951 protein-coding genes, 11 tRNA genes, 33 pseudogenes and 1 riboswitch are annotated in these 922,746 nt (G+C 49.6%); of the genes and pseudogenes, 534 read left to right on the forward strand and 461 right to left on the reverse strand.

Going from position 1 to position 922,746, the window contains the following annotated elements; translation table 11 throughout:
* The first annotated feature begins 170 nt into the window (after positions 1-170).
* From MTH_RS00005 to MTH_RS00260, 53 genes and pseudogenes are all read left to right on the forward strand, one after another.
* Positions 171-977, forward strand: a complete 807-nt coding sequence (locus MTH_RS00005; protein WP_010875643.1) for a putative RNA uridine N3 methyltransferase — start codon at positions 171-173, stop codon at positions 975-977.
* A gap of 19 nt (positions 978-996) precedes the next feature.
* The gene (gene rpl3p / locus MTH_RS00010) at positions 997-2,010 is read left to right on the forward strand and encodes a 50S ribosomal protein L3 (RefSeq protein ID WP_010875644.1); all 1,014 of its coding nucleotides are present in this window, start codon (positions 997-999) and stop codon (positions 2,008-2,010) included.
* 12 nt (positions 2,011-2,022) lie between these two features.
* Complete coding sequence (gene rpl4p, locus MTH_RS00015; protein ID WP_010875645.1) at positions 2,023-2,787, forward strand: 50S ribosomal protein L4; 765 nt, start codon at positions 2,023-2,025, stop codon at positions 2,785-2,787.
* A gap of 22 nt (positions 2,788-2,809) precedes the next feature.
* Positions 2,810-3,070: a 50S ribosomal protein L23 gene (locus tag MTH_RS00020; protein WP_048060727.1), complete on the forward strand. Its 261-nt coding sequence runs from the start codon at positions 2,810-2,812 to the stop codon at positions 3,068-3,070.
* Positions 3,071-3,092: 22 nt separating this feature from the next.
* Complete coding sequence (locus MTH_RS00025) at positions 3,093-3,818, forward strand: 50S ribosomal protein L2 (protein WP_010875647.1); 726 nt, start codon at positions 3,093-3,095, stop codon at positions 3,816-3,818.
* 16 nt (positions 3,819-3,834) lie between these two features.
* Positions 3,835-4,245 carry a 30S ribosomal protein S19 gene (gene rpsS / locus MTH_RS00030; protein ID WP_010875648.1) on the forward strand — a complete coding sequence of 137 codons (411 nt, stop codon included), beginning with the start codon at positions 3,835-3,837 and terminating at the stop codon, positions 4,243-4,245.
* A 12-nt stretch (positions 4,246-4,257) separates the two neighbouring features.
* The gene (gene rplV, locus MTH_RS00035; RefSeq protein WP_010875649.1) at positions 4,258-4,719 is read left to right on the forward strand and encodes a 50S ribosomal protein L22; all 462 of its coding nucleotides are present in this window, start codon (positions 4,258-4,260) and stop codon (positions 4,717-4,719) included.
* A 3-nt stretch (positions 4,720-4,722) separates the two neighbouring features.
* Positions 4,723-5,499, forward strand: a complete 777-nt coding sequence (locus tag MTH_RS00040; protein WP_010875650.1) for a 30S ribosomal protein S3 — start codon at positions 4,723-4,725, stop codon at positions 5,497-5,499.
* 46 nt (positions 5,500-5,545) lie between these two features.
* Positions 5,546-5,740 (forward strand): 50S ribosomal protein L29, encoded by a 195-nt coding sequence (rpmC, locus tag MTH_RS00045; protein WP_010875651.1) that lies wholly within the window; start codon positions 5,546-5,548, stop codon positions 5,738-5,740.
* A 12-nt stretch (positions 5,741-5,752) separates the two neighbouring features.
* Positions 5,753-6,058: a stress response translation initiation inhibitor YciH gene (gene yciH, locus MTH_RS00050; RefSeq protein WP_010875652.1), complete on the forward strand. Its 306-nt coding sequence runs from the start codon at positions 5,753-5,755 to the stop codon at positions 6,056-6,058.
* An 8-nt stretch (positions 6,059-6,066) separates the two neighbouring features.
* Entirely contained in the window at positions 6,067-6,348 is a 282-nt protein-coding gene (gene rnp1 / locus MTH_RS00055; protein WP_010875653.1) for a ribonuclease P protein component 1, read from the forward strand.
* Positions 6,349-6,358: 10 nt separating this feature from the next.
* Entirely contained in the window at positions 6,359-6,679 is a 321-nt protein-coding gene (locus MTH_RS00060; protein WP_010875654.1) for a 30S ribosomal protein S17, read from the forward strand.
* A 1-nt stretch (position 6,680) separates the two neighbouring features.
* Positions 6,681-7,079: a 50S ribosomal protein L14 gene (locus MTH_RS00065; protein ID WP_010875655.1), complete on the forward strand. Its 399-nt coding sequence runs from the start codon at positions 6,681-6,683 to the stop codon at positions 7,077-7,079.
* Positions 7,080-7,089: 10 nt separating this feature from the next.
* A complete protein-coding gene (gene rplX, locus MTH_RS00070; protein WP_010875656.1) occupies positions 7,090-7,443 on the forward strand; it encodes a 50S ribosomal protein L24 in 354 nt (117 codons plus the stop codon).
* Positions 7,444-7,445: 2 nt separating this feature from the next.
* Entirely contained in the window at positions 7,446-8,174 is a 729-nt protein-coding gene (locus MTH_RS00075) for a 30S ribosomal protein S4e (protein ID WP_010875657.1), read from the forward strand.
* A complete protein-coding gene (locus tag MTH_RS00080) occupies positions 8,175-8,681 on the forward strand; it encodes a 50S ribosomal protein L5 (RefSeq protein WP_010875658.1) in 507 nt (168 codons plus the stop codon).
* 2 nt (positions 8,682-8,683) lie between these two features.
* Entirely contained in the window at positions 8,684-8,836 is a 153-nt protein-coding gene (locus MTH_RS00085) for a 30S ribosomal protein S14 (protein WP_010875659.1), read from the forward strand.
* 14 nt (positions 8,837-8,850) lie between these two features.
* A complete protein-coding gene (locus MTH_RS00090; RefSeq protein WP_048060728.1) occupies positions 8,851-9,243 on the forward strand; it encodes a 30S ribosomal protein S8 in 393 nt (130 codons plus the stop codon).
* Positions 9,244-9,251: 8 nt separating this feature from the next.
* Positions 9,252-9,785 (forward strand): 50S ribosomal protein L6, encoded by a 534-nt coding sequence (locus MTH_RS00095; protein ID WP_010875661.1) that lies wholly within the window; start codon positions 9,252-9,254, stop codon positions 9,783-9,785.
* Between the two features lie 13 nt (positions 9,786-9,798).
* Positions 9,799-10,125: a 50S ribosomal protein L32e gene (locus MTH_RS00100; protein WP_010875662.1), complete on the forward strand. Its 327-nt coding sequence runs from the start codon at positions 9,799-9,801 to the stop codon at positions 10,123-10,125.
* 109 nt (positions 10,126-10,234) lie between these two features.
* On the forward strand, positions 10,235-10,681 hold the full coding sequence (locus tag MTH_RS00105; RefSeq protein ID WP_010875663.1) for a 50S ribosomal protein L19e: 447 nt from the start codon (positions 10,235-10,237) through the stop codon (positions 10,679-10,681).
* 11 nt (positions 10,682-10,692) lie between these two features.
* Positions 10,693-11,271 (forward strand): 50S ribosomal protein L18, encoded by a 579-nt coding sequence (locus MTH_RS00110; RefSeq protein WP_010875664.1) that lies wholly within the window; start codon positions 10,693-10,695, stop codon positions 11,269-11,271.
* A 2-nt stretch (positions 11,272-11,273) separates the two neighbouring features.
* On the forward strand, positions 11,274-11,918 hold the full coding sequence (gene rpsE / locus MTH_RS00115; RefSeq protein WP_192961070.1) for a 30S ribosomal protein S5: 645 nt from the start codon (positions 11,274-11,276) through the stop codon (positions 11,916-11,918).
* Positions 11,919-11,930: 12 nt separating this feature from the next.
* A complete protein-coding gene (rpmD, locus tag MTH_RS00120) occupies positions 11,931-12,389 on the forward strand; it encodes a 50S ribosomal protein L30 (protein ID WP_010875666.1) in 459 nt (152 codons plus the stop codon).
* 12 nt (positions 12,390-12,401) lie between these two features.
* Positions 12,402-12,842 (forward strand): uL15m family ribosomal protein, encoded by a 441-nt coding sequence (locus MTH_RS00125; RefSeq protein WP_010875667.1) that lies wholly within the window; start codon positions 12,402-12,404, stop codon positions 12,840-12,842.
* 16 nt (positions 12,843-12,858) lie between these two features.
* Complete coding sequence (gene secY / locus MTH_RS00130) at positions 12,859-14,229, forward strand: preprotein translocase subunit SecY (protein ID WP_010875668.1); 1,371 nt, start codon at positions 12,859-12,861, stop codon at positions 14,227-14,229.
* A gap of 22 nt (positions 14,230-14,251) precedes the next feature.
* Positions 14,252-14,809, forward strand: coding sequence for an adenylate kinase (locus MTH_RS00135; RefSeq protein ID WP_048060730.1), 558 nt, complete (start codon positions 14,252-14,254; stop codon positions 14,807-14,809).
* Between the two features lie 18 nt (positions 14,810-14,827).
* Positions 14,828-15,394: an EMC3/TMCO1 family protein gene (locus MTH_RS00140; protein WP_010875670.1), complete on the forward strand. Its 567-nt coding sequence runs from the start codon at positions 14,828-14,830 to the stop codon at positions 15,392-15,394.
* 18 nt (positions 15,395-15,412) lie between these two features.
* Positions 15,413-15,679, forward strand: coding sequence for a 50S ribosomal protein L34e (locus tag MTH_RS00145; RefSeq protein ID WP_010875671.1), 267 nt, complete (start codon positions 15,413-15,415; stop codon positions 15,677-15,679).
* Positions 15,679-16,195: pseudogene (gene cmk, locus MTH_RS00150) on the forward strand ((d)CMP kinase). Before MTH_RS00145 ends, cmk begins: the two are co-directional and overlap by 1 nt.
* Positions 16,195-16,422, forward strand: a complete 228-nt coding sequence (locus tag MTH_RS00155; RefSeq protein WP_010875673.1) for a 50S ribosomal protein L14e — start codon at positions 16,195-16,197, stop codon at positions 16,420-16,422. The pseudogene cmk and the gene MTH_RS00155 overlap by 1 nt, the downstream one beginning before the upstream one ends.
* A 29-nt stretch (positions 16,423-16,451) precedes the next feature.
* Positions 16,452-17,411, forward strand: coding sequence for an RNA-guided pseudouridylation complex pseudouridine synthase subunit Cbf5 (locus MTH_RS00160; RefSeq protein ID WP_048060731.1), 960 nt, complete (start codon positions 16,452-16,454; stop codon positions 17,409-17,411).
* 61 nt (positions 17,412-17,472) lie between these two features.
* Positions 17,473-17,557 (forward strand) — tRNA-Ser (locus MTH_RS00165).
* Positions 17,558-17,647: 90 nt separating this feature from the next.
* On the forward strand, positions 17,648-18,097 hold the full coding sequence (locus MTH_RS00170; RefSeq protein WP_010875675.1) for a 30S ribosomal protein S13: 450 nt from the start codon (positions 17,648-17,650) through the stop codon (positions 18,095-18,097).
* A gap of 16 nt (positions 18,098-18,113) precedes the next feature.
* Positions 18,114-18,629: a 30S ribosomal protein S4 gene (gene rpsD / locus MTH_RS00175; protein WP_010875676.1), complete on the forward strand. Its 516-nt coding sequence runs from the start codon at positions 18,114-18,116 to the stop codon at positions 18,627-18,629.
* Positions 18,630-18,646: 17 nt separating this feature from the next.
* On the forward strand, positions 18,647-19,039 hold the full coding sequence (locus MTH_RS00180; protein ID WP_010875677.1) for a 30S ribosomal protein S11: 393 nt from the start codon (positions 18,647-18,649) through the stop codon (positions 19,037-19,039).
* A 1-nt stretch (position 19,040) separates the two neighbouring features.
* Positions 19,041-19,835: a DNA-directed RNA polymerase subunit D gene (locus MTH_RS00185; protein WP_010875678.1), complete on the forward strand. Its 795-nt coding sequence runs from the start codon at positions 19,041-19,043 to the stop codon at positions 19,833-19,835.
* A 3-nt stretch (positions 19,836-19,838) separates the two neighbouring features.
* Entirely contained in the window at positions 19,839-20,204 is a 366-nt protein-coding gene (locus MTH_RS00190; protein ID WP_010875679.1) for a 50S ribosomal protein L18e, read from the forward strand.
* Positions 20,205-20,214: 10 nt separating this feature from the next.
* Positions 20,215-20,628, forward strand: a pseudogene (locus MTH_RS00195) (50S ribosomal protein L13); the annotation flags it as partial.
* A gap of 24 nt (positions 20,629-20,652) precedes the next feature.
* The gene (locus tag MTH_RS00200; protein ID WP_048061175.1) at positions 20,653-21,054 is read left to right on the forward strand and encodes a 30S ribosomal protein S9; all 402 of its coding nucleotides are present in this window, start codon (positions 20,653-20,655) and stop codon (positions 21,052-21,054) included.
* Positions 21,055-21,112: 58 nt separating this feature from the next.
* Positions 21,113-21,280, forward strand: a complete 168-nt coding sequence (locus MTH_RS00205; protein WP_010875681.1) for a DNA-directed RNA polymerase subunit N — start codon at positions 21,113-21,115, stop codon at positions 21,278-21,280.
* A tRNA-Pro gene (locus tag MTH_RS09710) sits at positions 21,281-21,403 on the forward strand.
* 54 nt (positions 21,404-21,457) lie between these two features.
* Complete coding sequence (locus MTH_RS00210) at positions 21,458-21,637, forward strand: DNA-directed RNA polymerase subunit K (protein WP_162828720.1); 180 nt, start codon at positions 21,458-21,460, stop codon at positions 21,635-21,637.
* A gap of 51 nt (positions 21,638-21,688) precedes the next feature.
* Positions 21,689-22,939, forward strand: a complete 1,251-nt coding sequence (gene eno, locus MTH_RS00215) for a phosphopyruvate hydratase (RefSeq protein WP_010875683.1) — start codon at positions 21,689-21,691, stop codon at positions 22,937-22,939.
* 27 nt (positions 22,940-22,966) lie between these two features.
* Positions 22,967-23,563, forward strand: a complete 597-nt coding sequence (gene rpsB, locus MTH_RS00220; RefSeq protein WP_010875684.1) for a 30S ribosomal protein S2 — start codon at positions 22,967-22,969, stop codon at positions 23,561-23,563.
* Positions 23,564-23,573: 10 nt separating this feature from the next.
* Complete coding sequence (gene amrB / locus MTH_RS00225; protein ID WP_010875685.1) at positions 23,574-24,407, forward strand: AmmeMemoRadiSam system protein B; 834 nt, start codon at positions 23,574-23,576, stop codon at positions 24,405-24,407.
* A 15-nt stretch (positions 24,408-24,422) separates the two neighbouring features.
* Positions 24,423-25,334 (forward strand): mevalonate kinase, encoded by a 912-nt coding sequence (gene mvk / locus MTH_RS00230; protein ID WP_010875686.1) that lies wholly within the window; start codon positions 24,423-24,425, stop codon positions 25,332-25,334.
* A gap of 21 nt (positions 25,335-25,355) precedes the next feature.
* Positions 25,356-26,156, forward strand: coding sequence for an isopentenyl phosphate kinase (locus tag MTH_RS00235; RefSeq protein WP_010875687.1), 801 nt, complete (start codon positions 25,356-25,358; stop codon positions 26,154-26,156).
* A 73-nt stretch (positions 26,157-26,229) separates the two neighbouring features.
* Positions 26,230-27,279, forward strand: coding sequence for a type 2 isopentenyl-diphosphate Delta-isomerase (fni, locus tag MTH_RS00240; protein ID WP_010875688.1), 1,050 nt, complete (start codon positions 26,230-26,232; stop codon positions 27,277-27,279).
* A gap of 1 nt (position 27,280) precedes the next feature.
* The gene (locus MTH_RS00245; protein WP_010875689.1) at positions 27,281-28,633 is read left to right on the forward strand and encodes an RNase J family beta-CASP ribonuclease; all 1,353 of its coding nucleotides are present in this window, start codon (positions 27,281-27,283) and stop codon (positions 28,631-28,633) included.
* On the forward strand, positions 28,630-29,607 hold the full coding sequence (gene idsA / locus MTH_RS00250) for a short chain isoprenyl diphosphate synthase IdsA (protein ID WP_010875690.1): 978 nt from the start codon (positions 28,630-28,632) through the stop codon (positions 29,605-29,607). Before MTH_RS00245 ends, idsA begins: the two co-directional genes overlap by 4 nt.
* On the forward strand, positions 29,608-31,269 hold the full coding sequence (gltX, locus tag MTH_RS00255; RefSeq protein ID WP_010875691.1) for a glutamate--tRNA ligase: 1,662 nt from the start codon (positions 29,608-29,610) through the stop codon (positions 31,267-31,269).
* Positions 31,270-31,455: 186 nt separating this feature from the next.
* Positions 31,456-32,691, forward strand: a complete 1,236-nt coding sequence (locus MTH_RS00260) for an LL-diaminopimelate aminotransferase (protein ID WP_202943321.1) — start codon at positions 31,456-31,458, stop codon at positions 32,689-32,691.
* A gap of 60 nt (positions 32,692-32,751) precedes the next feature.
* On the opposite strand, the gene MTH_RS00265 is transcribed toward MTH_RS00260, so the two are convergent.
* From MTH_RS00265 to MTH_RS00440, 37 genes and pseudogenes are all read right to left on the reverse strand, one after another.
* The gene (locus tag MTH_RS00265) at positions 32,752-33,336 is read right to left on the reverse strand and encodes a zinc dependent phospholipase C family protein (protein ID WP_010875693.1); all 585 of its coding nucleotides are present in this window, start codon (positions 33,334-33,336) and stop codon (positions 32,752-32,754) included.
* Between the two features lie 94 nt (positions 33,337-33,430).
* Positions 33,431-34,159: a hypothetical protein gene (locus MTH_RS09900; RefSeq protein ID WP_052261144.1), complete on the reverse strand. Its 729-nt coding sequence runs from the start codon at positions 34,157-34,159 to the stop codon at positions 33,431-33,433.
* Positions 34,108-35,241, reverse strand: a complete 1,134-nt coding sequence (locus tag MTH_RS09905) for an FmdE family protein (RefSeq protein ID WP_010875695.1) — start codon at positions 35,239-35,241, stop codon at positions 34,108-34,110. The genes MTH_RS09900 and MTH_RS09905 overlap by 52 nt, the downstream gene beginning before the upstream one ends.
* Positions 35,238-35,735, reverse strand: coding sequence for a hypothetical protein (locus MTH_RS09910; RefSeq protein WP_010875696.1), 498 nt, complete (start codon positions 35,733-35,735; stop codon positions 35,238-35,240). Before MTH_RS09910 ends, MTH_RS09905 begins: the two co-directional genes overlap by 4 nt.
* A gap of 89 nt (positions 35,736-35,824) precedes the next feature.
* Positions 35,825-36,100, reverse strand: a complete 276-nt coding sequence (locus MTH_RS09915) for a hypothetical protein (RefSeq protein ID WP_052261145.1) — start codon at positions 36,098-36,100, stop codon at positions 35,825-35,827.
* 283 nt (positions 36,101-36,383) lie between these two features.
* Entirely contained in the window at positions 36,384-36,641 is a 258-nt protein-coding gene (locus tag MTH_RS00275) for a hypothetical protein (RefSeq protein ID WP_010875698.1), read from the reverse strand.
* Positions 36,638-37,219, reverse strand: coding sequence for a hypothetical protein (locus tag MTH_RS00280; protein ID WP_010875699.1), 582 nt, complete (start codon positions 37,217-37,219; stop codon positions 36,638-36,640). The genes MTH_RS00275 and MTH_RS00280 overlap by 4 nt, the downstream gene beginning before the upstream one ends.
* Before the next feature lie 88 nt (positions 37,220-37,307).
* Positions 37,308-37,829 (reverse strand): hypothetical protein, encoded by a 522-nt coding sequence (locus tag MTH_RS00285; RefSeq protein ID WP_048060732.1) that lies wholly within the window; start codon positions 37,827-37,829, stop codon positions 37,308-37,310.
* Positions 37,830-38,014: 185 nt separating this feature from the next.
* Positions 38,015-38,458: a hypothetical protein gene (locus tag MTH_RS00290; protein WP_143485715.1), complete on the reverse strand. Its 444-nt coding sequence runs from the start codon at positions 38,456-38,458 to the stop codon at positions 38,015-38,017.
* 125 nt (positions 38,459-38,583) lie between these two features.
* Complete coding sequence (locus tag MTH_RS00295) at positions 38,584-39,267, reverse strand: GTP 3',8-cyclase MoaA (protein WP_143485716.1); 684 nt, start codon at positions 39,265-39,267, stop codon at positions 38,584-38,586.
* Positions 39,268-39,468: 201 nt separating this feature from the next.
* Positions 39,469-39,813, reverse strand: coding sequence for a carboxymuconolactone decarboxylase family protein (locus MTH_RS00300; RefSeq protein WP_010875703.1), 345 nt, complete (start codon positions 39,811-39,813; stop codon positions 39,469-39,471).
* A gap of 832 nt (positions 39,814-40,645) precedes the next feature.
* A complete protein-coding gene (locus tag MTH_RS00310) occupies positions 40,646-41,134 on the reverse strand; it encodes a hypothetical protein (RefSeq protein ID WP_238374209.1) in 489 nt (162 codons plus the stop codon).
* A 258-nt stretch (positions 41,135-41,392) separates the two neighbouring features.
* Positions 41,393-41,575, reverse strand: a complete 183-nt coding sequence (locus MTH_RS09920) for a tetratricopeptide repeat protein (protein ID WP_010875707.1) — start codon at positions 41,573-41,575, stop codon at positions 41,393-41,395.
* A complete protein-coding gene (locus MTH_RS09480; RefSeq protein ID WP_333473077.1) occupies positions 41,517-42,200 on the reverse strand; it encodes a tetratricopeptide repeat protein in 684 nt (227 codons plus the stop codon). The genes MTH_RS09920 and MTH_RS09480 overlap by 59 nt, the downstream gene beginning before the upstream one ends.
* 184 nt (positions 42,201-42,384) lie before the next feature.
* On the reverse strand, positions 42,385-42,642 hold the full coding sequence (locus tag MTH_RS00320) for a hypothetical protein (RefSeq protein WP_010875709.1): 258 nt from the start codon (positions 42,640-42,642) through the stop codon (positions 42,385-42,387).
* A 200-nt stretch (positions 42,643-42,842) separates the two neighbouring features.
* Positions 42,843-43,058 (reverse strand): hypothetical protein, encoded by a 216-nt coding sequence (locus MTH_RS09925; protein WP_238374210.1) that lies wholly within the window; start codon positions 43,056-43,058, stop codon positions 42,843-42,845.
* A 168-nt stretch (positions 43,059-43,226) separates the two neighbouring features.
* Entirely contained in the window at positions 43,227-44,438 is a 1,212-nt protein-coding gene (locus MTH_RS00330) for a tetratricopeptide repeat protein (RefSeq protein ID WP_010875712.1), read from the reverse strand.
* Positions 44,435-45,304: a hypothetical protein gene (locus MTH_RS00335; RefSeq protein ID WP_238374212.1), complete on the reverse strand. Its 870-nt coding sequence runs from the start codon at positions 45,302-45,304 to the stop codon at positions 44,435-44,437. Before MTH_RS00335 ends, MTH_RS00330 begins: the two co-directional genes overlap by 4 nt.
* A gap of 97 nt (positions 45,305-45,401) precedes the next feature.
* Complete coding sequence (locus MTH_RS00340; protein WP_010875714.1) at positions 45,402-45,677, reverse strand: hypothetical protein; 276 nt, start codon at positions 45,675-45,677, stop codon at positions 45,402-45,404.
* Positions 45,658-46,041, reverse strand: coding sequence for a hypothetical protein (locus MTH_RS10235; RefSeq protein ID WP_112094552.1), 384 nt, complete (start codon positions 46,039-46,041; stop codon positions 45,658-45,660). Before MTH_RS10235 ends, MTH_RS00340 begins: the two co-directional genes overlap by 20 nt.
* A 1,380-nt stretch (positions 46,042-47,421) precedes the next feature.
* Positions 47,422-48,171, reverse strand: a pseudogene (locus MTH_RS10240) (pseudomurein-binding repeat-containing protein); the annotation flags it as partial.
* Between the two features lie 695 nt (positions 48,172-48,866).
* On the reverse strand, positions 48,867-49,250 hold the full coding sequence (locus MTH_RS00355; protein ID WP_013295924.1) for a hypothetical protein: 384 nt from the start codon (positions 49,248-49,250) through the stop codon (positions 48,867-48,869).
* 154 nt (positions 49,251-49,404) lie between these two features.
* A complete protein-coding gene (locus MTH_RS00360; protein ID WP_013295925.1) occupies positions 49,405-49,644 on the reverse strand; it encodes a hypothetical protein in 240 nt (79 codons plus the stop codon).
* A gap of 16 nt (positions 49,645-49,660) precedes the next feature.
* Positions 49,661-50,164: a hypothetical protein gene (locus MTH_RS00365; RefSeq protein ID WP_010875719.1), complete on the reverse strand. Its 504-nt coding sequence runs from the start codon at positions 50,162-50,164 to the stop codon at positions 49,661-49,663.
* A 373-nt stretch (positions 50,165-50,537) separates the two neighbouring features.
* Entirely contained in the window at positions 50,538-51,167 is a 630-nt protein-coding gene (locus MTH_RS09945) for a hypothetical protein (RefSeq protein ID WP_238374213.1), read from the reverse strand.
* A 134-nt stretch (positions 51,168-51,301) separates the two neighbouring features.
* On the reverse strand, positions 51,302-51,484 hold the full coding sequence (locus MTH_RS09950; protein ID WP_010875707.1) for a tetratricopeptide repeat protein: 183 nt from the start codon (positions 51,482-51,484) through the stop codon (positions 51,302-51,304).
* A complete protein-coding gene (locus MTH_RS00380) occupies positions 51,426-52,565 on the reverse strand; it encodes a tetratricopeptide repeat protein (RefSeq protein ID WP_010875722.1) in 1,140 nt (379 codons plus the stop codon). Before MTH_RS00380 ends, MTH_RS09950 begins: the two co-directional genes overlap by 59 nt.
* A complete protein-coding gene (locus MTH_RS00385) occupies positions 52,562-53,164 on the reverse strand; it encodes a hypothetical protein (protein WP_010875723.1) in 603 nt (200 codons plus the stop codon). Before MTH_RS00385 ends, MTH_RS00380 begins: the two co-directional genes overlap by 4 nt.
* A 133-nt stretch (positions 53,165-53,297) precedes the next feature.
* A complete protein-coding gene (locus tag MTH_RS00390) occupies positions 53,298-53,534 on the reverse strand; it encodes a hypothetical protein (RefSeq protein ID WP_048060734.1) in 237 nt (78 codons plus the stop codon).
* Positions 53,535-53,628: 94 nt separating this feature from the next.
* Entirely contained in the window at positions 53,629-54,006 is a 378-nt protein-coding gene (locus MTH_RS00395) for a hypothetical protein (protein ID WP_238374214.1), read from the reverse strand.
* Positions 54,007-54,149: 143 nt separating this feature from the next.
* A complete protein-coding gene (locus MTH_RS10145; RefSeq protein ID WP_269899393.1) occupies positions 54,150-56,657 on the reverse strand; it encodes a pseudomurein-binding repeat-containing protein in 2,508 nt (835 codons plus the stop codon).
* Positions 56,658-58,389: 1,732 nt separating this feature from the next.
* Positions 58,390-58,758 (reverse strand): hypothetical protein, encoded by a 369-nt coding sequence (locus tag MTH_RS00415; RefSeq protein WP_010875732.1) that lies wholly within the window; start codon positions 58,756-58,758, stop codon positions 58,390-58,392.
* 36 nt (positions 58,759-58,794) lie between these two features.
* Positions 58,795-59,067 carry a hypothetical protein gene (locus MTH_RS00420; protein WP_010875733.1) on the reverse strand — a complete coding sequence of 91 codons (273 nt, stop codon included), beginning with the start codon at positions 59,065-59,067 and terminating at the stop codon, positions 58,795-58,797.
* A 60-nt stretch (positions 59,068-59,127) separates the two neighbouring features.
* Positions 59,128-59,583 carry a hypothetical protein gene (locus MTH_RS00425; RefSeq protein WP_010875734.1) on the reverse strand — a complete coding sequence of 152 codons (456 nt, stop codon included), beginning with the start codon at positions 59,581-59,583 and terminating at the stop codon, positions 59,128-59,130.
* 36 nt (positions 59,584-59,619) lie between these two features.
* Positions 59,620-60,291: a cysteine peptidase family C39 domain-containing protein gene (locus MTH_RS09245; protein WP_143485717.1), complete on the reverse strand. Its 672-nt coding sequence runs from the start codon at positions 60,289-60,291 to the stop codon at positions 59,620-59,622.
* Positions 60,246-60,524, reverse strand: coding sequence for a C39 family peptidase (locus MTH_RS09250; RefSeq protein ID WP_010875736.1), 279 nt, complete (start codon positions 60,522-60,524; stop codon positions 60,246-60,248). Before MTH_RS09250 ends, MTH_RS09245 begins: the two co-directional genes overlap by 46 nt.
* 918 nt (positions 60,525-61,442) lie before the next feature.
* Positions 61,443-61,754, reverse strand: coding sequence for a DUF2769 domain-containing protein (locus MTH_RS00440; protein WP_010875739.1), 312 nt, complete (start codon positions 61,752-61,754; stop codon positions 61,443-61,445).
* Positions 61,755-61,985: 231 nt separating this feature from the next.
* Here MTH_RS00440 and MTH_RS00445 point away from each other — a divergent pair, with 231 nt between their 5' ends.
* The 3 genes from MTH_RS00445 to MTH_RS00455 are packed head-to-tail and all read left to right on the forward strand — an operon-like array spanning position 61,986 to position 64,469.
* The gene (locus MTH_RS00445) at positions 61,986-63,485 is read left to right on the forward strand and encodes a DUF2193 domain-containing protein (protein WP_010875740.1); all 1,500 of its coding nucleotides are present in this window, start codon (positions 61,986-61,988) and stop codon (positions 63,483-63,485) included.
* Positions 63,486-63,517: 32 nt separating this feature from the next.
* Entirely contained in the window at positions 63,518-63,727 is a 210-nt protein-coding gene (locus tag MTH_RS00450; protein WP_048060737.1) for a DUF2180 family protein, read from the forward strand.
* Between the two features lies 1 nt (position 63,728).
* A complete protein-coding gene (locus tag MTH_RS00455; protein ID WP_010875742.1) occupies positions 63,729-64,469 on the forward strand; it encodes an MIP/aquaporin family protein in 741 nt (246 codons plus the stop codon).
* A gap of 51 nt (positions 64,470-64,520) precedes the next feature.
* Here MTH_RS00455 and MTH_RS00460 read toward each other — a convergent pair.
* The 3 genes and pseudogenes from MTH_RS00460 to MTH_RS00470 form a co-directional block, all read right to left on the reverse strand.
* Positions 64,521-65,906, reverse strand: a pseudogene (locus tag MTH_RS00460) (MFS transporter); the annotation flags it as partial.
* A 169-nt stretch (positions 65,907-66,075) separates the two neighbouring features.
* Complete coding sequence (locus MTH_RS00465; RefSeq protein WP_048060738.1) at positions 66,076-67,935, reverse strand: glutamate synthase-related protein; 1,860 nt, start codon at positions 67,933-67,935, stop codon at positions 66,076-66,078.
* 9 nt (positions 67,936-67,944) lie between these two features.
* Entirely contained in the window at positions 67,945-68,613 is a 669-nt protein-coding gene (locus MTH_RS00470) for a tributyrin esterase (protein WP_010875745.1), read from the reverse strand.
* 137 nt (positions 68,614-68,750) lie between these two features.
* Between MTH_RS00470 and MTH_RS00475 the strand changes: the two genes are divergently transcribed.
* Entirely contained in the window at positions 68,751-69,311 is a 561-nt protein-coding gene (locus tag MTH_RS00475; protein ID WP_010875746.1) for an ArsR family transcriptional regulator, read from the forward strand.
* 43 nt (positions 69,312-69,354) lie between these two features.
* Here MTH_RS00475 and MTH_RS00480 read toward each other — a convergent pair whose 3' ends face one another.
* Entirely contained in the window at positions 69,355-69,576 is a 222-nt protein-coding gene (locus MTH_RS00480; RefSeq protein ID WP_048060739.1) for a hypothetical protein, read from the reverse strand.
* A 104-nt stretch (positions 69,577-69,680) separates the two neighbouring features.
* Between MTH_RS00480 and MTH_RS00485 the strand changes: the two genes are divergently transcribed.
* Both MTH_RS00485 and MTH_RS00490 read left to right on the forward strand, forming a co-directional pair.
* Positions 69,681-70,118 carry a hypothetical protein gene (locus MTH_RS00485; protein ID WP_010875748.1) on the forward strand — a complete coding sequence of 146 codons (438 nt, stop codon included), beginning with the start codon at positions 69,681-69,683 and terminating at the stop codon, positions 70,116-70,118.
* A 522-nt stretch (positions 70,119-70,640) separates the two neighbouring features.
* On the forward strand, positions 70,641-71,165 hold the full coding sequence (locus tag MTH_RS00490; RefSeq protein WP_238374215.1) for a zinc dependent phospholipase C family protein: 525 nt from the start codon (positions 70,641-70,643) through the stop codon (positions 71,163-71,165).
* A gap of 48 nt (positions 71,166-71,213) precedes the next feature.
* On the opposite strand, the gene MTH_RS00495 is transcribed toward MTH_RS00490, so the two are convergent.
* From MTH_RS00495 to MTH_RS09790, 5 genes are read right to left on the reverse strand one after another with little or no spacing between them, the layout of a single operon-like run.
* On the reverse strand, positions 71,214-71,690 hold the full coding sequence (locus MTH_RS00495) for a membrane protein (protein WP_048060740.1): 477 nt from the start codon (positions 71,688-71,690) through the stop codon (positions 71,214-71,216).
* A gap of 17 nt (positions 71,691-71,707) precedes the next feature.
* Complete coding sequence (locus MTH_RS09965) at positions 71,708-72,112, reverse strand: SPASM domain-containing protein (protein ID WP_238374216.1); 405 nt, start codon at positions 72,110-72,112, stop codon at positions 71,708-71,710.
* Positions 72,046-72,834, reverse strand: a complete 789-nt coding sequence (locus tag MTH_RS00500; protein WP_010875753.1) for a TIGR04083 family peptide-modifying radical SAM enzyme — start codon at positions 72,832-72,834, stop codon at positions 72,046-72,048. Before MTH_RS00500 ends, MTH_RS09965 begins: the two co-directional genes overlap by 67 nt.
* Before the next feature lie 8 nt (positions 72,835-72,842).
* A complete protein-coding gene (locus tag MTH_RS09485; RefSeq protein ID WP_083750434.1) occupies positions 72,843-72,995 on the reverse strand; it encodes a TIGR04165 family Cys-rich peptide in 153 nt (50 codons plus the stop codon).
* Between the two features lie 2 nt (positions 72,996-72,997).
* The gene (locus MTH_RS09790; RefSeq protein WP_162828721.1) at positions 72,998-73,147 is read right to left on the reverse strand and encodes a hypothetical protein; all 150 of its coding nucleotides are present in this window, start codon (positions 73,145-73,147) and stop codon (positions 72,998-73,000) included.
* Positions 73,148-73,201: 54 nt separating this feature from the next.
* On the opposite strand from MTH_RS09790, the gene MTH_RS00505 reads away from it, so the two are divergent.
* Both MTH_RS00505 and MTH_RS00510 read left to right on the forward strand, forming a co-directional pair.
* Entirely contained in the window at positions 73,202-73,771 is a 570-nt protein-coding gene (locus MTH_RS00505; RefSeq protein WP_010875754.1) for an SOUL family heme-binding protein, read from the forward strand.
* A gap of 67 nt (positions 73,772-73,838) precedes the next feature.
* Complete coding sequence (locus tag MTH_RS00510; RefSeq protein WP_010875755.1) at positions 73,839-74,582, forward strand: SagB/ThcOx family dehydrogenase; 744 nt, start codon at positions 73,839-73,841, stop codon at positions 74,580-74,582.
* A gap of 28 nt (positions 74,583-74,610) precedes the next feature.
* On the opposite strand, the gene MTH_RS00515 is transcribed toward MTH_RS00510, so the two are convergent.
* Positions 74,611-75,627 (reverse strand): pseudomurein-binding repeat-containing protein, encoded by a 1,017-nt coding sequence (locus tag MTH_RS00515; RefSeq protein WP_010875756.1) that lies wholly within the window; start codon positions 75,625-75,627, stop codon positions 74,611-74,613.
* Positions 75,628-75,748: 121 nt separating this feature from the next.
* Here MTH_RS00515 and MTH_RS09795 point away from each other — a divergent pair, with 121 nt between their 5' ends.
* On the forward strand, positions 75,749-75,925 hold the full coding sequence (locus tag MTH_RS09795; protein WP_010875757.1) for a hypothetical protein: 177 nt from the start codon (positions 75,749-75,751) through the stop codon (positions 75,923-75,925).
* Positions 75,926-75,980: 55 nt separating this feature from the next.
* Here the strand turns inward: MTH_RS09795 and MTH_RS00520 are convergent, their stop codons facing one another.
* A complete protein-coding gene (locus tag MTH_RS00520; RefSeq protein ID WP_048060741.1) occupies positions 75,981-76,967 on the reverse strand; it encodes an ATP phosphoribosyltransferase in 987 nt (328 codons plus the stop codon).
* 52 nt (positions 76,968-77,019) lie between these two features.
* A complete protein-coding gene (locus MTH_RS00525; protein WP_048060742.1) occupies positions 77,020-77,529 on the reverse strand; it encodes a nitroreductase family protein in 510 nt (169 codons plus the stop codon).
* A gap of 87 nt (positions 77,530-77,616) precedes the next feature.
* Here MTH_RS00525 and MTH_RS00530 point away from each other — a divergent pair, with 87 nt between their 5' ends.
* Positions 77,617-77,841, forward strand: a complete 225-nt coding sequence (locus MTH_RS00530; protein WP_010875760.1) for a TIGR04165 family Cys-rich peptide — start codon at positions 77,617-77,619, stop codon at positions 77,839-77,841.
* Positions 77,842-77,844: 3 nt separating this feature from the next.
* Here MTH_RS00530 and MTH_RS00535 read toward each other — a convergent pair whose 3' ends face one another.
* From MTH_RS00535 to MTH_RS00545, 3 genes are all read right to left on the reverse strand, one after another.
* Positions 77,845-78,306 carry an NUDIX hydrolase gene (locus tag MTH_RS00535; protein WP_048060743.1) on the reverse strand — a complete coding sequence of 154 codons (462 nt, stop codon included), beginning with the start codon at positions 78,304-78,306 and terminating at the stop codon, positions 77,845-77,847.
* A 133-nt stretch (positions 78,307-78,439) separates the two neighbouring features.
* The gene (locus MTH_RS00540) at positions 78,440-79,510 is read right to left on the reverse strand and encodes a sensor histidine kinase (protein WP_010875762.1); all 1,071 of its coding nucleotides are present in this window, start codon (positions 79,508-79,510) and stop codon (positions 78,440-78,442) included.
* A gap of 91 nt (positions 79,511-79,601) precedes the next feature.
* Positions 79,602-80,546: a cobalamin B12-binding domain-containing protein gene (locus tag MTH_RS00545; RefSeq protein ID WP_010875763.1), complete on the reverse strand. Its 945-nt coding sequence runs from the start codon at positions 80,544-80,546 to the stop codon at positions 79,602-79,604.
* Between the two features lie 129 nt (positions 80,547-80,675).
* Between MTH_RS00545 and MTH_RS00550 the strand changes: the two genes are divergently transcribed.
* The 4 genes from MTH_RS00550 to MTH_RS00565 all read left to right on the forward strand — a co-directional run bounded on the left by MTH_RS00550 (position 80,676) and on the right by MTH_RS00565 (position 83,551).
* The gene (locus MTH_RS00550) at positions 80,676-80,861 is read left to right on the forward strand and encodes a hypothetical protein (protein WP_048060744.1); all 186 of its coding nucleotides are present in this window, start codon (positions 80,676-80,678) and stop codon (positions 80,859-80,861) included.
* A gap of 115 nt (positions 80,862-80,976) precedes the next feature.
* Entirely contained in the window at positions 80,977-81,858 is an 882-nt protein-coding gene (locus tag MTH_RS00555; RefSeq protein WP_048060745.1) for a CBS domain-containing protein, read from the forward strand.
* A 208-nt stretch (positions 81,859-82,066) separates the two neighbouring features.
* On the forward strand, positions 82,067-82,981 hold the full coding sequence (locus tag MTH_RS00560; protein WP_048060746.1) for a deoxyhypusine synthase: 915 nt from the start codon (positions 82,067-82,069) through the stop codon (positions 82,979-82,981).
* A 45-nt stretch (positions 82,982-83,026) separates the two neighbouring features.
* On the forward strand, positions 83,027-83,551 hold the full coding sequence (locus MTH_RS00565) for a hypothetical protein (RefSeq protein WP_010875767.1): 525 nt from the start codon (positions 83,027-83,029) through the stop codon (positions 83,549-83,551).
* Positions 83,552-83,588: 37 nt separating this feature from the next.
* Here the strand turns inward: MTH_RS00565 and pyrF are convergent, their stop codons facing one another.
* Positions 83,589-84,251 (reverse strand): orotidine-5'-phosphate decarboxylase, encoded by a 663-nt coding sequence (gene pyrF / locus MTH_RS00570; protein ID WP_048060747.1) that lies wholly within the window; start codon positions 84,249-84,251, stop codon positions 83,589-83,591.
* 195 nt (positions 84,252-84,446) lie between these two features.
* Between pyrF and cbiM the strand changes: the two genes are divergently transcribed.
* The 15 genes and pseudogenes from cbiM (at position 84,447) to MTH_RS00640 (ending at position 95,400) form a co-directional block, all read left to right on the forward strand.
* Positions 84,447-85,115 (forward strand): cobalt ECF transporter S component CbiM, encoded by a 669-nt coding sequence (cbiM, locus tag MTH_RS00575; protein WP_010875769.1) that lies wholly within the window; start codon positions 84,447-84,449, stop codon positions 85,113-85,115.
* A 3-nt stretch (positions 85,116-85,118) separates the two neighbouring features.
* Positions 85,119-85,405 (forward strand): annotated as a pseudogene (locus MTH_RS00580) (energy-coupling factor ABC transporter substrate-binding protein).
* Positions 85,406-85,438: 33 nt separating this feature from the next.
* Positions 85,439-86,200 carry a cobalt ECF transporter T component CbiQ gene (cbiQ, locus tag MTH_RS00585; protein ID WP_048060748.1) on the forward strand — a complete coding sequence of 254 codons (762 nt, stop codon included), beginning with the start codon at positions 85,439-85,441 and terminating at the stop codon, positions 86,198-86,200.
* 173 nt (positions 86,201-86,373) lie between these two features.
* Positions 86,374-87,210, forward strand: coding sequence for an ATP-binding cassette domain-containing protein (locus MTH_RS00590; protein WP_048060749.1), 837 nt, complete (start codon positions 86,374-86,376; stop codon positions 87,208-87,210).
* An 11-nt stretch (positions 87,211-87,221) separates the two neighbouring features.
* Positions 87,222-87,680 (forward strand): riboflavin synthase, encoded by a 459-nt coding sequence (gene ribC / locus MTH_RS00595; RefSeq protein ID WP_048061180.1) that lies wholly within the window; start codon positions 87,222-87,224, stop codon positions 87,678-87,680.
* A 23-nt stretch (positions 87,681-87,703) separates the two neighbouring features.
* Positions 87,704-88,288, forward strand: a complete 585-nt coding sequence (locus tag MTH_RS00600; protein WP_048061181.1) for a flavodoxin family protein — start codon at positions 87,704-87,706, stop codon at positions 88,286-88,288.
* A gap of 25 nt (positions 88,289-88,313) precedes the next feature.
* Positions 88,314-88,967, forward strand: a complete 654-nt coding sequence (locus MTH_RS00605; RefSeq protein ID WP_338101040.1) for a glycosyltransferase family 2 protein — start codon at positions 88,314-88,316, stop codon at positions 88,965-88,967.
* Between the two features lie 81 nt (positions 88,968-89,048).
* On the forward strand, positions 89,049-89,375 hold the full coding sequence (locus MTH_RS00610; RefSeq protein ID WP_048061182.1) for a DUF2304 domain-containing protein: 327 nt from the start codon (positions 89,049-89,051) through the stop codon (positions 89,373-89,375).
* A gap of 17 nt (positions 89,376-89,392) precedes the next feature.
* Positions 89,393-90,526 (forward strand): glycosyltransferase family 4 protein, encoded by a 1,134-nt coding sequence (locus MTH_RS00615; RefSeq protein WP_048060750.1) that lies wholly within the window; start codon positions 89,393-89,395, stop codon positions 90,524-90,526.
* An 80-nt stretch (positions 90,527-90,606) separates the two neighbouring features.
* Positions 90,607-91,083: pseudogene (locus MTH_RS00620) on the forward strand ((Fe-S)-binding protein); the annotation flags it as partial.
* Positions 91,080-91,289: a heterodisulfide reductase-related iron-sulfur binding cluster gene (locus MTH_RS10245; RefSeq protein WP_394295911.1), complete on the forward strand. Its 210-nt coding sequence runs from the start codon at positions 91,080-91,082 to the stop codon at positions 91,287-91,289. The pseudogene MTH_RS00620 and the gene MTH_RS10245, both read left to right, overlap by 4 nt.
* Entirely contained in the window at positions 91,286-92,476 is a 1,191-nt protein-coding gene (locus MTH_RS00625; protein ID WP_010875779.1) for an LUD domain-containing protein, read from the forward strand. The genes MTH_RS10245 and MTH_RS00625 overlap by 4 nt, the downstream gene beginning before the upstream one ends.
* A 102-nt stretch (positions 92,477-92,578) precedes the next feature.
* A complete protein-coding gene (locus MTH_RS00630) occupies positions 92,579-93,289 on the forward strand; it encodes a (5-formylfuran-3-yl)methyl phosphate synthase (RefSeq protein ID WP_010875780.1) in 711 nt (236 codons plus the stop codon).
* Between the two features lie 18 nt (positions 93,290-93,307).
* Positions 93,308-94,790, forward strand: a pseudogene (gene guaB / locus MTH_RS00635) (IMP dehydrogenase).
* Positions 94,791-94,806: 16 nt separating this feature from the next.
* On the forward strand, positions 94,807-95,400 hold the full coding sequence (locus MTH_RS00640; protein WP_238374218.1) for a molybdenum cofactor guanylyltransferase: 594 nt from the start codon (positions 94,807-94,809) through the stop codon (positions 95,398-95,400).
* On the opposite strand, the gene MTH_RS00645 is transcribed toward MTH_RS00640, so the two are convergent.
* The 7 genes from MTH_RS00645 to MTH_RS00675 form a co-directional block, all read right to left on the reverse strand.
* Positions 95,390-95,593 carry a pseudomurein-binding repeat-containing protein gene (locus MTH_RS00645; protein ID WP_048060751.1) on the reverse strand — a complete coding sequence of 68 codons (204 nt, stop codon included), beginning with the start codon at positions 95,591-95,593 and terminating at the stop codon, positions 95,390-95,392. The two genes, MTH_RS00640 and MTH_RS00645, sit on opposite strands and share 11 nt — an antisense overlap.
* A gap of 146 nt (positions 95,594-95,739) precedes the next feature.
* Positions 95,740-96,498, reverse strand: coding sequence for a hypothetical protein (locus MTH_RS00650; RefSeq protein WP_010875784.1), 759 nt, complete (start codon positions 96,496-96,498; stop codon positions 95,740-95,742).
* A gap of 32 nt (positions 96,499-96,530) precedes the next feature.
* The gene (gene cbiT / locus MTH_RS00655) at positions 96,531-97,109 is read right to left on the reverse strand and encodes a precorrin-6Y C5,15-methyltransferase (decarboxylating) subunit CbiT (RefSeq protein ID WP_010875785.1); all 579 of its coding nucleotides are present in this window, start codon (positions 97,107-97,109) and stop codon (positions 96,531-96,533) included.
* A 78-nt stretch (positions 97,110-97,187) separates the two neighbouring features.
* The gene (locus MTH_RS00660; RefSeq protein ID WP_048060752.1) at positions 97,188-97,748 is read right to left on the reverse strand and encodes a UbiX family flavin prenyltransferase; all 561 of its coding nucleotides are present in this window, start codon (positions 97,746-97,748) and stop codon (positions 97,188-97,190) included.
* A 38-nt stretch (positions 97,749-97,786) separates the two neighbouring features.
* A complete protein-coding gene (locus MTH_RS00665; RefSeq protein WP_010875787.1) occupies positions 97,787-99,007 on the reverse strand; it encodes an HD domain-containing protein in 1,221 nt (406 codons plus the stop codon).
* A gap of 47 nt (positions 99,008-99,054) precedes the next feature.
* Positions 99,055-99,486: a molybdopterin synthase catalytic subunit gene (locus tag MTH_RS00670; RefSeq protein WP_010875788.1), complete on the reverse strand. Its 432-nt coding sequence runs from the start codon at positions 99,484-99,486 to the stop codon at positions 99,055-99,057.
* Positions 99,483-100,019, reverse strand: a complete 537-nt coding sequence (locus MTH_RS00675; RefSeq protein WP_048060754.1) for a nicotinamide-nucleotide adenylyltransferase — start codon at positions 100,017-100,019, stop codon at positions 99,483-99,485. Before MTH_RS00675 ends, MTH_RS00670 begins: the two co-directional genes overlap by 4 nt.
* Positions 100,020-100,169: 150 nt before the next feature.
* Between MTH_RS00675 and MTH_RS00680 the strand changes: the two genes are divergently transcribed.
* The 10 genes from MTH_RS00680 (at position 100,170) to MTH_RS00725 (ending at position 106,673) form a co-directional block, all read left to right on the forward strand.
* Complete coding sequence (locus MTH_RS00680; protein ID WP_048060755.1) at positions 100,170-101,876, forward strand: ABC transporter ATP-binding protein; 1,707 nt, start codon at positions 100,170-100,172, stop codon at positions 101,874-101,876.
* 5 nt (positions 101,877-101,881) lie between these two features.
* On the forward strand, positions 101,882-102,433 hold the full coding sequence (locus MTH_RS00685) for a flavin reductase family protein (protein ID WP_048060756.1): 552 nt from the start codon (positions 101,882-101,884) through the stop codon (positions 102,431-102,433).
* 8 nt (positions 102,434-102,441) lie between these two features.
* Positions 102,442-102,837 (forward strand): universal stress protein, encoded by a 396-nt coding sequence (locus MTH_RS00690; protein WP_010875792.1) that lies wholly within the window; start codon positions 102,442-102,444, stop codon positions 102,835-102,837.
* A 98-nt stretch (positions 102,838-102,935) separates the two neighbouring features.
* Positions 102,936-103,115 (forward strand): hypothetical protein, encoded by a 180-nt coding sequence (locus MTH_RS00695; protein ID WP_238374266.1) that lies wholly within the window; start codon positions 102,936-102,938, stop codon positions 103,113-103,115.
* 258 nt (positions 103,116-103,373) lie between these two features.
* The gene (locus tag MTH_RS00700; RefSeq protein WP_013295425.1) at positions 103,374-103,535 is read left to right on the forward strand and encodes a rubredoxin; all 162 of its coding nucleotides are present in this window, start codon (positions 103,374-103,376) and stop codon (positions 103,533-103,535) included.
* Positions 103,536-103,546: 11 nt separating this feature from the next.
* On the forward strand, positions 103,547-103,708 hold the full coding sequence (gene rd, locus MTH_RS00705; RefSeq protein WP_010875795.1) for a rubredoxin: 162 nt from the start codon (positions 103,547-103,549) through the stop codon (positions 103,706-103,708).
* Positions 103,709-104,866 (forward strand): FprA family A-type flavoprotein, encoded by a 1,158-nt coding sequence (locus MTH_RS00710; RefSeq protein ID WP_010875796.1) that lies wholly within the window; start codon positions 103,709-103,711, stop codon positions 104,864-104,866. It abuts the gene before it with no gap.
* Positions 104,860-105,375, forward strand: coding sequence for a ferritin (locus MTH_RS00715; protein WP_010875797.1), 516 nt, complete (start codon positions 104,860-104,862; stop codon positions 105,373-105,375). Before MTH_RS00710 ends, MTH_RS00715 begins: the two co-directional genes overlap by 7 nt.
* 3 nt (positions 105,376-105,378) lie before the next feature.
* The gene (locus MTH_RS00720) at positions 105,379-106,059 is read left to right on the forward strand and encodes a peroxiredoxin (protein WP_010875798.1); all 681 of its coding nucleotides are present in this window, start codon (positions 105,379-105,381) and stop codon (positions 106,057-106,059) included.
* Positions 106,060-106,064: 5 nt separating this feature from the next.
* Positions 106,065-106,673 carry a superoxide dismutase gene (locus MTH_RS00725; protein WP_048060758.1) on the forward strand — a complete coding sequence of 203 codons (609 nt, stop codon included), beginning with the start codon at positions 106,065-106,067 and terminating at the stop codon, positions 106,671-106,673.
* 7 nt (positions 106,674-106,680) lie between these two features.
* Here the strand turns inward: MTH_RS00725 and MTH_RS09715 are convergent, their stop codons facing one another.
* On the reverse strand, positions 106,681-106,821 hold the full coding sequence (locus MTH_RS09715; RefSeq protein WP_158296314.1) for a hypothetical protein: 141 nt from the start codon (positions 106,819-106,821) through the stop codon (positions 106,681-106,683).
* A gap of 90 nt (positions 106,822-106,911) precedes the next feature.
* Here MTH_RS09715 and MTH_RS00730 point away from each other — a divergent pair, with 90 nt between their 5' ends.
* Positions 106,912-108,207 carry a phenylacetate--CoA ligase family protein gene (locus MTH_RS00730; protein WP_048060759.1) on the forward strand — a complete coding sequence of 432 codons (1,296 nt, stop codon included), beginning with the start codon at positions 106,912-106,914 and terminating at the stop codon, positions 108,205-108,207.
* Between the two features lie 24 nt (positions 108,208-108,231).
* The gene (locus MTH_RS00735) at positions 108,232-108,663 is read left to right on the forward strand and encodes an ACT domain-containing protein (protein WP_010875801.1); all 432 of its coding nucleotides are present in this window, start codon (positions 108,232-108,234) and stop codon (positions 108,661-108,663) included.
* A 7-nt stretch (positions 108,664-108,670) separates the two neighbouring features.
* Here MTH_RS00735 and MTH_RS00740 read toward each other — a convergent pair whose 3' ends face one another.
* The 8 genes from MTH_RS00740 to purC are packed head-to-tail and all read right to left on the reverse strand — an operon-like array spanning position 108,671 to position 114,329.
* Entirely contained in the window at positions 108,671-109,468 is a 798-nt protein-coding gene (locus tag MTH_RS00740; protein ID WP_010875802.1) for a MarR family transcriptional regulator, read from the reverse strand.
* Positions 109,465-110,817 carry a single-stranded-DNA-specific exonuclease RecJ gene (recJ, locus tag MTH_RS00745; protein WP_010875803.1) on the reverse strand — a complete coding sequence of 451 codons (1,353 nt, stop codon included), beginning with the start codon at positions 110,815-110,817 and terminating at the stop codon, positions 109,465-109,467. The genes MTH_RS00740 and recJ overlap by 4 nt, the downstream gene beginning before the upstream one ends.
* A 54-nt stretch (positions 110,818-110,871) precedes the next feature.
* Entirely contained in the window at positions 110,872-111,147 is a 276-nt protein-coding gene (locus MTH_RS00750; protein ID WP_010875804.1) for a signal recognition particle subunit SRP19/SEC65 family protein, read from the reverse strand.
* A gap of 23 nt (positions 111,148-111,170) precedes the next feature.
* Positions 111,171-111,971 (reverse strand): uroporphyrinogen-III synthase, encoded by an 801-nt coding sequence (locus MTH_RS00755; RefSeq protein WP_048060760.1) that lies wholly within the window; start codon positions 111,969-111,971, stop codon positions 111,171-111,173.
* Positions 111,937-112,653: a uroporphyrinogen-III C-methyltransferase gene (gene cobA, locus MTH_RS00760; protein WP_048060761.1), complete on the reverse strand. Its 717-nt coding sequence runs from the start codon at positions 112,651-112,653 to the stop codon at positions 111,937-111,939. The genes MTH_RS00755 and cobA overlap by 35 nt, the downstream gene beginning before the upstream one ends.
* A gap of 5 nt (positions 112,654-112,658) precedes the next feature.
* Entirely contained in the window at positions 112,659-113,315 is a 657-nt protein-coding gene (gene purQ / locus MTH_RS00765; RefSeq protein WP_010875807.1) for a phosphoribosylformylglycinamidine synthase subunit PurQ, read from the reverse strand.
* A gap of 3 nt (positions 113,316-113,318) precedes the next feature.
* A complete protein-coding gene (purS, locus tag MTH_RS00770; RefSeq protein WP_010875808.1) occupies positions 113,319-113,573 on the reverse strand; it encodes a phosphoribosylformylglycinamidine synthase subunit PurS in 255 nt (84 codons plus the stop codon).
* A 9-nt stretch (positions 113,574-113,582) separates the two neighbouring features.
* A complete protein-coding gene (gene purC / locus MTH_RS00775; protein WP_010875809.1) occupies positions 113,583-114,329 on the reverse strand; it encodes a phosphoribosylaminoimidazolesuccinocarboxamide synthase in 747 nt (248 codons plus the stop codon).
* A 141-nt stretch (positions 114,330-114,470) separates the two neighbouring features.
* On the opposite strand from purC, the gene glmS reads away from it, so the two are divergent.
* The gene (glmS, locus tag MTH_RS00780; RefSeq protein ID WP_010875810.1) at positions 114,471-116,243 is read left to right on the forward strand and encodes a glutamine--fructose-6-phosphate transaminase (isomerizing); all 1,773 of its coding nucleotides are present in this window, start codon (positions 114,471-114,473) and stop codon (positions 116,241-116,243) included.
* 53 nt (positions 116,244-116,296) lie between these two features.
* On the opposite strand, the gene MTH_RS00785 is transcribed toward glmS, so the two are convergent.
* Both MTH_RS00785 and MTH_RS00790 read right to left on the reverse strand, forming a co-directional pair.
* Positions 116,297-117,295 (reverse strand): glycosyltransferase family 2 protein, encoded by a 999-nt coding sequence (locus tag MTH_RS00785; protein ID WP_010875811.1) that lies wholly within the window; start codon positions 117,293-117,295, stop codon positions 116,297-116,299.
* A gap of 19 nt (positions 117,296-117,314) precedes the next feature.
* On the reverse strand, positions 117,315-118,454 hold the full coding sequence (locus MTH_RS00790; protein ID WP_048060762.1) for a glycosyltransferase family 4 protein: 1,140 nt from the start codon (positions 118,452-118,454) through the stop codon (positions 117,315-117,317).
* A 178-nt stretch (positions 118,455-118,632) separates the two neighbouring features.
* On the opposite strand from MTH_RS00790, the gene MTH_RS00795 reads away from it, so the two are divergent.
* The 10 genes from MTH_RS00795 (at position 118,633) to argB (ending at position 130,303) form a co-directional block, all read left to right on the forward strand.
* Positions 118,633-120,990, forward strand: coding sequence for a PAS domain S-box protein (locus tag MTH_RS00795; RefSeq protein WP_010875813.1), 2,358 nt, complete (start codon positions 118,633-118,635; stop codon positions 120,988-120,990).
* Between the two features lie 128 nt (positions 120,991-121,118).
* Positions 121,119-122,315, forward strand: a complete 1,197-nt coding sequence (locus tag MTH_RS00800) for an MnmC family methyltransferase (protein WP_010875814.1) — start codon at positions 121,119-121,121, stop codon at positions 122,313-122,315.
* A 225-nt stretch (positions 122,316-122,540) separates the two neighbouring features.
* Positions 122,541-124,481 carry a tRNA guanosine(15) transglycosylase TgtA gene (tgtA, locus tag MTH_RS00805; protein WP_048060763.1) on the forward strand — a complete coding sequence of 647 codons (1,941 nt, stop codon included), beginning with the start codon at positions 122,541-122,543 and terminating at the stop codon, positions 124,479-124,481.
* Positions 124,482-124,835: a nascent polypeptide-associated complex protein gene (locus tag MTH_RS00810; protein WP_010875816.1), complete on the forward strand. Its 354-nt coding sequence runs from the start codon at positions 124,482-124,484 to the stop codon at positions 124,833-124,835.
* Positions 124,835-125,425 carry a metallophosphoesterase family protein gene (locus MTH_RS00815; protein WP_010875817.1) on the forward strand — a complete coding sequence of 197 codons (591 nt, stop codon included), beginning with the start codon at positions 124,835-124,837 and terminating at the stop codon, positions 125,423-125,425. The genes MTH_RS00810 and MTH_RS00815 overlap by 1 nt, the downstream gene beginning before the upstream one ends.
* 165 nt (positions 125,426-125,590) lie before the next feature.
* The gene (locus tag MTH_RS00820) at positions 125,591-126,616 is read left to right on the forward strand and encodes an NYN domain-containing protein (RefSeq protein WP_048060764.1); all 1,026 of its coding nucleotides are present in this window, start codon (positions 125,591-125,593) and stop codon (positions 126,614-126,616) included.
* A complete protein-coding gene (locus tag MTH_RS00825; RefSeq protein WP_048060765.1) occupies positions 126,616-127,821 on the forward strand; it encodes a hypothetical protein in 1,206 nt (401 codons plus the stop codon). Before MTH_RS00820 ends, MTH_RS00825 begins: the two co-directional genes overlap by 1 nt.
* Positions 127,822-127,870: 49 nt before the next feature.
* Entirely contained in the window at positions 127,871-128,158 is a 288-nt protein-coding gene (locus MTH_RS00830; protein ID WP_010875820.1) for a hypothetical protein, read from the forward strand.
* 45 nt (positions 128,159-128,203) lie between these two features.
* Complete coding sequence (argJ, locus tag MTH_RS00835; protein WP_193330363.1) at positions 128,204-129,403, forward strand: bifunctional ornithine acetyltransferase/N-acetylglutamate synthase; 1,200 nt, start codon at positions 128,204-128,206, stop codon at positions 129,401-129,403.
* Positions 129,404-129,421: 18 nt separating this feature from the next.
* Positions 129,422-130,303, forward strand: a complete 882-nt coding sequence (argB, locus tag MTH_RS00840) for an acetylglutamate kinase (protein WP_010875822.1) — start codon at positions 129,422-129,424, stop codon at positions 130,301-130,303.
* 92 nt (positions 130,304-130,395) lie between these two features.
* Here argB and aksF read toward each other — a convergent pair whose 3' ends face one another.
* Positions 130,396-131,391 (reverse strand): homoisocitrate dehydrogenase, encoded by a 996-nt coding sequence (gene aksF, locus MTH_RS00845; RefSeq protein ID WP_010875823.1) that lies wholly within the window; start codon positions 131,389-131,391, stop codon positions 130,396-130,398.
* 149 nt (positions 131,392-131,540) lie between these two features.
* Between aksF and MTH_RS00850 the strand changes: the two genes are divergently transcribed.
* The 9 genes from MTH_RS00850 to MTH_RS00890 all read left to right on the forward strand — a co-directional run bounded on the left by MTH_RS00850 (position 131,541) and on the right by MTH_RS00890 (position 140,670).
* On the forward strand, positions 131,541-132,428 hold the full coding sequence (locus MTH_RS00850) for a tetratricopeptide repeat protein (RefSeq protein WP_238374219.1): 888 nt from the start codon (positions 131,541-131,543) through the stop codon (positions 132,426-132,428).
* A 249-nt stretch (positions 132,429-132,677) separates the two neighbouring features.
* Positions 132,678-133,115: a HEAT repeat domain-containing protein gene (locus MTH_RS00855; protein WP_238374267.1), complete on the forward strand. Its 438-nt coding sequence runs from the start codon at positions 132,678-132,680 to the stop codon at positions 133,113-133,115.
* Positions 133,116-133,126: 11 nt separating this feature from the next.
* Entirely contained in the window at positions 133,127-134,104 is a 978-nt protein-coding gene (locus MTH_RS00860) for a malate dehydrogenase (RefSeq protein ID WP_010875827.1), read from the forward strand.
* Between the two features lie 278 nt (positions 134,105-134,382).
* A complete protein-coding gene (pdxT, locus tag MTH_RS00865; RefSeq protein WP_010875829.1) occupies positions 134,383-134,961 on the forward strand; it encodes a pyridoxal 5'-phosphate synthase glutaminase subunit PdxT in 579 nt (192 codons plus the stop codon).
* Positions 134,949-135,866, forward strand: a complete 918-nt coding sequence (locus MTH_RS00870) for a class II glutamine amidotransferase (RefSeq protein ID WP_010875830.1) — start codon at positions 134,949-134,951, stop codon at positions 135,864-135,866. Before pdxT ends, MTH_RS00870 begins: the two co-directional genes overlap by 13 nt.
* 10 nt (positions 135,867-135,876) lie before the next feature.
* The gene (locus tag MTH_RS00875) at positions 135,877-136,566 is read left to right on the forward strand and encodes a GXGXG domain-containing protein (RefSeq protein ID WP_010875831.1); all 690 of its coding nucleotides are present in this window, start codon (positions 135,877-135,879) and stop codon (positions 136,564-136,566) included.
* Positions 136,566-137,624 (forward strand): Coenzyme F420 hydrogenase/dehydrogenase, beta subunit C-terminal domain, encoded by a 1,059-nt coding sequence (locus tag MTH_RS00880; protein WP_010875832.1) that lies wholly within the window; start codon positions 136,566-136,568, stop codon positions 137,622-137,624. Before MTH_RS00875 ends, MTH_RS00880 begins: the two co-directional genes overlap by 1 nt.
* Positions 137,625-137,636: 12 nt before the next feature.
* Positions 137,637-139,136, forward strand: coding sequence for a glutamate synthase-related protein (locus tag MTH_RS00885; protein ID WP_010875833.1), 1,500 nt, complete (start codon positions 137,637-137,639; stop codon positions 139,134-139,136).
* A 157-nt stretch (positions 139,137-139,293) separates the two neighbouring features.
* Entirely contained in the window at positions 139,294-140,670 is a 1,377-nt protein-coding gene (locus MTH_RS00890) for an MFS transporter (protein WP_010875834.1), read from the forward strand.
* A gap of 83 nt (positions 140,671-140,753) precedes the next feature.
* On the opposite strand, the gene MTH_RS00895 is transcribed toward MTH_RS00890, so the two are convergent.
* Entirely contained in the window at positions 140,754-142,130 is a 1,377-nt protein-coding gene (locus MTH_RS00895) for an ATP-binding protein (RefSeq protein ID WP_010875835.1), read from the reverse strand.
* 338 nt (positions 142,131-142,468) lie between these two features.
* Between MTH_RS00895 and MTH_RS00900 the strand changes: the two genes are divergently transcribed.
* Positions 142,469-143,167, forward strand: coding sequence for a CDGSH iron-sulfur domain-containing protein (locus tag MTH_RS00900; protein WP_238374220.1), 699 nt, complete (start codon positions 142,469-142,471; stop codon positions 143,165-143,167).
* 3 nt (positions 143,168-143,170) lie between these two features.
* On the opposite strand, the gene MTH_RS00905 is transcribed toward MTH_RS00900, so the two are convergent.
* The 6 genes from MTH_RS00905 to hypE all read right to left on the reverse strand — a co-directional run bounded on the left by MTH_RS00905 (position 143,171) and on the right by hypE (position 148,742).
* Positions 143,171-143,647 carry a hypothetical protein gene (locus MTH_RS00905; RefSeq protein ID WP_010875838.1) on the reverse strand — a complete coding sequence of 159 codons (477 nt, stop codon included), beginning with the start codon at positions 143,645-143,647 and terminating at the stop codon, positions 143,171-143,173.
* Positions 143,648-144,271: an energy-coupling factor ABC transporter permease gene (locus tag MTH_RS00910; RefSeq protein WP_010875839.1), complete on the reverse strand. Its 624-nt coding sequence runs from the start codon at positions 144,269-144,271 to the stop codon at positions 143,648-143,650.
* Positions 144,272-144,303: 32 nt separating this feature from the next.
* Positions 144,304-144,738: a hypothetical protein gene (locus tag MTH_RS00915; RefSeq protein ID WP_048060767.1), complete on the reverse strand. Its 435-nt coding sequence runs from the start codon at positions 144,736-144,738 to the stop codon at positions 144,304-144,306.
* A gap of 363 nt (positions 144,739-145,101) precedes the next feature.
* Positions 145,102-146,379 (reverse strand): DEAD/DEAH box helicase, encoded by a 1,278-nt coding sequence (locus tag MTH_RS00920; RefSeq protein WP_010875842.1) that lies wholly within the window; start codon positions 146,377-146,379, stop codon positions 145,102-145,104.
* A gap of 314 nt (positions 146,380-146,693) precedes the next feature.
* Positions 146,694-147,710, reverse strand: a complete 1,017-nt coding sequence (locus MTH_RS00925; protein WP_010875843.1) for a 5-formyltetrahydrofolate cyclo-ligase — start codon at positions 147,708-147,710, stop codon at positions 146,694-146,696.
* Positions 147,711-147,731: 21 nt separating this feature from the next.
* The gene (gene hypE, locus MTH_RS00930) at positions 147,732-148,742 is read right to left on the reverse strand and encodes a hydrogenase expression/formation protein HypE (RefSeq protein ID WP_048060768.1); all 1,011 of its coding nucleotides are present in this window, start codon (positions 148,740-148,742) and stop codon (positions 147,732-147,734) included.
* Between the two features lie 365 nt (positions 148,743-149,107).
* On the opposite strand from hypE, the gene MTH_RS00935 reads away from it, so the two are divergent.
* The 5 genes from MTH_RS00935 to MTH_RS00955 all read left to right on the forward strand — a co-directional run bounded on the left by MTH_RS00935 (position 149,108) and on the right by MTH_RS00955 (position 153,543).
* A complete protein-coding gene (locus MTH_RS00935; protein WP_010875846.1) occupies positions 149,108-149,491 on the forward strand; it encodes a 30S ribosomal protein S8e in 384 nt (127 codons plus the stop codon).
* A gap of 18 nt (positions 149,492-149,509) precedes the next feature.
* Positions 149,510-150,181 (forward strand): DNA polymerase PolB subunit 2, encoded by a 672-nt coding sequence (polB2, locus tag MTH_RS00940; RefSeq protein ID WP_010875847.1) that lies wholly within the window; start codon positions 149,510-149,512, stop codon positions 150,179-150,181.
* A gap of 163 nt (positions 150,182-150,344) precedes the next feature.
* Positions 150,345-151,025, forward strand: a complete 681-nt coding sequence (locus MTH_RS00945) for a TIGR02253 family HAD-type hydrolase (protein ID WP_010875848.1) — start codon at positions 150,345-150,347, stop codon at positions 151,023-151,025.
* A gap of 100 nt (positions 151,026-151,125) precedes the next feature.
* Entirely contained in the window at positions 151,126-152,688 is a 1,563-nt protein-coding gene (locus tag MTH_RS00950) for an ATP-binding protein (RefSeq protein WP_010875849.1), read from the forward strand.
* An 18-nt stretch (positions 152,689-152,706) separates the two neighbouring features.
* Positions 152,707-153,543: a hypothetical protein gene (locus tag MTH_RS00955; RefSeq protein WP_048060769.1), complete on the forward strand. Its 837-nt coding sequence runs from the start codon at positions 152,707-152,709 to the stop codon at positions 153,541-153,543.
* Between the two features lie 49 nt (positions 153,544-153,592).
* On the opposite strand, the gene xth is transcribed toward MTH_RS00955, so the two are convergent.
* The 12 genes and pseudogenes from xth to MTH_RS01015 form a co-directional block, all read right to left on the reverse strand.
* A complete protein-coding gene (gene xth / locus MTH_RS00960) occupies positions 153,593-154,366 on the reverse strand; it encodes an exodeoxyribonuclease III (protein WP_010875851.1) in 774 nt (257 codons plus the stop codon).
* Positions 154,367-154,436: 70 nt separating this feature from the next.
* The gene (gene feoB, locus MTH_RS00965; protein WP_048060770.1) at positions 154,437-156,347 is read right to left on the reverse strand and encodes a ferrous iron transport protein B; all 1,911 of its coding nucleotides are present in this window, start codon (positions 156,345-156,347) and stop codon (positions 154,437-154,439) included.
* A 38-nt stretch (positions 156,348-156,385) separates the two neighbouring features.
* A complete protein-coding gene (locus MTH_RS00970; protein ID WP_010875853.1) occupies positions 156,386-157,111 on the reverse strand; it encodes a DtxR family transcriptional regulator in 726 nt (241 codons plus the stop codon).
* Between the two features lie 123 nt (positions 157,112-157,234).
* Positions 157,235-157,828 carry an acetate uptake transporter gene (locus MTH_RS00975; RefSeq protein WP_048060771.1) on the reverse strand — a complete coding sequence of 198 codons (594 nt, stop codon included), beginning with the start codon at positions 157,826-157,828 and terminating at the stop codon, positions 157,235-157,237.
* Positions 157,829-157,876: 48 nt separating this feature from the next.
* Positions 157,877-159,781, reverse strand: a pseudogene (gene acs / locus MTH_RS00980) (acetate--CoA ligase).
* 134 nt (positions 159,782-159,915) lie between these two features.
* Positions 159,916-161,544, reverse strand: coding sequence for a thermosome subunit alpha (gene thsA, locus MTH_RS00985; RefSeq protein ID WP_048060772.1), 1,629 nt, complete (start codon positions 161,542-161,544; stop codon positions 159,916-159,918).
* A 170-nt stretch (positions 161,545-161,714) separates the two neighbouring features.
* Positions 161,715-162,128, reverse strand: coding sequence for a hypothetical protein (locus MTH_RS00990; RefSeq protein ID WP_010875858.1), 414 nt, complete (start codon positions 162,126-162,128; stop codon positions 161,715-161,717).
* A 51-nt stretch (positions 162,129-162,179) separates the two neighbouring features.
* Entirely contained in the window at positions 162,180-163,400 is a 1,221-nt protein-coding gene (locus MTH_RS00995; RefSeq protein ID WP_048060773.1) for an FprA family A-type flavoprotein, read from the reverse strand.
* Between the two features lie 239 nt (positions 163,401-163,639).
* Positions 163,640-164,452: a 4Fe-4S binding protein gene (locus MTH_RS01000; protein ID WP_010875860.1), complete on the reverse strand. Its 813-nt coding sequence runs from the start codon at positions 164,450-164,452 to the stop codon at positions 163,640-163,642.
* 97 nt (positions 164,453-164,549) lie between these two features.
* Complete coding sequence (locus MTH_RS01005) at positions 164,550-165,077, reverse strand: RimK/LysX family protein (protein WP_010875861.1); 528 nt, start codon at positions 165,075-165,077, stop codon at positions 164,550-164,552.
* 51 nt (positions 165,078-165,128) lie between these two features.
* Complete coding sequence (locus MTH_RS01010) at positions 165,129-166,517, reverse strand: cyclic 2,3-diphosphoglycerate synthase (protein ID WP_048060774.1); 1,389 nt, start codon at positions 166,515-166,517, stop codon at positions 165,129-165,131.
* A 169-nt stretch (positions 166,518-166,686) separates the two neighbouring features.
* Positions 166,687-166,995, reverse strand: coding sequence for a UPF0058 family protein (locus tag MTH_RS01015; RefSeq protein ID WP_010875863.1), 309 nt, complete (start codon positions 166,993-166,995; stop codon positions 166,687-166,689).
* Positions 166,996-167,303: 308 nt separating this feature from the next.
* Here MTH_RS01015 and hisD point away from each other — a divergent pair, with 308 nt between their 5' ends.
* The 4 genes from hisD (at position 167,304) to hemL (ending at position 171,888) form a co-directional block, all read left to right on the forward strand.
* On the forward strand, positions 167,304-168,578 hold the full coding sequence (hisD, locus tag MTH_RS01020) for a histidinol dehydrogenase (protein ID WP_048060775.1): 1,275 nt from the start codon (positions 167,304-167,306) through the stop codon (positions 168,576-168,578).
* Between the two features lie 93 nt (positions 168,579-168,671).
* Complete coding sequence (aspS, locus tag MTH_RS01025; RefSeq protein ID WP_010875865.1) at positions 168,672-169,985, forward strand: aspartate--tRNA(Asn) ligase; 1,314 nt, start codon at positions 168,672-168,674, stop codon at positions 169,983-169,985.
* Between the two features lie 11 nt (positions 169,986-169,996).
* Positions 169,997-170,614 (forward strand): cobalt-precorrin-8 methylmutase, encoded by a 618-nt coding sequence (locus MTH_RS01030; protein WP_048060776.1) that lies wholly within the window; start codon positions 169,997-169,999, stop codon positions 170,612-170,614.
* A gap of 11 nt (positions 170,615-170,625) precedes the next feature.
* Complete coding sequence (gene hemL, locus MTH_RS01035; protein ID WP_010875867.1) at positions 170,626-171,888, forward strand: glutamate-1-semialdehyde 2,1-aminomutase; 1,263 nt, start codon at positions 170,626-170,628, stop codon at positions 171,886-171,888.
* Between the two features lie 28 nt (positions 171,889-171,916).
* Here hemL and MTH_RS01040 read toward each other — a convergent pair whose 3' ends face one another.
* Both MTH_RS01040 and MTH_RS01045 read right to left on the reverse strand, forming a co-directional pair.
* Entirely contained in the window at positions 171,917-172,486 is a 570-nt protein-coding gene (locus MTH_RS01040) for a hypothetical protein (RefSeq protein WP_010875868.1), read from the reverse strand.
* A 110-nt stretch (positions 172,487-172,596) separates the two neighbouring features.
* Positions 172,597-173,307 (reverse strand): DUF4012 domain-containing protein, encoded by a 711-nt coding sequence (locus MTH_RS01045; RefSeq protein ID WP_010875869.1) that lies wholly within the window; start codon positions 173,305-173,307, stop codon positions 172,597-172,599.
* 280 nt (positions 173,308-173,587) lie between these two features.
* Between MTH_RS01045 and mtxX the strand changes: the two genes are divergently transcribed.
* The 3 genes from mtxX (at position 173,588) to MTH_RS01060 (ending at position 175,963) form a co-directional block, all read left to right on the forward strand.
* Complete coding sequence (mtxX, locus tag MTH_RS01050) at positions 173,588-174,292, forward strand: methanogenesis marker protein Mmp4/MtxX (protein WP_048061187.1); 705 nt, start codon at positions 173,588-173,590, stop codon at positions 174,290-174,292.
* A gap of 76 nt (positions 174,293-174,368) precedes the next feature.
* On the forward strand, positions 174,369-175,136 hold the full coding sequence (gene uppS / locus MTH_RS01055) for a polyprenyl diphosphate synthase (protein ID WP_010875871.1): 768 nt from the start codon (positions 174,369-174,371) through the stop codon (positions 175,134-175,136).
* Between the two features lie 56 nt (positions 175,137-175,192).
* Positions 175,193-175,963, forward strand: a complete 771-nt coding sequence (locus MTH_RS01060) for a TatD family hydrolase (protein WP_010875872.1) — start codon at positions 175,193-175,195, stop codon at positions 175,961-175,963.
* A 65-nt stretch (positions 175,964-176,028) separates the two neighbouring features.
* On the opposite strand, the gene MTH_RS01065 is transcribed toward MTH_RS01060, so the two are convergent.
* Positions 176,029-176,406 (reverse strand): carboxymuconolactone decarboxylase family protein, encoded by a 378-nt coding sequence (locus MTH_RS01065; protein ID WP_010875873.1) that lies wholly within the window; start codon positions 176,404-176,406, stop codon positions 176,029-176,031.
* Positions 176,407-176,499: 93 nt separating this feature from the next.
* Between MTH_RS01065 and MTH_RS01070 the strand changes: the two genes are divergently transcribed.
* The 3 genes from MTH_RS01070 to MTH_RS01080 all read left to right on the forward strand — a co-directional run bounded on the left by MTH_RS01070 (position 176,500) and on the right by MTH_RS01080 (position 181,822).
* Complete coding sequence (locus MTH_RS01070; protein WP_010875874.1) at positions 176,500-177,150, forward strand: 2,5-diamino-6-(ribosylamino)-4(3H)-pyrimidinone 5'-phosphate reductase; 651 nt, start codon at positions 176,500-176,502, stop codon at positions 177,148-177,150.
* A gap of 11 nt (positions 177,151-177,161) precedes the next feature.
* On the forward strand, positions 177,162-177,698 hold the full coding sequence (locus MTH_RS01075) for a DUF483 domain-containing protein (RefSeq protein ID WP_048061189.1): 537 nt from the start codon (positions 177,162-177,164) through the stop codon (positions 177,696-177,698).
* 191 nt (positions 177,699-177,889) lie between these two features.
* Entirely contained in the window at positions 177,890-181,822 is a 3,933-nt protein-coding gene (locus tag MTH_RS01080; protein WP_048060777.1) for a cobaltochelatase subunit CobN, read from the forward strand.
* A 133-nt stretch (positions 181,823-181,955) separates the two neighbouring features.
* Here the strand turns inward: MTH_RS01080 and MTH_RS01085 are convergent, their stop codons facing one another.
* Positions 181,956-182,876: a hypothetical protein gene (locus MTH_RS01085; protein ID WP_010875877.1), complete on the reverse strand. Its 921-nt coding sequence runs from the start codon at positions 182,874-182,876 to the stop codon at positions 181,956-181,958.
* Positions 182,877-183,012: 136 nt separating this feature from the next.
* Between MTH_RS01085 and MTH_RS01090 the strand changes: the two genes are divergently transcribed.
* Positions 183,013-183,663, forward strand: a complete 651-nt coding sequence (locus tag MTH_RS01090) for a hypothetical protein (protein ID WP_238374221.1) — start codon at positions 183,013-183,015, stop codon at positions 183,661-183,663.
* Positions 183,664-183,782: 119 nt separating this feature from the next.
* On the opposite strand, the gene MTH_RS01095 is transcribed toward MTH_RS01090, so the two are convergent.
* From MTH_RS01095 to MTH_RS01105, 3 genes and pseudogenes are all read right to left on the reverse strand, one after another.
* A complete protein-coding gene (locus tag MTH_RS01095) occupies positions 183,783-185,222 on the reverse strand; it encodes a replication factor C large subunit (protein ID WP_010875879.1) in 1,440 nt (479 codons plus the stop codon).
* Between the two features lie 13 nt (positions 185,223-185,235).
* Positions 185,236-186,192 carry a replication factor C small subunit gene (locus tag MTH_RS01100; protein ID WP_048060778.1) on the reverse strand — a complete coding sequence of 319 codons (957 nt, stop codon included), beginning with the start codon at positions 186,190-186,192 and terminating at the stop codon, positions 185,236-185,238.
* Between the two features lie 133 nt (positions 186,193-186,325).
* Positions 186,326-187,176, reverse strand: a pseudogene (locus MTH_RS01105) (shikimate dehydrogenase).
* Positions 187,177-187,339: 163 nt separating this feature from the next.
* Between MTH_RS01105 and MTH_RS01110 the strand changes: the two are divergent.
* The 28 genes from MTH_RS01110 (at position 187,340) to MTH_RS09490 (ending at position 207,251) form a co-directional block, all read left to right on the forward strand.
* Positions 187,340-188,002: an RNA ligase partner protein gene (locus MTH_RS01110; RefSeq protein WP_010875882.1), complete on the forward strand. Its 663-nt coding sequence runs from the start codon at positions 187,340-187,342 to the stop codon at positions 188,000-188,002.
* A gap of 49 nt (positions 188,003-188,051) precedes the next feature.
* Entirely contained in the window at positions 188,052-189,329 is a 1,278-nt protein-coding gene (gene hisS / locus MTH_RS01115) for a histidine--tRNA ligase (protein ID WP_048061190.1), read from the forward strand.
* Between the two features lies 1 nt (position 189,330).
* Positions 189,331-189,720 (forward strand): phosphoribosyl-AMP cyclohydrolase, encoded by a 390-nt coding sequence (hisI, locus tag MTH_RS01120; protein WP_048061191.1) that lies wholly within the window; start codon positions 189,331-189,333, stop codon positions 189,718-189,720.
* Positions 189,721-191,553, forward strand: coding sequence for a PINc/VapC family ATPase (locus tag MTH_RS01125; protein ID WP_010875885.1), 1,833 nt, complete (start codon positions 189,721-189,723; stop codon positions 191,551-191,553).
* Between the two features lie 10 nt (positions 191,554-191,563).
* Positions 191,564-192,262, forward strand: coding sequence for a sugar phosphate isomerase/epimerase family protein (locus tag MTH_RS01130; RefSeq protein ID WP_143485719.1), 699 nt, complete (start codon positions 191,564-191,566; stop codon positions 192,260-192,262).
* A 213-nt stretch (positions 192,263-192,475) separates the two neighbouring features.
* Positions 192,476-193,156, forward strand: coding sequence for an NADPH-dependent F420 reductase (gene npdG / locus MTH_RS01135; protein WP_048060779.1), 681 nt, complete (start codon positions 192,476-192,478; stop codon positions 193,154-193,156).
* A 73-nt stretch (positions 193,157-193,229) separates the two neighbouring features.
* Positions 193,230-193,814: a 6-phospho-3-hexuloisomerase gene (gene hxlB / locus MTH_RS01140; RefSeq protein WP_048061192.1), complete on the forward strand. Its 585-nt coding sequence runs from the start codon at positions 193,230-193,232 to the stop codon at positions 193,812-193,814.
* Between the two features lie 29 nt (positions 193,815-193,843).
* Positions 193,844-194,350 carry a tRNA-intron lyase gene (gene endA, locus MTH_RS01145; protein ID WP_048060780.1) on the forward strand — a complete coding sequence of 169 codons (507 nt, stop codon included), beginning with the start codon at positions 193,844-193,846 and terminating at the stop codon, positions 194,348-194,350.
* Positions 194,351-194,404: 54 nt separating this feature from the next.
* Positions 194,405-195,499, forward strand: coding sequence for a tryptophan--tRNA ligase (locus tag MTH_RS01150; protein ID WP_010875890.1), 1,095 nt, complete (start codon positions 194,405-194,407; stop codon positions 195,497-195,499).
* A 46-nt stretch (positions 195,500-195,545) separates the two neighbouring features.
* Positions 195,546-196,181, forward strand: a complete 636-nt coding sequence (locus tag MTH_RS01155) for a stage II sporulation protein M (RefSeq protein ID WP_115892541.1) — start codon at positions 195,546-195,548, stop codon at positions 196,179-196,181.
* 90 nt (positions 196,182-196,271) lie between these two features.
* Positions 196,272-197,477 carry a threonine synthase gene (gene thrC / locus MTH_RS01160; RefSeq protein WP_048061193.1) on the forward strand — a complete coding sequence of 402 codons (1,206 nt, stop codon included), beginning with the start codon at positions 196,272-196,274 and terminating at the stop codon, positions 197,475-197,477.
* A gap of 221 nt (positions 197,478-197,698) precedes the next feature.
* Positions 197,699-197,902: a histone HmtB gene (hmtB, locus tag MTH_RS01165; RefSeq protein ID WP_048060781.1), complete on the forward strand. Its 204-nt coding sequence runs from the start codon at positions 197,699-197,701 to the stop codon at positions 197,900-197,902.
* 290 nt (positions 197,903-198,192) lie between these two features.
* Complete coding sequence (gene rpl7ae / locus MTH_RS01170; protein ID WP_048061194.1) at positions 198,193-198,564, forward strand: 50S ribosomal protein L7Ae; 372 nt, start codon at positions 198,193-198,195, stop codon at positions 198,562-198,564.
* A 49-nt stretch (positions 198,565-198,613) separates the two neighbouring features.
* On the forward strand, positions 198,614-198,820 hold the full coding sequence (locus tag MTH_RS01175; protein WP_010875895.1) for a 30S ribosomal protein S28e: 207 nt from the start codon (positions 198,614-198,616) through the stop codon (positions 198,818-198,820).
* An 18-nt stretch (positions 198,821-198,838) separates the two neighbouring features.
* Positions 198,839-199,000, forward strand: coding sequence for a 50S ribosomal protein L24e (locus MTH_RS01180; RefSeq protein WP_010875896.1), 162 nt, complete (start codon positions 198,839-198,841; stop codon positions 198,998-199,000).
* Positions 198,997-199,452: a nucleoside-diphosphate kinase gene (ndk, locus tag MTH_RS01185; RefSeq protein WP_010875897.1), complete on the forward strand. Its 456-nt coding sequence runs from the start codon at positions 198,997-198,999 to the stop codon at positions 199,450-199,452. Before MTH_RS01180 ends, ndk begins: the two co-directional genes overlap by 4 nt.
* A 14-nt stretch (positions 199,453-199,466) precedes the next feature.
* On the forward strand, positions 199,467-201,251 hold the full coding sequence (gene infB / locus MTH_RS01190; protein ID WP_010875898.1) for a translation initiation factor IF-2: 1,785 nt from the start codon (positions 199,467-199,469) through the stop codon (positions 201,249-201,251).
* Between the two features lie 19 nt (positions 201,252-201,270).
* Positions 201,271-201,651: a 30S ribosomal protein S6e gene (locus MTH_RS01195; protein WP_010875899.1), complete on the forward strand. Its 381-nt coding sequence runs from the start codon at positions 201,271-201,273 to the stop codon at positions 201,649-201,651.
* 24 nt (positions 201,652-201,675) lie between these two features.
* Positions 201,676-202,902 (forward strand): translation initiation factor IF-2 subunit gamma, encoded by a 1,227-nt coding sequence (gene eif2g, locus MTH_RS01200; protein ID WP_010875900.1) that lies wholly within the window; start codon positions 201,676-201,678, stop codon positions 202,900-202,902.
* Between the two features lie 24 nt (positions 202,903-202,926).
* Positions 202,927-203,286, forward strand: coding sequence for a PIN domain-containing protein (locus MTH_RS01205; RefSeq protein WP_010875901.1), 360 nt, complete (start codon positions 202,927-202,929; stop codon positions 203,284-203,286).
* A gap of 11 nt (positions 203,287-203,297) precedes the next feature.
* Positions 203,298-203,828, forward strand: coding sequence for an inorganic diphosphatase (locus MTH_RS01210; protein ID WP_010875902.1), 531 nt, complete (start codon positions 203,298-203,300; stop codon positions 203,826-203,828).
* Between the two features lie 20 nt (positions 203,829-203,848).
* Positions 203,849-204,403: a DNA-directed RNA polymerase gene (rpoE, locus tag MTH_RS01215; RefSeq protein WP_010875903.1), complete on the forward strand. Its 555-nt coding sequence runs from the start codon at positions 203,849-203,851 to the stop codon at positions 204,401-204,403.
* On the forward strand, positions 204,400-204,582 hold the full coding sequence (spt4, locus tag MTH_RS01220; RefSeq protein WP_010875904.1) for a transcription elongation factor subunit Spt4: 183 nt from the start codon (positions 204,400-204,402) through the stop codon (positions 204,580-204,582). The genes rpoE and spt4 overlap by 4 nt, the downstream gene beginning before the upstream one ends.
* Complete coding sequence (locus MTH_RS01225; RefSeq protein WP_010875905.1) at positions 204,582-205,073, forward strand: GTP-dependent dephospho-CoA kinase family protein; 492 nt, start codon at positions 204,582-204,584, stop codon at positions 205,071-205,073. Before spt4 ends, MTH_RS01225 begins: the two co-directional genes overlap by 1 nt.
* Position 205,074: 1 nt before the next feature.
* Positions 205,075-205,377 (forward strand): 30S ribosomal protein S24e, encoded by a 303-nt coding sequence (locus MTH_RS01230; protein WP_010875906.1) that lies wholly within the window; start codon positions 205,075-205,077, stop codon positions 205,375-205,377.
* Complete coding sequence (locus MTH_RS01235) at positions 205,378-205,533, forward strand: 30S ribosomal protein S27ae (RefSeq protein ID WP_010875907.1); 156 nt, start codon at positions 205,378-205,380, stop codon at positions 205,531-205,533. It begins immediately after the preceding gene.
* An 8-nt stretch (positions 205,534-205,541) separates the two neighbouring features.
* Positions 205,542-206,948 carry an argininosuccinate lyase gene (gene argH, locus MTH_RS01240; RefSeq protein WP_010875908.1) on the forward strand — a complete coding sequence of 469 codons (1,407 nt, stop codon included), beginning with the start codon at positions 205,542-205,544 and terminating at the stop codon, positions 206,946-206,948.
* 162 nt (positions 206,949-207,110) lie between these two features.
* A complete protein-coding gene (locus MTH_RS09490; RefSeq protein WP_162828722.1) occupies positions 207,111-207,251 on the forward strand; it encodes a DUF3096 domain-containing protein in 141 nt (46 codons plus the stop codon).
* A 12-nt stretch (positions 207,252-207,263) separates the two neighbouring features.
* Here the strand turns inward: MTH_RS09490 and MTH_RS01245 are convergent, their stop codons facing one another.
* Entirely contained in the window at positions 207,264-208,265 is a 1,002-nt protein-coding gene (locus tag MTH_RS01245; protein WP_143485720.1) for an ATPase, read from the reverse strand.
* 182 nt (positions 208,266-208,447) lie between these two features.
* Here MTH_RS01245 and MTH_RS01250 point away from each other — a divergent pair.
* Positions 208,448-209,096, forward strand: a pseudogene (locus MTH_RS01250) (acyltransferase).
* A gap of 149 nt (positions 209,097-209,245) precedes the next feature.
* On the opposite strand, the gene MTH_RS01255 reads toward MTH_RS01250, so the two are convergent.
* Entirely contained in the window at positions 209,246-209,701 is a 456-nt protein-coding gene (locus tag MTH_RS01255; protein ID WP_010875912.1) for a YbhB/YbcL family Raf kinase inhibitor-like protein, read from the reverse strand.
* Positions 209,702-209,745: 44 nt separating this feature from the next.
* Between MTH_RS01255 and MTH_RS01260 the strand changes: the two genes are divergently transcribed.
* A complete protein-coding gene (locus MTH_RS01260) occupies positions 209,746-210,486 on the forward strand; it encodes a hypothetical protein (protein ID WP_048060782.1) in 741 nt (246 codons plus the stop codon).
* Positions 210,480-211,265, forward strand: coding sequence for a UbiA family prenyltransferase (locus tag MTH_RS01265; RefSeq protein ID WP_010875914.1), 786 nt, complete (start codon positions 210,480-210,482; stop codon positions 211,263-211,265). Before MTH_RS01260 ends, MTH_RS01265 begins: the two co-directional genes overlap by 7 nt.
* 158 nt (positions 211,266-211,423) lie before the next feature.
* On the opposite strand, the gene MTH_RS09840 is transcribed toward MTH_RS01265, so the two are convergent.
* The 3 genes from MTH_RS09840 to MTH_RS01280 form a co-directional block, all read right to left on the reverse strand.
* Positions 211,424-211,804, reverse strand: a complete 381-nt coding sequence (locus tag MTH_RS09840; protein ID WP_193330365.1) for a hypothetical protein — start codon at positions 211,802-211,804, stop codon at positions 211,424-211,426.
* Positions 211,805-212,026: 222 nt separating this feature from the next.
* The gene (locus MTH_RS01275) at positions 212,027-213,208 is read right to left on the reverse strand and encodes an NAD(P)/FAD-dependent oxidoreductase (RefSeq protein ID WP_048061196.1); all 1,182 of its coding nucleotides are present in this window, start codon (positions 213,206-213,208) and stop codon (positions 212,027-212,029) included.
* An 8-nt stretch (positions 213,209-213,216) separates the two neighbouring features.
* The gene (locus tag MTH_RS01280; protein WP_048061197.1) at positions 213,217-213,378 is read right to left on the reverse strand and encodes a 4Fe-4S binding protein; all 162 of its coding nucleotides are present in this window, start codon (positions 213,376-213,378) and stop codon (positions 213,217-213,219) included.
* Positions 213,379-213,766: 388 nt separating this feature from the next.
* On the opposite strand from MTH_RS01280, the gene MTH_RS01285 reads away from it, so the two are divergent.
* Positions 213,767-214,210, forward strand: coding sequence for a hypothetical protein (locus MTH_RS01285; RefSeq protein ID WP_010875918.1), 444 nt, complete (start codon positions 213,767-213,769; stop codon positions 214,208-214,210).
* Between the two features lie 10 nt (positions 214,211-214,220).
* Here MTH_RS01285 and MTH_RS01290 read toward each other — a convergent pair whose 3' ends face one another.
* From MTH_RS01290 to MTH_RS01300, 3 genes are all read right to left on the reverse strand, one after another.
* Entirely contained in the window at positions 214,221-216,290 is a 2,070-nt protein-coding gene (locus MTH_RS01290) for a Coenzyme F420 hydrogenase/dehydrogenase, beta subunit C-terminal domain (RefSeq protein WP_010875919.1), read from the reverse strand.
* Positions 216,287-216,619, reverse strand: a complete 333-nt coding sequence (locus MTH_RS01295) for a PadR family transcriptional regulator (RefSeq protein WP_048060783.1) — start codon at positions 216,617-216,619, stop codon at positions 216,287-216,289. Before MTH_RS01295 ends, MTH_RS01290 begins: the two co-directional genes overlap by 4 nt.
* 301 nt (positions 216,620-216,920) lie before the next feature.
* Complete coding sequence (locus MTH_RS01300) at positions 216,921-217,613, reverse strand: HEAT repeat domain-containing protein (RefSeq protein ID WP_158296315.1); 693 nt, start codon at positions 217,611-217,613, stop codon at positions 216,921-216,923.
* 368 nt (positions 217,614-217,981) lie between these two features.
* Here MTH_RS01300 and MTH_RS01305 point away from each other — a divergent pair, with 368 nt between their 5' ends.
* The 8 genes from MTH_RS01305 to MTH_RS01335 all read left to right on the forward strand — a co-directional run bounded on the left by MTH_RS01305 (position 217,982) and on the right by MTH_RS01335 (position 225,622).
* Positions 217,982-218,908: a hypothetical protein gene (locus MTH_RS01305; protein WP_048060785.1), complete on the forward strand. Its 927-nt coding sequence runs from the start codon at positions 217,982-217,984 to the stop codon at positions 218,906-218,908.
* Between the two features lie 15 nt (positions 218,909-218,923).
* Positions 218,924-220,774 carry an AAA family ATPase gene (locus tag MTH_RS09255; RefSeq protein WP_010875923.1) on the forward strand — a complete coding sequence of 617 codons (1,851 nt, stop codon included), beginning with the start codon at positions 218,924-218,926 and terminating at the stop codon, positions 220,772-220,774.
* Positions 220,759-221,826 (forward strand): hypothetical protein, encoded by a 1,068-nt coding sequence (locus tag MTH_RS01315; RefSeq protein ID WP_048060786.1) that lies wholly within the window; start codon positions 220,759-220,761, stop codon positions 221,824-221,826. Before MTH_RS09255 ends, MTH_RS01315 begins: the two co-directional genes overlap by 16 nt.
* 16 nt (positions 221,827-221,842) lie before the next feature.
* On the forward strand, positions 221,843-221,992 hold the full coding sequence (locus MTH_RS09720) for a hypothetical protein (RefSeq protein ID WP_158296316.1): 150 nt from the start codon (positions 221,843-221,845) through the stop codon (positions 221,990-221,992).
* The gene (locus MTH_RS01320; protein ID WP_010875925.1) at positions 221,950-222,390 is read left to right on the forward strand and encodes a hypothetical protein; all 441 of its coding nucleotides are present in this window, start codon (positions 221,950-221,952) and stop codon (positions 222,388-222,390) included. Before MTH_RS09720 ends, MTH_RS01320 begins: the two co-directional genes overlap by 43 nt.
* A gap of 120 nt (positions 222,391-222,510) precedes the next feature.
* A complete protein-coding gene (locus MTH_RS01325) occupies positions 222,511-223,119 on the forward strand; it encodes a 4Fe-4S single cluster domain-containing protein (protein ID WP_048060787.1) in 609 nt (202 codons plus the stop codon).
* Positions 223,109-224,122, forward strand: coding sequence for a hypothetical protein (locus MTH_RS01330; RefSeq protein ID WP_010875927.1), 1,014 nt, complete (start codon positions 223,109-223,111; stop codon positions 224,120-224,122). The genes MTH_RS01325 and MTH_RS01330 overlap by 11 nt, the downstream gene beginning before the upstream one ends.
* Positions 224,123-224,128: 6 nt before the next feature.
* Entirely contained in the window at positions 224,129-225,622 is a 1,494-nt protein-coding gene (locus MTH_RS01335) for a hypothetical protein (RefSeq protein WP_143485721.1), read from the forward strand.
* A 66-nt stretch (positions 225,623-225,688) separates the two neighbouring features.
* Here MTH_RS01335 and MTH_RS01340 read toward each other — a convergent pair whose 3' ends face one another.
* Together MTH_RS01340 and MTH_RS01345 are read right to left on the reverse strand one after the other, a co-directional pair.
* Positions 225,689-226,198, reverse strand: a complete 510-nt coding sequence (locus MTH_RS01340) for a hypothetical protein (RefSeq protein ID WP_010875929.1) — start codon at positions 226,196-226,198, stop codon at positions 225,689-225,691.
* A gap of 37 nt (positions 226,199-226,235) precedes the next feature.
* A complete protein-coding gene (locus MTH_RS01345; RefSeq protein ID WP_010875930.1) occupies positions 226,236-226,682 on the reverse strand; it encodes a hypothetical protein in 447 nt (148 codons plus the stop codon).
* A gap of 538 nt (positions 226,683-227,220) precedes the next feature.
* Between MTH_RS01345 and MTH_RS09260 the strand changes: the two genes are divergently transcribed.
* Complete coding sequence (locus MTH_RS09260; protein ID WP_052261146.1) at positions 227,221-228,906, forward strand: sensor histidine kinase; 1,686 nt, start codon at positions 227,221-227,223, stop codon at positions 228,904-228,906.
* Positions 228,907-228,994: 88 nt separating this feature from the next.
* Entirely contained in the window at positions 228,995-229,519 is a 525-nt protein-coding gene (locus MTH_RS01355) for a DUF6653 family protein (RefSeq protein WP_333473078.1), read from the forward strand.
* Between the two features lie 143 nt (positions 229,520-229,662).
* On the opposite strand, the gene MTH_RS01360 is transcribed toward MTH_RS01355, so the two are convergent.
* The gene (locus MTH_RS01360; RefSeq protein WP_048060788.1) at positions 229,663-230,094 is read right to left on the reverse strand and encodes a hypothetical protein; all 432 of its coding nucleotides are present in this window, start codon (positions 230,092-230,094) and stop codon (positions 229,663-229,665) included.
* A 319-nt stretch (positions 230,095-230,413) separates the two neighbouring features.
* On the opposite strand from MTH_RS01360, the gene MTH_RS01365 reads away from it, so the two are divergent.
* The 4 genes and pseudogenes from MTH_RS01365 to MTH_RS01380 all read left to right on the forward strand — a co-directional run bounded on the left by MTH_RS01365 (position 230,414) and on the right by MTH_RS01380 (position 235,801).
* Positions 230,414-230,719, forward strand: a complete 306-nt coding sequence (locus MTH_RS01365; protein ID WP_048060789.1) for a hypothetical protein — start codon at positions 230,414-230,416, stop codon at positions 230,717-230,719.
* A gap of 364 nt (positions 230,720-231,083) precedes the next feature.
* Complete coding sequence (locus MTH_RS09970) at positions 231,084-232,343, forward strand: hypothetical protein (protein ID WP_010875935.1); 1,260 nt, start codon at positions 231,084-231,086, stop codon at positions 232,341-232,343.
* Positions 232,344-232,372: 29 nt separating this feature from the next.
* Positions 232,373-235,007: pseudogene (locus MTH_RS01375) on the forward strand (DNA-directed RNA polymerase subunit A').
* 380 nt (positions 235,008-235,387) lie between these two features.
* Complete coding sequence (locus MTH_RS01380; protein ID WP_238374222.1) at positions 235,388-235,801, forward strand: pseudomurein-binding repeat-containing protein; 414 nt, start codon at positions 235,388-235,390, stop codon at positions 235,799-235,801.
* An 89-nt stretch (positions 235,802-235,890) separates the two neighbouring features.
* On the opposite strand, the gene MTH_RS01385 is transcribed toward MTH_RS01380, so the two are convergent.
* The 4 genes from MTH_RS01385 to MTH_RS01400 all read right to left on the reverse strand — a co-directional run bounded on the left by MTH_RS01385 (position 235,891) and on the right by MTH_RS01400 (position 238,555).
* On the reverse strand, positions 235,891-236,436 hold the full coding sequence (locus MTH_RS01385) for a hypothetical protein (RefSeq protein WP_010875941.1): 546 nt from the start codon (positions 236,434-236,436) through the stop codon (positions 235,891-235,893).
* A 69-nt stretch (positions 236,437-236,505) separates the two neighbouring features.
* Entirely contained in the window at positions 236,506-237,465 is a 960-nt protein-coding gene (locus MTH_RS01390; RefSeq protein WP_158296317.1) for a M28 family metallopeptidase, read from the reverse strand.
* Positions 237,466-237,693: 228 nt separating this feature from the next.
* Positions 237,694-238,155, reverse strand: a complete 462-nt coding sequence (locus MTH_RS01395; protein ID WP_010875943.1) for a type VII toxin-antitoxin system HepT family RNase toxin — start codon at positions 238,153-238,155, stop codon at positions 237,694-237,696.
* Positions 238,156-238,165: 10 nt separating this feature from the next.
* Positions 238,166-238,555 (reverse strand): nucleotidyltransferase domain-containing protein, encoded by a 390-nt coding sequence (locus MTH_RS01400; protein WP_010875944.1) that lies wholly within the window; start codon positions 238,553-238,555, stop codon positions 238,166-238,168.
* A gap of 148 nt (positions 238,556-238,703) precedes the next feature.
* Here MTH_RS01400 and MTH_RS01405 point away from each other — a divergent pair, with 148 nt between their 5' ends.
* The 3 genes from MTH_RS01405 to MTH_RS01415 all read left to right on the forward strand — a co-directional run bounded on the left by MTH_RS01405 (position 238,704) and on the right by MTH_RS01415 (position 241,684).
* Complete coding sequence (locus MTH_RS01405; protein WP_010875945.1) at positions 238,704-239,723, forward strand: DNA double-strand break repair nuclease NurA; 1,020 nt, start codon at positions 238,704-238,706, stop codon at positions 239,721-239,723.
* A 28-nt stretch (positions 239,724-239,751) separates the two neighbouring features.
* Complete coding sequence (locus MTH_RS01410; protein WP_238374269.1) at positions 239,752-241,182, forward strand: helicase HerA-like domain-containing protein; 1,431 nt, start codon at positions 239,752-239,754, stop codon at positions 241,180-241,182.
* 76 nt (positions 241,183-241,258) lie between these two features.
* Positions 241,259-241,684, forward strand: coding sequence for a YkvA family protein (locus MTH_RS01415; RefSeq protein WP_048060792.1), 426 nt, complete (start codon positions 241,259-241,261; stop codon positions 241,682-241,684).
* Here MTH_RS01415 and MTH_RS01420 read toward each other — a convergent pair whose 3' ends face one another.
* Positions 241,685-243,874: a hypothetical protein gene (locus MTH_RS01420; RefSeq protein ID WP_143485722.1), complete on the reverse strand. Its 2,190-nt coding sequence runs from the start codon at positions 243,872-243,874 to the stop codon at positions 241,685-241,687.
* A gap of 196 nt (positions 243,875-244,070) precedes the next feature.
* Here MTH_RS01420 and MTH_RS01425 point away from each other — a divergent pair, with 196 nt between their 5' ends.
* From MTH_RS01425 to MTH_RS01455, 7 genes are all read left to right on the forward strand, one after another.
* Positions 244,071-244,784: a hypothetical protein gene (locus MTH_RS01425; protein ID WP_010875949.1), complete on the forward strand. Its 714-nt coding sequence runs from the start codon at positions 244,071-244,073 to the stop codon at positions 244,782-244,784.
* Between the two features lie 10 nt (positions 244,785-244,794).
* Entirely contained in the window at positions 244,795-246,030 is a 1,236-nt protein-coding gene (locus MTH_RS01430; RefSeq protein ID WP_010875950.1) for a BREX system ATP-binding domain-containing protein, read from the forward strand.
* Between the two features lie 50 nt (positions 246,031-246,080).
* Positions 246,081-248,189, forward strand: coding sequence for a DEAD/DEAH box helicase (locus MTH_RS01435; protein ID WP_010875951.1), 2,109 nt, complete (start codon positions 246,081-246,083; stop codon positions 248,187-248,189).
* Between the two features lie 79 nt (positions 248,190-248,268).
* Complete coding sequence (locus MTH_RS01440; RefSeq protein WP_010875952.1) at positions 248,269-248,709, forward strand: MarR family transcriptional regulator; 441 nt, start codon at positions 248,269-248,271, stop codon at positions 248,707-248,709.
* A complete protein-coding gene (locus MTH_RS01445; protein ID WP_143485723.1) occupies positions 248,706-250,058 on the forward strand; it encodes an MATE family efflux transporter in 1,353 nt (450 codons plus the stop codon). The genes MTH_RS01440 and MTH_RS01445 overlap by 4 nt, the downstream gene beginning before the upstream one ends.
* 220 nt (positions 250,059-250,278) lie before the next feature.
* Positions 250,279-250,971 (forward strand): ATP-binding protein, encoded by a 693-nt coding sequence (locus tag MTH_RS01450; protein WP_202943317.1) that lies wholly within the window; start codon positions 250,279-250,281, stop codon positions 250,969-250,971.
* Between the two features lie 93 nt (positions 250,972-251,064).
* Entirely contained in the window at positions 251,065-251,409 is a 345-nt protein-coding gene (locus MTH_RS01455) for an STAS-like domain-containing protein (RefSeq protein ID WP_010875955.1), read from the forward strand.
* Between the two features lie 211 nt (positions 251,410-251,620).
* Here MTH_RS01455 and MTH_RS10250 read toward each other — a convergent pair.
* Positions 251,621-255,611, reverse strand: a pseudogene (locus MTH_RS10250) (cobaltochelatase subunit CobN).
* 1,423 nt (positions 255,612-257,034) lie between these two features.
* Here MTH_RS10250 and MTH_RS01470 point away from each other — a divergent pair.
* Both MTH_RS01470 and MTH_RS10255 read left to right on the forward strand, forming a co-directional pair.
* Positions 257,035-257,310, forward strand: a complete 276-nt coding sequence (locus MTH_RS01470; protein ID WP_238374223.1) for a type II toxin-antitoxin system HicB family antitoxin — start codon at positions 257,035-257,037, stop codon at positions 257,308-257,310.
* Positions 257,267-257,437 (forward strand): type II toxin-antitoxin system HicA family toxin, encoded by a 171-nt coding sequence (locus tag MTH_RS10255; protein ID WP_394295912.1) that lies wholly within the window; start codon positions 257,267-257,269, stop codon positions 257,435-257,437. The genes MTH_RS01470 and MTH_RS10255 overlap by 44 nt, the downstream gene beginning before the upstream one ends.
* 532 nt (positions 257,438-257,969) lie before the next feature.
* Here the strand turns inward: MTH_RS10255 and MTH_RS01475 are convergent.
* Genes MTH_RS01475 through cmr1 form a run of 6 tightly spaced genes read right to left on the reverse strand, consistent with a single transcriptional unit; the run spans position 257,970 to position 264,466 of the window.
* A complete protein-coding gene (locus tag MTH_RS01475; protein WP_010875962.1) occupies positions 257,970-258,872 on the reverse strand; it encodes a hypothetical protein in 903 nt (300 codons plus the stop codon).
* A 3-nt stretch (positions 258,873-258,875) separates the two neighbouring features.
* Positions 258,876-259,241, reverse strand: coding sequence for a hypothetical protein (locus tag MTH_RS01480; protein WP_202943319.1), 366 nt, complete (start codon positions 259,239-259,241; stop codon positions 258,876-258,878).
* On the reverse strand, positions 259,228-260,091 hold the full coding sequence (cmr4, locus tag MTH_RS01485) for a type III-B CRISPR module RAMP protein Cmr4 (protein WP_010875964.1): 864 nt from the start codon (positions 260,089-260,091) through the stop codon (positions 259,228-259,230). The genes MTH_RS01480 and cmr4 overlap by 14 nt, the downstream gene beginning before the upstream one ends.
* Positions 260,084-262,957 carry a CRISPR-associated protein Csx11 gene (locus MTH_RS01490; RefSeq protein WP_010875965.1) on the reverse strand — a complete coding sequence of 958 codons (2,874 nt, stop codon included), beginning with the start codon at positions 262,955-262,957 and terminating at the stop codon, positions 260,084-260,086. Before MTH_RS01490 ends, cmr4 begins: the two co-directional genes overlap by 8 nt.
* On the reverse strand, positions 262,944-263,729 hold the full coding sequence (locus tag MTH_RS01495; RefSeq protein ID WP_010875966.1) for an RAMP superfamily CRISPR-associated protein: 786 nt from the start codon (positions 263,727-263,729) through the stop codon (positions 262,944-262,946). Before MTH_RS01495 ends, MTH_RS01490 begins: the two co-directional genes overlap by 14 nt.
* Positions 263,726-264,466, reverse strand: coding sequence for a type III-B CRISPR module RAMP protein Cmr1 (gene cmr1, locus MTH_RS01500; RefSeq protein WP_048060794.1), 741 nt, complete (start codon positions 264,464-264,466; stop codon positions 263,726-263,728). The genes MTH_RS01495 and cmr1 overlap by 4 nt, the downstream gene beginning before the upstream one ends.
* Before the next feature lie 217 nt (positions 264,467-264,683).
* On the opposite strand from cmr1, the gene MTH_RS01505 reads away from it, so the two are divergent.
* Positions 264,684-265,301: a glycosyltransferase family A protein gene (locus MTH_RS01505; RefSeq protein WP_269889826.1), complete on the forward strand. Its 618-nt coding sequence runs from the start codon at positions 264,684-264,686 to the stop codon at positions 265,299-265,301.
* A 10-nt stretch (positions 265,302-265,311) separates the two neighbouring features.
* Here the strand turns inward: MTH_RS01505 and MTH_RS01510 are convergent, their stop codons facing one another.
* A complete protein-coding gene (locus MTH_RS01510; RefSeq protein WP_143485725.1) occupies positions 265,312-266,508 on the reverse strand; it encodes a D-glucuronyl C5-epimerase family protein in 1,197 nt (398 codons plus the stop codon).
* 229 nt (positions 266,509-266,737) lie between these two features.
* On the opposite strand from MTH_RS01510, the gene MTH_RS01515 reads away from it, so the two are divergent.
* The 10 genes from MTH_RS01515 to MTH_RS01560 all read left to right on the forward strand — a co-directional run bounded on the left by MTH_RS01515 (position 266,738) and on the right by MTH_RS01560 (position 278,159).
* Positions 266,738-267,403, forward strand: coding sequence for a glycosyltransferase family 2 protein (locus MTH_RS01515; RefSeq protein WP_010875970.1), 666 nt, complete (start codon positions 266,738-266,740; stop codon positions 267,401-267,403).
* Between the two features lie 194 nt (positions 267,404-267,597).
* A complete protein-coding gene (locus MTH_RS01520; protein WP_048060795.1) occupies positions 267,598-268,725 on the forward strand; it encodes a glycosyltransferase family 4 protein in 1,128 nt (375 codons plus the stop codon).
* Complete coding sequence (locus MTH_RS01525) at positions 268,722-269,768, forward strand: GDP-mannose 4,6-dehydratase (protein ID WP_010875972.1); 1,047 nt, start codon at positions 268,722-268,724, stop codon at positions 269,766-269,768. The genes MTH_RS01520 and MTH_RS01525 overlap by 4 nt, the downstream gene beginning before the upstream one ends.
* The gene (locus MTH_RS01530) at positions 269,765-270,856 is read left to right on the forward strand and encodes a DegT/DnrJ/EryC1/StrS family aminotransferase (RefSeq protein ID WP_010875973.1); all 1,092 of its coding nucleotides are present in this window, start codon (positions 269,765-269,767) and stop codon (positions 270,854-270,856) included. Before MTH_RS01525 ends, MTH_RS01530 begins: the two co-directional genes overlap by 4 nt.
* Positions 270,853-271,974 carry a glycosyltransferase family 4 protein gene (locus MTH_RS01535; protein WP_010875974.1) on the forward strand — a complete coding sequence of 374 codons (1,122 nt, stop codon included), beginning with the start codon at positions 270,853-270,855 and terminating at the stop codon, positions 271,972-271,974. Before MTH_RS01530 ends, MTH_RS01535 begins: the two co-directional genes overlap by 4 nt.
* Positions 271,965-272,486: a GNAT family N-acetyltransferase gene (locus tag MTH_RS09275; RefSeq protein WP_010875975.1), complete on the forward strand. Its 522-nt coding sequence runs from the start codon at positions 271,965-271,967 to the stop codon at positions 272,484-272,486. Before MTH_RS01535 ends, MTH_RS09275 begins: the two co-directional genes overlap by 10 nt.
* The gene (locus MTH_RS01545; protein WP_143485727.1) at positions 272,422-273,396 is read left to right on the forward strand and encodes a hypothetical protein; all 975 of its coding nucleotides are present in this window, start codon (positions 272,422-272,424) and stop codon (positions 273,394-273,396) included. Before MTH_RS09275 ends, MTH_RS01545 begins: the two co-directional genes overlap by 65 nt.
* 106 nt (positions 273,397-273,502) lie before the next feature.
* The gene (locus MTH_RS01550; protein WP_269889827.1) at positions 273,503-274,639 is read left to right on the forward strand and encodes a glycosyltransferase family 4 protein; all 1,137 of its coding nucleotides are present in this window, start codon (positions 273,503-273,505) and stop codon (positions 274,637-274,639) included.
* Between the two features lie 566 nt (positions 274,640-275,205).
* The gene (locus MTH_RS01555) at positions 275,206-276,720 is read left to right on the forward strand and encodes a DUF6541 family protein (protein WP_158296318.1); all 1,515 of its coding nucleotides are present in this window, start codon (positions 275,206-275,208) and stop codon (positions 276,718-276,720) included.
* 239 nt (positions 276,721-276,959) lie between these two features.
* On the forward strand, positions 276,960-278,159 hold the full coding sequence (locus tag MTH_RS01560; RefSeq protein WP_158296319.1) for a polysaccharide pyruvyl transferase family protein: 1,200 nt from the start codon (positions 276,960-276,962) through the stop codon (positions 278,157-278,159).
* Here the strand turns inward: MTH_RS01560 and MTH_RS01565 are convergent.
* The 8 genes from MTH_RS01565 to MTH_RS01600 all read right to left on the reverse strand — a co-directional run bounded on the left by MTH_RS01565 (position 278,142) and on the right by MTH_RS01600 (position 288,255).
* Entirely contained in the window at positions 278,142-279,362 is a 1,221-nt protein-coding gene (locus MTH_RS01565) for a Coenzyme F420 hydrogenase/dehydrogenase, beta subunit C-terminal domain (RefSeq protein WP_010875980.1), read from the reverse strand. The two genes, MTH_RS01560 and MTH_RS01565, sit on opposite strands and share 18 nt — an antisense overlap.
* A complete protein-coding gene (locus MTH_RS01570) occupies positions 279,359-280,792 on the reverse strand; it encodes a flippase (RefSeq protein ID WP_010875981.1) in 1,434 nt (477 codons plus the stop codon). The genes MTH_RS01565 and MTH_RS01570 overlap by 4 nt, the downstream gene beginning before the upstream one ends.
* Before the next feature lie 226 nt (positions 280,793-281,018).
* Positions 281,019-282,005: a glycosyltransferase family 2 protein gene (locus MTH_RS01575; protein WP_010875982.1), complete on the reverse strand. Its 987-nt coding sequence runs from the start codon at positions 282,003-282,005 to the stop codon at positions 281,019-281,021.
* A gap of 48 nt (positions 282,006-282,053) precedes the next feature.
* On the reverse strand, positions 282,054-283,196 hold the full coding sequence (gene glf, locus MTH_RS01580; RefSeq protein WP_010875983.1) for a UDP-galactopyranose mutase: 1,143 nt from the start codon (positions 283,194-283,196) through the stop codon (positions 282,054-282,056).
* Positions 283,197-283,206: 10 nt separating this feature from the next.
* Entirely contained in the window at positions 283,207-284,100 is an 894-nt protein-coding gene (locus tag MTH_RS01585; RefSeq protein ID WP_143485728.1) for a glycyl-radical enzyme activating protein, read from the reverse strand.
* Entirely contained in the window at positions 284,066-285,994 is a 1,929-nt protein-coding gene (locus MTH_RS01590; protein WP_010875985.1) for a pyruvate formate lyase family protein, read from the reverse strand. The genes MTH_RS01585 and MTH_RS01590 overlap by 35 nt, the downstream gene beginning before the upstream one ends.
* Positions 285,991-287,253, reverse strand: a complete 1,263-nt coding sequence (locus MTH_RS01595) for an oligosaccharide flippase family protein (protein WP_010875986.1) — start codon at positions 287,251-287,253, stop codon at positions 285,991-285,993. Before MTH_RS01595 ends, MTH_RS01590 begins: the two co-directional genes overlap by 4 nt.
* A 60-nt stretch (positions 287,254-287,313) precedes the next feature.
* Positions 287,314-288,255 carry a glycosyltransferase family 2 protein gene (locus MTH_RS01600; RefSeq protein ID WP_010875987.1) on the reverse strand — a complete coding sequence of 314 codons (942 nt, stop codon included), beginning with the start codon at positions 288,253-288,255 and terminating at the stop codon, positions 287,314-287,316.
* A gap of 194 nt (positions 288,256-288,449) precedes the next feature.
* Here MTH_RS01600 and MTH_RS01605 point away from each other — a divergent pair, with 194 nt between their 5' ends.
* The 3 genes from MTH_RS01605 (at position 288,450) to MTH_RS01615 (ending at position 294,427) form a co-directional block, all read left to right on the forward strand.
* Positions 288,450-289,040: a hypothetical protein gene (locus MTH_RS01605; RefSeq protein WP_010875988.1), complete on the forward strand. Its 591-nt coding sequence runs from the start codon at positions 288,450-288,452 to the stop codon at positions 289,038-289,040.
* Positions 289,041-289,045: 5 nt separating this feature from the next.
* Positions 289,046-289,636 (forward strand): metal-dependent hydrolase, encoded by a 591-nt coding sequence (locus MTH_RS01610; RefSeq protein WP_010875989.1) that lies wholly within the window; start codon positions 289,046-289,048, stop codon positions 289,634-289,636.
* 105 nt (positions 289,637-289,741) lie between these two features.
* Positions 289,742-294,427, forward strand: a complete 4,686-nt coding sequence (locus MTH_RS01615) for a cobaltochelatase subunit CobN (protein WP_010875990.1) — start codon at positions 289,742-289,744, stop codon at positions 294,425-294,427.
* A 156-nt stretch (positions 294,428-294,583) separates the two neighbouring features.
* On the opposite strand, the gene MTH_RS01620 is transcribed toward MTH_RS01615, so the two are convergent.
* From MTH_RS01620 to MTH_RS10150, 4 genes are all read right to left on the reverse strand, one after another.
* Positions 294,584-294,979 (reverse strand): cupin domain-containing protein, encoded by a 396-nt coding sequence (locus MTH_RS01620; RefSeq protein WP_010875991.1) that lies wholly within the window; start codon positions 294,977-294,979, stop codon positions 294,584-294,586.
* A 71-nt stretch (positions 294,980-295,050) separates the two neighbouring features.
* Positions 295,051-295,668 carry a hypothetical protein gene (locus MTH_RS01625; protein WP_048060796.1) on the reverse strand — a complete coding sequence of 206 codons (618 nt, stop codon included), beginning with the start codon at positions 295,666-295,668 and terminating at the stop codon, positions 295,051-295,053.
* A 68-nt stretch (positions 295,669-295,736) separates the two neighbouring features.
* The gene (locus tag MTH_RS01630) at positions 295,737-296,630 is read right to left on the reverse strand and encodes an alpha/beta hydrolase family protein (RefSeq protein ID WP_010875993.1); all 894 of its coding nucleotides are present in this window, start codon (positions 296,628-296,630) and stop codon (positions 295,737-295,739) included.
* A 311-nt stretch (positions 296,631-296,941) separates the two neighbouring features.
* The gene (locus tag MTH_RS10150; RefSeq protein WP_269889740.1) at positions 296,942-297,073 is read right to left on the reverse strand and encodes a hypothetical protein; all 132 of its coding nucleotides are present in this window, start codon (positions 297,071-297,073) and stop codon (positions 296,942-296,944) included.
* Between the two features lie 226 nt (positions 297,074-297,299).
* Between MTH_RS10150 and MTH_RS09280 the strand changes: the two genes are divergently transcribed.
* Complete coding sequence (locus MTH_RS09280) at positions 297,300-298,994, forward strand: sensor histidine kinase (protein ID WP_052261149.1); 1,695 nt, start codon at positions 297,300-297,302, stop codon at positions 298,992-298,994.
* A gap of 181 nt (positions 298,995-299,175) precedes the next feature.
* Here the strand turns inward: MTH_RS09280 and MTH_RS09285 are convergent, their stop codons facing one another.
* The 4 genes from MTH_RS09285 to MTH_RS09290 all read right to left on the reverse strand — a co-directional run bounded on the left by MTH_RS09285 (position 299,176) and on the right by MTH_RS09290 (position 307,361).
* Positions 299,176-301,266, reverse strand: a complete 2,091-nt coding sequence (locus MTH_RS09285) for a pseudomurein-binding repeat-containing protein (RefSeq protein ID WP_052261150.1) — start codon at positions 301,264-301,266, stop codon at positions 299,176-299,178.
* 361 nt (positions 301,267-301,627) lie between these two features.
* Positions 301,628-303,166, reverse strand: a complete 1,539-nt coding sequence (locus MTH_RS01645; RefSeq protein WP_010875997.1) for a cation:proton antiporter — start codon at positions 303,164-303,166, stop codon at positions 301,628-301,630.
* Positions 303,167-303,470: 304 nt separating this feature from the next.
* The gene (locus MTH_RS01650) at positions 303,471-304,967 is read right to left on the reverse strand and encodes a pseudomurein-binding repeat-containing protein (RefSeq protein WP_158296320.1); all 1,497 of its coding nucleotides are present in this window, start codon (positions 304,965-304,967) and stop codon (positions 303,471-303,473) included.
* Between the two features lie 291 nt (positions 304,968-305,258).
* Positions 305,259-307,361, reverse strand: coding sequence for a histidine kinase dimerization/phosphoacceptor domain -containing protein (locus MTH_RS09290; protein WP_010875999.1), 2,103 nt, complete (start codon positions 307,359-307,361; stop codon positions 305,259-305,261).
* A 136-nt stretch (positions 307,362-307,497) separates the two neighbouring features.
* Here MTH_RS09290 and MTH_RS01660 point away from each other — a divergent pair, with 136 nt between their 5' ends.
* Positions 307,498-308,607, forward strand: a complete 1,110-nt coding sequence (locus MTH_RS01660) for a CDP-glycerol glycerophosphotransferase family protein (RefSeq protein ID WP_010876000.1) — start codon at positions 307,498-307,500, stop codon at positions 308,605-308,607.
* A complete protein-coding gene (locus MTH_RS09295) occupies positions 308,608-309,825 on the forward strand; it encodes a glycosyltransferase (RefSeq protein WP_010876001.1) in 1,218 nt (405 codons plus the stop codon).
* Between the two features lie 31 nt (positions 309,826-309,856).
* Here MTH_RS09295 and MTH_RS01670 read toward each other — a convergent pair whose 3' ends face one another.
* Together MTH_RS01670 and MTH_RS01675 are read right to left on the reverse strand one after the other, a co-directional pair.
* Complete coding sequence (locus MTH_RS01670; RefSeq protein WP_048060797.1) at positions 309,857-310,675, reverse strand: glycosyltransferase; 819 nt, start codon at positions 310,673-310,675, stop codon at positions 309,857-309,859.
* Complete coding sequence (locus MTH_RS01675; RefSeq protein ID WP_143485729.1) at positions 310,675-310,872, reverse strand: hypothetical protein; 198 nt, start codon at positions 310,870-310,872, stop codon at positions 310,675-310,677. The genes MTH_RS01670 and MTH_RS01675 overlap by 1 nt, the downstream gene beginning before the upstream one ends.
* 234 nt (positions 310,873-311,106) lie before the next feature.
* Between MTH_RS01675 and MTH_RS01680 the strand changes: the two genes are divergently transcribed.
* Complete coding sequence (locus MTH_RS01680) at positions 311,107-312,258, forward strand: CDP-glycerol glycerophosphotransferase family protein (RefSeq protein ID WP_048060798.1); 1,152 nt, start codon at positions 311,107-311,109, stop codon at positions 312,256-312,258.
* 86 nt (positions 312,259-312,344) lie between these two features.
* On the opposite strand, the gene MTH_RS09725 is transcribed toward MTH_RS01680, so the two are convergent.
* The 4 genes from MTH_RS09725 to MTH_RS01695 form a co-directional block, all read right to left on the reverse strand.
* A complete protein-coding gene (locus tag MTH_RS09725) occupies positions 312,345-312,494 on the reverse strand; it encodes a hypothetical protein (protein ID WP_010876005.1) in 150 nt (49 codons plus the stop codon).
* A 237-nt stretch (positions 312,495-312,731) separates the two neighbouring features.
* Entirely contained in the window at positions 312,732-313,601 is an 870-nt protein-coding gene (gene rfbX / locus MTH_RS01685) for an oligosaccharide flippase family protein (RefSeq protein ID WP_010876006.1), read from the reverse strand.
* Positions 313,602-313,621: 20 nt separating this feature from the next.
* Complete coding sequence (locus tag MTH_RS01690; protein WP_010876007.1) at positions 313,622-314,587, reverse strand: NAD(P)H-dependent glycerol-3-phosphate dehydrogenase; 966 nt, start codon at positions 314,585-314,587, stop codon at positions 313,622-313,624.
* Positions 314,584-315,279 (reverse strand): NTP transferase domain-containing protein, encoded by a 696-nt coding sequence (locus tag MTH_RS01695; RefSeq protein WP_010876008.1) that lies wholly within the window; start codon positions 315,277-315,279, stop codon positions 314,584-314,586. Before MTH_RS01695 ends, MTH_RS01690 begins: the two co-directional genes overlap by 4 nt.
* Before the next feature lie 97 nt (positions 315,280-315,376).
* Between MTH_RS01695 and MTH_RS01700 the strand changes: the two genes are divergently transcribed.
* The 9 genes from MTH_RS01700 to MTH_RS01740 all read left to right on the forward strand — a co-directional run bounded on the left by MTH_RS01700 (position 315,377) and on the right by MTH_RS01740 (position 324,323).
* A complete protein-coding gene (locus tag MTH_RS01700) occupies positions 315,377-316,528 on the forward strand; it encodes a glycosyltransferase (protein WP_158296321.1) in 1,152 nt (383 codons plus the stop codon).
* 103 nt (positions 316,529-316,631) lie between these two features.
* Positions 316,632-317,348 (forward strand): glycosyltransferase family 39 protein, encoded by a 717-nt coding sequence (locus MTH_RS01705; protein WP_048060799.1) that lies wholly within the window; start codon positions 316,632-316,634, stop codon positions 317,346-317,348.
* 62 nt (positions 317,349-317,410) lie between these two features.
* Complete coding sequence (locus tag MTH_RS01710) at positions 317,411-318,274, forward strand: hypothetical protein (RefSeq protein WP_010876011.1); 864 nt, start codon at positions 317,411-317,413, stop codon at positions 318,272-318,274.
* Positions 318,275-318,479: 205 nt separating this feature from the next.
* Positions 318,480-319,421, forward strand: a complete 942-nt coding sequence (locus tag MTH_RS01715; RefSeq protein WP_048060800.1) for an NAD-dependent epimerase/dehydratase family protein — start codon at positions 318,480-318,482, stop codon at positions 319,419-319,421.
* 2 nt (positions 319,422-319,423) lie between these two features.
* On the forward strand, positions 319,424-320,299 hold the full coding sequence (locus MTH_RS01720) for a glycosyltransferase family 2 protein (RefSeq protein ID WP_010876013.1): 876 nt from the start codon (positions 319,424-319,426) through the stop codon (positions 320,297-320,299).
* Positions 320,300-320,331: 32 nt separating this feature from the next.
* On the forward strand, positions 320,332-321,324 hold the full coding sequence (locus tag MTH_RS01725; protein WP_048060801.1) for an NAD-dependent epimerase/dehydratase family protein: 993 nt from the start codon (positions 320,332-320,334) through the stop codon (positions 321,322-321,324).
* A gap of 27 nt (positions 321,325-321,351) precedes the next feature.
* Positions 321,352-322,539, forward strand: a complete 1,188-nt coding sequence (locus MTH_RS01730; protein ID WP_010876015.1) for a glycosyltransferase — start codon at positions 321,352-321,354, stop codon at positions 322,537-322,539.
* Entirely contained in the window at positions 322,532-323,278 is a 747-nt protein-coding gene (locus MTH_RS01735; RefSeq protein ID WP_010876016.1) for a glycosyltransferase family 2 protein, read from the forward strand. Before MTH_RS01730 ends, MTH_RS01735 begins: the two co-directional genes overlap by 8 nt.
* Before the next feature lie 49 nt (positions 323,279-323,327).
* A complete protein-coding gene (locus tag MTH_RS01740; protein WP_238374224.1) occupies positions 323,328-324,323 on the forward strand; it encodes a UPF0104 family protein in 996 nt (331 codons plus the stop codon).
* 70 nt (positions 324,324-324,393) lie between these two features.
* Here MTH_RS01740 and MTH_RS01745 read toward each other — a convergent pair whose 3' ends face one another.
* From MTH_RS01745 to MTH_RS01765, 5 genes are all read right to left on the reverse strand, one after another.
* Positions 324,394-325,812 (reverse strand): flippase, encoded by a 1,419-nt coding sequence (locus tag MTH_RS01745; RefSeq protein ID WP_048060802.1) that lies wholly within the window; start codon positions 325,810-325,812, stop codon positions 324,394-324,396.
* Between the two features lie 5 nt (positions 325,813-325,817).
* The gene (locus MTH_RS01750) at positions 325,818-326,768 is read right to left on the reverse strand and encodes an SDR family oxidoreductase (RefSeq protein ID WP_010876019.1); all 951 of its coding nucleotides are present in this window, start codon (positions 326,766-326,768) and stop codon (positions 325,818-325,820) included.
* Positions 326,769-326,875: 107 nt separating this feature from the next.
* The gene (locus tag MTH_RS01755; protein ID WP_143485730.1) at positions 326,876-328,675 is read right to left on the reverse strand and encodes a DUF1616 domain-containing protein; all 1,800 of its coding nucleotides are present in this window, start codon (positions 328,673-328,675) and stop codon (positions 326,876-326,878) included.
* Positions 328,676-328,834: 159 nt separating this feature from the next.
* Positions 328,835-329,347: a hypothetical protein gene (locus MTH_RS01760; RefSeq protein WP_010876021.1), complete on the reverse strand. Its 513-nt coding sequence runs from the start codon at positions 329,345-329,347 to the stop codon at positions 328,835-328,837.
* A 165-nt stretch (positions 329,348-329,512) separates the two neighbouring features.
* The gene (locus MTH_RS01765; RefSeq protein ID WP_010876022.1) at positions 329,513-330,022 is read right to left on the reverse strand and encodes a hypothetical protein; all 510 of its coding nucleotides are present in this window, start codon (positions 330,020-330,022) and stop codon (positions 329,513-329,515) included.
* Positions 330,023-330,295: 273 nt separating this feature from the next.
* Between MTH_RS01765 and ehaA the strand changes: the two genes are divergently transcribed.
* The 29 genes and pseudogenes from ehaA to MTH_RS01900 all read left to right on the forward strand — a co-directional run bounded on the left by ehaA (position 330,296) and on the right by MTH_RS01900 (position 347,709).
* On the forward strand, positions 330,296-330,589 hold the full coding sequence (gene ehaA / locus MTH_RS01770) for an energy-converting NiFe hydrogenase A subunit EhaA (protein ID WP_048060803.1): 294 nt from the start codon (positions 330,296-330,298) through the stop codon (positions 330,587-330,589).
* Positions 330,589-331,092, forward strand: a complete 504-nt coding sequence (locus MTH_RS01775) for a hypothetical protein (RefSeq protein ID WP_048061212.1) — start codon at positions 330,589-330,591, stop codon at positions 331,090-331,092. Before ehaA ends, MTH_RS01775 begins: the two co-directional genes overlap by 1 nt.
* Positions 331,093-331,104: 12 nt before the next feature.
* Complete coding sequence (locus tag MTH_RS01780; protein WP_048060804.1) at positions 331,105-331,356, forward strand: DUF2109 family protein; 252 nt, start codon at positions 331,105-331,107, stop codon at positions 331,354-331,356.
* A gap of 30 nt (positions 331,357-331,386) precedes the next feature.
* Complete coding sequence (locus tag MTH_RS01785; RefSeq protein ID WP_052261152.1) at positions 331,387-331,659, forward strand: DUF2108 domain-containing protein; 273 nt, start codon at positions 331,387-331,389, stop codon at positions 331,657-331,659.
* Between the two features lie 44 nt (positions 331,660-331,703).
* On the forward strand, positions 331,704-331,964 hold the full coding sequence (locus tag MTH_RS01790) for an EhaE family protein (RefSeq protein WP_048060805.1): 261 nt from the start codon (positions 331,704-331,706) through the stop codon (positions 331,962-331,964).
* Positions 331,961-332,440: a DUF2106 family protein gene (locus MTH_RS01795; RefSeq protein WP_010876028.1), complete on the forward strand. Its 480-nt coding sequence runs from the start codon at positions 331,961-331,963 to the stop codon at positions 332,438-332,440. Before MTH_RS01790 ends, MTH_RS01795 begins: the two co-directional genes overlap by 4 nt.
* Before the next feature lie 73 nt (positions 332,441-332,513).
* The gene (locus tag MTH_RS01800; protein ID WP_048060806.1) at positions 332,514-333,176 is read left to right on the forward strand and encodes an EhaG family protein; all 663 of its coding nucleotides are present in this window, start codon (positions 332,514-332,516) and stop codon (positions 333,174-333,176) included.
* Entirely contained in the window at positions 333,176-333,847 is a 672-nt protein-coding gene (locus MTH_RS01805; RefSeq protein WP_048060807.1) for a proton-conducting transporter membrane subunit, read from the forward strand. The genes MTH_RS01800 and MTH_RS01805 overlap by 1 nt, the downstream gene beginning before the upstream one ends.
* 9 nt (positions 333,848-333,856) lie before the next feature.
* Positions 333,857-334,072 carry a hypothetical protein gene (locus MTH_RS01810; protein ID WP_048060808.1) on the forward strand — a complete coding sequence of 72 codons (216 nt, stop codon included), beginning with the start codon at positions 333,857-333,859 and terminating at the stop codon, positions 334,070-334,072.
* Positions 334,073-334,113: 41 nt separating this feature from the next.
* Complete coding sequence (locus MTH_RS01815) at positions 334,114-334,977, forward strand: respiratory chain complex I subunit 1 family protein (protein WP_010876032.1); 864 nt, start codon at positions 334,114-334,116, stop codon at positions 334,975-334,977.
* A gap of 55 nt (positions 334,978-335,032) precedes the next feature.
* Entirely contained in the window at positions 335,033-335,284 is a 252-nt protein-coding gene (locus MTH_RS01820) for a hypothetical protein (protein ID WP_010876033.1), read from the forward strand.
* A gap of 13 nt (positions 335,285-335,297) precedes the next feature.
* The gene (locus MTH_RS01825; protein ID WP_010876034.1) at positions 335,298-335,624 is read left to right on the forward strand and encodes an energy-converting hydrogenase subunit EhaL family protein; all 327 of its coding nucleotides are present in this window, start codon (positions 335,298-335,300) and stop codon (positions 335,622-335,624) included.
* A gap of 3 nt (positions 335,625-335,627) precedes the next feature.
* Positions 335,628-336,008, forward strand: a complete 381-nt coding sequence (locus MTH_RS01830) for a DUF1959 domain-containing protein (protein WP_010876035.1) — start codon at positions 335,628-335,630, stop codon at positions 336,006-336,008.
* A 40-nt stretch (positions 336,009-336,048) separates the two neighbouring features.
* Positions 336,049-336,495, forward strand: coding sequence for an NADH-quinone oxidoreductase subunit B family protein (locus MTH_RS01835; protein ID WP_010876036.1), 447 nt, complete (start codon positions 336,049-336,051; stop codon positions 336,493-336,495).
* The gene (locus MTH_RS01840) at positions 336,492-337,604 is read left to right on the forward strand and encodes a nickel-dependent hydrogenase large subunit (RefSeq protein ID WP_010876037.1); all 1,113 of its coding nucleotides are present in this window, start codon (positions 336,492-336,494) and stop codon (positions 337,602-337,604) included. Before MTH_RS01835 ends, MTH_RS01840 begins: the two co-directional genes overlap by 4 nt.
* Positions 337,605-337,627: 23 nt before the next feature.
* The gene (locus tag MTH_RS01845; protein WP_010876038.1) at positions 337,628-338,653 is read left to right on the forward strand and encodes a 4Fe-4S binding protein; all 1,026 of its coding nucleotides are present in this window, start codon (positions 337,628-337,630) and stop codon (positions 338,651-338,653) included.
* A 33-nt stretch (positions 338,654-338,686) separates the two neighbouring features.
* Positions 338,687-338,926: pseudogene (locus MTH_RS09975) on the forward strand (4Fe-4S dicluster domain-containing protein); the annotation flags it as partial.
* Positions 338,847-339,173 (forward strand): annotated as a pseudogene (locus MTH_RS10210) (4Fe-4S binding protein); the annotation flags it as partial. The pseudogenes MTH_RS09975 and MTH_RS10210, both read left to right, overlap by 80 nt.
* Positions 339,174-340,013, forward strand: a complete 840-nt coding sequence (locus MTH_RS01850; RefSeq protein ID WP_338101051.1) for a 4Fe-4S binding protein — start codon at positions 339,174-339,176, stop codon at positions 340,011-340,013. It begins immediately after the preceding pseudogene.
* The gene (locus MTH_RS01855; RefSeq protein ID WP_394295913.1) at positions 339,997-340,875 is read left to right on the forward strand and encodes an energy-converting hydrogenase A, subunit R; all 879 of its coding nucleotides are present in this window, start codon (positions 339,997-339,999) and stop codon (positions 340,873-340,875) included. Before MTH_RS01850 ends, MTH_RS01855 begins: the two co-directional genes overlap by 17 nt.
* A gap of 11 nt (positions 340,876-340,886) precedes the next feature.
* Positions 340,887-341,021 carry a hypothetical protein gene (locus MTH_RS10155; RefSeq protein ID WP_276324385.1) on the forward strand — a complete coding sequence of 45 codons (135 nt, stop codon included), beginning with the start codon at positions 340,887-340,889 and terminating at the stop codon, positions 341,019-341,021.
* A 41-nt stretch (positions 341,022-341,062) separates the two neighbouring features.
* A complete protein-coding gene (locus MTH_RS01860; RefSeq protein WP_010876042.1) occupies positions 341,063-341,956 on the forward strand; it encodes a formylmethanofuran--tetrahydromethanopterin N-formyltransferase in 894 nt (297 codons plus the stop codon).
* Positions 341,953-342,849, forward strand: coding sequence for a carbohydrate kinase family protein (locus MTH_RS01865; protein WP_010876043.1), 897 nt, complete (start codon positions 341,953-341,955; stop codon positions 342,847-342,849). The genes MTH_RS01860 and MTH_RS01865 overlap by 4 nt, the downstream gene beginning before the upstream one ends.
* Before the next feature lie 154 nt (positions 342,850-343,003).
* The gene (locus MTH_RS01870) at positions 343,004-343,765 is read left to right on the forward strand and encodes a 4Fe-4S binding protein (protein WP_048060810.1); all 762 of its coding nucleotides are present in this window, start codon (positions 343,004-343,006) and stop codon (positions 343,763-343,765) included.
* Positions 343,755-344,390: a CBS domain-containing protein gene (locus MTH_RS01875; RefSeq protein ID WP_010876045.1), complete on the forward strand. Its 636-nt coding sequence runs from the start codon at positions 343,755-343,757 to the stop codon at positions 344,388-344,390. Before MTH_RS01870 ends, MTH_RS01875 begins: the two co-directional genes overlap by 11 nt.
* 364 nt (positions 344,391-344,754) lie before the next feature.
* Positions 344,755-345,174: a type VII toxin-antitoxin system MntA family adenylyltransferase antitoxin gene (locus tag MTH_RS01885; protein ID WP_010876047.1), complete on the forward strand. Its 420-nt coding sequence runs from the start codon at positions 344,755-344,757 to the stop codon at positions 345,172-345,174.
* Positions 345,171-345,440, forward strand: coding sequence for a DUF86 domain-containing protein (locus tag MTH_RS10160; RefSeq protein WP_245942839.1), 270 nt, complete (start codon positions 345,171-345,173; stop codon positions 345,438-345,440). Before MTH_RS01885 ends, MTH_RS10160 begins: the two co-directional genes overlap by 4 nt.
* Positions 345,409-345,588: a DUF86 domain-containing protein gene (locus tag MTH_RS10165; RefSeq protein WP_245942867.1), complete on the forward strand. Its 180-nt coding sequence runs from the start codon at positions 345,409-345,411 to the stop codon at positions 345,586-345,588. Before MTH_RS10160 ends, MTH_RS10165 begins: the two co-directional genes overlap by 32 nt.
* Positions 345,589-345,891: 303 nt before the next feature.
* Positions 345,892-347,709 (forward strand): heavy metal translocating P-type ATPase, encoded by a 1,818-nt coding sequence (locus MTH_RS01900; RefSeq protein WP_010876050.1) that lies wholly within the window; start codon positions 345,892-345,894, stop codon positions 347,707-347,709.
* A gap of 113 nt (positions 347,710-347,822) precedes the next feature.
* Here MTH_RS01900 and MTH_RS01905 read toward each other — a convergent pair whose 3' ends face one another.
* Positions 347,823-349,574: a pseudomurein-binding repeat-containing protein gene (locus MTH_RS01905; RefSeq protein WP_010876051.1), complete on the reverse strand. Its 1,752-nt coding sequence runs from the start codon at positions 349,572-349,574 to the stop codon at positions 347,823-347,825.
* A 647-nt stretch (positions 349,575-350,221) separates the two neighbouring features.
* Between MTH_RS01905 and MTH_RS01910 the strand changes: the two genes are divergently transcribed.
* The 7 genes from MTH_RS01910 (at position 350,222) to pyrG (ending at position 356,844) form a co-directional block, all read left to right on the forward strand.
* Positions 350,222-350,614 carry a pyridoxamine 5'-phosphate oxidase family protein gene (locus MTH_RS01910; RefSeq protein WP_010876052.1) on the forward strand — a complete coding sequence of 131 codons (393 nt, stop codon included), beginning with the start codon at positions 350,222-350,224 and terminating at the stop codon, positions 350,612-350,614.
* Positions 350,598-352,034 (forward strand): asparagine synthase (glutamine-hydrolyzing), encoded by a 1,437-nt coding sequence (gene asnB, locus MTH_RS01915; protein ID WP_238374226.1) that lies wholly within the window; start codon positions 350,598-350,600, stop codon positions 352,032-352,034. The genes MTH_RS01910 and asnB overlap by 17 nt, the downstream gene beginning before the upstream one ends.
* 199 nt (positions 352,035-352,233) lie before the next feature.
* Positions 352,234-352,449 (forward strand): Asp-tRNA(Asn) amidotransferase subunit GatC, encoded by a 216-nt coding sequence (gene gatC, locus MTH_RS01920; protein ID WP_010876054.1) that lies wholly within the window; start codon positions 352,234-352,236, stop codon positions 352,447-352,449.
* Positions 352,450-352,458: 9 nt separating this feature from the next.
* Positions 352,459-352,938, forward strand: coding sequence for an ACT domain-containing protein (locus tag MTH_RS01925; RefSeq protein ID WP_048060814.1), 480 nt, complete (start codon positions 352,459-352,461; stop codon positions 352,936-352,938).
* Positions 352,939-353,961 carry a homoserine dehydrogenase gene (locus tag MTH_RS01930; protein WP_010876056.1) on the forward strand — a complete coding sequence of 341 codons (1,023 nt, stop codon included), beginning with the start codon at positions 352,939-352,941 and terminating at the stop codon, positions 353,959-353,961. It begins immediately after the preceding gene.
* Positions 353,962-353,991: 30 nt separating this feature from the next.
* On the forward strand, positions 353,992-355,191 hold the full coding sequence (locus MTH_RS01935; protein WP_048060815.1) for a cofactor-independent phosphoglycerate mutase: 1,200 nt from the start codon (positions 353,992-353,994) through the stop codon (positions 355,189-355,191).
* Positions 355,192-355,242: 51 nt separating this feature from the next.
* Positions 355,243-356,844 carry a glutamine hydrolyzing CTP synthase gene (pyrG, locus tag MTH_RS01940; RefSeq protein ID WP_010876058.1) on the forward strand — a complete coding sequence of 534 codons (1,602 nt, stop codon included), beginning with the start codon at positions 355,243-355,245 and terminating at the stop codon, positions 356,842-356,844.
* A 70-nt stretch (positions 356,845-356,914) separates the two neighbouring features.
* On the opposite strand, the gene MTH_RS01945 is transcribed toward pyrG, so the two are convergent.
* Positions 356,915-358,945 (reverse strand): STT3 domain-containing protein, encoded by a 2,031-nt coding sequence (locus MTH_RS01945; RefSeq protein ID WP_010876059.1) that lies wholly within the window; start codon positions 358,943-358,945, stop codon positions 356,915-356,917.
* Between the two features lie 372 nt (positions 358,946-359,317).
* On the opposite strand from MTH_RS01945, the gene MTH_RS01950 reads away from it, so the two are divergent.
* The 3 genes from MTH_RS01950 (at position 359,318) to MTH_RS01960 (ending at position 361,939) form a co-directional block, all read left to right on the forward strand.
* Positions 359,318-360,466, forward strand: a complete 1,149-nt coding sequence (locus tag MTH_RS01950) for an A24 family peptidase C-terminal domain-containing protein (RefSeq protein WP_048060816.1) — start codon at positions 359,318-359,320, stop codon at positions 360,464-360,466.
* Positions 360,467-360,599: 133 nt separating this feature from the next.
* Entirely contained in the window at positions 360,600-361,031 is a 432-nt protein-coding gene (locus MTH_RS01955) for a class III signal peptide-containing protein (protein ID WP_048060817.1), read from the forward strand.
* 8 nt (positions 361,032-361,039) lie between these two features.
* Complete coding sequence (locus MTH_RS01960) at positions 361,040-361,939, forward strand: DUF2101 family protein (RefSeq protein WP_010876062.1); 900 nt, start codon at positions 361,040-361,042, stop codon at positions 361,937-361,939.
* Between the two features lie 76 nt (positions 361,940-362,015).
* Here MTH_RS01960 and MTH_RS01965 read toward each other — a convergent pair whose 3' ends face one another.
* Positions 362,016-362,399, reverse strand: coding sequence for a hypothetical protein (locus tag MTH_RS01965; protein WP_010876063.1), 384 nt, complete (start codon positions 362,397-362,399; stop codon positions 362,016-362,018).
* Positions 362,400-362,489: 90 nt separating this feature from the next.
* On the opposite strand from MTH_RS01965, the gene MTH_RS01970 reads away from it, so the two are divergent.
* The 8 genes from MTH_RS01970 (at position 362,490) to MTH_RS02005 (ending at position 369,003) form a co-directional block, all read left to right on the forward strand.
* Positions 362,490-362,849, forward strand: coding sequence for a hypothetical protein (locus MTH_RS01970; protein ID WP_010876064.1), 360 nt, complete (start codon positions 362,490-362,492; stop codon positions 362,847-362,849).
* A gap of 36 nt (positions 362,850-362,885) precedes the next feature.
* Positions 362,886-363,374, forward strand: a complete 489-nt coding sequence (locus tag MTH_RS01975; protein ID WP_010876065.1) for a hypothetical protein — start codon at positions 362,886-362,888, stop codon at positions 363,372-363,374.
* 15 nt (positions 363,375-363,389) lie between these two features.
* Complete coding sequence (locus MTH_RS01980; RefSeq protein ID WP_143485731.1) at positions 363,390-365,378, forward strand: hypothetical protein; 1,989 nt, start codon at positions 363,390-363,392, stop codon at positions 365,376-365,378.
* 87 nt (positions 365,379-365,465) lie between these two features.
* Complete coding sequence (locus MTH_RS01985) at positions 365,466-366,515, forward strand: hypothetical protein (protein WP_143485732.1); 1,050 nt, start codon at positions 365,466-365,468, stop codon at positions 366,513-366,515.
* 30 nt (positions 366,516-366,545) lie between these two features.
* On the forward strand, positions 366,546-366,938 hold the full coding sequence (locus MTH_RS01990) for a hypothetical protein (protein ID WP_010876068.1): 393 nt from the start codon (positions 366,546-366,548) through the stop codon (positions 366,936-366,938).
* Between the two features lie 94 nt (positions 366,939-367,032).
* The gene (locus tag MTH_RS01995; RefSeq protein WP_010876069.1) at positions 367,033-367,437 is read left to right on the forward strand and encodes a hypothetical protein; all 405 of its coding nucleotides are present in this window, start codon (positions 367,033-367,035) and stop codon (positions 367,435-367,437) included.
* 88 nt (positions 367,438-367,525) lie between these two features.
* The gene (locus MTH_RS02000) at positions 367,526-368,323 is read left to right on the forward strand and encodes a hypothetical protein (protein ID WP_048060818.1); all 798 of its coding nucleotides are present in this window, start codon (positions 367,526-367,528) and stop codon (positions 368,321-368,323) included.
* On the forward strand, positions 368,323-369,003 hold the full coding sequence (locus tag MTH_RS02005) for a TIGR00289 family protein (protein WP_010876071.1): 681 nt from the start codon (positions 368,323-368,325) through the stop codon (positions 369,001-369,003). The genes MTH_RS02000 and MTH_RS02005 overlap by 1 nt, the downstream gene beginning before the upstream one ends.
* A gap of 20 nt (positions 369,004-369,023) precedes the next feature.
* On the opposite strand, the gene MTH_RS02010 is transcribed toward MTH_RS02005, so the two are convergent.
* From MTH_RS02010 to MTH_RS02020, 3 genes are all read right to left on the reverse strand, one after another.
* Positions 369,024-369,422, reverse strand: a complete 399-nt coding sequence (locus tag MTH_RS02010) for an RNA-binding domain-containing protein (protein WP_010876072.1) — start codon at positions 369,420-369,422, stop codon at positions 369,024-369,026.
* The gene (locus MTH_RS02015) at positions 369,415-369,981 is read right to left on the reverse strand and encodes an AAA family ATPase (RefSeq protein ID WP_048060819.1); all 567 of its coding nucleotides are present in this window, start codon (positions 369,979-369,981) and stop codon (positions 369,415-369,417) included. The genes MTH_RS02010 and MTH_RS02015 overlap by 8 nt, the downstream gene beginning before the upstream one ends.
* Positions 369,982-370,127: 146 nt before the next feature.
* Positions 370,128-370,874 carry a 4-phosphopantoate--beta-alanine ligase gene (locus MTH_RS02020; RefSeq protein ID WP_010876074.1) on the reverse strand — a complete coding sequence of 249 codons (747 nt, stop codon included), beginning with the start codon at positions 370,872-370,874 and terminating at the stop codon, positions 370,128-370,130.
* A gap of 129 nt (positions 370,875-371,003) precedes the next feature.
* Between MTH_RS02020 and MTH_RS02025 the strand changes: the two genes are divergently transcribed.
* On the forward strand, positions 371,004-371,216 hold the full coding sequence (locus tag MTH_RS02025; protein ID WP_010876075.1) for a hypothetical protein: 213 nt from the start codon (positions 371,004-371,006) through the stop codon (positions 371,214-371,216).
* Positions 371,217-371,229: 13 nt separating this feature from the next.
* Positions 371,230-372,252: a M42 family metallopeptidase gene (locus MTH_RS02030; RefSeq protein ID WP_048060820.1), complete on the forward strand. Its 1,023-nt coding sequence runs from the start codon at positions 371,230-371,232 to the stop codon at positions 372,250-372,252.
* Between the two features lie 18 nt (positions 372,253-372,270).
* Here MTH_RS02030 and MTH_RS02035 read toward each other — a convergent pair whose 3' ends face one another.
* The 4 genes from MTH_RS02035 to uvrC all read right to left on the reverse strand — a co-directional run bounded on the left by MTH_RS02035 (position 372,271) and on the right by uvrC (position 376,710).
* The gene (locus MTH_RS02035; RefSeq protein ID WP_231855327.1) at positions 372,271-372,462 is read right to left on the reverse strand and encodes a hypothetical protein; all 192 of its coding nucleotides are present in this window, start codon (positions 372,460-372,462) and stop codon (positions 372,271-372,273) included.
* A gap of 281 nt (positions 372,463-372,743) precedes the next feature.
* Positions 372,744-373,460, reverse strand: a complete 717-nt coding sequence (locus tag MTH_RS02040) for an ATPase domain-containing protein (RefSeq protein WP_010876078.1) — start codon at positions 373,458-373,460, stop codon at positions 372,744-372,746.
* Between the two features lie 65 nt (positions 373,461-373,525).
* On the reverse strand, positions 373,526-374,773 hold the full coding sequence (locus MTH_RS02045) for a methanogen output domain 1-containing protein (protein WP_010876079.1): 1,248 nt from the start codon (positions 374,771-374,773) through the stop codon (positions 373,526-373,528).
* Positions 374,774-374,970: 197 nt separating this feature from the next.
* A complete protein-coding gene (uvrC, locus tag MTH_RS02050; RefSeq protein WP_010876080.1) occupies positions 374,971-376,710 on the reverse strand; it encodes an excinuclease ABC subunit UvrC in 1,740 nt (579 codons plus the stop codon).
* Between the two features lie 195 nt (positions 376,711-376,905).
* Between uvrC and uvrB the strand changes: the two genes are divergently transcribed.
* From uvrB to MTH_RS09315, 17 genes and pseudogenes are all read left to right on the forward strand, one after another.
* Positions 376,906-378,846, forward strand: a complete 1,941-nt coding sequence (gene uvrB, locus MTH_RS02055) for an excinuclease ABC subunit UvrB (protein ID WP_010876081.1) — start codon at positions 376,906-376,908, stop codon at positions 378,844-378,846.
* A gap of 59 nt (positions 378,847-378,905) precedes the next feature.
* Entirely contained in the window at positions 378,906-381,776 is a 2,871-nt protein-coding gene (uvrA, locus tag MTH_RS02060) for an excinuclease ABC subunit UvrA (RefSeq protein WP_048061214.1), read from the forward strand.
* Positions 381,777-382,077: 301 nt separating this feature from the next.
* On the forward strand, positions 382,078-383,031 hold the full coding sequence (locus MTH_RS02065; RefSeq protein WP_238374227.1) for a sensor histidine kinase: 954 nt from the start codon (positions 382,078-382,080) through the stop codon (positions 383,029-383,031).
* Positions 383,028-383,465 (forward strand): response regulator, encoded by a 438-nt coding sequence (locus tag MTH_RS02070; protein WP_010876084.1) that lies wholly within the window; start codon positions 383,028-383,030, stop codon positions 383,463-383,465. Before MTH_RS02065 ends, MTH_RS02070 begins: the two co-directional genes overlap by 4 nt.
* Before the next feature lie 97 nt (positions 383,466-383,562).
* The gene (locus tag MTH_RS02075; protein WP_010876085.1) at positions 383,563-385,314 is read left to right on the forward strand and encodes a response regulator; all 1,752 of its coding nucleotides are present in this window, start codon (positions 383,563-383,565) and stop codon (positions 385,312-385,314) included.
* A gap of 109 nt (positions 385,315-385,423) precedes the next feature.
* Positions 385,424-386,257 (forward strand): methanogen output domain 1-containing protein, encoded by an 834-nt coding sequence (locus MTH_RS02080; RefSeq protein ID WP_010876086.1) that lies wholly within the window; start codon positions 385,424-385,426, stop codon positions 386,255-386,257.
* A gap of 86 nt (positions 386,258-386,343) precedes the next feature.
* Positions 386,344-387,428 (forward strand): annotated as a pseudogene (locus MTH_RS02085) (DUF763 domain-containing protein).
* 147 nt (positions 387,429-387,575) lie between these two features.
* Entirely contained in the window at positions 387,576-388,664 is a 1,089-nt protein-coding gene (locus tag MTH_RS02090; protein WP_238374272.1) for a glycosyltransferase family 4 protein, read from the forward strand.
* 132 nt (positions 388,665-388,796) lie between these two features.
* Complete coding sequence (locus MTH_RS09500; RefSeq protein ID WP_010876090.1) at positions 388,797-390,572, forward strand: magnesium chelatase subunit D family protein; 1,776 nt, start codon at positions 388,797-388,799, stop codon at positions 390,570-390,572.
* Positions 390,573-390,620: 48 nt separating this feature from the next.
* Entirely contained in the window at positions 390,621-391,172 is a 552-nt protein-coding gene (locus MTH_RS09300) for an MptD family putative ECF transporter S component (RefSeq protein WP_052261154.1), read from the forward strand.
* Positions 391,173-391,192: 20 nt separating this feature from the next.
* Positions 391,193-391,930, forward strand: a complete 738-nt coding sequence (locus MTH_RS02105) for a CbiQ family ECF transporter T component (RefSeq protein WP_048060821.1) — start codon at positions 391,193-391,195, stop codon at positions 391,928-391,930.
* Positions 391,931-393,373 (forward strand): ABC transporter ATP-binding protein, encoded by a 1,443-nt coding sequence (locus tag MTH_RS02110; RefSeq protein WP_010876093.1) that lies wholly within the window; start codon positions 391,931-391,933, stop codon positions 393,371-393,373.
* A gap of 481 nt (positions 393,374-393,854) precedes the next feature.
* Positions 393,855-394,304: a cobaltochelatase subunit CobN gene (locus tag MTH_RS10215; protein ID WP_143485735.1), complete on the forward strand. Its 450-nt coding sequence runs from the start codon at positions 393,855-393,857 to the stop codon at positions 394,302-394,304.
* 29 nt (positions 394,305-394,333) lie between these two features.
* Positions 394,334-396,973: a cobaltochelatase subunit CobN gene (locus tag MTH_RS02115; protein WP_238374273.1), complete on the forward strand. Its 2,640-nt coding sequence runs from the start codon at positions 394,334-394,336 to the stop codon at positions 396,971-396,973.
* 194 nt (positions 396,974-397,167) lie between these two features.
* Complete coding sequence (locus tag MTH_RS09310; protein WP_010876096.1) at positions 397,168-398,946, forward strand: PAS domain S-box protein; 1,779 nt, start codon at positions 397,168-397,170, stop codon at positions 398,944-398,946.
* A gap of 3 nt (positions 398,947-398,949) precedes the next feature.
* A complete protein-coding gene (locus tag MTH_RS02125) occupies positions 398,950-399,222 on the forward strand; it encodes a PAS domain S-box protein (protein WP_010876097.1) in 273 nt (90 codons plus the stop codon).
* A gap of 54 nt (positions 399,223-399,276) precedes the next feature.
* The gene (locus tag MTH_RS09315; RefSeq protein WP_010876098.1) at positions 399,277-400,764 is read left to right on the forward strand and encodes a sensor histidine kinase; all 1,488 of its coding nucleotides are present in this window, start codon (positions 399,277-399,279) and stop codon (positions 400,762-400,764) included.
* A 1-nt stretch (position 400,765) separates the two neighbouring features.
* On the opposite strand, the gene MTH_RS02135 is transcribed toward MTH_RS09315, so the two are convergent.
* Positions 400,766-402,007 (reverse strand): putative PEP-binding protein, encoded by a 1,242-nt coding sequence (locus tag MTH_RS02135; protein ID WP_010876099.1) that lies wholly within the window; start codon positions 402,005-402,007, stop codon positions 400,766-400,768.
* 449 nt (positions 402,008-402,456) lie between these two features.
* On the opposite strand from MTH_RS02135, the gene csx16 reads away from it, so the two are divergent.
* Positions 402,457-402,804 carry a CRISPR-associated protein Csx16 gene (gene csx16 / locus MTH_RS02145; RefSeq protein WP_048060823.1) on the forward strand — a complete coding sequence of 116 codons (348 nt, stop codon included), beginning with the start codon at positions 402,457-402,459 and terminating at the stop codon, positions 402,802-402,804.
* A 162-nt stretch (positions 402,805-402,966) separates the two neighbouring features.
* Positions 402,967-403,764: a hypothetical protein gene (locus tag MTH_RS02150; protein ID WP_010876101.1), complete on the forward strand. Its 798-nt coding sequence runs from the start codon at positions 402,967-402,969 to the stop codon at positions 403,762-403,764.
* Between the two features lie 112 nt (positions 403,765-403,876).
* Here MTH_RS02150 and MTH_RS02155 read toward each other — a convergent pair whose 3' ends face one another.
* From MTH_RS02155 to MTH_RS02170, 4 genes are all read right to left on the reverse strand, one after another.
* Positions 403,877-404,314: a type VII toxin-antitoxin system HepT family RNase toxin gene (locus tag MTH_RS02155; protein ID WP_010876102.1), complete on the reverse strand. Its 438-nt coding sequence runs from the start codon at positions 404,312-404,314 to the stop codon at positions 403,877-403,879.
* On the reverse strand, positions 404,307-404,720 hold the full coding sequence (locus tag MTH_RS02160) for a type VII toxin-antitoxin system MntA family adenylyltransferase antitoxin (protein WP_048060824.1): 414 nt from the start codon (positions 404,718-404,720) through the stop codon (positions 404,307-404,309). The genes MTH_RS02155 and MTH_RS02160 overlap by 8 nt, the downstream gene beginning before the upstream one ends.
* Positions 404,721-404,923: 203 nt before the next feature.
* Positions 404,924-405,736: a DUF368 domain-containing protein gene (locus tag MTH_RS02165; protein ID WP_193330368.1), complete on the reverse strand. Its 813-nt coding sequence runs from the start codon at positions 405,734-405,736 to the stop codon at positions 404,924-404,926.
* A gap of 143 nt (positions 405,737-405,879) precedes the next feature.
* Positions 405,880-406,749, reverse strand: a complete 870-nt coding sequence (locus tag MTH_RS02170) for a nuclease-related domain-containing protein (protein WP_010876105.1) — start codon at positions 406,747-406,749, stop codon at positions 405,880-405,882.
* Positions 406,750-407,243: 494 nt separating this feature from the next.
* On the opposite strand from MTH_RS02170, the gene MTH_RS09730 reads away from it, so the two are divergent.
* Complete coding sequence (locus tag MTH_RS09730; RefSeq protein WP_010876106.1) at positions 407,244-407,405, forward strand: hypothetical protein; 162 nt, start codon at positions 407,244-407,246, stop codon at positions 407,403-407,405.
* Positions 407,406-408,144: 739 nt separating this feature from the next.
* Here MTH_RS09730 and MTH_RS02175 read toward each other — a convergent pair.
* Positions 408,145-409,809, reverse strand: coding sequence for a sensor histidine kinase (locus MTH_RS02175; RefSeq protein WP_010876107.1), 1,665 nt, complete (start codon positions 409,807-409,809; stop codon positions 408,145-408,147).
* Between the two features lie 98 nt (positions 409,810-409,907).
* On the reverse strand, positions 409,908-410,594 hold the full coding sequence (locus MTH_RS02180) for a DUF169 domain-containing protein (RefSeq protein ID WP_010876108.1): 687 nt from the start codon (positions 410,592-410,594) through the stop codon (positions 409,908-409,910).
* A gap of 196 nt (positions 410,595-410,790) precedes the next feature.
* Between MTH_RS02180 and MTH_RS09985 the strand changes: the two genes are divergently transcribed.
* Positions 410,791-410,973 carry a zinc-ribbon domain-containing protein gene (locus MTH_RS09985; protein WP_048060826.1) on the forward strand — a complete coding sequence of 61 codons (183 nt, stop codon included), beginning with the start codon at positions 410,791-410,793 and terminating at the stop codon, positions 410,971-410,973.
* 293 nt (positions 410,974-411,266) lie between these two features.
* Here the strand turns inward: MTH_RS09985 and MTH_RS02190 are convergent, their stop codons facing one another.
* Positions 411,267-411,689, reverse strand: coding sequence for a YkvA family protein (locus tag MTH_RS02190; RefSeq protein WP_238374229.1), 423 nt, complete (start codon positions 411,687-411,689; stop codon positions 411,267-411,269).
* A 4-nt stretch (positions 411,690-411,693) separates the two neighbouring features.
* A complete protein-coding gene (locus MTH_RS02195) occupies positions 411,694-414,444 on the reverse strand; it encodes an ATP-dependent helicase (protein WP_010876111.1) in 2,751 nt (916 codons plus the stop codon).
* A gap of 140 nt (positions 414,445-414,584) precedes the next feature.
* Here MTH_RS02195 and MTH_RS02200 point away from each other — a divergent pair, with 140 nt between their 5' ends.
* The 5 genes from MTH_RS02200 (at position 414,585) to MTH_RS02215 (ending at position 417,968) form a co-directional block, all read left to right on the forward strand.
* Positions 414,585-415,364: a ZIP family metal transporter gene (locus tag MTH_RS02200; protein WP_010876112.1), complete on the forward strand. Its 780-nt coding sequence runs from the start codon at positions 414,585-414,587 to the stop codon at positions 415,362-415,364.
* 129 nt (positions 415,365-415,493) lie between these two features.
* Complete coding sequence (locus MTH_RS10170) at positions 415,494-415,625, forward strand: hypothetical protein (protein WP_269889763.1); 132 nt, start codon at positions 415,494-415,496, stop codon at positions 415,623-415,625.
* A 29-nt stretch (positions 415,626-415,654) separates the two neighbouring features.
* Positions 415,655-415,978 (forward strand): ferritin-like domain-containing protein, encoded by a 324-nt coding sequence (locus MTH_RS09865; RefSeq protein WP_238374274.1) that lies wholly within the window; start codon positions 415,655-415,657, stop codon positions 415,976-415,978.
* An 87-nt stretch (positions 415,979-416,065) separates the two neighbouring features.
* The gene (locus tag MTH_RS02210; protein WP_010876114.1) at positions 416,066-416,314 is read left to right on the forward strand and encodes a cytochrome b5 domain-containing protein; all 249 of its coding nucleotides are present in this window, start codon (positions 416,066-416,068) and stop codon (positions 416,312-416,314) included.
* On the forward strand, positions 416,307-417,968 hold the full coding sequence (locus MTH_RS02215; protein ID WP_010876115.1) for a thiamine pyrophosphate-binding protein: 1,662 nt from the start codon (positions 416,307-416,309) through the stop codon (positions 417,966-417,968). The genes MTH_RS02210 and MTH_RS02215 overlap by 8 nt, the downstream gene beginning before the upstream one ends.
* Positions 417,969-417,990: 22 nt before the next feature.
* On the opposite strand, the gene MTH_RS02220 is transcribed toward MTH_RS02215, so the two are convergent.
* From MTH_RS02220 to MTH_RS02235, 4 genes are all read right to left on the reverse strand, one after another.
* On the reverse strand, positions 417,991-419,034 hold the full coding sequence (locus MTH_RS02220; protein WP_048060827.1) for an ABC transporter ATP-binding protein: 1,044 nt from the start codon (positions 419,032-419,034) through the stop codon (positions 417,991-417,993).
* A 21-nt stretch (positions 419,035-419,055) separates the two neighbouring features.
* A complete protein-coding gene (locus MTH_RS02225; protein WP_048060828.1) occupies positions 419,056-419,742 on the reverse strand; it encodes an ABC transporter permease in 687 nt (228 codons plus the stop codon).
* A gap of 70 nt (positions 419,743-419,812) precedes the next feature.
* Complete coding sequence (locus MTH_RS02230; protein WP_010876118.1) at positions 419,813-420,694, reverse strand: substrate-binding domain-containing protein; 882 nt, start codon at positions 420,692-420,694, stop codon at positions 419,813-419,815.
* A gap of 136 nt (positions 420,695-420,830) precedes the next feature.
* Positions 420,831-421,103: an ATP cone domain-containing protein gene (locus MTH_RS02235; RefSeq protein ID WP_010876119.1), complete on the reverse strand. Its 273-nt coding sequence runs from the start codon at positions 421,101-421,103 to the stop codon at positions 420,831-420,833.
* A 100-nt stretch (positions 421,104-421,203) separates the two neighbouring features.
* Here MTH_RS02235 and MTH_RS02240 point away from each other — a divergent pair, with 100 nt between their 5' ends.
* Genes MTH_RS02240 through MTH_RS02250 form a run of 3 tightly spaced genes read left to right on the forward strand, consistent with a single transcriptional unit; the run spans position 421,204 to position 423,276 of the window.
* Positions 421,204-422,409, forward strand: a complete 1,206-nt coding sequence (locus MTH_RS02240; protein ID WP_052261156.1) for an HAD-IC family P-type ATPase — start codon at positions 421,204-421,206, stop codon at positions 422,407-422,409.
* Complete coding sequence (locus MTH_RS02245; protein WP_010876121.1) at positions 422,406-422,678, forward strand: H+-transporting ATPase; 273 nt, start codon at positions 422,406-422,408, stop codon at positions 422,676-422,678. Before MTH_RS02240 ends, MTH_RS02245 begins: the two co-directional genes overlap by 4 nt.
* Positions 422,671-423,276, forward strand: a complete 606-nt coding sequence (locus MTH_RS02250) for a hypothetical protein (protein ID WP_010876122.1) — start codon at positions 422,671-422,673, stop codon at positions 423,274-423,276. The genes MTH_RS02245 and MTH_RS02250 overlap by 8 nt, the downstream gene beginning before the upstream one ends.
* Positions 423,277-423,496: 220 nt before the next feature.
* Here MTH_RS02250 and MTH_RS02255 read toward each other — a convergent pair whose 3' ends face one another.
* The 10 genes from MTH_RS02255 to MTH_RS02280 form a co-directional block, all read right to left on the reverse strand.
* A complete protein-coding gene (locus MTH_RS02255; protein WP_010876123.1) occupies positions 423,497-423,778 on the reverse strand; it encodes a hypothetical protein in 282 nt (93 codons plus the stop codon).
* The gene (locus MTH_RS09735; protein WP_158296322.1) at positions 423,775-423,927 is read right to left on the reverse strand and encodes a hypothetical protein; all 153 of its coding nucleotides are present in this window, start codon (positions 423,925-423,927) and stop codon (positions 423,775-423,777) included. The genes MTH_RS02255 and MTH_RS09735 overlap by 4 nt, the downstream gene beginning before the upstream one ends.
* 485 nt (positions 423,928-424,412) lie before the next feature.
* The gene (locus MTH_RS09320) at positions 424,413-424,607 is read right to left on the reverse strand and encodes a hypothetical protein (protein ID WP_052261157.1); all 195 of its coding nucleotides are present in this window, start codon (positions 424,605-424,607) and stop codon (positions 424,413-424,415) included.
* The gene (locus MTH_RS09325; protein ID WP_010876125.1) at positions 424,586-425,116 is read right to left on the reverse strand and encodes a DUF3320 domain-containing protein; all 531 of its coding nucleotides are present in this window, start codon (positions 425,114-425,116) and stop codon (positions 424,586-424,588) included. Before MTH_RS09325 ends, MTH_RS09320 begins: the two co-directional genes overlap by 22 nt.
* Positions 425,085-428,558, reverse strand: coding sequence for an AAA domain-containing protein (locus MTH_RS02260; protein WP_010876126.1), 3,474 nt, complete (start codon positions 428,556-428,558; stop codon positions 425,085-425,087). Before MTH_RS02260 ends, MTH_RS09325 begins: the two co-directional genes overlap by 32 nt.
* A 16-nt stretch (positions 428,559-428,574) precedes the next feature.
* On the reverse strand, positions 428,575-429,189 hold the full coding sequence (locus MTH_RS09330; RefSeq protein WP_010876127.1) for a DUF4011 domain-containing protein: 615 nt from the start codon (positions 429,187-429,189) through the stop codon (positions 428,575-428,577).
* Positions 429,190-429,252: 63 nt separating this feature from the next.
* Positions 429,253-429,579, reverse strand: a complete 327-nt coding sequence (locus MTH_RS02265; RefSeq protein ID WP_048060829.1) for a hypothetical protein — start codon at positions 429,577-429,579, stop codon at positions 429,253-429,255.
* Positions 429,579-429,890: a hypothetical protein gene (locus MTH_RS02270; protein WP_143485737.1), complete on the reverse strand. Its 312-nt coding sequence runs from the start codon at positions 429,888-429,890 to the stop codon at positions 429,579-429,581. The genes MTH_RS02265 and MTH_RS02270 overlap by 1 nt, the downstream gene beginning before the upstream one ends.
* A gap of 150 nt (positions 429,891-430,040) precedes the next feature.
* Positions 430,041-430,952, reverse strand: coding sequence for a ribonuclease H-like domain-containing protein (locus tag MTH_RS02275; RefSeq protein ID WP_010876130.1), 912 nt, complete (start codon positions 430,950-430,952; stop codon positions 430,041-430,043).
* Between the two features lie 41 nt (positions 430,953-430,993).
* Positions 430,994-433,462: a DEAD/DEAH box helicase gene (locus tag MTH_RS02280; RefSeq protein ID WP_010876131.1), complete on the reverse strand. Its 2,469-nt coding sequence runs from the start codon at positions 433,460-433,462 to the stop codon at positions 430,994-430,996.
* A 143-nt stretch (positions 433,463-433,605) separates the two neighbouring features.
* Between MTH_RS02280 and MTH_RS10175 the strand changes: the two genes are divergently transcribed.
* The 8 genes from MTH_RS10175 (at position 433,606) to MTH_RS02315 (ending at position 445,062) form a co-directional block, all read left to right on the forward strand.
* A complete protein-coding gene (locus MTH_RS10175; RefSeq protein WP_276324386.1) occupies positions 433,606-433,734 on the forward strand; it encodes a hypothetical protein in 129 nt (42 codons plus the stop codon).
* A 7-nt stretch (positions 433,735-433,741) separates the two neighbouring features.
* Positions 433,742-434,056 (forward strand): hypothetical protein, encoded by a 315-nt coding sequence (locus MTH_RS02285; protein ID WP_143485738.1) that lies wholly within the window; start codon positions 433,742-433,744, stop codon positions 434,054-434,056.
* 145 nt (positions 434,057-434,201) lie between these two features.
* A complete protein-coding gene (locus tag MTH_RS02290) occupies positions 434,202-434,708 on the forward strand; it encodes a thermonuclease family protein (RefSeq protein WP_143485739.1) in 507 nt (168 codons plus the stop codon).
* Positions 434,709-434,773: 65 nt separating this feature from the next.
* On the forward strand, positions 434,774-436,015 hold the full coding sequence (locus tag MTH_RS02295) for a DNA cytosine methyltransferase (protein WP_010876134.1): 1,242 nt from the start codon (positions 434,774-434,776) through the stop codon (positions 436,013-436,015).
* Positions 436,016-436,137: 122 nt separating this feature from the next.
* Positions 436,138-436,665: an endonuclease III-like protein gene (locus MTH_RS02300; RefSeq protein WP_010876135.1), complete on the forward strand. Its 528-nt coding sequence runs from the start codon at positions 436,138-436,140 to the stop codon at positions 436,663-436,665.
* A gap of 1 nt (position 436,666) precedes the next feature.
* The gene (gene drmA, locus MTH_RS02305) at positions 436,667-440,374 is read left to right on the forward strand and encodes a DISARM system helicase DrmA (protein WP_010876136.1); all 3,708 of its coding nucleotides are present in this window, start codon (positions 436,667-436,669) and stop codon (positions 440,372-440,374) included.
* 5 nt (positions 440,375-440,379) lie between these two features.
* Positions 440,380-442,113: a DUF1998 domain-containing protein gene (gene drmB, locus MTH_RS02310; RefSeq protein WP_238374275.1), complete on the forward strand. Its 1,734-nt coding sequence runs from the start codon at positions 440,380-440,382 to the stop codon at positions 442,111-442,113.
* Positions 442,114-442,146: 33 nt separating this feature from the next.
* Positions 442,147-445,062 (forward strand): hypothetical protein, encoded by a 2,916-nt coding sequence (locus MTH_RS02315; protein ID WP_010876138.1) that lies wholly within the window; start codon positions 442,147-442,149, stop codon positions 445,060-445,062.
* Between the two features lie 10 nt (positions 445,063-445,072).
* On the opposite strand, the gene MTH_RS02320 is transcribed toward MTH_RS02315, so the two are convergent.
* Positions 445,073-446,821 (reverse strand): hypothetical protein, encoded by a 1,749-nt coding sequence (locus MTH_RS02320; protein WP_158296323.1) that lies wholly within the window; start codon positions 446,819-446,821, stop codon positions 445,073-445,075.
* Positions 446,822-446,864: 43 nt separating this feature from the next.
* Here MTH_RS02320 and MTH_RS02325 point away from each other — a divergent pair, with 43 nt between their 5' ends.
* Both MTH_RS02325 and MTH_RS02330 read left to right on the forward strand, forming a co-directional pair.
* Positions 446,865-448,505 carry an McrB family protein gene (locus MTH_RS02325; protein WP_010876140.1) on the forward strand — a complete coding sequence of 547 codons (1,641 nt, stop codon included), beginning with the start codon at positions 446,865-446,867 and terminating at the stop codon, positions 448,503-448,505.
* 9 nt (positions 448,506-448,514) lie between these two features.
* A complete protein-coding gene (locus MTH_RS02330) occupies positions 448,515-450,218 on the forward strand; it encodes a DUF2357 domain-containing protein (RefSeq protein WP_010876141.1) in 1,704 nt (567 codons plus the stop codon).
* 99 nt (positions 450,219-450,317) lie between these two features.
* Here the strand turns inward: MTH_RS02330 and MTH_RS02335 are convergent.
* Together MTH_RS02335 and MTH_RS02340 are read right to left on the reverse strand one after the other, a co-directional pair.
* Positions 450,318-450,666 (reverse strand): annotated as a pseudogene (locus MTH_RS02335) (roadblock/LC7 domain-containing protein).
* Positions 450,667-450,677: 11 nt separating this feature from the next.
* On the reverse strand, positions 450,678-451,703 hold the full coding sequence (locus MTH_RS02340) for a H(2)-dependent methylenetetrahydromethanopterin dehydrogenase-related protein (protein WP_048060834.1): 1,026 nt from the start codon (positions 451,701-451,703) through the stop codon (positions 450,678-450,680).
* Between the two features lie 232 nt (positions 451,704-451,935).
* On the opposite strand from MTH_RS02340, the gene MTH_RS02345 reads away from it, so the two are divergent.
* Entirely contained in the window at positions 451,936-452,706 is a 771-nt protein-coding gene (locus MTH_RS02345; protein ID WP_010876144.1) for a potassium channel family protein, read from the forward strand.
* 2 nt (positions 452,707-452,708) lie between these two features.
* Here MTH_RS02345 and MTH_RS02350 read toward each other — a convergent pair whose 3' ends face one another.
* Positions 452,709-453,353: a heavy metal-binding domain-containing protein gene (locus tag MTH_RS02350; RefSeq protein ID WP_238374230.1), complete on the reverse strand. Its 645-nt coding sequence runs from the start codon at positions 453,351-453,353 to the stop codon at positions 452,709-452,711.
* Positions 453,354-453,413: 60 nt separating this feature from the next.
* Positions 453,414-453,745: pseudogene (locus tag MTH_RS02355) on the reverse strand (YbjQ family protein).
* 329 nt (positions 453,746-454,074) lie between these two features.
* Here MTH_RS02355 and MTH_RS02360 point away from each other — a divergent pair.
* Both MTH_RS02360 and MTH_RS02365 read left to right on the forward strand, forming a co-directional pair.
* Positions 454,075-454,611 carry a PsbP-related protein gene (locus tag MTH_RS02360; protein ID WP_010876147.1) on the forward strand — a complete coding sequence of 179 codons (537 nt, stop codon included), beginning with the start codon at positions 454,075-454,077 and terminating at the stop codon, positions 454,609-454,611.
* A gap of 28 nt (positions 454,612-454,639) precedes the next feature.
* The gene (locus MTH_RS02365) at positions 454,640-455,104 is read left to right on the forward strand and encodes a hypothetical protein (RefSeq protein ID WP_010876148.1); all 465 of its coding nucleotides are present in this window, start codon (positions 454,640-454,642) and stop codon (positions 455,102-455,104) included.
* A gap of 27 nt (positions 455,105-455,131) precedes the next feature.
* Here the strand turns inward: MTH_RS02365 and MTH_RS09335 are convergent, their stop codons facing one another.
* On the reverse strand, positions 455,132-456,553 hold the full coding sequence (locus MTH_RS09335) for a PD-(D/E)XK nuclease family protein (protein ID WP_010876149.1): 1,422 nt from the start codon (positions 456,551-456,553) through the stop codon (positions 455,132-455,134).
* Complete coding sequence (locus MTH_RS02370) at positions 456,540-458,582, reverse strand: ATP-dependent helicase (RefSeq protein WP_143485742.1); 2,043 nt, start codon at positions 458,580-458,582, stop codon at positions 456,540-456,542. Before MTH_RS02370 ends, MTH_RS09335 begins: the two co-directional genes overlap by 14 nt.
* A gap of 249 nt (positions 458,583-458,831) precedes the next feature.
* On the opposite strand from MTH_RS02370, the gene MTH_RS02375 reads away from it, so the two are divergent.
* The 4 genes from MTH_RS02375 to MTH_RS02390 all read left to right on the forward strand — a co-directional run bounded on the left by MTH_RS02375 (position 458,832) and on the right by MTH_RS02390 (position 464,448).
* Positions 458,832-459,866, forward strand: coding sequence for an ARPP-1 family domain-containing protein (locus tag MTH_RS02375; protein ID WP_010876151.1), 1,035 nt, complete (start codon positions 458,832-458,834; stop codon positions 459,864-459,866).
* A gap of 138 nt (positions 459,867-460,004) precedes the next feature.
* Positions 460,005-460,601: a carboxypeptidase regulatory-like domain-containing protein gene (locus MTH_RS09740; RefSeq protein ID WP_010876152.1), complete on the forward strand. Its 597-nt coding sequence runs from the start codon at positions 460,005-460,007 to the stop codon at positions 460,599-460,601.
* Positions 460,493-463,852 carry a cobaltochelatase subunit CobN gene (locus MTH_RS02385; RefSeq protein WP_158296324.1) on the forward strand — a complete coding sequence of 1,120 codons (3,360 nt, stop codon included), beginning with the start codon at positions 460,493-460,495 and terminating at the stop codon, positions 463,850-463,852. Before MTH_RS09740 ends, MTH_RS02385 begins: the two co-directional genes overlap by 109 nt.
* A 50-nt stretch (positions 463,853-463,902) precedes the next feature.
* Positions 463,903-464,448: a cobaltochelatase subunit CobN gene (locus MTH_RS02390; RefSeq protein WP_010876154.1), complete on the forward strand. Its 546-nt coding sequence runs from the start codon at positions 463,903-463,905 to the stop codon at positions 464,446-464,448.
* Positions 464,449-464,525: 77 nt separating this feature from the next.
* On the opposite strand, the gene MTH_RS02395 is transcribed toward MTH_RS02390, so the two are convergent.
* Entirely contained in the window at positions 464,526-465,386 is an 861-nt protein-coding gene (locus tag MTH_RS02395) for an ATP-binding protein (protein ID WP_010876155.1), read from the reverse strand.
* Between the two features lie 19 nt (positions 465,387-465,405).
* The gene (locus MTH_RS02400) at positions 465,406-465,999 is read right to left on the reverse strand and encodes a CRISPR-associated transcriptional regulator Csa3 (protein ID WP_048061223.1); all 594 of its coding nucleotides are present in this window, start codon (positions 465,997-465,999) and stop codon (positions 465,406-465,408) included.
* A 427-nt stretch (positions 466,000-466,426) separates the two neighbouring features.
* Between MTH_RS02400 and MTH_RS02405 the strand changes: the two genes are divergently transcribed.
* The 10 genes and pseudogenes from MTH_RS02405 (at position 466,427) to MTH_RS02445 (ending at position 470,930) form a co-directional block, all read left to right on the forward strand.
* On the forward strand, positions 466,427-466,753 hold the full coding sequence (locus MTH_RS02405; RefSeq protein ID WP_048060835.1) for a DUF2085 domain-containing protein: 327 nt from the start codon (positions 466,427-466,429) through the stop codon (positions 466,751-466,753).
* Positions 466,754-466,856: 103 nt separating this feature from the next.
* The gene (locus MTH_RS02410; protein WP_010876158.1) at positions 466,857-467,270 is read left to right on the forward strand and encodes a hypothetical protein; all 414 of its coding nucleotides are present in this window, start codon (positions 466,857-466,859) and stop codon (positions 467,268-467,270) included.
* A 15-nt stretch (positions 467,271-467,285) separates the two neighbouring features.
* The gene (locus MTH_RS02415; RefSeq protein ID WP_010876159.1) at positions 467,286-467,600 is read left to right on the forward strand and encodes a DUF4064 domain-containing protein; all 315 of its coding nucleotides are present in this window, start codon (positions 467,286-467,288) and stop codon (positions 467,598-467,600) included.
* Between the two features lie 31 nt (positions 467,601-467,631).
* A pseudogene (locus MTH_RS10260) lies at positions 467,632-467,703 on the forward strand (zinc-ribbon domain-containing protein); the annotation flags it as partial.
* A 263-nt stretch (positions 467,704-467,966) separates the two neighbouring features.
* On the forward strand, positions 467,967-468,329 hold the full coding sequence (locus MTH_RS09780) for a hypothetical protein (protein ID WP_333473079.1): 363 nt from the start codon (positions 467,967-467,969) through the stop codon (positions 468,327-468,329).
* Position 468,330: 1 nt separating this feature from the next.
* Entirely contained in the window at positions 468,331-468,879 is a 549-nt protein-coding gene (locus MTH_RS02425; protein WP_238374231.1) for a pseudomurein-binding repeat-containing protein, read from the forward strand.
* 139 nt (positions 468,880-469,018) lie between these two features.
* A complete protein-coding gene (locus MTH_RS02430) occupies positions 469,019-469,720 on the forward strand; it encodes a hypothetical protein (protein WP_010876163.1) in 702 nt (233 codons plus the stop codon).
* Between the two features lie 101 nt (positions 469,721-469,821).
* Positions 469,822-470,004, forward strand: coding sequence for a hypothetical protein (locus tag MTH_RS02435; protein WP_010876164.1), 183 nt, complete (start codon positions 469,822-469,824; stop codon positions 470,002-470,004).
* 9 nt (positions 470,005-470,013) lie between these two features.
* A complete protein-coding gene (locus MTH_RS02440) occupies positions 470,014-470,700 on the forward strand; it encodes a DUF169 domain-containing protein (RefSeq protein ID WP_010876165.1) in 687 nt (228 codons plus the stop codon).
* Positions 470,701-470,720: 20 nt separating this feature from the next.
* Positions 470,721-470,930, forward strand: a complete 210-nt coding sequence (locus MTH_RS02445; RefSeq protein WP_010876166.1) for a hypothetical protein — start codon at positions 470,721-470,723, stop codon at positions 470,928-470,930.
* A gap of 82 nt (positions 470,931-471,012) precedes the next feature.
* Here MTH_RS02445 and MTH_RS02450 read toward each other — a convergent pair whose 3' ends face one another.
* From MTH_RS02450 to MTH_RS02475, 7 genes are all read right to left on the reverse strand, one after another.
* Positions 471,013-471,669: a nucleotidyltransferase family protein gene (locus tag MTH_RS02450; RefSeq protein ID WP_048060837.1), complete on the reverse strand. Its 657-nt coding sequence runs from the start codon at positions 471,667-471,669 to the stop codon at positions 471,013-471,015.
* A gap of 9 nt (positions 471,670-471,678) precedes the next feature.
* Positions 471,679-472,653: a hypothetical protein gene (locus MTH_RS02455; RefSeq protein WP_394295917.1), complete on the reverse strand. Its 975-nt coding sequence runs from the start codon at positions 472,651-472,653 to the stop codon at positions 471,679-471,681.
* Positions 472,654-472,667: 14 nt separating this feature from the next.
* The gene (locus tag MTH_RS09340; RefSeq protein WP_052261158.1) at positions 472,668-472,847 is read right to left on the reverse strand and encodes a hypothetical protein; all 180 of its coding nucleotides are present in this window, start codon (positions 472,845-472,847) and stop codon (positions 472,668-472,670) included.
* Positions 472,825-474,873, reverse strand: a complete 2,049-nt coding sequence (locus MTH_RS02460) for a glutamate ligase domain-containing protein (RefSeq protein ID WP_010876169.1) — start codon at positions 474,871-474,873, stop codon at positions 472,825-472,827. Before MTH_RS02460 ends, MTH_RS09340 begins: the two co-directional genes overlap by 23 nt.
* 13 nt (positions 474,874-474,886) lie before the next feature.
* Positions 474,887-475,813: a Mur ligase family protein gene (locus tag MTH_RS09990; RefSeq protein ID WP_143485745.1), complete on the reverse strand. Its 927-nt coding sequence runs from the start codon at positions 475,811-475,813 to the stop codon at positions 474,887-474,889.
* A 303-nt stretch (positions 475,814-476,116) separates the two neighbouring features.
* Positions 476,117-477,331 (reverse strand): Mur ligase family protein, encoded by a 1,215-nt coding sequence (locus tag MTH_RS02470; RefSeq protein ID WP_010876171.1) that lies wholly within the window; start codon positions 477,329-477,331, stop codon positions 476,117-476,119.
* A gap of 28 nt (positions 477,332-477,359) precedes the next feature.
* The gene (locus MTH_RS02475; RefSeq protein WP_048060838.1) at positions 477,360-477,629 is read right to left on the reverse strand and encodes a hypothetical protein; all 270 of its coding nucleotides are present in this window, start codon (positions 477,627-477,629) and stop codon (positions 477,360-477,362) included.
* 47 nt (positions 477,630-477,676) lie between these two features.
* On the opposite strand from MTH_RS02475, the gene MTH_RS10220 reads away from it, so the two are divergent.
* The 6 genes from MTH_RS10220 to MTH_RS02500 all read left to right on the forward strand — a co-directional run bounded on the left by MTH_RS10220 (position 477,677) and on the right by MTH_RS02500 (position 481,723).
* Positions 477,677-478,240, forward strand: a complete 564-nt coding sequence (locus tag MTH_RS10220; protein WP_010876173.1) for a class III signal peptide-containing protein — start codon at positions 477,677-477,679, stop codon at positions 478,238-478,240.
* Positions 478,241-478,305: 65 nt separating this feature from the next.
* Positions 478,306-478,812, forward strand: a complete 507-nt coding sequence (msrA, locus tag MTH_RS02485; RefSeq protein ID WP_048060839.1) for a peptide-methionine (S)-S-oxide reductase MsrA — start codon at positions 478,306-478,308, stop codon at positions 478,810-478,812.
* Between the two features lie 4 nt (positions 478,813-478,816).
* Positions 478,817-478,981, forward strand: a complete 165-nt coding sequence (locus tag MTH_RS10000) for a hypothetical protein (protein ID WP_238374232.1) — start codon at positions 478,817-478,819, stop codon at positions 478,979-478,981.
* On the forward strand, positions 478,945-480,483 hold the full coding sequence (locus tag MTH_RS02490) for a 2-oxoacid:acceptor oxidoreductase subunit alpha (RefSeq protein ID WP_010876175.1): 1,539 nt from the start codon (positions 478,945-478,947) through the stop codon (positions 480,481-480,483). The genes MTH_RS10000 and MTH_RS02490 overlap by 37 nt, the downstream gene beginning before the upstream one ends.
* Positions 480,480-481,346 (forward strand): thiamine pyrophosphate-dependent enzyme, encoded by an 867-nt coding sequence (locus MTH_RS02495; protein ID WP_010876176.1) that lies wholly within the window; start codon positions 480,480-480,482, stop codon positions 481,344-481,346. Before MTH_RS02490 ends, MTH_RS02495 begins: the two co-directional genes overlap by 4 nt.
* A 41-nt stretch (positions 481,347-481,387) precedes the next feature.
* The gene (locus MTH_RS02500) at positions 481,388-481,723 is read left to right on the forward strand and encodes a hypothetical protein (RefSeq protein ID WP_010876177.1); all 336 of its coding nucleotides are present in this window, start codon (positions 481,388-481,390) and stop codon (positions 481,721-481,723) included.
* A 227-nt stretch (positions 481,724-481,950) separates the two neighbouring features.
* Here MTH_RS02500 and MTH_RS02505 read toward each other — a convergent pair whose 3' ends face one another.
* From MTH_RS02505 to MTH_RS02530, 6 genes are all read right to left on the reverse strand, one after another.
* Entirely contained in the window at positions 481,951-482,538 is a 588-nt protein-coding gene (locus MTH_RS02505; RefSeq protein ID WP_238374233.1) for a hypothetical protein, read from the reverse strand.
* Positions 482,539-482,970: 432 nt separating this feature from the next.
* Positions 482,971-485,484: an AAA family ATPase gene (locus MTH_RS02510; protein ID WP_010876179.1), complete on the reverse strand. Its 2,514-nt coding sequence runs from the start codon at positions 485,482-485,484 to the stop codon at positions 482,971-482,973.
* Complete coding sequence (locus MTH_RS02515) at positions 485,481-487,301, reverse strand: metallophosphoesterase (RefSeq protein ID WP_238374234.1); 1,821 nt, start codon at positions 487,299-487,301, stop codon at positions 485,481-485,483. The genes MTH_RS02510 and MTH_RS02515 overlap by 4 nt, the downstream gene beginning before the upstream one ends.
* Positions 487,252-488,274: an ATP-binding protein gene (locus MTH_RS02520; RefSeq protein ID WP_048060840.1), complete on the reverse strand. Its 1,023-nt coding sequence runs from the start codon at positions 488,272-488,274 to the stop codon at positions 487,252-487,254. Before MTH_RS02520 ends, MTH_RS02515 begins: the two co-directional genes overlap by 50 nt.
* Positions 488,274-489,323 carry a DNA double-strand break repair nuclease NurA gene (locus tag MTH_RS02525; protein WP_143485746.1) on the reverse strand — a complete coding sequence of 350 codons (1,050 nt, stop codon included), beginning with the start codon at positions 489,321-489,323 and terminating at the stop codon, positions 488,274-488,276. The genes MTH_RS02520 and MTH_RS02525 overlap by 1 nt, the downstream gene beginning before the upstream one ends.
* Before the next feature lie 122 nt (positions 489,324-489,445).
* A complete protein-coding gene (locus tag MTH_RS02530; protein WP_048061225.1) occupies positions 489,446-489,787 on the reverse strand; it encodes a YbjQ family protein in 342 nt (113 codons plus the stop codon).
* Positions 489,788-490,023: 236 nt separating this feature from the next.
* On the opposite strand from MTH_RS02530, the gene MTH_RS02535 reads away from it, so the two are divergent.
* Together MTH_RS02535 and MTH_RS02540 are read left to right on the forward strand one after the other, a co-directional pair.
* Positions 490,024-491,337, forward strand: a complete 1,314-nt coding sequence (locus tag MTH_RS02535) for a hypothetical protein (RefSeq protein WP_010876184.1) — start codon at positions 490,024-490,026, stop codon at positions 491,335-491,337.
* Positions 491,338-491,430: 93 nt separating this feature from the next.
* Positions 491,431-492,705: an amino acid permease gene (locus tag MTH_RS02540; RefSeq protein WP_010876185.1), complete on the forward strand. Its 1,275-nt coding sequence runs from the start codon at positions 491,431-491,433 to the stop codon at positions 492,703-492,705.
* A 46-nt stretch (positions 492,706-492,751) separates the two neighbouring features.
* On the opposite strand, the gene MTH_RS10005 is transcribed toward MTH_RS02540, so the two are convergent.
* From MTH_RS10005 to MTH_RS02560, 4 genes are all read right to left on the reverse strand, one after another.
* Positions 492,752-493,585 (reverse strand): glycosyltransferase family 2 protein, encoded by an 834-nt coding sequence (locus tag MTH_RS10005; protein ID WP_269889832.1) that lies wholly within the window; start codon positions 493,583-493,585, stop codon positions 492,752-492,754.
* Positions 493,558-494,640 carry a response regulator gene (locus MTH_RS10010; RefSeq protein ID WP_238374281.1) on the reverse strand — a complete coding sequence of 361 codons (1,083 nt, stop codon included), beginning with the start codon at positions 494,638-494,640 and terminating at the stop codon, positions 493,558-493,560. Before MTH_RS10010 ends, MTH_RS10005 begins: the two co-directional genes overlap by 28 nt.
* Positions 494,606-494,800 (reverse strand): response regulator, encoded by a 195-nt coding sequence (locus tag MTH_RS10015; protein WP_010876188.1) that lies wholly within the window; start codon positions 494,798-494,800, stop codon positions 494,606-494,608. Before MTH_RS10015 ends, MTH_RS10010 begins: the two co-directional genes overlap by 35 nt.
* 126 nt (positions 494,801-494,926) lie before the next feature.
* Entirely contained in the window at positions 494,927-496,579 is a 1,653-nt protein-coding gene (locus MTH_RS02560; protein ID WP_010876189.1) for a helix-hairpin-helix domain-containing protein, read from the reverse strand.
* Positions 496,580-496,697: 118 nt separating this feature from the next.
* On the opposite strand from MTH_RS02560, the gene MTH_RS09350 reads away from it, so the two are divergent.
* Positions 496,698-499,259 carry a UvrD-helicase domain-containing protein gene (locus tag MTH_RS09350; protein ID WP_010876190.1) on the forward strand — a complete coding sequence of 854 codons (2,562 nt, stop codon included), beginning with the start codon at positions 496,698-496,700 and terminating at the stop codon, positions 499,257-499,259.
* Between the two features lie 280 nt (positions 499,260-499,539).
* On the opposite strand, the gene MTH_RS02570 is transcribed toward MTH_RS09350, so the two are convergent.
* The 5 genes from MTH_RS02570 to MTH_RS10025 form a co-directional block, all read right to left on the reverse strand.
* Positions 499,540-500,277 carry a geranylgeranylglyceryl/heptaprenylglyceryl phosphate synthase gene (locus MTH_RS02570; protein WP_048060841.1) on the reverse strand — a complete coding sequence of 246 codons (738 nt, stop codon included), beginning with the start codon at positions 500,275-500,277 and terminating at the stop codon, positions 499,540-499,542.
* A 42-nt stretch (positions 500,278-500,319) separates the two neighbouring features.
* On the reverse strand, positions 500,320-500,466 hold the full coding sequence (locus MTH_RS02575) for a 50S ribosomal protein L40e (protein WP_010876192.1): 147 nt from the start codon (positions 500,464-500,466) through the stop codon (positions 500,320-500,322).
* A gap of 2 nt (positions 500,467-500,468) precedes the next feature.
* The gene (locus MTH_RS02580; protein ID WP_048060842.1) at positions 500,469-500,978 is read right to left on the reverse strand and encodes a DUF367 family protein; all 510 of its coding nucleotides are present in this window, start codon (positions 500,976-500,978) and stop codon (positions 500,469-500,471) included.
* A 109-nt stretch (positions 500,979-501,087) separates the two neighbouring features.
* Positions 501,088-501,885: a vWA domain-containing protein gene (locus MTH_RS10020; RefSeq protein WP_048060843.1), complete on the reverse strand. Its 798-nt coding sequence runs from the start codon at positions 501,883-501,885 to the stop codon at positions 501,088-501,090.
* Between the two features lie 18 nt (positions 501,886-501,903).
* The gene (locus MTH_RS10025; RefSeq protein WP_010876195.1) at positions 501,904-503,091 is read right to left on the reverse strand and encodes an ATP-binding protein; all 1,188 of its coding nucleotides are present in this window, start codon (positions 503,089-503,091) and stop codon (positions 501,904-501,906) included.
* Between the two features lie 236 nt (positions 503,092-503,327).
* Between MTH_RS10025 and MTH_RS09785 the strand changes: the two genes are divergently transcribed.
* The 4 genes from MTH_RS09785 to MTH_RS02605 are packed head-to-tail and all read left to right on the forward strand — an operon-like array spanning position 503,328 to position 505,540.
* The gene (locus tag MTH_RS09785) at positions 503,328-503,483 is read left to right on the forward strand and encodes a hydrogenase maturation nickel metallochaperone HypA (RefSeq protein WP_143485748.1); all 156 of its coding nucleotides are present in this window, start codon (positions 503,328-503,330) and stop codon (positions 503,481-503,483) included.
* Positions 503,471-503,956, forward strand: a complete 486-nt coding sequence (locus MTH_RS02595) for a hypothetical protein (RefSeq protein WP_010876197.1) — start codon at positions 503,471-503,473, stop codon at positions 503,954-503,956. The genes MTH_RS09785 and MTH_RS02595 overlap by 13 nt, the downstream gene beginning before the upstream one ends.
* A gap of 47 nt (positions 503,957-504,003) precedes the next feature.
* Positions 504,004-504,702, forward strand: a complete 699-nt coding sequence (locus tag MTH_RS02600; protein ID WP_010876198.1) for a DUF116 domain-containing protein — start codon at positions 504,004-504,006, stop codon at positions 504,700-504,702.
* A gap of 4 nt (positions 504,703-504,706) precedes the next feature.
* Positions 504,707-505,540, forward strand: a complete 834-nt coding sequence (locus MTH_RS02605; RefSeq protein WP_010876199.1) for a TatD family hydrolase — start codon at positions 504,707-504,709, stop codon at positions 505,538-505,540.
* A 260-nt stretch (positions 505,541-505,800) separates the two neighbouring features.
* Here the strand turns inward: MTH_RS02605 and MTH_RS02610 are convergent, their stop codons facing one another.
* The 4 genes from MTH_RS02610 to MTH_RS02625 form a co-directional block, all read right to left on the reverse strand.
* Positions 505,801-506,379 (reverse strand): TIGR00267 family protein, encoded by a 579-nt coding sequence (locus MTH_RS02610; protein WP_010876200.1) that lies wholly within the window; start codon positions 506,377-506,379, stop codon positions 505,801-505,803.
* A gap of 48 nt (positions 506,380-506,427) precedes the next feature.
* Entirely contained in the window at positions 506,428-507,621 is a 1,194-nt protein-coding gene (hmgA, locus tag MTH_RS02615; protein ID WP_010876201.1) for a hydroxymethylglutaryl-CoA reductase (NADPH), read from the reverse strand.
* A complete protein-coding gene (sucD, locus tag MTH_RS02620) occupies positions 507,621-508,487 on the reverse strand; it encodes a succinate--CoA ligase subunit alpha (RefSeq protein ID WP_083750467.1) in 867 nt (288 codons plus the stop codon). The genes hmgA and sucD overlap by 1 nt, the downstream gene beginning before the upstream one ends.
* Before the next feature lie 155 nt (positions 508,488-508,642).
* Positions 508,643-509,374: a hypothetical protein gene (locus tag MTH_RS02625; RefSeq protein ID WP_048060844.1), complete on the reverse strand. Its 732-nt coding sequence runs from the start codon at positions 509,372-509,374 to the stop codon at positions 508,643-508,645.
* 230 nt (positions 509,375-509,604) lie between these two features.
* Between MTH_RS02625 and aroD the strand changes: the two genes are divergently transcribed.
* Together aroD and MTH_RS02635 are read left to right on the forward strand one after the other, a co-directional pair.
* Complete coding sequence (gene aroD / locus MTH_RS02630) at positions 509,605-510,270, forward strand: type I 3-dehydroquinate dehydratase (RefSeq protein ID WP_010876205.1); 666 nt, start codon at positions 509,605-509,607, stop codon at positions 510,268-510,270.
* Positions 510,271-510,272: 2 nt separating this feature from the next.
* Positions 510,273-510,887: a S24/S26 family peptidase gene (locus MTH_RS02635; protein ID WP_048060845.1), complete on the forward strand. Its 615-nt coding sequence runs from the start codon at positions 510,273-510,275 to the stop codon at positions 510,885-510,887.
* A 225-nt stretch (positions 510,888-511,112) separates the two neighbouring features.
* On the opposite strand, the pseudogene MTH_RS02640 reads toward MTH_RS02635, so the two are convergent.
* Positions 511,113-512,067 (reverse strand): annotated as a pseudogene (locus tag MTH_RS02640) (zinc metalloprotease HtpX).
* Positions 512,068-512,325: 258 nt separating this feature from the next.
* Between MTH_RS02640 and MTH_RS02645 the strand changes: the two are divergent.
* Positions 512,326-513,258, forward strand: a complete 933-nt coding sequence (locus MTH_RS02645) for an Ig-like domain-containing protein (RefSeq protein WP_010876209.1) — start codon at positions 512,326-512,328, stop codon at positions 513,256-513,258.
* A 141-nt stretch (positions 513,259-513,399) separates the two neighbouring features.
* On the opposite strand, the gene MTH_RS02650 is transcribed toward MTH_RS02645, so the two are convergent.
* The 4 genes from MTH_RS02650 to MTH_RS02665 are packed head-to-tail and all read right to left on the reverse strand — an operon-like array spanning position 513,400 to position 515,379.
* The gene (locus MTH_RS02650) at positions 513,400-514,176 is read right to left on the reverse strand and encodes an AAA family ATPase (protein WP_048060846.1); all 777 of its coding nucleotides are present in this window, start codon (positions 514,174-514,176) and stop codon (positions 513,400-513,402) included.
* Between the two features lie 21 nt (positions 514,177-514,197).
* Complete coding sequence (locus tag MTH_RS09875; RefSeq protein ID WP_197538713.1) at positions 514,198-514,521, reverse strand: dTDP-4-dehydrorhamnose 3,5-epimerase family protein; 324 nt, start codon at positions 514,519-514,521, stop codon at positions 514,198-514,200.
* Positions 514,493-514,744, reverse strand: coding sequence for a dTDP-4-dehydrorhamnose 3,5-epimerase family protein (locus MTH_RS09880; RefSeq protein ID WP_010876212.1), 252 nt, complete (start codon positions 514,742-514,744; stop codon positions 514,493-514,495). The genes MTH_RS09875 and MTH_RS09880 overlap by 29 nt, the downstream gene beginning before the upstream one ends.
* Positions 514,741-515,379 (reverse strand): flavin reductase family protein, encoded by a 639-nt coding sequence (locus tag MTH_RS02665; RefSeq protein WP_010876213.1) that lies wholly within the window; start codon positions 515,377-515,379, stop codon positions 514,741-514,743. The genes MTH_RS09880 and MTH_RS02665 overlap by 4 nt, the downstream gene beginning before the upstream one ends.
* A 126-nt stretch (positions 515,380-515,505) precedes the next feature.
* Here MTH_RS02665 and MTH_RS10180 point away from each other — a divergent pair, with 126 nt between their 5' ends.
* Positions 515,506-515,634 (forward strand): hypothetical protein, encoded by a 129-nt coding sequence (locus MTH_RS10180; protein WP_269889786.1) that lies wholly within the window; start codon positions 515,506-515,508, stop codon positions 515,632-515,634.
* A 245-nt stretch (positions 515,635-515,879) separates the two neighbouring features.
* Here MTH_RS10180 and MTH_RS02670 read toward each other — a convergent pair whose 3' ends face one another.
* The gene (locus MTH_RS02670; protein WP_048060848.1) at positions 515,880-516,545 is read right to left on the reverse strand and encodes a histidinol phosphate phosphatase domain-containing protein; all 666 of its coding nucleotides are present in this window, start codon (positions 516,543-516,545) and stop codon (positions 515,880-515,882) included.
* A 128-nt stretch (positions 516,546-516,673) separates the two neighbouring features.
* Here MTH_RS02670 and MTH_RS02675 point away from each other — a divergent pair, with 128 nt between their 5' ends.
* The 8 genes from MTH_RS02675 (at position 516,674) to cca (ending at position 523,374) form a co-directional block, all read left to right on the forward strand.
* Positions 516,674-517,531: a pantoate kinase gene (locus tag MTH_RS02675; protein ID WP_048061230.1), complete on the forward strand. Its 858-nt coding sequence runs from the start codon at positions 516,674-516,676 to the stop codon at positions 517,529-517,531.
* Between the two features lie 325 nt (positions 517,532-517,856).
* Positions 517,857-518,417, forward strand: coding sequence for a class I SAM-dependent methyltransferase (locus tag MTH_RS02680; protein ID WP_010876217.1), 561 nt, complete (start codon positions 517,857-517,859; stop codon positions 518,415-518,417).
* Positions 518,398-519,198, forward strand: coding sequence for a 2-amino-3,7-dideoxy-D-threo-hept-6-ulosonate synthase (locus MTH_RS02685; RefSeq protein ID WP_010876218.1), 801 nt, complete (start codon positions 518,398-518,400; stop codon positions 519,196-519,198). Before MTH_RS02680 ends, MTH_RS02685 begins: the two co-directional genes overlap by 20 nt.
* Position 519,199: 1 nt before the next feature.
* Positions 519,200-520,324 (forward strand): 3-dehydroquinate synthase II, encoded by a 1,125-nt coding sequence (locus MTH_RS02690; RefSeq protein ID WP_048060849.1) that lies wholly within the window; start codon positions 519,200-519,202, stop codon positions 520,322-520,324.
* A gap of 43 nt (positions 520,325-520,367) precedes the next feature.
* Positions 520,368-520,748, forward strand: coding sequence for a hypothetical protein (locus MTH_RS10030; protein ID WP_010876220.1), 381 nt, complete (start codon positions 520,368-520,370; stop codon positions 520,746-520,748).
* A 237-nt stretch (positions 520,749-520,985) separates the two neighbouring features.
* Positions 520,986-521,318, forward strand: a complete 333-nt coding sequence (locus tag MTH_RS10035) for a hypothetical protein (RefSeq protein ID WP_010876221.1) — start codon at positions 520,986-520,988, stop codon at positions 521,316-521,318.
* Positions 521,315-521,869: an RNA 2',3'-cyclic phosphodiesterase gene (thpR, locus tag MTH_RS02700; RefSeq protein ID WP_010876222.1), complete on the forward strand. Its 555-nt coding sequence runs from the start codon at positions 521,315-521,317 to the stop codon at positions 521,867-521,869. Before MTH_RS10035 ends, thpR begins: the two co-directional genes overlap by 4 nt.
* A 140-nt stretch (positions 521,870-522,009) precedes the next feature.
* Positions 522,010-523,374, forward strand: a complete 1,365-nt coding sequence (cca, locus tag MTH_RS02705; RefSeq protein WP_010876223.1) for a CCA tRNA nucleotidyltransferase — start codon at positions 522,010-522,012, stop codon at positions 523,372-523,374.
* A 36-nt stretch (positions 523,375-523,410) separates the two neighbouring features.
* On the opposite strand, the gene priS is transcribed toward cca, so the two are convergent.
* Both priS and priL read right to left on the reverse strand, forming a co-directional pair.
* Positions 523,411-524,373, reverse strand: coding sequence for a DNA primase catalytic subunit PriS (priS, locus tag MTH_RS02710; protein WP_048061231.1), 963 nt, complete (start codon positions 524,371-524,373; stop codon positions 523,411-523,413).
* 5 nt (positions 524,374-524,378) lie between these two features.
* Complete coding sequence (gene priL / locus MTH_RS02715) at positions 524,379-525,683, reverse strand: DNA primase large subunit PriL (RefSeq protein ID WP_010876225.1); 1,305 nt, start codon at positions 525,681-525,683, stop codon at positions 524,379-524,381.
* A 263-nt stretch (positions 525,684-525,946) separates the two neighbouring features.
* Between priL and metG the strand changes: the two genes are divergently transcribed.
* The 4 genes from metG (at position 525,947) to MTH_RS02735 (ending at position 531,106) form a co-directional block, all read left to right on the forward strand.
* Positions 525,947-527,902, forward strand: coding sequence for a methionine--tRNA ligase (gene metG / locus MTH_RS02720; RefSeq protein ID WP_010876226.1), 1,956 nt, complete (start codon positions 525,947-525,949; stop codon positions 527,900-527,902).
* A gap of 37 nt (positions 527,903-527,939) precedes the next feature.
* Positions 527,940-529,517 (forward strand): DUF530 domain-containing protein, encoded by a 1,578-nt coding sequence (locus MTH_RS02725; RefSeq protein ID WP_010876227.1) that lies wholly within the window; start codon positions 527,940-527,942, stop codon positions 529,515-529,517.
* A gap of 4 nt (positions 529,518-529,521) precedes the next feature.
* Entirely contained in the window at positions 529,522-529,986 is a 465-nt protein-coding gene (locus MTH_RS02730) for a DUF1699 family protein (RefSeq protein ID WP_048060850.1), read from the forward strand.
* 148 nt (positions 529,987-530,134) lie between these two features.
* Entirely contained in the window at positions 530,135-531,106 is a 972-nt protein-coding gene (locus MTH_RS02735; RefSeq protein WP_048060851.1) for an MraY family glycosyltransferase, read from the forward strand.
* Positions 531,107-531,117: 11 nt separating this feature from the next.
* Here MTH_RS02735 and MTH_RS02740 read toward each other — a convergent pair whose 3' ends face one another.
* From MTH_RS02740 to MTH_RS02770, 7 genes are all read right to left on the reverse strand, one after another.
* Positions 531,118-532,002, reverse strand: a complete 885-nt coding sequence (locus MTH_RS02740; RefSeq protein ID WP_238374235.1) for a tetratricopeptide repeat protein — start codon at positions 532,000-532,002, stop codon at positions 531,118-531,120.
* Between the two features lie 228 nt (positions 532,003-532,230).
* Positions 532,231-532,905, reverse strand: coding sequence for an RAD55 family ATPase (locus MTH_RS02745; RefSeq protein WP_010876231.1), 675 nt, complete (start codon positions 532,903-532,905; stop codon positions 532,231-532,233).
* A gap of 1 nt (position 532,906) precedes the next feature.
* A complete protein-coding gene (locus MTH_RS02750; RefSeq protein ID WP_010876232.1) occupies positions 532,907-533,608 on the reverse strand; it encodes an RAD55 family ATPase in 702 nt (233 codons plus the stop codon).
* On the reverse strand, positions 533,609-534,784 hold the full coding sequence (locus MTH_RS02755; protein ID WP_048060852.1) for an ATPase domain-containing protein: 1,176 nt from the start codon (positions 534,782-534,784) through the stop codon (positions 533,609-533,611).
* A gap of 2 nt (positions 534,785-534,786) precedes the next feature.
* Positions 534,787-535,164 (reverse strand): roadblock/LC7 domain-containing protein, encoded by a 378-nt coding sequence (locus MTH_RS02760; RefSeq protein WP_048060853.1) that lies wholly within the window; start codon positions 535,162-535,164, stop codon positions 534,787-534,789.
* Between the two features lie 149 nt (positions 535,165-535,313).
* Positions 535,314-535,769 (reverse strand): hypothetical protein, encoded by a 456-nt coding sequence (locus MTH_RS02765; protein ID WP_193330367.1) that lies wholly within the window; start codon positions 535,767-535,769, stop codon positions 535,314-535,316.
* Positions 535,770-535,843: 74 nt separating this feature from the next.
* Entirely contained in the window at positions 535,844-536,284 is a 441-nt protein-coding gene (locus MTH_RS02770) for a hypothetical protein (protein WP_010876236.1), read from the reverse strand.
* Positions 536,285-536,340: 56 nt separating this feature from the next.
* Here MTH_RS02770 and MTH_RS02775 point away from each other — a divergent pair, with 56 nt between their 5' ends.
* From MTH_RS02775 to cobM, 7 genes are all read left to right on the forward strand, one after another.
* On the forward strand, positions 536,341-536,784 hold the full coding sequence (locus tag MTH_RS02775) for a methyl-coenzyme M reductase family protein (RefSeq protein WP_143485750.1): 444 nt from the start codon (positions 536,341-536,343) through the stop codon (positions 536,782-536,784).
* Positions 536,785-536,878: 94 nt separating this feature from the next.
* Positions 536,879-537,097, forward strand: coding sequence for a hypothetical protein (locus MTH_RS02780; RefSeq protein WP_010876238.1), 219 nt, complete (start codon positions 536,879-536,881; stop codon positions 537,095-537,097).
* Between the two features lie 205 nt (positions 537,098-537,302).
* A complete protein-coding gene (locus MTH_RS09750; protein WP_158296328.1) occupies positions 537,303-537,440 on the forward strand; it encodes a hypothetical protein in 138 nt (45 codons plus the stop codon).
* A 230-nt stretch (positions 537,441-537,670) separates the two neighbouring features.
* A complete protein-coding gene (locus tag MTH_RS09755) occupies positions 537,671-537,814 on the forward strand; it encodes a hypothetical protein (RefSeq protein ID WP_158296329.1) in 144 nt (47 codons plus the stop codon).
* Positions 537,811-538,056, forward strand: a complete 246-nt coding sequence (locus MTH_RS02785) for a TIGR00304 family membrane protein (protein WP_048060854.1) — start codon at positions 537,811-537,813, stop codon at positions 538,054-538,056. Before MTH_RS09755 ends, MTH_RS02785 begins: the two co-directional genes overlap by 4 nt.
* 10 nt (positions 538,057-538,066) lie before the next feature.
* On the forward strand, positions 538,067-538,915 hold the full coding sequence (locus tag MTH_RS02790; RefSeq protein WP_048061232.1) for a DUF166 domain-containing protein: 849 nt from the start codon (positions 538,067-538,069) through the stop codon (positions 538,913-538,915).
* 90 nt (positions 538,916-539,005) lie between these two features.
* Positions 539,006-539,740: a precorrin-4 C(11)-methyltransferase gene (gene cobM, locus MTH_RS02795; RefSeq protein ID WP_010876241.1), complete on the forward strand. Its 735-nt coding sequence runs from the start codon at positions 539,006-539,008 to the stop codon at positions 539,738-539,740.
* A 72-nt stretch (positions 539,741-539,812) separates the two neighbouring features.
* Here cobM and MTH_RS02800 read toward each other — a convergent pair whose 3' ends face one another.
* Positions 539,813-540,196, reverse strand: coding sequence for a CopG family ribbon-helix-helix protein (locus tag MTH_RS02800; protein ID WP_010876242.1), 384 nt, complete (start codon positions 540,194-540,196; stop codon positions 539,813-539,815).
* A 116-nt stretch (positions 540,197-540,312) separates the two neighbouring features.
* Between MTH_RS02800 and MTH_RS02805 the strand changes: the two genes are divergently transcribed.
* The 4 genes from MTH_RS02805 to MTH_RS02820 all read left to right on the forward strand — a co-directional run bounded on the left by MTH_RS02805 (position 540,313) and on the right by MTH_RS02820 (position 543,143).
* The gene (locus MTH_RS02805) at positions 540,313-541,200 is read left to right on the forward strand and encodes a metal ABC transporter solute-binding protein, Zn/Mn family (RefSeq protein WP_010876243.1); all 888 of its coding nucleotides are present in this window, start codon (positions 540,313-540,315) and stop codon (positions 541,198-541,200) included.
* Positions 541,197-541,949: a metal ABC transporter ATP-binding protein gene (locus tag MTH_RS02810; RefSeq protein ID WP_010876244.1), complete on the forward strand. Its 753-nt coding sequence runs from the start codon at positions 541,197-541,199 to the stop codon at positions 541,947-541,949. The genes MTH_RS02805 and MTH_RS02810 overlap by 4 nt, the downstream gene beginning before the upstream one ends.
* Before the next feature lie 105 nt (positions 541,950-542,054).
* Complete coding sequence (locus tag MTH_RS02815; protein WP_048060855.1) at positions 542,055-542,861, forward strand: metal ABC transporter permease; 807 nt, start codon at positions 542,055-542,057, stop codon at positions 542,859-542,861.
* Between the two features lie 75 nt (positions 542,862-542,936).
* Positions 542,937-543,143 carry a hypothetical protein gene (locus MTH_RS02820; RefSeq protein WP_010876246.1) on the forward strand — a complete coding sequence of 69 codons (207 nt, stop codon included), beginning with the start codon at positions 542,937-542,939 and terminating at the stop codon, positions 543,141-543,143.
* Between the two features lie 71 nt (positions 543,144-543,214).
* On the opposite strand, the gene rpiA is transcribed toward MTH_RS02820, so the two are convergent.
* Genes rpiA through MTH_RS02835 form a run of 3 tightly spaced genes read right to left on the reverse strand, consistent with a single transcriptional unit; the run spans position 543,215 to position 545,384 of the window.
* Positions 543,215-543,883, reverse strand: a complete 669-nt coding sequence (rpiA, locus tag MTH_RS02825; RefSeq protein WP_048060856.1) for a ribose-5-phosphate isomerase RpiA — start codon at positions 543,881-543,883, stop codon at positions 543,215-543,217.
* Between the two features lie 13 nt (positions 543,884-543,896).
* Complete coding sequence (locus MTH_RS02830; RefSeq protein WP_010876248.1) at positions 543,897-544,340, reverse strand: UPF0179 family protein; 444 nt, start codon at positions 544,338-544,340, stop codon at positions 543,897-543,899.
* Positions 544,341-545,384: an NAD(P)-dependent glycerol-1-phosphate dehydrogenase gene (locus MTH_RS02835; protein WP_010876249.1), complete on the reverse strand. Its 1,044-nt coding sequence runs from the start codon at positions 545,382-545,384 to the stop codon at positions 544,341-544,343.
* Between the two features lie 132 nt (positions 545,385-545,516).
* Here MTH_RS02835 and proS point away from each other — a divergent pair.
* From proS to thiD, 4 genes and pseudogenes are all read left to right on the forward strand, one after another.
* Positions 545,517-546,913: pseudogene (gene proS / locus MTH_RS02840) on the forward strand (proline--tRNA ligase).
* Positions 546,914-546,967: 54 nt separating this feature from the next.
* The gene (locus tag MTH_RS02845; RefSeq protein ID WP_010876251.1) at positions 546,968-547,669 is read left to right on the forward strand and encodes a hypothetical protein; all 702 of its coding nucleotides are present in this window, start codon (positions 546,968-546,970) and stop codon (positions 547,667-547,669) included.
* Positions 547,666-548,337 (forward strand): 2-phospho-L-lactate guanylyltransferase, encoded by a 672-nt coding sequence (cofC, locus tag MTH_RS02850; RefSeq protein ID WP_010876252.1) that lies wholly within the window; start codon positions 547,666-547,668, stop codon positions 548,335-548,337. Before MTH_RS02845 ends, cofC begins: the two co-directional genes overlap by 4 nt.
* Before the next feature lie 13 nt (positions 548,338-548,350).
* Complete coding sequence (gene thiD / locus MTH_RS02855; RefSeq protein ID WP_010876253.1) at positions 548,351-549,112, forward strand: bifunctional hydroxymethylpyrimidine kinase/phosphomethylpyrimidine kinase; 762 nt, start codon at positions 548,351-548,353, stop codon at positions 549,110-549,112.
* A 221-nt stretch (positions 549,113-549,333) separates the two neighbouring features.
* On the opposite strand, the gene MTH_RS02860 is transcribed toward thiD, so the two are convergent.
* Together MTH_RS02860 and MTH_RS02865 are read right to left on the reverse strand one after the other, a co-directional pair.
* Positions 549,334-550,356, reverse strand: a complete 1,023-nt coding sequence (locus MTH_RS02860; protein WP_010876254.1) for an adenylosuccinate synthetase — start codon at positions 550,354-550,356, stop codon at positions 549,334-549,336.
* A gap of 173 nt (positions 550,357-550,529) precedes the next feature.
* Positions 550,530-551,858, reverse strand: a complete 1,329-nt coding sequence (locus MTH_RS02865; protein ID WP_010876255.1) for a YifB family Mg chelatase-like AAA ATPase — start codon at positions 551,856-551,858, stop codon at positions 550,530-550,532.
* Positions 551,859-552,141: 283 nt separating this feature from the next.
* Here MTH_RS02865 and MTH_RS02870 point away from each other — a divergent pair, with 283 nt between their 5' ends.
* The gene (locus MTH_RS02870; protein WP_143485752.1) at positions 552,142-552,387 is read left to right on the forward strand and encodes a hypothetical protein; all 246 of its coding nucleotides are present in this window, start codon (positions 552,142-552,144) and stop codon (positions 552,385-552,387) included.
* A 49-nt stretch (positions 552,388-552,436) separates the two neighbouring features.
* On the opposite strand, the gene MTH_RS02875 is transcribed toward MTH_RS02870, so the two are convergent.
* Entirely contained in the window at positions 552,437-552,892 is a 456-nt protein-coding gene (locus tag MTH_RS02875) for a methylated-DNA--[protein]-cysteine S-methyltransferase (RefSeq protein ID WP_231855346.1), read from the reverse strand.
* A gap of 98 nt (positions 552,893-552,990) precedes the next feature.
* On the opposite strand from MTH_RS02875, the gene MTH_RS02880 reads away from it, so the two are divergent.
* The 4 genes from MTH_RS02880 (at position 552,991) to MTH_RS02895 (ending at position 557,590) form a co-directional block, all read left to right on the forward strand.
* On the forward strand, positions 552,991-555,240 hold the full coding sequence (locus tag MTH_RS02880) for a histidine kinase dimerization/phosphoacceptor domain -containing protein (RefSeq protein ID WP_010876258.1): 2,250 nt from the start codon (positions 552,991-552,993) through the stop codon (positions 555,238-555,240).
* Positions 555,241-555,250: 10 nt separating this feature from the next.
* Positions 555,251-556,180: a magnesium transporter gene (locus tag MTH_RS02885; protein WP_143485753.1), complete on the forward strand. Its 930-nt coding sequence runs from the start codon at positions 555,251-555,253 to the stop codon at positions 556,178-556,180.
* A gap of 39 nt (positions 556,181-556,219) precedes the next feature.
* Complete coding sequence (locus MTH_RS02890) at positions 556,220-556,624, forward strand: hypothetical protein (protein ID WP_010876260.1); 405 nt, start codon at positions 556,220-556,222, stop codon at positions 556,622-556,624.
* 105 nt (positions 556,625-556,729) lie between these two features.
* Entirely contained in the window at positions 556,730-557,590 is an 861-nt protein-coding gene (locus MTH_RS02895) for a sulfurtransferase (RefSeq protein ID WP_010876261.1), read from the forward strand.
* 35 nt (positions 557,591-557,625) lie between these two features.
* Here the strand turns inward: MTH_RS02895 and MTH_RS02900 are convergent, their stop codons facing one another.
* The 4 genes from MTH_RS02900 to MTH_RS02915 all read right to left on the reverse strand — a co-directional run bounded on the left by MTH_RS02900 (position 557,626) and on the right by MTH_RS02915 (position 559,642).
* Complete coding sequence (locus MTH_RS02900) at positions 557,626-558,435, reverse strand: CPBP family intramembrane glutamic endopeptidase (RefSeq protein WP_048060859.1); 810 nt, start codon at positions 558,433-558,435, stop codon at positions 557,626-557,628.
* A 29-nt stretch (positions 558,436-558,464) separates the two neighbouring features.
* Positions 558,465-558,668 (reverse strand): hypothetical protein, encoded by a 204-nt coding sequence (locus tag MTH_RS02905; RefSeq protein WP_048175416.1) that lies wholly within the window; start codon positions 558,666-558,668, stop codon positions 558,465-558,467.
* Between the two features lie 24 nt (positions 558,669-558,692).
* Complete coding sequence (locus MTH_RS02910; protein WP_010876264.1) at positions 558,693-559,148, reverse strand: DUF2953 domain-containing protein; 456 nt, start codon at positions 559,146-559,148, stop codon at positions 558,693-558,695.
* A gap of 107 nt (positions 559,149-559,255) precedes the next feature.
* Entirely contained in the window at positions 559,256-559,642 is a 387-nt protein-coding gene (locus tag MTH_RS02915) for a GerW family sporulation protein (protein WP_010876265.1), read from the reverse strand.
* Between the two features lie 72 nt (positions 559,643-559,714).
* Between MTH_RS02915 and MTH_RS02920 the strand changes: the two genes are divergently transcribed.
* Positions 559,715-560,248 carry a hypothetical protein gene (locus MTH_RS02920; protein ID WP_238374236.1) on the forward strand — a complete coding sequence of 178 codons (534 nt, stop codon included), beginning with the start codon at positions 559,715-559,717 and terminating at the stop codon, positions 560,246-560,248.
* 70 nt (positions 560,249-560,318) lie between these two features.
* On the opposite strand, the gene MTH_RS02925 is transcribed toward MTH_RS02920, so the two are convergent.
* On the reverse strand, positions 560,319-560,780 hold the full coding sequence (locus tag MTH_RS02925) for an AraC family transcriptional regulator (RefSeq protein WP_048060861.1): 462 nt from the start codon (positions 560,778-560,780) through the stop codon (positions 560,319-560,321).
* A gap of 74 nt (positions 560,781-560,854) precedes the next feature.
* A pseudogene (locus MTH_RS10040) lies at positions 560,855-561,274 on the reverse strand (EamA family transporter).
* A 143-nt stretch (positions 561,275-561,417) separates the two neighbouring features.
* Here MTH_RS10040 and galE point away from each other — a divergent pair.
* From galE to MTH_RS02945, 3 genes are all read left to right on the forward strand, one after another.
* Complete coding sequence (gene galE, locus MTH_RS02935; RefSeq protein ID WP_010876270.1) at positions 561,418-562,395, forward strand: UDP-glucose 4-epimerase GalE; 978 nt, start codon at positions 561,418-561,420, stop codon at positions 562,393-562,395.
* Entirely contained in the window at positions 562,392-564,323 is a 1,932-nt protein-coding gene (locus tag MTH_RS02940) for a hypothetical protein (RefSeq protein WP_010876271.1), read from the forward strand. Before galE ends, MTH_RS02940 begins: the two co-directional genes overlap by 4 nt.
* A gap of 70 nt (positions 564,324-564,393) precedes the next feature.
* Positions 564,394-565,656: a CPBP family intramembrane glutamic endopeptidase gene (locus MTH_RS02945; protein ID WP_010876272.1), complete on the forward strand. Its 1,263-nt coding sequence runs from the start codon at positions 564,394-564,396 to the stop codon at positions 565,654-565,656.
* Between the two features lie 75 nt (positions 565,657-565,731).
* Here the strand turns inward: MTH_RS02945 and galU are convergent, their stop codons facing one another.
* From galU to MTH_RS02965, 4 genes are all read right to left on the reverse strand, one after another.
* Positions 565,732-566,589, reverse strand: coding sequence for a UTP--glucose-1-phosphate uridylyltransferase GalU (gene galU / locus MTH_RS02950; protein ID WP_010876273.1), 858 nt, complete (start codon positions 566,587-566,589; stop codon positions 565,732-565,734).
* Positions 566,590-566,631: 42 nt separating this feature from the next.
* Positions 566,632-567,255, reverse strand: a complete 624-nt coding sequence (locus MTH_RS02955) for a hypothetical protein (RefSeq protein ID WP_010876274.1) — start codon at positions 567,253-567,255, stop codon at positions 566,632-566,634.
* 12 nt (positions 567,256-567,267) lie between these two features.
* Positions 567,268-567,507 (reverse strand): hypothetical protein, encoded by a 240-nt coding sequence (locus MTH_RS02960; RefSeq protein WP_048060862.1) that lies wholly within the window; start codon positions 567,505-567,507, stop codon positions 567,268-567,270.
* Between the two features lie 77 nt (positions 567,508-567,584).
* On the reverse strand, positions 567,585-567,890 hold the full coding sequence (locus tag MTH_RS02965) for a DUF167 domain-containing protein (protein ID WP_048060863.1): 306 nt from the start codon (positions 567,888-567,890) through the stop codon (positions 567,585-567,587).
* A gap of 189 nt (positions 567,891-568,079) precedes the next feature.
* Here MTH_RS02965 and MTH_RS02975 point away from each other — a divergent pair.
* Positions 568,080-568,163 (forward strand) — tRNA-Leu (locus tag MTH_RS02975).
* A 122-nt stretch (positions 568,164-568,285) separates the two neighbouring features.
* On the opposite strand, the gene MTH_RS02980 is transcribed toward MTH_RS02975, so the two are convergent.
* Together MTH_RS02980 and MTH_RS09810 are read right to left on the reverse strand one after the other, a co-directional pair.
* A complete protein-coding gene (locus MTH_RS02980; RefSeq protein WP_048061234.1) occupies positions 568,286-568,702 on the reverse strand; it encodes a DUF371 domain-containing protein in 417 nt (138 codons plus the stop codon).
* Between the two features lie 74 nt (positions 568,703-568,776).
* Positions 568,777-568,947 (reverse strand): hypothetical protein, encoded by a 171-nt coding sequence (locus MTH_RS09810; protein WP_010876278.1) that lies wholly within the window; start codon positions 568,945-568,947, stop codon positions 568,777-568,779.
* 232 nt (positions 568,948-569,179) lie between these two features.
* Here MTH_RS09810 and MTH_RS02985 point away from each other — a divergent pair, with 232 nt between their 5' ends.
* Positions 569,180-569,593, forward strand: a complete 414-nt coding sequence (locus MTH_RS02985; protein ID WP_048060865.1) for a GIY-YIG nuclease family protein — start codon at positions 569,180-569,182, stop codon at positions 569,591-569,593.
* Here the strand turns inward: MTH_RS02985 and MTH_RS02990 are convergent, their stop codons facing one another.
* The 8 genes from MTH_RS02990 to MTH_RS03020 form a co-directional block, all read right to left on the reverse strand.
* Positions 569,594-569,776, reverse strand: coding sequence for a hypothetical protein (locus tag MTH_RS02990; RefSeq protein WP_143485754.1), 183 nt, complete (start codon positions 569,774-569,776; stop codon positions 569,594-569,596).
* Between the two features lie 69 nt (positions 569,777-569,845).
* Positions 569,846-570,643, reverse strand: coding sequence for a Ni-sirohydrochlorin a,c-diamide reductive cyclase ATP-dependent reductase subunit (gene cfbC / locus MTH_RS02995; RefSeq protein WP_010876281.1), 798 nt, complete (start codon positions 570,641-570,643; stop codon positions 569,846-569,848).
* 18 nt (positions 570,644-570,661) lie between these two features.
* Entirely contained in the window at positions 570,662-571,135 is a 474-nt protein-coding gene (locus tag MTH_RS03000; RefSeq protein ID WP_010876282.1) for a CBS domain-containing protein, read from the reverse strand.
* 145 nt (positions 571,136-571,280) lie between these two features.
* A complete protein-coding gene (locus tag MTH_RS03005) occupies positions 571,281-572,477 on the reverse strand; it encodes a peptidase U32 family protein (RefSeq protein WP_048060867.1) in 1,197 nt (398 codons plus the stop codon).
* 63 nt (positions 572,478-572,540) lie between these two features.
* Positions 572,541-573,947 (reverse strand): amidophosphoribosyltransferase, encoded by a 1,407-nt coding sequence (gene purF / locus MTH_RS03010; protein ID WP_048060868.1) that lies wholly within the window; start codon positions 573,945-573,947, stop codon positions 572,541-572,543.
* A 33-nt stretch (positions 573,948-573,980) separates the two neighbouring features.
* Positions 573,981-574,823 carry a toprim domain-containing protein gene (locus MTH_RS03015; RefSeq protein WP_010876285.1) on the reverse strand — a complete coding sequence of 281 codons (843 nt, stop codon included), beginning with the start codon at positions 574,821-574,823 and terminating at the stop codon, positions 573,981-573,983.
* Positions 574,824-575,006 carry a 50S ribosomal protein L37e gene (locus tag MTH_RS09525; protein WP_010876286.1) on the reverse strand — a complete coding sequence of 61 codons (183 nt, stop codon included), beginning with the start codon at positions 575,004-575,006 and terminating at the stop codon, positions 574,824-574,826.
* 65 nt (positions 575,007-575,071) lie between these two features.
* Positions 575,072-575,308: an LSm family protein gene (locus MTH_RS03020; protein WP_013295846.1), complete on the reverse strand. Its 237-nt coding sequence runs from the start codon at positions 575,306-575,308 to the stop codon at positions 575,072-575,074.
* 310 nt (positions 575,309-575,618) lie between these two features.
* Between MTH_RS03020 and MTH_RS03025 the strand changes: the two genes are divergently transcribed.
* The 3 genes from MTH_RS03025 to MTH_RS03035 are packed head-to-tail and all read left to right on the forward strand — an operon-like array spanning position 575,619 to position 578,924.
* Positions 575,619-576,101, forward strand: coding sequence for a DUF1947 domain-containing protein (locus tag MTH_RS03025; RefSeq protein ID WP_010876288.1), 483 nt, complete (start codon positions 575,619-575,621; stop codon positions 576,099-576,101).
* Positions 576,102-576,103: 2 nt separating this feature from the next.
* Positions 576,104-576,805, forward strand: a complete 702-nt coding sequence (gene arfB, locus MTH_RS03030) for a 2-amino-5-formylamino-6-ribosylaminopyrimidin-4(3H)-one 5'-monophosphate deformylase (RefSeq protein ID WP_048060870.1) — start codon at positions 576,104-576,106, stop codon at positions 576,803-576,805.
* A 7-nt stretch (positions 576,806-576,812) separates the two neighbouring features.
* The gene (locus MTH_RS03035) at positions 576,813-578,924 is read left to right on the forward strand and encodes a ribonucleotide reductase N-terminal alpha domain-containing protein (protein WP_010876290.1); all 2,112 of its coding nucleotides are present in this window, start codon (positions 576,813-576,815) and stop codon (positions 578,922-578,924) included.
* A 321-nt stretch (positions 578,925-579,245) separates the two neighbouring features.
* On the opposite strand, the gene MTH_RS03040 is transcribed toward MTH_RS03035, so the two are convergent.
* Positions 579,246-580,769 carry a hypothetical protein gene (locus MTH_RS03040; RefSeq protein WP_010876291.1) on the reverse strand — a complete coding sequence of 508 codons (1,524 nt, stop codon included), beginning with the start codon at positions 580,767-580,769 and terminating at the stop codon, positions 579,246-579,248.
* A 288-nt stretch (positions 580,770-581,057) separates the two neighbouring features.
* Here MTH_RS03040 and MTH_RS03045 point away from each other — a divergent pair, with 288 nt between their 5' ends.
* Together MTH_RS03045 and MTH_RS03050 are read left to right on the forward strand one after the other, a co-directional pair.
* Positions 581,058-581,822, forward strand: coding sequence for a hypothetical protein (locus MTH_RS03045; RefSeq protein ID WP_010876292.1), 765 nt, complete (start codon positions 581,058-581,060; stop codon positions 581,820-581,822).
* Between the two features lie 160 nt (positions 581,823-581,982).
* Complete coding sequence (locus MTH_RS03050; protein WP_238374237.1) at positions 581,983-583,113, forward strand: oligosaccharide repeat unit polymerase family protein; 1,131 nt, start codon at positions 581,983-581,985, stop codon at positions 583,111-583,113.
* 4 nt (positions 583,114-583,117) lie between these two features.
* Here MTH_RS03050 and MTH_RS03055 read toward each other — a convergent pair whose 3' ends face one another.
* The 5 genes and pseudogenes from MTH_RS03055 to MTH_RS03075 all read right to left on the reverse strand — a co-directional run bounded on the left by MTH_RS03055 (position 583,118) and on the right by MTH_RS03075 (position 588,823).
* Complete coding sequence (locus tag MTH_RS03055; protein ID WP_048060872.1) at positions 583,118-585,619, reverse strand: DUF5814 domain-containing protein; 2,502 nt, start codon at positions 585,617-585,619, stop codon at positions 583,118-583,120.
* A 25-nt stretch (positions 585,620-585,644) separates the two neighbouring features.
* Entirely contained in the window at positions 585,645-587,291 is a 1,647-nt protein-coding gene (locus MTH_RS03060; RefSeq protein ID WP_010876295.1) for an AMP-binding protein, read from the reverse strand.
* Between the two features lie 17 nt (positions 587,292-587,308).
* A pseudogene (locus MTH_RS03065) lies at positions 587,309-587,714 on the reverse strand (acyl-CoA thioesterase).
* Between the two features lie 11 nt (positions 587,715-587,725).
* On the reverse strand, positions 587,726-588,298 hold the full coding sequence (locus MTH_RS03070) for a helix-turn-helix domain-containing protein (protein ID WP_010876297.1): 573 nt from the start codon (positions 588,296-588,298) through the stop codon (positions 587,726-587,728).
* 216 nt (positions 588,299-588,514) lie between these two features.
* Positions 588,515-588,823 carry a hypothetical protein gene (locus tag MTH_RS03075; protein ID WP_010876298.1) on the reverse strand — a complete coding sequence of 103 codons (309 nt, stop codon included), beginning with the start codon at positions 588,821-588,823 and terminating at the stop codon, positions 588,515-588,517.
* A gap of 119 nt (positions 588,824-588,942) precedes the next feature.
* On the opposite strand from MTH_RS03075, the gene MTH_RS03080 reads away from it, so the two are divergent.
* The 5 genes from MTH_RS03080 (at position 588,943) to MTH_RS03100 (ending at position 592,859) form a co-directional block, all read left to right on the forward strand.
* Complete coding sequence (locus MTH_RS03080) at positions 588,943-590,166, forward strand: ammonium transporter (protein WP_010876299.1); 1,224 nt, start codon at positions 588,943-588,945, stop codon at positions 590,164-590,166.
* Between the two features lie 70 nt (positions 590,167-590,236).
* The gene (locus MTH_RS03085) at positions 590,237-590,575 is read left to right on the forward strand and encodes a P-II family nitrogen regulator (RefSeq protein WP_048060873.1); all 339 of its coding nucleotides are present in this window, start codon (positions 590,237-590,239) and stop codon (positions 590,573-590,575) included.
* A 220-nt stretch (positions 590,576-590,795) separates the two neighbouring features.
* Entirely contained in the window at positions 590,796-592,019 is a 1,224-nt protein-coding gene (locus MTH_RS03090) for an ammonium transporter (protein ID WP_048060874.1), read from the forward strand.
* A gap of 10 nt (positions 592,020-592,029) precedes the next feature.
* Positions 592,030-592,368: a P-II family nitrogen regulator gene (locus tag MTH_RS03095; RefSeq protein ID WP_048060875.1), complete on the forward strand. Its 339-nt coding sequence runs from the start codon at positions 592,030-592,032 to the stop codon at positions 592,366-592,368.
* A gap of 140 nt (positions 592,369-592,508) precedes the next feature.
* Complete coding sequence (locus MTH_RS03100; protein ID WP_048060876.1) at positions 592,509-592,859, forward strand: hypothetical protein; 351 nt, start codon at positions 592,509-592,511, stop codon at positions 592,857-592,859.
* A gap of 199 nt (positions 592,860-593,058) precedes the next feature.
* On the opposite strand, the gene pdxS is transcribed toward MTH_RS03100, so the two are convergent.
* Entirely contained in the window at positions 593,059-593,940 is an 882-nt protein-coding gene (pdxS, locus tag MTH_RS03105) for a pyridoxal 5'-phosphate synthase lyase subunit PdxS (RefSeq protein WP_010876304.1), read from the reverse strand.
* A gap of 151 nt (positions 593,941-594,091) precedes the next feature.
* Here pdxS and MTH_RS03110 point away from each other — a divergent pair, with 151 nt between their 5' ends.
* The gene (locus MTH_RS03110) at positions 594,092-594,286 is read left to right on the forward strand and encodes a hypothetical protein (RefSeq protein WP_048060877.1); all 195 of its coding nucleotides are present in this window, start codon (positions 594,092-594,094) and stop codon (positions 594,284-594,286) included.
* Positions 594,287-594,318: 32 nt separating this feature from the next.
* Here MTH_RS03110 and MTH_RS03115 read toward each other — a convergent pair whose 3' ends face one another.
* The 8 genes from MTH_RS03115 to MTH_RS03150 form a co-directional block, all read right to left on the reverse strand.
* Positions 594,319-595,113 (reverse strand): ribokinase, encoded by a 795-nt coding sequence (locus MTH_RS03115; protein ID WP_010876306.1) that lies wholly within the window; start codon positions 595,111-595,113, stop codon positions 594,319-594,321.
* Positions 595,110-595,793, reverse strand: a complete 684-nt coding sequence (locus tag MTH_RS03120; RefSeq protein ID WP_010876307.1) for a HisA/HisF family protein — start codon at positions 595,791-595,793, stop codon at positions 595,110-595,112. Before MTH_RS03120 ends, MTH_RS03115 begins: the two co-directional genes overlap by 4 nt.
* Before the next feature lie 145 nt (positions 595,794-595,938).
* The gene (locus tag MTH_RS03125) at positions 595,939-596,277 is read right to left on the reverse strand and encodes a DUF2149 domain-containing protein (protein ID WP_048060878.1); all 339 of its coding nucleotides are present in this window, start codon (positions 596,275-596,277) and stop codon (positions 595,939-595,941) included.
* Positions 596,234-596,914 carry a MotA/TolQ/ExbB proton channel family protein gene (locus MTH_RS03130; protein ID WP_010876309.1) on the reverse strand — a complete coding sequence of 227 codons (681 nt, stop codon included), beginning with the start codon at positions 596,912-596,914 and terminating at the stop codon, positions 596,234-596,236. Before MTH_RS03130 ends, MTH_RS03125 begins: the two co-directional genes overlap by 44 nt.
* 16 nt (positions 596,915-596,930) lie before the next feature.
* A complete protein-coding gene (locus MTH_RS03135; protein ID WP_052261160.1) occupies positions 596,931-597,641 on the reverse strand; it encodes a DUF2162 domain-containing protein in 711 nt (236 codons plus the stop codon).
* 209 nt (positions 597,642-597,850) lie between these two features.
* A complete protein-coding gene (locus MTH_RS03140) occupies positions 597,851-602,941 on the reverse strand; it encodes a cobaltochelatase subunit CobN (protein WP_115892226.1) in 5,091 nt (1,696 codons plus the stop codon).
* A gap of 185 nt (positions 602,942-603,126) precedes the next feature.
* Positions 603,127-606,027: an FmdE family protein gene (locus MTH_RS03145; protein WP_010876312.1), complete on the reverse strand. Its 2,901-nt coding sequence runs from the start codon at positions 606,025-606,027 to the stop codon at positions 603,127-603,129.
* Between the two features lie 335 nt (positions 606,028-606,362).
* Positions 606,363-607,163 (reverse strand): nicotianamine synthase family protein, encoded by an 801-nt coding sequence (locus tag MTH_RS03150; RefSeq protein WP_010876313.1) that lies wholly within the window; start codon positions 607,161-607,163, stop codon positions 606,363-606,365.
* 190 nt (positions 607,164-607,353) lie between these two features.
* On the opposite strand from MTH_RS03150, the gene MTH_RS03155 reads away from it, so the two are divergent.
* A complete protein-coding gene (locus tag MTH_RS03155; protein ID WP_048061236.1) occupies positions 607,354-607,932 on the forward strand; it encodes a GNAT family N-acetyltransferase in 579 nt (192 codons plus the stop codon).
* 292 nt (positions 607,933-608,224) lie between these two features.
* Here MTH_RS03155 and MTH_RS03160 read toward each other — a convergent pair whose 3' ends face one another.
* The 18 genes and pseudogenes from MTH_RS03160 to MTH_RS03240 form a co-directional block, all read right to left on the reverse strand.
* Entirely contained in the window at positions 608,225-608,500 is a 276-nt protein-coding gene (locus MTH_RS03160) for a DUF3194 domain-containing protein (protein ID WP_010876315.1), read from the reverse strand.
* Complete coding sequence (locus MTH_RS03165; RefSeq protein ID WP_010876316.1) at positions 608,501-608,866, reverse strand: prefoldin subunit beta; 366 nt, start codon at positions 608,864-608,866, stop codon at positions 608,501-608,503.
* Between the two features lie 23 nt (positions 608,867-608,889).
* Positions 608,890-609,156 (reverse strand): KEOPS complex subunit Pcc1, encoded by a 267-nt coding sequence (locus MTH_RS03170; RefSeq protein ID WP_010876317.1) that lies wholly within the window; start codon positions 609,154-609,156, stop codon positions 608,890-608,892.
* The gene (locus tag MTH_RS03175; RefSeq protein WP_010876318.1) at positions 609,149-609,616 is read right to left on the reverse strand and encodes a Brix domain-containing protein; all 468 of its coding nucleotides are present in this window, start codon (positions 609,614-609,616) and stop codon (positions 609,149-609,151) included. Before MTH_RS03175 ends, MTH_RS03170 begins: the two co-directional genes overlap by 8 nt.
* Position 609,617: 1 nt before the next feature.
* Positions 609,618-609,748 (reverse strand): annotated as a pseudogene (locus tag MTH_RS10045) (DNA-directed RNA polymerase subunit P).
* A 1-nt stretch (position 609,749) separates the two neighbouring features.
* On the reverse strand, positions 609,750-610,019 hold the full coding sequence (gene rpl37A, locus MTH_RS03180; RefSeq protein ID WP_010876320.1) for a 50S ribosomal protein L37Ae: 270 nt from the start codon (positions 610,017-610,019) through the stop codon (positions 609,750-609,752).
* Between the two features lie 55 nt (positions 610,020-610,074).
* A complete protein-coding gene (gene rrp42 / locus MTH_RS03185) occupies positions 610,075-610,890 on the reverse strand; it encodes an exosome complex protein Rrp42 (protein ID WP_010876321.1) in 816 nt (271 codons plus the stop codon).
* Entirely contained in the window at positions 610,880-611,602 is a 723-nt protein-coding gene (gene rrp41 / locus MTH_RS03190; RefSeq protein WP_010876322.1) for an exosome complex exonuclease Rrp41, read from the reverse strand. The genes rrp42 and rrp41 overlap by 11 nt, the downstream gene beginning before the upstream one ends.
* Positions 611,599-612,534 carry an exosome complex RNA-binding protein Rrp4 gene (gene rrp4, locus MTH_RS03195; RefSeq protein WP_010876323.1) on the reverse strand — a complete coding sequence of 312 codons (936 nt, stop codon included), beginning with the start codon at positions 612,532-612,534 and terminating at the stop codon, positions 611,599-611,601. Before rrp4 ends, rrp41 begins: the two co-directional genes overlap by 4 nt.
* Before the next feature lie 42 nt (positions 612,535-612,576).
* Complete coding sequence (locus MTH_RS03200; RefSeq protein WP_010876324.1) at positions 612,577-613,275, reverse strand: ribosome assembly factor SBDS; 699 nt, start codon at positions 613,273-613,275, stop codon at positions 612,577-612,579.
* Positions 613,276-613,278: 3 nt separating this feature from the next.
* The gene (psmA, locus tag MTH_RS03205; protein ID WP_010876325.1) at positions 613,279-614,025 is read right to left on the reverse strand and encodes an archaeal proteasome endopeptidase complex subunit alpha; all 747 of its coding nucleotides are present in this window, start codon (positions 614,023-614,025) and stop codon (positions 613,279-613,281) included.
* Between the two features lie 65 nt (positions 614,026-614,090).
* A complete protein-coding gene (gene rnp2 / locus MTH_RS03210; RefSeq protein ID WP_010876326.1) occupies positions 614,091-614,465 on the reverse strand; it encodes a ribonuclease P protein component 2 in 375 nt (124 codons plus the stop codon).
* Between the two features lie 17 nt (positions 614,466-614,482).
* Positions 614,483-615,199, reverse strand: coding sequence for a ribonuclease P protein component 3 (gene rnp3 / locus MTH_RS03215; protein ID WP_238374238.1), 717 nt, complete (start codon positions 615,197-615,199; stop codon positions 614,483-614,485).
* Between the two features lie 21 nt (positions 615,200-615,220).
* The gene (locus MTH_RS03220) at positions 615,221-615,637 is read right to left on the reverse strand and encodes an RNA-binding protein (RefSeq protein WP_010876328.1); all 417 of its coding nucleotides are present in this window, start codon (positions 615,635-615,637) and stop codon (positions 615,221-615,223) included.
* 74 nt (positions 615,638-615,711) lie between these two features.
* Complete coding sequence (locus tag MTH_RS03225; protein ID WP_083750468.1) at positions 615,712-616,206, reverse strand: 50S ribosomal protein L15e; 495 nt, start codon at positions 616,204-616,206, stop codon at positions 615,712-615,714.
* A gap of 173 nt (positions 616,207-616,379) precedes the next feature.
* Complete coding sequence (locus tag MTH_RS03230; protein ID WP_048060879.1) at positions 616,380-616,703, reverse strand: carboxymuconolactone decarboxylase family protein; 324 nt, start codon at positions 616,701-616,703, stop codon at positions 616,380-616,382.
* Positions 616,704-616,869: 166 nt separating this feature from the next.
* On the reverse strand, positions 616,870-617,826 hold the full coding sequence (locus MTH_RS03235) for an SPFH domain-containing protein (RefSeq protein WP_010876331.1): 957 nt from the start codon (positions 617,824-617,826) through the stop codon (positions 616,870-616,872).
* Entirely contained in the window at positions 617,823-618,251 is a 429-nt protein-coding gene (locus tag MTH_RS03240; RefSeq protein WP_048060880.1) for an NfeD family protein, read from the reverse strand. The genes MTH_RS03235 and MTH_RS03240 overlap by 4 nt, the downstream gene beginning before the upstream one ends.
* A gap of 227 nt (positions 618,252-618,478) precedes the next feature.
* Between MTH_RS03240 and MTH_RS03245 the strand changes: the two genes are divergently transcribed.
* The 4 genes from MTH_RS03245 to afpA all read left to right on the forward strand — a co-directional run bounded on the left by MTH_RS03245 (position 618,479) and on the right by afpA (position 621,622).
* Positions 618,479-618,877 (forward strand): hypothetical protein, encoded by a 399-nt coding sequence (locus tag MTH_RS03245; RefSeq protein WP_231855353.1) that lies wholly within the window; start codon positions 618,479-618,481, stop codon positions 618,875-618,877.
* A 248-nt stretch (positions 618,878-619,125) separates the two neighbouring features.
* Positions 619,126-620,238: an ABC transporter permease gene (locus tag MTH_RS03250; protein ID WP_010876334.1), complete on the forward strand. Its 1,113-nt coding sequence runs from the start codon at positions 619,126-619,128 to the stop codon at positions 620,236-620,238.
* 8 nt (positions 620,239-620,246) lie between these two features.
* The gene (locus tag MTH_RS03255; protein ID WP_010876335.1) at positions 620,247-620,909 is read left to right on the forward strand and encodes an ABC transporter ATP-binding protein; all 663 of its coding nucleotides are present in this window, start codon (positions 620,247-620,249) and stop codon (positions 620,907-620,909) included.
* A 140-nt stretch (positions 620,910-621,049) separates the two neighbouring features.
* On the forward strand, positions 621,050-621,622 hold the full coding sequence (gene afpA / locus MTH_RS03260) for an archaeoflavoprotein AfpA (RefSeq protein WP_010876336.1): 573 nt from the start codon (positions 621,050-621,052) through the stop codon (positions 621,620-621,622).
* 46 nt (positions 621,623-621,668) lie between these two features.
* On the opposite strand, the gene MTH_RS03265 is transcribed toward afpA, so the two are convergent.
* Positions 621,669-621,995 (reverse strand): hypothetical protein, encoded by a 327-nt coding sequence (locus MTH_RS03265; protein ID WP_048060881.1) that lies wholly within the window; start codon positions 621,993-621,995, stop codon positions 621,669-621,671.
* A 381-nt stretch (positions 621,996-622,376) separates the two neighbouring features.
* Complete coding sequence (locus tag MTH_RS03275) at positions 622,377-622,859, reverse strand: adenosine-specific kinase (RefSeq protein WP_048060883.1); 483 nt, start codon at positions 622,857-622,859, stop codon at positions 622,377-622,379.
* Between the two features lie 134 nt (positions 622,860-622,993).
* Between MTH_RS03275 and MTH_RS03280 the strand changes: the two genes are divergently transcribed.
* The 8 genes and pseudogenes from MTH_RS03280 (at position 622,994) to trxB (ending at position 632,151) form a co-directional block, all read left to right on the forward strand.
* A complete protein-coding gene (locus tag MTH_RS03280) occupies positions 622,994-623,542 on the forward strand; it encodes a helix-turn-helix domain-containing protein (protein ID WP_010876339.1) in 549 nt (182 codons plus the stop codon).
* 10 nt (positions 623,543-623,552) lie between these two features.
* A pseudogene (locus MTH_RS03285) lies at positions 623,553-625,232 on the forward strand (AMP-binding protein).
* The gene (gene vorC, locus MTH_RS03290) at positions 625,229-625,468 is read left to right on the forward strand and encodes a 3-methyl-2-oxobutanoate dehydrogenase subunit VorC (protein ID WP_010876342.1); all 240 of its coding nucleotides are present in this window, start codon (positions 625,229-625,231) and stop codon (positions 625,466-625,468) included. Before MTH_RS03285 ends, vorC begins: the two are co-directional and overlap by 4 nt.
* Positions 625,449-626,507, forward strand: a complete 1,059-nt coding sequence (gene vorB, locus MTH_RS03295) for a 3-methyl-2-oxobutanoate dehydrogenase subunit VorB (RefSeq protein WP_048060884.1) — start codon at positions 625,449-625,451, stop codon at positions 626,505-626,507. The genes vorC and vorB overlap by 20 nt, the downstream gene beginning before the upstream one ends.
* The gene (locus MTH_RS03300) at positions 626,461-627,933 is read left to right on the forward strand and encodes a 2-oxoacid:acceptor oxidoreductase family protein (protein ID WP_048060885.1); all 1,473 of its coding nucleotides are present in this window, start codon (positions 626,461-626,463) and stop codon (positions 627,931-627,933) included. Before vorB ends, MTH_RS03300 begins: the two co-directional genes overlap by 47 nt.
* On the forward strand, positions 627,933-629,240 hold the full coding sequence (gene gatD, locus MTH_RS03305; RefSeq protein ID WP_010876345.1) for a Glu-tRNA(Gln) amidotransferase subunit GatD: 1,308 nt from the start codon (positions 627,933-627,935) through the stop codon (positions 629,238-629,240). The genes MTH_RS03300 and gatD overlap by 1 nt, the downstream gene beginning before the upstream one ends.
* Positions 629,241-629,244: 4 nt before the next feature.
* On the forward strand, positions 629,245-631,104 hold the full coding sequence (gene gatE / locus MTH_RS03310; protein WP_010876346.1) for a Glu-tRNA(Gln) amidotransferase subunit GatE: 1,860 nt from the start codon (positions 629,245-629,247) through the stop codon (positions 631,102-631,104).
* A 138-nt stretch (positions 631,105-631,242) separates the two neighbouring features.
* Positions 631,243-632,151 carry a thioredoxin-disulfide reductase gene (gene trxB / locus MTH_RS03315; protein ID WP_048060886.1) on the forward strand — a complete coding sequence of 303 codons (909 nt, stop codon included), beginning with the start codon at positions 631,243-631,245 and terminating at the stop codon, positions 632,149-632,151.
* Positions 632,152-632,253: 102 nt separating this feature from the next.
* Here trxB and MTH_RS09815 read toward each other — a convergent pair whose 3' ends face one another.
* The gene (locus tag MTH_RS09815) at positions 632,254-632,400 is read right to left on the reverse strand and encodes a hypothetical protein (RefSeq protein WP_162828724.1); all 147 of its coding nucleotides are present in this window, start codon (positions 632,398-632,400) and stop codon (positions 632,254-632,256) included.
* A 60-nt stretch (positions 632,401-632,460) separates the two neighbouring features.
* Between MTH_RS09815 and MTH_RS03320 the strand changes: the two genes are divergently transcribed.
* The 4 genes from MTH_RS03320 (at position 632,461) to MTH_RS03335 (ending at position 634,928) form a co-directional block, all read left to right on the forward strand.
* Positions 632,461-633,015: a GMP synthase subunit A gene (locus MTH_RS03320; RefSeq protein ID WP_048060887.1), complete on the forward strand. Its 555-nt coding sequence runs from the start codon at positions 632,461-632,463 to the stop codon at positions 633,013-633,015.
* Positions 633,016-633,126: 111 nt separating this feature from the next.
* Positions 633,127-634,053: a glutamine-hydrolyzing GMP synthase gene (gene guaA, locus MTH_RS03325; RefSeq protein WP_048060888.1), complete on the forward strand. Its 927-nt coding sequence runs from the start codon at positions 633,127-633,129 to the stop codon at positions 634,051-634,053.
* A 166-nt stretch (positions 634,054-634,219) separates the two neighbouring features.
* Positions 634,220-634,675, forward strand: a complete 456-nt coding sequence (gene msrB / locus MTH_RS03330) for a peptide-methionine (R)-S-oxide reductase MsrB (RefSeq protein WP_010876350.1) — start codon at positions 634,220-634,222, stop codon at positions 634,673-634,675.
* Between the two features lie 19 nt (positions 634,676-634,694).
* Positions 634,695-634,928 carry a hypothetical protein gene (locus MTH_RS03335; RefSeq protein ID WP_143485755.1) on the forward strand — a complete coding sequence of 78 codons (234 nt, stop codon included), beginning with the start codon at positions 634,695-634,697 and terminating at the stop codon, positions 634,926-634,928.
* Here MTH_RS03335 and MTH_RS03340 read toward each other — a convergent pair whose 3' ends face one another.
* The 7 genes and pseudogenes from MTH_RS03340 to MTH_RS03360 form a co-directional block, all read right to left on the reverse strand.
* Positions 634,929-635,291, reverse strand: a complete 363-nt coding sequence (locus MTH_RS03340) for a hypothetical protein (RefSeq protein ID WP_010876352.1) — start codon at positions 635,289-635,291, stop codon at positions 634,929-634,931. It abuts the gene before it with no gap.
* A gap of 413 nt (positions 635,292-635,704) precedes the next feature.
* Entirely contained in the window at positions 635,705-640,330 is a 4,626-nt protein-coding gene (locus tag MTH_RS03345) for a cobaltochelatase subunit CobN (protein ID WP_338101052.1), read from the reverse strand.
* Between the two features lie 180 nt (positions 640,331-640,510).
* A pseudogene (locus tag MTH_RS10185) lies at positions 640,511-641,074 on the reverse strand (CARDB domain-containing protein); the annotation flags it as partial.
* Between the two features lie 60 nt (positions 641,075-641,134).
* Positions 641,135-642,079 (reverse strand): DUF3344 domain-containing protein, encoded by a 945-nt coding sequence (locus tag MTH_RS03350; RefSeq protein WP_048061239.1) that lies wholly within the window; start codon positions 642,077-642,079, stop codon positions 641,135-641,137.
* A gap of 198 nt (positions 642,080-642,277) precedes the next feature.
* Positions 642,278-646,849, reverse strand: coding sequence for a DUF3344 domain-containing protein (locus tag MTH_RS03355; RefSeq protein WP_338101053.1), 4,572 nt, complete (start codon positions 646,847-646,849; stop codon positions 642,278-642,280).
* Positions 646,829-647,650: pseudogene (locus MTH_RS10225) on the reverse strand (DUF3344 domain-containing protein); the annotation flags it as partial. The pseudogene MTH_RS10225 and the gene MTH_RS03355, both read right to left, overlap by 21 nt.
* Before the next feature lie 21 nt (positions 647,651-647,671).
* The gene (locus tag MTH_RS03360; RefSeq protein WP_010876356.1) at positions 647,672-649,012 is read right to left on the reverse strand and encodes a DUF3344 domain-containing protein; all 1,341 of its coding nucleotides are present in this window, start codon (positions 649,010-649,012) and stop codon (positions 647,672-647,674) included.
* Between the two features lie 308 nt (positions 649,013-649,320).
* On the opposite strand from MTH_RS03360, the gene MTH_RS03365 reads away from it, so the two are divergent.
* A complete protein-coding gene (locus MTH_RS03365; protein ID WP_010876357.1) occupies positions 649,321-649,542 on the forward strand; it encodes an Nre family DNA repair protein in 222 nt (73 codons plus the stop codon).
* Positions 649,543-649,707: 165 nt separating this feature from the next.
* Here MTH_RS03365 and MTH_RS03370 read toward each other — a convergent pair whose 3' ends face one another.
* Positions 649,708-651,420, reverse strand: coding sequence for a NosD domain-containing protein (locus tag MTH_RS03370; protein ID WP_048060889.1), 1,713 nt, complete (start codon positions 651,418-651,420; stop codon positions 649,708-649,710).
* A gap of 173 nt (positions 651,421-651,593) precedes the next feature.
* Here MTH_RS03370 and MTH_RS03375 point away from each other — a divergent pair, with 173 nt between their 5' ends.
* On the forward strand, positions 651,594-652,757 hold the full coding sequence (locus MTH_RS03375) for an Nre family DNA repair protein (RefSeq protein WP_048061240.1): 1,164 nt from the start codon (positions 651,594-651,596) through the stop codon (positions 652,755-652,757).
* Between the two features lie 4 nt (positions 652,758-652,761).
* Positions 652,762-653,724, forward strand: a complete 963-nt coding sequence (locus MTH_RS03380; RefSeq protein WP_010876360.1) for a DegT/DnrJ/EryC1/StrS family aminotransferase — start codon at positions 652,762-652,764, stop codon at positions 653,722-653,724.
* Here the strand turns inward: MTH_RS03380 and cgi121 are convergent.
* The 5 genes from cgi121 to MTH_RS03405 all read right to left on the reverse strand — a co-directional run bounded on the left by cgi121 (position 653,711) and on the right by MTH_RS03405 (position 658,724).
* Positions 653,711-654,181, reverse strand: coding sequence for a KEOPS complex subunit Cgi121 (gene cgi121 / locus MTH_RS03385; RefSeq protein WP_010876361.1), 471 nt, complete (start codon positions 654,179-654,181; stop codon positions 653,711-653,713). The two genes, MTH_RS03380 and cgi121, sit on opposite strands and share 14 nt — an antisense overlap.
* Positions 654,182-654,191: 10 nt before the next feature.
* Positions 654,192-655,682, reverse strand: a complete 1,491-nt coding sequence (locus tag MTH_RS03390; RefSeq protein WP_010876362.1) for a 2-isopropylmalate synthase — start codon at positions 655,680-655,682, stop codon at positions 654,192-654,194.
* A gap of 149 nt (positions 655,683-655,831) precedes the next feature.
* Positions 655,832-656,836 (reverse strand): TIGR01177 family methyltransferase, encoded by a 1,005-nt coding sequence (locus MTH_RS03395; protein ID WP_238374239.1) that lies wholly within the window; start codon positions 656,834-656,836, stop codon positions 655,832-655,834.
* Entirely contained in the window at positions 656,833-657,960 is a 1,128-nt protein-coding gene (locus MTH_RS03400) for a geranylgeranyl reductase family protein (protein WP_010876364.1), read from the reverse strand. The genes MTH_RS03395 and MTH_RS03400 overlap by 4 nt, the downstream gene beginning before the upstream one ends.
* A 149-nt stretch (positions 657,961-658,109) precedes the next feature.
* Complete coding sequence (locus MTH_RS03405) at positions 658,110-658,724, reverse strand: PH domain-containing protein (protein WP_010876365.1); 615 nt, start codon at positions 658,722-658,724, stop codon at positions 658,110-658,112.
* A 143-nt stretch (positions 658,725-658,867) separates the two neighbouring features.
* On the opposite strand from MTH_RS03405, the gene MTH_RS03410 reads away from it, so the two are divergent.
* Positions 658,868-659,587: a UPF0280 family protein gene (locus MTH_RS03410; RefSeq protein ID WP_048060890.1), complete on the forward strand. Its 720-nt coding sequence runs from the start codon at positions 658,868-658,870 to the stop codon at positions 659,585-659,587.
* A 226-nt stretch (positions 659,588-659,813) separates the two neighbouring features.
* Here MTH_RS03410 and MTH_RS03415 read toward each other — a convergent pair whose 3' ends face one another.
* Positions 659,814-661,046, reverse strand: a complete 1,233-nt coding sequence (locus MTH_RS03415) for a proteasome-activating nucleotidase (RefSeq protein WP_010876367.1) — start codon at positions 661,044-661,046, stop codon at positions 659,814-659,816.
* Between the two features lie 106 nt (positions 661,047-661,152).
* Here MTH_RS03415 and MTH_RS03420 point away from each other — a divergent pair, with 106 nt between their 5' ends.
* Complete coding sequence (locus MTH_RS03420; protein WP_010876368.1) at positions 661,153-661,620, forward strand: multiprotein bridging factor aMBF1; 468 nt, start codon at positions 661,153-661,155, stop codon at positions 661,618-661,620.
* A 126-nt stretch (positions 661,621-661,746) separates the two neighbouring features.
* On the opposite strand, the gene MTH_RS03425 is transcribed toward MTH_RS03420, so the two are convergent.
* The 4 genes and pseudogenes from MTH_RS03425 to MTH_RS03440 all read right to left on the reverse strand — a co-directional run bounded on the left by MTH_RS03425 (position 661,747) and on the right by MTH_RS03440 (position 665,048).
* Positions 661,747-662,097: a DUF356 domain-containing protein gene (locus MTH_RS03425; RefSeq protein WP_010876369.1), complete on the reverse strand. Its 351-nt coding sequence runs from the start codon at positions 662,095-662,097 to the stop codon at positions 661,747-661,749.
* A 3-nt stretch (positions 662,098-662,100) separates the two neighbouring features.
* Positions 662,101-663,358 (reverse strand): annotated as a pseudogene (locus tag MTH_RS03430) (hypothetical protein).
* A complete protein-coding gene (locus tag MTH_RS03435) occupies positions 663,358-663,801 on the reverse strand; it encodes a hypothetical protein (RefSeq protein ID WP_010876372.1) in 444 nt (147 codons plus the stop codon). The pseudogene MTH_RS03430 and the gene MTH_RS03435 overlap by 1 nt, the downstream one beginning before the upstream one ends.
* A 194-nt stretch (positions 663,802-663,995) precedes the next feature.
* Complete coding sequence (locus MTH_RS03440) at positions 663,996-665,048, reverse strand: Mur ligase family protein (RefSeq protein WP_338101046.1); 1,053 nt, start codon at positions 665,046-665,048, stop codon at positions 663,996-663,998.
* A 22-nt stretch (positions 665,049-665,070) separates the two neighbouring features.
* On the opposite strand from MTH_RS03440, the gene MTH_RS10230 reads away from it, so the two are divergent.
* A complete protein-coding gene (locus tag MTH_RS10230; RefSeq protein ID WP_338101047.1) occupies positions 665,071-665,364 on the forward strand; it encodes a hypothetical protein in 294 nt (97 codons plus the stop codon).
* A gap of 52 nt (positions 665,365-665,416) precedes the next feature.
* On the opposite strand, the gene MTH_RS03445 is transcribed toward MTH_RS10230, so the two are convergent.
* The 5 genes from MTH_RS03445 to nikR form a co-directional block, all read right to left on the reverse strand.
* On the reverse strand, positions 665,417-666,472 hold the full coding sequence (locus MTH_RS03445) for a phospho-N-acetylmuramoyl-pentapeptide-transferase (RefSeq protein ID WP_010876374.1): 1,056 nt from the start codon (positions 666,470-666,472) through the stop codon (positions 665,417-665,419).
* A gap of 88 nt (positions 666,473-666,560) precedes the next feature.
* Complete coding sequence (locus tag MTH_RS03450; protein WP_143485757.1) at positions 666,561-667,568, reverse strand: ATP-grasp domain-containing protein; 1,008 nt, start codon at positions 667,566-667,568, stop codon at positions 666,561-666,563.
* Positions 667,569-667,710: 142 nt separating this feature from the next.
* Positions 667,711-668,202 carry a hydrogenase maturation peptidase HycI gene (gene hycI, locus MTH_RS03455; protein ID WP_238374240.1) on the reverse strand — a complete coding sequence of 164 codons (492 nt, stop codon included), beginning with the start codon at positions 668,200-668,202 and terminating at the stop codon, positions 667,711-667,713.
* Between the two features lie 33 nt (positions 668,203-668,235).
* Positions 668,236-668,982, reverse strand: coding sequence for a methyltransferase domain-containing protein (locus tag MTH_RS03460; RefSeq protein WP_010876377.1), 747 nt, complete (start codon positions 668,980-668,982; stop codon positions 668,236-668,238).
* Positions 668,983-669,006: 24 nt separating this feature from the next.
* Positions 669,007-669,429, reverse strand: coding sequence for a nickel-responsive transcriptional regulator NikR (nikR, locus tag MTH_RS03465; protein ID WP_010876378.1), 423 nt, complete (start codon positions 669,427-669,429; stop codon positions 669,007-669,009).
* A gap of 286 nt (positions 669,430-669,715) precedes the next feature.
* On the opposite strand from nikR, the gene MTH_RS03470 reads away from it, so the two are divergent.
* Together MTH_RS03470 and MTH_RS03475 are read left to right on the forward strand one after the other, a co-directional pair.
* Positions 669,716-670,120: a CBS domain-containing protein gene (locus MTH_RS03470; RefSeq protein ID WP_010876379.1), complete on the forward strand. Its 405-nt coding sequence runs from the start codon at positions 669,716-669,718 to the stop codon at positions 670,118-670,120.
* A gap of 40 nt (positions 670,121-670,160) precedes the next feature.
* Positions 670,161-670,640 (forward strand): hypothetical protein, encoded by a 480-nt coding sequence (locus MTH_RS03475; protein WP_143485758.1) that lies wholly within the window; start codon positions 670,161-670,163, stop codon positions 670,638-670,640.
* A 39-nt stretch (positions 670,641-670,679) separates the two neighbouring features.
* Here the strand turns inward: MTH_RS03475 and MTH_RS03480 are convergent, their stop codons facing one another.
* The 5 genes from MTH_RS03480 to MTH_RS03500 form a co-directional block, all read right to left on the reverse strand.
* On the reverse strand, positions 670,680-672,215 hold the full coding sequence (locus tag MTH_RS03480; RefSeq protein ID WP_010876381.1) for a phenylalanine--tRNA ligase subunit alpha: 1,536 nt from the start codon (positions 672,213-672,215) through the stop codon (positions 670,680-670,682).
* Positions 672,216-672,249: 34 nt separating this feature from the next.
* Positions 672,250-673,167: a triphosphoribosyl-dephospho-CoA synthase gene (locus MTH_RS03485; protein WP_010876382.1), complete on the reverse strand. Its 918-nt coding sequence runs from the start codon at positions 673,165-673,167 to the stop codon at positions 672,250-672,252.
* Entirely contained in the window at positions 673,168-674,136 is a 969-nt protein-coding gene (hemB, locus tag MTH_RS03490; protein ID WP_048060891.1) for a porphobilinogen synthase, read from the reverse strand. It abuts the gene before it with no gap.
* A 136-nt stretch (positions 674,137-674,272) separates the two neighbouring features.
* Positions 674,273-675,094 carry a 4Fe-4S binding protein gene (locus tag MTH_RS03495; RefSeq protein ID WP_010876384.1) on the reverse strand — a complete coding sequence of 274 codons (822 nt, stop codon included), beginning with the start codon at positions 675,092-675,094 and terminating at the stop codon, positions 674,273-674,275.
* The gene (locus MTH_RS03500) at positions 675,087-675,770 is read right to left on the reverse strand and encodes an endonuclease III domain-containing protein (RefSeq protein ID WP_048060892.1); all 684 of its coding nucleotides are present in this window, start codon (positions 675,768-675,770) and stop codon (positions 675,087-675,089) included. Before MTH_RS03500 ends, MTH_RS03495 begins: the two co-directional genes overlap by 8 nt.
* Positions 675,771-675,944: 174 nt before the next feature.
* Between MTH_RS03500 and MTH_RS03505 the strand changes: the two genes are divergently transcribed.
* From MTH_RS03505 to MTH_RS09535, 3 genes are read left to right on the forward strand one after another with little or no spacing between them, the layout of a single operon-like run.
* Entirely contained in the window at positions 675,945-676,604 is a 660-nt protein-coding gene (locus MTH_RS03505; protein WP_010876386.1) for a TIGR00266 family protein, read from the forward strand.
* A gap of 46 nt (positions 676,605-676,650) precedes the next feature.
* Positions 676,651-677,730, forward strand: a complete 1,080-nt coding sequence (gene aroC, locus MTH_RS03510) for a chorismate synthase (protein WP_048061243.1) — start codon at positions 676,651-676,653, stop codon at positions 677,728-677,730.
* A 24-nt stretch (positions 677,731-677,754) separates the two neighbouring features.
* Complete coding sequence (locus tag MTH_RS09535) at positions 677,755-678,972, forward strand: threonine/serine ThrE exporter family protein (protein WP_010876388.1); 1,218 nt, start codon at positions 677,755-677,757, stop codon at positions 678,970-678,972.
* Here the strand turns inward: MTH_RS09535 and MTH_RS03515 are convergent.
* The 3 genes from MTH_RS03515 to MTH_RS03525 form a co-directional block, all read right to left on the reverse strand.
* Positions 678,954-679,026 (reverse strand) — tRNA-Thr (locus MTH_RS03515). The two genes, MTH_RS09535 and MTH_RS03515, sit on opposite strands and share 19 nt — an antisense overlap.
* Positions 679,027-679,456: 430 nt before the next feature.
* The gene (locus MTH_RS03520) at positions 679,457-680,182 is read right to left on the reverse strand and encodes an MBL fold metallo-hydrolase (RefSeq protein ID WP_010876389.1); all 726 of its coding nucleotides are present in this window, start codon (positions 680,180-680,182) and stop codon (positions 679,457-679,459) included.
* A 62-nt stretch (positions 680,183-680,244) separates the two neighbouring features.
* Entirely contained in the window at positions 680,245-681,174 is a 930-nt protein-coding gene (locus MTH_RS03525) for a DUF2121 family protein (protein WP_010876390.1), read from the reverse strand.
* A gap of 292 nt (positions 681,175-681,466) precedes the next feature.
* On the opposite strand from MTH_RS03525, the gene MTH_RS09885 reads away from it, so the two are divergent.
* From MTH_RS09885 to MTH_RS03555, 7 genes are all read left to right on the forward strand, one after another.
* Positions 681,467-682,504 (forward strand): thioredoxin domain-containing protein, encoded by a 1,038-nt coding sequence (locus MTH_RS09885; protein WP_010876391.1) that lies wholly within the window; start codon positions 681,467-681,469, stop codon positions 682,502-682,504.
* Positions 682,411-683,499, forward strand: a complete 1,089-nt coding sequence (locus tag MTH_RS09890) for a thioredoxin domain-containing protein (RefSeq protein ID WP_202943320.1) — start codon at positions 682,411-682,413, stop codon at positions 683,497-683,499. The genes MTH_RS09885 and MTH_RS09890 overlap by 94 nt, the downstream gene beginning before the upstream one ends.
* A complete protein-coding gene (locus MTH_RS03535) occupies positions 683,500-685,527 on the forward strand; it encodes a heavy metal translocating P-type ATPase (protein WP_010876393.1) in 2,028 nt (675 codons plus the stop codon).
* A 154-nt stretch (positions 685,528-685,681) separates the two neighbouring features.
* Positions 685,682-686,266 carry a rubrerythrin gene (gene rbr / locus MTH_RS03540; protein WP_048060893.1) on the forward strand — a complete coding sequence of 195 codons (585 nt, stop codon included), beginning with the start codon at positions 685,682-685,684 and terminating at the stop codon, positions 686,264-686,266.
* 10 nt (positions 686,267-686,276) lie between these two features.
* Complete coding sequence (locus MTH_RS03545; protein WP_010876395.1) at positions 686,277-686,651, forward strand: desulfoferrodoxin; 375 nt, start codon at positions 686,277-686,279, stop codon at positions 686,649-686,651.
* Positions 686,652-686,689: 38 nt separating this feature from the next.
* Positions 686,690-687,040, forward strand: coding sequence for a VOC family protein (locus MTH_RS03550; protein ID WP_010876396.1), 351 nt, complete (start codon positions 686,690-686,692; stop codon positions 687,038-687,040).
* Positions 687,041-687,115: 75 nt separating this feature from the next.
* Complete coding sequence (locus MTH_RS03555; RefSeq protein ID WP_010876397.1) at positions 687,116-687,604, forward strand: hypothetical protein; 489 nt, start codon at positions 687,116-687,118, stop codon at positions 687,602-687,604.
* Positions 687,605-687,629: 25 nt separating this feature from the next.
* Here the strand turns inward: MTH_RS03555 and MTH_RS03560 are convergent, their stop codons facing one another.
* The 3 genes from MTH_RS03560 to MTH_RS03570 form a co-directional block, all read right to left on the reverse strand.
* Complete coding sequence (locus tag MTH_RS03560) at positions 687,630-688,829, reverse strand: cation:proton antiporter (protein WP_010876398.1); 1,200 nt, start codon at positions 688,827-688,829, stop codon at positions 687,630-687,632.
* A 37-nt stretch (positions 688,830-688,866) separates the two neighbouring features.
* Positions 688,867-688,929: riboswitch (Fluoride riboswitch) on the reverse strand.
* Positions 688,930-689,048: 119 nt separating this feature from the next.
* Positions 689,049-690,200, reverse strand: coding sequence for an MFS transporter (locus MTH_RS03565; RefSeq protein ID WP_010876399.1), 1,152 nt, complete (start codon positions 690,198-690,200; stop codon positions 689,049-689,051).
* A gap of 46 nt (positions 690,201-690,246) precedes the next feature.
* Complete coding sequence (locus MTH_RS03570; RefSeq protein ID WP_010876400.1) at positions 690,247-691,017, reverse strand: prenyltransferase/squalene oxidase repeat-containing protein; 771 nt, start codon at positions 691,015-691,017, stop codon at positions 690,247-690,249.
* Between the two features lie 102 nt (positions 691,018-691,119).
* On the opposite strand from MTH_RS03570, the gene MTH_RS03575 reads away from it, so the two are divergent.
* The gene (locus MTH_RS03575) at positions 691,120-693,297 is read left to right on the forward strand and encodes a DHH family phosphoesterase (RefSeq protein WP_048060894.1); all 2,178 of its coding nucleotides are present in this window, start codon (positions 691,120-691,122) and stop codon (positions 693,295-693,297) included.
* 73 nt (positions 693,298-693,370) lie between these two features.
* Here the strand turns inward: MTH_RS03575 and nth are convergent, their stop codons facing one another.
* From nth to valS, 4 genes are all read right to left on the reverse strand, one after another.
* Positions 693,371-693,964, reverse strand: coding sequence for an endonuclease III domain-containing protein (gene nth / locus MTH_RS03580; protein WP_143485759.1), 594 nt, complete (start codon positions 693,962-693,964; stop codon positions 693,371-693,373).
* A 91-nt stretch (positions 693,965-694,055) separates the two neighbouring features.
* Positions 694,056-694,514 (reverse strand): GTP-binding protein, encoded by a 459-nt coding sequence (locus tag MTH_RS03585; RefSeq protein WP_010876403.1) that lies wholly within the window; start codon positions 694,512-694,514, stop codon positions 694,056-694,058.
* Between the two features lie 66 nt (positions 694,515-694,580).
* Entirely contained in the window at positions 694,581-695,840 is a 1,260-nt protein-coding gene (aroA, locus tag MTH_RS03590) for a 3-phosphoshikimate 1-carboxyvinyltransferase (protein WP_010876404.1), read from the reverse strand.
* 29 nt (positions 695,841-695,869) lie between these two features.
* A complete protein-coding gene (valS, locus tag MTH_RS03595; RefSeq protein WP_048060895.1) occupies positions 695,870-698,503 on the reverse strand; it encodes a valine--tRNA ligase in 2,634 nt (877 codons plus the stop codon).
* Positions 698,504-698,646: 143 nt separating this feature from the next.
* Here valS and MTH_RS03600 point away from each other — a divergent pair.
* A pseudogene (locus MTH_RS03600) lies at positions 698,647-699,007 on the forward strand (hypothetical protein).
* Positions 699,008-699,123: 116 nt separating this feature from the next.
* On the opposite strand, the gene MTH_RS03605 reads toward MTH_RS03600, so the two are convergent.
* Positions 699,124-700,011 (reverse strand): hypothetical protein, encoded by an 888-nt coding sequence (locus tag MTH_RS03605; protein ID WP_010876407.1) that lies wholly within the window; start codon positions 700,009-700,011, stop codon positions 699,124-699,126.
* 224 nt (positions 700,012-700,235) lie between these two features.
* Here MTH_RS03605 and pheT point away from each other — a divergent pair, with 224 nt between their 5' ends.
* Entirely contained in the window at positions 700,236-701,885 is a 1,650-nt protein-coding gene (pheT, locus tag MTH_RS03610) for a phenylalanine--tRNA ligase subunit beta (protein WP_010876408.1), read from the forward strand.
* 21 nt (positions 701,886-701,906) lie between these two features.
* Here pheT and MTH_RS03615 read toward each other — a convergent pair whose 3' ends face one another.
* The 9 genes from MTH_RS03615 to MTH_RS03655 all read right to left on the reverse strand — a co-directional run bounded on the left by MTH_RS03615 (position 701,907) and on the right by MTH_RS03655 (position 708,735).
* Positions 701,907-702,320: a secondary thiamine-phosphate synthase enzyme YjbQ gene (locus MTH_RS03615; RefSeq protein ID WP_048060896.1), complete on the reverse strand. Its 414-nt coding sequence runs from the start codon at positions 702,318-702,320 to the stop codon at positions 701,907-701,909.
* Between the two features lie 149 nt (positions 702,321-702,469).
* Entirely contained in the window at positions 702,470-703,597 is a 1,128-nt protein-coding gene (locus MTH_RS03620; RefSeq protein ID WP_010876410.1) for a DUF362 domain-containing protein, read from the reverse strand.
* Positions 703,598-703,638: 41 nt separating this feature from the next.
* Complete coding sequence (gene mch, locus MTH_RS03625; protein WP_010876411.1) at positions 703,639-704,601, reverse strand: methenyltetrahydromethanopterin cyclohydrolase; 963 nt, start codon at positions 704,599-704,601, stop codon at positions 703,639-703,641.
* Positions 704,595-705,263 (reverse strand): thymidylate synthase, encoded by a 669-nt coding sequence (locus MTH_RS03630; protein WP_048061245.1) that lies wholly within the window; start codon positions 705,261-705,263, stop codon positions 704,595-704,597. Before MTH_RS03630 ends, mch begins: the two co-directional genes overlap by 7 nt.
* Positions 705,264-705,274: 11 nt before the next feature.
* The gene (locus MTH_RS03635) at positions 705,275-706,201 is read right to left on the reverse strand and encodes a methionine synthase (RefSeq protein ID WP_010876413.1); all 927 of its coding nucleotides are present in this window, start codon (positions 706,199-706,201) and stop codon (positions 705,275-705,277) included.
* Positions 706,202-706,211: 10 nt separating this feature from the next.
* Entirely contained in the window at positions 706,212-706,517 is a 306-nt protein-coding gene (locus tag MTH_RS03640) for a DUF1894 domain-containing protein (protein WP_010876414.1), read from the reverse strand.
* Positions 706,514-706,987 (reverse strand): DUF1890 domain-containing protein, encoded by a 474-nt coding sequence (locus MTH_RS03645; protein ID WP_010876415.1) that lies wholly within the window; start codon positions 706,985-706,987, stop codon positions 706,514-706,516. The genes MTH_RS03640 and MTH_RS03645 overlap by 4 nt, the downstream gene beginning before the upstream one ends.
* A 48-nt stretch (positions 706,988-707,035) precedes the next feature.
* Entirely contained in the window at positions 707,036-708,112 is a 1,077-nt protein-coding gene (locus MTH_RS03650) for a hypothetical protein (RefSeq protein ID WP_048060897.1), read from the reverse strand.
* A 110-nt stretch (positions 708,113-708,222) separates the two neighbouring features.
* Complete coding sequence (locus MTH_RS03655; RefSeq protein ID WP_010876417.1) at positions 708,223-708,735, reverse strand: GNAT family N-acetyltransferase; 513 nt, start codon at positions 708,733-708,735, stop codon at positions 708,223-708,225.
* Positions 708,736-708,804: 69 nt separating this feature from the next.
* Here MTH_RS03655 and MTH_RS03660 point away from each other — a divergent pair.
* Positions 708,805-708,878, forward strand: a tRNA-Ala gene (locus tag MTH_RS03660).
* 157 nt (positions 708,879-709,035) lie between these two features.
* On the opposite strand, the gene MTH_RS03665 is transcribed toward MTH_RS03660, so the two are convergent.
* Genes MTH_RS03665 through hypA form a run of 3 tightly spaced genes read right to left on the reverse strand, consistent with a single transcriptional unit; the run spans position 709,036 to position 711,121 of the window.
* Positions 709,036-710,064 (reverse strand): DUF354 domain-containing protein, encoded by a 1,029-nt coding sequence (locus MTH_RS03665; RefSeq protein ID WP_143485760.1) that lies wholly within the window; start codon positions 710,062-710,064, stop codon positions 709,036-709,038.
* Positions 710,065-710,086: 22 nt separating this feature from the next.
* Entirely contained in the window at positions 710,087-710,740 is a 654-nt protein-coding gene (hypB, locus tag MTH_RS03670; protein ID WP_010876419.1) for a hydrogenase nickel incorporation protein HypB, read from the reverse strand.
* 12 nt (positions 710,741-710,752) lie between these two features.
* Positions 710,753-711,121, reverse strand: a complete 369-nt coding sequence (gene hypA, locus MTH_RS03675; RefSeq protein ID WP_048060898.1) for a hydrogenase maturation nickel metallochaperone HypA — start codon at positions 711,119-711,121, stop codon at positions 710,753-710,755.
* Between the two features lie 92 nt (positions 711,122-711,213).
* Between hypA and MTH_RS03680 the strand changes: the two genes are divergently transcribed.
* Positions 711,214-712,071 carry a ribose-phosphate diphosphokinase gene (locus MTH_RS03680; RefSeq protein WP_010876421.1) on the forward strand — a complete coding sequence of 286 codons (858 nt, stop codon included), beginning with the start codon at positions 711,214-711,216 and terminating at the stop codon, positions 712,069-712,071.
* A 202-nt stretch (positions 712,072-712,273) separates the two neighbouring features.
* Here MTH_RS03680 and lonB read toward each other — a convergent pair whose 3' ends face one another.
* Together lonB and MTH_RS03690 are read right to left on the reverse strand one after the other, a co-directional pair.
* Entirely contained in the window at positions 712,274-714,208 is a 1,935-nt protein-coding gene (gene lonB, locus MTH_RS03685; protein ID WP_010876422.1) for an ATP-dependent protease LonB, read from the reverse strand.
* 150 nt (positions 714,209-714,358) lie between these two features.
* Positions 714,359-715,600, reverse strand: coding sequence for a PAS domain-containing protein (locus MTH_RS03690; protein ID WP_010876423.1), 1,242 nt, complete (start codon positions 715,598-715,600; stop codon positions 714,359-714,361).
* Between the two features lie 169 nt (positions 715,601-715,769).
* Here MTH_RS03690 and cobQ point away from each other — a divergent pair, with 169 nt between their 5' ends.
* Positions 715,770-717,284 (forward strand): cobyric acid synthase CobQ, encoded by a 1,515-nt coding sequence (gene cobQ, locus MTH_RS03695; RefSeq protein ID WP_048061247.1) that lies wholly within the window; start codon positions 715,770-715,772, stop codon positions 717,282-717,284.
* Between the two features lie 219 nt (positions 717,285-717,503).
* Here cobQ and MTH_RS03700 read toward each other — a convergent pair whose 3' ends face one another.
* Entirely contained in the window at positions 717,504-718,874 is a 1,371-nt protein-coding gene (locus MTH_RS03700; RefSeq protein ID WP_394295918.1) for a DASS family sodium-coupled anion symporter, read from the reverse strand.
* A gap of 222 nt (positions 718,875-719,096) precedes the next feature.
* A complete protein-coding gene (locus MTH_RS03705; RefSeq protein ID WP_010876426.1) occupies positions 719,097-719,822 on the reverse strand; it encodes a heparan-alpha-glucosaminide N-acetyltransferase in 726 nt (241 codons plus the stop codon).
* Positions 719,823-719,950: 128 nt separating this feature from the next.
* Between MTH_RS03705 and MTH_RS03710 the strand changes: the two genes are divergently transcribed.
* The 4 genes from MTH_RS03710 to MTH_RS03725 all read left to right on the forward strand — a co-directional run bounded on the left by MTH_RS03710 (position 719,951) and on the right by MTH_RS03725 (position 722,627).
* Positions 719,951-720,024, forward strand: a tRNA-Gly gene (locus MTH_RS03710).
* Between the two features lie 2 nt (positions 720,025-720,026).
* A tRNA-Gly gene (locus MTH_RS03715) sits at positions 720,027-720,100 on the forward strand.
* A gap of 322 nt (positions 720,101-720,422) precedes the next feature.
* Positions 720,423-721,463, forward strand: a complete 1,041-nt coding sequence (locus MTH_RS03720; RefSeq protein WP_048060900.1) for a hydroxymethylglutaryl-CoA synthase — start codon at positions 720,423-720,425, stop codon at positions 721,461-721,463.
* 12 nt (positions 721,464-721,475) lie between these two features.
* Positions 721,476-722,627, forward strand: coding sequence for a thiolase domain-containing protein (locus MTH_RS03725; RefSeq protein WP_010876428.1), 1,152 nt, complete (start codon positions 721,476-721,478; stop codon positions 722,625-722,627).
* Positions 722,628-722,950: 323 nt separating this feature from the next.
* On the opposite strand, the gene thsA (MTH_RS03730) is transcribed toward MTH_RS03725, so the two are convergent.
* Positions 722,951-724,567 (reverse strand): thermosome subunit alpha, encoded by a 1,617-nt coding sequence (gene thsA, locus MTH_RS03730; protein ID WP_010876429.1) that lies wholly within the window; start codon positions 724,565-724,567, stop codon positions 722,951-722,953.
* A gap of 130 nt (positions 724,568-724,697) precedes the next feature.
* On the opposite strand from thsA (MTH_RS03730), the gene MTH_RS03735 reads away from it, so the two are divergent.
* Together MTH_RS03735 and MTH_RS03740 are read left to right on the forward strand one after the other, a co-directional pair.
* Positions 724,698-725,906 (forward strand): transglutaminase domain-containing protein, encoded by a 1,209-nt coding sequence (locus MTH_RS03735; RefSeq protein WP_238374278.1) that lies wholly within the window; start codon positions 724,698-724,700, stop codon positions 725,904-725,906.
* 62 nt (positions 725,907-725,968) lie between these two features.
* Positions 725,969-726,583, forward strand: coding sequence for a cyclase family protein (locus MTH_RS03740; RefSeq protein WP_010876431.1), 615 nt, complete (start codon positions 725,969-725,971; stop codon positions 726,581-726,583).
* A 3-nt stretch (positions 726,584-726,586) separates the two neighbouring features.
* Here MTH_RS03740 and MTH_RS03745 read toward each other — a convergent pair whose 3' ends face one another.
* From MTH_RS03745 to MTH_RS03785, 9 genes and pseudogenes are all read right to left on the reverse strand, one after another.
* Positions 726,587-727,108, reverse strand: coding sequence for a hypothetical protein (locus tag MTH_RS03745; protein WP_048061248.1), 522 nt, complete (start codon positions 727,106-727,108; stop codon positions 726,587-726,589).
* 229 nt (positions 727,109-727,337) lie between these two features.
* Positions 727,338-727,775: a phosphatase PAP2 family protein gene (locus MTH_RS03750; RefSeq protein ID WP_238374242.1), complete on the reverse strand. Its 438-nt coding sequence runs from the start codon at positions 727,773-727,775 to the stop codon at positions 727,338-727,340.
* Between the two features lie 129 nt (positions 727,776-727,904).
* A complete protein-coding gene (asd, locus tag MTH_RS03755; protein WP_010876434.1) occupies positions 727,905-728,948 on the reverse strand; it encodes an aspartate-semialdehyde dehydrogenase in 1,044 nt (347 codons plus the stop codon).
* A 12-nt stretch (positions 728,949-728,960) separates the two neighbouring features.
* Positions 728,961-729,782 (reverse strand): 4-hydroxy-tetrahydrodipicolinate reductase, encoded by an 822-nt coding sequence (gene dapB / locus MTH_RS03760; RefSeq protein ID WP_010876435.1) that lies wholly within the window; start codon positions 729,780-729,782, stop codon positions 728,961-728,963.
* Positions 729,783-729,794: 12 nt separating this feature from the next.
* Positions 729,795-730,686: pseudogene (gene dapA, locus MTH_RS03765) on the reverse strand (4-hydroxy-tetrahydrodipicolinate synthase).
* A complete protein-coding gene (locus MTH_RS03770) occupies positions 730,683-731,903 on the reverse strand; it encodes an aspartate kinase (protein WP_010876437.1) in 1,221 nt (406 codons plus the stop codon). The pseudogene dapA and the gene MTH_RS03770 overlap by 4 nt, the downstream one beginning before the upstream one ends.
* 49 nt (positions 731,904-731,952) lie before the next feature.
* On the reverse strand, positions 731,953-732,141 hold the full coding sequence (locus tag MTH_RS03775; protein ID WP_010876438.1) for a 30S ribosomal protein S17e: 189 nt from the start codon (positions 732,139-732,141) through the stop codon (positions 731,953-731,955).
* Position 732,142: 1 nt separating this feature from the next.
* Positions 732,143-732,439 carry a chorismate mutase gene (locus MTH_RS03780; RefSeq protein WP_010876439.1) on the reverse strand — a complete coding sequence of 99 codons (297 nt, stop codon included), beginning with the start codon at positions 732,437-732,439 and terminating at the stop codon, positions 732,143-732,145.
* 40 nt (positions 732,440-732,479) lie between these two features.
* Positions 732,480-733,340, reverse strand: a complete 861-nt coding sequence (locus MTH_RS03785) for a shikimate kinase (protein ID WP_048061249.1) — start codon at positions 733,338-733,340, stop codon at positions 732,480-732,482.
* 249 nt (positions 733,341-733,589) lie between these two features.
* Here MTH_RS03785 and sppA point away from each other — a divergent pair, with 249 nt between their 5' ends.
* The 7 genes from sppA (at position 733,590) to MTH_RS03820 (ending at position 739,696) form a co-directional block, all read left to right on the forward strand.
* On the forward strand, positions 733,590-734,453 hold the full coding sequence (gene sppA, locus MTH_RS03790; RefSeq protein WP_010876441.1) for a signal peptide peptidase SppA: 864 nt from the start codon (positions 733,590-733,592) through the stop codon (positions 734,451-734,453).
* A 75-nt stretch (positions 734,454-734,528) separates the two neighbouring features.
* Positions 734,529-734,786, forward strand: a complete 258-nt coding sequence (locus MTH_RS03795; protein ID WP_010876442.1) for an MJ0307 family thioredoxin — start codon at positions 734,529-734,531, stop codon at positions 734,784-734,786.
* A 34-nt stretch (positions 734,787-734,820) separates the two neighbouring features.
* Positions 734,821-735,915, forward strand: coding sequence for a cobalt-precorrin-5B (C(1))-methyltransferase CbiD (gene cbiD, locus MTH_RS03800; protein ID WP_010876443.1), 1,095 nt, complete (start codon positions 734,821-734,823; stop codon positions 735,913-735,915).
* A 144-nt stretch (positions 735,916-736,059) separates the two neighbouring features.
* Complete coding sequence (moaC, locus tag MTH_RS03805; RefSeq protein ID WP_202943324.1) at positions 736,060-736,533, forward strand: cyclic pyranopterin monophosphate synthase MoaC; 474 nt, start codon at positions 736,060-736,062, stop codon at positions 736,531-736,533.
* Between the two features lie 11 nt (positions 736,534-736,544).
* Positions 736,545-738,617 (forward strand): ATP-dependent DNA helicase Hel308, encoded by a 2,073-nt coding sequence (gene hel308, locus MTH_RS03810; protein ID WP_010876445.1) that lies wholly within the window; start codon positions 736,545-736,547, stop codon positions 738,615-738,617.
* Positions 738,604-739,071: a DUF2115 domain-containing protein gene (locus MTH_RS03815; RefSeq protein ID WP_010876446.1), complete on the forward strand. Its 468-nt coding sequence runs from the start codon at positions 738,604-738,606 to the stop codon at positions 739,069-739,071. Before hel308 ends, MTH_RS03815 begins: the two co-directional genes overlap by 14 nt.
* A 100-nt stretch (positions 739,072-739,171) precedes the next feature.
* Entirely contained in the window at positions 739,172-739,696 is a 525-nt protein-coding gene (locus tag MTH_RS03820) for a DUF2115 domain-containing protein (protein ID WP_010876447.1), read from the forward strand.
* 57 nt (positions 739,697-739,753) lie between these two features.
* Here MTH_RS03820 and MTH_RS03825 read toward each other — a convergent pair whose 3' ends face one another.
* From MTH_RS03825 to MTH_RS03835, 3 genes are all read right to left on the reverse strand, one after another.
* Positions 739,754-740,233 (reverse strand): DUF308 domain-containing protein, encoded by a 480-nt coding sequence (locus MTH_RS03825; RefSeq protein WP_143485761.1) that lies wholly within the window; start codon positions 740,231-740,233, stop codon positions 739,754-739,756.
* A 107-nt stretch (positions 740,234-740,340) separates the two neighbouring features.
* Positions 740,341-740,640 (reverse strand): DUF2098 domain-containing protein, encoded by a 300-nt coding sequence (locus MTH_RS03830; protein ID WP_048060902.1) that lies wholly within the window; start codon positions 740,638-740,640, stop codon positions 740,341-740,343.
* A 12-nt stretch (positions 740,641-740,652) separates the two neighbouring features.
* Complete coding sequence (locus MTH_RS03835) at positions 740,653-740,922, reverse strand: PRC-barrel domain-containing protein (RefSeq protein ID WP_048060903.1); 270 nt, start codon at positions 740,920-740,922, stop codon at positions 740,653-740,655.
* 73 nt (positions 740,923-740,995) lie between these two features.
* Here MTH_RS03835 and MTH_RS03840 point away from each other — a divergent pair, with 73 nt between their 5' ends.
* The 4 genes from MTH_RS03840 (at position 740,996) to MTH_RS03855 (ending at position 744,759) form a co-directional block, all read left to right on the forward strand.
* Positions 740,996-742,021 (forward strand): CBS domain-containing protein, encoded by a 1,026-nt coding sequence (locus MTH_RS03840; protein WP_010876451.1) that lies wholly within the window; start codon positions 740,996-740,998, stop codon positions 742,019-742,021.
* Positions 742,022-742,107: 86 nt separating this feature from the next.
* Positions 742,108-743,715 carry a tRNA uridine(34) 5-carboxymethylaminomethyl modification radical SAM/GNAT enzyme Elp3 gene (locus tag MTH_RS03845; RefSeq protein WP_048061250.1) on the forward strand — a complete coding sequence of 536 codons (1,608 nt, stop codon included), beginning with the start codon at positions 742,108-742,110 and terminating at the stop codon, positions 743,713-743,715.
* A gap of 9 nt (positions 743,716-743,724) precedes the next feature.
* Positions 743,725-744,390, forward strand: coding sequence for a deoxyribose-phosphate aldolase (deoC, locus tag MTH_RS03850; RefSeq protein ID WP_048060904.1), 666 nt, complete (start codon positions 743,725-743,727; stop codon positions 744,388-744,390).
* Positions 744,391-744,405: 15 nt separating this feature from the next.
* The gene (locus tag MTH_RS03855) at positions 744,406-744,759 is read left to right on the forward strand and encodes a cyclophilin-like fold protein (RefSeq protein ID WP_048061251.1); all 354 of its coding nucleotides are present in this window, start codon (positions 744,406-744,408) and stop codon (positions 744,757-744,759) included.
* A 108-nt stretch (positions 744,760-744,867) separates the two neighbouring features.
* On the opposite strand, the gene cofH is transcribed toward MTH_RS03855, so the two are convergent.
* Complete coding sequence (cofH, locus tag MTH_RS03860; protein WP_048060905.1) at positions 744,868-745,983, reverse strand: 5-amino-6-(D-ribitylamino)uracil--L-tyrosine 4-hydroxyphenyl transferase CofH; 1,116 nt, start codon at positions 745,981-745,983, stop codon at positions 744,868-744,870.
* Positions 745,984-746,135: 152 nt separating this feature from the next.
* On the opposite strand from cofH, the gene hmtA1 reads away from it, so the two are divergent.
* Complete coding sequence (hmtA1, locus tag MTH_RS03865; protein ID WP_010876456.1) at positions 746,136-746,342, forward strand: histone HmtA1; 207 nt, start codon at positions 746,136-746,138, stop codon at positions 746,340-746,342.
* 171 nt (positions 746,343-746,513) lie between these two features.
* Positions 746,514-747,005, forward strand: coding sequence for a rubrerythrin family protein (locus tag MTH_RS03870; RefSeq protein WP_010876457.1), 492 nt, complete (start codon positions 746,514-746,516; stop codon positions 747,003-747,005).
* A gap of 156 nt (positions 747,006-747,161) precedes the next feature.
* On the opposite strand, the gene MTH_RS03875 is transcribed toward MTH_RS03870, so the two are convergent.
* Positions 747,162-749,195 carry a PAS domain S-box protein gene (locus tag MTH_RS03875; protein ID WP_010876458.1) on the reverse strand — a complete coding sequence of 678 codons (2,034 nt, stop codon included), beginning with the start codon at positions 749,193-749,195 and terminating at the stop codon, positions 747,162-747,164.
* 360 nt (positions 749,196-749,555) lie between these two features.
* Here MTH_RS03875 and MTH_RS03880 point away from each other — a divergent pair.
* Together MTH_RS03880 and MTH_RS03885 are read left to right on the forward strand one after the other, a co-directional pair.
* Positions 749,556-749,627: transfer RNA gene (locus tag MTH_RS03880), tRNA-Val, on the forward strand.
* 4 nt (positions 749,628-749,631) lie between these two features.
* Positions 749,632-749,704, forward strand: a tRNA-Phe gene (locus MTH_RS03885).
* 253 nt (positions 749,705-749,957) lie between these two features.
* Here MTH_RS03885 and MTH_RS03890 read toward each other — a convergent pair.
* From MTH_RS03890 to tes, 6 genes are all read right to left on the reverse strand, one after another.
* Positions 749,958-751,232 carry a tRNA (N(6)-L-threonylcarbamoyladenosine(37)-C(2))-methylthiotransferase gene (locus MTH_RS03890; RefSeq protein ID WP_010876459.1) on the reverse strand — a complete coding sequence of 425 codons (1,275 nt, stop codon included), beginning with the start codon at positions 751,230-751,232 and terminating at the stop codon, positions 749,958-749,960.
* Positions 751,233-751,286: 54 nt separating this feature from the next.
* Complete coding sequence (locus MTH_RS03895) at positions 751,287-751,940, reverse strand: protein-L-isoaspartate O-methyltransferase (protein ID WP_010876460.1); 654 nt, start codon at positions 751,938-751,940, stop codon at positions 751,287-751,289.
* Between the two features lie 34 nt (positions 751,941-751,974).
* Positions 751,975-752,583 (reverse strand): HVO_0476 family zinc finger protein, encoded by a 609-nt coding sequence (locus MTH_RS03900; RefSeq protein WP_010876461.1) that lies wholly within the window; start codon positions 752,581-752,583, stop codon positions 751,975-751,977.
* Positions 752,584-752,585: 2 nt separating this feature from the next.
* A complete protein-coding gene (hacB, locus tag MTH_RS03905; RefSeq protein WP_010876462.1) occupies positions 752,586-753,098 on the reverse strand; it encodes a homoaconitase small subunit in 513 nt (170 codons plus the stop codon).
* Between the two features lie 61 nt (positions 753,099-753,159).
* Positions 753,160-754,149: a beta-ribofuranosylaminobenzene 5'-phosphate synthase gene (locus MTH_RS03910; RefSeq protein WP_010876463.1), complete on the reverse strand. Its 990-nt coding sequence runs from the start codon at positions 754,147-754,149 to the stop codon at positions 753,160-753,162.
* 3 nt (positions 754,150-754,152) lie between these two features.
* On the reverse strand, positions 754,153-755,637 hold the full coding sequence (tes, locus tag MTH_RS03915) for a tetraether lipid synthase Tes (protein WP_048060907.1): 1,485 nt from the start codon (positions 755,635-755,637) through the stop codon (positions 754,153-754,155).
* Positions 755,638-755,785: 148 nt separating this feature from the next.
* Between tes and MTH_RS03920 the strand changes: the two genes are divergently transcribed.
* Positions 755,786-756,301, forward strand: a complete 516-nt coding sequence (locus tag MTH_RS03920; protein WP_048060908.1) for a CDP-2,3-bis-(O-geranylgeranyl)-sn-glycerol synthase — start codon at positions 755,786-755,788, stop codon at positions 756,299-756,301.
* Between the two features lie 229 nt (positions 756,302-756,530).
* Here the strand turns inward: MTH_RS03920 and MTH_RS03925 are convergent, their stop codons facing one another.
* From MTH_RS03925 to truA, 8 genes are all read right to left on the reverse strand, one after another.
* Positions 756,531-757,196 carry a hypothetical protein gene (locus tag MTH_RS03925; protein ID WP_010876466.1) on the reverse strand — a complete coding sequence of 222 codons (666 nt, stop codon included), beginning with the start codon at positions 757,194-757,196 and terminating at the stop codon, positions 756,531-756,533.
* A gap of 30 nt (positions 757,197-757,226) precedes the next feature.
* Positions 757,227-758,258 carry a hydantoinase/oxoprolinase family protein gene (locus tag MTH_RS03930; RefSeq protein ID WP_010876467.1) on the reverse strand — a complete coding sequence of 344 codons (1,032 nt, stop codon included), beginning with the start codon at positions 758,256-758,258 and terminating at the stop codon, positions 757,227-757,229.
* Between the two features lie 72 nt (positions 758,259-758,330).
* Positions 758,331-759,305: an ATP-grasp domain-containing protein gene (locus tag MTH_RS03935; RefSeq protein WP_010876468.1), complete on the reverse strand. Its 975-nt coding sequence runs from the start codon at positions 759,303-759,305 to the stop codon at positions 758,331-758,333.
* Positions 759,302-760,597 (reverse strand): nucleotide sugar dehydrogenase, encoded by a 1,296-nt coding sequence (locus MTH_RS03940; RefSeq protein ID WP_010876469.1) that lies wholly within the window; start codon positions 760,595-760,597, stop codon positions 759,302-759,304. Before MTH_RS03940 ends, MTH_RS03935 begins: the two co-directional genes overlap by 4 nt.
* Position 760,598: 1 nt before the next feature.
* The gene (gene wecB / locus MTH_RS03945; protein ID WP_048060909.1) at positions 760,599-761,915 is read right to left on the reverse strand and encodes a non-hydrolyzing UDP-N-acetylglucosamine 2-epimerase; all 1,317 of its coding nucleotides are present in this window, start codon (positions 761,913-761,915) and stop codon (positions 760,599-760,601) included.
* A gap of 20 nt (positions 761,916-761,935) precedes the next feature.
* The gene (locus MTH_RS03950; RefSeq protein WP_143485763.1) at positions 761,936-762,883 is read right to left on the reverse strand and encodes a DUF460 domain-containing protein; all 948 of its coding nucleotides are present in this window, start codon (positions 762,881-762,883) and stop codon (positions 761,936-761,938) included.
* Positions 762,861-763,283, reverse strand: a complete 423-nt coding sequence (locus MTH_RS09370) for a DUF460 domain-containing protein (RefSeq protein WP_010876472.1) — start codon at positions 763,281-763,283, stop codon at positions 762,861-762,863. Before MTH_RS09370 ends, MTH_RS03950 begins: the two co-directional genes overlap by 23 nt.
* Before the next feature lie 253 nt (positions 763,284-763,536).
* Positions 763,537-764,364 (reverse strand): tRNA pseudouridine(38-40) synthase TruA, encoded by an 828-nt coding sequence (truA, locus tag MTH_RS03955; protein WP_010876473.1) that lies wholly within the window; start codon positions 764,362-764,364, stop codon positions 763,537-763,539.
* Positions 764,365-764,546: 182 nt separating this feature from the next.
* On the opposite strand from truA, the gene MTH_RS03960 reads away from it, so the two are divergent.
* On the forward strand, positions 764,547-765,458 hold the full coding sequence (locus MTH_RS03960) for a DMT family transporter (RefSeq protein WP_048060910.1): 912 nt from the start codon (positions 764,547-764,549) through the stop codon (positions 765,456-765,458).
* A 76-nt stretch (positions 765,459-765,534) separates the two neighbouring features.
* Here the strand turns inward: MTH_RS03960 and MTH_RS03965 are convergent, their stop codons facing one another.
* The gene (locus tag MTH_RS03965; RefSeq protein ID WP_010876475.1) at positions 765,535-766,116 is read right to left on the reverse strand and encodes a V4R domain-containing protein; all 582 of its coding nucleotides are present in this window, start codon (positions 766,114-766,116) and stop codon (positions 765,535-765,537) included.
* Positions 766,117-766,241: 125 nt separating this feature from the next.
* Between MTH_RS03965 and hisA the strand changes: the two genes are divergently transcribed.
* On the forward strand, positions 766,242-766,982 hold the full coding sequence (hisA, locus tag MTH_RS03970) for a 1-(5-phosphoribosyl)-5-[(5-phosphoribosylamino)methylideneamino]imidazole-4-carboxamide isomerase (RefSeq protein WP_048060911.1): 741 nt from the start codon (positions 766,242-766,244) through the stop codon (positions 766,980-766,982).
* A 22-nt stretch (positions 766,983-767,004) separates the two neighbouring features.
* Positions 767,005-767,460, forward strand: a complete 456-nt coding sequence (locus MTH_RS03975) for an adenylyltransferase/cytidyltransferase family protein (RefSeq protein ID WP_010876477.1) — start codon at positions 767,005-767,007, stop codon at positions 767,458-767,460.
* 67 nt (positions 767,461-767,527) lie between these two features.
* Here the strand turns inward: MTH_RS03975 and MTH_RS03980 are convergent, their stop codons facing one another.
* Complete coding sequence (locus MTH_RS03980; RefSeq protein ID WP_010876478.1) at positions 767,528-768,379, reverse strand: transglutaminase-like domain-containing protein; 852 nt, start codon at positions 768,377-768,379, stop codon at positions 767,528-767,530.
* 314 nt (positions 768,380-768,693) lie between these two features.
* On the opposite strand from MTH_RS03980, the gene argC reads away from it, so the two are divergent.
* The 6 genes from argC (at position 768,694) to MTH_RS04010 (ending at position 774,645) form a co-directional block, all read left to right on the forward strand.
* On the forward strand, positions 768,694-769,698 hold the full coding sequence (argC, locus tag MTH_RS03985; protein ID WP_010876479.1) for an N-acetyl-gamma-glutamyl-phosphate reductase: 1,005 nt from the start codon (positions 768,694-768,696) through the stop codon (positions 769,696-769,698).
* Positions 769,699-769,778: 80 nt separating this feature from the next.
* Positions 769,779-770,276 carry a flavodoxin family protein gene (locus MTH_RS03990; protein WP_048060912.1) on the forward strand — a complete coding sequence of 166 codons (498 nt, stop codon included), beginning with the start codon at positions 769,779-769,781 and terminating at the stop codon, positions 770,274-770,276.
* Between the two features lie 127 nt (positions 770,277-770,403).
* The gene (locus tag MTH_RS03995) at positions 770,404-771,153 is read left to right on the forward strand and encodes a protein translocase subunit SecF (protein ID WP_338101050.1); all 750 of its coding nucleotides are present in this window, start codon (positions 770,404-770,406) and stop codon (positions 771,151-771,153) included.
* The gene (locus tag MTH_RS04000) at positions 771,150-772,361 is read left to right on the forward strand and encodes a preprotein translocase subunit SecD (RefSeq protein ID WP_010876482.1); all 1,212 of its coding nucleotides are present in this window, start codon (positions 771,150-771,152) and stop codon (positions 772,359-772,361) included. The genes MTH_RS03995 and MTH_RS04000 overlap by 4 nt, the downstream gene beginning before the upstream one ends.
* Positions 772,362-772,429: 68 nt before the next feature.
* Positions 772,430-772,900: an aspartate carbamoyltransferase regulatory subunit gene (gene pyrI, locus MTH_RS04005; protein ID WP_394295914.1), complete on the forward strand. Its 471-nt coding sequence runs from the start codon at positions 772,430-772,432 to the stop codon at positions 772,898-772,900.
* Between the two features lie 74 nt (positions 772,901-772,974).
* Positions 772,975-774,645 (forward strand): pseudomurein-binding repeat-containing protein, encoded by a 1,671-nt coding sequence (locus MTH_RS04010; RefSeq protein ID WP_048060914.1) that lies wholly within the window; start codon positions 772,975-772,977, stop codon positions 774,643-774,645.
* A 115-nt stretch (positions 774,646-774,760) separates the two neighbouring features.
* Here the strand turns inward: MTH_RS04010 and MTH_RS04015 are convergent, their stop codons facing one another.
* The 4 genes from MTH_RS04015 to MTH_RS04030 form a co-directional block, all read right to left on the reverse strand.
* Positions 774,761-775,555: a succinylglutamate desuccinylase/aspartoacylase family protein gene (locus MTH_RS04015; RefSeq protein ID WP_010876485.1), complete on the reverse strand. Its 795-nt coding sequence runs from the start codon at positions 775,553-775,555 to the stop codon at positions 774,761-774,763.
* Positions 775,556-775,651: 96 nt separating this feature from the next.
* A complete protein-coding gene (locus MTH_RS04020; RefSeq protein ID WP_010876486.1) occupies positions 775,652-776,827 on the reverse strand; it encodes a GMC family oxidoreductase N-terminal domain-containing protein in 1,176 nt (391 codons plus the stop codon).
* A 22-nt stretch (positions 776,828-776,849) separates the two neighbouring features.
* Entirely contained in the window at positions 776,850-777,236 is a 387-nt protein-coding gene (locus MTH_RS04025; protein WP_010876487.1) for a 4Fe-4S binding protein, read from the reverse strand.
* Positions 777,233-778,777, reverse strand: coding sequence for a homocysteine biosynthesis protein (locus MTH_RS04030; RefSeq protein ID WP_010876488.1), 1,545 nt, complete (start codon positions 778,775-778,777; stop codon positions 777,233-777,235). Before MTH_RS04030 ends, MTH_RS04025 begins: the two co-directional genes overlap by 4 nt.
* Before the next feature lie 172 nt (positions 778,778-778,949).
* Between MTH_RS04030 and MTH_RS04035 the strand changes: the two genes are divergently transcribed.
* The 4 genes from MTH_RS04035 to MTH_RS04050 all read left to right on the forward strand — a co-directional run bounded on the left by MTH_RS04035 (position 778,950) and on the right by MTH_RS04050 (position 782,431).
* On the forward strand, positions 778,950-780,314 hold the full coding sequence (locus MTH_RS04035) for a TldD/PmbA family protein (RefSeq protein ID WP_010876489.1): 1,365 nt from the start codon (positions 778,950-778,952) through the stop codon (positions 780,312-780,314).
* Positions 780,311-780,889, forward strand: coding sequence for a TIGR00296 family protein (locus MTH_RS04040; protein WP_010876490.1), 579 nt, complete (start codon positions 780,311-780,313; stop codon positions 780,887-780,889). Before MTH_RS04035 ends, MTH_RS04040 begins: the two co-directional genes overlap by 4 nt.
* A gap of 101 nt (positions 780,890-780,990) precedes the next feature.
* Positions 780,991-782,001 carry an NOG1 family protein gene (locus tag MTH_RS04045; RefSeq protein ID WP_010876491.1) on the forward strand — a complete coding sequence of 337 codons (1,011 nt, stop codon included), beginning with the start codon at positions 780,991-780,993 and terminating at the stop codon, positions 781,999-782,001.
* Positions 781,964-782,431 carry an Hsp20/alpha crystallin family protein gene (locus MTH_RS04050; protein WP_238374245.1) on the forward strand — a complete coding sequence of 156 codons (468 nt, stop codon included), beginning with the start codon at positions 781,964-781,966 and terminating at the stop codon, positions 782,429-782,431. Before MTH_RS04045 ends, MTH_RS04050 begins: the two co-directional genes overlap by 38 nt.
* Before the next feature lie 463 nt (positions 782,432-782,894).
* Here MTH_RS04050 and MTH_RS04055 read toward each other — a convergent pair whose 3' ends face one another.
* On the reverse strand, positions 782,895-783,899 hold the full coding sequence (locus MTH_RS04055; protein ID WP_010876493.1) for an SIS domain-containing protein: 1,005 nt from the start codon (positions 783,897-783,899) through the stop codon (positions 782,895-782,897).
* Positions 783,896-784,459, reverse strand: a complete 564-nt coding sequence (locus tag MTH_RS04060) for a thiamine-phosphate synthase family protein (RefSeq protein ID WP_048060915.1) — start codon at positions 784,457-784,459, stop codon at positions 783,896-783,898. Before MTH_RS04060 ends, MTH_RS04055 begins: the two co-directional genes overlap by 4 nt.
* Before the next feature lie 82 nt (positions 784,460-784,541).
* Between MTH_RS04060 and MTH_RS04065 the strand changes: the two genes are divergently transcribed.
* From MTH_RS04065 to MTH_RS04075, 3 genes are all read left to right on the forward strand, one after another.
* Positions 784,542-785,003, forward strand: a complete 462-nt coding sequence (locus MTH_RS04065) for a DUF2124 family protein (RefSeq protein WP_010876495.1) — start codon at positions 784,542-784,544, stop codon at positions 785,001-785,003.
* A 9-nt stretch (positions 785,004-785,012) separates the two neighbouring features.
* On the forward strand, positions 785,013-785,684 hold the full coding sequence (locus MTH_RS04070) for a DUF447 domain-containing protein (RefSeq protein ID WP_010876496.1): 672 nt from the start codon (positions 785,013-785,015) through the stop codon (positions 785,682-785,684).
* A 194-nt stretch (positions 785,685-785,878) separates the two neighbouring features.
* The gene (locus MTH_RS04075; protein WP_010876497.1) at positions 785,879-786,631 is read left to right on the forward strand and encodes a winged helix-turn-helix domain-containing protein; all 753 of its coding nucleotides are present in this window, start codon (positions 785,879-785,881) and stop codon (positions 786,629-786,631) included.
* A gap of 339 nt (positions 786,632-786,970) precedes the next feature.
* Here MTH_RS04075 and MTH_RS04080 read toward each other — a convergent pair whose 3' ends face one another.
* The 5 genes from MTH_RS04080 to eif5A form a co-directional block, all read right to left on the reverse strand.
* Entirely contained in the window at positions 786,971-787,210 is a 240-nt protein-coding gene (locus MTH_RS04080; protein WP_048060916.1) for an MTH865 family protein, read from the reverse strand.
* 2 nt (positions 787,211-787,212) lie between these two features.
* Positions 787,213-788,829, reverse strand: coding sequence for an adenine deaminase (gene ade, locus MTH_RS04085; protein ID WP_010876499.1), 1,617 nt, complete (start codon positions 788,827-788,829; stop codon positions 787,213-787,215).
* Positions 788,830-790,065, reverse strand: a complete 1,236-nt coding sequence (locus MTH_RS04090; protein WP_010876500.1) for a TIGR00300 family protein — start codon at positions 790,063-790,065, stop codon at positions 788,830-788,832.
* A 137-nt stretch (positions 790,066-790,202) separates the two neighbouring features.
* Positions 790,203-791,063 carry an agmatinase gene (gene speB, locus MTH_RS04095; protein ID WP_010876501.1) on the reverse strand — a complete coding sequence of 287 codons (861 nt, stop codon included), beginning with the start codon at positions 791,061-791,063 and terminating at the stop codon, positions 790,203-790,205.
* 45 nt (positions 791,064-791,108) lie between these two features.
* A complete protein-coding gene (gene eif5A, locus MTH_RS04100; protein ID WP_010876502.1) occupies positions 791,109-791,501 on the reverse strand; it encodes a translation initiation factor IF-5A in 393 nt (130 codons plus the stop codon).
* 115 nt (positions 791,502-791,616) lie between these two features.
* Between eif5A and MTH_RS04105 the strand changes: the two genes are divergently transcribed.
* The 8 genes from MTH_RS04105 to MTH_RS04140 all read left to right on the forward strand — a co-directional run bounded on the left by MTH_RS04105 (position 791,617) and on the right by MTH_RS04140 (position 798,793).
* Positions 791,617-792,060: a pyruvoyl-dependent arginine decarboxylase gene (locus tag MTH_RS04105; protein ID WP_048060917.1), complete on the forward strand. Its 444-nt coding sequence runs from the start codon at positions 791,617-791,619 to the stop codon at positions 792,058-792,060.
* Between the two features lie 18 nt (positions 792,061-792,078).
* The gene (locus MTH_RS04110; protein ID WP_010876504.1) at positions 792,079-792,921 is read left to right on the forward strand and encodes a bifunctional fructose-bisphosphatase/inositol-phosphate phosphatase; all 843 of its coding nucleotides are present in this window, start codon (positions 792,079-792,081) and stop codon (positions 792,919-792,921) included.
* Positions 792,918-793,769: an NAD(+) kinase gene (locus MTH_RS04115; RefSeq protein ID WP_010876505.1), complete on the forward strand. Its 852-nt coding sequence runs from the start codon at positions 792,918-792,920 to the stop codon at positions 793,767-793,769. The genes MTH_RS04110 and MTH_RS04115 overlap by 4 nt, the downstream gene beginning before the upstream one ends.
* An 11-nt stretch (positions 793,770-793,780) precedes the next feature.
* Positions 793,781-795,094, forward strand: a complete 1,314-nt coding sequence (cfbE, locus tag MTH_RS04120) for a coenzyme F430 synthase (protein WP_143485764.1) — start codon at positions 793,781-793,783, stop codon at positions 795,092-795,094.
* A gap of 113 nt (positions 795,095-795,207) precedes the next feature.
* A complete protein-coding gene (gene hemC / locus MTH_RS04125) occupies positions 795,208-796,077 on the forward strand; it encodes a hydroxymethylbilane synthase (RefSeq protein WP_010876507.1) in 870 nt (289 codons plus the stop codon).
* Positions 796,074-797,030: a Gfo/Idh/MocA family protein gene (locus MTH_RS04130; protein ID WP_010876508.1), complete on the forward strand. Its 957-nt coding sequence runs from the start codon at positions 796,074-796,076 to the stop codon at positions 797,028-797,030. The genes hemC and MTH_RS04130 overlap by 4 nt, the downstream gene beginning before the upstream one ends.
* Before the next feature lie 9 nt (positions 797,031-797,039).
* Positions 797,040-797,648 carry an orotate phosphoribosyltransferase-like protein gene (locus tag MTH_RS04135; protein ID WP_010876509.1) on the forward strand — a complete coding sequence of 203 codons (609 nt, stop codon included), beginning with the start codon at positions 797,040-797,042 and terminating at the stop codon, positions 797,646-797,648.
* Positions 797,649-797,980: 332 nt separating this feature from the next.
* Complete coding sequence (locus MTH_RS04140) at positions 797,981-798,793, forward strand: UbiA family prenyltransferase (protein WP_238374246.1); 813 nt, start codon at positions 797,981-797,983, stop codon at positions 798,791-798,793.
* 93 nt (positions 798,794-798,886) lie between these two features.
* On the opposite strand, the gene prf1 is transcribed toward MTH_RS04140, so the two are convergent.
* Positions 798,887-800,110 (reverse strand): peptide chain release factor aRF-1, encoded by a 1,224-nt coding sequence (gene prf1 / locus MTH_RS04145; RefSeq protein ID WP_010876511.1) that lies wholly within the window; start codon positions 800,108-800,110, stop codon positions 798,887-798,889.
* Positions 800,111-800,263: 153 nt separating this feature from the next.
* Here prf1 and pyrH point away from each other — a divergent pair, with 153 nt between their 5' ends.
* The gene (pyrH, locus tag MTH_RS04150; protein WP_010876512.1) at positions 800,264-800,938 is read left to right on the forward strand and encodes a UMP kinase; all 675 of its coding nucleotides are present in this window, start codon (positions 800,264-800,266) and stop codon (positions 800,936-800,938) included.
* A gap of 33 nt (positions 800,939-800,971) precedes the next feature.
* Positions 800,972-801,175 (forward strand): DUF2116 family Zn-ribbon domain-containing protein, encoded by a 204-nt coding sequence (locus MTH_RS04155; RefSeq protein ID WP_010876513.1) that lies wholly within the window; start codon positions 800,972-800,974, stop codon positions 801,173-801,175.
* 5 nt (positions 801,176-801,180) lie between these two features.
* Here MTH_RS04155 and MTH_RS04160 read toward each other — a convergent pair whose 3' ends face one another.
* Positions 801,181-801,660, reverse strand: coding sequence for a DUF308 domain-containing protein (locus tag MTH_RS04160; protein ID WP_143485815.1), 480 nt, complete (start codon positions 801,658-801,660; stop codon positions 801,181-801,183).
* Positions 801,661-801,786: 126 nt separating this feature from the next.
* Positions 801,787-802,566 (reverse strand): sulfite exporter TauE/SafE family protein, encoded by a 780-nt coding sequence (locus tag MTH_RS04165; RefSeq protein WP_048060918.1) that lies wholly within the window; start codon positions 802,564-802,566, stop codon positions 801,787-801,789.
* A 95-nt stretch (positions 802,567-802,661) separates the two neighbouring features.
* Between MTH_RS04165 and MTH_RS04170 the strand changes: the two genes are divergently transcribed.
* Positions 802,662-803,648 (forward strand): hypothetical protein, encoded by a 987-nt coding sequence (locus tag MTH_RS04170; protein ID WP_010876516.1) that lies wholly within the window; start codon positions 802,662-802,664, stop codon positions 803,646-803,648.
* A 12-nt stretch (positions 803,649-803,660) separates the two neighbouring features.
* Positions 803,661-805,418, forward strand: a complete 1,758-nt coding sequence (locus tag MTH_RS04175; protein ID WP_010876517.1) for an MJ1255/VC2487 family glycosyltransferase — start codon at positions 803,661-803,663, stop codon at positions 805,416-805,418.
* 166 nt (positions 805,419-805,584) lie between these two features.
* Here MTH_RS04175 and MTH_RS04180 read toward each other — a convergent pair whose 3' ends face one another.
* The 5 genes from MTH_RS04180 to MTH_RS04195 form a co-directional block, all read right to left on the reverse strand.
* Positions 805,585-806,517 carry a transcription initiation factor IIB gene (locus MTH_RS04180; RefSeq protein ID WP_010876518.1) on the reverse strand — a complete coding sequence of 311 codons (933 nt, stop codon included), beginning with the start codon at positions 806,515-806,517 and terminating at the stop codon, positions 805,585-805,587.
* Positions 806,514-806,792 carry a Gar1/Naf1 family protein gene (locus tag MTH_RS09540; protein ID WP_010876519.1) on the reverse strand — a complete coding sequence of 93 codons (279 nt, stop codon included), beginning with the start codon at positions 806,790-806,792 and terminating at the stop codon, positions 806,514-806,516. The genes MTH_RS04180 and MTH_RS09540 overlap by 4 nt, the downstream gene beginning before the upstream one ends.
* Before the next feature lie 86 nt (positions 806,793-806,878).
* Positions 806,879-807,925, reverse strand: coding sequence for a UPF0104 family protein (locus MTH_RS04185; protein WP_048061258.1), 1,047 nt, complete (start codon positions 807,923-807,925; stop codon positions 806,879-806,881).
* Positions 807,926-807,934: 9 nt separating this feature from the next.
* Positions 807,935-808,582, reverse strand: coding sequence for an RraA family protein (locus MTH_RS04190; protein WP_238374247.1), 648 nt, complete (start codon positions 808,580-808,582; stop codon positions 807,935-807,937).
* Between the two features lie 19 nt (positions 808,583-808,601).
* Complete coding sequence (locus MTH_RS04195; protein ID WP_010876522.1) at positions 808,602-808,895, reverse strand: DUF211 domain-containing protein; 294 nt, start codon at positions 808,893-808,895, stop codon at positions 808,602-808,604.
* 145 nt (positions 808,896-809,040) lie between these two features.
* On the opposite strand from MTH_RS04195, the gene MTH_RS04200 reads away from it, so the two are divergent.
* From MTH_RS04200 to arsB, 11 genes are all read left to right on the forward strand, one after another.
* Positions 809,041-809,457 (forward strand): toprim domain-containing protein, encoded by a 417-nt coding sequence (locus MTH_RS04200; protein ID WP_010876523.1) that lies wholly within the window; start codon positions 809,041-809,043, stop codon positions 809,455-809,457.
* A 59-nt stretch (positions 809,458-809,516) separates the two neighbouring features.
* Positions 809,517-810,662: a DNA primase DnaG gene (gene dnaG / locus MTH_RS04205; protein WP_010876524.1), complete on the forward strand. Its 1,146-nt coding sequence runs from the start codon at positions 809,517-809,519 to the stop codon at positions 810,660-810,662.
* Positions 810,663-810,683: 21 nt separating this feature from the next.
* Positions 810,684-812,189, forward strand: coding sequence for a Lon protease family protein (locus MTH_RS04210; RefSeq protein ID WP_010876525.1), 1,506 nt, complete (start codon positions 810,684-810,686; stop codon positions 812,187-812,189).
* Positions 812,190-812,249: 60 nt separating this feature from the next.
* Positions 812,250-813,185, forward strand: coding sequence for a site-specific tyrosine recombinase/integron integrase (xerA, locus tag MTH_RS04215; RefSeq protein ID WP_010876526.1), 936 nt, complete (start codon positions 812,250-812,252; stop codon positions 813,183-813,185).
* Between the two features lie 194 nt (positions 813,186-813,379).
* On the forward strand, positions 813,380-814,348 hold the full coding sequence (locus tag MTH_RS04220) for a permease (protein WP_048060919.1): 969 nt from the start codon (positions 813,380-813,382) through the stop codon (positions 814,346-814,348).
* A 54-nt stretch (positions 814,349-814,402) separates the two neighbouring features.
* The gene (locus MTH_RS04225; RefSeq protein ID WP_048060920.1) at positions 814,403-814,633 is read left to right on the forward strand and encodes an MTH895/ArsE family thioredoxin-like protein; all 231 of its coding nucleotides are present in this window, start codon (positions 814,403-814,405) and stop codon (positions 814,631-814,633) included.
* 26 nt (positions 814,634-814,659) lie between these two features.
* Positions 814,660-814,857, forward strand: a complete 198-nt coding sequence (locus MTH_RS04230) for a hypothetical protein (RefSeq protein ID WP_048060921.1) — start codon at positions 814,660-814,662, stop codon at positions 814,855-814,857.
* Positions 814,857-815,615 (forward strand): pyrroline-5-carboxylate reductase family protein, encoded by a 759-nt coding sequence (locus MTH_RS04235; protein ID WP_238374249.1) that lies wholly within the window; start codon positions 814,857-814,859, stop codon positions 815,613-815,615. Before MTH_RS04230 ends, MTH_RS04235 begins: the two co-directional genes overlap by 1 nt.
* A 22-nt stretch (positions 815,616-815,637) precedes the next feature.
* Entirely contained in the window at positions 815,638-816,087 is a 450-nt protein-coding gene (locus MTH_RS04240) for a universal stress protein (protein WP_010876531.1), read from the forward strand.
* A gap of 8 nt (positions 816,088-816,095) precedes the next feature.
* A complete protein-coding gene (locus MTH_RS04245; RefSeq protein WP_048060922.1) occupies positions 816,096-816,449 on the forward strand; it encodes an ArsR/SmtB family transcription factor in 354 nt (117 codons plus the stop codon).
* 42 nt (positions 816,450-816,491) lie between these two features.
* Positions 816,492-817,556 (forward strand): ACR3 family arsenite efflux transporter, encoded by a 1,065-nt coding sequence (gene arsB / locus MTH_RS04250; protein WP_394295919.1) that lies wholly within the window; start codon positions 816,492-816,494, stop codon positions 817,554-817,556.
* Between the two features lie 89 nt (positions 817,557-817,645).
* On the opposite strand, the gene MTH_RS04255 is transcribed toward arsB, so the two are convergent.
* Entirely contained in the window at positions 817,646-818,701 is a 1,056-nt protein-coding gene (locus MTH_RS04255) for a histidine kinase dimerization/phosphoacceptor domain -containing protein (protein WP_238374250.1), read from the reverse strand.
* Positions 818,701-820,089 carry a sensor histidine kinase gene (locus MTH_RS04260; protein WP_010876535.1) on the reverse strand — a complete coding sequence of 463 codons (1,389 nt, stop codon included), beginning with the start codon at positions 820,087-820,089 and terminating at the stop codon, positions 818,701-818,703. The genes MTH_RS04255 and MTH_RS04260 overlap by 1 nt, the downstream gene beginning before the upstream one ends.
* 126 nt (positions 820,090-820,215) lie before the next feature.
* On the opposite strand from MTH_RS04260, the gene MTH_RS04265 reads away from it, so the two are divergent.
* The 8 genes from MTH_RS04265 (at position 820,216) to MTH_RS04305 (ending at position 828,710) form a co-directional block, all read left to right on the forward strand.
* On the forward strand, positions 820,216-821,175 hold the full coding sequence (locus tag MTH_RS04265) for a YbgA family protein (RefSeq protein WP_010876536.1): 960 nt from the start codon (positions 820,216-820,218) through the stop codon (positions 821,173-821,175).
* On the forward strand, positions 821,162-822,499 hold the full coding sequence (locus tag MTH_RS04270; protein WP_010876537.1) for a deoxyribodipyrimidine photo-lyase: 1,338 nt from the start codon (positions 821,162-821,164) through the stop codon (positions 822,497-822,499). Before MTH_RS04265 ends, MTH_RS04270 begins: the two co-directional genes overlap by 14 nt.
* A gap of 329 nt (positions 822,500-822,828) precedes the next feature.
* Positions 822,829-823,302, forward strand: a complete 474-nt coding sequence (locus MTH_RS04275; RefSeq protein ID WP_010876538.1) for a biotin transporter BioY — start codon at positions 822,829-822,831, stop codon at positions 823,300-823,302.
* A complete protein-coding gene (locus MTH_RS04280) occupies positions 823,256-823,678 on the forward strand; it encodes a DUF1284 domain-containing protein (RefSeq protein ID WP_010876539.1) in 423 nt (140 codons plus the stop codon). Before MTH_RS04275 ends, MTH_RS04280 begins: the two co-directional genes overlap by 47 nt.
* 165 nt (positions 823,679-823,843) lie before the next feature.
* Entirely contained in the window at positions 823,844-824,800 is a 957-nt protein-coding gene (locus MTH_RS04285; RefSeq protein WP_238374279.1) for an aldo/keto reductase, read from the forward strand.
* Positions 824,801-825,098: 298 nt separating this feature from the next.
* Positions 825,099-825,629, forward strand: coding sequence for a THUMP domain-containing protein (locus tag MTH_RS04295; protein WP_048060923.1), 531 nt, complete (start codon positions 825,099-825,101; stop codon positions 825,627-825,629).
* Positions 825,630-825,757: 128 nt separating this feature from the next.
* A complete protein-coding gene (locus MTH_RS04300; protein WP_010876543.1) occupies positions 825,758-826,408 on the forward strand; it encodes a chitobiase/beta-hexosaminidase C-terminal domain-containing protein in 651 nt (216 codons plus the stop codon).
* Between the two features lie 235 nt (positions 826,409-826,643).
* Positions 826,644-828,710 (forward strand): right-handed parallel beta-helix repeat-containing protein, encoded by a 2,067-nt coding sequence (locus tag MTH_RS04305; RefSeq protein ID WP_158296331.1) that lies wholly within the window; start codon positions 826,644-826,646, stop codon positions 828,708-828,710.
* A gap of 63 nt (positions 828,711-828,773) precedes the next feature.
* Here the strand turns inward: MTH_RS04305 and MTH_RS04310 are convergent, their stop codons facing one another.
* The 3 genes from MTH_RS04310 to MTH_RS04325 form a co-directional block, all read right to left on the reverse strand.
* A complete protein-coding gene (locus MTH_RS04310; RefSeq protein ID WP_048060924.1) occupies positions 828,774-830,249 on the reverse strand; it encodes an MBL fold metallo-hydrolase in 1,476 nt (491 codons plus the stop codon).
* A gap of 713 nt (positions 830,250-830,962) precedes the next feature.
* Complete coding sequence (locus tag MTH_RS04320; protein WP_010876546.1) at positions 830,963-832,264, reverse strand: hypothetical protein; 1,302 nt, start codon at positions 832,262-832,264, stop codon at positions 830,963-830,965.
* A 15-nt stretch (positions 832,265-832,279) separates the two neighbouring features.
* Complete coding sequence (locus MTH_RS04325) at positions 832,280-833,545, reverse strand: hypothetical protein (RefSeq protein ID WP_010876547.1); 1,266 nt, start codon at positions 833,543-833,545, stop codon at positions 832,280-832,282.
* Between the two features lie 131 nt (positions 833,546-833,676).
* Here MTH_RS04325 and MTH_RS04330 point away from each other — a divergent pair, with 131 nt between their 5' ends.
* The 5 genes from MTH_RS04330 (at position 833,677) to MTH_RS04350 (ending at position 837,893) form a co-directional block, all read left to right on the forward strand.
* Positions 833,677-834,300: an RIO1 family regulatory kinase/ATPase gene (locus tag MTH_RS04330; protein WP_010876548.1), complete on the forward strand. Its 624-nt coding sequence runs from the start codon at positions 833,677-833,679 to the stop codon at positions 834,298-834,300.
* 29 nt (positions 834,301-834,329) lie between these two features.
* Entirely contained in the window at positions 834,330-834,746 is a 417-nt protein-coding gene (gene tfx, locus MTH_RS04335; RefSeq protein WP_083750449.1) for a DNA-binding protein Tfx, read from the forward strand.
* A gap of 77 nt (positions 834,747-834,823) precedes the next feature.
* A complete protein-coding gene (locus MTH_RS04340) occupies positions 834,824-835,366 on the forward strand; it encodes an FmdE family protein (protein ID WP_010876550.1) in 543 nt (180 codons plus the stop codon).
* A 17-nt stretch (positions 835,367-835,383) separates the two neighbouring features.
* Positions 835,384-836,586: a formylmethanofuran dehydrogenase subunit C gene (locus MTH_RS04345; RefSeq protein WP_010876551.1), complete on the forward strand. Its 1,203-nt coding sequence runs from the start codon at positions 835,384-835,386 to the stop codon at positions 836,584-836,586.
* Positions 836,583-837,893, forward strand: a complete 1,311-nt coding sequence (locus MTH_RS04350; protein WP_010876552.1) for a formylmethanofuran dehydrogenase subunit B — start codon at positions 836,583-836,585, stop codon at positions 837,891-837,893. The genes MTH_RS04345 and MTH_RS04350 overlap by 4 nt, the downstream gene beginning before the upstream one ends.
* A gap of 7 nt (positions 837,894-837,900) precedes the next feature.
* On the opposite strand, the gene MTH_RS04355 is transcribed toward MTH_RS04350, so the two are convergent.
* From MTH_RS04355 to MTH_RS04390, 10 genes are all read right to left on the reverse strand, one after another.
* Entirely contained in the window at positions 837,901-838,974 is a 1,074-nt protein-coding gene (locus MTH_RS04355) for an ATP-binding cassette domain-containing protein (RefSeq protein ID WP_010876553.1), read from the reverse strand.
* Positions 838,952-839,746 carry an ABC transporter permease gene (locus MTH_RS04360; RefSeq protein ID WP_276324394.1) on the reverse strand — a complete coding sequence of 265 codons (795 nt, stop codon included), beginning with the start codon at positions 839,744-839,746 and terminating at the stop codon, positions 838,952-838,954. Before MTH_RS04360 ends, MTH_RS04355 begins: the two co-directional genes overlap by 23 nt.
* On the reverse strand, positions 839,743-840,078 hold the full coding sequence (locus MTH_RS09375; RefSeq protein WP_010876555.1) for a Rossmann-like domain-containing protein: 336 nt from the start codon (positions 840,076-840,078) through the stop codon (positions 839,743-839,745). The genes MTH_RS04360 and MTH_RS09375 overlap by 4 nt, the downstream gene beginning before the upstream one ends.
* Positions 840,079-840,145: 67 nt before the next feature.
* Positions 840,146-840,451, reverse strand: coding sequence for a hypothetical protein (locus MTH_RS09380; protein WP_010876556.1), 306 nt, complete (start codon positions 840,449-840,451; stop codon positions 840,146-840,148).
* Between the two features lie 21 nt (positions 840,452-840,472).
* On the reverse strand, positions 840,473-841,255 hold the full coding sequence (modA, locus tag MTH_RS04370) for a molybdate ABC transporter substrate-binding protein (protein WP_010876557.1): 783 nt from the start codon (positions 841,253-841,255) through the stop codon (positions 840,473-840,475).
* A gap of 2 nt (positions 841,256-841,257) precedes the next feature.
* Positions 841,258-841,968, reverse strand: a complete 711-nt coding sequence (locus MTH_RS04375; RefSeq protein ID WP_010876558.1) for a Rossmann-like domain-containing protein — start codon at positions 841,966-841,968, stop codon at positions 841,258-841,260.
* A gap of 32 nt (positions 841,969-842,000) precedes the next feature.
* Positions 842,001-842,999 (reverse strand): tungsten-dependent formylmethanofuran dehydrogenase subunit FwdF, encoded by a 999-nt coding sequence (gene fwdF / locus MTH_RS04380; RefSeq protein ID WP_010876559.1) that lies wholly within the window; start codon positions 842,997-842,999, stop codon positions 842,001-842,003.
* Positions 842,989-843,192 carry an ATP-binding protein gene (locus MTH_RS09545; RefSeq protein ID WP_048175579.1) on the reverse strand — a complete coding sequence of 68 codons (204 nt, stop codon included), beginning with the start codon at positions 843,190-843,192 and terminating at the stop codon, positions 842,989-842,991. Before MTH_RS09545 ends, fwdF begins: the two co-directional genes overlap by 11 nt.
* A gap of 169 nt (positions 843,193-843,361) precedes the next feature.
* Entirely contained in the window at positions 843,362-848,362 is a 5,001-nt protein-coding gene (locus MTH_RS04385; protein WP_083750451.1) for a cobaltochelatase subunit CobN, read from the reverse strand.
* A 356-nt stretch (positions 848,363-848,718) separates the two neighbouring features.
* Positions 848,719-849,414, reverse strand: coding sequence for an endonuclease/exonuclease/phosphatase family protein (locus MTH_RS04390; RefSeq protein ID WP_010876562.1), 696 nt, complete (start codon positions 849,412-849,414; stop codon positions 848,719-848,721).
* A 159-nt stretch (positions 849,415-849,573) separates the two neighbouring features.
* On the opposite strand from MTH_RS04390, the gene MTH_RS09670 reads away from it, so the two are divergent.
* The 5 genes from MTH_RS09670 (at position 849,574) to MTH_RS04415 (ending at position 852,856) form a co-directional block, all read left to right on the forward strand.
* A complete protein-coding gene (locus MTH_RS09670) occupies positions 849,574-850,068 on the forward strand; it encodes a hypothetical protein (protein WP_010876563.1) in 495 nt (164 codons plus the stop codon).
* 300 nt (positions 850,069-850,368) lie between these two features.
* Complete coding sequence (locus MTH_RS04400; RefSeq protein WP_010876564.1) at positions 850,369-850,866, forward strand: MarR family transcriptional regulator; 498 nt, start codon at positions 850,369-850,371, stop codon at positions 850,864-850,866.
* A gap of 25 nt (positions 850,867-850,891) precedes the next feature.
* Positions 850,892-851,602, forward strand: coding sequence for a DUF6544 family protein (locus tag MTH_RS04405; RefSeq protein ID WP_238374253.1), 711 nt, complete (start codon positions 850,892-850,894; stop codon positions 851,600-851,602).
* Positions 851,603-851,678: 76 nt separating this feature from the next.
* Positions 851,679-852,410, forward strand: coding sequence for a nitroreductase family protein (locus tag MTH_RS04410; RefSeq protein ID WP_010876566.1), 732 nt, complete (start codon positions 851,679-851,681; stop codon positions 852,408-852,410).
* 2 nt (positions 852,411-852,412) lie between these two features.
* Positions 852,413-852,856: a hypothetical protein gene (locus MTH_RS04415; RefSeq protein ID WP_048060926.1), complete on the forward strand. Its 444-nt coding sequence runs from the start codon at positions 852,413-852,415 to the stop codon at positions 852,854-852,856.
* A 10-nt stretch (positions 852,857-852,866) separates the two neighbouring features.
* Here the strand turns inward: MTH_RS04415 and MTH_RS04420 are convergent, their stop codons facing one another.
* Both MTH_RS04420 and MTH_RS04425 read right to left on the reverse strand, forming a co-directional pair.
* The gene (locus MTH_RS04420) at positions 852,867-853,157 is read right to left on the reverse strand and encodes a carboxymuconolactone decarboxylase family protein (protein WP_010876568.1); all 291 of its coding nucleotides are present in this window, start codon (positions 853,155-853,157) and stop codon (positions 852,867-852,869) included.
* Positions 853,158-853,190: 33 nt separating this feature from the next.
* The gene (locus tag MTH_RS04425) at positions 853,191-853,586 is read right to left on the reverse strand and encodes a metal-dependent transcriptional regulator (RefSeq protein WP_013296128.1); all 396 of its coding nucleotides are present in this window, start codon (positions 853,584-853,586) and stop codon (positions 853,191-853,193) included.
* Between the two features lie 66 nt (positions 853,587-853,652).
* Between MTH_RS04425 and MTH_RS04430 the strand changes: the two genes are divergently transcribed.
* A complete protein-coding gene (locus MTH_RS04430; RefSeq protein WP_048060927.1) occupies positions 853,653-853,952 on the forward strand; it encodes a TIGR04076 family protein in 300 nt (99 codons plus the stop codon).
* 15 nt (positions 853,953-853,967) lie between these two features.
* Positions 853,968-854,303: an Mth938-like domain-containing protein gene (locus MTH_RS04435; RefSeq protein WP_010876571.1), complete on the forward strand. Its 336-nt coding sequence runs from the start codon at positions 853,968-853,970 to the stop codon at positions 854,301-854,303.
* Here MTH_RS04435 and MTH_RS04440 read toward each other — a convergent pair.
* The 4 genes from MTH_RS04440 to MTH_RS04455 are packed head-to-tail and all read right to left on the reverse strand — an operon-like array spanning position 854,300 to position 860,919.
* Positions 854,300-854,866: a M48 family metallopeptidase gene (locus tag MTH_RS04440; protein WP_010876572.1), complete on the reverse strand. Its 567-nt coding sequence runs from the start codon at positions 854,864-854,866 to the stop codon at positions 854,300-854,302. The genes MTH_RS04435 and MTH_RS04440 overlap by 4 nt on opposite strands.
* Before the next feature lie 4 nt (positions 854,867-854,870).
* On the reverse strand, positions 854,871-857,912 hold the full coding sequence (locus MTH_RS04445; RefSeq protein WP_010876573.1) for an HsdR family type I site-specific deoxyribonuclease: 3,042 nt from the start codon (positions 857,910-857,912) through the stop codon (positions 854,871-854,873).
* 14 nt (positions 857,913-857,926) lie between these two features.
* A complete protein-coding gene (locus tag MTH_RS04450; RefSeq protein ID WP_010876574.1) occupies positions 857,927-859,150 on the reverse strand; it encodes a restriction endonuclease subunit S in 1,224 nt (407 codons plus the stop codon).
* On the reverse strand, positions 859,147-860,919 hold the full coding sequence (locus MTH_RS04455; protein WP_048060928.1) for an N-6 DNA methylase: 1,773 nt from the start codon (positions 860,917-860,919) through the stop codon (positions 859,147-859,149). Before MTH_RS04455 ends, MTH_RS04450 begins: the two co-directional genes overlap by 4 nt.
* A gap of 230 nt (positions 860,920-861,149) precedes the next feature.
* Between MTH_RS04455 and ppcA the strand changes: the two genes are divergently transcribed.
* The 5 genes from ppcA (at position 861,150) to MTH_RS04480 (ending at position 865,161) form a co-directional block, all read left to right on the forward strand.
* Entirely contained in the window at positions 861,150-862,601 is a 1,452-nt protein-coding gene (gene ppcA / locus MTH_RS04460) for a phosphoenolpyruvate carboxylase (protein WP_048060929.1), read from the forward strand.
* A gap of 274 nt (positions 862,602-862,875) precedes the next feature.
* Complete coding sequence (gene heR, locus MTH_RS04465; RefSeq protein ID WP_238374254.1) at positions 862,876-863,676, forward strand: heliorhodopsin HeR; 801 nt, start codon at positions 862,876-862,878, stop codon at positions 863,674-863,676.
* Positions 863,677-863,799: 123 nt separating this feature from the next.
* Positions 863,800-863,871, forward strand: a tRNA-Gln gene (locus MTH_RS04470).
* Positions 863,872-863,939: 68 nt separating this feature from the next.
* Positions 863,940-864,011 (forward strand) — tRNA-Gln (locus tag MTH_RS04475).
* A 25-nt stretch (positions 864,012-864,036) separates the two neighbouring features.
* Positions 864,037-865,161: an ATP-grasp domain-containing protein gene (locus MTH_RS04480; protein WP_013296134.1), complete on the forward strand. Its 1,125-nt coding sequence runs from the start codon at positions 864,037-864,039 to the stop codon at positions 865,159-865,161.
* Positions 865,162-865,187: 26 nt separating this feature from the next.
* Here the strand turns inward: MTH_RS04480 and MTH_RS09555 are convergent, their stop codons facing one another.
* The 3 genes from MTH_RS09555 to MTH_RS04485 all read right to left on the reverse strand — a co-directional run bounded on the left by MTH_RS09555 (position 865,188) and on the right by MTH_RS04485 (position 866,092).
* Positions 865,188-865,400, reverse strand: a complete 213-nt coding sequence (locus tag MTH_RS09555; protein WP_238374255.1) for a hypothetical protein — start codon at positions 865,398-865,400, stop codon at positions 865,188-865,190.
* A 121-nt stretch (positions 865,401-865,521) separates the two neighbouring features.
* Positions 865,522-865,671 (reverse strand): hypothetical protein, encoded by a 150-nt coding sequence (locus MTH_RS09820; RefSeq protein WP_013296136.1) that lies wholly within the window; start codon positions 865,669-865,671, stop codon positions 865,522-865,524.
* Positions 865,672-865,684: 13 nt separating this feature from the next.
* Positions 865,685-866,092, reverse strand: coding sequence for a DUF61 family protein (locus tag MTH_RS04485; protein WP_010876580.1), 408 nt, complete (start codon positions 866,090-866,092; stop codon positions 865,685-865,687).
* Between the two features lie 58 nt (positions 866,093-866,150).
* Between MTH_RS04485 and MTH_RS04490 the strand changes: the two genes are divergently transcribed.
* Positions 866,151-866,483, forward strand: coding sequence for a hypothetical protein (locus MTH_RS04490; RefSeq protein ID WP_010876581.1), 333 nt, complete (start codon positions 866,151-866,153; stop codon positions 866,481-866,483).
* A 12-nt stretch (positions 866,484-866,495) separates the two neighbouring features.
* On the forward strand, positions 866,496-866,918 hold the full coding sequence (locus MTH_RS04495; protein ID WP_048060930.1) for a hypothetical protein: 423 nt from the start codon (positions 866,496-866,498) through the stop codon (positions 866,916-866,918).
* Positions 866,919-867,136: 218 nt separating this feature from the next.
* Here MTH_RS04495 and MTH_RS04500 read toward each other — a convergent pair whose 3' ends face one another.
* From MTH_RS04500 to MTH_RS04570, 15 genes are all read right to left on the reverse strand, one after another.
* Positions 867,137-867,520: a DUF22 domain-containing protein gene (locus MTH_RS04500; protein ID WP_048060931.1), complete on the reverse strand. Its 384-nt coding sequence runs from the start codon at positions 867,518-867,520 to the stop codon at positions 867,137-867,139.
* Positions 867,520-868,161, reverse strand: coding sequence for a V-type ATP synthase subunit D (locus MTH_RS04505; RefSeq protein ID WP_010876584.1), 642 nt, complete (start codon positions 868,159-868,161; stop codon positions 867,520-867,522). Before MTH_RS04505 ends, MTH_RS04500 begins: the two co-directional genes overlap by 1 nt.
* Before the next feature lie 35 nt (positions 868,162-868,196).
* Entirely contained in the window at positions 868,197-869,588 is a 1,392-nt protein-coding gene (locus MTH_RS04510) for an ATP synthase subunit B (protein ID WP_013296141.1), read from the reverse strand.
* Between the two features lie 2 nt (positions 869,589-869,590).
* Entirely contained in the window at positions 869,591-871,345 is a 1,755-nt protein-coding gene (locus MTH_RS04515; RefSeq protein WP_010876586.1) for an ATP synthase subunit A, read from the reverse strand.
* Entirely contained in the window at positions 871,342-871,662 is a 321-nt protein-coding gene (locus MTH_RS04520; RefSeq protein ID WP_010876587.1) for a V-type ATP synthase subunit F, read from the reverse strand. The genes MTH_RS04515 and MTH_RS04520 overlap by 4 nt, the downstream gene beginning before the upstream one ends.
* Complete coding sequence (locus tag MTH_RS04525; protein WP_010876588.1) at positions 871,659-872,816, reverse strand: V-type ATP synthase subunit C; 1,158 nt, start codon at positions 872,814-872,816, stop codon at positions 871,659-871,661. The genes MTH_RS04520 and MTH_RS04525 overlap by 4 nt, the downstream gene beginning before the upstream one ends.
* 17 nt (positions 872,817-872,833) lie before the next feature.
* Entirely contained in the window at positions 872,834-873,454 is a 621-nt protein-coding gene (locus tag MTH_RS04530) for a V-type proton ATPase subunit E (RefSeq protein WP_010876589.1), read from the reverse strand.
* 4 nt (positions 873,455-873,458) lie between these two features.
* The gene (locus MTH_RS04535) at positions 873,459-873,947 is read right to left on the reverse strand and encodes an ATP synthase subunit K (RefSeq protein WP_010876590.1); all 489 of its coding nucleotides are present in this window, start codon (positions 873,945-873,947) and stop codon (positions 873,459-873,461) included.
* A gap of 5 nt (positions 873,948-873,952) precedes the next feature.
* On the reverse strand, positions 873,953-875,920 hold the full coding sequence (locus MTH_RS04540; protein WP_048060932.1) for a V-type ATP synthase subunit I: 1,968 nt from the start codon (positions 875,918-875,920) through the stop codon (positions 873,953-873,955).
* 10 nt (positions 875,921-875,930) lie between these two features.
* Positions 875,931-876,245 (reverse strand): ATP synthase archaeal subunit H, encoded by a 315-nt coding sequence (ahaH, locus tag MTH_RS04545; protein WP_048060933.1) that lies wholly within the window; start codon positions 876,243-876,245, stop codon positions 875,931-875,933.
* A 221-nt stretch (positions 876,246-876,466) separates the two neighbouring features.
* Positions 876,467-877,309, reverse strand: a complete 843-nt coding sequence (locus MTH_RS04550; protein ID WP_010876593.1) for a citryl-CoA lyase — start codon at positions 877,307-877,309, stop codon at positions 876,467-876,469.
* Positions 877,310-877,318: 9 nt separating this feature from the next.
* Positions 877,319-878,161, reverse strand: a complete 843-nt coding sequence (locus MTH_RS04555; RefSeq protein WP_010876594.1) for a fumarate hydratase — start codon at positions 878,159-878,161, stop codon at positions 877,319-877,321.
* A 1-nt stretch (position 878,162) separates the two neighbouring features.
* Positions 878,163-879,062, reverse strand: a complete 900-nt coding sequence (locus MTH_RS04560; protein ID WP_010876595.1) for a hypothetical protein — start codon at positions 879,060-879,062, stop codon at positions 878,163-878,165.
* 103 nt (positions 879,063-879,165) lie between these two features.
* A complete protein-coding gene (locus tag MTH_RS04565) occupies positions 879,166-880,470 on the reverse strand; it encodes an MmgE/PrpD family protein (RefSeq protein ID WP_238374173.1) in 1,305 nt (434 codons plus the stop codon).
* 38 nt (positions 880,471-880,508) lie between these two features.
* Positions 880,509-881,843 (reverse strand): tRNA(Ile)(2)-agmatinylcytidine synthase, encoded by a 1,335-nt coding sequence (locus MTH_RS04570; protein ID WP_010876597.1) that lies wholly within the window; start codon positions 881,841-881,843, stop codon positions 880,509-880,511.
* A 21-nt stretch (positions 881,844-881,864) separates the two neighbouring features.
* Here MTH_RS04570 and MTH_RS04575 point away from each other — a divergent pair, with 21 nt between their 5' ends.
* Positions 881,865-882,800: a transcriptional regulator gene (locus MTH_RS04575; RefSeq protein ID WP_010876598.1), complete on the forward strand. Its 936-nt coding sequence runs from the start codon at positions 881,865-881,867 to the stop codon at positions 882,798-882,800.
* A gap of 191 nt (positions 882,801-882,991) precedes the next feature.
* On the opposite strand, the gene MTH_RS04580 is transcribed toward MTH_RS04575, so the two are convergent.
* Together MTH_RS04580 and MTH_RS04585 are read right to left on the reverse strand one after the other, a co-directional pair.
* Positions 882,992-883,456, reverse strand: coding sequence for a hypothetical protein (locus tag MTH_RS04580; RefSeq protein WP_010876599.1), 465 nt, complete (start codon positions 883,454-883,456; stop codon positions 882,992-882,994).
* A 178-nt stretch (positions 883,457-883,634) separates the two neighbouring features.
* On the reverse strand, positions 883,635-884,459 hold the full coding sequence (locus MTH_RS04585; protein WP_238374280.1) for a hypothetical protein: 825 nt from the start codon (positions 884,457-884,459) through the stop codon (positions 883,635-883,637).
* Between the two features lie 89 nt (positions 884,460-884,548).
* On the opposite strand from MTH_RS04585, the gene serA reads away from it, so the two are divergent.
* The gene (serA, locus tag MTH_RS04590; RefSeq protein ID WP_048061266.1) at positions 884,549-886,117 is read left to right on the forward strand and encodes a phosphoglycerate dehydrogenase; all 1,569 of its coding nucleotides are present in this window, start codon (positions 884,549-884,551) and stop codon (positions 886,115-886,117) included.
* Positions 886,118-886,363: 246 nt separating this feature from the next.
* Here serA and MTH_RS04595 read toward each other — a convergent pair whose 3' ends face one another.
* The 4 genes from MTH_RS04595 to MTH_RS04610 all read right to left on the reverse strand — a co-directional run bounded on the left by MTH_RS04595 (position 886,364) and on the right by MTH_RS04610 (position 888,722).
* Positions 886,364-886,789: a Mov34/MPN/PAD-1 family protein gene (locus MTH_RS04595; RefSeq protein WP_048060934.1), complete on the reverse strand. Its 426-nt coding sequence runs from the start codon at positions 886,787-886,789 to the stop codon at positions 886,364-886,366.
* A gap of 77 nt (positions 886,790-886,866) precedes the next feature.
* Positions 886,867-887,592: a tRNA(His) guanylyltransferase Thg1 family protein gene (locus tag MTH_RS04600; protein ID WP_048060935.1), complete on the reverse strand. Its 726-nt coding sequence runs from the start codon at positions 887,590-887,592 to the stop codon at positions 886,867-886,869.
* A 14-nt stretch (positions 887,593-887,606) separates the two neighbouring features.
* Entirely contained in the window at positions 887,607-888,371 is a 765-nt protein-coding gene (locus MTH_RS04605) for an aspartate dehydrogenase (RefSeq protein WP_048060936.1), read from the reverse strand.
* A 21-nt stretch (positions 888,372-888,392) separates the two neighbouring features.
* A complete protein-coding gene (locus MTH_RS04610; protein ID WP_048060937.1) occupies positions 888,393-888,722 on the reverse strand; it encodes a PRC-barrel domain-containing protein in 330 nt (109 codons plus the stop codon).
* 156 nt (positions 888,723-888,878) lie between these two features.
* Here MTH_RS04610 and MTH_RS04615 point away from each other — a divergent pair, with 156 nt between their 5' ends.
* Positions 888,879-889,601, forward strand: a complete 723-nt coding sequence (locus MTH_RS04615) for a tRNA-binding protein (protein ID WP_048060938.1) — start codon at positions 888,879-888,881, stop codon at positions 889,599-889,601.
* Here the strand turns inward: MTH_RS04615 and MTH_RS04620 are convergent.
* The 7 genes and pseudogenes from MTH_RS04620 to MTH_RS04650 form a co-directional block, all read right to left on the reverse strand.
* Positions 889,598-890,512, reverse strand: coding sequence for a radical SAM protein (locus MTH_RS04620; protein ID WP_010876607.1), 915 nt, complete (start codon positions 890,510-890,512; stop codon positions 889,598-889,600). The two genes, MTH_RS04615 and MTH_RS04620, sit on opposite strands and share 4 nt — an antisense overlap.
* A 159-nt stretch (positions 890,513-890,671) precedes the next feature.
* A complete protein-coding gene (locus tag MTH_RS04625) occupies positions 890,672-891,856 on the reverse strand; it encodes a chitobiase/beta-hexosaminidase C-terminal domain-containing protein (protein ID WP_010876608.1) in 1,185 nt (394 codons plus the stop codon).
* A gap of 494 nt (positions 891,857-892,350) precedes the next feature.
* A pseudogene (locus MTH_RS04630) lies at positions 892,351-893,762 on the reverse strand (lactaldehyde dehydrogenase).
* A 95-nt stretch (positions 893,763-893,857) separates the two neighbouring features.
* Positions 893,858-894,049 (reverse strand): class III signal peptide-containing protein, encoded by a 192-nt coding sequence (locus MTH_RS04635; protein WP_010876610.1) that lies wholly within the window; start codon positions 894,047-894,049, stop codon positions 893,858-893,860.
* A 13-nt stretch (positions 894,050-894,062) separates the two neighbouring features.
* Positions 894,063-895,004, reverse strand: coding sequence for a type II secretion system F family protein (locus MTH_RS04640; protein ID WP_010876611.1), 942 nt, complete (start codon positions 895,002-895,004; stop codon positions 894,063-894,065).
* Positions 895,005-895,078: 74 nt separating this feature from the next.
* Complete coding sequence (locus tag MTH_RS04645) at positions 895,079-896,065, reverse strand: aminopeptidase P family protein (protein ID WP_143485766.1); 987 nt, start codon at positions 896,063-896,065, stop codon at positions 895,079-895,081.
* Between the two features lie 45 nt (positions 896,066-896,110).
* On the reverse strand, positions 896,111-896,590 hold the full coding sequence (locus MTH_RS04650) for an HIT family protein (protein ID WP_143485767.1): 480 nt from the start codon (positions 896,588-896,590) through the stop codon (positions 896,111-896,113).
* Between the two features lie 116 nt (positions 896,591-896,706).
* Between MTH_RS04650 and MTH_RS10050 the strand changes: the two genes are divergently transcribed.
* The 7 genes and pseudogenes from MTH_RS10050 to larE all read left to right on the forward strand — a co-directional run bounded on the left by MTH_RS10050 (position 896,707) and on the right by larE (position 902,921).
* Positions 896,707-896,901, forward strand: coding sequence for a hypothetical protein (locus tag MTH_RS10050; protein WP_010876614.1), 195 nt, complete (start codon positions 896,707-896,709; stop codon positions 896,899-896,901).
* Positions 896,902-896,915: 14 nt separating this feature from the next.
* A complete protein-coding gene (locus MTH_RS04655; RefSeq protein WP_238374174.1) occupies positions 896,916-897,923 on the forward strand; it encodes an iron-containing alcohol dehydrogenase in 1,008 nt (335 codons plus the stop codon).
* Between the two features lie 12 nt (positions 897,924-897,935).
* On the forward strand, positions 897,936-899,033 hold the full coding sequence (locus MTH_RS04660; RefSeq protein WP_010876616.1) for a sensor histidine kinase: 1,098 nt from the start codon (positions 897,936-897,938) through the stop codon (positions 899,031-899,033).
* 181 nt (positions 899,034-899,214) lie between these two features.
* Positions 899,215-899,790: a site-2 protease family protein gene (locus tag MTH_RS04665; protein WP_048061267.1), complete on the forward strand. Its 576-nt coding sequence runs from the start codon at positions 899,215-899,217 to the stop codon at positions 899,788-899,790.
* 9 nt (positions 899,791-899,799) lie between these two features.
* Positions 899,800-900,983 (forward strand): annotated as a pseudogene (locus tag MTH_RS04670) (YcaO-related McrA-glycine thioamidation protein).
* A 118-nt stretch (positions 900,984-901,101) separates the two neighbouring features.
* Positions 901,102-901,751: pseudogene (locus tag MTH_RS04675) on the forward strand (TfuA-related McrA-glycine thioamidation protein).
* 153 nt (positions 901,752-901,904) lie between these two features.
* Positions 901,905-902,921: an ATP-dependent sacrificial sulfur transferase LarE gene (gene larE, locus MTH_RS04680; RefSeq protein ID WP_010876621.1), complete on the forward strand. Its 1,017-nt coding sequence runs from the start codon at positions 901,905-901,907 to the stop codon at positions 902,919-902,921.
* 82 nt (positions 902,922-903,003) lie between these two features.
* On the opposite strand, the gene MTH_RS04685 is transcribed toward larE, so the two are convergent.
* The 8 genes and pseudogenes from MTH_RS04685 to rimI all read right to left on the reverse strand — a co-directional run bounded on the left by MTH_RS04685 (position 903,004) and on the right by rimI (position 912,192).
* Positions 903,004-903,420 carry a hypothetical protein gene (locus tag MTH_RS04685; protein WP_010876622.1) on the reverse strand — a complete coding sequence of 139 codons (417 nt, stop codon included), beginning with the start codon at positions 903,418-903,420 and terminating at the stop codon, positions 903,004-903,006.
* On the reverse strand, positions 903,413-904,258 hold the full coding sequence (locus MTH_RS04690; protein ID WP_048060939.1) for a CBS domain-containing protein: 846 nt from the start codon (positions 904,256-904,258) through the stop codon (positions 903,413-903,415). The genes MTH_RS04685 and MTH_RS04690 overlap by 8 nt, the downstream gene beginning before the upstream one ends.
* 36 nt (positions 904,259-904,294) lie before the next feature.
* Positions 904,295-904,726 carry a universal stress protein gene (locus MTH_RS04695; RefSeq protein ID WP_010876624.1) on the reverse strand — a complete coding sequence of 144 codons (432 nt, stop codon included), beginning with the start codon at positions 904,724-904,726 and terminating at the stop codon, positions 904,295-904,297.
* A 4-nt stretch (positions 904,727-904,730) separates the two neighbouring features.
* Positions 904,731-905,879 carry an amidohydrolase family protein gene (locus tag MTH_RS04700; RefSeq protein ID WP_048060940.1) on the reverse strand — a complete coding sequence of 383 codons (1,149 nt, stop codon included), beginning with the start codon at positions 905,877-905,879 and terminating at the stop codon, positions 904,731-904,733.
* Between the two features lie 128 nt (positions 905,880-906,007).
* The gene (locus tag MTH_RS04705) at positions 906,008-907,336 is read right to left on the reverse strand and encodes a PKD domain-containing protein (protein ID WP_048060941.1); all 1,329 of its coding nucleotides are present in this window, start codon (positions 907,334-907,336) and stop codon (positions 906,008-906,010) included.
* Positions 907,337-907,404: 68 nt separating this feature from the next.
* A pseudogene (carB, locus tag MTH_RS04710) lies at positions 907,405-910,585 on the reverse strand (carbamoyl-phosphate synthase large subunit).
* 31 nt (positions 910,586-910,616) lie between these two features.
* Positions 910,617-911,687 (reverse strand): glutamine-hydrolyzing carbamoyl-phosphate synthase small subunit, encoded by a 1,071-nt coding sequence (carA, locus tag MTH_RS04715; protein WP_048060942.1) that lies wholly within the window; start codon positions 911,685-911,687, stop codon positions 910,617-910,619.
* Positions 911,688-911,721: 34 nt separating this feature from the next.
* Positions 911,722-912,192, reverse strand: coding sequence for a ribosomal protein S18-alanine N-acetyltransferase (gene rimI, locus MTH_RS04720; RefSeq protein WP_010876630.1), 471 nt, complete (start codon positions 912,190-912,192; stop codon positions 911,722-911,724).
* Positions 912,193-912,211: 19 nt separating this feature from the next.
* Here rimI and MTH_RS04725 point away from each other — a divergent pair, with 19 nt between their 5' ends.
* From MTH_RS04725 to cobK, 3 genes are all read left to right on the forward strand, one after another.
* Positions 912,212-912,613: a UPF0146 family protein gene (locus tag MTH_RS04725; RefSeq protein WP_010876631.1), complete on the forward strand. Its 402-nt coding sequence runs from the start codon at positions 912,212-912,214 to the stop codon at positions 912,611-912,613.
* A gap of 294 nt (positions 912,614-912,907) precedes the next feature.
* A complete protein-coding gene (locus MTH_RS04730) occupies positions 912,908-915,433 on the forward strand; it encodes a calcium-translocating P-type ATPase, PMCA-type (RefSeq protein ID WP_048060943.1) in 2,526 nt (841 codons plus the stop codon).
* A gap of 100 nt (positions 915,434-915,533) precedes the next feature.
* Positions 915,534-916,328: a precorrin-6A reductase gene (cobK, locus tag MTH_RS04735; protein WP_048061268.1), complete on the forward strand. Its 795-nt coding sequence runs from the start codon at positions 915,534-915,536 to the stop codon at positions 916,326-916,328.
* A gap of 54 nt (positions 916,329-916,382) precedes the next feature.
* Here cobK and glp read toward each other — a convergent pair whose 3' ends face one another.
* Entirely contained in the window at positions 916,383-917,609 is a 1,227-nt protein-coding gene (gene glp / locus MTH_RS04740; RefSeq protein ID WP_048060944.1) for a molybdenum cofactor synthesis domain-containing protein, read from the reverse strand.
* A gap of 142 nt (positions 917,610-917,751) precedes the next feature.
* Here glp and eif1A point away from each other — a divergent pair, with 142 nt between their 5' ends.
* The 5 genes from eif1A to MTH_RS04765 all read left to right on the forward strand — a co-directional run bounded on the left by eif1A (position 917,752) and on the right by MTH_RS04765 (position 922,451).
* Positions 917,752-918,051: a translation initiation factor eIF-1A gene (eif1A, locus tag MTH_RS04745; RefSeq protein WP_010876635.1), complete on the forward strand. Its 300-nt coding sequence runs from the start codon at positions 917,752-917,754 to the stop codon at positions 918,049-918,051.
* A gap of 11 nt (positions 918,052-918,062) precedes the next feature.
* On the forward strand, positions 918,063-918,875 hold the full coding sequence (locus MTH_RS04750; protein WP_048060945.1) for a serine protein kinase RIO: 813 nt from the start codon (positions 918,063-918,065) through the stop codon (positions 918,873-918,875).
* A gap of 189 nt (positions 918,876-919,064) precedes the next feature.
* Complete coding sequence (locus MTH_RS04755) at positions 919,065-919,631, forward strand: KH domain-containing protein (protein WP_048060946.1); 567 nt, start codon at positions 919,065-919,067, stop codon at positions 919,629-919,631.
* A 190-nt stretch (positions 919,632-919,821) separates the two neighbouring features.
* Positions 919,822-921,393, forward strand: a complete 1,572-nt coding sequence (gene top6B / locus MTH_RS04760) for a DNA topoisomerase VI subunit B (protein WP_010876638.1) — start codon at positions 919,822-919,824, stop codon at positions 921,391-921,393.
* Entirely contained in the window at positions 921,390-922,451 is a 1,062-nt protein-coding gene (locus tag MTH_RS04765; RefSeq protein ID WP_010876639.1) for a DNA topoisomerase IV subunit A, read from the forward strand. Before top6B ends, MTH_RS04765 begins: the two co-directional genes overlap by 4 nt.
* Positions 922,452-922,746 lie beyond the last annotated feature (295 nt).

Consider the following 922,746-nt stretch of genomic DNA (forward strand, 5'->3'; position numbering starts at 1 on the left):
CCTCACCAGCGGAAAGTTTAAATATGGATACCATACAATTTTTAGTACCTATTGCAATCTGCGGTGGATCCGCTCACATTGTATGCTCTGATACGATGTGGTCTGTGGTTTTACTTGCCCAGTCTGCATTGTGGAAATATTTATAAATAAATCCGGACAGATATTAATAGATGAATAGAGTAGATTTGTCCATATTTATCCCGGATTCACTGACGGCTGAGACAGGGGATCTCAAAATAAAGACCTACAAGGTGGTTCTCATCGCACGGGCCGCTTCGATATTCGGGGTTAAGCGTATAGTGATCTATCACGATGATGCAGATGGAGAGGCAAGGTTTATTAGGGATATCCTGACTTATATGGATACACCTCAATACCTTCGCAGGAAGGTTTTCCCGATAATGAGGGAGTTGAAACATGTGGGGATACTCCCACCTCTGAGAACTCCCCATCACCCAACCGGAAAACCCGTTACTGGTGAATACAGGCAGGGACTGACAGTTAAAAGGGTAAAGAAAGGAACTCTTGTGGATATTGGCGCAGATAAACTTGCACTGTGCAGGGAAAAACTGACAGTAAATAGGATAATGAGTTTCAGGGTTGTCAGGTTGGGTAAGGAAATACTGATAGAGCCCGATGAACCAGAAGATAGATACTGGGGATACGAGGTACTGGATACCCGGAGAAACCTCGCAGAGAGCCTTAAAACAGTAGGTGCCGATGTTGTCGTGGCAACATCCAGGAATGCTTCGCCCATTACTTCTATTCTGGATGAAGTAAAAACGAGGATGAGGGGGGCCCGCGAGGCGGCCATCCTCTTTGGCGGTCCTTACAAGGGATTACCAGAGATCGACGCGGATATATGGGTTAACACCCTTCCAGGTCAGTGTACTGAAACTGTAAGGACTGAAGAGGCTGTTTTAGCTACTCTTTCAGTATTTAACATGCTAACTCAGATTGATGAAAAAGATGAATGATGTAAGGAGGTAAAGTTAAATGGCTAGACATCATCAACCAAGAAAAGGATCAGTTGCATTCAGTCCAAGGAAAAGGGCGGCAAGGGAAACCCCGAGGGTCAAGTCCTGGCCCCAGGTGGATGAGCCCGGACTCCTCGCCCTCGCAGGTTACAAGGCAGGGATGACACATGTCATGATGGTTGATAACCAGAAAAATTCCCCCACAGAGGGGATGGAGGTCTCAACTCCCGTCACAATCCTTGAGGTTCCACCCCTGACAGTGATGGCTGTGAGGACCTACGAAAAGACCAGCAGGGGTCTCAAGACCCTAGGTGAGGTCCTCGCAACAGAGACAAAGGATGACCTCAGGAGGAAACTCACCCCACCTGCAGATGACTACGACCAGGAAGCAGCCATTGAGAAGATAAGATCAAACATGGAGTACGTTGCAGATGTGAGGGTCATAGTCCACACAAACCCACGACTTGCAAGTGTTCCCAAAAAGAAACCCGAGGTATTCGAGTGCGGACTGGGCGGCAAGACCCCCGAGGAGAAATTTGAATATGCACTTGAGATCCTTGGAAAGGATGTCAGGGCGTCAGAGATATTCTCTGAGGGCGCCTTTGTTGATGCGATAGCCGTGACCAAGGGTAAGGGATTCCAGGGTCCTGTCAAGAGATGGGGTATAAGGATACAGTACGGTAAGGCTGCAAGGAGCAGTAAGGGAAGACACATAGGTTCACTGGGTCCATGGACACCATCAAGGACCATGTGGACCGTCCCACAGGCAGGTCAGATGGGCTACCACAGGAGGACCGAGTACAACAAACAGATACTCAAGATTGGTGACGCCAGCGAGGCTGACCTTGTAAACCCTGATGGTGGCTTTGTAAGATACGGGTTAGTCAGGAACGATTACGTCATGATTAAGGGGTCAGTTCCAGGCCCAACAAAGAGGCTAGTGGTTCTCAGGAAGGCCATAAGGGCTGCAGGTAAACAGGAAGAAGCACCCCAGATAAACTACATCAGCACAGCATCAAAACAAGGAGTATAAGAGTGGTTCAAAATGAAGATTAAGGTTTATTCCCTAGAAGGTGAAGCCATAGATGAGATGGAACTTCCTGAAATTTTCAACGAAGAATTCAGACCCGACGTCATAAAGAGGGCTGTCCTGTCCGCACAGACAGCAAGGGTACAGCCATGGGGTCCAGATCCAATGGCAGGTAAGAGGACCTCTGCACAGTCCTATGGTGCCGGACGCGGCGTTGCAATGGTTCCACGTATAAAGAATGGTTCAAGGGCCGCCTTTGTTCCACAGGCAGTGGGCGGTAGAAGGGCTCACCCCCCAAGGCCCCAGAAGAACTACCATGAAAGGATAAACAGGAAGGAGAGGCGACTTGCAATAAGGTCCGCAGTTGCAGCGACAGCCAGGAAGGACCTTGTGGAGGCAAGGGGTCACAGGATAGAGAACGTACCCCAGCTGCCACTGGTGGTCGACGACGAACTCTCCATGATTAAAAGGACCGCCGATACAAGGGAAGTCTTCAGGAAACTTGGAATCATGGACGACATTGTAAGGGCAAGGGAAGGCAAAAAGATACGAGCAGGAAAGGGAAAGATGAGGGGTAGAAAGTACAGGACACCCAGGGGTCCCCTCATAGTCGTTGGAGACGATAAGGGGATAACAAGGGGTGCGAGGAACCACCCGGGCGTTGACGTGGTAAGGGTGGAAAACCTCAACGCAGAGCTACTGGCCCCTGGAACACATCCTGGAAGACTGACCGTCTTTACAAGATCAGCAATAGAAAAACTTGATGAACTATTCCAGTAAAGAAGGAGTGACGGTGTATATTATGGATCCATATGCTGTTATTATGAAGCCACATGTCACAGAGAAGAGCATGAACCTTATAGATCAGAACAATGAACTGGCATTTGTGGTTATGAGGAAAAGCACAAAGAAGGATGTGAGGAGGGCCTTTGAGGAGCTCTTCGCAGTTAAGGTTGAGAGGGTCAACACACAGGTAACTCCCAGGGGCCAGAAGATAGCCTACATAAAACTGGCCAAGGAACACAGTGCAGAGGACATAGCGGTTAAACTGGGAGTATTCTAAAAATAACCAGGAGGATATTCGGATGGGAAAAAGGTTAATATCACAGAGGAGAGGAAGGGGAACTCCCACCTACAGAAGTGCATCTCACCGTTTCAAGGGCAAAATAAAATACCGCGCCTATGACTCCATTGAGAGTGAGGGCTCCCTCAAGGGGAAGGTAGTTGATATAATGCACGACCCTGGAAGGACAGCCCCCGTTGCCCGTGTTAAATTTGAAAACGGTGAGGAACGCCTGATACTCGCACCTGAAGCTTTAATGCTCAACGAAGAAGTTGAATGCGGAGTGAAGGCAAGGGTTAAACCAGGAAACTCACTTCCACTTAGTGAGATTCCAGAGGGGACACCCATATACAACATCGAAAACAGACCAGGGGACGGAGGAAAACTCGTAAGGTCCTCTGGAACATACGCTTCTCTAATCACCCATGACGCTGACAAGGCAGTTATTGAACTCCCATCAGGTGAACTGAAGGCACTCAACCCCCAGTGCAGGGCCACCGTTGGCGTTGTTGCTGGAGGAGGTCGAAGGGAGAAACCATTCCTCAAGGCCGGTAAGAAGTACCATGCCCTCAGGGCAAAGGGTAAGAAGTCCGTCACAGTCAGGGGTGTTGCAATGAACGCAGTTGATCACCCGCACGGTGGTGGAAACAGACAGCATCCTGGAAGGCCAACAACCGTCTCAAGGCATGCTCCTCCAGGACGAAAGGTTGGTTCAATAGCTGCCAGAAGAACAGGGAAAAGGAGATAAATAAGGAGGTGACCTATTGGCACGTAAAGAGTTTAGGTATCGCGGCTACACCTTGGAAGAACTGCAGGAGATGCCACTTGACGATGTAATCAAGTTGTTCCCATCAAGGCAGAGAAGATCCCTCAAAAGGGGATTCCTACCAAGGCAGAAGAAGGTACTCGAAAAGATAAGGAAGATAAAGAAAGAGGGAAAGACTGAGGGAAGGCCACCGGTCATCAGGACACACTGCAGGGACATGATAGTGCTTCCTGAGATGGTTGGAATGACCTTCGGTATCCACAATGGTAAGGAATTTGTGGAGGTCAAGATCCAGCCAGAAATGATCGGCTGCTACTTCGGTGAATTTGCACCCACAAGGAAGAAGGTTGAGCACGGAGATCCCGGTATGGGAGCTACAAGATTCTCAATGTTCGTGCCTCTTAAATAAGGAGACTAGACAATGGCTAAGGTTAAATACGCTTATAAAGAGGAAGACAGGTCAGGAACAGCCAGGGCATCAGCGACTCACCTCAAGATATCACCAAAGCACGCAGTGGAGATCTGCAGGGAGATCAGGGGAATGGAACTCGAAAAGGCCAAGAAATACCTTGAAGAGGTCATCAGGATGGAGAGGCCAGTCGCCTTCAAGAGATACAACAGGAAGGTCGGCCACAGGAGGGGTCTCAATGGCTGGGCCAGCGGTCGTTACCCTGTGAAGGCAGCAGGTCAGATACTTAAGGTCCTTGAGAACGCAGAGGCCAATGCAGAGTACAAGGGACTCGACACAGAGAAACTCAGGATAATCCACATATCCAGTCACCGGGGGCCAGTTATAAGGGGCTGGATTCCAAGGGCCTTTGGAAGGGCCACACCATTCAACACACCAACAACACACGTTCAGATAGTTCTGGGGGAGGCATAAATTTTGATAGAAAAAGATTTTGTCGTTGAAGGTCTCAGAAGGACAAGGATAGACGAATACCTTGAAAAGGAACTTGAAAGGGCAGGATACGGTGGCATGGATGTCCAGGTCACACCAATGGGTACGATGGTTGTGGTCTACGCTGAGAGGCCGGGTATGGTCATCGGACGTGGCGGTAAGACAGTGAGGGCCATAACACAGAAACTCAAAAACAAGTTCGACCTTGAGAACCCCCAGGTTGAGGTCAAGGAGGTTGATGTCCCTGAACTCAACCCCAAGATAATGGCCCACAAGATAGCTGCAATGCTCCAGAGGGGTATGCACTTCAGGAGAGTCGCATACACCACAATGAGGAGGATCATGGCTGCAGGTGCCCAGGGTGTTGAGGTCACCATTTCAGGTAAGATAAGGGGTGCCCGTTCAGCCACAGCAAAGTTCACCGATGGTTATATAAAGAAATGCGGTGAACCATCAGTCAAGCATGTAAGGGAAGGATTTGCCACTGTACAGCTCAAACCCGGTGTTCTTGGGGTATACGTACGTATAATGCCTCCTGATGTTGTTCTACCTGACAAAGTTGAAATAGAGGATCCAAGGGTCACTGAAACTCCTGCAGAGGAAGCCTCAGAGGCCTCAGAGGTTGTTGAAGATCTCGAGGAGGTTGAGGACCTGGAAGAGATCGAGGACCTTGAGGAGGTTGAGGATCTCGAGGAGGTTGAGGACCTGGAAGACACTGAGGCAGAGAAGAAGGACGCAGATGGTGAAGAATCTGAAAAATAATATATATGGACAGATTCATATCAGTGAATAATAGAAAGGGATTGAAATGGCGATACTTAGGAGCGAAGAGATAAGGGAAATGGATGGGGAGGAACTCCAGAAGAAACTGGATGAACTCAAGGCAGAATACGCCCGATACATTTCCAAGAGCGCTGCTGCCGGGATCCATGAGAACCCCGGTAAGATGAGGGAAATCCGAAGAACAATAGCCCGTGTTCTCACCATCATGAATGAAAAATAGAAGGAGAAATAAATGAAAATCTGCGATGTATGTGGTCTTCCGGAAGAACTTTGCGTCTGTGAGGAAATAGCACGCGAAGTTCAGACACTAAAGGTCTACACAGTGAGGCGAAGATTCGGTAAAGTGATGACCATCATTGAGGGCATCGATGAACACGATATAGACATAAAGGAGCTCACTAAGATACTGAAGGCAAGATGTGCCTGTGGAGGCACAGCCAAGAAAGGCCAGATAGAACTTCAGGGGGATCATAAGAAGAAGGTCAAGGAAGTTCTGGCAGATATGGGCTTTTCATCAGATACGATTGAGATAAGGTAGGGGTTACCTTGATAACCCCCAGGAATATTTTCAGGCATGAGCTTATTGGCCTTTCTGTGAGAATAGCCAGGAGTGTTCACAGGGACATTCAGGGAATATCGGGAAGAGTCGTGGATGAAACCAGGAATACCCTTAGAATCGAAATGGATGACGGCCGGGAAATAACGGTTCCAAAGGGAATAGCCGTCTTCCATTTCAGAACACCGCAGGGTGAACTTGTTGAGATTGATGGTAGAGCTCTGGTGGCTCGTCCTGAGGAGAGAATAAAGAAGAAATTTAGAAAACCATAGTGGTGATAGAATGGTCGGCATTGATGTTCCAGAACCTAAATCTAAATGTAGTGATCCTAACTGTCCTTTCCACGGTGACCTCCCCCTCAGGGGTCAGATACTGGAAGGAACCGTAGTCAGTGACAAGGCAGAAAGGACAGTGACTGTTGAAAGGAGTTTCTACAAATTTATACGCAAATATGAACGATACGAAAAGAGGAAATCCAAGATAAAGGCCCACAAACCTGACTGCATAGATGTCAGGGTAGGGGACACAGTGAAAATTGCTGAATGCAGACCCCTCAGCAAGACCAAGAACTTCGTTGTTGTCGAGGTGAAGGGGGAAGAGTAAAATGAAGGCAATAGCATCCAAGGTTACCAGGGCATTACCTGTAGGGGCCAGACTCCAGTGCGTCGACAACACAGGTGCAAGGGAAGTCGAGATAATCTCAGTCAGGGGATACAAGGGTGTTCGAAGAAGACTTGCAGCAGCAGGTGTTGGCGACATGGTTGTTGTCTCCGTAAAGAAGGGAACAGTTGACATGAGGAGAGAGGTCCTCAACGCCGTTATTGTAAGGCAGAAAAAGGAATACAGAAGGCCCGATGGATTGAGGGTGAAATTCGAGGATAACGCTGCAGTTATAGTGAGTCCTGAGGGAGTCCTCAAGGGTTCAGAGATAAGGGGTCCTGTTGCAAAGGAAGCTGCTGACAGGTGGCCCAGTGTGGGAAGCGCAGCAAGCATAATAGTGTAAGGGTGATAGAATGTCAAAACAGCCCAGAAAGCAGAGGAAGTACATTTATGAAGCACCATTACACGCTCGTCGAAAGATGATGAGCGCAAATCTCAGCAGGGAACTCAGGGAAGAGTATGGGAGAAGGTCCCTGCCCCTAAGGAAGGGAGACAAGGTTGAGATTCTCAGGGGTGACTTCAGGGGACATGAAGGTAAGGTTGAGAAGGTGGACCTCAAGAGGTACAGGGTTTACGTTGAGGGGGCCACAATACAGAAAGTTGATGGGACAACAGTCTACTTCCCGCTACACCCATCAAACCTGAGAATAGTTGACCTCAACCTTGACGATGAGAAAAGAATTAAAATCTTAGAACGGAAGGGATAAAAATGGCAATAATGGCATCAAGAAAACATCTTAAACGATTCAAATCACCGGTTCACTGGCCAATTCATCCCAAGGAATACAAATGGACAGTTAAACCATCTCCAGGTCCCCACGCTATTGAGAACTCACTGCCTCTCATGATCATTGTGAGGGACATCCTGAAGGTTGCAGACAATGCAAGGGAAGCCAGGAAGATAATAAACAGTGGAGAGGTCCTGGTGGATGGAAGACCAAGGAAGAACTACAAGTTCCCGGTCGGATTCATGGACGTTGTCAGCATACCCAGGACAGGAGACGTCTACAGGGTGCTCCCTGATGAAAGGGGAAGGCTGGTTCTCCACCCCATAGATGAGGAAAACGCAGGCTTCAAACTCTGCAAGATAGTGAACAAGACAACCATTAAGGGAGGCAGGACCCAGCTCAACCTCCATGACGGCCGTAACTACCTCTCAGATGATGAATTCAGGGTGGGAGACGTTGTAAAGCTCTCAATACCCGAACAGGAAATCCTTGAGAGGATACCATTTGAGAAGGACAGCCTCGGCCTTGTGACAGGCGGACGGCACACCGGTGAAATAGGCAAGATCAAGAAGATAAACATAACAAGGTCTTCAATGCCAAACACAGCCGTCATCGAGACCGGTGCAGGCAAGACATTCCTGACACTCAAGGACTACGTTTTCGTCATAGGAAAGGACGAGTCAGTGATCTCACTTCCAGGAGGGAAATAGATGAACCCGATGGAGGAAGTAAGGATATTCAAGGTCACCCTTAACATAGGTGTTGGTGAAGGCGGTGAAAAGCTTGCAAGGGCCGAGAGGCTTCTTGAGGAGATGAGCGGCCAGAAACCAGTGAGGACACACTCAAAGGTCACCAACCCTGAATTCGGTATAAGGAAGAAACAGCCCATCGCATGCAAGGTCACCCTCCGCGGTGAAAGGGCCGAGAAGGTACTCAAAATGTTCCTTGAGGGAATAGGTAACAGGTTAAAGGCCAGCCAGTTTGATGAGTATGGTAACGTTTCGATGGGTATAGATGAACACATAGACATACCTGGAATGAAATACGACCCTGAGATAGGGATCTTTGGTATGAACCTTTCTGTCACCTTTGAGAAGCCAGGTCACAGGATAAACAGGCGAAGGATACAGCGCAGGAAGGTTCCTCAGAAGCACAGGGTCAGCCGCGAAGAGGCAATCGAATTCATGAAGGAAAAATTCCAGGTTAAAATAGTCTGAAGGTGATTGTATTGCCAAGGAAATATGGAAAGGCATCAAGGAAATGCTCAAGATGCGGGGATCACTCTGCCCTTGTCAGGAGATACGGGTTAATGCTCTGCAGGCAGTGCTTCAGGGAACTCGCACCTAAAATAGGGTTTAAAAAGTACAACTAAAAGAGGTGTTTACTGTGACTCTTATGGATCCTCTTGCAAACGCCCTGACCAACATAAGAAACAATGAGATAAGGGGTAATGTCAAGTGCAGGATAACCCCCGCCTCAAAACTTATAGGGCGAGTGTTAAGGACAATGCAGAAGGAAGGCTATATCGGTGAATTCGAATACGTTGACGACGGCAGGGCCGGGAAATTCATAGTTGAACTTGAGGGAAACATAAACCACTGTGGAGTTATAAAACCCAGGCACGCAGTTAAGAAGGACGAATTCGAGAAATTTGAGAAGAGATACTTGCCAGCTAAGAACTTCGGGATAATAATCGTATCAACCCCTGAGGGAATAATGACCCATAAAGAGGCCAAGGACAGGGGTATTGGTGGTAGACTGCTGGCATATGTCTACTAGGTGATAACATGGTTCTAGCAGCTCTAATCCGGGAAGAGATACCCATCCCTGATGGTGTGGATGTCACCATCGATGGTGGCGTCACCGTTAAGGGCCCCAAGTGGGAACTTTCCCGAAAATTCAACCATTCAGAGATATCGATGGCTGTTGAAGATGACAAGGTGGTTCTCGAGGTTAAATTCCCTAAAAAGAAGGATAAGGCCATGATAGGGACCGTCAGGGCCCACATAAGCAACATGATAACAGGTGTTACCGAGGGCTTCAGATACCGCATGAAGATAGTTTATGCTCACTTTCCAATGAGTGTGAAGGTGGCAGGGGATAAGGTTGTCATTGAGAACTTCCTCGGTGAACGCCACCCCAGGACCGCAAGATTCGTTGGTGACACAAAGGTCCAGGTCAAGGGCGATGAGGTTGAGATAACAGGTATCAACAAGGAGCACGTGGGACAGACCATGGCCAACATCGAACAGGCCACCAAAATCAAGGGAAGGGACCCAAGGGTTTTCCAGGACGGCATATACCTTGTGAGCAAGGAATAGGGACGGTGATTCGATGAGGAAAAAATTTAAAAGACAGGAATACGCCCGATACAAGAAATTAGGGGAAAAATGGAGGAGACCAAGGGGCAGAACAAGCAAAATGAGGAGGTATGAAAAGGGTAAACCCGCTATGCCTGCAATAGGCTACAGGAAACCCAGTGAAGTTAGGGGTCTCCACCCATCAGGATACGAGGATGTCCTGGTTTCCAACATGAGGGAACTTGAGGCACTGGACCCTGAAAAACAGGCTGCAAGAATAGCTTCAGCTGTGGGGGCCAGGAAAAAAACCCTGATGCTTGAGAAGGCAAGGGAACTCGGCATCAAGGTTCTCAACCCGTAGGGAGGACTGGAAGGGGCATATTTTCCAGTCCAGCGAAAAAACTTTTTAAGGGGATACCTGAAATTTTTCGGGTTTATCAGCAAATGCTGAATACAAGGAGGTTTCTTGAATGAATCTTACTACTCAGAAGAGATTAGCTGCAGACATACTCAAGGTAGGGGTTAACAGGATATGGATAGACCCTGAAAGGATCGATGAGGTTTCAAGGGCAATAACAAGGGACGGTGTGAAGCAGCTAATAAAGGATGGCGCAATAAAGGCCAAACCCAAGAAGGGTATAAGCAGCTACAGGTCAAAGAAGATAGCCCAGCAGAAGAAGAAGGGACGAAGAAGGGGACCTGGAAGTATAAAGGGTGCAAAGGGTGCCAGAAGGCCCAAAAAGGATGAGTGGATGACCACCATAAGGGCACTGAGAAAGGACCTCAAGGAGATGAGGGACAACCGCGAAATAAACAAGAGCACCTACCGTAAACTGTACAAGATGGCCAAGGGCGGAGCCTTTAAGAGCAAATCTTACATGAAGACCTATGCCCGGGACCACGACATGCTCAGGTAGGAGGGATTTGATTGGCACATGGACCAAGATACAAGCTGGCATTTAGAAGAAGAAGGGAAGGTAAAACTGATTACCGGGCCCGCTACAAAATGGTAGAAACAGGTAAATCAAGGCTCGTCGTCAGGATAACGACATATCACGTTATTGCACAGATAATCAACGTGGGCATGAACGGAGACGAAACACTTGTCTCAGCCCACTCAAAACAGCTCCAGAAAATGGGATGGCTTGGAGGTACAAGCAACACAGCAGCAGCCTACCTCACAGGTTACCTGTGCGGTAAAAGGGCTCTGAAGGAGGGTATAGAGGAGGCTGTCCTTGACATAGGACTGAGACCAGCCATCAGGGGCTCAAAGGTATTCGCTGCACTCAAGGGGGCTGTTGACGCAGGACTCAATGTACCCCACGGTGAATCAGTGCTGCCCGATGAATCAAGAATCAGGGGAGAACACATAATGGAGTACGCAGAATCCCTTGATGAGGAAGAACTCCGGAAGAGGTTTTCAAAGTACCTTGAAAGGGGTCTTTCCCCTGTGGATCTGCCGGAACACTTTGATGAAATCAAAAAGAGAATAGATGAAGAGGTATGATTATGAACTTCAACATGGAGGAATGGGAGCCAAGGACCCAGCTGGGACGCCTTGTAAAGGAGGGTGTCATAACAAGCATCGATGAGATCTTTGAAGAGGGACACCCCATAATGGAACTTGAGATAATCGATGCACTGCTTCCTGACCTTGAGGAGGAAGTTATCGACGTCAACCTTGTCCAGAGGATGCACAAGTCAGGGAGAAAGGTTAACTTCAGGGTCATTGTTGCAGTTGGTAACAAGGACGGTTACGTCGGACTCGGGCAGGGTAAGGCAAGGGAGGTCGGTCCCGCCATCAGGAAGGCAGTTGACGATGCAAAGTTCAACATAATAAAGGTCAGAAGAGGATGCGGTGACTGGGGATGTGTCTGTGGAAGGGAACACACCGTACCCTTCAAGGTCTCCGGTAAGAGCGGCAGTGTCCGCGTGACCCTCATACCCGCACCTGGTGGTGTTGGACTCGCAATAGGTGACGTGGGCAAGACCATAATGAGACTTGCAGGTATAGACGATGTATGGTCACATACACGTGGACAGACACAGACCACAGTTAACTTCGCCAGGGCAACCTTCGACGCCCTCAAACAGCTGAGCAAAGTAAAGGCAAGCGAGAAGGACCTTAAGAACCTCGGTGTTTGCAGTACCTGAAGGTGATTCTAGATGTTCGCAGTAGTAAGGGTAAGGGGATCAGCAGGTGTTCGAAGGGACATAGCTGACACCATGGAAATGTTAAGGCTCAACAGGATAAACCACGCCGTCCTGGTTGAGGACACACCCAGCTACCTTGGCATGCTCCAGAAGGCCAAGGACTACATAACCTGGGGTGAAGTCGACCAGGAAACCCTGACAGCCATGATAAGGAAGAGGGGAAGACTCATCGGGGGAGACAGGATAACCGATGAGTACATAAATGAGAAAACCGCTTACGGTTCCGTCGATGAGTTTGCTGCAGCCGTCTTCAGCGGCGAGGTTAAACTTGAGGAAGCAGGAATAAAACCTGTATTCAGACTGCACCCCCCAAGAAAGGGATACGAAGGCATAAAAAAGGCCTTCAATGAGGGCGGAAGCCTTGGATATCGCGGCGAAAAGATAAATGACCTTTTGAAAAGGATGATCTAGGAGGAATCACTCATGATCAGAAAAAGACGAAAGATCACAAGGATGAGGGGCTCACGCACCGTCGGTGGAGGATGCTCCAAGAAGAGGAGGGGAGCAGGTCACCGCGGTGGTAGAGGACAGGCCGGTGGGCACAAACACCACTGGACATGGATAGTCAAGTACGACCCAAAACACTTCGGGAAATACGGCTTCAAGAGGCCCCAGAAACTCATAAAGAGGCTGGAAACAGTTAACCTGGCCTACCTGGATGAAATGATACCAGAACTCCTTGAGAGGGGAGTTGCATCCGAGGAGGACGGAATGGTGGTGCTGGATGTCCGCGACCTTGGATTTGAAAAGGTCCTCGGAAGCGGAAGGATCACAAGGCCCGTCCATCTCAAGGCATACGAGTTCTCCAGGAGCGCCACCGAGAAGATCGAAGAGGCCGGAGGAAAGGCTGAAGTCATAGAGTGAAACCAGCTGACAAGGAGTGGAGCAGTTGAAGGAAAAATTTGAACCCCTATTCTCAGTCCTGCCCCAGGTAAAGTCACCTGGTTACAGGGTTCCCTTCAGGGAGAAACTCAAATGGACGGGCATAATCCTTGTCCTTTATTTCTTCCTGGCCCAGATACCCCTTTATGGTTTGAGTGCAAATGCAGTGGACCAGTTTGCCCAGTTCAGGGCTGTGCTCGCAGGAAACTTTGGTTCAATACTCACCCTGGGTATAGGTCCAATAGTATCAGCATCAATCATACTCCAGCTCCTGGTAGGGGGTAAGATCCTTAAACTTGACCTTTCGAGGCATGAGGATAAGGCGTTTTTCCAGGGACTGCAGAAGCTCCTTGCCATTGTATTCACATTCTTCGAGGCCCTGATATTCGTACTCACAGGGTCACTGGCACCATCAGCTCCACAGTTTGTCTGGGTCCTCATACTCCAGCTCACCATCGGAGGGATACTGATAATATTCCTTGATGAGGTGGTTTCCAAGTGGGGATTCGGTAGCGGTGTCGGACTATTCATCGCAGCGGGAGTATCCCAGGAGATAATCGTGGGTGCATTCAACCCGCTCTCAGCACCCACCCAGCCAGGGGTGCCTGCAGGTAGAATAACAGGTTTCCTCTACCTCCTATTCACAGGGCAGTCACCGGACTTCCAGTACTATGTGCTCCCTGTACTGGCCCTCATAGCTGTGTTCCTTGTGGTTGTATACGCGGAGAGTATGCGTGTTGAGATACCCATATCCATGGGTGGGGGTAAGAGGCTCTCAAGGGGTGCTGTTGGAAAGTATCCCCTCAGGTTCATATACGCAAGTAACATGCCGGTTATACTCACAAGCGCCCTCCTCCTCAACGTCCAGCTCCTTGCCAATGTCTTCCAGAAACTGGGATACCCCATACTGGGTACCGTCAGCAATGGACAGGCAGTTGATGGGCTGGCATATCTCCTGACAGCCCCCAGGTCCATCGACGCCCTCATACTCGACCCCTTCAGGGTCGTCTTCTATGCGGTTGTATTCATCGGACTCTGTGTCCTCTTTGCCTGGCTCTGGGTTGAGATAAGTAACATCGGCCCGAGGCATGTTGCGAGGCAGCTGTACCAGATGGGTATGCAGATACCTGGCTTCAGGAGCAGCAGGGGCCAGTTTGAGAAGATACTTAAACGCTACATACCCACCATAACCATACTTGGTGGAGCATTTGTGGGGCTCCTTGCATTCGTGGCTGACCTCACAGGTTCACTCGGTGGAGGAACAGGTGTACTTCTCACCGTGGGTATAGTTTACAGACTCTATGAGGAGATAGCCCAGGAACAGCTCATGGACATGCACCCGATACTTCGAAGCTTCCTGGGTGATTAGAACTAAATTCGGAAGTGGTACCATGAAGGTTGTTGTAGTTGCGGGAATACCTGGTTCAGGAAGCACAACGGTCCTTGAGAACACCCTTAAGGAGCTTGACTATCTCAATGTGAACTACGGGGACGTCATGCTTGAAATAGCGGTTGAGAAGGGCCTCGTTGAAAACAGGGATCAGATGAGGACACTCCCACCTGAGGTTCAGAAGGATATACAGAGGGCTGCTGCGAAAAGTATAAGAGAAAGGTCACTGGAGAATAATATAATCGTCGACACACACTGCACCATAAAGACGCCCGCTGGTTTTCTGCCAGGTCTTCCAGTATGGGTACTTGAGGAACTGGAACCTGACATGTTTGTGCTTGTTGAAGCCGATGCAGAGGAGATCTTCACAAGGAGAATAAGTGACAAAACAAGGGACAGGGATGTGGAGTCCCTGCAGGAGATTGACCTGCATCAGCAGATGAACAGGGCCGCTGCGATGGCCTATGCAACACTCACAGGCGCAACGGTTAAAATAGTTAAGAACCATAACAACCAGCTTGAGTCTGCAGTCAGTGAGATGAAAAGCGTTCTGGAGTAAGGTAAAGAGGAAAATAAAATGGTGCTTGAAATTGTTTACGGGGCGCTGAATGCTGTTTTCGGCCCATTCATTGCAATGGACCCGAATCCACAGAACCCCATCTTAACGGTTTTCCTGATATCGGCCATCGTGGCCTTCGTAATAACCCTGGCCAACAAGCTCCTTGTGGACCAGGAGAGGCTGGAGGAACTCAAGGTTGAGATGCAGGAATTCCAGCAGGAAATGATGGAGGCAAGGAAGAAGAATGACATGGCTGCACTGGAGGAGATCCAGAAGAAACAGATGGAGTTCATGGATAAGCAGCGCGAAATGATGACCATGTCATTCAAGCCGATGATAGTCACATTCATACCAATAATCCTTGTCTTCTACTGGATGGGACAGGAGCCACACATAGTCAATACACTGGTCATATTACCCCAGATTGCATACTACGTCCTCCTTGTCCCCCTGTGGCACATGTTCTATGGCATGCCACCAAACGCCCCATCCTATGCCATAGGATGGCTCGGATGGTACATATTATGCTCCTTTGCCATGTCCCAGATATTCAGGAAATTCATGGGACTTAAAGGTGGAATGTAAGGTTATGGAGAGATAAAAATGCCAGAGTTAAGATACAGATCCAGATCATATAAGAGAATCTTCAAGAAAACACCTGGAGGAAGGACAGTTACCCATTACCGCAGAAAGAAACCTTCAAAGCATGTATGTGCTGGCTGCGGAAAGCCACTCCACGGTGTTCCAAGAGGAAGACCCTACGAGATAAGAAAACTCTCAAAATCCAAGAAGAGGCCCAACCGACCATACGGTGGTTACTACTGCTCAAGCTGCGCACGCAAAGTCTTTAAAAAAGAGGCAAGGTCATAATGATCATAACCATCGGTGGTCTGGCAGGAACCGGCACAACGACAGTCGCCAGGATACTCTCTGAGAGGATGGGTATCCCCTGTGTATCTGCTGGAGATGTCTTCAGGCAGATGGCTGCTGAGAGGGAACTTGACATCCTTGAATTCAGCAGGATTGCAGAGGAAAACCCTGAAATTGACATTGAAATTGACAGGAGACAGGCCAGACTTGCAGATGAACACGAGGACCTCATACTTGAGGGCAGACTCTCTGCCCACTTCGCAAGGGCCGACCTTAAGGTGCTCCTCATAGCGCCCTTCGATGTCAGGGCCCAGCGCATAAGTGTCCGGGAATCAAAGGACATAGAGACGGTCAGAGAGGAGATCCGGATACGTGAGAGGAGCGAGGCCCAGAGGTACAGGGAGATTCATGGAATAGATGTGGATGACCTTGAGGTATATGACATTGTGATAAACACCAACCGTTTTGACGCCGAGGCTAGCTGACATCATACTAAAAGTTACTGAGGTGATTTAATGGCAGCAATAGAAGTTGGAAGAGTATGTGTAAAAACCGCAGGAAGAGAAGCCGGTGAAAATGGCGTGATACTCGATATCATCGACAAAAACTTCGTTGAAGTTGTGGGTGTTAACGTTAAAAATAGAAGGTGCAACGTGAGCCACCTCGAACCCACTGAGAATAAGATAGAACTCAAGTCAGATGATATTGAGGAGATAAAGAAGGAACTTGAATCCCTGGAATAAACTCACCTCTTTTTTTGCAGGTATCCCTCATGGCAAACTTCATTGAACTAAAGGAGGCCACCACAAACCCTGACTACGGGTGCCCACCGGCTGAACGGGACATTGAGGCCCATATATCCATGGGTGTTGTGAACCTTGATAAACCCTCAGGTCCAACATCCCATCAGGTGGATTCATGGGTCAGGGACATGCTCCACGTGGAGAAGGTGGGACACGGCGGCACACTCGACCCGAAGGTTACTGGTGTGCTCCCCCTGGGAATAGACAGGGCCACCAGGGTCATGCAGCTCCTCCTGGAGGCTCCTAAGGAGTACGTTTGCCTCATGAGGGTCCACAGGGAGGTGGATGAGGAAAGAATAAGGGAGGTCCTGGGGGAATTTCAGGGGAAGATATTCCAGATACCCCCACTCAAATCCGCAGTTAAAAGGGATCTCCGCGTCAGAACAATCTACCGTGTGGATATACTGGAGGTGGATGGTCAGGATGTTCTCTTCAGGATAGCCTGTGAGGCGGGGACCTATGTGAGAAAGTACTGCCACGATGTTGGCGAGGCCCTTGGTGCAGGTGCCCACATGGCTGAACTCAGACGCACAGCCGTGGGACCCTTCACAGAGGAGGGCCTTGTGACACTCCATGATCTCAAGGACGCATACCAGTTCTGGGTTGAGGATGGAGATGAGACCTTCCTGAGGGAGTGCATCCTCCCCATGGAGTTTGCAGTGGGTCACCTCCCCCGTGTGGTTATCCTGGACTCGGCGGTTGATGCAATATGCCATGGCGCTGATCTTGCACGTGGCGGTATAGCCGGACTGGATGATAACATAGCCTGGGGGGACACCGTCGCCATAATGACCCTCAAGGGCGAACTGGTGGGTGTTGGCGAGGCATCCATGTCTGCACTGGATATTGCAGCGGCAGATGGTGGTCTTGTTATTGAAACCCGCAAGGTCTTCATGGAACCGGGAACCTACCCGAGGATGTGGCGCTAGAAACCGACGGCAGCAATACTTAAATAGATGTCATAATATACAGTTATATGATACATCCTGTGCCGGGATAGCCTAGCCAGGTAAGGCGCAAGACTGGAAATCTTGTGGAGCTTTGCTCCTCCTGGGTTCAAATCCCAGTCCCGGCGTCGGTTAAAGCAACCCTGTTGCACCTACGACTCTTATGAAGAATTCGCAAACCCCCGTCCCGCGAATTCACTCTTACTGGAGGTTAATGAATGGAAGAAGAATTCAAACATATGGTTCGTATTGCCAGAAAGGACATTGATGGTAATAAGACCATGGAAAATGCCCTTACAAGTATAAAGGGCGTTGGTAAGGCTCTTTCAAGGGCAATAATCATGTCAGCAGGATACGATCTCAATCAGAGAATAGGCTACCTTTCCGATGAGGAAATAGAGAGACTTGAAGAGGCCATAAAGAACCCTGCCAAGTATAACATCCCATCATGGATGATCAACAGGCGTAACGATTACGAGACAGGCGAGGACAAGCACCTCATAGAATCTGACCTCGAAATGTGCCTCAGAGAGGACCTCAACAGGATGAGGAAAACAAGGAGCTACAAGGGAAGGAGACACGAACTTGGACTACCTGTCAGGGGACAGAGGACAAAGTCAACATTTAGGAAAGGCTCCTCAGTTGGTGTGAGAAGGAAGAAGAGATAGTTAAGGAGATGTTAAAATGGGACACCCACGTAAGGCAAGGAAAAAGTATGATACTCCACCTCACCCATGGAACGCTGAAAGAATAAAGGAAGAAAACAGGCTCGTGGCAAAATACGGCCTCAAGAACAAGAAGGAAGTCTGGAAAGCAGAGACAATGGTGAGGAGATACAGGAGGGACGCAAGGTACCTCCTTGGTATGGCCAGTGAACACACAGGGAAGGAGAGGGAACAGCTCCTGGGCCACCTCGTCAGGACAGGAATACTCAACGAGGGCGCCAAACTCGAGGACGTCCTGGACCTCACAGTGGAGGACGTGCTCAGGAGAAGACTCCAGACACTGGTCCACAAGAGGGGACTTGCAAGGACCGTGAAGGAGGCCAGGCAGATGGTCATCCACGGCCACATAGCCCTTGACGGAAGGAAGATCGACGCCCCGGGATACATAGTTAAAAGGGGAGAAGAGGATAAGATAGGGTTCTACCCATCATCCCCAATGAAAAAACAGATAGAAGCAGCCCAGGACGCTGAATAATTTCAGGGAGAGATAAAATGGCTGAGAAGGAAAAATGGGGAATTGCAAATATTTACTCATCATTCAACAACACAATAATCACCATCACAGACATAACCGGTGCAGAGACCATAACACAGTGGTCCGGTGGTAAGGTTGTGAGGGCGGACCGTCAGGAGTCCTCACCCTTCGCTGCAATGGAGGCCGCAACAAGGGCAGCTGATGATGCAAAGGAGAAGGGCATCGTCGGCCTGCACATAAAGGTCAGGGCTCCTGGTGGAAACGGTCCAAGGACACCCGGACCAGGTGCACAGGCAGCCATAAGGGCACTGGCAAGGGCTGGAATGAGGATAGGTAAAATTGAGGATGTAACTCCCATACCTCACGATGGAACAGGTAGACCTGGAGGTAAGAGGGGAAGAAGGGTCTAAAATGGATATTGCTCTTAAGGAAAAAACTGATACCGAAATGGTCTTTGTGGTCAGCGGCGTCACGGTTCCATTCATAAACGCCATAAGGAGGATCTGCATGATGGAGGTCCCCAAACTGGCAATTGAGTACGTCAACATGTACAGGAACGACGCCAAGATGTTCGATGAGGTACTGGCCCACAGGCTGGGGCTTGTACCCCTTGCAGCTGACCCTGAATTTGCTGAATCCCTTAAAATGCCTGAGGAGTGCGACTGTGAGGAGTACTGCTCAGAGTGCAGTGTATCCCTCACCCTCAGGAAGAAGGGCCCGGGTGTTGTTTACTCAGGGGATCTTGTTTCAGAAACACCCGCAGTTAAACCGGTTTACCCTGACATTCCCCTTGTGAAGCTTGGAGATGATGATGAGCTTGAACTGGAGGCCGTCGCACAGCTGGGTGTGGGAAGGGAACATGCGAAATGGGAACCCACCACAGCATGCGCATACAAATACTACCCCAGGATAGAGTTCAGTGAAGACTGTGACGAGTGCCTTGAATGCATCGAGGCATGCCCGAGGGATGTTCTTGGAGAGGAATCAGGTAAACCCGTGGTTGTTGACCTTGAAAACTGTTCAATGTGCAAGAGCTGTGTCAGGGCATGTGATAAGAGGGCCATAGATGTGGGATACGAGGAAGGCAAGTTCATATTCAGGATAGAGACCGACGGATCAGTTGACCCAAAGGATGTTCTCCTTAAGGCCTGTGACATCCTCAGGGACAAGGCAGAGCAGGTAATAACATTTTGTGAAGGAGGCTAACCAATGGTAAGGAAGATTACCAAGACGAATCCCAATCTTATAAAACTCATACGTAATCTCAGGAAAAAATCATCCCAGGAAGGCGCAGCAATCTGGAAGGACGTTGCAAGGAGACTCGAAAGGCCCACAAGGAACAGGGCTGCAGTCAATATATCCAAGATAAACAGGCACTCCGATGAGGATGAAACAGTTCTCGTGCCTGGAAAGGTCCTTGGAAGCGGAAACCTTGACCACAGGGTCCAGGTTGTTGCCCTGTCATTTTCACAGACAGCAAGGGATAAGATCGAGAGGGCCGGGGGAGAGTGCCTGACACTCGGAAAAATTGTTGAAGAGAACCCGGCCATTAAGAACATAAAGATAATAGAATAAGGTGTTGCTCATGATCATCAACGGAGAAGGACATATCCTTGGAAGACTGGCAAGTGTCGTCAGCAAGAAGCTCCTTGAGGGGGAGGAAGTGATCGTCTTAAATGCCGAGAAGATCCTGATCACAGGTTCTAAGGAATGGGCATACGGCAAGTACAAGCAGAGGATTGACAGGGCCAGCATATCCAACCCCAGAAGGATGGGTCCCAAGTACCCCAGAAGGCCCGACGACATATTCAGAAGGACCGTGAGGGGCATGCTACCCTACAAGAAATCAAAGGGAAGAGAAGCCTTCAAGGGCCTCAAGGCATATGTGGGTATTCCACGTGAATTCAAGGATGAAGAAATGGTTGAAATACCCGATGCAAAGGCAGGCAGCATAAAAAAGGGAATGGAACTCGGAGAGATCTCAGAACTTCTGGGTGCTAGATTACAGATAGGGAGTGTAATCATGAAGAAGGTTATTCACACAAGCGGCAAAAGGAAAACCGCCATTGCAAGGGGGACCATCAGGGAAGGTAAGGGTAGAGTGAGGATCAACAAGGTCCCGGTTGAACTCTACACACCTGAACTTGCAAGGCTCAAGATCATGGAACCACTGAAACTTGCCGGCGACGTTATAAATGACGTTGACATAAACGTCAGGGTCGTTGGTGGGGGTATAGTTGGACAGGCCGAGGCTGCAAGGATGGTCATCGCCAGGGGACTCGTGGACTGGACCAGTGACATGGACCTCAAGGAGAAGTTCGTACAGTACGACAGGACAATGCTGGTGGGAGACCCCAGACGTTCAGAGCCCAAGAAGTACGGGGGCCGAGGCGCCCGTGCAAGGAGACAGAAGAGTTACAGGTAGATCAATCGATAACTTTATATATTTTTATTTTATAAACTAAAGAGTAGAATGATTCAGTATGATTCCAGTAAGATGTTTAAGCTGCGGAAAACCTGTATCAGCCTATTTCAATGAGTATCAGAGGAGAGTGGCTGATGGAGAGGACCCCAAGGACGTGCTTGATGACCTGGGTCTCAAGAGGTACTGCTGCAGACGAATGTTAATTTCACATGTTGAGACATGGTAGGGGACCGTAGGGTAGCTTGGTCCATCCTCCCAGCCATTGAAGAAGTTTCCGGACTTTTCAACTGGAACGGGGATGGTCAGCACCGGAACGCTGGAGACCCGAGTTCAAATCTCGGCGGTCCCATCAAATCGAATCCAAGAACCTCTATTTTAATGTTTTTCTTGGAGGCATATGCATATGGCGTCAAAAAAACTCACACGTTTTGAAAGGGCTAGGCTGATAGGTGCCAGGGCACTCCAGATATCAATGGGTGCAAGACCACTCGTTGAGATCAAGGAGTCACTGGACCCTGTTGATATAGCCAGAAAGGAACTTGAAAAGAAGGTCATGCCACTGGACGTTAGAAGAGACAAATAAACTCTAATAAACCACTATTTTTCAGTCTAGAGTTTATTATGAGGTGTTTTAATGGAAAGTATTATTGAAGATGTTAGAGTAAGGAAAATTCTTGACAGCAGGGGAAACCCGACGGTTGAGGTTGATGTTATAACCTGGAACGGCTTTGGAAGGGCTGCAGCCCCCAGCGGTGCAAGCACAGGTTCCAGGGAGGTTGCAGCCTTCCCATCAGGGGGGGTTGATGAGATAATAACAGAGGTCGAGGATATAATCTCCTCAGAACTCATAGGAATGGATGCAGTGGACCTCCAGGACATAGACCTCGTCCTAAAGGAGATCGACGGGACCGAAAATCTCTCATCTCTGGGAGGTAACACCGTGGTGGCTGTTTCAATGGCAACCGCAAAGGCAGCAGCATCATCCTACAACATGCCCCTCTACAGGTTCCTCGGCGGAAACCTTGCAACATCCATACCCTACCCCCTGGGTAACATGATAAATGGGGGGGCCCACGCAGGAAAAAACGCCCCTGACATACAGGAGTTCCTGGTTGTGCCTGTGGGTGCTGAGGACATAACCGAGGCGGTTTTCGCAAATGCAGCCGTCCATAAGAGGATAAGGGAGCTCATCCAGAAGAAGGACCCGTCCTTTGCAGGAGGTAAGGGTGATGAGGGCGGATGGGTGCCCAGCCTCTCAAACGGGGACGCCCTGGAGATACAGGCCACTGCCTGTGAGGAGGTAACAGATGAACTCGGTGTTGAGGTGAGACCATCGCTGGACCTTGCAGCGAGCGAATTCTGGGACCCTGAGATTGAGAAGTACGTCTACAGGCAGGAGAACGTCCAGAAGGACACAGGCGAACAGATAGAATTTGTTAAGGAGATAATTGAAACCTATGACATGTACTATGTCGAGGACCCCCTCCATGAGGGAGACCTTGAGGGTTTCGCCGAGCTGACATCCCTGGTTGGTGACCGCTGCATGATCTGTGGTGACGATATCTTCGTGACCAACAGGGAGATACTCAGGGAGGGTATAGAGATGGGTGCAGCCAACGCCATAATCATCAAGCCCAACCAGATAGGCACCCTCACAGACACCTACCTCACCGTCAAACTGGCCCTCGAGAACAGGTACACCCCTGTGGTTTCACACAGGTCAGGTGAGACAACAGATGATACCATAGCCCACCTTGCGGTGGCCTTCGGAGCACCCCTCATAAAGACAGGTGCAATAGGCGGTGAGAGGATAGCCAAACTCAACGAACTCATACGCATACAGGAAGAGATTCCATATTCAAGGATGGCTGATCTGCCATTTTAAATATTGAAACTTATTTGAGGTGATAGATTGTCAGAACTACTAATACCACTGGACAAATACCTTGCAGCAGGACTGCACATTGGAACACAGCAGAAAACAGCTGATATGGAGAAGTACATTTACCGTGTGAGATCAGACGGACTCTACGTCCTCGATATAAGGAAGACAAATGACAGGGTAATCGCGGCTTCAAAGTTCCTCTCAAAGTATGAACCCGATGACATCCTCGCTGTTTCAACAAGACAGTATGGACAGGAACCTGTGAGGAAATTCGGTGAAGTTACAGGTGCAAGGACCATACCTGGAAGGTTCATACCCGGTACACTCACAAATCCTAACTATGCGAAGTTCATTGAACCGGAGGTCCTGGTGGCCACAGATCCAAGATCAGATTCACAGGCAATCATCGAGGCCAAACAGATAGGCATACCTGTGGTTGCCCTCTGTGACACTGAAAACCTCCTTGGAAATGTTGATATAGCAATACCCGTCAACAACAAGGGACGTAAGGCCATAGCCCTTGTCTACTGGTTACTGGCAAGGCAGTTCCTCCGGGAGAAGGGCATCCTCAAGGAGGATGAGGACCTGGACATACCTCCAACAGAGTTCGAACTGAAGATCTAGAAGTGGTCATATGATAAGGAGACCTGCAGTGGCGGGAGCTTTCTATGAACGGGACCCCGCGGCCCTCAGAAGGCGCATTGAATGGTGTTTCGAGCATGAGCTCGGACCCGGCACCCTTCCGGCAGTGGGGTCCATGAGGAGGATAAAGGGGGTGATCGCCCCCCACGCAGGTTACATGTATTCAGGACCCGTGGCAGCACACGCCTACCATGAGCTGGTATCCGATGGAATCCCCGGGACCCTGGTGATAATCTGCCCCAACCACACAGGGATGGGGTCAGGTGTATCGCTTATGCAGCAGGGTGCATGGGAGACACCCCTCGGTACAGTGGAGATAGACTCAGAGCTTGCAGAAGCCATTGTGAGAGAATCAGGGATCATAGACCTGGATGAGACAGCACACCTCGCCGAGCACAGCTGTGAGGTGCATGTACCCTTCATCCAGTACTTCACAGATAACTTCAGGATAGTTCCAGTTACCATGTGGATGCAGGGCCATGAGACAGCCGCCGATGTTGGACATGCGGTCGCATCAGCCATCAGGGAAACCGGAAGGGATGCGGCTGTCATCGCAAGCACAGACTTCACACACTACAGTCCACAGGACATTGCTGAAGCCACCGACAGAAGGATCATTGACAGGATAACAGCAATGGATGATACCGGCATGTACGGTGTTATCAGTGAACTCAACGCAACCATGTGCGGTTATGGGCCGGTAGCGGCTACCATCATAGCCTCAAGGATTCTTGGAGCCACAGAATGCGACCTACTGAGATATGCAACAAGTGGAGATGTTACCGGTGACCGCAGCTCGGTGGTGGGCTACGCTCACTTGTCCTGAGATAAGGGTGAAACATTGAAGTCGTCGGCATCCGCACCTGCCAAGGCCATTCTTTTTGGTGAACACGCAGTGGTCTACAGCAAGCCGGCAATAGCAGCCGCCATAGACCGCAGGGTGACTGTAACCGTAAGTGAATCCAGCAGCACCCATGTAACCATCCCCTCCCTGGGTATACGCCACAGTTCAGAGAGACCATCCGGTGGCATCCTGGACTACATCGGGAGGTGCCTCGAGCTTTACCATGACGCATCACCCCTTGACATCAGGGTGGAGATGGAGATACCCGCCGGTTCAGGCCTAGGTTCATCGGCTGCACTCACCGTTGCACTGATAGGTCCCCTCGACAGGTACCATGGAAGGGATCATGGACCCGGGGAGACAGCAGCCAGGGCCCACAGGGTGGAGGTTGATGTACAGGGAGCCGCCAGCCCCCTTGACACAGCCATCAGCACCTATGGGGGCCTTGTATACCTTGACAGCCAGAGGAGGGTGAGGCAGTTTGAGGCCGACCTGGGGGACCTTGTAATAGCACACCTTGACTATTCAGGGGAAACAGCCAGGATGGTTGCCGGCGTAGCTGAAAGGTTCAGGAGATTCCCGGATATCATGGGGAGGATAATGGACACAGTTGAGTCCATAACCAATACAGCATACAGGGAACTTCTAAGGAACAACACAGAACCCCTGGGGGAGCTCATGAACCTCAACCAGGGGCTGCTGGACTCCATGGGCGTTTCCACACGTGAACTTTCAATGATGGTCTATGAGGCAAGGAACGCCGGGGCAGCAGGTTCAAAGATCACAGGAGCCGGCGGCGGCGGGAGCATAATAGCCCACTGCCCGGGATGTGTGGATGATGTTGTCACGGCCCTTAACAGGAACTGGAAAGCCATGAGGGCAGAGTTTTCGGTTAAGGGACTCATCTAATATTCACAGGGTGCATATGTAATGATCATTCTCAAGCTTGGTGGAAGTGTAATTACCAGGAAGGACTCTGAGGAACCTGCAATAGACAGGGATAACCTTGAAAGGATAGCCTCAGAGATAGGGAACGCTTCGCCATCATCATTGATGATAGTGCACGGCGCAGGGTCCTTTGGCCACCCATTTGCAGGTGAGTACAGGATAGGCTCGGAGATAGAGAATGAGGAGGACCTCAGGCGCCGGAGGTTTGGATTTGCACTGACCCAGAACTGGGTTAAAAAGCTTAACAGCCATGTATGCGACGCACTCCTTGCTGAGGGAATTCCAGCAGTTTCAATGCAGCCATCAGCTTTCATAAGGGCCCATGCTGGCCGCATAAGCCACGCGGATATCTCACTGATCAGATCCTACCTTGAGGAGGGTATGGTACCGGTGGTCTACGGTGACGTTGTACTTGACTCAGACAGGAGGTTGAAATTTTCTGTCATATCAGGAGACCAGCTGATAAACCACTTCTCCCTGAGGCTGATGCCGGAGAGGGTCATACTCGGGACAGATGTGGACGGGGTATACACCAGGAACCCTAAGAAGCACCCCGATGCAAGGCTCCTTGATGTTATAGGATCACTCGATGACCTTGAATCCCTTGACGGGACACTTAACACTGATGTGACGGGTGGAATGGTCGGTAAGATAAGGGAACTCCTTCTGCTTGCAGAGAAGGGTGTGGAATCTGAAATAATTAATGCTGCAGTGCCCGGAAATATTGAGAGGGCCCTCCTGGGAGAGGAGGTACGGGGCACAAGAATCACAGGGAAACATTGAGGACATTCACGATTATCAATCAACATTCAAAGGAATTTATAGGGTGATGGAAAATTTTTAAGGGCGTTAAAATATGATTTCGGATAGGAAACTGGAGCATCTGATCCTGTGCGCCAGCTGTGATGTTGAGTACAGGAAGAAGACAGGCTTCGAGGATATTGAGATAGTTCACAGAGCCATACCTGAAATAAACAAGGAAAAGATAGATATAAGCCTTGATTTTCTCGGCAGGGAATTATCATCTCCTGTAATGATAAGTGCAATCACAGGCGGCCACCCGGCCTCCATGAAGATAAACAGGGAACTTGCCAGGGCGGCAGAGAAACTTGGAATAGCACTTGGACTTGGAAGTCAGAGGGCCGGGGTGGAGCACCCTGAACTTGAGGGGACCTACACCATCGCAAGGGAGGAGGCACCCTCAGCAATGCTCATAGGTAACATTGGAAGTTCACATATCGAATACGCTGAAAGGGCCGTGGAGATGATAGATGCAGACGCCCTGGCAGTGCACCTCAACCCACTCCAGGAGTCCATACAGCCCGGAGGAGACGTTGACTCATCAGGGGCCCTCGAGTCCATATCAGCAATAGTTGAGTCAGTGGACGTCCCGGTAATGGTGAAGGAGACAGGGGCAGGTATATGCTCAGAGGATGCCATTGAACTTGAATCCTGTGGTGTATCAGCCATAGATGTTGCAGGTGCAGGCGGCACCAGCTGGGCTGCCGTGGAAACATACCGGGCGGATGACAGGTACCTCGGAGAACTCTTCTGGGACTGGGGCATACCAACCGCTGCAAGCACCGTGGAGGTCGTGGAATCTGTCAGCATCCCGGTAATAGCATCAGGGGGTATCAGGAGCGGGATCGACGCCGCCAAGGCAATATCCCTCGGTGCAGAAATGGTGGGGATTGCACTCCCGGTCCTTGAAGCAGCGGGGCATGGCTACAGGGAAGTTATTAAGGTAATTGAGGGATTCAATGAGGCCCTCAGGACTGCAATGTACCTGGCAGGTGCAGAGACACTTGACGATCTTAAAAAATCACCAGTCATAATAACAGGCCATACAGGAGAATGGCTGAACCAAAGGGGCTTTGAAACTAAAAAATACGCCAGGAGGTCATAATTTGAGCGTAGAAGTAATTGCGATCGGCGGATACGAGGAAGTTGGTAAGAACATGTCCGCCGTTAAGGTAGGAGATGACGTTGTAATATTTGATATGGGGATTCACCTTGACAGGGTTCACATACATGAGGACACAGATATAGCAAGGATGCACAGCCTCGACCTCATTGAGAGGGGGGTCATCCCCGACGATACCCTCATGAAGGACGTTGACGGGAAGGTCAGGGCCATAGTATTCACCCATGGGCACCTTGACCATATAGGGGCAGTTGCAAAACTCGCCCACAGGTACCAGGCGCCCATAATAGCAACACCCTACACCATAGCACTCATAGAGAGAACAATAAAGGCTGAGAGGAAGTTCAACGTCCTCAACACACTCCAGGTACTGAACGCCGGGGAGAAGTGTCAGATATCACCGGGTATAACCCTGGAGTTCATCCAGTCAACCCACAGCATACCCCAGTCAGTGATAGCAGCCCTGCACACACCGGAGGGCATAATAGTCTATGCACTGGACTTCAAATTCGACGACCACCAGAAGATATCCCCACCACCAGACTACCACCGTCTCAGGGAACTTGGAAGGAAGGGCGTCCTCGCCATGATAGTCGAGACAACAAGGGCCAATGAGAAGCAGGAGGTCAAGACCCACTCAGAGAAGGTTGCAAGGATAGTCCTGGAGGACATAATGAAGAACCCCCTGGAGGAGAAGACCGGGATGATCGTGACAACCTTCTCATCCCACATGGAACGTATACAGGCCATAAGTGACATAGCATCAAAGAGCGACAGGCAGATGCTTCTCCTGGGAAGGTCAATGGAGCGCTACTGTGGACTCGCAGAGGCAATGGGGATCCTGAAACTCCCTGAGAATGCGAGCATATATGGAAGTCCCAAGGCAGTTAACAGGGCCCTTGCACGTGCAGAGGCAAAGCGCGAGGACTACCTCCTCATAACCACGGGACATCAGGGGGAACCCGACGCACTGCTCCCAAGGATAGCCAATGCAAAGACCCAGTTCAGGATACAGAGGGGTGATAATGTTGTGATATCAGCCCCGGTCATCCCGAACCCCATGAACGTTGCCAACAGGAACCTGATGGAGAGGCGTCTGGCATCAAGCGGTGCCAGGATCTACACCAACGCCCATGTGTCAGGGCATGCTGGAAGGGAGGACCACAGGGACTTCATAAGAATGCTGAACCCCATGCACATAATACCTGCCCACGGTGACCTGAGCATGCTCTCGGCCTACGCAGAGATAGCAGAGGAGGAGGGCTACAAGCTGGGTAACGATATACATATCCTAAGGAATGGACAGGCACAGGTCTTTAATGGAGGTATCCGATGATGGAAGTAATGGATATTCTAAGGAAGTACTCTGAAATGGCTGATGAGAGGATAAGGGAGTCCATCAGTGACATAACACCCGAGACGTTACTCAGAGCATCAGAACACCTCATCACAGCAGGCGGTAAGAAGATAAGACCATCACTGGCCCTCTTAAGCTCTGAGGCTGTTGGCGGAGACCCCGGGGATGCTGCGGGTGTTGCAGCGGCAATAGAACTGATCCACACATTCTCACTCATCCACGATGATATAATGGATGACGATGAGATCAGGAGAGGCGAACCTGCCGTCCATGTCCTCTGGGGGGAACCCATGGCCATACTCGCCGGTGATGTTCTCTTCTCAAAGGCCTTCGAGGCGGTTATCAGGAACGGTGACTCTGAAATGGTGAAGGAAGCTCTTGCAGTTGTCGTTGACTCCTGCGTCAAGATATGTGAGGGCCAGGCCCTTGACATGGGATTCGAGGAGAGGCTGGACGTCACAGAGGAGGAATACATGGAGATGATCTACAAGAAGACAGCAGCCCTCATCGCAGCAGCAACAAAGGCCGGGGCGATAATGGGTGGTGGTTCACCCCAGGAGATCGCCGCCCTCGAGGACTATGGCAGATGCATTGGTCTCGCATTCCAGATACACGACGACTACCTCGACGTGGTCAGTGACGAGGAATCCCTTGGCAAACCAGTGGGCAGTGACATAGCAGAGGGAAAGATGACCCTCATGGTTGTGAAGGCACTTGAGAGGGCATCAGAGAAGGACAGGGAGAGGCTGATATCCATCCTGGGCTCCGGGGACGAGAAACTTGTGGCAGAGGCCATAGAGATATTTGAACGATACGGGGCAACAGAATATGCCCATGCTGTGGCCCTGGACCATGTGAGGATGGCAAAGGAACGCCTCGAGGTACTTGAGGAATCGGATGCAAGGGAAGCCCTCGCCATGATAGCCGACTTCGTCCTTGAAAGGGAACACTAGGTGGTGCCAGTGGAGGACCTTGTCTACAGGTACGCACTCCTGAACGCTGTGAAACACAGGGGAAGGGCAAACCCGGGGGCCGTCATGGGGGCCGTCATGAGCAACGAACCTGAACTCAGGAAGATGGCGCCCCAGGTTAAGGAAGCAGTTGAGGCCGCTGTTGAGAGGGTTAACAGTTTAAGCCCCGAGGAGCAGCAGCAGGAGATGGAGAGGCTGGGCCTTGAGATCACCGAGAGGAAACAGAAGAAGCGGAAGGGTCTAAGGGAACTGGCCGGGGTGAAGGGTGAGGTGGTCCTCAGGTTCGCCCCCAACCCCAGCGGACCCCTCCACATAGGCCATGCAAGGGCCGCGATCCTCAACCATGAATATGCAAGGAAATATGACGGCAGGCTCATCCTCAGGATAGAGGACACGGACCCCCGCAGGGTTGACCCGGAGGCCTACGATATGATTCCAGCCGACCTTGAGTGGCTGGGCGTTGAATGGGATGAGACAGTTATCCAGAGCGACCGCATGGAAACCTACTATGAGTACACAGAGAAACTCATAGAGAGGGGTGGTGCGTATGTATGCACATGCAGGCCGGAGGAGTTCAGGGAACTCAAGAACAGGGGAGAGGCCTGTCACTGCAGGTCCCTTGGTTTCAGGGAGAACCTCCAGCGATGGAGGGAAATGTTCGAGATGAAGGAGGGCTCAGCCGTTGTGAGGGTTAAAACGGACCTGAACCACCCAAACCCTGCCATAAGAGACTGGGTCTCAATGAGGATCGTTGAGGCAGAGCACCCACGCACCGGTACACGCTACAGGGTCTACCCCATGATGAACTTCTCAGTGGCGGTTGATGACCACCTCCTTGGCGTGACACACGTCCTGAGGGGTAAGGACCACCTGGCAAACAGAGAGAAGCAGGAGTACCTCTACAGGCACCTTGGCTGGGAGCCCCCCGAATTCATACACTACGGGCGCCTGAAGATGGACGACGTTGCACTCAGCACCTCGGGGGCCCGTGAGGGCATCCTCAGGGGTGAGTATTCTGGATGGGACGACCCACGCCTCGGAACCCTGAGGGCCATTGCAAGGAGGGGTATACGACCGGAGGCCATAAGAAAGTTAATGGTTGAAATCGGCGTAAAGATAGCAGATTCCACAATGAGCTGGAAGAAGATCTACGGCCTCAACAGGAGCATCCTCGAAGAGGAGGCCAGGAGGTACTTCTTTGCTGCAGATCCTGTTAAACTTGAAGTGGTGGGTTTACCCGGACCTGTCAGGGTTGAAAGGCCCCTACACCCGGACCACCCTGAAATCGGGAACAGGGTACTTGAACTGAGGGGTGAGGTGTACCTGCCGGGCGATGACCTTGGGGAAGGACCGCTGCGCCTCATAGACGCGGTTAACGTGATCTACTCTGGGGGTGAACTGAGGTACCACAGTGAGGGCATCGAGGAGGCCCGTGAACTCGGCGCTTCAATGATACACTGGGTCCCTGCAGAGTCCGCCCTTGAGGCCGAGGTCATCATGCCGGACGCCTCCAGGGTGAGGGGAGTCATCGAGGCTGACGCATCAGAACTGGAGGTTGATGATGTTGTGCAGCTTGAGAGGTTCGGCTTCGCCCGCCTGGATTCTGCAGGCCCAGGAATGGTCTTCTACTATGCCCACAAATGATTTTTCTGTTTTCTGGGGTTTATAATTCCTTTTTTAACAGGGTATCCCTGAGAAAGAATTTTTTGTTTTCCAGCAGTGATCCGGCTTCTTCACAGGCTGGGGATTCAGCACAGCAATTTTTATTAACTCCAGTGGACTACATGATAATATCATTCTTCTCGTGTTGAATTAACTTCTGGAGGATAAATCATGGTGACTGTAAACGAGAACTACCTGCTACTTAAAAGCAGCTACATATTCTCCGAGATAAACAGGAGAGTTGAGGAATTCCAGAGAAAAAATCCTGACGCTGACATAATCAGGATGGGTATAGGTGATGTGACAAGGCCCCTCCCGGAGGCAGTTGTTGAGGCCTTCCACAGGGCCGTTGATGAGATGGCAGAGGAGGAGACATTCAGGGGCTACGGACCGGAACAGGGATACCCCTTCCTCAGGGAGGCCATAGCAGAGAACGACTACGCTTCAAGGGGAGTTGATATCACAGCAGATGAGATCTTCATAAGCGACGGTGCCAAGTGCGACACAGGAAACATCCAGGAGATCTTTGGACTCGACAACGTTGTCGCTGTCACAGACCCTGTCTACCCTGTTTACGTTGAGAGCAACGTCATGGCAGGACGTGCCGGCCCGGCAGACGACGATGGAAGATACAGTGGACTTGTCTACCTCCCATGTACAGAGGAGAACAGCTTCATACCCTCCCTCCCAGAGGAGAGGGTGGACCTCATCTACCTCTGCTACCCCAACAACCCCACAGGAACAACACTGACAGAGAAACAGCTTGCTGAGTGGGTGGACTATGCAAGGGACAGTGGCAGCTTGATACTCTTCGATGCAGCCTACGAGGCCTACATCCAGGAGGATGGGATACCCCACAGCATCTACGAAGTCGAAGGTGCAAGGGAAGTCGCGATTGAGTTCAGGAGCTTCTCAAAGAACGCGGGCTTCACAGGTACAAGGTGTGCCTTCACGGTTGTACCTGAAGAACTTGAGGTCCCTGACAGCAGCGGAAGGATGCACTCTGTGAGGGAACTCTGGAACAGGCGCCAGACAACAAAGTTCAACGGAGTCTCCTACCCGGTCCAGAGGGCGGCCGAGGCTGTCTACACACCTGAGGGGCAGCGGGAGATAAGGGAATCCATTGATTACTACATGGAAAACGCCAGGATAATAAGGGAAAGCCTTGAAAGGGCAGGTTTAAGGTACTATGGTGGTGTAAACGCACCATACATCTGGATAAGGACGCCCGAGGGAATGGACTCCTGGCAGTTCTTTGACACCCTCCTCAATGATGCTGAGGTCGTTGGGACACCGGGCTCAGGTTTCGGACCAAGTGGTGAGGGTTACTTCCGTCTCACAGCCTTCAACTCCTTCAGGAACACTGTGAAGGCCATGGAGAGGATATCAGAGCTGAGCTTCTAGATGATACTGATTGTTGATGGTAGAGCAGTCACCATCACGGAAAAATAAATAATTAATTTTTTAATTCATGGCTGAGTTTATTGCCATATATGCGACACTGGTACCCATGTCGAGGTCCCTCTGGACTGTTGATGGGCTCTTTGTCCTCGTCCACCTTGACCAGTCACTCCTACCGTTGAGGTAGCCCTGCTTCATCAGTGTGTAGAGGTCCCCTGACACATACTTTATTCTGGGTGCAAGGTACAGCGCCTGCCTCTCATAGCCTGTATGGAGTGATGATGACTCCCCGCTCACACAGTGGGGGGCGCTGAAGGTGTCTGTTATGTAGTGGCTTGCAACCCCGAAACAGTAACTCGCATACCTGTAGTTCCTGTTCCTGTAGGCACTCCTTCCACGGTCGAGCCATTTCTTCGCCTCGGTGAAGCTCCTGGGGAAGCTGTGTCTCACTGTATCATGGAACTTCTCATCAGGGTCGTTGGACCCGTCGACCATGGCGTTGAGGTTTAACCTGGGTTTCTTGTGGGAGGGTAGCTTCTCGTATATGGCCTCTGCTGTGTCGTAGTGGGTCACAGTCTTCCAGGCAAATGAGGCGGGTGTAAGGAGCATCATAAGAACAAGGATTAAGGACACACCCCTTATCTTCATGGTGAAACCTCCATTTAGTGGGTGGTACCTTTACATGTATAAATTTATTGTTGAGAATGGTGTTACTGATATAAAAAAGAAAAAGAGTGGGGGTTTATTTTCCTGCTCCGCCCCTGAGGAATCCGAAGGCCACAAGACCAGCGGCAACAAGGACACCCACGATACCGTAGACATACCATGAGGAGTCACCGCCACTGGCGCCTGATGTAGCATTCTTAACCTCATAGGCCTTTGAAGGGGTTGATGCAGGCTCCTCTGACACTGAGGATGCAGCGCCCACCTCTGCGGGTGAAGCCGCAGTATCCACACCCGGTGAATAACCTGAGTGTCCGCCGCTGATACCACCAGCTGAACCTGAAGGAACACCACCGGTTGAACCTCCCTGGGTTCCTCCGTTGTTAACTGGTGTTCCACCGTTGTTCACAGGTATAAGGTCCTCGAGGGTCCTGTTGGATGGGATACTGAAAATATACTGAAGGGCATTCATGGAGCCAGTTCCACCTGCAAGGAGTATGCCAAGTTCCTCCTTGTTTATAAGACGTTCCGCGGCTGTACTGACAACCGGTGCTGATACCAGGTTTGGTGAGGAGTAATCATGCTTGTAGAGTCGGATGTACTCTTCGTAGGAGTTGGATCCTGATGCAAACCTTGGGCTCTGCCATGTGATAACTGCAACCCTTCCAGTGTTTGTCTTTTCATCCCATATTATGATGTAGCCCACCATTCCATTCATACCGCCGCCTGTTGTTTCCAGTGTTGTCTCATCACTTGTCAGCCTCTGGTTGGCGTAGGTTCCCTGTCCCGCTGAAACACCGAGGAGCATGAAGAGTATGTCGTCCTTACAGTTATCGAGTGTTGTGACATAGATGTACTTCTCGTTTTCCCCCTTGGGTAAGTGTTGAAGATGTAGTCGGCTATGAGGTAACCTGGTGAGCTTCCACCACAGACGTGGTTGTGGAAGAGCCAACCCATCAGCACGTCAAAGGGTGGATCGTATGGTAGGACCTCTTCTATTCTGTAATTGGATGAATTCTGAACAACAAGTGTTCCGCTTGTGATGTTGTAGTACATTGATTTGATTATCTTCTGTGTCCCGTTGATCAGACAGAAGTCGAATTTCAGCTGACCCCAGAGCGGTGCATGTACTGGTAGAAGTGTTTTCCTGCTGAGTCTTGATCCGAGGATGTCATAGATTCCATCCCAGATTGGACTGGTCTCCTGGTTGTTTAACCTGACGTAGCCTGCTGATGTGAGGACAAATAGCTGATAGTCATCCCTTTCAAGATTTATACCCATGGCCTGGAAGAGCTCTACAGCCTTCTCTGCCGCAAGGCGGCCGATGTTCTTGAGGTCCCCGTATGTTAGATTGCCTGTACTGTAACTGCTGTTAGATGGGGTTGCATTTATAAGGTTTGTCTGGTTGAGGATGTAGTTGAGGTCAAGCCCGGCTGCGGCGATGGTCGTGTTACCCTTTGTGGGTTCATATCCCATGAGGTAGTTTACCTGGTCCTGTGTGAGGTTGTCGAATGCGTAGAGGATCTTCACAAGGGTTTCTGGACTTGTTGTTAGTTTTTTAACTGCCCATGCGTTGAATTTAAGTTCTGATACTGCTGTTTCACCGGTTTCCTGTTTGTATTTGCTGATGAGGTCCTGAAGGTTGTAGGCCATTATGATAAGTGTACCTTTTTTTGTCTTTGAGTTCCATCGAATGAAACCCACAATGTTGGTGTCTTCAGTTGTGTTGAACCCCACATATGCCCTTTTACCGGGTGTCGCATCCATGGCATATATGAAGACGTCATCGTCTGAACCGCCGGGTACACCTATGACCTGGTAGCTCACACCCTCCAGTGGTAGGCCGAATTCATTTGTAGCAGGGTAGTATTTGAGGAGTGTTTCTATCATTCGTAGCCGCTGATTGTTCCCATGCAGACGTGGCCGTGGAATGCTGCTTCCCTGAGGATGTCTGCTGAGAGTCCTATGGCCCAGGCGTTGGCCAGGCTTGCTATGGGGAATGTGTCGTTTCCAAGTTTTTTCTGCAGTGCCTGGTACTGTGTGAGGGTCATATTCTGTGAGACCGTTCCAATGTAGATGGGTGTCATGCTGGCGTTTTTGAAGTAGGCGAGTATGAGGTCGTTACCTTTCCTTACTATGAATGCGAAGTCCAGTGGATCGAGTCTGGTTTTTCGGAGCATCAGGAGGTTTCCTTTACCATAGCTCACTATACCGCGGGCCTGGTTGAGTATACCCTCCAGGGCGTCCTCTGTCGTCTGGTTTTTGTAGTATGCTGTTCCTGCTGTTGTTATGACCAGGACCTCACCGGTTCTGGTGAAGTTGAGGATCTGGTCTGCCTTCTTTGTTGTTTCCCTTCCCAGTTTGTAGGCTTCTGTGGCGTTCATGGTGAGTGAAAGATGGGCTGCGTATACCGTGCCGTAGTCTGTTAGCTGGAAGGTATGTGAGAGTTCCCTGTATCCGGGGGCACGGATTTTTACTGTGAATTTTGTGGTGTTTGTGATGTTCTCTGGTAGTTGAATTTGATTTTGGTCATGTTTGCTGCCGGGTCAAATGTTCTGGTGAAGTTTATCTTTGTCCCGTTTTCGTCTGTCAGTTCCTGGATGTCAGGGTTGATATTGCCATTATCGTCGGCGTATTCATATTTGACGTCAACCCCCACCTCACAGTTTGTATCAGCTGCACTCACCGAACCTGTAAGTGCCACAGCAACGAGAAGAACCATGAAAACCATGAAATACTGTCTTTCCATACCTTTTTCACCTCCTTTTAATTTTATCATTAAAAATAATGATCTTACTAACATATAAGTCTTAATTATTACTACTTGGGTGATGATGGGATGTATTGTAATACTCACTGCTTTAAAAGGAGAACTGTATGGAATTATCCTGAGATGCTCAGAACAAAATAGTTTTAGAAGAACTGCATAAAGTGATCAATTAACTGAGAATATGGTAGAAAAGAAAAAAGGATGGATTACTTTTTCCTCTCGATCTTGATCGCGATTGGAGGTTCAATTCCCTTCTTACGGATCACCACACTGTGGCTCCGAGGACGAGGAGGATTATCAGCCATGCAGGTATCACGATGACCGTGTCGCTGGTCTCAAGGGTCTTTGTCTGATGGAAACGTCCATACTTTATCTCTGTCCGGGCGGTGTATGGTCCGAATTCAAGCCATCCCGGCTTCCATGTCTCAACCAGTGTGTAGCTGTCCTCAGGGTAGACGACACCATCGATGGGCACCCTCTGTTTACCGGTTATCCCAGTGAGTTCAATGGCCCCTGTCATGTTTGCCTGGACTGTACCTGTATTTTTGAGTTTGTAGGTGAACTACCGGGCATGAAGCTCAGAAGTATGGTGGGTGCTTTGTGGTCCTCCAGTTTGAGTGACTCGATGATCGGCCCGGGGAGACCCACATATATGGGTACCACCAGTTCGACTCCCTGGACTATCTGTATCTGTCCAGTGGCTGCATTCTGGACCGGCACTCCCCTTATCACCAGGGCCCCTGCGGCGTCGAGGTAGTTTATCTTTCCAGGTGCGTTGACCGTGAATCTTATCTTCCTTGACTCCCCGGGTTTTAGCCTGAAGGTCGTGTTACCTTCGATGGTGATCCACTGGGCTATACCCCTGTCAGAGTACACCAGGTTCACACTGTCCATGAGGAGCCTCTTCTTGGTCACGTTGACGCTTACCTCCTCCTTGCCGATGTTCCGCACCGTGACCTCGCCGCTCACTGAATCTCCTGGCTTGAGGTTGTATCGGAAGTCTGCCGGTGATGCCCAGAGGCCTGTTGCCACTGCAGGTGCCACGTATCCGACTATGAATATGATCATTAAGAGGGCTGTTAAGTGTCTGACTTTCATGGTTCATCCACCTTTAAAATGAGTTTAAATCTTAAGGTATTAAAAGATTTTTAAAAATAGGAAAAAAAGTTGGGTTTAGAATTGGAGTTTATGGTGCAGGTGAGTTATGCTTCACTGCTGTGTATGTGTTTGTTATTGTGTATGTGCCGTCCTCTGTGAATGGGGGTACAAAGAGTCTGAGTGTTGTTGTCCATGTTGTCGGGGTACCTGCTCCCTGGGATGCCTTGTTCATGTTGTCATATATCTTAAGGGAGCTGGTTGTGATGTTCTGGTAGTTACCTGTGACATTACTGAAAATATTGAACCCTGTTATTGGTATTGTATCTGTAGCAGTTGGGCTTGTGAATGCTGATGCGTCTGCCTTGACGTAGAGGTCTATCTTGACGTTACCTGTGTTACTTACTGTGAAAGCAGGGCTTGTTCCTTCACTTCCTGCGGCAATGCTCCCGAAGTTAACATTCGGTACAACTATTGAGATGGCCTCTGGCACTGTAACTGTAACTGTCTGGCTTGCTGTTGCCGCGTAGGATGGTGAGCTGTATGCACCTATTGCCACCACAAACACAAGGGCAACCATAAGCGGGATTACTCCCATTAACTTTTCCCTCATATTGATCACCTGTATTTCAGATAAAAATTAATTGTCACAGCATGTTATATAAATCTTTTCATTTTTCGTGACACCAGAAACATATATTTGAAGTATATGTGACTGAGTTCACAAAAACAGGTTTTCGATGGCAGCGGTTTGGTCAGGTTGCTGTGTAGATGAGTGTTGTCTGATAGGTACCGGGGTCAGTGTAGGGGGGTACCCGTGATGTAAAGGCTCATGGTTACACTCCTTGATCCATGGAGAAAGAACCCTCCGGTGTATGTCATTATGGTCTGATCGGAGGTCGTGAAGGACCTCTTGCTAAGGCTGGGGGTGCTGAATTTGAGGCTGGATAGGGGTATCCTGAGTGAACTGTCAGCCGTGTTCACAAGGTTCCCATCGGCCCTGACAGAAAGGGTATCCTGCCAGGCAAAGAAGTATGTCACAGTCGCTGTTACAGCGTTGGGGTAGCTCCTTTCGATGCCATCAGGGTAGACAGTCCCCAGGTTGATGCTTGAGGGCTCCACCTCTATTGATGCTGACAATGAGAGTGGCTGAACCCCACCCCCGCCTTTAACAGTTTTATTCACTGCAGAGGAATTGTTACCTGTTTCATTTGCAGCCGCGGCTGTGAAGATTCCCCCCACGATTAGAAACAATAAAATCACGGAAATAACTGTCGTCCTCATGAAATCCCAACCTTCATATAATATTGCAAGAACACCTTTTTATATAATTTTCGATAGGTCGGGATGTCTTCCTTATTCCTGGACTAGAGGGTGCGGATGATCATCCTCCTCTTCGTGTGTCTCCTGAAGTCGAGGGATGTTGATACCCTGCTGAGGTACCTCCTGCTGATCCTAGCTGCCTCTCTGATTTCATCGTCACGGGGTCTGCGGGCGTCGAGGCTGTTACCATGGGCAACATACCCTGTTATCCTGTAGGGAACATCCCATACTGACAGGAACTCTGCAATCCCCTCAATCTCATCAAGGTCAACAAAGCCAGGCACGAGGACCGTTGAGACCTCAATCCTCTCTGAACCTGAGAACTCCTCTATGCATTCAAGGACCTCCCTGTTGGACTCCCCGGTCAGCTGGATGTGTTTCTCCTCGTCGAGGGCCTTGAGGTCAACGTGGACCTCATGGAAGGTGCTCATCCATAGAACATCCCTGCGGGTGCCGTTGGGCGATATTGTCACATGGAAGTCTCCTGCGAGGATTTCGGTCAGTTCAGGAAGGTCCTCCTGGAGTGTGGGTTCACCCCCTGCTATGAGGACCCTCTCTACCCCGGTTTCATCACGGATCCTCTGGATTAGATCTGCTATCCTGTCTGGGGAGTGGTTCATACATCCTGATGGTTTGAAAAAGCAGTACCTGCACCTGAAGTTGCATGTTGGTGTCAGGACGGTTATGATGTCGCTTACAGATATGTGTGAGAGCTGGATGTGTTTCACCTCTGGATGGCATGTTTTTATATCTGTGGTATGTGTTATGGCCCGGTGTGTTTCACCTCGAAATGCCACTATATCCTTCGTATGGTATATATGTGGCGGTCAATTTTGGCATGTTTTCAACCATATCTGCCAGCGGACCACCTCAGAGCAGGATCACCATTAACGTTGATGATGAATACATTGATGAGGGGTATATGATTTCTACAGATCCATTCTTTCCTCTTTGAACACCCTCAGAGACCTTGAAAGTGCTGTTGATTCTGCCATAGATGCTCCTATAAGGATCGCTAGTAGTATTTCATCACCACCCGCGTCCAGGCGTTTTGCAGCCTTAATATGTGTTTTAAGACAGTGTTCAGATCCAAGGGCTGCTGCAGCTCCAACCCCTATAAGCTCCTTTGTAACCAGTGGGAGCGCATCATTAGATAGAATCTTCTCCATTTTGTCATAATATGCTTCCAGGATCTCTGGCTCGTCCTCCAGGACTTTAAATATCTCTGGTATAAAACCAAAAAATTCCTCGATCTTTTCCAATATTTTCTCCATCCCTTAACCCCCTACACACATTATATTGGTGGATAGTAGAATATAAAATCAGGTCTTGTGGAGATGCTGCTTCAGACCAGGCCCCCATCCTGTTGTTTGCAACAGCCGTCAAAAAACCATATCCGGGGCTCTAAGATTACTAAAAAAATTCTGTCTGACCTATGAGGGCCCTAAACCCTGTGGCGTAGAAGAATAGGCCCTAAATTTTTTCATGGCTGGGGCTGCATACCATGATATGATCATTTCTTGATCATTCCAGACCCTACTTGAAGAGGAGGGTAGGGTTTCACTGTTTTACCTTCGTCATAGATCTATATAACGAATAAAACATGTGAAGGCAAGCAAGAAGAAAATTTTGATATTCAGTTCCTTCTTGGCAACCTAATATCCTTCTATGTTCCCCTTTCGAGTATGCCTAGTGTAGGGGTTGATCCATTTCTTTCAGGTCATCCCGCAAAGAAGTAGAAGCTGAATAAAAACTTAAAAGGGGCTGCTATCTGAGGCTAAAAATGCCCTGAACCTCTTTATTTTGGTGTTGATTTGTTGGTTTGTTGTTGGGTTTAACGCTCCTCAAATATATGGCATAGAAAGGAGAAGTACACCTATTAGGGACATTATAACAAAAAGTGTTTCGAGCACACCTTTTTCCTCGCCTCTAAACACCTTCTTCGACAGAAAATAGATTAGCAAAAACATATTTCCCAGTAAAAGACACGTTAACAATATAATAGGTAGTTCAGGCCTAGTATGCAGTAAAGCCAACCTACTACACGTAACAGTAAAACCAACAAAATTGTAAAACACGATAACGACCCCAAAAAAATAAAAAAGCTTAGATGTATGCTGCATCCTCCCACCTCAAACTACCATCAGGATTCTTCGGTATTTCAATATAGTGTATACAATGATCCTCACCAACATAACTTCTCAACTCATAACCATAAATCCAGGTACGATGAATCGAAATATACTTCCAATATTCTTGGGGAAGATAATGAGTCCGTATCCTTAAAATCAAATCACCTTCAGCCACTATCACACTTATAAAACCCAAAGGACCCATAACAGCAGTGACACCGGCAACAGTTGCAATATCTAATATACCATGGAAAACATCCTCTAGAATGCATGTTTGGTGTTCTATGATGAATTCTTTGATATCGTCTGTGATGTTTAGGAGGCCTGTGTAGGCTATTATTGTTGCATATGCTGCCATGTTGAGTCCTATGAGGCTGGCCCTACATAATCGAAAAAGAGGGTTTAGGATGGAAAGGTACATGGAGGTTACAAAGCCCAATATAAGCCTTCTTAGTACTATCATCTAAACCTTCAAGGTTTACTGTGCCATTACCATCCAAGAGCGAATCTAACTTTTCAGATATTATGGCTTGGCCAAGTTCCCGAGCCCATTCTGTCTGTTGGTGGTAGTAGCAGTATGCTCCCATGAAAGCATAGATCATGTCCCTTACTATCCCTGTTGCATGGTCTATGATGAGGTATCTTCCCTGCCCGTCACTGATAAGCGTGTAATTCTCGCTTTCGAGGATGTTTAGTGACCCGCCGTTGAGGAGTGTTAGGCCTATTCCTGTTGTGTGGAGGTTTTGATCCTGGGATTTGGGTTTATGGTTGATTTTTTTTGGATGGTGAGTTCTTTCAGGGCTTTTTTGGCTTTTTTGTATTCTGGGTCTATTTTCAGGGCTTTTTCATAGCATTTTAGTGCTTCTTTGTGTTTGCCGAGTTTTTGTAGTGTTTTTCCTTGCATGTACCATAGTGTTTTGTTTTGGGGGGTTTAGTTTGAGGGCTTTCTTGTAGCATTTCAGGGATTCCTCTGGTTTTTTGAGGTCTTCTAGGATTATGCCTTTCCATTTCCATGCATCGGCGAATTCGGGGTTTATTTCAAGGGCTTTTTGAAAGCATTCCAGCGCATCCTTATATTTTCCAAGTTCTTCGAGGACTAGTCCTTTGTTGTTCCATGTTTTGTCGTCTTCTGGATCTATTTCCAGGGCTTTTTCATAGCATTCTAGTGCCTCCTCATATCTCCCAAGTTCACTGAGGACTACTCCTTTGTTGTTCCATGCTTCTGCAAGTTTGGGGTTTATCTGTAATGCTTTTTCATAGCATTCTAGTGACTCATCATATCTCCCAAGTTCATTGAAAACTAGTCCTTTGTTGTTCCAAGCTTTATCATCTTGTGGATTTAATTGGAGAACTTTGTCATAACATTTTAATGCTTCTTCATATATCTTAAGGTTATGTAATGTTATTCCTTTAGTTCCCCAAGCTCTATAATTTTTTGGATTTAGCTCTATGGCTTTTTCGAAACATTTTAGTGCCTTTTTGTATTTTTTAAGGTAAATTAGAACGGAGCCTTCCCCTAGCCATCCAATCCTTTATTTTCTTAAGGGGGTTCATATTCCAGCCTCTCTCAACTTCTTTTTCATGTAATCGTTGGGTCCTAGTATGCAAGTTTTTATCGTCTCATGATTCTGATAGGCATCCTATGCTTGCAGCGGAACCTATTATGGGTTGATTCTTTATTTATCTGTTAGTATAGGTTTACATAAGGTTTTTTCATGTCTTAAGGATTCTAATCGTAAGAATTGCGAGCATCATTAGCCCAAAAATTCTGATCGCCTCTTGATGGCGAATTATCCAATCTTCTTTTTTTCTGAAAAAATACAATAAAACGAAAAGGAGCCCCACGACTAACCAGTCAGTCAACTCAACCTTCGGGCTGTTTAAATATAACAGTTCAAGGAAAAAGATTATGAAAGTAACCATAAAAAGTATATCAAATTTTCTTTCACCTTTTTCAGACCTTTCAATCATTACAACCCCTCTATTTACCTAAATGTATATTGTTTCATTCTCTCTTAGCGTATCATCTGGATTTTTAGGAATCTCCTTGTAGTGTATACAATTATCCGCACCAATGTATGCTTCCAGTTTGTATCCATATATCGGGCCACGATGAAGGGATATATACTTCCAGTATTCCCTAGGTAGGTAATGATCCCTTATATTAAGAATCAAATCCCCTTCTGCAATAATACAAAAAACAAGGCTACAGTTGCCACAAAAGATCCTCCTTCTAACATAAAATAACAGCCACCAACCACACCTACTGCATCTAGAATATCCTTTGGGATGTATGTTTGATGTTCCACGATAAATTCTTTGATGCTACCTGTAATGTTGTTGAGTTTGGAGTCTATGTAGGCTATTGTTGTTGCGTATGCTGCCATGTTAACTCTTATGAGGCCCTGACCCACCAGGCCATAACTGATGATTTCCAAAGGTCATGGGATTGTGTGGGGCGGGTTGTATTGGGCTAATAAGGCCTCTTGAAGGCTTTTCTCGCGTTGTCCTTTAAGCCTTCAAAGGTTTGCTGTGCTGTTATCCTAAGAGTGACTTTAGCCTTTCATTTGGAGTTCTTTCAGGGCTTTTTTGGCTTTTTTGTATTCTGGGTCTATTTTCAGGGCTTTTTTGTAGGATTTTTTGGCTTTTTGGTGTTTTCCAAGTTTTTGTAGTGTTTTTCCTTGCATGTACCATAGTGTTTTGTCTTGGGGGTTTAGTTTGAGGGCTTTCTCGTAGCATTTCAGGGCTTCCTCTGGTTTTTTGAGGTCTTCCAGGATTATACCTTTCCATTCCCATGCATCGGCGAATTCTGGGTTTATTTCAAGGGCTTTTTCAAAACATTCCAGCGCCTCCTCATATTTTCCAAGTTTCCTGAGGAGTACTCCCTTGTTAGCCCATGTTTCGTCGTTTTCTAGGTTTATTTCTAAGGCTTTTTCATAGCATTCCAATGCCTCATCATATCTCTTAAGTTCTTCAAGGACTACTCCTTTGTTGTTCCATGCTTTTGCATTTTTTTGGTTTATTTCTAAGGCTTTTTCATAGCATTCTATTGCTTTTTCAGGTTTACCGATTGTGTCAAGGAGCGCTCCTTTGTTGTTCCATGTTCCATCGTCTTGTGGATCTATTTGTAGTGCCCTTCCATAGCATTCCAATGCCTCATCATATCTCTTAAGTTCTTCAAAAATTAGTGCTTTGTTGTACCATGCCTCTACGAATTCTGCGTTTATCTGTAATGCTTTTTCATAGCATTCCAATGCCTCCTCATATTTTCCGAGACTGCGTAATCCGTTACCTTTATTATACCATGCTTTTGCATTTTTTTGGTTTATTTCTAAGGCTTTTTCATAGCATTCTATTGCTTTTTCAGGTTTACCGATTGTGTCAAGGAGCGCTCCTTTGTTGTTCCATGTTCCATCGTCTTGTGGATCTATTTGTAGTGCCCTTTCATAGCATTCCAATGCCTCATCATATCTCTTAAGTTCTTTAAGGACTACTCCTTTGTTGTTCCATGCTTCTGCTAGTTTTGGATTGTTTTTGAGGATTTTTTCATAACATTTTAAGGCTTTCTCTGGTCTTTTGAGTTTTAGTAGTGTCATTGCATTATAGTGCAAGATTTCCGGGTCGTTTGGACTCGCCTTGAGGGCTTTCCTGAATTCTTTAAGAGCTTCTTTGTATTTTCCCTGTTTTAGGCTTGATCGGCCCCCGCTGAGGTGCCATCCAGCCTTTCCCCTGGCTATCCAATCCTTTATCTTCTTAAGGGGGTTCATCCTCCAGCCTCTCTCAACTTCTTTTCTAGGTAGTTTTTGAATCCTAGTATGCAGGCTTCTATTGTCTCACGATTCTCATAGGCTAATAGGCTTCCAATAGCCATCCCAGTGCCTATTACAGTACCTCCATGTTTTATGGCGCCCACGACATTCCCATCCTTTAAAGCCTCCTTGAACAGATCCCATTCATCCATCATGAGTTTACCTAAATTATTTATAGCCCTTCCTATATCGTCGGGATCGCCACCAACACCACCACTGCTAATCACCCTTAGAGTATCTACGGCTTCTCTATACTCATTTATCGCTTGACTCCATTCGTCAGACTGTCTTGATAGTATTTCAAGATAGTTTTGTATTGGTTGTGTGTCTCCTGTTAGTAGTGTGTAGGCGATGAATGTTGGCAGACCAGCGGGTGAGAGTAACATCATGGCATCTTCGATGTATGGGAGCCACTCAGGATGTTCGATGAGGATATAAGCGACTATTGCAACAACTATTCCTATGCCAGCTGTCGCCGGCGCTGACAAGGCTCCTGCTTCGAGGATGGCGACTTCAGCTCCTCCTTCGAAGCCGACGACTTCAGCTCCTGAAACACCAGCAAATCCAATGAACTTCCACAAACCGGTCTCATTCAGTAGTTCTTTTGCGAGGTTGGCTGCCCATTCTGTCTGCAGGTGGCTGAAACAATATGCCCCCATAACATTCTTAAAGATATTGACATCCCTCACTATCCCTGTTGCAGTGTCGATGATCAGGTAGTCATTATCATAGTTTATTATGGTGTAGTTCCCAGCTTTTGTAATATTTAGTTTTTCTCCGTTCAGGAGCCTGTATGCTATGCTTGTGATCGCAGCACCTTCCATGATATCCCCTATATTGTCGAGGCTTCCATTGTATGGGAATAGGCGTTGCATTGAACTCTGAGGGGTTTGATGTCCCGACAATAATTAAATAGCCCTGTTATACCCCTGGAGATGCAATTAAACCCACTATAAGGAGCATTACCATCATCCATCTTATTTCATACTCTTTTTCCTTCAACTCGTAGTAGAGCCAGCATAAAAGGAGAAGAGTGAACAAGCCTAAAGGGGCTGCTATTAGGGACAAAACATCACAATGATACTTAAGCGCAAGAATACATAGGAACATAACTATGCAGATAAGAGGATAAGCCCTCTTATACCAAGATTCATAATCCAATAAGATCCCCTCCACTTTAGATATATACTGCTTCATCCCACCTCAAACTACCATCAGGATTCTTCGGTATTTCAATATAGTGTATACAATGATCCTCACCAACATAACATCTCAACTCATAACCATCGTACCAGGAACGATGATACGATATATACTTCCAATACTCTTTTGGAAGATAATAATCTCTAAAGCTCAATATTTTATCACCAAACCACATACAAAACCCAATTGACCCTAATATCGCCCCAGCACCTCCTTTTGACACGTATCCAAAAACAGTAAGTAAAATATCTATAATGTCTTTTGGAATGTATGTTTGGTGTTCTATGATGAATTTTTTGATATCGTCTGTGATGTTTTGGAGGCTTGTGTAGGCTATTGTTGTTGCATATGCTGCCATGTTGAGTCCTATAAGTCCCTGACCCACAAGAGCATAATTGAGGATATCAACGAAAGCCATTGGACCTTCCAGGGCAATGTACATGGAGATTACAAGGCCAATATAGGCCTTCTTGATACTATCATCTAAACCTTCAAGGTTTACTGTGCCATTACCATCCAAGAGCGAATCTAACTTTTCAGAGAATATTATGGCTTGGCCAAGTTCCCGGGCCCATTCTGTTTGTTGGTGGTAGTAGCAGTATGCTCCCATGAAAGCATAGATCATGTCCCTTACTATCCCTGTTGCATGGTCTATGATGAGGTATCTTCCCTGCCCGTCACTGATAAGCGTGTAATTCCCGCTTTCGAGGATGTTTAGTGACCCGCCGTTGAGGAGTGTTAGGCCTATTCCTGTTGTGGGCGCGCTTGTGGGGTCTGATCCTGGGAAGAGGGCCTCCATCACATAGTATTCTATTGGATTTATAGCTGATGTTCTCGCATAATTGAATGCTTTAATGTTTTCGGGTGTGCCTTCTGCTTTCACGGCCATGTTGTGGTTGCATTCGAGGCTTATCCATGTCCCTGGGCTGTGGTCTCCTGCTGAGACCATCACTGGCATGGTCCTGGTCCATGTTACATTATAGCGCGTGGCTGCTTCTTCTGCGATGAGATCGTGGAGGTATATTACTTCAAGGCCTGTTAGGAATGTTCCGTGGGCTGCCTTTAATGGTCCGGGCTCGTATGTCCTGTTTAGCCACTTTTGTAATGTCTGGTTTGTTATCTTCCCTGTGGCGAGGGTGTAGGTTATGATGGCGTCGTAGTTGCTAGCCTCCCAGATGAGAGTGTCGTTTATTATGATATTGGGTCCTGTTTCTCCTGGTGGGTGTATGTATTGGCCGTTTGTGTAGAGTAGGAGGAGTGTTCTTGTTGATTTGTTCCCTGGGAATGTTATATTGGCTATTGTCACCTTTTCCTCGCCGGGATACTCCACACTGACCTGTAAAGGGTCTATGCACTTGTTATAGTTTGTGAGTATGAATATCTTTTCTGCCTGGGTTAAATTGAAGTTGTTGAGATATTCATTCACTTGAGGTTCTGCTCCGAGTTTTGTGTAAATTTCTATGAGTCTGTTCAGGCCAGCTATGACTTGCCAGACTATTTCTCTTTGACTCTGGCTGTTAGCCTGGTAGAATGGGTTAGTGACCTCGGCTAGTTTGTATGCTATGCCATCCTCCACAAGGAATATTGTTTCATTGAATAGGCCCGAAGATATAGCCCCTATACTAATCCATTTAACCGTGTCATTGAGCGGAATTTTAAATGTTAAATTTAGGGGCTTCCCAGAGGATGTTGCCGTGGAATTAACATGGACCGTTGCAAGCATAACCTCCAATGTAATAGTCTTCGTGTCTGTTATGCCATAGCCTTGGACTGTTAGGGTTACTTTGTAGGTTCCTGGTTTGTAGGCGTGTACTGGATTCTTCTGGGTGCTTGTGCTTTGGTCTCCGAAGTCCCATTTGTAGTATTGTATTGTCCCTGTACTTTTATCCTGGAATTGGACATTATAGCCTTGTATTGTGTAGGTGTAGTCTGCCCTTGGCCTTACTATAATTCCACCCTTACCTGTAACATATTCTACTGTTACATAGTTTGGTAGTCTTCCTGTGCTGTTGTAGAAGTTTATTATCCTTGCATTGGCATATATTAGGCTTTCTGGGCGGACTTGTCCAATGGCTGTGCTGGCATAATTCGGCGACCTCCCATAGGATTCCATGAAAGCCTTAACATTCTTTGCCACCTGCAAGTATCCTGCTTTTTGGAGTGTTCCTGTTCCTGTTCCACTTGGACTGGGCGGGGAGGCCATACTATTGAATGACAAGCCAACTCTCCTACCCTGATCGAGGTTTATGATGGTTGAGGATGAGGCGTAGAGGTAGTCGTCTGCCGACACATTCTTACCGTTAATCACAACCTGTGATGGTATTTTTTCATGTTGTGCAGTGTAGTTTCCGATCAGCTTTGAAACGTCACAAATCTCATCATAGGATAAACTCACAGCTGAAGAACTGCCCAAAAGACAGAAAAAGGACAGGATCGCCAGAAAAAACAACAACCTCCTCACAGCCACCACCATAATATGATAACACATTATAGTATAAAAAGATTACTATCTCTTTTAGGGGCGAAAAATATAAAAGGTGGGATTTAAGACAAGAGCATGAATCCCATCATTACAAGCTTAAACAGGAAAAAATAGGCACTTACCATCCCCCCCAGATGGGCAAAGAGAAACCTTATATTGCTGTCATAAAATGATTCTTGTTTACATAATGATTCTTGAGGAGTTTATTTTGTCATGCTTGAAAATAAAATATGTGGAGGCCGAGAAGAAAACTTTGATAGTCGCTTTTTTGGGAACCTGATATCCCCTTTTGGGTTTGTGTAGTGTGGTGTTTGATCCATTTTTAGGTTATTCTGGGAGGGGGGGATGAGATTGGAGGCTGCTATTTGGAGGCTAGAAATGTCCTGAGCCTCTTTATTTTGGTATTGGCTTGTTGGTTTGTTGTTGGGTTTAACGCTCCTCAATGATATAGCCGAGAAAGGAGAAGTACACCTACTAGGAGCATTATAACAAAAAGTGTTTCGATCACACCTTTTTCCTCGCCTCTGAACACCTTCTTCGACAGAAAATAGATTAGCAAAAACATATTTCCCAGTAAAAGACACGTTAACAATATAATAGGTAGTTCAGGCCTAGTAGGCAGTAAAGCCAACTTACTACCCGTAAACAGTAAAACCAACAAAATTGTAAAACACGATAACGACCCCAAAAACTGAAAAAGCTTAGATGTATGCTGCATCCTCCCACCTCAAACTACCATCAGGATTCTTCGGTATTTCAATATAGTGTATACAATGATCCTCACCAACATAACTTCTCAACTCATAACCATAAATCCAGGTACGATGAATCGAAATATACTTCCAATATTCTTGGGGAAGATAATGAGTCCGTATCCTTAAAATCAAATCACCTTCAGCCACTATCACACTTATAAAACCCAAAGGACCCATAACAGCAGTGACACCGGCAACAGTTGCAATATCTAATATACCATGGAAAACATCCTCTAGAATGCATGTTTGGTGTTCTATGATGAATTTTTTGATATCGTCTGTGATGTTTAGGAGGCCTGTGTAGGCTATTATTGTTGCATATGCTGCCATGTTGAGTCCTATAAATCCCTCCACAAGAGCATAATTGAGGATATCCTGGAATGTAAATCCACATAGACTTCAACATTATCATGAGTTGTGATATTTTTTATAGGTTTTTTCTAAGATTTTCCAGTTTTTTTGGGCGTGGGGGGCTGCTTTTCTTTTATGCAAGGCCAAAGAAGCCTATAATTACAAGCAAGCCTCCAAGTGCTCTGACAGTTTCATTTTCAGTTTTTCCCAACTCATCCTTGCCTAATAGGTAAATTAAGAGAAACATGTTCACTATGTAAATGGAATAGACAATTAATTTGCTGATAATATAGGGGAAACGGAGACTAACCACAACCAATGCAGCAGTAAAATAAGAAAGGAAATAACTAAAATAAAAAATGTACTTTACCATCATATCATCCTCCTAATCAGATATACACTGCTTCATCCCATCTTAAAGTACCATCTGGGTTCTTTGGGATTTCAATGTAGTGTATGCAATGGTCTTCGCCAACATAAATTTTAAGTTCATAACCATGCCGCCAAGTTCTATGGTAAGAAACATATTTCCAATATTCAGTTGGAAGATAATTCGTTCTTACATTCACAATTAAATCACCTTCTGCTAATAGTAGAGAAGCAATCGAAAAAATACCACTTGCCAAGGTGACACCTTCACTACTAAGCTCTTTTAAACTCCATATAAAAAGAATCCCATCTATAATGTCCCCTCCAATGCATGTTTGGTGTTCTATGATGAATTTTTTGATATCGTCTGTGATGTTTAGGAGGCCTGTGTAGGCTATTATTGTTGCATATGCTGCCATGTTGAGTCCTATGAGGCTGGCCCTACATAATCGAAAAAGAGGGTTTAGGATGGAAAGGTACATGGAGGTTACAAAGCCCAATATAAGCCTTCTTAGTACTATCATCTAAACCTTCAAGGTTTACAGTGCTGTTGCCATCCAGGAAAAGGACGAGCCTACTACAAAGGTTATGGCCATTAACCATCGTATTTCATCCTCTCTTTCCTTCAATTTGAATTGGAGCCAGAATAGAAGAGAAAAAATGAACAAGCCTAAAAGGTCTGCTATTGGAATCAAACCATTAAAATGTTTAATTCCAATGGAAAATAAAATAATATCGAGACAAAGAAGGGAATAAAGTATATCGAGCAAAGATTCATAATCCAAGAAAAGACACCTCCTATATCATCCACTTAGACTACCCCATTAGGGTTCGTTTGAGAATTTTAGCCCCATATAGTTGCCGCGGATCGTAAAATACGCCAAAAACTGAAAAAGCTTAGATGTATACTGCATCCTCCCACCTCAAACTACCATCAGGATTCTTCGGTATTTCAATATAGTGTATACAATGATCCTCACCAACATAACTTCTCAACTCATAACCATAAATCCAGGTACGATGAATCGAAATATACTTCCAATATTCTTGGGGAAGATAATGATCTCTAAATGTAAGTATGCCATCACCTATCCGCATACACCATCCAATTGGTTGAAATATTTCACCACCATACCTTACTAACACATATGCCAAAACCTGGATCAAACAGTGAGCAGTATCTTCTGAGATGTATGTTTGGTGTTCTATGATGAATTTTTTGATATCGTCTGTGATGTTTAGGAGGCTTGTGTAGGCTATTATTGTTGCATATGCTGCCATGTTGAGTCCTATAAATCCCTCCACAAGAGCATAATTGAGGATATCAACGAAAGCCATTGGACCTTCCAGGGCAATGTACATGGAGATTACAAGGCCAATATAAGCCTTCTTGATACTATCATCTAAACCTTCAAGGTTTACTGTGCCATTACCATCCAAGAGCGAATCTAACTTTTCAGATATTATGGCTTGGCCAAGTTCCCGAGCCCATTCTGTCTGTTGGTGGTAGTAGCAGTATGCTCCCATGAAAGCATAGATCATGTCCCTTACTATCCCTGTTGCATGGTCTATGATGAGGTATCTTCCCTGCCCGTCACTGATAAGCGTGTAATTCTCGCTTTCGAGGATGTTTAGTGACCCGCCGTTGAGGAGTGTTAGGCCTATTCCTGTTGTGTGGAGGTTTTGATCCTGGGATTTGGGTTTATGGTTGATTTTTTTTGGATGGTGAGTTCTTTCAGGGCTTTTTTGGCTTTTTTGTATTCTGGGTCTATTTTCAGGGCTTTTTCATAGCATTTTAGTGCTTCTTTGTGTTTGCCGAGTTTTTGTAGTGTTTTTCCTTGCATGTACCATAGTGTTTTGTTTTGGGGGGTTTAGTTTGAGGGCTTTCTTGTAGCATTTCAGGGATTCCTCTGGTTTTTTGAGGTCTTCTAGGATTATGCCTTTCCATTTCCATGCATCGGCGAATTCGGGGTTTATTTCAAGGGCTTTTTGAAAGCATTCCAGCGCATCCTTATATTTTCCAAGTTCTTCGAGGACTAGTCCTTTGTTGTTCCATGTTTTGTCGTCTTCTGGATCTATTTCCAGGGCTTTTTCATAGCATTCTAGTGCCTCCTCATATCTCCCAAGTTCACTGAGGACTACTCCTTTGTTGTTCCATGCTTCTGCAAGTTTGGGGTTTATCTGTAATGCTTTTTCATAGCATTCTAGTGACTCATCATATCTCCCAAGTTCATTGAAAACTAGTCCTTTGTTGTTCCAAGCTTTATCATCTTGTGGATTTAATTGGAGAACTTTGTCATAACATTTTAATGCTTCTTCATATATCTTAAGGTTATGTAATGTTATTCCTTTAGTTCCCCAAGCTCTATAATTTTTTGGATTTAGCTCTATGGCTTTTTCGAAACATTTTAGTGCCTTTTTGTATTTTTTAAGGTAAATTAGAACGGAGCCTTTATTGTACCATGCATCTGCAAGTTTGGGGTTTATCTGTAATGCTTTTTCATAGCATTCTAGTGCCTCATCATATCTCCCAAGTTCTTTGAGGACTAGTGCTTTATTGTTCCATGCTCCTGCATACTTTGGATTTATTTTTAGTGCTTTTTCATAGCATTCTAGTGCCTCATCATATCTCCCAAGTTCTTTGAGGACTAGTCCTTTGTTGTTCCATGCTTCTGCAAGTTTTGGATTGTTTTTGAGGATTTTTTCATAGCATTCTAAGGCTTTCTCTGGTCTTTTGAGTTTTAGTAGTGTTATTGCATTGTAGTGGAGGATTTCTGGGTTGTTTGGTCTTGCTTTGAGGGCTTTCCTGAATTCTTTGAGGGCTTCTTTGTATTTTCCCTGTTTTAGGCTTGATCGGCCCCCAGCAAGGTGCCATCCAGCCTTTCCCTCGGCTATCCAATCCTTTATTTTCTTAAGGGGGTTCATCCTCCAGCCTCTCTCAACTTCTTTTCTAGGTAGTTTTTGAATCCTAGTATGCAGGCTTCTATTGCTTCACGATTCTCATAGGCCAATAGGCTTCCAATAGCCATCCCAGTGCCTATTATAGTGCCTCCATGTTTTATGGCGCCCACAACATCCCCATCCTTTAAAGCCTCCTTGAACAGATCCCATTCATCCATCATGAGTTTACCTAAATTATTTATAGCCCTTCCTATATCATCAGGGTCTGGGGATGATGGGACATTCACTTGAGGAAGCTCCCCCCAATTTGTAATTCTTTTCTTCCATTCCTTGTCAGGTATTATTTTTGCTAATTCTTGTATTGGTTGTGTGTCTCCTGTTAGTAGTGTGTAGGTGATGAATGTTGGCAAACCACCAGGTGAAAGTAGCATGCTCATCATCATAGCATCTTCGATGTATGGTAGCCATTCAGGATGCTCCATGATAATAATTAGAGCCAGGGTAATAACCAAGCCTAAACCTAGTGTTTCTGGGGCTGAAAGCACACCCAATTCAAGTGCAGCTGCTTCGGCTGTTGAAACACCAGCAACACCAATAAATTTCCACCAACCACTCCAATTCAAAATTTCATTCCCAAGTTTTTTGGCTAGTTCTGTTTGTTGGTGTAGTATGCTCCCATAATATTCCTGTTTTATGTCTATTAAATGAAAAAAACCTTAACATCCCCCTTCATCTTGGCAACATGATAACTCCTCTTTATGTTCCGAATATAATTAATGCAAGGATTATGGCAATCATCCATCTTATTTCTTCTTTTTTTCCCTTCAACTCATCCACGAAGAAGTGCAACCAGAATAAAAGGAAATAAATAAACACGGTTAAAAGGGCCGCTATTGGAACCAAACCATTAAAATGCCTAATCCCAACAAAATATAAAATAATATCAACACAAATAAGAAAATAAACCTTCCCAAACAAAGATTCATAATCCAAAAAAGACCCTTCTCACTAACAATATACTGCTTCATCCCACCGTAGAGTACCATCAGGGTTCTTCGGCATTCCATGTTGTATGCAATGGGATCCTTCATACTGAAGTATTGGATTCTTTGATTAAAAGGGTTGCGACTATCAGAGCAAAAATACCTATTAATATTCTGTCTAAGATTATCATTGTTAAAGCAAAGATGTATGCTAGTATTATGGAGGATTTGGCTAACCATTCCATCTTAAGTTTCCCTATCTTATTTAAGAAGATGAAAGAGATTATGAGGAATGTGAAAGCCCCCACATCCCCCCCAAGGAAAAAAGATCCAATGGCAAGCAACACACCACCTATAACCCCATATAAGAGAAAATCCAACCTCTTTTCCCGTTCTCCTAAACCTCCTAATATCAGTAATATACAACCTATAAATACTAACATAAAAAGTATACAGCCTATGATTATTCTTAAACCTAACATAGAACCACCCATCCTTTTTCTCCAATCACCCCACCACAAATCACCTCAAAGCCAAAACCAAACACAACTTAGTAGATCTGCCACTGAAACCAACACCTAGATAATCAGCACATAAAGCTTATCAATCCAAACAAACCACCACCTTAAATATATACTGCTTCATCCCACCGTAGAGTACCATCAGGGTCCTTCGGTATTTCAATATAGTGTATACAATGATCCTCACCAACATAAGCCCTAAGCTCATAACCATGAGCCCATGTACGATGATATGCAATATATTTCCAATATTCCTCTGGGAGATAATGATCCCTAAAATCGAGTATCCCATTGCCTATAGCCATACACAAACCAACTGGCTGAAGTATTACCCCACCACCAGATTTCGATAATACATATATTACTGCTGGAAGCATATATTCAACAAAATCATTTGAAATGTATGTTTGATGTTCCACGATAAATTCTTTGATGCTGCCTGTAATGTTGTTGAGTTTGGAGTTTATGTAGGCTATTGTTGTTGCGTATGCTGCTATGTTAACTCCTATGAGGCCCTGACCCACCAAGCCATAACTGATGATTTCAACAAAGGTCATGGGGTTATGTAGGGCGAGTCGCATTGAAACTATAAGACCCATGAAGGCTTTTCCCACACTATCCCTTAAACCTTCAAGATTTACTGTGCCATTACCATCCAAGAGTGACTTTAACCTTTCAGAGGACATTATGGTTCGGCCAAGTTCTTGGGCCCATTCTGTTTGTTGGTGGTAGTAGCAGTATGCTCCCATGAAAGCATAGATCATGTCCCTTACTATCCCTGTTGCATGGTCTATGATGAGGTATCTTCCCTGCCCGTCACTGATAAGCGTGTAATTCCCGCTTTCGAGGATGTTTAGTGACCCGCCGTTGAGGAGTGTTAGGCCTATTCCTGTTGTGGGCGCGCTTGTGGGGTCTGATCCTGGGAAGAGGGCCTCCATCACATAGTATTCTATTGGATTTATAGCTGATGTTCTCGCATAATTGAATGCTTTAATGTTTTCGGGTGTGCCTTCTGCTTTCACGGCCATGTTGTGGTTGCATTCGAGGCTTATCCATGTCCCTGGGCTGTGGTCTCCTGCTGAGACCATCACTGGCATGGTCCTGGTCCATGTTACATTATAGCGCGTGGCTGCTTCTTCTGCGATGAGATCGTGGAGGTATATTACTTCAAGGCCTGTTAGGAATGTTCCGTGGGCTGCCTTTAATGGTCCGGGCTCGTATGTCCTGTTTAGCCACTTTTGTAATGTCTGGTTTGTTATCTTCCCTGTGGCGAGGGTGTAGGTTATGATGGCGTCGTAGTTGCTAGCCTCCCAGATGAGAGTGTCGTTTATTATGATATTGGGTCCTGTTTCTCCTGGTGGGTGTATGTATTGGCCGTTTGTGTAGAGTAGGAGGAGTGTTCTTGTTGATTTGTTCCCTGGGAATGTTATATTGGCTATTGTCACCTTTTCCTCGCCGGGATACTCCACACTGACCTGTAAAGGGTCTATGCACTTGTTATAGTTTGTGAGTATGAATATCTTTTCTGCCTGGGTTAAATTGAAGTTGTTGAGATATTCATTCACTTGAGGTTCTGCTCCGAGTTTTGTGTAAATTTCTATGAGTCTGTTCAGGCCAGCTATGACTTGCCAGACTATTTCTCTTTGACTCTGGCTGTTAGCCTGGTAGAATGGGTTAGTGACCTCGGCTAGTTTGTATGCTATGCCATCCTCCACAAGGAATATTGTTTCATTGAATAGGCCCGAAGATATAGCCCCTATACTAATCCATTTAACCGTGTCATTGAGCGGAATTTTAAATGTTAAATTTAGGGGCTTCCCAGAGGATGTTGCCGTGGAATTAACATGGACCGTTGCAAGCATAACCTCCAATGTAATAGTCTTCGTGTCTGTTATGCCATAGCCTTGGACTGTTAGGGTTACTTTGTAGGTTCCTGGTTTGTAGGCGTGTACTGGATTCTTCTGGGTGCTTGTGCTTTGGTCTCCGAAGTCCCATTTGTAGTATTGTATTGTCCCTGTACTTTTATCCTGGAATTGGACATTATAGCCTTGTATTGTGTAGGTGTAGTCTGCCCTTGGCCTTACTATAATTCCACCCTTACCTGTAACATATTCTACTGTTACATAGTTTGGTAGTCTTCCTGTGCTGTTGTAGAAGTTTATTATCCTTGCATTGGCATATATTAGGCTTTCTGGGCGGACTTGTCCAATGGCTGTGCTGGCATAATTCGGCGACCTCCCATAGGATTCCATGAAAGCCTTAACATTCTTTGCCACCTGCAAGTATCCTGCTTTTTGGAGTGTTCCTGTTCCTGTTCCACTTGGACTGGGCGGGGAGGCCATACTATTGAATGACAAGCCAACTCTCCTACCCTGATCGAGGTTTATGATGGTTGAGGATGAGGCGTAGAGGTAGTCGTCTGCCGACACATTCTTACCGTTAATCACAACCTGTGATGGTATTTTTTCATGTTGTGCAGTGTAGTTTCCGATCAGCTTTGAAACGTCACAAATCTCATCATAGGATAAACTCACAGCTGAAGAACTGCCCAAAAGACAGAAACAAGAGAGGATTGCCAGAAGAAACAATAACCTCCTCACAGCCACCACCATAATATGATAACACATTATAGTATAAAAAGATTACTATCTCTTTTAGGGACCGAAAAATATAAATATGAGGATTTTGGGGGTTGTTTTATTTGTAATGTTGCATGATCATGTTCTCCCTTCATTTTTTTCTGGTGTTCCTTAACATAATTGCCTCTGCTAATCTGTACGTTGTTGTTCCATTTTTTTACCTGCAGCCCCTGTAACTGTAATACCGACTCCAGAAACAGCTCACCCCAAGGATTCCAACCTAAATAGCTTCCAGATCATTAAATACTCCTAAAGCTATAACACCAAAGCCCAGCAGGTTGAAAAAGTGAAATAATTTTTCATATCTAAAAAAATCAAAGTTTTGATGTTATGAGGTATCATTCCTATAAATAGGCACAACCACTCCAAATTGCTAATATGCCTCTTCAAGTGTGTAGCCCAACCACCAGGCAACCATGCAAGCATCAGAAACAAACCTATTATACAACCCCAACTAAAGTGCCGCCAATTACATATTTTCCAACTTTATGCCAAATTAAGTTTATATATGTCAAAAGTTTATTTCCTTCTTTGTTGATCAAATGTAAGTAAAATTAACGCCGCTATAGCCACTACAGTCATAATAGTTCTTAGTGATAATGGCTGTTGGGTTAATACTACTATATAAAAAAATAAAGCCAAAAATATTGTGTAAAACAAGAGTTTTAATCTTCTTCCAGGACTATTATAAATACTTTGAAGTCTGATGTATCCATAGAAAGTTAGTATCATTAACATGAACATTAACAATCTTAACTCTAAATATTGGAAAAAATTAAATTCTATGTATAAAAAAATGCCAAAAAATACCACGCACAAAAGTAATGTTATTCTTTTTTCATTTTTTTCACTTATCTCAAACATACTTCTTCCACTCCCTAAAATTAAAATAATAATTAGGTATATGTCCACCATCCCTCATTAACATGCGCTGTTCCTATAGTACCTAAGTAAGCTGTCCCTAATAAACCAAAAAACTTACCCACTGGATGATCTGTGTAACCTAGCGTCACACAAACCCAGGCACACCCATAGTAGACTCTCCACCAGTTAAACTCCTTACCATGCCATTTACCCTTCTTCTTCAACCGGTACTTCCAGTTTTTACCAATGATCTTTTGCATTTCCTCTCTGCTTAGGACTTTTTATCTGCTATGTTCGCGATTTGATCTCTATCCGTGCTTATATGGTCTTTTGCCTTTGACGTTCTTGCATCTCCCCTAATTTTACTGGTCGTTGATTCTATTAGCTTTTGGATCCCCCTCTTTTGTGCTTGTCAATGTAAAGGTCCGATAGGAAATGCTGGTTGGAGGGTCAAGATGCTTTTGGTTTAATCTTCGCGAATAATCCCAGTGTCATCAATATTAGTGTTATGAAGAAGGATCCGAGGCAAAGGCATATTAGCCAGAAGGGGCTGAGGCCACCTAATAATGTCCCCGCGGGGCCTTTGACCACAAACTCCACCAGATTCATAATACATAATGTTAGGGCCACCACTATCATATTAACATTTTCTTCCCCTTTCATGCTGAAATGCGCTATAAAATATCCGGTCAGGACAAAATGTCATCCTAATTCACCTTTGAATAGCAAAGTATTCTCCTCTCATAATGTGGACTATAAAATATGCCAACCATATCTCCACTCAAACTGTGGGAATAATGTACAGTTATCCCAGTAGATTCCCAATCCTCAATGGGGGGTCCTAAGTCTCTTTGTTTTTAGTGGCGGTTCTTAGGAAAGTTTTCAGTTGAGGCGCGTTGATTAGGAAGAGTGTTGTCAGTAATCCGATGGCTACATACCAGTTTAAGGTGTTTAATGCTGGTTGAAGTACCAGTATGATGTAGAGGAAGAGTGCTGTGAGGACCGTCTCAACAAAAACTTTAAGCTGCCATTTATTGTGTCGATTTGAAGTTCTATAACCATAGAGGGAGAGCATGGCAAGCATCATCAGAAAAACCATTAACTCCGAGGCTCCATGGACATCAAACACATAAAGGAATGAAATTACCATAAAAACCGTGAATATGCCTAAAAAATATCTCAAATCTCTATTCCTCCTTTCATCAGACATTATAAAAACCTCCTGAATAAGAAAAATGGTGGTACTTTAATACCACCACCCACAATGTGTACGATAATAACGCCCTTCTGAGGGTTCAAACATGAGATAAAGGGCGCCAGCTTTGCCCCATGGGCCACCGTACACTGTCCCCGCAACAGCAGCCCAGTAATAAACTTTCCACCAGTTAAACTCCTTACCATGCCATTTACCCTTCTTCTTCAACCGGTACTTCCAGTTTTTACCAATGATCTTTTGCATTTCCTCTGTGCTGAGGGGTTCTATTCGCTGTGTTCTCCGCGGTTTTGTTGTAACATCCATGTTTATTCATCTTAGATGTTTAAGATCTGGGCTTCCATTTTGTTTTTTGTTCGCTGTATTTTAATAATGCTTTTGATGGCTTTTCTCAGTCTTTGGATCAGTTACTGGTCTTTTGATGATTAGCACTGTAAAGACGATATATGCGGCGGCGGTTACTGTAAGCGCGACGCATGTGGCCCCCACAACATTTTTGTTGATGGGTGTTTTTGTGAGGATGGCATTTGTTAAACCTATGAGGTTGAATCCCAGTGTGAACAGCGCGCTGATCAGTAGTGTCCTGGTAAGGCAATGATCATAGCATCCACCAAGACCTTTGATAACCCTATTCAAACCGGTCATGTACAGTATAACCATGACATCTAAAATGAGGATATAAGCTGCTGAATTAATAGCGTTTCCTGAGACAATATAGAAGAATGGGGCCAGCTCATCCCCCTGCATCCACCCTGATAAAACTACAGCCGCGCTTATGGCAAAAACCGCCAGCAACGTTAATATAAACATTTTATCTTTCATAATTTTTCTCCTCTTTTAAAATAATTGGTTGGATGGTTAGTATTCTACATAATGTATACAGTGATCACGCCCCAAGTATGCTTTCACTCTTTTATTTGGCGGGTGATATGCACAGTATTTCCAGTACTTTCGCGGCACATACTTATCCCTGACAGTGACTATTATATTACCCAAACCATATAATGTAATAGGAAGCCACCACAACTTGCCTCTAATGTTCTGCATTTCCTCTGTGCTGAGGATTTTAGCTGAGTCTGTGCCTTGTATTGGCTGATCTGTTGAGATATTCATTGGATTCATTTCATGTTCTGTCTGGTTGTCTGATGCCGTTCTGTTTTCCATTGCTTCTGTGTTATCACTGCTCTTGATTATGAGGGCGTATCCTGTGTAGATTTCTTGGAATTCTTCCAGTGACATTTCTATGTTTCCCATGGTGGGGTCTGCTAGTTTAACGGTTTCATTGTTGACTTCCCTGATGAGGGTGTAGTGTCCCACACCATCACTCATTGTATATGCGATCATGTTCTCGTGGAGTTCTGTGATGTTCAGTTTCATGCCTGTCATGTTAACGCCCTTGGCCTTTGCCGCCTCCAGGAGGCCCTGCATTGTTGTACCCTCTTCTGTGGTGCCGGCGAGGTCTGCGAGTTCATCCTCGGTTGTGTTTATTCCAAGGTTTGGAGTAGTGTGGCGAGTGCTGCCGGTCCGCAGGTGTAGTTCCTGGTCTGCAGGACCACGCCGGTGTTATCTGCTGTGATGTTATCGTCTATAGTGAACTCTGCTGGATCCGTGAAGTTCTCTTCCAAGTTATCTGCTGTGGATAAGTCCATGGGATTCGTGGAGTTACTGCTGTTATCCCGTGGGGTTTGTGCGGCCGCAGCAGCGTTAAAAGATACTGCGAGTGTTAAGAGGATCAGCAAACCCAAAAGACACGACTTTCTCATCCACTATTCACCACATATCAGGTTGATAATAAATCTATAAGAAAAACTCATATATATATTACGGTGCTATGTTAATGTATTAATCACATAAAAGGAGGCCTTTAAACATCACTCAGCTCGCCTCCGAGGTAATAGTAGCAAATAAGGAAAGATGGAGGGGGAAACAGGAGATTTCAATGAATTATTGGATGCTTAACACTATTAAAGAATCCATTTGCATGATGCTGTATTTAAGTTGGTATGACCTCCAAAATCAGATATGCCCATTACAAGTGTGGTGACGATTGGCTGCTTTAGCGTTCTTCACGATATTGATGGAGGTTGCCATGAAAAATGGATATGATAGTCAGTACACACACCGAAATGTCGAGTAACCAGGATCTCACCTCCAGGACACCATCCAGTATTGTTCTCATCATTATGAAGATGACGGCTATAATGCCTGGGGATATTTCAAGTTTATGGGATGATTCATAGAATTACATATACTGCAGCAATTATGCAAGAGTAGCCATAAATATGGTGAATGATTGGGGCTTCTTATTTTTCATTGTCATCATCTTTAGTAGAGTTGAGGATTATTTTCCCCAGTATCCATCATATATCTCTGATACCTTTTTTATGAGGTAAGAACCTGTGAGCAGGCCTCCTGCAGTGTTTAAATGTCATTCCTGCCTTTAAGAGTGTTATACAAGGTTCCGATGCCACTGATAATCTCCATGCAACCCTCTCTGATTTTGCCACAGTCTGGTTTGGGATTTCTGTCTACTTTATATGTGCTTCCATCCATGCACGTATATGGGGTATCCTTTCCCGTCCAATTTATATGTGACTTCATACTTGTAGAATGTTATTACTCTATTTCCATGTCGTTCGCTCTATTTTCTGATAAGGCGTTTTTTGATTATCTTGTAGCCTTTACCTCGATATCTTTTTGATACAGAAATAGTCAGACACATCACTTTCAGATAATATGTGCTCCTTCCATACCTCACACCCACTGCAGAGGCACTCTTCATGTGGATCTATATCCCTGCAAATGGCCCTTCCTGTGGAACAGTAGACCCCTGGAACCCTGTCTGTGTCCATGCGCATGGCGCTGTCAAGGTCCTGCTGGGTTATGAGTAGCATTATCTTCTTCTTATCCCTCACGCACCGACTTTCCCTCTGGACGGGACACTCAAGACAGAGGCACCTTCTGATGTTCTCCATGCTGAAGTCAACCTGCATGTCATCACCACAGTGGATATATGTACCTGCAGGTACTTCACATTTGCCACATGAACAGAAAAATTTTAATTAATAATCATTATAAATTGAAGTTTTTTTAGAAAATAGCTGCTATTTAAAGCTTTTGTCTTGTAACATTTAGAAACTGATATTAATGTAGATGACCTATTTAATATTGGTGGAATCTGTGTACCCTTCTAAGGGCAGGGCAGTTCTACCGAAGGTGATCTAATGGCTGAGTTGTACGAAAAAATGGTAAAAGAGGCCATGATGGCCCAGAAAGCCGATGTGGAGACCATAAAAAAGAACAGGGGAAAAGAGTTTAAAATAAGGGATACGAAGGCCTACCTGGACGTTGTGCAGGAAATGAAGGCTGCAGGAGACCAGAGCGAGGCGGTGATAAACCTGCACAAAAACTCAGTGAAGGCCCACTATGAGATACTTGACAGCCTGACAGACACCATAAGACCAGAGGACGACCCATTCGTGGAACACTACCAGACACCTGTGGTCCTTGAAATACTCCGGGATGAGGACAGCGAATTTGAAAAGAGCCTCCAGGCATTCATAGATGCCATAGAAAAGTCTGAGGCACTTATAGGAAAAGAGGCAATAAGAAGGTACGGTGGATTCTACGGCCCAACATGTGTGGTTGACTTCGCCCTCATGCCGGGCAGCACGAGCAACGTGGTGAACAGGATTCTCAGGGAGACCGACATCCCCGAGATGCACAAACAGGCAATACTATCAGAAAAATCATGGGGTATGAACACCTCATATGGTATCGGGGAGGTATTTGCAAACGAACTTGAGAGGGGGGCAACCGCCGCAGAGGCAGCCCGGAAGGAAATCGAAATGGTGAAATACATCTATGAGGAGCCAGTGGAGGCCCAGGCAAAACTCATGGACGACCATGGTCATGAATCATTCGATGTAAGGGAGTACATGTCCCGCTACAGGAAGGAGATGGAGGCAACCGTCAGGGCAGCCATGGATGACGGGGTACACTACGGTAACATACTCACTGTACCAGCATACTGTGTTGGTGACATATCACACCACATAGCCCAGTCCACCTACAACATGTGCAAGGACGACGTTGTCATGGCCATAATAGAGGCAACCACCGAGGTCATGGACAGCACACTCAACAGCGCAGTATCATCATTCAAGAGTGAATACGATGTCCTTAGCCTTGCAACAGGGTCATCTGCATGTGCTGTTGAGTACATACTAGAACTTGACGGCTTCAATGCAATAGGTGTTGTCGACCTCCTCACAAAGAGGTTCCACAACTATGTCCAGCTATACCCCACAAGGGGAGCTGCAGCTGAACTGCACAACAGCGACTTCATGGACATGATATACCGTGGATGGACACACATAGATAAGGCAAGGAGGATGCTGAACGGAAAAGAGGGGCCACTTGAACCCATGGTCGGCGACTACAAGGTTGATCTCTCACCTATACACGAAAATGAAGTCATAATGAACCCACAGCGCTACACATACCCGGCATGTGCAATAACAGTGAGGTTCTCAGCCCTCATGAGACTTGCTGACTACCCATGCCTCCTTACAAGTGAACCGGTCACCGCAACACTCATGACCAACATAATCGCACTCCACAAGGAGAGCGCTGCATCACCTGCAAGGACATGTAAGAACTGCGCAGCAGCAGCCCTAATTGACTTCAGGCACAACCACTGTCAGTGGAGAGAAGCTGTATAGCTTCACCCACCCATCCATTTTTTGGTGATTGTATGAAATGTTATGTCTGCGCCGAACAGGGCAAGGACACCGATGCGGTTGCAATATGTATAGTCTGCGGAATGGGGCTCTGCACCGAGCACGCCATAAGGGAGGAAACCGAGATCTGGAGCGGAGGCTACCCCTTCCCGGCAGAGAAGGTTAAGGGTACACTGCCCAGGATACTCTGCCCCTACTGCTACAACGTCATGAAGGAGGATTGAGATGGTATCCCTTACAAAGAGGTGTATCGCTGAGTTTATAGGCACATTCTTTCTGGTGTTCTTCGGTGCCGGGGCAGCCGCCATAACCCTGATGATAGCATCTGGGGGCACAGCTCCAAACCCATTTAACATAGGCATAGGTCTCCTGGGTGGCCTTGGTGACTGGGTTGCCATAGGTCTCGCATTCGGTTTTGCAATAGCTGCAAGCATATACGCACTGGGAAACATTTCCGGGTGCCATATAAACCCCGCTGTGACCATAGGGCTCTGGTCTGTTAAGAAGTTCCCGGGGCGCGACGTTGTACCCTATATCATTGCACAGCTCCTGGGAGCCGCCTTCGCAAGCTTCATATTCCTCCAGTGTGCGGGTATAACTGCAGCCACCATAGGTGGACTGGGGGCCACAGCACCCTTCCCGGGAATCGGCTACTGGCAGGCCATGCTTGCAGAGACCGTGGGAACATTCCTCCTCATGATCACAATCATGGGCATAGCCGTGGACGAGAGGGCCCCGAAGGGCTTCGCAGGGATCATAATCGGCCTCACAGTTGCAGGTATAATCACAACCATAGGTAACATAACTGGAAGCTCACTTAACCCGGCACGTACCTTCGGCCCATACCTCAATGATATGGTCTTCGCTGGCACCAACCTCTGGAACTACTTCCCCATCTACGTCATAGGACCGGTTGTGGGAGCTGTCCTTGCAGCCCTCACCTACCAGTACCTCACATCAGAATAATCCCCATTAATTTATTTTTTTTGAGTCAGTAACACCGGATAGTCCTTTCTTTTAAATGTTCCTCTTCATTGTCTCAAGCTGTTCCTTTCTTCCCTTGAGACCGGTTGATAGCAGGAAGAGTGTGAATGCAACTGCAACAAGGAAGAGGAATGAGAACCTGTAACCCATTACTCCACTACCCATGGACGCTACAATGCCACCGATGAGTGCACCTCCAACAAGCTGCCCTGCACTTGATAATATGTTTATCAGGGCCTGTCCAGATGCCCTGTGTTCGGGGGGAGTTTCAGATAGCATTATGTACCTGAGGGGTGCCCCTATGACGGTTATGAGTCCGAGGGCCATGAGCACCTCAGCAAGTATGAAGAGAGGGGTGGTTGATGAGAGGAGGGCCATGATGGTACACCCAACCATCAGGATAAGGCTCCCTGAGATCATCACTACCCTTGAACCAACCCTGTCCAGCAGAACACCCACAATGGGGGCCGAGAGGGCCATGGTGGTGACGAAGGGGAGGAGGCTGAAACTGGCCATGGACTCTGACAGTGAAAGGGCGAGGAGGGCGTAGCTGGGTATGAATACGATTGCAGCCTGGGATAGGCCATTACCAGCAGAGATTGCGGTTGCAATGCGGACCTCACGGCTGGCCAGCAGGTCAACCTGCACCACGGGATCGGGTGCAGCCCTTTCAACCCTCCAGAGTATGGGTGTGAGTGCCGCTGCCAGGATGAGAGGTACCACTACGATGGGCCTCATCAAACTCCCTGTGAGGTCAGTGGTATCGATCTGGTTTATCCCGACTGCAAGGGAGGCCACAATGATGGCAAGAAGAAGGGTCCCTCTGGCATCAAATTCACCATCGTCCGTTTTGCCTGTAACTGGCAGTATAAGGAATCCCCCGACAACTATCGTGGCCGCAATTGGGATGTTGATGAGGAAGAGCCACTGCCAGCCATAGGGGAGTATGAAACCCGCCAGGATAGGTCCGGCTATTGATGAGAAACCAAATACGGATCCTATGATACCGAGGGCTTTCCCACGGCTTTCGGGGGGAAATGTGTCCCCTATGAATGCACTTGCAACAGGGAATATCCCCCCTGCACCGAAGCCCTGTATGGATCTTCCGAGGATTAGGAGGGGATATGATGGTGAGATGGCAGTTATGACCGACCCCAAAGCAAAGAGGATGATGTCAAGTATGTAGATGTCCCTGCGCCCGTACCTGTCGGAGAGCTTCGCCATGAGGGGAGTCCCGACCATGAAGAAGAGTATATAGGATATGAATGTCCAGGATGCAAGCCGGGGATCCACCTTGAAGTAGCCCTCTATGGCTGGAAGTGCGGGGCCAATGATTCCTATGTCGAGGGCCCCCATGAATACTCCAACAAAGAGCAGAAGCAGTATCCGGTTCCTTTTTTCTGTCTCAATCATATGATTAACTCTGAAGGCATCCTGTTATAAAGGTATGTTCTGACTTTAAAGAGCTGCTGATTGAAGGAATGTTATGGAGTTTTTTCAAAAACTGAAGAAAAAATGGAGGGCTTTTATTTTGCTATTAGGATGTATAATTCTAAAAAACTAAAAAAATGGATGAGGGTTTATTTGGTCACTGGTTTATGAGTTTCAGCCCGGTTATAGCTGCGGTGTTGGTGTCCAGGGCCCTGAGGTCCTCTGGACTGAATTTACGTATATCGTCGTGTCCTGCAAGCTGGGCCAGCATCTTGGCCTCCTCGGTCATGGATTTTATGTAATTGGCAACCCTTCTTGCTGCAAGGTCCACGTCCATCCTCTCCCTCAGGACAGGGTCCTGCGTGGCGACACCAACAGGGCACTTACCTGTGTAGCACATGCGACAGGCACGGCATCCCATTGCAATCATTGCACCGGTACCTATGTAAACCGCGTCGGCTCCCATGGCCATGGCCTTGGCAACATCGGCACCGCTGCGGATACCCCCTGTTATTATGAGGTCAACCTCGTCCTTCAGCCCTATATCATTGAGACCATTAACTGCCTGCACGAGGGCTGCGAGGGTTGGCACACCGGTATGTTCTATCACAACCTCTGGGGCTGCCCCGGTTCCGCCCTCCATTCCATCCACTGAGATAACGTCGGCACCGGCCTCCGCTGCGATCTGCACATCCTCATAGACACGTCCGGGTCCCAGTTTAACGACTATGGGCACCCTCCAGTCGGTGACCTCCCTGAGCAGTTCTATGTGCTTTGCAAGGTCACCCTCCCTTGTGGCGTCTAGGAAACGGGCAGGGCTGAGGGCGTCAGTACCTTCGGGTATCCCACGGATCTTCGCAACCTCCGGGCTCACCTTCTCTGCCAGCAGGTGTCCACCCATACCTGGCTTTGCCCCCTGACCTATCTTGACCTCGATTGCATCGGCCACGTTGAGGTAATCTGAGGATACACCGAATCTTCCACTTGAGTACTGTACCATGAGGTTATCTGCGAGTTCCCTCTCCTCAGGGAGCATTCCTCCCTCACCGGTGTTGGCGCAGGATCCCACCATGGATGACCCCTTGGCCATTGCGAGTTTGCTCTCCTTGCTGAGGGCACCGAAGGACATACCTGCAATGAGTACGGGGGTCTGGAGTACCAGTGGTTCCTCTGCAAATCTGTCACCAAGGACTACGCTGGTGTTGCAGGGCTCCCTGTACTTGTCAACTGGTGGAATTGATGCCTGGGCAGGGAGTATGATTATATCATCAAAGTTTGGCAGCCTCCTCTCTGTACCGAATCCCCTGAGGACGTACTTACCAGCCTTTGAGGTGTACCTTATATCTGCGATTGTCCTGGGGTCCCATATGCTGCCTGCACCGGTTGGTATGAGGACCGGGCATGCTGCAAGGCATGAACCGCACATTATGCACTTTGTCTTATCTATCTCGGCATGGTCCTCCACTATCTTTATGGCATCTGTTGGGCAGACGATTTCACAGGTGCCGCAGAATACGCAGAGCCCCTGGGTTGCTGCTGCAAGGTCTGATGAGGGGGATGATGGTGTTATTGATCCTGTACTGGGAGTTTTGATCTCAAAGCCCCTCTGGATGTCATTAACGTATTCCATAACGTCCAGGGCCTCAAGACAGCCCTGTTCACAGGCAGCCACACAGGCGGGTGTGTCTCCGGGCTTTTCAATGCACTGCTGGTCACACTTTACCATACCCTCATCGGTGTAGGTTATGGCACCGATGGGGCACATGAGCATGCAGAGCTTGCAGCCGACACAGGATTCCTGATCTATTTTAACTGCACCGTTTTCCCTTCTAATGGCGTCCCTGAAGCAGCCCCTTGCACAGGATGGGTCCACGCACTGCTGACAGACTATGGCATGGTAACCGGTGTCCATCTTGTTGAGGAAAATCGCACTCCTTCCAAGGACAGATTCACATGCCTCAAGGCACTTGTTACAGCCATCACATTTTTCAGGTTCTGTTAAGAGTATCTGCACCATATGGATCACCTAACCGTAGAATGGACGTATCTCCTTTCTCTGTATTTTCTTAAACTCATCTGGAGATGCTTCTATTGAGTAATGCTCAAAGAGGGCTGCTAGCTTCCTTATATCGGAGTCCTCCATCTCAACGATTCTGGTGTTGGTACCGCCATCGAAGTCACCTCCGACGTATATGTTGCCCCCTATTATCCAGTCACCGGTGTCCTCTCCGCTGTCCCCGGTTATTATGAGGTCACCGCTCAACATGTAGAGTCCTGCAAGGTCTCCGATGTCTCCATCTATGATTATGATGCCTCCCTTGTTAAGCTGGCCGATACCATCACCTGCATCCCCATGGACAACGATGGTACCGTTGTAGGTTCCAAAACCCACACCATCATCTGCATCCCCATGGACCACTATCTCGCCGGCTGTCATGTTGTTTCCAACGTATCTTCCGGTTTTGCCATTTATCTCTATTCTGGGGCCGTGGTTGAGGGCACCTATGAAGTCACCGAATTTACCATTCAGGATAAATTCAGCTTCCTCCCTGATTCCAACAACAATGGAGTCAAGTTCGGCGTTGCTTTCTATTTCGAAGCGCCTGATTTCATTGTTCAGCCCGTCCTTTATCTTCCTGTTGATGTCCCTTGTTGTGAGGTCATCACCCGCAATTTTCATTTCCTGAACAGTCATCTAACATCCCCTGTTTTAACATGTTTTTTAATGAACAATTTTCCATGCTGTAATTTAAGGTTTCCCATTTCTGGAAAGACCAGGTAGATAATTATATATTTTAAGGAGAATATTTTATCATTAAATGAGAATTGTAAATGGATGATGTTATGAAGACCCTTGTGAGCAACCTGCGGGGAAGGTGCCTCTTTGATGTGGCCATGAAGACCCAGATCGATGGACTGATATCTATTCAGACAGGGGAGGTCAATGACTCCTGCCTTGAAAAATTCGTTAAGGGGGGAATAGTTAGAATTGACACCCAAGACCCCATTGAGGCGGCCAGGAGGATATCTGAAGTTATAAGGGGGGCCAGAAAGCATGGAGAGGTTTATGTGGCCTCTGATGGTGACGGACTTGGGGGCATACTTTCATTTGTTGCCCACAGGGAGGGTGTGGATGCCATCTACACATGTTTCGGAGAATCCGCGGTGAGGTTACCACCCCTTAAAATGGATATCTCTGATACCAAGCTGAGGATACTCGAGGCACTTGAGGAGGAGAGTCTCAATGCGGTTCTCCTCTCAAGGAAGGTGGGGATTTCAAGGGCAATGGTCTACAAGCACCTCTCAGCCCTGATGGATATGGGTCTCGTGAAGCAGTCCCAGATGTTTGAGAGGTACTCCATAACAGGGGCAGGTAAACTTGTGATAATCTAGTCATGCTGGACTTACAATATAAAAAAACCTTAAAAAAAAGGGGTTATTCCATGGGGTAGCCGACCCTCAACCTGTAGGATGCCCTTTCACTTATAAGGACAGTTCCCGGTACAAAGAAATCATCAAACTCTTCAACCTTCTTCTTCATGCACGGCTTCAACTCGTCCTTGTTTGCATAGGAAGCGCATTCGTCCCTTTCCAGAACACCCTTCCTCACAAGTTCAATGTACCTCATCTTCAGTGTTTCATCATCAAGTACGCTCATCATAATCACCAATATCTACTATGATGCCCCATAATATATATTTTTTGTAGCAATACCTGATTGAGGTATAAGTATTTATACTACTTTCAACTATACTATATACAATGTTCAGAAAACCATTTTCATACGGTCAAAATGGAAAAAGATTCAAGGGGCCTGAAATGATTAGGAAATCCTTAAATTACTCCAGAATTGATGAAGAATACTCTTTAATGTTAAGAACAGCTGTTGAACACCTTAGAACTGCGGGATATAATTTAAAGATAAATAACGGTAAAAGAAAGTTAAGGCCAAGAACTTTAAAGGGTTTTGTCCCGGATATTCGTGCATTAAATGACTCAGACGAAATTCTGGTCGATATAGCCTCCGATGCACCTGATATCAGGAAATGGAGAAGATTTGCGTACACCGATGGTGTGAGATTATGGATCATAGCGCCCCGGAGTTCAGTGGATTCTGTGAAAACCTGTGTTGAGACATTCTCCATACCTGCGGAGGTCTACTCATGTAACGGCACAATGAAGCTGAGGCGTGTTTTATAGTTTTTTGCAGTGGACTGGCAATGGTTGTCATCACAGGACATCAGTAACTTCATTATCTGCGAGGTCACTGAAACTCATATATGGGTCTGTGCTCCCTTCGGCTGCGGCGGATCCCCATTGTGCCCCATTTTTTGGGATTGCAGCGATGAGGAAGGATTAAGACATTTTGTATCCTTTACTGAATTCGTTTTTATTTTTTTAATCTTTCTCTCTATATGCACAACCTTTCCAGGAAGTTCTTTATTTGATGTCGGTTGATGCATCCTTTGCAGAATAAAGGTATTCGCTGTAATGGCTGAATTAAATGAGACAGGGCGTCTGAAAATAAATATGGCTGGTATAGTCGGCATTTAATTTAAATAAGACACGTTTATAGATGCATCCTCCTTTTTCACTGGATTTTTTTGTCTCATAGATAGACGCAAAGGTTTTATACAGGGTCATCCAATCAATTTACAGAACTTTTTATTTGAGGTTAACATGAGGACCATCCTTATAATTCTGATTCTGGTTCTTTCAGCAATGCAGGTTCAGGGTGCATCTGCATGGTCAGTGAAGAACCATCATGACATTGCAGAGAAGGTATACAGTGAAATGCCAGAGGACGTGAGGAACAGGATGAGCCTTGATGAAATGAAGAATGGCGCTGATGATCCTGACACGGTATTCCTTGACTTTAAGTACCATGTGTATCCATACAATCTTGAAAAGGCTAATTTCTGGTTGAATCAGGGAAAAATAAGTTACGATGCAGGGAACTACCGCTATGCAAGTTACTGTTATGGGGTTGCAAGTCACTACATCTCCGATGGCATCTGCGGTCCCCACACATCCTCAGGATCCAGCAGATACCTCCACACGCTCTACGAGATAAGGGCGATACTCCTTGAACCCCACATGGTTGCTGTGGACGGTGACCAGTCACTGGAGGCAGAGAGCCTCTGGAGGGCATGGGTCATTGATGGTGACGACTCCCACATCTCAGAGGCCATCGACCTGGCCTGCAGTGTATCCTACCAGCAGATTATGACTTCCATCGAGTCCTGAACCATTGATTGATGGAATCATAGGGACCCCTTCAGAACAGCATACCCCCTAACCAAAGGTTGAGGATATCCAGTCCCCTGCATAGTGTGTTATTACTATGATCATGATGGCTGTTGCAATATGTTCCAGCAGAACCCTTCCTGGAGGAACATTCCGGGACCTTGCGATATGAAAACTCAGAACCGTCAGAAGAAGAAGACCCCATATAATGGATACGATAATAGCCAGTGTTAAATCGAGAGTAAGAACTGGAACAAGAAAGGTGAGGGCGAATAAAAATTTACTGATGAATGTTGCAAGGGTGGATTCCCAGATCTCTCCCTCTGTGTGAACATTCTCTGCCTCCTCAGAGATGTGTATACCCATTGCATCTGAGAAGGCATCAGCTATTGCTATTGTAAGGACTCCGCCAATAACAGCAAGTCTTGAATGGGTACCTGAATGCAGTCCAACCATGAGGCCGAGGGTTGTTATTATGGCCGAGGTGAGACCAAAGCTCAGCCCTGTTTTCAGAGAATGTTTCATAATATTCCGGTAATTCACTACTTCATCATTATATCAAGGACACCGGGCCTTTTAGTCTTCTTATTACCTCCAAGGATTCCGGATTCAAGGAATTCCCTGTTGGCCCTCCTGTTGATTTCGGCGAAGATCATCTTGTAGGCCTCGCACTGGTGGTCAACACCGTCTATCTCCATTTCACCATCCCTGATGGTGATTGCATTGTAGGGGCACCCACCGAGACAGAACCTGTAGAAGTCACAGTCGCCACATTCCTCATCAACAAGTTCCCTCCATTCATAGAGCCTCCTTAGGGCTTCACTCTCCTCAAGATCCTCCATTGAGGGCCTTTCAGCCACATTACCCATTATGTAGTCCTTCATACCAACGAAGCGATAGCATGGGTATATATCACCGTAGGGGTCAACTGCGAAGGTGTTGCCCACACAATCAGCATGTGTACATACAACCCCCTTCTGAGGAATGCGCTCTTTGCAAAGTGGTCTATGTTCTGTATCTCGATCTCACCGAAGTGCTCAAGGTAGCTGTCAAGGAGATACAGGAGCAGGTCACCGTACTCCTCGGCGGTTATGGCCCACTCCTCAGGGTCTGAACTCTTCAGGGATGGCAGGGCAGGGTGCAGCTTCAGGTTCATACCGTTCTCCAGGAAGAAGTTGAATATCTCCTCCCTCCTCCTTATCGAATAGGATGTGAAGGTGCTTATGAAGCTCACCCGAAGCCCATGCTTCCTTGCTATCTCATAGCCCTGCATGGTCCTATCAAAGTACCCATCGCCCCTCTGGTAATCATTTATCTCCCTTGGACCGTCGAGGCTTGAACCGATGGGTATGCTGTATTCTGCGAAGAGTTCCGCCATTTCATCGGTCATCAACCAGAGGTTCGTCTGGATGGCGAAGGCAGGCTTGAGGAATGAAAGCCTCTCAGATATTAGCTTGAGGGTGTCGCGGTAGAATTCGTATCCCGCAAGGAGCGGTTCCCCTCCATGGAATGTGAAGGTTGCAGGTTCATTTCTGAATTCCATAAGCCAGGAGACCATCTCCCTCACGGTTTCCATGTCCATAACCCTGGAGTCCCTGTCAACGCCCCAGCAGTAGCTGCAGTCTGAGGGACAGTTCATGGATGGTATTATCATGACATGGAATGCCATAAAACCACCTAATCTGCGGTCTCAAAGATGTGGCCGCATTTCTCACAGACTATCTCCTTCATGGACGTCCTTGACTTGTGCTCATCCATGAATCTCCTCTTAACTACCTTGTCCCTGCAGCCACAGACAGGACACTTACTTAAAAACTCCTCCATTTTCATGTCTAGACCTCTATTATCTCCTCAACAACATACTTACCGCCGCAGGGGCACTCCTCTATCCTGTCACCCAGGTGGTAGGGAGGGGTTTTACCCTCAACCTCAAGGGTTCTCTTTGCCCTGCAGAGGTCACAGTATGCAGTGACTATCCACATCATGTAAATTAGATATAGAAGCTCCGATATATAAGATATCAGGGGGGTCATACCTTGGTTGAGAGTCCTGAATACACCGTTGAACTGAAGGATGGTAAATTTGAGATAAGAAGGTACCCTGGCTATATACTTGCACAGGTTGACGTTGAAGCCAGTTTCAGGGACGCCATGGTCATAGGCTTTTCTATTCTTGCAAACTACATATTTGGTGGTAACCGGCGGAAGGAGGAACTTCCAATGACATCACCTGTAACCGGTGTTAACCTGGGCTCCTCTGAGAGGATACCCATGAAGGTCCCTGTGACAGAGGAGGTCCCGGATGATGCTGATTCAGGGAAATACAGAATATCATTCACGATGCCATCATCATACACCCTTGAAACTCTCCCGGAGCCACTTGATGACAGAATTAGATTTCGCGAAGAGAAGGATCAACGTTTTGCAGCCTACAGGTTCTCGGGGAGGGTTAACAGTGATATGGCAGCTCAAAGGATAGCTGAACTTAAAGAATGGCTTGAAAGGAATTCAATTGAACCAAGATCAAACTTCATAATAGCACAGTACAATCACCCGGCCGTCCCTGGCTTTTTGAGGAAAAATGAGGTTCTTGTGAAGATAGATTGAATTTCTATTCGGTGGAAAAACCGGGAACGATTTTTTCTGGAGATAGATTGAATTCCATGGTGATCTAATGAATGAAATTGAGAGGAATCGTTACTTCCTCAAGGACAGCATAAGGAAAAGGGTGGATTTTTCAAGAACACCCCAGAGTATGGGGGTTGAAGCCCCGCCCTTTGAGAAGCCCTGGGATCCTGATTCAGAGAGGTTAAACCTTCCAGTGAGGGACTGGGCAGAGTTAATCGATGCAAACATTGTAACCTGCATAAGAAACCGCAGGAGCCGCAGGAGCTACCTTGACACACCCCTGGGCCTTGATGAACTTTCATTCCTTCTATGGGCCACCCAGGGCATAAGGATCATCGCAGGCGACACAGCATTCAGGAATGTGCCATCTGCGGGATGCAGGCACACCTTTGAGACATACCTTGCAGTCTTCAATGTTGAGGGCCTTGACACAGGACTCTACAGGTACATACCTTCAACCCACCAGCTGATGGTCGAGTACCGTGATGAGAGCCTCCCCCAGAGGATCATAGAGGCCACCTTTAACCAGAGATTCACAGGAAATTCTGCAGTGACCTTCATCTGGACAACAGTACCCTACAGGATGGAGTGGAGGTATGGTCTTGCAGCCCACAGGGTGATCCTCATGGACGCGGGTCATGTCTGCCAGAACCTCTACCTTGCCTGTGAGGCCATAGGAGCAGGTACCTGTGCAGTTGGAGCCTATGACCAGGAATACCTTGATGAGGTCCTTGGAGTTGACGGGGTGGATGAATTTGCCATTTACCTGGCCCCGGTGGGTAAGATTTAAAAAAATAGGGGGGATGTGCAGCTGATTTCTAGACCTTGACTGATGATGGTAGCTGCATTTTTTTCTTTGAGGTATGTGTCCTTGTAATCTTTGAGTATATCCTGAGCAGATCCCTGTATCCTATTATTTTACCCCTGAACCTGATATAATTTGGTGCTTTGAGGTATTTTCTCATGTACCTGTTAACATCTGCTGCCAGGGCCCTGTATTCCTTCCTTGAGATGTAGCCATGGAATGTGCTCTTCACACCAGCGTTTGATGGCCCCCTGACCTTGATGGGCCTTATGGGGCCGTTCATGTAATCTGTTACCATGAGAAGGAATCTGGCTGGAGTGTAACCTGAGTAACTACCTTTGAGCTTCCTGCCCCGCAGGATGTCCCTGTAGATTCCATCTGCAGTATATGCCATCCTTGCAGGGTCAATGCTGTGGTAGGCTATGAGTTTGCTGTTATAGAATCTACCCTTCCTCTGGAGCATCTCAGGGGTTTCATTGAGCATTCGAAGGATCTCTGATGCAACGAAGCGACACTTATCCTCCCAGGAACAGCCCGCACAGTCAACGTTTGGCTGTATGATCCTCACACCAGCTGATGTCAGAAATCTGTAGGGGGACACTATGCCTGCGAAGTATCTGCTTGAGAAGTTATCATCCCATGCTCTTCTGAGGAATGTGGTCTTTTTGAGGTCAAGGCTGCCTGTGTTAACGAATATCACACCCTTACCTGTTGATGCAGCCATCCTGGCAACATCCGTCATGGCGCCGGGGCAGGATGCTGCAAGATAGACTGCAACGCCACCCTCACGGGCGCACTTAACAGCACGATAACCCTCCCCTGGTTTTGGAGCCAGGGGGTCCACTGTAACATTGTGTTCACTCTCATTCTCGATGCAGGTCTTGATAATGTTGAGACTCTCAATGTCAGCGGAACGGTTTCCGGATATGCAGTCTGAGGTCAGGAATATGTCCGCTGCAGTGGCATCACCGACACTCACTGAAATAAAAAGTATCACCGCACCCAGCAGCATAATTCTATTGAATTGCAAGTTACCACCTGTATAAAGTTTTATCCGGAGCTTTTAAGTATTTTTCTCGGAAGATTTATATAAAATGAAATTCTACATTCTACTCCCGATTTTTTCTTCATGTGATCTTTAAGGTGATAATTTGGTTCCTGAGATAAAACAGAAGTGTCTGATATGCGGAAAGCCATGGATGGATGGAAATGATACCTGTCCCCACTGTGGCAGCAAAAATAAAACCGCAAGCATAGATCCAGCAGATGATCTTGAACTACTGAGGTCTCTTAACAGCATTCTCAAAAAAGAAAGGGTTTCGGAGTAAATCCGAATACATTTTATCTTTTATTTTAGCAAAGAAAGGGAATTAGATTCTGGAACTATTCTATATACTGTTTGACGTTTTCCCTCACTATGGCTGAAGCACCAAAGCCCTTTATTTCCTCGAGCATTTCAGGGAATCTGCTCTTATCTATGAGGACGTTCACCTGTGAAAATTCCCTTCCACGCACCACGGTTGGTTCATCTGAACAGTACTTCATCCTCACCAGAAACTCAACCACATCATCTGCACGGTGGTTGGCTATGTTGAACTTGACATCAAAGTAGTTCCTTGCCTTGGTGGCACCGTAAAGCTGCTTGAATATCATTTCAGCCTTCTCAAGTTTCTCACCTGTGCAGGATGGACCAGCGTAGAGCCCTGCACTTGATTCCATGATGGTGTCAATTATTTTAAGGCCGGCCTTCCTGAGGCTGCTGCCGGTCTGGGTGTTGTCCACTATGAGGTCGGCGCCCTTGGCGATGTACACCTCTGTGGCCCCATCAGAGTTTATTATCTGGACCATCTCATTGTCACCGTCACGCAGCCCCCTTATCTGGACCACGGGTTTGCTGTCCCCGAAGAGTTCCCTGTAGCCAGGATTCTTCATGAAAAAGTCCCTTGTGAGGTTCGGGTACTCTGTGAAGCACAGCAATGGTCTTTCCCTGCCGGAATTTTTGAGGAAAAAGTCCTCAAGGGACCGGTATGGCTCCTCCTGGGGTACTGCGACTATCAGCCTCGTCTGACCGTAATCGAGGTCGCCTATCTTCTTTATGGATCCATTGCCACTGTTTATGGATTCCTCACGGACCCAGTCCTCTCCTATTATGGCTATATCAAGCATCTCACGGTTCAGTTCGACGGGGGCACTCTGGGGCCTTGTGAGGTATGCCTTTATTTCAGGATCATTTGTTATCTCTATTTCATTCTCTTCGCGTCCTGGTTCGTATCCCTTAACCTCATAACCTGCATCCCTGAATAGTCTGTATGTGTTTCCACGGTTAACATTATTTAAACTACCCTTGGGTAATCCAAGAACTATCTTCATAGCTTTCACCTCCAGTATGATGGTTGATTGAGTCCTAAATCCCTTCCGGAGCCTACCATTTTTCCAGGTGTATCCTGTCCGGGTCAAAGAGGTCCCTTGTGCCGGGGTTTTCAGCAGGGTAGCCCAGAGGTATCACTGAGAAGGGGATCACGTGTTCCGGGATACTGAAGAGCCTCCTTATACCCTCAACACGATCTTCGAGGGGGTAAACCCCTGTCCATACAGCACCTAGACCAAGGGAGTGGGCTGCAAGGAGTATGTTCTGTGATGCGATGGAGCAGTCCTGCACCCAGAATCCAGGGATCTTTTCCAGGCTGCTATCGCAGCATACTATGATTGCTACGGGGGCGTCCTTCACCATTGCCCCGTAGGGGTGGACCTCAGGTATCTTCTCAAGCATCTCCCTGTTCCTCACAACTATGAAATGCCATGGTCTCTCGTCGACGGCTGAGGGGCCACACATGGCTGCATCGAGTATCTTATCTATGAGCTCTTCTGGCACCTCTCTGTCCTGGTACTTTCTTATGCTCCGCCTTGTTTTGATTGCTTCGAGGACATCCATTTTACTCACCTTACCATCTATATGGACCGTGACCTTTATATGTTGGGAGGTCCATAATAGTTTCATAGACTACGAACGAGTGATCGTATGAAGGTTGAGGATCTGAAAAAGCCATGCCCGGAATGTGGAGAGGTCGATAAGGACGTTTCAACAGTGAGAAATCCCCAGAACAGGGATAAACTCAGGGAGGCAGGCATCCCTGAGGACCAGGAGATTGTGGGGGCAATAAAATGCAGCAGATGTGGATATGTCTTTGAATACTGTGAGGGGGGAAGCTGCAAAATAGAGGTCAAAAAGATTTCAATTGATTGAGGGTTAAAGGTACACTCCCCTCATGAATCTGAGTATTCCCCCTAAGGGAGAATCCTCCTTATCCTCCTCTATCTTCAGTTTCATGACAAAGTCTGAGAGCCAGTCTGCAAGTCTGTATCTTCTGAGGTCTGAGGGCTCAACCCAGGCAAAGCCCTCATGTTCATGGCTGAGTTTCACACTGCCCTCTGCCCTGCACCTGATTATGATATGGGCCGCGTTGATCACCGGAAATTTCTGTTCAACAACACCCATAACCTCTTCAGGGATAATTTCAAGGTTTGTTTCTTCCTTAACTTCCCTTTTAAGGGCTTCTTCCAGTGATTCGCCTGTACCGATCTTTCCACCGGGAAGCTCCCACCTGGAGGCGTTGGTCTTTGAATCAGAGGCTCTCTTGATCAGGAGGACCCTTCCATCATCGTCTTCAATGAAGGCCCTCACAGCAAGGATATAAACACTTCCGACCATAGGCATTCCTCATCCATGATTGGGGTTCAGGACATATAAATGGATCAGTGGTTCAATTCTGGGAGGTGGTCTATTTCCACAGCCAGAGAGTCCTGGAGATATAATGGACCAGCACTTCAGGTGAACGGACCGCTTAATGGTTCCAGTCTCTGAATTCAATGGAGACCCTAGTTCCACCATGAGATTCGATTTTCAGATCCCCGTTCATCTGCTCTGAGAGACTTCTGATAAGCTGCATCCCCATTGTTGAAGTACTCATGGGGTCAAAATCTTCTGGAAGGCCCACACCATTGTCAAATATCTCAAGAAGATAGCCATCATCACTCCTTTTAAATGAAACCCTTATAATCCCCCCTCTTCCCTCAGGGAATCCATGTTTGATGGCGTTGGTGAACACCTCATTCACTATGAGTGCCAGCGGCACAACGGTGTTTATGTCCAGTTCAGCGTCATCTATATCTGTTTCAAGGCCTATACGCCCGGAGTCCTGGATGAATGAATGGTAAAGGTCCCTCACAAGGCCCCTGAGATACTCTCCAAAATCAACCCTCCTCTCTTTGCCGGAGGTGTATAGCCTCTCATGAAGCATGGCCATTGCTCTGGCCTTTGACTGGGCCTCCCTGAATAGCATCAGGTCGTCCCGGTCCTTCACGTACCTTGACTGGATGTTCAGGATGCTTGAGATTATCATGAGGTTGTTCTTGACCCTGTGGTTTATCTCCCGCAGCAGCATCTCCTTCTCCTCAAGGGCGCGCTGGAGTTCAAGGTTCTTCTTCAGAAGTTCTCTCTGGGCTGCGGATAGCTCATTGTTTAGCCGTGTGAGTTCATTGAAGAGTTCTTTTTCGACTTCAGCATGCTCAGGGATCTCTATTTCGGGTGCTGGGGGTATGTATTGTTCTGCAAGGTGATAGATCTTTATCATATCCTCCCTTGATGGTGAACCCACAACGTAAATCCTGTCAGAATCGAGGAATCCTGAGAAGTGGTAGGTTTTAAGATTACGCAGGTTCATCTCCCAGTTATATGCAGCCCCATTTTTCCGGATCTTATCAAGAAAGTTTGAAGCCTTCTCCTGGCTGCCATGGTCCATGAGACCGGCAAAGGAGCCCATCCCATGGGGAATGTCAGCACCGTAGCCTGTTATCTTCTCTATGGTTCCATCCCTTTTCAGGATCAGGAACACGCCTTCAATTTCATCGGCCATGATTGTTCACTCCAGTAAGGAGGTTGTACTGGACCTCATTTATTGGGTCAAGAGGGACCCTCCTACAAGGTGTTACCATTGGTTCACCTCTTTAAATGTCAAGGAATTCTTCTGCGACCTTCACAGCACCGGATGCATCTGCAGCATGGAGGTCCGCACCAACCTTCTTCCAGAGTTTTATGTCAACGTTGAAGGGGTACCCTCCGACCATAACCGGTGGTCGGTCCTCCAGTTCATCCAGGAGCTCTATGATATGCCTTACATGACTGACGTTGAAGGTCATGGTGGCTGACAGGGCCACAAGATCCGGTTTGAGGTCAGAAACTATGCCACTGAAGTCCTCCGGGGGAGTGTTCGCTCCAAGGTAAATTGATTCCCAGCCATTCATCTCAAAGAAGTCACTCACCATCCTTATCCCTATCTCATGGAGCTCATTGTTAACGCATGCCGCCACCAGCTTGAGGTTTCGCCTCTCTGAGGCGCTGTAGATGTAGGGGTAGAGCTCTGACATTATGCTCTGGGTGACAGATGTTGCATAGTGTTCATGGGCCACCGATATCTGGTTGGTCTGCCACAGCCTCCCTATCTCGTGCTGAACAGGCTCGAAGACCTGGAGGTATATATCCTCCACCCGGATACCGGATTCCAGGGATGATACTATGAGTTCCCGGGCTTCCCGGGCCTCTGTATTCAGAACTAGTCTGAGGTACTCCTCTGCAAGTTCACGGAGGGGTTGGTCCCCCAGGTGGCTTGATGATGGATGTGAAGTTTCAAGGATTTTGAGTGCGCCTGAAATGTACTCTGATGCCTTATCAGCAACTTCATCATCGGCTAATTTCATAATGGCCCTTTCTATACTTTTAATAGAACCTCTGAGACATTCTTCAGGCAGACCCAGATTCTTAAGGAGAACATCTGCCCATAGCACATAGTCACTGAAGAGCTCCGGACTGGAGTTGAGGATTGCCTCCTCAAGGTAATCCAGGTGGTAGTTTATATCCTGCAGGCAGAGCTCCTCATCTGACACAAGGCCCATCTCATCAAGATCTCTGTAAACCTCCCTACAACTGCATTCCTGTCCATTACAGTTCGCATCAAGCCCCCTCCAAATAGTATTTAAGATGAAACCAAGATAAGAGATTTATCATTTTCACAGGAGATCTTGATGAAGTCGGCGGAAGGTTTCAGAATAATATCTGCAACAGGGGAATGTCCATTATGTGTCTACCGGTGTGAGGTGGTGGTTGAGGATTTGAAGGAGGTTAAGGTGTACTGCAGACACCCCAGGGGTCCGGGTAACCCGTCACACTGCATATACTTCCGGAGGGACAGGAAAGTGGATGGGTATTAAGAGATGCTATGTGGATAACATTTATATCTTGCTTTGAATAAAAAGACATATTAATTAAAAATAATTATAATTATTATTCATAATAGATTTGCATAATGGATCTGCAGGTGTTAAGATGCTTACCTCTGTTCAGAAGGAGATACTTCAGACACTCATTAACCTTTACCGGAACTCAAATGGCAAGTCAATCAAGGGGGAGGAGATAGCCGCCATAATGAACCGGAACCCCGGCACAATAAGGAACCAGATGCAGTCCCTCAGAAGTCTGGGTCTTGTTAAGGGGGTGCCTGGACCCCGGGGGGGCTACAAGCCAACAATAAAGGCCTACCACCAGCTGAACATATCCTCAACAGGCAGGGAGACCGCTGTACCGATTTACAGGGACGGGGAGCAGATTGAGGACCTATCAGTGGCTAAAATTGAATTCACCAGCATACCTGATCCCGGTGAGTGCGAAGCCGCCATAAAACTTGTTGGAAGTATAAGGAAACTTGACCTCGGTGACAGGGTGCGGATAGGTCCAACCCCTGTTAACAAGCTTGTGGTTGATGGTGTGGTTGTCGGAAGAGACGATATGGATAACATCATCCTCCTCGATACAACCGCTATAAGAAGCATACCCAAGAAGACCGTTGCTGAGGTCGCAACCCGTGATCTTGTAACACTCGCACCTGATATAACTGTGAAGGAGGCTGCAGCCCGCCTATCATCCCTTGGAATCGAGGGCGCCCCCATAGTGGAGGACGATGAGGTTAAGGGTATAGTGACGCTCAGTGATATAACGGCATCCATAGCCGCAGGCACAGAGTTCATGCAGGTTTCAGATATCATGTCAAAGAATATAATAACGGTTAAACAGGATACGATGATAGCCGATGCCATTGAGGTTATGAATAAACACAATATTGGCCGGCTGATAGTCACAGACAGTGAGGGGAGGCCCACAGGCATAATAACCAGGACAGACATTCTTGACAGCATCGCCGGACTTGAATGAACTCTTTATTTTTAACATCAAACACCTGAGGGATATTAATTGCACCAGCTTTCATATCACCCCTCCACGAAAAGATTTTAGGAGTCCTGGACAAGGATATATAATTGCACCAGCTTAACAGGATCCAGTACATACCGGCTAAGGCATGCACTCGAGATCTGTTATTTAATTAAATCTTTACAGTTATCAATCCAGGGAAGTGTTAATTTTGAATGTGAATCACATGAATATAACCCAGGGTATGGGTGTGGCAGAGCTCATAGAGGAGATGGGACGTTCAGGGGTCCTGGGAGCTGGCAGGGTCCACAGGGCAACGAAGCTCCTGCGTGGGATGATTGATGACCTGGAAATGGCCATCTTCATGAGCGTGGCCGGGCCCCTGGTTCCAGGCGGCATGAGGAGGATAATAAGGGACCTCATAGATGATGGAACCATAAGCGCCCTGATAACAAGTGGCGCAAACCTTACCCATGACCTCCTGGAGGCCTTCGGGGGCGCCCATTACAGGGACTATGGCTTTGACGATGAGAAACTGCACCAGGAGGGTATAGGCCGTATTGGTGATGTCTATACAAGGTCAGAGGACTTTGAGGTATTTGAATCAGAGAACCAGGAAATATTTTCATCCATATTCTCAGCAAAACCCCACATATCCATCCAGGAACTCATACATGAGATAGGAGGCCATCTGGATGATGATATGTCAATAATAAGAACAGCACATCTTCGCGGAGTCCCCATATACGCCCCTGGACTCATTGACAGCATGCTGGGCCTCCAGCTATGGATGTACACCCAGGATAACAGGATCTGCCTGGATGCTGTGAAGGATATGCACAGTCTCTCGGACCTTGTTTTCAGCCATGAGCGCATAGGCGCCATAATACTTGGAGGAGGACTCCCCAAACACTACACCCTCGCATCAACCCTCCTCAGGGGAGGGGTGGATGCCGCGGTCCAGATAACCATGGACCGTAGTGAGACCGGGAGCCTCAGCGGGGCACCCCTGGAGGAGGCAAAGTCATGGGCGAAGGCCCAGGCAGGTTCAAACCTTGTAACTGTGGTGGGTGATGCAACAGCACTCTTCCCGGTCATACTGGCGGGGGCATTATCTGAGCTTTAGGGCGAGGTTGGAGATTAGACGGGATTATCATTACTGAGGGTCTGTATGATTGAGTTTCTATACCCTGTTTCAGGTTTTCTCATGAAGATTGCCGATGAGTGTGAGGATGAGTGGGGGAGGCCCCGCACCGGTATGGTGGCAGGTGCCCTCTGCGGGGTATCAGCAGGTTTTCTATCGGTTAGTGATCCTGCAGCAGCATGCATATTCATTGGCATATTCGCCGGCACAATCCTCTCACTGAAGGTTGACTGCCTGAGCCATGCTGTCGCAGCCCTCGTATTCATCCTGATCATCCTCTCCGGGGGATTACCTGTTATAAGCATTCCCGCCACGTTACTGTGCACCATGGGGGCCTACATAGATGAGTACGGGAACGACAACCCTGTGGTCTATAGAAGAAGCAGGATTTTAAGGATTTTCTTTGATTACAGGTTCTCACTTAAGATGGTGGTAGTTCTCCTCGCCGTCCTGTCATTCGCGGGCTTTATGACGGGCTTCGGACCCCTGACCGTCCTGCTGTTCCTGCTTTTTGAGGCTGCCTATGAGGTTGGAGGCAGAATAGGGCATTAATGGGCTGAATGGATATTCATTCAGAGGAAACAGGGTTTCAGGGATTCAGAAGGTCTTTAATGGATTCTATTATCCCTGCTGCTGCAGCTGCAGGGTTATCTGCAAGGTAGATGGATCTTCCAACTATTATGGCATCTGCGAACCTGAGGGTCTCCCCTGGGTCTCCTCCCTGGGCTCCCACACCGGGGGATATGAGAAATGAATCCTGACCTATGATTTCCCTCAGCCTTGAAAGCCTTTCAGGTCTTGTGGATGGGCCAACATAATTTTTGACACCAAGATCGACCCCCATTCTGGCTATTTCATCTGCAGCGCCCTGTATGAACATCTCTGCCCCTGGGTGTGACATCTCTGTCAGGAGGAAGACCTCACGTCCCATTTCCTCTGCGACATTGAGGCAGGCCCTGACACTGTCTGCTCCCCGGAATCCGTGGACTATTATGGCATCAGCCCCCGCCTTGAAGGTGGCCCGGCATATCTTTTCATTGGTCTCGGGTATATCTGCAACCTTGAAGTCGGCTATGATTCTGCAGCCAAATCTCTTTCTGAACTCAGCAATGATATCCATACCCTCTGAGAGTACAAGGGGGTACCCTATCTTGACCGTGTCTATGTATTCCCTGACCTCTCCGGTGACCCTGAGGGCATCATCCCGGTTCATGAGGTCCATTGCAAGTATAAGTCTGTTCATAACGTCCATAACATCAACTCTCCGGGATCTCAAACATTGAAATCGACTCTACTGAACTTTATGTCCTTACATATCTTACATATATTATCCTTTCAGAGGCCCCCGCAACCATCAAGGAAACTTTAATTTAGATCAGAATTTATAGAAAACATTATATACCTCAATTTTAAAGTTTACTTTAGAAGGATTCAAGAAGGTGATAAATTGCATATCATGGAAGGATTTCTCCCCTGGCAGTGGTGCCTCCTCTGGTATCTGCTCTCAGCCCCGGTCATAGTCTATGGCCTCATCAGGATAATAAGGATTGCAGATGAGAAACCCGAGGCAAAACCACTCCTTGCAGTTAGCGGTGCATTCATGTTCGTTCTCTCATCCCTTAAACTGCCATCTGTAACCGGCAGCTGCTCACACCCCACGGGTAATGGTCTTGGCGCTGTACTCTTCGGACCGGCAGTTACCTCGGTGATGGCACTGATTGTTCTGATCTTCCAGGCGATACTTCTGGCCCATGGAGGACTCACAACCCTTGGAGCCAACGTTTTCTCAATGGGTATAGTGGGACCCTTCTGTGCCTGGGGAATCTACAGGCTCACCAGGTCCTCACTTTCCACATCAGTTTCAGTTTTCCTTGCAGCCTTCCTCGGGGACCTGATGACCTACGTGACAACCTCGGTGCAGCTGGCCCTGGCGTTCCCGATTCCCGGATTTTCAGAGGCCCTGATGAAGTTCATGATCATATTCGCCTACACCCAGCTACCCCTTGCAGTGGCAGAGGGCCTCCTGACGGTGGTGATATTTGAGAACATACTCAAACTCAAACCTGACATAATGGAAAAGCTTCAGATAATCAGTAAAAAGGCTACGGAGGCCTGAAAAATGGATAAAAGACATATTTTAATGCTCCTTGCTGTTATAATAATCAGCGTGGCACCCCTGATAATCTACAGTGGCCATGGAGAGGATGATGGCTATTTTGGTGGTGCTGATGACAGTGCAGGTGATGCGATAACTGAGACCGGCTACAAACCATGGTTCCAGCCACTATGGGAGCCTCCAAGCGGTGAGATAGAGAGCCTCCTTTTCGCCTGCAGGCAGCAATAGGAGCCCTCATAATAGGCTACGTCTTCGGCTACTACAGGGGCAGGGGTGAATCATCAGAATAATCCTTTGAGGTACGATGGCATCAGGTGAGGATAATGAACATCTCAGTTGACTACTATGCACATAACAACAGCCTGAGGGAAAGCAGCACGGGCTTCAAGATGTCCCTCTGCATAATTACAATGATAATATCAGTGATATCACCCACACCGCTAATCCCTGCCATCGTGGCGGTTTTAATGACCCTCACCATCCTCTTCGTGGCGGATATACCTGCATCATACTACCTGAGGTTTGCAGCGGTCCCTGCAGGTTTCGGGCTTTTAACCCTTGTCCTCATGACCCTCTTCTTCGGTGTGAACCCTGCAGCAACCATAATGGGGCTCAGGGTGTACAGTGATGGTCTTCAGACAGGCCTGCTTGTGTTCTCAAGGATCATGGGAGGATTCTCCTGCCTGGCATTCCTTGCCCTCACAACGCCGGTGAATGAGATATTCCATGAACTTGGAAGGCTCGGAGTGCCGCCAGCCCTAACCGAGATAGCCCTCCTCATGTACAGGTCAATCTTTGTCTTCATTGAGGAGGCCTCGGTCATGTACCATGCCCAGGATACAAGGCTCGGATACAGCGGCCTCAGAAACTCCTACAGGTCCCTGGGCCTCCTTGCAGGCAACCTATTTATAAGATCATGGCTCAGGGGCGAGACCGTCTACCGTTCCATGGAGTCACGGTGCTACACAGGATCCATGCCATCACTGAGGAAGCAGTCCATGGGGTTCAGGGGCATGGCCATGATCATCCTCTTTGACGGTCTCCTTGTGACAGGTCTTCTTTTCACGTCAGGGGTCTGGTTATGATCCTCTGAGATCTGCTGATATCCTCACATCGGTTTTTTGATTTCTGATACCTCCAGATGGTGGGCTATGAATTTATCCATTCATGATCTGTTTCATCGATCCGATAGGATTAAGCAGACTTAAATATAGAATACACATTATTATCATAACGTTTAAGGGATCACGGTGTGAACATGAGGATTATCGAGGCAGTAGATATCAGATACACATACCCTGATGGCACAGAGGCCCTCAGGGGGATCAACTTCCATGCAGAGAGGGGGGAGGTCGTGGCCCTCCTGGGACCAAACGGGGCTGGTAAATCCACGCTGTTCCTCCACTTCAACGGGATACTTCAGCCCACCAGCGGGAAGATAATGATAGATGGGGAGGAACTCGACTACAGCAAATCAGGGCTGATTAAAGCGCGTCAGAAGGTTGGAATAGTTTTCCAGAACCCTGATGACCAGCTATTCGCACCGAGGGTGGATGAGGACGTGGCCTTCGGACCCCTCAACATGGGTCTTTCTGAGGATGAGGTTGAGGAGAGGGTACGGGACGCCCTCCAGAAGGTGGGGATGCTGGGATACGAGAGCAAACCACCCCACCACTTCAGTGGCGGTGAAAAGAAGAGGGTTGCAATAGCAGGTATAATTGCAATGAAGCCGGATATAATGGTTCTGGATGAGCCAACCTCTGGCCTTGACCCCAGGGGTGCCTCACAGATCCTCAGGCTCCTCCACAACCTCAACGAGGAGGGAATGACCATAATCATATCAACACATGACGTTGACCTCGCCCCCCTCTACTCCGACAGGATATACATAATAAGTGATGGAGAGATAATAAGTACAGGGGCGCCTTCCGAGGTCTTCTCTGATATCGATACTATCCGTGGTGCCAACCTGAGGCTTCCAAGGATAGCCCACCTCGTTGAGATACTCCAGAAGGAGGATGACCTTCCCTTTGAGGAGCCCTACCCCCTGACAATAGGGGAGGCCCGGAGGAAACTCCGTAACCAGCTCAGATAGGTGATTTCATGATAAAGGTCGGGATCTGCGATACAACCTTTGCAAGGTATGATATGGGCGGAGCTGCAATCGATGAGCTGAAGAAGCACACTGCAGGTATAAAGATCATAAGGAGGACCGTCCCCGGGATAAAGGACCTTCCGGTGGCCTGCAAGAAACTCATAGAGGAGGAGGGCTGTGAGATGGTCATGGCCCTCGGGATGCCAGGTCCAGAGGAGAAGGATAAAGTATGCGCCCACGAGGCATCCACGGGTCTCATACAGGCCCAGCTCATGACGAACACCCACATACTTGAGGTATTTGTACATGAGGATGAGGAGGATGACCCTGAAGAACTCAAGGTCCTTGCAGATAACAGGGCAAGGGAACATGCCCAGAACCTCATCATGATGCTATTTAAACCAGACAGGCTTACACGTGAGGCCGGTATGGGTCTGCGTGAGGGCAAACCCGATGCCGGGCCACTTTAATGAAACAGAAGGAGGTTGATTTCATGGTTAAGGTTATTGGAATCTGTGGAAGTCCAAGAAAGAATGGTAACACCGAGATACTCCTCAGGGAGGCTCTTGATGCCGCTGAGGAGGCCGGTGCAGAGACTGAACTCGTGAGACTCGCAGGTCTTGATATAAATCCATGCAGGGCGTGTGACTCATGCAAGAAGACAGGTGAATGCGCCATCGAAGATGACCTCAACAGGGTGGTTGAACTGGCAGCATCCGCCCATGGAATAATAATAGGGAGTCCGGTCTACTTTGGTTCCGTGACAGCCCAGACCAAGATGTTCATGGACAGGACAAGGCCTCTCCGTAGTGAATTCAGGCTGGCAAACAGGGTCGGCGGTGCTGTGACCGTGGGGGGGTCACGAAACGGTGGCCAGGAAACAGCCTGCAGGGACATTCACAGCTTCTTCCTTATACATGAGGCAGCTGTTGTGGGCAACGCCTCACCCACTGCACACTACGGAGGAACCGGTGTCGGCGGTGCAAAGGGCGAATCAGCCGATGACATGACAGGTATCGAAACAGCAAGGAACCTTGGAAGGAGGGTCGCCCTCCTTGCAGCAAGGATCCATGGCTGAATCCAGAACTATCTGAGTGGAATTCATGGCTGAACACAGGCAAGAGGACGTTGCGGTTGTTGTACCTGTATACAATGAGGAGAAGACCGTGGCGGGTGTCATAGAATCCCTCCTTGATAGGGGCTACAGGGTCATAGCCGTTGATGACGGCTCAAGGGATTCAACCCCTGAGATACTTGCAGGAATAGCATCTGAAAGGGATGGATTATCTGTTTACACCCACGTCATAAACAGGGGTCTCGGAACGGCCCTGAGGACTGGTCTGAGGGCGGCTGTGGATGAGGGGGCCTCCTGCATCGTCACCTTTGATGCGGATGGGCAGCATGACCCTGATGATATTGAGGGGGTCATCGAGCCCCTCCTGAAGGGGGAGGCCGATGTGGTGATAGGTAGCCGGGACTTCTCTGAGATGCCCCTTTCAAGGAGCCTCGGGAACACCCTAATGAACCTGCTGACCCTCCTGTTCTATGGTTGCAGGGTTTCAGATTCCCAGTCTGGTCTGAGGGCATTCACAGCCAGGGCAGCATCAGTCATTGATATAAAGAGCAGAGGTTACGGTGTTTCATCCGAGATAATAGGTGAGATACACAGAAATGGTCTCAGGATGAGGGAGGTTACAATAAAGACGATATACACTCCCGAGACAATATCCAAGGGACCAGCACCTCAGTGGGTATAAGGATACTTCTGAGGCTGATCCTGAACATGCTTAGAAGGTTTAAACAGGAGATCAGCTGTGAGATCCAGTGTTGGTGAGTTTATGATATATCAGGTTATTGGAACTGTTATTGGAATTGCAGGTATAATTGTATCCTTTGCGAGGTTCAGGGAGTCAAGGACGTCGCCGGGGGGTCTTCTTCTCTGGCTGATACTCTGGGTTTCGGTCATACTCTTCTCACTTAACCCCCCGTTCTCAACCAGGATCGCCAACCTTCTTGGCATCGGCAGGGGACTTGACTTTCTACTCATAATAGGCATACTCGGAGCCTATTACCTCCTTTTCAGGATATACCTCATGGTCGACAGGATCCAGCAGGACATAACCGAGCTTGTCCATGAAATCGCCCTCAGGGAACATGATGATTGAGGAAACAGGGGGTTCATATGAGGATATGCATCGTTACGGAGTACTTCCCTGGAGGCGAGGAGCTGAACATCCGGGGCGGTGCAGAGGCCTGTGCCTTCAACGAGGCCCTTAAACTGTCAGAGAAACATGAGGTCACGGTACTGACATCAAGGACCCCTGAAAACCCTGAGAACTACAGATGCGGGAACATGGAGGTTATCTGCTGTGGCCCTGTGAGGTCCTATGTCCAGGCGGGTTCAATCACAGGGAGACTCTCCTTCATGTTATCAGCATACCGTGAGGGATTAAAACTTGACCCTGACGCGGTGATTGGCTACAACTTCATAACACACCCCGTTGCCTGGATGATCGCAGGAAAAAGGAATGCTGCGGCACTGGCCCGCTACCATGACGTCTGGATCGGGGAGTGGGTGAGGAACATAGGGGTTTCAGGCATCCTCGGTGAGCTGCTTGAGAGGTACACACTCTCACGGAGATTCGACAGGATAGTGGCGGTATCTGAGTACACAGCAGGCAAGATCCTTGAGAGGTATCCCTGGCAGCAGGTCTCTGTTGTTCATAACATGGTCGACTTCAGGACACCTCCTGTCCGGAAAACCAGCACACCATCAATTGCATGTGTATCACGCCTTGTTGAATACAAGAGGATCCAGGACCTCATAAGGGCGGTTTCGGTGATAAGGGAGAAGTTCCCTGATATAAGGTGCCGGATAATCGGCACAGGTCCCCTTGAGGAGCGTTTAAGGGGTCTTGCACGTGAACTTGCTGTTGAGGATAACGTTGAGTTCATGGGCTTCGTTGAGAAACACGCAGATGTACTGGAGGTTATAGCAGAGTCCTGGGTCTTCTGCCTTCCAAGCGTGGTTGAAGGCTTTGGAATAGTTGTTGTGGAGGCCATGGGCTGCGGGACACCCTTCGTGGCTGCCAGGATACCCCCTGTAATGGAGTCAAGCCAGGAGAAGGGAGGACTTTTCTTTGAACCCGGAAACTGGCGTGACCTTGCAGAGAAGCTTGAACTTTTGCTCTCCAGCGGAGAGCTCCATGAAAGGTTAAGCTCTGAGGCTGCAGATGTTTTCAGGGACTACAGTGCAGATTCCATAGGTAGAAAGCTGGAGAGAGTGCTGACGGAGGTCACAGGCAGGGATGAATGATTCCCCCCATGGGTGTATTCGTGGTTCTTTTTCTCAGGGCTGCTGACAACTATTAATAGTCAGGGAACATAACTGATATTATGGTTATCTACTTCAGAGGATGTCTTGCAAGGGAGAGACTGCACGGGATATCCAGGGCCACAGAGAAGATACTCAGAGCCGCAGGACTGGAATACAGAGTCCTTGATGAAGAGTCATGCTGTGGTTCGGTCCTTCTGAGGACAGGGTTCCTTGAAGAGGCAGAGATTCAGATAAGCAGGACAGGAAGCATGCTTGATGGGGAGGAGGTTGTTGTATCATGTGCTGGCTGCTACAGGACTCTCAGCAGGGATTACAGGGAGAGAGGTTATAATATAGCCGTTAAGCACATATCTCAGCTCATAGAGGAACTGATGGCAGAGGGTAGGATTGAATTTGAGAAAACAGACCTGAAGGTGACCTACCATGACCCCTGTCACCTCTCACGCCACAGCGATGAAAGGGACACATCCAGGGCTATTCTGATGGAATTAACAGATTTCAGGGAAATGGAACATCATGGCAGGGACTCCAGATGCTGCGGTGCCGGAGGGGGCTGCGTTCAGCCCAACCTGATGTATCGTCTGCTGTGGCATCTTCACGGATACAAGAGGCTGCAAGGACCGGGGCAGACATCCTGTGCACCTCCTGTCCATTCTGCAGCCTCAACCTCGGAGCAAGATCCATGAGGGTCATGGACATTACAGATGCTCCTATCGGAACTTATCAGGAGGAGAAACGTTGAATGACAGTGAAATCCGCCAGTATGAGGATTTCTTCAGCGAAATCAATGAAAGACGCCTTGAACTTCTGGATAGGCCAGAGGTGGCTGAACTGGCAGACAGGGTCAGGACGATACGTGAATCATCCATTGAGAACCTCAACGAACTCATAGCAGGGGCATCTGAACGCTTCACGGAAAACGGCGTCGAGTTCCATCTTGCAGCTGACGCTGATGATGCCTGCAGGATAATATATGAGAGCCTCGAAGGTGACACCATTGCAAAGTCAAAGTCCAACACCCTCTCCGAGATAGGGCTCGCAGATTACCTCAGGAGGAGGGGGGTGGAGGTAATTGAGACGGACCTGGGGGACCGTATACTCCAGCTTGCAGGTATAGGAAAACCTGCGCACCCTGTTGGACCGGCTCTCCACCTGGGTGTATCTGAAATAGCGGCCATAGTAAGGGATAAACTCGAAGCTGACATCAGGGATGATCCCCATGAGATAATGGAGGCGGTGAGATCCGATATACTGCAGTCCATAGCTGAATGCAGTGCAGGGATAACCGGTGCCAATTCTGTGGCAGCCTCTGATGGATCAGCTGTTATAGTCCATAACGAGGGAAACGTGGCCAGGCTCTCACTCATGGACACACACATCATGGTCTTTGGTGTGGATAAACTGGTCCCTCAGATCGAGGATGCTGTATCGGTGGTTAAACTGGAGACCGCCTATGCCACAGGTACCAGGGTGCCATCCTACATCAACGTGATCTCAGGACCCTCAAAGACCGCGGATATAGAGAAGATGCTCCTAACCGGGATGTACGGTGCATCAAGGGTCATAGCAGTTGCAGTTGACAACGGGAGGTCCGAAGCATACCCGGAGGCCCTCCTCTGCATAGGGTGCGGCAGCTGCATAGTCAGCTGTCCCGTCTACAACACAGTCGGGAACAGGTTCGGTTACCGTGGATACCTGGGGGGCCGTGGTGTTGTTATGAGCAGCTTCATTGATGGCAGGGAAGCTGCAGCTGAATCAGGCCTCTACATGTGCACCCTGTGTGGTCTCTGCACCGAGAAATGCCCGGTTCGACCCCCCGCTGCTGAGATGATGGATAGGCTCCGGCGGAACTGCGTTGCCGCGGGTATAAGGCACCCAAGCCACATGAGGATAGCGGCGCGGATACTCAGGAGGGGTTCACCCCTCTGAAAAGAAAGGTATAAAAAGGTGCTGTGCTAGATAAATTAAAAAAATTATCATATCATGTTTCTTGGGATATTCATTCCATGATTTTTACCAGGAGGTTATAGATTGCTTCTATTGATAAGTCCAATTAACACTGAGGAGGCACTAGAAGCCATAGAAGGCGGTGCAGACATAGTCGATGTTAAGAACCCTGCAGAGGGATCCCTGGGAGCAAATTTCCCGTGGGTGATCCGCAGGGTCAGGGAGATGACACCGGAGGACATGCTTGTAAGCGCGACACTGGGTGATGTGCCCTACAAGCCGGGCACAGTATCCCTTGCAGCCATGGGGGCGCTGGTGTCAGGAGCTGACTACATAAAGGTGGGTCTATACGGGACCAGAAACTATGATGAGGCAGTTGACGTCATGAAGAACGTTGTGAGGGCTGTTAAGGACCAGTCAGACGCCATCGTGGTTGCAGCCGGCTACGCTGACGCTCACCGTGTTGGCGCTGTTGAACCCATGGAGATACCCCGCGTTGCGGCTGATTCCGGTGCAGACCTTGCAATGCTTGACACCGCCGTTAAGGACGGTAAAACACTCTTTGACTTCATGGACATGGAAAAACTGGAATCCTTTGTATCAGCTGCCCGTGATCATGGACTGAAGTCAGCCCTCGCAGGATCAGTTGGCAGGGAACACCTGAAACCCCTCCATGAGATTGGCTGCGACGTTGTAGGCATAAGGGGGGCTGCATGTGTTGGCGGAGACCGCAACACAGGCAGAATCCACAGGGACGCTGTGAGGGAACTCAAGGAACTCCTGGACAGCTTCTAAATTAGCTGAGGGATTTGAATGTACAGGAAAAAATTAACTGAAGCAGAAACAGGTTACACATTTGATGATTTTCTTCTTCTTCCCCAGGCATCATATGTGGAACCCAGGGATGTGGAGACCGCTGGCAGGGTATCAAGGAATATAGAGCTCAAGATACCCGTAATCAGCTCCGCCATGGACACGGTAACAGAGTATGATATGGCCATTGCAATGGCACAGGAGGGTGGAATGGGGGTTATCCACAGGAACATGAGCATCAGGGACCAGGTCGAACAGGTGAAGAAGGTTAAAAGATCCGGAGACATCACAATAAGGGACGTTATAACAATATCACCTGATTCAACCCTCAGGGAGGCCCATGAAATCATGGACCAGGAGGAGATAAGTGGTCTGCCGGTTGTTGAGGACGGTGTGCTCATAGGTATAATAAGCCGCAGGGACATTGAACCCATCTTCAACTCAGATGCGGACAAGAAGGTTGACCAGGTCATGACAAGGGACGTTGTCACCGTGGACGAATCCATAACCCCCAACGAGGCCCTTGACATAGCCTACGAGAACAAGGTCGAAAGGCTCCCTGTTGTGAAGGATGGAAGGATCGTCGGCATGCTCACAATGAAGGATATACTGGAGCGCAAGAGGTACCCCAACGCGTCCAGGGACAGTGAAGGTTACCTCAGGGTCGCAGCCGCCACAGGCCCCTTTGATCTTGAAAGGGCCAGGGCACTGGATGAGGCTGGCGCAGATGTGCTGGCAATCGACAGTGCCCATGGACACAACATGAACCTTGTGAAGAGTGCCGGGGCAATGAAGAAGGAGATAGAGGCTGACCTCATAGTCGGCAACATAGCAACCAGGGAGGCTGCAGAGGACCTCATTGCACAGGACGTGGACGGTCTAAAGGTGGGAATAGGGCCCGGTTCAATGTGCACAACAAGGATCATAGCAGGTGTCGGTGTCCCCCAGCTCACAGCCATAGCAGAGGTGGCTGACGTGGCCGCAGAATATGGAGTGCCTGTCATCGCCGATGGAGGTATAAGGTACTCAGGGGACATTGCAAAGGCAATAGCAGTGGGCGCCGACTGTGTGATGCTGGGTAATCTCCTTGCAGGTACCTATGAGGCCCCCGGTGATGTTGTGGTTATGAACGGACGTAAATACAAACAGTACCGTGGAATGGGGTCCCTCGGTGCAATGACAGGGGGTATAGGTGCAGGCACGGATCGTTACTTCCAGGAACCCCGCGGGCACATGAAGCACACCAAGGTGGTGCCTGAGGGAGTGGAGGGTGTTGTCCCGTACAGGGGCACGGTAAGTGAAGTTCTCTTCCAGCTCATAGGCGGTCTGAGAGCATCCATGGGCTACTGCGGTGCCGCTAACCTAAGTGAGATGAAGGAAAGGGCGAAGCTGGTCCGGATAACTTCAAGCGGGTATCAAGGAGAGCCACCCCCACGACCTCCTCATAACCAATGAGAGTCCAAACTACCCGACCCTCAAATAATTATTTTTTTATGGAAATGAGTGAACTTGACTCTGTTGCTGTCCTCTGCGGTGGCAGGGGAAGGCGGATGGGCTCAGATAAGGGACTTCTTCTCATGGATGACCGGCCCTTCATAGAGATCATAACAGCAAAATTACTTGGACATTTCAGTGATGTCCTTGTGGTTCTGCGTGACACTGACCAGGCCGGGACCTACAGGGGCATCCTCGATGACCGTGTGAGGATCCTGACGGATGAGCTGCCTGGTGCAGGACCCCTTGGAGGAATATACACTGCACTGGGGAATATATCAGGGGATGCTGCGCTTTTCCTCCCCTGTGACGCGCCCCTTGTTACGGACGAGTTCCTGGTGAATATGAAGGAGTGCTTCCGGAGGCTTGGGGATTCCTGTGACGCCATAGTACCATGGGGGGATGATGGACCGGAACCCCTCCATGCTGTGTACTCTGCCAGGGTGAGGGGGACTGTGGAGGCGCTTCTATCCAAAAATAAAAGGAGAGTGGGGACTCTGATTGAATCCATTAACTCCTGCCGCATAGCCGCAATCAGACTGGATCCGACACTTCAAAGCTTCAGGAACTTCAACCGTCCGGAGGATCTCAGGATCTGATATCAACTGTGCGTGGATTCCTTCCCATCTCAAGAACAAACTTGTTTACACGCTCAATCATGTCGATGTAGTGTTCTTTATGGATTTTCTTCCCATCGACAAGAGCATATTTCGGTAGAGACCCGTACAGATTCTTAAACTCAATTATCTCGCTAACCATTTCCCTATACTGCTCTAGGGTCAACCTTTCCATGGATACCAACCACAGGAGTTTTTCTATACTCTCTTTATCATAATATATAAGTTATACGATTTTATTTTCACATCAAGCCAATATTAAAAATTTAAATTAAAATATGAAATCTTTCTGGCCCCCTTTACTGAATTCTTCCCATGAACTCAACTGAGGACCTCCACCCGCGCCTCCCTGTTGAAGGGGTTCTTCCTCACTGCGAGGGAAAATAGGTAGGGGTAGTTCTCACTCAGGTGCTCCATGTAGCCAAGCCACTCCCCGATAACTGCACTGTAGGCCCTCGTAAGGTCACCTGCAAGGTGTTCATAGTCTGAAGGCGGGAGGGAGGTGATATCCTCCCTGGCCTCGAGCTCCTCCATCAGATGGAACACGGCCCAGAGCATATCTGTGAAACTCTCATGTTCAAGTAGATTAGGATTTTCCAGGAGCCCAAGGAGGAACTTCCTCCTTGATACGAGAAACTCCCTAAGGTAATGCAGGAGTTCAATGCTCTCCTCTGATCCAAGCTCAAAACTGAAGTCCAGACCATTGAACTCATCAATTATTTTTCTGAAATCATCACTGCTCCAGGAGGTATCCATGATCAGTCTGGATGCAATGAACGGTGTGTTTGATTCAAAGGGGGACACCTCCCTCAGGAACTCTGTACCGGTTTCACTGAAGAATGCACCTATGACTATGTTGAGCTTTTCAAGCCTCTCAGAGAGTTCCCTTCGGGATATAGCGGCCTCAACAACTATCACCACTATAAGTATCTCCAGGGGCACGAATGCAAGGTCTATACCAATGTAGAAGAGCTCTGTTTCAGGTTTATGGAATATCAGATATAAAATGAAGTATATGGATGCTGATACAAGTACCAGAAGAAGCGCCAGTTTTACTCTCCAGTTAATTTTTGTCTTCATTGGATACCCCCTGTATCTGGGTTGCTTTCCAGTTAATCTTTGTTTTCATGGGATACCCCAGTGTATATCAGTGCAACAGGGTTCCTTGAGACCATCATGGTGCCTCTATCAAGTGCACGGCCCCTTGCTATGTTGAGTTCAGTGATGTTCACATCAAATCCAAGGTCCCTGAGGCACTCCATTGCCTCAAACTTCGTCTCAAGGAGTATCGCCGTCACGATTATCCTGCCACCGGGCTTCAACTTATCCTTTATAATCCTGAGGATCTCCTGCAGTTCACCCCCGCTACCACCCACAACTGCAATGTCGATGTCAGGGATCTTACAGAGGGCCTCAGGGGCATCACCCTCCATCAGTGTTACATTATCTCCAAGGCCATGCCTCTGGAGGTTCATTTCAGTTGTTGAGATGGCTTCAGGGTTCCTGTCGATTGCATAGACCCTTCTGACCCTCCCTGCAAGTTCTAGGGTCACTCCACCGGTTCCACAGCCCACATCAACGGCAACATCATTTTTACCGGGCTCTGCAAGGCACATGATGAGGCATCTCACTTCCATGGCGGTTGGGCCCGGGACTGAGGGGTTCTTTATGAACTCATCGTCGGGTATCAAGTCATCACCTTTACTGGGGGGTTATTCCATCATCGTTGAACTCATCGTCGGGTATCAGGTCATCAAATCTTAATGCGGTTAGATATCCTTACCTGTCCACCTTCTGAAGAGGTCGTTCTCTATTCCAAGTACATCAAGGACCTTTCCAGCTATGAAGTCCGCCATATCCTCTATGCTGGCGGGTTTATGGTAGAAACCTGGCATGGCAGGGAGTATTATCCCACCCTCCCTTGAGACCCTGAGCATGTTTTCAAGATGGACACTCCTCAACGGGGTTTCCCTTGGGACGAGGACAAGATCCCTTCTCTCCTTCAGGCAGACATCTGCAGCCCTTGTAAGGGAATTCTCAGCATATCCGTTGGCTATGGCAGAGAGGGTCTTCATTGTGCAGGGAGCGATGACCATTGCCCTGAAGGGGGATGATCCGCTGTTTATGGATGTTGTGAAGTCACTGGCATCGAAGCACTCATCTGCCAGTTCCTCAAGGGCCCCTGGTTCAATCCCAAGTTCATATCTTATTATCTCACGTGCGGTGTCGGTTATCATGAGTCCAATCCTCACTCCAGCCCCTCTGAGGGCCTTCAGGATCCTCTCACCATAGATAACACCACTCGCACCTGTCATGGCAAGTATTATCATTTTAATCACCTTCATTCATGTGGGTAACATTCAGAAGATCATCTGAACCGGAGGTAGTCCGGGACTGTTAGGCGCAGCTGCCTTGGATGGGAGGGCCTTCTCTCAGGGAGGTCCATGTAGTCATGGAGGCTGAAGTCCCTGAAGGACCCTGCAAACTCCCCGGGAACATAGACACAGATATCTGCATGATTGAACCTGGCCTCCTTCAGGGCCCCGACGAGGCTTGAAATGTGGCTCAGGTTTACAATTGAGTCACCAACAGAGACCTGGGTCCTCATCTCATCAAAGGCAGGGTACTCGGGTAGATTCACCACCACGTAGTCGGGGTCGAGGCCCATGTCCTCTGCTATCTCCTCCTCAGCCCTCTGTATCTCTGCCTCCGTTATCCTGAAGACCCTATCAGGGTCCTCAAGTTCATTGAGCTTCACCGAGTCAACGGTCTTGAGGAGGTCCCTGTTATCAAGCCTCCTCATCATATCACCTGCAAGGCCCTCCTGGTTCCTGCACATGACGATGAGGTCCATGTCGTCGTACCTGTAGATCCTGGACGCGTCCAGGACGCCACCTGATATGAGGCTCCTGAGGCACCTCCTGAACATGGAGTTCACGATCCTGGTGGTGTGGTGCTGGTATACGCTGGGGTACATGAAGTACCTTGCAAGGAGGGCGGATTCGGCTGCCTGGACGCCCTTCCTGTCGAGTACAAGGTCGTTCTCCATCTTCATGTTGTATATCAGCCTTTCAACGTCGATTATACCGTAGGCCACACCTGTGTAGTGGGAGTCCCTGAGGAGGTAGTCCATCCTGTCAACATCCAGCTCCCCGCTGATGGCCTGGCCAAGGACTCCCTCACCCCTGAGTATCCTCATAACCTGCCTGAGGTCGAACTCCTCGGATATTATGTCCCCAAGGATGGATTTTCTTATCAGCTCCCTTGTGAGGCTCTCATGGGACATCTCAAGGACACCCTCGGATACATGGGAGAATGGGCCGTGCCCAACGTCGTGGAGGAGGGCGCACAGCCTCAGGACCCTCTTCTTTTCATGGCCAAGACCGAGGTGCTCTGCAAGTCGTGATGCAAGGTACATGGCACCTATGGAGTGTTCGAACCTTGAATGGTTTGCACCGGGGTATATGAGGCTGGTGAATCCGAGCTGCTTTATGCGCCTGAGGCGCTGGAACTGTGGCGTGTCAACTATCCTGACCTCGAACTCACTCAGTTTCAGGTTTCCATGGACGCTGTCCCTTATGAATTTCATGTCTTGCCCCGTTAATCTGTTCCAGGAGGTTTCTGTCCTGATTTTTTTCAGCCGCCTGACATTATGATATTCTTACCGCTGTCGGTGTACTCCTCCTTCTTAAATTCAATTTCATGCTTTGTCCTCTCAATTATCTCACTGAGGGCCTTCAGTGTCTCCTCACGATGCGGACCGGCCACAGCCACCATGAAGAGTGTCTCTGAGGTGTAGAACTCACCGAGATAGTGGACCACGGCAACGTCCCTTACCGGGTACTTCCTCCTGACATCCTCCACAATACCCTCAAGCTCAATCTGAGCCCTCTCAGTGTCGGGTGTTGTGAGTACCAGCTTATCTATCCTCTTATCATCCACACCACGAACAATACCCTCGAAGGTGAATATGGCCCCGCATTCATCAAGGTATGGGCTTTTCTTGAGGTTTTCTATGAGGTCCTCCATCCGGTAGGCCTCCTTCTCATCGGTTACCCGTACAATCATGATATCCCTCCAAGTTCACTGACCTCCTTTTTTGCAAGGTGTTTTATCCTTTCAACGCCATTGATCTCATCTATAACTTCCACCACAGATTCAGGGAGGAGGGAACGCCAGTCCCCATCATCCAGCATCCTTCGCCTAACCTCTGTCCCGGAGTACCTGTCACGGTAGAAGAGTGGCGGGGCTGTAACCTCGTAGCCATCCTCACTGAATAGCCTCTGCACGAGTGGGTTCCCGCTGTAGACCCTGTCAAAGGGTGGTGTGAGCATCTTTATGTGGCCCACCCAGAGGGCGTTGCACTCTATGTCCTGGACAGGGATGATGTAGTAGCGTGATGCAGGGATCCCGTTTTCACTCAGGGCCTTGGTGAGCATCATGACCCTCTCACCTGCTGTGAATGGATCGCGGATGCTGTGGCTCAGCTGTGCACTGCCAATACATATTATGAGTTCATCGACCTCCTCGAGTATGCTCTTTATGACCTGCAGGTGGCCCCTGTGAAATGGTTGCATCCTTCCAACCAGCAATCCCCTCATTGTCATCACCGCATAAAGTTATTATGTCAGTAAAACTATTAGAACTATGGTGCTTCTAGTATATATTCATGGAGCCGGTGGCGATTGTGGATCATTCAATGGCAGTCTGCAGTTCATGGACACTGCCAGAGGAGATGGGCAGGTGATACAATGATAAGGGTAGAGAACCTGACAAAGACCTATAAACTGGAGAATGGAGACGAATTCAGGGCACTTTCTGATGTTAACCTTGAGGTGGCCGAGGGTGAAATACTCGGAATTCTGGGCATGAGTGGATCAGGTAAGACAACCCTCCTGAGGATACTGAGGGGTGTGGAACCCTTTGATTCAGGGAGGATCACCCTTGATGATGTAACAGTTGAAGCTGATTCCAGCCAGTACTATTTCTCTAAGCTGAAGAAGAAGACAGCCATTCACCTGCAGAGGTCCTTTGGTCTCTGGGCAGAGACAGCCCTTGAGAACGTTATAAGGAAGCTCTACGCTACAAGGTATGGTGATGAGTCCATGACAGACTTTGACTATGCCTCTGATGAATTCGGTGAGGATGCAATGGAGCTCCTGAGGGTTGTTGGACTTGAACACAAGGCTGACCACTTCGCCCCGGTACTGAGCGGGGGTGAAAAACAGAGGCTCATAATGGCAAGGCAGCTTGCAAAGAAACCCCGGGTCCTTCTACTTGATGAACCGGCAACCATGTCCTGCCCGAGGACCAAGCAGGAGATACTGGACGCCATAAAGAACATAAACAGGGAACTCGGTGTCACCGTGGTCCTTGTATCCCACCTCCCGGAGGTCCATGAGTACCTGGCCGACAGGGTGGTGCTCATGGATGGGGGCCGCATAGTTGATGAGGGCGAACCCTCATCCATTATAGGAAGGTTCCTTGAGGACATCGAACCCCCTGTTGAATACACTCCGGGGGCCAGAGGGAAGGAGATACTCAGGGTCCGTGGTCTCGGGAAGAGGTTCGTACTCCTCAAGGGTGGAGCTGTCCTGGAGATGAGTGATGTTAACCTCGATATAGCTGAGGGGGAGATGGTGTCCATAATAGGCCCCAGCGGAGCAGGTAAGACAGTCCTCCTCAGGATGATAGGGGGTCTGGATCTACCTGATGAGGGTACAGTGGAGTTCCGCCTCAACAGTGAATGGGTCAACATGCATGAGCCTGGCGTTAAGAGGATGGGAATAAGGCGAAAGATGGGGTTCATGCACCAGGAGTTCGCCCTCGTGCACCATGCAACCATAAGGAGTCAGATCGCCTCAAGGCTTGGTGTTAAGGGAGAACATGTTGTTGCGGAGGCAAAGAAGAGGGCCGATGAACTCGGAATAAGTGACATGGTCCTCGATGTCCTTTACCAGCTCACTGATCTTCCTGAGACCGAGGCACGGTACCGTCTGGAGAAGCTGGGCCTCTCACCTGAGATACTTGAGGAGCTCTTCCCAAGCTTCCCTGACAGTGAGGTTAAGAGGTATGCTGAGCCCATATTCAGGGCCCTTGACCTTCCCCTGAGTATACTTGACAGGAGGTCCTATGAGCTATCAGGCGGCGAGAGGGTGAGGGCGACCCTTGCCCTTGTACTCGCATCGAGGCCCGATGTACTGATACTGGATGAGCCCTTCGGGGACCTGGACCCAATCACACTGCGCATGGTCTCCAACTCCCTCAAGAGGATCAACATGGAGTTCGGGACAACCATCATAATGGTGAGCCACCATGTTGACTTCATAAGGGAGCTCAGCACCAGGGCCGTGATGGTTGAGGATGGAAGGATTGTGATGGATGGTGAACCAGGTGAACTCTGTGATGAATTTGTTGAGAGGAGTCATGCAAGATACCTTCAGAGGGTTAAGGGGTGATGTCCATGGATTTTGAGGATTTTCCGGTTGAAAGCGCCCACAGGATACTGACACCCAGACCGACGGTTATGGTAACAACCGTGGATGAGGAGGGTAACATCAACGCAGCCCCCTTCTCATTCACAATGCCGGTCTCAATTGACCCGCCGGTTGTTGCCTTTGCATCGGCGCCAGACCACCACACAGCCAGAAACATTGAGAGCACACATGAATTTGTTATAAATATAACACCTGCAGATATAATTGAACGGATGTGGGTCACCGCCAGGGACATTCCAGCAGGGGAGAATGAACTCGAGGCTGCGGGTCTTGCCTGGACCTCTTCCAGGAGGGTGAAGCCTCCAAGAATCGTTGAGGCCCCGGGGCACCTTGAATGTGAACTCCTCCGGATGTTTGAGGTGGGGGACCATAACCTTATAACAGGGTCTGTGGTGAGCGCATCGGTGCGGTCTGGAGCTGTGAAGGAAGGCCTCCTTGATGTTGAGTCTGTGAAGCCTGTCCTCCATGTGGGCGGAAACAAGTTTGTCGTAGGTGATCATGTGAGGCATGTTGAGTAGGTGGTTTCATGTTTGAAAAGATAATGGTTCCAACGGATGGCTCAGAGTACGCTGCAAGGGCAGAGGATATGGCCATAGAACTCGCAGGGCGTCTGGGTTCCGTGGTGATTGCAGTCCATGTCATCGATGAGAAGCTGATATACCCCTTTGATGTCCTTGAGGATGAAGGTAAGGAGATACTGGCGTCTGTTCAGAGGAAGGGGCGTGAGGCTGGTGTCCAGGTTGATGAGGTACTTGTCTTCGGCAGCCCGGCCCATGACATGAAGAAGATCACAGAGAAGACAGGGGCTGATCTTGTGGTTATCGCATCCCATGGGAGGTCAGGCCTTGAGAAACTGCTGATGGGGAGTGTTGCTGAGACAACCCTCAAGACTGTGGATGTTCCGGTCCTCCTGGTGAAATGATAATTTTTTCACCCCTGGTTAGAAAGGTATATATGGAAGTATATAATAATCTGATATATCAAAATTTGATATATCAGAGAGGTGTTAGGTTGAAAAGGGTGTTCAGTGGTATAAAGTCCTACCTTACAGACTGGAAGAACCTTCTAACCCACAGCCTCGTGGGTGTTCTGATACTCTTAATCGCCCTCTATGCACCCGTAAGCCCATACATTAGGATGGGCTTTGTGGGATGCGTTGTTGGATTCAATGTATTCAGAATGAAGTACCTCGACCAGTAAAACTCTTTTTTAAGGACCTCCGGGTCCTGCAGATATTATTTTTTTGAGATTAATCTGGACGTATATTATTCTTTGCTTCAGATCTTCTTTTTATCAGCAGGTACCCTGCTCCTATGGCAGCCCATTAAACAAATTATCAGATGTATGCCGGGTCTCTCAACACTATAAAGCTTTCGCAGTGAATTTTATAGATAATTTTAAATTTTAGGAGAGTAATAAAGATATAGCGTGGCAGCCATAAAATCAGAGGTATCAGCCATGAAGAGATACAAGTGCCGTGTATGCGGATACATCTACGACCCCGAGAAGGGCGAGCCCCGGACGGACACACCACCCGGAACACCATTTGAGGACCTCCCGGAGACCTGGAGGTGCCCCTCATGCGGTGCAAAGAAGAAGATGTTCAAACCACTGGATTGAGAGGTGAATGAATGGACAAATATGTTTGTCAGATGTGCGGATACATCTACGACCCTGAGGAGGGAGACCCTGTTTCAGGCATAGAGGCAGGAACACCCTTCGAGGACCTCCCGGACGACTGGGTATGCCCGGTCTGCGGGGTTGGAAAGGACCAGTTCAAGAAGATGGATTAGATGACAGCAAAAAGGATTGCTGATGGGGTTTACTACACAGGCACCATCGACTGGGACAGAAGGACCTTCGATGAACTTGTAACCCTCCCGAGGGGTACAAGTTACAACTCCTACCTGATCTCTGGAACCAGCGCCACAGCCCTCATTGACACCACGGAGCCATCAAGGGCAGCCGAACTCCTCAGGACCCTTGAGGAGATGGACGCAGATATAAAATACATAGTATCACAGCATGCAGAACAGGATCACTCAGGCACCATACCCGAACTCCTTGAAATCTACCCTGAGGCAGAGGTCATCGGGACACCTGCATGCATAGAACTTCTGCAGGAGCTTCTGAGGATCAACGGGAACTTCAGGGAGGTTAAGGACGGTGAAAGCCTCTCCCTGGGTGACAGGACACTGAGATTCATCGTAACACCATGGGTTCACTGGCCAGATACCATGGTAACCTACCTTGAGGAGGATGGCATACTCTTTACATGCGACTTCTTCGGATCACACATTGCAACATCAGACATCATGGAGACACCAGATGACTTCCTGAGGGAGGCAAAGAGGTACTACGCCCACATAATGATGCCCTTCAGCCAGATGGTGGCATCAAACCTCAGGAAGATCTCAGAGCTTGAAGTATCCATGATAGCACCATCACATGGCCCGGTCATATCTGAACCCGGGCTCATAATGGACGCCTATGATACCTGGACCTCAGGCGGGGATGGAGTGGTCATCGCCTACACCACCATGCATGGAAGCACCAGGGTCATGGTTGAGAGACTCACAGAGAAACTCATGGAACTTGATGTGAGTGTGAGACCGGTGAACGTTGCAGAACATGACACAGGGGAATTCCTGACGGAACTCGTCGACGCATCCGTGCTTGTCGTGGCATCCCCGACGGTACTCACAAGACCACATCCAGCCATAGCATCAGTCCTCTACCTCGTAAACGCCCTGAGACCACCCTTAAGGCATGTTGCGGTCATGGGATCCTATGGATGGGGCAGCCTGATAGAATCCGAGGTCAGGAAGCTCCTGTCAAATCTGAATGTCGAATACCTTGAATCCGTCCTTGTGAAGGGTCTCCCGGTGGAGGAGGACCTTCAGAGGGTGGATGAACTTGCCATGAAGATAAAGGGGGTGAATGAATGGTAAGTGAAAGGATGCAGGAGGCGCTAAACAGGCAGCTAAATGCTGAGCTCTACTCAGCATATCTCTACCTTTCAATGGCAGCCTACTACGAGGCCTCCGATCTTCCTGGATTCGCAAACTGGATGCGTGTACAGGCCCAGGAGGAGCTTTCACACGCAATGAAATTCTACGACTACCTTGTGCAGAGGGGTGCAAGGGTCGTACTGGATGAGATAGAGAAACCACCATTTGAGTGGGAATCACCACTTGAGGTGGCCAAGCATGTCCTTGAACATGAGAAGAAGGTCACAGGACTCATAAATGACCTTGTGGACCTCGCCATCTCAGAGAGGGATCATGCAACCAACAACTTCCTCCAGTGGTTCGTTGCAGAGCAGGTTGAGGAGGAGGAATCAGCAGGGAGCCTTCTCCAGAGGGTGCGCCTCGCATCAGACTCACCCAGCGGACTCCTCATGCTGGATGCAGAACTGGCAAAGAGGGTCTACAATCCACCCGCAGATAAGGGGGAATGAGCTATGGGGGAGAAGGTATACGAACTCAGAAAGATAAAGAAAAAGGGAAGGGGAATGCCCCTCATAGGGGATAAATTCCCGGAGATGGAGGTCCAGACGACCCATGGACCGATGGAACTCCCGGATGAATTTGAGGGCAAATGGTTCATCCTCTTCAGCCACCCTGCAGACTTCACACCGGTCTGCACAACGGAGTTCGTGGCCTTTCAGGAGGTATACCCGGAACTCCGGGAACTTGACTGTGAACTCGTGGGCCTCAGTGTTGACCAGGTATTCTCCCACATCAAGTGGATCGAGTGGATAGCCGAGAACCTTGACACAGAGATAGAGTTCCCGGTGATAGCAGATACCGGACGGGTGGCGGACACCCTGGGACTCATCCACCCGGCAAGACCCACAAACACCGTCAGGGCAGTCTTTGTGGTGGACCCGGAGGGGATAATAAGGGCCATCCTATACTATCCACAGGAACTTGGAAGGAACATCCCGGAAATCGTGAGGATGATACGTGCCTTCAGGGTCATAGATGCTGAGGGGGTTGCAGCACCAGCCAACTGGCCCGATAACCAGCTCATCGGTGACCATGTGATAGTGCCTCCCGCATCTGATATTGAAACCGCGAGAAAGAGGAAGGATGAATATGAATGCTATGACTGGTGGCTATGCACCCAAAGTAGGGGGTGAATGATTTGGAGAAAAAATTCTATGAGCTACCTGAGCTCCCGTACCCATACGACGCCCTTGAACCACACATATCCCGGGAGCAGCTCACCATACACCACCAGAAACACCACCAGGCATACGTGGATGGTGCCAACGCACTCCTCAGGAAACTGGATGAGGCAAGGGAATCAGACACAGACGTTGACATCAAGGCAGCCCTCAAGGAGCTCTCCTTCCATGTTGGGGGCTACGTGCTTCACCTCTTCTTCTGGGGTAACATGGGACCCGCAGATGAATGCGGAGGAGAACCCTCAGGAAAACTCGCAGAGTACATAGAGAAGGACTTTGGAAGCTTTGAAAGATTCAGGAAGGAGTTCTCACAGGCAGCAATAAGTGCAGAGGGTTCAGGATGGGCGGTACTCACCTACTGCCAGAGGACAGACAGGCTCTTCATAATGCAGGTCGAGAAACACAACGTCAACGTCATACCACACTTCAGGATACTCCTGGTCCTCGATGTATGGGAACACGCCTACTACATTGACTACAGGAACGTGAGACCAGACTACGTTGAGGCATTCTGGAACATAGTTAACTGGAAGGAAGTTGAAAAACGCTTCGAGGATATCCTCTAACCAGTAATCACAGGAGATCATCCTCTCTTATCTTTTTTTCAAATGATTTTCCTTGAGTCAGATCAGAGGCGGCCCTTATTTTTTTTAAATCATCACCTTGAGTCAGATTAGAGGCGGCCCTTATTTTTTTTAAATCATCATCTTCCATGGAGTTTCTCCTGGTCCAAATACCGGGGTAACATTTATTTTTAAAGCATCATAAATCATTAAGAGTTACACTGATCCGGGAATGATTCTGATGATCTGGAATAGGGAAATGGAATGCATATCAAGGGATGAACTGGAGGAACTGCAGCTCAGGAGACTACAGGATACCGTGAAGAGGGCCTATGAGAATGTACCCTACTACAGGGAGGCCTTTGAAAGGGTGGAGGTTTACCCCGAGGATATAGAGACCCTTGACGATATAGAAAAACTCCCCTACACAACAAAGGACGACCTGAGGAGGGTCTACCCCTTCGGGATGTTCGCAGTGCCACGCAGGGAGATAGTTGAGGTTCACACATCATCAGGGACAACAGGCAAGCCGGTGGTCTCAGGCTACACCAGGGAGGACATTGAAATATGGAGTGAGGTCATGGCAAGGGGCCTTACCATGATGGGCCTCACCGAGGATGATGTAATCCAGAACACCCACGGCTACGGACTTTTCACAGGGGGCTTCGGTGTCCACTACGGGGCCCAGAAGATCGGGGCCACGGTCATACCCATATCAACGGGGCAGACAAGAAGGCAGATAGAGATAATGAAGGACTTCGGAACAACAGTCATGATATTCACACCATCCTACGGTCTCTACCTTTCTGAAATAGCACGTGAAGAAGGATTCAACCCTGAAGAGTCCAGGATAAAGGCAATAGGCTTCGGAGCCGAGATGTGGACCGAGGAGATGAGGGCTGAGATCGAGAGAAGATTCAATGCACCGGCCTTCAACATATACGGCCTGACAGAGATAATGGGGCCAGGTGTTGCAATGGAGTGCAGTGAGAAGAAGGGACTCCACATTGCAGAGGACCACTTCTACCCTGAGATAATAGATAAGAACGGTGAGAGGCTCGGCCCAGGGGAAAGGGGTGAACTTGTGATCACAACACTGACGAGGGTGGGGATGCCTGTTATAAGGTTCAGGACCAAGGACATAACCTCCATAGACTATGACCCCTGCAACTGCGGCAGGACCCTTGCAAGGATCTCAAGGATCACAGGCAGGGTTGACGATATGCTCAAGGTCCGCGGGGTATCAGTGTTCCCATCACAGATAGAGAAGGCGCTACTCCGCATAGACGGAATAGAACCCCACTACCAGATAATAGTGACAAGGCCCCACCTCATGGATGAACTTGAGGTCAGGGTTGAAACATCACCGGAACTCTTCTCAGATGATATCCGGAAGATGGTGGAGACCCGGGACCGCATCGAGGAGTTCATAGAGAATGAGATAGGCCTCAGGGTCAAGGTGACCCTTGTGGAACCCGGAACCATACCCCGGAGTGAGGGCAAGACTGTGAGGGTGATAGACAGGAGGAACCTCTAGTTTAAAGGACGAGGCTGTGATAATATGAGGGTTAAGCAGATATCTATATTCCTTGAAAATAAGAAGGGCCGGCTCTGGAAGGCCCTCAGCACACTTGCAGAGGCAGGTATAAACCTCAGGGCACTTTCACTTGCAGACACATCCGAATTCGGCATACTGAGACTCATAGTACCCGAACCTCAAGAGGCGGCGGCCGTGCTTGAGGATAAGGGTTTTGTCGTTAAAATTAAGGACGTGGTTGCGGTTGAAATGGATGACCGGCCAGGGGGCCTTTCATCCATCCTCGAGGTGCTGAAGGACTACGACCTGAACCTTGACTACATATACGCCTTTGTACATGAGAAGAAGGACAAGGCCATACTGTTCATGAGTACAGAGGACCTGGACGCCCTTGAGGGTGCACTGAGGGATGCGGGGGTGCGCATGGTCCCGCCTGAGGAGGTCTATTCCCTCTGATTGATTTTTATTCCTTGTGGGTGAGCCTGAGGTCCTCCACAGAGTACTCAACACCCTCCTTCTCAAGTTTTTCTGTTATACTCCTGCTCATTTTACCAACTGCAAGTACAAGGACGTTGAGGCCCCTCTTTGCAGCTGCAAGTGCTGCGTGGGGTGTTGCGAACTCAAAATCCACCTGCAGGTTCAGTTTATTTGCAGCCGCCCTTGAAACGGTCCCCATTATCCCGGTTCTATCATGGCCTCTGCTGAGCTCCCTCAACCTTTCAAGGTCGGCGTTCCTTGATCCACCCTCAGATATTCCTGGCAGCACGGCTATGGTCACCTTACCCCGCTGGAGTGGTATGGTCCCCCCGAGTTCTGATAGGGCAACATCCTCACCCCTCCGTGCAGGGTGGAGTACCTCTGCATAGGCCTCCCCGTTTCTCCTCCTCCTTGCATATAGTATACCATCCTCCATGAAAAGTTCAACCTTATCCCCCTCCTGGAGGTCCTCCCAGGCTATGGCCGGCCACACAGACCTGTAGAAGCTCATGGATTCAAGCACCTCATCTGCGTACCTTCGAAGGTCCATGGCGGCCTCCTTGATCTTCTCAGCACCCCTCCTTGTTATCTTGTAGTGGGACCTACCGCTTCCGGACTCAACCAGGCCCTCGGCTATGAGGCTCTTGATGTTCTCAGAGACTGCCTGGACAGTTACTCCGAGCTTATCTGCTATGTCCTTCTGCCTCACATAGGGCTGACGCATGGCTATCTCACTAAGTATCTGAAAGCGTGTAAGTTCACCCTTTTTTCTCAATGCCTTCATCCATTCACCTTCACATTCTTTATGGCCCTATCAAGGAGTTCGAGGAATTCTCTCTCACGCTCTGAGGGTATGTAGGCGCCGCAGGCAGTTGCATGGCCCCCTCCGCTTCCACCCACCTTCTCAGCGACCCTCCTCATTATGGAGCCGAAGTGTATGCCGTCGAAGGCCAGGAGCCGTGAGCATCGCAGCGAAACCTTGAGTCCATCAGCGGTTTCTCCCAGTCCAATCATGGGCCTCCTCCAGTCACCGTAGCCAAGGAGCATGCCTGCGACCGTGCCCACAACGGCTGTGTTCACTCCCGGAGCATGGAAGTACTGGAGGTTCTCCATGTCCCTTATCAGTTCCTCATCCATTATCTCGTCGAGTGTAACTGCAAGGTAGGTCCTGTGATCCCTGAGCACATCCTCCAGTTCATCCCTTTTCCCTTTCCGGTCCCCTCCGATTATCTCCATTGCAAGCTTCCACCTTGAGTTGCGGTTACAGGCGTTCACCGCCGTTGAGAACTCAGACAGATCCCTGAAAACAGTGTACCTCTCCTCGGAGCTGAGCTCATAGACCTCGCCGAGGATAAGCCTTGGAAGGTATCTGTGATATCTTTCAGGGACTTCACTGACCATCATGCGGTATATCTCGTTGAAGAGTTTCCTCTTCTCATCATCCGTAAGGTCACAGAGTTTTCGCTGTGATTCCCCATTTTTGAGGGGTATTCCAAGGTTTTTGAGCCTTGCAATGCACTCATTGGTGTTGTTTGTTGTCGGGAGAGTTACATCCCCAAAATAGGAGAGCGCATTAACCAGAGGCCTTGTATGTCTACCATAGATTGTCAGGTCACTCTGGCACTCGATCTGACCCTCACTGACGCTGTCCTGGAGGATATCCCTGTTCAGGCCTTCCATTTTACCGAGGGTGATGTTCTGCATGTCACCCACCGCTGCAAGGAGACCCATCCAGCTGAGGTCCCTGTAGCCGAATTCCCTTGCAAGGAGGTAGGTGAGTCCCCCGCCTGAGACATGTGTTGAGCCGTCCATCCCATAGAATATGGGGTTTATCTCCAGGAAATCCCCGCTGGGGGCTGTGAAGTTCATCTTCCTCACAGGGGGGTGGTGGTCCAGTATGAGAACCCTTGAGTTTGATTTAAGGTTCTCATGGACTCTCTGACCGGATCCAAGGTCGCTGAAGATGGTGAGGTCAGAGGAAAGTTCAACTTCAGGGACCTCGTTGATGTTTATGATCCTCACCTCATGGTCCATATCGAGCCTTTCAAGGACCTTGCTGAGCACCGTCGCGGCTGTTATACCATCACAGTCAGTGTGACTGTAGACCGTGACTGTTTCAGAGGATTCAACCATCTCCCTGGCCCTTCTGAGGGCAATCTCAGTTCATCCATACCCATAGCCATGGCATCATCTCTTCCTTGAGGACCTCACAAGTCTTGCAATTTTTGGAAGGAGTTCGCTCTTTTTACCATTGTATTCCACAACAACCCTTCCTGAGGACTCCCACCAGGACGGTGGGTATGCCCTGTCTGATTCCATACTGGCCTCCAGCTGGAGCTTCCTGGCAGCCCTGAGTATCTCACTGGCGGTCGGGGATTCAACAGCATACTCGAGGGGCACCCTGCGACCCTCACTCCGTGATTTTCTTGAATCAAGATAAGTGGGCCATATGATCAAGTTCACTCCTCCTGGTTTCGTTCATTCTGTCAGTCCACATCTTCACCCATGCTAACTGCGAGCGCAGCTATCATATCCTTCACGGTGTACCTTTCGGGTGTCACGGCGGTGATTCCATGCTCCTCCAGCTTCCTGAGGGTTATGGGGCCTATTGCAGCCACCTTAACCCTCTTCAGAACCTCTATGAGCTCTTTACGCCGGTTACCGGCGATTTTGAAGAGGTTCTCAACAGTGAGGGGGCTTGTGAAGGTGACTGCATCCACCTTTCCATCCAGGAGACCATCTATAAGCTCCTCTGCGGGGCCGGTGTCTTCAGGTAAACCGGATCTGTAGGCCTCGGCCACGAGGACCTCTGCACCCATCATCTCAAGTCCTCGGGGAAGGACCTTCCTTGCAGAGAGTGTCCTTGGGAGAGCCACCTTCCAGCCCTCAATGTTGAGACCGGTGAGGGCATCCAGGAGGCCCTCGGCAGTATAATCCTCCGGGACGATATCGACCCGGAGTCCATGCTCACCGGCCACTCTGGCGGTCCTGGGACCTATAACTGCCACCAGGCAGTCCTTCCTGATTTTCCCTGCAAATTCTCTGCAGAGCTGGAAGAGGGATTCAACGGCGGCCTGTGACGTGAATATTACAAGATCCCATTCATCAGCCCTCCGGCAGACTTCCCTGAGGGATTCTGTGTGCGCCTCCTTTAATTCAAGGGTCGGGGCCACGAGGGCCCTTCCACCTGCCCCCTCTATCAGTTCAACAGCCTCTGCAGATCTTTCAGGGGGCCGTGTCACGGCCACGGTCCTATTTCTCAGTCCCTCTAATTTCACGGTAGACATTGACAACATCACCCACCACTATGATGCCGGGAGGCCTCAGGTCCTTATCTGCGATGTCTCCAAGTGTCCCGAGGATTATCCTCTCATCATCCAGCGTACCGCTCTCAATCACACATACCGGGGTGTCGGCGGGGCGGTGCTTCATGATCTCCTCCATGTTCTCCCTTATGTTGCCAACACCCATGAGTATTATGAGCGTATCTGCATTGTAGTCCCAGTGGACCTGCTTAGCGGGCTTTGATGGGTCCTCGTGGCCTGTAACCACCGTGAAGGATGTTGCAACGCCCCTGTGGGTTACAGGAAGCCCGACTGATGTGGGGACACCAACAGCCGATGTCACTCCGGGGATGACCCTGTAGGGGATGCCGGCTTCCTTCAGGGCCAGGATCTCCTCACCACCCCTTCCAAATACGAAGGGGTCGCCGCCCTTGAGCCTCACAACGGTCTCATGTTTTTTTCCTTCCTCAACGAGTATTCTGTTTATCTCGTCCTGGGTCCTGTGGTGTTCACCTGCCCTCTTACCGACGTATATGAGCCTGGCGTCATCAGGTGCGTATCTGAGTATCTCTTCACCTGCAAGCCGGTCATAGATCACCACGTCTGCCCCTTCAAGGACCCTTATCGCCTTGAGTGTTATGAGTTCAGGGTCCCCGGGTCCTGCCCCAACAAGATAGACCACCATGAGCATCACCCTCTAAACTTCAGGATGCCCCTGAAGAATTTGAAGCCATCCACGGATCCCAGTATCTCCTCGGATGCCCTCTCAGGGTGGGGCATCACTGCGCATACAAGGCCTGATTCATCGCAGACCCCGGTTATACCGTCCAGTGAACCGTTGGGGTTTTCCCCATGGAACTGGAGGACGACCTGATCGTTTTCCCATACCTCACTGATATTGTCGTGGTAGTACCTGCCCTCGGCATGTGCCACAGGCATCCTTATAACCTCGTCCTTCTTGAAGAGACCTGTGAATGGCGTCCTGGTTGTTTTAACCCTGAGTTCGGTCCACTGGCAGTTGAATTTTGGGTGCTCGTTTACGGTGAAGACCCCTGGCACAAGCCCAACCTCTGCCAGTATCTGGGCGCCATTGCATATGCCAAGTACAGGTTTTTCCTCCCTCACAAGTTCCCTGACAGCGTCCATGACAGGGGTTATGGCTGCGATTGCACCTGCACGGAGGTAGTCCCCGTAGGAGAAACCCCCCGGGATCACGACGGCGTCGAGGTGATCAAGGTTGCGCTGGTTCCACCAGACATACTCAGGTTCCGCCCCTGCCAGTTCAAGGACATGGTGGACGTCACGGTCACAGTTGGATCCCGGAAACCTTATAACTCCCACCCTCATGGTTCAGCCTTCCATCTCGTTTATACTGACATCATAGTCATGGATGACCGGGTTGCAGAGGAGGCGCTGACACATGTCCTCAACCTCCCTCTCAACGGCCTCAAGACTGTCCTCATCCATGGTGAAGGTTATAACATCAGTTGTATCGGTGTCCTCAACCTCATATCCAAGGAGAGCCAGTGCCCTCTCAATTGTGGCTGCCTCAGGGTTCAGCATGCCCTTCTTTAGCCTTATTCTGACCTCGACCATAAACTTCATTCCATCACCTCAGAGTTCAACATTCCACCTTTCGATGTCCTCATCATCAAGTATCATCCTGGCCACCCTTCTGTAGGCGCCAACAACACCCTCCTCTCCACGGCGGAATATGTCCTTGTCCAGGGGCTCTCCGGTCTCCATGTCCCAGAGGCGGCAGGTGTCTGGGCTAACCTCGTCGCCGAGTCTTATCCTGCCACTGGAGTCCCTTCCGAATTCTAGTTTGAAGTCGGGCAGGATAAGTCCCCTTGACTTCAGGAAGTCCCTGAGGACACTGTTTATGTGGAGGGTGATCCTCCTTATCTCCTCCAGTTCATCCCTGGTGGCGATCCCCAGTGCGAGGATTATGTCATCGTTCAGCATGGGGTCCCCGTGCTCATCACTCTTGTAGTCCATCTGTATGAGGGGCGGTACGAATTCCTGGCCCTCAGTGAAGGGAAACCTCCTCACGATGCTCCCCGCTGCTATATTCCGGGTTATGACCTCTATGGGTATCATCTCAAGTTTCCTTGCAAGGATGCATCCGGGTTCCCTAAGTTCAAGGTACTGGGTCGGTACCCCAGCCTCCTCGAGAACCTCGAATATCTTTGCTGAGATCACAGAGTTGTAGTAGCCCTTCATCTCAAGGGTGTCCTTCTTTTCACCGTCACCTGCGGTTATATCGTCCCTGAACCTAACGGCAACGATTTCAGGGTCATCTGTAAGGAGAACATCCTTTGCCTTACCACTGTACAGTGGACCGTCTATCTTCACATCCATACTATCACTTTTAAAGAATTTGAGTATGAAATCCTGATCAACTCTCCAATACTTATATAGGTGTAAATTCTATTATGAGTTATATTGCGATTCAGTTATATAATCTTGCGAAATCAGATTCATGCTTCTTAGGGTGAAATAATGTGTGGCATTGTGGCTTGTATACTTAAGGATGGGAGTGCAGCCCCGGTTCTCCTGGAATGCGTCAGGAGACTGGAGTACAGGGGCTATGACTCCGTTGGTATTGCAACATCAGACCCCATGATAAGGATAAAGAAGGACAGCGGCAAAATCGACGAGGTGGACGCGGAACTTGACCTTGCAGATCTACCAGGCACTATGGGGATAGCCCATGTTAGGTGGGCAACCCATGGTCTCCCCACAGCTGAGAATGCCCACCCACACACCGACTGCAGTGGCGAGATAGCAGTTGTACACAACGGGATAATAGAGAACTACCTTGAGGTTAAGGAGGAACTTGAATCTGAGGGCCACATATTCAGGTCCGAGACAGACACCGAGGTCATACCACACCTCATAGAGAAGTACATGGATGAGGGAATGGACCTTGAAGCCGCAACAGCCACAGCACTCAGGAAGCTCAGGGGGGCATATGCGATTGCAGCGGTATCCTCCAGGGAGCCGGGAAGGATCGTGGGGGCGAGAAAGGAGAGCCCCCTCATAGTCGGTGTCGGTGAAGGTGAATACTTCCTGGCCTCAGATGTGCCAGCCATCCTCAACCACACCAGCAGGGTGATATACCTCGATGACGGTGAGATGGTCATACTTGATGGGGATCTGAGGGTCACCGACATGGAGGGCAACACTGTTGAGAAGGAGGTCCATTCAATCGACTGGTCCGCTGACATGGCAGAGAAGGGCGGCTACGACCACTTCATGCTTAAGGAGATACATGAGGAACCCTCAGCGGTGAGGGACACCCTCACAGAGTGGGATGAGGTGCTTGGAGTGGTTGAGGAGATAGGCGAGGTTGAAAGGATCTGCTTCGTTGCCTGCGGAACATCCTACCACGCATCACTTGTTGGAAAGTACCTCTTTGAGAGCCTCCTGGGCATACCAACCGATGTGATCCTTGCAAGCGAGTTCAGATACTCAGCAGGGGCCCTGAATGACAGGACACTGGCGATATTCATAAGCCAGTCAGGTGAAACAGCGGATACCCTGAACGCCCTCCGCGCAGCCAATTCAAGGGCGAAGACCCTGGCAATAGTCAATGTACTTGGGAGCTCGGCAACAAGGGAGGCCCAGCATGTTCTATACACAAGGGCAGGACCCGAGATAGGTGTGGCTGCAACCAAGACCTATGTGAGTCAGCTAACAGTTATATACATGCTCGTGGCTGCAATGGGCGCACCCGAGCTCATGGATAGACTTGAAAGGGTTCCTGAGTTCATGGAGAGGGCCCTTGAGGATGAGGATGGCATCAAGGAACTTGCAGCCACCTGCAGTGACGTGAGTGACTTCTTCTTCATAGGCCGAGGATTTGCTTATCCAACGGCCCTTGAGGGTGCCCTGAAGCTCAAGGAGATAACCTACATACACGGTGAGGGCTACGCAGCAGGGGAACTCAAGCACGGACCCCTGGCCCTGATAGATAATGGGGTGCCGGTCGTTGCGATTTCACCGCCAGGTCCGTGCCATGATAAGACCCTGAGCAACGTTGAGGAGGTCAGGGCAAGGGGTGCAAGGGTCATAGGGGTTGGCAGTATTTCAGACGAATCCCTCAGGAAGGAGGCTGATGACTTCATAGGCCTTGACCCTGAGGTGGATGATGTCATATCACCCCTGGTCTACATCGTTCCCCTCCAGCTCCTCTCCTACCATGTGAGTGTGGAACGTGGACTGGACCCTGACAAGCCAAAGAACCTTGCAAAGTGTGTGACCGTTGAGTGAAGGTGATCATGGAAAGCAAATACCGGGGCTCTGACGCTGCAATCCCTGAATCTTCAATCTTCCTGAGGGGAGGGTACCTTAACTGACCATCTCATTGTAAGGTACTCCTTAATTTCTGATTCAGGTACCCTCTTCAAAGCCCTCCTTTTACGAATAACCCTTCCCAGCCCCCTGTAGGCATCATATTTTGCCCTAAGGATTATGAGTTTCCCCCTCTTTATGTTCAGAAGTACCTGAATAATTTCTGTGAGAACAAAGAGGGGGAGACACATTAAAAGCAGATCAGCTGGCATGTTCTTAATGAAGGTCCAGGTATAATTTCTCCAGTTGTGGTAAACCGTGAAGTCACTTATAAAGGGATTGGTACCCCCCTTGTAGTGGTATACAGTGGCATCGGGTGCATAAAGGGAATCCCATCCTGCGCTTCTGAGTCTGAGTGCCAGATCAAAGTCCTCATAGTATGCAAAGAAATCCTCATCAAAGTATTCAGCGTCGACCTCGACGTCTTCAAGGGCTTCTCTTCTGTAGAGACAGGCACCGGCACAGCAACCCAGGATTCTGGCCCTTTCATTGAAATTTTCAACTGGTTCATATGCGCCCCTGTTGAATCCAAGACCATTCAGGGAGTATTCAAGGCCGGCAGAGTCTATGAGTTTTCTGTTCTGTCCCCATATCATCCTGGCCTGCACACTCCCCACCCTCTCATCGTCTCCGGCCGCCAGTATAAGATTCTCTATAAAATCTGGAAGAACCTCCGTGTCATTATTGAGGCATACCACATACCTGCATTGGGGGTCATCAAGGGCTATCCTGATCCCCTGATTGTTTGATGCAGCGAACCCCAGATTTTCATGGTTTTCGATCAATATTATCCTGTCACCGAGGTATTCACTGAAGTTACTCTTTATAAAGTCCACTGAACCATCCGATGAACCGTTGTCAATGAAGACCACCCTGAAGTCTTCATAGGTCTGTCTGAGAAGAGACCTGAAATACACCTCGAGGAAGGATACCCCGTTGAGGTTGGGTGTTATGATGTAGGTTTCTGGCATATGATCACTTCTGAGATTTTTATGGTGTATTTTTCCGGGCTATTATGAAACTGTAGGTCCTTTCGACTTCATCAACAACCCTATCCCATATGAATTCTTCTTCAACCTTCTTACGGCCCTGAGATCCCATCCTGTCCCTCAGTTCATCATCAGAGATTAAAAGTTTTATTTTATCATGGAGGGCCTCCTTGTCACAGGGTTCAACCAGGAAACCGTTTTCACCGTCATCTATGACCTCAACAACTCCACCGGACCTGTAGGCCACAGCAGGCACACCACAGGCACCTGCTTCAGCAAGAACCATCCCGAAGCCCTCCCTGGTGGATGGAAGGACAAGCACCCTGGCCCCCCTGATCCTGGATATGACCTCAGGGTAGCTCAGGTTATGGTGGAATGTGACCGAGTCCCTGATGCCGCACTCATCGACCATGGCTTTCAGTCTGGCCCTCTCCACACCATCACCTATTATTTCGAGTCTGAGGTCAGGAAAGTCTATGACGAGTTTACTGAAGACCTCTATGAGGTGATCCACATGTTTATGGGGGGCGAGGCGTCCAACGAATATTATGTAGTTCCCGGTCGCCGGGGTGACAGAATCGATGAGTTCAGGGTCAACGCCGTTGGGGATGATGTGGATGCCATCGGGATTCCTCCCATGCAGTTCTGTGAGTGCTGAGGCCGTGCTGCGGCTAACGGTGATCACACCATCATAGGGGAGCCTCATGAGGACCCTCTCAAGGATTGTGGCTGTTTTTGAGGACTGCAGCCACTGGTCCCCATGGGCGGAACTCACATCATGGATGGTTGCAACCATTGGTGTTCCATGAATCCGGGAGGCAAGGAATGCTGGGAGGAGTGGAGCGTACGTCTGGGCGTCAATGATGTCATAGTCATGGGTCATCACCCACCTGAAGGCCGCCGCCATGAACCTGATGAAATCCAGGGGTCCCCTGAGAGGAGGTTTCCTTATTCTGGGGCCCAGGTGGTGCACCCTTACACCGCTGACCTCTTCATACTCACCGACTCCATGGATCCCCATTGATATCACATCAACAACATGACCCCTCTCAACGAGTCTCCTGGCAATTTCAAAGTATCTCCTCTCCCCTCCTCCATTGTAATGCGGTACAAAGAAATCTGAGACTATCAGTATTCTCATAGGACCCACTTTCCAGTATTCTGTTCAATCAGTTTCCATCCAGAATTTCATCAATTCCATCAATTTATATCTGATGTATGATATAATTAATAACATAGTGGGGCAGACATGCTGCGTCAGGTTCCTCCACAGAGGGGCATGATGTAAATCGGGGGGTGATGTAGGTGGGGGTTTTCCCATGAATCCAATGGCCATCATATCCATCACAGCCTTCGTGGTGGCCCTTGTATCGGGTGTGTACATATTCGTCAAGAACCCTGAAAGCCGCTTTAACAGGGCACTCCTCCTTTTCTCAGCACTGATAGCCTACCTTTCACTCACAGATTTCGGCCTTTACATTTCAGAGTCCTACATGATGGCCGACTTCTGGGTAAGGATGGGATTCCTCTGGCCCATTGTGGTCCCGGTCATACTGCACATGGTCCTGCTCTTCACGGGTAGAAGACCAACCATGCCACTCCTTGCAGTTATCTACGCACCTGCAGTGGTCATAGCGGCCCTTGAACTAACAACGGATCTTATAACCGCGGGGCCCACCATGACTTCATGGGGCTGGACCTTCAGTGCCGCGGAGAATTCGCTTCCCTACCAGATCTCAAATATCTGGGGATTCATCATAGCATCAGTCGCCATCATACTTGTGGCCCTGCACTGGAGGTCATCCCGGGGTTCAGATCGGACGCAGGCCCACTACCTCCTCACAGGCCTCATCTTACCTGTCCTGGCGGGCGTCCTGACGGATCTCGTCCTCCCGGCAGCTGGCATGGCTGTACCTTCACTCACAGATCCTTCAGCCGCACTCGGGGTTTCCATCATAGCCTATGGTGTTATGAGGTTCCGTTTACCAATCCTGAGCCCCTTAAACGCTGCCATGGATATTGTGAGGAACATGAACACCTTCCTTATAATCACAGATCTTGGGCTGAATATACACTACGTCAACCCAGCAACTGAGAGGCTAACCGGTCGTCGGGCAGCGGAATTCTCAGGCAGGAAGGTGACTGAGGTCCTTAAATTCGATGAACTCAGCACCGGCTCCATCATGGAGTCCCGGCTCAGAGGTAAGGATGAATGGATCCCGGTCATCGTATCGGCGGGTCATGTGCATGGCTCAGGGGGTGAACATCTGGGCCTGCTCTTCACGGGTTCAGATATGCGGCCCATCCTGGAGATGGAGGAAAAGCTGAGGAGGAGGGAGGATCGTCTTGTGCTCCTGACAGAACACATGGCTGATGGTCTTGGAGAATTTGACAGGGACTTCAACTTCAGATACCTCAGCCCATCGGTGAAGAAGATAACAGGCTACGATCATGAAATGCTCACCGGCATGTCAGCCCTTGACTTCATGGACTACCTGCACCCCGATGACACGGAGGAGGTTAAGAAACTCATACTGACCCGGGGGGAAGGCCACAGGGCAACCTTCAGGATAAGAAGGCCCGATGGGAACTACAGGTGGGTGGAATACGTTGACAGACCAATCAGGACTGATGGTGATATCGAGGGCTACGTGTTCGGTTTGAGGGATATACATGAACATAAACTGGCAGAGGAGGCCCTGATCGTCAGCAAGGAGAAATTCAGGGAACTCTTCAGGAACATGAGGAGCGGCATAATTGCTGTTGAATCTGATGGAAAGGGATTCCGGGTTAAATCCATGAACCCGGCAGCCGAGAGGATGGAGGGCGTCTCCTGCGCCGCCATCCAGGGTATGGATCTTCAGGAGGCACTCCCTGAGATCTGGAACTCCCCCATCAGGAGGGCCCTCCAGGAGATCAGGGAGACCGGTGAGGCCATCCATTGTCCGGAGGTTGAATGTGGGGAGGGATGGTTTGATGTGCACCTCCACCAGCTATCAACCGGGGAGGTGGTCATCATCTGCACCGACATAACCCTCAGGAAGCAGTATGAGGATGAACTCAGAGCATCGCTCAGGGAGAAGGAGGCCCTCCTCAGGGAGGTGCACCACAGGGTCAAGAACAACTTCCAGGTAATATCCAGTCTCATAAATCTTCAGCTCGATGATGCTGAGGATCCAGCGCCCCTCAGGGACCTTCAGAGCAGGATCCAGTCCATGGCCCTCGTCCATGAACTGCTCTATGAGTCAGAGGATCTCACAAGCATTGACATGGGGCGCTACATAGAGAGGCTCACCTCCTCCATAGTTAACAGCCACCATAACGGGGAAATAGAAGTTGAGGTGGCGGTGGGTGACATAACACTTCCCCTTGAAACAGCCATCCCCCTGGGTCTCATCATCAACGAACTCGTCACCAACTCCTTCAAGCATGCCTTCACGTCCGGTGGAATGATAAGCGTAGAACTGGAGGAACATGGCGGTGAATTCACACTCACCATCACAGATAATGGTGTGGGTCTTCCCCCTGATTTTATAATTGAAGATTCGGATTCCCTGGGCCTCAGGCTGGTGGCGGGCCTTGTGGATCAGATTGACGGGACCCTCGAGGTTTCCGGGGAGGATGGGACCAGGTTCAGGTTAACCTTTGGAGTTGTTCCTTACCGTCGGAGGGTCTGATGATCTGTGATTTGAGGGTATTCCTGTGGGTCTTGGAGGGTCTGAAAATCATAACTTGATGAGCAGGCACCGACTCTGATTCAGGGGTAATGGCAAAATTTAAGTTGTAATTACTGTATCATTTAACCATGGCTCTCACACCAAGAGGGGACGTCCTCAGGACAGTCATGGATTACCTTGAGATAGAGTCCAGGGATTCTGTGGACAGAAGGAGGGACCTGTGGAGGTCAATCTCGGATAAATTCATAAGGACGGCTGATGGATCCTACACCCTGAAATCTGAGGCCGGAGAGGCGATGCACACCCGGGTGGGGGCCCTAACAGAGGCCATTGAGAAATTTGTAAAACCCACGGTTTCAGGGATCAAAGACGATTTAAGGGTCCTGGACCTCTGCTCAGGTCTGGGATACAATACCGCAGCCCTCCTGGAGTTCACAGACGCATCCAGTGTAACGGTTGATATGGTGGAGATCTCAGCAGGGACCATGGCCACCGCCCTCATTGTACCATCCCCGAATCCAGCCCATAAAATCGTTAAGGGGGCTTATGAGGACTTTCTGTTATCTGAGGGATTACTGTCCCTCAGGACCTCACCTCCAGCACCCTCAGGCATCGAGCTGAGGGTCCACTGTGGGGATGCAAGGGCAGTGGTACCCCTTCTTGAGAGGGAATACTATGACGCCATATTTCTGGACGCATTCAGTCCAAGGGTGGCCCCTGAACTCTACACTGTCGAATTCATCTCACTCCTCGCAGGGGTGCTGAAGAAGAGGGGCGTACTTGCGACATACACCTCCGCAGCCCCCATGAGGGCAGCCCTCATCGAAGCAGGATTCCATGTGGGCCAGGGACCTGTGTTCGGGAGAAAATCAGGGGGAACACTGGCCTCCATGGACCCCCGGATGGTCAGAAAGCCCCTTGACTGGAGGGATGAACGCATGATAGCCCTCAGTGATGCAGGGATACCCTACAGGGACCCTGAATTATCTGCAGATGCCCTGGAAATAATGGGGAGACGGAGGGTCGAGAGGATGTCTGCGAGGGGCGTTACAAGGATATCATCAGCGGTTAAAACCCCACTCTACCTTGGTTCAGAGCAGGTAGAGGGGAGAACCGGGAGGCGCGTCCGGAGAAACCTCAGCAGAATAGGTATAGATGACCCTTCAGGTCCGGAGGCGCTATACATAATCTGCCCCCAGATGGATGAATGCATATGTGGCTGTGGGGAGGATAGACCAGCCAGCTCAAGGGATAGGGTCATATCCATGAGGAGGAGGCTGATGGACCTGGTTAACCTGCGACACCTTGCTGATAAAGCAGGTTAGTATGTGATCCAGCCCTGCTTCCAGTGTTTCTGAGGCATGGATTATGTGGGAGGATTTTTAGGGTGCTGATTACATATTAATCAGTATCATCGTGGATATACACTGATCTGAGCATGTAGTATCTGGTGGTAGCCACTGCAGAGTACCTGTTAATCAGTATCATTCTGCTTGATTTCACTGATCAGCAGGGGGAACACCCTGCTAATGACTTTATGGGAGGATTTCATGTTTGAAATAAAATCAAAGGACGGCCTCGGAAGGACGGGGATCCTTAAAACAGAGCATGGGACCGTAAGGACACCAGCGCTCATGCCTGTAATACATCCAGGTAAACAGACCATCGATGTTAAGGGCCCCGGAGCCGAGATTGTGATAACGAATGCATACATAATCTACAGAAACCCTGAACTGAGGGAGAGGGCTCTCAGTGATGGAGTTCACAGACTGATAGACTTCGACGGACCCATAATGACGGATTCAGGTTCATTCCAGCTATCAGAGTACGGGGACATTGAGGTCGAGAACCCTGAGATAATACGTTTCCAGGATGAGATAGGCACAGACATAGGCACATCACTGGACATACCAACACCACCTGGTGTTAGCCACAGGAGGGCCATAGAGGAGGTTGAGGTCACCCTTGAGAGGGCCAGGGAGTCCATTGAGTACAGGGAGAGAATGATGCTCAATGCCGTTGTACAGGGTTCAACACACCCTGACCTGAGGAGGTACTGCGCATCACGCCTGGCCGAGCTACCGGTGGAGCTCCACCCCATCGGTGCTGTGGTGCCTCTAATGGAGTCCTACCGCTACAGGGAACTCGTCGACGCCGTACTTTCATCGGTATCTGAGCTCCCACCCTCAAGGCCAAGGCACCTCATGGGGGCAGGCCACCCAATGCTATTCGCCCTGGCAGTTTCAATGGGGTGCGACCTCTTTGATTCAGCGGCCTACATACTCTACGCAGAGGATGACCGCCTCCTCAGCACTGAGGGAACATACAAACTTGAGAACCTCCAGGAGATGCCATGTTCCTGCAGTGTCTGCACGGATTACACACCATCAGAGCTCATGGGGATGGACAGGGAGGAGCGGAGGAACCTGATAGCGGAACACAACCTGCATGTGAGCTTCGCAGAGATAAGGAAGGTCCGCCAGGCAATCCACGACGGAAACCTCATGGAACTGGTCGAAGAGCGCTGCAGGGCACACCCCCGCCTCCTTGAGGGGTACAGGCGCATGTCAGAGTACCTTGATCTCATTGAAAAATTTGAGCCCAGGTCCAAGAGGTCGGCCTTCTTCTACACAGGCCCAGAGTCACTGGGGCGCGTGGAGGTCCACAGACACCTTAAAAGGGTTAAGGAGCACCTCGGGGAAAGATTAGCCCTCGTGGCCCCATCAAGGAGGCCCTACTCATCCAGCCTCCCCGCCAGGATCGGGGGTTTCAGTTCACTGAGACCCCAGAGTGGGGGACCATGGAGGGTCGTGGTGGTGGACCTCCCCTTCGGTATAATCCCCCTGGAACTTGACCAGGTATACCCCCTGGCCCAGAGCGATGCCCCGGGTATAATGGACCTTGACGGGGAGGAGTTCCTTAGGGGCCTTGTCAGGGACCTCATGGATGGAGATGCAATAGTGGACGATGCCCTCTGCAGCGAACTTGGAATTGAACTCCCCTACAAGTACATGGGTGAAGTTGAAACCACCGTTGATGACCTGGACCGTGTGAGGATGGTGGCAGACTACCAGTTCGGTATGGGCGCTGGTGAACTCCTCTTCACCGATGATGTGAGGATTGAGAGGAGCCGCAACACGGGTAAGATAAGGCACATATATGCAGGGGATGAGCTCATCTGCACCATGAGGGCATCAGATGGTCTCCTGGTCCTCGGGGCAGAGGGGGCGGTCAGGCTCCACAAGGGAACAGACTACCCTGCCTGGAGGGTGGCAGTAAATGAGGAGTCTGAACCCTTTGCAAGGAAGGGTAAAAGTGTTTTTGCAAAGTTTATAATAGACTGCGACAATAATATAAGGGCCAACGATGAAGTTTTAATTGTTAATGCTGATGATGAACTTCTGGCCACAGGCAAGGCACTCCTCTGTGCCGAGGAGATGATGGACCTCAACCATGGCCAGGCAGTTAAAACCAGGAAAGGAGGATTTTAATTGATACCGGGTATGGGAATGAACCCCAAGCAGCTGAAACAGATGCAGAGGGCCATGAAGCAGATGGGAATGGATATGAAGGATCTTCGTGGCGTTGAAGAGGTTGTTATCAAACTCAAGAGGAAGGAGATCATAATAAAAAACCCCAAGGTCAATGTAATGGAGTTCATGGGACAGAAGACATACCAGGTGACTGGTAAGGCCCGTGAAAGGTCCCTTGAAGCTGAAATGGAGATACCCGAGGATGACATCGAACTGGTCATGAACCAGACCGGTGCAAGCAGGGAGGACGCCACAAGGGCCCTCCAGGAGACAGGGGGGGACCTTGCAGAGGCAATTATGAGGCTGAGCTGATGGTACTGATAGCCCATATCTCGGACCTCCATGTGGGCGCACCCAATTTCAAGGAGGACATACTCCTTGAGGCCATAAGACAGATCAACAAACTCAAACCCGATGCAACTGTCATAACTGGGGACCTCACAGATAACGGCTACTACCTTGAATTCCTTCAGGCAGCAGAGTACCTCAGCGACCTTAAGGGACCCCACATATTTGTACCAGGAAACCATGATGCCAGGCACGTGGGCAATGAGACCTTCGAGGATGTTTTCAGGTACCGCCGGGGAACCTTTGTGATGGACGGTCTCACCATCATAGGACTGGACAGCAGTGAACCCGACCTCGATTACGGGAAGATAGGGAGGTCCCAGCAGATCTGGATGGAGGATGAACTTGACAGGGCGTCCTCGAGGGGGCACATCCGGGTCATAGCTCTGCATCACCACATAATCCCCGTGCCCAAGACGGGACGTGAGAGGAACGTCCTTGCAGATGCAGGTGACATACTCCAGTCAATAATCAGTAAGGGCGCCGACCTGGTCATATCGGGCCACAAGCATGTTCCCCCACGTCTGGAGGCCTGGAGAACACCTTCTTTGTAACTGCCGGGACGGTCTCATCCCTCAAACTGAGGGGTAAAGATATTAACTCATATAATACATATTACATTGATGAGGATTCCATGAGAATAGTTCTCAATCAGGTGCAGGGAGAGAGCATTGAACTGGCATCCTGCAGCCTGTAAAATATCAGCTAAAGGTGGTTACTTGAGGGTAATTATAGATGCATCGAACGTGGCCCATTCAAGGAAGAACGATGAGGAGAAGCCATGCATAGAGAACATACTGTCAGCGGCAGAGGAACTTGAGAAACTTGGCTACGAACCTGTTATAATCGCCGATGCATCCCTGCGACATGAGATAGATGATAAGGAGCAGTTCAGGAAGCTCCTTGAGGAGGGTAAATTCCAGCAGGTCCCCTCAGGTACCAGTGCCGACCACTTCATACTGAAGATGGCTGAGGAGGAGGATGCCAAGATACTCTCAAATGATGTTTTCAGGGACTACAAGGACGAATTCCAGGATATAAACAGCAGGAGAATACCCTACACCTTCAGGGAGGATAAGATTCTGATAGGGACCTCCGGGAAACCAAAGAAGGTCAAGAATATACTTCAGAAGATATGCAATGAGGCCCTCAGGGAATTTGAGAGGAAGAGGATCGACGCATATAAGGTTAAAAGGGGCAAGAAACTCAGCGGTATAGCCATAGCAAAGGAGGCAATAGACAGAATAAGCAGGAGTCAGGAGGAGGGTCTCGAACCCAGACTTGAGGGCATATTCATGAAGCTACCCCTCTTCGAAAGGTTCATGAGCATGGTTGAGGAGGTTGAGAGGACCAGCAACTACATAATATTCGTCCTTGTTCATCCAAAGGATTACCGTGATGCTGTGAAGTACGCCGGGAACATCGCAGTCACCGTCGGCGACAGGCTGAAACTGGAACACGCCCCCCTGGTGGCTGTCAGGAATGATCTCTTCCTCAAACCAGGCACCTTTGAGCTCAACATAATGTACTCGGAGGATGTCATGGAGGAGGCCCCCTACAATGTTAACATAACCATAAATGATCATGATTACAGCTTCGTTAAGAAGAACTCAAGGAACATAGCGAGCACCCTCGCGGCAAGGATAGGTTCATGGAGATTCCCCATAGTGTCTGTTAAACCAAGCATGCTCCTTGAGAAGCCAGGGGAGTTTGAGGTAGTCCTGGAGAAGGGAGGCAATGATTGATGGTCATGGATTATCTGCTGCGGAAGATACTGGGTTTCTTCCTGGGATACAGGGTCCTCAGCATAGGGACCAGGTACATGCCCACCAACAGTACAGAGCGCGAATACGTGGAAATGCTAAACTACACCAGAACAATGCTCATAGAGATTGAAAGGGCCCATATAAACACCAGCAACATATTCGATAACCTCACAAGGGAGCTGGGGACAGAAAACATACCAGGAAACAGGAAGTTCATTGAAATCAAACCCGCTGATGAGGAGGTCGACGAATACGCCCTCCTGAGTAACATAATAATGGGAAGTGACCGCTACCTCTACATCGAGATATTCAACGGCGGCCGGATAGTGGATGAATTCGTGGATATCATCGAGAATGAAAATGGAAAGATAATCGAGAAGAGCTCAAGTGAGGTGCTTGCCAGGTTCCTCTCCAAGAATGACGCCATAAGGGTTGCTATAAAAATTATAGGCGCTGGAAGCAGGAGAGGGATAAATGTGAGGGCCGCGGCGGGCATGACAGGCGCTGCAGCCATTGAAAGGGCCATAAACCTCAACAGGGAGATAGGGGAGGTCCCGGGTGTCGGGTTCACAAAGCTTGGGGGTGAATTTGCCATAATATTCACAGGTGAATTTGAAACCCCCACCGGAGCGCCGTCCTACCGTGACAACTACCTCTTCACCGACATGATCGACTCCACAGCATTCATAGAGAGGTATGGCCGTGACAGCCTCGTTGAGATAATGAATGACATAAAGGCCTACATGGAGAACGACTGCAAGGGGAAGATTGAGGGTTACCGTGAGGGTGGAGACGACCTCATAGCCAACTTCCCAACCAAGGACATGGCCCTCAGGGCCGGTATAGATTCTGCATGGCATGCAATGGATAACGGCGCAAATATAAGGGTCGGGATTGGCCGCACAAGGAGGGAGGCCGGTGAGAGGGCCCAGCTGGCCGATGAGATAATGCTCTGGAACCCCACATCCATCATGGTATTCGATGTTGCAGATGGCCTCTACGGGTACTTCATACCATCACCCTTCACACGGTCAGTCATAGATTTCTTCATGAACAGGAAGTCTGTGGCCTTCCTCGTGTTTATCTTTGTCTTCGTTGCAACCTTCCTCGGGTGGAACATGGGTCACTGGGAGTTTGGCCTCGTCGCAATCCTGCTTGCTGTTATCTATGGGGCCACGGCATGAAAAGAAATCTATTTAAGGATACTTCAAGATAATATTAAGGGGAATTGAAATGAGACCTGAAACCGAGGCTAAAATCATTGTTAGCTTCCTGATTTCCCTTATAGCCTTTGGGTGCGGGTCAGGCCTGGGCATTGCAATCGGTCTTTCCGGCGGAGACATCACATCTGTTGATATTAATAATACATCGTCCACTGATAATGTCCAGCTGACCCCCAGCAGCACCAACCACCTTCCCCTTAACGGTATAAAGGAGCAGGGAAGGGAGGTAGCTGAGAACGGCAATGGGGAAGTCAACGTTGTTAACAACCAGGGGTCCTCCAACAACACCACCTACTGATGGGAGACGACCCCAGCGAACTTTTTTTACGGGAGAGTGTATACAATGGAACTGAGATTTATAAGGGGTGGTGTCTGCGCTGTTGACGGAGTCCTCGCTGCCGGCTGCCGTGAGGGCAAATATGGTGTTGGACTGATCATCAACAGGGGTTCAACCGCAGCCGCGGTCTTCACCTCAAACAGGGTTCGAGCAGAACCAGTTAAACTCACAGAGCGCGTAATTGCAGATGGAAGTATATCAGCCATCGTGGCAAACAGCGGGAACGCCAACTGCTTCACAGGCAGGGAAGGAATGGATGACGCCAGGAGGATGGCCAGAAAAGTGGCAGAGTCCCTCTCCATGGATGAAAGTGAGGTTGCAGTGGCTTCAACAGGCGTTATAGGAAGAAGGATGCCCATTGATAAAATAGAGTTCCTCATCCAGAGTGCTGCAGCTCAACTGGAAAACTCAGAGGCGGCATCGGGGGCTCTTGCAGAGGCGATAATGACCACCGACACCTTCCCCAAGGAGGTGGCAGTTGAGTTTGAACTTGAAACAGGCGAAAAGGCGCGTATAGGTGCTGTTGCCAAGGGCTCCGGGATGATAGCCCCCAACATGGCCACAATGCTCTCATTCATAACAACCGATGTCGATGCATCGTCTTCTGAACTGACGGAGGCCCTCAGGGTGGCAGTTGATGAGAGCTTCAACATGCTCATAGTGGATGGTGATGAGAGCACCAATGACATGGTCATAATATCCTCAACCAGGACCTCAGGAAGGATAGATTCAAACTTCAGGGAGGCTCTCGTTGCTGTGTGCAGGGAACTCGCCCGTATGATGGCCCGGGACGGTGAGGGGGTCACCAAGTCCTTCCAGGTGGATGTTGTAAATGCAGGGACACATGAGGATGCAAAAATGGCTGCAAGGGCCATAGCAGGTTCATCCCTTGTTAAAACAGCCATATTTGGAGCCGACCCCAACTGGGGGCGTATAGTTGCAGCTGCAGGCTACTCTGGAGCAGAGTTTGACCCTGAGGAGATAAGCGTCACCCTTGAGTCTGATTCAGAATCCGTGGTAATAGTTGACCATGGTGATATCCTGGCATTTGAGGGTACAGAGGAACTTGAAACTGCTGAGAGGGTCATGACCAGCAAGGAGATAAGGATAATCGTTGACCTGGCTGCTGGAGATGAATCAGCCACTGCCTATGGCTGCGACCTCACCTATGATTATGTAAGGATAAATGCAGAGTATACCACATGACTGGCTGAAGGTGTTTTTATGAAAACAGTTAACATCCTCGTTGAGGCACTGCCCTACATAAAGAAGTTTCACAGAAAGAAGATCATGATCAAGTATGGTGGCCATGCCATGATAGACGAGGCCGCCATGGACTCGACCGCCCGGGATACGGTCCTGCTCAAGTATGTGGGTATGGAACCCGTCGTGGTCCATGGAGGAGGACCCGAAATTTCCCGTGCAATGAACAAGATGGGTAAGGAGCCGAAGTTCATTGAGGGCCTCAGGGTGACTGATGAGGAGACCATGGAGATAGTGAAGATGGTCCTCGTTGGTAAGATAAACACCAGCATAGTCTCAAAGATATGCTACCATGGCGGGAGGGCCATAGGATTATCAGGTAAGGACAGCAACCTCCTCCTTGCAAGGAAGAGGGCGCCCCACGTTGTGAGGGACGATGAGACCGGTGAGAGGAGGGAGATAGACTTGGGCCTTGTGGGTGAGATAGAGTCCGTTGACCCCGGCATAATCAACATGCTAACAGATAACAATTACATACCCGTTATATCACCCATAGGGGTTGACAGGGATGCAAATACACTTAACCTCAACGCAGATACCGTTGCTGGTGAGGTTGCAGCGGGTATAGGGGCTGAAAAACTCATAGTACTGACAGACGTCCCGGGGATACTCGAGGACCCTTCAGACCCTGATACCCTCATAAGGCGGATAAGTGTTGACGAGCTCAGTGACCTTGTAAAGAGCGGCATAGTGGAGGGTGGCATGCTCCCCAAGACCCTCACCTGCATACAGGCAATCAATGATGGGGTGTCCTCTGCCCACATAATCGATGGAAGGGTTGAGCACTCACTGCTCCTTGAAATCTTCACAAAGAAGGGAATAGGGACCATGATAACAGAGTGAATGCCTGTTATACTGTTTCAGTGAATGGAGTAGTTAGCAGAGTTAATTGTTTTATGTCGCGGTGCTGATAGAAGCTGGCTCTTGACCTGAAACTACTCCCCTTTTACTATTTCCTCTTTTATGGCCTCTGCCATCTCCATGGTACTGGCAGTACCCCCAAGGTCCGGTGTCATGATACCCCTCATGAGGGTTTTTTGGAGTGCTTTTTCTATTTTTTGGGCTTCTTGTTTTTTGTTGAGGTGTTTTAGCATTAGTGTGGTTGTTAGTATCATGGCTGTGGGGTTGGCTATGTTTTTTCCTGCGATTTGGGGTGCTGATCCGTGTACTGGTTCGAATAGTGCGTTTTTTTCTCCTATGTTTGCTGATGGTGCGAGTCCGAGTCCTCCGATGAGTCCTGCGGCTTCGTCTGATAGTATGTCTCCGAATAGGTTGGTTGTGACGATGGTCTGGAATTCCTGGGGCTGGGTTATGAGGTACATTGCTGTGGCGTCAACGTAGTAGTCATTGGCCTCCATCTGGGGGTATTCTGATGCCACTTTATAGAATTCGTCTCTGAAGATTCCGTCGGTTTTTTTGAGCACGTTGGCCTTGTGGACTGCTGTTACCTTTTGCATGCCCTCTTTCTGGGCGTACTGGAAGGCGAATTGGCTGATTCTCCTGGAGGCGGTTCTTGTTATGATTCTTTTTGCAACGGCGCCCTCAGGGGTGTACTCCTCGTCACCGACATAGAGGTCCTCGGTGTTCTCCCGCACAATAACAAAGTCAAGGTCCGGGTAGAGGCAGGGGACACCTGGCAGGGACTTAACTGGCCTCAAATTCGCAAAAAGATCCAGCTCACGCCTCAATGTGATTATGGCACTCTTCTGTCCTGGCACAGTCGTCACAGCACCGAAGAGTGTTGCATCAGCCTTCCTGACAAGCTTCAGGGTTTCCTCCGGCAGTGTGTCGCCGCAGCGCCTGAAGCACTCATTACCTGCCTCTGCATGTGTGAATTCAAATTCAATTTCAAGGGCCTGGAGGACGTGAAGGGCTGCCTCCATCACCTCCACTCCGATCCCATCACCGGGTATGACCGTTATCCTGTACATTTAAATTCCTCTTGAAGTGTTCTCATGAAGCTGAATGATCTGCATGGGATAATATTTTAAGGCTGTAATGATAAAAATAGTTTGGAAGCTGGGGGTTTTTATGATGTCTTCATATTCCCTTTTATGTGTCATGGGGACGGGATTTTATGATGTTTTATCTTAATCTTCTGAGCATTTTTGAGTCTCTGAGGGATGATCGCAGTGCCCTCAGACACTACAAGAAGAAACTTCATGAGTACCAGGAGCACGAGGCAGAGGTCCTCATAGACATCGGAGTCATATACCTGGACCGGGGCGAACTTGAAAGGGCTGTCAGGAACTTTGAGGAGGCCCTTGAGACCTACAGAAAACTCAAATTTCCTGAGGGAGTTGCCTATGCCTCTGAACTTCTTGGTGATTCACTCATGGCTCTGAGGGAATTTGACAGGGCAATGGAACACTACTCAGAGGCTCTCTCCATATATTCTGATCTCAATCCACCCCTTGCAGAGGAACTCAGGGAGAAGATCTATGAGGCAGGCAAGATAAGGGAGGCACTGACCACTCAGGAACCACCTGAAGAGGAATCATGTGAGGAACCGTCAGAGAACCCTGGACTGGGCTCAGAGACAGTGGCCGTCTTCAGGTTTTCGGACAGACTGGTGGAGCTACTTGAAGGCTTTGAGGATTATGCGGTTTGCTGGGAGAATCGTGACATTGAAGTCCTGGAGGACAACCTCGAATCAGCAGGGGTCATACGTGATAGGCAGACAGAGGGTCTCCTCAACATCCTCATCGGGAGGTATCATCTGGAGGAGGGTGAGATCTACGAGGCACTAAAGTTCATTAAGAGAGCCACAAGAATCTTCAGGGACGCCGGGGACTCCAGGGGTGCTGCCGTGTCCCTGGTGATAATGGGGGTTATTCTCTTCATCATGGACGAGCGGGAAAACCTTTACAAGGTATTCAAGGAGGCCCTTGAAATATTCAGGTCCCTTGAAATGGGGGAAGCTGAATCTGTGACCATGAAGATCATAAACACCCTCAGCAAGATGTAACTCATATGGGATGTCCTGATATCTGAGTGGTGCAGTCCTTTCTGAATAAAATAGCTATTCATGCCCATGTTTCCTCCAGATCCGCGATAAACATATCTATCTTTCTGAACATAATATGTAAAGGTGGTATTATGCAGAGAAGAGAAAACATTGAGAGGCTCATTGAGCAGTTAAGGGAAGGCGATGAACATATGAGGGCAGATCGTTGAGCTCCTATCTGAAATAGGGGAACCCGCTGTTGAACAGCTCATTGAGGCCCTTGATGACAGTGACAAATCTGTTAGGAGGGGGGCCGCAGCAGCCCTGGGTAACATTGGAGATCCCAGAGCAGTTGAACCCCTCATAAAGGCTATGGCCGATGAGAACAAGTGGGTGAGGAGGGATGTTTCAACAGCACTATCCAGGATGGGTGATGAGGCCTTTGAGCCCCTCCTTGAGAGTCTCTCAAATGAGGACTGGAGGATAAGGGGTGCCGCTGCCTGGATCATAGGTAATTTCCAGGATGAAAGGGCTGTTGAACCCCTCATAAAGCTCCTTGAAGATGACAGTGGATTTGTGAGGAGTGGTGCCGCTCGCTCACTGGAGCAGATCGGCGGTGAAAGGGTCAGGGCTGCAATGGAGAAACTTGCAGAGACAGGTACCGGTTTTGCAAGGAAGGTGGCAGTTAACTACCTTGAAACCCACTAGGAGGAACCCCCTTGAAGGTAAGTATAATTGGGTCAACGGGACGTGTTGGAAGGGCAACGGCCCTCTGTCTTGCAGAGGAGGAGGCTGTGAAGACCCTCCACCTCATCTCAAGGAAGGAGAGTCTTGAACAGAACCTCGGCGAGGTCCTTGATATGAGCGACGCCCTCGCAGCCAAGGGTGTTTCAGTCAAGCTGGAAAACTCTGCAGACATTGAAAACGTCTACGGTTCAAGGATAGTGGTGATAACTGCGGGTGTCCCCAGAACGGCTGATATGGACAGGGATGATCTTGCATTTAAGAACGGCAGGATCGTTGCAGATTATGCAAGGCAGATCGCAAGATTCGCCCCGGATTCAATTATACTGGTTGTTACAAACCCTGTGGATGTGATGACCTATGTTGCCCTCAGGTATTCGGGTTTTCACCCCAGCAGGGTCTTCGGCCTTGGAAACCACCTGGACTCCCTGAGGCTCAAGAACTACATGGCAAGGCACTTCAATGTCCATGTGAGTGAGGTTCACACCAGGGTTATAGGTCAGCACGGTCCCTACATGGTCCCACTCATAAGTTCAACCTCCATAGGGGGCATACCCATAGAGCACTATGCCCGGAGGGACTACTTCTCAGGTTACAAGAAGTTTGACCTCAAAAAGACCATAGACAAGGTCATCCATGCAGGGAGCAACATCATAAGCAGGAAGGGGGCCACCGAGTATGGACCGGCCTTTGCAATATCCAACATAGTCACCACCATCCTGAATGATGAACGCAGGATACTCACGGTTTCAACCCTCATGGAGGGTGAAATCGATGGTATAAGGGATGTTTGCCTCGGAGTACCTGTTAAACTGGGTAAGAACGGCATTGAGGGGGTTGTACCTGTGCTGATGGATCGTGATGAAAGGGAGGCATTCAGGGAAGCCGCCAACCATGTTAGAGACTCCACCAGGAGGGTTATGGAGTTTCTTGATGAGGAACTTCCACTATAGTCCGGTTCAGTGTGATGGGGTGAAGGGTTTACCATGGCCGGACCTTCAGTGTGCATTCAACCTCCCTGAGGTCATTTCCTTCCATCTTTCAGTAACCCCATGGAAACTTTTATATACTTGTTCAATTATAAGTTAGTTCAAGACCTTATTTCTGAACATTGTGCACCTGATTTCCTGCAGGGTTCAGGGTTCAGAAACAACCGGCAGACATCTTCCGGTATATTTATATGGTCACATCATGAAAAAGGTAACCAGAAAAAATTCTCAAAGGAGACACCATGATAAGGATAGGTATTCTTGCTCTTCAGGGAGATGTATCCGAACACCTCGAGATGACCAGAAGGACAGTCGAAGAGATGGGCATAGATGCAGAGGTTGTGAGGGTCAGGACAGCAGAGGAAGCCTCCACAGTCGATGCAATAATAATATCCGGCGGCGAGAGTACGGTAATAGGTAGGCTGATGGAGGAGACAGGGATAAAGGACGTCATAATCCGCGAAAAGAAACCTGTGATGGGCACATGTGCCGGCATGGTGCTCCTTGCAGATGAAACAGATTATGAACAGCCCCTTCTGGGACTCATAGATATGAAGGTTAAGAGAAACGCCTTTGGAAGACAGAGAGACTCCTTTGAAGATGAGATCGATATACTTGGAAGGAAATTTCATGGAATATTCATAAGGGCGCCGGCTGTCCTTGAAGTGGGAGAGGGAGTTGAGGTTCTCTCAGAACTCGATGATATGATAATCGCAGTAAAGGACGGCTGCAACCTCGCACTGGCCTTTCACCCTGAACTCGGAGAGGACACAGGACTCCATGAATACTTTATAAAGGAGGTATTGAATTGTGTGGAATAGCGGGAGTGGTCTACAAGGATGGTAAACTGCACTCAGTCGGGGCAGACATGACAAGGATGCTCCATGCACTGCAGCACAGGGGACCAGACTCAGCAGGATTCGCGATATATGGAGGTCTTGGGCTTGAAGAAAACGATTACCTCCTTAACATAGAGGTTAAGGATAAACCAGGACTTCTTGACATGGTTAAGGAAACAGTTGAACTTGTAAGCCCCATAGGATCAGATGAGGTCATACCATCAGTTGAGAACCACATAATCTACCGGTGCAGGATAACCCTGGAATCATTCTCACAGCTTAAACCACTCATAATGGATATAGACAGCATAGATGACGTTATAGTACTGAACGGTAGCCACTCATTTGAGATGATAAAGGATGTGGGTTCGGTTCTTGAGATAGCAGACCGCTACGACACCTGGTCAAAGAAGGGCACCCATGCCATAGGCCACACAAGGTTCTCAACAGAAAGTATAGTTGACAGGTACCATGCCCACCCATTCCAGAGCTACATCATCCCCGACATAACCGTCGTCCACAATGGCCAGATAACAAACTACTGGAAGATAAGGGAGCCGCTGGAGCGCAAGGGCCACATATTCGAAACAAACAACGACACAGAGTGCATAGTCCACTACGTGGCAGATAAACTGGCATCAGGTTACAGCCTCGAGGAAGCCCTTGAACAGTCAGTAAAGGACATGGATGGCCCCTTCTCATACATAGTGGGAACACCCCAGGGTGTTGGAATAGCCAAGGACCAGCTTGGACTGAGGCCAGGGGTCATGGCAGAGAATGATGAGGTCTTCGCAGTCGCATCAGAGGAGGTCTCCCTCAGGGAGGTCATGGACACAAGTGAGGTTGAACAGATATCCCCTGGAGAGGTAAGGGTCTACGAGATATGAGGGTGATACCATGAGGGAAGCGGTAATTGATGCAGGATCAAAAACCCCGAGGGAGGTTAACAGGGCAATAAAATCCCTTGCAGCCGACCACGACAGGATAGTCGTTAAAAACCCCAACGCAATGCACTATATAGGCGCAGGTCTTACAGGGGACGTTGAACTCATAATAGATGGCTCAGCAGGATACTTCGCAGCCACCATGATCCACGGCCCAAGGGTCAGGATAAATGGTAACGCAGGGTGGTTCCCTGCAGACAACATGACAGAGGGTGAAGTGGTGGTGGATGGCTCAGCAGGTGACGGCGTGGGTCAGGGAATCTACGGGGGAACCGTGGTTGTTAAAAAAAGCGCCGGTTCAAGAACAGGCGAGATAATGAAAAATGGGACCATAATCATAGGCGGGAATTCAGGTTTCATGACAGGCCTCTTCATGATGGGCGGCCGCATAATAGTACTCGGCGACCTCGCAGAGGATGCAGGTGAATCCATCATAAGGGGAACCATCTATGTCAGGGGCGAAATAAAGAGCCTCGGGAAGAACGCCAGGGTTGAGGATATAACCCCCGAGGATGAGAAGGAACTGAGGGAAACACTCACCGGTTACGGATTTAACCTTGATGATGAAGACTATCAGGCCTTCAGGAAGATCGTGCCAAGGAGTAAAAGACCATTTTATGGTGAAGAATCGGAGGAAGGATAATGACCAGAACCTATGCAATGGTTGGAACACCCTGCCAGATAACAGCAGCCACACTCATGGACAGATACACAGAGGACTTTCCGGTTGAACTCAAACTCGGACTCTTCTGCATGGAAAACTTCTCCTACACATACCTCAAAAAACTCGCCGAGGAGGAGGGCATTGACCTTGCAGATGTATCAGAGCTCAGGATAGAGAAGGGCAGGCTCTGGTTCCACCTTAACGATGGAAGCAAAGTTTCAGTTTCCCTGGAAAGGGCGAGAGCCGCCATGAGGAAGAACTGCTCAGTGTGCATGGACTTCACATCAGAACAGTCCGACATATCCATAGGATCCGTGGGATCACCTGAAGGATGGTCAACGATCATAATAAGGACAGAGAGAGGCCATGAACTCATAGAAAAGGCCAGGAAGGCAGGATACATTGAAACAAAACCCTTAACAGAGAGGGGAATCAGGATACTTGAGAAACTCGCATCAGGTAAGAAGGAGGATAACCTCCAGGAGATAAAAAGAAGGGAGTCTGTTGCAAGGCCGGTCCTCTACTGGAGGGTGATGCCAGATGAGGAATATCTCGAGGAGGTCACTGACTACCAGTTCGATGACCTGAGGTCTGATGTGATAGATGTGGGGGCCTGCGTCCTCTGCGGGGCCTGCGTGGCCTCATGCCCGGAGGACATAGTCAGCATAAAGGATAGAAAGCCAGAGGTGGAGGGTACATGCCCGGAGGGCTGCAATGCCTGCTATGTGGCATGTCCCAGAACCTATGTACCCGACAGCATAATAGGTCATGACTCAGCAATTACTCCCCTTGGGGAATACATTGAGATCCTGTCTGCGAGGGCACCCATGTTCAGGGGCCAGGATGGTGGTGTTGTAACAGCCCTCCTCACATACGCCCTCAGGGAGGGAATCATCGACGGGGCCCTGGTGGTTGACAGGGACCAGGAAAGGCCATGGAAACCTTTACCTGTACTGGCAGAGGAGCCCCAGGACATTGTGAAGGCTGCAGGAACCAAATACTCGGCATGTCCATTACTGAAGGTTTTAAAGGAATAAGAGGGGTTAAAAATGCCTTTTAAGGTTGAAAGAAAGGAAGAGGTATGTAAGAGGAACTTTGATCGTCCCGGCTGCTGCTGGTACATGTGCGATAACAGGGACGAGTCACTCTGTGCAAACTGTTACTCATGCTACAACAACTGTCCACATGACGTATACGAGATAATAAACGGGGAACCCGTACCAGTAAGGCATGAAAACTGTGTAGGGTGCCGCATATGTGAAGAAATGTGTCCTAACAATGCGATAGAGGTTAACGCGGTACCTGAAGATCGCAGGAACGTGTGGTCATTTGCTGACCTCCTTGAAATAGAGAGGAAGTCAAGGGAAGGCTCATACAAGGTCCGTGGCTGCGGTGCCGTCAGGAGGATACCAACCTTTGATGACCTTGTCATCATCCCGGCCCAGGTATCCAGGCCACCCATAGACAAGTACAGGGAGCCCTGCAACACCAGGGTCGTGATAGGTGACAGGTACGCCGAGAACCCCCTTGAACTTGACACACCCATCATGATAGCCGCCATGTCCTTCGGCGCCCTCAGCAAGGAGGCCAAGATAGCCCTCGCAATGGGTGCCAGCCTCGCAGGAACAGCCACCAACACAGGTGAGGGTGGAATGCTCCCTGAGGAGCGCAGATACGCCTCCAAGCTCATTGCACAGTACGCATCAGGCCGCTTCGGTGTATCAGCAGAGTACCTCAACAACTCAGAGGCCATCGAGATAAAGATAGGTCAGGGCGCCAAGTCAGGTATGGGCGGCCACCTCCTTGCAGAGAAGGTCACAGCCGAGGTCTCAAGGATAAGGATGATACCGGAGGGGACCGATGCACTGAGCCCTGCCAGGCACATGGACATAGTGGGTCCTGAGGATCTGAGCATGAAGATATCACAGCTGCGTGAGATAACAGACTGGAAGGTCCCCATAATGGTCAAGTTCACCTCAGGCAGGGTTGCAGATGATGTTAAGATAGCTGCAAAGGCGGGTGCAGACGCCGTTGTTGTGGATGGTATGCAGGGCGGTACAGGGGCCGGTCCCGATGTTGTAACCGAGCACTCAGGTATACCCACAATCGCGGCCATAGTGGAGGCAGATGAGGCACTCAAGGAGGTCAACCTCCGTGATGAGGTGAGTCTTATCGCTGCAGGGGGTATAAGGAGCGGGGCTGATGTTGCAAAGGCCATAGCCCTCGGTGCAGATGCAGTCTACATAGGTACAGCAGCCCTGGTGTCAATCGGCTGCCGTGTCTGCCAGATGTGTTACACAGGCACCTGCAGGAAGGGTATCGCAACCCAGGACCCCCGCCTCAGGAAGCGCCTTGACTATGTGGAGGCAGGTAAGAACGTTGCAAGGTACATAGAGGCAATGACAGAGGAGGTCTGCATGCTCACACAGCAGGCAGGTAACACCGATGTGAGCAAACTTGAAAAGGACGACCTCAGGGCCCTTACAGTTGAAGCCTCCGCACTCACAGGGGTTAAACTGGCAGGTATGGAGTCACCGGCCAGGTTCTAATCCCCTAAAACCTTTTTTGATCCTTTTTACTTCAGATAAACTGGATTCAGACAATTTTTCATTTTTCTGTTTTTAAATTTTTTCATTTCATTCGCTCTGAAAATTATTTAAATGGCCCACCCTATAGTAATAACCAGTTTTTTCTGGAGGGAAAAATTTGAATGAGTACAATGACAGGTCACTGCGTTTGTATGTGCTTATAGCGGCAACACTTTCATCATTTCTCACCCCCTTCATGGGTTCATCAATCAATGTGGCGCTTCCTGTTATAGCGCTGCAGTTTAAAATCGATGCAATACTCCAGACATGGATACCCACGGCCTTTCTCCTGGCAGCCGCCATATTTGCGGTCCCCTTCGGGAGGCTGTCTGAGATATACGGGATGAAGAGGGTCTTCGTCTATGGTAACATAATCTTCACTGTTTCAGCGATTCTCTCGGCCTTCTCACCCTCAGCCATGGCACTGATAGTGTTCAGGGCCATCCAGGGCGTCGGGTCGGCCATGATATTCGTGACGGGCCTTGCCATACTCACAAGGGTCTTCCCGCCCTATGAGCGGGGTAAGGCCATAGGGATAAACACGGCCGCAGTCTACATTGGCCTCTCAATGGGACCGGTCCTCGGGGGATTCCTCACAAGGTTCCTGGGATGGCAGAGCATATTCCTCTCTACGGTACCCCTGACAGTCATCGTCCTCGCGGTTAGTCTCCTTAGAATTGATGGTGAATGGGCAGATGCTGCCGGCGAAACCTTCGATATCCCCGGATCCATATCCTACTGTATCTTCCTGTTTCTACTCATGTATGGATTCTCAGCTCTCCCTGATACCATGGGGGCCCTCATGATCCTCCTGAGCATAGGGGCCTTCGCTGTTTTCCTCAGAATGGAGCTGTCATCAACCAGCCCTGTCTTCAATGTGAGGCTCTTCAGGAACCTTACCTTCAGCTTCTCAAGCCTTGCAGCCCTCATAAATTACAGTGCAACCTTTGCAGTATCACTCCTCCTCAGCTACCACCTCCAGTATATCAAGGGCCTTGACCCTGGCTCAAGCGGCCTCATACTGGTGACACAGCCCATCGTCATGGCCCTGGTGGCGCCAGTGGCGGGCAGGGCATCTGACAGGTTCAACCCCCAGACACTTGCAGGTATCGGCATGGCTGTGACCTCCCTGGCGCTCCTAAGCCTCAGCATACTCGATAGAACCACCCCTGTGCCAATGATAATCGTATCACTCTTCGTGCTGGGACTGGGCTTCGGTTTCTTCTCATCACCCAACACCAATGCCATAATGGGTTCCGTTGAGAGGAAGGACTATGGTATTGCATCGGCAACCGTCAGCTCCATGAGGCTCATAGGCCAGGCCTTCAGCATAGGGATAGTGACGCTTATCTTCGCATTCCTCATAGGGAGGGTTCCAATCTCTCCTGCAAACTATGACCTCCTCATAGAGAGCACAAGGATATGCTTCCTGATATTCGGCGTGCTATGCTTTGTGGGGGTCTTCGCTGCAACTGCCCGCAGAAACGATGGTTAAATGGATCCTTATCTACTTAAATCATTTTCTTTTGCAGTTAGGTGCTGTAATAGGGATGCCGGGTCTGGTCCTCTAAAGAACATTCACTCAGGGCTAAACTTTAGGTTTTCTATATCCTCAAGATCCCAGATTAGGCCCCCTTTAATTTTCTCTTTATCTTTCACTCTTTTTGCTATTATTCCATGGTATTGTTCCCATTCTTTCATTTTAAGGATCTTGGATTTTCTATTGAGGTCTTTCAGGATCTTGTTTGCCTCTATTTTGTTCAGAGTTTTCCATTTAACCTCGATGAGAATTGCTTTCTCTTCCTTTTCATTGAAAGCTACAAGGTCTATTTCTTCGTTCTTGTGCCACCAGCGGCCAATTTTCAGGGGTTTGAATGGTAGTTTATTGGATATTAGGGGGAGGAATTCTATTGCAACATTTTCAAAGATTCCGCCCAGGTAATTTGGAAGATCGTCAATGATTAATTCTAGCAGTTCTTTTCTTCTTTCGCTTTCTATGAAGTCAATGTTTGGGTGGATGTAACGGAACCAGAAGGCAAAATAGTTGTCCTTTATGTAATAGCGTCCCCTTCTACTTTTTCGGCTTGCGGTTATCGGGATTTCGCGCTTTACAAAATCCAGCTCAATGAGAACGGACAGGTATTTGGCTACAGTTGCTCTGCTAAGACCCGTTTCGTTCATTATTTCTCCTAGAGAAGTTTTTCCAGCTGCTACTGCTTCCATTATGGCGAAATAATTTCTTGGTTCTTCAAGTTCTTCTCGGAGAACGAAAAAGGCGTCCTGATAAAGTAATGAATCACTCCTCAGATATTCTAAGAGATTTTCTTTGATGGTTTTACTATCATCAAATTCCAGTAGATGGGCTGGGCTTCCTCCAAGAATACCGTAGGCTTTTATGAAATCTTCAAGTGAATATCCTGGCAAAAATTCTCTTGCATGCAAAAAATCCACGGGTTTAAGGTTTATCTGGCCTGTTCTCCTCCCATAGATAGGGCTTTTGTAGCCGAGCAGTTTCTCCATCATGCTGATGGAAGAACCACAAATTATGAGGAAGATCCTGCCATTTGAAAGTTTTAAATCCCAATATTCCTGAAGAATTGATGGGAGTGACCGATCACCCTTAACCAGGTAAGGAAACTCGTCTATTACCACTACCAATCTTTCAGTGGCTTTTTGATTTAAGTATTCTAAGAAGGCGTCCCAATTTTGGAATGGGTTCCTTTTAAGAAAATCATCCCCAAAATATTCGGATAATCTATCAGAAAAACGTTTTAGATTTTCGAGATTGCTTGTCTCCCTGGCCAGTAAGTATATTCCACCATGTCTACTTATAAATTCCAGTAAAAGAGCTGTCTTTCCCACTCTCCTTCTCCCGTAGATAACTATAAACTCTGGTCCGCCCATTTCATATCTTCTTTCAAGGAATTGCAATTCCCTTTCACGATCCAGAAACATTATTTACTCACCAGTAATTTACTTAAGAGTAAACTATTATAAAAATTTTGGGACACTCAAAAGGGCCTTGTGGATAGATCCAAAGATATACCCTTCATGCTTTGATGGGTTCTGTACCTTTCTGTCGTGTCCGGGATCCCACCGCTGTATTTTATGAGATTTTACATGTATCTGCAGCTTGTGTAACGCTCCCACCTTGGTGGCAGAGGTCTGCACGTTTTTCACTCATGACCTGCTGAATGATCCCTCAGTTCATGGAATCACATATTTAGATTGGTCAACATAATTATACTGGAAGATGAAGAGGGATCATAATCATGCTCTCACGGCGTGGTAAAATGAAGAGGATAAAGGTGCTCAGGAACGGCCCCTACCTTGTTGAGGGCTCAGTACCCCTCTATGAAGAGGTCATAGTAACCGATGAGGAGGGCCATACAAGGGAATTTGTTGAGAGGAGACAGTTCCCCCTTAAGGAGAGGTACGTGCTCTGTCGCTGTGGGGAATCAGGGAATAAACCCTACTGTGACGGTACACACATCAGAACAGGATTTGACGGGACCGAGACAGCATCACTGGAACCCTACATTGAAAGGGCAAGGGTCTTCAGGGCGGGAGACCTTGAACTCACAGACGTACCCGAACTCTGCGACCATTCAAGGTTCTGCCTCAGGGCCGGCGGTATAAGGGAACTCCTTAGGAAGGGAGATAGGGAGAGCATACAGATAGCCATAGAGGAGGCAATGATCTGCCCGTCCGGCAGGCTGGTCCTCTGGGACAGGAAAACAGGTAAACCCTATGAGAGGGACTATGAGAAATCCATAGTGGTCATCCATGATAAACAGAAGAGGTGCGAGGGCCCCCTCTGGGTGAGGGGTGGCATACCCATAGAGTCTGCCGATGGAAGGGAGTATGAGGTTAGAAACAGGGTTACCCTCTGCCGCTGCGGATTATCTGAGAACAAACCCTTCTGTGATGGAAGCCACTGGATGACTGCAGAGGAAAAACTTGAGTTTAAAAGAAAATGGGGGATTGAATAGCAGTTACTCCACTTTTCTTTTCATCCACAGGGCCCCGATCACCATGCCCAGGGTAACCCCTATGAGGGCACCCGATGAGAATGGTGTCAGAAAGTCTGTGCCCCCCTCCTCGGGGTTAACAGAGTTCAGCTCAAGGAGCTTATCCCTTACTGATGCCTCATCGGCGCTGCAGTACATTACCCTGTATGCTACCTCGGGGTGAGCCTTAAGGAAGGAACTCACGGTGTCCTGGTAGGCAACTGCAAGTATCTTCTTATTCGGGTTTCCGAGGGCATGCTCCAGTTCATGCTCAACATCAGCGGCACTCTGGAAACGGTATACCGTGACGTTGACCCCGAGATCATCCGCAACTGATCTTGCAAGTTTTCCCGTTGAATTATCAGCTATTACAATGAAGGACTCAGGGGTTATCTCCATCCCGTGGGCAGCCACTCCACCCATGAGGAGGAATACCAGGAGAACTGCCAGTTCAATTCTCATTTACACCCTCTCCATCATGGTTAATTCTGGTTTCATCCTCTCAAGGAAGGATACAATGAATATGTTCGCAGCACCCTCTATGACCCCCACAAAGATGTAGAACGGTATAAGTGTCGCCATCAGCATTTCAGGACCAGCAACACCCGCTGCAAGGAGTATCATGATGTGGAACACCGTGGCAACCATTATACCGAAGAAGGTGGCGGTGAAGACTGCGAGGCTCCTGTCAAGTTCACTCACAACACTGTAGACCGCGTATGTACCGACACCGAGGCCTATACCCATTGTGAGTATGTTGGCACCCATACTTGTCAGGCCACCCATACCCAGTATGAAGAACTGGATTACCAGGCAGAGGGTTGCAACGATGACGGCTGTGAGGGGTCCCAGCAGTATGGCTGCGAGGGGTATGAGGAAGAAGTGTACCGGGACACCGAAGGGTGATGGTACGGATATGGAGGATACAGCCGCTGCAGCCGCAGCAAAAAGGCCCGTTCCAACGATTCTCCTTTCCTTCTGGGGTTTCTTTGAGAATATGTAGAAGAATATTCCTATGTTTATGAGCGCCACAGCCCAGTAGACTGCGCACTGCCATAATGGTATGATTCCGTCGGGTATATGCACTTATCCAGCCTCCATGGGTTAATTAAGAGAAATCACTGCCTTGGAAATCTTAAGGCTGTTAAACCGAAAACCAGGGAGAGCCCTGCAACTGCCGGGATGAACCCGTACCCTGAGGTTCCTTGTTTCTCTTTTCCGGTTATGTTCCCTGATGGGGTACTTTCATTCCCATCCTGTCCCTGAATATCGGTTTTATTCTGTGCTGAAACGTCAGCTGCTTCTCCCTGAGCTGAACCTGTTTCCACACCTCCACTCGGGGATTTACTGGTCTTTGTCCCTGAACCTGTGCTGCTCCTGTCTGAAGTCTTTTTGGTGGGAGCAGGGGATGTGGTTGTTGATGAATCAGAGTCGCTGTCACCTGAATCTGAGGGTTCCTCAAGGTAGTAACCGTGACCTGGATGGGCGCATGCATGGTGTGATAAACCGATCACCAGTGACACCGCAGCCAGCAGTATAAGGATCCTTTTCATGATGATCACCGCTAACTACTTGGTTATCTTCAATATATAAAATCTTTTATTACTCATTCCCAGGATTTACAGAATAAAAGTAATACAGAATGGTCTTCAGGGCGGTGGTGCATGTTAAAATCTGGCAGGCCCGGTATTTCCCCCTCCCCAAAAGGGTGTTGAAGTCAGTTAACTGGTCATCCGGTGGTAACCGTCTCATGGAATGATCTGGAAACACCTTTAACGTGCCGGCGATCAGGCATCTTAAAAATAGCGGCTGATGGATCTTTTTCACCCATCAGCTGTTATGATAATTTAAAGCGTTATTTGCCACTTTCGAGGTATGATGAACTCAGTCAAAAAAGGTTATTGCTCAAAAATTGATTATTTGGATGATTCCAGTACATCCAGAAGGGCGTGTGAGATGTCCCTGAAACTGTAACCCTCACCAGCAAGGCTCTCAAGGATTTCAGAGTCACTGTAAGTCTTTGATTCCAGGTTCCTCCTGAGGATCTCCCTGAGGTCCATCTCATATCCCCTCCTTATCTCCTCAGGGGAGGGCATGTTGCTCTGCTTTATCCTCTTACCTGTGAATGACTGGATCCTTCTCAGGCGGTGAACCTCACTTCCAACGACGAGGGTGAAGGACTTCCCGCTTGAACCGGCTCGCCCTGTACGGCCTATACGGTGAACGTAGTACTCGTTCTCAAAGGGCAGGTCATAGTTCACAACGGCCTCGACATCGGGTACGTGAATACCACGGGCAGCAACATCCGTTGCAACAAGGAGACTGAAATCTCCCCTTCTGAATCTCTCCATGACACGCTCACGCTTTGACTGTGAAAGATCACCGTGGATCTCATCTGCAGAGTAACCCATACGGTTCAGCTGCCTTCTCAACCTCTGGACCCTTCTCTTGGTGTTACAGAATATGAGTCCCATCCTGATATTGTTTGATGAGAGTATCCAGTCGAGGAGCTCAACCTTATCCTCCTCCCTGGTTTTGAAGTAGAACTCATCTATCTTGGGGCTGTGCTTCTTCTCCACACGCATAACCTGGGGGTTCCTCATGTACTTCCTTGCAATCCTGAGTATGGGCTTTGAAACCGTTGCAGAGAAGAGCATGGTCTGCCTTCTCTCAGGTACATGGGATAGTATACGCTCTATGTCATCAATGAATCCCATGTTCAGCATTTCATCTGCCTCATCAAGGACAACGGTGGATATACCTCCCAGATCAACGGTCCCCCTCTCGATGTGGTCTATCAGTCTACCAGGGGTTGCAACGATGACATGAACCCCCCTCCTTAGCTGTGCTATCTGGTTACCGATACTCTGACCACCATAGACCGCGAGGACCTTCACCTTCATGTATTTACCTATCCTCTTGATCTCCTCTGAGACCTGGAGACAGAGCTCGCGTGTCGGACAGATTATGAGGGCCTGGGGCACCCTCTCGGCTTCAAGGTTCTCAAGTACGGGTATGGCGAATGCAGCTGTTTTTCCGGTCCCTGTCTGGGCCTCACCAACAACGTCCATACCGTCAAGTGTAACAGGTAGTGTAAGTGCCTGGATTGGAGTTGTGCTCTCAAATCCCATATCATCAAGGGCCCTGTTTATATCCCCTGAGATATCAAACTCACTAAATTCTAATCCTTTCATTTTATCTTCCTTAGATTCTTAAAAATCGATTTATCAATTATCAGCTGCCATCTGGCAGACCATTTTCAAACTGGAAGTTCAGGATTCTGCCAGGCACAGATAATTAAAAATCAGTACACAGCTACTCTATTGTACCCGGGAGTATTTAAACTGTTGGTTTTTTCATCCGTGAGGTGTTCCTGGAGTTGTCTGGGTGGTGTATTCTTTTGTTTGTGGTGTTTTTTGGGGCTGGTCGCTGTTGTCTGGGTGGTGTATTCTTTTGTTTCCGGTGTTTTTGGCTGCTCTCGAGCGGTGCTGTATTCTTCTGTTTCTCTTTAGACCACCCGGGGTATCCGGTCATCCAGGAGGGGCCTGATCACCCGTAGTGGTGTTACTATCATGTTTATCATCTCATCATGCTCCTCAACCGGGACCCTCCTTATTATCTGGAGTTCATCAACGGTTGTTGCAAGGGGTGTATCCTCATCTATTGCACCCTGACCCCTGAGTTCAGATATCTCCCTGTCACCGTAGCCTCCACCCTTACCGAGACGGTTTCCCTGAAGGTCAACAGCCACGGATCCCTCCACAACAAGGTCAACCTGAGGGAACTCCCTGATGGGTGAACCGTACATGTAGGCACCCCCTATCGTTGACGCGGCTTCAGCATCAGGTACATCACCCCCTATGAGGAGGTAGCCATCCTTTATCTTTGGGGTGGGCATTATGAGGTCCTTCCCGGCCTCAAGCACAAGTCTTCTAACCGGGCTCTGGGCCGAGTCAGGGGAGCAGAACACTACACCAGCCCTCTCCCATTCAACTGTCCTCGAAAGCCGCTTCGCAGCATCAAAAGAACCCTTAAAGTCTGGTATTCGTCCATGGGGCCTCTTACTGACACCCTTCTCCACGAGGAGATCCCAGATGTGGTACTCAACCAAGCGTTCTCCTCCATCATCGACCTTCCTGGTCCTGATGACACGTGTCCTGGCAATGGCATCAAGGATCCTTAAATGCCCCAGCGGGTAACCCACCAGGAGATCCACTGCCAGGGGAAGCCAGAGCACCTTTGAAAGGTTCGTCAGAATCACCTGCCAGGGCTGAAGATCACCCTCCGCTGAGACAACCATAAGGCCCTGCATCCTCTTACCAGGGGTTCCGCCATGATATTCCAGGTAGCTGAAGTATATAAGTGTTATTAATGCAAGGAGGGGCAGCCAGTAGCTGTAGATGCTGAACAGGTTAAGGAGCAGCACGGCAGGGTAGACAGCCACCGTGAGGATGTACATTATTGCGGTGACAATCAGAAAGTCCACGATGAATGCATATAACCTCTCTTTCCATAACTCAACCATATCACCCCTCCTTCAGGGCCTTCAACACACCCTCGGGACAGGATCAGCCACAGGGGCCTCAAGTATCCTTCTTCCCCCAAGGCTGGTCTCAAGGATCACATGTTTATCATCTGTTACCTCACCTATTATCCGGGCCTCCTCACCGTAGGGGGCACTCCTAACAGCAGCCAGGACGTCCTCGGCGTATTCCGGGTCCACGCCGATGATAACCTTGCCCTCATTTGCAACCTCATAGGGGTCTATTCCAAGCATCTCGGAGACGGCCTTCACCTCCTCCCGTACGGGTATGCTGTCCTCATCCAGGACCATACCCACACCTGATTTATCAGCCATCTCATTGAGGGCATTGGCTATACCGCCCCTGGTGGGGTCCTTCATTGCTGTAACACCCCCCACGTTCAGGGCTGCCTCCACTATACCCCAGACAGGGGCCACATCTGATTCGAGGTCTGTGTCGAATCCGAATCCCTCACGGAATGCCATGAGGGCCATCCCATGGTCCCCGACACTCCCGGTCAGTATGATCTTATCACCGGGCCTCAGTCCGGAGTCCCTGACTGTTTCACCACGCCCAACGACACCTATACCTGTGGTTGTTATGACCATCCTGTCAAGTTTTCCCTGTTCCATGACCTTGGTGTCGCCTGTGACAATGGACACGCCGGTCTCCCTTGAAACTGCGTCCATGGACTTTATGATCCTCTCAAGGTCCTCCCCAGGGAATCCCTCACTTATTATCATTGCATTTGCAATTGCAAGGGGCCTTGCCCCCATGACAGATATATCATTGACGGTACCTGCAACGGCTATCCTGCCTATGTCCCCTCCCGGGAAGAAGAGGGGGTCAATGGTGTGACCATCCGTACTGATAACGATCTCATAGTCCCCAAGGGGTATGCTTGCACCGTCGTCGAGGTCCTCGAGGCCAACTCCGCCGTTAACCCTCGTGTTATGGATGTTTGATAGTATTATATCTGATATAAGGTCCTGCATCACTTCTCCGCCTGCACCATGGGACATGCCGATTTTCATAGATTCACCTTGCATAATCTCTTGCCTATAGGGTATCTTGCTGATTGTATAAAACCTTTCACGGACCTCTGTCTGGATTTTATCTGTGTCTGAGAAGCCAGGATATGTATGGATGAACACCCTGATCTGGGGGAATGCATTTATCTGTGACCGGGAAAATTAATTACTGTGGCTGCAATCCACTTAAAAAGTGGGAGTGGTACTGCCTTCCGGGCGCGGCCAGGTTTATCTTCCAGCATGATCCTGTGAAGCACAATCTTTTTAAATGGTGCGGCCCATACTATAGATAAATTTATCTGTACTGAGTCACTAAGTTTCTTAAACTCAGTTTTACTGATTCTTGTATGAATGATTGAGGTGAAATAATGGCAATCTGGCAAGGTAAATCAATGAAAAAACCCAGTGGCGGAAGAGCCAAGATGAATCGTGGTAAAAGGAAGTACGAACTTGGAAGGGAGCCTGCTGAGACAAAGATCGGTGACAGGCGTGTAAGGCTGATAAGGACACGCGGAGGTAACACCAAGGTCAGGCTCGCTTCAGATACAAGGATAAACGTTGTTGACCCTGAAACCGGTAAGGTTGAAATTGCAGAGATAAGGAACGTTGTTGAGAACACAGCGAACCCCCACTTCGTAAGGAGGAACATCATAACCAGGGGTGCTGTCGTTGAGACAAACCTCGGGAACGTCAGGGTCACATCAAGGCCAGGTCAGGACGGTGTCATAAACGGAGTCCTGATCAGGGAATAAAAGGATTGAACCCCAGCGGTGTCCCAGTTGTCTAAGGTGGAGGATGAGATACTCTCCCAGGTGAAAAGGTTCCTGAAACACATAAACAGTAACCTCCCTGAGGGTATGGAACTGGAATTTGAGGGCTTCTACCGCAGGGGCTTTTTCGTAACAAAGAAGCGATACGCCCTCATAGAGGATGACACAATAGTTGCAAAGGGTCTTGAACTTGTAAGGCGTGACTGGGCACCAATAGCTAAAAAAACCCAGCGAAAGGTTCTTATGGCCATCCTCCGCGATGGATCTCCTGAGAAGGCAAGGGAGATAATAAGGGAAGTCGTGGGGCGCATAAGACGGGGTGACGTGGAACTCGATGACCTGGTGATACACACCCAGATCACAAGGGACCTCTCTGAGTACAAACAGATAGGTCCCCATGTCATCGCTGCAAAGAGATCCCTGGAGAAGGGAAGGCGTGTTGAGAGGGGCTCCATAGTTAGATACATCATCGTGAAGGGAAGGGGCCCCATAAGTCAGAGGGCCTTCCCGGTTGAGGACGCAGAAGGCATGGGATACGACCCCGACTATTACATTGAAAACCAGGTGATGGCTGCGGTATCACGCATAATGTCATCCCTGGGTTACTCCACAGAGGATATGAATTCGTTATCCTCGGGTGAAAGGCAGAGCAGCCTCGACGCGTTCTTTTAATTGGCTGAAGGCTTTCTTTTAACACTTTTCGTTATTTCTAATCAGCTGGAAGCTATCCTTTGTTTTAAGACACCATCTCCATGATTTCCGCATCCCACAGTTAAACCAACAATGTTATAATTGATTAGTTATAGAGTTTCATTACAGAGAAATAGGTGGGACGATGCTGAAGGCGGTTTTCTTTGATATTGATGATACTCTCTATGACACCTCAGGATTTGCTAAACTTGCAAGAAAGGCTGCTCTGAACGTCATGATAGACGCAGGTCTCCCATTAACACAGGAGGAGGCCTACAAGCTTCTCAGGGAGATAATATCCGAGAAAGGATCAAACTATGACAGGCATTTCAATGTCCTGACAAAGACGGTTTTCGGTGAGGAGAAACCACTGCTCATTGCCCTTGGAATGATAACATACCACAACGTCAAGTTCGCCCTCCTGAGACCATTCCCCAACACCACATCCACACTCATTGACCTCAAGAGTAAGGGGTACAGGCTTGGGGTCATCTCAAACGGCATAACGATAAAGCAGTGGGAGAAGCTCATAAGACTCGGCATCCACCACTTCTTCGATGAGGTCGTCACCTCAGACGAGGTCGGCTTCGAAAAACCCAACATAAGGATCTTTGAGGAGGCCCTCAGGAGGATGGGCTGCAAACCCGAAAGATCAGTGATGGTTGGTAACAAGTTCAATGAGGACATACTGGGAGCCACAAATGCGGGTATGTCAGCCATACTGGTCAACTCAGAGTTAACGGAGGCAGAAAGGGATCACGTTGAGAAGAACGGTCTTGATGTTACGGTCATAGATGATATCAGTCAGCTTAAGGAGATCCTTTAGTTTTCATGTAAGGAGGGATTTCAGCGGGCCTTCCCCGTTCCCATGAAATCTCTCATCCACGGGGGATGAACATGATGGACATCGATAAGGGGGATGAATTATGAACTGCGAAGCCTACTACCACGATGAGAACATGGTTGAAATCTTTGAGGAACTGAAACAGCCAAAGACGCTGGAAGAGCTGGGGTTATCCTATTTCTTCGTAAGGGACCTTATACTGAAGATAATGTTAACCTACGGGACCGTTAAAACCCAGAGAATGACGGATATAACGGGCATACACCTTGATATACTTGAAGAGATCCTGGGTCAGATGGAGAAGGACGGATTCTGCGCCCAGGTTGGGGGCAGTTTCCTGTTTTCCAGTGTCGAATACACCCTCACAAGGAGGGGTGTTGAGAAGGCCCGCCTTGTAATGGAGGAAAACCCCTACATAGGGATAGCTCCGGTGCCCTATGAGAGATACTTTGAGCTGATGGATAAGCAGCTGAGTAACCGTTTCCCCATCAGGATACCTGATGAGGTTATTGAAAAGACCTTCAGGGATGTGGTGGGACTATCCTATGCAAAGGAGTGTCTCGTGGAGTCCTGCACAATAGGTAAGGGGCTCTTTGTCTATGGAGCTCCCGGTACAGGTAAGACATTCATAATAAGCAAGGCCTCCGACCTCCTGCCTCCCCTCGTGATCCCCCGCTTCATAGAGTTCAGCGGAAGGGTTATACAGATCTATGACCCTGACTTCCACAGGCCATGCCCTGAAGAACCCGAAGACCCCAGATGGATAAAGATACACGCCCCATTCGTTTTCACGGGCTCAGAATTAAGTTTAAATGAACTGGAGACAACCTACAACATGAACAAGGGGGTCTATGAGACCTCACCCATCATAAAGGCCAATGGTGGAGTCCTTCTCATAGATGACCTTGGAAGGCAGCGGGATGACCATGAGGTGATCCTCAACCGCCTCATCGTCCCCCTGGAGAACAGTAAGGATGTAATCTATATAAGGGGTGTTCCTGTCATATTCCACACACACTTCATACCCGCCTTCTCAACAAACCTCGATGTCAGTATAATGGACGAGGCCCACCTCAGGAGGGCCCCCCTCCACATATTCCTGAGGAACCCTCCGGTTGAAAACGTCGCAGAGGTCTTCAGGCGCAACCTTGATGAAATAGGGGAGGAGTACGATGATGAGGTTGTTGAAAGGATTAAAATGGTCTACACCCCTGTTGCCGATGGTGGTGAGGGCCTCCAGCCCAGCTATGCCCATGCAAGGGACCTTGCCCAGATAGCTCAGGCAGTCAGGATCAACATGGGAAGGGAGAGTGTGGACCTTGAGGTGATTGAGAGGGCCCTTGATAAGCATGTTCTGATAGCCCTCCAGAGGATGGATATTGATATAAGCCAGGTACATCACAGCATCAGGACATTCCGTATTATTACAGACGACCCCGATAATGCCGAGAGGGTTCTAAGACTCTACGGGGCACTTACAGTTGCAAGGGAGGATGGAGCAGTCCTGGCAGACTTTGAGGACTCTATAAGTCCTTCTCAGCTCCTTGAACACCTTCAGAACCAGGGTGTAGGAGCAAGGAAGATTGAAGTCATCTCTGAAACCAAGAGGGAAATCAAGAAGGCAATACTTGAACACGGTGACTGATAAGCGGTTGTGTTTTTGATGGATCCAATACCTGTGAACGTGGCGGTGACCGTACTGGTCTCGGTGGCTGTATGGTCCCTCCTTGAATTCATTCCCCTCCTGTTTCCAGGGGAGGCCGGGAGGCTGGCAGCACGCCTCAGACCATTACCCTCCGGTTTGATGGAGGTAACCCACCACATCAACCTTCTGAGGAGAGGGAGACCGTGGCAGCGCTTCATGGCCCGTGAAGTTATAGCTGAACTCTTTAAAACCAGGTTACAGGAACTTGAGGCCCTGAAGTATGAGGAGTGGAGGAGTGAACTTGAATCCCAGAAGGAACTGATGGAAAGGCGTGAGCTAAGCGACGATGAGATCCTCCACATCGAGGCCGGGAAGGAGATGATGGTAAATTCAGAAGGGGAAATGCAGAGGGCAGAGGGGGCTGTTTATCCCACAGCAGGGGAGGAAGAGTTCATAAGGATCAGAAATCATAAAAAGGAGCTCTTAGATGATCTGAGGGACAGGTACTCTGATTTCAGGATATGGGCCCCCAGGAACAGGGATATCCTGAGGTACATACAGGATAAGGTATTCAGAAGGGAGGAGTTTGACCTTGAGGGCCTAAGGGATCACAGCAGGGAATGGGCCCTCGTGAACATCTGGGGCATGGAGCCTCCGGTGAGTTACCCTGAGGAAGAACTCCTTGAGGATCTGCTGCTCTACCTGGAGCTGATGGATGATGATTCAACTGCCATCAAACTGGCCCGTGCCCTTAGCGGTAACGATGACTCCCTGAGGTACCTCGATGAGGTTATACGTACCGTTTCAGCATGGAAGACCGGGGAAGATCCTGTATTTCCCCAGTCACGCCAGTAGTTTTCGCCTGATGGAGTTCCTAATCACATTTCTGATGTTATCGAGTTGATTATAGTTCTATTTCCAGTCCTATGGGACAGTGGTCTGAGCCCATGACATCTGAGAGTATCCAGGACCTTTTAACCTTCCCTTTGAACTCCTCGTTTACAAAGAAGTAGTCGAGTCTCCAGCCGACGTTCCTCTCACGGGCCCTTGTCCTGTAGCTCCACCATGTGTACTGTCCGGGGTCACTGTTGAACATCCTGAAGGTGTCCACGTACCCATTTTCAATAAATTTATCGATCCAGGCCCTCTCAACGGGAAGGAAACCTGATACGTTGCTGTTTTCCTTTGGCCTTGCAAGGTCTATCTCCCTGTGGGCTGTGTTGAAGTCCCCACATATAATCACGTTCCTCCCCGAATCCCTCTCCCGGTTGACGTCCTCAAGGAATGCGTCATAGAATTCCAGTTTATACTTCAGCCTCTCCTCTGACATCTTACCGTTGGGGAAGTATATGTTGTAGAGGAGGAAGTCGTCAAAGTCTGCGATCTGTATCCGACCCTCGGTGTCGAATCTCTCCACACCGAAACCCTCCCTCAGTGAAGAGGGGGGTACCTTTGTGTACATGGCAACCCCGCTGTACCCCTTTCTCTCCGCAGGGGTGAAGAAGCTTCTGTAACCCTCAACGTGCCTGAGCTTCCTGGGGAGCTGTTCAGGCGCTGCTTTTATCTCCTGAAGGCACAGGATGTCTGGCTTCTCTTCCATGAACCATTTAAGGAACCCCTTCCTGTGGACCGCCCTGAGGCCGTTGACGTTCCAGGATATTATTTTTAGCACGGTCATGATACCACGTAATTATTTCTGTCATGGAGGTTAAATTAACTCTCCTTATACTCATGATACCTTTTCAGCTCTAAAATATCAGTGGCAGTATCCTTGCAAACAGTCCACCGAGGAATAATGCTGTTCCGAGGTTTGCAAGGGTTATGATGGAGGTGGACCTCCAGCTGAATTCCCTTGCAAGTATTGCGATGGTTGAGAGGCAGGGGAAGTAGAGCATACCGACCAGGGTCAGGACGAGGATCTGGGGTGCTGTGAGGGCAGCCCCTATGTTTGTCCCAACCAGTGACACAAGCCCGAGGAGTATGAATTCCTTCCTGACGGCGCCCAGTATCAGGAGTATACCTGCAAATACTGGCAGTTTAAGCCATCCGACTGTAAGGGGTGCCATGAAGGCGCTGATGGGATTGAGCCATCCAAGGGCGTATAGTAACTGTATCAGGGCGCTTCCAATGATGTATATGGGGAATACAAGGTAGATGAGGGACCTGGTCCTTGTCCAGGTCTGCCTTGCTATGACACGGAATGAGGGCATCTTAAGGGAGTGCATCTCCATTATAAGTCCGGTTGTTTCCCCGGGAAGTGCCTTGAGGGCCACCTTTCCCATTATGAAGATTATAAGGAGGTCCAGGGCGTAGAGTCCTATGGCCCACCATACATTCACGAAGAGGGCTACGAGTCCAAGGATGAGGATGGTCCTTGCAGCGCAGGGTGCGAAGGATATTGCAAAGGCTGCAAGGAGTCTCTCCCTGTGGGTCTCAAGTATCCTTGTACTGTCAATTGCAGGGACGCTGCACCCGTAACCCAGTATGAGGGGTATGAGGGCCTTCCCATGGAGCCCTATCTTCCTCATGAAGGCGTCCATCATGAATGCCACCCTGGTGAGAAGACCTGAATTTTCAATGTAGGATAGCATCAGGTAGAACGGTATAACGAAAGGTATCACCAGGGTCAGGCCAGCCACGATACCCCCGAAGGCCCCGTTCCATATTATTGATTCAATGGAACCTGAGAACTTGGGGTCAACGGGCTGGAAGAATCCAAAGATCCCTGTGAGTGTGTCTGAGAGGAACTCCCCCACAACAAAGGTCCAGAGGAGGAGTCCTCCAACAACCAGAACAGATGAGATGTAGCCGTAGACAGGATGTGTGAGGAAGCCGTCAAGTCTCTCTGATAGTGAGGTTTTGATCTCCTCCTGCCTCTGTGCACCTGCAGCTATCATGCTGGAGATGGCATAACGTTCTGAAGTTATAACTGAGAATGCAGGTTCACCGTGTATGGACTCTATTTCAGCTGCCAGTTCTGATGCAAGCTTCCTAACGTCCTCAGGCATCATGGCTGTTATCTGGGGGTCGTTTTCCAGTAGCTTTATTGCAACCCATCGGGCTGAATAACCTTCGGGGATTTCAGGGAGGGCATCCATCAGTTTCCCTATACGGGTCTCGATCTCCTCACCGTATTCGATTATCCGTGGCAGTGTCTTTTTATCAGCCACTTCAACCGTCTTACGGAGCAGTTCCTGGAGTCCCCTTCCCTTAACCGCAACCGTGGATACCACCGGCACGCCAAGAACCTTCTCCAGCTTCTCATCGTCTATCGTTATCCCCTTCTGTCTGGCCATGTCCACCTGGTTGATGCAGATCACCATGGGGACCTCCATCTCCATGAGCTGGAGCGTGAAGAAAAGGTTTCTCTCGAGGACAGATGCATCAAGTACATTTATGACAACGTCGGGTCCTTCATTGATTATGAAGTCCCGTGATACTATCTCCTCCATGGAGTAGGTTGAAAATGAGTATATCCCTGGAAGATCGATTATGTGGATGTCTCTTCCCTGGAATTTAAGGTACCCCTCCGCCCTTTCAACGGTTTTTCCAGGCCAGTTGCCGACTATCTGGTTCGATCCTGTCAGCTGGTTGAAGATAACACTCTTACCCACATTGGCGTTTCCTGCAAGTGCAACGGTTATCTCAGATTTTTTCATTGTCAAGACCTTCTATCTGCTCTGTTCTATTAGGGGGGCTAGCCTTCTGTTTCTATGAAGACGTTATCTGCTATGTCCCTTCCCAGGGCCACCCTGGACCCGCGGATCTCCACTTCGATTGGGCCGCTGAGGGGTGCCCTTTTTATCATGGTAAGGGGGGCTCCAATGGTTATCCCCATATCCATGAGCCGCCTCACAACCCTGTAGTCACCCCTTATGAAGGATACCCTTCCGCTCTGGTTTTCATCCATCTCTGTGAGGGATTTCAGGTTTTCATCACGGCAGCCTATTTCCTCGATATCGGCGTCCTTCATCTCAATGCATTCCTCGCATGTCTGGAATTTGAATTCACATGCGGGTATGGGCTTTTCATCGGGGCACTCTCCTGGCATGTTAAGGAGATGGCACAGGGCCCTTTCAGCATCGTCTGAGAGTGAATGTTCCATTTCACAGGCCTGCCGGTGTATCCTCTCCCTCTTTATTCCCAGAACGTCATGGAGGAATCTCTCAAGGAGCCTGTGCTTCCTTGTTATTCTACGGGCGATCCTGTATCCTCTATCTGTGAGCACGGCTCCCCTGTATGGTGAATATTTAACATATCCATTTGAATCAAGCTTTTTAAGCATCTGGGTTACACTTGCAGGGGCGATTTTCATTTCCCGGGAGATGTCTGTGGTGGTAACGGGCTTCCTTGAATCCGAGAGCCTGTAGATGGTTTCAAGGTATTCCTCTATATTTTCACTGAGATGCTTCATTAGGTTCACCTAAAGCCTTACTGTTAGTTTAGTTAAACCTAATTCAATATAAGGTTTTCTAAAACAGGCTGAAAAAATAGTGAATGGGTTCCCCTAGGGAATTTGAGGGGGATGATCCCCCACCATTCAGGTTCAGGTGGGGAGGATGTCCCTTCCATGGGTCTCGTTTATAACCTCTGCAAGACCCACGTACATGGCGGCTGCCCCTGTGAATATACCCTCATAACCTGCCACAGCTGTTATAAGGGCTGAACCCGTGATTTCGCCTGCAGTGAGCAGGAAGAAGAGCACCGCGAGGCTTATGAATATCACCTGGATGCCCCTTTTGAGTTTCAGGGTTGCTATGAACATCAGCAGGGTGAACAGTCCCCACATGAAGAGGTAGGATGCCATTGCAACCGGGTCGGCACTGGCTGCTGCGGTTCCTGATGTTTCAAGAAACTTGAGGTTCGGGATCACCAGGAGGAGTACCAGTGACCACCAGAACAGACCATAGGATCCGAATGCAACCGTACCGAAGGTGTTGCCCTTTCTGTATTCCATCACACTTGCAAGTATCTGGGCTATACCACCATAGGCGAACCCCATTGCAAGTATCATACTGTTTATGGGAAAAAGACCTGCATTGTGCAGGTTCAGCAGTATGGTGGTTATACCAAATCCCAGAAGTCCCAGGGGTGCCGGGTTGGCGGTTTTATCTGATATAACCACTTCTGTTTCACGCATATTTCTCACCTTATACATCAAATATGAAGGGAGGGTATGGGGGCCCAGCTATTCCTCAAGGGTTGAGGTATCACCGAGGTCCTCTCCTTCCTCCCTGGCCCTCAGTATTCTCCTCATTATCTTACCAGACCTGGTTTTGGGGAGGCTGTCAACCTGGACCATCTCTCCGACGACGGCCACGGGTCCGAGTTCATGGCGAAGGTGTCTTTTCAGTTCTTCGATGAGGGCGGCGTTCAGTTTATGACCCTTCTTGAGTATGAGGAAAGCCTTTATGACCTACCCCTTGATGGGGTAGGCCTTGCCTATAACCGCGGCTTCTGCAACTGCAGGGTGTGCGACAAAGACTGATTCAACCTCTGCAGTACCTATCCTGTGCCCTGCTATGTTCAGGACGTCATCGGATCTTCCCTGGATCCAGAAGTATCCGTCCTCGTCCTTCCTGGCCATGTCACCTGCGGTGTACACTCCGCCGGGGATCTGCTTCCAGTAAACATCGATGTACCTCTGCTCGTCGTTGAAGAGGGTCCTGAACATGGCTGGCCATGGCTTTCTGATCACAAGAAAACCACCCTTACCCAGGGGCACGGGGTCGCCATTCTCGTCAACCACGTCGGCCTCTATGCCCGGGAGGGGCTTTGTCACTGAACCCGGTTTAAGGGGTGTCACAGGTAGGGGTGCTATGAGGTGCATCCCTGTCTCGGTCTGCCACCAGGTGTCAATTATCGGGCACTTCTCCCTTCCAATGTTCCTGTAGTACCACATCCATGCCTCAGGGTTTATGGGTTCACCGACCGTACCAAGTATCTTGAGGGATTCAAGGTTGTAGCGTTTTGGGTGCTTGTCACCGAACCTCATGAGGTGCCTTATTGCGGTTGGTGCCGTGTAGAACTTGGTGACACCGTATTTCTCAACGATACTCCACCACACACCGGGGTCAGGGTAATCAGGTGCCCCCTCATAGAGGAGTGTTGTGGTTCCAAGTAGCAGCGGGCCATAGACAACATAGCTGTGACCTGTTATCCACCCGATGTCTGCTGTGCACCACCAGAGGTCTCCGTTGTGGATGTCAAAGGTCATCTCGAGGGTTGATGCAACCCCCACCATGTATCCTCCTGTTGTGTGTAGAACACCCTTTGGTTTTCCGGTGCTCCCCGAAGTGTAGAGTATGAAGAGGGGGTCCTCTGCATCCATCTCCTCTGCATCGCACCGGTCCCCTTCACCCTCTATGAGCTTATCGAAGAGCATTTCACGTCCACTTATATCCGACATCTCAATGTCGATGTCTGTGTGCTTTACAACCACTGTGGTTTCTATGGTGGGGCACTGGAGTATGGCCTCGTCCACTATGGGTTTGAGCTTTATAACCCCGCCCCTTCTGTAGGTACCGTCGGCTGTTATTATGATCTTTGCCCTTGCATCGTTCAGGCGTTCCACCAGGGCCCCCACACTGAGACCGGAGTATATGACACTGTGGACAGCACCTATCTTTGCACAGGCAAGCATTGAGATTACAAGTTCGGGGCACATTGGAAGGTAGAGGGCAACTGCATCGCCCTTTTTGATTCCAAGACTTTTGAGGGCATTAGCGGTCCTGTTAACCTCACGGTACAGTTCATAGTAGGTTAACTTCCTTTCATCCCCCCTCTCGTTCACGTATAGAATGGCGACCTGGTTTCTCTTGTCTGTGTCAAGCCACCTGTCAACGGCGTTGTAGGTCATGTTGATCTTACCGTTGACGAACCACCTGTAGAATGGTCTGTTGCTCTCATCAAGGACCCTGTCCCATTTTCTGAACCATTCGAATCTTTCAGCCTTTTCGGCCCAGTAGTTCTCATGGTCCTTTCCCTTTTCGAGCTCGGCCTCCCAGTTTTTTATGTGGGCCTCCTCCACAACGGTGTAGTGGGGTTTGAAGACCCTTTTCTCTTCCAGGAGAACTGAGGTATCCTTTGACATTTTTCATACCGCCATCTTTTTCTTGGTTGGTAGTAGTAAGTTTCTCTCAACTTATATATTTTACTATTATTAATCATGATAGATAATATTTATTATAAATTTTTTATTAATAACCTCGAAAAAAATGAGGTGGGTTACATCATGGGGGGCATTCCACCCATTCCACCCATTCCTTCCATATCCTCCTCGTCCTTGGATGAGACATCAAAGCCCCTGGCGGCTATCATGTCATCTATACGGAGGATCATCTCAGCTGCCTCAGCTGCAGACTGGATGGCCTGTTTCTTGACCCTCTGGGGTTCGATTACTCCGGCCTCCTTCATGTCGACGATGTTACCATCGAAGACATCGATTCCCATGTAGGGTGATTCCTCATGGGCTGCCCTGAGGTCAACGAGGACGTCGATGCTGTCAAGACCTGCGTTCTCTGCAAGGGTCTTTGGCACGATTTCGAGGGCGTCTGCAAAGGCGGATACTGCCAGCTGCTCCCTGCCGCTTATGGTGTCAGCATACTCACGCAGTTTCCTGGCGATTTCAACCTCAGGCGCTCCTCCGCCTGCAACAACCTCCCTGTCCTCAAGTGTTGATGCAACGACTCCTATTGCATCCTCAAGGGCACGCTCCATTTCCTCTGCAACATGCTTCGTGCTTCCCCTCAGTATTATGGAGATTGCCTTGGGGTCCCTGCATTCCTCAATGAATGTGAGGACCTCATCAAAGATCTTCTTCTCGTAGATAACACCGGCCTCTCCCAGATCTTCTGCTGTGAGGTCATCTATGTTGGTGACGAGTCTTGCGCCTGTGGCCTTCTCAATACGTTTGATGTCTGACTTCTTGACCCTCTTGAGGGCCATTATTCCCTCACGTGAGAGGTAGTGGAGTGCAAGGTCATCGATACCCTTCTGGCAGAACACGACGTTGGCGCCTGAGCTCTTTATCTTCTCAACCATGTCGCGGATCATCTGCTCTTCCTGTTCTATGAAGGCCTGCATCTGTGATGGGTCTGTTAGCCTTATCTTGGCATCGGTTTCAAGGTCCTTAACCTCTATCGGATACTTGAGGAGGGCTATCCTGGCTTTTTCGATTCTCTTTGGCATTGAGGTGTCTGCCCTTGACTTGTCAATTACTATGCCGTTCACGATTCTTGACTCGTTCACTGATGCGCCCTGTATCCTCTGTATGTTAATGTTGTCCTTGTCGATTTCACCGTCCTCTTCGACCTGCATTACTGCGTCAACAACGAGTTCAGCAAGTTTTTCCTTGGCCCTCTCTGAACCCTTTCCTGTCATTGCAGTTATTGCGACCTTCATGAGGGTGTCCCTGTCGCTTGCTTCCATTGATATCTCTTCAAGTATCTCCTGGGCCTTCAGTGCTGCATTCCTGTAACCAAGTGCTATGATTGTTGGGTGCACACCCATTTCAATGAGTTTTTCAGCTTCCTTGAGCAGTTCACCTGCTATTATGACTGCAGTGGTTGTACCGTCCCCCACCTCGTCTTCCTGGGTCTTTGCAACCTCCACCAGCATTTTTGCTGCGGGGTGTGAGATGTCCATTTCCCTGAGGATCGTAACTCCATCATTTGTAATCACGATGTCTCCAAGGGAGTCAACAAGCATCTTGTCCATACCCTTGGGTCCAAGGGTTGTCCTCACAGTCTCTGCAAGAACCTTACCCGCAAGGATGTTGATTCTCTGTGCTTCCCTTCCAACGTAACGGCTTGTATCCTGTGGTAATATGAATATGGGCTGCTGTCCCTGTGCCATTAAATCACCTCTTAAATAAATAGCATGCAATTATCCATGGGTTTAAGGTTCTATAAATAATTTGTGTAGAAGATCCTGTGGGTTTCTGGTTTCTGCAGACTTACTGGAAGAGTTGCAGATGGATTCCTCTTCCTGGAAATAAATAATTGACTGGAGATGGTGGCGTGTGGTTAACGGTTGGGGAATATCTTCGGCAGGAAGGTCTGACAGAAGTCTGGTGTAATCTTTGAGGTTTCATGCTCAAGTTTTTCCACTATCTCCTCTTCGAGTTCAGGTGTCTTTGATGCCTCAACAGTGAAGGTCTCGCCGTCGATCCAGAGCCTGAGTGACTCCTGACCCATGGTCATACTGAATTCAACGGTGTTACCCCTTTCAATATCGCTTATTATATCATCCAGGATATCATCTGATAGTTTCAGGAGCTTCCTGCCCTCCGGTTCATAGGTTCTCTTCGAGGTCCTGATACGGGTTATGCGCACCGGTGCGCACCCCTCTTCCCTTATTGTCTTCCTTACGGTCCAGAAGAGGCTCACAACAATTTTCTTCTCAGGGTCATGACTGCCCTTAAATTTGATTGATTTCATTAAATCACTGCATCCTTTAAACTATGTTTCCTGCATTACTCATTTTGAAAGCTACATTTTCTTTATCCTTTCACCGACGCTCTTCCCGATGCTGTAGCATTCATCCAGGTCTCCGGAGGTGGGGACATAGTTAACCTCAAAGGTTTCAGCAACCTCGAATCCTGCACCTGAGAGCTCCTCCTGAAGGGTTCTCACTGCACCGCCACCCCATCCCTTTGATCCGAATACAACTGCAAGCCTTTTAAAGCCTGTGCGATCGAACGTAAGTCCTTTGAGATAATATATAAGGTCACCGAGGCTTGGGAATGGTCCGTTGAACATTGTTGGGCTTCCTATGAATACTGCCTTGCTCTCAAGGATATTCTTCACAATCTCACTCCTCTCATCCTCATGAAGGAAGTGCATCGACACATCCACGTCCGCTGCCATGAGACCCTCGGCCATGGCATGTGCCAGCATCCTGGTGGAGTAGTGCATGGTGTCATAGATTATGGTGGCCTTGTCCCTGCACTTCCCGGTGGCCCAGTCAGTGTATGCAGCTATTATCTTCAGGGGCTCGGTCCATATCTGGCCGTGGGAGGGCGCTATCATCCCTATCTTCTCAAGGAGGCCCAGTTCCTTAACCTCACTGAACTTCCTGAGTACAAGGGGGGAGAGTGGTGTTAAAAGGTTTGCATAGAATTTCATGGCAGCATCCATCAGTACAGCTTCAGGGACGTCCTTATCAAAGCGTTTGCTGATGCAGAGGTGCTGTCCGAAGGCATCATTTGAGAAGAGAATACCTTCCTCCTCGAGGAGGGTGAACATGCTGTCTGGCCAGTGGAGCATTGGGGCCTCAAGGAATGTGAGGGTCTTTCCCCCGAGGTCAGTGCTGTCCCCTGTTTTAACGGTCTGCATCGGGGTATCCTGGGGTATGGAATAGTGCTGCCTGAGGCCCTCAGCTGCCTTTGCGGTGCAGATTATCTCTGAACCGTACCTTTTGAGGACCTCGGTGATGGAACCGCTGTGATCCCTTTCAATGTGGTTCTGTATTATGAGGTCAATCTTTTCATCCCTTCCTTCCCTTTCAAAGGCGTCGGTTATCCTTCCAAACATCTGTGAAGAGGTTCCGGGGTAAGTGTTGTCAACAAGGGCCACCCGTTCATCCCCAAATATGAGGTAGGTATTGTAGGTTGTGCCTCCAAGGGTGTAACCATGGTAGCTCCTTATGTCCCAGTCCATCACACCAACCCAGTAGACACCATCCGCAATTTTTACTGCATCAGCCTTCATATTAAACACCAACTTACTGTATGTTGAACTTCATTATTAAATTATACAATTTTATGGGGTGAGGTGGTGCTGATTTTGGGGGGGGTGATTATACAATTTGTGGTGCTGATTTTTCAGGCTGGAATGGGTCATGTTCTCTTTCTTTATGCCAGAAGAACGAATTTTTGTAGCAGACAACTAGTCTGCCAGTAAATATGATGTGATGTGCATTCAGATGTTTATTAATTAAAAAAAATAGTTTAGAGCTTCCCCCTTTCTTCCAGCTTCTGCCTTAACTTCATGAATTTTGATCGGACCGTTTCATAGCCCTTACTGTAGAATGGACAGCTCTCTATGCAGTAGGTGCATCCCTCACTGCACCCAAGGCATCTATCCTCAAGGAGCAAGACTGTGGATCCACAGCAGGTATCCACCTCCACCAGGGCATCCTCAGGACAGGCCTTTATGCATTTACCGCACCTTGCACAGTACTCAGGGATCCATGAATGCTCACTGGCCTTCTGAGGAAGGTTGGATATGCTCGTGAGCACTGCAGATACTTTCTGGGCCGGCCCTGTCTCCGGACCTATGAGAAGGCCGTTAGTCCCCTTAAAACCAATACCTGCATTCTGGGCCAGGGATGTGAGATCCAGGAGTCCACTCATGGGGTGGATGGCCACGGCACCGTACCCATTCTCTCTGAGGTAATCTGAAACCCTGAAGGTTAAATCGGCAAGTTCATCGTAGAGTCTGTCATTCATGGCCTGGGCCTCCTCCCTTGGAGGAGTGCCTATAAGTTCATCATCCATCTTCAATGTGAGTACCACGGCGTTCTTATACTTAAAATCACCTGCAAGGATAACCTCTGGGGTTATGGACGCATAACCCATGCTGGCTATGCCAAGTGAACGTGCGTAATCCTCAAGTCTGCTAAGGAATTCTCTGCTGGCTGTGGTGGATGGTGTTTCAGGTTCAGGGACCTCTGACTGGTCAGGGTACTCAAGAAATCCACAGCTGCAGCTGCAGCCACTGATGGTGTTCTGTGCATCTCCACAGCAGTTATTTTCCTCCATTTAATCACCTCAGTTTACATATGAATGGATGTTCATATTTATATTTATGGATATAGTGTCCATGTGTTTTCACTATCCGTATGAATGTTTGCCCGGTTCACTCCTCTATCTCGTACTCAAATTCCCAGAAGGGGGTGCCCTCTGATTCCTCACCCTCGAGGTGTTCCATCTCATGGGCAACTCCATAGGCACCTGAACCCGTGAACCGGAGGGGTTTTTCCAGTCTCTTTAGCCGGATCTTAAGGTCAAGGGGGTCAAGCACGGCCCTCAAAATGTAGTCACCATCCACAACAACACGGTAGGGCCTGCTCACAAGCTCTCGCTCGTTCCTGGAACCGCACTTCTCAAAGCGGTAAACGGTTCCCTCCTCACTGATTATCCTGGGATTCAGAAAAAGGTACACTATCTCAAGGGTACGGCCGATCATCTCATCCTCATCAAAGCGGGTGACCTTCTCCTTGATGGCCATGAACCGGCTGGAGTTCTTCCTCAGACTCCAGTCCCCACCGAATCTTATGGAGAAAAGAAGGGGGAGGAAGGCGTCGGGGGGTATCTGGAGTTTCTCGATAACCCTCTTCTCAGTAATGGTGAACCTGAGGAGTTTCTTCAGGTCAGCATCGTCCAAGTTATCACCATTCCGGGCGTTCTCTGCCTCTACTCTGGGGGTTCACTGAATTCAGGGCGTCTTTCTGAGGTTGAAGTCGGCTATCGCCCTTTCCACCACGGAGATTATTGCATCATCAAGTTCATCCTGGGCACCATCCCTCACAACCGGGATGTTGTCGCAGTATATGACCTCGAGTCCAGCCTCAAGGGCGTCCTTCGTTGCAACGTCAACTGCAGCGGCCTTGAGTTCAGTTAGCATCACATCAGCGTCCTCTATGTACCTTTCAATGTCCCTCTGAAGCAGTGGCCTGTTTGAGAGGTGTGGTGTGGTGCCCACAACCCTGCAGCTGTACTCTGATTCAAGATATTCAACCAGGAGGTCCTTCACTGAGTCAGGGGCTGTTGTTGCAAAGAGCACATTCTTACCCTCAATCTCACCCAAGGGCTTTGGTCTGAAGACAGTTGTTATAACCTCAGCTTCGGGGTTTATGGATTCAATGAAATCGACTATCTCCCTGACCTTTTCATCCCCTGCCATGGGCTCCTCGCACATGGTGACTATCACAAGGTCCGCAAGTCCAATCCTGAAGGGTCCGAAGAAGTTCTTTATGTTTATAAGTGGCTGGTTTGCACCGACAAGTACTATGTGGCGGTTTGATTTCACCGGAGGGATGGCTGCACCGCTGCCCTCAAGGATAACAAAGTCTGCGTCCAGTCTGTTGGCGGTTTCAGCGCCACGCTTCATGTTTGTTATGAAGACATCTCCCACCATACCTCCCCCGCATCTTCTGCAGCCAACGGTGAGTATCCTGCTCATGAGTGCATCCTCCCAGTGGTCAGAGGCTGCATGCACACCCTTATCTGACTGCTCCATGAGAAACTCGGGGGTTATTTCGATCCGGTCGCCATGGACGATCTCGGGTTCCTCGGGACCCCCACGGCCCATAGCAACGACACAGGGGTTGTACTGGCGTTCGTGGATCAGTCGGGCGGCATAGGCGGATACTGCAGTTTTACCTATCCTCTTACCCGTGCCCAGTATCTTGAGTGAGGGTTTCTCAAGTATGTCATACTCTGTCAGGGGCTGGAATTCGAAGTCCGGGCCCCTGTAGACTGCACCCTCACCCAGGACAACTGAGGCTATCCTGAACCTCTTGGAGTAGTCAAGGACAGGTTCATCACTGAGGTCCATGACGGTATCTGCACCATACTTTCTTATGAGTTCTCCTATGAGTTTGTAGGGGATCCTGTGGGGGTCATCCCCGAAGTGGACCGGTCTGCCCATTATTTCAGTGTATTCCTCAGGGGAGGATGTCCTGAGCTTCTCTGTCCCACCAATAAAGATCAGGGCCTTCACATCAATGTGCTCCATTGAGTCAAGGGTTTCAACTGCTGCTCTTGTCACAGGCAGGTAGTGCTCTCCATCAACAAGACAGATCATGGTTTCTGTGGCCTTCATAAACAAACACCTGTTATAAATAACTCTGTTATAGATATGGGATTGGTGCTATTAAAAATAGGCGGCAAGTACTGATAAGAATAATACGGGTATAAGTAATAAATATGTGGCTGGCACCACTGCTGACTAACTGGAACTGGCGGTTCTTGCTGGCATGTAGGAGGTTATTTTACTTTGCCTCGAGCCTGGCCTCCATCTTGACGACTTCTTTCCTTGATCTCCTTGCAAGTTCTGAGAGGCCATTCACAACATTTGGTGGAAGATTGTTACCTTCTTTCCTGGCGAGGATCTCTGAGATGGCGCTTGAGAGCACAAAAATAGCGTACTTATGTTCGGCCTTGGTACGGTGGATGTGGTGGGGGCTGATGTTCAGGGAGAAGTACTCCTCGCATTCATCCTTTATATCATATCCATTCTCAAGGTACTTCAGAACATATACCAGAAATTGGTGCAGTTGTATCATTTCATCCTTATACATGGTTACCAGCCTCAGTCTCCTTATAAGTGTGTATTAAACTTATTATTTAAAAATTTTGGTCCATTAGATGCCCCCTAATCCAAATTAAGGAATGACCACAGATTAATATAAAAATTGCAAATGGTAGTCATATCCATGGGATGAATTCCAACCATCAACCAATGTTTAAGTGAAAGCATATAAATAAATGTTTATATTACTGGAATTCTTCAAATTATTAAATGATCCGGTGTGCCCCCTAAATTCTTAAAAGGGAATGGCTCCATAAAACTAACCATTCGCCCTAACTTTTTCACTGGAGGATGCTGATGAAGATAACAGAATTTGATTACAGACGGATTTCTGAACTCGTTGAAAGAGCAAGGCTTGACGTCGATGATGTCCTTGGACCCGTGGCAGACATCATATCCATGGTGAGGGATGGAGGTGACGATGCCCTCAGGGAACTCACAGGGAGATTCGATGGAGTGACCGTTGAGAACTTCAGGGTCAGCAGGGAGGAGATAGAGGAGGCCCACAAAAACCTTGAACCCGGGGTGAAGGAGGCACTCAGGGAAGCCGCCAGCAACATTGAGGAATTCCACAGGATGCAGATGCCCTCAGGCTGGATGTCTGAGGTTAGACCCGGGGTCATGGCCGGCCAGCTGGTGCGCCCCATTGACAGTGTGGGCTGCTACATACCGGGTGGAAGGGCTGTGTACCCCTCAACGATACTCATGACCGTGATACCTGCAAGGATAGCAGGTGTTGAGAGGATAGTATGCTGCACCCCGCCGGCACAGGACGGCTCGGTACCCGACGCGGTTCTTGTGGCAGCCGACATGGCAGGGGCCAGTGAAATATACCGTGTTGGGGGAGCACAGGCCGTTGCAGCGATGGCCTACGGCACAGAGACCATCAGGCCCGTTGATAAAATCGTTGGACCTGGCAACATATTTGTAACCGCTGCAAAGAAACTGGTCTACGGTGAAGTGGACATAGACTTCCCTGCAGGACCCTCAGAGGTCCTTATAATCGCCGATGAAACTGCCAGTCCAGAGTACATCGCCCTCGAAATACTTGCACAGGCAGAACACGACCCCCAGGCTGCAAGCGTCCTTGTCACAGACTCCAGGGACCTTGCCCTTGAGGTGAAGGAGATGGTCCATGAAAACATTAAATACATGGAAAGGGCCAATATCATAAGGGAGTCCCTTGAAAGGTACGGGATGATAGTTTTAACAGCTGATATTGATGAGGCTGTGGACTTCAGCAATGCATACGCCCCCGAGCACCTTGTTATAATGACGGATTCTCCAGAAGAAACATTGGAGGGCATCCGTAACGCGGGATCCATATTCCTGGGGGAACTGTCCCCTGTGGCTGCAGGGGATTACGGTTCAGGCACAAACCATGTGCTGCCAACCTCGGGATGCGCAAGGATGTACTCGGGTCTCTCCACAGAATCCTTCATCAAAAAACCAACAGTCCAGAGGATAACCAAGGAGGGCCTCAGAAACCTCCAGGGCACCGTCCTGAAACTTGCAGAGTACGAGGGCCTCCATGCCCATGCTGAATCCTTCAGGAGGAGGCTGAGGGACTGATTGATGAAGGCAGATTAATCTGCTGAACTCTGATAATGCATGGTTTCATCAGAGACCTTAAATATTCACTTTAAACTGTTAGAGGTGATTTGATTGTTACTTGGAGATCTTAGAAGGACTCATTACTCAAAGGACATAGAACCGGAGATGGATGGAGATGAAGTCACGGTTATGGGCTGGGTCCATGAAATAAGGGACCTTGGAGGGATAATATTCGTACTCCTAAGGGACCGTGACGGGCTCATACAGATAACAGCCCCCAGTAAAAAGATTGAAAAGGACCTCTTCAAATCCATAAGGAAGCTCAAAAAGGAATCCGTGGTCGCCTTTGGTGGTACTGTGCAGGAGTCAGGCAAGGCACCGGGCGGATTTGAGATAATACCCTCCTTCCTCAAGGTACTTAACATATCAAAGCAGCCCCTCCCACTGGACCCAACAGAGAAGGTTAAGGCTGAGATAGACACAAGACTCGACGCAAGATTCCTTGACCTCAGAAAACCATCCGTAAGCGCAATATTCAAGATAAAAAGCAGAATGCTGCATTCAGTCAGGGTATTCCTTGAAGAACAGGGATTCCTCGAGATAAACACCCCAAAGTTAGTTGCATCTGCAACAGAGGGAGGTACAGAGCTTTTCCCCATAACCTACTTTGAGAGGGAGGCCTTCCTCGGCCAGAGCCCACAGCTGTACAAGCAGATCATGATGTCAACGGGCCTGGACCGTGTGTACGAAATCGCCCCAATATTCAGGGCAGAGGAACACGACACCCTCAGGCACCTCAACGAGGTCATATCAATCGACATCGAGGCATCCTTTGTTGACCACGAGGACGTGATGAAGATACTTGAAAACCTCGTGGTGAGGGTCATTGAAGACGTGAATGAGCACTGCACTGATGCCCTGGAAACCCTTGGAAGGACACTGGAGGTGCCTGAAACACCATTCGAGCGCCTGGAGTATGATGAGGCCGTTGAAATGGTTAACTCAAAGGGAGTTCCGATGAAACATGGAGAAGACCTCCCAAGAGCCGCTGAGAAGGCCCTGGGTGAGATCATGGATGGCTACTACTTCATAACATCCTGGCCAACCGCCATAAAACCATTCTATGTCATGCCAGACGAGGATGACCCTGAGAGGAGTCATGCATTTGACCTCATGTACAGGGACCTTGAGATATCCTCAGGGGCCATGAGGGTACACCAGCATGACCTCCTTGTTGAGAAGATAAAAAGACAGGGTCTTAACCCTGATTCATTTGAGAGCTACCTTTCAGCCTTTGAGTACGGCATGCCACCCCACGCAGGATGGGGACTCGGTGCTGAGAGGTTCAACATGACCCTCACAGGACTTAAAAACATAAGGGAGACGGTCCTCTTCCCGAGGGACAGGAGGAGGCTCACGCCGTAGGTGATAATTTGATGGGAGCATCCACAGGCCAGGGCTATGAAATAGCAAGGAAGAGCAGGGAGATAGTGAGGGAACTCATCTCCGAGGATATATCCTCGCTGGGTCCCGCTGAGGTGGCCATAGTTGAAAGGATAGTCCACTCCACCGCCGACCCGGAATATGCACGTATAACAGAATTCAGCCAGGGCTTTGTTGATGAGGCACTCAGATCCCTCAGGAGTTCAGGCGGGATACTCACAGACATTGAAATGGTCCGCGCAGGCATATCACATCCCTCCCGGTGCTACATAAGGGAACCCGCTGTGAGGGAGCTTGCAGAGAAAAGGGACATCACAAGGGCCGCTGCTTCAATGGAGTACGCCGCCAGCCAGGGATTCCGGGGGATCGTTGTCATAGGCAACGCACCGACAGCCCTCATGAAGGTGATTGAACTAACCCTTGAAGGCCTGATGGATGCCAGGGCCGTTATAGGTGTGCCTGTGGGCTTTGTAGGTGCTGCAGAGTCTAAAGAGGCCCTCAGAGGTACAGAAATACCTCATATGATAACCAGGGGTCCCAAGGGGGGCACACCAGTCGCAGTGGCGGCTGCAAACGCACTCATAGCATTATCCAAGGATAAAGAGGTTTAGAGGTTTTAAAAATGAAGTCAGAGGAACTCTTCAGAAGGGCCAGTAACGTCCTCCCGGGGGGTGTGAGTTCACCTGTGAGGAGGTTCGACCCCCACCCATTCTTTGCAGCGGGGGGCAGCGGATGCCTGCTTGAAAGCGTGGATGGTGAAAGCTACATTGACTACTGTCTGGCCTATGGCCCCCTCATACTGGGACACGCCCACCCACGTGTAGTTGAGGCTGTGAATGAGCAGATAAAAAGGGGGACAACCTACGGTGTTCCCACAGAGGGGGAGATAGAACTTGCAGAGGCCATCATCGAGAGGGTGCCATGCGCTGAGATGGTGAGGTTCACAAATTCAGGGACTGAGGCCACCATGGCCGCTGTGAGGCTTGCCAGGGCCTTCACAGGGAGGGACAGGATAGTTAAATTTGAGGGATCCTATCACGGTGCCCACGACTACGTCCTTGTGAGGCCGGGTTCAGGGGCGGCCACAGCACCTGATTCACCTGGAATACCAGTGGATACTGTCAGAAACACCCTGACGGTACCATTCAACCATGAGGAGGCAATGGCTGAACTCATCGAGGGGGCGGGTGAGGATATAGCGTGCATACTGGTGGAACCTGTCATGGGAAACATAGGGTGCATAGAACCTGAAAATGGTTACCTGCAGTTCCTGAGGGACATAACACGTGAAAATGATATCATCCTCATATTTGATGAGGTGATAACCGGATTCAGGCTTGCACCAGGGGGTGCCCAGGAGTACTACAGGGTTGAACCCGACCTTGTAACCCTTGGAAAGATAGTTGGAGGCGGCTTCCCAATGGGGGCACTGGCAGGCAGAAGGGAGATAATGGAAAATATATCACCTGCAGGTAACGTCTACCAGGCAGGTACCTTCAACGGGAACCCTGTATCTGTAACTGCAGGTCGTGAGACCCTCAGACTCCTTGATGGGAGGATGTATTCTGACCTTGAGAGGAAGGGGTCGACGCTGAGGGCTGGTCTCAGGGACCTCCTCTCTGACCTGGACCTTGAATACCAGGTCACCGGGCCAGCATCAATGTTCCAGTTATACTTCACAGGGGAGGAGGTCAGGAACTATGGGGATGCTAAAAAATCCGATACAGTGCTCTTCATGGAGTACTTCCATGGCCTGCTTGAGAGGGGGGTATTCATACCACCGTCCCAGTTTGAGTGCTGCTTCATATCGGCTGCCCATGAATCAGAGCACATAGAGGCGACCCTTGAAGCTGCCGAGGAGGTTCTCAGCGGCCTTAAAAATTAATTAATTTTTTTGACTGAAATTTTCAGAATCAGGTGAATTTTACTGCTATGAAGAAGTAGAGGAAGCATATCACAACAAATATCAGGAGTGCCATGACAGCTGTCTTCAGGAATCTGCTGTTAAGGGCGTTCCCCTCACGTTCAGCCAGGAACTCCCTCTGCTCACGCACCTGCGATATGAAGCTCTCTGCCTCCACACCTCCACCGGTCACCAGGTTGCTGTCAATAATCTCCTCATCAAGGAGCTCGTTAACTATCTCCTTCTGTTCCCTCACATCATCGATTATTCTCTTCTCAGCAACGAATTCCATGAGGGACCATTTCCCGGTTTTTATCTCTTTGGGGGTTCTCTCCTCATTTTCTATGCTCCTTGAAAGATCCTCAAGGAGTCTAATCCTTTTATCTTCATCCTTGATTTCACTTTCGGTAGCTTCCGGTTCCTCATAGAACTTCTCGAGTGTATCATAGTATTCAAGTGAACCCCCACATTCACAGGACGAAAAATCAGCTGGACTCTCTCCCTCCTGGAGATGATAGTAACCCCCGCATTCTGTACATATGAGGTAGCCCCTGGTTTTTGCAGTGTTCTCATTGGACAACTGTATCCCCCAACACTACTATTTACATTATAATAATTAAGTTTTGTGTATCATTCAATGAAATTCATTGAGGACCATTAATATTAAATGGAAAAAAAGAGGGGGGTTAATCAGTTGCCCACCCTTTCAAGACCCGTTGATATTAGGAACTGCACAACAGCGCCCTCAGGCACAACGACGATGTTTCCCTGCTGGTACTGCTGTAGACCGGCATTCACCATTGCAAGGTACTTTGAGCGGTCCTTTGTTGCGTTGAATATGGCCCTCATGAGTGACTGAATTGCCACACCCCTGGATGAGCCCTGCTGCTGTTCCTCCCTGAGGAACTGTATGCTGTTTCCTGAAACATAACCCTGACCCTCAACGTAGACGGGTCCTATGGACTGCAGTATGCCGTCAACAGCCTGGGGAGTTACTATGACCACTATATCCGTTTTTATGCCTGTATTGTATTCCACTATTTCCTGTGCGAGTCTGGCACCCCTTTCGGTGTCATTCTCCCAGAGGGCATCATGCAGGAGCCACCTGCTGACGCCCTGGGCCCTTAGGGATGCAGGGGACTGTGCCGTGGGGTGGGCCATGTTGTGTGGGTACACAGCCGTCACATTGGTTATGTTACCCTCATTCATGGTTATTATGAAGGCCATGTCAACGGCACCTATGCCGGGCCTTGGTTCACCGGGATCCGCACAGAGCAGCAGCACATGCTTCTCTCCCACAAAAACGTTCTGGGAGTTTGTGATGTAATTCTCATACGTCACAACGGAAAGTCCGAGGATTACGATGAAAAGGCCGATTATTATCTTATTCTTGGTATCCATGGTTCTACCTTCCTTCAGTGATTTTTTTAATGTGTGTCTTTAATGTGTGTCAGCAGGATCACTAATTAAAAAATTTCATGTTTATATTATTTTTCCGTTAACCTAAATTTTCTTATGCAGAAGACATTTATATATTTATTCGCCGTCATCTATTAAAAAGCTGAATCTTATAATACTCATGACCATATATTAATCTTGCTGCCTGCGCCGTAACTCTCTAAGACCTGATCATGGAATATGGAGATAAGCCTGTGAAATGTATGGAAGTGAGGGTGGAGCCATGAGGATAGTGGCTGGTGTCGGTGAGAACAGGAACATGGAGAGGGCTGCATCCCTCGCGGACTTTGAGGTTGACCTGGTCCACTCAGAGGAGGAATTCATAGAGGAACTCAGAAGGGGTGCTGCTGCCTACGTGAGGGGGTCACTGCCAGCCGCAAATATAATGGCAGAACTCAAAAAAGGCGGGCCACTGAACAGGGCTTCATGGATAGAGGTGGGTGCTAATGGATTTCTGCTCGCCCCCGTGGGTATAGATGAGGGAAGGACAGTGGATGATAGATTCAAAATCGCTGTTTCAGCCTCTGAATTTCTCCGGAAAACCGGAGAAGAGCCCAGAGTCGGCGTGATATCAGGGGGAAGGAGGGGGGACCTTGGAAGGTCACCAGAGGTTGACAGGTCAATCCATGAAGGCGAATTCCTCACATCAATGATAAAGGATAAATATAGGGTGAGGCACTACCATATACTGATAGAGGAAGCCGTGGCTGATGGCTGTAACGTCATCATAGCACCCGATGGTATAACAGGCAACCTCATATTCAGATCACTGGTTCTGGTTGGCACCGCCAGGAGTTACGGTGCAGTTGCTCTGGGATTTGACGGAATTTTTGTTGACACATCAAGGTCACAGACAGCCGAAGGCTATCTCAGGGCGCTGAAATTCGCCCACTGGCTTGCCAGAGGATGGAATGAAGATAATGAATAATAGGACCGTTAATCGTATTAATTAAATTAATATTAACTGACCGGATGAACAAAAATTATGATCAGGTAGATTTGAAATGTCACCATTAAAGCCCCTTTACAAGCTGTACGAATGGTACATATCGCGCAACCTCAGAAGGGACAGAATGCCAAGACATGTTGCCATCATCATGGATGGTAACAGGAGATACTCAAAGCTGCAGGGCAGTATGAACCCCATAGAAGGCCATAAGAAGGGCATAGAAACCCTCGAGAAGGTCCTGGACTGGTGCGTGGACCTCGGGATAGAAATAGTAACGGCGTACGCCTTCTCAACAGAGAACTTCAAGAGACCAGAAAAGGAGGTTAAGGGTCTCATGAAGCTCTTCAGGGAAAACTTCGAGGCCATAGCAAGCAATGAGAAGATACATAAGAACAGGGTCAGGGTCAGAGCAGTCGGAAAACTTGAACTCCTCCCGGAGGACGTCAGAAGGGCCATAGAGATCGCTGAGAAGTCAACAGAGCAGTACTCAGACCGCCTTGTGAACATAGCCATAGGATATGATGGAAGGCAGGAGATAGTTGACGCCACAAGAAAGATTGCAGAGGATGTTAAGGCGGGTTTGATAGACCCGGAGGACATAGACGAGGACATGATAAACAGAAACCTCTACACTGCAGGTCTGGAGGACCCGCACCTGATAATAAGGACCAGTGGCGAGGAAAGACTCAGTGGCTTCCTGCTCTGGCAGTCATCCTACTCTGAACTCTACTTCTGCGACAGCCTGTGGCCTGAACTCAGGAAGGTAGACTTTTTAAGGGCCATAAGGTCATATCAGCAGCGTGAGAGAAGGTTCGGCGTCTAGCACAGCCCCTTGATTCATGGGAGGTATGTAGACGTTATCCATATCAATCACTGATTATGGGAGGTATCATCATTATAGACGTTCACTGTCACCTTGACTTCAAGGACTTCAACAGGAACCGTGAAGAGGTCATCGAAAGGGCCAGGAGTAAATTGAGGGCTGTTATAGATTCAGGGGTTGGTCTCGGGGGTAACAGGAGGGCCCTTGAACTTGCATCCCTCAACCCAGGTTTCATATGCCCTACAATGGGGTTCCACCCGGTTGATGCATCAAAGGCAAGACAGGACCTTATAGGGGAGGTTGTCTCGCAGATAGAATCAAATATTGACCTTATAGTTGCAGTTGGGGAGACAGGCATGGACTTCCACCACACCCGTGATGAGGAGGGTAGAAGAAGGCAGGAGGAGACCTTCAGGGTATTTGTGGAACTCGCAGCTGAACATGAAATGCCCCTGGTGGTCCATGCAAGGGACGCTGAGGAGAGGGCCCTTGAAACTGTCCTTGAATACAGGGTACCCGAGGTAATCTTTCACTGCTATGGTGGAAGCATTGAAACAGCCCGCAGGATACTGGATGAGGGATATTACATATCCATCTCGACACTTGTGGCATTTTCAGAGCACCACATGGAACTTGTGAGGGCAATCCCCCTTGAGGGCATGTTAACGGAGACAGACAGCCCCTACCTTTCACCCTTCAGGGGAAAACGTAACGAGCCAGCCTTCGTGGAGGAAGCTGTCAGGGCGATAGCCAGAATCAAGGACATGGACCTTGAGGATGTTGACAGTATCACAACAGCAAATGCAGAAAGAGTGTTTGGTTTATAGGACTCCCGGGGCTGAGAGTCCCATTATTTTTTCTCTTTTAGAGTTCATCAGCTTTGAGTCTATTTTCAAACTTCAGCAGGGTCATTCTCCGTGAAAACCTCCTTCGCTGCAAGCACAGCATTTATGGCTGCAGGGAAACCCGCGTATACGGCCATCTGTATCATGACCTCTATGATCTCATCCTTACTGCAGCCAGCATTTAGGGCTCCCCGCACATGGCTCTTCAGCTGATCATCGGCCCTCAGTACTGTGAGGGCGGCAAGGGTCAAAAGTTCCCTTGTTTTAAGGTCAAGCACGCCCCTGGAGTAGACATCTCCGTATGCAAATTCAGCAACAAAGCGTGCAAGGTCCGGTGCAACATCCTCAAGTTCATCCCTGATGGCGGTGTAGGATTTCCTGTTCATTCTGTTGAGTATCTCCATTCCCCTCCTGTACCTCTCCATGGTTCAACCTCCACTGGTTTCATCATTCTTCGACTTAAAATTCCACATTAATTTATAGGATGACATCTATAAATAGGTCGGAGGAGGAAGGCCATGAGACCCTACGTTATACTCAACGCAGCCATGACACTTGATGGTAAGATTGCAACGGCAACAGGGAGCTCTGAGATATCTGGTGAGGAGGATCTCAGGAGGGTCCATGAACTCAGAAGGGAGTGTGACGCCATAATGGTGGGCATAAACACGGTGCTGGCGGATGACCCGCGCCTCACAGTCCACAGGGTAGATGCAGCCCCCGGGGATAATCCGGTCAGGGTTGTGGTTGACAGCATGGCCAGGACACCCCCCCATTTCAGGGTACTTAACGATGAGGCCCCGACGGTGATAGGTGTTTCAGAGAGCGCCCCGCCTGAGAGGGTTGCTGAGCTCAGAAAAAGGGCTGAAGTGGTTGTTGCAGGGACCCGGCGGGTCGATCTCCATCTTTTACTTGAACGGCTGCATGGTATGGGGATAGAGAGACTTATGCTGGAGGGCGGATCGACACTCAACTACTCCATGCTGACCGGTGGCCTGGTGGATGAGGTCCGGGTCTGCATAGCACCGATGATAGTTGGGGGCAGGGATGCCAGGACCCTTGTGGATGGTGAGGGTATAGATGAGATGGCAGATGCCATAAGACTTGAACTTAAACGGTCCTACACCCTGGGTGAGGACCTCATAGTGGAATACACTGTAAAAGGTTAGACGTGGTTTTCATGCTCGAGGACATATATGAGAGGATAGTAAGGATCAGGGAAGAGGGCTGCAGGGAATGCCTGAAGGTTGTCTGCAGGATGGATGATTTTCAGTTCAACCAGCTCATGTCAAGGCTTGATCTTCAGATCGAGATAACATCAAGGTACAGTCCACCGGTGAGGCCCGCCCTGGACCCAATGATATCAACGGAGCTCGGTGTCTATCGTGGCGATGATGAGAACATAGGTAGACTCCTGGGATACCCTGAATGCTGCATCAGGAGTTTCTCAGAGAATACCCGGTACGCAATCGATGGGGAACATCTTGCAGAGGTCAGTGAACTTGATATCCCTGAGGGTAAATGTGCCATCATAATGCCATCGGGTTTCATACCATGCAGCCTCAGGTGCCAGGAGGCCTGGGAGAGGAAACTCATAGGCTTTGCAGACAGGGATGAATTCAGGAGGATACTTGAACTTGAGGATGAACTCATGATGAGACTCCCCCATTTCCACCTGGCATATGATGAATACTTTGAGAAGATAGTCCTCGAGTAAAAAAACTATTATTTTATGGGTGGCCCTGATCCATCCGAGCTTTCCAGAACACCCAGGTATTACATTCTAACAGCTAATTTTTAAAGTTGTTCATACTTTTAATCTTTTAATTAAGATTTAAATATCGGGCACTCTAAATTCTTTACGATTTTACATCAGTGAATTATGATAAAAGTCAAGGAGGTGAAAACATGAAGAGGTTTCTGTTAATTGCATTGATCCTGCTACTGATTTCAGTCCCATCGGTATCTGCAGCAGACAACAACACAACATCCAACACCACAGAATCAAAGATGCTGAAGGATACTGAGATGGTTGTGCTACTGACAGGCTGCGTTGTGGGCACGGTCGACCCCATAATGAATGAAGCCTACCGTAATGACCTCCTGCCCGCTGGCTACAACTTCACACTGAAGATCTACACCATGGACACCTTCAACATCAACTCAACGGCATCCACCCAGTTCAAAAACGACCTTAAAACTGTGGACATATTCTTTATCTTCACAAGACCCGGGTATCCAACGACCGGTATGAGTTACGGGACAGAATTCGATGCTCTGGTTGACCTGCAGGCCATCGCAGCCAGCCTAAAACCAGGAGCGCGGATATTCGTCCTGGGACCTGTGAAACCCAATATCACGGGTGTTAACGTGACGAACCTTCCAGCCTACGGGCCGGTGGCTGCGCCTGCACTCTCCCGTGAGAACATAAAGAGGACGCTCCTTGAGGTTCTCAGGCTCAGCGGAGCCGTGAACCTGACGGCTAATGATACAAAACTTGTGCCCGGGATGCAGGACTTCCTCTACCATCCGCTGGCACCGCAGGTCTACACAGACAGGGCACCCTACATGGACTGGTACATGAACACCACCCTCTACAGGCCAGGGGCCCCATGGGTGGGTGTGGCAATACTGAACCGGTACTACCTGTCTGGCAACATGGACGTCTATGAGACCCTCATCCAGAAGCTTGAATCCCGTGGACTCAACGTGATACCCTACTTCTACTGCTCAGACCCCATCGGGGCATCAAGGCGCTTCTTCATGGTCAACAACACTTCAGTCATCGATGCGCTTGTTGCATGTGTCCAGTTCGGGTACTGGCCAGACAACCAGACCATAACCTTCTTCACGGACCTCAACGTACCGGTACAGGGACCACTCCCTGTCTTCCTCCAGACATCCCTCGACGATTACATAAACAGCACACGACAGCAGGGACTCAGGGGCCTTGAATACTACTGGCTTTCAATGTTTGAGATGCAGGGACGTATAGAGCCCATCCTCATAGGCGGAAGCCGCATATCAGGTCCTGATCCACTGACAGGTGTCACCATCAAGGAGTACGTGGCCTATGAACCGGGTATAGACCAGCTCGTTAACCGCACACTCGCCTGGGTGAACCTCAGGAAGAAGGCGAACAGTGACAAGAAGCTGGCTATGGTCTACTTTGACAGCACCCATGATGAGGGAATGCCTGCAACCAACGGCCTCAACCTCTACAGGAGTCTCAGCAACATACTCCTCGCCATGAGGGCCGCAGGTCACAGCACCGGCAACGGAAACCTGACCGAGGAATACATCTATGAACTCATAAACAGGGCAGGCAGGAACCCCAGGAACATGACACAGACAGAACTCAGAAAACTCGTGGATGCAGGCTGCATAACCATACCGGTATCAGAGTACCTCAAATGGTATTCTGGACTGCCAGCATCACTCAGAGGACAGGTGGAAGCACTCTGGGGACCCGCACCAGGAAACATCATGATATACAATAACAGCATAGTCATCCCCGGCATCATGATGGGCAACATACTCTTGGCGCCCCAGCCGGTCTGGAAGTGGAACGGTACACTCAACAACGGCACACTGCCACCGACACACCAGTTCATAGCCTTCTACCTCTACCTGCAGAAGGGATTCGGGGCTGACGCCGTCGTCCACATAGGACAGCACGGGACACTGGAACTCCTTCCGGGACACGTGAATGCAATGACAGAGGACGACTGGCCAAACACCCTGATCGGTTCGATTCCAAACATACACCTGCTCAAAATGGAGGACCCTCTGGAGGCGGTCATAAACCCCACCAAGAGAAGGGCATATGCTGTCACGATCTCCTACCTCATCCCACCGGTCATGAGGACAGAGCTTTACGGTGTCTACCAGGAACTCTCAGATCTCATGGGATCCTACAGCACAGCAGAGGCATCAGGAGACACTGACAGAATGAACAGCCTGGAGTCCCTCATCAGGGATGGTGTGACGAGGGCCGGACTTGAGGTAAGGCTCGGTGTGAACAGCTCCACAGCCTTCAGTGTCCTCAGAGACAGGCTCCATGAGTACCTCGAGGAACTTTCAGGGATACTGACACCCTACGGCCTTCACACCTTCGGAGAACTGCCAGACAGTGAAACCCTTGAGAAATTCATAGACGCAATAATATCCTTCGACCCTGCAAACAGGACAGCCAGAAGGGATGAGATAAGGAACCTTCTGATTATGAGCGCCAGTAATGAGATGAACTCACTCCTGAGGGCACTTAACGGTGAATTCATACAGCCAGTATCAGCAAGAAGCCCGGTCATCAACCTGGAGACCCTTCCAACGGGCCGCAACATGTACACCTTTGACCCCTCATCAATCCCTGACCCCGCAGCAGTGGTCATAGGATCAAGGGCTGCCGAGGAGATGCTGAAGCGCTACAGGAATTCCAGCGGTGGAAGGTACCCTGAGACAGTGGCCGTGGATATAGGTGATGTGATATCAACTGGCGGTCAGAGCATAGCAGCGATATTCTACTTCCTGGGAGTCAGACCCATCTATGAGAGCGGAGCCCTCATAGGTACAGAGATCATACCCCTCAGTGAACTTGGAAGACCGAGGATAGACGTTGTGATAAGTGACTTCCACAACTTCCGTGGAGCAATCCCTGCCACCATGGACGTAATCGACAATACAATAAAGAGGATAGTGAACCTCAACGAGTCATCTGAGATGAACTATGTGAGGAAGCACTACCTCGCAATGAAAGCAGGCATCTACGCTGAACTTGTCGCAGCAGGGATGAACACTTCCGAAGCGGATGCAAATGCGGATAGACTTGCAAGGACAAGGATCTTCGGACTTCCACCCGGTGCCGACCCCCATGGAGCAGGTGTTGACAGGATACTCTGGTCAAGGGACGACTGGACTCCAGAGCAGCTTGCTGAGACATACCTCAGCTACTACTCCTATGCCTATGGAAGAGATTTAAATGGAGTCCAGAGCCCGAAACTCCTGGAGTCACTCCTGCGCACAGTTGACACCACCATGGTCATAAGTCCCTACAGGGCACCCGGTGAGGGCACCTGCCTCTACAGGGTCTCAGTCACCGTGAACTTCATGGTGAACTACCTCACAGGGAGGAACATAAACAGCTACATTGCAAGGACAGCCTACGGTACACCCCTGATAAGGACACTGCAGGAGTCAACCTACGATGACCTTGCGGTGACACTGCTCAACCCGGTCTGGGTACAGGGCAAACTCCGTGAGGGGCCATCTGGAAGTGCTTCAATAGCACTGCAGGTGAGGGACCTGTTCACCAGCGACGCCCTGGTGGATGTGGCATCCCCTGATGTCTGGAGGAGAATAGCAGACACTTTCCTCTTTGACAGCTCTGTAAGGTCACAGTTTGATCCATCAGCCCTCCAGATGATTGCAAGGTATGTGAGGCAGGCCCATACCAGGGGTCTTGTATCCCTTTCACAGGAGGAACTTGTAGCCATCTCAGAGATGCTCGGTGAGAAATCCGGCTCTGATGGAAATGACCAGGGAACCACCACAACACCACATGGCGGTACAACCGGCGGTTCAGCCACATCAGGCGGAAGAACAGGCACTGGGTCCCCAGGGCTATCTCCAGGTGTATCAGGTGCCATATCCATGGATTCACAGTCCAGCGGAGCAGCATCAGCTTCTCCGGGTGAGGGACAGGAGAGGGCAGGACGCTCCTATGAGATATCAACACCCACGGCTGCGAAATCATCAGGCACCCAGCTATACGCCATTGCAGGCATAATCGGGCTATTCTGTCTCCTCGGAGTGGGCTACTACTTCGGTCCCATGAGAAAATAAATTCTATTCCTTTTTATTTTTTGGCTCTAAGAACCGAACTAATTCTTACGCATTATGTGACTTACCTAATAAGTGTACTAGCTCTGAATCTTCTAGGTAAAGACTTTTGGTGGTTTACCTAAATTACACTGAATTAGGAGAACCTTCTGAAAAGATGCGGCCTGAGACCTGCCTCCATCAGCACCCGTCTGTCGTCCTCTGTTAAGTCTGATTCACTGGTAGGTGGTACTGGTTTACCCCTCCTTGCAAGGATGACACCACCACGCCTCTGGGCCCCCAGGAACTTTCCGGCATCGCCGTCCACTATGAGATAACCATCCCTCATGTCTATACCCGAGAAATCGTCACAGTCCCCCTGGATGATGACGGTACCTCCACTCAGGAGCGCCCCGGTATTCTTACCTGCATCACCCATAACACGGACGGTTCCGCGCCTCATGAGTATCCCGGTTGAGAGATCAACGTTACCGTGGTGGATTATCTCCACATCAGCATCCAGCCGGGCCCCCAGGGTGTCCCGCACATGACCGTCATCTATGACCATGCGTCCAGGTTCAAGGGTCACATTCACGGGTTCAGCTCTGAGACCATTCATGAGGATGTCCGTGACTGACATGAACTTTTTGTAGCCCCTCCTGTCGGATCTGACCTCAATGATGTTTCCTATGGGGTCCCTGACTGCACCCTTCACGTATATGGTGCCTGAGACCATGCTTATGCCCATCCTGGTGTCAACGTCCCCCTCCACGGTAACAACCCCTGCATCCATCACACCTCCGCCGCCCCCGAAGTAGGCGAGGTCGGCGCCCATGCTGGAGGCCAGCCTGTGTCCGGCGTCACCCCTCACAATGACCTCTCCTCCATCCTTGAGGTGTTCAACAACCTCCCGGAAGGTGTGGCTGGTTCCTGGAATCCTCTCATCAGGGTCCAGCTTTTCACCACGGTGCTGCCAGTAGAAGTTGTAGGTAAAATCAGCTATGCAGTCAACCGGACCGTCGGGTTCGATCTCAATAACTTCCCTTTCATCCCTCCTTCTGCCAAGGAATCCGAACATATATGCACCTCCATTATCAGATTTCCACCCCAACTGATAAATACATCTCCCATAAATATTTCTGTGTGGTATTCCAGGAAGAGGCGCTGGGATAATTTTCCGGTGGATGTTCTCTTTGTGGATCTCGGGAGATGATATGTTGCCTGAAAGGAGTGAATTACTCAGTTTCCTCTCAGAACTTGGCGTTGATACAAGGTTTGTGAGTGTAACGCCGGGCGAGGTCCTCATAAACAACCTGAGGTTCTCCAGGTTCTCCAGGAGGAGGGAGGAGCTATTCAGGGAGAGGTTCCCTGATGTGGATGTTGTGAGGTCCAAGGTGTTCCAGAAGATATGTTCAAGGGCCTCCAGGGTACTCTCCTCGAACCTCAGACCACGCTCAGAGGTGAGGATCGATGCAGAGGGTGAGATGGCCACCGTACTCCACATCATACTTGAGCCCTACACGAGGAAGTACGGTATAGGGATCGGTGAAGGTGATGTGAGGGTGCTCCCGGGGACCCTTGACCACTCCATTGCAGCTGCAATCGAGGATATGCTCTCAGGTGAAAGGATAGGGTATCACCTGAGGTCAACACCCCTGCAAATATACCCTCTATCAGGGGTCCCTGCAGAGTGGATTGAGGCCTGGCGGGGCACCAGGATCGAGGTAACAGGAAATCCACTGGTTAAGGAGTTTCTTGAATTCTTTGATGGGAACATCCCCCAGTTCAGGGATAAGATGAAGAGATCCCTCGAATATCTCGGGGAGCTTGCTGAGGCCGGGGGTGGACCACAATCCCCTTACTAGATCCCCCCATCCGGAGTCCTCATGGAGCTCACTGACTGCTGGCAGTGCCAGCTATCCTGATGGCTGATACCTAGTTTACCCTCAGAGACCGTGAATAAAAAATGGTTATCTTTATGGGACTATGAGAACTGGAAGAGTGACGTCTGTTTTTCTTTAGGCTTCTTATCATCTGAACTGCTGGATGATTCATCCCTGGGTCTATCATCCTTTTTAGAGGATTTAATGGGTGTCTTTGCGGATTTATCTGTGGCTTTATCATTTATGGATTTATCTGCGCCCTTATCTTTCTTCTGACTGTAAAGGGGCCCCACTTTAATTTCAGCTTTCCTGGGGGTTTTCTTCCTTTTAGGCGCCTTTATCTTTCTCTTCCGGAACAGTTTGATCTCCTCGTCTCTAAGCTCCAGGAATTCACTTATATCATAGGCCATTTCATCATTCTCAAATAGGATCTCCATGTATGGGAACATTGAGATTGCGACCTTCGGTGAGATGTGCATCTTTCCAGCCATCTTGGCCGCGACACTGTCCCTGAGGCTCCTCTGTTTCCGGGTTTTCCCGAGTATCCTGAAGGATGATGAACCTGTGTAGCGGACGAACTTCCGGTAGGTCTTATCCTTTGCAAGGGCAACCCCTGGCCCCATGAGTTCGGAGGCGTAGCGCCAGTAGGTGTAGTTCCTGGTTCTCACGGCTCGCCCGAAGAATATGTCTGCACGTGAGAGCATATCATAGGCCCTGCTGATCTCATTTGGCTTCTCATATTCCCTGGGAACGTTCTCTGCGATGAATTCAAGTACAAGGGTGGGGTCATCATCCACCCTCATGGCCTCCCTGACCTTTGAGACGTCACGGCTCTTGAGGACGGCCCTGACGGCATCAAAGAGGTTTGAGGTGGCATCCTTTTCTCCCATCTTCAGGAGCTCCTCACCGATGCGCTCCTCACCCTCTGCCATGGCCTCAAGGTCGTTGATGGCTGAACGCAGGTCACCACGGGACCTTTTTGCCAGTTCCCTGAGCACATCATCGGGGCACTCTATACCCTCAGCACGGCATATCCTCCTGAGGGCTGCTGCTATGGATGATGTGTGGACCTTTCTGAGGTTTAAGACCCTGCATCTGGGCTTTATGCTCTGCAGCCTCTTGCTGTAGGGGTCGTTTGCTGTGAGGACCATGGGATGTCTGCTCTCCTTTATGATCCTGTTTATTGCCTGGACACCTCCACGGTCCTCATTCCCGTGGATCCCATCAACCTCATCAAGGATGATGAGCTTCAGGTCATGGTTGAAGAGGGAGCGGGTCGCTGATGCCTCACCGGCGCTCCTCATAAGGGCGTCCTGGGAGCGCCTGTCACTGGCGTTGAGTTCAAGGGTATCAGAGAACTCCTTTCCTATGATGTGGGCGAGGGTTGTCTTCCCGGTCCCGGGGGGTCCAACCAGGAGGAGCGGCTTCTGGGGCTTCCCTGCCTTCCAGGCTTTGATCCACTCCTTTATCTCAGCTATGACCTTCTGGTTCCCGACCACCTCATCGAAGCTCCCTGGCCGGTATTTCTCTGTCCATGACATTTACTGTACCTCTTTAGGCGTGTTCAAGGAACCTTGCAAGGAGGGCCTCAAGCTGTATCCTGGGATTGGCGCCCTCCCTTATCCTGAAGTCGTATTCGCCGATGGCATCGATGAGGCCCACGTACCTATCACCATCAACCTCGCCCTCCATTGCCAGCCTTGAGAGCTCCTGATAGATCTGGGTGACCATGTCCTCCCCGCTTATACCCTGGAGAACCATGATCTCCCTCAGCATGTCCCTGGCCTCCATGAACTTACCATCAAGGATGGTCTTTATCATCTTCCTCACATCCTTTGGCCGGGCCCTTGACACGACATCGTAGATGCTTGACTCTGTTATCTTCTCACCGAGGGATGCGGCTGACTGGAGGAGGTTTATGGCCTTCCTGAGATCCCCCTCAGCGAAGTAGACTATTGTCTCAAGGGCATGGGCCTCGTATTCAAGGTTCTCCTTCTCTGCAATGTACTCCAGGCGTTTGATTATCTGGTGGCCCTTGAGGGGGAGGAACCTGAATATGGCGCACCTTGACTGGATCGGATCTATTATCTTTGAGGAGTAGTTACAGGAGAGTATGAAGGAGGATGTCTTTGTGTACATCTCCATCTCCCTCCTGAGGGCGTGCTGGGCGTCCTTTGTCATGTTGTCCACTTCGTCGAGGAATATTATCCTGAAGGGGGCGCCCACGGGTTTTAGGCGGCAGAAGTTCTTTATGCTGGTCCTCACGGTGTCTATACCCCTGGCGTCTGATGCGTTGAGTTCAAGGAAGTTCTGCCTCCAGTACTCACCGAGGATCTCCCTTGCAAGGGCAAGGGCTGCTGTTGTTTTACCGACACCAGCTGGACCCGTGAACATGAGGTTTGGCATGCTTTTCTCTTCGACGTACCGCTTTAGACGTGGTATTATGTGTTCCTGGCCTACTATATCATCAAGTTTCTGTGGTCTGTACTTCTCTACCCAAGGTCCGTTCATAATGATCACCGATAAGGTTTAATGGAGTTTTCACTGTCCATGGACCGGCGGATCCATCAACGGTGTTTATTTTTCATGGACTGGACCGGTATAGTTCTGTCATCCATCAATATAGTTAATTACCATGGGGACCTTAATCCCTGTTAAGGACCCTTTTCAGGGCGTCTTCCATGACATCCAGGGGCGGGTCCCTCCCGGTCCAGATCCTGAAGGCCTCAACGCCCTGATAGAGGAGCATACGGATCCCTGAAACCGGGATGGCTGACGCCCTCTCAGCCTCTCTCAGGAGGACCGTCCTTTGAGGGTTGTACACGAGGTCATGGACCACCAGACCCTCATGCATGAGTTCAGCCCCCACCAGTGGCCTGTCATCTGTGTGGGGATGCATGCCCACCGGCGTGGTGTCTATGAGGATATCAGCCGATTTCACAGACCCCTGGATAAGTTCATAGCCCCCGTATGATGCCTCAAAGCCCAGTTTATCAGCCATATCCTCTGCAAGGAGGCGGGCCTTTTCAGGGGTCCTGTTCAGTATGGTTATATCCGAGGCCCCCTTCTCTGCAAGCTGGAATGCACAGGCCCTTGCAGCCCCACCCGCCCCCAGTATAAGGACGGATGAACCCTCAACGGATGTCACCTCTTCAAGGGCCCTTAAGCACCCTGAGGCATCGGTATTGTATCCCCTGACGGTCCCGTCATCGAATTTCAGAGTGTTAACGGCACCTATCAGGGCCGCTGTCCCATGGATATCATCAATGTACTCCAGGACGGCCTCCTTGTGGGGTATTGTCACATTCACACCCTCAACCCCAAGGGCCCTCAGGCCCTCAACCGCTGCTTTCAGGTTCTCTGGCTTCACAGGGAATGGTACGTATATCCAGTCCATACCAAGGCTCCTGAACGCCGCGTTGTGCATTATGGGCGAGAGGCTGTGCCCAGGGGATGGCCCATGATTCCGGTTACATGTGTTTTTCCAGTTATCAGTTTATCACCCCGGCATTACAGGCAAAGAATCTCTTCGGGTTTAGATGCTGCACCGGTCAGTATAGAATCTGATTTTTTTTCTCATGGTACTTACAATATTTATTTACCATCAGCGATAAATATTGTTGCCATAGGTTACCTATAATCCAGGGGAGAGTGTGACATGCTTGCAAAGCAGAGATTCGTACTTGATACAACGGCATTTACAGATAACCAGCTGCGAGAACTGCTGGGTGATGGCGACCTCAACCTCTCGGTTGACAGGATGCTTGACCTCATAGCGAGAAGCAGGATAAAACTCAACATAAGCTGTCACATGCCTCCCATCACCTACAAGGAGTTCACAGATTACATGACACGCTACGACTGCCCGGAGGAGACCCTTATAAAGGCCGAGACATGGATAGTTAAGAAGACACCCAACCGCTACGACACACAGATACCCTCCCAGATATTCTATGAATACGTCCATGATATACGGGAGAGGATGAACAAGGGCCTCAGGATCTCAGAGACCCTGCTCTGGGAGGCAGGCATACAGTCCATCATAATGGCCTCCCGTGACGTCAAGAAGACAGAGATCGAGAGCGAGGTGCTTGGAAAGGCCATAAAGGACCTCAGGAAGAAATACAGATCAGCCCTCCGCAAGGGAACCCTTGACAGTGCCCCCGACCTTGATGTGCTGCTCCTTGCCAAGGAACTGGGGGCAGGGGTCGTGGCGGCCGATGATGGTATAAGGGTCTGGGCTGAGCGACTGGGTCTGAGGTTCCTCAATGCCACATCCTTCCCCAAGATGCTCAAGGAATACCTTAAATATTATGAATGATGAACCTCTCATCATCCCCTTTATCATTTTTACTGGAGGAATTGCTGTCATGGATATATCAAGACCGAGAGGAACAAGGGACTTCCTTTTCGCTGAAATGAGGAACAGGAAAGAGGTTGAAGGTGTACTCAGAAGGACATTCGAGACCTATGGCTACCATGAGATCAAGACACCAATATTTGAGGAACTCAAACTCTTCACAGTCAAATCCGGTGAGGAGGTGGTGAACCAGATCTACCACTTCACCGATAAGGGCGGCCGGGAACTGGCCCTGAGACCTGAACTCACAGCACCCGTGGCAAGGCTCTACATGAATGAGATGCAGAAAAAACCGAAGCCAATAAAGATGTACTACTTCGGGAGCTGCTTCAGGTATGAGAGGCCGCAGGCCGGGCGCTTCAGACAGTTCTGGCAGTTCGGATGCGAACTCATAGGTGGAAGATCGCCCCTGGCAGAGGCTGAGGTGATATCCCTAGCATCTGAATCCCTCCATGAACTCGGCCTTGACGGATTCGAGGTCCACATAGGCCACCTGGGCATACTCCGCGGGATCCTCGGCAGGGAGGAAATCCCATCTGAACTCCAGGACAGGATAATGGGTGTCATAGACAAGGGCGACGTGGAAGAACTTGAAGCACTCCTAGGGGAGGTTGAGGTATCTGGAGAAAGCCGGGAACTCCTCATGAAGCTCATAGGTACACAGGGGGGCCCGGAGGTTCTGGACGATGTTGAAGAATACCTGGGGGGCTACAGTGAATCCCTGGAGGCCCTTGAAGAGTTCAGGGAACTCGTTGAGACCCTCCACTACTTTGGCGTGGATGACTACCATGTGAACCTGGGGATAGCAAGGGGCCTTGACTACTACACAGGGATAGTATTCGAGATCTACGTGCCGGAACTGGGGGCCCAGAAACAGATATGTGGCGGAGGGACCTACAACCTGGTTGAAACATTCGGTGGGGAGCGGGTCGAATCAACGGGATTCGCCTTCGGCTTTGACAGGCTCATGAACGCCCTGGGGATGGATGAGGAGAACATGAGGATGGTTGATGTCTTCGTGATACCCATACAGGACTCCACTGTCCCTGAGGCCATAAGGATCACCCAGGAGCTCAGGGCTGCAGGGGTATCCGCTGACCTCGAAGTCTCTGGCAGGAAGCTCAGGAAGGCCCTCTCACACGCTGACAACCTTGGAGCCAGGTTCGCAGTTCTGACAGGTGAGAGGGAAATCCAGGATGGTAAGGTGACGGTAAAGGATATGGAGAGGAACTCCCAGGAGACCCTGCCAAGGGATGAGATGGTTGATAAAATCAAAGGGAGATGTTAACATTTTACTTAATTTCAGACATAATATTAATGGCGAAGACCTCATAATTGCAGTTGCACAGGACCACGAGACAGGTGAGGTCCTCATGGTGGCCTACATGAACCGTGAGGCCCTCAGGAGGACCCTTGAAACAGGCACTGCCCACTACTGGAGCACGTCCCGGGGTAAGCTGTGGCTGAAGGGTGAAAGCTCAGGCCATGTTCAGCGCGTGAAGGACGTTCTTGTGGACTGTGACGGTGATGCGGTTGTGCTGAAGGTTGAACAGGAGGGCGGGGCCTGCCATACAGGTTACAGGTCCTGCTTCTACCGGAGTATTGATGGAGATGAACTCAAAGTCAGGGAGGACGCCGTGAAGGTCTTTGACCCTGAAGAGATATATGGAGATGGTTAGATGAAGATTGTTCCAGATACAAGTGTTATTGTTGACGGCAGGATCACCGGGATAGTCCAGGAGGACGAGTTCAGGGGCAGCGAGGTGATCGTGCCCGAGGCAGTTGTATCTGAACTCGAATACCAGGCCAACCGTGGAAGGGAGACAGGTTTCAATGGCCTCGAGGAACTGAAGAACCTCCAGAAGCTCCACAAGGAGAATATAATATCCATGATATTCGTCGGGCGCCGCCCCACAGTGGATGAGATATCCCTCTCAAGGGGTGGTGAGATAGATGCCATGATAAGGTCCACGGCAAGGGAATATGATGCCCTCCTTATAACAAGTGACCGGGTCCAGGCCGAGGTCGGGAAGGCCCAGGGCCTCGATGTCTTCTACATCAAACCAGAGGTCCTGGAGTACGAGGAGCTGGAGATAAGCAAGTACTTCGATGAGAACACCATGTCGGTCCACCTCAAGGAGAATGTCGTTCCGATGGCCAAGAAGGGCCGGCCAGGGGAAATCCAGCTGGTTGAGATAGGTAAAAGACCGCTTAAACATTCAGATATAAGCAGGATGGCCCGTGAGATCGTGGAGAGGGCCAAGAGTGACTTCAAGAGCTTTATAGAGATCGAAATGGAGGGCGCCACGGTCGTACAGTTCCGGGAGTACAGGATATCCATTGCAAGACCACCATTCTCAGAGGCCTTTGAGATAACCGCGGTCAGGCCGGTGGCGAGGGTTTCACTGGAGGACTACAGGCTCTCAGACAGGCTCGTGGAGAGGCTGAGGGATACTGCCAAGGGGGTGCTCATTGCAGGTTCCCCCGGGGCAGGTAAGAGTACCTTTGCCCAGGCAGTGGCAGAGTTCTACAGCAGGGATATGAAGGCGGTTGTCAAGACCATGGAGTCACCCAGGGACCTCCAGGTTGGTGATGAGATAACACAGTATGCACCCATTGAGAGGGACATGCAGAAGACGGCAGACATACTCCTCCTCGTGAGGCCCGACTACACCATCTACGATGAACTCAGAAAGACCCGTGACTTCAGGATATTTGCGGATATGAGGCTCGCGGGTGTGGGTATGGTTGGTGTGGTCCACGCCACAAGGCCCATAGACGCCATACAGAGGATCCTTGGAAGGGTTGAGCTCGGCGTCATACCCTCAGTTGTTGATACAACAATATTCATCGAGGATGGGGAGGTTAAGGCTGTCTACGATGTCTCCCTCACCGTGAAGGTGCCCACGGGCATGCAGGAGGCTGACCTTGCAAGGCCGGTCATCGAGATCAGGGACCTTGAATCAGGGGAACTCATGCATGAGATATACACCTACGGTGAGCAGACAATAGTCATGGACGTCTCAAAGGCAGCCCCTTCAGGGCGCAAACCGTCAGCCCACAGGATAGCTGAGAGGGAGATCGAGAGGGAGTTCCGCAGGAGGATCCCGGGTGCCCGGGTCAGGGTTGAACTTGAATCTGATGAACGTGCCAGGGTCTGGATAGATGAGAAGTACATACCCCAGGTTATAGGTAAGAAGGGTAAGACCATTGAGGAGATCGAGAACAGCATAGGCATAAGCATAGGTGTGGAGCCCCTGGAGGAGAGGGAAATCGAGGAGACCCTTGAGGTCCCCGTTGAACTTGCAGGGAATTATGTGGTTCTAAACTTTGGCAAGGACGCTGTGGGGGTGTCCTTTGACATACTTGTGGATGATGAGTACCTCTTCACAGCCACTGTAGGAAAGAAGGGGACCATAAAGCTCAGAAGGGACATAGAGCTGGCTGACATCATAATGGAGGCCGTGAAGAACAGCATACCTGTGAGGGCCAGGGTCAGGCCAGAGCGTTGAGGGTGGTGTGATGAGGATAGGTGTCTCAACCCTTGCACTCACACCGTCCCCACTGGGGGAGATGCTGGAGTACATCGAGGCCCTTGGGGCCGAGTGCTGTGAAATCATATATGAGCACCCCCTCTCTGAGGTGGAGGTCACAGACTCCCACAGCCTGGAATTCACGGTACACGCCCCAATATCAGATATCAACATAGCGTCCCTCAATGACACTGTGAGGGAGGCCTCCATCAGGGAGGTTGAATCTGCAGTGGACCTTGCAGTTGAACTTGACTCCGACGTGGTGGTGGTCCACCCCGGCACAGTACCCTTCCTGGGGAGACCCTACAGGGACCTTATAGCCGAGAGGAACCTGGAATCCCTTGCAGCAATATCAGAATACGCATCTGACAGGGGTGTCGGCGTATACCCTGAGAACATGCCCCGCCTGGAGGGGCCACTTCTCCGGGAACTTGAGGAGCTCTGGGGTGTTGCAGAGGAGCTCGGTGTCATGGTGACCCTTGACGCGGCCCACGCAGCCACCATGGGTTACTCCACGGAGGAGATGGTATCAGCCCATGTGGGGCACGTCCACCTCTCTGACAACACGGGTGAGGTTGACAGTCACGACGCCCTGGGCGAGGGTTCACTGGACTTCCAGGCGCTCCTGGATGGTTTGAGGGGCGCAGGCTACACTGGAGTCCTCACAGTGGAGGTCAAGACACCTTGATGAGGTCAGACAGAGTGTTGAGTTCCTGAGGAATATTATACCTTGAGGGGCCCCGGGTCCCGTGATGCCCGGGAGGCCTTCCGTGTTCCTGGGGAATATTCCGCTGGAGGGGTGCTGGTTTTCCAGGGAACTCTATCTGGGGTGTCAGCGCCCTGAAGGATTTCCCCTGGAGGGTCAGGGTTTGAGATAATTTTATTGATTAAGGTGATGGTTATGAAGATAGCAGTTATTGGTGGAACAGGAGACCAGGGCCTTGGACTGGCCCTGAGATTTGCAGTAGCAGGTGAGGAAGTAATTATAGGTTCAAGAGACGCTGAGAAGGCATCTAAAGCAGCCTCAAAGGTCCTTGAGATAGCTGGAAGGGATGACATCAGTGTTGAGGGTGCCACCAACCCTGATGCGGCAGCCTCTGCCGATGTGGTGGTGCTGACGGTTCCCCTCCAGGCCCAGATGGTCACACTGGCCTCAATAAGGGATCAGGTGAGGGACAAGGTCCTCATAGATGCCACGGTACCCATCGACAGCTGCATCGGCGGCTCAGCAGTCAGATACATTGACCTCTGGGAGGGTTCAGCGGCTGAGAGGGCTGCAAGGTTCCTCAGGGAGCAGGGCACAAGGGTTGCAGCAGCCTTCAACAACATAAGCGCCTCCGCCCTCCTTGAAGTATCTGAGCCAGTGGACTGTGACTGTCTGGTGGCATCAGACCACAGGGACGCCCTTGAAGTTGCAGCTGAACTTGCAGAGAAGATAGATGGTGTCCGGGCCATTGAATGCGGCGGCCTTGAGAATGCAAGGATCATTGAGAAGATAACCCCGCTACTCATAAACCTCAACATAAGGAACAGGGTGAGGAATGCGGGCATAAGGATCACGAACCTTCCAGAGCAAGAGTAATCGCTGCAGTCATCCATGGAAGACCCCTTTAACAGATGCAGCCATACACAAGTACTGATTAAAGTTGATTGAAATGGAGATACTGAGGAATACTGTTCAGAAGATAGCTAAGCACGCCATTGAGGCAATAGATAAGGTCGATGAAGCTGAACTTGAGATGATGATCTCAAAGATAATGGATGCAAGCTCAGTTTTCATAGTTGGAACCGGCAGGTCCGAGCTGATAGGAAAGGCCTTTGCAATGAGGCTTATGCACCTTGGATTCAAGGTCCACGTGGTTGGTGACGTTACAACTCCAGCCATAAGGGACGAGGACTGCCTGATAGCAATCTCAGGATCCGGTGAAACCAAGACTGTCACACTGGCAGCTGAGACATCAAGGTCTGTGGGTGCAACGGTGGTGGCTGTGACAGCAACCCCTGAATCGACCCTCACGGGTTACAGTGACGTGGTTATATGCATCCCGAGCAAGACAAAGGAGCCCTGGAAGTACTACACCTCAGGTGTCCTCAGGGGAGAATATGATGACCTCACACCCATGGGGACCCTCTTTGAGGACAGCACCCACCTCTTCCTGGACGGCCTCATAGCCGAGTTCATGTCAATCCTTGGAAAGAGGGAGAAGGACCTCAAGGAGAGGCACGCCATAATCGAGTAGCTCAACCAGCACTCACGGGAGGTTTGAGAGTGGAGGGACAGCTCGGAGATGAGGTGGTCACCATAAAGGCCACATCCATCGCAAGGAGGCTTCATGGAAAGAGCCACTACGGTAAGATGTATGAGGACAGACTTCAGCTTTCACTTATTGAGGCGGCCTACCTCATGGAGAGGGGTAAGCTCAAACTCATGAAGGACGATGATGAGGTGTCCCCTGAGGAATTCATATCCCTCCTCGGTGAACGGGGACTCTACAGCAAGTATCTTGTCTACAGGGATCTCAGGAACAGGGGATACATAGTTAAAACAGGTTTCAAGTATGGTGCAGAGTTCAGACTATATGAGAGGGGAGGGGCTCCCGGCAGGACCCACTCAGCCTACCTTGTGAGGGTGATCTCAGAGAATGACACCATCCACGCCCTTGACTTTTCAAGTTATGTGAGGGTGGCCCATGGGGTTAACAAGAAGCTCCTCATGGCCTTCCTCGACGATGAGGAGGACATAACCTACTACCTTGTCGACTGGATAAGGCCATGATTTGGCTACTATGACGGCTTAAGCAACAGAAATGACTTAATAACGGTGATATGATTGATAGACCCTTGGGGATCAGCAAAGCTTGAATACCAGGATCTTATTGAGAACTTCGGCGTCAGACCCTTCAGTGAGGTCCTTGACGAAGTACCCGAACCCAGCTGGCTCATGAGGCGGGGCATAATCTTCGGACACAGGGACTATGAGAGGATAATCAGTGCCATGAAGAAGGGTGAGGACTTCGCGGTTGTAACAGGGATGATGCCAAGCGGAAGGATGCATATAGGCCACAAGATGATCGTGGACCAGCTCAGATGGTACGACAGGATGGGGGCCGAGATATTCATACCCATAGCAGACATGGAGGCCTACTCAGCCAGGGGGGTGGACTTCGAGGACTCAAGGAGGATAGCCATTGAGGAGTACATCGCAGGGTACATTGCCCTCGGACTTGACCTTGAGAAGGATAACATACACGTCTACCTCCAGTCAGAGAACCTCATGGTGGAGGACCTCGCCTATGTCCTTGCAGGGAAGGTCAACTTCAATGAGCTCAGGGCGATCTATGGTTTCACAGGATCCACGAGCATGGCCCACATGTACGCCCCCATAATACAGGTCTCAGACATCCTGCACCCCCAGCTGGATGAACTGGGGGGCCCCAGACCCGTAATTGTCCCTGTGGGCCCGGACCAGGACCCCCATATAAGGCTGACACGGGATATAGCAGCCAGGTTCAGGGACAGGTATGGCTTCATCCTCCCCTCATCAACATACCACAGATTCATGGGCGGCCTCACCGGGGGTAAGATGTCAAGCAACAGGCCCAAATCCGCCATATTCCTGAGCGACACACCTGAGGAGGCAGAGGCGAAGATAAGGAACGCCAAGACCGGGGGGAGGGAGACCCTGAAGGAGCAAAGGGAACTTGGAGGAGTGCCGGAGGAGTGCATAATATATGAGACACTCCTCTACCACATGTCAGGTTCAGACTCCAGGCTTGAGGAGATATATGAATCATGCAGAAACGGTACACTTATGTGCGGTGAGTGCAAAAATAATACTGCAGAGTTTATCAGGAAGTTCTTCGAGGAACTTTCGGTGAAAAGGGAGAAGGCCCTTCCTGCTGCCAGAAGGATTCTTGAGGGATAAAAATGAGAAATAAGAAGGTCAGATGGATTCTGATGGGGGTTCGAAGATGAGAAGGAAGGAGAAATATGAGGGCACACTGAGTTACATCATAAGGAACAATGAAACCTTCCTCCTGGCATCAACCTTCCTCTTCCTCATATCCCTCTTTGGAGGGTATCTGTTCTCAGGATCCATCGGAGACCTTATAAGGCCTCTCATGGATGAGTTTCGGAGGAGCGTGGCTGAAGGTGAGATCAAGCTCTCAACGGCATCCATATTCATTCACAACCTTCAGGCAGCTCTTCTGATATATGGTGGGGGTTTGCTTCTGGGTGTTTTCACGGCCCTCTTCCTTATTGTGAACGGCCTCTTCATAGGATTCTTTGCATCCCAGGTTCCACTGGACGATTTCGTCTTTCTTACACTGCCCCACGGAATATTTGAGATCCCTGGTCTCATAATCGCTGGAGCTGCTGGTTTCAGGCTTGCAAGCTTCATCTATCACTTCTTCAGTGATCTCCTGACAGAGTCATGGTACGGTTCCTTCACTGAGAGGGTTGTCCACTTCCTTGGCAGGAACCAGGATGAGCTTGTGGAGTCCCTGCTCCTCCTGGGGGTGGGCGTGGTCTTCCTGGTGGTGGCAGCATTTGTGGAGGCGAACCTCACACTGGGAATTTACAGCTACATAAAGGGGTCCATCTAGACCCCGTTTAATTTCCCTGGTTAATTCAGGTACATATTGATAAGGTGAATCAGAAACTTTATTCTTACCGGTAAAATGGATGGTGAATCTGTGATAAGGTGCATATCATGTGGTCGAGAGTATGACCTGGAGGAGATCATATACACCTGCAGGGAGTGCGGGTCGGTACTTGAAGTTGAATGTGACGTGGAGGTCTCAAGGGACGTCTTCAGGGGCAGAAGGCAGAACATGTGGAGGTACAGGGAGTTCATGCCTGTTGACCCCTCAAGGATAGTCAGCCTCGATGAGGGGGGAACACCCTTTGTCAGGTGTGACACCATAGGATCTGAACTTGGTATTGAGCTCTATGTGAAGGTGGAGGGCTCCAACCCCACAGGGAGCTTCAAGGACAGGGGGATGAGCGTGGGGATCACAAAGGCCCTTGAACTTGGCGTTGATACTGTGGGGTGCGCCTCAACCGGTAACACCTCAGCCTCCCTTGCAGCCTACGCAGCCAGGGCTGGGCTGGGCTGCGTCGTTCTACTCCCATCAGGTAAGGTCGCCCTCGGTAAACTTGCCCAGGCTATGTTCCATGGCGCCAGGGTCCTCTCGGTGAGGGGAAACTTTGACGAGGCCCTTGAGGCTGTCACGGAACTTGCACTGATGGGTGAACTCTACCTCCTCAACTCCGTGAACCCCTTCAGGCTTGAGGGTCAGAAGTCAATAGGCTTTGAGATAGTGGATGACCTCGGCTGGGAGTCCCCTGACCGCATCATACTGCCTGTGGGGAATGCAGGTAATATCTCAGCCATCTGGAAGGGTATATCAGAGTTTTACAGGGCTGGATTCATAGATGAGAGGCCGATGATGACCGGTATACAGGCCGAGGGCGCTTCACCGGTGGTAGAAGCCTTCAGGAAGGGCAGAACCGAGATTGAACCGGTCAGGGATCCTGAAACGGTTGCAACGGCCATAAGGATAGGGGCCCCTGTTAGCTATCTCAAGGCCCTCCGGGCCATATATGAGTCAGATGGTTATGCTGAATCCGTGACCGATGAGGAGATACTCTCTGCCCAGAAACTCCTTGCAAGGAGGGAGGGTATAGGTGTTGAGCCCGCATCAGCGGCGTCCATAGCGGGTCTCATCAAACTCGTTGATGAGGGTGTTGTTGACAGGGGTGAACGTGTGGTCTGTGTTGTCACTGGTCATGTACTCAAGGACCCTGACACCGCCATAAAGGCATCAACGGAACCAGTTGAGGTAGAACCTGATATAAACCAGTTAAGATCCATTATAAGGGGTACGGGGTCCTCCTAGCCCCCTGAATTCTTGAAGATACCTTTCTCTTTTTTAAGCTTTTCTATTTTTCATCGGACAACTTGAAGTTAATTTCTCACCCTCCAAGCACTCGTGGATATACTGCTGGGTTGAAGGTGCCCCATGAACCAACCGATGGCTCAGAAAAACCTTAAAATTAGCGATATATTTATATAGGATTATATGAATAGATAATATCACATAAAATGAGGTGGTTAATTATGGAATTGCCAATAGCTCCAATTGGAAGAATAATAAAGAATGCCGGTGCAGAAATAGTAAGTGATGATGCAAGGGAAGCCCTTGCAAAGGTCCTTGAAGCAAAAGGTGAAGAAATAGCTGAAAACGCTGTTAAACTTGCAAAACACGCTGGAAGGAAGACGGTTAAAGCCTCAGACATTGAACTGGCAGTTAAAAGGATGTAACTCTCATCTGCATCCATTATTCCTTCCCTTTTTAATTGGCAGCAAAACTTTATATGTGATGAAGCTTTAATTTCTATTAATCCTTGTTTTCCTGGGCGTCTTACTGGATGATCCGGGATAATTCAGAATACGATTTCTCATGAAAATCTGTATCCAGCAAGTTTTATATACCGAGAACATATAAAGGTACTCACCCACTTCATGTTAATCCATAACTTGGATTATTGATCCAGATTGGTGTAATTACCGATGGATGGTAGAAAAACCAGATGAAAAAGGAGGTAAACAGCATGGCAAAAGCAATATACGTGAAATTTGATGTACCAAAGGAACTGGCTGACAAGGCCGCAGAGGCACTTGAAATAGCCAGGGAGACAGGTAAGGTATCCAAGGGTACAAATGAGGTTACCAAGGCTGTCGAGAGGGGAGTTGCTCAGCTCGTATTAATAGCTGAGGACGTTGAACCTGCAGAGATCGTTGCTCACCTTCCACTCCTCGCAGAGGAAAAGGAAATACCATACATATACATCCCAACAAAGGATGAACTGGGTGCAGCCGCAGGTCTGAACGTTGGAACAGCATCATCAGCCATCGTTGAGGCAGGCGACGCCGAGGACCTCATAAAAGAGATAATAGAAAAGGTCGAAGAACTTAAGAAATAGATGAAAGGCACTAAAAGCCTTTCAATTTCAATTTAATAAAGGTGATTTAATGGATGACGCAACTCCAGCAGAGGTTATTGAGGTTCTCAAGAGAACCGGGATGACTGGAGAGGTAATGCAGGTTAAATGCAGGATCCTTGATGGAAGAGATAAGGGAAGGATACTGACAAGGAACGTTATGGGTCCCATAAGGGAAGGCGACATCCTGATGCTCCTCGACACCATCCGAGAGGCAAAGGAGATAAGGACCCCATAATCAGGAAGGTGTTTACCAATGAGAGTCTGTTCATTCTGCCATGAAGAAATAGAGCCAGGCACCGGCAAGATGTACGTCAAAAGGGACGGTACAATCTATTTCTTCTGCAGCAGCAAATGCGAGAAAAACATGATAAAACTGGGAAGGGTTCCAAGAAAAGTTAAATGGGTCAAAAAATGATGGAAAAAAGCTTTGTAATGTTAAAACCTGACGCAGTAAAAAGGCGCCTCGCAGGAAGGATAATAGCCAGGTTCGAGGACAGGGGACTCAAGATAGTCGCCTTTAAGATGCTGCAGATCCCGGAAGACCTTGCAATGGAGCACTACCAGGAACACAGGGAAAAGCCCTTCTTCAGGGACCTGGTGGACTACATAACATCAGCACCTGTCATTGCAATGGTCATTGAGGGTAAGGACTGCATATCCCTCATAAGGAAGATGGTTGGCGCAACCAACCCTGCAGAGGCAGACCTCGGGACAATCAGGGGAGACTTCGCCCTTGAAACAGGTAGAAACATAATACACGCTTCAGATTCTCCAGAATCAGCCGAAAGGGAGATTAAACTTTTCTTTGATGAATCGGAAATTTGCAGTTACGAGATGCCTGATAGAGAAATGATATACGAGGAATAAACGCGGAGATTCCAATGAAGATCAGATCACCCATCGTCTCAGTACTCGGACACGTGGATCACGGGAAAACCACACTTCTTGACCATATAAGGGGCAGCGCAGTTGCCTCAAGGGAGGCAGGTGGTATAACCCAGCACATAGGGGCCACAGAGATACCCATGGATGTCATTGAGGGGATCTGCGGAGACTTCCTCAAAAAATTCTCGATCAGGGAAACACTACCAGGACTCTTCTTCATTGATACACCAGGACATGAGGCGTTCACAACCCTCAGAAAACGTGGAGGGGCCCTTGCGGATCTTGCAATACTCATAGTCGATATAAATGAGGGATTCAAGCCCCAGACACAGGAGGCCCTCAACATCCTCAGGATGTACAGGACACCCTTCGTGGTGGCTGCAAACAAGATAGACAGGATCCATGGATGGAGGGTCCACGAGGGACGCCCCTTCATGGAGACCTTCAGCAAACAGGACATCCAGGTCCAGCAGAAACTGGACACAAAGGTCTATGAACTTGTGGGCAAACTCCATGAGGAGGGCTTTGAATCAGAGAGATTCGACAGGGTCACAGACTTCGCCTCACAGGTCAGCATAATACCCATAAGTGCCATAACAGGCGAGGGTATACCTGAACTCCTCACAATGCTCATGGGACTGGCACAGCAGTACCTCAGGGAGCAGCTCAAAATCGAGGAGGATTCCCCTGCCAGGGGCACCATCCTGGAGGTCAAGGAGGAGACAGGCCTCGGCATGACCATAGACGCTGTAATATATGATGGAATACTCAGAAAGGACGACACCATAGCCATGATGACATCAAAGGATGTCATATCCACCAGGATAAGATCACTCCTCAAACCAAGGCCCCTCGAGGAGATGAGGGAATCCAGGAAGAAGTTCCAGAAGGTCGATGAGGTCGTTGCAGCAGCCGGTATAAAGATCGTGGCACCGGGCATCGATGACGTCATGGCCGGCTCACCCCTCAGGGTTGTAACAGACCCCGAGAAGGTGAGGGAGGAGATACTCAGCGAAATCGAGGACATCAAGATAGACACCGATGAGGCAGGCGTCGTTGTGAAGGCAGACACCCTCGGATCACTGGAGGCGGTGGTCAAGATCCTCAGGGACATGTATGTCCCCATAAAGGTGGCAGACATAGGTGACGTCTCAAGGAGGGACGTGGTGAATGCAGGTATAGCCCTCCAGGAGGACAGGGTCTATGGGGCCATAATAGCCTTCAATGTTAAGGTGATACCCTCAGCAGCCCAGGAACTCAAAAACTCAGACATAAAGCTCTTCCAGGGCAACGTCATCTACAGGCTCATGGAGGAATATGAGGAATGGGTCAGGGGCATTGAGGAAGAGAAGAAAAAGAAATGGATGGAAGCCATCATAAAACCTGCAAGCATAAGACTCATACCCAAACTGGTCTTCAGACAGAGCAAGCCAGCCATTGGAGGAGTTGAGGTCCTCACAGGCGTCATCAGGCAGGGCTACCCCCTCATGAATGATGATGGGGAGACGGTGGGTACCGTGGAGAGCATGCAGGACAAGGGTGAAAACCTCAAATCAGCATCACGCGGCCAGAAGGTTGCAATGGCCATAAAGGATGCTGTTTATGGTAAGACGATCCATGAGGGAGATACACTCTACGTTGACATACCCGAAAACCACTACCACATCCTTAAAGAACAGCTCTCAGGGGATCTGACAGACGAGGAACTTGATCTCATGGATAAGATAGCTGAAATCAAGAGGAAGAAGAATCCTGACTGGGGAATGAAGGCACCATTTTAAAATATAAGGAGGAGATATATTGGCATTTAAGGTTGTGATTTCAGACAAGGAGAAGAGCGTCCAGATGGAGGTCGACCCATCAGAGTCCAGGGGCCTCATTGGCCTCACCATAGGCGACGAATTCGATGGATCAATAATAGGCCTCAGCGGATACAAACTGAAGATCACAGGTGGAAGCGATAAGAACGGTTTCCCGATGAAGAAGACAGTGCCAGGTGCAAGGAGGATAAGGAGCCTTGTATCAGGCGGTGTGGGCTATAAACCCAGACGCGATGGCGAGAGAAGAAGAAAAACCTTCAGGGGAAACACAATATCTGATGACATAGTCCAGATAAACACCGTTGTCATTGAGAAGGGTGAGAAACCACTCGAAGAACTCCTTGGCGCCGATGAGGAATAATAAAAGCGTTTATAGGTGTAATCTGTGAAAAATCAATCCGAAATAAACATTGGTCTTGTGGGGCACGTGGACCATGGTAAAACAACCCTTACAAAGGCACTTTCAGGTGTCTGGACCGACACACACAGTGAGGAAACCAAGAGGGGCATCTCCATACGTCTGGGCTATGCCGACATAACCTTCAGGAAGTGCCCGCAGTGCGAAGCCCCAATGTGCTATACAACGGCAGAGATATGTGAGAGGTGCGGCACAGAGACAGAGCTCCTCAGGAAGGTTTCCTTTGTGGATGCCCCGGGCCATGAAACCCTCATGGCTACCATGCTCTCTGGAGCAGCCCTCATGGACGGCGCCATACTCGTGATAGCTGCAAACGAACCATGCCCCCAGCCCCAGACAAAGGAGCACCTCATGGCCCTTGATGTTATAGGGGTGAAGGATGTCATCGTCGTCCAGAACAAGATAGATATCGTTTCGAAGGAGAGGGCGCTTGAAAGCTACAGGGAGATCAAGGAGTTCGTGAAGGGTACCTGCGCTGAGGATGCACCTATAATACCGGTATCTGCTCAACAGGGCGCCAACATTGATATCCTCATTGAAACCATTGAGGAGAGAATCAAAACCCCCAAGAGGGACGTTGATAAACCTGCCAGGATGTACGTGGCCAGGTCCTTTGACATAAACAAACCTGGCGCAGACCCCGAACACCTCGCAGGAGGAGTTATAGGGGGCTCACTGGTCCAGGGCAGGCTCAGGGTTGGAGACGAGATAGAGATAAGACCGGGCATACAGGTCAAAAAGGACGGTAAGCAGACCTGGATGAGTCTGCACTCCACAATCACGGGCCTGGTGGCCGGTGGAGAGGAGATGGAAGAAGTTGGACCCGGCGGACTCGTGGGTGTCGGGACACTCCTGGATCCAGCCCTCACCAAGGCGGACTCACTTTCAGGGTCAGTTGCCGGGGAACCAGGCACACTGCCACCTGTAAGGCACTCATTCACCATGGAGACACACCTCCTGGAGAGGGTTGTCGGTACCAAGGAGGAGACCAAGGTCGAACCCATAAAGACAGGGGAACCCCTGATGATAAACGTCGGTACCACAACCACGGTGGGTGTTGTCAAATCTGCCAGGGCAGATGATGCCGACGTGGTCCTCAAACTCCCTGCATGCGCAGAGGAGGGTCAGAGGATAGCCCTCTCCAGGCGTGTCGGTGCAAGATGGAGGCTGATAGGATATGGTATCATCAAATAGGGTGGTCATAGACACCAATTTTTTATGATACCCTACCAGTTCCGGGTCGACATCGTATCCGAGCTCCGGAGACTCTTCCCAAAAAACGACCTTCTTGTCCCATCCTTCGTCATAGGGGAACTTGAAGGCATAAAGAGACATTCAGGCGGTGATGCGAGGATAGCCGCGTCCGTTGGACTCGCACTCGCAAAGAAACCCCCCTTCAGGATTTTTGAGGAGAAACTCCTTGAAGGTGAAACCGTTGACGACGCGCTTCTCCGGATCTCAGATGTCCTCTGCACCAGCGACCGGGAACTCAGAAGAAGGGCAAGGTCGAAGGGAATACCTGTTGTCTACCTGAGACAGAAAAGATATCTTGGAGTGGATGGGCATATATTGGAGTAGGAGGTTTACTCATGAATCTGTGGAAGGATATTGAACCGGGACCATCAGTACCCGAGGTTGTCTATGCGGTTGTTGAAATACCAAAGGGTTCAAGGAACAAGTACGAATACCACAAGGACCTTCAGGCATTCGCCCTTGACAGGGTACTCTACTCAGCAGTATTCTACCCTGCAGAGTACGGTATAATACCAAGGACACTCTACGATGACGGAGACCCCATGGACATCCTCGTACTCATGGATGAACCAACATTCCCGGGCTGCATCATAGAATCAAGACCCATAGGCCTTTTAAGGATGATCGATGGTGGTGACCAGGACGACAAGATCCTGGCGGTGCCTGTGGCAGACCCGCACTTCGCCGATGTAAAGGACATCTCAGACATACCAGAGCACAACCTTAAGGAGATAGCAAACTTCTTTGAAACCTACAAGAAACTTGAAGGTAAAAAAACAGAGACACTCGGATGGGAGGGTGCTGAAAAGGCATTTGAAGCAGTCAACCACTCCATAGAACTCTACAGGAAAAAATATATGGAGTAATTCTTTAATGGGGGATCCCATTGTATTATGTAACAAAGATTGTTGATACCGTCAGAATACCTCCAGACCGCTTTGAAGAGCCACTGGAGGAGGTCGCCGTCGAGGTTCTAAACGAGACCTACGTTGGAAGGATGGATAAGAACCTCGGGCAGCTGATAACCGTCAAAGAGATAGAGGATATAGGGATAGGAAAGGTTATAATGGGTGACGGTGCCGCCTACCATGAGGTGACCTTCACAGCCCTCTTCTTCAAACCTGAACTACATGAAATCGTTGAGGGTGAGGTTATAGAGATAGCAGAGTTCGGAGCCTTCGTGCGCATAGGTCCGGTGGATGGCCTGGTGCACGTTTCACAGGTAACCGACGACTACATAACCTACGACCCCAAGAAGGGCTCCCTCACAGGTAAGGAGTCAGGCAGACGCCTCGACGAGGGCGACCTTGTAAGGGCAAGGATAGTCGCACTCAGCCTCAAGGGCCGAAGAGAGGGCGTAAAGGTGGGCCTCACCATGAGGCAGCCCGGCCTTGGAAAATTCGAATGGATTGAAGAAGAGAAGAGGAAGAGTAAAAAATGACTGAGAAGGCATGCACAAGGTGTAAGAGAATCACCAGTGACGAAAGATGCCCGGTCTGCAATGTCCCGGCATCCACCAACTGGAGCGGACTCCTCATAATAATAGATCCGGATAAATCAGATATAGCCAGGGAGCTCAACATAACACTGCCTGGTGAATACGCGCTGAGGGTCAGATAGTGTACATACTGCCGGAGGAACTGAGGGCGGAGCTCAAAAGGCCACTTGGAGAGCTCCACAGGTCATTCAGTGACGTTGATGTGGGGAACTCATTCCTCATAACGGTTGGTGACGTCACAACCCGCAATGCACTGGAGCATGGCCTTAAACCCGATGTCAGCATAATAGATAACAGGATCCAGAGAAGGGACTCTGACCATGAATTCAGGGACACAGCAACCATTCTCAGATCCAGGAACCCGCCAGGCACAGTAACAGAGAGCCTCTGGAAATCCATCGAAGAGGCCATAGAGGGCGCCACAGAGAGAGGAGAGCGCTTCATGATAGTTGTTGACGGTGAGGAGGACCTTGCCGTTTTACCATCAATACTTCTCGCCCCACCTGACACAGTGATTCTTTACGGACAGCCAGATGAGGGCGTTGTGCTGGTGAGGGCCAGTGAAACATCCAGTAAGGCTGAAGAACTCATGAAAAAATTTGAGGAGGCATAAAATGGAGATTAACATAATCGAGGAAAAGGAAAACCCACTCTTAAACAGGAAGGAGATAAGGTTTGAATGCTTATACGAGGGCGAATCAACCCCAAAGGTCCTTGAAGTTAAGAACAAACTCGTTGCAATGCTTGACGCTGATAAGGATCTTCTCGTGGTTGACAAAATTGACCAGGGTTTCGGTGAGCCAAGGGCGACCGGCTATGCCAAGATTTATGAGTCAGCTGAGAAACTCACCGAGATAGAACCCGAACACGTGATAAAGAAGAACACTGAGGCATCAGAGGAAGAGGAGGAGGAATAGATGAAGAAATTTGAGCTCTACGAGGTCAAGGACGGTAAACTCGTCAGGAAGAACCCCTTCTGTGTCAGGTGCTCAAACGGTGTCTTCATGGCAGACCATGGGGACAGGTACGCCTGCGGTAAATGCGGATACACCGAATGGAAAAACAGGGAATAGGTGGAAACTTGAACCTGAGGGCTGGCAGATTGAATAGCGGGATGGAGGATGAGGCCGCGGAGTTCACATCATCCCTCACATTTGATCACCACATATTTGAGGCCGACATTGAGTGTAACATGGCACATACACGCATGCTGGCCCATGAGGGCATAATCCCTGAGGAAGTGGCCGCTAAAATCATAGATGCCCTTGAAAGCCTCAGGGAGGAGGGTATAGAGGCCCTTGACATGGACCCATCGGTGGAGGATATCCATATGGCCGTTGAGAACTATGTAACGGCCAGGATCGGAGAGGAAGCAGGGTTCATGCACACAGGCAAATCCAGGAACGATCAGGTCGCAACCGATCTCAGACTGGCCCTCAGGGAGAGGATAAGGACAATAAGCCGTGAACTCCTTGATTTTATTGACAGTATCTCAGACCTTGCCCTCGATCACACCGAAACCGTCATGGTGGGCTACACCCACCTTCAGCATGCCCAGCCAACAACCCTAGGCCACCACCTCATGGCCTACGCCAGCTCCCTCAGGAGGGACTATGAGAGGCTCCAGGATACCCTTAAGAGGGTTGACCAGAACCCCCTGGGATCCGCTGCCATGACAACAACCAGCTTCCCCATAAACAGGGAACTCACGACCCGGCTCCTCGGGTTCTCAGATTACATGAAAAATTCCATGGACGCCGTCAGTGCAAGGGACTTCATAGCAGAGACGGTATTCGACCTCTCAATGCTGGCAGTGAACCTCAGCAGGATCTCAGAGGAGATGATACTCTGGAGCACCCACGAGTTTGGTATCGTGGAGATACCTGATGAATTCTCATCAACATCATCCATCATGCCCCAGAAGAAGAACCCTGATGTGGCTGAGATAGCCCGTGCAAAGACATCCACCGTCCAGGGAGAACTTGTAACCATCCTTGGAATCATGAAGGCACTCCCCTACACCTACAACAGGGACCTGCAGGAGGTAACACCCCACCTCTGGAGGGCCGTCGACACGGTACTCTCAATGATCAGGGTTGTCAGGGGAATGCTCCTCGGCATCAGGGTTAACAGGAACCGGGCCCTTGAACTTGCAGGTGCCAACTTCGCAACAGCCACAGACCTTGCAGACATCATAGTACGTGAGCGGGGGATACCCTTCAGGGTGGCCCACAGGATAGTGGGAAGGCTTGTTACAAGGGCCATTGAGGACGGCCTCGCACCCGGTGACGTGGATTCAGTTTACCTTGACGAGGTCAGCCTGGAGGTCACCGGACGGAAACTTGAACTTGACCCTGAACTTGTTGAGAAGGCCCTTGATCCCCTTGAGAACGTCAGGATGAGGAGGATACCTGGAGGACCCGCCCCTGAGATGGTCAGGGTTGCGGTTGAGGAGATGAAGTCCTTCATTGAATCTGAGAGGAAATGAGGAAGTTTCCTGACGGGATTAAATAACTCTTTTTCATGCTCCCCGCACTTTCAGGCAGGTTATTGACCTTTCCTGGAGGTTCCCGTAAATTTGAAGTTAATTGAAATTTCCTGACAGTTTCCCAGAAATTTTTATATATCCTTTTTGATAAATAATTATTACATGGAATCTGAAAACGAAAACAGAATAGTGGGACTTCTTGCAGTGCTGATAGGTATACTGATGATAATCTACCCCCAGCTGGTTGGCTACCTCGTTGGCATCTTCCTCATAATCTACGGGGTACTCAAGATATTTGGCTGAGGGTGAGTATATTCAGGGACTGCAGATGCTCCAGATGAGGTCAAGGGCCTCGCCCGGTTCAAGGACACCTGCCCTTGTCTCCCGCAGGACCCTCTGTATGGAGTAGCGCCTGAGATGGGGGTGCCTGCGGTGAACCTCCCCCAGTAGTGGACAGCCGAAGTTCATTGAGGATCTCACACCATGAAGAGATGCCACTGATCTAACCTCCTGCTTTGAAGCCGCGAAGAGGGCCGGCAGATTGACCCTAAGAATGCCATCGTCCACATTGACCGACTGATAGCCAGTGGAGAGAAGGTCACCGAATATTACGGTGTCAATTTCCATATTTCTTATTTTATCCATAACAGTACTCTCAATCAGTCCTGAACAGCGCCCACATGGGTGGAACCTCCCATCGAGGGCCCCGCTCTGGATATCGCCCAGCTCTGCACCTATGTACTCGTGTCTCACACCGAGGAGGCTGCAGAGTTCCTCAAGAGACCTCCTGATGTGACCTGGCAGTATTATGGTGCCGGGGTCAACTGTGAGGGCGAAGGGTCTCAGTCCAAGTTTAACCGCGGCTATGAGGGAGAATGAACTGTCCACCCCACCCGATAGTGCCACAGCCACCTCGGGACCATCGGCACCTGATCTGGAAAGCTCAAGGAGAAATTCAAGGCCTGATGGATACTCCATGCGCATTTTAAGGGCTTCCTCAAGTATTTTCAGGACCCTGAAGGATCCTTCAAGTTCACTGATCCTCTCAAGGGCAAGGCCGACCCTGTGTCTCCTTATGATGATGTCGGTCTCTGCTTCAACATGGACCCTCCCTACTCCCAGTTTCTCCCTCAGCCTACCGGCCACCCAGCCGCCCTTACCTATTATGGCCGACTTGTCAGAGCGGTCAGGTGCAACGATCAGGAGGCTGTCTCTCTTCTCATCGAGGACAACATCCACTATGCGTATATCTGCATCTCCATGCCCTATATCCTTCCTGATATCCCTTATCATCCCTGCAAGTTCATCTGCATCCATGAGCATACTTCCCGCATTAACAGTATCAGCTGGAGGGTTCCAGTTCAACATAAAATATATTATGGGCGCTGTCAATATTAATATAGGGATTGTGCAGTCAGTGACTGGAAACCCGGATGTCAGCTGGTAAAGAAAAAACTGCCACTGAGGCAGCGGATTGACCTGAAAAATCTCGTCGGGGGATGAATGCTGAGATGCCAAACATAAGAAGTCTTCTTTTTGGTGACCAGGAAGAGGAATGGGGATATAAAAGGGAAAGTGAGAATATAATTGTGGGTTATGGCTATAAGAAGTTCAGCAAACCCCCTGTTATAGGCAAGAACCCCCTGCTCCGCTCAAACACCGTCATATACAATGATGTCACCATAGGCGATAACCTCAGGACGGGGCACAATGTCCTCATAAGGGAGAAAACGACCATTGGCGATGATGTTCTCATAGGTACAAACACGGTCATCGAGGGTCATTCAAAGATAGGTAGCAATGTGAGTATACAGTCGAATGTTTACCTGCCCAAGAACAGTTACATAGAGGACAATGTGTTCATAGGTCCCTGCGCATGCTTCACCAACGACCGCTACCCCATAAGGGTCAAGTACAAGTTGAGGGGCCCAATAATAAGGCAGGGAGCATCCATAGGTGCGAACTCCACCTTCCTGTCAAGGATTGAGGTCGGTGAGGGCGCCATGGTGGCTGCTGGAGCGGTGGTAACAAGAAACGTCCACCATGGTCCTTGCAATAGGTGCACCTGCACGTATAAAGGCCCTCCCGGCGAAGCTGAGGGTCCCAATAACATTTGAGGCCTGTGATTCGATACCATCAGCCCATTAAAGGAACTCTTCAGATCTGGATGGGCTTTTCATTAAAAAGAAATGTTTACTCTGGATTCTATTTTAAGGTTCATCTGCAGTACTGAAACAGGGCTTGGACTCCTTGTATCTGCAGTCATCGTCTCTCTGCAGATTAACCTGAAACTCCATTTAACCACGCCGGTAGAGCCCTATGAGCTTCGCCTCACCCAGCACATGGCCCTCCATGGCCTCCAGGACATCCTCCTTACTGGCCCCGGGCTCCAGGTCAAGGACGGTGTCAAGGGCGTATAACCTGAAGAAGTACCTGTGAACACCTGAAGGCGGGCACGGCCCCCTGTATCCGAGGGTCCCTGAATCATTGTAGCCCTGGACTGAACCATCAGGGAGCCTTCCAGCATCCGGGACATTCTCCTCCAGGCCGGTGGAGTCCGGGGGAATGTTGAATATGACCCAGTGGGTCCAGACCTTTGAGGGTGCATCCGGGTCGTCACATATCAGTGCAAGGGATTTGGCCTCCCCTGGAACCCCATCCCAGGATAGGGGCGGGGAAATGTTTTCGCCATCGCAGGTGTACCTTGAGGGTATCCTTCCACGGTCATTGAATGCATGGGTCTTGAGGTTCATACCATCACCGTACAGTTATATGTTTGAGGGGGTTAATTATTATTATGGATTACAAGGTTAACTCGGCAGATGATAATAATATATTCATAGAGACGGAACCATACCGGCGCCTCCTGGAGATCATCAGGCAAATGAAGGATGTGCGGGGTGAGATACTCCACGTTGTGGGGGCGCCGGGGACAGGTAAGTCGGCCAACATTTACAGGGCCATAGGGGAGGCAGAGCTGCACGTATATGAGGTTCCATGCAAACTTGAATCCCCGGATCTGAGTGCAGATGATGTTTTCCATCATGTGATGGAGGGGATGAAGGAGGAGCTGGGTGCAGATACCGGGGCTGATCTCTACGGGAGGTTAAAGGAATTTGATGCCGTGCTCTTTGCTGACAGGTTCCATGACAGCCATGAATTCTCCAGCTTCTCCGGTTTCAGCCAGTGGACCAGAAATGGGGGCCTGGAGCCACTCAGGTTTTACCTTAAATGTGCAGGGGAGTACCTCAAAAACAGGAGGGTCCTTGCGGAGGTCAACATCATCTTTCAGACAGCATGGAGGTTTTACTTCAGGGGTAAAAAGTATGACCTCTTCACTGATATCCCGGTTATTTCTTCTCTCCTGTTTCATACACTTTCAATCCCCTTCAGGGCGGTGAAAATAGATTACAGTAGAAAGGAAACCTTAAATATTATAAGGGCCCACCTTGATGCTGATGAATCTGAGATCCAGAGACTGATTGACCTCTACGGCTGCAGACCAAGGATCATAATGGAGAAGCTGGGATCATGCTGAGGACACTCCTTCGTTCAACAAGGATGAGCTGGGGCGCCAAGAACATCCACATGTACCTCCTTGCACTCACCTATGCATCGGCTGCAGACCCCTTCAGATTCCTTGCCGGGCTACTCCTTGTCACATTACTCTGGGGTGCCCTTTACTCACTGAATGACCTCACAGACATTGATAATGATAGAAAGGACAGGATGAAGAGGAAGAGGCCCTTCATAGAGAACCATGTGGATCCCCGGAAGGTGCTGCTCTTTGTGGGTCTCCTCCTTCTGGTGTCCCTTGCTGGGGCCTGTCTCCTGGACAGGGTATTCTGTCTGATACTCCTTCTGATGGTCCTGAACCAGTTCCTGTACACACTGCCGCCTGTGAGGCTTAAGGATACTGTCATCGCCCCCCTTGCAAGCACCGCAACAAACACAGTCCTGAGACTTGCATCTGCCGCTGTACTCCTGGGGGGTCTCCTGGTGGTACCTGTACCCGTATATGTGCTCATGTACCTGGCGGGTATGGGGACATACCTCATGTACAAGGAGATGCGCGGCCTCACAACTCTGGTGTCCACGGCATTCTGCATTTTACTTGCCTTCTCTTACCTCTGGGGGTATATCAGCATCCTCCAGATTCTCCTGGTCATAGTACCACCCTTCCTTGCAACGGTACCCCTCTATCTCTCAAACTTCCGGGACAGGGAGCGCATGGTTGAGGTGGCCGATGTGATCTATCACAGGGTTCTTGTGACCATATACATGATATGCATACTTGTGCTCCTCTTCCTGAGGTGATGCAGATTATCATTCAGGATTTTTTAGGGTTGGGGGTGTTAAAGGTTGTCTCTCCTGCCCTCTATTTCAGGAGAGTCCTGATTTTTCTGGAGAGGTGAGGAACTTCATCTGCAGTCAGATATGCAAAAAAACTAATATTTGGAAGAGTTCAGAACCCTTCATTCAGTGAAATGCGCTCTGAAAATTTCCTTGAGGATCCCCCAGCAGAATTTGCATGCGGGTGTCTGGAGGAACCCTGCAACTCTAAAATCACTCTTATTAAACCTTTGAGATTCTGGCTCAATCACCTTTTTATTGTCTGAAAAAATGCCGAAGATGACCAGCAGGTAAGCTATGATCCGGATTATTATAAGTGCCACCGCACCACTTGGGTATCCTGCCAGCTGGGCTAGATGTGATACTCCAAATAAGCCGAAGGCTATTCCGATGTAAAGGAGCAGCGGACTTTCAAGTTTCCTGAAGCCCAGGTATCCCATTACAAGGATTATCATGCAGAATATAAAATTAATGGTAAGCACAGGTTCCATGATAAATGCCATCTTCAATCACCCCCTTTATAATTAATAGTAACATTCTCTATTTCCTATTATTTAATATCTGCAGTTTTCGTCTCACAGGAGATCTCAGGATCTTAAAAAGTAGGATTCATGAAAACTGGTCCTCATGGGTATGGGGGTATGGAACTGATCAGTTTATCAGCCAGCGAAGATGATACCAGCAGCTCATGTTCCTCTCATTAAATGAAGAAAATTAGAATTTTATTAGAAGAGTTTTCCGAGTTTGAGCAGAGCCTTTGGCGAAACCTTTATGAGCTTCTTCACAAGCTCGGTGGTGCTCACCTTCTCAAATTCAACGTCCTGGAAGGCCTCTGCAATTGAGTCGAGCTCACTGTCACTGAGTGTAAGCAGGTACTCCTTGACCTTGAGATACTTTGATATCTCATCCCCGATCTCTTCACGGCAGAGCCTCTCATACTCACCGAGCCGCCTGGCAGTTACATCACCCTCAGAGACAGCTGCAGCTGCAACCTGGCCTGCGAGCATACCCCCCTTCATACCGCTTATTATACCTCCACCTGTGAGGGGGTTGACCTGACCTGCGGCGTCACCCACAACCATGAGGCTGTCGGCCACCAGTTTCTTTGGCATGCCACCAACCGGGTCACCTCCAATGTTGAGTTCAACCGGCTGCGCGTTCCTGGTGGCAGGGCATGATTCAACGAACTCAAGGAGGTGCTCATAGGCGCTCTTATCGGTCTCTGTTGAAAGAACCCCAAGGCCAACATTGGCGATGTCATCGCCTTCGGGAATATCCAGGGCATAACCGCCAGGAGCAACGCTTCCAAAGTAGAACTCTATACAGTTGTTGTCCTCCATCTCAACACCGACCATCTCAAACTGGGCCGCTGACTCCATATCCTTCGGCCTTGTGGCTGTGTTGAGGCCGGCCCACCTTGCAACCCTTGATTCGGGTCCATCTGCAGCGATGACTATCCTGGCCTTTATCTCAAATTTCTCTCCCATGCACTCTGCACTTACAAGGTAGCCGTCATCGGTCCTCTCCATTCCGGTTGCAATGGTCTTCACCATTATCCTGGAGCCGGCCCTTGCAGCGTCCATGGCCATGAATTTGTCGAAGACCTTCCTCTCAAGGATGTAACCTGCCTCAGGGAGCTCGACCTTATCGGATGTTAACCATACATCGGTGCCGTTTGGTGAAACCATGCGGACACCGTCGAGTTTCTTTGTGATCCAGCGGGGGTTTGGCTCTATACCCAGGGATTCAAGGCCCCCTATGGACACGCCCTCAGCACACCTCTTCGGGGCTCCTATCTCTGATTTCTTGTCTATAAGGAGTACATCGGCTCCTCCAAGGGCTGCATGTTTTGCTGCGGTTGAACCGGCTGGTCCGGCTCCGATTACAAGTACATCCACTTCAGTCACCATGATGATCACCTCTCAAGGGCCCTGACCGGGCACACCTGTATGCATATGTTGCATTCCCTGCACTCATCCTCTCTGAATTTGAGGGATGTCTCCCTAACCTCTATGAGGTTCCGTGGGCATACACCTGCACATTCCCCACAGAACATACACCATTCCTTAACCTTCATGGTTATCAACCTAAAATCAATTCTTCAGATCATGAATCTTTTATCATGGGGTTGCTTATACTTTGGGGTTAACCCTTTATAGTTCCTAATCTTTCACTGGAGGAGTATTTATATGTTTATATGTTATGGCTCTGTTTGCGGGAACTGCCTCATCCTATGTTTATATGTTATGGCTCTGTTTGCGGGAACTGCCTCATCCTATGTTTATATGTTATGGCTCTGATTCGGGACCGGCATCAGCTACTGCCTTGATAGGAGATGGGAGCACTCAGGTCAACCTCGCGAAAATTATAAATCCAGTCACTGACAATAATTATTAGGGAGGTTAATTATGAAGAAGATTTTATTTCTGGTTCTTGTGGCCGCAACGGTGCTTGTATAGGGTTGTGTGAGTGAGGAACCCCAGTATAAGAGTTTCTCTGAGGGAACACTGAACTTCACCTATCCTGCGGCATGGGAGACATTTAACCCTGAGAATGCCCAGAGTGCCTTCACAAAGGAACCCGGAATTTCAAAGGATGTTATAGTCTATGTGGGTAACAGCAGTCATGATTTTGCCGCTGCAAAGGTCACGGCACGATCAGGTTACTACCTCAAGGACGTCGAGACAGTAAAAAATCAGATGGCTAAAAATGAGGGTGTTACATCTGCAGAGATACGCAGTATAGCGGGGCGTAACGCTGCAGTGGTAACAGCCACGGACTCAACAACGCGCACCACCTTCGTTTACCTGAAGCTCAGCAGGACCAGTGGCTATGCCTTCATGTATGAGGGCCCACTATCTGATACTGCAACCCTTGAGGCCATACTCAGCAGTGTCAGGATAACATAAACCCTCTCTTTTATTTTTTCTGGTTCAGTACCATCATGACCTCTGACATGAATTCATTCTCCCCCAGACGTTTCATTGTGGCTGCAAGCCTCTCCCTCTGGGGCTTATCTGCGCAACTCCCGTACACATCCAGGACGGCGTCTATGCAGTCAAGTATTTCACCGGGATCATCAATGCGCATGCTCAGACCCTCCCTGAGTTCTCTTCCAGCTTTACCGCCAATGTAGAGCACATAACCCTTATCCTTAACCTCCCTTGCGCTGTGCGGACATGATTTTATGCACTTCCCGCAGCCCACACAGAGGTCATAGCTGGTGTAGGATGTCTCCCCCCTTACGCTGACTGCCTCAACCTTGCAGACCTCTTCACATCTTCCGCAGCCATTGCAGAGATCCTCAGAGGTTACGGGAAATTCGACACCCACCACTCCAATGTCATGTATCTGGGGCCTCATGCACTTGTTAGGACATCCGCTTACAGCTATCTTGAATTTGTAGGGGGCTGGTCTCTCCCTGAACCGTTCCTCGATTGCGGTGCAGATCTCCTCTGTGTCTATGATCCCCGTTCCGCAGTTCTCCTTACCCGGACATGCGAGGGTTGCCCTTACAAGGGGGCCCTCTGAACCTGTGAGGAGACCGGCGGAGTTCAGTTCATTGACGGCGTCTTCAACATCAAAGCCATTTATTCCGTGGAGTTCATAGGATCCCCTGTTGGTGATTTTGATCCTTGCACCGTATTTCTCTGCCACCTGAACGATGTCCATGATTCTGTCGGGGCTGTACCATCCTGCTGGATGTGCCCTTATCCTTATGAAGTATGTTCCATCAGCCCTCTCTGAGACCCCCGGGTGATCTGAGGTCCAGTAGAAGGATATGTAATCACCGTTTTCTCTTCTTTTCTCAATTTCCCTTCTGAATCTTTTTAGCTTCAGTTTCCTCAGCCTTTCGATGGCCTCCCTGTCTGCGCCCTCCAGCAGATCCAGGGCCTCCCTGATTTCAGCACCCCTATCTGTCCTTATTATGACGGTTGAGTACCCATCAGGGCTTCCGGCAGAGCCTATGGAGACGTCTGCAAGTTCAGCATCGAAGTCCCTGCAGAGCCTGCAGCCATCACAGAGCCCTATCCTGCTGAGTTCAATGGTGCGTTCACCTCCATCGAGATGGACAACCATTTTACCTCTTCGGATGTCGAACTTTTTGACTTCGCTGATATCAATGCCCTCATCCATGAGTGCCTCCCTGAGGTCAGTGTATTCGAATTTCTCTGTGCAGAAGAGGCCTATGAGGTACCTTATCTCGGGGAGCTTCACGGGTCTGCCGCTCCTTCCAAGTTCAGGGTCATGCTTTGCAAGGTATGGGAAGTACTGAAGCTTACGCAGTCCATTGATCTGGCATGGCAGCGCAACAACCGCCACACTCTCAAGGCCAAGTTCTGATGCTGTTTTAAGTGCTTCAAGGGTTGATATGCTGTACTTTGAACCGCTCGTTGCTTCGAGGTCATCTGTGCTCTGGACAACCAGCGATACTGGTTTCCATTTTTCATGACCCACAACTATGGCGCCGTCTATCCGGTCATTCTCCATGAGGTACCTCAGGAAGGATGTTACCACTCCACCGTCCTGCCCCCTGGCAGTGCCCCTTCCGTAGAGGATCTCCTCCCTGAAGTTTTCACGTATCCCTATCTGGTATTTGCCTGATGACACCCGGGGGCATACCTCGAAGCACATCCCGTGACCATTTCTCAGGCATTCCTCTGTTAGTTCGGGTCTGCCATTGAATGTCAGGATGTTGTTGGGACATATCACTGCACAGGTCCCGCACCTTGCACAGATCCCACCATCGACGATTCCCTCCAGTTTCCATTTTCTGATTGATGGGTACATTCTCGCAAGTTTTTCGGGGGATCCCATACGTGAAATGGCCTCCAGGATCACATCCTCATTCACGCTGGTTTTTCTGCTGGCTGCTATCGCCTCTGCGCTGTCAAGTATATGTGTTTCCAGTTCACGTGCAACCTCCTCCCTCTCCTCAGGGGGCATCCTTCTGGTCACAGCTGCTATGAATTCATCAACTTTATTCATTGATCAACCTCCGTAAGGTCTTCAAGGGACCTGTTTATTGATCTGAAGAGTTCAAGCCACTTTTTTCTGACTCTCTTCCCGTAATCTGTCACAGTATAGTATTTCCTTGGTCGTGTGTCGTCCGTGCTCCACCTGCTGCTGAGGATTCCCTCCCCTTCAAGTCTTCTAAGGAGGGGGTATAGGGTTCCTTCCTCGACGCGAAATCCGGATTCTTTGAGTTTTTTAACAATTTCGTATCCGTATCTCTCATTTTCAAGTAGACAGATCACTTCAAGCTGTATTGCGCCGCGCCTCAGCTCCCTTTCAAATCTTTCACAGACACTGCTCATTGGATGATCCCTCACATGATATGGCACATATATGTGCTGCACACAGTACCTTGTACCACACAGTATATAAACCTTGTCACGCAGGGAGTGCCTTCACCAGAAACAGGGATCTCAAAGGATGCTTAAAGTAATATGAAGCTTCTGCAGAGATCACCGCACCATCAGCTTATTACCGCAGGGACTTTGAGACCCTAAAGAATCAGATGGCCAGGAAGGAGGGCGTTACATCTGCAGATGCTAGCCAATCCAGAGTGTATCAGAAACAGCTGATAGGACACCCGTGTAGGGATCCTGAATCTCATCAGATCCCATTTTTTATTCCTCCAAAGTTCTGGAGGATTTCAATTTCTTCTTCAGATAGTTCAGGGACACCCTTTATGATCACAGGTATTTCGCTGATTGGCTTTGCCCTTGTCACATCATTTTGGAGTTTCTGATATACAGCATCTATGGCCCAGCCATAGTTAAGGTCATCTGCTTCGGTGATCCAGAGGGTGTCGATGTCTGCGTTTCTCGCATTTTTTGTTTTCTCATCCCACATGCTGATGAATAACCTGTCTTCCTGTCTCCATGAGTATTCAGCATCACCGATTATACCCACAACCTCCTTTACACCATCCTCAAGGAACTTTGAGTGACCGCAGACGCGGCAGACCACGAACTGGCCCTCCCGGGTGTGGATTTTCTTTGGTCTGAAGAGGTCCCTCCCGCATATCAGTGTCCCGTAATTATCCTTCAGGGGCCTCTGAGCCTTCTTCAGTTTCTCAATGGCCTTCCTGGTAGCTACCCTGACAGTTTCATGGGGGTCGTTGAGGGCTTCCCTCAGTGCATCAAGGACCACGGCGTCCCCTGTCTCTCCAAGGTAATCTGCGGCCCTGGCCCTCACCTCTGGATCAGAGGAGTCCCTGAGGTATCCAGTGATCTTTTTAATTACATCCCCGTATTCAGGGCTCTCAGGGTCAAGTCCGTCCCTCAAGCCATTCAGGGCGATCATATCACCATTTATGGGCGGCACTGTTTTGGCGGAAGCATGGGTTCCGGGATGCTCCTGCTGATCAGGGGAGCCTGAAATACCTACCAAGAACAATAAGAGAACAATGATGGCTATCAGGGCCAGATAACCCCACACACCTATCCATGATATTATTAGATAGGATACAAAAAGGATTACAATCAGAAATAGACAGCCAGCGCAGGTATCCTCTCCTTCCATAGACACCACCCTCAACTTTTACAGTGTGATGATTAGATTAAATTTCATTCATCTAATAAAGTTAACTAATCATCATTTTATAAATAAAGTTAAAAACAATTAAAGTATAATCATACCATAATGTGGTTCAGTTAATTTATGGTGATTCTATGAGTGGACTTAAATTCTCGCCGGTTGAGTTTGAAAGGGAGATTCAGGCAAGGGAGATGGCATTATCGGGTATAGCCAGTTCAAGGACCAGGATTGAGGGTCTGAAGTCGGAGATACTGAGAAACCTGGATGAAATTCCTGATGGGGCATGGAAGAGGTCTCCTGAAATTGCGGGGGTGAAATCCTGGATTAATGGGGCCACGGATGTATATATCGACAGCACGATGAACAGCAACGAACTCCAGAAAATTGAGAGTGACCTCAAACGTACTGAGAAGATGGCCAGGGAACTGCTGGGGACCGTGGTCGATATAAAGGTTAAGGCCAGAAGGGAAAGGAGGGTCATGTTAAAACTTGAGAGTATCAATGCAGGATTTAATTGGAAAAAGGACCTTCTTGAGAAGTGGAAGTCTTCGGATTCAGAGAGGTTCAGGGAGAAGATTGAGAGGGCCATGGAGGCCGTGAAAAGGGGGGACTTCAGCGGGGCCGAAACCAGGATTCCAGGTCTTGAAGATGAACTGAGAGACCTCATCGAGGAAGCCGAGAAACTCGAATCAAACGACAGGATGCGCAGGCATGTTCTCTCTTCCGTTAAAGAGGTCGCTGAAAGGATGGGCTGGAAGGAAGTTTCAGAACCATACCTTGAGGATGATAAGGACCCATCCAGCCCCCTCATATATGAGCTGAAATCATATTCCGCGGGAAAGATGCGCTTTTCACTTACCATGGACAGAATAGATGTTGAATCACCATTTTCAGCTGAAGATGGAGCCTGTTATGAACAGTTCGACAGATTCTCAGAGAAACTCCAGGAATATGGTATCCGGACAAAATTCGAAGGGAACCAGGGAGGACCCAGGAATAAACCAGTCTTAAAGGAGAAGAAAGCAAAGAGGCTTCCAGAAAGTCGCATGAGAAGGATATGATGGAGATGTTGATCCATGGCAGTATGGCAGGATAACCTTAAAAGACTGCTGAATCAGAAAGAGGTACTCATAATCCACGGAAACATAAGGGACACCGCATACCTCACCGAGGAAGGAAACCTCGTCAGGGGCCTCACAGACCTTATCAACAGGACCGGCAGGGAACTTGGATACGATAAGACAGTGAGCTGGGGTTCATTCTTTGACCATGAAGGGAGGGGCCACTCCCCCATGTGGTCACTTGAAAGGATCACACCACTCAATGGGGACCAGCCAGAGATAAGGGAAACCGAAAGCCAGGACAGAGTCAGTGACGTACTCCACAGATGGCTGGAGGACGAAATAACCTCCATTGATGAGAAAAAGATCTTTATTATAAATTACATCGACAAGATCACAGGCTACGCTCCAGATGGAATGTACTCTGAACCCACAGCAGAACTTGTGACGCTCATACAGAAGATAATAGAGAACATATCTGAAAACAACCGCCTCATAATGATCGCCCTCAGGGACACGATGATCCCGGTTGAGTACTATACGAACTCGCCCCGTGTAGCAGTGATGGAGATACCCCTCCCTGACAGAGCAGAGAGACACCTTTACTATTCCACAACACTGGCCTCAGCAAGCATCCCATCCGATCAGATAGACTTACTCTCCAACATCACAGAGGGCCTCTACATGAAGGACCTCGAAAACATCCTCAGCGACGTCCTGGAAGAAATTGATGAGAACCAGGAAGTCTCCTCTTCAATGCTGAGAAAAATAGTTAACAGGTACCGTATAGGTACCGAAGAGGATCCATGGAGCAGGATACCACTCACAGGGCCTCCAAAGGGGCTTCTGGACTCGGCAGAGAACTGGTTTCTGGAGAGGGTTGTCGGACAGGATCATGCGGTCAGGGAGATAGTGAATGCAATAAAGAAGGCACGTTCAGGTGTCGTGGGCCTTTCATCGGGGGGACAGTCAAAACCAAAGGCAACGTTCTTCTTCGCAGGGCCTACAGGTGTTGGTAAAACATTCCTGGCCAAAAAACTGGCAGAGTACCTGTTTGATACGGAGGAAGCATTTTTAAGGTTTGACATGAGTGAATTCAAGGAAGAGCACACAGTATCAAAGCTCATAGGTTCTCCTCCAGGTTATGTTGGATATGAACAGGGAGGACAGCTCACCAACGCCATAAAGAACAGACCATTCTCGGTCATCCTCTTTGATGAGATCGAAAAGGCTCACCCCAAGATAATGGATATATTCCTTCAGATCCTTGATGATGGACGCCTCACAGACAGCAGGGGACAGACGGTCTTCTTCACAGAGAGCGTGATAATATTCACATCCAACATCGGGACCAGAACCGTGGACAGCAGGGGAAACACCACATCTGAACAGAGGAAACTTGATGAAATAATAAATGACAGCGATCTCTCTGACTCTGAAAGGGAGAGAAGGGTGAGGGAACACTTCACGCGCAGTGTTAGAGAGTTCTTCATGCATGAGATATCAAGAAGAGAACTTCTTAACAGGATAGGCTCACATATAATAGCCTTCAACTACCTGAAAAAATCAGATTACCAGGTGAACATAATTGAAAACAAACTCAAGGACATTTCAGAGAACTTCCGCGACAAATTCGCAGGCAGGGGGCACCGGCTCCACCTCTCCGGGGAATTAACTGGATATTTCCTTGAGAAGTATGGAGATTCAATATCAGAGTTCGGGGGCAGAGGTCTTGTAAATGCCCTTGAAGATGAAATAGGGAACATAGTGGCTGACCAGCTGCTCCTTGCAGAGGAGAGGGGAATGTCAGATATAAATTTCGAAGTATATGTTGATGGGGATGTAATCAGATGCCGGAGATCATGAACCTTTACTGTGAGGTGAACCTGACAACGCCCCTGGTCCTTGTGCTTGAGCCATCACCGGTCCTCTGGGAGGATATAATGAAGGTTTCAGCTGAAGTTATCGATTCCTTCCCGGGGAGGGTTAACAGGGTCTACTTCCCTGGCCAGAGGGAACACGAAGCCATCAGAACCTCCGGGGACCTCCGGAGAGATGGTCCGCGATGTCTCAGCAGGGGCAGGAACAGACCCCTTCTAATAAACCCGGTCCTTGAGAAACTCAATGAGGAAAAATTCACAGGTATCATAATCCTTGTTTCATCACGGGTCCCCATTGATATTGAGGACTGGGAGGGTACGGATGTCCCTGAGAGGCTGGTCTTCATCAACATGGGTGATGGGGACATTGAAGGCCCCTACAGGGTTATCGGCAGATCAAACATCAACCTCCAGATAGCTCCCCTCCTAAACAATGAGCCTACCGAGGTTTTTGTTTCCGGTGATGGCTTTGTCCCGTTGCGTTACAGTGTTGAGCCATTCAGATCATCAGAGATAGTGTTCAGGGATGGGGACTTCCTCCTGAATATTGAACCATCATCTGAGCCTTTAAAAATCCACCTTGCAGCAATCTGTAAGGACAGAGTTCCAGAACTCAATATAAGACGTCAGAGGGGGTCACTGACAGAGAGGGTAGGTTTTAAGGAGGAAAGGCCCTGGTTTGATCAGAAATGGAATAAGATCCCTGATGATCTGAGGGACATCATCAGATCCGCCACAGAGAAAAGGGACTTCAAATGCCCCAGCTGCGGTGAAAAACACGCCTTTGATACCATGACATGCCCCTCCGGGGACCTGATTTTAAGGGGACTGCCCGCAGGCAGATGCATCCTCTTCAGGGGAGATGAATACATTTCACTGGCAGATGCCCATGCATATCCCCTGGAGGATGGGAAGATAATAACCGCGGAGGGTAAGATTTACCGTCTGAAGGATGATGGTGGATGGGAGTACCTGAAGGACGTGGAACCATACGAGAGGGTTGATGATGATCTATTCGCATTATTCTATAGTATTTGATCGAACAGGATTTCCATTGATCCAGCTGGACAGCTGGGATCATTCCATCGGCCTGTTCCCTGTCAGCAAGTACCAGTTTGAACGTTTCCTTGTGGATGATGAGGGCTCTGACTACACCGATGAGTGGTACAGGGGGGTCCTGGAATTGAATCCCCGCAGGAGCTGAGGAACCCGGGTGATAGGGTATGGGAGTTATTCATCACGGGTCTGGATCTTGATGTTATTGAGGACTTCCTCGGCTACCTCGGACCTGAATACAGACTGCCCACCCTGGATGAATGGAAGGCCCTTCTTGAACTATCTGAGGGTATAGCTGAAGTATCCCCTGCTCTTAAAATGATCTGCAATGGTAGATCCCCGGAGCCGGTTCTTCACTGGCTGGAAGCCGGTCTCTGTCCCCTTATGAGGGAGGGAATTTTTGAGAGGATCCATGGAATTGAGAATAGGGTCGCTGGAAAACCCTTTCACAGTCTTCTCCCAAATACATGGGCCCCAGAAGAACTCAAGGAGGTTAAAATGGACATGGTTCAGGGCATGATTGGATTCAGGGTTGTAAGGGGATGATGGTGGTGTGTCCGTGTGAATTCTGCAGTGGGTGCTGAATTATTTATGGGGGATGATGGTGTATCTCTACGTCCTGGTTTAGGAGGTACTGAATCTGTACTGGAATCATGGAGGTATATTATGGGTAAACTGAGGGTTGGCAGGTTTCTTATATCCTCAAGGGTTAATGGTCCTGGAAGAAGGTTTGTCATATGGTTTCAGGGGTGTCCCATCCGCTGCAGGGGGTGTCTGAATCCGGAGTTCCATGATGAGGATGGCGGCCATCTCATTGAAACTGCCCGGCTGGTTGATATGATCAGGGATCTCAGGGATGAAATAGAGGGGGTGACCTTCACCGGTGGCGAACCCCTCGCCCAGGCCATGGAGCTGGTGAAGCTTGCCGGGGCTGTTAAGTCGATGGGCCTCACAGTGGTATGCTTCACAGGATATGAAATGGATGAAATCCTTAAAGGGAACATAGAGGGCGGGCTCGAGCTCCTTGAATTTGTAGATGTGCTCATAGACGGCCCTTACATTGAGGAAAAGAGTGCGCCGTTGCTCTGGCGTGGAAGCACAAATCAGGATGTTTATTTTCTTACAGAACGCTATGCTGAATTCAGGGACAGGGTGATGGCCTGTTCTGAAATGGAAGCTGAACTCAAAGTAGGTGCAGATGGTGTTTACATGACCGGAATCTTTGATGTTGAATTCTGGGAGGAACTCAGAAGGAGGCTGGGTGATGGATCTTAGATGTCCCTACTGCCTGAATGAGACCAGACCTGAACTCAAACCGGGGATCGGCTACTGCTGCAGGGAATGTCAGGAGGCACTCCCAAAGGATTATGTTGACCCCCTTAACTCAAGGGCCAGGATAGGTCTTGTCGGATTCACGGGTCACGGAAAGACGGTTTATCTTACAAGCCTCTTTTATACCCTGAGGGTCCTTTCAAACAGGGATATATGGAGGAACTTCTCATGGCGCACCTGTGATGACCACACCCATAAAATAAAATATTCAGATGTCAGGAAATTTGAAAACTCAAGGCTTCCAGCGAGCACACCTGAAAATTTTCCCAGACCCGCCCTCATACATCTGCAGAATGTTCCATCCATGGGTGACATCTTCCTCAGCTTCTATGATACGGCGGGAAGGGTTTATGAAAGCGCCGAAAAGATAACCGATATGGGAAGATTCGTTGCCCATGCCGACACGGTGTTCTTTCTCATAAGCCTCAGTGAGAGCGGCCTTGGTGAGTGTGATATGGGTGATGTGAGTTTTGAAATGGAGCGTCTCCTTGATATATACATAAGGGGGGTCTATGAGAAGATGCATGTTGACCTTTCAGATAAGCAGGAAATGGTTGTGCTTCTGACAAAGGCCGATGAGATTGACATCCTCCCTGAGGACCTCCATAAATTTTTAAACGAATCTTCATGTAACTGGTGGATGAATGATGACCTGGAGGCCAGATTCAGTGCCCTTGATAACTATTCTGAGAGGATAAGGGAATGGCTGAGAAGTGAGGGCTGTGGAGGATTTGTTAATCTGGCTGAAAACAATTTTAAAGGTGTTAAGTATACACTGATCTCATCAACAGGTGCCAGTCCAGTGGGGGATACCCTGGTCACGAAACTTGAACCGGAGCACCCAAAGGGGGTCATCAATCCACTCGTCTTTGCAATGAGGAGCGCATGCTCCCGTGAATCAGCACAGGGTGTCAGGAGTTTTATTGGCAAAATCAGGAGGAGGTAGGTGTTCATGGAAATATACCAGTTTGTATACACCAAGGTGCCACCTGAAGAATCTCCATGGAATATAAGGGATTTTCACACAGTCTTCTATCCTGTGGATCTTATTTCAAGGGAAGACCTTTATGAAATGGAGAGAATGATACACAAGCCACAGATAGATGGCTTTAGAGATAAATTAACGGTTTTTTACAGGAAGATAGATGATATGGATTATCTTGCAATCCTTTACCTCACTGACCTTCCTGAGGAGAGGGATGTCTTTGGGAGGGGAGGCCTCTTCCTGTGCCATGGATTTTTATTCCCGCCTGAAATCTGGATGATGGCTCAAACACCCCTTGAACTCTTTGATATCGTGAAAGGCCATGTATTTAATGGGATCGAAGACCTTTTAAACTCAGGAATCGTTGACAGGAATAGCGGTAACATTGAGGCTATAGAGATTTCAGGTTATTCTCCCCCCGGGGATATGCGCCCCCCACTGTCCGATGACCTTAAACTGAAGATAACATCATACCTTTTTAAGATGGCTTCAGGGATCAGGGACTGCCCACCTCTGCTTTTAGCCGGTGAACCCTCTGATGTATCAGAACTGCTGGATGAGGTTCTCTTCTACATCCCGGATGAACTGAAGGTCAACCTTGGATGGGATTCAGCCTTTGATGGAGGCAGCCTCTACCATTATCCCCTTAAAATACTCGGATTCCAGGAGGAAATGCCCTATGGAGGGAACCCTGTTTCTGTTGACCTGTATAACCGAACAGTTGATTGCCCGGGCGAATCAGCAGGGCTTTTACATCCCGTTTCAACCTATGAGAGATGGCTGGAGAACTGTGATGAAAGAGTTTCAAGGGAGGATATCAATGCAGCCTACCGGCTGTCGCTCCTGGTTGATTCCATGGAGCCACCCTCCTCAGTTGAGGAGGTAATGCCCCAGCTGGAAAACTTTTCTTACATCAACAGGGACCCCATTGAGGGGCAGTTCAGGAGAAAATTCCATGAAGTCTTTGGCATGACCCTCACTGATCCTGATTTACCTCCGGCGACCATGCTGAAGTTCCTCATTGAGGGCGCATCATGTGATTCCATGGCGGGTTTCATTGAGTCACTGGTTCTTGATGGTTATCTCACTGAGGAGGACATAAAACTTCCAGGGGAGGTCACAGAGAGGAGCAGGATTCTGATGACCATTCAGAGGTTATGGGATGGTGCTGATATCACTGACGAAATCATGGAATCTGATTCTGAAGAACGCCGCCATATATTCGCATATCTAATCGGAACCGGACTTTTGATGAAAAATGAATCACTTAAAGACTTATTGAGGGATAATGAGGATTTTAACGCTTTACTGGAGGAGAGGGAGGATCTTTTTGATATTTTAAATAACTCTGGATTCTCTGTATCTGGAAGTGAGTCCGCAGATGATCCTGAAGATGGATCTGACATCATAAATCTGAATAAAGTGAAGATGGTAATATCAGGGTTATTCAGGAGGCACTGAGTGTCTTCATAGTCTGAATGGACAATATAAGAAAAATAAAAAAGGGATATCAGCTCACCATCCATTTCAAGTGCAGAACTTTCCTGATGGAGTTAACAGGTTACCACGGGCCGTGATACCAAAGAATACCACATCCTCAGGTCCGTAGCCCTCATCGAAGCTCCAGTCTGTTGTTTCAAAATAGGCCCTTTCACCTGGTCCCAGGGTGTTTATGAGGGATGACCCTCTGAATACCGGAGCCATTCCAATGGCTATGAGATCTCCATCACTGTTAAATCCCTTGACCCAGACATAATCGATATGCATGGCTGAGCTGTATCTGTTCTGGATCTCCCCTTTCACAACATAGTCTCCAGTGTAATCTGAGAAGACAGTGTAGTTGAGGACCTCTACCTGGGCTTTACTCTCGATGACCTCATCGACAGCTGACGACCCATTAATATGACCCAACACAAAACTGAGGAATCCCACTATTAGTAAGGATATTATGATCAGGGTTGCCTTTGTAAAGGTACTCCTTCTACTCCACCATCCACCTGATCTGCCAGTTTTTCCATCATCAACATCTGAAGACATTAAATCACCTTATTAAGTCAATCAAAGCTTAAGTCCTCTAAAAAACGTGTGCTTGTGTTTGAAGTCCAACAGTAAGAATGTTGGGATGTTCCTCCCAGATGATCCCTTCGATTCTGGTCTTCTTACCAGGGGGGAGTACATAATACCCAAAAGCCCACCCATGCAAACGATCTTCACTTGAGTTAAAACCTGTTATGCTGATATCATCAACAAACACGGTTTCTTCATAGTTGTTCTGAATCTCAAAGGTGATATTGTAAATACCGTCATGATCATGAGTTATGGTGTAATTTACGATATTCACATGAAATCTTTCATCGTCCATTTCTGTGGCAGAGTCCACCCCCTCGCTGTAACCCAGTGAGTAGGTGATGCATACCCAGAGTATTATGCCGAGGATTATGATACCCTTTCTGCTGTAACTGCTCCTTTTACTCCACCATCCACGTAATCTGCCAGTTTTTCCGTCATCATCTGAAGACATATTATATCACCTTATTCATTAACTGTTCTGTTTTATTATTAACTTGTTCAATAATTACAGCATAATTGAATGTTTATATAATTAAAAGTTTCTATTTGAAATTTAGATGTCAATTTAATTAACTCATAATTAATTATTGAATCTGACTACTTCAAAAAATGTTTTTAACTTATAAATTGAAATTTAAAAAATAACTGACATTATCTGGAATCATTCTCTCTTCTGTTTCTATCTTTGAGACTTCAGATTCTTTATCCGTTATTTTCCCGCCCGTCCATCTGCAGTAACTTCTGTTTGCAGTCAGATCACAATTAAATGACCATAAACTCAGTGTTTTTGCTGCTGAAGGTGTTTCTTATGTAACCGTGACCTTTGAGTTACATAAGAAGCCGGTACTCGCCGGACGTGAAACACCGAATCTCCGCCGGCAGGCCTTAAAATGGTTATTATCCTGTCAGTTCCCCCAGATATTCCATTTAAAGATTTTTTCGAAAAAATATTTATTATATCATGTTTATAGATCAGAAAGGTGATTGAAATGGGCTCTGCAGCTTTATTAAGACCAGAATCCCTCGATGAAAAGATAACACTTTCAATGAGCATTTCTGTACTCACAATATCCGTCATGGCACTGATTCTATGGTTAACCGGGGCACTCCAGACACCCAAGGTTGGACCCTTCCTTGATAAGGACCCGACCATATTCATGAGCTTCATTCTCCTGGCCGCCGCCATACTCGCCCTGAAGGCTTCTAGGAAAGTAACATCCCTCGTTCTATCACTGATGGTCCTGGCCATCCAGTTCTCTGGAGGTAGCCAGCCCCTCCACCCTCAGGCATGGACAGTAACATCCATGATAATCATATCATACTCCACTGCAGTGATCCTTTTTTCAATTGAAAGATACTCGGCTGCCCAGATAATCAGTTACACTGCGGGTACAGTGGCATATGCACTGTTCCTATCAGAGATTACAGGGATTACGGAAACAGAGCCGCATTTCAGGGCATGCATAACCTCTGCTGCAATGATGGTGTTCCTGGCCATAGGTCTCCTCAGCACCCACCCATCCCATGGTGTTGTGGAGCCACTCTATTCAGGGAGGATCGGGGGCTACACCGGGAGGATGCTGATACCCATCGTGATAGGGTCCCTGACCCTCACGTCATTCATAGTAATCAGCGGCAGCAGCCACATACCATTCTCTGCCGATGTCTTCCTGGCCACCCTGAACCTGGCACTTTTAATTGTAATAATAACATTCACAGCCTACAAACTCAACGTGGTGGATTATGAGAGAATAAAAAATCAGAGGAAAAGCCAGAGGATGTGGAGGTTCTTCAGGAATGTTGTGGATAACCTTGAGGAGGCGGTGGCGGTCCTGGACCGTAACGGGGAAGTCCTGCACAGCAACACCGCGATGAAGAACCTGGAACTGGACCTCAGGAGACTGTGGAGGGAAAACCTGGAGGGTAAGGATCTTCCACAGCCCATAGGAACCATCAGGTCAGGTGGGAGGTACTTCACGGGATGGGCCATACCCCTGGATGATGGTGGGATCATATCCCTGATGGATATAAGCGGGCTTGTGGAGGTACAGGAGGACCTGCGGTCATCCCTCAGGGAGAAGGAGGCGCTGCTGAGGGAACTTCAGCACAGGGTCAGGAACAACCTTCAGATAATCACAAGCCTCATAAACATCCAGCTTCAGGATGCAGATGGCCCGGTAAAGGAGGCGCTCCTGGCTACCCAGACCAGGGTGAGGGCCATGACCATAATACAGGAGTCACTCTACAGCACTGATGGCTACAGCAGTGTACACATCGAATCATGCATCTCCCGGATGACAGAGCACCTCAAATCCCTGCTGGGTGCACATGGTGTGGGATTCAATATCAGGGCTGACCTCAGACTCAACCTTGAAACAGCAATGCCCCTCTGCCTCATGGTGAATGAGCTTGTGACAAATGCCATAAAACATGCATTCCCTGAGGGGAAGGGAGAGGTCCACATTGAGATAGATGAGGGGGAATCGGGGTACCACATGCGCTTTGCAGATGATGGCATTGGGTTCAGTGGGGAGGGGGAAGGCACCGGCCTGAAACTTGTAAGGATCCTTGTGGAGCAGCTTGAGGGTGACCTGAAGATACTTGTAGATGAGGAGAAAGGGGGGACAGAGATACTGGTGCCCTTCAGGGAACTCCAGTACAGGGAGAGGACCTAGCAGTTAAACCATGGAGGTGAATGGAATACGGTGGCTGGCATCTGACATGTACTGTCACTGTATCTGAGGGGGGAAACATTTGATAGGAATGAACTCCATAGATATTTATATGACCCTTGAGGAGAGAATATCCTCGGCCTTCCGGATGGATGAGGAAACATGGTTGAGGCATGCAAATCCATGGAGTGTCTGGACAAGACTCACGGCACTGCCCCTTCTTGTTGCAGCGTTCTGGAGCAGGGAGTGGCTGGGCTGGTGGGCTATCATACCGGTAACCCTCGCGGTCCTCTGGACCTATCTGAATCCCAGGATATTTAAAAGACCGGAATCTACGGACAGCTGGGCATCCAGGTCGGTTCTCGGTGAGAGGGTCTGGTTGAACCGTGATAGGATCCCTGTACCCGAGCATCACAGGAGGGTCCCGGTCATACTGAACCTCATAGCAGCCACCGGGACGGTCCCCATTGTTTGGGGTGTCTACCGCCTGGAGGTGTGGCCGCTCTTACCTGGATTTGCAATGGTCTACCTTGGCAAGCTGTGGTACCTTGACAGGATGGTCTGGCTGTACCAGGACATGAAGGAAAACCCTGAATACAGGGACTGGCTCTATTGATGGTTTTCCTGTTCTCCACAACTTTCTGGCTTTTTCTTATATTTCATGAATACTGAGCGGCCAATTTAATAGTTCTCCATGAATCCGGGACATAAAAACTAACCGGAACTTTGAGATCTGGAGTTTAAAAATCTGATATTGGATTAGATGGCTTTAGGAGGTCTTCCCCGATACTTCATGGCCTCTTTCCGGATTTCCTGCCGGGCCTCTTCGTCCCATAGATATATCCGTACATAATCAGTTCCCATGAAAATAATATGCCCGCACTCATATTCCCTGTATCTTTTTTCGTACATTATTCCGTCCTTCTCGTACCATGGAACATCATAACTGTACGAGAAGGGAGCCCCACAGTAGGGGCACCTTGATTGGTCCACCCAGTTCTCTGGCATTGGCTTGATTCTGTCAATGCTTTCGTTATTGGATGAGGTCGGGTTCTTTATTGTGTTAACATCATAACTGAAGGAATTATTCTGTGAATCCACCTCAACGTTGAGCATCATACCCGCCATAAATGAAAGCGCCCCAAAGAGAACAAGACAAACTACAATCAATATTTTTGTCAGTTTATCCACTGATATTCCCCCTGAATCAAAATATTGAAGCACCTCTGATGATAATATAAAAAAACTTTAATATATAGTAATAGTCCATAATCTATATCGAAGGCGCTGAATGAGGATTCTACATACATAAACCCGGTATCAGGACCGTGAATGGATCAGGGGACGTCCTGTGAAGACAGGGAATCTGCTGGTAGGAATGCGTGGATAAATTGCTCAAACAGCACTGCTCCATGAACCCAGTTTATGTTATACGGGGTGATTTTTTTGGATAGGGGAGCAAGGGTTCTTCTTGTGTTATGTTTCATCATGGTGGGGGCAGTGGCCTTTAATGGCAGGGATACTTTTCGAAGAGGTTCAACACAAAGGGGATTCACCCATATCATCAGATAGTGATACCCTCAATAGGAAACCTGCTGTAGATTATTCGGTGGATATGGGGGAGGATTCCGGGACAGACTCAGCCCGTCCACCGGGGGCTGCACCAGGCCATCGCATACGGGGCCCAGTCTACTATTTATATGATGATGAAATCACCCATGGATGGGTGGCCTGGTACTATGATGTGGATGCAGGACAGTACTTCTCGGAATATGACTCATGGGACCCCAATGCAGGTGCTACCATGATTAATTAACCAGAGCATCTGCCGCCAGGTGAATTATTAGTTACAGGGATAATCCTGGAGAAAGCTTCATTTCAATATTTTTATTAAATGGTGTACCGGACCACACGTTCGTAATAGAGAACTATTACGAAGTTCACCATCCCTCATTAGGCCTCCACCTTTAGGCTTCCCTGAGGCTTAAGCCGGAGGACCCACCGTTAAACCTTTTCCAGATGAGGGTATACATTTATATTGTACAGTGTGCAGAATGACTGCATGGGATCATATAATGGTTCACTTCGGGGATCTGATCCCTGAGCCAGGGGGGTTATATTATGGTTTACTGTCGTGAATGCGGGGAGCTTAATCGTGATGGGGCAAACTACTGTCTTAAATGTGGCAGCCCCTCAGGGGGAGTGAAGGGGAGGATACCAGGCCTCAACCGGCCCGGATGAAGGCGGGTCCAAGGACCATAACACTCACGGCCAGTGACGACACTGAAAACCTGGGCAGACTGACCCCTGAGATCCTCAGGATGGACAATGAAACACTCATGAAATGCAACGATGAGATAAAGGAGCTCGTGAAGAAAAGGAGGATCAGAAGAGGCGACTTTGAGGGGTCCATGGAGGAACTCATGGCTGAGATAAGATCAAGACTCGAGGCACTGAGTGGGGAGCTCAGGGCACTGAGTCCGCAGCTTCTAAGGGTCACGGTGGAGATCGACAGGAGTAAACCTGATGTGAAGATCACAACATCCCTGGATAAGGACCGCATGGAAGGCTACCTTGAGAAGATTAAGAGCAGGCAGCTCTCAGACCAGTCCCCGGCAGCCCCATCATGGAGGGACCTCTGCCCTGTCTGCAGGGAAGCACCATTAACACCATTCCCAAAAAGGAGGGTCCCTGGAAGGTCTAAGAGGAATATGCGCTGCAGTAACTGCGGCGCAGTCTTCATTTACAAGGGAAATGGGTACCTTCTCAGCAGGGTCTCAAACAGGAACACCAGGGCCTGGCGCCTGTACGGTGGGAAGACACTCACAGAGGAGGAATGGACCAGGATAGCAAATGGCGGAGTATCCAATGAACTCCAGAGGGAGATCCAGAGAAAGAGGGATATTGAAGAGAGAAGGAGGGACATTGAAGGATGGCTTAAAAGTGCAGCAGAGGGGAATGTCACATTCAGAGAGCCCCAAACTCCCATAATACTCAGGAAGAACGAGAGGGCGGTCCTCGTACTCCACAACATTGACCTCTACGAACCGAGGGCCGTTAGAAGGACTGCCGGCGGATACGGGGGCCCCACCATAAGGGTGTCAAAGAATCTCTCATTCAGGATGGGGGCCCTCAATGCCATAAGCGAATCCCGTGACGAACTCCGGAGGATAGACACCGGTACACTGACCCTGACGACACGGAGGATGATATTCACAGGGACAAAGAGGACAACGAACATAGACCTCAGGAAGGTCCTAGCCATCCAGCCCTACACCAATGGCATAGCGGTCCAGAGGGAGAACAAGAAGAGAACTGAACACTTCCTCAACACGGAAAAAACACTGCTGAACATCACCCACTCCGGGAGGACCCACACAGTCCCCGCAGATGGTGCGGTGATGAAGGCGGTGATTGAGGGACTTATAAGGAAGCTCTGACCAAAAAATAACTCAGAGGAGAGAATAACTTGAGAGGAACTCTAAAGAAGATTGGGGGGATAGAATTTGGTCTCATGTCCCCAGAGGATATCAGGAAGATATCCGTCGCCCAGATCGTCACCCCGGACACCTACAACGAGGACGGGTACCCCATAGAGAACGGACTCATGGATCCCAGGCTCGGTGTGATAGACCCCCGGTTCCGCTGCTGGACCTGCGGCGCAAGGGGAGGGGAGTGCCCGGGACACTTCGGGAGCATAAACCTTGCAAGGCCGGTCATACACGTGGGATTCGCAGACACCATACACAAGATCCTGCGGTCAACCTGCAGAAAATGTGGGAGGGTCCTCCTCACCGGGACTGAAATCGAGGAATATATCAGAGGATACTTGAAGCCATGGAGAAAGAGGAAAACTTCACGCCACTGGTAAACAGGGTATACTCCCTTGCAAGGAGGGACAGGTGCCCCCACTGTGAGGAGGAACAGCAGGAGATCAAACTCGACAAGCCCGTCTCAATCGTCGAGGGAGACTACAAGCTCACACCCAGTGAGGTGAAGGAGCGTCTTGAGAGGATAAGCGATGACGACGCCCTCATCCTCGGTGTCAACCCCCAGGTTGCAAGGCCAGAATGGATGGTCCTGACAGTCCTCCCGGTCCCCCCGTAACGATGAGGCCCTCAATCACCCTCAAAAACGGTGAAAGGTCAGAGGACGACCTGACCCATAAACTGGTCGATATACTCAGGATAAACCAGCGCCTCAAGGAGAACATGGAGGCAGGGGCTCCCCAGCTGATCGTGGAGGACCTCTGGGAACTCCTGCAGTACCATGTGACCACCTACTTCGATAACGAGGCCTCTGGTGTAACCCCTGCAAGGCAACGATCTGGAAGGCAGCTGCTGACGTTAATGCAGCGCTTAAAGAGCAAAAAGGGGATGTTCAGCAGTGAACTTTCAAAAGGACGGTTTAGGGGCAACCTTTCAGGTAAGAGGGTTAACTTCTCTGCCCGTACTGTCATCTCCCCGGATCCCAACATCAGCATAAACGAGGTGGGTGTCCCTGAAATCATAGCCAGGGAGGTTACCGTACCGGTCTACGTCACAGAATGGAACATAGACCGTATGAGGGAGTACATAGAAAACGGGCCAGACGTCCACCCGGGAGCCAACTACGTCATAAGACCCGACGGACGCAGGATAAGAATCTCCTCTAAAAACACGGAAACTGTCATTGAGAACCTGAAACCTGGATACGTGGTTGAGAGACACCTCAAGGATGGTGACATCGTACTGTTCAACCGTCAACCATCCCTCCACAGGATGTCCCTCATGGCCCACCGGGCCCGTGTACTGCCCTACAAGACCTTCCGCCTCAACCTGTGTGTATGCCCACCCTACAACGCCGACTTTGACGGTGACGAGATGAATATTCATGTACTGCAAACAGAGGAGTCCAGGGCAGAGGCAAAAACCTTAATGCTCGTCCAAGAACACATGATATCCCCCAGATTCGGGGGGCCTATAATAGGTAGTATAAATGACCAGATATCTGGATTGTATCTCCTCACAAGAAAATTTGCAGAATTTGAAGAGGAAGAGGTATTCCAGCTACTTAGAAGCGCTGGAATTTCATTACCATCTAGAAGGGGCACTAAATGGAGTGGTAAAGAAATATTTAGCCTGATACTCCCAGATGACCTCAGCATGACCTACAGGGCAGATGTATGCAGAAGATGTCAGGAATGCATCGAAGATGGATGTGAATATGATGCATATGTAGTAATAGAAAATGGAAGGCTCGAATCAGGCGTTATTGACAAAAAAACATGCGGGGCATTTTCAGGTAGATTGCTGGGACATATAATCAGGGAATATGGTACTGATGAGGCCCGTGAATTCTTGGAATCAGCCAGCAGGCTGGCCATAGCAGTACTCATGAGGACAGGGTTCACGACAAGTATCATGGACTTTGACGTGCCCGAAGAAGCTAGACAAATGATAGATTCAGTGCTTGGAATGGTTATGGATCGTGTGGAAGGGCTCACTGAGGACAAGGAGGATGGGAGAGTCGAACCAGTGCAAGTAATGAGTTCGGAGAAGAACTTTGAGATTACGATAATGAAGGTCCTGGCCGGGGCAAGGGAGAGGGGAGGGGAAATAGCCAGGAAGTACCTTGGGGTGGATGGAAACCAGGGATATATGATAACCCGGACGGGTCTGAAGTGTTCATTGCTTAACTTCACCCAGATAACAGCCTGTTTGGGGCAGCAGTCCGTCAGGGGTGAGCGTATCAGCAGGGGATACGATAACAGGACACTCCCTCACTTCAGGAAGGGAGAGCTCGGGGCAAAGTCCCGGGGATTCGTACAATCAAGTTACAGGGAAGGTCTGGATCCCATTGAATTCTTCTTCCACGCCATGGGTGGAAGGGATGCCCTCGTGGATACAGCCGTCCGCACAGCCCAGAGCGGTTACATGCAGAGGCGTCTCATAAACGCTCTCCAGGACCTCACAGTCGATGAGGATGGCAGGGTAAGGGATAGCTGCGGTAACGTGATTCAGATACTCTACGGCGAGGACGGGGTAAGCCCCTGGAGGGGGAAAAATGGCGAAATAGTGGATCTGGAACAGCTGGTCTATGAGATCAGGAGAAAAAGCCCATGAACTGATCTCTGATTCTGAAGCAGACCATTTAAGAGCCATCAGAGGAAATTCCTTAAAAAATACATACCAGCATCTAAAGACTTTATTTTTTTTGAATTGTTTAAACGGGACCAGCCATCGTTAATTATGAAACCACTGCCATCACTGCCCTTGCAGTGCTTCCAGTTATTCAGTGGCTACCATCCAGGCAACGCAACAAGCGGCTTCGATGGGATTTCATCAGCTGACATAAACTAGATATACCCTGAGATACAGATACATAGCTGGGAATCTATATGAGACGTGCTTTAATTTTGATGGCCATGATATGCTCCACTTTAGCTATCTCTGGCTGTACACAAACAGGTAACAACACCTTATCTGAGAGTACAGGTGTGCCGGTGGCCGAAGTGCCTGAAATAGCCTACAGGGTTTCAGTTGCCAGTGGAACCATAGATTCAATAGAATATAAGGGCCTCAACCTTTCAATGAACCAGTGCCTCTACATATTCGCCCGGGCCATAGTCATGCTGGACAGTAACGATAAGGGTAACATACCGGTAAGGGAATATGGCAACCCTGAGAGTCCTGATGGCCGGTTAAGCTCCGCAACATTAACAAGGGCCGAGTATGTTGACATGGCCGGCAGGACCTACAGGTGGATGGATTCAGAATGGAAGGGTCCGAATCATGTTGGAATAAGGCAGGAGGGGGCAGGGGACCTCTCACCGGATATCCTGCTCAGGGCATTTGTCAGGGTCCTCACAGAGTACAGGTCCACGGGTAAACTCCCTGACAGGGTTACTGTACCATGATAGAAGAGAATATCGGGTAAACTCCCTGACACCATGATAGAAGAGAATACCAGTGATATGCCCACCTTCTGTGCCTTTAAGGGATTCCTCTAACCAGTGACAGACCCGAATAAATTCTGGAAGAACTGTATTATGCTGTTTATGAAGCCCTGGATTGCTTCAAGGACCCCTCCCTGGGCCTCCTCTGTCCCGGTCCCGTTACCGGTATATGTGAGGGGTTTGCCGCCTGAGGATCCTGTTTCAGTCTTCCCATCTATTTTTGCACTTATTATTTTTCCGCTTTCTGCATCAACATAGATGGTCCCGACGATGTTCCCTGAGCTGTCGCGGACCCTCACAACCCATGCATCAGCTATGTACTTGTATTTACCGGTTCCCTCAAATGCATCCTCTTTATATTCCCCGAAGGGTATCCATTTAACCTCCCCGGTCTTATTAACCCTCACCTTCGCCTTCCAGTCACTGTAGGCAGGGGTCATGGCCGTGTAGGGCAGACCCTTTGAGTCCAGGTAGTCCTGTGCCAGTGCCGTTGCCTGGGCCCTCTCAATAATGGGTCCGGAGTCGGCAGAAACCGTTCCAAGAAAAACCAGAACGGTTAATATGGATAGAAGTTTTGCAAAGTTCTTAAGGTACATAAAACACCTCCCTCATAATTTATGTTATGAAAAGCATATAGTTCTTTGCCTTTTTTTGGTTGAAGGAGGTCACTGGAGGAGGTCCCACATCCCTCTGACAAGGAAAATGGCTTCAATACTGTACTCGACCATGTCAGCCATGGCATCCATGTGCCCTTCAAGGGCTTCCCTTCCACCTGACTCCTCAATGAGGTTGCTGAAGGTGTCACGGTCTGAGAGGTATCCCGGTATCTCGGTGATGGTGCTGTGGACACCCCCACTGGAGGGGTCCCTCATGGAGACCAGGAAGGTTGAGGGGACACCTGCAACTGAGAATGGGAGGTAAACGTGGCTTATGGCCTGCTCGCCCGCCGGTGTTGAGGCCGCCATGAAATCAACCACATCGGCCCTGATACCGTGAAGGCGGGCGTTGAGGGCAATTAGGCCGACAAGGGCTGGGCTGCTGTCAGCGTAGTAGTCCCTCCTCACAATGCAGGGGCTCCCCATGCCCATGGCCTCCAGGCTGATAACCGCAATGGTTCTGTTCACCTCCTCCTGCCTGTTAAGGACGTGGTGCCTTGCACCTACCAGGTAGGGCAGATAGACTATCTGGTGGTATGCGTCAGGGGAGAGGGACGTCCTTTTCGGGGTTACCAGGGGGAAGGTGAAGCCATCCTCCCCGGCACCGAAGGCGATGAGTTTGATTGTGTATGGTGGCCTCCGGTCATGGTACCTCTCTGCAATTTCAAGGAGCAGTGCAAGTCCGGTTGCATCATCGTTGGCCCCGGATGAGTAGTTCCCGCTCACGGGATCCACAGGAGTGTCCAGATCGGCGCAGATTATGATTTCACGCTCTGAATCACCCTCAATGGTGGCTATAACATTGCATGACCTCCTCACCCCCGGAGAGGTTAATGAGTAGTACCTGAATTCCTCCAGCTCCGTCTTTATCCCCATGGCCTGGAACCGTGAGGCAATGTACTCGGCGGCCATCCTTTCACTGGCTGAACCGGCGGGTCTTGGACCCACATCCTCTGAAAGGTGCTTCACTTCCCCCACCATATCCACGGGGTGAACCGGCTGGATCGAAAAAATCAGAATGATAATGATCAGGGCCTTTAACTTCATACAACCACACTGATATTATGTCGCCCGGGTAATTAAATCATGGCATGATCAGATCTTCTGCCCGCCATACTGGTAAAGTTGTGATCTTTCTGCAGAAACCAGAGGGCTGAAGGATTTCCTGTCCTGAACCTGGCTGATAAAGGTTGGAGCTTAACCGGACGGCTGCATGCCCTGATCCTGTTCCTCATCATTCAATGAGTCAAGGATGGCTTTAATTTTCTCTGTAAACTCACGGAAGTCACTCAGGTGTTCCTGGAGTATTCTGAATGTTATACGGTCGTCTATCTTCCCGTACCGGCGCACCACGATATTCCTGAAGCCCCTCATGGCCTTTATCTTTTTGAATGTGTCCTCATCGATTATGCCTGATCTGAGGAGGTTCTCCAGGACCTCGCCATCGGAACCTGGCACGCCAAGGTTGAGGTCAGAGTTGAGGATTGAACATATGTCATAGACGTTTTCAACTGCAAATTCAAGTCTCTTATACATCCCGTCCCTTATGAGCCCAAGTTCTGAGAATTCACCGAAACTTTCAGGAAGGTTCTCCTCTATGAGTCCCACACTCTCCTCAATTTCGCGTATCTTGGTGAGTACAACGACCTTTCTGACCATCTCACACCCCCTAACCCATCCTTTCAAGGCCAATGTAATCATAGAATCTATGTCTGAAGTCATCGAAGTCCCTGATGGTCTTCCAGGCGGTATCATAGAGGAATCTTTGATCATCACAGTAGATGACCTCACCCCTGAGTACCTCAACCTGGACGTAGAGTGGTAATTGCTGGAAGATCTGGACGTCGAAAATCTCATCAACCTCACTCAGGACCCGGAACCTGTAGTATGATGCCTCATCCTCTTCAGCATCATAGTAAATTGCCAGGTCTATATCAGACCATTCACCGCCCCTGAGGGCGGAACCGTATAGTATTATGAAACGGATCCTCTCTGAGCCCTCAATTTTCCTGATTACCCTCAGGAACCTGTCGACGTGTTTTCTGATAACTTCATCCATACCTTATGTTCTGTCTTTCATTTTTAGTATCCCTTTGCTTTGCAGCAGATATCACAGTAGAGTCATCCATTGTATATGATCATGCTTCTCTGGGGGCTTCTGAATAAATAGTAAATGATAATAATGAATACAGTCAAGATATCTACCGGTGTTTCATGTGCTGGGATCCCTCTATGAAGAAGCGGCCCTCAGGGGGAGGATGCTGAAATCCTCAGCTGAATCCAGGCTCCAGGAACTTCCTGATGTCAGTGAATACTGGATCAGGCATGAGTCCATGGATGACTCACTCTCAACTGCAGCGGCTGATGGGGGCTCGGGTTTTAAGGAATTTTCAGGCCTCATACTCGCAGCCATCAACACCGCCGTGCTCTCAGATTCGGGTGAGATTGTTGAGGGGAGCTTCCTGGACATCCTAGGACCCCAGTCAGGCATAAGGGAGCGGGTGAGGAACCTCACAGCCATATGTGAATTCAAGAACAGCATAATCGCCATGGAGGACCTCCAGCCCGACCTCCTCATCCTGGACGGCTCCCTCATAGGGACCATCCTGAGGCCTGTGAAGTATGATGGGGTTCTGGGGAATGATGTTAAGGGATGGATAAGGAGTCACTGCCTGAGGGAGGTGGCAGCATCAATGGATGGGGTCCATGTACATTCAAGGTCCATGGAGGACACCATCAGGGACGCCCTAAGGTCTGAAAGACCCGTGGTTTACCTTGAGGGCATTGAGAGGATGGTATCCATATGGAAGCTACTCAAGAAGAGCAGGGACATCGTGGCGGTATCTGAGAGGTCAACCATGTCAGACATATTCGGGGATATGTCTGATCTCTCTGTATTCAATACACTCACAGCTGGCCCCGGCCACTCCGTCCCGATTCACAGAGAACTATCAGGTCTCAAGGGCAGGTTCCCTGTCCTTGATGCGTTCTTCAGCAGCCTTGAATTCACGGTGTTCTATGCCAAGCTCGAGGAGAACGGCAGGGTCCTTAAATTCGAGGTACCGCGACGTCTGGGCACCGCTGAAATTGGTGAATACCTTGAGGGTCTCAGGGCATCATCGGCGGACGGCTACCCCCACATCCTCAGAAGGGTGAAGGAGGATGTAAGGATAACAGCCTCTGAGATGGATATCATCGCCGGGATGGTCCTTGAGGGCCTCATCTAAAGATACTGGAGGTTCGGTCTTGGGATTCGTGGGAAGGTGCTATGGTGAGACATCACCCTGGAGGGTGAGTTTCGTATCAAGGGAGATGCCCGGGGTTGGCGAGTACGTTGTGATGGAGTATGATGGACGGAGAATACTGGGGATGGTGGAGTCGCTCCTACGGGGCGTCCCGGGCGTCACCGAGGACCTGAATGACCCTGAGACGGTTGAGAGGATAATCAGGGTCACAGGGGGGAGGCAGTACGTCAGGGGCACCGTCAGGATACTGGGTGATGTTGAAACCCTGGAGATACCAAGGGTGCCGCCAGGTCCAGGGACGGAGGTGAGGTCAGCCGACCCGGAGACCCTCGGGAGGATATTCGGGCGCGGAAACCTGACCCTCGGGAGGCTGCTCACAGCCGACGCACCATTCACTGTTGACATCAACCGCATGGTCACAAGGCACCTGGCGGTCCTTGCAGTCACAGGGGCGGGTAAATCCAACACCGTGGCGGTGATAGTGGACGGGCTCCTCAGGGCAGGGGGTACCGTCATAATCTTCGACATGCACTCAGAGTACGTCAACGCCAGGTTCACAGGTGGAAGGGTTAACAGAATAGGGGCATCCATAAACCCTGCCCACCTCTCACTCAGAGAGATTAAGAGACTCAGCAACGTCAGGGATAACGCCTACGTCCAGGAAAGGTACCTTGCAAGGGCCCACAGGAGGGTAAGGTCCGGGATGAAGGATGGCAGCTCATCACCAGCTGAATTCTTCAGGAGGATGGATGAGAAACTGGATGAGCTTCTCTCAGAGAACAGCAGCGACAGGAGGAGCATAATCGATGTCCAGAACAAGCTGGAGCACATGCGTGAATCCTATGAGGAGATAATAGACCTTGAGTCTGAGGGGATAATTGAGAGGCTCAGATTAAACCATGTCAATGTGATCGACCTCGGCTCAGTGGATGAGACAGGTTCCGATGTCATTGTGAGTCATGTGCTCCAGGAGGTCCTCCAGAGCAGGAAGGAGTATCTCAGGCATGGAACTGGCCTTGAGACACCAGTATTCATGGTCCTTGAGGAGGCCCACATCCTCGCACCCTCTGACCGGCCAACCGAGTCAAGGTACTGGATAGGCAGGGTCGCCAGGGAGGGGAGGAAGTTCGGGGTCGGCCTCTGTCTGGTGAGCCAGAGCCCCAAGTCCCTTGACCATGAGGCCCTCTCCCAGGCCAACAATATGATCGTAATGCGCCTCATTGAACCCAATGACCAGCTGCATGTCCAGAGGGCCAGTGAGGCCCTCAGTGATGACCTCCTCTCACACCTCCCCTCACTGAACATCGGGGAGGCGGTTGTGGTCGGCCTCATGGCACCCTTACCGGCCATTGTGAGGATAGAGGAATTTGAGGGTAAGCTCTCGGGCGGTGACCTTGACGTTGCCGGGATATGGAGTGGTATGCGGGTAGGGGATGAGTAGTTTGCTGCCGCATCTCCATGTCTTTGGGGGTAAAGGATAAGTATCTTGATGTGTAAAGTATTCTACAGTGGTATTCATGACAGAGTCAGATTTTAGGGATTTCTATGATGTGCTTGTTGAAAACCTTGAATCATATAATGGGGAGTACGCATCCTTCATAGATTACGGGCCGAAACTCTTCAAGTTACTCACGGATTTTCTGGGCTATGAGCACCTTAAAGGCCAGCTTAAACTTAAGATTAGCGCTGCAATAGCCTACTACGTTGTTCCCATGGACATCATACCGGAGACAGTATACGGTGCATATGGCTACATCGACGACATATTCATAACAGCATACGTTATAAGGATCCTGGCGGACGTTTACGGCTATGATCTACTCTCAGAGTACTGGGATGGGAAGGATGACCTTGAGGAGGTCGTCGAGCTCTGCTATGAGAGGTCAAAGGATGTCCTGAGGGATAAAACCAGTGATGTTCTGGATTATGTGGGGTTGCTCTGATCAGCTATTCTCAGGAACCCTGTTCTCCCATTTCATATCTTCAAGGACTCCGAGGACGTTTCCAAGGGATTGCTTCTCTACACTGATTTCAATCAGAAGTTCGAAGCACTCATCATCCCTGAGGATCATGCACTTCTTCATTGAGGGTATGAGGTCCCTCAGTTCATTCATGGTCTCAATGACAACGTTACCGCTCACAATACAGTTCATCATGAGGTTGAGGTTTTCGCCGTCAGGGTTTATGTAGAGTATCTCCTTCCTCTGGACACCATTATCTTCAGGTTCTTCCTTTAATGCTTCCTTCTCTGGTTCTATCAGGAGTTCTGTTTCTATGGTCTCTCTTGTGGGTTGTTCTGCCGGGGTTTCTGTTATAGGTTGTTCTGTTTCGAGGGTCTCTGTTGTGGGTTGTTCTGCCGGGGTTTCTTTTTCTGGTTCTGTTTCTAGGGTTTCTGTTATAGTTTGTTCTGTTTCTGTGATTTCTTTTTCTGGTTCTGTTCCCGGTTTCAGGGTTTCCCCTTCTGTTTCAATGTGTCTGAGGTAGAGCTCCTCGATCCCGGGGTTGCGTTTGAGGATGAATCCGTCGGGGGTTTCCTCCAGGAGGTCGTGGTCCTGGAGGGTCCAGATATTGGCGCGGAGGAGCTGAGGGTCATCAAAGGATTCCAGGAGGTCCTCCTCCCGGAAGGGTCCCTTCCCTGCGACTTTCCCGATCTCTGTGAATATCTCCCATGCAACTATTTTAGCATAGCATTCCCGGCATTCCTCCCGCTTCCCATCAGAGTTACTGTGGAACTCTGACCTCTTCAGTGTCCTGCCACATAGGGGGCATGTCCTCATCATCTTGGATTCTGATGGAAGCTCCCCCTCACCGTAGGCGTCATGGAAGGCCCTCAATTCCTCGTCGGGTTTCAACCTGTAGGTTTCAAGGGCAGGGTCGTTCTCAATGAGGTCAAAGTCCTGCAGGATCCAGATGTCAGCCATAACCCCCATCCTTTCATTCTCATCATCTATTATATCATCGACGGTGAATTCCACTCCCGGTTCAACCAGCCTCCTTATCCTTACGAGGGCGTCTGCGGCGCAGCACTTCCTTGAGCATTCCCTGCACCTGGGGTCTTCTCCGTCCTTCAGCTGGAACTCTGTGACCGGTAGGGTCTCCCCACATATTGAGCATTCCAGTTCACCACCCTCAGGAGCCTCCTCCACCCCTGGGGCCACAGGTTCCTCTGTCTCAGGTCTGCACCTTTTTAGCTCCACGTTCTCTATGATGAACCTCTGGAGCTTATCATCCGGTCCCAGCCGGCACATCCCTGATTCATGGTCATAGTCCAGGAGGCCGAACTCATCGAGTATCCAGGTCATGGCGATGAATTTTGTCCTGTCGGGATCATCCATGCCGGATGTGTATTCATTCACGTTGAACTCATCGCCGGGTTTAAAGATTTGCAGGATCTCCTCAAGGGACTCAAGGGCATAGAGGGTCCTTGAGCATTCCCTGCAGATCCCCTGGCACCTTTCGGTTTCTGTCTCAAGTTCCGCCATGCACCCACGGCAGAGCTCAGAGTCACTGCCAGGTTTCAGGGGCGCATTCGGATCATCTTCCAGTTTAACAGGCTCATCCCTGGTTTTTTCTGATTTATGAGATCCCAGTCCAATGTAAGCGTAATAGTCAGTTTCAGGAGCACCCGATTTTTCATTCAGGTTCTCACCATCTTCTTCAGTTGAATATGGTCTGGGGCCTGTTTCTTCAGTTGAATTCAATGATTCCCGGGTGCTTCCTTCCTCTTCTGATCCACTCAGAGGCTCTCCGGGTGTCCCGGATTTCCTGAGGAGTGATTTAACCGCTGAGTTGAACCCCATGTTGAGTTCCATGAATTCTTCACATTTCCCGGTGAGGACATATTTTCTGCCACTGAGTCCCTTAGATCCATGCCTTTTTATGAACCCCCACCTTAGGAGTTTCCAGAATAGTCCTGTTTCAAGGCCCCTTTCATTGAATTCCTTCAGACTGAAGGGCCCCATACCCTCCAGTGATTCGATGGCCCTTAAAATCAGGTATCTATCGTAGCATTCACTGCAGACACATATATCATCCACACTGCAGTTCTTGCATGATGAATCAGATGATTCATTGCCACATGAAGGACATATGAGTTCACGGGACTCTCTACGGCAGAGGACACAGTTATTCATACGGCATACTCCCCTCAATACAGTACAATTTAATGTTTTTTCATGTACTTAAAGTATTCACATTCATAGGGTTATAAAAAAATTTATCTATCAATCCTCAGAAATCTTTAAATGTGTTTAATACCGGGAAGGGGGTTTTCAAATAAAACAGAAGAGACTGGTTCCCACCGGGAAGCCAGGATTCTGGCTTCACAGGGTGGATGATGATGTTCTTGAAGATATATCAGAGAACCTGGTGATCGGGTCGGTGAAGAGGAGGGGGAAGCTAATAAACGAAATACGTGCCGGTGACAGGATATTCATCTTCAGGGCCATACCACTGAATGGAAGGAGGACGCTCTCATTCGTCGCCTACACCATGGTGGATGAGGTCTACAGTTCCCCTGAGACCCTCTATGATTACTATGAATCCCCAAGGAAGCTGAAACTCCGGGGGATAAAGTTCTTCAACCCACCATTACCACTGATAAAGTTCCGGGACAAACTTGTTTCTGTTGAACCTAAAAGATGGTCATCCACACTCAAATCAGAGTACAGAAGGATAGATGAGCGTGACTTCAGGATCATACGCTCCCGGGCGAACTTCATAGACAGATTCCCTGCCTACCTTGAGGAGCTATCCTTCAGCATGGACGAATTCCTCATCAACTCCATCATGGGCCTCCACAGCTTACTCAGGAGGACCGATGGCAGGAAGCAGATGGAGATAAGGTCCTTCATAAAACTCCTCGACGAGTTCATCAGAACGTACGGTATCAGGAAGTCCTATGAGGAGCTGGAGGAATTCTACTCAGTAAACGCCTGGAGGACCGGAATCAAACATTACCCTTCAAGGGATCCCGAGAGGATAGTGACACTCTACAACAGCAGAGGGGCTGGAAGAGACTTTGGACTGATATCCCTGGAATAGGAGGCTTAGTATGGACGCAGAAAGGATTATAAACGCCCTTAAAAATGGTAACGTCCCCCCGGATGGTGTGGGTGAGATATGCGTTGGTCGTGAGAGGGAGATTGAGGAGTTCGACAAGATCCTCGGCAAGGTGAAGGAGGGAGCTGCCATAACAAGGTTCCTCAATGGAGAGTTCGGGTCGGGGAAGTCGTTCTTCCTGAAATTACTCGAAGGGAGGGCCCTGGCAGATAACTTCGTCGTGGCGAAGGTAACCCTCAGCCGTGACGTTCCCTTCAACAAGTTTGAGGTTGTATACAGGAATATCGTGGCTTCACTCCGCTGCAAGACCGGCGTATCCCTTGAGCATATAATCGAAAAATGGATCACACAGCTCCGGATGATGTCCCTAAGGGAGACCACGGACCCCTACCAGCAGGAGAGGATTGTGCTGGACAACATCAGCAGTGACCTGAATGAGGTCCGGAAACATTCAACCACCTTCGCAGCTGCAATCGAGAACTACTACAAACTTTCAGCCAGGGGTGACAAGGAGACAGCAAGGTACGCCATGGGCTGGCTCAGCGGAGAGAAGAACATCCCCTTCACCATAAAGAGGCAGTTCGGGGTCAAGGGGGACATTGACAGGGAGAACGCCTTCAAGTACCTGGAGGCCCTCTCATCGTTCCTCAGGGCACTGAAGTATTCGGGGCTGATTATACTCATCGACGAGGCAGAGCACATAATGACCCTCCACACCAAGAAGCTCAGGGACACGGCCTACGATTACATGAGGTTCATATACGATGAGTGCAGCATTGGAAGATTCCAGAACACCCTCTTCATATTTGCAGGCACACCCGAGTTCTTCGAGGACCCGAAGCTTGGAGTGCCATCCTACACAGCCCTCAATGAGAGGATAGAGGACGCCATCAAAACAGAATTCAAGGACCTCAGAAAACCCATCATCAGACTTGACGGTTTCAGGAGGGAGAACCTCCATGAGCTCTCCGAGAGACTCATAGCCATGCACGAGGAGGTCTATGGATGGGAGGCCAACCCTGTGAGGGAATCCCTCGATGGCATAATCTCAAGGCATGAGGCCAACGCTGAACTGACAGGTTACATCTCCCCCAGGAACTTTGTCAAGTCATTCATAAGTGTCCTGGATGTTGTACAGCAGAACCCTGAACTCCGTGGCGAGGCCGAAATCCTGGATCTCTTCGAGGAGAAGGAGATGGAATTTGAGGAGGATGAGGACTGGGTCTAGTCCCCCCATCCAGTATCTGGCCGTGCCAGGCACGCACCGGGAGCATTCTCATGTCTGCAGAATCCCTGAACCCCCGCCTCAGGCACTTCCTCGCAAACAGGCTCGGGTGGAGGAGCCTGCGGGATGTGCAGAAATCCGCCCTTGAAGCCATAGGGAGGGGCGAGGACACCCTCATAGTGGCACCCACTGCATCGGGTAAGACAGAGGCGGCTTTAATCCCGGTATTCAACTCCATACTCAGCGAGGGCCTTCCACCGGTCAGCATGCTCTATGTATCACCCCTCAAGGCCCTCATAAATGACATGCACAGCCGCCTTGAACTGTGGGGCAACCACTTCAACCTGGAGGTCATGAAGTGGCACGGTGACGTACCGGCAAACAGGAAGAGGAGGTTCATTAAGAACCCATCAGACATCCTCCTCATAACACCCGAGTCCCTTGAGGTCATGATGATCAACAGGAGCCGGGCCGAGAAGGAGAGGATCCTTGGAAACCTCCGCTACATCATCGTGGATGAGATACACCAGTTCATAGAGGCTGACAGGGGTGTTCAGCTGAACTCCCTCCTGGCAAGGCTTGAGAGGTACACAGGGGTGAGGCCCCAGCGGATAGGCCTCTCTGCAACCGTAGGAAACCCTGAAGAGGTTCTGAACTGGATGAGCCCATCCGGAGCTGTTGTGAGGGATACTGCCGAGAGGAAGCTCCAGTACAGGATATTCGAGTTAAATCACCATAAACTGATTGAGGTGCTGAGGAGGTTCACAGGGAAGAAGGTCCTCATATTTGTACCCTCACGCAGGGACGCCGAGAAGTACTACAACATCATAAGGAAGTGCCTGGATGTTGATGTCTTCATCCACCACTCATCCATTAACCGGGACTCAAGGGAGGAGGCCGAGGAGAGGTTCAGGTCAGTATCAGCGGCCTTCATGGTGAACACCAGCACCCTCGAACTGGGTATAGACGTGGGTGACATCGACGTGGTGATCCACATAAGGAGCCCCACCAGCGTGAACAGGTTCCTCCAGAGGACCGGGAGGAGCGGCAGAAGGAGGGGCCTTCAGAGGACCATAATATTCCAGGAGAAGGAGGCTCTAACAGCCCTCTCAGTGGCGTCCCTGGCCCTATCAGGGAGGCTTGAGGATCTGAGGATCCCGGTGAGGCCCCTTGACATATACTTCCACCAGATCCTCAGCTCGGTATTTGAACTTGAGAAGCCCACTCCAGGGGATATCTACAGGGGACTTGGCAGGGCACATGTATTCTCGGATCTGGATGCCGACGACTTCAGGCACCTGGTTGAATTCATGGTGGAGAACGACTTCCTCAGGGTCCATGGCCCCTACATCCACCATGGATTCAACTTCGAGAAGACCTTCGGTAAGATGAACTTCCTGGAGTTCTACACGGTCTTCCCACCCAACTATGAGTTCACAGTTAAACACCGCACAAAGGTCATAGGCTCCCTTGACTCCTTCTTTGTCGTCACCTACCTCAAGGTGGGCAGGGGATTCATACTGGGTGGTGAGAAGTGGGTGGTGAAGGATATAGACCATGAAAGGTTCATCGTGAGGGTCAAACCCTGCACCAGGGATGCTGAAATACCTGACTGGAGCAGTGGAGGCGCCCCCACCACCTTTGAGGTTGCAAGGCACGTCTACGATATACTCCTCGGGGACTTCGACAGGGGCCTCCTGAGGTGGCTCGACCCGGGATCACAGGCCCGGGTCCAGTCGTGCATGGAGATGGCCTCAGCTGAGGGTCTGGACCATGGCATGATCCCGGTGCGTATCGGGGAGAGGATAGAAATCAACACCTTCGCCGGGGAGAGGGTTAACGCCCTCATCTCCGATGTGTTCCGCCTTGAGCACGGGGTCCACGGTATCAGTAACAGTGCCTTCACCTCATCCTTCAGTGCCAGACTTGATTACCATGACATTGAATCCACCCTCCGGGATATACCAGCCATCATCTCAGAGGAGGACTTCCTCCTCAGATTGGAGGATAACCTTGACAGGTTTGTTAAGAACAAGTTCATAGAGCACCTCCCCGGGGACGTGGCCGCACATATGAGGTACAGCCTCCTCTACAGGCCCGATGAACTGCTCAGGCTCCTCCGGGATAATGGACCCGTGGAGGTCCATGACTTCAAACTCTAGTCTTTTTTCTGGACTATGTTGCAGATGCAACAGTTGCAATGACAACATTTATATATGTTTTCCCACCAGATAGATCAGCATGGACAGGGACATACCACTCAAGGGACTCCTCTCAATAATCCTCAGGAGTCACAGGGTCTTCATCGGGAGGGAGCTGGGACACCTGAACCTCACAGACGCCCAGGTGGCATGCCTCCTGAGGATCCACAGGGAACCAGGGATAAAACAGGATGAACTCGCCACCTTCTTCCACGTGGACAAGGGAACCATAGCAAGGACCCTGAGGCGCCTGGAGGAGAGCGGATTCATTGAGAGAGAGCAGGACCCGGAGAACAGGCGCAGGTACATCCTGGAGGTAACCAGGAGGGGCGAGGAAATCATCCCCCTCATACTGAAGGTTGAGGAGCGCTGGGAGGACCTCCTCTTCAGAGACTTCACAGAGGATGAGAGGAAACTCTTCAGGAAGATGTGCCGGAGACTGGCAGAGGAGGCAGTCAGGATGAGGGGTGAGTGGAGGTGAGCGAGGGAATCGAAATCATAAGGGGAGACCCCAGGAGGGCCCTCATCAAACTATCAGGGCCACTCATAGTTGCAATGCTCCTCACATCCATCTACAACCTCGTGGACGCGGTATGGGTGGCAGGCCTTGGAGGCGAGGCCCTCGCAGCCATAGGATTCGTTACACCCATCTACATGATCCTCGTGGGCCTCTCCAACGGCCTAGGCGCCGGGGCAGCATCATCGGTCTCAAGGTGCCTGGGTGCCGGTGATGAGGAGGGAATGAACAACAGCGCATCCCACACAATCATCATCACACTGGCGGTCTCAATAATCCTGACGGTGATAATCGAGATCCTCCTGAGGGACATCCTCCTCTCCCTGGGCGCCGCCGGGGCCCTGAAACCGGCAATGGAGTACGGTAGTGTGGTCTTTGCGGGTACCCTCTTCACCCTCTTCCCCGGGGCTGCCTACGGTATACTGAGGTCTGAGGGTGATGCCAGGAGGCCCATGTATGCCATGGGTTTATCAGCTGTCCTCAACATGGTCCTGGACCCCATCCTCATCTACACGGCGGGCTGGGGGATAGCAGGGGCGGCCTGGGCCACGGTGATATCACAGCTCCTGGTGTCGCTCCTCATAATCTACTGGTTCCTCGCAGGGAGGACCTTCACCTCCATAGGCTGGAGCCACTTCAGGGCCGACCGGGGGGTCGTCTGGTCCATCCTCTCGGTCACCATACCCGCAAGTGCCGAGTTCCTGGTCATGTCCATGGTAACAGCCCTCCTCAACTGGATACTCACATCTGTGGCCGGGACCTCGGCGGTGGCTGTATACTCCGCAGGGTGGAGGATAGTGATGCTCGCCATAGTCCCGGTGATATCGGTGGCAACAGCCCTTGTGAGCGTATCTGGCGTGGCATACGGGTCAAGGAACTTCGAAAACCTGGAGGTGGCCCACGGTTACTCAATAAGGCTGGGCCTCCTGATAGCGGGGGCCACGGCGGCCCTCACATTCGTCCTGGCGCCATGGATAGCCTGGATATTCTCCTACTCCCAGGCATCATCCCATCTGGCCCCGAGGATAACCGGGTTCCTGAGGGTCATATGCCTCTTCTACATCTTCCTGCCCCCGGGTATAATGTCAGGGTCCATATTCCAGGGCGCGGGGCGCGGGATGACGTCCCTCATGCTCTCGGTGATAAGGCAGGTCCTCCTGGTCGCGGTCTTCGCATACCTCCTCGCCGTGACCCTGGGCCTCGGTGAGGTTGGTGTCTGGTGGGGTGTCGTTGCAGGTGACATCGGGGGTAGCCTGGTGGCCTACCTGTGGGCCAGACTCTTCATCGGGAGGCTCCGGAGGTACGCTGCCTGATCATCTTAAAGTTCATATGAAGATCTCAGCCACTCTCCTAAGCGGATTATAAATTAGTCTCAGAAGCCTTTTTTCTTCAACGGCAGCGTGTGAGGTTTTTATCAGCTTATGGTGAATACTTATCAATGAGTTTATAAAAAATATATTTATGAATGATCCCCCATTGATTGAGAATTATGTTACATACTCTGAAATACGTTCTCGGGTGAATGATAATAGAATGCTGGATCTAAGACAGTATTCCTGGTTCTATCCGACTACTCTTCTTCCCCTTTTCCATTTGAAGAAAACAAAATCTTTGAGGTGTGAGTTACATCCGGGTGTGAAGCATTATTTTGAGGTTATGGAACAGGGAAATCCTGGCAAAGGAAAAACATACATTCCCTTCGTTGAACTATTACATGACAGATCCGAAAGGGATCCTCTCAAATACGTATATGATTTGTTAGATAAAAGTTATGGTGGGAAGGATGCTTTATGCTTTTTGCTCTCCGAGTTGACCGATAATATTTATCAGCATTCAAAATTCACCTCAGCTTATATTCTGGCGCAAAAATATCCTAAGAAAGGTTTCATTGAGATATGTTTTCTTGATGATGGTGTAAGCATACCTCAGAATTTTGAGAATCATGATTATTACTTTGAATATGACTCTGAAGCAATAATACAAGCTATAAATGGAAAATCCACTAAAGTTACTTACCCTGGAGATCCTGAAAGAGGTTATGGTCTTAATAACATACTTAAAATATTTGTTGAGGGTGGGAAAGGCGAACTATTAGTGGTGTCTAGAAAGGGGGCTTTTTATAAATCTCAGGATGCTAAGATGTATGAGTTAGGTAATGAGTTTCAAGGGACATTAGTCAGCCTGCGCATACATGAAGGGAAGCTTAACATATATAAATACATTTAACAAAATATAAACATAGGCACTGTTAGCTGAATACCATTTGTGGCTCTCTAGAAAAGTATATATGTATGTTAATGTGGTGGTAATCATCTTACCGTGGGAAAAGGACGGGATGTGGATATGAAAAATAAAATTGAAAAGATACGGCTGGAAAAGCACATCGGTGCACTGCTGGCTTTCAGGGATTATGTGGATGATCTTTTTGAGGAGATAAACAGACTGGATGCGAATGTAATAGAATTAGATTTCGAAGGCGTGGAATTTATGAGTCGATCCTTCGCTCACGAGTACTTGATGCGAAAATCAAAGTCAGAAAAGGATATTTATGAAAAAAATAAGTGTCCTTCAATTCAGAAGATGTTAAGTGTTGTTGAAAGGTCCTTTAAGAATCCTCGAAAAATTAGGGTGACGCCTACACCGCATCCTATTAAAATAGCTTAAATTTAGTAAAGAAATCATTTTCCTTGTGTGGGCTAACGATACTCTTGAAACTGTGTTTTCACGGACCCCTTTAAGGTTGTCTTCTGCAATACATTTAATTGTCCATTATATTATTCAGCGTATGCTGTCTGAAACAGATTAGATGCAATTCGGTCAAAAAGCAAAATTTGACGTTAAAATGCTCTTATAATCAAAAAAAGAATAAATGGGATTATTTTATCTTTCTACGTCCACTGAGGAGGTAACCTGCACCCATGAGACCCACTATTGCAATGATGCCAATGAGGGCGTAAACTGGCATCTGTGTTGTCTCTGAAGTACCCTCTGTTGATGCTGCTACCTCATAAGCCTTTACATCACCATTTTCAGTGGGTGATGAGGATGCTGAGGTAGATTGTGAAACTCCTGCCGAACCTGAGGTTCCTGAAGATGTCGCTGCACTCATGGCATCGGATTCACCTCGTGATGAACCATCTGACACTGAATGTTCTCCATTGCCCTCGTTTGAGGGTTTATCTGTATCAGTAGCTGGAAGATTCTCTCCCCATGCGGCAGCCATTGTATGTTTGAACTTCTCAATCGCGGCACTGTTCAATGTTGAGAGGCTGACTATCCACTGATTCAGCACTATGTTGGCGCATGTATGATGGCAGCAGACAACACCATACTGATTCACCATGTTGATATACTCATTGGCAAGGGAAGCCTTAACCTGGTCTGATGGGCTCCAGTAGCCCTTACGCACTGTTTCGATGAGCCTTGCAATAATTGAAGCCCTTGCATAGGGATTTGATTTGCTGAAGAATTCATTCAGACCCATGTCATAACTGTCCCTCACGTAGATGCTGTTCACCATATCCCATGTCGATTCAGATACCAGTTCTGGATTTGTAACCTGCCACATCCAGAGGTTCTCCACAAAGGAATCAATATACCTTGCACCGTCATAGCCGCCTTTCATCATACCCTCAATCCATCTGGGGTTGAGGTATCTTGTCAGGAGGTCCCTTGTGAGGAACTGGCTCATCGTTTCTATCTTTGCATCACTGCGGAGGTTATTTATGTACATCTCTGGTTTTGAACCTGAAACTCTCTCCACTGCAAGGCTGAGGCCTCCGAAGTAGGCTGCTACCATTGGGTGTTCAAGGGCACCGTAGAGGTTTGAGCTCCTGCTGAACATGGCCACAGTCACATCCATAAGGTTCTCCCTGAAGATGGAGGGAACCTTCAATCCAGTGATATTTTCACCGTAGGCCGATGAGACCCTCTCAAGGTAGAAACTGGCTAGCTGATCACTGTTATTCCAGGTTTCACTTGCAGGTATTGCCTCCTGGAGGCCCGGTGAATAGGCGCCCGGTTCCTCAGAGAATATCCTGAGAAGGGATAATCTCCTTGCATCGGTCTCACTGAAACCTTCTCCCAGTAGTTTCAGGTAGATGGTTTCTGAGTTGTTCCTGATATGGTTGGGGGTGTCGCTGGCTCCAGCAGCGAGTTTAACTGCCCTGTCAATGAGGGTTATTATATCCATGTGAAGGTCCCTGTAGAGTCCTGAGGTAACCACTGTAATGTCGATGCGAGGCCTTGTAAGGTTTGTTATGAGTTCAACGTCCTTGACCCTGCCCTTTGAGTCCCATACAGGTTTAACACCCATGAGGTAGAGTATCTCTGCCTCCATTACTCCCTGGTGCCTCATGGTCTCTGAGGCCCACAGGACGAATGCAACCTTTGTGGGATAGGTTCCATGTTTACTCAGGTAATCCTCAAGGAAGCTGTCAACGAGTTTCACTGCAGTTTCCCATGCAGTTCTGGTTGGAATTGTCCTTGAATCCAGTGGATATGGGTTTCTTCCTGTTGGGAGAGCATCAGGGTTCCTTATAGGGTCACCTCTGGGACCGGGTGTTATGTATCCACCTTCAAGGGCTGTGAGTATGGCTGTTATCTCGCTGGTGCAGTTACGGATTCTCTGTGTATACTCAATGGCAAGCTGGAGGTAGCCTGTTATGGTAGCATTTAAGCTACCAGTGGTTCTGATCTGAGCCTCTTCGGGTGTGAGGTTGTTCAGCACGACCTCCCTCAGCAGACTCTCTGTAGCTGTCCCATTGATTGGGGGCAGCATCGCAATTAATAGCTGTATGAGTTCTTCGCCTTCGGGTGCTCTTCCAAGGACATGTGGTCCATAGGGTATGTAGCTTTTTCTGATATCATCAAGGTATGCTGTGACATCTGCGAGGAATTCATCGAAACTGTCGCCTGTGTAGTTGAATCCCACTGTCCGGCTCTGGTTTATGATTTTATCACGGTAAGCATTCTTCAGGGTGTCATCAACGGTTTCCATGTATAGTCTGATGTTATCATAGAGTTCGGAGAGGTTTCCGTAGAGTCCGGAGGGTATAAGTACGGGTGTCATGAAGTTTATGATCAGCATGTTTGCCCTTCGCTTGTCAAAGATTGCGGGGGCGTCCATGGGGAGCACGTGGATTATGGGCATGTCCTGGAGTAAAACAGCGCCCCAGTCCTTGCTTGATAGGCCCTCCTGTTTTCCCGGCATCAGGGGCACGAGACTGAACACTGATAGTATGGCGTCTGCACGGTAGACCTTCCTCATCCACCAGTAGAATGCGAGCAGGTTGTGGGTCGGTGGAAGTTTCCCTGTATTGTAGAGTGTGGTGTTATCCTGCAGCCAGCCCCACACCGGTTCAGGGGCGAGTAGGATGTTTCCGAATTCCAGTTTTGGTATGACAATGTACTTTCCGGTGCTGTTCGTATAGACCATCAGGTTTCCCAGGGGCGGGGCCCCATGCATCTGTGACCTCCCTCTGCATATCCAGAGGCAGTTCGCTGAACCAGTTGAGGTATTCATCCTCCGGTATCAGTATGACACTTCCAGATTTCACCCTGTTTTCAAGTTCACCGGGCGCCCATGTGCCCACATTGCTTCCAACTTCTGCCATGAGGTGTGCGAGTTCTGCCTCTCCGGGCAGTGTTCTGTTGCCGACGTTGTATCCCCTCTCCTGCATTGCTTTCAGTATCGCTGCTATGCTTGCCTGGGCATTGAGATAGTAGTCGATGTCTGCACCAACATTCGCCTTCCCCCCACCCTCACTGTAGTAGGTTATCACAATCTTCTTGTCATGGTTGCTGAGTTTTTTGAGGTTCATCCAAGAGATGGTCCTCTTCACTAGCCACTCTATCTGGTAATCTATGGGCCTGTTGTATATGACACCCGTAAGAGGGTCGGTTTCCTTGACGCTTATGACTATGGGCTCTATTATCCCATCCATCTCTGCAAGGGATAACTGGTAGACTTCAGAGCAAGGCACGCCCTGGGTGCTGTTCTCCCAGGATGTGAGGTTCATGCTGGTTGAGAATATTCTGATACCGTTGAGAACCGTGACGTTGAGTTTCTGAAGATCCTCAACACCTCCTGTCCAGTTCTGTGAATTCAGAGTGGCACCCCTTGAGATTAACACCGCGGCATCGATGATTGCCTTTCCATTTAACATGATATATTTCATTGAATTGGCGTCCCTGTAGGTGTAGGTTGAGACTATGACGTTGACATTCTTTGACTCGAAGCTCCTTACAAGTGCATCCAGTAGTGGACCGTCCCTTGCCATGTCCGTGTACTCTGTGCTCAGTATCCCGACGGTTGGGAAGCCTTCATGGTATCTGCCTGTCCCCCTGTACCAGTCCAGGTATTCTGTGAGATTACCGAATATCTTCGGTGCATCTGGATGGTATATGCCCCAGAGTGGGCGCTGTTCAGGTGCTGATGGGGTCACATTGAGGTTGCAGAATGACGCCGCCAGGTAGAGGATGAGGTTCTTCAGGTTCCTCTCGCTGGTATAGTTGAGGTATCTGAGGCTTTCATTGAACCGGGGGTCTGATGTGCTCACTGTCTGGAGGTTCAGGATCGGCGCGTAACTGTCTCTTGCCAAGGGTTCAACGCATATCATTATGGTTGAGCCACTGTCCCGGGCAGCTCTCAGTTTATCGCTGAGGGCCTCCCATACAGGTGAGGAAAGACCACTCCTTGTGCCGAAGATTATCACGTCGCCGCTTATATTGTAAGTGAGGTTGGTTTCTGTTCTACCGCTCTCTGCCCGTACCTTTATGATGTTTCTAATGTCGCTGTCATTGGCCACCCGGTTTAGCAGTGCAATTTCATTGGGACTTGAGCTCACTATGAGTATCTCTGGCATGCTCTGGTTCTGTGCTGTGCCGTTCTCTGCGAATGATGTCCCGCTTGCTGCAAATAGACAGATCACAAGTGCAGTGTATAGTATATGCTTCTTCACAAGCTCACCTTTTTCAGGTTTATTTTAAAATATTTCAAGTAAAACTTAAAAAAGGAGGTATATAAATCTTGTTAACAATTTTTTATTTTATATTATTACAGGCTGTGGCCTTGCAGGTAGGCGCATCTTCCTTGTGGAATGATCCCCGTGCTGAAACATGTGGGGTGTATCTTCCTTTTTTTGGGGGTGCTGTATCCTCTTGATTATTCATGAGCCCCTTCATATCTTCTGGATGAGAATACATGTTCTTATGGGTCGTTGTTATCCCCTGGACTAGCCCACTTCAGCTGTTTTTTTTTCTAATTCCGTGGACACAGCGCAGGAGGGATGCCTCTTTTTATTTTTTGAGTCCATATTCCAGGGCGCGGGGCGCGGGATGACGTCCCTCATGCTCTCGGTGATAAGGCAGGTCCTCCTGGTGGCTGTCTTCGCTTACCTCCTTGCCGTGACCCTGGGCCTCGGCGAGGCGGTGTCTGGTGGGGTGTCGTTGCAGGTGACATCGGGGGTAGCCTGGTGGCCTACTGTGGGCCAGACTCTTCATCGGGAGGCTCAGGAGGTACGCTGTCTGATACCTCCTCATGGGCAGCTGGTGGGTTATCTTTCTGTTCCGGCTGCGGCACTGATCATCCCTACATTCTTTATTGTTTCTTCGTGGTCTCTCTGGGCGCACTGAATAACTGCTCTGAGTAGATTAATCTGAATCATTTCAGTGAGGAGACTGGAGAGGTCCAGAGTTTTAGAGATCTCAGTCATATGATAGAATTGGAGAATTTATGAGTCGATCCTTCGCTCAGGAGTACCCGACGCGAAAATCAGGGATATCCATGAAAGATAAGAATCCAGAAGATCAGATGTTGTTGAAAGATCCGTTAAGAATCCTAGAGTGATGCCCACGTTGCATAATCCCATTAAATGGCCTGTTGGTTCACTCTATTTTATGTGAGGCTTCTGCCTGTGAATTCTTCGAGCCTGTCTTAAAGCACAGTAAGCCATGAGATACTGAATGTATTTTAAGATGAGGACTGGTAAGCTCTCCCGGGCACTTGAAGACTATGCCTGTAAACTTTATCAAATCATTCTCAATATAGATTTCGGGCGCTGGCGGTTACTAGACTGGCAATAATCTCTTTATCATACATATCCAAATTTAATTCAAAAAATAAAAAATTAAACAGACTCTTTCCTGATTTTTGGCGGAAGTGAACTCCTATCAGCTTAATAAGGGATACTCTGTAGAGATTCAACAACACAGAGCATATAAATATTATAAGTTATATAATTCGTTGTAGCAGAAAAGACCGCAGGAGCAGGTGATTTTTTTGTGGCTATGTACAAATTAGAACTCCCCATATCAATTGAAAGAGAAGGAAACTGGTTCATTGCAATCTGCGAGCCATTTAATGTGGTCAGTCGAGGTAAAAGTGAGGAAAGTGCAGTAGAAAATCTTAAAGAGGCCCTTGAGTTATTTTTAAATGATGAGGATGTTCTGAGACAATATTCTACCAAGATCAAGAAATTCGTGGTGCCAAAAAAGGAGCAGTATGTGAGTGTTGAAATACATGACTGGGAGGATACCGCCCCTATCAGGAGTGGAAGTCTGTAAAGCTCTCCAGAAGGATGGTTTCAAGAATGCAGGTGGAAAAGGAAGTCACAGGAAACTTAAAAAAGTAGATAAAGAGGTCCGGTTGTTATTGTCCCACTTCATGACGAAATTGCACCAAAGACTCTGAATTCTATTCTTAAACGGGCAAAGATAACACGTGAAAGATTTCTGGAGCTTCTAAAATAACGGCTCTGTAGAAATCATATTTGCGGTTTTCACCTGCCCCTGAGATGATGTTTGTGTTCATTTTTCTTGCCGTTGAATGTCCCCTACATACTCCACTGTTTATATTTTCCGGTTTATTGGGTATCCCTTGAATCGTGTTTAGGGCTTCATTGAAGACTGAGCAAGTATATTATCCAGGTGTCCACGAGCAGTTGTGTAACTTTTCCCACTATGGCTTTATAAGCGCAGACTTACTGGTCCTTTTCCATAAATGGTGATCCACTGGACCTCCATGCAGTAAATGCACCGTCCCAGCAGTTCACCCATATCCGATGCATCTGAGAATTTCCTGGTAGTATGAGAATCATAAAGCCAGATCACTGAAGACATTAAACTAATGATGTGAATTCACGGTAACTCATGCCTCAGATGGCTCTTCAAGCATAACAGATCTATGTTCAGTGCGCTCCTAGATTTGACATGATATGTGAAAATTAGGCTGATAATCTCATTAATTTACCGTCCCATCTCATCTGGAAATAGGTCTTATCCTCTAATTTTGTTCCGGGTGTGAAATAATATTGTGGTTTTGATATGGTTGCTCCTGGCCCTGAACCTCCCCTCCGGGTTTCAGGGTCAAAGTAGCCTCTCCCTGCTAATAGTTCAAGGTCCCCCATGAAATTCAGGTTTTTATCATATTTTAAGTGGCTGATTAAGAACTCACTGGATACCGTAACGCTGTCTTCGACTTTCACTTCAAATGGGGGATCTATTTTGTTAACTCCATCAAGGAGTACGTGCCCGAAGCCGTATTTTGACTCTCCCCCCAGAATGAGCTCCTGGATGATATTGAAGTTATCGATAAAGATTCCGGCATCGACATCCACTTCCCTGTTATTTATTTTTGCATCTTCTTTGATCCAGATCCATCCTGTGACTTTAACGTCTTCTGGGGTCTCGGTTTTGTCGCACGATTTGTTATTTATGAATTCAATCTCGTGAAGGCTCTGATCCTTTGCGGTTGAAAAACCGGGCTCAATGGCTGTGGATATCTGACTGCCTATAAATCTATGTTCAAATTCTGCTCTGGTTATCTTAATATCATGACCGTATTTAATCCCTTCATCTGTGTAGGATGGAGAATAGATCGTCTTTCCATCATAGATATAGAAATATGAGAATACAAAATTATTCATGATGTCTTTACCGGTATTCTTATAATGATGGGCAGCAGGTTTTTTGAAGAGATTTTCTGCTGTCCTTTTTGTCACAGCACCCCACAGGTTCCTTCCGGGAATATAATATCTTGTGGGTGAAACCACCGAGCTCTTAGATGGTAGATAGCCAATATGGAGTGGGGTTTTTAACTTAAACACAACATTGATCGTTCTCCACATCCCTCATTCCCCTGCCTTTGCATGATACAGAGAATAAATCAAGGTGCGTTCAATGAGTCTCTTCATGAACAGTAATTTGTAGATATCCCGGGCAACATCTCTTAGTCTTTCACAGAACTCTTTGAAACTGTCGGGAAAACTGGATGAATCCTCCAAGAGGCACTCTCTTATTTCTGGCCTGTTTAACATATCAGTGAGTTCTTTCCTTACCCTCTTCTTTTCTTTGTCCTCTAACCAGAGAAACATTGCATAAACTCCATCTTCCTGCAAAACTCCAAGGGCTTTCCTAAGATGGTTTGCAAGATTTCTGTCGCTTTTTACAGCTATTTTCTGCGCGCACTGCATGCATATATAGTCAAGGTTTAACATCAGTTCCCACCTGTTCATCTTCAGAATGTTCTGCAGCTAATTCAAGCCTGCCGAATCCCCTTGTAACCATTCCACCTATCCCGAGATATTTAAGGTATGGTGAGACAGCATTTAATACTTCCTTTCTCTTTTCATCTTTCTCAGTGGCAATTTCAAATCCAAAGATGGTCCCCCTGGGTATCGCCTCATAAGTGAACAATGCCCCTTCCACTGCCGTTCCGGTTTCGGGATCTATCCGTACGGATGTTCTCACTTCAAGATTATCATTTACAATCGGAGAGAATAAATTTTCAGGTACTATGACAGCCCTTTTTATCCATTCATTTATCTCATCTGGTAAATCAACATCTTCCTTTTTTTCTGAGTTCACTTCGAAAAGTAACCAGCCAAGATTCAATCTTCCGTTCAGCTCCCCTCTGATCGCATAGACCTTATTTTCATCTTCATAGCTTATTTTTTCGTCTTTTACACACCAGTAGTTAAAAAGTTGTTCTGTTGTGATCCATACTGTGCCCCTGACTGAGGAGACAGGGAAGAATAATATCTGTCCATCATAGAATCGTAGAACGCCTTTTTTGTTTTCATCGCCAAAGATAGATTTAGCCTTTTCTTCTGCACGTTTTCTCTTTTCTTCAGCACTTTTATCTCCGAACTCATTCTCCGCCAGGTATGCTGTGTAGAACTCTCTTGTAACTCCTGCAATCGAGGTTCCAGGTATTTTTGGAATATCCGTCGATGGTTCCCTTACAATTGTGTTATCTGCTCTTCCCAGTCTGTAACCACCTGCCCCTATATGGACGGGGTCAAGGGCTCTTGCATATACTTTCTCAGGCTCTAAAGATCTATTCATCTTTCAGGCACCCCGTAACATGAGTGAAGAGATTGATGGTATCAAGTAAAAGCATGTTAATTGAGGAGGATATGAGGAAGAATCTGTTTTCTTCTCTTAATCCATCCCATTTATGTCCAAATGCATCCTTTAATGTTGTTTCTGCGAATATTCTGAATGTATTTTCCTTATTCGCATCTTTAACGTTTTTCCATTCCCTTAATTTTGAGGTGAGCGCCTTTTCAATGAAATTTATTTGAGAATTAGAAAGGTTGCTGGATAATAAATCCCATAATTCAAGTATTTGTGGGATCTGATGGAAGTAAAGGGGTCTTCCTGAAAACAATCTGTGATCCTCATGACCTCTCTTTTTACCCTCATAGCATATGTTGTACCTGTCGGTCGTTGCTGAGAGCAGTTCAAAGTCAAAATAGCCAGGGTAGAGGTAGAAAATTTTACCTCTGGATAGTCGTGATAGATCATCGAGGGTGTATTTTTCTCCATTCGCTGGTTTTATTGGATAAAAATTGTAATGTTCATCCAGCCTCTCTACACTCCACCAAGGATCCATAGGTGTCTGTTTTTTGAATTCTTCATCTTTGAGCATTCTTTTCTCTGCTTCGAGGAGAATGTAAAGTGGGAACTTTCTTTTCGCCACGAGAAGTTTAAGATTCAATGGCAGTTTTCCCAGCACCTTTTCGAATCTTTTATTGTATAACTCTGCTATCATTTCTATGATTTTCACTGAATCCAGAGCAGGGACTATGAATCGAAGAGATAGGGGGGATCTGTTTATTTCAATTAACGGGTAATATTTTTCGAAATAAAGATTGTCCTCAGTTTTTATTGTTTTTCCGACCTCTATCAGGTTTTTTTCTGGTTCATCCTCTGGGGCCAGATGTTTAATACCCTGTTTTAGTGCTTCTTTAACTGCTTCTTCTCCGACTTTATTCTTGAACTTGAACTTTCCAAGGGATTCTATGGTGTAAAATTCTCCGTTTCTGTCGTGAAAAACAAGAAGTGTTTCCGGATCTAACCCGCTTATCTTAATGATCAGGGAACCTTTTTCCAGCTCCTTGATATTCTTGTACTCTTCCTTTAATCGGCCTTTTAATTCATGGGTATCTATGGAAAATCCTATCCTTTTCCAGCGGTAAGCGTAAATGTCAGTTATCTTGTTAATTAGCAGGTCAAAGAATTCCTCTGTTTCTTTCCAGATCCTGTATAATCGAGCAGGAGACGGGTTCTGGGTGAAAAGATAAGTGGCAAGGTTCTCTTTGTTCAGATCGGCTCCTATATTCTCTCTTATATTCTGAAGATGGTTTTTAAATTCTTTTTTAAGGTCTTTTTTATTTCTTAGACCTATCTCTTCTTCGAAGAAAGTATCTAATAATTTAGCTGCTTTCTCCTCATTTGAATCTTCATTTTCCAATATATAATTTAGTATCTTATAAACATGATCCTTGATGGCTTCAATTGGACCATTTAGAACACTATTTGCATTTTTCTTTACATTTTTCTTTTCCCACTTCTTGCTGTGTTTCCAGTCCTTGTAGGTCTGTGAATAGATGGTTCCGACCATTGTCCCGTCAAACCATTTATCAAGGTCAAAGTTTAATGCAATTAAAGCAATCCTGTTGTTTTTATCTGCCACCTCATCTATCCAGATAGTGTTTTCTTTTTTGTTACTCCAGTTTGCCAATCTTCCCCGTATTCTTTCACTGCAAATCTCACATCTCTCTTTCTCAATAGGTTTTGCCCTTAACCTGCAAAGGGGGCAAATATCTTCTCCTTCCTGGGGGATTGGCATCTCTGGATTATCAGCTATTATCTTTTTTTGTTTTTTATCGATAAAAAGTGCGGGGGTTATTTTCGGGTAAACACGTCTGGAGGATGCGAATTTAAGTTCACTGGCAAGTACTGTAAGCGTCTTTGAGGGTTTGCTCAAAGTGAAAAAAGGCCACAATTCATTTTCACTCTCCTCTAAAAAAATCTTCAAAGCTTCTTTCGCACATTGATTTGCGAGTTCTTCCGCCCGGTCAAACTCCGGGAAGGTGAAACAAATCCCATTTATATCTTCATAGATTGAATTTCCAACGGGAATCTCATCCTCAAACTTTCCTTTTAGTTTTTCTTTTATTCTCTCAATGATTTCCTTTCTTGCTTTAATTTCTGCAATTTTCCTCCCTTTGTTTATGAATTCTATTCCATTCCAGAATATTCCGAATATCCTCAGTTCTGGATCTTTTATATCTGCTCCGCAAAGATTTGCTACCAGAATAGACTTAAACCGGGATGCAGTTGAATATGAATGATCCCATAGAGTGACATCATTGGATGGAATTCTTGTCTCTCCAAGACCATGAGAAAAAAACACCTGGGCTTCTTTCATTAGCATCCTTCTAAAAAGGCTTAAATTCACAACTCCAGAGATGTAATATTTAAAAAGTCTTACAAGGATTGTCTGCAGATCATCAAACTCTTTCTGGAGACAATTCAGATGGATTTTTTCTTTAGGGTAACCAAATGGTGATGATATAACAGTATCCGTTATGGACTGTTTTCTCCTTACAATACCCTTGTCATCCGCGGAATCTTTACGATCACATCCTTGTAAAACGTTATTTCTATGATGTTCGCTGATAATGTTGTATATTCTTATTGGCTCAACATTAATCTCCAGGTCCTCAAATGCTTTTAGAGCTGATATCAGTTCTGTTTTCAAAAAATCATCAATATTTGCATGAAAGAATCTAGGGGGCATCTTCTCTATAGAGTTGGTCCCGATAAAATTTGGATGGAGTTTGCCGATGTCATGGAGCAGGGCTCCTATTTCTCCTAGCAATACTTCTTTTCTTCTTTTTCTGATATTTTTAATGTTGCTCATACCCATAACCATCCAAAATCTCTGATAGCTCATGCAAGTTTGAGAAATTCTTAGAGACACCTCCTCTCATCCACAACTTTCCTTCCAGTTGCTTTTCTATTACCCCGAATCCAGATGTTCTTTTTGCCGAAAACCCGTAGGTATAGAACATTAATTTTAAAGCTTCCGCGATAAGTTTCAGATCCTCTTTAATCTCATCTCCAAAATTTTCGTTTCCTAGATAAGGGACGTAGAGAAGGTAGAAATCTCCTTTGGTGCCGGGTTTCATAACCTCAAGAGGTATTGGCCCCCTCGCCGGAGTCCGGGTCTCTCTTTTTAATGGTGTTATTACATCATTTTCTGCACCTTCTTTGAAAAAGGTAGGGAAAAAATAAAGTCTGCCTTTTATCATGTCCTCGCTATCAGGATTTGAACCAAAAAGTCTTATGATAATGGAATTTTTGGGGCCCATTAATTTTGTGGCTGCGAATCTAAGGTTCCCCTTCCATGTGGATGGTCTCACCATGCAGAGACCTGTGAACTGGTCCCTCACAATGAGGTTTTCTGAAAATTTTGATTCACCTCTACTCGTGTAGGGTTTCTTAAGAGTGAACTGGAATCCGATGAGAACTGAGTTCATGGGAAGATAATTCAGATCATCGGGGGAGGGATAAAATGTTTTGAAGTCATCTTTATGATCACCAGCCACAGCATCCATAATCTTTCTTTTTGGTTCTTCGATTCCACCCTCTTTTTCATGAAGATAGAAGTCATATACCCCATCTAAATTCAAATAAGCCCCCCTAAAACTTCTTCTCCAGTCTTTGCTTCTTCACCTGCACATTCACAGAGTCTGGGATATTCATCTTCATTTGCATAGGCAAAAAGTCGACTTCCTGGTGGATCTTTGTTGAAGTAACGCTTACCCCTATTACTGGACCCCTTCAGGAAGCGGCAATCATTTTTGAGCCTCTTTACGAGCTGGAAGTTTGGGTTTTTAATAAAAATGAATCTTTTTAAATTGGGGTTATCAACGTGGGGACCCTCCCTTCGGAGGTAACCCTGCAGCATTGATTTCTCAAGTGTGAAATCACGAAGGTCATTTTCTTTTATCTTTATGATACCGTACTTCCTATGGGCAAGTTTGCCTCCGATGGCACCGTAATTTTCTATTATACTTAATGTTTTATTGAGGAGGGCTAACTCCACATCTTCCATTCTTCTAAGTTCAGTGATCTGTACTTTGAGGGTCTTATCTGATTCTTCACGGGATCGGAATATGAACTTTCTGGACCAGCCACTGCATCCGAATAGTTCACAGGCATCGCAGTGTAACCTTTCTTCACATGGTGGACCCTGTGAAGGATCGCAGGCAGTCCCTCCGACACCCCTGATAAGTGCTTCATACCACCATCTGAGACTTCCTATGAGTCCAGTATCTCTTATAACTTCTGATCTTCTTTCAGGGCCCCCTGTGAATATCTCATTTAAAATCTGGAGTTCAATATTGAATGTTCTGGGTCCTCCCATGGAACACCCCCTCATTATTATTTATTCACATGTATTTAAGATTTTTCCTGTGAAATGTATTGCAGTGACATCAATTTCAGAGCATTTATTAGCCGGTGGAATGAAAGAACTGGTCACCAGAAGCTGGAGCCACATCATGATATCAGTGATATGTGTCTACAATGATTAATAGATTCTTCTGAGGAATCTCAGGAAATCATCTGATGAATATGAGCTCATTCTCCTGGATAACACGGGGGGCAGGTTCAGATCAGCGGCTGAGGCTCTCAATCATGGTGCGGTGATGGCATCGGGTGATGTTTTTATATTCACCCACCAGGACGTTGAGGTTTCACCGGAGGAACTCCGCCAGATGGAGTCCTATTCAGAATCTAATGAGGAGCTGGGGGTGGCCGGCGCTGCCGGTGTTTCCGCCCCATTCAGGGTGTTCTCAAACATGAAACATGGGGATCCGCCGGTGAATGTGGGGAGGAGGATAAATGGACCCGTTAAAGTCCAGACCGTGGATGAGTGCCTCTTCATGATCCCTGCTGATGTTTTCAGGAGATACAGATTTGATGAGGAGACATGCACCGGATGGCACCTTTACGCTGTTGATTACTGCCTCACGGTGCTTGCGAAAGGGTATGATGTCTGTGCCATACCTGTAAGTGCGTACCATGGATCACCTGGTTATTCCATCTCGGAAGATTACTATAGCACCATGGAACTCATAATCAGGAAACACCGTACCCCAATCATCTGCACATCCCTTGGATTCTACACACCATATCTACCAATGGCAATTCAAAGGGGTTTCAGGGAGTTCCTTATAAGAAGATCCATAAAAAGGTAAAATTTTGGGATTATATCCTTTCGGGTTTGAGTCCCTTCCTCTTAAGGTAACTGTTCCATCTCAGTGCAATACTCCTGTAGTAGCTGTCACCGGTCGCCTTCCACAGACTGTTTGCAAGCTGCACATGGAGCCTGTGGTAGCCCTCACTTGCCAGCCAGGCCGGCCTGTAGGACCCCCCATCCACGGCATAGTAGGTCCAGCGGCCACTGTCGAACCTCCGGTGCATTGCCCTGAAGGTTGAAACACCCTCCCTGAAGAGCATGAGGGCCCTGGTGTTCCCGGTATAGGTGTATGCCCTGTGGAGTCCCAGGGTACATATGAGGTGGGCGTTCAGTATGTAGTGCTGCCTCATGAAGTTGTAGTGCAGGTAGAAGTTTCCGTACTTCGTTGATTTAACAAGGCCTGCTGGTGCCCTGAAACTGTTTATGAGGGCATCTGAGATTTTAAGGTATTCAGGGTCACCTGTGAGTCTGTATGCCCTGGCGTAGTGGCCGGCCAGGTTTCCCTGGGCGAAGCTGTCAAGCCACCCTGCCCCGGAACCACAGTAGTCAAAGTACATGGGGAAGACAGCGTACTTCATACCCCTGTAGGTCCTGAAGCTCACCATCAGTTTCTGCTCATCAAGGATCTCCAGGAACATGCTATCATTGCTTGCACCTGCAAGGTTTGATGTGAGTACAGGGTAGATGTTCCACCCCTTGTATTTGTAGTAACTGAAGGGGAGGCTGCTCATGTACTCTGATGGGAAGTTCCTGTAGTATGATGACCTGTTCCCGAATACGATGGCGACGTAACTCTTTGATGGTGACAGGCTGCGTGAGAAGTAGGCGTTGTTTGCCTGTATCGTCTTTATCTCGATGATCTTCTCATCACTCCTGAGGGGCCTCTTTGCCTTGATCCTCTGGAATACACCCACAGCGTAGCCGGCATCGATGTAGGCGACATAGTAGCGCCTGTCACCGGTACGCCTGTACATGGAGTAGAGGCTGCTACGGATCTCCCGGTTCTTCCTGAGGGCATCTTCCAGGAGTTTGCTGTAATTGTCGAGGTAGTATGACCTGTTGAGGTGGTTCTCAAGGGTCACCGATGCATTCTGGCTGCTGCTGTTCTCCAGGAGCTGCGTGCTGTTTACCTCCTGGGGGTCATCCGCATATGCCGGTGATATGAGTACGGCTGCAAGGACAGCTAGTAGAAATATATTCCTCATAAGATAGTATATTTTCAGCAATGCTTAAGTATGTTCACATTCCCTGTTAATGAGATACATGAAAATCTCTACGTATATTAACAGTACCTGAAGCTGAACATTTATTACATATTGATGAGGTTTTTATGTAGGATAAATATTTAAGAGAGGTTCATTTAACTGTTAAAAGTAGAATGTCATGTGTTCAGAGATTTATCATGATTATGTGTGAGGTGTTCTCATTAAGGATGTGACCTTTCTGATTCCAGCATATAATGAGGAAAAATCAATAGGGCCCCTTATTGACAGGATAAAAATGCTTTGTCCTGACTCAGAGATCATCGTGGTTGATAATAATTCCTCTGACAGGACCTCTGAGATTGCTACTTCCCGTGGCGTGAGGGTCATCTTTGAGGGAAAGCAGGGAAAGGCCAATGCCATGGTTGCAGCCTTCAGGAATACCCGTACTGAATACGCGGTTATGATGGACGCGGATTTAACATATCTACCCGATGACTCCAGGGTCCTTGTTGAGGTCCTCAAAGCCGAAGGTGCGGATGTCGTCCTTGGATCCAGATTAAATGGTGAAAAGGAGGATGGTGCGATATCCCGCATAAACACTGTCGGGAATCATATACTGAGTTTCACAGCATCCATCCTCTACAGCCCTGTGAGTGATGTGTGCACCGGGCACTGGGCCTTCAATAGGAGAGCAATACGTCACATTCTTGAGGAGGGTCTCAATTATTCGGGTTTTGAACTTGAGGCTGAGATGTTCTCAAAACTTGCCAGGGCAGGTCTCAAGATAGTTGAGGTCCCCATAACCTACAGGAAGAGGTCTGATGAACCCAAACTCTCATCATTCACTGATGGCTTCAAGATATTCAGGACACTTGTACTTGAGAGGTTGAGGTAGGGATTAAAATAGCATCATTTATAAAGGTATAAACTACAGGAAAGCACCTAAGATTCAAATTAGCCAATAGATTTCAAGAGAGCCTCTGAAAAACCTTAAGATCATAATTACCTTCTCAAATGTGGAGAGGAGGTCAAAACCCCTCCTTCAGATGGCTGGAGACACGTAGAGTACATGTTGAAGAGGAAGATCTGATGAGAATAGCATTTGTTTATGATGGTGCCTATCCATGGATCAAGGGCGGTGTGGAAAAGAGGGTCTATGAGATTGGAAGAAGGCTCGCTGAGAGGGGACATGATGTCCACTGGTACTGTGTGGGGTGGTGGCTGCCAGATAATGGGGAAAGAACCATTGAGATTGATGGTATAAAATACCATGCAGTCTGTGAACCACTTGAAATATATGTGAATGGCAGAAGATCAATAAAGGCAGCCATCAAATTTTCCATAAGTCTAACAAGACCTCTTTTAAGGGAGAAATTTGATATCATAGACTGTCAGCAGTTTCCATATTTTTCATGTTTTTCTGCAAAATTGGCTTCATTAGTTAATAAATCCTCCCTCATCATAACAGTTCTGGAGTACTGGGGGGACTACTGGTATGAGTATCTTGGCAAGGTTGGGATTTTTGGTAAAATCGTAGAGAGGTTGACTTTCAATTTAACATCAGATTACATAACTATATCCTCCCATGTTAGGAACTATCTGAGCTTTTGTAAGGATTCCATACACATTGTGCCTGATGGAGTTCCCTTCAATAAAATAAGAAAAATTAAACCTTCTTCTGAGAAAGCAAATTTGATCTTTGTTGGACGTCTAATTAAGCACAAAAACGTGGATGTGCTCTTAAAGGCACTTCATTTACTCAGAGACGACGGATTTAAGCTAACGTGTATTATAATTGGTGATGGTCCTGAAAAGGAAAACCTGATGAAAATCACGAGAGATCTTGGTCTTGAAGCCCAGGTCAAGTTCATGGGTAGAGTTCCCTCTGATGATGAAGTATATAAGTATATGAAATCTTGTAATATCTTTGTTTTTCCATCTTCAAGAGAAGGGGCTGGTTTGGTCACCTTAGAAGCAAATGCCGCTGGATTACCTGTGATAACAACTAACCATAAACTTAATGCTAGCCGAGAACTTATCAACGGAAAAAATGGTGTTCTATTTAATCTAGATCCTCATGATCTGAAGGAAAAGATAATTTTAATAATGAATGAACATGAAAAATTAAGAAAAGACTGTATAAAATTCGCAGAGAGTTATAGCTGGGATAAAATTGCTGATTTAACTGAAAATGTTTATTTAGAGGTTTTAAAATGAAGAGTGCTTTGATTACAGGAATAACTGGTCAGGATGGGGCTTATCTGGCAAAATTTCTCTTGGAAAAGGGCTATGAGGTTTATGGAATTTACAGAAGGCTTTCAACTCCTAATTTCTGGAGACTTCAGTACCTTGAAATATTTGATAGAATTAATCTCGTACCCGCAGATCTGACTGATGAGTTCTCACTTCTAGAATCACTTAAAATATCTGATGCAGATGAAGTATACCATCTTGCTGCACAGAGCTTTGTTGGAACATCATTCGAACAGCCTACGAGTACAGCACATGTTACCGGTGTTGCTGTTACAAGCATGCTTGAAGCAATAAGACATTATAATCCCCATATAAGATTCTATCAAGCCTCAAGCAGTGAGATATATGGGGATGGTCACACCACAATCCTTAATGAAAACTCTCCATTTAAGCCATCGAGTCCCTATGCAGCTGCAAAACTTTATGGGTACTGGATGACCAGAATCTACAGAGAAGGATACGACATTTTTGCTTGTAATGGAATACTCTTTAACCATGAAAGTCCGCTACGTGGCCTTGAGTTTGTCACAAGGAAAATTTCGAATACCGCTGCAAAAATAGCCCTTGGACTTGAAGATGAGCTCCTTCTCGGAAATCTTGATGCGAAGAGGGACTGGGGTTATGCACCTGATTATGTTGAGGCTATGCACATGATGCTCCAGCACAAAGAGCCTGATGACTTCGTAATAGCTACAGCAGAGACTCATACTGTTAGGGAGTTCTGTGAAAAAAGTTTCGAGGAACTTGGTCTCGACTGGCAGGATTATGTTAAAGTGGACAAGAGATTTTTCAGACCTCTTGATGTTAATTATCTCTGTGGTGATTACTCAAAGGCCAGAGAAAACCTTGGTTGGCAACCTAAAACCAAATTTGAAGAACTTGTGAAGATCATGGTTAGAGAGGATCTTGAAAGATGGGAAAGGTGGCAGAACGGAGAAAAATTCCCCTGGGACGCGTCAAATTATCCTGATGAAACAAAATTGATAACGAGGGCACTGAGATCATGATACCTATTCTAGAACCATCTATTGGAAATGAAGAGTTAGAAAATGTCCTGGAAGCTCTAAAGAGCGGATGGATAAGTTCGAGGGGAGAATTTATAACTAAATTCGAGGAAAAATTTGCAAGATATCATGGCATGGGCTTTGGGATAAGCACATCAAATGGGACAACAGCACTTCACCTTGCCCTTAAATCAGTTGGGATAAAAAAAGGAGATGAGGTTATTGTACCATCTTTAACCTTTGCAGCCACAGCAAATGCAGTCATATACTGTAATGCAAAACCTGTACTTGTAGATTCACATCCTGATTACTGGTGCATTGATCCATCAAGGATTGAGGAAAAAATAAATAAGAACACACGTGCGATAATACCTGTCCATCTTTATGGTCATCCATGTGATATGGGCTGGATTGGGGATATTGCCGATGAACATGGATTGATTATTATAGAGGATGCTGCGGAGGCCCACGGAGCAGAATACAGAGGGAAAAAGATCGGCACCTTCGGGGACGTGTCTTGTTTTTCATTTTATGGTAACAAAATAATAACCACTGGTGAAGGTGGAATGTGTCTTACTAATGATGAGGAGCTTGCTGAGAGAATGGCAGTGTTAAGGGATCATGGTATGAGACCGGAAAAGAGATACTGGCACGAGGAGGTTGGATTCAATTATAGGATGACTAATTTACAGGCTGCGGTGGGTGTTGCTCAATTAGAAAAAATTGATGGTTTTATTAATAGAAAACGGGAAATAGCTGAGATATACAATAGAGGTCTTGCTGAATTACATGAAAATGAAGAATTAATGTTGCACCCAGAGATGTTATGGGCCAGATCTGTATACTGGGTTTATTCGATTGTCCTTAAAAAAAGGAAGAACATGGATTTAATAAGGTACCTTAATTCTTGTGGGGTGGATACAAGACCATTTTTTTATCCTCTTAATTTAATGCCTCCCTATAAAGATGATTCCAGCTATCCTGTGGCAGAAAACCTCTCTTATGGTGGTCTGAGTCTTCCATCAAGTGTTGAAATTGGAGATGAAGCCATAGAATACGTTGTTGATAGAGTAAGGGAGTTTTTTGAATGAAAATAGCGTTTTTTCATCATACCATGGTCAGAGGTAGTGGAATAGATACTGTGATATGGGAACTTGCAAAAAGACTGAAAAAAGATCATGATGTGAGTATCTTCACATTTTTCAATGAATATGACAACCCCATTGTTAACACTATCTCTATTCCATTCCATGAAAACCGTCTTGTTAATGCAGTTTTTGCACCAATCATACCTAGTTCTTATAGCTTCAGAAAAAAGGTTAAGGATTTTGATGTTGTAAACGTTCACCATTTCCCTGCCAACTTTTTTCCATTCTTTCCTACCAATATGGATACTCTCAATATCGTGACAGAATGGAGCGGTCCTCCTATGTGTTTACTTGAAAACATGAATTTCAATGAAAGATTATACATGAAATTAGCCCGCTTCATGAATAAATATGCTGCAAATCGTGCCGATGGGTTGTTAGCGCCATGTAGTTTTGTTAAACAATGGATAATGGATAACTATGGTCTTAATTCCCATAAGATGTATCTGGATGGAATAAACTTTGATTATTTTGATTACAGAAATGAGTATAATAAACCTGATTTTGGAGGTCCTACCATACTTTACGTGGGGCGTATTGCACCAAACAAAAATATTGATCTTTTAATAGAATCCTTTGAAATCGTGAAAAAGGAATTTGATGATTCTAAACTTGTTATCGTGGGTCGCAAAACATTCCCTGCTTATTATCGGAAGCTTAAAAAAGTTATAAAAAACAAAAATCTCCAGGAGGATGTTATATTCACAGGAGAAGTTCCCTGGGGAGAATTACCAGATTATTATGCATCATGTGACGTTTATGCTACATGTTCATCGTGGGAGGGATTCCTCAGGGCCGAGGCTTTTGCAATGAAGAAACCCATGGTAGCATTTGATACGGGTGCAAATAGAGATACCATAAAGGACGGTATAAATGGATTTCTGGTTGAAAATGGAGATTATGTATCATTTGCAGAAGCTATAATAAAATTAATCGAGGATCCTACTTTAAATAAGCATATGGGTAATGAAGGATATAGATGGGCACGTAAACATCTAGATTTTGATGTAATCTGCCAAAATTTCTCTAAATATCTTGAGGAGGAGATTTCTTGCAGATAAGGATGGTTAAAATGTCTGATGTATGGTCTCTTACTAACTTTTACATGTCTCTAAAAGAAAACGAAAGAATCTTATTCCACCCATTCCCTTTTAGATACCCTCTAGTTTTTTTGATAATATTATACTTTGCTTTTTCAAATTTTTTGTATGAATACCTCGATTTAATAAATAATAAGCTTTCTGTAATATCATTGGTAGCGGAGCATGAGGGATCGATTCAGGGGTTTGTGTTTATATCAAATATTAAAGAACGGAAGGTTGCTAAAAATTTTGGTATAGTTGTGGGGAGACGTTGGCGAGGTCGGGGAATTGGAAGGAACCTTGCTGATGCTATGATTGATATCTGTAAAAAAGAAGGAATTAATGAGATACATTTAACTGTGATGGCCAAAAACAAATCTGCAATCTCATTATATAAAAAATTAGGATTTGAGGTTACCGAATATCATGAAAAAAGAGAAAGATGGGGAGGTAAATTCTATCCTGATTATAGTATGGTTTTCTGGGGCTGATCCTATGGTAAATTCCGATTTAGACATCTATGCTGATGAAGCGTTTTTTGATAAGAAATGGATTTATATAGGAGCCTTGTTTGTTCCTCTCCATAAAAAGGCAGAACTCTTAAATGAACTTTTAAATTGCAGGTGTATAAAAAGAAATTCGTGGAATGAAAATTCGTGTTTAGATCCCTGTGGATTTCATGAAAAAAATAACACAGAAATACATTATAAAGACGTGAGAGCTAACAACAAATTCACAATAGCTCAAAATTGGCTCAAATTTTTACTTGAAACCAATAATAAAAAGGATAGGGGTCTTGTGTATTTTAACATATTAGGATTGGATCTCTCTAAAATTGATTATAACTTATTTGATGCTAAAAACAGAAAGATGAGTATTTATAATAGATTTTTCAGGACAGTTTTGCTGGGGGGTATAAAATATTTTTTTGGAGAGGATACCGTCATAGATCATATTTTCCATGATAAGGGACAACAGCAGTATTACGACCTATTTTCATGGCAACCCGCAGAAAGAATAACAAGGGAAAACAGGATAAGAATTAATAACAAAACAATAATTTTTATAGATTCAGATCATCGCAGGGAAAGCTCCTATAAGAAGGAGTCTCATTTCATCCAATTCTTAGATATTATCATGGGAAGTATATGCCGCTGTTTTCACCCACCCGAGAATAAAAATAAATTGCAACTTGGAGAAACCATAAAGCCCCTACTTGAGAGGCTCACTGATAACCCAAAGAATAGGAATAGCAGTTATCACTATTACAGAAAACAACAGATTCAGTTTTTCCCAAAAAATAAGTTAAAGGATGAGGCAGTAGAAACAAGACTATTTAATGAAGCTCTGTTTCCTGAAAGGAGCAATAATTTTTATACTGAGAGAAGGATCATTATATAACTCTTGATCAATCAAAACTTGATTTCTGGGTGAATCCATGAAAATATGTCTTTTTAGCAGTCTTTACCCCCCACTCGCATTTTGAGGGGCTACAGGAGTTGCTCAGATTGAGGCCGAGCACCTAGTAAAAAGAGGACATGAGGTTTTCGTAATAACTACAAGTCCAAATGAACACTATCGTGAGGAATATATGAATGGGGTTAAAATTTACAGATTACCTCCCAATAATTTATATGCCTTTTACGACAACTTCAAAAACCAGAATAATCATAAAATCCCTTCAAAAGTTATGTGGCACATCATAGACACATTCAATTTAAGATTAAAAAATAAAATTAGGACAATTCTCCTTGATGAAAAACCGGACTTAGTCCATGTTCATAACTTCGGAGGTCTCTCCACCCTCCTTTTTAATGAAATAAAGAATAATGGGTTGCCTGTCGTTTTCACAGCACATGATTACAGTGTTATATGTCCAAAGGCTAACTTGCTTCGATCTGATAACAGCATATGTGAAGAAGGGTCATTAATATGTTTGGGTTACGCTAAAATTAAGAAATTCTTATTGGGTGGCGCTGTTGATGTCGTAATTTCACCTTCCCAGTTTTTAATCAACAAATTAAGAGAAAATAACATTTTCAATGAAACGGAGATGATTAAATTACCTAACCCGATAGAGTTAGGCGAAACATCACCCTCTTCTAAACCTTATCATAAGAAACTGATGCTTCTCTATGTGGGAGAATTGAGTAAACACAAAGGTCTTCATATTCTTATTGAAGCCCTTAAAAGGATTGATGATGAGAACATATGTGTGGATATATATGGAAGAGGGGTCCACGAGGATTACTTTAAAAGTATATCAAAGGATCTGAATGTTTTTTTTAGAGGATATGCAAACGGATTTGAGGAATTGAAAAAGGCATATCAAAATGCCAATGTCACTGTGGTGCCTTCAATATGCTATGAGGTCTTTGGCATGATTATATTGGAAAGTTTCATGAATTCAACGCCAGTAATTGCAAGCAGGATAGGTGGTATCCCTGAAGTTGTGAGGGACGGATATAACGGTTTCCTCTTTAAACCGGGAAGTGTTAATGGACTCAGGAGGATTCTTGAAAGAATTTCAGAGCACCCATCCATACTTAAAGAACTTGAAAGGAATGCATATAAATCTTCGCAGGGGTACAGCATCGAGGATCACGTGAAGAAACTTGAGGAGATCTACAGGGGATTGTTATGAGAAAGGACATACTCTACATGCTACTTTTACTTTTGATCACGGACCTATCAATCATTGCAGATATTCCTGTTTTAAGGCAGTCATTACCCTTCATATTCTTTACAATTATTCCAGGATATCTTCTGCTTGGTATTCTGAAGTTCAAGGTTGAACTGATCGATGGCTCCGTTATTGCAGCAGCTCTCAGCATATTCCTCATGATGATGACTGGACTCATCATAAACAGTTTTTATCCTCTAATAATGAGGCCACTTTCACTCCTACCCATACTTTCAGCCATTAATCTGCTCATCATTGCATTGATGGTGATTTATCATTTGAGGGGTGAAGAACCGTTAAACCTTAAAGCTTCAGGTAACCTCTCCACGGCACTTTCATCCCTCCTTTTTCCTGTTTTAACGGTTATTGGATCATACCTTATGAATAAATACTCTGTTAACACAGTTCTATTACTTGTTTTGCTGTTTATACCAGTTTACATAATCCTTTTAGAAGTTTTCAAGAAAAAGATCGGACCAGCAACATATCCAGTAGCTATATTCAGCATCTCCCTATCCCTTCTTATCATGAATGGTCTGCCATCAAATTATCTCATTGGTAGGGACATACACTGGGAGTTCTATTTATTCAGAAAGGCTCTTATGGCTCATCACTGGGACATGCACGTTGGATCCTATAATGCATACAATGCCTGTCTCTCTGTCACCGTTCTACCGGTAATCTACAAGGTGCTCCTTAACGTCCCAGAGGTTTACATCTTCAAGTTCTATTATGGATTTATAGGCGCCCTCATGCCACTCCCGGTTTACCTGATATCAGAGAGGATACTCAAAAGGAGTGATTATGGATTCTATGCCACTCTTCTTTTCATTTTCCAGTTCTCGTTCATTTACATACTTGGGTGGTGCAGACAGCTTGTAGCCCTCCTTTTCTTCGCTGCAGCCGTCATGGTCCTTACGGGGGATATGAGGCGATCCCATAAGAAACTCCTGTTCGTGGTTTTCATGGTGGGGACTGTTCTATCACACTACACGACGGCCTATGTCTTCTTTTTCCTCGTGGCACTCATACCCATCCTGGTCAGGGTCATGAAAAGACTTAAGGTCCCGGATGATTCCAGGGGCTTCTTCGCAGCATCCCTTGCAGTTCTGTTCTTTGTGGTTGTATTCGCATGGTATGCCCAGGCCACAGGAGCCCCATTTAAATCAGCAGTCTCATTCTTCACAAAGACCTTGAGGAGCATGTCTGAATTCTTCAGCGCTGATATGAGGAACAACTCTGAACTTGCGGTTGTGGGGATAGGCATCTCAAATTTCCCAAACCTTCTGAGCACCCTTGTCCATGATACAGTCTTTGCACTGATCGGTGCCGGTGCGCTTGCAGTTATTTTTAAGGAGGAGTACCGTCAGGGGAGGGAATACCTTGCAGCTGTCATTCTCTGTATGGGAATTCTTGTAGCATTCATTGCCCTTCCCTTTGTCTCAAAGGGTTATGGGGGGCCCCGGCTCTTCACACAGTTACTTGTGATACTGGCTCCCCTGTTTATTACTGGTATTGATGCGTTGACTGGTTTCATAGGAAGGGTGAGGTGGAGGATCCCATCAATCATTGTACTCCTTATCCTGCTCTTCTCATGCACAACCTATCTTAACTATCATTTCGCAGGGATACCCTACTCCTATGCCTATGATGATGGTGGTGAGAGACGCTATGAGACATTCATCTATGATAATGAAGTTACCGGTGCTCTATGGCTTAGCAACCATTACAATGAAACTTCAGTGATACACGGCGACAAAATGATATACTCAAGGATAATATACGGTTTCAGTACTTATCCTAGGGTAGATAGGGAATTCTTCAATGGGACAGATACAGAAACTGGCGGTTACGTATATCTGACACACTTCAATTTATATCAACGTCTCGTATTTCTGGATTATCCCTTAGCACCTCCCCGCGTTGTTAATGGGGCTCTTAAGTTGGATAATGTTGAATCGATTAATAATTACAAGGATCTGATTGTTAATATGAGCACAATTTATGATAACGGAGGATCAAGGGTTTTAATAGTCGCATGATTTTTTGTATCTGGTAAAATCGGGCTTTGTAAAAATATAAGTGATTTTCTTTTGTTTTATTTTTGGCTTGGCTAAGGTTAGGGAGCAGTAGAATTCTTTAGGAACAAATACTGAGGATTCCTCATGTGAACTTCCATTCTACATTTAGATTAGGATTCGAAAGGAGATTATATAAACTTCAAAAAGTAATGTATCGATGATACAATCGTTTATGGGATCTTAAGGAGGAGGCGAATTTGGTGAAATTCTTGGTTTTGGGTGTCAATAAAGATAACAAAGGCAATGAAGCCCTTGTGAAGTCAACCGTTGCAACAATAAAGTCCTTGATTGAAAATTGCAATTTTGTGTTTGTGGGTGTTAGAAATGAAAAGATTAAAGTTGATAATTCCTATTATTCTGTTTTAGAAAACCCCACTTATGAAATGAGTTTAAAGAAACCTTTAATGGTTTTGGGATCATTATTCCTACTTCTAAAAATTTTTCTATTTAAAAGGTTAAAAATGGAGATGAAATTTGAAAATAATATTATTTTAAAAAATATTCAGGAAGCCGATGTTTTAATTAACACTGGCGGCGACCATCTCTCGGGGGAATATGGAAGGTCGATTATAATAACACTTGTTAATCTTCTGTACGCCATTCTCTTAGATAAACCTGTTGTATTGTACTCTGAGAGTTTGGGCTATCCTAAAAATAGATGTCTTGGATTCCTGCTAAATTATGTTCTCGAAAGGTCTTCTTTAATATTAGTAAGAGAACCCAAATCCTATGAATATCTTCAGAATAGTTTAAAATCAAAAAATTATTACCTAACAGCCGATTCGGCATTTTTATTGAATCCTTCTTCAAGGAACCAAAAAAACGAAAATGATAACCATGTCATAGGTTTTAATGTGAGCCCCTTAATAACAAATTTTGCTAAATCTCTTGATATTCTTAAACTATCCATAGATACAATCGATTTCCTCCTTAAAAACAAGAATGTGAATGTTTTACTGGTTCCCCATGTATACGGTGAGGACTCTGACCTTAAGATCCTCTCTAAAATTTATGAACATTTTGATTCAGAGAGGCTTTTACTTATAGATAAAGAATATGATGCCGAGGAACTTAAATCAATTATAGGTCAGTGTGATCTCTTCATAGGCGCCAGGATGCATGCAACCATTGCAGCAACCTCAATGTTCGTACCCACCGTTGGGATAGCATACAGCCACAAGATGCATGGTATCATAGGCGAGATGCTAGGCCTGGAAGATTATATTATAGATATCGAGGATCTCAACTCTGAAATCTTAATAGAGAAGACATTAAAGGCATGGGAGAACCGGGAGGAAATACAGGACCACCTCAGAAAGGTCATCCCTGAGGTTAAAATGAAAGCATGGAAGAATGGAGAGCTTGTTAAGGAACTATGCGACTCACTTGGAATCTCCTAAAAAATCCATTCTTGCCTTTAGAGCTACAATCATAGAATAGAAAAAGATATACCTCCTTTTAATGGTCCATGGGATCTTCAACCGTGATGGTTCAAATGATAGGATGATTCTGTCAATGAAATCTATCTCAGGAAAACTCCCATTATACATGGACCTTCTGCACAACTTTTTCTTCATGTAAATATTATATATCTGTGAGAGGAGTGCCTTTTCAGGTTTAATCTTATCCATCTCACATATACCACCTTTCAGGATTCCGGCGAACTTCTCAGGCCATTTTCTAATGATTACAAGTGTCCTCCCTTTCTTTTCGTCTTTGAGTTCCTTGAGCCAGGGATCTGCAAAGGAGATGTCTGAGAGTTCTGCCATATGATCAGCGCATAGCCTGCATCTCTCAGGCATGAATAACTGCCCGAACCCGGATCCCCAGTACTCAGGTAGTAGTAGTAGGTCACCTGATTCTGTTTCAACCCTCAGACTCCCGGGCCAGCCCTCACCACGGTACCTTATGGACTTAACGTCCCCTGGATCAACACCAAGCCTTTCAAGGAGAAACTCCGTCGCCCTGAAACTTGGTGCATGATTGCAGACAATCCCCAGATGATAAACTATCCTCTCCCTCAGTTTTCTGCTGATCACCTCAGCCTTCCGCACCCCATGGATGTGGCAGGGCAGACCCACAACAGCGTACCTCCCCGGCACCTCAAGTATTTCTTTGAGGGCAACGTTGGCGGGTACGGGACAGTACTTGGATCCCCTGCTCTCGATGATCTCCGAAGGCGTCCTTGCAATGAAGGGTTCAGGTTCAAGGGGCCTCTCGGGATTCATACGGGTCACAAGGGCGCCATCGATGAGGCCCTCCTCCAGTAGATAAATCAGGATCTGGCTTATCATACCACCGGAGGACGCACCATACCTGAGTTCATCATCACGGCTGTGGGCAATGTAGCACTCCTCATAATTACCCATCAGCATATCATCAGGTTCCCTTCCAAAAACCCTCATGTTGAGGTCAGTGAAGTCAACCCCCACTCCGGGGCAGACCCTCAGGCAGACACCACATCCATCACACTCACCATCAACAAGGGGTTCATAGACACCCCTATCATGATCTATTCTCATCACAACACTCTCAAGGGGGCACATCGCCGCACAGGTTCCGCAGCCAGTGCAGAGGTCCCCAACGTCGCCGACATTCTTCATGTATTCCTCCCCAGAAGGTTCATTAAAAGGGCCCTGTCCTCCTCTCTGAACTCACGCAGAAGGATGAGGGATATGAGGTAGATTAAAGCTGCTGCGCCTATCACCAGCAGCAGGTTGATCTCCCTGAGGGGGTAGATCATCAGGGCCATGAGGGCTGATGCTGCAGCAGGTTTGATGAACTCCCGGTTCAGCTTCACATCCCCATGGGCTTTACCTATATAGTAGAGGAAGAGGATGTAGAGGAGGAGCTCAGAAAGCACCGTTGCAGCAGCAGCGCCGATATAACTGTAGTATGGTATGAGTATCATATTAAGGACTATGTTGAAAGCTGCACTTATACCAACACTAAGCATCCGGTACCCTTGCCGGTCAATGGAACTCAGAAGGGTCCCTGTTATGGTACTCACAAGCCGTATCGGGATGAAGAGTGCGAGTATCTGGAATGCAGGCACCGCTCCAGAGTATCCGCCGGCATAGAAAAGGCCTATGAATCTATCTGCAAGGACTAGGCATCCTGCAGCAACAGGGAAACCGGCGATTGCAAGGTACCTCGAGGATATCCTTGTGAAGCCACTCAGCGACCCGGCATCCTCCCGGAAGTACCTTGACATGACCGGGTAGACCGCTGCAGACACCATACCAGCCACGATCATGCTGAGGGCCAGAAGAGGGTTGTAGGCAGCATTGTAGATACCCACCGCAACGTCATCCCTGAGAAGGCCGAGAAGAACAGTGTCAATCTTAAAAAAGAAGACTGCGAAGAGTGAATTGAGACCGAAGGGCAGACCCATCAGGAGTAGTTTCTTCTGGAGCCCAGTATCAATGGATCTGGAAGGTCTTATGAACCTTCTGAAGCTCAGGGATGCTGCAACAGCAATATCCAGTATCCCTGCAAATACATAGACCCAGGCAACGACCATCAAACCGTACCCCATGATGAGCACACCCAGTCCCAGGGTTACTATGAACAGCCTCTCTATGATCTGGAAGAGTGCAACGTACTCCATCCTCTCCCAGGCCTGGAAGAGTGACAGGTATGTGCCTGAAACCGTTAAAAGAATATTGTAGATTCCAAAGAGATACAGGAGGATCGATGCATCACTAGACAGGTTAAAGGTCCACGCCAGGACGGCGATGAGGACGAATGTGAGGATTGAGAGGGGTATCTTCAGGAACACGGCATTGTTAACATAGTATGATGAAAGATCCCTTTCACGTGCAATCTCCCTTACGAGGAGCTGGTTAACCCCGAGATCGGTGAAGGTTACAAGTAGTGTTGTGAGGGAGAATGCGAAATTATATTTACCGAAACCGGCCTCTCCCAGGAACCTTGCAAGGTATATCATGAATACAAATGACATTAGGGCTGTTAATATCTGGGCACTCCCGGTAACACCGATGTTCTTGACTATCCTCTGGACCTGGTTCATATTTTAGCACCTGAAACATGATTAAAGCAGATACAGACTCTGGCTATCCTGAAGATAAACTGGGAACGGTGCGGATCACAGTCGCCATTCAGTATCTGAAGTATAAAAGCTGTCGCATCATATCTCTGGCTTTTCATTAATATAACTGTTCATGGCCTTTTGGGGATCCTTCATCCCTGGGCCTCAATGACCCTCTCAGCGGCAGACCCTAACCTCTAAGATTATATCACCCATAGAGTATCCTGCGGGGTTTCTCATTATCAAATCTCCCCCTGAGGCCATCAGAATAAGCGCTCAATATAAATCTGACCCTCCTGAAGGGTTTCTCACGGATACCTGTAATTATCTGAGCTGCGACCGATAGGAGGATTGCTCTGACCATGAAAATGAATAAACGTGCCCTGCCCATTTCCTTCCTCCGGAGCCATATGGAATTTCTGACACCGTAATACCGGAGCCACAGTTTATCGTAGGGTACCACCGGGATCTCCCTGCCGAAAAGACCCTTCGTGAGGTTACCCCTCTCCGCGGCTTCCTTGTGCAGAATCAGACTCCCGGGTACCAGGATGATCTTACCGGTACTCCTCAACCTCAGACAGTACTCCACATCATCGTAATGCAGGAAGAATTCCTTCCTTGGAAATCCTATCTCCCGGACCGAATCAGAGTTTATCAGGATCCCCACAAAGGATGCATGATCAATTTCAAGGGTCTCCTCCCTTAAATCATCCTCTGTCACAGGCCTCACAAAGGTTCCGAAGCTGTCGAAGTCAAAGAAGCCCCTGTGTATGTACTGGGGCCTGCCATCCGGGGAGACCTTGAGGTTGGCAAGGGCCGCAGTATCATCATCCGCATATCTGAGCAGGCCCTGAAGACTATCAGGGAGTGGTTCAGCATCATCATCCATGAGCCATATCCAGTCGTATCCATCATGGAAGGCTCTCTTCACGCCCTCATGGAATCCACCGGCCCCACCCGTGTTAACGGGCAGTCTGACATACCTGATAACGATTTCACTCCCATCAAGGGGGTTCTCAATCACTGCACCGTCCCTGTAACCCCTGCTCCTGAGGAGTTCAGGTGTCCCATCTGTTGAGGCATTGTCTATGATGTAAATTGCATCTAAGGGTCCTGTCTGCCTCCGCAGGGCTTCAAGACACTCCACGAGTAAATCCTTACGGTTGTATGTTACGACAACGGCACAGACCCTCAAGGCATCATCTCCTCACGCTTAACTCCCTTGCATGTGAAGACAGACCACTCAAAGTATCCTCTCCTCAAAGACCTGGAGGGCCCGCAGGACGATATCATCCATGTCATAGTAGCGGTACTCTGCAAGCCTCCCGACCAGTATAAGGTCCTCAAATTCTCTGGCAAGTTCAAGGTATCTTTCATACTTCGCCCGGGTCTCATCTGTGAATACAGGGTAGCAGGCCTCATTCTCCCCGTCTATGTGTGTGCAGGGGTACTCCCTCAGCAGCGTCGTCCTCCTGGAATCTGTGGGGTGGAGGTGTTTGAACTCGGTGATCCTGGTGAAGTCATAGTCGTTTGGGTAGTTGACGGTGGCAACCTCCTGGAACCACTCCGTGTCAGCGGATTCGAACTGGAGGTCCAGGGACCTGTAGGGGAGCTCACCATACCTGTAGCCGAAGAGCTCATCGATCTTACCCGTGAATATGACCTTCCCCCTGAACTCGGAGCCCATGAAGTGGATCTGCCCATCCCTCAGCTCGAGGACCTCATGGTGGCTGGTGTTGAGCATAAGCTTGATGCAGGGGTGGTCCAGCATCCTCTCAACCATGGCTGTGTAGCCGTCCCGTGGCACGGCCTGGTACCTGTCAGTGAAGTAGCGGTCATCCCGTGAGAGGACCACTGGCACCCTCCCTGTGACCTCGGGGTCCATCTCCTCTGGTTTCAGGCCCCACTGCTTCCTGGTGTAGTTGAGGAAGACCTTCCTGTAGACGTAGTCTGCAAGGAACTCTATGTCAGGGTCCCCTGACTCCCTGAGTTCCAGTATGGGGACCCTGGCACCGAAGCCGTACCTCCCTACCAGTTTCTCCTCGAGCCTCTCAGCCAGTGACTGGGGGAGGAGCATCCTCAGCGAGTTGAGGTTGAATGGCAGGGGGACCTTTGCCCCGTCTATGAATCCCAGGACACGGTGCTGGTACTCCCTCCATTCGCTGAACCCTGAGAGGTAATGGAAGACCTCCTCACTGTCGGTGTGGAGGATGTGCGGTCCGTACCGGTGCACCAGTATCCCGTTATCGTCAACCTCATCGTAGCAGTTACCACCAACATGTCTTCTTCTCTCAACAACCAGCACCCTCTCTCCGAGCTGGCTGGCTATCCTCTCTGCCATGACGGAACCTGCAAGGCCGGCGCCGACAATGATGTACTTGAACATGACAATGCACCTAAATTTTCAGGTAATTCATTCCTATTGATTCCTTCTCAAGTAGCCACTTCAATTTTTTTATCTCAGCATCATCGGGGGCTGAGAAATCAGGCATCTGGAGGTTCAGACTCCGGTACTTCTCAAGTCCCAGCCTGTGTATCCCGAGGACCTCAATGTGATCCACCATGTTCTCCCTGAGGAATCTGATGAGGGCCCGTATGTTCTCCCTGTTGAATGTGTAGGGCTTCACCGCCGGGAACCTCACTGTGAAGCTGCCATCAGAGATCCTTTCAAAGTTCCTCCTGAAAACCTCAGGGTCGCCGCCGGTGACCTCCCGGCACCCTGCATCATCCAGTATCTTCACATCAACCAGGAAGAGGTCCACCTCACCCTTTAACTTCTCAACCGCTTCGCCTGGGGCGAAGAGTGATGTTTCAACTGCTGCGGGGACTTCACCTATCCTGCGGGTGACACTGAGTATGCCATCGGCCTGGAGGAGGGGCTCACCCCCCGAGAAGGTGACACCGCCACCGGTGGAGCTGTAGTAGTCAAGGTCCCTGAGGATGACCTCTGCAACGTCATCTGCTCCTGTGAACTCACCGTAGACACCCATCGCAGCTGAGGGGCAGCTTCCGGCGCACTCATGGTGTTCAGGGAACCTGAATATGTCCCGGGGCTTATCAAGGAAGCTGCATCTCTTCACACATTCAAGGCAGCCGATGCATTTCTCCTCTTTGAAGTAGACCTCGGGTTCTCCCCTTATATTTTCGGGGTTGCAGCACCAGGGGCACCGGAGGGTGCAGCCCTTGAGGAAAACTGTGGTCCTTATACCCGGACCATCATGGACGCTGAACCTCTGGATGCCGGTTATCAGGAGTTCATCCACTGTAACCACCATGCTCTGAGTATTCAAGGGCCCTCCTGACTATTAACTCCCTGTACTCCTCTGGAAGGTCCCTGAAGTAGGCGCTGAATCCCCAGACCCTCACTATGAGGTCAGGGTAGAGTTCAGGGTTGTCCCTTGCCCGCAGGAGTACTTCAGGGTCCAGGACATTGACCTGGAGCTGCATAACACCCCTACGGAGACCTGTCCTTATGAGTGCCATGAATTCATTCCCTGCACGGTCAAGGAATGGCCTGTCGACCATTATATCAACAACACCCCCATTGAAGGCCTTCAGGTAGTCCAGGGCTGCTGCAAAGTTTAGGACCTCGGTGTAGGACATGCCGTCAGTGAATTTAAGGGGGGAGATGTGGACGCCGAGGGGTTCACCTGCGTGTCTCCCATCAAAGGATGCCCCGGTGGATTCCCCCAGTGTTATGTAGACCGGGGAACTTAAACCGAACTTGTATCTCCCCCCGAGTTTATCATGCAGCATCTGGATGATGGTGTTTGTCAGTTCCACCACCTCATCCTCGTCCATACCATACCCGGGAGAAATCAACTCGAGGCCCACCCTGAGTGCCTCGGCGGACCTGAAATCATCCCTGAGCACATCTTCAACCTCGGCGATGTTCATCGTCTTCTCATCATAGCAGAGCCTCCTGATGTTGAGGAGGGAGTTTATCAGGTTCCCCATCCCCACGGTCAGCACCCCGTTGATGGAGTAGCCTGCACCATCACAGATATCCCTGGAGTTCCTGATACAGTCAGGGAAGAGGAGTGAAAGGAGGGGTGATGGTTCATTCCTGACCGACTCCACATTCTCCATAACATCATCGATGTACCTGTGCAGCTCCTGCCGGTACCTCTCAAGCAGTTCACTGAATTCACCCCTGAACCCGTGGAGGGCATCCTCCAGGGGCTCCAGGAGGTTCAGATTTGCCAGGTTGTTCTGGTCAGAGGACCTCCCAGGGATGAGTGGCTCCCAGCAGGCAGATGTCGCGTACTCCAGGGCGTCTGATCTGCTGTAGTACTGACTGAGGGCGTCCACGATGACATCGTCATTGGAGAAGAGGGGATAACCGAGGCCCTCCCTGAGGCACCGGTAGCTGAGCTCCCATACATCATCAGGTGTTCTGCTGTTAACCCTGAGCACAACCTTGGGGTCGGGTATTCTGAGTTCCAGCATGACCTCCAGGAATATCCGTGTGAGGTCGTTGTATTCCCCTCCGAGGACAATCACCTGTCCTGTGTCCCCGGGGAGGACGTTGCTCTTGAACTCATAGCAGGAGGAGACGCTCAGGATGAAGTCCCTTATGAGTTCACGGGACTCCTCAGGGTCCTCATGGTACTCCTTAAGGATGCTGTCGAGCCTCCCAAGGCCGATGAGGGGGTGCCCGTACATCCAGATGAGGGAATTCATGAACAGTATTGACTGCAGTGCCTCCCCCAGGGTTTCTGCCGGCTTCAGGGGCACCCTTCTGAGTTTATCTGCGATTTCAGGTGAGTGCTCAGCGCACCTCTCAAGGTAGAGCTTAACAGCCCCCAGGGCCCTTCTGAGGATATCCGGGTAACCCCCAGGCTCATCTTCTATCATCTCCTCAATACCCTCAAGGCCCCTCTCAACCAGGAGTCCGTAGTCAGGTGTGAGGTTTCCAAGGCGCCTGTAACCCTCTGTCTCCAGGACATGGATCCCGGTGTCTATACTGTAGAAGAACCTGTCACCGGGATTGAAATGTATGCGGGAGTCCCTGCAGACCTTCTCAAGTTGATGGAGCCTTCTTTCAAGGATGTCCTTTTTGCTGGAGCTGATTATCCTCGTTTTAATGCAACCCAGGCCCTGCTTCCGGTATAAGGCATGATAGGCCCTTAAATAGGGGAAGAACGGTGTTCTCCTTGCGATCTTCAGCATGGTGTTCTTCATAGCACTCCCATCCTTCTGAGTATGATATACTCAATGATTCCGATAATGATTTCGGTGGTGACAACTGCAACCGCGGCACCCGCTGAGCCCAGGAGCATGACAAGTCCCAGGAGGAGACCGACATGAACCACACCTGCAAATATGACGATCCTCGTGAACTTCTCCTTGTAGCCGAAGGATACCAGCCCCTGGACACCCAGGATGTTGTTGGCACCGATTGCAAAGATTATGAAGACCAGTATCTGGAGGAGGGGGATGCTCTCATCATAGGATGGACCCGCAAGTATCCCCACGATGAGGGGTGCGAGGAAGACGAGGGCAACAGACAGCCCGAAGGTCAGGACCCCCATGAAGATCAGCATCTTCCTCAGCTCATACTTCGCCCTTTCACGGTCATCCTTCTGGATCCTTGAGAAGTAAGGGTAGATGGCCTGACTTATGGGTGATACGATCCCCTGGAGGGCCCTGGTTATATCCTCTGCCACAGCATAGTATCCAAGGGTTGCGCTGCTCACAAGGAGTCCCAGTATGAAACGGTTGGATGTGGTGTAGAGGCTTATGGCCAGGGTTGAAATGAAGAGGTGCCACCCCTCAAGGAGCTGCTCCCTTATATCAGCAGGGGATGGAATCATGAATTTCACACCGAATTCCCTCATGACTATCCTCTGACTGTATAAACCAACGGCCATGAATCCCGCCGAGTTTATGAGGGGCACGTAGAGGTAATCTCCGGGTCCCCGCACAGCAAGGAATATGAGTGCGGTGTAGATGAGGGAGCTCACTATCCTCAGGATGCTTATGTACCTCATCCTCTCAACTCCCTGGAAGAACCAGACCGGGAAGAGGAGGTTGCCCACAACGAGGCCGTAGGTGAAGATGTAGAGGAGGTAATCTGATCTGAACCTGTCGATCAGGAAGACCGTGACGAGCATGGCCATGAATGTCACTGCCAGGAGGATTGTCTTTGTTACCATAACCGAGCTGTAGATCAGGGACACCCTTTCAGTGTCATCACGGTGTATTGAGATCTCCCTGGTGGCTGAGAAGTTGAAGCCATAGTCTGTCAGTATCTGGAAGTAGGTTATGAAGGCAACAGCGAAGGCGACCTTACCGAAGTTGGCAGGACCCAGGACCCTGGTGAGGTAGGGGAATGTGATGAGGGGGAGGAGGTACTGCACGAGCTGTATACCTGTGAGTGAGATTATGTTATCCAGGACACGTCGATGTTCGCTGTTTGATAATGGTGATGGTATCTTCATTCAATCATCCTTTCTCTGATGAGTTAATCCCTATGAGGAATGCCGGGACCTCCAGAAGTGTTAGAATTCTCCCGGCTTCACGGTTTTTCCCCTTTTGAGAGTATATCCCTCCCAAAAAGCCTTTAAGAGGTATTTGAAACCGGATGGTTTATATTTAAGGCATTGATAGGTGACGATAATGAGGGTCCGCAGGGGTCTTAAATACCTCACAAGGATGTTCTCTCCATACTTCCTATCCAGATAGATCACATTCCTCAGATGATAGAACCCCTTCCAGTTGAAATCTGGCTCTGCAGCCACTTTTTTGATGAGCCTGGCCCCTGATACCATATAAATTGGCCCATAATCCCGCAGCCTGATGGCGTAGTCTGTATCGTCTGCAATGATGAAGAGGCTTTTATCAGGGAATCCTATCCTTTCTATGGCTTCTCTCTTTATAAGGAGTCCCTCAAAGGATATGGCTGATATCTTAAAGTATTCCTCTTTAAGGTCATCATCAGTTATAAAATCGTATGTGAAGTGTTTGAGGGGATTTCTGAAGTTGAAAGTCTTTGTCTCACTAATGAAGAGCGAACCCTGGAAGAACCTCACAGGAGCAACTGCGGAAACATCTTCAGGAATTCTTTCAGAGGCTTTGAGAAGTTTTTCAAGGGTATATTCTTCTGGTTCAACGTCATCATCCATAAGCCATATCCAGTCGTATTCATCATGGAAGGCTCTTCTGACACCCTTATAGAATCCTCCGGCGCCTCCAGTATTTTCATTGAGCCGCACATAGACAATTTTCAGTGACCGCCCATGATGGTCCGGCAAGTTTTTCACGGACCCATCCGGGTCATCTATGTAGCCCCCCTCCATGAGTAGATGGGGTGTTCCATCTGTTGAGGCATTGTCTATGATGTAGATTGCATCTAATGGTCCTGTCTGCCTCCTCAGGGCTTCAAGGCACTCCACGAGTAAATCCTTACGGTTGTATGTGACGACAACAGCACATATCTTCATTTTTCATCTCTCCATGTTCGAGGATCTGCATTCACTGTCTACTCCAGGATCTTTTATCAGTCCAGTCCAGTCCAGTCCAGTCCAGTCCAGTCCATCCTATCCTATTCCTCCCTTAAACCTACAGCAGTAAAAATCTGTCGCACCCCACATCATCATACGAAAAGTTTAAATAATATTACTTATTACTTTATTTCATGGACTTAATAAAGATCGTGTCCTGCCTTGAGGAGGGCAACATCATCCACTGCGGCGGGAACATCAGGGACACCTACCATGAACTCAGTGAAAGGGCAGAGGAACTCAACCTCCAAGCCGCCCTGGTCTACCTGGTATCACCCATGCCCCTCAAGGCAGGCCTCCTGGAGATAATGAGGGCCCATGACCCCGGTGCACAGGAGAAGCTTACCATCACAGAGATAATGACGGCCATAGCATCCCTCGAGAGGGAGACCTGGGTCTTCATGGACCACTTCGAGGACCTCACAGGGAAGGCGGCAGGCAAGTACCTCTGGCTACACACCCACGGGAGGGTGAAGTACATGGCCGGCCTCACCGGGACCTTCAGGGGTGAGGTCCAGTCCTTCTACTCAACCTTCAGGAAGCTCAACCCATCAAGGTGCCTGGATGGTGACTCAGTAGACGTTACGGTCACGGTGATGGCCCTCATATCAGTCTTTGCCTCACTCTGCTACCTGAGGGCGGGTCTGGAGTACGGTATTCTTGTAACGAGCACGATCTGGTTTGCCCTCATAGTCTTCAGGACAATCAACTACATTGTAAGGTGAAATAGGTGAAGTTAAGGACTCATGTAACAGCTGCAGTCGTTCTCTTCCTCCTGATCAACTTCCTGTACCCTGTAACGACAATCATCAAAGGGGCCCTCCTCGCCGGGGCTGCGGGTACAGTCCCTGACCTCCTGGATTACCTCACAGGGAGGCACAGGGGCATCGGACACACACTCCTAATTTTACCACCCCTTCTACTCTATTCACTGAAGAGTCCGGAGAACGGGGTCCCGCTCCTTGCTGGAATCACATCCCACATTCTCCTGGATCTCTTCACGGTCCATGGATGCCCCCTGCTCTACCCCCTCAAGGACACACCCTACCACTGCCTCCAGAGGAAGAAGAGGATAAAGACAGGGACAGCCGGTGAGTGGGCCCTCCTATCATTCCTCATAGCCGTCACGGTGGTCACATCCCTGGTCTCGGCGGGCGCACCCGATGATGCACTCCACCCCCAGCTCAGCAACAGCAGCAGGGAGGGGCAGTGCAGGACCATGAGTGTGGACATCCAGGTTGATGCGGACAGGGACGTCAACGTGACCTCCTACCACACCAATGGCTCAGAGAGCATCTTCGTGGACTTCAAGGATGATTGAAAACTAACACTTTTTAATACATTTATTACTGGAGTAAATAATCAAAAACTTTTTATTATCAAATAAGTAATACTATTTCTGCAATTTAATCATGGAGGTGATTGGATGGAAGGCATCAGAGTAATACTTATGGCAGTGTTCCTGGTCTTTGTCCTGCCGGGAACGGTGAGTGCAGAGAACACAGCAGACAACGGGACAGTGGATGTTCTTGTGATACACTCCATTGAGGGTACCAGGGTCGTGAATGATGCAGCCCACCGGGTCCTCGAGGAGTACCCTGACAGGAACATCACAGTGAGGGTCAGAAGCTCACCCCAGATAGTTAACTCCACACCGGAGGAGATAGAGGCCCTCCTCAACTCATCCGACGTTATAATATGCAACTACCTGGGGACAGATGACTATACAAAGATACTGAGGGTCCTGACAGATAAACCAGAGATCCTGAATGGCAAATTTTTCGCACTCTTTGACGGTGCAAGCGGAATCGAGCTTGTGAGGATGAGCAGGATAAATGATACGCAGGTTTTCAGTGGCGTCCCTGACACCGTGGTGACTGCGGTGAGCAGGGCCCTGAGGGTCCTCGAGCCACTCCCATTCCTCGAAGGCTACGTAAACCAGTACCCCCAGATAGCCATCTGGGCCCAGGGTGAAGGATACTACTGCTACAGGAACGTGGAGAGCTACAGGAACCAGATACTATGGGCTGCCGATACATGGGCACGTACAAGGAACATCACACTGAACGTGACCTATGGTCCTCCAAGGGCCGTTTCAAGGGAACTGCTCTACCGTGACGGAAAACTCTACGATAACCTCACTGATTACCTCAGGGACTACCCCATCGACCCATCAAGACCAACGGTCGGCCTGATAGAGGCAGAAAGTAACATGCTCGGAGGTGGCGCAGCGCACATAGACATGCTCATAGACAGACTGAAGGACACCCTCAACATAATCTCGGTGGTTGCAAGGTACGGTGATAACGCCTACTCTGCAATGGTGAGGTTCTTCACCACGGCACCGAATATTGCTGCATTCGAGGCAAACAGGACCCTCTACACATCACGTGTGGAGGCCATTGTATCATTCAGCACCTACCTCCTCGGGGGGACATCATCAGAGAAGGTTAACAGCCTCCTCAAGTTCATGAACGTCCCGGTACTGAGGGGGGTCGTGGTGAACACAAGGACCGTTGATGACTGGCTCGTCTCCAGTGATGGTGTCACACCATGGAGCAGGGATGACATAATGGGACAGGCAGGCTTCCCGGAGACCCAGGGCCTCATAGAACCCATAATCATCGCTGCAGCAGAATTCCAGGCCGATAACATCACAGGGGCATACACATACTCCTACTCACCATTACCTGACAGAATAGAGAAACTGGCGCAGAGACTCATAAACTGGGTCAACCTGAGAATAAAACCAGAATCAGAGAAGAAGATAGCCATAATCTACTACAACTACCCCCCAGGAAAATCAGAGATCGGTGCAAGCTACCTCAACGTACCAGAGAGCATATATGAAATCCTTCTGAACCTCCGGGCCAGCGGCTACAGCGCAGGTAACATCTCAGGCGCAGCTGAACTCATAGGCCTCATGGTTGAGAGGGGGATAAACATTGCAAACTGGGCCCCCGGCGAACTCGAGAGACTGGCAGATACCCCGGGTGTCGTACTGTGGGATGCAGAGGAATATCAGGCATGGTTCCAGACCCTCAACCCCATCGCAAGGAGATACGTCACAGAGGGCCCCACGGCATACATTGAGGAGCTGGTGAAGCTGGCCCTCAGCAGAGGTACCAGCGCAGTCACACTGATGAAGACAGTGGACACATGGTACGCTGAGATGAAGGACAACATAAAATCATCTGAGAAACAGGTGGAGGGACTTCAGCTCCTTGAGGTCATGTACACCGCACTCAGGGGAGTAATAAATGGCAACTCCAGCATGTGGACCACATTCAGGGCGGCCAGGGAGTCATTCATGTTACTTGCCATACCCGGACTCTGCGGGTGGGGTGAGGCCCCTGGCAACGTCATGACGGTTACAAGGAACGGCCGGAAGTACATCGTCATACCCGGATTCATCCTTGGAAACGTCTTCATAGGGCCCCAGCCCCAGCGTGGATGGGAGGCCGACCCTGAAATGCTGTACAGTGTTGGCATACTGCCTCCACACCACCAGTACCTCGCATACTATGCATGGATAAACAGGGTCTTCAATGCCAGTGCAATGATACACATGGGTACAATGGGAAGCTACGAGTGGCTGCCCGGGAAGGAGGTGATGCTATCAGAATATGACTTCCCGGACATTGTCGTCGATACAACACCATCCATATACATATACCGCGTTGATAACGCCGCCGATGGACTTGCAGCAAAGAGGAGGGGCCTTGCAGTTATAATAGACCACCTGACACCTGCAATGAAATCAACGACCCTGTACGGCGAACTCCTCCAGCTCAAAAACCTCATAACAGGCTACAAGAATGCAGCGGATGATCCGCTCAGGAACCAGTACCTTGCAGAGATAAGAACAGCGGCACTCAAAGCAAAGCTCGGGGATGAACTGGGCCTCAACATTGAAAACACGACAGCCGATGCACTCATACCTGCAATATCATCATATCTCCTGAAGATTGAGGGCACCCTCATACCCTACGGTTTACACACCTTTGGAAGGGAATGGAGCCATGAGGCCATTACCTACATGGTGGCCTCAATGATCTCAACCGGTGACACATCCATCTACCGCTTACTGGCAGCAGATTATGGATGGATCTACGAGGAAATCACAGTTGATCAGCGAATGATACTGGAGAACAGGACACTTGAAATGATCCAGGCCCTCTTAAACGGCTCGAAACCAGAGAACATCACGTCCTCACCGGACATCATTGCAGTGCTCCGGAGCGCAGCAGAGTACATTGAACTCATCAGGAACAGCACCAGGATGGAGATGTCATCCCTCCTCAACGCACTCGCAGGGGGCTACGTGGAGCCGGGACTCGGTAAGGAGCCCCTGATGAACCCATCAGCACTGCCCACAGGGAGGAACTTCTACACAATAGATCCAAGCATAGTGCCCACATCAGCGGCCTACAGTCTGGGAGCAGAGATAGTGAGGAAGGTCCTCGCCACCTACACCGAGCCTCCAGAGAAGCTTGCAGTGGTAATCTGGGGAGTGGACACAGCAAGGGACGACGGGGCCATGGTCGGATTCGTCCTGAACCTCCTCGGTGTGAAGCCGATATGGAGCAGCTCAGGACAGGTGACAGGCGTGACACTGATACCGCTGAGTGAACTCGGAAGACCAAGAATAGACGCCGTGGTCACAGTGAGCGGACTCTTCAGGGACGTCTATGGACAGGCAGCCGTAACAATGGACAGGGCCTTCCGCCTGGCTCTTGCGGCATCCTACCGCACAGTACTCACAGAGCACCCCGAGGTTTCAGAGGCCCTTGAGGCAGCCGTCAAACCCCTCAGAGCTGTTAAACTCTTCCAGGAGGGAAATGACCCCATCCAGATGAACAGGGTGGCAGGGCACTGGCTTGAACTTGTCCTCAAATACATGAACGCCGGTATGAATGCATCAACAGCAGGTAACCTTGCAATATACAGGATATTCGCTCCACCCATGGGATCATATGGTACAGGGGTCAAGGAGGCAGGTGAGATGTCCTGGACCTACAATAACACGGATGAACTCGCAGATCTTTTCATAAGCCGCATGGGCACATCATATTCCGAGACGGGATGGGGTGTTAAGAACGTCGACCTCTTCGCGGACCTCCTGAAAGGTGTATCAGCGGTCTACCAGGGAAGAAGCACATACCTCGTTGGTGTGGCAGAGAACGATGACATGGCAGACTACCTTGGAGGATTATCACTGGCCATAAAGAAACTCACAGGAACTGCGCCATCAGTCAACATCATAACAACAGCAGCAGGAAACCCCCAGTTAATGTCACTGCAGGAGGCACTGGCCCTTGATATGAGGTCAAGGTACCTTAACCCTGAATATGTGAGATCACTCATCTCTGAGGGCTATGCTGGTGCCAACAGATTATCAACCGCAGTGCGATCCATATGGTTATGGCAGACCACGGCACCCGGAAGTGTTCCCTCATGGACATGGGATGCGCTCGCCGACACATACATAAGGGATGTTAATGGGCTGGGTGTCAGGGACTGGCTTTCAGGCAGGAACTCCTATGCACTGATAAGCATAACCGGTACAATGCTCACAGCTGCATATGAGGGCCACTGGAATCCTGATGAGGCCACCCTGCGACTGCTTGCATCAACATGGGCATCACTGACAGCCGAGAACGGTGTAGCCTGCTGTGACTGCAGCTGCGGTAACATAGCAATGATGCAGTGGACCATGCAGTACCTCAACCCGGATCTTCTCTCAAGGGTCAGGGAGAAACTCTACGCTGCCACCAGGAGCTCAGCATTCGCACCAGCCTCAGATGGAGGATCCACACCAGGAGTCCCATCAAATCCAGGAACAGTGACTCCAGGAACATCAGAGAACCATGATGGAGGATCAGCACACTCCACAGGATCCTCAAGGAGAGCCACAAGCCCCGAAACAGAAACAGAGTCGTCAGACACTTCTCCAGGTGAGACAGGTACCGGCAGCGCCTATGAGGTCACTGAGAAGGGAGGAACTGTGCAGGCGAAAACAGGTCTCCCGGTAGCAGCCATACTGGGTGTTGTTGTCCTCGTTGCCCTTGTGGGTGTTGGATACTTCATTGGAGGGAAGGGGAGGATCTGAACTCCCCACCCACATTTATTTTTTCTCTGATCGATTGTTTTTACCTGTATAAACCGGGACCAGGCCTCGTTTATTCTGTGAGCTACAGAATGCAGTAAAAATAGTTTATTTGCTTGTATCTGCCCATGGTCTTGTCGGTACTCCATCGAGTGAAAATCAGGGGTTTATTTGCTTCTTCACTGACAGGTCCTCTAGAACATCCTCATAGTCCCTCCGCCAGGGAGGGGAGACTATGCAAAGGAATGAGAGCTCCGACTTCCCGGTGTTCTCAATGTACTGGACAGCACCGGAGGGTATATGGATGGCGTCACCCTCCTTCACTGTGAATGACTCATCATCGATGTGCATGGTGGCCTCACCCTCCATGATGTAGTAGACCTCCACTGATTCCCTCAGACGGTGGGGCTTCGAGGCCTCACCTCTCCTGAGGATGGCATGGGCCAGGCTGAAGCCCATATCCAGGCCCTCATTGTCCGGGTGCAGGAGCTCACAGAGGAGGGTCCCGTCAGCGGCCCTGAAATAATCGCACTCCCTGATATTCCTTATGTTCATTGCCGGTACCTCATAGAGTTCACATGTAAAGGTCCTTTTTAAGCCGGGTCATTGCCGGTACCTCATAGAGTTCACATGTAAAAGTCCTTTTTAACCCTCCGGGCCTCCCATGGCTTTCCCTGGGGGTGGTGGATGTAGTCTGCACTTAGAACTATACGACCATTCTCTGACCTCAGGGTGAAGTTCCCACCGAAGAACGTCTCAACCCCGTTTATCCTGAAGTCCCCCTTAAAGGTCCTGCCGTCGTTGCTGAAGTTCCCGCCACCGTCCCAGGCAGCGCAGGTCATCCTGTAGTGACCCCTCAGCGGTGTGCTGAACATTGCAGACTTCAGGTCACCCCTGAGGAGTAGGTAGATCGTGTTCCAGGTGACGTCGATGTGGTCTATGTGTCCGGTGCCGCTCAGACCGCTCTCATTGTAACATATGGGTGTACCGTTGACCTCATGGGTGTCGAAGTTCTCAGCCCCCGGGAGGACTATGCTGAAATTGAAGTCTCTCCCGGTACCGTTTATGGAGTAGTATCCTCCAAGTGAAGCCTCCCCCGCCTTATTTGAGGGTATGGATGTGTAGGATGTGTAACTGTAGGGTATCTGTGAGAATATGGCCTCATCAAAGAACTCAACTGCAAGTACAGGGGCCCCGACAGCCACCACAACTACGGCCATGATTATGAGCACTCTCCTGTCCATTAAATTCCTCCATTCTGTCATGATGTTAAGGGATCCCCCTGAACACTATCAATTATCTGCCTTCAATGTTAAGTGATTATCCTCATCCTCTTCACCGGCCTCCCATCATCCCAGGTCCCCATCCCTGTGAGTTCATCCATATCTGCAGAGGTGAGGGTGTCATCCTCCAGGTTAATGAGGATGTCAAGGACCTTCCAGTAGCCACTGTAATCCAGGTTATCCACGAGTAAACCGTATTCGTCTGAGACCGCAAATGGTGAGAGATGATCAGCCACCAGGGTCCTGTCTGACTGTACAAGGAGGAAGATCTTCCTGCCGGATGGTATCTGGGGGGTCATCCTCATTATACGGTGGGAGTCAGCGGTACCCGTGATGGTGTCCGCGTCACCGGCCATCACAACCAGGATGACGTCCCCTGGAATTTTTGAGAGGTTCTGGAGTTTCCTTCCACCCTCTGAGTCCCCTGGCTGGATTGAGAGCACCGCCACGGGTTTGGGGATGTCACCCCTCGCTGCGAGGTTGACCGCTATGATCCCTCCTGCTGAGTGCCCTGCAATGTACAGTCTTCCATCGAATTCGCCGTCGAGGTCACCGAGGGATTTTCTGACAGCGTAGGCGGTGTTCTCTGTGAAGTTCTCTGAGCTGGTATCAAGGAGGTTCTGATAGCGGGGGTAGACCACGATTCTACCATCCCCTACAAGGTGCCTTATCCAGGCCATATAGAAGATGGGTTCAGTGGCTGCCCAGCCATGGATGAGGACCACCACGGGGTATCTTCCAGGTGCTGCAGGTCTGAATATCCAGTACCTCTGACTCCCCTCACCATGGACCTCGCTCACCATCCCCTCATAGGGCGACCCATCCATGTTCACCTGGGGAATGGCAACAGGTCCTGCATGGACCGGGACTGAACCGAGGATCAGGGTGATGAGAACCAGTCCCGCTTTAATAAAGGGTTCCATATGATAATTATTTACCGCTGGTTAATTAATCTTTCATCTTTTCATGTGAAAATTCAGATATCTGCTTAATCACCAGGACGGCTCTCCTCAGCTCAACACTATCTGGAGGAGAATCCTCACACATGTTGATGACGGTATAGTGGGGCCGGGTGCAGGGTGGAGGGCGAAAATGAGGTTAAGGGCGGAGCTCCTGGAAAACCATCCTCTGATCTGGAGACAAATCATGGAATAACCCGCTAACTCCCTTACAGGGGAGACCGTGGACTCTGCTGGGATGAGCCATAACGGAGGGGATATGACGTCAGGGCGTCTCAGCGCCCTCCTTCAAGGCATATACGGGCCCCGCATGATGGACATACAATGTAGTAGAAGTGCGCCCTCTGGCTGCCATAAACCTCGGCCACAACATTGGCCCTGCAAAGCGGGCAGAAAAGGCGTTTCATGGTACCCCCAACCAGACACAATATTATAAATTAATTAAAATTTTTATTAATATATACCTTTTTTGCTTATCTCATCTGCACATCACATTCATAATTTTCATTTCAGATGCACAGATGTTAAGAGCGTCCAGGTCCACCCTTTACTGAAGATCAGGGATCAGCTGTGCTGCAAGTATCCGAAAGATTTTATTAACATGATCCCACAGAAGTTCTATGGGTGCTAAACTTGGAACCTGATTCTGCAATCTTTGCAAGGAGACTCTCATTTTCATTTGCCCTTGCAGTTATAATCCTCTCGGCCCTCACAATCACGGGCCACCTTATGGGGATCCCCCAGCTAAGGGGAGAGATCATGGGATCACCACACACGCAGCCGATGACCGCCGCAGTGTTCCTGATGCTGGGGTCCGCCATAATTCTTCTCTCAAAGCAGATCAGAACCCCAGCGCTCTACATTGCAACCTTTCTACTTGTCTTCTACACCCTCACCGTCACCGGGTATCTTCAGACATCCATCACAGGGTACGGTTCAAACTCTCGCTTCATATCATCAATCCTCTTCATCATCTACGCCATCATACTGATCCTCTTTTCGTCCTCAAGGTACACGGCACCCCAGGTACTCGCCTTTTCAGCCGGGACAGTGGCCTACTGCGTGGCCACAGGATACCTTGGAGGTGTTGGAGTCTACGGCCAGTACTTCCAGATGGCATTCTACACCGCCATCCTCCACCTCCTCACATCCACATCATTCCTTAGCCTCTACCCTGAGGAGGGTATAGTTGCACCCATACACATGTCCTTCACCGGAGGGCATCTGGCCAGGCTGCTCATCCCCATCATGATAGCCAGCATAACCATCCTGGGCCTCTTCACCATGAAAATAAGTCAGAGGCTTTTCCCTGGATTCGGGGAGGTGTTCCTCATGGGGATGACAGCCTCCCTCACCATAATAGTTGTTATCCTGGCATCGGATGAACTCAACAGGATAGATGAGAAGAGATCAGAATACCAGAGGGACCTCCTCGAGGCCCAGAAGTTCTTCAGGGATGTTGTTGAAAACCTTGCAGAGGCTGTGGCGGTCTTTGACAAGGAGGGGAGCATTATCTACAGGAACTCTGCCATGAAAAAACTGGGGATCATGGATCTTCCACGGCCATCATCCAGTGGCGAACCTGTCATGATTGAACAGATGAAGGTGGGTGATGGCCACTACACGGGATGGATGGTTCCAAGGTTCTCTGACGGAAAATTCACAGGATACATCGTGTCACTCACAGATATCACGGACCTTATAGGGATACAGAGGTCCCTCGAGTCCACAGTGAGTGAGAGGGACGCTCTTCTTGCAGAGGTCCATCACAGGGTCAAGAATAACCTCCAGATAATCATGAGCCTCCTCAATATTCAGGCCATGAATGCCAGTGAAGAGGCGCGTGAGGTCCTGAGGGATGCCCAGAGCCGTGTGCGGGCAATGGCTATCCTCCATGAGACAATCTATGATAGCGGAAACTTCACTGGTGTTGATATGGGGTCCTTCATAACAAGGCTCATTGAGAGACTTGTAAGCGCCTATGGGGTCTACGGTATCCACTTCAGGGTGGATGCAGACGTCCGGGTGAACCTTGAAACCGCAATACCCCTGGGGCTCCTCATAAATGAGGCGGTTACCAACTCAATCCGGCATGCCTTCCCCTCAGGGGAGGGCAGCATCACAGTGACGATGGAATCAGACGGGCTACTCTACCTGCGGGTTGAGGATGATGGTACCGGCATGGAGGGTATACCCGATGGTACCGTTGGTCTGTCGCTCATGAGGGCCCTTGCAGATCAGCTTGAGGGTGAACTTGAGATAGAATCAGATCAGGGTACTGTGGTGTCCCTAAGGTTCAGGGAACTCGAATACATGAAAAGAACCTAGTGCGGGACACGCTGTGCTGGTTTTCAATATCTGCAGTTATAGAGATCCGGTTTTTTGCGGATTTTAAGGGATCAGCTGTTGAATGGGATCTTCCCGGTTAAGGATCCAGTTTGTCGCAGTTTTTCAAAAGGATTGGCTGTTAAATGGACCTTCTATATCAAAAAAATAAAAAATAAAAAATTTAAAATGGCAGTTCCGCGTAGTAGCCCTTTATACTGGCGCTCTTCCAGTTCTTTATGACTCCAAGGGAGTTCATGTTGCTTGATGCGTCAGCGTTAACCCAGGAACCATTTATGTAGAGCTGTGCCCAGACATGGCCGTAGGTGTTCCCTGAGACGAATGTGCATGTGGCATGCACATACCTGGCTGCTATGCCTGAGGCCCTTGAAAGGGCAACCAGGAGGTGTGTTATGTCAACACAGTTTCCTGTCCTGTTTTTGAGTGTGCCCACTGCACCGTACCTGGTGTTGTAGTAGAAGCTGTAGTCTATGTTGTCACGCACCCAGTTGAATATCGCTGTCGCCCTGGCAGTAACTGAGGTCAGACCCCTGGTGATGCTTGCTGCAAGGGATCTTATCTCTGTACTTGTAACCTGGCAGTTCGCTGTTGAGGCCAGGTAGCTGCCTGAGAATATGGAACTGTCAACCGTGACATAGTTGGGGAGCCTTCCATTATCCTCCTGGAATGCCACAACCTTTGACAGGCTGTAGAGGAGGACGTTGAAGCTCAGGGGCCCTGCACTGGATGATATCTGTGACGGCGCAGTGCCTGTTGATGACATGTAGCTCAGGACCTGTGACGCGATCTGCAGGTACTCATCCTTCTGGATTGTCCCTGAAGCCTTAAGGGTTGTGGCTGATGGTTCACTGAAGGATCCAGGTACAGGATCCTTACCTGTGAGGAACTCTGCCAGCAGGTAGAGGAATCCGGCGGGTGTAACCTGACTCTCACCGAGGCTAACATAATTGGGGAGCCTGTAATTTGACTCAACGAATGCCTTAACCCTGCTGGCGGCATCCATGATCATCGATGCGGTGATTGAATTTTCAGCAGACGGCTTTGTTGTTGCGGATGGTATCCCACCCAGAAAGTCTTTATCGATCAACCCGTACCTGAAGAGGGCGTATCCGTCGGCTCCTCCACGGAGGGCTGAATCTATATCTCCCCTGAGCTCATCTGCAGGTATGGGCGTCACATCACTGTCGGATCTGTAGGTCTGAAGTCCGGTCCACACCTGTGCACCGGGGCTCCTGGCCTTGATGTAGGCAGTTACATTCTGTATCCATGAGGAATCCTCCCGGTAGTTACCCTTGTAGACCATCGGCACAAGGACGTCCAGATACTCTGCAAGCTGGGTGTAGTTCTGGCCATAGTAGTAGGCATTTGATCCCTTCTCTGGCATCAGGGCAGCCGACAGTAGAAGCCCGGGGTTAACAGATTTAACGGCTTCACTGATCCTCCTGACTATCCCTGTTATGGTTGCTGTTGAGTTGGGCACCTGGTATGCGTTTCCAGGGTACCGGATATAGTCGAGGTGGATACCACCAACCCCTGGAATGCTGGTGTATGATAGCACCCTCCGGGTGAGGTTATCAATGAACTGCTCTGCATAGCTTGTGTTGTAGCCGTATCTTGTCTCTGTACTGGTAACCGTCTTTGTAACTGTCCTGTACTTTATGGTGTAACGTGTCTCCTTGACGTACCTGTAGGAGGTTTTCTTAACGTAGCGGTACTTCCAGGTGTATCTCCACTTACCCCTGTACTTGTACCATGACTTGTACCACTTCTTCACATAGGTTGTGTAGGCCTTCTTCACTGTTACAGTGTAATAGTACTTGTAGGGTTCCTTGACTGTGACCTTGCTGGTGGTTGTAACATTGTAGGCGTACCTGCCGGTTGGGTCAACCCATTTGCCGTTAGCATCCTTGAGGCAGATGACCCAGGCACTCACCCTTATACCCTGGGCTGAAGTGTTACCGAGGAATGAGGTGAGGTTTGCTCTGAAGCGTTCATCATTGAAGGCCAGCTGCTCAAGGAAAACATCAGATATACCCTTACCTTTGAGTTCACTGAGGTTGACCTTTCCCATGTCATAGGCCTTGACCCAGATGGCGCCGTGTGCCTGTTCTGTTGTTGTGTTTTCCTGTGTTTGTGTTGTGTTCTGCTCTGCTGTTTCTGTTGTGTTTTCCGTTGTTGTGTTTGTGTTCTGGGCCTCCATATCCTCTGTGCTGCTGTCTGCCATTTCAACGGCAGACGCCACATTTGAGCCCATGAATGAAAGCACCAGAACAAGGGCTATTAGAATGTTCAGCTTTCTCGAAATTTTACCGCCTCCACTGGGGCTAAAAACCCCATGTAGACTCTTAAAAAGGCCTTTATATATAAACATTGTGGTTTAAAAATTGAAAAAAGACATTATTAGAACTTTTTAAATCAAATAAGACAATATTAGAGTCTTTCACGGTTTTCATTATGCTCCGTGAGTCTGGATAACAGCTCCTAAAAAGATAAGAGCATTCGCGCTCCGGATCTAATTTCGGAGCCACCATATAACCGCTGTTCAGAGGAGGAGGTCTGCGCATGTCAGATTAAGGGGGTAATACAATGTTTGATCAACTCTCCACATAAACCCCTCACTCCTCAAGCTCACAGACCCCACTGTAACAGCTGAATATCTCATCTGAGATCCTCCTGGTAGCCTCACGCTTCTCTGAAACCACCACATCGGCCCCTGCCGTGTAGAGCATCTCAGTATTCTCAAATCCCCTTATCCTCGCTATTATCTTCATACCCTCATTCAGCGCCCTGGCTTCATGGATGGCATGGACCGTGGACCGGTAGTCTGCAATGGCAATCACCATCACCGCAGCCTCCGGGACATTGAAATGCCTCAGCACGGCCAGGTGCGTCCCATCCCCATAGTAGACATTGAGACCCTCATCGCGGGCCCTTCTCACGGCTTCAGGGTTGACATCCAGGCCTATGTAGGGTATACCATGGTCCTCACAGGTATCAGCAAGCCTCCTCCCGGTTATACCCATACCTATGATTATCAGGTGGTCCCTGAGGTCCACAGAGGGCCTCCTGTAGACCCTCCCATTCTTTATCCGGGGGTGGAGGTCCGCGCGGACTATCCTCTCTGAGATCCTGGGTGAGAGCGATATGAGGAAGGGGGTGATGGCCATGGTTATCAGTGAAACCGAGAGGAAGGCCTGGAATGTTAAACGGTCCATGAGGCCGTAACGTAGCCCGGTCTCAGAGAGTATGAAGGAGAACTCACCGATCTGTGCAAGGACAAGGCCCAGAAGGACCACAACCCTTGCGGAGTAGCCCATGACGAATCCAACGAGGCTGTTCATGACCACCTTTATCATGAGAACCCCGATAACCGCAAGGACTATGAGGTAGATGTGGTCCAGGAAGAACCTCAGATCCAGCAGCATACCCAGGGAGACGAAGAAGAAGCTCAGGAAGACCTCCTGGAAGGGGAGTATTGTCCCCTGGGCCCTGTGGGCGTATTCTGTGTTCGCAACGATGGAACCCACCAGGAAGGCCCCCAGGGCGGGTGACAGGCCCACCTCCCCTGTGAGCCAGGTGACAGAGGCGCATACAAGTATGACTGTGAGGAGGAATATCTCACGGCTCCCTGTGGCCGCAACCACATCGAAGAGCCTGGGCACAAGCACCTTGCCGATACAAGGTTCCCAAGGGAGCACAGCACCGGCTGTGAGGAGGGTTCCCAGCGCCGATGAGGGGTCACCCACCACCCCGCCAAGGAAGGGCACCGTGAGGATCATGGGCACGGCTGCAACGTCCTGAAATATGAGGATGGCCAGGGAGGCCTGTCCATGGGGTGCCTCTGTCTCATGGAAGTCCTGGAGGACCTTGAGGACCACAGCTGTACTGCTGAGTGATATCAGGAAACCCAGGAAGACGGCTTTACCCGGGCTTAGACCCAGCACCATGGTGAGGATGGTCACCACCGAGACAGTCAGACATATCTGGAGGGTTCCACCTATAAGGGCTGTTCTTCTGAACTCCCCGAACCTTTCAGCTGACATTTCAAGTCCGATTGTGAAAAGAAGCAGTATAACACCCAGTTCAGCCAGGCTCTCAATACTCCCTGATGACACAGCCCCGAGGACAGATGGACCGGCTATCACCCCGGTCACAAAGAAGCCCAGAATGTGGGGTTCCTGGCCCGGTTGAGCAGAAGGAGGACCATGAGTGCCAGGCTGAATATTATGACAATCTCCCTCATGAGTGGAACGTCCATGTTAACACCATTTTAACTTTCTCTGACCGGTTTCTAATTAGCTTTTGTATCCGGTGTTCATTATCCCATTCTGCCTCGTGTATCCGGTGTTTATTCCGGGGCTCTGATCTGATGGCAATGGTTCCTGTTATTATGGATTATATATGATGTTCTCTCAGCGGAGCGAACCATCAAAAAGAAAAAATGAGGTTTATTAACCTCTAAAAGGGTAAACTCGCGTATATGCCCTTTATCACTGCGCTGGAAGTGTTCCAGTTGTTCACAACTCCAAGGCTGTTCCTTGAGCTTGTTGCATCTGCAGCGTACCATGTATCGCCAACGAGGAGCTGGGCCCAGACATGTCCATAGACGTTACCTGATGTGAAGTTACAGGTCCCGTGCACATACCTGGCAGGTATCCCGGCAGCCCTTGCCAGGGCAACCAGGAGGTGTGTGTGGTCCACACAGTTACCTGTCCTGTTTTTGAGTGTGCCCACTGCGCCGTACTTCGTATTATAGTAGAAGCTGTAGTTTATATTGTCACGCACCCAGCCGAAGACGGCCTCCGCCCTGGAAAACGTCGAGGTCAGCCCCCTTGTTATCTCAGATGCAAGGGATCTGATATCAGGACTGTCCACGGGACAGCTGGCTGACGAGGCGAGGTACCTTGCGGTGCTCTCACCCCTGTAGGGGTCATTCTCTGGCCGGTTCTTCAGGGAGGACGCCAGCCTCGTCACGGTCACGGTGTTCGGAAGTCTTTTGTTGCTGCTGTAGAAGCTCAGGACCCTTGAAATGGAGTATACAAGGCTCTCATACGAGATTCTACCTTTACTTGATCCTGCATAATTTGGGGCCCTATGGTTCTTCTCCATGAACCCCTGAACGCCGGATGCCACCTTGAGGTACTCTAACCTTGTGAGAGTACCCCTGGCATCACCTGCAGGGTTTGCTGCCTCACCGGCAGTTACCGGTGCGACTGGGGTGTTCTTCCCCAGATTTATCTGGTTGAGGCATTTAACCATAAGATGCAGAAACTGGGCTATACCAAGCCTCTGGTTTGCCACCTGCACATACCCGGGTAGGCTCTGATTCCTGTCAATGTAGTTCTTCAGTGAATTGGCCGCTGCAAGTATCTGCTCCCTTGTGAACCCTGAATTGCCACTGGCAGCATCGCTGCTGCCGGAATTGTTACTGGTGGGTGTGGAGGATTTCACAGAATTCAGTGCGTCCAGTTTGATGTGGTTTGGAAGGCGCTGATTTGCCACTTTAAAATTAATTGCCCTTGCAAATAGCCACACAAGTGATTCGAATCCTATCTTCTGGTCCCTGAAGCCTATGTATCCGGGCGCCCCTCCTGAGGAGAGGACCCTCCCTGCAACTTCAAGGTAATCCTTAAGGTAAATTGAGCCTTTGAGCATGGTCCCTGATGTTTTCCCTGGAACCTGGACCTGATTCACTGTGGGTGTCCGGTTGAGGACGTAGTATGCTTCAAGCTGCAGGAACTGTGCCATGTTCACCTTAACGCTTCCAACCTCAACTGTGAGGGGAAGACGTTTATTCCTTGCTATGAAGGCGTTGACACGGACTGCGGCGTCCTCAACATCGGCCCGTGAAACGGATGGGCCCGCTGCAGAGTCCAGAGTCCTGTTAGCCTCTGCACTCCCATTAACCACTGCAACTGTGGAGTTTGACTCCATCACCGTACTGCAGGTTTTCACTGTCATATTATCAGGAAGCAGTGCTTCTTCACCTTGTGTGTTCTGGGCATAGATCTCTCCGGTATTAAGTAACACCATGCATGCAAAGAGCACGCACAGCAGTTGCATACCACGGGATATACTATCGCCTCCAGAATGCAGGACGGAATCCTGCAGCTAATATTTCTGCCCCTGATTTTATTTATAAATTGTGATCTTTTTCTGGTTTCTGGTTTCTGGGGGTTGCGGTAAAATTAGAAGAAAGCCCCTATTTTGAGACTCTTTTTGTGTGTATCCGGTTTTTCAGGGTTCTTAGAATCTCTTTTTGTACTGTATCTCCGAGAACCTCACCCGGAACTCTGCGCCCCCATTGGAGGTGTACTCCAGTTCACCGTTCAGCTGCTCGGTCAGGTTCCTCACAAGGAGCATCCCAAGGCTCTTGAGGCTGTCCAGGTTGAAGTCATCAGGGAGTCCCACGCCATCATCTGCAACGGTAAGCAGAAACCCATCACCATCACGGCCCAGTGAAACACGCACCTCTCCTCCACCATCAGGGAATGCATACTTGAAGGCGTTTGTCACAAGTTCATTCACTATGAGTCCCAGTGGCATTATGGTGTCAACGTTGAGCTTGATGTCCTCTATTTCAAATCTGAGATCAACCCGCTGATCAGGCCTCATGTAGGAGAACATTATGCTCCTTGCAAGGCCCTCTATGTAGCCCCTCACATCCACATCCGCAAGGTTCCCTGAACGGTAGAGCTTCTCATGTATCATTGACATGCTCATGATGCGCCCCTGGCTGTCCCTGAGGACACCGGTGATTCCCGGGTCATCTATGTAGCTGCTCTGAAGGTTAAGGAGGCTTGAGATAACCTGCAGGTTGTTCTTGACCCGGTGGTGTATCTCCCTCAGTAGCAGCTCCTTCTCCTCAAGGGATTCCACTAGTCTCTTCTCATAGAATATCCTCTTCAGTGTCGAGGCAGCCTCTCCACCCATCGTTTCAAGCAGTCTAAGCTCATATTCATCCGGTTCATGCCCGTTCCTGAAGACCATGAAGCCGAGGGTCTTATCGTCATGTCTCAGTGCCACCGCTATAAGGTCATCCCTCACCAGCACGGCATCATCCATTTCTCCAAGGATTTCCTCGGGGTTATCAATGATGAAGCCGTCTCCCATGGGCTTCAGGACACCATCCCTCATGAGGTAGACAGCACCCTCTGATAGGCCCAGATGCTCATTAAGAAGTACCATGACATTCCTGAATAGCTCATCAGGGCTGTTACTGTGGTTTATCCTGATTATGGCTTCATTGAGGGTCCTGAACTCATGTAGGCGCATCCTGGTAAGTTTCTCTGATTTCTCTGTTTCCTCTATCCTGTCCCTCAGCCTGAGTGTGTGGCGGAGGTCCTGGGCTACCATGGAGTAGCCCACCACATCGGCACCCTCCCTTATGAGTGATATGAAGAGCTTCACAGGGAGCCGCTCACCATCTGACCTCAGGTACTCAATGGATAGCGGCCTGTGATGATAGTCACCCCTGGAGGATGAAGCCCTCTCCCTGATGTCCTCAAATTCCCTCTCCAGTTTGCCGTGGTGTTCGGGTGCAACGATGTCCCTCCAGTCCCCTGCAGAGTCCACACCCAGTTCACTTTCTGCCCTCTGGTTGAGCTTTGTCACCCCTCCCTCTGCATCCAGGAGGACTACGAGGTCGGTGACCTTATCTATTATGCTCTCACCTGCAAGGGATGGGCTCATGGATGGTGGATGGTAATTGGCCATCCCATGGACGATACCTGCGGCTCCGATCATCCCCACGATCTGTCCCAGGGTGTTCATGTTCTGGGGGCTTGACGGGATGAGGGTGGTCACGATGAGGGCTGCAATGAGGCTGAAGGATGATGTGATGAATATGAGGGTGGTCATATTCCTCTCACGGTGGGATGGTGCCACCCTGGCATGGTTCCATATGAGTGAGACTGCAACGGCAAGATAACCCACCATGTAGGCCTCAAATAATCCCCGGAAGTCTCCGGTCCATGAGAGGAGGTCATGGATGTCCCCCGGTTTAACAAGGGAGGCCACAAGCAGCAGGTAGATGAAGAGGAAGGAGGGTATTATGGGTATAACGGTGAACTTACCGGGTCTTTCATCATCTGCAGAGAGTACCAGGGCAAAGTTCAGGAATAGGGCTGGCAGCAGGATGATGGAGAGGCCCGAGAGCATGTAGAATATCAGACTGTACACGCCTGAGGTGGTGTGGAGGAGTGTGGATGTCAGTGCCCACAGGGCCAGTGCTATGGCTATGAGAAGGAAGCTCCACTCCAGATTACACCTCCTCAGCTTGAGGGGGTACATTCCGGCCCCCAGATAGAATACCGATGCCAGTACCGATAGGGTTATGTAGATGTCCATCCTCCCACATCTCTTAAAGTATACATAAAATGAGGTGGTATACTGGTTATATCCGGGTTACCATTAAATACCTTTACGGTCATGAGGGTGTGTATCTACCGGAGGCCCACCGGGTATTAATTCATGGAGGATCATAATGTCATTGCATGATTCATTCGTCAGGTTTCTGCTGAATTCATGGATTGGAAGAGCCCTTAACCTTATCATGGTTGCCATAAATCGTCTTGTACCCAAGAGGGACAATCAGATACTCTTTGAAAGCATACCAGATTTTTCAGATAACCCTTCCCAGCTTTACAGTTACATTAAATCCCTTGGAACAGATTACAGGATGATATGGGTGGTTGACAGTATCAGGGATGACCTCGACGCCCCACAGTATCTGAGGAACACTCCATCAGAATTCTGGCAGTTCCTGAGGTCAAGGTACATAGTCAGCTCCCACGGCTATCACCTCATGATAAGGGCGGGTAATCAGGTCTACCTCAACCTCTGGCATGGGATGCCCCTGAAGGCAATGGGCTACACAGAAAGGGAGCCATCCATACTGCTCCCGGGGGTATGTGATGAGAACTACTACCTCATCGCAACTTCCACCATAATGAGGAATGCCCTGGCGGCCTGCTTCAACCAGGACGCCCGCAGGATACACATAACAGGTCAGCCAAGGAACGATAAACTCCTCACAGAGGGCAGAACCATGGATGATTCCAGGACCATAATCCTGTACACACCAACCTACCGGGATACCGGGAGGGACGAGTCCATATTCAGCATGCCGGACTACAGTGAGGAGAAATTTCAGGACTTTCTCAGGGAACATGACGCAGTCTTCCTCATGAAGCTTCACCCACTCGATTCAGGGATCAGGCAGAGGTCCGGGGGTAATATCAGGGCCCTTGACCCGTCAGAGGATCTCTACGACATCCTCCAGGGGGTTGATGTCCTTGTAACCGATTACTCATCGGTCTACTTTGACTTTCTGCTCCTTGACAGGCCTGTGATCTTTGCAGTCCCTGACCTGGAGGAGTACCGGAGGGTCAGGGGTTTTGTCCTGGAGCCCTTCGAGTTCTGGGCCCCGGGTCCCCGTGTTGAAACCTTCACGGATTTCCTGGAGGAACTTGAAAGGTGTCTTGAGGACGATGACTATTACAGGAGGGAGAGGAGGATCGTGAACAGCCTCGTGAACCAGCACCAGGACGCGGGGTCATCCAGGAGAGTCTATGAACTGGTCTGGGGTGATTGAATGAGGATTGGACTCATATTACCATCCCTTGATGATAGTGGAGTCGCCAGGGCCGCTGCCAGTCTATCATCTCTTCTATCAGAGCACCATGAGGTGCACGTGATCACAGTTTACAGACATGAACCCCTGCAGGAGTGGAGTGGCAGTTTCCATGTCCTGGACGTCCCCCCTGCCTCTCCAGGGGATGAACTACCCCGGAGGCTTGGACTTTTCATAAGGAGGATACTTGCACTGCGACGCATCAAGGCTGAACTTGAACTTGATGTCTCGGTATCCTTCTCAGAGGCCCTCAGCATACAGAACATATTCACAGCCGGCTCTGACAGACCGGTTGTAAGTCATCACACTGTACTCTCAAGGAATGAGAACCTTGACGATATCTATGGGAGGGGTGTGAAGGCCCTCGTGAGGCTCACCTATCCCAGGGCGGCTGGAATAATCTGTGTATCCATGGAGTCGGCCACTGACCTCACTGATGCCTACGGTATCGACCCCCGGCAGGTAGCGGTGATACCAAACCATATAGACGTCGATGCCATTGAGGGGGCTGCTGTTCTACCGGCAAGGTGGAATGATGTGTTCACCGCACCTGTGATCCTGACCGCTGGAAGGTTGACACATGCCAAGGGCCAGTGGCACCTTATCAGGGTGTTCGCCAGGCTAAAAGAACTCATACCCGACCTCAAACTGGTCATAATGGGTGATGGGGACCTGAGGGAGTACCTGCAGGGACTATCAGAGGACCTTGGTCTTAAAACCTTCACCGGTGGCGAGCCAGGTGAATATGACGTTTACTTTGCTGGATTCCAGAGGAACCCCTATGGTTTCATGGCACATTCAGACCTCTTTGTCCTGCCATCACTGAGGGAGGCACTCCCGCTTGCCCTGATGGAGGCCATGGCCCTGGGGACGCCTGTTGCAGCCGCAGACTGTGGGGGTCCAAGGGAGATACTTGCCCCCAGTTCAGATCCATCATTCAAAACCGAGAAGACGGAATTCGCAGATTACGGGGTCCTTCTACCTCCCTTTGATGGTGAAATGAGGGCTGCAGATGATGAACTGTGCAGGGAGGAAAGGTTATGGGTCGATACACTCCACGAGATCATCACAGACAGGAAGGTCCTTGACTCATACTCTGAGCGGGCCAGGGAGAGGGCCTCCAGTTCAGCCCTGATGCCATCAGGAGGAGGTGGCTTGATTTCCTTGATGCCGTGGTAGATCAGGGATAAAATGTTTGATGGGATGGATATCAGCCTTTGCCGGTGGCGTCGGGGCTCATCCCGGTGACCTCCAGGATCAGACGCCTCCACTTCTCCCCGATAACCTGGGGGGACCTGGTTTTCAGTACATGGGCCCTCAGGTTCTCACCCCATTCACGAACCAACGAAGGATCTTCAATAGTTTTTACGAGTTTTTTGATCATGTCTTCTTCGCTTTCTGCTATTATACCATGGACTCCATCCTCGAGTTCCTCGAATTCACTTTTAAACTTGGCTATTGGGACTGACAGGTAGCCTGCCTCCATTGCAGCATATCCAAGTTCAATCATTTCATATCCAAGGATTATCATGTCTGCTGATTTGAGATAGCATAAGAAGTCGTCGCGGTAAGCCATCATTTTAATATGGGGATTGTCTGTTTCTACGGGAGTGCCAAAAACTAAAAGTTGAATTTTTCTATCTGTTCTTTTATTCACCTCTGTAATTATCCTTGAAAGTCTCTCCATCCCTTTAATTAGTGATCCTCCTACACTAACATATGTTACAAGGGTGAAATCGTCAAATGATAAATTTTTGCAGTTGGCCACTTTCTTGTCTACGTCTGCTGTTATGAAAGCATTTGGTATGACAACACCATTAATTCCATTTTTTTCTAGTTTTATCCTAGCAATTGCAGTAACACGACTATAAATCAGTGGGATGAATATCAGCCTGTGCAGTATCCAGTTTATTATCCTGAAGATGTAGTGGAAGTTCCCCCTGGGGTTCATCCTGAGGGCGGTTATTGCCTCATCCATAACCCAGCCATGTACCGTGAGGATTGCGGGCACCCCGCTTCTGCGGATCATCATAAGCCCCCGATGATGAGGGGCCCATGGACGTGTATGAGGTCATAGTCCCTGAGGTTGACCCTGTCAAGTTCTGATGCATGGACTGTTTCGGTGCTGGCTCCAAGCATCCTGTAAACGGTTTCCTGAGATTTAACAGCCCTCATGACACCACCCCCGGTGGATGGGTCGAAGGGTATTATCATCATTATCTTCATAAACTCCCTCGCTTTCAGTTTCCTGAACAAAGTGTCTGATTACATGATTTTCCAGGTGTTCCACTGGGGGATCCTATTGTTTCTGCCGGTTAATCTAATTTGTGATGCAAGTTCTTTCCTGCATCCATGATCCTCTCATGATCTTATCCTCTGTTCATGATGTTCTTGCGTTTTTTTGTCTGGCAGATGGATGGATCTATATATGGCCTTTGCCATAATGTGATTGATCAATCCATGAATGCGAAACTGGAGGCCTGTTTCATGTTAACACGTTTACTCAAGTTTATCAACTGGATTTTACCAAAGGACGATGGGCTGGCTGTATTTGACAGTGTACCTGATTTTTCAGGAAACAGCCAGGCTCTGTTTGAATTCATGAGGGACATGGGTGAACCTGAAGCGGTATGGATCGTTGAAGAGCCCCTCGACATTGAGGGTGTGAGACAGGAGAGGAGACACTCGCTGAGGGCCCTCCTCACCATTTTACGTGCTGGTTCCCTGGTCTCCACACACGGGAGGATGAGTGAGATCCGTGTAAGGCGACAGAAGTATGTTAACCTCTGGCATGGAATGCCCCTGAAGGCCATGGGCTACGCTGAAACCGGCGGAAGGGAGTTTAAGGAACCCGTAAGGTTCGATGATGAGAACTACTACCTCATCGCAACTTCCACCATAATGAGGAATGCCATGGCGGCATGCTTCAACCAGGACGCCCGCAGGATACACATAACAGGTCAGCCAAGGAACGATAAACTCTTCAGATCAGATGGAAGGATCCCTGAGATTACAGGTATTGATACCGGTTCCTACAGCAAGGTGGTGCTCTTCGCACCAACATTCAGGGCATCAGATTACATAAGTGATGGAAGACTCATATCCCACCACCTCAATCTCCCTGACTTTGATGCCGAGGCCTTCTCAGGGTTCCTGAAGGAAAAGAACATACTTTTCCTTGTGAAGTTCCATCCACTCGAAGAGGAGGAGGCAAGAAGATTCTTCAGTGAAATGGACAACGTGGTGCTGATAGGTAGCGATGACCTTGCAGAGAGATACATGGACCTCTATGACGTCCTCCCGGGGGTTGATGTCCTTGTAACCGATTACTCATCGGTCTACTTTGACTTTCTGCTCCTTGACAGGCCTGTGATCTTTGCTGTCCCTGACCTGGAGGAGTACCGGAGGGTCAGAGGTTTTGTCCTGGAGCCCTTCGAGTTCTGGGCCCCGGGTCCCCGTGTTGAAACCTTCAGTGATTTCCTGGAGGAACTTGAAAGGTGTCTTGAGGATGATGACTATTACAGGAGAGAGAGGAGGATCGTGAACAGCCTCGTGAACCAGCAGCAGGATGGGGAGTCATCCAGGAGAGTCTATGAACTGGTCTGGGGATGAAAAATAGGAAATGCATGTAATTTTATTTTTTTATAGAGTCTTGCTGGCACCCCTCCTTTTCTCTGACAGTTCTCTGTGGGAGTCATCTACCAGAGGTCATGTTTTTTGATCCCGTAGACCCTTATTGCCAGGACTATGGTTTCGGTTATTATCACGAGACATGCAACGATGTATATGTTCATGAATGCCGATACTGCAAGGAGCATTATCAGGTGCACAATTGAACCTATTATCACGCTGCCGTTGGCGTACCTCTGCTGTCCAAGAACGGCGAGGAAGGGGTAGCCCAGGGAGTATCGAGGGGATTACCACCATGAGGGCCACGGCAAGTAACCTTAGGACGTTGACACTTGGCATGTACTGCGGGCCAAAGAGTATTCCTATTATGGTGGGCGCGAAGAGGATTATCCCGCCACAGAGGATGGTGTTGAGGGATGAGGGACTAGCGCAGGACCTTCTTGTGGAATGCCCTGTTAATGTGTCTTGGCCATATAGGGATATGTTACTGCTATCAGGGGGCTGTAGAGGCCCTGAGCAGCAGTGTAGAGTTCTTCAGCAGACCGAGTAGTACCCACTGCTGTGTTACCCGCGAATAAACCCAGGAAGAATGAGTTACTGCCGGTGTAGATCGAAACAGAGACCCTTGACAGGAAGAACTGGGTGCTGTCCCTGAAGGTCTCGTAAACCGTCCTCAGGGGTGGTAGATGGAACCTTACATTGAAGCGGGTCCTTATAATCCACTGAGAAATCACACCGGCGGTCAGGGTCCCCATGGACTGGAGAAGGGGTACGTAGAGGTAATCGGACGGACGTCTTATGAATATGAATATGGCTGCAAGGAATATGAGGTTCGTGAGGACATTAAGGACGGTTATGTACTTCATCCGCTCCATGCCCTGATAGAACCAGGTCGGGAAGATCACATTCCCGATAACAAGTCCAAATGCAAAGGTATAGACCTGCCAGTTAACCGAGAAACGGGGGATGTTAAGGATGACGAGCAGGAGTATGCAGAAACTCAGGGTTGCAAGGATCCCCTTGATTAACATGACGGAACTGAATATCTCGGATACACGGTGCGGGTCCTCCCTGTTCACCGATATCTCCCTCACAGCAGAAAGGTTGAAACCGTAATCGGTGATGATGATGAAGTAGGTGTTGAATGCGATGGCAAAGTTCACAAGGCCATAGTTGTAGACACCCAGAACCCTGGTGAGGTACGGGAGGGTGATGAAGGGTATTATGTAGACAAGCACCTGGAGGGTTGAAAGTGAGAGGAAGTTCTCGGCGAGAACCCTGTACTCCTCTGACCTGATAAGTCCCATGAGATCCCGGATACTCATCGAAATAAACTCCTGATTACCTAAAATTCGGGTCTGGATATCCTCTCCTGGAATTCCCTTATGTAGAGGTTGACGTTTTCAGGTTCCTGCATGGTCTGGTATACCATTTCAAGGACCGGCAGCTCAAGACCCTCTGTCAGCTCCCTTATGGCCCTTATGGACCTGAGGCTCTCTATGGTTATGGTGGAGTCCTCGCTGAGTCTCATCTTCTTACCCAGCATGAGCCCCAGGGTGCGGTTACGGCTCTTATCGGTTGTTGATGTGAGGAGAAAGTCTCCAAATCCACAGAACCTGTCATGGAGTTCACCGTACCCCATCTCATTGAGTATCAGGTTCATCTCCCTGAAGCATAGGGTCAGGAGGGAGTGGCGGTGATTCTCGCCTGTTATCTGTCCGTCGAGTATACCCATGGCCACGGCGTAGACGTTCTTGAGTATCCCGCAGAATTCAACACCCTCAACGTTCTCTGAGTGGTCGAGGATTATGCGGGGAGACTTCAGAAGCCCTGCAATTTCCCTCGCATATCTGGTGCTGGCACCCACTGTTATCCCGGACGTCATGCCCCTTATGAGTTCGTCGGCGAAGTTGGGACCGGATATGCTGAATACTGTCCTGGACCCTGTTTCCTCCCTTATAACAGAGCTCATGGTTTTGAGGCCTGGGTGCTCTATTCCCTTTATACAGGATACTATCTTCTTATCCTCAAGGCTGCTGTTCATTGACCTTACGATGCTCCTGAGGTTCCCTGATGGCACGGCCATGAATACGTACTCGGATTCCTCCAGCACGGAACCGTCCATGAGTGTCGCCTCTATGTTATCCCTCAGTTTCACTCCAGGATGATAAGCGCTGTTTTCGCGCGTCCTGTTGATGTTCTCCACAACTTCGGATCTCCGGGCCATGAGGCGGACCATCTCAGCATTCCATGATAGGACCTGTGCTATCGCTGTTCCGAAGCTCCCTGCTCCAATGACCGTGACCATCATTTATGGTTCTCCATGAAATATTTTCTGGCTTCCACGAGGTCCTCAGGGAAGTCCACCTCTATGCAGAACCTTTCGCCTATGTTGAGTGGTCTGAAGGTTTCCCCTTTCTCTATGAGAATTTCAACTCCCCTCTCAAAGTAGTCCTGATCCTGGCATTCCCTGAGGGCATTCCTCAGCATGGGAATGGTTTCTCTGGAGACCTGATTTATTCCCACAGCCTCCCCGAGGGGGTCCGTGACATTCTTGGACAGTTCCCTTATGAATCCCTGACTGTCGAGGCTGTATTTAACCTCTTCCTCCCCCACCTTCTTGTTGTCAACGCAGATGAGGTTTTCGCCCGGCTTCTCACCTATCATTTTGAGGATGGATGGGTCGAAGACCACGTCCCCGTTCATCCAGATCACATCCTCATCCATGTCCTCCAGCCCTATTAGAAGGCTTTTGGAGGTGTTTGTTTCGCTGTAGCGATGGTTGTAGACGAATTCAAGGTCGGGGTACCTCTCCTCTATGAGATGGCCCCTGTAGCCCAGCACGACCCTCACGTTTTCTGTTGACGTTATCTGTGCTATATTTTCGAGCTGTTGATCCATTATCGTTTTTCCATCTCCGAGTTCCACGAGTGCCTTGGGTATTCCATGCCCAAGTCTGCTTCCGGTTCCTGCAGCAAGAATAATAACCCTAATAAGAATCACCTTTAAATGTAGATAAGAACAATTCTAGACCAGATTTATGTTGCATACTATTTAATTGTAATTGGTAACCGGGCCCCGGAAAAGGAGGTTTATAGGATTGAGGATACTTCATGTAACACCATACTTCAAACCCTCATGGGAGGCAGGTGGTCCTCCCCGTTCAGTCTATGACCTGGCATCGAGGCAGGTGTCTGCTGGACATGAGGTCACGGTCTACACAACAGATGGGTTCAAGAGGCGACTTGACGTCGAGGTTAACAGGCCCCTCGATGTTGATGGCATAAGGACCTACTATTTCAGGAACCTTTCAATGTACCTGGCAGGGAATATGAACCTCCCGGTACCACTTAAACTCCCCTATGTTGCCTGGAGGGAGATCCGGGAATTTGATGTTGTTCATATCCATGAGCACAGAACCTTCCTTGCAGCCGTTGTAGCCACACTGGCATCACGTGCAGGTGTACCCTACATTGTACAGCCCCACGGCTCCGTCCCGACCATGTCGAGGGCTACCCTCAAGGAAGTATTCGATTTCATTGCAGGTAACCGGATAATGTACGGGGCGTCCCGGATAGTAGCAACATCCACTGTGGAGTCAGGTTTCTACCGGAAGGTTTACCCTAAACTCGACGCTGAGGCCATAGTGAAGGTACCTAACCCGGTCGATATCCCTCACAGACCATCCAGGGGGCTCTTCAGGAAGAAATGGGGTCTTGAAGATGCGCGGATCATACTCTACCTGGGCAGGATCCATGAAAGAAAGGGTCTCGACATACTCCTCAGGGCCTTCAGGGACATGGATGAAGACACAGTTCTGGTCATAACGGGACCTGATGACCACTACCTGGAAAGGCTCATGGGCCTCATAGATGAACTGGGAATCGGTGAAAGGGTTCTCCTGACAGGTCCCCTCTATGAAATGGATAAACTTGAGGCCTATGTGGACGCCGATGTGTTTGTGCTGCCATCGGCATCAAAGTATGAATCCTTTGGGAACTCCGCTGCAGAGGCCATTGCCTGCGGCACCCCGGTTGTCGTAACTTCAAGTTGCGGGATATCTGAGTGGATGGATCCCGGTGATGGCATCATAGCGAGGCCCTCAGCCAGGGACCTGAGGGATGCCATAATCAGGGTCCTGAAGGAACGCGACTCCTTCAATCCATCGGCAGAGAAGTTCGACCCTGAATCAATATCAGAGACATTTGAGGACATTTACCTGGAGGTCACCCATAAGGCTTCCAGACACTGAAACCGGTTGGAGCACCTATGCAGAGGTTTATATGGGTCCAGCCAATTAATGATATGCAGTGATGGAAGTTGATTGAAGTTATTTGGTGCAAGGGGTATCGATCATGTCATATGATAGAAGGTTCATTTCAGTTGTTGCCATCTTCTCGGTCTTCATAGCCGTTATCCTTGTCCTTATCCAGAACAGTATAGGGATCTATTACTGGGACATTTTCCTGTATGTTAACAATGCCATGAAAATGGCCCACCTTGGACCCGGCGACGCCCTCTACCTACCACCATTCTTCCCGGCGGTGCTGGCCTTACTTTTCAGACTCGGGTTCACAGGTGAAATAACGGTATTTGCGGCGGCAGCGGCATTCTATGTTGCAGGTATCATCGGGATGTACCTCCTCCTCCAACTGAGATTCAGTGAAATGGAGAGCCTTGCAGGGGCCATCTCATTCGCATCCTTCAGCCTTATCCTATCATGGGCAGCCACAGGGTCCCTGGATGTCCCGGCCATCTCCCTCTCTATATGGGCCGTTTACCTTGCACTCATCGCAAGGAGGCGTGACAGCCGATTCTACTACCTTGCATTTCCGGTTGCAATGGCAGCATTTCTCACAAGATATACATCGGGTCTCATGCTGCTCCCACTTGCAGTGATAATACTCACTGACCCATCCCTCAGGTTAAAGCTGCCAGACATAGGCAGGGGAATTGGCCTGGGGGTCCTCCTCTACATCCCATTCGGGTACTTTTTTACAGAAACATCGGAACACCCCTACCCTTCACAAAACAGGTTTCATCCACAGTCACCGGTTCAGCCACATCCATAAATCCTGGCTACAGCACAGACAGCCTCTACTACCTCAAGCACCTTCCAGAGTACATCTCAGCAATGCCTTCACAGGATTACCTCAGGGTACTGAACCCCTCACTTTCAGGACCGACACCAATCGCCTTCATAATACTGGCCCTCATATCAGCAGGTTTACTGATTATTATATGGAGGAACAGGGACCTCATATCAACCGATAACCTCAGGGGAAAGATTATATTCATTGTAATATCTGCAGCACTCATATTCACCTTTGGAAGGATATCCTTTGCACTTAGCGAGGTCCTCATATTCCTCTGGGCACTTTCAATCCTCTGGATAAGGGGGAACACTGATAACATTGAGATGAACCTTGCGATGGCTGCCTGGGTCCTGGCCTACCTCTACATGCACAGCTTTCACCCTGTAAAGGCTGACAGGTACATCATAACAGTCCTGCCAGCCCTCGCCTACGCCATATCCCTTTCACTGAACAATTTATCTGCTTTGATGAGATCCAGGAGGGCATCGACGGTTCTGTCCATTGCAGTCACCCTTCTGATGGTCTCTTCGGCAATCCATTACACTGCAGGATGGCCCCAGGAATATGGGATAGTTAAGGGTGAGAGGAGCGGCGCCTGGCTCATGAACCATGACCCCTCCTACAGGGACAGGGTCATAGCTGCTGACAGGGGCCCTGCCTTCACATGGTACCTTGGAGACTATGTCTTCACAAGGATAATCCACCCACAGCGTAGGGAGTTAAGCCTCAAGTACTTCTATGAAGTGAACCCTGACTACTATATATTCTGGACGGGTAAAACAGAGTTGCCTGAAGGTTACAGGGTCATATATTCAAGGGATGGGGTTCCATTGCCAGGAAGATTCAGTAGATATGCCGGGATCCTTCCCCTCCGGTACAGGATTCAGTGGATGTTGAGGTGATTCTCTCTGGCGAGGGATGGATTCGCTTAACAGATTGAAACTATTTATATGGCGAGTTCAATAACTAGTTTGAGTTAAACTAGGATATACTCTGAATCGTATATTGTGGGAAGGAAATCTTTATTCATTCATATCATGAATAATGTTACCAGGAAAACCCTTATTCTTACAAGGGAAATCATCCAAAATAGGGAGTGATGCTAATATGGAAACTCAGAGAATACTCGTGACCGGTGGCGCCGGATTCATAGGTACAAACCTTGTCAATGAACTGAGGAACAGGGGCCATGAGGTCCTTGCGGTTGACCTCATGCACACAGAACGCGAGGACTACATGAGGGCCGATGTCAGGGAGTACAGGCAGGTTGAGAGGATCTTTGAGGAAGATAAATTCGACTACGTATACCACCTGGCCGCAGAGTACGGGAGATGGAACGGTGAGGACTACTATGAGAACCTCTGGAAGACCAACGTCATAGGTACAAAGCACATGCTGAGGATGCAGGAGAAGCTTGGCTTCAGGATGATATTCTTCTCCTCAGCAGAGGTCTACGGGGACTACAGTGGTTTGATGAGTGAGGATGTGATGGTCAAAAACCCCATAAGCGACACCTACCAGATGAATGACTACGCCATAACCAAGTGGGCCGGTGAACTCATGTGCATGAACTCTGCAGAGATGTTCGGCACAGAGACTGTCCGTGTGAGGCCGGTGAACTGTTACGGCCCCCATGAGAAGTACTCACCCTACAAGGGCTTCATACCCATATTCATCTACCATGCACTACACAGGAAGCCCTACACCGTCTATAAGGGCCATAAGAGGATAATCGACTACGTGGAGGACTCCGTGAGGACCTTCGCCAATATCGTGGATAACTTCATCCCCGGGGAGGTCTACAATGTCGGCGGGCGAACCGAGTGGGAGCATGACATCAAGGAGTACTCAGACATGGTCCTTGAGGCTGTGGGGATAGATGACTCCATAGTCACCTACAGGGAGTCAGAGCCCTTCACCACAAAGGTGAAGACCATGGACTTCTCAAAGGCCATAAGGGACCTCAAACATGACCCACAGGTACCCCCCGAGGAGGGTATCAGGCGTACAGTCGAGTGGATGAAGTGGTACTACAGGATAGAGGACTGAAAATGAGGATAGTCGCGGTCATCCCTGCCTTCAACGAGGAGGTTGCCATAGGTTCAGTTGTGCTCCTCACAGGGGAACACGTTGATGAGGTTATCGTTGTTGATGATGGGTCGGCTGACAGGACAGCCCACGTGGCTGAGATGGCAGGCGCAAGGGTTATAAGGCACCACAGGAACCTGGGAAAGGGTGCAGCCCTCAAAACAGGGTTTGAGGCTGCAGATGCAGATGTAATAGTCACCCTTGACGCTGATGCACAGCACAACCCTGCAGAGATACCTAAACTCGTGGAGCCCATACTGAGGGGGGAGGCCGACGTTGTGAACGGGAGCCGCTACCTCCATGGGAGGGACGAGAACACCCCCCGCTACCGCAGGGTGGGCCAGAAGATACTTGACAGGGCCACCAACATATCAACGGGCCTGGACATAACCGATACCCAGAGCGGCTTCAGGGCCTTCTCATCAGCCAGCATACCCCATTTCAGGTTCAGGGACCCGGGCTTCGTGGTTGAAAGCGAGATGCTTGCAGACGCCGCCGAGGCCGGCCTCAGGATAGTGGAGGTGGAGGTCGGAGTGAGGTATGATGTGGATGGGTCCACCAGGAACCCCATAAGCCACGGTGTATCGGTGCTCCTTAGGATCATAGGGGACCTTGAACTCAAGCGCCCCCTCTACTACTTCACACTCCCGGGCCTCATAATAGGGATTACAGGGGCAATCCTAAGTTTAATGTTCATAAGGGACTACATAACGGGTTTAAGTGTGAACATGGGTCCCACCATCGTGGCGGTGATGCTCACACTCTTCGGGACCTTCTTCATATTCACAGGCATCATCCTCGACTCCATGAGGAGGATGATCATCCACTATGGAAGGTGACTGCAGAATCTACTGATGGAAGGTGATTGATTATGGATGAATTCAGGGCTTATGATGGTAAATGTGTTCTTGTAACAGGTGGAGCTGGATGCGTTGGAAGCAATCTCACAGGGAACCTTGCAAAGGCAGGGGCCAATGTGATCATACTGGATAATCTCTCATCAAGCTATGAGTGGAACATCCCGGAATATGAGAACATAGAATTCGTTAAGGGCGACATACTCGACGATGAGGTCCTTAAACGGGTATTCAAGGAGAGGCCGGACTACGTCTTCCACCTCGCAGCCCACTTTGCAAACCAGAACAGTGTTGACAACCCGGAGAAGGACCTCCTGGTCAACGGGCTGGGCATACTGAAGGTCCTTGAGTATGCACAGCTTGTGGGTGTTGAGCGCTTCGTTTACTCATCATCAGGGTGCGGTGTCTACGGCCTGGACTCAAAGATACCCTTTGAGGAACACGACATCTCAATATCACTGCACACCCCCTACCAGGTCACCAAGCTCCTCGGTGAACTGTACACCAACTACTTCCACAACCTCTACGAGATGCCCATAGTCAATGCAAGGTTCTTCAACGTCTTCGGCCCGGGTGAGGTCCCAGGGAAGTACCGTAACGTCATCCCCAACTTCTTCTACTGGGCCATGAACCAGCAACCATTACCCATAACCGGGGACGGCTCAGAGACCAGGGACTGGACCTTCGTGGAGGACATAGTCAGGGGCCTCATGGCCATGGGTGTCAGAAGGGAGGCCATAGGCGAGGCCATCAACCTTGGCTCAGGGACCGAGCACCAGGTCATAGAGATGGCGGGTATCATAAACGAGCTCACAGAAAACCCTGCAGGCGTGGTCTACAGGCCGAGGAGGGACTGGGACGCCAAGACAAGGCTCCTGTCATCAATCGATAAGGCCAGAAGACTCCTGGACTACGAGCCACAGGTATCCTTCAGGGAGGGACTTGAGAGGACCCACAGGTGGTTCACAGAGAACTGGGAGCTCATAAGGAAGAGCGCAGAGTTCTAATCAAAAACCTTCTTTTTCTGATCGCATATGAGGATACTGGTTGTACAGGAATCGGACTGGATAGAAAGGAACCCCCACCAGCAGCACCACCTCTTTGACAGGTTATCTGCGAGGGGTCATGAGGTGAGGGTCATAGACTACCCCATAGACTGGAGGAAGGAGGAGGGGGGAAGCATCCTGAACCCCCGCCGGGTCTACCTGGGGGTCCAGAAGGTCCGGGAGGACGCCGGTGTGGATGTTATAAGGCCCGCCCACCTCAGGGTCCCGGTACTGGATTACCTCTCAATACCCTTCACCCATGGGAGGGAGATAAGGAGGCAGATAAGGGAGTTCAGACCAGACCTTGTGGTCGGATTTGGTCTCATAAACTCCTTCATAGCATCAATCGAAGCAGGGAGGCAGGGCATACCCTTCGTATATTACCTCATCGACGTACTCTACACCCTGATACCAGAGAGGGCCTTTCAGGGTCTGGGGAAGCTGCTCATGAGGAAGACCATCGAGAGGTCAGACCTTGTCCTCACCATCAACAGGAAGCTCGACCAGCTGGCAGCTGAACTGGGGGCCAGGAGGACGGAGGTCATAGACGCGGGCATAGACCTTGCAGAATTCGACCCGGACCTTGACGGTTCACGCATAAGGGAGAGGTACGGTGTCGGGGATGATGACATCCTCCTCTTCTTCATGGGATTCCTCTACAACTTCTCCGGTCTCAGGGAACTTGCAGCAGCAATGGCAGAGAGGCGTGGGGAATACCCGAACATCAAGCTTATGGTTGTAGGGGATGGAGACGCATACGAGGACCTTAAAGGGATAAGGGATGATAACAACCTGGACAGCCTCATACTGACAGGGAGACAGCCCTACAGTGAGATACCTGAATTTGTAGCGGCTTCTGACATCTGCATACTCCCCGCCCACATAGACGAGGAGATAATGCAGGACATAGTCCCCATAAAGCTCTACGAGTACCTTGCAATGGCAAAGCCGGTCATAGCCACAAGGCTGCCAGGCATATACATGGAGTTCGGTGAGGGCAACGGCATCCACTACATAGAGAGACCAGAGGAAACTCTTGATGTAGCAGTGGAACTTGCAGGCAGACTCAGGGAGGAGGGCCAGAAAGGGAGGCGCTTCGTGGAGTCAAATGACTGGGAAAGCATCACCGAAAGATTTGAGGAGACCCTAAGGGAACTTGTGGAGAAGGATGAATGAGCATGATCCCACGAGGGGTGGTGATTACCTCAATGACTGTACCGCTGGAGGTGTCGCGATGAGGGTGGTCACAGTGATACCTGCATTCAATGAGGAGAGGACCGTCGAATCCGTTGTGAGGGGCGCCCTTGAACATGGTGACGTGATCCTGGTGGACGATGGCAGCACAGACAGGACTGCAGCCCTTGGTGAGGAAGCAGGGGCAAGGGTCATCAGCCACCCCAAAAATCTCGGGAAGGGGGCAGCCCTCAAGACAGGTATAAGGGAGGCCCTTGGAGGAGACTACGATGTCATAGTATTCATGGACGCCGATGGCCAGCACGACCCCTCCCTGATACCAGAACTTGCATCCGCGGTTAACGGTGGCGACTTCATCATAGGGTCAAGGTTCATAAGGAATAACCATGATAGCATGCCCCTCCACAGGCAGCTATCAAACCGGATAACCACCTGGATACTCAGACTGGCCACAGGGTACCGGATAACAGATAGTCAGAGCGGCTTCAGGGCAATATCAGCCAGGTACGCCCACCTGATACTCGAAATACCCTACGACGACTATGTGTATGAATCAGAGGCAATATGTGAGACCTCAAGGCACCGGCTGAGGATAGCCGAGGTCCCCATCACCTGCACCTATGGTGATGAGAAGTCCTACATCGGGGTCGGGGACGTCCTCCAGTACATCAGGTTCATAGTTAGGCTCTTCGTCAGAAGGATATCCGGTGTCAGGGGCTGATGTGGGAGCTGCTTCCCATCACCTTCACATCTGAGAGGAGATGGACTCCATGAAAAGGTTTTACTTCTTTGCACTGAGCATCCTTCTCATCCTGGCACTCATAATATGGATGGGACCCTCAAGGATCATCAGGGCAGTCTACATGGCGGACTGGATGATCATAGCCATCGCACTTCTCATCCACATGGGGGTTCTGGCTGTTAGGGGCCTCCGCTGGGGTTTCATTATAGGCCAGCCCTGGAGGATGCGGGTCAACTTCATGGTGAAGACCATCGGCCTCTTTGCCGGTAACCTCAGCCCCATGAGGAGTGCTGGCGAGGTCATGAATGCACTAGCAGGTAAAAAACTGAACGGAATTGAACTCTCAGAGGGTCTCTCAGCTGGTTTAACCGAGAGGTTCTTTGATCTGGGGATAGGAGGGGGTCTGCTTCTCCTTGCAGCCGTGATGGTGCCGGTGATAAGGGTAATAGCCCTCTTCGGGGCGATTCTATCTGTCCTCATAACCTACCTCATCTACCTTGTTAACTGGAGGGAGGAGAAGGGTTTGAGGATCTACCAGAGGATACATAGCATCATTGAGAGACTTCCAGTATCTGAGGAAACACTTGAAAACCTCTATGAACGTTTAACCTCCGGTATAAAGGGCATGATAGGTTACACGAGATCCTACTCCAACTTCACCTCCCTTGGAGTCATATTCATCCTTTCACTCCTCTCCTGGCTCATGGAGTGCCTGAGACTCTACCTGGTATTCATGGCCTTCGGAGTGGAGACCTCCTTCTCTGCAGTTATAATAATATTCCTCCTGGCAAACCTTGTGGGCATACTATCTGCCCTTCCAGGGGGCATGGGCTCAATGGAGGTCTCAATGGCAGGACTGTTTGTAGTATTTGGTGTCCCCGGGTTCCTGGCTGGAAGCATAGCCCTGGTGGACCGTATAATATCATTCTGGATGGTCACAGCACTGGGAGCCATCTTCTCATCCTGCTATGCCGGGGAGATATTTGATGAGGTCAGGTCCTATATCCTTGATATAAGGGCGTGATGAGGGGCTTTGTGATGTATTTCTGATAGTCCTGTTTTTTTGGAGGTCATATATCCTGATGAACTGATTTTTATCTCTGGCCCCTGATGATTGACCTCACCACAGCCCTGTCCACAGAGTCCAGGGCACCTGTCAGGAGGATCCCGGCGATATAGGCAACCAGGGCCAGGGGGATCCTTATGAGTATACTGAGGGGGAGCAGGAGTAAGATGATTGAAGCTGCTGCAGGGAGGAGGATCCTCCAGGCAACATGCAGGTCCCTCCATGCAGGACCAAAACCGAGATCGCGCACCGTCCTGAGGAAAAGTAGGGTCATGAGGGCCTCCGTCATTACTGTGGCAGCACTCGCACCCATAAAGTCAAAGCGTGGGATCAGTGCGAGGTTGAGGGTCACATTGAAGAGGGCTGCAACCCCAGTGATCCTGGTGACCGTGATCTGCCTGTTGGCTGACCCCAGGAGGCTGGAGCTCACACCATTTATGAACATGAAGGCGGTTGCGATTATGAGCACCCTGAGGGCGGGGACCGATTCAAGGTACTTCGCAGAGAAGATGAGCTCTATCAGGGGCCCTGCAAGTGTGAATACCGTGAAGATCAGGGGGACCGCTATGATTATGAGATACTTCAGGGACCTCATGTAGGTGAACCGCAGTGAATCTTCACTTTCAACGTGGAACCTGGACATCACAGGGAATACAGCGGTGAGGTAGACACCGTAAAGTGATGTGATGACCGTGAGGAGCCTGTAGGGTGCATTGTAAAGACCCACTGAGACATCACCCTTCATGAGGGAGAGCATCACGGAGTCTATCCAGAAGTATATCAGAGAGAATACACTCGTTATCCCGAAGGGGATGGCCTCCCTGATCATGTCGCGGCTGAAACTTAAACCTGGAGTGAAGAAACGACGGGTGAATGTTGTAGCGGAGTATACAAGTGAGAGGGCGGCTGCAATGAGGTAGGCCACTGCGACATGCACAACACTCCCACCCAGCCAGACAACGGCAATGACACCTACAAGTATGAAGAGGCTGTTGAGGATGTTCCATACTGTCTGGTACTCCATCCTCTGGAAACCCTGGAATATACTGTTGAAGAATGAGCTGAAGGAGGTCAAAAGCATGTACCCTGCTATGAAAACGATGACTGCAGCGGCAGTCCCGCTGTACAGTCCTGTGAGGGGGAAGAGGAGTATCAGCACAAATACGATGCATGAGAGGATGATACGGTTACCGAGACCCGCCGCCACAAGTTCCCTGGCCCCTCCAGGGTTCCTTGCAATCTCCCGGGTGATGTAGGTCCCTATACCCAGATCTGCGAGTATGCTGAATATGCCGGTCAGGGCCAGCGCAGTCGAGAGTATACCAAAACCAGCGGTTCCAAGGTACCTTGCGAGGTAGACGTTCCATACAAAGGCCGCAAGGTTTGTGAAGAGTGTGGCCACCAGGAGGAATGCCGTGTTCCTTGCAAGGGTCCTTGCATGACTCATTTCAATCACTGATAGGAGGATCCTATCTTCAGTCTTTCCAGGAACCACTCAACGGTCCTCATAAGCCCCTCCTCAAGTCCAACCTCTGGCCTGAAACCTGCTGCAGCGAGACGGGACGTGTCTGCAAGGGAGTGCCTCACGTCTCCGGGCCTCTCATCAAGGTATTCTGGTTCTGCATCTGACTCAAGGATCCCTGAAATTATATCGAAGAGCCTGTTGACTGTAACGGAACTTCCACCGGCCACATTGTAAACCCCTGATCCACGGGACTCTGCCAGGAAGATGTTGGCCCTCACAACGTCACCGACGTATATGAAGTCACGGCTCTGCTCTCCATCCCCGTAGATCTCAGGGGACCTGCCACTGAGGAGGGCGTCGATGAACCTGGGGATGACTGCAGCGTACTGTGAATCAGGCCTCTGGCGGGGTCCGTAGACATTGAAGTACCTCAGGGAGACGGTTTCAAGCCCCTGGTCCTCAAATACCTGGCAGTAGTACTCCCCCGTCACCTTGGACACTGCGTAGGGTGATAGGGGCATTGGTCTGGCGTCCTCCCTCAGGGGAATCTCCGGGTTGTTCCCATAGACAGCAGAGGTTGATGCGTTCACAACCTTCCGGACACCTGCCCTGGAGGAGGCCATCAGCACCCTGAGGGTCCCTGTGGCATTGACACGGTGACACCTGAGGGGGTCCCTCACACTCTCGGGGACACTGGCCAGGGCTGCCTGGTGGAAGACGTAGTCCTTGCCCTGAAATACCTTCTCAAGGTCCAGATCATTTATGCTCCCCTCAATTATCTCAAGGTCCTCATGGTGGGGGTCCCTGAGGTTATCCGGGCTTCCGGTTGATAGGTCATCGATTACGGTGACACGGTTTCCCCTCTCAAGGAGTTCATCTGTGAGGTGTGAACCTATAAATCCAAGTCCTCCGGTTACAGCTACATCCATATCTCTCATATTATCCCTGTCCGGCTGATGAAGTTTGATATCGGTCAGTATTTGATCAGTCTTATCCGTTGATTTGAGCGGTTTTCATGCCTACAGATCACCATCTGAAGCATTAACTATGTGACGTTTATGAAGAGATGGAGGGACCTGTAGGGCTTTTCTGTGTCAGGTAACCTGTAGAGAAGGAATTCGAGTTTCTGGTTCTTTCCAGCCTCTGTTACTGTGAGATTCACCCTCTTCTCCCACCTCTCACCATTACCCAGTTTTAGGGTTTCATTCCTTAAAACATCTCCGCCTATTCTCACCACCATCCGGTAGGTTTCGTTACGGTACTCCCTGTTCACCACTCCTACCATTACCTCAACGCGCTCGCCGGCAGTAACATTCTCAGGGTAACCGTAGGCCTTACCACCAGGCCCCAGGATGTAGAACTCGGTGAACCTCTCAGAGGGCACCGGGTTAAGGGTCAGGTAGACCGTGACTGCAACGAGGGCCACGAGTACAGCCGAGAGTATGAGGGATACCTTACCATCCCTTGAGAGACTGCGGGGTGATGGGATACGTCTCACATCAACTGAGTATGCAAGTCCCCCGGCCCTGTAACGCCTTATAAAGGCTGCGGGTGTCATTATCAGGCTTATTGCAGATATGCTCCTTGCAAGAAGCGGCTTGAAGGTAACATGACCACCCATAAGGAGCGCTATCACCGATGATATGATTATGCTTACTGAAAATTCAAGGAAGAGCCTCTCGGGGACGCTTAACTGGTCTCTGAGGGGTGCCACGGCAGCTGTTAGAATGTATCCGGGTATCAGGAGCACCTGGAGGTAGAAGAGGGCTTCCACAACGCCCCGCGGAGATGAATTGATTGCAGCGATGGTAAAGATGCTCAGGAGCACCATAACCAGAAGGTCACTGAAACCTGCCAGGTTCCTTCTGGCTTCCTTTTCTATCCAGAACTCATCCCCGGGGAATGCCCTTCTGAGCTCCCCCTCCAGATCCCTCTCTTTACCCGTCCTCAGGGCCTTCTTCTTTATCCCTGAAGGGTCAACTGCCCTGAGATCCCTTTCAGGTATCTCCGGGACATGCAGTATTACATCATCCTCGACGAGTCCGTACCTTTCGAGGATGTCCCTCTCTGACATCTGCAGTGACTCTATCTCCCCTATCCTCTGCCTGGTCCTCCTTATGTAGGCCACAAGGGCTGATAGTATACCTGCTGCACCAAGGACCACCACCCCGTATTTGCTTCCTGTGGTTCCAGCTACCAGCGTGAGTAGAAGGGCGAATGGTATGGTTAATGCGGCCCTTCTGAGCCTTCCATATCCCTGGAGTCTCAGTAGAAGGGCGGCTGCAAGGCCATAGGACGAGGAGGCTATAAGTATAATGATGAGCACAAACCTGACCGGGTTCAGGTGGATGAATGCTATTAGGAGAGGTGTGGCACCGGAAAGGACAGCTGAAATCAGGATGTCCCTTAATGGTGCATGTTCTCCCCCATGGGCTTCCTCTAAACCGCTTTTTCTTTCAGAGGTATCAGCCCGGCTTTCCACTGGGTGGTCTCTTTTTGCGAGTTCTCTGGCGGTTTTTATCTGGGTGCTTTCCACCTCAACATCCTTTCTGGAGCGTTTCAGGAGCAGGATGATTGGTATGAGTATGGCGGGGAGGGCGTAGAGGACCCTTACATTCCTAAGGTATGTATAGTTCAGAATGAATGCGTTGAGGGCCAGTATTAGAAGCCCCGGTATGGGGGTGATCAGGGTATCCCCAAGACCGGTCAGTCTGAGGAAGCTGTAACCTGTTACCAGCACACAGAGGATGAGCCCTGCTACCCTGAGGTGAAACTGGGGCGCTGCTATCAGAAGAGCTGAGATTATACCTGTTATGAGGAGTAGGATTTTCGCTTTGAACTTCACATGAGATTCTCCTGTCACTGCAATTGATTAAGTAGATTATTATCAATTCTGGACTGATAAATATTTACCATCAGTGCCCGGCGGAACATAATAAAATTAGAATAGATAAGGTTTCGATATATCCTGCCTGGACAGTTCTGGCATGGAATTCCGATAGAATCAGGTACCCGGTGACCTTATGGCTATATGGTAGACCCTCACCCTGTATTCGCCGGGTTCTGTGAATGGTGGCACCGTGAGACTGAGATCAACAGGCACCACCGCATCGATATCCCGTTTCGCTGCCCAGTTCTTTCTTACCGGTGTGTAGGTTGTTGTTAGTGGTGTTTCGGGGAGTCCGATGCCGTAGTTGGCGTATTTGAGGTTCTGTATGGGTATGGTTTCTGGGCCCTGGAGGTCTCCTTCGGCTCTTATGTAGAGGTCGATGGGTACGTTGGATAGGTCCTTTATCTGGAGTCCCTGGGGTCCTCCTGGCCAGTAGTATTCTTTTCCGGGTTCCACTGTGGCTGTGAGTGTGAAGGAGTTCCCGGTTTCCCTTCCCTGCCAGAGGACCATTATTTCAACACTCTCGGGTACCGTAACGGTAACTTCCTGCACCGTATTCATGGTTGCAAATGGCACCGGAAGGAGGAGCAGGATGAAGAGCACACCCATCCATTCGTGGCTGTACATGATATGACCTGATTGAGTGGTTGCATTTACTTATATTATGTTAGATTATCCCTATAATAATTTATTATCAATAAAGGTCTCACAGCATGAACCATGTGACTCATAAAAAATAGTGTGTTGAATGGGAGTGGCTGCTGTTAAATCATGATTCTGGTGTATCCCTGGCTATTCTCCATGGGGGACCGCTATGTGGTATATGTTAACTGAGTAGACACCGGCAGCGGTTGCTGGTGGTACCGTGAGGTGGAGGTCAACCGGTATCAGGGATTCATCCTCTGATTTAACCATCCAGTTCTTTCTTACCGGTGTGTAGGTTGTTGTTAGTGGTGTTTCGGGGAGTCCGATGCCGTAGTTGGCGTATTTGAGGTTCTGTATGGGTATGGTTTCTGGGCCCTGGAGGTCTCCTTCGGCTCTTATGTAGAGGTCGATGGGTACGTTGGATAGGTCCTTTATCTGGAGTCCCTGGGGTCCTCCTGGCCAGTAGTATTCTTTTCCGGGTTCCACTGTGGCTGTGAGTGTGAAGGAGTTCCCGGTTTCCCTTCCCTGCCAGAGGACCATTATTTCAACACTCTCGGGCACCGTAACGGTAACCTCCTGCACCGCGGTGGCTCCTGCTGCAGGTTTTAAAAGCAGAAGGAGGATGACTGCAGTGACCATTCCAGCAGTTTTAAGCATATTCCCACCCCATCATGTCCTGGAGGTTCCTATGGAGTCACATCCACTTACCGGTTTCTGTGAATATAATCACGAAAACGACTATGAAAATCCTTAAAATTTATTACTAAATCTTCTGTAGAGGGACCCTTCAGATATCAGTAAAAAAAAGTTTCTGTAGAGAAACCTCCAGATATTAGTAAAAAAGGCCATAATTTTATTAAGAGGTCTTTTTTAGGTCTAACTCACCTTTTTTAAAAAGATTTATATATGTTGGATTATCATTCTTTTATCATGATTATTCATGTTACATATCTTTCAGGTTACCTAGCAGCCATTATTTCATCGATAATCGTTTCAGCGATACTGGGGCTTCCCCTGACACCTGAAAGGCCGGCCAGGCACTCATGGACACCATCGGCCATCTTCCCGACACCGGTAATTGCACTGGGACTCACAGCAATATCCATAAAACTGGGTGTCACAGGTATCTATGGAGCCGACCTCGGAGCCGTGGCAGGGGTCCTATCAGCAATAATGACTGCATACTTCCTTGAGGATATATTCCCCAGACCGGAGGACTCATGATGAATGAACTGGTTGGAGTTGCAGCCGCAGCAGCCATATCCTGGCTGAACTTCGTTGTGATAGACACATGGATGGGTCTCCCTGAGAAGCCAGGTGTGAGGGGGGCCGACTACATTGGAAGGGACATAGAGAAGAGGGGAGGCGACCTTGCGGGTGGCTTCTTCCAGGGAAACATTGTATGCTCACCGGACGCATCAGCAGGCACCCTCCTCGGCGCCATCGGATGCTACCTCATTGGCGTGCCTGAGGGAGGCCTCGTGGCAGCCCTCCTGGTGTTCATAGGGAACCGTCTCTGCGCCGACCCGGGGTATGCCGGGACACTCGGGGCCCTCTCCATAACAGTCATAATAGCGCTGGCATCCCTCGCCGGGATGAGCCCCGGGCTCTTCGTCGCCGGGATGGTCATTGCAATAACCACCATACAGGGTGTGAGCCACTCCAGATCATCAAGGCTCCTTGGGGCCATAGCCAGGAGGATGAACAGGTACACTGACCTGAAATAGAAGGTGTTAATCATGTTGATCCAGATAACAGGGATAATAGTGGTGCTCATGGCCTTGAGGACACTCCTGGCCCAGGACAGGGCTGAGAGGCTCCTCTACCTCAATGCCATGTCCTTTGGAATATCTGCAATGATAGCCCTCTACGTTGGAACCGCCTTTGGCGCTGTCCTTGCAACGGTATACTTTGTGGCATCAACCATAACATCCAATGCAATCGCCCACACCCTTGACCGTGTTGGAGAGGAAATGGTTATCGAGGATTAGGAATATATAGATGATTACTGGTGAATGTTTATGAATCCGATGGACCTCCTTAACATTACAAACGTTGGTGTCTTTGTCATATTCACGGGAGCTGCAGGCATCATACTCCTCTCAAGGCCCCTTGATAAGATAATAATGTTTTCGCTCCTCCAGGGGGGCTTTGTGATGGTCCTTGCAGCTGCAAGGTACCTTGATGTTGCCATGGCAGCGGCCCTCTTTGACCCCATATCAACCATAATACTGCTGATGGCCGTTATGAGGATAAATGATATAAGGACTTCGAGGGGTGAGGAACTTGCCTGAGGCTTCCATGTTCTCATTCAGGATTATTTACGGGGGTGAGGAACTTGCTTGAGACCCAGATCTGGTTCTATGCAGGGGCAGCCCTTGTGGTGATAGGTTCAATCGCAACCGTGGCAGGTCCGGGTGTCAGGGACCCCATTGTGAGGATCCTCAACACCGAGATACCTGCGGTTGGTGTTTCACTCATATTCCTCACCTACAACCACACCCTTGCCCTCCTGACCTTCATCGCGGCAACAACCATAATGACACTGGTACTCCTCAGGGCGGTTATAAGGCTTGAGGAGATGGGGGTGGAATTATGAGTCTTGGAAGAATCCTGAATGAACTTGCGAACCCCAAGAGGATACCCAGACTCTTCGCCTTCTCCCTGGGCCTGATACTCCTTGTAGGATTCCTTGTACCCATCACCCTGAACCCTGATCAGCTCTACCCGAGGCCACTGCCCCAGGAACAGATAAACAGCAAGGACCCCCTGGCACCCTATGACCGTGGGGGAGTACCCCTGGAGAAGCCAGGCGATGTGAAGTCACAGTACCCCCAGTTTGAGGTTAACCTGGGTAAGATAACAGCCTACCTCTCACCCATTGCAATAGCTGTTAAGGGCCTGACGGTGTACTTCGGTACATCCATATACTCCTCCCCTGGTGGGCTCATAGATGAGATACTCTACTACACCAGGGGCCTTGACACGGTCCTGGAGTCAAGCATACTGATGATGGCCTTCACCATAGCCTCATGGGTCGCCCTTAACTTCACTATGAGGAGGCGCAGGTCATGATGTCAGGGAGATGTCTGGAGAGGTTTGTGATGATCACCCTTTCACTGTTCCAGAGAAGTGTGGAGGCACATTTATGATGGTCCCGGAATTCACCCTTTCACTGTTCCAGCCCGCCATTTACACGGGCCTCATAGCAGGATTCATAGCGCTACTCGGGATATCATTCCAGAAGAATGACCTGAGCGCGCTGATAATCACGGACATAGTTGGAATAGCAATGCTCGTAATCGTTGCAGCCGTTGGAACCGACCTCGCAGAGGCCCTCATACTCCCGGGTCTCGTGGTCGAACTGGCTGAGATAATGGCCATATCAGAGATACTCATATCAAGGGAGATGAGGATACTGGGGGAGGTGCCGGTGGTTGAACACAGACCCATGGAACTTGAGGTGTTCAGGACAGCCCCCAACTTCCTTGCTCTGATACTCATCGCCTACGGTGTTTTCCTCACAGGGTTCACCGGGGGTGCTGTTGCCGGGGCAGGGATACTCTTCTACGTAGCTACCAGGAGGGCCAGGGGCCTTCCCACAGTGGAGTGGGATGGGATTGCAGGTATCTCCGGTGTAACATGGTGCCTCTGGCTTGCAGGTTTTCTGATATTCTTCACCGCCCCACAGCTCTGGCTGCCGGCCCTCTTCATGTCAGGATGCGGCATACTCATAAAGGTCGCCAGCAAGATGGGCCTCATCGGGGTCCTTGCAAGGGAGGAGATCAGGGAAGCAGGGGGTGATGAGTGATGGATATAGCGTCCCTGGGAGGTGAACTCCTCGGCCAGATACCCTTCGGTGATATCGTACTCTACCTGACACCCTTCAACCTCTTCATGTTTGCAGCCGTGCTCATATTCACCTTCCTCATAGCCATAAGCAGGACCGAGACCCAGGTTGAAACCGAGTTCGGGACACTGGGCAACAGGCGCGTGGAGGTCGACACCGCCGAGTTCAGGATCAGGCGGTTCCTGGCCATTGTCTGCGGACTTGCAACAGCCGGTGCAATGGTGACAGGTGACCTCTTCAACTTCACCCTCTTCGTGGCACTCATAGGTATCGTGAACATAGGTATAGTTTCGGCGGTGAGGCAGGTTGAGGTCCTTGACGCGGCCTTCCAGTATGGACTGATAGCCATGATGGCCTCACTCCCACTGTTCGGGGGCGCAGCCCTGGTGCTGGGATCATCAGGTACCCTGAGCCTCCTTGAACTATCAGGGATGGCCGGTAACCCCATGATAGTCTTCGCCGCCCTCCTGCTCCTCATGGGTGTTGTTGGTGAGACCGGTGTCGCACCCTTCTATGCAACCAAGGCCGAGATGTTCCGCACACCGGGTTCACCCTTCATACTTATAATACACCTCAGCTCCCTCCTGGTGATTGTGAGGGCCATAGAGGTTTTGCTGATAGTTTCACTGTAGGTGAGATCAATGAACAGGCTCAGAACAGGAAGTTTAACTGCACTCATACTTTCAGCTGCAGGGATAATCTACGCCCTGATATTCAACCCCCCATCATGGGTTGTATACGGTGTGGCCATATTCCTGATACCTGTCTTCATACTCTCCATTGGTATACTCTCCATGGCCAGGCCAGAGGAGGATGAGGCAGAGGACAGGGTTGATGAACCATTCATAGGGTACTGAGTTTATGATAATAGAATCATTCCGGTGTTAATGGTGATGAGATGAATCTGATGGGAAACATCATAGTGAATGTTCTTATAGCATTTCTCATAGGAAGCCTCCTTCTGGGCTTCCAGAGGAAGGTCATGGCAAGGATACAGAGAAGGCCGGGGCCCCCTGTTATACAGCACCTCCTCCACACCCTGAAGTTCTACGTAAAGGAGTCGTCCTTCCCGAGGACCGCTGCCATGCCATTCTACATTGCAATAGCAGCGACACTCTGCGGTATATGGATAAGCGCGGTTATAATCGGGCCGGTGCTTGAGGGTTCCCTCCTGCTGTTCTTCGGGATCTACGCCCTCCACAAGATAGTTGAACACAATGCAGGGTCTTCATCAGGGTCACCCTACGGTAAGCTCAGCTGCGTCCGTGCAGTGTTCTCAGCTGCAGCCGAAATGCCGCTCTTCGCTGTCCTTGCAATCATATACCTCCAGACCAGGAAAATGATAATATCAGATATCATAGGGTACCAGAGCATCCACGGGCCCCTGCTGCTGAAGCTGCCCCTGGCAGCCATGATGTTCTTCGTCCTCATCCTCTCAAAGGCACCCTACTCACCCTTCTCCATCACCAAGGGGAAGGACATAATATCAGGATATGAGACAGAGCACTTCGGGGTCCTCAGGGGTTACCTGATGATCTCGGAGTCCATAGCATGGTACATGCTGCTCTGGATATTCCTCACAGTCTTCATCGGTGGTCTGAGCCTGCCGCTCTACATACTCGGGATGGTGATAATCACAACCATAACGGCCTTCATAAATGCGACAACACCCATGCTGAACCCGAACCACTCGGTGGCCATACAGGTCATCCTGGCCTTCGTGGGTATAGCGGGTTCAATCGTCCTCATGCTTGTAATGTAGAAGACATGATGTGGAATGAAAATGGAAGGGATTTAATCAGAAAAGAGGGGATTTAATGGAAAGGGATCTTACCTTACTCACCGCACTGGTTGCAGGGGGCGTTATAGCTGTGAGTCTCCTTGCAGCCATCATGCAGAGAATGTCTGTGGCTCTTATAACAATCCTTGGAGTGCTGTTCACGGTTCTTCTGCTCCTGGCGGGCCGTGAAGGGTTCTCCAGGTTCTCAGAGGACCTCGAGAGGGCAGCATTCTTTGCGGTGCTTGCCATGTTTATAGTATCATTCATAATACTTTACAGACCATTATAAGTGGAGTTCACTGGTGATAATCTTGTATGAAATATACCTGGTATACACGGTTTCCTTTATCGCGGGCTCGGTGCTGGGCCTGCTGCTCAGTTACAGGAAGTACAGGGAGCCCTTCGTGGATGAAAAGATCGATCCACTGGCCCTTGTGGTTGCAGTGGCAGGGTGGACTGTCCTTGTGAATGCAGGGCATCTGCCCCTCACTGATCTCATGAGGACGGCCGGGCTCTTCATGGTGGCCCTGGTTGCAGGGATGAGGCCGGGCTACGGTAGATACGAGACCCTCACAGGGGCTATCCTGGCCCTCCTGATCTGGCTGATTTCAGGGACTCTGGGGTGGTAATCAATGGATGAAGGAGAACTAATGCGGCTGATGAAGAGGAGGATACTTGAGAGTTACCGCTGGCAGGAGGATGTTGTAAAGCCACTATCCAGGGAACTTGAAATTGACGTTGAGGAATTCCAGGACATACTCATGGACAAACTCGACATGTCGAGCCTGGAGGCCCTGCACCCCAGGTTCGAGTCGGCAAGGCCGAGGTGTATCAGGGAGAAGCTCCACAGTGACCTCCAGCTCTGCTGGCTCGTTGATGTCATGGAGATCATAAGTGTGGATGATGCCGAGGCCCTCAAGGATGAGATCACAGAGCTGGTCCTGGCAGGGAGGGAGTACTCCGAGGCCCTCAGTGAGGGCAGGAGGAGGCTCCATGAGATACTGAGATCATGATGAACTTCAATCAATAAAGAGCAAATGCTGAGGTAAAGAAATGTTGGATGCCCTTAAAAGTATTCTGAGGAAAACATCAATCCATGTATGCCTTGTAAATACAGGGGGGTGCAACGGCTGTGATATAGAGGTCCTCGCACTCCTCTCACCAAGATATGACCTTGAACAGTACGGTATATACGTCCACCAGAACCCCAGGGAGGCCGATGTCATACTTGTAACCGGTGCAGTTACAGAGCAGTGGAGGGAGAAACTCCAGAGGATCTACCGCAAGGCACCGGAGCCAAAGATAGTGGTGGCCCTGGGCAACTGTCCAATATCCGGTGACGTATTCAACCAGGAGGGTGGAAGCGTCTATGCACCGGTCTCCGACTTCATACCGGTGGATGCAGAGGTGCCCGGCTGCCCCCCCAGACCATCAGAGATACTTGAAGCAATACTGGCGGTGGCGCCCGGGGCCATAGCAGAGAGGGGGAAGAAGAGATGATACTGCCACTTGGACCCATGCACCCGGGATACAAGGAGCCCATAAGGCTCAAGGTGAAGACCCGGGGTGAAAAGGTTCTCAAAGCCGAAATAGAATACGGATACGTTCACAGGGGAATAGAGAGGGTTATGAGGAACAAGACCTGGCAGAAGGCCATCTACCTCTCTGAACGCGTCTGCGGGATATGTTCATACATACACACACAGACCTTTGCAGAGGCCTTTGAGGCCATATCAGAGGTCGAGGCACCCCCCAGGGCACAGTTCCTCCGTGCATTAACAAACGAGCTTGACAGGATACAGAGTCACCTCATCGCAAATTCAACCTACTTCAAGGCCCTGGACCATGAGACCATGTTCATGTACATGCTGGCCCTCAGGGAGCCTGTAATGGACGCCATCGAGCTCCTGACAGGTAACCGGGTCAACATGGGCTGGAACGTGGTGGGTGGCGTGAGGATGGACGCCTCAGAGAGCCACCTGTCAATGATAAGGGAGATCATAGTTGACCTTGAAAGAGAGTTCGACCGTTACGTTGAGATGTTCGAGCACGGCCCACTCATAGGCCTCAGGTCAAGGGAGGTCGGTTACATGAGCCAGGAGGAGGCAGAGAAGGCCAGGGCCGTTGGACCTATAGGGAGGGCCTCGGGTATAAGGTATGACTTCAGGGAGGACCACCCCACCTACAGGGACCACCTGGACTTCAGGACCATCTGGAGGGATGATGGCGACAACTTTGCACGGGTCATGAACCGTTTCGATGAGATCAGGGTCTCAATTGACCTCATAAAGCAGGTCATAGATGACATGCCAGGGGGACCCGTCAGGACGAAGGTTGACGTGAAGGCGGGTTACGGTGAGTGGAGAAACGAGGCCCCCCGGGGAGAGGTGGCCTACATGATTGAAACCAACGGCAACCTCATAAAGAACATATCCATAAGGACCCCGAGCATAATGAACATTGACGCCTGCGCAAAGTACATGCTGAGGGACGTGGCAACAGTTGCAGACGCCGTTGCAACATATGCAAGCGCTGATCCATGCATAGCATGCGCAGAGAGGGTCATGGTTGTTGATGAAGAGAGTGGGGAGAGGGAGATACTCCTCTAATAAATGCGTGATGTTGATGTCCTATGTCCTCTGTAATATGGTACCTTTACGAGTTTGCCCGTAAGTCCTGGGCAGAGAAATTCGCCAATGCACACACAGAACACGAGATCCTTGAAAAACCAGAGAGATTCAGGGATTTCCCCACAGTTAAGAGGGAGTACTGCATAGGCTGTGGGGCCTGCACAACGGCCTGTCCTGCCCCTGGCGCAATAAAACTGGTCCGTGACACCGACACGGCCGAGGAGGAGGGTCAGACCTACCCTGTCATAGTCAGGGGTGCGTGCATCAGGTGCGGCTTCTGCGCCGAGGTCTGCCCCACCGACCCCAAGACAATTGAATGCGGAGAGAATCACCTCATAAGGGAAGAGTTCACCATAGTACCCTCAGAGAAGCTCTATGTCATAGATGACTACCTCTGCATACGCTGCAAGAAGTGCATGAAGGCCTGCCCGGTGGATGCAATAACCGAGAAGGACGGCAGGGTCGAGGTTGACCAGGGCAGGTGCATAGCCTGCGGTGAATGCCTCGAGAAGTGTCCTGTCAAGGGCGCCCTCAAGGTGATACACGTCGCCTACGTCGAGGAACAGAAGATGGTCATAAACCTGGCGGTCAATGAACTGGAATCAGCCATAGAGGAGAAGAGCGAGGATATAAAGAAACTCGAAGCCGAAGGTGTCTACAGGATGAATTACCCCCTGAAACCCCTCCTCGAGAGGGCCCTTGAGATCCTCCCGGATGAGGAGATAGTCAGGGACCTCCTCGAGAAGATAACCGACCGCCTCAAGATGCGCATCATAACATGGAGCCCCGAAAAATGTGTGCAGTGCCGTTTATGCGTGGATGAATGCCCATCAGGAGCCATAACCTACTCAGAGGATGAAGGAATCGTGAGGGACCCTGATAAGTGTCTCAGGTGCAGCACATGCTACCAGACATGCCCCTTCGGTGTTGCAGGGTACTACGTTGCAAGGTTCCTCATAGATGAATCCAATGGAGAAGAGATGATAAGGATAACCATAAAACCGGCGGCTCTTCCTGTAAAGCGATGAGGAGATGATAAAATTCCAGCTGCAGCAAAACCCGTGAAGCCCCTGAGGGAAGTTGACGTTGACTATGATATTGACAGTGAGAAGTGCAGGGAATGCCCTGATAAGCCGTGCCTCAGCTCATGCCCGGTGGACGCGATACACCTGGACCCTGACACCGGCGAGGTTGAGATAGACAGACAAATGCTTTGGGTGCGTCCTCTGCAGGGAGGCCTGCCCCTACGATGCCATAAAGATGAGGACAACCATGGCAGAGCCTGTCAGGGAGAACGTGCCCGTGATAAACCCCAGGATCTGCAGGGGCTGCGGTGCCTGTGTCTCAGCCTGCAGGACAGGGGCCATACACTTGGTGTCATCGGGTGAAACAGGGGTCCACAGTGAGATAGACGAGGATAAATGTGTCCGTTGCAGTTACTGTGCAAGGGCATGCCCCACAGAGGCCATAAAGTACGGTGAGATCCTCCCCAGGTCAGTGGTGGGGGGTAAGGCCGTGGTGATTAACCAGAGGGACTGCATAGGATGCATGACCTGCACCAGGGTCTGCCCCTCAAGGGGGGCCATAAAGGTTGGTAAGATCAACAGGTTACCCTACATAGACCCCTCCTACTGTGCAAGGTGCGAGGAATGCATGGACGTATGCCCCTCAGCAGCCATCAGGTACTCCTCAAGGAAGAGGGCCTACGAGAACTTCTCAAAACTCAACAACCTGGAGATAGCAGGGGAGATACTTGAAAGGGAATCAGAGAAACTCGTGAAAAACCTTGGAAGGATGGACTCTGTTCTGAGGGACGTGAAGAGAAGGTTCTCGGCTGAAAGCCCGGAATACAGTGTGGATGTCACCGATGAAATAAGGGATGGCATAGAGGAACTGGTCGACTCCAACCTCCAGATACATGAACTCAACCACATAATAGACTTCACCAAACCCGCGAGGAGAATAAGGGTACTCGAGGACAGGTGTATAGGGTGCGGGCTCTGTGTGGATGAGTGCCCGGTGGGTGTCATAGAACCGGAGGTCCCGGCCCCCGTGAAGATACTTGATGGGTGTGTTTTCTGCGGAAGATGCAGGGGCGTATGCCCGGTCGATGCCATCGAGATCACAGAGGAGGGATTCAGGGCCAGGGATGGCAGGATATACCTTGAGAGGAGGGTCCTGACAGGTCCGAGGAGGGGTTCGGTTGAGGTAGACCACATGGTCTGCCAGAGGTGCGGTGTATGCGTTAACCACTGTCCCGTTGATGCCATGACCCTCAATACTGAGGTTGAGGTCGACGCTGATAGATGCATACTCTGCGGTGAATGCCAGGACATATGCCCTGTAACAGCTGTAAGGCTGAACCTGGAGGATGATAAGGTTGAATAGGGTTTTCGTAACAGACTGCGAGGGTCCCATCTCACTCAACGATAACGCCTTCGAAGCTGCAGCCCACTTCATACCCGACGGTGACAGGTTCTTCAGGAAGGTGAGCGAATTTGATGACATACTGGCCGACGAGATCCGGAGGCCGGGCTACAATGCAGGGGACACCCTCAAACTGATAGTCCCGTTCCTCATAGCCCACGGAGTCACCGATGAGAAGCTGAGGGAGTTCTCAGAGAGGACCCTGAGACTCGTTCCGGGGGCTGATGAAACCCTGAAACTTGCAGGGAGGCTCATGCCATCCTACATCGTAAGCACAAGCTACAGACACTACATCGAGGCCCTCTGCAAGCACCTTAACTTTCCCCTGGAGAACACCAGGCACACCACCCTCAGCCTTGACGTGGAGATCCCAAATGAGGAGAGGGAGGCGCTGGTGAGGCTACGCGAGGATGTCATCGAGGGTGACTTTGAGGACCTGGATGAGATATTCTTCCACCTCATACCGGGTATGGAGGCCGGGAAGATACTCGACGGGGTGAAGACCGTTGGCGGTGACGGTAAGAGGGTTGCCCTCCTGGAGATCCTCTCTGAACTCGAACTTCCCCCTGAATCCGCCATGTACGTGGGTGACAGCATAACCGATGTTGAACCACTCAGGGAACTCAATGGGAGGGGCCTTGCGGTGTCCTTCAACGGTAACCACTATGCCCTCAGGGAGGCGGAGGTGGCGGTCATCTCCACCGACTCAAGGGCCCTCACCCCCCTGATAGACCTTCACTCAAGGTTCGGGAGGGACTACATCCTGGAATTCATCAGGGCCTACTCTGAAAACCTGAAAGGGCCCTTGAATCCTTCAGGATAGACTTCAGAGTGGTGGATGAGTTCAGGAGAGTGTTCAGAGGTGACTACCCGATCATAACGGTTATTGAGGAGGCAGAGGACCTCCTGGACGCAAGCATGGAGGTCAGAAAGAACATCCGGGGAGAGGACGTCGGATCCCTCGGCTGAATCCCTGGATGTGCTTACATTCAGCATGGTTGTGATGCTCAATGGAGATTAACGGAACACTGATTGAGGATACATTCTCTGAGGCCTTCACAGGGAGATGTGTGAGGGCCACCATAACGGCCCGTGACATGGAGACCGTCAGGAGGGCGGCCCTTGATGCAACCGCAACCCCCGGTGCAGTCATAGGGAGGGTTGAGGGTGGTGTTGAATCCTTCCTGGGAGGCGAGGACACCCCCGACGGCAGACCCGGGGCCGTGGTCCAGTTCTACTATGCCCTGGATGACATGGAGAAATTCCAGGTCGAATTATCCTACCGTATAAGGCAGGACATACTGGTGAAGCCCTTCACAGCCCTCTACAGCTCCACCCCCGACCCGGATGGATACCTGGATATGATGAAGCATGTGGGACACTGCGGTGATGGCTATGAGTGGTTAGAGGAGTTCAATGGCCGTGAAATGATCAACGTACCGGTAGCCGTCCCTGACTTCAAAATAGAATCAAGGATGGGCTACAGGGAGGCCATCATGGGGGCCAACTTCTGGTACATGTGCAGGGATCCTGACACGGTACTGGAGGCAGGCAGGGCCGCCATAAGAGCCATAGAGGAGGTTGAGGGTGTTGTGACGCCCTTTGATATCTGCTCCGCAGCATCAAAGCCAGAGACAAATTACCCCTGGATAGGCCCCACCACGAACCACCCCTACTGCCCGAGCCTGAAGGAGGTGCTCGGTGACGAGTCAAGGGTCCCGGAGGGCGTCGGGTACATACCTGAGATAGTCATAAACGGCCTGACAATGGAGGCCCTTGAGGAGGCCATGAGGGCCGGGATAGAGGCTGTCTGCAGGTACGATGGGGTCCTGAGGGTATCTGCAGGTAACTATGACGGTAAACTGGGGGACCACAGGATAGACCTACACGGTGTTCTGGGATGAGGTTCGATGCGGTGGGCCTTGGAGCCCTCAACATGGACCAGCTCCACATGGTTGAGAGGATAGCAGGCCCGGATGAGGAGACCTTCGTGAGGGGGCTCGTGGAATCCTGTGGGGGCTCAGCAGCCAACACCATGATAGGCCTCTCAAGGCTCGGTCTCAGGACAGCCCACATAGGTAAGGTCGCCGATGACAGGGAGGGGGGACTCCTCAGGAGTAACCTCTCATCTGAGGGGGTCACGGATTTCACCGTCGTAGCGGATACAGGTAGAAGCGGCCGTGTGATGGGCTTCGTTGACCCTGACGGTAACAGGGCCCTCTACGTTGACCCTGGAGTCAACGACACACTCAGGGTGGATGAGGTGGCTGATGAGGCCCTTAACACAGAACTGCTGCACCTCACATCCTTCGCAGGTGATGGCATAAATGTCCAGGTGGAAGTCATTGAGGCACTGGATGAATCCGTGACCGTCAGCCTGGATCCAGGACACATCTACGCCTCAAGGGGAGTATCTGAGCTGTCAGATATCCTCGAGCGCACCGACATCCTCCTCACAAACCAGAGGGAACTTGAGCTGATGACAGGGTCCGCTGACCCTGAGGAGGCAGCATCACTCCTGGGAATCGGGGTGGTTGTGGTTAAGATGGGCGCCCGAGGCGTCAGGGCATGGGACGGTGAGTCTGTGATGGTGGATGCACTGAGCACCGAATGTGTTGATACGACGGGGGCCGGTGACGCCTTCAATGCTGGCTTCATATATGCCTGGCTCGAGGGCTTTGGCCTTGAGGTTTCATGCCGTTTTGGAAACTACATAGCATCACGGTGTATCGGAGGATACGGTGCCACAGAATCCCTCCCCGGGACCGGCCCTGGATGTCCTCAGGAGGTACGCTGAGGGTTGATCTTTAATGTGCTGGATCCGGGAATCTGGGTGTGCTGAGGCCTGATGTTGATCCCGTGAACCGGAAAAAAATTTAAGTAAATACGTTTAAAAGGTAATAAAGGGTTGTGTTAACTCTTGAAGCTTGAAAGGATGCAGGGGTTGTATCATGGATATCATCTTTAAGAAGAAACTGGAGGACCTCCGGAGGGATGTTGCACTAAAGTCGATGGACCTTGAGGAGAGACCTGAGGACGTTGATGTGGAACTTGCAAGCTGCAGGGTTCTGGACAAATTCATAGACATAACACCGAAGTGTGTAAGGTGCAATCTCTGTTTTGAGGAGTGCCCTGTGGACGCCATATCAGAATCATCAGCATCAAAACCTGCAAGGATACTTGATAACTGTGTTAAATGTGAGATATGCGCCCAGACCTGCCCTGTGAGGTGCATAAACGTTGTTGAGAGCACCGCCACCATCGGTGACGAGGACGTCACCTACAACCTGGAATACGTCAGGATCCCCCACCGCCTGCTCCGGATGAAGAACATAGAGGTCACAGATAGATGCACTGCATGCGGGACCTGCACCAGGTTCTGCCCCACAGGTGCAATTCAGTTAGATAAGGAGATCGCGGTGGTCGATGAATCCATCTGCATTGGCTGCGGGGCCTGCGTCAACGTCTGCCCCTCAGATGCGGTGGAACTTGAGAGGGAACTGGGCCCTGTGATTGAGACCCGGCGGCTCCTGGTTGACCAGGATGCCTGCGTCGAGTGCCTTGTCTGTGAGGAGAACTGTCCCACCGGGGCCATAAGGATTGAGGATGGAGAGGTTGTGGTTGATAAGGATAAATGCATTCTATGTGAGGTTTGTTCCACAAGGTGTCCTGTGGCAGCACTGAAACTGGAGAGGTTGGCAGATGAAAGTTAAGGAGATTATGGATAAGGAGTTTATAGCAGTCTCCCCTGAGGATCGGGTTGTTGATGTCTCATTGAAGATGGAGGAGACACGTAAGTTCACAACACCTGTTGTTGATGGGGATGGGAAGCTCGTTGGATGGGTTACAAGCTTTGACGTGATGCGGGGACTCCGGGATGGACTTGAACGCGTCTCTGACATCATGCAGCCACCGGAGAGGATAGTTCATGTAAATGAAAACGACCCGGCCAGGCTCGCCGTCCTGGAAACAGCCCATCACAAACTGGTGAGCATCCCGGTCCTGGATGACAGTGGAAGGGTTGTGGGGGTTGTGAGGTCATTCGACATCGTTGAGACCCTCTCCCAGCTCTATGAGATCAAGGTGTCCAAGATATTCGAGGCCATGAACGGGGAGCTCAAGGGTGTGAGCTGGGATGAACTCATGGAGGCAGCTGCCATAATAACGAGGAGGCGCACCGGTAAGAGGATAAAACCGAAGGAGTATGAGGAGAGGATCCGGAATTCAACCTTCGGTGAGGCCATATGGGCAACAGGTGGCCTTGAAAAATTCTTTGTGGGCCTGATAGCCATAGGTGAACTTGTCATTGCAAGGAAGATTGCAAGGGCAAGGAAATAATCACCCACCCCTATAACTTTTTGGAGATCATGTTTCTCTTATGATACCCAGTGGCCATGTTCTGTCTGTCTGTTTAGGTGCCTCCACTATTCTTTTAGCCTGCCCTTGCGGAATAGTTCCTCTCTCTTTATTCTTGGTACCCATATTGATCCATGAACTCGAGTCTCTAATCGCGTCTTCAGGATCATCTTGTGGTGCTGAGTTCTATTTAATCCCGGATCTAATGGTTGAATGGATTTTGAAGCCTTCTTAACCACCATGACCCTGTAAGATTTATTACCCTCTTTCACCATAATACTCTTGAGGAACCACTCTCCTGCAGGTATTAGAGTCTGATAATCAAAAAGTTTGTGTTTCAGGGGCAATGGAGATTAAAGTGCTAGAGAAACTTGCGGAATTTTTTGAAGAGAAGGATGAAGTGGATTTAGCCTATCTTTTCGGCTCCACTTCCAGAGGGGATAAGGGGAAACTGGGTGATTTTGACATTGGAGTTCTACTACGGGAGCCCCTGGAAGAACAGGGGATGTTACAGTTTCAACTGAAATTGCTTGATGATCTTGTATCCCTGCTTAAAGCAGATAAGGTTGATTTGATTATCATGAATGATGCGCCACTCTCCTTAAATTATAATATCATAAAAGACGGCATACTCCTGAAAGATGATGAGGAAAAAAGGATAAAGTTTGAGAAAAATATCATGTCAGAGTATCTGGATAGGAGGTATTATATGGACAGGCATGCGAGAATAGCCATCAAAGGGATAGCCCAGCAGGGATTAATATGAAAAATGAGATCTCATCAAAATTAGAGAGATTAGGGGAATACCTGAAAATATTGAGGGGTTATCAATCCCATACCCTGGAAGATTTGAAAAATGACGTCACTTTAAGGGGAGCTGTTGAAAGATACCTGGAGGTTTCCATAGAATCCTGCCTTGATATTGGAGAAATGATCATATCACAGGAAAGGGCCAGAAAAACCAGAAACCTACAGAGAGGTAATAGAGATACTCGGGGAAATAGGAGTTTTACCAGAGGATTTTGTGGATAAATTCGCCCCAGCTGCAGGTTTCAGGAACCTACTGCTTCATATGTACGCAGAAATAGATATTGAAAAGGTCTATGGATACCTGCAAAACAACCTGGATGATATAAACAATTTTGCAAGGTTCATCGCAGAATACCTTAAAAAATCATGAAACAGGGGCCATGGCTGCTTTCCTTTTCTCACAGTATTCCCCTGTAATGATGATTCAATATCATGATGGGGCCTAGCCATCTGATGCCATACCTTTTTATTATCTCCTTCTCACTCTACCTTCTGCCAGAAACCGGCACCCTTTATAACCTGGAGGTCCATGATTCACCAGTTTTCCTGCTCACTGAAAAAACTGGTCTGTGGGTTCAGAGTCTCACCTGGGTCATATCTCAGCACAATATTAAGAAACATTTATATGATATGAACACACATGAATGTGTATTCATATGTTCAGGTGAATCCTATGGGATGTGAATGCAGCTCATGTTCCCCATCAGGGAATGGTAATGAAATACTGGTTATGGCAGCATCGGCAGCACTCCTTGCAGCAGGGATCCTCCTTGACCTCCAGGGAAGCATGATATCAGTTCCCCTCCTCATTGCAGCGGTTGTAGCTGCAGGATACAGGATATTCCCGGCAGCAGTCAGGTCAGTACTCAGGGGCCACTTCACGGTGCACGTGCTCATACTCATCGCAGTCATCGGTGCCATCGCACTGGGTGACTACACTGAAGCGGCCCTCGTGACCGTCCTCTACCACATAGCAGAGTACCTCGAGGAGTATGCCCACAGAAGATCACACAGATCCGTGGAATCCCTCATAAAACTCAGGCCCAGAACCGCGAGGGTCCTTGATGGAGGGGAGAGGATCATGGGGGTCGAGGATGTTGAGGAAGGAAGCACAATAGGGATAAAACCAGGGGAGACGGTACCCCTCGATGGAACCGTTAAATCGGGGACCTCACAGGTTGACCAGTCCAGCATAACAGGTGAGTCCCTCCCTGTTACCGTGGGGGAGGGTGACCAGGTATTTGCAGGTACACAGAACCTTGACGGGTACCTGGAGGTTAAGGTCACAAGGACCTCCGAGGCGACCGTACTCGCAGGTGTCATTGAAACGGTCAGGAGATCTGCTCTCAGGAGGTCCAGGAGGGAGAGATTCATTGAACGCTTCGCATCAATCTACACACCCACGGTAACTGGTCTTGCAGCCCTCACAGCACTCATACCGGTACTCACCGGAGGCGACCCCCTCACATGGATATACAGGGCCCTGGTGCTGCTGGTCATCTCATGCCCATGCGCACTCCTCATATCAACACCGGTCGCCATGGTCTCGGGAATGACAGCTGCGGCCGGGAGGGGAATCCTCATCAAAGGTTCAGAGTTCCTGGAGAAGATGGCCTCCACCGGATGCATCATATTCGATAAGACAGGGACCCTCACCGAGGGAAGACCAGAGGTGATTGCTGTTGAACCGGAGGAGAGGAGGGATGAGATACTCAGAATAGCAGCATCCCTTGAGAGGAAATCCGGACACCCCATCGCAGAGGCCATAGTGAACTCATACAGTGGCAGAACAGTGGACGTGACAGACTTCAGGTCCATCCCGGGGAGGGGTGTCTCAGGTTACATAGAGGGTGTGAGGTACACCCTTGGAAGCCCGGAAACTGGAGGTGGGAATCCAGATAGAGGTACGGAGGTTCAGCTAACAGGACCGGAGGGTGTTATAGGCGTCATAAGACTCAGGGACAGCATCAGGAAATCCGCAGGGAGGATCACAGGGAGGCTCAGGGAGCGGGGTATCGGTACTCTGATGCTCACCGGTGACACTGAGGACTCTGCAGCGGCGGTGGCTGCTGAGATCGGTGCTGAAAGATACCGTGGGGGCCTGCTGCCAGAGGATAAGATGAGGATAATACGTGAACTGAGCTCCAGGAAGATCACGGTGATGGTGGGGGATGGTGTTAACGATGCACCGGCACTTGCAGCGGCGGATGTGGGTATAGCCATGGGTGTCAGGGGATCGGACGTGGCCATTGAAACCGCAGATATAACCCTGGTGGAGGATGACCTTGAAAGGATAGATGAGCTCATTGACATCAGCAGGAGAACCATGGATATCATCAGGGTTAACACAGGGTTAACCGTTGCAGTGAAGCTTTCCCTGGCTGTTCTCTCTGTCGCTGGCCTCGTACCACTATGGGTTGCTGTTGCAGTGGGTGATATGGGCCTTTCCCTTTTTGTTATAACAAACAGTCTGCTCCTTGCGAGGTTCTAGTAACGGTGTTATAACAAACAGTCTGCTCCTTGCGAGGTTCCGGTGTCAGTAAGAACCCCTTAAATTAATTTTAAATCCTAAAAAAAAAATAAAATGGTGGTGCTGGACCACCATTAAAAGGGAAGGCTGGCGTATATTCCCTTGATCTTTGCTGTTGCAGTGTTCCAGCTGTTCACAGCACCGAGGCTATTTTTTGAGCTCGTGGCATCTGCAGCGTACCATGTGTCACCCACAAGCACCTGTGCCCACACATGGCCGTAGGTGTTACCTGATGTGAAGGTGCAGGTTCCATGCACGTACCTGGCGGCAAGACCAGCGGTCCTGAAGAGGGCCACCAGGAGGTGCGAGTGATCCACACAGTTACCTGTCCTGTATTTGAGTGTACCCGTGGCACCGTACCTTGTGTTGTAGTAGAAACTGTAGCTTATCCTGTCACGCACCCAGTTGAATATCGCTGTCGCCTTATCCCATGCACCGGTTAATCCTGCAGTCAGGTTTGCTGCCAGTGATTTAATTGCCGGATCATTAACCTGACAGTTTGCTGTTGCAGCAAGGTACTGGGAGGTGCTCTCACCGGTGAAGGGATCGTTCTCGGCTCTGTTCCTGAGTGATGCTGTGGGTGCTGTTGATGCACTGATCTTTTTGATGGTGACGTAGTTTGGTAGTCTGCTGTTGTCCTTCTGGAATTTGAGGATCCTTGCAACCGCGTAGACAAGGTTGTCACTGGATATCTTCCCTATGGTCGAACTCACGTAATTGGGTGCTCTTCTGTTGCTGTTTATGAATTTAAGTACACTGGATGCCAGTTTGAGATAAGCTGACTTTGAGAGCTGTCCTGTGGCTGAACCTGAAGGGTTCGGTGCGTTGCCAACTGTGCGCAGCGTCAGTGAGACTGTGGACCCTGCAAGTTTCAGAAGGTCCTTCAGCATGAGGTCAAGGAACTGGGCGGTACCCAGCTTCTGACCACCCACTGAAACCGTCGCCGGCAGTTTACCGTAGGTTTCAATGTATTTTACAAGTTCTGCTGCAGATTCCCTGATGGTCACAGACGTGTTCCTGAGTGATGCTGTGGGTGCTGTTGATGCACTGATCTTTTTGATGGTGACGTAGTTTGGTAGTCTGCTGTTGTCCTTCTGGAATTTGAGGATCCTTGCAACCGCGTAGACAAGGTTGTCACTGGATATCTTCCCTATGTTCGAACTCACGTAATTGGGTGCTCTTCTGTTGCTGTTTATGAATTTAAGTACACTGGATGCCAGTTTGAGATAAGCTGACTTTGAGAGCTGTCCTGTGGCTGAACCTGAAGGGTTCGGTGCGTTGCCAACTGTGCGCAGCGTCAGTGAGACTGTGGACCCTGCAAGTTTCAGAAGGTCCTTCAGCATGAGGTCAAGGAACTGGGCGGTACCCAGCTTCTGACCACCCACTGAAACCGTCGCCGGCAGTTTACCGTAGGTTTCAATGTATTTTACAAGTTCTGCTGCAGATTCCCTGATGGTCACAGACGTTATGCCTGCACTGTCACCTGCAGCCCTCACTGTGCCGGTGGAGTTCTCCGGGTTCACAGCCACTGAACCGGGTGAACCGCTGGTGCCATTAACCTCCAGCAGACCTCCCGATTCTGTGACCGTTTCATCTGCCTCTGGGGTAGAGGGGGATTCATTCTTCCCGGGATCACCGGGGCTGCTCTGTTTCCCTGTATCTACAGATCCTGTTTCACTTTCATTCATGAGTTCACATTGATTGTACTCTGAACACTGTTCCTCCACCATGCATCCAGCCACGGATGCTGTGTTATCAGCTGCCACTGCATAACCTGCTGTATTAATGAGTAGTATGCATGCAAGTAGCATGCACACATATCTCATGCCAACCGAAATTTTACCGCCTCCAATCCACAGTGCCCGGTAGGGTCACTGTGACATTAAAAACTTGAATCTCAAATCATATATAAATATTGCGATTTTTCAGCCCAAAAAAAGACATATATGAGCTTTTTAAATTAAAATAGACCGTCAGAGAGCTTTTTATTTTTGAGATAAATGGATATGCTTGATCAATGCCCCTACTGGACTGATAGACAATCTAAGATCCCAGATCCACTTTCTGGACACACAAAAAATTTTAAATGGCGATAGGATTTCCATCGAATCCCATTTTAAATATAAAGGTCTCTTTAAGGGGATTTAAGGATGGGCCGGGGTGGGGCCAGACCATGGTGGAGTTACATGAATAATTCAGAGTATCCATCAAGGAACCACAGCCCTCTGAACACAAATTTAAGGGTTCTCAGGGGATATAAAGACCTCCAGAACCCACAGGGGCCTCATCACAGAATCATGGATTGAAGGCCAGTTTTCGACAGGATCCCGGCCCAGGTTTTTACAGGCGCATATCTGTATGCAGAGGGTTTGAATTCGCTGTCTTTCTCCTCAGGTTCATGCAGGGATCACCCCCCTTGATTCCGGGTTAAATTTATTACCCCTCCCCGGTAATAGATAAACGGTGATATAATATGATGACACCCGAGATGATGGATGCAATTGAAAAGGAGCTGGTTTTTGTTGCAACTGCAGATGAGGAAGGAACCCCCAATGTTGTTCCAATAGGCTTCGCCAGACCCCTGGATGAGAGGACCATCCTCATCGCAGACAACTACATGAAAAAAACCATAAGGAACCTCCACGAAAACCCCAGAATAGCACTGATACCACAGAACGCAAGGGAATGCCCCTACCAGTTCAAGGGAACAGTTGAAATATTTAAATCCGGAAAATACTTTGACATGGTCGTTGAGTGGGCACAGAACGTAATGACAGAACTTGAACCAAAATCAGCCATACTCATGACCGTGGAGGAGATATACTCAGTAAAACCGGGGCCAGAGGCCGGTGAAAAGGTGGCCTGAGCTCACAGAAGTGACCGCGATGTGCGCCATTGCAGGGTTCAGGGGTGATGACGCCCCGGTAAAGGTACAGGAGATGTTAGATGTCCTCAGACACCGGGGCCCTGATGCCACAGGGATCTACCATGACAGCAGGATAGTGATAAGGACAGCGACGGGGGAGGATGTAAAGGAGGCCCCGCAATCAGCTGAGATTGCAGTGGGCCATAACCTCCTCTCAATCGTGGGAGGTCCTCAGCCAGTATCAGGGGACGGCGTACTGGTATTTAACGGCGAGATATACAATCAGGAGGAACTTAACTGGACCGGCAGCGACTCTGAACTCATCCTGGACCTCATAGAGGGCCACGGCGGGGACCTGGAGGATGCGCTGCGTTTCACGGTTAACAAGATAGACGGTGACTACGCCTTCGCCTACACAGACGGCGAGAACCTTGCAAGTCGTCAGGACCCTGTTGGTGTCAAACCCCTCTACCATTCAGGGGAGGCCTTCGCATCCGAAAAGAAGGCCCTCTGGAGGATAGGTCTGAGGAATGTGGAGACCCTGCCACCTGGCCATGCCATGATAAACGGTGTGAAGGTGAAGCTGAGGGGACTCCCCAGGGCGGAACCCTCAGATGCAGAACCAGAAGAGCTGAGGGAGAATCTCAAATCAGCTCTGAGGGAATCGGTGGAGAGGAGAGTTAGAGGTTTGGATGAGGCTGCCCTGGTATTCTCGGGCGGCGTTGACAGCACACTGCTGGCGGTCCTCCTTGATGAACACATCGATGTGAGGCTCTACACCGTGGGGCTCCCTGGTTCCAGCGACCCTCAGTTCGCATCCAGGGCTGCGGCAGACCTTGGAATGGAACTTGAGGTCCTGGAGGTTACAGAGGATACCATCAGGGAGGCCCTTCCCCATGTCCTGGGGGCGATAGAGGAGTACAATCTCATGAAGATCGGCGTTGCAATGCCCCTCTACCTGGCATCTGAGGCTGCCTCTGCAGACGGATACAGGGTCATGTTCTCTGGTCAGGGTGCAGACGAACTTTTCGCAGGATACCACAGGTACAGGCGCCTCCTGGCTGAGGGAAGACTCGAGGACGCCCTCCGGCATGACCTTGAAAACATCCACCATGTTAACCTTGAAAGGGATGACGCGGTTACAATGGCAAACTCGGTGGAGCTGAGGGTCCCCTTCCTGGACCTTCAACTGATAGGGGTGGCCCTGACCATACCAGCAGACCTCAAGATACGGGGCCCGGAGGATGAGCTGAGGAAACGCATACTCAGGGAGGCGGCCCTTGAGATGGGGGTCCCCGAGTACATTGCGATGAGGCCCAAGAAGGCGGCGCAGTACGGTTCAGGGATAGATAAGGTCCTGCGGAGGAAGGTTCTCCCTGGGTTTGACCATGAGACCTTCCTGAGGAGGCTGATGTTTTAACCCATGTCTGCAGTGGTCATCCTGTCACACAGGATCCATGTTCCCTCTGCTGAATCTGAGGCCATGTTTTTTCTCTCTGTGACAGGTCTCTGTGGCAAGGTTTATATCATTGTAGCACGATAGACTAAGCCTTATATCACTGCAGCACCATAGACTTTATGTGTTTCACATGTATCCATCAAGTTGAGAGGAGTCTGATATGAAGATAGAGAAAGAGGCTGAGAAGATCCTTGAGGAATTCTCAAGGGCCCTTGAGGAGGTCCCTGAACTCGAGGAAACATACTACATAGTGGATAATCTTAACAGGACCAGGGAGGATGAGGAAGAAAAAACAGAACCCGGAAAGATCCTCAGAAACGCCCCGGTCGATGATGACGGTAACATAGTCGTTGAGAGGGGTGAATGGACCCAGTAGGTGTTTCAGATGCGGTTAAACCTGGTTATCGAACTCAGAGACGCCCCAGGGCAGCTGGTGTCAGTGCTTGAACCCCTGGGAAGTACCGGCGTGAATATAGTGACGGTTATACATGAGAGAGACCGTGAATACGGCCCGGTGGTGCCCGTGCAGCTCACGGTGGAGGGTGACAGGGAAACACTTGACGCAGCCATAGGCAGGCTCCAGGAGCAGGGTGTTAACATCATTGAGATGGACGGCGCCCCCCTGAGGGAGAAATTCACCACCATACTCATAGGTGACATTGCAGAGGGCGACCTTCAGGAGACGGTGGAGGCCGTGAACAGCGTCCAGGGAGCCAGTGTACTGGACCTCTCCCTCAGAATGTCAGAGGGCAGATCAGCAGCCAGGATAACCTTTGAAGCAGAACACGGCAGCAGGGATGAGGTCCTGAGGAGGATCAATGAAGCCGCCATGGAGAGGAACCTCCTGCTTGTAAGCGAGGTCTAGGTGAGGGTTATGAGGATATGTCTTGTTGGACTGGGAGCTGTTGGTCAGGGATTCCTCAGGGCCGTTCAGATGAAGGGCGAGTATCTGAGGGAAAGGTATGGCCTCGATATAAGGTTCACGGGAGTCGCGGATTCATCAGGAGCCCTCCACGACCCGGATGGCCTTGACATCAGGGGGGTACTTGAGCACAAGAAGCGGGCCGGCCTGGGGTCACATCCCTCAGGATACGAGGGGATGACCGGAGATGAACTCCTTGATGAGGCAGAATATGACTGCCTGGTGGAGGCAACACCAACAAATATAGAGGACGGCGAACCCGGCAGGTCACTGGTCCTGAAGGCCATGGGTGACGGGAAGCACGTTGTAACATCAAACAAGGGGCACCTGGCCCTTTTCTACTCTGAACTCATGGAGGCGGCCTCTGAGGCAGGTGTTGAGTTCATGTTCGAGGCATCTGTGGGGGGTGCCATGCCCATAATAAACCTTGCAAGGGAGACCCTAGCATCATGCACCATAGAATCTGTGATCGGTATCCTGAACGGTACCACCAACTTCATACTCTCCAGGATGGCCTCTGAGGGATCATCCTACAGGCAGGCCCTCATTGAGGCCCAGGAGCTGGGCATTGCAGAGACAAATCCCGCCCAGGACGTTGAAGGTACTGATGCGGCCTGCAAGGCTGTGATAATCGCCAATTCAATCCTCGGAAGGCCATGCACCCTCAGGGATGTCAGGGTCGAGGGGATCACCGGTATAACCCAGGGGGCCATTGAACTGGCAGCCCAGGAGGGGTACCTCATAAAACTCATTGCAGAGATCTCAGGGGACAGGCTGGAGGTCGGACCCAGGCTGGTGAGGATGGGGTCACCCTACGCCGTGGACGGGACACTGAACATGGCCACCCTCAGGACAGACCTTGCAGGTGAGGTGACAGCTGTTGGACGTGGCGCAGGATCCCTTGAGACGGCCTCGGCCATGCTCACAGACACCATCACCATATGGAGGAAGTCTGGAGGGCGTTAAACCCCTTTACGGTTCTTTTCAGTGATAACCATGAAACATGTTATTCTTGTTGGAGACGGAATGGCGGATTACCCCCTTGATGAACTCGACGGTAAAACGCCACTGCAGGTGGCAGATAAGCCCAACATGGACCAGCTTGCAGGGATGGGTGCGTGCGGTCTTCTCAGGACAGTCCCGGAGGGGATGGAGGCGGGTTCAGATGTTGCAAACCTCAGTATAATGGGCTACGACCCCCGCAGGTACTACACCGGGAGGGGCCCCCTTGAGGCTGCAAGCATAGGTGTTGAGCTGGGCGATGATGATGTGGCATTCAGATGCAACCTCATAAACGCTGATGAGAGGATCGTGGACTTCAACGCCGGACACATAGAAACAGCTGAGGCGTCAAGCCTCATAGATGCCCTCAATCATGAACTTGAAACCAGGGGGAGGTTCTATGCCGGTGTGAGCTACAGGAACCTCTTTGTTATAGAGGGGAGGGGCTACACCTCGGTGAGGGTTGAGCCACCCCACGACATAGTGGGGGAGTCTGTGGCCGCACACCTCCCCTCAGGCTCGGAGGAGGCAGACCATATAAGGGAGCTGATGCTGGAATCAGCAGGCGTCCTCAGATCCCATGAGGTGAACCTCAAAAGGGAATCCATGGGTAAGAGGCCGGCCACCATGATCTGGCTCTGGGGACAGGGTTTAAGGCCATCAATGGAGCCCTTCAGTGAAAGGTACGGTATTAGAGGTGCCACAATAACTGCAGTGGACCTGATAAAGGGCCTGGGCGTATATGCGGGTCTTGAAAACATCCATGTCCCGGGCGCCACAGGTTACCTGGACACAGACTACAGGGCCAAGGGCAGATACGCTGCCGGGGCCCTTGAGGAATATGACTTCCTCTACGTCCATGTTGAGGCACCCGATGAGGCAGGGCATGCCGGTGACGCTGAGGAGAAGATAAGGGCCATAGAGAATATAGACCGCTTCGTCCTCGGCAGGTTACTTGATGCGCTCTCAGACCATGAGCACAGGATAGCGGTCCTCCCGGATCACCCCACACCCATTGAGATCAGGACCCATGTACCCGACCCCGTACCATGCATCCTTGCAGGTGACGGCGTGGATGCTGATCAGGTGAAATCCTATGACGAGTTCACAGTCAGGGAGGGGTCCCTGGGCACATGGGAGGCCCACAGGCTCATGGAAATCATGATGGACCCGGCTGCCCGGTTAAGGCAATGAGTTTTTAACATCCTAATCACATATATTGACCCATCAAACTAATCTGAGGAGTTGGTTCATCTGGCCAAGTACATCGTTGTAACGGGAGGAGTTGTAAGCTCTATTGGAAAGGGAATAACAGCAGCATCAATAGGCAGGATACTCAGATCATATGGATTATCTGTGACAGCCATAAAGATAGACCCCTACCTGAACTGGGACTCAGGGACCCTCAACCCCTACCAGCACGGTGAGGTCTTTGTAACCGATGATGGAATGGAGACAGACCTTGACCTGGGCCACTATGAGAGGTTCCTGGACTCTGATCTCCCTGGTGAGGCCAACATAACAACCGGAAAGGTCTACATGTCCGTCATAAATAAGGAGCGGTCAGGGGATTACCTGGGCTCCTGTGTACAGATAATACCCCACATAACCGACGAGATCAAGTCAATGATAAGAAAAATCGCTGATAAAAGCGGTGCTGAGGTGGTACTGGTGGAGGTCGGGGGTACGGTGGGTGACATAGAGGGTCAGCCCTTCCTGGAGGCCCTCAGGCAGCTGAGGAACGAGGAGGGTCATGAGAACGTCATGTTCGTCCATGTGACCTACGTCCCATATCTGAGGGCTGCAGGGGAATTTAAGACCAAACCGACACAGCACAGTACAAAGGAGCTCAGAAGTACAGGTATAAACCCTGATATGATCATCTGCCGGAGTGAGATGCCAATAGACTCCTCACTCAAGAGGAAGATAGCCCACTTCTGTGACGTTGAGGAGGAGGCCGTTGTGAATGCCCCCGACGCATCATCAATCTATGAGGTCCCCCTGGTACTTGACAGTGAGCGGGTGGGGGACTACATAGTCCGGAGGATAGAACTGGATGTTGATGGTGAAGCAGACCTCAGTGAATGGGCAGGGATAGTTGAGTCACTCATGATAGATGAGCCGGTGGTTACCGTTGGAATAGTCGGCAAGTACGTGGAGCTTGAGGACTCATACATAAGTATAAGGGAAGCCCTCAAACATGCAGCGGCACACCTACGGGTAAGGGTTGATATTGAGTGGATAAGTGCCGATGATGCAGTAAATGAGGAGGACCTTTCACGTCTTGACTCCATACTCATCCCTGGTGGATTTGGTGAAAGGGGAATCGCAGGAAAACTTGAGGCGGTCAGGTTCGCCCTTGAAAACAGGGTTCCCATCTTCGGCATATGCCTGGGCATGCAGTGCATGGTCATAGAATTCGCAAGGCTCAACGGCATGGAGGGTGCCAACAGCACAGAGTTCGACCCGGAAACCCCCTACCCTGTCATAGACATGATGGAGGAGCAGAAGAGGATAAAGAACATGGGGGGTACCATGCGCCTCGGCTCCTACCAGTGCAGGATAAGGGAGGGTACACTGGCACATGAGGCCTACGGCACCGAACTCGTGGGTGAGAGGCACAGGCACAGGTTTGAACTCAACAACGAATTCAGGGAGGAACTGGAGAGTAAGGGCCTTATAATCTCAGGAACATCTCCGGACGACTTCCTCGTGGAGATGGTTGAGATCAAGGATCACCCATGGTTCCTCGGATGCCAGTTCCACCCAGAGTTCAGGTCAAGACCAAACAGGGCCCATCCACTCTTTGTATCCTTCCTCAGGGCCGCCCTTGAAAGGAGCCGTTAATAAAGCGGCAAAATCTTTTTTTTATCTACCGTTACATCTTTAGCAGGAAAAAAAGCTCAACTACTTTTTATCAGGTATTCCAATCCCTGATGGGCTCCCATACAGTGACATCCCTGCTCCTCATGACTGCCCTGAAGACGCCTCCACCGTCACCAAGGAGCACCAGCCTGGCGAACATGGAATCCTCATATCCACGCTCCAGGACCACAGTCCGGTTCCTGTCATAGAGCACAAATGCAACGAGGCCCCCCTGGGGGTCGCCCTCCACCTTCCTGACACCACCATCCACAAGGTACAGTTCTGAGACCCTCAAACCATTGAATGAGATCCTCTCACCATCCCAGAGCAGACCGTCACTGGTTCTCAGGGGCCAGCCCTGAACTATACTCCCTGTGGAGTACACCGGCTTCCTGGTTTTTCCTGTGAAGTTCCAGTTACCATAATAGAGTATCCAGTACCCCTTATCAATGAGCCGGTCACAGGTCACAAGGACGTAGCCGGATCTCCTGCTGAGGGTTGAGGCAACTCTCCCTGAAGCAACAGGGTCAAGTCCCCTATCCTGCAGGTACTCTGCCCTTGAGGACCCATCAACAGCCAGCACATCCCCCAGAATGACTGCAGAGCCAGCCGGATCCCCGGTGGCGTTCAGTACCTCAAGGTAGGCTTCATCACCTGAGGATGCCAGCATGGATAGTATCTCATCTGCCAGGTGGGGTCCGTGGTCGTTCGGGCCCGGATCATGCCAGTACTCCCTGTAGACTCCCGGGATACGGGGGTCAAGGGGGTATCCAGGCCCCCTCTTCGCCGCAGTTTCAATGTAGGCCAGTCTGCCATCGAAGTTCACCGGCCTCCTGGCCATGAATGCAAAGAAGTGTCCGTGGACCCAGTTGGAGATCACCACAGTATCAGGAGGGGTTTTGGCTCTTATGTAGTCTGCAGCATCCAGAAGGCCGTCATCCACCCGGGGGTGGAGGGCGCTGTACTGACCCGTAGAGATGATGAGGGATGGAAGGACCACCATGATGGCGACTGCAACATGAAGCTTCCGCCTGAAACCGGGGGGTACCCTGGAGGCAGTCCCCAGATCTGCAAGGAATAGCGCGGAGGTTATGAGAAGGGGTGCAGTGAGGAGCTCAGAGAACCTTATACCCCAGAGTAGTGAGGCGGCACCTGTGAGGGTCCAGAGGATGATTACCGGAAGCACCATGCTATCCCTCCAGTCACGGAAGAGGGACCTGAAACCAGCCAGACCCGCCAGGAGGAGGCCGGGTCCAAGGGCCATCAGCACGTCATCAAAACCTGGACGCTGGAGCTCTGTTATGTTTGCATAGGGGTCAGGGAATGGATCTGCTCTGGCAACGGGTATCTTCATCAGCCCCACCGGGATGGATGGAATGGCCCGTGGATCCATCAGCACAATGAGAAGCGTGGAGGTGATGAGGAATATGAGGGGTTCTCTTCTACGATACAGGAGCGAGTGGAGTATCACCGACAGGGCCATAATCGAGTAGATGAGCTGCCACCCATTCCAGGCTGCGGCGAAGACACCCATGAGGGCCCCTGAGAGTACGGCCATCCTCCAGTCACCATCCCTGAGAGAAAGGTGGAGTGTTAAGAGGATGGCAAGGGGGAGGACGAGGTTGAACATGTCGGTGTCATAGAAACCAGGGATGGTCCTCATGAAGTAGAAGGGTGCTGCAGTGGCAAGGAGGCCTGCTGTGGTGGCTGATACGTCATCACAGTCAAGGGACCTTGCAGCTGCAAAGACAGCGACCCCGGCGAGGGGTGCAATGATGGCTGGAAGCCAGAATGCGGTGTCGGTGAGACCTGGAAGTAACCAGGTAAATAGCAGGTAAAGGGTGACGGTGAGGTGGGGGAGCAGAGGGGGGTAATCGAGGGGGACCCCGGGAGGGTAATAGGAGTACCTGTCCCACCCACCCTCTGAGAGTTCACCCTCATTTAAGAGGTTGCTGGCGAGCCTGAGGTTGTAGTAGGAGTCCATATCATACATGAGGGGCTGGTAGTGGGCCTCGCTGTATACTCCGGCCACAGTCACCGTGCCTGCTCTCAGGGCGAAACCTGAAGCGAATATTATGAGCATCAGTAAAACAGCCCTTCTGTCTGCGCCAGCAATCCATTCCCTGATACTGAAGGACAGATAATCACATCCTTACCTTCCCTTTACCATAGATCTCTGGTCCCGGGTTAATATGCTTTATTGCCTTTACTCATATCAGTGCTGCAGTGTTCTGTGAGCATAGATTTTTGGTTAAATGCTGCATATTTCGGTGTCCCTGTATCATGGATTTATCTGTCAGTCTGCAGCCCGGAGTGTGTCCCCTCTGATACGGGGATTGCCGGTGCTGCACCCGGAGAAATCAACCACAAAAACTTAAATAGAGATCACTGAGAATTAATTAATAAATCATGATTTTCTGTAATATCCATCTCTAAGCTTCAAGGAGTGATATTAATGGTCATAGAGTTACTCTCGGTATTCATAGCACTTCTGGCCTGTTTCTATGCTTCATACAGTGATATAAAAAGGGGTATAATACCCAACCGTCTGACCTTTCCTGTTATCGGGCTCGGTCTTCTCCTGAATGGTGCGAGGGCCCTCATGGAATCGGATCCCTGGATATTCATTTACACAGCCATCTTCACAGCCGGGATATTCGCCCTGGGATACATCCTCTGGAGGATGGTGGCCTGGGCAGGTGGTGATGTGAAGCTCTTCACAGCGGTAACCTCCCTGCTACCATTCCAGCCGTCACTGGTAAGCTACAGCTTCCTCGGAACGGCCTTCCCTGTCACGGCATCCTACCCCTTTCCACTCACGGTCATAATAAACAGTATACTGGCGCTCCTCCCCTTCCTCCTGGTCTATGTGTTCTTCATCATCTACACATCCAGGAGGCACCTCATGGACGAGTTCATGGAGCCCCTCCGCCAGTACAGGACCAGCATGGTCCTGGCCCTGGTTATAACATCCGCCGTTACCCTGACATTCCTCATAACAGACTTCCTCCCATTCCAGATCATAGTACTTTCCCTGATCCTTGTCTACCTCCTCACCATGGTCATCTCACGCCTACCGCCAAGGATTAAGGCGGTTATAGTATCGGTGATCATAGTCTACTCGCTCTACAAGAACTTTGAGTTGACCGTGAGTGGAGTTGTAATTCTCTGGGTCTCCATAACGGTTATACAGCTCATAAGGAAGCTCCTCACATCCATCACGAGGGAGGCCCTCCAGGACACCATGGGCGTGGATGAACTGAAGGAGGGCATGATACTCGCAAGCACCCTCTACAGGAAGGGCGATGAATACTACTTCGATGACAGTTCACTCCTTGACAGGTTCCGGACAGCTGCGAGGACCGGTGATGTATCTGCACTGACCTACAGGGGTGAACCTGTGGTGTCTGCCATGGCAGCCGGTCTCCGGGAGGAGGAGATTGAGACCCTCAGGGACCTTGTATCCAGGGGCAAGATAAAGGATGAGTTCCGGATAAGACGCGGTATGCCCTTTGCTCCTGCAATCTTCATAGGGCTCCTGGTTTCACTCCTTATAGGGGACCTTGCAATGATACTGTTCAGGTTATTTGACATCATATTCTAGTTCAGGTGGTGAGGGTTACCGGTCTGGTGAGCCAGATAACGGGGTGGGCACTGCCATGATCTCCCGGATGTTCACCAAATATATAAGTGTAGCCCTACAGAATCTAATGCAGAGATGTTTAAAGGTGATCTATATGGATAGCAGGGGACAGGTCTCCCTGGAGTACCTTCTGCTGATACTCGTGGTCCTCCTCATCCTTGGAGGAGTAACGATACCCCTCATAGGAAGTTCAATTGAGGCAAGCACTGATGTTTCAAGGGCATCAGATGCCAAGGTGGCTGTTCAGACCATTGCAAATGCGGCTGACATAGTATACGCCAACGGGCCGGGTGCAAAGAGGACGGTGAGCTTCTACATACCGGTTGATGGAGTCCTCATCACCGGCAATAACAGCGTCATATTCACAGTCACCTACACCAACGGCACGGTATCAAATATAACTGCACCGACACAGTACAACGTGACATCACAGTCCGTGCAGGTGCAGAGGGGATGGTACACGGCTGTCATATACTGGCCACTGAATTCAAACAACGTTGTTGTAACGAATGTGACAAGGAAGTAGGTGATTGAATGGATTTCTTCTCAAGACTCGGCAGTGCAGTGATAGCTCTATTTAACATCATGGGAACCGTCATATTTGAACTGGTAAGGCTCCCCGGGAGGATAAGGAGGGCTGCCTCAGGTCTGCGGGAGGGACTCTCCAGGGTCGAGGTGGATGAAATACGGGATAAAATTCATGACAAAACAAGGACGATAGGGGAGCGAATACCGGTGCAGCGTGATGAGGAGGTCAGGGAGATCCTTGAGGAGGCACGAAACCATGACATCAGGATACCTGAGGACGACGCACCCATAATAATCAGGACACCCCAATTTGACCCGGCAGAGAAGGAGAATGCTGTCCTCAAACTCCAGATTGCAGCCTCACTCTTCATCATAATATCCATAGTCTATGTCTTCAACTTCATATCCATCCTTGTGTTCCTTCCGGCTGCCCTTCTGCTCCTAGCTCTCCTCCTTTACATACTCTACAGACAGATAAGGGTAATGTACCCCGGGGACTTTGAGGCCTACAGGGACTTCTTCCTCATGTACGTGGCTGTGGGTGTGGTTATAATCCTTGTCTCAGGCAACTCGGCCCTGACAATGGCGTTTCCATTCGTATTCTTCCCTGCCCTCACAACGCTCCTCTTCGCGGTGATCGCGGTTGCAGCGGTCTTCCTGATATTCAGGGTGAGGTATGTGCGTGACTACACCTTCGGTGAGGTTATAGAGGTGGGTGAGAACACCTCCTATGTACGTGTTGACTATGATATAAGGAGCAACGTCAAACCCGATGTTTACATAGTTGAGAATAATGGCTTCCATGTTGATGTCCATGATACTGTGAAGCTTGCAGTTGAGGGCTCGGTCATGAGCATGAGGGGTAACAGGCCGGTGAGGATAATAGGAGTGGAAGGCCTCCGCTGATTAATAACCCTTAATTTTTCAGATTCTATGCGGAACCTTAATGTTGCACTGAAAAATCAAATATCAGGGATATCGCCTATATCTGGACCGTGTATGTCCTGTCCCCAAGTCTGACGGTGGTGCTGTTAACCGGTTTCACACCGCTGACGGTGAGGAGTGACTCCACAGTCCTGTTGATGACCAGGGCACGGTACTCAGGGGGAACCGGCCTTTCAAAGGAGATGCTTATCACCCTGTTGCTCCCGCCGGTGATCTTTATGCCGGTGACCCTCATGGGTTTCATCGATACATTCGTATAGGACATCTCAGATATGGCGCCGGTCGCGCCCTCCCTGGCAGCGGTTGCGATGCTGTTTTCCTGTGACTGGGGGCCTGCGATTGATGAGAAAACAAGTACAATTACCACTATGAATGAAACGATCAAAAGAAACTCGGCTGATATCTGTCCCCTGAAGTCCATAATACATCCCTCACGTTGATATATGGATGAGGAAATATATAATAATAGTCACTGTCATAGATTATGTTATAAAATGGAAAGGGGATAAGCTTGAGGGATTTACTGTCTGATAGAAGGGGATTTGCATTTTCACTGGACGTACTCCTGGCCATCATACCATTAACAATACTGCTCGGTATGCTGGCAGCTGACATGGACAACATCATGTATCTCACCCAGAGCACCGTCTATCAGAGCTCCCTTGACCGTCAGGCATCTGATGTAGCCGACGCCCTGGTGGAGTCATCCGGTATTCCACCTGACTGGGAACAGAAGGGAAACCCGGATAGCATAGGACTTGCAAGGTACGACCCGGTCAGAAAAATTCCCCAGAAGAACTATCTCTCCCCTGCCAAGATCGCGGGGATTAACACAACGAATATGGGGGAACTGGTGGGTCCCGAGTATTGATACTACATCAACATAAGCACCACCGAGGGTCTCACAGTGAGGACCCTGGGGACACTCAACACCAGCGCCCCTGACATTGCAAGGGTTGAACGCTACGTCCTCACAACAAAGGTGGAGCGTGTTGGTTCACTGGAGGGCCTCATAAGGGACGCCGGGCAGCCAAGGACATACACAACCAACTTCCCCACCAATGATGCCTATCTGAGGATATATGACTACTGGGTCCTTGTTATAAACAGGGGGTACGATTCTGCCTTCGTGGATGTTAACAACAACCGTGTCGTGCCACCAAATGAGATAAACAGGCATATAACCGAGATAAAGAAGCAGATAAATGAGACCTACCTCTACAATTACACAGAGTTCAGGGACAACATACTGAGTGTCAGGACCCAGAGTAACCCCGGGGCTTCCATGGATGTATACATCCTTGCAGCGCCGAAGGGGACACCCCCAGGGCAGATAACACTGGACAATGTGAGGGTAAAACCCGCAAGGTTCGTCCTGTATCTCTGGTTAAAGTGATTGAAAGGTGATGAAATGATCCGTGGTTTCAATGATGATGAGGGTGGATTCATATTCACAACGGACGCAGTACTGGCACTCATAGTTGTATTCATATTCACAGCGTCAATCGTAACCTACTTCGCCCTGCCCAGTTACATGGGGGCTGACCACCAGCACCTTGAGGCCCTCGCAGCGGATGCACTGGATATTATGAGGCAGGACGGGACCCTCTACTCTGCAGCCGCCATGTACTCACGCAACAACACCGCGGGGGCAGAGAACCTCATAGAGTCCGAGTTACAGTCCCTGCTACCTCCAGGGGTTGGTTATGAGTTCAAGATGGGGCCATATCCGACCCTGAGGAACGATAGCGGCATACTCGTCTCAAGGGACACTGCATCAAGGGCCATCGTTATTTCAGGACCTGAGGAGGGCTGGCTCGGACGCGCATGGTACAAGATGGAGGAGGTCACCCTCGAGGACCAGGAGATAAACTCAACAACAACGGTCTGGAACTTCCATAACTGGCTTAGTAACTACTGGAGCAGTCTCTATTATAGACCATACTGGGGTTACCAGACAGCCCCCAGAAACATCAGCTTCTCTGTCCCATCAACCAGTATCAACTGGGGAAGGTTTCTCCTGGGGTCCTGCAACCGGCGGAACCGGTCATCCTACGGGGCGAATGTTGTTATAAACAATGTGCCGCATATCGTGAGAAACGACAGTTTCACCTTCCTCAACCTCCGTCCCGGGACCACGAGGGAGCTCATGTACAACTATCAGGGTAACATCACATCCCTCACCGGCGGAAGCAACAACTTCTATGTCCAGTTCACAAACATGACCACAACAGGGAGCAGCGACTATGACCTTCCCTGGTTCTCAATAATAGCCAACTACACAACCACCATAAAGGTCCCGAAGGGTATCATCACCCGGACCTTCCAGTTCAATGATGCTGCGGGACTGGCGGTGCCAAGCCTCACAAGGTTAGATACGAATGGGACCCTAGGTTACGGACGTATATATGACCTGAACACGGGCACAGTCACCAGCCTCAACACCAGGAGGGTAATAACCTGGAACAGCATGGTCAGACAGAATCATGCCTACTCAGACGGTCTCCCCTTTGTAATTGATAGCGTTAATGGTTGGACTGCTGATGGTTCCGCGGTGAGCGTCACCCAGGACATACCGATACCTCCCGGTTCAAGGATACTTGACGCCTACACCGTCGTGAACCCATACGGTGGTGTTGACGATGCCCTGGTGGAGGTCTGGAACGGCACAGCATGGAATGTGGCCTTCTGTTCATTTGATTACGGAGGCGTGGATTACAGTACAGTCAGTGACGGATACGGTAACGTGCCGGGGATAGTCTACATCAGGGACTACCTCCGGGCTGGCCAGACAAACAGGGTCCGCGTCACAATATGGGACAACGTTCCGGGACAGGACTACGACCTCGTGGGTCTTGTTGACTCCTACTCCACGGTATCATACACATCACTCCCGATCCAGTGGCACAACTATCCCTTCAACAGTTACCAGAACTCAACAAATGTATCAGCACCTGTTAGACAGTTCACCATAGGATCAGACGCCAAGAAGTTCCTCCTCTTTGTTGGGGCAGGCCTGGATACTAAGTCGATTAAGGTTGAGGTTAAAAACTCAACCAGTGCCTGGACCCAGCTCTACAGCGGGCCGGTGCCATTCTCCCTGGATATCGGGGCCATCGATGTGGCCGGGAGCAGGATATTCACGACAGGCGGAAACCCCGGCAACTACAGCACAAGGCCCGGCACATACAATATCCGTGTAACCATAAACTCAGGTGCTGGATGGGAGTCAGGGGACTCCAACGCCGAGATATACTCCGGTACACGGGTGGCCGTGATCTACCCGAAATTCCTGGCCAACATGTGGGCCACAGAATACGCCAATGATGCATACACGGCCCAGGCCCTTGCCAGGCAGGAGCTCATAGCCATGCTCCAGGGCATCAGGTTACAGCATTGACCCCTCACTGATAAGGACAGAGGCACTCTACACCGGGGATATACCGAACTCCCTGCCGGTTAGATTAACACTATGGAGGGATTGATTATGGGGATAATTGGCGATGAGGATGGATACGCATTCACACCCCTCGCAGTGCTCCTCTTCATACCGGTCATCATAATAGCCATATCATACGGGGACATCGTCAACGAGGCCAACATGCTGGCAGCACTCTCAACGGGTGGTGATGTCACCATAACCGTTGTGGGTTCAATATATTCAACTGTGGAGAAGGCTGCGGCTGACGCCGGACGTAACGCGGCCTACAATGCATCAAGGAATGTCATAGACAATGCAGAGTTCTTCCCGCAGGGGACAAGCAAGGCGAATATAACAGAGAACGTTGTGAATGCCCTGAATGACAACATCATAAACACGTCCCTGGAACTTGAAAGGCAGACCGGTCGCCAGATCTACATCAACAATGTACCCATAAACAATTACACCAGCGCCACATTCACAACCTCCGACGTGACCCTTACACAGGACGACCCCTTCGGGTTCAGGGTTGAGATAAGGAGGGGCATACCCCTGAAGATTGTCCAGCAGGACCAGGTCTATGAGTTCACACTCCCGCCGGTCTCATCATATGTGAGCCTTGAGGGTATAGAGGACCCCTACATATGGATAAACACGAAGTTCCGTACAAGTAACGTCATATACAAGTACCCATACTATGCAACTAACGGTACCTACGCCGATTACCGCCTGAATGAGAGTGTTGATAATGAGGGCCACCTTCAGAACCTGTGGTACTGTCTTAACGGGACAGATAACTCCAGTAACATCACCCCGAGGCCCTACTACTTTGTGGATCCCAATGGACTCTCCTTCTTTGACCGGCTTGAGAACCGTTCAAGCTCCGCTGATCCTGCCTACGCAAGGATGAGCACCTTCATAATAGGGGATCCGCTCCTGGAGGACCACAACGGCAACCAGTACATATCAAAGGTCGACAGGGAGTACTTCCTTGGAATCGCAGGTACAACCATAAAGGTCAGGAAAAATGACATGTACGACCCGCTGGGGGCACCCTTCTGTCTCTCAGCAACCTACAAGAACCTCCTAGGTCTTGCTGCAAACAACTACAATTAATGTTTTGAGTCAGCAGTTAAAGGTGATCCAATGGATGAAGGTGGAGTTTTAAGTATAGATTTCCTCTTTGCAACACTGATAGCCCTCATAATAATTGCGGGTATGGTCAGCATGGTGGACAGTGAACTCTCAAGGACACAGGCCGGTGAACTGGGCCAGGCAAGGATGATGGGTGAACGTGTTGCAGGTGCCGTCAATGCAGCATACACCAATGGTCCAGGGTTTGCCGTTAACCTTACACTACCCTCTGATTTTCCCTACACAGTTGAGGTGAGGAACGGGCAGGTCACCGTGTTCTACAAATCCCAGAGGATCAAACTGAGTATCATACCGAAGGTGAATGTGACCACAACCAACATGACCCCTGGAAAATACACTGTGAGGAACCAGAACGGTACAATAACCGTAACGAAGATAACCTGAGCACTGTGAGGAACCGGTACAATAACGGTAATGAAGATACTGAGATCCTGATACGCCAATGAGCTGACATTATGAGATTTAAGGAGGAAATACCTTGCTTGATGATCTTAGATGGGAATATAAGGCCCTCATACTTATCGGCATAGTCACAATTTCAATAGTAATCTACTCATACAGCTCCTTCAATTCAGGTGAAAGGGAGCGGATTTCAGATTCCAGCCCTGTTGAGCCTCAGCCCCAGCCGGTGCCCATCAACATCCCCAACATGACATCAGAGAACACCAGCAGCAGCACAGAGAATGTAACAGCCGAGGAGGCAAGGCAGATAGCCGGTGAATCGGGTTACACTGCGGGCCAGCCATCGAGGGGTTCAATCACTATAAACGGTACCGATGTTCCTGTCTGGGTTGTTCCGCTTCAGAGGGGTGGCAGGACCGTCAGGGAGGTCTATGTCAGTATTGAGGGCGGCCAGATAGTTGGCAAGAGGGAATTCCAGTGAGCCATCTGATCACAAGATATTTAAGTTCCCATGAAATACTATTGATAAACTGTTAAAAAGCCTTCTATAAGGATCTGCGGTGAATACAATGGACGTTCTAGGTGTAACTGTAATGCTGGCCCTCTTTATTCTACTGCTTGCATTCATATTCTCTACAGGTCTCATGACACCAATAATCGGGAAGAAGAACCTGCTATTTGTGGTTTTCATAGGCTTCATTGCAGGGACGGTCGGCGGGGCCTTCTTAATATCCCCTGTCTATGATGAGATCCCCGAGATCGCGAGGGGGGTATACATCTCCACTGAAGGTGGCACAGAGAATGTAACGGCTGATGTTTCAACAGCCACGGATATAATGAAGCTCACAGAGGAACTCGCAGCCCAGGAGGGGGTTGTGGATGTCCATTCAGAGGGGATAGTGATAAGGACTGACAGATTTTCAGAGAACCGTAAAAGGATAATAGAGGAGAAGGTATCGATAATAGACTCCAACATAACATCAGGGAAGGTTTACACAAACGGCACAATAATTTTACAGGTTAAAAAGGGCTACAATCCTGTAAAAGCCCTTGAAAACCTTGCAGAGTGGTTAATGTACACTGGAGGCATAAAAACAAGGTACAGCACCGTCCACCTGGTGGTGGAGGTGAAGCCCCAGAATGTTGACCAGGTGGTATCCTACCTCCAGGCAAGGGAGATAGTTGTTACCGGGGTGAAGGGTCCAGCCGAGGAGAAGGTGGCTGCATTGAAGAGATCACTCCCGGATAAATCCAACATAGTACTCTTCTGCGGTGTCCTCGGAATGCTAACAGGACTTGCAGGTGTTTTCATTGACTCCATCTTCGGCTTTGTGAGGGGTATATACCAGAGATACAGGGGTGTCTGATGAGGTCTGCAGTTCTATATTCAGGTGGTAAGGACAGCACGATGGCCCTTTACCATGCACTGCAGGAATCTGAGGTCGAATTTCTGGTATCTGTGATCTCAGATAACCCTGAATCCCATATGTACCATGTGCCCAACATACACCTGACAGCCCTCCTTGCAGAGGCCGTTGGAATACCCCTCATAGAATCCAGGACCGCAGGGGTTGAGGAGGAGGAGGTTGAGGACCTCGCCGGCACACTTAAGACCCTGAGGGAGAGGGGTGTGGAGGCTGTCTACTCCGGGGCTCTCTACTCCGAGTATCAGAAGTCAAGGATAGACTCCATCTGCAGGAGGCTGGGTTTAAGGTCAGTGGCACCCCTCTGGCACAGGGACCCCCTGGATTACATGGAGGAGATAGTTGACCTTGGATTCAGGGTCATGGTGACGGCTGTTGCAGCTGAGGGTCTTGATGAGTCATGGCTTGGGAGGATAGTTGACAGAAAGATGATAGATGAACTGGCGGATCTGAGTGAGAGGTACGGTATAAACCCTGCATTTGAGGGTGGTGAAGCCGAATCACTGGTCCTTGACGGTCCAATATTTAAGAAGCGACTCGAGATACTTGAATACGAAAAGAAGTGGTTCTTTGATAATGGCTTCCTGGACATAAAGAGGGCTGTGCTGGTTGATAAGGATTAGGTTAAGGTCTGACTGTGAGCTCAATCAGCAACGTCTTCAGGGACTGAGACATCGGGTGCCAGCCAGTCTATTAAACCCATTATATCGTCTGATTCAATCTCCACAAGTATGTCACCCAGTGCGGAGATGGACTCCTCAAGGACGTTCACCCGGTTCATAAGGGCGGCCTGTTTGTTAATGTAAAACCATGTTGAATTGTCCCTGAGGTGTTTTTTGAGTATATTCCTTGCCGTGAGCCTTATTCTCCTTTTCTCAAGGACCTCCTGGAGGTTCCTGAGGCTCCCGCTATCACCGGTGCCCCTCACGGCGTCATCTTCAACCTCAATTTCAAGTTCAGGGAAGACGTTGAGAACAGCCTCCCCCACCTTCTCTGGATCCTCTGTCGCCCTGACCGGGGCTTCAACTTTAACTTTATCCATCCTCTTGTCCTCCTCTGCTGCTCTCCTCACCCTTCTCTGCAAGTTTCCTGAGTATCTGCTTTGCCTGTTTTTTTATCTTCCATATCGGGCCCTCATTGACTATCATATAATCTGAGGTTGCTATGACGTCGCCTATACCGAATCCAAGCTCCCTCTCGTCTCTTTCAACGAATTCTGCATACCTCTGAGAGTCGTCCTCCCTCTGCCTCTTCCGGAGCCTCCTGAAGCGGGTCTTTCTTGTTGAGAATACTGATATGACCCTGAAGCCAGGGAACCTTTTTCTGAATATCTCGACCTCATGGGGGCTCCTTATACCCTCTATCAGGAACATTTCTGATTCTGACTCCTGAATCCTTTCAACGCACTTTTCGGCAACCACGTACTTACCGTATTCCTCCCTGAGGCGAACGGCCGTCACACCGGGGTCCTCACCTCGCTTCCGGGCTTCATCCCTTATTACGTCACCCATCCTTATAACCCTGAAACCCATCGACTCAGCTATCCTTGATACAACGCCCTTCCCTGCGCCGGGCATCCCTGTAACTCCAATAACCACCATATTCACACGCTCAGGATTCTTGATCTGCTTGAGGATTTCCCTGCTGGTGAAATCCTTCCAGAAATCAGATTCTTTTTTTTCTCTGCAGTTATTCTATTGTGCCATACCATATATGGATACTGCGAATGCTCTACAACTCCACAGGTTCACAGTTCTGGATTGTATCTCCGGAGGTCTATAAGTTTTAGGGTCTCCCTGATGTTTTCAAGGTTATCGAATTCCTCGACGATAAGCTCAAGTTCATCCCGGGATAGGTCCTCAAGTTCCCTTACCGCTTCTATGAGGGCTGGTATGGCCCTTACAATGTTATCTGTTATGCTTATACTTGCCTTCCGGGATGTCCTTGACAGCGGGTTCAGGTCAATGGTTATAACAGTCTTACCTGACTTCCGTAGTATCTCTGTCCTGTCCCCGTCCTCGAGGGGAACCAGGACCACGTCGGCACTGTAGATCCCATCAGGGCTTGCTGTTGCCCTCGGACTCTTTATATCATCGATGTAGAGCAGTTTGTCTGTTCCGAGGACCTCCCTGGCACCATTTTCCAGGAGGACCTCCTCTATTAGTCTGACCCTCTTCTCTGTCCGGTGGAAGAGGTTTATCTCGATCTTTCCCCCGATTGCATCTGCAAGTTCAACCACAGCTCCCGGGACAAGGGCGGCGGTGTTGCCGTTAACCGATATAACAGGGTTTTTTGCAAGGAGGAGTGCTGCAGCAGCAGCTCTTATGGCCTTCGCAGCGGGTTCTGTGGTCCTTTCACCCAGCAGGTAGTCGAAGGCCTCACCCCTGCCATGGGCGATCATGCCTGAATCTGCGAGTATACCCTTACGCCAGGCCTCTGTTATCATCTCTCTCTGTATCAGTGAATGGTAACGTGGATGGTCCCTTGAAATCATGTTAATGTATTGTACCAGATACTTTAATAAGTTTATTTAAGTCCAGGATGTGGGCCTCCTACTGATGTGATCTCTTCAAGTAAGGTTTTATATCCACCTTGAAGATAAATAGAGCCGGAGGAATAAATCATGGAAGATGAAGTGGAAATCAAGCGAAAACCCAGAAGGCCTTCAGATGGAGGGAGGCTCTGGGGGGTCTATCTTGGAGCTATAATGGTGATAATAGGGGTGCTGTGGTTTGCCTTCGCTGCAGGGATCATACCCCCACAGTATTCAAGGTTCTGGCCCCAGGCCCTCCTGGTTATTCTTGGAATTCTGATAATCATAAAGTCAGCTAGATGATCCGGTGGTAATCATGAAGGAACTCATGAAGCGTCTTTCAGTTGCAAGTGGAATCTCTGGATTTGAAGGTGAGGTAAGGGATATCATAAGATCTGAACTCGAGGGACATGTCGATGAGATTGAGGAGGACAGCCTCGGTAACATCATCGCCGTGAAGAGGGGGTCCGGTCCCTCAATCATGCTGGCAGCCCACATGGATGAGATAGGCCTCATGGTGAGGCACATCGATAAGAAGGGATTCATAAGGTTTTCAAAGATAGGCGGAATCAGTGACCAGATGATACTCAACCAGGCGGTCTGGATCCATGGGGAAAACGGACCCGTGATGGGTGTCATCGGCTCAAAGCCACCCCACAGGATGAAGGCCTCTGAGAGGAAGAAGGTCACAACCCATGATAACATGTTCATAGACATAGGCGCCTCTTCAAGGGAGGATGCAGAGGAACTGGTGGCTGTGGGGGACCCTATAACCTTCCATGCGCCCTACAGTGAACTCGCCAACTCCCGCTTCACAGGGAAGGCCCTTGACAACCGTATAGGCTGCCTTGTAATGGTTGAGGTCCTAAAGAGGGTTGAAACCGGTGCAACCGTTTATGGTGTTGGAACGGTCCAGGAGGAGGTTGGTCTCAAGGGTGCCAAGACCTCAGCATTCAGGCTCAACCCGGACATGACCCTGGCCCTGGATGTTACAATAGCCGGGGATCATCCAGGGATGAAGGAGGAGGAGGCCCCTGCGAAGCTCGAGGGCGGACCCGCCATAATCCTCACCGATGCCAGTGGCAGGGGTATAATAACCCATCCACGTGTGAAGGACTGGCTACTTGAGACTGCACGTGAGGAGGACATACCTGTCCAGATAGAGGTGAGTGAGGGGGGTACAACCGATGCAACCGCCATTCATCTCACAAGGGAGGGGATACCCGCAGGCGTGGTCTCTGTGCCTACAAGGTACATCCATACAACGGTGAGCATGGCAAGCATGAAGGACATCGAGATGACCGTTGATCTCCTTGTTAAGGCAATTGAAAGATTGTAACTCCCCTCAATAATTTTTTTAGCTGGACATCAGCTTCGTTTTTCCGTCGAAGTAGAATATGTAGGGGCTGTCACTCCAGCGGTCATAGACCTCAACAACATATTTAGCCCCATTCCCGAAGTTTTCAGGGTATATAATATCCCTGAGCAGTTCATTGATGTTCTCATCGGAGACCCGTGTTTTCCAAGGAAATTCGCACTCTCTTTTCATTTCGAACACCCTTATTACGACTTTCCTTTTATTCAAGGTTAAAACCTCCATCTAATAATAACCATAAAAATTAATGTAATAATATAATATATAAATTTATCTGATTATTATGAATCTCCTTTAAGATAAGGTAATTAATTCTGTTATTTTTATGTATCTGGGGGTGAATTAGTAAAAGGAATCAATTCTGTTATTTCTATGCATTCGGTGGAACTTAGATCAGTTATTTATTCCCGTGGACCCCTCTCTCCATGAGGGCACCGGCTGAAACCTGTAGAAGATTATTCCTCAGGGTTTTCAATAACTTCAAGGCCGCTGTCTGATATAATGTAGGGTATGAACTCAATCGGTGTTCTTGTACTCCTCATCTTGATGATGTCCATGACCCTCTCTCTCCTTCCCGTGTAGGGGTTCTCCCTCTTTATCAGCCTTATGGCCCCGTAAACCGAGTAGAGGGCTATATCATTGAACTCCTCTGAGGTTGCACTGTCAAGGATTATCATCGCAGTGATGTCCCTCTTTTTGAGTTCATAGATCAGGAGGTCGAACTGATCCCTGAACTCATCCGTTGTGAGCTTCTCTGTGTGGCTGCCTATACTGTCGATTATGAGGACCTCGGTGTCATCTGGAATCTCGGCGAGTATCTTCCTCAGGTTTCCCTTGACGGATTCTATCCCAATAGATATTTCCGCCTCTGTAAGCCGGGCCCTCATTGCGGATAAGCCGATAATACTCAGCTTACCAGATTCAAGGAGATCAGTGATGTCCCACCCAAGGGATGCGCACTGGATCCTGAGGTCAGTTTCATCCTCCTCTGTCGTTATGTATATTGTCTTAAGGCCGCTTCTGGCGCTCTGAATGGCGAACTGGAGTCCCATTATGGTCTTACCGGATCCAGGGTCACCGGTCACAAGAATGCTCCTACCCTGCGGGTAGCCCCCTATTATATCATCAAGCCCCTTAATCCCCGTACCTGTACGCGATATTCTCCTTTCCATGGTTAACCCCCCATTTATGGGAAATGATCTTACCGGTGAGTTCTTCGTCCCCCTGCTTCCGGGTTTTATACCAGGTGAAATTCGAAGGTGAGGTTTTCGTCCCTGCTTCTGAGGCTTGAGGTCTGTATGACGCTACCCTTTATACCTGTCCAGGTGAAGCTCCTCATCAGCATGGCCCTGAATATGAGGGAGAAGATTGGATTCTGCCTTGCCTCATTGATCCATGGAAATGTCTTGAATTCGAGAATGTACCTCGGCTTTTCTCCCCTGAGCTCGGTTTCAATACCAAGGTTCCTGAGGAAGCCTGAAAGCCACTTTATATAGGCATCAAAGACCCTCAGGGATTCCCTCCTGGCCATGATATCATCCAGAACACCCAGTTTTTTCATGGTCCTCTGGAAGTTTGGTTTGAGGTTCTTCTCGAATCTGTCAGCGAAGTTCTTTATTATGGCATTTCTGAGCTGAGGTGGAATTGATGATGCGAATACAGGCACAGCCGAGACAACAAAGCCGTAGAGTTCGGCCTTTGACATTTCCCTGATCAGTTCCTCCCTGCGCCTCTCAGCCTCCACACGGCCTGTGATGTCGTGGCCTATTATCTGGAGGAGGTTCTTCTCTGAGGTTGTTTCAATCCTGGTCGAATGTATCTCAAGGAAGTGCCTGTCTCCCCTGTGGTCGGTGAATTCAATTTCAAAGACCTCATGCTCTGAATTGAAAAGGTCGAGGATGCTTTTAAGCGCACTCTCAGATATTAAACCCCTCTTCTCGAGGACTGAAAGTTTTTTACCCTTCAAACGCTCCCTTTTGAGTCCTGTGAGTTCCTCGACGGCCCTGTTCACAAAAACTATTCTTGAACTGGAGTCCATGAGGATTATGGGATCCGGGGATGATTCAAGGAGGGCCCTGTATCTTTCCTCACTTTCACGGAGTTTGCTGTCCATCTTGTGTTTGTAAAGGGCGACCTCAATGGCGCTGTGGAGTTCACGGTCCTCGAAGGGCTTTATGATGTAACCGAAGGGCCCGGTGAGCTTGGCACGGCTGAGGGTTTTTTCATCTGAGTAGGCTGTGAGGTAGACCACAGGGATGTCCATCTCCTCCCTTATAACCTCTGCAGCCTCTATACCATCCATTTCGCCCTTCAGGACGATGTCCATGAGGACAAGGTCCGGTTTCTCCTCACGCGCAAGCTTTATAGCGTCTTCACCTGAAGCAGCGATCCCCACAACCCGGTAGCCAAGGCCCTCAGCCCTGTGCTTGATGTCCATGGCCACTATGCTCTCATCCTCAACAACAAGCAAACTTGTAGGCGACATTTAGTCCTCCAAACCATCATTTTCACAGATCCCATGGGATCAAAGAGGCGTTAGGACGTTAATCCTCCACATCAGGATATTAAGACCCACACATTATCCAGATATTAATATGTGGCCAGTTGTTATAAATAATTTTCTAAAACCCCCATTCAGTCTTTAGGAAAATTTTAGCTCATTGAAGGATCAGGTGAAGGGATTCAGCCAGCCAGGTCCCCACTGAAGTGCCTGTGTATCCTCTCTGCGACCTCACGGGTCATTCCGGGGATGGAGGCCAGCTCCTCCACACTTGCATCCCTCACACCATCAAGGCTTCCAAAGTGCTCAAGGAGGGCCCTTTTCCTTACCGGACCAACACCCCTTATACCGTCAAGTTCCGATTCAAGGGAATCCCTGTCCCTGATCGTCCTGTGATACTTAACAGCAAACCTGTGGGCCTCGTCGCGGAGGTGCCTGAGGATCTGCAGTGCACCATCATCCACATCCACGGGCTCGGATAGGCCTGGAAGGTAAACCTCCTCCCTCTTCTTGGCTATGCCAACAACCGGCACATGAACCCCGCAGTTTTTGAGGGCCTCGAGGGCCACTCCCAGCTGACCCTTCCCTCCGTCGATGAGCACGAGGTCGGGCTTCCTGAGTTCAGGGCTGGAGTACCTCCTCTCAACCAGTTCCCTCATCATTGCATAGTCGTCGGGCCCCTGGGCTGAAATCCGGTACCTCCGGTAGGATCCAGAGGATGGTTTACCATCGATGAAAACGGCAACCGAGCCGGTTGCAGATTCACCTGCAATGTTTGAGATGTCAAGGCCCTCCATTCTTCGGGGTATTTCGGGGAGCTTGAGGTCATCCTTGAGCTGAAGGAGGGCGTCCCTGACCCTTCCCTTCTGTTTCAGTATCACAGAAGCATTCTTCCAGGCGATGTTGAGGAGCCTGCGTCCGGCGCCCCCCTCAGGTGAGTGTATCTTCACCTCTTCGCCCCTGAGCTCAGAGAGCCACTCTGCTATGACCCCGTCCTCCACAGGGTACTGGGTCAGTATCTCCGATGGCACCCTCCGGGGTATGGCGTAGTACTGCTTGAGGAAGGCCTCAAGGATCTCTGTCCGGGGGGCTGAGCCCCTGAGAATGAAGTCGTCCTTCCCGGTGATCTTGCCGTCACGTATCTGGAGGACCACAACCGCAGATGTATCCCCTCCCCTCTCGAGGGCCACTATATCCTGGTCAATGGAGTCCGTGAAGGATGCGTGCTGTCTCTCCATAACCTCCCGTATGGATTCAATCTGATCCCTTATCCTGGCAGCCCTCTCAAATTCAAGTCTTTCCGAAGCCTCCTTCATCTCCTCCTCAAGCACCTCAATGACTTCCTGGTAGCGTCCCTGGAAGAAGAGGTCAACCTTCTCTATGATCTCCCGGTAATCCTCCCTGCTGATTCTCCCATCACATGGGGCGTAACAGAGGTCTATCTGGCTGTTGAGGCATGGCCCGTCCATCCGCCTGCAGCTCCTTATCCTGAAGAGTGACTTTATGAGTTTCAGTGTCCTGCGCACAGCCCCGGTGTCTGTGAAGGGTCCGTAATACCTTGCACTGTCCCTCCCTATGGTCCTCACTATGAGGACCCGGGGGTACTCCTCATCCGTTATCTTGATGAAGGGGTACCTCTTATCGTCCTTCAGACGGACATTGTATGGGGGTCTGTACCTCTTTATGAGGTTGGACTCAAGGATGAGGGCCTCCTTCTCGTTCTGGGTCAGAATGTACTCTATGCTCTCAAGGTGCCTCATCATGATCCTCAGACGCGGGTTCTCCTGTTCCCTGAAGTAGGACGAGACCCTCTTCCTTATGGAGATGGACTTGCCAACATAGAGGACCCTGTCGTCCCTGTCGCGGAATATGTAGACACCGGTAGCATCAGGAAGCTTCTCTGGATCCTTAACCCTCGTCAATTTATCATTACCATCCTCTGATTTATGTTTAAAACAAGTTCAGTGGGGGTATCATCACAGGATTATGGAACACGTGGGATACCCTGTCAGATATGAGACTCCAGACTCAACTTTATGTATCCTGGCAAAGGTATATATAAGTTGACCCTGAAATATAATCCCACAATAGAATGAGGTTCTTATTTTAAGTGATTTGTGATGAAGTTTAAACTGGTATCAGATTACAGACCCCTCGGGGATCAGCCAAAGGCGATAAGGTCCCTTGTTAACGGTATAAAGGCCGGGATGAGGGAGCAGACACTCCTGGGGGTCACGGGTTCAGGTAAGACCTTCACAGTGGCCAATGTGATCGCAGAGGTCCAGAAGCCGACGCTGGTAATATCACACAACAAGACCCTGGCTGCGCAGCTCTATGAGGAGTTCAGGGAGTTCTTCCCTGAGAACGCCGTGGAGTACTTCGTGAGTTACTATGATTTCTACCAGCCAGAGGCATACATACCCCAGACAGACACCTACATAGACAAGGAGGCATCCATAAACGACGAGATAGACCGGATGAGGCACTCGGCAACCCAGTCCCTCCTCTCCAGGGACGACGTCATCGTGGTATCCAGTGTCTCCTGCATCTACGGTATAGGTGCACCGACAGACTACGGTGAATTCACCCTCCACCTCGAGGTCGGATCCGGCCCCGGCAGGGAGGAGGTGCTGGAGGGCCTCATAAACATGCAGTATGAGCGAAACGATGTCGAATTCGACAGGGGACAGTTCAGGGTCAGGGGTGACACCGTAGAGATCAACCCCATCCATGGAACACCCCCCATAAGGATAGAATTCTTCGGCGACGAGATAGACTCCATATCAACGGTTCACAGGGTCACCGGCAGGAGGATACAGAAACTGGACCGTGTAACCATATTCCCGGCCAAGCACTTCGTGATACCCGAGGACAGGCTCCAGAGGGCGATAGAGTCAATAGAGGCTGAACTTGAGGAGAGATTAACTGAACTTAGATCCCAGAACAAACTTCTGGAGGCCCAGAGGCTCGAACAGAGGACAAGGTTCGACATGGAGATGCTTAGGGAGATGGGCTACTGCCAGGGCATAGAGAACTACTCAATGCACCTCAGCGGCAGGAAGTGGGGTGAGAAACCAAACACGCTCCTGGACTACTTCCCTGAGGACTTCCTCACAGTCATCGACGAATCCCATGTGACGGTACCCCAGATAAGGGGCATGTACAACGGTGACCGGGCAAGGAAGGACACCCTGGTGGAGTACGGCTTCAGACTACCCAGTGCCCGGGAGAACAGGCCCCTCCGTTTCGACGAGTTCCAGGAGAGCGTGAACCAGGTGATCTATGTCTCTGCAACTCCTGGAAGGTATGAACTCTCAAGGAGCCAGAACATCGTTGAACAGATCATAAGGCCCACAGGTCTGGTGGACCCTGAGGTCAGGATAAGGCCGGTGAAGGGCCAGGTGGATGACCTCCTCTCCGAGATAAGGAGGCGGGTTGAGCGGGGTGAGAGGGTCCTTGTAACCACCCTCACAAAGAGGATGGCCGAGGACCTCACAGACTACTACTCGAGGGTCGGCGTGAAGGTCAGGTACCTCCACTCAGAGATAGACACCCTCGAGCGTGTTGAGATCATAGACGACCTCAGGAGGGGAGAATTCGACTGCCTGGTGGGTGTTAACCTCCTCAGGGAGGGCCTCGACCTTCCGGAGGTGGCACTGGTCGCAATACTCGATGCAGACAAGGAGGGCTTCCTGAGGTCAGAGACGTCACTTATACAGACAATCGGGAGGGCCGCCAGGAACGTTAACGGTGAGGTGCTCATATACGCCGGCAGGTTCACAGACTCAGTGATGGCGGCGGTTGAGACAACCAACAGGAGAAGGAAGCTGCAGATGGAGTACAACCGCAGGCATGGTATAAAACCAAGGAGTACAAGGAGGACCCTCCGGGAAGAAGAAGGACCGTTGAGGAACCTGAAGGTGGATGAGATACCAGACCATGAACTTGAACTCATAATAAAGGACCTGGAGGCAGAGATGAGGGACGCTGCAAGGAACCTTGAATTCGAGAGGGCCGCCAGGATCAGGGACAGGATAATGTCCCTTAAGAGCAATTAAACATTTTCTGGTAATGAGAATTAAGGCAGGATTAAAGAGTTTTGGAGACACTGAGGATCATGAGTGGTAAAATAGTCATTAAGGGTGCCAGGGAGCACAACCTCCAGAACGTGGACCTTGAACTTCCACGGGATAAATTCATTGTCATAACAGGTATAAGCGGGTCAGGAAAGTCTTCACTGGCCTTCGACACGATATACGCTGAGGGGCAGCGCAGGTACGTGGAGTCCCTCTCAGCCTATGCAAGGCAGTTCCTGGGACAGATGAAGAAGCCAGAGATGGACTACATAGAGGGGCTGTCACCGGCCATATCCATCGACCAGAAGACGACCCGGGTCAACCCCAGATCAACGGTGGGGACAATAACAGAGATCTACGACTACCTGAGGCTGCTATTTGCAAGGATAGGTAAACCCCACTGCTACCTCTGCGGCAGGGAGATAGAGCAGCAGACCTCGACCCAGATAGTCGACAGGATAATGGATGACGGTGAGGGTGAACGGATAATAATACTCGCCCCTGTGGTCAGGGACCGTAAGGGGGAACACCAGCGTGTATTCGAGAGGCTCAGGGAGCAGGGCTTCGTGAGGGTCAGGGTCGACGGTGAGATACACGACCTTGAAGACGAATTCGATCTTGACAGAAACAGGAAGCACTCAATAGACGTTGTTGTGGACAGGCTGGTTGTGAGGAGGGACACGGAGTTCAGAAAGAGGCTTGCGGACTCCGTTGAAACAGCCCTCCAGCTGGGGGAGGGGACCGTCAGGGTTCCTTCAACCATGACACCGGGCGAGGAGAGGATCTACAGTGAACACTTCGCCTGCCCTGGAACTGCGGGTATAAACTTCGAGGAGATCAGCCCCAGGATGTTCTCATTTAACAGTCCCCATGGGGCCTGCCCTGAGTGTAACGGCCTCGGAAGCAAACTTGAGATCGACCCTGACCTGGTGGTGCCCTACCCTGAACGCTCAATAAACGAGGGCGCCATTGTGCCCTGGAGCAAATCAGGGAAGAGGGACAACTACTACCACCAGATGCTGAGGGCGGTGGCCGAACACTACGGCTTCAGCCTCGACACACCCTTCAGGGACCTGGACGAGGAACACCGGAGGGCCATTCTCTACGGGACCGATGAGAAGATACAGTTCGTATTTCAGAGAAAAAACAGGACCTACCGGGTGAACAGGCGCTTCGAGGGTGTCATACCCCGCATGGAGAGGATATACATGGAGACCAAGTCCAACTACATGAGGACCTACATAGGCAGGTTCATGAGCAACCACGCCTGTCCGGTATGCGGGGGAAGCAGGCTCCGCCCTGAGAGCCTCTCAGTCACCATCAACGGAAGATCAATACATGACGTTGTTGAGATGTCAATCAGGGAGGCCCATGAATTCTTCGACTCCCTCAAGCTCACCGAACGCGAGGAGTACATAGCCAGGGAGGTCCTCAAGGAGATAAGGGAGAGGCTGCGCTTTCTGATCGACGTGGGCCTGGATTACCTCACACTTTCAAGGTCATCAGGAACCCTCTCAGGGGGGGAGGCCCAGAGGATAAGGCTCGCCACCCAGATAGGCTCCGGCCTTGTGGGGGTCCTCTACATCCTGGATGAGCCCAGCATAGGACTCCACCAGCGGGACAACAGGAGACTCATAGAGACACTAAAGAGACTCAGGGACCTTGGGAACACCCTCATAGTGGTGGAACACGACGAGGAAACAATACTCTCGGCAGACCACGTTGTCGACATCGGACCGGGCGCGGGTGAACACGGAGGATGTGTGGTTGCAGAGGGCACACCTGAGGAGATAATGGAGGACCCGGATTCACTCACAGGGGCCTACCTCTCAGGTAGGGAAACAATACCCCTACCCGAGGTCAGGAGGAGGCCATCAGGAAGGTACCTGACTGTGAGGGGCGCTGCCGAGAACAACCTCAGAGAAATCGACGTCAGGATACCCCTGGGACTGTTCACCTGTGTCACAGGGGTCTCAGGGTCAGGGAAGAGCACACTCGTCAATGACATACTCTACAGGGGTGTCTATGAGAGGCTCAACCACAAGCACATGAACGCCGGGAGGCACACCGACATTGAGGGCCTCCAGCACATCGATAAGGTCGTGATGATAGACCAGTCACCCATAGGTAGAACACCACGCTCAAACCCGGCAACCTACACAGGGGTGTTCACCCACATCAGGGAGCTCTTTGCCCAGACACCTGAGGCCAGGAAGCGTGGATACAGGCCGGGCAGGTTCAGCTTCAACGTCAAGGGCGGGCGCTGCGAGGCCTGCGGCGGGGACGGTATAATCAAGATAGAGATGCACTTCCTGGCAGACGTCTACGTCCCCTGTGAGGTGTGCAGGGGCAGGAGATACAATGAGGAGACCCTTGAGATACGCTACAGGGGCAGGAACATCGCGGAGGTCCTTGACATGACCGTGGAGGAGGCCCTCGAATTCTTTGAGAACATACCCCAGGTGAGGAGGAAGCTCCAGACACTCTATGACGTGGGCCTCGGCTACATAAAACTCGGGCAGCCCGCAACGACCCTCTCGGGTGGTGAGGCCCAGAGGGTGAAACTTGCGAAGGAGCTCAGCAGGAGGAGTACCGGCAGTACACTGTACATCCTTGATGAGCCGACCACGGGTCTCCACTTCGATGACATCAAGAAGCTCCTCAATGTCCTGGGACGGCTTGTGGATGCCGGGAACACCGCCGTTGTCATAGAACACAACCTTGATGTTATAAAGTCCGCGGACCACATCATAGACCTCGGACCCGAGGGTGGTGAGAGGGGTGGCCTCGTCGTTGCAGAGGGAACACCAGAGGAGGTTGCTGCATCAGGTACACACACCGGCCGCTTCCTCAGGGAGGTCCTGGCGGATGAACGCAGCCAGAAGGTCCCTGTGGGTCAGGATACAGGATGATCCCTGCATCAGTGAGGTATCTGATCCACTCTTATCATTTCATGGATAAGAGGTTCCATGAAACGCATGGCTCTTCACGGATCTCTGCTCTTCCAGAGGTCCGGCTGATTTTTCTGACTCTCCTCTTCTGGTCATGGAATTTTTTGCTGTTTCTCTGGACTCTCATGTTTTTAGCCATATCAAGGAAATTTTTTTATATAATCATAACCAGAAATTTTATGTGGTTATGATGAAGCATGACGATGTTCTAATGATTCTTGCAGCAGCCGCTCTGATGTTCTCCTTTAGCTGGGTGCATGGCATGTTACTGGTTCTACCACTGCTTGCAATCCCTCAACTGTCCTCAAGGACCCTTAAATGGGGGGTCCTCGTTCTGGCAGTTTTCGTGGCCCTCCTGATACTCCAGCCGATGACAAGGGCAGTTGGCCTTAACATATCAGATGAGCTCTTCAGACTGGTTCTCCTGTTACTTTTCACGTTCATGGTGGCCCTCCTCATCGAGAGGATTGAAAAGGTCCGCTCTCTGAGGGAACTGAACCTTGAACTGAAGAAACAGGCTGAAAAACTTGAGGATGCGAACAAGGAACTTGAGGCATTCGCATACTCTGTCTCCCATGACCTCAGGGTCCCCCTGAGGGCTATAGACGGCTTTTCAAGGATACTCGTGGAGGACTATGAGGATAAACTCGATGATGAGGGGGTAAGGATCCTCGGGATAATAAGGGATAACACAAGGAAGATGGGTCAGCTCATAGACGACATACTCCTCCTCTCAAGGGCAGGCAGGCAGGAGATGAACCTTGCAATGCTTGACATGAGGGAACTGGCAGAGTCAACCTACAGGGAACTCGCATCCCAGGAGGAGGGGCGTTCAATAGAGTTTTCGGTGGCTGATCTTCCACCTGCAATGGCTGACCGCGCCCTCATGGGGCAGGTCATGGGCAACCTCCTGTCAAACGCCATAAAATTCACAAGGGACCGGGACCCCGCGGTGATAGAGGTCGGCTACATGGATGGTGGTGATGAACACACATACTATGTTAAGGATAACGGCGCCGGCTTTGACATGAAGTATGCCAGCAAACTCTTCGGACTCTTCCAGAGACTGCACAGCCAGGAAGAATTCGAGGGGACAGGAGTCGGACTCTCAATAGTCCAGAGAATCATAAAGAGGCATGGTGGAAGGGTCTGGGGTGAAGGAAAGGTTGATGGTGGTGCAACAATATACTTCACACTTCCAAAGGTGGTGAAATGATGACAGATGCAGATATACTCCTGGTTGAGGATAACCCCACAGACGCGGAACTGACCATAAGGGCCCTGAAGAAGAACAACCTTGCCAACAAGCTCCACTGGGTGAAGGACGGGGCAGAGGCCCTTGACTACATATTTGCATCGGGTTCCTACTCTGATAGGGATCCGGAGAACCTCCCAAAACTGATCCTCCTGGACCTGAGGATGCCCAAGGTTGACGGCCTCGAGGTACTCCAGGAGATCAAGAGAAATGATTCAACCAGCAAGATCCCGGTCGTGGTTCTAACATCCTCCAAGGAGGACCGTGACATAGTGGAAAGCTATAAACTTGGGGTGAACAGCTACGTGAGCAAACCGGTGGAGTTCGATGAATTCATAAGCGCAGTTTCAACCCTTGGCTTCTACTGGATGATCATAAACCAGCCCCCGGAATAGGCATGTCTTGAAGACCAGACACCAGTGAAGAGCCCACAATAAAATTTCCAGGCTTAAGGTGTCTTGAGCTCATTAACCGTAATGAAGAGGAACCGGAATGTCAGAGAAATTGAAGGTACTGATACTTGAGGACGTCCCGCTTGACGCTGAACTTGTCATAAGGGAACTGCAGAGGGATGGTATAGAATTCGAGCACCTCACAGTTGACAGCGAGGACTCATTCAGGAGGGCCCTTGAGGAATTCAGCCCGGATATAATACTTGCAGACCACGCACTCCCCAGCTTCGACGGAGTATCTGCCCTGAGGATTGTGAGGGAGAACTATGACATCCCCTTCATATTTGTCAGTGGAAAGATCGGGGAGGAATTCGCTGTTGACATGCTCAAGGCAGGGGCCACCGATTACGTACTTAAGAATAACCTGTCAAAACTTCCACTTGCCTTCAGGAGGGCGCTGCAGGAGGCTGAAGAAGAGAGAAAGATTAAAAAGGCCAGGAAAGCCCTTGAAGAGAGTGAAAGGAAATACAGGGCACTCTTTGAGAAATCAGGAAACCCGATATTCATCTGTTCAACCGATGGCATCATACTGGACGTTAACCCTGCAGCCGCAGGCTTCCTCAAGTCCTTCAGGGAGGATATAATCGGGAGAAACATAAGGGAGTGGATCCATGAGGAGGACGCTGACAGGATATTCAGGGATGGAGAGGGCGGCCATCTGAAGTTCAGGGTGGGCCTCCGGGGACGCACCCTGGACACATCGGTAACAGCAGTTGAACTGGACCATGAGAAGCTCATATATATCATGGGTAAGGATGTGACCGCCCAGAAACGTATTGAGAAGGAACTCAAATCCAGCAAGGAGGAGTACAGGGTAATCTTCGAAAACACAGGCACACTCACTGTAATCTGCGGCAGCGACATGGTGATTGAACTTGCGAACTCAGCCTTTGAGGAGTTCTCAGGTTACAGTAAGGGCGAGATCCAGGGCTACATGAAGTTCACAGACTTTGTTGACGCCTCTGACGCAGCTCGCATCGAGGCATACTACCGCCTTAAAGGTATCAACCCGGATGCCATCCCCCACAACTTCGAGGTGGTCCTCAGGAACCGGCAGGGTGAGGAGAGAAACTTCTTCGCAACCTCCGTTGTGATCCCGGGGAGTGAGAGGTGCCTCATATCCCTCATGGACATAACCCACAGGAAATCCGTTGAGAAACGCCTCAGGCGGTCCCTCAGGGAGAAGGAACTCCTCTTAAGGGAGGTGCACCATCGGGTCAAGAACAACCTCCAGATAATATCAACACTCCTCATGCTCCAGGCATCCACCACCGGCGACAAGAGACTGAGGGACCTCTACAGGGACAGCCAGCACAGGATAGATGCCATATCCCTCATACACGAGAAGCTCTACGAGTCGAGGGACCTCTCAAGGGTTAACCTCAGGGACTACATCAAGACACTCCTCAGCGACCTCCTGGATTCCTATGGAGCAGACAGTAACGGCATCGATGTGAGGGTGAAGGTGGATGATGTGAGGCTCAACATTGAAACAGCCATCCCCTGCGGCCTCATAATCAATGAACTGGTATCAAATTCCCTCAAGTATGCATTCCCTGATGGTAAGGGTGAAATCACCGTTGAAGTCCACAGTACCGGCGAGGGATACGAAATGACGGTTTCAGATAATGGGGTCGGCCTCCCGGAGGACCTTGACCTTGAGGGATCAGGCACACTGGGCCTCAGGATCGTCAGGAACCTCGTGGAGCAGATAGACGGGGAACTTGAAATAGAAAGGCCTGCAAGGTTCACAATAAAATTCACTGAGGTTGAGTACAGGAGGAGGTTCTAGTCTGGTCACGGCGTCACATTAAACCTTATTCTGCAGTGACATCAAAGTATCAGGGGCAATGTCCAGACATTAGTCCTCAGTGATAGCGGTTCCATAAAGGAGGTTTATCATGGCAAAAATTCTTGTTGTTGAGGACGAGGCCATAGTGGCCATGGGTATAACCCACAAACTTGAATCAATGGGTCACAGGGTTGTGGAGACAGTTTCAACAGGTAAGGACGCCATAATGGCGTGCAAGGTCCATGAACCGGACCTCGTTCTCATGGACATCGTCCTGAAGGGCGAAATGGATGGTATAGAGGCTGCAAGAAGGATCCGGGACCAGTTCAACATCCCGATAATATACCTGACAGCCTATGCCGATGAGGAGATGCTGACACGTGCAAAGGTCACAGAGCCCTACGGGTACATAGTGAAGCCCTTCAAGTCATCTGAACTCAATGCCAACATTGAGATGGCCATCTACCGGCACAGATCCGCAATGAGGGAGAAGGAACTCATGAAGAAGCAGATAATCTCAGACTTCTATAACTTCATCCTCAACGCGATGCCCTCAACCGGAGCCGATGAGGATGCCATCAGGGAACTGCTATCAGGTATATTCAGGGACAGGATCACACATGAACTCGGCCCCAGATTCAAGGCCCACATGGAGGAGTATCCGGACGATGACCTCCTCGAGGCATACCTCGCATGGGTCGCAGACATATTTGAAGGCTTCACTGTGAGGGTGGGTTTCCTTGAGGACGAAGAGAACGTTTATGTTGAATTTGAGAACTGCCCTTGGCTTGAAGATGCCCGAAAGAACCCCGGCTTCTGCCTGAACTGTGAGGCCATCCTGAAGTTAAGTTTTGAATGGAGCGAACTCCCCGGTGACTTCAGGGCCATGGGGCAGATTGCAAGGGGAGATGACAGGTGCCTCTTCCGGTTTGGTGTTAAGTAATTACCGGGTTTCAGTGTTGAGCGTATCAGAGCAAGTATAAAGAGACGTCAGGCTGAAGTTATGATGGTACACGCATGGATGATACAATGAGGAGAACAGGTATTGCAAACCTGCCGCTTCACGGTGGCCATCCCCCGGCCTGGCTCATGAGGAGGATGATTGAACTCTCAGGGGCCATTACAGAGGTTATAATTGAGGAGTACGGGACCTCAGAGTTCATATCAAGGATATCTGATCCCTTCTGGTTCCAGGCCTTTTCATGTGTAATAGGCTTTGACTGGCACTCATCAGGGACAACCACCACGACCTGCGGGGCCCTGAAGTCCGCCCTCGACCCTGAGGTTCACGGGATAATGGTTGCAGGTGGAAAGGGAAGGAAATCCCGCAGGACACCCTCCGAGCTCCAGGCTGCAGCCGAAATCTTCGACCTGGACGCTGAAGGGCTGGTATACGCAAGCAGGATATCCGCCCGGGTTGATGGTAACTGCATCCAGGACGGCTTCAACCTCTACCAGCACACATTCCTGGTTGACTCCGATGGTGAATGGGCCGTCGTCCAGCAGGGCCTTGACCCACATGGTGGCTACGCCCGGCGGTACCACTGGCTCGGCTCAGGGGTCGGAGAGTACGTCGAGTCACCCCACAGCGGCATCTCCTCTGAGAGGACCCTCAGTGAGGTCCTTGACATGACGTCACCCATCAGCAGGGGGCCCGTGAGACCAGCGTTGACCTGGTCTGTGATGGCCCGTCTCACATCCGCAGCTATTTAACGGGCCAGAGGACGCTCTTTGACTTCAATGTCCTGGACATGCCAGCCCACCATGAGGTTCTCCCTGTGGACCTCACAGAGAGGGACATGGCTGTACTGGAGAGGGCCTATGAGATCCAGCCAGCGGACTATGAGGAACTCGTAATGCTCTCAGGGTTCGGGGCCAAAAAGGTGAGGGCCCTTGCCCTTGTCGCTGACCTCGTCCATGGGGAGAGGGCAAGCTGGAGGGACCCTGTCAAGTACAGCTACGCCCATGGCGGGAAGGATGGCTATCCATACCCTGTGGACAGGGAGACCTATGACTGTACAGTTGAATACCTCAGGTCCGCAATTGAGGATGCTAAAATCGATAAAAAAGAACGTCTAAGGGCTTTGAAGTCTCTTAATAGTTTTTTGAGGTAGATTGACCTTAATCATGTTCTGTCCACGCTTCGAGGTCCATGCTATCTCCCCTACCTCGGAAGGTTTAACTGCCTCTTAACCATATTAAACACTGGATTCTGTTACCACAGATTATTCAGCTCTATCACAAAGAGAGGTGTTATTTTGGTGCAGGGAGTTCTTGTGATATCAAACATGTATCCCAGCAGAAAGGGTAAATCATTTGGTAGTTTCGTTAAGGTCCATGTAGATGCATTCAGACGTCATACATCCATCAAACAGTTTGTGGTTGCAAACACTGACCAGAGAAAGGGTCTTCCAGTACTCATCAGAAAATACGGGTCCCTGCTCCTCAGGTCCCTCTGGTATTCCATAAGGAAACCCTTTGATGTCATCCATGCTCACTATCTATTCCCCACAGGATTCATAGGCCTGCTGTGTCACTGGATAAGTGGCAAACCCCTTGTAGTGACGGTCCATGGCAGTGACGTTAATAAACTTGCAAGGAAGAATTCCCTTCTCTCTAAAATTTCAGGCTTCATCCTCAGAAGGACCTCTGCAGTCATCGCTGTCAGCAGAGACCTTGGGGAGAAGGTCGTGAATGAATTCGGGGTCGACAGGGGGAAGGTGCATGTCATCAACATGGGTGTTGACACAGATATCTTCATGCCACTTGATAGGGATGAATGTCGTGAAAGACTAGGATTACCCCTAAAGGGAAGGGTGGTCCTCTTTGTTGGGAACATCATACCCTCAAAGGGAGTGTATTACCTCATCGAATCCCTCAAGGACTTAGAGCTCGATGATGTTAAATGCATAATACTTGGAGCCCCCGTTGATGAGGAGTACCTCAGAACCCTCAGGGGGCTGGCTGAATCCATGGATTCCGATGTGGAATTTTTTGGACCTGTACCGTACACTGAGGTGCCAACCTGGATGAATGCCGCAGATGTCTTTGTTCTACCATCCCTTGAGGAGGGTTTTGGGCTTGTTGCACTTGAAGCACTCGCCTGCGGCACCCCTGTCATTGCAACTGCCACAGGCGGCATTATGGAATTTGTCAGGGACTCAGAAACAGGATACACCGTGCCCCCAGGGGATTCCCGTGCCATTGCTGACAGGATAAAGAGGATACTTGATCCCGAAAACCGGGCTGAGGTTGAGTCCATGAGGGAAAGGGGTATGCGGCTTGCTGAGTCATTCAGTACCATTAAACAGATAGAAAAGGTACTTGAGGTCTACCGTCAGGTTTCATGAACTGAAATGGTTATATACAGGACAGACCCCTTTATTATTACTTTTAATACAGTCAGGTACATATTAGTAATACTCATCTTTTTTTAGAAATTATTAAATAATGATTAGACCAACCACTGAACCGGTGATAGCTTGGATAATCATTACTTCCCATTCACAGCCATCGTTGGACAGGAACTCCTCAAGAAGGCCCTCATCCTCAACGCCATAAACCCATCAATAGGCGGCGTCCTGATCAGGGGCGATAAGGGGACAGGTAAATCAACTGCAGTGAGATCACTGAGGGATGTACTCCCTGATAGGAAAATGGTGGAGGGCTGCAGGTTCGGATGCGACCCTGATGGAGCAGAAATATGCATGGAGTGCCGCAGAAAACTTGAGGAACAGGGTAGCCTGCCATCAAGACAGGTCAGGATGGAGGTGGTCGACCTCCCTGTATCCGCAACCGAGGATATGGTTGTGGGTTCACTGGACATAAAGAGGGCCCTCAGGGATGGAATAAAGGCCCTTGAGCCAGGCATACTTGCACGTGCCAACGGCAACATCCTCTACATCGATGAGGTCAACCTCCTTGATGACTACATAGTGAACGTCCTCCTCGATGCAGCAGCCATGGGCGTGAATATCATTGAAAGGGAGGGCATATCCATCCAGCATCCATCAAGGTTCATACTTGCAGGTACAATGAACCCTGAGGAGGGTGATCTCAGACCCCAGATACTTGACAGATTCGGCCTCAGTGTTGATGTGGAGGCAATAAAGGACCCTGATGAAAGAATTGAAGTCATAAAGCGTGCAATGAAGTTCCAGGAGGATCCAGAGTCCTTCCACTCAAGGTTCCGGAGGAAACAGGAGGAGCTCAGGGAGAAAATCATCAGGGCACGGAGTTTACTTGAGATGGTCGAGTTGGATGATGAGACCCTGGGCCTCATAGTTGAGATAGCAGCAGCCCTTGGCATCAGGACCCACAGGGCCGATATCATAACTGCAAGGACCGCGAGGGCACTGGCGGCATTCAACGGCAGGAGGAGGGTCACAGGGGATGATGTGATGGAGGCTGCGCTCCTTGCCATGAAGCACAGACTTAGACAGCTACCATTCCAGAGGCAACAGGAACTCAGCCAGGAGATTATAGAGGACATCATGAATGGCGAATTCGAGGATGACTCAGAGATTGACAGGGAACGGAGGCTGAGGCGTGACCTGAAGATCCCTGACCTGAAGGGATCCCTCCAGGGTCAGAGCAGTTCAACGGTAACCGGGAGGAGGGGTAAGTATGTCCGCGCCCGGGAGAACCCTGAACCATCCAGCGTGGCCGTTGATGCAACCCTGAGGAAGGCTGCTTCAGCTGGAACCGGAACCATAGAACCCGAACACCTCATGGAGAAGGTTCGGATCGGGAAATCCAGGGCACTCTACATAATCGTCCTTGACACCTCGTCATCAATGAGACTTGAGAGGAAGATAAAATTTGCAAAGACGGTCTCATGGCTGCTCCTGAGGGACTCCTATGAAAAGAGGAACAGGATAGCCCTCATAGCCTTCAGGGGATATGAGGCAAACCTGGTGGTTGAGCCCACATCGAATCTTGAGACCGTTGAGGAGGCCCTTGAGGGTCTCAGGTCAGGCGGGAGGACACCCCTCACACCGGCACTCAGACTGGCAGCTGAGGTTGCATCATCATCCAGCGATGAGGCATGCACAGCCGTTGTAATATCAGACGGCCGCTGCAACGTATTCATCAACTCCAACCTCGAGGAGGACATGAATATGCTTGAAACTGAACTGAGGAACCTGAACCTTTTATTCGTTAATGCAGAACCCGAGAAGAGGAGCCTGGGTATACTTGAGGACATGGCGTCACGCTTTGGCTCTGAAATCTTCTACCTTGATGATATACTGATCTAGGACTTTGGGAGTTTATGAAAAAACATGACACGCATGGAGGTGTGATTGTTGTTTAGATTCAGAGATTTCACAACAGCTGATCTGGCCTTCACGGGCCTCATAATAGCCCTGATGTACATCGTTCAGACGGTGACCATCCTTGGTGTTGCAGCCATAACACCTGTGGATGCATTCAAGTCGATTGCATCCGCCTTCTTTGTCTGCATCGTCATAAGCGTTGGACTTGCAAAGGTGGGAAAGATAGGCACCTTCACCCTGATAGGCCTTGTTAACGGGATAATCTGTGGACTCATAATGCCCGCATTCCTTCCCCTACTACCCGCGACCTTCCTGGGAGGCCTTGCAGCGGATGCCGCCGTCGGGTTGAAATACGGCGTCTACTCTTCAAGGAATTCCCTTCTAGTGGGCTGTGGTGTTGATAAGTTCATCGAGACCCTCGTCATCCTCACGGTTCCCTTCCTCTTCGGGTTCTCCAGCTTCATGCTGGCACCGGCACTGATAATCATATCTGCCATAACAGTATCTGTCCTTGGAATGCTGGGTGCCCTTGTGGGTTACGGTATCATAAATGAGCTCAGAAGGGCCGGCGCCCTGGATTAATGTCTCATGGAGGTCTTTCATTGGACCTTAAGGCCGTGTTCTCACCATTCACATCAACCCCTGAGGGGTTCCTTGTGGAGGTAAACCCCCTCTCAAAGCTCACTGTGGTGGTATCCGCCACGCTACTGTCTACATTCATATCAGACCTGACTCTCCTGATAATCATGGGAGTCATTTTCACGGCACTGATAGCCCATTCAGGGTCCCTGAGGTTTGCAGCACCCTTCCTCTCATTCATCATCCTTTTCTGGCTGGTTTCCCTTGCCATTATCATGGTGCTCTCAGGTAACCCACACACCATGGGATTTCTGAGCCTCTTCTTCGCCCGTTTCTTCATAATATCAGCGGCAGGACTATCCTTTGCATTCACTACCGAGCCTCAGAAGCTTGCAGAGTCCCTCAGATCCGTCAGAATCCCCGGGGAGATAGTTTTCACACTCACAGTCGCCCTCAGATACATACCGGCCCTTGCAGTGGAGGCCTCCTCCATATGGGACTCCCTCAAACTCAGGACCAGTCTTTCAGGATCTTCCATCATCAGGAGGCCTTCCCTCCTCTACAGGGGACTCATAATACCCATGATAATAAGGACTGTGAAGATTTCAGATGAGGTGGCCATCGCTGCAGAGACCAGGGGCTTTAACCCTCGTGAAGGTCCCGTAGGGAGTCTCATGTTAAGCGGGAGGGATATCACCTTTTTAGCATTCTTCACTGTTATCTTCGCATCCCTCGTGATAATGGATGGGGCGGTGGTCTGATTGGACGCAATCCTCCTTGATGGTGTGAGCTACCGGTACCCCAATCAGGAGCGGCTGGCCCTCAGGGACGTCAGCTTAAGGGTTAAAAGGGGTGAATCGGTCTTCATCACAGGAAGAAGTGGGAGTGGAAAATCAACCCTTGCAAGGGCAGTAACTGCGGTGATACCCTCCATGATGGGAGGGGAGATGGATGGAACAGTCAGGGTGATGGGCAGGGACACAGACTCCCTCACCCCCGGGGACCTTGCAGCGGATGTTGGATACGTCTTCCAGAATCCTGAGTCCCAGTTCTTCACATTGAATGTTAATTCGGAGGTATCCCTGGGGCCAGATACCCTCCAGCTGGATAAACGTGAGGAACGCGTGGAGGATGCGCTCCGGAGGGTTGGTATGGAGCATAAGAGGCATGAAAGCGTTTTCAACCTCTCAGAGGGTGAGAAGCAGAGGGTTGCAATAGCATCACAGCTCTCCATGTCCCCTGAAATCCTCCTCATGGATGAGCCAACATCCAACCTGGATCAGGGATCCACCGATGACCTTTTCAGCATCCTCAAAAACCTTAGGGATAAAACACTGATCCTGATTGACCACAGAACTTACAGGGTCCCTGAGGTCTTTGACAGGGTCGTGGTGATGGATGAGGGCATGATCGTTGAGGAGACAGACACTGATAACCTCCTGGACCCTGAATTCAGGGAAAGGTACGGTCTGAGGTCTCCATCTCCAGGTTTCAATCAGAGGTCCTGTGGAGGGCGCGGTCTGAGGCCTTTCTTTCAGGTTTCCACCCATCCTGAAACGAAACAGGACCCTGTACTGAGGGTAATGAACATCTCCCACACCCAGGGAGACTTCAGGCTCGATGGTGTTAACCTGGATCTCTGGAGGGGCGAGGTCCTGGGATTGACTGGCCCGAATGGCTCTGGAAAGACGACCCTTGCAAGGCTGATTGTGGGACTCATAGAGCCGGAGATGGGTGAGATCAGGGTTGAGGGCACCGCCGGTCTTGTGATGCAGGACCCGGACCATCAGCTGTTCATGGATACTGTGAAGAGGGAGATAACCTTCGGTCTGGATGATTATTCTGATGGGGATGTTGAGGACCTCCTTGAGACCATGAAGCTCCATCAGCTGATGGAGAGACACCCCCATTCACTCAGCGGCGGTGAAAAGCAGAGAACACTCATATCCGTTTATCTCTTCAGAAAACCAGATCTCATAATAATGGATGAGCCAACGACGGGCATGGACCTTGATAACATGAAAAGACTTGCAGGGTGGATAGGTAAACTGAAGGGAATGGGGGTGGCCATGATTCTGATCTCCCATGACCTGGAGTTCCTTCAGATGGTTGCAGACCGGACGATCATGATGGATAACGGTGCCCTGGTCCTCCCGGATCATGAAGTAGCGGGCGCTGATTCAGTATCAACATGTTTGAGGTGACTGATAATGAAACTGGTATTCACTGTGGTGATGGGTGGTGGTTACTTATGAAGAGGATACTTGCTGTTACCACCATGAACAACACGGCCTCACTGAAGGAGGCGCTGACCAGGATAAGGGAGGAACATGGGGACATTGTAAGCATAACTAAGGTCTACCTTGAGAAATATGAGGACCCCCGCGTCCCCATGGACGACGTGGCTGAATACATCGATGAATCCGACATAATACTCGTGGATATAAGGGGTAACGAGAGGATAGGGAGGGAACTCCCGGGCATCCTCAGGGACAGGGATAAGACAGTCATATCCCTGGTGTGGGGGAGCAACCACATACTTTCCCTGACATCCATGGGCAAACTTGATCTTGGTGAACTCGTTGCAGCGGCACCTGGAAGGATAGATTCACTTGTAAGGGAGAGGGACCTTGAAGCCATACTCGAACTGCATGGGTCAGATGAGATCAGGGATGACCTCAAGAGATGGTTCCAGGCCATGGACTACTATGGGGCCGGCGACCCCGACAACCTCATGAACCTGATACTCTTCCTCCTGGACAGCTACACAGACCTGGAGGTTCCCTTCGAGGACCCGGTGGAGATGCCGCCCTACGGCTCTACCTCCCCTTCAGGGGATTCTACAGGGACCTGGAGTCCTACAGGCGGGCTTCAAACTTCAACCCGGAGCTCCCAACAGTTGGCATGCTCTTCTATTCAGGGATGCACTTCGATGACACGAGACCCCTGGTTGAGGAACTCTACAGTCGCCTCCATGGAAATGTGAACTGCACCGTGGTCTTCTCGGACGTCGAGAACAACCTGAGGGCCATCGAGGAGTACATGGGGGACGTGGACCTCTTTGTCAACATGCAGTACTTCCAGCTGAACCGGGCCCCCTGGGCGGCGACCCTGAGGCCACAAGGAGGCTCCTGAGGAGGATAGGCGCCCCATACCTCATCTGCCTGAGGGGCTATGAGACAGACCTCGACGAATGGGAGGCAGGTGGTGATGGCCTCAACCCGATGGAGATAGTTCTTGGCATAACACTCCCTGAACTTGACGGAGGCTTTGAACCGGTATTCACGGCGGGTATGAGGACTCTCAATGACCCCGACCTGGGGGAGGTGAGGGTTGTTGACGTGGTGCCAGAGCGCATGGACAGATTCGCTGCAAGGATACTCAACTGGCTGAAGCTGAGGACAATGGAGAACCATGAGAAGAGGATAGGGATAATCCTCTATGACTACCCTCCGGGGGAGGCCAACCTTGGAAACGCGGGCTACCTTGACGTATTTGAAAGCCTGGAGGTTTTCCTCAGGAGGCTGAGGGAGAGGGGATACAGTGTGAGGATACCTGATGAACCCATCAAGGATATTCTCATGAGGGAGGGACTCATCAACAGTCCATCCTACCATGAATATGGCGGCCAGAGGATCCCCCTCAGTGATTACCTGGAATTTTTCAGTCGTCTGCCAGAGAGGATCCAGGATGATGTGAGGGCAAGGTGGGGCGAACCACCGGGGGAGCTGATGGTTGATGGTGATGACATCATCATCCCGGTGACTGAACTGGGCTCGGTCTACCTGTGCATACAGCCCTCCCGCGGGATCATGGAGACCGACAGCTACCATAGCAGGGATAATCCACCCCACCACCAGTACCTGGCCTTCTACGCCTACCTCAATTCACTGGGACTTGACGCCATCATCCACTTCGGGATGCACGGGACCCTTGAGTTTCTGCCCGGAAGGGAGACCGCCCTGGGGGCTGAATGCTACCCTGACCTGCTCCTGGGGGAGCTCCCCAACATATACCTTTACTGGGCAGGTAACACCTCAGAGTCGACCATAGCAAGAAGAAGAACCTACGCCCTCCCGGTGGCACATGCGTCACCACCTGTGAGGCAGTCTGACCTCTACGGTGACTACCTGGTACTGGAAGAACTCATCGACCAGTGGCATGGGGACCCTGATGATGGGTTGAGGGATGAAATAATTGAGAGGGCCTCACAGCTTAACCTGAGGGGGGATATCCCTGAGATTGAGTCTGAACTCTTCAGGATGAAAAGGCGACTGATACCAAGGGGCCTTCACATAATGGACTCAGAGTGGGACCCCAATGACATGGTCAGCTACCTCCTCGGTGTACTCAGATTTGACAGGGAATACCCCTCCATCCATTCAATGGTGGCAGAGAAGCTTGGACTGGATTACAGGGGTTCAATGGATACAGCCACAGGATGGGAGATTGAGAGGCACGCGGCTGAGGCTTTGAAGAGGATACTAACAGGGAAGTCAGTGGATCTTCCCCCTGAATACGTTGAATGGGTGCGTAGCTTATCTGAGCGTTGTGACTTCAGGGGTGAAAGCAGGGGCCTCCTTGAGGCACTTGAGGGAAGGTATGTGAACCCCTCCAGGGGCGGAGACCCAATCAGGGACCCTGAGGTATACCCGACAGGCTACTCCATGCACGCCTTTGACCCCATGAAGATACCGGCACCCCTGGCCGAATCAAGGGGCAGGCTTGCAGCCAGAAAACTCCTTGAGGACTACCTGGAGGAAAATGGGAGGTACCCCGAGACCGTTGCAGTGGTTCTATGGGGATTCGAAACCCTTAAAACAGGTGGAGATACCATTTCAATGATCCTGGAACTCCTGGGGGTGCGCATAAACAGGAAGTATGGTCCATGGGCAAAGAACATAGATGTCATACCCCTCAATGAGCTTGGAAGACCCAGGGTTGATGTCCTGGTGAACATCTGCGGCATATTCAGGGACACACTCGGATCCCAGATTGAGATACTTAACAGGGCCTTCAAAACTGTTGCAGGTCTTGACGAGGACCCTGAGGATAATTACATCCTGAAACACAACCTTGAGGATGGAGAGGTGAAGGTCCCCCCGAGGATATTCGGACCTGGACCAGCGGAGTATGCCAGCAGCATCCCTGATATCATAGGAGGTGGTGCCTGGGATCAGGAGGATGAACTGGCAGCAGCCTACCTGGGGGAGATGTGTTACGCCTATCTCCCGGATTCTGTGAGAGAGGCACCGGATGAATTCAGGAGGAACCTCCAGAGGGTTGAGCTCGTGGCCCAGGAGAGGGATAACGTGGAGTATGAGGTGACAGACCTTGACCATTACTATGAATTCATGGGCGGCCTCACCTCCTCGGTGCGGAACCTGGGGGGTTCCTGCAGCGTCAGGGTCGTGGATTCAACTGAGGATGAAATCTACGTTGAGGGCCTTGATGAGGTTATAGGGAGGGCTGCAAGGTGCAGAATCCTCAATCCGGTCTGGCTGGATGGGATGCTCGCCCATGACCACCATGGTGCCAAGAACATCAAGGACCGGGTGGAACACCTCCTGGGATTCTCTGCAACGACCGGTGCAGTGGATAACTGGGTCTATGATGATGTCGCAGAAACCCTGATACTTGATGATGAGATGAGGAGGAGGATCTCAGAGAACAACCCCTATGCGGCTGTGAGGATGGGTGAGATACTCCTTGAAACAGCTGAGAGGGGTTACTGGGATGCCCCCGATGAGACCCTTAACAGGATCAGGGAGGTTTTTCTTGGCCTTGAATATGAGCTTGAATAGGAAGTTTGGTAGCTCTGCATTATTAGCCCGGATGGAAATTATACGGTTGTAGCAGAATATGGACCCGGAAAGGATATCCGGTACAGAACCCGGCACCACTGCACACATAATCAACCACATGGTTTACAGATATACATTCAACTTTTTTCTTTCAATAAAAAAATTAATATAACAGAAAAAATAATATAATATCCATGCCATCTGCCCTTGTCGTCGAGGACGAGGCTGTAACCTCCCTTGAACTTTTAAGGCTCCTGGAATCCTGGGGGTATGAAACGGTCAGTGTAAAGACCGGGGAGGATGCCATTGAAACCGCGCTGAGGATGAAACCCGACGTCATCCTCATGGACATAGTACTCCCCTCAGATGTGGATGGAGTCACAGCAGCAAGGGCCATAAAGAAGGAGATGGACATCCCCCTGATTTTCATAACAGCCTACTCCAGCAGGGAGGTATTTGAGAGGGCAGCCGAGGTTGAACCTGAGGCCTACCTCCTCAAGCCCTTCAACTCCCGGGAACTTGGATATGCAATGGAACTTGCAATCTACAAGAACCGGATCCAGAACCTGCTCTCACATACCAGCAGGAGGTACCAGGAGATACTGGAAACCACAGGTGAGGGTGTCTGCGTATTCAATGACGATGGAAGCATCCAGTACTGCAATGAGAGGATGGCTGACCTCCTCTCCATGAGAAGGGACGAGATTATCGGAAGGAAGATATTCGATTTTATACATCCCTCTGACCGGGAGACCATGGAGCGAATACTTGATTCATGCAGAAGGGGATCCTCGGGTGAACATGAACTCCGCTTCAGGACGGATGAGGGGACAAGGTGGGTGATACTCTCAGGTCATCCCCTCATTGAATCCTCCGGCTTCAGGGGAGGATTCTGCATGTTCAGGGATATAACGCCCCAGAAGATGCTTGAAAGGATGCTGAGGAGAAACAACAGCTGCCTCAGACTTCTAAGCAGGATCAACCGCCAGGCAGCCATCTCAGCCACCCCTCAGGAATTGATGGAAGGGGTTTCCGGGATCCTGATGGAGGTCGGATACTCCGGTGCATCCTTCAGGGAATCTGATGGAACCGTGATTGCAGGGGAGGGTGAAAAAAGAGTATCACCACTCCGGCCAGGCATCATCACCTGGGAGGATACCTCAACTGCAGTCATTGAACTTGAAGATTGCAGCAAACCCCTTTACCTTGTGGTCTCAGCCCCCAGGATGATTGACGATGAGGAGCTGGGCTTCCTCAGGGAGATAGCATCCAGCACAGCCGGTGCCCTCAGGAGGATGGACTCTGAGCAGAGGATGAATGATATTTCCTCAAGGTACCGGGAACTCTTTGAGAATGCAGGGGATGCGATATTCCTGGTGAAGGACTTCAGGATAATAGGATGTAACAGCAGGGCCCTTGAACTCTTCGGGGGAGATGAGGAAGACATACTGGGCAGAAAACCATGGGAGCTATCACCTGAGTACCAGCACCATGGTGAATCCTCAGAAATTGCCCGGGAACTTATTGAGAGGGCAATGAATGGCGAAAAATGCGAGTTCACATGGATCCACAGAAAGATCAGCGGTGAGACATTCCCGACAAGGGTGGTCCTCAGCAGATCAGGTGACATTGTGATGGGCATTGTCAGGGACATGACTGAACTCTACAGGGCCCACAGGAAGTTAAAGGAGGAGCACAGAAAGTTCAGGGACCTGCTGGAGTCCATACCCGACCCTACCTTCGCCCTGGATACCCGTGGAAGGGTGATAGCCTGGAACCGTGAGATTGAGAGACTCACAGGTGTGAAAAAGGAAGAGATCCTCGGGAGGGGTAACAGGGTCTACGCAGTTCCGTTCTATGGCAGGAGGACGCCGGGGCTCCTTGAATTCCTGCTGAACCCTGGAAAGGCCCCTTCAAGGTACCGCAACATCAGCAGGGAGGGTAATGCAATCTATGCAGAGGTCCATGTTTAGCACATGGGCAGGCACTTCCAGCTCAAGGCATCCCCGATCTGTGATGCGGAGGATAGAACCGTGGGGGCCATAGAGATACTGAGGGACGTTACAGATTACATTGAAACCAAGGAGAAACTCAGAAGATCAAAGAACCGTTACAGGGCAATATTTGAGAACAGGGCCACCCCCACAGCCATCACAGACCGGGAGTGGAATATCACAGGGACAAACAGGGTCTTCAGGGAACTCTTCGGTGTTGATGAGGGCTTCAATTTAAGGGACCTGCTGGACTAGGATGAACTTCAGAAACTTGAGAAACTCCGGGAATCCCAGAGGGCGCTGATAAGGATGAAGGGGGTCAGGGGAAACCTCCATGTCATGGTCCACAGGGGTGATCTTCCAGATTCAGGTCAGATGATCCTGAGCTTCAATGACATAACAAAACTCAGGGAGTCCCAGAGGAAACTGAGGGATGAAGTCCGTGTTAGAAGGGTCCTCAGTGAAATCTACCCACAAGCGGTCTCAACTGATAATCTGGGGGAATTCACAGAGTACATACTCGATGCTACATGCAAAGTTACAGGCGCGGATGGAGGAATCATAAGACTGAGAAATGTGGAGACAATCACCATCACAGAAAAGCTGGAACCCCCTGAAGAGGTTCCAGACCTTGAGGGACTCTCAGAAGATGGTAAAATGATCCGCATAACCTCCTCCTCTGCAGATATGAGCTCAGAGTTCATACTCAGGGGCACCAGCTTCAGCAAAGCGGATCTCAGGGCTGTCAGGCACATCTCACAGTACTATATGCTGGCTGTAAAGCAGATCAGCTACAGGAGGAGGATGAATGAGCACTGGAACCACCTCAGGCTCATAAATATCATACTCAAGCTGGCTGATACAGAAGACCCTGAATTATTCCTCAGGGGAGTCCTTGATTTCATAATCAGATGCCCTGAATTCAATGGGGGATCAGCATACCTTGACCCAGATTTAAAGGTTGAGAGGGGATTGATACCTCCAGACAGCATTCCAGATACAGAAGGTGTCCTGGTGGATGGAGAAATCATTGAGATACCCCTGAGTGTGGATGGGGCTGTAAGGGGTGTCTTAAGGCTCCAGGCAGCATACAGTGACGTTAAAGAAAAAACTGAGTTCCTGGAGGTACTTGGAGGGGAAATATCCGATGGTCTGCAGCGGATAACCATGCGAAATCAGCTCAGGGAATCCCTCCGTGAGAAGGAGGTCCTGCTGAGGGAGATACACCACCGGGTCAAGAACAACCTCCAGATAGTGGCAAGTCTGCTGTCCCTCCAGACAGCATATACAGACAACCAGGAGACCCTCAATGTCCTCAGGGATAGCCAGATGAGGGTCAGGGCCATGGCAGTTGCCCATGAGAAGATATACAGGTCAAGCAGCCTGTCCATGATAAACGTTGGAGACTACCTCAGGGCAATCGCAGAGGAGATGACCACCCTGCAGTCCACCGGTGGGCTCCTTGTGGATCTCGATGTCCACTACGATGATATAATGGCCGAGATGGACAGGTGCATCCCCCTGGGCCTGATAACCAATGAGATAATCTCCAATTCAATCAAACACGCCTTCACAGGGGACAGGGGCAGGATAGTGATCTCACTCAAGAGGGAGGACGATCTTGGTATCCTTGAAATATCAGATAACGGCAGGGGGCTCCCTGAGGACTTCAACATTGATGAACTGGAATCACTCGGAATGCAGCTTGTATCAAACCTTGTGATGCAGATTGGGGGTGAACTGGAATATGGAAACAGGGATGGTGCATTCTTCAGGGTCACGTTCCCACTTGAATGAACTATTCCACCCTTCCAGCGCCCCTGAGCATCAGGGACCTTTCTATCCTGGCTATGAAGTACTTCATCCTCAGGATCTTATCCGGGCTTGTGGATATACCGTCAACACCCATCTCAACAAGTCTCCTGACTAGCATGTAGCTGGTTGCAGCGTATCCAGCGGCGTAGACATTCACACCACCCTCATGACAGGCGCCTATAACATCTTCCACCAGTCCAAGCACTGCATGGTGTGAGAGGTTAAAGAGGCCGGCCACGCGGGTGCTTCTGCGGTCAACTGCAAGGCTGCACATTGTGAGGTCACTCATGCCAAGGGATATGAAATCAGCGCCAGCGGCCAGGAGTTCATCAATCTGGAGGGCCACCGATGGTGTCTCCACTGATGCCCCGACCACTATATCCCTGTGGGGCGTGATTCCTGACTCCTCCAGGAGTTCAACTGCAGTCACGTACTCATCCACGTCCCTGAGAAATGGGAACTTAAGCTGGAGGTTCCTGTAACCAGAATCCAGGAGGTTCCCCAGGGCCTCAAATTCAGCCATCAGGATCTCAGGTTCCATCAGGTCCCTTGTTATGGCCCTCATCCCAAGGAACGGGTTCCTCTCAGAGGCTTCGAAGGAGCCCCTGAGATTTGTGAGCTCATCAACAGGGATATCGAAGGTCCTGAATATGACGGGTTTAGGGTGAAAGGCCTCAAGTATCTCCCTGAGCCCCTTCTCAAGGACTCCTGCCAGTTTTCCCTCTTTCAGGAGGAGGTGGGGGTGTTTCCCGGTCTCTATCACCATATTTTCTATCCTTACTGAGCCGACACCGTCTGCGAATTCAGCCACCTTTGGTGCCAGCCAGGGAAAGTTGAGGTTTACCATGACATCGGTGGCTGTCTCATGGAAACCGGGGGTATCCTCAGCCTTCACCCAGTCCATCACCCCGCGGTAGATCCCCCCTGTTTTTCCATCAACAGTTACTATCATACCTTCACGGAGGACCTCAGTGGCAACCTCTGTTCCAAGGACACAGGGTATGCCAAGCTCCCGGAGGGTTATCGCGGCGTGACTTGTGAGGCCGCCGTAGTTTGCTATGACAGCGCCTGCCCTCCGGATCTCCGGTAGCATGTCCCGGGATATCTTCCTGAAAACAGCCACCTCTCCCCATTCAAGGTTCCTCGCGTCCTCGAGGTTCCTTATTATGCGGACCCTTCCACTGCTCCTGCCTGCACCCGCACCAATACCCCTCAGAATCTGCATGAATATATATCTGTTTTATCACAGTAAAATAATCTTTTCAGTATGGTGAGGTTTCTTCTACTTTTTTGTTCACGTGAGCGCTGACATCTTTGCATGGCAAAGGGTTTCCTCTGATTTTTTCAGAGTGGATTCCTGGATTGATTACTGCCTGATGAGGAATGAGGTATGACCACGTGTGCTCTGTTGACATGTATGTTGTCTCCCTTCTGCTGCAGAAATCCCTTTCAGTATTTAAGTGTTTCGGTTTTTTGGTGTGTTTGTGTTGTTTTTCTGGTCTTTTTGGGTCTGTGTTTTGTTTTTTTGTTCTTTTTTGTGTTTGTTTGAGTACCTCGAGTCTTTTCTGAGTCTGTGTGTCTTTGTGGTGATTTTGTTTGTGTTTCTGGGTTTGTTGGTGGTGCTTGAACTTGTCGTATATAGTGAGGAGAAACAATTCTATCCGAGGTGATTTTATGTGTAATGAAATGGATAATGGTAGAATATATATTATTACGAGGCACCAGAGTACTGTGCACTGGATACTGGCTAAACTGAATGGTAAGGGCCTTGACCGGGACGTCTTCGTGACTGGTCATCTTAGTAATGAGATGATGCTGAGGATGAGAAAAGGTGATATTGTTTACGGTATTCTCCCTATCCACCTGATCCGGAGGTTACTCCGTAAGGGTGTTGAGTACTTCCATGTGGTTCTCCCTCATGTCCCGTATGAGCTTCGTGGTAAGGAGCTGACTCTGAAACAGGTTAAGGAGTTTGGTGGTCAGATCTGGAAGATTGATGATATTAAATGTTTTAAGGTTTGATGAATAATGGTTCGAATTAATGGATTACCTCTTTTTGGAGTCATCGGTGTTATGGGATTATTTATGGTTGATGAAGCTTTTGTTGATGTTTTTTGAGTAGGTGGAGCTGTTAAAGATGGTAGATTTAGAAAGACAGAATAAGTTACCGGACGGGTTTATGTCATGTCAGATATTGATGATGAAACGGCTGATGTACTGGTGGAGCTAGTTAATGAGTATGAATATGAACACCTGCTTGATAAGGAATCAGTTAATGATGGATGGAAACGTTTCACTGAGGCATTCTATGATGATAATAAGGAGATGCTGTGTGATACGGCATTTAATTATGTTATAGATGGTATGCCCGATGATGGGATTAGAGAGGTTTTTAGTAGGACCTACCTGGATAACAGGGAGTACATTATTTCATCCTTCAGGTATGATGAAGACTTTATTGCATATTTTGATGCAGATTATATGGATCTTGATCTGAGTAACGTGGATTTAGGGGATTTTGATCCTCTAATGGTCAGGTCATGGTTTATTGATATGTTGCTACCTGTTGCACTGTATATCACTGAGGTCATGGTTGATTTTTCTTATGATCTGGAGTCGTATTGTAGCGTCTACACCTTTACGGTTGAGGACGGTGAGATTGTTGATGTGGAGTTCAATGAACGGTTTATTGATGGTGAAGGTATGATGGACCTATCAGAGCACAGCCTCTTGGAGAAACTGGATGAAATAAAGAACCCCTTCGACATGAACAGGAGAATGAGAAAGATCTGCAGCACAGATGTGGGGCGGGAAGAGGCACTCAGAATGTCTTATTTCTTTGATTGTGTTGATTGTGAGGTCAAAGTGGATATCCTGAAGTACACCTTTGATTTCCTCTGCCGGCTGGCACCCGATGAGACAGCCTCATATTACATATCAAAGGCAAGAGATCACATGTTTGAGATTTACCAGATAGAATGATTCTCTGACGCGGAAAAAACGCAGATAGATGGATTTATTACAGAATAAGAAGTGGTTGCCAGCATATTCAGGATCTCTAAATTAGATCATCATGATCCCGGTGAAAAGCCTCTCATTCAGATTTTCTGGAGGATCTGGCTTCAATGAAACTTAAAATATACTCTGAATAGAGGTCGAAGTCTTCAAGGCGGTTTGCAAGGACCTCTGCAATTATGGCAGGGTCAACATCCGTATACATGTGGACAAGAATGTTTCTCAGACCAGCAGCTTCAGAGAATCGCTCTGCAAATTCATGTGGAAGTATTCTGTGCTTTTCAAGGATCTCAATGATGTCTCTGTAGGTCTCGGGCTTTTCAAGATCCTCCATTGAGATAATAATCTCCCCAGTATCCAGAGCAGATTCAATGGCAAGCTGGAGGTTTCTCTCAATTGCAGATCTCAGGAGGTAGTCCTCTGAAAGTTCTCTTTCTGATGCCCTGTGTTCTTTAAGGAACTCAACATAGGAGTTCATGATCTTTATTCTATTAGCGACCCTCTCAATATCATTCATGGCTGTCGTCTCTCCTTTCAATGTACCTGGATACCCATCTCCTGTCATAGTATCTTCTATCCAGGTACCTTGAGAGTATGTAGTGTTCAAAGTCAACCTTCACGGACTTATTTTCAATTAAAGGCTTTCTAGACTTTATTATTTCATAATTAAGATTTACAGGAGCATCATTCATTATTACAAGGTCAATCCTGTCAGATTTGAGCAGAGATGTAAGTTCTGATATTAATTCAAGTTTCACCTTGGACCTTTCAACCCTATCCAGATCATCATCAAGGAGTACTCCGATGTCAATGTCACTTAGAGGTCCTCCCCTTTCAGATGCCATCGAACCGAACAGGTAAGCCATCTTAACCTGAGCCTTATCTTTAAAGTAGCGCCTCAGCATCTCCATGACATCTTTCATGTGATTCCATATAAGGCCGATGCCATATACAATTTTCGTCGTGAGCACTAGATGGACTCTGCACCTGCAGTAATCGGATGTTGATATGGCTGTTAATTAAATAAATGATATAGCTCTTTATTCTCTATTTAAGAAGTTTTTCGTGGAAGGAATGTAAATCTCTGTATCTGCATTCAGTTACTGAAAAAGTAGAACTGGAGGATTCAGTAGTCAATGTAGTCAAAGCGGCTCTCAAGTATCATAACGATTGCAAAGCCAGTGATGGCTATTACAGCCGATATTATGATTGAGTAGGTATCAACCATTGATATCTTGTTGTAGGGCAGCCTGAGGGTGCCTATCATGAGCCCCACAAGGAATGACATGGTGATGGCCTCATGGTTCCTGAGGAGGTAGTCGAGGACCCTCGAGAAGCTCATTATACCTATGGCCGCACCTGCAATGAAGGTCACAATTTCAACTATGGCCAGCCTGTTAAGAACCCCGAGCATGTACTCGTACTGGTTCAGGAGAAGGAGAAGAAAGGCTCCTGATATACCTGGCAGTATCATGGCGCATATCGCCACAAAACCTGATATGAAGATCACTGGCAGGGTATGGTTTGCCTGTATAGGGTTAAGGCCCACAAAGAGGTAGGCGAATATCAAGCCTGCTCCACCGGCTGCAAGATTCTTAACCGAAAGGCCATTGATCTTCTGGTAGACTATGTATGCCGATGCAAGTATTAGGCCTGAGAAGAAGGCGTAGGTGTATGCTACGTAGTTTGTTATGAAGAAAAGTATGACCTTGGACAGCGTCAGCATGGCGAATGCTATACCTGTGAGGAGTGGTATGAAGAGTTCAAAGTCAACCTCATCCCTCATGGATTCCCGGGCACCTGCAAGGTCACCCCTGAGGAGTGGCTTTATGAATCCAAATTTTATGCTGCTTATCGCATGCACCAGCCTCTCATATATACCTGTTATGAGTGCTATGATCCCTCCTGAAACCCCGGGCATCACATCCGCGCTTCCCATGAAAAGTCCGCGAAGGAATATTGCCAGAAAACTCCTGAATTTTTCATAGTAATCCATCAGAATCCTCCATCCCTGGAATTGAAGAAGATATTTATGACCTTCAAGCATATAAAGATGTGGTATTTTCAGTAGTCGGGCCTCAGTCACCAGACCTCTGAGGAGTGCTTCCTCAGAACCTCGACTATACTGTTCACCTTACCCTCACCGAGCATGAGACGGCTTCTTGATATGTGGTCGGGGATCTGGCAGGGCTTCATTATCAGGCAGTATTCGTCATCCTCGATGATGGTGCAGGAGCTGTTGATGAATGCCACAATTGCATTTACCCATGAGACGTAGATGTCCTCTGATTCAAGGAACTCCTTGAGTATGGCGGCATTTCTCTTTGACTGGATGGATGGTGATCTTATCTCCTCCTTCCTGAGGTCGTCATCCAGGAACCAGCGGTCACCCCTCACTATATAGTTTCCTGAGTAGGATTTTGTCTCGATCACATAGACCCCTGTGGGCCCCACAACAACGTGATCGATGTTTCCGTGGGCACCTGGCAGGTGAACGTCGTTGAAGATGTGATATCCTTGCGGGAGCCTTCTGAGGCAGCTGGCCACTATGAGTTCACCCACATAACCTTTTGTCCAGCCCATACCCCTCATTTCACCTGTCCTCATGATTGCAAGGGACAGTAACATGATGGTAGGGCCGGCCAGGACCAGAATTATGGCCCATTTAAGACCTGTGATTAGAAGTAGTATGCCTGAGGCGAAGGTGATTGCAGCCAGAGGGAGGGCCCAGTGCCCCATACCCGAGAGCCTCCAGTACCTCTCAGCCTTCTTCTGGGTGTGGGTCCTCTTAAAGGATTCTGGAACACTCTTTGTCAGGTTACGGTACTCGTTGAGGCTGTTAACGTAGAGTAGAAGTGACCCGCACTCGTCGCACATGTAGAATACCCAGAATTCCTCTTCAGAGTTGATCTGCCAGTAGTGGTTACAGTTCTCACATATGAGGTAGGCCATGATATCACTTAAAGACGATTTCCATTCTTAGTTATCGGAGGAGTTCATTATATCTTTTTCCTTGAGGGCGGTTTTGTGATTACATAACAATATGCTTGATGCATGATAAAGGCGCAGGTTCTAAGGGTGATACTGGTCATGAAATCTGGGTGAAGAGGGTTTCTGTTTAATCCTCTGGTTCATGCAGTGGTAGTGTACCTGGATAGATCTTTATGTAATCTTCAGAGTGAGAACATTACTTAGAACATTCCGATATACTGATCTTTATGTAATCCTATGAGGGTACCCAACCGTATATTGGCTCCATGTAGAATCTGGCCTTTATTTTTTCCTGCGACTATTGCCATCCCATGATTTTGTTTCTCTTTAGCAATCCTGCAGTCATCCTTTAAACCTGGTTTTGCATCAGAACTGAAGAGCAGAAGGGAAAACGGCCCCAGATTCTAAAGTTTTATAAGTGCCGGAGACCAAGTTTATGTAAGGGGTGTAATCTTATGGTTGGAAGGAGACCCGGAGGAGGACTTAAAGACACGAAACCCGTTGTTGTCAGACTCTACCCTGATGAAATAGAGGCCCTTAAAAGCAGAGTCCCGGCAAATACAAGCATGAGTGCCTACATCCGCAGGATAATTCTCAATCACCTGGAAGATGATTAACAACTATTTTTTAATTAGTAATATCATAATTTTATCCATCATTTAATTTTTATCTGGAGGCATTGCAATCGGTGAAGGTGCTGTAAGGTGGTGATGTATATCCTCTGATGGTCCTGACCGGGACTCCATCACACCATTCCTGATAGGTGTGAACTTAAAGTGAAAGTCCTTCATGGATTTGTGTCACACCTTCAGTTCGACCTTTTAATTTTTGCAGGGTAAAGTTGTGCGGGAATTGGGTAATTAAACCGTTCAGTATATATGGTGCTGGTGATTTACACCCATTTGAGACCATTTTCATTTTTCATGCTAAACTCAGAATAACCTTCGTTAAACGATAATATAGCGAAGTTGAATATTTCCTGTTCCTCCAATTTTCGTGTCATGGGGTAGAGAGTATATGTTTATCAGAACTCATTAAATTCGGAGGCTGACATACCATGTTCACCCCCTCGAGAGAGGAGTATGTATTTATCAGAGAATCGGAATGATGTTTTTCTGTTTCCTTTAGGGTTCAGGTGGCAGGGAGTTTTTCTGATTCTTATGTAACAGGAATCTATGTCACAGTTACATAAGGACTCTCAGGATCCTGCAAAACTCATTCATCGGTTAGCGAAAAATCATGAGACTTTAACATGAAGGCATGAAATTTCTTTCAGTTCTTGCTTTATCTGGTTATCCGCCATGGCGTATCAGTTCCAGCAGTATTCCATTTCTACTTTATCGCTGTACCAGAATGTTACACAGGGAAGCTTATCCTGAACTCAGTGCCATGATCCCGTCTGATGGTGAGGGTTCCATCCAGCTGCTCGGTGAGTATACTCACCAGGCTGAGACCCAGGGTATCAGTGTTCTCAGGCTCAATATCCTCAGGTAAACCAACACCATCATCAGCAACCACCAGCGAAACATCATCATCATGGGATCTGATCCTCACCGTCACACTGCCGGTCCCATCAGGGAAGGCGTACTTGACACTGTTTGTCACAAGCTCATTTATTATGAGGCCAAGGGGTATCGCAGTGTCAATATCTGGTTTTATGTCATCAACTTCAATAACCTTCCTTATGCTGCTCCCATGGGAGATGATTATATCCTCCACCAGCCTCTCTACATAGTCCCTGAAGTTGATGCTGGCAAGGGATTCTGAACGATAGAGGTGCTCATGTATCATTGCCATCACCTTTATGCGTCCCTGGCTTTCCATCAGCACATCGCGGACCTCTTTACCCTCTGTTCCAAGGCTCTGGAGGTTCAGGAGACTTGATATTATCTGGAGGTTGTTCTTGACCCGGTGGTGCACCTCCCTTAAGAGGAGTTCCTTCTCACTGAGGGATCTCCGGAGATTCTCCTCAGCCTCCTTGATTTCCGTGATATCCACCATGGAGGTCACGCTTTTCGCGGTGCCCGGGATCATGCCCACTATCATCTGCATGTGCCTGACTTCACCGTGCCGGTTTTGAAATCTGAAGGTGTACCTTCTAGGTGCGAGGCGCGGATCCCTCCTTCGGATTTTATGATACTCCATCATCCTTTCAAGGTCCTCGTCCACCACGAACTCGGTCCAGCTCTTTTTCCCCTCTATCTCATCCCCTGAGTAGCCGCTCAGTCTCTCAAATTCTCTGTTGGCAAGGATTATGGTGGTGTCCTCATCCACTATGGTGGTCGCAGCCCCGGTGTTCTCGAATATGGTCCTGTAGAGTTTTTCCTTCTCCTCGAGTTCCTCTTGAAGCTGTTTTTCCTTTGCGCGGTCCTCATAAACCGCCACCACCTCACCTGAGGGTAATCTGTACACGAAGTTTTCCCTCCAGCCACTTATTCTCTCGTCCCGGTACTCTGTGAGGGGGTAGTGCTCAGGATTTCCCGTCCTGTATACTCTCCTGAGGACATCAAGGAGTCCGAACTCCTCCACACCGGGAAACACCTCAGTCACCCTTTTTCCAAGGACATCCTCCCTCTTAATCCTCTCAGTCTCCTCAGCGGCCCTGTTGAAGTCAGTGAATAGGAAATCCTCACCATCATCCACGGCCTCATAGACTGCGACACAGGTATTGATATTCTCAAAGAGTTCTCTGTAGCGTTCCTCCTCCAGAACAAGTCTCCTGATGATAAAATCCATACACGCCTTAATTTCCTCTGTTCCAGGTGGCTTTTCAAGGCATCCATGGGGGCAGGTTACAACAACGTTCTCATCAAAGTCCAGGAGGTACATGAATGGTACCCTGATGTCGCATGAAGCCCATCGGCTGACCCTAGCAGGGGTTGTGTATATCAGTACCGTGTCGGCCTCGGCGGCTCTTTCAATTTTGTCGGCGACGGTCACCTCAACTCCGGCGGAGCTGAGCTTCTCCAGGAGATCAGACACATCGGCTTCAGTGTCCCTTACGAGAAGGATCCTGAGCATTTCTCACACGCCCTCCATGGTCTTCAATGGGATTCACATACCTATTAAGTTAATTGTGATTCTGTGTTCAGGAATGACCGGTAGGTTCCCTGTTTCCATCAATCCTCCCTGAAGGACCTCCTGGTTCTCATCTCCTCGAGGTTTGAGACTATCCTTGGAAGGTCGCCTGCGGGTATGCTCACCATGACGTCCTCGTCCCTGATCTCCATGTGCCTCCTTGACCCGGTGTCACCGAAGCCATAGGTCACCTTGCCTGTGAGGTAGGGGAGTGCAGCCATTGAACTGCATATGGGTCCTGAATCAGCCCCCAGTCCGTGTGAACCGGAATCGTAGGCATTGGCGTGGAGTATCTCCATGGCCTGCCGGGCATTGCAGATTATGAATATGACGTCCGGTTCAAATTCAGCCCTTCCGAGTGGTGCGAATATCAGGGCCCTGAATATACCCGGTTCAATGTTAAGATTGTTTCTCCAGGAGCGCTGGACTGCAGGTATGTCCCGGTAGACTCCCATGGCTGTGAGGAATGCCCCGCTTCTCATACTGGCTGGAAACTCTTTCGCGTCCCTTAACCCTGTGTACCTTGCACCCCCCATACATTCCTCCTCATCTGCAGTTGCATAGAAAACCTCCCCCTTCATGGCCTTCTCAAGCTTCTTGCAGAACCTTGATTTACCCTCCTCCCTTCTGATGTCCTGTGGCTCCCTCACTGACCACTTTATGGCCACAGGTTCATTCTCGAGCTTCAGAAGTTCCCTGAACCTTTCACCCATCGCTCTGTAATCCATTTTAGCACCTCCGAATGATATAATAATTATCTGGTTTTTTGATATATTTTATGAAAATAGCGGGTGCTCAAAAAATTTTTTTGATAGGATTGAAAGGGATGAATTCCTTGAAAAGGCTAGGGAATTCAGTGATTATGACCATGACAGCCTTGATAGAATAGGAAAGGCACTCCTTTGTATGGGGAGCAACCATCCAATGACTGTTAGGAGGGCATCCGAAATTCTTGAATGGGTTGAATCAGGAACATACAGTGAGGTCATAGAGAGACGCACCAGCGAAAAGCTGGAAACAGCTTTTAAATGTCCTGAATGTGGAACAACCCTCAGTGGCGATGAGAACTTCTGTGGAATGTGCGGATCGAAGTTATGGGGCCGATGAACCATCATTTATTCATCTTTCTGATTGCAGAGCATAAATCTGCAATAAAACTAACAGCAGTCTTCTGGCAGCGTTCCAGTCAGTGCCGCCTGATGGAACAGCTCCAGCAGTTAAGTGTGATCTGTTACGAACTTTAGGTGTTACCTGTTGAGGTACATCTGTTTGCAGATCACTGAGAGCCACCTGCATAATTAATACCGCAGTGAGACAGCAGCGTCAACTCAGTATGGATCTTTGATTAACACCGCGGTGACCTCCCATGATTTCTACAGAACATTAATAGCCGCTGAAGCTCATCTGAGACCCGTGTACTCAAGGACACTGGTCCTCTTATCACCCAGTATCTCAGAGGCCCTGGAGATGCATTCCCCCACAACCGATTCGAGGTCCTCGTCGCCGCTCCAGTACTCCTCAAGGAACCGGTAACCCATCCTCCCTGCAAGCCTATCAACCACCACGGAGCAGAGGTAGACGTCATCTATGTAGCCATGGGGGCCGAATATCTCCTCGGGTATTATATCATTGGGGGCCACAAGGTAGCCCATGGCTGCGCAGATCATCAGCCGGTCCTCTCTCTCTATATCCCTGCTCTGCAGGAGGTCTGCTAGTAGCCTGAAGAGGTCAGGGGCGTAGTCAACAATCCTATCATAGTCTCCCCGGTAACTGTTGAGGTTCTCGCGGAGTATATCATAGAAGTCTGTGAATTCCATATTCATATTATCACCCTGCGCCACAGAAGGTCCTGAACACGCACCTGCTGCAGAAGGGGTTCTTCCTGGGTTCGAAGCATTCCTCCCTTATCCTCGCGACGGTTTCAGCGATCCTCTCCTTAACCCTGAATTCAGGGTCGGAGTCAAAGGATATCCTCATGGAGTCCTTTATAGCGTAGGCGGATAGACTGTCGAACCTGTACCTCTCCCTTAGTGCGTATTCATAGGTCCGGAGCTGGTACTCAAGGGCCATCCTCTCAACACCGCCATGCTCACGGGCCTTGAAGTCGACAAGTTCAAGTTCACCGTCCCTGGTTCTGATTATCAGGTCTGTCCTCCCCTCTATTATTATATCAGTGTCGGGTATGGAGAAGGGCTCCTCAACCGATACCACCTCCCCTGTATGGTCCCTTGTGTCATGGTAGTAGTTGAGGAGTTCCCTCTCAAGGCGCCTCTTTTTAACCTTATCGTCTCTCCCCATGGGTATCCAGCACCTTTCAACGATTCTCCTTATGAGGGCCCCGTTTATCTCCTCTGAGTTCTTCATGGCCAGGTGGAGCTCCTCAAGGCACCTGTGCAGTATGATCCCATAGCGCTGCATGAAGGTCTCAGGGTAGACGAAGCCGTAGTGGTATATGAGCATGTACCTGAAGGGACACTCCTCGTAGGTGAAGAGGGCCGAGAAGTTGATCCTGAGGGGCTCCTCACTCCACTCCCTTTCAAGGCATCTGCTGACGGATGTGCAGTCACACTCATAGATGCCGCACTTCTCCCTGAGGTCTGTGATGAACGGTGACACACCCACCTTCCTGGTGTTGATACGGGGGGCTGTTGATATGATGAGGGCGTCCTGGGCCCTGGTCATTGCAACGTAGAAGAGGCGCCGGTCCTCATCAGGTACCTCCCCGGGTGATAGCAGGAGTTCCCCGGGTATGGGTATGGTGTCCCTCTCCTTACGCCTTTTAACAGGGAACCTGCCGTTTATGACCGAACAGATGAAGACAACAGGGAACTCGAGGCCCTTTGCCTGGTGAACCGTCATGATCTTCACCGACGCCGGGTCCTCCAGGGCTGCCTCGTCGTGGTGGAGGTGGGTGGGTAGGAGGTAGAGGTACCATAAAAGGTCCTGTATCCTTGCTCCGGGCTTTATGGCCTCGTATCTGTCTATCAGTGAACTTAACTTTGCGAGGTTGAATATTTTAGCCCTGCTACTGTCGCTCCCGTCCTCTATGAGCCTCCTGAGGTACCCTGTAACCTCAAGTATACTGTAGAATGTGCTGAGAACTGTCAGTGATCCCTTCCCAACTTCATGGCGTATCCTGTTGAGACCAAGGATCTTCTCTGCATCCTCCCCGTGTACACCGATTTCCTCAAGTTCCCTCCTTGATGTGAAGTCCGAGAGCCTGCAGTTTCTGTCAAGGGATTCGAGGGCCCGGAGGGTTTCACCGGTGAGGTCCAGGAATTCGCCCCTGAATCTGGATATGTTCCACCAGCCATCCCACTTCCTGAATCTTCCTCCATAGTCCGGTGGATCCACGTAGGCGAGGAAGTAGAGCATGCTCCTCACCTCATACCTTTTGAGGAAGGAGCCGTCTCCTCGCACTATGTAGGGTATGCCCTCCCTCCTGAGCTCTGCAAGGACCTTGTCTGCGTGGTTGCGGACGCTCCTGAATAGGAGTGCGACGTATCCGTATTCAGGTATCTTGCCGGAGGACTTCAGTTTCTTTATTAGTGATACTATGTTCCTGGCCTCTGAGTTAACGTCCCTGCTCTTCAGTATAACAACGTCGGTCCCGCCATCCCTTACCGGTTTGATGGTTTTCTCGTAGTGTCTCTCGCCCCTCATGAAGCTGTCTGCAGTCAGGACTATCCCTGCCCGGGACCTGAAGTTGTCCTCCAGGGTGACCACCTCTGCGTCGTACTCTTCACGGAACCTTATGAAGTTCTCTGGTGTGGCTCCCCTGAAGCCGTAGATGCTCTGGTCCTCATCCCCCACCACGCAGATGCTGGAGTTCTTCCCTGCTATCTCCCTTAATATCAACTCCTGTATGGGGCTTGTATCCTGGTACTCGTCTATCATTATGTACCTGTACTTCTTCCTTACGGATTCGAGTACCCTCTCGCTGGAGTTCAGGAGGAGGTAGACCTCCTTTTCAAGGCCAGGGAAGTCTATCTTCTTCTGCTCCCTGAGGAGTTCAAGGTAGCGGGCATAGCACACGGCGATGCCCTGGTATTCTTCCCTGTCAGGATATTTCCTTCTGAGGGCGTTTATGAGCTCTTCAGGTTCAATGCAGTTTTCGGTGCATCTGTTGAAGAATTCGATGGCCCTGTGCACCTCCCCCATCTTCATGTAGCGGTCCAATCCTATTTTGTAGAAGACCGTCCTGAGGAAAATGAGCTGGGATTCCTCGTCCAGGATCTCGAATCCAGCCCCGAATTCGTGTTCCTCGGGGTGGTCACTCAGCACCTTGCTGCAGAATGAGTGTATGGTGGATATCTGCATGAGCTCGGCGTCCAGTCCCACACAGTTTATGAGCCTCGCCTTCAGTTCACCGGCTGCCTTCTCTGTGAAGGTTATGACGAGTATGTTCTCCGGGCTGACACCCTTTCTCTTGACGAGGTATGCGACCCTTTCAACGAGTACGCGGGTCTTCCCGGCACCTGGTCCCGCCACAACTACCAGCGGCCCCTCCGTCTTCTTAACAGCCATCTTCTGCTTCTCTGTACATGCCTCGCCCTTCCTGCAGAGTGAACCCGTCATGATGAACCCCTGAATGATATATCAGTGCGAATAGATTTGATTGATGGGAATATTAATGTTTTGTTTGGTTATTAAATCTGTACCGGATTAAAGGGCCTGAACACAAGGAATTATTAAAGAATCTGTACATAGAATCTTCAATGGATCCTGGAAACCCTGTCTTCAATGCATTCCTTGCAACCATCTTCACCTGGCTCATGACCCTTGCAGGGGCGGCCCTGGTTTTTCTACCGCTGCAGGGTGATAGAAAACTCCTTGACTCATCCCTTGGATTTGCAGCAGGTATAATGATCGCTGCGAGCTTCTGGTCACTCCTGGTCCCTGCCATTGAACTTTCACCCACCGGGGTGTATGCCTGGGTTCCTCCGGCTGCCGGGTTCCTTGCCGGTGGTCTCTTCCTCTCAGCCATGGACAGGATCATACCACACCTTCACCCTGGCTGTGACCCTGAAGGTCTGCCAACGACCTGGCGGAGGAACAGACTCCTTCTCCTTGCAGTTGTGATACACAACCTTCCTGAGGGGCTGGCCATCGGTGTTGCCTTCGGTGCAGCTGCCAGTACCGGTGGACTTGCAGCTCCCCTTGCACTGGCACTGGGTATAGGTATACAGAACCTCCCGGAGGGTGCAGCGGTATCACTGCCCCTCCTTGGTGAGGGACTCTCCAGGTGGAGGAGCTTCATCTATGGACAGTTATCAGGTGTTATTGAGGTACTTGGAGGGATTGGAGGTGCCCTCATGGTCTACTCCTTTTCAGGGATAATGCCCTATGCCCTTGGCTTTGCAGCGGGGGCCATGATATTCGTTGTGATAGAGGACCTGATACCGGAGTGCCAGAGCGGAGGTAACACGGATCTTGCCACGGTCTCAGCGCTCATGGGCTTTGTTCTCATGATGGTACTTGACCTCGCACTTGCCTGATCCTCATGACACATCATAGTTCAACCGGTGGCCCCTGCCACTGAAAATTTTTTCATGAATACCTGCAGAGCTTGTTTGAATGTCCCATTTTATTAGATATGATTCACATAATATTCTACAGGTGATATCATGGCCAGGGTTACCCGTGAGATGGTTGAAAATTCAGGTATAGATCTGGATGAACTTGTGGAACTGCTTGTTAAGAACGCGGCTGCTGAACTCACAACCTTCTATTTTACACCCTACTCGGGGCCAATCTGATTGGACTCGAGGGTGAGGGGCTCAAGGAGATCGCCGAGGCTGCAAGGATAGAGGACAGGAACCACTTCGAGGCCCTTGTACCCAGGATATATGAACTCGGCGGTGAACTTCCAGGGGACATGAAGGAATTCCATGACATCTCAGGATGCCCACCGGCATACCTCCCGGCTAAGACCAATGACACGATGGAGATCCTTGAGGTCCTGGTGGCAGCAGAGAGGTGTGCTGTCAGACAGTGCACCCATATATGTAACATCACCGCCGGGAAGGACCACAGGACCTATGACCTTGCACTCTCAATACTCCATGAGGAGATAGCAGCACGAATCATGGTTCTCAGAGTTCCTGGGTGAGGGACCATCAGGTCACTTCATGAGGCGCGGTGAGACATCATCCTTCGTGAGGAAGTTCCTGGAATAATCCATGAATTCAGTGGTTCCATGAGAATATTCACCCTGGAAGAACTCCTGGCATTTGATGGGAGGTCAGGGCCAGCATACATTGCATTTGAGGGAAGGGTCTATGATGTTTCAGGGAGCTTCCTCTGGAGGGACGGGAGACACCAGGCAGGCCACAGTGCAGGATCAGACCTCACAGAGGATATAAAGAAAGCCCCACATGGGGCTGAACTCCTTGAAAGGTTCCCGGTTGTTGGTGTACTCGCTGAGGGGGGAAGTGCTGATGGCTGACTTCAGGTGCACTGTATGCAACTACATATTCCATGAGGAGGCTGATGGGGAATTCGATTCACTCCCTGCTGACTGGCGATGCCCTGTCTGCAATGCGCCACGCACAGCCTTTGTGAGGGTTCCATCCACTCTTGAGGAGGGCGGCAGGACGGTTTCTGAGGTCTTCATCTCCCAGCTGGCAGCTTGGGGTCTTAAATACGTTTTCGGCATCCCGGGCACATCCACCCTGGGACTCGTTGATGCCCTCAGAAGGAACGATGAGATAAGGTACATACAGGTGCGTCATGAGGCTGCAGCGGCCTTCATGGCCTCCAGCTACGGTAAACTTACTGGTCAGCCCGCGGTCTGCATGGCTGTGGCCGGCCCCCGGGCATCGAACCTTATAACAGGGCTCCTTGACGCGGCCCTTGACCGGGCCCCGGTTCTTGCAGTCACAGGACATGTCGAAACCTACAGGATAGGTACAGGTGCAAGCCAGGAGATAGATCAGCATAGCCTCTTTGAGTCTTTCTCGGTCTACAACATGACCCTTGTGAGCCCGGATGAGGCAGCTGAGATTGCCAGGGAGGCTGTGAAGCACGCCATCCTTGAGCGGGGTGTTTCACATGTTGACGTCCCCCGGGATGTCCAGACCATGGAGTGCACAGCCCCGGTGAAGCCCCTCAGGGGCATGATGGCGGAGGCTGCAGTCACACCCCCCAGGAATCGTCTGAGGGCTGCAGCTGATCTGATAAACAGAGCAGAGCGGCCCGTGATAATAGCAGGCTTCGGTGCCCTGGAAGCAGCTGACAGTGTTGTTGAACTTGCGGAGAGGATAGGGGCAGCCATCGTATCCACCTTCAGGGGTAAGGGCATCGTTGATAATGACTACCCCCTCTACCTGGGCTGTCATGGTAGCCTGGGCTCGGCTGCTGCGGCCGAGGCTGTTAGGAAAGCAGATCTTCTCCTGGTTATCGGGTCATCATTCTCTGACCTCACCCGGATCCCGCCTCGGAGGACCCTCCAGGTCGACATCGACCCCATGATGGTAGCGAGGCGCCACCCGGTTGAGCAGGGCCTCACAGGAAGGTCCTCCCTCATAGTTCAGGAACTTATATCCATGGTGGAGGAGAAGGAAAGGGGGCCCTACCTGGCAGAACTGGGGGAACTCAGGGATGAATGGCTGGGACTCCTTGAATCAGAGGCTGATCCTTCACTGAGGCCCATCAGGCCCCAGTACATCATATCAGTCCTGAACAGGGAACTGGATGATGATGCCATCATAACCCTTGATGTTGGTGAGAACGGATGGTGGTTCGGCCGGAACTTCCAGATGAAGAGCACCAGAGGCTTCTCTTTTCAGGTTACCTGGGGGTCCATGGGTTTCGGTCTTCCGGCGGCCATCGCAGCACAGCTTGAATTCCCGGATAGACAGGTCGTTTGCATCAACAACAGGAACCTTGCAATGATAATGCAGGAGCAGCGTGTTGAAGGATTCCCTGTATGGCAGACAGAGCTCCAGGACTGTGACTTCGCAGGTTTTGCAGAGAACTGCGGGGGCCGGGGCCTGAGGGTGGATGATCCCGGTGAACTGGAGGACTCCGTGAGGGAGGCCCTGGGAACTGATGGTCCGGTCCTCGTGGACATTGAAACAGATCCACGGCGCTTCATCTGACCTTCACAGGAGCAGGAAGGTCTCATCTGATTACATGAACCGCAGAGGCCTTGAACTCTATCCAGACCCTGGACCCGGTGGTGATCCCCATATCATTGAGGGACTTCCCTGTCATGTGGACGGTGAGGGTTTCACCACCACAGCGCACCTCAAGCTGCTGCACCGAACCGGCGTCACGTACAGCCAGCACCCTGCCCTCCAGCTGGTTCAGGGCACTTGAATCCGTCCTCTGCCAGGATACAGTTATGTCCTCAGGCCTTATGGTGGCTGAAACATCTCCTGTGGCCCTCTCTGATGAGTAGATGCTTATACCATCACATTCGATGAGGGATATCCCTTCAGCGGTGATATGGGCCCTCCCCCTCAGCATGTTCCTGGCACCAACAAATTCTGCCACGAACCTGCTTGCCGGTTTTTTGAATATCTCCCGGGGCTCACCAGTCTGGAGGATTGACCGGTTGAGGATTGCAATCCTGTCTGCAAGCTTCTGTCCCTGGAGGAGGTCATGGGTCGTGAATATCACTGTAACATCCAGTTCAGCTATCACATCCTCCATCCTTGACCTTGAGATCGGGTCAAGGCTGGATGTCGCCTCATCAAGGAGCACAACTTCGGGCCGGTTTATGAGGACCTGGGCCAGAGCCAGGCGCTGCCGTTCCCCACCGGAGAGTTCAGTGGTTCTTCTGGACCCATAGCCCTTAAGTCCCATGGTTTCAAGGACATCCTTCACCTCTGACTCATGAGGCCTCTCACCCCTGATGCGGGGACCGTAGAGGATGCTCTCAGCCACGGTGCCCCTGAATACCGGGGTGTTCTGGAACACCATACCCATCCTCCTCCTGACCTCCAGTGGTTTCAGGTCATCAACGTTTTCCCCCATGAACAGTATCTCACCATCATCCGGTCTTTCAAGGAGGTCCATTATCCGCAGGAGGGTGGATTTCCCGGCCCCTGTTGGTCCTATGATGCCCAGGGTCTCCCCCTCCCGCACCTTAAGGTTAACGTCCTCCAGGACCTTAATGTCCCCGTAGCTTTTTGTTATCCCTGAAAGTTCAATTACATGCATCATATCACCTGTCAGAGGTATTCATTTCTCCTGGAAGTGGTTGAGGGCCGTGTTAACCATCAGGGAGATCAGGAGGAGTATTATTCCAAGGGCTATTGAGAGTTCAATGTTACCCTTAGATGTCTCAAGGGATATGGCTGTTGTTATGACCCTTGTGAATCCCCTTATGTTACCACCGAGCATTATGGCCACACCCACCTCTGATATGGCCCTGCCGAAGCCCAGGATGATGGCGGCCATGACCGCGTACCTCGCCTCGGTGATGACCTTCATCATAACCTGATACTCCGTGGCCCCCAGGGACCTTGCAAGATCCCGGAGTTCAGGTTTAACGCTCCTCAGGGCCGTGAGGCTGAATCCTGTTACCAGGGGCAGTATCAGTATGCTCTGGCCCAGTATCATGCCGGCGGGTGTGAACAGGAGGTTGAATGACCCAAGGGGTCCTGAGCGCGATATGAGAAGGAAGACGAAGAGCCCCACAAGTACCGTTGGCATGCTGTAGAGTGTCTGTATGATGTTTATGATGAACCTCCTGCCCCTGAATTCCCGGGAGTCAATTACTGAGGCTAGAGGCACTGCTACCACTGCTGCGATGCCGGTGGATGATAGTGAGATCATCAGCGTGCGTGCGGTTATATCCATGAGTTCAGGGTCAAGTGATGCCATGAGTTCAAGGGCCCTTATGAATCCGGTGAGTATCTCGTTCAAGTTCCGGTCTCCATGCAGCATCTTCAGAAAAAGTCGGGGTCTTAAAAATAAAGTAGTATGTTAACTGTTTTTAGCTTTTTGGTTCCTCCCCTCCGAAGAGGGCTGTGAAGAGTGGCTGCCCGTATTCAGCCTTCCCGTACCCGGCTATGAGGTTCTGGCATTCTTCGCTCATGAGGAACTCAACGAACTTCTCTGCGGCGTCGGTGTTCACGCCCTTCACCCTTGCAGGGTTGATGGTTACTGCTGAGTATACATTGAGCAGTGATTTATCCTCTGTCAGGTAGGCCACGAGGGTTGTTCTGTTCCTGTAGGCGAGGTATGTCCCTGAATCTGTGAGTGCGTAGGCCTTCTTCTCGTTTGCAACCCTCAGGGTGTCCGCCATTCCGCTTCCGGTCTCAATGTACCATGCTGATCCGTTGACGGTGCTGTTGTAGTCTGTTACGTTCTTCCATATCTTTATCTCCCTTGAGTTTGTGCCTGAGTTATCGCCCCTTGATACGAACTTGACCTTCTCAGGGTTCTTCTCTGCTCCTTCAAGTATCTTTCTGAAGGCATCCTTCCCTGTTTTCGCATCTTTAATACCTGCGGGGTCATCAGCAGGTCCCACGATGTAGAAGTAGTTGTAGGCGAAGGGGTATCTCTTCACACCGTATCCATCCTTTATGAATTCCTCTTCCCTCTTCTTATCGTGGACTATCAGGAGGTCTGCATCACCCCTCTTTCCGCGTTCAAGGGCTATCCCGGTTCCACCTGAAACTATCTGCACATCTATGTTGGGGTATTTCCGCTCGAAGGCTGCCTCAACATCCTCAAGGAGGCCGGTGTCCTCCAGGCTTGTTGTGGTGGATATTCTGAGTATTTCTCTATCTCCATTGCCTGAGATTGCGTAAAATGCTATTGCTATGATGATGACAGCTGCAATGGCTGCCAGTGCAATGTATTTCCTGTCCATGGTCTTTAACCTCCATTAACTCAGAACACCTATATCGACATGGACATATATACATATCGGTTCTGTGAAGGAATGAGAACATGGGATCGTCCTGAAAGATAAAGAAGGACTACTCTGAGGGAGTTATTCCCAGAACCTACTTCTTGTACTTCTTCTCAAACCTTCTCCAGGACTTTGCAATGTATGGTTCACACCTGTCAAGCTCGGTCAGGAGACACGCCCGTATTGTATCGCTCTTTATCTCCTCTTCAACCTCTATCTTCTTTTTAACGGTCTCGTAGACCCTCTCGATGATCTCCCTCTTCTCCTCAGGACTGTAACCGGCATCAATGGCTGCCTTCTCCAGTGATGCCCTTATCTTGGATGGTTCATAGGGCTCCCTGAAACCCCTCCTCTTTATAACATTCATGTTATCACCATTCCATATATCTCTCTCCCCAATAATGTATTTTTTCACTGAACATCAGATTCATGGACAAACTGATAAAGATATCCGGAAGATGCAACATATGATAATGTTGATGACCCGATGGAAGAATATATCAGAGATAAGAACGGAGGAGGTTCCTGATGAACTCGAAACATCCGTTAACGGCCTGAAAGAGGCTGAGATCAGAAAGAGGCTGAATATTCACGGTCCCAATGAGATCCTCTTTAAAAGGCCGATGGCTCTATTAAGATTTCTTAAGCAGTTTCAGAGCCTCCTAGTCTACGTCCTTCTTATGGTGGCGATATTCACAGCGGTTATAGGTGAATGGATTGACACCGTGGTAATAGCCAGAGTCGTGATCCTGAATTCCACAGTAGGATTCATACAGGAGGGAAAGGCCTCTGAAGCCATAGAGGCCCTCCAGAAGTTCACCTGGTCAGAATCCGCTGTAATCAGGGATGGTGAGAAGATCAGAATCCCCTCAAGGCTCCTCGTACCCGGTGACATAATAATAACTGGTGGTGGAGAGCGATCTCCGGCCGATATAAGGATACTGGAATCAAAGAACCTCCTTGTGGACGAGTCAGCCCTCACAGAAGAATCAGTGCCTGTTGAAAAGGACTCTGATCCCCTCACCGATGAGGATATTGAGAGGGGTGAGTTCAGGAACATCCTCTTCAGCGGTACCCTCATAATGAAGGAGAGGGGCATGGGCGCTGTAATCTCAACAGGCCCGGAAACAGAGCCTGGAAGGATAGCAGAAACTGTACAGAAGGTTGAAGTCAAAACCCCTCTTCTTAAAAAAATTGACGAATTTTCACGCACCATAACCATTACAGTAATTATCCTTGCGACCCTTAACTTCACTGCAGCACTGATATTTGGTTATGAGACCGTTTTCTCATTCCTCACCTCAACATCCCTGGCCGTAGCACCCATACCTGAAGGTCTGCCTGCCGTGCTAACAGTGACCCTTGCCCTTGCAGTGAGGGCCATGGCTGAAAGAAATGCCATAGTTCGCAATCTACCATCCGTTGAAACCCGTGGGAGCGTTACAGTGATATGCTCAGATAAAACAGGGACACTCACCAGGAATGAGATGACTGTAAAATGCATATACGCCGGGGGTGTCTTCTATGAAGTTGAAGGGACAGGATATGACCAGGAGGGCAAAATAAAACGGAAAGGAGTGGAGATCACAGAGAATCCAGGACCCCTTGAAGATATTCTCACCTGTGCACTGAACTTTAACAATGCATCAGTTGAGGGGGGTGCTTCACGGTGACCCCACCAAGGGAGCCCTGGTGGTTGCAGCCCATAAGGGGAATAAGGACACTGAAGGAGAGAGCCGATGAAATACCCTTTGACTCATCAAGGAAGTACATGGCTGTCCTCACAGAGGATGGGACCATCTACACCAAGGGGGCTCCTGAAAGGATAACTGAGATGTGCAGCCATGAGGCTGGTGATGAGAAAAACGTGGAGATTGACAGAGAAAGGCTCATGGCAATAGAAATTGAGAAGTACCTTATGAGAAGGTGGAAACATGAATGAATGCCCGGAGAACAGTTCATGGAAGCTGAAACTTCTAACATCGATCAGGATCCTTCTGGTGGTGATGGGTGTTATCATCGTGGTCTTTGGAGCGGGGGGTACCAGGGTCTTCGGACTCATAACCCTCATCGCGGTTGCAGTTGTCTACCTCCCTCCCCTCAGGCACCCCCATGGTTTACGGGTCATCCCGGTGGAGATTGAGATACTCTTCCTCACGGTGGTTGCACTGGAGTACATCCTCGGCAACACATTAGGCCTCTACGGGAGGATAGCCTACTATGACAAGTTCATGCACTTCACCGTCCCATTCATAGTCGCACTGATAGGCATGATGCTCATCTACACGGCCTACGTCTATGGAAAGATAAGGACCAGCCTCCTGATAATGGCCTTCCTCATAATCTTCGTGACCCTGGGACTCGGCGCCCTCCTGGAGCTTGTTGAGTACGGCTACGACCACTACCTCTATCAGCACATAGAGCATGTCCTGCCGACCGGTCCCACACAGGGGTCCCCTGTAATGGATCCCCTCGCTGATACCATGTTCGACCTCCTCACAGACCTCCTGGGCGGGGTATTCGGGCCGTTACCGGCGTGATACTTGTCAGAAGAGCTGAAAGGAAAAACTACTGCCTTGAATGGGTTGATGGGGTGGCAAGGTTTGAGGGAATCGACGAAGAGAATAATCAGAATTAAGGTTGTCCTGTGAATACCTCTAGTATGGCTGCTGCATGGACGTTGAGGTGTAATGGGACCATCCAACATCGCCAGATACATGAATCATTGCCTTCTCTTCACAGATCTCATCAGAAGAAGAATTAGAGGGGCTTTAGAATGTCCCTTTTAAGTTCAAAGGAAGCTGCGAAGATGAATGCCATCATAACAGGGAGGAGGCATATCTTAACAACCTCAAGTTCTGGGAATGGCAGAAATTCCTTTATGAGCCTCACAAAGAGGAGTATGCTGCCAGTCAGGAGGGCCATTGATACAAGAGCCCAGAGACCGGAGGCGAACCTTGTCATGAAATAATTCTTCACCGAGAGTACAGCTGCAAGCAACATGAAGATGAAGGCCACGGTCTTCATGATTAAGATTATCATTTCTCAGCCCCCAGTTTTCTGTTTGAAATGAGGGCGGCATAGAAGAAAAGTAATGATGCTAACATTATGAAAAACCATTCAACCATCCTGAAGACATCAAACTCTGATATCTCCCTCAGAAAACCACAGATGCTCGCTATGAACAGCAAGAGTCATGTAGATCCATCTACTCTCCTGCATGGAGACCCTCAGCATGTAGATGGAACTCAGGCCTGTTATAAACGCTGATATGAACTGGGCAACCTGAAATTCACGTCCAAAGGGTATCACACTACCACCAGGGATATATCTGCAATCAAGCTAATTTTTTGCCCAATACAGAACCACATCACTGGAGGTTTTCAGGCCCACACCAGCTGACGCCTAATGGTCCTCATGCTCAGGTCCAGTGAGCTATGTGTTCCAGAGCCGAATACATGTTAAGGGCCTGTTTCCATCTACTGCATGAGTTACACCGCATCTCCTGACCGGAATTCAATCCATGCATCCTATCCAGGATAAGGTCTGTGAGGGACTGTTTATGCGGTTGACGCCTTCATGTCTCTGGTAGATGAAAACTGTGGTCCAGTAACCCCCAAGATGATATGATTGAATGGGGGATTCATTTCAGCCCCCAGCTGTCTATTCCCCTAGATCAGACGAACCTGACACCTTCATCATCAACCACAATTTCGCCCCGCCTTGCCATGTCCTCCATGACCCTCCTTATCCCAGAGGCCGTCCTCCTGCTGGTATTCTTAAAGCCGAAGATCCTCGATACACGTGTTATAACCTCATCCATATCAGAGGTTGACCTGAGGGCAATCCTCACCGCCTCCTCGATCTCCATGGGGGATATGAGGGAGATGTCGATCCTTCCACTTCTCCTTCGAACCGTAACAGGCATTGAGTCTGAGAGGAGAGGAATTCACCGTTTCTCTTGATGTTGCCATTGTTCTCTGCCATCTCAATGGCAGAGTTGATTATGCTCCTGACCCTCCTCCCGGCCCTCCTCAACCCGCATGACTCCCTTATACGCCTTATAACCTCCTCCACGTGGATACGACCCTCCATGGATACTATCTCACTGACAACAGAGGATATTATGGGTGTGGGGCTCCGGTAGAGGTCATCCGGTTCCCTGAGCTTGTCGGTTTCATACTCAACATACTCTGCCGCTCCATCCATGGGGGGTTCCTGGTCAGGACCCCCTGACTCTCCCGTTACCTCAAGACCCCCGGAATCATCAACCGCAGGTTCATCCACCTCATCAACAGCCTCTTCCATATCATCCGGTTCAACAGCCTCCTGTTCAGTTTCAGGAGTCTCAGGTGACTCCTGGCCATACGGGCTCCTCAACAATCTCCTCGAGTCTATCGGAGACCTTCCTCTGTGTCTCCTCACGGTTCCTGTACCAGTCAGAGGACCAGAGGTGTATGATCTTCCATCCGAGGTTCCGGAGGATCTCCTCCCTCAGCCGGTCCCGGTCCCTTGCAACCTCGGCCCGGCTGTACATCTCACCATCGGTGAGTATCCCTGCAATGTACCTGCCCGGCTCATCAGGATCCTTCACCGCGAAGTCAACACGGAACCCGGCACATCCAACTCCCCTGTCAACCTCGAATCCCGCATCAACCAGGAAGTCATATACAGAGTCCTCAAACAGTCCCTGTGAGGTGTCAGTGGAGTCTGATTCCAGGAACCCTGTCTCAGCGTACCTGAGGAACCTCTTGAGGGCCCTGACACCGAAGGGTGTCCCAGGCCCGGTTCTGAGGTCCGAGGACCTGAAGTTCGTGAAGACCACACACTTCTCACGGGCCCTGGTGATGAGGACGTTCAGCCTTCTCTCACCACCCTCCTGGTTGAGGGGCCCGAAGTTGAGGGACATGCGGCCCCTCTCGTCGAAGCCGTAGCCCACACTTATGAATATCACATCCCTCTCATCCCCCTGTATGGTCTCCAGGTTCTTTATGAAGAAGGGCTCATCGGTCTCCTGGTTTATTATCCGTTCAAGTTCAGGGTTCTCCCTGAGGCGGGCCTCCAGGGCCTCCAGTATGGCGTTCATCTGGGCCACAGAGAATGTACCGACCCCGAGACTCCTTGAGGAACCGTACCTCATGAAGTGTTCCTCTATGGCGTCAACCACCGCCGCGGCCTCCAGGGGATTGGATGACGTCCTCCCACGCTCATAGACCGTGTCCGGGAGGTAGACCAGGTGCAGTCCAAGTTCCTCGTCCTCCCTTGCAGGGGACGGATAGACCAGGAGCCTGTTATCATAGAACTCCTGGTTGGAGACCGCTATGAGGGATTCATGCCGGCTCCTGTAGTGCCACCTGAGCATCCTCACAGGGAAGCTCCTCTTGCAGAGGTGCAGTATGCTCTCAATGTCCGCAGCGGTAGCCACATCCTCTGAGTCTTCCTCCGCTGATATCATCTGGTCAAAGAAGCTTGTAGGTGGGAGCTGGTTGGTGTCACCCATCACCACGGCCGTCCTGGCCCTGAGGAATGCCCCCAGGGCGTCCTCGGGTTTAACCTGTGATGCCTCGTCAAAGATCACTACATCGAACTGAAGCTGGCTGCTTCTGGGGTCAAGGTACTGGGCTATCGAGAGGGGGCTCATCATGAAGCAGGGCTTTATCCTCTTTACAGTGCCGCCTGCAAGTTTCAGGAGCTTCCTTAGAGGCATATGACCCCTTTTACGTGTGAACTCCCCGCTGAGGATGCTCTCCTCTGAGTTGGGGGCCGCACCCCCAAATACCGTGGGCATGTTACTGTTGAGCTGGTGTATGAGCCTCTTCCTGTTGAGCTCGATTATCCTGGAGTCCAGCTCCCTGAACTCCCTTATCTTGGCCTCGTGGAGGTCACCTATGAAGGTGTAAAGTGTGGGTATCTCCCTGAAGGCCCTCTCAAGGAGTGCATCTGCAAGGTTGCCCTCCATGGCAGGCCTTATATCATCCATGCGGATTATACCCGACTCTATTATGGGTATGAATGCAGCCCCCCGGGTCTTCATGCAGAGCCTCTTCTTCTCGAGGTACTGTGACCAGAGGGGAAGGAGGTTGAGGGCCTCACTCCAGGCCTTCACCCTTGACCTCCAGGCCCTGAAGGGGACGTCCTCTGGCATGGAGTTGAAGAGGACATGGGCATGGGTGTTTATACCCTTCTGGAGCCTTGAGAGTTTGTCCTCAAGTTCATTGTAGATTTCCATAATCTCCTCAAACTCAGAGAGCAGTTTCTCACCATCAAGGCCCCGGGAGATGCACTCAAGGGTCCTCTCTGATATCATTCCATCACTGTGGAGGTCCCTGAACCTCACTATCCACTCTGCGGTGGCCCTGAGGTCCTCGAGGGGTGGGTTCTCAGGGTTCCACATTGAACCGAAGAACCTCTCAGCAACCCCGCTGTACCTCTCAAGTTCCTCTCTCAGGCTCATGACGTCCATGAGGTTCTCAAGATCCTCAACAACCTCGTAGTCGTTCTCAGGGGCCCTGCCAACATACAGGGCGTCTATCTCATTCCTTATCTTCCTGTACCTTCCGCTCAGGAACTTTATGCGGCTGGATGACTCCTTCAGGTAGTCCCTCAGGAGGGCCTCCAGGTCCACTCCATGTACAGATTCATGGAACCTGTCCAGTATCTCACGCTTCCTGGTGTAGGACTCCAGTTTATCAAGCAGGGTGAATGCATCAGCCCTGTAGCGGTCCCATATACTGGATTCCAGAACCCCCAGGTCGAAGGGCCTTGACTCCGCAACCACAGAGACAACCTCCGCGAGTCCCCGGAGTTCGCCCGGGGTCTTAACCCTCATGAACCCGTATCTTTCCTGGAACTCCCTCAGGGATGCTGTTAACCTGTCAGCGGTCTTCATTATTGATTCAAGGAGTATTTCAAGTTCCCTGACATCTGAGGGTAGCATCATACCGGGATCGGTGCCGGACCAGGGGTTTTCCTGGAGTGGCGGGAGGAGTTCAGCCAGTTTCGCCAGGTTTCTGAGTTCAACCAGGGCCTCATCCCATTCATCGGGTGTTATGGTCTCGGGGGATGGTATCCTGACAAAGGGGAGCTCACCGTTGAAGTACTTCTCTGCACGCTCCTTCATCCCGAATAGCTGGAAGGGTGAAAGCTGTATGCTGTACAGTGGTTCGTGAAGGGCGCGACGATACTCGTTGAGTTCATCACGGAGCCTCTCCATCCTCCTGAACTCCCTCTCTGCCTCGGGCCTATCTGCCTCTGCCTCCATGAGGGTGGCTTCCAGTTCATTGAGGACGTCCTTCTTACGTGCCTTGTGGGAGTGGAGTTCAAGGCAGAACCTCCCCAGTCCTATGGAGTCCAGCCTGCTCTTGACAACCTCAAGGGCCGCCATCTTCTCACTCACAAAGAGGACCGTCTTGCCTGAGGCCATCAGCTCCGCTATGAGGTTCACTATGGTCTGGGACTTCCCGGTGCCTGGTGGGCCCTCAACCACAAGGTTCTTACCTGCCTTCACATCCTCTATGACCGCGATCTGGGATGAGTCAGCATCCACGACATGGTAGAGGTCCCTGTAGGGTATGCTGTCTATGTCCACCTCCTCGCTGTCATCGTCTATCTCAATGGAGAAGAGGGCCCTGAGGAGGGGTCTGTCCACTATCTCATCCCAGTTGGGATAGGAGGAGGGGTCCAGGTCCATGTACATGAGGAACTTGGTGAAGGAGAAGAATCCGAGCTGGACCTCATCGGTGACACCCCACCCCTCCATTGATGAGACAGCCCCCTCGACGCGTTTAAGGTAAGCTGAGACACCCCCCGGAGAGGAGGGCATGGTGAACTCTGGCAGCTCAACACCCTCCTCCCTGAGCCGTTGCCTGGAGGGACATGTTGGTTATGATCTCACTGCCATCCCAGCGGAGTGAGAAGGATGAACCCGCCCTCCTCCTCTCAAGTGACACGGGTACCAGGACCAGGGGTGCTCTTCTGATGTCCGGTTCCCCCTCTGTCCTCCACTCCAGGAAGCCAAGGGCGAGGTAGAGTATGTTGTAGCCCTGCTCCTGTATCATGGTCCTGGCCCTCTGGTTGATGTAGAATAGCCTCCTCTGGAGTTCGGCCTCTGTCAGGGCTGTCTGGAGTATGTTCTCATCCTCCACCTCCATCAGGTTCTCTTCAGGAGAGATACCCTCGGGGGGGACTTCCAGTTCATCGCTGGGGCTGTTCTCACAGAGGATGGGACCATCTGGATCCAGGGTTTCTTCCTCCTCAATGCGGGGTGCGAGCTTCATCTTTTTCCGGTTGAGGACAAGGTAGCTGTATATGTACTCAGGGTCATGGTTCACCACCTCAACCGTCCTGGACCTTGGTCTGAAGTTGAGGAGCTGGTTCCTCATTGTGAGGTCAAGGAGTTTCTCCCTCAGATTCTCAAATTCCCTTTCAATGATTTCCCTTGCAGATTGATCCATTCAGATTCTCCCTCATTTCTGTTCCATAGAAGTCTTCAGGATGTTCACATTAAGGATTCTATCCTAGATATTCCTCTCCGCCGGCACCGTTACTGTGGCCACCCTGTAGAATATGTAGACGAGCACAATGTCAATCAGCCATATCATGGCGGCGATGATCTCATCATTTCCCGGGATTGGCCAGAAGAGGTCTATGAGGTCCATCACCCTCGTCGCTGAGAATATTATCATTGAAACTGCGAATACGCTTATCAGGATGGCTGTTTCATCCATGTTAGAGAACAGCATCCCCAGGGCCGCCTCATCATATCGCAGATTGTTCATGAGTATCCTCGCTGAGAAGTAGAGCGACAGAATTGGAGGTATCATTACAATCCATTTCACATACATCAAACATCACCACCCATCACTGAGGATAAGAGGAACACTGAAACCAGGAGGAAGAATGCGTTGAGGTTCAGGAAACACTCAACGACAGCCTCATCCTGCCCCGTGACAAAGGTGAAGCCGACCAGTACCGTGAAGATTGATGCAAGGAACACTGATACACATATGAGCCTTGCGGTGCGTCTGTGGAGGAAAAGCATCGAGACTGCAAGTTCCCTGGCTCCTATCTGCCTGAGTATCCTGACACAGAACCCTATTATGAAAAGACCCATGAAAAGGCCTATCACCCTGTTTATCAGAACCAGCTGATCCATATAAACACCATAGGTATTATGTTCAGGGGGATATTTATCTATTCCAGTCCCCCACCATGCCATCCATCTGGATACATGGGCCACACTCCAACATGCCATCCTCCTCAGCCATGACATTACCCCTGGCCACACTCCAACATGCCATCCTCCTCAGCAGATAGCAGAGGTCACATGGGGGATGAGGAGCGCCATGTTGATGATGTCCTCACGGTTGTGCTCAACCAGGGGGACCAGGGGCCCTGGGCTGCCGGTTGAGATGTAGGTCCTGTAGTAGTCCGGGACGTGTGAGCCGGGTATGTCAAGGTCCCTCTCAGCACCCAGGATATGCCTCTCCACCGTTGACAGTTTACAGTCAGGGAGTGTGTGCCCCCAGAGTCGCCTTGAAATATGGTATAGGTCCACGTGACAGTTTTCAAGACTGTTTTCAAGGCCATGGACGGCTGACCTCCTCCTTATGTAGGGGATGTCGAAGCTTGCACCGTTGAAGGTTACGATGATGGAGTCTGGTGGTATGTGGTGGTAGATCTCAAGGACAGCCCCCTCCATTTCAGGTGCCGGTGCCAGGCGCTGCCTCACATTCATCACCCCATCCTCAATCCATGCCATGCCTGTGAGTATGACCGGCGCCCCTCCAAGGCCCAGGGTCTCGATGTCCAGGAAGGTGAATCTCTCCTCATCCACAAGACCAAGCGCACCCAGAACCCTGTAATCAGAGGATGAACAGTTCAGGTAGCCCCTGATCCCAGGGAAGTCCCCTGAATCAATGAGATCAAGGATGCGTGCTGCCTCCTCCCGGTAGATCTCATGTTCCAGGAGGTCCTCGATGGTATGGTAGCCCTCAGATTTCAGCATCCTTTCGGTTATGGAACCAACACCCCTCAGCAGTTTCAGATCAGAGAGGATGTGGGGTCTGACATCAGACCTCCTCAGCTTCACCCTCCTCTCATGGGATATCTCCAGGGCCTCAGAGCCTGCAGCGGTCACCCTGGACGCATCAAAGGTCTCCTCGAGTGATGCGCCATCATATTCTGTTACGAGATCCCATTTGAGTTTTTCAAGCACACTATACCTCCAGCATCATCCTTCAATTTTTCAGCCCCGGACTATGAGCCGTTCATGGCCCTCTCATGGAAGTAGGCCGCCATCTCAACCTCCCCCTGCCTTCTGAGTATTTCCCCCATCAGGTAGCATGCCCCTGGATTTCCAGGGTCCCTCTCAAGGACCTCATGTAGCCTTAACTTGGCATCCAGGAGGTTACCCTCACTGCAGAGCTCCTCCACCCCTGCGAGGACATCCCCATCAACCTCACTGGCCTCCCTGACCTCACCCGAGGTCTGCTCCATGAGGTACTCCAGTATCTTCACCGTCGCATCCCTGTGGAGCGGCGAGTTCTCGTTGCCGCACTTTGGTGAGTAGATACATGATGGGCAGCCCTCGGTGCAGCTGCAGGATGATACAAGTTCAAGGGTCGATGCCAGGAGGTCCCCGAAGACCTCAACACCCTTCTCTGCAAGTCCTATTCCGCCCTCGAAGCCGTCATATATGAATATAGTGGCCTCCTGTGTGTCCGGGTGCATGGGTGTGGATATGCCCCCGATATCACTCCTGTCGCAGAGGACGTGGAGGGGGAAGAGGGATATGAGGGCGTCTTCAGCCCCATGTATTCCCCCGTGGAAGGCATCCCCACCGTACATCTCCTCAACCTCATCCCTGAGGGAGTCTGGGATGGTGAACCAGAGGGCCCTGGTCCTGAACCTGAGTGGTGGGAGGTCAAGTTCCCTTTTACCCAGGACCCTGCTGTAGCTCATTACCCTGTATCCTGTGTAGTGCTCGGTCACCTCAACCTCGCCGAAGTTAACCTCAAGGTCCCCCAGTCTCCGCTGCCGGAGCTTCCTTATAATCCTGAGCTCGGTGTCCCTGAGGACACTGGTATGGTACTCAACGTCCCTCCTGTCAACGATTATCCTCCTGCCTTCAAGGTCAAAGTCCCGTACGGTGTAGGTGTTGCCGTGGTTCATGAGCACCGCACCCTCATGGGCCTCCCTGTAGGCCTGGGAGCGGCTCATGGTCTCAAGGACGCGGCCCTCACAGATGACCGTGAAGGTGTCCTGGGAGACGTCATCGAGGCCGTACCTGAACTGGGGGTCGCCGCTGCAGGTGAGACCATCTGGTGCCAGTTCAAGCTCCCCATCAGCAAGCATCTCCCCTGCAACACCCACGCTGAAGTCGTATTCCAGGAAGTCATCCAGGATTAAGGGCAGCTCGGAGGCCGCGCATGCAGTCTGGTTCCTCAGTATCAGCCTGTTCTGGAGGTCTATTATTGCATTCTCATGGGGCCTCTCAAAGATGAATGAGGGGTTCTTCATGATGTACTGGTCCAGGGGGTTCTCGAAGGCCACCAGGATCACCATGGAGTCCTTCAGGTTCCTCCCGGCCCTCCCGGCCTGCTGCCAGGTCGATATCATGGTCCCGGGGTAACCAGATATTATGACGGCGTCCAGTGAACCTATGTCTATGCCGAGCTCCAGGGCATTGGTTGCAGTGACACCCAGGAGCCTCCCCTCCTTGAGGTCGGCCTCTATCCTCCGCCTCTGCTCTGCAAGGTAACCTGCCCTGTAGGACGTCACCCTGTCAACGAGTTTGCGGTTCTCCCTATCAAGCTGCTCCCTCGTCCAGCGGGTTACAAGTTCAGCCATCTTCCTTGAGATGGTGAAGCAGAGGGTCTGCACGCCCCTCAGAACAAGGTATGAGAGTATGGCTGAGGTTTCAAGGTGCGCTGAGGGGTCACCCCTCTTCCTGTAGGGGTTGTAGAGTATGAAGTGCTTCGGACCTGAGGGTGAAGTGTCATCCGAGATCACCCTGAAGTCAAGGCCTGTGAGTTTACGTGAAAACTCGGCAGGGTTTGCCAGGGTTGCGCTTGCAAGGACGAACTGGGGCTCTGAGCCGTAGTACCTGCAGATCCTCCGCAGCCTCCTCAGGAGGAGGGCCACGTTGGAGCCGAAAACCCCCCTGTACTGGTGGGCCTCATCAATCACCACGTAGCGCAGGTTACTGTAGAACCGCCTCCACTGGTGATGCCAGGGGAGTATGCGGTGGAGCTGGTGGGGGTTGGTGAGTATCACCCTGGAGTTCTCTCTTATCCAGGGCCTCCGCTCCCTGGGTGTGTCACCATCATAGGTTGACGGGTTGAGTTTGAGTCCGAGCTCTGACTCCAGCTCCTCCAGGACCCCGAGCTGGTCCCTTGAGAGGGCCTTGACAGGGTATATGTAGAGGGCCGTTGCATCAGGGTTGAGGGTGAGGGTCTCCATGATGGGGAGATTGAAGGCCAGTGTCTTCCCGGAGGCCGTGGGGGTTGTTATGAGGATGTTCATCCCCTCCCTTATGGCGTCGAGGGCCTCCCTCTGGTGGCGGTAAAGCCTTATACCCCCTGCATCCAGGTAGTCCCGGATGTTATCAGGGATGTCTGTGGAGTCAGAGTACCTTGCTTCACGGCCAGGGATTGTCTCCACGTGTTCTATGGCATCCCTGAACCGCCAGTCCCTCCTGAACCTCTCAAGAACCCTTTTAACCATGAAAATGAATTATGGTTTAATCTTATTTAATTGTTGTCCAGGGTGCAGAATATCCGTTTATTTAATCTCCAGACTGGCGAAACAGATTCCGGGCGTTACACTTTTCCTTCTGATGAACATAATATGATACAGTGTGTATTAGGGTGTGTGACTTTAAGGAGATATGTGGCTGTGGCCATCATCATGGCCGGCCTGGTCCTGCAGCGGCCTATCTCTCAGGGGGTGGAGCCCCTGTGGAGGGTCGTGTGGCCCTGGTGGTCTTCGCGGACTAGGACCCGCATGAATTTGAAACTCAGCGCTGAGGTCACCGTGATAGGGGCGGGAGACCTCCCATCTGGCTACGATATCCGCATTGAGGATGTGAAGCCATCCTATATCAGGGGCCACGATGCAGTTATCTTCACAGGTGGAAGCGGCCTCTACAGGAGGGCGAAGTCCGGCCGGGTGGACCGGGACCTGGAGATGGCGGCCGATACAGCAGAATCAGCCAGCAGGAGTGATAGGATCATAGGCGCCATATGCGCTGCCCCGGCCATACCAGCCATGGCCGGAATCATGAGGGGGTCAGAATGCTACCATATACCCCGGCCTTGAGGGTGTCCTCTCAGAGAACGGCGCCAGATACGTGAAGGGTGACGTCGTGGTTTCAGGGAGGATTGTAACGGTACCCGCCCCTGAATCCGCCTAAACTGAGGGATACCCTCAGGGAGATGATCAGGAAGAGATGAGGTGTGCATTCATGAAGAAGTATATTTTAATTGTGATGCTTGCCCTGATGGTTGCGGGCTGCGTCTCTGAGGATGGTAACTACACATACAATGAGGGTGTCCAGGACAGCAATGTGGACAATCCTGTTAATGATTCATGGACCAGCGACTCCCAGGATAAGGTTAACGATACTGCTGAGAAAAAATCCAGTTATGAGGCATCAGGCAGCTGTTACCATGTGGTTGACGGTGACACCATAGACGTTGAGGGCGTCGGGAGGATACGCCTGGTAGGGGTTAACACCCCTGAACGTGGACAGCCAGGCTACAGGGAGGCGAAGGACTTCGTGAAGTCCATGTGCCTTGGAAGAACAGTCCAGCTGGACATCGATGATGCTAAAAGACACGACAGGTATGGGAGGGTCCTTGCAGTTGTCTACGTCGACGGTGTCAACCTCAACAGGGAGCTTCTCAGGCGCGGCTATGCCGAGGTAATGTACATACCACCCTCTGAGTTTAACCCATATGGGTGGACATAACAAAAAATAATTTAATGTGGTTAAGATAAATCATCAATGACAGGTAACCAGAGGCAGGTTCGGCGATGTCAGATGTTGTGTTGATTGACATATTTGCAGGTGCGGGGGGGCTTACTGAAGGTTTCCTTCGGAGTGATTATACATTCGTTTCACATATTGAGATGGACAGGGATGCGATTCAGACACTGGAGACAAGGGGACTCTATCATCACCTGCAGAGCGATGGTGACCCCGAGGATTACACCGAATACGTTAATGGTGAGATAGGACGTGAAGAACTATTCAGAAGATATCCTGACTTTGACAGTGAACTGTACATGAACCTTGAACTCACAGAGGAAAACGTGGACAGGGTCATAGAGACCATCAGGTCAAAGATGAATGATATGGGGACAGTTTCTGTTGATGGCATAATAGGTGGGCCTCCATGTCAGGCGTACTCATATGCTGGCAGATCCCGGAAGAACATGGAAAAGGACAGGAGAAACTACCTCTACCTCCTGTACATTAAATTCCTGAAAGAATTCCAGCCGGAATTCTTTGTATTCGAGAACGTCCCCGGGATGAAGTCAGCGCAAAGGGGCCACATACTATCTGATTTCCAGAGGAAGGTAACAGACCTGGAATATAAACTTGACTTTGAAGTGCGTGATGCATATAACTTCGGGGTCCCTCAGAGGAGAAGGAGGATCATAGTCATCGGCCACCGCATGGAAGATAAAAGGATACAGTTTGATGAGGAGAGGTATGCCGGTACAGTGAATGACATCCTATGTGATCTGCCCGCCCTTGAACCCGGCCAGGGCACAGACGGGCCCCAGGAATATAGATCCAGACCATCACGCCTCCTGAATGAGATGGGTATAAGGACAGAGAATGATATTCTCCGACATCACCAGGCGCGAAGACACAACCCGCGGGACCGCGAAATTTACAGGAGAACAATTGACGCATGGAACTCAGAGAGGAGAAGATTAAAATATACAGAACTTCCACCGGAACTCAGGACACACAGGAACACCAGGAGCTTCCTTGACCGTTACAAGGTGGTTGCAGGGGACCTCCCCTATTCCCATACCATTGTCGCGCATATATCAAAGGATGGACACTACTACATCCACCCCGACAGAGAACAGGCCCGTTCTCTGACCGTAAGGGAAGCTGCAAGGATCCAGTCCTTCCCGGATAACTACATATTTGAAGGATCCATGACCTCAAAGTACCGGCAGATAGGAAACGCCGTGCCTCCACTAATGTCTGAGAAGATTGCCCGCAAACTTTATGAAATCTACAGGGGGGACCTCTGATTTCTGAAAAGGATCTGCTGCTTGATATTCATACCAGAATCTGCGAATGGGGAAAAAAGAATTTAAGGAAATTTCCCTGGCGCGAAAGAAGAGATGACTATGGAATTCTGCTGGCTGAAATAATGCTTCACAGAACACGCGCAGAACAGGTGCTTGAAATTTATGAAAACTTTGTTGAAAAATTTCCTGATTTTAAATCGGTGTGTGAAGCGGGACAGGAAACAATAGAAAAAGAAATGGAGTCCCTTGGTCTCAGATGGAGAGCCAGAAATCTCCATAAACTCGCATGTGAGATTGAAAGCAGACACGGGGGGGCTGTTCCAAAAAACAAAAATGATCTCCTTGAACTTCCAGGCATTGGGAACTACATTTCCTCGGCGTTTTTATGTTTTTCCAAAAATATTCCAGAACCCCTTCTGGACACGAACACCGTCAGAATCATTGGTAGATTGTTTGATCTTGAGATCAGTGATTCATCCCGCAGAAAAAAGGATTTTGAAACAGTAATGAGGAAAATTCTTGAATTTGGTGACTGCAGACACCTTTCACTATCGATGATCGATTTCGGAGAGGCTGTGTGCAGAGCTAGCGATCCCCTCTGCCATGAATGTCCCCTGAAACTATCATGCAACTTTTACAGGAGATGTTAGAATGAGAAAAACAATGATTGAAGAGGTAATAAAGGAGGTGCTGGGACCACGAAGTGGCCCTGAGGAATCCATTAAAGGGGACCCCTACGATGAGTATATAACCGGTGTTATCATCCCCGCCGGATGGAGTCCCGCCATAGAAATGGGTGCTGCTGACCCCGATTCTGAAAATGTGAATACAGACATTGTTTCATCAGGAGAGGATGATGATTCTGATTATGAAAGCTCTGTATTATCAGGACCATTCACACGGCCCAGATCATTTGGTATTTCATTCATGGCACCCGCCGGTGCAAAGGAAATGGATATCTGTGTCACGTGGGGTCGATACACCAGATCCGATGATGAGAAAATGTGGAAGAGAAAAGGCCATTTCTGCATCAAAAAATTTTCACTTGAGGAGGATAACACCCGTGAATGCATCTACCGGGAAGATGATGGCAGCATAACGATCAATGTTATGATCAGGGAGGACGGAAACCGTAAAAACGTTAGGGTGATTCTTGTAAATGAACTTAAGGTCGCTCGAAGTGCTTACAGACCTGAAACAGCCTCCTGCATTTTTCAGCCATCCATTCGCATTAACGTTGAAGACCGTCCGGAAACTTCAGATGCCCCTGATGACTACAGAGATGAGATGAATTTCATTTACAGAAACAGAAAGATTGATGTGATGGGAATTCAATGCTCTGCAGTATCAAAATCATGTGAATACTCACATAACCTCAATGAGTCTATTTTATGGCCTGATGGTCTTAATCTGGCTGAAAAATTCCCTGAAATTGAAAATTTCAGAACTCCTGACTTCAGAACAGAATTTGTACCTCTCTATCCCAGTCCGATGCCATCCTTTGATGTGGAAGGGGTTGATGAACTTTCTGCAGAGAAACTTTCAGAGGCATGGAATTCCAGTTCAATTTCAGAGATAGTGAACCCCCTCATAGATGCATATGAAAGGTGGATAGAATGCAATAAAGGAATCCAGAAGTCAATGGATGGCAAAAATAAAAAATTTGCATCCGGTATAATCAAAAAACAGGAAGAAGCGCTGAAAAGACTTAAAAATGGATTGGAAATCCTCATGGATAATGAGAAAGCAAGGCTCGCATTCTGTTTTGCAAACAGGGTCATATCACTTCAGCATCAGTGGAGCCGGCAGGGTGATGATTTCCTCTGGAGACCATTCCAGCTCGCATTTTTTCTCATGAACATCGAACCCATATTCAATCCTGAATCAGAATATCGTGATGTTCTGGATCTCCTCTGGATACCAACCGGGGGTGGGAAAACAGAGGCCTATCTTGCCATAATAGCATTTACGATGTCTCTTCGCCGTCTTAAAGGTTCCATCGGCTCAGAAAATATCCAGAGATGCTATGGAACAGCAGTTATATCAAGATACACCCTGCGCCTCCTCACCGTGCAGCAGTTCAGAAGGACCCTGAGAATGATAACAGCGGCGGAGTATCTGAGAGTTTTCATATGCGACAGCGGTCTCAGGGGATGGAGACCCTCCAACTGTGATATAAAAGAGGACTGGTTATATGGTTCTGTGAGGTTCTCCGCTGGCCTATGGGTAGGTGGCGCCGTGTCTCCACTTCATCTGAGAATAAATAAAGGGGCCATTGACATCATGACCTCCTCCGGGGATGGTGGGAATGAAAGTGAGCCGGCCCAGGTCATCAGGTGCCCCGCATGCAATTCATGGTTGAGTCTGCCGGATTCTTCAGAGAGCTCCCTGCCTGCCCATGATAACACAATAATCACCGTGGTCCAGAAAAAGAAGACAGACCTCAGCTTTGAGCCTTCAGAACTCAAAAAAATGTTTCCTGAAATCAGAGAAATCAGAACTTGCAGGGACAACCTCAGGGAGAACCATGAAACACTCATCATAAAATTTGATGAAAGAGATATGGACATCCCCCGGATATCAGAGATCATGAAAGAACTTGAGAATCACTTTGAGTTCTCATCACTGAGCTGGAGAAGACCCGGCTACTTTGGAAGCTCCTTTGATAAAGGGAGGAGGAAAAAGAAATATTCAGACTTTGAAATATGGTGTCCCAATCCGGACTGTCCTCTGAATAAGGATGTTGACTGGGCGGAGGGTGTTCCCTCAGATGAGGAATCGGAGTTTCCCGATGGAAATGCCAGAAGAAAGTTTGAGAGTCCTTTTATAGAAAACAGAAGAATTCCTGTTCCTGCCTACACTGTTGATGAACAGGTATACTCAAGGTGCCCCACAGTTATAATAAGCACTGCTGATAAGATTGCGAGACTCTCCTTTGAGCCAAAGGCAGCAGCCATCTTCGGAAATGTTGATAAATTCAACATATTTTATGGTTATCACAGGGATGGGCTATATCCCATAAACACGACAAAGAGTAGTGAAGCCCATGACACTGACGTGGAAGGGTTTCTGCCCCCTGAACTGATAATACAGGACGAACTCCACCTCCTTGACGGTCCCCTCGGAAGCATCTTTGGAATCTATGAGGCATCCGTGGAATCTCTCATATGGCGTGGAGGGCTGAGACCAAAATATCTTGCATCCACGGCAACGATAAACAACGCACATGATCAGGTCAGACTTCTCTTTGGAAGGGATCTGTTCCAGTTCCCGCCACACGGCCTTGAAATAGCAGACTCATTTTTTGTTAAGGAAGAGGATCCCGGTGATGCATGGGATGAACGGATTAGCGGAAGAATTTACATGGGAATCGCCGCACCCGGAAGAGGTCCGATAACTCCCCAGATAAGGCTATGGTCCCGTGTTCTCAAAACATCTGCGGAAAACACAGGCAACGAAGCCATCAGATATTACTGGACCGTTGTCGGATACTATAATTCCCTGAGGGAACTTGGAGGTGGGATTGCATTTTACAGGGAGGACGTTGTTGAGAGGTTAAAGGAGATTTCCGTGGATGATCCTCGTGATATAGATCCCGACCCGCTGGAACTTTCAAGCAGGATTGATTCAACTGCCCTGCCCCTTGTACTTGACAGAATAGAACGCGACGGAGAACAGCCGGGAGTCCCGGCATATGATGCCATTTTCACAACATCAATGTTCGGTACCGGTGTGGATGTGCCTCACCTTTCACTCATGATTGTCAGCGGTCAGCCAAAGACAACAGGATCCTACATTCAGGCCACAGGGAGGATCGGGCGAAGACGGGGAGGTCTTGTCCTGACATTTCTGAATGCTTCAAGACCCCGGGACATGAACCACTATGAAATGTTCATGAGGTATCATGCGAGAATTCATGAAAGCGTTGAATCTGTTTCAGTTTCACCCTATTCCGATGGGGCATTAAATAGAGCCCTTGGACCAGCGACCGTCGCATTTCTCAGAAACATGCCACTGGCCCGTGTTAACTGGACAGAAGAAGATGGTAAGGTCATATTATCCGGAGAATCCTCTGAAGATATTCATTATCTGCAGGAATCCCTCACAAACCGGCTTGATAAAATATTTAACAGAAAAGAGGATGTGGAAATAATTGAAAATTTCCTTGAAGAGTGCATCAAAAAATGGAGATCTGTTGCGGAAGAAGTCAATGAACTCCGATTTTCAGAGTACATAACCAGACAACACAACGTGGTCCTTGGCACTCCATCGCATGAATATAAAAACCTCAAGACAGTTTTCAGAAATGCTCCAAATTCACTGAGGGATATTGAGGAAACAACAGGTTTCAGGGTGTAAATATGATGAATAACGTGCAGCATCTTAGAAGATCCCAGTTCATATTCACCTATGGACCTGGAGCCATACTGGAGGGAAAGAACGGGCCCGTGATGATCCCTTCACTCAACGACGGCCTGGGAAACTATTTTGGAATAGAATATCTTGAGAAGTTTGAGATTAAGGATAGCAGGCTTTCAGAGTTTCTCCGGAAAAATAAAGAGATTGATGGAACCATACGGCTATTTTCACTGCCCACCAATGCCGCCCTCTCCCTTGATGAAAACCGTCACATCTACAATACATGGCGGTTTCCCCGCTGGAAAATATGCTATGGAAGAACAGAAGGGGGACACCAGAATCCCGTCCTTTATTATGAACGTGAAGGGAAAGGCTGCCCCATATGCGGGTCAAGGAATGCCTCAGCCACCCGATTTGTGGCTGCGTGTCCTGACGGACATCTTGATGATCTGCCATGGAAATATCTCGTTCACAGTAAAGAAACCGGGTGCAATCCAGAATACTTTCACTGGAAAATTGAGGGACCATCAATTGCGGATATAATAATTAAATGTCCGGAATGTGGACAATCATCTTCCATGAGATATATTTACAGAAAAAAATTCCGCTGCACAGGCAGACTTCCTGAAAGATCAGGGCTCCGTTCAAAGGAATCATGTGAACTTGAAATGAAGATTCTTCAGAGACAGTCAACCTCCCTCAGAATACCCGTAACACTGACCCTTCTGAAAATTCCCTATAAAACCAAACTGGATGAAATACTGGAGAACGATCCAGAATTCAGGGGTAACCTGCGCGGTATTATAAACCATGCAAATAAAGAAAATCTGCTTTCAGACGTTAAGCAGAACAAAAGAAAATATTATGACACCGTTAAAGGGAGTATTGAGGACATGGGTTACAGAAGATTCTGTGAACATGTAATGGGATTCAATAGCAGGATGATAGCAGATCCCCTTGGAGATGAATTCCGGGCCCTCAGAGAAATGCGAACATCTGAAACACTATCAGTGGGAGAGCCTGTGAAATTTTCTGTTGATTCTCAGATTACCCTCAAAATTGTTCCTGTTGAAAAATTGAAGCTTACAACTGCTCAGATTGGATACTACAGGAGCCCTTATCTTAAAAAGGACGAAAATTCAGAGATAATTCCGTCAAATATTGTGAGTACAGGTGAAAGGGAAGCAATTTCCGAGTCATGGTGGTATCCTGCGTTTGAGAGTATGGGAGAGGGTCTGTTCATAACAGCGGATAGAATAGCCCCGGAATCTTCATCCTTAAATGCGCTGCAGGAGTGGGATGAAAGAAAATTGATTCATGACGAAATTCTGAGACAGAACACACCTGTGAGTCCAGAATTTGTGTGGTGGCATACACTTTCACATTCCATTATACAGGCCCTCTCGTTATATGCAGGCTATTCATCACCCTCAATAAGAGAAAGAATTTACACAGACTCCGGAGGCGCCGGTGGCATTCTCCTTTATTCATCATCGATTGGAGATGATTGCAGTATGGGAGGTCTCTCTGGATGTGCTTCAGAATCAAAATTTAAGGAGATATGGAAAATAGCAATGAATAATATTGAATTCTGCTCCAACGATCCGATATGTCATCAGAATCGGATTTCAGATGGAAATTACAACGGATCCGCATGCCACCGCTGCCTGATGCTATCAGAGACATCATGTGAACACAGGAACAGGTGGCTGGATAGGCATGCTGTTCTTGGAGATTGAGGATCTGAACTGATCAGAAATGGTGGTGAATAGATGGAGCCTGCATATTACTATCATGATTATCCCGTGTGTCCAAACTGCAAAGAACCTGTGATCACAGGAGCTCCCCTGCTGATTGAGGATGATGGAACATTTAGGTGTTCCTCCTGCGACGCCTTTTTCAGTCCTGCGGTGCATCTTCCGGAAAATGAAGGGGTACATGAATTCCTGACGAAAAATCTGAAAGAACCTCCCAGTGAGGAACTGCCCCTTATCTGGCCCATAAAAAATAACGTGATTGAAAAATCATATCTCAGCTGGCTTCCCAATATCAGTGAAGGAAAGTACCTGATAACATGGCCATGGAGGAATATCAGGTTCCTCCCAGTTCTAATCTGCGAGTGCCTCAGGGTTAAAGGAGATGCCAAGATCGTTGTGATCGGTGAGATCAATACCGGTGAAAGTAAAAATGAGCTGGGTTTTCCTGACCCCTTTTCAGCGCTCGGAAGCCTCCAATACATTGAAGATATGTCTAAGATGGATTCAGGTGATCTCAGAAATCTTAGAAGATTATTAAAAATAGACAGAAAAAATGTATTCAAAAAGAAAAAAAAGATCCATTACAGAATAAAGGATTCAAAGAACAGACATACGACAGAAATATCAGTATACAGACCAGAAATGACCATTAGAAAATGCATAAACCGCATTTTAAAGTACTATAAGAATTTATATGGAATGAATGCTGTAAGGAGTATAACCCAGAAGGATGGGAAGGGTGATAAAAGAATTAAAAAACTGAAGGATGAAGGAATAATCGCCATAAGCATTGAAGAAAGGGAAGAATGGACGGGCAAAAAACTCAATTTTCCGGTATCTGACCTTTTTCATGTAATACTGAATTATGATAACTTAACACGTTTTAAAGATCACTTTAAGTATGATTGCATAACAGATGTCAGGGATACAGATACTTCAGACAGTTCCGTGGTTTTTATCTCACAGACCCTGGAACCAGAAAAACTCTTTGGCATCGTTGAAGAATGCAACCCAGATATTGTATTTTTCACAGATTCAGATTATTTCGTCAATGAAAGGCTTTTCAACGGTAGGAGGTGGCAAAAATTCAGAGAATTTCTTCGTTCAACAGAGTGTACTGTTCTGATGTTTTCACTCAGACCCGACAGCAGACACCTGTACAGAGACCTTCAGGACAGCTTCACATGGCACACCTGGGATTGCATACCCATTCTTGACATACTGACCGGAGATGAAGATCATTCAAGACCATCCCCATTTTCATCATCATTCAGTGAAATATCTGTCCCGGGGATTAATGCTGAGATAGAGTACATCCATCTCGAGGAGATTGATAGAATAGAAGAAATCTCCGAAAAGATCCTGAAAATAGATAACGGTAAAAATGTGCGCCGTTATCTAAAATATCTTCCTCAGACACCTCTCAAGCTCCGCGGCCCACACAATTATTCAAATGGTGGCTGGGTCATTGATAACATTCTGAATCAGATCCTGGATACACCAATCTTTGACGAGGTGAAAAACACATTCGAAGAGGTTTATTCAATTTCATCGGGCCCCCAGAGAAACCCCATACTGAACTCCGTGAAAGAAATCATTGAAGCGGAACTTTCAGAGGATGACAGAAAATCTATATTCATAGCTTTAAGATCATCGCGGGAAACAAAGAGCCTGAAAAAAACTTTTGAAATTGATGAAGAGAATCCTGATGTGCTTGATGCTGTTGATATATGCACCTGGAATGATCTCCCCACCCACCATGGGGAAGGTCCCTCAGTGGTAATAGCAACTTCATATCCACCCATCGGATACTCTCTGAATGATACAGATATAGATAAATTTTACTTCATAGGAGGATCAACAGCCATTGAAAAAATAAAATCAGTAGTTAACAACAGAATCACAGAGCAGATTACAAAACCTCTTCACATTCCATCAAGAAAAGAAAGAGCGCCCGAACTTCTCTTTGAGATTACAGGAAAAATTCATGTTCCTGAAACCGTTAAAGAAGATATCCTAGAGTTTGAAAGATCCATTGAATCAGGATCATATTCAAAGATATCGAATTCGTATGGGAAAACCTATAAAAAGCGTGCGAGAACAATAAGAGCAGGCACTGAATGTGTGCTTGTGATCAATGAAATGAATTGTGGAATGTTCATACCATCCCACAGGCTTCTTTTCTTTAAGGATGAAACTGTCGACAGGATCGAACACATCAGAGCCGGTGATAAACCTGAAAATCTTCAGAACAGGACTCTTTTACTGGATGAACATGGATTCTATACATCATTCAAAGTCCTTTTCACCAGATTCATGATAGAAATTGCCCCAAACCTGAAAATAAAACGTTCCTACTACACCTGGAACGGCTTCAAAGAACTTGTGGATGACTCATATGAATGGTTAAGGAACATCCGAAATGCCATGAAGAAGCTTATGGATGCCCGTGACTGGAATGAAAACAGGGCAAAGGATTACCTATCAGAATATCTTGTTAAATATGATCTCAACGCCAGAAACCCCGAGTATATAAGAGATCACTGGCTGTCGGATCCAGATATCATACTGACGTCGGAGGGTCATGTTCCAGTTTTTGATGTCGAGCACCCCAAGGGAATTTCAGATGTTGAAAAAATATACAGGGCTCTGGATGAACTATTTCCTGAAATGTGTCTTGATGATGAAAAAGCAAGAAGATCATACATTGCATCACGGACTCTTCAGAAACTGAGAAGAAAATTTTTAACTGATGAAAAGCAATCGCTGCATCAACGGTACCACAGATTCCATGACGAGCTCTGGAAAGAAATAAATTACGTCCTTAAACGTTCCGATAAATTTAAAATAAAGGATGCCAGAATTGTTAAGGTCAAGATAGATTCGCCATCCATGAAAATACTTCAAGATTATAAGAGGTATATAACATGAGAGTACGAAGTCACTTCCACCCCTCAATGATCCTCTGTTTCAGTATGCGGAACTCCTCATCCTCAAGCAACCTTCCATTCTTTACTATATGCCCCCTGAGGGTCCTCAGAATGAATGATACCACAGCATGACCTATCATGTCACCCTTAAGACCATATGGGGGCATGGAGAGGAATTTCATCTCATCCACCGGATCAAAGTCGCCCCTTGAAAATTTTTCAACTGTCACATCCACCATGGTCTTAACTGGGTGGTAGACATCTGGAAGGAGGTTAAGGTTCTCATCAACTATCCAGTCACCCCCGGGGCCCCTGAGGATGTGGGCGATGAACCATAATAATCCACTCCCTGTTTTCTTTTTGAACTCTTCAAGATTCTCAGAGAAGAATATTTCAAAGACCTTCGGGTAATTTCCAGTCTTCCAGAGGTTTCTGTTTCCACGTATCACAGGGAGGTTCTCAGGGCCAGAGTGGAAGATCCTCCTTGAAAGCTCACTGTTTATCAGCTCGCTGAGACCATAAAGCCTATCCCCCCTCCCTGATTCACCATTGAGGTACCACTGGAAACCTGATGCCATCAGATCCCCGACCCACGCCGACACCATCCTCCCTGCAGCATCACTGTGCTCAGGGTCATCTGAACTCAGCGCAAGGGTCATGTGGTCGAGGAGGATCTCATAGTCCTCAGCAGCCATTGAGGCGTCAGGGAATACCATGAGAACGTTATCAGGTCCTTGGAGGGTCGGGGCGGGCATCCCCTCATGGGTTCTAAGTATGAGGGCCACAAGGATATCTGATCCTCTGCCATGGAAGTCATCAGCTGAGACCTCAGGATTCAGTGTGGAAGCATACCCTATTCGGAGCTCCCTGAGTGAGGAACCCCTCAGGAACCCCTCAAGGTCATCCCTTCTTTCACCAAAAAGTTTATCAGGTTCATTTATTATTAATTCTCCCAGTCTATCCCTGAATTCCAGATCTTCAGAGCCCAAGTGAGGCCTTTCATCGATCTTAACCCTGAATGAGGAGATATAGCTGTCAAGTATCTCATCCGAGGATGTATCATCAAGATGGATGACACCGTCGTCCAGGGTGATTGATGGGGACTCCTGCAGTTTAACTGCGATTGATTCCATGGTGGTCCCGAAAAGTCTGAGGGGGCCCCCCGGGCATTCATCACCGTAAAGGTATTCCAGTCCAATCTCCCGGGAACCGATATCCTCTGCAAGCCTGTAGAGGGAGTAGGCCACCACATGGTGGTCCAGGTCATCCAGATGTATCCTTTTAACCAATGAGCTCCGTCCCCTCTTCCTCATGGATACGATGGCACCCAGACGCGAGTTATCAAACATGTTGATGAGGGCTGAGACAGGATTTTCCACTGTGGAGTCCTTAATATCACCGAGATCCGGCCTTATGGCCTCCATGATCCCCTTCTTATCGAGGTACTCATCGAATCCCACATTGTCACAGAAGAGATTAACGATGGGGGATCCATGGTACATGCTGACCCAGAGGATCTGCCATGCTGCCACGGGTTCCATGAAGTAGAGGTCCCTGATCCTGCCAAAGAGTGGGGTTACTTTTTCCTTAACAATGAGGCCTGCATCGGCCAGCCAGGACCCGACGGCCTTCACCTGTACCGGACCCAGATTGTTCCTTTCATGCCATCTTTCCTCATGGGTGAAGATTAATGGCATCCATTCATCCCTGAGGCCAAAGGTGGAGTACCTGTCAATTCCATTTAACTTTCTGGCTCTCATCATAAACTAAATATTGAGATGGGGATAAATAAGGCTGTGGGGTGTGAACTTGATCAGATACGTTAATCTCAGAATAATATCAGACAGGGATGAGATAGAATCTCAGCAGAAAAGGCTGGAAAATATTCTGAAGGAGAGAGCAGATAAGGTCGTTGAGGGGGGTGCCGGTTTTCAGGGGGGTGAGGAGAAGGGTAAGGTATACTGGATGTCTGACCTTGGCATATGGTACATGACCCGATTCATAGAGGGGAGCAGGTACTGGAATGGCTTCGGGACAGAGGAGCCAGAGGAGGGAGGTAACAGGACAATCGTGTGTGAGATAAACTTTCCCCCGGAGGGTATAAACCGTAGGGTTGGGGCTGCTATAGCGCGTGATCCCACAGGAAACTACTATGTGGTGCACAGGGGCAAACTAGGTGGGAATTACAGTAAAAGAATATTTGAGGAGAACTACCACGGTGAATGGACAACAGTCATTGACGGTGATCGGCAAGAAAAGGTTGTGGTCATAGGAAAAATTGATGAGACAATCCCTGAGAAAATAAGGAACTTTGTATATGAGGTCCAGAGGATAAAGGGCATGAAAGCCGATTCTAATCTTGAAGAAAATTTTAAGAAAGAAAGTGGGACAGACATTTACCAGCATCTTGACAAAGGAACAGGAACAGACTTTTACCAGTACCTGCAGATTCATGGTTATCACTTCAGACCGGAACTCGTTGAGAACTTCCTCCTCTCCCTCAAGGTCAAGCCCTTCGTGATACTGACCGGTAACTCGGGTACAGGTAAGACGAAGCTTGCACAGCTCTACGGCAGTTACATATCCACAGAGAATGACAAAAGGTACCTGGTCGTCCCGGTGGGTGCCAACTGGACCGAGACGAGGCACATCTTCGGCTACCTCAACATAATGACGGGGGAATACCAGAGCACCCCGGCCCTGGACTTCATCATGAGGGCCTCCAGGGACCCTGACAACCCCTACATCCTGATACTCGATGAGATGAACCTATCACACGTTGAACGCTACTTCTCTGACTTCCTCTCAGCCATGGAGAGCGGCGAACCAGTACCACTCCATGATGACCCCAACTCTGAGTTCCCATCCATGATAGAGATACCCGAGAACCTCAGGGTCGTGGGAACAGTCAACGTGGATGAGACCACCTACATGTTCTCACCGAAGGTCCTTGACCGGGCAAACACCATAGAATTCGAAACCCTCAGGCCAGGGGAGTATCTTAACGGCACCCCCCACGACCAGGGCCCAGCAGGGGACACAGAATTCCTTGAAGACATCATGGAATACAGCAATGATAACATGAAGGACGACCTCCACATGGTATGGGATGAACTTGTGGCTGAACTTGACTTCTTCCATGAAACCCTCACAACCCCAGGATTCGACTTCGGCTTCAGGGTGACAGATGAGATCCTCAGATTCATGCATGCAGCCTGGATCTACGAGAAAAGACCCCGGGAATGGGAAAACTGGGAGCGCTACCTTGACGCCCAGATCAAACAGAAGATCCTCCCCAAGATCCACGGCCCCGAAAGACTCCTCAGGGACACACTCGATAAACTCAAAGAACACTGCCAGGGCAGATTCCCTGAATCAGAGAAGAAGCTTGAGGAGATGCAGAACACCCTGAAAACCCAGCGCTACGCCTCCTTCATCAGGTAGTGATCACCGATGGACCAGGAGATAATCATAGAATTCAGGGCAGGGAGACTGAGGATAAATGGGGGTCCAGCGCCCATTGAAGTACCTCCCAGGATGGTGAGGGTCAGCGGCCACCCCTTAACACTCATAAACGTCCCCCTGGTTGACAGGCCCGGACTTAACCCCATCGAACACTGCCCCTACTACGACAACCTCAGTGAAATAATGCTCCTGGAGGAGACAGAATACCAGGTCCTCTTCGAAACTGAAGGATCCCTCAAGGATGTGAAGGTCCTCCCCCATGCAGATGAACTCTTCAGGAGGATACGATTCAAATTCAGGGACAGAGTGGCGGGTATACTCAACTTCAGGAGCTACGCCGGCAAATCCTTCCTCGACATCGAGACACCCGGGGGCCATGAATCCATACCCATCGAGGTGAGGTCAAAGAAGATAGACTACCATGAACAGTACCCTGCAATGCTGGCAGACCTCTCAGAGGAGATCACATCCATCATCCTCGAGGCTGACTCCTCCATATTCCAGACCTTCACCCCCTCAGGTGAGGATGACAGGACACTCTACGAGGACTTTCTTTTACTGGAGTACCTCTTCAGACCCGAGAACCTCCCGGCTGCAGCTGAACGCATAAATCACAGCTTCTATTCCGGACTTAAACGTGAGGTCCAGGTTGTACCCGCAGGCCTGGCCTCAGTGGTGGACCCCAACGGACTGGTGGGTGTGCTGTCAGACCCGGCCAGCATGGATGCAGATGGGAACATAAGGAACCTCCCGCAGCTGAACCTGCGGGAGACGCCTGACACTCCAGAGAACCGCTTCTACAGGTACTTCCTGGAATCACTGGAGGACAGGATACTCTCGCTCCATGAATCAGCCCCCGAGGGTTACATCAGGGACTCCCTGGAGGGATTCCTGGATGAGGTGAACCTCCTCCTCTCTGCAGGGTGGCTGATGGATGTTGGTGAACTCCAGGTCCTCCCCCTGAACTCACAGGTACTCCAGAAGAGGGAGGGCTACAGGGACGTTCTCAGGTACTTCTTCATCCTTGACCTCGCACTCAGGTTCACCTGGGAGGGGCTTGAGGACAGTATCAGGGGATTTGAGAGGAGGCTCAGTGAACTCTATGAGTACTGGTGCTACTTCAGGATCCTCAGGATCCTGGAGGACATAACCGGGGATAGAGTTAACCCCCGGGACATATTCGTCAGGGATGGCTGGAGGGTCCGTCTGAGGACCGGGAACTCCATACTCAGGTTCAGCATGGATGACACCGAGATAGCCCTCTCCTACAATGGAAGGTTCGCCGGGGACACCCCCTGCAGGTCCTATTCACTCCCCTTCAAACCTGACTACTCCATACTCGTGGCTGTGGATGAGTGCACCTGCTTCATACACCTGGATGCAAAGTACCGGTCCACTGTGAGGCCAGATGACCTCTATGAGAGTATCGACATGAGGGACTCTGAGGAGGAACTTGAGAGGAGGTTCAGGGATGGTGATGTTTACAAGATGCACAGCTACAAGGATGCCATACTGCGCAGTGTGGGGGCCTACATACTCTACCCCGGGGATGAGGATGTTTTATTCAGTGAGGGAGGCGGTGAGGTGCCATCGGTTGGTGCATTTCCACTGAGGCCCGGCGAATCCCATGTGGATGAGAGGAGACTGCGTGACTTTATAGAGAGGGCTATTCTGAATATAATCGAAGGGTAATAACCTTTTATACATGGAATCCCCCCAGAGAACTCACCGGGAGATCAGGAATTTAGAAGAAAGAATCAGCGCAGAACTTCTCCACATCAAAAAAAGAATTTACCCGAGAAGGTCACTGACCCTCTCGGAGCTCCTCTTCATCTCTATCCTTATCATACCCAGGTTCACATCAACATCCGTTATGACAACGAGGATCCCCTCCCCTGCATCTATCATGAGGGTCTTACCACGTTTACCCTCAATCATGACCTGCTCGAGGGGCTCATGTTTTATCTCCTCGGCTGACCTCTCGGCTGTACCGAAGACCGCTGATGCCATGGCAGCCACGAGTTCAGCGTCAATGTCACCCGGGACTTCACTCTCTATTATGAGACCATCCTTACCCACAACAAGTGAGCCGTTAACACCGTTGAATCCTTCCAAGGTCCTTCAGTATCCTCCCTATCAACCTGAAACCCCCTATTCAAACATCTTCCTCATGCATCTCCTTATGGTACCCTCAGCTGCACGGTCACCAATGACGGTCTTCAGTTCACCTGTAAGGGCCTGTGCAGCCACCAGGTCAGTGTGGTTAACCTCTGCCCCCTCAATCCACTTCATGACGTCATCGTTGAGGTCTGAGATCTTCTTGAGGGCTGCGTCGAGTTCCTCCTGCTCATCCAGCAGGTGCATCGACCTTGCACTTTTTACGAGCAGCTCAGGGTTGATGGCGGCTGCCATCCCGTCAACACCTGATGTCTCAACCAGGGACGCCATTGTCTGGAGTGTCATGAGTATCTGCTTCTCAACCATCTCCTCGGGGGCCTTTATGATCTGTGTACCCACATAGTAGTAGTCCAGTACACCTGCAAGTGCCACCGCTGTGACCAGTGACCCCATATCGGCCACCGCTGAGGTCACATCTGCCGGTACTATGTAGGCCTTCTTGCCTGTGCTCTCTGCCAGTTCAGCGCACCTTGATACCTGTTCATCGGTTGCCATGTCCAGTTCAGCTGTGGGTCTCCCGCCGATGACGTAGTGGCCATGCTGTGGTGTCCCTGGCACGGCTGCCGGGTGCATGGAGGATACCCCCACGTCGGTCCTCTCCAGTTTGAGTTCCTTCTCAAGGACGTAGTAGAGGACCACCGGTGATACCGTGCATGTGTTGGCTATGACTGAGCCCTCAGGGAGTTCAGGGAGTATCTCCCTGGCTATACTGAAGGTACCCTTACCGAAGGGGGTGAAGAGCACTGCCACTTCAGCCTCACTGGCGGCCTCCTTATCGTTATCTGTTACCGTTACACCGGCCTCCTCGACCATGCTCCACTGCTCATCGTCCAGGAATTCCCTTGAAGGTTCCGCCAGTATAACATCATGTCCGGCCATTGCAAACTCCATGGCCATCCTGCTTCCACCGTAGGGTGCCTCCCCACCATACCTTTCAGGGAGGTTCAGTTCATCGGTATATAACTTCTGATTACCAGCACCGTAGACTGTCACCTTCATTGCTATCACTCTTTTCACATTGGAAATCTACAGAAGAAAAGTTTAGTTCTGGAGCCTCACCCTATTAAAGTTTTTTCCTGATTGGGGATTTTATGGGCCCTGTTATTAACTTCAGGGCCCTTTGAATGCTTCTAGTGTCTGAAAATATTTCAGACCATCATGGGGTGGTTATAAATAATCATCTCGACAGATAGTAATTCTGGTTCATGATTCCAGAGGTGGGGGTTTTGCCGTGAAAGATCTTCAGTCAGGGCTGAGGGTATTATTTGAGGTGGTATTCCTTGCTGTGCTGGGCCTCGATGGCTTCGCACTCTTCATAAGCGTATTCCTGCCGCTGCAGTCGGGTACCTTCCAGGCGGTGGTCCTCCTTGACCTTGCAGCCAGTGCAATGGTCTTGGTGGCCTACCTCACCAGGCCGGGGGTACGTGACAGGTGGAACGTCCCCCTCGTCGCCGCGCCCTTCTACTTCATAGGCGTGACCATCCTCGGTGTGCCGCAGCACTCACCCATACTTGCAGCCCTGAACCTGGTGAAGGTTGCCGGCATCCTCATGGCCGTCAGGGACCTTGCAGGTTCCGTGGGTGAGTTCATGAGGAGGAGCAGGCTCGGCTACGGGGTGGGACTCTTCATATCCGTGATATTCGTCTTCACCATACTCTTCTACATCGTCGAAAGCCCGGTCAACCCCCTGGTGGTGACCTATGAGGACTCCCTCTGGTATGTGCTGCAGACCATAACAACGGTGGGCTACGGGGACATAGTACCTGTAACCTCCCTGGGAAGGTTCACAGGTATGGTCATAATGTTCAGCGCCATCGCATCCACGAGCCTCATAACAGCCTCCGCCACATCCACACTCCTTGAGACCCTCAGGGGGGAGCAGGAGAGGATAGAATCAAGGAGGCGGGATGAGTTCAGGGAAATCGAGGCCAGAATCAGTGGAGTTGAGGAGAGGCTTGAGAGGATAGAGGAGATGCTGGGGGAACTCAGGAAAGGACCATGATACTATTCAATGGCTGTGCCGGTTGCAGTCACAGCCAAGAGCTCACCGCCAATCACCGTAACCTTAACTTCGATGTCAACAACTCCCCTGCCACCCATGGACTCTGCATCTGAGAGCATCCTCTCAACCGCCAGCCTCCTGAGTCCATCGAGGTCCCCTGGATCCCCCACGGCCTCACCAGCAGCTATACCTATCCCCACCCCATGGGGCCCATACTCCAGGGGTACGGTATCATCTCCCCCTGATAAACGATCCCCCAAACCCTTACCCAGGAGTCCCAGGGCGTATGTGATGGCAGCTGCAAGGATGAAGTTCACGGTGGTGGGGAATGCTGCCTGGAATGCCAGGAGGAGGCCCCCTACCGTGAAGACATTCCACTGGATGGGTTCGGCCGGGAACAGCCAGCCATAGATGTTCACGGCGAAGAATACCAGTATGGCGCTCAGGGCACCTGTGCTGGCCCCATATTTTCTCCCGGCGACGTATGACTCCATGAAGCCCGCAAGGAGTGGTGATACTATGTACATTATGTTGAAACCGAATATGATAAGCTCTAACTTAACAGATACCGCCGCAGATGCGAGGCCCGCTGCAAGGCCTGCCAGCACAGCCAGTATGGCCCACCTGTAACTCCTCAACTCAGACACCCTCACTCCTCATCCTCAGATTCTGGCTCCATCCAGTTCATACATCCACCCGGACACCCCTCACTCCTCATCCTCAGTGGATACTGCCGTGCCTGTGGTGATACGAGTATGGTGTTCCCCATGGTCCCCCCGAGGTTGTGGTAGTCCAGGCGCACCCCGATGATGGCGTCTGCACCGAGCCTCTCAGCTGCACTTGCCATGGAGGACAGTGCTAGCTCCCTGGCCCTTGCAAGTTCCCTCTCATAGGCCGAGGTCCTGCCACCCACAACGTCCCTGACACCCGAGAAGATGTCCTTGTATATGTTGGCGCCTATGAGGGCATCCCCTGTAACTATACCATGGTACCTGGATATCCTCTTACCATCAATCGTCTGTGAAGTCAGCATAAGCATCCTGAAGTCCTCCACCCACCTCTATGTTTAAGGGGACCCATATATCTACCGGCCTCCGGGTCCATCAGTAGATAGGTGGGATTTTAAAGATAGAGGTGATGCCACAACGAGATAAGTGGGAGTCCAGGACCCTCCCCCTGTATGGGGGTCCCCATTTAGAATTTAATCCCCTCCCGAGGAATCATTAAACAGGTGCCCGAGCTAAATCTGGAGATGGATGATGCTCATTCTTCGAGATACTCATGAAGATTAGGAATAAATAAATAGAAGGTGGGGCAGATACATTACCGTTTTAATGGGGGGAATCTATATGAGAGAAACTTATAGCTGTGGGGGTTCTGCTTCTGGCCGTTATGGTTTCAGGCTGCACAACAACCACTGAAACAGGTAACACAACCGTGCCTGACATACCATACAGGACCTACTCTGACAGTGAAATTTCCTTCAGGTACCCTGAATCCTGGACCTCTGAAAATCTAACCGTCCAGACACCAAATACCATTGCCGCCGTTGCGGATCCAGCATCTGTGGAGTCATCAGGGAACATCGTAACCCTTGTGATCATACAGAGCATTCCACTGCCATCAGGTAAGACCCTTAAGGACGTCTATGACGAGACCTACAGGTCCTTTGAACAGCAGTCAGGGTATCAGCTCATATCCGAGAGAACACTGACCATCGATGGCGTTACAGCCTACGAAAACATACACAGGATAAATGTTGATGGTGTCACTAAACAGGAACGTGCAACATGGCTCGAGAAGAACGGTAAGATATACGTCATCCTCTGTGGAACATCACCTGAAAGGTTTGACACAGAGAACAGGAACTTCGACCTCATAACATACTCATTCCAGGTGAAATGAAAAAACCTCATAACATGAAAGGGTAAAAATGAAAAAAACGGTATTCCTCATCCTGATCTTTTCAGTTGCCGTTTCAGGATGCCTCGGCAACGGCTACAGGGTCTTTGAGAATCAGGAGATCATATTCCACTACCCTGCATCCTGGAGCCAGGTTTCCTTCATACACCCACCCGGTGACGTGGACACCTACTATGAATATGCCGTGACGGTGGCAGAACCAGGAGGAGGACTTGATACGGTGGCCACAGTTGAGAAGCTGAAGGCGAACCGCAGTTATCCCACCCCGGAGGGTGTGCCTGATAAAAGGAACATCAGCCTGAGGGGTTACCCTGGAGTCGAGTTCAGGTACCCTGAGAATGAGAGCATGGTGAGGGTTACCATTATAAGCACACCACGCGGACGCTATTGCCTGGTGTGCCGTGCAAGGAGTGAGGACTTTGAGGGTGAACTGGAGAACTTTGACCTCATAAAGTACTCCTTCAGGGTGAAGTAGGATCCACGCTCCTGTAGGCGTGCAGCTCTAGCCATACCTTACCTCTCCAAACCTCTGGAGTATATCCATCTCCTCCTCACCTATCTCAGGGTCTCCCCTTAGTATCACGGGTATCTCGCTGAGGGGCTTTGCCCTTGTAACATCGTTTTTGAGTCTCTGGTACACCGCGTTTATGGCCCACCCATAATCCATATCCCCGGAATCAGTAACCCAGAGGACGTCTATGTCAGCATTTCTCGCCCTCTTAGATTCCTCGTCCCACATGCTGATGAATAACCTGTCTTCCTGCCTCCATGAGTATTCCTCATCACCTATTATGCCCACAACCTCCCTTACTCCATCCTCAAGGAATTTTGAGTGGCCGCAGACACGGCAGACCACGAACTGGCCCTCAGGTGTGTGGATCTTTTTGGGTTTGAACAGGTCCCTCCCGCATATGAGGGTCTGATAATCCTCCTTAAGAGCCCTCTGAGCCTTTTTCAACCTCTCAATGGCCCTCCTGGCAGCTATCCTGACCCCCTCCCCAGGGTCATTGAGGGCCTCCCTCAGCACATCAAGGGCCACGGCATCCCCTGCCTCTCCAAGGTAATCAGCGGCCCGCGCCCTGACCTCAGGGTCATGGGAGTTTCTGAGGTACCCCATGATCCTCTCCATGGCCTCCACGTATCCATCCATGTCATGAGGGTCAAGGTCCCTGAAGGCCCTCCTGAGGTCCTCTGCCTCACCACCGGCTCCTGCCTCCTGTCTTCCATTGATGTAGGTGCAGATGGAGCGGAATATGCAGAGACTGCAGAGATTGTTCTCCCTTGGAGGGAACTCCTCCCGCCTTATCCTCTCAGCCACGTCCTCAAGGAGCCCCTCGATGTCTGCTGCCGGTTCTATCAGGTGCCATTCTGAATCCTCAAAGGTGTAGGCCAGGAAGCCGTCGAAGTCAAGGTCCAGGGCGTGCCTGTACACTCCCAGCTGGAGTTCAATGTCCCGTGCATGGATGCCCGACCCTGACATTGACTTGAAGTCCACCAGCTCCAGGCCGCCTTCACGGTTCCTTATGATGAGGTCTGTCTGACCAGTTATCATGAAGCCGTCCTTCATTATGCTGAAGGGCTTCTCTGCAGAGACTATCTCTGATGCGCGGCCCCTTATCTCCTCAAGGTAGCGTTTTAGTTTTGATATGAATGCCCTGAATCCATCAGGGGACATTTCGATGTCCCTGAGTGCATGTGATGCCAGTTCCTGAAGGTAATCATCTGTCACAGCCTCGCCACGCATCAGGCGCCTGTTTATCCTCCGGAGGCACTCATGGACCGCTATACCGTAGAGCTGGTCCCTGGTTGAGGGGACGTCGAATCCGTACTCATAGAGCAGCATGTACCTGAAGGGGCAGGTGAGGTAGGTGTTGAGCTCTGTGAAGCTGATCCTGAAGATCTCCCTGGTCTCAATGTCCTCCAACCTGGCAGCTGTTCTTTATGATCTCTATCCTGGCATCCTCTGGGTCTATCCTCCCCAGCCTGTCACTGGTTATCCTTGAAGTTTTGATGAGATCCTCTATGAACTCCGAGTAACCGATCCGGCCCCTGTGGTTTTTGGTTGCTGATACTATGAGCATGTCCTGGGCCCGGGTCATCCCCACATAGAAGAGGCGCCTCTCCTCGATCTCATCAGTCCTCATGGTGCTCCTACGGAGTTCCTCGGGTAATTCGAGTTCACTCCTCTCCCGGACCTTCCTGGGGAATTTCCCGTTGAATACAGAGCATATTATGACCACCGGAAACTCGAGGCCCTTGGCCCTGTGCATTGTCATTATGTTGACTGAGTAGGGGTTATCAAGGAGTATCTGGTCGTACTTTTTGATTCTACCCGACATGGCCATCCTTATGAACTCCATGAGGCCCTCCACGCCTGGCTCCAGGGATATGCGCTCGTAGTCCTTTATGAGTGAGCTGAACCTTGCCAGGTTGTAGAGCTTCTCCCTTGACTCATCATCACCCCTCTCAAGGAGCCTGTGGGGGTACTCTGTCAGTTCAAGGATCTCATAGTACCTCTCAAGTACTCCGAGGTCGCTGTCGATGAGTCTGTTGAGGGCCACAAGTTTCCTGATGTCATCGGGGTCTGTGAATCCTGCCCCCCTGAATTCCCTGTGCTCCCTGAGGCCCCTTAATTCCTCCTCATCCATGTCCAGGATGCGGTTGACGCTGCCGGGGGTCAGGTCCATGAACTCGCCCTCAAGGTGTTCGTATTTCAGTTTTCTGATTATCTTCCTCCTCTCATTCCGGGTGTGGTGGAGGAGGTGCATGATGTAGAGTATTTCCTCCCGGTCAAAGAAGCCTCCCTCACCGTATACATTGAAGGGTATGCCCTCCCTGCGTAGTTCATTCATTATCTCCACTGCATCGTGCTTCACGCTTCTGAAGAGGAGGGTCACGTAGCCCTGGTGGGGTATTACACCGTGGTCAACGAGGGCCCTTATTATTCCCACCACATTGGATGGTTCATCCTGGTGTGTGGGGTTGTCCAGGATGAATACCCTGTTCTCTGAGTCCCTCACGGGCCTTATGTCCTTGGGGTACTCTCTGTAACCATCCATGAACCGCTGGGTGACGTCAACTATGCTGGGGACGGACCTGAAGTTCTTCTCAAGCATGACAACCTCGGCACCGTACTTCTTCTGGAAGCCCAGGAAGTTTTCGGGGGTGGATCCCCTGAAACCGTAGATGCTCTGGTCCTCGTCTCCAACAGCGAAGATGTTGCATTCCTCCCCTGCCAGGAGTTCAAGGAACCTCTCCTGTATCTGGTTGGTGTCCTGGTACTCGTCCACCATGAGGAACCTGTACCTTGACCTGAGGTCATCCAGGATCTTACTGTCGTTTTCAAGGAGTCTGACGACCCTCCACTGCATCCCTGCAAAGTCAAGCAGGCCGTTCTCATCCATGAGGTTGAGGTACCTCTGGTAGGCCTCTGCAACGGTCATCTCGAACCTCCCTGCACCCTTATTTCTGTAGTGCTGGATCAGGGTCTCGGGGTCGACCATGTTCTCCTGGCACTCGCTGAAGAAGCCCTGGATGAGGGGGAACCTCTCCCTCTGTACATTGCCAAGTCCCAGCTGTTCCCTGTGTTCGTATATGAACATGAGCTGGTTTTCCTCATCCAGGACATGGAAGTTTGAGCCGAGGGTGTGGTGGTCGGGGTACATGCGGAGTATGCGGTTGCAGAAGGAGTGTATGGTTGATATCTGCATCTCCTCTGCCCTTCCACCCACACGTCTGATTATCCTCTCCTTGAGTTCATCTGCGGCCTTCCTGGTGAAGGTTATCACGACCAGGGATGATGGTTCAGCACCCCTCTCATCTATGAGGTGGGCGACCCTCTCCACTATGATCCTGGTCTTCCCGGCCCCCGGCCCTGCAACAACGAGGAGGGGTCCGGTGAAGTGTTCAACTGCTCTGCGCTGTTCATCTGTGAGCTGAATCTCCCCTGTCATGAATGGCACCCCATAAATGTTATTCTATGGTTTCCATCCACTTTTATAGTTTTTCCATTGAATTCTCATGGCCGGTAGCCTCCCCTGAGATTATTGAAAATACATTAACATTAAAATTAAAGTTATTATGAAGAATTTAATAGGCTGATGAATTCAATAAAAAAATTTATATTCAATAATTTTAATGTACATTATTATGTCATACTCAGACTATAAGGGCTGTGCATCTATAATTTCAGAGGTGATGTTATGAATGAGACCGTCAGGGAGTACCTTAATGGACTTGAGTTCCTGAAGCCCCAGGTTTCAGGACCCATGGAGGTCATACCGGTCCGGGCTCCCGGGGGAAGTCTGAGCTATCTTACATTATCAGAGGCCATGGAAAGGGAAGTGCTCTGGATGGGGGAGGTGGATGAGTCAGGCTCGGTGCCGCAGGTGCGTGCAGTGAACCGCTCCTGCGAACCCGTGCTCTTAATTGATGGTGAGGAACTTGAGGGTGGCAAGCAGAACCGTGTGATCAATGCAACGGTTCTATTACCTGAGGAATCCGAGACAATCATACCTGTGAGCTGTGTTGAACAGGCAAGGTGGTCCTACACCTCAAAGGAGTTCAGGGACCCGGGGAGGGTTGCTGCCCTGAATGTCCGCCTTACAAAGACAAGGACAGTTACAGAGAACCTGGAAGGGATGGCCGGACACATCATTGATTCAGGACCAGAGCAGACACCTGAAGAGAGAGCCATGGAATTCTACCGTTCAAACCAGGGAATGGTATGGGAGGAGGTGAACAGGCTCCACAGGAGGACAGGTACAGAATCAGGGACCGGAGCAATGGGGGATGCCTACCGGAAGGAGGAAGATAAACTCAACAAATTCAGAAAACCATTCAGACCCGTGAAAGACCAGAAAGGTGTTCTTGTAGCTATAAACGGGACGATAGCTGGACTCGAATTTGTTTCAAGAGCTGAGGCCTACATGAGGCTCCATGAGAGGATCATAGGAAGCTATGCCATTGAGGCCATGCTGCATGATAGGGTAGAACATGGCCCCCTGAATGAGGGTAGCTTCATTGAGGAGATAATGGGTGCAGATGAGAAGAGCTACCCATCCCCCAGCTACGGTACAGACCACAGGTACACCTCAGATCACATTACCGGTTCAGCCCTCACACACAGGGGTGAGGTGGTGCACTCTGTTTTCTTCAGCCTGGAGAATGACCGGTTACCTTGCAGGGCCATGGAAATGATGAGGAGCAATCATCACATATCACAGAACCATCAATGAGGAAACACCATCACCCAGTTAATATAAATTTTACCTTATAATAATTAAAGTTAACTTTAAATACTGCCTCCCTTAAAGTAAAGCTGAATAAAATTAAAGGGAGGTGAAATTATCAGGAGATTAATAGCACTGCTTGCAGTGATACTCACAGTTTCACTCACAGGAGCTGTCAGTGCAGCAGAGGTGACAGGACACGTCAGGGAGATATACAATGAAACATCAGGGAGCTACACAACCCTGGAAGGTGCGCTACCAGTCAGAAACGCCACTGTAACCATAATACATAACGGATCTGTTCTCAATGAGACACGTACAGCGCCGGATGGCTCATACAGAATCAACTTCAACGACACATTCCCTGCGGTTGTCCAGATAAAGTATTCCAGCTACAGGACAGCCAGCTACACCATCAACGGCTCATGCACCATCAACCACACCTTCATGCCAGATATAGCCATAATAAGTTCGGTTCCAGAGAAGGGCCGCATCCTCAAATCAATGGAGAACCGGAGGATAATCTACCATGACATGTGGGATCCATCATCATCGGCAAACGACTGGATAATGGAGTACGTGAACTTCGCCTACCTGGACATGGCCATGCCCGGGACAGGATGGGGCGACTCATGGTACCCCTACCTTCTGAGGAGCCCTGCGAACCAGAGGAACATGATAGCAGCGGCCTTCGGTTACCCCACCGATACAGACAGCGACCATGGGGGGGCACGGGGCTGAACCTCCTCGGAGGGACACCCGGCAATGACACCCCCGGTACCATTGAGAACACCTACATTGCAAGCTACTATGCCCTTGCATCAGGAACAGCTGCCAGGGAGAACCTGGAGAACATGGTGAAGTACATCCAGTACCTCATGGGTGAGACCACATCCAACCCAGTGGAGAACGGCCAGGGCCCGGTTATGGCAGCCCCTGACTGGGGACTATACCACCCTGACCGTGGCGTCATGAGCGTCGCAGCAAGCAGGGAGCAGATAAGAACCTGGATAGAGGGCAACCCGGGACTCATCCCACCCTATGACAGCCTCAGGTGGATAGACCAGAACTTCTCATCATGGGCAGAAAACCAGCGAAACGATGTCTACAGAGAATTTGAGAACTGGTACAGTGCAAACAAGAACATCACAGGACCCTTCATCGTCGTTGTAAGCTACAACCCATCAAACACCGTGGATGCCATAATCCGGGAGGCTGAGAGGCAGGGAAGGGCAGCATTCAACCTCTACCAGGGTGCCACCAGCCCCGCAGTGAGTTCCCTCCTCGAGGAGCTCACACTGGGTGTCAACGGTAAGGGGCCCCTGAACCGTAACATAAGCGCCGTCATATCCCTCTACTCCTGGTCCCTCAACTACGCGAACCTGCCATCCGGCGGGGCCCTCAGCGAACTTGAGAGGATCAATCTGCCCGTACTGAAGGCTGTGCAGCTCTACAGCAACTCAAGCCTGACAAACCCCCTGGGTGCACAGTACGAGTGGACCTGGCAGGTCACAATACCCGGATTTGAGGGCGTGTTCTCACCCGTGGTTGTATCATACACCGATTCATCACAGAATGAGGTCGTGATTCAGTCAGGGGTCCGGAAGATGGTCGAACTGGCGAATGCATGGGCCAGACTCAGGGAACTTGAAAATTCAGAGAAGAAAATTGCGGTGATACTCTACAGCTACCCTCCGGGTAAGGATGGATTCACGGCATCATACCTTGACGTCTTCAGGAGCCTCCATGAACTCCTTGTGAAGCTCAATGAAAGCGGCTACAGGGTTGAGAGGATACCATCACCTGAGGAGCTCTACACCATCGTCTCAGAGTTCGGTAATAAGGGCACCTGGGCCCAGCCACTTCTTGAGAGGTATGTGTCAGAGCACAGGAGGGAGCTGGAAGCCAGAGGTCAGCTGCTCGACATCCAGAGGTACCTTGAATGGTTCAACGCCCTCCCTGAGAAGCTGCGCTCAGAGGTCATATCAAGGTGGGGCCAGCCCCCAGGCAACATAATGACGGTTAACGGGTCCATCGTCATCCCTGGTCTGATGCTGGGGAACATCTTCATAACTGTCCAGCCGGCCCGTGGCTGGGATGAGGTCACAGACTACCATAACCCATATCTGCCACCCCACCACCAGTACCTGGCCTTCTACCGCTGGATCGATGAGGTCCTAGGCGCCGATGCCATGGTCCACCTGGGGACCCATGGAACCCTCGAGTTCCTCCCGGGAAGGATGATCGGCCTCATGGAGGATGACTGGCCCTTCCAGCTCACCAGTCTGCCCAACATATACCCATACATAGTCTCAAACCCTGGTGAGGGAATGGTGGCAAAGGACCGCAGCGGTGCACTCATCATAGACCACATGACACCTGCAATGGTCCAGAGTGGCCTCTACGGTGCACTCATTGAGATCCACGACCTCATCCACCAGTACGAGAACGCCCTTAAGGTCGGTAACAACCAGATACTCCCTGCACTGGAATCCCGGATAAAGACTGAGGCCTCAGAGATGGGCTTCAACATGACCGGTAACTTCACAGAGGCCCTTGAGAGACTCCACCTCAGTCTACATGAGATAGAGTCAGACATAATACCCCTGGGACTCCACAGCCTCGGCAGGGTCCTTGAGGGTGACGAGCTCCTGGAGGAGGTTCTCACCATAGCATCATCAAGGTCAGATCTCCTCGAGAATATCAGGAAACAGCTCTATCCGGGTCTGCCAGCCTACACTGAGATGCTGAAGGACCCACTGCGCTACAGTGACGAGATAGCCTCAGTGAAGAACCTTGCACGTCTATGGATAGGCAGCATCATAAACGGTACTGTGCCCTCCGGGATAAATGCCACGGACCTTGAGTTCATCAATGACACCATCATGAAGATACGTGGAAACACCGAATGGCAGAGCATCCTCGCAGCGCTCTCAGGTGGATTCATAAGACCTGGACTTGCAGGGGACCCTGCCTGGTGTGACGTACTTCCAACAGGCGCCAACTTCTACTCAACAAACCCCAGGAAGATGCCCACAAGGGCTGCATGGGAGACCGCAGTGAGGATAGTTGATTCGATGCTTGCAGAGTACTACCAGAAGCATGGCAGCTTCCCTGAACTCATCGGTATGGTTATGTGGGGCACTGAACTCCTGAGGACCGACGGGATAGCCATTGCAGAGTTCCTATACCTTCTCGGAGTTAAACCCCAGTGGAACAGTAACGGTGACGTCAACCCAGCCCCGGTCCTCATGAATGCATCAGAACTCATGATAACAGTGAACGGTACCCGGATACCAAGGCCACGTATAGACGTATTTGTAACAGCAGTCACAGGTAACCAGCTCTGGATAGACCTCATGAATAAGGCCGTTGAACTTGCAGCTTCAGCCAGTGACACCGAGAACTATGTGAAAAAACATTACAGTGAATGCGGATCCCTTGACCGTGTATTCGGTCTCAGGGGACTCGTACTCGAGGGTACTGGTGTATCTGATATGACACCTGCAACCTCAAGGTGGAACACCAGCAGTGAACTCGCAGACGTCTACCTGTCAAGGGTATCCTATGCCTGGAGGTCCACCCCAGGAGGCGTGGATATACAGCAGAACCGGGGCACGTTCCAGTACCTCCTGGGTAAGGTGAACCTGGTGACACAGAACCTGGACAGCACATGGAGGCTGATGGACACCGACGACTACTATGACTGGTTCGGTGGAATGGTCCTCGCATCAAGGCACCTGGGAGGTAACCCCGATACAGCTCTTATAGATATAAGGAACAGGAACACGGTTACAGTGAGAACGGTGGCCGAGGAGATTGAACTTGAGATCAGATCCCAGCTCCTCAACCCCAAGTACATGGATTCCCTCCTCAATCACCCAGCGGGTGGCTTGAATATGCTTCAAGGTACAAAAATGTCTTTGGAATTGCAGTTACAACCGGCAGCGTCAGCAATGAACTCTGGGACCAGCTCGCAAGGAACCTTCTGAGTGACCGCTTCAGGGCATCCGGGGGCTATGAGGCCACTGCAACACAGTCCATGATTGCCTGGGTCCTTGAAGCCGCAAGGAGAAACATCTGGAGCGCCGACGGTTCCCTGGTGAGGGATCTTGCAAACCGTTACATTGAACTCGCAGGAGAGTACGGTGTTGTCTGCTGCCACCACACCTGCGCAAACATTGTCTTCAATAACTGGGTGGTGAAGGTCTCATCCCTCAACCAGGCATCCCTCAAGAAGTTTGCAGCTGCACTGGCTGCAGCCACAGGGAAGTCCATTGATGTCCCTGGCTCTGATGGTTCACAGCCAGGATCAGCAAATGATGGTAGTGGGGTCGGCGAGACAGGTAAACCGGATTCAGGTTCCGCAGGATCTGCAGGTAGCAGTTCATCAGGCAGTGCATCCACTTCATCATCAGATGCTGCTGGAGAGTCATCATCCAGTGAAGGAAGAGAATCAGGGAAGGCCTATGAGGTTTCAGCCTCAAATAGCAGCGGTTCAGCAGAGAGTCAGGTGCCCCTCTATGCAATTCTGGGTGTCGTGGCACTTGTACTGCTCGTAGGATTTGGTTACTTCAGGGGTAAATAACCCCAATTCCTTTTTTTTAAGGCTCATAAAATTAATCATGGCCATGAGCTGCATCAGCTCTTAAACTAAGCATCATTCTAAAGGCAGCCCACCTGTTTCCTGAGTTCAGTCAGAACACGCAGCAGAAGTTTGCTGGTGAGGTGCCACTCCCCTCCCCTCAGCTCCACGAGGCCCCGGAGCTCAAGCCCCTCAATTTCCTCATCACCAACAGCCCCCTCTGGTATGGGGGCGTCACAGAGATCAGAGAGGATTCTCTTCTCCACGGGACTGAGCTGTGATAGCTCCACCATCCAGGGAAATGCGATCTGCTGAAACTTGGCAGTGAAGTTCTCCTCCAGCAGCGCCGGCCCATAGATGACCCCATCTGAGAGGACGTTCAAGAAGCTGTCAATGAAGAGGGGAAGCCCCTCTGTGAGTCTGTAGATGTAATCCAGGCCTGCAGCTGTGGCCCTGAATTTGGGTGCCTTCATGCGGATGTAGTTCTCTGTTTCCCTATCCCTAAGGGGTGGTATGTTGACGATGGCCAGTTCAGGTATTCCCTCTTTAATCTCATCCAGTAAGTGTCTGCTGTAGGTGGTGGAGACCGCGCATCCCATTGAGTACATACTGCTCATCTTCCAGGCCTCCCTGAAGGCTGATGGTTCAGGTGGCATTGAATCTATGAGGATGTTCCACTCAACAGTCCTGGCCAGCGCCATTATCCTCCTGAAGTCTTGTATCCCCTCATGGACCTCCCTTATATCGGCGCACCTCATATCGATTAGAGTTGTCCTGCTGGGGTTCTCCCCATGGAGTTTCCTAAGAATAGCTGTTTTTCCGGAGCCCCTCATACCTGTTACAATCACGAATCCAGGGTCATTGAGGCATTCCCTGATCCTTACAAGTTCCCTTTCCCTTCCAAAAAACACATCAGTCCTGTTCAGGGAGATTATGGGCATAAATACACTTATTCATGTTTTAGAGTACTGCGAGTTCGCCGGCTGAGGTTATTTCAAGCTTTTCCCGGTCGATGAACCCCATGTCACGGAGTTCCCTTATGTGGTTGTAGGTCATCCCCCTGCTTATGCCTATCTTAACTGCAAGGTTTTTAACGGATTTTTCACCGGCCTTGAGCTCCTCAAGGACCTGTTTCTTTGTCTTGGAGATTCCGAAGCTCAGTATCGGGAGGTCTATCAGTTCATTGTCCTCCTCAGTCACATAGACTATGCGCTGGACGTCGTGGTTTCTTGCGTAGCAGCCAAAGAGTGCGCCGAGTGCCTGGGTCTTCCTGCCCCCGCTTATGTTCACAACCACACGCCTTCCATGGGCCCTTTCCTCGTCTATGATCTCCACCATATCCCTTGCAATGCTCACAACGTCATAGAGGCTGGTCTCAAAGGTTGTTATCTCGACGAAGTTGCCGAGGGTGTCCCTGAGAACCTGCTCCACCTGCTCCTTTTCCCTGGGAGCCTTGTCCTCCTTGAGTAAAACCACCTTTCGCGGTGAGAACTGTGTTATGCAGAACATCACCGGTTCAATGGAGTATATCGTGGATATAAGCGTGGTATCCATTATTATCACGTCCCTCCTGTTTTCCTATCCCAAAGTTTTGTTCACGGAAAACAATTCATCATATTTGAGTTTATATTCTCTGATTACTCTATATATAATTTTCCTATTTTGATTTTACATTCATAAAAAACGCTTTTTTCTATCAGATCATGAGGTATCCTGCAGGATTAAATTTACAGCTAGCAGCATTCATCATCATACCTTGAATTTTAATTCATCCCAATATGGAGATGATGAGATTTCTCTGAGGATACCATGACAGTGAAGGATTGTATAATGAAGTTAATGAAGGCGGCATCCTACCAGTGAAAAAAAATTTCTTATCGATGTGGGTAGTATTTGATTATGTCAATAAAAAATGTTAATATTTAAATATAATGAGATGCCTATCATATTTTAGATCCATTGATACATTGTAGTGGTGTGTATGAGGTTCAGGTACATATGTCACAGAAAACCGGAGCGAACATTCTCATTCAGGGGGCACTACTTCCCTGTTTGTTCAAGGTGTACCGGCATATACCTGGGGGCCTTCACCTATTTCCTGTATGCATTCCTCATACCTGTGAAGTACACAGCAGCCACTGTGCTTCTGGCATTGCTTCTTGTGATCCCCACATTCATTGACGGATTCACCCAGCTGATGGGTTACAGGGAAAGCAACAATGTTCTGAGATTCTCAACTGGCCTGCCAGCAGGTATTGGACTGGCAGTGCTCACAAAGGTCCTCAAACATCTCATACTCCACATCTGATACTCAATGGATCAAAAAGAGGAGGTATTTTAAATGAGCTGGTGGAAGGAACAGAGTTCAGCCACCAAGGCCGGCGTTCCTCATAGGGGCACTGTGCCTTGGTATGATACTGGTAGTTGCGATAGTTGGAATGATGGCCCCGGATAATTCTCAGACCGGAGTAGAATCCGTAGATGAGAGTTCTGGGTCCACAGGAACTGAATCAGATATCGTGGTTGAGGACCTTCAGGTTGTCTCAGAGGGGTATGGAAGCTACTCTGTGAAGGGAAAGATCACTCCCAGCATTGACTTCTCCTACCTTGAAATGCACCTGAAGTGGTACGACTCAGAGGGGAACCTTCTCTATGATGACCCTCTGGCATGGAACATAAACAATGCCAAGGCAGGGCAGACAGTTAAGTTCAGTGCAGTTGACTATATTGACACAGGGACCCCCTCCAAGGTTGAAGTTATGATCTTTGACTCACTGGCAGCGGATGATAGCTCAGCCATCTACAGGACAACAGTGAATGTTTAAGGGAGGTGAACGGGTATGGCGGACGCTCCAGAAACATCAAGGACACTTGAACTTGTCCTTGGAGTGATAGGCGGGATTTTCGGTTTACTGGGAGGACTTTTTGCCATTGTTTTCTCGGTATTTGGACCCGAACTCCTGTACCTGGGTATGAGTGCAATTCTGGCCTCAATTCTGGGTATCATAGGATCTGTGTATGTGAGGAATAACCCCCGCAGGGGTGGTGCTGTACTCATAATAAGTGCAGTATGGCTCCTCATAAGCATATCTGCCTTTGCGATTCCAGGTACAGTTTTCATTGGTATCGCAGGAGTCCTTGCCCTCATAAGGTAGGGCTCCACCAATTTTTTTATATGGAGGTATCGTGTTGAAAACTTGCTCGGAATGTGGATCAGAAAACAGGGATGGTGCAGCATTCTGTTCAAAATGTGGATCAGAGCTTCCCCATGAAGACGGGATTAAAGGATGGTGGAAAAGGCAGAACAGATCCTCAAAGTTTCTTATCATCACACCCTTTGCCATTCTGGTCCTGATTCTACTGTTAGGTGCATTTACAGAGCCGTCCGGTTACAGCGATGTTAATTATGATGATGCAACAGTCTATGATAACGATGCAGCTGACGTTTCAGGCGCATCCAGCACAAAAACATTTGGGGAAGCGGAATCTCGTTCAGCTATCCAGACACATGGGAAATCTACATACCGGATGAGAGTAGTGATGATAACGTTGTTTCCCTCAAGTCATATGAGCAGGGCATGGTTTCAATTCTTTCCGTATATAAGAGGCCAGCCACCGTGGACCTTGAGACCGAGCGCGATACGTGTCTTGGAGCCATCTATGAAAATGGGGATGATGTAACCTATGTTAAGAAGACCACTGTGGACGGTAACAGCGCCTACATCATAGGATCCTCATACTACTATGAGGGTGATGAAGGTGAACAGGAGTACGTGGTATTCATTGAAGGGGACTATGCCTATGATATCCTCTTTACAACCGATGACCTGTCACTTATACAGGATGACATAGATACCATAATATACAGTTTCAGGGTTGATTGAGGTGTCTGATAGGACCATCCTGGTAATTGTGGCTGTCATGGTTATCCTCGCCGGGGCGGCGGTGGCACTGCAGCTCATGGACACCTGCAGCACTTCAGGTGCCGGTGAAGAGGCTATCATCAAAAAAACAGATGATGGATACTACCTCAACCTCCAGGCAGCCCTGGAGCTTGCAGAGATGGACCCTCGCAATGGAACCGTGAACTACAGGGGCTTCAACTTCACCGGACCACAGCGCCTCTACATCTTCTCAAGGGCCGTGGTAATGATAGGATTCAATGACACTGGCATGATACACGTCAGGGATTACGGGGGACCTGAGGACCCCTACGGCTACCTTGACACCGCCACCCTCACAGAGAGCGAGTACCTTGACATGGCAGAGCGCACCTACACATGGATGGAATCCCATGGCAGAAGCCCCAACCATGTGGGGATCTACGTGAAGGGCTCACCTGATATAACGCCAGAGCTTGCAGAGAAGATCTTCAGGGAGGTCCTCCTTGAATACATGAGGACAGGAATGCTCCCTGAAATCATAAGCGTCTGAAGAACCATTCCCTTATTTTTTTAACAGGGATACCCATAAATCCTGTTACTGACAGATCAGAGAGTATCTGAATAGGTGCGTCAGCAGAACCAGAGAGAATAACTGTGAACCCCACAGAATCACAGAGGGATGCGATAACTTGAGAAGGAAACTGATCTTAACGCTACTTGTCTTAACCCTGATTACTGCAACATACTACCTTATGGACCCCTTTGCGCCCTCTCAGGGCATCCATGAGTCTCCAGATGATGTCATCGGCTCGGATGAACTTGGAACCGTTGAAAGGCTGGGACCCTATGGTAACCATGATTCATCCATCAGGATAGCCATAATAACCGGCGTCCACCCCCTGGAGGCGAAGGCCCACAGTGCCATGATACAGGCTGTGGAGGAGAACTCAGACAGCCTCAGGTACATGTACGTCATCTACCATGTGAATGTAACCCGGGCCCCATCAGACTATGAGAAGGGGAGGATGGCTGGCCAGATACTCGCAAGAAGGTACGTGGTCCCTGACATCTCGGCCGGAGACTACGACCTTGCCGTTGATGTGCACTCCAACAGGGGCAACTACGCCATGAGGAGGTTCGTATTCACACCACTTCCTGAGGATAGGAGCAGAAGGATAGCCCTGGAACTCTCATCGAGGATCAGCTGGCTATCCTACCACTTCCCGGAGTCGCAGACAAGCCCGGCCTATGTGACAGAACCCCTTATAAGGAACGGGACACCTGCAATCCTCTATGAAAACTTCATGTACCAGGACCAATCCAGGACACTTGAAAATGCCAGGGAATTCCTGATGACACTCGACTCACTTGACGTGTCCATGTTCAACTGAGAGAACAGCCACCACCGGATCAATCAGGAAGTCACCAGCGAAGGTCCCTTGAGAAAACCACCGCCAGATTAATATACGTGGTGGATGAAATATTATAGTCGATGATACACTACAGAATGGACCAGCCAGACAGGGTGAGGTGCAGTGTCTGCGGCGGCATCGCAGATGAGGTCGATGAGACCTACCCTGAAGAGGGGGACTTCATCCTGGTGATCTACAGGTGCCGTGACTGTGGCCATCTAGAGAAGCGCCAGTACGGTAAACCCGTGAAGATAATTGATTGAGGTGATCCAATGGTTGATGTGTGCGGTGTTAATGGATACGATGAGATCTCAGGAAAACTGAAGGACCTCCTGGGGCTTGAAAAATCCCCGGTGGCAATTAAACTCGTTCTGAGGGAGGATGACCTCCCTGAGGGTGTTGAAAAGATAGGAAAACCAGCAAGGCACTGTGAAATGGTCCAGATGGCTGCAGCTGGTGAGGTATTCTATGCCACCGCAGAGGCCCAGGCATGCAAGGGAGGTGCCGATGCCCTCGGAATCGATGAGGCCCCTGAGAAGGTCAAAACAGGAGAGTTCTACTATGACCTTGGACGTTTTGCAAGCTTTGCATCAGCCAAGAGGACCTTCGATAGGATACCATCCGTTGACCTCAGGTTCTATGCAGCAGTCTACGCTCCCCTCGAGAAGGCCACATTCGACCCTGACGTCATAGTGATAATCTGCAACCCTGCCCAGGCCATGAAGATCTCACAGGCCCTCGTATACACCCTCGGTGGCCGTGTGGAGGCAGACTTCTCAGGCATTCAGTCCCTCTGTGCAGATGCCGTTGCAGGGCCATACATGAGGAAGAGACCCAACATAACCATGGGATGCAGCGGATCAAGGCAGTACGCGGGTGTGCGGGACGATGAACTCATTGTCGGTCTTAACGGTGAAAACATAGGATGTGTCCTTAACGCCCTTGAGGCCATAAGCTAGACCATCATGGGGGTGATAAAGTGGTTGAGACGAAGACCTTCAGGATCCTTGAGGATGTTGCCGACCTTGAGGAGAAGATAAAGAAGTATGAGGGTGAGGCAGACCAGGAACTTGTGATCAACTGGATCTACGACACCCTTGAGATCCTCAGGAACGTCGGTAAACTCCTCGAGGAGGTTGAGGACCGTCTGGATCTACTTGAAGAGGAGACCGAGGAAAAGAAATTCTAGGTCTCCACCTTTCTATTTTTTCTGGGGAATGAAGAATAACTCCAGTTTTTCCATAATACCGCTGTTCTGGTGAAGGATAACCCTAATTTCCATCAGCATTGGTCCTGAGAAAATGGTCTCTTATCCTCAGGTAGTCACTGTAATGGTTTATGTTCACAAGCTCAATGGGGCGAGAGGCCTCCACACCATAGAGCCTCACACCGTCCTCCAGCATCATCCAGAGGAGGGGGTTTATGTTGCCATCCCCAAGGGGCAGGTAATCCCTGAGGAGATCGGCACCTGCTGCAAGGGGCATGCCGATCCCCCGGGCATTATCAAGCCAGCCACTCTCACCCCTCGCAAGGATTGAAACCGTGGACCCATCAGCATGTTCAGCTATCCTCCTGAGGGTTGCAGGTGATACCGCAGGCTGGTCCCCTGCGGCACAGAGGATTATGTCCCCCCCTGCGGCCCTCACACCCCTCAGTAGTGACGCTGACAGGGGAACATCCACGGGGTCGTTTCTCACCACACGGACATCCATGCCTGAGAGGGCCTCCTCAACCTCCCCTGCCCTGTGGCCGGTCACGACTATGCACTCATCAACCCCCGCCGAGAGGACAGCCTTAACTGTGGCCTCTATGACGGTCACCCCATTGAGGGGGAGCAGGAGTTTGTGGACCGGTTCGAGGCCAAGTTCAGCCATATCCCGCATCATCCTGCTTCCCCTGCCGGCTGCAGCAACAACAGCTGAGATCATATTACCCACCTATGCCGGTTCAAGCCTGTATAACCTGGCGTATATCCTTGTATTGGCACCTGAACCCGTTGTCCACATCTCTATGAGTACCGGGTATTTCCCTGTGTTCCGGACCTTTATACCTGTTGCCGGGTTGAAGCCAAAGAGGACCGCATGGAACTCCCAGGTCATACCCCGCGGGAGGGGCATGCCAGCCGAGGTCACGATGGCCCTCAGGGCCCTTGCAGGTGGGCATGAACCATGGGATGCATAACCCCCGGGGGCTTCAGGGTCCCTTGATGCTGTGAATCTCACGGTCTCCTTACCCGAGGCCTCACTGCCAGGCGGGATTATGGTCCCGTTCCATGCTGAGGCGAAGGCCCTCGCATTGAAGGCCCTCCTGTTATCATCGTACTGGGGGTAGAATCCAAGGTAACTCACTGCACTGGATACAAGGGACCTCCTGCTGTTATCAATGTAAACCATCACAGGTGAACCAGAGGGGTAGTTCTCCATGTACTCAAGCACGGTATCGCCAAAGAGTTTCTCTATCATCCCTGGAGGTACAGGGAGCCTTCCGTCGCTGAAGTTTGAGAGCTGGTAGTCCAGCGCAATCCTGTCGCCCTCATCGGCCCTCCTGTACCATCTCTTTATCCTCTCAATGGATCTGTACCGGTGGGGGACTGTGCTGTTGCTTATGCTCCCTGCCGGTACAAAACGGACCCTTTTTCCATTTTCAACTATCTCCACACCATCCTTCCTTTTAACCCCGTAGGTGTAGGGTGTCTTGTAGGCCCAGAGGAAGGTGGGGGGCTCCTCCACCACGAGCCTCTCCCCCTGCACCCTGAGGGACCCCGGACCGCTGACGGCGGACCTGCCACTTGCATCCACACCCTCTGTCATCTCGGATATGGGGACATGAACGGCTCCTGTCAGCACGGCCTGGAGGAGGTTTGATGGGTTGAAGTAGTTGAATTCGTCAAGGATGTAGTCAGGGTGCAGCATGATGGGCACGCTCCTCACCCTGGACTCGTCGATGACGTCCTGGCCCTCAAGTACTGTACTGCCCAGGGCAGGGCCGCTATCTCCACAGGGTTCTGGGGTTCAACCGTTCCCTCAAGGTACCGGCCGCCAGCCGCTGCAGCTGCAACCAGAATTATTAAAATGATGACGTGTTTACCTGATAGACTCCTCAGCATACCTGTATCCCCCCTCTCCTATTATGAGCACCGTGTCATCAGGTCCTGCAAGTTCAAGGGCCTTCCTGACGGCCTCAGCTACCTGCTCCCTGCTGGCACCCAGGGTGCCTCCACCGGCCCTCATCCTGCTGGACCCTATGTGGACCGCTCTCTCTCCAAGGATGTCTGAGGCCCTCCTGGCGGCGTAGGATGCTGGTATGACCACATCCGCATCCTTGAGGATCGCTGCAATCTCCCTGTCCCCATCGATCCCGCTCTCAGATGCCACGGTGTTGACCACTATGAGTCTGCCCTTTCCCCTGAGGTCCTGCATCACTGCCCTGACACCTGCAGGGTTGTGGGCGTAGTCCAGGATTATCCTGGGCGACTCTGAGAGTTCCTGGAACCTCCCCGGGACGCCTTTGAATGATTCCAGACCCCGGACTATGTCATCAATTTCCAGTCCCATGGTCCATGCGGTTGCAGCTGCCGCCAAGGCGTTGTAGACATTGAATATCCCGGGGGTTGCAAGCCTTACCTCCCTCATCTCCTGACCGATTACGAGCTTGAAGCCCCCGGGGGATGCCTCGATGGCCATGACATCTGGCTGGGGTCTCAGGTACCCGCAGATGCACTGGTAGTCGCCGAGGTGCCCAATGGTTCTCCTGGTGTACCTGAGGGGCTTCCCGCACTTGGGGCACTCCCTGCCCTCAGGCACCACGCCACCGGATTCAGAGCTCTGTATGCCATAGAACACAACCCTCTCACGGGGGAGTCCGTCTGCAAGGGAGGCTACAATGGGGTCATCTGCATTCAGGACAAGGTCCTCTGCAACCTCCACCATTTCACCCTTGCATTCAATGTAGTCAGAGAATCTCCGCCCAGCTGAGAGGTGGTCCCTTGATATGTTTGTTATAACACCCACCGAGACACCTGAGAGCATCGCGGAGCTTCTTATCTCCCCCCTCCTGCCGAAGGTACCTATCTCAACGACGGCGACGTCACCCGGCAGCCTTGCCTGGAGGGCAGGTACAAGTTCAGTGTTTCCCTGGATGTTCAGGTGGTGCTCCGGGACCCTCATACCTGCAACCCGCATTATGGATTTGAGCATGCCAGTGGTTGTTGTTTTCCCGTTTGTCCCTGTAACACCCACCACCGGTTTATCCACAGGGCACATGTTGAGTACGTCCTCAACACCTATGACGTCGGCGTCAAGGCCACCTGTGAGGTCAAGGATCTTCCGGTTATTCTCAAGGGCAGGTGTTATGGCCACCGTCCTCGCCCTCCTGAGTATCTCAGGGTCATGTCCTCCGAGGTCGAGGTGTATGCCCTCCTCCCTCAGCACATCCGCCAGGGGTGTGTCCTCCCGGAGATTCCGAGACCACGACCCTGTGGCCCCGGGCCTGAGGTTTCTTGCCATCAGGTCTCCGACGTTCCCCAGACCCCCAAGGACGACCACACAGTCCTCCACGGATTTCAGGGCCTCCTCTATGTCGGACCTTACATTTTCGTAGGTGTTGACAACCCCGGGGCCTATGTGAAGGATGGTGTCCCCTGGCTCCGCGATCTCAAGGGCCCTCCTTATGCTGTCGTATACGCTCTCAGTCTTTATGGTCCTCTCCTCGCCGGCGCCCCACGCCACCTCATCGGCGGCCTCCATGTCTGTGACGCCTGTTGTCTCGTTCTTTGCACTTACGATGATGGTGTGGGCCCTCTCAGCCAGCACCCTCCCTATCCTTTCCTTGTCCCTCACCGTGAGGGTGTCAGGGTTGTCGAGGCTCACTATGAGTCTGCCCTGGAACTCCATGCCCTCGAAGAGTTTCTCCATGCTCTCGGGGTTGTGGGCTGCGTCCATGTATACCCTGACACCGTCAACCTCGTCTATGAACTCAAATCTGCCCCTTATGCCCCTGAAGTCCTCGATACTCCTCTTAATATCCTCCATGTCGAATCCGAGTATGAGTGCGACGGTTATGGCTGCGAGGGCATTTTCAATGTTGAATATGCCCGGGACCCTGAGGTTTATCCTCTCCCTCAGGGGCCCCACAGAGACGGCCTCATCATGTTTCCTGCAGTTGAGGGCTCCGCAGGTGCTGCAGATGGCTGTCTGTATCTCTGATACATTCAGGGTGAAGGTGGATCCTGCAAGTCCCCTCAGCTCTATATCGGAGGCCCTGACCTGGATACTGGCTGAGCATGAATCTCCTTCCCATGAATTCAACGGTCCTCCTCTCACCCACACCATAGACCACATTTTCTACTTCAAGGTCGTCCAGGAGGCTCGATATGACCGGGTCATCACCACATAGTGCCAGAACTCCGCCAGGAGCCATGAGGTCCTTTATTGAGAAGTTCCTCTCAATGTACTCATCGTAGTTACTGAATTCGTCCATGTGATCCGGTGTGAGGTTTGTCACAACCCCTGCTGAGAGTTCAAGGCCCTCAGCCATCCTTATCGTCCCGTGGGGGAGTTCAAACACTGCAAGATCCCTGTCGTCGATATCCCCATTTACCACAAGTTCCACGAGGCCCTCTATCACCAGTGAATCCTGGAGTGATGAGAATGATACTGTCCTGTAACGTGAGGAGAGGATGTGGTCTATCATGTTGGTTGTCGTGGTCTTCCCATCGGTTCCCGCAACTCCGACCATTGGGAGCCCTATGAGTTCATTGAGGGTCCTCCCTATATCAGAGGTTGTTATGTGGACCAGGTCCCCTGCTTCCCTTACCATTTTACGTACCGGTGCGTCCTGGGGGATGTTGGGTGATATGAAAACAGCGTCAGCCCAGAGTATGTCCTCCATGCTGTGACCCCCGAACCTGAACATCACGCCCTCATCCTCCATCTCAGCTATCCTCTTCTGGGCCTTCAGGGGTAGTTCATGGAGTTCCCTGACGTCGTTCACAAGTACCCTGTTGTTCAGGTGGTTGAGCAATCTCGCTGCGGGTCTACCTGCGTTTCCAGCTCCAATCACAAGCACTTTCATGTTCCTGATCAATTAAATGCACCCATAAACGTTTTTATTAAACACGCGTTCCTTCCTGATTAATCTGTGAATAAGAGTCACCTGATGGCACCCGTCCTGACCGAGGTAGTGGGTGTACCTATGGATCATTCGGTGGGATATCTACCAGAGGCAGTCTACCTAAAGATCCTCACCCGGGAGGATATGTATCCACCCATAGACACTCTACCTATAAAGATATGTTCTCATCCTATATAGCTATCAGATCCCGGGTCAGGCATCTGGCTCAGTAATCCATGAACTCCCTGGAGTGTTAGAGGTGATCTAGAGACAGGATGCAAGTCCCTCAAGTTCCTCCTGGACCCGGATTATCACATCCTGACCGTTACCAGCCACAAGTATCCTCCTGTACTCCCTGGAGAACTCCCTCACCATTTCAGGGATATCCCCCGGGTCATGGACAGTCAGGATCTCTGATGGAATCCTGAGGCTCTTAAGGTGCTCAAGGGCCATGTCAACTGTATCATCGAGGCCCGGGAAGAGTACCAGGATTTCGGGTGGAGACTCTGCGATTTCATCAAGAATCCCCAGGCGCCACTCCTCTGATCTTCGTGGTGTGCCAAGGAATATGACATCAAAATTAGATTCCCTGAGCAGTGCCCTCATGGCGTGGGGGTTATCGGTTTTACCTGCAACTACCAGTGCATCGTTTACACTGAAGGACCTTATACGGCCAGCCACCGGTCTGAATACTGAGAGGTGCCTGGAGATGACTTCTGAGGGTACCCCGAGGAATTCCAGTGCCTCTGCAGCGGCCCCAGCGTTGAGCCTGTTGAACTCCCCCTCCAGGACGAGTTCGCCCCTGTAGGGGGTGTACTCCATGACACTGCTGGCCCCTGATGTTAGTTCCTCCAGGTGGGGTTCATCTGCAGAGATCACCACAGCCCTGCCCTCCAGGAAGCTGGCCACTGATTCCCTGTAGTTCTCCATGGAGCCATGGAAGTTCAGGTGGTCCTCGCCGAGGTTTGTGATGACGGCCAGATCAATATCGAAGCACTCAGATGCGAATTCAAGGGTCATGTCGCAGACCTCAACCACGATGTAATCGAATTCCTCCTCAGCTGCCCTCAGGATTACCTCTGTGTATCCATCAAAGCCTCCCCCGGCGTTTCCACCGAGAAGGACCCTCCAGCCTGAACTCTCCAGTACATGTGCTATCATTGACGCCGTCGTGGTCTTCCCGTTGGTCCCTGTAACTGCAACGGTGACAGGGACCCTGTGCCCCCTGAGTACCCTGCAGAGAAGCCTGTCACTGAAGCTCTCCCAGAGCCCCGTGCCAAAGATCGAGGGGCTCAGCACCACAGCATCCGATGATGCTATCCTTTCGGTGTCATGGAAGCCCAGGTCAACGTCCACACCCTCGAGGTTCAGATCAATGTCCGCCCTTATATCACTGGCGTATACCCTGTGTCCCCTCCTCCTGAGGGATTCAACAGCCTTTAAACCCTCAGCTCCAAGTCCCAGAACCGCAACCTTCATTGATTCACCGTTAACTGCTCTTTAAGGATCATTTCTCATCCTTCTCATCAGAGAATCCCTGCTCCTCTTCATTTTCTTCATCATCGGAGATTCCGTACTCCTCCTTGAGCTGGGCTATTAGATCCTCATTCATGGATACCTCTGGTATCACAGCCTTTTCATCCTCGCTGGCTCCCCTTTTCCTTCCTATGGAAACAATCAGTACAACTATAACTGCAATGGCCACTATAACGGCTGCAACGGTTATCAGAACATCAATGCCTATTGCTGGAGTCTCTGTGCCGGCGCCGGGTCCCATGGTCACACCTCAATTTTATATAAATAATCATACAATATATATCTTACATGATAATCAAGGATTTAAGGGGACAGGGTGGTGCTGAGTACATACTCCTTTTTGCGGCCATAATAGTGATAGCCGTTGCAGCTCTCTACATATACAGCTCCTACTTCAGGTTTTCAGGGAACGAGGCCGTTGATGTTAAACTCACCATAACAAATATCGGTCCATCCAAGAGCAAGTTCATCTATGAGGCCAACAACACCACCGGCGGCGGAAGCAGACACATAGTATCCGGGGATCCAGGTAACAGGTTCTTCCTTCTCCAGCCCGGTGCAAGCCGTACCTTCAACCTTGGAAGGATGAGTGGAGGTACGAGCTTCACCATAGAGGGAGGAGTCGGAGACCCCAAAGGCGGAACAGATGACCTCAAGGGTATAGGGCAGAGGGGCCGGTGGACGCTGAAAATAGGCAACCAGAGCTACTCATGGGTTATAAGCGGACCATATGATTACCGCAGGAACCCCACCGGTAGCGTGCTGATGTCATTCTCCATAAGCGGAGGTGGAGGTTCACCCTTCAAATTCACCAGCGACCAGGTCAAGGTGAGGGGAAACGTGTCAGGATGAGCACCTAAACTGAAAACCCATGGCTAAATGCCGCGGGGAATCAGGATGAAAACCTTCAAGGGGTGATGTGTTTGAGCAGATATGAGAAGGCGACCTTCGGGGCCGGATGCTTCTGGGGGGTCGAGGACGCCTTCAGAAAGGTTGATGGTGTTGTATCAACCCGTGTGGGATACATGGGGGGTCACCTTGAGAACCCCACATATGAGGATGTCTGCACCGGTCTTACAGGACACGCAGAGGTGGTTGAGGTAACCTTTGACCCTGATGTTGTGGGTTACAGCGACCTCCTTGATGTGTTCTGGAGCATACATGACCCGACGACCCTCAACAGGCAGGGCCCGGATGTGGGAGAGCAGTACCGCTCGGTCATATTCTACCACAGCGATGAGCAGCGAAGGGCTGCCATTGAGTCAAGAAGGAGACTTGAGGAGTCTGGAAGGTTCAGAGACAGGATAGTTACAGCCATTGAACCAGCAGGGACCTTTTATGAGGCCGAGGAGTACCACCAGCAGTACCTTGAGAAGAACCCCCGGAGGAGATGCTACCTCATGAGACTACTCTCAACGAGGTGATCCAGTGAAGATCAATGATGATGCTTCAATCGTCCTCTGCGGTGAGGCAGGGCAGGGCATACAGACCGTCGAGGCCCTCCTCATAAGGCCTTCAAGGCCACCGGCTACCACATATTCTCCTGCAAGGAGTACATGTCCCGTGTGCGTGGAGGGGAGAACTCCACACTGATAAGGGTATCATCCACACCGGTCCGGGCCTTCATAGAAAGGGTGGATGTGCTGTTTGCACTGAGCCCCGGTGCAGTGGAACACATGGATGGCCGTGTGAAGGATACACTGGTCATTGCAGATGAGGAGTTCCATGAGGAGGGCGCCATCAGCCTCCCGATAATGGGGGAGGCAGAGAAGCTGGGGGGCAGGATATTCGCCAATGTCGTTGCAGCGGGTGCAGCCGCAAACCTCTTCGGTGTCAGAGAGGAAACATTCGATGAAGCCGTGCGGTCCCTATTCGAACGCAAGGGCCCTGACATAGTAGAGGCCGACCTCAGGGCCGGGAGGAAGGGCTATGAACTGGGTGATGAACTCAGGGAGCACCTTGAGATCAGCATTGAACCCCAGCCATCGGTGAGGGAACACGTTGTCCTCAACGGGACAGAAGCCGTTGGCATAGGGTGCATCGCCGGGGGCTGCCGCTTCATGTCATCATACCCCATGACACCATCAACTCCACTCCAGGTATTCATATCAGAGAACGCCGCTGAATTCGACATGGTATTCGAGCAGGCAGAGGATGAGATTGCAGCCATCAACATGTGCCTGGGGGCCTCCTATGCGGGTGCACGGTCCCTTGTCGCAACCTCAGGTAGCGGATTTGCCCTCATGGAGGAGGCCGTTGGCCTTGCAGGTATGATAGAAACACCTGTGGTTATATACATAGGCCAGAGGCCGGGGCCGGCTGTTGGTCTTCCCACCAGGACAGCCCAGGAGGACCTGAACCTCGCCCTCTACGCAGGCCCCGGTGAGTTCCCAAGGGCAATTCTGGCTCCAGGGAAACTCGAGGATGCCCCTGAAATCGCGGCCCATGCCTTCAACCTGGCAGACAGGTACCAGATACCTGTATTTCTGCTCTCAGACCAGTACCTGGCAGACCTCTACTACGACCTACCCTCACCCCAGATCGGTGAGGAACCCTCTTACCATATCACCCGGACATGGGAGGGTTACAGGAGATTCGAGTTCACAGCTGATGGTATATCACCCAGGGGTATTCCAGGCTACGGGTCCGGGACGGTACGGGTGGACTCAGATGAGCACGATGAGGAGGGCCTGATAACAGAGGACCTTGATGTGAGGAGGAGGATGGTTGAGAAGAGGAACCTGCGCCTTGAGATGCTGAAGGATGACACCCTGAAGCCTGAGGTGTACGGTGATAACTCCTCTGCACTGATATGCTGGGGTTCCACCTACTGGCTGGTACGGGAGGCCATCGAGTCATCCGGTGCAGATGTGAGCATGGTGCACTTCAGCCAGGTCTACCCCCTCCCCCATGACACCCTGGAGCTCCTGGAATCATTCGACAGGACCGCTGTGGTTGAGAACAATTACCGCGGACAGTTCGCGGACCTCCTCAAGCTTGAGGGATTTGAGGCCGATGAAAGGTTCAGGAGGTACGATGGCATGCCCTTCAGCGTTGAGGGGGTTGCCGGATTCATCGAGGAGGTTCTCCTATGAGGCCAGAGGATTATGACATGAATGTTGAAATTGCATGGTGTCCAGGATGCGGTAACTTCTCCATCCTGAGGGCCCTCAAGATGGCCCTTGCAGACCTGGATATACTCCCTGAGAGGCTTGTCCTTGTCTCGGGGATAGGCCAGGCAGGGAAGCTCCCCCAGTACCTGAAGTGCAACCACTTCAATGGACTTCATGGCAGATCCCTCCCTGCTGCAGTGGCCATCAAGGCCACGAACCCCCAGCTCACAGTCATCGATGTGAGCGGTGACGGCTGCATGTACGGTGAGGGCGGAAACCACCTCATCCATAACATCCGGAGGAACCCGGACATAACCACCATCGTTCATGGCAACATGGTCTACGGTCTCACCAAGGGCCAGGCGTCCCCCACAAGTCAGCCCGGCTTCAGGACTCCTGTGCAGGTTCAGGGGGTCTTTGAGGAACCATTCAACCCATTAGCCGTGGCGGTTGCCCTGGGGGCCACCTTCGTTGCAAGGGCCTTCTCAGGGGATGTTGAGAGGACGCGTGACATACTGGTCGAGGCTATCAGCCATCATGGTTATGCCCTCGTGGATATATTCCAGCCCTGTGTGACCTTCAACCGTGTTAACACCTTCCAGTGGTTCCGGGAACACACATACTACACCGATCATGATCCTGCAGACAGGTTGCTGGCCCTTGAGAAATCCCTTGAGGGATACGGTGGGGGTAGGTTTCCACTGGGTGTCATATACAGAGTTGAGGGTGAGAGGACCTTCGAGGAAAATCTCAGTGTATACCATGGGGATGCCACTCCCCTCTGGAGGCGGAGCCATGACCCTGATAAACTGAAGCGTCTCATTGAATCAAAGAGGATGGTGTAGCTTCAGTCAAACTGATGTATTTTATTTAATAGGGTGATAGAGTGACAGCTGAAATCAGGCTCTACATAACTGAGGGTGAGGTTGAGGATTACAGGGTGTTTCTGGAGAGGCTCGAACAGTCGGGCCTCGAGTGGAGACCTGCAACCCCTGAGGATGCCGATGCGGTCATAGTACTTGCGGGTCTATGGGGCACCCGGAGGGATGAGATACTGGGTGCTGTGGATCTTGCACGTAAATCATCAAAGCCCATAATAACCGTGAGACCCTACGGCCTTGAGAATGTACCCCCTGAACTGGAAGCAGTGAGTTCCGAGGTCGTCGGCTGGAACCCCCACTGCATAAGGGATGCTCTCGAGGATGCCCTGGATGTGATCTAATTCGTTAAGTAGTAGCTACGATCAGGCTGAAGCTGTCTACGCATCCTCTGCAAGGCCTGCAGAACCATCATTATTCAGGTACCTCAGCTGATAACAGGTCCATAAAAATGATCACAATATTCAGAGGATAATAACTCCTGGTATTAACTCCTGGTATCAATAAGGTTGCCTGCTTGACTGATGGGAATTCAAAAAAAAAGAAAAGGTTAGGGTTAGGGTGGCCATTTTCAGGCCGATGACTTAACCACAAACATGCCGGGCTTCCTTGAGGTCGGGTGGTATATCTTGTTGTAGCCACTGTAGCTGTAGTCAACCCAGCGCCCTCCACTGTACACCTGTACAGTGCGGTGACGTGGTGACATGCTTGTGGCGTACTGTATTATACGCACCTTCTTCCCGGCTGATGTGAGTTTCCTGTATAAATATTCACTCATGGCCCAGCAGTCCCCTATGTTAGGATCATAGCGGTATGTGCTGGTTCTGTAGGCGGCCCGCACCCGCTTCTTCTTGTAGTACTTCTTTGAGTACCTCTTCTTCACACTGGTACGGTATGTCGCCCTGACCTTCTTTCTGTAGGTCTTCTTGTACTTCTTGTACTTCTTGTACTTCTTGTACTTCTTGTACTTCTTGTACTTGTATGCGGCGTCAACCTTTACAGGTTCGGCCTTTATATTTTCAGTTTTTGTTACTATTTTTGCGTTTTCTGTTCCAGTATTTACTGCCTCACTGATGGGCACTGAACCCACAGTGAACATCAGTGCAAAGAGCACTGTGACTGCTTTGAATCGCGTAATTTTATCGCCTCCAATGTCCAATACTAACCCTAAGGTCACTAAGGACACTGAGTCAATGGTTACATCATCATGGTATATAAATGTTTCCATAAAATAAAAGCTCTCTGAGCTTCTTTAATCAAAAAAAGCCACCAGAATCCTTTTCTAATATCTGAATACTCTTTGAGAATCCATGACACGTTATTTAATGAGATGGGTCCTTAGGGAATCCCATTTAAGGTTTGGGACAAAAAGCACTGGCCAATAGAAAAGCAGTGCATAAGACAAATCCGCTATAAAGAGCCATTCAAATGCCCCATTCGTGTTAAAAGAAGATCCAGAAGGTTTAATGGGTTAAAAACAAGGCCATACTTGAAATTTGAATTTAGAATTCTTCTGATGGTTTAAATAACCTTAAAACCCGTTTTAAATCCTCAAAATTAAAAATAGAATTATTTTAATGGTACTGAAAGCTCAGCCGGTCTTTTCTATGATGGATGTGCCGTCAGACTTTTCAACCCTGTAGATATGGTCTGCAAGGTTTTCAAGTTCCTCCTCATGGGATACCAGGATTATCTGTCTGGATTCAAGTTCATCGAAGATGTCCCTGAGCTTGTAGAGCTGCTCCTTGCTGAATCCATCGGTGGGTTCGTCCAGTATAAGTATGTCCGACCTCACATCGGTGAGACGCTGGACCACCATGTTCAGTGCAAGCCTGTATGCAAGGGCTATGCTGGTCCTTTCACCACCACTGAGGTATTCAAGGTTCTGCTCATAGCCGTCCTGCTCAACGATGGGTGTGAAGTCCTCATCGATCCTCACGGATTTACCGGGGTCATCCACCAGGACCCTGAACCATTTCTGGAATCTCTCATTGAACTCATGGTTTATCTGTGCCATCACGTGGGTCTCGATGTCATCCATTGCAGGGATGAAGTATTCATTGAGCCAGGTCACATAGTTCCCCAGTTCCCGGGCACGTTTCCTGAGTTCTCTCTTTTTAGCAATTTCAGACTCAAGGTTACCAATCTGTCTCTGCTTCTCCTCGATTTTTCCTTCAACTGCAGCCCTTCTGTCTCTTTTTTCATCCCGAAGATTTTCCATTTCACAGATACTCTGGGTTAGATCATGTATACTGGACTCAACTTCATCCCTGTTTTTGAGTGCCTCTTCATTTTCCCTGATTTTAGCTCTCTTTTCAGCGATGTTACTCTCATTTTCATCAATTTTCTTTAGGTTATCTCTGTATTCCCTGCTGGTTTCAGGGTTGAGTTCAGTGATCCTGGTCCTGAGCTGATCCATCCTCCCGGATGCTGCTGCAAGTTTACTGGAGTATCCTGATTCCATTTCACGGAGGGATTTCAGTTCATGCTCCACCTTATTGAAGTCAGATTCCGCATCCTTCAGTTCTTCAATGAGCTTCTCACTCTCAGCTTTACCCTCCTCAATCTGCCGGATCCTTTCTCTGATATTATCAAGACTTTCGCGTCTTCTGTGGCATTCCTTAATCCGTTTTTCAAGGTCCTCCCTGAGTAACCTCAGTTCCTCCCGTGACCTTTTATACTCTGCGATGCGCTTCATGAGTTCATTCTTATTCATGATTTCATTTCTGAGATCTGCTATCCTTGATTCAACCGATCCTTTTCTTTCACGGGCACTGCTGAGTTTATCATTTATGTAGTCTGGATTAACCTCCTGGTCACATGTTGGACATACGCCCCTCCTTCCGATGGACTCATAGTCCTCTATCTTTCCATGTATCCCCCCGAGTTCCTGCTGGAGATCCGACACCTCAACCTCAAGTTTTCTTATCCCGGCTTCAACTTCATCCTCCGTGTATCCCGGGTCCTCAATGGACTCCATACTCTCTATTTTTGATTTTATCCTGTCAGTATAATCCTCAAGCCCGGATATTTCATCCTCTAAATCCCTTCCTGTCTTAATAAGATTTTCAAGTTCACTGACAAGGTTTCTGTATTGGATTGAAGCCTCCCTGAACCTCCGGGAGTCATCCATGAGGGATTCCCTTTTCAGCTCAAGGGCACTGATCCTTTCTCCCAGTGAATTCAGTTCCTCCTGAAGCTTTTCCCTGATATCACTGCATTTCTGAAGTTCATCAAGGGATCTCCGGTATTCCTCCTCTATACTCCTGTTCCTTTCCATGAGTCTCTCTGAGGATGATCTGAGGGTTTCTATTTCATTTTGAAGCGATTCTATTTCCCTTTCAGCACTCTCAATCCGGTTTTTCTCTCTCTGAAGAACTTCCATCTCTGATTTCAGTTTAGCTATCTCTGCCTCGATTCCTTCAATATCACTGTCAAGCTGCTTCTTCTCTGATTCCAGTTTCTCCTTCTCCCCCAGGAGTCCTTCAAGTTCCCTCTTCTTATCTTCAAGATCATAGGACCTGTCTTCTAGGCTCTCTGATTCTCTCCTTATTCTCCTGGAAACCAGATTTGCATTATCAGCCGCCCTGCTGTACTTTTCAAGGTCAAAGGCCTTCCTGAGCCTTTCAAGCCGGTCATTCTTCGGGGCCTCGATTATGCTCTTCATCTGCTCCTGTGGTGTGAAGACAGCATAACGGTATATCCTGCTCCTGGCCCTTGGATTAAGGGGCTCCCTGTACCCTAGGATCTCAAGTACCTCGGCCTTCAGTTCCTTTGCAGAGAGTTTCTTCACCACCCCCTGTTTTCTGATGTAGAGTTCGCCCTGCTGAACCCCCGATGATCCCCTTTTGAGTTCCCTGTAAACCGTGTACTCCTCTCCATCAACGGTGAATGTGAGTTTGACTGAACCTGAATTTGATGTGGCCCTCAGGAGGCTGTCACCCCTCTGGTCACCCAGACCGAAAAGGGCGAATTCCACTGCAAGGAGCAGGGTTGTCTTTCCTGAACCTATATCTCCCTCGAAGAGGGTCACTCCATCATCAAACTCAACCCTTCCAGACTCATAGCTCCTTATGTTCTTAAGTTCAAGGGATCTGATGATCAAGTACCATCACCCCCCAGATCAAGACCCAGGACATCCCCGGCATCCTCGATGATTCTCTTCTCATATTCGCTTTTGTTCTCACCGGGAGCCTTCTCATTCTCAAGTCTTCTGAGGAGTTCAACCGCAATGGAATCCCCCTCCTCCATGAGCCTCCTGTTCCTGATGTCCAGTCCTGCAAGTTTCTCCCTGAAGATCCTCCTCTCCAGCCGGGGCACGTCACTCTCCACCACCCTCACCTTCTGGATCTCACGGGTGCTGAGGCCATACCTGTTTATCTGGACAACACGGGCCCCCATCGACTCAAGTTTTTCCCTTATACTCGCTGAATCTATGTCAGATGTCCTTCCTGAGCTCAGCTCACCACGGATCTTGAGCATCACAACCTTCCCGGTAACATCATGACCTGCTATCTCCCGCCCTATCTGGTGGTATGCGTCCTGGGAGTTCTTACCTGTGACATCACATTCAATGTACTCGAATTCAGCGGGCCTTATCTCCCGGAATTCAGGTTCCCTGGCCCTATCAGTGAATTCGACCAGGTAGTACCCCCTGGTCTCGCCCCTGGCGTTCTCCTCGAGGTCACCGGCGTATGAACCAAAGAGTGTCCCCGGGTACACTATGGGACCGTAGCCCTCCTCAATATAACACCCCTTCCGGTGTACGTGGCCACCTGCGTAGTACTCGAAGCCCCTGGGGAAGAGGTTGAGGTCCACCGATTCCATATCTGCAAGGTCAACCGGTTTGAACTGGGTTATGGCACTGTGGAATAGGAATATCCTGAATCCGTCCTCGGCCTCAAGGGCCTCCCTGTCAAGCTTCATGAAGTATTCAGCCTCAAGGGTCCTTGATCTGCCTGATAGTCCTGTGATCTTTGCACCGGTCTTCTCATCCACCGTGAACTCAAGTCCAAGCTTCTTACCAGGGATGGGACGTACGACCTTATCTATCACCCCGGCACTTTCAAGGATGTCTATCATGGATGTGCTGGATGGACTGTAGTCGTGGCTCCCATAGTTGACGTATATGGGGACCCCCGCCTCCCTTACCCTCCTGAGTTCAAGGGTGGCCCTCTTGACAGTCTCCATGTTGGGGATGTTGGAGTGGAAGAGGTCCCCTGCTATTATCATGAAGTCAACATCCTTCTGAAGTGCATCGTCCAGGGCCATCCTGAAGGCCTCAAATTCAAGTTCCCTGAGGTCCGGGTGTTTCTGGGCCCCCAGGTGGCAGTCTGAGAGGTGTGCGAATCTGTACATGCTCAAACCTACCCGATAAAACTCAATCATATCATCATCAGTATCCTCTGATTCCAGCCCCGCCGATTCAATGAACTCCTCAAAGAGGGGTATCTTCACAGGGACTGCGAACTTTGTGAATATGCTGCTCACTATGGCCTCACCCTTATCCAGACTTGCTATTGTCCTGTTATCAGCTGAAAGGTCCTGTGAGGCACTTCCTATTATCTCGGCCCTCTCCTGGGCCATCTCATTTCCCAGGATTATCTTGGTGTTCATGTTGGCAAGGACCGTCCTGGGTATCAGGCTGACGAGCTGGGTTATTGCAATGAGGCCTATGTTGAATTTACGCCCCTCCCTGGCTATGGTGCTGTAGATGTTGTTTCCCTGCCTCTCAATGACCTCCTTTCCAAGGACGCGGGGGGCCTCCTCTATGACTATCCCTATGACCGGTTTTCGTCTGAGTTCCCCTGTGGCCTTGTACTGCTGGTACCTCCTGAAGATCTCGGCTGAGATGACACTGCCCACCAGGAGCTCAGCCTCTCCCATGAGCCTTGAGGTGTCCACCACAACGATTCTTTCCATCCTCAAGGCTGGCTGCAATGTCCTTTATGGTTGACTCACCACCACGCTCCCTGAAGACTCCTCCACGTGACTTTATTTTGCCGTCATCAAGGTGCACTCCGAGGATGACGTCAAAGATCCTCCGCAGCACATTGAGTGTCACCGGCTGTACACCGGGGAGTTCCTCCCCTTCCACGATCTTCAGGATCCATCCATCCCCGTATTCATTGTAGTACCTTGCAATCGCCTGTTCCTGTGCCTGTGTGAATGGTATTATACCCTCAAAGTGCTCGGGGCGGAGTGATCTGAGGTTTATGGTGAGGGTGTTCCCGCCCACAGGTGCATCAGGGGAGTAGTAGACCACATTATCTGAGGGGTGCCTCCCGAGGCCGGCCTCGTTCCTCCCGTAGTACTCATCGTGTGGGTCCAGGACTAGAATGCCCACCCTGTCCATCTCTGCGAGGCTCCAGAGCATCACCTTCACAAGGTTACTCTTACCCCTCCCTGTGGTTGCAGGTATGAGGATGTGGTGGGTTATGGCGTCAACTGCATCGACGTAGACCGGTGTATCCAGGACCTTTGACCCGCTCCTCACGTTCCCCAGGAAGACCGGGTTGCCGGGCCTCTCCAGGAAGTCAAGGTCACCCTCCCGGATCCTCCTCACCTCCCTGAAGAATCTGGGGAGGCGTTTGGGTATCATTGGCTGGCCATCCCGCACATGGAGTATGGGGCGGGCCTCTGCAATGATGTAGTTCCTCAGCTCAGGTTCGAGGAGCTCCACCTCCCTGCCGTATCCCTCAAGGTTGAATCCCGAGGCCAGCTCCCTCATGCCCTGGGGTATCTGGGAGCTGTACCTGAGGTCCTTGACCTGGAGTATTGTGTAGCCCTCGCCCTCTGCAACCAGCAGGTCACCGAGTTCTATTGGTTCACCTGCCTTCTGTCTTATAAGTACCGCGGCTGTTTCGCCGCCTATTATCTGCCCTGCAGTTTCCATCAATCCTCACCTGCATACCTGTTCAGTTCATCATGGTAGTTGAGGGTATTCATCTCATCCCTTATAGCCTCAAGGACCTTCCGGTCCCTGATCTGCGATAGGAGTCTCCTCCTGTATATCTCCACCTCATCCCCTGAGACCCTGGCCCTCATGTCCACATCAACCAGGCCGTAGGGGTAGCCAGGGAAGCATGCGTCCCTTGCATTGAGGGATAGGGTTGATGCGACCTCCATTGCCTCATCCTTCCCGCACTCGCCGAGGATGTCCATCCTGAATATCCTGCCGGCCGGGTTCAGTTTAACTGCAGTGATGGTGGTCAGCCTGTCGGTGGTGACGGCCACGGGGTGGTAGCACCAGCCACCCTCCATGTTACAGTCTGCGGCGAGTCTCCCCACAGCAGCGAGGAGTGACATCGATGTGGTTGTGTAGAGGGTGCATGTCTTTGAGAGTCCAGCCACGTGGATATCCATGGCCTCATCCCCCAGTCTCCTGATGTAACCTTTCTCCCTCTCGAATGATGCCCGGAGTGACCCGTCCCTGACAAGGATGTCCCCATCATCGAGTTCATTGAGGGCTCCTGTGGCCATGGTCCAATCCGCAAATTTTCTTGGGAGACCCTTGAGGTCTGACTCCTCAGCCCGCTCTGCATCTTTAAGCTCCAGCTGGAGGTTATCCTCATCTGGAAGGAATTCCCGGTACTCCTCCCTGAGGGGGTGAAGCTGGAACCTGTATGTCCCATCCTCTGGATGGAACTTCATGACCGAGAAGAACTCGATCCTTGCTGGCATATCTGGCTGGATCCTCTGCTCTCCCCTGAAGAGGCCCAGGGCGACCCTGTTGATCTGGACTGATATTGCCGGTCCCTCCACTATGGGGCTGTTACCCCCATCTATGAAGGCCATGAGTCTCTTCTCTCCCTCCTGAAGGGGTATGAAGCCGTCTGCGGTGAAGTCATGGACCCTGTATTCTGATGATTTAAAGTAGGGTCTTCCCACATCCGCTCTGACAATCCCCTCCAGGGTCTGTGCAATCTTATCAAGAACATCCAATAAAAAATCCCCCATGTGAATGTTTAATATTGAATAGAAAATAAATGTTATAAATAGTTTGTGGTTTTTCTGGTGAAGGGCCTCAGTCGGGGCACTGCCATGGTCTCTGCTCTAGTGGGGCATCATTCCTCCGGTTCAACTATAACAGCTGTCCCGTAGGCCAGGATCTCCTGCATTATATCGGAGATTGAGTCTGAATCAAATCTCACGCTGATAACCGCATTGGCACCCAGCTCACGGGCATGATCCAGCATCCTTTCAAGGGCCTCCTGTCTGGAGTGCTCCATCATGGTGACGTACTCCTTGATTTCACCACCCAGGATTGACTTAAACCGGTCTATCTGACCCCCAAGACGTCTGCTCCTCACTGTAAGTCCATATACAAATCCAAGGACTTCAACGGCCCTGTAGCCAGGGACATAGTTGCTTGTGACGTATATAACGTCCCGGTGTTCTTCAACCACCGCAGGTTTTTCCCTTTGGTTCCTTCCAGCCTTGTACGGCACTCGTCGCAGAAGTTGGAGTCAGCTCCATACTCCTTGCCACAGTTTGGACAGAACTTCTCAGCTTTCTCGGGCTCAGATCTCACCGTTCCAGGCCTCATACCCTTTTTCTCAGCGAGTCTCCTCTTCATCTCTTCACTCGTAACCATAATAACACCATAATTATTTTTATTGCAGCTTGTTATAATAAGGTTACCATGGAATCCAGAAGAGCTGATGATGTCCCATCCACGGGAAAGGGGATCATCAACCGTCTCCAGGAGCGAATTCCAGAAGGGATTGTGCCCTTCATCCCCGTGATAATCGTGGCATTTCTCCTCATCCTCAAACCATACTACCTTTTCCCCACCCACGGCGACCTGGACTTCCACCTTGTGAGGGCGAGGGAGATACTCATGGACCCCATCCAGGGGCTGTTCTGGGACTACCTGGTCTATTACCCTCAGGGGCGACCCCTGGGCCACCCTCCGCTCATCCAGGCAGTTATTGCAGGTCTCTGGATGTATGGTGGTCTGAGGTTCGCCCACTCCATCATGTGCATGGCCCAGATACTTGTCACCGTATTCACGGCATCCTGGGTGGCCTCAAGGTGGTATGGTAGGCAGGCGGGGCTGATAGCAGGGGCACTGGTACTTGCATCCCCCCGCCCAGACACCCTCTCTGTTATAATGCCCGCAGCCTACATCCCTGTCCTGGTGGTCCTGACGGTGTACCTCCTGGGGGAGGACCGGCTGTCTGCAGCGGTGACAGGGACCCTGGCGCTCTGGACCCACTTCATAGCCCTCATAACGGTGGTGCCGGCTGTGATGGCGGATGGCATCAGGAGGAACCTCAGGGTGATTGCTGCACTTCTGCCCTCACTGATACTCTGGTGGGCCTACTTCCTCAGCTTCAGGGGGGCACCCCAGGAGGCCTCCACCGGCGGGTACCTCAGCGTCACCTGGCTGGTATTCATGGTACTCCTCTACTTCGGAATCCCTGGCCTCTACCTTGTGAGGGAAAGGAGGGAGTTCCGGCCCCTCCTGGTCTACATGGTCGTGGTGCTTGCAGCCGAATTCCTCTTCGACGACATATCACGGGGTCTGCAGTACGTGGCCCTTCCCCTGGCAGTTGTGGGGGGTTATGCAGGCTCAAGGATGCTTGAAAATTCATCAGGGGTTGTGAAGCTGGTTACAGTGGTCCTGATAATCTCATCAGCCACAGTATTCACGGAGCAGCTGCTACTCACGGATATGAGGTGGTCAGATACTGTTATACCCTTTGAGAACCATTACCACCCCCTCAAGGAGTACATTGAAACCCATACGGGCCCGGATGAGGTGGTATGGGCCTCCAGTTCCATTGCAGATAAGGTGGCCTGGATGACAGGGAGGAGGGTCTCCAGCGGTCACTACGGCCCTCCCCCCGGCTTCAGGGAGACCCACCAGAGGATCAACATCTATGATGAGAACGGAAAGTTTGTGGTGAGGGATGAAAAAAACAGGACGGTGGATGTTATATATCCTCTATAGACTATCTCAAATTCCTAAGCAGTTAGAGAGTAGATAATAATCACATCTAAATTGAGGGAAAGATTAAATCCAACCAACTAACTTATTAAATCCATGAAACCCAATCTGAGGAGGGAACTCGGTCTCTTCGACGCGGTGAACCTGGTGGTGGGGACCATCGTGGGGGCCGACATATACATAGTGGCTGCCTATGGCGCCGGTAGCCTTGGCCCGGCATCGATACTCGCCTGGCTGCTCGCCGGACTCATGGCCCTCATAATCGCCCTTGTATTCTCTGAGGCCTCAGCCATGCTCCCCAGGACAGGGGGCCCCTACGTCTATGCAGGCGAGGCCCTCGGGAGGTTCACGGGTTTCATCACCGGCTGGTCCCTCTGGGTCTCATCATGGGTTGCCATAGCTGTTTTCCCCCTTGCCTTCATCTACTACCTTGAATACTTCATCCCCCTTGACCCCCCTGCTGAGGCCGTGATAAAGGTCCTCTTCATCCTCTCACTCACCATCATAAACATTGCAGGGGTCGGGAGGGCCGGTAAGGTCAACGATATCCTCACAATCCTAAAGGTCGCCCCGGTGCTCCTCTTCGCGGTCCTGGGCGCCATACACCTTGCACTGAACCCCGGGCTCCTGGTATCAAATTACACTCCAGCTGCACCCATGGGCCTCGGGGCCCTGGGTACTGTGACTGTCCTGGTATTCTGGGCCTATGTTGGCTTTGAGCTTGTGACAGTCCCCGCGGATGAGGTCAGGGACCCTGAGAGGACAATACCCCTCTCCATAACACTGGGGATGATCTTTGTCACCCTATTCTACATCCTCACCAACGCTGTTATCCTTGGCCTTGTACCCTGGAGGGTCCTTGCATCCTCAACCGCGCCCCTCACGGTGGCCGGTTACAGCCTCATGGGGGGCATCGGGGCCCTCATACTCACAGCGGGTGCTGTGTTCTCCATTGCCGGTTCAGAGGAGGCAGGTATGCTCACAACTGCAAGGCTTCTCTTTGCCATGTCAGAGGATGGGTTCCTCCCGGGCTTCCTCTCCAGGGTCCACAGGAGGTTCGGCACCCCACACATGAGCATCCTGGTCCAGAACCTCACAGCCCTCTTAGCGGCACTTACAGGCACCGTTTCGGGCCTCATCGAGCTCTCTGTGGTTACCCTGCTCCTCCCCTACGCTGTGACATGCATCTCACTGGCCATCCTGAGGAGGAGGGATGGTTCAGGCATCCCCCTTAAGAGTGTTCTGGGTGTACTGGTCTGCATCTACCTCCTCATGAACACCACACCATCCACCACTGCCTGGGGACTCCTCCTGATCCTTTCAGGGGCACCCCTCTATCTGATATTCGGATTTAAAAGGCTGCGCCGCTGAAGGGCCTCAGATTTTTTGGAACTTAACGAAGCACCAGCAATCATCATTATCCCGTGTGAAATGTCTTGGCCCACCTCCGCTCCCGGCGCCGGATCATATGGACCGCTGCAACGATGAAAAGGGGTAGAAGGTAGAGGCAGTAGGCCCAGTATTCAATGGATAGGATCAGCGTCCGTGGCAGACTGTACCCGTCCCGCCGTATACCTGTTATTACAAGGGGGAAAAATGCTATGGTGGATATGATGCCTATTATGAAGGGTGCGTTCATCCTCAGGGTGAAGCCTGCGAGGTTAAGGATGAATACAACGTATCCCAGCATCACAAAGCCTATGAATAGCATTGAGAAGAGGTAGAACAGGGAGTCAAGTTTCCTGTGGAGTGTTATGGGAGCGTCAATGAGGGGGGCGAGGTATACGAAGAGGGTCTCCAGGTTCCCTATGAGCCAGCGGGTCCTCTGCCTGAAGAAGGCTGGCCAGTCACCCACCGCCTCCTGGAAGACCTCTGCTTCGGATGAGAACTTCACATCATAGCCCCTTAGCATCAGCTTAACACTGAGGTTGAGGTCCTCTGTAACCGCGTAGCCATCCCAGCCACCGATCTCCTCAACAGCCCTCCTCTTAACCAGCTGCCCGTTACCCCCCAGGAAGGCCGGTACACCCATCTTCATCCTTGACCTCATGATGAGGTTACCGAACAGGGCGAATTCAATATCCTGCATCTTTGTGAGGAGGTTCTCATCTGCATTGTACATCCTCACACGGGACTGCACCCCTGCAACATCCTCACCATCAAGGTAGGGCACCATCTTCCTGAGAAAGTCAGGTTCAACCCTTGCATCAGCATCGAAGACCGCTATAATATCCCCCTCGGCAAGGGTGATACCATCATTGAGGGCATAACCCTTCCGTTGAAGGCGAAGGGGGCTTTCCTTGTTACAGCCTTGAGGTGCCGGTGCTTCCTGAGGAGCCCCTCCAGTATCTCACCGGTCCTGTCTGTGGAGCCATCATTAACAACTATTATCTCATAGTTCCTCTCACCATTTACATGGTAGTCCAGGGCTGACAGTGTCTCAACACAGCCTTCTATGGTGTTCTCCTCATTATTGGCAGGGACTATTATACTCACCATTGGCATAGCAGATGATGAGGGTTTCTCAGGCTCCCCGAAGCTGAAGGCAAGGTGCATGAGGCTGTAGACCGTCGGTATGAAGAGGGTGTACATGAGCCAGGTCATGCTCCCTGTGATGAAGCCATAGACTGCAAGAGCAGTTATAACTGATGATACAAAGAAGATTCCTGTCTTTTCTATCTTCATCTCCTCGGCCTTGGTTACAAGGACCTCCCTCACCCTCCTTGAGTAATCCTCTGTGGTCCTGAGATTTTCAAGAACAACCTCGATCTCGGCCTGCAGCTGCTCGGTGTTTAAGGGTTTGAGGAGGTAGCCATAGGGTTCACTCTCAAGGATCCTTGATAGGGTCGCATCATCCGAGTAGGCGGTCAGGTATATCACAGGGATCCCGTATCTTTCCTGTATCCTCTCTGCAGCCTTGATACCATCCATCTCACCCCTGATGTATACGTCCATTATCACAACATCCGGTTCAAGCTCCGATGCAGCTGCAATGGCGCCCTCACCAGTATCGTGGACACCAAGGACCCTGAAACCTGCATTTTCAAGTTTCTGCTTGAGATCCGCTGCTATGATGGCCTCGTCCTCCACGATTAAAACACCCGGCACCGGTCCCCTCACTGCAGTTTCATGGACCTTGAGGATGTCCCTGACATCGGCCCGGTACCTCCTGAGGGCCGTTTCAACCGCTGCCCTGAGTTTCCGGTCATCGTAGGGTTTGAGGAGGTAGCCATAGGCGCCTGCCCTACGCGCCCTCCCTATGGTTTCCGGGTCAGAGTATGCTGTGAGAAAAACAACCGGTACCATCATCCATGAGGACAAGGTCTGGCCTCTTCTCAGCTATGAGTTTCAGAGCCTCTCTCCCGTCACCGGCAGCTCCAACCACCTCATAGCCCATCCTCTCAAGGCGTGTCCTGAGGTCAGCTGCAATGAGTGCCTCATCCTCGACTATAAGAATCGAAGTCACTGCCAGCCACCCCCGGAACTTAAAACATGCTCCATCAACTATTCCCCCATCCTATTTAAACCTGAAACATTACAGGGCTCAGGGATTGGCCAGCTCCTGATTAAGTTCTGTCCCGAAGCTTAAGCATCATCTCCTGAGCCATTTCATGAATCCCCTTAATCCCATGGTGTTAAGCACGTCCCCTGCCTCTGCCCAGCCACGCCTGGCGGTGATGACACCCCAGCTGATGTTCTCCAGGGCCCCACGGGAGTGGGCGTCACTGTTGATCGCGATTTTACAGCCCATATCAACTGCCATCTTAACATGCGTATCCCTCAGGTCAATTCTGAGGGGGTTGGAGTTAACCTCAAGGGCCACACCCGCCTCAGCAGCCCCCTCAATCACCCTCTCAATATCAACGACGGGCTCGGGTGAGCCCAGCACCCTCCCCGTGGGGTGGCCTATGATACTCACAGGGTCATGGTCCATTGCAGCAAGGAGCCTCTCTGTCAGGTTGCCGGGATCATGGATGCTCGCTATGACAAGGTCAAAGTTCTTCAGAGCCCCGTCAGGGACCTCAAGGTTACCATCATGCAGGATGCTGACCTCAACACCCGCCAGGACATCGATCTCCTCAATCCTCTCAGCCGCCCTGAAGTAGGCGTCGGGGTCATCGATGTATCTTGCATGGTCTGTGATGGCTATGTACTCCCTCCCGAGTACCGAGGCGTACTCTGCCATCTGCTCCATCGAATCGATCCCGTCACTGAAGAGGCTGTGCATGTGGAGGTCCCCCCTTATATCCAGAGGTGTTACAAGTTCAGGGAGTTCATCCCTGGCCGCAGCCTCCACCTCGCCACGGTTCTCCCTGAGCTCGGGTTCAATGTAGCTCAGGCCAAGTGCCTCCAGGACCCCGGCCTCGGTTCTCCCGGCCACCCTCTCATCACCCCTGAAGAGGCCGTATTCGCTCAGCTTCATTGAGGATGATATCGCCCTCCTCCTTAGCTCCACGTTGAACTCCCAGGACCCTGTGAAGTAGAGGAGGGCTGAACCGAAGACCTCATCATCGAAGACCCTGAGGTCACAGTCGAGGCCCTCCCTGAGCCTCACGGTGGATTTCCTTGGACCCCTAACCACAACCTCCTCGACTTCATCCATGGATGTGAAGTGGTCCATGACAGCCTCGGGATCTGTGGCTGTTACCAGGATGTCAATGTCACCCACGGTCTCACGGCCCCTCCTTATGGATCCTGCAACCTCAACCCTCTGAACCCCCTCAAGTTCAAGGAGCCCTGCCTTTATCCTGGATGCCAGGGGGACAACGTAGGCCAGGGGTCTTCTTGAGATCCTTGACCTTGCAAGTTCGATGTTCCGGAGTATCATGGCCTCCCTCTTCTCACCCATACCCCTCAGTCTCCGGATGCGGTGCCTCCTTGCCTGCTCCTCCAGGTCGGCGAGGGTCTTTATCCCCAGTTCCTCGTAGAGGAGTTTAACTGTTCTTGGCCCCACGCCCTCCACCGAGAGGAGGGAATCAAGGTCCACCGGGTACTCCTCTGAGAGTCTCTCAAGGAGCTGCAGGGACCCCGTGGAGAGGATCTCCTCTATCTTCCCGGCGATGTTCCTCCCTATTCCTGGAAGTTCCTGGAGTCTGCCCCTGGCTGCAACCTCCTCTATATCCTCATTGAGGAATTCAACCGTCCTTGCAGCCCTCCTGTAGGCCTTTGTCCTGAATTCATCTCCCGCCAGTTCCATGTAGTCAGCCACACGGTTCAGTATGTGGGCCACAAGATGATTCTTCATGCATTATAATATGGTGGCCATCATTAACCAGACTTTTGGTTCAGGGAAACAGTAAATTTATTAATCGTGTGGATTGAATTAATCATGTAAATGAATATACTGTGGTGGGGGTTTTCATTTGAGTGATGGGAGGGCAAATCCTTCAGAGAAAGTGAACCTGAGCCTTGCTGAAGAATCTTTCATTACATTCCTCCAGGATAATCTTCCTGATGACTGGAAAATCTATTTTAAACCTCATCTTAACGGTTCCTACCCTGACCTCATAATCATGAACCCCCATGTCGGGATAATGATCTACAGTATCCTTGATGAAGTCAACTGCACCCCTGAAGCTGAAATAAGGCGACTGGGATATTACAAGAAGAAGATAATACGGCAGCTGGTCCCATCCATGGGTGAGATGATTGATAAAGAGAGGAGCGCCTATGGTATCATCCGGACAGGTGTATATGTTCATGGACTATCCAGCAGGGAAGTTAAGGATAAGTTCAAATCTGGAGGGAGTTACCTTACCTGTGCCGGCCATGACAGCCTTCAGAAATCAAACCTGGAGGCCCTGATACCCGGTCTGAGGTTCCGTAAGAGCAAATACATGAAACCTGAATGGGCATCGCAGCTTGAATCCTGGATGGTCCCCAGCTATCACAGGGAGAAAAGGACTGATATCAGGCTTACAGAGGAGCAGGAACGACATGTAAAGCCACAACCAGGACACAGAAGACTCAGAGGAGCTGCTGGGAGTGGTAAAACTCTGGTAATAGCCCACAGAGCAGCGCGACTGGCTGCTGATGGGCACCGCGTACTCATAGTAACCTTTAACAGCACACTCTGGCAGTATATCAGGGAGATGGTGGATAGGACCCTCTACAACTTTGACTGGTCCCTCCTGACGTTCAGGCACTTCCACGGGTTCTGCTACGACATTATACATGAGCTTAAAATCCCCTTTGACCAGGAGAGGGTTGTCGAGTGTCTCATAGGGTCAATCCGGGACCATGATATTTCAGAATACATGTTTGATGCTGTCCTTATTGATGAGGGCCAGGATTTTGAGTGGGAATGGTACAACCTGCTATCCCAGTTCCTGACAGAAAGGGATGAACTGTTCTTTGTATGCGACGAAAGACAGAACATATATGACAGGGAGCTCAGCTGGGTCGACAAGATGTCAGGCGCAGGAAAGGTTAAGTTCCGGGGAAAATGGAGGGAACTTGGGACAGTTCATCGACTATCACCAAAGATAGCTGAATTTGCAAATAAATTTGCTCAAAGTTTCCTTAGATCAGGGGATAATGAATTAGATGTCAGCCAGAAAACCCTCTTTGATAACCGTGAAGCCGTGTGGAGAAACGTGGACCCCCATGACTGGCAGGATGAACTATATGACGCCTACAGTTCCCTCAGGGATATGGGTGTTCGTGACTCAGAAATAGCTGTACTGGTACCCACCAATGATATGGGTGTGAAGGTTGCTGAATTCTTCAGATCAATGAACGTGAAAACCGACCACCTCTTCAGGAAGAATGGTGCCGGTAACAAGAGGGTATTCGTATCCGATGGGCGGATGAAGATAAGCACAATACACAGCTTCAAGGGATGGGAAGCAAGAAGTGTGATAATCTGGATACCTGACAGATGGGGACAGGAAGAGAACCTTGACGCAGTCATATACACCGCGATAACCAGGACCCTTGAAAACCTCATCATACTGAACACCAATGAAAGGTACCTTGAATTCTATGAAAACGATGAGGACGTTGAAATTCCCGATATAACTGAAGATGAGATGGACCCTGAACTTGAGGAATGGATTGAGACACTCCCGTACCCACTCGCCTCCATCATCTGGGAGAGCATGACCATAACGAGCTATGAGAGCAGGGTCAGATATCTCATTCACTTCTTTGAGGCCCTTGCAGAGTTCAACTTCAACCTCATTATGAGCGGTCTATCCTCTGACGAATTCTTCTTTGATATGAGGGTTAGGGAAACCTTTGGAGGTGTTAAAAATAATCTTGAAAGGCCCACCTTCGGGTACTGGACGGCACTCCTCTTCAGGGCAATCAGAAGCCTGAGGATGGTGCTGAATGATAGGTACCATAAAAACCAGGTCCGCAAATCCTTTGGAAAGCCAGATGATGACTTTATAAATGCACTGGCCAACAGCAAGCTCCCTGTAATACTGAAAAATGTTTTAAAGTACCGTAACGTCTGGGAGGGGCATGGCCCGCGAGTTTCCGAGGATGAATACCGTAAACGTTACAGTGTACTGATAGGGGAGCTAAGGAATGTTAAGGATGTGATCGGGGACATTTACACCCGCAATTTCCTGGTCATCCCCAGTGAGGGAATCCTGGATGGTGGTGTGCACCGGTACACAGCAAAGCGTTACATGACAACGAGGGCCCCCTTCAGGGCTGTGAAACTGGAAAGTGAGAAACCCATGGACATTAACAGTATATACCTTGCAAACCCAAACAAGAGGAGGCACCTGGAACTCCTGCCCCTTATAATCAATAATGATGACACCTGCTACTTCTACAACGGGATTGATGATGAAACTGGTAAGGCGAGGTACTGTTCCTACCATAACAAGGACAAGGCTGAAATATTTGTAAACCCACCTCCTAAACTTGTAAATCTGCAAGAAATGCTGAATCAAACTGACTCCTACAATTAATCTCCAGGCTTCATATGAGATAACTCTCTTTATTCCCAGATACATTCCCATGCAGATTTGCAGAGGAGCCTGAGACCATTGATGATTTTGAAGAAACATTGCCAGAAGAAATGTTAGAGGAACCGAATATCTTGAGGACATCAAATAGATCCTGATGTCTACCAGAGGTGTATTCAAAGGGAAATGGAAAAACTTCCGTTTCTGTAATAGAACTACGAAATACTGGAACTTTTAGATGCTGAATTAACCGGATCATCACCTTAAAAAAATAAATATGATATCAGACGGACCCCATACCCTCAACGATCTCCCTGATCTTGTCCTCAACGTTGTCACTGTTCTCCACAACGGTACCCGTCACCACGACGTCTGCACCTGCACCCGCAACCCTTGCAGCATCCTCACCGCTCCTTATACCACCGCCAACTATGAGTATCTGATCTGTGCATCGCTTAACAAGGGCTATCATCTCCTCAGGCACATGTTCAGGGGCCCCTGAACCTGCCTCAAGGTAGAAGAGCCTCATGCCAAGGAATTCAGCGGCCATGGCATAGGCGGCTGCAATGTCGGGTTTGTTCCTGGGGACCGGCTTGGTGTCACCGACCCATCCAACCGTACCCCCTGGTTCAACCACCAGGTAGCCCATGGGGAGAGCCTCTATACCCATCTTCTTGACGGTGGCTGCACCCAGGGCCTGGGCACCTATGATCCAGTAGGGGTTTGTGGAGTTAAGGAGACTCATGAAGAATATTGCATCGGCGTAGCGGCTGACACCCGTGGTGTTACCCGGGAAGAGTATTATGGGGACGTCTATGTTCTCCCTGAGGGCCCTGGCTGTGTTATCAAGTTCACTGGAATCTGTGGTTGACCCTCCAAGCATTATACCATCGGTGCCTCCCCTTATGGCAGCCCTGGCTATCTCAACGGCCTCCTCAGGGGTCTGCTCCTCGGGGTCTATGAGGGTAAGGTGTATCTTCCTCTCCCTAAGAATATCATGGAAGTAATCTTCAACCTTCATTTTGAACACTCAGAAAAATAGTAAAAAAGGAGAGGGGGCTGCTTAACCCCTTGGTTCCTTGGCCTTGTACCTTAACCCCTTGTAACCACACTTCCTGCATGTCTTTGCAGTTGGTGGGTTCCTAGCGTTACATTTAAGGCAGATCTTGATATTGAACAGTCTGTTTTCTGCTTCCTCAAACCTTGCCATAATTAGCCTCCTATGAATTTTTTCTGAATCTCTACAACCTCAAGGCTATTCTCAGCCCTGGAGTAAGCTTCAAGAAGTTCACGGTTGAGGTCCAGGAAATGCGGACCCCACTTGAAGTAGGACATTATATCAGACGCTATATCTTTCAGTCCAACTATATAAAGGGTTGCCGCCACTGCCTCTGCAGTTGAGAGTATGCAGGGCTTCCCGTAGTTTGTCGGGTTTGCAGCCACAAGGAAGGGCAGTGACCTGTGGTTCCTTGCGGTCTGGAATATGACGGACGATTTCTTAACCTTTTTCCATGAGCAGTCAAGGGCTGCAATGCCCCGCCTGAGGACCATGTCCCTGTCCTCAGGGGAGACCGCCTTCTCAGAAAAAGGGTTGAGGACAAGTGCCCCTCTTGGTAACTGGTTGAGACTACTTACTATTTTAAATTTTCCCTTCCTTCCAAGTTTGAGGCTCGTGCACTTCTTCCTGTCACACTCCTCTGCATGGTAGACCACAATCTTCATCAGACTGATATTGGTGGTCCCGCTATATAAAATTTGGATGCTGAAAAAGGTAACCATTCATACAGCAGTATAAACTGAAGATATCCAACAAAACACGATACTGAAAGAACTAAAACATGGCCCTCTCATGCTCCATTATCTTAGCAACAGCACCTGATGGGTCCCTGAGGTCATGGAGGTCATAGTAGCTGCCGCCTGAAGCCAGCGCTATCTCCATGTTGAGGTCCCTTCCACCCCGGGATCCCCTCTCAAAGTTTATCACGGTTGAGGGTATCTCCTCTTCCCTCAGCCTTGAGGCGGCCTCAACGGCCTCCCTCTTTGGGTCCCTCCCGGTCCCCACATTGGGCATGCCATCACTGAGTATGACCATGAATGGGACGTACTCCCCGTGCCTCTTCTCCTCCCGGAGTATCTCAAGACCCCTCTGTATGCCCTGGGCCATGGGTGTTGTCCCACCGACCCTTATGCTCTCCACAGCATCCCTGAAGGAGGATGCATGGGCAGTTGAGGGTATTATTACCCTGGCGTCCCTGCCCCTGAAGCCAACGACACTTATACGGTCCCTGTGCCTCTGGGCATCCTCTATAAACCTCTCTATGAGGCCCTTGACCCTTGCAGCCTTCCTGTCAGAGAACATTGAGCCGCTTATATCGACCACCAGGACTATTGATGCCCTTGCACCGTGTTTACGTATTTTTTCCCTTATATCTCCGGGTTCTATCTCAAGTTCACCCCTGGATGCCGCCGCCCGGATTGTGGCGTCGATGGCCACATCCCCTGGCTCACCCCTCGGGAACCTGCTCCTTATGTACTTCCCCTTTCGGGTCTTTGACTGAACACGTGCACCGTAGAGCCTCTCCTTCTTCTTACCCCTGACCTTGAGGAGCTTCTTTATATCGACCTCCACGTCCTCTGTTTCAGGGCTTCATAGTGAGCCTTCTGCCGATAGACCGGCCAGGGAAGCTGAAGCCCCTGAGCCTGAAGCCTCACCCCTAGATGAAGCCCCTGACTCCTGGCCTGACTCTTCACCTTCAGAACCCCCGGAACCTTCACCCCCTGAAGAGCTGTCTGAGTTGCCCTGATCCTCCTCAGATTCTCTCTCACGTTCCATCTCCTCACGGGCCCTCTGCATCTCCCTCCTTGTGTTCTCGCGGTTGTAGCTCCTGCCGGGTATTCTCTCACCAAGTACAAGGACTATTGCATCCTCAACGTCCTCCTCACGGACCCTTCTTCTTCCATTGAAGGCTGCTATGGCCTTTGATGTCCTCACTATTGCAATGTCAGACCGGTGGCCGTCAACACCGGCATCAACACAGACCCTTGCTATCAGCTCAAGGAGGTCATCGTCGATTGTCACCGCAGGGAGAAGCTTCCTGGCAGCCATTATCCTGTCGCGGAGACTGCTCTGGCTTTCAGCAAACCTCTCAACGAAGCCCTCCGGGTCGTCCTCGAATTCGTCCCTCCTCTTCATTATGAGGACCCGCTGCTTTATGTCGGTCACGGTCTCCACGTTTATGTGTATACCTATCCTGTCTGAGAGCTGGGGCCTCAGTTCGCCCTCTGCAGGGTTCATGGTCCCAACGAGTATGAACCTTGAGGGGTGCTGGAGGGATATGCCCTCCCTCTCCACTGTGTTGACACCGTAGGCCGCTGCATCCAGGAGCACGTCGACCAGGTGGTCATCCAGGAGGTTTATCTCATCCACGTAGAGTATGTTCCTGTTGGCCTCTGCGAGTATCCCGGGCTCAAGGGCCTTTATACCCTCTGTGAGGGCCTTACTGATGTCAAGTGATCCAACAACACGGTCCTCTGTGGCCCCCAGTGGGAGTTCAACAACCCGCATCTTGCGGTATTCAACATCCACGTCACCTCCACGGCACATGTCACATGCCCCCTCAGGTTCATCCGGGTCGCAGTTGAAGGGGCAGCCCTTAACCGTCCTCAGGGATGGTAGAAGGTCCGCCAGGGCCCTCACCGCCGTTGTCTTACCTGTGCCCTTATCACCCTTGATGAGGACACCACCTATCCCCGGGTTTATTGCGTTGAGTATAAGGGCCTTTTTAACCTTTTCCTGTCCTACTATGGCTGTGAATGGAAAAATAAGGTTCTTCATTAACTCACCTGGTCATCCTAACCATCTAATTCTATATTTATTCTGAATAATAAGTTTTTACATGCCATTGTATTAAGATTTCATCACACCTTAGGATACCTCAGGAGATAAAAAGGGACCCCCTTAACCCGCCGCCGGATGAGTGGTTGACCCCCCCTTCAGCCAGAGTGGAGATTCCCAGATCCACTGGATAAAATAGATAAGTGATTGGCCCCATAGAAGTAACAGGTGATATCATGTGTACCGTTGGAGGTCCAATGGCTGATATAGATATTAAGAAGATGAAGACACGTAAATGCAGGTGCCTTGACTGTGGAAACGAATTCAAGGGTGTTGGAAGGCGGGTTATCTGCCCATCATGCCAGTCAGATAATGTTGAATGCGAAGGCTAGGTGGTACCCTGGAATTCAAAATCAATGAGGACGAGATACTCTTTGTCGAGGCCGGGGGGCTCCTTGGAGTCATACCATCACGTAGAGAGCGGACCATATTCATGAACACAGCAGAGGATGAGGTGGCCCTCTTCCTCGAACCCCGGGACCTCATAGTCATATCCGCCTTCAGGGCCGATGATAAGATGAGGAGGGGTATAAAGGCCCTTGCATACCTCCTCCTTGAGACCGGGAACCCCCTTGTGGTCCTGCCGGAGGACCATCCAGGGTCACGGAGGCTGAAGATGGTTGTCTCAGCCGCAGACAGGGTGAGGCTCAGCTGTGACATAACACCGGGGACACACCCCGACCACCACCTCCTCTGCTCTGCACCGGCACTCTCAGGCATGGAGATCGTGTCGGTGGATGGTGGTGTTGAACTCCTGAATGCACCCCCGGGTATCAGGGTGTGGAGGGAGGTACTTGACTGGTGATGTGGGAAACTATTTTTAAGGCAGGGCCACATAAACCATCACAGTGAATGACCATGATCAGTGAATTCTATCAGATATTTGGACAGCTGGTGTTCCTTGCAGGGGTGGGCATACTGGTTATGCTGGCTTCAAGCCTCTTCCTTGGGAGGCTCCTCCTGAATGAGGACAGACTTATATTCCCCAGGCTCCTCCTCATCACGGTCGACATGTTCTATGGACCATTCAAGAAGTTCTCAGAGACCCTTGGCCTCAACAGCCGCATAGTGGACCAGATAGGTGTTGAGGTCAGGAACAAGATCAACGAGAAGCGGTTCAAATCCATAGACCCCCATGATAAGGCCCTTGTACTGCCACACTGCCTCAGAAATCCCGAGTGCGAGGCCAGACTCGAAAGGACAGGGCTGATCTGCACCGGATGCAACAGGTGCATCATAGGGAAGATCAAGGAGAGGGCTGAGGCCATCGGATACACCGTCTTCGTGATACCAGGGTCAACCTTCATAAAGAAGATCGTGGAGGAGCACAGGTTCAAGGCGGTCCTTGGGGTCGCCTGCTACCAGGACCTGAACCTCGCCATGATGAAGCTGTCGAGGTTCTCGCCCCAGGGTGTACCCCTCCTGAGGGACGGCTGCTTCAAGACAAAGGTGGACTTCAGGGCCGTCCTGGAGAAGATGGGCCTTGAGGGTGAAATCAGAAGACCTAAGACCTGCATGAGCCAGGTCCCAGGGAAGACACCGGAGCAGTGATAGGATGGACATCCCCATCACCGATAACCACATACACGTTGACCCTGTTAACGGTGAGGGCCCCGTTGCAGTTGCAGAGAAATTCTACAGGGCCGGTGGAAGGAGGATGATAATCCCGAATAAGCCCTCCTGGACCATAAATGCAGGGACTGACTACCGTAAAACCATGGACACGGTCCTGGGCTACGTTGAGATGATCAACAGGGAGACTGAAGTTGAGGCCCATGCGGTTGTGGGACTGCACCCTGCAGAGCTATCAAGGCTCCTTGAGGCGGGCCGTGAGATTGAGAAGGCCGAGGAGATGATCAGGAATGGACTGGAATATGCACAGTCCCTGGTACTGGATGGGATGGCTGTGGCCATCGGCGAGGTAGGAAGGCCCCACTACCCGGTCAGTGACGAGGAGCTCGCAGCCCATAACAGGCTCATGGTATATGCCATGGAGCTTGCAGCCGAGGCTTCATGCCCTGTTCAGCTACACACCGAGAGCTCGGGTCCTGAGGAGTTCAGGGAATTCGCAGGGATGGCTAAAAGGGCCGGGATAAGGAAATACATGGTTATAAAGCACTTCTCAGGGCCCCTTACAGCCCCTGAGGAGAACCATGGGTTAACTCCATCGCTCATTGCCTCAAGGGACGTTGTGAGGGATGGTATCAGGAAGGGGGGTCATTTCCTCATGGAGACAGACTACCTTGATGATATCAGAAGGGCCGGCGCCGTCCTTGGTCCGAAAACAGTGCCGAGGAGGACCCTTGAATTCATCAATAAGGGGATCTTCACCGAGGAGGACGCCTACAGGATCCACGAGGAGACCGTTGAGAGGGTCTACGGGATCTGAATGACTCCCCCCTCATCTTAAAAACCGGATCTCAGGGGCTACCCCTGAGTAACAGAGCCCCTGGATAAAGTTTTTTTTGAGATCCCTGATATGCTTCAACTTTTTACAGTCATTCCGACATTTTTTTAGTGATGCCTTAACCCTGCCCTCACATTAACGGCAGGTCAGCTCCACAGTGTTACTGTTCCAGAATATGATCAGATACAGTCCGGGTCATTCAGCAAAAACCGGACATTAAAAACAGAATCAGAGAGGGGGCGTCAGTGCGAACCCCCGAGAAGCAGGCTGACCACTCCTATAAGTACACCTATAACCACAACCTCAAGGCTCGTCCTCAGGATGTTCTCCCTTGAAACCCTCCCGAGGTATACTCCCAGGACCAGGAGTGCGATGAGGCATAAGAGGACCGTTACGATGGTTGCGGTCATCCTGTCAGCTATAACAAGGAAGGGCAGGACCGGTACAAAGGATCCCATGAAGCTGGAGAACCCATGGGTGAACATGCTCATGTACACCCTCCTCCTGGCCTGCTGGTGGATGATGGTGTCATCGAGCTTACCCTCATCCATCATCATCTTCCTCTCAAGTTCACGCATGGTCCTGGTCTCCTCAGCCCTCTCACCAATGAATGACCCGAAGGCATTGGACATTGCAAGGGCCACACCACCACTGAGGCCGGTGAGGGCTATGAGGTAGTTATCCACACTGAGGCCTCCGGCACCTGCAACCCCGCTCGCCGTCAGGGTGACACCCATAACAGCCAGTATACCGTCAAGTGTGCCCAGGGCCACGTACCTGCTCATGTTTATGTACTCATGAAGAAATCCTCGTATATCCATCCCTGATCATCATCCCATTAAATGTTCATATCCTCAGCAGCCACCTGGTCAACCACGGCCGAGTTCACTGTGTGCACGTGCAAGGTGACCCGCTGCAAGGGCCCCCATCAGGGACAGCTCACCAGCAAGGACGGCCCCTCCGACTATCTCTGCAAAGGCATGGACCCTGCCGCCTCCCCTGACACCCATGATATCAAGGCACTCAGATGCTGTTTCAAGTCCGGTGCCTCCGCCAACGGTTGCCAACGGGACATCGGGGAGGTTCACCGCGAAGTAGAGGTCCCCTTTTCTCTCCTCTGCAATGGTAACCCCCAGACTTCCCTCGACTATGTGGGCCTCGTCCTGTCCTGTTGCAAGGAATATGGCCCCTATTATGTTGGCGTAATGTGCATTGAAGCCCATGCTACCTGCTGCTGCTGAACCGATGAGGTTCTTGGCTGTGTTAACCTCGACAACGGCCTCAGGCGTTGTTTTAAGGACAGACTCGACCATCTCGCCGGGTACCGTGATCTCGGCTGTTATACTCTTACCCCTCCCCTCTATGAGGTTAACGGCGGCGGGCTTCTTGTCGGTGCAGAGGTTACCGCTCAGTGCTATCACATGGGCCCCGGTCTCCCTGGTGAGGAGTTCAAGGGCCCTCTCGGTTGCAATGGTGACCATGTTCATCCCCATGCTGTCACCGGTTGTGTAGACGAAGCGGGGGTATACATATGATCCAGCCACGATAATGGGGTCTATCTTCACGAGCTTCCCGTGTCTGGTTGTGGATTCTGCCTCCTCCCTGAGGGCATCCATGTTCTCGTAGATCCATTCCCTCAGCTGTAGGGCCTCAACCACGGACCCCGTCCTTATGACTGGTGCGCGGGTCATGGAGTCACCTGTCACCCTGACGGTGGCGCCGCCGGCCCGTGTGATCACCGAGCATCCCCTGTTCACCGATGCAACGAGGGCGCCCTCAGAGGTTGCCAGGGGCACATAGTACTCTCCGTCTGCATGTTCACCCCTCACCCTCAGTGGCCCTGCAACTCCCAGGGGGATCTGTACCACACCTATGGGGTTCTCGATGTTCCTCCTTGAGGCCCGCTCCATGTCAATGCTGTAGTTTGAGACGTGTTCAAGTTTAACCCCGCAGGTCCTCTCAATGAATTCCCTTCTTATCCTGACGGCCTCATCCACCGGGACGTGCCTTTCAATCTCATAGAGCTTGATCCTTCCCTCCATGAGGTCATCCATGATTGACATCAGCGCACCCCCAGCTGGGCCCTTATCTCATCGACTATGGCTGATGGCCTGTCAACAACCACGGCCCCGGCCGCCTCCAGGGCCTCCCTCTTGCTACTGGCGGTACCTGTTCCGCCCTCAATTATTGCCCCGGCATGTCCCATTCTCTTACCGGGGGGTGCAGTTGCACCTGAGATGAAGGCGAATACAGGCTTTGACATCTGCTCTATGTAACTGGCAGCCCTCTCCTCTGCGTCTCCACCTATCTCACCTATCAGGACGACGGCGTCTGTCCCGGGGTCATCCTCAAATCTTTCAAGGACATCCACAAATCCGAGCCCGGTTACAGGGTCTCCCCCGATACCAACGCAGGTGCTCTGGCCGAATCCTGCCTCTGTGAGCTGGGCTGCGAATTCATAGGTCAGTGTGCCGCTCCTTGAGACTATGCCTATAGTTCCCTCAGTGAATATGTGGGTGGGCATTATACCCAGTTTTCCTATGCCCGGAGTGATTATCCCCGGGGTGTTGGGGCCTATAACCGTCTTCCCCATCCTCGATGCGTACTCCATTATCTGCATGGAGTCATGGACAGGTATGTGCTCGGTTATTATAACCACAAGGTCGAGGTGTTTTATTGATTCAAAGGCCGCGTCCTTGGCGAAGGGTGCCGGTACAAAGATTATGGATGCATTAACATCCATCTCCTCGGTGACCTCCTCCACAGAGTTGTAGACATCCACGCCAAGGAACTCCTGACCACCCTTGCCGGGTGTAACACCCGCCACTATCCTGGTTCCATATTCGAGCATCTGTCTGGTGTGGAATGATCCCTGTTTACCTGTTATGCCCTGAACAAGGCACCTGGTATCCTCATCAAGCAGTATCATGATTGATCCCCTCATCCTTTCTTTTGTGGTCTGAAATATTTAATTATGCTCATGAAGAGCCGTTCAGGAGAAGTGTTTAATTATGATAGAGTTCTGAAGAGCCCTTCACAATTAAGGATAATATGACTCCACATCGGTGGAGGTCACTGAAAAAATCATAAAACCCTCAGTATCCTCGTCCTCTCCTCAAAGGGTACTGCGAGGTCTATGAGGTTACCGTTAAGGAAGGCTGTGGCTGAAACTATGACGCTGCCGGGTATTACATATGATGGTGAGCCCCTCCTTACAAGGTGGACGTTCTTATGGCCGAGTGCAGCGCCGAGCATCGCCCCTGCTGCAACGCCAACACTCTCAATGTCCTCTATGGTCGCAGCAACCACCGGGTCGTCGGTCTTATCAGATACATAGCCCACCCCGGGGATTTCACGGACACCCGGCCTTATCTCCTGGCTCACATCGGTAACCCCATCCATGCCCCTGGCTGCGGCTATGGCAGAATTTGCAACGTCAGCCACGAAGTCTTCACCACCATAGGTGTCAAATGCCAGTATAACTGCATCCGGGTACCTGTCCTGCCGTACAGCTGCCTCTGCATATGATATGCCCTCCCCCGCGCCGTCTGGTTCATCTGATATCCCCTCAAGGTCTCCCAGGCTCTCTGATGAATCCCTGAGTATCTCAACTATGGCCCTGTTCACGGTCTCAAGCATGTCATCCTCCACGAAGGCACTTATAACAACGTCGTCGCCGGTTATGTTTGTCAGTGCCGCGCTCTCTGCACCCGCATCAAGAAGTCCCGGTATGGAGGCCTCAAGGGATGCTATAAGTTCCCTGCTGCAGCTCGTATCGTTATCTGATATATCTGCACCTATGGAAGTTATCTTCAAAACGATCACCTATACCTAATTTGAGCTGCCTGAATAAATAGTTTAGAGGGGACCTCATCTCATGGGGATGGGGAACTGGAGGGAGGCATGTAAATATATGGGAGGGCTGGCCTCAGAGGGTATCAGCGCTCCCCTCAAAAAATTATTTTATATCAAAAGGGACATAAAGAATCACACTAAAATCTTTAGTTCTCTGAAGACTCCAAAAAAGTGTGGGAGAAATATTTCACATGAACACAAAGATCTGTGTCCCTGTATTTGAGAAGACAGCCCCGGAGGTTACTGAGTCAGCCGGGAGGGCCATTGATGCAGGTGCGGATATCCTTGAAATAAGAATTGATGGCCTCCAGAATCCTGGAGAAGTTAATATCAGGGAACTCATAGAGGATATAGGGTTCCCTGTGATTGCAACCAACCGATCACCTGTCGAGGGTGGTCATTTCAGTGGCAGCGAGGATGAAAGAATAAAGCTGCTGATGGCTGCCGCTGAGGTCGCCGACTTCGTGGATATTGAACTCAGCAGTGCCCGTGAGGACATAGAGCGGGTCACAGGTAGTGCCAGGAGAAGCATCGTATCCTACCATAACTTCAGGGAGACGCCCTCACTGGAGGCCCTCCTGAGGATCGTCAGGATGGCTAAGGAGATGGGTGACATCGCCAAGGTAGCTGTGATGCCAGAGAACCTGGCAGACACCCTGGTGGTACTCCAGCTCCTCACATTTGAGGAGGACACTGTGGCAATATCCATGGGGGAACTCGGTAAATACACGAGGGTTGCAGCCGCCCTCTTTGGCTCACCCATCACCTTCGCATCAATGGGGAGGGGGACAGCCCCGGGACAGATGGATGTTGATGTAACCCGGAAAATGATTGGAGAACTCATGCCGGAGGATTGACCATGAAGAAGGTTCTGATTGCCATTGCAGTGCTTGCCATCATCGCCGTTTCAGGTGCATTTTACTACCTTGATCATGTGGATTCTGTTGACATAACCATAAAGACCGATGGTGTTAACATCACCGTTGAGGCCGACACCATCTTCTTCCAGAAGGTCCCCGCAGGGATGGAGCAGGAGATAGGGGACTACATGGCGGATGTCATCAATGACCCTGACAGCACCGTTGAATCAATAAAAAAGGACGTGACCGACATAGCAGAGAGGTACGGTTACAGGGAGGTTAACGTCAGGATAGAGTCACAGTTCGGTGTTGACCAGCTCCCAATGCCGGCCGTTGTGAGCGGTGACTCAATGTATCCAACACTGAAGGACGGCCAGGATCTCATAGTCCTCAAGACAGACAGGTACACCGTGGGGGACATAGTAATAGCAAGGCACCCTGAATACGGCCTCATTGTGAAGAGGGTCGGCAAGATCGAACCTGAAAGGGTCTACCTGATGAGTGATAACAAGAAGGTTGAACGCATCTACACTCCGACCTCTGTTATTGTGAGAACACCCCTGAACACATGGGTTCCAAGGTCAGCCATTGTGGGTGTTGTGAAGGAGTACTGAAACCCTTTCTGGACCTCCAGAATCAGAGATTCCCAGCAACATTATTTTTTGATGACACCATCTTCCTTTTTGAGGACATACCTTCTCTGTCTCAACACCATGGTGACTCACTCTATGGATCTGCAGCTAATCTAGATCCAGGTACTGAAAAACCGTTTCAAAGAACTCAAATTCAAAAAAAATTGATGAACTCAGACAATTCCCTCAGAGAAAGATAAAAAAGAATCAGGTGAATTTGGACAGCCTCTCAACCCTCTTAAGCATGTTCGGGTGTGTTGATAACAGTTCAAGGATCCTTGCACCCAGTCCGACCTTAACTCCACCGTATTTTATCCTCTGGAGTTCAGCGAGGTCTATGGTCCCATCCATGTTCATGTCAAGCTGGCGGAGGTCCTCTATCTCACCGTACGCCGCTGACACATCATTCAGGAAGAAGGCCTTGACACCCTCGACCTGTTTCAGGTCGTCCCTGTTGAACTGGGCTGAGCCGTAGCACAAGCTTGTAGAGTGCGCTTGCAAGTTTGTGTGGCTGACCACCAATCTCCACACTACCCTGGTCAGCGTAGTACTCCCTTGTCCTTGATATGAAGAGTACTATGAGCTGACCTATGAAGTATGCAATGAGGGCTGCAATACCCACCAGATTTGCCTCATCATCCCTGCTGAAGACCGTGCTCCAGAATATGTAGTAGCATATGAGGGGGACGGCGCTCACCAGGGTCATGACTATCATGTCGCTGTGCTTTATATGGGAGATTTCATGTCCGAGGACTGCCCTCAGTTCCTCCTCATCAAGGAGGTTGAGTATTCCCCGGGTCACACAAACCCTTCCATCAGCCTTTGTTCTTCCGAAGGCGAATGCGTTGGGCAATGCGATCTCCGCTATTCCGACCATTGGTTTGGGTATGCCGGCCCTTCGTGCAAGTTCATCCACCATTGCATGCAGTCGGGGTGCCTCGGCTTCGCTCACGTAGTGGACGTTCATTGTGAGTTCCACTATCTTCGGGGAGATGAGGTACTGCAGGAATATCACTCCGAAACCCAGGAGGGCATAGAAGAGTGGTCCTCCAAGTCCCAGGATGGATCCTACGACCATGAGTATCGCATAGATCAATCCGAATAAAAGTACTGTCGCCAGGAACATTCTGAGCTTCAGTTTCCATGTGCTGAGTCTTCTCATTTTGGCTTTTTCCTCCATCGAGCCATTAGTTACAAAGTGTTATTTTATTATGTGATGATATAAATCTTTTGTTATTATTGTAAGGTATGGAGGGCCCTGAATATGGAGGTTCCTGACTGTAAGCACGGTAGCCGGGATCCGCATGTAGCATAGCACTCCGACCAAAGAGACCATTCCCTGAGACCCAAAGTTTATTAAATATTAAAGTATATTTCATATTAAGGGGATGATAATATCAGGAATCTATGGAAAGTTCTAATGTTAGTGACCATCTTTGCCCTTATCGGATCCAGTCAGGCCGTCCAGATAGGCAATACAAGTTACGGCTATGTTGAGAAGGACTACTACGGTAACCAGAGCTCCAATGAGACCATAGGACTCATAATAGGGGTTCATCCCCGTGAGTCAGGTATACATGAAGCCGTGAGGAAGACCCTCCAGACCTCAAACCTCACAAAAAGATACGTCCTCTACAGCGTCCATGTGACATCCAATGCCTACGACTACTCGAAGGGCCGTATGAACGGCCAGCTACTTGCAAGGAACTTCATTGTACCTGATGTAAAGAATGAGAAGCCCATGCTGGTCATTGACTGCCATGAAAACCTTTACCGTCAGAGTGGATACGCATACCCCCGCTTCCTCTATGTGATCTCAGAGAACCTTGCAACCATAAATTACACGGAACAGATAGTATCCAGGATGGGCTTCCTGAGAGTATATACACCCCCAAAGGCAACGAGTCCTCAGTACGTGACAGTGCCGATAGCCTCACAGGGATACAGCACCATAATATATGAGACCTATAAATATGACAGCCAGTCAAGAAAGCTCAGCGACGCAGGTATGTTCATATCATGCCTTGAAAGCCTCAGAACCTACATTTCAAGGGGTATAAACATCACTTCAAGTAGCCCGGCTGCGGGAGCTGTAACCTCAAGGAGGCCGATAATAAGGGTCACCTTCTCAAAGACAATAAAACCTGGAAGGTACTGGAGCAGGGTAACCCTCAAAAACAGGTATGGTAAATCTGTGAGGGTCAGGACATGGGTTTCCGGTAACACCCTCTATGTGAAACCAGTCTACAGGCTATCCCGGAACAGCTGGTACACCCTCACCATACCGGCCGGTGCACTGGTTGACGCCCCAGAGAATAAATGGACGCTTAGGTTCAGGACCGGGAGAAGATAGGGTAGAAAAAAACCATTCTTCATTTATTTTTTAGAATTGTTCTAATGATGGATATGTAAGCCTAGAGAATCGTTGGGAGATCTTTTCTTTTTCTGGATTATAAAACTGCAGGATAAAAGCGCTTCTGTGCTGTTTTCTACACTAACATTTCATTAATTCCCTGATGATTTCATCCACTTCATTTTTAACAGCATATGCTCCCAGTGATTCCCCTTTTAGATTCATTTTGGTTATAGCTGGTGAATAAGGTAGAACACCTTTAATTTCGTTACCCTCTGAAGTTAATAGTTCTGTCAAAATTGGCTCCGTTTCCTCATCAATTTTGTTGAGGATTACTCCAAAACGTTTATCTGCTTCATGGGTAAGTTTTGCAGCCTTTTCTGCTAGTAGAACTGCATCACTGGAAGGATCTACCACCATCACTACAGCATCTGCCCCCTCCACTATTCCACGCCCGAAGTGTTCTACTCCTGCTTCAGTATCTACTAAAACCCATTGATCTTCTTCTAATCTTACATGATTCAGGAAATCTCTCGTTACAGCTCCCATAGGACAGGCACATCCCTCCATTGCATGATCAATTTTTCCTATCTGCATTAAACCTAAAGATCCAACCCAGCACACAAATTCCTGTGATAGACTCTCTAGATCAAATTTTTCCCTGAAAAGTTCGGGTTCAGTTTCCCCATCTCTGATCATTGACCTCAACTTTTTCATTACACGAGGTTTACCGCCAAGATAATCCATGAGAGTTTTCTCTGCTGGCTCAATTCCTAAGATCCCACTTAATCCAATATTAGATTCATCCGAATCAACAACCAGGACCCTTTTTTTCTGTTCTTTAAGTGTGTGAGCTATTAAAGTTACCAGCGTGCTCTTTCCACTTCCGCCTCGACCACTAATAATTAACTTGGGCATGCCGAAACCTTCCATCTTGAATTATTCCATCCTACAGTTCCAGTTATAAGGGATTATATCATTATCAAGAGGATTGACCCTCCTTTCATCAACATTTTCAGGATCGTAAAGAAGAGAAGGCATTCCGATTACCACCGATATTTTATTACCTATATTTTTCGTACCGTGAAAAATTCCAGGAGGGATATAGACTACACAGGGACATTTTTCACCCATAAATATCTCATTAAGGACCTGATATGTAGGTGAATCTTCCCTGTAATCATATAGGGCAAGCTTTACCATTCCCACGACACAGATCAGACGATCTTCCTGTTTAGAGTGAAGATTCCAGCCCTTGATCATCTTTGGATAGGAATATGAAGCAATTAATTTGCCTGATATTCTCTCCTTTCAGTTTCTTGTCATCCAAACGAAGGAGTTCCATCAGGAATCCCCTTTCATCACTGAACATTTTCAGATCATTTATAACCACTCCGTCAATGAGTTTTTCTCCATAAAAACCTGGAATATTTTGAACTCGTGGCTTTTCCAGTTCATCAAAATTTTTTAAACTTTTTGGTTTCATTCGCGGGTCTCCCTTTTTTCATACATCCATGCTAAAGGATCCTTGCCATCCGGGAACATTGCACCGTAGGGTTCAAATTTATTGATATCGCTAACAGTGCAGAAATGCATTCCACGATCCGATTCTACCATCATTAAAGGGTTAGCCTTCTCTATGTCCCATGAACCATCTTCTGGATTGTAGATATCATCGTTCACTTCAAGATGCACAACTTTACCGAGGATCAATAAATAAGGAAAGCCTTCATACTCATCTTCATAAATGTTATGCAGTTTACATTCCATCCATGCATAACACCCTTCAATTCCCGGTGCTTTAACCTTTTTTGAGGGTCTTTCCTTTAAATCCGCCAGTTCAAATTCATTAACATCAAAAGGAACATGCGAAGCTGTTGGTATCACTTTATCAACCATTTCAACCCCTGGCATATTAATAACAAATTCCCCAGTGTCTTTGATATTAACAACTGTGTCTCTCATCTTTGCTGAAGCCACACAGATCAGATCAAAGGGGCGTAAAACTGGCATAACACATGAATAAGGTGCTATGTTCCTAATTCCATCTTTACTTGTCGTTGAGATAAATGTCACTGGCAGCGGTATCAGAGATTCTCTCTTAAAATTTTCAAGTATCATATTATCACCAATCCATAATTTTTTTCCTCTCGTATATATAAATATTAGTTCTAAATCAAAAAGTATTATTATTTTGCCGTATATTCTTTAATGCTTATTACTACTTCCTGTAGTGGTGGTTTAAAGTTGAGGGAACTCGTGGAGTATGTATTATCACATCCTCCAAAGAAAATCAAAAACAACAATCACTCAAAAGAATTCGCTGGAAGTTCAGATAACCTATACGAGAATCTTATGGATTTAGTGCTGGATTAGCTAATTAAATTGAGTTAAAAAATGAAATGGGGATTCTAACAGTATCCTGGATCAAAATACGAATATAGGTGGCAAAATTATATAAGGAAGACATTAAAGATCTGAACACTTTCAGGGGATTATTATGAGAGCTGCGGATTATATAAGATATTCTATCTGAATCAGCAGCAGAACCGAAGAAAAAAGAAGGATAGAATTCCACAGCAGCTGAAGCCGCCTTAAATCCGCCGAGTCCATTTCAAGTTTCAGAGGATACCGTTCCTTTTAAGGAGCCTCCTGGGGTTCTTCACAAGCGCCTCCTCCACTCCGGACTCGGTTAGACCTGCCCCGAGGCCTATCCTCCGTGCCATCTCATAGTCGATCAGATCCCCCGGTGCATGGGTATCCGTGTCAATCACGATGGGGACACCAACCTCCCCTGCAATGGCTGCCACGTGACCATTACCAAGGCAGTGCCCCTTCCTGGCACTTATCTCAAGGGTCACATCATTCTCACGGGCCAGTTCAACGTCCTCAATCGTTATCAGGCCCGGATGGGCCAGTATATCAACCTCCGGGCAGCTTACCGCTGCATGGTTGGTGCCCGGGATCACCGGCTCCACCAGGGTTTCGCCGTGTACAACAATCACCTCGGCCCCGAGCCTCCTTGCCCTCACTGCAAGTTTCTCAATTATCTCAACGGGCGCATGTGTGATCTCAGCCCCCGGGATAACCGTGATGTCCCAGTTATCACCTATGTCCTCCACGGCGTCGATGAGGTTTGTTATGGTGTTTATGTTCGAGGCGTCTATGTGGTCAGTGATGGCTATTGCCTCATGTCCAAGTACACAGGCCCTCCTTGCAAGTTCGGATGGCAGGAGCTCACCGTCACTCAGGAGGCTGTGGGTGTGAAGATCTATCCTCTTTCTAATTTCAGGCCCTCCATGAAATCATTACAATCTGTACCGGGAGGGTCGCAACAATTCTCTCCTCCCTGAAAATCATTATATTGCTGTTGATACACATCAAAGATTAAGGTATGTTCAGGGAAGTATTTAAAATGAAGCCCAGGGTCTTTGTACCAGCACACATAACAGGATTCTTCGAGGTTGTAATGCAGAGGGACCCCCTGAGGTCAGGGTCCAGGGGGGCCGGTGTCGTCCTGGACAGGGGTGTTAAAACCGGGGTGAAGCTCAGGGGTTCAGATGACACCACGAAGGTGAGGGTGAACGGAAGGAGAGATGATGATGGAGTTAGCATTAGGGCCGTTGAAATCCTGAGGGAGCTCACAGGGTTCAGTGAGGGGGTGAGTATCCACCACGAGGTGGAGGTGCCCATAGGGTGTGGCTTCGGGACATCAGCCGCCTGCGCCCTCGGGAGCGTCCTTGCAATTGCATCTGAACTGGAACTCCCCATCACCTTCAACATGGCAGGTGAGGTGGCACACCGTGCAGAGGTTGAACTCGGAACCGGTCTCGGGGACCTCATAGCTGAGGTAACAGGTGGAATGGTCATCAGGACCCGGGAGGGGCCGCCAGGGTACGGGAGGGTTGACAGGATCATCCAGGACGGCCTCCACGTTATAACCCGGACGCTGGGGGAACTTGACACCGCATCGGTGATACATGATGATGCCCATGTGAGGGCCATCAACAGGATGGGGGGTGGTATGATAGGTCGCCTGCTTAAGAGACCAGCCCCGGCCCGGTTCATGGAGCTCTCCCGGGAGTTTGCAGAGGGGGCAGGCCTCATCCCCCGGGAGCTCAGGGAACCCCTGGAGGAACTCTCAGAGGGTACGCTGGGTGCCTCCATGGCCATGCTGGGGAACACAGTATTCGCCCTATCAGAGGACCCTGACGCCGGTGGCGCTGGCACCAGTACCTACGGTATCGACCAGCTGGGTGCAAGGTTCATATGAAAAACATACCCCGCCACAGGCCCCGGAAGTACTCAGAACTCCAAAACTCAGTCCATATGAAAAACATACCCTGCCACAGGCCCCGGAAGTACTCAGAACTCCAAAACTCAGTCCATATGAAAACATACCCTGCCAGGCCCTGACCCTGATCCGACAGCCACTCGACCGTAGACTCTGAAAACTCCAGCACCGCTGGATTATGCCTTATATGACCCTTTCCTTACATCTGAGGTTCATAATGAACAGATATGTGGATTTGTGGGGAAAATACTTTAAATTAAAAGGATATATTAATTGATGTTAGCAGAAGCAGCTTCGTGATCAGATGATAAGGATAGTGTATGATATCAACATCTACCGTGAGGTCCTCAGGGAGGTCCTTGAACCATCCCACACCGTCGTGGAGCTTGGCTGCCACGTGGGTAACTCAACGCGCATAATCTCGGACCTTGTACCTGAGGGGAGGGTTGTGGCCGTCGACAACAGCCCCGAGGCTGTCGAGGTAATGGAGTCCCTCAGCAGGGAACGTGACAACGTTGAATTTATCTCAGGGGATGTGCGGCTCCATGAAACCCTCGAGAAGGTCTGCACCATGATAGACAGCTGTGATGTTCTCAGCGTGGACCTTGGAGGTGGCTACCACCCGGATACAACCTTCAAGGTCTACTTCATCTGGTCATCCACACTCAAACCAGGGGTCTCCATCATAAGGAACCGGGGGCTCCTGGACTTTGTATGCTCATCCATCACCGAAGAGTCATTCACCTCCAGGTATGGATGGCTTGAGTCAAGTGGGGACGCTGGAATCCCCCCACGACTCAGGGAATTTAAGCTCTGGTCCAGCAAGATATACAAGGAGGGTGCCCATGATAGGCAAAAGGATTAGGATTGAGAGGATAATCAACAGGAAGACGGACAGGACTGTCATAGTACCCCTCGATCACGGAGTCTCCATTGGACCCGTTCGCGGGATAATCGACATGGCAGGCACCATAGATGAGGTTGCAAGTGGCGGTGCAAACGCCGTTCTCATGCACAAGGGAATGGTCAGGAGTGGACACAGGGGATACGGGAGGGACATAGGACTCATAATACACCTCTCGGCCAGCACAGGCCTCGGCCCCGACCCAAACCACAAGGTCCTTGTGACCTCAGTTGAGAAGGCCCTCAAGCTGGGTGCCGACGCGGTATCCGTCCATGTGAATGTGGGATCCGAAAGGGAACCCGAGATGCTGATAAAACTCGGAACCGTTGCAGAGATCTGTGATGACTGGGGCATGCCCCTCATTGCCATGATGTACCCCAGGGGTAAGAAGATAGATGATGAGCACGACCCGGAGGTCGTGAAGCTGGCAGCCCGTGCAGGCGCAGAGCTCGGTGCAGACATAATAAAGACCAACTACACCGGTGACCCTGACACCTTCAGGGACGTTGTGAAGGGGTGCCCGGTCCCTGTGGTGATAGCTGGCGGACCAAAGATAGAGACAGAGGAGGAGCTACTCCAGATGGTCAGTGACTCTGTGGAGGCAGGGGGCGCAGGGGTCGCCATTGGAAGGAACATATTCCAGGCCGATTCACCTGCAAACATGACAGGGGCCATAGCAGGCATAGTCCATGATGGCCTGAGTGTCGAGGAGGCCGTCAGGATACTGAAGGGTGGCGAGTGAGATGAAGTTCGCATGGCTCCTGGCCCCCGACACCTACTGGGATGAGAAGAAGACCTTCATAACGGCGGCCCTGGAATCAGGGATAGACCACATAGTGGACACCGCCGATTCCGGGAGGATAAAGAAGCTCGGTAACCTGACCCTCATCTCCCCTGATGAGGACGCGGATATAGTACTTGTAGGTAGGGATGGTGAGGGTGACGGGACCCTTGAACTCCCGGAGACCCTTGAGTACTCAAGGGACATTGAAATGGCATCAGAACTCAGTGAAAGTGGAAGACAGGTTGCAGCCTACGTGGAGATAAGGAGCAAGGCCCATGAGGAGCTTGCCAGGAGGCTCGGGCGCGTCGTTGACTACCTCATACTGGTGGGTGAGGACTGGAAGATCATCCCCCTGGAGAACATAATCGCAGACCTGCAGGAAGAGGATGTTAAACTCATCGCCGCGGTGGCTGACGTGGACGAGGCCCGGGTTGCCCTTGAAACCCTTGAACACGGAACCGACGGTGTCCTCATAGAACCGGCAGACATATCCCAGATAAAGGACATTGCAGCCCTCCTTGAGAATATTGAAAGCGAGACCTACGAACTTAAACCCGCCACCATAACCCGCATCGAGCCCATCGGATCAGGTGACAGGGTCTGCGTGGACACATGCTCCATAATGGGGATAGGCGAGGGCATGCTTGTGGGTAGCTACTCACAGGGACTGTTCCTGGTGCACAGTGAATCCCTTGAAAGTGAGTATGTGGCATCAAGGCCCTTCCGTGTCAATGCGGGTCCTGTACAGGCCTACGTCATGGTGCCCGGTGGCAGGACCAGGTACCTCTCGGAACTTGAAACCGGCGACGAGGTCATCATAGTGGACAGGGATGGCAGATCACGCTCCGCGATTGTGGGGAGGGTGAAGATCGAAAAGAGGCCCCTGATGCTCGTTGAGGCAGAGTATGAAGGCATGAAGGTCAGGACACTCCTCCAGAATGCCGAGACAATAAGGCTCGTGAATGATAAGGGTGAACCGGTATCTGTAAGTGAACTGGGTGAGGGTGACAGGGTCCTGGTCTACTTCGACGAATCCGCCAGGCACTTCGGGATGGCCATAAAGGAGACCATAATCGAGAAATGATGGTGTGTGAAGGAAGCCATGCCCCGCTACAGAAAGGGATAAAATGTACCATGTGAAGTTGATAGGGCCCTCCGAGAAGGATGAAGTACTCGCTGAACTCTCAGATCTGAGGTTATTTGAGAGGAAGGCCAACCTGCACGGTGCCTGTGTCAAGCTACTGACCGATAACATCTCATTCAAGGAGGAATGGGAGGCTAACTTCAAATTCATGAGCGACGATGTGAGGCCCCATGCAAAGGTATTCGCAATCTCAGATGGCGGGGACCTTGAGGTGCTCTACGAGCCGGTATCAAAAACCGTGATAATCAGGAACTGCGACTACTATGGCTGGGTTAAGAGCATAGCCCCTTGCAGCGGTCTCAGACTTCTTCGAGGAGTATCACTCAGAGCATCGCCGCTACTCTGTCCACGGTTCAGCCCTTGACAGGAAGGGGGATGGTCTGCCATCATCGGCCCACCCGGGACAGGGAAGACGACCCTCACCTACGGCCTCCTCCTTGATAGGGACTACAGCTACATATCAGATGACTGGTTCTTCACCCGCCTCTTTGAGAACGGCGTCCTGGTATACGCCTCAGAAAAGAACTCCTACATAAGGGATGACATCGGGGATGTCTGGGGTGAGTACTCGGATATCATAAGATCTGTTAAACTTGACAGCATGGGGAGGGGCGTCGCAGATGTGGGCATGCTCTTCAGGGACAGGATAAGGGACTCCACCACCCTCAAAAGGGTCGTGCTCCTTGAGAGAAACCCTGCAAACCCTCCACTCAGGAGGCTGAATGCCAGGGAGGGCCTGGAGTACATGGCCGGAAACGACTTCTGCAACCCCCACCAGCTCATACGGGATGAAAGGAAAACAGGACTCAGGAGGGACTTCTTCATGGAACTCTTCAGCAGGGTGGATCTGTACATCCTCAACACCATCGAAACACCCAGGGAGAGCCTTGAAAGGCTCAGAAGCCTTGAACATAGTGGGGAGGTTAAGCAATGAAGGTCAGAGCATTCCTTGCAGTTGACCTCGATGAGGGACTGCGGGACCATGTATCCAGGATACAGGATACCCTCAAATCTGCGGATGCCCAGGTCAAATTCGTTGAACCAGAGAACCTGCACTTCACCCTCAAGTTCTTCGGTGATGTTGGTGAGGGTAAGCTCAGGAGGATAGAGAATGTGGTGAGGGACACCCTCCGAGGCTATGAGCCCTTTGAAATCAGCATAAGGGGGGCTGGTGTCTTCCCGAACCCCAGATACATACGTGTGGTCTGGCTAGGAGTTGAAAACCCTGAAACCTTCTCAGATCTTCAGAGGAGCCTTGACATGGAATTCGTGAAGATGGGGTTCCGTCCTGAGAGGGACTACGTACCCCACCTCACAGTAGGGAGGGTTAAGGGACCGAGGAACAGGGATAAACTCGCTGAGCTCATAGGGGAACTTCAGAACGTTGAGGTCGGATCAATGAGGGTCAGTGAGGTGTCCCTCAAGAGGAGTGAACTCACACCTGCAGGGCCAATCTACACTGATATGGAGGTCTTCAGACTTTGAGGTTCTGATCCGACCCCATGAGTGGCAGAAAATTTTTTGATTCATGGCCCCCTATATGGATAGCTGGTGCACTCTCACTCCGGTTCCTATCCTGGATTAGTTTATCTGCAGTTTACTTCAATTCTTCATGGTGATGATTTATGACCACAGACTACAGCAACATACTCAAAACCATAAAACCCGACGGTGATGAATACCGGAGGGTCATGGAACTATCAGACAGTCTCGTTGAGTGCCTGAATGGACTCGCAGAGGAACAGGGAATAGACGCCGAGGCCGTCCTCGTGGGTTCAGTTGCCAAGGGGACCTGGCTTTCAGGTGCTGCAGACATTGACATATTCATACACTTTCCCCTCACGACCCCAGAGGATGAACTCAAGGAGAGTGGCCTCAGACTCGGCTATGGATGCATAGAGAGGTTCGGTGGTGAAGCCGAGGAAAGATACGCATCCCACCCCTATGTAACCGGTTACATTGACGGCTATGAGGTGGACTTCGTCCCCTGTTACCGGATAGATGATGCATCCATGTTAAGGTCGGCCGTTGATCGGACCATACTCCACACAAGATATATACAGGAGAACCTCAGGGATGAGCAGAGAGATGATGTGCTCCTCCTTAAGCAGTTCATGAAGTCAACAGGGACCTACGGTTCAGAGTTCCGTGTTGGTGGCTTCGCAGGGTACCTTGCCGAGCTGCTGGTGCTCCGCTACGGCGACTTTGAGGGAGTCCTCGAGGGTGCCCTTCAGTGGAGGCCCGGATACATAATAGACCTTGAGGGCCACGGGACAGGTAAGGGATTCGAGGATCCCCTGGTGGTGGTTGACCCTGTTGATAGAAACAGAAACGTTGCAGCGGCCCTGACACTCCAGAGGATGGCTGAATTTGTAACCGCATCCCTGAACTTCCTGGGGAACCCGAGCCCAGAGTACTTTCAACCCCCCAGCTACTCCACAGATGCCGCTGAAATAACCGGGACCCTCAGCTGCAGGGGTTCCAGGGTCATCGTCATCTCAACGGGAGTCCCGGATGTACCCTCAGATGCCCTCTACCCCCAGCTGAGGAAGACCCTTGATTCTGTGGTTAAGAACCTTGAGGCGGAGGGTTTCTCTGTCCTGGGAGCTGACTACTGGAGTGATGAGAGCAAGTCAACATTTATGGTCCTTGAGATGGATGTATGGGAGCTCCCTTCATACCTGAAGAGGTATGGTCCCCCTGTATGGTCCCGACGCCACAGGGAGAGATTCCTCAGGAAGCATGAGAGGGTCTGGGTTGAGGGATCCAGGCTCACCATAGAATCCCCCAGGAGGCACAGATCCGCAGTTTCATATCTGAGGGACCTGCTTTCAAAGCCGGATAGGCTGAGGATGGGTAAACATATAGGGGTGGAGATCAGGAGGGGCTTCAGTGTTGATCTCCTTGATGATGTAATCGGAGAAGCTGAAAAGGAATTTCTGGAGTTCATGGATGCATTCCTGAACCCCTGGAAGGCCCTTGAAAGATGATCCCATAACCCCCTACTATCTACTAACCCGGAAAGGCTATTCCCTCTCATCCACAAACCTGGGGACAGCGCTCTTAAGGGGGTCAAAGGTCTCAGGATTTTTAACTTCCATGCAGATCATGCTGACCTTTGAGTGCAGTGATGTTGGGAGTCTCAGTATCCTCTTGAGGTCAATGGTCACCTTGGCATCAAGCATCCTCATGTTAATCTTCGATATCCCCTTAACAAGTCTCGGGTAAACCCTGGGACCGATCACTGACCTGAACTCCCCCCACCTGTCCTCAAGGATGAGGTTCCTGTTCCTGACTGCAGTCTTAACTGTCCTTGCAGTGACATCCTCGATATCCTCATCACCCCTCAGGTGAAGAAGCACATGCCTTGCCCTCTCAGTGAATACCCTGTGATATCCCAGTGGTATGGAGAAGTGCTCCATTTCATAGGATGATACCCCATCGGTAAACTTCCTCCGCGGCTCCCTTGCACCTGCGGTGTACCGCAGTATCTCAGCCCTCACCTCCGAGCCGAGCTCCATGACCTCGGGGTCGAGGACCCTAACATGGTAGCCCCTCCCTGAGTATATGACATGGATGTCGCCCAGGCCCAGGTCCCCCTTCAGGGTGTCAACCATCATGAGGACCAGTTCCCTTGCCTCATCAAGGCATGTGGGGCATACACCGTCACACTCACATGATCTCACAGGGAGGTCCTTGGCATCAACATCGAATATGAGTTCGGACCGCTGCCACCCCTTCCTCTTCCAGGGTTCCCTGTAGAACGCCACCGAGGAGTATGCTGCGAATGGGTAACGGACCCTCATGAACCTTGCCAGACTCCTCTCATCCCTGAAGACCCTGTACCTGTCACTGGGTCCCCTGCCATTGTGGTCGAACCCGAATTCCCTCATATGGAGGTTATCAGCTATGAAGTCAGGAAGGTCCCTGACATTCCACTCCTCACGGTAGTACCTCTTCCTCTCAAGGGGTGTTGCCGGTTCGAACATGGGCATCATTCCTCCTTCTCCCCGCTTGATCTGAGCTTCCACCTCTTCCTGTTGTAGTAGGTCAGAGGATTGGAGATGCTGCTGCAGAGTTTATCAGGTCTGCAGAGGTCCGGGAGGTGTATTTTGATCTTCTCACAGCTCATGGGCGTATACCATTTGCTTTCGCCCTCATTTTCCAGTTCAGGCATGTCGTGGACACCGAAGCCCAGCTTTGCAGTTATGTTCAGTTTCTCCTGTGGATCGTCCTCAAAGAGGGGTGGTTCGCATCTATCTGCGGCATCATAGATCACTGGCAGTATCTCCCCCAGGGTTATCCTGAGGTCGGGGTCAAGGTCAGAGACCTTCATGGGGGTCCTGTCCCTGAAGACCGATGGGTAGAGGCGTGCATAGGATATGAATGACGTTAGAAGGAGTACTATGGCGTCGTTCCTGTTGCCGGACCTAACCCCATCCAGTGTCCCCCTTATGCATGGCGGGAAGGCCTCCTGGACAAGCTTACCGGGTCTTGCAGATTTAACAGGGCCTCCTGTGAATGACATTATCTCCTCAACGGTCTCCCTTATCCTTTCTGCTGTTTCAAGTATGAGGGGGTGGACCTCCACCGTTGAACTCATCTCCCTGACCATCCCTATGTACTCCTCTGTCCTCTGCATTATCATGCGGGATATCATCGTCTCCCTGACCTCAAGACCTACGAGGATGTCGTAGAGCCTGTCAGGACTCCGGTCCCTTATACTGTCCTGGAAGCTGGTTATGAATTCGTCCCTGTCTATTATGACCCTCCCCTCCTTGAGGATGAGGTCTGTGAGCTTCAGTTTCCCTGAACCGAGGAGGTCGGCCAGCTCCGTCCACCTGAGGCCCTCTGAACCCAGTTCATAGAGAACCTCAGCCATGATCTCCTCCCTTTCACCCCCAAAGACGTTGAGGCGGTCCTCCACCATGGCCCCTGCAGACTCAACCACCAGCCTCGCCTCCCTTGAGGCCTTCATGAATCCAGCGCCTGCTGCCTGGGCAAGGATATAGAAGGCCAGCACATCGTACTCCTCAATCTCAGGGTTCATAAGGTAGGCGTAGTCTCTGTGGTTGAAGTCCTTTCTCTGTCTCCTGAGGTACCATTCGAGGCGTTTAACTGCAAGTTCAGCGATGCTGGCCGGGAGGAGTGAATTGTCTGCAAGGTTCTGTCCGCGTGTGCGCCTCCCTATCTCAAGGAGCTCATCCCTTGTATCGTCTATGGTGTCCAGTGATCCGTATTTCCTCACGATTTCCCTGGCATCCTCTGAGAAGGGGTTTATGAAGAGTGAAGATACCATGTTTAAATCTTATACCGGTTGACCCATAAAGGTATCGAAGTGTTCCATCACATCGAACCGCAGTTTTGGGCATGCTGATCTGGCCTTGAGGTTGTGGTTTCCCTGAATCCAGTACCTCAGCGGCGTGTTGCCGTGATTATGACCGCAAGACATGGACTCAAATAAATTTATATAGAAGTAAACCGTAAATTAAACTGGATTTAATTGCCTTAAATCGACCCGTCTTATTCTGATCTGGTTCATGATTCAAGGAGGAGTTTGAGTTGAGTAAAGTATTTATCACCTGCGCACTTCCATATGCCAACGGCCCCACGCATCTCGGTCATCTGAGGTCAACCTACATACCTGCAGACATATATGCGAGGTACCGGAGACTCAGGGGCGATGATGTCCTCTTCGTCTGTGCCACCGATGAACACGGAACTCCCATAGCCGTGAAGGCAGAGGCCGAGGGCAGGACCCCCCTGGAGGTCGCCACCCGCTACCATGAAATGATAAGGGGGGACCTTGAGAGGTGTGACATATCCTTTGACAGTTTCACCAGGACCACAGATGAGCTCCACCACGAGATAGCCCAGAAATTCTTCCTTAAACTCTACGAGAAGGGCTTCATATATGAGAAGGACATAAAACAGCTCTACTGTGGGGACTGCCAGCGATTCCTCCCTGACAGGTACGTTGAGGGCACCTGCCCCTACTGTGGAAGTGAGGGTGCGCGTGGAGACCACTGCGAGGGCTGTGGAAGGCACCTTGAGCCGCTCCAGCTTGAGGATCCGCGCTGTATGGTATGCGGGTCAGAACCAGAGGTCAGGGACTCCCGGCACTACTTCTTCCGCCTGAACCAGTTCCAGGATGAAATCAGGGAGTGGATCGAGGGCTCAGAGATGCCATCAAATGTGAGAAATTACGCCATCCAGTGGCTCCGCGAGGGCCTGAAGGACTGGATACTCACAAGGGACATGGAATGGGGTGTCCAGGTACCACTGGAGGGGAACGAGGGTAAGATCATATACGTGTGGGGTGAGGCCTTCCTTGGCTACATCTCATCTGCAGCCGCCTGGAGCAAAAAAACCGGGAGGGACTGGAGAGAATACTGGGACTCCGGCGCCATCCACTTCATCGGAAAGGACATAATATACCACCACGCCATATTCTGGCCAGCCCTCCTGATGGCGTATGGCTGCAGGACCCCCGCGAACATAATAGCCGGGGAGTACCTGTCACTTGAGGGCCAGAAGATGTCCACCAGTAAAAACTGGGTGGTCTGGACATCAGACTTCCTTGAAAGGTTTGACAGGGACCTTCTCAGGTACTACCTCACCGTCAACGCACCCCTCACCAGGGACACTGACTTCTCATGGGACGACTTCCAGAGGAGGGTTAACGATGAACTGGCCGATGTCCTCGGGAACTTCCTGCACAGGACCTTCTCATTCACAGGTAGGTTCTTTGACGGGAGGGTCCCGGCTGCAGGTGAACTTACAGCTGAGGACCTGGAATTCCTTGAATCAATCAGGGCCGCCCACGACACCGTCGCTGAACTCCTGGACAAATTCCAGTTCAGGGATGCCCTGATGCACATAATCAAACTTGCCAAGAGGGGTAACAAGTACTTCAATGACCAGGAACCCTGGAAGGCCGTTAAGGAGTCACCCGCCAGGGCCTCAACCTGCCTCCACCTCTGCAATCTCCTGGCAGCCAACCTCGGGAAACTCTTGAGGCCATTCATGCCATCAGCAGCAGGCAGGATACTCTCCATCATGAACCTGGAGGATGAAGCCTGGGGATTCCATGAACTCAGGGAGGGACAGGTGATAGAGAGGGCGAAGCCCCTCTTCTCCAAGATAACTGACGAGGCAATTGAGGAGGAGAAAGCAAAACTCATTGAGGAGGATGATGAAGTGGAAACCGTGACAATCGACGACTTTACAACTATGGACATAAGGGTTGGCGTGATAAGATCAGCCGAGCGAATAGAGGGATCAGACAAGCTCCTGAAGCTCATAATAGATGTGGGTGAGAGGGAGATGCAGGTTGTTGCAGGACTTGCAGAGAAATACAGCCCCGAAGATCTTGTTGAGAGGAAGATTACAGTGCTTGTGAACCTCAAACCCGCGAAACTCTTCGGTGTGAAGTCAGAGGGCATGGTACTTGCAACAGGAGAATCCCTCAACATACTCGACCCCGGGGACGCCGAAGTCGGTGAAAGGATAAGGTGAGTGGAAGGCCCTGTACCCTGTGTCTGGAGAATGATAAATGAATGAATCAGGTCTCATTGCAAGGTCAGAGAGGTTCCTTGAGAGCATAAAGGACAGGAAGGTTTCGCTGGATGATTTAAAGTCCGTGGAAGGATTCATTGACCTGTACACATACCTGCGGGGGAACCTCGAGGAACTTCAGGATCTCAAGGAGGCCATGGAGCTGCGGGGATTCAAGTATCCCTTCAGGTCAATATCAGGGTACAGCAGTCAGTACTCCCCTGAAATCGCTGAGGACGTCCATGATATTAAAAGGCACGCCCAGTACTTCCGGATGAAGGCCTCTACAAAGAAGAACCTCCTTGACAGGGTGAACTCCGCCATATCATCCCACAGGATAGCCCTCGGGAACCTTGAGGAGTACGCCCTCCTGCAGTGCCCTGACTGCTCAAGGTCCCTCCGGCTTTCTGAGGTTGAATACCAGGACATCCTGGATGGTGTGATGTGCCCATGTGGCTCGGGTAGGATGGAGATTGAATTCAGCGGATCTGCCATCTGCCGGCCTGAAATAATACCCCACCTCCCCCTCTCAGGTGACTACATGGTCAAGATGTCAGAGCTGAGCCTCTGGGCCAGGAAGGCCTTCAAGAAGATAATGAGGCTCTTCAAGAACGAGAAGAAGGGGGCCGTGAGATCAGCCACCCTCGTGATAAAGGTCCTTGAGGATGGGAGGTGGATAAGAAGGCGCATAACCATTGACAGTGACGATAACGACTATGAGAGGATGCTGAGGCAGAGGTACGGTCCAAACGTGAGGATAGAACTGATACAGTTCCACAGGAAGAAATCCAGCATAATAAACGATCGCTACACAAGGACAGCCCTTGCCCTTGGATACGCCGGCCTCTCACATGACATAATAATGGATATAAAGGAGAGGGTCTACAGTGAGAAGCTGCGGGACTATGATGCTGTGAAGAGATACAGGAGGATACTCTTCGAGGCCAGGACCTATTCACCTGATCTGAGGCTCTCAGAGGATGAACTGCAGGAGGTCAGGGTGCAGAAGATGCATGATCTACTTCATGAGGCAGGTCTCGGTGACTCCGGGGGGAGGTTAAACCGGGAACTCAGGGAGGACCTTGAGGTGATGGAGGAGGTTAAGAGGGAACTCTTCAGGGACGTCCCTGTGAACCTCGTCCTATGGGACGTTGCCCTATACTACCTGGGCACATCACTGGACAGAAGGTCAAAGCACGCAGGGCCCTTCCCGAACCTGCGGCCGGTCCTTGACAGGAGCCAGGTGAGGACCTTCGATGAGCTCAGCAGGGACGCTGTGGATCTTCTCAACACATGCTGGGAGGGGGGAATGGTCTACATCGATAAACTCGGGGATGTTCTTCTTAAGAAGTTTGAGATCGAGGATAAGATGAAGGGACTCCATATGAAACCGAACCCACTCGCCTTCGGTGCCGCTGTGCTCCACATGGAGGGTGAAGCTGACATTGAAACCTGCGCTGAGATCTTCCATGTCAGGGTGGAGGAGGTTGTTGAGGAGAAGAGGAACATAGAGAACCTGGGTAAGCCCTCAACGGACCGTGCAAAGATGTTCCTAAATCTCATAAAAGGTGATTGATCCCATGGCAGAGAAAATTCACGTGAATCAGCCGCTGACCTCAAGGAGGATAATAGAACTCCTTGAGAAGAACCCCGACCTCAAGGAGATCACCTGCCCAATAAGTCTCTATCACCGGACCTCAAGGAGGTACCTTGACGCCCTTGAGGAACTTGGAGTTAATGTGAGTCCCGTGAAGAGAATTGGAAGGCCGCGGAAGTACACAGATAATGATGTTAAGCTGGTTCAGAGCCTCCTGAAGGAGGGTAAAACTCCAAAGCAGATTTCCGGGATTACAAACATACCCCTCAAAACGGTATACTACCTCAAGGGTGACATTAAACTCAAAAGGGGTAAGAAGAGGAAGTATGATAGGAACACCCGTCTCAGGGTCCGTGAGATGGCCAGGAATGGTATGCCCGCAAGGAAGATCTCAAAGGACCTTGGGATACCCCTCCGAACAGTTTACTACATTCTGAAGAACGGCTGATTAAATAGTAAAGGTTACGTTAAGATGGATTACCCCGGTTATGATCCTCCAAAGAACGGCTGATGAAACCAAAAATGTATAAACCAGAGGGTGTTAATGAAAAGTATAACCTTTAAATTCTGTGCCAGATTATGTTTATGGTGATTCTATGGTTCTAAAACTTACCCTTGAATATTCATCTGTGCTGCTCGTGTCACTGATATGCTGCATAATAGCCTTCACATCCACCTACACGGTGATGCCACGCCTCATAAATAAGCTGAAGGAGGCCAATGTGGTCGGTAATGACATACACAAAATCTCAAAGCCCATAGTGGCTGAGATGGGTGGTATCGGGATACTCTTCGGCTTCACCATAGGGATGTTCATAGGTATGTACTGCTTCCCTGAACTCCAGTACGAGCTCATGGTGACCCTCCTTGTCATACTCCTGGTCGGCATTGTTGGAATGGTGGACGACCTTGTGAGGCTCTCGTCACGTGAAAAACTCTTCCTGCTCTTCCTTGCGGGTCTTCCAATAATCTGGGTTGCCCCTCCGAAGGTCGGGATACTCTACATGATCATGATGCCGGTAGCCGTTTCAATAGCTTCAAACCTGACCAACATGCTGGCGGGACTGAATGGTATCGAATCAGGGCTCGGGTCAATTGCAATGACGGCCCTCACAGCCTCATGTATAATAATGGGCAAGTATGATGTCTCAATAATAACCATGGCCATGCTGGGGGCCCTCCTGGCATTCCTCATGTACAACAGGTACCCATCAAGGGTGTTCCCTGGTGATGTTGGAACACTGATAATAGGTGCCTGCATAGCATCGGTTGCATTCATAGGCAGGGTCAAGATAATAGCCCTCATAGTCCTGCTACCGAATATCATAGATGGGATTCTGAAATTCTACAGTGCCGGTGTCGTTGAGAGGCACAAACACAGGCCCACAGAAATTGCAGAGGATGGTAAACTCATAGCACCCCCTGAGGGCTTCAACTCACTTATAAGGTGGATACTGAGAAGGCCAATGACCGAGAAGAAGGTTGTCATGATAGTGTGGTCCATAGGAATGTTCTTCGGGTTCCTTGGAGTCCTCCTGGCATTTATACTCCCACTTGATCCCTTCTAACACCAGAGCCCCTAAAAACTGTATAATGTGTTCAGAAGTTCAAGGGTAACTGACTCCAGTTCCTTTTCATCGAGTTTCTGGAGTATCTCAACTGCGGCCCTGAAACTGGATGCAACACCATCAGCATTATTCCTTATGAAGTCAAGGGTCCCGAGGAGGACCAGGGCTACTGCGAGGCCAAGCTCATTATTTGTTTTCCTGAAGAGCGCCTCAGCCTTTTTAAGGTATCTCCGGGACTCATCAAAGTCCTCATTTTTAAGGGAATAGAGGCCAAGGAGTAGCTGGAGTGATGCCTCAGTGGATGTGTCACCTATATCCCTGGCAATCTGGTAGGCCTCCATTATCTGTGAGATTGAATCCTCATAGGAACCTGCCTCATAGAGTGTTAGGGACTGGACACTGTCAACCAGCCTGTTAAGCAGGGGCTCAATGACCTCAAGGTCAACCTCCGGCATCCCGGATTCAGACTCCTCCCGGAGCCTGTTGATGCTGGCTATATCCATGGCCTCCCTGATCTTCTCAACCTCCTTGATCTTCTCCCTTAGATCAGCCCTTAGAGGTGAGTTAACTGATGTGTAGATTCTGAGGGCCTCCATGAAGTATTCCATGGCGGTCTTAACCTTTCTATCGCTGAGGTAGACGTCACCCATGGAGTCAAGGGCAAAGGCCATGAGTTCCTCGTCATTCATTTCAGAGGCCACCCTGTAGGCCCTTTCAAGGTAATCAAGGGCCTCGCGAGTATCACCCTCCTCGGCGTAGAATCCTGCTATCCTTACAAGGGTGTCAAATTCCTCCTCAAGAAGATCTTCAAGTTTTCGGAGATACTTCTCAAGTGATTCGCCCTCATCTTCACCCCTGAGAAAATCAAAGATTCCCAGAACAGCAAATATCATCATCATAGCCCCGGAGATTTTATAATAGTATTATTTCGGTCCAGATTTAAATACCTATTTCCGGAAGACGTAATAGCTCCAGATTTAAATACCCGGGAACAGAATACCCCAGTATTTTCTGATATGAGTGATTATAAAGATGGGCCAATTGCCCTTCATGTTATCAGCCCACTTTAATGCCCTGATCCGTTATCCTCGGATACAAGCAATGAGTTATTGCCCTTCATGTTATCAGCCCACTTTAATGCCCTGATCCGTTATCATGTAGGGTGCCTCCGTCCTTTCACCATCCATTACAGCAGATATCACTGATCCATCCATCTGGATGTGCACATCAAAGAGGCCGGGTATCTCCTCCTCTATATCCTCATCAGCAACACCTGCTGTATATGTCACGAGGGCGATGCCCCCCGCATCCCTCACACGGTCATTGTAGGCCTTCAGAACCCTTAGAACAAGTTTTGGGGGGTTGAATGCCAGTAGAATGGATGCTGAGTCAAACACGGATATCATGGTGCCCTCCTCCTGGTAGAGGCTCCTCGTCGATATCCCCACCTTCACCATGAGGTCCGTTGTGTTCTGGATGGCCGAGTACCTCACGTTTCCAGAGTCCCGGGGTTTACCCCCTGCAAGACCTGTGGGGAGGTCTATTACATGAAGTTTATCTGCGAGGGACTGGATGAACCAGTTGAATGCCATGGTGTTCCTCTGAAGATCCCTGTAACCGTATTCAGCCGCTATGAAGAGGCAGGGGTTCCGTCTCTGAAGGGCCCGGTAGGTGAACTCTGTTGCAAGTACTGTCTTACCAACCTTTGGGGGGCCTGTTAACAGCATGAGGTACCCTGGCTCAGGTTTGCCGAGAACAGCGTCAAGACCCGCTATACCTGTGCTGTAGTTTTCGCTCATGTTATCCCTCGTGGACCACCTTAATGCCTGAATCGTCTATGGTATAGGGGGCGCTGACCCTGCCTGTCCCCACCATCGCCTCAACTGTAAGTTCGGATCCATCGAGGTGTATTATGTTATCAACAACTGCCTTGAGCATGGTCTCCACCTTCGGATCAGCCGAACCCTCGGTGTAGGTTACCACAGCTGTTCCACCGGCTTCCTTGATCCTCATTATGTATGCTGTAAGAACACGGACTATTAGCATCTCATCATTGAAGGCCATGAGGGTTGTGAGGGAGTCAAGGACCGACCTGAACATGCTGTAACGGTTCGTGATGTTCCTTATGGCAACCCCGAGTTTCACCATAATATCTGTGGGGTTGTGGACCGATGAGGAGAAGTATGTGCTGCCCTCATCACCTGAAGGACCTGATATGCTGGATATGGCGTCTATCACATAGAGGAGTTCCTTCTGCAGGTATGATTCAGGGTCCATGCCAAGTACAGCCATATTCCTTTTCAGGTCGGATAATCCATAATCTGCAGATATGTAGAGGCACGGTTCATCCATCTCAGCCCCGCCGGCTGCAAACCCATAGGCGAATATTGATTTACCGACCTTCGGTGGACCGTAAACCATGGTAACAGTGTTTTCAGGTATGGAAGCGCCGCCCATGAGTTCATCGAGGCCCCTTATTCCAGAAGGAATTCTGACAATCATTCAACCACCGTATAGAAGTCCGAGGAGCGTGTCGAGGGCATCCCTTACACCCCACCCCTCCGTCACCGAGGCGGGTACTATGGGGACATCCGCTCCAAGTTTCATCATTTCCCTTATCTCCTCAGGTGAAAGGGCTCCAGGGAGGTCCTGCTTGTTCGCAACAACGACCTTGGGTATAGCTTCGGCCCTTGTCTTCCTTATCATCTCCTTGGCCCTTGCGAAGGTCTCGGGTGCAGTTGAATCAAGGAGTATGAATGCGCCAACAGCCTCCCTTGAGAGCACATCAAGTATCATGTCAAATCTCTCCTGACCGGGAGTCCCGAAAATATCCGCCATGAAGCCCTTATATTCAAGGTGACCTATGTCCATTGCAATGGTTGTGGGGAATGCCGAAAGGGCCTTCCTGTCCACCGAGACCGACTTCGTGGCTATTGCCCTGACGAAACTTGATTTCCCGGAGTTGTAGGGGCCTGTTACAAGTATCTTCGGTACATAGACCTTAACGCCTCCGGGCTGAACAACAAAGAAGAGTACCATGGTTGATGGGGGTTCTGACCAGGCTGAATTGGCCACCATGAAGCCCTGACCTATTATGACCCTCTCCTCGATCGTCCTGAGATTCACGACACAGTCCATGCTCTCCCTGAGCTTATCAATGAGTTCAGGTTCATAGTCCCATTCAGTGAAGAGGTAGACGAGGTTCACATCCAGTTCAGAGGCCCTTCTGTTCCATGCTTCAACTATCTCAAGGGTGTCACCGTTGCCAAGGTAGTCTATAATGACTGAAAGATTGTTTATTATCCCAACACCGCCGGGTATATCATTTATGGCATTAAGAACAACATCCTTTATCTCGGAGTAGTCATTAACAGTATAACGCTGATCTGATGGCATCCCAAGGAACGGTGAGCTACCATCTACAAAGAAAAGGTTGCCATTTTCAATATGTGACTCTATATCCCAGCCATAGGATCTGAATTCATATATTATACTCTCAGGTTCCTCAACATTTGTGAATATGAAACCTCTGGTCCCCTCATCCAGGCGGCCGTTTAGCATCTGGTAACCGAATGCCTCATAGTCAACACCCGGGGATGCTGAGAACATGATGGAGGCTCCCTCCTTCACTCCGCCGCCCAGAAGGTCGTCGAGCTTCGGAATGTATGTCTTATTCATGTTCACATCTCCCTGAGGATTTCATCCACCTGTGCTGCACGTGAATCCATCTCAAATAGCAGAAGCCCGAGCTGGGCCTCTGGTTCTGCCAGGGCCGTGAATATAGCCTTCTCCCCTGCAGGTTTGAGTATGATTATCCCCTTCTCGGTCCTCACGGTTATCTCAGAAACAGTTCCTGTGTTCATCTGACCTGAAGCTGCCTCTGCAGCACCCATTATCGTTGAACAGAGGGCTGAGAATATTCTTGCATCAACATCCGGAGGTGTCCTTGCATTTATGAGCAGCCCCTCCTTTGAAACAATACCCGCAGCCCTTATCTGACCCACCTGCATAAATGCAGATAGAACATCATCCAGCTTTTCCTTCTTTGTCTTGGTCATCAATACACCCCAGTAACCCTGTGACCGGTTATCATAAGCCGCAACCCCGGTGAGGAGTATTACAGAGTAATTATGTTACTGACCACTTATATCCCTTTAGATTTTGTCCTCTCAGTTACTGGCCCCTTATATCCTATTCAGTCATCTCACTACACCCAGATGGTCTCTGATGTTGTGAACACATAGTGATCTGAAAAGGCAGGGTTATGGTAGGTGTTTGTGAGGTTCTCTGTGCCGAAGGTCCTTGAGATGGATCTCCTGATGCAGAAGTTAACACGGTCAGAGATGGACTCCCTCAGGGATGGTTTCATGGGTGGACCCGACAGCCACGCCCTTAAACGGAATTTTCTCCTCCCATAGGTGCTGCTGTAGCCATCTTCAATCAGTTCAACCCTCACAACCCTCACACTGGATGGTTCAAGGAGTTCCGGCTTCCGGGACTGGTAATCATCAAAGGTGACAGCCGGGTACACAGCGATGGTGTCGGTGAAGGCACCCTCAGATGCCCCGGTCCTTGCAGCTGAGTGTGCCTCCATCAGTTCAAGCTGGAACTGTATCTGTCCGGCAAAAAGGACCGCGAGGATCAATGAGATGCCAGCCAGCATCATATACTCTGCTGCAGCCTGACCCTGCCGGGCCCTGGATCATTCCATCTGAAAGCATGCACGTGACACCCTCCTCAGCTCGCTTCTGAGACCATGATAACCGTCCTGTTATTCCTGGGCGTGTTCCTGATGGAGTACCTCCCACCGGGTTCAAGGTAAACCCCGGGTGTCCTGCCATAACCATCAGCAACAACCACCGGGTAAATAGTGGAGAATGCCCTCTGGCCGTCTGCCCAGCCATAGACCCCGCTTGAGTTGACCAGCACACTGTAGTCATCAGTGTGGTTGAGGCGCTCTGGCAGTTCCACCACCACCTCATGACCCGGTCCGCCTGCAGTGGCAAGGTTAACAGCCTCTGCAACATCTTCCAGGAGTATTCTCATCTCAAGGAGCCTCTCATCTGAGTAAACACCTTCAAGCCTTGCACCGGCAATAGATACCATCACTGATGCCAGCAGAAGTGTGAAGAAGAGCCAGGTTACTGCATCTGCTGTCACAACACCTTCTGAATCCATGGAAATTATTAATAAATTTTATTATATAAATATTACTAACGCTGGTGTATTATAGGTTGATCTACATAGAGTGTAACATGTACTCCCTCGTGGTCTTCACTGGAGGACCCCACAACTTCCATGAACTTGAAGAGTTCATTGAGGATGCAGGCGGTATCATAATACAGAGGGACACATTCAGTGTACACCGCGGTCAGTATTTCCTGAGAAACGAGGTCAGGGTTCTCTGCATAATCCCCCGCTGCGATGAGGATTCCCTTACTGAAACAGCCCGCAGAATAAAGGGTGAAGTGGAGGGCCTCGATGCCGATGATGAAACCAGAGAAATGATTGAGTCCATCATGGATGTCTACGACCAGCTTGCAGGTGAAGCATCCTGGACAGCTGAAGATGAAATTGGAGTGGATGGGGGGCTCCTCCATGAGATGGTGGAAATGGAGCTTCTGGATGTAAGAAGCAGGAACGGGGTGAACGAATACCGCCTTTCAGTACAAAAATGAAGCTGACTAACAAAGGCTAAACAGAAGATGAAGCGCCGCTACATGAACCCTTTATCCAGGTGATTCACCATACCGTTATAGTGGAGGATTTAAAGTGACAGATGAAATAAAACAGCTCGTGATAGGTATAAGCAGGGAAAGAGAAATAATTGTAAGGAGCAACCGGGGCCGCATATACCCTGTAAAGGTGTCGGATGACCTCGATTTCAGCTGTGAGGACCTCTTCAGGAACCCTGATATGGAACTCTACGCCACCATTAACACCGAAACCCAGCCCTGGGAATGCGTATCCCTTGAATACGTTAAGCCCTGATTTTTAACTCATCAATTCAATTTCTTTTTTATTTTGCACATGACACTCTGCTATTCTGATCTCAAGATGCTGATTGGATCTACTTAAATGACACCTCTCGCCTATGTCAGAACTGATGAGGCACAAACAGATAGGCCAGGTGAACTGCAGCACCCACCAATTCATGAGAAAAATTTAAATAAAAGTATGAACAACTCATGGATCCATGTACAGCATAATCGTATTCTGTGGAGGATATTACAGGTTCGATGAGTCCAGGGAGTTCATTGAAGACATTGGAGGTCTTATGATCAGCAGAGACGCTTTAAACATTAGAAAAGGAATATTTTTTCCTCAGAAATGAGCTGAGAGTCCTCTGCCTAGTTCTGAAGATGAAGTGGAGAACGTCACCCGTGAGGCCTCAAGGATAAGGTGAAATTGAGATACCCGTGGTTGCGGCGGATGCAGAGGATAGAATACTATCCTGCTTCGGGATACACCATATGCTTGCAGGGACTGACTGGAAATTCCGCTGATGAAAGAGAAAACCTCACAGGAATCCCTGCTGACTGAATCCCCAATACGATGGTGGAAATGGAACTGCTCAAAAGAAGACATGAAGGAGAATATGAATACCGGATTCCATTCACTGAAGACCGAGATAGGTTGAAAGGTGGGCATAAAGACATCAGCAATAAATACAACCTCCCACAGATAATGCTGTGGAGGATAAGATGAGAGGAGAAGTTCTCATACCAGCTGGAGTAATTCTGATAGTAGCGGGTATACTTTTAACCTTCATCGGAGGGGCCATAACAGCTGGCTCCCAGTCAAAGGATAAGGGTGAGGTGAAGGCTGCCGGGGTTGTCATGATAGGCCCCATACCCATAATCTTTGGAAGCGACAGAAACATGGCAATAACCGGCGTGGTCCTGGCACTGATCCTCATGGTCGTGGCCTATCTCCTCTTCTACAGGTAGAGGTATCATGATGAGGATCATAATGGTAACCGCAGGGAATTACGGTGCCAGGGTAGTTAACACCATGGCAGTTCACGGCCTCGCCCCACAGATTGTGGCCGTCTTCGACTACACAGGGGAGGGCGGGGATTTCCTCGATGACCCATCATCCCTCCTCCCGGCCAGGACCCCTGATGCAGATCTAACCGTTGCAGCTGGACTTGGGGGTGACCTGAACCTTGTTGCAGCTGAGATAGCAGCTGAATCAGGGTCAGGAGGTATCATAGTGGAATCACATGCCCCTGGCCAGCTACCTGATGGTCTGAGATCAGAGATAGACTCCCTGGTGGATTGTGCGATCTTCCCCACACCCTTCTGTTCCCTTGAACCCGTCGGGAACCCCCACATCGATGCCTTCGCATCCAGGTTCGGTAAACCTGAAGTTGAAATGGAGGGGAATGAAAGGGTGGTGTCGGTGAAGGTTAAAAGAAGCGCACCCTGCGGCTCCACCTTCTATGTTGCAGAGAACATAAGGGGGGTCCCCCTGGATGAGGTGGACGTGGCTGCAGGTGAAAAATTCCATAATTACCCCTGCCTGGCATCCATGGAGGTGGATCCACGCTTCGGGGATACACATCTACATGTGGCAGGTTACCTCACAAGGGAGGCCTTCAAGAGGGCCGCAGGGGTGCCGGGTGCCCATGCAGAGGTTGATCCCGAGGTCTGCAGGGGAGCTGAATGCGGATTCATCTGCATGGATGTTTGCCCCCTCGTGAGGTTATCCAGGGGGACGATAAGGAGGGGTGTGACCGCAGAGGTTGACCCATTCTCCTGCGGTGCCTGTGAGAAGTGCATGAGGGAATGCCCCTCAGGGCCATAAAAATGATGGGCCCCGGAAAAAAGATAATCAGGGGATGATAATCTGAGTGGAAAGGAAACTCGAGATAATAAAACAGGAAGTGTCATATTCATGGGGGCAGGGCCAGGAGACCCTGAACTCATAACACTGAAAGCTGTGCGCGCCCTCAGAGGGGCTGATGTTGTAATATACGCAGGTTCACTTGTAAACAGGGATATACTTGAATATGCGCCTGAAGATGCGGAGGTCCACAACAGCGCACACATGAACCTGGAGGAGATAACAGATATAATGGTGGAGGCCTGCAGGGCAGGTAAGACCGTTGCAAGGGTTCACACCGGTGACCCCTCAATCTACGGAGCCATAAAGGAACAGATAAGGGTTCTCGAGAAAAACAGCATACCCTACACCATCATACCGGGTGTGAGTTCTGTCTTTGCAGCTGCAGCCACACTGAACACTGAGCTGACCCTCCCTGAGGTCTCCCAGACTGTCATAATAACAAGGCCCGCTGGAAGGACACCGGTACCTCCAGGTGAGGATCTTGAGGAGCTTGCAGTCCACGGGTCAACCATGTGCATCTTCCTGGGTGTTCATATGATAGAGGATGTTGCAGAAAAACTCATGACCCACTACCCGCCGGATACCCCTGTGGCCGTTGTTAAGAGGGCATCCTGGCCGGATGAAGAGGTTGTGAGGGGCACACTGTCGGATATAGCTGAAAGGGTGAGGGCTGCCGGTATAAGTAAGACAGCCATGATCATTGTGGGGAGTGTGCTTGAACCAGGAGACTTCAAACCATCGAAACTCTATGACGCCGGATTCAGCCATGAATACCGGCCCTGAAAATCCTCCTTTAGATCAGAAAAAATATCTGTGAAATATTTAGATGCTCAAAAAAGCTGAATAATCCGGACATCAGAAGGTAACAAGCTTTATGTGTTTCATTTTACCGCAGGCAAGGAATCTCTCTGCAAGTTCCCTGACCCTCATGGATTCGCCCTCAATTATGAAGAGCTCGAGGCAGTTTCCATCCTTGAGGTGGCTGTGGAGCTGGGTGCCTATTATGTCCTCATAGTCATGCTTTATTTTGGTGACCAGGTCCTCCACCCTTCTCGGGTGTATGAGGAATAGCACAGCATTTATTTCACCATTTAATTCGTGAAGATTCCTTTTCTCATCGATAAGCATCCTTGCAGCTACCCTTATTACGTCTGACCTTCCCGAGAATCCCAGCTCATCCCTCAGGGCGTCTATCTCCTCCAGGAGCTTTTCACCGAGTGAAACACTGACAACCACCATGGAAGATCCTATCTTAATAAATGTTTATATATTTTATGTTAAAATTTATTAAATTTTATCGTTTATATTAACAATTATTATATGGTTGCGTTGACATAACTTAACAGGGTGGTTGGATGGAGAGGTGGAAGCCAGGTCTAATTGCAGTCATAACCGTCGTATCGGTGGCCGCCATGTACCTCATAACATCCACAACATCACCCTGGAGCAGTGGAGATAACATTACAGTCGCTGTGACCATAATGCCCCAGAAGGAATTCGTGGAGGCCATCGCCGGTGACCGTGCAGAGGTGGTTGTCCTAGTACCCGAGGGGGCCGACCCACACACCTATGAGCCAGAACCAGAAACCCTCAGGAAGGTTTCAGAGGCCAGGGCCTACTTCATAGTGGGATCAGGAATCGAGTTCGAAAACCACTACCTCAACAAGATAAGGAGCATGAACCCCCGGATGAGGATAATAAACACCTCAAGGGGTATAGAATTAATCCCAAACCAGGGAGAAGACCATCATCCAGCCGAAAGCCCCTATGACCCCCACGTATGGACATCCCCAGGAAACGCCATGATAATGGTTAACAACACCATGAGGGGCCTGCAGGAAATCGACCCCACCGGCAGCAGATACTACCAGGAAAACGCAGGCCTCTACACTGAAAAGCTCATGGACCTCGACTTCAGGATCAGGAAGGCCCTTGAAAAAAGGAGAGGAGAGAGCATGCTGGTTTACCATCCAGCATGGGGTTACTTCTGCAGGCAATACGGATTAAAACAGGTGGCGATTGAAAGAGAGGGGAAGGAACCAGGGCCAGGAACACTCTCCATGATAATCCAGGATGCCAGAGAAGGTGGTGTGAGGGTCATAATGGTATCACCCCAGTTCAGCAGAAAGAACGCCGAGCTTATAGCCCGTGAAATAGGTGCAGAGGTCGTTGTGGTGGACCCCCTTGGTGGAAACTACACGAAAAATATTGAAGCAATAGCAGAGGCTCTGAGGAGGAAATGAACATGCTCGCCATTGAAATGGAGGATTTAAGCTACTGCATCAATGGTAGGGAGATACTCAGGAACATAAACCTGAAGGTGCCCATGGGGGAACTCCTTGCAGTTATCGGACCAAACGGTGGTGGTAAAACAACCCTTCTCAGACTCATAACAGGGCAGATCAAACCAACCAGAGGAACCGTCAGGGTTCTTGGAATGAAACCAGAGGATTCAAGGTCAAGGATTGGCTACCTCCCCCAGAGGAGCCACTTTGAAACCGACTTCCCCATCAACATCCTCCAGACCGTTCTGATTGGAACCTACAGGAGATTCGAGGCACCCACAGATGATGACAGGAAAAAGGCCCTCAGGGCCCTTAAAATGGTTGGAATGCTGGAATACAGGGACCGGAAGATAGGCGAACTCTCAGGCGGAGAACTCCAGAGGGTATTCCTTGCAAGGGCTCTTGTAAGAGAACCGGACCTCCTGCTGCTTGATGAACCAACAGCAAGCGTAGACCCTGCATTCAGGGGTTCATTCTACAGGATAATCGATGAGCTGAGGGATGAAATGACCATAGTTATAGTATCCCATGACATAGGAACAGTGGCACGGCATGTGGACAGTGTTGCCTGCCTCAACCACCGGCTTTTCGTGCATGGAACCGTTGAGGAGGCCCTAAAATGCATTGATGATGCTTACGGATGTCCCGTGGAGTTACTTGCACATGGAATACCCCATAGAGTTCTTGAAGATCATCCCGATGAATGATTGAAATGCTGAATTCCCGGTATCCGAGTACAATGAGAAGATGACAGCATCAGCTGAATCACAGATACTGAATCCTTATGACGTGAACGATCCAAGGAAGGAGTGATGGGCTTGCTGGAGTTGCTGCAGTACCAGTTCATGAGGAACGCGGCTGTCGCAGCCATACTTGTAAGTATAGCTTGCGGTGCAGTTGGGAGCTACGTTGTAACAAAGAGGATAGTGTCAATAAGTGGCGGCATATCCCATGCAGCCTTTGGTGGCGTGGGCCTCGGCTACTTCCTCGGGGTGAACCCGATCACATCTGCCATACCCTTCACGGTGGCTGCAGCCCTTACGATGGGTGCAGTGACACGGAGGACCCGTATAAGTGAGGACACTGCAATAGGGGTGCTCTGGTCCGCAGGGATGGCCCTGGGTATACTTTTCATAAACCTCAGCCCGGGCTATGCACCGGACCTCTTCAGCTACCTCTTCGGTAACATACTCATGGTAGACAACGGGGACCTCTGGACCATGCTGGTGCTTGACCTCATCATAATATCAAGTGCCCTCCTGTTCAACAGGGAGTTCGTTGCCATCTGCTTTGATGAGGAGTACGCCGAGGTTCTGGGTGTCCCTGTCGACGCCTTCTACCTGTACCTCCTTGTCCTTGTTGCCATAAGTGTTGTGGTTCTCATAAAGGCTGCCGGAATAATACTTGTGATGGCCCTCCTAACAATCCCTGCAGCACTTGCAAAGGATTTCAGTTCAGATATGGCTGATATAATGGTTAAGGCATCGGCTATAGGTATAATCACGGCCCTCGCAGGCCTCTGGATCTCATATATATTCAACGTATCTTCAGGTGCAGTTATAGTGCTGGTCCTCACAGCTCTCTTTGGTGCTGTTCAGTTCATCAAAAGACGGTTTTGATTACATTTGAACTGATTGGCCTTAAAAGGGTATGAAGCCAATAAATACATTAAAGATGGTGCAGAACACTAGAACATGAAGTGCGGATCTGACCTCAGGGATACACTTAAATCGGCGATCGGTGATTACCTCAGCATAACCCTCATAACCGGTAAAACATATTATGGTGAGGTTAAAAGGGTGGAAACAGATTACATTAGCCTTGAATTAAAATTAAGGGGTGGTAGAACCACCACCACTGTCATAATACCACTTGCACATATCGTGACCATAACCCTATGATCACCTTAAAAACAGTGAAAGATATGGTAGTATCCACTGCCTTCCCAGCACAGCCTTAAAAACAGTAAAGGTCACCTGAGAATCTTAAGACCCTCAGAGGTACCTGCTATAACCATATCTGCAATTCCAGCGAATATGCCGTTCTCAACAACACCCGGTATGTTGTTCAGCCGGGACTCCATGGCTCCGGGATCATCAATAACACCAAAGGCCGCGTCAAGGACAAAGTTACCATTATCAGTAACAACAGGACCGTCCTTGCCCTCAGAGGACCTTATATTCACTGAAGCCCCCATTGACTCGAGTTTGAGCTTCACAGGCCTGCAAGCTGCGGGTATGACTTCAACAGGTAGTGGGAAGGCACCCAGTCTTTCAACAAGCTTTGATTCGTCCACAATAACTATGAAACTCGCGGCGGATGAGTCAACTATCTTCTCAAGGGTGTGGGCGGCCCCACCACCCTTTATAAGGTTGAGGTCCGGGTCAACCTCATCTGCACCGTCAACAGCCACATCAACATCATGTTCAGCGAGACTTGTAACCTTTATCCCTGACTCCGCTGCAAGGAACATTGACTGGTAGGATGTAGGTACACCCATAACCTCCAGTCCCTCCTCCCTGACACGTCTTCCAAGCTCCTCTATGAAGTAATGGGTTGTTGAACCTGTTCCAAGACCTACAACATCCCCATCATCTATTTCGTCAACCGCCCTCAAAGCAGCCATCTTCTTGAGATTCATAAATACCTCCATCTCATTTTTTATCCAGAGGTCTTAAAAGGACCCTTCTCAGTTCATTCCCTGCAGGGCACTGTTTTCCAGGTTTTCCCAGATTTTTTACAATCCTGCACCTGTCACCCTCCATGACACCCTCCGGGAAGCAGAGGTCCCTCATGCTGCACTCAACGTCACAGTCAGGGAACTCAAAGGAGATCACTGAACCTTCAAAGGCCCTCTTGGAATCTATGAGAACCTCTATATTGGCCTTCTCAACATCGACCACGCGTACCCTCTCACCGAGGTGTATGGGGCATCTCTGGTACCTGTCCTTAACCTCATTGATGTGGTAGACTCTCCCCTCCTCGAGGGGTGCTATACATGTCGGCTGGAACCTGCAGTCTCTGCACTTCTCAGCCGGTCCGCAGAAGAGGAACATTGACCCCTTCCTGGCAAGTTTTTCACCGATAAGAGTTATCAATCATATCACTTCCGTTATCTTTGCAAGCCTTTCGGCGGCTTCACGGGTTAAACCCCTGTCTCCAAGGATGGTGTAGCGTTCCCTACGGATGTTGTGGGCCATCGTGAGGGCCTCAATGATGTACTCAGGATCTATACCAAGCTCAGCTGCAGTCGTGGGGGCGTTTATACGGGCAAGAGCGTCCCTTATGAACTGCCAGTCCCCTCCATGGAGGTGCATCATCATTATGGTTCCCACACCACACTGTTCACCGTGGAGGGCTGGTTTGGGTGCTATCATGTCAAGGGCATGGCTGAACTTGTGCTCGGAGCCACTGGCGGGTCTGCTGCTCCCGGCTATACTTATGGCTATGCCGCTGCTTATGAGGGATTTGACTGCCAGCCTGGCGCTCTCCTCAAGGCCCTCCTTTATTGCGTCGGCAGACTTTATTATCATCTTGGCTGTCATCAGGGAAAGAGCCGCTGCAGATTCACTGTACCTCTCATTCAGGAGCCTGTGGGCAAGTTTCCAGTCCATTATGGCTGTGTAATTCGATATTATGTCGGCGCAGCCAGATGCCAGGAGCCTGAATGGTGCCCTGCTTATTATCTCGGTATCAGCTATTACACCTATGGGTGATGAGGCCTCAAGGGATGCTGTACCTTCACCATTCCTTATGGATGCCCGTGGAGATGCTATGCCATCATGGGATGCTGCAGTCGGGACACTTATGAAATGGAGGCCCTCAAGGGTGGCGGACATCTTCGCAACATCTATGACCTTACCTCCACCAACCCCGAGGACAACCGAAACGCCGTCAAGGCCATCCTGCACATTCCTCACAGATGCCATGGTGGCATCATCGACGGTTACCTGGTCAACTTCAAATCCCTCGGCCTGGAGGCTCTCAATGGCAGCCTCCCCTGCAATCTGAAGGGTCCTTGGTCCGGTTACAACCATGGCCCTGCCCTCAAATCTCAGGTCCCTGCATATCCTCCCTGTGTCCTCGATAACACCTGGCCCTGTGTATATCTCCCTTGGTAGCTGAATTTTCCTTGGATCCATGTTAACCCTCTAATGGAGTATATTTTAAGTAGGAGTAATAAAATAATTTTTGATTAGTGTTTATCTCCAGGGAAAAATATATTTTTGCAGAAACCTATCAAAAAAGACCCTAACCGTTATCATGGTGAAAAAATGACAGAGTTCAGTGAATGGTTCCATAACATTTTAGAGGAAGCCGAAATTATCGATCAGAGGTACCCCGTTAAGGGCATGCACGTCTGGATGCCCCACGGATTCATGATAAGGAAGAATACCCTGAAAATCCTCAGGAGGATACTTGACAGGGACCATGAAGAGGTACTGTTCCCGCTTCTCGTACCGGAGGATGAACTGGCAAAGGAGGCCATACACGTAAAGGGATTCGAGGACGAGGTCTACTGGGTGACCCACGGCGGCCTTAGCAAACTCCAGAGAAAACTTGCCCTGAGGCCCACAAGTGAAACCGTAATGTACCCCATGTTCGCCCTCTGGGTCAGGTCACACACGGACCTCCCCATGAGGTTCTACCAGGTGGTCAACACCTTCAGGTATGAAACAAAACACACGAGGCCCCTGATAAGGGTCCGTGAGATAACAACCTTCAAGGAGGCCCACACTATACATGCAACCGCCTCTGAAGCAGAAGAGCAGGTCGAAAGGGCGGTGGAGATCTATAAAGAATTCTTTAACTCCCTAGGGATCCCCTACCTGATAACCAGGAGGCCACCATGGGACAAATTCCCGGGGTCAGAGTACACTGTTGCCTTCGACACCCTCATGCCCGATGGTAAGACCCTCCAGATTGGAACCGTCCACAACCTCGGCCAGACCTTCGCAAGGACCTTCGAGATAAAATTTGAAACCCCTGAGGGGGACCATGAATACGTCCACCAGACCTGCTACGGACTATCCGACAGGGTCATAGCCTCGGTGATAGCCATCCACGGTGACGAATCCGGGCTCTGCCTCCCCCCTGATGTGGCGGCCCATCAGGTGGTGATAGTGCCCATAATATTCAAGAAGGCCGCGGAGGAGGTTATGGAGGCCTGCAGGGAACTCAGATCCCGGCTTGAGGCGGCCGGGTTCAGGGTGCACCTTGATGACCGTGACATCAGGGCCGGCAGGAAGTACTATGAGTGGGAGATGCGCGGAGTACCTCTGAGGGTCGAGATCGGGCCAAGGGACCTTGAAAAGGGTGCGGCAGTGATATCACGGAGAGATACTGGTGAGAAGGTAACCGCCGACCTCCAGGGCATTGAGGAAACCCTCAGGGAGCTCATGAAAGACATCCTGGAAAACCTCAGAACAAGGGCATGGGAGAGGATGGAGTCAGAGATCCGGGAGGCTGAGACCCTCGAGGAGGCCTCAAGAATAGTAGATGAAAAGAGGGGCATCATATCATTCATGTGGTGCGGTGAAGAGGAATGCGGTATGGATGTTGAGGAGAAGGTCCGCGTGGACATCCTGGGAATACAGGAGGAAGGAAGCGGAACCTGCATAAACTGTGGCCGCGAGGCCCCTACAGGGCTTACCTTGCCAGAACATATTAGCTGATGAGTAAAATAATTCCGGGTCACGGTACATCATATGAGATGGGAGATTGAATGAAAGGAAGAATAATCCTGGTCATCGGAACAATATTCCTGTTCGCGTTCCTCAGCGGAATTATCGGGTACGTCACCATGGGCGGCCCCGACCTTGAAACAGCCTACCATGAGGGCAACGTGGAGATCACACAGAAGAGCAGCGCCGGTGAGGTGCCCCACACCATTGAGGTTAAGAACCCCGGTCAGAGGCCGGTACGGGTTAAAACAGGGACCATCCTCAGATCTGAAACATCAGGAGGCCTGGTGACAGCAGAAAACACTGAGGTGGCACCGGAGTCATCTGCAGAGGTCCTCGCGTACTCCCTTGAACCTGAGAGGAGGACCATGAAAGGCGCTGGCCTTGAACCGGCAGGGACGGTACCGTCACTCATGGAGGATGTGATCTCATCATCAAACCCTGAAGATCCCCGGGACGCCTTCAGGACACAGCTCATGATATGGATCCTTGCAAGGGGAGACGACCTCAACATATACCGGGGAGAGGTCTACGCCACGGTGAAGGGGAGGGATATGAGGTTCTACCAGCTCAGGGACAACATAACAGCTGTTAAATCAGAACTTGCATCAGAATATGGCCTCACAGAGGACCAGTTAAGTGAGGTGAACATCAACAGTTCACTTCTTAACAGGAGCCAGAGCCCATTCAAGATTTTCTCCATGCTCGAGGGTCTTAAAAATAGGTTTGGAGCGATACCATGAAGACGTGCGCCATAATACCTGTCTCACGATTCACACATGCAAAGACCCGGCTCTCACCCACCCTTTCACCATCAGAGAGGGAGGGGCTGCTGAAGGCCATGCTCATGGATGTATCGGGGGCCCTTGCCAGACACGTGGACAGGGTCCTGGTTATAAGTGCAGATGAGGATGTCCTGGAATACGCATACAGCCTCGGACTTAAGATACTTGAGGAGGAGGGTGAGAGGGACCTCAACGGGGCCCTTGAGCAGGCAATGGACTTCTGCGCCCCGGAATTTGACAGGGTGATCATAACCCCCTCAGACATACCACTGATAGGGAAAGCAGATGTCAGCAACCTCCTGGACCATGCATCCCGCGCAGATGTTGTTATAGCGCCGGCGAATGGTGGCGGGACAAACACCCTCATATTAAGACCCTCTGCAATGAGCCTCAGGTTCGGTGACTGCAGCTTCTTTGAACACATACATGAGGCCAGGGAGAGGGGACTCAGCGTATCGGTCTATGACTCATTCTACCTATCCCTCGATGTCAACACTGCGGAGGACCTCGGTGAGATAATACTCCACGGTGAGGGGACCCACGCAAGGGAGTACCTCAGAAAACTCCGCTTCACAGTTAAACCCTCCCGGGGTTCGGACAGGCTGGAGGTTTCAAGGTCACCCTGAAGGAGGTGAAATCATGCTGGCACTCTCAATCGCAGGCTTCGACCCATCAGGAGGGGCGGGTATACTTGCAGATATAAAGACCTTCTCTGCCCTGGGGGTGTACGGTGCAGGTGTCATAACCGCATTGACAGCCCAGAACGTGGGGAGGGTCTCCGGTATAATGCCAGTACCCCCTGGATTTGTGGAGGAACAGCTCGACCTTGTGATGGAGGACCTTCCAGTTGTGCATGCAAAGACAGGAATGCTCTACAGTGCAGAGATAGTGGAGGCCGTTGCAGAGAAGGTGCGTGAGTACGGTCTGAGGGTGATTGTTGACCCGGTCATGGTGGCTGCATCCGGGGGTGAACTCTCAGAGGGGAACTTTGTGAGGGCACTGAGGAGGCACCTCCTCCCTGAGGCCCTGATCGTGACACCCAATGTCGCTGAGGCAGAGAGGCTCTCAGATATCCCCATAGGGACCGTGGATGATGCAATAAGGGCTGCCAGGGTCATAGGTGAACTCTGCGATGTCATAATCACGGGGGGTCACCTCGGCGGGAGGAGTGTAATCCTGATCGACGGTGATGTGGAGGTTCTTGAGGGGAAACTTCTTGATAGCCGGAACACCCATGGGAGTGGATGCTCCTTCTCAGCTGCAACGGCAGCATACCTTGAGAGGGGGCTTGACCTGGGGGAAGCCCTGAGGATGGCCGACGACTTTGTGAGGGAGGCCATAAGGCACGGGCACCACGGTACCCTCAATCAGTTCTGGATGCACGGCAGGTACCCTGAATAGTCCATTAACTGAAAATAATTCGGATTTTTATTTCCGGCCCCTGACGGATCATGTCATGATGAATTTTTGTGTACTGTAAGAGTCAGATGTTTGAGTTTGAGTCATTGCATAGCACCTTAATGATCCCATATGGTCTGCAGAATTGATAGTTTGATAAAGTTGGGATCTGGAAAGCTTAACAGAAACTTCAGTCAGTGGAATAAAAAAATAAGGTATACGGTCTAGAGGAGTTCATCCCTGAGGTCAATCGTATCCTCAAGTGATGGCCCCGTGGATATTATGGTAACCGGGACCCCCGTCGCGGATTCTATATCCTCAATGAAACGTTTAACCTCAGCGGAAAGGTCAGAGTACTCCCTGACACGTTCACATTCAGGGTAAAGCCTGTCGACACAGGTTACAGCGATCTGCGTGGCTCCATTGATCATGCATGATTCACGGGCCATCTCCATGTCAAAGAGACCTATCCTCCTCCTTCTACCTGTAACGGTACCGTACTCCTCAAGGCCCATCTCCTCAGCCTCCTCCTGGCTGATCTCGGTTGGGAATGGGCCCTCACCCACCCTTGTAATGTAGGATTTGAAGACAGCTATGACCTCATCAACCCTTGTGGGTCCTATGCCGACATCTGCAGCCGCAGTGCTTGCAGTTGTGTCCTTACTCGTAACGTAGGGGTAGGTCCCGTAGTAGAGGGAGAGGCCGAAGCCCTGTGAGCCCTCAACAAATACGTCCTCGCCCTCATCGAGTGCCTCATTGACCTCAAGGGGGACGTCAGTCAGGAAGTCCCCAAGTTCCTCCACTTCACGGGCGAGCTTCGCAGTCCTCATCACGCGCTCAGCATTGGCCGGGCCGCACCCGGTGCCTGTGCTCCCTATCTTCTTGGAGAGGTAACTGGAGGACTGGTCCTGCTCCTTGTGCTTCCTCTCTATTATGGCGCACCTGTAGTCAACCCCTGTCCTGTCAGCGACACTGTACTTTGAGAGGTACTCCATCTCATGGAGGAAGACCTCGGGGTCGACCAGGACCCCCGCCCCTATCAGGAGCCTTGCATCCTCATGGAAGAAACCTGATGGGGTTAACCTGAGCCCGTACTTATCTCCCCTGAACTCAACGGAATGGCCCGCGTTTGGTCCCACACCTGCCCTTGCGATTATTGATGGCTTGTCATTGTAACAGAGATATGTGATACATTTGCCTTTACCTTCGTCACCCCATCCTCCTCCAACTAAAACGGTGCATGTCATGGTGATTCTCCCTAAAATTTCTGCCTCTCATATATTAAGGGGTATCCAATAAAAGTTTTTCCCACCTCATCATTAACCCTCCAAGTTTTCAAGGGGTTTTTCACACCTCAGGATGAACGCCCTTTTCCAGCAGGATGCAGCCGAATTCCATCCAGGTTCTGTGATGAAATAGGTCATGTCTTCTTCCTTATTATACGCTCAAATAGCATTGGAGTCAGCTTTCTCTGGAGGGCTATCAGTACATGCTGCTGCAGTGCCTCCTCCATGGTCTGGACGGTTATCCTGTCCTCACCCTTCCTTATCCTCACTGCCTGGGCTATCTGGGCGAGGTCCCTTGCATGGGCGAAGGTTGGCTGCATACCCTCTCCACCTTCACCTATGGGTCTGTATACCTGTGCAAACCTTTCAAGTACCTCAGGGTCGTAGTCCTCACCCATTGATTCAAGGTTGCGCCTGAAAACCTCGACGATCTCATCCACTGTTGGCTTTTCAAGCTGCACATGGAGGGGTGCCCTCCTCAGGTGGGCCTCATCCATTATGGTTATGTCAAGGTTGGTTGAGAAGGCTGGTATGAAGTGGGTGTGGACGACGATGGGTGACCCCTTAACGTAGATCATATCCTTCTTGTTCTCAAGGGGGACTATCAGGCGGTTGAGGAGGGCGTTATGGTCCTCCTTCTGTCTCCCAAGGTCGTCGATGAGGAGCACTCCTCCGTTGGCCTTTATTATTGGTGATGTTTCGTAGACTCCCTTGTTGGGGTCGTATCTGCTCTCAAGTTTATCGCTGGTGAGTTCGGAACCTGTGAATACGAATGGTGCGTATATCTTAACCCATCGTGGGTCTTCTGGCTGTTCAGGGCACATCCTGTGGAAGTCGGGGTCATAGAACTGTATGACCTGCTCACTGAACTCAACATATCTGGGTATGACCACCGGTGGCAGGAGATCCGACATCCTGCTTGTTATGAAGGTCTTACCGGTACCCGGGGGTCCATAGATGAAGAGCCCCTTGCCTCCTATGGCGCCTTCTATGAGGGTCTTCTTTGCACTCTCATTGCCAACCACATCCCTGAATGCCTTATCTATAACCTCCTGGGGGATATTTATGGGGAACCTTCCCTCTAGCTGTCGCCCCATGATCTCAAAGTAGGAGTTATAACTCACAGGGGCCATGCCAATGTAGGGGTTCTCCCTCATGAGTTTTTCGGCCTGTTTCTGGCCCTGTTTCTTGATTGTGTAGGTTACGCTGGGGAAGAGGAAGCCTCCACCTGTTGGGGCGCAGAGTTCATCCTTTTCCATATCCTTGAGGCAGGCCTCCAGTATGTCGACATGGAGCCCTGTTATCTCATGGATCCTGTTGACCTGTATGCTCCCATAGGTTGCTATGATCTTCAGAAGCAGATTTTTTATGAAGTTTGCTGATAGGTCTATCTCATCAAGTGTCTTTGGCTGTTTGAGCAGCTCAAAGAGTTCCTGCATCTTTTCATCATGGTAGTAATCCATTCAACCACTCCTCACATAGAAGTCTGTCTTTTGGATAATATAAGAGGTTGGATAACTTAAGTTTTGGTCCCTGATGGTCAGCAGGTGCCGGCGGAGGTGACTGCTGAAAATTAACTGCGTTAAACTTCCATATTACGAAGGTATCAGCTGCAAAGGTTCCCCGGAGGAGTGCTGTGGACCATGCAGTACCGCGCTACCCACCACGAAAAGATATTTTAGGGACTTTTAATATAAATAAGTGTGCCAGGTGGTCCAGATGCCCAAAAGAAAGATGAGAACCCGCATGGACCCTGAAAGGCCCGATACTATCAGAGGAAAAGAGCAAAATGTCAAAACCTCAGACCATATACCATCCACAGGTAGAGAGGGTCTCAGCGCCCCTGAGTTCATCCTGATCCTCCTTTTCTCTCCACTTGCCGGTATAATAGGGTTCCTCATCTGGCACGGTGAAAAACCACGGAAGGCAAAACAATCCATCACCATAGCTGCCGTCATGTTCCTGTTCTACATGATAATCTTCCTGTTCTGAACAGGACACCAGAGACACCAGCACCACTCTACATGATAATCTTTCCATTCTACTGGCCCTCTAAAGAAACTCCTTCCATCTCAAGAAGCCTCTTTTTGAGTTTAACACCTCCCTGATAACCTCCGGCATTCCCATCGCTTCTTATGACACGGTGACATGGTATTACAAGCGGGAATGGGTTTCTTGAAAGTGCACCGGCAGCGCTGCGTGGACTCCCACCTGCCCTTGCTGCGACCTCAGAGTAGGTGAGGGTCGAGCCCCTGGGAATTGAGGAGACCACATCAAGGACCCTCCGCTGATATTCTGTGCAGCCACCAAAATCAAGGACTGATAAATCAAAGTCAACTTCACATCCATCCAGGAACATTCTAATTGAATCCAGGAGTTTCTTAATGGCCATGGGAGGAGAAGAGTCATTTGAATACTTCTTAACCCCCTCAAGAAGGATTATGGCAGTTACACCATCATCGCCCCATACAACACCGATATCTATCAGAGGATGCATCAAGGTGTACATACACTTAAATGTTTCAGCTTCATGAATATTAATCAAGGTGTACATACACTCAAATTGTTTCATGAATTATTAAATGGGGAGTCACGATGGATAGGAACCTCAAGATATTCATAACGGTGATGTTAATTCTTTCAGTCATATCCCAGTTCCTGCCCTTTAAAAGGGATGCTGTCTCACTTATAAACGTCATAACAAACCTTGCAGCCTTCATGGGACTTTCATATGCCTGCATATACTCCAGGAAGGTTTACCCGCACCTTTACCTCACGTTGCTCCTTCTATCCGCTGCCCAGTTCTTTTCATTCCTCGGAGACTTCACCTGGTTCATACTTGAGAGTATACTGTCCCTGAATCCCTTCCCATCAGTTGCAGACCTGTTCTACCTCCTCTATTACCCCATCTTCGCAGCCGGCATATTCACAATACCCATCAAAAGATACTCTGACCTTAGATCAATCATAGACCTGCTGATAATCCTCGTGGCCTCTGCATCTGCCGCCTGGGTCTTCCTCCTTGAGCCCACAGTTTTTGCAGGAGGAGATTTCACAGAGGTCCTGGTATCAACACTGTATGTCCTGGGCGATCTCCTCATAGTCTTCATGATAATGGACCTCATAATAAACAAGCTGGGGCACCTCAGATCAAGGACCCTCCACGTGTTCCTTGCAAGCATAATCATCCTCCTTGCAGCAGATATATCCTTCACATACCAGAACCTTACAGGAATTTATGCTGGAGGAACACCCCAGGACCTCCTCTGGGCATTCAGTTACATTCTCCTCCTCATTGCAGTGAATGAATTCTTTAAGGAGGACTGGTCAAAGCCCTTATATGTTGAAAAAAAGGTCACAGCTGTCACATACACCCCCTATATCTTTATAATACTGTTCTATCTCTTAACGGCCTACAGCGTGATTAAGGGTGGTGCTGAAAAATCCACCGTGCTCTTAGTGTCCCTTGGATTCATAATAGTCCTCTTCATTCTGAGGCAGCACCTTTCCATGAAGGAAAACATGGCCCTCCTCAATGATGTTGAGAATGAAAGGAGGAGGGCTGAAAATTACCTGGAGGTGGCGGGGTCCCTCATAATGGTCCTCGATGAGAAAACCCGTGTGAAGCTCATAAACAGGAGGGGCCTTGAAATCCTTGAGTGTGACGCAGGGGAAGTCGCAGGGAAAAACTGGTTCATGACCTTCGTACCCCCTGAAGACAGGGGGTGGCGGGAAAAGCTATACACCGAAAAGATCAGCTCCGGGAGTAAGGGTTATCATCTGACCGGTGAGATACTCACATGTAAGGGCGACAGGAAAACCGTCACATGGCACGTTGTATTCCTCAGGGAGGATGGTGAATTCAGGGGCAGCATAATCTCAGGGGATGACATCACAGAACTCCAGAGAGCCACAAGGGCCCTCGAGATGAGTGAGATGAGGTACAGGGAGATATTTGAACTCGCCCCTAGCCCGATAATATCGGTTGGTGATGACCTGATCATAAGGGACTGTAACAGGAGGGCTGAATCCGTTCTGGGCTACCAGAGAGGGGAGCTGATTGGAAGGAACCTGATGGACCTCATACACCCCGAGGATGCAGGAGAGGACTTTGAAGGGGAAAGAAGGCTCCTGAGATCAAATGGAGATGTCATATACGCCGATATAGGGGTCGCCCGGGTTGGGGATGAACGTATAATCATAATCGAGGACCAGACAGAGATACGCAGGTCCCTCCAGGAGAAGGAACTCCTCCTGAGGGAGATACACCACCGGGTCAAGAACAACCTCCAGATAATATCAAGCCTGCTGAGCATACAGGAGCGTCAGCTGGAGTCAGAGGAACTTTCAGATGTCCTGAGAGAGAGCCGTGAGCGTATAAGGTCCATAGCCCTTGTCCATGAGCACCTCTACAGATCAACAAACCTCAGAACAATAAGGATCAGGAATTACCTCAACAACATCCTCTCAAAGCTGAGCCAGGGACAGACCCATGGGAAGGATGTGAGGATCAGCTCCAGCATAGAGGACCTTGAATTCAACCTTGAGACCAGTCTCCCCATTGGTCTCATGGTCAACGAACTTGTGAGTAACTCCCTCAAGCACTCAGGGGCAGATAACATAACCGTTGAGCTCAGATCCCTCAACGGGACCCTTGAACTTACCGTGAAGGATGATGGGATAGGCCTTGAATCACCGGAGGTCCTGGAGAAATCCGGAAGCATGGGCTGGTACCTTATACGGGCCCTGACAGACCAGCTTGATGGTGAACTGAAAATAGAAACAGAGGATGGTCTATCTGTAAGTTTAAGGTTCAGGGAACTTGGATACAGAGAAAGGTACTGAGGGGATGGTTATGGAGTTCCGGATAACAGAGCGAGTACCGACTGCATCGCCTGGAATGTCCAGCCAGGATGCCCTCGAGATGATAAGAAGGAAGATGGGCGAATATGACACCATAGACTACGTTTACATCCTTGACAGTGATACTCTGGCCGGTGTCGTATCAATCCGTGAGATCCTATCCCACGATGAAATCCTCGGGGACTTCATGCACCGCGACATAATATGCTTCACCCCCGAAGATGACCCATTTGATATACCCTACCTGGCACTTTCACATGGAATTAAGGCCATTCCGGTTGTTGACAGTGGGGGTAGATTCCGGGGTGTTGTGCCCTATGATGAAATCATAAGGATACTGAAGGTTGAGGCTGACAGGAACATGCTGCACTTTGGTGGTGTCTTCCACCGCGTGGTTGATGAGAAGAGGAGCCCCGGGTCCATGGTGAAGTCAAGGGTTCCCTGGCTCATCATAGGAGTGGTGGGTGGTACCGTTACCGCCTCAATGATAGGCAGATTTGAGGACCTGCTCTCAGGGTTCATAGCCCTGGCATCATTCATACCCGTGATGGTCTACATGAGCGACGCCGTGGGGACCCAGTCAGAGGCCCTCATAATAAGGGAGATAGCCGTTGATCCATCAATGAATCACCTCAAGTACATAAAGGGAGAGTTCCTGGTCGCAGCTGCAATAGGCGCCCTATCCTCTGCCTTCGCCGGGCTGATGGCAGGGGTCACCCGCATGAACCCTTTACTTGGACTGATAGTCTTCGTATCCATGTTCTTCAGTATAATAGCAGCGGTTTTAATATCCACGGTCTCACCCCTCCTATTCAGGAGGATGGGCTATGACCCTGCGGTTGCAACCGGACCCCTGGCAACCATACTCAGTGACTTCACAACCACACTGATATACCTTAGTGTCGCCTCATCACTCCTTTGAAGACCTATGATTTCAGATTTAATGTAAGGAGACAGACACATGGATCCTGAAGAGAAAATTGAGGAACTTGAGAACCAGATAGCTGAAAGGGACAGGAAGATCAGGGAACTTGAACTCAAGCTCGCCGATTGCATGGGACGGGTCGATGAGATCAGATCCGAAAAATCCGGGCTGCAGGAGGAGGTTAACAGACTGCAGGTTATGAGACTTGACCTCAAGCTAAGGGACTTCCAGGAACTGGAGGATGAGAATAACCGCCTGAAGCACCGCATAGAGATAACCAAGGACCTCCTCGATGAGGCAAGGGAGAGGCTCGAGATACTTGAAGACGTGGTGGAGGGGTTCCTGAACCAGAGCCTGCCTGAAAGGATAACAGGAAAGAAACCCGATGCCCTCATACACTACAGAGAAAGGTTCAGGGATGGCAGGTTCAACAATTTATAACATTTTCAACCGATCTCTTTAATTGTTTCTTATTTTCATGCTTCCATCGAAAAATGTATATCTATCGATGACATACTTATTACATAATATGTTAGGAGTGATTCCATGGAACCATATGGTAAGGGGGACGGCCGTGTCAGGTGGGTGACGCCTGAATGGCTGATGGAGAATATGGAGGATGTTGCCATAATAGACTGTCAGCCAAACATCCACGACTACATACTTGAACACATACCCGGAGCAGTTTACCTCAACGAGGGCCTCTTCAGGGAGCCCCGTGGGAAGGCACCGGCGATGTACATCCCTGAGGGAGCAGTCGAGCTGATATTCCAGCAGGCAGGGATCGAAAACAGGCCCACCGTTGTATACACAGGTACCGGCGGAGTCAAGGGCTGGGGTGATGGTCTCGAGCAGACCATGGTGGCCTACAGCCTTGCAAGGTTTGGCCATGAAAACATTCTGGTACTCAATGGCGGACTCGCAGAGTGGAAGAGGGCCGGTGGAGAATTAACAAAGGTATTCCCTGAGGTTGAGGAATCCGGTTTCTCTGCTGTGACAAAGGAGGACTTCTACATAGAGTACCCTGAATTCAAAAGGATAAAGGACGATGAAGACGTTCTGCTGCTCGATGCAAGACCGGCAGAGGTCTATGAGGGGCAGGGCCCCTGGATAAAACCCGGGCACATACCGGGCGCAGTTAACCTCCCCTGGGCTGACCTCATGGACCCAGAAAACAGGACCCTGCTGAAGCCAGAGGATGAGATACTTGAACTCGTAAATTCAGTGGGTGCAACACCCGACAGGAAGATAATCTGCAGCTGCGGCACCGGCAGGGAGGCGACGAACGAGTTCCTCCTCTTCAGGTGGTACCTTGGGTACCCTGATGTCAGGATATATGAGGGATCATTCACCGAGTGGACCCAGATAGAGGACAACCCCACAGTCACGGGTCCGGACCCACGCTGATGAACCCTCAAATTATTTTTTTATCCATGAAAAATTCAGTGCCCCTGACCACCGAAGTCTGTTTTAAGTTCTGATCCCGCAAATAACATCACAGCAAGGGCTGCAGCCACGTTCAGAATCATCAGGAATATTCCTCCAGCAAGGGTGCCCTGGACCGGGAAGAGGAAGTATGAGAGGTTTCCTGTTGTGTGGATTATCATGGTGGCCAGTATACTGCCTGTGGAGTTGTAGACCCAGGTATATATCACCGAGGCAGAGATTATAAGGATCATGAAACTCCAGAATGGGACCTGGGACTGTATGCTACCCCCAATGAAGAATAGGGGTATGTGCCAGAGCCCCCATATGAACCCTATTATCAGGGCCGCGTAGATTGGCGAGTACCTCCTCTGAAGCCGTGGAAGGGCATAGCCCCTCCACCCGAATTCCTCCTGCAGTGGCCCTCCGAGGAAGAATATGTAAATGAACACCATTATGACCATGAGGGGCTGTGAGGTCCAGTAGAGGTACGGCTGGGGGTCACCCCACAGGACACCCAGGTAGAGTGCCACTGCAGTTAGCACAGGAAAGAATAAGAGGATTACAGGCCACCAGATCCTGTGAAAGTCGTAATTAACACCTTTCCTGAGGAGTGCCAGCAGTTCATCCCGGCCGCCATACCTGTAGCTCAGGAGAACGGCTGCAAGTGTTGGGCCGAATGCTGCAGGGTTGTAGGGGCTTTCAAGGAATGCCTGCAGGGGCTGGGGAAAACTGAAGCCCGCAGAGACCATTGCTACAGGTATCCAGAGTACCCATGAAAATATGAATGCCACAATGAAAAAGTCTGATATGCGATCATTCTCCATCATAATCACCAGAATCTTATCAGTGCAACTTAAAGGGTATGAGGGTCACAGGGACCCTGAAGGGATACGATGTACCTCATCTCACCCTCCATCACGATACACAGTATAGGTTTCAGTGAGACTGCATTTATACCCTTTTCTGTGAGGATGAAGCTGACCCTGAAGACGGGTATTAAAAGCCTGCCACCGGCATCCACAGCTGCAGCGGGACATGCCCCCTCAATTATCCTCATTAACACACACCAGCATCATAAGAGTCATGAGAAAGCCCGGAGACCTGAGATGAATTCCCTGAAAGTTCTCCTCCTGAGGAGCATGAGAAATGTTAGAAGTGGCCTGAGGGGTGTCACCCTTAAGCTGAGTTCAAGGACACCATTCACCTCATTACCTGAAAAGTCAGGTCTGACCATTATTTCAACATTCCTCACCCCTGCAGTCAATGCTGAAATGGTCCAGAGGTAACCTGAGAGCTCTGCGGTCCCTGCCAAGTCATCCGAGGCCACATCAACAGTCAGTTCCAGTCTCTGAAGGTTAATTGAAGATAGGACGCTCCCTGCAAGATCCATAATATCCCTTCTGGCAATTAGGGCCCTGCGTGCCAGTTCAATCAGCCTTTTAAACTCAAATTCCTCACCCTTTTCTTTATCAGCACCTTTAAATTTTTTTCTGAATATTCCAAGTCTCCAGAGCAGGATCTGAAGCCTGAAATCCATGTTCTGCCCCTTCTTAGTACCCCTGATGACCAGGGTGTAGGGTGAGATGAGCAGCGCAGCCAGCAGCCCCAGTGGAACCGCCAGAGATGAGGAATTTCATGAAAACCTTATTCTCCCCGTTTTACCTCAGAATCCCCCTTATCTGAGATCTCCCTTATTATATCGGTGACTGCGGATCCAAGTTCACCTATAACTCTCCCCCTACCTGAAGTTAGATCTATGACCCTGACACCCCCGGGTCCCTCAACACCCTTCAGCAGAACGATGACCGCCACGGGTTCAACTCCTGCCCCGGCAGCTGCGCCGCTTCCGGCGCCAGTATCCGATGTTGAAGCCCTTCCTTCACCCATACCGGCCCCGAATCCAACCCCCATCTTCATCAGGGGTATCAGTATCTTGTCCTCGCTTTCAATGGCCTCACCCACAAGGTTCTTCACGTCGAGGAGTTTGCGAAGCTCCTCAACGGTCGTTTTAATCGGCTCTTCAATTTTCATTTAAACCACATTGATATTATGTGATCGTTCAAGTATATGCACTTTCCCATTAAACATCCAAAAACATTTATAATGAAAGGACCCATATCTCTATTAAATCTGGAGGCGGTAAATATGAATTTAAAACTGGTTTCTTTAATTGTGGTGCTTCTTATTGCAGGCGCCGCTGGAGTCTACATCCTAAATGGAAATGGCAGTGCAGATGGTAACACCAGCCCGGAAACTCTGGGAACCAATAAAACAGAAACCCATAAACCAGGCTCAGCCAGGATTGTCGCAACTCAGGCAGGACCTGAAACTGCAAAACCAGGCACAAATATCACTCTGAAGTGTAAACTGAGAAATGATGGTGAGGGTCCCGCCAAAAACGTTAAGGTTTCTTCACAGGACTTCGAAAGGAGCTTCTCTGTTATAGGACCCGGTGAACAGGTGGAATTCCAGGTCCAGATTTACATACCCACAGAGGAGGAGGTTAAGAAGGACTTTGGAGATGACGCAACGCTGTCAAACCCCTACTTTATAGGGGGCTTCGGTGTAAGCTACACAGATATGACCGGAAAACACAGCACAAACTCAAATAGCGTGGAAATACCTCTGAAAACCTAAGACAAAAAATACTGATTGTGCTAAAAATGGTTTTAAAGTTTGAGGGGGATCTTTAGATCCCTCAAAATTATCATTCTGACCGTTTAACAGGGATCTGGACCTCTGTAAGGAGCTCAGATTCGTCAACTTCCAGTGGACTGTTGAGGTAAACCTCTGTCACAGGCCCTGTAATCTCATAGCCATTCTCCATCGCATATTCGATGAGGGCATGTATAACCGGCCCCACCTCAGTGTATGGTCCCTCATGTAACGCTGCAATGACCCTGTGGGATGGTAGGTTCTTTATCTTAACCCTTTCATCCGCTTCGGCCTCACCTGCAATGGAAACACCTATCTCGTAGAGGAGTTCCTCCTCATCAACCTCCTCTGGAGTGTTGTAGTATGTCCCATATACACGGCCTGTCATCTGCAGACCGTTCTTAAGCACCCATCCCGCAACCTCAGAGATGTACTCCGGTATACGTTCATAGCTTCCCCTGCACTCAATGTAGGCCACACGAATCCCTTCAACCATCTTCTCACTTATCTCCATAAAAACCTCTCCATTAATCTTATCAACCTCAAGTGATAAAAATTTATCTAAATTTCGCAAAAAACTGTGTTAGATCACATTCTAACAAGGATCACACCAGCAACAACCATCATAAGGCCGGCAAGCCTTGTCGCCGTTATGCTCTCATCCAGAAGTAGTGCCGCAACCATCACCGTGAAGATGGGGAAGGCTGCAACCACCGGGACAACCACAGAGGCATCCCCCGATTTGAGGGCGTAGTACTAGAATAGCTGTCCCAGGAGGGCCGCTGATATCCCATCAAGAGCCAGAAAGAACCATCCCCTGGGACCTGCCTCTGAAAGCGCCTCCGCACCCCCATTGAACATGACCCATATGAGCATGATCATGGTTATCACCGAACTCCTTATGGTTAGGGCAACACCGGGGTTAAGCCCCTCAAGACCTATCTTGCTGAAGACCGGGGCAAGACCGAACATGAGAGCTGCAAGTAGCGCGAAGACAAAGTAGTTCAAAACATCACCTCAGATTAATATATGAAATCAGACCATTAAAGCTATGCAAAGGCAGACCACAAAGACCTACCCACAAAAACAGGCCACCAAACCTTATTTACATGTTAACAGAAATATAGACAGAATCATATCTGTGTGATAAAATGATACTAATCGTTGGCGGAGCAGGATACATCGGGTCACATGTCAATAAATTTCTATCAGAGAGGGGATACGAAACCCTCATCCTTGATAACCTCACAAGGGGCCACAGGGATTTTGTTAAGTGGGGTGAATTCATAGAGGGTAACCTGGGTGATAGGAGACTCCTTGACAGGACCTTTGAAACCCATGACGTGGATGCGGTCATGCACTTCGCAGCATTCACAGATGTCGGTGAATCGGTCCTCAAACCAGGAAGGTACTACCATAACAACGTCGTGAACACCATAAACCTCCTGGATTCCATGGTGGACCATGGCGTCAGGGACTTCATATTTTCATCCACCTGTGCAGTCTACGGGAACCCCATGGAGATACCAATAAGCGAGGAACACCCCCTCAACCCCATAAGCCCCTATGGCAGATCCAAACTCATGGTTGAGGAGATACTGGGGGACTACAGGGATGCCTATGGTCTCAACTATGTCTCGCTCCGCTACTTCAATGCAGCCGGAGCAGACCCTGAAGGAGAGGTGGGGGAGCTTCATAACCCTGAAACGCACCTCATACCCATCGTCCTGGATGTTGCCCTGGGTCTGCGGGACGCCGTGCGGATATTCGGCACAGATTACCCAACACCCGACGGAACATGTGTGAGGGACTACATCCACGTTATGGACCTGGCAGATGCCCACTGGAGGGCGCTCAGATACCTTGAGGGTGGAGAAAGCGGGGTTTTCAACCTTGGAAACGGGAACGGCTTCTCAGTCATGGAGGTTATAGAGACCTGCAGGGAGGTCACAGGTGCCAGTATAAATGCTGTTGAGGATGACAGAAGACCAGGTGATCCACCGGAACTCGTGGGCAGTGCCGGTAGGGCCAGGAGGGTCCTTGGCTGGAGGCCGGAATTCACAGAACTCGAGGATATAATAGAAACCGCATGGAACTGGCATTCAAGGATCAGAGGGGGGATCTCATGATAACCGTCACAGGAGATATAACCGTTGACTGGATACAGTGGTCCGTTAAGGGAGACTCTGATGTCTCAGAATTTAACTGGAAGAACCACCTTGGATTCAAGAGGAAGGCGCTTGAGGGCGGCGCACTCCTCACAGCAAGGATGCTGAAGAACTTTACGGAGGTTAATCACCCATCAATAGGGGATGAGCCAGGCAACACTGACCCCTCAGAGTTCATACACTCCTTCGCGGAACTCAAAGCCACAGGCGATGGTTATCATGTCAAGAAGTTCATGGGTTACACCGGCCCGGACAGCGGTCTTCCATCAATGCCATTCAGTTTAAAGGAACATGAATCCCCCATCATAGTGATCGATGACGCTGGGAACGGGTTCAGGGAGATGGAGGAGCGGTGGCCGTCCCAGATCATGGGTGGAGACCCCCTCATTGTGCTTAAGATGTCATCACCACTGTTCAGAGGCAGCCTCTGGGAGCACCTCCTGGAAGAACATCCAGAGAAGCTAATAGTCATAATAACCGCAGATGACCTCAGGGAGCACGGTGCCAACATAACAAGAAGGCTCTCATGGGAGAGGACCGCAGAGGACTTCATCTGGCAGATGGAGAACAACAGATCACTCGAAGATCTCAGGGACCTCAACGTGGTGGTCCGCATAGGCCTCGAGGGCGCCATAAATTACAACAGGGGGGATGTCAGGCTATTCTACCACCCACAGTTCTTTGAGGGCGACCTTACAGAGAGGGCCCCGGGAAAAATGCAGGGCTGTGGCTCTGCGTTCACTGCAGCATTCACCGCGGCCCTATCAGAGGGTCGTGAGATGGATGAATGCATAAGGCGGGGTATTACAGCCGCTGCCAGACTCCTTGAAAGAGGGTTTTCATCCGAACCTGACTACCCAATATCTGATGTATTCATGAGTGCAGATGATGAGATAGGGGCTGTTGAAATACCTCAACACCCCCGGGGACTCTGGACAATCGCCAGTTCACCCCCACTATTTGACATAGAGTCAGTTTCAAGATACATTGTGATAAACGGTTACAGTAGAAAAAAATGTCCGCTACCTGTTGCCCACTTCGGTAAACTTATAACAGCAGACCGAAGGGAGATCGAGGGTTATCAGAGCATAAGGAACCTGATGGTGGAGTACATGAAAAATGATAACCCTGAGAGACCCCTCTGCATTGGAGTGTTCGGGCCCCCCGGTGCCGGCAAATCCTTCGCAGTGAGCCAGCTTGCCGCAAGTGTTGATCCTGAGCGAATAAAGCACCTAAACTTCAACATATCCCAGTTCAGGTGCGAGGATGATCTTATAGACGCCTTCCACCAGATAAGAGACGCTGTACTTGAGGGTATGGTCCCCCAGGCATTCTTTGATGAATTCGACTCCCCTATCGGCGAGAAAAAACTGGGCTGGGTTAAGTACTTCCTTGCACCGATGCAGGACGGAGAGTTCAGGGAAGGCGACAGCATGCATCCCCTGGGCAAATGCATCCTGGTATTTGCCGGGGGTACGAGCAGCACCTTCCAGGAGTTTGAGTCACAGGACCCTGAGGTTCTGAAGGAGGCCAAGGTCAGGGACTTCATAAGCCGGCTCAGAGGATACGTGAACATCATAGGTCCAGACCCACAGCACAGACGCGACAAGTTTTTCATGCTACGCAGGGCAATACTCCTGAGATCCATGTTCGAAAGGAAGGCTCCCCACCTTTTTGATGCCAGCGGACGCCTTAGAATCGATGAGGGAGTTCTAAACGCTTTCCTTATGATACCTGAATACAGACATGGTGTGAGGTCAATGGAGGCCATACTTGATATGAGCATCCTCCAGGACGTCAGGAAGTTTGAAAAGGCGTCACTTCCCTCTGCAGGTCAGCTGGACCTCCACGTGGACGGCGAGCTATTCCACAGAATGGCAATGGATTAGGTGTGGTACGGAGAGAATACCATGATAGTCAGCTTCGACGAAACAATCCATTAATGGATCAGGTGATATATTGGAGAGAAGAAGAGTTCTAAGACCCGAGGACTACGTTGACAGACTAAAATACCTTAACAGGGTCGCTGATGAATACGCCGAATCAGGTGATCTAAAGAAGACCGCTGACACCCTGTTCAGAATCGGGAGGGAGTACCACAGGATCAGCAGAACAGACCTTGCCATTGAGAGTTACAGGAATGCCCTAGAGCTCTACAGGGAGGTGGATGACCCCCATGAGGCTGATGTTTCACTCTGCATGGGGAGGGCCTATGAGGGTAAGGGCAAACTGAAGAGGGCCGCATGGTTCTACAACCTTGCAGCATCGGGTTTCCGTAAAACAGGGGATCTTAAAAGGGAATCAGATGCTGTACTCTACAGTGCAAGGATCCTCGAGAAGATGGGGAAACACGATGAGGCCCTTGAGGCATACAGAAAGTACAATGAGATCTGCATGAAGAACCAGGACAAAATCAAGGTCCTTGTCGCATATTCAAAGATGAAGGAACTGGAGGCAGAACTCAGGGAAGAGATTTTAAGGTACAACGCCTCCGTACTGCTCCTCTACCTTGCAATTCTCATCATCGCCGAGTATTCGACGACGTTCATAAGCATGAAACTGGGCCTCGTGATTCATGCGTCTCTCCTTTTCGCCCTCTTTATCCATTCGGCCCTATCAAAGAAGAAGATGAAGGTCCTCCTTGCCGCCATGATGATACTGCCACTCATAAGGATCGTGGGGCTTTCAATGCCCCTCGCGGTCATTAAACACCTTTACTGGTATGTTATAATAGCAATACCCCTGTTTGCTGCATCCGCTGCCCTCATGAGGACCCAGAAACTTGGAAGGGATGATGTTGGATTAAATCTTAAAGGTCGGAAGTGGCAGCTGGCTGTTGCACTTACCGGTTTTCCCATGGGTTACATCGAGTACCAGATACTCAGACCCGAAGCACTGATACCCTCGCCCTCAGTTTCAAATCTACTGGTGGGCTTTCTGGTCATGCTTATAGGGACGGGACTGGCAGAGGAGCTCCTCTTCAGGGGGATCCTTCAGAGAAATGCAGAGGACGTTATGGGAAAACTTCCAGGACTTCTGTATGCTTCACTCCTCTTCACAGCCCTTCACGTTGGCTGGAAATCCGGTTACGACCTTATATTTGTTTTCAGTGTCGCCATGATCTATGGGCTGGCTTTCCAGAGAACAAGGAGCATTTCAGGGATAACCGTATCCCACGGCATATCGAATTCCATTCTCTTCCTGATAATGCCCTTCCTCTAATTTTCATTAAAATTCAAAAAAGAAATGGGAGTTCCCTTCAACATTAAAAAATTCAAGAGTCATGGTGCCGGGAGGCTACCGGTAACCATCAATGAGATTCTTCAGATATTCAATTAACTCGGGCCTTATCTCATCATCGTTCATTGCAAACTCAAGGGATGTTTTAAGCCAGTCAACCCTGTTACCAATATCATAGGTCCGTCCCCTGAAAACGCAACCATAGACCTCCTCGAGGCACCTCATGGCATCTGTGAGCTGTATCTCGCCACCAAATCCAGGTGGTACCTCCCTTATGTGGTCAAATATTTCACTCTCAAGGACGTACCTGCCCATTATGGCAAGGTTTGAAGGCGCCTCAGTTACAGGTGGCTTCTCAACCATATCCCTTATGCTGTAGATTCCCTCTGAGACCTCTTCACCATCTATGATACCGTATCGCTCCACCTTATCCCTGGGGACCTCCTCCACTGCAATTGCAGATGCCCCGTACCTCTCATATATATCCATTAACTGGCGCGTGCAGGGGACCCCTGATGATGTTATGGTGTCCCCAAGGAGAACAGCGAAGGCGTCCTCACCGTCTATATGTTTCCTTGCACAGTATATTGCATCCCCGAGGCCCTTCTGCTCCTTCTGTCTCACGAAGTAGATGTCTGCAAGGTCTGAAATCGCCTCAACCTCGTCAAGGTAATTCATCTTGTTATTCTTTCTCAGGAAGTATTCAAGTTCAAATGAACGGTCAAAGTGGTCCTCAATCGACCTCTTACCCTTACCTGTTATTATGAGTATATCATCTATACCCGAGGCTACTGCCTCCTCAACAACGTACTGTATTGTTGGCTTGTCAAAGACCGGTAGCATCTCCTTGGGCTGTGCCTTGGTTGCAGGCAGAAAACGGGTCCCAAGGCCAGCTGCTGGTATAACTGCCTTCATAGAAAAAAAACCTCCGTTACTTAAAAAAAATAAAAAAAGGTTTTAACCACCCGCTGCAAGAGTACATAGAACTGGAGGTGCAAGCTGTGTTATTGTAACCGTCCCATCAGCATTCACTGTTATGAGAAGCTCGACGTATATTGATTTTATACCCTTGAGGAATTCAGCGCCCCTTGCATTGTCCTGTGTGACGTTGATCTGGTTTGAAGTTATGGTGGATGCCGGGTAGAATGCGTGTGATGCTGTAAGAAGGTATGCATTTGTTTCGTCATCGATTTTGTCCTGGCTACCTCCATTTACTGTCATGTTGATGGTGGCGTTTCCTGTTTTGTTACCATGTGGATCGATCCACATCTTCAGTGTAAATGTTGTTCCGGCAGGTAATGATCCATTGTAGCCAAGTTCCTTTGATAGATCCGCTGTGACCCTTCCATTTGGCTGAAGCCATGAATCCATGTATATGTTCGTTAGTGAGCCATCAGCCTTTGATACGTTCTCTATAACCGCAACCGCATGTACCTGATGGTCAGTGGCATGGTTGTCGAATGCAAGGAGTGTTGCGCCTGCTACAGGGGGTGTGACTGTCTGTTTTCCCATCATGAGGGCCGCGGCTCCCACTATGATGATTATAACCACTATGGCCAGTATTAAAGCATTTCTGTTCATCCTTTACCCCCTTTAGACAATTGTCAGAACCCTGTATATCACTATCGCTGCAAACACTATCAGCAGTGGCAGAATTGCCACGTTGGAACCGGATACCAGTGCCTTTAATGTTTCGTTTCCTGTTTCATCGGAGCTGAGCACCTCCTTAACAGCCAGGAAACCAATAAGTGCAATTACTGCTATTATGCTGTATGTCATGACATCTGCGGTTGTCACCGTGGTGGTAGTTGTTGTTGTGACTGTCGAAATCATTTCTAACCTCCAGTTGTTTTTTTTATCTTGATGACTAATAAAGTTTTCTGTACATTTAATAACAGCTCTTAAAACATTCATGGAATTTCAAGACCAAATTTTTCTGAGACCAGCTTCAGGAAGAGATCCCTTCCCATGCCCTGAATCCTGATTGTCTTCTGACGGCTCTTCTGCCCTGACACTATCTCAACATCCCTTCCAAAGGTCTCTGAGAATTCCTTTATTATCTCCCTGTTTGCCTTCCCTTTCTGGGGGGGTGAATGGATCTTCACCTCAATCCTCTTCCGCCATTCATTGTAGGATGGGATCCCAAATTTTCCCGATGCAGGTGATACCTCAATGTTCACAAGAAGGTCATCACCCACCTCCCTAAGACAGTCCATAGTGATCACCCGTCAGGTCGCTAATAACTGAGAATTCAGCTTTCAGCCTATCGGTATATCCTTTCATCTGCATAAATATGATGGCACCAGCAGGTCCCGTTTCATGGCAGATGTCTGAACTACCGCAAACTTTAAATAGTAAAATGTAGATACTTTGTTTCACTCCCCGATCAGCACTGATTTTCCCATGCAGGGGTGGTCGAGCGGTCAAAGGCGCTAGGTTGAGGGCCTAGTGGGGGAGTCCCTTCGCGGGTTCGAATCCCGTCCCCTGCACTTCTATTTCATCAATTTTGAGTAGGCAGTACTGGACTTCAAAGTTTTTTTAATAGTAAGATTCCAAACTGTACTTAATCTCAGGTTCTCAATGGCTTCCAGCAAGTATAAATAGCGCAGAATTAATATTCGACTATTATCTCAACCTTGAGTTCCCTGCCCTTCCTCAGATCCCTCACAAGATTCTCATCAAGATCAAATGCCGCCTTATCAGCCCGTATCATCAGCGTCCTGCTGCAGATGTAATCACTCTTCCTGCACACTATATCTGTTGGATGGTCAAGGGTGAGTTCAGGGTGCCCGTAGCCCCTTATCTCATCATAACCATTCTCTGTCCTCAGTATAACCCTGACCAGTGATGATTCACGTGCTATGGCCCTCTTCATCTCATCGGGAAGTGTTGATATGGAATCAGATGATGAAACACCTATTATACAGTCTGCTGTTTCACCTATCTCAGGGTCCACAGTGACCTCAAAGGTTGTCCTGTGGCCTGCTGTGACATTGGGATGTCCCCTTGCCCTCAGAGTATATCTCAACACTCCCATTGGATCACCATGGAAAAATTGGGTTTCTGCAGGGCCCAGAAAAAAGAGTTCAACTGGCAAAAAATCTACTCTGCCTTCGTACCTCCCCAGAGGGCTACAAGCCCGATAATTATTTTAAGGGCAGCGTGCCATGCCGGGTCCTTGAGAGCCGGATACGGAATCCCAAGGTAACCCAGTATACCCATCAGTACCAGTATTATACCAATTATATAAAGCAACCATTTTGCCACTGCCATGGTATCACCCCCACTGGTAATGGTACCCTGCAGAAACCAGAATTAATATTAAATTGTGATGGATATAAATTTTACTAAAAGTTTCTTGCTGTGATAATAACCATTCGATTTATTACCTGAAATGAGTGTACATCATCTTAAATTAGTAAATGTTCAGCTAAGATTATTATACATGATGTACAGAAGATATGCACCTATGAAAACGCCCAGTTAAATCCAGGGAATGATGCTGATGAAGGGAACGTACTGTCTCATTATAAACTGCAGAGGGACTGAAAGGAGGATCGGAAGCCTTGGAACCGTGAGGTTCCCTCCAGGCTTCTATGTATATGTTGGTTCCGGCTTCAGCTCCCTTGAGGCGAGGATAAAAAGACACCTCAGCTCCGAGAAAAGGAGGAGGTGGCACATAGACCACTTCCTGGACGGTGCAGAGGTTGAATGTGTCCTCTACACAACAGATAAAAGAAGACTTGAGTGTGCAGTTTCAGAGAAGCTCCATGGAGAAAAATCTGTCAGGGGCTTCGGCTGTTCAGACTGTAGTTGCAAATCACACCTGCATCACTTCAAAAATAAAAATGATGCCACAGAATCTGTGAAGAGGGCCTTCAGGGAACTGGGAGCTGAGGTCCATGAATGGGGGATATGACTATCCCCTCAGGAGTTTAACCCCTGCAGCCATCATCACAGCCCCAAAGATTAACTTAAGGGCTGCGTGCCATTGGGGCTCAGTTCCAAGGGCACCTGATGGGTCAAGTGCCCATACCGCCATAATCACTATCAGAAATCCAGCTGCCAGATGGAATACTCCAAGCTGCTCAAACCTCTCCATAACCATATCCTCCATCAGAGACCATGAAAGACCAACCTGTGATAGGATGAATCTCAGGAACCACCTTCATTAACCCTCAACCCTGAATTTTCTGAAGAATTCCTCAAACTCCTCCTGATCCATTGGTTCGGGTACCGTGAATTCAGTGTTCCTGTAGATATCCTCCGCAAGTTTCCTGTAAACAGAGGCCTGTTCAGACTCAGGGAACCGTTCTATGACAGTCCTGGCCTCAAGCTCACTCTCCTGGACAAGATTGCTTCTGGGCACAGCTCCAATCAGCCTTGAACCTATCCTTGAAGCAAATTCAGATACGATTTCCACCTCATCCCTGATGCCCCTGCAGTTACATATGACACCTCCAAGTTTACCCTTGAGCTTCCTTATGCCCCGTGCAATGTTGTTGGCTGCGTAAAGGGACATGTACTCACCGGATGTAACTATGTAGACCTCATCTGCAAAGTCCTCCCTCAGGGGAACTGCGAAGCCTCCGCAGACAACGTCACCAAGGACATCATAGATAACGACATCAATGTCCTCCCTGAATACTCCAAGCCTTTCCAGGAGGTTCATTGCAACTATGACGCCCCTCCCGGCACACCCCACACCTGGTTCAGGGCCCCCTGATTCAACGCACCTTACACCCCCAAATCCTGTGTGTATTACCTCAGAAACATCGGGTTCTCTGTTCTCCTTCAGCACATCCAGAACCGTGGGGAGCCTCTCACCATAGAGTGTCCTTGTGGTATCTGCCTTGGGGTCACAGCCTATCACAAGGACCCTGTGCTCCGATGAATAAGCCGCTGCCATGTTTGAGACGATGGTGGATTTACCTATACCTCCCTTACCATAGATGGCTATCCTCTTCATTGAGACACCACTGAGCGATCACTTAACAAAGGCCCCTATTATATCTCCCCTCGTTATTATTCCGGCCAGCCTTCCATTCTCATCAATCACTGGCAGTCTCTTGATGTCATGCCTTTCCATGAGCTCAGCTGCATCTGAGACCGAGGCGTGTGGGGGCACGGTTACAACCTTAGGGGTCATTATCTCCTCCACGCGCATGACCGCAGCCTTCCTTATACCCCTCGCTATCTCATCATATTCGTGTTTCATGCGGAGGGGGAGTTCAAGGAGGTCCAGTGGTGAGGGCATGATGAGGTTAAGGCTGGGGGAGTGGACCTCTATGAGCCTCATTATATCTCCCTCACTGATGATACCCACAAGTTTCCCGTCCTCGTCCACAACCGGGGCACCGCTTATCCTGTTCTCCCTGAGTACCCTTGCCGCATCATGGATACTGCTGGTTCTCTTAACGGTTATAACATCGCTCTGCATAGCATCCTTTACCCTTATCATCTCTTCACCCATCTTTAATATGTGGACCATCACTTTTAAAAATAACAGTCCCCCTCCACATACTGACCTGGAAAGATGATGTTTAGGAGGCCAGAAAAAAGGAACAACTGGAACATTGAAGGTGGGTTTTTCAGAAACCGGGTTCTCAGGAATCAGGCCTCTTAACTCTCCTGTAGACAAGATCCCCTGGCCGGACCCTGTCCTCAACAAGGAGGCCAACCTCCCCACCTTCAGCCACCTCTACCGATTCCCCCTCTATCTGGAGGGACTTAACACGCTGTATGAGGGCCCCGGTGGTTTTTCCCTGGATTATAACCTCATCACCCACCCTGAGGGGTCTCCATAGTCGTAGTCTTGCTGCACCGACCTTCCTGTAGTAATTAACTACCTCTCCAATGTCCTCCTTGATGTATTCGGATATGTTTCCGCTGCTACCGTTCTCAGGTTCGCTGAAATAGAATCCCGTGCTGAAGCCCCTGTTGAAGACCTTTCTAAGTTCACTGAGCCAGCGCTCCTCAAATCTCCACTCACCACTGAGGTACCTGTCCAGGGCCTCCCTGTAGACACCTGTCACCGTTGCAACGTAATCAGCAGGGCGCCCTCGACCCTCAATTTTAAGTGCATGGACACCTGCATCAACAAGTTCAGGTATGTGCTCGATCATGCAGAGATCCGCGGGACTCAGGAGGTAGCTCCTTACAGCCTCTGAAGCTGACACCTCAAGGTCGAATTCACCGTCCTCGGATACCAGTCTCCAGCTCTTCCTGCAGGGCTGCAGGCAGTCACCACAGTTTGCACTTCTGCCATAGAGGTAGGAACTCAGGTAGCACCTCCCTGAGATGGCGGTGCAGAGGGCTCCGTGAACAAAGACCTCAACCTCAACCGGTGAAGCCGACGCAATCCCTGCGATTTCTCTGAGGGACAGTTCCCTTGAGAGTATAGCCCTTGAGACCCCCATGTCCCTGAGTATGGTGAGTGTACGGGTGTTTGTAATGTTTGCCTGTACACTTACATGGACATCCAGCCCGCATTCAGCTGCAAGGTCCACCGCTGCAAGGTCAGAGGCTATGACAGCATCAACACCTGCGGAGTGGAGTTCTGGAAAGATATTCTTGAGCCTCTCAACATCATCATCCCTGAGGGCCGTGTTGGTGCAGACATATAGTCTTGAGCCGTGGTCGTGGGCCCTCTCCACCGCCTCTGCAACCTCACTTACCCTAAAGTTATCTGCCCGGGCCCTCATGTTGCAGCCCTCGAGTCCAATGTAGACTGCATCCGCCCCTGACCTGAGGGCTGCCATGAGGGAAGAAAAGTCTCCGGCCGGTGATAGGAGTTCAGGCATCTCAATCACTGAAAAACAATCCTTAATTTTATACAACAATGAAAATCAGCAGTCAGGGTCCCATCATCTGGAGCAGGACCTCATGGCCTCATATTCACTTATGTCAGATGGTAGGGGTGTGGGGTAGTCCCCGTCAAGGCATCCCGTGCACAGGAATCCCTTCTTTATACCTATGCACTCCACCAGGGACTCGATGCTGAGGTAGCCCAGGGAATCAACACCTATTATCCTCCTTATCTCCTCAACGTTCCTGGTGGATGCTATGAGCTCCTTCTTCGTTGCCATTGCTATGCCATAGTAGCACGGGGACTTTATGGGTGGGCAGCCTATCCTCAGATGTATCTCCTCTGCCCCGGCATCCCTTATGATGTCAATGAGTGCCCTTGAGGTTGTCCCCCTCACTATACTGTCATCGATGAGTACTATGCGTTTACCCTCAAGTTCGGACCTTATGGGGTTCATCTTGAGTTTAACCGCTGTTTCACGTTCCTCCTGGGTCGGCATTATAAATGTACGACCCACGTACCTGTTCTTTATCAGGCCCTCACCGTAGGGTATCCCTGAGGCCCTTGAGTATCCTATGGCCGCCGGGATGGATGAGTCAGGTACGGGTACAACCACGTCTGCGTTGGCCGGGTGCTCCCTGTAGAGGGCCTCCCCAATATTGAGGCGGACCCTGTATACGTTGCGCCCGTCGATTACACTGTCCGGCCTTGCGAAGTAGACGTACTCAAACATGCAGTGGGCCCTCCTGGTGTTGGGGGCGTTTGCAACCCAGTAGGATTTGCCCCGGTTCAGGTGGAGTATCTCACCGGGCTGGACGTCCCTTACATGCTCGGCACCTATGACATCAAAGGCCACGGTCTCCGAGGCCACGATCTGGGTGCTGCCCTTCCTTGCAAAGGCCAGTGGTTTTATACCCACAGGGTCCCTGACGACATAGAGGTCCTGGTTCAGAAGCACCACCAGGGAATATGATCCCACCAGCTGCTCTGAAACCCTCTTTATGGAGTATATCATGTTCGGTTTCTCATCGTATTCCCTGCTGAGGAGGTGGCAGATGACCTCTGAGTCCGTCGTTGAGACAAAGTTGTGACCCTCCTCCTCGAGTTCCTCCCGGAGTTCCATGGAGTTTATGATGTCTCCATTGTGGGCTATTGCAATTTTACCTCCCTGAAATTCGCTCCAGAATGGCTGAGAATTCTCAATCCTTGATTCGCCTGTGGTTGAGTAGCGCACGTGTCCTATCCCGACGTTCCCCTTAAGTTCCTCTAGCTTCTCAGGATTGAAGACGTCGCAGACCAGCCCCATTCCCCTGTGTGTCAGTATATCGTTCCCATTGAATGTTGAGATCCCTGCAGACTCCTGTCCCCTGTGCTGCAGTGCGTAGAGCGCATAATATATCTGGGAGGCCACACCGGTTTTCTTATCCTGTGAGTAAATCCCTACAATACCGCATTTATCTCTCACTTCAGATTCTCCCAACAAGAAGGTTTATCCACGTTAGGACGATTCTTCATCTTTTTCAGTGAATACCAGGGCCGATTTTATTATCCGGAGCCACTCCACCGCATCTTCCCGTGAAGGCGCCGCTATTGAGCCCTGTCCAAGGATTATACCCTCGGGTTTAATGTGATCGGTTACAAAATAAATCCTCTCAAGGTCATCGGGTTCCTCTCCAAAGGTTTCCCTCCAGAGGTCCGTGATTGAGAAGGTCTCAAGAAGTTCCTTATCTTCAAGTTCAGAAAAACGAGTTTCGAGTTTGGAGTACTCTCCCTCCAGGAGGCGGAATTTCTCCTCAAGCTGACTCAGCTCCCCCCTGAGGGATTCTATCCTTTCATTACCTGCCTCAACTTCACCCTGCAGCCGGGTATTCTCATCCCTCAGTGCAGTGTTTTCGGCAACTGTCTCATCCAGCTTCTCCCGGCACTCTTCAAGCCTCTCCTTCATGTCACTGAGGCTCCTTATGCCTGTGAGTGTCTGGAGTCCGGCCCTTATGATGGCGTTTTCTATTTCCTCCCTTATGAGGTCCGGGTCAAGGTATTCCACGTCATGACCATAGGGGAGTTTCATCCGTTCAATGTGCCCAACATGGCCCCTGAGTGCTTCCCTGAACTTATCTGCAAGTTCCCTGCCTGTCTGGTCAACATCCGTTGCTATCAGGACAATGTCAGCACCCTCAACGGCCCTGAGGGCGATCTCAAGGCTTGTTGTTGGGACTATGGATGATATGGTTATGTGGTATTTGGCGCCGAGGGACACCCTCTGAAGCGCCCTCGAGACGCTTTCAACATCAGAGGCTCCCTCAACAATTATCCGCACATCAACAGGGCCTTTATTATCCATTTATTTCAACCTTTGGCCTGTAATTTTTTTGTTCTGCCAGCTGTAGCGCCTTATTCTGCGGGATCTGCCGAAACCGCATGCAGCGCAGACCTTTTTACGTACATGATACGAGTTTTTACCGCATCTCCTGCATCTTATATGGAGATTCTTGTTACGCTTACCAAATGATGGAGTACCTTTCATGTTCTAATCCTCCTTAAAATCAGTTAATCTGTAAAGTTGATCCACCCTTCCCCTTACAATTAAATCTACGGGGATATGTACACTATGTTATCTCCACGTATAAGGACGGTTCCAAGTCTTCTTGTGACCTCTCCATCCTCCAGCTCCTCTGCATCATTCAGCACGAGGTTCATGTGGAGATCGAAGCTCTTTAGAACTCCCCTGAACTCCCTGTCACCCTTGAGTTTTATGATCACAGGGGAATTCAGTGAATTTCCAAGGGCATCGAGTGGTCTCTGTACGTTAACTCTCTGTGAACTCACATCTATCACCTATCCTAGATTAAAATTTAGCCGGATTATATTTAAATCTAACTAACGAGCTGAAAATCTTCCAATCAGATACTTCATTTTTCTATTCTACTAATATATAAGTTTTCTTGCACTGCAGTACCTCTTCAAATCCATTCCAGGGTCCGCCCTGGGATCCCCCCATCCATGAGAGATGCATGTGGTGCACGTAAAGTAGTTTAGAAATGAGCTATAGATATACTTGCAGAAGAGTTTAAATGAGTCAATGATGGTAAAGCAGATTAAGGAACAGACTGCAGACCATTCATAAAATGAACAGGGTGTGACTGTGAAGATCAGGAAGAGGTACCATATAAAGAAGAAGAAGCTCAGGGAGATACGGGGGCAGATTGGAGACTACTCCTCCCTGATACCTGAAAAGGCCACGGTTGAAATCATTGAGACTGATGATAACAACATCATACTGGTTAATGGGGAGCCACTCCTCATGTTCATTGACGACAGGGTTGTCCCGACCCTGAGGGGCGCCCTGAAGATGGAAATAGATAGGGGATATGTGGTCGTTGACATGGGGGCCGTCAGGTTCCTTGCAAACGGGGCCGATGTCATGAGCCCCGGTATAGTTGACGCCGACCCTGAGATATCTGAGAACGACACCGTCGTTGTGGTGGATGAGAGAAACCGCAGACCCCTTGCAGTGGGTATAAGCCTCATAAGTGGACCTGAAATGGTTGAAAGAGATTCAGGAAAGGCTGTTAAGACCATCCACCACATCGGAGATGCCATCTGGGAACTGGAGGTCTAGTGTTGGTTGAGCTGAACCTCGACGCCGGGAACATAATCTCAGAGGATGTCCACAGGATCGGGATACTGGCAGTGGGGTCACACCTCGAGAACCATGGCCCGGCACTCCCCATCGACACCGATGCAAAGATAGCATCCTACGTGGCCCTTGAGGCAGCCCTGAGGACCGGGGCCAGGTTCCTGGGGGTGCTCTATGCCGCCTCAGAGTTTCCCTACGTTAAACACGGCATACACATGGACAGGGATGAACTTGTTGAGAGGGAACTGAAACCTGTCCTGAGGAAGGCCAGAAGGCTTCTAAACCTTGAGGCCGCTGTAATTGTAAACGGTCACGGAGGGAACAAACTGGAGGACTGTATGGACGACCTCGAAGAGGAACTGGGCCTTGAAATCGCCTGGAACAACCGGATAGTTGAGATTGAGGGACCGCACGCAGGTAGCGGTGAACTATCCGCAGGTCTCATACTCGGTATCGCGGATCTGAGGCGCCTTGATGAATGCATACCTGAACTCTACCCTGAAATTGGAATGATAGGTCTGAAGGAGGCCCGTGAAGCCAACAGAGAAATAGATAAGGCTGCAAGGATATGTGAAAGGGATGGTGTGAACCCCGACCCTGTTCTGGGCCAGAGAATACTTGATGATGCCGTTGAAAGTGTTATATCAGATGTGAAAGAGCTCCTGAAGATTATACAGGAATTTTAGCATAAAGATGATCAGTTTAAGCACAACAGCCCTGAAGGTGCTTGAGGAGAGATACCTTCTCAGGGGTGAGGGTGGTGAGGTTGTAGAGACACCAGAGGAGATGTTCAGGAGGGTTGCGCGGGCCGTTGCATCTGCAGATGAGGCCTACGGTGATGACCCTGCAGTTGCGGAGGAGGCCTTCTACTCGGTTATGGGTAACCTTGAGTTCCTCCCAAATTCCCCGACCCTCATGAATGCAGGCACGCCCATCAACCAGCTCTCCGCCTGTTTTGTACTCCCTGTTGAGGACTCAATTGATAGTATATTCAGCTCCCTGAGGGATATGGCCATCATCCACAAATCCGGTGGGGGTGTTGGCTTCTCATTTTCAAGGTTAAGACCCAGAGGGGACATCGTCGCGTCCACAATGGGTGTTGCCTCGGGGCCGGTGTCCTTCATGAGGATATTCGATGTTGCGGTTGACGTTATAAAGCAGGGCGGGCGAAGAAGGGGCGCCAATATGGGTGTCCTCCATGTGAGCCACCCCGACATATTCAGCTTCATAGACGCCAAGTCAAGGGAGGGTCCCCTGCGGAACTTCAACCTCTCAGTCGCCGTACCTGATGAGTTCATGGATGACCGCCCGGTGGATCTGATAAACCCCAGGAACGGTGAGGTGGTTGACTCGGTAGAATCCAGGGTGATACTTAAGAGGATCGTGGAGGCAGCCTGGAGGTCTGGAGATCCCGGGATCCTCTTTGAGGACCGTATAAACCGCTACAACCCCACTCCACAACTCGGGAGGATAGAGGCAACCAACCCCTGTGTATCCGGTGACACCATTGTAATGACATCCGGGGGTCCGCGGACAGTGGCTGAACTGGAGGGCAAGCCCTTCACCGCACTTATCAGGGGCTCAGGGTACCCCTGCCCCTCAGGTTTCTTCAGGACCTGTGAACGGGACGTATATGATCTTAGAACCAGGGAGGGTCATTGCTTAAGGTTGACCCATGATCACAGGGTCCTTGTAATGGATGGTGGTCTGGAATGGCGTGCCGCCGGTGAACTTGAAAGGGGAGACCGCCTTGTGATGGATGATGCTGCAGGGGAGTTTCCGGCACTTGCAACCTTCAGAGGCCTCAGGGGCGCCGGCCGCCAGGATGTCTATGACGCCACTGTCTACGGTGCCAGTGCATTCACAGCCAATGGATTCATAGTCCACAACTGTGGGGAGCAGCCACTCCTCACCCATGAATCATGCAATCTGGGGTCAGTTAATCTCAGCCTCATGGTAGGCCCCTCCGGTATTAACTGGGAGAAGCTCCGGAGGACCATCCATGTGGCAGTGCACTTCCTTGACAATGTGATAGACGTTAACAGCTACCCCCTCCGTCCCGTGGAGGAGATGACACTGAGAACCCGTAAGATAGGGCTGGGTGTCATGGGCTTTGCTGATATGCTGATAAAACTTGGAATACCCTACAATTCAGTGGCTGCCCTTGAGGTGGCCGGAAGGGTAATGTCATTCATATCATCTGAGGCCAGGAGGGCCTCCATGGAACTTGCCAGAGAGAGGGGATCATTCCCTGAATTTAAGGGCAGCATATGGGATATCCAGGGATTTGAGTGCATGAGGAACGCCACATTAACCACCATAGCCCCAACTGGTTCCCTGAGTATAATAGCAGGCACCAGCAGTGGAATTGAGCCCCTATTTGCCGTGTCCTTCACAAGGAACATCCTGGGAAGGAGCTTCCATGAGCTGCACCCCCTCTTTAAGACGATGGCGGGAAGACTTGATAAGAGATCCCTTGAGGCCATAGAATCCCGGGGGAGTCTGAGGGGTGTCCCCGGGGTGCCTGCGAGGATAAGGAGGCTCTTTGTGACTGCACATGAAATAGACCCTGTATTCCATGTTAAAATGCAGGCCGCCTTCCAGCGGTACGTGGACAATGCTGTATCAAAAACAGTGAATCTGCCAGCTGATTCATCACCTGCTGACGTTGAAAGGGTGTTCAGGGCCGCCCATGAGCTTGGCTGCAAAGGTGTTACTGTTTACAGGTATGGCAGTAAGGTGGATGAGGTCCTGAGGTTCCCTGAATATGCGGGTTCATGCCGTGATATGACCTGTCCTAATTAATAGAAGATTTAAAGCAGGTCCTTCATGATCACCAGTTTTTTCAAGAGCATTTCTAATTAAATTAATAGAAGATTTAAAGGTGATAAAATGGACACCAGACCTTTAAATCTTCTAAGGAGCTTCATAAGGACGCTGTACGTTGTCTCATGAAGCTCAAAATGTTACCCATCATAATATGGGCACATTTTTCATGTTTTGCATTCGCCTTATTTAAAGCTTTATCAAAATCTCCTGTAGAGCAGCATGCATGCTAATCTTTTCCCTGGCTTGAAACATCGATCTTATCGATGCTGTACTTCTCTTTGGAATATTCAACACCCCCTACAATACCCTGTATACAACGAAGTCCTGATTCTCATAGATTTTCTGAAGGTAGGGATACTCCAGATCGCTTATATTGATGCGGTTTGGGTTGTAGAATAGGAAACTGCTGGAGGCGTTGAATTTAAAATCTCCACTCGCTTTAAGTCTTTTATCAAATACAAGATAACTGATTTCCCTTTCAGTCAGCTCATCCCTTGAAGGGATCTCAGATTTCTCATATAACAGGGAATCCACAGGTCTGTTTGTATATGCCATTACAAATCCCCCAGTGAAGTAATTTGATAGGGAGATCTTACCATCTTCATTTTGACTGTTGAACCATTTTGCAAGTTCAAATTCTGAATCAGTAGGAGGAGCAATGTTTATCCTTCCATAAGCAGTCATTGCACCGTAATCGGCTACCTTTGAGCTTGAAAGGTTGTTGAAGGCCTGGAAAACGGCAAATATGAAGAGGGCTATCAGGAGAATTCTTGCAATATCCTTATTTTTATTTTTGATTGCCTCCACGACGGATATCAAGCCTGAGGATGCCAGGATTGTGAGGGGAATCATTATGTATATGAGTACCCTGTAGGTTATGACGTTAATTCCAAAGTAGTAGGACTTTGAGAGAATAAACATTGAAATTATCCATAAAAGTATGAGGCGATCCCTTAACTCAAATCTTCTGATGGCAGGTATGATGCCTGCGACAGCCAGTACCAGAACAAAATATCCAAGGGCATCGGGATATTTAAGGATACTGAGACTCCTGGAAACAGAAAGAGATGTGGCGACACCACCATGTCCAAGACTCTTAAAGTAAAATGCTGGTAGCCACCATACTGATGCAATTAATCCTGCTGTTCCAATAAGGATGGCATACCCCTTCAAAGCCCTTTTTATAACTCCAGTGTCCCTTTCAAAGTAGAATTCAGTTATCACCAGACCCGCGGTGATGAATGTGATTGCAAAAACCAGACAGAATGTTGCGGCAGGATGTATAAGTGCGACCAAACCTGTTAAACATCCTGATATGAATGATGCTATAATTTTATCATCCTTAAAAAATTCATAGAAGAAGAAAATGCTCAGAGGAAGGAATATGAGAGCCATGTTCTCAGGCAGTGATGAACCAAGCCTCATGGCAATTGAGCCAGAGAAAAGGATTAAACCAGCAAAGATGCCAACGTACTTATCTTCATATAACCTTGAAGCGACCACAGTAACTGATAAAGCAACCAGAGCTGCTAAAAATGGTTGCATTAGCCTTGCCACATCAAAGAGGTCCATTCTGAGAACATAACCTAAAACTAGAATTACTAGGTGAAAAACTGGGGGATAATTAATAATGGTTCCCGGAGCGTTGTATATAGGGTCAAAAAATGTTAAACCATTTGCCATGTAAACCTTTGAAAGGTGAATATGATAGAATATATCCCACCCTATGGGCCAAGAATACTTAAGAGTCACTGAAAGAGTTATTAAAAATATTATAATGGACGGTATGAGGTAAATAAATTTTTGATACAGATCTTTCATGGAACATCCTCCTATCGTGTCATGTACACCTTGTTAGGGCTATGTTCCACTTGAATTTAAGTTTTTTTCTGCATTCAAATTAGTCACAGAAAAACATCTGCAGAACCAAAGCGTGGTTACCACGGTAACAATAAAAGATACTCCATAAGATTAAATAGGATGATGTTAATGACCTCATTATGATAGGAGCATGTAGAGTACTGGTATTCCTTAAAAAATGAGAAAATGTTAACATGATGCTGCTCATGTCTGAAATTAAGTTCTGAAAAAGAACTTGGAGAGATAGAAATGAAAATCGGTCGATTAACAATAATAGACATTTTGATAATCCTTTTCCTGGCCTCGCTAGTTTTATATGGCTTTTTCAAAACCTCAGACATCGATTCAAACATTCAATCATTCACATTCGATTCCTCTGAAATGACTAAGGTCCAGATAAAGTACAATGATCTTTACAGTAAGGGAAAAATCATAAACAGCAAAATCCATGGATTTAATTCCTTAAAGCAGAAGAGAGAAGAAATCTATGGTGAAGTTATATGGGTGGGAACCGTTAACGGAAAGGTGGAAGTCCTCCTTGACGTTAATGGAAAGAAAATTCTTGCCGGAGGATATGATGATAAATTTGCAGATTATTACATTGATTCCATCACACTGGAAGCTGCAGGTAGTAAGAACGCCACTGACATCATTATAGAACCCCTTAAAATTAACAGAATGTCCGATTTAATTCTGGATATTCCCGGGCTAAAATATGAGCTAACAACAAATATACCCATCAGCGATGTGGATGCATCCAGATTCCAGGAACTTACAAAGGAACTGTACAGCAGAGAAAGATACGTGCCGATCACATTAAATTCCCCTAACAGCAGGATAGAAGTATTTCAGGCCACACCCGAAGCCTTGAAGGTATCTGATGAAGTCCTCGGAGATCTAAATGGTCAGACAGATTTCATCACGATAAGGGTATACAACGCCAATGAGGACGTAATAGAGAAAATAAAAGGTAAGTACTCCGTCATAAAGGTCGTTAATCTCAACAACCTATAAAATTTTGAAGGTACCGATTATTATGAGCCAGATTTATGATACAACAAGAAGACTGTGTAAAAGCTTTGAATGGAAGTTTAAGGAAGCATTTATCTTCAATTTACTCCTGGCCCTCTTCATGGGTATTGAAGAGAAATGGTTAAATAGCTTTATAAAGAGTATGTATCCTGGACATAATTTTCTCAGCTCCCTCAAAAGGAGCAGGGTACTGAAAAACCATATCTTTTCACCTCCTTCATTTATCGTGTTCTTCTCAATGTTCATGGCCCTTGCTGCCATTCCAGTCCAGAAAACATTACAGATCAATATACTGATCGGTTTTTCATGTTTTCTTCTTTTTTCAGTGATTATGCCAGGGGTGATTCTAAGGGGTGATAGGTACCTGAGATTCAGTATTGATGACATCAGATCAATGGGTTTCACTTTATTCATTATTGGATCTGCCTTTCTGGCCATAACACTAACAGACGTTGGTGGCATCCCCCTCCTGAAACCTTCCCTCAGATACCTCCTCAATCCGAAGCTAACTATCCCGGTTTATCTTATGATTCCAGGGACAGCTTTCATGTTAGCTTACATAACCGATAAGATGCAAAAAAGCGTTATAGACAGATCAACTGCAAGGTTCCGGGCCATTACTGTTTCACTGACCTGTCTTGTTATGCTGGCCCTCCTGGGATACCGGACACCCCTGGTTGCTGTAATACTCATAACCTTTATCATGGGTTATTACAGTGGATTATTCGAAATATGGGAGGTCCTGGGATCCTTCGCGGTAGCCTTAATGATAATTATGGGCATAGGTTACTTCAGATCCGTTGAGGAGTACTCATTAAGCAACCTGGGTCCGCTTACAGTTCTAAAAATGAGGGCATCATTTACAATGAGCATACTCAACAGATTATCCGCACTTGCAGGGATGACAGGTGTTATGCATGGTGATTTAACCCTCAGCATGATTCCAGGTGCAGGTAGTGGTCCGCGAGCATTGATAGGGAAGCTGGTCCTCTGGAGAACAGGTGTTACAATCACTCCAACCCTGTTCGGTCAGATGCTTGTGGAGTTTGGTACCATCGGAGTGGCATTCGGTATGAGCATCCTTGGTCTTATCCTGGGAATTGGATACAGGATAATGCAAAAAACACGAGATTCGTTTTATATCATGCTCTACTCAATCGTGATGGCATACTGTCTCATCTCAATCGAAACTGGAATCCTTGATCAGCTCGTGGTTATCTACATTTTATGTGCATTTATTATATACATCTACAACATATACCTTAACATATGATTTTCTATGCCCCCCTACCTTTTTCAATGGCCCGCACAATCCCTGAACATTCCTTCAGGTACCTCCTCCTTTTAAATGCGCTGGCGATCCTCCCTATGGATTCAAGGGCCCTGACGGTGGTATCAAGCCAGCTGAAGATATCCCCTGGGTAGGCCTGAATCTGGTATCTGGACAGAAGTCCCCTGCTTATCTCCACCGGGTCCCTGCCACTGATACGCTCTGCTATAATATGTTCAGATAATCTGCGCTGTATGCATCCACAGAATGGTCTGTCCCTACATTCACAGGATAGGAAATCCATCTGCAAATTGAGAACAGCCTCCTGAAGTTTACTGTCAAGCTTCACAAGGTTATCCCCATCTGAGAGTATGTCGAGGGTTGAATCCGCCATCAGATTCATTGAGAACCTTGCTCCAGCTGCCCTGCTGAGGGCACGGTGCAGCCTCCCTGATAGATATGCTCCCTCAAAGGGTTCGAGCTCCAGTGCTATGTCCAGGGGTCTCCTTGAAGCCCCCTTAAGGTGGCCCCTTATGTACTCGGCATCGGTCACACCTATGAATGACTTTGAGACTGCCACCCCATAACCGGTGGCGCGGAGTCCACCATCCCTGACTATCATGCCATGGGATTCAAGGATGTCAAGGGCTCCTTCAGGGTCCAGGGGCCATGAGGGGTCTGGAGAGATTTCAGATTCAGATTTTATAGCACCTGAGGTTATATCTGCCAGGATGTTCTCAAGGACATCCTCCTCTGTGTAATTTACATCCACAGGGTCAGGTCCGCTTTCAAGGAGTTTGAGCGCCATGGCCTCCTCTGACTCGCCATCAAACTCCATTCCAACCTCTGCAAGGACATATACAACGCCACGGTCATGGTAGGAGGGTCTGCCCGCCCTTCCAAGCATCTGTGCAAATTCGTTGGGCATGAGCCACCTGTTTCCCATGAGAAGCGTTTCAAAGACTACCTGTGATGCCGGGAAATCCACTCCAGCGGCAAGTGCGGCAGTTGTAACTATTGCTGCGAGTTCCTGTGATGCGAAGGCCCTTTCTATGCGCTGCCTTTCCCTGTAGGATAAACCTGCATGGTAGGCCGCCGCCCTCACACCCCTCCGTGTCAGATAATCTGCAATGAGCCTCGTCTTTCTACGGGAATTGGTGAAGACTATCGTCTGGCCCCGGAACCCCTTTTCTGATTCTGTGGAGAACTCCCTCTCAGCAAGCCTGAGTATGAGGTTCTTCTTATCCTCCTCCCCCCTGGAGAATACGAGGTGCCTCTCAAGGGGGACAGGTCTCCTGTCATACTCAACCAGTCTAAGCCCGAACTCAGAGGCCACCTCAAGGTTGTTCTTCACGGTTGCAGAGAGTGCGATTATCTGGGCATCAGGAAAGAGTCTTCTTATGCGCTTTATCATTCCCTTGAGCCTTGAACCCCTCTCCTCATCCTCAAGGGTGTGGATCTCATCAATGACAACCACACCAACATCCCCCAGGATGCCAGACCTCCCTGCCCTCAGGATGTAGTCCATCCCCTCATAGGTTCCGACCACTATATCGGCTTTGCTAACATCTGTCTCCGGAATTCTGAGTTCATCTCTTGCCCTTATGCGACTCATACCGACCTTTATGGCTGTTTTGAGTTTTAGGGGTGAGTACCTCCTTCTGAAGTCCCGGTACTTCTGGTTCGCAAGGGCCACCAGTGGCGTGAGGTATATGAATTTTTCACCACCCAGGGCCCTGGGTATGCCTGCAAGTTCAGCTATGAGGGTCTTTCCGCTAGCAGTTGCAGATACAACCATGAGGTCCTCCCCCTCCAGGAGCCCCGCATCCACTGCAAGGACCTGTACAGGTCTGAGAACCGTGTTACCCTCCCTTTTAAGCATCCTCTTAAATTTTTCCGGTACTGCAAGTTTATCAAGAGGGACGCGGGGGGTCCTCTCTGATTCCGATGTCACGGTGTCATAGCGGGTCAGTTCATGGTTCTCGAGAGGGTCAAAGCGGGGGGACATCATCTCCAGTATCTTATCAAGGCTTACACCACGCCTTATAAGTCTCCTGAAGTTTCTGAATGTTGATCCGTCCATGCCTGCAAATTTAAGCTCCCTCTTTATGAGCTCATCAACGCATCTTGAACATATGATCTGACCTGCGTGCACCGTCGATGACCTTGAACTTACAACTGTCAGATAGCCCTCATGGAGGCAGTGCTGGCATACCCTTGCATACCTGTAGCTGATGCCGTAGGATGAGAGTAGATCCTCAATTTCCGGGTCACGTCCTGTTAAAATAACAGCCTGCTTCTTCAGTATCTTAAGGGCCTCTGATGGTTTCCTGAGGGTTTCACGTTCACCCTTCTCAACCGTGAACCTTGATATCCTCGGTCCTGCTTCTGTGCTCCTGATTTTTAGTCTGCCCCAGTAAGCAGGTTTTCTGCGTGTGTTGAGGATCTTCTTTGGGTTTCCTGCCGGTATAAAATCAACGGACCTTTTCCTTCTGTTTAAAACTATCATTATATCTCTCAAAAAAATTAAAAAATCAGGGCTGCTCCTTCTTCTTGAGGAGCTCAACCGCCATCTCCCTCAATTTGAACTTCTGGACCTTCCCGCTTGCAGTGAGGGGGAACTCGTCCACAAAGAAGACGTGCTTTGGAACCTTGTATCTTGCTATTCTCTGGATGGCATAGTCCCTCACGTCCTCCTCCAGGATATCTGCACCGTCCTCCCTTATGATGAAGGCTCCTACTATCTCCCCGTACTTCTCGTCGGGTATACCCACCACCTGCACGTCCTTTACACCCGGCATTGTGTGGAGGAACTCCTCGATCTCCCTGGGGTAGATGTTCTCACCTCCCCTTATGATCATGTCCTTTATTCTGCCCACGATGGAGTAGTAGCCGTCCTCATCCATAACCGCCAGGTCACCGCTGTGGAGCCATCCATCCTCATCGATGGCCTCTGCTGTCATCTCAGGCATCTTGTAGTATCCCTTCATGACGTTGTAGCCGCGGCAGCATATCTCACCGGGTTCTCCGGGTCCGAGTTCCTCTCCTGTTTCAGGGTCGACTATCTTGACCTCAATGTGGGGGAGGGGTGTCCCAACGGTCTCGACGCGCTTCTCGATGGGGTCGTCCACACTGGTCTGTGTGAAGACAGGTGATGCCTCTGTGAGGCCGTAGGCTATTGTGACCTCCTTCATGTTCATGTCATTCATGACACGCTTCATGGCCTCTATCGGGCAGGGTGACCCTGCCATGATACCCGTGCGCAGTGAGGAGAGGTCGAACATGTCAAACATTGGGTGGGTGAACTCTGCTATGAACATTGTTGGAACTCCGTAGAGTGCGGTGCACCTCTCCTTTTCAACAGCTGCAAGGACGAGGAGGGGGTCGAAGAGCTCTATCATCACCAGTGTGCCCCCGTGGGTGAGGAGGGCAAGGACACCCAGGACTATGCCGAAGCAGTGAAAGAGGGGTACCGGCAGGCATAGCCTGTCCTCCTCTGTGAACCTCTGTCTTTCCCCTATGTAGTAACCGTTGTTGAGTATGTTCCTGTGGGTGAGCATTACCCCCTTGGGGAATCCTGTGGTGCCTGAGGTGTACTGCATGTTGATAACATCGGTGTTTTTGAGGGTTGACATCACCGTCCTTAGCTCGGTGTCAGGGACGTGTTTTCCGAGGAGCATCAGTTCATTGGTGTTGTACATACCCCTGTGCTTCTGAGCACCGATGTATATTACGCTTCGAAGTTCAGGGAACCTTTCACTCCTGAGGTGGCCCCTCTCATGGGTCTTGAGTTCAGGTACCAGTTCATAGAGTGTCTGTACATAGTCAACATCCCTGAAGCCGTCTATTATGGCTAGGGCCTTCATATCGGACTGTTTCATGACGTATTCCAGTTCATGACTCTTATATGCTGTGTTGACCGTTACAAGGACCGCCCCTATCTTTGCAGTTGCGAACAGGAAGGTGAGCCAGTCAGGTACATTGGTTGCCCAGATACCAACGTGGTCCCCCTTCCCGATGCCAATAGATAGGAGGCCCTTCGCAAGGAGGTTGACCCTTTCATTGAATTCTCTGTAGGTGAAACGCAGGTCCCTGTCGGGGTATACTATGAATTCCTTATCAGCGTACCTTTCAACCTGTTTCTCGAAGAATTCCCCTATTGTATCTTCAGTGAAAACCATAAATCCACCCTTATAAGTTAATCTTCCTCCACGAGGTGCTCCTCAAGCTGCTTCCTTATCTCGGGAGGTATAGGCTTCTTTCTCTGCTCTATGAAGTCATAGTGGACAAGGACGGCCTTGTTCCGGTGCCTTGAGTTCCCCATCCTGCCATGCCTCATGCCCTATTGTGAAGGAGGAGTTTCCGATGTGGGTTATGTAACTCCTTATCTCAACGTCACTTCCATAGTACATCTGGGCCAGGAAGTCGAACTCCGTCCTCACGAGTATGAGCTTCCACTTCTCATAGCTGAGGTCGAGGTCGGGCGTGAACATCCTGAATATCGGGTTCCTGCCCTTTTCGAACCAGACCGCGAGAACTGTGTTGTTGACATGCCTGAGACCGTCTATATCCCCGAAGCGGGGTGTTACTGTGATTTTGAACATTCTATCATCAACTAGAATGGTGTGTAGACGACTGCAAGTATCCTTGCATTTTCCTCGCCGGCTGCATGGAGGTGGTGGGGTACCACGGAGTCATAGTAGATGCTGTCACCCTCTGATAGAAGGTAGCGGTCCTGTCCATAGATAACCTCTATTTCACCCTCAAGGACGTATATGAACTCCTCACCCTCATGGGATGATAGTTTGAAGTCATCGGTGTGGAGTTCCACGTCGATTATGAAGGGTTCCATGTGCCTGTCACCTTTACCTGCGCCGAGGGAGTGGAAGCTGAGGTTGCTGGTGTCTGTCTTCTCCTCATAGCCTGAGAAGTGTATCACCCTCTGGGTTTTACCCTTCCTCACTATGACCGGTTCGTCCTGGACCCTGTCATCAAGGAGGGTGCCGAGCCTCACACCAAGGGTTCTTGAGATCTTTATGAGGGGTGTGAGTGATGGTATAATGTCCCCTTCCTCTATTTTCTTTATGAGTTCCGCATTAACCCCGCTTCTTTCTGCGAGCTCATCTACTGTTATGTTCTGGTTATCTCTGAGCTGTTTTATTCTCTCTCCCACTGTGTTTTCCGGCACGTGATCACCTTAACATTATGGTAAGCTGTATCTATTATCTAAAATCTCAGTTTAAAAAAATTGCTGTTTAAAAATGTGCAGAGCATCAGCATATGCATGACGAACTGTTAAGTAATCTCCTAAATGATCTCCGGTTATCTGAAAATATGTCAATGTTCACATCCCTGCAGAGATGCAACCATTCCATGTAATATCTGAGGGGGTAATGGATTCGTATCAATCCTGGTTACGGTTAAATGGCGTGGAGGACCGGTTGGTTCTATTGTCAATGTAGACAGTGACATCGCTGGTGTTGGTTATATTGGTTGTGTTATTCAGCACATGCTTCCTGAGGGTTACCGGTTCAAAGCCAGGGTTTCCCATGGTCTGTATCTTTTCTTCGGAGGGAAGGATGTCAGTGGGTAGCTCAACTGCAAAGGATGGCTTTAGAAGTATACACATGGTCGATGAAAACCCGTAGGCAATTAAAGCTATCATGAGGATCGCGAAAAGCCTTCCCTTCTTTGTTGAGTTCAATGGTAACACCTCTCTACTTTTTTTATTCTCATGATATTTATAATGTTGGTAGATTTTCGGAAGTAGGTTACCGGCATCCTTATATTGGTGATTGCAGATATGTTAGGCACATCCAAAAGGAGAGTGATATGATGCTAAATTCAGGTGATACAGCATGGATGTTGATCTCAACTGCACTCGTGATACTAATGACGGTGCCAGGGGTTGCTATGTTCTATTCTGGTTTAACAAAACGTGAGAATGTTCTGAACACCATCTTTCTATCATTTGTTTCCCTTGGCATTGTGAGTCTGCTCTGGTTTCTGTTTGGATATGGTCTAATATTCGGCGGGGATGTTTCAGGGATCATAGGATCCCATCAGGTGGGCATCAGCCTTATTAATTTAGGGTCTGCTTCAAAATATGCTCCAACAATCCCCGAAGGACTCTTTGCAATTTTTCAGATGACCTTTGCTGCAATAACAGTTGCCCTGATTTCTGGCGCTGTGGTGGAAAGGATCAAATTCTCGTCATGGATACTGTTCATCCCCCTCTGGTTTGCACTCGTATATGTACCCGTGGCCCACTGGGTATGGGGCGGAGGATTCCTGCAGAACCTTGGTGTTCATGATTTCGCAGGGGGAATTGTGGTGCACATCACCAGTGGCATAGCCGCCCTTGCCCTTGCCCTTGTTACTGGTCCAAGATATGACCAGAAACTGATGCCACATCACCTTGGATATTCTGTTATAGGTACCGGTCTTCTCTGGTTTGGCTGGTTTGGATTCAACGCCGGTTCAGCCCTCTCTGCCGGATCCCTTGCAGCTAACGCCATGATAGTGACAAACACCTCTGCAGCGGCGGGTATGATAGGATGGATCCTCATGGATAGACTTAAAACCGGAAAACCAACACTTCTTGGCGCTCTTTCTGGAGCAGTTGCAGGCCTGGCATCAATAACACCTGCAGCAGGTTTTGTGGATATAGGTGCCTCCATTGTCACCGGACTTGTGGCAGCTGTTATATGTTATCTTGCAGTTTCATGGCTGAAGCCAGCTGCTGGATATGATGATGCGCTTGATGTATTTGGGATTCACGGTGTTTCAGGGATCATAGGAACCCTTGGAGTTGGTTTATTTGCAGTTCCAGCCCTAAACCCATCTTTGACCTCAGGAGGTCTTTTAACTGGAAGCACATCCCTTCTTGTCAGTCAGCTGATTGGTGTTGTCACCGTCACTGTCTACACCTTCGTCGTTACATATATCCTTGCGATGCTGCTGATGAAATTTAAGGGGCTCCGTGTTGAAAGGGAAGAGGAAATTCAGGGACTTGACATAAATCTCCATGAGGAAACAGGTTACAGACTGACATGAACACAGATTTAAACATGGTTCACAGAAGTACTTATAAGAAATCCGGTTAAGGATATTTAAGGTGAAGACCATGAGGAAAATCACAGCAATTATCAGAAGGGAGAAACTTGAGGATGTTAAGGATGCTCTGGAGCTTATGGGAATCCACGGGATGACGGTTTCAGATGTGAAGGGAAGGGGTCAGCAGATGGGTATCCGGGAGAGCTACCGTGGAATGGACTACTGTGTTGATCTCCTCCCAAAGGTTCAGCTTGAGATCGTGGTTGATTCAGAGGACCTTGAAAGGACTGTTGAGGCGATATCTGAAAATGCCAGGACCGGGGATGTGGGTGATGGAAAAATCTTTGTAACCGATGTAATTGATGTTGTTAGGATAAGGACAGGTGAACACGGCAGAGATGCCATCTAGGAAATTAAACAATTATTTTTATTTAACATATTTCAGTAATTGAGGTTATTATCTAAACTTGTTTTACTCAGCATACATTTATCTGAAACTATATCCGAAAGATTTATATATCAGCATCATCTTACTCTCATTGTCGGAAGTTACCTTCCTATTTCCGACTATGATATAAATTGTTGGAGAGAAAAAATATAATTAAGAACAATATATGGAGATGACTCTGATGGATGCGGTCTTAAACTCCGGTGACACTGCCTGGATGCTGGTATCAACAGCCCTGGTAATGCTGATGACGGTTCCAGGCGTGGCACTATTCTACGGGGGTTTAACAAAAAAGGAAAACGTGCTGAACACCATGTTCCTATCCCTGATAGCCTTCGCAGTGACGAGCATAATATGGGTACTCTACGGCTATCAGTTCGCCTTTGGAGCTGACATAATGGGGTTCATAGGAAGTCCAGTGAACCTGCTGATGAACGGGGTCGGTGTTAACACTGCTGCTGCACTGGCACCAACAATACCAGACTTCCTCTACATAGCATTCCAGTTAACATTCGCAGCAATAACGGTTGCACTCATATCCGGTGCCGTCGTTGAAAGGATGAAGTTCTCAGCCTGGCTGGCATTCATTGTGCTCTGGGTGAGCCTGGTCTACGTGCCGGTGGCCCACTGGGTATGGGGCGGAGGATTCCTGGCGCAGCTCGGTGCCCTGGACTTCGCAGGCGGTACTGTGGTTCACATCAACTCAGGTGTTGCAGCACTCGCACTCGTCTACCTCCTCGGTAAGAGAAAGGACACGAGACTTCTGCCACACAACCTGGGATACTCAGTGATAGGTGCTTCACTGCTCTGGTTCGGCTGGTTTGGATTCAACGCCGGTTCAGCACTCACGGCAGGTGGACTTGCAGCATCAGCCTTCCTGGTGACCAACACTGCGGCGGCTGCTGGTATGGTATCATGGGTTATAATGGACTACCTCAAGGTGGGTAAACCCACAGTACTCGGCGGAATATCCGGTGCAGTTGCTGGCCTCGTCGCCATAACACCTGCAGCAGGTTTCGTAACTGTACCTGCAGCCCTCATCATAGGCCTTGTCACGAGCGTAATATCATACCTTGCAGTATCATACCTCAAACCAAGGCTTGGATACGACGATGCCCTGGACGTCTTCGGAATACACGGCATGTCAGGTATATGGGGCTCAGTGGCAACAGGCCTCTTTGCAGCGCCATTCATCAACGAACTGGGAACAGGCCTCATATACGGAAACCCTGGACAGCTGACAGCACAGGTGATAGCCGTGGCAGTTGTGGCTGCCTACTCCTTCGTGGTGACACTGATCATCGGCAAACTCCTGGACTTCACCGTTGGTCTGAGGGTGAGCGGTAAGGAGGAGATGGAGGGCCTTGACACCCACCTGCATGAGGAGACAGGCTACAGGATCTGAGGTGATTTTCATGAAGGAAATAGTGGCCATAATAAGACCTGAAAAACTGGAGGAAGTTAAAAACGCCCTTGAAGCTGCAGGGTGCCACGGTATGACTGTGACAGAGGTCAGAGGACGGGGGAGACAGCTCGGTATAACAGAAAGTTACCGTGGGAGGGACTACAGGATAGACCTCCTCCCCAAGACAAAGATCGAGATAGTGGTGAATGATGAGGACGTGGACACCGTGGTTGAAACAATAGTTAAAAGCGCCCAGACCGGAGACATAGGGGACGGAAAAATATTCATATCAGGGGTAGATGAGGTTGTGAGAATAAGAACCGGTGAAAGTGGAAAAAAAGCTGTTTAATTTTTTAATTCATTGCTTTCATTTTTTAAAAACTACTTAATCCCACCCTATTTTTCTTTTCAGGTTTTAAATTAAAGAACTATTTAATTACATATAAATACATGGAAACCCCAAGTAAGTATCAGATCTGGGGTGGGGATTTGAAGGGACATGTTATGTTTATTACAGTAATAGCATCTGTTTTTTTACTTGGAGTTGTATCTGCGGACACAGGGAATAACACGACAAACACTACTACTTCACTGAATACAACTGCAGTAGAACCCCTTGCGAGTGGTATCCAGATTTCTGTAACACCCACAGCCCTCAACCTTGGCACCGTGGACCCCGATGGTCTTGAGAGAGCATATTACTCCATAACAGATGTATCTATAAGAACAAGCGGCGGGATCCTGAGGGTCTCTGTAAGGGCCAGTGGCGACCTCATAAGTATCAACAACAGCTCAAACAGAATACCACTCTTAAACCTCAAATACAGCATAAAATATTGATGCCCCTACGGGCCCATAGATGTTCCAAAGAGAAGCTTCACAACAAGATACTACACTTTCTGGACCTACAGAGGCTCAGTTAATATAAAAATCCCTGTAAATTATTATCTGACTGTGCCGCCCTATACAGACCCCGGAACATACAGGGTAACTGTCACCTACAGGGCCCTTTAAAGATTAAAAATAATAAAGGATGGATTTACCATCCTCTATCCTGCATTCTGCCCTCTTCAGGGATTTCGCTGATTTCCAGCCCCCTCATTGCTGTTCCAAGTCCCCTTGAAACCTCTGCTATAACCTCAGGGTCATCATAGTGAGCTGTGGCCTCAACTATGGCTCGGGCATACCCCTCAGGGTTGTCTGATTTGAATATACCTGAACCAACAAAGACACCGTCGGCTCCAAGCTGCATCATGAGGGCCGCATCTGCAGGTGTTGCAACCCCCCCGGCTGCAAAGTTAACCACAGGAAGCTTTCCAAGTTTCGCTGTTTCCCTGACAAGTTCAAGGGGGGCCTCAATCTTTCTTGAAACCTCCCAGAGCTCCTCTTCCTCCTTGTTCTGGATCTCCCTGATCTCACTCATCATTATCCTCATGTGCCTAACTGCCTCAACGATGTTGCCTGTTCCTGGTTCCCCCTTGGTCCTTATCATGGCGGCCCCCTCATCTATCCTTCTGAGGGCCTCTCCAAGGTTCCTTGCACCGCAGACAAATGGTACAGTGAATTTCTTCTTGTCTATGTGGAACCTCTCATCAGCAGGTGTCAGGACCTCACTCTCATCTATCATGTCAACTCCTAGGGCCTCGAGGACCTGGGCCTCCACGAAGTGTCCTATCCTGACCTTGGCCATGACCGGTATGGACACCGCATCCATTATCTCCTGGACCTTGTTTGGATCAGCCATCCTTGCAACTCCACCTGAAGCCCTTATATCAGCAGGTACCTTTTCAAGGGCCATGACAGCGACTGCTCCTGAATCCTCTGCAATTGCTGCCTGTTCAGCGTTGACAACGTCCATTATAACGCCGCCCTTGGTCATCTTTGCAAATCCCTTCTTGAGTACTTCTGTACCATGCAGCATGATAAATCTCCTCCATCAGAATGATCATTATTATCTTTGAAAATAAAGGGTTAAATATCTATTGCAGCAGTTCATGGCACCGGTATGCACAAGGTATTTAAGAATCCCCACCATATAATTCACAGTTAAAAAAAGCGTGTTAGTGATTCAAATGGTTGCTGGAACATTCACCGGATCTGTGATCTACTCCCATGCAATACCTGCACTTATGGGATTCCTGAGCATGATTCTGATATGTAATGGTGTTATGGATGATAACCGGGACCAGGTCCTTGCAGGTGTGGGCATATTCTTTGCAGCCGGACTCTTACCCTTCATCATCCTGCCCTTCATCCTGGGAATCTAGTCAGATTTCACCCTCAAGTTTTCTTGTGGCCATTAGGGATGCAAACCTTCCAGCCGCCTCCGGCCCCACCATTCTTCTGGCATGTACATAGGCTGCCATGTAGGTATCCCCAAGGCCGTGGGGTCAAGTTCTCTCACAGCCCTCACAGCCCTTATCCTTGTTCTGGAGCCGCCATGGCAGATGACTGAACCCCTCCTGCCGCATGTTACCACCGCCTCAGGGGTATGCTCAGCCAGCATACGCAGAGCCCTCAGAGGGTTATCTGAGATTGTCCCGAGTTCATTCACATCAAGGAATACACCATCCCCTGCCTCCATGACCCTCCATATGTGCCCTGCATGTTTCAGTATTACACTCCTTCCCTGAGGGTGCCTGAGGTAACCCTGGAGTCCTGTGTAGAGCCTGTACCTTTCACCCAGGAATTCCAGGGTCCTGAGGGGTATGTCTGATGGGAGGAGGGGTCCTGCGAGCACTGCAGTCCAGTCCAGTGATGCAAGGCCTTCAAGGTCCTCCACCTCTATGGGGTTTTCAGCAAAGTTTGACCTCTGAGTCCTTCCTGCAGTATCCCCGTTGGAGTAGATATTTTCAAATTCAACTGTACGGTCATGGTATACAGGCACAATCCTTGTTTTATCCGGGAATTCCTCAAGAAGTTCGGAGTCATCCTCTGAGATGGTCACAAGGGCTGTGTGACGGACTCCAAGGTGGGACAGGAGTCTTGAGTAGTAGTAGACCGCACCACCAGCCTTCACCTCATGGGAGTCCCCTCTCACTATATGGTCCCTGCTTACCGGACCGATAAGGAGGTAACCTTCCCCTGAGCTCACCCGGGCCTCACCATCCCTTCATGGAGTGCCCTTCCAACAAGAGCCGCCCTGACACCCATAGCCTCAAGTTCAGGTATCTCCTCAGGGAGAACACCACCCCCGGGTATTACACGCTCGATAAGGGGTCTGAAGAGTTCAAGGAGTTCCCTGTTGAAACCAGAGGATGTACCGACGGACCCGATATCCAAGAGGATTATGTCTACTTCATATCCCATCAGGAGGTCCCTTAATTCCTCAAGTCCAATCTCAAGGTTTCTTGAGTGGAGCCTCATGTCCTTAACGTCCACGCTGACAACGGTCCTCTCAGGAGGATAGTTCCTGAGGATCTCCTCCAGCTCCTCTGTGCTCTCAAGGGTCTCCGTTGCAACAACGACCCTTGATGCGAATTCAAGCATGAAGTGGAAGGTTTCGAGATCCCTGACACCGGCATCAAGGATCACGGGGAGGACATGGTTCACCCTCCTCACTGCCTCAAGGTTTGATCCTGTGCCCTCGATGGCATCGAGGTCCGCTATGTAGATTGACCTTGCACCTGCTGCCCTGAGGGATAGTGCAATGTTAACTGGATCCGGTGACGGTGAATATACTGACTCCAGGGGCCTGTATTTTTCACGTTCACCGGATTTGCCGGATACCGCGATACCATCCATTAAATCAATAACAGGTATGATCTCAAGCATCGGTATAACTCCTGACTAGCTCAATTCTGAATATTTTATGTGTATGGAATACTTAAAGCTTCATGTAAATAGCAGGGATCTAAAAAATAGGGGTCTACAATAAAAAGAGCAGTACTTGCTGTGGAAATAAGTGAAAGGCGGTCCATTATCCCTGGACCATTATGAGTTTACCTGTCTTGGGGTCACGGTAGACTGTTCCCATCTCAACGTATCCCTGACCCGAACCCGAAGTGGTCTGTGGAGTGTCGTTAAGTTCCTGACCCTTCTGGACCTCAACAGCCTTTTTCATGGCCTCCATGGTCTCCTGTCTCTCCTGGGGAGTCATATCTGCAAATACAACGTTCTGCATGTTCCATGAGAGTACCAGGAATATCAGGAAACCGACTGAGAGTACCAGCATGGCGTCAACCAGGTTGGCGCTTCCAGCCATGGGGTCCTCTTCATTTTGATCCGAGAGGAGCCTTCGCCGGCGTCTGAGTGGCATTATCCATCACCTCCAGCACTGCCTCGGCCATTGTCTCAAGATTTGAGAGGTACTCCTCATACCATCTTCTCCTGACCTTGGAGATGATGTATGCTATACCCCCTGATGCAAGTCCCACAACTGTTGTATCGAAGGCTATGATGATGGCCTGGGCCAGTGTATTGATGTCACCTGCCCCGAGGGCTGCGAGTCCTGGACCCATGGGTATGAGTGTCCCCATCAGTCCAAGGGTTGGGCCGAGTCTGGTTACAATGTCTGTCTTCTCAAGGCTCTTGGCAGCCCTGAGTTCCTCATTCTCTATCAACTTCCTTGCGAGGGCCTCCCTTGATTTTGGTCCGAGTTCAGCTGTCCCTGCGATATCAGTGAGCACGGCCTTCTGGCTCTGTGGTATGTCCATCGAATCGACGACCTCAATTATCTTTTCAGGGGTTCCTGGGTTTGAAATTGATTTTATTGCCGATTCAAGTTCCTTAACATCAGTCCTTATCCTTCCAGAGTACTCTGATATGAGCCCTCCGAGGGTCACTATGGCGTATACCATGAATAACAGTAGACCTGCTATAACCGGTATGAGGAGGCTCTGGGAGACAACGTGTAGTGCACCGCTCAGTATCTCACTGCCGGGTACTGCAACCATATCATATCACCTCTTTCTATTCTATGAATGTGCTTTTTCTCTTGTTAAGGTATATTCCAAGCCCCATCAGCGCGAGGGTTCCAAGGACGACGTATATTATTGTGTCTATCCCCGGCACCGTGAGGGGTGTCATCTTCATGCTCATGACGCTGTTCACGTTGGGGAGCACGATGGCAGCTGTCAGGAAGTATAGACCAGCAAAGAGCATGAAGTTTCCAAGTAGAACCGGGTATGGTTTCTTGATGGCGGCTGCGATCCCGTTGGCAAATACATAGAAGAAACCTATGAATGCTGCAAGGATTATTCCTGAGTACTTGCCAAGTGTAACCGCAGATACTCCTATTATCGGTGATACCAGAATTATGCTGACGATGACCGCCCCGAAACAGCAGGGGCAGGGTGCAACCATAGCCACACATGCAGTCTTTGCTGTGTCACGCCTGTGTTCTTTCCACTCACGGAGAGTGTGGACACCTGCGAATATGAGAATGGCTGCCATTATGATTGTTATGAGCGAACTGTAGGTGTTGAAGAAGCCCTGAACCGAGTTCATGTAGGCATTTGCCAGTGCTGAAAGGGCATAAATCCCTAGACCGTAACCTGCGGTTATTAGGGCCGCCATCTTCCTTGATAGGCCTGCAAAGCCCATTGCCAGTCCAATCTTCACACCGAATATCAGGAGAACCGATAGGATTCCTGCCTGCCACAGTAGATTTGCAATGTCCATGATCCACACCTTCCACCTTCAAGTTTTGTGATAATTAGTATATAAATTAAATTATTACAGTTCCCTAAATTAAACGCCAATTTTTATTACTACATTTTTTATTACTGAGATCCGGATCCAGATAATAATTCATTCAAATAAATTTTATTTAAATTAAAGTTAATGTGATATTTAAGTTTTTTCAAAAGAAAAAATAATTGGGGAAGGGGTTATTTCCTTCCAGGTCCCATGAAGTAGCCCACTCCAACCAGGGCAACCAGTGCTATGACACCCAATATGGCGTACACAGGCATTCCAGTATCTGATGAACCGGAGGAACCAGATGCTGTAACCTCATATGATTTTCCTGCACCCTGTGATGATTCAGAGCCTGCTCCCACATTCTGTGAGGAGCTCTGAGTACCTGGACTTGCCGCTGAAACACCTTCAGATCCTCCTGAGGTTCCACTACTTCCATCATGAGGCTGCCCTCCGGGTGTTGAACCTGATTCTCCACCCTGGTTTGGGTTCTCAGATGGTGCAAAGGCTGCGGCCCCTGTGGCTTCGTATATCTTTGACTTAACCCTGGCAAGTAGATCAGGGTTAACATACTGCATTGCCCACTCCATCATTGCAAGGTTGCCGCAGCTGCAGTCACAGCATGCCACACCGTACTCAGCAACAGTGCTTGCCCATGTATTTGCAACCAGCCTCAGAGTGGCCTCATCAGCCTTCCAGAAGCCCTTATGTGCTGCTGTTAATAGCGTCCCTGTTATACTGATCATAGAATATGCCCTGTTACCTGTGGAGAGCCATCTGTTCACACCTAGATTGTATTTGTCTTTAATGTATATGTCTGTGATCTCATTCCAGTCATAGTCATCAACAAGCTGTGGTGCGGTAACCTGCCATCCCCAGAGGTATGCGACGAACTTGTTTGAGATGGTCCTTGCACCGCTATATCCCTCGTTCATCATTGACTTTATCCATTCAGGGTTGTAGTAGCGTGTCCTCATTTCACGTCTCATGAACTCCTGCAGTGAGACAACTTCAGGCCTTGATGGGTTGGCGTAGTAGAGCACATTGAGTGAAGGTGCCACCCCACCGTTGACCTTCTCAATTGCCATTGAGAGGCCCCCATAGTAGTCGTAGTAGTCATCGTTGTCAATTACACCATAAAGGTTGGTGCTCCTGCTGTGGTATGCCACTGTTACACCCTTCAGGAGATTCTCAAAGAGACCTTCCATTGATGCTCCCCAGCGCGTGTTTGAGTATGCGTGACTCATCCTTCTGAGGTATACATCGGCAAGTTCTGACCTGTTATCCCATGTCCATGCCTCTTCAACACCATGGTTAACCCCTGCGCCATAGTCACCGACAGGTGGAGCGAATATACGTGTTATGGCAGTATCACCGTCATAACCTGCGAGTACCAGCTCTACCCAGTGCTTTGCAATGTAATTGACGTTAAGTGAATCATTTTTGTCTATGATTTTAAGAAGATCTGCCATTGTCTTAGCCTGTTTGAACTGTCCTGTGAGCAGTGGATCTAGGGCAAGGTCAAGCTGTGTCTTGAGTTCGGGGTAAGCTTGAAGGATCTTTGAGTATGATGCTCCGAGTGCAACCCTGTATGCTACGTCCATTTTGGCCAGAAGGTTGGGGAATAGATCCCTGAAGAGGCCACTGGTGGTTACTATGACATCAATCCTTGGCCTTGATGTGAGGTTTGAAAGGCCCATGCTGCTTCTCACATTATTGAGGTCTGATAGAAGCTCTGTTAAATTTGTTGGAACTATGTAGGATAGTTTTCCGCCTCCGAGCCAGGTCTTATCGTCCATCTTTGGCTGCACACCCAGCATTCTCAGGACGAATGAAACCATTGCACCGTCGTCTCTTGCCGTCTCAACGCACCAGACCACCGCAGCCATCTTTTCAGGAATTGTATCGAGCTGGGCCAGGGCCATATCTGCGAGCCTCTTACCAAGATCCCACGCCACCTTTGTTGGTAGTGTGTTGTCGTCCTGGGCATAGAAGTTTCTTCCTGTTGGAAGGGCGTATGGGGCCTTAACTGGATCTCCTCCCTTTGCAGGAGTTATGTAGTGTCCGGATAGACCCTCCATAAGTGCATCCATTTCACTGGAAGGACTGTCCTTAAGGAGTGATGCATACTGGAGTGCCAGCTCAAGCTTTGAGTGGAGTGTTGCCTTGAGAGATGGATCCGTGATGTTTTCAAGTAGTGTGTCGATCGATGTTCCCCTTAAAAGTTCCATTATCATCTCTACAGTGGCATTGTTAAGTGCTTCAGCCTGTTCAAAGGTGAGGTTGCTGAAATTCCATCCATTCATCATAGATATGAGTCTCTGTAGTGATGGGTCCACGTCGCTGTCTGGTGAGAGCATCCCTGATACCATGAGGGCCACTTCACTGTCAGTCCAGTTGAGACCAAATGTGTCAAGTCCATAGGGCATCAGTGTACTGGTAATGCTCAGAAGGTAGTCATGCACCCTGTCTATGTCATCGTCCGTCATGTTGGTTGCGTTAATCCCAAGATCCCTTGCAAGGTCAAGTTTGATTATGGTTTCCCTGATCTGCTTTGCATATTCGTCTCTCATGGGGTTTCCAGTTGGTGTAGCCTCGTAACTTGACACGAGCCCTGCAAGTTCCTGAAGGTCACCGTAGAGCTTTGTTCTTGTCAGCGGTGGTGTTAAATGATCTATGATCACTGCAAGTCCTCTTCTCTTGGCTTGCAGACCCTCTCCAACACCATCCATTATGTAGATGTATAGTGATGGTGTATCTCCTATGCATATATCAGGGTAATCAAAGGATGAGAGGGCATACTGTTTCCTTGGTGTCCACTCGTAGGTTGCGTGTCTTCCAACGTGTATCTGCGCATTTGCACCGAAAACCGTGTTTACCCATGCATACCATGCAAGGTAGCAGTGAGGTGGTGGAACTATTGTGCTGTGGTAGAGGTTTGCAGCGTCGGCTTCCCATCCCCTCTGTGGTTCCGGGCCTATGAAGACATTTCCAAACATGAGCCCCGGGATCACTACGTACTTCCTTCCATTTCTTGTTACAACCATGACGTTTCCTGGTGGTTCACCCCAGCCAGTCATCCCTGAAACATTGAGGGCCATGAACTGGTTTTTGTAGATGTAGAAGAGATCCCATGCCGTTGTGTTGGATGTGTTCCAGATGACTGCTGTCAGGGCAGCGCTCATTTTGTTTATAAGATCAATTGCTGTTCCTGCGATCTGAGGGTGTGTATTCGCATTTGAGATCATCTCCTGGGTCCAGCGGTTGAGTGTCTTGAGCATTTCATCCCTGACCCTGCAGTCTCCTTCATTGATACACTGCACCGCAACCCTTGTGAGTTCCTCTATGTATCCAACGGGACCTTCAACCATCTCCTTGCGGGCAACAGGATCAAGTGTATTGAACCATGCAAGGTAGTCCTCGTATGGCCACAGTATTGCATTTGAACTGTTTGCAAGTTTCTCAAGTTCACCGGGGGCCCAGTTGGCAACATTTATACCGTTTTTGATCATCATCTCAACCAGTGCATCAGCGTCCTGCGGTATTTCACCAACACTGTAGCCCTCTGCCTTCATGCGCTTGAGTATCTCAATGATACTTTCGGGGACATTAAGGTAACTTGCACCTATGTTCTGCTTACCCGGCGGGTAGTTGTAGTATACAATTGCCACCTTTTTGTCACTATTTGCCATGGTCTGGAGTCTGATCCAGTTGAAGGCCCTGCTGACAAGTTTCTCTATCCTCTCTGGAATGGTCACTGTTATGTCCCACTGTGCACCTGTTTCAGGATCTGAACCTATCTCACCCACACCTATGGCAAGTGGTTCTATCTGACCCTGCATCTCTGGCTGTGCACACTGCCAGTAAACTGACATCCAGCTGAATCCCTCCTCTGAGACAATCCACTGACCAATTGTTCTGTATGTAGAACTGGTTATCATTGCCCTCAGAACAGGGATATTTGATCTATCAAAGAACTTGGTAACACTGGCACCGGATGTTGTTGACCCGGTTATAAACGTCAGCATATCTATGATAACGTTTGCCTTGACAGGGTATTTTTCAGGGTTGGCCTCGTACTGAACAACGTTTGATGCATCTGTGAGAAACTTTACTAGGGCTGAATATACGTTCACCGGCTGTACTGTGCTGATCTTGAGACTCCTTATTAGGTTACCATTATCAAGTATCTGAACCTCATAAACATTCGCACTTGAGACGCTGGTAACACCAAGGATTGATGTGAGGTCAGTGTAGTTCCCTATTCCCCTGATGGCAGTTATGTTGTAGGTCTGGTTTGGCATGCATAGCGTCTGGATAATGTTCTGCATACCAGTCTGGTTGAGGATGACATAATTTGACCATGTACCTATAACTGGTATGACGTTGAGTCCCCTTGAGACGAGTGCATCGATTATCTGCTGCATCGCATCAGCGTAGGTGACCTCCCCTGTGGATCCAACATAGCTCAGGACAGCCACTGTGGGTTTAGCTGGATCCAGAGGATATCTTGTGAAGTAATCCTCCTTTGTAAACCTCTGACCATCACGGTAGAGGAATTCTGATGACAATGGAGAAGCTGGTTCAACAGTCGCAGGCTCCCAGCTGCTGTTCCATGGTATTCCGCGCATGTTATAGTACATCTTTAGTGCGAGTTTGAACTGATTTTCAAGGTTTGTTTTGCCCGCTGCTGCATAGTACAGGGCGCAATCTATCCACTGATGCAGTGCTGTGTTTCCAGGGTATTTCTGTTTATATGCTATAAGAGATGTAAGGTCTCCGTCGTGACATGCGCCTATTAAAGTACCTGGTCTATCGTATGTTCCAATATCACTGTCGTTAACACCAGTGAAGACCTCTGTATTGTTTATTCTGCTCAATTTGACGAGAGTTGGTCCGCTTTCAAATGCAAAAAACAGTTTGTTTTCTAATATTGATGGATGGGCTCTTATAACAGCTTCAAAGGAACCGTTACCGGCGAGCTGTGTGCCCCATTCAGCAATTATAATACTGGAACTGTTGATGAGTGACAGTATCTCATCGCCTGTCATGTTACCTATCTGTGTGGTGGATCTTATCTGGAAATTCACCCTCTTCGCATCCCTGTTTGTGAGGTTCATTACAGTGTATGCAACTTCATTGTAACTCTTTGTGGCTGTAGATGACCCTATAACCAGTACAGTAGTTGAATTATCCTCCGTGCTGTTGTCTGCTGCTGCCACGCTCTGGCAGAACATTAACATGAGAAGAACTGCTGTTACTGTAATCAGATGTTTTCTCATGATCTTTTCACCTCCTTTGAATTTTTCAATATCCATTTATTGTGAAGACAATATAAATTATTGTTATTACTATTTTGAGGCAATCGAAAAATAGAGTATTAATAAACCGTTAACTATTACTCATTTTATATGTGTATCAAGAAAACGTAATACCAAATGTTAATAAAAAGAGAAAAAATTGGGGTTTATTTTCCTGCTCCGCCCCTGAGGAATCCGAAGGCCACGAGACCAGCGGCAACAAGGACACCCACGATACCGTAGACGTACCATGAGGAGTCACCACCACTGGAACCTGAGGTCACATTCTTAACCTCATAGGCCTTTGAAGGGGTTGATGCAGGCTCCTCTGACACTGAAGATGCAGCGCCCACCTCTGCAGGTGAAGCAGCCGTATCCACACCCGGTGAATAACCTGCATGTCCGCCGCTGATACCATCAGCTGAACCTGAGGGAACACCACCAGGAACACCACCAGGAACACCACCAGGAACACCGCCCTGGTTTCCGTTCTGTGATCCTCCGTTGTTCACCGGAATGAGGTCAGCAAGGGTCCTGTTTGCAGGTATGCCCTTAACGTATGCAATGGGGTTCTGACCGTTTGCACCGGAGAGGATCATCTGAAGTTCACTCTCTGTGATGAGCCTCTCAGCATCGTAGGTCACAACCGGTGGAGCTGTCATGTAACTTGGTATCTCACCCTTGTAGAGGCTTATGAAGCCAGCTATCTGCTTCTCCCTTTTAGCATCATTGGTCGCACAGTCACTGGTATCGAATTGTGGCCATTTGAAGTCAATGACAACAGCCCTTCCAACCTTGTTCTTGTTGTCCCAGATAACAAGGATACCCTCAATGTTTCCGCCATAGGCGTATTCATTTTCAGGGTCGTTCTCTGTTCCGGGTACTCGAAGGTTGAAGTAGGTTCCCTGCCCGGGGGATACCCCCAGTCGGTAGACTATGGCGTCGTCCTTGCAGTAGATGGTGTTACCGAGGTAGATGTAGTTCTCATCCTCCTTGAGGGGATAGTTGTTGAATATGTACTCTGTTATCAGGTAGCCTGGTGATACACCTGGACATGCATGGTCATGGAAGAGGAATGTCAGCACCTGATCGTAGGGTGGGTCGTTCCTCCATGCATTTGCTATGCTCTGTATGTTGAACCATCCATCCTTTGCAAAGACCTTTGATATCTTGTTGCTCAGCTGTGTGCTGTTCAGGGTCCTTGGGCCTATGTCATTCACGAATTTACCGTCTGAGGCATTGCTTGCAACAAGCTGACCTGTTGTCGGGTCATAGTAGATGTAGACTGCATCCATTGTCATGCCATCGTAGCCTCTGAGGGCAAATGTGAACCATAGTGGCTTCCAGAGTGGCCTGTGTACCGGCAGGAGGGTTGCCCTGCTGAGCCTTGATCCCAGGACATCGAATACTCCGTCCCAGGCTGCGCTCATATCCTGTCCATTCACCCTTGAGTAACCAGCAGATGTTAACACCACAAGGTCCCTGTCATCCTTCTCAAGGTTTATACCCTTCTCTGTGAGGAATAACTGTTTTGCGAGGTTTGCAGCGTCAATTCCTATCTGTTTTATCTGGTTGTATGTGAGGTTACCCCATGATAATGTGTTGTTTTCACGGGTTGCATTGGAGAGTCCAAGACTGTCTATGTATGCCATGTCAAGGCCATGGGCAATCTGGGCAGGTATCTGGTATGTGATGTTGTTTACCTTATCTGTGGCGTTCACAGGGTTTTCTGTACCCAGCAGATAGTAGTAGTGTGTAACATTGAGGTCCTTAAGTTCCCTGACGATTGTAATAAGTGATGTTGGGTCCTGTTTCAGTTTAGCTATGAGCCATGCATTGAATTCAAGCTCTGTGTTCTTTCCGGTCTGCTGCTGGAACTGCCTCCTGAGTGCCTCCTTGTCAAACTTCATCACTATGAGGTCACCCTTGAGGGTGTTGGGGTTCCATCTTATGAAGCCAACAAGGTTGGTGTCTGCACCGGTGGCTGTTGTGTTGAATCCACTGTAGGATCCGCCCTTACCCGGTGTTGTGTCGAGGAACATTAGGAGTGAATCATCATCTGAGTCGCCCGGTACACCCACTGTCACGTAGCTTGTTATCTCACCGGGTGATCCTGGATTTGTAAAGTCCATGACTGGTGGATAGTACTTGAGGAGTGTCAGACTCATTGCATATCCGCTGATGGTACCCAGGCACATGTGCCCATGGAATGCAGCTGCCCTGAGAAGGTCTGATGGAGCTCCCTGGACCCAGGCATTGGCAAGGCTTGCAACAGGGAAAGCATGGTTCCCATATTTGCTTACCAGAAGGTTCCAGTTTGCCTCTGTCATGTTCTTTGTGAGGTCGATGGTGTATACCGCTTTACCGTTAACTGTTTTAATGACGACCGGTGATGTGCTTGCATTCTTGAAGTAGACTCCAAGGAGCGTTGCTCCTCTCTGGATTATGAAAAATGTGTCCAGTGGATCCACAGGGCTTTTCCTTATGACAAGAAGGTTGCCCTTACCATAGGTCACCCTTCCACCAGCCTGGTTGAGTATGCCCTCAATGACATCCTCTGATGTGTCGTTTCTGTATTTGACTATTCCTGCCGTTGTTATAACAAGCACGTTGCCGCTTGAGAAGTTGAGGATCTGGTCTGCCTTCTTTGTTATTTCCCTTCCCAGTTTGTAGGCGTCTGTGGCGTTCATTCGGAGCTGAAGTTTTGCGTAGTATTTTGTGTCCAGTGGATTTAGCGGGTTGGTTGAGATGGTGAATTCATGTAGAAGATCCCTGTAGCCGGGTGCTGTGACCTTGATCTTGAATTTTGTGGTGTTCGTGATGTTCTGGTAGTTGAATATGAGCTTTGTTATGTTTGCCGCCGGATCAAAGGTCTTTGTGAAGTTTATCTTTGTCCCGTTACTGTCAGTGATGTAGTTTATGTCAGGGTTTATACGGGAGTTATCGTCGGCGTATTCATATTTGACGTCAACCCCCACCTCACAGTTTGTATCAGCTGCACTCACAGAACCCGTAAGTGCCACAGCAACGAGAAGAACCATGAAAACCATGAAATACTGTCTTCCCATACCTTTTCACCTCCTTTTAAGTTCTTTAATGGTTAATAATGTACGGATCTTCCTTGGAGTAATAAGATATATAATGCTTTTGTTAATACTTTAAGGCCTTAAACTGGAAAAAATGTAATACTCAATTTTTTCAGAAAGAGGGAATTCATGGGGAAACCCCATGAACTGATTGCTGGAGGGAAAATTTAATATCAAACACCATTCTGGTGTTACATGTTACTCTTGAATGTCCCTACTATTTAACAATTTCTATTTTAAAATTAATAATAACCATCTGCTGTCATTCTCCCTGATGGTAATAAGTATAAGCGAGTGAATTCCTTTATCATGGGAAGTCAATCAGGACATTTAAAAACAAGTACCGAAGTGTTGTTAACCTTCCCTGATGGCAGGACAACTCCTGCCCTCCTGAATCCGGTGATATCATCATCACTGACAGGTGCGTAGAGGATAGCCCTCATACCTGTGTATGTCCTGTAGATAATCCGCGTTTCTGTATCAACATATCTGTGTATGTTCCTGAAAACCCTTCTCTTTGGCTCTGCAAGGGCCGCCACCATTAACACATCAAATTCAAGACCATCAATGACGGTTTCATCTCCAGTTATGACATTCACACCATCAACTCCAAGGCCTTCGATGACCTTTCTTGAGAGCTCAGCGATGTCTGGTTCGATTTCAACAACATTAACTCTCATACCATAGACGTGTGAGAGAAGAATACCTGTAAGGGGTAGGGGACCACCTCCAATAAAAACTGCTCTCTCCCCTCTCCTGAATCTTCCAAGGGCAGCCTCATTCTTAAGTAGTTCAAGGTACCTTGGGTAGAAGTAGAATGACCTGAGGGTCTCCCAGGGTGAGTCTGACTCTATGACCTCCTGTGCCTTTTCCATTTCAAGCTTCATCCCGAGATTCACGTAGAACTTCCTTATCAGGCTGAGTGCATGATTCATTTCAGCATCATCGAGGATGTGCTTTGCTGATTCAAAGTCAATGGTTGAGTCATGGGCTATCTCCTCGATTTCATCAAGAAGTGGCATGACCCCGCTGGTGTCCATCTCATCGAAGTGATAATTCATTCCCTCGAGTCTTGAGGCTATCCTCTTTATCTTATCCCAGTAGATGTAGCAGCTCATAGCGGTTCTCCTTAGGTCATGGTAATGTTATTGAACAGCACACTTTATAAGACTTGAGCACATATGTCATATATGAAGACAATCATGTATTACTTTATCTGGATTTAACACAGAATAATTATTACTTACTGGTGATGGATGTTATCGCTGGTTGAATGAGGGGGCAAAAAACACTGAAAAACAAAAGGTGATGGAAATTATCACTGTGGCTGAACCCATGAGTGAATCTGAACTTGAATCCATAAGAAACTTCCTCTTCAGGATAATCAGGAGGGAGTTTGGATTCGGATACATACCCGAGTACCACAGGGACATAATCAACCTTGAGGAGTACTACCTCAAACCCCCAAGGAACATCTTCCTCTTCGCCTCCCAGGGTGGTAGGGTAATAGGGACACTGGGACTCCGTGCCTATGACCGTGAATTTGAGGGCCTGAACTATGATCCAGAGACAACGGCCAGCCTGTGGAGGGTTTTTGTAGATGAGGATCACCGGAGGATGGGTGTTGCATCCAGACTTGTTGAAATCGCCGAGAAGGAAGCAGCATCACTGGGCTACCAGAGGATCTACCTGCACACACATAAATACGTCGGTGGTGCCCTCGAATTCTGGCTTTCAAGGGGATACCGTGTAACGGTGGACACAGGGAATGAACTCGGGACGGTCCACATGGAGAAGACCCTCTCATGCAATTCAAATGCAATTACCAGGATCCCTGAGAAAACCTCTGAACTCTCACATTCACTCCCCAGGACCCAGAAGGTTTAATTCCATGTTGGTTAAAAAGGAATCAGATGGCATTTGAACTGAATCATTAAAAAGAGGAGGAACAGGGCATCAGATGACATTTTTTTTGAGCGAAAGGATTGTTGCTGGATGCCCTGTTGAGCTGGCTTCCGTTTTAAGCTAGGAGGAATTCATGCTCACTAAAGTGGTTGTCACACGACATATAAATACTTTTTGAAAAAAAGTTATTACATGCTTTTAAATGAAAACTGGTTAAGTATTAATACATGATGATAATTACATAATATCTGTTTTAATCCAGAGGCGGCAGTGATTATTCCCTGAATCCATCAAGGAAGGATTCAAGGCTCCTGTAGGCTGCATCCACTGCCTCATCAACAATCCCGGGATCTGCATCTGAAAGCTCATCAAGGTACAGTTCAGCGCTGATATCAACCTTCAGTTCATCGGTGTACTCCACCAGCACAGTTATGTCAATATCAACTATTTCCTTGGCAGACACCCTCTTCAGTATAAAATCAGAAATGGTATTGTGGAGGAAACTGGATATCTCATCCAGATCCCCTTCAGTGAGTTTTCTGAGACTCAATTAGTTACCCATCCCAGGATTGATACCCGCGCCCTTCATTGCTTCCTGGATGTTGACCTGCATCTCCTGCAGTTTCTTCATGACGCGTTCTTCCTGTCTCTCAATTGTCTTCTCCCTGAGCTGGAGTGTTTCAAGTTTTTCCTGAAGTTCCTCTGTAAGTTCATCCTTGGCAACCCTGATGAGAATGTTACCTGAGCTCTTATATACTTCAGCGTCATCGGCAGCCCTTGAGAGTTCTTCAAGGGCCTTCTGTGTCTCATTAATCTGCATTTCAACCGTCTGTTTCTGCACAGATATTGCCTGTGCCTGCTGCTGCAGCTGCTGGAACTGAGCTAACTGGTGCTGTACATTCTGTGGAAGTTCCATATTATCACCTTCAAAATATCCAATTATGTTGATCCCATCAATTCAAGAATCTCCATGGAAAGCTTCACCCAGCGCAGTGACGAATTGAGAGCCGCCCTGAAGGATGCTGAATCCCCTGCGCTTATGACAATGGTTATCCTGCCATCATCAAGTTCCATGGACATGGAAGACCTCTGGGAGGGCGAATCCATGACCTCAGGTTTGATGGCCCTGTAGATCACAGATGCTGATTCAGGGTCCGTCCTGATATCTATTACGCCCTGAATTCTCCTGAGACCCAACTCACTCACCGACCCTGAAATCACGTATCAGGAGCTTAAAACCAGCGGGCGTCCCCCTGGCATCCATGAGCTCCATCACCCAGGCGTACTCTTCATCAGTCCTTATACTCCAGGCATCCCTGGATGAGGATTCATCCACCTCAAGGCCCATTAGATTGCAGAGGCCCTCAGATCCGGGAGGGCAGCTACTGACCCTTACCGCTTTATCTGCCAGTTCAGGTTTTTTCATTTCAAAGGACGGGTTGAAGAGGATGTAACCCCTCTCCCCTCCCCTTTCATCGAGGAAGGTTATCCTTGCAGGGTTACCGTGCCTCTCAGAGACCACAGCCACCGGGCCCCTGGCCTCGATGAGCACATCCCGCAGGCTCATCTTTCCCCTGTTAATGTACCTCCAGCCCATGATCCTGGAGAGCCTCTGGGAAAAGGACCTTGTGCGCTGGGATGGCTTTCTGGATGTTGTGAGGAGCATCCTACCGTGCCCTCAGGGTCCTCTTAACCGGAGGCACCTCCTTGAAGAGGATCCTGTACCTGCACCTTGGGCACTTGTTCTCCATGTACTTCTTGGGGTCTATGAGTGTCCCGCACTGGCGCAGCGGTACAATCTACTTACCTCCAACTATCCTCTTGATGTTACGGGCTGCTGTCTTACCCATTGGGGTCACCGGGAGGTATGCTCCACCTGTGAACACAGCACCGCATTTTCTGCACTTCCATATGCCCCTGCTCTCCCTCTTAACACCGGGACGGTCACAGCTCGGGCATACGTGCTTCCTCTTCATCTCTTCTTCAATCTTTTTAACAGCTCTTTTAGCTTTACGACCGTAACGTGGACCGAAACGTCCTGTGATACCTACTTTCTTTGTTCTTGCCATATTATCACTCCAGTAAATATGATGTTATAGATATTGTCTGGTCAGTATTTAAGATTTAGGGAGTCATTGACTTGTCAAGGTACTCAATGAGCTGGGGCACCTTCTCCACTGCAATTGAGACTGCCTTAAGGACATCATCCCTTGTGAGTGGCCCCTCACCACCCTTCTGCATGGCGCATATGGAGCCCTCCTCAGTAACACCTATGGATATCCTTGCTGTGAGTATGTCCTCCTCCTCGAGGGAGGGGTCGAGCACGATCTCGTTTCCTATCTTGGCGAAGGTGCACATGAGGGCCTTCCTGTTGACAGGGAGTGGCTGCATCTTCTCCCTGTTGATAACGACCTCACCATCCTCAACCTCGGCTGCAGGTATCCTTGTATCCAGCAGGGCTGCCACGGTTGCAAGGACCGCTGCGTCAAAGAGGTTGCCATCATAGTCTATGATGTGCAGGTCCAGGAACAGCATCCAGACCTTGCTGCCCTCTATGATGCAGAGCTTCTCAAGGTCTATCATCCGGCTCTCCCTTATGCATCTGTCCACAACCCTTGACAGCTCCACTGACCTCTCATCAGGGGGTCCAGGCTCAAAGGTCGGTGATGCCATTGGAAGGAGCTCGGAGTTGGTGAGTATTACACCCATCTCAGGTGTGTCAGGGAAGGGTTCGCCTATCTGGGGCTTCACACCCACAATTATCTGGGTGTTTCCAAGTTTCACCCTTGAGGAACCCTCAGCCTTGGATATCACCCCTGTTTCGATGGATATGTCCCTGAACTCATGAAGTGACCTTCCATCAATGCGTTCCTTATTATTTATAAGGTCCGTTATACTCTTTCTTGTAATTTCAGGTATTATATCCATTTTATTCACCATACCTCTTTCTGAGGGCCTCCTTCTGCACCTCATGTATCCGGAGGCATCCCTCCACTGCAAGGTCAAGTGCCCTTTCAAATTCCTCGGGTGTGAGGTTTCCATCACTCTGGAGCAGTGTGATTTCACGTGTCCTCGGGAGTATCGCCACCGGTACGTCTGCCTGGCCCTCCTTGTCCTCCTCCTCAGAGAGGTCAAGGACCACCTGATCACCGACCTTACCTGCTGCACAGGCAACAACCATGTCCCTCATGGGTATTCCTGCATCTGCAAGGGCGACTGAAGCCGCTGTTATGCCAGCACACCTCGTACCTCCCTCAGCCTCAAGCACCTCTATGAATACATCGATGACTGATCTGGGGAATTTTTCAAGTATCAGTGCCGGTCTGAGGGCCTCTGCAGTTATCTTGGAGATCTCAACGGAACGCCTGTCAGGGCCCGGTCTCTTTCGCTCCTCAACTGAGAATGGTGCCATATTGTACCTGCACCTTATGACGGCCCTGTCAGGTCTCTGCAGCTTTCTTATCTGAGCCTCCCTTGGACCGTATACAGCCACCAGTATCTTGTTACCGCCAAATTCAAGGTAAGATGAACCATCTGCCCTTTCAAGTATCCCTGCCTCGATTTTTAAGGGCCTGAGTTCATCAAACGCCCTTCCATCCTCCCTGACGCTGGGGGAGGTCTTCAATTGATCCTGTGTGATGATAGTAATCACCTCTCGGAATTATTCTCATCCTTAACTTCTGCATCCCCGGCTTCCCCATCATCCTCTTCAGCAGCAGGGGTGTCTGTTCCTTCTTCCACATCTTCAGATTCCACTTCAAGGTCTTCAGACTCATCAGATACTTCCTCAATGTCCTCAGACTCCGGAGACACCTCCACATCCTCAGAATAATCAGATGCTTCCTCAAAATCCTCAGACTCCGGGGTTTCAGGTTTTTCTGTCCCTTCAGACTCCTCAACCTGAATCTCAGGTTCCACTCCTGTAAGCCTGTCGAGGAGTTCCCTCACACGGTCGGTGAGTCCTGAGGTGTGGGCCTCACGGTCTATCATGAGGACCACCTTCTCGGCTATCCTCTCCATGTCGGGTTCACCCTTGATCCAGACAACACCGTTCTGGCCAACCACGATATCGCAGTGGGTCTTCTCCTTGACCATGTTTATCATTGATCCCCTTTTGCCTATCAGCCTTGGCACCTTTGTGGGTGTTATGTAAACCAGGATGCCGTCCCTGAACTTTCCAAGGCCACGACCCTTGAGGCCAAGCTTCACCTTCTTAACCTCATCAACATCCACAACCCTCAAAAGCAGAACGTCCACTATATCGAAGACACTTTCAAGTTCCCTTTTATCCTTGCCAAAGACCTCAGAGGCCGGTAAGAGACCTGTGTAGGGCGAGTTTATGTCAAGTCCCCACATTGAGAATCTGATGTCAGTTATCTCCCCGATCACCACATCCCCCCTCTTGGGGATGTACTTGCTCTGAAGTGGTATCACATTTATCTTCTTGTTTCTAACAGAAACGAGTCCCACAAAGGATGAACATATCCTGTTATCCTCTTTGAAGGTTCCCCTTCCAGGGAAATATTCGTTCTCTGCCAGAACCTGACCTGGAACAACCAGGTCCTTTTCATTTACAAGTAGCACGTTATGCCTCCCTGTTTTTTGAAGGCTAAAAGGAGAGGAGGATTATTTTATTAGCCTGGTTTCAACGTTACCGCCTGTGAGTTCACTGAGCTTCTGATAGAAGCTGTCCTGAAGGCCTCCGGGTATTTCAACCACTGCTATCCATGATCCGTCGTTCTGCCATTCCTCGTTGGTTATTTTCCCGAAATTTGATATTACACCGTAGGCTGACCCCGCCCTTTCACCGGGTATCTTGATGGCCACCCTGACCTTCTCAAATTTAATGGGAATCTTGGTTCTGATGGCTTTCAGGACGATGTTGACCTGCTCATCAACGGTCTTGAATGGATCAACATGAACCCTGGCTTCCTCCATGGCCTTTTCAATCCTCTTTGGAGGGTGAGGAAGTCCGTTCTGGGGGTTTATGGCCTCGCGTGCAATTTTATTGATGATCTTCAGGCGTTTATCCTCTATCATCTGCCTTCTCTGCTCTGCGGTGAGCTGTATTGTCCCCCTTCTTAGTATTACTGGTGTTACCTCAAGTGGGTCCGCTGTTTCAAAGACCTTCCTCATGGCCTCCTCAGATGCCTTATCACCCTTCCTGGCGTCCCTGAAGACCTCCTGAACCGCGAGGACATCCTCCACACTTACATCTGAGTCTTCCCTGCGGAATTCAGCTGCCAGGTCAGGGTCCACAAGGACCTCGAATCTCTCGCCATGGGATTCAAGCCGGGCGATAACTGCATCTTCAAGGCTGACCATTTTTTACTCCTCTTCCTCCTTTTCCTTCCTGATCAGGAGCTCCTCAACATGGTCCCTGATCTCATCATCAGGAAGCCTTCTGTATTTCTTATCTGCGGCTTCTATAACAGCTATCTCAACACTTTCAGGTGTTGTTTTACCCTCAGTGGCCTCATAAACCGCGTCAAGTGCCAGTTCTATGGCCTGGTTGAGGTTCATGTCGTCGCTGTACTTCTTCTCAAATTCCTCCATCGCCGCCGGCCTTCCAGCCCCTATGGCCGTGGCCTTGTACTCTATGAGGGCACCGCTCGGGTCGGTTTCAAAGAGTCTGCAACCCCTGCCATTGACACCACCAATTATGAGGGCCGTTCCAAAGGGTCTGACACCTCCATGCTGGGTGTACATCTGTTTCATGTCACATATCTTCTTGGCCAGGCTTTCAACCCTTATTGGTTCGTTGTAGGTTATCCTGTTTATCTGGGCCTCAAGCCTTGCCTTCTCAATTATTGCACGTGCATCCGCCACCAGTCCGGATGTTGCAGCCCCGATGTGTTCATCTATCTGGAAGATCTTCTCTATGGATTTCGGTTCAACCAGCTTGCTTGTGGGCCTCTTGTCCACAACAAGAACTATTCCTTCCTTTGATTTTACTCCAAGAGAAGTGGTTCCTCTTTTAACAGCTTCCCTTGCATATTCCACCTGGAATAGTCTGCCATCCGGGCTGAATACTGTGATGGCCCTATCATATCCTGCACTCTGAAGTGGTTGCATTTTTCTAACCTCTCTTTATTGATGGATAATTTATGTAATCATGAGTCATGTGATGAAGATTTTAATCAGTATTTATCTTTCTTGGAAGGTTTAATAAACTTTTGTGTTGCCGAGCGTATCGTCCCTGAAAGGCCGAGGATGTGGATGGCGACCCTCACCCCGCTGTGGTGGTGGGCGCATGTGAGGGCCATCATGACCCTCCTCTCATAGCCCCTCTGGCACTGGAGTATGCCCCTCACCCTGACGGCGTCTGGAAAATCGAACCTCCAGAGCTTCATGAGCCATAAACGGAAATTTGATGTTTCACACTCCCCATGCAGCTTGAGGCAGCTATCCCATATGAGGGAGACAAGTTCCTCCCTTGAGAGCTCCCTCTCACTGATCACCTCAAAGGCTATGTACCTCCTGGGGACCCTCAGTGTTGGTGGCAGTATCTTCATCCTTCATGGACTCACCTTTAACTCTCAGGGAGGAGCCTCACACCCTCTGCAATCAGGAGGTGACGGTTCCCTGAGTCCTCAAGTATCGATGCGGGGGTTGATGTGAGGGATTCCTCTGCCTCACTGGACTCCATACCGAAGCATTCTGCGAGGTTCATGATATCGCCGGGAGTCCTCAGGTCATATATGGAGGAGGCCCTGCTGGTGAGGAGCAGTGGAAAACCGAACTTTCTGTGGAGTTTCAGGATCTCCCTGAACTGTTCAAGGACCCTTGCCCGTACCTTGAGCCAGGACCCGATGACGTCCGCCAGGGGGAGTTCAACAGCCACATTGTTTCTTGCAGCCTCCCTTGCGAGGACATGGTTGATGCCAGGGTCCCTCCTTGAAGTGTAGGGTGCTGAGAGGACATCAACCCGCCTGCTCTCACATGCGGCCCTGTTAACCTTGAGGTTGCCCCCTGAGACATAGATCACGTCAGCCTTTTTCCTGAATTTATTCACGGATCTCCTCATATCACGGGGGTCAGATGCATTTATCATTACACCCCTGGCTATCTCAAAGTCCTGGAGTTCAGGGTTCTCCCTGAGGGATTCAAGGTCTGATTTGAGGTCAGGGTATCTCTCAGAAGGGTATACCAGAACTCCGCCCTGATAGCCGAGACGTGATGCCTCAAGGAGGAGTCTCAGGCTGGAATCATGGTCCCTGCCCTGTATGTGGAAGTCAAAGAATTTCATCAGAATCCTTTGGGGAATCAATCATTCAAGTATCTTCCTGATGTTCTCTACCGCAACTTCCCTCTTTGCGGGGTAGGCCTCCACCTTGATCTTCAGGTGGATTGCATCACCGTGCCTCACGGGTTCCCAGACCCCCTCAAGGGCCTTCTGCTTGTCCAGTCGAAGGAAAAGGTTGCCGTTCTCATCGAATCTGTCCTCAAGTTCGTCCATGCGGCCCCTGAAGACCTCTGTGAATTTCTCCATGAATTCCCTGAGTGCCCTTCTGCGGTCCAGCCTTCCCCTGAGAACCGTTATGGGGTTTCCATGGTAGCCCTCGGCGCTCTCCCTTTCAGGTGTGGCCCCCGGGATTACGTTTCTGAGGGCCTCAATGACCTTTTCCTCGTCCTCTGTACCGTATACCATGAGGCGGTAGGAGATGTTGTGTATCATGTCCCTCATAAAAAAAGTTAAGACGGGGGGCTTTATCTTACCTTCTCAGCCCCTTTACCCCTGTTTCGGAGGCCCCTGTTCTTTTAGCCTTCACTTATGAGGCCCCTGAAGACACGTCCCCTGTGCTGTTTTACACATATCCAGTATATCTTGGGGTCGTTCTTGATTGCTAGGTGGTTTGGATCCACGAGGATGACCTCATAGAACTTGTATTTTCCATCTTCCCATACCCAGTAGGAGTTGAGGACCTCCATGTTCGGGTATTTTCTTGCAACCCTCTCCTCTGCGATCCTCTTGATACTCTTTGCGGTGGTTATCTTCTTCACACCCATCCTCGTGGGCCTTCTACCTGCCTTGAACCTGGTTTTCCTCTGGCTTCCGCGTCTTACACGTGTCCTTACAACTATGTATCCAGGTTTTGCCCTGTAACCCAGTGCCCTTGCACGGTCTATTCTGGTTGGTCTTTCTATCCTCTTGATTACGGGATCCCTTCTCCACTTTGGAGCCCTCTCCCACATTAGCTCCCTTACATAGGAGTCCTTTGGATTCTTCCATGCATCTTTAACGTATCTGTACATCATTTACACCTCTATTCTGTTCGGCTTTACGCCACATCCATGGGAACGTATCCCTGAAAAATAGCGGTTTAGGTGCTACTACATCTGGTGTGATCACTTAAAAAGTTTACTGTCAGTCACATCAATGAAATGTCAGTGAAGGTCCGTTTAATGGAAAAATCAAAGGTGTTGTTTCAGTCCTCGAGGACCTCGTAGAGTATTCTCATAGCCTTGACAAAGGGTGGATTGCCTGAGGTGAGGAGAACAACACGCAGGACATCAACTATCTCATCCCTTGTGACTCCGAACTCGTTTATGGCACTCTGTATCTGTTTTTTAACTGCACGGTCATCGGAGTTTGCTGCTGTTATCCCGAGGGCTATGAGTTTCTGTGTCCTGTAATCAAGGACCTTACCTGTGTAGGCGGCCTCATTCAGTTTAACAACTGCCTCATATATGTCAGGGTAGTCCTCCTTCACGTGCACCATGCCCTTCCCATAGAAAACATCCTCTTTCATATTTAGCACCTCCATTCTAATTATGTTCAAGGCGATATTTATAAGTAACATGAGCCCTGATCTGGTGCTTTACAGAGAATAAACACATTAAAGGATGATAAATATAGCGCCTTTTTACAGAAAAGGTAAGGAGAATAAACGGCAAAAAAATGTAATTAAAAATGAATCAATGCTTTTCAGGTTTTTCAGCCGGCTGTGATTCTGTCTCGACCTCTGAAACCCCTTTATCTTCGGGATCTGAGAGCATCTCTGAGATTCCTGCAATGGATCCAAGTATGCCTGTGGCCTCCACGGGTAGCAGAATCTTTGTTGCCCTTCCATCTGCAACCTTTTCAAGGGCCTCAAGGTACTTCAGTGCTATTATATCATTTGTCGGGTCACCCTCGTGCATGGCCCTGAAAACTGACAGTATGGCCTTGGCCTGTCCCTCTGCTATGGCTATTTCCCTGTACTTGTTGGCATCTGCGACCTTCTTTATGGCCTCTGCCTTACCCTCTGCCTCCAGGATGGCTGCCTGCTTATCACCCTCAGCCCTCTTTATTTCTGACTGCTTGTAGCCCTCAGCCTCGAGGATAGCCGCCCTCTTCATACGTTCGGCCTTCATCTGCTTTGACATGGCCTCAACGATGTCACCCGGAGGCTCTATGCGCTGTATCTCAACACGGACGACCCGGGTCCCCCACTTGTCTGTGGCCTCGTCAAGCACCTCACGTAGCTGTGTGTTTATCATCTCCCTTGATGTTAGGGTCTGGTCGAGTTCAAGGTCCCCTATTATGTTCCTGAGGTTGGTCTGGGCAAGTTTGGTTATGGCCTGGTAGAAGTCAACGACGTTGTAGACAGCGTTGAAGGGGTCAACCACCTCATAGAATATCACGCAGTCCACCACAACAACTGTGTTGTCCTTGGTTATGACCTCCTGTGGGGGGACATCAACCACCTGTTCCCTCATGTCGACCTTCTTTATGGCCTCTATGAATGGTATTATGACCACGAGTCCGCTCTCCACGGTCCTCTGGTATTTACCCAGCCTCTCGACAACACCCTTCTCATAGGGTCTGAGTATCTTAAGGCTCTTGAATGCCAGTACAAGCAGTACCAGTACTATTATCAGCTCAAGTATCATTTCTGTTCCTCCAGTTTTTCAACAACGAGTTTAACGCCCTCAATGGCCTTCACACTTACCTCTTCACCCACATCAAGCACTGTGCCTGATGTGGCCCTCCATGTTTCACCATCAACCTTCACGAGGCCAGAGTTCTGGGGGCTGATTGCCTCCATCACAACTCCCTTTCTCCCTATCAGTCTATCGGATACTGCCTTTTTTGATGGTTCGCCGGTTATGCGTGCTGCGAATGGCCTTGAAACTCCAAGGAGGACAACTGAAACAGCGGCGAATGTTATGAACTGCGCTGTAGTGTCGAATCCAAGGTATCCGAGGGCCGCTGCTGCCAGTGCTCCAAAGGCAAACCATAGGAGGAAGAAGCCCGTTGTGAGCATCTCACCTATGAGGCATATGGCCGCTATTATTATCCATGACTCCGGTCCCATTAAACCCACCACATTTCATAATTCACTGAGTGTTTATATTATTTTCTATGGCTCCCCTCAGTTATTATCATATATGTGTCGATACCATGGATATAGTAATTTGTAATATAATTTATAAATTTATTAATATTTTATATTCTGTTTGTTGTAGTTATTGTAATAATTTTTTCTGGAAAGATATTTATAGGGGTGGTGTCCATATTCTACCTCAAGGAGGTGGAGATCATATGATCGAAGATGAACTCAAATTTCTGGTTCTGGGTTACAGGGTGTACACCGGTAAGACCCAGAGGGAACTTGCAGACGAACTCGGTGTCCCCCTGGACATCGTAATAGCCATGGAGGAAGGGACCTACAGGCACCCCACAAGGAAGCTGATGAGGAAAATAAATGAACTCACCGGTGAATATGAGGTGAACCGCAGGCAGTTCATAAACACCGGGAAGGGCTACAGGCTCAGGGAGAGGCTCGGATCACAGTTCAGGTACTTTGTCAGGGGCCTTGACAGGATGAAGTACATAAGCCAGAAGGACCTTGAGAAGATGCCTGAATCTGAATGCTACAGCACCATTGGTTCAGTTGACCTTGACGCGTTTGAGGTCCTCAAAGCAGGTAAAATGTCCTGAAACTCCCTTTTTCATTAAATTATTTTTAAGCTCCAGATGACTCTCAGGTCCTTCATTAGAATCTAAGTGTTCTCCTTTTCCAGTCCTTCAGCTTCCCTTTCTAAGTGGCTATGAAAAGCTGGTTAAAATGACAATCTCTGCTCTTTATGCTCCATTCCGTTAAAGATCCATAAAAGTCAACCGCTACCATCAGATGTGATTTCCACAGGGCTTAAGTTATAATAGGAACCTCCATCATATAATCATCCATGAGGTTCATAACACTCGTTCTGAAGAATCCATTCAGAAGCCGTGCAAGGAGTCTCCTTGCAATTACAGGTATTGCAATAGGGATTGCAACCATAGTAACCCTTGGCGTTATAACAGAGGGTCTGAAGACGTCCACAGAGGACACACTGAAGGCCGGAGGCGCTGACTTCACCATAGTGGAGTCCAATGTCTCGGACATGTTCTTTAGCAAGATAGATGAGGAATACGTTGATAGGGTCAGGAATGTGAGCGGGGTGGAGGACGCTGTGGGGATCCTCATGGCGGTCCAGCCGCTGGATGACAACCCCTACTTCGTTTTAATAGGTATAGACCCTGCGAAGATCAATATGAGCCAGATAAAGATAACAGAGGGGAGAACACTCCAGGACCCTGATGCAGATGAGGTCATAATGGGCAAGGTTGCATCTGAGAACCATGGAAAGAAAGTCGGTGACACCATAAAGATAAAGAACCGTGAGTACAGGGTCGTGGGCATATTCGAGTCAGGTGATATGCAGCAGGACTCAGGTGCGTTCATCTCACTTAAGAAACTCCAGAGGATAGAGGATAAGGAGGGCAAGCTCACCATGATATATGTGAAAATGACCCGAAATTCAGCTGTGGAGGATGTCACCGATAGAATCGAGAAGAGGTACAGTGACCTCACAACCATAGCCTCCCTGGAGGACCTCCAGAGCGTCGACCAGGGACTTCAGACCATCGACACTGCTACATGGGCCATTTCACTCCTCGCCATAATAATAGGAGGTATAGGAGTAATAAATACCATGATAATGTCCGTTTTTGAGAGGACAAGGGAGATCGGAGTTCTCAAGGCTGTTGGCTGGAGGGACAGGAGGATACTCGCCATGATCCTTGGAGAATCTGTGGTCCTCACCGCCATTGCGGGTGCTGCTGGTTCAGTGCTCGGAGTCGCAGCGATACAGGTCCTCCTCGCCCTCGGGATGAAGGGATTCATAGAGCCAGTCTACAGTCCTGAAATCTTCATGAGGGCCTTTGCGGTGGCATTCACAGTGGGTATACTAGGAGGGCTCTACCCTGCCTACCGGGCCTCAAGGCTTGCCCCCACCGAGGCCCTCAGGTACGAGTAGGTGATAGCATGAAGGCCATAGAAGTCAGGGACCTCAGAAAGAGTTTTGATAGCGGGAGGATAAGGGCCCTTAACGGGGTCAACCTTGAGGTCGATGGTGGAGAGTTCATATCAATAATGGGACCATCAGGTTCCGGTAAATCAACCCTCCTTAACATGATAGGCGCCCTTGACGTTCCTGACTCCGGCACGATCTGTGTAGCCGGCAGGGACCTCTCAAGGGAAAGGGATCTTAGCCGGCTGAGGGCCGAGGAGATAGGTTTCGTGTTCCAGCTGCACAACCTCATACCCAACCTTACGGCCCTTGAGAACGTGGAGATACCCATGTTTGCGGTTAAACATGAGAACATGGAGGAACGTGCCATGGAGCTCCTTGAATATGTTGATCTCGCTGATAAGGCCCACAGGAAGCCCACGGAACTATCTGGTGGTGAACGCCAGAGGGTTGCCATTGCACGTGCCCTCGCCAATGATCCATCCATAATACTTGCAGATGAGCCAACAGGGTCCCTTGATTCAAGGACCAGCCAGAGAGTCCTCAGAAAGCTGAGGGAGCTCCAGGAGGACGAGGGGGTGACCCTGGTTGTTGTGACCCATGAACCAGACGTGGCTGCCATGGCCTCAAGGACCATCAGGATACTGGATGGCGTTATTGTGGACGACGGGTATTGAATACCTGCCCTGGACCTCTGTTGAGGGGGCAGATACCTCTTTCTTCTGAAGCCCCATCACCTGTAATAACAGGCCTCATGCAGTAGCTGATCACACCAACACCCAAATTTTGATTAATAACTTCCAACATAGTACTGTACATGACAGAAAAACTCAGCGTGGCCTGGTGCATAACCGGGGCCGGGGAGAAACTGACGGAAACCTACGCCATAATGAAGGATGTTAAGAAGATATACGGGGACCGTGTTAAAATAGACGTCTTCATATCGAAGGCAGGGGACCAGGTTGTGAAGTACTATGGACTCTACAGGGACCTGGAGACAAGCTTTGACAGGAAATGGGTTGAAATAAACGCAAATTCGCCATTCCTTGCAGGTCAGGTCCAGCTGGGAAAGTATGACTTCATACTTGTTGCGCCGTGCACATCCAACAGCACCGCCAAGATATCCCTGAGGATAGGGGATACACTCGTGACCAACGCCGTTATAATGGCACAGAAGGCCTCAGTACCTGTCTACATCATGCCATCTGACTACAGTGAGGGGAAGGTAGTAACAACACTCCCCAACGGTAAAAAACTGGAACTGCGGATAACAAAGGAGGATGTTGAGCACGTGAAGAAGATATCAAAGATGGATAGGACAGAGGTCTTCAGTGACCCACAGAAGATATACAAGATATTTGAGGAGTGGACATACCCCAAGGATCAGTAGGTTCCTGAATTTAGAGACCCTCACCCAAAAAAATAAAAATGAGGGATTATTCCTGCAGTTCCTGGATGGTCACACCGTAGGTGTAGACCGTCATACCTTCCTCTTCCATCTGACTGAAGGGTGCTGTGCCCTTGAAGTAGGCCCTTATCTCACCAGTATCTGCAATGTCCATTGTGAGTGGTTCCATATCCGTCATTGACTCAAAGAAGGCCATGGCAGCGTCTATGTCCCCCTTATCCGGACTTTCAAATGTTATTGACAGTGTGCCCTTCTGTTTCTCCTTCATCCTCACCCGGGTCTGATTTATTTCAAAAACATTCTCCCCTCTGTTCCTGTTCCCGCTCTCCTTAACAAAAACAACTTTGTCGGACATTATACAACCACCATAATAATATTGGCTGTTCTGTTTAATATATGTGGTGTTCAGTGAACATAAAACATAACTCTGCGGTGTCTGGAGGACAGTCATGGGCATGAAGACCCAATACCCCATGAAAATAGGACATATGTCCACCGGACCCCAGCGTATCTCAGGGATAAAAAAACAGCTGAAGAACAATGAACATAGGACACATGTCCACGGTGCCCCAGCGTATCTCAGGGATGAAGAACAGCTGAAGAATAATGAACATGACATATGTCCACGGTGCCCCCCCCCCTGAACATAGAACCTTCAGGGCCCAGCCAGTGATGTCAACTGAAAAGAGAGACTGAAGGACGAACCCTCCAGCTTCAAAAAAATGTGAATATTCCACTAAAACTTGTAACCTATAACACGGAGGAATTTCTTCCTTGCAGCTATATCCTCATCACCCTCTATCTCCCCGGGACTGTTACCATCAATGACGCCCAGAATACCCCTTCCCTGATCCGTCTCTGCTATGATAACCTCAACTGGATTCGCTGTTGCACAGTAGATATTGACAACCTCCGGGACGTCCTTTATGCGCTGTAGGACGTTTATCGGGAATGCATCCTTCAGGAACACTATGAAGGAGTGTCCTGCTGCAATCTCAAGCATGGTCTCTGCAGCCAGTTCCTCGAGCTCCTCATCATTTCCCGCGCGCCTCACCAGGCAGTCCCCTGATGCCTCAGCAAATGCGATCCCAAATTTCGCCTGGGGAACCGTGTTCACAATTGCCTCATAGATGTCCTCGACCGTCTTTATGAAGTGGCTCTGTCCCAGTATGAGGTTGATATCCTCCCAGGACTCTATCTTAACCTTCTTTAACTCCATTGGAAAGACCCTCCCTAGATACATATTTAATTATGTGGAACTTAAACATTTAAGATGAGAAACTTTATTAAGGGAAGAGACATTTATCATTAATAATCATTATTAATTTTTCCTGACGCTGATGAGGTGTAATCATGAAAGAGAAAAGCAAGGAGATAGGTTCCCGTGTAAGGGAACTCAGGGAACTCTCAGAAATCACGGAAGAAGAGATGGCCGATTACCTGAAAATCGACGTTGAAACGTACCGCCGCTATGAGACAGGAGAGGATGATATCCCTGCAAGCATACTCTTCGAGATAGCCCACAGGCTGGGTGTGGACATGGGACTGCTCCTCACAGGAGAGGAGACCCGTATGCACATCTTCACCGTAACCAGGAAGGGCAAGGGTGTGGAGGTTGAAAGAAGAAAACAGTACCGCTATGAGAACCTTGCAGAGAAGTTCATACACAAGAAGGCTGAACCCTTCATAGTCACAGTCGAACCCCGGGAGGAGAAACCAAAAACCAACAGCCACCCTGGCCAGGAATTCAACTACGTCCTTGAGGGGCGCATAAAGTTCTACATACACGACAATGAGATAATACTCAACGAAGGGGACTCCATATTCTTTGACTCATCCTATGAACACGCCATGGAGGCCCTGGACGGCAAAAAGGCAAGGTTCCTGGCAATAATAATGTAGAGGTGTACCTATGACTGCTCTCATCAACGAATTCGTGAACCGTGTTGAATTTGATTCATACGAGGATTTCCGTGACAACTTCAGAATAAATGTCCCCGAAAACTTCAACTTCGCATACGATGTGGTTGACAGATACGCTGAAATTGAACCTGATAAGGTGGCCCTGGTCTGGTGCAACGACCATGGCGAGGAGAAAAGGATAACCTTCGGTGAACTCCGGGACCTATCCAGCAGGGCCGCGAATTTCTTCACCAAGGAGGGTATACAGAAGGGTGACACAGTCATGCTGACCCTCAAGGCAAGGTATGACTTCTGGTACGCCCTCCTGGGGCTCCACAGGATAGGGGCCATAGCAATCCCGGCCACACACATGCTCAAGGAGAAGGACATCGTCTACCGTATAAGGGAGGCGGACATAAAGATGGTTGTCTGCATAGCAGAGGACGGTGTCCCTGAAGTATTTGAGGGAGCCATCGCTGAACTGGGCTCAGATACCCGGAGGGTCCTGGTTGGTGACACTGATAGGGACGGCTGGATAAATCTCAGAAAAGAAATCATGAAACTTCCAGCCGACTTCGAAAGGCCAGAGGCCTGTGCCGGTGGGGATGACACCCTCATCGTCTACTTCTCATCGGGCACAACAGGAATGCCCAAGATGATAGAACACGACCACACCTATCCCCTGGGCCATATAATAACAGCGAAGTACTGGCAGAACGTCAGGGAGGACGGCCTCCACTACACGGTTGCAGACACCGGCTGGGCAAAGGCCATGTGGGGTCAGATCTACGGTCAGTGGATAGCTGGAAGCGCTGTCTTCGTCTATGACTATGACCGCTTTGACCCTGAGAAGATGCTGGAGAAACTTGAAAAATACGAGATAACCACATTCTGCGCCCCTCCAACGATATACAGGTTTCTCATAAAGGAGGACCTGTCAAGATATGACCTCTCAGGAATCGAATATGCTGTTACAGCTGGGGAGCCCCTGAACCCCGAGGTATTTGAGAGGTTCCGGGAACACACCGGCCTCCAGCTAATGGAGGGATTCGGGCAGACAGAATGCGTTGTGTGCATAGCAAACTTCCCGTGGATGGAGCCAAAACCTGGTTCAATGGGCAAGCCATCCCCCGGCTACCCTGTTGAACTGGTGGACAGGAACGGTGACCCTGTGGACGTCGGTGAGGAGGGTGAGATAGTCATAAGAACCGCTGAGGGCAAACCCCTCGGTCTCTTCAACGGATACTACAGGAACCCTGAGAAGACCTCAGAGGTATGGCACGACTGATACTACCACACAGGGGACACCGCCTGGATGGATGAAGACGGCTACATGTGGTTCGTTGGGAGAACAGATGACATCATAAAGAGTTCCGGTTACCGTATAGGGCCCTTCGAGGTTGAAAGTGCCATCATATCCCACCCATCGGTCCTGGAGTGTGCAGTAACAGGATACCCTGACCCCATAAGGGGACAGGTTGTGAAGGCCACCATCGTCCTTGCCAGGGGCTATGAACCCTCAGAGGAGCTGAAAAAGGAGATCCAGGACCATGTTAAGCGTGTGACCGCGCCCTACAAGTACCCGAGGATAGTTGAATTCGTTGATGAGCTGCCCAAGACCATAAGCGGTAAGATAAGGCGTGTCGAGATCCGTGAACATGACCTTGAAGGAGACGGTGAAAACCCATGAAGAAGGCCTATCCTGTAATAAACAGTGTGGAGTGCAAGGCATGTGAACGCTGCATAATCGCATGCCCCAGGAAGGTCCTCCAGATGAGCAGCAAAATCAATGAGAGGGGCTATCACTACGTTGAGTACCGGGGAGAGGGGTGCAATGGATGCGGAAACTGCTACTACACCTGCCCCGAGATAAACGCCATTGAGGTCCACATAGAGAGGTGTGAAGATGGCAACACAGATGGTTAAGGGAAACACTGCGGTGATAATAGGGGCAATGTATGCTGGCTGCGACTGCTACTTCGGCTACCCCATAACACCGGCAAGTGAGATACTCCATGAGGCTTCAAGGTACTTCCCAATGGTGGGAAGGAAATTCGTGCAGGCAGAATCAGAGGAGGCAGCCATAAACATGGTATACGGTGCAGCCGCAGCAGGGCACAGGGTAATGACAGCATCATCAGGGCCCGGCATAAGTCTGAAACAGGAGGGGATCTCCTTCCTTGCCGGTGCAGAGCTCCCTGCAGTCATAGTGGATGTGATGAGGGCCGGTCCGGGTCTCGGAAATATTGGACCGGAGCAGGGAGACTACAACCAGATTGTGAAGGGCGGAGGGCACGGAAACTACCGTAACATGGTACTGGCACCCAGCAGCGTCCAGGAGATGTGCGACCTCACAATGGAGGCCTTTGAACTGGCAGATAAGTACAGGAACCCTGTGGTTGTCCTCACAGATGCCGTGCTCGGTCAGATGGCTGAACCACTGCGCTTCCCGGAGGAGGCAGTTGAGCACAGACCAGACACCTCATGGGCTGTCTGCGGTAACAGGGAGACAATGAAAAACCTTGTAACCTCAATATTCCTTGACTTTGATGAGCTTGAGGAGTTCAACTTCTACCTCCAGGAGAAGTATGCCAGGATAGAGGAGAACGAGGTGAGATACGAGGAGTATCTGGTGGATGATGCAGAGATCGTCATGGTGGCCTATGGTATAAGCAGCAGGGTGGCCAGGAGCGCCGTTGAAACTGCGAGGGCAGAGGGTATAAATGTGGGCCTCCTCAGACCCATAACACTCTTCCCGTTCCCATCAGACAGAATCCGTGAACTTGCAGATGGTGGCTGCAGGTTCATATCAGTTGAGATGAGCAGCGGACAGATGAGGGAGGATATAAGGATGGCCTCAGGCTGCAGGGACGTTGAACTCGTTAACAGGATGGGTGGAAACCTTATAGAACTCAGGGATGTTCTTGAGAAGATCAGAGAAGTTGCGGGGGATTCCAGTGACTAAGAAGGTGATCAGAAAGCCGGATTCACTCCACGATGTATTTGAGAGGAAGGGTGGAAGCGCACCCACAGCAACACACTACTGTGCAGGATGCGGGCACGGTATACTGCACAAGCTGATAGGGGAAGCCATGGATGAACTCGGGATACAGGAAAGGGCCGTCATGATAAGTCCGGTGGGCTGCGCGGTATTCGCCTACTACTACTTTGACTGTGGAAACGTCCAGGTGGCCCATGGCCGCGCCCCTGCCGTTGGAACAGGGATATCCCGTGCAGAGGACGACGCGGTTGTCATACTCTACCAGGGCGACGGGGACCTTGCATCAATCGGCCTCAACGAGACCATACAGGCAGCCAACCGCGGGGAGAAACTTGCGGTGTTCTTCGTAAACAACACCGTCTACGGTATGACCGGAGGCCAGATGGCACCAACAACCCTTGTAGGTGAGGTGACTGTCACCTGCCCCACCGGCAGGGATCCCAGGTACGCAGGTTACCCCCTCCACATGTGCGAACTTCTGGACAACCTTCAGGCCCCTGTATTCATAGAACGGGTGTCACTGGCAGACCCCAAGCGGATAAGAAGGGCAAGAAGGGCCATTAAAAGGGCACTGGAGATCCAGAGAGATGGTAAAGGATACGCATTCGTTGAGGTACTGTCTCCCTGCCCCACAAATCTCAGACAGGACGCTGAAGGTGCAGAAAGGTTCCTCAAGGAGGAGATGGAGAAGGAATTCCCTGTAAAGAACTTCAGGGACCGTTCAGCCGAAACAGAGCCGCTGATAAGGTCAGAGAGTGACTTCTCTAGGGAGAGTCTTGACAGGATATTCCAGATCAGGGAGGACTCCGTCCCGGACCCTGTGGATGACCCTGAATTCCCTGAGGTGAGGGTGAAGATTGCAGGTTTCGGTGGTCAGGGCGTCCTGAGCATGGGACTGACACTCGCCCAGGCAGCCTGCAGCGAGGGCAGACACACATCCTGGTACCCTGCCTATGGCCCCGAACAGAGGGGGGGCACCTCAAGCTGCGGCGTTGTTATATCCGGTGAAAGGGTGGGTTCACCTGCAGTTGACACACCCGACGTCCTGGTGGCCCTCAACCAGCCATCACTCGATGAATTCGCAGATGACGTGGCCGATGGGGGAATCATACTCTATGACTCCACAACAGCCAGCTTCAGTGGTGGTGCCGTGAGGGCCATGGGTGTGCCCGCCCTTGAGATCGCAAGGAAACATGGAACAGCAAGGGCCGCCAACACGGTCATGCTGGGGGTTATGATGGCCCTCGGACTCACAGGCCTTGATGAGGAATCATTCAGGGAGGCCATAAAATTCACCTTCGCAGGTAAGGAAAAGATCATAGATATGAACCTGAGGATCCTTGAGGCAGGTGCAGAGTGGGCAAGAGAAAACATTGAGGGGGAATTATAATGTCCTACCAGGGAAGAGCAAGGAAATTCCTGGAATCAGCCTCCATAGATGTGGGGGACATGGTGCTGGTTGAGAAACCAGACGTCACCTATGAGGGCATGGTCCTTGACCGTGCAGACGATGCAGATGACAGACACATAGTCCTGAAACTTGAAAACGGTTACAATATCGGAGTTGAAATCAGCGATGCGCGGATAGAGCTCCTTGAGAAGGGATCCGAGCCAAGGATAGAACTCCCGCCAGTTGAAGCCGCTGAAGATCCAGAATTACCTGATGTATCAATAATATCAACAGGTGGTACCGTTGCATCCATAATAGATTACCGCACAGGGGCTGTTCACCCTGCATTCACAGCAGATGACCTTCTCCGTGCAAACCCCGAACTCCTGGACATTGCAAATATAAGGGGGCGTGCAGTTTTCAACATACTCAGCGAGAACATGAAACCAGAATACTGGGTCGAAACAGCCAGGGCAGTTTACGGTGAGATAAAGGATGGTGCAGATGGGGTGGTGGTAGCCCATGGAACAGACACCATGCACTACACCTCAGCCGCCCTCAGTTTCATGCTCAGGACCCCGGTACCTGTGGTATTCACCGGCGCCCAGAGGAGCTCAGACAGACCCTCCTCAGATGCAAGCCTCAACATACAGTGCTCTGTCAGGGCAGCGACCTCAGAAATCGCAGAGGTCACAGTCTGCATGCACGCGACCATGGACGACCTCAGCTGCCACCTCCACCGGGGCGTGAAGGTGAGGAAGATGCACACATCCCGGAGGGACACCTTCAGAAGCATGAACGCCCTTCCCCTTGCAGAGGTGACACCCGATGGCATTAAAATCCTCGAGGAAAACTACAGAAAAAGGGGCTCAGATGAACTGGAACTCAGCGACCGCGTGGAGGAGAGGGTCGCCTTCATAAAGAGCTACCCTGGAATATCCCCTGATATCATAAAATGGCACCTCGATGAGGGCTACAGGGGTATCGTCATTGAGGGCACAGGCCTCGGTCACTGCCCTGACACCCTGATACCGGTCATAGGGGAGGCCCATGATATGGGAGTCCCTGTGGCAATGACGTCCCAGTGCCTGAACGGAAGGGTGAACATGAACGTCTACAGTACAGGGCGAAGACTGCTGCAGGCAGGTGTCATACCCTGCGATGACATGCTCCCGGAGGTTGCCTACGTGAAGATGTGCTGGGTCCTGGGACAGACAGATGACCCTGAAATGGCCCGTGAGATGATGAGGGAGAACATTGCAGGTGAGATCAATGAGAGGACATCGATAGCATACTTCAGGGGATGATACAATGGACTGGGAAAAAGTAGGACTCAAAATGGGCCTTGAAATACACCAGCAGCTTGATACAGAGAGCAAACTCTTCTGTCCCTGCAGAACAGAGCTCACTGACTCTGAACCCGACCATGATATTGTGAGGAACCTCAGGCCAACCCAGAGCGAGCTCGGAAAATTCGACAGAGCAGCCTTCGAGGAGGCCATGAGGAAGCTCCACTTCCACTACGAGAACTACCACGAGGAAACATGCCTCGTTGAGGCTGATGAGGAGCCGCCGCACCCCCTGAACCCTGAGGCACTTGAAATCGCAGTTACAATCGCACTCCTCCTCAATATGAGGGTTGTTGATGAGTTCCACACCATGAGGAAGCAGGTGATCGATGGAAGTAACACCGGAGGATTCCAGAGGACAGGTCTTGTTGCAACCGACGGACACCTCGAAACCCCCCAGGGAACAGTTAAAATAGAGAACCTCTGCCTTGAGGAGGACGCCGCCAGGAGGATCAGGGAGACAGGGGACGGCGTGGTCTTCAGACTGGACCGCCTGGGCATACCCCTCGTTGAGATAACCACCGACCCATCAATGAGCGACCCACAGCAGCTGAGGGAGGTTGCCTACCAGATAGGGCAGATCCTGAGGAGCACCAGGGTCAAGAGGGGCCTTGGAACCATAAGGCAGGACCTCAACATATCCATACGTGATGGTGCCCGGGTGGAGGTTAAGGGGGTCCAGGACCTTGACCTCATACCCGAGATAGTTGAGAGGGAGGTTAAGAGGCAGCTCAGTCTGGTTGAGATAAGGGACACCCTCCAGGAGAGGGGTGCTGTGGTTGAGGATAAGATATTCGATGTGTCAGAGGTCTTCGCAGATACAGAATCCAGGATAATCTCCTCGGCGGAGTCTGTACTCGCAGTTAAACTGAGGGGCTTTGATGGTCTCATAGGGGTTGAAATCCAGCCAGGAAGGCGTCTCGGCACCGAGATGGCTGATTATGCTAAAAAGCGGGGTGTGAGTGGCATATTCCACACCGATGAACTCCCTGCCTACGGTATAACAGAGGAAGAGGTTCGGGGCCTCAGGGATGCCGTGGGTGCCTCCCAGGGTGATGCGGTTGTCATGGTTGCCCATGAAAGGGTCACCGCCGAGAATGCCCTCAGGGAGGTTATAAGGCGTGCGGAGATGGCAATCCAGGGTGTGCCTGAGGAGACAAGGAAGGCGCTGCCTGACGGTAACACACAGTACCTCAGGCCCCTGCCAACCTCAAGCAGGATGTACCTTGAAACAGACATACCCTTATTCCGGATAGAGGATGACCTCCTGGAGGGCATCAGGAGGAACCTGCCTGAACTCCCCTCAGAGAAGAAGGAGAGGATAATGAGGGACTACGGTCTGAGTGAGGACCTGGCATCACAGCTCGTTAAGCGTAACCTTGTTGATGAATTTGAGGCCCTTACAGAATTCAGGGTCGATACCACTGTCATAGCATCACTCCTGGCCTACACCCTGAGGGAGCTCAGGAGGGAGGGCCATGATGTGGACGGGCTGGGCCTTGATGAACTGAGAGACGCCATTAAACTCCTTGAGGTCGGTAAGATCTCAAAGGATGCCCTCAGGGACATAGTGGCCTGCATGGCTGATGAGGGCCTTGCAGCGGAGGATGCTGCTCGTAAGCTCAACCTCCTGCTCCTCGCTGAGGATGAGATCGAGTCCATAATCCAGGAGATCGTTGAGGGTAACCTTGATATGATCTCTGAGAGGGGTATGGGTGCCATGGGTCCTCTGATGGGGCAGGCCATGGGCAGGCTCCGTGGAAGGGCAGATGGTAAGGTTGTAAACAGGATCCTCCGGGAGAAGATCCAGGAGAGGCTCTGAAAAAACCAGCCCCCTTTTTTTATTATTGAGGGTGCTCAGCAGACCCTAAAGCTCCACCTCCTTTTTAATATGAACCGGTTAACTGAATGTGAAATCTTTATCTCCACCGGTGACCAAGATAATGATTAAGGTGGTATGATGACTGATTATGACATGATAGTTATAGGGGCTGGCCCTGCAGGGCTCACAGCCGGTATCTATGGTGGAAGGCAGGGAAGCAGCGTCCTGATGCTGGATAAGGGCCCGGCCGGTGGACTGGGCCTCGAGGTGCCCATGATGGAGAACTACCCGGGATTCGAGATGATCGCGGGAATGAGCCTCGTTACAAAGATGAAGAAACAGGCCACCGCTGTTGCAGAGCTGAGGGAAATGGAGGAGGTTAAGGAGATAGAGAAAGGTGATGTGTTCACGGTCAAGACATCAAGGGACACCTACACCGCCTCGGCAATCATCTTTGCAACCGGCAGCAAACACAGGCAGCTTGGAGTCCCAGGTGAGAACGACCTTCTGGGGCGGGGTGTCTGCTACTGTGCAACCTGCGATGGCCCCCTATACAAGGGTCGAAAGGTCCTGATGGTTGGAGGTGGTAACAGCGCAGCCCAGGAGGCCGTTTTCCTAAAGAACATAGGCTGTGATGTGAGTATAGTCCATCGGAGGGATGAGCTGAGGGCTGATAAGTACCTCCAGGACAAGCTTCGTGAGATGGAGATCCCTGTGATCTGGAACTCTGTGGTTAAGGAGATAGGGGGTGATGAGAGGGTTGAGGAGGTCATCATCCACAACCGTGTAACCGGCAGGGACGAGACCCTCAAGGTTGACGGTGTATTCATAGCAATCGGCGAAGAGCCCCTCAACCAGCTTGCAGTTGACCTCGGTGTTGAGGTGGATAAAGGAGGCTACATCATCACAGACAAATTCCAGAGGACAAACGTGCCCCTCGTTTATGCCGCAGGGGATATAACAGGGGGTCTGAACCAGTGGGTAACGGCATGTGCAGAGGGTGCCATCGCAGCAACCTACGCCTACCGTGAAATACAGAGCTACTGAAAGTCACTTACCTACTAATTCTTTTTATGAAATGAGTTTAAATCAGGTTGCGCATCTGCTACTCTCCAGATATGATTATTCAGGATAGCATCAGCTTGAGTATCAAACACTCCTTCCCCGCAGGAAGATGTATATGATGTATGCAATTATAAGGACCACTAACACGGGTAGCAGCCATACCAGAACATAGAAAGCGACAACTGCAAGGACGAGTGCAACCAGAATGTAAATTATATCCACTGCCTCCATAATATTTAATTATTCGGTAAAATATAAATAGCTTTTCAGAATCAGAAGAGGAGAATGTTTATGATACTCATCATCAACAATCACGGGCAGTACAATCACAGGATACACAGGACACTCAGGTACCTCCAGATACCCTCCGAGCTTGTACCCAACACCACACCACTTGATGAGATCATCTCAAGGGACCCCGAGGGCCTCATACTCGGTGGTGGACCATCACTTGAGAGGTCCGGTAACTGTGTGGAGTACATACAGAAGCTTGAAATACCCATCCTCGGCATATGCCTGGGCCACCAGCTGATAGCAAAGGCCTACGGTGGAGAAGTTGCAACGGCAGAGGCGGAGAGCTACGCCCAGATCGAACTTGAGATACTCGACGAGGACGACATATTCAGGGGACTCGGGCCAAGGATGAGTGTATGGGCCTCCCACAAGGACGAGGTTAAGAAGCTACCTGACGAGTTTGACGTCCTCGCAACATCAAGCATATGTGAAGTGGAGGCCATGAAACACCATGATAAACCTGTGTATGGTATACAGTTCCACCCCGAGGTCCACCATACGAGGGAGGGCCACAGGGTCTTCGAGAACTTCTATGATGTCTGCAGGTCATGAACTGGGACCTGAAGGTACCCACCCTAACACGGGTCAGAACACCGTCCATCCTTAACATTAAATAGATGTCCTGCAAGATAATAAATCAATCATTTTTATTCGGTGATGCTTATGCTGAATCCATCTGATTTTATTGAAGAAGCAGTTGAAGAGATAAGAAGTACCGTTGGTAACGAAAAGGCCATAATAGCACTATCAGGAGGAGTTGACAGTTCCGTGGCATCTGTTCTTGCCGGTAGGGCCATCGGAGATAACCTCACAGCGGTATTTGTTGACCATGGACTCCTCAGGGAGGGAGAAGCAGAGTACGTGAGAAAAACATTCAGTGAACGCCTGAACTTCCGCTACATTGACGCCTCAGAGGAGTTCCTGAAGGAACTTGAGGGTGTCACAGACCCTGAGGAGAAGCGTAAGATAATCGGAAGGGTGTTCATTGAGGTCTTTGAAAGGGTAGCCGAGGAGATAGGTGCCAGGTACCTGGTGCAGGGCACAATAGCCCCTGACTGGATTGAAAGTGAGGGTCAGATAAAGTCCCACCACAACGTCGCACTCCCACACGGACTTGTACTCGAGATAGTTGAACCAATAAGGGAGCTCTACAAGGATGAGGTACGTGAAATTGGCCTTGAACTGGGTCTTCCACGTGAGATGATCCAGAGGCAACCCTTCCCGGGTCCAGGACTTGCAGTGAGGATAGTCGGGGAGATAACCCGGGAGAAGATTGAGATATGCCGAAGGGCCAACGCCATCGTCGAGGAGGAGGTCGTTGAAAGCGGCCTCCACGAGAGTCTCTGGCAGTACTTCGCTGTACTTACTGACACCATGGTCACCGGGGTCAAGGGGGACGTGAGGGACTTCGGATACCTCGTGGTTATAAGGATGGTTGAATCTCTTGACGCAATGACAGCAAGTGTCCCTGAACTTCCATGGGATCTCATAAAGAGGATATCAAAGCGCATAACCGCCGAGATACCTGAGGTAACCCATGTGGCTCTTTCTGTAAGTGATAAGCCGCCAAGCACCATTGAATTTGCCTGAAAAGCCACGAAATCTTTTTTTCTGAATATCAGACCACAGAAAAAAACAAAACCCTTTTTTTCTTAAGATGCTTGAAAAAACACCAGCAGTTCCCCTTCAAGAGATGGAGATTATGAAAGTGAATCCCTCATTAACTAAATAAGTTATGAGTCACATAATTTGACGTATGAAAGACAGGATCCCGATATTCTCTGTTGCAAAAAACCGTGTTGAAATGGTTGAGAGGATTGAACTCTCAGATGATGAGTGGCGGGAGATACTTGACCCCGAAGCCTTCCGTGTTGCAAGGAAAGCCGGCACAGAGCCACCATTCACAGGTAAATATCATGACCTCCACGATGACGGCATATACCGCTGCATATGCTGTGGTACAGACCTCTTTGACTCAGAAACCAAATTCGATTCAGGGACAGGATGGCCGAGCTTCTATGATGTGGTATCAGAACACAACATTAAACTGAGGGAGGATCGCAGCCTCGGGATGGTACGCTGTGAGGTCCTCTGTGCAAGGTGCGACGCCCACCTTGGCCATGTATTCGATGATGGTCCCAGGCCCACAGGGAAGAGGTACTGCATGAACTCAGCGGCACTGAAGTTCATCCCGAGGGATCAGATAGGGTGAAATGCAGGAAGGTGCTGGAATGGCTGAGGACTTTGGAAGGTACTGGGTGGCTGGACTCATAATGGCAGTTGCAACAGAGTTCATCAACACCCTCACATACATCATCGGAACATGGAGACCCAATTTTTATCCTGAATGGATCCTCGGTCTCCTTACAGGGATCGCCGGTATTGCAATGTTCATACTGGTCCCATGGATCTACGGGCGCCTTGTGGAGTTCGTCTACATCCACTTCATCAGTGGTGAGGGCTGATCAGAGGCCGTTAAACATTGCAGCAGCCTGGTTCATTAACTCGTTGGCCTCGTTTATCATGAGCCCAGAGTGAACGAAGTGATCATCATCTCCATCATCATAGAATCTCAGGAACTCCCTTATGGCCTCAAGGTAGGTCCCAACGGCCTTAAATATCAAATTGTGAAGATCAGCAAGCCCAGGATCCGGGATTTCACTTGATATGTCCCTGAACACCCTGGTGAGGGAGCGTTCTATATCCATGAACTCATCCCTGAGTTCCTGTGGATCCCTCCCACCCCTGAGAAGTATAAGGCTACCCCTGAATCTGTTTACATTGTACCCTATTCTCTGAACATGCCTCTGCATCCTCCTTGAGTACATTGAATAATCACCTCCATTTATATTGATTTAGTTTCTCTAATAAATAATCCATCATGGGATAACACCAGCGAATTAAATGATAAGCTGAGGCTGGAGGATCAAAAGTACAGAACAAATGTGAATTTTTCCAATTTCATATACTGTCTCCGCTCTCTAGATCATAGATATTGTCTCCACGTCAGCTTTTCTTCGTTGATCAGTATCTGATCTTAGCTAATGATACCACTTTGTTCCAATCTCCACATGACGTTCACTTAGTTCTATCAAAGAGAGAATGTGTAGATTGCGTGACACACAATCCATATGCTTCAGATATCAGAGAAAAACGATGGATTATCACTTGATGAAAAGAAACCCCAACTCAGTGAAAAAAGACCTACCAAATATTCAATTTTCCAAAAAAAGAAATGTGGTTAATACTCTTTTCTAGATGCCCTAAAGTAACCAATTGCCATAAGGACCACGAGAATCAAGACCCCCATAATAGCATAAAATGAAATTCCTGTACTTGAAAATCCCTGTGAACCTCTTCTAGTGATCTCATAAGATTTACCTTCACCTGCTTTGCCAGGTTCTCCTGTACCCCTCTGTAACCCGACCTCATCTAGGGATGCTGTTGTTCCTGCAGATCTAACTGATGAATCTCTTGCGCTTGAACCGGCACTACCGGTCCCAGTTCCCTCTTGTGTACGTGGTGTTGAACCTGATTCACCGCCCTCCCCATGATCTTCGGCAGGTGCGAAGTTTGCATTTTTCGTGGCAGCGTATATCTTCGCCTTAACCTTTTCAATGAGATCAGGATTCACATACTGCATAGCCCATTCTATCATAGCAAGATTACCACAACTGCAGTCACAGCATGCCACTCCATGCTCAGCAATCATTTTAGCCCATCTGTTAGCAATGTTCCTGGTGATGGTCTCATCAGTTTTCCAGTAACCCATATAGATGACGTTCAACATGGTCCCTGTTATACTTATCATCGCATAAGCCCTGTTACCGCTGGAAAGCCAATCTGTAACCCCTGTTTGAAGGCTGTCTTGGAGATATACATTATACGCTGTCTGCCAGAGGTTACTATAAAATGTGCTCGAAAAGACCTCGTCATGGGTATAACTGTCTCTTAGAATTGTCCATGCTATGAGGTTAGAAATAAATTTCCTGCTGATGTATCTACCTGTGGGGTCGCTTTGCATCATGGCCCTGATCCATTCAGGGTTGAAGTAGCGAGTTGTTGCCTCCAGACTCATAAAGCTTTCAAGTGTCAATGCCCGGGGGGAGCCTCTGTTCCCATAACTCAGAACATACATTGTTGGTGCTTCACCATTCACCCTTTCTATGGCAACTGAAAGTCCACCCCAGTAATCAAAGAAGTCATCATTATCCAAGACCCCATAGAGATTTGTGTTTCTACTTGTAAATACTGTCTTGACACCATTAAGCGCCCTTTTGAAGACTAGTGGATTTGATGATCCCCATTGGGTGCTTGAGTATATGTTACCCATCCTGTTAAGGTAGAAGTCCGCAAGCTCCATTCTGTCATCCCATGTCCAGCTTAACTGGATGCTCTTGGATATCCCAGCTCCATAATCATTCTCTGGTGGGGCGAATATCTTTGAAATTGCATATTCCCCAGCAATCTCTGGGGTCATATTAAGGGACATGTAATATTCAAAGTCTTCAACCCAATGTTTAGCAACATAATTGTAATCTAATGACTCGTCACCGATACCATAGAATCCAACAGGCCCTACCACATAATTTAGGGCCTTTTCTATCTTGTCCCCATATTTTTGTTTAAGCCTCGTATCATCTAATATTGTATAGTAGGATCTTGCAAGGGCTACTCTGAACGCCTTGTCAAGTAGGCCGGCTTGCCTGCTGTAAAGATCCCTGAATAAGCCCGTTGTTATAATCACAACGTCAATCCTCTTTTTCTCCCAGCCCTCTGGTCGCACAAGATCCTTGAGTTCTACATATTTCGGCATTTCTTTAAGTTTAGCACCTCCCACACCAGCACTTGGAGAATCAGACCAGTCAGGTTCCATTCCAAGCAATGCCAGCACCATTGATACTAGTGCTGCATCATCACGTGCCGTTTCTGTGCAGAATATACCAACAGCTATTTTCTCCACAGTAGCATTAAGGTTTTGGAGTGTTAATAATGCTAAACTCTTACCATATTCAAATGAACTTCTTGTAGGTATCTCCGCTGCTTGATCCTGGAAGAAATTCCTACCCGTTGGCAGCGCATCAGGGTTGCTCACCAGATCGTTACCAGCCCCCGGTGGAATATAACCACAATTCAAAGCATCTAGTAGAGCTTCTACCTCAGCATCCATACTCTCATATACTTTCATCGCATATTCACGAGCCAACTCTAATGCCTTTTTCAGCCCAGCCGTTGGCATGCTAGTTAAATTGTTAAGCGTCGCATTCACTCCATTAGTGATGACACTCTTCACGATCCCTATGCAATTTTCTTGCACTTTCTCCTTTTGTATACTGGTAAGGTTCCCATAAGATTTTCTATAGAATAGGAGGGCCACCTCATCCTGTAATGTTGTCTCCTCAGTGGTAGAAACTTGGAATGGCACTGATAGTATCGAAGAGACTAGCATCGCCACTTCCTCCTCTGTCCAATTTTTACCAATGGCATGTAAACCATGAGGATACAATGTATCCTGCACCTGCCCCAGGTAATCTTCTATTGTCTGGACTAGCTTATCCCCATATAGTTTGTTGAGTGATACTCCCATTGCCATTTCTATAAGTTGTGTGAGATTATTATCCTGTATTGTCTTCCTTATCTTACTGATTATCTCTGTTTTTGTTGAATTGTCAGCACCATCATATTGACCCACCAGAGTTGCTAAAGAAGCGTATCCACCATATAATGCCGTGAATGTTAATGGTGGTGTTAAATGGTCTATGATAACTGCTGATCCCCTCCTCTTGGCCTGGATGCCCTCTGCGAGTCCATCCACTATATAATAATAGATCTGTGGAGTGGCACCAGTCACGACCTTGGGGAAGTCAGAGGATGCCAATAGAACCTCTTTACCAGGGAGCCACTCATAAGTAGCGTGTCTTCCAAGATGGACCATCGCATCAGTGTTCTCCTGCAAGTAAGCATAAACTGCAAGATACTGATGTGGCGGAGCCACCACCATGCTATGATAAAGCTTGTTAATATCTCCTTCCCATCCACGCTGAGGCTCTGGACAAATGAAGATGTTACCAAACCACATCCCTGGGATTACAAAATATTTTGTACCATTCTTTTCCACAGTCATTATATCCCCGGGGGGCTGGCCCCAACCAGATAAACCACTAATATTAAGGGCAAAGAACTGCCTCTTATATCCCAAGAATTCATTATAGTATCTTTGATCCCCAGTTAAAATATAATTCTTGAGAGCCGCAACTATCTTATCCAATACTGATATGGCCACATTTGTCTTGTTTTCCGGCAATAAGGATATTATACCATCGTACCAGGAGTCTATACGATCTCCCATACCAGTTGTATAATTCAATCCTACCGCCCTTTTGCATAATTCTCCAATATATCCAACAGGCCCCTCTATAACTTGGATCTTTGTGATCTCGTCAAGCTTAGAGAACCATTCCATGTACTTGTCCACTGGATAGAGTATTGCATTTTTAGCAAGTTTTTCAAGTTCTCCAGGAGCCCATGGGGCGACATTAATACCCTTCTGGATTATCATATCATGGAGTATTGTTGTATTGGCTGGTATGTTCTCTACAGTGTACCCATTATCTTTGAGGATGTTAAGGAGATTATAGATGCTTGTTATAACGTCAAGGTAGCTTGAACCGATATTATCCTTTCCTGGCGGATAATTATAGTAGATTAACGCCACTTTTTTCTCATTGTTCGACAATCTTTTCAGTTTAACCCAACCTTTTATCTCATCGGCAAGATGCTCAATATTCGCAGGTATTATCTCGTAGAGACTATAAGATAATCCAGTATCAGGGTCTGTGATCGGTTCAGAGTTCGTGGCCACAATTGTCGAATCTATAATCCCCTGGGATTCTGAAACGGCTATGTGCCACCATCTGTCACCTGTAAGTTGCCTTAATCCTAGGGTGCTGAGATCCCACTGCTCCGCAAGAAGATAATCAGAATGTAAAGCCTTAAATACTGGTACATTTATGAGTTCAAAGAATTTTGTAACATTCGTGAAAAGATCACCGCCCAAACCATAGGCTGGCATGCTCACTATAGCATCAACATAAACCTTATACTTGGATGGGTTTGCGAAGAAGCTTTCAACGTCGGGTGCATCAGTGAATGATTCCACCATAACCTTTAATTGTTCGGGCGTGGCCCCATATGCCACTACTGGTATAACATTAAATCCTCTAGCCTCTAATGCATCGATAATAGCATAGTATGGTTGTAGTTTTTGATTGTCCACGTACATTTTACTTTCAAGGAGCCCTATACAACCCGTGGCGTTCGCCCTGAAGTATTTATTGATGTATTCTGTAAGGTTATACCATCCGTGACGGTAAATCCCATATGGTTTTTCGCCGCTGGTTGCCCATATTGGAGGTTTCCAGTATCCAGTGTTTGGAACCCCAATAAGATTGAGGGCCCAGACGATCTGGTTTACAAACGCATTATTATTATTGATGTCTTTGTAGAGTACCGCCATGTTGTACTCTAGTGAGAATATGCCAGTAATATTAGATGATGAGATGTAATTTAACACGTGTTCGAAATTGGCGCCTTTTTTGGTATTTTGATAGTAGTCTATTAGGAGCTCATCTTGTATGTTGGAGAGGATGTATTCTCCTTTGATGTTTGAGTATCTCATGAGACTTGTATATGCTGGATTATAGACTATTGCAGGTTCTAGTATGAGGAATATGCCACCTGTTTTGTTAGTTATTCCTGGGTTTGTTGAGAGCAGTTTTTGTAGGCGTTGAGATGCGCTGTCACTTAAGTATTCTCCAAGAAATATGTCACAGGCTGATAGGACTTGCAGGAGTTCGTTATCTGACATCTTGGTTAACTGTTCACAGCTTCTGATCTGTATCTGGACCTTTTCCCTTACAGGGGCGTATCCAAGAACGTTTGCATCATGAACTGCCTCGTTAATAACTATCGTTTGTCCTTCATCACTTATAATAAATACTAGAACGTTACCACTTTTCTTAACGGTGCAGAATCTGTTAAATTTATTATTTGTTTTATTGATTTCCTGGATGTGGTTTTCTGGGTCTATTATGAGTTGTAGTGTGTGGGAGCCCACAGTCATTGGAGTCCAATTAAACACTACCGTAGTTGTCTCACCACTCCTAAGTAATGGGATGGTATAACTACCAACCCTCACACCATTATCAACAAAATCAACCCTAACCCCACTAGCATTGGCCGGACCAATATTCGATATCCTCGCAGTGAATGTGTATGTCTCATTAACTATAAGATCAGCAACTAATTCCGTACTTTTGCATATAAGATCGGGAAGAGCCTGATTAACTGTCACATTCAATATTATCCTATTGTTTGTCTCATTGGTCTCCTGGATGTGGTTTTCTGGGTCTATTATGAGTTGTAGTGTGTGGGAGCCCACAGTCATTGGAGTCCAATTAAACACTACCGTAGTTGTCTCACCACTCCTAAGTAATGGGATGGTATAACTACCAACCCTCACACCATTATCAACAAAATCAACCCTAACCCCACTAGTATCTTGATTACCTGCATTTCCAACCAGCGCGGTGACATTATATGTCAATCCTTTATAGAATGTTCCATCGAGCTTGGATTGTGTCCATAGCTCTGGTTCTCTACTGACCGGTGCCTAATACCTTGCCTCAAGTAAGGCAAGTATAATCTTATAAAAGCCTTTTCCACCATAACCACCCGTTAATGCACCATCATATGTTAAAAGGTTCTCTCCAGTAGGATTGAATTGAGCAGTGACATTCCATTTATTTAATCCGCTGTAATCTCCAGTTAACTGATTACCGGAAAGCCTCCTCCCATTAAAGGTATATGTGCCATCAACACTGCTCGCATGAATTACAGTCGCTGTGACATTTTTAATATCACCTATGATATTCGATCCAAAAATGGTTCTCCCAATATAATTTTCTCCAGTATTATCCGTGTAGTAATAGTTGTCCACATCATGGCCCATATTGACCCAGTAGGCGACAGTATCAGTGCTTCCAGGGATGTCATAGGCTACTACAAGTGTTATAACCTTTATGCGACCATCTGTAGTACAATTAAATGTGGTCACATTAGCCCAGTTTCTAACTCCCGTAATATTGGTTACATCATACCATAGGAGATAGTCACTTGTAACCCGCACAATATGATCATTTATTTGAGTATACTGAGAAGCTTCCTCATTATTCTCAGGATAAACATATTGGGAAGATAGGTGTGTGCTCTCTAGAAGATGCCCATTATATGTGATATTCACGTTAAGCGGATAATCCACTTGCATATGTCCTTGGTATACAAGTACATGAAGTTGTGCCCATGAAACACTTGCATTAGCAGGCAAATCCCTAAAAGTATATACTACCGTGGAATTACCGGGTTTATTCATACTATAATCTGCCGATCCGTTGGTGCCAAAATAGGTATCAACATAAAGCCCGCCACTTACAGTCCCATTTTTGACTGTTTCAAGTTTTAAACCTCCACACCATGGATCAGCATAAGCTGACGAAGTTAATGAAAATATTACAACTGTTAGAATGATTACACCCAACAGCTTATGAAATTTCTCCATCAGAACCAACCTTCTTTGATCATTTCTATCACTTTATTGTAAATTCATTGTTTATATATTTTACCAAAAAAGTATTACTAATTATGAGGAGTATAAAAATAGTATCATAAAAAGTCGTAGTGTGTTACTATACATTGTGTAGAAGAAAAACAAGTAATACCATGGGAGCCTTTCTAACAAAAAAATAAAAAGGGGGGCTTATATTGTGACGTAGTTTGGCAGTCGCTTATTGGTTCCGTAGAATTTTATGATTTTGCTGTACATGTAAACCAGACGTTGGAATGGTATTCTTCCAAGGCCAGTGATGGCGTAATTTGGTGCGCGGCCACGACTATCTATGAATGAAAGGATATTCTTTGCAACCTTCACATAACTTGACCTGTAAATTCTGCCATGTCTGTACCATCCACTAGAAGCTGTCGGACTTGCAACACTCTTCACAGAAATCAGAGCTAGGTTACCAGCATTTATATTGACTGTTGCCTTGCAAAGCAAGTAAAGGAACTGTGCCATACTTTGCTGCTGCCCATTAATCGCCACCTTACTTGGCAATCTACCATAACGCTCATAATAAGCTCTAACCCAAGAAGCAGCATCAATGATCTGTCCAACGCTAATACCCGGACTCCTAACACTCACAAACGCTGTCAAATTATTTATTGCCACAGGATAATTACCCGCTGAAGTCAGAGTATAATTGAAGCTCACAACTCCCACACCACCAGCAGGGACCGCTATAGTCTTTGTAGCTACCGTCTGACCATTCACCTTAAATTGTGCTGTGTAATTTCCGGCCAAGTCACCAGTGTTTCTCAAGTTAGCTGTCACCGTAATGTTCAGTGGTGCCACACCACTCTTTGGAGTCACCGTAAGGTTTCCTACTGTTATATTAGCAGGTTTTAACACTGTCACAGCCACTGGGGCCAGATCATCTATTGTCACATTGTAAACTCCAGCAGTCAACACCCTACTAAACTCCACACTCACAGTCTGCCCAGCAGGGACCGCTATAGTCTTTGTAGCTACCGTCTGACCATTCACCTTAAGTTGCGCTGTGTAATTCCCTGCCACATCACCACTGTTCGTCAAATTAGCAGACACCGTAATATTCAATGGCGCCACACCACTCGTTGGAATCACCGTAAGGTTTTCGAGTGTGAATTGTGGGCCTTGGTAGACTGTTATGTAGTTTTCTTTTGTTAGTGTGTTTTCTCCTCCGGGTCCTTTTATTATGAGTGTTACTGTGTAGGTTCCTGGTTGTGTGTAGGTGTAGGTTGGGTTTTGTTCTGTGCTATCTATTATAGTGTCGTTGTTGAAGTCCCAGTACCATTCTGTAGCTTCAGTTGAAAGGTCGGTGAACTGGACTGTTAGTGGTGCGATTCCTTCAGTTGCATTGGCTGTGAAGTTGGCCATTGGTGGTTCGTATTCTAGTATTAGGATTGCTTGGAGGGCTACCATGTTGTCTCCATGGCTTCCGTTGTTGTAGCTTTGTATTTTTGCGGTGTTTGTCCCGTTTTGTAGGGTTTCTTTTATTTGGTAGGTGCTGAATCCTATTTGCGGTCCTGTTAGGTAGTCTTGCCAGAATCCTGTGTATTCTTGGTTGTTGAAGTAGAATTTGCTTTTGTTGGCTTCGTTTGCAGAGGCTGTTATGACTATTGTCTTGGCTTCTTTTAGCATGTTTGTGTTTATGTCGTTGAAGATTGCGTGGGCTGTTGCCTCGGTATCGTTTACTCCGTAGTCTGTTCTGCTGTAGAGCATGTCTGTTTCTTCGTTTATCCAGATTTTCTTGATAGTTTCGTTTTCGTGTTCATAGATTATGAGAATGTATGAACCGTAAAGTGCTGTTGTTGTGTTAGTTCCAGCTGTTAGGGTTAGTGTGTTGTTTTCACTCGGCCTGAATAGGCTTGTTACATTATATACTAGTAGTCCGCTTGGGTAATTGCTTGATCCGTAACCTTTGGTGTCGTTGTAGTGTGCCAGTGGATTTATGGTTACGTTGTTGAATGTTGCGATGAAGTCTGGGATTCCCCCTACAGTGTTCCATGTGTATGGTTGGTATAATCTAGCCTCTTTTATTGTGGCTCCTTCTGGTATTGGTAGGTCTGCTGGGGTCCATATGACGATGTAGGGGTTTTGCCAGTTTCCTGATCCTGATCCACGGTATGTTGAATTGCCTGGTGAATATAATAGTTTTAGGCGTCCTTCTAATGCTAGTACAGTGTTTATGTCGCTTCCATTCGTGTACTGCTTGCCCTTGTAGCCGTTGTAGTAGATGGTAGCAGTTGTATTGTAAATGTTGTTGGTTTCGTTGGTTTCTTCAACTTCATCATCACTGTCCACTATGACGTTAATGGTTATGGGTCCTGTTAGTGGTGTGAAATCATTAAATGTTACATTGGCGGTTGCACCTGCAGCTAATCCTTGTAGTATCTTTGTATTATTATATTCGCCTACTATGAGTTTCACTTTGAATTGGCCGGCGTCAAGGTTTCCTTCATTATATATTGTTACTTGGATCGTGTTGGGTTCATTTGCGAATAGTTCACGGTGTCCAGCCGCATTATTTGGATTATATGTGATGTTAGTGACTTTAAGATCTCTCTGTAAGGATACAGTAGTGTTTGCTACGTTGTTGTTGATGTTAGCATCCCTTATATTCGTATTTCTGAGATAGTGCATATCCGTGTATGTTATGTTTGCGATGATTATATAATCTCCAAGTGTCAGGTTCAGGTTTTGTGTGATCGTCCTTGATTCTCCTGGTTGTAAGGCTGGGATTTCATGGATAAATTCTTGACTGTCACATGTTATATTCACCGGGAATGTTGCATCCGGGTCTATTTTTGTGATGTCTGCTTTACCATTGTTCTTAACCCTTACCTGTATACTATTACTTGTTGCTGTGATGTTTTCAATTAGTAGATCTGCTATGAGTGGTTTTTGGTCTCCCTGGTATGGTGTATCCCCAATTCCATCTCCGTCAAGGTCGTCTCCTGTGTAATCCGACCAATAATTACCTCCGCCAGTGGTGTTCCAATTGTTGTTGCTTGGATTTCCCTCTGTCTGGTTTGTATTGTTTATGAAGTAATTATCGTATATCATGTTTCCTGTACTGGCCCCTGTTCCGGTGCCTGTCAGTCTAATACCCTTTGAGTTTTCTTTGATGATGTTGCCTATGATGGTATGGTTACTTCCACCAGTCACATAGAGTCCATAGTTGCATCCCGTGACATTGTTTCCTGTTATCGTGCATCTTTGGGCGTTGAATGGCCATATTCCATAGTTGCAGTTTGTTACTATGTTGTCTTGTACTGTGTCGCCATTTAGTGGCACGATGCCGTATCCTTGTTTGTTTGTCCCTATTGCTGTGTTGGCTATTATTGTATTGTTTCCTCCGCCTTCAACGCGGATTCCACTTTTATCCGCCACGTAGACTGTGTTGTTGGCTATGAAGTTATTGTTGCCAGATATGTATATAACTGATCTGACTGTGCCTGGGTTTACTATATTATCTGTTACGATGTTGTTTGCACCATATACGAGTAATCCACCAGAGGTGATGTTATTGTATGCTATTGTATTGTTTCCGTCTCCAGATACGTATATACCATAGGTGCTGCCTTGAACGTTATTGTATTGTATCGTGCTCGTTACACCATTGTAAAGGTATATGGCGTTGCTAGAGTTCATTATGGTGTTATTTTCTATTATGAGATTGTTGTTTTGTTTGTATGCGATTATAGCATTTGCTTGTGTGTTTGTTATGGTACTGGTTTTTATTGTGATGCCAGTGGAGTTCCAGAGGTATATTCCATGTCTATTATTGAGGATTGTTGTGTTTTGGATTGTGCAATCGCTTGAAGTGACTATTAGTATTCCTTGACTGTTATTGGATACTGTGATATCCTTTATTGTGACATTTGTTCCATTGATTATGGCGAGGAATCCTACTGTTTCATTGATTGTCCTGTTTTGGACGTTCTTCAAGTAATATACAGGGTTCCCATTTATAGTGTTGCTCGTGTCTATCTCCTGATTGAATTTTGAACCATCTGTTGATACTGTGTCAAAAACTCCAAAGTTTAACAGGTTATCTTGTAGTCTGTTATTGTGGAGTTGGCAGCCTTCAGAATCTTTAATGTAGATTCCATAGTAGTTGTTGATGACTGTGTTGTTGATAAGTGTGCATCTGTACTGTGTATCAATGTTGATGCCTTTACCATTTGTACCATTAGCGCCTTGGATTGTGAAACCCTCAATCCTTGTATCATTTGCTTTCACATCAATAACGGTTCCAGTTGACGTAGATGCTATGATATTCACAAGACCATTGGCCTTTAATGTTAAAGGCTTATTTAAGACTATGTTTTCTGTGTAGTTGCCTTCACCTACGAGTATTGTATGTCCAGCTACTGTACTATTATCGTTTATAGCATCCTGGATTCTATCAAACGTTCTGTTTGTGTCAAGGTTCATGACCTTCGCCACTGTTATGCAGTTTTCTTTTGTTAGTGTGTTTTCTCCTCCTGGTCCTTTAACGGTAAGTGTTACTGTGTAGGTTCCCGGTTGTGTGTAGGTGTAGGTTGGGTTCTGTTCTCTGCTATCTATTATAGTGTCGTTGTTGAAGTCCCAGTACCATTCTGTAGCTTCAGTTGAAAGGTCGGTGAACTGAACTGTTAATGGGGCAACACCCATTGTGGGACTTGCTGTGAAGTTAGCTGCCAGTGACTCAACATATTCAACCATTAATATTTGTAGGATTGCGCCCATCCCACCACTGCTCGTGCCTTGTATCCTTGCCCTGTTTTCTGTGCTGTTTAATTTGCCTGTGACATTGAATATCTCGGGGTATGATGTTTTGCTGTTTCCTTGCCACACGTTCAATCCTAAAGTCTCATTGTTGAAGTACACGTTTCCTTCATTTGGTCCGGCATGTGTTACCCATGTCATATAGGTTGCATTTGAAACTTTCTCCACGTCAGGTATTCCGGGGAAGTTGACATATGCAATGCATTCTTCAGGTTGCACGCTAAAGTTTGGGTCAAGGAGTAGAATGTCATATTCTTCGTTTATGTATATACCAGTGGGTGGTCTTGATGTGTCGTTGTAGATCACTAGGAGTGTGAATGGGAACATGCTAAGTGTATGTGTTTGTTGAGATGCCGGTACTGTTAAGTTTACAAAGACTGCATTATCTTGGTTTTTTAGGTAGTATTCTGTCACATCATAGACTAGTAATCCATATTTATAGTGCGGGTAGCCTCCAAAATTTGATTGATCCCAGTACCATCTTGTATAATTCCCTGGTTGGAATGTAGCATTATTGAAGTGTATTGTAAGGTATGTTGTTGCGGCCCCATCAGCAGGGTTTGTGCCCTTGTTATCCCAGTTGTATGGGACGTAGAGGTAAACTTTGACTGGTGTGGCATTTTCTGGTATGCTAAGTTGCGTTCCATTAAAAATCACAGTGTAGTTTGACCAGCCTTCGGTTCCAGCCCTATATGTTGTATCTGGTTGCGCATAATATGCTAGACCATAACGGCCATAGTATGTTTCTACCGTATTAATGTCTGAGCCATTGTAGGCCCATCTTTAACCCTTGTATCCATTATATAGAACTGGAACTGTCCTCGTCTTTTCGTTGTTTGCTTCATTGGTTTCTGGCACTTCATTGTATGGGTCTATCACGAACCTGTAGGTCACATTTTGGTTATTGTTACTGTAGAGTGTTTCCGTCGTGGCAGATCTTATCGTAGGATCCGTTATATTCACATATACTGTTCCACTAGGATTAATGGGGGGTATAATAGAGGTTGCCACTAGTTCGTCGTTAGCATATAATGCCAGTATGGTCGCTGGTGATGCGCCACTACCATTATTTTTAATCTGGCACCTCATTGTATTATTTTCCAATACAAATGCTGCACCACCATTAAATGTGACTGTCTGTAGTGTTAGGTCTATGTTTGGTGTGTAGGTGACTTTTTGGACTGCAAGTATTATCTTATAGTAGCCCCCTAGTCCTGTTCCTGGGCTTTTGTGGTATGTGAATTTGTTGGTTCCGTTATTGTAGATGTTTGTGACATTCCATATTTCGTATCCACTGTAGCTTCCACGTCTTTGGTATGTGCCATTTGGCAGGTTCTGGTCATTGTATGTGTAAATTCCATCACTGCTCGCTGCATGCACTATCATCACACTCGCATTTGCAGGGTTGGGCACAGCACCGTTGAAGTAGGTTTCTCCTGTGTAATCTTCATCGTTGTAGCTACTCACGTCATGTCCCCAATTGATCCAATATCTTGTCGCGGTTGTGCTTCCTGGGATGTTGTAGGCCACGATTAGTGTTATGAGTTTTATGCGGCCGTCGTAGGATCCGATAGTGCATACGTTGGCTGTGTTGTTCATGTCCTTCTTTGTCATGTTTGTTACATCATACCATAGTAGGTAGTCGCTTGTGACGCGCATTGTATGGTTGTTTATCATCAGGTAGGGGTCGTTGTCATGTCCCTCGCCTAGAAGCCAAGTGTTATTGTTTCCCTCTGGGGGGTAGATGTATGTTGTGTAGAGTGTTTGGTTTTCTAATGAGTTGCCATTGTAGGTTACGTTTACATATGTTTGCCTGGCTTCTTGCATGTGGCCTGAGTATACGAGGACGTACAGTGTTGCATTTTTGATCTGAGCATTTGATGGTATTGTGTAGTTGAAAGTGTATGTGATGTTAGCGTTTCCTCCTGTATTGTTGCCAACACCCTCTGGATCTGTGAAACCATAATATGAGTCAACGTTTACATCGCCTGTTACTGTACCATTCTGGAGCGTATCTAATGGTTTGCCACCAACATAACTGTCTGCATAGGAATACCCGTTTAAAACTAGGATAACACTGATTATCAGCAAAATGTAAACACTACTCTTCAACGTAGAATTCAATATTTTTCACCTCCTATTAATAACTGGTCTCTTATTGCTATTTTATTATATAAAAATTAATATGTATTACATTTTATAGTAAATTATATATTATAGTATTACATATGTTGATACAAATATTCAATGTCGGAGAGTAATCAAGCGCAGCTGGTAAAAAACTCGTATGAGCACATGCTCAGAAAACTAAAAGGTTACCAAACAAACCAAAGAACTGCTTCATAAAAAAGATATAACCCCTGGATGAAATTCTTATATGATGATAAGGTCAAAGTACGCCTTCCTCCAGAGGCTCACAAGGGACCTCAAAAATGAAATCAATAAGTATAGGAGAGGAACTGGAGGGAGCAACACCCCCATCGGTCTTCATAGGTAGCTGGAATTACCCTAAGGTTTATGCGGGTCCCATGATAGCCCCTGTACAGGAGGAAATGGAAATATTTGACTCCCCCGAGCGATGGATACCAGAGAGAAACATTGCAGCAGCCTGGTTAATTAACTCGCTGGCCTCGTTTATAATGAGCCCGGAGTGAACGAAGTGATCATCATAGAACCCTATTGATCTCAAGTAGGTCCCGGCGACCCTAACTATCAAAATTGTGAAGATCAGCAAAAAAACCCGGACCCAGGATTTCACCTGATATGTTCCTGAACACTCTGCTGAGGAGCTATATAACCAAAAAAATATTAAAAAAGGTTTAGATTGTGACGTAGTTTGGCAGTCGCTTATTGGTTCCGTAGAATTTTATGATTTTACTGTACATGTAAACGAGGCGCTGGAAGGGTATTCTTCCAAGGCCAGTGATGGCGTAATTTGGTGCGCGGCCACGACTATCTATGAATGAAAGGATATTCTTTGCAACCCTCACATAACTTGACCTGTAAAGTCTGCCATGTCTGTACCATCCACCAGAAGCTGGCGCACTTGCAACACTCTTCACAGAAATCGGAGCCACGTTACCAGCATTTATATTGACTGTTGCCCTGCAAAGCAGGTAGAGGAACTGCGCCATACTATACCCATGTCCACTGATTGTCACTTTACCTGGCAATCTACCATAACGCCCATAATAAGCTCTAACCCAAGAAGCAGCATCAGTGAGCTGCCTAACACTAATTTTAACACTCGCAAAGGCTGTCAGATTATTTATTGCCAGGGTATAATTACCCGCTGAAGTCAAGGTGTAATTGAAACTCACAACCACCACACCACCAGCAGGAACCTCCACCGTCTTTGTAGCTACTCTCCGACCATTCACTATAAGTCCAGCTGTATAATTCCCTGGTAAGTCGCCAGTATTTGTCAAATCAGCAGACACTTTAATGTTCAGTGGCGCCACTCCACTCGTTGGAGTCACCTTAAGGTTCCCTGCTGTTATGTTGATCTTTTTGATGTTGTTACTGGTGTTAGCGTCTCTTATGGTTGTAGTTTCCAGGTAGTGTGTTGTTTCGTTGTATAGTATTGTTGTTATGATTTGATAGTTTCCTCCTGGGACGATATTCAGTGTGATTGTCTGTGTTCCTCCGCCTGGTAGGGGGTCTATGTCTCGTGTGAATTCTTGGCTGTTATATTGTACTGTGATCGGGACTTGTGCGTTCGGATCTATCCTTGTTATATCTGCTTTCCCATTATTTTTAACCCTTACCTGTATACCGCCGCTTGTGCTGATATTTTCAATCATTAAGTCAACGATTAATGGTTTCTGATCCAAATTGTATGGTGTGTCACCTATACCATCACCATCAAGATCGTCTCCAGCATAATCTGACCAGTAATTACCCACTTCTGTCCCATTCCAATAATTGCCACTTAAATCTCCTGCTGTCTGGTTTGTGTTGTTAATGAAATAATTCCCAACAATAGTATTGTTACCTGATCCAAATAGGAAGATTCCGTAGCTGTTGTTGGTGATGGTATTGTTACAGATGGTGTTATTACCTGATTCAAATAGGTAGATTCCCCATTGGTTGTTGGTGATGGTATTGTTACAAATAGTATTATTATCTGATCCAAGTAGGTAGATTCCCTCCTCGCCGTTGCTGGTGATGACATTGTTACAGATAGTGTTGTTGGATCCAGATAGGTAGATTCCGGGTTTGCCACCTGTTATTGTGAATCCTTTGACCTGTGTGTTGTTGGCTGTGACATTGAATACTGGCATGGTAGTATTGCCTGCGGATACAGTTACTGTTCCGTTAGCCTCTAATGTTAGAGTTTTGTTAACGAGCACATTTTCATTGTAGGTTCCTGAATTGACGATTAAATGATGTCCATCTGTACTGTTATCTATGGCTTCCTGGATTGTGCTGAATTCTTCAGTTGTATTTAAGTTAACAACTGTTGCTGATACCCCATTTACAAGCAAGAACGCCACTGCTAAAACTAGCAGTAAAAATGAGATCCTCGACATTATTTTCACCAACTAATTATATTATTAAATCATTATTTAACATTACCCTAAACCAAAAAAAATAGCATCATCTTAACGGCGAATAAAAAAAACATATAAAAAGATTTGAAGTGGGACAATTAGAAGAACTGCTTCATAAAAAAGATATAACCCCTGGATGAAATTCTTATATGATGATAAGATCAAAGTACGCCTTCCTCCAGAAGCTCACAAGGGACCTCAAAATGAAATCAATAAACATAGGAGAGGAACTGGAGGGAGCAACACCCCCATCGGTCTTCATAGGTAGCTGGAATTACCCTAAGGTTTATGCGGGCCCCATGATAGCCCCTGTACAGGAGGAAGTGGAAATATTTGACTCCCCCGAGCGATGGATACCAGAAAGAAAGACACAGGAGGAGATCATAGACTACCGTCTCAACCTTGTAAGGGGAAAACAGCTGGTGGGCGTCCGCGACCTGGACAATCACCTCGTGGAAAAACTCCAGGAGATATCCCTCTCATCAGGGGCCATTGAAAGCGAGGCCCAGTTCAGAAGGAAACCGCGAGGACTCTTTTTCAGCGAAGAACAGACGCCCCACGGTCCCAGCGCAGTTCTTGAGAACTTTGAGATAGAAAACGTGAAATGGGACCGTGAACTTGAGAGGGCCTACCATGACACTGACCTCAGGGCACGGGAGGCCATAGTCGAGCTCCACAGGAAGGGCACCCCCTTCTCGGCTGTACAGAAGGCACTCTCAGTCGGTGCCCTCGGCGAAGGGAAAAGGAGAAAACTTGTACCGACAAGGTGGTCAATAACAGCCTGTGACAGTACCCTCGCCGACCACTTCCTCGAAAGGGTCCTTGAATATGAGCCCATAGACACCTTCAGGGTCCATGAGTTTGAGAGCCTCAAAAACCATTACCTGATACTCCTGACACCCTCAGAGTGGCAGTATGAATGGATGGAGGCCTTCATGAAGAGGGACGGTCGTGCAATGATATTCTCAGACCATGAGACCGGTAAGGGTAAGAGGGAATATTCAAGGGTGGGTGGCTGCTACTACAGCGCCAAGATGGCTGTCCTCGATGCCCTGGACCGGGAGGAAAAACAGGCCGGGGCAATCATCCTGAGGGAGGCCTACCCTGGCTACGTGCCCCTCGGAGTATTCAATGTGAGGGAGAACGTGAAAAATGCCATGGATACAGAACCCACCATGTTCAATGACCTGAGGGGTGCACTTGAATTCATTGACAGTAAGCTTAAACTTGGACTTGAGGCCTTCAGGGTGAGGAGCAACCTCCTGAAGGAACTTGAAGTATCCAGACAGACAACCCTTGACTCGTTCTTCAGGTGATAGTATGAAGCTGAAATTCAGAGAACCCTCTGCAGAGGCGAGGAGGGCCGTGTGCCGCTCTGCACTCTACGGTGAGAAACATGACCCTGAGGCCCGGATCAGGAAGGTGACCGGACACAGATACGCCAGGTTACTCAACAGCGGAAATGCGGCCATACTTCTCCTGGCCCACCGCCTTGAGGGGCCCCTCCTGGTACCCGACCAGGGGGGCTGGAGGGGATTTATGAGGATCCCCGAGATAACCGGAAGGGAGGTCCTGACCGTGAAGACAGACCTTGGGCTCCTGGACCCGGAGGTCCTCGATGCAAGGCTGACTGAGACAGGTGCCAGTGCACTCCTTGTGACGAGCTTTGCAGGTTACACGGCAGAACAGCCCATCAGGGAACTTGCAGATGTCTGCAGATCCCACGGGGCTCTTCTGGTTGAGGACGCCTCAGGTAGCGTCTCAGACCCCCTTGAGAGACTCTGCAATGGCAAAATCAGTGACATCATAATAGCATCCACAGGTGCCCCGAAGACCGTGAACGCAGGTGGTGGGGGATTCATATCAACATCAGTCCCGCAAATTGTGCAGCAGGACATGCTCCTCTCCTCCCTCAAAGCTGACCCATACGTGAGGGCGGCTGTGGCCCTTGAGCTGGAAGCTGCAGAGAGGAACCTTACAGAGACCCTCAGAGCCTGCAGCTACCTCAAGGAGAACCTTGAAGGGGTCCTGCACCCCGATAAGAGGGGTATAAACGTCATAATACCATCCAGTGATCCCCGTGGTGATGTGAAGCGCCTCAGAAAGGTTATAAACGCCGACGGTAGAAGCATATTCACTCCCTGTCCCTCCTATGACCGGGTCCTTGAGAATGCAGTTGCAGTTGAGGTTAAAAACCTTGATGTGGGTTCTCTGACCCCTGAAAACCTTGAGGCGATGGCCGAGTTAATCTCTTCAACCATGGGGGCGACTAGGCCACGGTGAGCATTGTGGTCCTCTCCAGGAGGGCCTCTCCAACACCGACTGTCTCAGCCTCCCCTCCAAGGTCGTAGATCCTCCTCAGATATTCCTCATCAGGTTCGAGGACCCCATCATCCCTTTCAAAAATTGAATCCAGAAATTTAATCACTTCATCTCCACAGTCAACAAGGACGGCACAGATCTCCATTTCACCCTCTTTGATGCCCAGGAGCTCAATGGTCCTGCTTATCTGCCTCATACCCGCAACGCGGAGGCATATCTCTATCCCCATGTCACTGGAGATGTTCTGGCCCCTCTCAAAGGCCTTCAGTGCATGGATTGCCCCATGGATGGCATGTTCCCTGCCTGCAACTGCCCTGGCATCCATAAGCTGAACCGTGCATGGAAAACCTTTCATCTCATCAAGGAGCCCCGTGAGGTCTCTGACAACTCCACGGTAGCCTCTAACGTCTAAATTCATATTAGCACCCTCAATGAGTCCCTTCAGATTTTTCATTTGCCAGGAGCCTGTTAACACCGCTGAGGAAGGCCTCGACACTGGCCATTATGATGTCTGGCTGTGTGCTCCTTGCACTTATTATCCTGTCCCCGTGTCTGAGTTTTATGACAACGTCTATGAGGGCATCTGTACCCCCTGTGATGGCATCCACGTGGTACTCCTCAAGTGTTATGTCTGCAAAGTCCTCGAGGCTCTTCTTTATGGCAACTATCGCTGCGTCCACGGGACCAACACCGGTACCTGCCTCAAGTACCTCCCTGTCATCGACTCGGAGCTTGACGGATGCTGTGGGCGTCACCCGGTTACCTGAGACTATGGTGACCTCCTGGAGGTCAACCACCTTGTCCTCCATGACCCCGAGGACATCCTCGGCTATTGCCTGGAGATCCACATCGGTAACGCATTTACCCATATCCCCCAGTGTCTTGACCCTCCTGAATATCTCCATGAGTTTATCATCGGCGACCTTCATTCCGAGTTCATCAAGTCGCTTCCTGAGGGCATGGGTGCCTATATGTTTGCCCATCACGAACCCTCTCCCGTGACCAACCATCTCAGGTGTTATTGGCTCATAGGTTTCAGCCTTCTTGAGGACACCGTCGGCGTGTATCCCTGATTCATGGGCGAAGGCATTTTCTCCCACTATGGCCTTGTTTGGCTGGAGGTATACACCGGTCATCCTTGCAACCATCCTCGATGTCTCATAGAGCATCTCTATGTTGATACTGGTGTCCACATCATAGAGGGATTTAAGGGCCACGACAACCTCCTCAAGGGCTGCGTTGCCTGCCCTTTCACCTATACCGTTTATTGTTGCATGGACCTCCGATGCCCCCGCCCTTAGACCTGCAAGGGAGTTTGCGACTGCAAGGCCGAAGTCGTTGTGGCAGTGCACACTCAGTGGTGCCCCGAGTTCTGAGAGTCCCCTGTAGAACTCATAGGAACGTTCTGGTGTGAGTATGCCGACGGTGTCACAGGCGCATATCCTCTCTGCACCGGCCTCTATACCCTCCCTGAAGATGGTCCGGAGGAAGTCCATGTCACTTCTTGTTGAGTCCTCTGCTGAGAGTTCGACCAGAATACCATGGTCCACTGCATACTCTGTGCAGTCCACCGCCTGCTCGAGGACCTCCTCCCTTGTCTTTCGGAGTTTGTGTTCAAGGTGCAGGTCAGATGTTGGGACCACCAGGTGCACACTGTCAACGTCACATGAGATTGCAGCGTCTATGTCCTCCCGCACAGCCCTTGCGAAGCTGCAGATCTCTGCCCTCAAACCCTCTGATGTGATTTTCCTGATACCTTCCCTTTCACCCTCTGATGTGATTGCTGAGCCTGCCTCAATGATGTCTGCGCCCAGTGCATCGATTTTGAGTGCTATTCTCAGTTTTTCCTCAGGGGTGAGTGAAACCCCCGGTGTCTGTTCTCCATCCCTCAGTGTGGTATCAAGTACTCTAACCTGCAATTTAATCCCCTTTAAGGTGTTCGGAAAATAGTTATGTAGAGTTTGGTTTTAAATGGTATATATGGTTAAGTGCCCATTTATGTGCAGTGGATACTGGCGATTTCATCGTCTGTGGTACCGGTATCAGATACCAGCCTCCACCTGACGTACTAAACCCTCTCAATGACCCTTATAACCCTTGTGAGGCTCCTGTGCATCCTCATTGAGTACCTCTCCCTGATGCTGAATCTTTCATCAATGAGGCTCTCCAGGTCGAGGTAGTGGGGTGCTGCCATGCAGATCATGCCCCCCTCTGCAAGGTTTGAGTGTGCAGAGTCCAGGAATTCCCTGTAAAGCTTCTCACTCTTCTCACCTGCAGTTGAAGCTGATATACCGTAGGGGGGATCGGTCACTATGGCGTCGACCTTCTCGTCGAGCCTCAGATCCCTTGCATCAGACCTTATAACCTCGAAGTCGGTTATACCGTAATGCTGAAGGTTTTCACGGGTGCCCTCAACCATCCTCCAGTCTATATCGGCCCCCACAACCCTCACACCCATGAGGCCCGCCTCTATGAGTATCCCGCCTGTACCGCAGAAGGGGTCAAGGATCCTGTCACCTGCCTTCACCCCTGAGAGGTTGACCATGCACCTTGCGAGTTTGGGGCTCATTGAACCAGGGTAGAAGAAGGGTCTCTTGTGGGGTCTGGCCTGGTTGAAGTGTTCCTTGCTGATGACTGCGAGCCTCCTTGTGAGTATGAACCTGTCATTAATGAGTACCGGTCTTATCAGGGTCCAGGGCTTCTCAAGGTCAACCTTCAGTCCAGTATCCTCCTTTATGATCGCTCCGATGGTCCTCTCGAGTGTCCTGGAATCCACATCGCCACACAGTTTTCTTATCCTCACCGCGAAGCTTTCCCTGACGTATTTACTCCAGTCAATTTCCTCTGCAGCATCATCCAGATCATCAGCAGCCGCATATCCTATGACCTCAGAGATCTCATGGGCATAGGCTAACCTTTTTTTAAGGATCTTCCATGTACTCCTGGGAGCATCTATGACCTCATATCCACTTCCGGATTCAATAACACTGAAATCTATCCCCTCCGACATCAAAACGGACCTTAGTTCCGCCGATGGGAGTTCAGGGTGCTCCTGTGAGAGTAACACCATCATTTCCATATTCCTGCCACCTTAGACGTGAGGATGGATGGTATTATCCTGAACAGGATTCCCCTCTTCAGGAACTCCCTGATGAGGGGTGTCTGTCTGTCCATGTCCCCGTATTCTGATATTATATCCTCTGCACCGTACTCCTTCATCTTAAGGAATATGTGGTCAAGGTCCTTGTCTGAGAGTAGTCTGAAGGTCCTCTGAACCCTCATCTGGTTCTTCATCTCTGACATGTGGATCTTCCTGCAGGCATCCTCATATTCTTTGAGGTCTGCATCCCCCTCAAGGACCCCCTGGATGACCTCTGCCGCCACCCCTGCAGCACGGGAAGCCAGAACTATGCCCCCACCAGTTGTGGGTTTAACCTGCCCGGCAGCATCTCCAAGAAGAATGCATCTCCCCCTTACGAGTCTCAAATCAAGGTCTGGTCTGGGGATGAACCCATGGTGGGACTCAAGGATCTCAAAGTCGCTGCTGAGGTCTGAGATGAAGCCTTTAAGGAATTCCTTCAGGTTCTGCTGGGGTCCGAAGACACCCACCCTCGCCGTCTGTTCATCTATGGGTATCCTCCACATAAAGCCCGGAGAGAGGCGGGAGTCAACCTTGAGGTCCACGAAGTCAGTGTCCATCTCACTGTCCCTGAACCTCACAAGGTACTGTCTCGCAGGGTACCTGCTGGGTGCGGCGGACTGCCCCCTTGCATCCACAAGAACATCCGCACTGAGTTCATCGCCATTTACCCTGACATGACCTGTTTTCTCATTGAAATCCCTCACCGCAGTTCCCTTCGTCAACTCTGCGCCTGCTTCCATCGCGAGTTCTGCAAGATGCTGGTCATAGGCTGTCCTGTCAATTACATGGGCCTCTGGTCTGTCCTTAGAAACCCTGAGTTTTATGCCTGATGGTGAATGGAGAACAGCGCCCCTCACACTGTTCAGTATAAATTCATCAGGGAGCACGTTAACCTCCATTATTCTGTGTGATACGAGTCCTGCACACTGAAGTGGCAGACCGATTATCTTCTTCCTCTCAAAGAGGCCAACCCTGAATCCTTTAGTGGCTGTGAGCCTTGCAAGGGTTGAACCGGCAGGCCCGGCCCCCATTATGAGAACATCGTAATCAGTCATCCCTGCCCTCCCTTCTGTATCTCTTAAATTTCCTTGAGTGTCTCTCCATTATGGATTCATCACCGCGCCTATCCACCGCAAACTTACCGTCAGATCCCATGGATTCATCACCGCGCCTATCCACCACAAACTTACCGTCAGATTCCTTCTCATCCTACGGGTCTCCAGAATTCCGGGTCTGCAAATCCTGGCTCCCTCCTTCTACTGGATGATAGTTCCCTGAGGATCTCCTCTACATCATCATATCCCCTCTCTGTGAACCTGCTAATATGGTACTCAATCTTTGAGGGGGATGGTGCATCCCTGAGTATTATGTTGGTGCCCTCGTGGCCCCCATGGATCTCCAGATCCGCAGAGTCAAGGAGCCTCTCTGTTATGCTCTGTGAGAAGGATACGTCCACTATCTTCCTGTGGTTTATGTAGTATCTCCTCTTCCATAGGACCCCCTCCTCAACCATGACCCTCTGGTCGGTGATTATGTAGCGCCTGTTCCTCCAGGAGATCACATCCCAGAGGATGGAGAGGAGGATTATGATTATTATGCCTGTAAGAAGCCATGCGACCTTCTCAGCTACTGTGACACCATAATTTGCAATCAGGAGATTGTCAAGTGCCCCGGCTCCCTCAACTATCCACTGGAAGAGGTATAGTATTATCACGGCTGACAGGGCCTTTATTATGGTTGATTTTGAGTTGAGGATGAACCGCGGCCTTGTCTCATATAAAATTCTCTCACCTGGATGTAACCTGTCCCTGCCAAACATGTTATCACAGAACTGACATATAGTTGTTAAAAGAAGTTAACTACAATGAGGATTAATTTGTTGTATATGTTTTTATATGTAATGGTTGGAGATTGATCCCCTCTGATGTCTCATTTAATGTATTAGAGAGCTGGTGTGGAACCATGGAAAGGATAGTTATCGGTGAGACCCGCATAAATCTCAGGACAGAACTAAGGAACCATGGACTCTCTGGATTCGTTCTGGGAGAGAGGATGAAGCTCATGGATTATATCCGGAGAAATCCCGAGTTTTTAACATCCCTTGAACCCATAGTGGTGTCTGAGGGCCCTCTCATCGTCAGGATGATGTCCCGGGCCTCACGGAAGGCTGAGGTTGGACCCATGGCATCGGTTGCAGGGACAATATCCCAGCTCTCACTCATGCACCTCATGGGTAAGGGTTCGCGGTGCAGCATAATCGACAACGGCGGTGACATCGCCCTTGTTAACAACCGCAAAATCACTGTGGGTCTCTATGCTGGATCTTCATCACTCTCAGGGACTGTGGGCTTCCTTCTGAAGCCAGGCGGTCCCAGGGGTGTATGCACATCCTCGGGGACTGTGGGGCACTCCATAAGCTTCGGGAGGGCAGATTCTGTGACAGTTTTTGCATCTGAGGCCAGCACAGCAGACGCCCTTGCAACCTCAATAGCAAACAGTGCGAATGGCCCTGATGATATATCAGCCGTTGAGAATGCCCTTGAAAGGGCTGATGACTTCAGGGAGCATTTCCGGGGTGTTATGGTTGTGGTGGGTGAACATGCAGGTACCGTCGGCAGAATACCTCGACTTGTAATGACTGATAGAAAGGCTGTTCTTGGTGACCTCTGGGATGAGGTATAGGAATAACTAAGGGCTTTAACCAGATACAATGACACCAGACAGAATAAGTAAATAAGTAATTCCCTAACACTGCAAAATTAGAAGAGCACCTGATCCTAAGAACAGAATTTAATGCGATCTAGTTAACCACTTTAAAAAGAAGTGGGGTTATAGATTACAGCCTCAGATCGCCCATCAGTCATCACTTCTCAGAGCTCATAGGGTTCATCACAGGCCATAATCAGTATTAACCGAACATCACGCCGGTTTCCTGTTTGTATTCCTCCTCCTTCTCAACACCCATTATCTTATCAACGGCATCCATGAAGTCAGCCATTGTGACCTCATCACGCTCATCCCTGATTGCAAACATACCTGCCTCGGTACATATTGCCTTGAGGTCTGCGCCTGATGCCCCATCGGTTATCCTTGCAAGGAGTTCAATATCGACCTCCTCTGCAAGGGCCATTCCTGAGGTGTGTATCTTGAGTATCTCCCTTCTACCATCCTCATTTGGTAGAGGTACCTCAATGAACCTGTCAAATCTTCCTGGACGGAGGAGTGCCGGGTCAAGTATGTCTGGTCTGTTGGTTGCTGCAACTATACCGACATTACCCCTTGATTCGAATCCATCAAGCTCTGCAAGGAGCTGCATGAGTGTCCTCTGAACCTCCCTGTCACCGCTTGTTGAACTCTTAAGCCTCTTGGCTGCCACGGCGTCAATTTCGTCTATGAATATTATGCTCGGGGATTTCTCCTTGGCCAGCTCAAAGACTCCCCTCACGAGCCTTGCGCCCTCACCTATGTATTTCCTGACGAACTCTGATGCAACTATCTTTATGAATGTTGCATTGGTCTCATGGGCGACGGCCTTTGCCAGGAGTGTTTTACCTGTACCAGGTGGTCCATAGAGGAGTACGCCCTTGGGTGGCTCTATACCTATCTTTTCAAAGAGTTCCGGTTTTTTGAGCGGTAATTCAACTGTCTCCTTGACCTCGCGTACCTGTTCCTCAAGGCCACCTATCTGCTCATAGGAGACATCTGGTTTTTCCTCGACTTCCATGCCCGTCACAACGGGGTCCTTCTCAGATGGAAGTACATCCACTATGCTGAAGGTCTGCTGGTTCAGTGCAACCCTTGCACCGGGCTCCAGCTGCTTTCTATCTATGAATCTTGAATAATTTATTACGAAGTGGGGTCCGGTTGTACTCTTAACTGCGACCCTGTGATCATCAAGAACCTCTGTTACTGTGGCTATGACCAGTGGAGGGGTTCTGAACCTTTCGATTTCACCACGAAGGGATTTAACTTCCCTGTCAAGCCTTGTCCTCTCATTTTCAATTAAAAGTTTGTCCTTCTCAAGTTTTCTGATTTTCCACATCAGATTTCTTTTTGTCTTGGAGTTTTCCTCTTTAAGCATTCTAACTTCTTTTTTGAGGTCCTCAATCTTTTTTAATACATTCTGGGAGTTATTTTCCATGATTTTAGAACACTCCTATTTAAATTTTGTTGTATACTATCTTGTTTCTAGTAATATTTAAATATTGGGGTGGGATAAATCTAGTATAAAATAAAAAGGGATCTTCATGAGATGCGAGATTTGCGGTAAAAAGATTGTTGGAAAACCTTTAAAGACAAAAATCGATAGTTCAGTCATGGAAGTATGCAGGGAATGCTCAAAGTTCGGTAAAATCATCAGAGAACCCACAACACCCCGTAAAAAAAGTTTCAGGAAGCCCCAGAAAAGGTCCAGGAGACCCATGGATACCGTGTACGAGGTCGTTGAGGACTACGGAAGGATCATAAGAACTGAAAGGGAGAAGAGGGACTGGTCAAGGGAGGATCTCGCTGAGAGGATCAACGAGAAGGTATCCGTCATAAACAGGATTGAATCCGAGAGGATGGAACCCGATATTAAGCTCGCAAGGAAGCTTGAAAGGCTCCTCAAAATAAAACTCCTTGAAAAATTTGAGGCCGATGATCTGGAGAAATCAGAGGGTGGCGGGTTCCGCGGAGCCACGATAGGTGACATTGCAAGAATAAAGAGGGGTTAAAGTCCCAAAAAAATTATTTCTAAAAATTATTTTAGACACCCACGGCGGATGTTGCAGGAATAAAAATGGATTAAAGTCCATTTTCTAAAAATTATTTTAGAATCCCATTTCATCCGAATTTTCTCTTCAACTACCCTTATGGGAATAGTATCCCCTGAGGACCCTCAGACCGCCGAACATCTCCCTGAGGTCATTGTATTCATCGTATTCACTGCTAACCACTATCACATGTGCCGGGGGGTGTATCCTTCTGATGGCCATTATGCTTCTGGTGTCATCCTCCTCCACCTCAACGGCTGCCGCCACAGAGGACTTCATGCGGAGTTCCCCGAGTATGGATGATGCCATCCTGTCTGCAATATCATTCCTCAGAATCCTGGGTTTTCCACGGACCTTAAGGCCGGCATGCCTTTCAAGGTCCGCTATGGCGTTCAGAATTTTTTTCCTGCTATCTGCCCTCAGAATTATTAGAGACACGTTTTAACCCCTTCTGAATGAACTTATAAGGCTGCTCCTGAAGAGGACGAGGAGCACCATGATGAATCCCAGTGCCGTCTGGATGTTACCGAGTATCTCAAGGAGCCCTGAACTAACGGGCAGTTCCATCGGAGGGGCTGTCCTATCATCTGGTAGGGGTGTGTAGTAGACACCTACAGCCCTTGAACTTGGCTTCACATTTATGTCCTTTGGCTCCACATAGTTGACTCCCACAAGGAACCCATTCTTTATGGCCCTGTTTATGGATCTGGCTATTGCCTCTGCACTGTAACCGTTCTTCTTCACCGATGCCCTTACAATCTCCTGGGTTGTCTGAACAACACCGGCCTCCTCTGTCCCGTAGACCGAGACAGATACAGAGCCGTTGGTCACGGTTATGGCGTCCTTGAGAGCCTCATATGCATAGATAACCTTTAACTTGCTGCCATCCACCGGACAGGTCTGGTAGTTCTCTGCAGCAGGGTACCCTATGCTCCAGCCACACTCATCGCATACCTTGACGTAGGGTTCATCCATTGGGTAACCGGTCTCATTGAGGTCCGCTGGTGTGAACATGTCCCCTGTGGATACCCCTGAGACAAGGTTAACTGCACCACCACCATACTTTTCACCGGCGTCCTTTGAAACCTCCTCAAAGACCTTTCCCACGATGTAAGTGGCAGAGTAGCCGTCCCTTATCATCTTACCTATGTTAACGGCTGTCTCCTGACGTACACGGGTTGCTGTACCATACTTGGGGTTTCCATGCGTGTTCCTCAGGTGTATTATGGCTCCCCTCTTACCTGGAGGAAGAACCGCAAGACCCCCAGAGTAGGGTGTAACTGTTATGGTACCGTCATCCTCCACGATAACCACGTAGGCATCGAAGGAACCACCCACAGCTGCACCTATGCTGGGACCTCCGCACATGACCCTGATTCCCTGGTAACTGTTGGCTGCTGATGCCGCCTCAGCCGCTGTTGCACCATTCTCCAGGCGGTTTATAACGTCCATTATTGCCATGAGCCTCGGTGTTGAATGCACCTTCACCACCTGAGAGGACAGCGAACCTCTTCTCCTTGGACATGAGGAAGGTTGACTGGAACATGTTCTGGGCGAAGGACATACTCCCGGCTGCAGCACCATTAGGATCCGCTCCTGTGGGGTCTGTGATTACAATAACGTTCATTGTGGCGGATACCGGACCTATAAGCAGGTTGAAGATGAATATGAGAGCTAACAGTCTACCGAGCCTGTTCATCAGCCCACTCCCCCTGTTCTGTTGGTAACTTTAACCGTGGCGAAGTCCTCGATAACATTAACAGTGACTATGCCTGTTCTGGTGTCCACCTTCACATCAGCGGCTGCTATGGGCGTTACACGGGTGCCGGGAATTGTTGTCATCTTAACAAACTTCTCGGCATTCTCCATCGCCTCTGAAAGGGGAACCTTTCTCTTGGAGGTTACAAGCACCTCTCCCTTTATGTAGCTTCCGGGCCGGAAACCCGCAGCATATACATTTGCTTTTATGGAGGACAGTGGAACTATATCGTTACCCTTAACTATGACACCTGCTATTGGAACTCCACCTGTATCCTCCATTGATGATGCGTAGGCAAGATAGGTCATAGCACGACCTGAGAGGATCAGGATGAATGCCAGCAGGAGTATCACGAGGGTATCCCTTCTGATCTTTATGAGCATAACAGTTCACCTTTAACTGCGTTTCATCACAGTTACTGAATAGTTAGTTCTCTGACTCCATCTTTATAAAGATTGACCACAGAAATGAACATCCATCCAATGCAGAGCTGAAACCGGACCCCCTGAATCCACCGCAGAGATGGACTCCCGATCACGGCTGAGACCAGGAACCGTTACAAGCTGCGATACAGTAGTCACATCCTGATCTCATCTATTATCCCTGCAGCCGGGTCCATTCCCTGGGCTCCGAGGAGGAGGATGGTATCATGGGGTTTCGCGGCATCCAGCACCATCCTCAGGGCGTCCCTGAGTTTCTCCACGTGGATGTAGGATGCACCCCTCTCATCAAGGACCCCAAGGAATGCTCTTCTCTCATTTTCAAGTACCCTGTTCTGTTCATCAACAACGTCACTGCTTGAGGTTACTATGAGTTCTGCATTGAGGCCCCTGAGGGAATCTGCAAGGGCGGCTGCGTTCATCACATTTATATCCTCTCCACGGGAGCCCCTGATGGCATTCACCACCCACAGCCTCCCCCTGAGATTCGCTGCAGCGCTCCTCACGGTGAACCTGATACCTGAGGGGTTGTGGGCGAAGTCGTCTATGACAAGGGGCTCAGTCATGAGGACCGAAAACCTCCTCTTGAGGGGCCTGTATGTTTTAACACCCATCCTTATGTCCTCGGGGGAGAAGCCCAGTTCCAGACATGCTGCAGCGGCAGCCAGGGTGTTCTGTATGAAGTGCTCACTCCTGAAGGGGAGTTCCTCTGCAGGGATTATGAGGTCCCCTCCAATGTGGATGCCCTCCCCATCATACCTCACAGGGGAGTCCGAGCCGTAAAAGACCACACTGAGACCCGGGTTCACATGGGCCATTGCCCTCACACGTTCATCGTCGGCATTGAGTACAGCCACCCCAGATTCGATGGCCCTCAGGGCCCCTGCTACCTCCCTGAAGACATCTTCCACAGATTCAACAAGTCCTATATGGTCCATTGCAACGTTTGTTATGACGACCACCTCAGGCCCTATGGCTGCGGTCATCATGCGGGCGTGGTCCCTCATGACCCTTCCAAGCCACCCCTGCACCTCTGAGACCTCTATAACCATGAATTCAGGTGCCCCATCAGATGAGGCCTCGGCTATCTGCTGTGATACCACAGGGTCTATGAGGGTGTTGAACTCTGACCTTGAATCTGTGTTTGTGTAGGATGAAGCACCGGTGGTCTCTATTATATGATGGATCATGTGGGTTGTGGTGGACTTCCCATTGGTACCCGTGACCACAACCCTTCTGGAGGAGGGGGCGAATCGCTCTATTGTCCAGGAGAGTGCAAGGGCATTTGCATTCTCAATCCTGTCAACGAGGATAACCGGGAGCCCGTGCTCTTCGGCTAGCCTGGAAGACTTTCCCCGGAGATCCTGGGTTATGATGGCGGATACACCCCTTTCTGAGGCGATTTCAATGCCCTTCTCATCGATCCAGTGTCTTATAACAATGTCACCTGCTTCAGCAGCTCCAAGGGTCGTGAATATCCCCGAAATGCTCTATCTGGACCTTTGAGTCTTCCTGAAATCTTATCTGCGATTTCATGGAGATACATGACCTTCACCCATCAGAGGATACTCCCTGTCATGTAGAGTCCCAGTGCACAGACAATCAGTGTTATGAGCCAGTAGAGGAGCACTATCCTCCTCTCGGACATCCCACGGTAGTGGAGTGTGTGGTGCAGCGGTTCAACCGGGAGTCTTATAACCCCTGCACGGTGGAGGAGGCTCACGATAACCGAGACCACAGGCACTGCTATTGCAAGGACACCGAAGTAAACCGTGTCTGTGAGCATCACTGCAGTTGCATAGCCTGCCCCCAGGGCAAATGAACCGGTATCACCCATGAATATGCTCGCGGGGTGTCTGTTGAATACGAGGAACCCGGCACACATCCCGGCCAGTGCCAGGAAGGGCAGGGCCTGACCCGATAGGCCAAGGAAAATTGCGCAGGATAAGGATGCTATGAGCATTATCCCGGCTGCCATCCCATCCATTCCATCTATGAGGTTAACTGCGTTTATGGCCCCCACCATACCTGCTATGGCGATGGGTGCGGCTGCAAGACCCAGGTAGAACCCTCCGAGCTTACCAACAGCTCCTGAGAGTACAAGGAAGACACCTATCAGTAGCTGGGCCAGTATCTTCTCACCCTCACTCACCTCATTCTTTATTGGAGCCTCACCAACCACCTCAACAAGTCCCTCAGAGAGCAGAGCCTCAACATCCCTCTTTGCCTTGTCTGTTGCCGCCCTTGCCTCCTCTCCGGGCTTCAGTACAAGCTGGCCAACCTCCAGGGGCCCTTCAGATACGTTCCTTATTATCCTCTGGACCTCCTTCACCTTGAGGCCCAGAAGGTCATCCAGAAGGCCTACAATTGCTGCTGTGAGGACTATGAGTGATGTCAGGACGAGGTAGGGGTTGTTTCGATAGAGTACCGTTACAAGGAGGAGAGCCAGTAGCATCCCAAGCCCCCCCATTGTAGGTGTTCCTGCCTTGTGGCTGTGCTCAGTGACTATTGGTTTATCACCGATATCCGCACTCCTCAGAATGTTCCTTATAAAGAGCGTGAATACTGCAGCTGAAACAGTGCTTATAATGAAAACCATCAAAAACTCCATCATATCACCTGCCTTCTGTGTACATCAAGATCACCAAGTTTTTTAATGACCAGTTCAAGCAGTTCAGGATCATTGGCCCCCACAGTTACCCTCATATGGTTCCTCGGGCCGTGAAGCACCCATCTTGTCCCATCTGGCATGAAGGACTCCAGGTCCCGGGGTTACCTATGGGTATCTCAACAGCATAATGGTTCTTCCTCCTGATTTCACCAGGTTTCCAGTTTCCTGCTGCCATGTCCACAAGGCAGTGCATGGGATTTATCTCTGTTGCCGCCTCTGAGATGTACCTGGTCCCGCTTGGGCGTGTATTGACCTCTATGGCATAGAGTTTTCCATCCTCCGAGACTATCATGTCAACATCGGTGTTACCCTCCGCACCAAGGAGTTCTGTGACTTCTGAAGCCATTGCAAGGGCCTCCATTCCATCGAATCCCCTGATAATAGCGGGGGCCCTCTTCACCTTCCTCAGGGGGTGCAGTCCGTCCATCCTTGTGTCTCCCTTATCAACGGCCACCAGGGGGAGGGTTTCATCATTCCATCGGAGTACCTCAACGGATATTTCACGGCCCTGTATGTATTCCTCCATGAGGGCATGGTCATGGGCGTGGAGATATTCCCTGACATCAGAAGGGGTGGCTGCGACCATCACGCCTGAACCGCCCTGTCCCTCCCTCTGCTTGAGAACCACCGGCATTTCAGTTACATCCTCCGGTGAATCGATTAAATCGTATTCCGGCGTTCTTATCCTGTTTCTGGAGAAGAACTCCTTGGTTTTAAATTTATCTGTGGATATCTCAGCAGCCTCCGGCCCTGATGCAACCACCGGCACTCCGTAGTCAGCCTCAAGTTTCTCCTTGAGCCAGGCCACATCCCTGAGGGGTCCGTCGACACCTATCAGGGGTACCACCGCATCAACGTCCTCCCTGAGGGCTATTTCCAGAGGGCCCTCCATGCCCCTGGGCACTATGTGGTATGAATCGGCGAGTTCAAGGTTTGGGGCGTCTGGATTTGACTCGGAGAGAATGGTGGTCACACCCATCGCTGAGGCGTACTCTGCAACGTCATTGAAGAGTCTTGAACCTATGAACAGAATCCTCATGATGATCACTCAAAAAAATCAAGGACTGGTTTACTCTTTGGTGGGATCTTATAAAAACTTAATCTTGACCGGTTCAGGTAAAATTCATCCAGAATTCTCAATACCCTCAAAATACAGGGCTGATTGAATTCAACCCTAAAAATCATCCGCAGCTTCCAAAGTCATCAAGGGCAGAGATTATCATCCCTGCGAGGTCATGTACAGCGTCTTCAACCGCGGGTGAGAGTCCAGTCCCAAATTCAAGGTTTTCTGGCTGTACACCCATGAGGGCAATCCTGTAAGCACCCTGATCCTCAAGGTACCTCACAAGGAAGGATAGGGGCATGGCATGGGTGGATATGCTGTACTCTGATATACTATCCCTCTCAATGAGCCTTACGGTTCCCGGCTCCTCTCTCATCTCAACAGCGTCCACAATCAGTATGTGGCTCGGTCTTTCGGAGCGTATTTTTCCTGTGAAGTTTTCAGGCACCGTGCCCGCATTGATAACGAGATGGCCCCTCTCCTCCATTGCCTCCTGGATGAGGGACGCCAGGTATGGGCCAAGGCCATCATCGGACCTCAATTCATTCCCGACTGTGAGGACGAGGAGCCTTCTGCAGTCAGTGAGAAAATCACTCAGAAGCCGCTTCAACGTGATAGAAACCACCAGAAATAATCAGATAAATCATATGATGGATGCTTCAACTGAATCAAGGCCGCCACCCATCCTGTATGAAAGTTTTATCTCGACCTCACCTTTATCTCCGGTCTCCTCGAGGGGTATGATGAGCGGGGGGTTCATCATGGGTGTGGGACCGCATATGATTCCAGGAGCCGTCAGGGTAAAGGATATTATTCTGATAGCGTTGAAGGGACTCGATGCCTGCAGCTTCAATGAACCCCTGAAAATCTCAGGGAGGTTCCCCCTGAACTCGACCCGGTCATAAACCCTCATTGGACCTGATGATGGTTGTGAAAGATTTTCATCATACATGATGTTTTCAAAGTTCACGGTGACGGGTTCTGCTGCATTGAAGACTGCCTGTGGTATTACAGTCCCATCATTCCTCAGGAACTTTAGGGCCCTCCTTAGAACCGGGACCTGCTCCTCATCTATGAGTGCTGTGTCAAGCATCTCACATATGATCGTGTCAGCCGCACTGAATTCATAGTGCAGGGCGTCCTCGTTGACAACACTGACGTTATCCAGACCTGATAGGTTCTCCCCTGCACATGCAGCTATCTTTGGGTCCCTTTCAATTGCAATGACACGATCAGCATACTCTGAAGCAAAGAATGAGAGGATCCCGCTGCCTGCCCCGAGGTCATAGGTGAGGCCCCTGGCCCTGGATGATATGGCCTCGCGGAAGGCTGCGAGGCGTTCATGATCCCCCAGAAGGTTTCCGTGATACGGTGTGACCCTGAATCTCATTTAGGTACTGAAGGCTTTGCTGGATCAGTGCTCATGTTCTATTTTCTGTTCGGTTGATGTGCTGGTGAGCCTCACGTGTTCAACGCCCTTGAGCCTCATCATCTTCTCGGTGAGTTCCCTTATCTTTGCAACATCTCCCTTAACCACTATGACCTCAAGGCAGTGTCTTTCGGTCATGTGTACGTGCATAACAGCGTTGATGTATTCACGGTAGTCGTGCTGTATGTCTGCAAGGTCCTCCATGACCCCTGTGTAGTGGTGGTCATAGATCACAGCAATAATACCGATTCGCTCACCTTCCATTTCATTCATCCACTGGTACCTTACAATGTAGTCCTTAAGGGCGTCTCTTATGCCCTTTGATCTTGACTGGTAGCCACGATCCCTTAGAACTTCATCAAATTCATTCAAGAGCTTTTTTGGCAGAGACATGCTTATTCTCATCATAACTATTACCCCACAAGTGGTTTGATATGAATTTATTATATTATTATTCTAAAGTCATATTTAAACCTTTTTTTAGCTTGCAGTATTGTCTGCAGAAAACAACAGGTTATTACATGAATAATTAACACGACTATTTAAATGCATCGCAGACACCATGGCTGTCCCCGAGGATAAAAGATACAGTGATGTCGGCACCGGCATAATTGCATAACAATGCCCTCAGGATAACAAAGCATAAAAAGATACAGTGATATATTAATTAGAAGTATGACTTTGAGGGATTTCAATGAAGGTTAAAGAAGCCATGAACCCTGAGATAATAACTGTGAGCCCCGAGACAAGGCCCCTCGAGGCCTTCGAGAAGATGTACAAACATGGAGTCAGGAGACTGTTCGTACTCGAAGATGATGGTAAACCTGTGGGTGTGGTATCCTACACTGACCTAATAGGAGTTCTTGGAACCATAAAACCCGACAGTGAACACCCTGAGAGGGACCTTAAGGTGAGGGACATCATGGTGGATGAGGTGATAACCATCTCCGCAGATGACAACATAGAGGACGCCGCCAACCTCATGCTGAGGGCTGATATATCAGGACTCCTTGTAATGGATGATGAAAGACCTGTGGGAGTCATAACAAAAACTGACATATGCCGGCTGGTTGCAGCTGAGATACTGGTTCCCTCCTGATGTCCAGGAGTGAGTGACCACAAGTAACTGGAGGTCCCCATTGAAGATTATAACCAGAAAGGAAAACATGGTCTACAGGGAAATCAGGTACATGCAGCTTGACCTTAACACCCCCGTATCTGAGGATATGCTCAAAAGGAACCTTGACCTGCCAGAACACGAATACCATGACACCATCACAGCTCTTGAGAATAAGGGACTTATTTCACGGGAAAATGGCCGTATAGTGGCCGAAAACCTCGATGAAGAGGTCAGGGTGATGGAGACCCAGGAAGATGTCAGGGTCGCCGAACTCAACCAGATCGAAGAGGAGGCCCTCAGGATCCTCAGGGAAATCGGGAGTGGAGCTCCAATCCCACGCTACCTCCTTGAGGGCCACCTCCTCTACGGTCCTCTTAAACTTGGGACCAGAAGGATGTACAACATCATCCTCTCCCTTGAAAACAGGGGGCTCATTGAAAGGGTCCTCCTTGAGGATGGTGAGTACTACCGTCCAATCATGGAGAAGACTGAAAATTGATCCATGGATTTAAAGTCCCCTGCCAGGTAAAAACAGGGACTAAAGCTCCAGGTCCCCGGTTACAGGGAGACCTCTGAGCCATCCGAGGTCGCTCTGGTAGAGCATCCTTATATCCTTTATATCAAATCTTATCATGGCAAGCCTCTCTATACCGAGACCAAAGGCGGCTACAGGTGTTTCAACTCCCAGAGGTTCCAGGACCTCGGGCCTGAACATCCCGGCCCCACCAAGCTCTATCCAGCTTTTTTTCTCCGGGAGATAGATTTCACATTCGGTTGATAGGTATGTGTATGGGAAGTAGGCCGGTCTGAACCTGACCTCAAATCCAAGTTTCCTGTAGAACTCCCTCAGTATACCCAGAAGATTCCTGAAGTTAACCTCATCCCCTGCAACGATCCCCTCAACCTGATGAAACTCAGGGAGGTGCTTGTAGGTGATGGTCTCCCTCCTGAAAACACGTCCAACAGAAAACATCTTGAGGGGCGGTTCGTTCTCACTGAGGAACCTTGCAGAGACGCAGGTCGTATGGGTCCTGAGCACGCTCTGTCTTGCAACATCCCTGTCCCATTCGTACTGCCAGCCCTCTGATCCTGTTGAACCGCCGGTTTCATGTGCGTCCTGCACAGCCCTTACAAGGTCCTCACAGGGGAGATCCGTGACGGCGGGGTTTTTAACATAGAAGGTGTCCTGCATCTCCCTTGCAGCGTGGTCCTGGGGCTGGAAGAGGCAGTCAAAGTTCCAGAAGGCAGACTCGACGATGGGGCCCCTTGATTCTGTGAATCCAAGTTTAAGGAATATTGACCTTATCTCATCGATTATGCGCCTCAGAGGGTGCATCTTTCCAGGGTAGACCAGAGGGTACTCTGCATCAATGTTGTATCCCCTGTAGTGGAGTTTTCTCCAGGCCCCGCTCTTGAGGTGTTCATGGGTGACCTGTGTTGCCTCCTCAACTATCTCGATTCCCCTTTCAAGGAGTTTTCTGCCCTCTGTGGTGAGTTCAATTGTATGCCTCTTAATTTTCCTTATATCAACTATTCCCTTCCGTCCCTTCAGATCCTTCAGTGCACCCCTGAGTTCATCAGGGAGTTCTCTGATCCTCACGGATCCCCTTTCAAGTAAGAGTTCCAGCAGCCTCTCATCCGCACCCCTTTCAGGTGTTTCATCGCTCACCGCTGAGACCATCCCCTGGCTTATCCTCCCCCATCCCTTCCTCATGAGCCAGCCAATACCAATACCTGCCTCTTTCTTATCAAGACCCGCTCTCCTGGAAAGTTCTGACATTTCAAGCTCTTCTTCACCTTTAAGGGCCTCTATGAGTCTGCGCTCAGGAAGTCCCTCCCTGGCACAGGACTCTCCATCCTCTGTGAGGGATACAACCTCATCCGCGTCCTTCATAACCCTCACAAATCCCCTTGATTCAAGTGCGCCTGACGCACTCATGACAGATTTTATATCAATTTTCTGGGATTCTGCTATTTCTTCAGGCTTTAATGGTTTATCTGAGCCTTCGAATGCTTTCAGAACCTTCTTCTCGTAAATGTGAAGCTGGTCAATGATCCTGTCAAGATCCATCATAATAATTCTCCTCCAGTTTACTCAAATAAGCGTTTCAACCCAGTTCTGAGTAGTAATCAAGTAATCCAACCATGACAGAGGAAGCTGTGAGATCCGCGGTTGTCCCGGGGTTCCATCCCATCCGGTAGAGCTTCCTGTCAAATTTCTCAACCCTCCTGAGACCCGCTGCAGTGAGCACACCTCCCCTATCAACGATGTCTGAGGCTTCCTCTGAAACCTCCACGGCGATCTTCTCGCCATACTTCCTGGATATCAGTGTGTCGGGGAATCTTGAAAGTATGGTCAGGAATGTCTGGACCACGGCCCGGTTCATGCCATGCTTCTCCACGGTTCCCTTAAAGACCGGGAAGCCGACGTTGAATGTAACCGGCATGCTGGACGTTAACTCCCTTGCAATGAGGTCCCAGTCAGCTGACATCTTGAGGGTGTCAAAGAGGGTGATGTTCTCATCGATTATCCTCTGCTGTGAAGCAGGGTCATTAACGTCGAGGGTGTCATGTTCACCCATTCCACCGGCCTCCGCAGTTGAAATGGCCCTGTAGAGGTTAACAGCGTCCCCTGATGTTGTCTGAAGTATAAGACGGTTTACCTGCTCCCTGAGTCCCTGGAGATCCCCGCTGTCAACCATCCCTGCGGCTGCTGAGAGGGGTGTGAGCAGCATTATGATACCAAGGTTTGTATTGGTTGAAACCCACCTCCTGGTGTCCTCAACCGCCCTGAGTATGAGCTCTCCCAGCCCGAGGGTCGAAAGGTCAAGAGTATCCCTCAGTTTCTCCCCCCTCTCTGCTGCCAGTCTCATGGTATCACCTGTGACTATCCCGCTCACGAGGAAGTCCTCGTAGACCATATCATCGAAGTCACGGGTCCTGTGGACATTGCCTGGTTTCGGGTATCCGCTGACCTCAAGGACAGAGGCCAGTTCTGCTATCCTTGAAACATGGAGGGGATCCATCTAGATCACCCCCAGGAGATCAGGTGCGAAGTGTGATATTATAAGATCTGCACCTGCACGTTTTATTGATAATATGGATTCATATATGGCCTCATCAGTGAGGTATCCGCTCTTTATGGCCGCCTTCAGCATTGAGTACTCGCCACTGACGTTGTATGCTGCAAGTGGCACGCTGAACCTCTCCCTGACCTTACCTATAACATCAAGGTATGCCAGGGCCGGTTTCACCATGAGTATATCAGCACCCTCCCTGAGGTCCAGTTCAGCCTCAATGAGGGCCTCGTCAATGTTGGCAGGGTCCATCTGATAGGATCTCCTGTCACCGAAGGCAGGGGCCGATGATACGGCGCCCCGGAATGGTGCATAGAATGCTGAAGCATATTTAACCGCGTAGGACATTATCAGGGTGTCCTGGAAGCCTGCATCATCAAGGCTCCTCCTTATGGCTGCCACCCTACCATCCATCATATCCGATGGGGCCACCACGTCTGCCCCGGCCTCGGCATGGGATAGGGCTATCCTTGAAAGGACCTCCAGGGTCTCATCGTTGACGATTTCGCCATCCACGACGATACCGCAGTGCCCATGGCTGGTGTACTGGCATAGGCAGACATCAGTCATGACCACAAGGTCTGTTTCCTCCTTGAGCCTCCTCACAGTCCTCTGCACAACACCGTGGGGGTCATGGGCTGCTGAGGCGAGCTCATCCTTGGCTGATGGCATTCCGAATATGAGTACGGATGATAGTCCCTCATCCTCAAGTCTGGATGCCTCGGAAACCGCATCATCCACAGAGTACCTGAACTGGCCTGGCATTGTATCTATGGCCTCCACATCACCCCTTCCAAGTTTTTCACTCACAAACATGGGGTATATGAGATCCGATGGGTGCAGCCGTGTTTCTCTAAGGATATTCCTTATCTGTGGACTCTTACGTAACCTTCGCATCCTTTTTGTGGGAAACTCCATATTATCACTCACAGGTAACTGTTGGATTCATTGTGATATTTCTTATTACATCCTCAAGGGTAAAAAACATAACCATGTCCCGCGCAGAAAATAAATTCCGGGGCCCTTCATGAACACCACGGTTGATGTATGGAGATCATGACTCAACATCCACAAGGACCTCAACACGTTTTATGGCCTCATCAACAGCCTCAGGGTCCATAATTATCTTTATGGCACCTTCAGGACACCTCTCAGCGCACCTGCCGCATATGAGGCATTTTCTTGCGTCGTGCTCCAGTTCCTTCCCCACAGCTATGGCACCAGTGAAGCAGGCCTCCTCACAGCGACCGCATAGAACACAGCTGGACTCCTCCCTTTTCAGTTCCACGCCTTCCATTGGTGTTATGGAGGATGCTATGTCCTCAGAGAGGAGTGGCGTCATCTTCCAGAGACAGCAGCATTCACAGCAGCTACAGACCGAGAGGAGTTCATCATGGGGCCCTGAGTTAAGCCAGACAGAGTCTATCCTGTTCCTCCCTATTATATGGACCAGTCCTGCCTCCTGGCATCTTTCAATGTGTTCAAGTGCCTCCTCAGCAGATATGAGTCTTCCGACCTTCTCTGAGATCCTCATGGCTCCGGGGCCCAGGAAGAGGCAGCCAAGGTCATGGGGGTAGCTGCTGCAGCCCGATGAGACCCTGCATATGCAGAAGTCCATCCGGAAGATGTACCTGGACCGGAGTATCATCCTCCTCAGGACCTCCGATGGGAGGGCGACATTCTCAGGCACCTGGATGCGGTGGTTTATCTCGATGGATGAGTTCCTGGGTATGACCTGTATATCGTCCCCCTCAAAGAAGAGTCTCCTTACGAGGTTCCTGAATATCACAGACCTTTCTGTGAGGGATGCGAGTTTAAATCGGGACCTGAATGTCCTCCTTATTATCGCAACACTTATATCTGTGAAGTCAATCACGTGAACCACCCAGTTTTTCTGTGAGGGGATCGCCATCCCCATGGACCCTTCCTCTGTAGTAGGACTTGCCGTGCCTGACTATAAGGGCATGGTACTCCTGGAAGACCCTGAAATCGGGTTCAAGGGACCTTTCGAAGAGTTCCTTTATTCTGTGGTAGCTCTCATCACCGGCTATGAGTCCCAGATGGGTCAGTATCCTCCTTGTGTATGCATCAACCACGAACTCCGGTTTTCTGTAGGCATATAGCAGCACTGAATCCGCGGTTTCGGGGCCGACACCCCTTACCTTCAGGAGCTCCTTCCGGGATGGTGTTGAGCCCTCAAGGGATATGAAGAACCCTGCCATTTCGCGGAGGTATGAGACCTTCTGTCTGTAGAAACCAGCACACCTTATGGCCGCCTCAAGTTCAGCGTCATCCAGGGAGAGTATCCTGTGGGGTTTAAGGGCGTCCATTGCCGCAAGGTTTCTGAGTGCAGATGCAGCAGAGTCCCAGGAGGTGTTCTGTGTGAGTATGGAACCTGTGATGACCTCAAAGACATCCCCATCATCTGATGGTGGGGTGTAATCGCCGGGGTGGTACCTGAGTGTCATTGTATCCCTATCAAGGAGTGGCCACCATCCCTGGGGCCCGTAGAGTTCCATGAGGAAACGGTAGATATGCCTGAGCACCTTCATGTTTAATAGGTAAATAAACACCACGGTTAAACATTTAGGTCCGGCGTGAAAACCCTGATTGTAAGGAATCCACATCAACCGCCATCCTCATGATCACAGAACATAAAAAGCAGCACAATCAGTAAACCAGCAATACCCCGATGATATATTAATTAAAAGTTACACAGTAAATCCATGAGATATGAAATTTTACACAGACCAAGTTTTAGTATGGCTCACATCGAGCTTGAAAGCGGTGAAGCGATAAAGGCTGAGACCGGTGCAATGGTGAGCATGAGCTCAAACATAGAACTTCAGACAGAGACAGGGGGTCTTCTTGGGGCTTTTAAGAGATCCATTGGAGGGGAAAGCCTTTTCCTCAACACCTTCAGGGCACAGGGTAGGGGGGATGTGCAGCTCGCACCGGCCTACCCGGGTGATGTTGAGGTCCTTGAGACAACGGAGGCCATCTATGCCCAGAGCGGCGCATTCATGGCCGGACCAGAAGATGTGGAGATAGACACAAAACTGGGAGGTTTCAAGACCTTCTTTGCAAGGGAGGGATTATTCCTTCTTAAAATCCAGTCCTCAGGACCGGTGTTCCTTTCAAGTTTCGGGGCAATTTACAGCAGGGAACTTGTAAATGAGAGGTTCATAGTGGACACAGGCCACGTTGTAGCCTTCACAGAGGGTCTTGATTTCAGTGTAAGAAAGGTTGGTGGACTTAAAAGTACTTTTCTGAGTGGCGAAGGCCTGGTTGCAGAATTTGAAGGTACAGGAACCGTATACATGCAGAGCCGGAGCATTGATAGCTTCGTTGGATGGTTAACACCCATGCTCCCCTCAAGGAGTTAGATTGATACTGTGTGGTGATTCGGTGGCCGGGAACAGTACCGGTGAAATGTTCAGAGTAACGACCTTCGGATCCAGCCATGGTCCTGCAGTGGGTGCCGTTATCGACGGCTGCCCCGCAGGTCTCGAGCTGAGTGAGGATGACATACAGCAGGAACTTAACAGGAGAAGACCTGGAACCGGCGCCCTGACCACTCCACGGGCTGAATCCGACAGGGTCGAGATACTCTCAGGTATATTCAGGGGAAGAACAGATGGCACTCCAATAGCTGGAATCGTCAGAAACCTGGACGCCGACTCAAAAAGTTACAGCAACATTAAGAATACACCAAGGCCGGGGCACGGCGACTACACCTGGAGGGCGAGGTTCAGGAACTACGACTACCGTGGCGGTGGCCGTGGAAGTGGAAGGGTTACCATTGGGCACGTAATCGGTGGGGCCGTTGCAAAGAAACTCATCGGTAATTATGGTTTGACCGTAACAGGCCACGTTGTACAGGTGGGTGATGTTAAGGCAGACACTGTAAGCCTTAAAAGGATAGGCGAGTATGCTGAGAGCAATCCTGTTCGCTGTGCAGATCCCAGGGCGGCCAGACAGATGGAGAAGGTTATACTTGATGCCCGCAGCAGGGGAGACTCCGTTGGCGGGGTTGTTGAGGTTGTTGTCCTGGGTGCGCCCCCTGGACTCGGCGATCCGGTATTCAGTAAACTCGATGCAGATATGGCCAGGGCCCTCATGGGTATCGGGTCTGTGAAGGGTGTTGAGATCGGGATGGGATTCGAGGTTGCAGAACACCGTGCAAGTGAGATAAACGATGAGTTCTACCTGGATGATGATGGTAAGGTGAGGACAACAACAAACACCTCTGGAGGCATACTTGGAGGAATATCAAGCGGCATGCCAATAACTGCAAGGATAGCAGTAAAGCCCACACCATCCATATCAGTCCCCCAGAAGACCGTTGACCTTGAAAGGATGGAGGAAACAACCATTGAGGTCCGTGGAAGACATGATCCCTGCATCTGCCCCAGGGTTGTGCCTGTTGCAGAGGCTGCGGTTGCAATCGTCCTTGCCGACCATATGATAAGGGCCGGCTTCATCCACCCCACATACATTGGAAACGAATGAAAGAATCCCTATCTGACCAGAGAGATGACAGCAGAACTGCTCGAATTCCTTGAGGAGCTGAGCCGCGCCCTCATAGCCTCAGGGAATTCTGTTACAGATACCGAGAGAATCCTGTGGAGTGTCGCCGAGTCCCAGGGCGTGGAGGTTGAGGTCTCGGTCCTCCCAACCATGATCATAATAAAGGCGGAGGGAGAGGTTTCAAGGATGGGCCTTGCAGCCCAGTCCCCCGGGATGATGCCCCTTCACCAGGTCACAGAAATATACAGACTCACCGATGATGTGACATCCCGAAGGATGGAAGTGGGTGAGGCCCTGGGTGAGCTCAGGGGGATATTGAGGGGATCCCACAGGTTCGGGCGCTACGGGATCCTTCTGGGTTATCTTATTCTCTCAATAGGTATAGCACTGCTTATACAGCCAGACCCTGATCTTGTAATTTACTCATCATTTTTCAGCCTTATAGCAGGCTCCCTGATAGTGGTGGGTTACGGTAACAGGAGGCTCTCCCTCATCATGCCTGTACTGGCATCCTTCACGGTTTCTGGTGTTGCCTTCTTCCTGATCAATACCGGTGCCGTGAGCGGGAACCTCACACTCCTTGTACCTCCGCTGATATACTTTATCCCCGGTGTAACCCTAACCACCGGCATCTATGAACTTGCAAGTGGTGAACTGGTTTCAGGGTCAAGCAGGGTGATATACGGGTGCATGGTTCTTCTCCTCCTCCTGTTTGGTGTCCTGATGGGTATGCAGCTTAACAGGTTTCCGCAGGAGGAATTTGCAGCCATAAAAATATCAGCCATGAGCTACAGCCCGTATCTGGGGGCATTCATATTTGCCGTTGGTATATATCTCTTCCTCTCTGTCTACCGGAGTGATTTTCCATGGATACTTCTTGTGCTCTACAGTGCACTCATGGGACAGCAGCTGGGAAATGTAGCTGGAGGAGGACTCCTCGGGGCATTTCTGGGGGCCCTGTCAATGACACTGGTTGCCAGGGGCATTGAGCTTGCAGGTAAGACTCCGCACTTCGTCACCCTCTACCCGGCCTTCTGGTTCCTTGCTCCGGGGTCCCTGGGTTTCATAGGACTCGCAAATCTTCTGGGGAGGAACTATCTGACATCCGTGGCTGAGATAACACTCTTCGCAATGACTGTGGTTGCAATAGCCCTTGGACTGCTTGTTGGCGCACTGCTCACGGAACCATTCAGTGATAAAATAAGAGCCCCGGGCGGGGATTGAACCCGCGACCTCGGGATTACGAATCCCGCGCTCTCCCACCTAAGCTACCGAGGCCTGAAGTAATTTTTTATGACTTATTGAAACTGGATCCTTAAATAATTAATGGTCCGCATGTATGATCCTGAACCCTGCCTTGATGTTCGAAAACTCCCATCTGGTCCCTGTTCCAAGGTTTATATGTGTTCTGAAACCCTATCATGATCGAAACCTATGTTAAATGGGAATTTTGGAAGATGTTCATCTCTGACCAGGTAATCGTCATCGTTAACGTTTCATGGCTTTTTTATCGGGTCTGTTTATTGAGGAGTCCTTTTTAAATTTCTGTCCCTGGGTTTCCACTCTTCCCTCAGGTAAATACTTTGCAGAGCCGTAATATGTATGAGTTTTTTGTATAATTCAAAACCTGGAGGTTTTTTGAAGGAAGCATGTGTGGATGAAGAGAGCCTTCAGGAAATGGCCGGGCTGCCCCCATCCAGGTCAAGTTTCATGCCATCCCTCGCTGCCAGTGTCCTGATACCCGTTGCCTCCTGGACCTGAATGCCTCCATCTCAGGGTCGTTGAGTATCATCTTCATTCCAAGGTGGGTCATCACTGCAATACCAGGTTTCACATCCTCCACAAGTTTTATGAAATCATCCGTACACATGTGGCCCCTTATATGCTCATCCCCTGGTCTTATGACGCTTGATATGAGGACATCCGCCCCCCGGTGGTAATCGGCAAGTCCATCGAAGTACTCTGTATCCGAGGTATAGGACACTGAAAGATCATCAGTCCTTAACCTGAACCCCACACCTGTCGGGTCCCCATGGACGGTGCCTGTACCTGTAACCTCAAGATCCCCTATATCCACTGTCTCACCGGCTGATAGTGTTATGCATCGTGATCTTCTCATATGGTACTCTGATATGCATGGCCCCCAGTCCCTGTAACCCTCCATTACACTTAAACTTCCCAGGATGGTGCCCCTCTGGCGCGTCATGCCCCTGGTCATTGCCTCTATGAGTACCTCTGCATCGGTGTAGTGGTCAGTGTGTGAGTGGGATACCATCACAGCATCCAGCTTCCTGGGGTCAGAGTCAAACTGATAGGACCTCACAAGCGCCCCTGGACCCGGGTCGATGTGGATGTTCATGCCGGCGATTCCATCAATCCTCAGCCCGCCGGTCATCCTTTTCTGTGTTATGGTGGCGAAATCGTCCGCCACCACTCCCTAGAAACGTTAACCTCATTCAATCACCCATCCTATCTTTATCCGTCGCCAATAAAAATTTATTCCTCCCTGCGACAGATTATGACGTCACAGTCGACCTTTATATCTCTCCCCTCCACGCAGAGGTTCTCATCCCTTACAGCTATTTTCTCGCCGGGTGAAAGGGTGCCGCCATCTGATATCCTCATGAGTACCATGTCCCCTGGACCTGCAACCTTCTTCCAGCGAGTGTCATAGGCCTCAACGTCACCGGCAAGTTTAACCTCCACGTGGCTCCCATCCTGCCTCATAACCCTGCCGACCTCACCCTCTGTGAGGATCCTTGAGGCCAGTTTTATCTCCTCCCGTCGGTCTAGCATCTCCTGTTTGAGTTTGGCCCTCCATTTCTGTAGGAGGCGGACGTCCCTCACGATTGTATCACTCAGAAGCCTGTGGGCGCTCTTCTTATCCAGTGAGGGGCTCTTTATGAACAGATCATATTCACTACCAACAGATGGTGTCTGTGAGGATACATGGTCCATGAGTTCCCTGAAGAGGTCAGCAACATCCTTAAGGCTTGTCTTTGTCTTCCACCTCTTTTTAAGGAACCTGTTTGTAATCTCCTTGGCTATCTTATTTCCGAAGACTATTATTGCAGTATCACCCTTTTCCATGCTGGTTATCCTTGAACCTGTGAGTTCAATTATCTGATAGGCCCCTGTTGTTGCGTATATCCTTCTTCTTCTTGTCTCAAAGGGTGTTTTCTGGCTTATTTCACCCACAACAACGTCGCCAAGGCTTCTGACCTTGCATGTGTCATCTGTGACCTTTATATTTACGCCAAGCTCCGACGCCCTCCTCTGGAGTTCCTCATCACTTTTTATCTTGCCTGTGTACAGCTCCTCCTCAAGTACCTCTCTACTTGATTTATCACCAAAATAGGCTATTCTCCGTTTATCTCCAGCTATGACGCATCCCTTGCTACTTATGTAGGTTATGATGAGACTCATTGTGGATCACCCGATCATCTATACACATGAATTTGATGGGACAGTTAATTAAAGGATTCGAATTTTATGATCGCCTCCCCTATTAGCATGGACCCCTTAATGAAAAACTGGCATGCATCATCAGATGAATGAAGTGAAGAGATTAAGCAGCTCGGTAGTTGCTGTCTTCTTACTACCGAATCCAGATGAAGTACCGCACAGAGGAAGCAGAAGGTGACTGAAGATAATAAGGTACAGTCAACCCCTCAATTAATAAAGCGCCATCAACATAAATAATGGTGAGGGGGAACCAATGAAAGATGAGTACACCAATTCTCTCATAAAGGAGAAGAGTCCCTATTTACTGCAGCATGCACACAACCCTGTGAACTGGTATCCATGGGGTGATGATGCCTTCAGAAAGGCCCTGGCAGAGAGGAAACCCATATTTTTATCGATAGGATACTCCACCTGTCACTGGTGCCATGTGATGGCAAGGGAGTCCTTTGAGAACCCTGAAATCGCAGATATACTCAATCGAGACTTTGTTTCTGTTAAGGTGGACCGGGAGGAGCGCCCGGATATTGATGCCATATACATGAGGGTCTGCCAGATGATGACAGGTGCCGGGGGATGGCCCCTGACGATCATCATGACACCCGAGGGTGAACCCTTCTTTGCAGGGACCTACTTCCCTCCAGAGGATAGGGGTGGAGTCCCGGGCCTTAAGACGATCCTTGAGAGGGTTGTGATGCTCTGGAAGAAGGACGCCGACGGGATAGCTGAGACCGCGAGGAAGGTCGTGGAGGCCCTGAAGGAAAAGCCCGCTTCATACCAGATTAAACCTGAAACCGTGGATATGGCCTACGAGTACCTCAGGAGGAATTTTGACAGGAAAAATGGTGGTTTCGGGTCTCAGCAGAAATTCCCAACTCCCCACAACATCCACTTCCTCCTCACCTACCACCTCCGGAGGGGTGAGGGGGAGGCCCTTGAGATGGTCAGACTCACCCTGGAGAGGATGAGGTACGGTGGAATATATGACCAGCTGGGTTACGGTTTCCACAGATACGCTGTTGAACCAACATGGACGATACCCCACTTTGAGAAGATGCTCTATGACCAGGCCCTCGCAATGACAGCCTACCTTGAGGCCTTCCAGGTGACGGGTGATGAGCTCCACCAGAGGACCGCCCTTGAGATTTCAGAGTATGTCCTCAGGGACCTCAAGTCCCGGAGGGTGGATTCTACTCGGCCGTGGATGCTGAAAGCGGTGGTGTTGAGGGTGGTTACTACCTCTGGAGGGCATCAGAGATACAGGAGGCCCTCGGTGATGATGCAGACCTTGTAATGCGCTACTTCAATGTTCTTGAGGATGGTAACTTCAGGGGCGAGGTGAGGGGTGCGAACATACTCCATGTGGATTCCCCTGAGAGGGTGGCAGAGGAGTTCAATCTGACCCTCGATGAACTTAATGAGAGGATAGAGGAGGCAAGGAGGGTCCTTCTTGAAAGAAGACTTGAACGTGAGGCCCCTTCTGTGGATGATAAGGTGCTCACAGACTGGAATGGCCTGATGATCGGTGCCCTTGCACGCTGCAGCAGGGTTCTTGACCATGATGAATCCCTCAGGGCAGCTGAAGGGTGCCTTGAATTCATTGAGGGCAGGTTAATGTCCGATGGAAGGCTACTTCACAGGTACAGGGATGGCGAGGCAGCCATAAACGGGAAACTGGATGACTACGCATTCCTGATATGGGGTCTCCTTGAAATGTATGATGCGACCCTCCGGGAGGGGTACATCAGAAAGGCCCTTGAACTCACAGAGATCCTCAGGGATAACTTCAGGGACTCTGATGGTGGTTTTTATCTCACAGATGATCCGGATGTTATTGTGAGGCCAAAGGAATCAATGGATGGGGCGATTCCATCAGGTAACTCTGTTCAGATGCAGAACCTTCTGAGGCTCGGTGGTCTCCTCGAGGATGAAGGACTGATAGATGAGGCCAGGGGGATACTGAAAGCCTTCTCCAGGAGGGTTGAATCGTCTCCAGGGGCTCACACCTTCCTCCTGTCCTCTGCAGAGTGGGCAGTTTATGGTGGGAGGTCCCTGGTGGTTGTCTGCAGTGGAGAACCAGAAATACCTGCAGTTCTCAGGAAAACCCTGATCCCGGATTTCACCCTCACAGTTATGGGGGGATCAGGTGACTGGTCCTTTGCCCCGGCACACCTCAATGAGAAGGTGGCCCTGGGTGATGGGTGCACCTACTACCTCTGTGATGGCAGCAAATGCCACCCGCCAGCAGAGGACCCTGAAAGGGTCATCGAGTACCTGGGGGTGAAATAGATGGGCAGACAGAAAGACCATGAGAAAGGTCCCGGTGAAATTATGGAGAGCCACGGGCACCATGAGAAGAAGGGTAAGATGATGGACAGCCACGGGCACCACGAGGAGGACTACAGGAGGAGGTTCATCATATGCCTCCTCATGACCATACCCGTGATCCTTTTAGGGGAGCTTCCAACTGGCAACGTCCTGTTCAGTTTTGAGGGCAGCGAATTTCTGGTGCTCATTCTATCATCAGCAATATTCCTGTATGGGGGATACCCCTTCCTCAGGGGGTCCCTGCGTGAGCTATCATCACGCACCCCCGGTATGATGACACTCATTGCAGTTGCAATAACAGTGGCATACACCTACAGCCTCGGGGTGATTCTGGGCCTCGAGGGAATGGTATTCTTTGTTGAACTCGTCACACTGATAGATGTTATGCTCCTGGGTCACTGGATCGAGATGAGATCCATAATGAGTGCATCAGGGGCTGTTGAGAGGCTTGCAGGACTGCTGCCCAGGAGGGCCCACCTGGTGGTTGACGGCAAGGTTGAGGACGTTGATGTGAGCACCCTCAAACCAGGTGACATTGTGGTTGTGAGGTCCGGTGAGAGGGTACCCTCAGATGGGACCGTCATCAGGGGGGAGTCCCATGTCAATGAATCACTGCTGACAGGGGAATCAAGGCCCATAAAGAAGGTGCCGGGGGATGGTGTCATCGGGGGCTCCATAAACACTGGGGGGTCCCTCACGGTGGAGGTTGAACGTGTGGGTGAGGAGTCCTTCATCTCCCAGATCATTGAACTCGTGGGCAGAGCCCAGGAGGGCAGGACAAGGACACAGGTCCTTGCGGACAAAGCCGCCTTCTGGTTAACCTCCATCGCCCTCCTCGGTGGGCTTCTAACCTTCATCGCCTGGTCCTGGCTGGGGATGGACGTATTCTTCTCCCTTGAAAGGGCCGTCACCCTCATGGTCACCGCTTGCCCCCATGCACTGGGACTTGCAATACCCCTCGTTATAGCCGTCTCAACAGCCATCTCCGCAGGGAGGGGTATACTCATAAGGAACCGTGAATCCTTTGAGAATGCCCGGGACCCTGATGTGGTTGTATTTGACAAGACAGGGACACTCACCATGGGTGAGCTTGGAATAACCGATGTTATATCCTTTGACCCTGAAATGGATGAGGGAGAAATATTATCCTACGCCGCGGCCGTTGAATCAGGATCAAGCCACCCCATAGCAAGGGGGATAGTTGAAGCCGTTGCTGAGGTCCTTCCGGTGGAGAACTTCAACTCACTTGAGGGCAGGGGTGTGATGGGGCATGTTAACGGCTCAGTGGTGAAGGTGCTCAGTTACGGCTACACAGAGGAGCTTGGTTTCAGCATCAGTGACCCCCGGGTTGATGAACTGATAGGTCAGGCCAAGACCACCGTATTTGTGATTGTGGATGATGAACTAAGGGGCTGCATCGCCCTTGCAGACATGATAAGGCCCGAGGCCCGGGAGGCTGTGGGGATCCTCAGATCAAGGGGTGTCAGGTGCCTCATGTTAACAGGTGACAGCAGTGCAGTGGCTGGGTGGGTGGCCTCAGAGGTTGGTATAGACGATTACATGGCTGAGCTCATACCCATTGAGAAGTATGATGAAATAAGGAAGCTTCAGGAGGAGGGGCTGAGGGTTGTAATGGTCGGTGATGGTGTCAACGATGCCCCGGCCCTTGTACAGGCAGACATTGGTGTTGCAATAGGGGCCGGAACGGATGTTGCAATCGAGAGTGCCGATGTTGTCCTTGTGAGGAGCAACCCCCTTGACGTTGTGGACCTGATGGATCTTGCAGCAGCCACCTACAGCAAGATGAAGGAGAACCTCATCTGGGCCACAGGATACAATGTCATAGCCCTCCCTCTGGCGGCAGGAGTCCTCTACGGGCAGGGTATCATCCTCAGTCCCGCCATGGGAGCCATCCTGATGTCACTGAGCACCGTCATAGTCGCCCTGAACGCAAGGACCTTCAGCTTCAGTGGGCAGAGCGGCCGTTAAATCCATGTCTAAGCAACAAAAATGGGCTTAGACATTTCATTCCCTCAACCACGTACCATCAAAATCCATGCCTCAGCAGCTGCCAGACATAAAATGAAAGGATTTAATATGATGTTCTACATAGTATCCTATGTAAAAAGGATGGGTGAAGAAAATGAAAAGAACCCTTGAAAACCTTACAAAGGCCTTTATTGGTGAGAGCCAGGCAAGGAACAGGTACACCTTCTATGCCAAAATCGCCAAGAAGGAAGGATTTGAGCAGATATCCGAGATATTCCTGACCACGGCGGATAATGAGAGGGAGCATGCCAAGTGGCTCTTCCGCCTGATAAATGACCTCAAAAAGGAGGTCGGTGAGGACCTCAGCTCAATCGTGGTAGATGCGGAGGCTCCCCTCACACTTGGAACCACAGATGAGAACCTCATAGCAGCCATTGAGGGTGAGCACTATGAGAACAGCGAGATGTACCCTGAATTTGCTGATGTGGCAGAGGAGGAGGGATACCCTGAAATTGCAAAGAGGCTCAGAGCAATAGCCGAGGCAGAGAAACACCACGAGGAACGCTACAGAAAGCTCCTCAAGCTGGTTGAGACAGGTAAGGTTTACAGGAAGGATGAACCCGTGACCTGGGTCTGCAGAAAATGCGGCTACGTCCATGAGGGAACAGAACCACCTGAGAAGTGTCCATCATGTGACCATCCGTCCAGATACTTCCAGGTGAAATGTGAGGACTACTGAAGGGTCACCAATGACAGAAACCAACCAGATATTCAGATGCAACGTCTGCGGAAATATCGTTGAAGTCCTTAACCCCGGAGCTGGACAGCTTGTATGCTGTAATCAGCCCATGGAACTACTGGTTGCAAGAAGAACCGATGTTGGACCAGAGAAGCATGTCCCGGTGGTCGAAGAAACCGGTACTGGCATCAGGGTTAAGGTGGGTGAGGTTCCACACCCCATGGAGGAGAACCACCACATCCAGTGGATAGAGGTTATTGCCGGAGACATGGTCTACAGGAAGGACCTGAACCCTGGAGACAATCCAGAGGCAGAGTTCCCTGTTGAGATGGCTTCAGACTTCATGGTGAGGATCTACTGCAATATACATGGTCTCTGGTACTGAGACACAGGATTACCTTTTTTTAGCCAGGAGGTCCCGATGTGAAGATTAAGTATGCCACCATAATAGTTGATGAGATGGAGGAGTCTGTTAAATTCTACAGGGATGTGATGGGGTTCACTGTAGACAGCCATTACGATCTTGGAGCCAGCGGAGAGATAACAATCCTGAGGGGTGAAGGAGAAGCCATGGTGGAGCTGATCAAAAACCCCACCGATAAACCCGGATTCTTTTCAATAGGAATGGAGGTCGATGACCTCGAAGCCACCCTGAATGATCTGAGATCGCGTGGAGCAAGGGTCCTTATGGAACCGACACCAATAACGGTGGGGCTCCTGGCATTCATTGAGGACCCGAATGGAGTCCGTATAGCCCTGATTGAGCACCGTTAATCAATAAATAAATCGTCACTCTGAAACATCCTGAACCCCAAAACTTTTATTTTCCAGAATATAAAGAAATCCAACATGAAGCGTATCCATTTTATCAGCCTTTTAATTCTCGTTGTGGCTGTGAGTGGGTGTATAAACTCGGGAAACGGCAGCATAAACCAGCTGGTGCCCGAGATAAACGACCATATAAAGAAGGGTGACTCCTATTTCAATGAATCCGCCATTGCAGCCAACAGCTTCAAACTCGATGAGGCACTATCAAAGTGTGAACTCGCAGCTTCAGAGTACAGGTCCGCCAGGGACCTTGCATCGGAGGCCCTGGGCTATGCCAGGAACGGTGCAGACCCGGTAATTGTTAATTACCTCGAACTCCTTGTATCTGAACTTGAGGCCAAGATAAACGCAACCATTGAACTTAAAAATGCCATCCAGATGTTCAGTATCAATGAAACAGGAAACGGTAACTCCAACATTGAAATGGCAAACAGCTACATGAGGACCGCAAAGGAGCTTGAAAGTGAAAGGATGGAAATTGTGAAAAAAAATCCGGAAAAATTCAGCTAAACGATCAGACTCATCCAAGTCATTTTTAATTCCCCCTTTCAACCTCCAGGAACCTCTCACCTGTCCATTTCACAGCCAGGGATCCGAGGGGTGCTGTGAAGAGGATGGCAAGTACAGCCATTGCGAGTATTGTTTCACCGGCAGCCACTCCAGCAGCAAGGGGTATTGCTCCTATAGCTGCCTGGACTGTGGCCTTTGGTATGTACGCCGATATGCAGAACACCTTCTCCTTAAGGTTAAGATCCGTTCCCTTGAGGGAGAGCAGGACACCGATACTCCTCACCATCAGTCCAGCGGTGATCACTGCAAGTCCCAGAAGGCCGACATGGAATATGAGCCTCACATCCACCTGTGCACCTACAAGGACGAAGAGTAGTATCTCCGCGAATATCCAGACCTTGTTGAACTTCTCAGATAATTTGAGTCCAGTCTCGGGCATCCTCTCCAGGATGACAAGTCCCACCACCATGACACCCACAAGGGCGGCTATCGGGAGATAGGTGCTAATAAGGTCCCCCATGTTCTTGAGGAGGATGGCTGCACCTAGGATTATGAGGGTTTTCTCGGTGTTCCTTATCTCAAACCTCCTGAAGAGATATACCAGGGCAAGACCAAGTGCAAGGCCTCCAGTTATCCCCGTCAGGATTGATAGTGGAACTCCAATGGCCTCGACAAGGAGATTAACCTGCTGTCCCTGATATATGCCGAGGAATACAGAGAACAGCGTTATTGAAACAACATCATCAACTGATGCCCCCGTCAGTATAATCGTGGGTATGCCCTTGGCTGTTCCCATCCTCCTCTCAATGAATGAGAGCATCTGGGGAACTATGACTGCCGGTGAGACTGCGGCTATAACAAAGCCCAGTATACCCGCCTCAATGATGGGAAGTCCAAGTATGTAGTGTGAGGCCACCATCACCGCAAGGCCCTCAAAGACGTCCGGGATGAAGCTCATCTTGACTGCAGTCATTCCCACCTTCCTGAGGCTCTCGAGGTTTATACCAAACCCTGCCCTCAGAAGGATTATTATGAGGGCTATAACCCTGAGGTCGGGGGATATATCCATTATGCTCTTTGATATGAGGTTCAATCCATGGGGGCCTATAAGGATACCCAGTATCAGCATCCCCAGGATTCCCGGGAGCCTTGCCCTGGTGAAAACCCTGTTGAATAGAAGACCAAGTAGTATGATAACAGCTACGCTAAATGCAACGTACTCCAAATTTATACCTCCAGTTTGAGGAAAGTTTCTCCCACATTATTATGCAGGAGTCATCAGCCAGAAAAAGCGGTTAAAGGTGGACTCCATCACCTGCAGGATGTAATTTATCTCCATATTTATCCATTATATACTTTATGAATGCTGAACATGACCTTTCAGTTAGTATAAAAAAGTGGAAAATCTCCGGGACCAGGGAATTCATGTTCCAGGAGAAGGCATTTAACCAGCAGACCTGAATCCTTCAAGTCCAAGAAGAATGACCAGAGCTGCGGACTGTGTGATGATCGAGAATGCCACAAGTCCCGGTACAGAGAGTCCATAGAGGTAACTCATGATGAGGCTTCCTGAAAACCATGCCACGCCGAAGATGGTGTTAAATGTACCGTAGGCAGAGCCCCTCCTCTCCGGAGATGAGAATGCAGAAACAGCCGCCCTCATAACAGACTCCTGGGCCCCCATGCCCACACCCCAGAGTACAGCACCCATAACTGCAGCCCATGAACCTCCAAGGAATGAGAGGGGTGCATAGAACATTGAAACGAGAACCGCGAGGGCCATCACCCTGAAACCGTACCTGTCGAAGTATCTGCCAGATACCAGGGCTGAGAGGGCATCGGTGAGCATTGCGAGTGCATATATAATGGGGATGTTTGAGGGATCCAGAACACTCCTGACTCCAAGGTGATATCCGATCAGTGGGAAATCAGCATACCCCAGGGCAACGAAGCATACCGAGGCAAGGTAAAGCCAGTAAGCCCCCCTGAAATCTCTGTAATCAATTTCTCCTGATGCTTCAAGTTCAGAGGGCCTCGGGAACATGAGGTAACCGGTGACAAGTACTGCAATGGCTATAGTGGCGGGTGCCAGGAGAACCAGGAAGCCCTCCCGGTAGCCTCCGCCGGATGCAAGAACAATGAAGACCATTAAGGGACCTGCAACTGCACCTATCTGATCCAGGGCCTCATGCAACCCGAATCCGGCTCCATGACCCATATCATAGGAGGCGTAGGATAGCATTGCATCCCTTGGTGGTGTCCTGAGGCCCTTACCGAGCCTCTCAAGTATGATCAGCAAAACCGCAACCTGCCAGTTACCTGCAAATGCAAGGAGGGGAACTGCAAGGAGGTTGATAAGGTACCCGGCAAAGGTTATGAGCCAGTACCTCCCGGTTCTATCAGAGATGTAGCCCGAGAGAAACCTCACAAGGTATCCAGATAGCTCCCCGAAACCGGCTGCAAATCCAACCATGAATGCGCTTGCACCCAGAAAAGCCAGAAATGGACCCGTTATCCCCCTACCACCCTCATAGGTCATATCAGCGAAGAGGCTCACGATTCCGAGGATTACAATGAATACCGTTGATTTCCTCATGATGGTACTCCCTTCAACAAGATTTCCTCAGCATGCGAGCAGTGTTTCACCATCCATGAATACTGGCCAGCATGTAAATTGCCCTGTAGGTGTACTCCGGTTCAGATATCCCCATATAGACGGACCTCCTGAAACCACCATCGGGATTCCTTATTTTCATTATAAACCGTGTGACATCACTCACCTTACCCCTCAGGATCTCATTGATGCGGAACCCCGAATGGACGGTTTCAATGTATGGTGGATATGATATGGGTGTGAAGTTCCAGGCACCATCCGAGAAGCAGGAGTCTGTGAACTGAAGGACCTCATCGCCCGGAATCTTCATGCCATGGCCGTTGAGTATCTCAAGGGCAAAGCGGGTGTTGATTATATCTGAACCATAGGCACCGAATCCCCCATCCTCATTCTGAATTGAGAGGACCCATTCCGGTATTTCATCAAGGTATTCCCCATGCATCCTGAGGACGGAGTCCATGTAGAAGGTTATCTCAAGGCTTGATTTCCTGTATGATGTCCTCAGCATCTCAGTGAATTTCTCAGGTATTTCAAAGTTCCTGCCATAATCCCTGAGGATACTGCACCTGTAGAAGAGTCCCTGGGCAGCGAAGGTCCCTCCCCTGTGGACATCCTCGAGCCAGTCCAGGGTCTCCTCAAGCCGGGGCGGCTCATGGTCAAGGACCTCGAAGGACCTGATGGCATAGTAGGTGTTCTTTGAATCTGGCAGTCCCTCATAGAGTGTGTAACCGCCGCTGGAATGTCTCCTTTTATTGAGAAAACTTATGACCGAATTTTTCAGTGCTGGGGGATCAAACATTCATAACCTCCCTCTCAGGGCACACAAATATATATGGATTCCAGTTTAATATAATAAACCTAACATTTATCATTTAAATAAATCGTTTCTATGAGGAATACCATGATTCAGTCATGTAATGAATGTAAGGGTAAAGGTTACCGTGTTAAGAGTTACAAGATATGCAGCGCATGCCATGGAACAGGTTTCAGATCAACAGAGGATATAAAGGATCATTTCAAGGGTGTTTCAAACAGTGCAAGGCAGAGGTTCGACCTCGAGGACTCCCATGAGGTCCCCTGTGAGGTATGCAGGGGTAAGGGTGAGGTGGAGGTGAGGGAAACCTGCCCCACCTGTGGCGGTAAGGGTGAGGTTAACATCTGCCCATCATGTGGAAGGATGATGAAGGGTAGGGATGAGTACTGCCCGGAATGTCAGAAGAAGGAGAAGGTCTACATCCTCCACCCTGCATGCACAATGGACGACCTCGAGGTTGGAAGCATATACCGTGGGAAGATAACCAGGGTTGAAAAATATGGGGTCTTTGTGAGCCTCAACAGCCACGTCTGGGGACTCATGAGGGGATTGTTCCCAGACTACAAGGTGGGGGATGAACTATTCGTCAGGGTATCCCAGGTGAAACCCTACAAGGGCGAGGTGGACATGATCCCGGCCAGTATAAAGGGGCCCTACGAGGTTATCAAGTTAAAGAAGGACCTGCCAAGGACGAGGATAGCAGACATAGATACAAAGAGCCTTGGTAAAACCGTGCGGATAGTGGGGGAGGTCATTCAGATCCAGCAGACATCCGGTCCAACCATATTCACGGTATCCGATGAAACCGGGACCACATGGGCTGCGGCCTTCGATGAGCCAGGTATAAGGGTCTACCCCCACATACAGATCGGCCACATAGTTGAGGTTATAGGAGAGGTTAACCAGCACACAGGAAAGATTCAGATCGAATCCGAGTCAATTGAACGCCTCATAGGTAATGAAGCTGCGGAAGCCAGGCGGCTCATCGATGAGGCCATAGACAGGAGGGCTGAACCAGAAAGAAAGGACCTCTTAATTGAAAGCGAAACCCTGGAAAAATTAAGACCAAAACTTGTGGAGGCGGCCAAGGCAATAAGGAGGGCCGTCTATGATGGAAGATCCATCCTTGTGAGGCACCATGCAGACGCTGATGGTATCTGTGCCGGTGTTGCCATTGAAAAGGCTGTTTTACCCCTCCTCCGTGACCTCAACCCCAGCACAGATGCTGAGTGGCACTACTTCAAGAGGGCCCCCAGCAAGGCACCCTTCTATGAACTCGAGGACGTTGTGAAGGACCTCTCATATGCCCTGGAGGACCTCGAGAGGCACGGGCAGAAACTGCCGCTCCTTGTACTGCTTGATAACGGGTCGACAGAGGAGGATATACTTGCCCTCATGAAGGCCAAGATATATGACATTGAAATCGTGGTTGTGGACCACCACTACCCTGGCGAGGTCCAGGATGGACGTGTTGAGGTTGATGAATATGTTGACACCCACGTGAATCCATACCTGGTCGGTGGCGACTCCCAGATAACTGCGGGGTCGCTGTCAGTGGAGATAGCCAAGATGATAAACCCTGAAATTGCAGAGAGGATTCTCCATCTCCCTGGTATCGCTGCGGTTGGTGACCATGCGAACTCCCCTGAGGCCGAGGCCTACATTGAACTTGCAGCAGAGCGCGGCTATGAAAGGGAGGACCTTGAAAGGATCGCCGCATGTATAGACTTCGAGGCCTTCTACCTCAGGTTCATGAACGGGAGGGGCATCATCGACACCATACTTGGGCTTGGAAGTCTTGATAAACACAAGAAACTGGTTGATGCGCTCTACAGGGAATACGAGAGGAAGGTTGACACCCAGCTCAGGGCAGCCATACCCAACCTCAAATCCACAAGGCTGCCCAACGGGATACTCTTCAATGTCCTGGATGTTGAGAAGTACTCACACCGCTTCACATTCCCTGCCCCGGGGAAGACCTGTGGATTCGTCCATGATTACATGGTCCAGAAGCATGGTGAGGACACACCCATAATCACCCTGGCCTACGGACCTGACTTCGGTGTTATAAGGGCCACTGATGCTGTCAATGAGAAATTTGGATTTAACCTCAACGAGATAGTCTGGGAACTCGCAGAGGAGATCCCAGAGGCAGTGATAGATGGTGGTGGCCATGAATGTGCCGGTTCACTCAAGTATATTGAGGGACTCTCAAAGAAGGTGCTATCAGCCTTTGCAGAGAAGGTTGCAGCCCTTAAGGGGTGATCCCTCTGACCACTAAATAAGATTGAAACAGGGCATGGAGCCATGAGTGGCGTTAAATTTTCTGGAGCATGGCCTAAACTTTCTTTTTGCCCTCTTCCTTAATCCTGAAGTAATAGTCGCAGTGATCTGCTATGGGGCACTCCTCATGGCGTGGACCCAGAGGCCTGCATATGTCCTGGCCGAACTGTACCATGAGGTCATTGAGCTCTATCCAGTATTCCCTGGGAATCACCTTCATCAGTGCCCTCTCGGTCTCCTCGGGGGTCCTGGTATCCACAAGTCCTATCCTGTTGGATATCCTATGGACATGGGTATCCACCGGTATGGCTGGCCTGCCAAAGGCATAGACCAGGACACAGTTGGCTGTCTTTCTGCCCACCCCGGGGAGTTTCAGGAGCTCGTTGATGTCATCCGGCACCTTACCATCATATTCCTCGAGGATTATCCTGGAAACCTCCCTCACCCTCCTGGCCTTCACATGATAGAAGCCTGCCTTCCTGATGAGGGCTTCGATTTCCTCGAGGGGTGCATAGGCCACATCCTCAATGGAGGGGTACCTCTCAAAGAGACTGGCTGTGGCCTCATCGGTGTTCTCATCCCTTGTCCTCTGTGACAGGATGGTCCTTATAAGTACGCGGTAGGGGTCACGGTCCTCAAAGACCCTCATGGAGTATACACTCCTCAGACCCCCAATTATGGCATCAATATCCTTGATGAGATCACCAGAAAAAAGTTTATCCTGAGAAAAAAAGATGAAATCAGTTGAGCTTTTCAAGTAGAACTTCAAGGCCCTCCATGAGCCCACTGCCCTCCGTTGCAACTGTAGGGAATACCTCCACTTCGGAGTCTATTTCCAGTTCAGAATCATCGAGGTCCTGTTTATTTGAGAATACAACGTAGGGTATGTTTTTCTCATCAAGTTCAGCCATTATTTCCTTCTCCGCCAGGGTGACGCCCCTTGAGTTATCAACAACTATTATTGCAGCGTCAAGGCCGTTTGATATTATCTCAAGCATGAACTTGAATCTCTCATGGCCGGGTGTTGCAAAGAGGTGTATCTTCTCACCATTAACAATGCAGTTACCATAATCAAGTGCAAGTGTTGTGCCCTTGTATTCAACCTTGGTTATCTTATCACAGAGCTGTTCAAGGGTTGTTGTTTTACCGGTATCATAATCTCCAAAGATTACAACCTTTGTCTCCTTGGCTTTCTTCATATAATCAACTCACAGTCATTCAGTTAGTCTAACATTTGAATATGGGTTAACCCTATTTTATATATTTTAGGATAAATTCATTCTGCAACCAATCTGCATCATCCTCTCTGGGAAATCAGGGAATGATACGCTGAAAACCTCTGCATCCCTTATAGTTATACCCTCCCTGAGGCCTATGAGTGTGAAGGCCATTGCAAGTCTGTGGTCACCATGGGACCAGACAGTCCCCCCGGAGGCACCTCCCTCTATGATCATCCCATCGGGAAGTTCGGTGACATCCACTCCAAGTCTTCTGAGTTCAGCAGCGCATGTGCTTATCCTGTCTGTTTCCTTGTACCTTGCATGTTCAACACCGCCTATCTCGGTCCGGCCAGTTGCAAGGGCCCCGAGGACAGCCACCGTTGGCAGGAGGTCGGGGGCGTCGTGGAGGTTGACGGAGACCCCAGAGAGCTCACCGGTGGAGGCTATCCTGACGTGGTCCTCCCCCCTCCTTACCTCGGCCCCCATATCACTGATTATGTCCAGTATGATGCGGTCTCCCTGCCTCGAATCCCTGAAGAGGTTTTCGATGAGGACATCCCCACCTGCAGCAGCCACCGCCCCTGCAAGGTAGGATGCTGATGAGTAGTCACCCTCAACCGTGTAGTCCAGTCCCCTGTAAACTGCTGGTTCAACCCGGAAGGTGCCTTCGGAGTAATCAACGGGGACAGAGAACCTCTCCATCACATCAACTGTCATGTCAACGTAGGGCCTTGAGATGAAGTCGCCCTCCACCATCACTTCAACACCCTCGGTGAGGGGTGCTGCGATGAGGATGGATGATATGAACTGTGAACTGACATCCCCCCTGATGGATGTACTGCCACCCCTTAAACCACCCCTTACGATAATCGGTGGAAGTCCATTCATCCGTGATGACAGTGCCTCGACACCGAGGGGTCTCAGGGCATCAAGGAGTGGCTGCATTGGCCTTGTTCTGAGGGATTCGTCCCCTGTGAGTACCGTGTAGTTTTCTGCAAGGCCAGCCACAGAGGTCATGAGGCGGAGGGTTGTGCCAGAGTTCCCCAGATAGATAACGTCATCAGGGGTTTCAAGTTCCCCTCCGCTTCCATGCACGGTCCAGGCATCCCCCTCATCAACCCTTATGCCGAAGGCCCTGCAGGCGTTCAGGGACGAAAGGGTGTCCTCGGCTATGAGTGGGTCCCTGATCTCTGATACCCCCTCTGCCAGTGCTGCGATTATGACTGCCCGGTGGGTGTAGCTCTTCGATGGGGGTGCCTTAACGGTTCCTTCAAGGTTACCTGATTTTTCAACTGTGAGATCCATAAAAACACCTGCAGATACCTCCAGATGGATCAGCGCACTATTTCAATTATGACCTCTGGTTCGTCCAGGTTTAGAACATCTACCCTCTCGCCTGCTGTTCCGATGACCTCCTTCCTGAAGCTGATATGATCCATGGTGAGTCTGTTACCCTCGACCTCGATTTCACCGTTCCTCTGGATCTCCTCGTAGACCTCATGGGGATCAGCACCTGTGAGCCAGGATATTATAGCTGGGGCATCTGATCTGAACTCAGGACCTATTTTTTCCATCCTTGGCTCAAGTTCCACGGCCCTCTCGGTTATCTCGGGTTTGCCAGCCACGAGGCTGATATCACCTATGTTCATTGTACCTGCGATATCGTCCAGGAAGGGTTTTATCATTTCTGCGGATTCATTATCGGTGTAGATGGTGGCTGCTTTGAGTGGTGCGTTCAGGGGCATCTTGGAGGAGGACTTGAACCTCCTGATCTCTCCTATAATTTCAACTGCAAGGTCTCCGCTCCTCTCGATTTCAGGGTCAACGATTTCAGGTATGTGCTCTGGCCAGCCCCTCAGGTGTATGGATCCCTCTCCCACGTGCTGGTGCACCTCCTCTGTGAAGTGGGGTGCCACCGGGGCCAGGAGCCTCAGACATGTGTCAAGTACCATTCTGAGGGTGTTCTGGGCCGCCATCCTTGATTCGGGATCCTCATCTGAGTAGAGCCTGTATTTCACTGCCTCAATGTATTCGTCGCAAAAGTCATGCCAGATGAAGGTCTGGACACGGTTAACCGCTGCTGCGAAGTTGTAATCATCCAGGCTCTCTGTTACCTCAGCCACCAGGTTCATGAGCCTGGAGAGTATCCAGCGGTCCATGGGTCTGGCTTCAACCTCCGGGTTCTCTGTGAGGTGTATGCTTATGAATCTGAAGGCGTTCCAGAATTTTCTCAGGAACTTATACCCATACTTCACGTCCTTCCATGCGAAGGGGACATCTGATCCCGGCACGCTCCCTGCCGCCCATAACCTCAGGGCATCGGCACCGTAATCCTCCAGGACCTCCTCTGGTGCTATTACGTTTCCACGGGACTTGCTCATCTTGTGGCCGTCCTCTCCGAATACCATACCATTTATAACTATTTCACTGAATGGTTTCTCGCCTGTGAGGGCCATGCATCTGAGTATCGTGTAGAAGGCCCAGGTACGGATTATGTCATGGCCCTGCGGTCTCAGGTCGGCTGGGAAGAGTTCCCTGTAGGACTCATCGGGCCATCCTGCAACTGAGAGGGGTGATATCGAGCTGTCCATCCATGTGTCAAGGACGTCCTCCTCTCCTATGAATTCTGTACTCCCGCATTCACATGTTATCCCGGGTCCATCCCTTGTGGGGTCTACTGGCAGCATCTCCTCATCGGCCACGTGGACCCTGCCACATTCACTGCAGTACCAGACGGGTATGGGTGTTGCGAATATCCTCTGACGTGATATGCACCAGTCCCAGTCCATTGAACCTGTCCAGTTGAGGAGCCTTGTCTTCATATGCCCTGGTACCCATTTCATCTCCTCTGCAGCTTCCCTAACCTGGGGTATGAGTTTCTTGACAGCCACGAACCACTGCTTCTTGACAAGGATCTCGATGGGTGTCTTGCACCTCCAGCATGTCCCAACGTTCTGTCTGACAGGCTCCTTCTTTAAGAGGAAGCCTTCATTCTCAAGGTCCTCCACTATCTTCTCCTTGCACTCTGCTATGGTAAGCCCCTGGTATTTACCTGCGGCCTCTGTCATGTAACCCCTTTCGTCTATTGCATCTATCACGTCAAGTCCATGGCGGTTGACCCAGCTCACGTCGGTTTTATCACCGAATGTGCACACCATAACTGCCCCTGTACCGAATTCAGGGTCCACTTCAGGGTCCTTTATGAGTTTAACCTTCTGTCCAAAGAGGGGCACCTCTATGAGTTTGTCCTCAAATTCCCTGAACCGCTCATCATCGGGGTGCACAACAACGGCCACACAGGCAGCCATGAGTTCTGGCCTTGTTGTTGCTATTGTGATGTGCTCATCTGCACCCTCAACAGGGAACCTGACGTAGTTGAGGTTTGTCTCATTCTCAATGTATTCAACCTCTGCGAAGGCTATTGCAGTCTCACACCTCGGGCACCAGTTCACCGGGTGCACACCCTGGTATATGAGTCCATCCCTGTACATGCGGAGGAATGATAGCTGCGTCCTCCTCATGTACTCGGGGGTCATGGTTACAAATTCATGGTTCCAGTCCTGGCTGAAGCCAAGGCGCTGCATCTGCTCCTTCATCATCCTTATATTTTCCTGTGTGAGCTCCACGCAGAGGCGCCTGAATTCTTCACGTGAAACATCGCTCTTCTTGATGTTATGGGTCTCCTCGACCTTAACCTCCGTTGGGAGGCCGTGGCAGTCCCATCCCTGTGGGAAGAGAACATCGAAACCTCTCATCCTCTTGAAACGGGCTATTATGTCCATGTAGACCCAGTTGAGCACGTGGCCCATGTGTATTGAACCTGTGGGGTAGGGTGGTGGTGTGTCTATAATGTACCTTGGCTTTGTCCCTGACCCTATGAAGCGGTATATGTCCTCTTCCTGCCATTTTTTCTGCCATTTAACCTCGTTTTTATGGTTGTAATCCTTCGGGATCTGATTATCGGTCATCTTATTCTCTCCCTGATAGAAGCTGTGATTAGTGCTGCGGTAGTTATAGATAATATTCACTACCCAATCTTTATAAAGATGTTTGAATACTCTAACCTTGTAGGAGAAATAAGGGGAAGCAAGTTCTCATATGGTGAATACCGATGGAGTTAATCTGGTTCTACATAGCACTTTTCCTTGCAATAAGTGATGAGATACATACAAAGATACTCTGGAATGTGTTCTTTGACTTTTACATACTCCTGGCCGGGATTCTCAAGGAGACATTCTCATCGAATATACAGCTCTGGCTGGTCCACGAGTGTCTGGAGGCCCTTTTCCACTTCGTGATCCTGTCGGTCGTGTTTTTATCCCTCGAAATCGGGGTTCCTTGCAGCCACAATACACCTGGTTGTTGATCTGTACCACCAGCTGAGCGGGGTTGATCATGGATGGCTGTACCACAGGGCGCTTCACTTCACGGTTGAATCCCTCTTCTTTATAATGATCTTCTCAGCAGCCTGAATCTATCATGAACTGAAAAAGACACCATCTACGAGCTGATACGTGATATAGGTGTTACAGGCATGAAAAATAAAAGTAAAGGAAGGTCCATCTGAAGTCCCTTGATACCCTTTTAATCAGTTAATCCTTCTTGCAAGGGTTACAGTGCCAAGGAACCTTGTTGTGGGTATTCTGGGAATTGAGGATGCTGAAATGTATTTTCCAAGGAACAGTATGTTATCAGGTCTTCCCCTGTATCTTCCTATGAGCCTTCCTCCATCGAAGGTTACATGGACCTTCACAGATGTTGAGTTTTTCTCTGAACGTGTCTCATAGAGCAGTATGTTTCTCCTGTTAATACCCCACCTGTCTGTTCCTGCCGCATAAACAGCGGCCTTCAGTGGGTCCCTGCTCCACCTGGAATAGTAGCCCCTCCGGTAGTATGAAGGGCTGTTCGGGACACTCAGGTATTCACCACTTTTCAACCTGAAGACTGAGAGCCTTGAATATCCCCTCCGGTAAATTGAAACTCCTGCCTGTCCACCTGGACCTCTTATAACAAAGTGACCGAGTCCCAGTCTTCTCACAAGGCTGTGGGCCCTCTTCATATCATAGGAGGTCACATTACCCCTTCTGATAATGTCACCACCAATGGACTCAAGTGCCCGGTTTATCCATACAATATCGGGCCCCCCGGCACCCATCATCCAGCCGCCCTCTGAGATTACTGTGTGGAAGAAGTAACCGTTGGTTGTCTTGTATTCCTTGAGGGTCTCCCTGCCATTCCATACCGTCCTCTGGATTTTGAGGGTCGCTGCGTAGGTCGAATCCCTCCGGTAGGCGAAGACCGCGCATGTATCATTTACGTTGACGATGACTGAACAGCAATTAGAGGTGGCTTTAATATGGGAGTGGTTACCTTTGGACCCCCATCTACTCCATGTATCATTTTCAGTGGCTGCTGAAGCCGTTCCAAGGGAGATTGCAAGGAAAATCAGAAAAGCAACCCCCCAGTATTTATTCATATTACACCCCCCAAGAAATCTCTAATATTTAATTGTATTTTGATGCATATATAACCGGGTGTGTGCCGGAGGAATGGAAAAACCAACCCCTGAAAATCCTTAAGATAATTTATTTGCCTGTGGACTCGTTGATGCAGCCCACACCCACGGACTCGCTGGTGGCGGTTAATTATTTATTTGATACCATGATAACATTCAAACATCACATTTACTGGAGGATCACCATGCCTGTTATAACGTTCGATTACGATGACCTGAAGGAACTGGGCATTGATATTGATAGGGAGAAGCTCCTTGACGTTCTGCCGATGATGGGAAGTGATATAGAGGACTTTGATGACGAAAGCATTAAGGTGGAGTTTTTTCCCAACCGTCCTGACCTGCTCTCGGTTGAGGGTGTTGCAAGGAGCCTCCGCGGATTCCTTGGAATTGAAAAGGGTATGCCATCCTATGATGTCCATGACTCCGGGGTGGAGGTCACAGTAGATGAGTCTGTACTTGATGTGAGGCCATACCTTGGAATGGCCGTCATAGAGGACGTTCAGTTCACCGATAAAAAACTTAAACAGGTCATGGAGTTCCAGGAGGACCTGCACTGGGTCATAGGCAGGGACCGCAGGAAGGTGGCCATAGGTATCCATGACCTTGACCGTGTCGAGCCACCCTTCCTCTACAGTGGCGTTGAACCGGAGGGAGTCACATTCACACCCCTTGACAGTGTATGTGAAATGACACCCCATGAAATACTCGAGGAGCACCCCAAGGGTGTCAGTTACGCCCACCTCCTCCGGGACCATGACCGTTACCCCCTGATAACAGATAAGAATGGGGACGTTCTCTCCATGCCCCCCATAATAAATGGGGAGCTCACCAAGTTAACCGTGAACACCCGCAGAATACTTGTGGATGTCACAGGAACCGATGATAGGGCTGTCAGACAGACCCTGAATATCATATGCACATCCTTTGCAGAGGCGGGTGGAAGGATAGGCTCGGTGAGGGTTAAGCGTCCTGATGGAGAGCTGCATCTACCAGACCTCACACCACGTGAGATGAGGGTATCTGTCTCAGAAGCCTCACGGATAACCGGACTTGAACTCAGTGCAGATGAGGTCATGGATCTCCTCATGAAGGCCCGGATGGACGCCCGGAGGACCTCAGATGATGAGGTGGTTGCGGTTATACCCGCCTACCGGGTGGATATACTCCACGAGGTTGACCTTGTTGAGAACATAGCTGTGCAGCACTGCATAGGGAGGATTGAACCCGAACTTCCTGATATAGCGACCATTGCAGAGGAGGACACCTGGAGCAGGGCAGACGCGTCTATAAGGGAGGTCATGGTGGGCCTCGGATTCCAGGAGGTTATGAGCCTCATGTTAACCAGTGAGGAGAGCCACTACAGGAGGATGAGGCTTGAGGAGGATGAAAGGGTTGAGGTTGCCCAGCCCATTTCCCAAGACAGGACCATGATCCGCAAGAGTCTGCTCAACGGCCTCCTTGAGTTCTTCGAGGACAACAAGCACGAGGATCTTCCACAGAAGATATTCGAGGTCGGGGATGTGGTGTACATTAACCCTGAATCTGAGACCCGTAGCAGGGTCGTTACGAAGCTTGCATGCGCAGTCACGCACTCCAGTGCAGGTTTCACCGAGATAAAGTCCCTTGCAGCGGCTGTGGTTGAGAACCTCGGTTACGAGTTCAGGATAGAGCCCCTTGAACACCCATCCTTCATAGAGGGAAGATGTGCAGCCATAGAATCTGAGGGCAAATCCTCAGCCATAGGTGGATTCTTCGGTGAGGTCCATCCTGAGGTTGTAACAAACTTCAACCTGGAATATCCTGTTATTGCACTTGAAATCGAATTTAAGTAGAAATAAATGGAATATGAACTTTCAGGGCTTTCCAGCCACTGATACCCTTATCCTTCTGTTTCTGGGTCCGTCGAGTTCTGCGAAGAAGATGCTCTGCCAGGTCCCAAGGTCCATTGATCCGTTGATAACCGGAACCGTCTGGCTTCCCCCGAGGAGCACGGCCCTCAGATGGGAGTCGGCATTGTTGTCAATGGCGTTGTGTCCATAGGATGCATCCACCGGTACGGTGCCCTCAAGCATGGATTCAATGTCGCTGAGGAGTCTGCTTTCATTTTCATTTATGAATATCGCTGATGTTGAATGCCTTGAGAAGACATTCAGTATGCCGTTCCTTATCCCTGAGGACTCAAGAACACCCGAGACCATGGAGGTTATGTCAATGAGCTCAACCCTTCGGGATGTCCTCAGGGGGAGTTCCTGTGTATAGACTTCCATAAAAACACCACATTTCATTTATGTCCCTCATTTTAATAAAAGCTTCACCCGGGAAAGTGTGGAGTGAAGGGGATAGTGCGGGATTCTGATGGGACTGGAGCTGGATAATTGATGGATCAGTCTGAAGCGAATACTAGCCGCATTGCTGGCTACTTCAGCACCCCTGAAAATAGGCCTGTGAACCTGTAAAGGAGACTCCTGTCCTGATAGAATGCTGCGTGTGGACATACCTCCATGCAGCAGAGACAGTTGATGCAGCGGGAATAATCGAACTCCGGTATGACTGCACCCGCCTTCAGAGCCTCAACCGGGCAGCTCTCAACACAGACATTGCAGTTCCTGCACCTCTCAGGGTCTATGGCAGGTCTCGACCACCAGAGCTTCCTGATGGCGCGTGCAAGGCCCGATGGTAGGAGGTCAAGGGTGTAATAGATGTTTGATGGCCACCTGAAGTCATCCACCCTTTCAGGTTCATACCCTGCAATTTCAAGTTCGGCAGGATCCGGGGCGAGTCCCTCTCTCCTGGCGGCCTCATTAACAGGGACCCTGAAGGGGTCCATGCCCAGTAGCCAGGGGATGTATACGTCAAGTGCAATGGCATCCTCTGATGCCAGGATGATTCCAAGGTCCCTGGGGTCTCCCCCCGATGGACCGTTTCCCTCCATCCCGACAACCCCATCAACCAGGGTGAGGGCTGGTTCTGTAAGGAGGTAAATTTCAAGGAGCCTCCTTGCGAACTCGGATGGTCTGGGGTGCTCCCTGTGATAATCCGCCTTCCCGAATCCAGGCACTGCACCGTACATGTTCTTAACGGCACATGTGAATATGGTCATGCTGTGGGTTTTCAGCTTGGGGAGGTTGACGACAAGGTCACTGTCCACCACCGGCCTTGAAATGGGATATCCTGAACCCATAATGTATGATCCAGAGGCCTCAAAATTCACTGGTTCAATATCCAGTCTCCTGCACACATCAAGTATGCCTGTGGCCCTCCAGAATCTTTCTATATTCCTGAATGAACCACCGGGGCTGTCACCTATGGATACCTCAGCCCCAAGGTCCAGAAATACCTCTGCCACAGCCTCGATGACTGATGGGTGGGTTGTGACGTGCCTCTCCGGTGATGCTGCCATGAGCATGTTCGGTTTAAGGAGAACCCTGTCCCCACTGGATGCGAACCTCCTGGCTCCTCCCAGAAGTTCAATACACTCAGTGACCGACTCCCTTACCTCCTCAGGGTCATAGGAATGGCACTCTGATACCGCTATCCCCTTCATCTTTCAGATGCTCCAGAAAAAATAGAAGTGGTCAGGGATGTTTAAAGTCCGAAGGATTTCATGAGGAGCTCTTCATTGACAAATCCTGCCCTGAAGACATCTCCTGTCCTGAGGTCATTTATAACGACCTCTGCAGGTGCAAACATTCCCTTATCTATCTTGTAGAAGTCGTAGTCGGCCTCCCTGAAGACATCATAGAAGGGTTTACCATAACCCTCAGATGCAGATGATGGGAGGTTCTCTGCCAGGGATTTTATGTCATCTCCTTCCTCGGATTCTATGTAATAGTAGGTCCTTCCGCCGAAGAGGACTGCATCATTGGTTTTACCCATGGCCTTAAGACTGTCAGGGTCAACCGGGGCTATTGGTGCTATACCGGCAGCATATTTGACCTTGTTAACATCGAAGTGGAGTGCCTCAAGCATCTTGTAGGTACCGTTTTCAACCACACGGCCTGAGATCTGTATTGAACCAACCAGGGATGATGTTGGGGCCACCAGGACGTATACGTTCTCTGCTGCCACGTCACACTCCTCTGCAATCATGTCTGTGACATCCTCACCAGGGAGTTTATCTGCCTCAAGGGTGAGTATTGCAACATCTGCCTCATCCTGGTATCCTATCTCCTCATAGGTCTCTGCAGGTTTCAGGGAGAGGGCCCTTGCAGGTCCGGAACCCAGTGCAAAGAAGTCGCCCACACTGACTGACCATCCAGCCTTCTGGGCTCCCAGTGTTGATATGGCAGGGAAGTCTGTCTTTATCTTAACGGATGGAAGTGCGAACCTCTCTGAAAGGTCGCCGGGTATGGAGATCCCAACATCTGCAAGTCCTCCCAGGCAGACACCTGTGTAGAGTTCACCTGCCTTGATGCTGCCGTCAACGTTAACTCCGCAGTCGATGACTGTTGAACCATTTTCAAGTTTATCGACCTTTATTTTAAGGTCGTCTGCCTTTTCAATCATTCTGTCAACTATCTTCTTTGCCTCAAGGTTTACACTTACCATTTGATCACCTCTTCTGCTTCTTTGAAGTTAACCTCATATATATGAGCGCTAATTGAGTGGATGGTTATGTGACCCACCTCAACACCCACCTCTGCTGCGACGTGATCAGCAAGATAGGCAAGGCCCACAGCATTTGGGAACCATGCCCCGTAGATGTCATGGCTGCGCCAGAGGGCCGTTGTGAAGAGCCTCCCATCCCTTATCTTGAAGTCAACGAGGATCATGCAGGGGACCTCATCACTCGCAGTGTCTTCAGGAGGATCCCAGGTTACCATGGTGGCCCTTCTTGATTCTGTGCAGTTTTTAAGTCTCCTTATGGCCTCATCCAGCTGGTCCACTCCGAAGTGTGCCCTCAGGCGGTTTCCGTAGGTGTAGACAAATCCCTTCCTGTCCCCTGAGAGGAACTGTTCAGAGTACTTCTCAAGTTTTTCACCGCTCCAGAAGTAGCCCTCAGGGACCTTTATGTTGAGCAGCGAACCCCTCCTGATATGGTAAAAGTCATCTGATTTGCCGAGGGGCTTCTTTATGGTCACAACGGTGTTCATGACCTCCCTTGTAAGGGATCCCCTTTCATCCCTTATCTCCCGCCCATCATGCATTATCTTCTCAACGAGTTTCTTCCAGCCATCTGCAATTTCATTGACTTCTATACTGTAGGCCATCATGAACACCCTCAATTACCTGCTGCCATCACCATGTTGCGGAGTTTGCTGAAGGCCGCCTTCCTCGGGAGTTTCCTCATTCCGCAGTCAGGGTCGATGTAGAGGTTCTCCTCTCCAACTATATCAGCACCCCTTTTAATAAGGTTTCTTATCTCCTCCATGGATTCAACCCTCTCGGTTGTGGTATCCACACATCCAAATCCTACCCCCTTATCACCCCTCCATTTCTCCTCAAGGACCTCCAGGTTGGATGGTCTTCCCGCGAATTCAAGGTCCAGGACATCAACCTTAAATCTGAGCAGATCAGAGAGCACATTCCTTATGTCTCCACACACATGCAGTGAGACCTCAATGTCCAGGCCGGCTGCAATGTGATCTATGGCCCTCCCTGCTGTTTTCATGTCAACAATTCCCGTTGAGAGGAAGGGTTCATCTATCTGTATCATTGCAGCCCCTGCATCCTGGAGGTGCTTTGCCTCTATTTTAAGAACTCCTGCCATGTCCATGACAGCCCGATCCCTCTTCTGGGGGTCGTAGAACCCCTCTATCCTGGATGCGTAGATCATGGTGGATGGTCCGGTTATTATGCCCTTAACACCCCTTGATTCATCATCTGTGAGGCCCCTTAAAATCCGGTATGCATATCTGAGGTCAGCTGCTCCTATGGAACCTGCAGGCGGTGTTATCCTTGAGTATATGATTGATGTGCCGTCCTCGATCTTCATGCCTCCAATTGCCGCTGCGAAGTGTCCCACCATGTCGCCACGAACCTGTCCATCCGAGATTATATCAACTCCCGCCCTGAACTGGTCCCTCACAGCAGCCTCTATGGCCGGTCTGTATCTATCGTAGGAGCCAAAAAAATTCAGCAGACGTTCACCCAGTGTCTCAGGACCCCTGGGTTCTGTGGGGTAGCTTCCAACAACTGTTGTGATCACACCATCACCCTCAGGGTTCTGCCACCTCAAGGATCCTCTCTATCTCCTCTGGATCAACCGGGAGCTCAACCACGGCTGTACCGTAGCATGGCTTGGTGTATGGTATCATGACGGTTGATCTTTCCTCATCTATACCGATGGGTACGGGTGGTATGCCGATTATCCTTGCGCCGAGGATCTTCTCACCGGGCTTTATGTGGACGACCCTCCGTGCCTTCTTTTCTATCATTGCTGCACATTCCCTGAAACCGGCCCTCTTCATGTGGATCTCATATTCCCCTGACTGCTGCAGATAGGTCTCCAGGCAGAACGTCATGGTTTCTCCTCCATGAACCTGTCTATCCTCACCCGCAGGGGTGCAGGGTTGTGGTGTGCCCTTGCAGCAATGATCTCCGCGTCAAGGGTCTCCATTATTTCATTAACGAGTTCTTCAAGGACATCTGCGTCCCTATCAAAGATTATTGCCAGGGTCTCTGTATTCAGTATCCCTGCAAAGGTCACAAGGTATGCTGCTGCAGCATCGTTGGGTACAAAGCCTGCGAGGAATTCGTAGTCACCCTCAGCTAATTCGTTGATGCATGATTCAAGGTCCACCATTTCATCCGTGTAGATACCCTCAGGGTCAGCAACCTGGACAAGCCTGAGTGCGGCTGGATTGGCTGTTACAGTAACCCTGAAACCCTTCTTTTTGAGTTTATGTGATGTGTATATTGCCAGGGGGATCTGAACCGGTGATTCCGGGCATCCCAGTACCATTAAAGCCTTCCCTGTTGATTCCGTTTTCATGATTATCTCCCCATTATGGGTTCTTGATCATTCACCAGCTGGGACCGCCTACTCCTTCAGCCCGACAGAGTTTGCAAATATGAGTGAGCTGAGGAAGATGAAGGTCAGGAGGGCTGTCCCGTTTATTGTCCTGTTTATCACGAAGAGTCCTATTATGGCCTGCGACATGAAGGCTGCGAGGGCCCCTGTCAGCAGAACCTCCCTTCCAAGGTAGCTTCTTGAGCCATTTTCACGCCTTTCACGGTATATGCTGAGCATCCTCAATCCCATTATAATGATACCCACACACCAGATTAGAAGGAAGAACATGGTAATGTATCCAAAGTCATAGGCCCACCCAAATACTCCAGGCACCATGTAATCTATCACGTCCTTCTTGTTGACGAGTATGCCATAGAAAACCGGGAAGGGCAGACCAAAGAAGAGTATGAGCTGAAGTGGAAGTGAAATGTATCCATCGGCAAATCCACTTGAGAGTTCACCCCAGTAGGAAGACATTGGATTATGACCCAGGAGGGTGGTGTTCTTGATGACAAGTTTCATGCTCGGGAGTGAAAATGTTTCGAGTCTCTCTATACGTAGAAGAGGGCTTAGAACAGTCATCCCCAGTACCCTTGAGATTAACTCAAGGCCCCCGAATCCAGCCACTGCTATTAATGCAAAGCCGGCGACCCGCTTAACCGTGATGAGGGACCTCTGCCTCATGGACTTTGATATTATGAAAAGTCCCATAAAAAGGCCCAGAAGCCATAGAAGGAGGAACGATCTGTGCATAAGACCCCCAAAGAGGGTTATGCCCGCCATGAGCAGGTAAACAAAACCTCTAAGGCCCCTCACATCAACCCCTGATTCCTCCATGATTGCAAGGGCTGCAAGGGATGATACTGTCACAAGCAGGGCTATTGGGCCAAATGGGTGGGTGAACTCACTCTGACCGAATGACATGAAGAGTGCAACAACGTCAAGTCCGAAGATTATGTTGAATCCTATTCCAAGGACTATGCAGATGAATAGAACCATGCTGAGGGACATTGGTGCAAGGTTGAGTATGAAAACCATTGCTGCGTAGAGTATTATGCCAACCTCAATTATGAGCTGAAGGTGATTCTGTGCTATAAGGGCCAATTTAATCCTCCAGAGATGTTGATGATAGGGGACTGCAAACATGTTTCAGGGCAAAAATCCGGACCCTGAAACCAGAGATATGGGGTTGCAACTAGATCATATATTGAGGGTTATCTTAAAAAGTTTTTCCGCCAGGTATGGATTTTCGAAAGACAACCATAGTCCTCACCGGGACCATTGTAGTCTGCCACAGCCATTACAGGACCGTATTCAACTGTTTTGCCCTTTTCAACTGGTTTGAAACCGTTTTTAAGGTAAAACCTTATTGCACGGTCGTTTGATGGCTTTGTGATGAGGTAGATCTCCCTCGCACCCATACCCTTCACGGTCCCTGCGAACCTTTCAAGGAGCCTTCCGGCAATTCCAGTTCCCCTGAGGGACGGTGAAACACAGAGGAGGTGGATGTATGCCTCGGAGGGGTTATCCTGTGATATGAACCCCAGCAGGAACCCCACGATTTCATCCCCATCCTCAGCAATAAATGAGGTTGTGCTGAAGAACCTCGTGAATATATGGTAGATGGAGTTTCTCTCTGTAACCATAGGTGGGCATTCATGTGCCAGTTCAGCTATGGCCAGGAAGTCCTCCTCCCTTGCGTTCCTCACCATCACACCAATCACCATATTAATTATCCGTCGAAGATTTAATAAGGTTAACTTTAAATATTAAAAGGCTTAATGTATACTTTGTTGGGGCTGGTAGCTCAGGTTGGTAGAGCGTCGCCTTGGCATGGCGGAGGCCCCGGGTTCAAATCCCGGCCAGTCCACTCAAAACTGTTTTTTAAACTGTTTTTATTGTCCTGCATTTATTTTTACTGATTAAATGAAGTTTTTCAGGTTTCCTTATTAAAATAAAAAAATCATTCCAGGCCACAGGGAAGTGCCCAATGATTTTTAAGTTTAAAGGGAGTCACCGGGATGTCCCTAACTGGATTCAGCGGCCTCGTAGACCATGTCCACTATTATCCGGAAGAGGTCATCTGTTCTGAGTTTCTTTTGCTCCCTCTTTGATACAAGGAGTCTCAGGGCCGTGTTTACGATTTCATCCACATCGGTGGATCGGTACATGAGGCCATTGTCTATATAGAACCTGTCCACTGAAAGGGGCTTTCCAGGGTAACAGGATATGACTGGTGTGCCAAGGAGAGCCGCCTCCCTGTTCATGGTCCCGCCGGCGCCTATAACAAGGTCACATCTCTTCATGAGGCTGAAGGTGTCAACTGGTGGCTTTATTATGGTAACATTATCATATCCCTCGAAGATCTCTGCCTGTTCCCTGAACCTGGGTATTATGAGTATATTGGCGTAATCCTTCAGGACCTCCACTATCGGCGTGAGGACCGATTCATGACAGTCAGCATCAAGGTAGGATGCCAGTGACGGCTCCGGCCTCATGAGTATTGTCTTCTCCCTTTCAAGTTTCAGGTTCAGGTCCTCGAAGATGTTCTCATTGTATTCAAAGTTCTGGAAGTGGATTATCTCAGAGGTCCCCCTGTATCTCCTTATCCTGTTTGGGTCAGCACCTGTTTTCATTATGTCCCAGAGGTCAATGACCTCAGGCATTATTATGTTGTCACAGAGAGGGAGTGTTAGCTTGTTTGCTGCCAGTGCGTGCTCATTGTCAAGTACATAGACACTTGGGATTCCAAGACCAAAGGTTACCCTTGGGAGTTCTATGGAGTGTTTTGAAAGACCAACATCTGGTCTCTGTTCTGCTATAAATTTTGAGAGGTTATATGCCCTCTTTGTGCTCTCAATGAGTTTCTCAGAGAGGGTTACGCCATGTTTACCTATTGATGTGAACTCAAAGCCGAAGAGCTTCATGAGCCTGTGTATATCACCGAACTTCCTGGCGGTGATTATGACATCCTCGCCCTCTTCCTGGAAGTATGTTATCACATCCCTGAAAAACCTGACATGAGGGGCGTTGGTAATATCAATCCATATCTTCAAGGAAAACCACCAAAAAAATATTTTAATCTGCCATTGCCCCTTCAATGGCTTCTATGATCTCCTGAACACCATCACCTGTCTTGAGGCTGGTCTTTATTACCCTGACTTCCGGGTTGATCTTCTTAACATCATCAACCATCTTGTCAAGGTCCGCGCCAACGGCCTCTGCAAGGTCAGCCTTGTTAATAACAACAAGGTCCGCCTCCCGGAATATGAGGGGGTGCTTCTCGACTGTGTCGTCGCCCTCTGTGGAGCTTACAACAACAACCCTCATGTGGGATCCAAGATCAAAGTCCACCGGACAGATGAGGTTGCCGACGTTCTCAATGAATAGCAGGTCCACATCATCAAGGGGGAGGTCCTCAAGTCCGTGCTCAACGAGGTGGGCATCAAGGTGGCACTCCTTACCTGTGTTGAGCCCGACAACAGGTACGTCGTACTTCTCAAACCTTCCAGCGTCGAATTTGCTTATAACGTCCCCTGCGATAACCGCAACCTTCCTGTCCATGTTCTCAATGAGTTTCTCTATGAGTGTTGTTTTTCCTGAACCTATTGCACCCAGAAAGTCAACTGCAAAGACATTTGCCCTGTCAAGGCGTCTCTGGTTCTTTCTGGCGAGTTTCCTGTTTGCAAGCAGGATGTCATTCTGAATTTCAACCTCTGCTACTTTATGCATGAAATTCCTCCTCTAGTCCTTCTTCTCAATCTTTATATTTTTAACATTGCATTCCCTGCCAGCCCTGACATGGAACTCATGGCCCCCGCAGGCGGGGCATTTTATGACCGGAGCGAAGTGGTCAAGTTCATCGGCCTCGACCACGCCCTCATATCCACATTCACACTCTATTTCCACGGGGACAACCTCAAGGTTGAACCTGGCGCCCTCAAGTATTGTGCCCTCGCTGAGGACGTCCAGCATAAATTCTATCTGTTCCGGGTTCAGCAGGGTAAGCTGGCCGATCTCAACCGTGACCTCAAGGACCTCGACGGCGTCATTCTTCTCTGCAGCATCGATAACCGTCCTCACAATTGCATCGGCCATGGATAGTTCATGCACCCATTTCACCTCTTTAGTCTGACAAAATTTTATAATTAGAATTAATAGAGTTATCTATATAAAAATTGTTAATTACCGGAAGGTGATTTTTCATGATAATAGGTTGTTCAGCATCACAGAAACTTGCTGCCTCAGTTGCAGATTTACTAGATGAACCTTTATGCCCCGTTGAAACCCGTAAATTCCCTGATGGGGAACGTTACATCAGGGTTAAGGAGGAAGTGGAGGGAGAGGTGACCGTTGTGCAGTCAACGGGTTACCCCCAGGATGAAAACCTCATGGAACTCCTTTTCATGATAGAGAACCTTAAAGATCTGGGGGCGGATTATGTGCGTGCAGCCATACCCTACTTTGGATACGGGAGGCAGGAGAGGCGTTTCAAGAGCGGTGAAGCTGTATCGGCGAAAATAGTCGCCCACCTCCTTGAGGCCGCCGGTGCAGATGAAATTGTAACCGTGAACCTCCATGAGAACTGCCTGAGTGAGTTCTTCCGTGTACCTGTGAGGGAGCTCTCTGCAATGCCCCTCATCGCTGAACACATCTCATTCCTTGATGACCCGGTAATCATCGCCCCGGATAAGGGTGCCCTAGGTCATGCCCGGGAGGTCAGTGATATACTTGGATGTGAATGTGACTACATGGAGAAGGTCCGCATATCCCCTGAGGTGGTTGAGACCCGTGTGAGTGACCTTGATGTTGAAGGAAAGGATGCTGTGGTTGTTGATGACATCATAAGCACCGGTGGGACCATAGTAAACGCCGCCGGGATTTTAGGGAAATGTGGAGCCTCAAGCATAACTGTTTGCTGTGTCCACCCGGTCCTTGTGGAGGACGCCCTCCTGAAGATATTCTCAGCCGGTGTTGAGAGGGTCATTGCAACGGACACCCTTAAATCTGATGTTAGCGAGATCTCAGTTGCACCGCTTATTGCAGATGTCATGAAAGATTAATTTAACCCATTTCAGATATTTTTTCAGTTCCCGGCCCTTATTAACTTTTTTTAAGAATCATCTGGACCTGAGCACATGAAAAGGGAGCTCAGTATAAAAAAGACGTATATCCTAAATAACCCATTAGAACTATTTCGCCAGAACACAGATAAATCCTGAAAACAGGCTGGAACTTCCAAAAAGAAAAAGTAAATGCAGAGGATCAGTGCATGGCTGGTTTTTTCATGATTGAAGGCACAATATCACTTATCTTCTGCATCCTTTGAATCAGGCTCTCCTTTCCCTTACCGATGAGTGCGTGTTCAAGGACATCCCCGAGGGTCTCAACGGGTACTATCTCAACCATGTCCTCGTACTTCTTCTCAATCATCACATCACCCATGTTGGATGCAGGTATCAGGACCTTCCTTATTCCCGCCTCTGCAGCTGCCTCTATCTTCCCTGTGACTCCTCCAACAGGGAGAACATCTCCGCGTATGCTCAGTGAGCCGGTGAGGGCAACTGACTGATCCACAGGTATCTCCTCAAGGGCCGATATGACTGCTGTTGCAACGGAGACACTTGCACTGTCCCCCTCCACACCATCATAGGCCTGGAGGAACTGTATGTGGATGTCATAGTTGGATATGTCTGTACCGGTGTATTTCTTTATGAGGGCGCTTACGTTCTGCACAGCCTCCCTTGCGATTTCACCCAGTTTACCTGTTGCTATGATTCTGCCTTCCTCCTTGCTCTGGGCAGGGGCGGCCTCTGCGGCTATGGGGAGTATGATCCCACTCCTATCACCGATTATCGCAAGGCCGTTGACTCGACCGACCTCTCCACCCTCTGATTTGAAGACACTGTACTTCTTCTTCTGGACAATGTATCTATCTGCAATCTGCTGCTCAAGGGTTCGTGAAAGTTTTTTTGCCTCTATAACGTCCTCTGTTTCCACAAGTTCTGCTCCGCGGCTCTTGGCTATGTCACCGGCTGCCCTTACAAGGCCCCCCAGTTCACGGAGTTTTAGGGTCAGTGAGTCCTTCTTACCGGCCCTCCTCTGGGCCTCCCTTATTATCTCCTCAACTGCCTCCCTGCTGAAGTGGGGGATCCTTCCATCCTTTTCAACTTCCTGTGCAACGAACTGAACGAGTTTGTCCCTGTTTTCTGGTGTGTCGGGCATCGTGTCCTTCATGAAGACCTCGTATCCGTATCCCCTTATCCTTGAACGGAGGGCAGGGTGCATACCCTCAAGCACCTGCAGGTTACCTGAAGCCACCAGTACGAAGTCACAGGGAACCGCCTGTGAGCGTACCATGGCTCCGCTGCTTGTTTCGCTCTGGCCTGTGATCGAGTACCTCTTCTCCTGCATGGCCGTCAGGAGTTCCTGCTGGGTCTTCATCTTCATTGTCCCTATCTCATCTATGTAGAGCACACCCTTGTTGGCCTTGTGGATCATCCCGGCTTCCACCCTCTCATGTGCAGGTGTGCCAAGACCACCTGACTGGTAGGGGTCATGTCTTACATCCCCGAGGAGGGCCCCTGCATGGGCTCCGGTTGCATCGACGAATGGTGCGACCTGCCTTCCCTCATTGTTCACAAGGAGTTTCGGGACCATGACCGTTGTCCGTGGCCTGAACTGCTGCAGTGCCAGGAATATTATACCTGCAGCTATTATCGCTGCCAGGAACTGGTTCATCATGAACCCAAGGACAAGGATGAAGGATATTATGAGCATCATGAAAAGGTTCTTCTTCTCATCCTGTGACCTTGCCTTGTTCTTGTGGTTCATCACGATCTTACGACCCTCTCCTGCAGGTACAGCCCCTATGAGGGGGTTGTTGGGGTCCTCTATGTTTGGGTAGACCAGTATGTCCTGTAACTGTTCGCGTGGCAGCAGCTCTGCCATCGCCTTTGCCAGCATGGATTTACCCACACCGGGTTCACCTATCAGTAAAACGTTACGTCTCTGTTCAGCCGCCTTTTTTATTGTCTCAACGGCCTCTTCCTGCCCTATGATCTGATCTATGAGTCTTTCGGGGACTTCTATATCCTTTGATGTTTCATATGAAAGGGTCTCCCCGGTTCCCTTTTTAGTCTCGTTACCCTCATATGAAACAGATTCCTGAGTTCTGGAGTTTTTAATGGTGGTTTTCATTTCTATTCAAATGCCTCCATTAAGTGAAGTGGTTAAAATTAAAATCACAGTTATCAATTGTTTCTCCTACTTAAAATATTTTACTTACAAATTTTTATTTTAATATATGGGGGTTCCCCTTATAAAGGTATCTCCACCATGTTGCATGGTTCAGCGGTTTATCTCAGATATCAGGGCCAGGGCGTTCTGTATGAATTTCTCAACAATCTTGCGGTACTTCTCCTCACTCGCCTCCAGTGCCTCCCGGGTCCTCTTCATCTCGGTGATGTCCCTTGCAATGGTTGAAACCCCGATGATCTCGCCGTTAAAGTCACGTATTGGTGAGAGGGAGATTGAAACCCAGATCTCCTCCCCATCCTTCCTCCTGCGCTTCGCCTCAAAGTTTGAAACTAAACCTCCGGATTTAACCTCTGATATCAGGCCCCGCAGCTTCTCGAATTCCTCCTCACTCATGAGGATGGATATGTTCTTTCCCTTAACCTCCTCTGCACTGTAGCCATAGACCATCTCAGCTCCCCTGTTCCAGTCCATTATGTTGCCCTCCAGGTCGTAACTCACGATGGCGTCACCTGATGATTCAACTATGGCTGCCAGTCTTTCAAGTTCCCTCTGGAATTTCATCCGCTCTGTAACGTCCCTGAAGATGGCCCTGCTGTACTCCACCTCTCCTTTCTTCATCCGGACATTGACGTTGCCCTCGACAAATATCTTCTCTCCGTCACTGGTTATGAAGGCCGTCTCGACGGTGGGTATCTTCTCACCTGACATCACCCTCCTGAAGAGTTCACGGCACTCATCAAGTTTGTCAGGGTGTATCACATCGAAGAGTGTGAGTTCCTCCAGGTCCCTGTCAGTGTAGCCGAGGGTCTCCTTCCAGGCCCTGTTAACATAGACGAATCTCCCTTCAGGGTTAACGGCCTGTATCATGTCAGTGGCGTTCTCAAAGAGGTCCCTGAACTGTTCCTCACGGCTCTTCAGTTCCTCCTCCATTTCCTTTCTACTGGAGATATCCCTTATTATTGAGGTTATGTACCTCCCGGCAGGGGTTTCTGCAGGGTTGATGGTCATCTCAACAGGGAATTCTGTCCCATCGGCTCTGAGAGAAACCGTCTCAAGGACCCTTCCGCTGAGCTCATGTCTACCCGCAGCACGGTACTCCTCCATTTTAATGTGGAGATCCTCCCTCAGGGGTTCCGGGACCAGATCATCCAGATTTTTACCCTTCAGGGATGGGTATCCGTACATCCTGTCTGCTGCAGGGTTTGAGAAGACTATAACGCCATCCATGTTAACCGTGATAATGCCGTCGGGACTTTTACTGATAACGGTCTCGAAAATTGACTTAAGATCATCTTCTGACAGGTCAGGAACTGCAAGAGGAACAGGGGCCATTTAACCATCTCCCACAATGAACATCTTGAGTAATATTTTCACCAGCAATGTATTTAAGATTTTAGTGTTCAATATTGTTAGGACCAGACTCCAGTTCAGTCAGGATCAGCCTCAAGTTATAATAGAAAACCGTTAAGAGGTGGCATTGTCCACTGGATCAGGTGAGGCCATGAGTGCAAAGTGTATAATGGTTCAGGGCACATCATCGAGTGCAGGTAAGAGCGTGATGGTCGCAGCTCTCTGCCGTATATTCTCACGGAGGGGATACAGGGTTGCGCCCTTCAAATCCCAGAACATGTCACTGAACTCCTTCACAACAGCTGAGAACCGGGAGATAGCGGTGGCCCAGGTCCTCCAGGCAGAGGCCGCAGGGATAGAGCCATCACACCACATGAACCCCGTCCTCCTCAAACCCAAGGAGGACTTCACATCCCAGGTAATAGTCCATGGGAGACCTGCAGGAAACATGAACTTCCAGGACTACCAGACAGAATTCAGGGATACTGCCCTTGAGGCTATAAGGGAATCCCTTGAGTACCTGAAGAGCAGGTATGAGCTTATAGTGATAGAGGGGGCAGGATCCCCCGCCGAGATAAACATGAGGGACAGGGACCTTGCCAACATGGAGATCGCCCACCTTGCAGATGCCGACGTTATACTGGTGGCTGACATAGACCGTGGAGGTGTCTTCGCATCAATTGCAGGTACCCTGATGCTCCTTGATGAACGTGACAGGTCCCGGATAAAGGGTGTTGTCATAAACAAGTTTCGTGGTAACATTGACATACTGATGCCCGGCATTGAGAGGATCGAGGAGATCACAGGAGTCCCGGTGCTGGGTGTTCTGCCCTATGATGAAGGCCTGAAACTCCCGGAGGAGGATTCAGCATCCCTCTCCCAGAGGAAGTACAGGGGAAGAGGGGATATACGGGTAGGAGTTATGAGGCTGCCCAGGATATCAAACTTCACAGACATAGACCCCCTTGAGTACGAGGAGGACGTTGCTGTGAGGCTCATAGAGACAGGTGACAGCCTTGATGACCTTGACGCCATCATAATCCCCGGGACCAGGAACACCATAAGCGACCTCATCCACCTTGAGGAGAACGGCTTTGCTGACGAGATCCGGGACTTAAGCCGTGAGATACCTGTCTTTGGCATATGCGGTGGCTTTCAGATGCTGGGAAAGAGGATCCTTGATGATGCCCGGCAGGAGTCCAGTGAAGGCAGTGTTGATGGTCTCGGTCTTCTTGACTGTGAGACCCACTTTACAGGTGAGGGTAAGATAATCTCCCAGAGTCAGGGAAGGGTCCTTGGTAACGGAATCTTCAGTGGTATGAGGGGAGAGACCGTGGAGGGATATGAACTCCATGAGGGGACCACAGTCCTCGGTGATGTGAAACCCCTTCTGAGGGTTGACAGGGGCTTCGGGAACACCAGGAGCGGCGGATTCGATGGGGCGGTCGATGGAAACGTGGCCGGAACCTACTTCCATGGAATATTCCACAACTTCAGATTCAGGAGGTACTTCACAAATCTCCTCAGGGAGAGGAAGGGCATTGAACCACTGGAGTACTTGGACGATAACTTCAGTGCATCAAGAAGGTTCTCAATCGACAGGCTGGCAGAGATCGTTGAGGAAAACATGGATCTCTCCATCATCGAGGAGATCCTTGAAGGATAGATTTTAAGGACCCGGTCTTCATTTTCAATCTTAATTCTTTAGAGGATTAAAGGACGCCAGCATTTTAAAAGAGGCTGTTCCATGCATTAACCAGAACAGACCTTCTGTCAGGATTAAATTCTGGACTCCCCATCTCTAACAGTAATTCCTTTGAAGTTCAGCATTTAGAGAGGACCATCAGCCGTTAAAAAAATAGGGGGATATATCTGCAGACCACGGTCATGATATGAAGGGCGCTGCCAGGGTTGTGATCACAAGGACCGTCAGGATGATACCCACAGCTATGATGGGAATTCCGGCCCTCGGTATGTCCCTCAGCTTAACGTAGCCGGAACCGTAGGCCATTGCAACTGTTGGGTCTGCCATTGGGAGCATGAATGACAGTGAACATGCGATTGCAACGGGTACAGCGTATACCCCGATGGGCTGGTGCTGTGCAGATGCAAGGGTCACAGAGAGGGGGACAAGGATGGCTGAGAGGGCTATATTGGACATCACCTGGGTGATGATCACCGCCACAGCCATAAGCACGAGCATGACGATTACAGTCGATGGGTCTGAACCAAGCATACCCACAAGTTTATCAATTATCCATGCTGCCGCCCCGGTCTTGAGGAGTGCGCTTCCAAGGGAGAGTGCCCCTCCAAAGAACACCACCAGACCCCAGTCAATGTTCTTCTGTGCGTCCTTCCATGTTATTACACCCGCGAATATGAACATCACAGCAGCTATAAGTGACACAGAGTAGCTGTTGATACCTGTGAAGCCAGCTGTAACCCACAGCAGGATGGCAAAGAGGAGTATCCCTGCGCTGAGCTTCTCATCCCTGCTCATTGAGCCCATCATCCTGATCCTTTCACCTATCAGGGCATCTCCATTTTCGAGGGCCCTGACCTCGCTTGGAAAAATCCTCATGAGGAGGAACCATGTGACCAGGAGCATTGCAATCGAAAGTGGAAGACCGAATATCATCCAGTTAAGGAAGGGTATGCTGGTGTAGGCCGCTGCCATGAGGTTGGGGGCAGTTCCTATCTCTGTACCGAATCCACCGGCAAGGGACCCGAATGATGCCCCGAGTATCATGGCCTTTGCATAGTTACTCTTTCCCTTCTCAGGTTCAGAGCAGCCCATTATATCCACTATCTCCTTTATGATGGGTAGGAGCATTGCAAAGGCAACAACATTCTCAATCCATGCAGAAAGAAGACCCGTCGAGAATATGCTTACAAACAGTCCCCTCTCCGGTGAGGTTCCAAGCCTCCCCAGGAGGTAGTAGGTGAACCTCTGGGCGAGACCACTCTTCCTTATGGCCTCTGCCATTATAAATCCCCCAATCATGAGGAAGAGTATGGGATTTGCAAAACCTATAACCGCGTTTTCAAAGCTCTCAACACCAATGAGTGGCTGTGCGAAGAGTATTATGAGTGATGTCACAGCCAGGGGCACGGCCTCCGTTGCCCACATTGTAACTGCAAAAACGAGTAAAGCAAGTGCTGCGTGTCCTGAAGCCCTTAGACCCGGTAGTGGTACCAGGTATACTGCAAGGGCCAATAAAAGGCTCAGAATAAATCCTTTTCTGGCATCCGTAATATTACCTCCACAATTTAATAAAGATACATCAAGAGATTTAAAGTTGGTTTGCTTTTTATCAGTAACAAACTACGAGATCAAAACCTAAAGGTCAATTTTCTTTTTTAGAAATTAATAAACTTTTCTATAAGCTTTGATTTACCTGTTAACAAAACTTTGATAAGTATCGTCCAGGCCATTTACGGGAGGTTATTTAGGTCATGAATCTTTCTTTTCAGTCCTTTAAGAGGTTAGATACATGGCTGCCCAGATTATCCCAACTATCACAGGCTGGTGGACCAGGTAAACCTTCAGTGAGTTTCTTCCGATCAGCTGAAGTAGAGAGGGACTCCATGCCCTTAATCCAAATCTTCTACGGTATCCCGGGTAGAGGGTGTCTCCGGTGAAGATTCCGAGGAGCACAACACCCAGCCACGGGAAAAGCGGGAAGTAGTCAAGGGTGTAAAGATTATAGGGCCTGATTCCAAGCCACATCAGGAGGGGAGTTTCAACCCGCAGCCCTGACATCAGGACCCCCACCGTGATTGCAACAGCCGATAATGCAAGTGCAACGGTTCTCCTTCCAGCAAGGGGGTGTGTGAGTATCACTGCAAGGCCTATGAAGTGGAGGACCCCGAAGACAATGAAACCATTGTGGGGGTAGATCCATGTTGCGGCGGTGATGACCATCCCCCAGAGGAATATCTTCAGACCTCTTATGATGTAATGCCGCCTGGAGGTAACCCCTCTTCTTGAATGGCTCAGGCTGAGGGACACCCCAACCAGGAATATGAAAAGGAACGCCGTCAGCCTGCCTGTGAACCAGATCACCGGCGACCCCATGTCAAGATCCAGCACACCCAGGAAGTCAAGATCAAAGAGGGTATGATATACAATCATCATCAGGACGGCGGCGCCCCTAAGTGCATCGACCTCCCCGAACCTTTCAGTTACATGAACTGTACCCATGCAGGACCTCCGCTTAATATATGAACCCCCTGAGGATAAAAGAAGATGCCCCGGATCATGGCAGGATCAAAAGAAAAATAGAAAACTTTATATAAGATGACCTCAAATCTCTTTTATGCCTACGAATTGCGGCGTTAGTCCAGCCTGGTTAAGACACTGGCCTGCCACGCCAGCGACCCGGGTTCAAATCCCGGACGCCGCATAGCGGTTGTAGTCTAGTCTGGTTAGGACTCGGGCCTTCCAAGCCCGCGACCCGGGTTCAAATCCCGGCAACCGCATATAAACTGCTTCTGTCAATCTTGTTCTAGATTCTCATGCACTGCTTCTATTCAAACTGCTTCTATAAGTCCTGTTCTAGATTTCCACGTACACTGATCCTTTTTCTATTGATTCAATGCCCATCTAATTTCAGATTCGGGGATGGCATCCAGTTAAAGATTACAGGTCCCATTTATCAGACTTACATGCTTTTTGAGAGTCTCTAACGCGGGTGCCATATATCATCTATATATATCAGAAGCCATGATAGTAGAGCAAGGAATAAATACTTTAATTTTAGAATAATAACAGGATCCAGACTAATATTATGGTGTGATACTCATGGCTGGAATAGTCGGATATGGAGTTTACATTCCATCATACAGAATAAAGGTTGAAGAAATCGCGAGGGTCTGGGGAGACGACCCCCAGGCCATATCAAGGGGGCTGGTTGTGGAGGAAAAATCGGTCCCTGGTCCTGATGAGGACACAGCAACAATCTCAGTTGAAGCTGCCCGTAATGCCCTCAGAAGGAGCCAGATAGATCCCTCAGAGATAGGAGCTGTCTATGTGGGATCAGAATCCCACCCCTACGCTGTTAAGCCAACAGCAACAATCGTTGCAGAGGCTGTTGAGGCAACACCCGAGATGACAGCAGCTGACCTTGAGTTCGCATGTAAGGCAGGTACCGCAGGTATACAGGCCTGCATGGGACTTGTTGACTCAGGCATAATCAAGTACGGCCTTGCAGTCGGTGCTGACACAGCCCAGGGAGCCCCCGGTGACGCCCTTGAGTACACTGCATCAGCAGGAGGGGCAGCCTATGTTATAGGTGGAAAGAACTGCCTTGCAGATATAAAGGAAACCTACAGCTTCACAACAGACACCCCCGACTTCTACAGGAGGGAGGGAATGCCCTACCCCCGGCACGGGGGAAGATTCACCGGTGAACCCGCCTACTTCAAGCATGTCCTGGGAGCCGCGAGGGGTATGATGGAGAAGACCGGTCTCAGCGCAGATGACTTCGACTACGCGGTCTTCCACCAGCCAAACGGGAAGTTCTACCTGAAGGCCGCTCGCAAACTGGGATTTGAAAGCGAACAGGTTAAACCGGGACTTTTGACGCCTGTGATAGGGAACACCTACTCAGGTGCAACACCAGTAGGCCTTGCAGCAACCCTTGACGTTGCAGAACCAGGCGCAAGGATACTGGCAGTGTCCTATGGTTCAGGTGCCGGGAGCGACGCCTTCATAATAGAGGTGAATGATCTCATAGAGGAGAGGCGTGACCTTGCACCATCCGTGGCCGAGATCATCAAAAATAAGAGGTACGTCGACTATGCCTTATACGCCAAATTCAAGGGCAAACTCAGGATGGCTTAAGAGGGTGATAATATGAGGGATGTAGCAGTTATTGGAGTTTCACAGACAAAATTTGGAGAACTCTGGGATGTCTCCTTCAGGGACATGATAACCGAGGCCGGACTTGGGGCCATAGAGGACGCAGGAGTGGAGGGCGCAGACCTTGATGCGATGTACGTTGGTAACATGTCAGCCGGTCTCTTCATAAAACAGGAGCATATATCCTCGCTCATCGCGGACCATGCTGGCCTGACACCCATACCCTCCACAAGGGTTGAGGCCGCCTGTGCATCAGGGGGGCTCGCCCTCAGGAGCGGCATAATGGCGGTGGCATCAGGATACCATGACATCGTGATAGCTGCAGGTGTTGAGAAGATGACCGACGTTGTTGACCCAACACCGGCAATTGCAACAGCATCCGACCAGGAGTGGGAGGCCCAGCAGGGTGTCACATTCCCATCACTGTATGCCATGATGGCCAGGAGGCACATGTATGAGTACGGTACAACCAGGGAGCAGCTCGCCATGGTCTCAGTGATAAACCATGAGAACGCCTCAAACAACCCCCGGGCCCAGTTTCCGATGAAGGTCACGGTTGAACAGGTCATGAACTCCACCATGGTAGCGGATCCCCTCAGGCTCCTCGACTGTTCACCGATATCTGATGGGGCCGCAGCGGTTATACTATGCCCTGCAGACATGGCGAGGGAGTACACAGACACACCTGTCTATGTGAAGGCGTCTGCACAGGCCTCAGGTACCATTGCACTTCATGACAGGAGGGACATAACAAGGATTGATGCAACCGTCAATGCAGCCAGAAATGCCTTCAAGATGGCCAAGCTGACTCCAGGGGACATAGACCTTGTTGAGGTCCATGACTGTTTCAGTATAAACGGTATACTGGCTGTTGAGGACCTTGGATTCGTCGAGAAGGGTGAAGGTGGAAGGGCCTTTGAGGATGGTATGACAAGGATTGATGGTGACATACCGGTTAACCCATCAGGTGGGCTCAAGGCACGTGGCCATCCCCTTGGAGCCACCGGTATAGCCCAGGCAGCTGAGGTGGTATGGCAGCTGCGTGGTGAAGCCGGTAAGAGACAGGTGGAAGGTGCTGAAATCGGCATGACCCACAACATCGGTGGAACCGGTGGAACAGCGGCGGTCCACATATTTTCAAGGTGAATAATCCTTCAACCTTTTTTATTAATTTAAGAATGGCTCAGATCTGTTTGTTGATCTTTTCTTATTCCATGCGAGGGGAACCAAACTTTTTTTTGAACTGAGGAAGTCACCTAAGAAACCAGAGTTAGAAAGAGTACAGTTCTTAACTTACATTTTATTGCAGGATGAGTCCCGTCTCTGCCGGACAGAATAAATGATCCCAGATCTACAGAACGCTTTCTTAAAAGAAAGGATCTATGTCTACTTAAATCTCTCCATAATGAGAAAAAGAGTTATGTGGAAGTGAATTGGGGTGATTCCAATAGAAAAAGTTGGGGGATGCCTTACATTGGAGGCATTCCGCCCATGCCGCCCATTTCCTCCATTCCTTCCTCGCTGGAACCGGATGATGATGCGGCTATGACGTCGTCTATGCGCAGTATCATCTCAGCTGCTTCAGCTGCAGACTGGATGGCCTGTTTCTTGACCCTGTGGGGTTCAATTACTCCTGCTTCCTTCATGTCGACGATTTTACCATCGAAGACGTCGATTCCCATGTATGTTGATTCCTCATGGGCTGCCCTGAGGTCAACTAGGACGTCGATGCTGTCAAGACCTGCGTTCTCTGCAAGGGTCTTTGGCACGATTTCAAGGGCCTCTGCGAAGGCTGATACTGCCAGCTGCTCCCTGCCGCTTATTGAGTCAGCATAGTCCTTGAGCCTCTTTGCGATTTCTATTTCAGGTGCTCCGCCTCCTGCAACGACCTTACCATCCTCAACTGTTGCAGCGACTACGCCTATTGCGTCTTCGATTGCCCTTTCAACTTCGCTTACAACGTGTTCGGTTGATCCCCTGACGAGTATTGTCACTGCCTTTGGTTCCTTGCACTCTTCAACGAAGATCATTTCTTCGCCTGAGATCTTCTTCTCTGATACGACTCCTGCTTCACCCAGGTCCTCTGGGCTGAGGTCCTCGATGTTTGTGACTATGTTTGCTCCTGTGGCCTTGGAGAGTTTCTCCATGTCTGACTTCTTGACCCTTCTCACTGCAAGGACTCCTGCCTTGGCCAGGTAGTGCTGTGCGAGGTCATCGATGCCCTTCTGACAGAAGAGGACGTTTGCGCCTGTATCAACTATTGAGTTGACCATGTCGCGGATCATCTGCTCTTCCTGTTCGATGAAGGCCTGCATCTGTGATGGGTCTGTTATCCTGATCTCTGCGTCAACCTCTGTCTCTTTAACTTCGATCGGGCAGTTGAGGAGTGCTATTTTGGCGTTTTCAACCTTCTTTGGCATTCCTGGGTGGACCCTTTCCTTGTCGATTATAACACCCTGCACGAGTGTTGAGTCATCCACTGCTGCGCCTTCCTTCTTCTCTATCTTTATGTGGTCCTTCTCGACTTCGCCATCCTCTTCAACCTGCTTGACCGCATCCACTATGAGCTCTGCCAGTGGTTCCCTTGCCTTTTCTGTTCCTTTTCCTGTCATTGCGGTCATTGCAACCTTCATGAGGGTGTCCCTGTCGCTGGCGTCGATTGCAATGTCGTCGAGTATTTCCTGGGCCTTTTCAGCGGCCTGCCTGTAACCCATTGCTATTATTGTTGGGTGGATCTCCATTTCAAGGAGATTTTCAGCCTTTTTGAGTAGTTCCCCTGCTATTATGACTGCTGTGGTTGTACCGTCCCCTACCTCGTCTTCCTGGGTCTTTGCAACCTCGACGAGCATTTTTGCTGCTGGGTGCTCTATGTCCATTTCCTTGAGTATTGTGACACCGTCGTTGGTTACAACAATGTCTCCAAGGGAGTCAACAAGCATCTTGTCCATACCCTTAGGTCCAAGGGTTGTTCTCACGGTCTCTGCGAGTATTTTACCCGCAAGGATGTTCATCCTCTGTGCGTCTCTTCCAAGATACCTGCTTGTACCTTCGGGCAGTACAAGAATTGGCTGCTGTCCCTGTGCCATTCAATCACCTCAGTTTTAATTATAAATCAGTATGCAGTTATCAATGGGTTAGAGGTTCTATAAATAGTTTTCGCTGCTTCTCCAGAAGAATATTTAACGAAGATGGAACTTAAAGTAATCTGTGATAAAAATGAGGCAGCTCCAGAAAGCCTCAGTATACCTTACCATGACCCTGATTTTGATCGTGGCCATGGAAAGTTCCCATGCCCTTGAGAATGATTCAGAAACCCTGAACAGCTCTGAAGTCCTGCAGGCAAGTGTCAGGGTAGCCAATTTCATGGAAAAGTATCAGAGGCTCCCTGAAAACATAAGTGCTGGAAACAGAAGTCTTGATTGTGCATCCTACACATATGCCCTTAGCAGAGTACTGAGAGGCTCAAGGACCGTTGAATACAGAACTGTAAATTCACCCGCCCTCGATATTCGCCGCATATCCCTGAAACTGAGCAGAACACAGTACACTGAGATAACAGTAAGGTTCAGGGACTTTACAGATAAATACAGTAGATGCCCGTCAACGGTGTCCTACAGTGGAGGTAAAATCGATTTCTACAATACAGTCTACCTCCTCTCAAAGATTGGGCGTTACAGGTACCAGAAGGGGAGGATGCCCACATACGTGTATATAAGGACTCCGGTACCCCTCAATGCATACAGGATCAACTCCCAGACCGTTGACTCCAGGATAAGGAGCATAAACTCTGAAATCAGGAAGACGTCTTCCCTCATCAAGAGGATCAGGATCAGAATAAGAACCACAGGAAACACCAGGACCAGGATCATGCTTCAGAACAGACTCAGGACACTTGAGAACAGATACACCTATCTTAAGGGGCAACTCAGATACTATGAGGGCCTTAAGAACAGCCCCTGGTATGTCCCTCCATCCCTCAGAACGTATCTGAGTTCAACAGCCTACTGCAGCATCACGGATCCCAATGTGGTATACCTTGCCCGTGAACTCTCAGGAAACACCAGCTACTCCACTGCACAGAACCTCTTCACCTGGGTACGTGACAACGTTGACTACTCCTTCTACTACAGGACACGTTACGGTGCCTCGGGTACACTCCGGTTAAGGAAGGGCAACTGCGTTGACCAGGCACACCTCATGGTAGCCCTTGCAAGGACCAGTGGTATACCTGCACGCTACGTCCGTGGTTACTGCAGATTCATAAGCGGGAACTGGTACTCCCATGTATGGGCCCAGGTATGGATAAGGGGTCGTGGATGGGTTACTGCAGACACAACCCACTCCCTCAACAGACTGGGACATGTAAGTAACTGGAACACAACTGTCTCAAGGGTCAGCGAGGTACTCCGTGAATACAGGCTTTAAAGGATCCTTCGTCCCTGCAGTTAGAAAACAGTTAATATTTTCACAGATGAAACAATCACATTATGAAAATAATCGACCTGACCCATAAAATAGAGGACTCCATGCCTGTTTTCCCTGGTGATCCACCCGTTAAACTGAGAATTGAAAGTTCAGATGCTGATTACATTACATCCTCACTGTCCCTGGGTATGCACACAGGGACCCATATAGACGCCCCCCTCCATGCACACTGCAGTGCCCTCACCGTTGATGGAATAGGACTGGAGGAACTCACAGGTGAGGGTTTCCTTGTATCCGGGGGAGAGATTTTAAATGGGGGTGATATAGCCGTCATCAGAACTGGCTGGAGCTCAAGGTGGGGCTCAGAGGGGTACTTCAGGGACTACCCGGGTATAAAGAGACGTCTTGCAGAGGAACTGGTGGAACATGAAGTTCTGGGGGTCTGCGTCGATGGCCCCAGTGTGGACAGGCCCGGAGAAACTGATATCCACAAACTCCTCCTCAAAAATGGGATATGGATTGTGGAGAACATAACAAACACTGACCTGCTACCGCCTAAATTCAGATTATTCGTTGTTCCGCTCTCTGTGAGGGCTGAAGCATCCCCTGCAAGGGTATTTGCAGTTACAGGCTCTGGAAGTGGGTCAAGTAAAGATAGAAGCTCATTCCAGCGGTAAAACTCACCTCTTAACCTTCTCCCAGAGGGTTCTCCTGCCCTCACTCACCGACCTGAAGTAGCCCTTCCTCTCAAGGTTCCTGAGTATCTGGACCATGTTCTCAAGTTTCAGGTCCTTAAACCCTATCTCATTTATGAAGTCAAGCATCTCCTCTGTGGTGGCCCTCTCATCGGGCAGCAGACGGTAGATCTGTGACTGGAAGGATGTTAAATCCTTTTCAGGTTTCTGTGTAAGGGCCTGGAAGTATTCCCTGTACCTTTTGAGGTCAGTTATCCGGGATTCCTTATCTGCTATGATGCCCTTGAGTTCCTGTATCACCCTGTCCTTTTCAGCCATGATTCTTTCAAGTTCATCTATACGCCTATCCCTGATTTTAAGTGCATCCTCAAGTTCCTTAACCCTCTCACAGTTATCTGAATTCTCACGGCATTTCCGGAGATCCATCTTGAGCTTGCTTATCTCCAGCATGCACGCCTTTACAAGAAGCTTGAGCTGTTCCTTTTCTGAATCCCTCATGAACCTCATGGTATCCCTTTCCATTTAATAGATATCACATTAAAACTTAAAAACCTTCCCAAATGAAGCCCGCGGATCACTGCAGCTGCATTAACAAGGAAAACCTCCCAAAGCATAGATGAGTCCCTGCCGATAAGCATCTGATTCCCATGACACCCGAGGGGCCCTGAAAAGGATGACGATTCCATCAGAACAGAACACTGAAACAGAAGAAGTTTGTCTGGTTTTTAAAATGCGCCTAATTTTGCTGCAGCCTGTCAAAACGGCAGAGACCAAAACATTTAACCCTCTCATCTATCTTCAGGGCGGTGAATGCACATAAAACTCCGAGAACGGCCCCTGCGAGGACGTCACTTGGGTAATGGAGACCAAGGTAGATCCTTGAGATCCCCACAAGTGATGCGAGGATGATGAAAAACCATGGTCTCCCTAACCTGAAGTAGAGGGAGATGAAGCCGGCAAATGCGGCCACAGCATGGCCCGATGGCATAGAATAGCCCCCGGCAACTGTGGCGTGCCTCACCCACCCAATCACCTCATAGGGTCGTGGTCTTGCGATAACCATCTTAAGGGCTTCGCTCAGGAAGAATCCCAGGACAAGTGCCGTGAGGGCCATGAATGCAGCCTCCCTCTCATCCTCACCACCAAGGAGGTAGAGGAGGAGGCAGAGTATCACCCAGAAGGCCTGGGTCCCGCCGAAGGTTAAAAGTGGCATTAAAAAGTCAAGAAATGGTGATGCCAGGACCGAATTAAAAAAATATAGGACAGATAGATCAGGGCCCAGAAGGGTGGGGTGCATGGTATCCTAGAGTATCTCATTTATGAGTTCTGCATTCAGAATCGATGCCCCCGCCGCACCCCTCACGGTGTTATGACCCACAAGGACGTACCTTAAACTGTTTTTGAATGCAGCGTCCTCTCTGAGCCTTCCGACGGTAACAGCCATTCCACCGTCCATGTCCCTGTCCATCCTTGGCTGGGGTCTGTTTTCCTCATCCCTCACCACCACAGGTTTTTCAGGGGCGGAGTGGAGACCCAGCTTCTGTGGGAGTCCCCTGAATTTATCCATTGCCTCCCTGACATCATCAATATCAAATTCATCATCCAGTTCAATGAAGACCGCCTCGGTATGACCGTCAACGACGGGTACGCGGTGACATGATGCACTCACGCCAAAGCTGGCTGGTTTCACAACGCCTTCATCGAGTTCTCCCAGCAGGTGGAGGGTCTCTGTTTCAATCTTTTCCTCCTCACCGCCGATGAAGGGCACCAGGTTATCAAGTATGGCCATTGAGGGGACTCCATTGTAACCGGCACCGGAAACCGCCTGCATGGTTGATACATAGACCCTTTTTATTGTGTAGGCGTCGTAGATGGGCTTGAGTGTGAGGGTCAGGGCTATTGTTGAGCAGTTGGGGTTGGTGACAATGAACCCGTCCCACCCCCTCCTCCTCTGCTGCACCTCTATGAGGTCAAGGAACTCAGGGTTGACCTCAGGTATCACGAGGGGGACATCCGGTTCCATCCTCATTGCACTGGCATTTGATGCCACTATGTATTTCTCTGCAAATTTTGGTTCAACCTTCCTCGCCACGTCTGCAGGGAGGGCTGAGAAGAGTATATCAACGTCCCCAACAGCTGAGGGATCCGTTTCAACGACCTCCATGTCCCTCACAGATTCTGGCATCTCACAGTCAAGGTACCAGTTTGCCACCTCCCCGTAGGGTTTCCCGGCGGATCGTGAAGAAGCCGCCAGGGTTGTAAGCTCAAATTCAGGATGTTTATCAAGCATCTGAATGAACCGCTGTCCAACCATTCCTGTTGCTCCCAGAACACCCACATTAACCATAATATCACCTTATCAGTTTATTCCCAGAACATCCCCCATATCCATTATCCTTCCGGGTTCTGCATCCTCAATGAATCTTATAGCCCTTATGACTCCACCTATGAAGGCATCCCTGCTGTGAGCCCTGTGAACTATCTCAAGGCGCTCACCGTCACCTGCAAATAGGACAATGTGGTCCCCGACGATGTCACCACCCCTAACTGCATGGACACCTATCTCATCCCTGCTCCTCTCGCCTGTGAGTCCGGATCGGCCATGGACTGCGACCTCACTGGCCCTTCTGCCTGTGGCCTCTGAGATGACCTCCAGTGCACGTACAGCTGTACCTGATGGTGCGTCCTTCTTGTGTCTGTGGTGTGCCTCAATGATCTCAACGTCATAGTCAGAGAGGATCGGTGCAAGATCCCTGAGGACCTTGAAGAACACGTTGACCCCCACTGCCATGTTCGGTGCGATTACGGCCCTCACACCTGACCTTTCTATGCAGTCCCTTACTGTCTGCATCTCCTCCTCTGAAAAACCTGTTGTGCCAACCACAAGGTTAACACCGGCCTCGGTTGAAGTCTTTATTGTTTCGACTGCTGCAGATGCGACTGTGAAGTCAACAAGGACGTCGGGTTCTGTCTCTGCAAGGGTATCTGCAAGATTTGATGCATCAGTTACCTCAACTCCAACACTGCCTCTTCCTGTGAACTCTCCTATGTCCCTGCCCCTGAGGGGTGTGCCGGGAGCCTCAATTGCTGCCACCAGTTCCATGTCCTCCTCTTCAAGGACCCTCCTTATTATCCCTGATCCCATGCGCCCGCATGCGCCTGTAACTGCAACCCTTATCAAGCATCACACCCCCTAGATCAGTGCCAGTTCCTCCAGGACCATCATGAGCCTCTCACGGTTTGCATCCTGCAGGGGTGCCAGGGGCATCCTCACATGACCCGCGGGCCTTGCCCATCATGTTAAGGGCCTCCTTGACAGGTACGGGGTTGCTCTCAATGAAAAGGACCTTCATGAGACTGTAGAGTTCATAGTGTGTTTTCATTGCAGACTCGAAGTCCCCTGAGAGGGCCTCGTTAACAAGTCGGCTCATACGAGCCGGGTCGACATTTGCAACCACCGATATCACACCCTCGGCACCCATGGAGATCATGGGGAGAGTCAGGTTATCGTTACCTGAGAGGACTGTGAAGTCATCAAGGCCCAGGTCCATGAGCCTTGACCTGAGCATGGATACCTTGTCCAGGTCGGGGCTGGCCTCCTTTATCCCAATTATCCCGTCGAGCTTTGCTAGTTCGGCGACCGTGTCAACGTCTATATCTGTGCCTGTCCTTGAGGGGACATTGTATATTATGAGTGGTATGTCAGCGGCTTCCTCCAGCATGGTGTAGTGTTCAATGAGTCCATGGGGCTGGGGCTTGTTGTAGTAGGGGGTTATGACGAGGGCCGCGTCTGCACCGGCGTCCTCTGCGTACTCCACAAGTCCCATGGCCTCCCTGGATGAATTGCTACCTGCCCCTGCAACTGTCCTGACGCGACCGTTGACCTCATCCACCAGTATATCGATCATTCTCCTCTGCTCTTCGTGGGTTATTGTCGCTGATTCACCGGTTGTTCCGGCAACCAGCAGGCCATCAACCCCGTTCTCTATAAGGTAGTTTATGTTCTCCCGCAGCCCGGCCTCATCCACCACATCGTCCTCTGTGAATGGAGTAACCATGGCCACAACTGTGCCTTCAATCTTCATTCAAGAACACCCCTTACAAGTTCATATGCCTTTTTACCATCATTCCAGTCAACAAAAATAACCACAGATGTCTGTGAGGATGAAATTTCAACTATGTTAAGGTCATTATCCCTCAGGGGCTTGGTGATTTCAGATATTATGCCGGGTGTATCTATGAAATCCGGGCTGGATATTGTTATCATTGCGATGTCCCTCCCAAGGGAGAGTGAACTGAGGTCATCGTCTGCAATGACCACATCGTGGAGGAGCCTGTGGGCCTCATCGGCGTCCTTCTTATCCACGAAGATTGTGACCGAGTTCTGGCCGGTTGAAATTCCTATGATATTTATGGAGTTCTCTGCAAGCCTTGATGTTAACCGGGCCAGTATACCTGGCTTGTTCAGTATCTTTTCACCCACAACAGCAACCACGGATATTGGATCCGGGTTGAGGGTTGTTGTCTTAACCATCTTATTCTTTGATGGTCCGATTATCTCGGTTCCTGGTGCAGATAGGTCCCCGTGCTCAAATCCTATTATCTTTGCCTTTATATCAGGGTCCTTGTATTTTAGGGCGTGGGGGTGGAGTACCTGGGCCCCATGGGTTGCAAGGTCCCTCATCTCCTCAACGGATATTTTATCAAGTTTCTTGGCACCCTGAAGTTTGTTGGGGTCCGTGGACATGACACCTCCAACGTCTGTTACGATTATAACCTCATCTGCCTTCAGGCAGTGACCAAGGAGGAATGCTGTTATGTCACTTCCACCCCTCCCCAGGGTGGTTATGTAGCCGTTGGGGTCCCTTCCAAGGAAGCCGCAAACCACAGGTATTATTCCCTGATCAAGGAGTTTAAGCAGTTCCCTTGATTTCTCCTCAGTTGCCTCAAAATCCACCTTAGCATTTAAAAGGTTGCTGTCGGTTATTATTGGCCATTCATCCATGAATGGGTCTATATATTCTGATTTAACTCCGAGTGCCTCTATCGCGGATGAGAATATCCTGACACTGGTCATTTCACCCATGGATACTATTTCAGCCAGCTGCTTCTCTGTGACAGCGTCTTCCATTGCCTCGTCCACTATCTGGAGGAGTTCATCGGTTGTCTTATTTATGGCAGATACAACGACAACGACCTTCCTGCCCTTCATGTACTCCTTCACAACTGAACGGGCCGCCTTCTTAATTCGCCTACCATTTCCTATTGATGTACCGCCAAATTTAGCAACTATTAACTCCATTAACCTTCACAACCTTTTAAATGTTGGAAAAAATGAAAAAAATTCTGTCTTATTTCTGCTGGCTGATGATCCTTGTAATGTAACCTGCTATCTTGTTTCTTAGGTGTTTGGTGCTTACTGTTGAGAACTCCTCCACAAGTTTCTTGTTAGTGTCAAAGTCGTCTGTAAATTTCCCTGGATGAGTTTCTATCATCTCTTTAGCTATTCTTTTTACAAAGGATGTCCTTATGTTTCCCATTTCATTGCCTCCTTAACATTTCTTTCTGTTCAGTTTTACTGAGATCCATCAGAATCTTCATCAGTTCTGTAAGTTTATTCTCATCGATACCATTTTCCCTGGCGATTTTCCGGGTCCTCTCTATAATCTGGAGTTCCCTTTCAGGATCCAGGATCTCCATTCCAAGGACCTCCTTGGCCTCTGCTATCTCCCGTGCAAGGGCTATCCTTGAGGTTATGAGGTCAAGTATGTCCCTGTCTATTCCATCTATCTTCTGCCTGGATCTTCTGAGGACCTCCCGTGCTCTGTACTCATCCATAAATTACATTCCCCTTTCTTCCATTCAAGGGTCACTGGAGTTATTCAAGGACACGTGTACCCTCGTTGTCCACTGATGTTACAAGCACATCTCCCTCAAGGTTCTCCCAGGCATCGATGATATCAGCTTCAGAGTCCTCATGTGTTAGGGCCACAAAGGATGGCCCGGTTCCTGAGAGACCCGCTGCAAGGGCACCCGCCTCAAGGGCGTCAAGGGCTATTCCCGGATCGAATCCCAGGGATGCACAATAGAGTATCCCGTTGAGTGTCAGGGCACTGTGGACCCTTCCATCAAGGACCTCCCTGAAGGCCATATCAACCCAGGGGGCCAGCAGTTTCATCCGCGGGACATCTGATTGTGCAGTCAGTGATTTTCTGTCCGGCATATATATTAATACCTTTTGATTTTCCATCGGCTCCCTGAGGATTATGCGCCTCTCCATGTTATCTGTCACGGTTAAGCCGCCATAGAATGATGCACTTGCATCATCATAGGCCCCGGTAACACTCACACCCGCCTGCAGGGAAGCGTCAACTGCCATGTTGAGCATCTCAAAATCCTCCATGGGTTGGAGGCCAAATTCGTCTGATAAAAGGGATGAAACTGCCATCACGGTGGCGTTGGATGCCGCGCTGCTGCTTGAGAGTCCGCTGGCAACAGGAAGGTCCGATGATGTTACCACCCTCACACCGGCATCCACTCCATAATGCTCAATCACCATCCGGGTGCAGAGCTCCATGAGAGATGTGTCAGCACCCTCACGGGAGATGCACTCCACCCCTGAGTCAATCAGCTCTGCCTCTGCCTCCACCCTCAGTCCTATGCCGAATGCTGAGCCCCTGCCAGTCGCAATCGCATTAATCACGGTTGCGGATCCAGGGGACCTTACAGTTTTCTTCACAACCATCACTCCAGGATTCTATGATCGTTCACTGAATAGATTATTAGGCTGCAAAGCACTCCAGAGAGCACCTCAAGCTCTCAAACACTGCAAAGTGTATTCATCAATTAAATAGTATCTAAGTGCAATATTTATATAGTGGTAGAACATTCTATTAATAAAAATGGTTAAAAATTTAGGATGGTACATGGATGTCTGATATAACAAAAACTCCTGAAAACATGACTGGAGGTAAAAAGGTCTGATACCATGGATAGAAACAGCAAGATAGTAGTCGGTCTCGTCGCGGTCCTCTCAATCGCAGGTTTGGTGCTTTCATTAGCCGGTCTGCTGGAGGGCGGCGAGGGTACGATAGCAATAATACCTGTCCACGGAGCCATAGCCTATGACACGGCAGGGTTCTCTGATGGAGTGGACCCTGATGACATAAAGGAGCTCATCGCTGAAGCCAACAGCGATCCCTCAGTTAAGGCCATTGTCCTCGACATAAACAGCCCGGGAGGGACACCTGTTGCAAGTGAGGAACTCATGGATGCCATAAATAAATCAGAAAAACCAGTGGTGAGCTGGATAAGTGATTCAGGGACCTCGGGGGCATACCTTGCAGCATCAGCCTCTGACAGGATAGTTGCGAGTCCCTCAGCATGGGTTGGAAGCATAGGTGTCATACTCGACCTTACGGATCTCTCCCAGATGTACAGGCAGATGGGGATAAACAAGTACGCCATAAAGGCCGGTGAGTACAAGGACATGGGTGCCGATTACCGCATGATAACCGATGAGGAGAGACAGATGCTGCAGTCAATGGTCAATGAGGAGTACGACTACTTCATAAAGACCGTGGCTGCCAACAGAAACCTTAGCGTCTCCTACGTGAAGAGCCTGGCAGAGGGCCGGATATTCACAGGCAGACAGGCTGTACGCAACCGGCTGGTGGATTTCACTGGAGGGAAGGACTATGCAGTTGAGGTGGCTGCGAAGCTCGCAGGTGTGAAGAACTATAACACGATAACCCTCGAGCCTCCTTCTGGCTTCCTAAGGGTCCTCTCCAGCATGTTCTCAAGGCTGGGATTTGCCTCAGGGAACACAACGGAAGAGCTGCAGCTCCATTGATGAAGGTGGAAAAGGATAAGTATTTATCTAAAAAGGGGAAGAAGATAATTATATTACTCTCACGGAGGTTAAGAAATGGTTGTTAATATAGAGGTTTTCACATCCCCAACCTGCCCTTACTGTCCAATGGCAATCGAGGTCGTTGATGAGGCCAAAAAGGAATTCGGAGACAAAATTGATGTCGAAAAGATCGACATAATGGTTGACCGGGAAAAGGCCATAGAGTATGGGCTGATGGCTGTCCCTGCCATAGCAATCAACGGTGTTGTCAGGTTCGTTGGGGCCCCAAGCAGGGAAGAACTCTTTGAAGCCATAAATGATGAGATGGAATAACTTCTTTTTCAATTAATTTTTAAGGATTTTTCTGATGAATGATGAGAGGGTATTCGGGATTACAACTGGAACAGCTGCCACCGCAGCAGCCCTCGCCTCACTCCTGTGTCTGAAGGGCTGTGAAGCCAGTAAGGTCAGGGTCAGGACCCCATCCGGGATCCTGGAGGTTGACGTTGAATATGTTGAGCGCATCTCAGGTGACACCGCCAGGGCCTGTGTCATCAAGAGACCCTACCCTGACCCTGATGTCACCGTGAATCTTGAGATCATTTCCACTGTTCAGATCACAGGGACACCTGAAATCATGATAAGGGGTGGTGAGGGTGTTGGAATCGTCACAAAGCCCGGTCTCCAGGTCCCCCCCGGAGAAGCAGCCATAAACCCTGTCCCCAGGAGGATGATAGAGGAGAACCTCAGGGAACACCTCAGGGATGATGAGGGCGCTGTGGTCACAGTGTCTGTGCCCGGGGGGGAGAGGATAGCCTCCAGGACCATGAACCCCCGTCTCGGGATCATCGGAGGTATCTCCATCCTTGGGACAACAGGCATAGCCAGGCCCATGTCCACCGAGGCATACCGGGAATCCCTTGCCTGTCAGATCGATATCGCCACTGCCAGGGGTTTCAGGGAACTCGTATTTGTACCGGGTAACATAGGGGAGAGATTCGCCCGGGAGTACTTTGAATCCATCGAGGATGAGAGGATAATCCAGATGGCCAACTTCCCAGGCTACATGCTGGAGGAGGCCGATGGCAGGGGGGTTGAGCGGATAATACTCATGGGCCATGCAGGTAAACTGATCAAGCTGTCTGCCGGGATATTCCAGACCCGGAGTTCAGATGCAGATGCCCGCCGCGAGATAATGGCTGCCCATGCAGCCCTCATGGGTGCCTCCAGAGATACGGTGACCAGAATATTCAACGATGGGACCGTGGAGGAGATGATATCTGAACTCGAGGGTGAAGGGTTGACAGGTAGGGTCTTCAACAGCATAGCAGATGCCATAAGGGAGAGGTTCAATGAGAGGTTCTCCTTTGATACCGATGTCCTGATTTTCAGCCTGGATGGCCGGATCCTCAACTCAAACTTCAAGACTAAAAGGAACCACAGATTTACTGAAGTATTTTAGAATCCATCAAAGAAATTCATGAGTGATGATAATGAAAGAATTCACCCATGTATTTTAGAATCCATCAAAGAAATTCATGAGTGATGATAATGAAAGAATTCACCCATGTATTTTAGAATCCATCAAAGAAATTCATGAGTGATGATAATGAAAGAATTCACCCATACAGATGAAAAGGGGGTCCGCATGGTTGATGTGGGCTCAAAGCCAGTTGTTAGGAGAACCGCGACAGCCGAGGGCCATATACTCCTGCGTGAAGACACCATAAACTTAATCCGTGAAAAGAAGATTGAAAAGGGGAACGTGCTTGCAACGGCCCAGATAGCAGCCATAGTGGCCGTTAAGAGGACCTGGGAGATAATACCCCTCTGCCATCCCCTCCCCCTCACAGGTGTTGATGTTGAATTTGACCTGGATGATGACCGGATCACCGCCAGGGTTACTGTGAGATGCGATGGGAAGACTGGTGTTGAGATGGAGGCCGTAACCGGTGTATCCGTTGCCCTGCTCACAATATGGGACATGGTTAAAAGTGTTGAGAAGGACGATGATGGCCAGTACCCTGAAACGGCCATCAGCAACATAAGAGTCATTAAAAAGGAAAAGCTGGAACTCTGAGGCGTGTTCATATGAAGTCCCTCCCACCTGAAATGAGACAGATCCTCGGGGACTGCTACCCCCATATAAGGGAGCTGAACCCTGCCCAGAGGAGTGCCATTGAAGCGGGTTACCTTGAATCAGAGGACAACTACATAATAGCCATACCCACAGCCAGCGGAAAGACCCTCCTTGGTATCATTGCAGCCCTGAAAACGGTCATGGAAGGTGGGCGCGTGATCTACACAGTGCCCCTTCTATCAATCCAGAACGAAAAGATAAAGGAATTCCGCAAACTTGAAGAACACGGTATAAGGGTCGGTAAGGACCCGCGGACCTCTGACATCGCGGTCATGGTCTTTGAATCCTTCGACAGCCTCACCAGGTTCTCATGGAATATCCTCCGGGAGGTTGACCTCCTCATCGTTGATGAATTCCACATGATAGGGGAGTACACGAGGGGCCCGGTAATCGAGTCTGCAATTACAAGGGCAAGGACCCTGAATCCATCAGTACGTATAGTTGCACTCTCTGCAACCCTCTCAAATATGGATGAAATAGCCGGATGGCTCGACGCAAGGGTTGTGGAGCACGACTACCGGCCTGTTCCCCTTCATCGGGAGGTCCTTGACACTGAGATGTTCGGGGTCAGGGAAAAGAACGATGTTGTCCTCAAGGTTCTTGAGAGGTCCCTTGAGGATGGGAGCCAGACCCTCGCCTTCGTATCCACCAGGAGGTTCACAGAGTCCCTCGCATCCCACCTTGCAGATAAGATATCAGGGAAGATACCTGATGACATGGTGGAGAGCTTCAGGGAGGTGGCCGGGAAGGTTCTTGAGGTTCCAAAGTCCAGGGGATCCCCTCCAACCTCCACCTGCCTGAAACTTGCAGAATGCCTGGAGGCAGGGATCGCATTCCACCATGCAGGACTCTTCAACAGGCAGCGGGAGATAATAGAGGACGAGTTCAGGGACGGGAATATACTGATGATAACCGCCACTCCCAGTCTCATGTACGGAGTCAACCTCCCATCAAGGACAGTTGTGATAAGGGACTACACCAGGTGGACGAGTCAGGGCCCCAGGAGGATCCCTGTATTTGATTATGAGCAGATGTCTGGTAGGGCCGGGCGGCCCCAGTATGATGATGCCGGCTACTCCTACCTCATAGCCAGGAGCCATGATGAGGCCATGGATCTGGAGGAGTACTACATCAGGGGTGAAGTCGAGAGGACGACCTCACGTATCATAGAGAACAGGGACGCCCTGTACAGACAGATAATTGCACAGGTCGCCTCCGGTCTCTCAGGAACCACGGAGGAGCTGGCAGATTTCTTCAGAAACACATTCTATGGGTACCAGATGGTTGAGGGTCCCTTCAGTGATTCATTCGGGATGGACAGTATTCAGTATGAGGTCGAGAACGCCACAGAGTACCTTATGAGGAACAGGATCCTCTATCCTGGCCCTGAAGGATTCTCCGCAACAGAGTTCGGTCTCCTCATAGCAAAATCCAATTACAGTGTGGAGACGGCCATCAAGCTCCACCAGTTTGCATCAGAGATGGATGAGATGGACATATACCGCCTCATCTATGAGATAACAAGGACACCTGATATGCCCCTGATATCATTCAAGGGGAGGAAGAGCCGGGACCCTGTCCGTGATAAGCTGATGGAACATGGGCTCTTCCTAATGGACGTCGGGAACGAAGAGGCGACGGCAGCTGCTCTGATTGAGTGGATCAATGAGAGAACAGAATATGAAATAGAGAATGCGTTTCATGTTTACGCTGCTTCAACGAGGCGCTCGGCCTACGAAGCCTCAAAAATCGTTAAATTTTTTGGTAAGATCTGCGAGATAATGGGAGTATACAGGCACTCCAGTCAACTCGAAATCCTTTCTGCAAGGCTCTATTATGGTGTGAAAGAGGATGCCATACCCCTTGTGGTTGGTGTGAGAGGGCTTGGAAGAGTCCGGGCCCGTAAGATCATCAAAACCTTTGGTGAGGATCTGCGACATGTGCGGGAAGATGAACTTAAACGTATTGATGGAATCGGACCAAAAATGGCAGGGGCTATTAGAAGGTACTGTGAAAGGTTCTGATGCCCTCATAATGGCTCTGAGGAACATGGCAGCCACTCTAGGTGTGTATGATCTGATGGAGGTGCGTGTCTTCCTAGAAAGGAGTTGCAGATTTGTTCAGGAGAGATACAGGGCAATATATGTGGATGCATATATGTCCATGGTCGTCGACTCCGTGCTTGACCTTAAGGCAGGGTTCTCAGGGACGCCTGAAATGGATGATGCACGTTACAGCCTCAGGGATGCCCTTAAAAGGCTGGATGAAATCAACGCTCCCACCATTGTTGGTTTAACTGTTTTATACAGAACCTATGTTAAGGGGGAACCGCTGCACCCTCCCGGAACACCATTTCCCGGAGGTTTTGAGGTTGAAAAAAAGGATGGTGTCCACTACTGTCCAGTTAAGGATAAACAGAGTGATAACCCGGAAGCCCTATGTGATATCTGTATCGCCAGACAGAGCCCCCTTCCCTGATCTTCCAGGAGGATTCAGCCCTTGTCTACTGTGATAAATAGGGATACCTCCAGCACATCAGAAATACCCCGAAATCGTCCGGAGTGCAGGTCGTGAGCAGATGATAAGAAGCAGTGATATTCCAGAAAAGATGACAGAGATGCAGCTCCTTGAAATGCTTAAAAAGGAGGCCTCCTCTGTCCATATAAAGGATATAATGAGTGCATCGGTCTACCTGAGGGAGGACGCCAGGTACCTGCCGCCCAGGGAGCAGAAGGAGTTCATCGAAAGGTTCACCAGGGCCTTCTTTAACAGGATACGGGATATAAAGAATGATAAAAACATCTACCAGGGTCATGTTGACACCGCAGGGTTAAAGGAATTCATAGACTTCCTTGACCAGCAGTTAAGCCAGGCAAAAACAGAAAATGAAAGGTGCTTTCAGAAGATCGCCCGTATAATAACAATCTACGTCACATTCGTAAGGAAGGAACCCGTTCATCCAGTGGGGACCCGCTTTCCCGGTGGTTTCACGGTTAGAAGGGAGGGAAATGTCTTCTACTGTCCTGTCAAGGACAGACAGATAAACACTCCCGGTGCCCTCTGCCGTTTCTGTGTCAGCATCCAGGACCATGATATCTCCTGATATGTCAGGAGACCCGTACCAGAAGCCTGAAAGCAGGTTATTCTCTCTTCTTATTTCCTAATACATCAGGAGACCGATTCCATCAATTACCAGTGATAGGCCTATCAGGAAGGCCAGGAATACCGGGTTGCTTACGAATATCCCCAGGATTATATAGATGAATCCCAGAACCACAACAGATATGGCTGCAGCCCTTCCAGCCCTGTGTTCCCTTGAGAAAAGAGCTGTTATACCTGCAATTATAAGGATTATACCCGTTATGTATATCCAGAACGCCGCTAGGAAACTGAAGAGAGCCACATTACCTGCAATGGTCGCTGCAACGATTACACCAAGCACCCCCAGCAGAATGTAGAGCACCCCTGCTCCCCTGTTAACCTTCCATGTTCCAGAACCAAGCAGGAAGAGCCAGATAGCAACAAAGAGCACTGCCACACCAGTGAGGACACTCAGGGTAAATACTGAGAACACAGGAAAAAGAATCACAAGGATCCCCAGGATCAGAGATATGAGGCCTGGAATCTTTGTATCAGACACACTTTCACCCCCCTTCATTGTATATACTAATATGAATTTAATAAGAGGTCAAATCCAGACAGAAAAATCAGTAGATGGTTCAGCAAGAAAAGAAAAGGTGATGCAGATCAACCACCACCATCACATACCTCTGAACCCATATCCACATCCTCAAAGTCTTCCTTCATCTTCCTGATGCGGTCAATGGTGTCACCGCGACCCCCCTTCCTGACCGCCCTCCGGAGTTCGGATTTATCCACAACCTCCAGGTATCCTGTATTGTACCAGAGGTCTGAGTCCTCAAGGCGGACCCATCCCTCGCCATCCTCAACCTTGATGGCTGAGATCTCACCGGTGGTCCCTGTTCCAGTGTAACGTACAGCCATTCCCACCGTCAGAACATTTCCGTTTATGTCCTTTACCTCCATGCCACTCACCCCTCATTCAGGGGATATCTCCATGGACTCCTCCTCTTCGGGGGCCTCCTCTGCCTCATCTGCAGCTATTGCAAGGACGACGTAATCGCCGACCCGGCTGACACTCTCCATATCAACGATGAAGGTCCTCTGCTTGAGGGACAGTTCACCCTTGGATATTATGAGGGACTTTATGAGGCCCTCCTCAGGATCCACCTCCAGGTCAGAGACCTTACCTATCTCCATTGCATTTTTATCCAGCACCTTAAGACCGAGGAACTCCGTCACCTTCATTTGAACACCATGAAATGTTATGTCAGTCATGCTATAAAAAATGATTTATTCATAGCACCCCATATAATAGAACATGACTTCAGTTAAAATATTCAGTGTCTCAGGGATACCCATTGAACTCGATTTCTCATTTCTACTGCTGATGCTGTTCATATACATCCTCGCCTACCTTGGATTCCTCTCAGTGAACCTTGCAGTTCTAATAACCCTTGTATTTGTAACCGTGGTGATACATGAACTGGCCCACTCCTACGTTGCCCTGAGGTTCGGTGTGAAGATAAAGAGCATACTTCTGCTCCCCATCGGTGGGGTTTCAAGGATGGAGGAGATACCCCGCATCCCACGCCAGGAGTTCATGATATCAATCGCCGGGCCCCTCACAAATATACTCATGGCCCTCATCACAGCGGTCCCGCTCCTGTTTGGTCTGAAAGGAGCTGCTGCAAGTTTCGCAGGTGACTTCCTTGCTGTGAACCTGCTTCTTGCAATCTTCAACCTCATACCTGCCTTCCCGATGGATGGTGGCCGTATACTGAGGGCCATCCTGGCTGCGAGACTGAATTACATCAGGGCCACCCGGATAGCTTCGAACCTCGGAAAAATCATAGCGGTCCTGATGGCCGTAACCGGTCTCTTCTACAACTTCTTCCTGATACTCATCGGCTTCTTCATCTACATCGGAGCAGAGCAGGAGTACCAGGCAACCCTCATCTCATCACTCCTGGAGGGTGTCAGGGTGGCAGATGTTATGACAGAGAACCCTGTGACTCTTCACCCTCATATGACGGTTAAGGAGGCCCTCGATGTGATGTTCCGTGAAAAGCACATGGGTTATCCTGTGACCGAGGCCGGTGAACTGAGGGGTATTGTTACCTTCCATGATATATCTGATGCCAGCAGGGACCTCAGGGTGGAGGATGTCATGACAGGGGACGTTGTCACAGTGCGAGATGATGAGGAGGTTACAGGAGCCCTTGAGAAGATGAACCGGCTGCAGCTTGGAAGGCTCCCTGTGATGAGGGACGGTAAACTCACAGGTATAATTTCAAGAACAGATATAGTCAGAACACTCAACCTGATGAACAAAAAAACAGAATAACCAGGATCAAAAAACTCGAGCGATGAAAAACCGAATGGATATGATGTACAGAATGGATGAACACCGATAAACAGGGGATCAGGATCATGAAGGACGCGTCACGCCTCATAATCAATGGAATAATTTCAGGTGAAATAAGGACAAGGAAGGACCTTGAGAGGTTCAAGCACAGGGTCTGCCGTGAAATGGGACTTGAGAGATTCATGAGCAACTCTGAAATCCTTGAACATGCGACTCCGGAGGAGAAAAAGGTTATAGAGGGCCTCTTGAGAAAAAAACCCACAAGGACCATCTCAGGGGTTGCTGTCGTCGCTGTAATGTGCCAGCCCCGGGAATGCCCCCATGGGAGGTGCCTGTACTGTCCAGAGAGTGAAAAGGCACCTCCCAGTTACACTGGAGAGGAACCTGCAGCCCTGAGGGCCAGGATGTACGATTTCCACCCCTACAGGCAGGTTTACAACCGCCTGGAGCAGCTCCACAGCATAGGTCACCCCGTGGATAAGGTTGAACTCATAGTTATGGGGGGGACCTTCCCCTCCCACAGCCTCTGCTACCAGGAGTGGTTCATCTCCATGTGCCTCAAGGCCATGGTGGACTTCGGGGCGGAACTCAGGGGCATCAGGGTGGATGTGCCAGAACACCATGGATACGTGAAGGTTGAGGACGCCCAGAGACTAAACGAGTCCTCGCCGGTGAGATGCGTTGGCATGACCTTCGAGACAAGACCAGACTACTGCAGGGAGGAGGACGTGGACAGGATGCTGGGCCTGGGAGTTACCAGGGTCGAGCTGGGAGTTCAGACCATATACAACTACATCTACCAGCGGATCAAGAGAGGCCACAGCATAAGGGATGTGGTGGAATCCAACAGGATCCTCAGGGACTCCGGGGTGAAGGTTGCCATGCACCTGATGCCTGGCCTGTTCTCAGACTTTGAAAGGGACCTGCGCATATTCAGGAGGATATTCAGGGACCCCTCCTTCAGACCGGATATGATCAAGATATATCCCTGCCTTGTGACCCGTGGCAGCGAACTCTACAGCCTATGGGAGAGGGGCCTCTATAAGCCCTACTCCACTGAGGAGGCGGTTGAACTTATCGTGGAGATAAAGAAGATGATGCCGAAGTGGGTGAGGACCATGAGGATACAGAGGGATATTCCCTCACGGCTCATAGTGGACGGTGTCAGGAAGTCCAATCTCGGTGAAATGGTCTACAGGCGCCTGGAGGAGGAGGGGGTGAGGTGCAGGTGTATAAGGTGCCGTGAGGTTGGACACATGTCAAGGAGGGGTGTGAGGGTCGACGAGGATGCTGTTACCCTCATGGTGGAGGAGTACGCAGCCACCGGGGGGCGGGAGTTCTTCCTCTCCCAGGAGGACCCTGAAAATGACGTCCTTGTGGGTTTCCTGAGGCTGAGGTTCCCATCAGAGGAGGCCCACCGCCCCGAGGTCGATGATAAAACAGCCCTTGTAAGGGAACTGCATGTATACGGTTCAATGCTCCCCATAGGAGAAAGGGGAGATGCCGTTGGTCAGCACAGGGGCTACGGTGAGGAGCTACTTGCAAGGGCAGAGTCCCTGGCTGCTGATAATGGAATGGAGAAGATACTTGTAACAAGTGGGATAGGTGCCCGTGAATACTACAGCAAATTCGGATACCTGAAGGAGGGCCCCTACATGGCAAAGAAACTTTAGGTGGTTAAAATGAATGTGGAGACAAGGGAGGAACTTGCATCACTTATAGACCACACCAATGTGAGGGCTGATGCAACAGAAAATGATATTGAGAGGCTATGCAGGGAGGCGGTCAGCTACGGCTTCAGGTGCGCGGTGGTCACACCCACCAATGTCAGGCTGGCGGCTGAACTCCTTGAGGGGACCGATGTGACGGTCTGCTCAGTTGTTGGTTTCCCGGCAGGCGTCAGTACACCCCGCGTTAAGGCCCTTGAAGCCTCTGAGGCCGTTGAGAACGGGGCCGGTGAGGTGGACATGGTCATGAATATCGGGGCCATGAAGTCAGGCAATAGGGAGCTCGTATACAGGGATATCAGCGGCGTTGTTGATGCCGCCGGCGTCCCCGTCAAGGTTATACTTGAAACAGCCTATCTCACAGACAAGGAGAAGGTTGAAGCCTGCCTTATAAGTAAAGAGGCCGGTGCGGCATTTGTTAAAACATCAACAGCCTATGGTGGACTAGCCGGCGCCACAGTTGAGGATGTGATGCTCATGCGGAAAACGGTGGGTGATGAGATGGGAGTCAAGGCATCTGGGGGAATAAGGGATCTTGAAACAGCCCTTGCGATGATAGATGCTGGGGCAGACAGGATCGGGACATCAACCGGTGTACAGATAATCGAGGGATGGAGGTAGTGGCTGGTGAGGACCATGAGGATAAGGATAACCGTTGAGGGTAAGGGCCATGCCACCGGTGAACTTGATGATAGAAACCCCGAATCTGCAAGGAGAATCTATGATAGCCTTCCTATTGAGGGGAGGGCCCTCCTCTGGATGGAAGAGGTCTACTTTGACATACCCCTCGACCTTGACTATGAGAACCCCTCTGATAGTGCCTCCCCTGGTGACATCTCCTACTGGCCGCCCGGTTATGCCCTGTGCATCTTCTTTGGATCAACACAGCCCTATTCACCTGTGAACCACATAGGCAGGATAACCAAAAACCTTGAGCTCTTCTTCAGTGTGGATGAGGGTGACAGGATAATAATAGAAAGGGAAGAGTAACCTGCTGAAAGGGGCTGAGCCTCCCTGAATTCCTCCCAATAGGAAGGAAAGCAGATCTATTACAATAGAAAAGGAAAGGTTTATTCGGAGAATTACATTACGGATGTGCTAGACGTCCTCTATCTCACGGTAAAGGGTGTCCCTTCTTGCAGGGATCCTTCCTATGTCCCTCACAACCCTTATTATTTCTTCAGGCTCTGTCCTCACACCATGTGATGCCCCGGCGGACTTTGAAATGTTCTCCTCACCAAGCGTGCCCCCTATGTCATTGGCACCTGAAAGGAGGGCCACCTGAGCAAATTTGAATCCCAGTTTAACCCATGAGGCCTGTATGTTCTCAATGAGACCCCTGAACATGAGCCTGGATATTGCATAGACCTTGAGGTCGTCTGCACCCGTTGCTCCGGGCATTGCCAGCCCCTCACGGTAGATGGGTGCGTGTGGGTGCATGAAGGGGAGGGGTACGAACTCTGTAAAGCCCCCGGTCTTCTCCTGGATCCTCCTCAGTATATCCATGTGCTCAACACGGTGTTCAGGCCCGTCTATGTGACCATACATCATTGTGCAGGTGGTGGGTATCCCCACACGGTGAGCTGTCTCTATGACCTCAACCCACTCACCGGTACTCAGCTTGGTGGGGCATATGACTGCCCTGACATCATCATCCAGTATCTCTGCAGCTGTTCCTGGCATTGAACCAAGGCCAGCCCTCTTAAGTATTTTCAGAGCCTCTTCAACCGTTAATTCAGCATTCTGAGCCCCATAATAGACCTCCATTGGGGAAAAGGAGTGGAGGTGGACATCCGGAAACTCGGATTTTATGGCCCTTATGAGGTCCTCGTAGAAGTAGGTGTCGAGGCCTGGGTAGAGACCTCCCTGTATGCACAGCTCCCTGGCCCCCTTCTCAATGGCCTCTGCTGCGATTTCAAGGATCCTTTCTGTTTCAAGGTAGTAGGAGTCACCATCCGCAGCATCCCTTTTGAATGCACAGAACCCGCACTGCCCCGAGCATATGTTGGTGAAGTTTATATTCCAGTTCTCGATGTAGGTTATCCTGTCACCGGCTTCAGCCTCCCTAACCATATCTGCAGCTATCATAAGGGCCTGGAGATCCCTGCCGGTTACTCCCATCAAATAAAGGGCTTCTTCCTTTGTGATTGGCTCATCCATCGCCTTCTGAAGTATTTTTTTTGTGCGGGTTTTGATGTTCATGGTGCCAAACATGCGATTTAGTATCTGGTTATGCAAGTTTAAAATTTTTGGTTTTGGTGAGATCCACACCCATTCAACCCCATATGGTCCATGTGGTCCATTAATCACCCGTAACCAATAAATTTAAATATTAGAGCGTACCAGCTTAATTTGGAGGTGAAATTATGGCTGAATTACCAATTGCACCAGTAGGTAGAATAATAAAAAATGCCGGTGCCCAGAGAATAAGTGATGATGCAAAAGAGGCTTTAGCAAAGGCCCTTGAAGAAATGGGTGAAGAAATCTCACGCAAAGCCGTTGAACTTGCAAAACACGCCGGCAGAAAAACTGTTAAAGCCACAGACATAGAAATGGCCGCTAAACAGTTATAATTAGATCTTATTACTACTATTTATTTATTTTTAGGGACACTGCAAATTTTAATCTAATTTTAGGGCCTCTACTTCCTGATTGTATCTCCATTCCCCTTCTGTATCTGCAATAAAGATATATAACTGATGCTAATATATTATTACTGGTATAAGCAGTGAGGTGATTTTTTTATGTCAACAATGGATAACCTGAAGGAAGCCTTTGCAGGGGAGTCCCAGGCAAACAGAAAGTACCTTGCCTTTGCAAAGAAGGCAGATGAAGAGGGATACCACCAGGTCGCAAAGCTCTTCCGTGCAGCCGCAGCGGCAGAGACCGTCCATGCAATGAACCACCTTGATGCCATGGATGCTGTCAGGAGTACCGAGGAGAACCTCAGGGAGGCAATAGAGGGAGAAACAGCTGAATTCGAGGATATGTACCCTGGTTTCATTGAGGAGGCCGAAGCCGAAGGTCATGAACAGGCCCGCTGGAGCTTCGACGTTGCAAACAGGGTTGAAAAGATCCATGCAGAGCTGTACAAGAAAGCCCTGGAGAACCTTGGAAGTAACGTTGAGGTGGACTACTACGTCTGCAACTGGTGCGGTAACACCGTTGAGGGCGAGGCTCCTTCAAGGTGCCCTATCTGTGGAGCTCCAAAGGACGAGTTCAAAAAGATAGATTAACCTAAACCTTTCTTTTATGCCGCAGCAGATTAAAGGCACAGAAACTTTGTATTAATGCCCTAACCAGAATTATTGAGGACCAGACCCTTCTCTGTAAATGTTATCCTGAATGTTGTCCCCCCATCTGAAATCATCTCGACCTTCCCATCGATCTGTTCAGTGAGGCTTTCTTACAAGCTGCAGTCCGAGTGATGGGCTGCTCTCCCAGTCAATATCCTCTGGAAAACCTGCGCCATCATCACTGACCTCAAGGGTAACCGTGCCGTTCCTCTTCCTGAGGGAAACCGTTACCGTGCCCTCCCCATCCGGGAATGCATGCTTCACAGCATTTGTTAAAAGTTCATTGACTATGAGGCCCAGGGGGACAGCAGTCTCCACATCAACCTTTAATTCATCTATCTCCAGCTTCAGCCGGATACGTGAATCTGCAGAGTAACTCCTGAATATCTCTGATGCGAGTCTGCCCAGGTATTCTGCAAGGTCAATGTTCTTCAGATCCTCTGAACGGTAAAGTCGCTCATGGATCAGGACCATGGACCGGGTCCTGTTTTCGCTCTCCCTGAAAAGATCCATGGTCTCCCTGTCCTTGGCCTGTCGGGACTGGAGGCTGAGGAGGCTTGATATTATCATGAGGTTGTTCTTGACTCTGTGGTGGATCTCCTTGAGGAGAAGTTCCTTCTCAGCAAGGGACTTCTCAAGCATGCTCTGGGTCCTCTTGAGGTCAGAGATGTCATTTAATACAATCAGGAGGCATTCCCTTCCCTCTGCGTGTATGAGCTTGTTGTATATCCTCACGGTGTATTCCCTTCCATATGGATCTGTAAGGACCATCTCATAGGGTTCCAGAGTGCCATCCCTCTCTATCACTTCAATTTTGGACCTGAATTCCGTCTTAACATCATCAGAAAGGAATTCCAGTTCATAGATGGATCTTCCCCTCAGTTCCTCTGATGGAATTCCAAGGGTCCCGGCGAGGGTTGAGTTCACATCAAGTATCCTCCCATCCTCAGGATCCAGGAGGAGTATGTATTCTGGTGAAAGGTCAAATAGGGATCTGTATTTCTCCTCACTCTCCCGCAGTCTCCTTTCGTTCTCCAGTCTCTGGGTTATATCCCTTGCAACCGATACAGCCACCTTCATCTCTCCAAGTTCAAGTAGCCTTGAGTTAACCTCAACAGGTATCCTCCTGCCATCCCTGGAGATATAGGTTCTGTTGAATGTCACCTTCCCACTTCTGAGGAGGTTTTTTATGATATCATATGACTGTTCCCTGCTCACCCCCATATCAGCAGGTGTCATCCTGAGGAGTTCATCCCTGGAATAGCCCAGCTTTTCAACTGCCGCCCTGTTAACCTCAATATATTTACCGGGAAGACCATTTTCCCTGATCTCCACGATGGTTATTATGTCCTCAACTCCATCGAAAACCGCTCTGAATTTCCTTTCACTTTCAATCAAGGCATTTTCTGCCATTTTTCTTTCCGTTACATCCCTTATGACGGCTGTTATAAATTTTTCATCCATATAATTCCAGCTGAAGACAGATATCTCCAGCGGCACCCTTGTTCCATCCTTCCGTACACCCTCAACATCTGTTACCATGATGGAAATTTCTCTGTCAATAATCCTGTTGAAATCGTGTTTTTCAAGGTTTTCCTCCGTGATTATGGTGTCGATGTGCCTACCCATCATTTCAGCTGCTCTGTAACCAAATATCTTCTCCGCTGCACTGTTCCATGATACAATACTCCCATTCCCATCAACGGTTATTATGGCGTCCCTTGCAGATTCGACTATTGTCCTGTATTTCTCCTCACTCTCTGCCAGTGCCTCCTCTGATTCCCCAATGGACTCTGATAGGATCACGGTGATGGCATTCACAAAGAACATCACAGACAGACGCATGACATCATCCTGGAATCCACCGAGGGATGCGAGGGCATGAGTCACAAGGAGCACGGTGCCAAGAAAGGCCGTCACTATGAAGGACCTTCTCCCGAACCATACCGCAGCGAATACCATGGGTATGTAAAATAGGTGGGTGAATACTATCTCAACGCCGAGGATCATGTGAAAGTAGATGGTGGCTGCTGCGCAGAGTATGGTGAATGATGTGACAATTACCAGCCGGGCTCTTCTATTCCAGTATGATTGTATCTTTTCTGCAACAGGAAGACTCTTGTAGGTCAAGAAACATCCCCCATCAAAGTGTACCAGCTTAATCAGATGATGATGTTAGATGTGATCACATGGATTTATGGTTTCAAGTTACATTATTCACAAGGTTATACTTAAAGTTAAACCATCAAATTTAACATTAGCTTAAATTGTTCCATGAACAGACATTACCATTGAATATCTAACAGAATCTGATGGGATAAATGAATCTTCAACGCTCCAATTCAAAATCGTATTGCTGCAGGAACTCCACCTGAGCTAATGTGTCCACCACACCCTTTACAGGCATAAAGGGTGTCTTTATCATCGGATCACCCCCCCCATGAAGGGAAAAGGTTATATATGACCACTTCCATACTTTAGAAGGAACACGGGCCGGTGGTCTAGGGGTATGATACCTCCCTGACACGGAGGTGATCACGAGTTCGAATCTCGTCCGGCCCATCATGCCGTGGTAGTTCAGTTGGGAGAACGCCAGACTGAAGATCTGGATGTCGCTGGTTCAAGTCCGGCCCACGGCACTTATAACCACCTCTATATTTTGAGTAAAGTCTTTGAGACCCTAAAAAATTAATTTATAGCAACTACTTATCAACTGACTCTTAAAAACCAGTTCTGTGACCAGCTTATCTGTGTTTATCAGAGATCGAGTTCATCTTCTAGTTTTACAGTGGTTTCCATGAAGAAGATCCAAAGCATATGATTAATCACTGAAAACCCATCATTTTAAAAATCAGTCAGGAGAGGGCCGCAGAATCCATTGAATGAGGGATTCTAATCAGCCAGGAGGTATGTCCCTGTGGCATCCCTTATCCTGACCCTCCTGAAGGACCCTGGCTCACCGGTTTCTGTAACAACCGGGATGTACGAACCCGTCCTTCCAATGAAACCCCCCTTCCTTCCCCTCTCAACAACGAGTATCTCCTGGAATGATCCCACCAGGCGTCTGTTTTCCTCCTCAGTTATCCTCATCTTGAGTTCCTCGAGGGCCCTGGAACGTCTGCGGAGTTCCCTGAAGTCTATCTCATCAAGTGAAGATGACCTGGCACGTGGGCGGTGCCGGTACTTTGAGAGGTGTATGAAGCTGGGTTTAACCTCCTCCAGGAGGCTGCATGTATCCATGAAGTCCTCCCGCTCCTCTGTGGGGTAGCCAACGATTATGTCCGTTGCGATGGATATGTCGGGGATCTCTGACCTGAACCTTTCAACAATCATCCGGAACTCATCCACTGTGTGTCCCCTCTCCATATCTGCGAGTACACTATCACTGCCACTCTGCACCGGGAGATGAAGGAAGCTGTAGACCTTCTCTGATTTGAATGCCTCAACAAGTCCATCAAGATCCCTGAGGACGCTTGCAGGGTGCATCATACCCACACGTATCCTGAAATTCCCGGGGATCCCTGATATCCCCTTTATGATGTCTGATAGCTTTTCGCCGGTATCCACCCCATAGGCGGCTGTGTCCTGTGCTGTGAGCTGTATCTCCCTGCAGCCACTGGCCACTGCCTCCCTTGCCTCACTGATGATGAGGTCCGATGGATAACTCTGGATTCTTCCCCTGGCAAACCGGGTGCAGCAGTAACTGCAGCTACCATTGCACCCCTCACATATCGGTATGATGTGTATAAGGGGATTTGACCTGACCCTTGGGACCTTCACCTTCACATCTGACGTGAATCCGGTTATGCGCTCAACCAGACCATTACTGGCGGCCCTGACAGCCTGCGGCGCCCTTCTCAGCTGGTGTGGCCCAAGCCATGATGCATCTCCCGAGATGGCTTCAAGTTTAGAGGGGTCTATTTCGACCATGCAGCCAGCCACAACGAGACCCTTCTCAGGGTAGGTCTCCTGTATCTTCTTTATCCTGTTTATAACCTTGTGCTCCGTGGGATGCTTAACATAGCATGTGTTGATAATTATGACGTCAGCATCATCGATTCCTGTGAGCACAGCGCCCTCCTCCCGGAGGACGCCTGCCATGATCTCAGAGTCTGCCTGGTTGAATGTACATCCAAATGTCTCTATATAAACCCTGATACCATCCATTGGAAATCACTCTTTTAAATGTTAACCTGAAAAAATGGATTTGTGGTCTTCAGTTCAGTGGAATTTCCATCCATGTTTCCCTATCAGCGGGACGAAGGCAACCCCGCCGAGATTTCTGGACCTGTAGTCGTCGGCGGAGGTCCTCTCAATCAGAACCAGTTCCTGATAGAATTTATCAGAACCCACAGGTATTAAAAGTTTTCCCCCTATCTCCAGCTGCTTCATGAGGGGATCCGGGATGTATGGTGCCGCTGCAGTCACGTATATCCTGCTGTAGGGTGCCTCATCAGCGAATCCCTGGCTGCCATCGCCGTGTATGACCGTTATGTTATCGTATCCGAGGCTTCTGAGTTTTTTGCGGGCCCTTTCATAGAGGATTCCTATCCTTTCAACGGTGTAGAGGTGTCCCTCGGGTCCTATGATTTCAGCTATAACAGCTGCATTGTAGCCGCAGCCGGTACCTATCTCAAGGACCTTCATCCCGGGTTCCAGGTCAAGGATCTCAGCTATCATGGCAACCATGTGGGGTGCCGATATGGTCTGACCCTCACCTATGGGGAGCGGCATGTCCATGTAGGCCCTGTGCATCTCATCCTCAGGGACAAACTCCTCCCTGGGCACCCTCTCCATGGCCCTCCTGACGGCCTCAGATTTTATGTATCCCCTCTCCATGAGGTCCTGAACCATTCTCCTTCTCTCATCCATCATGTGACCACAGCAGATCAGCCCCGAAGTCCCGGGATCACACCACCCTGTCTGTCAGGTCATGGGTGAATCTCATGTTAACCGGGACCCCGTAGATCCTCTTAATGTTGTGTGCGGGTGCTGAGCCCCTCCTTATCATCCTGTCCCCCGTTTTCATGCTCTTTATCCTGAAGACGTGTTCACCGATTTTCAGGACGTCACCGACCCTGAAGATGAAGTCCCTGTCGATCTCAACCTTCCTTGAGTAGACCTCACCATGGAGGTCAACCGAGACACCGACACGTGCAGGTGCCTCAAGTGAAACTGCCCATACCGTCTCGATATCGTCTTCAGTGGCCCTATCAACCCTCTTACCGCTTTTGAGTTCAATGGAGGTCACCTCAACCAGTTTGCCTGAAACTGTGAGGGCGTCTCCTGCAGATAGCTCCTCACCGGGGTACAGTTCCACCTCATCCCGGTAGGATTTCCCGTGCTCACTGACCACTATTCTGTGGGTCCGGGGCTTTTCAATGACGATGCTGTCCCTGAAAACCGTGCCACATTCCTCGCATTCAAGTACAAGGTGCTTTATCTTCCTTGACCTTGACTCATCGGTCCTGCTCTTCAGGACCCTGAATGATCCTGATCCACAGATAGGGCACTGCATCTCTACCCCTCATCTCCTGATATGCCAGTATCGATTGTTTTGAGGTAGTGGTTCACGAGTCCGCCGTCCTCGAGGATTGATAGCATGTAATCATTGAAGGGTTTCATCCTGTATTCGCTGCCTGCTGTGAGGTTCCGGATCTGGCCGCTTCTCAGATCGATGGATACTTCATCCCCGTCATCAGCATCGACCTTCGCCATTATAACAGGCAACCCTATGTTTATGGCGTTTCTGTAGAATATCCTTGCAAAGGATTCGGCTATTATTGCGACCACACCTGCATGTTTCAGGGCGACGGGGGCCTGTTCCCTTGATGATCCGCAGCCGAAGTTGCGTCCGGCGACGATAATGTCTCCCTTCCTGACCTGAGAGGCGAATTCGGGTCTTGCACCCTCCATCACATGGGACGCCAGTTCATCCAGGCTGAAGGTCCTCAGGTAACGGCCCGGTATAATCATATCTGTATCCACGTTGTCACCGAATCTCCATACTCTTCCCCTTATGATTCCTTCCATTGTATCTCCCTTACTGGTGTTCTATCTGGTCCATGAAAAACATCATCAGTCATCTTGGGGTTCATTTTATCATGAAGGCTCCCCTGTTGCGGCCTCCTGTTACTATTATCCTCCCGGGACCCATGATCTCGGCCACGGCTCCAGCCACATTTCCAGGTTTTTCATCGGTGACCGAGTAGACCGCAGGTCCAAAGGAACTCATACCTGCACCTGGAGCCCCTGCAGATATCATCGAATCTATTATCCTGTCGATGAGTGGGTCCTGGAGTTCCCTTTCGATTCTCTTGAAGCCGGTGCCCTGTATCTCGTTGACCGACTCTCCGAAGGCCTCTATATCCCCCTCAAGGATAGCGGGCATCATCTTCATGAGTATTATGTGGGAGAGCCTCTCAACATCACGCAGAGGGAGGGGGCAGTACTCCTGGAATATGTTAACCTCCCTTCTCCCTGAAACGGATCTATCGATTTCGGGGATGGCTATTATGATGTTCCATTCCTCAGGAAAATCATACCTTGCAATTACAGGTGGTGGTGAGGCACTTGAGGCAGATGATGGCAGAAAGTCTGACTTCTCCCTGCTGCTGTGGCCTGCATCCACTATGAATCCTCCATCCTCAAAGGATGCCACCCCTATACCTGAGGTTCCTCCCCTTCCCACAATGTGTGCGAGTTCCCTTGCAGTGAATTTCATTCCATGGTACTCTGCCACGAGTCTTGCCGTTGCAAGGGACAACTGGGTCCCTGAACCCAGACCTGAGTGGGCAGGGAACATGCTTCGTACGGTGAAATGAAACTTTTCATCACTCCCTATGTGCTTGAGGGTTCTCCTTGCAGCTTCCATTATCTTTGACCTGTATTCCTCCCTTAGCTTCCCTTCAGCATGAGAGGTGAATTCAACTCCCATATCATCTGAGGCCTCAAGGCCCACCACAAGTTCGGGTTCATTGAGTGTGATCCCAACTCCACCGTCAAGGCGGCCCCTCTCACCGTTGAGGTCTATGAGGGTCAGGTGGAGTCTGGATGGTGTGTTTATGATCAATTCAATTACCACTCCTTAATCCTTTGATTCATTAAGGGGCTTTGCAAAGTGCCTTTCAACATCTGCCCGGTGTATCGAATTCATTGTGCAGAAGGGGACTATGCGGCCGTCAGGGAGGGCGTAGTGTATGACGCACCTCCTGACCCTGTCGATGTCAAAGTTCCATGGGTCCATGAAGTGCATGCATGATATAAGGAGGGTGTTGTAGTGGAACTCACCGAGGGCTGTGTAGGACCTCTCCTTGAATATGGATGTGAGTATTCTCTTTATATCCACTGATTCCGGGGCCTCTGATTTATCCAGGGTTTTCGGGAGTTCTATTGCTGATCTTGCAATCACCCTTGCCTTTGCAGCTATTCCTCCCTCCTCGATTTCATCCTTACCCTTTTCGAGTACCTCAAAGAACCTGTCGACATCGATGAACCTTGTTATTGGAATTATTTTATCGTCCTCTAGGAATATGTAGGTTGCTGTCCCGCAGTGCTGGTGGCATGTGAAGGTTACCTGGGGTTCTCCCTCAATGGCGGCCACGAAGTCAGATATCGGGCGGACAGATGATGCAGGGTAGAAGTCATCCATGGATATCTCTGACCCTGTCTGTGCTTCCACCAGTTTCTGGAAGTCCGGTATCGTTATGCGCTGTTCCTCGACCCTGTCGGCAGGGGTTCTTCCTGCGAAGGAGACCGGCTGGAAGTTAACGCCTCTTATGATGTCAATGTTGTCAATTGCGAATCTTATGATGTCCCCAACCTGGTTGTCGTTCAGCCCCCTCACCAGTGTCGGGACAAGGACAATGCCAAGACCAACCTTTCTACAGTTCTCTATTGCCTGCAGTTTTATGGGGAGGAGATTTTTACCTCTGGATGTAATATATGGTTCCTCTGTGACACCATCGAACTGGAGGTAAACCGTGTTAAGACCTGCCTCCCTGAGTTCAGCTGCAAGTTCAGGTTTACGCGCCAGTCTGACACCATTGGTGGCTATCTGCACATGGGTGAAGCCCTCCTCCCTTGCAAGTTTCACAAGGTCGACTATGTCCTTCCTGACGGTGGGCTCACCCCCTGCATACTGAATCGCAGGTGTTGGAACCGGCCTGTTTCTGCGAAGATTTCGCAGCATCTCCCTTATCTCTTCATAGGTTGGTTCATAGATGTAGTTGGACACTGCTGCATTGGCAAAACAGATGGGACATTTAAGATTGCATCGATTGGTGACATCAATAAGACCAAGAACAGTGTGGCTTTCGTGTTCAGGGCAGAGCCCACAGTCCATTGGACATCCCTTCAGTGGGTCTGTCTGTGGATTCAGGAGACCCTCACCTTCCTCATCATACTCTTCCGCCTTATGGTAGATCTTGGAATTGCTCCAGTAAACATTTTCAAATTTTCCATGTTCCGGGCATTCCTTTCTTATTAGAACCCTGCCCTCGTCCTCAAAGACCTCCGCATCAACCGGTCTGAGGCATTCAGGGCAAAGACTCCTGGTTTTTTTTATTACCACAACAGTCACCTGTTAATCTGGATGTTAAAATGCATTGATCAATTCATCGGCAAATGTTATATATCTGATCCTTGAAATTATCCATGTATCCTCTTCTTTAAATCTAACCCACTCTCATGGGGTCTTAAAATTTTTGCGAGGTGTACAAGTGAATACTGATATTATCAATATTATAGATGTTCTCTATGTAATATACTTTATGTTACCCGCATATATGGCAAATATAAGTGGTCTCGTCTTTGGTGGGGGTAAGCCCCTTGATATGGGGATAACCCTCGCTGATGGGCGGCGCCTCATAGGTGATGGTGTGACCTGGAGGGGTACCGCTGCTGGTACCTTCGTCGGTTTGGTGGTGGGAATAATTCAGGGCCTACTTTCAGGTTCAATAATAATTGGCGTCATTACAGGGCTCCTTCTCGGATTCGGAGCCCTTATGGGTGATGCTGCAGGCAGTTTCATCAAAAGAAGGCTTAAGATAGATAGAGGGAGGCCTGCGCCAATCCTCGACCAGCTCGATTTCGTTTTCGGAGCCCTGATACTGGTATCCCCAATTGTTGTGCTGCCCATTGATTACATAATCCTCATAATGCTCATTACACTGGTTCTTCATCTTTCAGCCAACATAATCGCCTACCTCCTAGGTATGAAGGATGTCTGGTACTGATGGAATGAATAACCGATAAAGTGATGTGTTTTTTGAGAGAGTGCTGAAAGGGCGTCATGTGATCTCACTTTTCAGGACAAAAAAAGATGCCCATTTCAGGATTTATTTCTTTCTTGAATCATACACGCAGAAGCAGAGCAAACTGGGACCTGGTTTCAGCCCCCCTCCTTCAATACATATAAAACCATCTCGCTAATTTATCTTGGTGGTTCCACATGGTCTCCATTCATCATGAGAGAAGGGAGCTGCTGCTCCTGAGGAGCTTGATGGTCATGAAAAACACCTCAGGGGGTGATGACCACTCAGGAACCTCATAGACCAGGGTTGGGTACCCTGCAGCTGCCAGGGGTCTTGAGAAGAGCCTCCCTGACGAACTTCTGTATTTAGCCCTGCCTGAGACCTGGTAATAATTGAATCCATCCTCATTAACCCCTTCAGCGATCTCCACGGATGCCCTGTCCATCTGGGGAGTTGCTACATAGAATCCCTCACCGTAGCCAGGTTTATGGGCATGTGCAATTACAACGAGGTCATAATCTGACCTCTTTATATCCGGGAGGATGTAGGTGGCTGCAAGACCCTCACCGTTGGCTCTGCCCCTCGAATAATCCTGTGGACTGTCCTCGACGTTGATACTGTAAATTATAACCTCCGCCGGGAGCAGGGCAAATACACGTCCAGCCCACTGGACAGGAGCTATCGATACCTCTTCCCTTGGATGTATGCCCGTTACAATGGCTATCTTTACACTCTGCTCACCGTAGTGGGCGTAGATGTCCCTCGTCACGTACCCCCTTGAATCCGAGCCTATGGTTGAATGCTCAGAGAGGTTCAGTACCACGATTGTGGTAACAAGGACCGCCACAATGGCTGCAAGAACAATCATTAACCTCATGGAACCAGCTTCGTCTCATATTTTAAGTGTTCATAAGCCCTGGGCCTGGAGATAGTCCTCCATGAGGAGTGCTGTGCCCACTGCAGGTGCCACCACACACTCCTCCTCAGTTAAGAATTCATCCATGGTCCTGCATTCCAGTTCAAGGACCTCTGCAGCCCTCTGTGCCAGTATCTTCATCCCGAGACCCGTTGTAACAACCTCCTCGAGGCCCTCACGCTCTGAAACCTCGGCTATCCCCTCAGCTATCTTTAGGATCTGCTGGTGGTAGATGTACTCTGCAACGTCAAGCACGTCGCCCGGGCTGAGGAGTTCAAGGTCAGCGCATAGAACCCGGGCTATCCTCAGCATGCACTCCTCCACCGATTTCCCGGCCCCATCGGGTGTGCTGCATGTGTAATCTGATTCCCCGATGTTCCCCAGTACCCTGTGGACGTCTGCGGTGACTGCGAAGAGTTCAGATGAAACCCTGAACCATTTATCCTGGAGGGGCACCCTGTCAACTATGGTGGCCACGTTGGTCCGGAGTGTCCCTGTGTATACCAGTTCACCTGTTGAAAGCCTTTCAAGGTCATTTCTACCCCTTGCAGCCTCGAAGCCGTCCTTTACAGGGATTATATCTGTTGTGGTACTTCCAACATCAACCATTATGCAGTCACTGCTCATTGCAGATGCTATCTGGGATGTTGCAACCCAGTTGGCTGCTGCTATGTTCATGGGGTCTGCGAGGGCCTCTGATGCATCGACCATCCCTGAGAGACTCACGTATGCAACTGGAACATCAAAGGCCCCCTCCACCCTGTCAATTATATCAGCAACACCGGCAGCCTTGCTGGGGTATGCGTCCACCAGTTCAGCTGTCATGCATACCCCCACACCCTCCAGTTCATGAAGGTCATCGCCCACCATCTCAAGGAGTGTCTCTGCAAGTTCGTCCTTTCTGAGCCACATCGGGAGGTACCTGAAATCAACCCTCACCTCCTTCATGTCTCCATCAGAGCCAAAGTCTATTATGGCCATGTCGGTGTTTGCTCCTCCAATATCAAATCCTGCAATCTTCATGAAACTTCATCTCCATAATCCATCAATCTTGCTGTAGAGTTAGAGAAATATGCGGCGAATCAACAGTAAAGATCAGTATCCCCTGAAACCTTCAGTGACCTCCACAACCATGCCATCGATGCCCTTCCTGAAGGATGCTGTGCCATTGAATTTAACACCAGAAGGGAGTCTTCCAAGGACAGATTCAAGTATGAGGTGGCCAAGGTTCGCCTCCGTGACCCTTCTGAGCCCTATGTATGGTGTTGTGATCCGGGAGTTTATCTCAACAACGTAGGGCTCATCTGCAAGTATGAGGTCAACGCCAACATATCCCCTTAAACCTGTAATGGACTCCACGGCCCTCCTGGCGACGGTGAATGCATCCTCCCTCATCTCATGATCCACAGGTGCGCTACCACCATTGTATTCCAGTTCACTGCCAGCCATGATGATGTCCTGCCTGTTGAGGCTCAGGGGGAGTGCCTTCTCACCGTTGGATAGGAGGCTCACACTTACACTCTCGCCCTCAATAAAGTCCTGTATGATCATGTCTCCTGATAAATCCGGCTCATCCCCTGGTTCAAGGATCCTTATGCCCTGACAGGCAACCCCGTCGGCAGGTTTCACTATGAGCCTTGAAGGAACATCAACGATCTCTTCAGGTTCATAGGTCCCGATGAGGGGGACCCTTCCATCAAGGGCCCTGTATGTCAGCCTCTTATCTGAACATGTCCTCACGGCATCCCCTGATGAGCCAAGGAGCAGCACGCCTGATTCCTCAACGATGCGGGTGAGCCTGTAAAGCTCCATGCCCTCCTCTGCTGCGATGAAAATGCATGCATCGAATCCCTCAAGGTTCTCCTGAAGCCATTCATCCAGATCACCTATGATGGATGGTCTGAACCCCGCCCCGATGTCCATATCTGCAAACCTCTCAGAGAGGAGGAACTCAACATCAAAGTCCCTGAAATCTGTAAGGAGGGCCTCCAGCATTGATCGTCCTTCAAGGAATATTTCAGGGTCGTCTATACCTGAGGCCGTGGCATATTCAAAGATAAGGAGCTTCAAGGACGGCCCACGCCCCTGAATGTTATACCCCTTGTCCTGAACCTCTCAGGGTCCATGACGGGCCTTGTGCATATGAATATCCCGCCCGGGATCATCTCGGGTGTTATTTCAAGGTACTCTGTGTGGTCTGTCATGAGGACCACGCAGTCAGAGTTGAGGGCCTCCTCAAGGGAAACCGGTTCAACACCCATCCCCCTTATAATTTCTGGGCTGACATGGGGGTCGTTCACCAGGACCCTGGCTCCCTCAGAGAGAAGGGCTGCGACCAGTGGCCTTGTTGGCGTCTCCCTTGCATCAGCCACATCACCCTTGTAGGCAACCCCGAGAATCCCCACATTTGAACCCTTTAGGGTCTTACCCCGGGATTCAAGGGTTTCCCTCACGATTTCAAGGACGTGCAGGGGCATGGACTCATTTACCTCCCTGGCCGTCCTTATTAGCCTTGCAGGCACGCCCTTCCTCTCCGCCATCTCCACTATGAAGTAGGGGTCTATTGAGAGGCAGTGGCCGCCAACACCCGGACCCGGTGTGTGTATGTTCACCCTCGGATGGTGGTTTGCTGCCTCGATGGCGTTTATGGCGTCTATGCCAAGGGCCTCACATATAACCGCAAGCTCATTGGCAAGGGCTATGTTGGTGTCCCTGTAGGTGTTCTCCATCAGTTTAACCATCTCGGCTGTCATGAGGTCATCCACAACTATTACCTCACCGGATGTTATCCTCCTGTAGAGTGCAGCAGCCCTCCGGGCGCTTTCAGGGTCAGCGCCCCCTATTACCCTTGCATTGTTCTGCATTTCATGGAGTGTGTTGTTAGGCAGTGCCCTCTCCGGCGTGTAGGCGAGTCCAAAGTCCTCTGAGACCTTAAGACCTGTTTTCTCCAGTATAGGGAGTACCACGTTCTGACAGGCACCCGGGGGTACTGTGCTCTCCACTATCACAAGGTCCCCCTTTTTAAGGCCCCTGGAGATTGTTTCGGCTGCAGATATCACTGCAGATAGATCGGATGTGTTTTCACTGTTGACCGGTGTTGGCACAACGATTATCATGACCTCTGATTCTGCTGCAGCCCTTTCACCGTCCATGGTGGCCCCCAGATTACCGGTCCCAACGACCTCTGCCACCAGTTCATCAAGACCCGGTTCAAGGACGGGTGACCTTCCTATGTTAACCTTCTCCACTGTTTCAGGGTTTATGTCAACCCCTGTGACCTTAAAGCCGGCCCTTGCAAATAGTGCCGCTGTTGGAAGACCTATGTGCCCAAGACCAAATACTGCTATCCTCTGATCATCCATATCAATTCCTCCGGGACCCTGATTCTATGAGAACATCCATTCCCTTGAGGTTGAGGTCAGGAGCCGGGAAGAGAATTTCGCCTCCAGAGTAGACCATCCTCACAGCTGCATCCTCCCTCTCAGCCAGGTCCAAGACGGTTATATCCTCATCAACGTGTATCAGTCTCCTTGATGGTATGGATATAACCTCCTCCGGGGCTTCCATTGCCAGTTTACCCTCCCTGTGGAGACGGAGGGTTTCTTCAATTATCCTCTCTGAGGCATGACCATCTCCATAGGGGTTTTCTGCCTCCATCATCCTCCTCCTGAAATCGGGGTCCTCAAGGAGCCTCCTGGCTGTTCCGGTTATCATCTCCCTGTCGGCGCCCACAAGGATATTGCCCCCAGCCTCAACCGTCTCGGGGCGTTCTGTGTTGTACCTGAGGGTCAGGCAGGGTACGTTGAAGGTTATTGCCTCCTCCTGGAGTCCCCCTGAATCTGTGAGTACTATGAATGAATTTGAAAGAAGAAGAAGGAAGTCAAGGTAGCCCATTGGTTTCATGAGTGTGACGTGGGCTGCATCCTGGAGCATTCTGTAGAGTCCAAATCTTTCAAGGTTCTTCCTGGTTCTTGGATGGACCGGGAAGACTATCCTGAATTCCTCAAGTTCAAGTATGGCGTCTATTATTGATCCGAGCCTTTCAGGGTTGTCCACGTTCTCTGCCCTGTGAAGCGTCAGGGCAACAATTCTGTCATCCTCTGAGAACTCTGAGAGGATATCCGATTTCCTTGATGCTATCTCAATGTTCCTGAGGCAGGCGTCAACCACCGTGTTTCCTGTGACAAGGATCATCTCTGGATCCACACCCTCCATGAGGAGGTTGATGGCTGATTCCTCTGTTGGGACGTAGTAGAGTTTTGAGCAGACATCTGCAACCATCCTGTTTATCTCCTCAGGCATGGTCCTGTCAAAGGACCTCAAACCGGCCTCAACATGTCCAACAGGTATGTGGAGTTTGACCGCTGCCAGTGCCCCTGCAAGGACGGCATTGGTATCCCCCTGGACCATTACAATATCAGGTTCCTCCCTTAAGAGCACTTCCTCCAGACCCCTGAGCATCTCGGCGGTCATGGCCCCATGACTCCCTGAGCCCACACCTATGTTGTGGTGGGGTGCCGGGAGTTCAAGGTCAATGAAGAACTGATCAGACATCTCATGGTCATAGTGCTGACCGGTGTGTATCAGTGAAAATTCCATGCCACGCTTCCTTATCTCATCTATAACAGGGGCCATCTTGATTATCTCTGGTCTTGTCCCTAAAATAATCGCAATCTTCATGTTAACCACTTAAAAGAGTCTCATTTATGATTCCTTCTTCGTTGAGCCCTGTACTCGGTTATTACCTTGAGGAGCTCCTCTTCTTCTTCCTTCTTCCTTTTTTCATTTAATCTGTGTTTCCATTTTTTTATTTCTCTATTTAAATCTTGAGTTTTAACTGACCCGAAATCACCATGCACCCCTATATGGAGTGATCTGACCGGTATAACGGGCACCTCTGCCCCCTCAAATACCTCAAGGGCCTGGTGTGACATCTTATCCTCAGTTATTATTGCCCTTGGCCCCAGATCAAGGAGTATTCTTGCGGTCTGTGAACCACCCCCTTCCGAGCTCCTGAGAAGCAGCACGTCTCCAGTCTTTATTTTCCATCTGGAGCAAGCCCTCCGTATTCCATCCCTTGTGAATGTTTCTATGATCTTGATGGGTGTGGTGTCACCAGAGGACTCCATGTCCCTTATCTGGAGGAGGGAGTCGAGGTCCCTTTCAAGTGCCTCCCTGCGGGATTTTTCATCTGCGTATTTCTTCTGAAGCTTCTCTATAACCTTCAATTTGTGGGAAAGTTCTCTGTTTAAAAGCAGATCCTTTGAATACTCATACTGGATCCTTTCAAGTTTTTTCTCGAGCCTTGACTTCTCATCCTCCAGTTCCCTTATCTTCCCCAGGAGGGACTTCCTCTCTCTCTTCAACCTTTCAATGGTTGATCCCTGGTTTCTTAGCCTTGACCGCTGGGCCCTGATGATCCTCCTGAGCTTCTCAACATCATATCTGTCGCCATGAGACTCCTTTTCTGAAATTTCCATGGTTTCAGATTCTTCTTCTCCTTTCACTGACCGTATTGCCTCTGCGATGGGTTTTCCCATTATCACAAGGCCCTTGACCCTCAGGGTATCAGAGGGACTCATACCCGTTTCGCTGGTCTTTCTTTCTATCTGCTTCAGCTTCATTTCATAATGCCTGTAGGCCTTCACGGCAGCTGCCCAGGGCGTCCCTTTCGTGTGAGTTTTCAGGTGTGAGATCTGTTTCCCTCAGGAACTCTGATACCAGTTCATTCTTGAAGGATATGGTCATGACCCTTTCAGGTGTGTAGAGCCTTGCATTGAGCATTGAAGCTATCCTCTTCACTGCGCTGGGGGCCGGATGGACGTCCGATGCTACTATAACAGGTTTTCCGTGTTCGATTATCCTTTCAATTATATCGGACCTTGCCGCCTCCTTCATGCTTCCAAGGTGGAGGAGTCTCCCCTCAAGGTCAACCAGGGCAAGGCCGACTGTGTGACCGGGGTCAATACCTGCTATCGTGAGGGGCTTTATCTCCACACCTTGCTTTCTCTTCTTATGCAGATTATGATCCTCCAGAACTGTATCCATCAGTATAACTGTATATTTAATAAATTACTTACAGTTTTTGATGAATTCAGGGTATGAACCATGCCCTGGATGACACCGGTACAACGAGCTACTCCACTGGGACCTCATGGGAACGCTGACCACTCCGGGCTGATGACAGGGATGTAAAGGAGCCACTTCCACAGGGACGAACACACCGGGGTAATGGAGCATGAACACCTGGATCCGGAGAATATGTTGCCACAGTGGCAGACCTGCGAGGGCTGCTTCTTAATCAGTCAAGCTCATGTTCCTGCAGATCCCTCAGGTGATCACTCATAGCTCTCCTTACCATGCTCATCTCCCGATATACCTTGAATTCCTCTTCAAGCAGGGATATGAACCGTTTAAACGCATATTCATCATGTCTGAGTTTTATCTTAACCCCATATTTGAGATCCATGAGGATGAGGTTCTCGGGGGGCATGGGCTCCAGAAACACCCTCCGGTCAGTATCCAGGAGCCCGGCCATGTCATCAGGAGCAAGCTCCCCTTCAGATACCATTAAGAGAGCCCTGACCATCTTACGGACCATCTGCCAGAGGAAACTCTCACCGTAGACATCGATAATGATGGAATCACCGACCTCGGATATCCTGACATCATTTATCCTTCTTACAGGGTCCCTGTCGCTCCTCCTTGAGAAGTTGCTGAAGTCATGGGTACCCCTGAAGTGGGCTGCTGCTTCGGCCATTGAATATGTATCCATGGACTCCTCCCGGTGCAGTATGTACCTGTAGTGCCTCTCCAGAGGGTACCTTACCTTGAAGGGGTACATGACCGATGCCCACGCGAGAACCCGTATATCCCTGGGAAGGAGGTCGTTGATCTGGTTCACATGAATATCCTCCTCTGTGAAAAAGCTCACAAAATTTCCCAGTGCATGGACGCCCCTGTCGGTTCTGCCGGCTATCTGGAATCGTGCCCTTTTTGGATCCTCAATGATACCTGCCCCCTCCAGGGCCTCCAGGAGTTTTCCCTCAACCGTTGGGACGTCTGGCTGTCTCTGGAATCCATGATAATTTGTACCTATGTATGCAACCTTCAGAGCTATCTTCCTCATAGGATCACCTGGTGTGGAGATAAGAGAAACCTGTAGTTAGAAGAAGTAATATAATTTCTCAGATGTTGAGTTATCCCGGTGAGCTTCAAGGTTGCCGGGTAATCCTTTATTTAGTGGGTCATCACTTATATCTTATACCCACCACCATATCTATGTGTGGGTGTCCTGAGGAAGGTGCATATATGCGCAGACTGTGGGGTTATATCAGTATTATAACTGCAACGATTTTCTTTGGTATCTCTGCAACACTTGATAAGATAATGCTCTCCAGCATGCATCCTGTGACCATCGGGGCCTACACCTACATAATTGCCGGAATCTTCCTCTTCTTCATAAGGGAAACCCCCCTTCGGGAGCATGTCCTTAACGCCATAAACAGAAAAGGTGAAAGCGAAGCCAGGATAAAAAGGAATGATTACCTGATTCTTCTTCTTACAGCACTCCTGAGTACTGTGATAGCACCTCTCCTCTTCCTCACAGGACTGGGGGATACCACAGCGGTTAACGCATCACTCATACTGAACGTTGAGGTTCTCTTCATTATTTTACTGGGCTACCTAATTTTCAGGGAGACCCTTCAGCTGAAGGATTTCCTGGGGATAGTCCTCATCATACTGGGTGCTGTGTACCTCTTAACTGAGGGTGATTTCAGTACCATTCTACGGAACGTTGCTGTTACCGGAAATTTCCTTGTGATGGCGGCAGCGTTCTTCTGGAGCCTTGACACCGTCCTGAGCAAGTTTTTAAGCAGAAAAAGGGACCTTATATTTATATCTGGGGTTAAAAGCTCTGTTGGGGGCTTTGTGCTCCTTATAATCATGCTTATTCTTGGTATAAACACTGAACTTCCCCTTGAAATGCTCCCCTATGCACTCGGGGTTTCAGTCTTCAGCATTGGCTGCTCCTTCATACTCATCTACATCGCAATAAGGGAGATAGGTGCTTCCATGGTCGGAGCCCTTTTTCCATTATCATCTCTTTTCGGGGCAATATTCGCATTTATAATCCTCAGAGAGCCATTCTCGATCATGCAGGGAATTTCAGGGATTGTGATGCTTACAGGGGTCTTCATACTCTACTGGAACGGTAAGTAAGCTTATGTCCTGGAAAACTGAAATGTAATAAAGATCAGTGCCCCCTGAAAAAAGTGAAGAGAAATGAATCTGATCTCTATATCCTGGCTCTCACATCAAACTGACAGAAGGAGTAACCATTGGTCCAGCAGCGTCTCTCATATGCATCTGCATCACAGCCAAGTATCTCAGAGAGGGCACCAGCAATTATACCTGCCTCAAAGAAGCATATTGGGTGTCCTATATTTGGAAGACCGGCACATTCAATGCACTCATAGACCCTCACATCCATCCTGATGTATTTATCATCCTCCCATTCAGAGGCAACATCAAGAATGCCCAGTTTCTGGTCAAGCATGAACTCTGCAAGTGAGTGGATGTCATCAGCCAGACCCTCAGATATGAGGGCCTTTCCGAGATTAAGGCCTCCGATGTAGGAAACACCGGCTGCTGAACCTGAAATTATATCTGGAATGTTGAAGTGTCCCATGCGGAAGCTTGCAACGTAAGTCCCATCATCTTCAAATCGGGAGAAGAACATTCTCTCCGGCCTAAAAATATCTTTAAGTTCTATATTATCCTTAATAGGCTCTCTGGGACCGATTCCAGTTCTTTCACTCATTATCTCATCGTCTGTGGTTCTCCGGTATTCCTCAATGATGGCCCCGATATTCTCCATTGCACACCACCTTCACCTTCCATTTATATCCATGGATACTTAAATATCTTAAAGGAGGGGAAGGAAATTTTAAATATCTTCATCAGGAAAACCCCAAACAGGAGATTACTGACAGCAGTGATAAAATGAGCTTTTGGAAGGACAGAATGCTTATAATACCGGCCGTGGATATAAAGGATGGAAAATGTGTTCAGCTTGTTCAGGGAAAACCCGGTACGGAGCAGGTCGTGCTTGATGATCCTGCCGGAGTTGCTGGAAGGTGGGAATCCCTGGGGGCTGAAACAATCCATGTTGTGGACCTTGATGGGGCCCTTGGTCTTGAGAAGAATACAGGTATACTGAAGGAGATCACAGAGAGAGTTTCAGTGCCCCTCCAGATAGGTGGAGGTATAAGGAGTAGAGAATATGCAGGGAAACTCCTTGATATGGGCTTTGAGAGGGTTATACTGGGCACCATGGCCATAGAAAATCCGGCCATCGTTGAGGAACTTGCAGGTGAATACGGATCGGAACGCATAATGGTCTCACTTGATAGCAGGGACTCACGGGTTGTTATAAGGGGATGGACAGAGAAGGTCCCCTTCACAGCAGAGGAGATGGCCAGGAAATTCCAGGAGAGGGGAGCTGGTAGCATACTCTTTACCAACGTGGACTTCGAGGGTCTTCTCTCAGGATTTGACCTGAAACCCGTGAGTGAACTTGTGGAGGCAGTTGAGATACCTGTAATCTACTCCGGGGGTGTTAGCAGCCTAAATGACCTGAGGATGCTGCAGGGGACCGGTGTAATGGGGGTCGTTATAGGATCAGCCATCTACAGGGGCCTCATAGACCTCACCGAGGCCCTCAAATATCAGGACCTTAAATGAACACCTTCAGCAGGATGATAAAATGAAGACAGTTATGGCAACAGGCACCTTTGACATAATACACCCCGGACATGGGTTCTTCCTTGAGGAGGCCAGGAAACTTGGTGGGGAGGACGCCAGGCTGGTGGTTGTCCTTGCAAGGGACTCCACAGTCAGGGCCCGCAAGAGAACCCCCATAGTCGGTGAGAAACAGAGGCTTGAGGTTGTCAGGATGCTGAAGCCTGTTGATGAGGCCTACCTTGGCAGTGAGACCGATATGTTTGAGATAGTGCACCGTATAAAACCTGACATCATCGCCATTGGCCCCGATCAGAAGTTTGATGTTGATGAGCTGCGTGATGAGCTCAGGAGGAGGGGCCTTGGATGTGAGGTCAGGAGGATAGAGAAGTACAGGGACGCTGAACTTGACAGCACCTGCAAGATAATTAAAAGGATCCGCAGCATGGAATTCGATGAGGACTCACTTAAAAACTGTTGATGGTGAAGCAGAGATAGTGCCTCGATTTTTAAGCTGCAAAATAAAAAAAATAAGTTATTTTTGAAGATCAGAATGGTAGCTCTGCGTAAACGCCCTTTATAAATGCACTGGACCTGTCCCAGTTATTCACTGTTCCCAGGGCATTTGAGAAACTTGTTGCATCGGCGTCATACCATCTTCCATTGACGTACAGCTGTCCCCAGACGTGTCCATAGGTGTTACCGCTCCTGAATACACAGTTACCATGCATGTACCTTGCGGGTATGCCTGATGCCCTGGCAAGGGCAACAAGAAGGTGTGTATGGTCGCAGCAATTTGCTGATCCACTGTGGAGTGTACCAACGGCGCCTTTACGTGTATTGTAGTAGAAACTGTAGTCTATGCTGTCACGGACCCAGTTAAAGATCCTTACCGCCTTATCATAGGTTGAGTTACAGCCTGATGTGAGGTTACTGCTTAGAGAAGAGATCTCCTCATCCGAAACCTGGCAGTTATCGGTTTCCTTCAGATAATCAGAGAGTTCAGCGTATCCGACCCTTGTAACCTTTCTGTATCGTGTCTCGGTAACCCAGCGGTAGGTCTTTTTGTACCGGGTCACATAGGTGTAGGCATAGGTGTAACGGACCCTGTATTTCCCCTTCCGGTAGTAGTAGGTCCTGGTGGCCTTTTTAACCTTCACCCTGTAGGGCTTAAGGTAGGATACCTTCACCCGCACCTTATAGGGGACGTATTCATGGTAGGTGTAGTTCACTGTGGTCGATGCTGATGCCTTTGTATATGCAGCACTTGTGTTTCCGGTTGTACTGGATGTTAGATTTGATTCAGCTGCATTCACATCTCCAGCAGGCAGTACCACTACTCCGAGAAGCAGCAGTAATGCAAGTATCGAGTGACGCTTAATTTTACCGCCTCCATTCATGGGGAAGATATCCCCATGGACAGTTAAAGGTTGTCCATGAAATACTTATAAATTTTGGTGGCCACGACCGGGTCAGTGATGGACATTATATGGGTGGGAGGCCCCACCATACCCTCGCAGACTATCCAGAGTACCCAGGTCAGTGATGGACATTATATAGGTGGGTATAGGTGGGAGGCGTACCGCCGTCACAGGTGATTAGAGGTGGCCGCCAGCACGGATTATCATATCAGTTAAGGCATCTAAACCATAACACCTTATTAAATCAGTTCACCAAAGTAATTATCACAGTCAAGTCAATTAAGGTGATCAAGATGATAAGTGTGGGTATTATCGGAGCCAGTGGATACACTGGAGGTGAACTGCTGCGACTCCTCGAGAACCACAGGGAGGTGGAGGTGGTCTCAGCCACATCGAGGCAGTACAGTGGTGTTCCCGTGTCGAGGGTGCATCCACACCTCCAGGACACTGACCTGAAGTTTGAAGACGTCGGTGCCGGTGAAATAGACGCGGACCTTGTCTTCACAGCCACCCCCCACGGGGCCTCAATGAAGATCGTCCCCCAGCTTATAGAGAGGGGTATAAGGGTGGTGGACCTCAGCGGTGACTACCGCTTTGATGACACTGAAACCTATGAGGAATGGTATGGAATCAAACACGAAAGCCCCCTCGAAGCGGTTTATGGTCTTCCTGAGATACACAGGGAGGAAATAGCCTCCGCAGATCTTGTGGCAAATCCTGGCTGTTTCCCGACGGGTGCAATACTTGCATGTCTCCCCCTGGTATATGAGAAGATTGCAGATACATTCATAATCGATTCGAAGACAGGGGTGAGTGGTGCGGGTGTTAAGCCAACAGCCCTGACCCATTACCCTCACTGCAGTGATAATGTAATTCCCTACAATGTAACAGGCCACAGGCATACACCGGAGATAAGGCAGGAACTCTCAAGGCTGAATCCTGTGAGGCTCAGCTTCACACCACACCTCGTCCCGGTGACAAGGGGCATCCTTACAACAGCCCACACCTTCCTCCTTGAGGACCTGGAGCAGGGCGAAATCGCAGACATATTCATGGGATTCTATGATGGAGAACCCTTTGTAAGGGTTGTTGAGGGTATCCCTGGGCTCAGTGCAGTCAGGGGCTCCAACTTCTGCCAGATCGGATGCTTTGAGGTTGATGATAATCAGAGGGCTGTTATAGTATCAGCCATAGACAACCTTGTGAAGGGCGCATCCGGTCAGGCCATCCAGAACATGAACATAATGTTCGGGTTCAGGGAGGTCGAGGGTCTTGATTTCCCCGGGATGTACCCATAGCACAGGACCGTTATTAAATGGGCAGAAATATATATGATGCCATCAAATCTCATCCCTAGGTGAATAAGCTGAGTGATATGATGAAAACGTGTGTAATTTATTATTCTCGCAGCGGGAACACTGCAATGGTTGCAAGGACCCTTGCAGAGGAACTGAATGCTGATCTTATTGAGATCAGGGACCTTGATGATAGAAAAGGATTCATGAGCAGTTTCAGATCATCCATAGATGCCCTTCGAGAGTCAAAGACACCAATCAAGCCCGAAAAGGTCGACCTTTCAGGTTACGACCTTGTATACCTTGGAACACCCACCTGGGCAGGTAAACCCGCCCCCGCAATAATAACACTCATAGACAGGGTGGATTTCCTTGGAAAGGACGTGATACTTTTCACCACCATGAGCCGGCAGGGAGGTGAGGGTGCGATAGAGCGAATGGCAGAGAAGATAGGAGCACGGGGAGGAAGGATCATAAATTTCTTCATCCAGAAAACCGCGGGCAAAGAACTCATCCAGGTGAGGGAGGATACCCTCAGAACAATCAATGAGAAGGACCTGAAGATATACGAAGCCAGGTGATCTATTTGACAGATGGGAGAAACTTTAAAGGTGATCGTCTTGATTGACCGCATTTTAAAGTCATACAGGCCACTCATAGCCATACCAGCAGCCATAACTGTAATTGCGCTACTTCTCGTTGTCTTCAATGGACTCAACGAGAGTCGTGGACCTTAAGGGTGGAGCCCTTGCAGAGCTGACCCTCGAGAAGAGCGTTACCCAGGCCGAACTGGAATCGCTCCTCAGGGAGAAACTGGGCACAGGAGACATTAAGGTCCTCTCCATAAGAGGGGAAAGGGTGACGGTACAGTTCGGTACAGACATGGATGTTGTGAAGGTGAGTGAAGCCCTCAGGGGCACCGCAACCATCAACAGTTACAAGGCAGTCGGTCCCGTTCTGAGCAAACAGGCCATGAACCAGATCTACTGGGCCATTGGCTTCGCATTCCTCTTCATGTCGGTGACGGTTTTCATAATATTCAGGGACCCGGTCCCCTCACTGGCAGTTATACTCGCAGCAGCATCTGATATCATAATAGCCGTGGGTGGGATGTCACTCTTTGGCATACCCCTCTCACTGGCATCTGTCGGTGCGATACTGATGCTCATAGGTTACAGCGTGGACACAGACATACTCCTTACCACAAGGGTCCTTAAACGCAGGAAGGGGACCATAAACGAGAGGGCCCTGGGGGCCATGAAGACGGGTGTTACAATGTCCATAGCTGCAATCGCATCAATGGCAGCACTCTACCTTGTGACGGTGTTTGTGATGCCCGAGGCCAGGGTGCTGAGTGATATAGCAGCAGTCCTGATAATTGGGCTCCTGGCGGATATCCTGACCACATGGCTCATGAACCTTGGAATTCTGAGATGGTACCTGGAGGTTAGATCATGAACAGGAAGGTATCAAAGTTTCTTAAGGATTACAGGGTGATACTCCTCATAGTCCTCGTGGCGGCGAGTATCACTGCAATATCAACCATGGGTATTCAGCAGGGACTTGACCTTCAGGGAGGGTCACTCATACAGATACAGCTCGAGAGGCCGGTTGATGCCGCCACCATGAACACCGTAACCAGTGTACTTGATAAGAGGCTCAACATATTCGGTGTGAAGGATGTGAAGGTGCGTGCAAGCGGAGACCAGAACGTTATAGTTGAAATTGCTGGCGTCCAGCCGGACCAGGTCGCAGATATAGTTGGTAAACCCGGTAAGTTTGAGGCAAAGATAGGTAACGAGACCGTTCTCACAGGCACAGATATTGTGAGCGTCCAGCCCCCCATAATAACCGGGAATGAATGGGAGGTCCCATTCAGACTCTCAACAGATGGCGCCAGGAAGTTCGCAGAGGCAGCCAGGGGCAAGGCAGGAGAACCCGTTAAGATGTACCTGGACGACCGCCTCATAACAGCCCCTGAAATATCAGCCGAGGTTGCCACTGGAAAACCGGTCACAGATGTCAGGATAACAGGGGCAGAGAACAGCAAGGCAGAGGCCGAGGTCCAGGCGAAGGAGATAGAGACCCTCCTCAAATCAGGTTCGCTGCCGGTTAAGGTTAAGATAGTCGGTGTGAGCAGCGTATCCCCTGAACTCGGAAAACAGTTCGCAGAGGGTGCAGTGATCGCCGGGCTTCTCGCGGTTCTGGCAATAGCGGTGATACTCATAGTGAGGTACCGCAGCCCAATCCTCGTCCTGCCAATATTTTTCACAACCCTCGCAGAGCTCCTGCTTATACTGGGAGCGGCTGCTGTTATCCGGTGGAACATCGACCTTGCAGCCATAGCAGGTATACTGGCAGCGATAGGTACCGGGGTGGACGACCAGATAATCATAACAGACGAGGTCCTCTCGGGTGAGGGCCGCAGAACAAGGAGGAAGTTCAGGATAAAGGACGCCTTCTTCATAATATTCGCATCAGCAGGTACCCTCATAGCTGCAATGCTTCCACTGGCATACATAGGCTTTTCAAGGGGTGCCACAGGTATAGGTCTCCTTGCTGGCTTTGCATTCACAACGGTCCTCGGAGTCATCATAGGAGTCTTCATCACAAGACCAGTGTATGCAAGATTCATTGAAACCTTCAACGTTGCTGGAAGAAAATAGGAGGGTCCTCACCAGTGAAGGGGAATAGGGGATGTCCCTTCCCCATTCAACGTCAGATAATAAGAGGGATGGATATGAAGAAACCCTTTGAACTGAGGGTCAAACCAATAAAGAACGGAACAGTTATCGATCATATAACCGCAAACAGATCTCTGAATGTCCTCAACATCCTTGGGCTCCCTGATGGGCGCAGCAAGGTGACCGTTGCCATGAATATGGATTCCTCCCAGCTTGGATCCAAGGACATAGTTAAAATAGAGAACAGGGAACTCAAACCCTCGGAGGTTGACCAGATAGCCCTCATAGCCCCCAGAGCTACAATAAACATTGTGAGGGATTATAAGATTGTTGAGAAGGCCAAGGTGAGGCTCATGGATGAGGTGAGGGGCATCCTCAGATGTCCCAACCCCAACTGCATCACAAACAGTGACGAGGGTGTTGAGAACCGTTTCTATGTCATCTCAGAGGAACCCGTTCTCCTACGCTGCTACTACTGTGAGCGCCTCATTGAGGCTGATGAGATAGAGTCACAGTTCTAGGAGTGATACCATGAAATTTGAATACCCTGAAAGCCAGATCACCCAGAGCCAGTCACAGTTCCAGGAGTGATACCATGAGATTGAAGTTAGCTGTCATTCTGATGGCATTCCTCCTTTTAGTTTCGCCTGCATCTGCAGCACTTTTTGTAACGAACCCCTCCCATGCTGTCATAACTGCACCTGCAGCGGCCCATACAGATGGCAGGTTGATAATCAGCAGTTACACGCCTGAGAAGTCTGTGGTGAAGTATCTCAGGGGCCAGAACCCGGTGGTTGTCGGCGATATAAGGTTAAACGGGACCAGGATCCCTGCAAGGACATCTTCACTTGCACGTTACTGGACCCGGAGTGACGTGGTTGTTCTGGGGACAGGGTCAGACATTTCAGCAGCATATCTTGCAATAAAAAACGATGCTCCCCTGCTTATAGCCGGTAAAACATTACCAGCAGCCACCAGGACAGAAATAAAACGTTTAAAGCCCAGGAGCATAATCATATGCGCATCTCCGTCAGCCATACCGTCCTCATCCCTGAGGGGTCTTGGAATACCCTGCAGGCGGGTCTGGTATGGAAGTGATGCTGCAACCCTCAGCGCAGTCCGGCCAGCATCTTCACGGAAGGTATCAGCGCCAGGGAAGCTTCTGCCGGTTGCCATGGTAATCTGGAAGACCAGGGCATCCTACAGTATTTCAACAGGAGTGAAGGTCAACGGCACATCCCTCTGGTCTTCAGGGTACCCCACAACCTCGATTATAATGAACCGTTACGCATCAGGCAACCCAGAAACCATATACATAAGCTCTGACAGGCTCAGTGGTGTGAATGGCAGGAGCCTGATGGAGTCCATAAGGGCCGAGATAAGTGGTTCAGCCAGGGTCATAATTGATGAGAAGTCACCCGCCCCTGGAGAGGCTGACCGGGCGATTAAGAACGCCCCGAATGGTTCGCTGGCTGTTTACATAGCTGCAGCATGTCCCGGCACAATGTACGGTACTGTATCAGGCGTGAAGAAAGGGTACCTGAGATCCTATGCCAGTGGACTTGATGGTATCGTCTATGTGAACTATGGAAGTCTCAACCTTGCCTCGACTGGATACCTGCCGAGGGCCTGGGACGATAACTTCTCCAGCGCATACTTCGCAGGGATAAATGAACCTGCAAGATTCCTGAGGGATGCAGGTATACTTCTCATAGAACCCAAGAACTTCAGCCGTGATGAACAGATACACCTCACAGCCATGAAGCTGATTGACTATGCCTACTCTGCAGATGGAGATCACCTGGGGGATATGGATACCTCCAGATACGTTGCAAGGCATGAGATTGACCCCACAACGCTATCCACAGACGCCAGGAGAATAGTCAGGGGAGAGGCCACGTTAATGCCCCGGCAGGAATGGGTATACCTTGCATCACAGTACATTGCAGGGCTTCCCATAAGGAAGAACACCACAGGGATATCAGATGCCTCATCATCCATTAACACCTACACCGGGACACTGTCAAGGACAGAGTACCGTGACGTTGCACGGAGGGTCTATGAGTTCACCAGGCGTAATGGCAGGCTCCCATCATATGTGCAGGTGGGTGCTGATAAGATCGGCAGGGATGAATACACAGCCATGTTTGCACAGATAATCCAGAACCACACCGAAAGGAGCAAGATGGTGTTCCCATCATCTGTGAAGGTCGGTGAGAGCCTGATTGACAGTGTGGTGGAGTTCATAAAGGACCTCATCACCTGAAACTTTCATTTTTTCAAAAAAACCGTTAAAAAAGATAAAAATGAACCCTTCATTTTTCAGAAAAAAAGCCTGAGGGGATAAAATAGTAAGATAAAATAGAGACTCCTCTTAAAGATCAGATGACCCCATTGTACTTGAGGAAGCCTATCATTTGAGTATAGGATTTTGTGACACTTCCAGATGCCACTGAGCCATGGGGAGATCTGACCTCAGCGGTCACTGCAGGGATACCTGCAAGGTTGCATACATCCTCAAGGGCTCCCGGATAATCCTTACCTGCAACCTGAGCCGGTATGAAGGCTGACCCGCTGTAACGGCTCATCTGGTATGCCATGCGGTAGCTTTCATAGGTGGGGATCCTTGTACAGAGGATGGATGTTTTCCCCGGGACTCCCCCAGGCCTTGTTGAATGGAAGTCACCGACTGCATCCACGTCCCTTGAAAGTGCAATCTGGAGTATCCTGTTTGTGGGTGTCCCCCTGATATTCGCTATGCTGTTGGGGTTCTTACCCTTCCAGTATCTGTAAGTTTTCGCGGTGGATGATGGTATGAGGAAGGGTACAACGTAGACAGTGCCTCTGATATTCCTGCCAGATAAGTAGTTTATGAGTTTCACAGCGGCTATGGACGCTGGAAGTTCATTTCCATGGACACCCGCCACTATTATAACTTTCTTCCCCCCTCCATTGCCAAATGTGAACATGGGTGTTCCCTTTCTGGCTGCCTGGAACACCTCGGACGTTACCTGGGTCCTGGGGGTGTACTTCTTTATGTAGTAGTTCTTTGACACATCCCCCCCTGTACCCGTGTAGATTATCTCAGTTTTGATGGCTGATGCTACCTGAAGAGTGGAGAACAGAAGCACAGCCGAAAATAGGAGGGTCATGATTTTAAGCCATGAGTTTTTCATAATTTCACCTTTGATATAGGTATGTTATCGCCGATATAAAAAAATAATCCAGAAATTGAATAACAGCAGCATGTATTAAGATCGGGAAAGGCTCCATCATAAAACTGAAACTATATGGCGTGCCAGACGCCTTGCAAGTGCCATTATGGTAAGTATGGGTGGAGCACCAGGCGCTGCTGGCAGCACACTCGCATCGGCCACAAAGAGGCCCTCAATGGAGGTCTCCAGGTTCTCATCAACAACCTCCCCCAGGGAAGCGGTACCACCAGGGTGGGCCCCCCTGGGTCTCGTGGACCTCAACGTGCCCGCCCCAACACCGGCCCGTGAGAGTATGCTCCCTGCAATGGCTGCACCCCCTGAGAGGAGACTGATGTCCCTGACGGTGTGGTGCTTGACAATCCTGTCGGCCTCCACACGTCCAGATCTCTCATCGGCTATCTTAACCATGATACCCAGGACGTTCCTCCTATCATCCTCAGGGAACAGGAGGGTTGAGAAGTGGGGTGAGAGTATAACACCATCAAGTTCTATGAGGGCGTTCATCTGGACCTCATCACAGAACCCAACCCCCTCAAGTATACCCCCCACGGTCACAAAGGTGTCCATGAAGAGTCCGTTACCTGCATCTATACCCGCCCTCATGAGTATCCTGGGGGTTTCGATGGCTCCAGCTGCCAGCACAACCGTTTCATCATGGAAATCTCCCCGGGATGTTCTCAGACCCGAAACTGATCCATTCCTGACAATTATGTTCTTTGCCTCGGTTTCTTCAATGAGAACAGCCCCGTGTTCAACTGCCTCATCAAGGAATCTCCTTGCAGACCACTTAGCAGCCCTCGGGCATCCGAATGAGCATTTACCGCAGGGCCTGCATTTATCAGGGTCTATGAATTTAGGCATCTTCTTTACACCGAGACCAAGGGATTCTGCAGCATCCATTATCAGGGCTGTGCCCCTGCCGGTGTGGGTGTCTGGAAGCTCCCTTACCCTGAGTTCAGCCTCAATGGCATGGAGGTCCTCTGTTATGTCAACCCCATAGTCCTTAAGGGTGTTCTCAAGGACCCGGACGGCGTTTCCTGCGGCAACAAGGGTTGACCCTCCAGCGCAGCTTGTCCTCAAGATATCCACATCGGGAGCTTCATCATAGCACAGGAATGCATCGGAATCCTTAACACAGGGGCCCCTCTCAATTACGGTAACGTCAATGCCCCGGATGGCAAGTTCCCTTGCAAGGGTTGCACCTCCAGCACCGGAGCCAACCACAAGGACCATGATAGTTCCCTCTTTTCAGCTATCAATCAAGCAGCACTATGGCCTTTGTGGGGCAGGAGTTTACACAGAAGCTGCAGCCGATACATTTCCTGTCATCGAGGACTATCTCCCAGTCATCCTCGATACATATGGCGCCAACCGGGCAGAGGGATACGCAGGCACCACAGTCCATGCACTTCTCACGGTCCTTCTTAACGACCCTCACTGCGGGGTGCACCTCTATACCGGCCTCCTCTATGAAGTCTATCCCCTCCCTCTCCTCGGGGCCGCTGATCTCAACAAGCATCTTACCCCCACGGGGTGTGATGTTTGCCCTCAGGATGTTGAACTCGATGTCATACTTCTTTATGGCTTCTGATATTATTGACTTGTTAACAATGTTCGGTGAGAATTTAAGCCAGGCCTTCATATTGATTCTCCCCTCTTATCAACTTTCCCTATTAACCTTGAAATGTCCTCCGCGGTCACTATACCCTTAACGCGGTTTTCATCATCAACTATGGGTAAACCTGAAATGTTATACTTATCTATGCGTCTTGCAACAACGTCCACGGGCTCATTTTCCCTTGCAACAACCACCTTGCGGGTCATGATATCCCTGAGTTTCCTCTTACCCCTTGCCACGGCGTCTGCAATGTCCCATGATGTTACGATACCCCTCAGGACGCCCTCACTGTCAACGACGGGTATGTGGTTTATGTTATTGTCAACCATCTTCCTGGCCACATCCTTAAGGTCGTCCTCCTGGTGGGTTATGATGACCGGTTTGCTCTCAAGTTCCCGCACCATGATGGAGGGTCTTCTTATCTCAAGGGGTCGGGTGGCTGATCTTGAGGGTAGGCGCTTAACTGGCTCTGTGAGCAGGAAGTCGCCCCTTTCAATCCATGATTTGAGTTCCTCTGCAATCTTCAGGGCCCTCCTGATTGATGAGAGTGGTGATGCCGGGACCTCCATGCCATTTATTTCAATCTTCCCTGATCTGAGCTCCTTATAATTGGTCTCCTTAATCACGGGCCTTGATCTCCCTGGTACACCATAATCAATGACCCTGCAGACTATATCCTCATCTGATATTCCTGTTGAAGCCGCTATGTCCTCGTTGAGTACTGGTATGGGTATCCCTGCGCCCACGTAGAGTGTTGGGCCGTACCTGGGCATTGTGGCTCCCCTCACATATTCTGGATCCATCTCCTTCATGTTACCCTTCAGCATGAGGGTGCCTGATGGTGAAACAGGTACACCATTTCTCCTCTCAGCCTCTGTTGAGTGCTGGGTACCCTCCCCCACTATGTAGCCCTCTGCGCCGCAGAGGAATATCCTTGTGCCGACACCTATGGTCTGGAAGTAGGGGTCATTCAGGAGGGGACTGAGCTCCCCCGCACTGGAGTAGGTGACGTTTCCATAGTTGGGGAGCAGTGTTCCCATGTAGGTGTAGAGTGTCTCCTCTGTGGAGTTGACCGCCACTGCATAGTTCTGGTAGCAGTTCCTCGGGTTAACCATGACCGCCTGGTTTATGGTCTCAAGGCTTATGAGGGTTTCAACATTCTTGAGGGGGTAGCAGTCTGTTCCATAGGCCTCTGCCACCAGTTCAACCTCCTTCCCCCTTATGAGGTCCTCTATTACATGTGAGCCCCCATAGTCAAGCCCTATGTCGGGGTCACGGTTTGGCTGTGTTGCGCCTATGTAGGCGTCAACTGCCGCGAGTCCAGAGTAAGCCTCAACACCATTGAGGTAGGTCCTTGACATCTTTATGGGAGGATCTGAGTGTCCGAAGTTGAGGAAAGCGCCTGATGAACACATAGCACCAAATGTACCTGTTGTAACAACATCAACTTCCTTTGCAGCGTCCATGGGGCCGTTTTCAGCAACTATCCTTGTCATTTCGGCTGCGGTGACAACCACAGCATCCCCATCCCTGATCTTCTGGTTTATCTCCTCAATTGTCTTCAATTATACCACATCCGGTGCTATCCATAAATGAACTGATTACTGGTATATGGATGTTCATTTAAATATTTTGAGTTCACAGAACCACTGCATGTGAACTTCAGTGTGACATCAAAAGAATCATAAGCACCCACCTACAGAATTAATAAGAGAAACTTTTGAAGGCTGATGGGAAATGGAGATTGACACTGATTATCTTGGCAGCATACTCATGGACATAGAGGATAGGGTGGAATATGCAGATATAAGGGCTGGCACCTCCCGGACCAGTTCCATTCTGATGAAGGACGGTAAACTGCAGGAGGTTAAATCCGGGAGAGCCTCTGGTTTCAGGATAAGGGTGCTGAGGAATGGTTCATGGGGATTCGCCTTTACAGATGAACCCTCCAGGCTCGGTGAAATGGCCCTTAAGGCCATAAAGATGACCGGGTCCCTCAGGGGCGATGTCCAGGTGGGTTCAGGTGCCCCCTCTGTTGACAAAACCATGGTAAGGTCATCCCGGCCGCCCTCAGATGTTCCTGCAGCTGAGAAGCGGGAGCTGGTATCAGATGCACACCATGCCGCATCAGTTGATGGTGTTGTGAGCACCACTGTGAGCTACGTTGACATGGAGAGCTCATCTGCCTTCCTGAACTCAGAGGGGTCACTCATTGAGATGGCTGAGACCAGGGTCGCCCTCTTTCTAAACGCTGTTGCATCGGATGGCTCCGGGATACAGTTCGGCCACAAAAGCTGCGGTGGAACCGGTGGCTTCGAAATACTGGAGAGGGAGGACATTGAGGAGCTCGGTCGCAGGACCGGTGAAAAGGCTGTTAGGCTCCTCAAGGCGAGTCCGCCGCCATCAGGACGCTTTGATATAGTAACTGACCCCGAACTTACGGGTGTATTCATACATGAGGCACTGGGGCACGCAGCCGAGGCAGACCTCATACTGCAGGGTGACTCCATACTCGAGGGTAAACTGGGGGAGAAGATTGCCTCTGAGGGTGTTACCATCATCGACGACCCTACGATTGATGGTTTTGGGAGTTACAGCTACGATGCAGAGGGTGTGAGGGCCGCTGAAACCGTTCTAGTGGAGAACGGCGTCCTCACTTCACTCCTTAACTCCAGGGAAACAGCCTTCAAACTTGGTCTTGAACCATCAGGGAATGCCCGTTCAGCCATAGGGGACCAGCCCATTGTCAGGATGAGCAACACATACCTCAAACCAGGCGATTTATCCTTCGATGAACTCATAGAGGATATCCGGAATGGTGTCTACCTGAGGGGTTCAAGGGGGGGCCAGGTGGATACCGGTAAGGGCATCTTCCAGTTCAATGCTGCTGAGTCATTCCGTATACAGGATGGTGAAATTGCAGAACCCGTCAAGGATGTCTCCCTCTCAGGAAACGTCCTGGAGACCCTCAAAAATGTTGACGGGGTTGGTTCAGACTTCAGGCTGGGGATTGGCTTCTGCGGGAAATCCGGGCAGAGCGTCCCTGTGGGCGATGGGGGCCCCCACGTGAGGATAAGGAATGCCATGGTGGGTGGAACATGAAGTACGCGCCATTATCCCGGGATGAAGGTAGAACTCTTGTTAAAATCGCGAGGATGGCCATAGAGGAGCACCTGCGTGGATCAAAAAACCTCAGACTCCCTGATGATCTCCCTGATGTTTTCAGGCAAAGAAGAGGAGTTTTCGTTACACTTGAGAAGAAAGGGAATCTGAGGGGATGTATAGGTTATCCAGAACCGGTGAAACCCCTGATAGATGCCCTTATTGAGGCCGCCATATCTGCTGCGACAGGTGACCCCAGATTTCCCCCTGTTAAACCTGAGGAGCTCGATGATATAGATGTTGAGGTCAGTGTACTGACACCACCGGAGCCCCTTGAGGTTGAAAGCCCGGCAGATTACCCCAGCCTCATAAGGGTCGGTGTCGACGGTCTGATCGTTGAGAGGGGATGGGCCAGGGGACTTCTCCTTCCACAGGTCGCCACGGAGTGGGGCTGGGACGCTGAGGAGTTCCTCTGCAACACATGTATGAAGGCGGGTCTTCCGCCAGACTGCTTCTATGACCCTGAAACCAGAGTCTACAGGTTCCAGGCCCAGATATTCCATGAAGATGGTTAAAGTTCATGCTGAAGCTAACTGCTCATGAGGGGATTAAAGATATCTCCGCACATCAAGATAAATAGATCCACAGAAGTTACAGGTTTAATGAGAGTGATTTTATGATCATACCCACAGTTCCAACAACAGATGAACTTCTTGATAAGGGATTCCGGAGGGCCAGGAAGGCCGCGTCCCTTAAACGGAGTTCAAAGATTCCTGGCCAGAAGAAGGCCAAGGTTATTGAGTCAACACGTGTCCAGACAGCATGTCAGGTCATAAGGGACCGGTTGAAGATGATAATCCAGAGAATACCTGATATAGAGTCCCTTCCAGAGTTCTACCAGGACTATATAGACGTGACCGTGGGGGTCGATGAACTCAAAAAATCCCTCGGGGCACTTAACTGGGCTGTTGGAATACTTAACCAGCTGGAATCTGATTACATGGCCCGTATAAAACGTTCAAAACCGTCTGATGCATCCCATCTGAGGCGGGAGGCCTTCGGCAGGATATCATCAGTGATAAAGAGGATCGAGGGCGACCTTGATTTTCTTGACTTTGCAAAGAATAAGTTGAGAAACATGCCCACAGTGGACCTTGACGCCTTCACGGTCGTTATAGCAGGCTTCCCCAACGTTGGAAAATCCACACTCCTCAGGACCCTCACCGGTGCAGAGCCTGAGGTGGCAGATTACCCCTTCACCACCAAGGGGATCCAGATAGGTCACCTTGAGCGGAAATGGAAGAGGATACAGGTTATAGACACACCGGGGCTCCTGGACAGACCGGTTGAGGATATGAACAACATAGAACTCCAGGCCATGGTTGCCCTTGAGAACATAGCAGATGTGATAATGTTCATCTTTGACGCCTCTGAAACATGTGGATACACCCTTGAAAGCCAGTACAGCCTTTACCTCGGCATAAGGAGCGTCTTTGACATCCCTGTGGTCACGGTCTTCAACAAGATGGATCTTGCAGAAAATGTTAAGTATCTGGAAGAATATATTAATATGGTTGAAGATCCACTGAAAGTTTCTGCATTCGAGGGCAGAGGGGTCTCCAAGATAATAAAAAAACTGGAGGGGTTATATGAAAAAGAAACTCGAGAAGCCCATGACAATGTTTGAGAAAAGAAGGCTGATGGCTGAGAAGATGATGGAAGACATGATAAAGAACATGAGGGAGATGCAGAAAGAGTTCGAGAAGAAAATCGCAGAGTACGCAGAGAACATACCTGAAAAACTCAGCATGGACGTCATGGAAACAGATGATGCCATAATCATCAAAACCGACCTTCCAGGTGTTAAGAAGGAGGACATCAACATAGAACTGACCGAAAACACCATATCCATATCAGCAGTCTTTGAGGAGGAAGTCGAAATCAAAGAGGCTGATTTCATCAAGAAGGAAAGGAAGTACGGTGAAGCAAAAAGGGAGATGAGGCTACCTGAAAAGATCAGGGTTGAAGATGCCAGTGCAAAGTTTGAAAACGGTGTCCTCACAGTTGAACTTCCAAAGGTTGAGGTCAAGAAGAAACAGACCTTAAAGGTGGAATAAAACCACCAAACTCATTTTTTCAGGAAAACCCGTGCAAAAAGCGAAGGTTGAAGGGAACCCGCCAGCAGTTCATCTGGAGATCATATTAACTGCTCACTGACCCTCCTAATTTTACAGTTCACCTAGGATATAAGGAAACAGCTCTATAGAAATCACACAGAAGCCCCCCAGCGGGGTACATCCAGCAGGATATGGGAAAAATCTATAGAAATAACCCTCACACTGGCATCATACCCCTAACAACCATTTACAGGATCGTGAGTTCTCTGAATAGTTTTAGGCTATGGCCTGGTCTCAGATCTTCTTCATCGGATGCCGTCTAACGTGCATCTGTGTTCTTCACCTCAGATAGCAGAGTGAGAGCCCCTAGTTATGGATACCGTCTAACGTGCATCTGTGTTCTCTGAAGCAGAACATTGGGGTCAGTACTGCTGGTCCTGCCAAAAAAATGTGCTGGATGGGGCTAGTATCTCACCTTACCTATGTGCCTGGTACTGCCTGGGTCCTCCCCGTTGAAATGGGCGAGGTAGTACACGAACCATTCGAGGGGAACTGCAAGTACAAAGGGTGACATGAGCCCGTTAAGGTCAGAGTAATCTGACATCCGGAATACAAGGTTCTCAGCGCCCAGCTTCTCACAGAAACGCAGGGCCCTCTCTGTCAGCTCATCACCTGGCAGCCCAGATTCAAGGAATATAACCGGGACCCCCTCCTCAACCCTTTCAATGAGTCCGTGTCTGAATTCTCCAGAATAGAGTGGACAGGAATGCTTCAGGGCACCCTCCATGAGCATCGTCATTGCGAGTTTGTAGGCCAGTCCATAGTTAGGACCGCTCCCCATACAGTAGAATATATCCTCACCGGAATATTCCTCTGCAAGATCCCTGCACTCAACCTCTGTTCTCCTCAGCAGATCCTCAACCTCACCGGGTAGTTTCTCAAGTTCTCCCATTATCTCATCCGATTTTTCATCACTGTACATCCCGAAGAGTATCCTGTAGAGGGCCAGGAGCTGTGTCATGTAGGTCTTGGTGCCAAGTATTGCCTCCTCACGTCCGCATCGGGTCACTATGGTCTCCATGGATTCAGATGCCATGGTGCTGCCGGGTTCATTGGTTATGGTAACGGTTCTGAGTCCGAGTTCATTCGCCCTCCTGAGTGCTGCGAGGGTATCCGCGGTCTCACCCGACTGTGAGGTGAATATGACTGCAGAGTCACTGTAATCAATCTGTCTGTGATAGTAGAACTCATAGCCAGTCATAACATCCATGTTGACCTCATAGTTCATGGCGATTGCATCCCTTGCACTGTAACAGGTTGAAAGTGAGCTGCCACACCCAACAAGGTATATACGTCTGCATTCCAGTATTTCATTGGATATACGTGCCATTCTGTCCCCTTCAGACTTCAGGGTCCTCCTAAGAGACTCTGGCTGCTCCATGAGTTCATTGAACATCCCATACTTCATCTTGTATCCCCCTTTAAACTTTTATATTTCCTGAGTATCTTGATAGCAAGCTCTGCAACTTCAACAGCATCCCTGCCGGTGAGTACTATCATGGGCTCCTTACCCCATGCCCCCCTGTGGTATATGACGTCTGGAGGGGACTCTGAGTTCCTGAGGGCCTCCTCAACACCCCATGGTATGCTGCCTCCCTCAGTATCCCTCACACTGTCGGGTTCCCTGCTGCGGTCATAGGATGAGACCACAAGACCCATATCCTCACATATACTGATTATACTCTCATCAAATTTAATATTAAGTGCACTTCTTCTCCCCGGGAGGTGTTCATTAAGGGCTATTATGAAGCGGGCCATGTGCGAGGAAGCCCCGTATTCAGGGTCGCGGCACGCGAAGGCCCTTCCCTGAAACTCAGTGATCCTCCCCGGGACCGCAACAACATCCTCTGGACCGCAGGGATTACTCCTCGCCATTACAATATTTGACCTCACCTCAGGTATGAGGATTCCAAAGTCCTCTGCAGAGGAGATCATCTCAAGAGCCCTTCTAACATTTTCTATCTCCATGATCATCACTCAAGAGAATATTTACAGTAAGAAAAGTTATATGTGGATCAGTAATTTATAATTATAATCTTGAGGTGTTCACATGGAGAAGTTAAAGGAATTCAGGGGTATAAAGGAGCATCTCGGTGTATTCCGGGAGGCAGTTAAGGATGCTGAGAGAATAGGCTTTGCAGGAGTTCCCGGGGTATGCACACCCTTCGCCCAGCTATTCGCATACGCTGTGCGGGACAAGGATAACATATTCATACCCAATACAGATTTCAGTAAGGCCAGAAAGCTCGAAGTAACTGAATATGGTGTTGAACTCGGCGAAATAAGCCCTGGGAATGTGGACGTTCTTGTACTCCTCGGGGGCCTCTCAATGCCAGGTATAGGCTCAGACATCGAGGATGTTAAAAAACTGGTTGAAGATGCCCTGGAAGAAGGAGGAGAGCTTATGGGGCTCTGCTACATGGACATGTTCGCCAGGGCTGGCTGGTACGAGCTCCTTGACTTTGACTGTGTTATCAATGCAGACATAGATGGTTACGTCCTCAGGGGCTGAGGGGTTTACTTGTCCGGTGCTCTGAAAGAAAATTCCGGTAAGCCCTCTGAAGTTGAATACACCCACTTCAAGGACCTGCAGGCCCTGGAAATGGAGAGGGGACGGCTCTACGAGACCATCGTCGTTACCTGGGACGATTCAATGGTGGGGAACGCAGCCCCCATAGGTGTGCTATGCACCGGTGACGATACAGTGACACTCTACCTCTACCAGGGGACCCGTACAGTGGAGAATGTGCTGAATAATGGGCGGTTCACCGTTAACGTGACCCTCGACCCCCTCATATTCACCGATTCAACACTGGGTGACCTTGAGGAGGACATGTTCAGCCATTACAGGGACTTCCTTCACCTCAGGGGTGCCGATGCATTCTTCACTGCAGAGGTTGTCTCTGTGAAGAAGCTGGTGAAGAGGGACCGGTTCGGTGAGTCAGAACTTCATGTTGTGAAGGCCCGTGCAGGTGATGTTATGAGGGCTGAAAGCTTCAGGATGGCCCTCAACCGTGGCATATACGCTGTTATTGAGTCACTGATAGCCTATACGCGAGCTGAATTTTCAGACCCTCTGGTCCTCAGGGAGAGGATCGCTGAGATGAACCGGGTTGCAAGGAAGGTCGGGGGCCCCAGGGAGAAGGAGGCCATGAGGAGGATAATCCAGGCCCTTGAATCAAAGATATCATGAGATTGCTGCCCCATGAAAAGTAACTAACCCCTATCAGGGCACGAGAACATCCACAAATTCAAATATAACTATTGTTTATTAGAAATATATACTAAACCGTCATTAAAATGTACTAAGTACAGTTTTATACACAAATATGACTTAAAAGGTCAAGAAAGAAACCTTTAATACTATCTAAATCAATAAAATAATTTATGGAAAATCTAAATAAAATGGATAATCCTGAATTCTATGATGCCCGAATGAAATTAGAAGCTATACATCAGGATATCAAGCGTTTGATGGAAAAATCTAATCAAGAATACCTTGATTTAATGCTAAGCAACTTAAAAAAGGATATTTTGAATTCAGTATCTGTTTATATTTCTGATGATATTGAAAATGATTTAGAACAAAATATGGTTAATCCCTGTAAGATGCGGGAAACCTGTAAAGAGAAATTTAACGGATTTCTACAAAATAATTCTAAACTTATAAAACAGGAACATGTTTCCAAAGAAATTATAGAAGAGAAAAGAGAGGAATTAGATGAAATAAGGAAAAGTGCTCCTTTTGATAAATGTGATATTTGTTTTAAGGAAGTAGACTCACTATTTGATAAGCAAATAAATCTAATTGGCTCTCTACAAATATATGACAATAATAAAGAGGATAAAACTGAGATATCTTCTATTCCTGAAGAAATTATGGTTAAGAGTGTTCTTGAACCTATTTCTAATAAACAGAGACTTCAAATTCTTAAATCTATGGCCTCTGAAACCATGACATTCACTGCTCTTTCAGAACTTACAGGGCTTCGTGGTGGTAATTTACTTTTCCACATACAAAAATTACTTGAAAGTGACTTGATATTGCAGCGTCATGAACGTGGAGATTATATGATTACTGAAAAAGGATATAATCTACTCATAATGCTCAGTAATTTTAAAAAATATTTGAAAAAATAATCGTTTCAGAACTATTATCCCCTCCGGTTGAACTATTGAAAACTGGAGGGGGGGCATTCTTAAAATCAATTGAAAATTATTGATTGTTTAATATTTAATCTGTAGTGAAAGCAGTAGGACTTAATATTACTGCAAATTATTCTATTTTTCCAGCAAAATAATCTAACCAAACGCACATACATTCATTATATGACGGACATTCAGTACAACGGGACTTATGCTTATTTTCTTTACTATTGGGCTTATCCATTTTAATTTCTCCATTAAAACCTATTATAAGATAATAATTAATTATCCTTAAAAAAGAAAAGAAAGAAAAAGTAGGAAGTCGATTTTGGCTTATAATCCTGCTTTGTTCACTATAGTATCTGCAACTTCTTCAGCACTTTTAAATGGAAAATCATCAGCAGTAAGTACTTGTCCAGCATCAGATGCTTTTAATTCTACATCTCCAGATTTACAAGTAGTATCTGGACCGTTTGGAAGCGCTGCCATTAGTTCTTCTGGTGAATTTATTGGGAAATCGGCTCCTGCTAATGCTCCTATAATTTGTCCACGAATATCTTCTTTAACTCCCATTTTCACATCTCCATTAAGTTTTTAATTTCAAATTTCTCAACATCAAAGAGACCCCTATCCCCTATCTTCAGCCGGGGGATGACGAGGAGCGAGAGGAAGGACATGGTCATGAAGGGTGCGCTGAGACGTGACCCGAGCTGTTCAGTGAAAGTGTTGAGGTTCTCAAATCCATCTGCAACCTCAAATACATCCCCATCTGACATCAGACCTGCCACAGGAAGCTGAAGGACCCTGTGATCATCCCCTGAGACCGCCACAAGACCCCCTCCTGCTTTTTTAAGTATATCAACCGCCCTCTTCATCAGCTCAGGATCCACTCCCACCACGATCAGGTTGTGTGAGTCATGGGCAACTGTTGATGCTATTGCCCCCTCCTGGAGGCCGAATCCATGAACGAAGCCGCTGGAGATATTACCCCTCCCGTACCTGTCAAGGACAGATACCCTGAGGATATCTGAGGACGTGTCAGCCTGCACGGTGCCGTCCTCAACTTCCAGGGTTGCAATTAGCTCTTCAGTTATGAGCTGGCCGTCCAGTACATCTATGACCCTCACAGTGGCTTCATCACCCTCAGCCCTGATATTCAATCTCTCAACTGGAAAATCAGGCACTTCAAGTTTCCTGGGGGGTGCCCTGGTTCCCCCGGATCTCCTGATGAGGTATCTGCCCCTATCCGCCACAGGTCTACCATCTATGTAGACCCTCTTAACGTTGAAGTCCCTGAGGCTGTCAACCACCACGAAGTCAGCATCCCATCCAGGCGCTATTGCCCCTGTGCTGAGGCCGTAGTGCTCCGCAGGGTTTATGGTGACCATCTGCACAGCGCTTACAGGGTCAATACCGTAATCGACCGCCCTCCTGAGTATCCTGTCCATGTGCCCCTCCAGCAGGTCGGCGGGGTGGATGTCATCGGATACCAGGAAGTCACACCCTGCAGCGGCAAGGTCCCGGAGGTTCCTCGCGCTTGATCCCTCACGTGCCATTATCTTCATTCCAAGTCTCCTCTTCTCAAGGACCTCCTCGGGGCTCACACATTCGTGGTCAGTGGATATCCCCGCCCCTATGTAGGTGCACAGTTCATCCCCTGAGAGGAGGGGGGCATGTCCATCAACAGGCATGTTAAGGTCCCTTGCAGCCTTTATCTTAGCCATGACCCCATCATCACCGGCTATGACTGCCGGGAAGTTCATCATCTCGCCTAGGGCCACCACTGAATCCATTCTGAGTAGTTCCTCTATCCCCCTCGCTGTGATCTCTGCCCCGGCAGTTTCAAAGGGGGTTGCGGGTACACATGATGGTGCTGTGAAGTAGAATTTCATTGGTGTCGCTGCAGCATCATCTATCATGAACCTCACACCATCCACGCCCATGACGTTTGCTATCTCATGGGGGTCCGATATGGCTGAGACAGTGCCATGGGGTATGGCTGCCGCTGCAAATGAGGAGGGTATGAGCATTGAACTCTCAATGTGGAGGTGGGCGTCTATGAAGCCGGGGATGATTATATCAGAAAAGTTTCCGCTGATGCTTCGAACACACCTCACCCTTCCACCGGCCACCTCTATCTCAGCCGGGTAGATGTCGCCGGTGAAGACGTTGAGGATGTTCCCACTTATCATTCAATCCCCCAGGCCGTTCATCTTTTTGATTTCGTGGAGTAGGATGGGTATGAATGCACCCACATCTGTAACCACGCTCACAGCCTGGGAGCTGCCCCTGTCAGAGAGCTTTGTAACGGTTGCAGGGTTTATATCCACGCATATGGTTTTAACGCGTGAGGGGAGTATGTTGCCGGTTGCGATGGAGTGGAGCATGGTGGCTATCATTATGACCATGTCCAGGTCCTGGACGTATTTCCTCATCTCATTCTGGGCCTCCATCACATCGGTTATGACGTCAGGGAGTGGTCCGTCATCCCTTATTGAACCGGCAAGCACAAAGGGCACATCATTCTTTACGCACTCATACATTATCCCTGATGTTAGAACGCCCTGCTCCACCGCATCCCTTATTGAACCGGCGCGGTTTATCTCATTTATCGCGTTTATATGGTGCCTGTGGCCCCTGCTCACCGCCTCACCCCTATCTATATCAACTCCGAGGGAGGTCCCGTAGAGTGCGCATTCAATGTCATGGGTTGCCAGGGCGTTTCCGGCGAACAGGACGTCTATGAATCCCAGACGTATCATCTCTGCAATTACAGGGGCTGACCCTGTGTGTACGATGGCTGGTCCGCCGACGAGACCTATCCTTCCACCTCTCTTTTTTATCTCTGTTATTTCAGATGCGATCTTCTTTATTGTGGTCACGAGGGGCTTCTCACTTGACACTTCACTGCCCATGAATTCGAAGACGCCCTGCTTTCCCCTGGGCCTCTCAGGGGGGACAACCTTTATGCCCTCCCTTCCAACAACCACGAGGTCTCCCTTCTTTATCTCCCTGATGGGTTTGCAGCGGGCTGTTCTGCTCTCCGGGTCAACCACTATCATGCAGTCCATCTCTATTCCCTCAACCTCCACCCATTCACCGCCATGGTAGATGAAGGTCTGATGGTTGGTGGTGGAGTAGAAGTCGTCCGGCAGAACCCTGTCCATGGGTGCCCTCCGGAGTTCAGCCTCCTTTATCTCTGCTATGGATGCCCCTATCTCACCCAGTTCATCCAGGATCTGGTTAAGTAGTGAGGGTGTTTCCGCCTCAACAAGTATCCTTGCATGGCTTGGATCCGATTTTCTTTTACCTATATCGATTTCAAGTATCTGGAAGTCCCCGCCCATATCCATTATTATATCAAGGGCTCTGGGGAGTATTAGACTATCAATTATATGACCCCTGAGCTCCACCTCTCTTGTATTCATGATAACACCACTTGAGACTGATCATTAAGTGGTTGGCCTCCAAGATATAAAAATCTGCTGGAGCCATTGCTGAGATAAGAGGGATTAACTGAACTTAGATGTGGCGCGCCGGATGCAAACGGTGGGGATTTATGGATTCAGAGGAGTGTTAGAATGTCGTAGATTATTTTGGCTGCGTTTACAGATGTTGGGTCAGCCATGCCACCCGATGCGACCTCAACCACATCAAGGCCCACCACATCCTTACCTGAGAGTGCGAGGACAAGTTCCTCCATGATGTGGGGTGTGAGTCCGGCAGGTGCCGGGTTACCCACAGATGGAGCATAGGCAGGGTCAAGGACATCCATGTCCACCGAAATGTAGACCGGGCCCCGGATACCATCTATGAGTTCAATGGCACCGGCAGGGTCCCCCATGACCTCATGGGCCATGCAGAACCTGACACCCTCCTCCCCTGCAAATTCCGCCTCCTCCGATGATGCTGATCTAATACCTATCTGTATTATCTCGGCTCCAAGCTCATGGACCCTCCTCATGACGGTGGCATGTGAGTACCTTTCTCCGGCGTAGGTATCTGCCAGGTCCATGTGGGCATCCAGGTGAACCACTGTCAGGGAATCATGTTCAGGCAGATTCTCGATCACGGGGAGGGTGACCGTATGCTCACCGCCAATTATGAGTGGTTTAAGGCCCATATCCAGGACTTCAGACACAGAGTCCCCTATGAAACCCGCTGTCTTCATGAAGTTGCCAGGGGAAACCTCAAGGTCTCCAAAATCAAAACTTTTAACCTTCACATTCTCTGAAAAACGCAGGTTGTATGCTTCAAAGCTGTATGATGCCTCCCTGACAGCCATTGGTCCGAAACGTGCCCCCGGCACATAGCTTGTCGTGGAATCAAAGGGGACCCCCATTATTCCAAAGGAGAGTTCCGGGATCCTTTCATGGTCTGTGGTGGAAAAAGCAAATTTGAGGGGCTCATGGGTGTGGATAAGCAATTCAGGTGTCCTTCCAGAACTGTAAAAAGAGATTTGTGTGGGTGTTTACCCCTTGGTCCTCATGAGTTTCCTCTGACCGAGGGCCTCGATGTACTCAACCTCGACACCCTCAACCAGCTGTTCACTCAGTTCATCAGGTATTGGCGTTTCAAAGGTCTCATAGGTTTCAAGGTCCATTAACTGGACGTCTCCACCCATTATGGCAATGACCTGAGCTGTCCTCTTGTCTATTATAGGTATGTCCACCTTTGAATCGACTGGTTTGACGAAGCTCCTCTTCTGGTTGTCGAAGATCCCCACCGCTTCCACACGGGCCTTTGCTGATCCGTGTTTGCCGGGGGATGATGTTGAGATGTTTGTGATCTTTGATGCCTCTCCATCAATGATCACGTACTTTCCAACCTTAAGCGTTTTAACTTCAACCACTTTCTTTGACATTAATCTTACCTCCTGTTAGAATGAGTGATGTGGGACTTCAATGTATATCTATTAATTCAGTGGACATTATATAAAAGCTTTATAGGAATTCAGTAAGCTGATTATGGTGATTGTAATGAAGGTTGCTATAACATCAGGTGCCGCCGAAGGACCCACAAAGCTCAATGCCTTTGACAACGCACTCTTGCAGGCTGGAATCGGAGACGTGAACCTGATAAAGGTTTCAAGCATACTCCCAAGGAACACAAGGATAGTGGAGCTGCCGGAGCTTGAACCCGGATCAATTGTGAACTGTGTCCTCTCTCACATGGTTTCAGAGAGAAGGGGTGACCTAATATCTGCTGCAGTCGCTGTGGCCACCTCCAGTGACTTCGGGTGTGTCGTTGAGAACTCCAGCGTCAACAGGGACCCTGAGGATGTGAGGAGTGAAGCCATCTCAATGGTCAGATACATGATGTCGGTGCGGGGCCTTGAAATAAAGGAATTAATAGTAGAAGAGACAAATCATGTTGTTGAGAAATGCGGTGCTGCTGTATCTGCCGTCGTATATCTTGATTGAAGTCAGGAAGGGGGTTTCATGGAGGAATCTGATATTTACTACTGGAAGGGTGTTGCCGTGAGAATGGCTGAGCAGGTTGAAAGGGCCGTATCTCCCCTTGTTGGGACAGAAGACGCAGGGGAGATAATCAAAATGGGGGCCGATGGCACACCCACCAAACTTATAGACCTCGTTGCGGAGGATGAAGCCGTTGGTGTCCTTGAGAGTACGGGTAGGCCTGTCACAATAATAAGTGAGGAGATAGGTGTCCTCCACATAAACAGCGAGGGGGATGAACCCGGGATAATCTTCGTTGTGGACCCCCTGGACGGTACAAGCAACGCCATAAGGAACATACCCTTCTACGGCATATCAGTGGCTGTGGCAGAACGCCACCCCGACGGTGCAGCCCCAACCCTTAATAACGTCCTGATGGGCTTTGTTAAGAACTTCGCCACGGGGGACCTCTACTGGGCAATAAAAGGCCAGGGGGCCTTCCTCAATGAGAAAGCGATAAGCTCATCCTCACAGAGCTCCCTCGACAGGACATCCCTGGGGGCCTTCATATATGGCACGCGCTTCAGGAGGGTGGACAGCATCTGCAGGGTGATCCGGAGAATGCGTATCCTGGGATCCGTGGCCCTTGAACTGGCCTACGTTGCAAGCGGTTCCTACGACGCCTTCATGGACCTCAGGGAGAATCTCAGGATAGTTGACATAGCAGCATCCAAGCTCATTGTGGAGGAGGCAGGCGGTGTGGTGACCAATGAGAGGGGTGGAGAAATAGACGGCCTTCTGAACGTTAAGGCAAGAACATCCCTTGTTGCCGCCGGAAACCTGGAGCTCCACGAGAAGATAATGCAGACCCTGGAGGTCATATGATGCGCATAGGGATAATAGCCCGTTTTGATGTTGCAGAGGCCGTTGAAATCGCTGAAAGAGTGGCCTCATTCCTCCTGAACAGGGGGGTTGAAATTACGGTTGACCTCAAGCTCACAGAGGAACTCCCACAGCTGAGGGAATACGGTGAGGACATAAGGAACATGGATGCAGACATGATACTCACCATCGGCGGGGATGGGACAATACTCAGGACCCGGAGCCTCATAGAGGATAAGGAGATACCTATACTCGGTATAAACATGGGGACAGTTGGTTTTTTAACTGAGGTTGACCCTGAAAATGTATTCTCAGCCCTTGAAGCTGTCCTCAGGGGCGAATACGCCGTTGAGAAGAGGACCCTCCTGAGTGTCTACCACAATGATGAGCTGCCCTCCGCCCTCAACGAGGTCGTTCTCATGACCCGTAGGCCAGCGAAGATGCTGCATATAGAGATATCTGTTGATGATGAGGTGGTTGAGGAGCTACGCGCCGACGGGATAATCATAGCAACGCCAAGTGGCTCAACAGCGTACTCGATGTCAGCAGGGGGCCCCATTGTCGACCCCAGGGTTGAAGCGTTCCTCATAGTGCCAATATGTCCCTTCAAACTCAGCGCAAGACCCCTTGTGGTTTCAAACAAGAGTGTAATCCGGGTTAAACTCCTCAGGAAGGGTAAAAAGGCCATCGCCGTTATCGACGGCCAGTATGAGGAGGAGATCAACCACATGGATGAGGTCATATTCAGGAAGTCAGAACGAAAGGCCCACTTCGTGAGGCTCAGCAAGGATTTCTACAGGAAGGTCCGTGAAAAACTCATAGAGGGCGGAATAGACTCTATAAAGGGTTAAAGGTTGTGTCCATGAAATTTAACATTTCAAGGCCCCTCGTGACTGACCTCACACATGGCGGTGTCACCATTGCCCTGGAGATGAGGAAACACTTCCCTGAGGTCATGGCGTGGGACTTTTACGGCACACTCGGTGATGATGACCGTGAAATGCTCATTGAAAAAGGGGTTGATGTTGTTGAAGGACCTGTCAGTGGCTCCACAGTAATAGCACCGGTCCACTGCCCGGTCAGATCAGATTTAACCCATCATGAGATAACCGGCTGGCTCCTGGGATCCTGGAGGAGGGAGAAGGGTGTGCCGGTGGTGGAGGTGACCGGTGTTAAGGGAAAAACCAGCACCGTATGGATACTCAGGAGCATCATGGGAGACCTTGAACCCCTGGTCCTCAGCAGTCTTGGATCCTGGGCCGGTGATGAACTCCTGCGGCGGGATATAAGCATAGCACCTGCCAGCATAATTGAGACCGTGAACCTTGCAGAGCACCATGATTACGGTGCAGCCATCTTCGAGGTCTCCCTGGGTGGGACCGGCCTGGCAGATGTGGGGGTTCTAACAAACATAGCCGAGGACTACGGGATAAGGAGGGGTACCTCAAGGGCCAGCAGGGCAAAGGAGCAGATATTCAGAAGCCGGCTGGTCTGCTGCGAATACAGGGCCTTCTGGAGGCACTACAGCAGATTCCAGGAGAGGACAAACACCTTCTCAGTGAGGGACACTGAGGCCACACTCCACGTGGATGATGTGAACTACGGCCTTGAGTCAACAGAGGCCACACTAGATGCCACCGGGCTTAAAACCCTTGCCGGGGACCATCTGGATGCAGAATTCCGGATTGAAACCTTTGCACCTGCAGAACACCAGCTCTCCAATGTCCTTGCAGCTGCAAGCGCCGCCCTGACCCTCGGGTTTGATGTTGAGGATGTTCAGAGGGGTGTTAAGGACTACCATGGAATTCCAGGAAGGACCTCCATGAGACAGCTCAAGGGCACCACCATAATAGAGGAGATAAACCCGGGGCTCAACGTGCGGGCCATAGAGTACACCCTGAAAATGGCCATGGAACTTCCAGATCCCATCATCATACTCGGGGGAAGGTACGGGGTTACCTGTGAGGAGATAGATGAGGCCCGCCTCTCCGAGACACTCAGCAATTATGACCTTAAGTTCATATTCACCGATGAACTGGGGTACAGTATCATGAGGAGATCCGGCATGGATGGCATCTACTTTAAAAACCCGGAGGATGCCCTCAGGGTCGGGCTAAATCATCGTACAGTCGTTCTCATTTACCGCTCAGAGTATGGTGACCTTACAAAAAGGTAAAAACCGGTGGTAGCCATAATTATGTGATTTTTAATAAACTGGAGTTTTTGAAAAGTTATATAATAGGATACAATAAATTTCTCAAATGATTAACGTTTACTGGAGATGATTCATTGATAGCCGGAACAAGGGGGAGTCGCCTGGCGCTGGTCCAGACGAACCATGTCATCGAGATGCTCAGTGAAGTCTGCAAAGAGAAAATCGAGAAGAAGATCATAAAGACAAAGGGCGACAGGATAAGGGATTCCCAGCTCTACAGCATGGACTCAAGGGGTCTATTCACAAGGGAACTCGACATGGCGGTCCTGAATGAGGAGGTGGACCTCGCAGTCCACAGCCTGAAGGACGTCCCCAGCGACCTTGACCCTGACCTTGCCATCGCAGCCGTGCCCCCAAGGGAATCACCTGCAGAGGTCCTGGTATCCCGCCTTGACTGGGAAGATCTCCCCCAGGGTTCCAAACTTGGAACCAGCAGTCTACGCAGGGAAGCATTCTGCAACCATCACCAAAAAAATTTTAAGATGGAGCCCCTAAGAGGAAACATAGATACAAGGATAAGGAAGGTTATGGATGGCGAGGTCCATGCAACCATAATGGCCGAGGCAGGATTAAAACGTCTCGGACTGGAGGAGCACATAAAAAGAAGGTTCCCTGTGGAATACTTCACACCTGCCGCCGGTCAGGGAGCCCTCGCAGTTATAACCAGGGCTGACAGTGAATTGATAAGCTCCATTGGGAGGATAACCCACCATCCCTCCCTGCAGGAGGTCACCGCTGAGAAGACTCTCCTCAGAGAGCTCGGTGCAGGTTGCCAGTGCCCCCTGGGTGTCATAGGAAGGGCCACTGGAAACCAGCTAACCCTCTACGCTGTTCTTCTAACCAGAGAAGGTGAAATGCTCAGGAAGGTAACCGTTAGGGGGCCTCTTGCTGAAGCAGAGGATATAGGTAAAAAAGCTGCCAAAGAAATGGAGGATTATATTTGAGACAGATAAATGTGGGTGTAATCGGCGTTGGAGCCATGGGTTACAACCATGCCAGAGTTTACTACAGACTTAAAAATGCAAATCTTATGGCTGTATCAGACATCATGAAGGGAACACTTCAGAAGGTCGCCAACAAGTATGACACCGTTGGATACGTGGACTATGAGAACCTCCTGGAGATACCTGAGATAGAGGTTGTCAGTGTCTGCGTGCCAACCACCCACCATTACAATGTGGTCATGGATGCCCTTGAACACGACAAACACGTCCTCGTTGAGAAGCCCATCGCATTCACCCTTGAAGAGGCAGAGGATATGGTGAAAACGGCACGCAAAAAGGGGCTGAAGCTGGGCACGGGCCATGTTGAAAGGTTCAACCCCGCAGTTCAGAAGGCCAAGGAACTCATTGAGAACGATGTTATAGGTGACGTGGTATCTGCATCAGCGAAGAGGGTCGGACCATTCCCTCCCCGAATAAAGGACGTTGGAGTCACCATCGACCTCGCCATACACGACCTCGATGTGATGCATTACCTCTTCAGCGAACCGGTTGCAGAGGTCTACGCGGTTATGGGAAGCATACTCGAGAAGTGTGAGTACGAGGACCATGCCGAGATAATGACCAAGTTCAAAAGTGGAATCACAGGGATACTCGAGGTTAACTGGCTCACACCCTACAAGAGGAGGAAGCTGGCCATCACAGGTACAGATGGAATAATCAACGTTGACTACATAGACCAGAGGCTGGATGTCTATGGTAAATTCGCCCAGGACGTGGATATCAAACATGAGGAACCCCTGAAGAATGAGATCAAATCATTCCTCATGTCTGTTATAAATGATGAGGAGCCTGAAATAACAGGTGAGGATGGTATATACGCCCTCAGGACTGTGCTTGCAGCAATGAAGTCTGCGAGGGAGCACAGGCCCGTGAAGGTTAATGGTGATATTTGAGGTGCTTGTATGGAAAATGAACTTATAAGGAAGGCCCGGGAACTCAGGAGCAGGGGATTTACAACAGGGGAAATTGCAGATGAACTGAACGTGTCTAAGGACACTGCGAGGTGGCTTACACTTCAGACCACGACCTCTGTTTCCAGGAAGGAGGCCCCTGTGGATTTCGCGATCAACTGGGAGAGCCTGGGGGGCAGTTCATCCAGGATGAGGTATGTTTCAGCCGCCATGGCAGACATGGCCCTCAAGTATGGTGTTGCGGATGTTGTTCTTGGCATCGCCATAAGCGGTGTTCCCTTCGCAACGCTGATGGCTGATGTTATGGGCGCTGAAACTGGACTGGAAACATCACTTGCAGTTTTCCACCCCGTAAAGCACAGGAAGGATGAGGGTGCAGAGGGAGCCATAAGCAGTAACTTTGCAAAGGTGAAGGGCAAGAGGGTTGTTGTTGTTGATGATGTTATAACAAGCGGCCGGACCATAGCTGAGGTGGTTGAGGTCCTCAAGAACCAGGGAGCAAAGCCCATAGCCGTCACTGTCCTCATAGACAAGAAGGGCATCTCTGAGGTTGACGGTGTGCCGGTGGAGTCACTCATAAGGGTTAGCAGGCTGGGATGATTTACCTTCATCTAGTCTACTAACCCTCTTGTCTCACCGAAAACTCCTTTTTTGTAATTTCCTTTAATAAAACAGAATAAATAAGTCAAAGAACTAATTTTTCCTTATTCTCTGGTTTCAGATGTCCCTGATAGAGATCCATTTATCCATCAAAACATCCATTCAGAACTGCAGGGCATTATCTGAAAATTAATCATGGATCTGACCGGTAAGATGAACATTTTTTTCTGAGCTGGGGAGTATTAATAACCTTTCATTACCCCATAGTTAATACTATGACGGGTCATCTATATGAAACGGGGTTTCTGAAAAAGGCGGTGTTTTTAAGGCAGTTGATTTTTGCCCTGAAAAATCTTTTCATCCACGGTGGTTTTCTTCCGGCGCTCTGGGGGCCCTCGCTTCTTCTGGTATCAACGGTTCTCCTTGAAAGTCGCTGCGGCCCCTTAACCTGGGGGATATGCTTCATGCTGCCCCTTACAGTCTACGCCTACGATTACCTTGCTGACCTTGAGCTGGACTCCCTAACGAATTCTGATAGATCAGAATTCAACCATAAATGGGGTGAATGGCTGCTGGCAGCCTATGCAGGAGCTCTTCTGGCGCTGCTGCTTCTCTGCATGGATCCACTGATCACGGTCCTCACAGCTTCAATGTTCATTACCGGGATCCTCTACTCAAGATTCTTCAAGGGGCTCACAGCATACCTGACGGGATTCAAAAACATCTATCTGGGCCTTGTATGGAGTTCATGGACAACCATACCTGCAATGGGTGGCAGATCCCTCCCTGCACATATCCTGGTGTTCACATTCATATTCCTCAAGGTATACGTAAACACTGCCTTCAGCGACTACAAGGACATTGAATCGGACGCCATGAGGGGCCTCAAGACTCTCCCTGCGGTCTTCGGTGAGAATAACAGCTTAATGATACTACAGCTCCTCAATGCGCTGGGTGCAGCCACCCTCAGCCTTGGAGTGCTCACGGGACTCATCCCAGGCATAGGTGCTGTTGCTGTGATCCTCTCATCATACACGGCCCTTTACCTGCATCTGAAGCCGGTCATGGATGTAAAAACAGCTACACTCATAGCGGATCTTGAGGGGCCCCTTCACCTCCTCCTTGGTCTGGGGGTCATGATGTGAAATTTTAGATCCCATAGAATACAGCGCCTCCACAGCCATGACAAAAAGGGATCTGATCCTTCACCGTACGCTGAATCACAGAATTGTCAGGAATCAGGGGCGGTACCTCAGTATCGCCCCTATGCCCCCAAAGGCCCTCAGAAGCTGCATTCCCTCCTCGGTCTCAGTTGATATGATTTCAACCTCGGTTCCGACCTCCTCGGCCATCTCAACGAGGTCGTCGATCATGTCCCTCCTATCTGAGAGTCTCATCTGATCGTTGCAGCTGGGACAGGTTTCAGTATCCGGAAGGTCCCTGCCCGTCTTCTCCATCCTGTGTCCGCAGGATGCACACTCGTAGGTCCCCCTCTGGTACTTAAGGTCCTCTGAGAGAAGAAGAACCTCAACCGCACCCATCTGGAGGTGCTGTCGAACCTCCCTTTCACCGTAGGATGCGAGTCCATCCTCATTTATGAGTTCCCTGAGGAATCTCTGGACAAGTTTCTTCTCCCTCATAACATCTATTTCACTTAAAACATCCATTGACTTGTCTATGACCTCCCTTATACCGAACTCCCCTGTGTAGGATGTGTCCACAGTCGTTATGACCTTCTTCTTCAGTTCATGGTGGAGGTAGTCGCCGTTGAGGAACTCCTCCTTTGTGTGACCCGGGCCCCCGAGGATTATGCCCTTGAGGTCATCTATCTGAAGGAAGGCCTCATTCATGTGTTCCCCTATCCTCTTGAGGAACTCATGGGCTGCAAGGTCTATGAGCCTGTCGAACCTCCTCTGGGACTGTCCACCGGCCTTGTGTTTACCTGGAACCCCACTGGTGAGTGTCTTGAGTATGTCTATCCTCTTACCCTTCAGGGTTGCGATTGTGGCCTCCTTCCTGTCAAGGACTGCGAGGCCATAGGTTTCCTTCTCCTCAAGCATCTCCCTCAGTGGTTCAAGGTAGAACTCTGAGTTACAGTGGTATATGTATGTCTTGATGGGTTCAGGTGGCTCGAATACGTAGGTCTCCATCTTCTCTGTACCCGGGCCTCCCCTGGGAACCATGCCGACGAACATGACGAGCCCCTTCTCGGGTGGTTTCGGGAATAGTTTGAGCCTCTGCATTATAACCTCAATGGCTGACTGGACGTTCTTCTTCGTCTGTTTGCTCTTTATGTTGGCACTCTGGCTCAGTTCCTCCCTCATATGCTTTGCAACGTCACTTATCTGCCGGTCAGGGGGTATGTATACCGATACGAGTTCCGTCCCCCTGCCCCTCTTGTCTGAGAGTTCCTGGAGGGTCCTCTTGAATTCGAAAAGCTCCTTTGATGATGGTTCGCTCACTATGAATCACTCCTCATGAAAATGATAAAATAAACTGTAAATGTATATGGGGCGGGGTGATTATAAAGTTTACTGGAGGGTGGGAGAAAAATGTATAAATGGATTCCACCATAACTCGAAAGGAAGAGTCAACTGATTTTATGGTGGACCGTTATGAGAATCGTGATTACCATTGGAGGATCAATCATCATAAGTGAATTCTCCCATGAGATGTTCAGGGCCTATGCTGACATTCTGAATTCACTGAGAGATGAACATGATCTCTTTGTGGTTGTGGGGGGAGGAAGACCTGCCCGTGACTACATAGGAGTTGCCAGGGAACTGGGAGCCAGCGAGGCCCGGTGCGATGATATAGGTATTGATGTGACCCGCCTGAATGCCCGGCTCCTTATAACCGCCCTGGGTGATAGCGCCTACCCGGGGGTTCCAGAGAACTTCAGGGAGGCCCTCGAGGTTGCTGCGACCGGGAGGATAGTCGTGATGGGTGGTACCGAACCAGCCCACAGCACAGATGCTGTCGGGGCAATACTCGCTGAGACCGTTGAGGCGGACCTCATGATAAACCTCACCTCGGTGGATGGATTCTATGACAGAGACCCGGCCAAATATCCTGACGCCAGGTTCTACCCGGAGATCACCGCCAGTGAGATGCTCGAACACCTCAGGGGCTCTGATGTGAGGGCGGGTACCTATGAATTCTTTGACCACACAGCCCTGCATATGATAAGGAGGTCAGGTATAAGGACCATGATAGTGAACGGTAACGACCCTGAAAATCTCCTGAGAGCCCTTGATGGTGAGATAGGCACCACAGTTATCCCTGAATAAACCGCTAAATTACTGAGATGTAATCAAAATTTAATGGAGGTAATAGTTATGGTTGAACCACACAAGCACTGCCCTGTATGCAGTACCCCGATACCCATGGATGAGGTAACCTGTTCAGAGAGGTGTCAGGAGATCCTCTCAAAAAACCAGCAGAGGGTCAGAAGGACACGTATGATATTCTACCTGGTATTCGCCCTCTTCATTGTGGTGTGGGTTGTACTTTCAATTAGAGGTTGAACCTTTTATGGGGATCTGAGTACAGCCACCCCGTAAACTATGAGGATTACACCCACAGCCAGACCCACAAACACCGGGTTGAATGAGAGTGCAGCCATGAGAATGTATATGACCCCAAAAATGGCACTCATTATACCCGCATTTCTTTTCAGGTAACTCTGGGAGCCTGCTGAAAGGATCAGCATTGCAGCCACCAGAAGAAGGATCCCTGTAACGTAAAGCCAGGCTCCTGCAAGTTCATTTATAAGGAAGACCCTGAAGGCCAGCATGAGGCCAACTGCAAGGGTTATAACCGCAAAGACCATCCAGAGCACGCCCACCTCCATGTACCTCCGCCCTCTGATGGCATTTGCGAGCATCCAGACCCCGAGGGCAGAAAGCACAAGGCCCGTCAGTATGCTTATGGCCGTCACACCGGAAACAGGTGATACCAGAAACACGATACCCAGAATAACCGAAAGGAGACCCATCCCTTTTTTCAGCATCATCTCACCATTCTGTAATATGTTCATCTGATTTTATATATTTTGTTAATCTCTGCATTCTCTGACCTGAAAACCATCATTGATTATATATCCTGTTAATCCCTGCCTTCTACGGACATGAACCCATCATAGAAGCATCTTCAAACCTGTAAACAGTAATAGGATTATGAAGATGTACCTTATGTACCTCACATCAACCCTGTGGGCGATTAGAGCCCCCAGCCGTGAGGAAGGGACACTCATAACAATAACAAGCAGGAACTGAAGGAGGTTAACATAACCGACAGTGAAGGGGCCCCCTGGCCCTGTGAAGATGTAGGAGATGGTCCCCGATGCAGCCGTAAATGCAATTACAAGGGAGGATGTACCAACGGCCTCGAGGACATCAAAGCCCGCCACCATCACAAGGAGCGGTACCAGGACCACACCCCCACCGATACCGAGTAGACCGGATAGAAAACCTGCCAGGAAGCCAAGGGGAAATGCTGCATTCCGCCCAAACCCTGAAGGCGAAATTCTGGATGATAGAAGGAGCTGTGCTGAAACCAGAATGAGTAAAACACCGAAAAACGCCCTGAGGACATATGCGGGTGATGCTGAAGCTGTGAAAACACCTGCCACGCTACCGCACGCACCAAGAACGCCCATGGTGATTCCAATCCTGGAATCGACACACTTCCTCCGGTAATGGGAGTGGGCTCCGCTGAGGGCCGTTGGAAGGATTATGGCAAGGCTCGTCCCGAAGGCCGTCCTTATGGCAATATCCGGTGGTGTGCCCCCTGCCTCCATGAGAAAGAATAGCACCGGGGCTATTATGAAGCCACCGCCGACTCCGAGAAGGCCGGTTGCAAGTCCAGCCAGAAGTCCCGTGAATAAAAGTGCCGCCACATAAATTAATGGATCCATATTCAACCCCTTTAACTGCTGACCACGATAATTTATAAGTGGAGAGTTTCATATCTCATGCTGTTAGTTATTAAATTTCTTCTGGGTGAATAACTTTGAGATCAGAGAGGTTCATGGTAGCCGGCATAATCTTCACTGGAGTGGCGGTCACACTCCTTGTGACAGACCTTCTGGATCACATCATAACACCCTTCACACACGTGTTCCTCATGGGCTCCTCAGAGGGCAAGGACGTGATATTCTTCACCGTAATGGGGACCATGTTCATTCTGGCACCCCTCTTCAGGGAGGATGGGCTGGTGGGGAAGTCTTCACGTCTTGATAAAAACAGCTACCTCCACATCGCAGCCCTCCTTGCCTTTATCACATACCTCACAGGGACTGCAGTAGAGGTCCTGATACGCCTCAGTATGGGTGTATCACCCCTCACCACCTTCATATCGATGGATCCCCCGGCATCAACAAGCATAACCCACTCACACGTCTTCAAGGCCAGTCTGAGTCCCCTGACGGGTCTCATTGTCCCTGCATCATCAGGAATCCATACCGGTTCTTCGCTGGCAGGTTACATCCCCTTTTTGCTGCCTATGACCCTCACGGTGATTCCTGTAATCTATCTGATGGGCCTCCTTTCAACAGGGGACCGGAGGGACTTCCATGTTGCAATAGTGATATTCGCAACCGCCACAACCATAATAGGGATAATCGACGGGGGCCTGTTCTCAACCCCCGCCCTTGTGGGTCTATCCGGAATACTCGGCATGAGCGCCCTGAGGGTCCCCTTCAGTCCGGGCAACCTTAAAGTCCCCACCCTGATAATAGGGGGCCTCATAGCCGTGCGAATACTCCTGGGGATCCTCGGATCAGTCCCGGAATACTATGAGGTCACTGTACTCGAGCCATCAGGTAACCTCGATCTCGACGGACTTCATGTACTCTCAGAGGAGAAGAAGGGTGATAGAATCATCCTAAAGCTCTCATCAGACCAGAACGAGATGGAACTTCTGAATAAACTCACAGCTCGCCTCGATGGAAGATGCCATGGTTTCTTCATGACATGGAACTTCTTTTCATTCTTCTAGGGAGGATCAGGAATGAAGCTCAGCATAATCATACCCGCATACAATGAAGAGGAATATCTTCCAGGACTGCTTGAAAGCATAAGGAATCAGGACTTCGATGATTATGAGGTTATAGTCGCAGATGCAGACTCAGATGATAATACAAGGAAGATAGCGAGAGAATACGGTTGCAGGGTTGTTGATGGGGGTATGCCCGCGGTGGGGAGAAACAGGGGAGCTGCCGCTGCCAGGGGCGAACTGCTGCTCTTTCTGGACGCCGACCTTGTCCTCACTGACGGGTACCTCAGGGATGCTGTTGAGGAGTTTGAATCAGAGGACCTTGGAATTGCAATAACCCAGATGATACCCATCTCAACGAGGAGGCGCGATAAGATACTGCATGAATTTGCCAACAGATTCATGATACTGGTTGAATCCATAAAACCCCATGGAGCCGGATGCTATGGCATACTGACACGCAGGGAGCTCCATGAGAAGGTGGGTGGCTTCGATGAATCCCTGGATTTTGGAGAGGATACAGACTACATTGAAAGGATAGGGAAGATAAGCAGGTTCAAGGTCCTCAGGAAACCCAGGGTCCTGGTATCCATAAGGAGACTGGAAAAGGAGGGTCTCAAGAACCTTGCATTCAAGTACACCAGGAGCACCATCTATGATTTCATGGGTAAGAGGGTCAGTGCAGGTGACCTTGGCTATGAATTCGGCCACTCCAGGAGGAAGAGGAGGGTCCTCTACTCTGTCTGCGGTGAGGGTATGGGTCATGCGATACGCAGTGGCGTAATCCTCGATAAACTCACAGAGGACCATGAAGTCCTCATATTTGCAAGTGACCGTGCCTATAAGTATCTGAGCAGTAAATTCGATAACGTCCATGAGATATACGGGTTCAACACTGTCTACGAGGATAACAGTGTAAACGACGTTAAAACATTCCTGAGGGCCATGAAAACCTTCCCAAGGGACCTCAAGGAGAACCTGAGACTCCTCTACAGGATCGCAAGGGACTTCAAGCCGGATGTGGTGGTCTCTGACTTTGAGTTCTATGCCAGTGTTGTGAGTAACATGCTCAGGATCCCCCTCATAAGCATCGATAACATGCACGTTATAACCCAGTGCCGTATAGAGTACCCTGAGAGGTTCCGCAGGGATAAGCTGAAGGCCGAGGCCGTTGTGAGGTCCTTCATTGTGAGGCCCAGACGTTATCTGATAACCAGTTACTTCTTCCCGGAGGTTAAAAACCCCGATAAGGTATCCATGTATCCCCCTGTACTCAGGGAGAAGATAATGAACCTCAAGCCATACTATGGAGATCACGTGATGGTGTACCAGACGAGTCAGTCAAACAGGAAGCTCCTTGAGCTCCTCAGGTCCATTGACAGGAAATTCGTTGTCTATGGCTTTGACAGGGAGGGGGTTGATGGGAACCTCACCTTCAGGAGATTCAATGAGGATCAGTTCTTCAGGGACTTTGAGTCTGCAGCCGCTGTTATAACAAATGGAGGCTTCACCCTTATAAGTGAGGCCCTGTACCTCAGGAAACCCGTCTACAGTGTTCCCGTGAGGGGACAGTTCGAGCAGATACTGAATGCAGTTTACCTTGAGAAGCTCGGTTACGGGGAGTTCCATGAGAAAACCGAAAGGGAAAGCCTTGAGAGATTCCTTGACAGGCTGGATATTTACAGAAGGAACCTTGAGGACTATGATGGTGGTAACAACGAGATCATAGAAGCCCTTAAGAGGACCATAGATGAGTGCTCTCGAGGATGCTGAAAATGCAATTTTTTAAGGAAAATCCTGTGAAAGACAGTAGAAAATTAATAGATACAATTTGAATAGAGTAAGAAATCAAAACTTTGTAGAATTAATAGAATAATTATGTGTGACCCGAGGGTCACAAAAACATCAAAGTTCTCTAACCTGAAAAAATTATGTGTAACTAGAGAGTCACGCCAAGATCAAGCTGCTCTGTGAGCTCCTTGTACCTGTTCCTTATGGTTACCTCTGTTACACCTGCAACCTCTGCAACGTCTCTCTGGGTCTTGTGTTCCCCGAGGAGGACCGATGCTATGTAGAGGGCCGCTGCTGCAACCCCAGTTGGACCTCTTCCTGATGTGAGGCCGTTCTCCATTGCCATCTCAATTATCTCAATGGCCTTGGACTGTACCTCACCTGATAGGCCCAGTTCACTTGCAAACCTTGGCACGTAATCCACCGGGGATGTTGGAGGTAACTTTATGTTGAGTTCCCTTGTCAGGAACCTGTAGGTCCTTCCAACCTCCTTCTTGCTCACCCTTGAAACCTCTGCAATCTCGTCAAGGGTCCTTGGAACGTTGCATTTCCTGCATGCAGCGTAGAGTGATGCTGCCACCACTCCCTCAATGCTCCTTCCCCTGATGAGTTTGTTCTCAACGGCTCTCCTGTATACCATGGAGGCCGCTTCCCTCACACTCCTGGGGAGCCCCAGCCTTGATGAGTCACGGTCAAGCTCGCTGAGGGCAAATGCAAGGTTCCTCTCGGTGGCGCCTGATATCCTTATCTTCCTCTGCCACTTCCTCAGACGGTACCACTGGGCCCTGTTCCTTGCAGGTATGTCCCTTCCATATATGTCCTTGTTTCTCCAGTCTATCATTGTTGATAGACCCTTGTCGTGTATGGTGTAGGTTATGGGTGCTCCTACCCTTGTCCTCTTATCCCTCTGTTCGTGGTCAAAGGCCCTCCACTCTGGACCCATATCAACCAGGTTATCGTCTATGACAAGACCACATTTTCCACAGACTATTTCAGCCCTTTCGTAGTCGCCCCTAAGGTCATCGGAGCCGCACTCAGGGCATTTTGTTTCCTTCTCTATTTCAGAAACATCAGACCTCATTTTCTCCTTCGTTTCCTTCGCCCCCATTTTTTCACATTCTTTATACCCACGTATAAAGTCTCTCCAACTCGGTTCTCAAACTTTTCAGGATTTATTGCACGAGATGGTTTTATGGATATGTATGGATTCCGTGTAGGTCCAAAGATATCGTGCACTTTTCCTATCCTTTTCCCATCGGAAGTAAAAACAGGTGCTCCAAGCTGCTGTGTTCTATCTGAACGTGCTATGATCCTTCCCTTGTTGGAGACATGTGAAATATTCCCTAAAGCCTTCATAATTCACCGAAAATTTTATATACTGTATTCTCTAACTACTAGTATATAAATGTTTCGATAATTTTATATAAAATTAGGGCTGGGTGTCATGAGGTCATCTGTTTTCCATAGTAGATCGCCGCAATGAGACCTATCAATGTCGGTGCAATATAGCTTGCGATCCTATCAACAACACTGGCTGCCATGACATAATCGGCGCCTATCCCTGCAACTGCAAATAGGCCCACAAGTATCCCCTCTCTCAACCCAAGGGACCCTGGTAGAATCGGAAGGAGGGATATTAGGATCCCGACTGTGTAGATTATTATGAGTGGAACCGCAGGTGGTGAGACACCCACAGCCAGGAAGCAGACATAGAGTCGACAAACATCAAGGGCCCACATCCCCAGTGATATGAAGAATCCTATGACAAAGACCCTCCTGTCTGTTATTGCAGTTGAAAAGCCATCATTGAATCGATTTATATAGAATATGACCTTCTCGTGTATCCCTGCAAAACTGATACCCCCTTCCCTGAACCTTGAGAACCATGAAACCAGCCTCCTTGTGACAGAAAGGGCTATCCTCTGGGCTATTTTTTTGTTCATACCCGCATAGACCGCCAGGGAGAACCCTGCAATGGTCACAAGGATCAGCACACTGACAACTATCCTGGTCCAGATGGATATCTCCCAGGTCATTATGAGCACCGCAGAGAGAATGGAGATCAGGGCAAAGGGTATGAACTCAAAGACCCGGTCCGCTGTGGATGATGCAAAACCAATCTCAAAGGGTGTGCCCTCAACCTCACGCAGAAGGTAGGCCCTCAGTGGCTCACCACCGGCAGCCCCGGGGGTTATGTTGTTCCCGAAGATACTGGTAAAAAGAAGCATCATGAGCCTCGGAAAGGATGGAGCATCATCAACCACATTCAGGATGAGCCTCCACCTCAGGGTCCACAGGATAAGTATAATGGCCTCCAGGACGAAATTGAGGGCAAGAAAATAGGGGCTGGTCCCCTCAAGTGCCCTCAGAATATCACCGAAACCTGCGAAAAAACCTATGAGAAATATTACAACAGCAACCGCAAGGAATGAGAGAACGATGGTCCTTCTGTTCTCTCGGATGTAATCAAATACGCTGCTCTCTTCCATGGAAACCAACTACTTTCGAAGGCCAAGGATCTCTGAAAGGGAAATTCCGCCTTCAACACCCTCCACTATTGAGGACTCCTTCTCCCTCACCTTCAGGGCGGCCTTCACGACTTCCCCTGTAACCTCGGAGGGCACAACAACCACACCTGACTCATCACCGAGGAGCAGGTCCCCCTTTTTAACCATGACACCATCACACTCAAGGTCTACATTGAGCTGCCCCTCGGCACGGGGTTCCCCCGCGCAGGGCACATAGTCCCTTGAGAATACAGGGAAATCAAGTTCAAGGAGGGCATCAATATCCCTGCAGGATCCATAGATAACGACCCCTGCGATACCCCTTTTCATGGCGGTCTTAGAGGTGAGTTCACCCCACACAGCCCTCTCATCACCATCAGCACCTATAAAAATAATTTCCCCTGGTGCTGCAGCATCAATGGCCATGACGGACGTCCCCCAGTCGTGCTGGGATGTCCTGACTGTGACCACTCTACCGCAGACACGCAGGTTGTTCACCGGTTTTATTGAGGGTATCACGCCAACCTCTCCGGTCACACTTTTGAGTGCATCGGAAATCTGGGGCGCCGATATCCCAGATAAAAGCCTGACAGGGTCCTCGGGTACACTGAGCCTCCTGAGACGATCAATCGGTTTCATACCTCTCCTGGCCATCCAATCAATCCTGGGGAGTTGTGACCTCTTCGACCATGGTCCTTCCAGCTACAACTTCATCAACACTGTGGATGGAACCACCATAACTCTCTATTGCCCTTGTTATCTCATCGAAATCCAGGTCGTTCCCCTGGATGGTCACCTTGATGTTCTCTGTTTCCTTGTCGATCTCCATGAGGGTGATGTTAACTCCCTCAACACCCCTCAGTTCACTCAGATACTTTGCATATTCAGGTATTATGGGTTCGTGGGGTTTCAGTATATCCAGAACGATTCTAATAAGGCCCTTAGCCACCATCTTTCCTCCATGAATCTGTTAAAATGATATAGTATTATGATAACATAGATATTTAAATATAGCCCAGAAACACACCTCTGATTATTTTATATATCAGTATCGTCATATAAGATATAGATATTATCAAGTTATTAAAGGGCCAGATATGTCTCTTATCAAGCTTCAGCAGATAACCGATGAGTTAGAGGAACTTAAATATCAGGGAGAGCAGGGAATACCCATACTAATTGAGGGCCGTAAGGATGAAGAAGCCCTGCGGGAGCTGGGCGTCAACGGTCCCTTCATAAAGGTTTCAGGCACCAGACTGAGCCTTTCGGAGATTGCTCTCAGGGCATCCCGGACATCGAGGGTCATAATACTCACAGACTTTGACCGGAAGGGCAGTGAACTTGCAAAAAGACTCTACAGGGACATGCAGAGTCTTGGAGCAGATCCAGACCTCAGGATACGTCGTAGACTCATGGGGATGACACGCAGATACATCAAGGATATACAGAGCCTCCCTTCTTACATTGAAAGGCTGAAGCTGGAGGTATGCCCGTACCCCCTTGATAATATCTGAATGCTGTTATCATCACACTTCAATTTGATAACCAGTCATTCCTCAAAAGGAGGGTTTACATGGGAAAAGAAGAGATAAGCACAACTAAATACCTCATTCACGCTCAAATTAACGCTAATGGAATCGTAGAGAAACCAGATGTCGTGGGGGCGATATTCGGACAGACCGAAGGCCTCCTCAGCAACGACCTTGACCTCAGGGAATTCCAGAAAACAGGAAGGATCGGTAGAATCAAGGTTAACATAACATCACGTGGTGGTAAATCAAAGGGGGAGATAATAATACCATCAAGCCTTGACCGTGTTGAAACCGCCATACTTGCGGCTTCCCTGGAAACGATAAACCGTGTCGGGCCATGCGAGGCCTACATCCAGGTCACCAAGGTCGAGGACGTCAGGGCAGTTAAACGTAAGAGGGTCGTTGAGAGGGCCAAGGAGATCTACGCAAGCATGATGGAGGAGGTTACTCCCGAAAGCCTCAAGATGATCGAGGAGGTAAAGGAGGCCATGCGCGTCCATGAGATCACCGAGTACGGTGAGGAGAAACTTCCGGCCGGCCCCAACGTTGAAACTTCAGACGCCATACTGGTGGTTGAGGGAAGATCAGACGTGCTCAACCTCCTCAAGTACGGTATAAAGAACGCCATAGCAGTGGAGGGTGTCAGTGTACCGAAAACCGTGGCTGATTTAACCAGGAAAAAGACCGTTACCGCCTTCGTTGATGGTGACAGGGGCGGTGAACTCATACTCAAGGAACTCCTCCAGGTTGGTGAAATAGACTACGTCACCAGGGCCCCTAAGGGCAAGGAGGTGGAGGACCTTGAGAAGGACGAGATAATGATGGCCCTGCGTAACAAGGTGCCTGTTGAACAGTTCTACCATGACCTTGGAATGAAGAAGGAGAAGAAGAAGACAGAGGACAAGATGGTGCTCCTCCGTAACATCCTGAAGGAGCTTGAGGGCACCGGAAACGCCGAGATACTCGACGACGCCCTGAACATACTCAGGGAGGTTAAGGTGGAGAACCTCTATGACGAACTGAGCAGGGTCAACAACCACCCCTACGCCGTGGTATTTGATGGTGTGATAACACAGCGCCTGGTTGACCTCTCCTTCGAGAAGGGTCTCAGATACCTTGTGGCCGTTAGAAGCGGGGATATAGTTAAGAAACCCCACAACCTCAAGCTTATAACCGGTCACACCTGAAATTAACAGAAGGCATCAAAAATGTATGTTGATATGAACCGTGAGTATCTGAAGGACATAAACACCACGGAAGACGTTAAGATACCTGAGGATCCCCTTGAAAGGGTTATAGGGCATGAAGATGTCATGCCAATGATAAAGATAGCTGCTAAGCAGCGTAGACACCTGCTACTTGTTGGACCGCCGGGCATAGGAAAATCACTCCTTGCCCAGGCAATATCCTTTCACCTGCCTGAACCATCTGAGGAGATAACGGTTGTCCACAACCCTGAAAGGCCAGAGAGACCATTCGTTGAGATAAAAAACAGGAAAGAGATCGAGGATGAAATCCTTGAAATCGAAAGGGCTGAGGGGGAACTCATAGACCCCCAGAGCGCCCCTGATGCTGTTGCAGAGCGCCTGGGCTTCAAGTGCATCCACTGCGGGGAGTACAGCAGCGCCTATAACAGTATCTGCCCGCGGTGTGGTGGGGACAAGTTTTCACACATTAAGGCCCGGAGAAAACATATCGGAGACCTCCTTGGAATGTTTGAGATGAGTTCAGGGAGCCTCAGCGTCCCCCAGAAGAGGGTGACAACGACCCGGATCATTGATGGTGTTGAGGAGGTTGTGATCTATGAGCGGGTTGGTGGTGAGGAGATCAAGGTACTTGATCAGAGGGCCCTTGAAAAGCGAAGGCAGATCGTTGAGGAGAAGCCCAGGAACGTCATAGTACCCCTTGATAGAAAAACCTTTGTCCAGGCCACAGGGGCCAGTGAAACCGAACTCCTGGGAGATGTCCGCCATGACCCCTACGGAGGTCACCCTGACCTTGGATCCCAGCCCTATGAACGCGTTGTGCCGGGAGCCATCCATGAGGCCCATGAGGGTGTCCTCTTCATAGACGAGATAGTTCACATTGCAGGCCTTCAGAGGTTCATATTCAGCGCAATGCAGGATAAAACATTCCCCATAGTCGGTAGGAACCCCCAGAGTGCTGGAAGTTCCGTCAAGGTCGATGAGGTTCCATGTGACTTCATATTTGTCGGTGCCTGCAACATTGCGGACCTCCAGTACATACTCCCCCCTCTGCGATCAAGGATCCAGGGAGAGGGTTATGAGCTTCTTCTGAACACCACAATGCCTGATACCGATGAGAACCGGGCAAAGATAGCTCAGTTCGTTGCGCAGGAGATAGAGCTCGATGGAAAGATACCCCATGCCCGTGCCGCTGCCGTTGAACTCCTCATTGAAGAGGCTAGACGGAGGGCAAGGGCCGTGGATGATGTTGATAACGCCCTCACCCTCAGGCTCCGGGACCTCGGAGGGGTTGTGAGGATGGCCGGGGACCTTGCAGTTATGGATGGAAGCCCCTACATTGAGACCCGGCACATGGAGGTCGCCATAAGGAAGGCCGTTTCAGTTGAGGACCAGATAATAAGAAGATACAAGAGCTATGAGAAGGCCCTCGAGAAGGATCTATCAAGCTCCCAGAGGATGTCACAGCATGGATACAGCAGTGAGAACATAGACCGCAGCTACATGTAGTGAGAACTGCATCAGATGAGTTCGATGAGTGCATGATCCGCAAGGTTTAAGTGGATATTTATGGTAGATACCATGAATATGAAGAGGGAGTCAGAGGAAAGGCAGGGTCTTCTTGAACGTTACAATTTTCCAGAGCTCATTGAGGATTACCTCATTGAACTTGAGATCAGGAATTACTCTCCAAACACGATAAAGACGTACAAATCAATTGTTAAAAACTTTTATGAGTTTCTGATGAATGAGGATGACCTCTACGATGACCGGAGGGTCCTCAGGTCCTTCAAGAGGTATATACAGTACCTTAAAAGGGATAAAAAGGTTACACAGAACTATATCTACCTTGTAACCGTTGTTGTTAAGAAGTTCTTTGAGTTCAGTGGCATAGACTGCTTGGAGGAGGTTAAGGCCCCCAAGAGGACCAAGTCCCTCCCCAAGTCCCTCAATGAGGATGAGGTCAAAAGTCTCATCAACGCCGTTGAGGTGGCTGATGATGGCTCCGTCATAAGGAGGTTCATAAAGACACGTGACCGCCTTATACTCTCACTTCTCTACTCATCGGGTCTCAGGGTCTCTGAGCTGGTCTCACTCAGGATCAATGACATAGACCCTGATGAGAGGACCATAAGGATCAGGGGTAAGGGTGATAAGGATCGTATAGTCCTATTTGATGAGAACACCCGTGATCTCCTCATGGATTACCTCAAAAGAAGGATTCATGAAAGCGAGTACCTGTTCCTCAACCGTTTCGGCGATCCCCTCACCCCCAGGTACGTTCAGATGATGATAAAGAACTATGCACGGAAGGCCGGGATAAAGAAGAAGGTCACCCCACACATACTGAGGCACTCCTTTGCAACCCACCTCCTCAAGAACGGTGTGGATATAAGGGCCATACAGCAGCTTCTGGGCCATTCAAACCTTTCAACGACACAGATATATACCAGTGTGGATATGCAGACCCTTAAAAATGTTTATGACAGGGCCAGACTCCTCTAATTAATTTATTTTTCATTTATTTCAATAAAATTCAGGTCAGGAGCCAGAAGATTGCCTGAATTCTTCCTTCAAGGGCGGGCTTAATTTTTCAGAAGGTCAGTGACTTCATCGAACCATGGAAAGTTATATATACTGGCAATCCCAATTTACCTTTATATCCATAAATTTGAATATATTGATTGGAGGTTAAAGGATTGTTACAGGAATTCGCCGATTATGTAACATACAATCTCATGGGCCTTGAACCGGCCTCCCACCTCGGAAGCGCCGTTAACTTCTTCATATACGACACCATAAAGATATTCATACTTCTCGCCACACTCATATTTGTCATATCATTCATAAGAACATATATACCGCCCAACAAGGTTAAGGAAACACTTGAAAAGAGACACAGGTACACAGGAAACTTCATAGCAGCCCTGGTTGGTATAATCACCCCCTTCTGTTCATGTTCAGCCGTGCCACTGTTCATAGGCTTCGTTGAAGCTGGCGTGCCCCTGGGTGCAACATTCTCATTCCTCATATCATCCCCCATGATAAATGAGATAGCAATAATATTGCTCCTTGGACTGTTCGGATGGCAGATAACCGCCTTCTATATATTATCAGGTTTCATAATCGCAGTTCTTGGCGGAATCCTCATAGGAAAGCTTAAAATGGAAACCGAACTTGAGGATTACGTCTACGAGACACTGGAGAAGATGAGGGCGCTGGGGGTAGCCGATGTTGAACTACCAAAACCAACACTCCGGGAGAGGTACGTGATAGCCAAGAATGAGATGAAGGATATACTCCGCCGTGTTTCACCCTACATAGTTATAGCAATAGCCATCGGGGGATGGATACACGGTTATCTCCCCGAGGATTTCCTCCTCCAATATGCCGGTGCAGACAATATATTCGCTGTTCCGATGGCAGTTATAATAGGAGTGCCGCTGTACTCAAACGCCGCCGGAACCATCCCCCTCATATCAGCCCTCATAGAGAAGGGAATGGCTGCCGGAACCGCGCTGGCACTTATGATGTCAATAACCGCCCTGTCACTCCCCGAGATGATAATCCTCAGGAAAGTGATGAAGCCAAAGCTCCTCGCCACATTCATAGCAATCCTGGCAGTCTCAATAACACTGACAGGATACATATTCAACCTAATAATCTAGAGAATCTACAACATGTCATGTTAACAGGTTCAACCTGGAATTTGAGGTGAAATGATGAAGATACAGATATATGGTACAGGATGTGCAAACTGTCAGATGCTCGAAAAGAACGCCAGAGAAGCAGTCAAAGAACTTGGAATCGATGCCGAATTCGAAAAGATAAAGGAAATGGACCAGATACTGGAGGCAGGACTCACCGCCCTTCCAGGACTGGCAGTCGATGGTGAACTGAAAATCATGGGCAGGGTGGCCTCAAAGGAAGAGATCAAGAAGATCCTCTCCTGAAACCCCTCATTTCCATGGTGATGACTATGGTCAAAGATGAAGAAAAGGGCTTTGATGGAAAAATAAAGGCAATGATCTCATCAAAGGCATGCGCCTGCCAGACAGGCATCCTTGAGAAGAAGAAGTCAGGGCTGAGGTACGTAAACTGCAAGGGCTGCGGTAAACTATTCAAAACCGACAGGGACACCGAGTACTGCATGGACTGTGAAAAAAAGATGAAGTGATGGAGATGAGAATAACATTCCTGGGTGGTGGCCGGGTAGTCAGAATAATCCTCGGGGGCCTCCAGAGGGCAGGTAAACTACCCCGGGAGGTGATGGTGTGCGACCCCGATGAGGATTCCCTCAGAAGCCTTGAAGATGAATTCGGGGTTAAAACATCAGCTGACTGCAGCAGCATGGAAGGAGATGTGATATTCCTTGCACTGCATCCACCTGTCCTGAAGGATGTTCTGAACAAAATGGAGTCCCCTTCCCCTGAATCACTGATAGTGTCCCTGGCGCCCAGGATCAGAATAGAGGAGATACAGCAGGCACTGGACCACCCAAAGGTCGCGAGGGTCATACCCAACGCCCTCTCTCTTGTTAACAGGGGCTACAATCCCTTCAGCGCGGCAGATGAACTCACCGGGACTGACCTGGAAATACTTCAATCACTATTTGAACCTCTCGGAAAGTTTCCAGAGGTATCTGAGGACAAACTTGAAGCATACGCCGTTATAACTGCGATGGGTCCGACTTATCTATGGTTCCAGCTGGCTGAACTGGAAAAACTGGCTGTTGAGTTCGGCATGTCCCCTGATGAGGCTGCAACCGCTGTGCATTCCATGGCATCAGGCGCAGTGGAGGCCCTGTATTCACACCCAAACAGGGATATGGTTATGGACCTCATAGCTGTGAAGCCCCTGGAGGATGCAGAGGATGATATAAGGGCCATCTACAGGAAAAGTCTTATGAGAATATACCAAAGCCTGACGGAGTGACAGCACCCTAAGGAGGTATGATATGTACAGAAAAATATTGCTTGCAACGGATGGATCCGAATGTTCAATGCAGGCTGCAGGATACGCCATTGAAACTGCAGCGCAGAACCGGGCCGAACTTCTGGCACTCACGGTCACAGAGACCTACCCCCTTGATAACCTTCCTGTGGAGGAACTCACAAGGAAGGTGACGGAACTCTTCAGGAAGGAATCAGAGGAGGCCCTCCAGAAGGTCGAGGACCTTGCAGTGAGTCTCGATACTCCTGTTAAGGTCCGTAAAATGATGGTGGATGGTTCACCTGCAGAAACAATTCTGAAAGTCGCCGATGAAGAAAATGTGGATCTCATAGTTGTAGGGGCATCAGGAAAACATGCCCTTGAAAGGTTCCTCCTTGGAAGTGTGTCAGAGAAGATTGTGAGACACGCCAGGGTACCTGTGCTTGTGGTCCACAGCAAGAAACTTGAATGTTAGGTAGTACCATGAATTCATGTAACGCTGATAGACCAAGCCCCGAGCAGATTGAGAGATTGAAAGAAAGGCTTGCTGGACTCCCGGATGAGGATAAAATAAAGAAGGAAGCAGCAGCCCTTAAGGCCCTGGCAGATCCAACCCGCCTTCTCATAATCTACCTCCTCTCTGAGGGTGATCTCTGCGTATGTGAAATAATGGCTGCCCTTAAAAAGCCCCAGCCAACCATTTCACACCACCTGAACATACTCAGGCGGGCTGGTTTCCTGAAGGCGGAGAAACGCGGTGTATGGGTCCACTACAGTCTGGCCAGTGATGACCTCCCATCAATGATAAAGCAAGTGATTGAAGCAAGTGATTACTAAGGTGGTATCTTGACCGGTGATTCCTGCAGTTTAGATGGTGATATCTGTCCATCAAGGCTCGGATTTCTCGATAAATATCTGACACTCTGGATTTTCCTTGCAATGGCGGCAGGTGTTTCAATCGGATACTTCTTTCCTGAATCCCGTCAGTTCATAAACATGTTCCAGGTGGATACAACAAGCCTCCCCATTGCCATTGGACTCATACTGATGATGTATCCTCCCCTTGCAAAGGTTCATTATGAGGACCTCCCTGATGTCTTCAGAAACTTCAGGATACTTGGACTTTCACTGTTGCAGAACTGGATCATTGGCCCTGTACTGATGTTCATCCTTGCCATTGTCTTCCTGATGGACCATCCAGAATACATGATCGGTCTCATACTAATAGGACTCGCAAGGTGCATTGCGATGGTGATAGTCTGGAATGAACTTGCCATGGGCGACAGGGAGTATGCAGCGGGGCTTGTGGCATTCAACAGCCTCTTCCAGGTTTTCTTCTACAGCATATATGCATGGGTCTTTATAACCCTCTTACCGCCACTCTTCGGGGTTCAGGGGACTGCTATCGATGTCAGTATATTTGAGATAGCAAAGAGCGTCTTTATCTACCTGGGAATACCCTTCATTGCAGGATTTTTGACCAGGTATATCCTCCGGAGAAGGAAGGGTTCTGAGTGGTACGATACAAGGTTTATCCCCAGAATAAGTCCCCTGACACTAATGGCGCTCCTCTTCACCATCGTGGTGATGTTCAGCCTGAAGGGAGACTATATAGTGCAGATACCCTTTGATGTGCTTCTAATCGCCATACCCCTCATCATCTACTTCGTGTTCATGTTCCTAATATCCTTCATCCTGGCATACAGTGTGGGGGCTGATTACTCGAAGTCATGCGCCATTTCATTTACAGCTGCAAGCAACAACTTTGAACTTGCAATAGCTGTCGCAGTGGCCGTCTTTGGTATAGATTCGGGTGTGGCATTCGCAGCCGTTGTGGGACCGCTCATCGAAGTGCCTGTACTCATAAGCCTTGTAAATGTAGCACTGTACTTCCAGAGGAGATTATACAAGAGGGTTAAACCAGAAAATTCTCTTTTTCATTAAAGCGGAGGATTTTGAAGGGAATCCTCCACCAGATTTATTTTTGTTTAGATCATCTGCGGTAGGACTGGGGAATCCAGACAAGACAATCATCACGTTATTCTGTCAGCATAGAACTGCTCAAAGAACTCAAATATGAATACAACGCCATCATCACTGCTTTCAACCTTAATATGTCCTCCAAGCTGCCCTGCAAGATTGTCCATCATCCGGAACCCGAAGGACCCCCCTTCTGGAAAACTGACATCCTCAGGTAAACCTGGACCACTGTCCCGGTATACCAGCCGGTGACGGCCATTGAATCTTCTAATTTCGATGTGTATCTCACCGCCCCCACTTAAGGCGTGTTTGAGGGAATTGGAAATCAATTCTGCAGTTATGAGCGCCAGTGGAACTGCCGTATCCATGTTAAGCTCTGCAGTATCCCCGCTAACGGTAACCCTGACATCGGATGCCCTCCCATGGGCACTGATGAGATGTGATGAGAGGCTCCTGACATACTCCTGAAAATCAATTATGTAGGTGCCTGAAGAGGGATAGGCGCGCTCATGTATCATTGCAATCGAGCGCAGCTGGTTCACGTAGTCCCTGAAAAACTCCTCAACGCCTGGATCCTCTATGTACCTTATCTGGAGTGAGAGGAGACTTATGATGAGCTGGAGGTTGTTCTTGACCCTGTGGTGAAGTTCCCTCAAGAGCTGTTCCTTCTCCTCGATGGACCTTTTAAGGTACTCATTGATGGCCTTCTCCCTCACAAGTTTAACCCTGTTCTTCTTTGCCTCATGCTTGTAGAGGGCCATTTCAAGGTTCACCCTTATATCTCTCTCATGGAATGGTTTGAGGATGTATGCATATGGCTCAGTCTCCCGTGCCCTCTTCACAATCTCATCACTGCTGTAGGCTGTGAGGTATAGGACCGGGATGTCCATCTTCTTCTTTATTATCCTTGCAGCATCGATACCATCCAGTTCGCCCTCCAGCATGATGTCCATTATTATGGAGTCAGGTTCCAGTTTTTCCAGTGACTCAAGTAGGTCCTCTGCTGAATGGAATATTGCAGCGACCTCATAACCTGCATCCTCCAGTATGTACCGGATATCCTGGGCAACCAGTTCCTCATCCTCAACTATAACAACCCTTCCCCTCATCATTCACCACCAGCATCAAAGGTGACCGTGAAAACAGCCCCATCACGGTTCTCTGCAACTACTGATCCATTGACTCTCCTGAGCATGAAGTTAACGAGTTTAAGACCAAAACCTGGCGAATCTGAAACCTCAAAATCCTGAGGAAGCCCGCAGCCGTTATCTGCAACCACAAGTGTGCCCCTTCCATCTGAGACCGAAAGCGTGATCCTCACCTCACCATGGGAGTCTATACCATGATTTATGGCATTTGTAACGAGTTCATTGACAATGAGGCCAATGGAAACCGCGGTGTTGATTCCCACCCTGACCTCATCAAGTTCCGTCCTGAATACCGTGTCCCTCCCCCGGCACATATTTCGGAGTTCAGAAAGCAGTTCCTCTATGTATTCCGCAAGGTTGACCACCATCATGTCCCCTGATCCATAGAGCTTCTCATGGACGAGGGCTATGGACTTAACCCTGTTCTGACATTCCATGAATATTTCAAGGGACCTCTCATCCTCTATGTACCTTGACTGAAGCCTCAGGAGACTCGATATCAGCTGAAGGTTGTTCTTGACCCTGTGGTGTATCTCAGATAGGAGGAATTCTTTCTCCCTTATGGAAGCCTCAAGGGACTCCCTGATACGTTTATCCTCTGTTATATCCTGTTTTATCCCTATCAGAGACTTTGGATTCCCTTCGGAGTCCCTCAGCACCTCTGCCCTGAGCAGCACGGATGAAGTGGAACCATCATCCCTGAGTATCCTGTATTCACCCTCGAATGAACTCAAAGACCTGATTGAGTCATTGAAGGTCCTGCGTTCATCAGGGTGTATCCTTGAAACCATCTCATGAATGCTACCACTGAATTCATCCCGTGGGATTCCAAGTATCCGCAGGGCCTCATCAGAGCATGATAGGGTGTCCGAGTCAATGTCCCACTGCCAGCTTCCTATCCTCCCTATCTTCTGCGCCTCCCTCAGCTGCCAGTTGCTCTCAATAAGGGACTGCCGTGTCCTTTCAAGCTCCTGCTCCTTTTCAATCTCCCTTATGGCCCTCTTTATTGCAATGGGGACCTTTGAAAAGTTGCTCTTGAGGACGTAGTCTGTGGCCCCGGCCTTCAGGGCCTCAACTGCAAATTCCTCGCCGATCTTGCCACTCACAAATATGAAGGGTACCCATGGGCACCTCTCCCGGGCTATTGAAAGGGCTGAGAGGCCATCAAAGGAGGGCAGGGAGTGGTCTGCCAGTATAACGTCGGGTCTGAACTCATCAATGGCCCTTATAAAGTCCTCTTCATTATCAGCTGTCTCTGATATGAACTCAATTCCGGCCCGCCTTATCTCCCTCTCCATGAGCTCAACGTCCAGCGGGACGTCCTCAAGTATAAGAATCCTGCATGTCATCCTATCATCTGATCATTTTTGAACCATGTCACATATCTTGATTACTGTTTACAGCAAGTATATCCATGGAACTTAATCACCGGGTTCCAATAAGGCTTATCTATGATTTGGACCTAAATATAGTTTATGAGAAAATTCAGAAGGCCCCTCATTGTGCTCAGCCGCTGCATTGAACATGACCACTGCCGCTACGACGGGTCAATGATATCAAGTCCCTTTGTGAGGCAGTTCGAAGACTACGCAGACTTCATAACGGTCTGCCCCGAGGTTGAGATCGGACTTGGTGTTCCAAGGCCGCCCATCCACATAACAGAGGTGGATGGTAAACCCAGGCTTGTGCAGCCAGAAACCGGCAGGGACATAACAGCTGACATGAGATCATTCATAGACTCATTCCTGGGTTCACTGGATGCTGTTGACGGCTTCATACTTAAGAACAGATCGCCCTCATGTGGCATAAGGAACGTGAAGGTCTACCGTGGCGAGGGTCGGCGCCCTGGACGTGACGGAATGGGTTTCTTTGGAAGGGCCGTGATGGAGAGATTCCCCCACCTCCCCCTTGAAGATGAGGGGAGGCTCCGGAACCTGCAGATAAGGGAGGACTTCCTCATCAAGCTCTACCTTGTAAGGGACCTCCGCTCCGTGGAGGGGCTGCAGGACCTCATAGAGTTCCACACCCAGAACAAGTTACTCCTGATGTCCATCAGTCCAGAGGGACAGAACATCCTTGGAAGGGTGATAGGAGAGCAGACGGACCATGAGGATGCAATTAAGGAATACTCAGAAATATTCCATGAAATCATCCGAGAGCCCCTTAAACCTGAAAGACTGATCAACGCCCTGCTGCATGCCTTCGGCCATTTTTCATCGGAACTCAATGGCGAGGAAAAGAAATACTTCCTTGAATCTGTTGAATGGTACCGCAGGGGTGTGGTGCCGCTCCTTGTGCCAATAAGCATACTCAGATCATGGGTTGTGAGGTTCGGAGGATATCTACCTCGAGAAACAGACACTATTCGAGCCCTACCCACGGGAGCTCGTGCCGGTAACCCTCATCATCTGAGGGATCAGGATGATACATGCTGAAAGGATAAGAAACCTCAACGGTGAGGAGCCAGATCTTCGCGGCAGTTACGTTGTGTACTGGATGCAGGCATCTGTGAGGAGCCACTGGAACCATGCCCTTGAATACGCCATTGAAACCGCCAACAGTCTCAAAAAGCCCCTTATAGTGGTTTTTGGTCTTACAGATGATTTCCCTAATGCCAATTCCCGCCATTACCGTTTCCTCATTGAGGGTCTCAGGGATGTGAGGTCAAATCTCAGGGAAAGGGGGATTCAGCTTGTGGTTGAAAGGGACTCTCCACCATCCGTTCTTCTCAAATATGCTGATGATGCCGCTGCAGCTGTGACAGACAGGGGATACCTTGACATACAGAAGGAATGGGTGGATGAGGCTGCAGGTGCACTTCACATCCCCCTCACACAGGTTGAGTCCAACGTCATAGTACCTGTCGAAACGGCCTCAGATAAGGAGGAGTACTCCGCAGGGACCTTCAAACCAAAGATAAAAAGGCACCTGAAGAGATTCATGGTCCCCCTGAGGATGAGGACCCTGAAGATGGATTCCCTGGACCTTGAACCGGGACCTGAATTTGAGGATGCTGTGAGGGACTTCAGGGCCCCTGAGGATCTTGAACCGTCAGTATTCCGGGGCGGAACATCCACCGCCCTTTCCATCTTCAGTGAGTTTCTGAGGGAAAAACTTGAATGCTTTGAGAGGTACCGGAACGATCCTGTGAAGAACTGCCTCTCCAATATGAGCCCCTACCTGCATTTTGGACAGATATCCCCCCTCTACCTTGCACTGAGGGCTTCAGAGGCCGGTGAATGTCCCGAGTTCCTGGAGGAGCTAATTGTGAGGAGGGAGCTCAGCATGAACTTTGTCCACTACAGTGACAGTTACTCAAGCATCAGTTGCCTCCCTGAATGGGCCCAAAGAACCCTCATGGACCATGTGGCTGATCCCAGGGAGTATGAGTACAGCCTCAGGGAACTTGAATCCGCCAGTACCCATGATCCCTACTGGAACGCTGCGCAGCAGGAGATGGTCATCACAGGGAAGATGCACGGCTATATGAGGATGTACTGGGGTAAGAAGATACTTGAATGGACCGATCACCCTGCAAGGGCCTACGACATTGCCCTTTACCTCAATGACAGGTATGAAATTGATGGCAGGGACCCCAACGGATTCGCGGGAGTTGCATGGTGCTTCGGCAAACATGACCGTGCCTGGGCTGAAAGGGAGATCTTCGGTAAGGTCAGGTACATGAATGACCGCGGACTTAAGAGGAAGTTCAGGATAGATGAATACGTCGATAGAATCAGGGGCCTCATGGATGAGTAGAGACCACACAGCAGATGAAGAACTTTATCCTCAGGTCCAGTCACCTGGGGTCCACATAAGGATACAAAACTTTTTATCTTCAGGTGACCAACTATCTAGGGGACTCTAATTATATTACCATTCACTCCAGGGAGGTTAGGATATGAACATTAACCTTGAGGGATACTACAGAATGCGTTACACATTATTCAGATGGAGACACAATCAGAACTGGATAAACAAGACGGTGATGGCCTTTTTCATGCCTGTGTAACAGCCTCCTGGCCCAGGTTGTCATTCCACTGCCATGGACACCCGTACCAATCACAGCCCAGACACTGGCAGTCCTCATGTCAGGTGTGATCCTTGGAAGGTACTGGGGTGGGCTGAGCCAGCTAATCTATGTGATCATCGGTGCAGCCGGCGTGCCCTGGTTTGCAGATATGAGCGGCGGCCCTGAGGTACTCCTGGGGGCCACCGGAGGTTACCTGCTGGGATTCATCCTCGCAGCCCTTCTTCTGGGTCACTTCGTTGACAGACACATAAGGGCCAGAAAGTTCACCCCCATGCTGGGCCTCATGACGATAGCAAACTTCGGCCTCATATACATACCCGGACTTGTTGTGCTGGGCCTCTGGAGCCTGAAGACCCAGGGCACACTGCCGGGACCATGGGAACTTCTGGTAATGGGACTGCTCCCATTCATACCAGGGGACATCCTGAAGATAACCGGGGCTGCTGCCCTCACAAGGGCCATAACACCCAAGGAGCCCTATGGTGAAGAGATTGACATCCAGAAGGCAGAAGGGTGGAGGGTGCCCTGATCTAACCATCAGGGCCCATCACCTCCTATGCATGAGGGGCTTTCAGGGGTACGGCTACAGTGAGGAGTTCACAGAAAACCTTGCACGTATCATCCATGAAATAAAAGGTAACCCCTCAGCTTTCCTCATGATCGTTGATTTTCCAGATGACATATGCCGGGCCTGTCCCTTCATGGATGGTCTCCGGTGTCTCAGGGATGAAGAAAGGATCAGATCCATGGACAGGAGAGTCCTGGAACTTCTTAAACTGGAGAGCGGCTGCATGGTGACGTTCCATGACATCGAAGACGCCCTGCTTGCTCTAATCACTTCAGGCAAGATCATGGAGATATGCGGGGAATGCTCCTGGATGGATCTATGCCTCATCCACAGGTAGTTCTTTGCAGATGAAACCATATGATTCAAAGAAAACTTGGGTCGACAGATATAGAGGCATCAGTTCTGGGTATAGGCGTTATGCGCTTTCCAGAGGTTGACGGTAGGCTTGATAGGCTGCGGCAGATAGGATCATGCCTTCGCCCTTGACAATGGTATAAACTACATTGACACCGGCTACACCTACCATGGTGGTGAAAGTGAGGTTTTCATAGGGGACTTCCTCTCAGAAAACGATTACCCTGATGTTTACGTTGCAACCAAGCTCCCCACCTGGCTGGTGAGGGACAGGAGGGACATGGAGAGTTATCTGAATGAACAGATGGAAAGGCTCAGGGGTAAGCTGGATATATACCTCCTCCACAACCTTAAAATGGACTCCTGGCTGGCCCTGAAGGACATGGGGGTGCTTGAATTCCTGGACTCACTCAGGGATGAGGGTATATATGCTGGTTTCTCATTCCATGACACTGCAGACGTCTTCTTTGATATATTCGACGCCTATGACTGGGACCTTGTTCAGGTTCAGCACAACATAGTCGACGATGAACAGGCAAACCCCGCCACCATAGCCCATGCAAGGTCCCAGGGCGCGGGTACCGTTATAATGGAGCCCCTCCGTGGGGGTTCACTGGTAAGGAACATCCCCCCTGAGGTCATGGAGATATATGAGATGGCCGGGAGGCCCAGGAAACCAGTGGAGTGGTGCCTGAGGTACCTCTGGGACATGGATGCTGTTGATGTTGTTCTGAGTGGAATGAGCAGCATCTCCGAAGTGAAGGAGAACATCAAAATCGCATCATCCCCTGAGGAACTTACAGAGGATGACCATGCAATTTTAAGGGAGGTTAAGAGGGCCTACCGTATGAGAAAGACTGTCCCCTGCAGTGAGTGTGGCTACTGCATGCCCTGCCCTGAGGGCGTGGACATACCACGTAACCTCAGACTACTGAATGACATCTACAGGTTCATGAGTACGAGGGGTGTTAGAACAGAGTACCGTAAGATCATGGGTGAGGCGGAGAGGGCCTCAAACTGTTCCGGCTGTGGCTCCTGCATGCCCTGCCCCCAGATGATTGACATACCCTCTGAACTCAGGAGGCTCCATGAGAAGCTTGGATAGGTGAATCAGCTTGATTGAAAGGTTGAAGTACTCCATTAAAATCTCATTTATGCTGGCTGTTCTTGGTTCTGCTGTCCTGTTTATCTGGGGAATGATCGGAAGGCTGGATATCAGCTGGGATGTTCTGAGATCAGCCCTTGAGGGTTTTGTTGCCTTTGGTATATTTGGATTCATACTGGGCTTCCTGATATATGACCTTGAGTCCTGATAAACAGATGTGAGTTGAGGGTCCTCCAGATCACACCAACCATAATGACTTATGTATCATATAACATAGTAATTGAAGGGGGTGATTTCTTTGAAGGTTCCTGAAAATTTCAACCTCCTTGTTACACTGCGCGGCCAGAAGGGTGAAACTGCAGGCGAGGAGATAGTTGGTCTTGAAGAGACTGAAATGGCGCTATCCAGGTATGAAGGGGAACTTAGAGTCATTGAATCTGATTTTCCAAATGTTATGATGTTTGATCTTAATATGGATCCCCTTGAAGCGGTTAATATTATCAAAAATTCTCCAACGACTGTCATATCAAAGGTTGTCCCTGTGGAGGCTGTTGTGAGGACAAGACTTGACAGTATCCTCGAGAAGGTAATAGCGCTGGTATCAGAAAAGGTTGAGGCAGGTGAAACCTTCAGGGTGATCTGTGATCTGAGGGGTAGAAGGTATATCAGGTCAGCCGGAGAGCTTGTTGAAGCTGTTTCAGAGGCTCTTATGGAACGTTTCCCCATCACAGAATCAGATGAACCTGACTGGATCATTCAGATTGAGGTGGTGGGTGATTCTACAGGTGTCAGTGTTCTCAGGCCCCATCAGGTGATTAAGAAGGAATGATAGTCCCCCAAATACAACTCCTGATTTAGAAATTTTTACGCAACATATATAGATACTCAAATACATAGAAAACTCCCTGATTTAGAATTTTTACAGCAACATACTAATAGATAAACTGGAGGAATTATATGGAAATACAGAAAGGGGTCTTCCTGTTCCTGTTTGTTGCCGCCATCCTCCTCGGGATGGGTCAGGCAGCAGCAACAGACGATATAACGACCGGTGAATTACCAACAGGAGGATCAGGTGACTTCATCGTCACATCCGCACCCTCAAATGGTGTCTACTACACCATTAACGGCGGCATACCAACACTTAACAGTACAAGATACACCGCTCCCATAGTCCTGAACAGAACACTCAACATCAAATACATGATAGTGAAAAACGGCACCGTAAAGTACGGTATAATACACCACACCCTAACCGGAAACATCACAAACAGAACATACCCCCACCTCATATTCAACGAAACACCACTGATACAGATACCCAACGGAACCTACTACCAGCTCAACAACGGCAACATAACACCATACACCACCCCCCTCGCCCTAACCGGAAACACAATCATGAAATACCTCAAAAACAGCACCAACACAACACAGATGGGCATAATAAAAAACACACCAGCAAAACTGGTAAACAAGATCAAAACCTCAAAGATCAGGGTCAAAAAATGGTACAGAAGAGGCGGTAAATGGAGATACAAGTGGAGATACTACTGGACCTACAAACAGATAAAACAGAAATACCAGGAACTCCAGCCAGCCGCATAATCTTTTACTTTTTTTACCCTTTCGATTTTTAGCAGGTCTGATGCTTCAGAAATTCTTTAAGATTTAGTTTATAAAAACTCATCTAAATTTTAATTTAGTATATAAATATTTTGTTTTATTATCTTGTGGAAAATTTTATATACTGGATATTATTTATTGATGTAAATGTACTACAAGTTGAGGAGGTCTGATTATTAAAGACTCAATGAAATGGGGCTTCATTCTCTTTTTTGGAATGACACTGCTCAGCGGATCCAGTTACGGTGCAGACTACATCGTTGATAACACAACCTACCTTCAGGTATTCACACCCGGCGGGGTGCAGGGAACCTTCACCCTAAACGGGACCGAATACACCCTTGAGGACGGTGATACCTTCACCTTCCTAGAGGGCATCTATGATACGGTGAACATGGTGATCAACAGGACCATCTCCCTGGTTGCATCAGGCACGGTCCAGCTGAATGGTGTTATTGACGCCATTGCACCTTCCAGCATAACAGGTTTCAGTGTCAACGGGACAGTGAACCTCCGCGGAAACGGATGTAACCTCAGCAGCACAAACATCACAGGCACCCTGAATATCACAGGCAATTCCTCGCGGGTCAATGATTCAAGGATACTCAACCCTGCTTCAGCCGTGATGGTATCAGGGGACAATGTAACAATTACCAGCAGCTACATAAACGGTTCCGCATCCCATGGAATTGTTGTGAATGGCAGGAATGCCCGGATCCAGGGTAACAATATAACAAACAGCAATGGAAGCGGAATCCTCATCCATGGGGATGGATGTCTTGCAGAGGGGAACACCATATACCTCTCAGGGGGTGATGGGGTAACCTCAGATGCATCTGGAGCCTCAATAATCAGAAACAGCATATCATTTAACTCAGGAGACGGTATAAGATCCTCCGGCAATAACTCGGTGATAACAAACAACACGGTTCTCAGGAACAACGGGACCGGCATATACTCCTCAGGAAAAAATGCAACCATAAACTCAAACACCGTCAAGTACTCAGGCGATGACGGGATATATGTTGCAGGGAATGGCTCCACGGTACAGGGCTGCTATGTCCAGAACAACACGAAGAACGGCATAAAAATAACAGGATCTGGCTGTACAGTCAGCAGTTCCTACACCTATTACAACGGTGAAAACGGGATATACTCCACAGGGGATAACACATCATTCAGATACCTTGATTCCAGTTTCAACGCCAGGAACGGCATATACTCCTCAGGAAAAAATGCAAGCTTCTTCTATATAACCAGCGCATCCTACAATGGTGAGAACGGCATACTCTCAACCGGACCATCGGCAAGTATGCAGATCATCCTTGATGTGACCTCAAATTCACAGAACGGTGTCTCATCCAGGGGTGATAATGCATATATATGGTTCGTTGAGGTTAAAAAGAACGGAATGAACGGTATCCATTCTTCAGGAAAGAATCTATATCTATCATACGTTAAAAACGCCACCAACAACACCCTCAGCGGTATAAACTCAACAGGAATAAATGCAAGGATACTGGACGTCACTGTGAACCTCAACCGTGGAAACGGGATATACTCCTCAGGGTACAACACGACCATAGCCTACTTTGAAGCAGTCAACAACCGGGGAAATGGTTTATGGATTTCCGGAGGCAGGAGCTACATTGTCGAGGGGAATACGACATCCAACCGCCAGAACGGAGTCAGAGTGAATGGTCCCGATGCCATTGTAAGGTCCGTGAATGCGACAGACAACACCGCCAGCGGGATAGCCATCTACGGTAAGAATGCCATCATATACAACTGCACATCCATGAGGAACACCGATGGGGTGTACGGAATAGCCAGCTTCAGGATGATCCTGAGCAGAACATCAGCCAACAGGAACTGCGGTGTGAATGCAAAGGGAACTGCAACGATAGAGCAGTGCACGGTGTATGGTAACCGTTATGGAATCTATGCTGGTGGCGCGAATTCAGTCATATACTCATCCAGCATCAGCAGTAACAGGGGCTACGGTGTCTATGCAGCCGGTTCATCAGCAACCATCTACAGGAACACGGTACAGTCAAACGGTGGAGACGGTATAACTGCAAGGGGAAGCTATGCAAAGATATACTACAATACAGCAAACAGGAACAGGGGCTCAGGCATAAGCTCATCATCCTACAGAGCAGTTATAGCCTACAACAGGGCATCATATAACTCCTACTACGGAATATACTCTTCAGGTAAAAAAACGACGCTTGCAAAGAACAGTGCAGCCGGTAACAGAAAGAGAAATATAAGAAGGGGCTAACCCCCCTATTTTTCATATAAGAAAACTGTCAAGTCCTGAGACTAATTTTCCCGATCACCCTTTTCATTGTGGAGGGTCAAGGACCCGTATACTCTCATCCTCAAAGATCAAAAATTCTTCCCGGTTCCTTGTGTGTATCGGGTATATTGACTCTGGCTCAATATCCCGTATCATCCCCAGCAGGTCTGAGCGCCCTGCATGGCCAGACGAATGGAACCTTCTGTACTGGTATATGCCGAAGTGCCTGAGCCAGTTACTCTCACGCTCTGCATCAATCTCCATCTCCTCATTGAAGGGTTCCGTCTTGGATTTGATGTAGGCTGCCCCCTCCGGTTTTATGTCTATGAACTCCTTGAATTCAAAGTAATCGCACTGGAAGAGGTACTCCTCAGGTTCCTCCCGGAGGTCCCTGCAGGTTATGGTGTTGTCAAGTTCAAGGAACGCCCGCTCCCATCCCCTGTAGTCCTGTTCCATGTATTCCTCTGGAAGGTCAGCTGCAGGTATCCATTCCCCATCAAAGCATACGAAGGCGTCCTCAGCTATCAGTCCCCAGTTCCGCCGTGGTATGTAGACCGCCAGGTCCCTTAGCCAGGGGTAACCCAGACCCTCGAAGAGTTTAATGATGTAGGCCTGTTTCAAGCTGACTGCGAGGGTCCTATCCGAGTTCTCGGCGGCTCTGTAGAATGTCAGGAAACGGTCCAGGTCCCTTATGGGGTAATTGATGATCACAAGTCCCCTGTGATTAACAGCTATGTCTGAGGTCCTCCTCTCAATGTCCTCCTCAAAGGTGCTGTTATCCTGATCTATCCGCGTCCCCTCTGTTATCATAACGGTGGGGGAGAACTTCCTTGCCTTCTTAACGAATTTACGGGATTCCTGATCTCTCCGGCCCCTGAACCTGATATCGCCTGTGTATACGATGGCCTCCTCGGATTCTATCAGATAGGCGCATGATCCTGGCACTGAATGATCAACAGGTGCCTGTGTGATTTCAAATTCGCCCAGATCCTCAGCTTTATAGGGTTCAAGCAATTTTATGGGTCTTTCTATTTTGATATTCTTGTCTCTCATGTGTGAGGTGTTTCCAGTTTTTCTTTTCTTTTCTTTGAAGTGGAATTTGGGTTTGTAGTGAAGGAGATCTGAACTCAATGTGGATGTATCCTCTATGGCCTTCAGGATGAGGAAACTCTCCTCTGTCATGTAGAAGGGTATATCGTGGCGGATGTACTTGAGACATCCTGCATGGTCCAGGTGGGGGTGACTCAGAAGTATGCCTGATACTGCAGGCTCATCCTCGAATCTCATTCCGAGGTACCTTACCTGGTCCTCACGGTAAAGTCCGGGTATCCATGGGAGGGCCTCGAGTTCAATGAGATCTGCGATCCCGCTGAAGCTCCTGGGCTGCAGGAATTCATCAAAGTACAGGTTTTCAATATTGAATCTTTTGCCAAAGTCAAGGAATATACCATCGCCATTGCAGGATACCTCTATCCTGTTACCGCCTATCTCATCAACTCCACCATAGAACCTGAAGTCCATATAATCACCCGGGGTCAGTATGTGAGGAGTGCCAGGAGAATCAATAAGCCCACCATGCAGAGCATGCACCCAGCGACTCCACCACAGCAATCATCATCCATTCAATCACCTTTATGAGTACCCTACCCCATACCATCAGAGAGACGGCAGAGGCGAGTCCAGATTAAACCCTGATGGTTCAATAATATTAATTAATATTAAGCATATTTTATAAATATTTTGCTCATTGGGTTTACATTTAAATGGTTTTATAGATCATGGCTATGAGGGCGCCACTGACTGAACTTCGATTTTTTTTATGCTCGAATATGCTGTAAAGCCTTTCATCTATAAAAGGTCTCATCAGAAGGCCCCTGCTTGACCTGCGGGCGACTTCATGGGCTGGCGGTTAACAGCCTCGATGACCCCACCGGAGCTGAAACTCTTAGCATCTGGAGTGTGAGCTGGACCTATTTTCTCAGAGTAACTGGACCTGCTGCGATCAGAATGAATGCTGCCAGGGTCCCATAATAGCTGCAGGCCAGTTTTCTGCATTGGCCCCTTTTTTAAGGAAGAGAGGATCAATCACTGCACATCATCCTGTGAATTAATTTTTATATTCGTAATAGTGACCTATTACGAAGGTAGCTGTAGGTCCACACGGACATAAGACCCTGAAAATTAAAACTGACATCTGCATCATTCAGTTCATAAAAAAAGAAATAGGTGATGGATTATTTGCCCGGTTGCCATATTGCCTCGTTGGATCTGCCGGCCCTTCTCCTAAAGAGGTACATGCCCAGACCCCCGACAGCCAGAATAATTGCCGCATACACAGGTATAAACCAGCTTGATGATGCACTGCCGGGATGCTCTGCTGGATTTACTGGTGATGATGTTCCCTGACCGGTAACCTCTTCGACCACAGCACTGGAGTCATCAGATCTTATTCTTTTCATGATCCACGAAATCACTGAAGCTTTTCCTGCTGTCACTGATCCATAGGAAACTTCTGGTGTGTTCTGAGCCTGGTTTTCTGGAACACTTATACTGCCTACCTGATGGGCATTTCCTGCAAGATCAACAGCATAGTAATAGACTGTCTTTACATGCTTACCCAGTTTGACAGGTGCACTGTAAACATTCCATGTTCTGCCATCAAAGGAATAAAAGATCGTCCCCTCCTCATTGATATCCATGTACAGTGTGGAGTCATCTACTCGCACATTTAAAGATGGTGCTGTAACATCTTCAAAGTCCTTAATATAGCTCACTGGATCACTGGCAGCAATTAATGACCTGAACTCTCCTGATGTCAGAGTTACTGATTTTGCAATGGAATAAGCAGACGTCACTGTACCATAGAGTTCTTTACCAGGGAATGCCTGTGTAATGTACCAGAGAGCCCAGTACATTGTTTTGTAGTAACTGTTAGATGCTGGCTGTATGGCGTTGACTGCATCTTTATTGTAGGATACAAGTATGGCCTTTCCCGTGTTCTTAACAGGATCCCACCTTATGGCAATACCAACTGCACTGGCATCTGATGCTGTTCTGGTTCCTGTCGTGAAATAGTTACCTCTCGCTGCTGAGAGTCCCAGGACCTCCATGAGCACCTGTTCCTTACAGTGAGCAGGCACACCGATGTATGCATAGTACTGTCCATCTGATAGAGGAAGCCATGATCGGATTATGTTGGCAAGCACGTATCCCTGCGCCAGACCGGACCCTGGACATCCACCCCCGGTGGCAGCCAGAGCGAACTCGTAGGGCATAGCATAAGCCCACTGGTTCGCCAGACTCACAATATAGTAGTCCTGCTGTGCGTACTGGGGAATGCTGTATCCATAGGTTGACGCGACTGCGAGGGATTTCTGATAGCCTTCGGTTCCCGTAGCACCGGCAAGGTTTACAGCGCTGATATCAAACACATTGAACTGTGTCCCTCCATATGTGACCGGTCTTATGGCTCCATTACCATCAACAAAAACCGCGTGGAGTGGACCTGTCGTTTCGTCTGGTTTTTTAACGAACACGTACCAGAGAGGTGTCTACGTACCTCTTTTGAGGGAGTATATGTTTTTAAATTTTATGCCTGTTGCTGATATTATACCATCAATGGCGCCAGCAGAGATTCCCTGTGTCTCTGAGTAACCTGCAGATGTTATTAGAAGATCATCACTGTCAAGCGGTTCAAAACCAGCAGCTTGAAGGGCTCTATTGGCTACCATGACAGCATTAATACCACTGGCATACATTGCGCTGTACTCCTCACGTGGGATGACACTGACTGTGCTTGTCCACTCAATTGGAGTTACCGGGATGGATGAAATGTATTCGCTGTCAATTCCAGTATCCCATAGTGTTTTAAAGGTCTGATAGTCGATATTTGTTGCTTTAAGTACCTTGTAGAGTGCTGATGGATTAGTTGCGAGCATTCCTATACACTGAGCATTCTTTATAAGTCCCTGAAGTGTCTCCCCACCATTATATGTCATATCTGAGAGGGTCCAGTAAAACATCACACCTGTCCTTGAGAGAGAATCCCATCTTATGTAAATGTTCTCATGGGAATCATCCGTGTATGCTGATTTGAAGTTATAAAATGTGTCTGAACCTACTGTAACCCACTTCAAAGGCGTTGAATCCATGAAAAACATTGGCACGTCATCATCACCACCCCCAGTGGAGACTATCACATGATATGATGTTGCATTTGAAGTTAGTGGATAGTTGGCCAGGAACTGTTTTGAAGCGGAGTATGCCCCTATAAGACCAGGGCTAACGTTTCCAGTCCACGCAGCCACCTTTAAAAGATCACTGGGTGCGCCAGCATTCCATGCACTCAGCAGGCTCAGCACATCATAACCCAGATTCGCCTTTGCCTGCTGGAACTGGTTTTCAGTCATGTCAAGACCTATGTATACTACGGGTGTTTTTAGCACTGCCCCTGACTGAAGAACTGTGTATTTCCTTGCATAATATCCCTTGCTGTTTTTCACGGCAAATGTGAAGGTTGGGTCATGGTCCGGCTGGTTCATCTGAAAAATCTTTGAATATTTTATAGGAACTGTTTCCATCACGGTCTGTATCGCGTCTTCTGTTGTGGTGTTGGAATACCTTGCTGAACCGGCATTTGTTATAAGGATCATATCATCTGCGTTTGATATGTTCAGGGAAGTCTCCGCGTCATTTGAGATGTGGTGTGTAATATCTTCCAGTGGTGTCGCTGAGCTGATACCGGTAAAAAGAAACACCGTTAGCACTGGGATCACTAGAGTCAGAAGTTTGTTTTTCATTTCAATTTTCACCTCCATTTAAATCATAAATATCGAGTTACATTTTTATGTAATTCGTATATAAATAGGTATGTGAATCCACAGAACTGCAGTACTCTGCCGAGGAGAAAGATCAGTTTTAAAAGAATAACTGGGTGTGAAATGCAGATATGATGATTCATGGATTTAAAAGACTTGAAAGTAAGAGAAACCATGTATACTTAATCCAATCAGGTACAGAAAGTTTCATAGTCAAAGTACACAAAACCAGCGAAAAATCTTACCTCGAATCAGAAAATGTGAAACTACTGAGGGATAAAGGAGTCAGAGTGCCTAGAATACTTGGTGTCTCCGAAAATATCCTGATTGAGGAGTTCATCGAGGGAAAAACCATCGGAGAACTGATATCTAGGGCAGACACAAAATGGGCAGAAAGCCTTGGAAAGTGGTTCTCAGAAATTCACAGTATAAAAAAACAGTCCAAGACCCTTTTAAAGGGTGACTGCAATCTTAAAAACTTCATATTCACAGAAAAAGAGATTTTTGGGCTTGATTTTGAATATATGTACTATGGGAATCCTTATAATGATCTTGGAAAACTATGCTTCTTCATAATGGATAGTAACTCACAGATGTCCATGAATGACAAAAAACACCTTATAAAAAGGTTTCTGAGTGCCTATGAAGATCACTCAAAAACTGTTGTAAATCCAAAAATTGTGGCTGAATACATGGAAATCGAGAAGAAACGGGCCCTGATAAGAAGGGAACGTCATACTCCTAAATGGTTATAATTTGAATAATCGAGCCAGGAGGGATAATTCTGAGTAAAAAAACTTTCCTAACCGAAAGACAGAAAACCGTTCTTGAAATGAGGGAGAGGGGATGGTCCCAGAAGAAGATTGCAAGGGAATTGAAGACCACAAGACAGAACGTGTCAGCAATAGAAAGAAAGGCCATGGAGAACATAGAGAAATCCCGGAACACTCTAGATTTTGTTAAATCCCTAAAATCACCTGTAAGAATACTTTGCAGACGCGGGGATACCCTTGATGAAATTATAAAGAGATTATTGGAAGAATCAAATAAAGAGGGCATACATGTAATACATGACTCAATTACACTCGCATTTCTGATAAGGGAAAAGGCCAGCCACAGGATCGTTCACAGGGTTGTTAAAAGCGATTTTGAGATAGGAGTGACAAGGGACGGAGAAATTATCGTCGATCTAAATTCCTAGAATCTATAAAAAAATTTTTATAGTACCTTCCATATACAACGAGATGCAGATATATGCATATCGTGTGGTGATCAAAGGTGGGGCAGGTCAGAGAATACCTTGATTTAATAAAAAATTTCAGTGGGTTCGCAAGCCCGGGCAGTGTCATAGGAGCTCATATGTTACTAATAGCCCGGAAGGTCCTTGATTTTGAAGTCGATGAAGAAATTTATGTTACATGTGAAACGACAAACTGTTTACCCGACGCATTCCAGGCCATATGCAAATCAACAATAGGAAATGGGAGACTGAATATCCTGGACACTGGAAAAATGGCTGTCATCATCAACAGAAAGGGTATGCCTGGAGAAACAGTCCAGGCTCTTAGAATAATACTGGATCCTGAAAAGACCGTCAATTACCCGATCATACATGAATGGTACATGAACACCCGCAAGGTATCCGCAGAAGAAGTGAATCCAGAACTCATAAGAGCCGGTGAGAATCTATATTCCTGGTATTTTGTTGATGTGATCGTCCCGGAAAAAGAAAAGAAGATAATTGAAATCTGTAATCTTTGCAACGAACCTTTCATAAAAAGAAACGAGCTGGATCTCTGTCCAGCTTGTCTGAAAAGATAAACATGAGGTGAAAAAATATGGGATTTGTGTTGGTACCAAAATCAGATTTCCAGATACCTCTGGAAGCAGATACCATAAGACCCGATCTGTTTGAAGGGCTGGATCTTGATGAAATTCGTTCCCTTCAGGTATACGAAGGGAACATCAAAAGACCCCTAGGCGAATTTTTTGAGATAGCGGAGACACCCCATGCAGATCAGTTAATACGGATCGATGGTGATGTCAGCAGGGTGAAGTATATCGGTTCAGGGATGAAATCCGGAAAAATCATCATAAACGGCGATGTTGGACTCCAGCTTGGCTGTGAAATGAAAGGCGGTGAAATAGAGGTAAATGGAAATGTTTCTTCATGGATCGGCATGGAAATGCATGGTGGCACCATAAAAATTAATGGAAACGCGGGGGATTATGTTGGCTGCGCATATAGGGGAGAGTGGCGTGGCATGAAAGGAGGTAAAATCATTATACAGGGTAATGCAGGGAACAATATTGGGGGTGGTATGATGGCCGGAGAAATTTATATAGGTGGAGATGCAGGTAATTTCTGCGGCATCCGAATGAATGGGGGTGAAATAACAGTACGCGGGGATGCTGGAAGGGCCCCCGGGGCAGAGATGGTATCAGGTATCATCAAAATTCATGGCCGAATCTCCTCTCTCCTCCCGGGATTCAAGGAGATCTCAACATTCAAAGAAGATGGATCCCTTATGATCCTATTCAAAGGAGATCTATCCGAAAAAAATCCGGAGGGTAATCTATACATCAATTATAATAAGAACCTTCACATTCTAGAGAATGAGACCGATGAAGGGAGAGTCATCACAAAAAAGGGAATTAAAGTAATCTACAACAGTGGAAGTACAATACGTGAAGGTCAGATAATAAAGGGAGGCAATAAACTCACAGATGATTATATAGATGAATGTGCACGCTGCTGTATTAGTCCTGAAGACTATAAGCTCCTAGGTGAACCCGAAAATGTTGTAGTATCCTCACATGGAAATGAAGTTGTTCTGAGAGCTGTTGAGGACCCTGGAATCCAGATGGGAACAATATTCATACCCAGAGGTATATGGGCCAATGTGCTAACGCCACCGTATACCGAGTCAACCGGTTCCCCAATGTATAAAGGAGTGCCGGTTTATCTTAGAAAGGCTTCACAAGGTGAAAGGATCCTGAGTGCCGAGGAACTTGTAGAGGAATACGGGGTGGGAAAATGAGCGTCTATAAAAATGTGACATGTCCCGTCTGCGGAGGGTCTTGTGATGACATAGAGGTTCTCTATGATGGGAAAACAATAAAAACAAGGAATGCTTGCAGGATGGGGAATGCAAAGTTTCAGGAGATGGTCAGCTCCCACAGAATACTTAGACCCCAGATTAAAACTGAAAGTGGTTTCAGATCCGCAGAATGGGATGAAGCCCTTGACGCTGCAGCAGAGATACTTACAGAGTCAAAAAGACCAACCCTATTCATGGGTAGTGAGATGTCAACTGAAGCCATGGCTGCAGGTCTTGAACTTGGTGAGTATCTAAATGCCATGGTGGATTCAAATGCAACCATATGTCATGGCCCCACATTAATGGGAATCCAGGAAGCTGGACAGAGCGCTGCTACGGCAGGTGAGATAAAGAATAGAGCTGACGTCATCATTTATTGGGGTACAAATGTTATGGACTCCATGCCTCGCCACATGTCACGTTACAGCATATTCATGCGCGGATTTTTCAGAGAACGTGGTAAAAAAGATAGGACTGTCATCTCCGTGGATCCCCGTGAAACAGCAACAACTAAAGCCTCCGATATCCATCTGCAGCTGAAACCAAACTCAGATTATGAACTCTTTTCAGCACTGCTTACAGTTATAAGGGGCAATGAACCGCACAGGAGTATTGAGAGTATAACCGGGATATCAGTTGAAACCATAAAGGAAGTCGCAGACATAATGCTGAATGCGCAGTTTGGAGCCATCTATGGGGGTCTTGGACTTGCATCATCAGAAGGTAAGCATAGAAACGTTGAGATGGTTCTCAAACTGGTAGCTGCACTTAATGAACACACCAAATTTACAATAGGAGCCATAAGAGGTCATTGTAATGTCGCAGGATTTAATCAGGTGGCTTCATGGGAATATGGTTTCCCCTTTGGTGTTGATTTTACAAGGGGTTATCCACGCTACAACCCCGGAGAAACAACTATAGTCGATCTTCTCCAGAGAAAAGAATCCGATGCAGTCCTCGTTATATGTTCAGATCTTGGAGCTCACCTCCCCAAAGAATGCGTTGAGTATATGAAAGAGATTCCTGTAATATGCATAGATATTGCCCCATGTCCAACAACACTTGTATCCGATGTTGTGATCCCTGGAGTTATTGATGCTATGGAGTCCAGCGGCACCTTCTACCGCTTTGACAATGTTCCCATCCACCATAAGGCATTCACAACATCACCATTCCCTGAAACAGAGAGCAACGAACATACTCTTAGACAGATCCTTGAGAGGGTTAAATCAATTAAAGGCGAATAAATATCTGCTAACCATTTTTATTTTTTTCTCCTATGATACGGACATTCGTGGCTTTAATCAGAACTTGAAACTCTTCGCCCGTTCTTATACCAAGCTCAGTGACTGCGCCTGGAGTTACAGCCGAGGTCAGAACTATATCCCCTATCCTCAAGTTTACATAAACAATCCTTGAAGTTTCTATAATGTCTTCAACTGTACCCTTGAAGATATTCTGTGCAGATGCCATAAACGGATCAGCTGCTATCATTATATTTTCTGGTCTGATGGAAAGTATCACAGACCCCTCCCCGCAGTCAACTGTCCTGAAGATATTTGAATTAACATTTACAGAGGTGAGCCCATTCACCTGGCCTTTAACAGTCCCTTCAAGTATATTAGCACCCAGAAAATCTGCAACAAAGTAGGGCGATGGTTTATTGATGACTTCCTCCTTTTTACCCATCTGAATGATTTTTCCATGATTCATCACCGCCACCTTATTTGAAAGCCACCATATATCATCAAGGTCATGTGTAACATGGATCACAGTGGTTTCAAAATTATCCCTGATATCTGCGATAAGTTTTCTTAGGGATATCTTTGTTCTCTGGTCAAGGGCACTGAATGGTTCATCCATCAATAGCAATCGGGGATTCACTATGATTGCCCTTGCTATCGATGCCCTCTGGAGCTCACCTCCACTGAGGGTTCCAGGGTATCTATTCAGTACGTGATCTATACCCATCATAGCTGCGATTTCATGGACTTGTCTGTGAATATTTTCCTTCATCTCTGTCTGCTTACGAAGGCCGTAGGCTATATTCTCCTCCACGGTCATGTGAGGGAAGAGACAGTGGTCCTGATATACTATGCTAACATCACGTTCCTCAGGTGGGAGGGTGGTTAGATCCGCCCCATCAAGAGATATCGTCCCCGAAATCGGTTCAAAGAATCCCATGATGGTCTCAAGAAAGATAGACTTACCACTACCAGTCGGGCCGATTATAACAAGATAATCTCCCCTCGAAAGGTGGAGTTCATCTACCCTGACTACAAATTCGCCAAGGTCGATTTCTAAATTATCTATATCCAGAAAACTCATTCCCATAAGCCCCCATTTTTTCAAGGAAAAATATTGTTATGAATGAAATTATCATAAGGAAGATACCGGATGCCACAGCCATCTCCACGTTTCCATAGGATAAATTAAGATACAGAGATATAGGGAGAGTATCTGTTTTCTGATAGGTACCTCCGGCAACTATCAGTACCGCTCCAAAGCAGCCTATGCACCTTGAAAAGGTAATTATTGTTGCAGCTAATATTCCATCCCTGGATAAAGGGATCATGATATTTCTGAACGTCTCAAATTCTGTATATCCAAGGGAACGGGAAACAAATTTGAGTCTCCTATCGATGTTACAGAATGTTGAGTAACATATTCTGACCGTATACGGTAAAGAGACAAAGAACTGTGCACAGATGACTCCAAGATCCGTGAAGACTATCTGAATACCGAGTCCATCCATCATATAATTTAGAGGGGTGTTTCCAAGAAATATGAGAAGCATTATACCTATAAGAATTTCAGGTAATGCTATAGGAATATCCAGCACTGTTTTAACAATGGATTTCCCTCTGAAGGAGTCCTCTGATAGTGAATAAGCAATGAGCAGCGCAGATAACATCACAATCAGTGTTGTTATAGTGGATGTTAAAAGAGATAATTTCACTGAGTGGATCATATCAGCACTTCTGAATGAATCCAGGATGGATTGCGGAGAGGATACTGTCCAGAGTGAAATACATATTATAAAAAATGCGGCCACAAAGATGACCGCAAAGAATCTGCAAGTACCTCTGAAAATACTCACTCGCTCAATGGACAAAACCGTTCAACCCCCATCAGTGCTGCTAACCCTGCTATCGTTGTTCCATAAAATATTACTCTTTTATCTGATGCCATGGCCATGATATCTTCAAATGTACCGTTAGCTACAGTAGAACCGGTTACCACTAAAACATCAGAATTCTGAATTATCTTCTTATTGCATTTTTTTGCATCAAATACATCTACACCATATTTTTTGCCCTTATTTCCAGGATTCAGATCTGTAACCCGCAATCTGTCTCCAAATGTCTCGTGAAGTTTCCTTACAAACGCCGGTTGAAACCCAAGCAAAGCAACTCTGTCATATCCCAGCAATTCAAGGTAATCTGAAAGTAATTCAGCACACCTTTCAGGAGCGTTTCCAGTGCAGTGAACTGTCCTATCAATGAAACCCTTTCTTCCTCATGAGTGCATTGAAAGTAGCTATCAAACACGATTGTTTCCCTTTTACTAAAAGTTCCCCGAGGGTTCCTCTGAAATGAGTGGGAGTAGCTGTGAAGCACTCCCCTACAGTACCATCTTCAAGAGTCGCTCTGAGCATGACCTCTCTCCCCTCAACAAGAGGATAATCCTTGATGGTTGATGTATCAAGGAGAGGGTTCTTCACAGAGATCTCGACATATGTGGACTCCATGGCTGACGAATGTATCAGATAGTTCATTTTATCCCTGATAAACTCATGTATCATGGTATCAGATCCTGGTTTAAATCAGAAAATGACTTTGAACCCCCATTTTTCCCATATAACCCTGGCCTCATCTGATTTAATGTATTCAACGAATTCTTTTGATGTTTCAACGTTTCCTGAAATTGAAGTGACCGCTGCGGGTATTGTCTGGTTCTTTGCTCCCTCGATTTCAATCATTTCCAGCTTTGATTTACTGTTGTTCCATGTCAACATGTCCTCCCATATTATAACTGCATCTACCTGTCCTGAGAGGATGTATGTTAAGAGCTGATTAACTGTCGGAGTCTTCGCAACTAAATTTTCATTTATATTTACGCCCTCTTTATCAAGCATTTTCTGGGCGACTTTGCCTATCGCGCATGCCTTGGGATCTCCTATCGCAACTCTCACGTTTTCTTTACCCAGATCTTTAAGGGAGGTTATGTTCTTCGGATTTCCCCTTTTAACGGCTATGACGGGTTTATGTGAGGTCACATTCACAATGGTATCATTGATTATGTAACCCTTTTCTTTTGCCTTGTCCATTGTCGTATATTCGCCTGTTATGAGTACATCGCCCTTTTTTGATGTCATCAGTGTTGCAAGAAGTTCTCCTGAACCCCCATACTGAACATTAACCTTTTTTCCTGTCTTTTTCTCAAAATTAGTTATTATCTCATTCATTGGTTTCATGAGCCCTGCCCCTGCAAGGACTGTGATCTCTGATCCCTTCATAGTCTTTGAATTTCCTGTGATAAGATACGCTCCTGTAACCGCTGAAAGGATCAGCAACCCTATTACAAACGCCATTATCTTCTTATCCATGATCAGGCCTCCATTACCCTGTAGATTATTCCTCCATCTTTTTCATGTAACATGCCCTCATTGAACCTTATTTTCTTTAGAATATTAACAGGATCAGTTATTTCAACCCCTGCAATCATATCAACCCCGTATTCAAAAAAAACATCTGTCATTGGCGTTGTGGGTCCTATGATAGCCACAAAAGCATCAAGTTCTGCCAGTGCAAGGTAACGTTCTGTGCTGTGATTGACCAGTGTGCTGCCAGTCACTGCAAGTACATCAACCCGGGGGATAATCTGTTCAGCCGCTGTTTCAGGAAAAACACCCCTTTTAGGATTGACCTTAAATGGATTGATCTCCAGAATATAGAACTCGTCCGAAACCGTCCTTATCCTGTCAGTGTAGCGGCGTGGGAATTCACCCACCATAGCGATTTTTCGATTTCGGCATTCCTCCATCAGTATATCAAATGCATTGCATCGTTTACCACCTCCCTCGATCACTGAGTTAACAGTAGCAATTCCCAGGCTGGAATAAAATGGGTCCCATGACCTTGAAAGTTCAAGTAATTCATGAGTCATCTCTGGAATTTCAAAATCTCTGATGAATCCATTATTACTGGCTATACCGCAGGAGCTGCTCCAAACAGCCGTCCATGATCTGCCTATGGCCACATCCCTTACTCTGATTTCAGGCATGTTCTCAATCTCATCCAGTATATCATCAAGTATCATAATAGCACCAGTATAATGGCAATTTCGGGCATTTATTTCTGGAGTGCCGTCTTTATGATGTGTTCCCATGCCACTGACTTTAGATTCCTGATCCTTAGTTCAGACCTTTCAATAGAGAGGAGTCCATCGGGACAGACACTGGAGCATGCTCCGCAGAATACGCAGAATTTCTCATCGATCCGGGCAGTACCATTTATTATACTGATTGCATTACAGGGACAAACATCCACACACGCGTGGCATGACTCACCCCTGCATCGCTCATCTGCCTGGCTTATGGTTCCTCTGATGGGTTTTTTAACGGTGATCGCATTTGCCGGGCATATTTCCATACACCAACCACAGTGAGCACATCTTTCATCAATTGTTATGACAGCACCCTCAACAGTGGCCTTCAGTTCCTCATTATACATGCATGTCAGACAGCTCATACGGATGGCGCCAACAGGACATATCCTTTTGCATATGCCACAGTAGAGACATTTATCCTCATCCACCCGGATTCCATCGGCTATCGCCATATTTGATGAATCCGGGTCTCTCCAGCTTATTTCAATGGCTGATGCAGGACACATAGCTGCACATTCACCACAATAGATGCATTTTTCCATTGATACATTTATCTCCCCTTTTACAAGGGATTTACGTTCAGGAAGATCCCTGATGGTTAAGAGTGCATTCCTTGGACATGCATCGGCGCAATTACCGCATAAAAAGCATTTTTCGTCATCAATTTCAAGTTTAAAGTCCCAGAACGGATATTCATCGGCGCCCCTTATGCTTTTACCATCCTTCTGGAGATCTATGGCTCCGAAGATGCATACTGAAGCACATAACCCACATAGAACACACTTCTCCTTGTTGAAGGACACTCTGTTCATTTTGATTAAACCCCTCGCTATTGGGAGAAGAGGAGCTCTATCTATAGCGTTCACAGGGCATGTCTCTGAACATAACCCACAACCCGTGCATAGATCCGGATTGTAATTCAATGTCCTCCTTTCAGAACCCATCCTTTCATTAACCAACATCAGTATCTACCTCAGAAATAGCGCCGTTTGGACAGTTAGAGATGCAAAGCCTACAATTATCACATTTATCATTTATCACAAGGGGAAACCCGTTGTCCTCAATTATTGCATCCTTTTCACAGATGAGAATGCAGAGGCCTTTTCCCGCGCAGTTTTCAACACCGCTACATTTCTCCCTATTGATGACTATCATAGACCAACCTCGAAATGTAATTTTTTGCATATCGTATATTCCACAGGTCCATATATAAATCTTTCTTAATGGACCTCATGAAAACAGTACTGTTTTACATGGCAGCTGAGGACCCCCGCAGTTATAATGGATATCCTCACGTATTTCCTGAAAAATAAAAAAATTGAAATTAATCTGTTCTTCCAGGTCCAAAGAAGTACCCCAGACCTAGAAGGCCCACTATCGCCACTATACCAACTATGGCATAGACAGGTAGCCCGGTCTCCGGGTTAGCTGAACCTGAGGCGCTGCTGACCTCATAGGCCTTACCCTGGTTTTCGCCCGCTGAGGAATGAGTTGCTGCCTCCACTCCAGGTGCTGATGTTGAAACATCTGAATCCTGTGATTCCTCGTGATGTGGCTCCCCGTTGTCTGCTGATGTACCCGGTGCCTGTGGCTGTCCTGGATTTGATGGTGCTGTGGGTGTGGATCCTCCATCGGAGGATGGTGCGAATGCTGAGCTCTTTGTGGCAGCGTAAAGCTTCTCCCTGACCCTTGAGAGAAGGTCCGGGTTCAGGTACTGCATGGCCCATTCCATCATGGCGATGTTGCCGCAACTGCAGTCACAGCATGCCACACCATTCTCTGCTATTGCCTGGGCCCACGTGGTGGCTATGAGACGCTTTGTGGCATCATCGGGGTTCCAGTATCCTCGGTGTATCGCTGTGAGCATCGTCCCTGTCATGCTTATCATTGCATAGCTGTTCCTACCCTGGGATAACCAGTCCTTAACTCCAAGTCCATATCTATCCCTTATGTATATGTCCACTGTCTCCTCCCACATCCAGTCCGAGATTGTCTCGGGGCTCATTACATTCCAGCCCCAGAGGTTGGCCACGAAGTTGTTTGAGATCTCCCTTGCACCTGCGTATCCACTCTGCATCATTGCCTGTATCCATCTTGGGTTGTAGTAGCGTGACTGGAGCTCCCTGTAGAGGAACTGGTTCAGTGTCTCTATTCTGGCATTTGAGGGATTCACCTGGTTTATTATGTACATACCAGGGACCCTGCCGCCTGCCGCCTCAACTGCAAGCCTGAAGCCACCCAGGAACTCAAAGTTATGGTCCACGTCCACGACCCCGTAGAGGTTGGTTGATCTTGAGTGGTACACACCCTCAACGTCCCTGAGTCTCATAGTGAGGACCTCCTCAAGGCTCACTCCCCAGCCATCCTCACTGAGGGCATACTTCATGCTGTCAATGTACAGTCTTCCAAGCTCTGTCCTTTCCTCCCAGGTCCAGTCCTGCTGGACTGCCTCAGGAAGCCTTGTACCGTAGTTACCCAGTGATGGCCCAAAGAGCCTGGATATGGCTGCAATTCCTGCATCCTCTGGTTTCATGCCGAGTTTAATGAGCTCCTTAACATCATATAGCCAGTGCCTTGCAATGGGGTTCCTGTCAAGGGGATCACTTCCCGGTATGAACAAACCTGCCTTCTGTATACTTGAGACCGAGGCGTTGAGTGCTGCGAGGAGCATGGTCCTGTTCTCTGCTGATTCCTGGTTTATGGCAGCCATCAGGGTATTGAATGATGCTGCCAGCGCCACCCTTGATGCCCTGTCCAGGAGGACTCCCAGCAGCGGGAAGGTTTCCCTGAATATCCCTGATGTGGTCATGAGGACATCGACCCTTGACCTGTTGAGGACTGTCAGTGGTGTTGCCCTCACACCCATGACTGAACCTCCGAAGCCATAGATTGGTTCGAGTCCCATGAGCCTCAGGATGAAGGCAACCGTAGCACCCTTATCGTTCTGTGTCTCAGTCGCCCATATGACAACACCGAGCTGTTCGGGTGTTGCATTGTATGCTCTGAGCGCCTCATCAGCAAGCATGGAGCCCCTTATCCATGCGGCCTGTGTTGGAAGAAGTGAAGGATCCTCACCGTAGAGGTTTCCTCCCGTTGGAACCGCTGCTGGGTTCCTGATTGGGTCTCCCCCAGCTATGGGTGGTATGTAGCCACCTGCAAGGGCCTGAAGGAGCATCTGCCTCTCCCTTGCCCCTGAGCCCTTGATGTTCAGGACATCATTGAGGGTCATATTCAGGGCTGTTATCTCTGTTGCTGTGAGGTTTCTTCCGAGAACTGCCTGGAGCTCCGCCATGAGGGTCTGAAGTGACTTTCCACTGTAAAATTCTAGTATAAGATCTTCCACGGTCCTGTTTATTCCTGAGAGTGCCTGTGTCACCGAGAGGAAGGTGTTGTTACCGGCGCTTATCCTTGGAACACTGGCCATTGATTTTACCATGATGGTAAGCTGTGTCTGGTTCAGGTCCCTTCCAAATACGTAGAGACCAAGTGGCATCATTGTGCCCTCAAGTTCCCTTATGTAGTCGTCGATTCTATCAACCAGTTCATCCGGGTCAAGGTTGAGGTCAATGATGGTATCAAGGTGGAGCTGGACTGCCTTCTCCCTTATGAGCCTTATCTCCTCTGACCTGTTGCCTGGAGCTGCATGGTACTGGTCTATGAGCGTCTTGAGTGAGGCAATGTCCCCGTAGATTTCTGTTGCCTCGAGTGGTGGTGTCAGGTGGCTTATGCTCACAGCAAGACCCCTTCTCTTGGCGTGTATGACCTCCCCGACACCATCCATGATGTAGATGTAGATGCTTGGAATGCCTCCAAGGCATATGTCAGGGTAATCTGCACCGGATAGTGCTGATTCCTTCCTTGGGAGCCACTCATAGGTGCCATGCCGTCCGAGGTGTATCATTGCATCTGCGCCGAACTCTGTCTGAAGGTATGCATAGAAGGCAAGGTACTGGTGGTGGGGTGGCACTATCTGGCTGTGGTAGAGTTTATCCACGTCGCCTTCCCATCCTCGCTGTGGCTGAGGACCCACAAAGACGTTTCCATAGAACATGCCAGGTATAACAAGGTACCTCTTACCGTTCCTCTCAACCGTCATTATGTTTCCTGGTGGTGCTCCCCATCCACAGAGTCCCGGGACCCTGAGGGCCAGGAATGCTGATTTTGCACTGTAGAAAACATCCCACTGATTCAGTCCACTGTAAATATTCTTGAGGGCATTGTAGGCCCTGTTAACCTGGTTCTTTGCCTCTGATCCGTTGCTGATCTGCATGTCATCTATCGTTGTTATCAGTGAACTCTGCCACCTGTCCAGTGTTTCGAGGAGTTTCGGGTTTTCAGTGGAGTACCTGAAGAGTGCTTCGATGTAGCCGAAGGGTCCCTCCTCGATTTCTCTCCTTGCAAGCTCAGGTAGTCTGCTGTACCATTCCATGTACCTCTCTACGTCCCATAGTATGGTTGAATTTGCAAGCCTCTCAAGTTCACCGGGAGCCCAGTTTGCAATGTTGAGTCCCCTCGCCATCATCTCTGTGAGGAGATCATCAACACATGAAGGTGCTCCTCTGACGGTGTAGTTGTTTTCCTGCAGAAGGCCCAGTATCTCAAGTATTGATGAGGGACCATCCAGGTAACTTGCACCTGCAAGGTTCTGCTTCCCTGGTGGATAGTTGTAGTAGATTAGGGCAACCTTCTTATCTGCATTTGAGAGGAACCTTAACCTCAGCCAGGAGTATACCCTGTCTGCAAAGGTTTCTACGCGCTCATCAATGGGCTGATAGCATTCAACCTCCAGACCGGTTACGGTATCTATGGTCTTACGGGTCGATGCTGTTACCATTGTGAGTATCTGGCCCTGGAACTCCGGGAGCACGATCTGGCTTGTTATGCTTGTAAAGTCCATCCCTGAATCTGAGATGTACCATGTTTCCTCACTGTCGGAGACCACAAGTGATCTGAAGACCAGTATATTGTTGTCCATAATCATCCTTTCAGCGATTGCAGCGGTGGCGCCTCCAATCTTAAATGACTGGAGCGTTATGAGCCCCTGAATCCTTGTCCTGTTTTGAGAGTCAAAGAAGTAGCTCCTCATTGCATTTATGACCGGTGTTCCGTCAACAGGGTTACCCTGAGCTATAGTTGCTATGACATTTATGCCCCTTGACTCCATTTCACTGATGAGTCTGTCGAGCATGAGGAGGTCACCGCGCTCCCATGTGAGTGCCATCCATGAGGTTATACCCACCGTGGGTCTTCCAGGCGTTAAGAACTGCTCATAGTCTGTGAAGTTGTAGTAAAGTCTGCCGTTGCGGTAGAGGGCATACTTCGGAACTATTACCGGTTCTGTGAAGTTGTAGCCTCTTCCAGGGAATGCCAGTGCCAGGAGGTACATGAGACCCTGCTCCCTGTTCTCAGGTGATGCTGTGTCTGATGTCTTGTATTCCTGGAATTTAAGGTAGGATGCCATTGCAGGGTACTGCTGCTGCAGCTCCCTCAGCACCATTAGCGGTGTCTTTGGTGGCACTGCCCTTGAAACTGAATCAAAGATTGCCTGGAGCTGACTGTCTGTTAGTTCCGTGCCATTGGCATCAACGAACCTCGTATTGTTTATGTTTGTGAGCCTTGTAACCGGAAAACAGTGATATGGATTGGGGTAGGCCGCTATCACCTTACCATTAAGTTTTCCCTGACTCTTCATTGACATCAGCAGGTCAGGTACAGGACCGCTTGGACCGTTTGTTGTCTGTACGTTGCTTATGTAGACTATATCAGCCCATTCTATGAGCTGTTCTGTCTCTGTGAGGTTCATCCTCGTCTGGTCAGTGTTTCTCACCTTTATGGTTATCTCAGGGTGCTTCTGCATTATGTTTTTCACTGGCTGGATGAGCTGCCCTGCCTCTGTTGGCCAGGATATTATTAAAAACCGTATCTCCGGCGGATCAAAGATACTGACACCGGCCAGTGGCTCGTCTCCATCATCAAAGATGGTGTTGTCGTTTAAATCTGCATAGAGCCTCCCTGTTATCTTCGAATCACTGAGGGATGCTTCAAGAATCATTTTTCCGCTTCTTGCAGATGCATTTGATGATGCTGACACTGTTACCCTGAGCATGTCATCGAATCTGTGCCTTTCAGGTAGTGTCCGGCCATCAACCCAGACAACATGACTGTCGCCAGTCACATTTTCAAATGCGAATCTCCCCTCGCTGTCTGTGATGTTGAATGGGGTTCCTCCTTCACCTCCATCAATCTCTGCAGCCATGCTTGATCCCTGTAGCATGAAAACGAAAACCACTGTTATCAGTAGAGTAACACTTCGTTTTCTAATCATTTTCACCTCCTTTATAGTTTTTACAATTGTGGATATGGTATGAAGATTATTTAAGACTTTTTATTAATTTTTTTATTACATATTCTTGCTCTAATAAAAATTAAGTAATAATTATATGAAAATTTAATACATTCATCACGCGTTATTGCATAATTAATGAATATTTTATCTGCATTTATGTATTACCGATGTATGTAACTCAAGAAATTAAAAATTTTTATAAATATAACGGCAAGGTTAAAGCCCTTTAAACGTTTCAGAAAAATTCTGAATCGATCAATCAACTGAAGAGGCCATTTAGTGCCATTCAACGCACCTGTATGTAATAATTATAGTTAATAAATTAATCACAGGGGCTAGATCTCCAGCGTTACCATGAGGGGTATATGATCAGATAACCTTGGCCTGGTCTCTATGATTTCACCTGCCGGGGGGTGCCAGACGTCAAGGATCTTCACTCCTTCCGGGACAAAGAGGTAATCAATCTGGTATTTCCCCCCGTTAGGTGTCATGAATGTGAATGGATCTTCCTCCTCCCTGAGAACATCCCTGAATCCAAGTTCAGAGAGTCTTCCGGTCATCTCCTCAGCAAGGAGTGCTAACCTCCTCAGGGATGGGCTGAAGTTTTTATTGATGTTGAAATCACCGCCAATTATGATCAGGTCCTCTCCCTCCTCAATGTAGTTATAGAGGAGGTCAAGGAACTCAGAAAAGTCACTATCTGCTGGCCCAATGTAATTGTATATGCTAAAGAGGGAAAGACTATTTCCTCCGATTTCTATTCTGCAGGAAACATAAAAATCTTCTATACAGTGGTTGTCTGAGATTTCAAGGTAGTTCCTTTTCATGGAATCCAGCATGAGATCCTTATGAAGAAGTAATGTGTTCATCTCCCCGCGGAAGGTATGGTAATTCCACCTTACCTCATTGGGTATCATGTAGACCTCCTGGAAAAATCCTGCATCAAATTCCAGTTCCCCCATATAACTCCAGAGTTTCCTCCGCCTGTAGGATGCCCGGTTCAGGTTCCATGTCAGAACCTTAAGTTCCATTCAATCACCCCCAGGTTCAGGTTCCATGTCAGAACCTTAAGTTATCCTATAGAAAATTGTGATGCCCATTAACTTAAACACAACCGGAAACATTTATATAGGAAGAATGTAATATATTACCTAAATATGTAATATATTACCATAGGAGTTTTTGAGAAGATGAAAATAAATAAGATCCATACACTAACAGCCCTCATAACACTTATGGGGCTCTTTGCAACACTATCTGGCCTCCTGGACCAGAACACATACATCAACGACTCATTATCAGCAACTGCACAGATGATGGGCCAGGACCTCGTGACACTCACCACAGGGATCCCCCTCATAATCATTTCAGCATACCTTAGCCGTTCCTCGGCCAAAGCCAGGCTGCTGTGGATGGGTGGAATGTTCTACTTCACCTACACCTATGCCTCCATGGCCTTCCTCGCATCCTACAACAGTCTCTTCCTCCTGTATGTGGGCATACTTGCCTTATCACTCTACGGCCTCATGGGAGAGCTGTTCACAACCACCTACAGGGTTAATGTTGATGATAAAAAATCAGGCTTCACAGCCATCTACCTCACCCTCACCGGATTAATGCTGGCAGCCATGTGGATCAAGATGATCACAGATTCCCTGATAACCGGCATGGCCCCGGGGCCTTGAGGGCTACACAACCCTCGTCATACAGGCACTCGACCTCGGCGTCGTGGTTCCAGCGGCCCTCCTCACATCATACTTCCTCCTGAAGAGAGAAGTGTGGGGCTACGTCCTTGCACCGGTATTTCTTGTCAAGGTATCATTACTGGGAACAGCCATACTCTCAATGGTGCCTTCATGGCCATGGAGGGGGTCCCATTCAGCTGGGGGCAGGCTGGCTTCTTTATGGTCCTCACCTTCACAGGCCTGGCGTCACCGGGATTTTCTACCGGGGAATGGCAATCACATCAGGGAGGTTGACACTGGATGAAGGATATGCAGGCAATACGGGATGAACACCGGGAGACAAGGGAGTCCATGGAGAGGTACATACTGGTAGCCCTCTTCCTCATCGAGCAGCGCTGGAGCTACATAGTGAGCCGCGAGTTCCGCGAAGATGGCATAACAGCAAAGCAGTGGCTCTTCATGGTGATCCTTGGAAACGTCTTTGAAAGGCCCCCCTCAATGCAGGAGATGGCTGATGCCATGAGCAGCACCCACCAGAACGTCAAGCAACTTGCAGTTCGCCTTGAGGATAAGGGACTCCTGAGAATAAAACAGGACCCTGAAAACAGGAGGATGCTGCGCCTCGAGCCAACAGGGAGGTTCCATGAGTTCTGGGCTGGCAGAGATGAGAGAGACGCCGCCACCCTGAAATCCCTCTTCGATTCACTTGACGATGAAGAGGTCAAAATCCTGTTTAACGTATTTTCAAAGCTTGAGGAAGCCTCAAAGCAGCGCTATATGGAATACCGTGCGAGATGATCAGATGCTAAGAAAAAGATTTGAAATGGAAGTTAGAGAAGAACTCAGAAAGGTTCATAATCTGAATGAGAGGGAACTGCCAGGGTTACTTGCAGGATACCTTGAATCCTCCGGTCTCCCCCATGACCCTCAAAACCTCCTGATCAGGTGGGCTGACTCAAAAATAAGGAGAGGACCCCGCTGGATGAATGTGGACATGACCCAGATCAACACTCCAGCACCCTTCAGGAGCGTTTACATAAAGGGCCGTTTTTTAGGAATACCCCTTGAGGGCCTTGACACGTATTCCGGAGGCCATGGAGAAATGACCATCAGGGCCCTGAAATTTCTGAAGGTCGCAGAGGAGCGTGGAGATCCTATGGACGTGTCGGCCCTTGTAACTCTACTCTCAGAGGCCCCATTTCTACCGTCCCTCTTCCTTGCAGAGTGTACGGAATGGTCACAGCTGGATGATGAAAGGGTTGAGGGTAGAATCAGGGACCATGGCATCACTGCCAGTGGTCTGTTCACCTTCGATGAGCATGGAAGGTTCCTGAAATTCTATACAGAGGACAGGTACTGTGCAGAGTTCAACATGGAGCAGCACCCCTGGAGTGTTGAGGTGCTATCATACAGGGATACCGGGGGTTTTATCTATCCCACGGAGTGCACCGCAACATGGCACCTACCGGAGGGTGACCTGAAGTACTTCCATGGAAGGATCGGAGACGCAAGGTTCAACATAAGGACGCTTTAATTTGTCCGGATCACTCCATGGATTGAAGAAAATTCAGGGCACTTTAAATATATTATGAAACATAGGATATACTGTTATGAAAGAACTCTATCCATTCATTTTCAGAAGAAAGTCCACTAGAAAGTACAGGGGCCCCGCATCAGAGGATGAACTCAGGGAAATTGAGGACCGCCTTGAGAAAATTGAACCCCTCCTGGAGGATTTTGATACCGAATTCATGCTCCTGGAGAGGGATGATGTGAGGACCCGGATGCAGCGGCCGGCCCCCCACTATATAGCAGCCTTCTCAGATGGCTATGTGGGGAAGGTGAATGTGGGATTCATGCTCCAGCAGATGGACCTCAGAATCTCAGGCATGGGCCTCGGGAGCTGCTGGCAGGGGATCCCGAAGCCAAGGGGTCATGTGAAGTCTGAACTTGATTTTGTCATACTCCTGGCCTTTGGTGCTGCAGCTGAACCCGTCCACAGGGAGCACTCCGAGTTCAGGAGGAAGCCCCTCAGTAAGATAACGGACATAGAGGGGCTGGATGATGTCCTCGAGGCTGTGAGACTTGCACCCTCAGCTGTTAACAACCAGCCATGGTACTTCACCGGTGGAAATGGAAAGATCCATGCCTACTGCCAGGTGCAGAGCCCCCTCAAGAGGCGCCTTGTGGGGAGGTGGAACCCCATAGATATGGGGATAGCCCTTGCACACCTCAGGATCTCACTTGAATACCACGGGTACCGGTCTGAATTCAGAATCCTTGACGGGGTGGATGAGCTTAAAAACTACACCTACACCGGTACATTCATCTATGGGGAGTGAAAATGAAGAATAAAGCTCTGGTGGAATTCCTGGGGGATAAGGAATTTAGAAACTCTGAGTTCGTGGCTGGCATTGTAGCCAACCTCGTCCTCATCTACATCATAAACAGTGTGATGAACTGGGATATCTCCTTCATTGCAGATTCCTTCAGGGACCTTATACCATTATTAAATGCTGTGATAGGAGCCAATCTGGCTGCGAATGCCTGTTTCCTCATCTACAGGAGGCAGTGGTTCTGGACGTTCATGCAGATCATCCTGAGTGCACTGGGGTACCTTATGGTCTCATCCCTTTACAGTGTATTCCCCTTCACCTTCAGGAACCTCTATGTGTTCTACTCTGTCAGGTTCGCCCTCCTTGTTGCAATGGTCGTCCTTGCGGTTGCCGTATTCCTTCATGGCCTCAAATTTGTGCTGAAGTTCGTCCTGAAGATTGACCTGGAATAGAATTCGGGAATCAGTCCCTGAATATGGCTGAGGCCGTGTTCATTGCAGAGCCGGCCCTTATCAGTGCCGCCACCGCCGCGGCCTCTGCCAGTTCCCCCTCTGTTATACCTGCCTCAAGGGCCTCCTCTGCGTGTCTCCGTGTGCATGCATCACACCTGACTGCAACCGAACATGCCACTGATATGAGAAGTTTCTCCCTCTCCGTGAGTTTACCCTCAGATCTAACTGCTTCCCTGAAGTTTTTGAATGATTCCGCAACTTCAGGTAGTTCCTCAAGAAATCTGTCTGCTCCTGTCTTCATGTTCCTTAAGCTGACATCATCCCTTAAATACCTTCAGGGTATGGGTATGCCGTGGGGGCACCTTGCCGGGTTCCTCAGGTACCTCATGAGTGCCAGCTCTGTTTCCCTGAAGAGCTCGTGCTTCATGCGGGAGGCCTCCTCATAGGATGAGTCGAGGTCCATTCCAAGGACGTTGTGGAAGAAGCACTCCAGGATCATGTGCCTCCTTAGAACCATCTCTGCAATCTCCCTTCCCTCATCTGTGAGTTCAGCCCCCAGGTATGGGTGGTAGATGACAAGGCCCATTTCATGGAGTCTCTTGAGCATCTGGGTTACACTGGCTGGTCTGACGTTCATCCTTGATGACAGGTCAGAGGTTTTAACGATCCCGTGACTACTTAACCTGTATAATGTCTCGAGGTAGTTTTCCATGCTCCTTGTGAGTTCCATAAAGACACCAATTGAATATATATTCAAAACCTATTTAAGTTTTGTCATTTATATTCATGAAAGGTGATGGATGTGCTTGAGATACGCGTGCATGAGATAAGGGGTAAGTGCCCGGTGCACCGGGAGGGGGACCGGATAACAGTTGACGACCATGAGATAGACCTTGAAAGGACAGACGCCCTCTGCACACACGCCCTATCCACGATCCTGCACTACACCACAATCCTTGAGAGGAACTGGTGTCCTGTGGAACTTGGACTCACAGTGGACGGCGACGAGGAGCACGCCTACATGCAGTGCGTGGACCCTGGCGAACCCTACACAGATGGCGGCACAGTCATATTCCAGGTTAGGGGACTCAGATAAGCTGGAAGGGAAACCATGTTCTCAGACTGCAGATTCGGCTCCGTGACCTACAGGGGACGTGAATACAGATCAGACATCGTGGTGCACGTTGATGGGAGTGTGACACCAAGGAGGAAGGAGATATCAAGGAGGAAATACGGGACATCCCATGTCATGGCAGAGGAGGAACTTGAGGAACTCCTGGAAGAGAAACCTGAATCCATAATCATAGGCTCAGGGGTCCATGGAGCCCTTGAAACCGGGTTCAGATCAGATGCAACAGTTCTTCCCACCTGTGAGGCCATAAAGAGGTACAATGAGGAGAGGAGTGCCGGTAGGAGGGTTGCGGCCATAATACATGTGACCTGCTAATCGACAAGGCCCTCCATGTAAAGCCGGGCCCAGTAGTACCTCAGCATCCTCCTCCTTTCGGTGCAGTCCGGCATCTCAGATTCGAGGATACCCCAGAACCTCGGGCTGTGATTCATCTCCCGGAGGTGGGCCAGTTCATGGAGCACCACGTACTCCACCATCCTGTCCGGGAGATGGGAGAGGAGGGTGTTGAAGCTCAGATTGCCCCTGGAGCTGCAGCTACCCCAGCGGGACCTCATCCTCCTGAAACGGACCCTCCCATATTCGACGCCCAGGACATCAGAGTAATGGTCCAGGAATCCGCTGACCAGTGATCTCAGTTCCTTATCCCGCCGGTACTCCAGTTCCATGTCAGATGCCCTCTCAAGCATCTCATGGAACTCATGGATCTTCCTCTGGATCCAGTCACTCCTGGATGATAGAACCTCCATGGGGTCCCCGGTGAAATCTGCGGGGAGTATCAGACGCAGGCTGTCGAATCTCAGCTCAATCCTCGGGTTCTTAACCCTCCTGTATATGACCTCACATCTAACCTCCAGGTCCCCGGCCATGAATCTGTCCATTTTATCACTGATACCTCTCAAATATTTTCATAAGATCTTCCTGTGCTTCATCGGCGATCTGCCTTCTTTTGGGCGCATCCTTCGGGAGGTTCCTCAGGAGGAAAACCCTTATGATTCTCATAACATTCCTCTTAACGCTCTCCTGGGACGTCCATCCAGGGAATATGTTCCCATCAACCTCCTCTGTAAGGGCAACAGCATATTCCTTCAGTTTATCCTCTGGTATACCTCTACCCCTGAGGGTCATCAGGACCGCGAACTCCTTCTCGTCAAGACCGAGCTCCTTCATTCTGCGCTCCTCCTTCCAGATCTCTCTTATGATGGCAGCGCCCTCCCTGTAGAGTTCCTCGTAGTCCATGGTTTTCTCCCTCCACTGTTCCAGGAGGCGTTCAACCTTTTCAGCCACCGATTCATAGATGGGGTTCCTTGTGCCATTCCTGAGGACATATGAGTTGAGTGTGTAGACTGTTAAGGCAGCCTTATCCCTTATATCCCTGACCTTCCTGAGGTTTTCAAAGTAATCGGAGTCAAATTCTATTACCGGGAGTTTACTTTCTATTTCCCTGAACTCTGTGGTCCTGTGGATGTATTTGAGGGTTTTCTGGTAATACCTTTCAGTTTCGGCTTCAACTGATGGTTTCCTTGATACGACTCTCTGATAGTATGTGTAGATGACCGTGAGCCACCTGTAATCCTTGAGGCCATGCCTTATGAAGGGCTGGTCAGAGAGCAGCTCGAAGAGCCTTCTGAGTTCACGGTAATTCTCTGTGAATTTCTTTTCGAGTTCTTCATCAGAGGTTATGAGTTCAACCGCGTCGGAGAGGACCTCAATATCCATCCCATCCCATTCAAGGTCGCTGAAGATCCTGAGGGTCTCCCTGAGTAGCTCCTCGTATTCCCTCTTCATGGATTCCATATCGTATACTGCGCCCTCATACTCCTCCTTACTGTAGAGCTCAAATGCGCGCCTCAGTTCCGCCCCCATGACTCCAATGTAATCTATTATGAGGCCTGCCTCCTTGACGTCCCTGTAGGGTCTGTTTGTTCTTGCAACTGCCTGCAGCAGTCTGTGTTCCTTCAGTGGCTTGTCGAGGTACATGGTCTGGAGTATGGGTGCGTCGAATCCTGTGAGGAGCATATCCGTCACTATGAGTATCCGGGGGTTCCTATCAGGGTCCCTGAACCTTTCCAGTACCAGGTTTTTAATCTCATGGTGGTTCCTGCCATGGTATTTATCCATGAGTTCCTCATCATAGGCCCTTATTATCTCCTCGTCCCGTGGAGTGTAGGTCATTACGATCTCAGAGTACTCTGGTGGGAGGTGCCTGTCGAGTTCCCTCTTGTAGAGGACGCATGCCCTTCTGCTTGGAGCCACAACCATGGCCTTGAATCTTCCATCGATGTTCTCTTTGAAGTGTTTCGCGATGTCCTCTGCTATTAGCTCTATCCTGCGAGGGTTCTCGAGGATGGTTTTTATGGTGTCCAGTTTCCTTTTAACAGATTCCTCAACGTCCTTCCTTATGGATTCTGGCAGTTCCTCGAATTCCACACCGATGAATGCCTCCAGGTGCTTCCTGTCAAGGTGGACGTCACCTGCGAGTCTCGGCTGATAGGTTATCTTCACGGTGAAGCCGTCCCTTATGGAGTCTGTTATGAAGTACTGGTGGATGTATTTCTCTTCGGGGGGGTATGCGAACCTATCATAGGTGTCGCGTTCCCTCTTTGATATGGGTGTTCCTGTGAAGCCGAAGAAGAACGCTGATCTCAGCATGTCCTTCATCTGGGCTGCCAGGAGGCCATACTGACTCCTGTGGGCCTCATCAATGAAGACTATGACGTTCTTCCTGTCCATTATGGTTTCTCCTCCATGTTCCCTGAGTTCGGCTGTTATATCATCAAGTTTGTCTGTGAATTTCTGTATGAGTGTTATGAATAGGCCCCTCTTTCCCCGGTAGTCATCGCTGGCTATTGTTCTCTTTAATTCTGCTATGGATTCTATTCTTTCAGGCTGGTGGATTTCCAGTGCCGCGAGTTCTGCGTATAACTGTTCCTCAAGTTCTCTGCGGTCCACTATGAAGAATACTGTTGGGTTCTCCAGTTCCTTCATCCTGTAGAGTTTACTGGCCGCGAATATCATTGTCAGGGTTTTGCCTGATCCCTGCCAGTGCCATATGAGGCCCCTGTTCCTTTTATCTTCTCCCCTGATGTTCCTAAGGACCCTTTCAACTATCCTCTCAGCTGCATGGTACTGCATGTGCCTTGCTATGACCTTGGTTGTTGATCCGAACTCTGTCCTTATGTAGATGTAGTTCCTGATGAAGTCGAGCACCCTTTCTGGTCTGAGGAGTGGGAGTATATCTGCGGCCGGGAGTCCTGTGTGGTGCTCATGGCCCTGTTTTCTGGATTTTTGAGGGAGTTTACCATCCGTCTCCCTCCACTCGAAGGTGGGGACCTCATCAAGCCAGGGAACTATCGGGAAGTACCTTGCAAAGTCTTCAGCAGCGACACCCATCTGTACGTACTTGTAGAGTTCCGGCACTGTCTTCTCATAGTCCTTTATCTGCCGGTAGGCGTCCGCCCATGTCTCTGACATCCCCACGGGGTTTTTGAGTTCTATGTTCACGAGGGGGATGCCGTTGATGAAGAGCATTATGTCTGTCCTTATGGTCTGGTCACCACGACGGAATACGACCTGCCTTGATGCTGTGAATGAGTTGTGGCTTGGGGTATCGTGGTCAAGGATTTTGACCTTCCTGGGTTCCCCTGTTGTGGCAGATTTTATGTAAACGCCATTTTTAAGGTATTCAAGTATCGATTTGCATCCCTCAATGCTTGCTGCTTTACCCCGGAGCTCTTGGATGACCTGCTGTATATCATCATCCTCTATATACTGGTTGATCCTTCTTATGGAGTCTATCAGCTCAGATTCTATGAGGGGGTTTTCAGGGTCATCCCTCCCAAGTTCGGCGGCCGGTATATCATTCCAGCCCATTCCCCTCAGTTCCTTCATGAAGTAGTCTTCAAGGGCCTCCTCATTTAATTTCATGTTCTATCCCCCCCCTATGATGTTATTCTGACCCTCCTTTTACCTGTCAGGAGGTCGTTCATGAGCCCCCTCTTTATGTTTTCAAGTTTAACCTTCCTCTCCGTGAGGAGCTCGAGCCTTCTGTCCACATCCTGGAGTATCTCTGAAATCCTTTTCTGCTCCTCAAGAGGAGGGAGGGGAATTTTTATTTTCCTCATTATTCCCTGGTTTAACTTCTTTCTTGTGGATCCAACGACATAATGAGTTAAATCTAAATAAATAAGAATATGGAGTAAAAATCTATTAGTTATCTTAGAAGGTAACGCTTCGATAACATGTGCATGATTATTAACCCAAAACTTACCATTCATTATATATGCAGAGCTCCCAAAGGATGAATAATCACCTCCATCCTCAGCTAAAAGTACAAATTCCCCATTAAAAATATAATCATTGATATAATCAATTATGCCGTTCGCTCCACAATATGGATAATCACCTTTCATCTTAATTCTTTCTTTTTCACTAAGAGGTATTCTTTTATTATCATGAATCTCAACAACATCCTCCAAGTTAACAACATCCCAATCCACAGGAATCCTGCCAACATGAGAATCCTTGAATTCCGTGTGGTTGATGCCCTCCATCAGAAGCCTCTGCATGAGACCCCTCTTAAGTTTCTCTGTAACCCCTATCTCCTTATTAACCTTCTCTATCGCACCATCAACATCCTGGAGTATCTCTGAAATCCTTTTCTGCTCCTCAAGAGGGGGTACCGGTAAATAAATTTTTTCCAAAGTTTTTTTATTGAGTTCTTTGAACGTGCTGCCTCCGCTGAGGTCTTGCAGGCGTTTTTTATTTATTAATAGATAATATGCAAAATATCTCGTGTCAACATGTGATTTAGGGACTAGTGCTTTGCATCCTTGATTAAACACACATTCAACCGTATTCAATGCAACGTATCCAACTGGTGCTCTTGTTGAGATGAGAATGGAAAGTTTAGGGATAAGATTAAGATTTGTTCTTTTCAGCGCCTTCACAGTAACCTTTCTTTCGCTGTCTGCTATCATAATCCCGTTAAGATTACTCATATCAGCAGGTGTAACCCAAACAACATCACCATCATCCCAGAACTCATCTATTTTAGTTGATGGTGTAGTTCCAGTAAAAACATCAAAAACTTCCGAAACTCTGGAAACACCCCAATCCACAGGAATCCTGCCAACAGGAGAATCCTTGAATTCCACAGTATTCACATTTTCACCCCCATATACCCAAGTTCATCCAGGTAACCCCTTATCCTCTCATCAACTTCGGCGAGTTCCTCCTCGATCTCGGAGAGGCGCATCCACTCACCTGCCACATCAATATCCTCGAGCTCCTCCTCAGGGAATGCGTAGAGCGGCACGTTCAGATTATAATCATTCTCACGGATCTCATCAAGGTCGACAACCCTTGAGAATCCATCATCACCCTGGAACTCCCTGTAGGCCTCAAGTATCCTCTCAATGTTCCCGTCAGATAGGATGTTCAGCTTCCTGACCTCAGGGTGCTTCTCATACTCCTCACCTGCATTGATGAAGAGGACCTTACCCCTCCTTTCCTCATCCTTATCCTTGTTGAGGATTATTATTGCCCCCGGGGCACCTGTATTGTAGAATAATTTTTCAGGGAGAAGTATAACCGCCTCTATGAGGTCGTCCTCCAGTACAGCTGACCTTATACTCTTCTCACGGCCACCCCGGAAGAGGCAACCATTATCTATAACCACACCTATCCTCCCGTCATCCTTGGCAGAGGCTATCATGTGCTGTATCCATGCCCAGTCAGCGGACTGCTTGTTCACAAATCCGTACCTGAATCTCTCCCTCCAGTAATCTCCCTTCTTGAGGGTGTCCTCACCGTAACCATCCTGGTTCCATGGTGGGTTGGCTATCACTACGTCGAACCTCATGATCCCGTCTGATTCCTTGAATTTGGGGTAGAGGAGTGTGTCACCATGGGCTATGTGGTGGTCCTTTATGTCATGTATGTACATGTTCATTGATCCTAAGGCCATTGTCTTCCTGTTGACCTCCTGTCCGTAGAGGAAGAGCCTTTCGGCCTCACCATAGGTCTCCTTAACGTACTTGTGGGATATTATGAGCATGCCATTGGACGCTGATGCCGGGTCGTAGACGCTTTCGCCGGGTTTTGGGTCGAGTATCTCGACCAGTAGCCTTATAACCTCCCTGGGTGTGTAGACCTCGCCCTCCTTGGCCTTGGTTGGGGCGAAGTATCTCAGTATCCATTCATAGGCGTCTCCAAGGATGTCGGGGTCAACGTTTGTGAGTTTCTTCTCACTGAATAGTTCAACGAGCTGCCTGAGTATCTCCCGGTTCTCCTGGCTCTGTGTGAACTCCACGAAGTCAAAGGCGTCCACCACGTCCTTGAAGGCGGGGTTGAGTTCTGCGAGGTTCTTGAGGGCCCCTGCAAATTTTATGGGCAGGTTCTCAACGTCCTTCCTTATGTTGTCCCAGAGGTACTCCTCCTTTATGTCAAGGTCATGGTATGCACTGTTACGTGCCTCAAGCCTCGCCTCCTCCTCACTGAGGCCATACTCCTTTATGGCATCCTCATATGCCTTCTGGTATTCCATCATCCACTTGTCACTCATCTGTTTCATGAACAGGAGGACCAGGATGAACTTGTAGTCGACCCTTGTCCTTATGAGGTCTGCTGCCCCCTTGAGTATCCTCTCTATGTCTGCACGGCCAAGTTTATCGTCCTTGAGGGTGAGGTAATCCTGTATGATCTCTGATTTGGGTCTGAGCATGTAGATCCTTCTTCTCTCATCATCGGGATCCTTTCTTGTCTCTATCCATCCCTTCTTCCTCATCTCGGATATTGCAGCTGAAAGGGACTTTTCATCAATTAGATGTTCCTTTCCAAGTATTTCAAGGGCCTCGGTGCTCCTGAATTCCCGGTCCTCAAATTTATCCCAGAGGAGGTCATATTTTTCTTCAAGCCATTTTGGTAGTTTCATATTATCACCTTCAGTTAAGGTGGCAGTCCTGCCTGCAATGATCCCGGTCCAGATTATACAAGCTAATTGACTTACCACTTGTATAATTTATACCTTTTAATATAAATATCTTTGTGCGGTATGGCGCTGTAAACCCATTACATAGCATGTCATTTCAAGGTCCAGGTTCATTATCCTCATCATCATCCTTATATTCCAGTCCACAGAAATATCACCCCGGAGTGTTAAACATGAAGGTTCCAAGATGCATGAGTACACAGCATCCAGACAACGTTAACCCGCCGTTCTTTGCAGAAGAACCTGAACTGGGTGGTGAAGACGAGATAAGGGAGGCATACTACGTCTTCTCACACCTGGGATGTGACGAACAGATGTGGGACTGCGAGGGCAAGGAAGTGGACAACTACGTTGTAAAGAAACTCCTCACAAAGTACCAGGCCTTCTTCAGGGACCATGTCCTGGGTGAGGATCTGAGGCTCACCCTCAGGGTGCCCAACCCCACAGTTGAGAGGGCCGAGGCAAAGATACTCCTTGAGACCCTTGAGAGCATACCCAGATCCTATGACACCGCAAGCCTCTTCTACGGGATGGACGCAGCCCCGGTCTTCGAGGTCATCCTACCCATGACCTCATCAAGCAGCTGCCTCAACCGGATCCACAGCTACTACCTGGACTTTGTGAAGGGTAAGGAGAGGCTGCAGCTCGCAGATGGTGTGACCGTCAAGGAGTGGATAGGTGAATTCCGGCCCGACGAGATCAACGTTATCCCCCTCTTCGAGGACCATGAGGGGATGCTGAACGCCGCCAAGATCACAGGCGAGTACCTTGATGGTAAGGATATCCAGGAGCAGAGGGTCTTCCTTGCAAGGTCAGACCCCGCCATGAACTACGGTATGATATCAGCCACACTCCTCAACAGGATAGCCCTCTCAGACTTCCGGGACCTTGAGGAAGAGTCAGGAGTTAAACTCTACCCCATAATAGGTATGGGCTCAGCTCCCTTCAGGGGTAACCTCCGCCCCGATAATGTGGAGGACGTTACCTGGGAGTACCGTGGCGCCTACACCTTCACTGTCCAGTCATCCTTCAAGTACGACCATGAACCATCAGATGTCATCAGGGGCATAAAGAAACTCAGGTCTGTTAAACCGGGCAGGGCAGCTGAAATCGAGCGTGAAAGTGTCCTGGAGATAATTTCAGCCTACTGCAGGGAGTACAGGAGGCAGGTCATGGACCTCGTGGACATCATAAACAGGGTTGCGAGGTACGTGCCCGGCAGGAGGAAGAGGAAGCTCCACATCGGACTCTTCGGATACTCCAGGAGCATGGGAAACGTTTCACTCCCAAGGGCAATAACCTTCACAGCGGCCCTCTACTCGCTGGGGGTTCCCCCGGAGCTGCTCGGGTTCAACGCGCTATCATCAGGTGACCTTGAATTCATTGAGGAGGTCTACCCGGGTCTTGGAAGGGACCTCCATGACGCTGCAAGGTACGCCAACCCTGAATCACCATTCCTCAGCCCTGAGGTTAAATCATCCTTTGAGGAGTACCTTGAACCTGAGTATGATGAGGGACACATGAAGACCACAGAGGAGATCATAAGGGCCCTCAGAATCAACAGGACAGCCAACCTCCAGGAGCTCATCCTTGAGGCTGCAAGCCAGAGGAAGTTCCTCGGCTGAAACCCTCCACCATTTTTTGTGCTGAGCAGAGAGCTGCCCCCCATAAACTATTTTTTCAATTCTGAAAGCATCCATACACATCCACTGTAAGACCACCCGGCCTTCCCACGGGTTCTGGCATCAGTCTACCCACTGTTCCTGACGGACCCGCTGATATAGAATTCTGGCATCACCATCCCCACCCTTCCTTACTGACCTGTTGATACATTAAAATAGCTTCACTGACATAACAATAATGTGGGGGTGTTTTATGGACAACATTGAAAGAATTAAAATGATTGAGAAGTCCCCTATAAGTTTTGAGGGGCTGAGGAAGCTGAACATAGCGGCCGGGTCCCTGCACCTGATCCAGGGGCTTCTGATGGTTGCGCTGGGTTACCTGCTCACATGGGACAGGGACATCTACACGTTCTACCTGAAGTTCAAGATACTCTCACTGAATCCGCCGTCATTCCAGGTCCTTCCCAGCCCTGAGGTGGCATTCACCGTGAGCTACCTCGGGGTGATCCTTGCATCCTTCCTCCTGATATCTGCGGTGGCCCACTTCACAATAGCCTTCCTCAGGAATGAGAGTTACGTTGAGAACCTGAAGAGGGGTATGAACCCCTACCGCTGGTACGAGTATGCTCTCTCAAGTTCAATAATGATAGTGATACTGGCCACCTTCGTGGGGGTCTGGGACCTCTGGTCACTTGTGATGATCTTCGTCCTCAACGCATCGATGATAATGTTCGGCTACCTGATGGAGAAGATCAACCAGTACACCGAGAAGATCGACTGGTCACCCTACCTCCTGGGGTGCATCTCCGGCTTCACCCCATGGGTGGTCATTGCAGCCTACTTCATCGCCGCCCTGGGCTCCGCCGAGACACAGCCACCGGACTTCGTCTACCTCACACTGCTCATCTACTTTGTGATGTTCAACACATTCTCCGTCAACATGCTGCTGCAGTACAGGGGTGTCGGTAAATGGAGGGACTACCTCTACGGTGAGAGGGTCTACATCATACTGAGCCTGGTTGCAAAGACCCTGCTGGCCTGGCTGGTGTTCATAGGGGTGTTCTCACCCTTCTAGTTCTATTTTTTAACCCCTTTTTCTGGAGGCATCCGGGGGTCAGCCACTCACTTTAAGAACCGCAAAGTATTTATAGGGGTTCCATGTAACCTTATCTTGTCGATATGAGCTCTTTTTAAGCATAGTCCCGTGGGGTAATGGCAATCCTGATGGACTCTGGATCCATCGATAGCGGTTCGACTCCGCTCGGGACTATCCCCCCATAACACCCCCCTTTTATCGAAACCTATTTATGAAGAACATCACCACCTAATAACTGTCATAGTCCCGTGGGGTAGTGGTAATCCTGCTGGGCTTTGGACCCGGCGACAGCGGTTCGACTCCGCTCGGGACTATCAAACCACTGATTCTGTGTCCAAAATGGAGGAAATACTTGTAATAGGCGTCAACACCCGACCTGTGGTTGAATCAGCCTTCAGGTTAGGGTACAGGGTCTACTCTGCAGGTTACTACTGCACAGCAGACTTCAAGCACTACACCGAAAGAAGGTGCATACTGAGGGAGCGTAGCGGTGAAAGCTGCGGGAGATTCCATGAGAACTTCAGTCAGGAGAAGCTCCTTGAAGCAGCCTCAGATTTCATAGAAAGGGCTGATGGTATAATCCCCCTCACAGGCGCACCCCCTCTCCCAGGGGAGAAGGTCCTCGGTAACTCCAGGGTTGATCACGTGGAGGACAAGTACCGCCTCTACAGGAGGATCAGGAACTCATACCCCACACCCGAGACACACCTCATCAGTGACCCTGCCGAGGCGATGGAGATTGTAGCTGCAGGGGAGAAGAAATACATCGCAAAGCCGGTTTCCGGCGCTGGAGGCTTTGGTGTCACCGAGTTCCGCGAAGGTGATGGGGAGTTCCTCCTCCAGGAGTACATCGAGGGCGTCCCTGTGAGTGCCTCTGTTCTTTCAACCGGAGAGGATGCCATCACGGTTCTGACGAGCAGGCAGATCATCGACAGGGGCGTACCTGGATTTGAGGGGCAGTTCGTCTACGCCGGTAACATGACACCAGGGCCCTCAGGGGAGATTGAGGATCTTGCCAGTGACCTCATACTTGACCTCTCCCTGCGCGGATCCAACGGCGTCGACCTCATAATGAGGGACTCCGAGCTGTATGTCATAGAGGTCAATCCCAGGATACAGGGGACCTTTGAGTGTGCTGAAGCCTCCCTGGGAATAAACATGGTGGATGCCCATATCAGGGCATGCATGGGCGAGCTTATAGAAAAACCGGACCCGGTCAGTTATGCTGTTAAGAGGATACTCTATGCCCCGGCAAGGTGCCGGGTGGGTGAGATAAAAACCATGGGGGTCCATGACCTTCCTGTCCCGGGAACCATAATTGAGGAGGGTGAACCCCTGCTGACCGTCCTGGCCTCCCATAACTCCATGGAGGCCGCTGAGAACCTTGCATCAAACATCTGCTCCAGGGTCAAGAAAGAACTCCATTACCTCCGATGCCCCCCACCTCGACCACAGGGAGTATGAGAATATATTGTCAAGAAAGAACTCCATTACCTCCGATGCTGAGAACCTTCTGCTCCATTAAAGAACCCTACTTTAAGGGGACAAACTGCATATCCTAGGGTTAAGAAGAAGGTGGATTTAAGATACCTCTGGAGCAGATCCTTAAGGTATCTGCCATGAAATTTGCAGCTGCTTATCCGGCTCTTGCAGTACCCATACTCTTCAATGTCTCTTATATCCTGTCTTTTTGCAGTGTCCATGTACTCTCCAGTGCCCATTTTCCCCTGATATGATCATCTCAGGTGACTGGATCTGGTGTCCTGCACTCAGAACCCTGTGCATGGGTATCCTCCGATAACATCAATCACCGCGGGACAGGCATCAGATTATGCCAAGCAGTAGGAGTATCAGTATTATGGTACCTATCGTTATGAGCACCGTGCTCAGAATCATGCCACCTGTCATTAAAAGGAAAAGTTTGGCCCTCCTATCAGGGTCCTTAAGGTACTCCTTAAGCGGATCCCTGCTCATTCCATCAACCTCCTTAGAGCTCCCTCACAAGGAACATGTACTGTGTAACCGTTGGAAACCTCGCCCTCAGCACCCTCATCTCAGGTCTGTAGATGTAGATCTCATCCCCCTCATCATCCCTCTCAAGGACCTCCGAGACAACCTTCACCTCAATATCACCGGCGATCCTTGCACCCGAGGTCTCAGATTCTATCTCAATGTATATCGGGAGCCTCAGCCTCCTTGCCTCATCCTCAGTCAGCATCCCCCTGAGGTCTTCAAGTTCAGCCCATTTGAACCTGTGCCTGGTGCCATCAGCCCCTGTAACATGGGGCCTGTCCTCCCTGAGGAGCTCCTCCAGGGTCTTCCTCCTTGAGGGGAGATGACGGTTGAGGTTGAAGATCTCCTTCTTCATCAGCCTGTCTGATCTGTCACCTCTCATCCTATTAGGCTATGTTTTATATTCTATAAAACATTAATATCTTAGTGGAGGGTGTACCTTGGATATCGATATCGAGCAGTGCCGGGAAAATGATAAGATAAAGGAGATAATAAGCGGCAGCGGACTCCCCATAAAGTATATAAAACTTCTTTTAAGGCTCTCGGACGGGATATACATAAACGGCGTCAACTACAATGTGAAGATAGAAGATAACATCGTCTCAGTCATCCTCATATCCTCCAAGCCCGAGAACAGGACAGGGGTTTTCAGGACAGGGGCCCTCACCAACATATTCTACCGTGTACGTGAAATTGAAAAGGAGCATGAGGAGATAAAGACCGAGACCCGGGCCAGTGGTAACCTCATAGAGTTAAGGATACATCTCCAGTAGGGGTGATGGTTGATGGATCCTGAGGACTATCACAGGATTCTCACTGAACTTGCAGACTTCCGGGATCTTGACACGTCCACGATAGCCTCCCTAAGGAGTTCCCTGGTGGAACTGAAGGATAGAAGGGACCAGCTCCTTGAGATCAGAAAGAACCTGAAGAGGGATATCAGGGGCGTTGAGAGATACTACCTTGAGCGGATGGCCGAGGTAAGGAATGATGTTGAGGAGCTGAGGGAGGGCTCATCAAGACTCAGAAGGATCATTTCAGGTAACCCCGCCACTGCCCAGGCCAGGGCCATGAAACAGCTGAAGATGAACCGTGAAGCACTGGTGGAAACCTACCGGGACCTCCTGGAGTACACAGAGGAACTCACCGAGCACATTGAGGACCTGATGATTGAACTCTATGAGGAAATGAAAGGCTTCCTGGGATAAACCATTTCTGGAAGAAAGGCCTCAGGATTCATGGGACTCCATCCAGAGAATGGAATTATCTGCACGGCCCAGTATACGAATGGTACGTTTAACACGACGAAATCTATTCCCTATGCCGAATCCGGATAAGTGTAGTGAAGTGAAAGAAAAATCAGGGGTCACTCATCACATAAAACATTCCCTGAGCGTGGGAACTGGAGCAACTTTAAAAATAAATATTAGTGGGTTAATTCAACCGGTAGAATTATGAGGACACCCAGGAGGTCGTTCCTGCTGATTTTCCCGTCTGCAGCAGCTACGAAGGTGGCATGGTCTGCCTTACGGTCCATGCTTATGGGTAGGGGTGTCTCCTCCCCTGCAGCTATCGGATGACCCAGGGGGTTCGTGGCGTAGGCACACATGAAGACTATGTGGTTTGCCGGTATACTGACCTCCTTGATCTTAACCGGCTTTGCCTCGCCGGCCCTGACCTCAACGTCCTCGTCTGCAATGATGGCCCTGAGGTTCCCGTAGACCTCACCCATCCTGAAGTCCACGAGTTCCCGCCTGTATTTCTCCTCGGCCTCGCGGACCTGGCCGAGCCTTGTGAGTATCCTAACCATCACTCCATCTCCATGGATTTTTTGATCATCTTCAACCTGACGAAGTTCTCCCTCTCCATCTCCTCGAGCCTCATCTCAATGTACTTGACGGTGTTCTTGAGCCTCGGGATTATGATGTGTTCGAGGGCGTTAACCCTTCGCTTGGTTGATTCTATCTCACCGGCGAGAAGCCTTATGGTCTTCTCGATCTCACCGAGTTCTATTATGAGTGCCAGGGACTCCTCGAATTTTCTGGCTGCCTCGTCGAGTTTTACTGATGTGTCCACAAGGCCGTATCCACGTTCAACCACGGTCCTCTGGGTTGCCCGGGCATCGACCACCGGTACAACGACACCCATTATACTCCTTGAGTCTATGTCGACCTCCACGGACTCCCTCACAGACATTGCAGCCCTCTCAACTGCAGTGTCGCCCATGAGTACCTGGGCCTCTGTGAGGTCAGAGAAGGCCTCCTTGAGGTGCTCCTCCACCTTTTCACGGGAACCCTTAACCCTCTCAAGGATGTTGAAGAACTCCATGATAAGGGCGTTCCTCTTCTCCTTGAGGAGACTGTAACCCTTGACAGCGAGTTTCTCACGCTGCTTGAGTTTCAGGAGCTCCATCCTTGTGGGGTTGATCCCCTCAATCATTTCCTGTGCCATTGGCTAACTCTCCTGAAAAAGGATGTTGGGGGTGGTTATTCGGCACCCGGGAGGTACTTGGGTATGTGCTCCTCGCGGACCCTCTTGAGTTCGGACCTCGGGAGGAGTGATAGCAGTTCCCATCCGAGGTTGAGGGTCTCCTCTATGGAGCGGTCCTCGTCACGTGCCTGGGTGATGAAGCGTTTCTCAAATTCATCAGCGAATTTTAGGAACTTGCGGTCCCTCTCTGTGAGGGCCTCCTCACCCACAACCGCCATGAGGTCCCTGAGGTCACGTCCCTCGGCGTAGGCACTGTATAGCTGGTCTGAGACACCGCTGTGGTCCTCACGTGTCCTTCCCTCACCGATACCACCACTCATGAGCCTGGAGAGTGATGGGAGCACGTCCACCGGTGGGTATATACCCTTACGGTGGAGGTCACGGCTCAGCACTATCTGGCCCTCGGTGATGTAACCTGTCAGGTCAGGTATGGGGTGTGTGATGTCGTCCTGTGGCATCACCAGTATGGGCATCTGTGTGATTGACCCCTCCTTGCCGACTATACGCCCTGCCCTCTCATAGAGGCTTGCAAGGTCAGTGTACATGTACCCCGGGTAACCCCTTCGTCCCGGGACCTCCTCCCTTGCAGCTGAGATCTCCCTTAGGGCCTCACAGTAGTTTGTGAGGTCTGTGAGTATGACCAGGACGTGCATGTCGTGCTCGAAGGCAAAGTACTCTGCTGTTGTGAGGGCCATCCTCGGGGTGATGATACGCTCAATGGCAGGGTCGTCTGCCAGGTTCATGAAGACCGTAACACGCTCAAGGGCCCCTGTCCTCTCGAAGTCCCTCATGAAGTAGTTTGCCTCTTCGTGGGTGATACCCATGGCCGCGAAGATAACCGCGAATTCGCTCTCCTCTGCAAGCACCTTGGCCTGCCTTGCGATCTGGGCTGCCAGTTCGTTGTGTGGAAGCCCTGAACCTGAGAATATAGGCAGCTTCTGACCCCTCACCAGGGTGTTCATCCCGTCAATGGTTGATATACCGGTCTGTATGAACTCGGCAGGGAACTCCCTTGCAGCGGGGTTCATGGGGCTACCGTTGATGTCGAGCTCCTTCTCGGGTATGATCTCAGGGCCACCGTCTATGGGTTTACCTGTACCGTCGAATATTCGGCCCATCATGTCCAGGGATACGCCGATCTTCGCTGTTTCACCTGTGAACCTTATCTTTGTTGTCTCTGTGTTGAGGTCACTGGTACCCTCAAAGACCTGTACGACTGCAAGGTCCTCCCTGACTTCCAGTACCTGTCCCCTTCTCTTCTCACCTGTGGGTGTTTCAATCTCCACTATCTCACTGTAGGCAACCCCTTCAACACCCTCAACGATCATTAGAGGACCTGAGACCTCTGTGACGGTGGTGTATTCACGGGTTTTGATGTTAACGTTCATCTTCACACCTCACTACATTCCTTGACGATCCTTTCCTGGATCTCCTTGATCCTTGCAGGGAATTCCTCTTCAGGTATGTACTTCATACGCCCGATATCCTCCTTAACAGGGAGGGATATTATGTCAGCTGCAGGTGCGCCCTTCTCAAGGGCCGCTGTTGCGTTCCTGTGGAACATTATGATTGTCCTGAGCATCTCGAACTGCTTTGATGGTGAGCAGTAGGTGTCCACCTCATGGTAGGCGTTCTGCTGGAGGAAGTCCTCCCTTATCATCCTGGTTGTCTCCAGGGTTATCCTCTCCCTGTCTGGAAGTGCGTCGGGTCCGACGAGCTGGACTATCTCCTGGAGCTCTGCCTCCTTCTGGAGGAGGGCCATTGCCTCGTCCCTAAATTTCCTCCATTCAGGGTCCACGTTGCTGGCCCACCATTCCTGGACACTGTCAATGTAGAGTGAGTAGCTCTGGAGCCAGTCAATGGAAGGGAAGTGACGCTTGTCTGCCAGTGATGCGTCCAGGGCCCAGAACACCTTACATATCCTTAGGGTGTTCTGTGTGACGGGCTCTGAGAGGTCCCCACCTGGTGGTGAAACCGCACCCACAACTGATACTGAGGCTATCTTATCCTCTGATCCAATGGTTGTGACCCTTCCTGCACGCTCATAGAACTGTGCGAGCCTTGATGCGAGGTATGCAGGGTATCCCTCTTCACCTGGCATCTCCTCCAGCCTTCCTGAGATCTCCCTCATTGCCTCGGCCCACCTTGAGGTTGAGTCTGCCATGAGGGCGACGTCGTAGCCCATGTCCCTGAAGTACTCTGCTATGGTTATACCTGTGTACACACAGGCTTCCCTTGCAGCCACAGGCATGTTTGAAGTGTTTGCTATGAGCACGGTCCTGTCCATGAGGGGGTTACCTGTCTTGGGGTCCTCGAGTTCAGGGAACTCCTTGAGGACCTCGGTCATCTCGTTACCCCTCTCACCGCATCCAACATAGACGATTATGTCTGCGTCAGCCCACTTTGCGAGCTGCTGCTGGGTAACCGTTTTACCTGAACCGAAGGGTCCCGGTATGGCTGCTGTACCTCCCTTGGCGACTGAGAAGAATGTGTCCTGCGCCCTCTGACCTGTTACGAGGGGGACGTCAGGGTCGAGTTTCTTCTTGTAGGGTCGGCCCTTCCTGACAGGCCACTTCTGGAGCATCTGGATCTTTTCTGTTCCGCTCTCGGTTTCAACCTCAGCTATATCATCAAGGACGGTGTATTCGCCCTGGGGGGCTATCATTGTGAGTTTACCTTCAACGTTTGGTGGGATCATTATCCTGTGGGTTATTGAGGATGTCTCCTCAACCTCACCGATTATGTCCCCTCCCTTAACCATCTGGCCCTCCCGGGCTGTGGGCTTGAAGGTCCATTTCTTATCCTTTGGGAGGGATGGTACGTCCACTCCCCTCTCTATGTAGTCTCCGGTGAGTGCCTTGATGTTCTCGAGGGGTCTCTGGATACCGTCGAAGATTGAACCCAGTATTCCAGGTCCCAGTTCCACTGATAGTGGACCGCCTGTTCTTTCAACGGTCTCTCCAGGCTTTATGCCTGCGGTTTCCTCGTAGACCTGGATTGTTGCTGTGTCACCCTCAAGTTCAATGATCTCTCCTATGAGCTTGTCTTCACCCACCTTAACCATTTCATACATCTGGGATCCTCTCATCCCCTCGGCGATGATAACAGGACCCGCTATTTTTATAATCCTTCCTTCCTGTGTCATTTTACCATCTCAACCCCAATAACTCTTTTAATAAGGTCCCTCAGTGGATCTGTTTCACGTTCTGAGGGGCCTGTCTTGTCTGGTATCTCTATTATCATTGGCAATGCGCTTGAACTTGTGGTTTCCTCTATAAATTCCCTCAGTTCATCACCAATCTTTTCTGTGACGATTATTATGGAGAAGCCATCACGTATAAGGTTCCTTATGGTTTCCTCTGCCTCGTCAGGTGTTTCAACCACGTAGCCTTCCCTGACGCCTCCGAGTCTGAACCCTGTTACAGTGTCCCTGTCACCAACCACTGCAATATTTGAACTCATGCTAACATCTCCTTAACCATTGCTTCAGGGAAGCCTGGCTCCCTCTTGCTCCTTGCTATGACCTTGAGGTTCTTCACCTCAACCTCCTTCCTGCTGAGGAATCCGATCATTGGCCCGACACCGAAGGGCTTCTTGAGTGCGAAGTTCCTTGCCATCCTGTTGAGGTTGTCCTCAAGGACGCGTTCGAATACAGCCACTGAACCCGTTGATGTGTACTCTGAGAGGGCCTCTGATAGCATCTGACCGTAGTCTGTACCCTCAAGGCCGCTTACAACTCCACTGACATCCTCTGATTCCATGAGGTCCTTGAGCTTCCATTCCCTGATCTGGTAACCGTGGGGTACTATGTATGGGCTTATGTCATCATAGCTGAGACCGTCTGCCTTTGCACGGAGTATTATTTTAAGGTTGGATATGTCGACCATGGTCCCAAAGTATGTGTGGAGTATCTTTGTGTTGTCGTCTGATGGACTTCCAACTGTCCTTATGAGTCCCTCCAGGAACTTCCTGTCAAGGGCTGCCTCTATTGGGAGGAGCATCCCTGTCTCCTCGTAGCCGGATAGGGCATCCTCCAGTACGCCGGCGTACTCTGTAGCCTCAAGGCCGGTTACAACCTCCTGAACACTTGAAGCGTCTGCAAGGCCCTCGATGATCTCATAGACTTCACCTCCCGGGACAAGGAGGTTCACTGTCTCCTCGGCACTCAGGCCAGCAGCCTTTGCTGTTATGAGGCTCTTGATGTTCCTCACATCCCATCTCTTCAGGTTTGCCCTGAAGGGGTCCCTTATGGATGCGGGTGCTATCTGGGATACCATCTCATAGGTCTCTGCGAGCTGACTCTCAAGGGCCTTCTCAATGGGGAACCTGTCAATGTATTTGGCGTAGTCAGGGAGCCCCCGGAGGTAGTTCTTGAACTCCTCCATGGACTCGGTTTCAAGAATCTCTGATAACTGTTTCTCGTTTAGGAGGCGTCCTATTCGTGCCCTGACTCTGGCGTTAGGGTATGCAAAGGGGAATAAATCTAATATAGGCCTTATAGTTGCTATTACCACAATAGCACCTATAATGGCTCCTCCGAGGAGGAGTACGCCTATAAAAGATTCTATTGAAGGGAATCCAAGCGCTGTTACAATTGTTGTGATGCTGTCAGCCATCTGTTATCTCCCCTTTTTTATTCGAAAAGAACCCTGGCCACCTCTGAACGTAGAGCCTTCCTGAAACGGGACATCCTGGCCTCTATTGTGTTGTTAACCTCTATCAGACCATCCTCTGTCCTTACCACTGCTCCTCCAATGGTTCTGATGCTGTCTCCAACCTTCAGGGTTGTTTTTTTGCCTGTTTCTGCTTCCACTTCAGCCGCGATTTTATCGAGTCCGAGGTCAAGGGACCTGTCGTCCTCCCTCATGCTGACAACCAGGTCACCGCCGCCTATCTCAACGGCGGCCTCCTTTATCATGCCCCTGAGGGCGCTGACGTATTCCTCCTGGGAGGTGGATGCCAGGTTTTTAAGTTCCTCTTCCGCCTTTTTGAAGGCCTCCTGTATTACCTCTTCCCTTGCCTCCAGTTCTGCACGCCTTGCATTCATCTTGGCCTCTGAGATTATCTGCTGGTACCTCATGTCAGCCTGTTTTCTGGCTGACTCGAGTATGCGTTCACTGGCCATCCTGGCCCTTTTTTCACCTTCATCCACTATACCTGCAGCTTCATCTTCAGCTTCCCTGATTATGGCGTCCGCCTTTGCCTGAGCCTCTGACATTATACTGGAGACAATTTTTTCGGCTCCGGAGCTCATCTAATTAGCCTCCTAGTATTCCGCCGAAGACCATGAGAAGTATGGCGATCAGGAAACCATAGATGGCCTGTGTCTCTGAGAGGGCTGAGAATATAATACCCCTCGCGAACATGTCAGGGTCCTCGACAACTGCACCGACTGATGATGCTGATGTTATACCCTGACCCATACCTGAACCGAGACCTGCGAATCCTATGGCTGCACCTGCACCCACGGCAACAAGTCCTGCTGTAACATCCAGTCCCTTTCCTCCTCCAAGGAGTCCTGAGAACACCAGGAGAAGTATGGCGATCAGGAAACCATAGATGGCCTGTGTTTCAGGGAGGGTTGAGAATATAATACCCCTCGCGAACATGTCGGAGTTCTCTGCGACTGCACCCACACTTTCTGCGGCTGCTATACCCTGACCTAATCCTGATCCAAGACCTGCGAATCCTACTGCAACTCCAGCACCTATTGCTGCTAAAGCAGTTCCTAATGCTATTTCAACCATTCTATTTACCTCCTTATCTTAGTAAAGTTTCTTTCAGCACGAAATGCATTGAATTTGTTTTTTCCGCCCATGTAGAACTGGGCGAAGAATTCAACATAGTGTAGACGAAGTGAGTTTATAAAGGCACCAAGGCTCTGGAAGGCGTTGTTGGCGATGTGCCCGAAGACGAAGATTATCGGGGCGAGTACCACTCCGATGACGGGTATCATCTCATAGCTGAGACCCGTGAGGATGTTCACGGTCATGGCTATACCACCCGTTGAGAGACAGAGTGCAAGCAGCCTTGCATATGACAGGAGGGTACCGAGGAACCCTGATACATCCATGAGGCCAAAGAGGCCATTGTAATATAGTAGCATTGCAAATGCCAGGATTATCAGAGGAGCCCCGAAAATCATGCCCCCAACCAGGTAGAGGATTATACCCAGTTCAAGGATCAGCCAGACGATCTGGGATCCAAGGGCCTCCCTCATGTTCCCGAGCCTTATGTTGTTCCTTGCACCGAGTATCAGACCAAAGTTTATGTGGAGAACACCCACGGTGAGTGCCATTATCAGTATGTTCTGGGGGTTCACAAAGGCGTCTATTGCCGGTATAACCGTTGGCAGGGTTATGTTGAAGAACCGTGGGAAGAAGTCCCCTATGAACCCGTTGGTGACCATCCCGAGGATGAATGCCCACACACCACAGGACATCATGATGATACCGAAGTTCCTCATGAAGTTGTTGACCTTACCCAGGCCCCTGTAGAGTATGAAGCCTATCAGGGCGTCGATTATACCGTAACCTGCATCTGTCAGGCAGAACCCGAAGAAGAACGGGAACACAAAGGCCATGAAAATTGTGGGGTCGATCTCGTTGTACTTCAGGGGAGAGTACATCTCCACGAAGGTCTCGTAGGGCTTTGCAAACCTCGGGTTGTCCAGGAGCACCGGTACCTCCTCAGGATCCGGGTCCTCCAGGTCCGTCAACGCAGTGCCCTCAGATGACTCCTCAACCACGGCGATGACCCTGTCAGCTTCCTTGAGGGGGACCCATGCCTCCAGCATCACCGTCTTCCTGGTTTCGCCGAAGAGTGAGAATACCTCATTCCTCTCCTTCTCTATTTCAAGCTGTTCCCTGAGGACCAGGAGTTCGTCCTCCCATTCAGCGTTTATATCCCTTAATTTTGAGATGATCTCCTTCCTTTCCCTGCTGATCTCCTCAAGGCGTGTCTTTGAGGAGGATATGATCTCTGATGGTCTACCCTGGAGTTCGCTGATCTCAAATCTCTCGAATTCCATCCTTCTGAGGACTGAGGCTATGCTGTCTGCATGTTTCTTCAGTGTTACAATGATCAGGATCCTTTCAGCCTTGTTCTCTCCCTCTCTGTCTGATATGACCAGTTCATCTGTGATATCTGCGAGTTTATCCCTGAGTTCAGGGAGGTTCTCGGCTGTTATCCTTCCTGCGATTCCTGTTATGTACTCTGAATCCTGGAGATCAGAAAAATCAATATCAAAATCCTTCAGTTTCTCTGCAACAGAGAGGCTTGATTCAACAGCGGACCTTTCTGAATCAAGCTCATTCAATTTTTCCTCCATAACCCTGGTCTCTGACTCGACCCTCCCCAGGGTCTCCTCAGCCCTTTCGATGAGGGATTCTGTGTCCAGTTCCTCAACCTCCCGCTTCTCGAATATCGGGGGGTTTATGAACTCCCTTATGGTATCCCTGAGACCCTTCTCCTCGGCTGCGACTGAGCCAAGGAAGTCCAGGATACCGCTGGTTTTCATGAGGAGAGATGACACCCTTCCTGTGTATGGTGTTGCCCTTGATGGTTTCAGTATCTGGCGCCACTCTGCATCCTGCTGGATGCGCTCTGAGATATCATCGATCTGGGTTACACCCTCCTCATGCAAGGAACGAACCACCGAATCCGAGTACTGATCCAGGGTTATGATCTTAAGTTTTCGCATCCTTGCCGGTAGAAACATGTCACTCACACTACAAGATACTTTTCACAATAATACTGGCAGCCTCCGGGACCTTCCCCATTGCCGCTGATTTCATTGTCTCCACTTCACGCTTTGCCTTCCCTGAGATTTCAATGGCTTCCTTCCTGGCTCTTTCCTCTGCCTCGGCTATGATCTCATCGCCCTTCTCACTGGCCTCTCGCTCTGCCTTCTCAAGGAGCTCTGCGGATCTGTTCCTGGCGTCGTCGAGTAACTGGGATGATTTTTCTCTGGCCTCCTGTATTAACCTGTCAGCATCATTCTCAGCCTTCTTTATGGTAGTGATAGCTTCAGATATCGTTGTCATATGAATCACCCTATTAATGCAAAGGTCTATTTCGCGGTATATTTATCTTTTACTATTTTATTCAAAAGTTTATGATATTCAACTAATCCCATTCAGTTAACCAAGCCTTTTGAATCCCTCCTGATGTTAATTGAGTCATTTTATGAAATTTAATTTGAATTAAGACAATATTTAAGTCTTTAAGGGTGATCGGCAATCATATGGATGTTGATGGGTGAATTCTACTCTGGCATGGGCTCCAGGTCGGCTCCAGCTGAGAGGTCCCTCTCCTCCTCGCCGTCGTACTGTATTTCTTCGATTTCGAAGAATTTTCTGAAGGCTGGTTCCCGGACCTTTTCCTCGTAGACGTGGGATATGAGTCCTGGGAGGCGTCCTATCATGAATACTCCTGCTCCGGTCCTCCAGTCGAATCCCATGTCTGATAGTATGCCGGCGTTGGCCCCGTCAACGTTCATCCGGACTCCCTTGCGTTCCAGGAGTATCTCCTGGACCTCCAGTGCAAGGCTGGTGTGGGGTCCCACGCAGCCGTAATCCTCTGCAAGTTCCAGTAACCTGACGGCCCGGGGGTCGGCGTTGTGGTAGCGGTGCCCGAACCCGGGGATCCTCCTGTTGGCCTGGAGGTGATCATCAACCAGCCTCAGGGCAGCATCAGGGATCTCATCCTCAGACTCGCAGGATGATACAGTCTCCTGGAAGAGCTTCATGGAACGCTCAATGGCACCCGCATGATTCTTACCAAAGGCAAGCAGACCCCCGGCAATACAGGCATGAACCGGAGAACCCGCCGAGGCAATCATACGGGCAGCCTGAGTACTCGGCGGAGTAACACCATGATCACAGAAGGACACCAGGACAGCCTCAAGCATACGCGCAACATTCTGAGGGGGAAGCTCACCCCTGATCAGAAGATAAACCATCTCAGAAAAGGAAACACCACCAATAAGATCCTCCTGAGAATAACCCCTCGTAACAATACGGTTAGGCTCAACACGCGTAATGGAAGTCCTCCACCTGGGGGAACCCGCCCTGAATACCTGCTCAAGTGATTCCTTTCCTATAGCCATTCATTCACCTCAGAGATCTATTGTTGCCCTTCTGGGTTCCACACAGCATGCAAGCCTCATTGAGACTATCCTCACGCCGCTGGCCCTCTGGGGTCCCACCTTAATCATGGCCCCCAGGGCTGTCGTGGATCCCCCAAGACCAAGGGGCCCTGTCCCGGTACTGTTAAGGGATTCTGTGATGTGCTCCTCAATCCAGGACTGTTCATCAAGATTTCCTGTTGCCATGGCCCTGAGCATAAGGCCAGTGGCCTCAAAATGAGTTCTCCCGATACCTATAGCCGGTATGCATGGTGTGCACCCCAGCATCGGGACCTCTGTTTTCATCCATGTTATAACTTCCTCAAATACTTTTCTATAACTGTGCCTGTGGAAGATCCTCCTTGTCCTCGCCCTTATCTCGGGACCCCCTCCAAGCATGAGGACATGGATCCTGACCCCCTCACCGGGCGCCGAATCCACCGTGAAGGGTGCCGGTGGGAGTTTCGCCGGGTCACTGTACAGTCCCCTGCTCTGCTCTATCCTCTCCACCTCATCACCCCTTACAGCCATTGGGCGTCCCGGGAGTTCCCTGAGGCCCTCCTCAACACCCCTCTTCAGATGGTTGAAGAATCCTGCAGGGAGGCTGGCGTCCTCCCCCACCTCCACTATCAGGTGGGGTATCCCTGTATCATCGCAGAGTGGTCTTCTCTCCCTTTCTGCTATGCGGGCGTTTTCAATTAGAAGTTCAAGTATCCATGCGGATCTCTCATCCTCCTCCACCTCAAGGGCCCTCTCGTAGGCCCTGAGGACGTCGGGGGAGTAGGTTGTGGATGCCTGGATGATGGCATCCCTGACTCTCCCGGCGAGATCCAAGCTATCCTCCCCCCACGGGTACAGCGAGGTCACCGCCCTCAGATAGGACGGCCTCAGGATAGTAGCGCTCTATCATGTCCCTCACAAGGACAACCTGCCTTATCCTCTCACGCGCCTGGGCCTCGGTGGTTTCCCAGCCATGGTGCCCGGCCACGGAGCCCCCGGTCTTGAGGTAGACAGGTGCTGCGTACCTTATGATATCCGGGACCTCGTAGTGCCTTATGAATCCGCCTGAGGACTTGGGGTTCTCTGTGTGAACATCAATTGAAATGTCGATGGCCTCCCTGAGTGATGCCAGCATTGGTATCTGGAGGTCCCTCACAGGGTTCAGGGAGTCTGCACCGATATCCTGGAGCAGGTGTGCTGAGGCAGGATTCCCGTGACCGCAGTGGGCTGAGACCTTAAGGTGGAGGTCAGCTGGAAGTTCACCGTCCCCGCGCATCCTTCCAAGAACCCAGAGGAGGCCCTCATCATAGACCACTATACCCCTGACACCGAGTTCGGCTGCCCTCTTAACGTCCTCAACTGCGTAGACAAGGTTATCATATCCCCTGAGCCTGTAGCCTATCCTTGCACCCTCGGGGGTCCTTGCGGAGGCACTGGTATCATAGGTGGCCCGTGGCCCTACGCTGAGGAAGAGTTCAATGTCTGCGTCCCGGGCCATCCCTGCCATTTCCTCAATCTCGGTGTCTGTGAGGAGCATTATGCCACGGGTCTGTGTCACCCTGTGGACCCTGACATCCTGCTGCTCCATTGCATCTATGAGGGCTGCCATGGCACCGGGCCTCTGTATGCCCGGAACCTCAAATCTGTACTGGCCTCCATCACTGAATCTCTTCTCTGATTCGCCCCTGGGGGCCCCTATTCCAATCTTATTAAGGTATCTGCGGGTTTCTTCCAATTTTTCACCTCCAGTTTAACTTTACGCTTGCGGGATTTCCGGTCGATCAGTTCCAGCATCACCGGGCAGATCCCACCATCACATCACAATTCCACGCAACGGATCACCTGCCAGACAGCTCCAGCATCACCTCAGCAACAGGTTCCTGATCCGCCTCTTTTATAACCTCAAGCCTCTCTGTTTCATATCCAGGGTTCAGTTCCCTGAACTTCTCAACAATGTCATCCCAGGTGTAGGGTTCCTCGGGTTCACCCCGGGGGAGCTCCCTGTAGGCTGTAAGGACATCACCGTTTCTGAGCCTCACCGTCACCCTTGAAGGTCTCATGTTCCGGAGCTCCTCCATAGCAGGGTCCACCTCAATCCTTATCCGGGAGGCCATCTCTGGGGAAAATCCACCCTCAAGGTCTTCAACCCTCAGCTCTCCCCCCTCAAGCAGTATGCCCAGTGAGACCGGGAGGCTCTGCCGCACAGCCTCCACGGTAGCCGGGGAGTAACTGTCATGCTCTGCTGCGATCCTGTAGGTTGAGACTATGACCTCCTCTATCTCCGATGCCCTGAAATCATTCTCCCTGATTATCTCGGCTGCAGCATCCAGGGTGGAGTGGAGGTGCCTGCAGACAGGGTACCTCTTGAGGTAAACGTTCCTTATATGGAAAGCTCCGACTTCGGGTGATTCACCCCCGTAGCCATCTGAACGGCACATTGCACGCAGGAATCCCTCATCTCCCTCGATCACTGATTCTGCGCCTGTGAATCCCTGGGAAGCGAGCCTGGCGGATATCAGGCCAGACTGGGCTGCCCTGCCCGCGTGGAGGTGCTTTGCCATCGTCCCGGCATGGTCAGATTCCAGGAGCCCTGCTGCCTGGGTGCCTGCAATCCCCAGGGCATTGACGACGGCATCCACATCGGAACAGATGATCCTTGAGGCTGCCGCTGCAGCTCCGAATGTTCCGCAGGTCCCTGTCGTATGGAATCCAAGCTCCCTGTGTCCTGGATTGGCGAGGATGCCCATGAAGATTGCTGCCTCGTATCCGGCGACCATGGCTGTTATGAAGTCCCTGAAGGTGGCCCCGGTTGCCTCGGCAGCTGCAAGGGCTGCCGGGATCACACATGAACCAGGGTGCATCTGGGCCCCCCGGTGTCCATCGTCAAGGTCAAGGTTATGGGCGAATATGCCATTGAGGAGGGCTGCCCTTTCGGTGTCGCCCCTGCCATGGCCGATGATGGTGGCCCCGCCTGAGCCCTTACCCATGGCCCCCAGTGCCATCAGCCCGCTCATCTCAGAGGAGCCCCTCAGTGCAACTCCAAGGAAGTCCAGGAAGCATAGTCTGGCCATTTCAGTGGCATCTGGGGGTATGTCACTGTATGAGAGTGATGATACAAACTCCGCAAGTCTTCTGGTCATCATTGATCCTACTATGTTGCCTTTAAATATAACAGTGATTGTTATAAATCTTCCCATTTTTTATTAAGGGGGTCTGATTGCCGGGTGCTGCTGCTCTCAGTGGCTTCGGAGGGCGGGGAGCTGATTCCCATCCTCACGAGCTGCTTTGAGAGGTGCCTTCTGGCACAGGTTGGCACCTCATAGTATCCCTCACCAACTGACCTTTCAAGGGCCCTCCTGACCTTCCTGGAGCTTCTAAGCCTCCTTCCACAGGATGGGCACTTGAAACCCTTGTTCCTCCCGGCAGACTTCATGCGCTTACCGCAGGTGCAGATGGGGTTTTCCTCAACGTAGAGCTCTGCAAGCCTTTCGAGGTGGATCTTCTCGATGTTCATGGTCCCCTGGGCACCAATACCCCCGTAGACCGTGAGCACATCTCCGGGTATGAGTTCAAGGATGATCTTCCTGAAGTCCTTTGTGGGCTCGTAGGCTCCACATTCAATCTGGCCGGAGTCATCACCGAGGGTGAAGAACACATGGCCCCCCTCGATCACCCTCGGACCGTCGATAACCTCACCCCGCACCCTGTAGCATCCGAAGGTCTCCATGTCTGCGATCCTCCCGGCGTCCTGTATGTGCTGGTCGGTGTGCTGGTTGGTCTCAAAGATGCAGTACCTTTCAACCTCCTCGTCAACACGGACCATCTCCATCGCCCTCAGGAGGACCTCCGGGGACTCTCCCCGTATACCGTAGAGTATGGGGCAGGGTGTGTGGGGTTCTATTGCAATGTAGTCTCCATCGATGTTATCAAAGGTTTCAGAACCGGTTTCATCATCCATCCTTGCAACCGACTCAGGGTCGATACGCCTGGGCTTACCATAGTTCTCAGGGACCCTGTAGGTCAGGAGTTCATAGGTGGAGTCATCCAGGGGGCATCCAATGGCTGCAAGGGCGCCTATGATACCCCTCCCCTTCTTGAAACCGTGAACCTCTGCACCGACCCTCTCTGCGAGCCTCCGGGCGTCCTCTATCCTGAGTATCCTCCTTATGGCTGACAGGGCGAATTCCCTCATCTCCTCTGTGATCTCGCCGGTGTAGAATACAACGCCCGGGTTGGTCCTCTCACTATCAAGCTCGGCGAGTTCCTCCACCCCTTCAAGGACAATCCCCTTTACGGTGTTAAGGTCCTCCCTGGACTCTGCCAGCACAGTGAAGGTGACCGCACCGTTGCCACGGGTCTTGTGGGGTGCGAAGGGGTTGAGCCTTATCAGCCGGGGATGGTCCTCAAGGGAGAAACCGCAACTTTTAAGTTCCTGGATTATGACACATGATATATAGGTGGTGCACATCCCTTCAGGGGAATCTGTATCATCTATACCAACATGAAGCCTGTACATTACATTCACCTGGTGATCTAATTGGATAAATCCATTAAAAGGGAGCATGTATTAAGGGAGATACATGAACTTCTTGCCAGCAATGGGTTTGAGACATCACACATATATGAGCGGAGCTGCTTTGACCTCATGGCAAGAAGGAAACTATTACTTCTCTTACTTAAGGTCCTTGTAAACATTGATGGTATAAATAGTTTGCAGGCCCATGAGATAAGAACCCTTGCACATACCTTCCTTGCCTCACCAATTATTGTAGGTGTGAGGTCAAAGACCGAACCCCTTAAGGAGGATGTTGTCTATGAGAGGCACGGTATCCCGGCAGTGGCCCCTGAGACCTTCAGGAACATGGTGGCTGATGGTGAGTACCCTGAGATAATCGCTGACCGGGGCGGCTACTATGTCCATATAGACGGTAAAACCCTCAGGGAGGTCCGTGAGGAGTACAACCTCTCACTTAAGGACCTGGCTGACCTCGCCCATGTCTCCAGGAAGACCATCTACAAGTATGAGAATGGACTTGCAAGGGCCTCGGCCGAGACAGCCATGATCCTGGAGGAGATACTTAACATCAGGATAACCCTCTCCATTGACATATTCAGTGTACCCGATAGGGATGAAATTGAGATAAAACCATCAGGTAGACTTGCTGATATCGGTTTTGGCATGATAGAAACCCACAAAACCCCCTTTGATGCCGTGGCAAAGGAGATCAAGTTTGATAATACGGTGATAACCAACCTTGAGAAGGAGAGGGATTCAAGGACCCTGCGGAGGATGGCTGTCCCGCTCAAGGATCTTTCCCTTGTAAGTGGCTCCGAGTCAGTGTTCATAATCGATAATCCAAGGATAAATGAAAACATTGAGGGAATCCCCGTCATCAAGAGCTGGGAAATCGGTGAAATGGAGAGCAGCAGGGAGTTCCTCAAGGTCATAGCCGAGAGGAAAACCTGCAGTTAGTGTATGAGGGTATCCCCTCTGTTCTTAGGTGAACACGGCACAAGCTGCGCGGGAGGACATCTATTTTTTCAATCCCATCCCTCTGACCGGGCATGCTGTGAAAGACCTCTTAATATCAGTCATCTGGGCTTTCAATAGAACACCCCCTTCAATCTCTCTCAAAGGGCAACCACAAAAGAGGATTGGAAGGGTCAGTAATAGTCCCAGACAGTAACCTCCCAGTCCTCAATCTCATAGGCGTATACAGATATGCAGTAGTATCCCGGGCCCCCTGAAACCTCTATCATTTTCTTCTTCCTTGTCGGTGACTCTGTTGGACCCCATTCAGCGGTGGCCGATGCCAGGGTCTGGCCATCCCTGAGGACATCCACTGTCACCGTGTTCACATCGTAATTGATTATCGGTGCAGCCGACATCACCACCTTGAACTTGTTTCCCCTGATATCAACGCACCTGTAATCAGATCCAGAGCCTGTGAAGCTCATAACCCTGTGCCAGGATGGACCCTGAGGGCTTCCGGTCACCCCCTCGTCACCCTCAATGGTGACATCATAGTGGTCTGCAGTGGACCTTTTCAGGAAAACACCGGAGAGGAACCCCAGAGATCCTATGAGAACAAAACATACCACGATAAGTACCTTTGTTGTATTATCCAAGATTTACACCTCCCGAGATTCATATGGAAAAAACTTGTGATGTAGCAACCTGAAAGCTGTGGACGGATTAAATCAGCTCCCGGTGCCCGGCAGTTTCCGGAACCTGACCTCTTACTGCAGAGACAAACTGTTTCATCACCTCCAGTGCAGCTCTAACTCCAGAATAAGGGAGAATCCATCACCTCCCGAAGAGTTCGCTGAATGTCTCCCTTGCCTCGGATACCGATGCAACACCAACGGCAACCATGTCCACATAGTCAAGGCCCCCTATGAATTCAAATGCCTCCGCTGGCGGTATTATCCCCGCTGCAAGGACCTTCTCTGCGACAACCGTTTTCCCGAGTTCACTGAGGAGCCTTCCGAGTTCCTTCCGCGCATCCTCAAGGAAAACAGAAAAATCTGTCATGTAGCCAAGTCTGTTGACGGGGATCATGTAGAGTTCGAAGTTATCAACACCCTCCTCAATCAGCCTGAGGGTTGTCTCCCGTGGCATGGTTGTTGCAAGGCCCCTGAGCATCCCCTCAATACCATCCAGAATCTCAGCAACCTCAGAGGCTTCAAGAAGATCTGTGTAGTGTTCATCAAGGAGCACCGCAGCGGACCCAAGGTCTGAGAGGGTCTGGAGGTCCTCCTCAAGGTGTTCATGCCTCAGGGTACCCATGAGGGTGAGTTCACAGCCGGCATCCCTCGCCATCTCAAGGGCCTCAAGGACCTGCTTCTCTGGTATGACCTGGAAACCCCTCACACCAAGATCATATGATTCAACAATCACCTCCGCGATGGCCCCTGGCCGGTTTTTGAGGTCCATCTCATAGAGCCTTGACCTGTGCCCGAAGTAGGTCGCTGCTGTGAAGGGTGCGCTCCCCAGGAATGCTGCCGGCAGTTCCACGCCATTAACGGTGACTGATCCACTGAACATGATAATCCATCCTCCCTCTGATGGGATATTGCAGCGGGCACCTGCATGGGATGCACACTGAACCCCGGTACCGGCTGATCCCACCAATAATTATAATATACACTACCTCTATAGATTCTTCTATCATTCTATAAAATCTTCATTGTGATAAGTGTGGTGAAATTATGTCCAGGATGAAAGTGCTTATTGCTGATTCCATCAATGAAAAGGGAATATCAGAACTCGAAGAGGTGGCTGAGGTTGTGGTCAACACCACCATAACCCCTGAGGAGCTCCTTGATGCCATAAAGGACTTTGATGCCATCGTTGTAAGGAGCAGGACAAAGGTTACGCGTGAGGTCATAGAGGCGGCGCCCCGCCTCAAGATAATAGCAAGGGCCGGTGTGGGTGTTGACAACGTTGATGTTAAGGCTGCCACCGACCGGGGTATAATGGTGATAAACGCCCCTGAGTCCACATCCATAACGGTTGCAGAACACTCAATCGGTCTCATGCTCGCACTTGCAAGGAAGATTGCAATCGCAGACAGGTCCGTGAAGGAGGGTAAATGGGAGAAGAACCGGTTCATGGGTATCGAGCTCAACGGCAAGACCCTGGGTATAATCGGTATGGGTCGCATAGGCTCACAGGTCGTTGTGAGGACAAAGGCCTTCGGCATGGACATAATGGTCTACGACCCCTACATAAGCAAGGAGGCTGCCGAGGAGATGGGTGTGACCGTCACAGACCTTGAAACCCTCCTGAGGGAATCAGATATAGTGACCATACACGTCCCCCTCACACCCGAGACAAGGCACCTCATCTCAGAGGATGAATTCAAATTGATGAAGGACACGGCCTTCATAGTGAACTGTGCCCGTGGCGGTATAATCGATGAGGACGCCCTCTACAGGGCCCTTAAGGATGGTGAAATAGCCGGCGCAGCCCTTGACGTCTTTGAGGAGGAGCCTCCTGAGGGCAGCCCGCTCCTTGAACTTGAAAATGTGGTCCTGACACCACACATAGGAGCCTCCACCTCTGAGGCCCAGAGGGACGCCGCCATCATAGTTGCAAATGAGATAAAAACGGTTTTCCAGGGCGGTGCACCGAGGAACGTCCTCAACATGCCGGTGATGGACTCAGAGACCTACAAGTCCCTCAAACCATACATTGAACTGGCAGAGAAGATGGGGGCCATCATCGCACAGGCACTCCCGGGTAACATAGAGAAACTTGATGTCACATACTGCGGTGAACTGGCAGAGATGCAGTTCGACATCCTCACAAGGACCATGCTCCAGGCCATACTCAACCCCATCCTCACAGAACCAGTTAACCTCATAAATGCGCCCTCAATTGCAAAGAAGAGGGGTATAATGGTTACAGAGGCCCGCCGGTCTGAGTCAGATGGTTACAGGTCAATCATAATCGCCACTGCAGAATCAGACAGGGGCGGGTTCAGTGTGGAGGCAACACACATCAAGGAGCCTACCATAATCGGGATCAACGGTTACAGGGTCGATGTGAAACCTGAGGGTACCATGATAATAGCACGCTACAGGGACCTCCCGGGTACCATCGGCGCCATAGGAACAAAGCTCGGCCAGCACGGTATAAACATTGCAACCATGCAGGTCGGCAGGAAGGAGATCGGCGGTGAGGCTGTGATGGTCCTCAAGGTCGATCAGAGTGTCCCGGCAGAGGTCATCGAGGAGGTTAAGAAGCTGGACAACGTGGATGATGCGGTTGCAATAGAGATCTAACCCCAGTATCCCTGAGATCCAGCCATTACCTTTTTTTCTTATAAAACGTTTATTCCTCAGAAGATTCCATTTCATGTTTCCTTTTCTTATAAAACCCTTATCCGCCTAATCTAATTTCATGTTTCCCCTGAGACGGACACACATGTGGCTCCCGGGCTCTGCACCATCCAATCCAGTTTATTATTCAGCTACAGACATCAGGGAACAACCTCAAAATCAACAATTCAGCTACAGACATCCAGCCAATCAGGGAACAACCTCAAAATCCACGGGATCCCCGTTCCTTGTGTATGCCGCCACGGTCTCCATGGTGTAGGGGTGGGCTATTATAAGATGGAACAGCCCATTCTTTGAAAAGAAGTGGAGATCTGCAGCTGATGGGAGGTTCACAGGCCCTGGGTGGGAGTGAACCGACCCGACTGCACCGGTAAAGGGTGGAAGCATGAGCACATCCATGACAGCCCCCTCATCTGATGTCTCTGATGGTAGAAATATCAGACCGGTCACATGGAGCACCTCACCCTCCTGCCTTCCCTCAAGTAGGGCTGCGAATTCATGGGGATGGGACCTTCTGGCTATCTCAAGGACCTCATCCATGACCTCAGAGTCAACAACAACACGCCTGACCGGTTTAAAACCGGCTAAAGCAAATATCTTCTCAACTAAACCCATAGGATACACTCAGATACTCTTATTACGTAATCTCCGGCTAAACCCCGGATGATACACTCAGATATTATTTTTACCTGCTATCTCATGAGACCCTCAAAGAATTCATCCGTGAAGAGGGGGAGTTCAAGGTCAACCTTCACCCTCATCCTCACAGCAGATACCTCCTCATCCCTGATGGGGTTGTATCCCCTCACCCTGTGGGGTACGCGGTAGACCCCCACGCCCCTCCTCTGCCAGGCAGGGACACGCGATATGTTCACCCCCCTCTCAAAGAGAAGGTCGTGGAGGGAATCCGACTTCAATCCCCTGAGCCTCTCAGCAGCCCTTCTGGCCCCAACCTCCCGCCGGAGGGTCCAGTAGGCGTAGCTGTTGAGGCAGTTCCTCCAGGACTCATCCTGCCTTGACCTGAAGTACTCCGGGACAATGTCTGAGGAGATGGGTATCACCCGGCAGTCAAATGAAACCGGCTTAACCGGTGAAAAACCTGCCTCCAGTGCACCCCTGGTGAAGGAGGATGATGCGAACCCGGAGAATACAGAGTCAAGCTTCTCAACCCTCCCGGCAAATGGTACAGAGTCAAGTAGCACGTTTATCTCATCAGAGAATGTGTATATGAGGGAGGGGCTGAATTCCTCCATGAGGTCCAGGCATGTCCTGATCATGAGGTCCCTGAAGGCCTCATCATAGGGCCTATCAAAGTCAAGGGACTCTGTGAGCCTGTGGAATCCCCTGCCATCAAGTCTCAGGATCATCCTGGATGATGGTGGTGCCCTGAGCTTTGAGTAGACCTCGTGTTCGCGCATAGAATGACCAGCCATCAGGTTCCAATGTGTATGTTTTCACTGAGTGACTTGAGGAGTTTTATTGCTGAGTATGCCGCCATAACACTGGTCTTGGGGTTAACAGAGCAGCGGACATTCTCGGTTATTGTCTTGAACTCGCCAAAGTCCCCCCTGACCGTCACCTCATGGACGTTGCGGTCAACCGCGGGGTCGGCTATTATCTCAACATCAACATCACGGTCACAGGCGAGGCTGAGGGCCGCGGCAACGTTAATGTTAAGCGGGAACTTCTTAACAGCCTCGGATGCCCTGCCCCTGTAGAGGACCTTCTTCTCATCCATGCTTATGCCAAGTGACCGGGGGGGTTTTCTTGTGATGAGCTTAACAGATTCAATGTTCCCCATGGACGCTGCCTTGAGACCATCCAGGCCCACTATGGCTCCTGAGGGAACATGAATGGTGGCGTCATTCAGGGATGCAAGTTCAACCAGCATCTCCCTGAGTTCCGGGTCCATGAGGGCTCCGACACTCATGACAACAACGTCCTTCCCTGCCTCAAGTATCTCAGGAACCAGGTCCCTCACCGCCTCCGGTGAAGCGGCCTCAACCACGAGGTCCACCTCAGGGAGCATGTCGGCAACATCAAGCACCGCCCTCCCATCCACCATTGAGGCAAGGTTCTCTGCCCTCTCAAGGTCCCGGTCATAGAAGAAACCAAGTTTAACCGGTACCCTGCCATCCCTCACAAAACCTGTGATGAGGTTGGCTATTGCACCGCAGCCAACTATACCCACCATCATCAGTATCACGCAAAAATAGGATCAGGATTCAACAGGGCTCACTTTCTTCTCCACCGAGACATCGGGTGATATTATCAGTATATCCCCAACTGCCTGTACCCTGTCATAGTTTATGTCTATTATGCCCTCCTCCTGTATGGGCCTTATCTCATCGGATTCAGGCACTATCCTTATGCTTGTCTTGAGGACGTCCTTTATACCCACGTTCTTCTTGTCATGCCGCATTGGCCTCACCTTGAGGGTTGAGACACGTCCCTTCTTGATGTTGAGGACAACATCCTGGACCCTTCCAACGTATTTACCCCTTGATGTGTATATTTCAAGTCCATATAGACTGGATAATTCAACCATTTTTCCACCACCAGACAGTTTAACAGGGAGCTCCACTGCATAAACCTGCTATTGGTTAATATTATTGTTTATAGCTTAAATACTTATAGGGAAATAATAGATCAGTGCGGCGGCAGAAAAGAGGCCGTTTCTTCATGATTGTGGATGGTGATTGGAATGTGGGATACCAGTAAGGATTACAGACTCATGGTTGCAGTTAAGGCAGTTGACCTCTTCAGGAGGACCCTTGAATCAGGGGGCTTCAGGGGGCAGTGGAAGAAGAAGCCCGCCCTTCAGGCTGCCGGTGAAATTGAGAGGATACTTCAGGGCCTCACATACTGTTACATGGAACCAGAAGATCTTGCCTCAAGCCCCGAGGTCATGGAGATCAAGGGAAAGGTTGAGGAGATAGTTGAGGCCCTTGGTGGTGAGGACTGGAGCCGGAGGTTCCTTGAGGAGGCCCCGCGTGAGGAGAGGGAGAAGGTTGAGGAGAACATTGCAAGGGTGCGGTTCTTCCTGAACACCCTTGGAAACCTTGACAGGAGGCTCATGCTCGGAAAGATATCTGACCCTGTGATCGGAGTTGATATAATTACAGGTGAGGTCATGAGCGTGGGGAACCATCCCGTGGCAGATAAGCTGCATGTGTGCAACGTGAATGCTGGTGGGAGGTCAATAAAGGTCGTCACCAATGACCTCGATGTCCGTGAGAATGACCATGTGGCTGTGGCACTCCTCCCCCCACAGAATTTCATGGGCGTGACCAGTGAGGGAATGTTCCTTGGTGTTGAAGGTGTCCTGAGGGATGTGGATGGTGAACCCGGTGAAATGCCCAGGGGGATACCCCTCGAGGCCCTCAACGAAACCCGGAACCTTGTTGAGGAGTTCCTGAAGAGTTAACCCCTCCATGGCTCCCTTATGATCGCCCTGCAGACCCTGCTGCAGCTACCACAGTCACGTGGAATACTGCAACCCGCTGCCTTCAATCTGTCCTCAAGTCTCAGCTCAGAGGCCGGGTAGTAGCCAGAATAGTCAACCCTCTCAAGACCCTCTGCCCTGCATTCCTCAACGAGTCTCTCCATCAGCTCTCTGCCGGGCCCCCTGTGGTAGTAGAGCATGAAGTTTGGTCTGAAGCCTATGAGGCGGTAGGGTATCTCCGGGTCGATGGAGGCTATGAAGGCGGCTATTTCACGGATCTCATGGTCATTGATCCCGGGGATCACCACTGTCCTGAAAACCCTTATCTTATCAGGGAACCTACCTGCAAGGTGGGCTGCGTTTCTGAGTACAGGTTCTGCAGGTGCACCTGTGAGGTTCCTGTGAAGCTCATCTGAAAGGGCCTTTATCTCAAAGCTGAAGAGTGATGTTAACCCTATGAGCCTCCTTAGGGTTCCAGGGGTTGAGAACCCGTTTGTTGCGAGGATAACACTGACATCGATTTCTTCCCTTACTCGCCTTACCAGCTCCTCAATGTAGGGTGTGTGTATGGATGGTTCTCCCCCTGTGAAGCTGATATTTGAGATTCGCTCATGTGATTTAATTGCAGTGATGGCCTCATCTGCAAGTTCCTCTGCTTCAACGTGTCCCCTGTAGATCCAGCCAGAGTGGGGGTACTGGGATATGCGGTAGGCGTTACAGTAGGCGCACCGGAATGGGCAGCACAGGAATGTGACGGAATAACTTCTCAGGGTTTCTGAGATGGATGTGTATGCTATTTCTGTTTCTGATGCACCGCACACGCCCCTTTCCCCATCACTCCGATTTGCACCGCACCTCCACTCACAGAGCATGCATCTCCCTGATTCATCCATGGTAACAGTTTATGGGATGTGATTAATACATTTTTCTGAAAAGTAGGGGAGTTTTTATGCAGGTGATGAAAAGGTGAAGGTACTGTGATATTGACGAATATCTCCAGAGAATAAAGATATGATGATGGCATTCCAAAAAAAATTAAAATTGGAATGGATTTATGCTATCTGCCAGTAGGTGGATGTCTTCTTAACGTACCTGTAGGTCCAGTAGTATCTCCACTTGTATCTCCATTTACCGTAGTACCTGTACCATTTCTTGTACCATTTCTTCACCTTCACCTTAACGTAGTAGGTGAGGGTCACTGGCTTCATGATTGTGTAACTTGCTGATGATACCGCTGATGATGCGCCGTTAACAACTGCAATGAATTTCAGTGCTGTTGATTTGCTCAGAACCAGTGGCGCTGTGTATTTTGTGCTGTTGACTGTTGGTGTGGAGCCATTGGTTGTGTAGTATATTGTTGAGTTTGCAGGGCCTGTGAGTGTCACGGTAACATTTTTGAGGTATATTCCTGATGCCGGGCTTGCAGATGGTGCTGCTGGAGTTGATGTGACCGCTGCTGGTGTGAGGTCGCCCACGGTAACACTGTGGAGTCCTGCTGGCAGTTCGTATGTGAATGTGACTTCCCTGGTTTCTCCTGTGGCGAGGGTCACTGTCTTGGTGTCCTTCACCTCACCGTTGACCTTAAGCTCAGCTGTGTAGTCCCCTGCAACACCTGTGTTTGTGACATTGACTGTCACGTTCACGGTGAGGGGTGCGCTGCCGCTCAGGGGGTTAACTGTGAGGTTTGCCAGTGAGAAGTGTGGCTGCAGGTCCACTGTGAGGTTGGTGGAGTTCAGTACTGTTTCATTTTCAATTCCGCCGGTTGAATTCAGCTGGAATGCCACTGAACTTGCCCTTACCCTGAAGACCTTACCATTTGCATTTTCAACGACGAAGAGCCACCTGTAACTATTTCCATCTTCCATGAAGAGCTTTGCTGCTCCCTGGGGTACCGGTGCCCCTGTGAAGGAGCTGAGCCAGACCTCCTGGACACCTTCAGGTACCGTGTAATCTGCTGAGGGTCCGCTGAGGTCACCGGTGTAGTACCACTTTATGGTTGCATCTGTGATGTTACCCTCAAGGAGTTCAAGCTTTGCATCGACCGCAACTGTGGGATCAACGTCCTGGAGGTCATCACTGTAGTTAACATCGACAATTATCTGTGCGGGGTCCGAGGCGTTCTGCTGCATTGTCAGGTTAACAGCATTGGATGGTATATCTGCTGCTGATGCACCTGAGATACCTGCAGCGAATGCAAGCAGGACCAGTAATGGTAGCACAATATGTTTGTCTTTCAAGTTTTCACCTCCACATTATCATCAGATATTAGATAGATATATTTAATATAAAAATTTTTTTGTTTAACTGGAATCATAAGACTTAAGTTCTGTTATTAATTTAAATCTTGAGAATTTACATATAATTCAAGTCAAGTACATTAAAAATTGGTATGAACCATATTTACCTAGAAATAGCAGATTATGGCCCCCCCCAGATCCAGTCTCAGGTATTGTCATGAATCAGATCACTTCAAACATGACTGACAATTTTTTATTAAAAAAATAATTACATATACTTTTTTATTAAAAATTGTAGCTGCCTGAGAACCCTTTATAAAAATTTTGAACCCCCATTATGATCTGAATCACTCATATAGATCATATTAATCCAGAAAAACGCCAAAATATCCATTCAGATTACCCTTATTAAAATAGGGAACAATTCAGGGGATTATTCAGTTCTCAATCAAAGTTCTGAAAAATTAAGGAGAGGGTGCATTCAGCGGACCGGATCAGTTTTCATTTAGGACTATCAGCTTTGTGCGTGTCATGTCCCTTATGGCGTACTTGACACCCTCCTTACCCATTCCACTGCACCTGAATCCCCGAAGGGCATGTGGTCCACCCTGAATGTGGACTGCTTGTTTACAAGCACTGTGCCTGCCTCAATTTCCCTGGCCATCCTGAGGGCCGTCCTTATGTTCTCTGTGAAGACCCCTGCCTGAAGTGCATAGCAGGTCCCGTTGGCAATTCTTATGGCCTCATCAGCACCATTAAACCTTATTATTGGGGAGACCGGGCCAAAGGTTTCCCTTTCAATAACCTCCATGCCGGGCACCACATGGTCAAGCACCGTGGGTTCAACAAAGTTACCCCTCCTTGAACCGCCACAGAGGAGTTCAGCACCATCCTCAACCGCCGCCCCGATTACCCTCTCAACCTCAATGGCGGCATCCTCATTTATCAAGGGCCCAACATCTGTTCTTACATCCATTGGGTCCCCGGCCCTTAAACTCCCTGTTATGTTCACGAGTTTATCTGCGAATTCATCGGCCACGTCCTCATGGACTATCATCCTCTTAACGGCTATGCAGACCTGTCCAGAGTAGAGGTAGGATCCCCTCACAGCAGCCTCCACTGCAGAGTCGATGTCCGCGTCATCCATGACAATGAGGGGGTCGTTGCCTCCCAGTTCAAGGGTGATCTTCTTCATGGAGGCCCTGGCAGATATGTACCTCCCGACCTCAACACTTCCAGTGAAGGTTATCTTATCAACGAGGGGGCTGTCAATGATAACATCCCCCACCTCTGAGCCCCTCCCGGTTACAGCGTTAACAGCGCCGGCCGGGAAGTGCTCACTGAGGATCCATGCCAGCTTCAGTGCAGATAGTGGGGCCTCGAGGGATGGCTTAAGGATCGTGGTGTTACCGGCTGCAAGGGCCGGGCCAACCTTGTGTATTGCAAGGTTGAGGGGATAGTTGAAGGGGGTTATTGCCGCAACAACCCCGAGGGGGATTCTGACTGTGAAGCCAGTGAGACCCTTCCCGCCTATACCCGCGTCCATGGGGATTGATTCACCGTAGAGCCTTCCTGCCTCCTCTGCAGAAAGCCTTGCAGTTTCAACTGACCTCTTCACCTCGTCACGTGAGAACCTTATTGGTTTTCCTGACTCAAGGGTTATCAGCCTTGCAAATTCATCCAGTTCTGTCTTCAGTTCGTCTGCAACGTCATAGAGTTTCTCAGATATCTTCCTGGCTGATAGGTCCGCCATTGCATCCCTGGCCCGGTGGGCCGCCCTTATGGCCCTCTCAACATCACTTCGACCTGCAAGTGGGACCCTATCCACCTCATCCCCGTTGAAGGGGTTCCTGACGGTGAAGATTTTCTCTCCACTCACCCCCTCGCCATCAATAATCATCTCCATCTGGAAACACCCCGTAAAGGATCAGCCCACAGAGACGTAGCCCTGCTCTGGATTATAGATTCAAAATTATAAATCAATCAAAGCCGGTATGTGCCCTAGAACTTGTTCTTAAGGCCCTTTATCGAGTTTGTAACATTCTGAACATCTGAGTTCATGGCTGTTTGAGATCCCCTGACATAGTTGCGGTACCATACAACCGCCACCGTTACGATGACTATTATACCCCCGAATACAAGTATGAGTTCAGCGGATCCCTGACCTGATTCATCGGCAATTAAACCATGCAAAGCCTTAACCTCCCTATGGTGCCATGCTACTTACAAGTGTCATTCCGAAACTTCCTATCACATAGAATATTGCATATGCCATTATGGAGAGCGGAACAGCGAATTTAACACCCTTCCTTGCACTCCCGTACATTATGATGCCTATCAGGAGCCCTGCTATTATGGAGTGAATTATTATGTAGCCTGAAGCAGCGATCTTTGCAGCCCCAAGGATGGGGTTTGGTTTTCCCACTGACTCCATGAAACCTGAGTAGACCATTATCATCCCCAGGGCGAAGGGTGCTGCGATTATGGCCGCGACAACAAGGAACATGACTGACATCATGACGTTGGCCTTCCTCTCCCTCTTAAGTGCAAGTACCGCCCTCAGGTCCTCTGCAACGGTTTCAATGACATCTGAAAGGCTTCCACCGGCTCTTCTACCCTCAAGTATCATCCGGAATGTCCTGTCAAGGTTTTTTGACTTCAGGCGCTCGCTCATTGATAGTATGGCTTCATCGAATGTTCTGCCGATCTTTATCTCAATAACAGCCCTCTTCAGTTCATCATAGAGGGGTCCCTCCCCCTGTCGGGATACATCCTCAAGGGCTGATTCAAGGCCCACACCCGCCCTCAGGAGAGAGGCTATCTGCCTCAGGAAGTCGGGTGTTGACTGTTCAATGGCATCAACGCGCCTCTCCATCATTATGAAGATGTACGCCCCCAGCATGATTGATGGCAGGGAGAATCCTACCAGTACTGCGAGGATAACACTTAAACCAAGAAGGGCTGCAACAACGGATGCGAGAACTGCAAATATGGCCCCTCCAAGGAATGCAAGGGTTACTATCTCTGATGCCTTTACATACAGCCCGGTCCTTATGAGGGTCTCCTGCAGCCTGAGGAGCAGCCTATCAGGTATTATGTTCTCAAGGGCATCGCTCATTGGTTTCAGTGCGCTTGGTACTACGGCCATCTCAACACCACATTCCAGTGTAACATCATGCTCTGTTACTAACTATCTGGCGCCTATTATTTATAATTACCACATCAACTCAGTGCATCAGGCAGCCGGTTCATAACACCATCACCCACCACGACCATGTCCTCAACCCGCACACCGAACTCGCCCGGGATGTAGATCCCTGGTTCAACTGTCAGGACCATCCCTTTCCTCAGGACGGTTTCATCACCTGCTGCCAGGGATGGCTTTTCATGGACATCCAGGCCCACTCCATGACCTGTTGAGTGTATGAAGTTATCAGCATAGCCATATTCCCCTATAACTCCTCTGACAGCACTGTCAACATCACATGCCCTTGCACCAGGTTTGAGGGCCTTCACCCCCGCCCTTTTAGCTTCAAGGACAATTTCAAGTACCTCATGCTCCCCTTCACCCTCAACGATTGTCCTTGTGGTGTCAGAGTGGTAGCCCTCCCTGACAGCCCCCCAGTCAATCAGTACCGGTGACTCGATGGTGTTTGCTGTTGGCACTGCATGGGGGATGCTTGACCTCTCCGATGATGCCACTATGGTGTCAAAGGAGACCCCCTCAGAACCGGCCAGGCGCATGGTGTAGTCAAGTCTGGCGGCTATCTCAATTTCAGTCCCATTAAATTCAAGTTTTTTGAATGAGTTCTCTGCTATCCTCAGGGCCTCCTCCATCCTTTTAAGTTCCTCCCTGTCCTTGACCATCCTGATATCTGATACAGGATCCATGACCCTGAAGTCCCCACCGATGCCGAGCCTCTCAAGGAGGCCCACGGGGGTGGCCGGTTCAACAAGCACGCCTGAGAGGTCGAATGATTCCCTCACATCCCTTATTCTCTTGAAGGTCCTCACATCAACCCGGGATTTCGCCATGGCGGATTCTCTATCCATCTCACTCACAAGGAGTACCGGTTCATCCTCAAGGATCAGGAATGAGGTGGCTGTTGGCATGAAGCCTGAGAGGTAGTATATGTTCTTCCTTGCAGTTATAAGGGCCCTTTCGCCCTCCTCATGAATATTCTCAAGGGCACATTCGATTCTATTCAACCTATCACCTTTCCATACATCCATTCATCACCAGAGGACAGAGAGTTAAATATCCTCTCCCTCATTCAGAAACTTAAGTATCCTCTCCCTCATTATGCCTTCAAGTTCATCCATAACAAGCTCCGGGACCTTACCTTCAAGTGGGACAGGTATGTGGCCGAACTCTCTGTCCCTGAAGGTTTCGCCTCCGAACCTGACCGGCCTGCTGTACCTTGGATGGAAGTGCCAGTGCACCTCAGGGTCCGGATCCTCTGATCTGAAGGCCGAGTTCTTGAAGCAGCTCCAGTTGAAGAGGTCCGGGTTGAAAAGTTCCCTCACGGCAGACTCAAGGCACCTTAGAATCCATGCAAAATCAGCCCACTCCCCATCCATGAGCTCTGAGAGGTCCCTGCACTTCCTTCTGAGGGCCACGACGCATGTCCCGAGGTATCGCTGGCTCGGTGCAAGGTAGATTATCCAGTGCCGTGTTCTGGCAAGTTCGCGTCCATAGTACCCATCCAGGCCACAGTATTCACAGGAAGCCACAGGAATCACCACACCATTTAATAAGGTTTAATTAAGAGTATACCTCCTTATATATAGAACATGGGGTGCCATGATGAAATCTGTACTGAACCAGGCACTGAAGAACATAACATCCCATGAAATCTGTACTGAACCAGGCACTGAAGAACATAACATCCCATGAAATCTGTACTGATCCAGATCAGGGACTGGTGGTGAAGTTGGGGGAACTTAGAAAATTCGTTACAAGTGAATTCGTATTTGGTGACAGGGCAAGATTCCTTGCTGGCAGATACGCCCTGAACCTCGGAGCCGACAGGTCCTCCTTGTGACCGACAGGGGGTTAATGAAGACTGGATTCGTTGAGGATGTCAGCTCCTCCCTTGAGGAGGAGGGCCTCGAATATGTCATCTTTGATGATGTGACGCCCAACCCCCGTGACCATGAGGTCATGGAGGGTGCTGAGGTCTTCGATGCCGAGGAATGCAACATGATAGTTGCCCTGGGTGGTGGAAGCCCCATTGACTGTGCAAAGGCCATGGGTGCTGTTGTATCCAACAGGATGCACGTACTTGACTTTGAGGGTGTTGATATGATCCCGACCCCCTCGGTTCCCATAATATGCATCCCCACAACTGCAGGGACAGGAGCGGACGTCTCCCAGTTTGCAATCATCCTCGACACCCGGAGGATGGTGAAGATAGCCATCATAAGCAAGGCCATGATACCCGACGCATCACTCATAGACCCTGAGACCACCGTCACCATGGACCGGGAACTGACAGCTTCAACAGGTATGGATGCCCTTGCCCATTCCATCGAAGCCTATGTATCCAATGCAAGCTTCCATCTGACTGACCTCAACGCCCTGGACGCCATCAGAATCATAAGCAGGTGCCTCCCATCTGCCGTTGATGAACCCGAGAACATGGAGTACCGTGAGGGTATGATGCTTGCAAGCCTCGAGGCTGGCCTTGCATTCTCAAATGCCAGTCTGGGACTTGTCCATGCAATGGCCCACAGCCTTGGAGGCAAACTTGACATGGCCCACGGTGAGGCCAATGCACTGCTACTTGAACACGTGATAGAATTCAACTACCCTGGAGCCACTGAACGGTACCATGAAATCGCACGGGCAATGGGCCTCAGGGGCTCGGGGCCCGCCGAGCTCATTGATTACATCCGGGAATTCAGGTCCAGCATAGGGATCGACATGACCCTGGAGGATCTCGGCGTCGGGGAGGACGACATACCTGAACTTGCAGAGGCCTCAATGAAGGACCCCTGCATTGTAACAAACCCTGTACGGCCCTCAATTGAAGATGTTGAGGCCATATTCAGGAGGGCCCTCTGAGGTGCTGGTGAAATGTCTGATAGAGACTGGGAAACCCTCCGGGAAAAGATAATCGGATTCGGTGAGAAATCCGTAAGGAAGAGCTACTACCCGAGACTTCAGGAGTCAATGGCCGAACTTGAAAGGTTCAGAAAACTCCTTGACTGCGCAGATGACGCCATATTCCTGGTTAAAATCCCTGGTGGTGAACTCGTGGATGCCAACCGTTCAGCCTGTGTAATGCTAGGATACTCCACCAGGGACATCCCGGGACACATGGTATACGATCTCCTGCCAGGGGAACTCCACAATGTATTCCGTGGAATACTGGAGGGTGATGAAGACAGGGTGACCATGGATGGCCGTTTACTTAAGAGGGACGGCGATGAGGTGCCCGTTGAGATAAAGGTAAACATCCTTGATTTTAAGGGTGATAGATACGCTGTGCTCGTTGCCAGGGATATAAGCGAGAGGCTGAGGATGGAGTCAGAGCTGATGAAATCCCTCAGGGAGAATGAGGTCCTTCTGAGTGAGATACACCACAGGGTCAAGAACAACCTCCAGATAATATCAAGCCTTCTGAGCCTCCAGAGCCATGGTATCGATGACCCATCATGCAGGTCTCTTCTTTCAGAGAGCCAGGACAGGATAAGGTCAATGGCACTCATACATGAACAGCTCTACCGCTCAGGGGACTTCAGCTCCATAGAATTCTCATCATATGCCTCAAGGCTCCTCAAGAACCTCAAAAGATCATACGCCCCCGGGAAGAATATCGAGCTATCACTGGACACCGAAAACCTGAAACTCAGCCTTGAGACATCAATACCCCTTGGCCTCATGCTCAGCGAGCTTGTGACCAATGCCCTCAAACATGCCTTTAAGGGAAGAGATAGTGGTAATATAATTGTTAAATTTAAAAAGGATGGTGATTACTGTGTCCTTGAGGTCAGGGATGATGGTGTGGGTTTCAATGAGGAGAAGATCAGGAACAGCACCTCACTGGGCTTTAGACTTGTTGAAATACTCACAGAACAGCTGGACGGATCACTGACATACTCCGGAGAGAACGGAGGACTTTTCAGAATAAGGTTCAGAGAACCCCTCTACAAGGACAGACTGACCAATTAAATACAATTAACATTTTTAATGTTCTGAGAGGATTATACACCTTATACCGTCTCAAGCTTTATTAAAGGCTTGAAGGGTTAAATAAAGGTTTTTGTATCTCTGCAGGTGGTGAAGGGTCATTTCATGGCCCCATCAAAGCCCATGGAAAGCATTATAAATGGTGCCCTATGTTAATATGAATATGGTTAGATTCAACAGGGAAGAGGTCAGGGACATTCTCGTGTCCATGGTTGTAATTGCAGGCGTATTCGCCTATGTTTTCTCAGGAAAGAACATTCAGACTGCACTGGTTCTTCTTCCAGCAACCCTGATCACGGTTGGCCTTGGATTTGTCCTCCATGAGATAGCCCATAAACTGATGGCCATAAGGTACGGTTTCTGGGCAGAATACAGGCTATGGCTTGAGGGCCTTCTGCTTGCACTGGTAACGGCCTACTTCGGATTTGTCTTTGCAGCCCCGGGTGCGGTCTACATCCATGGCAACTACATTGAGAGAGATGTGAACGGTAAGATATCCCTTGCAGGACCCCTAACAAATATAATCCTTGCAATCATGTTCCTCATGGTATCCACGGTACTCCCATCACCCATCAACCAGGTGGCGTTCCTTGGATACGCTGTCAACAGCTTCCTCGCCCTCTTCAACCTCATACCCCTCGCGGTGCTTGATGGGGCCAAGGTTTTCAGGTGGAACCCCCTGATCTGGCTCCTTGCAGCCGCAGCTGCATTTGGGCTGACATTCAACAGCATGCTCTGAGTGGTTAAGATGTTCCGGGATATTCCTGTCAGGTACATTGGATGCACCCACAGGCCGTGAGGCCCTCTGAGACCCTGAAGGCCTTCGGGGACAAACTCTCCATGATAGGTGTTACAAGGATCACCGAGATAACACACCTTGACCGCATCGGCATACCCGTATTCTCCGCCATAAGACCAACAGCAGAGGATGGAGCTGTGAGCATATACGCCGGTAAGGGCGCCACCAGAACCCAGGCAAGGGCCTCGGCCATGATGGAGGCCTTTGAGAGGTATTCAGCAGAAAGAAAGCCCGAAGATGAAACATTCACAGCTCACCCAGAGGACTGTGACGGCCTTGACCCTGAGTCACTGATACTTCCAGGGTCCACTGATCTGAAATCTGAACTGGAGTGGATTAATGCAGAGAACCTCACCGGTGATGAGGAGGTCCCGGTACCTGCAAATGCTGTTTTTCATCCATACAACCCTCCGGAAGGCTGCATGAGTCTGTTCCGATCAAACACCAATGGACTTGCATCAGGGAATGCAAGGGAGGAGGCCATATTCCATGGGCTGATGGAGGTGATTGAAAGGGATGCCTGGAGCCTCTTCGAGGCTAGGAGGGGTCCCAAAGTGGAGGTTGACTGCTCAGGGACGGATAATGATATAATATCAGGACTCCTTGAGAAGTTCCATGCCGCTGGTGTGGAGGTGACCCTGGTTGACCTTACAGCAGACACCGGGGTTGCGACGGTGGCTGCGGTTGCAGATGACACCGTCCTGAGGGATCCGGCCCTCCTCACCATGGGCGTCGGGACCCACCTTGACCCTGAAATTGCGGTTATAAGGGCCCTCACAGAGGTCGCCCAGAGCAGGGCCACCCAGATACATGGAACCCGTGAGGACACCGTCAGGGCCGAGTTCATGAGACGTGCCGGGTATGAGCGTATGAAGAGACTCAACAGGCACTGGTTCAGTGAACCGGAGGACACGATTACCCTGGATGAGATGGAGGACCTCTCAACAAGGTCATTCAGGGGAGACCTTGAGATAACCCTCAGGAAACTGCGTGAATCCGGTCTAGAGGATGTTTTCTATGTTGACCTCACCCGTGATGTGGGGGTCCCTGTCGTCAGGGTCATAGTTCCGGGCCTTGAGGTCTTCTCTGTTGACCCGGAACGTGTGGGGCGTCGCATCAGGTCCTCCATCTGAGGATTCTGTAAAGATCCGATTCTGTCAAGTGTTTCCAGATGCAGGAGCTCCTCCTTCTGATATCCGGACCAATTTATCATCTAAAAGATTAATTATCAGCGCCAAGATACCAACCAGTATGCATGGTAAGAAAATAATCATCTTCACGGGACCATCCCTATCACACACTGAAGCCTCCAGTATCCTTGAAGCTGAGTACAGGCCACCGGTGAGAAGGGGTGACATTCAGGAGGCCATGAAGGAGAACCCGGACATAATAGGCATAATAGACGGTGTTTTCCACCAGAGCCCTGCTGTTGGTCACAGGGAGATCATTGATGCCATCAGGAGGGGTGTGAAGGTGGTTGGAGGGGCCAGCATGGGGCCCTGAGGGCCTCAGAGCTCAGTGAACTTGGAATGGTGGGTGTTGGCCGCATCTTCAGATCATACCTTGATGGTGAAATCGAATCGGATGATGACGTTGCAGTGGCCTTCAACCCTGACACCCTTGAGCCCCTCTCTGACTCCCTTGTCAGCATAGAATTCAACCTTAAAAGAGCCCTCATGAGGGGTGTGATAAGAGAGGATGATTTCAGGGAGCTTATGAATACCGCGAAGAACCTCTTCTACCCCCTCCGAAATTACAGGAGGATCCTCCATGAAAGCGGGATCCCTGATGATACCAAAGAATCCCTGCGTTCCTTCCTTGAATCAGAGGGGAGGGACCTTAAAAGGGAGGATGCGCTGGAGGTCATCCGTCATATAAAGAAACTTGCATCTACAGGATAGGTTCCAGAAAGTAAGGGATAGAACTACACATAACAGAACCCAAATACGCAGAGATGAGACTGAACCAAACTAATAACAGAACCATGGACTGCTGCATTCAGACTACAGCGAAATGATGAACCTCACAGGACCTAGAATTATGGATGTGTTATCATGGATCTTGAATCAAAGGTTGAAAGGGTTAAGACGGCCCTCAGGGGTGAGAGGATCGCCGTTGGATTCTCGGGTGGTGCTGACAGCACAGCCCTTCTTGATATGGCCGCTGATGTTGCTGATACTGTGGTCGCCTTCACCGTGGATACCGGTGTGATGCCCCGTGGCTTCATTGAGGGGGCTTCAGGCATAGCCCGGGAGATTGGCGTGGAACATGTTGTCCTGGAGATGAACCTCCTCGAGAATGTGGAATTTGCGAAAAATGCTGCTGACCGGTGCTTTGTGTGTAAGAACATCATATACAGTTCCATAATCAGAGAAGCTCATAACCGGGGCCTTGATGTGGTTGCAGACGGCACCACAGCCAGTGACATGTTCGAGGACCGCCCGGGGGTCCTTGTGAACCACCTTCTTGGAATAAGAACACCCCTCCTGGACGCAGGGATGAAGAGAAGTGATGTGATTGAATACCTCAGGTCCAGGGGGCTTAACTATCTGGAGGAAACCACCTGCCTTGCAACCAGGATCAGGACAGGTGAAGAAATCACACCCGAGAGGATAAACAGGATCTCCTATGCTGAAAGCCTCATCAGGAGCGTGTACGGTGATGGGAAGATCCGTGTCCGCCACGAAGGAGAATCCGCCATAATAGAGGTTGATGAACCAGAACGGCTCCTTGAGACACCCATCATAAGGCACCTGGATGATGAACTGAGGGCCGTTGGATTCAGAAGGGTCCTTCTTGACCTTACAGGGAGAAAGACCCCTGACGAGGCCATGATCTACAGGCCCTGCCGCGATGCTGAATCAAGGATAATGTTCGAGGTTAAACTGCCCTACAGCATAGACATTGCCAGGACCTGCAGGGAACTCATGGATAGGGGGCCCAGGTGTTCAGAGAAGATGGGGGTCATCATGCTGGAGGCCGGTGATGGGAATGTCACCATCTTCAGGAACGGGAAGATCGTTGCAAGGAGGGTCAGAGACCAGGAGGAAGGCAGAGGATGTCATCCTTGAGGTGATCCCCCACATAATGAGGGAGCCTGTCAGTTAATGGGCCATTGAAAGGATTGCGGAAGAGCTGGAGGCTCCGGTTGAACTAGAGGACCCTCCTAACATTCTCATCCAACCTTCTCCTGAAGGATGTCATCCTCCTCAGGAGGCCCCTTGAGTCAGGTCCCCTCAGAACTAGGTCCTCCTCAATACTGAACCGGATGCCGTCGGCGCTTATCTCATTGAAGACTAACTCAACCTCATTTGAGTCGTCCGGGATGTCATTGGTCCTCACATTGTAGTCAACAAGTAGTTCATCATGTTCAAGGACATCTGAAATAGCGGACTTGAGCGTCATCTCCAGCACATCCAGAAAGGTTTCTATGACCGGGAGGTCGTTCCACCAGCAGTACCCGAGGAGCATCTTGAGCTGTATATCCTTTATTGAGACCTCTCCATGGTTCTTAACTGCAACTGTGAGAACCCCCCTGGAGGTTCTCAGCGTTATCCTCTGGTCAGTCATTTCCATCAATAAGAGCGTTTATAAGGTCATTGGCCCTTGCAAGCCCGACGAGGTCTCCTTCATAGTCTATGATGGGTATCTGCTCAATTTTCCTCCTCTTCATCTTCTGTGCGCAGGAGGTTACGGTTGTTGAGGTGGTTGCCGTCACGATATCTGTGGTGGCGACGTCCCTGGCCTCCTTGTCAGGGAATTTCAGCTGATTCTTTATGACGTAGAGGACGTTCTTGCTGTCCCATGACCACCTGTCACCCTCTGTACCGACTGAGGTGTTGTGGACTGTGCTCTCTGAGACCACCTCACTCTCATTTATGAAGTCTGTCTCTGTGAGGACACCTGATAGTTTTCCTCTGTTGTTGAGGGTGAGGAGCACCTTTAACCTGAAGTACCGCATTATCTCAAAGGCCACGTTGAGTGGTGTCCTGTCCCAGGTGGTGGGGATGTTGCGTGTCATGTAATTTTCAACAGGTTCCTGGATGTCCATCTCAGCGATGGCCCCTGCAACAAGGTCATAGCTTGTCACTATGCCCACAAGCCTGTCCCCATCCACAACAGGGACCCTGCGGATGTTGTTCTCAAGCATCCGCTCTGCAGCCACCCTGACGTCATCATCAGGGGATACCGTGACAGGGTTTCTTGTCATAATGAGGACTATCTGCTCCTCATCAGGGTTTTCAACAAGATCAGATCTTGTTATTATGCCTACGAGTTCCTCCGTTCCCTTCTTAACCACAGGAAGCCCTGAAACATTCTTCTTTCTCATGAGTTCAAGGGCTGTTGCCCTGTTCCCTGGTACAGTAACGTAGTGTATGTTCTCTGACATTATCTCCTTTACAAGCATGACCAACACCAGAAGTAATTCGTAAAAAAAGGTTTTTCAGTGAACCACGAGGACCGGGCAGCCTGCGGATCTTACAACCTTCTCGGCCACGCTTCCCAGAAGGAATCTGTCAAGACCGTGTTTGCCTGAGGTACCCATTACCACGAGGTCCACGCCCTCCTTCTCCACTGTCCTGAGTATGGCCTCTGCAGGTGAACCCTCATCGGTCCTCACTGTTAACTTTATATCCGCCCCTGACTCCTCAACGAGCTTTTTAACAGCCTCCAGGGACCTTGAGGCCTCCTCCTCGAGCATCTCCCGCAATCTTATTATAAGGTCGTCGGCTGGTAGACCCACCAGTGAAGACGTCTCCATAACTGTTAAAGCAATTATTTCAGCTCCGCTTTCCCTGGCAATCCATATTGCATGTTCAGCAGCCTTATTGGCCTGTTTTGAGCCGTCGGTCGGGAGCAGGATTTTACTGTACATAGCCTCACCTCTTAACTAGTTTACCTTTTATTATTAAATATATTATATTTTTCGATTCGGTCCGGTTTATGATTGAGAGGTATGGATCACCTGAAAGCTTCTCCACGAGGATAAGGTCCGCAGGGAAGCCCTCCTCGATGACACCTGTGCCTGTGAAGGCTGATGTGTTGGATGTGGCCATCCTCAGCACCTCCACCGGTGGGAAGTATCTGCGTGCGCATCCCCTTGTGACCTTGAGTGTGTACTCCATCTCACGCAGCATATCAGGGGAGTTGAACATCAGGTTGTCTGTGCCAAGGAGAAGGTTGATGCCCAGCTCATGCATCCTCCTGATGGGGGGTATGCCGGATGAGAGCGCCCCGTTGGACCTGGGACAGAGGACCACCGACGCACCACTCTCCCTCACAAGTTTAAGGTCCTCCCTGACAGGGTTTGTGAGGTGTACAAGGAGTTTGAATCCTGCGTTGAGGGCCCTTTCAACCTCACTCATGCCTGTATCCTCAAGGGACCTTCTCTGTGACTCCCTGTGCTCTGCAACGTGTATGGATGCTATCTTTCCTGCCCTTTCACATTCCTCAACGATTATGGATGCTGTTTCATCCGTTATCTCACCCATACCGCTGGGGGCGAATCCGTCTGAAACCCTCAGGACCCCCCTGACCCGCCGGCGGATCTCAGCCCGGGATGCCTCCTGATCAAAGACCACGGGATCCCTTCCAAGTATAATCCCTGAGATGGGGAGGTCACCGATGGCCTCCCTCAGGAGTTCAACCCCCTCAGGGCCGCCCTCCCTGTAGTCAATAAATGATCCGATCCCATGGGTGATCATGTCCCTGGCCGAGTTTCTCATGGCCTCCATGAGCATCCCTGGTGGTGACGATTCCAGTATCCTGTGTTTGAGGCCATTAGGGGGTCTCACTATATCCTCAAGTGGTCTTCCATCGCCCACATCAAGTGCAACTGAGTCGCCGATGTGAACATGTGAATTTACAAGTGCAGGGCATACCATTAGCTTTGAAGCGTCGATTCTCTCTCCTGATGGGGCCCGTTCATCTGTTATCTCCTTTATGATTCCATCCTCAATCACCAGGTTCTTCCTCTGGGGTGTGAGCTCGGGGCCCCTCAGGATGGTTCCATTTTCAACCACAAGCATATTCATTATATAGGTGCGGGATCTTCTTTAATGCTTTCTGGATACTGTGGTGATTTTCCAGAAAAGAAGAGAAAAAATCGCACATAACTCCTCAGATTTTCCAGTTCAAAAAGGAAAGTGGGGTACTGCTAAAACTTCCTGAGATTGTTCAGCTCAGACTTCTCAGCGACCCTGTTGTAGTAGTCCACCTTAACCGTGCCCCTGTAGTACCTGTAGTATACCTTGAGTCTGGTGCTTGCACCCGGGTTGAGGGTCCCGGTGTAAACCTGCTTGTAGTTCCTTGTTGAGTATCTGCCGTACCAGACCCTTGTGTAGAAGTTCCTGGCGGCGGCTGTACCCTGATTCCTGATGTATATGTACAGTGTGCTACCTGATTTTCTGGTCCCCGTAACCACCAGGTCCGGTTTCGGGTTTCCAGCTGTTACTGTCTTCTTCTTAACTGATATGAGGCCATTGGAGTCTTTCGCTGTCAGTGAAACCGTGTAGTATCCCTCACGGGCATAGGTGTGTGTAACATTAGAACCGGTGGCGGTTGAACCATCGCCAAAGTTCCAGGTAAGGGTGAGGTTGTCACCATCAGGGTCATATGAGGTTGAAGTGAATGCAAATGTTCTGATTGATGTTGAGCCACAGTAGGCGTAGGTGAAGTCAGCAACAGGTTTGCTTCCTGTGAAGGTGGGCCTGCTCTTTGTCCTGTACCATTCCTCTGCAGCCGCATCATCGTAGGGTGTTGTCTGATTAACCCTGGGAAATGTTCCGTTCCAGTCCCCGACGAAGGCCGCGTATCCATGATCGTTGCGCCACACCTCTGTTCCATTGTACAGGGTGCTCTGATTTATAACCTCATAGTTCTGCTGGTTGGCCTCATAGAAGTTCCTGGCGCCGCTGAGGAAGTCATAGATTATCTCGGCACCATCCCATGCAGTTGCATAGTAGTTGGCCCCTGCCCCCGTGAACATCCTTGCAAAGCTGTAAACCGTTTCAACGGGGTTTTTAACCTCATACTCCTCAACCCAGCCGGTTGAGAAGCATGCGTGAAGTAGAATTGCGGGTATGCCATCCTTGAAGGGAGCATAGAATGTGGTGCCGTTCACCATCATCATGTCACCGGCACTCCATATGTACCCATCCCTTGCAACAAGGCCGAATGGTGGTGTGGCGTTACCTCCACGACCATCATAGTGACCCGCCATGTAGCCACCGTGTCCGGCGTAGATCACTGCATCTGCCCCATACATACCCTTCAGTATGTTCTTGACGGTTGCATTGTTCCTGTAGAGCTCAAGAACATGGTAACCCCTGTTTTTGAGGGTCGTTGCAACCTTCTTTGCCTCATCATACATGTCAGGGCTATCGGAGAGGCTATCTGCTACTATGAGTATGTGGGCCTCTGCCACTGGAAATGTGATGACTGATGCGATGATGAGTGCTGTGAGCATAAATCCTGATACCCTCATCGTATTCACCGATCAGCTCTATGGCTTCACATAAACTTAAACATATGATGGTATCTTGGTGCTCAGACTCACATACCATGGTATTCATCAAGGGACTTCACTGTTATTTTTCCCATGCGAACTGCTTCAATGGCATTAAGGGCCGCCCTGGCCCCTGCAAGTGTCGTGACGTAGGGTATTCCAAGTTCAACGGCCATCCTCCTTATGAGGTAGCCGTCATCGGCTGACTGCTTCCCGGATGGTGTGTTTATTATGAGACCAACTTCACCATCCAGAATTGCGTCCCTGATGTTTGGTGACCCCTGGCTCACCTTCCTCACGACCTCTATATCTGCAATGTCACTGACTGCCCTGGCTGTTCCCCGGGTTGCCATGATCCTGAAGCCGAGTTCATCGGCCTTTTTAACGATATCGGCTATCTTATCCTTGTCCTGGTCCCTGACACTTATGAAGACCTTCCCCTCATTGAGGAGGTCCATGCTGGCTGAGAGCTGGGACTTGTAGTAGGCTATGCCAAAGTTTTCATCTATTCCCATGGCCTCGCCTGTTGATTTCATCTCAGGGCCCAGGACCGAATCTGCTCCAGGGAGCTTTATGAATGGGAATACAGACTCCTTCACAGCGACGTGTTCTATATCCTTCTCCTCTGTGAGACCAAGGTCCCTGAGCTTCGCGCCCATCATGAGCCTTGCAGCCATCTTGGCAAGGGGGACCCCTGTCGCCTTGCTGACAAAGGGTACTGTACGGCTTGCCCTCGGGTTTGCCTCGAGTATGTAGACTGATGGATCTGAGTCTGGCTTTACAGCGTACTGTATGTTTATGAGGCCCACCACCTCAAGTTCAAGGGCCAGTTTCCTTGTGTACTCCTTTATGGTATCAATTATATCCTCCGGGATGCTCTGTGGTGGTATCACGCACGCTGAATCCCCTGAGTGGACTCCTGCCTCCTCGATGTGCTCCATTATACCTCCTATGTAGACGTCGGTGCCGTCGCAGAGTGCATCCACGTCGACCTCTATGGCATCCTCAAGGAACTTGTCCACCAGTATGGGGTGTTCGGGGGATACACGGACAGCCTCCCTCATGTACTCCTCAAGCTCCACATCATCATAGACTATCTCCATCGCCCTTCCACCCAGGACATAGGAGGGCCTTACGAGTACAGGGTAGCCTATGCGTTCAGCCACGGCCCTTGCATCCTCAAAGGACTTTGCGATTCCGTAGGGTGCCTGGGGTATTCCCAGTTTATTCAGCACCTCAGTGAATCTTTCACGGTCCTCTACCCTGTCTATGCTCTCATGTGGTGTTCCGAGTATCCTCACACCAGCCTCTGCCAGGGGGACCGCCAGGTTTATGGATGTCTGGCCACCGAACTGGACAACAACACCCTCTGGTTTCTCCTTCTCGATGATGGCGAGGACGTCCTCAAGGGTGAGGGGCTCGAAGTAGAGCTTATCTGAGATGTCATAATCTGTACTCACTGTCTCCGGGTTGTTGTTGACCATTATGGTCTCATATCCATCCTCAGTGAGGGCCATGGCTGCGTGGACGCAGCAGTAGTCGAACTCTATCCCCTGACCTATCCTTATTGGACCTGAACCTATGATGAGGACCTTTCTACGGTCTGATACCTCCACCTCATCTTCAAGGTCATAGCAACCATAGTAGTAGGGTGTCCTGGCCTCAAACTCGGCTGCGCATGTATCAACCATCTTGTAGACAGGTTTTATGTTGTTCTCAAGCCTCAGGGCCCTGATACTGGATTCATCCATACCTGTGAGGGATGCTAATCTCGAATCTGAAAAGCCCATCCGCTTGGCCTTGAGCAGTATGCGGGGGTCCTCCAGTGATTCCCTGGTGATGGATGATTCAAATTCAGCTATGTTGCTTATCTTCTGGAGGAAGAAGGGGTCTATCTGTGTCAGGCCATGTATCTCCTCTATGCTCATACCATCCCTGAGGGCGGTGTAGACCTGAAAGAGCCTCTGGTCCGTTGGATTCTCAAGGTCCGCCCTGGTGTATGGTGTCTCAGTGAATCCGTCTGCACCGATGTCCAGGGACCTTATGGCCTTGTTGAGGGACTCCTCAAGGGTTCTCCCTATGGCCATGACCTCCCCCGTGGACTTCATCTGAACCCCTATCTCCCTGCTTATCCCCTTGAACTTGTCAAAGGGCCAGCGGGGGATCTTTGTGACCACGTAATCTATTGTGGGCTCGAAGGACGCTGGTGTCTCCTTGGTGATGTCGTTCTGTATCTCATCGAGGGTCATGCCGACGGCTATCTTGGCCGCTATCTTGGCTATGGGGTAACCCGTGGCCTTGGATGCCAGCGCACTGCTCCTGCTGACCCTCGGGTTCACCTCTATGACCTTGTATTCGCCGGTCTCCGGGTGGACAGCGAACTGTATGTTACAGCCACCCTCTATCTTGAGGGCCCTTATGATCTTTATGGCCGCATCCCTCAGCCTCTGGTTGTCCTCGTCGCTGAGGGTCTGGGCAGGTGCAACCACCACGCTTTCACCTGTGTGTATGCCCATGGGGTCGATGTTCTCCATGTTACAGAACGATTATACAGGTGTCATTCCGGTCCCTCATAACCTCGTACTCGAATTCCTTCCAGCCCAGGACTGACTGGTCAATTAGGACCTGGTTGATGAAGCTCATCTCGAGGCCCCTTGTTGCTATCTCAATGAGTTCGTCCCGGCTGTGGGCCACCCCGCCCCCTGTTCCCCCCAGGGTGAAGGCGGGCCTCACGATCACAGGGTAGCCTATCTCCTCAACCGCCTCAAGGGCCTCCTCAACTGAACTGACGGCCCTGGCTGCTGGTACTGGTTCGTTGAGCTTCTTCATGAAGCTGTCAAAGAGGTCGCGGTCCTCCACGTTCCTTATGGTTTCAATTGATGAACCTATAACACGGACTCCCTCCAGGGCGCCCATCTCTGCAAGGCCCGTTGCAACGTTGAGGCCTGTCTGGCCGCCCATCGTTGGGAGTACTGCGTCAGGTTTCTCCTTCTGGATTATCTTGGCAACGATTTCGGGTGTGAGGGGTTCGACGTAGACCCTGTCAGCCATTTCCATGTCGGTCTGTATGGTTGCAGGGTTCGAGTTCACAAGTACTGTCTCTATTCCCTCCTCCCTGAGTGATTTACATGCCTGAGAGCCAGAGTAGTCGAATTCAGCTGCCTGCCCTATCTGTATAGGGCCAGAACCTATGATAAGTACCTTATTGATGCTTTCATCCCGCGGCATTTTATCCCCATTCCTCTCATCTAATATTCCCTTAAAACATCCACAAGCGGTCAAAGATGTTCACCGTGTCATGTGGCCCTGGACCCGCTTCAGGGTGATACTGGACACTGAACACCGGGAGTTCCCTGTGCTCTATACCCTCCGGTGTTCCGTCGTTGAGGTTCAGCTGTGTTATCTCTATGTCGGTGCCCTTCACTGAATCAGGGTCAACCGTGAATCCATGGTTCTGGGAGGTTATTGAAACCGTCCCACTCCTCAGGTCCTTCACAGGCTGATTTACGCCCCTGTGACCAAACTTCATCTTGTATATGCGGGCCCCGAAGGCCAGTGCGATTATCTGCTGTCCGAGGCATATCCCGAATATGGGCAGACGTTCGGATAGTGCTTTAACTGTGTCTATGGCATCCCTCACACGTGTGGGGTCCCCTGGTCCGCTTGATATGAGGAGACCGTCGGGCTCGTAATCCATGATCTCGGCGGGTGATGTGGTGTAGGGTACGATCACGACCCCCAGATCCTTCTCAAGGAGGGCATCTATGCTGTTCCTCTTGATCCCGCAGTCAACTATAACAACCCTCCCTGATGCATCCTCATTCAGGATTACAGGTTCCCTTACACAAACCATATCCACAAGGTCGATTTCTGTTATGTCTGGCTGTTTCACTGCCATTTCAAGCAGTTCATCATCATCAATCTCCTCGGTTGCAAGGGCACCCTTCATGGTACCCTTATCCCTTATCTTTATTGTCAGGGCGCGTGTATCCACTCCAGCTATCCCAGGAATCCCATATTCCTCCAGGAACTCCGGGAGAGTCTTTTCTGACAGGCTGTGTGAGGGTGCAGGGCACATTTCCCTGACGATGAGACCCTCGGCCTTTATCCCATCTGACTGGTACCACTCCTCGGTGACGCCGTAATTGCCCTGTAAGGGGTAGGTTGGCATCAGTATCTGGCCCCTGTATGATGGATCTGTGAGGGACTCAACATATCCTGTCATACCCGTTGCAAAGACAACTTCCCCTGTTTTCACAGTTTCAGATCCGAATGCTTCTCCTCTGATTATGGTACCGTCTTCCAAGGCGAGTTTTGCTTCCTTAAACATTTCACCACCATGATCCTGATTTCCTTTGATTGGATTAGACTGGTCGATATTCATGGCCATGGAGTGAATCAGGCTGGAGATCCATCCTCATGACCACAGCATCCTCTCCATCCTCATAATAGTTCTCTAATATCTTCTCCTCACTGAAGCCAAGGGCCCGGTAGAATTTTATGGCCCCTTTATTCCTTGCCCTTACCTCCAGTTTAATATTTTTAATGTGAAATTTTTCAAATATACTTATGGCTGTCATGACAAGTGCCGCCCCAACACCCCTCCTGCGGTAATCTTTATCAACTGCAAGTGAGATAATATGACCCTCATCCTCAAAACGGATCCAGAATATTATGAATCCAACGACCTTCCCATCCTCCTGGGCCACAAGGAAGCCTGCTCCAAGGTTGTAGATGTCCCTGAGGAGGTGGGCGGGGTATGGGTCCATGAAGGAGTCCCTTTCAATCTTAAGGACCACCTTAAGGTCCTGTGGTCTGAACTCTCTTATTATCATCTCTATCTCCGTGGTATCAATGTGGAATGATCTTGCAGTTTACATAATCAGGTGCTCGGGGCCGGGAACCCGTGTTGTTGAGGTGGGTGCCGGCAGGTTCCTCTATGTTTCAGATTACATCAGGAAACATTCAAAGGTTGATTTGGTTCTTACAGATATTAAACCTTCCCATGGGGGCATTGTACGTGATGACATCACATCCCCCAGGATGGAGATCTACCGTGGTGCCGCACTCATATACTCCATAAGACCGCCGGCAGAGATCCACAGCTCCCTCATGAGGGTCGCCGATGCTGTGGGGGCGCGGCTAATAATTAAGCCCCTGACAGGGGAGGATATTGTAACGGAAAGGAAGATGAAACTTGTCAATTATGGCAGGACATACTTCTATGAATACATAGCTGAAGTCCGCAGTAGGTGAAAGAATAGCTAACCATGTAAATGGGTGCCTTGCCACCTTGATCCCGTAACTAGGTACCGAGCACTGGATGTGCACATCAGTTTATATTATATTTATTATGAGATGGATATGGAAATAACGTTGAAGAACAGCTGGACTTATGATGGATATGAGAACAACATTGAATAACTGGACTGAGAGAAAATCCGCAGACGGAACTTATATGAAAGAATAACGTTGAAGAACAGCTGGTTGACAGAATCCACAGAATGAACTTATTAAATGTGCTAATTAAAGATTTAAGACGTGTTTAAAATGAAATGGGCTGATATGAGTTTAGATGAAGTTTTAAAGGAACTTAAAACGTCCAGGAAGGGTTTAAGCCAGGACGAGGCATCGAGGAGACTTGAGAAATACGGGAAGAACGAACTCGTTGAGGAGAAGAAGGCTGGCCCGGTGAAGCTATTCCTCAGCCAGTTCATGGACATACTCATAATACTCCTCATACTGGCTGCCGTTGCATCCTACTTCGTGGGTGACGTCCTTGACTCTGCAGTCATCCTCTTTGTTGTGGTTGTAAACGCCACCGTTGGATTCATCCAGGAGTACCGGGCCGAGCGTGCCATGGAGAAACTCAAGGGTCTGGTATCGACAGAAGCTGTCGTCATAAGGGACGGTGAGACCCTGAGGATCCCTGCATCCGAGCTAACCCTGGGAGACATGGTGATCATAGAGGAGGGAGATAATGTACCCGCCGACCTCCGGTTGATAGAAACCTATGATCTCCGGATAGACGAATCAGCCCTCACCGGGGAATCAATACCCGTCAGGAAGACACATGAAAATCCTGAAGATGAAAGGGATGTTATTGCATTCATGGACTCTAACGTTGTCTCAGGGCGCGGCAAGGGGGCTGTGATAGCCACCGGCATGGAGACCTCCATGGGTAAAATCGCCAGGATGATACAGGAGGATGAGGGTAAAACACCCCTCCAGGAGAAGATAATCTCCCTAGGGAAGAACCTCGGCCTCATAGCAGTGGTGGTATGTGCCCTTGTATTTGCAATACAGTTCCTCCGCGGCCTGCCACTGGTGGACACATTCATGACAGCAGTTTCCCTTGCCGTCGCATCTGTACCTGAGGGACTGCCAGCAATACTCACACTGACCCTTGCCCTTGGAATGCAGAGGATGGCCAGGAGCAACGCCATAGTGAGGAGACTCCTTGCAGTGGAGACACTCGGTTCCTGCTCTGTGATCTGCACAGACAAGACAGGTACACTGACCCACAACCGGATGACCGTGAGGGAATCAGAGCTCACATCACCTGAAATGGCCCTCCTGGTATGCGCACTCTGCAACAACGCCACATCATCTGAGGGGGGTGTGATAGGTGACCCCACAGATGCTGCCATACTGAGCTTCGCAGCTGAGAAGGGCTACCTGCGGGATGAACTCGAAAGGAAGTACCCCCGTCTGGCAGAGATACCCCTTGACAGTACAAGAAAGAGGATGAGCACCATAAACCAGCTGGAGGACGGAAGGTACCTCCTCGTGAAGGGAGCCCCCGAGATAATACTCAGAAGATGCCGTTACATCGACAGCGGTGATGGTGTTAAGGAACTGACTGATGAAGAAGTGGAAAGGTGGCTCTCCAGACTCAATGATATGACCTCAAGGGCCCTCCGGGTGCTTGCACTGGCCTACAGAAAACTCCCTGACGGTGACGATGAGGAGAAGGACCTGGTGTTTGTCGGACTTGTTGGTATGATGGATCCGCCAAGAAGGGAGGCTGCTGATGCCATAGAAACCTGTAAGAGGGCCGGTATAAAGGTTGTTATGATTACAGGGGATCACAGGGACACCGCTGTTGCCATAGCACATGAACTGGGACTCATGGACAACGGGATGGCCCTCACAGGCAGGGAGCTTGATGAGCTCAGTGACGAGGAGTTCCATGAAATCGTTGAGGATGTGAGGGTCTATGCACGTGTTTTTCCCGAGCAGAAGGTCAGGATAGTTGAGGCCCTCCAGGGCAGGGGCCATGTGGTCGCCATGACCGGCGACGGGGTGAACGATGCCCCGGCCCTCAAGAAGGCCGCCATCGGTGTGGCTATGGGCAGCGGTACAGATGTGGCCAGGGAATCCTCCGACATGGTCCTCCAGGATGATAACTTCGCAACCATCGTCAGGGCGGTTAAGGAGGGCAGAACTATATTCGATAATATAAGGCGTTTTGTTAAGTTCCAGCTCTCAACAAACGTGGGGGCCATCCTGACAATTGTGTCAGCATCCCTCATCAACCTCCCGGTCCCCTTCAACCCGATACAGATACTCTGGATCAACATAATAATGGATGGACCACCTGCACAGTCCCTGGGTGTTGAGCCCCCTGAGTCAGATATAATGCTCCGCGGACCTGAAAGGGAGAATATACTCCCAGGGAGGAACCTCCTGAGGATAATCCTTGCAGGTGCTGTGATGGCCGCCGGTACCCTGGGGCTCTACATGTACATGCTATCATCAGGAGCGGGGATTGAGAGGGCCATGACAGTGGCCTTCACGGTGTTCGTCGTCTTCCAGATATTCAACGTCTTCAACTGCAAGTCACGGACTGGCCTGTCAAACAGGGCGCTGATCCTTGCCGTTGTGGCCTCACTGGCCCTGCAGATCCTCGTGATCTACCTTTCACCCCTTGAGGGCATATTCAGGACTGTGCCACTATCAGTGGTGGACTGGGTGCTGATAGTCCTGGTGGCATCACTGATACTCATCCTCGAGGCTGTCCTGAGATTCTCTGATGGGAGAAATAAAGTAAAGGAGAACCGTGCAAACCCCTGAGATAAAGGAGGGAACAGAACAGTACCTCTGGAGAAGAAAAACAATGAACCCTGGAGATAAAGGAGTGAAGAGAAAGGGAAGTGACCGGCAGAGAGAAAAAATGTCTGTCATCGTTATGGCCGGGACAGAGGATGCCAGGAGGATAATCTCGAGGCTCTCAGGGATGCCATGGGTCGAGGTGACAGCCACTGCGACAACAGAGCATGGATCTGACCTTGCAGAGAAGTCTGGAGCCTCAAGGACAGTTACAGGAGCTCTGGACAGTGATGGGCTCCGTGAACTCATGGCAGACCTTGATGCCTGCATCCTGATTGACGCCACCCACCCCTTCGCAGCCCAGGCAACAGAAAATGCTCTCAGGGCCTGCAGGGAAACCGGAACCATTTATGTGAGGTTTGAAAGGCCGGAAGTTATCCCTGATGGAGTTATAAGGGTCGGTTCATTCAGGGAGGCCGGTGAAGTCGCCTCATCCCTCATAGGGGATGGGGAGGTTGTGATGCACCTTGCTGGTGTATCCACCCTGGGTGATGTCCTCAGATCCCTTGAACCTGAGAGGGTTGCTGTCCGCGTACTCCCCTCCACCTCATCCATCGAGAAATGCCTCCAGCTGGGGGTCCCGCCCAGCCATATCATCGCCATGCAGGGCAGATTCTCGGCTGAAATGAACCTCGCCCTCCTCCGGGAATACCGTGCAGGTGCTGTTATAACCAAGGAGAGCGGTGAAACAGGTGGGCTCCCTGAGAAGGTTGAGGCGGCATCAGAACTCGGCATACCGGTTATACTCGTGGAGAGACCGGAGGTTAACCTTGAGGGTGAGGCTGTCTTCGGTAACATCAACGACCTCATGGACCATGTGCTGAAGATCCTCAGGGATATGGGACAGCCAGGTGACTGAAGTGATACCCTGGACCTCGCACCGACCCTCTAACTGCTGATTTTCTACCCCATACTACCGATTTTCGAAGAGGACAACTTCAACTTCCTCTCCCTCATTGATGATCTCAACGTTCTTGGGGACCTCGATGTAACCATCGGCCCCTGCCAGGGCTGCTACTGCACCTGAATCCTTGAATATTGGGCGTGCATAATCCCCGTCCACCATCACAAGTGCATAGTGCACCCTGCCCCTTGATGAGTGGAGCCGCTCTGCAAGTTTAAGGGTTTTAACATGCCCTGAGGATGCCTTTCTACCTGACAGTTTCCTTATGAAGGGTTCTATGAGTGACATGAACACTATGAGGGCTGATACAGGGAACCCCGGGAGTCCGACAACAATTTTATCATCAACCACCCCGACTATAGTGGGTTTACCAGGCTTTATTGAGATACCATGAATAACCACCCTGCCCAGTTCATCCAGGACCTCCGAGAGTATGTCACCGGCCCCTGCAGATGTCCCCCCGGATGTTATTACCATATCAGCCTCCTCAAGGCCCCTGAGGATGGCATCCCTGAGCTCTCCATAGTCATCCCGCACTATCCCTCCATGTTTAACAGAGCAGCCAGCCTCCTTCAGGGCGGATGAAAGGCCCGCGGAATTTGAATCAAATATTTTACCTGGCTCTAGCTGTCCTGATGGCTCAATGAGTTCATTACCCGTGGATATAACACATACAGATGGTTTTGAAATCACATTGACGCGGGTTATCCCTGCAGCTGAGAGGGCTGCTATTTTATCGGGTGAAAGTACTGTTCCAGTCCTGAGGAGGACGTTTCCCGCCCTGATATCGGATCCCCTTGCAGCTATGTGCTGGGACGGGTAGGCAGGTCTCTGAATGTAAACCCGGTCCACCTCCTCCCAGGTGTACTCCACCATGACCACTGCGTCTGCACCCTCAGGCACAGGGGCCCCGGTGCTTATCCTGGTACACAAACCCTCAGCAACCTCAAGGGACGGTACAGACCCCGCCTCAACGGTCTCGATGCACCTCAGGGTGGCAGGGTTCTCCTCATCTGCCCCGAAGGTGTCCGCGGCCCTCACAGCATAGCCATCCCTGGAAGCCCTGTCAAATGGTGGGAGGTCCACCGGACTTTCGATGTCATCAGCAAGCACCCTTCCATCAGCATCCAGTATATCAACACTTTCAGTGCCCTGGCTGTAGAGTTCACTGAACAGTTCCCCTGTTATTCTCCTGGCATCATCCAGATCGATTATCTCAAGAAATTCAACACCCATCAAATCACCGCGAATCTAGTCTCCTGAGCAATTTATTTATATCTGCACGGGTAATAAATTATAATGTCTATTTCTTTGATTGCTGGATATTAAATTCCATTAAAATCAAAGTTAACCAACGAAAAAATCAGGAGGAGAGTATTTGAGTAGAGGACATCAGACACAGGAAGTCAGGCGTGTTAGGACCCCCAGGAGGGGTGAGATACCGGGAGTTGTTGAACAGATAATGGGCCACGGAAAACTGAAGGTGAGGTGTGCCGATGGCCATATAAGGCTCGGCCGTATCCCCGGGAAGATGAAAAAGAGGATATGGATACGTGAAGGGGACGTGGTCCTCGTTAAGCCCTGGGAGTTCCAGAGCGAAGAGAAGGCTGATATCGTCTGGAGATACACACGTACAGAGTCAAACTGGCTCGAAAGGAAGGGTTACCTTAAACTGTAAAGTTGATTTTAATGGACCCCGAAGAAACCGGGAAGGCCCCCGAGATCAGGGCCCTTAAATCCAGGGCAGTGAACAGGGTTGATTCCGACCTCGGCCGGATGGAGGCTGTTAAAAGATTGAAGGGTGTTGAGGACCGGCGGGTCGGTAGCGAGGTCTTTGATGAGCTGACCCTCAAAACCCTCTACAAGCTGGCGAATTCAGGTTACCTTGCTGTTCTCAATGGTGCTGTGAGTACCGGGAAGGAGGCCAATGTCTTCAAGGGCATCACAGACACCGACGACTTCGTTGCAGTCAAGATCTACCGGGTGGCCACATCCGACTTCAAGAAGATGCAGTACTACATCCAGGGGGACCCCAGATTCAAGGTCAGGACAACAAACAGGCGCCAGCTGGTCCAGGCCTGGGTTAACAAGGAATTCCGGAACCTTAAGAGGGCACTTGAGGCAGGGGTCCGTGTACCGGAACCGGTCACTGCAAGGGACAATGTGCTCATAATGGAATTCATTGGGAAGGATGGTGTTCCGGCGCCCACCATGCGGGACGCCCCACCAGAGGACCCTGAGGAAGCCCTTGAGACAATAATTGAATACATGCACCGCCTCTATAAGGGAGCCCGGCTTGTCCATGGGGATCTATCATTCTTCAACATACTCAACCATTGCGGTGAACCCGTGATAATAGATGTATCCCAGGCAATGGTGCTTGACCATCCCCTTGCCGGCGAACTCCTTGAAAGGGACATAGAGAACATAATACGTGACTTCAGAAGGATAGGAGTTTCTGTAAGTGCAGATTATATCCGGGAGAGGATAACCGGAAAGTGAACATGAAGAACCGGGAAAACATATATACTGTAGAAAAAAACCAGTATGATGTTAGGGGTCTCTACAGGGAATAAACAGCAGATCCATAGGCCAGGAAGTCCCTGATAATCGGCAAACCCATGAAAATCAAAAAATATGGCCAAAAAACAGCATAATCCATAAACCATTTATTTCATCGAGGTGAATGAAATGCCAGCCGAGGAATACATTAAAATACCCCGTGAGAGGGTCGGAGTTTTAATAGGCAAAAACGGTGCGGTTAAGGCAAAGATAGAGCGCCTGACCCAGACTGAACTGGAAATTGACAGCGAAACCGGTGCAGTTACTCTCATACCACAGGATGAACTGGAGGACCCCCTCTCACCATGGAAGGCCAGGCACATTGTCAGGGCCATAGGGAGGGGTTTCAACCCTGAGGTTGCCCTGAGGCTCCTTGATGACGATGTCGCCCTTGAGGTCATCAAGATAACCGACTATGTTGGTAAATCCAAGAAGGCCATTGCAAGGCAGAAGGGCCGTGTCATCGGCCGTGAAGGTATAACAAGGCGTATAATCCATGATATGACCGGCGTGGACATATCTGTTTACGGCAAGACGGTTTCACTCATAGGAGAATTTGAGAAACTCGCTGTTGCCAGGGAAGCCATTGAAATGATACTTAATGGTGCAAGACACAAATCTGTGTACGCATTTCTCGAAAAGAAGAAGCAGGAACTGAAAATGAAGGAGTTTCAGGAAGGCGCTAAATTAATGTAAACTCCATCACAAACCTACTTTTCATGGGTGCTAACTTCAATTATTCTAAAGGTACCCCCTCAAAATGCATCTTCTGTAATAGTTACATATAGGGTATAAGTTTATATGGCATGAATTACACATATATCCATATGAACATGGCAGTCCCCATGTATTAATCCCATGAAAAATTTTTAAAGGAGGCGAATTTTTGGCGAGGCAAGCTTTGGATCTCTTTGATGAAGGATTCCAGGAACTCACTCCATCAGAATTCTTCAGAAAAAACAAGCAGATGCTTGGTTTTACCGGGAAAATAAGGTCACTTACAATAGTGTTCCATGAACTCATAACCAACAGCTTTGACGCTGCCGAAGAGGCAGGTATACTCCCTGAGATCAAAATAGATCTCAAGAGAATCGGGAAGGACCATTACATCCTGAGACACCAGGACAACGGCCCGGGTATACCTGAAAAGTACATCCCAAAGGTCTTCTGTACCATGTTCGCAGGGTCAAAGTTCAGGAACATCCAGTCCAGGGGACAGCAGGGACTCGGATGCAGTGGCTGTGTGCTGCTATCACAGATGACCACAGGTAAACCCGTGAAGGTCATCTCAGGTACAATGGAAAACGGGGAACTCAAGGGGGTCAAAATGACCCTCAAGATGGATGTTAAAAAGAACCAGGGCCTCATACTCGAAAAGGAGGAAGTCGAAGTCGATGGTACCGGTGTCTGCATAGAACTCCACTTCAAGGACGTCTCCTACTCACTCTCAGAACAGGGAGCCTACGAGTACATAAGGAGGACAATGATAGCCAACCCCCATGCCAGGATAGTATTCAATGACCCAACCGGAAACCGTTACGTCTTCAACAGGGCATCCGACGTCATACCCCCAATGCCAAAGGAGGTCCTCCCCCACCCATGGGGTGTCACCGCCGATGACCTTATATTCATGGCAAAGCACACCGATAAAAGGCGGTTCGGGAGCATGCTGAAAAGCAACCTCTCAAGGATGTCCTCCATGAAGATCAAGGAACTGGAGGAACTGACAGGGATAGACCTCAACAAAAGACCGAAGGACATGAAGTGGGAGGAGGCCGAGCAGATAGTTGAGGCCTTCAAGAAGATGAAATTCATGTCACCCCCGACCTCCGGCCTCATACCCATCGGAGAGGAGCAGATTGATAAGGGTATGAAGGAGATACTCCAGCCAGAGTTCACAGCAACGGTAACAAGGAAGCCAAAAACCTACCGTGGGGGTATAGCCTTCATAGTTGAGGCAGGTATCGCCTACGGTGGAAACTCCGGCAGACTGGTCGGTGACCAGAGAAAGGCTGAGATAATGAGGTTCGCCAACAGGGTACCCCTCACCTTCGACGCCGGAAGCTGTGCCATAACAGAGGGTGTTAAGAGCCTCGACTGGAAGCGTTACGGCATAAGGGACCTTGAAAATGCACCCATAAGCATATTCGTCAATGTGGTGTCAACCAACGTCCCCTACCTGTCAACGGGTAAGCAGAGTGTGTCACCTGAACCCGAGATACTCGGGGAGATCAGGCAGGCCACCATGATAGTTGCAAGGAAGCTCCACAAGTACCTCAGGAAGAAGAAGGCAGCCAAGGAGGAGGCGCAGAGGGCGAAGATCTTTGAGAGCTACGTGCCTGTGATCATAAAACAGGCCGCTCTCCTGGCTGAGCGGGAAGAACCCGATTACAGAGAACTGCTCGACACAGTTACAAGAAGGGCAAAACTTGAAATTCTGGGGGGAATCACTGAATGAATAGAAGGGAAATAGCCATTAACAAACTCAAAAGTCTTGGAGACGTTATACTCGATGATGTGACCCAGGGGAGAATCCCCAGGATAAAGGTTCCATCAAGGGGCACATCCAACATAATCTATGATGAAGATAAGAGGCACTACGTCCTCGGAGACCGATACGGTACACGTTCAATGGGTAACGTTAAGCAGATCAAGAAGATAGGGCAGATGCTCTACACAGCCAACTTCTGCAAGGACCTCGTGGCGAGGGAGAAAACAGCCACCCTCAGGGAACTCTACTACATCTCAGAGGGTTGGGAGGTGGACTTTGCAGACCAGCAGGAGTCCAACATCGTTGGTGAGGACCTTGAGGTCACCCTGGGCATGACCAGGGAGGAACTGGGCCTCATGCCAGAGGAGGACGGAGCGTCCGTCTACGGGGCCCTGACTGTCCGTGAGGGTGATATTGAAATAGACGCCCTCCGATCAGGTAAATCAGGCTACAACATATCCCCAACCATCGATGAGGTTGAATTTGTGGACCATGACGTTGAACGTGTCATTGCAGTTGAGACAATGGGTATGTTCCACCGTCTCGTTCAGGAGAAGGCCTACAAGAAGTTTGATGCCCTCATAGTCGGACTGAAGGGTCAGGCTGCAAGGGCAACAAGGAGGTTCATCAAGAGGGTCAACGAGGAACTCAACCTCCCGGTTTACATCTGCAACGACGGAGACCCATGGGGATTCCATATCGCCATGGTCATAATCTCAGGCAGTGCAAAACTCGCCCATGTGAACCATCAGCTTGCAACCCCGGATGCAAAGTTCCTGGGTGTGACTGCAAGTGACATAATAAACTATGACCTTCCAACTGATCCTCTCAAGGATGTCGATGTTGTAAGGCTCAAGGAGCTCCTCCAAGACCCCAGATACAGGGGTGATTTCTGGAAGACAGAAATCAAGAAGATGCTCACCATCGGTAAGAAGGCAGAACAGCAGTCCTTCTCAAAGTATGGTCTTGAGTATGTTGTAGATACCTATCTGCCAGAGAAACTCGAGGCTGTGGAGAACCAGTAGCTGAAGCATCTTAAATTTTTATTTTTTAGACACAATCTTTTTTTCAAGAAAAAACTGATCGCTGCTAACCAGCTTTTATTTTAGACACATAATCTTTTTTTTCAAGAAAACTGATTGCTACTGATCGCTGCTAACCAGCTGAACAATAACTGCGGTTTCTCTGTGGATGAAGCTGCACCCCCTATTTCCTTTAAATCCCGGGTCCTTAGAGGTATCCTTTTCCCTCAGAAGCCCATGAGAAGCATTAAAGATTATCACGGGAACCCCTGATCCCGGATCCGCCATTCACCGCACT

Source organism: Methanothermobacter thermautotrophicus str. Delta H (assembly GCF_000008645.1).
In the GTDB taxonomy this organism is placed as follows: Archaea; Methanobacteriota; Methanobacteria; order Methanobacteriales; family Methanothermobacteraceae; genus Methanothermobacter; species Methanothermobacter thermautotrophicus.

Bases quoted from the DNA above. Each gene is read 5' to 3' on its own strand.
- MTH_RS02810 (WP_010876244.1), top strand. From the start codon at position 541,197: ATGAACATGCTCGCCATTGAAATGGAGGATTTAAGCTACTGCATCAAT.
- MTH_RS02540 (WP_010876185.1), top strand. From the start codon at position 491,431: ATGAAACCCAATCTGAGGAGGGAACTCGGTCTCTTCGACGCGGTGAAC.
- MTH_RS03845 (WP_048061250.1), top strand. From the start codon at position 742,108: ATGAAGGACGCGTCACGCCTCATAATCAATGGAATAATTTCAGGTGAA.
- MTH_RS01070 (WP_010875874.1), top strand. From the start codon at position 176,500: ATGAGACCCTACGTTATACTCAACGCAGCCATGACACTTGATGGTAAG.
- MTH_RS09295 (WP_010876001.1), top strand. From the start codon at position 308,608: ATGAGGATTGGACTCATATTACCATCCCTTGATGATAGTGGAGTCGCC.
- MTH_RS01430 (WP_010875950.1), top strand. From the start codon at position 244,795: ATGGACGCAGAAAGGATTATAAACGCCCTTAAAAATGGTAACGTCCCC.
- sucD (WP_083750467.1), bottom strand. From the start codon at position 508,487: ATGATACTGCTTGATGAGGATACCAGGTGCCTTGTTCAGGGCATAACA.
- MTH_RS03175 (WP_010876318.1), bottom strand. From the start codon at position 609,616: ATGCTCCTCACAACATCCAGAAAGCCATCCCAGCGCACAAGGTCCTTT.
- MTH_RS03680 (WP_010876421.1), top strand. From the start codon at position 711,214: ATGATAATAGGTTGTTCAGCATCACAGAAACTTGCTGCCTCAGTTGCA.
- npdG (WP_048060779.1), top strand. From the start codon at position 192,476: ATGAAGATAGCAGTTATTGGTGGAACAGGAGACCAGGGCCTTGGACTG.
- hemB (WP_048060891.1), bottom strand. From the start codon at position 674,136: ATGGAGTTTCCCACAAAAAGGATGCGAAGGTTACGTAAGAGTCCACAG.
- MTH_RS02895 (WP_010876261.1), top strand. From the start codon at position 556,730: ATGGAACCATATGGTAAGGGGGACGGCCGTGTCAGGTGGGTGACGCCT.
- MTH_RS09290 (WP_010875999.1), bottom strand. From the start codon at position 307,361: ATGGACATCTACATAACCCTATCGGTACTGGCATCGGTATTCTATCTG.
- MTH_RS01990 (WP_010876068.1), top strand. From the start codon at position 366,546: ATGGATGAAGGTGGAGTTTTAAGTATAGATTTCCTCTTTGCAACACTG.
- MTH_RS00645 (WP_048060751.1), bottom strand. From the start codon at position 95,593: ATGGAAAGGTTGACCCTAGAGCAGTATAGGGAAATGGTTAGCGAGATA.
- MTH_RS02755 (WP_048060852.1), bottom strand. From the start codon at position 534,784: ATGAATAAGACATACATTCCGAAGCTCGACGACCTTCTGGGCGGCGGA.
- hacB (WP_010876462.1), bottom strand. From the start codon at position 753,098: ATGGAAGGAATCATAAGGGGAAGAGTATGGAGATTCGGTGACAACGTG.
- MTH_RS00670 (WP_010875788.1), bottom strand. From the start codon at position 99,486: ATGATTGTACGGGTAACCGATGAGAAGGAGGCCTACCGGATGGAGGAC.
- MTH_RS01630 (WP_010875993.1), bottom strand. From the start codon at position 296,630: ATGGAACCCTTTATTAAAGCGGGACTGGTTCTCATCACCCTGATCCTC.
- MTH_RS02075 (WP_010876085.1), top strand. From the start codon at position 383,563: ATGTCAGAGAAATTGAAGGTACTGATACTTGAGGACGTCCCGCTTGAC.
- truA (WP_010876473.1), bottom strand. From the start codon at position 764,364: ATGAGGAAGATAGCTCTGAAGGTTGCATACATAGGTACAAATTATCAT.
- MTH_RS01775 (WP_048061212.1), top strand. From the start codon at position 330,589: ATGAATGAACTGGTTGGAGTTGCAGCCGCAGCAGCCATATCCTGGCTG.
- MTH_RS01910 (WP_010876052.1), top strand. From the start codon at position 350,222: ATGATGACACCCGAGATGATGGATGCAATTGAAAAGGAGCTGGTTTTT.
- MTH_RS02045 (WP_010876079.1), bottom strand. From the start codon at position 374,773: ATGTCGCCTACAAGTTTGCTTGTTGTTGAGGATGAGAGCATAGTGGCC.
- MTH_RS02390 (WP_010876154.1), top strand. From the start codon at position 463,903: ATGATTGCCTGGGTCCTTGAAGCCGCAAGGAGAAACATCTGGAGCGCC.
- MTH_RS03335 (WP_143485755.1), top strand. From the start codon at position 634,695: ATGGCTGAGGACTTTGGAAGGTACTGGGTGGCTGGACTCATAATGGCA.
- MTH_RS01705 (WP_048060799.1), top strand. From the start codon at position 316,632: ATGTCATATGATAGAAGGTTCATTTCAGTTGTTGCCATCTTCTCGGTC.
- MTH_RS09320 (WP_052261157.1), bottom strand. From the start codon at position 424,607: ATGGAGATCGAGGAGGCGGTGAGGATTGCCCTCAGGTCAACCTCTGAT.
- MTH_RS01470 (WP_238374223.1), top strand. From the start codon at position 257,035: ATGTACAAATTAGAACTCCCCATATCAATTGAAAGAGAAGGAAACTGG.
- MTH_RS09315 (WP_010876098.1), top strand. From the start codon at position 399,277: ATGAAGGGGGTCAGGGGAAACCTCCATGTCATGGTCCACAGGGGTGAT.
- MTH_RS02890 (WP_010876260.1), top strand. From the start codon at position 556,220: ATGGATCCTGAAGAGAAAATTGAGGAACTTGAGAACCAGATAGCTGAA.
- MTH_RS02070 (WP_010876084.1), top strand. From the start codon at position 383,028: ATGATGACAGATGCAGATATACTCCTGGTTGAGGATAACCCCACAGAC.
- MTH_RS04350 (WP_010876552.1), top strand. From the start codon at position 836,583: ATGAGCGTCTATAAAAATGTGACATGTCCCGTCTGCGGAGGGTCTTGT.
- MTH_RS01435 (WP_010875951.1), top strand. From the start codon at position 246,081: ATGTCTGCAGAATCCCTGAACCCCCGCCTCAGGCACTTCCTCGCAAAC.
- MTH_RS02190 (WP_238374229.1), bottom strand. From the start codon at position 411,689: ATGAATATGGAATTCACAGACTTCTATGATATACTCCGCGAGAACCTC.
- MTH_RS01490 (WP_010875965.1), bottom strand. From the start codon at position 262,957: ATGAGCAACATTAAAAATATCAGAAAAAGAAGAAAAGAAGTATTGCTA.
- MTH_RS01600 (WP_010875987.1), bottom strand. From the start codon at position 288,255: ATGAAGATATGTGCTGTTGTCGTCACATACAACCGTAAGGATTTACTC.
- MTH_RS03135 (WP_052261160.1), bottom strand. From the start codon at position 597,641: ATGGACATTGCAAATCTACTGTGGCAGGCAGGAATCCTATCGGTTCTC.
- MTH_RS02875 (WP_231855346.1), bottom strand. From the start codon at position 552,892: ATGCATCCTCTGATAGATATCGGTGTTGTATGGGGCGATGATGGTGTA.
- MTH_RS00185 (WP_010875678.1), top strand. From the start codon at position 19,041: ATGGATATTGCTCTTAAGGAAAAAACTGATACCGAAATGGTCTTTGTG.
- MTH_RS03870 (WP_010876457.1), top strand. From the start codon at position 746,514: ATGTCAACAATGGATAACCTGAAGGAAGCCTTTGCAGGGGAGTCCCAG.
- MTH_RS09340 (WP_052261158.1), bottom strand. From the start codon at position 472,847: ATGCTGAGGAGTCTATCAGGTAAACACGTCATCATTTTAATAATTCTG.
- MTH_RS04345 (WP_010876551.1), top strand. From the start codon at position 835,384: ATGGGATTTGTGTTGGTACCAAAATCAGATTTCCAGATACCTCTGGAA.
- MTH_RS03975 (WP_010876477.1), top strand. From the start codon at position 767,005: ATGAAGACAGTTATGGCAACAGGCACCTTTGACATAATACACCCCGGA.
- MTH_RS03345 (WP_338101052.1), bottom strand. From the start codon at position 640,330: ATGTCAGATAACGAACTCCTGCAAGTCCTATCAGCCTGTGACATATTT.
- MTH_RS02520 (WP_048060840.1), bottom strand. From the start codon at position 488,274: ATGGAAACTGCAGGGCAGATAATAGGCGGCGAAACAGCCGCGGTACTT.
- MTH_RS00710 (WP_010875796.1), top strand. From the start codon at position 103,709: ATGACAGCAAAAAGGATTGCTGATGGGGTTTACTACACAGGCACCATC.
- MTH_RS00425 (WP_010875734.1), bottom strand. From the start codon at position 59,583: ATGAAAGATAAAATGTTTATATTAACGTTGCTGGCGGTTTTTGCCATA.
- psmA (WP_010876325.1), bottom strand. From the start codon at position 614,025: ATGCAACCACTTCAGAGTGCAGGATATGATAGGGCCATCACAGTATTC.
- MTH_RS03245 (WP_231855353.1), top strand. From the start codon at position 618,479: ATGATCGAAGATGAACTCAAATTTCTGGTTCTGGGTTACAGGGTGTAC.
- MTH_RS00830 (WP_010875820.1), top strand. From the start codon at position 127,871: ATGAGACCTGAAACCGAGGCTAAAATCATTGTTAGCTTCCTGATTTCC.
- MTH_RS01785 (WP_052261152.1), top strand. From the start codon at position 331,387: ATGAATCCGATGGACCTCCTTAACATTACAAACGTTGGTGTCTTTGTC.
- MTH_RS04655 (WP_238374174.1), top strand. From the start codon at position 896,916: ATGAAGACTGGATTCGTTGAGGATGTCAGCTCCTCCCTTGAGGAGGAG.
- MTH_RS02805 (WP_010876243.1), top strand. From the start codon at position 540,313: ATGGAGAGGTGGAAGCCAGGTCTAATTGCAGTCATAACCGTCGTATCG.
- rnp2 (WP_010876326.1), bottom strand. From the start codon at position 614,465: ATGAAGATACTGCCACCAACACTGAGGGTCCCCAGGAGGTACATAGCC.
- rbr (WP_048060893.1), top strand. From the start codon at position 685,682: ATGAAAAGAACCCTTGAAAACCTTACAAAGGCCTTTATTGGTGAGAGC.
- MTH_RS02340 (WP_048060834.1), bottom strand. From the start codon at position 451,703: ATGAAGGTGACAGTCTACGGTGCTGGTAATCAGAAGTTATATACCGAT.
- MTH_RS03895 (WP_010876460.1), bottom strand. From the start codon at position 751,940: ATGATGGATGAGAGAAGGAGAATGGTTCAGGACCTCATGGAGAGGGGA.
- MTH_RS03440 (WP_338101046.1), bottom strand. From the start codon at position 665,048: ATGATCCATCATATAATAGAGACCACCGGTGCTTCATCCTACACAAAC.
- MTH_RS03835 (WP_048060903.1), bottom strand. From the start codon at position 740,922: ATGAAGGTGACGGAGTTCCTCGGTCTTAAGGTGCTGGATAAAAATGCA.
- cofC (WP_010876252.1), top strand. From the start codon at position 547,666: ATGAAGACGTGCGCCATAATACCTGTCTCACGATTCACACATGCAAAG.
- MTH_RS04355 (WP_010876553.1), bottom strand. From the start codon at position 838,974: ATGAGTTTTCTGGATATAGATAATTTAGAAATCGACCTTGGCGAATTT.
- MTH_RS01015 (WP_010875863.1), bottom strand. From the start codon at position 166,995: ATGTATAAGGATGAAATGATACAACTGCACCAATTTCTGGTATATGTT.
- MTH_RS04485 (WP_010876580.1), bottom strand. From the start codon at position 866,092: ATGAGAGGTGACAGATCAGACAGGCTGATGAAGAAGGAGATCTTCAAC.
- MTH_RS10150 (WP_269889740.1), bottom strand. From the start codon at position 297,073: ATGAAACGCCTTTTCTGCCCGCTTTGCAGGGCCAATGTTGTGGCCGAG.
- MTH_RS02595 (WP_010876197.1), top strand. From the start codon at position 503,471: ATGCGAAGGCTAGGTGGTACCCTGGAATTCAAAATCAATGAGGACGAG.
- MTH_RS04055 (WP_010876493.1), bottom strand. From the start codon at position 783,899: ATGAAGTATGGGATGTTCAATGAACTCATGGAGCAGCCAGAGTCTCTT.
- MTH_RS02860 (WP_010876254.1), bottom strand. From the start codon at position 550,356: ATGACATGCACCGTTTTAGTTGGAGGAGGATGGGGTGACGAAGGTAAA.
- MTH_RS03500 (WP_048060892.1), bottom strand. From the start codon at position 675,770: ATGAAGGTGCTCAGGCATATCTACCGTTTCCTCATGGAACTCTACGGG.
- drmA (WP_010876136.1), top strand. From the start codon at position 436,667: ATGAGAAAAACAATGATTGAAGAGGTAATAAAGGAGGTGCTGGGACCA.
- MTH_RS01130 (WP_143485719.1), top strand. From the start codon at position 191,564: ATGAGGATAGGTGTCTCAACCCTTGCACTCACACCGTCCCCACTGGGG.
- MTH_RS02255 (WP_010876123.1), bottom strand. From the start codon at position 423,778: ATGATAATCTTAATCATGAAGACCGTGGCCTTCATCTTCATGTTGCTT.
- MTH_RS03480 (WP_010876381.1), bottom strand. From the start codon at position 672,215: ATGATGGATCTTGACAGGATCATTGACCAGCTTCACATTTACGAGAAG.
- MTH_RS01450 (WP_202943317.1), top strand. From the start codon at position 250,279: ATGCTGGATCTAAGACAGTATTCCTGGTTCTATCCGACTACTCTTCTT.
- MTH_RS01690 (WP_010876007.1), bottom strand. From the start codon at position 314,587: ATGATGGTCACGGTCATTGGAGCAGGGAGCTTCGGAACAGCGATAGCA.
- MTH_RS02270 (WP_143485737.1), bottom strand. From the start codon at position 429,890: ATGGATCAGCTGGTTCTGATAAACAGGGTGATAGGCCTTTTCATGGGT.
- MTH_RS01065 (WP_010875873.1), bottom strand. From the start codon at position 176,406: ATGGAGAGGTACAGGAGGGGAATGGAGATACTCAACAGAATGAACAGG.
- MTH_RS01415 (WP_048060792.1), top strand. From the start codon at position 241,259: ATGACAGAGTCAGATTTTAGGGATTTCTATGATGTGCTTGTTGAAAAC.
- MTH_RS01950 (WP_048060816.1), top strand. From the start codon at position 359,318: ATGGTCATAGAGTTACTCTCGGTATTCATAGCACTTCTGGCCTGTTTC.
- MTH_RS01680 (WP_048060798.1), top strand. From the start codon at position 311,107: ATGAATGCGAAACTGGAGGCCTGTTTCATGTTAACACGTTTACTCAAG.
- MTH_RS03565 (WP_010876399.1), bottom strand. From the start codon at position 690,200: ATGAGGAAATCAACGGTATTCATTGTAATCCTCGGAATCGTGAGCCTC.
- MTH_RS00815 (WP_010875817.1), top strand. From the start codon at position 124,835: ATGGTACTGATAGCCCATATCTCGGACCTCCATGTGGGCGCACCCAAT.
- MTH_RS03165 (WP_010876316.1), bottom strand. From the start codon at position 608,866: ATGGAACTTCCACAGAATGTACAGCACCAGTTAGCTCAGTTCCAGCAG.
- MTH_RS04245 (WP_048060922.1), top strand. From the start codon at position 816,096: ATGAATTCATGTAACGCTGATAGACCAAGCCCCGAGCAGATTGAGAGA.
- MTH_RS00880 (WP_010875832.1), top strand. From the start codon at position 136,566: ATGACCAGAACCTATGCAATGGTTGGAACACCCTGCCAGATAACAGCA.
- msrA (WP_048060839.1), top strand. From the start codon at position 478,306: ATGTGTTTGAGCAGATATGAGAAGGCGACCTTCGGGGCCGGATGCTTC.
- MTH_RS04060 (WP_048060915.1), bottom strand. From the start codon at position 784,459: ATGGAGATAGAAAATGTTAGAAGGGCTCTTGAGATGATCTCCTCTGCA.
- MTH_RS03370 (WP_048060889.1), bottom strand. From the start codon at position 651,420: ATGTCGAGGATCTCATTTTTACTGCTAGTTTTAGCAGTGGCGTTCTTG.
- MTH_RS04260 (WP_010876535.1), bottom strand. From the start codon at position 820,089: ATGACATGCAGGATTCTTATACTTGAGGACGTCCCGCTGGACGTTGAG.
- MTH_RS09670 (WP_010876563.1), top strand. From the start codon at position 849,574: ATGAAAATAAATAAGATCCATACACTAACAGCCCTCATAACACTTATG.
- MTH_RS01860 (WP_010876042.1), top strand. From the start codon at position 341,063: ATGGAGATTAACGGAACACTGATTGAGGATACATTCTCTGAGGCCTTC.
- MTH_RS03980 (WP_010876478.1), bottom strand. From the start codon at position 768,379: ATGAATGGAGGCGGTAAAATTAAGCGTCACTCGATACTTGCATTACTG.
- MTH_RS09490 (WP_162828722.1), top strand. From the start codon at position 207,111: ATGGAATCTGAAAACGAAAACAGAATAGTGGGACTTCTTGCAGTGCTG.
- MTH_RS01870 (WP_048060810.1), top strand. From the start codon at position 343,004: ATGGATATCATCTTTAAGAAGAAACTGGAGGACCTCCGGAGGGATGTT.
- MTH_RS00530 (WP_010875760.1), top strand. From the start codon at position 77,617: ATGAAGGTTGAGGATCTGAAAAAGCCATGCCCGGAATGTGGAGAGGTC.
- MTH_RS03300 (WP_048060885.1), top strand. From the start codon at position 626,461: ATGTTCTTGAGAAGATCAGAGAAGTTGCGGGGGATTCCAGTGACTAAG.
- nth (WP_143485759.1), bottom strand. From the start codon at position 693,964: ATGAGGGTCTTTGAGGACCGTGACCCCTACCGCGTACTTATAAGGACC.
- MTH_RS00075 (WP_010875657.1), top strand. From the start codon at position 7,446: ATGGCAATAATGGCATCAAGAAAACATCTTAAACGATTCAAATCACCG.
- aroA (WP_010876404.1), bottom strand. From the start codon at position 695,840: ATGGATCTCACAGTTGAAAAATCAGGTAACCTTGAAGGAACCGTTAAG.
- pheT (WP_010876408.1), top strand. From the start codon at position 700,236: ATGCCTGTTATAACGTTCGATTACGATGACCTGAAGGAACTGGGCATT.
- MTH_RS01850 (WP_338101051.1), top strand. From the start codon at position 339,174: ATGACCTGCACCAGGGTCTGCCCCTCAAGGGGGGCCATAAAGGTTGGT.
- MTH_RS04275 (WP_010876538.1), top strand. From the start codon at position 822,829: ATGTCAGGTGTGATCCTTGGAAGGTACTGGGGTGGGCTGAGCCAGCTA.
- MTH_RS03435 (WP_010876372.1), bottom strand. From the start codon at position 663,801: ATGCTCATAAAGATCAGAAGGGATACCCTCGTGATACTCCTGCTGGCA.
- MTH_RS10170 (WP_269889763.1), top strand. From the start codon at position 415,494: ATGGCCAGGGTTACCCGTGAGATGGTTGAAAATTCAGGTATAGATCTG.
- MTH_RS03960 (WP_048060910.1), top strand. From the start codon at position 764,547: ATGCGCAGACTGTGGGGTTATATCAGTATTATAACTGCAACGATTTTC.
- MTH_RS03780 (WP_010876439.1), bottom strand. From the start codon at position 732,439: ATGGATGAGTACAGAGCACGGGAGGTCCTCAGAAGATCCAGGCAGAAG.
- MTH_RS03420 (WP_010876368.1), top strand. From the start codon at position 661,153: ATGAGATGCGAGATTTGCGGTAAAAAGATTGTTGGAAAACCTTTAAAG.
- MTH_RS01325 (WP_048060787.1), top strand. From the start codon at position 222,511: ATGGGTAAACTGAGGGTTGGCAGGTTTCTTATATCCTCAAGGGTTAAT.
- MTH_RS09730 (WP_010876106.1), top strand. From the start codon at position 407,244: ATGGTTGGAAGGAGACCCGGAGGAGGACTTAAAGACACGAAACCCGTT.
- MTH_RS01805 (WP_048060807.1), top strand. From the start codon at position 333,176: ATGGATATAGCGTCCCTGGGAGGTGAACTCCTCGGCCAGATACCCTTC.
- MTH_RS02905 (WP_048175416.1), bottom strand. From the start codon at position 558,668: ATGAGGATAATTGAGGGGGCATGTCCCGCTGCAGCTGTGGATGCCGGT.
- MTH_RS00360 (WP_013295925.1), bottom strand. From the start codon at position 49,644: ATGGTAAAGTACATTTTTTATTTTAGTTATTTCCTTTCTTATTTTACT.
- MTH_RS01815 (WP_010876032.1), top strand. From the start codon at position 334,114: ATGAATCTGATGGGAAACATCATAGTGAATGTTCTTATAGCATTTCTC.
- MTH_RS02515 (WP_238374234.1), bottom strand. From the start codon at position 487,301: ATGGAAAGAATCGTTGTGGTGGACACCTCAAGGCTCATGGGAGAGGCT.
- MTH_RS00925 (WP_010875843.1), bottom strand. From the start codon at position 147,710: ATGGTTGAGTTATGGAAAGAGAGGTTATATGCATTCATCGTGGACTTT.
- MTH_RS03645 (WP_010876415.1), bottom strand. From the start codon at position 706,987: ATGAAAACGGAATCAACAGGGAAGGCTTTAATGGTACTGGGATGCCCG.
- MTH_RS01840 (WP_010876037.1), top strand. From the start codon at position 336,492: ATGATACTGCCACTTGGACCCATGCACCCGGGATACAAGGAGCCCATA.
- MTH_RS03110 (WP_048060877.1), top strand. From the start codon at position 594,092: ATGGTTGCTGGAACATTCACCGGATCTGTGATCTACTCCCATGCAATA.
- MTH_RS02375 (WP_010876151.1), top strand. From the start codon at position 458,832: ATGAATGAGACCGTCAGGGAGTACCTTAATGGACTTGAGTTCCTGAAG.
- MTH_RS09540 (WP_010876519.1), bottom strand. From the start codon at position 806,792: ATGAAGGCTTTAGGGAATATTTCACATGTCTCCAACAAGGGAAGGATC.
- MTH_RS02910 (WP_010876264.1), bottom strand. From the start codon at position 559,148: ATGGATTTCAGGCTTCAGATCCTGCTCTGGAGACTTGGAATATTCAGA.
- MTH_RS03740 (WP_010876431.1), top strand. From the start codon at position 725,969: ATGAAAATAATCGACCTGACCCATAAAATAGAGGACTCCATGCCTGTT.
- MTH_RS03225 (WP_083750468.1), bottom strand. From the start codon at position 616,206: ATGTACAGATACGTTAAAGATGCATGGAAGAATCCAAAGGACTCCTAT.
- cca (WP_010876223.1), top strand. From the start codon at position 522,010: ATGACCACAGACTACAGCAACATACTCAAAACCATAAAACCCGACGGT.
- cobQ (WP_048061247.1), top strand. From the start codon at position 715,770: ATGAGTGCAAAGTGTATAATGGTTCAGGGCACATCATCGAGTGCAGGT.
- MTH_RS01955 (WP_048060817.1), top strand. From the start codon at position 360,600: ATGGATAGCAGGGGACAGGTCTCCCTGGAGTACCTTCTGCTGATACTC.
- MTH_RS02455 (WP_394295917.1), bottom strand. From the start codon at position 472,653: ATGCTGCACCCTGACTACATCCTTGACGAATTCAACTACTTCAACCCA.
- afpA (WP_010876336.1), top strand. From the start codon at position 621,050: ATGACAGAAAAACTCAGCGTGGCCTGGTGCATAACCGGGGCCGGGGAG.
- MTH_RS03085 (WP_048060873.1), top strand. From the start codon at position 590,237: ATGAGGAAAATCACAGCAATTATCAGAAGGGAGAAACTTGAGGATGTT.
- MTH_RS09255 (WP_010875923.1), top strand. From the start codon at position 218,924: ATGGCAGTATGGCAGGATAACCTTAAAAGACTGCTGAATCAGAAAGAG.
- MTH_RS03535 (WP_010876393.1), top strand. From the start codon at position 683,500: ATGGGCAGACAGAAAGACCATGAGAAAGGTCCCGGTGAAATTATGGAG.
- MTH_RS01620 (WP_010875991.1), bottom strand. From the start codon at position 294,979: ATGAACATAAGGAATATCAGGGAGTGCGATTATTTCAGGGCCGCTGAC.
- MTH_RS00450 (WP_048060737.1), top strand. From the start codon at position 63,518: ATGAAATGTTATGTCTGCGCCGAACAGGGCAAGGACACCGATGCGGTT.
- serA (WP_048061266.1), top strand. From the start codon at position 884,549: ATGAAAGTGCTTATTGCTGATTCCATCAATGAAAAGGGAATATCAGAA.
- MTH_RS04240 (WP_010876531.1), top strand. From the start codon at position 815,638: ATGTACAGAAAAATATTGCTTGCAACGGATGGATCCGAATGTTCAATG.
- MTH_RS02495 (WP_010876176.1), top strand. From the start codon at position 480,480: ATGAGGCCAGAGGATTATGACATGAATGTTGAAATTGCATGGTGTCCA.
- MTH_RS01845 (WP_010876038.1), top strand. From the start codon at position 337,628: ATGTCCTCTGTAATATGGTACCTTTACGAGTTTGCCCGTAAGTCCTGG.
- MTH_RS02220 (WP_048060827.1), bottom strand. From the start codon at position 419,034: ATGCATGTAATTGAACTTTCAGGGATAACAAAAAGCTACGGGGACATT.
- MTH_RS10215 (WP_143485735.1), top strand. From the start codon at position 393,855: ATGGTTCCAGGCCATGGACTACTATGGGGCCGGCGACCCCGACAACCT.
- amrB (WP_010875685.1), top strand. From the start codon at position 23,574: ATGATAAGGAGACCTGCAGTGGCGGGAGCTTTCTATGAACGGGACCCC.
- MTH_RS04615 (WP_048060938.1), top strand. From the start codon at position 888,879: ATGTGGGATACCAGTAAGGATTACAGACTCATGGTTGCAGTTAAGGCA.
- MTH_RS01965 (WP_010876063.1), bottom strand. From the start codon at position 362,399: ATGGACTTCAGGGGACAGATATCAGCCGAGTTTCTTTTGATCGTTTCA.
- MTH_RS01095 (WP_010875879.1), bottom strand. From the start codon at position 185,222: ATGTCATGGACAGAGAAATACCGGCCAGGGAGCTTCGATGAGGTGGTC.
- rpiA (WP_048060856.1), bottom strand. From the start codon at position 543,883: ATGAATCTCAAGAAGATGGCTGCTTTGAGGGCGGTTGACGAAATAGAT.
- MTH_RS03095 (WP_048060875.1), top strand. From the start codon at position 592,030: ATGAAGGAAATAGTGGCCATAATAAGACCTGAAAAACTGGAGGAAGTT.
- MTH_RS03155 (WP_048061236.1), top strand. From the start codon at position 607,354: ATGGAAATTATCACTGTGGCTGAACCCATGAGTGAATCTGAACTTGAA.
- MTH_RS02210 (WP_010876114.1), top strand. From the start codon at position 416,066: ATGAGAATATTCACCCTGGAAGAACTCCTGGCATTTGATGGGAGGTCA.
- mtxX (WP_048061187.1), top strand. From the start codon at position 173,588: ATGAGGATAGTGGCTGGTGTCGGTGAGAACAGGAACATGGAGAGGGCT.
- cbiD (WP_010876443.1), top strand. From the start codon at position 734,821: ATGAATGATGAGAGGGTATTCGGGATTACAACTGGAACAGCTGCCACC.
- MTH_RS02250 (WP_010876122.1), top strand. From the start codon at position 422,671: ATGAATGAATGCCCGGAGAACAGTTCATGGAAGCTGAAACTTCTAACA.
- MTH_RS01555 (WP_158296318.1), top strand. From the start codon at position 275,206: ATGAATGGTCTGCCATCAAATTATCTCATTGGTAGGGACATACACTGG.
- MTH_RS03605 (WP_010876407.1), bottom strand. From the start codon at position 700,011: ATGAATAAATACTGGGGGGTTGCTTTTCTGATTTTCCTTGCAATCTCC.
- hel308 (WP_010876445.1), top strand. From the start codon at position 736,545: ATGAAGTCCCTCCCACCTGAAATGAGACAGATCCTCGGGGACTGCTAC.
- MTH_RS00310 (WP_238374209.1), bottom strand. From the start codon at position 41,134: ATGATAGTACTAAGAAGGCTTATATTGGGCTTTGTAACCTCCATGTAC.
- hmtB (WP_048060781.1), top strand. From the start codon at position 197,699: ATGGAATTGCCAATAGCTCCAATTGGAAGAATAATAAAGAATGCCGGT.
- MTH_RS03125 (WP_048060878.1), bottom strand. From the start codon at position 596,277: ATGCCACTCAGACGCCGGCGAAGGCTCCTCTCGGATCAAAATGAAGAG.
- MTH_RS04135 (WP_010876509.1), top strand. From the start codon at position 797,040: ATGGAAAATGAACTTATAAGGAAGGCCCGGGAACTCAGGAGCAGGGGA.
- priL (WP_010876225.1), bottom strand. From the start codon at position 525,683: ATGGTATCTTCACTCTTCATAAACCCCTTCTCAGAGGATGCCAGGGAA.
- MTH_RS09880 (WP_010876212.1), bottom strand. From the start codon at position 514,744: ATGAAACCAAAAAGTTTAAAAAATTTTGATGAACTGGAAAAGCCACGA.
- MTH_RS02770 (WP_010876236.1), bottom strand. From the start codon at position 536,284: ATGGATTCAGAAGGTGTTGTGACAGCAGATGCAGTAACCTGGCTCTTC.
- MTH_RS03410 (WP_048060890.1), top strand. From the start codon at position 658,868: ATGGAAAGGATAGTTATCGGTGAGACCCGCATAAATCTCAGGACAGAA.
- pyrF (WP_048060747.1), bottom strand. From the start codon at position 84,251: ATGGACGTTATGAACAGACTTATACTTGCAATGGACCTCATGAACCGG.
- MTH_RS03380 (WP_010876360.1), top strand. From the start codon at position 652,762: ATGAAGCTGAAATTCAGAGAACCCTCTGCAGAGGCGAGGAGGGCCGTG.
- MTH_RS00790 (WP_048060762.1), bottom strand. From the start codon at position 118,454: ATGAGAATACTGATAGTCTCAGATTTCTTTGTACCGCATTACAATGGA.
- MTH_RS04040 (WP_010876490.1), top strand. From the start codon at position 780,311: ATGAAGTACGCGCCATTATCCCGGGATGAAGGTAGAACTCTTGTTAAA.
- MTH_RS00990 (WP_010875858.1), bottom strand. From the start codon at position 162,128: ATGAAATCAATCAAATTTAAGGGCAGTCATGACCCTGAGAAGAAAATT.
- MTH_RS04080 (WP_048060916.1), bottom strand. From the start codon at position 787,210: ATGGGAGTTAAAGAAGATATTCGTGGACAAATTATAGGAGCATTAGCA.
- MTH_RS01010 (WP_048060774.1), bottom strand. From the start codon at position 166,517: ATGAAGGCCACAGAAACCATGATCTGTCTTGTTGATGGAGAGCACTAC.
- MTH_RS00355 (WP_013295924.1), bottom strand. From the start codon at position 49,250: ATGGCAGCATATGCAACAATAATAGCCTACACAGGCCTCCTAAACATC.
- MTH_RS09545 (WP_048175579.1), bottom strand. From the start codon at position 843,192: ATGATAGTCATCAATAGGGAGAAATGTAGCGGTGTTGAAAACTGCGCG.
- MTH_RS03840 (WP_010876451.1), top strand. From the start codon at position 740,996: ATGACTTCAGTTAAAATATTCAGTGTCTCAGGGATACCCATTGAACTC.
- MTH_RS09755 (WP_158296329.1), top strand. From the start codon at position 537,671: ATGGAACTGCTCAAAAGAAGACATGAAGGAGAATATGAATACCGGATT.
- MTH_RS01565 (WP_010875980.1), bottom strand. From the start codon at position 279,362: ATGAAGAATGTCGGCGACGTTGGGGACCTCTGCACTGGCTGCGGAACC.
- MTH_RS03405 (WP_010876365.1), bottom strand. From the start codon at position 658,724: ATGTTTGGCAGGGACAGGTTACATCCAGGTGAGAGAATTTTATATGAG.
- MTH_RS02965 (WP_048060863.1), bottom strand. From the start codon at position 567,890: ATGGACTGTCTTAGGGAGGTGGGTGATGACCTTCTTGTGAACATTGAG.
- MTH_RS03470 (WP_010876379.1), top strand. From the start codon at position 669,716: ATGAAGGTTAAAGAAGCCATGAACCCTGAGATAATAACTGTGAGCCCC.
- MTH_RS02195 (WP_010876111.1), bottom strand. From the start codon at position 414,444: ATGACGGGTTCACTCTGCAGGAAGGGCGAGGCATGTACAGAGAAGCAG.
- MTH_RS02765 (WP_193330367.1), bottom strand. From the start codon at position 535,769: ATGCTGGCTGGCATCTCATTGATCCTCGCGGTCCTTTTTGCCGGACAG.
- gatE (WP_010876346.1), top strand. From the start codon at position 629,245: ATGGACTGGGAAAAAGTAGGACTCAAAATGGGCCTTGAAATACACCAG.
- MTH_RS01365 (WP_048060789.1), top strand. From the start codon at position 230,414: ATGGCAGGGATACTTTTCGAAGAGGTTCAACACAAAGGGGATTCACCC.
- MTH_RS00850 (WP_238374219.1), top strand. From the start codon at position 131,541: ATGTTTTATCTTAATCTTCTGAGCATTTTTGAGTCTCTGAGGGATGAT.
- MTH_RS00320 (WP_010875709.1), bottom strand. From the start codon at position 42,642: ATGATTGAAAGGTCTGAAAAAGGTGAAAGAAAATTTGATATACTTTTT.
- MTH_RS02835 (WP_010876249.1), bottom strand. From the start codon at position 545,384: ATGGATCCAAGGAAAATTCAGCTACCAAGGGAGATATACACAGGGCCA.
- MTH_RS01530 (WP_010875973.1), top strand. From the start codon at position 269,765: ATGATACCTATTCTAGAACCATCTATTGGAAATGAAGAGTTAGAAAAT.
- MTH_RS10030 (WP_010876220.1), top strand. From the start codon at position 520,368: ATGTACCATGTGAAGTTGATAGGGCCCTCCGAGAAGGATGAAGTACTC.
- MTH_RS09485 (WP_083750434.1), bottom strand. From the start codon at position 72,995: ATGAAAATGGAGGAGTTTTTAAGTAAGTGTCCTGTCTGTGGCTGCAGG.
- MTH_RS10160 (WP_245942839.1), top strand. From the start codon at position 345,171: ATGAAAAATGAGATCTCATCAAAATTAGAGAGATTAGGGGAATACCTG.
- MTH_RS03230 (WP_048060879.1), bottom strand. From the start codon at position 616,703: ATGAAAGAGGATGTTTTCTATGGGAAGGGCATGGTGCACGTGAAGGAG.
- MTH_RS01835 (WP_010876036.1), top strand. From the start codon at position 336,049: ATGTTGGATGCCCTTAAAAGTATTCTGAGGAAAACATCAATCCATGTA.
- MTH_RS04195 (WP_010876522.1), bottom strand. From the start codon at position 808,895: ATGGTGGCTAAGGGCCTTATTAGAATCGTTCTGGATATACTGAAACCC.
- MTH_RS00395 (WP_238374214.1), bottom strand. From the start codon at position 54,006: ATGTTAGGTTTAAGAATAATCATAGGCTGTATACTTTTTATGTTAGTA.
- MTH_RS03620 (WP_010876410.1), bottom strand. From the start codon at position 703,597: ATGAAGGGGATAGCGGTATCAGAGTGCCATTCCTATGACCCTGAGGAG.
- MTH_RS09900 (WP_052261144.1), bottom strand. From the start codon at position 34,159: ATGCTCCTCGGTGTTTCAGCGGGACAGGGAACCTACGCCAACCAGAGG.
- MTH_RS09750 (WP_158296328.1), top strand. From the start codon at position 537,303: ATGTACAGCATAATCGTATTCTGTGGAGGATATTACAGGTTCGATGAG.
- MTH_RS00365 (WP_010875719.1), bottom strand. From the start codon at position 50,164: ATGATAGTACTAAGAAGGCTTATATTGGGCTTTGTAACCTCCATGTAC.
- MTH_RS04700 (WP_048060940.1), bottom strand. From the start codon at position 905,879: ATGCTTGTGGTTGAAAATGGAACCATCCTGAGGGGCCCCGAGCTCACA.
- MTH_RS00510 (WP_010875755.1), top strand. From the start codon at position 73,839: ATGAATGAAATTGAGAGGAATCGTTACTTCCTCAAGGACAGCATAAGG.
- MTH_RS10145 (WP_269899393.1), bottom strand. From the start codon at position 56,657: ATGGTGGTGGCTGTGAGGAGGTTATTGTTTCTTCTGGCAATCCTCTCT.
- MTH_RS09555 (WP_238374255.1), bottom strand. From the start codon at position 865,400: ATGGACACTGCAAAAAGACAGGATATAAGAGACATTGAAGAGTATGGG.
- MTH_RS04415 (WP_048060926.1), top strand. From the start codon at position 852,413: ATGAAGAATAAAGCTCTGGTGGAATTCCTGGGGGATAAGGAATTTAGA.
- MTH_RS03240 (WP_048060880.1), bottom strand. From the start codon at position 618,251: ATGGGACCGGAGTCATGGATAATAATAGCGGCCATATGCCTCATAGGT.
- MTH_RS04235 (WP_238374249.1), top strand. From the start codon at position 814,857: ATGGAGATGAGAATAACATTCCTGGGTGGTGGCCGGGTAGTCAGAATA.
- MTH_RS00480 (WP_048060739.1), bottom strand. From the start codon at position 69,576: ATGAGCGTACTTGATGATGAAACACTGAAGATGAGGTACATTGAACTT.
- MTH_RS01315 (WP_048060786.1), top strand. From the start codon at position 220,759: ATGCCGGAGATCATGAACCTTTACTGTGAGGTGAACCTGACAACGCCC.
- MTH_RS03045 (WP_010876292.1), top strand. From the start codon at position 581,058: ATGAAAATCGGTCGATTAACAATAATAGACATTTTGATAATCCTTTTC.
- MTH_RS00675 (WP_048060754.1), bottom strand. From the start codon at position 100,019: ATGAGGGGATTGCTGGTTGGAAGGATGCAACCATTTCACAGGGGCCAC.
- MTH_RS01440 (WP_010875952.1), top strand. From the start codon at position 248,269: ATGGACAGGGACATACCACTCAAGGGACTCCTCTCAATAATCCTCAGG.
- hypB (WP_010876419.1), bottom strand. From the start codon at position 710,740: ATGCATAAAGTAGCAGAGGTTGAAATTCAGAATGACATCCTGCTTGCA.
- MTH_RS01625 (WP_048060796.1), bottom strand. From the start codon at position 295,668: ATGGACAGGAGAGTGCTCATAATCATGGCCGTAGTTGTGGTGGCTGTC.
- MTH_RS10010 (WP_238374281.1), bottom strand. From the start codon at position 494,640: ATGGTACCGGTTGTTTTTCTCACAGCATACTCTGACCCGGAAACCATA.
- MTH_RS01400 (WP_010875944.1), bottom strand. From the start codon at position 238,555: ATGGATGAAGTTATCAGAAAACACGTCGACAGGTTCCTGAGGGTAATC.
- MTH_RS03000 (WP_010876282.1), bottom strand. From the start codon at position 571,135: ATGATAAGGGTAAAGGATGCTATGCAGAGCGATGTTATAACCGTTAAG.
- MTH_RS03900 (WP_010876461.1), bottom strand. From the start codon at position 752,583: ATGCAGTGCCCTATCTGTGGATCAGGATCATTCAGGGTCCTGAAGAGC.
- MTH_RS02020 (WP_010876074.1), bottom strand. From the start codon at position 370,874: ATGATTTCAAGGGACCATCCACGTTACCATTCACTGATACAGAGAGAG.
- MTH_RS09990 (WP_143485745.1), bottom strand. From the start codon at position 475,813: ATGAAAGTGCTTGTGATTGGAGCTGGAAACGCAGGTAGACCCGCAGCG.
- MTH_RS00025 (WP_010875647.1), top strand. From the start codon at position 3,093: ATGGGAAAAAGGTTAATATCACAGAGGAGAGGAAGGGGAACTCCCACC.
- MTH_RS04015 (WP_010876485.1), bottom strand. From the start codon at position 775,555: ATGAAAAACTCATGGCTTAAAATCATGACCCTCCTATTTTCGGCTGTG.
- MTH_RS00665 (WP_010875787.1), bottom strand. From the start codon at position 99,007: ATGAAATTCATAAGGGACAGCGTCCATGGAAACCTGAAACTGAGTGAG.
- fwdF (WP_010876559.1), bottom strand. From the start codon at position 842,999: ATGTTGGTTAATGAAAGGATGGGTTCTGAAAGGAGGACATTGAATTAC.
- MTH_RS01300 (WP_158296315.1), bottom strand. From the start codon at position 217,613: ATGATCGCCCTGAATGGCTTGAGGGACGGACTTGACCCTGAGAGCCCT.
- MTH_RS04200 (WP_010876523.1), top strand. From the start codon at position 809,041: ATGTCTCTTATCAAGCTTCAGCAGATAACCGATGAGTTAGAGGAACTT.
- MTH_RS04300 (WP_010876543.1), top strand. From the start codon at position 825,758: ATGGAAATACAGAAAGGGGTCTTCCTGTTCCTGTTTGTTGCCGCCATC.
- MTH_RS02925 (WP_048060861.1), bottom strand. From the start codon at position 560,780: ATGGAGATAAGTGAGAAGATGGTTGAAGGGATTCGTGTGGCCTACATT.
- MTH_RS00340 (WP_010875714.1), bottom strand. From the start codon at position 45,677: ATGAAGCAGTATATATCTAAAGTGGAGGGGATCTTATTGGATTATGAA.
- MTH_RS02450 (WP_048060837.1), bottom strand. From the start codon at position 471,669: ATGATCTCAGCTGTTGTTGCTGCAGCCGGCAGGGGAAGCAGGATGATG.
- MTH_RS00145 (WP_010875671.1), top strand. From the start codon at position 15,413: ATGCCAGAGTTAAGATACAGATCCAGATCATATAAGAGAATCTTCAAG.
- MTH_RS02290 (WP_143485739.1), top strand. From the start codon at position 434,202: ATGAAGAAGTATATTTTAATTGTGATGCTTGCCCTGATGGTTGCGGGC.
- MTH_RS02175 (WP_010876107.1), bottom strand. From the start codon at position 409,809: ATGCTCAGGATCCTTCTCGTAAGGGACACTGAAGCCGATGTGTCTGAT.
- MTH_RS01830 (WP_010876035.1), top strand. From the start codon at position 335,628: ATGGATGAAGGAGAACTAATGCGGCTGATGAAGAGGAGGATACTTGAG.
- MTH_RS10025 (WP_010876195.1), bottom strand. From the start codon at position 503,091: ATGAAGAACCTTATTTTTCCATTCACAGCCATAGTAGGACAGGAAAAG.
- MTH_RS00915 (WP_048060767.1), bottom strand. From the start codon at position 144,738: ATGAAAAGGATCCTTATACTGCTGGCTGCGGTGTCACTGGTGATCGGT.
- MTH_RS03255 (WP_010876335.1), top strand. From the start codon at position 620,247: ATGAAGGCCATAGAAGTCAGGGACCTCAGAAAGAGTTTTGATAGCGGG.
- MTH_RS00485 (WP_010875748.1), top strand. From the start codon at position 69,681: ATGTTCAGAAAACCATTTTCATACGGTCAAAATGGAAAAAGATTCAAG.
- MTH_RS00190 (WP_010875679.1), top strand. From the start codon at position 19,839: ATGGTAAGGAAGATTACCAAGACGAATCCCAATCTTATAAAACTCATA.
- xth (WP_010875851.1), bottom strand. From the start codon at position 154,366: ATGACCGTGCTAAAAATAATATCCTGGAACGTCAACGGCCTCAGGGCG.
- ade (WP_010876499.1), bottom strand. From the start codon at position 788,829: ATGATAAGTGGGAACATCCTCAACGTCTTCACCGGCGACATCTACCCG.
- MTH_RS03655 (WP_010876417.1), bottom strand. From the start codon at position 708,735: ATGGTGATTGGTGTGATGGTGAGGAACGCAAGGGAGGAGGACTTCCTG.
- MTH_RS01820 (WP_010876033.1), top strand. From the start codon at position 335,033: ATGGAAAGGGATCTTACCTTACTCACCGCACTGGTTGCAGGGGGCGTT.
- priS (WP_048061231.1), bottom strand. From the start codon at position 524,373: ATGTTCGAACCGGCAACACCCCTTGAGAGGAAGAGGTACTACCGTGAG.
- MTH_RS00605 (WP_338101040.1), top strand. From the start codon at position 88,314: ATGGCTGAACACAGGCAAGAGGACGTTGCGGTTGTTGTACCTGTATAC.
- MTH_RS00275 (WP_010875698.1), bottom strand. From the start codon at position 36,641: ATGACAGGGGCCATTGAACTCACTGGGATAACCGGTAAACAGAGGGTG.
- valS (WP_048060895.1), bottom strand. From the start codon at position 698,503: ATGACCGATAATCAGATCCCGAAGGATTACAACCATAAAAACGAGGTT.
- MTH_RS00755 (WP_048060760.1), bottom strand. From the start codon at position 111,971: ATGTCTACCGTGAAATTAGAGGGACTGAGAAATAGGACCGTGGCCGTG.
- MTH_RS00555 (WP_048060745.1), top strand. From the start codon at position 80,977: ATGCTTACCTCTGTTCAGAAGGAGATACTTCAGACACTCATTAACCTT.
- MTH_RS01210 (WP_010875902.1), top strand. From the start codon at position 203,298: ATGAATCTGTGGAAGGATATTGAACCGGGACCATCAGTACCCGAGGTT.
- MTH_RS00420 (WP_010875733.1), bottom strand. From the start codon at position 59,067: ATGGATGTTACAACAAAACCGCGGAGAACACAGCGAATAGAACCCCTC.
- MTH_RS04175 (WP_010876517.1), top strand. From the start codon at position 803,661: ATGAAGCTCAGCATAATCATACCCGCATACAATGAAGAGGAATATCTT.
- MTH_RS01740 (WP_238374224.1), top strand. From the start codon at position 323,328: ATGAAAAGGTTTTACTTCTTTGCACTGAGCATCCTTCTCATCCTGGCA.
- aroD (WP_010876205.1), top strand. From the start codon at position 509,605: ATGAACACAAAGATCTGTGTCCCTGTATTTGAGAAGACAGCCCCGGAG.
- MTH_RS03725 (WP_010876428.1), top strand. From the start codon at position 721,476: ATGAGGGATGTAGCAGTTATTGGAGTTTCACAGACAAAATTTGGAGAA.
- MTH_RS01385 (WP_010875941.1), bottom strand. From the start codon at position 236,436: ATGTACCTTAAGAACTTTGCAAAACTTCTATCCATATTAACCGTTCTG.
- MTH_RS00170 (WP_010875675.1), top strand. From the start codon at position 17,648: ATGGAAGAAGAATTCAAACATATGGTTCGTATTGCCAGAAAGGACATT.
- MTH_RS02610 (WP_010876200.1), bottom strand. From the start codon at position 506,379: ATGGATATACGAGGATTTCTTCATGAGTACATAAACATGAGCAGGTAC.
- cobK (WP_048061268.1), top strand. From the start codon at position 915,534: ATGTCTGTCATCGTTATGGCCGGGACAGAGGATGCCAGGAGGATAATC.
- MTH_RS09820 (WP_013296136.1), bottom strand. From the start codon at position 865,671: ATGAGCAGGGATCCGCTTAAGGAGTACCTTAAGGACCCTGATAGGAGG.
- MTH_RS02470 (WP_010876171.1), bottom strand. From the start codon at position 477,331: ATGAAGGTTGCGGTTCTGGGACTTGGAGCTGAGGGTTTAAAGGCTGTT.
- MTH_RS02725 (WP_010876227.1), top strand. From the start codon at position 527,940: ATGAATGAATCAGGTCTCATTGCAAGGTCAGAGAGGTTCCTTGAGAGC.
- MTH_RS04305 (WP_158296331.1), top strand. From the start codon at position 826,644: ATGACACTGCTCAGCGGATCCAGTTACGGTGCAGACTACATCGTTGAT.
- glf (WP_010875983.1), bottom strand. From the start codon at position 283,196: ATGTTCAAGTACATCATTGTCGGCGCCGGCCTTGCAGGTTCCGTCATG.
- MTH_RS10255 (WP_394295912.1), top strand. From the start codon at position 257,267: ATGACTGGGAGGATACCGCCCCTATCAGGAGTGGAAGTCTGTAAAGCT.
- MTH_RS02580 (WP_048060842.1), bottom strand. From the start codon at position 500,978: ATGAAGATTGTGGTCTACCATGCAGAGGAGTGTGACAGGAAGAAGTGC.
- MTH_RS04695 (WP_010876624.1), bottom strand. From the start codon at position 904,726: ATGTACAGTAAAATCCTGCTCCCGACCGACGGCTCAAAACAGGCCAAT.
- MTH_RS00180 (WP_010875677.1), top strand. From the start codon at position 18,647: ATGGCTGAGAAGGAAAAATGGGGAATTGCAAATATTTACTCATCATTC.
- MTH_RS01760 (WP_010876021.1), bottom strand. From the start codon at position 329,347: ATGTACAGCCACGAATGGATGGGTGTGCTCTTCATCCTGCTCCTCCTT.
- MTH_RS09815 (WP_162828724.1), bottom strand. From the start codon at position 632,400: ATGGAGGCAGTGGATATAATTTACATTCTGGTTGCACTCGTCCTTGCA.
- rd (WP_010875795.1), top strand. From the start codon at position 103,547: ATGGACAAATATGTTTGTCAGATGTGCGGATACATCTACGACCCTGAG.
- MTH_RS01985 (WP_143485732.1), top strand. From the start codon at position 365,466: ATGGGGATAATTGGCGATGAGGATGGATACGCATTCACACCCCTCGCA.
- MTH_RS02600 (WP_010876198.1), top strand. From the start codon at position 504,004: ATGACCATGATCAGTGAATTCTATCAGATATTTGGACAGCTGGTGTTC.
- MTH_RS00470 (WP_010875745.1), bottom strand. From the start codon at position 68,613: ATGACTGTTCAGGAAATGAAAATTGCGGGTGATGACCTCACAACAAGG.
- thsA (WP_010876429.1), bottom strand. From the start codon at position 724,567: ATGGCACAGGGACAGCAGCCAATTCTTGTACTGCCCGAAGGTACAAGC.
- MTH_RS04160 (WP_143485815.1), bottom strand. From the start codon at position 801,660: ATGCTGAAAAAAGGGATGGGTCTCCTTTCGGTTATTCTGGGTATCGTG.
- MTH_RS03090 (WP_048060874.1), top strand. From the start codon at position 590,796: ATGGATGCGGTCTTAAACTCCGGTGACACTGCCTGGATGCTGGTATCA.
- MTH_RS00615 (WP_048060750.1), top strand. From the start codon at position 89,393: ATGAGGATATGCATCGTTACGGAGTACTTCCCTGGAGGCGAGGAGCTG.
- MTH_RS04595 (WP_048060934.1), bottom strand. From the start codon at position 886,789: ATGGGTTTAGTTGAGAAGATATTTGCTTTAGCCGGTTTTAAACCGGTC.
- MTH_RS03940 (WP_010876469.1), bottom strand. From the start codon at position 760,597: ATGGATGATCAGAGGATAGCAGTATTTGGTCTTGGGCACATAGGTCTT.
- MTH_RS00210 (WP_162828720.1), top strand. From the start codon at position 21,458: ATGGCGTCAAAAAAACTCACACGTTTTGAAAGGGCTAGGCTGATAGGT.
- argB (WP_010875822.1), top strand. From the start codon at position 129,422: ATGAAAACAGTTAACATCCTCGTTGAGGCACTGCCCTACATAAAGAAG.
- MTH_RS04565 (WP_238374173.1), bottom strand. From the start codon at position 880,470: ATGATGACCAGAAGACTTGCGGAGTTTGTATCATCACTCTCATACAGT.
- MTH_RS02535 (WP_010876184.1), top strand. From the start codon at position 490,024: ATGGAATCCAGAAGAGCTGATGATGTCCCATCCACGGGAAAGGGGATC.
- MTH_RS02820 (WP_010876246.1), top strand. From the start codon at position 542,937: ATGAAGTGCGGATCTGACCTCAGGGATACACTTAAATCGGCGATCGGT.
- lonB (WP_010876422.1), bottom strand. From the start codon at position 714,208: ATGAAAACCACCATTAAAAACTCCAGAACTCAGGAATCTGTTTCATAT.
- MTH_RS04495 (WP_048060930.1), top strand. From the start codon at position 866,496: ATGGATCCTGAGGACTATCACAGGATTCTCACTGAACTTGCAGACTTC.
- MTH_RS00735 (WP_010875801.1), top strand. From the start codon at position 108,232: ATGAGGGTTAAGCAGATATCTATATTCCTTGAAAATAAGAAGGGCCGG.
- hxlB (WP_048061192.1), top strand. From the start codon at position 193,230: ATGGAGATACTGAGGAATACTGTTCAGAAGATAGCTAAGCACGCCATT.
- MTH_RS00610 (WP_048061182.1), top strand. From the start codon at position 89,049: ATGATATATCAGGTTATTGGAACTGTTATTGGAATTGCAGGTATAATT.
- eif5A (WP_010876502.1), bottom strand. From the start codon at position 791,501: ATGTCAAAGAAAGTGGTTGAAGTTAAAACGCTTAAGGTTGGAAAGTAC.
- MTH_RS09535 (WP_010876388.1), top strand. From the start codon at position 677,755: ATGACAGCAGAACTGCTCGAATTCCTTGAGGAGCTGAGCCGCGCCCTC.
- rpmC (WP_010875651.1), top strand. From the start codon at position 5,546: ATGGCGATACTTAGGAGCGAAGAGATAAGGGAAATGGATGGGGAGGAA.
- MTH_RS00565 (WP_010875767.1), top strand. From the start codon at position 83,027: ATGATTGAGTTTCTATACCCTGTTTCAGGTTTTCTCATGAAGATTGCC.
- MTH_RS00495 (WP_048060740.1), bottom strand. From the start codon at position 71,690: ATGAAACATTCTCTGAAAACAGGGCTGAGCTTTGGTCTCACCTCGGCC.
- MTH_RS00280 (WP_010875699.1), bottom strand. From the start codon at position 37,219: ATGAAAGTCAGACACTTAACAGCCCTCTTAATGATCATATTCATAGTC.
- MTH_RS02265 (WP_048060829.1), bottom strand. From the start codon at position 429,579: ATGTATGTGAAATGGATTGTAATGATACCTCCAATTCTGTCGCTCTAC.
- MTH_RS04385 (WP_083750451.1), bottom strand. From the start codon at position 848,362: ATGATTAGAAAACGAAGTGTTACTCTACTGATAACAGTGGTTTTCGTT.
- MTH_RS00235 (WP_010875687.1), top strand. From the start codon at position 25,356: ATGATCATTCTCAAGCTTGGTGGAAGTGTAATTACCAGGAAGGACTCT.
- MTH_RS09840 (WP_193330365.1), bottom strand. From the start codon at position 211,804: ATGGCATTTATCATGGAACCTGTGCTTACCATTAATTTTATATTCTGC.
- hemL (WP_010875867.1), top strand. From the start codon at position 170,626: ATGAAGTCAGAGGAACTCTTCAGAAGGGCCAGTAACGTCCTCCCGGGG.
- MTH_RS04730 (WP_048060943.1), top strand. From the start codon at position 912,908: ATGAAATGGGCTGATATGAGTTTAGATGAAGTTTTAAAGGAACTTAAA.
- MTH_RS02280 (WP_010876131.1), bottom strand. From the start codon at position 433,462: ATGGTTAAAAGGGTTCTTGAGAGGTTCAGGAGGGACTGGCGGTTCAGG.
- MTH_RS04405 (WP_238374253.1), top strand. From the start codon at position 850,892: ATGGAAGTTAGAGAAGAACTCAGAAAGGTTCATAATCTGAATGAGAGG.
- MTH_RS04540 (WP_048060932.1), bottom strand. From the start codon at position 875,920: ATGTTTCTACCGGCAAGGATGCGAAAACTTAAGATCATAACCCTGGAT.
- rnp3 (WP_238374238.1), bottom strand. From the start codon at position 615,199: ATGAAATTCTTTGACTTCCACATACAGGGCAGGGACCATGATTCCAGC.
- MTH_RS04330 (WP_010876548.1), top strand. From the start codon at position 833,677: ATGATGATTCATGGATTTAAAAGACTTGAAAGTAAGAGAAACCATGTA.
- heR (WP_238374254.1), top strand. From the start codon at position 862,876: ATGATTGAGAAGTCCCCTATAAGTTTTGAGGGGCTGAGGAAGCTGAAC.
- MTH_RS04750 (WP_048060945.1), top strand. From the start codon at position 918,063: ATGGACCCCGAAGAAACCGGGAAGGCCCCCGAGATCAGGGCCCTTAAA.
- MTH_RS04230 (WP_048060921.1), top strand. From the start codon at position 814,660: ATGGTCAAAGATGAAGAAAAGGGCTTTGATGGAAAAATAAAGGCAATG.
- MTH_RS01475 (WP_010875962.1), bottom strand. From the start codon at position 258,872: ATGTGGAGAACGATCAATGTTGTGTTTAAGTTAAAAACCCCACTCCAT.
- gatC (WP_010876054.1), top strand. From the start codon at position 352,234: ATGAAGATAGAGAAAGAGGCTGAGAAGATCCTTGAGGAATTCTCAAGG.
- MTH_RS03120 (WP_010876307.1), bottom strand. From the start codon at position 595,793: ATGCTTGAGATCATACCTGTTATTGATTTAATGGATGGTATCGCGGTA.
- MTH_RS02165 (WP_193330368.1), bottom strand. From the start codon at position 405,736: ATGGGAAGCGCGGATGTGATGCCCGGGGTTTCAGGAGGGATCATAGCA.
- MTH_RS01520 (WP_048060795.1), top strand. From the start codon at position 267,598: ATGAGAATAGCATTTGTTTATGATGGTGCCTATCCATGGATCAAGGGC.
- MTH_RS03995 (WP_338101050.1), top strand. From the start codon at position 770,404: ATGGACTCAACGAGAGTCGTGGACCTTAAGGGTGGAGCCCTTGCAGAG.
- MTH_RS04455 (WP_048060928.1), bottom strand. From the start codon at position 860,919: ATGAAACTACCAAAATGGCTTGAAGAAAAATATGACCTCCTCTGGGAT.
- MTH_RS00680 (WP_048060755.1), top strand. From the start codon at position 100,170: ATGATAAGGGTAGAGAACCTGACAAAGACCTATAAACTGGAGAATGGA.
- MTH_RS00135 (WP_048060730.1), top strand. From the start codon at position 14,252: ATGAAGGTTGTTGTAGTTGCGGGAATACCTGGTTCAGGAAGCACAACG.
- MTH_RS02985 (WP_048060865.1), top strand. From the start codon at position 569,180: ATGAAGGGAACGTACTGTCTCATTATAAACTGCAGAGGGACTGAAAGG.
- modA (WP_010876557.1), bottom strand. From the start codon at position 841,255: ATGGATAAGAAGATAATGGCGTTTGTAATAGGGTTGCTGATCCTTTCA.
- MTH_RS02790 (WP_048061232.1), top strand. From the start codon at position 538,067: ATGAGGATCATAATGGTAACCGCAGGGAATTACGGTGCCAGGGTAGTT.
- MTH_RS00905 (WP_010875838.1), bottom strand. From the start codon at position 143,647: ATGAGAATTGAACTGGCAGTTCTCCTGGTATTCCTCCTCATGGGTGGA.
- MTH_RS00335 (WP_238374212.1), bottom strand. From the start codon at position 45,304: ATGGAAGGTGCTGCGATCACAAGCATAGCATACAGGCTCCTGAACGGA.
- MTH_RS02665 (WP_010876213.1), bottom strand. From the start codon at position 515,379: ATGATACTTGAAAATTTTAAGAGAGAATCTCTGATACCGCTGCCAGTG.
- MTH_RS02785 (WP_048060854.1), top strand. From the start codon at position 537,811: ATGAGAGGAGAAGTTCTCATACCAGCTGGAGTAATTCTGATAGTAGCG.
- cgi121 (WP_010876361.1), bottom strand. From the start codon at position 654,181: ATGAATTTAGACGTTAGAGGCTACCGTGGAGTTGTCAGAGACCTCACG.
- MTH_RS02260 (WP_010876126.1), bottom strand. From the start codon at position 428,558: ATGCCCTCCTCTCCGGGGGGTGTCTCAGCTTACCTTAAACGCGTCGAG.
- gatD (WP_010876345.1), top strand. From the start codon at position 627,933: ATGTCCTACCAGGGAAGAGCAAGGAAATTCCTGGAATCAGCCTCCATA.
- MTH_RS04420 (WP_010876568.1), bottom strand. From the start codon at position 853,157: ATGAAGACAGGAGCAGACAGATTTCTTGAGGAACTACCTGAAGTTGCG.
- MTH_RS02400 (WP_048061223.1), bottom strand. From the start codon at position 465,999: ATGGATACCACGCTTATATCCACGATATACTCCATTGAACCGGTGATG.
- MTH_RS02405 (WP_048060835.1), top strand. From the start codon at position 466,427: ATGAGGTTCAGGTACATATGTCACAGAAAACCGGAGCGAACATTCTCA.
- MTH_RS01045 (WP_010875869.1), bottom strand. From the start codon at position 173,307: ATGGATACCAAGAATAAGATAATAATCGGCCTTTTCATCGTAATCCTC.
- MTH_RS02740 (WP_238374235.1), bottom strand. From the start codon at position 532,002: ATGATGATATTTGCTGTTCTGGGAATCTTTGATTTTCTCAGGGGTGAA.
- MTH_RS02815 (WP_048060855.1), top strand. From the start codon at position 542,055: ATGGGCTTGCTGGAGTTGCTGCAGTACCAGTTCATGAGGAACGCGGCT.
- MTH_RS04265 (WP_010876536.1), top strand. From the start codon at position 820,216: ATGAGAAAATTCAGAAGGCCCCTCATTGTGCTCAGCCGCTGCATTGAA.
- galE (WP_010876270.1), top strand. From the start codon at position 561,418: ATGATACTAATCGTTGGCGGAGCAGGATACATCGGGTCACATGTCAAT.
- MTH_RS09950 (WP_010875707.1), bottom strand. From the start codon at position 51,484: ATGCAAGGAAAAACACTACAAAAACTCGGCAAACACAAAGAAGCACTA.
- MTH_RS04535 (WP_010876590.1), bottom strand. From the start codon at position 873,947: ATGGTTGAAATAGCATTAGGAACTGCTTTAGCAGCAATAGGTGCTGGA.
- MTH_RS00080 (WP_010875658.1), top strand. From the start codon at position 8,175: ATGAACCCGATGGAGGAAGTAAGGATATTCAAGGTCACCCTTAACATA.
- MTH_RS00440 (WP_010875739.1), bottom strand. From the start codon at position 61,754: ATGCAGGTTGACTTCAGCATGGAGAACATCAGAAGGTGCCTCTGTCTT.
- MTH_RS00875 (WP_010875831.1), top strand. From the start codon at position 135,877: ATGAGGGAAGCGGTAATTGATGCAGGATCAAAAACCCCGAGGGAGGTT.
- MTH_RS09985 (WP_048060826.1), top strand. From the start codon at position 410,791: ATGACTGTTAGGAGGGCATCCGAAATTCTTGAATGGGTTGAATCAGGA.
- MTH_RS09260 (WP_052261146.1), top strand. From the start codon at position 227,221: ATGGGCTCTGCAGCTTTATTAAGACCAGAATCCCTCGATGAAAAGATA.
- MTH_RS02065 (WP_238374227.1), top strand. From the start codon at position 382,078: ATGTTACTGGTTCTACCACTGCTTGCAATCCCTCAACTGTCCTCAAGG.
- MTH_RS03035 (WP_010876290.1), top strand. From the start codon at position 576,813: ATGATCAGTTTAAGCACAACAGCCCTGAAGGTGCTTGAGGAGAGATAC.
- MTH_RS02240 (WP_052261156.1), top strand. From the start codon at position 421,204: ATGATAATGTTGATGACCCGATGGAAGAATATATCAGAGATAAGAACG.
- MTH_RS03525 (WP_010876390.1), bottom strand. From the start codon at position 681,174: ATGAGTCTCATCATAACCTACATAAGTAGCAAGGGATGCGTCATAGCT.
- MTH_RS00700 (WP_013295425.1), top strand. From the start codon at position 103,374: ATGAAGAGATACAAGTGCCGTGTATGCGGATACATCTACGACCCCGAG.
- MTH_RS02180 (WP_010876108.1), bottom strand. From the start codon at position 410,594: ATGGATTACAGAGCGATGGGTGAAAGGTTCAGGGAACTTCTGAAGCTC.
- MTH_RS02885 (WP_143485753.1), top strand. From the start codon at position 555,251: ATGGAGTTCCGGATAACAGAGCGAGTACCGACTGCATCGCCTGGAATG.
- MTH_RS01900 (WP_010876050.1), top strand. From the start codon at position 345,892: ATGGGATGTGAATGCAGCTCATGTTCCCCATCAGGGAATGGTAATGAA.
- MTH_RS01030 (WP_048060776.1), top strand. From the start codon at position 169,997: ATGGGAGCATCCACAGGCCAGGGCTATGAAATAGCAAGGAAGAGCAGG.
- MTH_RS01945 (WP_010876059.1), bottom strand. From the start codon at position 358,945: ATGCTCATAATATTCGCTTCAGGTTTCGCCCTGAGAGCAGGCACGGTG.
- MTH_RS03890 (WP_010876459.1), bottom strand. From the start codon at position 751,232: ATGGATGGTATCAGGGTTTATATAGAGACATTTGGATGTACATTCAAC.
- MTH_RS01750 (WP_010876019.1), bottom strand. From the start codon at position 326,768: ATGAGAGATATGGATGTAGCTGTAACCGGAGGACTTGGATTTATAGGT.
- MTH_RS04685 (WP_010876622.1), bottom strand. From the start codon at position 903,420: ATGACTGACCAGAGGATAACGCTGAGAACCTCCAGGGGGGTTCTCACA.
- MTH_RS01110 (WP_010875882.1), top strand. From the start codon at position 187,340: ATGCTTGCAAAGCAGAGATTCGTACTTGATACAACGGCATTTACAGAT.
- MTH_RS00520 (WP_048060741.1), bottom strand. From the start codon at position 76,967: ATGAAGATAGTTCTTGGATTACCCAAGGGTAGTTTAAATAATGTTAAC.
- MTH_RS00540 (WP_010875762.1), bottom strand. From the start codon at position 79,510: ATGGCCGATGAAATTGAAGGCGTGTTCCTGATCCTGAAAAGGGATGGA.
- MTH_RS02300 (WP_010876135.1), top strand. From the start codon at position 436,138: ATGCTTCACAGAACACGCGCAGAACAGGTGCTTGAAATTTATGAAAAC.
- MTH_RS02575 (WP_010876192.1), bottom strand. From the start codon at position 500,466: ATGGCAAGGTTTGAGGAAGCAGAAAACAGACTGTTCAATATCAAGATC.
- MTH_RS00545 (WP_010875763.1), bottom strand. From the start codon at position 80,546: ATGGGCCTTGTGTCAGATGAGGAGCTCTGCCTGCAGGATATAAACTAC.
- MTH_RS04020 (WP_010876486.1), bottom strand. From the start codon at position 776,827: ATGGTCCTTGTGGTTGGCTCCGGTGCTGGAGGTGCAACCCTTGCAAGG.
- MTH_RS00715 (WP_010875797.1), top strand. From the start codon at position 104,860: ATGGTAAGTGAAAGGATGCAGGAGGCGCTAAACAGGCAGCTAAATGCT.
- MTH_RS00380 (WP_010875722.1), bottom strand. From the start codon at position 52,565: ATGAACCCCCTTAAGAAAATAAAGGATTGGATAGCCGAGGGAAAGGCT.
- MTH_RS01125 (WP_010875885.1), top strand. From the start codon at position 189,721: ATGAAGATTGTTCCAGATACAAGTGTTATTGTTGACGGCAGGATCACC.
- pdxT (WP_010875829.1), top strand. From the start codon at position 134,383: ATGATAAGGATAGGTATTCTTGCTCTTCAGGGAGATGTATCCGAACAC.
- MTH_RS01305 (WP_048060785.1), top strand. From the start codon at position 217,982: ATGAGTGGACTTAAATTCTCGCCGGTTGAGTTTGAAAGGGAGATTCAG.
- MTH_RS03140 (WP_115892226.1), bottom strand. From the start codon at position 602,941: ATGAGAAAACATCTGATTACAGTAACAGCAGTTCTTCTCATGTTAATG.
- MTH_RS01205 (WP_010875901.1), top strand. From the start codon at position 202,927: ATGATACCCTACCAGTTCCGGGTCGACATCGTATCCGAGCTCCGGAGA.
- MTH_RS02650 (WP_048060846.1), bottom strand. From the start codon at position 514,176: ATGCCCAAGTTAATTATTAGTGGTCGAGGCGGAAGTGGAAAGAGCACG.
- MTH_RS00285 (WP_048060732.1), bottom strand. From the start codon at position 37,829: ATGAGGGAAAAGTTAATGGGAGTAATCCCGCTTATGGTTGCCCTTGTG.
- MTH_RS04310 (WP_048060924.1), bottom strand. From the start codon at position 830,249: ATGGACTTCAGGTTCTATGGTGGAGTTGATGAGATAGGCGGTAACAGG.
- MTH_RS02415 (WP_010876159.1), top strand. From the start codon at position 467,286: ATGGCGGACGCTCCAGAAACATCAAGGACACTTGAACTTGTCCTTGGA.
- MTH_RS01590 (WP_010875985.1), bottom strand. From the start codon at position 285,994: ATGAAGAACACCATGCTGAAGATCGCAAGGAGAACACCGTTCTTCCCC.
- MTH_RS01235 (WP_010875907.1), top strand. From the start codon at position 205,378: ATGAAGAAATTTGAGCTCTACGAGGTCAAGGACGGTAAACTCGTCAGG.
- MTH_RS04515 (WP_010876586.1), bottom strand. From the start codon at position 871,345: ATGACACAGGAAGGAAGGATTATAAAAATAGCGGGTCCTGTTATCATC.
- MTH_RS04035 (WP_010876489.1), top strand. From the start codon at position 778,950: ATGGAGATTGACACTGATTATCTTGGCAGCATACTCATGGACATAGAG.
- MTH_RS01290 (WP_010875919.1), bottom strand. From the start codon at position 216,290: ATGAATAAAGTTGATGAATTCATAGCAGCTGTGACCAGAAGGATGCCC.
- MTH_RS03395 (WP_238374239.1), bottom strand. From the start codon at position 656,836: ATGATGGTGTTACTCTCACAGGAGCACCCTGAACTCCCATCGGCGGAA.
- MTH_RS03735 (WP_238374278.1), top strand. From the start codon at position 724,698: ATGAGGCAGCTCCAGAAAGCCTCAGTATACCTTACCATGACCCTGATT.
- MTH_RS04570 (WP_010876597.1), bottom strand. From the start codon at position 881,843: ATGTACAGGCTTCATGTTGGTATAGATGATACAGATTCCCCTGAAGGG.
- MTH_RS02135 (WP_010876099.1), bottom strand. From the start codon at position 402,007: ATGCAGATTCTGAGGGGTATTGGTGCGGGTGCAGGCAGGAGCAGTGGA.
- MTH_RS09380 (WP_010876556.1), bottom strand. From the start codon at position 840,451: ATGATACATGAGTTTATCAGGGATAAAATGAACTATCTGATACATTCG.
- sppA (WP_010876441.1), top strand. From the start codon at position 733,590: ATGGATAGAAACAGCAAGATAGTAGTCGGTCTCGTCGCGGTCCTCTCA.
- MTH_RS04530 (WP_010876589.1), bottom strand. From the start codon at position 873,454: ATGAGCTCCGGAGCCGAAAAAATTGTCTCCAGTATAATGTCAGAGGCT.
- idsA (WP_010875690.1), top strand. From the start codon at position 28,630: ATGATGGAAGTAATGGATATTCTAAGGAAGTACTCTGAAATGGCTGAT.
- MTH_RS04075 (WP_010876497.1), top strand. From the start codon at position 785,879: ATGGAAAATCTAAATAAAATGGATAATCCTGAATTCTATGATGCCCGA.
- MTH_RS03545 (WP_010876395.1), top strand. From the start codon at position 686,277: ATGACAGAAACCAACCAGATATTCAGATGCAACGTCTGCGGAAATATC.
- MTH_RS00730 (WP_048060759.1), top strand. From the start codon at position 106,912: ATGATCTGGAATAGGGAAATGGAATGCATATCAAGGGATGAACTGGAG.
- MTH_RS02870 (WP_143485752.1), top strand. From the start codon at position 552,142: ATGGACCCTGAAAGGCCCGATACTATCAGAGGAAAAGAGCAAAATGTC.
- MTH_RS01280 (WP_048061197.1), bottom strand. From the start codon at position 213,378: ATGAAGGTTAAGGAATGGTGTATGTTCTGTGGGGAATGTGCAGGTGTA.
- MTH_RS01570 (WP_010875981.1), bottom strand. From the start codon at position 280,792: ATGAACCAGGTCCAGAGGATAGTCAAGAACATCGGTGTTACCGGGAGT.
- MTH_RS04600 (WP_048060935.1), bottom strand. From the start codon at position 887,592: ATGCGCGAACACGAGGTCTACTCAAAGCTCAGGGCACCACCATCATCC.
- MTH_RS04755 (WP_048060946.1), top strand. From the start codon at position 919,065: ATGCCAGCCGAGGAATACATTAAAATACCCCGTGAGAGGGTCGGAGTT.
- MTH_RS03060 (WP_010876295.1), bottom strand. From the start codon at position 587,291: ATGGTTTTCACTGAAGATACAATAGGGGAATTCTTCGAGAAACAGGTT.
- MTH_RS04090 (WP_010876500.1), bottom strand. From the start codon at position 790,065: ATGAATACAAGAGAGGTGGAGCTCAGGGGTCATATAATTGATAGTCTA.
- galU (WP_010876273.1), bottom strand. From the start codon at position 566,589: ATGAAGGCAGTTATACCAGCAGCTGGCCTTGGGACCCGTTTTCTGCCT.
- MTH_RS02370 (WP_143485742.1), bottom strand. From the start codon at position 458,582: ATGACAGGGGAGATTCAGCTCACAGATGAACAGCGCAGAGCAGTTGAA.
- MTH_RS03705 (WP_010876426.1), bottom strand. From the start codon at position 719,822: ATGGGTACAGTTCATGTAACTGAAAGGTTCGGGGAGGTCGATGCACTT.
- carA (WP_048060942.1), bottom strand. From the start codon at position 911,687: ATGTTTAAGGAAGCAAAACTCGCCTTGGAAGACGGTACCATAATCAGA.
- rpl37A (WP_010876320.1), bottom strand. From the start codon at position 610,019: ATGGCAAGAACAAAGAAAGTAGGTATCACAGGACGTTTCGGTCCACGT.
- MTH_RS00445 (WP_010875740.1), top strand. From the start codon at position 61,986: ATGGCTGAGTTGTACGAAAAAATGGTAAAAGAGGCCATGATGGCCCAG.
- MTH_RS03220 (WP_010876328.1), bottom strand. From the start codon at position 615,637: ATGAGGGACATGATACACAACATCTCCTACCGCCTCATGGTATACGGT.
- MTH_RS01925 (WP_048060814.1), top strand. From the start codon at position 352,459: ATGCGGTTAAACCTGGTTATCGAACTCAGAGACGCCCCAGGGCAGCTG.
- MTH_RS00490 (WP_238374215.1), top strand. From the start codon at position 70,641: ATGCAGGTTCAGGGTGCATCTGCATGGTCAGTGAAGAACCATCATGAC.
- MTH_RS02880 (WP_010876258.1), top strand. From the start codon at position 552,991: ATGGATAGGAACCTCAAGATATTCATAACGGTGATGTTAATTCTTTCA.
- ahaH (WP_048060933.1), bottom strand. From the start codon at position 876,245: ATGACAACGATATCTGAAGCTATCACTACCATAAAGAAGGCTGAGAAT.
- MTH_RS09945 (WP_238374213.1), bottom strand. From the start codon at position 51,167: ATGGGAGCATACTGCTACTACCACCAACAGACAGAATGGGCTCGGGAA.
- MTH_RS03005 (WP_048060867.1), bottom strand. From the start codon at position 572,477: ATGCCTGAACTCCTATCACCGGCCGGAGACTTTTCTTCCCTCATGGCA.
- argC (WP_010876479.1), top strand. From the start codon at position 768,694: ATGATAAGTGTGGGTATTATCGGAGCCAGTGGATACACTGGAGGTGAA.
- MTH_RS02865 (WP_010876255.1), bottom strand. From the start codon at position 551,858: ATGGATTACTACCATGATGAAAAGATGCAGGAACTCTTTGAGCTGCTC.
- nikR (WP_010876378.1), bottom strand. From the start codon at position 669,429: ATGATGAGAATAAGCATGTCTCTGCCAAAAAAGCTCTTGAATGAATTT.
- MTH_RS01660 (WP_010876000.1), top strand. From the start codon at position 307,498: ATGTCATTGCATGATTCATTCGTCAGGTTTCTGCTGAATTCATGGATT.
- MTH_RS03200 (WP_010876324.1), bottom strand. From the start codon at position 613,275: ATGGTCAGCCTTGAAGATGCAGTTATCGCCCGGCTTGAATCCCATGGC.
- MTH_RS02635 (WP_048060845.1), top strand. From the start codon at position 510,273: ATGAAGAAGGTTCTGATTGCCATTGCAGTGCTTGCCATCATCGCCGTT.
- MTH_RS01265 (WP_010875914.1), top strand. From the start codon at position 210,480: ATGCTGAGGACACTCCTTCGTTCAACAAGGATGAGCTGGGGCGCCAAG.
- MTH_RS04725 (WP_010876631.1), top strand. From the start codon at position 912,212: ATGTGGAATGATCTTGCAGTTTACATAATCAGGTGCTCGGGGCCGGGA.
- aksF (WP_010875823.1), bottom strand. From the start codon at position 131,391: ATGTACAGGATAACGGTCATACCCGGTGATGGGATCGGAGTGGAGGTG.
- rpmD (WP_010875666.1), top strand. From the start codon at position 11,931: ATGTTCGCAGTAGTAAGGGTAAGGGGATCAGCAGGTGTTCGAAGGGAC.
- rpsE (WP_192961070.1), top strand. From the start codon at position 11,274: ATGAACTTCAACATGGAGGAATGGGAGCCAAGGACCCAGCTGGGACGC.
- MTH_RS00205 (WP_010875681.1), top strand. From the start codon at position 21,113: ATGATTCCAGTAAGATGTTTAAGCTGCGGAAAACCTGTATCAGCCTAT.
- MTH_RS01865 (WP_010876043.1), top strand. From the start codon at position 341,953: ATGAGGTTCGATGCGGTGGGCCTTGGAGCCCTCAACATGGACCAGCTC.
- MTH_RS02330 (WP_010876141.1), top strand. From the start codon at position 448,515: ATGGACCAGGAGATAATCATAGAATTCAGGGCAGGGAGACTGAGGATA.
- MTH_RS01060 (WP_010875872.1), top strand. From the start codon at position 175,193: ATGGGAGGTATCATCATTATAGACGTTCACTGTCACCTTGACTTCAAG.
- MTH_RS03770 (WP_010876437.1), bottom strand. From the start codon at position 731,903: ATGGAGTTAATAGTTGCTAAATTTGGCGGTACATCAATAGGAAATGGT.
- MTH_RS04390 (WP_010876562.1), bottom strand. From the start codon at position 849,414: ATGGAACTTAAGGTTCTGACATGGAACCTGAACCGGGCATCCTACAGG.
- MTH_RS00690 (WP_010875792.1), top strand. From the start codon at position 102,442: ATGTTTGAAAAGATAATGGTTCCAACGGATGGCTCAGAGTACGCTGCA.
- hisA (WP_048060911.1), top strand. From the start codon at position 766,242: ATGAGCTTTTGGAAGGACAGAATGCTTATAATACCGGCCGTGGATATA.
- MTH_RS04505 (WP_010876584.1), bottom strand. From the start codon at position 868,161: ATGGCACAGGAAATGATTGAGGGGATCAACCCCACAAGGATGGAGCTC.
- guaA (WP_048060888.1), top strand. From the start codon at position 633,127: ATGCTGAATCCATCTGATTTTATTGAAGAAGCAGTTGAAGAGATAAGA.
- MTH_RS03050 (WP_238374237.1), top strand. From the start codon at position 581,983: ATGTATCCTGGACATAATTTTCTCAGCTCCCTCAAAAGGAGCAGGGTA.
- rrp42 (WP_010876321.1), bottom strand. From the start codon at position 610,890: ATGGTGAATAAAATGGATATAATACCTGAAATTACAAGAAAGAGTATA.
- MTH_RS02940 (WP_010876271.1), top strand. From the start codon at position 562,392: ATGATAACCGTCACAGGAGATATAACCGTTGACTGGATACAGTGGTCC.
- MTH_RS02435 (WP_010876164.1), top strand. From the start codon at position 469,822: ATGATACACTACAGAATGGACCAGCCAGACAGGGTGAGGTGCAGTGTC.
- MTH_RS04165 (WP_048060918.1), bottom strand. From the start codon at position 802,566: ATGGATCCATTAATTTATGTGGCGGCACTTTTATTCACGGGACTTCTG.
- MTH_RS04115 (WP_010876505.1), top strand. From the start codon at position 792,918: ATGATGCGCATAGGGATAATAGCCCGTTTTGATGTTGCAGAGGCCGTT.
- MTH_RS00945 (WP_010875848.1), top strand. From the start codon at position 150,345: ATGCTGAAGGCGGTTTTCTTTGATATTGATGATACTCTCTATGACACC.
- MTH_RS01180 (WP_010875896.1), top strand. From the start codon at position 198,839: ATGAGAGTCTGTTCATTCTGCCATGAAGAAATAGAGCCAGGCACCGGC.
- MTH_RS04765 (WP_010876639.1), top strand. From the start codon at position 921,390: ATGAATAGAAGGGAAATAGCCATTAACAAACTCAAAAGTCTTGGAGAC.
- rfbX (WP_010876006.1), bottom strand. From the start codon at position 313,601: ATGAGTATCCGGGATCTCATGGGACTTATCAGGTCAGAGGAGTACAGG.
- MTH_RS01000 (WP_010875860.1), bottom strand. From the start codon at position 164,452: ATGGAGGAAAATAACTGCTGTGGAGATGCACAGAACACCATCAGTGGC.
- MTH_RS00955 (WP_048060769.1), top strand. From the start codon at position 152,707: ATGGATCCAATACCTGTGAACGTGGCGGTGACCGTACTGGTCTCGGTG.
- feoB (WP_048060770.1), bottom strand. From the start codon at position 156,347: ATGAAAAAATCTGAGATAACCGTTGCACTTGCAGGAAACGCCAATGTG.
- MTH_RS01085 (WP_010875877.1), bottom strand. From the start codon at position 182,876: ATGTTCGGATTCCTTGGCAGAAGGAGGGATGAAAGGGAAGTTATTGAG.
- MTH_RS03355 (WP_338101053.1), bottom strand. From the start codon at position 646,849: ATGGGCGCAATCCTACAAATATTAATGGTTGAATATGTTGAGTCACTG.
- MTH_RS04620 (WP_010876607.1), bottom strand. From the start codon at position 890,512: ATGGATGAATCAGGGAGATGCATGCTCTGTGAGTGGAGGTGCGGTGCA.
- MTH_RS09790 (WP_162828721.1), bottom strand. From the start codon at position 73,147: ATGTGGATAGTCACTGCATACTGTGACCTCTGCAGGGCAAAGAGAACC.
- MTH_RS04425 (WP_013296128.1), bottom strand. From the start codon at position 853,586: ATGGAACTCACAAGGAGCATGGAAAACTACCTCGAGACATTATACAGG.
- MTH_RS03400 (WP_010876364.1), bottom strand. From the start codon at position 657,960: ATGACTGATTACGATGTTCTCATAATGGGGGCCGGGCCTGCCGGTTCA.
- MTH_RS01080 (WP_048060777.1), top strand. From the start codon at position 177,890: ATGAAGAGGTTTCTGTTAATTGCATTGATCCTGCTACTGATTTCAGTC.
- MTH_RS01780 (WP_048060804.1), top strand. From the start codon at position 331,105: ATGTTGATCCAGATAACAGGGATAATAGTGGTGCTCATGGCCTTGAGG.
- MTH_RS04435 (WP_010876571.1), top strand. From the start codon at position 853,968: ATGTTCTCAGACTGCAGATTCGGCTCCGTGACCTACAGGGGACGTGAA.
- MTH_RS02040 (WP_010876078.1), bottom strand. From the start codon at position 373,460: ATGGAAAGGAGAATATCGCGTACAGGTACGGGGATTAAGGGGCTTGAT.
- MTH_RS00950 (WP_010875849.1), top strand. From the start codon at position 151,126: ATGAACTGCGAAGCCTACTACCACGATGAGAACATGGTTGAAATCTTT.
- pyrH (WP_010876512.1), top strand. From the start codon at position 800,264: ATGAGAATCGTGATTACCATTGGAGGATCAATCATCATAAGTGAATTC.
- MTH_RS10235 (WP_112094552.1), bottom strand. From the start codon at position 46,041: ATGGCAGCATATGCAACAACAATAGCCTACACAAGCCTCCAAAACATC.
- MTH_RS01420 (WP_143485722.1), bottom strand. From the start codon at position 243,874: ATGAATAACTGTGTCCTCTGCCGTAGAGAGTCCCGTGAACTCATATGT.
- MTH_RS01355 (WP_333473078.1), top strand. From the start codon at position 228,995: ATGAACTCCATAGATATTTATATGACCCTTGAGGAGAGAATATCCTCG.
- MTH_RS03570 (WP_010876400.1), bottom strand. From the start codon at position 691,017: ATGTTTGATCCCCCAGCACTGAAAAATTCGGTCATAAGTTTTCTCAAT.
- MTH_RS02645 (WP_010876209.1), top strand. From the start codon at position 512,326: ATGTTAGTGACCATCTTTGCCCTTATCGGATCCAGTCAGGCCGTCCAG.
- MTH_RS04445 (WP_010876573.1), bottom strand. From the start codon at position 857,912: ATGAAATTAAATGAGGAGGCCCTTGAAGACTACTTCATGAAGGAACTG.
- MTH_RS03250 (WP_010876334.1), top strand. From the start codon at position 619,126: ATGAGGTTCATAACACTCGTTCTGAAGAATCCATTCAGAAGCCGTGCA.
- csx16 (WP_048060823.1), top strand. From the start codon at position 402,457: ATGTGTAATGAAATGGATAATGGTAGAATATATATTATTACGAGGCAC.
- MTH_RS04690 (WP_048060939.1), bottom strand. From the start codon at position 904,258: ATGCTTGTAAAGGAGATAATGTCAGAGAACATACACTACGTTACTGTA.
- MTH_RS09875 (WP_197538713.1), bottom strand. From the start codon at position 514,521: ATGATCAAGGGCTGGAATCTTCACTCTAAACAGGAAGATCGTCTGATC.
- MTH_RS03150 (WP_010876313.1), bottom strand. From the start codon at position 607,163: ATGAGCTGCTACATCTACTGGGATAAGATAAAGAGGATAGCCTCAAGA.
- MTH_RS00140 (WP_010875670.1), top strand. From the start codon at position 14,828: ATGGTGCTTGAAATTGTTTACGGGGCGCTGAATGCTGTTTTCGGCCCA.
- MTH_RS04400 (WP_010876564.1), top strand. From the start codon at position 850,369: ATGAAGGATATGCAGGCAATACGGGATGAACACCGGGAGACAAGGGAG.
- MTH_RS09915 (WP_052261145.1), bottom strand. From the start codon at position 36,100: ATGGAAAGACAGTATTTCATGGTTTTCATGGTTCTTCTCGTTGCTGTG.
- MTH_RS02735 (WP_048060851.1), top strand. From the start codon at position 530,135: ATGGTTCTAAAACTTACCCTTGAATATTCATCTGTGCTGCTCGTGTCA.
- MTH_RS01730 (WP_010876015.1), top strand. From the start codon at position 321,352: ATGAGGATACTGGTTGTACAGGAATCGGACTGGATAGAAAGGAACCCC.
- infB (WP_010875898.1), top strand. From the start codon at position 199,467: ATGAAGATCAGATCACCCATCGTCTCAGTACTCGGACACGTGGATCAC.
- MTH_RS00935 (WP_010875846.1), top strand. From the start codon at position 149,108: ATGGCAATCTGGCAAGGTAAATCAATGAAAAAACCCAGTGGCGGAAGA.
- MTH_RS00105 (WP_010875663.1), top strand. From the start codon at position 10,235: ATGAATCTTACTACTCAGAAGAGATTAGCTGCAGACATACTCAAGGTA.
- MTH_RS02150 (WP_010876101.1), top strand. From the start codon at position 402,967: ATGTCAGATATTGATGATGAAACGGCTGATGTACTGGTGGAGCTAGTT.
- MTH_RS03485 (WP_010876382.1), bottom strand. From the start codon at position 673,167: ATGGATCCCCTCCATGTTTCAAGGATAGCAGAACTGGCCTCTGTCCTT.
- MTH_RS04025 (WP_010876487.1), bottom strand. From the start codon at position 777,236: ATGAAGGCCTGGCTTAAATTCTCACCGAACATTGTTAACAAGTCAATA.
- MTH_RS01345 (WP_010875930.1), bottom strand. From the start codon at position 226,682: ATGTCTTCAGATGATGACGGAAAAACTGGCAGATTACGTGGATGGTGG.
- MTH_RS02025 (WP_010876075.1), top strand. From the start codon at position 371,004: ATGGAAGATGAAGTGGAAATCAAGCGAAAACCCAGAAGGCCTTCAGAT.
- MTH_RS02295 (WP_010876134.1), top strand. From the start codon at position 434,774: ATGTCAGATGTTGTGTTGATTGACATATTTGCAGGTGCGGGGGGGCTT.
- MTH_RS03640 (WP_010876414.1), bottom strand. From the start codon at position 706,517: ATGACGTTCTGCCTGGAGACCTATCTGCAGCAGTCAGGGGAATATGAG.
- MTH_RS03795 (WP_010876442.1), top strand. From the start codon at position 734,529: ATGGTTGTTAATATAGAGGTTTTCACATCCCCAACCTGCCCTTACTGT.
- MTH_RS04110 (WP_010876504.1), top strand. From the start codon at position 792,079: ATGGAGGAATCTGATATTTACTACTGGAAGGGTGTTGCCGTGAGAATG.
- MTH_RS00525 (WP_048060742.1), bottom strand. From the start codon at position 77,529: ATGGATGTCCTCGAAGCAATCAAAACAAGGCGGAGCATAAGAAAGTAC.
- MTH_RS03130 (WP_010876309.1), bottom strand. From the start codon at position 596,914: ATGGTTGCAGTACCCGGCAGTGAGATACTGAGCGGTGCACTACACGTT.
- MTH_RS00825 (WP_048060765.1), top strand. From the start codon at position 126,616: ATGGTCATGGATTATCTGCTGCGGAAGATACTGGGTTTCTTCCTGGGA.
- MTH_RS00300 (WP_010875703.1), bottom strand. From the start codon at position 39,813: ATGGAGAAAATATTGGAAAAGATCGAGGAATTTTTTGGTTTTATACCA.
- MTH_RS02675 (WP_048061230.1), top strand. From the start codon at position 516,674: ATGAAGCCCAGGGTCTTTGTACCAGCACACATAACAGGATTCTTCGAG.
- MTH_RS02230 (WP_010876118.1), bottom strand. From the start codon at position 420,694: ATGGACAGGAAATACATTGCACTGGCAGCCATTGCAGCTGTCATCATC.
- MTH_RS02365 (WP_010876148.1), top strand. From the start codon at position 454,640: ATGAAAAAAACGGTATTCCTCATCCTGATCTTTTCAGTTGCCGTTTCA.
- MTH_RS03015 (WP_010876285.1), bottom strand. From the start codon at position 574,823: ATGGATAATAAAGGCCCTGTTGATGTGCGGATAATTGTTGAGGGAGCC.
- MTH_RS01855 (WP_394295913.1), top strand. From the start codon at position 339,997: ATGATAAGGTTGAATAGGGTTTTCGTAACAGACTGCGAGGGTCCCATC.
- hisS (WP_048061190.1), top strand. From the start codon at position 188,052: ATGGATATATCAAGACCGAGAGGAACAAGGGACTTCCTTTTCGCTGAA.
- MTH_RS03585 (WP_010876403.1), bottom strand. From the start codon at position 694,514: ATGAAGAAAGCCAAGGAGACAAAGGTTGTAATCTTTGGAGATTATGAT.
- MTH_RS03460 (WP_010876377.1), bottom strand. From the start codon at position 668,982: ATGAGATTCAGGGTCACACCGTATCACGGAAACCTTCTGGGGGATCAT.
- hmgA (WP_010876201.1), bottom strand. From the start codon at position 507,621: ATGTCAATCATGGATGACCTCATGGAGGGAAGGATCAAGCTCTATGAG.
- rpl4p (WP_010875645.1), top strand. From the start codon at position 2,023: ATGAAGATTAAGGTTTATTCCCTAGAAGGTGAAGCCATAGATGAGATG.
- xerA (WP_010876526.1), top strand. From the start codon at position 812,250: ATGGTAGATACCATGAATATGAAGAGGGAGTCAGAGGAAAGGCAGGGT.
- MTH_RS04640 (WP_010876611.1), bottom strand. From the start codon at position 895,004: ATGGCCGTAGTACCAAGCGCACTGAAACCAATGAGCGATGCCCTTGAG.
- uppS (WP_010875871.1), top strand. From the start codon at position 174,369: ATGTCACCATTAAAGCCCCTTTACAAGCTGTACGAATGGTACATATCG.
- MTH_RS03080 (WP_010876299.1), top strand. From the start codon at position 588,943: ATGATGCTAAATTCAGGTGATACAGCATGGATGTTGATCTCAACTGCA.
- MTH_RS00600 (WP_048061181.1), top strand. From the start codon at position 87,704: ATGGTTAAGGTTATTGGAATCTGTGGAAGTCCAAGAAAGAATGGTAAC.
- MTH_RS09905 (WP_010875695.1), bottom strand. From the start codon at position 35,241: ATGATAGAAACACTCCTCAAATACTACCCTGCTACAAATGAATTCGGC.
- MTH_RS04325 (WP_010876547.1), bottom strand. From the start codon at position 833,545: ATGGAGGTGAAAATTGAAATGAAAAACAAACTTCTGACTCTAGTGATC.
- MTH_RS02285 (WP_143485738.1), top strand. From the start codon at position 433,742: ATGAATTTGAAACTCAGCGCTGAGGTCACCGTGATAGGGGCGGGAGAC.
- rpl3p (WP_010875644.1), top strand. From the start codon at position 997: ATGGCTAGACATCATCAACCAAGAAAAGGATCAGTTGCATTCAGTCCA.
- MTH_RS02000 (WP_048060818.1), top strand. From the start codon at position 367,526: ATGGACGTTCTAGGTGTAACTGTAATGCTGGCCCTCTTTATTCTACTG.
- MTH_RS01255 (WP_010875912.1), bottom strand. From the start codon at position 209,701: ATGAACCTCAAGACCCATGCATTCAATGACCGTGGAAGGATACCCTCA.
- MTH_RS02395 (WP_010876155.1), bottom strand. From the start codon at position 465,386: ATGCCCATAATCTCCCTGAACAGGACTGATGTGTTTTTTGGAAGGGAA.
- MTH_RS01725 (WP_048060801.1), top strand. From the start codon at position 320,332: ATGGATGAATTCAGGGCTTATGATGGTAAATGTGTTCTTGTAACAGGT.
- MTH_RS00535 (WP_048060743.1), bottom strand. From the start codon at position 78,306: ATGGTCGGAAGTGTTTATATCCTTGCTGTGAGGGCCTTCATTGAAGAC.
- MTH_RS02920 (WP_238374236.1), top strand. From the start codon at position 559,715: ATGAAAGGACCCATATCTCTATTAAATCTGGAGGCGGTAAATATGAAT.
- MTH_RS04065 (WP_010876495.1), top strand. From the start codon at position 784,542: ATGGAGAAGTTAAAGGAATTCAGGGGTATAAAGGAGCATCTCGGTGTA.
- MTH_RS00415 (WP_010875732.1), bottom strand. From the start codon at position 58,758: ATGTCTGATGAAAGGAGGAATAGAGATTTGAGATATTTTTTAGGCATA.
- spt4 (WP_010875904.1), top strand. From the start codon at position 204,400: ATGACTGAGAAGGCATGCACAAGGTGTAAGAGAATCACCAGTGACGAA.
- MTH_RS03505 (WP_010876386.1), top strand. From the start codon at position 675,945: ATGAGATATGAAATTTTACACAGACCAAGTTTTAGTATGGCTCACATC.
- vorB (WP_048060884.1), top strand. From the start codon at position 625,449: ATGGCAACACAGATGGTTAAGGGAAACACTGCGGTGATAATAGGGGCA.
- MTH_RS00885 (WP_010875833.1), top strand. From the start codon at position 137,637: ATGCCTTTTAAGGTTGAAAGAAAGGAAGAGGTATGTAAGAGGAACTTT.
- MTH_RS00920 (WP_010875842.1), bottom strand. From the start codon at position 146,379: ATGAAAGGATTAGAATTTAGTGAGTTTGATATCTCAGGGGATATAAAC.
- MTH_RS00330 (WP_010875712.1), bottom strand. From the start codon at position 44,438: ATGAACCCCCTTAAGAAGATAAAGGATTGGATAGCCAGGGGAAAGGCT.
- MTH_RS04605 (WP_048060936.1), bottom strand. From the start codon at position 888,371: ATGATGGTGGGTATAGTTGGCTGCGGTGCAATAGCCAACCTCATCACA.
- MTH_RS04610 (WP_048060937.1), bottom strand. From the start codon at position 888,722: ATGGTTGAATTATCCAGTCTATATGGACTTGAAATATACACATCAAGG.
- MTH_RS01545 (WP_143485727.1), top strand. From the start codon at position 272,422: ATGAAAAAAGAGAAAGATGGGGAGGTAAATTCTATCCTGATTATAGTA.
- MTH_RS00895 (WP_010875835.1), bottom strand. From the start codon at position 142,130: ATGTTTCTGGATCGTGAAAGGGAATTGCAATTCCTTGAAAGAAGATAT.
- MTH_RS02915 (WP_010876265.1), bottom strand. From the start codon at position 559,642: ATGAAAATTGAAGAGCCGATTAAAACGACCGTTGAGGAGCTTCGCAAA.
- dnaG (WP_010876524.1), top strand. From the start codon at position 809,517: ATGGGAAAAGAAGAGATAAGCACAACTAAATACCTCATTCACGCTCAA.
- MTH_RS03265 (WP_048060881.1), bottom strand. From the start codon at position 621,995: ATGTCCGACAAAGTTGTTTTTGTTAAGGAGAGCGGGAACAGGAACAGA.
- recJ (WP_010875803.1), bottom strand. From the start codon at position 110,817: ATGGTTGAATCCTCTGAAACAGTCACGGTCTACAGTCACACTGACTGT.
- MTH_RS00795 (WP_010875813.1), top strand. From the start codon at position 118,633: ATGAATCCAATGGCCATCATATCCATCACAGCCTTCGTGGTGGCCCTT.
- cbiQ (WP_048060748.1), top strand. From the start codon at position 85,439: ATGAACATCTCAGTTGACTACTATGCACATAACAACAGCCTGAGGGAA.
- MTH_RS02215 (WP_010876115.1), top strand. From the start codon at position 416,307: ATGGCTGACTTCAGGTGCACTGTATGCAACTACATATTCCATGAGGAG.
- MTH_RS02690 (WP_048060849.1), top strand. From the start codon at position 519,200: ATGAAGTTCGCATGGCTCCTGGCCCCCGACACCTACTGGGATGAGAAG.
- MTH_RS01810 (WP_048060808.1), top strand. From the start codon at position 333,857: ATGAACAGGCTCAGAACAGGAAGTTTAACTGCACTCATACTTTCAGCT.
- MTH_RS10220 (WP_010876173.1), top strand. From the start codon at position 477,677: ATGATAATCAAGGATTTAAGGGGACAGGGTGGTGCTGAGTACATACTC.
- MTH_RS03925 (WP_010876466.1), bottom strand. From the start codon at position 757,196: ATGAGGTTAATGATTGTTCTTGCAGCCATTGTGGCGGTCCTTGTTACC.
- MTH_RS04500 (WP_048060931.1), bottom strand. From the start codon at position 867,520: ATGGTTAGGATACTCACAAGGCTCGGCCAGGTCCGCGAGGCCGAGGAG.
- MTH_RS00465 (WP_048060738.1), bottom strand. From the start codon at position 67,935: ATGGTGCAGATACTCTTAACAGAACCTGAAAAATGTGATGGCTGTAAC.
- MTH_RS03235 (WP_010876331.1), bottom strand. From the start codon at position 617,826: ATGATACTTGAGCTGATAATAGTACTGGTACTGCTTGTACTGGCATTC.
- MTH_RS03415 (WP_010876367.1), bottom strand. From the start codon at position 661,046: ATGGAAAATAACTCCCAGAATGTATTAAAAAAGATTGAGGACCTCAAA.
- MTH_RS00660 (WP_048060752.1), bottom strand. From the start codon at position 97,748: ATGATAATACTTGCCATGACAGGTGCGAGTGGTGTTATCTATGGTGAG.
- MTH_RS04180 (WP_010876518.1), bottom strand. From the start codon at position 806,517: ATGAGGTCTGATGTTTCTGAAATAGAGAAGGAAACAAAATGCCCTGAG.
- MTH_RS04270 (WP_010876537.1), top strand. From the start codon at position 821,162: ATGATACATGCTGAAAGGATAAGAAACCTCAACGGTGAGGAGCCAGAT.
- MTH_RS03340 (WP_010876352.1), bottom strand. From the start codon at position 635,291: ATGTACTCAAGGAGGATGCAGAGGCATGTTCAGAGAATAGGGTACAAT.
- ndk (WP_010875897.1), top strand. From the start codon at position 198,997: ATGATGGAAAAAAGCTTTGTAATGTTAAAACCTGACGCAGTAAAAAGG.
- MTH_RS02160 (WP_048060824.1), bottom strand. From the start codon at position 404,720: ATGAAAGATGTCATGGAGATGCTGAGGCGCTACTTTAAAGATAAGGCT.
- MTH_RS02730 (WP_048060850.1), top strand. From the start codon at position 529,522: ATGGCAGAGAAAATTCACGTGAATCAGCCGCTGACCTCAAGGAGGATA.
- MTH_RS02200 (WP_010876112.1), top strand. From the start codon at position 414,585: ATGGATCCTGGAAACCCTGTCTTCAATGCATTCCTTGCAACCATCTTC.
- MTH_RS03040 (WP_010876291.1), bottom strand. From the start codon at position 580,769: ATGAAAGATCTGTATCAAAAATTTATTTACCTCATACCGTCCATTATA.
- MTH_RS09785 (WP_143485748.1), top strand. From the start codon at position 503,328: ATGTGTACCGTTGGAGGTCCAATGGCTGATATAGATATTAAGAAGATG.
- MTH_RS00125 (WP_010875667.1), top strand. From the start codon at position 12,402: ATGATCAGAAAAAGACGAAAGATCACAAGGATGAGGGGCTCACGCACC.
- MTH_RS01595 (WP_010875986.1), bottom strand. From the start codon at position 287,253: ATGAAGATACCATCACCATTATCAAACAGCGAACATCGACGTGTCCTG.
- MTH_RS02030 (WP_048060820.1), top strand. From the start codon at position 371,230: ATGAAGGAACTCATGAAGCGTCTTTCAGTTGCAAGTGGAATCTCTGGA.
- deoC (WP_048060904.1), top strand. From the start codon at position 743,725: ATGAATGTGGAGACAAGGGAGGAACTTGCATCACTTATAGACCACACC.
- MTH_RS01875 (WP_010876045.1), top strand. From the start codon at position 343,755: ATGAAAGTTAAGGAGATTATGGATAAGGAGTTTATAGCAGTCTCCCCT.
- trxB (WP_048060886.1), top strand. From the start codon at position 631,243: ATGACTGATTATGACATGATAGTTATAGGGGCTGGCCCTGCAGGGCTC.
- MTH_RS01885 (WP_010876047.1), top strand. From the start codon at position 344,755: ATGGAGATTAAAGTGCTAGAGAAACTTGCGGAATTTTTTGAAGAGAAG.
- MTH_RS10050 (WP_010876614.1), top strand. From the start codon at position 896,707: ATGAAATCTGTACTGAACCAGGCACTGAAGAACATAACATCCCATGAA.
- MTH_RS00800 (WP_010875814.1), top strand. From the start codon at position 121,119: ATGGCTCTCACACCAAGAGGGGACGTCCTCAGGACAGTCATGGATTAC.
- MTH_RS03965 (WP_010876475.1), bottom strand. From the start codon at position 766,116: ATGGAGAATATCGGGGCCATCATTGAGGAATACCGGAGAACCACAGAC.
- MTH_RS04190 (WP_238374247.1), bottom strand. From the start codon at position 808,582: ATGAAACCGATTGATCGTCTCAGGAGGCTCAGTGTACCCGAGGACCCT.
- MTH_RS03830 (WP_048060902.1), bottom strand. From the start codon at position 740,640: ATGGAGGTAAAGGACATAAACGGAAATGTTCTGACGGTGGGAATGGCT.
- MTH_RS01245 (WP_143485720.1), bottom strand. From the start codon at position 208,265: ATGGATGCAGATGAACTTGCAGGGATGATAAGGGATATCAGGAAGGAT.
- rpl7ae (WP_048061194.1), top strand. From the start codon at position 198,193: ATGGCAAAAGCAATATACGTGAAATTTGATGTACCAAAGGAACTGGCT.
- MTH_RS03280 (WP_010876339.1), top strand. From the start codon at position 622,994: ATGAAAGAGAAAAGCAAGGAGATAGGTTCCCGTGTAAGGGAACTCAGG.
- MTH_RS03930 (WP_010876467.1), bottom strand. From the start codon at position 758,258: ATGAAGATTGCAGGATTTGATATTGGAGGAGCAAACACCGACATGGCC.
- cfbE (WP_143485764.1), top strand. From the start codon at position 793,781: ATGAAATTTAACATTTCAAGGCCCCTCGTGACTGACCTCACACATGGC.
- MTH_RS02410 (WP_010876158.1), top strand. From the start codon at position 466,857: ATGATACTGGTAGTTGCGATAGTTGGAATGATGGCCCCGGATAATTCT.
- MTH_RS02155 (WP_010876102.1), bottom strand. From the start codon at position 404,314: ATGAATGATATTGAGAGGGTCGCTAATAGAATAAAGATCATGAACTCC.
- MTH_RS02320 (WP_158296323.1), bottom strand. From the start codon at position 446,821: ATGAGAGCCAGAAAGTTAAATGGAATTGACAGGTACTCCACCTTTGGC.
- tgtA (WP_048060763.1), top strand. From the start codon at position 122,541: ATGTTTGAAATAAAATCAAAGGACGGCCTCGGAAGGACGGGGATCCTT.
- MTH_RS02490 (WP_010876175.1), top strand. From the start codon at position 478,945: ATGTCCCGTGTGCGTGGAGGGGAGAACTCCACACTGATAAGGGTATCA.
- MTH_RS03450 (WP_143485757.1), bottom strand. From the start codon at position 667,568: ATGAGGATTCTGTTCATAGGTTCAAGACTCTTCAATGACGTTGCAGAG.
- MTH_RS00020 (WP_048060727.1), top strand. From the start codon at position 2,810: ATGGATCCATATGCTGTTATTATGAAGCCACATGTCACAGAGAAGAGC.
- asd (WP_010876434.1), bottom strand. From the start codon at position 728,948: ATGGTTAATGTGGGTGTTCTGGGAGCAACAGGAATGGTTGGACAGCGG.
- MTH_RS01155 (WP_115892541.1), top strand. From the start codon at position 195,546: ATGAGAAGGAAGGAGAAATATGAGGGCACACTGAGTTACATCATAAGG.
- MTH_RS09920 (WP_010875707.1), bottom strand. From the start codon at position 41,575: ATGCAAGGAAAAACACTACAAAAACTCGGCAAACACAAAGAAGCACTA.
- MTH_RS00590 (WP_048060749.1), top strand. From the start codon at position 86,374: ATGAGGATTATCGAGGCAGTAGATATCAGATACACATACCCTGATGGC.
- MTH_RS02900 (WP_048060859.1), bottom strand. From the start codon at position 558,435: ATGGAGAATGATCGCATATCAGACTTTTTCATTGTGGCATTCATATTT.
- MTH_RS01525 (WP_010875972.1), top strand. From the start codon at position 268,722: ATGAAGAGTGCTTTGATTACAGGAATAACTGGTCAGGATGGGGCTTAT.
- hmtA1 (WP_010876456.1), top strand. From the start codon at position 746,136: ATGGCTGAATTACCAATTGCACCAGTAGGTAGAATAATAAAAAATGCC.
- MTH_RS02750 (WP_010876232.1), bottom strand. From the start codon at position 533,608: ATGATTGTCAGAATTCCTTCTGGAATAAGGGGCCTCGATGAACTCATG.
- MTH_RS03145 (WP_010876312.1), bottom strand. From the start codon at position 606,027: ATGGGAAGACAGTATTTCATGGTTTTCATGGTTCTTCTCGTTGCTGTG.
- MTH_RS01535 (WP_010875974.1), top strand. From the start codon at position 270,853: ATGAAAATAGCGTTTTTTCATCATACCATGGTCAGAGGTAGTGGAATA.
- MTH_RS09310 (WP_010876096.1), top strand. From the start codon at position 397,168: ATGCCATCTGCCCTTGTCGTCGAGGACGAGGCTGTAACCTCCCTTGAA.
- MTH_RS03745 (WP_048061248.1), bottom strand. From the start codon at position 727,108: ATGAGGTTCATGAGGGATTCAGAAAAGGAACAGCTCAAGCTTCTTGTA.
- MTH_RS02990 (WP_143485754.1), bottom strand. From the start codon at position 569,776: ATGGAGAGGTTTGAGCAGCTTGGAGTATTCCATCTGGCAGCTGGATTT.
- MTH_RS00740 (WP_010875802.1), bottom strand. From the start codon at position 109,468: ATGAAGGCATTGAGAAAAAAGGGTGAACTTACACGCTTTCAGATACTT.
- MTH_RS01090 (WP_238374221.1), top strand. From the start codon at position 183,013: ATGTTGCCTGAAAGGAGTGAATTACTCAGTTTCCTCTCAGAACTTGGC.
- MTH_RS01715 (WP_048060800.1), top strand. From the start codon at position 318,480: ATGGAAACTCAGAGAATACTCGTGACCGGTGGCGCCGGATTCATAGGT.
- MTH_RS04510 (WP_013296141.1), bottom strand. From the start codon at position 869,588: ATGAACGTTAACATCAAAACCCGTGAATACACCACCGTCACAGAGGTC.
- MTH_RS04010 (WP_048060914.1), top strand. From the start codon at position 772,975: ATGAGATTGAAGTTAGCTGTCATTCTGATGGCATTCCTCCTTTTAGTT.
- MTH_RS03350 (WP_048061239.1), bottom strand. From the start codon at position 642,079: ATGGAGAAATTTCATAAGCTGTTGGGTGTAATCATTCTAACAGTTGTA.
- MTH_RS01905 (WP_010876051.1), bottom strand. From the start codon at position 349,574: ATGAGATATGTGTGCATGCTACTTGCATGCATACTACTCATTAATACA.
- MTH_RS02035 (WP_231855327.1), bottom strand. From the start codon at position 372,462: ATGAAAAGAGAGTGCGAATTTCCTTGGAAAACACGGGTCTCCGATGAG.
- MTH_RS02170 (WP_010876105.1), bottom strand. From the start codon at position 406,749: ATGGCCTACCTCATATGTGAGAACTGTAACCACTACTGGCAGATCAAC.
- MTH_RS10035 (WP_010876221.1), top strand. From the start codon at position 520,986: ATGGGGAGGGGCGTCGCAGATGTGGGCATGCTCTTCAGGGACAGGATA.
- MTH_RS01615 (WP_010875990.1), top strand. From the start codon at position 289,742: ATGGAAGGCATCAGAGTAATACTTATGGCAGTGTTCCTGGTCTTTGTC.
- MTH_RS02680 (WP_010876217.1), top strand. From the start codon at position 517,857: ATGATAAGGATAGTGTATGATATCAACATCTACCGTGAGGTCCTCAGG.
- MTH_RS00900 (WP_238374220.1), top strand. From the start codon at position 142,469: ATGAAGAGGATAAAGGTGCTCAGGAACGGCCCCTACCTTGTTGAGGGC.
- MTH_RS02080 (WP_010876086.1), top strand. From the start codon at position 385,424: ATGGCAAAAATTCTTGTTGTTGAGGACGAGGCCATAGTGGCCATGGGT.
- MTH_RS01735 (WP_010876016.1), top strand. From the start codon at position 322,532: ATGAATGAGCATGATCCCACGAGGGGTGGTGATTACCTCAATGACTGT.
- purS (WP_010875808.1), bottom strand. From the start codon at position 113,573: ATGAAGTTTATGGTCGAGGTCAGAATAAGGCTAAAGAAGGGCATGCTG.
- MTH_RS04105 (WP_048060917.1), top strand. From the start codon at position 791,617: ATGAAGGTTGCTATAACATCAGGTGCCGCCGAAGGACCCACAAAGCTC.
- MTH_RS01480 (WP_202943319.1), bottom strand. From the start codon at position 259,241: ATGTTAAACCTTGACTATATATGCATGCAGTGCGCGCAGAAAATAGCT.
- MTH_RS01710 (WP_010876011.1), top strand. From the start codon at position 317,411: ATGCCTTCACAGGATTACCTCAGGGTACTGAACCCCTCACTTTCAGGA.
- MTH_RS01100 (WP_048060778.1), bottom strand. From the start codon at position 186,192: ATGAACGGACCTTGGGTAGAGAAGTACAGACCACAGAAACTTGATGAT.
- MTH_RS02845 (WP_010876251.1), top strand. From the start codon at position 546,968: ATGAAAGGAAGAATAATCCTGGTCATCGGAACAATATTCCTGTTCGCG.
- drmB (WP_238374275.1), top strand. From the start codon at position 440,380: ATGAATAACGTGCAGCATCTTAGAAGATCCCAGTTCATATTCACCTAT.
- MTH_RS02745 (WP_010876231.1), bottom strand. From the start codon at position 532,905: ATGAGCGAAAACTACAGCACAGGTATAGCGGGTCTTGACGCTGTTCTC.
- MTH_RS02560 (WP_010876189.1), bottom strand. From the start codon at position 496,579: ATGAAGAATCATCTTGTGGCCCACATACTGAACCGTGTGGCTGACTAC.
- MTH_RS00005 (WP_010875643.1), top strand. From the start codon at position 171: ATGAATAGAGTAGATTTGTCCATATTTATCCCGGATTCACTGACGGCT.
- MTH_RS02010 (WP_010876072.1), bottom strand. From the start codon at position 369,422: ATGGATAAAGTTAAAGTTGAAGCCCCGGTCAGGGCGACAGAGGATCCA.
- MTH_RS04665 (WP_048061267.1), top strand. From the start codon at position 899,215: ATGGTTAGATTCAACAGGGAAGAGGTCAGGGACATTCTCGTGTCCATG.
- MTH_RS01175 (WP_010875895.1), top strand. From the start codon at position 198,614: ATGGATGACGCAACTCCAGCAGAGGTTATTGAGGTTCTCAAGAGAACC.
- MTH_RS09885 (WP_010876391.1), top strand. From the start codon at position 681,467: ATGAAAGATGAGTACACCAATTCTCTCATAAAGGAGAAGAGTCCCTAT.
- MTH_RS03555 (WP_010876397.1), top strand. From the start codon at position 687,116: ATGAAGCGTATCCATTTTATCAGCCTTTTAATTCTCGTTGTGGCTGTG.
- pyrI (WP_394295914.1), top strand. From the start codon at position 772,430: ATGGATATGAAGAAACCCTTTGAACTGAGGGTCAAACCAATAAAGAAC.
- MTH_RS09525 (WP_010876286.1), bottom strand. From the start codon at position 575,006: ATGAAAGGTACTCCATCATTTGGTAAGCGTAACAAGAATCTCCATATA.
- MTH_RS01980 (WP_143485731.1), top strand. From the start codon at position 363,390: ATGATCCGTGGTTTCAATGATGATGAGGGTGGATTCATATTCACAACG.
- MTH_RS01230 (WP_010875906.1), top strand. From the start codon at position 205,075: ATGGAGATTAACATAATCGAGGAAAAGGAAAACCCACTCTTAAACAGG.
- aroC (WP_048061243.1), top strand. From the start codon at position 676,651: ATGTTCAGAGTAACGACCTTCGGATCCAGCCATGGTCCTGCAGTGGGT.
- MTH_RS03575 (WP_048060894.1), top strand. From the start codon at position 691,120: ATGATTCAGTCATGTAATGAATGTAAGGGTAAAGGTTACCGTGTTAAG.
- MTH_RS01260 (WP_048060782.1), top strand. From the start codon at position 209,746: ATGGATTACAAGGTTAACTCGGCAGATGATAATAATATATTCATAGAG.
- MTH_RS03855 (WP_048061251.1), top strand. From the start codon at position 744,406: ATGAGGATAAGGATAACCGTTGAGGGTAAGGGCCATGCCACCGGTGAA.
- MTH_RS01395 (WP_010875943.1), bottom strand. From the start codon at position 238,155: ATGGTCAGAAAGGTCGTTGTACTCACCAAGATACGCGAAATTGAGGAG.
- ppcA (WP_048060929.1), top strand. From the start codon at position 861,150: ATGAAGGTTCCAAGATGCATGAGTACACAGCATCCAGACAACGTTAAC.
- MTH_RS00475 (WP_010875746.1), top strand. From the start codon at position 68,751: ATGGATGATGTTATGAAGACCCTTGTGAGCAACCTGCGGGGAAGGTGC.
- MTH_RS04255 (WP_238374250.1), bottom strand. From the start codon at position 818,701: ATGAGGGGAAGGGTTGTTATAGTTGAGGATGAGGAACTGGTTGCCCAG.
- ehaA (WP_048060803.1), top strand. From the start codon at position 330,296: ATGATTATTCATGTTACATATCTTTCAGGTTACCTAGCAGCCATTATT.
- MTH_RS04705 (WP_048060941.1), bottom strand. From the start codon at position 907,336: ATGAGGGTATCAGGATTTATGCTCACAGCACTCATCATCGCATCAGTC.
- MTH_RS01605 (WP_010875988.1), top strand. From the start codon at position 288,450: ATGGACTTAATAAAGATCGTGTCCTGCCTTGAGGAGGGCAACATCATC.
- yciH (WP_010875652.1), top strand. From the start codon at position 5,753: ATGAAAATCTGCGATGTATGTGGTCTTCCGGAAGAACTTTGCGTCTGT.
- MTH_RS09330 (WP_010876127.1), bottom strand. From the start codon at position 429,189: ATGGATCAATCTGCAAGGGAAATCATTGAAAGGGAATTTGAGAATCTG.
- MTH_RS01935 (WP_048060815.1), top strand. From the start codon at position 353,992: ATGAAACATGTTATTCTTGTTGGAGACGGAATGGCGGATTACCCCCTT.
- MTH_RS04520 (WP_010876587.1), bottom strand. From the start codon at position 871,662: ATGAGTTCAAATATTGCAGTGGTTGGTGACAGGGACACTGTAACAGGG.
- MTH_RS00975 (WP_048060771.1), bottom strand. From the start codon at position 157,828: ATGCGTGAAACAGAAGTGGTTATATCAGATAAAACCGCCAACCCGGCA.
- rpsD (WP_010875676.1), top strand. From the start codon at position 18,114: ATGGGACACCCACGTAAGGCAAGGAAAAAGTATGATACTCCACCTCAC.
- rplV (WP_010875649.1), top strand. From the start codon at position 4,258: ATGGCTAAGGTTAAATACGCTTATAAAGAGGAAGACAGGTCAGGAACA.
- MTH_RS02605 (WP_010876199.1), top strand. From the start codon at position 504,707: ATGGACATCCCCATCACCGATAACCACATACACGTTGACCCTGTTAAC.
- cmr4 (WP_010875964.1), bottom strand. From the start codon at position 260,091: ATGAATAGATCTTTAGAGCCTGAGAAAGTATATGCAAGAGCCCTTGAC.
- MTH_RS04440 (WP_010876572.1), bottom strand. From the start codon at position 854,866: ATGGACAGATTCATGGCCGGGGACCTGGAGGTTAGATGTGAGGTCATA.
- MTH_RS04225 (WP_048060920.1), top strand. From the start codon at position 814,403: ATGAAGATACAGATATATGGTACAGGATGTGCAAACTGTCAGATGCTC.
- MTH_RS01510 (WP_143485725.1), bottom strand. From the start codon at position 266,508: ATGAGGAATATATTTCTACTAGCTGTCCTTGCAGCCGTACTCATATCA.
- MTH_RS09970 (WP_010875935.1), top strand. From the start codon at position 231,084: ATGTGGCAGCCCCTCAGGGGGAGTGAAGGGGAGGATACCAGGCCTCAA.
- MTH_RS09810 (WP_010876278.1), bottom strand. From the start codon at position 568,947: ATGGCAGTGGCAAAATGGTTGCTTTATATAATTGGTATAATACTGGTA.
- rplX (WP_010875656.1), top strand. From the start codon at position 7,090: ATGTCAAAACAGCCCAGAAAGCAGAGGAAGTACATTTATGAAGCACCA.
- thsA (WP_048060772.1), bottom strand. From the start codon at position 161,544: ATGGCACAGGGACAGCAGCCCATATTCATATTACCACAGGATACAAGC.
- eno (WP_010875683.1), top strand. From the start codon at position 21,689: ATGGAAAGTATTATTGAAGATGTTAGAGTAAGGAAAATTCTTGACAGC.
- MTH_RS03690 (WP_010876423.1), bottom strand. From the start codon at position 715,600: ATGGCCCCTGTTCCTCTTGCAGTTCCTGACCTGTCAGAAGATGATCTT.
- MTH_RS00265 (WP_010875693.1), bottom strand. From the start codon at position 33,336: ATGAAGATAAGGGGTGTGTCCTTAATCCTTGTTCTTATGATGCTCCTT.
- MTH_RS04660 (WP_010876616.1), top strand. From the start codon at position 897,936: ATGTCTGATAGAGACTGGGAAACCCTCCGGGAAAAGATAATCGGATTC.
- MTH_RS00060 (WP_010875654.1), top strand. From the start codon at position 6,359: ATGGTCGGCATTGATGTTCCAGAACCTAAATCTAAATGTAGTGATCCT.
- MTH_RS01675 (WP_143485729.1), bottom strand. From the start codon at position 310,872: ATGAAGATAATGATGATAATACCCTTCGACCCATCCACCGGGGGTGGT.
- MTH_RS04155 (WP_010876513.1), top strand. From the start codon at position 800,972: ATGGAGGTAATAGTTATGGTTGAACCACACAAGCACTGCCCTGTATGC.
- MTH_RS09250 (WP_010875736.1), bottom strand. From the start codon at position 60,524: ATGAGAAAGTCGTGTCTTTTGGGTTTGCTGATCCTCTTAACACTCGCA.
- MTH_RS02440 (WP_010876165.1), top strand. From the start codon at position 470,014: ATGGTTGATGTGTGCGGTGTTAATGGATACGATGAGATCTCAGGAAAA.
- MTH_RS01295 (WP_048060783.1), bottom strand. From the start codon at position 216,619: ATGAGCAGTGTCTGTGAAAGATTTGAAAGGGAGCTGAGGCGCGGCGCA.
- MTH_RS02570 (WP_048060841.1), bottom strand. From the start codon at position 500,277: ATGAAGGTTGAAGATTACTTCCATGATATTCTTAGGGAGAGGAAGATA.
- msrB (WP_010876350.1), top strand. From the start codon at position 634,220: ATGAAAGACAGGATCCCGATATTCTCTGTTGCAAAAAACCGTGTTGAA.
- cfbC (WP_010876281.1), bottom strand. From the start codon at position 570,643: ATGAAGAGGATAGCCATCTATGGTAAGGGAGGTATAGGTAAATCCACC.
- MTH_RS04480 (WP_013296134.1), top strand. From the start codon at position 864,037: ATGGAGGAAATACTTGTAATAGGCGTCAACACCCGACCTGTGGTTGAA.
- MTH_RS01960 (WP_010876062.1), top strand. From the start codon at position 361,040: ATGGATTTCTTCTCAAGACTCGGCAGTGCAGTGATAGCTCTATTTAAC.
- MTH_RS02385 (WP_158296324.1), top strand. From the start codon at position 460,493: ATGGTACCCCTACCTTCTGAGGAGCCCTGCGAACCAGAGGAACATGAT.
- MTH_RS02005 (WP_010876071.1), top strand. From the start codon at position 368,323: ATGAGGTCTGCAGTTCTATATTCAGGTGGTAAGGACAGCACGATGGCC.
- MTH_RS01745 (WP_048060802.1), bottom strand. From the start codon at position 325,812: ATGAGTCATGCAAGGACCCTTGCAAGGAACACGGCATTCCTCCTGGTG.
- MTH_RS04430 (WP_048060927.1), top strand. From the start codon at position 853,653: ATGGATGTGCTTGAGATACGCGTGCATGAGATAAGGGGTAAGTGCCCG.
- MTH_RS04045 (WP_010876491.1), top strand. From the start codon at position 780,991: ATGATCATACCCACAGTTCCAACAACAGATGAACTTCTTGATAAGGGA.
- MTH_RS04050 (WP_238374245.1), top strand. From the start codon at position 781,964: ATGAAAAAGAAACTCGAGAAGCCCATGACAATGTTTGAGAAAAGAAGG.
- MTH_RS00160 (WP_048060731.1), top strand. From the start codon at position 16,452: ATGGCAAACTTCATTGAACTAAAGGAGGCCACCACAAACCCTGACTAC.
- MTH_RS03365 (WP_010876357.1), top strand. From the start codon at position 649,321: ATGAAATCAATAAGTATAGGAGAGGAACTGGAGGGAGCAACACCCCCA.
- MTH_RS02955 (WP_010876274.1), bottom strand. From the start codon at position 567,255: ATGAACAGAAATGCTTTAATACTGGCCATAGTGGTTATAATCATCATA.
- vorC (WP_010876342.1), top strand. From the start codon at position 625,229: ATGAAGAAGGCCTATCCTGTAATAAACAGTGTGGAGTGCAAGGCATGT.
- MTH_RS00685 (WP_048060756.1), top strand. From the start codon at position 101,882: ATGGATTTTGAGGATTTTCCGGTTGAAAGCGCCCACAGGATACTGACA.
- MTH_RS03375 (WP_048061240.1), top strand. From the start codon at position 651,594: ATGATAAGATCAAAGTACGCCTTCCTCCAGAAGCTCACAAGGGACCTC.
- MTH_RS02475 (WP_048060838.1), bottom strand. From the start codon at position 477,629: ATGGGACCCGGCGCCGGCACAGAGACTCCAGCAATAGGCATTGATGTT.
- uvrA (WP_048061214.1), top strand. From the start codon at position 378,906: ATGAGTGGTAAAATAGTCATTAAGGGTGCCAGGGAGCACAACCTCCAG.
- MTH_RS02125 (WP_010876097.1), top strand. From the start codon at position 398,950: ATGGGCAGGCACTTCCAGCTCAAGGCATCCCCGATCTGTGATGCGGAG.
- MTH_RS04410 (WP_010876566.1), top strand. From the start codon at position 851,679: ATGAAAGAACTCTATCCATTCATTTTCAGAAGAAAGTCCACTAGAAAG.
- wecB (WP_048060909.1), bottom strand. From the start codon at position 761,915: ATGAAGATTGCGATTATTTTAGGGACAAGACCAGAGATAATCAAGATG.
- hypE (WP_048060768.1), bottom strand. From the start codon at position 148,742: ATGAAAATCGGCATGTCCCATGGTGCAGGCGGAGAAGTGATGCAGGAC.
- hisD (WP_048060775.1), top strand. From the start codon at position 167,304: ATGAAGATAACAGAATTTGATTACAGACGGATTTCTGAACTCGTTGAA.
- rimI (WP_010876630.1), bottom strand. From the start codon at position 912,192: ATGATAATAAGAGAGTTCAGACCACAGGACCTTAAGGTGGTCCTTAAG.
- MTH_RS00095 (WP_010875661.1), top strand. From the start codon at position 9,252: ATGGTTCTAGCAGCTCTAATCCGGGAAGAGATACCCATCCCTGATGGT.
- cofH (WP_048060905.1), bottom strand. From the start codon at position 745,983: ATGTTTGGCACCATGAACATCAAAACCCGCACAAAAAAAATACTTCAG.
- glp (WP_048060944.1), bottom strand. From the start codon at position 917,609: ATGGGTGTTGAATTTCTTGAGATAATCGATCTGGATGATGCCAGGAGA.
- MTH_RS01765 (WP_010876022.1), bottom strand. From the start codon at position 330,022: ATGCTTAAAACTGCTGGAATGGTCACTGCAGTCATCCTCCTTCTGCTT.
- MTH_RS09715 (WP_158296314.1), bottom strand. From the start codon at position 106,821: ATGGAAGATGATGATTTAAAAAAAATAAGGGCCGCCTCTAATCTGACT.
- MTH_RS00100 (WP_010875662.1), top strand. From the start codon at position 9,799: ATGAGGAAAAAATTTAAAAGACAGGAATACGCCCGATACAAGAAATTA.
- MTH_RS10245 (WP_394295911.1), top strand. From the start codon at position 91,080: ATGCTGCGGTGCCGGAGGGGGCTGCGTTCAGCCCAACCTGATGTATCG.
- MTH_RS00200 (WP_048061175.1), top strand. From the start codon at position 20,653: ATGAAGAAGGTTATTCACACAAGCGGCAAAAGGAAAACCGCCATTGCA.
- MTH_RS04210 (WP_010876525.1), top strand. From the start codon at position 810,684: ATGTATGTTGATATGAACCGTGAGTATCTGAAGGACATAAACACCACG.
- MTH_RS09925 (WP_238374210.1), bottom strand. From the start codon at position 43,058: ATGGCAGCATACGCAACAACAATAGCCTACATAGACTCCAAACTCAAC.
- cmr1 (WP_048060794.1), bottom strand. From the start codon at position 264,466: ATGGGAGGACCCAGAACATTCAATATTGAACTCCAGATTTTAAATGAG.
- glmS (WP_010875810.1), top strand. From the start codon at position 114,471: ATGTGTGGCATTGTGGCTTGTATACTTAAGGATGGGAGTGCAGCCCCG.
- MTH_RS00720 (WP_010875798.1), top strand. From the start codon at position 105,379: ATGGGGGAGAAGGTATACGAACTCAGAAAGATAAAGAAAAAGGGAAGG.
- MTH_RS04550 (WP_010876593.1), bottom strand. From the start codon at position 877,309: ATGGCTATAGGAAAGGAATCACTTGAGCAGGTATTCAGGGCGGGTTCC.
- MTH_RS03055 (WP_048060872.1), bottom strand. From the start codon at position 585,619: ATGATAGTTTTAAACAGAAGGAAAAGGTCCGTTGATTTTATACCGGCA.
- cobM (WP_010876241.1), top strand. From the start codon at position 539,006: ATGGGGGCAGGGCCAGGAGACCCTGAACTCATAACACTGAAAGCTGTG.
- MTH_RS01720 (WP_010876013.1), top strand. From the start codon at position 319,424: ATGAGGATAGTCGCGGTCATCCCTGCCTTCAACGAGGAGGTTGCCATA.
- MTH_RS03445 (WP_010876374.1), bottom strand. From the start codon at position 666,472: ATGATGGAGTTTTTGATGGTTTTCATTATAAGCACTGTTTCAGCTGCA.
- MTH_RS00155 (WP_010875673.1), top strand. From the start codon at position 16,195: ATGGCAGCAATAGAAGTTGGAAGAGTATGTGTAAAAACCGCAGGAAGA.
- MTH_RS09285 (WP_052261150.1), bottom strand. From the start codon at position 301,266: ATGGGCTCAAATGTGGCGTCTGCCGTTGAAATGGCAGACAGCAGCACA.
- larE (WP_010876621.1), top strand. From the start codon at position 901,905: ATGGATCTTGAATCAAAGGTTGAAAGGGTTAAGACGGCCCTCAGGGGT.
- MTH_RS01670 (WP_048060797.1), bottom strand. From the start codon at position 310,675: ATGATCCGCAGAAGCGGGGTGCCCGCAATCCTCACGGTACATGGCTGG.
- MTH_RS03990 (WP_048060912.1), top strand. From the start codon at position 769,779: ATGAAAACGTGTGTAATTTATTATTCTCGCAGCGGGAACACTGCAATG.
- MTH_RS04525 (WP_010876588.1), bottom strand. From the start codon at position 872,816: ATGGCTGACAGCATCACAACAATTGTAACAGCGCTTGGATTCCCTTCA.
- MTH_RS01330 (WP_010875927.1), top strand. From the start codon at position 223,109: ATGGATCTTAGATGTCCCTACTGCCTGAATGAGACCAGACCTGAACTC.
- thpR (WP_010876222.1), top strand. From the start codon at position 521,315: ATGAAGGTCAGAGCATTCCTTGCAGTTGACCTCGATGAGGGACTGCGG.
- MTH_RS02315 (WP_010876138.1), top strand. From the start codon at position 442,147: ATGGAGCCTGCATATTACTATCATGATTATCCCGTGTGTCCAAACTGC.
- MTH_RS01800 (WP_048060806.1), top strand. From the start codon at position 332,514: ATGATGGTCCCGGAATTCACCCTTTCACTGTTCCAGCCCGCCATTTAC.
- MTH_RS09370 (WP_010876472.1), bottom strand. From the start codon at position 763,283: ATGGATACAGTTCTGGAGGATCATAATCTGCATAAGAAGAGAAAGCAA.
- cobA (WP_048060761.1), bottom strand. From the start codon at position 112,653: ATGGTGGTCTATCTTGTTGGGGCAGGACCCGGGGACCCTGAACTCATA.
- MTH_RS02015 (WP_048060819.1), bottom strand. From the start codon at position 369,981: ATGGTGGTTATTGGAGTTACAGGGATGCCCGGCGCAGGGAAGGGCGTT.
- purC (WP_010875809.1), bottom strand. From the start codon at position 114,329: ATGGATGTGAAGATAGACGGTCCACTGTACAGTGGTAAGGCAAAGGAT.
- MTH_RS09910 (WP_010875696.1), bottom strand. From the start codon at position 35,735: ATGAACGCCACAGAAGCCTACAAACTGGGAAGGGAAACAACAAAGAAG.
- MTH_RS02685 (WP_010876218.1), top strand. From the start codon at position 518,398: ATGATAGGCAAAAGGATTAGGATTGAGAGGATAATCAACAGGAAGACG.
- MTH_RS02760 (WP_048060853.1), bottom strand. From the start codon at position 535,164: ATGACCAAGACAAAGAAGGAAAAGCTGGATGATGTTCTATCTGCATTT.
- MTH_RS00640 (WP_238374218.1), top strand. From the start codon at position 94,807: ATGAGTGAACTTGACTCTGTTGCTGTCCTCTGCGGTGGCAGGGGAAGG.
- MTH_RS00500 (WP_010875753.1), bottom strand. From the start codon at position 72,834: ATGGCATTCCATGTCATGATAATACCATCCATGAACTGTCCCTCAGAC.
- MTH_RS00995 (WP_048060773.1), bottom strand. From the start codon at position 163,400: ATGAAGGCTGATGCAGTAAAAATTGCGGATGGTGTCTACTGGGTTGGT.
- MTH_RS02235 (WP_010876119.1), bottom strand. From the start codon at position 421,103: ATGAATGTTATAAAGAGGAGGGGTTTCAGGGAGCCCTATGAACCATCC.
- MTH_RS03720 (WP_048060900.1), top strand. From the start codon at position 720,423: ATGGCTGGAATAGTCGGATATGGAGTTTACATTCCATCATACAGAATA.
- MTH_RS04375 (WP_010876558.1), bottom strand. From the start codon at position 841,968: ATGATACTTGATGATATACTGGATGAGATTGAGAACATGCCTGAAATC.
- thiD (WP_010876253.1), top strand. From the start codon at position 548,351: ATGCTGGCACTCTCAATCGCAGGCTTCGACCCATCAGGAGGGGCGGGT.
- MTH_RS00065 (WP_010875655.1), top strand. From the start codon at position 6,681: ATGAAGGCAATAGCATCCAAGGTTACCAGGGCATTACCTGTAGGGGCC.
- MTH_RS01335 (WP_143485721.1), top strand. From the start codon at position 224,129: ATGGAAATATACCAGTTTGTATACACCAAGGTGCCACCTGAAGAATCT.
- fni (WP_010875688.1), top strand. From the start codon at position 26,230: ATGATTTCGGATAGGAAACTGGAGCATCTGATCCTGTGCGCCAGCTGT.
- MTH_RS00550 (WP_048060744.1), top strand. From the start codon at position 80,676: ATGAAGTCGGCGGAAGGTTTCAGAATAATATCTGCAACAGGGGAATGT.
- MTH_RS03775 (WP_010876438.1), bottom strand. From the start codon at position 732,141: ATGGGAAACATAAGGACATCCTTTGTAAAAAGAATAGCTAAAGAGATG.
- mch (WP_010876411.1), bottom strand. From the start codon at position 704,601: ATGGTAAGTGTAAACCTTGAGGCAAAGAAGATAGTTGACAGAATGATT.
- MTH_RS01340 (WP_010875929.1), bottom strand. From the start codon at position 226,198: ATGTCTTCAGATGTTGATGATGGAAAAACTGGCAGATCAGGTGGATGG.
- MTH_RS03275 (WP_048060883.1), bottom strand. From the start codon at position 622,859: ATGGAGTTAAAGAAGGTTAAGATAGAGTCCTGGGAGGATATCAACCTC.
- MTH_RS04185 (WP_048061258.1), bottom strand. From the start codon at position 807,925: ATGGAAGAGAGCAGCGTATTTGATTACATCCGAGAGAACAGAAGGACC.
- MTH_RS03820 (WP_010876447.1), top strand. From the start codon at position 739,172: ATGATAAGAAGCAGTGATATTCCAGAAAAGATGACAGAGATGCAGCTC.
- MTH_RS04000 (WP_010876482.1), top strand. From the start codon at position 771,150: ATGAACAGGAAGGTATCAAAGTTTCTTAAGGATTACAGGGTGATACTC.
- pdxS (WP_010876304.1), bottom strand. From the start codon at position 593,940: ATGCTGCATGGTACAGAAGTACTCAAGAAGGGATTTGCAAAGATGACC.
- MTH_RS03320 (WP_048060887.1), top strand. From the start codon at position 632,461: ATGATACTCATCATCAACAATCACGGGCAGTACAATCACAGGATACAC.
- MTH_RS00785 (WP_010875811.1), bottom strand. From the start codon at position 117,295: ATGCCAGAAACCTACATCATAACACCCAACCTCAACGGGGTATCCTTC.
- MTH_RS03630 (WP_048061245.1), bottom strand. From the start codon at position 705,263: ATGGCCTACAGTATAGAAGTCAATGAAATTGCAGATGGCTGGAAGAAA.
- MTH_RS00650 (WP_010875784.1), bottom strand. From the start codon at position 96,498: ATGAAGACAAAAATTAACTGGAGAGTAAAACTGGCGCTTCTTCTGGTA.
- purQ (WP_010875807.1), bottom strand. From the start codon at position 113,315: ATGAGGGTGGGAGTTATAAGGTTTCCGGGATCCAACTGTGACCGTGAC.
- MTH_RS00455 (WP_010875742.1), top strand. From the start codon at position 63,729: ATGGTATCCCTTACAAAGAGGTGTATCGCTGAGTTTATAGGCACATTC.
- argJ (WP_193330363.1), top strand. From the start codon at position 128,204: ATGGAACTGAGATTTATAAGGGGTGGTGTCTGCGCTGTTGACGGAGTC.
- MTH_RS01075 (WP_048061189.1), top strand. From the start codon at position 177,162: ATGCTCGAGGACATATATGAGAGGATAGTAAGGATCAGGGAAGAGGGC.
- MTH_RS03615 (WP_048060896.1), bottom strand. From the start codon at position 702,320: ATGGAAGTCTATACACAGGAACTCCCCCTGAGGACATCCCGAAGGGTT.
- MTH_RS01795 (WP_010876028.1), top strand. From the start codon at position 331,961: ATGAGTCTTGGAAGAATCCTGAATGAACTTGCGAACCCCAAGAGGATA.
- MTH_RS02800 (WP_010876242.1), bottom strand. From the start codon at position 540,196: ATGGTGGTTGTCAGTGTTTCACTCGGTGAAAAGCTCCTGGAGGAGATA.
- MTH_RS02960 (WP_048060862.1), bottom strand. From the start codon at position 567,507: ATGATTTCGACAGTCACAACAACAACTACCACCACGGTGACAACCGCA.